At 63.6% G+C, this 837,851-nt stretch carries 763 protein-coding genes, 2 tRNA genes, 13 pseudogenes and 1 riboswitch; of the genes and pseudogenes, 337 read left to right on the forward strand and 441 right to left on the reverse strand.

The genetic code is table 11. The features are described 5' to 3' along the window. Both ABIA96_RS00005 and glmS read right to left on the reverse strand, forming a co-directional pair. A partial coding sequence (locus ABIA96_RS00005; protein ID WP_354134969.1) for an alkaline phosphatase family protein occupies positions 1–4,285 on the reverse strand: 4,285 nt, incomplete at its 3' end. A gap of 318 nt (positions 4,286–4,603) precedes the next feature. Beyond that, the gene (gene glmS / locus ABIA96_RS00010; RefSeq protein WP_354134970.1) at positions 4,604–6,430 is read right to left on the reverse strand and encodes a glutamine--fructose-6-phosphate transaminase (isomerizing); all 1,827 of its coding nucleotides are present in this window, start codon (positions 6,428–6,430) and stop codon (positions 4,604–4,606) included. Between the two features lie 698 nt (positions 6,431–7,128). Between glmS and ABIA96_RS00015 the strand changes: the two genes are divergently transcribed. Beyond that, entirely contained in the window at positions 7,129–7,365 is a 237-nt protein-coding gene (locus ABIA96_RS00015) for a DUF6894 family protein (protein ID WP_354134971.1), read from the forward strand. 134 nt (positions 7,366–7,499) lie between these two features. Here the strand turns inward: ABIA96_RS00015 and ABIA96_RS00020 are convergent, their stop codons facing one another. Next, positions 7,500–8,162, reverse strand: a complete 663-nt coding sequence (locus tag ABIA96_RS00020) for a LuxR C-terminal-related transcriptional regulator (protein ID WP_354134972.1) — start codon at positions 8,160–8,162, stop codon at positions 7,500–7,502. 623 nt (positions 8,163–8,785) lie between these two features. Between ABIA96_RS00020 and ABIA96_RS00025 the strand changes: the two genes are divergently transcribed. The 7 genes from ABIA96_RS00025 to ABIA96_RS00055 all read left to right on the forward strand — a co-directional run bounded on the left by ABIA96_RS00025 (position 8,786) and on the right by ABIA96_RS00055 (position 16,120). Further along, entirely contained in the window at positions 8,786–9,697 is a 912-nt protein-coding gene (locus ABIA96_RS00025) for a LuxR C-terminal-related transcriptional regulator (RefSeq protein ID WP_354134973.1), read from the forward strand. A gap of 492 nt (positions 9,698–10,189) precedes the next feature. Continuing rightward, complete coding sequence (locus tag ABIA96_RS00030) at positions 10,190–10,909, forward strand: nucleotidyltransferase family protein (RefSeq protein WP_354134974.1); 720 nt, start codon at positions 10,190–10,192, stop codon at positions 10,907–10,909. Positions 10,910–10,985: 76 nt separating this feature from the next. Then, a complete protein-coding gene (locus ABIA96_RS00035; RefSeq protein ID WP_354134975.1) occupies positions 10,986–12,122 on the forward strand; it encodes a DegT/DnrJ/EryC1/StrS family aminotransferase in 1,137 nt (378 codons plus the stop codon). A gap of 11 nt (positions 12,123–12,133) precedes the next feature. After that, complete coding sequence (locus tag ABIA96_RS00040; RefSeq protein ID WP_354135686.1) at positions 12,134–12,805, forward strand: sugar transferase; 672 nt, start codon at positions 12,134–12,136, stop codon at positions 12,803–12,805. Positions 12,806–12,823: 18 nt separating this feature from the next. Continuing rightward, the gene (locus tag ABIA96_RS00045) at positions 12,824–13,831 is read left to right on the forward strand and encodes a GDP-mannose 4,6-dehydratase (protein WP_354135687.1); all 1,008 of its coding nucleotides are present in this window, start codon (positions 12,824–12,826) and stop codon (positions 13,829–13,831) included. A gap of 90 nt (positions 13,832–13,921) precedes the next feature. After that, positions 13,922–15,229, forward strand: coding sequence for a polysaccharide biosynthesis/export family protein (locus ABIA96_RS00050; RefSeq protein WP_354134976.1), 1,308 nt, complete (start codon positions 13,922–13,924; stop codon positions 15,227–15,229). Positions 15,230–15,463: 234 nt separating this feature from the next. Next, a complete protein-coding gene (locus ABIA96_RS00055; protein WP_354134977.1) occupies positions 15,464–16,120 on the forward strand; it encodes a helix-turn-helix transcriptional regulator in 657 nt (218 codons plus the stop codon). Positions 16,121–16,252: 132 nt separating this feature from the next. Here ABIA96_RS00055 and ABIA96_RS00060 read toward each other — a convergent pair whose 3' ends face one another. Both ABIA96_RS00060 and ABIA96_RS00065 read right to left on the reverse strand, forming a co-directional pair. Further along, entirely contained in the window at positions 16,253–17,677 is a 1,425-nt protein-coding gene (locus ABIA96_RS00060; protein WP_354134978.1) for an HlyD family type I secretion periplasmic adaptor subunit, read from the reverse strand. Continuing rightward, positions 17,664–19,805: a type I secretion system permease/ATPase gene (locus ABIA96_RS00065; protein ID WP_354135688.1), complete on the reverse strand. Its 2,142-nt coding sequence runs from the start codon at positions 19,803–19,805 to the stop codon at positions 17,664–17,666. Before ABIA96_RS00065 ends, ABIA96_RS00060 begins: the two co-directional genes overlap by 14 nt. 870 nt (positions 19,806–20,675) lie before the next feature. Here ABIA96_RS00065 and ABIA96_RS00070 point away from each other — a divergent pair. From ABIA96_RS00070 to ABIA96_RS00100, 7 genes are all read left to right on the forward strand, one after another. After that, positions 20,676–21,902 carry a glycosyltransferase gene (locus tag ABIA96_RS00070; RefSeq protein WP_354134979.1) on the forward strand — a complete coding sequence of 409 codons (1,227 nt, stop codon included), beginning with the start codon at positions 20,676–20,678 and terminating at the stop codon, positions 21,900–21,902. A gap of 83 nt (positions 21,903–21,985) precedes the next feature. Then, complete coding sequence (locus ABIA96_RS00075; protein WP_354134980.1) at positions 21,986–22,798, forward strand: hypothetical protein; 813 nt, start codon at positions 21,986–21,988, stop codon at positions 22,796–22,798. A 101-nt stretch (positions 22,799–22,899) separates the two neighbouring features. Next, entirely contained in the window at positions 22,900–24,306 is a 1,407-nt protein-coding gene (locus tag ABIA96_RS00080) for an O-antigen ligase family protein (protein WP_354134981.1), read from the forward strand. A gap of 42 nt (positions 24,307–24,348) precedes the next feature. Beyond that, positions 24,349–26,316 (forward strand): tyrosine-protein kinase domain-containing protein, encoded by a 1,968-nt coding sequence (locus ABIA96_RS00085; protein ID WP_354135689.1) that lies wholly within the window; start codon positions 24,349–24,351, stop codon positions 26,314–26,316. Next, complete coding sequence (locus ABIA96_RS00090; RefSeq protein WP_354134982.1) at positions 26,313–27,842, forward strand: hypothetical protein; 1,530 nt, start codon at positions 26,313–26,315, stop codon at positions 27,840–27,842. The genes ABIA96_RS00085 and ABIA96_RS00090 overlap by 4 nt, the downstream gene beginning before the upstream one ends. Positions 27,843–27,894: 52 nt before the next feature. Then, positions 27,895–28,719 (forward strand): nucleoside/nucleotide kinase family protein, encoded by an 825-nt coding sequence (locus ABIA96_RS00095; RefSeq protein WP_354134983.1) that lies wholly within the window; start codon positions 27,895–27,897, stop codon positions 28,717–28,719. Beyond that, the gene (locus ABIA96_RS00100) at positions 28,716–30,158 is read left to right on the forward strand and encodes a lipopolysaccharide biosynthesis protein (protein WP_354134984.1); all 1,443 of its coding nucleotides are present in this window, start codon (positions 28,716–28,718) and stop codon (positions 30,156–30,158) included. The genes ABIA96_RS00095 and ABIA96_RS00100 overlap by 4 nt, the downstream gene beginning before the upstream one ends. A 50-nt stretch (positions 30,159–30,208) precedes the next feature. On the opposite strand, the gene ABIA96_RS00105 is transcribed toward ABIA96_RS00100, so the two are convergent. Further along, positions 30,209–30,724: a DsrE family protein gene (locus ABIA96_RS00105; protein WP_354134985.1), complete on the reverse strand. Its 516-nt coding sequence runs from the start codon at positions 30,722–30,724 to the stop codon at positions 30,209–30,211. Positions 30,725–30,969: 245 nt separating this feature from the next. On the opposite strand from ABIA96_RS00105, the gene ABIA96_RS00110 reads away from it, so the two are divergent. The 3 genes from ABIA96_RS00110 to ABIA96_RS00120 are packed head-to-tail and all read left to right on the forward strand — an operon-like array spanning position 30,970 to position 34,606. Then, positions 30,970–32,925: a coiled-coil domain-containing protein gene (locus ABIA96_RS00110; RefSeq protein ID WP_354134986.1), complete on the forward strand. Its 1,956-nt coding sequence runs from the start codon at positions 30,970–30,972 to the stop codon at positions 32,923–32,925. Positions 32,926–32,969: 44 nt separating this feature from the next. Next, the gene (locus ABIA96_RS00115; RefSeq protein ID WP_354134987.1) at positions 32,970–33,992 is read left to right on the forward strand and encodes a TAXI family TRAP transporter solute-binding subunit; all 1,023 of its coding nucleotides are present in this window, start codon (positions 32,970–32,972) and stop codon (positions 33,990–33,992) included. Further along, complete coding sequence (locus ABIA96_RS00120) at positions 33,989–34,606, forward strand: hypothetical protein (protein ID WP_354134988.1); 618 nt, start codon at positions 33,989–33,991, stop codon at positions 34,604–34,606. Before ABIA96_RS00115 ends, ABIA96_RS00120 begins: the two co-directional genes overlap by 4 nt. Positions 34,607–34,662: 56 nt before the next feature. On the opposite strand, the gene ABIA96_RS00125 is transcribed toward ABIA96_RS00120, so the two are convergent. The 7 genes from ABIA96_RS00125 to ABIA96_RS00150 all read right to left on the reverse strand — a co-directional run bounded on the left by ABIA96_RS00125 (position 34,663) and on the right by ABIA96_RS00150 (position 41,414). Beyond that, positions 34,663–36,162 (reverse strand): HlyD family type I secretion periplasmic adaptor subunit, encoded by a 1,500-nt coding sequence (locus tag ABIA96_RS00125; protein WP_354134989.1) that lies wholly within the window; start codon positions 36,160–36,162, stop codon positions 34,663–34,665. Next, a complete protein-coding gene (locus ABIA96_RS00130; RefSeq protein WP_354135690.1) occupies positions 36,162–37,982 on the reverse strand; it encodes a type I secretion system permease/ATPase in 1,821 nt (606 codons plus the stop codon). Before ABIA96_RS00130 ends, ABIA96_RS00125 begins: the two co-directional genes overlap by 1 nt. 202 nt (positions 37,983–38,184) lie before the next feature. After that, positions 38,185–39,375 carry a calcium-binding protein gene (locus tag ABIA96_RS00135; RefSeq protein ID WP_354134990.1) on the reverse strand — a complete coding sequence of 397 codons (1,191 nt, stop codon included), beginning with the start codon at positions 39,373–39,375 and terminating at the stop codon, positions 38,185–38,187. A gap of 600 nt (positions 39,376–39,975) precedes the next feature. Beyond that, positions 39,976–40,224, reverse strand: a complete 249-nt coding sequence (locus ABIA96_RS36595; RefSeq protein ID WP_502918794.1) for a DUF7662 domain-containing protein — start codon at positions 40,222–40,224, stop codon at positions 39,976–39,978. Positions 40,225–40,315: 91 nt separating this feature from the next. Next, entirely contained in the window at positions 40,316–40,621 is a 306-nt protein-coding gene (locus tag ABIA96_RS00140) for a hypothetical protein (RefSeq protein ID WP_354134991.1), read from the reverse strand. A 61-nt stretch (positions 40,622–40,682) separates the two neighbouring features. Beyond that, a complete protein-coding gene (locus tag ABIA96_RS00145; RefSeq protein WP_354134992.1) occupies positions 40,683–40,850 on the reverse strand; it encodes a hypothetical protein in 168 nt (55 codons plus the stop codon). Positions 40,851–41,117: 267 nt separating this feature from the next. Next, entirely contained in the window at positions 41,118–41,414 is a 297-nt protein-coding gene (locus ABIA96_RS00150; protein ID WP_354134993.1) for a hypothetical protein, read from the reverse strand. Between the two features lie 203 nt (positions 41,415–41,617). On the opposite strand from ABIA96_RS00150, the gene ABIA96_RS00155 reads away from it, so the two are divergent. After that, positions 41,618–42,442, forward strand: coding sequence for an outer membrane protein (locus tag ABIA96_RS00155; protein WP_354134994.1), 825 nt, complete (start codon positions 41,618–41,620; stop codon positions 42,440–42,442). 356 nt (positions 42,443–42,798) lie between these two features. Next, positions 42,799–43,168 (forward strand): annotated as a pseudogene (locus tag ABIA96_RS00160) (SOS response-associated peptidase family protein); the annotation flags it as partial. A gap of 97 nt (positions 43,169–43,265) precedes the next feature. Here ABIA96_RS00160 and ABIA96_RS00165 read toward each other — a convergent pair. The 11 genes from ABIA96_RS00165 to ABIA96_RS00215 all read right to left on the reverse strand — a co-directional run bounded on the left by ABIA96_RS00165 (position 43,266) and on the right by ABIA96_RS00215 (position 54,740). After that, on the reverse strand, positions 43,266–43,946 hold the full coding sequence (locus ABIA96_RS00165; protein ID WP_035970992.1) for a response regulator transcription factor: 681 nt from the start codon (positions 43,944–43,946) through the stop codon (positions 43,266–43,268). Positions 43,947–44,229: 283 nt separating this feature from the next. Next, positions 44,230–45,807, reverse strand: a complete 1,578-nt coding sequence (locus ABIA96_RS00170; RefSeq protein WP_354134995.1) for a Do family serine endopeptidase — start codon at positions 45,805–45,807, stop codon at positions 44,230–44,232. 222 nt (positions 45,808–46,029) lie between these two features. Continuing rightward, the gene (locus tag ABIA96_RS00175; RefSeq protein ID WP_354134996.1) at positions 46,030–46,509 is read right to left on the reverse strand and encodes a cytochrome c-type biogenesis protein; all 480 of its coding nucleotides are present in this window, start codon (positions 46,507–46,509) and stop codon (positions 46,030–46,032) included. 4 nt (positions 46,510–46,513) lie between these two features. Then, positions 46,514–48,496: a heme lyase CcmF/NrfE family subunit gene (locus tag ABIA96_RS00180; RefSeq protein WP_354134997.1), complete on the reverse strand. Its 1,983-nt coding sequence runs from the start codon at positions 48,494–48,496 to the stop codon at positions 46,514–46,516. Next, positions 48,493–49,002: a cytochrome c maturation protein CcmE gene (gene ccmE / locus ABIA96_RS00185; RefSeq protein WP_354134998.1), complete on the reverse strand. Its 510-nt coding sequence runs from the start codon at positions 49,000–49,002 to the stop codon at positions 48,493–48,495. The genes ABIA96_RS00180 and ccmE overlap by 4 nt, the downstream gene beginning before the upstream one ends. Positions 49,003–49,039: 37 nt before the next feature. Then, positions 49,040–50,155, reverse strand: coding sequence for a c-type cytochrome biogenesis protein CcmI (ccmI, locus tag ABIA96_RS00190; RefSeq protein ID WP_354134999.1), 1,116 nt, complete (start codon positions 50,153–50,155; stop codon positions 49,040–49,042). Between the two features lie 130 nt (positions 50,156–50,285). Beyond that, the gene (locus ABIA96_RS00195; RefSeq protein WP_354135000.1) at positions 50,286–50,555 is read right to left on the reverse strand and encodes a hypothetical protein; all 270 of its coding nucleotides are present in this window, start codon (positions 50,553–50,555) and stop codon (positions 50,286–50,288) included. A gap of 100 nt (positions 50,556–50,655) precedes the next feature. Further along, entirely contained in the window at positions 50,656–52,059 is a 1,404-nt protein-coding gene (locus tag ABIA96_RS00200; protein ID WP_354135001.1) for a hypothetical protein, read from the reverse strand. Between the two features lie 148 nt (positions 52,060–52,207). Further along, positions 52,208–53,581, reverse strand: coding sequence for an ATP-binding protein (locus tag ABIA96_RS00205; RefSeq protein WP_354135002.1), 1,374 nt, complete (start codon positions 53,579–53,581; stop codon positions 52,208–52,210). Positions 53,582–53,684: 103 nt separating this feature from the next. Beyond that, positions 53,685–54,356 (reverse strand): response regulator transcription factor, encoded by a 672-nt coding sequence (locus ABIA96_RS00210; RefSeq protein ID WP_354135003.1) that lies wholly within the window; start codon positions 54,354–54,356, stop codon positions 53,685–53,687. 228 nt (positions 54,357–54,584) lie between these two features. Further along, positions 54,585–54,740, reverse strand: coding sequence for a hypothetical protein (locus ABIA96_RS00215; protein ID WP_177248457.1), 156 nt, complete (start codon positions 54,738–54,740; stop codon positions 54,585–54,587). Between the two features lie 233 nt (positions 54,741–54,973). On the opposite strand from ABIA96_RS00215, the gene ku reads away from it, so the two are divergent. From ku to ABIA96_RS00235, 4 genes are all read left to right on the forward strand, one after another. Next, positions 54,974–55,960, forward strand: a complete 987-nt coding sequence (gene ku, locus ABIA96_RS00220) for a non-homologous end joining protein Ku (RefSeq protein ID WP_354135004.1) — start codon at positions 54,974–54,976, stop codon at positions 55,958–55,960. 58 nt (positions 55,961–56,018) lie between these two features. Beyond that, entirely contained in the window at positions 56,019–56,255 is a 237-nt protein-coding gene (locus tag ABIA96_RS00225) for a hypothetical protein (protein ID WP_354135005.1), read from the forward strand. Between the two features lie 188 nt (positions 56,256–56,443). After that, positions 56,444–56,626 (forward strand): hypothetical protein, encoded by a 183-nt coding sequence (locus ABIA96_RS00230; protein ID WP_354135006.1) that lies wholly within the window; start codon positions 56,444–56,446, stop codon positions 56,624–56,626. A 186-nt stretch (positions 56,627–56,812) separates the two neighbouring features. Then, entirely contained in the window at positions 56,813–56,977 is a 165-nt protein-coding gene (locus ABIA96_RS00235) for a Flp family type IVb pilin (protein ID WP_148774078.1), read from the forward strand. 746 nt (positions 56,978–57,723) lie between these two features. Here ABIA96_RS00235 and ABIA96_RS00240 read toward each other — a convergent pair. Next, positions 57,724–58,482 (reverse strand): hypothetical protein, encoded by a 759-nt coding sequence (locus ABIA96_RS00240; protein WP_354135007.1) that lies wholly within the window; start codon positions 58,480–58,482, stop codon positions 57,724–57,726. 208 nt (positions 58,483–58,690) lie between these two features. Here ABIA96_RS00240 and ABIA96_RS00245 point away from each other — a divergent pair. The 3 genes and pseudogenes from ABIA96_RS00245 to ABIA96_RS00255 form a co-directional block, all read left to right on the forward strand. Continuing rightward, a pseudogene (locus ABIA96_RS00245) lies at positions 58,691–60,328 on the forward strand (thiamine pyrophosphate-requiring protein); the annotation flags it as partial. Between the two features lie 95 nt (positions 60,329–60,423). After that, a complete protein-coding gene (locus ABIA96_RS00250; RefSeq protein WP_354135008.1) occupies positions 60,424–62,913 on the forward strand; it encodes a GAF domain-containing protein in 2,490 nt (829 codons plus the stop codon). A 77-nt stretch (positions 62,914–62,990) separates the two neighbouring features. Next, the gene (locus ABIA96_RS00255; RefSeq protein WP_354135691.1) at positions 62,991–64,640 is read left to right on the forward strand and encodes an alpha/beta hydrolase; all 1,650 of its coding nucleotides are present in this window, start codon (positions 62,991–62,993) and stop codon (positions 64,638–64,640) included. 3 nt (positions 64,641–64,643) lie between these two features. On the opposite strand, the gene ABIA96_RS00260 is transcribed toward ABIA96_RS00255, so the two are convergent. Further along, entirely contained in the window at positions 64,644–66,233 is a 1,590-nt protein-coding gene (locus ABIA96_RS00260) for an MDR family MFS transporter (protein WP_354135009.1), read from the reverse strand. Positions 66,234–66,395: 162 nt separating this feature from the next. Next, positions 66,396–66,911 (reverse strand): YcgN family cysteine cluster protein, encoded by a 516-nt coding sequence (locus ABIA96_RS00265; protein ID WP_354135010.1) that lies wholly within the window; start codon positions 66,909–66,911, stop codon positions 66,396–66,398. 294 nt (positions 66,912–67,205) lie between these two features. Here ABIA96_RS00265 and ABIA96_RS00270 point away from each other — a divergent pair, with 294 nt between their 5' ends. From ABIA96_RS00270 to ABIA96_RS00285, 4 genes are all read left to right on the forward strand, one after another. Beyond that, positions 67,206–69,497 carry a transglycosylase domain-containing protein gene (locus ABIA96_RS00270; RefSeq protein WP_354135011.1) on the forward strand — a complete coding sequence of 764 codons (2,292 nt, stop codon included), beginning with the start codon at positions 67,206–67,208 and terminating at the stop codon, positions 69,495–69,497. 9 nt (positions 69,498–69,506) lie between these two features. Then, positions 69,507–70,085, forward strand: a complete 579-nt coding sequence (locus tag ABIA96_RS00275; protein WP_354135012.1) for a DUF1214 domain-containing protein — start codon at positions 69,507–69,509, stop codon at positions 70,083–70,085. Beyond that, a complete protein-coding gene (locus ABIA96_RS00280; RefSeq protein ID WP_354135013.1) occupies positions 70,082–70,666 on the forward strand; it encodes a DUF1254 domain-containing protein in 585 nt (194 codons plus the stop codon). Before ABIA96_RS00275 ends, ABIA96_RS00280 begins: the two co-directional genes overlap by 4 nt. Before the next feature lie 351 nt (positions 70,667–71,017). Continuing rightward, positions 71,018–71,644 carry a LysE family translocator gene (locus ABIA96_RS00285; RefSeq protein WP_354135014.1) on the forward strand — a complete coding sequence of 209 codons (627 nt, stop codon included), beginning with the start codon at positions 71,018–71,020 and terminating at the stop codon, positions 71,642–71,644. A gap of 605 nt (positions 71,645–72,249) precedes the next feature. Here ABIA96_RS00285 and ABIA96_RS00290 read toward each other — a convergent pair. Continuing rightward, a complete protein-coding gene (locus tag ABIA96_RS00290; protein WP_354135015.1) occupies positions 72,250–72,675 on the reverse strand; it encodes a hypothetical protein in 426 nt (141 codons plus the stop codon). A 145-nt stretch (positions 72,676–72,820) separates the two neighbouring features. Between ABIA96_RS00290 and ABIA96_RS00295 the strand changes: the two genes are divergently transcribed. After that, a complete protein-coding gene (locus ABIA96_RS00295; protein WP_354135016.1) occupies positions 72,821–72,997 on the forward strand; it encodes a hypothetical protein in 177 nt (58 codons plus the stop codon). Between the two features lie 217 nt (positions 72,998–73,214). Beyond that, positions 73,215–73,415 (forward strand): hypothetical protein, encoded by a 201-nt coding sequence (locus ABIA96_RS00300; RefSeq protein ID WP_354135017.1) that lies wholly within the window; start codon positions 73,215–73,217, stop codon positions 73,413–73,415. A gap of 93 nt (positions 73,416–73,508) precedes the next feature. On the opposite strand, the gene arsC is transcribed toward ABIA96_RS00300, so the two are convergent. Genes arsC through ABIA96_RS00315 form a run of 3 tightly spaced genes read right to left on the reverse strand, consistent with a single transcriptional unit; the run spans position 73,509 to position 74,988 of the window. Next, complete coding sequence (gene arsC / locus ABIA96_RS00305) at positions 73,509–73,934, reverse strand: arsenate reductase (glutaredoxin) (protein ID WP_354135018.1); 426 nt, start codon at positions 73,932–73,934, stop codon at positions 73,509–73,511. After that, complete coding sequence (locus tag ABIA96_RS00310; protein ID WP_354135019.1) at positions 73,931–74,620, reverse strand: aquaporin; 690 nt, start codon at positions 74,618–74,620, stop codon at positions 73,931–73,933. Before ABIA96_RS00310 ends, arsC begins: the two co-directional genes overlap by 4 nt. Further along, a complete protein-coding gene (locus ABIA96_RS00315) occupies positions 74,617–74,988 on the reverse strand; it encodes an ArsR/SmtB family transcription factor (RefSeq protein WP_354135020.1) in 372 nt (123 codons plus the stop codon). Before ABIA96_RS00315 ends, ABIA96_RS00310 begins: the two co-directional genes overlap by 4 nt. Positions 74,989–75,037: 49 nt before the next feature. Between ABIA96_RS00315 and ABIA96_RS00320 the strand changes: the two genes are divergently transcribed. Further along, the gene (locus ABIA96_RS00320; protein ID WP_354135021.1) at positions 75,038–75,565 is read left to right on the forward strand and encodes a DUF6428 family protein; all 528 of its coding nucleotides are present in this window, start codon (positions 75,038–75,040) and stop codon (positions 75,563–75,565) included. 30 nt (positions 75,566–75,595) lie between these two features. Here the strand turns inward: ABIA96_RS00320 and ABIA96_RS00325 are convergent, their stop codons facing one another. Beyond that, positions 75,596–76,222 (reverse strand): LysR family transcriptional regulator, encoded by a 627-nt coding sequence (locus tag ABIA96_RS00325; RefSeq protein WP_354135022.1) that lies wholly within the window; start codon positions 76,220–76,222, stop codon positions 75,596–75,598. A 128-nt stretch (positions 76,223–76,350) separates the two neighbouring features. Here ABIA96_RS00325 and ABIA96_RS00330 point away from each other — a divergent pair, with 128 nt between their 5' ends. Together ABIA96_RS00330 and ABIA96_RS00335 are read left to right on the forward strand one after the other, a co-directional pair. Then, complete coding sequence (locus ABIA96_RS00330) at positions 76,351–76,743, forward strand: RidA family protein (RefSeq protein ID WP_354135023.1); 393 nt, start codon at positions 76,351–76,353, stop codon at positions 76,741–76,743. A gap of 45 nt (positions 76,744–76,788) precedes the next feature. Next, positions 76,789–77,481 (forward strand): L-2-amino-thiazoline-4-carboxylic acid hydrolase, encoded by a 693-nt coding sequence (locus tag ABIA96_RS00335; protein ID WP_354135024.1) that lies wholly within the window; start codon positions 76,789–76,791, stop codon positions 77,479–77,481. Between the two features lie 10 nt (positions 77,482–77,491). Here the strand turns inward: ABIA96_RS00335 and ABIA96_RS00340 are convergent, their stop codons facing one another. Beyond that, complete coding sequence (locus ABIA96_RS00340) at positions 77,492–78,343, reverse strand: MBL fold metallo-hydrolase (RefSeq protein WP_354135025.1); 852 nt, start codon at positions 78,341–78,343, stop codon at positions 77,492–77,494. 94 nt (positions 78,344–78,437) lie between these two features. Between ABIA96_RS00340 and ABIA96_RS00345 the strand changes: the two genes are divergently transcribed. After that, the gene (locus tag ABIA96_RS00345; protein ID WP_354135026.1) at positions 78,438–79,313 is read left to right on the forward strand and encodes a LysR family transcriptional regulator; all 876 of its coding nucleotides are present in this window, start codon (positions 78,438–78,440) and stop codon (positions 79,311–79,313) included. A 10-nt stretch (positions 79,314–79,323) separates the two neighbouring features. Here the strand turns inward: ABIA96_RS00345 and ABIA96_RS00350 are convergent, their stop codons facing one another. From ABIA96_RS00350 to ABIA96_RS00370, 5 genes are all read right to left on the reverse strand, one after another. Continuing rightward, positions 79,324–80,088 carry a hypothetical protein gene (locus ABIA96_RS00350; RefSeq protein WP_354135027.1) on the reverse strand — a complete coding sequence of 255 codons (765 nt, stop codon included), beginning with the start codon at positions 80,086–80,088 and terminating at the stop codon, positions 79,324–79,326. A gap of 196 nt (positions 80,089–80,284) precedes the next feature. Next, positions 80,285–80,743 carry a hypothetical protein gene (locus ABIA96_RS00355; protein ID WP_354135028.1) on the reverse strand — a complete coding sequence of 153 codons (459 nt, stop codon included), beginning with the start codon at positions 80,741–80,743 and terminating at the stop codon, positions 80,285–80,287. Positions 80,744–80,769: 26 nt separating this feature from the next. Then, positions 80,770–84,177, reverse strand: coding sequence for a CHAT domain-containing protein (locus ABIA96_RS00360; protein WP_354135029.1), 3,408 nt, complete (start codon positions 84,175–84,177; stop codon positions 80,770–80,772). A gap of 233 nt (positions 84,178–84,410) precedes the next feature. Next, entirely contained in the window at positions 84,411–85,172 is a 762-nt protein-coding gene (locus ABIA96_RS00365; RefSeq protein ID WP_354135030.1) for a hypothetical protein, read from the reverse strand. Positions 85,173–85,187: 15 nt separating this feature from the next. Further along, on the reverse strand, positions 85,188–85,376 hold the full coding sequence (locus ABIA96_RS00370; RefSeq protein WP_354135031.1) for a hypothetical protein: 189 nt from the start codon (positions 85,374–85,376) through the stop codon (positions 85,188–85,190). Between the two features lie 252 nt (positions 85,377–85,628). Here ABIA96_RS00370 and ABIA96_RS00375 point away from each other — a divergent pair, with 252 nt between their 5' ends. Continuing rightward, a complete protein-coding gene (locus ABIA96_RS00375) occupies positions 85,629–86,606 on the forward strand; it encodes a DUF2336 domain-containing protein (protein WP_354135032.1) in 978 nt (325 codons plus the stop codon). Positions 86,607–86,757: 151 nt separating this feature from the next. Here ABIA96_RS00375 and ABIA96_RS00380 read toward each other — a convergent pair whose 3' ends face one another. The 3 genes from ABIA96_RS00380 to ABIA96_RS00390 form a co-directional block, all read right to left on the reverse strand. Next, positions 86,758–87,102, reverse strand: coding sequence for a DUF1491 family protein (locus tag ABIA96_RS00380; protein ID WP_354135692.1), 345 nt, complete (start codon positions 87,100–87,102; stop codon positions 86,758–86,760). A 71-nt stretch (positions 87,103–87,173) separates the two neighbouring features. Continuing rightward, a complete protein-coding gene (locus tag ABIA96_RS00385; RefSeq protein ID WP_354135033.1) occupies positions 87,174–87,878 on the reverse strand; it encodes a peptidoglycan-binding domain-containing protein in 705 nt (234 codons plus the stop codon). After that, positions 87,871–89,721, reverse strand: coding sequence for a PAS domain-containing sensor histidine kinase (locus tag ABIA96_RS00390; protein WP_354135034.1), 1,851 nt, complete (start codon positions 89,719–89,721; stop codon positions 87,871–87,873). Before ABIA96_RS00390 ends, ABIA96_RS00385 begins: the two co-directional genes overlap by 8 nt. 387 nt (positions 89,722–90,108) lie before the next feature. On the opposite strand from ABIA96_RS00390, the gene ABIA96_RS00395 reads away from it, so the two are divergent. Then, a complete protein-coding gene (locus ABIA96_RS00395; protein WP_354135035.1) occupies positions 90,109–90,528 on the forward strand; it encodes a DUF5330 domain-containing protein in 420 nt (139 codons plus the stop codon). A 70-nt stretch (positions 90,529–90,598) separates the two neighbouring features. Next, positions 90,599–91,027 carry a SufE family protein gene (locus ABIA96_RS00400; RefSeq protein ID WP_354135036.1) on the forward strand — a complete coding sequence of 143 codons (429 nt, stop codon included), beginning with the start codon at positions 90,599–90,601 and terminating at the stop codon, positions 91,025–91,027. A gap of 152 nt (positions 91,028–91,179) precedes the next feature. Here the strand turns inward: ABIA96_RS00400 and ABIA96_RS00405 are convergent, their stop codons facing one another. Both ABIA96_RS00405 and ABIA96_RS00410 read right to left on the reverse strand, forming a co-directional pair. Continuing rightward, positions 91,180–91,596 carry a Ros/MucR family transcriptional regulator gene (locus ABIA96_RS00405; protein WP_354135037.1) on the reverse strand — a complete coding sequence of 139 codons (417 nt, stop codon included), beginning with the start codon at positions 91,594–91,596 and terminating at the stop codon, positions 91,180–91,182. Positions 91,597–91,756: 160 nt separating this feature from the next. Next, positions 91,757–92,602 (reverse strand): DUF308 domain-containing protein, encoded by an 846-nt coding sequence (locus tag ABIA96_RS00410; protein ID WP_354135038.1) that lies wholly within the window; start codon positions 92,600–92,602, stop codon positions 91,757–91,759. Positions 92,603–92,914: 312 nt separating this feature from the next. Between ABIA96_RS00410 and ABIA96_RS00415 the strand changes: the two genes are divergently transcribed. Next, positions 92,915–94,564, forward strand: a complete 1,650-nt coding sequence (locus ABIA96_RS00415) for a glycosyltransferase family 39 protein (RefSeq protein WP_354135039.1) — start codon at positions 92,915–92,917, stop codon at positions 94,562–94,564. 131 nt (positions 94,565–94,695) lie between these two features. Continuing rightward, on the forward strand, positions 94,696–95,475 hold the full coding sequence (locus tag ABIA96_RS00420) for a class II aldolase/adducin family protein (RefSeq protein WP_354135040.1): 780 nt from the start codon (positions 94,696–94,698) through the stop codon (positions 95,473–95,475). Between the two features lie 330 nt (positions 95,476–95,805). On the opposite strand, the gene ABIA96_RS00425 is transcribed toward ABIA96_RS00420, so the two are convergent. The 3 genes from ABIA96_RS00425 to ABIA96_RS00435 all read right to left on the reverse strand — a co-directional run bounded on the left by ABIA96_RS00425 (position 95,806) and on the right by ABIA96_RS00435 (position 100,361). Further along, a complete protein-coding gene (locus tag ABIA96_RS00425; protein WP_354135041.1) occupies positions 95,806–97,200 on the reverse strand; it encodes a M20/M25/M40 family metallo-hydrolase in 1,395 nt (464 codons plus the stop codon). 59 nt (positions 97,201–97,259) lie between these two features. Continuing rightward, on the reverse strand, positions 97,260–98,537 hold the full coding sequence (locus ABIA96_RS00430; RefSeq protein WP_502918784.1) for a glycosyltransferase family 87 protein: 1,278 nt from the start codon (positions 98,535–98,537) through the stop codon (positions 97,260–97,262). Positions 98,538–98,738: 201 nt separating this feature from the next. Next, on the reverse strand, positions 98,739–100,361 hold the full coding sequence (locus tag ABIA96_RS00435; protein ID WP_354135043.1) for a helicase HerA-like domain-containing protein: 1,623 nt from the start codon (positions 100,359–100,361) through the stop codon (positions 98,739–98,741). 345 nt (positions 100,362–100,706) lie between these two features. Between ABIA96_RS00435 and ABIA96_RS00440 the strand changes: the two genes are divergently transcribed. From ABIA96_RS00440 to meaB, 14 genes and pseudogenes are all read left to right on the forward strand, one after another. Further along, positions 100,707–101,069 (forward strand): DUF2267 domain-containing protein, encoded by a 363-nt coding sequence (locus ABIA96_RS00440; protein ID WP_354135044.1) that lies wholly within the window; start codon positions 100,707–100,709, stop codon positions 101,067–101,069. 27 nt (positions 101,070–101,096) lie between these two features. Beyond that, entirely contained in the window at positions 101,097–101,504 is a 408-nt protein-coding gene (locus ABIA96_RS00445) for a DUF4332 domain-containing protein (RefSeq protein WP_354135045.1), read from the forward strand. A 222-nt stretch (positions 101,505–101,726) separates the two neighbouring features. Then, complete coding sequence (gene folP / locus ABIA96_RS00450) at positions 101,727–102,587, forward strand: dihydropteroate synthase (RefSeq protein ID WP_354135046.1); 861 nt, start codon at positions 101,727–101,729, stop codon at positions 102,585–102,587. After that, positions 102,584–102,952 (forward strand): dihydroneopterin aldolase, encoded by a 369-nt coding sequence (gene folB, locus ABIA96_RS00455; protein WP_354135047.1) that lies wholly within the window; start codon positions 102,584–102,586, stop codon positions 102,950–102,952. Before folP ends, folB begins: the two co-directional genes overlap by 4 nt. 1 nt (position 102,953) lies before the next feature. Beyond that, entirely contained in the window at positions 102,954–103,445 is a 492-nt protein-coding gene (folK, locus tag ABIA96_RS00460) for a 2-amino-4-hydroxy-6-hydroxymethyldihydropteridine diphosphokinase (RefSeq protein ID WP_354135048.1), read from the forward strand. A gap of 81 nt (positions 103,446–103,526) precedes the next feature. Beyond that, positions 103,527–105,398, forward strand: a complete 1,872-nt coding sequence (locus tag ABIA96_RS00465; protein WP_354135049.1) for a methylmalonyl-CoA mutase family protein — start codon at positions 103,527–103,529, stop codon at positions 105,396–105,398. After that, positions 105,395–105,859 (forward strand): GFA family protein, encoded by a 465-nt coding sequence (locus tag ABIA96_RS00470; RefSeq protein WP_354135050.1) that lies wholly within the window; start codon positions 105,395–105,397, stop codon positions 105,857–105,859. Before ABIA96_RS00465 ends, ABIA96_RS00470 begins: the two co-directional genes overlap by 4 nt. Before the next feature lie 36 nt (positions 105,860–105,895). Then, the gene (scpA, locus tag ABIA96_RS00475; RefSeq protein WP_354135051.1) at positions 105,896–108,052 is read left to right on the forward strand and encodes a methylmalonyl-CoA mutase; all 2,157 of its coding nucleotides are present in this window, start codon (positions 105,896–105,898) and stop codon (positions 108,050–108,052) included. Between the two features lie 38 nt (positions 108,053–108,090). After that, on the forward strand, positions 108,091–108,387 hold the full coding sequence (locus tag ABIA96_RS00480; protein WP_354135052.1) for a nucleotidyltransferase family protein: 297 nt from the start codon (positions 108,091–108,093) through the stop codon (positions 108,385–108,387). Further along, a pseudogene (locus ABIA96_RS00485) lies at positions 108,293–108,538 on the forward strand (hypothetical protein); the annotation flags it as partial. The gene ABIA96_RS00480 and the pseudogene ABIA96_RS00485, both read left to right, overlap by 95 nt. Then, positions 108,534–108,734 (forward strand): HepT-like ribonuclease domain-containing protein, encoded by a 201-nt coding sequence (locus ABIA96_RS00490; RefSeq protein ID WP_354135053.1) that lies wholly within the window; start codon positions 108,534–108,536, stop codon positions 108,732–108,734. The pseudogene ABIA96_RS00485 and the gene ABIA96_RS00490, both read left to right, overlap by 5 nt. A gap of 8 nt (positions 108,735–108,742) precedes the next feature. Further along, on the forward strand, positions 108,743–109,513 hold the full coding sequence (locus tag ABIA96_RS00495) for an RsiV family protein (protein WP_502918795.1): 771 nt from the start codon (positions 108,743–108,745) through the stop codon (positions 109,511–109,513). Between the two features lie 120 nt (positions 109,514–109,633). Beyond that, positions 109,634–110,620, forward strand: a complete 987-nt coding sequence (locus ABIA96_RS00500) for a tripartite tricarboxylate transporter substrate binding protein (protein WP_354135055.1) — start codon at positions 109,634–109,636, stop codon at positions 110,618–110,620. A gap of 67 nt (positions 110,621–110,687) precedes the next feature. Continuing rightward, complete coding sequence (meaB, locus tag ABIA96_RS00505; RefSeq protein WP_354135056.1) at positions 110,688–111,677, forward strand: methylmalonyl Co-A mutase-associated GTPase MeaB; 990 nt, start codon at positions 110,688–110,690, stop codon at positions 111,675–111,677. Positions 111,678–111,723: 46 nt separating this feature from the next. Here the strand turns inward: meaB and ABIA96_RS00510 are convergent, their stop codons facing one another. After that, positions 111,724–112,626 (reverse strand): haloalkane dehalogenase, encoded by a 903-nt coding sequence (locus ABIA96_RS00510; protein WP_354135057.1) that lies wholly within the window; start codon positions 112,624–112,626, stop codon positions 111,724–111,726. A gap of 74 nt (positions 112,627–112,700) precedes the next feature. Here ABIA96_RS00510 and ABIA96_RS00515 point away from each other — a divergent pair, with 74 nt between their 5' ends. From ABIA96_RS00515 to ABIA96_RS00530, 4 genes are all read left to right on the forward strand, one after another. Further along, positions 112,701–113,342 (forward strand): CGNR zinc finger domain-containing protein, encoded by a 642-nt coding sequence (locus tag ABIA96_RS00515; RefSeq protein ID WP_354135058.1) that lies wholly within the window; start codon positions 112,701–112,703, stop codon positions 113,340–113,342. A 57-nt stretch (positions 113,343–113,399) separates the two neighbouring features. Next, a complete protein-coding gene (locus ABIA96_RS00520; protein WP_354135059.1) occupies positions 113,400–114,047 on the forward strand; it encodes a pyroglutamyl-peptidase I in 648 nt (215 codons plus the stop codon). Between the two features lie 142 nt (positions 114,048–114,189). Continuing rightward, positions 114,190–115,557: a TIGR03808 family TAT-translocated repetitive protein gene (locus ABIA96_RS00525; RefSeq protein WP_354135060.1), complete on the forward strand. Its 1,368-nt coding sequence runs from the start codon at positions 114,190–114,192 to the stop codon at positions 115,555–115,557. Between the two features lie 199 nt (positions 115,558–115,756). Next, entirely contained in the window at positions 115,757–116,065 is a 309-nt protein-coding gene (locus ABIA96_RS00530; RefSeq protein WP_354135061.1) for a GIY-YIG nuclease family protein, read from the forward strand. A gap of 124 nt (positions 116,066–116,189) precedes the next feature. On the opposite strand, the gene ABIA96_RS00535 is transcribed toward ABIA96_RS00530, so the two are convergent. From ABIA96_RS00535 to ABIA96_RS00550, 4 genes are all read right to left on the reverse strand, one after another. Beyond that, positions 116,190–116,888, reverse strand: coding sequence for a TIGR03809 family protein (locus tag ABIA96_RS00535; RefSeq protein ID WP_354135062.1), 699 nt, complete (start codon positions 116,886–116,888; stop codon positions 116,190–116,192). Between the two features lie 484 nt (positions 116,889–117,372). Next, the gene (locus tag ABIA96_RS00540) at positions 117,373–119,055 is read right to left on the reverse strand and encodes a S8 family serine peptidase (RefSeq protein ID WP_354135063.1); all 1,683 of its coding nucleotides are present in this window, start codon (positions 119,053–119,055) and stop codon (positions 117,373–117,375) included. A gap of 16 nt (positions 119,056–119,071) precedes the next feature. Next, positions 119,072–119,764, reverse strand: coding sequence for a hypothetical protein (locus ABIA96_RS00545; RefSeq protein ID WP_354135064.1), 693 nt, complete (start codon positions 119,762–119,764; stop codon positions 119,072–119,074). Beyond that, complete coding sequence (locus tag ABIA96_RS00550; RefSeq protein ID WP_027533902.1) at positions 119,761–120,330, reverse strand: sigma-70 family RNA polymerase sigma factor; 570 nt, start codon at positions 120,328–120,330, stop codon at positions 119,761–119,763. The genes ABIA96_RS00545 and ABIA96_RS00550 overlap by 4 nt, the downstream gene beginning before the upstream one ends. Positions 120,331–120,771: 441 nt before the next feature. Between ABIA96_RS00550 and ABIA96_RS00555 the strand changes: the two genes are divergently transcribed. Both ABIA96_RS00555 and ABIA96_RS00560 read left to right on the forward strand, forming a co-directional pair. Next, positions 120,772–121,929, forward strand: coding sequence for a GGDEF domain-containing protein (locus ABIA96_RS00555; protein ID WP_354135065.1), 1,158 nt, complete (start codon positions 120,772–120,774; stop codon positions 121,927–121,929). A 64-nt stretch (positions 121,930–121,993) separates the two neighbouring features. Beyond that, complete coding sequence (locus tag ABIA96_RS00560) at positions 121,994–123,094, forward strand: DUF2336 domain-containing protein (protein ID WP_354135066.1); 1,101 nt, start codon at positions 121,994–121,996, stop codon at positions 123,092–123,094. On the opposite strand, the gene ABIA96_RS00565 is transcribed toward ABIA96_RS00560, so the two are convergent. Continuing rightward, the gene (locus ABIA96_RS00565) at positions 123,091–123,729 is read right to left on the reverse strand and encodes an NrsF family protein (RefSeq protein ID WP_354135067.1); all 639 of its coding nucleotides are present in this window, start codon (positions 123,727–123,729) and stop codon (positions 123,091–123,093) included. The genes ABIA96_RS00560 and ABIA96_RS00565 overlap by 4 nt on opposite strands. A gap of 2 nt (positions 123,730–123,731) precedes the next feature. Continuing rightward, entirely contained in the window at positions 123,732–124,277 is a 546-nt protein-coding gene (locus ABIA96_RS00570) for a sigma-70 family RNA polymerase sigma factor (RefSeq protein ID WP_354135068.1), read from the reverse strand. 292 nt (positions 124,278–124,569) lie between these two features. On the opposite strand from ABIA96_RS00570, the gene ABIA96_RS00575 reads away from it, so the two are divergent. Both ABIA96_RS00575 and ABIA96_RS00580 read left to right on the forward strand, forming a co-directional pair. After that, positions 124,570–125,235 carry a hypothetical protein gene (locus ABIA96_RS00575; RefSeq protein ID WP_354135069.1) on the forward strand — a complete coding sequence of 222 codons (666 nt, stop codon included), beginning with the start codon at positions 124,570–124,572 and terminating at the stop codon, positions 125,233–125,235. A gap of 127 nt (positions 125,236–125,362) precedes the next feature. Beyond that, positions 125,363–126,142 (forward strand): enoyl-CoA hydratase, encoded by a 780-nt coding sequence (locus tag ABIA96_RS00580; protein WP_354135070.1) that lies wholly within the window; start codon positions 125,363–125,365, stop codon positions 126,140–126,142. A 4-nt stretch (positions 126,143–126,146) separates the two neighbouring features. On the opposite strand, the gene ABIA96_RS00585 is transcribed toward ABIA96_RS00580, so the two are convergent. Then, positions 126,147–128,009: an acetyl-CoA hydrolase/transferase C-terminal domain-containing protein gene (locus ABIA96_RS00585; protein WP_354135071.1), complete on the reverse strand. Its 1,863-nt coding sequence runs from the start codon at positions 128,007–128,009 to the stop codon at positions 126,147–126,149. Between the two features lie 219 nt (positions 128,010–128,228). On the opposite strand from ABIA96_RS00585, the gene ABIA96_RS00590 reads away from it, so the two are divergent. The 3 genes from ABIA96_RS00590 to ABIA96_RS00600 are packed head-to-tail and all read left to right on the forward strand — an operon-like array spanning position 128,229 to position 131,194. Continuing rightward, positions 128,229–129,659 carry a TolC family outer membrane protein gene (locus ABIA96_RS00590; protein ID WP_354135072.1) on the forward strand — a complete coding sequence of 477 codons (1,431 nt, stop codon included), beginning with the start codon at positions 128,229–128,231 and terminating at the stop codon, positions 129,657–129,659. Positions 129,660–129,683: 24 nt separating this feature from the next. Next, positions 129,684–130,241 (forward strand): P-loop NTPase family protein, encoded by a 558-nt coding sequence (locus tag ABIA96_RS00595; protein ID WP_354135073.1) that lies wholly within the window; start codon positions 129,684–129,686, stop codon positions 130,239–130,241. 41 nt (positions 130,242–130,282) lie between these two features. Next, on the forward strand, positions 130,283–131,194 hold the full coding sequence (locus ABIA96_RS00600; RefSeq protein WP_354135074.1) for an amidohydrolase family protein: 912 nt from the start codon (positions 130,283–130,285) through the stop codon (positions 131,192–131,194). 71 nt (positions 131,195–131,265) lie between these two features. On the opposite strand, the gene ABIA96_RS00605 is transcribed toward ABIA96_RS00600, so the two are convergent. From ABIA96_RS00605 to ABIA96_RS00615, 3 genes are all read right to left on the reverse strand, one after another. After that, the gene (locus ABIA96_RS00605; RefSeq protein WP_354135075.1) at positions 131,266–134,382 is read right to left on the reverse strand and encodes an efflux RND transporter permease subunit; all 3,117 of its coding nucleotides are present in this window, start codon (positions 134,380–134,382) and stop codon (positions 131,266–131,268) included. A gap of 31 nt (positions 134,383–134,413) precedes the next feature. Further along, entirely contained in the window at positions 134,414–135,658 is a 1,245-nt protein-coding gene (locus ABIA96_RS00610) for an efflux RND transporter periplasmic adaptor subunit (RefSeq protein ID WP_354135076.1), read from the reverse strand. A gap of 162 nt (positions 135,659–135,820) precedes the next feature. Continuing rightward, a complete protein-coding gene (locus tag ABIA96_RS00615; RefSeq protein WP_354135077.1) occupies positions 135,821–137,248 on the reverse strand; it encodes a CoA transferase in 1,428 nt (475 codons plus the stop codon). A 57-nt stretch (positions 137,249–137,305) separates the two neighbouring features. On the opposite strand from ABIA96_RS00615, the gene ABIA96_RS00620 reads away from it, so the two are divergent. Together ABIA96_RS00620 and ABIA96_RS00625 are read left to right on the forward strand one after the other, a co-directional pair. Beyond that, on the forward strand, positions 137,306–137,593 hold the full coding sequence (locus ABIA96_RS00620; protein ID WP_354135078.1) for a hypothetical protein: 288 nt from the start codon (positions 137,306–137,308) through the stop codon (positions 137,591–137,593). A gap of 181 nt (positions 137,594–137,774) precedes the next feature. Next, positions 137,775–138,545, forward strand: a complete 771-nt coding sequence (locus tag ABIA96_RS00625) for an SDR family NAD(P)-dependent oxidoreductase (RefSeq protein WP_354135079.1) — start codon at positions 137,775–137,777, stop codon at positions 138,543–138,545. Positions 138,546–138,723: 178 nt separating this feature from the next. On the opposite strand, the gene ABIA96_RS00630 is transcribed toward ABIA96_RS00625, so the two are convergent. From ABIA96_RS00630 to ABIA96_RS00640, 3 genes are read right to left on the reverse strand one after another with little or no spacing between them, the layout of a single operon-like run. Next, the gene (locus ABIA96_RS00630; protein ID WP_354135080.1) at positions 138,724–142,104 is read right to left on the reverse strand and encodes an error-prone DNA polymerase; all 3,381 of its coding nucleotides are present in this window, start codon (positions 142,102–142,104) and stop codon (positions 138,724–138,726) included. Further along, on the reverse strand, positions 142,101–143,693 hold the full coding sequence (locus tag ABIA96_RS00635) for a Y-family DNA polymerase (protein WP_354135081.1): 1,593 nt from the start codon (positions 143,691–143,693) through the stop codon (positions 142,101–142,103). The genes ABIA96_RS00630 and ABIA96_RS00635 overlap by 4 nt, the downstream gene beginning before the upstream one ends. Beyond that, on the reverse strand, positions 143,590–144,393 hold the full coding sequence (locus ABIA96_RS00640) for an ImuA family protein (RefSeq protein ID WP_354135082.1): 804 nt from the start codon (positions 144,391–144,393) through the stop codon (positions 143,590–143,592). The genes ABIA96_RS00635 and ABIA96_RS00640 overlap by 104 nt, the downstream gene beginning before the upstream one ends. Positions 144,394–144,556: 163 nt before the next feature. Between ABIA96_RS00640 and ABIA96_RS00645 the strand changes: the two genes are divergently transcribed. The 3 genes from ABIA96_RS00645 to ABIA96_RS00655 all read left to right on the forward strand — a co-directional run bounded on the left by ABIA96_RS00645 (position 144,557) and on the right by ABIA96_RS00655 (position 148,981). Then, positions 144,557–145,792 (forward strand): putative DNA modification/repair radical SAM protein, encoded by a 1,236-nt coding sequence (locus tag ABIA96_RS00645; RefSeq protein WP_354135083.1) that lies wholly within the window; start codon positions 144,557–144,559, stop codon positions 145,790–145,792. Next, positions 145,792–147,234 (forward strand): UdgX family uracil-DNA binding protein, encoded by a 1,443-nt coding sequence (locus ABIA96_RS00650; protein ID WP_354135084.1) that lies wholly within the window; start codon positions 145,792–145,794, stop codon positions 147,232–147,234. Before ABIA96_RS00645 ends, ABIA96_RS00650 begins: the two co-directional genes overlap by 1 nt. 124 nt (positions 147,235–147,358) lie before the next feature. Continuing rightward, positions 147,359–148,981 carry an inorganic phosphate transporter gene (locus ABIA96_RS00655; protein ID WP_354135085.1) on the forward strand — a complete coding sequence of 541 codons (1,623 nt, stop codon included), beginning with the start codon at positions 147,359–147,361 and terminating at the stop codon, positions 148,979–148,981. A gap of 73 nt (positions 148,982–149,054) precedes the next feature. Here ABIA96_RS00655 and ABIA96_RS00660 read toward each other — a convergent pair whose 3' ends face one another. Continuing rightward, complete coding sequence (locus ABIA96_RS00660) at positions 149,055–150,227, reverse strand: M20 aminoacylase family protein (protein WP_354135086.1); 1,173 nt, start codon at positions 150,225–150,227, stop codon at positions 149,055–149,057. Positions 150,228–150,400: 173 nt separating this feature from the next. Between ABIA96_RS00660 and ABIA96_RS00665 the strand changes: the two genes are divergently transcribed. From ABIA96_RS00665 to ABIA96_RS00690, 6 genes are all read left to right on the forward strand, one after another. Further along, positions 150,401–152,020: a GMC family oxidoreductase gene (locus ABIA96_RS00665; RefSeq protein ID WP_354135087.1), complete on the forward strand. Its 1,620-nt coding sequence runs from the start codon at positions 150,401–150,403 to the stop codon at positions 152,018–152,020. Between the two features lie 12 nt (positions 152,021–152,032). Then, positions 152,033–152,917, forward strand: coding sequence for an alpha/beta fold hydrolase (locus ABIA96_RS00670; protein ID WP_354135088.1), 885 nt, complete (start codon positions 152,033–152,035; stop codon positions 152,915–152,917). A 151-nt stretch (positions 152,918–153,068) separates the two neighbouring features. Beyond that, positions 153,069–154,013, forward strand: coding sequence for a metallophosphoesterase family protein (locus ABIA96_RS00675; protein ID WP_354135089.1), 945 nt, complete (start codon positions 153,069–153,071; stop codon positions 154,011–154,013). A 24-nt stretch (positions 154,014–154,037) separates the two neighbouring features. Further along, positions 154,038–154,367, forward strand: a complete 330-nt coding sequence (locus tag ABIA96_RS00680) for a cupredoxin domain-containing protein (RefSeq protein ID WP_354135090.1) — start codon at positions 154,038–154,040, stop codon at positions 154,365–154,367. A 136-nt stretch (positions 154,368–154,503) separates the two neighbouring features. Further along, the gene (locus tag ABIA96_RS00685) at positions 154,504–155,052 is read left to right on the forward strand and encodes a sigma-70 family RNA polymerase sigma factor (RefSeq protein WP_354135091.1); all 549 of its coding nucleotides are present in this window, start codon (positions 154,504–154,506) and stop codon (positions 155,050–155,052) included. Continuing rightward, on the forward strand, positions 155,049–155,807 hold the full coding sequence (locus tag ABIA96_RS00690; protein ID WP_354135092.1) for an anti-sigma factor family protein: 759 nt from the start codon (positions 155,049–155,051) through the stop codon (positions 155,805–155,807). The genes ABIA96_RS00685 and ABIA96_RS00690 overlap by 4 nt, the downstream gene beginning before the upstream one ends. A gap of 153 nt (positions 155,808–155,960) precedes the next feature. Here ABIA96_RS00690 and ABIA96_RS00695 read toward each other — a convergent pair whose 3' ends face one another. Next, positions 155,961–156,344, reverse strand: a complete 384-nt coding sequence (locus ABIA96_RS00695; RefSeq protein WP_354135093.1) for a nuclear transport factor 2 family protein — start codon at positions 156,342–156,344, stop codon at positions 155,961–155,963. Between the two features lie 129 nt (positions 156,345–156,473). Between ABIA96_RS00695 and ABIA96_RS00700 the strand changes: the two genes are divergently transcribed. Both ABIA96_RS00700 and ABIA96_RS00705 read left to right on the forward strand, forming a co-directional pair. Next, the gene (locus ABIA96_RS00700; protein WP_354135094.1) at positions 156,474–157,382 is read left to right on the forward strand and encodes an AraC family transcriptional regulator; all 909 of its coding nucleotides are present in this window, start codon (positions 156,474–156,476) and stop codon (positions 157,380–157,382) included. 31 nt (positions 157,383–157,413) lie between these two features. Continuing rightward, positions 157,414–157,719: a HigA family addiction module antitoxin gene (locus ABIA96_RS00705; protein WP_354135095.1), complete on the forward strand. Its 306-nt coding sequence runs from the start codon at positions 157,414–157,416 to the stop codon at positions 157,717–157,719. Positions 157,720–157,728: 9 nt separating this feature from the next. Here the strand turns inward: ABIA96_RS00705 and hpnO are convergent, their stop codons facing one another. Then, complete coding sequence (gene hpnO, locus ABIA96_RS00710; RefSeq protein ID WP_354135096.1) at positions 157,729–159,120, reverse strand: aminobacteriohopanetriol synthase HpnO; 1,392 nt, start codon at positions 159,118–159,120, stop codon at positions 157,729–157,731. A 142-nt stretch (positions 159,121–159,262) separates the two neighbouring features. Between hpnO and ABIA96_RS00715 the strand changes: the two genes are divergently transcribed. Further along, entirely contained in the window at positions 159,263–159,889 is a 627-nt protein-coding gene (locus ABIA96_RS00715; RefSeq protein ID WP_354135097.1) for a DUF2147 domain-containing protein, read from the forward strand. Here ABIA96_RS00715 and hpnN read toward each other — a convergent pair. Further along, positions 159,857–162,445, reverse strand: a complete 2,589-nt coding sequence (gene hpnN / locus ABIA96_RS00720; protein WP_354135098.1) for a hopanoid transporter HpnN — start codon at positions 162,443–162,445, stop codon at positions 159,857–159,859. The two genes, ABIA96_RS00715 and hpnN, sit on opposite strands and share 33 nt — an antisense overlap. Before the next feature lie 446 nt (positions 162,446–162,891). On the opposite strand from hpnN, the pseudogene ABIA96_RS00725 reads away from it, so the two are divergent. Then, positions 162,892–163,428: pseudogene (locus ABIA96_RS00725) on the forward strand (4-hydroxy-3-methylbut-2-enyl diphosphate reductase); the annotation flags it as partial. A 35-nt stretch (positions 163,429–163,463) separates the two neighbouring features. Then, complete coding sequence (hpnH, locus tag ABIA96_RS00730) at positions 163,464–164,624, forward strand: adenosyl-hopene transferase HpnH (RefSeq protein ID WP_354135099.1); 1,161 nt, start codon at positions 163,464–163,466, stop codon at positions 164,622–164,624. Positions 164,625–164,758: 134 nt separating this feature from the next. On the opposite strand, the gene ABIA96_RS00735 is transcribed toward hpnH, so the two are convergent. From ABIA96_RS00735 to ABIA96_RS00770, 8 genes are all read right to left on the reverse strand, one after another. Continuing rightward, complete coding sequence (locus ABIA96_RS00735; RefSeq protein ID WP_354135100.1) at positions 164,759–165,151, reverse strand: type II toxin-antitoxin system VapC family toxin; 393 nt, start codon at positions 165,149–165,151, stop codon at positions 164,759–164,761. Further along, a complete protein-coding gene (locus ABIA96_RS00740; protein WP_354135101.1) occupies positions 165,138–165,413 on the reverse strand; it encodes an AbrB/MazE/SpoVT family DNA-binding domain-containing protein in 276 nt (91 codons plus the stop codon). The genes ABIA96_RS00735 and ABIA96_RS00740 overlap by 14 nt, the downstream gene beginning before the upstream one ends. A 205-nt stretch (positions 165,414–165,618) precedes the next feature. Then, the gene (locus ABIA96_RS00745; RefSeq protein WP_354135102.1) at positions 165,619–166,431 is read right to left on the reverse strand and encodes a phosphorylase; all 813 of its coding nucleotides are present in this window, start codon (positions 166,429–166,431) and stop codon (positions 165,619–165,621) included. Next, entirely contained in the window at positions 166,365–168,317 is a 1,953-nt protein-coding gene (gene shc / locus ABIA96_RS00750; protein WP_354135103.1) for a squalene--hopene cyclase, read from the reverse strand. Before shc ends, ABIA96_RS00745 begins: the two co-directional genes overlap by 67 nt. A gap of 63 nt (positions 168,318–168,380) precedes the next feature. Continuing rightward, positions 168,381–169,637 (reverse strand): hydroxysqualene dehydroxylase HpnE, encoded by a 1,257-nt coding sequence (gene hpnE, locus ABIA96_RS00755; RefSeq protein WP_354135104.1) that lies wholly within the window; start codon positions 169,635–169,637, stop codon positions 168,381–168,383. Continuing rightward, positions 169,637–170,476: a presqualene diphosphate synthase HpnD gene (hpnD, locus tag ABIA96_RS00760; RefSeq protein WP_354135105.1), complete on the reverse strand. Its 840-nt coding sequence runs from the start codon at positions 170,474–170,476 to the stop codon at positions 169,637–169,639. Before hpnD ends, hpnE begins: the two co-directional genes overlap by 1 nt. Further along, complete coding sequence (gene hpnC / locus ABIA96_RS00765) at positions 170,466–171,350, reverse strand: squalene synthase HpnC (protein ID WP_354135106.1); 885 nt, start codon at positions 171,348–171,350, stop codon at positions 170,466–170,468. Before hpnC ends, hpnD begins: the two co-directional genes overlap by 11 nt. 192 nt (positions 171,351–171,542) lie before the next feature. After that, positions 171,543–171,776 (reverse strand): hypothetical protein, encoded by a 234-nt coding sequence (locus ABIA96_RS00770; protein WP_354135107.1) that lies wholly within the window; start codon positions 171,774–171,776, stop codon positions 171,543–171,545. Between the two features lie 479 nt (positions 171,777–172,255). On the opposite strand from ABIA96_RS00770, the gene ABIA96_RS00775 reads away from it, so the two are divergent. Next, complete coding sequence (locus tag ABIA96_RS00775) at positions 172,256–172,753, forward strand: hypothetical protein (protein ID WP_354135693.1); 498 nt, start codon at positions 172,256–172,258, stop codon at positions 172,751–172,753. Between the two features lie 106 nt (positions 172,754–172,859). Here ABIA96_RS00775 and ABIA96_RS00780 read toward each other — a convergent pair whose 3' ends face one another. From ABIA96_RS00780 to ABIA96_RS00795, 4 genes are all read right to left on the reverse strand, one after another. Next, positions 172,860–175,226, reverse strand: a complete 2,367-nt coding sequence (locus tag ABIA96_RS00780) for an efflux RND transporter permease subunit (protein WP_354135108.1) — start codon at positions 175,224–175,226, stop codon at positions 172,860–172,862. A 194-nt stretch (positions 175,227–175,420) separates the two neighbouring features. Beyond that, positions 175,421–176,206, reverse strand: coding sequence for an ethanolamine ammonia-lyase subunit EutC (gene eutC / locus ABIA96_RS00785; protein ID WP_354135109.1), 786 nt, complete (start codon positions 176,204–176,206; stop codon positions 175,421–175,423). After that, entirely contained in the window at positions 176,203–177,789 is a 1,587-nt protein-coding gene (locus ABIA96_RS00790; protein ID WP_354135110.1) for a B12-binding domain-containing radical SAM protein, read from the reverse strand. Before ABIA96_RS00790 ends, eutC begins: the two co-directional genes overlap by 4 nt. A 172-nt stretch (positions 177,790–177,961) precedes the next feature. Further along, positions 177,962–179,344: an ethanolamine ammonia-lyase subunit EutB gene (locus ABIA96_RS00795; RefSeq protein ID WP_354135111.1), complete on the reverse strand. Its 1,383-nt coding sequence runs from the start codon at positions 179,342–179,344 to the stop codon at positions 177,962–177,964. A gap of 219 nt (positions 179,345–179,563) precedes the next feature. On the opposite strand from ABIA96_RS00795, the gene ABIA96_RS00800 reads away from it, so the two are divergent. Further along, positions 179,564–181,303: a methyl-accepting chemotaxis protein gene (locus tag ABIA96_RS00800; protein WP_354135112.1), complete on the forward strand. Its 1,740-nt coding sequence runs from the start codon at positions 179,564–179,566 to the stop codon at positions 181,301–181,303. 264 nt (positions 181,304–181,567) lie between these two features. On the opposite strand, the gene ABIA96_RS00805 is transcribed toward ABIA96_RS00800, so the two are convergent. Continuing rightward, positions 181,568–181,885 carry an antibiotic biosynthesis monooxygenase family protein gene (locus tag ABIA96_RS00805; protein WP_354135113.1) on the reverse strand — a complete coding sequence of 106 codons (318 nt, stop codon included), beginning with the start codon at positions 181,883–181,885 and terminating at the stop codon, positions 181,568–181,570. A gap of 221 nt (positions 181,886–182,106) precedes the next feature. Between ABIA96_RS00805 and ABIA96_RS00810 the strand changes: the two genes are divergently transcribed. Beyond that, a complete protein-coding gene (locus ABIA96_RS00810) occupies positions 182,107–182,604 on the forward strand; it encodes a DUF417 family protein (protein ID WP_354135114.1) in 498 nt (165 codons plus the stop codon). Positions 182,605–182,731: 127 nt separating this feature from the next. Continuing rightward, positions 182,732–183,169 (forward strand): arsenate-mycothiol transferase ArsC, encoded by a 438-nt coding sequence (locus ABIA96_RS00815; RefSeq protein ID WP_354135694.1) that lies wholly within the window; start codon positions 182,732–182,734, stop codon positions 183,167–183,169. A gap of 280 nt (positions 183,170–183,449) precedes the next feature. Here the strand turns inward: ABIA96_RS00815 and ABIA96_RS00820 are convergent, their stop codons facing one another. The 20 genes from ABIA96_RS00820 to hpaR form a co-directional block, all read right to left on the reverse strand. Beyond that, positions 183,450–183,941, reverse strand: coding sequence for a septal ring lytic transglycosylase RlpA family protein (locus tag ABIA96_RS00820; RefSeq protein ID WP_354135115.1), 492 nt, complete (start codon positions 183,939–183,941; stop codon positions 183,450–183,452). A gap of 345 nt (positions 183,942–184,286) precedes the next feature. Further along, positions 184,287–185,519 carry an acyl-CoA dehydrogenase family protein gene (locus ABIA96_RS00825; RefSeq protein ID WP_354135116.1) on the reverse strand — a complete coding sequence of 411 codons (1,233 nt, stop codon included), beginning with the start codon at positions 185,517–185,519 and terminating at the stop codon, positions 184,287–184,289. A 182-nt stretch (positions 185,520–185,701) separates the two neighbouring features. Further along, positions 185,702–186,913 (reverse strand): ABC transporter substrate-binding protein, encoded by a 1,212-nt coding sequence (locus ABIA96_RS00830; protein WP_354135117.1) that lies wholly within the window; start codon positions 186,911–186,913, stop codon positions 185,702–185,704. Between the two features lie 173 nt (positions 186,914–187,086). Continuing rightward, positions 187,087–188,610: an FAD-dependent oxidoreductase gene (locus tag ABIA96_RS00835; RefSeq protein ID WP_354135118.1), complete on the reverse strand. Its 1,524-nt coding sequence runs from the start codon at positions 188,608–188,610 to the stop codon at positions 187,087–187,089. Between the two features lie 27 nt (positions 188,611–188,637). Beyond that, a complete protein-coding gene (folE, locus tag ABIA96_RS00840) occupies positions 188,638–189,264 on the reverse strand; it encodes a GTP cyclohydrolase I FolE (protein ID WP_354135119.1) in 627 nt (208 codons plus the stop codon). Between the two features lie 223 nt (positions 189,265–189,487). Then, positions 189,488–190,387, reverse strand: a complete 900-nt coding sequence (locus ABIA96_RS00845) for an alpha/beta fold hydrolase (RefSeq protein WP_354135120.1) — start codon at positions 190,385–190,387, stop codon at positions 189,488–189,490. Between the two features lie 110 nt (positions 190,388–190,497). Next, positions 190,498–191,325 (reverse strand): metal-dependent phosphohydrolase, encoded by an 828-nt coding sequence (locus ABIA96_RS00850; RefSeq protein ID WP_354135121.1) that lies wholly within the window; start codon positions 191,323–191,325, stop codon positions 190,498–190,500. A gap of 309 nt (positions 191,326–191,634) precedes the next feature. Then, positions 191,635–193,269, reverse strand: a complete 1,635-nt coding sequence (locus ABIA96_RS00855; protein ID WP_354135122.1) for a tetratricopeptide repeat protein — start codon at positions 193,267–193,269, stop codon at positions 191,635–191,637. Beyond that, positions 193,266–193,922 carry a formyltransferase family protein gene (locus ABIA96_RS00860; RefSeq protein WP_354135123.1) on the reverse strand — a complete coding sequence of 219 codons (657 nt, stop codon included), beginning with the start codon at positions 193,920–193,922 and terminating at the stop codon, positions 193,266–193,268. Before ABIA96_RS00860 ends, ABIA96_RS00855 begins: the two co-directional genes overlap by 4 nt. A gap of 178 nt (positions 193,923–194,100) precedes the next feature. Next, the gene (locus ABIA96_RS00865; protein WP_354135124.1) at positions 194,101–194,979 is read right to left on the reverse strand and encodes a transglutaminase family protein; all 879 of its coding nucleotides are present in this window, start codon (positions 194,977–194,979) and stop codon (positions 194,101–194,103) included. Further along, complete coding sequence (locus ABIA96_RS00870) at positions 194,976–197,513, reverse strand: circularly permuted type 2 ATP-grasp protein (RefSeq protein ID WP_354135125.1); 2,538 nt, start codon at positions 197,511–197,513, stop codon at positions 194,976–194,978. Before ABIA96_RS00870 ends, ABIA96_RS00865 begins: the two co-directional genes overlap by 4 nt. A gap of 27 nt (positions 197,514–197,540) precedes the next feature. Further along, entirely contained in the window at positions 197,541–200,810 is a 3,270-nt protein-coding gene (locus ABIA96_RS00875) for a transglutaminase family protein (protein WP_354135126.1), read from the reverse strand. Positions 200,811–201,002: 192 nt separating this feature from the next. Further along, positions 201,003–202,526, reverse strand: a complete 1,524-nt coding sequence (locus ABIA96_RS00880; RefSeq protein WP_354135127.1) for a UxaA family hydrolase — start codon at positions 202,524–202,526, stop codon at positions 201,003–201,005. Positions 202,527–202,618: 92 nt separating this feature from the next. Continuing rightward, positions 202,619–203,395, reverse strand: a complete 777-nt coding sequence (locus ABIA96_RS00885) for an HpcH/HpaI aldolase family protein (RefSeq protein ID WP_354135128.1) — start codon at positions 203,393–203,395, stop codon at positions 202,619–202,621. A gap of 142 nt (positions 203,396–203,537) precedes the next feature. Beyond that, the gene (locus tag ABIA96_RS00890) at positions 203,538–204,623 is read right to left on the reverse strand and encodes a malate/lactate/ureidoglycolate dehydrogenase (protein WP_354135129.1); all 1,086 of its coding nucleotides are present in this window, start codon (positions 204,621–204,623) and stop codon (positions 203,538–203,540) included. 16 nt (positions 204,624–204,639) lie between these two features. Beyond that, positions 204,640–205,368 carry an ABC transporter ATP-binding protein gene (locus tag ABIA96_RS00895; protein WP_354135130.1) on the reverse strand — a complete coding sequence of 243 codons (729 nt, stop codon included), beginning with the start codon at positions 205,366–205,368 and terminating at the stop codon, positions 204,640–204,642. Beyond that, positions 205,368–207,146 carry a branched-chain amino acid ABC transporter ATP-binding protein/permease gene (locus ABIA96_RS00900; RefSeq protein ID WP_354135131.1) on the reverse strand — a complete coding sequence of 593 codons (1,779 nt, stop codon included), beginning with the start codon at positions 207,144–207,146 and terminating at the stop codon, positions 205,368–205,370. The genes ABIA96_RS00895 and ABIA96_RS00900 overlap by 1 nt, the downstream gene beginning before the upstream one ends. Next, positions 207,143–208,015 carry a branched-chain amino acid ABC transporter permease gene (locus ABIA96_RS00905; RefSeq protein ID WP_354135132.1) on the reverse strand — a complete coding sequence of 291 codons (873 nt, stop codon included), beginning with the start codon at positions 208,013–208,015 and terminating at the stop codon, positions 207,143–207,145. Before ABIA96_RS00905 ends, ABIA96_RS00900 begins: the two co-directional genes overlap by 4 nt. Before the next feature lie 84 nt (positions 208,016–208,099). After that, positions 208,100–209,245, reverse strand: a complete 1,146-nt coding sequence (locus ABIA96_RS00910; RefSeq protein WP_354135133.1) for an ABC transporter substrate-binding protein — start codon at positions 209,243–209,245, stop codon at positions 208,100–208,102. Between the two features lie 298 nt (positions 209,246–209,543). After that, positions 209,544–210,062 carry a homoprotocatechuate degradation operon regulator HpaR gene (gene hpaR, locus ABIA96_RS00915; RefSeq protein ID WP_354135134.1) on the reverse strand — a complete coding sequence of 173 codons (519 nt, stop codon included), beginning with the start codon at positions 210,060–210,062 and terminating at the stop codon, positions 209,544–209,546. A gap of 127 nt (positions 210,063–210,189) precedes the next feature. Between hpaR and hpaH the strand changes: the two genes are divergently transcribed. The 6 genes from hpaH to ABIA96_RS00945 are packed head-to-tail and all read left to right on the forward strand — an operon-like array spanning position 210,190 to position 216,489. Further along, positions 210,190–210,996 (forward strand): 2-oxo-hept-4-ene-1,7-dioate hydratase, encoded by an 807-nt coding sequence (gene hpaH, locus ABIA96_RS00920; protein ID WP_354135135.1) that lies wholly within the window; start codon positions 210,190–210,192, stop codon positions 210,994–210,996. A 32-nt stretch (positions 210,997–211,028) separates the two neighbouring features. Beyond that, entirely contained in the window at positions 211,029–211,427 is a 399-nt protein-coding gene (locus ABIA96_RS00925; protein ID WP_354135136.1) for a 5-carboxymethyl-2-hydroxymuconate Delta-isomerase, read from the forward strand. Next, on the forward strand, positions 211,420–212,958 hold the full coding sequence (gene hpaE / locus ABIA96_RS00930) for a 5-carboxymethyl-2-hydroxymuconate semialdehyde dehydrogenase (protein WP_354135137.1): 1,539 nt from the start codon (positions 211,420–211,422) through the stop codon (positions 212,956–212,958). Before ABIA96_RS00925 ends, hpaE begins: the two co-directional genes overlap by 8 nt. 26 nt (positions 212,959–212,984) lie before the next feature. Next, on the forward strand, positions 212,985–213,968 hold the full coding sequence (gene hpaD, locus ABIA96_RS00935) for a 3,4-dihydroxyphenylacetate 2,3-dioxygenase (protein WP_354135138.1): 984 nt from the start codon (positions 212,985–212,987) through the stop codon (positions 213,966–213,968). A 3-nt stretch (positions 213,969–213,971) separates the two neighbouring features. Further along, a complete protein-coding gene (locus tag ABIA96_RS00940; RefSeq protein WP_354135139.1) occupies positions 213,972–214,841 on the forward strand; it encodes a fumarylacetoacetate hydrolase family protein in 870 nt (289 codons plus the stop codon). 22 nt (positions 214,842–214,863) lie between these two features. After that, positions 214,864–216,489, forward strand: a complete 1,626-nt coding sequence (locus tag ABIA96_RS00945; RefSeq protein WP_354135140.1) for a thiamine pyrophosphate-dependent enzyme — start codon at positions 214,864–214,866, stop codon at positions 216,487–216,489. A gap of 117 nt (positions 216,490–216,606) precedes the next feature. Here the strand turns inward: ABIA96_RS00945 and alkB are convergent, their stop codons facing one another. The 9 genes from alkB to ABIA96_RS00990 all read right to left on the reverse strand — a co-directional run bounded on the left by alkB (position 216,607) and on the right by ABIA96_RS00990 (position 224,820). Further along, positions 216,607–217,260, reverse strand: a complete 654-nt coding sequence (alkB, locus tag ABIA96_RS00950) for a DNA oxidative demethylase AlkB (protein ID WP_354135141.1) — start codon at positions 217,258–217,260, stop codon at positions 216,607–216,609. A gap of 9 nt (positions 217,261–217,269) precedes the next feature. Further along, positions 217,270–218,016 carry a 2OG-Fe(II) oxygenase gene (locus ABIA96_RS00955; protein ID WP_354135142.1) on the reverse strand — a complete coding sequence of 249 codons (747 nt, stop codon included), beginning with the start codon at positions 218,014–218,016 and terminating at the stop codon, positions 217,270–217,272. Between the two features lie 175 nt (positions 218,017–218,191). Further along, positions 218,192–218,878: a DUF2848 domain-containing protein gene (locus ABIA96_RS00960; protein WP_354135143.1), complete on the reverse strand. Its 687-nt coding sequence runs from the start codon at positions 218,876–218,878 to the stop codon at positions 218,192–218,194. Beyond that, a complete protein-coding gene (locus tag ABIA96_RS00965) occupies positions 218,871–220,220 on the reverse strand; it encodes an amidase (RefSeq protein WP_354135144.1) in 1,350 nt (449 codons plus the stop codon). Before ABIA96_RS00965 ends, ABIA96_RS00960 begins: the two co-directional genes overlap by 8 nt. Positions 220,221–220,262: 42 nt before the next feature. Then, on the reverse strand, positions 220,263–220,982 hold the full coding sequence (locus ABIA96_RS00970) for an ABC transporter ATP-binding protein (protein WP_354135145.1): 720 nt from the start codon (positions 220,980–220,982) through the stop codon (positions 220,263–220,265). After that, positions 220,972–221,703: an ABC transporter ATP-binding protein gene (locus ABIA96_RS00975; RefSeq protein WP_354135146.1), complete on the reverse strand. Its 732-nt coding sequence runs from the start codon at positions 221,701–221,703 to the stop codon at positions 220,972–220,974. Before ABIA96_RS00975 ends, ABIA96_RS00970 begins: the two co-directional genes overlap by 11 nt. After that, complete coding sequence (locus ABIA96_RS00980) at positions 221,693–222,613, reverse strand: branched-chain amino acid ABC transporter permease (RefSeq protein WP_354135147.1); 921 nt, start codon at positions 222,611–222,613, stop codon at positions 221,693–221,695. Before ABIA96_RS00980 ends, ABIA96_RS00975 begins: the two co-directional genes overlap by 11 nt. Next, a complete protein-coding gene (locus tag ABIA96_RS00985) occupies positions 222,606–223,532 on the reverse strand; it encodes a branched-chain amino acid ABC transporter permease (RefSeq protein ID WP_354135148.1) in 927 nt (308 codons plus the stop codon). Before ABIA96_RS00985 ends, ABIA96_RS00980 begins: the two co-directional genes overlap by 8 nt. Before the next feature lie 40 nt (positions 223,533–223,572). Next, positions 223,573–224,820 carry an amino acid ABC transporter substrate-binding protein gene (locus ABIA96_RS00990; protein WP_354135149.1) on the reverse strand — a complete coding sequence of 416 codons (1,248 nt, stop codon included), beginning with the start codon at positions 224,818–224,820 and terminating at the stop codon, positions 223,573–223,575. 205 nt (positions 224,821–225,025) lie between these two features. Here ABIA96_RS00990 and ABIA96_RS00995 point away from each other — a divergent pair, with 205 nt between their 5' ends. Genes ABIA96_RS00995 through ABIA96_RS01005 form a run of 3 tightly spaced genes read left to right on the forward strand, consistent with a single transcriptional unit; the run spans position 225,026 to position 227,502 of the window. Beyond that, complete coding sequence (locus ABIA96_RS00995) at positions 225,026–225,439, forward strand: Zn-ribbon domain-containing OB-fold protein (RefSeq protein ID WP_354135150.1); 414 nt, start codon at positions 225,026–225,028, stop codon at positions 225,437–225,439. A 3-nt stretch (positions 225,440–225,442) separates the two neighbouring features. Further along, positions 225,443–226,582, forward strand: coding sequence for a thiolase C-terminal domain-containing protein (locus ABIA96_RS01000; protein ID WP_354135151.1), 1,140 nt, complete (start codon positions 225,443–225,445; stop codon positions 226,580–226,582). A 5-nt stretch (positions 226,583–226,587) separates the two neighbouring features. Continuing rightward, entirely contained in the window at positions 226,588–227,502 is a 915-nt protein-coding gene (locus ABIA96_RS01005; RefSeq protein ID WP_354135152.1) for an SDR family oxidoreductase, read from the forward strand. Positions 227,503–227,551: 49 nt separating this feature from the next. Here ABIA96_RS01005 and ppc read toward each other — a convergent pair whose 3' ends face one another. The 5 genes and pseudogenes from ppc to ABIA96_RS01030 all read right to left on the reverse strand — a co-directional run bounded on the left by ppc (position 227,552) and on the right by ABIA96_RS01030 (position 234,360). Next, positions 227,552–230,341, reverse strand: coding sequence for a phosphoenolpyruvate carboxylase (gene ppc / locus ABIA96_RS01010; RefSeq protein WP_354135153.1), 2,790 nt, complete (start codon positions 230,339–230,341; stop codon positions 227,552–227,554). A gap of 126 nt (positions 230,342–230,467) precedes the next feature. Beyond that, entirely contained in the window at positions 230,468–230,872 is a 405-nt protein-coding gene (locus tag ABIA96_RS01015) for a YccF domain-containing protein (RefSeq protein WP_354135154.1), read from the reverse strand. A gap of 72 nt (positions 230,873–230,944) precedes the next feature. Beyond that, a pseudogene (locus tag ABIA96_RS01020) lies at positions 230,945–231,739 on the reverse strand (enoyl-CoA hydratase/isomerase family protein). A gap of 132 nt (positions 231,740–231,871) precedes the next feature. Then, positions 231,872–233,416 carry an acyl-CoA synthetase gene (locus tag ABIA96_RS01025; RefSeq protein WP_354135155.1) on the reverse strand — a complete coding sequence of 515 codons (1,545 nt, stop codon included), beginning with the start codon at positions 233,414–233,416 and terminating at the stop codon, positions 231,872–231,874. 134 nt (positions 233,417–233,550) lie between these two features. Then, entirely contained in the window at positions 233,551–234,360 is an 810-nt protein-coding gene (locus tag ABIA96_RS01030) for a crotonase/enoyl-CoA hydratase family protein (protein WP_354135156.1), read from the reverse strand. 105 nt (positions 234,361–234,465) lie between these two features. On the opposite strand from ABIA96_RS01030, the gene ABIA96_RS01035 reads away from it, so the two are divergent. Together ABIA96_RS01035 and ABIA96_RS01040 are read left to right on the forward strand one after the other, a co-directional pair. Next, a complete protein-coding gene (locus ABIA96_RS01035; protein ID WP_354135157.1) occupies positions 234,466–235,338 on the forward strand; it encodes an SDR family oxidoreductase in 873 nt (290 codons plus the stop codon). Positions 235,339–235,429: 91 nt separating this feature from the next. Further along, the gene (locus tag ABIA96_RS01040; protein WP_354135158.1) at positions 235,430–237,010 is read left to right on the forward strand and encodes a fatty acid--CoA ligase; all 1,581 of its coding nucleotides are present in this window, start codon (positions 235,430–235,432) and stop codon (positions 237,008–237,010) included. 114 nt (positions 237,011–237,124) lie between these two features. Here ABIA96_RS01040 and ABIA96_RS01045 read toward each other — a convergent pair whose 3' ends face one another. After that, on the reverse strand, positions 237,125–238,399 hold the full coding sequence (locus ABIA96_RS01045; protein ID WP_354135159.1) for an acyl-CoA dehydrogenase family protein: 1,275 nt from the start codon (positions 238,397–238,399) through the stop codon (positions 237,125–237,127). Positions 238,400–238,611: 212 nt separating this feature from the next. Between ABIA96_RS01045 and ABIA96_RS01050 the strand changes: the two genes are divergently transcribed. Beyond that, positions 238,612–239,391 carry an enoyl-CoA hydratase-related protein gene (locus ABIA96_RS01050; protein ID WP_354135160.1) on the forward strand — a complete coding sequence of 260 codons (780 nt, stop codon included), beginning with the start codon at positions 238,612–238,614 and terminating at the stop codon, positions 239,389–239,391. Between the two features lie 109 nt (positions 239,392–239,500). Here ABIA96_RS01050 and ABIA96_RS01055 read toward each other — a convergent pair whose 3' ends face one another. The 3 genes from ABIA96_RS01055 to ABIA96_RS01065 are packed head-to-tail and all read right to left on the reverse strand — an operon-like array spanning position 239,501 to position 241,652. Next, on the reverse strand, positions 239,501–239,878 hold the full coding sequence (locus ABIA96_RS01055; RefSeq protein ID WP_354135161.1) for a DUF6285 domain-containing protein: 378 nt from the start codon (positions 239,876–239,878) through the stop codon (positions 239,501–239,503). 2 nt (positions 239,879–239,880) lie between these two features. Next, the gene (locus tag ABIA96_RS01060; RefSeq protein WP_354135162.1) at positions 239,881–240,867 is read right to left on the reverse strand and encodes a phosphotransferase family protein; all 987 of its coding nucleotides are present in this window, start codon (positions 240,865–240,867) and stop codon (positions 239,881–239,883) included. Continuing rightward, positions 240,864–241,652: an enoyl-CoA hydratase/isomerase gene (locus ABIA96_RS01065; RefSeq protein WP_354135163.1), complete on the reverse strand. Its 789-nt coding sequence runs from the start codon at positions 241,650–241,652 to the stop codon at positions 240,864–240,866. The genes ABIA96_RS01060 and ABIA96_RS01065 overlap by 4 nt, the downstream gene beginning before the upstream one ends. 217 nt (positions 241,653–241,869) lie before the next feature. On the opposite strand from ABIA96_RS01065, the gene ABIA96_RS01070 reads away from it, so the two are divergent. The 3 genes from ABIA96_RS01070 (at position 241,870) to ABIA96_RS01080 (ending at position 244,683) form a co-directional block, all read left to right on the forward strand. Then, the gene (locus tag ABIA96_RS01070) at positions 241,870–242,649 is read left to right on the forward strand and encodes an SDR family NAD(P)-dependent oxidoreductase (RefSeq protein ID WP_354135164.1); all 780 of its coding nucleotides are present in this window, start codon (positions 241,870–241,872) and stop codon (positions 242,647–242,649) included. A 115-nt stretch (positions 242,650–242,764) separates the two neighbouring features. Next, the gene (locus tag ABIA96_RS01075; RefSeq protein ID WP_354135165.1) at positions 242,765–243,145 is read left to right on the forward strand and encodes a VOC family protein; all 381 of its coding nucleotides are present in this window, start codon (positions 242,765–242,767) and stop codon (positions 243,143–243,145) included. A gap of 260 nt (positions 243,146–243,405) precedes the next feature. Next, a complete protein-coding gene (locus ABIA96_RS01080; RefSeq protein WP_354135166.1) occupies positions 243,406–244,683 on the forward strand; it encodes an acyl-CoA dehydrogenase family protein in 1,278 nt (425 codons plus the stop codon). 151 nt (positions 244,684–244,834) lie between these two features. Here the strand turns inward: ABIA96_RS01080 and yghU are convergent, their stop codons facing one another. The 3 genes from yghU to ABIA96_RS36605 all read right to left on the reverse strand — a co-directional run bounded on the left by yghU (position 244,835) and on the right by ABIA96_RS36605 (position 247,358). Further along, positions 244,835–245,713 carry a glutathione-dependent disulfide-bond oxidoreductase gene (yghU, locus tag ABIA96_RS01085; RefSeq protein WP_354135167.1) on the reverse strand — a complete coding sequence of 293 codons (879 nt, stop codon included), beginning with the start codon at positions 245,711–245,713 and terminating at the stop codon, positions 244,835–244,837. Positions 245,714–245,814: 101 nt separating this feature from the next. Next, positions 245,815–246,621 carry a flavin-containing monooxygenase gene (locus tag ABIA96_RS36600; protein ID WP_502918785.1) on the reverse strand — a complete coding sequence of 269 codons (807 nt, stop codon included), beginning with the start codon at positions 246,619–246,621 and terminating at the stop codon, positions 245,815–245,817. After that, a complete protein-coding gene (locus ABIA96_RS36605) occupies positions 246,534–247,358 on the reverse strand; it encodes a flavin-containing monooxygenase (RefSeq protein WP_502918786.1) in 825 nt (274 codons plus the stop codon). Before ABIA96_RS36605 ends, ABIA96_RS36600 begins: the two co-directional genes overlap by 88 nt. Positions 247,359–247,579: 221 nt before the next feature. Between ABIA96_RS36605 and ABIA96_RS01095 the strand changes: the two genes are divergently transcribed. Both ABIA96_RS01095 and ABIA96_RS01100 read left to right on the forward strand, forming a co-directional pair. Continuing rightward, positions 247,580–248,713, forward strand: coding sequence for a nitronate monooxygenase (locus ABIA96_RS01095; RefSeq protein ID WP_354135168.1), 1,134 nt, complete (start codon positions 247,580–247,582; stop codon positions 248,711–248,713). Positions 248,714–248,881: 168 nt separating this feature from the next. Beyond that, complete coding sequence (locus ABIA96_RS01100) at positions 248,882–250,396, forward strand: acetyl-CoA acetyltransferase (RefSeq protein ID WP_354135169.1); 1,515 nt, start codon at positions 248,882–248,884, stop codon at positions 250,394–250,396. A gap of 124 nt (positions 250,397–250,520) precedes the next feature. Here the strand turns inward: ABIA96_RS01100 and ABIA96_RS01105 are convergent, their stop codons facing one another. From ABIA96_RS01105 to ltnD, 6 genes are all read right to left on the reverse strand, one after another. After that, positions 250,521–251,717, reverse strand: coding sequence for an efflux RND transporter periplasmic adaptor subunit (locus ABIA96_RS01105; RefSeq protein ID WP_354135170.1), 1,197 nt, complete (start codon positions 251,715–251,717; stop codon positions 250,521–250,523). After that, the gene (locus tag ABIA96_RS01110) at positions 251,704–254,883 is read right to left on the reverse strand and encodes an efflux RND transporter permease subunit (protein WP_354135171.1); all 3,180 of its coding nucleotides are present in this window, start codon (positions 254,881–254,883) and stop codon (positions 251,704–251,706) included. Before ABIA96_RS01110 ends, ABIA96_RS01105 begins: the two co-directional genes overlap by 14 nt. A 242-nt stretch (positions 254,884–255,125) precedes the next feature. Next, positions 255,126–256,817, reverse strand: a complete 1,692-nt coding sequence (locus ABIA96_RS01115) for a methyl-accepting chemotaxis protein (protein WP_354135172.1) — start codon at positions 256,815–256,817, stop codon at positions 255,126–255,128. A 165-nt stretch (positions 256,818–256,982) separates the two neighbouring features. Continuing rightward, on the reverse strand, positions 256,983–258,260 hold the full coding sequence (otnK, locus tag ABIA96_RS01120) for a 3-oxo-tetronate kinase (RefSeq protein WP_354135173.1): 1,278 nt from the start codon (positions 258,258–258,260) through the stop codon (positions 256,983–256,985). Then, positions 258,257–259,039, reverse strand: a complete 783-nt coding sequence (otnI, locus tag ABIA96_RS01125) for a 2-oxo-tetronate isomerase (RefSeq protein WP_354135174.1) — start codon at positions 259,037–259,039, stop codon at positions 258,257–258,259. The genes otnK and otnI overlap by 4 nt, the downstream gene beginning before the upstream one ends. Positions 259,040–259,053: 14 nt before the next feature. Beyond that, positions 259,054–260,070 (reverse strand): L-threonate dehydrogenase, encoded by a 1,017-nt coding sequence (ltnD, locus tag ABIA96_RS01130; RefSeq protein WP_354135175.1) that lies wholly within the window; start codon positions 260,068–260,070, stop codon positions 259,054–259,056. A gap of 6 nt (positions 260,071–260,076) precedes the next feature. Here ltnD and otnC point away from each other — a divergent pair, with 6 nt between their 5' ends. Further along, on the forward strand, positions 260,077–260,745 hold the full coding sequence (gene otnC, locus ABIA96_RS01135) for a 3-oxo-tetronate 4-phosphate decarboxylase (RefSeq protein ID WP_354135176.1): 669 nt from the start codon (positions 260,077–260,079) through the stop codon (positions 260,743–260,745). 108 nt (positions 260,746–260,853) lie between these two features. Here the strand turns inward: otnC and ABIA96_RS01140 are convergent, their stop codons facing one another. The 6 genes from ABIA96_RS01140 to ABIA96_RS01165 form a co-directional block, all read right to left on the reverse strand. Then, the gene (locus ABIA96_RS01140) at positions 260,854–261,558 is read right to left on the reverse strand and encodes an ABC transporter ATP-binding protein (protein ID WP_354135177.1); all 705 of its coding nucleotides are present in this window, start codon (positions 261,556–261,558) and stop codon (positions 260,854–260,856) included. Then, complete coding sequence (locus ABIA96_RS01145; protein WP_354135178.1) at positions 261,542–262,273, reverse strand: ABC transporter ATP-binding protein; 732 nt, start codon at positions 262,271–262,273, stop codon at positions 261,542–261,544. Before ABIA96_RS01145 ends, ABIA96_RS01140 begins: the two co-directional genes overlap by 17 nt. Continuing rightward, positions 262,270–263,253 carry a branched-chain amino acid ABC transporter permease gene (locus ABIA96_RS01150; RefSeq protein WP_354135179.1) on the reverse strand — a complete coding sequence of 328 codons (984 nt, stop codon included), beginning with the start codon at positions 263,251–263,253 and terminating at the stop codon, positions 262,270–262,272. The genes ABIA96_RS01145 and ABIA96_RS01150 overlap by 4 nt, the downstream gene beginning before the upstream one ends. Then, positions 263,253–264,131 (reverse strand): branched-chain amino acid ABC transporter permease, encoded by an 879-nt coding sequence (locus ABIA96_RS01155; protein ID WP_354135180.1) that lies wholly within the window; start codon positions 264,129–264,131, stop codon positions 263,253–263,255. Before ABIA96_RS01155 ends, ABIA96_RS01150 begins: the two co-directional genes overlap by 1 nt. Positions 264,132–264,318: 187 nt before the next feature. Then, a complete protein-coding gene (locus ABIA96_RS01160) occupies positions 264,319–265,563 on the reverse strand; it encodes an ABC transporter substrate-binding protein (RefSeq protein ID WP_354135181.1) in 1,245 nt (414 codons plus the stop codon). A gap of 89 nt (positions 265,564–265,652) precedes the next feature. Continuing rightward, entirely contained in the window at positions 265,653–266,468 is an 816-nt protein-coding gene (locus ABIA96_RS01165) for a putative hydro-lyase (protein ID WP_354135182.1), read from the reverse strand. 119 nt (positions 266,469–266,587) lie between these two features. Between ABIA96_RS01165 and ABIA96_RS01170 the strand changes: the two genes are divergently transcribed. Genes ABIA96_RS01170 through ABIA96_RS01185 form a run of 4 tightly spaced genes read left to right on the forward strand, consistent with a single transcriptional unit; the run spans position 266,588 to position 270,797 of the window. Continuing rightward, entirely contained in the window at positions 266,588–267,505 is a 918-nt protein-coding gene (locus ABIA96_RS01170) for a LysR family transcriptional regulator (protein WP_354135183.1), read from the forward strand. Positions 267,506–267,537: 32 nt separating this feature from the next. Next, complete coding sequence (locus ABIA96_RS01175) at positions 267,538–268,788, forward strand: Zn-dependent hydrolase (protein ID WP_354135184.1); 1,251 nt, start codon at positions 267,538–267,540, stop codon at positions 268,786–268,788. Positions 268,789–268,800: 12 nt separating this feature from the next. Further along, the gene (locus tag ABIA96_RS01180) at positions 268,801–269,712 is read left to right on the forward strand and encodes an NAD(P)-dependent oxidoreductase (protein ID WP_354135185.1); all 912 of its coding nucleotides are present in this window, start codon (positions 268,801–268,803) and stop codon (positions 269,710–269,712) included. 11 nt (positions 269,713–269,723) lie between these two features. Next, positions 269,724–270,797, forward strand: a complete 1,074-nt coding sequence (locus ABIA96_RS01185; protein ID WP_354135186.1) for a malate/lactate/ureidoglycolate dehydrogenase — start codon at positions 269,724–269,726, stop codon at positions 270,795–270,797. Positions 270,798–270,981: 184 nt separating this feature from the next. Here ABIA96_RS01185 and ABIA96_RS01190 read toward each other — a convergent pair whose 3' ends face one another. Further along, on the reverse strand, positions 270,982–272,055 hold the full coding sequence (locus ABIA96_RS01190; protein WP_354135187.1) for a tartrate dehydrogenase: 1,074 nt from the start codon (positions 272,053–272,055) through the stop codon (positions 270,982–270,984). A gap of 158 nt (positions 272,056–272,213) precedes the next feature. On the opposite strand from ABIA96_RS01190, the gene ABIA96_RS01195 reads away from it, so the two are divergent. Both ABIA96_RS01195 and ABIA96_RS01200 read left to right on the forward strand, forming a co-directional pair. Further along, positions 272,214–272,990 (forward strand): SDR family oxidoreductase, encoded by a 777-nt coding sequence (locus ABIA96_RS01195; RefSeq protein ID WP_354135188.1) that lies wholly within the window; start codon positions 272,214–272,216, stop codon positions 272,988–272,990. 116 nt (positions 272,991–273,106) lie between these two features. Continuing rightward, positions 273,107–274,525: an amidase gene (locus ABIA96_RS01200; protein WP_354135189.1), complete on the forward strand. Its 1,419-nt coding sequence runs from the start codon at positions 273,107–273,109 to the stop codon at positions 274,523–274,525. A gap of 71 nt (positions 274,526–274,596) precedes the next feature. Here the strand turns inward: ABIA96_RS01200 and ABIA96_RS01205 are convergent, their stop codons facing one another. Beyond that, complete coding sequence (locus ABIA96_RS01205) at positions 274,597–275,703, reverse strand: amino acid ABC transporter permease (protein WP_354135190.1); 1,107 nt, start codon at positions 275,701–275,703, stop codon at positions 274,597–274,599. 2 nt (positions 275,704–275,705) lie between these two features. Further along, positions 275,706–276,893, reverse strand: a complete 1,188-nt coding sequence (locus ABIA96_RS01210; protein WP_354135191.1) for an amino acid ABC transporter permease — start codon at positions 276,891–276,893, stop codon at positions 275,706–275,708. A gap of 87 nt (positions 276,894–276,980) precedes the next feature. Between ABIA96_RS01210 and ABIA96_RS01215 the strand changes: the two genes are divergently transcribed. Genes ABIA96_RS01215 through ABIA96_RS01230 form a run of 4 tightly spaced genes read left to right on the forward strand, consistent with a single transcriptional unit; the run spans position 276,981 to position 280,928 of the window. Further along, positions 276,981–277,853: a MurR/RpiR family transcriptional regulator gene (locus ABIA96_RS01215; protein WP_354135192.1), complete on the forward strand. Its 873-nt coding sequence runs from the start codon at positions 276,981–276,983 to the stop codon at positions 277,851–277,853. A 3-nt stretch (positions 277,854–277,856) separates the two neighbouring features. Continuing rightward, positions 277,857–279,206 carry an aspartate aminotransferase family protein gene (locus ABIA96_RS01220; protein WP_354135193.1) on the forward strand — a complete coding sequence of 450 codons (1,350 nt, stop codon included), beginning with the start codon at positions 277,857–277,859 and terminating at the stop codon, positions 279,204–279,206. A gap of 12 nt (positions 279,207–279,218) precedes the next feature. Further along, positions 279,219–280,232, forward strand: coding sequence for an amino acid ABC transporter substrate-binding protein (locus ABIA96_RS01225; protein ID WP_354135194.1), 1,014 nt, complete (start codon positions 279,219–279,221; stop codon positions 280,230–280,232). A gap of 57 nt (positions 280,233–280,289) precedes the next feature. Continuing rightward, positions 280,290–280,928: an aspartate/glutamate racemase family protein gene (locus ABIA96_RS01230; RefSeq protein WP_354135195.1), complete on the forward strand. Its 639-nt coding sequence runs from the start codon at positions 280,290–280,292 to the stop codon at positions 280,926–280,928. Here the strand turns inward: ABIA96_RS01230 and ABIA96_RS01235 are convergent. Continuing rightward, positions 280,925–281,572: a TetR/AcrR family transcriptional regulator gene (locus ABIA96_RS01235; RefSeq protein WP_354135196.1), complete on the reverse strand. Its 648-nt coding sequence runs from the start codon at positions 281,570–281,572 to the stop codon at positions 280,925–280,927. The two genes, ABIA96_RS01230 and ABIA96_RS01235, sit on opposite strands and share 4 nt — an antisense overlap. Positions 281,573–281,727: 155 nt before the next feature. Here ABIA96_RS01235 and ABIA96_RS01240 point away from each other — a divergent pair, with 155 nt between their 5' ends. From ABIA96_RS01240 to ABIA96_RS01260, 5 genes are all read left to right on the forward strand, one after another. After that, the gene (locus ABIA96_RS01240; RefSeq protein WP_018648108.1) at positions 281,728–281,937 is read left to right on the forward strand and encodes a ferredoxin; all 210 of its coding nucleotides are present in this window, start codon (positions 281,728–281,730) and stop codon (positions 281,935–281,937) included. Positions 281,938–282,000: 63 nt separating this feature from the next. Beyond that, entirely contained in the window at positions 282,001–283,221 is a 1,221-nt protein-coding gene (locus ABIA96_RS01245) for a cytochrome P450 (RefSeq protein WP_354135197.1), read from the forward strand. Positions 283,222–283,251: 30 nt separating this feature from the next. Further along, a complete protein-coding gene (locus tag ABIA96_RS01250) occupies positions 283,252–284,574 on the forward strand; it encodes an MFS transporter (protein ID WP_354135198.1) in 1,323 nt (440 codons plus the stop codon). A gap of 18 nt (positions 284,575–284,592) precedes the next feature. Next, on the forward strand, positions 284,593–285,252 hold the full coding sequence (locus tag ABIA96_RS01255) for a sulfite oxidase-like oxidoreductase (RefSeq protein WP_354135199.1): 660 nt from the start codon (positions 284,593–284,595) through the stop codon (positions 285,250–285,252). A 25-nt stretch (positions 285,253–285,277) separates the two neighbouring features. Beyond that, a complete protein-coding gene (locus ABIA96_RS01260; RefSeq protein WP_354135200.1) occupies positions 285,278–286,501 on the forward strand; it encodes a bifunctional alpha/beta hydrolase/OsmC family protein in 1,224 nt (407 codons plus the stop codon). A 2-nt stretch (positions 286,502–286,503) separates the two neighbouring features. Here the strand turns inward: ABIA96_RS01260 and pdxR are convergent, their stop codons facing one another. After that, complete coding sequence (gene pdxR, locus ABIA96_RS01265) at positions 286,504–287,934, reverse strand: MocR-like pyridoxine biosynthesis transcription factor PdxR (RefSeq protein WP_354135695.1); 1,431 nt, start codon at positions 287,932–287,934, stop codon at positions 286,504–286,506. A 100-nt stretch (positions 287,935–288,034) separates the two neighbouring features. Between pdxR and ABIA96_RS01270 the strand changes: the two genes are divergently transcribed. Beyond that, positions 288,035–288,952 carry a DMT family transporter gene (locus tag ABIA96_RS01270; protein ID WP_354135201.1) on the forward strand — a complete coding sequence of 306 codons (918 nt, stop codon included), beginning with the start codon at positions 288,035–288,037 and terminating at the stop codon, positions 288,950–288,952. On the opposite strand, the gene ABIA96_RS01275 is transcribed toward ABIA96_RS01270, so the two are convergent. The 16 genes from ABIA96_RS01275 to ABIA96_RS01350 form a co-directional block, all read right to left on the reverse strand. Then, complete coding sequence (locus ABIA96_RS01275; protein ID WP_354135696.1) at positions 288,931–289,986, reverse strand: YeeE/YedE family protein; 1,056 nt, start codon at positions 289,984–289,986, stop codon at positions 288,931–288,933. The genes ABIA96_RS01270 and ABIA96_RS01275 overlap by 22 nt on opposite strands. Positions 289,987–289,988: 2 nt before the next feature. Further along, positions 289,989–290,993, reverse strand: a complete 1,005-nt coding sequence (locus ABIA96_RS01280) for a quinone oxidoreductase family protein (RefSeq protein WP_354135202.1) — start codon at positions 290,991–290,993, stop codon at positions 289,989–289,991. 51 nt (positions 290,994–291,044) lie between these two features. Beyond that, positions 291,045–292,376 carry a phenylacetate--CoA ligase PaaK gene (gene paaK / locus ABIA96_RS01285; protein WP_354135203.1) on the reverse strand — a complete coding sequence of 444 codons (1,332 nt, stop codon included), beginning with the start codon at positions 292,374–292,376 and terminating at the stop codon, positions 291,045–291,047. A 31-nt stretch (positions 292,377–292,407) separates the two neighbouring features. Then, entirely contained in the window at positions 292,408–292,857 is a 450-nt protein-coding gene (gene paaI, locus ABIA96_RS01290; RefSeq protein ID WP_354135204.1) for a hydroxyphenylacetyl-CoA thioesterase PaaI, read from the reverse strand. Positions 292,858–292,912: 55 nt separating this feature from the next. After that, positions 292,913–293,995: a 1,2-phenylacetyl-CoA epoxidase subunit PaaE gene (gene paaE, locus ABIA96_RS01295; protein WP_354135205.1), complete on the reverse strand. Its 1,083-nt coding sequence runs from the start codon at positions 293,993–293,995 to the stop codon at positions 292,913–292,915. A gap of 2 nt (positions 293,996–293,997) precedes the next feature. Continuing rightward, complete coding sequence (gene paaD, locus ABIA96_RS01300; RefSeq protein ID WP_354135206.1) at positions 293,998–294,501, reverse strand: 1,2-phenylacetyl-CoA epoxidase subunit PaaD; 504 nt, start codon at positions 294,499–294,501, stop codon at positions 293,998–294,000. Next, on the reverse strand, positions 294,495–295,271 hold the full coding sequence (gene paaC, locus ABIA96_RS01305) for a 1,2-phenylacetyl-CoA epoxidase subunit PaaC (RefSeq protein WP_354135207.1): 777 nt from the start codon (positions 295,269–295,271) through the stop codon (positions 294,495–294,497). Before paaC ends, paaD begins: the two co-directional genes overlap by 7 nt. Then, the gene (gene paaB, locus ABIA96_RS01310; protein WP_211401400.1) at positions 295,271–295,558 is read right to left on the reverse strand and encodes a 1,2-phenylacetyl-CoA epoxidase subunit PaaB; all 288 of its coding nucleotides are present in this window, start codon (positions 295,556–295,558) and stop codon (positions 295,271–295,273) included. Before paaB ends, paaC begins: the two co-directional genes overlap by 1 nt. 10 nt (positions 295,559–295,568) lie before the next feature. Beyond that, entirely contained in the window at positions 295,569–296,561 is a 993-nt protein-coding gene (paaA, locus tag ABIA96_RS01315) for a 1,2-phenylacetyl-CoA epoxidase subunit PaaA (RefSeq protein WP_354135208.1), read from the reverse strand. A gap of 77 nt (positions 296,562–296,638) precedes the next feature. After that, positions 296,639–297,505 carry a phenylacetic acid degradation operon negative regulatory protein PaaX gene (paaX, locus tag ABIA96_RS01320; RefSeq protein WP_354135209.1) on the reverse strand — a complete coding sequence of 289 codons (867 nt, stop codon included), beginning with the start codon at positions 297,503–297,505 and terminating at the stop codon, positions 296,639–296,641. 435 nt (positions 297,506–297,940) lie between these two features. Further along, a complete protein-coding gene (locus ABIA96_RS01325) occupies positions 297,941–298,711 on the reverse strand; it encodes an esterase/lipase family protein (RefSeq protein ID WP_354135210.1) in 771 nt (256 codons plus the stop codon). Between the two features lie 201 nt (positions 298,712–298,912). Next, complete coding sequence (locus ABIA96_RS01330; RefSeq protein ID WP_354135211.1) at positions 298,913–300,199, reverse strand: DUF445 domain-containing protein; 1,287 nt, start codon at positions 300,197–300,199, stop codon at positions 298,913–298,915. 191 nt (positions 300,200–300,390) lie between these two features. Continuing rightward, complete coding sequence (locus ABIA96_RS01335) at positions 300,391–300,846, reverse strand: phasin (RefSeq protein ID WP_354135212.1); 456 nt, start codon at positions 300,844–300,846, stop codon at positions 300,391–300,393. Positions 300,847–301,070: 224 nt separating this feature from the next. Beyond that, on the reverse strand, positions 301,071–301,664 hold the full coding sequence (locus ABIA96_RS01340) for a GNAT family N-acetyltransferase (RefSeq protein WP_354135213.1): 594 nt from the start codon (positions 301,662–301,664) through the stop codon (positions 301,071–301,073). Beyond that, on the reverse strand, positions 301,661–302,743 hold the full coding sequence (locus ABIA96_RS01345) for an alpha/beta fold hydrolase (protein WP_354135214.1): 1,083 nt from the start codon (positions 302,741–302,743) through the stop codon (positions 301,661–301,663). The genes ABIA96_RS01340 and ABIA96_RS01345 overlap by 4 nt, the downstream gene beginning before the upstream one ends. Then, on the reverse strand, positions 302,740–303,120 hold the full coding sequence (locus tag ABIA96_RS01350) for a hypothetical protein (protein ID WP_354135215.1): 381 nt from the start codon (positions 303,118–303,120) through the stop codon (positions 302,740–302,742). Before ABIA96_RS01350 ends, ABIA96_RS01345 begins: the two co-directional genes overlap by 4 nt. Positions 303,121–303,284: 164 nt before the next feature. On the opposite strand from ABIA96_RS01350, the gene ABIA96_RS01355 reads away from it, so the two are divergent. Then, on the forward strand, positions 303,285–304,199 hold the full coding sequence (locus tag ABIA96_RS01355; RefSeq protein ID WP_354135216.1) for an alpha/beta fold hydrolase: 915 nt from the start codon (positions 303,285–303,287) through the stop codon (positions 304,197–304,199). A gap of 127 nt (positions 304,200–304,326) precedes the next feature. On the opposite strand, the gene ABIA96_RS01360 is transcribed toward ABIA96_RS01355, so the two are convergent. From ABIA96_RS01360 to ABIA96_RS01385, 6 genes are all read right to left on the reverse strand, one after another. Next, complete coding sequence (locus ABIA96_RS01360; RefSeq protein ID WP_354135217.1) at positions 304,327–305,001, reverse strand: spermine/spermidine synthase domain-containing protein; 675 nt, start codon at positions 304,999–305,001, stop codon at positions 304,327–304,329. A gap of 30 nt (positions 305,002–305,031) precedes the next feature. After that, complete coding sequence (locus ABIA96_RS01365; protein WP_354135218.1) at positions 305,032–308,268, reverse strand: bifunctional cytochrome P450/NADPH--P450 reductase; 3,237 nt, start codon at positions 308,266–308,268, stop codon at positions 305,032–305,034. Positions 308,269–308,406: 138 nt separating this feature from the next. Then, complete coding sequence (locus ABIA96_RS01370; RefSeq protein ID WP_354135219.1) at positions 308,407–309,402, reverse strand: alpha/beta fold hydrolase; 996 nt, start codon at positions 309,400–309,402, stop codon at positions 308,407–308,409. A gap of 22 nt (positions 309,403–309,424) precedes the next feature. Then, on the reverse strand, positions 309,425–310,975 hold the full coding sequence (locus tag ABIA96_RS01375) for a wax ester/triacylglycerol synthase family O-acyltransferase (RefSeq protein WP_354135220.1): 1,551 nt from the start codon (positions 310,973–310,975) through the stop codon (positions 309,425–309,427). A 47-nt stretch (positions 310,976–311,022) separates the two neighbouring features. After that, positions 311,023–311,823 (reverse strand): alpha/beta fold hydrolase, encoded by an 801-nt coding sequence (locus ABIA96_RS01380; protein ID WP_354135221.1) that lies wholly within the window; start codon positions 311,821–311,823, stop codon positions 311,023–311,025. Next, on the reverse strand, positions 311,824–312,081 hold the full coding sequence (locus tag ABIA96_RS01385) for a DUF6489 family protein (RefSeq protein ID WP_354135222.1): 258 nt from the start codon (positions 312,079–312,081) through the stop codon (positions 311,824–311,826). A gap of 362 nt (positions 312,082–312,443) precedes the next feature. On the opposite strand from ABIA96_RS01385, the gene ABIA96_RS01390 reads away from it, so the two are divergent. From ABIA96_RS01390 to ABIA96_RS01445, 12 genes are all read left to right on the forward strand, one after another. Then, the gene (locus tag ABIA96_RS01390; RefSeq protein ID WP_354135223.1) at positions 312,444–314,042 is read left to right on the forward strand and encodes an ABC transporter substrate-binding protein; all 1,599 of its coding nucleotides are present in this window, start codon (positions 312,444–312,446) and stop codon (positions 314,040–314,042) included. Between the two features lie 115 nt (positions 314,043–314,157). Then, on the forward strand, positions 314,158–315,138 hold the full coding sequence (locus ABIA96_RS01395) for an ABC transporter permease (protein ID WP_354135224.1): 981 nt from the start codon (positions 314,158–314,160) through the stop codon (positions 315,136–315,138). A 1-nt stretch (position 315,139) separates the two neighbouring features. Next, positions 315,140–316,102, forward strand: a complete 963-nt coding sequence (locus ABIA96_RS01400) for an ABC transporter permease (RefSeq protein ID WP_354135225.1) — start codon at positions 315,140–315,142, stop codon at positions 316,100–316,102. Positions 316,103–316,115: 13 nt separating this feature from the next. Further along, entirely contained in the window at positions 316,116–317,102 is a 987-nt protein-coding gene (locus ABIA96_RS01405) for an ABC transporter ATP-binding protein (protein ID WP_354135226.1), read from the forward strand. After that, entirely contained in the window at positions 317,099–318,088 is a 990-nt protein-coding gene (locus ABIA96_RS01410; RefSeq protein ID WP_354135227.1) for an ABC transporter ATP-binding protein, read from the forward strand. Before ABIA96_RS01405 ends, ABIA96_RS01410 begins: the two co-directional genes overlap by 4 nt. Before the next feature lie 81 nt (positions 318,089–318,169). Then, on the forward strand, positions 318,170–319,975 hold the full coding sequence (locus ABIA96_RS01415) for a gamma-glutamyltransferase family protein (protein ID WP_354135228.1): 1,806 nt from the start codon (positions 318,170–318,172) through the stop codon (positions 319,973–319,975). Positions 319,976–319,984: 9 nt separating this feature from the next. Next, complete coding sequence (locus ABIA96_RS01420; protein WP_354135229.1) at positions 319,985–320,695, forward strand: DUF1028 domain-containing protein; 711 nt, start codon at positions 319,985–319,987, stop codon at positions 320,693–320,695. Then, positions 320,692–321,681 (forward strand): ABC transporter ATP-binding protein, encoded by a 990-nt coding sequence (locus tag ABIA96_RS01425; RefSeq protein ID WP_354135230.1) that lies wholly within the window; start codon positions 320,692–320,694, stop codon positions 321,679–321,681. The genes ABIA96_RS01420 and ABIA96_RS01425 overlap by 4 nt, the downstream gene beginning before the upstream one ends. Then, entirely contained in the window at positions 321,681–322,787 is a 1,107-nt protein-coding gene (locus ABIA96_RS01430) for an ABC transporter ATP-binding protein (RefSeq protein ID WP_354135231.1), read from the forward strand. The genes ABIA96_RS01425 and ABIA96_RS01430 overlap by 1 nt, the downstream gene beginning before the upstream one ends. 22 nt (positions 322,788–322,809) lie before the next feature. Then, the gene (locus ABIA96_RS01435; RefSeq protein ID WP_354135232.1) at positions 322,810–324,318 is read left to right on the forward strand and encodes an ABC transporter substrate-binding protein; all 1,509 of its coding nucleotides are present in this window, start codon (positions 322,810–322,812) and stop codon (positions 324,316–324,318) included. Between the two features lie 10 nt (positions 324,319–324,328). Further along, positions 324,329–325,270 (forward strand): ABC transporter permease, encoded by a 942-nt coding sequence (locus ABIA96_RS01440; protein ID WP_354135233.1) that lies wholly within the window; start codon positions 324,329–324,331, stop codon positions 325,268–325,270. Positions 325,271–325,273: 3 nt separating this feature from the next. Further along, positions 325,274–326,161, forward strand: a complete 888-nt coding sequence (locus ABIA96_RS01445; RefSeq protein WP_354135234.1) for an ABC transporter permease — start codon at positions 325,274–325,276, stop codon at positions 326,159–326,161. Here the strand turns inward: ABIA96_RS01445 and cnbZ are convergent. The 10 genes from cnbZ to ABIA96_RS01495 all read right to left on the reverse strand — a co-directional run bounded on the left by cnbZ (position 326,158) and on the right by ABIA96_RS01495 (position 338,644). Continuing rightward, positions 326,158–326,904 (reverse strand): 2-amino-5-chloromuconate deaminase CnbZ, encoded by a 747-nt coding sequence (gene cnbZ, locus ABIA96_RS01450; protein ID WP_354135235.1) that lies wholly within the window; start codon positions 326,902–326,904, stop codon positions 326,158–326,160. The genes ABIA96_RS01445 and cnbZ overlap by 4 nt on opposite strands. A gap of 9 nt (positions 326,905–326,913) precedes the next feature. Continuing rightward, positions 326,914–328,164, reverse strand: a complete 1,251-nt coding sequence (locus ABIA96_RS01455) for an adenylate/guanylate cyclase domain-containing protein (RefSeq protein ID WP_354135236.1) — start codon at positions 328,162–328,164, stop codon at positions 326,914–326,916. Next, positions 328,161–328,550 carry a response regulator gene (locus tag ABIA96_RS01460; RefSeq protein ID WP_354135237.1) on the reverse strand — a complete coding sequence of 130 codons (390 nt, stop codon included), beginning with the start codon at positions 328,548–328,550 and terminating at the stop codon, positions 328,161–328,163. The genes ABIA96_RS01455 and ABIA96_RS01460 overlap by 4 nt, the downstream gene beginning before the upstream one ends. Further along, positions 328,547–331,138, reverse strand: a complete 2,592-nt coding sequence (locus ABIA96_RS01465) for a cache domain-containing protein (RefSeq protein WP_354135238.1) — start codon at positions 331,136–331,138, stop codon at positions 328,547–328,549. The genes ABIA96_RS01460 and ABIA96_RS01465 overlap by 4 nt, the downstream gene beginning before the upstream one ends. 56 nt (positions 331,139–331,194) lie before the next feature. Beyond that, on the reverse strand, positions 331,195–332,178 hold the full coding sequence (locus ABIA96_RS01470; protein ID WP_354135239.1) for an ABC transporter substrate-binding protein: 984 nt from the start codon (positions 332,176–332,178) through the stop codon (positions 331,195–331,197). Between the two features lie 121 nt (positions 332,179–332,299). Continuing rightward, positions 332,300–335,395, reverse strand: coding sequence for a MexW/MexI family multidrug efflux RND transporter permease subunit (locus ABIA96_RS01475; protein WP_354135240.1), 3,096 nt, complete (start codon positions 335,393–335,395; stop codon positions 332,300–332,302). Positions 335,396–335,472: 77 nt separating this feature from the next. Next, positions 335,473–336,666 carry an efflux RND transporter periplasmic adaptor subunit gene (locus ABIA96_RS01480; protein WP_354135697.1) on the reverse strand — a complete coding sequence of 398 codons (1,194 nt, stop codon included), beginning with the start codon at positions 336,664–336,666 and terminating at the stop codon, positions 335,473–335,475. Positions 336,667–336,668: 2 nt separating this feature from the next. Then, entirely contained in the window at positions 336,669–337,370 is a 702-nt protein-coding gene (locus tag ABIA96_RS01485) for a TetR/AcrR family transcriptional regulator (RefSeq protein ID WP_354135698.1), read from the reverse strand. Positions 337,371–337,514: 144 nt separating this feature from the next. Then, positions 337,515–338,105, reverse strand: coding sequence for a thiamine pyrophosphate-dependent enzyme (locus tag ABIA96_RS01490; RefSeq protein ID WP_354135241.1), 591 nt, complete (start codon positions 338,103–338,105; stop codon positions 337,515–337,517). Continuing rightward, on the reverse strand, positions 338,102–338,644 hold the full coding sequence (locus tag ABIA96_RS01495) for a phosphonopyruvate decarboxylase (protein WP_354135242.1): 543 nt from the start codon (positions 338,642–338,644) through the stop codon (positions 338,102–338,104). The genes ABIA96_RS01490 and ABIA96_RS01495 overlap by 4 nt, the downstream gene beginning before the upstream one ends. Positions 338,645–338,750: 106 nt before the next feature. Between ABIA96_RS01495 and ABIA96_RS01500 the strand changes: the two genes are divergently transcribed. Continuing rightward, positions 338,751–339,983: a cytochrome P450 gene (locus ABIA96_RS01500; RefSeq protein ID WP_354135243.1), complete on the forward strand. Its 1,233-nt coding sequence runs from the start codon at positions 338,751–338,753 to the stop codon at positions 339,981–339,983. Positions 339,984–339,989: 6 nt separating this feature from the next. Next, entirely contained in the window at positions 339,990–340,667 is a 678-nt protein-coding gene (locus ABIA96_RS01505) for an ion channel (RefSeq protein ID WP_354135244.1), read from the forward strand. Positions 340,668–340,810: 143 nt separating this feature from the next. Here the strand turns inward: ABIA96_RS01505 and ABIA96_RS01510 are convergent, their stop codons facing one another. The 9 genes from ABIA96_RS01510 to ABIA96_RS01550 form a co-directional block, all read right to left on the reverse strand. Beyond that, entirely contained in the window at positions 340,811–341,674 is an 864-nt protein-coding gene (locus ABIA96_RS01510) for a sugar phosphate isomerase/epimerase family protein (RefSeq protein WP_354135245.1), read from the reverse strand. Further along, positions 341,674–342,864, reverse strand: coding sequence for a dihydrodipicolinate synthase family protein (locus ABIA96_RS01515; protein WP_354135246.1), 1,191 nt, complete (start codon positions 342,862–342,864; stop codon positions 341,674–341,676). Before ABIA96_RS01515 ends, ABIA96_RS01510 begins: the two co-directional genes overlap by 1 nt. 137 nt (positions 342,865–343,001) lie before the next feature. Then, complete coding sequence (locus ABIA96_RS01520; RefSeq protein ID WP_354135247.1) at positions 343,002–344,153, reverse strand: Gfo/Idh/MocA family protein; 1,152 nt, start codon at positions 344,151–344,153, stop codon at positions 343,002–343,004. Next, entirely contained in the window at positions 344,150–345,547 is a 1,398-nt protein-coding gene (locus ABIA96_RS01525) for an enolase-like domain-containing protein (RefSeq protein WP_354135248.1), read from the reverse strand. The genes ABIA96_RS01520 and ABIA96_RS01525 overlap by 4 nt, the downstream gene beginning before the upstream one ends. Before the next feature lie 219 nt (positions 345,548–345,766). After that, complete coding sequence (locus tag ABIA96_RS01530) at positions 345,767–346,615, reverse strand: ABC transporter ATP-binding protein (RefSeq protein ID WP_354135249.1); 849 nt, start codon at positions 346,613–346,615, stop codon at positions 345,767–345,769. After that, positions 346,612–347,604 (reverse strand): ABC transporter substrate-binding protein, encoded by a 993-nt coding sequence (locus ABIA96_RS01535; protein WP_354135250.1) that lies wholly within the window; start codon positions 347,602–347,604, stop codon positions 346,612–346,614. Before ABIA96_RS01535 ends, ABIA96_RS01530 begins: the two co-directional genes overlap by 4 nt. Positions 347,605–347,655: 51 nt before the next feature. After that, a complete protein-coding gene (locus ABIA96_RS01540) occupies positions 347,656–348,465 on the reverse strand; it encodes an ABC transporter permease (RefSeq protein WP_045008918.1) in 810 nt (269 codons plus the stop codon). A 202-nt stretch (positions 348,466–348,667) separates the two neighbouring features. After that, positions 348,668–349,327, reverse strand: a complete 660-nt coding sequence (locus ABIA96_RS01545) for a TetR/AcrR family transcriptional regulator (RefSeq protein WP_354135699.1) — start codon at positions 349,325–349,327, stop codon at positions 348,668–348,670. Between the two features lie 320 nt (positions 349,328–349,647). Continuing rightward, positions 349,648–350,496, reverse strand: a complete 849-nt coding sequence (locus tag ABIA96_RS01550; protein WP_354135251.1) for a VOC family protein — start codon at positions 350,494–350,496, stop codon at positions 349,648–349,650. Between the two features lie 206 nt (positions 350,497–350,702). On the opposite strand from ABIA96_RS01550, the gene ABIA96_RS01555 reads away from it, so the two are divergent. Together ABIA96_RS01555 and rbsK are read left to right on the forward strand one after the other, a co-directional pair. Next, entirely contained in the window at positions 350,703–351,596 is an 894-nt protein-coding gene (locus ABIA96_RS01555; protein ID WP_354135252.1) for a sugar kinase, read from the forward strand. 23 nt (positions 351,597–351,619) lie between these two features. Next, positions 351,620–352,537 (forward strand): ribokinase, encoded by a 918-nt coding sequence (gene rbsK / locus ABIA96_RS01560; protein ID WP_354135253.1) that lies wholly within the window; start codon positions 351,620–351,622, stop codon positions 352,535–352,537. On the opposite strand, the gene ABIA96_RS01565 is transcribed toward rbsK, so the two are convergent. Beyond that, on the reverse strand, positions 352,538–353,758 hold the full coding sequence (locus ABIA96_RS01565) for an NAD(P)/FAD-dependent oxidoreductase (RefSeq protein WP_354135254.1): 1,221 nt from the start codon (positions 353,756–353,758) through the stop codon (positions 352,538–352,540). Between the two features lie 246 nt (positions 353,759–354,004). Here ABIA96_RS01565 and ABIA96_RS01570 point away from each other — a divergent pair, with 246 nt between their 5' ends. Continuing rightward, complete coding sequence (locus ABIA96_RS01570) at positions 354,005–354,799, forward strand: enoyl-CoA hydratase/isomerase family protein (RefSeq protein WP_354135255.1); 795 nt, start codon at positions 354,005–354,007, stop codon at positions 354,797–354,799. An 18-nt stretch (positions 354,800–354,817) separates the two neighbouring features. Here ABIA96_RS01570 and ABIA96_RS01575 read toward each other — a convergent pair whose 3' ends face one another. From ABIA96_RS01575 to ABIA96_RS01590, 4 genes are all read right to left on the reverse strand, one after another. Next, a complete protein-coding gene (locus ABIA96_RS01575) occupies positions 354,818–356,158 on the reverse strand; it encodes a TRAP transporter large permease (RefSeq protein WP_354135256.1) in 1,341 nt (446 codons plus the stop codon). Continuing rightward, on the reverse strand, positions 356,155–356,733 hold the full coding sequence (locus tag ABIA96_RS01580; protein WP_354135257.1) for a TRAP transporter small permease: 579 nt from the start codon (positions 356,731–356,733) through the stop codon (positions 356,155–356,157). Before ABIA96_RS01580 ends, ABIA96_RS01575 begins: the two co-directional genes overlap by 4 nt. Before the next feature lie 119 nt (positions 356,734–356,852). Beyond that, positions 356,853–357,848 carry a TRAP transporter substrate-binding protein gene (locus ABIA96_RS01585; RefSeq protein ID WP_354135258.1) on the reverse strand — a complete coding sequence of 332 codons (996 nt, stop codon included), beginning with the start codon at positions 357,846–357,848 and terminating at the stop codon, positions 356,853–356,855. Positions 357,849–357,908: 60 nt separating this feature from the next. After that, a complete protein-coding gene (locus ABIA96_RS01590) occupies positions 357,909–359,639 on the reverse strand; it encodes an IlvD/Edd family dehydratase (protein WP_354135259.1) in 1,731 nt (576 codons plus the stop codon). A gap of 175 nt (positions 359,640–359,814) precedes the next feature. On the opposite strand from ABIA96_RS01590, the gene ABIA96_RS01595 reads away from it, so the two are divergent. Continuing rightward, positions 359,815–360,489 (forward strand): GntR family transcriptional regulator, encoded by a 675-nt coding sequence (locus ABIA96_RS01595; RefSeq protein WP_354135260.1) that lies wholly within the window; start codon positions 359,815–359,817, stop codon positions 360,487–360,489. Between the two features lie 327 nt (positions 360,490–360,816). Here ABIA96_RS01595 and ABIA96_RS01600 read toward each other — a convergent pair whose 3' ends face one another. Next, complete coding sequence (locus ABIA96_RS01600) at positions 360,817–361,641, reverse strand: NAD-dependent epimerase/dehydratase family protein (RefSeq protein ID WP_354135261.1); 825 nt, start codon at positions 361,639–361,641, stop codon at positions 360,817–360,819. A gap of 91 nt (positions 361,642–361,732) precedes the next feature. Between ABIA96_RS01600 and ABIA96_RS01605 the strand changes: the two genes are divergently transcribed. After that, positions 361,733–362,701, forward strand: a complete 969-nt coding sequence (locus ABIA96_RS01605) for an SMP-30/gluconolactonase/LRE family protein (protein WP_354135262.1) — start codon at positions 361,733–361,735, stop codon at positions 362,699–362,701. Positions 362,702–362,958: 257 nt separating this feature from the next. Here ABIA96_RS01605 and ABIA96_RS01610 read toward each other — a convergent pair whose 3' ends face one another. Next, positions 362,959–364,389 (reverse strand): aldehyde dehydrogenase family protein, encoded by a 1,431-nt coding sequence (locus tag ABIA96_RS01610; RefSeq protein ID WP_354135263.1) that lies wholly within the window; start codon positions 364,387–364,389, stop codon positions 362,959–362,961. A gap of 205 nt (positions 364,390–364,594) precedes the next feature. Further along, the gene (locus ABIA96_RS01615) at positions 364,595–366,958 is read right to left on the reverse strand and encodes a thiamine pyrophosphate-binding protein (RefSeq protein WP_354135264.1); all 2,364 of its coding nucleotides are present in this window, start codon (positions 366,956–366,958) and stop codon (positions 364,595–364,597) included. 134 nt (positions 366,959–367,092) lie between these two features. On the opposite strand from ABIA96_RS01615, the gene ABIA96_RS01620 reads away from it, so the two are divergent. Together ABIA96_RS01620 and ppk2 are read left to right on the forward strand one after the other, a co-directional pair. After that, entirely contained in the window at positions 367,093–367,554 is a 462-nt protein-coding gene (locus ABIA96_RS01620; protein WP_220012291.1) for an Lrp/AsnC family transcriptional regulator, read from the forward strand. 90 nt (positions 367,555–367,644) lie between these two features. After that, on the forward strand, positions 367,645–368,565 hold the full coding sequence (ppk2, locus tag ABIA96_RS01625; RefSeq protein ID WP_354135265.1) for a polyphosphate kinase 2: 921 nt from the start codon (positions 367,645–367,647) through the stop codon (positions 368,563–368,565). Positions 368,566–368,576: 11 nt separating this feature from the next. Here ppk2 and ABIA96_RS01630 read toward each other — a convergent pair whose 3' ends face one another. From ABIA96_RS01630 to ABIA96_RS01665, 8 genes are all read right to left on the reverse strand, one after another. Continuing rightward, on the reverse strand, positions 368,577–369,656 hold the full coding sequence (locus ABIA96_RS01630) for a zinc-binding dehydrogenase (protein ID WP_354135266.1): 1,080 nt from the start codon (positions 369,654–369,656) through the stop codon (positions 368,577–368,579). Positions 369,657–369,715: 59 nt separating this feature from the next. After that, positions 369,716–370,660 carry a DMT family transporter gene (locus tag ABIA96_RS01635; RefSeq protein ID WP_354135700.1) on the reverse strand — a complete coding sequence of 315 codons (945 nt, stop codon included), beginning with the start codon at positions 370,658–370,660 and terminating at the stop codon, positions 369,716–369,718. A gap of 186 nt (positions 370,661–370,846) precedes the next feature. Continuing rightward, positions 370,847–371,686 carry an aldo/keto reductase gene (locus ABIA96_RS01640; RefSeq protein ID WP_354135267.1) on the reverse strand — a complete coding sequence of 280 codons (840 nt, stop codon included), beginning with the start codon at positions 371,684–371,686 and terminating at the stop codon, positions 370,847–370,849. Positions 371,687–371,705: 19 nt separating this feature from the next. Then, positions 371,706–372,602 carry an SMP-30/gluconolactonase/LRE family protein gene (locus tag ABIA96_RS01645; RefSeq protein ID WP_354135268.1) on the reverse strand — a complete coding sequence of 299 codons (897 nt, stop codon included), beginning with the start codon at positions 372,600–372,602 and terminating at the stop codon, positions 371,706–371,708. A gap of 285 nt (positions 372,603–372,887) precedes the next feature. After that, on the reverse strand, positions 372,888–375,590 hold the full coding sequence (locus tag ABIA96_RS01650; RefSeq protein ID WP_354135269.1) for a molybdopterin-dependent oxidoreductase: 2,703 nt from the start codon (positions 375,588–375,590) through the stop codon (positions 372,888–372,890). Between the two features lies 1 nt (position 375,591). Next, complete coding sequence (locus ABIA96_RS01655) at positions 375,592–376,809, reverse strand: NAD(P)/FAD-dependent oxidoreductase (protein ID WP_354135270.1); 1,218 nt, start codon at positions 376,807–376,809, stop codon at positions 375,592–375,594. A gap of 10 nt (positions 376,810–376,819) precedes the next feature. Then, complete coding sequence (locus ABIA96_RS01660) at positions 376,820–377,248, reverse strand: globin family protein (protein WP_354135271.1); 429 nt, start codon at positions 377,246–377,248, stop codon at positions 376,820–376,822. A 122-nt stretch (positions 377,249–377,370) separates the two neighbouring features. Continuing rightward, positions 377,371–378,753 (reverse strand): MFS transporter, encoded by a 1,383-nt coding sequence (locus tag ABIA96_RS01665; RefSeq protein WP_354135272.1) that lies wholly within the window; start codon positions 378,751–378,753, stop codon positions 377,371–377,373. A 689-nt stretch (positions 378,754–379,442) separates the two neighbouring features. Here ABIA96_RS01665 and ABIA96_RS01670 point away from each other — a divergent pair. Together ABIA96_RS01670 and ABIA96_RS01675 are read left to right on the forward strand one after the other, a co-directional pair. Next, positions 379,443–380,282 carry a formate/nitrite transporter family protein gene (locus ABIA96_RS01670; RefSeq protein WP_354135273.1) on the forward strand — a complete coding sequence of 280 codons (840 nt, stop codon included), beginning with the start codon at positions 379,443–379,445 and terminating at the stop codon, positions 380,280–380,282. 83 nt (positions 380,283–380,365) lie between these two features. Further along, positions 380,366–382,099: a bifunctional protein-serine/threonine kinase/phosphatase gene (locus tag ABIA96_RS01675; RefSeq protein WP_354135274.1), complete on the forward strand. Its 1,734-nt coding sequence runs from the start codon at positions 380,366–380,368 to the stop codon at positions 382,097–382,099. A gap of 17 nt (positions 382,100–382,116) precedes the next feature. On the opposite strand, the gene ABIA96_RS01680 is transcribed toward ABIA96_RS01675, so the two are convergent. Further along, complete coding sequence (locus tag ABIA96_RS01680) at positions 382,117–383,034, reverse strand: dioxygenase family protein (protein ID WP_354135275.1); 918 nt, start codon at positions 383,032–383,034, stop codon at positions 382,117–382,119. Between the two features lie 172 nt (positions 383,035–383,206). Between ABIA96_RS01680 and ABIA96_RS01685 the strand changes: the two genes are divergently transcribed. The 3 genes from ABIA96_RS01685 (at position 383,207) to ABIA96_RS01695 (ending at position 387,278) form a co-directional block, all read left to right on the forward strand. Beyond that, complete coding sequence (locus tag ABIA96_RS01685; protein ID WP_354135276.1) at positions 383,207–384,481, forward strand: serine hydrolase domain-containing protein; 1,275 nt, start codon at positions 383,207–383,209, stop codon at positions 384,479–384,481. 187 nt (positions 384,482–384,668) lie between these two features. Continuing rightward, the gene (locus tag ABIA96_RS01690; protein ID WP_354135701.1) at positions 384,669–386,126 is read left to right on the forward strand and encodes a sensor histidine kinase; all 1,458 of its coding nucleotides are present in this window, start codon (positions 384,669–384,671) and stop codon (positions 386,124–386,126) included. A gap of 15 nt (positions 386,127–386,141) precedes the next feature. Then, positions 386,142–387,278: a mandelate racemase/muconate lactonizing enzyme family protein gene (locus ABIA96_RS01695; RefSeq protein ID WP_354135277.1), complete on the forward strand. Its 1,137-nt coding sequence runs from the start codon at positions 386,142–386,144 to the stop codon at positions 387,276–387,278. On the opposite strand, the gene ABIA96_RS01700 is transcribed toward ABIA96_RS01695, so the two are convergent. Then, complete coding sequence (locus tag ABIA96_RS01700) at positions 387,275–388,006, reverse strand: cytochrome c biogenesis CcdA family protein (protein ID WP_354135278.1); 732 nt, start codon at positions 388,004–388,006, stop codon at positions 387,275–387,277. The two genes, ABIA96_RS01695 and ABIA96_RS01700, sit on opposite strands and share 4 nt — an antisense overlap. A 208-nt stretch (positions 388,007–388,214) precedes the next feature. Further along, positions 388,215–388,481 carry a hypothetical protein gene (locus tag ABIA96_RS01705; RefSeq protein WP_354135279.1) on the reverse strand — a complete coding sequence of 89 codons (267 nt, stop codon included), beginning with the start codon at positions 388,479–388,481 and terminating at the stop codon, positions 388,215–388,217. Between the two features lie 474 nt (positions 388,482–388,955). Between ABIA96_RS01705 and ABIA96_RS01710 the strand changes: the two genes are divergently transcribed. The 4 genes from ABIA96_RS01710 (at position 388,956) to ABIA96_RS01725 (ending at position 392,295) form a co-directional block, all read left to right on the forward strand. Then, positions 388,956–390,005 carry a LysR family transcriptional regulator gene (locus ABIA96_RS01710; RefSeq protein WP_354135280.1) on the forward strand — a complete coding sequence of 350 codons (1,050 nt, stop codon included), beginning with the start codon at positions 388,956–388,958 and terminating at the stop codon, positions 390,003–390,005. Positions 390,006–390,034: 29 nt separating this feature from the next. Beyond that, the gene (locus ABIA96_RS01715; protein WP_211382658.1) at positions 390,035–390,406 is read left to right on the forward strand and encodes a helix-turn-helix domain-containing protein; all 372 of its coding nucleotides are present in this window, start codon (positions 390,035–390,037) and stop codon (positions 390,404–390,406) included. Positions 390,407–390,792: 386 nt separating this feature from the next. Continuing rightward, positions 390,793–391,371: a L,D-transpeptidase family protein gene (locus tag ABIA96_RS01720; RefSeq protein WP_354135702.1), complete on the forward strand. Its 579-nt coding sequence runs from the start codon at positions 390,793–390,795 to the stop codon at positions 391,369–391,371. Positions 391,372–391,479: 108 nt separating this feature from the next. Then, a complete protein-coding gene (locus tag ABIA96_RS01725; RefSeq protein WP_354135281.1) occupies positions 391,480–392,295 on the forward strand; it encodes an enoyl-CoA hydratase in 816 nt (271 codons plus the stop codon). A 108-nt stretch (positions 392,296–392,403) separates the two neighbouring features. Here ABIA96_RS01725 and ABIA96_RS01730 read toward each other — a convergent pair whose 3' ends face one another. The 8 genes from ABIA96_RS01730 to ABIA96_RS01765 form a co-directional block, all read right to left on the reverse strand. Continuing rightward, positions 392,404–393,483, reverse strand: coding sequence for an isocitrate/isopropylmalate dehydrogenase family protein (locus tag ABIA96_RS01730; protein ID WP_354135282.1), 1,080 nt, complete (start codon positions 393,481–393,483; stop codon positions 392,404–392,406). Between the two features lie 135 nt (positions 393,484–393,618). Then, positions 393,619–394,686, reverse strand: coding sequence for an alcohol dehydrogenase (locus ABIA96_RS01735; protein WP_354135283.1), 1,068 nt, complete (start codon positions 394,684–394,686; stop codon positions 393,619–393,621). An 80-nt stretch (positions 394,687–394,766) separates the two neighbouring features. After that, on the reverse strand, positions 394,767–395,723 hold the full coding sequence (locus tag ABIA96_RS01740; RefSeq protein ID WP_502918796.1) for an ABC transporter ATP-binding protein: 957 nt from the start codon (positions 395,721–395,723) through the stop codon (positions 394,767–394,769). An 11-nt stretch (positions 395,724–395,734) separates the two neighbouring features. Then, positions 395,735–396,727, reverse strand: a complete 993-nt coding sequence (locus ABIA96_RS01745; protein ID WP_354135285.1) for an ABC transporter ATP-binding protein — start codon at positions 396,725–396,727, stop codon at positions 395,735–395,737. Then, positions 396,724–397,596 carry an ABC transporter permease gene (locus ABIA96_RS01750; RefSeq protein WP_354135286.1) on the reverse strand — a complete coding sequence of 291 codons (873 nt, stop codon included), beginning with the start codon at positions 397,594–397,596 and terminating at the stop codon, positions 396,724–396,726. The genes ABIA96_RS01745 and ABIA96_RS01750 overlap by 4 nt, the downstream gene beginning before the upstream one ends. Beyond that, a complete protein-coding gene (locus ABIA96_RS01755) occupies positions 397,583–398,533 on the reverse strand; it encodes an ABC transporter permease (protein WP_354135287.1) in 951 nt (316 codons plus the stop codon). The genes ABIA96_RS01750 and ABIA96_RS01755 overlap by 14 nt, the downstream gene beginning before the upstream one ends. 7 nt (positions 398,534–398,540) lie before the next feature. Continuing rightward, on the reverse strand, positions 398,541–400,085 hold the full coding sequence (locus ABIA96_RS01760; RefSeq protein ID WP_354135288.1) for an ABC transporter substrate-binding protein: 1,545 nt from the start codon (positions 400,083–400,085) through the stop codon (positions 398,541–398,543). A gap of 142 nt (positions 400,086–400,227) precedes the next feature. After that, positions 400,228–401,412 carry a CaiB/BaiF CoA transferase family protein gene (locus ABIA96_RS01765; protein ID WP_354135289.1) on the reverse strand — a complete coding sequence of 395 codons (1,185 nt, stop codon included), beginning with the start codon at positions 401,410–401,412 and terminating at the stop codon, positions 400,228–400,230. Between the two features lie 181 nt (positions 401,413–401,593). Between ABIA96_RS01765 and glgA the strand changes: the two genes are divergently transcribed. Then, positions 401,594–403,009 (forward strand): glycogen synthase GlgA, encoded by a 1,416-nt coding sequence (gene glgA / locus ABIA96_RS01770; protein ID WP_354135290.1) that lies wholly within the window; start codon positions 401,594–401,596, stop codon positions 403,007–403,009. Positions 403,010–403,147: 138 nt separating this feature from the next. On the opposite strand, the gene ABIA96_RS01775 is transcribed toward glgA, so the two are convergent. The 6 genes from ABIA96_RS01775 to ABIA96_RS01800 all read right to left on the reverse strand — a co-directional run bounded on the left by ABIA96_RS01775 (position 403,148) and on the right by ABIA96_RS01800 (position 411,792). After that, positions 403,148–404,098, reverse strand: a complete 951-nt coding sequence (locus tag ABIA96_RS01775) for an oxygenase MpaB family protein (protein ID WP_354135291.1) — start codon at positions 404,096–404,098, stop codon at positions 403,148–403,150. A 70-nt stretch (positions 404,099–404,168) separates the two neighbouring features. Continuing rightward, complete coding sequence (locus ABIA96_RS01780) at positions 404,169–405,311, reverse strand: DUF3734 domain-containing protein (RefSeq protein ID WP_354135703.1); 1,143 nt, start codon at positions 405,309–405,311, stop codon at positions 404,169–404,171. A gap of 576 nt (positions 405,312–405,887) precedes the next feature. Further along, on the reverse strand, positions 405,888–407,201 hold the full coding sequence (locus ABIA96_RS01785; protein WP_354135292.1) for an MFS transporter: 1,314 nt from the start codon (positions 407,199–407,201) through the stop codon (positions 405,888–405,890). A 23-nt stretch (positions 407,202–407,224) separates the two neighbouring features. Continuing rightward, positions 407,225–407,746: a PRC-barrel domain-containing protein gene (locus ABIA96_RS01790; protein WP_354135293.1), complete on the reverse strand. Its 522-nt coding sequence runs from the start codon at positions 407,744–407,746 to the stop codon at positions 407,225–407,227. A gap of 19 nt (positions 407,747–407,765) precedes the next feature. Next, on the reverse strand, positions 407,766–409,970 hold the full coding sequence (locus ABIA96_RS01795) for an amylo-alpha-1,6-glucosidase (protein ID WP_354135294.1): 2,205 nt from the start codon (positions 409,968–409,970) through the stop codon (positions 407,766–407,768). Between the two features lie 58 nt (positions 409,971–410,028). Beyond that, entirely contained in the window at positions 410,029–411,792 is a 1,764-nt protein-coding gene (locus ABIA96_RS01800; protein ID WP_354135295.1) for an ABC transporter ATP-binding protein, read from the reverse strand. Positions 411,793–412,067: 275 nt separating this feature from the next. Here ABIA96_RS01800 and ABIA96_RS01805 point away from each other — a divergent pair, with 275 nt between their 5' ends. Beyond that, positions 412,068–413,138, forward strand: a complete 1,071-nt coding sequence (locus tag ABIA96_RS01805; protein WP_354135296.1) for a glycosyltransferase family 4 protein — start codon at positions 412,068–412,070, stop codon at positions 413,136–413,138. Between the two features lie 169 nt (positions 413,139–413,307). Here the strand turns inward: ABIA96_RS01805 and ABIA96_RS01810 are convergent, their stop codons facing one another. The 5 genes and pseudogenes from ABIA96_RS01810 to ABIA96_RS01830 form a co-directional block, all read right to left on the reverse strand. Beyond that, entirely contained in the window at positions 413,308–415,239 is a 1,932-nt protein-coding gene (locus ABIA96_RS01810; RefSeq protein WP_354135297.1) for an alkyl/aryl-sulfatase, read from the reverse strand. A 169-nt stretch (positions 415,240–415,408) separates the two neighbouring features. Then, positions 415,409–416,692: a TRAP transporter large permease gene (locus ABIA96_RS01815; protein ID WP_354135704.1), complete on the reverse strand. Its 1,284-nt coding sequence runs from the start codon at positions 416,690–416,692 to the stop codon at positions 415,409–415,411. Positions 416,693–416,926: 234 nt separating this feature from the next. Continuing rightward, positions 416,927–417,301: pseudogene (locus ABIA96_RS01820) on the reverse strand (TRAP transporter small permease); the annotation flags it as partial. Between the two features lie 236 nt (positions 417,302–417,537). Then, complete coding sequence (locus ABIA96_RS01825) at positions 417,538–418,551, reverse strand: DctP family TRAP transporter solute-binding subunit (RefSeq protein WP_354135298.1); 1,014 nt, start codon at positions 418,549–418,551, stop codon at positions 417,538–417,540. A gap of 217 nt (positions 418,552–418,768) precedes the next feature. Next, positions 418,769–419,539 carry a methyltransferase domain-containing protein gene (locus tag ABIA96_RS01830; protein ID WP_354135299.1) on the reverse strand — a complete coding sequence of 257 codons (771 nt, stop codon included), beginning with the start codon at positions 419,537–419,539 and terminating at the stop codon, positions 418,769–418,771. Between the two features lie 155 nt (positions 419,540–419,694). Between ABIA96_RS01830 and ABIA96_RS01835 the strand changes: the two genes are divergently transcribed. Further along, positions 419,695–420,438 carry an SDR family NAD(P)-dependent oxidoreductase gene (locus tag ABIA96_RS01835; protein ID WP_354135300.1) on the forward strand — a complete coding sequence of 248 codons (744 nt, stop codon included), beginning with the start codon at positions 419,695–419,697 and terminating at the stop codon, positions 420,436–420,438. A gap of 146 nt (positions 420,439–420,584) precedes the next feature. Here ABIA96_RS01835 and ABIA96_RS01840 read toward each other — a convergent pair whose 3' ends face one another. The 8 genes from ABIA96_RS01840 to ABIA96_RS01875 form a co-directional block, all read right to left on the reverse strand. After that, a complete protein-coding gene (locus ABIA96_RS01840; RefSeq protein ID WP_354135301.1) occupies positions 420,585–421,790 on the reverse strand; it encodes an ABC transporter substrate-binding protein in 1,206 nt (401 codons plus the stop codon). Between the two features lie 26 nt (positions 421,791–421,816). Then, positions 421,817–423,514, reverse strand: coding sequence for an AMP-binding protein (locus ABIA96_RS01845; protein ID WP_354135302.1), 1,698 nt, complete (start codon positions 423,512–423,514; stop codon positions 421,817–421,819). Further along, complete coding sequence (locus ABIA96_RS01850; RefSeq protein WP_354135303.1) at positions 423,501–424,250, reverse strand: ABC transporter ATP-binding protein; 750 nt, start codon at positions 424,248–424,250, stop codon at positions 423,501–423,503. The genes ABIA96_RS01845 and ABIA96_RS01850 overlap by 14 nt, the downstream gene beginning before the upstream one ends. A 2-nt stretch (positions 424,251–424,252) precedes the next feature. Beyond that, the gene (locus ABIA96_RS01855) at positions 424,253–425,011 is read right to left on the reverse strand and encodes an ABC transporter ATP-binding protein (protein ID WP_354135304.1); all 759 of its coding nucleotides are present in this window, start codon (positions 425,009–425,011) and stop codon (positions 424,253–424,255) included. Further along, entirely contained in the window at positions 425,008–426,150 is a 1,143-nt protein-coding gene (locus ABIA96_RS01860) for a branched-chain amino acid ABC transporter permease (RefSeq protein ID WP_354135305.1), read from the reverse strand. Before ABIA96_RS01860 ends, ABIA96_RS01855 begins: the two co-directional genes overlap by 4 nt. A gap of 3 nt (positions 426,151–426,153) precedes the next feature. Beyond that, positions 426,154–427,026, reverse strand: a complete 873-nt coding sequence (locus ABIA96_RS01865; RefSeq protein ID WP_354135306.1) for a branched-chain amino acid ABC transporter permease — start codon at positions 427,024–427,026, stop codon at positions 426,154–426,156. A gap of 216 nt (positions 427,027–427,242) precedes the next feature. After that, positions 427,243–428,079 (reverse strand): enoyl-CoA hydratase-related protein, encoded by an 837-nt coding sequence (locus tag ABIA96_RS01870; RefSeq protein WP_354135307.1) that lies wholly within the window; start codon positions 428,077–428,079, stop codon positions 427,243–427,245. Between the two features lie 87 nt (positions 428,080–428,166). Further along, entirely contained in the window at positions 428,167–429,096 is a 930-nt protein-coding gene (locus ABIA96_RS01875) for a helix-turn-helix domain-containing protein (RefSeq protein ID WP_354135308.1), read from the reverse strand. 365 nt (positions 429,097–429,461) lie between these two features. Here ABIA96_RS01875 and ABIA96_RS01880 point away from each other — a divergent pair, with 365 nt between their 5' ends. The 4 genes from ABIA96_RS01880 to ABIA96_RS01895 all read left to right on the forward strand — a co-directional run bounded on the left by ABIA96_RS01880 (position 429,462) and on the right by ABIA96_RS01895 (position 433,704). After that, positions 429,462–430,412, forward strand: coding sequence for a helix-turn-helix domain-containing protein (locus tag ABIA96_RS01880; protein ID WP_354135309.1), 951 nt, complete (start codon positions 429,462–429,464; stop codon positions 430,410–430,412). Positions 430,413–430,630: 218 nt separating this feature from the next. Then, a complete protein-coding gene (locus ABIA96_RS01885) occupies positions 430,631–431,500 on the forward strand; it encodes an alpha/beta fold hydrolase (protein WP_354135705.1) in 870 nt (289 codons plus the stop codon). A 43-nt stretch (positions 431,501–431,543) separates the two neighbouring features. Next, a complete protein-coding gene (locus tag ABIA96_RS01890) occupies positions 431,544–432,749 on the forward strand; it encodes an NAD(P)/FAD-dependent oxidoreductase (RefSeq protein WP_354135310.1) in 1,206 nt (401 codons plus the stop codon). A gap of 37 nt (positions 432,750–432,786) precedes the next feature. Then, the gene (locus ABIA96_RS01895; RefSeq protein WP_354135311.1) at positions 432,787–433,704 is read left to right on the forward strand and encodes an MBL fold metallo-hydrolase; all 918 of its coding nucleotides are present in this window, start codon (positions 432,787–432,789) and stop codon (positions 433,702–433,704) included. A gap of 269 nt (positions 433,705–433,973) precedes the next feature. Here the strand turns inward: ABIA96_RS01895 and ABIA96_RS01900 are convergent, their stop codons facing one another. Together ABIA96_RS01900 and ABIA96_RS01905 are read right to left on the reverse strand one after the other, a co-directional pair. After that, positions 433,974–434,288, reverse strand: a complete 315-nt coding sequence (locus ABIA96_RS01900) for a hypothetical protein (protein ID WP_354135312.1) — start codon at positions 434,286–434,288, stop codon at positions 433,974–433,976. Next, positions 434,288–434,677: a hypothetical protein gene (locus ABIA96_RS01905; protein ID WP_354135313.1), complete on the reverse strand. Its 390-nt coding sequence runs from the start codon at positions 434,675–434,677 to the stop codon at positions 434,288–434,290. The genes ABIA96_RS01900 and ABIA96_RS01905 overlap by 1 nt, the downstream gene beginning before the upstream one ends. A gap of 436 nt (positions 434,678–435,113) precedes the next feature. Between ABIA96_RS01905 and ABIA96_RS01910 the strand changes: the two genes are divergently transcribed. Further along, complete coding sequence (locus ABIA96_RS01910; RefSeq protein WP_354135314.1) at positions 435,114–436,547, forward strand: DUF1254 domain-containing protein; 1,434 nt, start codon at positions 435,114–435,116, stop codon at positions 436,545–436,547. 287 nt (positions 436,548–436,834) lie between these two features. On the opposite strand, the gene ABIA96_RS01915 is transcribed toward ABIA96_RS01910, so the two are convergent. After that, complete coding sequence (locus ABIA96_RS01915) at positions 436,835–437,020, reverse strand: hypothetical protein (RefSeq protein ID WP_354135315.1); 186 nt, start codon at positions 437,018–437,020, stop codon at positions 436,835–436,837. A 357-nt stretch (positions 437,021–437,377) separates the two neighbouring features. Here ABIA96_RS01915 and ABIA96_RS01920 point away from each other — a divergent pair, with 357 nt between their 5' ends. Beyond that, a complete protein-coding gene (locus ABIA96_RS01920; protein ID WP_502918787.1) occupies positions 437,378–438,304 on the forward strand; it encodes an alpha/beta fold hydrolase in 927 nt (308 codons plus the stop codon). 9 nt (positions 438,305–438,313) lie between these two features. Next, positions 438,314–438,500: pseudogene (locus ABIA96_RS36610) on the forward strand (hypothetical protein); the annotation flags it as partial. Positions 438,501–438,521: 21 nt separating this feature from the next. Here the strand turns inward: ABIA96_RS36610 and ABIA96_RS01925 are convergent. From ABIA96_RS01925 to ABIA96_RS01935, 3 genes are all read right to left on the reverse strand, one after another. After that, positions 438,522–439,460 (reverse strand): glutathione S-transferase family protein, encoded by a 939-nt coding sequence (locus ABIA96_RS01925; RefSeq protein ID WP_354135317.1) that lies wholly within the window; start codon positions 439,458–439,460, stop codon positions 438,522–438,524. Positions 439,461–439,490: 30 nt separating this feature from the next. Continuing rightward, positions 439,491–439,997, reverse strand: coding sequence for a cupin domain-containing protein (locus tag ABIA96_RS01930; RefSeq protein WP_354135318.1), 507 nt, complete (start codon positions 439,995–439,997; stop codon positions 439,491–439,493). Positions 439,998–440,068: 71 nt separating this feature from the next. Beyond that, entirely contained in the window at positions 440,069–440,494 is a 426-nt protein-coding gene (locus tag ABIA96_RS01935; RefSeq protein WP_354135319.1) for a putative quinol monooxygenase, read from the reverse strand. 210 nt (positions 440,495–440,704) lie between these two features. On the opposite strand from ABIA96_RS01935, the gene ABIA96_RS01940 reads away from it, so the two are divergent. After that, positions 440,705–441,241 (forward strand): MarR family winged helix-turn-helix transcriptional regulator, encoded by a 537-nt coding sequence (locus ABIA96_RS01940; protein ID WP_354135320.1) that lies wholly within the window; start codon positions 440,705–440,707, stop codon positions 441,239–441,241. Between the two features lie 128 nt (positions 441,242–441,369). On the opposite strand, the pseudogene ABIA96_RS01945 reads toward ABIA96_RS01940, so the two are convergent. Then, a pseudogene (locus ABIA96_RS01945) lies at positions 441,370–442,430 on the reverse strand (isocitrate/isopropylmalate dehydrogenase family protein). A 169-nt stretch (positions 442,431–442,599) separates the two neighbouring features. Here ABIA96_RS01945 and ABIA96_RS01950 point away from each other — a divergent pair. After that, positions 442,600–443,988, forward strand: coding sequence for an MFS transporter (locus tag ABIA96_RS01950; RefSeq protein ID WP_354135321.1), 1,389 nt, complete (start codon positions 442,600–442,602; stop codon positions 443,986–443,988). A gap of 22 nt (positions 443,989–444,010) precedes the next feature. On the opposite strand, the gene ABIA96_RS01955 is transcribed toward ABIA96_RS01950, so the two are convergent. The 3 genes from ABIA96_RS01955 to ABIA96_RS01965 form a co-directional block, all read right to left on the reverse strand. Continuing rightward, positions 444,011–445,321, reverse strand: coding sequence for a hypothetical protein (locus tag ABIA96_RS01955; protein ID WP_354135322.1), 1,311 nt, complete (start codon positions 445,319–445,321; stop codon positions 444,011–444,013). Positions 445,322–445,336: 15 nt separating this feature from the next. Beyond that, a complete protein-coding gene (locus ABIA96_RS01960) occupies positions 445,337–446,221 on the reverse strand; it encodes a hypothetical protein (RefSeq protein WP_354135323.1) in 885 nt (294 codons plus the stop codon). Between the two features lie 159 nt (positions 446,222–446,380). Next, positions 446,381–447,970 (reverse strand): B12-binding domain-containing radical SAM protein, encoded by a 1,590-nt coding sequence (locus tag ABIA96_RS01965; RefSeq protein WP_354135706.1) that lies wholly within the window; start codon positions 447,968–447,970, stop codon positions 446,381–446,383. A 365-nt stretch (positions 447,971–448,335) separates the two neighbouring features. On the opposite strand from ABIA96_RS01965, the gene ABIA96_RS01970 reads away from it, so the two are divergent. The 10 genes from ABIA96_RS01970 to ABIA96_RS02015 all read left to right on the forward strand — a co-directional run bounded on the left by ABIA96_RS01970 (position 448,336) and on the right by ABIA96_RS02015 (position 457,478). After that, a complete protein-coding gene (locus tag ABIA96_RS01970; RefSeq protein ID WP_354135324.1) occupies positions 448,336–448,785 on the forward strand; it encodes a (2Fe-2S)-binding protein in 450 nt (149 codons plus the stop codon). A gap of 11 nt (positions 448,786–448,796) precedes the next feature. Further along, complete coding sequence (locus tag ABIA96_RS01975; protein WP_354135325.1) at positions 448,797–450,983, forward strand: xanthine dehydrogenase family protein molybdopterin-binding subunit; 2,187 nt, start codon at positions 448,797–448,799, stop codon at positions 450,981–450,983. Between the two features lie 46 nt (positions 450,984–451,029). Further along, complete coding sequence (locus ABIA96_RS01980) at positions 451,030–452,313, forward strand: FCSD flavin-binding domain-containing protein (protein ID WP_354135326.1); 1,284 nt, start codon at positions 451,030–451,032, stop codon at positions 452,311–452,313. Beyond that, on the forward strand, positions 452,306–452,755 hold the full coding sequence (soxX, locus tag ABIA96_RS01985) for a sulfur oxidation c-type cytochrome SoxX (RefSeq protein ID WP_354135327.1): 450 nt from the start codon (positions 452,306–452,308) through the stop codon (positions 452,753–452,755). The genes ABIA96_RS01980 and soxX overlap by 8 nt, the downstream gene beginning before the upstream one ends. An 8-nt stretch (positions 452,756–452,763) precedes the next feature. Next, the gene (locus ABIA96_RS01990) at positions 452,764–453,231 is read left to right on the forward strand and encodes a SoxY-related AACIE arm protein (protein WP_354135328.1); all 468 of its coding nucleotides are present in this window, start codon (positions 452,764–452,766) and stop codon (positions 453,229–453,231) included. Beyond that, the gene (gene soxZ, locus ABIA96_RS01995; protein WP_354135329.1) at positions 453,231–453,548 is read left to right on the forward strand and encodes a thiosulfate oxidation carrier complex protein SoxZ; all 318 of its coding nucleotides are present in this window, start codon (positions 453,231–453,233) and stop codon (positions 453,546–453,548) included. Before ABIA96_RS01990 ends, soxZ begins: the two co-directional genes overlap by 1 nt. Further along, positions 453,545–454,324 (forward strand): sulfur oxidation c-type cytochrome SoxA, encoded by a 780-nt coding sequence (gene soxA, locus ABIA96_RS02000; protein ID WP_354135330.1) that lies wholly within the window; start codon positions 453,545–453,547, stop codon positions 454,322–454,324. The genes soxZ and soxA overlap by 4 nt, the downstream gene beginning before the upstream one ends. Positions 454,325–454,399: 75 nt before the next feature. Beyond that, positions 454,400–455,722 carry an ABC transporter substrate-binding protein gene (locus ABIA96_RS02005; protein ID WP_354135331.1) on the forward strand — a complete coding sequence of 441 codons (1,323 nt, stop codon included), beginning with the start codon at positions 454,400–454,402 and terminating at the stop codon, positions 455,720–455,722. After that, on the forward strand, positions 455,719–456,657 hold the full coding sequence (locus tag ABIA96_RS02010) for a carbohydrate ABC transporter permease (RefSeq protein ID WP_354135332.1): 939 nt from the start codon (positions 455,719–455,721) through the stop codon (positions 456,655–456,657). The genes ABIA96_RS02005 and ABIA96_RS02010 overlap by 4 nt, the downstream gene beginning before the upstream one ends. After that, entirely contained in the window at positions 456,654–457,478 is an 825-nt protein-coding gene (locus ABIA96_RS02015; RefSeq protein WP_354135333.1) for a carbohydrate ABC transporter permease, read from the forward strand. Before ABIA96_RS02010 ends, ABIA96_RS02015 begins: the two co-directional genes overlap by 4 nt. A gap of 6 nt (positions 457,479–457,484) precedes the next feature. Here the strand turns inward: ABIA96_RS02015 and ABIA96_RS02020 are convergent, their stop codons facing one another. Then, positions 457,485–458,180, reverse strand: a complete 696-nt coding sequence (locus ABIA96_RS02020) for a cysteine hydrolase family protein (RefSeq protein ID WP_354135334.1) — start codon at positions 458,178–458,180, stop codon at positions 457,485–457,487. A 196-nt stretch (positions 458,181–458,376) separates the two neighbouring features. Further along, positions 458,377–459,330, reverse strand: coding sequence for a hypothetical protein (locus ABIA96_RS02025; RefSeq protein WP_354135335.1), 954 nt, complete (start codon positions 459,328–459,330; stop codon positions 458,377–458,379). Positions 459,331–459,492: 162 nt separating this feature from the next. On the opposite strand from ABIA96_RS02025, the gene ABIA96_RS02030 reads away from it, so the two are divergent. Beyond that, positions 459,493–462,969, forward strand: a complete 3,477-nt coding sequence (locus ABIA96_RS02030) for an indolepyruvate ferredoxin oxidoreductase family protein (protein WP_354135336.1) — start codon at positions 459,493–459,495, stop codon at positions 462,967–462,969. Between the two features lie 133 nt (positions 462,970–463,102). On the opposite strand, the gene ABIA96_RS02035 is transcribed toward ABIA96_RS02030, so the two are convergent. The 4 genes from ABIA96_RS02035 to ABIA96_RS02050 all read right to left on the reverse strand — a co-directional run bounded on the left by ABIA96_RS02035 (position 463,103) and on the right by ABIA96_RS02050 (position 468,233). Beyond that, the gene (locus ABIA96_RS02035; protein ID WP_354135337.1) at positions 463,103–464,827 is read right to left on the reverse strand and encodes an FAD-dependent oxidoreductase; all 1,725 of its coding nucleotides are present in this window, start codon (positions 464,825–464,827) and stop codon (positions 463,103–463,105) included. A 58-nt stretch (positions 464,828–464,885) separates the two neighbouring features. Next, positions 464,886–465,905, reverse strand: coding sequence for a S1C family serine protease (locus ABIA96_RS02040; RefSeq protein WP_354135338.1), 1,020 nt, complete (start codon positions 465,903–465,905; stop codon positions 464,886–464,888). 90 nt (positions 465,906–465,995) lie between these two features. After that, positions 465,996–466,445, reverse strand: a complete 450-nt coding sequence (locus ABIA96_RS02045; protein ID WP_354135339.1) for a hypothetical protein — start codon at positions 466,443–466,445, stop codon at positions 465,996–465,998. Positions 466,446–466,634: 189 nt separating this feature from the next. Further along, positions 466,635–468,233 carry a GMC family oxidoreductase gene (locus ABIA96_RS02050; RefSeq protein WP_354135340.1) on the reverse strand — a complete coding sequence of 533 codons (1,599 nt, stop codon included), beginning with the start codon at positions 468,231–468,233 and terminating at the stop codon, positions 466,635–466,637. A 203-nt stretch (positions 468,234–468,436) separates the two neighbouring features. On the opposite strand from ABIA96_RS02050, the gene ABIA96_RS02055 reads away from it, so the two are divergent. After that, entirely contained in the window at positions 468,437–469,225 is a 789-nt protein-coding gene (locus ABIA96_RS02055; protein WP_354135341.1) for a thermonuclease family protein, read from the forward strand. Between the two features lie 214 nt (positions 469,226–469,439). Here ABIA96_RS02055 and cyoD read toward each other — a convergent pair whose 3' ends face one another. Genes cyoD through ABIA96_RS02075 form a run of 4 tightly spaced genes read right to left on the reverse strand, consistent with a single transcriptional unit; the run spans position 469,440 to position 473,290 of the window. Then, entirely contained in the window at positions 469,440–469,829 is a 390-nt protein-coding gene (cyoD, locus tag ABIA96_RS02060; protein ID WP_354135342.1) for a cytochrome o ubiquinol oxidase subunit IV, read from the reverse strand. Beyond that, positions 469,826–470,467 carry a cytochrome (ubi)quinol oxidase subunit III gene (locus tag ABIA96_RS02065; RefSeq protein WP_354135343.1) on the reverse strand — a complete coding sequence of 214 codons (642 nt, stop codon included), beginning with the start codon at positions 470,465–470,467 and terminating at the stop codon, positions 469,826–469,828. The genes cyoD and ABIA96_RS02065 overlap by 4 nt, the downstream gene beginning before the upstream one ends. Continuing rightward, a complete protein-coding gene (gene cyoB, locus ABIA96_RS02070; RefSeq protein ID WP_354135344.1) occupies positions 470,467–472,467 on the reverse strand; it encodes a cytochrome o ubiquinol oxidase subunit I in 2,001 nt (666 codons plus the stop codon). The genes ABIA96_RS02065 and cyoB overlap by 1 nt, the downstream gene beginning before the upstream one ends. Continuing rightward, positions 472,457–473,290, reverse strand: coding sequence for a cytochrome ubiquinol oxidase subunit II family protein (locus ABIA96_RS02075; protein ID WP_354135345.1), 834 nt, complete (start codon positions 473,288–473,290; stop codon positions 472,457–472,459). Before ABIA96_RS02075 ends, cyoB begins: the two co-directional genes overlap by 11 nt. 231 nt (positions 473,291–473,521) lie before the next feature. On the opposite strand from ABIA96_RS02075, the gene ABIA96_RS02080 reads away from it, so the two are divergent. From ABIA96_RS02080 to ABIA96_RS02090, 3 genes are read left to right on the forward strand one after another with little or no spacing between them, the layout of a single operon-like run. Next, complete coding sequence (locus ABIA96_RS02080) at positions 473,522–474,334, forward strand: SDR family NAD(P)-dependent oxidoreductase (RefSeq protein WP_354135346.1); 813 nt, start codon at positions 473,522–473,524, stop codon at positions 474,332–474,334. 13 nt (positions 474,335–474,347) lie between these two features. After that, positions 474,348–474,902: a carboxymuconolactone decarboxylase family protein gene (locus ABIA96_RS02085; protein WP_354135347.1), complete on the forward strand. Its 555-nt coding sequence runs from the start codon at positions 474,348–474,350 to the stop codon at positions 474,900–474,902. 1 nt (position 474,903) lies between these two features. Beyond that, positions 474,904–475,704, forward strand: a complete 801-nt coding sequence (locus ABIA96_RS02090) for an SDR family NAD(P)-dependent oxidoreductase (protein ID WP_354135348.1) — start codon at positions 474,904–474,906, stop codon at positions 475,702–475,704. Positions 475,705–475,747: 43 nt separating this feature from the next. Here ABIA96_RS02090 and ABIA96_RS02095 read toward each other — a convergent pair whose 3' ends face one another. Beyond that, entirely contained in the window at positions 475,748–477,049 is a 1,302-nt protein-coding gene (locus ABIA96_RS02095; protein ID WP_502918797.1) for a PQQ-dependent sugar dehydrogenase, read from the reverse strand. Positions 477,050–477,255: 206 nt separating this feature from the next. On the opposite strand from ABIA96_RS02095, the gene ABIA96_RS02100 reads away from it, so the two are divergent. From ABIA96_RS02100 to ABIA96_RS02115, 4 genes are all read left to right on the forward strand, one after another. Next, entirely contained in the window at positions 477,256–478,449 is a 1,194-nt protein-coding gene (locus tag ABIA96_RS02100; RefSeq protein WP_354135349.1) for a urate hydroxylase PuuD, read from the forward strand. Positions 478,450–478,600: 151 nt separating this feature from the next. After that, complete coding sequence (locus ABIA96_RS02105; protein ID WP_354135350.1) at positions 478,601–479,458, forward strand: VOC family protein; 858 nt, start codon at positions 478,601–478,603, stop codon at positions 479,456–479,458. A 79-nt stretch (positions 479,459–479,537) separates the two neighbouring features. Continuing rightward, positions 479,538–479,813 (forward strand): hypothetical protein, encoded by a 276-nt coding sequence (locus tag ABIA96_RS02110; protein ID WP_354135351.1) that lies wholly within the window; start codon positions 479,538–479,540, stop codon positions 479,811–479,813. A gap of 212 nt (positions 479,814–480,025) precedes the next feature. Continuing rightward, the gene (locus ABIA96_RS02115) at positions 480,026–480,982 is read left to right on the forward strand and encodes a lytic transglycosylase domain-containing protein (RefSeq protein ID WP_354135352.1); all 957 of its coding nucleotides are present in this window, start codon (positions 480,026–480,028) and stop codon (positions 480,980–480,982) included. Position 480,983: 1 nt separating this feature from the next. Here the strand turns inward: ABIA96_RS02115 and ABIA96_RS02120 are convergent, their stop codons facing one another. Genes ABIA96_RS02120 through ABIA96_RS02130 form a run of 3 tightly spaced genes read right to left on the reverse strand, consistent with a single transcriptional unit; the run spans position 480,984 to position 483,527 of the window. After that, complete coding sequence (locus ABIA96_RS02120; RefSeq protein WP_354135353.1) at positions 480,984–481,367, reverse strand: cupin domain-containing protein; 384 nt, start codon at positions 481,365–481,367, stop codon at positions 480,984–480,986. Positions 481,368–481,378: 11 nt separating this feature from the next. Then, on the reverse strand, positions 481,379–482,083 hold the full coding sequence (locus ABIA96_RS02125) for an SDR family oxidoreductase (RefSeq protein WP_354135354.1): 705 nt from the start codon (positions 482,081–482,083) through the stop codon (positions 481,379–481,381). A 43-nt stretch (positions 482,084–482,126) separates the two neighbouring features. After that, positions 482,127–483,527 (reverse strand): thiamine pyrophosphate-binding protein, encoded by a 1,401-nt coding sequence (locus tag ABIA96_RS02130; RefSeq protein ID WP_354135355.1) that lies wholly within the window; start codon positions 483,525–483,527, stop codon positions 482,127–482,129. A gap of 44 nt (positions 483,528–483,571) precedes the next feature. Between ABIA96_RS02130 and ABIA96_RS02135 the strand changes: the two genes are divergently transcribed. The 5 genes from ABIA96_RS02135 (at position 483,572) to ABIA96_RS02155 (ending at position 487,857) form a co-directional block, all read left to right on the forward strand. Continuing rightward, positions 483,572–483,727, forward strand: coding sequence for a hypothetical protein (locus ABIA96_RS02135; RefSeq protein ID WP_354135356.1), 156 nt, complete (start codon positions 483,572–483,574; stop codon positions 483,725–483,727). Further along, positions 483,724–486,264, forward strand: coding sequence for a branched-chain amino acid ABC transporter ATP-binding protein/permease (locus ABIA96_RS02140; protein ID WP_354135357.1), 2,541 nt, complete (start codon positions 483,724–483,726; stop codon positions 486,262–486,264). Before ABIA96_RS02135 ends, ABIA96_RS02140 begins: the two co-directional genes overlap by 4 nt. A 337-nt stretch (positions 486,265–486,601) precedes the next feature. After that, entirely contained in the window at positions 486,602–487,174 is a 573-nt protein-coding gene (locus ABIA96_RS02145) for a hypothetical protein (protein WP_354135358.1), read from the forward strand. A gap of 23 nt (positions 487,175–487,197) precedes the next feature. Then, positions 487,198–487,533, forward strand: coding sequence for an HGGxSTG domain-containing protein (locus ABIA96_RS02150; protein WP_354135708.1), 336 nt, complete (start codon positions 487,198–487,200; stop codon positions 487,531–487,533). Positions 487,534–487,542: 9 nt separating this feature from the next. Continuing rightward, positions 487,543–487,857 (forward strand): response regulator, encoded by a 315-nt coding sequence (locus tag ABIA96_RS02155; protein WP_354135359.1) that lies wholly within the window; start codon positions 487,543–487,545, stop codon positions 487,855–487,857. 599 nt (positions 487,858–488,456) lie between these two features. Here ABIA96_RS02155 and ABIA96_RS02160 read toward each other — a convergent pair. Together ABIA96_RS02160 and ABIA96_RS02165 are read right to left on the reverse strand one after the other, a co-directional pair. Beyond that, complete coding sequence (locus tag ABIA96_RS02160; protein WP_354135709.1) at positions 488,457–488,741, reverse strand: phosphatase PAP2 family protein; 285 nt, start codon at positions 488,739–488,741, stop codon at positions 488,457–488,459. Beyond that, positions 488,630–489,418, reverse strand: coding sequence for a phosphatase PAP2 family protein (locus ABIA96_RS02165; protein WP_354135360.1), 789 nt, complete (start codon positions 489,416–489,418; stop codon positions 488,630–488,632). The genes ABIA96_RS02160 and ABIA96_RS02165 overlap by 112 nt, the downstream gene beginning before the upstream one ends. 471 nt (positions 489,419–489,889) lie before the next feature. Here ABIA96_RS02165 and ABIA96_RS02170 point away from each other — a divergent pair. Next, positions 489,890–490,912: pseudogene (locus ABIA96_RS02170) on the forward strand (phosphatase PAP2 family protein); the annotation flags it as partial. Between the two features lie 240 nt (positions 490,913–491,152). On the opposite strand, the pseudogene ABIA96_RS36615 reads toward ABIA96_RS02170, so the two are convergent. The 5 genes and pseudogenes from ABIA96_RS36615 to ABIA96_RS02190 all read right to left on the reverse strand — a co-directional run. Then, a pseudogene (locus ABIA96_RS36615) lies at positions 491,153–491,221 on the reverse strand (VOC family protein); the annotation flags it as partial. 216 nt (positions 491,222–491,437) lie between these two features. Beyond that, positions 491,438–492,706 carry an MFS transporter gene (locus ABIA96_RS02175; RefSeq protein WP_354135362.1) on the reverse strand — a complete coding sequence of 423 codons (1,269 nt, stop codon included), beginning with the start codon at positions 492,704–492,706 and terminating at the stop codon, positions 491,438–491,440. Positions 492,707–492,914: 208 nt separating this feature from the next. Next, the gene (locus ABIA96_RS02180) at positions 492,915–494,093 is read right to left on the reverse strand and encodes a Gfo/Idh/MocA family protein (RefSeq protein WP_354135363.1); all 1,179 of its coding nucleotides are present in this window, start codon (positions 494,091–494,093) and stop codon (positions 492,915–492,917) included. A 10-nt stretch (positions 494,094–494,103) separates the two neighbouring features. Then, positions 494,104–495,159 carry a sugar phosphate isomerase/epimerase family protein gene (locus ABIA96_RS02185; protein ID WP_354135364.1) on the reverse strand — a complete coding sequence of 352 codons (1,056 nt, stop codon included), beginning with the start codon at positions 495,157–495,159 and terminating at the stop codon, positions 494,104–494,106. A gap of 54 nt (positions 495,160–495,213) precedes the next feature. Beyond that, complete coding sequence (locus ABIA96_RS02190; RefSeq protein WP_354135365.1) at positions 495,214–495,711, reverse strand: GDSL-type esterase/lipase family protein; 498 nt, start codon at positions 495,709–495,711, stop codon at positions 495,214–495,216. A gap of 255 nt (positions 495,712–495,966) precedes the next feature. Between ABIA96_RS02190 and ABIA96_RS02195 the strand changes: the two genes are divergently transcribed. The 4 genes from ABIA96_RS02195 (at position 495,967) to ABIA96_RS02210 (ending at position 501,085) form a co-directional block, all read left to right on the forward strand. Then, positions 495,967–497,214 (forward strand): MFS transporter, encoded by a 1,248-nt coding sequence (locus ABIA96_RS02195; protein WP_354135366.1) that lies wholly within the window; start codon positions 495,967–495,969, stop codon positions 497,212–497,214. Positions 497,215–497,307: 93 nt separating this feature from the next. Then, complete coding sequence (locus tag ABIA96_RS02200; protein ID WP_354135367.1) at positions 497,308–498,501, forward strand: M20/M25/M40 family metallo-hydrolase; 1,194 nt, start codon at positions 497,308–497,310, stop codon at positions 498,499–498,501. A 74-nt stretch (positions 498,502–498,575) separates the two neighbouring features. Next, on the forward strand, positions 498,576–499,664 hold the full coding sequence (locus tag ABIA96_RS02205; RefSeq protein ID WP_354135368.1) for a mandelate racemase/muconate lactonizing enzyme family protein: 1,089 nt from the start codon (positions 498,576–498,578) through the stop codon (positions 499,662–499,664). A 272-nt stretch (positions 499,665–499,936) separates the two neighbouring features. Beyond that, the gene (locus ABIA96_RS02210; protein WP_354135369.1) at positions 499,937–501,085 is read left to right on the forward strand and encodes an amidohydrolase; all 1,149 of its coding nucleotides are present in this window, start codon (positions 499,937–499,939) and stop codon (positions 501,083–501,085) included. Between the two features lie 265 nt (positions 501,086–501,350). Here the strand turns inward: ABIA96_RS02210 and ABIA96_RS02215 are convergent, their stop codons facing one another. Both ABIA96_RS02215 and ABIA96_RS02220 read right to left on the reverse strand, forming a co-directional pair. Further along, positions 501,351–501,992 (reverse strand): glutathione S-transferase family protein, encoded by a 642-nt coding sequence (locus ABIA96_RS02215; RefSeq protein ID WP_354135370.1) that lies wholly within the window; start codon positions 501,990–501,992, stop codon positions 501,351–501,353. A 155-nt stretch (positions 501,993–502,147) separates the two neighbouring features. Next, complete coding sequence (locus tag ABIA96_RS02220) at positions 502,148–505,255, reverse strand: DEAD/DEAH box helicase (protein ID WP_354135371.1); 3,108 nt, start codon at positions 505,253–505,255, stop codon at positions 502,148–502,150. Here ABIA96_RS02220 and ABIA96_RS02225 point away from each other — a divergent pair. Next, positions 505,254–505,424, forward strand: coding sequence for a hypothetical protein (locus tag ABIA96_RS02225; protein WP_354135372.1), 171 nt, complete (start codon positions 505,254–505,256; stop codon positions 505,422–505,424). The two genes, ABIA96_RS02220 and ABIA96_RS02225, sit on opposite strands and share 2 nt — an antisense overlap. A 231-nt stretch (positions 505,425–505,655) precedes the next feature. Here ABIA96_RS02225 and ABIA96_RS02230 read toward each other — a convergent pair whose 3' ends face one another. After that, complete coding sequence (locus ABIA96_RS02230) at positions 505,656–506,843, reverse strand: CaiB/BaiF CoA transferase family protein (RefSeq protein WP_354135373.1); 1,188 nt, start codon at positions 506,841–506,843, stop codon at positions 505,656–505,658. 185 nt (positions 506,844–507,028) lie between these two features. Between ABIA96_RS02230 and ABIA96_RS02235 the strand changes: the two genes are divergently transcribed. Beyond that, entirely contained in the window at positions 507,029–507,916 is an 888-nt protein-coding gene (locus ABIA96_RS02235; RefSeq protein ID WP_354135374.1) for a VOC family protein, read from the forward strand. Between the two features lie 38 nt (positions 507,917–507,954). Here the strand turns inward: ABIA96_RS02235 and ABIA96_RS02240 are convergent, their stop codons facing one another. Next, positions 507,955–508,689 carry an IclR family transcriptional regulator gene (locus tag ABIA96_RS02240; RefSeq protein WP_354135375.1) on the reverse strand — a complete coding sequence of 245 codons (735 nt, stop codon included), beginning with the start codon at positions 508,687–508,689 and terminating at the stop codon, positions 507,955–507,957. A gap of 213 nt (positions 508,690–508,902) precedes the next feature. On the opposite strand from ABIA96_RS02240, the gene ABIA96_RS02245 reads away from it, so the two are divergent. The 9 genes from ABIA96_RS02245 to ABIA96_RS02285 all read left to right on the forward strand — a co-directional run bounded on the left by ABIA96_RS02245 (position 508,903) and on the right by ABIA96_RS02285 (position 518,456). After that, complete coding sequence (locus tag ABIA96_RS02245) at positions 508,903–510,165, forward strand: 3-isopropylmalate dehydratase large subunit (RefSeq protein WP_354135376.1); 1,263 nt, start codon at positions 508,903–508,905, stop codon at positions 510,163–510,165. After that, positions 510,162–510,659 carry a LeuD/DmdB family oxidoreductase small subunit gene (locus tag ABIA96_RS02250; RefSeq protein WP_354135377.1) on the forward strand — a complete coding sequence of 166 codons (498 nt, stop codon included), beginning with the start codon at positions 510,162–510,164 and terminating at the stop codon, positions 510,657–510,659. Before ABIA96_RS02245 ends, ABIA96_RS02250 begins: the two co-directional genes overlap by 4 nt. Before the next feature lie 101 nt (positions 510,660–510,760). Further along, on the forward strand, positions 510,761–511,834 hold the full coding sequence (locus ABIA96_RS02255) for a pyridoxal-phosphate-dependent aminotransferase family protein (protein ID WP_354135378.1): 1,074 nt from the start codon (positions 510,761–510,763) through the stop codon (positions 511,832–511,834). A 30-nt stretch (positions 511,835–511,864) separates the two neighbouring features. Beyond that, positions 511,865–512,872, forward strand: coding sequence for an extracellular solute-binding protein (locus tag ABIA96_RS02260; protein ID WP_354135379.1), 1,008 nt, complete (start codon positions 511,865–511,867; stop codon positions 512,870–512,872). Positions 512,873–512,877: 5 nt separating this feature from the next. Next, positions 512,878–513,939, forward strand: coding sequence for an ABC transporter ATP-binding protein (locus ABIA96_RS02265; RefSeq protein WP_354135380.1), 1,062 nt, complete (start codon positions 512,878–512,880; stop codon positions 513,937–513,939). Further along, the gene (locus ABIA96_RS02270) at positions 513,936–515,573 is read left to right on the forward strand and encodes an ABC transporter permease (protein ID WP_354135381.1); all 1,638 of its coding nucleotides are present in this window, start codon (positions 513,936–513,938) and stop codon (positions 515,571–515,573) included. Before ABIA96_RS02265 ends, ABIA96_RS02270 begins: the two co-directional genes overlap by 4 nt. Positions 515,574–515,590: 17 nt before the next feature. Next, entirely contained in the window at positions 515,591–516,646 is a 1,056-nt protein-coding gene (locus ABIA96_RS02275) for a threonine aldolase family protein (RefSeq protein ID WP_354135382.1), read from the forward strand. Positions 516,647–516,752: 106 nt separating this feature from the next. Continuing rightward, positions 516,753–517,853, forward strand: coding sequence for a DNA polymerase IV (gene dinB / locus ABIA96_RS02280; RefSeq protein ID WP_354135383.1), 1,101 nt, complete (start codon positions 516,753–516,755; stop codon positions 517,851–517,853). A 72-nt stretch (positions 517,854–517,925) separates the two neighbouring features. Beyond that, positions 517,926–518,456, forward strand: a complete 531-nt coding sequence (locus tag ABIA96_RS02285) for a redoxin family protein (RefSeq protein ID WP_354135384.1) — start codon at positions 517,926–517,928, stop codon at positions 518,454–518,456. 39 nt (positions 518,457–518,495) lie between these two features. Here ABIA96_RS02285 and ABIA96_RS02290 read toward each other — a convergent pair whose 3' ends face one another. From ABIA96_RS02290 to ABIA96_RS02300, 3 genes are all read right to left on the reverse strand, one after another. After that, positions 518,496–520,655: an exonuclease domain-containing protein gene (locus ABIA96_RS02290; RefSeq protein WP_354135385.1), complete on the reverse strand. Its 2,160-nt coding sequence runs from the start codon at positions 520,653–520,655 to the stop codon at positions 518,496–518,498. Between the two features lie 94 nt (positions 520,656–520,749). Continuing rightward, positions 520,750–522,030 carry an MFS transporter gene (locus tag ABIA96_RS02295; protein ID WP_354135386.1) on the reverse strand — a complete coding sequence of 427 codons (1,281 nt, stop codon included), beginning with the start codon at positions 522,028–522,030 and terminating at the stop codon, positions 520,750–520,752. A 23-nt stretch (positions 522,031–522,053) separates the two neighbouring features. Then, positions 522,054–523,445: an FAD-binding oxidoreductase gene (locus ABIA96_RS02300; RefSeq protein WP_354135387.1), complete on the reverse strand. Its 1,392-nt coding sequence runs from the start codon at positions 523,443–523,445 to the stop codon at positions 522,054–522,056. A 114-nt stretch (positions 523,446–523,559) separates the two neighbouring features. On the opposite strand from ABIA96_RS02300, the gene ABIA96_RS02305 reads away from it, so the two are divergent. Further along, positions 523,560–525,143 carry a winged helix-turn-helix domain-containing tetratricopeptide repeat protein gene (locus ABIA96_RS02305; protein ID WP_354135388.1) on the forward strand — a complete coding sequence of 528 codons (1,584 nt, stop codon included), beginning with the start codon at positions 523,560–523,562 and terminating at the stop codon, positions 525,141–525,143. Positions 525,144–525,259: 116 nt separating this feature from the next. Here the strand turns inward: ABIA96_RS02305 and ABIA96_RS02310 are convergent. Further along, a tRNA-Gln gene (locus tag ABIA96_RS02310) sits at positions 525,260–525,334 on the reverse strand. A gap of 237 nt (positions 525,335–525,571) precedes the next feature. Between ABIA96_RS02310 and ABIA96_RS02315 the strand changes: the two genes are divergently transcribed. Beyond that, positions 525,572–527,350, forward strand: coding sequence for an acyl-CoA dehydrogenase family protein (locus tag ABIA96_RS02315; protein WP_354135389.1), 1,779 nt, complete (start codon positions 525,572–525,574; stop codon positions 527,348–527,350). Between the two features lie 42 nt (positions 527,351–527,392). Here the strand turns inward: ABIA96_RS02315 and ABIA96_RS02320 are convergent, their stop codons facing one another. Continuing rightward, a complete protein-coding gene (locus ABIA96_RS02320) occupies positions 527,393–528,622 on the reverse strand; it encodes an MFS transporter (protein ID WP_354135390.1) in 1,230 nt (409 codons plus the stop codon). Between the two features lie 284 nt (positions 528,623–528,906). On the opposite strand from ABIA96_RS02320, the gene ABIA96_RS02325 reads away from it, so the two are divergent. The 8 genes from ABIA96_RS02325 to ABIA96_RS02360 all read left to right on the forward strand — a co-directional run bounded on the left by ABIA96_RS02325 (position 528,907) and on the right by ABIA96_RS02360 (position 537,878). Continuing rightward, positions 528,907–529,665 (forward strand): enoyl-CoA hydratase-related protein, encoded by a 759-nt coding sequence (locus ABIA96_RS02325; protein ID WP_354135391.1) that lies wholly within the window; start codon positions 528,907–528,909, stop codon positions 529,663–529,665. A 50-nt stretch (positions 529,666–529,715) separates the two neighbouring features. Then, complete coding sequence (locus tag ABIA96_RS02330) at positions 529,716–531,374, forward strand: bifunctional metallophosphatase/5'-nucleotidase (protein ID WP_354135392.1); 1,659 nt, start codon at positions 529,716–529,718, stop codon at positions 531,372–531,374. 133 nt (positions 531,375–531,507) lie between these two features. After that, on the forward strand, positions 531,508–532,437 hold the full coding sequence (locus ABIA96_RS02335) for a histone deacetylase family protein (RefSeq protein ID WP_354135393.1): 930 nt from the start codon (positions 531,508–531,510) through the stop codon (positions 532,435–532,437). Positions 532,438–532,511: 74 nt separating this feature from the next. Then, positions 532,512–532,763: an exodeoxyribonuclease VII small subunit gene (locus ABIA96_RS02340; RefSeq protein WP_354135394.1), complete on the forward strand. Its 252-nt coding sequence runs from the start codon at positions 532,512–532,514 to the stop codon at positions 532,761–532,763. A gap of 592 nt (positions 532,764–533,355) precedes the next feature. Then, positions 533,356–535,284, forward strand: a complete 1,929-nt coding sequence (gene dxs / locus ABIA96_RS02345; RefSeq protein WP_354135395.1) for a 1-deoxy-D-xylulose-5-phosphate synthase — start codon at positions 533,356–533,358, stop codon at positions 535,282–535,284. Positions 535,285–535,322: 38 nt separating this feature from the next. After that, positions 535,323–535,877: a nucleoside 2-deoxyribosyltransferase gene (locus ABIA96_RS02350; RefSeq protein WP_354135396.1), complete on the forward strand. Its 555-nt coding sequence runs from the start codon at positions 535,323–535,325 to the stop codon at positions 535,875–535,877. A gap of 26 nt (positions 535,878–535,903) precedes the next feature. Continuing rightward, a complete protein-coding gene (locus tag ABIA96_RS02355) occupies positions 535,904–536,638 on the forward strand; it encodes a TlyA family RNA methyltransferase (RefSeq protein ID WP_354135397.1) in 735 nt (244 codons plus the stop codon). Beyond that, entirely contained in the window at positions 536,631–537,878 is a 1,248-nt protein-coding gene (locus ABIA96_RS02360; protein WP_354135398.1) for a class I SAM-dependent RNA methyltransferase, read from the forward strand. The genes ABIA96_RS02355 and ABIA96_RS02360 overlap by 8 nt, the downstream gene beginning before the upstream one ends. 4 nt (positions 537,879–537,882) lie before the next feature. Here ABIA96_RS02360 and ABIA96_RS02365 read toward each other — a convergent pair whose 3' ends face one another. Next, positions 537,883–538,473 (reverse strand): hypothetical protein, encoded by a 591-nt coding sequence (locus ABIA96_RS02365; protein ID WP_354135399.1) that lies wholly within the window; start codon positions 538,471–538,473, stop codon positions 537,883–537,885. Between the two features lie 255 nt (positions 538,474–538,728). On the opposite strand from ABIA96_RS02365, the gene ABIA96_RS02370 reads away from it, so the two are divergent. After that, positions 538,729–539,787, forward strand: a complete 1,059-nt coding sequence (locus ABIA96_RS02370; protein WP_354135400.1) for a class I SAM-dependent methyltransferase — start codon at positions 538,729–538,731, stop codon at positions 539,785–539,787. 101 nt (positions 539,788–539,888) lie between these two features. Here the strand turns inward: ABIA96_RS02370 and ABIA96_RS02375 are convergent, their stop codons facing one another. Together ABIA96_RS02375 and ABIA96_RS02380 are read right to left on the reverse strand one after the other, a co-directional pair. Further along, on the reverse strand, positions 539,889–540,524 hold the full coding sequence (locus tag ABIA96_RS02375) for a hypothetical protein (protein WP_354135401.1): 636 nt from the start codon (positions 540,522–540,524) through the stop codon (positions 539,889–539,891). Positions 540,525–540,680: 156 nt separating this feature from the next. Continuing rightward, on the reverse strand, positions 540,681–541,544 hold the full coding sequence (locus ABIA96_RS02380) for a DUF1194 domain-containing protein (RefSeq protein ID WP_354135402.1): 864 nt from the start codon (positions 541,542–541,544) through the stop codon (positions 540,681–540,683). A gap of 265 nt (positions 541,545–541,809) precedes the next feature. Continuing rightward, a riboswitch (Fluoride riboswitch) is annotated at positions 541,810–541,888 on the forward strand. 87 nt (positions 541,889–541,975) lie between these two features. Here ABIA96_RS02380 and ABIA96_RS02385 point away from each other — a divergent pair. The 5 genes from ABIA96_RS02385 to clpS are packed head-to-tail and all read left to right on the forward strand — an operon-like array spanning position 541,976 to position 544,719. Beyond that, positions 541,976–543,184: an MFS transporter gene (locus ABIA96_RS02385; protein WP_354135403.1), complete on the forward strand. Its 1,209-nt coding sequence runs from the start codon at positions 541,976–541,978 to the stop codon at positions 543,182–543,184. A gap of 19 nt (positions 543,185–543,203) precedes the next feature. After that, positions 543,204–543,593, forward strand: a complete 390-nt coding sequence (gene crcB, locus ABIA96_RS02390; protein ID WP_354135404.1) for a fluoride efflux transporter CrcB — start codon at positions 543,204–543,206, stop codon at positions 543,591–543,593. 6 nt (positions 543,594–543,599) lie between these two features. Beyond that, the gene (gene crcB / locus ABIA96_RS02395; RefSeq protein WP_354135405.1) at positions 543,600–544,028 is read left to right on the forward strand and encodes a fluoride efflux transporter CrcB; all 429 of its coding nucleotides are present in this window, start codon (positions 543,600–543,602) and stop codon (positions 544,026–544,028) included. A gap of 2 nt (positions 544,029–544,030) precedes the next feature. Then, positions 544,031–544,372, forward strand: coding sequence for a DUF190 domain-containing protein (locus ABIA96_RS02400; RefSeq protein ID WP_354135406.1), 342 nt, complete (start codon positions 544,031–544,033; stop codon positions 544,370–544,372). Between the two features lie 41 nt (positions 544,373–544,413). Next, positions 544,414–544,719, forward strand: coding sequence for an ATP-dependent Clp protease adapter ClpS (gene clpS, locus ABIA96_RS02405; RefSeq protein ID WP_354135407.1), 306 nt, complete (start codon positions 544,414–544,416; stop codon positions 544,717–544,719). Between the two features lie 39 nt (positions 544,720–544,758). On the opposite strand, the gene ABIA96_RS02410 is transcribed toward clpS, so the two are convergent. The 4 genes from ABIA96_RS02410 to fabI form a co-directional block, all read right to left on the reverse strand. Further along, on the reverse strand, positions 544,759–545,949 hold the full coding sequence (locus ABIA96_RS02410; protein ID WP_354135408.1) for an adenylate/guanylate cyclase domain-containing protein: 1,191 nt from the start codon (positions 545,947–545,949) through the stop codon (positions 544,759–544,761). Between the two features lie 119 nt (positions 545,950–546,068). Continuing rightward, complete coding sequence (gene aroC, locus ABIA96_RS02415) at positions 546,069–547,157, reverse strand: chorismate synthase (protein WP_354135409.1); 1,089 nt, start codon at positions 547,155–547,157, stop codon at positions 546,069–546,071. A 91-nt stretch (positions 547,158–547,248) separates the two neighbouring features. Next, positions 547,249–547,848, reverse strand: coding sequence for a histidine phosphatase family protein (locus tag ABIA96_RS02420; RefSeq protein WP_354135410.1), 600 nt, complete (start codon positions 547,846–547,848; stop codon positions 547,249–547,251). Between the two features lie 13 nt (positions 547,849–547,861). After that, positions 547,862–548,680 (reverse strand): enoyl-ACP reductase FabI, encoded by an 819-nt coding sequence (gene fabI, locus ABIA96_RS02425; protein ID WP_354135411.1) that lies wholly within the window; start codon positions 548,678–548,680, stop codon positions 547,862–547,864. Positions 548,681–548,851: 171 nt separating this feature from the next. On the opposite strand from fabI, the gene ABIA96_RS02430 reads away from it, so the two are divergent. Then, the gene (locus ABIA96_RS02430; protein WP_354135412.1) at positions 548,852–549,340 is read left to right on the forward strand and encodes a sigma-70 family RNA polymerase sigma factor; all 489 of its coding nucleotides are present in this window, start codon (positions 548,852–548,854) and stop codon (positions 549,338–549,340) included. A gap of 106 nt (positions 549,341–549,446) precedes the next feature. Then, positions 549,447–550,220 carry an anti-sigma factor family protein gene (locus ABIA96_RS02435; RefSeq protein WP_354135413.1) on the forward strand — a complete coding sequence of 258 codons (774 nt, stop codon included), beginning with the start codon at positions 549,447–549,449 and terminating at the stop codon, positions 550,218–550,220. Between the two features lie 328 nt (positions 550,221–550,548). Here ABIA96_RS02435 and ABIA96_RS02440 read toward each other — a convergent pair whose 3' ends face one another. Next, entirely contained in the window at positions 550,549–551,514 is a 966-nt protein-coding gene (locus tag ABIA96_RS02440) for a DnaJ C-terminal domain-containing protein (RefSeq protein ID WP_354135414.1), read from the reverse strand. 187 nt (positions 551,515–551,701) lie between these two features. Beyond that, positions 551,702–552,130, reverse strand: a complete 429-nt coding sequence (locus ABIA96_RS02445) for an RT0821/Lpp0805 family surface protein (RefSeq protein ID WP_354135415.1) — start codon at positions 552,128–552,130, stop codon at positions 551,702–551,704. Between the two features lie 92 nt (positions 552,131–552,222). On the opposite strand from ABIA96_RS02445, the gene pdxH reads away from it, so the two are divergent. Together pdxH and ABIA96_RS02455 are read left to right on the forward strand one after the other, a co-directional pair. Further along, positions 552,223–552,864, forward strand: a complete 642-nt coding sequence (gene pdxH / locus ABIA96_RS02450; RefSeq protein ID WP_354135416.1) for a pyridoxamine 5'-phosphate oxidase — start codon at positions 552,223–552,225, stop codon at positions 552,862–552,864. A 38-nt stretch (positions 552,865–552,902) separates the two neighbouring features. Next, positions 552,903–553,655: an SDR family NAD(P)-dependent oxidoreductase gene (locus tag ABIA96_RS02455; protein ID WP_354135417.1), complete on the forward strand. Its 753-nt coding sequence runs from the start codon at positions 552,903–552,905 to the stop codon at positions 553,653–553,655. Between the two features lie 53 nt (positions 553,656–553,708). Here the strand turns inward: ABIA96_RS02455 and ABIA96_RS02460 are convergent, their stop codons facing one another. The 3 genes from ABIA96_RS02460 to ABIA96_RS02470 form a co-directional block, all read right to left on the reverse strand. Next, complete coding sequence (locus ABIA96_RS02460) at positions 553,709–554,338, reverse strand: Uma2 family endonuclease (RefSeq protein WP_354135418.1); 630 nt, start codon at positions 554,336–554,338, stop codon at positions 553,709–553,711. A 193-nt stretch (positions 554,339–554,531) separates the two neighbouring features. Next, positions 554,532–554,765: a hypothetical protein gene (locus tag ABIA96_RS02465; protein WP_354135419.1), complete on the reverse strand. Its 234-nt coding sequence runs from the start codon at positions 554,763–554,765 to the stop codon at positions 554,532–554,534. Positions 554,766–554,951: 186 nt separating this feature from the next. After that, positions 554,952–555,929: a magnesium transporter CorA family protein gene (locus ABIA96_RS02470; protein ID WP_354135420.1), complete on the reverse strand. Its 978-nt coding sequence runs from the start codon at positions 555,927–555,929 to the stop codon at positions 554,952–554,954. A 337-nt stretch (positions 555,930–556,266) separates the two neighbouring features. Here ABIA96_RS02470 and ABIA96_RS02475 point away from each other — a divergent pair, with 337 nt between their 5' ends. Beyond that, positions 556,267–556,950, forward strand: coding sequence for a L,D-transpeptidase (locus ABIA96_RS02475; protein WP_354135421.1), 684 nt, complete (start codon positions 556,267–556,269; stop codon positions 556,948–556,950). A 55-nt stretch (positions 556,951–557,005) separates the two neighbouring features. On the opposite strand, the gene ABIA96_RS02480 is transcribed toward ABIA96_RS02475, so the two are convergent. Continuing rightward, positions 557,006–558,109 carry an extensin family protein gene (locus tag ABIA96_RS02480; protein WP_354135422.1) on the reverse strand — a complete coding sequence of 368 codons (1,104 nt, stop codon included), beginning with the start codon at positions 558,107–558,109 and terminating at the stop codon, positions 557,006–557,008. Positions 558,110–558,174: 65 nt separating this feature from the next. Between ABIA96_RS02480 and ABIA96_RS02485 the strand changes: the two genes are divergently transcribed. Together ABIA96_RS02485 and ABIA96_RS02490 are read left to right on the forward strand one after the other, a co-directional pair. Beyond that, entirely contained in the window at positions 558,175–559,803 is a 1,629-nt protein-coding gene (locus ABIA96_RS02485; protein WP_354135423.1) for a fatty-acid--CoA ligase, read from the forward strand. A gap of 154 nt (positions 559,804–559,957) precedes the next feature. Further along, positions 559,958–561,157: an ABC transporter substrate-binding protein gene (locus ABIA96_RS02490; RefSeq protein ID WP_354135424.1), complete on the forward strand. Its 1,200-nt coding sequence runs from the start codon at positions 559,958–559,960 to the stop codon at positions 561,155–561,157. A 63-nt stretch (positions 561,158–561,220) separates the two neighbouring features. Here the strand turns inward: ABIA96_RS02490 and ABIA96_RS02495 are convergent, their stop codons facing one another. Continuing rightward, positions 561,221–562,399, reverse strand: a complete 1,179-nt coding sequence (locus tag ABIA96_RS02495; protein WP_354135425.1) for an HTTM domain-containing protein — start codon at positions 562,397–562,399, stop codon at positions 561,221–561,223. 195 nt (positions 562,400–562,594) lie between these two features. Here ABIA96_RS02495 and ABIA96_RS02500 point away from each other — a divergent pair, with 195 nt between their 5' ends. Further along, positions 562,595–563,449, forward strand: coding sequence for a DUF1499 domain-containing protein (locus tag ABIA96_RS02500; RefSeq protein ID WP_354135426.1), 855 nt, complete (start codon positions 562,595–562,597; stop codon positions 563,447–563,449). 77 nt (positions 563,450–563,526) lie between these two features. Here the strand turns inward: ABIA96_RS02500 and ABIA96_RS02505 are convergent, their stop codons facing one another. The 4 genes from ABIA96_RS02505 to ABIA96_RS02520 all read right to left on the reverse strand — a co-directional run bounded on the left by ABIA96_RS02505 (position 563,527) and on the right by ABIA96_RS02520 (position 568,975). Further along, a complete protein-coding gene (locus ABIA96_RS02505; RefSeq protein ID WP_354135427.1) occupies positions 563,527–564,444 on the reverse strand; it encodes an MBL fold metallo-hydrolase in 918 nt (305 codons plus the stop codon). A 187-nt stretch (positions 564,445–564,631) separates the two neighbouring features. Continuing rightward, the gene (locus ABIA96_RS02510; protein ID WP_354135428.1) at positions 564,632–565,846 is read right to left on the reverse strand and encodes an acyl-CoA dehydrogenase; all 1,215 of its coding nucleotides are present in this window, start codon (positions 565,844–565,846) and stop codon (positions 564,632–564,634) included. 137 nt (positions 565,847–565,983) lie between these two features. Next, on the reverse strand, positions 565,984–567,060 hold the full coding sequence (gene ribB, locus ABIA96_RS02515; protein WP_354135429.1) for a 3,4-dihydroxy-2-butanone-4-phosphate synthase: 1,077 nt from the start codon (positions 567,058–567,060) through the stop codon (positions 565,984–565,986). A 190-nt stretch (positions 567,061–567,250) separates the two neighbouring features. After that, a complete protein-coding gene (locus tag ABIA96_RS02520) occupies positions 567,251–568,975 on the reverse strand; it encodes a cation:proton antiporter domain-containing protein (RefSeq protein ID WP_354135430.1) in 1,725 nt (574 codons plus the stop codon). Between the two features lie 67 nt (positions 568,976–569,042). Here ABIA96_RS02520 and ABIA96_RS02525 point away from each other — a divergent pair, with 67 nt between their 5' ends. From ABIA96_RS02525 to ABIA96_RS02540, 4 genes are all read left to right on the forward strand, one after another. Then, a complete protein-coding gene (locus tag ABIA96_RS02525) occupies positions 569,043–569,570 on the forward strand; it encodes a DUF3124 domain-containing protein (protein ID WP_354135710.1) in 528 nt (175 codons plus the stop codon). A 198-nt stretch (positions 569,571–569,768) separates the two neighbouring features. Beyond that, the gene (locus tag ABIA96_RS02530) at positions 569,769–571,001 is read left to right on the forward strand and encodes an aminotransferase-like domain-containing protein (protein WP_354135431.1); all 1,233 of its coding nucleotides are present in this window, start codon (positions 569,769–569,771) and stop codon (positions 570,999–571,001) included. Positions 571,002–571,083: 82 nt separating this feature from the next. Further along, positions 571,084–571,536, forward strand: a complete 453-nt coding sequence (locus ABIA96_RS02535; protein WP_354135432.1) for a hypothetical protein — start codon at positions 571,084–571,086, stop codon at positions 571,534–571,536. A gap of 95 nt (positions 571,537–571,631) precedes the next feature. Further along, a complete protein-coding gene (locus tag ABIA96_RS02540; protein ID WP_354135433.1) occupies positions 571,632–571,847 on the forward strand; it encodes a hypothetical protein in 216 nt (71 codons plus the stop codon). Positions 571,848–572,072: 225 nt separating this feature from the next. Here ABIA96_RS02540 and ABIA96_RS02545 read toward each other — a convergent pair whose 3' ends face one another. The 5 genes and pseudogenes from ABIA96_RS02545 to ABIA96_RS02565 all read right to left on the reverse strand — a co-directional run. Next, positions 572,073–572,891 (reverse strand): aldo/keto reductase, encoded by an 819-nt coding sequence (locus ABIA96_RS02545; protein WP_354135434.1) that lies wholly within the window; start codon positions 572,889–572,891, stop codon positions 572,073–572,075. A 127-nt stretch (positions 572,892–573,018) separates the two neighbouring features. After that, positions 573,019–574,584 (reverse strand): alkaline phosphatase D family protein, encoded by a 1,566-nt coding sequence (locus ABIA96_RS02550; RefSeq protein ID WP_354135435.1) that lies wholly within the window; start codon positions 574,582–574,584, stop codon positions 573,019–573,021. Positions 574,585–574,702: 118 nt separating this feature from the next. After that, positions 574,703–575,122, reverse strand: coding sequence for a hypothetical protein (locus ABIA96_RS02555; RefSeq protein ID WP_354135436.1), 420 nt, complete (start codon positions 575,120–575,122; stop codon positions 574,703–574,705). A gap of 107 nt (positions 575,123–575,229) precedes the next feature. Continuing rightward, complete coding sequence (locus ABIA96_RS02560) at positions 575,230–576,231, reverse strand: NAD(P)H-dependent flavin oxidoreductase (RefSeq protein ID WP_354135437.1); 1,002 nt, start codon at positions 576,229–576,231, stop codon at positions 575,230–575,232. A 58-nt stretch (positions 576,232–576,289) separates the two neighbouring features. Further along, positions 576,290–576,418 (reverse strand): annotated as a pseudogene (locus ABIA96_RS02565) (short-chain dehydrogenase); the annotation flags it as partial. On the opposite strand from ABIA96_RS02565, the pseudogene ABIA96_RS02570 reads away from it, so the two are divergent. Further along, positions 576,413–576,562 (forward strand): annotated as a pseudogene (locus tag ABIA96_RS02570) (winged helix-turn-helix transcriptional regulator); the annotation flags it as partial. The pseudogenes ABIA96_RS02565 and ABIA96_RS02570 overlap by 6 nt on opposite strands. On the opposite strand, the gene ABIA96_RS02575 reads toward ABIA96_RS02570, so the two are convergent. The 6 genes from ABIA96_RS02575 to ABIA96_RS02600 all read right to left on the reverse strand — a co-directional run bounded on the left by ABIA96_RS02575 (position 576,559) and on the right by ABIA96_RS02600 (position 580,505). After that, the gene (locus ABIA96_RS02575; RefSeq protein WP_354135438.1) at positions 576,559–578,178 is read right to left on the reverse strand and encodes a DHA2 family efflux MFS transporter permease subunit; all 1,620 of its coding nucleotides are present in this window, start codon (positions 578,176–578,178) and stop codon (positions 576,559–576,561) included. The pseudogene ABIA96_RS02570 and the gene ABIA96_RS02575 overlap by 4 nt on opposite strands. After that, positions 578,175–579,329: an HlyD family secretion protein gene (locus ABIA96_RS02580; RefSeq protein WP_354135439.1), complete on the reverse strand. Its 1,155-nt coding sequence runs from the start codon at positions 579,327–579,329 to the stop codon at positions 578,175–578,177. The genes ABIA96_RS02575 and ABIA96_RS02580 overlap by 4 nt, the downstream gene beginning before the upstream one ends. A 191-nt stretch (positions 579,330–579,520) precedes the next feature. Beyond that, complete coding sequence (locus tag ABIA96_RS02585) at positions 579,521–579,679, reverse strand: hypothetical protein (protein WP_354135440.1); 159 nt, start codon at positions 579,677–579,679, stop codon at positions 579,521–579,523. Between the two features lie 22 nt (positions 579,680–579,701). After that, positions 579,702–580,076, reverse strand: a complete 375-nt coding sequence (locus tag ABIA96_RS02590; protein WP_354135441.1) for a PRC-barrel domain-containing protein — start codon at positions 580,074–580,076, stop codon at positions 579,702–579,704. Positions 580,077–580,108: 32 nt separating this feature from the next. Beyond that, entirely contained in the window at positions 580,109–580,363 is a 255-nt protein-coding gene (locus ABIA96_RS02595) for a hypothetical protein (RefSeq protein ID WP_354135442.1), read from the reverse strand. After that, positions 580,347–580,505, reverse strand: coding sequence for a hypothetical protein (locus tag ABIA96_RS02600; RefSeq protein WP_354135443.1), 159 nt, complete (start codon positions 580,503–580,505; stop codon positions 580,347–580,349). Before ABIA96_RS02600 ends, ABIA96_RS02595 begins: the two co-directional genes overlap by 17 nt. 173 nt (positions 580,506–580,678) lie before the next feature. Here ABIA96_RS02600 and ABIA96_RS02605 point away from each other — a divergent pair, with 173 nt between their 5' ends. Beyond that, complete coding sequence (locus tag ABIA96_RS02605) at positions 580,679–580,915, forward strand: hypothetical protein (protein ID WP_354135444.1); 237 nt, start codon at positions 580,679–580,681, stop codon at positions 580,913–580,915. Between the two features lie 142 nt (positions 580,916–581,057). Here the strand turns inward: ABIA96_RS02605 and ABIA96_RS02610 are convergent, their stop codons facing one another. The 3 genes from ABIA96_RS02610 to ABIA96_RS02620 form a co-directional block, all read right to left on the reverse strand. Beyond that, positions 581,058–581,264, reverse strand: a complete 207-nt coding sequence (locus tag ABIA96_RS02610; RefSeq protein ID WP_354135445.1) for a hypothetical protein — start codon at positions 581,262–581,264, stop codon at positions 581,058–581,060. Positions 581,265–581,346: 82 nt separating this feature from the next. Continuing rightward, complete coding sequence (locus tag ABIA96_RS02615) at positions 581,347–581,478, reverse strand: hypothetical protein (RefSeq protein ID WP_354135446.1); 132 nt, start codon at positions 581,476–581,478, stop codon at positions 581,347–581,349. A gap of 118 nt (positions 581,479–581,596) precedes the next feature. Next, positions 581,597–581,791, reverse strand: coding sequence for a hypothetical protein (locus tag ABIA96_RS02620; RefSeq protein WP_354135447.1), 195 nt, complete (start codon positions 581,789–581,791; stop codon positions 581,597–581,599). Positions 581,792–581,887: 96 nt separating this feature from the next. Between ABIA96_RS02620 and ABIA96_RS02625 the strand changes: the two genes are divergently transcribed. After that, a complete protein-coding gene (locus ABIA96_RS02625) occupies positions 581,888–582,403 on the forward strand; it encodes a DUF4142 domain-containing protein (protein WP_354135448.1) in 516 nt (171 codons plus the stop codon). A 4-nt stretch (positions 582,404–582,407) separates the two neighbouring features. Here the strand turns inward: ABIA96_RS02625 and ABIA96_RS02630 are convergent, their stop codons facing one another. Next, positions 582,408–582,704: a hypothetical protein gene (locus tag ABIA96_RS02630; RefSeq protein WP_354135449.1), complete on the reverse strand. Its 297-nt coding sequence runs from the start codon at positions 582,702–582,704 to the stop codon at positions 582,408–582,410. 292 nt (positions 582,705–582,996) lie between these two features. Here ABIA96_RS02630 and ABIA96_RS02635 point away from each other — a divergent pair, with 292 nt between their 5' ends. Both ABIA96_RS02635 and ABIA96_RS02640 read left to right on the forward strand, forming a co-directional pair. After that, positions 582,997–589,287 carry a HAMP domain-containing protein gene (locus tag ABIA96_RS02635; protein ID WP_354135450.1) on the forward strand — a complete coding sequence of 2,097 codons (6,291 nt, stop codon included), beginning with the start codon at positions 582,997–582,999 and terminating at the stop codon, positions 589,285–589,287. A gap of 13 nt (positions 589,288–589,300) precedes the next feature. Next, positions 589,301–590,794: a sensor histidine kinase gene (locus tag ABIA96_RS02640; protein ID WP_354135451.1), complete on the forward strand. Its 1,494-nt coding sequence runs from the start codon at positions 589,301–589,303 to the stop codon at positions 590,792–590,794. On the opposite strand, the gene ABIA96_RS02645 is transcribed toward ABIA96_RS02640, so the two are convergent. Further along, the gene (locus ABIA96_RS02645) at positions 590,791–591,042 is read right to left on the reverse strand and encodes a hypothetical protein (protein WP_354135452.1); all 252 of its coding nucleotides are present in this window, start codon (positions 591,040–591,042) and stop codon (positions 590,791–590,793) included. The genes ABIA96_RS02640 and ABIA96_RS02645 overlap by 4 nt on opposite strands. A gap of 112 nt (positions 591,043–591,154) precedes the next feature. Here ABIA96_RS02645 and ABIA96_RS02650 point away from each other — a divergent pair, with 112 nt between their 5' ends. Both ABIA96_RS02650 and ABIA96_RS02655 read left to right on the forward strand, forming a co-directional pair. Further along, on the forward strand, positions 591,155–591,412 hold the full coding sequence (locus ABIA96_RS02650) for a hypothetical protein (RefSeq protein ID WP_354135453.1): 258 nt from the start codon (positions 591,155–591,157) through the stop codon (positions 591,410–591,412). 95 nt (positions 591,413–591,507) lie between these two features. Further along, a complete protein-coding gene (locus tag ABIA96_RS02655; protein WP_354135454.1) occupies positions 591,508–591,741 on the forward strand; it encodes a hypothetical protein in 234 nt (77 codons plus the stop codon). A gap of 150 nt (positions 591,742–591,891) precedes the next feature. On the opposite strand, the pseudogene ABIA96_RS02660 reads toward ABIA96_RS02655, so the two are convergent. From ABIA96_RS02660 to ABIA96_RS02675, 4 genes and pseudogenes are all read right to left on the reverse strand, one after another. Then, a pseudogene (locus ABIA96_RS02660) lies at positions 591,892–591,960 on the reverse strand (protease); the annotation flags it as partial. 48 nt (positions 591,961–592,008) lie between these two features. Then, positions 592,009–592,209, reverse strand: a complete 201-nt coding sequence (locus tag ABIA96_RS02665; protein WP_354135455.1) for a hypothetical protein — start codon at positions 592,207–592,209, stop codon at positions 592,009–592,011. 35 nt (positions 592,210–592,244) lie between these two features. Further along, on the reverse strand, positions 592,245–592,454 hold the full coding sequence (locus tag ABIA96_RS02670) for a hypothetical protein (RefSeq protein WP_354135456.1): 210 nt from the start codon (positions 592,452–592,454) through the stop codon (positions 592,245–592,247). Between the two features lie 34 nt (positions 592,455–592,488). Then, entirely contained in the window at positions 592,489–592,698 is a 210-nt protein-coding gene (locus ABIA96_RS02675; protein ID WP_354135457.1) for a hypothetical protein, read from the reverse strand. A 114-nt stretch (positions 592,699–592,812) separates the two neighbouring features. On the opposite strand from ABIA96_RS02675, the gene ABIA96_RS02680 reads away from it, so the two are divergent. Then, entirely contained in the window at positions 592,813–593,007 is a 195-nt protein-coding gene (locus tag ABIA96_RS02680) for a DUF3072 domain-containing protein (protein WP_354135458.1), read from the forward strand. 72 nt (positions 593,008–593,079) lie between these two features. After that, positions 593,080–593,349, forward strand: a complete 270-nt coding sequence (locus tag ABIA96_RS02685) for a DUF6496 domain-containing protein (protein WP_354135459.1) — start codon at positions 593,080–593,082, stop codon at positions 593,347–593,349. A gap of 12 nt (positions 593,350–593,361) precedes the next feature. Here the strand turns inward: ABIA96_RS02685 and ABIA96_RS02690 are convergent, their stop codons facing one another. The 13 genes from ABIA96_RS02690 to ABIA96_RS02750 form a co-directional block, all read right to left on the reverse strand. Further along, positions 593,362–593,724, reverse strand: a complete 363-nt coding sequence (locus tag ABIA96_RS02690) for a hypothetical protein (protein ID WP_354135460.1) — start codon at positions 593,722–593,724, stop codon at positions 593,362–593,364. A 297-nt stretch (positions 593,725–594,021) separates the two neighbouring features. Continuing rightward, complete coding sequence (locus tag ABIA96_RS02695; RefSeq protein WP_354135461.1) at positions 594,022–595,557, reverse strand: Do family serine endopeptidase; 1,536 nt, start codon at positions 595,555–595,557, stop codon at positions 594,022–594,024. A 213-nt stretch (positions 595,558–595,770) separates the two neighbouring features. After that, complete coding sequence (locus ABIA96_RS02700; protein ID WP_148776202.1) at positions 595,771–595,983, reverse strand: hypothetical protein; 213 nt, start codon at positions 595,981–595,983, stop codon at positions 595,771–595,773. A 174-nt stretch (positions 595,984–596,157) separates the two neighbouring features. Further along, complete coding sequence (locus ABIA96_RS02705) at positions 596,158–598,029, reverse strand: putative bifunctional diguanylate cyclase/phosphodiesterase (RefSeq protein WP_354135462.1); 1,872 nt, start codon at positions 598,027–598,029, stop codon at positions 596,158–596,160. 2 nt (positions 598,030–598,031) lie between these two features. After that, positions 598,032–599,183: an FIST signal transduction protein gene (locus ABIA96_RS02710; protein ID WP_354135463.1), complete on the reverse strand. Its 1,152-nt coding sequence runs from the start codon at positions 599,181–599,183 to the stop codon at positions 598,032–598,034. Between the two features lie 179 nt (positions 599,184–599,362). Continuing rightward, positions 599,363–600,100, reverse strand: a complete 738-nt coding sequence (rpe, locus tag ABIA96_RS02715) for a ribulose-phosphate 3-epimerase (protein ID WP_354135464.1) — start codon at positions 600,098–600,100, stop codon at positions 599,363–599,365. Further along, on the reverse strand, positions 600,097–601,032 hold the full coding sequence (gene cbbX / locus ABIA96_RS02720; protein ID WP_354135465.1) for a CbbX protein: 936 nt from the start codon (positions 601,030–601,032) through the stop codon (positions 600,097–600,099). Before cbbX ends, rpe begins: the two co-directional genes overlap by 4 nt. Before the next feature lie 99 nt (positions 601,033–601,131). Beyond that, positions 601,132–601,539, reverse strand: a complete 408-nt coding sequence (locus ABIA96_RS02725; protein ID WP_354135466.1) for a ribulose bisphosphate carboxylase small subunit — start codon at positions 601,537–601,539, stop codon at positions 601,132–601,134. A gap of 11 nt (positions 601,540–601,550) precedes the next feature. After that, positions 601,551–603,011, reverse strand: coding sequence for a form I ribulose bisphosphate carboxylase large subunit (locus tag ABIA96_RS02730; protein WP_354135467.1), 1,461 nt, complete (start codon positions 603,009–603,011; stop codon positions 601,551–601,553). 35 nt (positions 603,012–603,046) lie between these two features. Next, positions 603,047–604,132 (reverse strand): class II fructose-bisphosphate aldolase, encoded by a 1,086-nt coding sequence (fba, locus tag ABIA96_RS02735; protein WP_354135468.1) that lies wholly within the window; start codon positions 604,130–604,132, stop codon positions 603,047–603,049. A gap of 14 nt (positions 604,133–604,146) precedes the next feature. Next, positions 604,147–606,168 carry a transketolase gene (gene tkt, locus ABIA96_RS02740; RefSeq protein WP_354135469.1) on the reverse strand — a complete coding sequence of 674 codons (2,022 nt, stop codon included), beginning with the start codon at positions 606,166–606,168 and terminating at the stop codon, positions 604,147–604,149. A 28-nt stretch (positions 606,169–606,196) separates the two neighbouring features. Beyond that, a complete protein-coding gene (locus ABIA96_RS02745; protein ID WP_354135470.1) occupies positions 606,197–607,072 on the reverse strand; it encodes a phosphoribulokinase in 876 nt (291 codons plus the stop codon). Between the two features lie 12 nt (positions 607,073–607,084). Beyond that, complete coding sequence (locus tag ABIA96_RS02750) at positions 607,085–608,122, reverse strand: class 1 fructose-bisphosphatase (protein WP_354135471.1); 1,038 nt, start codon at positions 608,120–608,122, stop codon at positions 607,085–607,087. 119 nt (positions 608,123–608,241) lie between these two features. Between ABIA96_RS02750 and ABIA96_RS02755 the strand changes: the two genes are divergently transcribed. Both ABIA96_RS02755 and ABIA96_RS02760 read left to right on the forward strand, forming a co-directional pair. Further along, on the forward strand, positions 608,242–609,216 hold the full coding sequence (locus ABIA96_RS02755; protein ID WP_354135472.1) for a LysR family transcriptional regulator: 975 nt from the start codon (positions 608,242–608,244) through the stop codon (positions 609,214–609,216). 376 nt (positions 609,217–609,592) lie between these two features. Beyond that, positions 609,593–611,971 (forward strand): TonB-dependent receptor, encoded by a 2,379-nt coding sequence (locus ABIA96_RS02760; protein ID WP_354135473.1) that lies wholly within the window; start codon positions 609,593–609,595, stop codon positions 611,969–611,971. A 61-nt stretch (positions 611,972–612,032) separates the two neighbouring features. Here the strand turns inward: ABIA96_RS02760 and ABIA96_RS02765 are convergent, their stop codons facing one another. The 4 genes from ABIA96_RS02765 to ABIA96_RS02780 form a co-directional block, all read right to left on the reverse strand. Then, the gene (locus ABIA96_RS02765) at positions 612,033–612,242 is read right to left on the reverse strand and encodes a hypothetical protein (protein ID WP_354135474.1); all 210 of its coding nucleotides are present in this window, start codon (positions 612,240–612,242) and stop codon (positions 612,033–612,035) included. A 137-nt stretch (positions 612,243–612,379) separates the two neighbouring features. Then, positions 612,380–612,799, reverse strand: a complete 420-nt coding sequence (locus ABIA96_RS02770; protein WP_354135475.1) for a DUF4118 domain-containing protein — start codon at positions 612,797–612,799, stop codon at positions 612,380–612,382. A gap of 138 nt (positions 612,800–612,937) precedes the next feature. Then, positions 612,938–614,137, reverse strand: a complete 1,200-nt coding sequence (locus ABIA96_RS02775) for an MFS transporter (RefSeq protein WP_354135476.1) — start codon at positions 614,135–614,137, stop codon at positions 612,938–612,940. A gap of 67 nt (positions 614,138–614,204) precedes the next feature. Then, complete coding sequence (locus ABIA96_RS02780; RefSeq protein ID WP_354135477.1) at positions 614,205–614,759, reverse strand: TetR/AcrR family transcriptional regulator; 555 nt, start codon at positions 614,757–614,759, stop codon at positions 614,205–614,207. Between the two features lie 594 nt (positions 614,760–615,353). Between ABIA96_RS02780 and ABIA96_RS02785 the strand changes: the two genes are divergently transcribed. The 3 genes from ABIA96_RS02785 (at position 615,354) to ABIA96_RS02795 (ending at position 616,586) form a co-directional block, all read left to right on the forward strand. Beyond that, a complete protein-coding gene (locus ABIA96_RS02785; protein WP_354135478.1) occupies positions 615,354–615,578 on the forward strand; it encodes a hypothetical protein in 225 nt (74 codons plus the stop codon). A gap of 205 nt (positions 615,579–615,783) precedes the next feature. Continuing rightward, positions 615,784–616,110 carry a hypothetical protein gene (locus ABIA96_RS02790; RefSeq protein ID WP_354135479.1) on the forward strand — a complete coding sequence of 109 codons (327 nt, stop codon included), beginning with the start codon at positions 615,784–615,786 and terminating at the stop codon, positions 616,108–616,110. Positions 616,111–616,289: 179 nt separating this feature from the next. Then, positions 616,290–616,586: a hypothetical protein gene (locus ABIA96_RS02795; protein ID WP_354135480.1), complete on the forward strand. Its 297-nt coding sequence runs from the start codon at positions 616,290–616,292 to the stop codon at positions 616,584–616,586. A gap of 256 nt (positions 616,587–616,842) precedes the next feature. Here the strand turns inward: ABIA96_RS02795 and ABIA96_RS02800 are convergent. Then, positions 616,843–616,919: transfer RNA gene (locus ABIA96_RS02800), tRNA-Pro, on the reverse strand. 68 nt (positions 616,920–616,987) lie between these two features. Between ABIA96_RS02800 and ABIA96_RS02805 the strand changes: the two genes are divergently transcribed. From ABIA96_RS02805 to ABIA96_RS02830, 6 genes are all read left to right on the forward strand, one after another. After that, a complete protein-coding gene (locus tag ABIA96_RS02805; RefSeq protein ID WP_354135481.1) occupies positions 616,988–617,977 on the forward strand; it encodes an L-threonylcarbamoyladenylate synthase in 990 nt (329 codons plus the stop codon). 23 nt (positions 617,978–618,000) lie between these two features. After that, positions 618,001–619,428 carry an FAD-binding oxidoreductase gene (locus ABIA96_RS02810; protein WP_354135711.1) on the forward strand — a complete coding sequence of 476 codons (1,428 nt, stop codon included), beginning with the start codon at positions 618,001–618,003 and terminating at the stop codon, positions 619,426–619,428. After that, a complete protein-coding gene (locus tag ABIA96_RS02815; RefSeq protein WP_354135482.1) occupies positions 619,425–619,856 on the forward strand; it encodes a GNAT family acetyltransferase in 432 nt (143 codons plus the stop codon). The genes ABIA96_RS02810 and ABIA96_RS02815 overlap by 4 nt, the downstream gene beginning before the upstream one ends. Before the next feature lie 19 nt (positions 619,857–619,875). Next, complete coding sequence (locus ABIA96_RS02820; protein WP_354135483.1) at positions 619,876–620,457, forward strand: NUDIX hydrolase; 582 nt, start codon at positions 619,876–619,878, stop codon at positions 620,455–620,457. Between the two features lie 103 nt (positions 620,458–620,560). Next, a complete protein-coding gene (locus tag ABIA96_RS02825; protein ID WP_354135484.1) occupies positions 620,561–621,490 on the forward strand; it encodes a glycine reductase in 930 nt (309 codons plus the stop codon). Between the two features lie 36 nt (positions 621,491–621,526). Beyond that, the gene (locus ABIA96_RS02830; RefSeq protein ID WP_354135485.1) at positions 621,527–622,720 is read left to right on the forward strand and encodes a CaiB/BaiF CoA transferase family protein; all 1,194 of its coding nucleotides are present in this window, start codon (positions 621,527–621,529) and stop codon (positions 622,718–622,720) included. Between the two features lie 111 nt (positions 622,721–622,831). Here ABIA96_RS02830 and ABIA96_RS02835 read toward each other — a convergent pair whose 3' ends face one another. After that, positions 622,832–623,590 (reverse strand): SOS response-associated peptidase, encoded by a 759-nt coding sequence (locus ABIA96_RS02835; RefSeq protein WP_354135486.1) that lies wholly within the window; start codon positions 623,588–623,590, stop codon positions 622,832–622,834. 61 nt (positions 623,591–623,651) lie between these two features. Between ABIA96_RS02835 and ABIA96_RS02840 the strand changes: the two genes are divergently transcribed. The 4 genes from ABIA96_RS02840 to ABIA96_RS02855 all read left to right on the forward strand — a co-directional run bounded on the left by ABIA96_RS02840 (position 623,652) and on the right by ABIA96_RS02855 (position 625,437). Continuing rightward, a complete protein-coding gene (locus ABIA96_RS02840; RefSeq protein ID WP_354135487.1) occupies positions 623,652–624,152 on the forward strand; it encodes a hypothetical protein in 501 nt (166 codons plus the stop codon). Between the two features lie 19 nt (positions 624,153–624,171). After that, positions 624,172–624,606, forward strand: coding sequence for an NUDIX hydrolase (locus ABIA96_RS02845; protein ID WP_354135488.1), 435 nt, complete (start codon positions 624,172–624,174; stop codon positions 624,604–624,606). A gap of 46 nt (positions 624,607–624,652) precedes the next feature. Next, positions 624,653–625,030, forward strand: coding sequence for a TIGR02301 family protein (locus ABIA96_RS02850; RefSeq protein ID WP_354135489.1), 378 nt, complete (start codon positions 624,653–624,655; stop codon positions 625,028–625,030). A gap of 140 nt (positions 625,031–625,170) precedes the next feature. Continuing rightward, positions 625,171–625,437: a hypothetical protein gene (locus tag ABIA96_RS02855; protein WP_354135490.1), complete on the forward strand. Its 267-nt coding sequence runs from the start codon at positions 625,171–625,173 to the stop codon at positions 625,435–625,437. A gap of 44 nt (positions 625,438–625,481) precedes the next feature. Here ABIA96_RS02855 and ABIA96_RS02860 read toward each other — a convergent pair whose 3' ends face one another. From ABIA96_RS02860 to ABIA96_RS02880, 5 genes are all read right to left on the reverse strand, one after another. Then, positions 625,482–625,802 carry a cupredoxin domain-containing protein gene (locus ABIA96_RS02860; RefSeq protein ID WP_354135712.1) on the reverse strand — a complete coding sequence of 107 codons (321 nt, stop codon included), beginning with the start codon at positions 625,800–625,802 and terminating at the stop codon, positions 625,482–625,484. A 10-nt stretch (positions 625,803–625,812) separates the two neighbouring features. Beyond that, the gene (locus ABIA96_RS02865) at positions 625,813–626,346 is read right to left on the reverse strand and encodes a DUF4142 domain-containing protein (protein ID WP_354135491.1); all 534 of its coding nucleotides are present in this window, start codon (positions 626,344–626,346) and stop codon (positions 625,813–625,815) included. An 88-nt stretch (positions 626,347–626,434) separates the two neighbouring features. Beyond that, positions 626,435–627,124, reverse strand: a complete 690-nt coding sequence (locus tag ABIA96_RS02870) for an RNA polymerase sigma factor (protein ID WP_354135492.1) — start codon at positions 627,122–627,124, stop codon at positions 626,435–626,437. A 79-nt stretch (positions 627,125–627,203) separates the two neighbouring features. After that, positions 627,204–628,073 (reverse strand): sulfurtransferase, encoded by an 870-nt coding sequence (locus tag ABIA96_RS02875; protein ID WP_354135493.1) that lies wholly within the window; start codon positions 628,071–628,073, stop codon positions 627,204–627,206. A 142-nt stretch (positions 628,074–628,215) separates the two neighbouring features. Then, positions 628,216–629,550, reverse strand: coding sequence for a dihydroorotase (locus ABIA96_RS02880; protein ID WP_354135494.1), 1,335 nt, complete (start codon positions 629,548–629,550; stop codon positions 628,216–628,218). Positions 629,551–629,651: 101 nt separating this feature from the next. Between ABIA96_RS02880 and ygfZ the strand changes: the two genes are divergently transcribed. From ygfZ to ABIA96_RS02910, 6 genes are all read left to right on the forward strand, one after another. After that, entirely contained in the window at positions 629,652–630,533 is an 882-nt protein-coding gene (gene ygfZ, locus ABIA96_RS02885; RefSeq protein WP_354135495.1) for a CAF17-like 4Fe-4S cluster assembly/insertion protein YgfZ, read from the forward strand. Beyond that, a complete protein-coding gene (locus ABIA96_RS02890) occupies positions 630,530–631,156 on the forward strand; it encodes a DNA-3-methyladenine glycosylase I (RefSeq protein WP_354135496.1) in 627 nt (208 codons plus the stop codon). Before ygfZ ends, ABIA96_RS02890 begins: the two co-directional genes overlap by 4 nt. Then, positions 631,153–631,767 (forward strand): YfbR-like 5'-deoxynucleotidase, encoded by a 615-nt coding sequence (locus ABIA96_RS02895; protein ID WP_354135497.1) that lies wholly within the window; start codon positions 631,153–631,155, stop codon positions 631,765–631,767. The genes ABIA96_RS02890 and ABIA96_RS02895 overlap by 4 nt, the downstream gene beginning before the upstream one ends. Positions 631,768–631,910: 143 nt before the next feature. Further along, positions 631,911–632,417 (forward strand): tyrosine phosphatase family protein, encoded by a 507-nt coding sequence (locus ABIA96_RS02900; RefSeq protein ID WP_354135498.1) that lies wholly within the window; start codon positions 631,911–631,913, stop codon positions 632,415–632,417. 19 nt (positions 632,418–632,436) lie between these two features. Further along, complete coding sequence (locus ABIA96_RS02905) at positions 632,437–633,399, forward strand: NUDIX hydrolase (protein WP_354135499.1); 963 nt, start codon at positions 632,437–632,439, stop codon at positions 633,397–633,399. Positions 633,400–633,445: 46 nt separating this feature from the next. Then, positions 633,446–636,142: a DUF2339 domain-containing protein gene (locus ABIA96_RS02910; protein WP_354135500.1), complete on the forward strand. Its 2,697-nt coding sequence runs from the start codon at positions 633,446–633,448 to the stop codon at positions 636,140–636,142. A 3-nt stretch (positions 636,143–636,145) separates the two neighbouring features. Here the strand turns inward: ABIA96_RS02910 and ABIA96_RS02915 are convergent, their stop codons facing one another. From ABIA96_RS02915 to ABIA96_RS02940, 6 genes are all read right to left on the reverse strand, one after another. Further along, positions 636,146–637,834 carry a methyl-accepting chemotaxis protein gene (locus tag ABIA96_RS02915; RefSeq protein WP_354135501.1) on the reverse strand — a complete coding sequence of 563 codons (1,689 nt, stop codon included), beginning with the start codon at positions 637,832–637,834 and terminating at the stop codon, positions 636,146–636,148. A 282-nt stretch (positions 637,835–638,116) separates the two neighbouring features. Further along, the gene (locus ABIA96_RS02920; protein ID WP_354135502.1) at positions 638,117–640,087 is read right to left on the reverse strand and encodes a methyl-accepting chemotaxis protein; all 1,971 of its coding nucleotides are present in this window, start codon (positions 640,085–640,087) and stop codon (positions 638,117–638,119) included. Positions 640,088–640,314: 227 nt separating this feature from the next. After that, complete coding sequence (locus tag ABIA96_RS02925) at positions 640,315–640,578, reverse strand: DUF6894 family protein (protein ID WP_354135503.1); 264 nt, start codon at positions 640,576–640,578, stop codon at positions 640,315–640,317. 166 nt (positions 640,579–640,744) lie between these two features. Then, on the reverse strand, positions 640,745–641,350 hold the full coding sequence (locus ABIA96_RS02930) for a hypothetical protein (protein ID WP_354135504.1): 606 nt from the start codon (positions 641,348–641,350) through the stop codon (positions 640,745–640,747). A 112-nt stretch (positions 641,351–641,462) separates the two neighbouring features. Further along, positions 641,463–642,449 carry an acrylyl-CoA reductase (NADPH) gene (acuI, locus tag ABIA96_RS02935; RefSeq protein WP_354135505.1) on the reverse strand — a complete coding sequence of 329 codons (987 nt, stop codon included), beginning with the start codon at positions 642,447–642,449 and terminating at the stop codon, positions 641,463–641,465. A 40-nt stretch (positions 642,450–642,489) separates the two neighbouring features. Next, a complete protein-coding gene (locus ABIA96_RS02940) occupies positions 642,490–643,743 on the reverse strand; it encodes an MFS transporter (protein WP_354135506.1) in 1,254 nt (417 codons plus the stop codon). Between the two features lie 338 nt (positions 643,744–644,081). On the opposite strand from ABIA96_RS02940, the gene nadA reads away from it, so the two are divergent. Genes nadA through nadC form a run of 3 tightly spaced genes read left to right on the forward strand, consistent with a single transcriptional unit; the run spans position 644,082 to position 647,692 of the window. Further along, positions 644,082–645,185 (forward strand): quinolinate synthase NadA, encoded by a 1,104-nt coding sequence (gene nadA, locus ABIA96_RS02945; RefSeq protein WP_354135507.1) that lies wholly within the window; start codon positions 644,082–644,084, stop codon positions 645,183–645,185. 9 nt (positions 645,186–645,194) lie between these two features. After that, complete coding sequence (locus ABIA96_RS02950; RefSeq protein ID WP_354135508.1) at positions 645,195–646,802, forward strand: L-aspartate oxidase; 1,608 nt, start codon at positions 645,195–645,197, stop codon at positions 646,800–646,802. Between the two features lie 11 nt (positions 646,803–646,813). Then, positions 646,814–647,692 (forward strand): carboxylating nicotinate-nucleotide diphosphorylase, encoded by an 879-nt coding sequence (gene nadC, locus ABIA96_RS02955; protein WP_354135509.1) that lies wholly within the window; start codon positions 646,814–646,816, stop codon positions 647,690–647,692. Positions 647,693–647,696: 4 nt separating this feature from the next. Here nadC and ABIA96_RS02960 read toward each other — a convergent pair whose 3' ends face one another. The 3 genes from ABIA96_RS02960 to ABIA96_RS02970 all read right to left on the reverse strand — a co-directional run bounded on the left by ABIA96_RS02960 (position 647,697) and on the right by ABIA96_RS02970 (position 652,776). Continuing rightward, entirely contained in the window at positions 647,697–649,172 is a 1,476-nt protein-coding gene (locus ABIA96_RS02960; protein WP_354135510.1) for a cell wall hydrolase, read from the reverse strand. A 436-nt stretch (positions 649,173–649,608) separates the two neighbouring features. After that, entirely contained in the window at positions 649,609–652,524 is a 2,916-nt protein-coding gene (gene ppdK / locus ABIA96_RS02965; RefSeq protein WP_354135511.1) for a pyruvate, phosphate dikinase, read from the reverse strand. Between the two features lie 96 nt (positions 652,525–652,620). Then, positions 652,621–652,776, reverse strand: coding sequence for a DUF3096 domain-containing protein (locus tag ABIA96_RS02970; RefSeq protein WP_354135512.1), 156 nt, complete (start codon positions 652,774–652,776; stop codon positions 652,621–652,623). Positions 652,777–653,012: 236 nt separating this feature from the next. On the opposite strand from ABIA96_RS02970, the gene ABIA96_RS02975 reads away from it, so the two are divergent. Next, entirely contained in the window at positions 653,013–653,366 is a 354-nt protein-coding gene (locus tag ABIA96_RS02975) for a DUF1236 domain-containing protein (protein ID WP_354135513.1), read from the forward strand. Positions 653,367–653,606: 240 nt separating this feature from the next. Here ABIA96_RS02975 and glyS read toward each other — a convergent pair whose 3' ends face one another. The 7 genes from glyS to ABIA96_RS03010 form a co-directional block, all read right to left on the reverse strand. After that, positions 653,607–655,706, reverse strand: a complete 2,100-nt coding sequence (glyS, locus tag ABIA96_RS02980; RefSeq protein WP_354135514.1) for a glycine--tRNA ligase subunit beta — start codon at positions 655,704–655,706, stop codon at positions 653,607–653,609. After that, entirely contained in the window at positions 655,706–656,641 is a 936-nt protein-coding gene (locus ABIA96_RS02985) for a glycine--tRNA ligase subunit alpha (RefSeq protein ID WP_354135515.1), read from the reverse strand. The genes glyS and ABIA96_RS02985 overlap by 1 nt, the downstream gene beginning before the upstream one ends. 216 nt (positions 656,642–656,857) lie before the next feature. Then, complete coding sequence (locus ABIA96_RS02990; RefSeq protein ID WP_354135516.1) at positions 656,858–657,049, reverse strand: hypothetical protein; 192 nt, start codon at positions 657,047–657,049, stop codon at positions 656,858–656,860. 106 nt (positions 657,050–657,155) lie between these two features. Then, positions 657,156–658,064, reverse strand: a complete 909-nt coding sequence (locus ABIA96_RS02995) for a S49 family peptidase (protein WP_354135517.1) — start codon at positions 658,062–658,064, stop codon at positions 657,156–657,158. A gap of 1,153 nt (positions 658,065–659,217) precedes the next feature. Next, complete coding sequence (locus ABIA96_RS03000) at positions 659,218–659,379, reverse strand: DUF2934 domain-containing protein (RefSeq protein ID WP_354135518.1); 162 nt, start codon at positions 659,377–659,379, stop codon at positions 659,218–659,220. 44 nt (positions 659,380–659,423) lie between these two features. Next, positions 659,424–660,329, reverse strand: coding sequence for a non-homologous end-joining DNA ligase (gene ligD, locus ABIA96_RS03005; RefSeq protein WP_354135519.1), 906 nt, complete (start codon positions 660,327–660,329; stop codon positions 659,424–659,426). Between the two features lie 84 nt (positions 660,330–660,413). Then, on the reverse strand, positions 660,414–660,647 hold the full coding sequence (locus ABIA96_RS03010; protein WP_354135520.1) for a hypothetical protein: 234 nt from the start codon (positions 660,645–660,647) through the stop codon (positions 660,414–660,416). 436 nt (positions 660,648–661,083) lie between these two features. Here ABIA96_RS03010 and ABIA96_RS03015 point away from each other — a divergent pair, with 436 nt between their 5' ends. The 5 genes from ABIA96_RS03015 to ABIA96_RS03035 all read left to right on the forward strand — a co-directional run bounded on the left by ABIA96_RS03015 (position 661,084) and on the right by ABIA96_RS03035 (position 665,613). Then, positions 661,084–662,148 (forward strand): PIN domain-containing protein, encoded by a 1,065-nt coding sequence (locus ABIA96_RS03015; protein ID WP_354135521.1) that lies wholly within the window; start codon positions 661,084–661,086, stop codon positions 662,146–662,148. Between the two features lie 152 nt (positions 662,149–662,300). After that, positions 662,301–663,041: a hypothetical protein gene (locus ABIA96_RS03020; protein WP_354135522.1), complete on the forward strand. Its 741-nt coding sequence runs from the start codon at positions 662,301–662,303 to the stop codon at positions 663,039–663,041. 42 nt (positions 663,042–663,083) lie between these two features. Next, the gene (locus ABIA96_RS03025; RefSeq protein WP_354135523.1) at positions 663,084–663,326 is read left to right on the forward strand and encodes a hypothetical protein; all 243 of its coding nucleotides are present in this window, start codon (positions 663,084–663,086) and stop codon (positions 663,324–663,326) included. Positions 663,327–663,863: 537 nt separating this feature from the next. Beyond that, positions 663,864–664,268 (forward strand): hypothetical protein, encoded by a 405-nt coding sequence (locus ABIA96_RS03030; RefSeq protein ID WP_354135524.1) that lies wholly within the window; start codon positions 663,864–663,866, stop codon positions 664,266–664,268. Positions 664,269–664,449: 181 nt separating this feature from the next. Next, the gene (locus ABIA96_RS03035; RefSeq protein ID WP_354135525.1) at positions 664,450–665,613 is read left to right on the forward strand and encodes a hypothetical protein; all 1,164 of its coding nucleotides are present in this window, start codon (positions 664,450–664,452) and stop codon (positions 665,611–665,613) included. 38 nt (positions 665,614–665,651) lie between these two features. Here ABIA96_RS03035 and ABIA96_RS03040 read toward each other — a convergent pair whose 3' ends face one another. The 9 genes from ABIA96_RS03040 to ABIA96_RS03080 all read right to left on the reverse strand — a co-directional run bounded on the left by ABIA96_RS03040 (position 665,652) and on the right by ABIA96_RS03080 (position 674,933). Further along, positions 665,652–666,209 (reverse strand): hypothetical protein, encoded by a 558-nt coding sequence (locus tag ABIA96_RS03040; RefSeq protein ID WP_354135526.1) that lies wholly within the window; start codon positions 666,207–666,209, stop codon positions 665,652–665,654. Between the two features lie 1,067 nt (positions 666,210–667,276). Beyond that, positions 667,277–669,358 carry a hypothetical protein gene (locus ABIA96_RS03045; protein ID WP_354135527.1) on the reverse strand — a complete coding sequence of 694 codons (2,082 nt, stop codon included), beginning with the start codon at positions 669,356–669,358 and terminating at the stop codon, positions 667,277–667,279. Positions 669,359–669,555: 197 nt separating this feature from the next. Continuing rightward, positions 669,556–670,161: a hypothetical protein gene (locus ABIA96_RS03050; RefSeq protein ID WP_354135528.1), complete on the reverse strand. Its 606-nt coding sequence runs from the start codon at positions 670,159–670,161 to the stop codon at positions 669,556–669,558. Next, entirely contained in the window at positions 670,158–670,925 is a 768-nt protein-coding gene (locus ABIA96_RS03055) for an HK97 family phage prohead protease (RefSeq protein ID WP_354135529.1), read from the reverse strand. Before ABIA96_RS03055 ends, ABIA96_RS03050 begins: the two co-directional genes overlap by 4 nt. Positions 670,926–670,933: 8 nt before the next feature. Continuing rightward, positions 670,934–671,917 (reverse strand): hypothetical protein, encoded by a 984-nt coding sequence (locus ABIA96_RS03060; RefSeq protein WP_354135530.1) that lies wholly within the window; start codon positions 671,915–671,917, stop codon positions 670,934–670,936. Between the two features lie 459 nt (positions 671,918–672,376). Continuing rightward, a complete protein-coding gene (locus ABIA96_RS03065; protein ID WP_354135531.1) occupies positions 672,377–672,931 on the reverse strand; it encodes a hypothetical protein in 555 nt (184 codons plus the stop codon). Positions 672,932–673,028: 97 nt separating this feature from the next. After that, entirely contained in the window at positions 673,029–673,346 is a 318-nt protein-coding gene (locus tag ABIA96_RS03070) for a helix-turn-helix domain-containing protein (RefSeq protein ID WP_354135532.1), read from the reverse strand. A gap of 283 nt (positions 673,347–673,629) precedes the next feature. Beyond that, the gene (locus tag ABIA96_RS03075) at positions 673,630–674,646 is read right to left on the reverse strand and encodes a hypothetical protein (protein WP_354135533.1); all 1,017 of its coding nucleotides are present in this window, start codon (positions 674,644–674,646) and stop codon (positions 673,630–673,632) included. 50 nt (positions 674,647–674,696) lie between these two features. Then, positions 674,697–674,933, reverse strand: coding sequence for a hypothetical protein (locus ABIA96_RS03080; RefSeq protein WP_354135534.1), 237 nt, complete (start codon positions 674,931–674,933; stop codon positions 674,697–674,699). Between the two features lie 841 nt (positions 674,934–675,774). Between ABIA96_RS03080 and ABIA96_RS03085 the strand changes: the two genes are divergently transcribed. Further along, positions 675,775–677,463 carry a recombinase family protein gene (locus ABIA96_RS03085; protein WP_354135535.1) on the forward strand — a complete coding sequence of 563 codons (1,689 nt, stop codon included), beginning with the start codon at positions 675,775–675,777 and terminating at the stop codon, positions 677,461–677,463. Between the two features lie 198 nt (positions 677,464–677,661). Here ABIA96_RS03085 and ABIA96_RS03090 read toward each other — a convergent pair whose 3' ends face one another. Both ABIA96_RS03090 and ABIA96_RS03095 read right to left on the reverse strand, forming a co-directional pair. Next, positions 677,662–678,429 (reverse strand): tRNA1(Val) (adenine(37)-N6)-methyltransferase, encoded by a 768-nt coding sequence (locus tag ABIA96_RS03090; RefSeq protein ID WP_354135536.1) that lies wholly within the window; start codon positions 678,427–678,429, stop codon positions 677,662–677,664. Beyond that, positions 678,422–678,649, reverse strand: coding sequence for a putative signal transducing protein (locus ABIA96_RS03095; RefSeq protein WP_027529147.1), 228 nt, complete (start codon positions 678,647–678,649; stop codon positions 678,422–678,424). The genes ABIA96_RS03090 and ABIA96_RS03095 overlap by 8 nt, the downstream gene beginning before the upstream one ends. 130 nt (positions 678,650–678,779) lie before the next feature. Here ABIA96_RS03095 and ABIA96_RS03100 point away from each other — a divergent pair, with 130 nt between their 5' ends. The 4 genes from ABIA96_RS03100 to ABIA96_RS03115 all read left to right on the forward strand — a co-directional run bounded on the left by ABIA96_RS03100 (position 678,780) and on the right by ABIA96_RS03115 (position 682,726). Further along, positions 678,780–679,787 (forward strand): polyprenyl synthetase family protein, encoded by a 1,008-nt coding sequence (locus tag ABIA96_RS03100; RefSeq protein ID WP_354135537.1) that lies wholly within the window; start codon positions 678,780–678,782, stop codon positions 679,785–679,787. Between the two features lie 482 nt (positions 679,788–680,269). Continuing rightward, positions 680,270–680,785, forward strand: a complete 516-nt coding sequence (locus ABIA96_RS03105; RefSeq protein WP_354135538.1) for a winged helix-turn-helix transcriptional regulator — start codon at positions 680,270–680,272, stop codon at positions 680,783–680,785. 1 nt (position 680,786) lies between these two features. Further along, a complete protein-coding gene (gene fabF / locus ABIA96_RS03110) occupies positions 680,787–682,049 on the forward strand; it encodes a beta-ketoacyl-ACP synthase II (RefSeq protein WP_354135539.1) in 1,263 nt (420 codons plus the stop codon). Positions 682,050–682,093: 44 nt separating this feature from the next. Further along, entirely contained in the window at positions 682,094–682,726 is a 633-nt protein-coding gene (locus ABIA96_RS03115) for a LysE family translocator (protein WP_354135540.1), read from the forward strand. Positions 682,727–682,787: 61 nt separating this feature from the next. Here ABIA96_RS03115 and ABIA96_RS03120 read toward each other — a convergent pair whose 3' ends face one another. Beyond that, complete coding sequence (locus ABIA96_RS03120; protein ID WP_354135541.1) at positions 682,788–683,057, reverse strand: hypothetical protein; 270 nt, start codon at positions 683,055–683,057, stop codon at positions 682,788–682,790. Between the two features lie 424 nt (positions 683,058–683,481). Between ABIA96_RS03120 and ABIA96_RS03125 the strand changes: the two genes are divergently transcribed. Next, positions 683,482–684,351: an alpha/beta fold hydrolase gene (locus tag ABIA96_RS03125; protein WP_354135542.1), complete on the forward strand. Its 870-nt coding sequence runs from the start codon at positions 683,482–683,484 to the stop codon at positions 684,349–684,351. A gap of 95 nt (positions 684,352–684,446) precedes the next feature. Here the strand turns inward: ABIA96_RS03125 and ABIA96_RS03130 are convergent, their stop codons facing one another. The 3 genes from ABIA96_RS03130 to ABIA96_RS03140 form a co-directional block, all read right to left on the reverse strand. Further along, complete coding sequence (locus ABIA96_RS03130; RefSeq protein WP_354135543.1) at positions 684,447–685,331, reverse strand: 4-(cytidine 5'-diphospho)-2-C-methyl-D-erythritol kinase; 885 nt, start codon at positions 685,329–685,331, stop codon at positions 684,447–684,449. A gap of 28 nt (positions 685,332–685,359) precedes the next feature. Next, positions 685,360–687,156, reverse strand: coding sequence for a tetratricopeptide repeat protein (locus ABIA96_RS03135; RefSeq protein WP_354135544.1), 1,797 nt, complete (start codon positions 687,154–687,156; stop codon positions 685,360–685,362). Positions 687,157–687,440: 284 nt separating this feature from the next. After that, positions 687,441–689,102, reverse strand: a complete 1,662-nt coding sequence (locus tag ABIA96_RS03140; protein WP_354135545.1) for an electron transfer flavoprotein-ubiquinone oxidoreductase — start codon at positions 689,100–689,102, stop codon at positions 687,441–687,443. Between the two features lie 136 nt (positions 689,103–689,238). On the opposite strand from ABIA96_RS03140, the gene ABIA96_RS03145 reads away from it, so the two are divergent. Beyond that, positions 689,239–690,048, forward strand: a complete 810-nt coding sequence (locus tag ABIA96_RS03145; protein WP_354135546.1) for a uracil-DNA glycosylase — start codon at positions 689,239–689,241, stop codon at positions 690,046–690,048. A 193-nt stretch (positions 690,049–690,241) separates the two neighbouring features. On the opposite strand, the gene ABIA96_RS03150 is transcribed toward ABIA96_RS03145, so the two are convergent. The 4 genes from ABIA96_RS03150 to ABIA96_RS03165 form a co-directional block, all read right to left on the reverse strand. Further along, the gene (locus ABIA96_RS03150; protein ID WP_354135547.1) at positions 690,242–691,750 is read right to left on the reverse strand and encodes a glycosyltransferase family 39 protein; all 1,509 of its coding nucleotides are present in this window, start codon (positions 691,748–691,750) and stop codon (positions 690,242–690,244) included. Positions 691,751–691,849: 99 nt separating this feature from the next. Further along, positions 691,850–692,629: a ribonuclease HII gene (gene rnhB, locus ABIA96_RS03155; RefSeq protein ID WP_354135548.1), complete on the reverse strand. Its 780-nt coding sequence runs from the start codon at positions 692,627–692,629 to the stop codon at positions 691,850–691,852. A 73-nt stretch (positions 692,630–692,702) separates the two neighbouring features. Then, a complete protein-coding gene (locus ABIA96_RS03160; RefSeq protein ID WP_354135549.1) occupies positions 692,703–693,158 on the reverse strand; it encodes a VOC family protein in 456 nt (151 codons plus the stop codon). Between the two features lie 25 nt (positions 693,159–693,183). Continuing rightward, positions 693,184–694,350, reverse strand: a complete 1,167-nt coding sequence (locus ABIA96_RS03165; RefSeq protein ID WP_354135550.1) for a PA0069 family radical SAM protein — start codon at positions 694,348–694,350, stop codon at positions 693,184–693,186. A gap of 483 nt (positions 694,351–694,833) precedes the next feature. Here ABIA96_RS03165 and ABIA96_RS03170 point away from each other — a divergent pair, with 483 nt between their 5' ends. Continuing rightward, on the forward strand, positions 694,834–695,037 hold the full coding sequence (locus ABIA96_RS03170; protein WP_354135551.1) for a hypothetical protein: 204 nt from the start codon (positions 694,834–694,836) through the stop codon (positions 695,035–695,037). A 23-nt stretch (positions 695,038–695,060) separates the two neighbouring features. Here the strand turns inward: ABIA96_RS03170 and ABIA96_RS03175 are convergent, their stop codons facing one another. Then, positions 695,061–695,900 (reverse strand): RMD1 family protein, encoded by an 840-nt coding sequence (locus ABIA96_RS03175; protein WP_502918788.1) that lies wholly within the window; start codon positions 695,898–695,900, stop codon positions 695,061–695,063. 335 nt (positions 695,901–696,235) lie between these two features. Here ABIA96_RS03175 and ABIA96_RS03180 point away from each other — a divergent pair, with 335 nt between their 5' ends. Both ABIA96_RS03180 and ABIA96_RS03185 read left to right on the forward strand, forming a co-directional pair. Further along, on the forward strand, positions 696,236–696,811 hold the full coding sequence (locus tag ABIA96_RS03180) for a glycosyltransferase (RefSeq protein WP_354135552.1): 576 nt from the start codon (positions 696,236–696,238) through the stop codon (positions 696,809–696,811). 63 nt (positions 696,812–696,874) lie between these two features. Beyond that, positions 696,875–697,804 carry a bifunctional helix-turn-helix transcriptional regulator/GNAT family N-acetyltransferase gene (locus tag ABIA96_RS03185; protein WP_354135553.1) on the forward strand — a complete coding sequence of 310 codons (930 nt, stop codon included), beginning with the start codon at positions 696,875–696,877 and terminating at the stop codon, positions 697,802–697,804. A 198-nt stretch (positions 697,805–698,002) separates the two neighbouring features. On the opposite strand, the gene moaB is transcribed toward ABIA96_RS03185, so the two are convergent. The 3 genes from moaB to ABIA96_RS03200 all read right to left on the reverse strand — a co-directional run bounded on the left by moaB (position 698,003) and on the right by ABIA96_RS03200 (position 699,920). Further along, the gene (moaB, locus tag ABIA96_RS03190) at positions 698,003–698,566 is read right to left on the reverse strand and encodes a molybdenum cofactor biosynthesis protein B (RefSeq protein WP_354135554.1); all 564 of its coding nucleotides are present in this window, start codon (positions 698,564–698,566) and stop codon (positions 698,003–698,005) included. A gap of 157 nt (positions 698,567–698,723) precedes the next feature. Then, complete coding sequence (ypfJ, locus tag ABIA96_RS03195) at positions 698,724–699,662, reverse strand: KPN_02809 family neutral zinc metallopeptidase (RefSeq protein ID WP_354135555.1); 939 nt, start codon at positions 699,660–699,662, stop codon at positions 698,724–698,726. 120 nt (positions 699,663–699,782) lie between these two features. Continuing rightward, positions 699,783–699,920 carry a hypothetical protein gene (locus ABIA96_RS03200; protein ID WP_354135556.1) on the reverse strand — a complete coding sequence of 46 codons (138 nt, stop codon included), beginning with the start codon at positions 699,918–699,920 and terminating at the stop codon, positions 699,783–699,785. Between the two features lie 146 nt (positions 699,921–700,066). Here ABIA96_RS03200 and ABIA96_RS03205 point away from each other — a divergent pair, with 146 nt between their 5' ends. Together ABIA96_RS03205 and ABIA96_RS03210 are read left to right on the forward strand one after the other, a co-directional pair. Further along, the gene (locus tag ABIA96_RS03205; RefSeq protein WP_354135557.1) at positions 700,067–701,197 is read left to right on the forward strand and encodes a site-specific DNA-methyltransferase; all 1,131 of its coding nucleotides are present in this window, start codon (positions 700,067–700,069) and stop codon (positions 701,195–701,197) included. Positions 701,198–701,527: 330 nt separating this feature from the next. Further along, on the forward strand, positions 701,528–702,208 hold the full coding sequence (locus ABIA96_RS03210) for a glutathione S-transferase family protein (protein WP_354135558.1): 681 nt from the start codon (positions 701,528–701,530) through the stop codon (positions 702,206–702,208). Positions 702,209–702,340: 132 nt separating this feature from the next. Here ABIA96_RS03210 and ABIA96_RS03215 read toward each other — a convergent pair whose 3' ends face one another. Next, positions 702,341–702,787 carry a nuclear transport factor 2 family protein gene (locus tag ABIA96_RS03215; protein ID WP_354135559.1) on the reverse strand — a complete coding sequence of 149 codons (447 nt, stop codon included), beginning with the start codon at positions 702,785–702,787 and terminating at the stop codon, positions 702,341–702,343. Between the two features lie 91 nt (positions 702,788–702,878). On the opposite strand from ABIA96_RS03215, the gene ABIA96_RS03220 reads away from it, so the two are divergent. Beyond that, complete coding sequence (locus ABIA96_RS03220; protein WP_354135560.1) at positions 702,879–703,802, forward strand: LysR family transcriptional regulator; 924 nt, start codon at positions 702,879–702,881, stop codon at positions 703,800–703,802. Between the two features lie 132 nt (positions 703,803–703,934). On the opposite strand, the gene ABIA96_RS03225 is transcribed toward ABIA96_RS03220, so the two are convergent. After that, on the reverse strand, positions 703,935–704,555 hold the full coding sequence (locus ABIA96_RS03225; protein ID WP_354135561.1) for a glutathione S-transferase family protein: 621 nt from the start codon (positions 704,553–704,555) through the stop codon (positions 703,935–703,937). A 141-nt stretch (positions 704,556–704,696) separates the two neighbouring features. On the opposite strand from ABIA96_RS03225, the gene ABIA96_RS03230 reads away from it, so the two are divergent. Continuing rightward, entirely contained in the window at positions 704,697–705,971 is a 1,275-nt protein-coding gene (locus tag ABIA96_RS03230; protein WP_354135562.1) for a flavin-dependent oxidoreductase, read from the forward strand. Between the two features lie 208 nt (positions 705,972–706,179). Here the strand turns inward: ABIA96_RS03230 and ABIA96_RS03235 are convergent, their stop codons facing one another. Both ABIA96_RS03235 and mutY read right to left on the reverse strand, forming a co-directional pair. Continuing rightward, complete coding sequence (locus ABIA96_RS03235) at positions 706,180–706,602, reverse strand: PaaI family thioesterase (protein WP_354135563.1); 423 nt, start codon at positions 706,600–706,602, stop codon at positions 706,180–706,182. A 52-nt stretch (positions 706,603–706,654) separates the two neighbouring features. Then, the gene (mutY, locus tag ABIA96_RS03240) at positions 706,655–707,773 is read right to left on the reverse strand and encodes an A/G-specific adenine glycosylase (RefSeq protein WP_354135564.1); all 1,119 of its coding nucleotides are present in this window, start codon (positions 707,771–707,773) and stop codon (positions 706,655–706,657) included. Between the two features lie 122 nt (positions 707,774–707,895). On the opposite strand from mutY, the gene ABIA96_RS03245 reads away from it, so the two are divergent. The 9 genes from ABIA96_RS03245 to ABIA96_RS03285 all read left to right on the forward strand — a co-directional run bounded on the left by ABIA96_RS03245 (position 707,896) and on the right by ABIA96_RS03285 (position 717,946). Beyond that, positions 707,896–708,387 carry a DUF721 domain-containing protein gene (locus tag ABIA96_RS03245; protein ID WP_354135565.1) on the forward strand — a complete coding sequence of 164 codons (492 nt, stop codon included), beginning with the start codon at positions 707,896–707,898 and terminating at the stop codon, positions 708,385–708,387. 131 nt (positions 708,388–708,518) lie between these two features. Then, the gene (locus ABIA96_RS03250; RefSeq protein WP_354135566.1) at positions 708,519–709,175 is read left to right on the forward strand and encodes a DsbA family protein; all 657 of its coding nucleotides are present in this window, start codon (positions 708,519–708,521) and stop codon (positions 709,173–709,175) included. Positions 709,176–709,392: 217 nt separating this feature from the next. Beyond that, on the forward strand, positions 709,393–712,857 hold the full coding sequence (gene smc, locus ABIA96_RS03255; protein WP_354135567.1) for a chromosome segregation protein SMC: 3,465 nt from the start codon (positions 709,393–709,395) through the stop codon (positions 712,855–712,857). A 58-nt stretch (positions 712,858–712,915) separates the two neighbouring features. After that, on the forward strand, positions 712,916–713,893 hold the full coding sequence (locus tag ABIA96_RS03260; protein ID WP_354135568.1) for a small ribosomal subunit Rsm22 family protein: 978 nt from the start codon (positions 712,916–712,918) through the stop codon (positions 713,891–713,893). A gap of 134 nt (positions 713,894–714,027) precedes the next feature. Next, a complete protein-coding gene (locus tag ABIA96_RS03265) occupies positions 714,028–714,588 on the forward strand; it encodes a LemA family protein (protein WP_354135569.1) in 561 nt (186 codons plus the stop codon). A 32-nt stretch (positions 714,589–714,620) separates the two neighbouring features. Next, entirely contained in the window at positions 714,621–715,838 is a 1,218-nt protein-coding gene (locus tag ABIA96_RS03270) for a M48 family metallopeptidase (protein ID WP_354135570.1), read from the forward strand. Positions 715,839–716,044: 206 nt separating this feature from the next. After that, on the forward strand, positions 716,045–716,797 hold the full coding sequence (locus tag ABIA96_RS03275) for a P-loop NTPase family protein (RefSeq protein ID WP_354135571.1): 753 nt from the start codon (positions 716,045–716,047) through the stop codon (positions 716,795–716,797). A gap of 62 nt (positions 716,798–716,859) precedes the next feature. Then, entirely contained in the window at positions 716,860–717,528 is a 669-nt protein-coding gene (locus ABIA96_RS03280) for a P-loop NTPase family protein (RefSeq protein WP_354135572.1), read from the forward strand. Between the two features lie 85 nt (positions 717,529–717,613). Then, positions 717,614–717,946 carry a GIY-YIG nuclease family protein gene (locus ABIA96_RS03285; protein ID WP_354135573.1) on the forward strand — a complete coding sequence of 111 codons (333 nt, stop codon included), beginning with the start codon at positions 717,614–717,616 and terminating at the stop codon, positions 717,944–717,946. Positions 717,947–717,961: 15 nt separating this feature from the next. Here ABIA96_RS03285 and ABIA96_RS03290 read toward each other — a convergent pair whose 3' ends face one another. The 5 genes from ABIA96_RS03290 to petA all read right to left on the reverse strand — a co-directional run bounded on the left by ABIA96_RS03290 (position 717,962) and on the right by petA (position 724,469). After that, a complete protein-coding gene (locus tag ABIA96_RS03290) occupies positions 717,962–718,501 on the reverse strand; it encodes an adenine phosphoribosyltransferase (protein WP_354135574.1) in 540 nt (179 codons plus the stop codon). A 9-nt stretch (positions 718,502–718,510) separates the two neighbouring features. Further along, the gene (locus ABIA96_RS03295) at positions 718,511–720,676 is read right to left on the reverse strand and encodes an anthranilate synthase component I (protein WP_354135575.1); all 2,166 of its coding nucleotides are present in this window, start codon (positions 720,674–720,676) and stop codon (positions 718,511–718,513) included. A gap of 313 nt (positions 720,677–720,989) precedes the next feature. After that, positions 720,990–721,664, reverse strand: a complete 675-nt coding sequence (locus ABIA96_RS03300; RefSeq protein WP_354135576.1) for a dienelactone hydrolase family protein — start codon at positions 721,662–721,664, stop codon at positions 720,990–720,992. 149 nt (positions 721,665–721,813) lie between these two features. Further along, a complete protein-coding gene (gene fbcH / locus ABIA96_RS03305) occupies positions 721,814–723,877 on the reverse strand; it encodes a cytochrome b/c1 (RefSeq protein WP_354135577.1) in 2,064 nt (687 codons plus the stop codon). 61 nt (positions 723,878–723,938) lie between these two features. Beyond that, positions 723,939–724,469 carry a ubiquinol-cytochrome c reductase iron-sulfur subunit gene (gene petA / locus ABIA96_RS03310; protein WP_354135578.1) on the reverse strand — a complete coding sequence of 177 codons (531 nt, stop codon included), beginning with the start codon at positions 724,467–724,469 and terminating at the stop codon, positions 723,939–723,941. 278 nt (positions 724,470–724,747) lie between these two features. Here petA and ABIA96_RS03315 point away from each other — a divergent pair, with 278 nt between their 5' ends. The 6 genes from ABIA96_RS03315 to ABIA96_RS03340 all read left to right on the forward strand — a co-directional run bounded on the left by ABIA96_RS03315 (position 724,748) and on the right by ABIA96_RS03340 (position 728,510). Then, the gene (locus tag ABIA96_RS03315; protein WP_354135579.1) at positions 724,748–725,206 is read left to right on the forward strand and encodes a tRNA (cytidine(34)-2'-O)-methyltransferase; all 459 of its coding nucleotides are present in this window, start codon (positions 724,748–724,750) and stop codon (positions 725,204–725,206) included. Positions 725,207–725,224: 18 nt separating this feature from the next. Beyond that, positions 725,225–725,857 (forward strand): 7-carboxy-7-deazaguanine synthase, encoded by a 633-nt coding sequence (gene queE / locus ABIA96_RS03320; protein WP_354135580.1) that lies wholly within the window; start codon positions 725,225–725,227, stop codon positions 725,855–725,857. A 17-nt stretch (positions 725,858–725,874) separates the two neighbouring features. Continuing rightward, the gene (locus tag ABIA96_RS03325) at positions 725,875–726,240 is read left to right on the forward strand and encodes a 6-pyruvoyl trahydropterin synthase family protein (RefSeq protein WP_354135581.1); all 366 of its coding nucleotides are present in this window, start codon (positions 725,875–725,877) and stop codon (positions 726,238–726,240) included. Between the two features lie 110 nt (positions 726,241–726,350). Beyond that, positions 726,351–727,238 (forward strand): oxygen-dependent coproporphyrinogen oxidase, encoded by an 888-nt coding sequence (hemF, locus tag ABIA96_RS03330; protein ID WP_354135582.1) that lies wholly within the window; start codon positions 726,351–726,353, stop codon positions 727,236–727,238. Then, the gene (locus ABIA96_RS03335) at positions 727,235–727,981 is read left to right on the forward strand and encodes an HAD family hydrolase (RefSeq protein ID WP_502918798.1); all 747 of its coding nucleotides are present in this window, start codon (positions 727,235–727,237) and stop codon (positions 727,979–727,981) included. Before hemF ends, ABIA96_RS03335 begins: the two co-directional genes overlap by 4 nt. Positions 727,982–728,291: 310 nt before the next feature. Beyond that, a complete protein-coding gene (locus tag ABIA96_RS03340) occupies positions 728,292–728,510 on the forward strand; it encodes a YodC family protein (RefSeq protein WP_354135584.1) in 219 nt (72 codons plus the stop codon). Between the two features lie 139 nt (positions 728,511–728,649). Here ABIA96_RS03340 and ABIA96_RS03345 read toward each other — a convergent pair whose 3' ends face one another. Further along, positions 728,650–730,068, reverse strand: a complete 1,419-nt coding sequence (locus ABIA96_RS03345; protein WP_354135585.1) for an adenylate/guanylate cyclase domain-containing protein — start codon at positions 730,066–730,068, stop codon at positions 728,650–728,652. A 192-nt stretch (positions 730,069–730,260) separates the two neighbouring features. Between ABIA96_RS03345 and ABIA96_RS03350 the strand changes: the two genes are divergently transcribed. After that, positions 730,261–732,051 (forward strand): adenylate/guanylate cyclase domain-containing protein, encoded by a 1,791-nt coding sequence (locus ABIA96_RS03350; protein WP_354135586.1) that lies wholly within the window; start codon positions 730,261–730,263, stop codon positions 732,049–732,051. A 134-nt stretch (positions 732,052–732,185) separates the two neighbouring features. Here ABIA96_RS03350 and ABIA96_RS03355 read toward each other — a convergent pair whose 3' ends face one another. Genes ABIA96_RS03355 through ABIA96_RS03365 form a run of 3 tightly spaced genes read right to left on the reverse strand, consistent with a single transcriptional unit; the run spans position 732,186 to position 733,860 of the window. Beyond that, positions 732,186–732,887 carry an aquaporin gene (locus ABIA96_RS03355; protein WP_354135714.1) on the reverse strand — a complete coding sequence of 234 codons (702 nt, stop codon included), beginning with the start codon at positions 732,885–732,887 and terminating at the stop codon, positions 732,186–732,188. Between the two features lies 1 nt (position 732,888). Beyond that, a complete protein-coding gene (locus tag ABIA96_RS03360) occupies positions 732,889–733,377 on the reverse strand; it encodes a DUF3237 domain-containing protein (protein WP_354135587.1) in 489 nt (162 codons plus the stop codon). Between the two features lie 48 nt (positions 733,378–733,425). After that, positions 733,426–733,860, reverse strand: coding sequence for an ester cyclase (locus ABIA96_RS03365; RefSeq protein WP_354135588.1), 435 nt, complete (start codon positions 733,858–733,860; stop codon positions 733,426–733,428). A gap of 114 nt (positions 733,861–733,974) precedes the next feature. Here ABIA96_RS03365 and ABIA96_RS03370 point away from each other — a divergent pair, with 114 nt between their 5' ends. From ABIA96_RS03370 to ABIA96_RS03380, 3 genes are all read left to right on the forward strand, one after another. After that, the gene (locus ABIA96_RS03370; RefSeq protein WP_354135589.1) at positions 733,975–734,592 is read left to right on the forward strand and encodes a TetR/AcrR family transcriptional regulator; all 618 of its coding nucleotides are present in this window, start codon (positions 733,975–733,977) and stop codon (positions 734,590–734,592) included. Positions 734,593–734,790: 198 nt separating this feature from the next. Beyond that, on the forward strand, positions 734,791–736,542 hold the full coding sequence (locus ABIA96_RS03375) for a hypothetical protein (RefSeq protein WP_354135590.1): 1,752 nt from the start codon (positions 734,791–734,793) through the stop codon (positions 736,540–736,542). Positions 736,543–736,751: 209 nt separating this feature from the next. Beyond that, a complete protein-coding gene (locus ABIA96_RS03380; protein ID WP_354135591.1) occupies positions 736,752–736,994 on the forward strand; it encodes a DUF3551 domain-containing protein in 243 nt (80 codons plus the stop codon). A 626-nt stretch (positions 736,995–737,620) separates the two neighbouring features. On the opposite strand, the gene ABIA96_RS03385 is transcribed toward ABIA96_RS03380, so the two are convergent. The 7 genes from ABIA96_RS03385 to ABIA96_RS03415 form a co-directional block, all read right to left on the reverse strand. Further along, on the reverse strand, positions 737,621–738,694 hold the full coding sequence (locus ABIA96_RS03385) for a TauD/TfdA family dioxygenase (RefSeq protein ID WP_354135592.1): 1,074 nt from the start codon (positions 738,692–738,694) through the stop codon (positions 737,621–737,623). Positions 738,695–738,786: 92 nt separating this feature from the next. Continuing rightward, on the reverse strand, positions 738,787–739,173 hold the full coding sequence (locus tag ABIA96_RS03390; protein ID WP_354135593.1) for a VOC family protein: 387 nt from the start codon (positions 739,171–739,173) through the stop codon (positions 738,787–738,789). A gap of 153 nt (positions 739,174–739,326) precedes the next feature. After that, the gene (locus ABIA96_RS03395) at positions 739,327–740,097 is read right to left on the reverse strand and encodes a sulfite exporter TauE/SafE family protein (RefSeq protein ID WP_354135594.1); all 771 of its coding nucleotides are present in this window, start codon (positions 740,095–740,097) and stop codon (positions 739,327–739,329) included. After that, the gene (locus ABIA96_RS03400; protein ID WP_354135595.1) at positions 740,094–741,350 is read right to left on the reverse strand and encodes a CCA tRNA nucleotidyltransferase; all 1,257 of its coding nucleotides are present in this window, start codon (positions 741,348–741,350) and stop codon (positions 740,094–740,096) included. The genes ABIA96_RS03395 and ABIA96_RS03400 overlap by 4 nt, the downstream gene beginning before the upstream one ends. 10 nt (positions 741,351–741,360) lie before the next feature. Continuing rightward, entirely contained in the window at positions 741,361–741,624 is a 264-nt protein-coding gene (locus ABIA96_RS03405; RefSeq protein ID WP_354135596.1) for a DUF6111 family protein, read from the reverse strand. Then, the gene (locus ABIA96_RS03410) at positions 741,621–742,292 is read right to left on the reverse strand and encodes a CoA pyrophosphatase (protein ID WP_354135597.1); all 672 of its coding nucleotides are present in this window, start codon (positions 742,290–742,292) and stop codon (positions 741,621–741,623) included. Before ABIA96_RS03410 ends, ABIA96_RS03405 begins: the two co-directional genes overlap by 4 nt. Further along, complete coding sequence (locus ABIA96_RS03415; protein WP_354135598.1) at positions 742,289–742,903, reverse strand: DUF1285 domain-containing protein; 615 nt, start codon at positions 742,901–742,903, stop codon at positions 742,289–742,291. The genes ABIA96_RS03410 and ABIA96_RS03415 overlap by 4 nt, the downstream gene beginning before the upstream one ends. A 272-nt stretch (positions 742,904–743,175) precedes the next feature. Between ABIA96_RS03415 and ABIA96_RS03420 the strand changes: the two genes are divergently transcribed. From ABIA96_RS03420 to ABIA96_RS03445, 6 genes are all read left to right on the forward strand, one after another. Further along, complete coding sequence (locus ABIA96_RS03420) at positions 743,176–744,174, forward strand: AAA family ATPase (RefSeq protein ID WP_354135599.1); 999 nt, start codon at positions 743,176–743,178, stop codon at positions 744,172–744,174. Then, positions 744,174–745,118 carry a DUF58 domain-containing protein gene (locus ABIA96_RS03425; protein ID WP_354135600.1) on the forward strand — a complete coding sequence of 315 codons (945 nt, stop codon included), beginning with the start codon at positions 744,174–744,176 and terminating at the stop codon, positions 745,116–745,118. Before ABIA96_RS03420 ends, ABIA96_RS03425 begins: the two co-directional genes overlap by 1 nt. Further along, positions 745,115–747,928: a DUF4159 domain-containing protein gene (locus ABIA96_RS03430; RefSeq protein WP_354135601.1), complete on the forward strand. Its 2,814-nt coding sequence runs from the start codon at positions 745,115–745,117 to the stop codon at positions 747,926–747,928. Before ABIA96_RS03425 ends, ABIA96_RS03430 begins: the two co-directional genes overlap by 4 nt. Before the next feature lie 67 nt (positions 747,929–747,995). Next, positions 747,996–750,059, forward strand: a complete 2,064-nt coding sequence (locus ABIA96_RS03435) for a hypothetical protein (protein ID WP_354135602.1) — start codon at positions 747,996–747,998, stop codon at positions 750,057–750,059. A 150-nt stretch (positions 750,060–750,209) separates the two neighbouring features. Further along, complete coding sequence (locus tag ABIA96_RS03440; protein WP_354135603.1) at positions 750,210–750,608, forward strand: DUF2946 domain-containing protein; 399 nt, start codon at positions 750,210–750,212, stop codon at positions 750,606–750,608. A 148-nt stretch (positions 750,609–750,756) separates the two neighbouring features. Beyond that, positions 750,757–753,024: a TonB-dependent receptor gene (locus tag ABIA96_RS03445; protein WP_354135604.1), complete on the forward strand. Its 2,268-nt coding sequence runs from the start codon at positions 750,757–750,759 to the stop codon at positions 753,022–753,024. A 38-nt stretch (positions 753,025–753,062) separates the two neighbouring features. Here ABIA96_RS03445 and ABIA96_RS03450 read toward each other — a convergent pair whose 3' ends face one another. The 5 genes from ABIA96_RS03450 to ABIA96_RS03470 form a co-directional block, all read right to left on the reverse strand. After that, positions 753,063–753,815: a haloacid dehalogenase type II gene (locus ABIA96_RS03450; protein ID WP_354135605.1), complete on the reverse strand. Its 753-nt coding sequence runs from the start codon at positions 753,813–753,815 to the stop codon at positions 753,063–753,065. 206 nt (positions 753,816–754,021) lie between these two features. Next, the gene (locus tag ABIA96_RS03455; RefSeq protein WP_354135606.1) at positions 754,022–754,537 is read right to left on the reverse strand and encodes a GNAT family N-acetyltransferase; all 516 of its coding nucleotides are present in this window, start codon (positions 754,535–754,537) and stop codon (positions 754,022–754,024) included. Positions 754,538–754,594: 57 nt separating this feature from the next. Beyond that, positions 754,595–755,530 (reverse strand): glycosyltransferase family 2 protein, encoded by a 936-nt coding sequence (locus tag ABIA96_RS03460; protein ID WP_354135607.1) that lies wholly within the window; start codon positions 755,528–755,530, stop codon positions 754,595–754,597. Then, complete coding sequence (locus ABIA96_RS03465) at positions 755,527–756,678, reverse strand: hypothetical protein (RefSeq protein ID WP_354135608.1); 1,152 nt, start codon at positions 756,676–756,678, stop codon at positions 755,527–755,529. The genes ABIA96_RS03460 and ABIA96_RS03465 overlap by 4 nt, the downstream gene beginning before the upstream one ends. 48 nt (positions 756,679–756,726) lie before the next feature. Beyond that, entirely contained in the window at positions 756,727–757,218 is a 492-nt protein-coding gene (locus tag ABIA96_RS03470) for an NUDIX domain-containing protein (protein ID WP_354135609.1), read from the reverse strand. A gap of 92 nt (positions 757,219–757,310) precedes the next feature. Between ABIA96_RS03470 and ABIA96_RS03475 the strand changes: the two genes are divergently transcribed. Next, the gene (locus ABIA96_RS03475) at positions 757,311–758,207 is read left to right on the forward strand and encodes a metallophosphoesterase family protein (protein WP_354135610.1); all 897 of its coding nucleotides are present in this window, start codon (positions 757,311–757,313) and stop codon (positions 758,205–758,207) included. A gap of 141 nt (positions 758,208–758,348) precedes the next feature. Here the strand turns inward: ABIA96_RS03475 and ABIA96_RS03480 are convergent, their stop codons facing one another. The 3 genes from ABIA96_RS03480 to ABIA96_RS03490 form a co-directional block, all read right to left on the reverse strand. After that, positions 758,349–758,903, reverse strand: a complete 555-nt coding sequence (locus ABIA96_RS03480; RefSeq protein ID WP_354135611.1) for a hypothetical protein — start codon at positions 758,901–758,903, stop codon at positions 758,349–758,351. A 191-nt stretch (positions 758,904–759,094) separates the two neighbouring features. After that, positions 759,095–759,304, reverse strand: a complete 210-nt coding sequence (locus tag ABIA96_RS03485; RefSeq protein WP_094975753.1) for a DUF4170 domain-containing protein — start codon at positions 759,302–759,304, stop codon at positions 759,095–759,097. Between the two features lie 30 nt (positions 759,305–759,334). After that, positions 759,335–760,972, reverse strand: a complete 1,638-nt coding sequence (locus tag ABIA96_RS03490; protein ID WP_354135612.1) for an isocitrate lyase — start codon at positions 760,970–760,972, stop codon at positions 759,335–759,337. A gap of 201 nt (positions 760,973–761,173) precedes the next feature. On the opposite strand from ABIA96_RS03490, the gene ABIA96_RS03495 reads away from it, so the two are divergent. Further along, positions 761,174–762,619: a helix-turn-helix domain-containing protein gene (locus ABIA96_RS03495; protein ID WP_354135613.1), complete on the forward strand. Its 1,446-nt coding sequence runs from the start codon at positions 761,174–761,176 to the stop codon at positions 762,617–762,619. A gap of 144 nt (positions 762,620–762,763) precedes the next feature. On the opposite strand, the gene ABIA96_RS03500 is transcribed toward ABIA96_RS03495, so the two are convergent. After that, positions 762,764–763,057, reverse strand: coding sequence for an antibiotic biosynthesis monooxygenase (locus ABIA96_RS03500; protein WP_148771790.1), 294 nt, complete (start codon positions 763,055–763,057; stop codon positions 762,764–762,766). 404 nt (positions 763,058–763,461) lie between these two features. Here ABIA96_RS03500 and ABIA96_RS03505 point away from each other — a divergent pair, with 404 nt between their 5' ends. Together ABIA96_RS03505 and ABIA96_RS03510 are read left to right on the forward strand one after the other, a co-directional pair. Next, on the forward strand, positions 763,462–764,274 hold the full coding sequence (locus ABIA96_RS03505; RefSeq protein WP_354135614.1) for a hypothetical protein: 813 nt from the start codon (positions 763,462–763,464) through the stop codon (positions 764,272–764,274). A gap of 174 nt (positions 764,275–764,448) precedes the next feature. Beyond that, positions 764,449–764,796, forward strand: a complete 348-nt coding sequence (locus ABIA96_RS03510; RefSeq protein WP_354135615.1) for a hypothetical protein — start codon at positions 764,449–764,451, stop codon at positions 764,794–764,796. Between the two features lie 180 nt (positions 764,797–764,976). On the opposite strand, the gene ABIA96_RS03515 is transcribed toward ABIA96_RS03510, so the two are convergent. Together ABIA96_RS03515 and htpX are read right to left on the reverse strand one after the other, a co-directional pair. Beyond that, positions 764,977–765,618 (reverse strand): tetratricopeptide repeat protein, encoded by a 642-nt coding sequence (locus ABIA96_RS03515; RefSeq protein ID WP_354135616.1) that lies wholly within the window; start codon positions 765,616–765,618, stop codon positions 764,977–764,979. Positions 765,619–765,753: 135 nt separating this feature from the next. Next, positions 765,754–766,686 carry a zinc metalloprotease HtpX gene (gene htpX, locus ABIA96_RS03520; protein ID WP_354135617.1) on the reverse strand — a complete coding sequence of 311 codons (933 nt, stop codon included), beginning with the start codon at positions 766,684–766,686 and terminating at the stop codon, positions 765,754–765,756. A gap of 185 nt (positions 766,687–766,871) precedes the next feature. On the opposite strand from htpX, the gene ABIA96_RS03525 reads away from it, so the two are divergent. The 4 genes from ABIA96_RS03525 (at position 766,872) to ABIA96_RS03540 (ending at position 771,099) form a co-directional block, all read left to right on the forward strand. Beyond that, on the forward strand, positions 766,872–768,173 hold the full coding sequence (locus ABIA96_RS03525) for a lytic murein transglycosylase (protein ID WP_354135618.1): 1,302 nt from the start codon (positions 766,872–766,874) through the stop codon (positions 768,171–768,173). A 110-nt stretch (positions 768,174–768,283) separates the two neighbouring features. Continuing rightward, complete coding sequence (locus ABIA96_RS03530) at positions 768,284–768,787, forward strand: DUF1993 domain-containing protein (RefSeq protein ID WP_354135619.1); 504 nt, start codon at positions 768,284–768,286, stop codon at positions 768,785–768,787. A gap of 173 nt (positions 768,788–768,960) precedes the next feature. Beyond that, complete coding sequence (locus ABIA96_RS03535; RefSeq protein ID WP_354135620.1) at positions 768,961–770,061, forward strand: alkene reductase; 1,101 nt, start codon at positions 768,961–768,963, stop codon at positions 770,059–770,061. Positions 770,062–770,214: 153 nt separating this feature from the next. After that, entirely contained in the window at positions 770,215–771,099 is an 885-nt protein-coding gene (locus ABIA96_RS03540; RefSeq protein ID WP_354135621.1) for a tetratricopeptide repeat protein, read from the forward strand. Here ABIA96_RS03540 and ABIA96_RS03545 read toward each other — a convergent pair. The 8 genes from ABIA96_RS03545 to glpD form a co-directional block, all read right to left on the reverse strand. After that, positions 771,088–771,798: a hypothetical protein gene (locus ABIA96_RS03545; RefSeq protein WP_354135622.1), complete on the reverse strand. Its 711-nt coding sequence runs from the start codon at positions 771,796–771,798 to the stop codon at positions 771,088–771,090. The two genes, ABIA96_RS03540 and ABIA96_RS03545, sit on opposite strands and share 12 nt — an antisense overlap. 150 nt (positions 771,799–771,948) lie before the next feature. Next, the gene (locus tag ABIA96_RS03550) at positions 771,949–773,685 is read right to left on the reverse strand and encodes an ABC transporter substrate-binding protein (protein ID WP_354135715.1); all 1,737 of its coding nucleotides are present in this window, start codon (positions 773,683–773,685) and stop codon (positions 771,949–771,951) included. Between the two features lie 127 nt (positions 773,686–773,812). Beyond that, entirely contained in the window at positions 773,813–774,139 is a 327-nt protein-coding gene (locus ABIA96_RS03555) for a DUF2160 domain-containing protein (RefSeq protein ID WP_354135623.1), read from the reverse strand. 188 nt (positions 774,140–774,327) lie between these two features. Continuing rightward, positions 774,328–775,134, reverse strand: coding sequence for a carbohydrate ABC transporter permease (locus ABIA96_RS03560; protein WP_354135624.1), 807 nt, complete (start codon positions 775,132–775,134; stop codon positions 774,328–774,330). After that, positions 775,134–776,036, reverse strand: coding sequence for a carbohydrate ABC transporter permease (locus ABIA96_RS03565; protein WP_354135625.1), 903 nt, complete (start codon positions 776,034–776,036; stop codon positions 775,134–775,136). The genes ABIA96_RS03560 and ABIA96_RS03565 overlap by 1 nt, the downstream gene beginning before the upstream one ends. Then, positions 776,036–777,121, reverse strand: coding sequence for an ABC transporter ATP-binding protein (locus tag ABIA96_RS03570; RefSeq protein WP_354135626.1), 1,086 nt, complete (start codon positions 777,119–777,121; stop codon positions 776,036–776,038). Before ABIA96_RS03570 ends, ABIA96_RS03565 begins: the two co-directional genes overlap by 1 nt. Positions 777,122–777,133: 12 nt before the next feature. Next, entirely contained in the window at positions 777,134–778,210 is a 1,077-nt protein-coding gene (locus tag ABIA96_RS03575) for an ABC transporter ATP-binding protein (protein ID WP_354135627.1), read from the reverse strand. Beyond that, on the reverse strand, positions 778,207–779,757 hold the full coding sequence (gene glpD, locus ABIA96_RS03580) for a glycerol-3-phosphate dehydrogenase (RefSeq protein ID WP_354135628.1): 1,551 nt from the start codon (positions 779,755–779,757) through the stop codon (positions 778,207–778,209). Before glpD ends, ABIA96_RS03575 begins: the two co-directional genes overlap by 4 nt. Before the next feature lie 228 nt (positions 779,758–779,985). Between glpD and ABIA96_RS03585 the strand changes: the two genes are divergently transcribed. After that, positions 779,986–780,279 carry a type II toxin-antitoxin system Phd/YefM family antitoxin gene (locus ABIA96_RS03585; RefSeq protein WP_354135629.1) on the forward strand — a complete coding sequence of 98 codons (294 nt, stop codon included), beginning with the start codon at positions 779,986–779,988 and terminating at the stop codon, positions 780,277–780,279. After that, positions 780,276–780,701: a type II toxin-antitoxin system VapC family toxin gene (locus ABIA96_RS03590; protein WP_354135630.1), complete on the forward strand. Its 426-nt coding sequence runs from the start codon at positions 780,276–780,278 to the stop codon at positions 780,699–780,701. Before ABIA96_RS03585 ends, ABIA96_RS03590 begins: the two co-directional genes overlap by 4 nt. Positions 780,702–780,704: 3 nt before the next feature. Here ABIA96_RS03590 and ABIA96_RS03595 read toward each other — a convergent pair whose 3' ends face one another. Both ABIA96_RS03595 and ABIA96_RS03600 read right to left on the reverse strand, forming a co-directional pair. Next, positions 780,705–781,553, reverse strand: coding sequence for a DeoR/GlpR family DNA-binding transcription regulator (locus ABIA96_RS03595; protein WP_354135631.1), 849 nt, complete (start codon positions 781,551–781,553; stop codon positions 780,705–780,707). A gap of 88 nt (positions 781,554–781,641) precedes the next feature. Beyond that, positions 781,642–782,316 (reverse strand): HAD family hydrolase, encoded by a 675-nt coding sequence (locus ABIA96_RS03600; RefSeq protein WP_354135632.1) that lies wholly within the window; start codon positions 782,314–782,316, stop codon positions 781,642–781,644. Between the two features lie 153 nt (positions 782,317–782,469). Here ABIA96_RS03600 and ABIA96_RS03605 point away from each other — a divergent pair, with 153 nt between their 5' ends. Next, positions 782,470–782,922, forward strand: a complete 453-nt coding sequence (locus tag ABIA96_RS03605; RefSeq protein WP_354135633.1) for a nuclear transport factor 2 family protein — start codon at positions 782,470–782,472, stop codon at positions 782,920–782,922. 121 nt (positions 782,923–783,043) lie between these two features. Here the strand turns inward: ABIA96_RS03605 and ABIA96_RS03610 are convergent, their stop codons facing one another. The 10 genes from ABIA96_RS03610 to ABIA96_RS03655 all read right to left on the reverse strand — a co-directional run bounded on the left by ABIA96_RS03610 (position 783,044) and on the right by ABIA96_RS03655 (position 797,182). Beyond that, positions 783,044–783,235 carry a hypothetical protein gene (locus ABIA96_RS03610; RefSeq protein ID WP_354135634.1) on the reverse strand — a complete coding sequence of 64 codons (192 nt, stop codon included), beginning with the start codon at positions 783,233–783,235 and terminating at the stop codon, positions 783,044–783,046. 222 nt (positions 783,236–783,457) lie between these two features. Further along, entirely contained in the window at positions 783,458–783,868 is a 411-nt protein-coding gene (locus ABIA96_RS03615; protein ID WP_354135635.1) for an acyl-CoA thioesterase, read from the reverse strand. 21 nt (positions 783,869–783,889) lie between these two features. Next, positions 783,890–785,986 carry a 3-hydroxyacyl-CoA dehydrogenase NAD-binding domain-containing protein gene (locus ABIA96_RS03620; RefSeq protein WP_354135636.1) on the reverse strand — a complete coding sequence of 699 codons (2,097 nt, stop codon included), beginning with the start codon at positions 785,984–785,986 and terminating at the stop codon, positions 783,890–783,892. Between the two features lie 2 nt (positions 785,987–785,988). Next, on the reverse strand, positions 785,989–787,272 hold the full coding sequence (locus ABIA96_RS03625) for an acetyl-CoA C-acetyltransferase (protein WP_354135637.1): 1,284 nt from the start codon (positions 787,270–787,272) through the stop codon (positions 785,989–785,991). Then, a complete protein-coding gene (locus ABIA96_RS03630) occupies positions 787,272–789,539 on the reverse strand; it encodes an acyl-CoA dehydrogenase (protein WP_354135638.1) in 2,268 nt (755 codons plus the stop codon). The genes ABIA96_RS03625 and ABIA96_RS03630 overlap by 1 nt, the downstream gene beginning before the upstream one ends. A gap of 177 nt (positions 789,540–789,716) precedes the next feature. Next, a complete protein-coding gene (locus ABIA96_RS03635) occupies positions 789,717–790,340 on the reverse strand; it encodes a flavin reductase family protein (RefSeq protein WP_354135639.1) in 624 nt (207 codons plus the stop codon). A 177-nt stretch (positions 790,341–790,517) separates the two neighbouring features. Then, entirely contained in the window at positions 790,518–791,117 is a 600-nt protein-coding gene (locus ABIA96_RS03640; protein WP_354135640.1) for a TetR/AcrR family transcriptional regulator, read from the reverse strand. 33 nt (positions 791,118–791,150) lie between these two features. Further along, on the reverse strand, positions 791,151–794,288 hold the full coding sequence (locus ABIA96_RS03645) for an efflux RND transporter permease subunit (RefSeq protein WP_354135641.1): 3,138 nt from the start codon (positions 794,286–794,288) through the stop codon (positions 791,151–791,153). 180 nt (positions 794,289–794,468) lie between these two features. Further along, a complete protein-coding gene (locus ABIA96_RS03650) occupies positions 794,469–795,575 on the reverse strand; it encodes an efflux RND transporter periplasmic adaptor subunit (protein ID WP_354135642.1) in 1,107 nt (368 codons plus the stop codon). A 278-nt stretch (positions 795,576–795,853) separates the two neighbouring features. After that, positions 795,854–797,182, reverse strand: coding sequence for an MFS transporter (locus ABIA96_RS03655; RefSeq protein ID WP_354135643.1), 1,329 nt, complete (start codon positions 797,180–797,182; stop codon positions 795,854–795,856). 77 nt (positions 797,183–797,259) lie between these two features. Here ABIA96_RS03655 and ABIA96_RS03660 point away from each other — a divergent pair, with 77 nt between their 5' ends. Further along, on the forward strand, positions 797,260–797,739 hold the full coding sequence (locus ABIA96_RS03660) for a ribosomal maturation YjgA family protein (RefSeq protein WP_354135644.1): 480 nt from the start codon (positions 797,260–797,262) through the stop codon (positions 797,737–797,739). 39 nt (positions 797,740–797,778) lie between these two features. Here ABIA96_RS03660 and ABIA96_RS03665 read toward each other — a convergent pair whose 3' ends face one another. The 3 genes from ABIA96_RS03665 to ABIA96_RS03675 all read right to left on the reverse strand — a co-directional run bounded on the left by ABIA96_RS03665 (position 797,779) and on the right by ABIA96_RS03675 (position 799,667). After that, complete coding sequence (locus ABIA96_RS03665) at positions 797,779–798,939, reverse strand: winged helix-turn-helix domain-containing protein (protein ID WP_354135645.1); 1,161 nt, start codon at positions 798,937–798,939, stop codon at positions 797,779–797,781. A 107-nt stretch (positions 798,940–799,046) separates the two neighbouring features. Beyond that, positions 799,047–799,301 (reverse strand): hypothetical protein, encoded by a 255-nt coding sequence (locus tag ABIA96_RS03670; protein WP_354135646.1) that lies wholly within the window; start codon positions 799,299–799,301, stop codon positions 799,047–799,049. Between the two features lie 120 nt (positions 799,302–799,421). Next, positions 799,422–799,667, reverse strand: a complete 246-nt coding sequence (locus tag ABIA96_RS03675; RefSeq protein ID WP_354135647.1) for a hypothetical protein — start codon at positions 799,665–799,667, stop codon at positions 799,422–799,424. A 361-nt stretch (positions 799,668–800,028) separates the two neighbouring features. Here ABIA96_RS03675 and ABIA96_RS03680 point away from each other — a divergent pair, with 361 nt between their 5' ends. Next, complete coding sequence (locus ABIA96_RS03680; protein ID WP_354135648.1) at positions 800,029–800,670, forward strand: OmpA family protein; 642 nt, start codon at positions 800,029–800,031, stop codon at positions 800,668–800,670. Between the two features lie 78 nt (positions 800,671–800,748). Here the strand turns inward: ABIA96_RS03680 and ABIA96_RS03685 are convergent, their stop codons facing one another. Further along, positions 800,749–802,107 carry a phospholipid carrier-dependent glycosyltransferase gene (locus tag ABIA96_RS03685; RefSeq protein ID WP_502918789.1) on the reverse strand — a complete coding sequence of 453 codons (1,359 nt, stop codon included), beginning with the start codon at positions 802,105–802,107 and terminating at the stop codon, positions 800,749–800,751. A 118-nt stretch (positions 802,108–802,225) separates the two neighbouring features. Between ABIA96_RS03685 and ABIA96_RS03690 the strand changes: the two genes are divergently transcribed. Both ABIA96_RS03690 and ABIA96_RS03695 read left to right on the forward strand, forming a co-directional pair. Next, on the forward strand, positions 802,226–802,927 hold the full coding sequence (locus ABIA96_RS03690) for a FecR family protein (protein WP_354135650.1): 702 nt from the start codon (positions 802,226–802,228) through the stop codon (positions 802,925–802,927). Next, entirely contained in the window at positions 802,915–804,048 is a 1,134-nt protein-coding gene (locus ABIA96_RS03695) for a hypothetical protein (RefSeq protein WP_502918790.1), read from the forward strand. Before ABIA96_RS03690 ends, ABIA96_RS03695 begins: the two co-directional genes overlap by 13 nt. A 140-nt stretch (positions 804,049–804,188) precedes the next feature. On the opposite strand, the gene ABIA96_RS03700 is transcribed toward ABIA96_RS03695, so the two are convergent. The 3 genes from ABIA96_RS03700 to ABIA96_RS03710 all read right to left on the reverse strand — a co-directional run bounded on the left by ABIA96_RS03700 (position 804,189) and on the right by ABIA96_RS03710 (position 805,776). Continuing rightward, entirely contained in the window at positions 804,189–804,677 is a 489-nt protein-coding gene (locus ABIA96_RS03700) for a VOC family protein (RefSeq protein WP_354135652.1), read from the reverse strand. A gap of 26 nt (positions 804,678–804,703) precedes the next feature. Then, the gene (locus ABIA96_RS03705) at positions 804,704–805,132 is read right to left on the reverse strand and encodes a VOC family protein (protein WP_354135653.1); all 429 of its coding nucleotides are present in this window, start codon (positions 805,130–805,132) and stop codon (positions 804,704–804,706) included. Between the two features lie 128 nt (positions 805,133–805,260). Continuing rightward, positions 805,261–805,776, reverse strand: coding sequence for a cupin domain-containing protein (locus ABIA96_RS03710; RefSeq protein ID WP_354135654.1), 516 nt, complete (start codon positions 805,774–805,776; stop codon positions 805,261–805,263). A gap of 127 nt (positions 805,777–805,903) precedes the next feature. On the opposite strand from ABIA96_RS03710, the gene ABIA96_RS03715 reads away from it, so the two are divergent. Next, the gene (locus ABIA96_RS03715) at positions 805,904–806,122 is read left to right on the forward strand and encodes a CsbD family protein (protein WP_354135655.1); all 219 of its coding nucleotides are present in this window, start codon (positions 805,904–805,906) and stop codon (positions 806,120–806,122) included. A gap of 66 nt (positions 806,123–806,188) precedes the next feature. On the opposite strand, the gene ABIA96_RS03720 is transcribed toward ABIA96_RS03715, so the two are convergent. Together ABIA96_RS03720 and ggt are read right to left on the reverse strand one after the other, a co-directional pair. After that, positions 806,189–806,653 (reverse strand): FKBP-type peptidyl-prolyl cis-trans isomerase, encoded by a 465-nt coding sequence (locus ABIA96_RS03720; RefSeq protein ID WP_354135656.1) that lies wholly within the window; start codon positions 806,651–806,653, stop codon positions 806,189–806,191. 72 nt (positions 806,654–806,725) lie between these two features. Further along, positions 806,726–808,312 carry a gamma-glutamyltransferase gene (gene ggt / locus ABIA96_RS03725; RefSeq protein WP_354135657.1) on the reverse strand — a complete coding sequence of 529 codons (1,587 nt, stop codon included), beginning with the start codon at positions 808,310–808,312 and terminating at the stop codon, positions 806,726–806,728. A 194-nt stretch (positions 808,313–808,506) separates the two neighbouring features. On the opposite strand from ggt, the gene trhO reads away from it, so the two are divergent. Both trhO and ABIA96_RS03735 read left to right on the forward strand, forming a co-directional pair. Further along, positions 808,507–809,259, forward strand: a complete 753-nt coding sequence (trhO, locus tag ABIA96_RS03730) for an oxygen-dependent tRNA uridine(34) hydroxylase TrhO (RefSeq protein WP_354135658.1) — start codon at positions 808,507–808,509, stop codon at positions 809,257–809,259. Then, entirely contained in the window at positions 809,249–809,467 is a 219-nt protein-coding gene (locus ABIA96_RS03735) for a SlyX family protein (protein WP_354135659.1), read from the forward strand. The genes trhO and ABIA96_RS03735 overlap by 11 nt, the downstream gene beginning before the upstream one ends. A 6-nt stretch (positions 809,468–809,473) precedes the next feature. Here the strand turns inward: ABIA96_RS03735 and ABIA96_RS03740 are convergent, their stop codons facing one another. Together ABIA96_RS03740 and ABIA96_RS03745 are read right to left on the reverse strand one after the other, a co-directional pair. Further along, positions 809,474–811,378 (reverse strand): diguanylate cyclase, encoded by a 1,905-nt coding sequence (locus tag ABIA96_RS03740; RefSeq protein WP_354135660.1) that lies wholly within the window; start codon positions 811,376–811,378, stop codon positions 809,474–809,476. A 166-nt stretch (positions 811,379–811,544) separates the two neighbouring features. Next, positions 811,545–811,760, reverse strand: a complete 216-nt coding sequence (locus tag ABIA96_RS03745; protein WP_354135661.1) for a hypothetical protein — start codon at positions 811,758–811,760, stop codon at positions 811,545–811,547. A gap of 111 nt (positions 811,761–811,871) precedes the next feature. Between ABIA96_RS03745 and hemE the strand changes: the two genes are divergently transcribed. After that, on the forward strand, positions 811,872–812,906 hold the full coding sequence (gene hemE, locus ABIA96_RS03750) for a uroporphyrinogen decarboxylase (RefSeq protein WP_354135662.1): 1,035 nt from the start codon (positions 811,872–811,874) through the stop codon (positions 812,904–812,906). Between the two features lie 149 nt (positions 812,907–813,055). Here hemE and ABIA96_RS03755 read toward each other — a convergent pair whose 3' ends face one another. Together ABIA96_RS03755 and ABIA96_RS03760 are read right to left on the reverse strand one after the other, a co-directional pair. Further along, complete coding sequence (locus ABIA96_RS03755) at positions 813,056–813,760, reverse strand: dienelactone hydrolase family protein (RefSeq protein WP_354135663.1); 705 nt, start codon at positions 813,758–813,760, stop codon at positions 813,056–813,058. Between the two features lie 97 nt (positions 813,761–813,857). Continuing rightward, entirely contained in the window at positions 813,858–814,838 is a 981-nt protein-coding gene (locus ABIA96_RS03760; protein ID WP_502918791.1) for a Bug family tripartite tricarboxylate transporter substrate binding protein, read from the reverse strand. 128 nt (positions 814,839–814,966) lie between these two features. Between ABIA96_RS03760 and ABIA96_RS03765 the strand changes: the two genes are divergently transcribed. Next, on the forward strand, positions 814,967–815,908 hold the full coding sequence (locus ABIA96_RS03765; RefSeq protein ID WP_354135665.1) for a LysR family transcriptional regulator: 942 nt from the start codon (positions 814,967–814,969) through the stop codon (positions 815,906–815,908). On the opposite strand, the gene hemC is transcribed toward ABIA96_RS03765, so the two are convergent. The 6 genes from hemC to ABIA96_RS03795 all read right to left on the reverse strand — a co-directional run bounded on the left by hemC (position 815,909) and on the right by ABIA96_RS03795 (position 821,583). Continuing rightward, the gene (hemC, locus tag ABIA96_RS03770; protein WP_354135666.1) at positions 815,909–816,889 is read right to left on the reverse strand and encodes a hydroxymethylbilane synthase; all 981 of its coding nucleotides are present in this window, start codon (positions 816,887–816,889) and stop codon (positions 815,909–815,911) included. A gap of 82 nt (positions 816,890–816,971) precedes the next feature. Beyond that, positions 816,972–818,600 carry a GMC family oxidoreductase gene (locus ABIA96_RS03775; protein ID WP_354135667.1) on the reverse strand — a complete coding sequence of 543 codons (1,629 nt, stop codon included), beginning with the start codon at positions 818,598–818,600 and terminating at the stop codon, positions 816,972–816,974. Positions 818,601–818,655: 55 nt separating this feature from the next. Continuing rightward, the gene (locus ABIA96_RS03780) at positions 818,656–819,246 is read right to left on the reverse strand and encodes a TetR/AcrR family transcriptional regulator (RefSeq protein ID WP_354135668.1); all 591 of its coding nucleotides are present in this window, start codon (positions 819,244–819,246) and stop codon (positions 818,656–818,658) included. Positions 819,247–819,761: 515 nt separating this feature from the next. Further along, positions 819,762–820,238 carry a hypothetical protein gene (locus tag ABIA96_RS03785; protein WP_354135669.1) on the reverse strand — a complete coding sequence of 159 codons (477 nt, stop codon included), beginning with the start codon at positions 820,236–820,238 and terminating at the stop codon, positions 819,762–819,764. Between the two features lie 12 nt (positions 820,239–820,250). Beyond that, complete coding sequence (locus tag ABIA96_RS03790; protein ID WP_354135670.1) at positions 820,251–820,817, reverse strand: type II toxin-antitoxin system VapC family toxin; 567 nt, start codon at positions 820,815–820,817, stop codon at positions 820,251–820,253. After that, complete coding sequence (locus ABIA96_RS03795; RefSeq protein WP_354135671.1) at positions 820,804–821,583, reverse strand: hypothetical protein; 780 nt, start codon at positions 821,581–821,583, stop codon at positions 820,804–820,806. Before ABIA96_RS03795 ends, ABIA96_RS03790 begins: the two co-directional genes overlap by 14 nt. 335 nt (positions 821,584–821,918) lie before the next feature. Here ABIA96_RS03795 and ABIA96_RS03800 point away from each other — a divergent pair, with 335 nt between their 5' ends. Beyond that, positions 821,919–822,284 (forward strand): nuclear transport factor 2 family protein, encoded by a 366-nt coding sequence (locus ABIA96_RS03800; RefSeq protein WP_354135672.1) that lies wholly within the window; start codon positions 821,919–821,921, stop codon positions 822,282–822,284. Positions 822,285–822,308: 24 nt separating this feature from the next. Here the strand turns inward: ABIA96_RS03800 and ABIA96_RS03805 are convergent, their stop codons facing one another. Then, complete coding sequence (locus ABIA96_RS03805) at positions 822,309–822,788, reverse strand: MarR family winged helix-turn-helix transcriptional regulator (RefSeq protein ID WP_502918792.1); 480 nt, start codon at positions 822,786–822,788, stop codon at positions 822,309–822,311. A gap of 50 nt (positions 822,789–822,838) precedes the next feature. Between ABIA96_RS03805 and ABIA96_RS03810 the strand changes: the two genes are divergently transcribed. Both ABIA96_RS03810 and ABIA96_RS03815 read left to right on the forward strand, forming a co-directional pair. Next, positions 822,839–824,332 (forward strand): FAD-dependent oxidoreductase, encoded by a 1,494-nt coding sequence (locus ABIA96_RS03810; RefSeq protein WP_354135673.1) that lies wholly within the window; start codon positions 822,839–822,841, stop codon positions 824,330–824,332. Between the two features lie 400 nt (positions 824,333–824,732). Then, positions 824,733–826,694: a putative bifunctional diguanylate cyclase/phosphodiesterase gene (locus ABIA96_RS03815; RefSeq protein WP_354135674.1), complete on the forward strand. Its 1,962-nt coding sequence runs from the start codon at positions 824,733–824,735 to the stop codon at positions 826,692–826,694. Between the two features lie 218 nt (positions 826,695–826,912). Here the strand turns inward: ABIA96_RS03815 and ABIA96_RS03820 are convergent, their stop codons facing one another. The 4 genes from ABIA96_RS03820 to pgm all read right to left on the reverse strand — a co-directional run bounded on the left by ABIA96_RS03820 (position 826,913) and on the right by pgm (position 831,497). Beyond that, complete coding sequence (locus ABIA96_RS03820) at positions 826,913–827,893, reverse strand: PDR/VanB family oxidoreductase (protein WP_354135675.1); 981 nt, start codon at positions 827,891–827,893, stop codon at positions 826,913–826,915. Positions 827,894–827,900: 7 nt separating this feature from the next. Further along, positions 827,901–828,662: a GntR family transcriptional regulator gene (locus ABIA96_RS03825; protein WP_354135676.1), complete on the reverse strand. Its 762-nt coding sequence runs from the start codon at positions 828,660–828,662 to the stop codon at positions 827,901–827,903. Positions 828,663–828,667: 5 nt separating this feature from the next. Next, positions 828,668–829,717, reverse strand: coding sequence for an aromatic ring-hydroxylating dioxygenase subunit alpha (locus ABIA96_RS03830; protein WP_354135677.1), 1,050 nt, complete (start codon positions 829,715–829,717; stop codon positions 828,668–828,670). A 115-nt stretch (positions 829,718–829,832) separates the two neighbouring features. Further along, complete coding sequence (gene pgm, locus ABIA96_RS03835) at positions 829,833–831,497, reverse strand: phosphoglucomutase (alpha-D-glucose-1,6-bisphosphate-dependent) (RefSeq protein WP_354135678.1); 1,665 nt, start codon at positions 831,495–831,497, stop codon at positions 829,833–829,835. Between the two features lie 128 nt (positions 831,498–831,625). Here pgm and ABIA96_RS03840 point away from each other — a divergent pair, with 128 nt between their 5' ends. The 3 genes from ABIA96_RS03840 (at position 831,626) to ABIA96_RS03850 (ending at position 833,960) form a co-directional block, all read left to right on the forward strand. Further along, positions 831,626–831,841, forward strand: a complete 216-nt coding sequence (locus ABIA96_RS03840; RefSeq protein WP_354135679.1) for a hypothetical protein — start codon at positions 831,626–831,628, stop codon at positions 831,839–831,841. A gap of 94 nt (positions 831,842–831,935) precedes the next feature. Next, positions 831,936–833,072, forward strand: coding sequence for an alpha/beta hydrolase family protein (locus tag ABIA96_RS03845; RefSeq protein ID WP_354135680.1), 1,137 nt, complete (start codon positions 831,936–831,938; stop codon positions 833,070–833,072). A 120-nt stretch (positions 833,073–833,192) separates the two neighbouring features. Further along, entirely contained in the window at positions 833,193–833,960 is a 768-nt protein-coding gene (locus ABIA96_RS03850) for a transglycosylase SLT domain-containing protein (RefSeq protein ID WP_354135681.1), read from the forward strand. An 84-nt stretch (positions 833,961–834,044) separates the two neighbouring features. Here the strand turns inward: ABIA96_RS03850 and ABIA96_RS03855 are convergent, their stop codons facing one another. Next, positions 834,045–834,860, reverse strand: coding sequence for a response regulator (locus tag ABIA96_RS03855; protein WP_502918793.1), 816 nt, complete (start codon positions 834,858–834,860; stop codon positions 834,045–834,047). Between the two features lie 295 nt (positions 834,861–835,155). On the opposite strand from ABIA96_RS03855, the gene ABIA96_RS03860 reads away from it, so the two are divergent. Then, positions 835,156–836,328 (forward strand): acyltransferase family protein, encoded by a 1,173-nt coding sequence (locus tag ABIA96_RS03860; RefSeq protein WP_354135683.1) that lies wholly within the window; start codon positions 835,156–835,158, stop codon positions 836,326–836,328. Positions 836,329–836,334: 6 nt separating this feature from the next. Here the strand turns inward: ABIA96_RS03860 and ABIA96_RS03865 are convergent, their stop codons facing one another. Further along, positions 836,335–837,219: an aldose 1-epimerase family protein gene (locus tag ABIA96_RS03865; RefSeq protein ID WP_354135684.1), complete on the reverse strand. Its 885-nt coding sequence runs from the start codon at positions 837,217–837,219 to the stop codon at positions 836,335–836,337. Positions 837,220–837,311: 92 nt separating this feature from the next. Next, positions 837,312–837,851 (reverse strand): cupin domain-containing protein (locus ABIA96_RS03870; RefSeq protein WP_354135685.1); only part of this gene is annotated, 540 nt, incomplete at its 5' end.

Here is an 837,851-nt window from a genome sequence, read left to right on the forward strand (position 1 = left end):
CGCCCGAGCCACCGGTGTAGCTTGCCGTGCCGCCATCGTTGAGGGTCAGCGTCGGTGCACCGCCGCTGGTATTGACCGTCACGGCCGCGCTGAAGTTCACGGTCAGCGTGACCACCTTGCCCGCGTTGAGATCGCCGGCACCGCTGGCGATGCCGGTGCCCGAGGCTGCGATCGAGGCAACCGTCGGTGCTGTTGCCGCGGATCCCTGGACGGCGATCTGAGCGACCACCGTCTGCCACCAGCCGTTGGCCACGTATTCGTTCGAGATCCAGAATCCGTTTGGGTTGTTCGGATCGGCGATTGCAGTCGAATAGGTCCCCCAACGCTGGTCGTTCAGACTTCCGGAATCGAGATACGTGGTGCTCGCCTGGTAAAGCGTCGGCCCGCTGAAAGCGGAGGCGCCGGCGCCGAGCACCATATAATAGTCGGAAGGATACATGTTCGGCCCGGAGGCCGAGAAATTGATGAGCACGTCGCCGTTCTGGTCGACCGCAATCGAAGGGTTGAACACGGCGACACCCGTGCCGATGGACGCGCCGGAAATGACGTTCCCGATGACATATTGCGGATTCGTGGGGTCGGTGACATCGACCTTGAACCACTCGATTTGCGCGAGCGACCCTGCGCTCGGCATGGCTTCGCTCACGCCGTAGACGTAATTGTGTCCTCCGGAGGAGGTGTAGGCAAGGCTCTGGATGCGCCCGTCGTTAATGTCGAGCCTCTTGGTCGTGCCCAACTGCGCGGCGGTGAAGTTGCTTCCGCCTCCTCCCACATCGGCGTCGCCGAGGAAGAGCGTTTGGGTCCCGCTGAAGCCGTGCGTCGGATCGTACGTCTGATATGTGAGCGCGGTTTCCCTCCCGGTCGAATGGGCGCTCAAATAGTAGGTCACCCCGTTGTCGCCGGCGACGTTGCGCATGATGCTGGCGGTCCCAGGCACGCTAGCGCTGGCGTCAGGCGTGATCGCGCCGTTTCCGGCGGCGATGACGCTGCTTTCGTTGACGACGAATTCGCCGTTGTTGTAGCCGCCTCCCGCGTCCAGAAACTCGGGCGTGGAGATGTAGATTTTGCCGTTGCTGACCGACAGATAGGGCATGTCCGATTGGGTCGTTCTGCCGTTGGACGTGTCGATCGAAGCCAGATACCAGCCGTCGCTCGGATTGCTGTCCACCGACACGGCGATATCGATATTGGTGGCGAAGTTCCCGCCGCCTGGTTGAAAATTATCCGCGGTGACCACATAGCGCCCGGTCGAACTGTCATAGACGGCGCGCGCGTCGAGAAGGGCGTTGTCAAGCGTGCCGCCAAGCGGCGCGAACAAGCCATACAATGATCCGTTGGATACGATTGGATTGCCGCTGAGGTCGGTTATCCGGTAGTGAGTGGTCTCCGCGGTGAAAATGTAATTCGGCCCTACCGCCAACGCATTTTGGGGCGGATTGTTGGTCGGGTCGGACACTCCGGAAAATGACCGAGTGACCGAGGCGGACGCCCTCGCCGGCGTCGACGAATAGAAGTTGAGTGCCGGCACGCCGGCGCTGGCGCCGATCGCCGCAGCACCATAAAGGCTTTCGATCGTGGCAAGCAGGGAATATTGATCAGCCGGCGAGTCGTTGACGGTCCCGGCCGGGACGCTTGCGCCGACGACGATCGCCGCAGTGTGATTGGGGTAGCTCACCGCTGGATTGGTGTTGTTTTCGTCGAAGGTGACGATCAGCAGCGAATTGTTGGCCTGCGCCCAGGCCGCGTAGGCGGAGAGATTGGCCTGGACCCAGGCATCGCCCGCCGGAATCCCGCCGCCGTTGTCGCTCGTCGGCGTCATGTTGTCGGCGTCGTTGGGCGAAACAAAGGAGACGGTCGGAAGGTTGGCAAAGCCGGCCGCGGTCTGAGGAAAAGCGCTGAAATCGTGAGCGGTGTTGGCCGAATTGGCGAAGTGGCTCCAAGGCTGGCGTTCGGGATCCGCATTGGTTTCGGCGTAACCGCCGAAGGTGTAACCGCTGGCGGCGAGCGTGCTCGCCAGCGTCGGAACGCTGGCCGGAAACTGGGGAAAGGTGCCGTTGTTGGTGATGCCCTGCGTCGAGCCAGAAAACAGGGCAATGTAATTGGGCTGGCTCGGATGAGTCACACCGTTGTAGTTGGTGAGCAGCATCCCCTGAGCGATCAGCGAGTTCAGGTAAGGCGCCTGGGAACTACCTACGATGTCCGAGTAGTTCTCGTTTTCCAGGGAAAGGACGACGATGTGGCTAGGTTTGGCGGCGGGGGTCGGGTTGACCTGCAGGGTGCCGGCGGGATTGTAGTTGGTGGCGCCGGCCAGGTTGGCCGCGTTGCCGGCTCCGTCGCTGACGACGGCGCCGTTGAGGTTGAACGATGAGACAGCGAGATCGGACGTGGTCTGGCCCGCCGCCACCGTGTAGCTGAAGGTGAGCGCAGCGCTGCCCGAGCCGCCGGTGTAGCTTGCGGTGCCGCCATCATTGAGCGCGAGCGTCGGCGTGCCGCCGCTGGTGTTGACCGTCACGGCTTCGCTCGTATTGACGGTCAATGTGATAACCTGGCCAGTGCTCACATTTCCGCTGCCGTTGGTAATGCCCGTGCCGGAAGCCACGATCGAGGCAATCGTCGGCGCAGTCGTGTCGACCTGAAGGATGCCAGCCGGATTGTAGTTAGCCGCGCCCGACAGGTTGGCGGCGTTGCCGGCTCCGTCGTTGATCACGGCGCCATTGAGGTTGAGCGCAGAGATGGCGAGATCGGACGTGGTTTGGCCCGCTGCCACGGTGTAGCTGAAGGTCAGTGCAGTGCCGCCCGAGCCACCGGCGTAGCTTGCCGTGCCGCCATCATTGAGGGTGAGCGCCGGGGTGCCGCCGCTCGTGTTGACCGTCACGGCCGCGCTGAAGTTCACGGTCAGCGTGACCACCTTGCCCGCGTTGAGATCGCCGGTGCCGCCGCTGATGCCGGTGCCGGAGGTCGCGATCGAGGCAATCGTTGGACCGGTGCCTGCGGAGTTCTGGATGGCGATCTGGGCGACCGACGTCTGCCACCAGCCGTTGGCAACATATTCACTCGAGATCCAGAACGAGTTCGGATTGTTCGGGTCGACCGTAGCGGACGAATTGGCGCCCCATGGCTGCACGCTGGACCCATTGCCCGAGTTGAAGAAACTGGTGCTCGCCTGATACAGGATCGGCGCGCTGAAAGAGCCCGCAGGATTGCTGCCGCCCTGGAAGACATAGTAGTCCGCTGGATACATATTCGGACCGCTGGCGGTGAAATTGATGATGACATCGCCCGCTGCATCCACCGCGATTGACGGATTGAAGGTTGCCACGCCAGTTCCGATTGCGGCGCCGGAGACGTCGCCTTGCGCCACAAGGGACGGAGCACTGGGATTGCTGACGTCGATCTTGAACCAATGGACCAGCGGCACGCTCGAGCCGGCCGGCTTCATCTCGGCCACTCCGTACAGGAAGCCGTTGGCATAGACCATGTTGGCAATGCGGTTATCGCCGGCATCGAGCAGGAGGCTCGTCCCCTGTTGCTGGGCGGTGTAGCTGCCGCCCTGGTCGATATTGCCGAGGGCGATCGTGCTGGTGGTGCTGAAACTGTTGGTGGTCTTGTCGTAGGTCTGGATGGCAACGACGACCTGACTTCCGCTGGCGAAGTCGCTCACGTAGTAGGTCTTGCCATTGTTGCCGGATGCAACGGCAAACATGTCCTGCGTCGAGGGCATGACTTCGCTTGCGGTCACGCTCAACGTGCCGCCACCATAGATGCCGCCGCCCGCACCGGCCGTATTGCCGATCACCCAATTTTCCGTGCCGGCGTAACCGGACACGTTGATGTTGTACTGTGCTGCCGAGATGTAGATGTTCGAACCGTCGACCGCCAACGTCGGCCGGTCAGAGTCGGTCAACTGACCGTTGATCGTGACGGTCGTATTGAGCTGCGAGAAGGTCCAGCCGTCGTTCGGATTGGCATCCTTGGAGACTGCAATATCGATGTCGGTGGTGGTGCCGTCGGGCGCCAGGTACTGCATGATCGCGACAAAGCGCTGATTGACGCTGTCGTAGACGACGCGCTGATCATAGAGGCCGCCGGTCGGAGATAGCGGCGAGAAGAAGCTGTAGACCGACTGCACGGTTGGCGATCCGCCGGTCAGGTTCGTCCATTCGACTTGCGACCCCTCGATCATCACGACGTAGTTCGACCCAACGGCAAGACCGTTGTGCGGGGGATAGCTGCTGGTCGTCGATGGCCCGGAGAACGATGTTATGATGCTTGAGGAATAGCTCACGATATGCTCCCTCTGTCGGAATCTGCGCTTCTTCGATTGTTCTCGTTGTCGCGGAAACTTCGGCCAGGCCGTGCCAATAATGCACGACATATGGCCGCGAATTTGAAGCACCACGACAGACCAATTTAACGTCCCAGAAGGGGTACTCCTTCACAGGATCGGAATCTGCTCCCCGCCAAGTCCGTTAAGCCGAATGGGTCGCCCCCTCTTCGCCAACCTGGTGGAGGGCAGCCGCATGATCGGTGATGCTTCCGAACGAATCCTTGATCACTGCACTCGTGGATCGCGAGCGGCCATATCTTGTCACGGCATTCGCCTCTATTCGACCGTCACCGATTTGGCGAGATTGCGCGGCTGGTCCACATCGGTGCCCATGATCACGGCCGCATGATAAGCGAGCAACTGGACCGGAACGGCGTAGACTATCGGCGCGAAGGTCGACGCCATGTCGGGCAGCAATACCGTAGATACGGGCTCGATGCCTGCTTCCGCCGCGCCCCTGGCATCCGTGATCAGAATGATCTTGCCGCCGCGCGCTACGACCTCCTGCATGTTCGATACGGTTTTTTCGAACACACCGTCGAAAGGCGCGATAACGACAACGGGCATGTTCTCATCGATCAGAGCGATCGGGCCATGTTTGAGTTCGCCTGCGGCATAACCCTCAGCATGAATATAGGAGATTTCCTTCAGCTTCAGCGCACCTTCCAGCGCGAGCGGATAGCTGGTGCCGCGCCCCAAATAGAGGACATCTCGCGACTTTGCGACATAGCGAGCCAGCTTCTCGATCTGCGGCTCGCTGGCAAGGGCGGCGGCCATCAAACGCGGAACTGCAATCAGCCCCCTGACGAGCTTTCTCTCCTCGCTCATGGAGATCTCGCCACGCGCGGTTCCCGCGGCGACCGCGAGGGCAGCGAGCGTCATCAACTGACAGGTGAAGGCTTTAGTGGAGGCAACGCCGATTTCCGGGCCAGCCAGGGTCGGCAGCACCGTTTCACTCTCACGCGCAATGGTGGAGGTCGGTACGTTCACGACGGAGACGGTGTGAGCCCCCTTCTCCTTGGCGTAGCGAAGTGCTGCCAGCGTGTCGGCCGTTTCGCCCGATTGCGAGATGAAGACCGCGAGGTCGCCCTTGCGAAGCGGTGCGTCGCGGTAACGGAATTCGGAGGCGATATCGACATCGACAGGGATATGTGCCAGCCGTTCGAACCAATATTTCGAGATAGCCCCGGCATAGCTTGCGGTGCCGCAGGCCGTGATCGTAACGCGCCTGATGGTGCTGAAATCGAACGGCAGCTTGATCGGCAGCGCCACCCGTTCGGCTGTCATGTCCAGATAGTGAGCGAGCGTACATCCCACCACGTCCGGTTGCTCGCAAATCTCCTTTGCCATGAAATGGCGATAGTTGGCTTTGTCGGCGACGAATGACGATCCGCCCGATTTCAGCACCTCACGAGTAACGACTGCGCCGCTCCCATCGCGGATCACCCCTCCGTCGCGCGACAACACAACCCAGTCACCGTCTTCCAGGTAGCTGATAGCCTCTGCAAATGGAGCGAGCGCAATCGCATCAGAACCAAGATACGTCTCGCCATTGCCATACCCCACCGCCAGTGGTGATCCCTTGCGCGCTCCGATCAGAAGATCGCCATATCCCCTGAAGAGGAACACCAGCGCAAAGGTGCCGCGCAGTTGCGGCAAGGAAGCTTTCACTGCTTCCTGAGGCGAATAGCCCTTAAGCAGGTAAGAATTGACGAGATGTACAACGACTTCAGTATCCGTGTCGCTCGCGAACGTCGCGCCCCTGGCCTCGAGCACCTGGCGCAGCTTCCGAAAATTCTCGATGATACCATTATGGACCACGGCAACGCGCTCGGTCGCGTGTGGATGCGCGTTGTACTCGGTCGGCTTGCCGTGCGTGGCCCAACGCGTGTGACCGATTCCTGCATCACCACTTAGCGGCTCGGCACGCAGCCGCGCCTCGAGGTTTACGAGTTTGCCTTCGGCGCGGCGACGTTCGAGACGACCATCGTCGAGCGTCGCCACGCCCGTCGAGTCATAACCCCGATATTCGAGCCGCTTGAGTGAATCGATCAATCGATCGGAGACCGCAGTTCGCCCCAGAATGCCGATAATTCCGCACATCCGTTAGACCTCCCCACCTCGCCGACAATCAACAAAATGCGCGTGCACGATGGTGATCACCCCAATACACGGCTGGTGTGAGTTGAGACCGGCGAATCGGGAGAGCCGCTGCAGCAAGCGCGGGGTACTCCGTTCGAGCGAGCCAAATGCGGTAAAGCCGTCTCCTCATTCGACGGAGCTGCTCCGCGTCGTGTCCAGGTTAATTGATCGATTCCCAATTGCTGATGCGATTTCGCGAATCGGCTCGACGGGTTGATTGTGCGAGACGGGTCGAAGGCTTATCTGAACGGCCGCGGGATCGAATGCATTGGCATTTGCGGTCGCGCCCAATCACCCCAAATCGGGCTCGCACCTCGACGTGCGTCACTTGACGCGATTCGATAAGTGACGCTCCGCAGACCAGGCGAGCGGATCAGTCAAGCCGGTCGTCGCCGTATAATTGCCGTCAGTGCGACGAGACCGCGGCCCCGGCTGGGGGGCTGGTTGGTTGCAGGGCCGGGGCCGCTGAACACGCCGAAGCGGGCACTCCAGCGCAACGTGACTTTAGTTCGCCGGAAACAATTGTCCATGTCAACCACGCGAGAGTCGGAGTCGACGTTGAGGTACCCAACAATGATCATGGACCTACAACAGCAGCTTGTCGTAGGTCCACCTTGGCGGCGCCACGCTTGGGGATGCATCGCCTTCCGGAAACGCCAATGCCTCGCTATTTTTTCCACGTTCACGACGGCGGTTCAGTGCCGGACGACCTCGGGCTGGCTCTCCCCGATATCGACGCCGCGCGCACGGCCGCCATTGAGCTGACCCGCGAGATCCTGAGAAGCGAGCTCATTGGACCATTCCATGATCACTCCTGCTGGCGGATCGAGGTGAGCGACAGCCCAGAACTGACCGGTCTGCCAATATTTGTCCTTCACTTTTCGGTCAGCGAATAACCTGCGGCAAGCGCCTTGCCAGCATTCACAAAACGTCGGTTAGCGGTCGAGTCTTCCGGTCAACGAGGCTTTGGGTCAAACAAGGCTTGGCCTCGGCCAGCCGCCATTGGCACGCGGAGCACAATGTTCTCCACTTATCCGGGTTCTGGCGATTTGACTGGAGCAACCCAATCATGCTGCGAGATGACCAAGGCCGCGAGCGCCGTGCGGTTGCTGATCTCCAGCTTCTGGAAGATGTGGTGAAGATGCACTTTGATTGTGCCGTCGGCAATGTTCAAGCGGCGTCCAATTTCCTTGTTTGATAGTCCTTCCGAAACCAGGCGCATGATCTGACGCTCTCGGTCCGTCAGCACCGCCAGCGCATTTTCCGAATTCACCCCGTTCACCGCGGGCGCGACCTGATCCATTGATGACTGCGGCACGATTGTTTGACCACTCGCGATCTCCAGCAAACAGCGCATCAGCGTTTCCGGCGACGCCTCCTTCGGCACGACGCTGCAGCCATCGAACGCGCTCGACAAAACGAGCTCGTAGCCCTCGCCGGGGGCGAAAAACACCACGCGAGTTGAGCGACTGTCTGGATTGGCGACGGACGAGTTCTTCAGCGGAATCAGCCCGGGCATTGTTGGATCAAGGATCGCAATATCGGGTACCATAGTACGGATCGCTTCAATGCAACTAGCGGCATCGCCACAAGATGCAACGATATCGAAACCGCCTTCCGCACTGAGCAATGAGCTCAAACCTCGCAAGACCACCGGATACCGGTCTGCGATCACGACTCTTGTGCGACTCATTGGGCGCTCCTCAGCCGTTTGCCTCCGACTTTCAAACTTCGCCCACCCGCCATTGTTTCGATTCTATGTCGATAAGGTCACCACATTTCTGCACCAAACAAGAAAACGTGATCCTGCAACGCAATACACTCAGTCAATGCATCCCTAAATTCAGCTGTGAACGCACGCTCGGCGCCGATCGACTCCTGCAATAACCTTACTATCAACATCCGGGAGCGTGTCCCCCGTAGAACTCCGGTGACAAGCCGCGACGCCGTGCTTTGGCGAATCCGCGCTTCTAGCAGCACGACAGGTCAGAACCTTCATGACCTATCCGCGCTTTTGGCGGACGCTAAGCACATATCTCACCGAAGATTCTACGACGGCCAGGGTTTCAGCCGGCTCGTCCGCCTGCAGCAAACGCCTCAATCTATCGAGGTATTTCTACCATTGGCCATGCAATGGTTGTGCTAACCGTACCCTAAAACGCGTGGCTCCGTCATCACGACTATAACCAACGATATATATAGTAGTCGGCGATTCAGCTCTAACGTTCATAAAAGCTTAACAAATACGGAGGGCTACAAACGCATCAACAAGCCGCTACGGCCGGAAACCCACGGCCGGGGTAGCACGAAAGTGTAATGCCGGGGAAAATCGGTCGAACAGACGACAGGTTGAAGCCGGCCCACATCGTTTTCAAGTTCCATTTATATGGTGTCATTTTTGCGTATGTCGCGGAGGGTACTATGAGGAGGCGGCAATCTTACGAAACCATTCTTATTGGAAAAAACATACTGATCAGAGAGGGCATTTCACGGATACTGCATGCTGCAAATTTTCGGATCCTATTATCCACTTCGAGCGCTGATGAACTGCCAAGCGCCCTCGAAGCACATCAACTGCTGTTTCTGATTATCCACAATGGCGACCCCTTCGATGTCGCATTGGAACAGATACGTTTTGTGAGGAGCCGCTGTCCCGACGCACGGATAGCAATCGTGTCGGATCACTATCGCCCAGATGAACTTGTCTCGGCATATCGGGCCGGTGCTAGCGGCTATTTCGTGAACGTCAATTCCTGCGATGCATTCGTTAAATCCATCGAGCTCGTGACGATGGGGGAGGCAGTCTTTCCCCCGGCATTTCTATCGTTCGCGCTTGACGGCAATCATCAGCTCGAAGATCCGCCGATCAGTGAGAGCGAGCACGCGATCGTTGTCAATGCGGAGGAGCCGATTGCGCCACACCTTTCTCCGCGGGAGAAGGCAATCTTGTCCTGTTTGATCGAGGGCAGCTCCAACAAATGCATCGCGCGAAAAATCGACATCGCCGAGGCCACCGTGAAAGTCCACGTCAAGGCAATCCTTCGCAAGATCCGGGTCCAGAACCGGACGCAGGCTGCGATTTGGGGAATGAACAATGGGTCATTGGTGCACTCCGCAAATGGACACACCCTGCCCTCGATTATCCCTCCACACGCGAGCCTCAGCGCCTTACCACCCGATCGCCGAAACCACTCCAATCAGAATCCCGGCGCCACTAAGCTCGAGTAACGGGCCCTGGCACACGTCTACCACCTCGTCGCAACGGCGTCTCTGGCGTGCGATAAAGGACTAATCCCGCGGTACGACAACTACCACACGACTTGCAATCTTCTCGACGCGCCACAGCAGCAACGCTGCTGTGGCGTTCGTCTGTCGTGCAGACCTCGACCGCCCCGGTCGACCCACAGCGCACTGATCGCGCTTTGATTTCTGCGTGCATGAAGGCGCCAACCAGCGCGGCTACGTAGCGATCGCCTTCGCGCTCACGCGCCTGCGCACAGCATTCTACATTCGAATTGCGATCGCACTGGATGCATTCGATCAGTCCGCATACCTAAATCGTCTCATGCAAACGTACGAAGACGTCTCAGTTGTTTGCGTCTACGTTCTTTCCACGCTCCTGCCCGACCAGCACGCTGAGATCGGACTAACGCAGGCGGAAGTGCATAGTTGAACGAGTGCATAGTTGAACGATTGCGAATTCTAATTACGGAGGGTTCAATGAAGGCGGTTATTCAATGCGGCGGCAAAGGAACACGCTTACGCCCCCACACCTCAATTTTGCCGAAACCACTCATGCCGATAGGTGCGCGTCCTGTGCTTGAGCTTGTCCTCAAGTGGCTCAGGCGGAACGGGATCAGGGAGGTCTACGTCACGACCGGATATCTGGGCCACCTCATCCGCAGCGTCTGCGGAGATGGCAACCAGTGGAACATGCGCATCAACTATACGCAGGAAATGGAGCCGCTCGGGACCATTGGCCCACTGTCGCTGCTGCGCGCCCAGCTCGACGAGCCGTTCCTCGTTCTCAATGGCGACGTGCTTACGGATCTGAATCTCAATCAGTTCGTGAACTGCCATCGGCGCGGCAACTCGCCACTCTCGATCGCCACGGCGATCCGCCCGACCAAGATGGACTTTGGCGTGATCGACGAGATGGAAGGGCGTGTGAGCGACTTCCGCGAGAAACCCGAGCTCACGCATCTCGTCAGCATGGGGATCTATTGCATGGACCCGTCTATCGTCGAGCGAATCCCGTCGGGCGTTCCCTTCGGGTTTGACGATCTGATGTTCCAGATGCTCAACGAGGACGTGCCAGTCAACGTCTTCAAGCACAGCGGCCTCTGGCTCGACATCGGACGCGTCGAGGACTTCCTGAAAGCACAGGATGTCGCATGGGATGAACAGTCCCTTGCACTCGCAAGTTTCGCGGCCGCCTGAGGCCGGTTCTCATCCTGCAGTGATCGCAACAGTCGCGCTTGCGGCGCGAGTTCACGCCCAGATTGGAGACGAACACATGCTATTGGTATCAGAGCCGGTCCTGGGAGAAGAGGAGAGGGTCGCCCTCGCCGCGGTCATTGAAAGCGGCTGGGTGACGATGGGAGATCGCGTTCGCGACTTCGAGCAGGCGTTCGCTCGCCTGCACGGGGCCGAGGATGCGGTCGCCGTCGGCTCCTGCACGGCGGCCCTCCACCTCATCCTGCACGCCCTTGGCATTGGCCCCGGAGATGAGGTCCTCGTCCCCTCGCTGACCTTCGTAGCGACCGCCAACAGCGTCCTCTATGTCGGCGCCAAGCCAGTCTTCGTCGACATCGGGTCCGCAGAAGTCCCACTGATGTCGCTGGACGAAGCGGAAGCAAAGTGCACCTCCAGGACCAAGGCTATCATCCTCGTTCATTTTGCGGGCTACCTTGCACATCGCGAGGCCTGGCAATCCTTTGCGCGGCGGAAGGGGCTGCTCCTGATCGAGGACGCCGCTCATGCGCCCGGACTGCCCGAGGTCGGCAGCTATGGCGAGGCGGCCGCCTTCAGCTTCTACGGAAACAAGAACATGACCACCGCCGAAGGAGGCGCGATCATTGCGCGCAGCCGCGCCCTGCGCGAGACCATCCGGCAGGCCCGCGCTCATGGGATGACAAGCGGTGCACGGCAACGCCTCTCCAGCCGCCGTCCCGACTACGACGTGACGGTTCTCGGCTTCAATTACCGGATGGACGAGCTGCGGGCTGCGCTTGGCCTCGTGCAGCTCAAGAAGTTGCCGGAATGGAACGACATCAGGCGGCGGTTGTCGGTCAGGTACCGTGAACTCGTGACGGAACATTGCCCATCGGTGATGATACCCTTTGAAGATCCCTGGCCGTCGACCCACCATCTGATGCCGGTCGTGCTGCCGCCGGCAACCAGCCGCCAGCGCGTCATCGATCGCCTGCGCAAGCATGGCATTCAGACCACGGTTCACTATCCGCCCGTCCACCGCCTGACTTTCTACAGGGATCTCTATCCGGAGATGCTCCTCCCGCGCACAGAGGATTTTTCTCGCCGCGAATTGACACTGCCTCTGCATCCGCGAATGACGACGGCGGATGTCGAGAGAGTTGTGATTGGGCTGACGACCGCACTCGCCACCAACTTCCCGGTTGGGGCGGTAGCATGACCCTGCCAGAGATGGCGAACCGGTGGGGCGCGCAATCTCGTTCGTCTCGATTGAGTGCACGACGCGCAATCGATGTTCTCTGTGCCGGCACCGCGATGGTGTTGCTTTCACCCGTGTTCGTCGTTGTCGCGTTCGTCATTTGGCTCGATAGCGGGCGGCCACTCCTGTTCTCGCAACTCCGCCTGGGACAAAGCGGCGAGCCGTTTCGCATGTACAAGTTTCGCAAGTTTGGGCCGAGCTGCGGCAGCGGAGGCTCGCCGCTGACGCTGCAGGAGGATGAACGTTTGACGGCCGTCGGCCGAATCCTCGCCGCGACCAAGCTGGACGAGCTGCCGCAGCTCTGGAACGTCCTGCGGGGCGACATGTCTCTCGTCGGCCCCCGACCGGAGTCTCTCAGCTTTTCCGATTGCTTTCGCGACGGCTTCGAAAAGCTGCTCGACTTCAAACCAGGTTTGTTCGGCCCGTGCCAGGTCCTGTTCAGAGACGAAAACAGAACGTACCCCGCCGACGTGCCGGCAGCCGAGTACTATCGAAAAGTCCTGTTTCCAGCCAAGGCGAAGATCGACCTTGCCTATTTTCCGCGCCGGACTCTCGTATCGGATTTCGGCTGGATCGCCCGTGCCGCGCAAGTCATCGCCGTGGAATGCTGGGCCGCGCTAACGCGGAAGCTTCGATCAAGATGAGAGAAAGAGAGGGCGATGATGACCTATCTTGGAGCAAAAATTCTTGTGACAGGAGCCGACGGCTTCATCGGATCGCACCTGACGGAGCACCTCGTTTCGGCAGGAGCTAATGTAACTGCGTTGGCGCAATACAACTCTTTCGACAGCCATGGCTGGCTCGACGATATCTCCCAATCGACGCGACAGAAGCTCAATCTCGTGCGCGGCGACATTCGCGACGCGGCCTTCGTCAGCCGTTTGGCTCAGGGCCACCACTATGTCTTTCACCTCGCGGCGCTGATCGCCATACCCTATTCCTATCTCGCGCCGCAATCCTATGTGGAGACCAACGTACTCGGTACATTGAACATCCTCGAGGCCGCGCGGCAACACAGCATCGAACGGGTGGTCGTGACGTCGACGAGCGAGGTCTATGGTACGGCAGTCAAGATGCCGATCGATGAATCTCACCCGCTGCAGGGGCAATCGCCCTACTCGGCCTCGAAGATCGGCGCAGACATGATGGCGGAGGCCTTCGCGCGCTCGTTCGGCGTGCCCGTCGTAATCCTCAGACCATTCAACACGTACGGACCTCGGCAAAGCGAGCGCGCGATCATCGGCACGATCATCCGGCAGGCCCTCGATCCGGAATGCAATGCAATCATGGTCGGCGATACGACCACCGTCCGCGATCTGACATTCGTCACGGATACAGCCGCGGCATTCATGGCGGCCGGGCTCGCGGACGATGTCGAATATGGCCATGCCTACAACGCCGGCAGTCAGCGCGCCATCACAATTGGTGATCTGATCGAGAACATTCTCGAACTGACATCGAGTCACAAGCCGGTCCTTCGCGACGAAAAGCGGCTGCGGCCGACAAATTCGGAAGTGCGCGCGCTCCTTGCCGACTCCACCCGGTTCGGAAGGGCAACCGGCTGGACGCCGAAGGTGGCGCTGCGCGAGGGCCTGGAGCAAACCGTCAATTGGTGGCGCGGTCGCCTCTCAACCAAGAGAATCCGACAGCAGACGGATTTTATTACATGACGAGGCCACTCAACCGTCAGCGCGTTCCCGGACATCCGCTGTACGGGATTGTGGGGCCGCTACGAGTTGTAACGACCTCCGCCGTCTGGAATGAACGGCATCGCGCTGCGCATGCTTGATGATTGCAAGGAGATCGCTATGGACGGCACCAGGCGCGTCAAGACGTTCAACCACCTCTCGATTGCCACGTGGATGGCGATTGTGCTGTTCGTCAGCAGCCCGTGCTTTGCAGCACAGTATAGGCTGGCGGCGGGTGATACCGTTGAAGTGGCGATCGGCGGTGCGCCGGAACAACGTCAGCGGGCGCAAATCCAGATCGACGGCACGATCGCTCTTCCCGGAATCGGCACGGTCGAGGTCGCGGGCCTGACCACGGCCGAGTTGCAGAGCCGGATGGAAACGTTGCTACAGTCGAAGATATTGCGTCAACGGCTGCCGGACGGGCGCGAACAGGCAATCGTCGTCGTACCTGGGGACGTGATCGCGAGCGTGGTGGAGTATCGTCCCATCTACGTTACCGGTGATGTTCTGACGCCCGGACAGTTGGCATACAGGTCCTCGATGACCGTCCGCCAGGCCGTCGCGGTTTCCGGCGGTTACAGCCTGTTGCGTTCCCGCAATCAGTCCGGCACCGCTGATCCAGCGGATCTTCTGCGCGACTATCAGTCCTTTTCCACAGAGTATGTGAAGGAGTACTTCCATATCCTTCGTGTCGATGCCGAACTCGCGGACAAGGACACCTTCGATCAGACCCCGCCCCAGGACATCTCTTTGCCGTTATCAGCAGTCATTCCGATCGTGCAGGCTGAGGCAGAGTCGCTAAAGACCACGCAACAAGACTATCGCAAGGAGCGCACGTTTCTGGAAGACGCCGTAAAGCAAGCGGACGGGCAGTTCGCGGCGCTCAGCAAGCAGCAAGAGGGCGAAGAAAAAGGCGTACAAGCGGATGAGGAAGAGCTCGATCGCGTCGTAAAGCTATTCGGTTCGGGCTCCCTACCGAGCCCCCGCGTCACTGAAAGTCGACGTGCCCTTCTGCTTTCTTCGACCCGACGTCTGCAAACCACGGTCGAGCTTATGCGTCTCCAACGCCAGCGCGAAGATTCCGCCCGCCAGATCGATCGCTCCGCAAGCCAGCGCACGGTCGCGCTGCTTCGTGAGCTGAGGGACTCCAACGTCCACATAACCGACCTGCGTATCAGAATGAGGTCGTTGGGGCAAAAGCTGCAGCCCGTGAGCGGAAGCGCGGCGGTACCAGCGGGGACAGGTGACCTAAAGCCCCAGGTCAACGTCATACGAAAGTCCGGCCAGAGTTGGGAAAAGATCGTCGCGTCCGAAGATTTCGACCTGGAACCAGGTGACGTTATCGAAATCACGTTGCGCGCCCAGGGCAGCTCCTGACGCGACCGGTTTCCAACGCATCACACTGACGCGCAGAGCGTCCATTGAGGCCATCAACAGGCGATCTCCGGCTACCCCGTGTGAGCCTCCGCCGCTTCGCGAGGACGTCGGCTGGATTACTCCCAAGTTGACCATCTAACTCCGATTCAACGTTTACAACGCGCCCGCCAATTGGAGAATGGTCGTCAGATATCGTTCATTTGAACGAGCCGGGAAACCAAAGGGGCGCATGGAATGCTGAACTTGACCCAGAGTAGCTCGGTTGCATCGCATTACCAATCCAAGGAATCGATTTTCAACATTTCCAATCGTGCTCGCCCAATTCTCTCCGACGACCGTCGGCTCGACGTGCGCGACGAAATGCACGCAGCACTCGGCCGTATCGGCTGCGCGCGCATCTTGCTCAAACGCGGCCGTGTAGTCGAGGTGTGCCCAACAGGCCGCGCCATATTGGAGCGCCATTGTGGATCCGCCCTGTGTACAAAATCGCTATCTGACGCTGTAAGGGAGATCGTAAAGCGCGCGGGCGTCGAACTTCCCGCGGGTTCGATGGCGTGGCTGGCAACGTCCTCCCGCGAAGGCATAACGAGCCTTGTTAATCAGACAGCCAATGTCTGGTCAGACGACACCTGCGCCATCGTCCTGCTCGACCTCGATGCTCGTCCGGAGCCCTCGCCCAGAACGCTGCAACGTTTGTTTGGCCTGACGACCGCGGAGATTCCTGTCGCCATCGAATTGGCACGCGGCGGCAATTTACTCGACATTGCCCGCGCTCACCGGTTGAGCCGAACGACAATCCGCTCCCATCTCGCGTCGCTGTTCGTCAAGACACAGACGCGACGCCAAGTGGAGCTCGTTTCCCTCCTGGGACGTATCGCCCTGATACCTTAACCACCTTAAATCCGTTCTCGACCTACTCTGCCGCCCAGGGACGCATCCAAGCGAGGCCGTCGTGAGGCCCGTCTCCGGCGTGGTTCACCGGTACGCCCAAGGCGCTCCTCCACCCTCAGAGCGTCCTGGCCACTATCTCTCTCGCAATATCTCCTGATTGTAGCGCGTCAACGGTGAGAGCAGGTAGCTGATGATGCGTCGCGAACCCGTCCTGATCTCGACGGTCACGGCCATTCCGGGCGACAGTTGGACGGTCCGGCCCTCCACCTCCATCGAGGTACGGTCGAGGCTGACGCGGGCCGCGTAGTTCAACTCCTGCCCTTTCGGCTCGCTGGACGCAATCTCCGCTCCGCCGGACTGATCCCTCCCCCCGTCATCACGCCGATCACGTATGATCGCATCGCGCGAAAGGCTGAGCACCCGACCATTCAGCAGGCCATAGCGGGTAAAATTGAAAGTATCGATCTTGATTGCGACGGTCTGCCCCGGAACGACAAAGCCAATATCTCGGTTGGATACCAGCGCCTCGATCTCGAAATCCGGGTTCAACGAAACCACGGCTGCCAGTGTTTGCGCCGGTGTAACCACGCCGCCGATCGTGTGCACCGCCAGCTGCTGCACCACCCCATCGATCGGGGCGGTGAGAATTTGCAGCTTCGCCTTTTCCTCCGCCTTGATCATGTCCTGAGTGAGACCGGCGGCTCGCCGTTCGGCCTTTGACAGATCGTCATAGAGAGATCGTTCGAACTCCGCCTCCGCTTTGGATCTGGCCTGCGCGAGACTCGCCGTCGCGCCCTCCGATTCGCGGAGCCGGCTCTGCTGGACCAGAATGTCATGCTGTTGGCCGACCAACTCTTGAGCCTCAGTGAGATAGGTGATCTTGGACCCGATCGCCTTGTCGTAGAGGTATTTGCGAACGTTCACACGCTCTTCGAGGAGCGGGATTGTTGCATCGAGTTTGGATATCGTCGCCGCGATTGTCTCGCTCTCCGCCTTTTTCTGTCTTAACTGCCCATCGAGCTCCGACAGCCTCGTGGTGTGCTCTGCCATCTGGCTGGCCAGGAACTGACGATGCAGGTCGATCTCCTGCTGGCTGGCTCCTACCGGAGGAGAGAACGCCGCAATCGGATCACCGGGTCCCAGCGCTGCGCGCAACCTGGCGATGTCAAGCTGCGTAGCAACCAGGTCGCTCTTCACGTGATCAACCTCGGCGGCAGTGATCGTTGGATCCAGTTCGATCAACACGTCACCCGCCTTGACCATCGCGCCGTCCCTGACGTGAATCGCGCGCACCACTCCCGTTTCCGCGGGCTGGATCACTTTGGTTCGGCCATTCACCACGATCTTGCCCGATGCGGTCGCGACAACATCGACTTTGGAGACCGTCGCCCAGACCGTTGCGACGCAAAACAGCAAGATAATGATCATGCCGGTGGCGCGGCCGACCGGCGACGGCGGTTTCTCGAGGACCTCCAGCGCGGCCGGGAGAAAGGCGGTCTCCTCTTCGCGGCGCCGGCGGCGATCCGGGAACGGAACGATGCTTCTAGCGATGGTCATTAATCCCTGCCTGGAGCAAGTGCAAAGTCGCGTAGCGCCCGTTGGAGCGGATCAACTCATCATGGGTGCCGTCCTCGACGATCCGCCCGCGATCGATGGTGATGATCCGATTTGCGCGTCGCACCGTGGAAAGCCGGTGGGCAATGATAAAGACGGTGCGCCTTTCGCAGATGCGTCGCATGTTGTCCTGAATGATGCGTTCGCTCTCATAGTCGAGAGCGCTGGTGGCCTCATCGAAGATCAGAATACGAGGATCATTGACGAGCGCGCGGGCAATTGCGATGCGCTGCCGCTGGCCACCGGAGAGGCTGCAGCCGCGCTCACCGACGACTGTATCGTAGCCCTCAGGCAGTTCGAGTATGAACTCATGTGCTCCGGCAAGGATGGCCGCATCAATGATCCGCTGCATCGGCATAGCGGAATCGGCAAGTGCGATATTCTCGGCCACGGTCCGGTTGAAAAGCACATCCTCCTGCAGAACGACGCCCACCTGCCGCCGCAGCCAGGCGGCATCGGTCAAGGCAAGATCGACACCATCGACGAGCACACGGCCACTTTCCGGCACGTACAGCCGCTCGAGGAGCTTGGTCAGCGTGCTCTTGCCCGAGCCGGACGGACCAACAATGCCTACGACCTGGCCTGCCGGAACATGGAATCCAATATCATGCAGCGTCTCGGGTCCGTCGGTACGATAGCGAAACGTAACGTGATCGAACGTAACGGCGCCCGTAATCGGCGGGAGCACCGCGCGCCCTACGCCGACAGTCGGCTCCGGCCGCGTATTGAGGATATCACCCAACCGCTCGATCGAGAGACGAACCTGGTGGAAGTCCTGCCAGAGCTGGGCGATGCGCAAGACCGGCATGTTCACGCGGTTTGCCAGCATATTGAAGGCCACCAATTCACCGACGGTCAGGCTACCTTCGATCACCAGCTTCGCACCGAAGAACAGGATCGCTACCGTAACCAGATGGCTCACCAATTGCACCGCCTGACTTGCCACATTTCCAAGGCTTACGACGCGAAAGCTCGCGGAAACATAGGCGGCCAGCTGCTCCTCCCAGCGTCTGTTCATTTGGGGCTCAACTGCGAGGGCCTTCAGCGTTTGCACGCCCGTTATGCTCTCGACCAGGAAGGCCTGATTTTCTGCGCCGCGACGAAATTTTTCATCCAACCGCTGACGAAACACCGGTGTCGCAATGGCGGAAATACCGATGTAGAACGGAAACGCTCCCAGAACGATCAGCGTGAGCATCGGTGAGTAAACAAACATCACCGCAATGAACACCGCGGTGAACATGAAATCGATAATGAAGGTCAGCGCGGAACTCGTCAGAAAATTGCGGACATTTTCCAGCTCCTGAACGCGGGCGACCGAGTCGCCGACACGTCGGGTCTGGAAATACATGAGCGGCAATGACGCCAGATGGCGGTAAAGGCGTGCGCCCAACTCGACGTCGATCCGGTTGGTGGTATGAGAAAAGAGGTAAGTGCGTAACGCGCTCAGCACTGCTTCGAACACGGCGATCAAGGCCAGGCCGATTACCAGGACTTCCAGCGTACTGATCCCGCGATGGACGAGTACCTTGTCGATGACCACCTGAAAGAATAGTGGGCTGACGAGGGCGAATACCTGGAGGAAGAAGGAAGCGAGCAGAACTTCTCCGAGCAGGTGCCGATATTTCTGAATCGCACCAAGAAACCAAGTGAAGTCGAATCGGCGAGACAGATCCGAAAGCGACGCCCTACGCGCCATCAAGACCAGGCGGCCATCCCAGACCGCCTCGAATTCGGCACGGCTGAGTTTGCGCGGACGGGGATCCGAGGGACACTGAACCAACACCTCGTCCCCGTCCGCCTTGCCGACCAGGAGGAAGCCGCCTTGATTAAGCACGGCGATCCCCGGCAACGGTATGCGCGCAAGACGCGCCCAACCGGTCTTGATCGTGCGCGCCTTGAGGCCGAAGGCCTTCGCACATCGCACCATCTCCGTCACCCCGACGTGACGGGTACCTAGTCGATGACAGAGTTGCTCCTGGTCGGCTGCAATGCCATGCAACCTGAGCAACAAGACGAGGGCAAAAGATCCCGACTTCTCTGGAGATGCTATTTCTTGGATATCCCGCATGTGGTTCGCCAACATCTCACGATCAACAACATCGGATACGGACTGCATTCCGAGCGGCCTTTTATTGTCCTCGTCTCGCCCTCGATCCGGCGAGCGCCGGGTGCACGTGAAACACGTATTGCAGAGAAGTCGCCTCCCGCCGTGCGATTCTAACCCTGCTCGCGGGATACCCGCGCGGCGAAAACGCGGTACACGTGCGTTTTCATTAGACCCTAATGGGTAGCTCAGAAGCTCAAAGCCCGCACGGAGACGGCCTCATCGATAGGCGGCCGCTCGGTGTCGCAGCGGGAAATGCGGCGGCGGACGACGGCCGGACAGAGGCGAACTGCGGGGTAGTCCAAAGGGGGTACCCGAAACGCGGGGCCGCATCATACAGGCTCACTCGCCGGCCCAGCGTCGATCGAGCTCGCCTCATCAAAGCCATTCTCGCCGTACGCGCGATCGTCCTGGCGCAGCATTGCAGCGCACTGCCGCCGATTGGACGAGTGGATCGTGTAGTTACCCCTTTATTCAGATACGATCTCGAATGTGCCGTGATAAAAGTGGATTCCCGACAACCCTCTCGGTTGAATGGTAAAATTCACGCTTCCTGAGCGTGTCGGCGCTTTTGAGCGGATACCACTTTGCGGTGTCCGATTGCTGGATGGGCAGCGACGCCGTTCAAGTCGGCTGCGATCCAACGGATGCGTTGACGAGATCCTGTCTTTGCAGACGGGCTGCAGACATTTGCCAAGACGTGTTTGCCAAGACGTGTTTGCCAAGACGTGCGCGATTTTGAATGACGGAGCTTTGCGAATGTTGAAGCCAGGGCTGGACGGCGATCATAGACGCGGTTCTCGCCTCCTTGATGACGATCCAAATGGAACGTCGATGGACCGACGCGATCCGCTGCAGCCTCATCTACTTTATATCGGAGGCGAAGATCATCATCTCCGCATTCCGGCGATGTGCGCCCTGCGCGACCATGGCTTCCGCATAACGGCCGTCGCGAGCGGAGACCCAGCTCCATTTGCACGAGCAGGCATCCGCTATCGAGACTTCCAGTTCAAGCGTTTCGTAAATCCGCGCGCCGACTGGGCGGCCATCAAAAGCCTTGCAAAAATCCTGGTCGAAGAGCGGCCCGATCTTGCGCAGAGCTTTGACACCAAACCCTCGATATTCCTGCCTTTGGCCGCGCGGAGCGCTCCCGGCGTGTTGGCCATTCGTACGATCAATGGACGCGCCTTTCTTTATTCATCTCGCTCCCCTCTTGCCCTGACGCTACGTCCGGTCTATCGCGCGCTCCACAAGCTCGCGGCCCGCACAGCAGCCGCCACGGTATTCGAGATCGGTGACGACCGGGCGTTCTTCGAGCGCAACGGGATCGCCGGAAAGATGCCGGTCCTGATTCGAGGTGCGGGCGTCGATGTCGAGGGTTTCGACCGAGCACTGGGCTCGGGACCCTCGCCAGATCAGCTTCGCCGCGAGCTTGGGCTTGGCGACGCCGAAGTCGTGATTACCGTGACGCGGATGACGAGGCAGAAGGGCATTCCGGCGCTGCTCGACGCGGCAGCCCGGGTGCACGCGGTGCGCCCCGATGTACGCTTCCTGCTTGTCGGGCCACGTGAATCCGAAGGCCCCCTCGCCATCACGCAAGCCGAGATTGACCGGCATGCCCCCTATGTGAAGGCGATCGGGCCAAGATCGGACATCCCAGCCCTGCTCAGGCTCGCAAATGTATTCGCGTTTCCGACTGAGTACCGTGAAGGCGTTCCTCGGGTTCTCCTTGAGGCCGCACTCGCCGGCCTGCCAATCGTGACCACGACCATGCCGGGTTGCGCTGAAGTCATCCGCGACGGATGGAACGGTTTGCTGGTGCCACCGGGAGCGCCCCCCGTATTGGCCGCAAAGATTCTCCACCTGCTCGCCGATCGAGCGAAGGGCCTGGCCATGGCCGGTCGCGCTGCCGAGTATGTCAGGAGGGAGTTCTCGCTCGCGACTGTTGTCGATCGACATGCTGCTCTCTACAAGCAGTTGATTGATGGTACGCCCCCGGCCTGGTTCAAGGACGGGAGGTTGGCGTCGACGGCCAAGGGGGACACATGCGGCGCCCTCTAGGGACTCAAGCACGCGCCGCGTACGCCAAGTGGTCCGCGGTAGCAGTTCTACTCGCGGCCGGTGCATTGCTCCTGCAGGGCCTCGTGTTCGAGGCGCCCACGCGCGCGGAGGCCACGACCACCTTGCATTTCGCCTCCAACGGGAACTTCGACTCGGCCGGAAGCTATGTTCCCGGCTCTGCCGGTTTCAATCTTGCGGACGTCAGCAGCCTGGCGCAATTGGACTCTCTGCCGGACGGTGTGAGAGGCTTGGTGTGGGTCGGTCAATGCAACGGCGCGGACGCGAAATTCGTAGATACCGTCCGCCCGTTCATCGGCCACCCGAAACTGTTCGGCTTCTATTTGATGGACGATCCGGATCCAACCGGACAACACTTCCCGCTTTGCACAGCTGACCATCTGAAGGCGGAGTCGGACTGGGTCCACGCCAACGTGCCCGGCGCAAAGACCTTCATCCTGCTCATGACGATGACGTCGTCACGAACGCCGTCCTTCAAGGACACCTATAACCCCGCCAATTCACATGTCGACCTGTACGGGATCGATCCCTATCCGTGCCGGACCGAGTTGAATGGCTGCGACTATCACCAGGTTGATCGCTATGTCGCTGCGGCCGAATCCGCCGGAGTGCCCCGCGACAACATGGTCCCAGTCTACCAGACCTTTGGCGGCGGCCGCTGGATGGATGACGGCGGCGGCCGATACGTGCTGCCGAGCGCAAGTCAGATGCAACACATATTGGCCCGCTGGGACGCGCTCATACCGGCCCCCGTCTTCGACTTCGCCTATAGCTGGGGATCGCAGAATGGAGATTCAGCCCTCGCGGGGGCGCCGGAGTTGCAGGCGGTGTTCTTGCGCCGCCATCAAAACCCAATCGCTCTGAACCGGATGAATTGAAGGCTCGCCATGGAGACGGACCGACCGCGAGGCAAACGGGAAGCACGTCAATGGCGCGACAGCTGCTCGCGCCGCCGGGTGCGAAAGACGGATGAGGGCCGATGATCCTGGACGCCTTGTTCGCATTCGGGCTGCTGCTGACTCCCGCTTCACAATTGCGGATCGCCGGCTTGCCGGTCGGACCGGGCGAGGTCTGTCTGATCATCTGGGTGATCCTCATACTCGGCCGCGAAGCGGCGCGCGGCCGCCTTTTGCTGACGCCAGCGCTGTCGCGGCTCCTGATGTTCTGGTCGCTGTTTGCCCTTGCGCAGAGCCTCGGAACGCTAACGGCAAAGCTCATCGGCGACGAGCACGATCCCGTATGGTTCATGCACGATGTCATGGCCTATCCTCTGTTGGCCGCCATCAGTTGCCTGAGCGTGATCGGGCCGCACCCCGAAGCCCGGTTGCGTCGCATCACCTGGCTTCTGTGTGGACTTGGCACGCCGGTTATTGTCGCACAACTGGCCGACGCCTGGGGCCTATACGATCTTCCGTCGGTCGACCCGATGTGGTGGGATCAATTCCGAGGCTGGTCGTCAAATCCGCATCAACTTGCAGTCCTCTGCATGGTGCTTGGATTTCTATCGGTCCATCTTGCAGAAACGTCCACCACGCGTGGCGCGAGGATGGGCGCTCTCGCCTGCACCATCATCCCCGTCTACACGGGCCGGATCACCGGGAGCGATTCGTTTACGCTCATTTTTGTGCTGGCCGGCCCGCTCCTCCTGGCGTTCAAGTGCCGAACCTGGCTGTTCTCGCGAGCGCGGCAGATCAGCTTCCGTTCAGCATTCGCCTGGGTGATTGTGCTGGCCTTGCCCGGGCTCGTGATCTCGATGGCGCCGTTGGCCTATTCGATTGCGGTAGAAGCCGGCGACCTCGCCAAGTCGATGGCGCGGGACAATCCCGAGCAAACCAAAGAGAAGACGGAACTGCGATTTGCGCTTTGGAGCCAGGCCGTCAAGCGCGGGGTCCAATCAGGCATGCTCGGCCTGGGTCCTGGTCCGCACCTCGAAATTCCGACATCAATCGTCTCGGCGAGGAAGCTGGATATGGTCCACCCCGAGTTTGTCGAACACCCCAAGCCCTCGTTCGTGCCGAACTTCGAGGCGCACAACACGATGCTCGACCTATTTACCCAGGGCGGGCTCCTGGTCGTCCTGAGCTTCGTCTGGCTCGTGGCAACGGCTTTCAGGTCCGCCTACGCGACCGGTGAAGCAGGCTTGCCGACATTGTTGTGTGGTCTCTGCATTTACGCCATCGCCACCTTCCTGCTTCGGCATCCTATCTTCTGGTTTGTGATCGCCGTCTGCCTGGTGGCGGAGCCAATGCCGGCGAACCAGCTGCGCTCGATCGCCAGAGGCAACGCATTGCGTGGCAATGCTCGCCTTGCGAACGCATGGGGCCGATCTCTTACACGCCCGCGACCCGCATACGGCGCGAGCCAACTGGGCTCGAGGCCGAGCTGATCGCGAGGATGGACCAATGGCAGGGAGGTACGGATGCAGTTGATGGATAAGACGGGTCTCATCGCCGACAGCATACCATTGAGGCCTGAATTCGAAGGCCTGCGGCAAGACGACCAGACCACGATCGCATCCGAACCGGGCTTCCAGCAGGTGATCGGGACCCTGCGCCGGAGGAGCAAGTTCATCCTCACCATCGCAGGCGCGGGAGCGCTCTTGGCCGGCATCGCCGGTGTGCTCATCACGCCCAAATATACCGCGACTGCGCAGGTCGTCCAGGTTCAGGGCGGCACTCTCCTAAGTCCCGAGGCGCTCCAGCAGGCCGTCGATACTCAGGTGACCATGCTGACATCTCCCTATCACCTGCGCCACGTTCTCGACAGCTTTCGGAATGATCCAAAGTTTCGCGGGCTGGCGTCCGACGTCGAAGTGGATCCCGCCATCACGCCGAAAGCTGCTCAGGCCGAGACCAGCGAGGCCGGCCCGCTGGGCCTGAAGGAGCTCAAGCGACGGCTGGGTGTCTGGATTGGACCACTATTCCATCACAGGCGAACCGACGCGGGCCTGAAATTCGACGATCTCCAGCGTCGTCTGCAGGTTCTCCAGGAACGACGCTCGCGCATCATCAATGTCACCTTCCAGTGGACGAGCCCCGAGAGGGCTGCCGACATCGTCAATAGGATCGTCGAGCTCTACGTTCAGAGCAATGCCGAGCAGCAACGAGCCTACACCACCGGCGAACTGGCCCGGCTTGACGAACGAATGGCGACGGTCAAGGCCGACATCGAGCGGACCAGCGCAGCGCTGCACCAGGCAATCCAGCGGCGCGCCGATGTCGGCCGCAATGTCGGCGGCGAAGAACAGGCGGCTGGCGCCGATCCACGCGAGCTCGAACGCCGAACTGCCGCCAGCGCACAGCTTTATGCAAGTCTACTCCAGCGCCAGAAGGAGATCCGAGAACAGGAAGAGCTCGTCAACCCGGACGTCAGCATCCTCTCGCTTGCCTCTCCGCCATCGCGACCGAGTTCTCCGAATCCGATCCTGTTCGTGCTCCCCGCCCTGATCGTCTCGCTCATCTGCGCGAGCTTCATCGCCCTCGTCCAGGACCGGCTCGACAAGGCGCTGCGCAGCGAGAAGGAAATCACCGACGTGTTCGACCTCTCCTGCGTCGGCCTGGTCCCGCAAGTACCTACGCACCACCTGCCTGACTCCGGAGACTATATTCGGGTCGAGCCGTTCTCGCCGTACGCGGAAGCGCTCCGGTCCGCGGCCGCGACGTTACGCCTGGCCGAGCCTGGCCATGCGAAAACGGTCCTGATCACCTCCAGCATCGCCGGCGAAGGCAAAACCACGCTCGCGCGGGGACTGTCGGCTTATGTCGGCCTCCTTGGGCGGCGTGCGCTCCTGATCGGCATCGACCTTCACAAAGGCATGCGCGTTACCGAGTTCGATAACGCCGGCGAGCGCCATATCGTCGGTCTACCGAACCGATCGTTGGCGGACTCGATCCGGCACATTCCTCAGGCCGGCTTCGACTACGTTCGGATACCCGGCTATCGACTTGACCCAATAAGTGCCATCGAACAGATCGCCGAGCTCATTCGCCAACTGCGCGAACGCTACGATTGCGTGATCATCGATGGTCCGCCAGTCCTTGCAGCCATTGAGGCTCGATTGCTGCCCTCGATCGCCGACAAGCTTCTCTTCGTCGTCAAATGGGGGAGCACGAGGCGGGAGGTCGCTCAGAACGCCTTGGGCCTCCTGCGCAACTGCGGGCGCTTCGACAACGATCGCGGCGATTTTGCAGTGGCCATCGCGACACAAGTAGATCTCAAAAGACATGCGCAATATGGCTATGGCGACGCGTGTGAATTTGCTGCCGACGCGCCTCGCCCCGGCATGCGTCAACGGTTCTTCTCCATCACCTCTTCTTTGTTTCAGTGGATGCAGGAGATCGGACTTCAAGCGAAGGACTTTGCAGGATCATCCGGGCGGAAAGGGCACGAAAGATGAGACAGGATGCCCTGCACAGGACAGATCCGAGCGGTGGCCCGGCCGCCGATAGCGCCATCTTGCAGCTCATTCTTACTGTCTTGAACGACTTTGATCGGCACGACATCACCTACTTCTACTGGAAGAGCAGCAATCGAATTTACCGCGGCCTGACCGGCGACGGAGATCTCGATCTGCTTGTCGTAAAACGGGATCAGCACCGCGCTCAGACGATCCTCCTCGAGCGCGGTCTCAAGTCCTTTCCCGCCGTCGCCTATCGTGACCATCCATCGATCTCGAGCTATCTCGGCTATGACGAGCCGAGTGGTCGGATCGTGCATCTCCATCTGCATGTCCGACTGGTCGCGGGCACCAGCCTGCTTAAGATCTTTCACCTGCCGTGGGAAGAAGCCCTGGCGAGGCGAGCGATTGCTCATCCGGAGCTGCCGATCCGTATCCTCGAGCCTGTGGACGAGGCATTGCTGTTGATTGTACGAGGCTGCCTCGAACTGAGGCGATCGGATCCTGTCGTGCTCCGCAACTGGCAGGCAATGACGCGCAAATTTGCACTAGATCGCGCAGAACTCGCCGGCCGAATTCCTCGCGCGGCACTCAGAAGGCGAGCGGCTGAACTTCTGGGCGCCGAGCTGGCCGACATGGTTGCCGATGCCCTTTATTGCCAGCCCGCGCTGGAACATCAGCGTCATCTGCGGCGACGCATCCGAAGACACTTCACGCCGCACCGTACCTACAACGATATCGAGGCAGGATTGCGGAGCCTGGCGCGCGCCACGCACCTCGTCGCCGGTTACCTGAACAAACGCTTTCTCTGGGCCCCGCGGCCATGGAGCCGACGAGCCCCGGGTGGTGGGCATGTCGTGGCCGTCATCGGCGTCGACGGCAGTGGGAAATCAACCATTGTCGCGACAATTCGGCAGTGGCTCGGCGAGGAGATGGACGTCATTCCGATCTATTTCGGTACCGGATCGGGACGCCCCTCCCTCATACTATGGCCGCTCAAGCTGATGGTGCCTTTGATCACACCGTTGTTCAAGACCAAGCCTAAAGGCTCATCGCATGGCAAGATCTCGGATCGCCCGCCGAGCCGGGTTTACAGTGCTCTCATGGCGATCTGGGCGACGGCCACGGCCATCGAGAAGCGGTCCAAGCTGTCGGCCGCGCATCGCGGGGCTCGTCGCGGCCTTGTCGTGGTTACGGATCGATACCCGCAGAACGAGATCGCCGGCTTCAACGAAGGTCCGCTGATGCCGCGCCTGGTCGGGATTCCGCTCTGGCTACGCCAATTTGAAGCTAAAGCCTATTCACTTGCCGAGCGCCTTCCACCGGATATCGTCATCAAGCTGGTGGTCCCGCCCGAGGTTTGCGCCAGACGCGAACCCGACATGGATCCTGCCGTGATCACACAGCGTATCGCGGCTATCCCGCGACTGGCGTTTTCCGGCGCGCGCGTCGTCTCGATCGACGCCCAACAGCCTCTAGCCGACGTCATTCGCGCGGTGAAGAAGGAGGTGTGGCGGGTCCTCTAGAGCAGACGACGGAACGGTCAAATTCAATCATTTCATTTGTCCGAGTATGGATATGATCATCGAGTTTTTCGGTCCTCCAGGCGCCGGCAAGACCACACTTGCACGTACTCTTGCGGCACGTCTGCGCGAGCGCGACTACACCGTGGACCTCGTACTCAGCCATCGGCCGGCAGAGCGCTCGCCAAGCGAGACGGTCACACCATCGACGGCCCTCCGGAAGATATCCTTTACGACGCGGCGCTTGACTCGTCCGATGGTGGAATTGGTGTGCATGATATTCCGACCGCAGGGGATTTCACGCGATCTCGGGACAGCGTTTAATCTGATCAAGATACTTCCACCATCCAACACATTCTCTTCGCTCAGGCTGCTACAGTATATGTCGAGGCTGTCCCACGCCTGGTTTCGCAGATCCGCGATTGCGCACATCGTCCTGTTTGATCAGGCGTTCGTCCAGGCGATTTGCTCTCTGGCACTGCTTTGCGGCATCGCAGACGAGGCATTGATCTCGTATGCGCTGGATCTTGTCCCCGAACCAGACATCCTGATACGCCTCGACGCACCGGCCAAGCTCCTCGAGGAGCGACTCCGCGACCGACATCAGCTCGGGGGACGGTTCGAACAGCTGCTCGAGCTGGACGTGGAAACCAGCCTCAGCTCACGCAGCATCATCGACGTCCTGCACGGGGTGTTGCGCAGGAAAGGCAGGAACGTCGTGAGCATCTCGTCGCTCGATCGGACGTCTCTCGCCGCGGCGGTCGAACAGTTGGAACGGCAGATCGTGGGCATCGCCGAGCAACAGAATCGCGCCACGATCAAACCAGAAAATGTTGAAGCGAGTATCTCAGACCACTCCCTGTTGAATCATTTTCCTTGAATCATTTTGACCTGGATTTCGGAACGTTCGGTAAGCCAGTACTGCAAGGACAGAAAATGGAAATGCATGAGCGGAGCGCTGGCCACGCGCGGATCAGACGAGTGGTGATCGGAGGAGCTGCCGCATTCTCAGTCTACGTTGCCAGCGCCGGCGTAACTGCCTGCGCGCAACTCTTGATCGCCAGAATTGTCGGCGCTCACACTTACGGCGTCTACGCCTATGTCATCGCCTGGATAACCATCCTCGCCTATTTTTGCGCGCTCGGCTTCGATATCGCACTGCTGCGCTTCGTGTCCGCGTATCAGACCATGGGAGCGAGCGGCCTCGCACGAGGCGTCATCCAATACGCGGAGCGACGTTCACTTGGCATAAGCCTCCTGGTCGCATTCATCGGCGCGGGCGTTATCGAGATCTGGCCCAGGCCGTTCTCGACGGAGTTGACGAACACCTTTCTGGTCGGCTTCGTTCTTATCCCCATTCTGGCCCTGTTATGGATACGCTGCTCGATCGTCCGCGCTTTTGGCGGCGTTGTTCCGGCACTGATACCCGACCGCGTGATGCGGGACGGACTACTTGTGATCATCGTCGTCGTGGCCGGTGTTTTCCTCGGATCGCGCATCGAGGCACAGGGCATCATGATGGCGACTGTCGCCGGCGCCGTCATTGGACTCGTGCTCGCCAGCCGATCTGTTCGGAGTTTGTGCCCAGACGCAATCAGGGCGGCAGAGCCTCAATATACACCCGTAACCTGGCGGCAGACTGCCGTCCCGTTCATGATCATCGCGGGGGCGGAAGCTCTCCTCAACCGCGCCGGTGTGGTCCTGCTCGGATGGTTCGGAGAAACCAGGGAGGCCGGAATATACAGCCTGGTCTTCAATATCGCATTCCTTGTGGCATTGCCCCGCACTGCGATCAACACCCTGTTCGCACCGACCATCTCGAGCCTCTTCACTCGGAACGATCGGGCGACCTTGCAGACACTCGTGACCAAGGCCACCTTATGGACCCTCTGTACCTCGGTGGGCATCGCGCTTGGGCTGGCGATCGTGGCCGAGCCACTTCTCGCCTGGTTCGGCAGGGATTTTGTGGCCGGCGCCCCCGCCCTGCGCATCCTCCTCCTGGGGCAGGTGATCGCGGCAGGCTTCGGATCTCTGCTGCTCATCATGACGATGACCGAGCACGAACGGGGGGCGGCCGTTCTGCTGACCCTGAGCGCCACCATCAACATCCTCGCCAGCATCGCGTTCATCCATTGGCTTGGATTGACCGGCGCTGCGATCGCCAGCTCTGCCGCGCTGATCATCTGGCATCTCGCCATGGCTTTCTTCGTATTCCGGCATCTGCGGCTGCTGCCCGGGCTCCTCGGGCTGTTCGTATCGAGCGGCAAGGAGAAAGCGACGGCGCGGCCGGATGTTCGCGTCAAAGCGTCGTCCGTTTGAGATTTCGTACCCCGCCGGCGCATCGCGCCGACGCGCCAGCCGGCTGCGTTTCAGGGGCGCAGATAGCTCCAACCCTGCTCCTGCAGTTCCATCAGCCGGACCACGCCGGATTTGGTGACCTTCGCCTGCGTGATGAGTGGAATCTCCTTGGCTTCCGTCTTCGCCATATTTTCCTTGGTGTTTCCGCATGCAGAGAACGCAACTTCGGGCATGGTCTCGCTCATGGACTTGATACGGGCCTTCACCGGCGATGTATCGTCTCGCAACATGTGCAACCCTGGTCCGAACGCCACTACTTCGACCTCGATCTTCTGGCCGATGTCGGAATAGTGCTGCACCGTGTTGCTGACGTTGTTCAACGCGAGGTTCATGATCGCCGGATCATTGACGTCGACCTGGACGACAAGCCGGTGCGTTTGCACGCGCTTGGGACCGGCGATCATCTTGGCATTGGCGTTGAGCTTTGGGCTCCCCGCCTGAGCAGAGGCATGGCCTGTCTGGATCGCGTTCACCAGAAACGCGCCAGTGAAGGTCAGACTGGCGAAAACGATGACTGTTCTGTTCATGCTGTCTTCCCCTGGTTTGTGCGGAACACGCGCAGCCTCAGCTGGTCTGTCCCAATTTGTTGCGCGCGGCCGCGCCGGTCAAGGAAAGCGCGGCGGCAGCGCAGACGATCTACTTTATTCCCGGAACGATGCCCCGCTACCTCCTTGTGGCTACCTACCCTGCGACCTCGACAGGGCGCCAAGCAAGGCGGTGTCATTGATGACGCCGAACGACAAGGCGCCTGGAGCCAGTCTGAGCTGTTAAAATGGGCCTACCGGCAATTGCGCACGAAACGATTGTCTCACTGAGCGGCGCTCTTCGTCCTGTGCGGCAGGACGGACCGCTTGCCGGGGATCTTGCGCGGACAGCCGCTGCGGCGACTTTTCTCCTGGCATCCCTTGTCGGATTTGCACACGGAGGCTCGCGCGACGATATCGAGTTCGGCGCCCCGGCTGTTGAAACCGAGCGGATCAGGCAGCACCAGGCGCTTGAACAGGAGCGTGATCGAGCCGACAGGCTCGCACGTGAGCTGGCAAGCGTCCGAGCAGAGCTTAACGCCGTCCAGCTCGATCGCGAGCACGCGATTGGGGCTATAGAGCTGGGGATCAGGCAAACCCACGCCCTCGAGCTGGAACGCGATAAGGTGAACAATCTCGCGCGAGACCTCTCATTCCTCAGGGCAGAGCTCGACGCAGCCCGGATCGCAACCTCGAAGGCGATGCAGATCTCCGCAGCGGACTCCAGGCAAGATCCGATAGTCGCACCTGGAAGCGGCACAGAGAACGCCGCGGCCGCGCTCGCGTCGCTCCGATCGGACCTCGACGTCGCGCGGAGCGCTGCGACAGAAGCTAAAACGGCTCTCGCCGCAGAGGTTGCGCAGAAGGAAGCGCTTGAGCCTGAGCTGAAGCAGCAACGCGAAAAATCCGCCGCGCTCGTCACCGAGCTGACTTCTCTTAAGGCTGAGCTCGAAACCGCACGGACGGCAGCTTCCGAAGCCTCCAAAGCTGCCGCCGCCGAGGCCGCGCAAAGAGAAGCGATGGAGCGGAAATTGAAGCTGCAGCGCGACAAGGCGGATGCCGCCGCCACCGAACTGGGTGCCCTGCGAACGGCGGCTAACGCGGCTCGAACCCAAGCCTCAGACGGCGCGAAAGCAGAAGAGAAGCTTGCCCTGGAGAAAGACCTCGCGCAACAACGAGATCGAGCAGATGCCGCCGCGAAGCGGCTCGCCTCCGTCCAAGCTGAGTTCGAAGCGGGGCAAGCCGCGGGCAAGAAAGCCAGCAGAGCCGAGAGCGAGCAGAAGCAGACGCTGGAACGCGAGCTCGGCCAACAGCGAGACAGAGCAGACGCGCTTGCACGCGAAACGGTATCGTTGACGAACCAACGTGACGACGCGCGTTCCGCCGCCGGAGAGGCCGCACGGGCCACAGATGCCGCCCAGGCCGCGAACAAGAATGAGTTGCTCAGGGAGAGGAACAAGAGCGAAGCTCTCCTTCGCGAACTGACATCCACGCGGAAGGAGGTCGAGGAACGTTCCACAAGCCTCGCCGCCGCCTATTCCGAGATCCTCAGGGTCACAGAACTCAACGGGACGGCCGCGAAGCAGAACGAGGCCCTCGCCGGTGAACGCGGGCGCGCCGACGGTCTCGCACGCGAGCTTGCGTCGGCGAGAGCCCAGCTCGAGGACGCGAATGGAAAACTGGCCGCAGCAAATTCCTCAGCAAGCAGGCTGCCGCAACAGACTAAACAAGAGCGTGCGCCCGGTCCCGCTTCTAATGGTGAGGGAGGAGGTCGCTCACGCGAGCTGGACACCGCCTGGACGGTCACCTCCAACCCACAACCTCCTGTGAAACCTGGCTCATCGACATTGCAGGCGCAAACGCCCGCGGATCCGGGTTCGAAGGTCGCCGCGGCATCGGAGCGCTCCGCTCCGGCGAGCGCGACGCCTCGCGCCCTCGCAGACGAGCAGAGGCTGCTTGCGCGGGCGAATGCGTTGCTCCGGCAGGTCGACATCAGCAGCGCCCGCCAATTGCTGGAGTTGGCTCTTGCACGTGGCAGCGCGCAGGCCGCCTTCATGCTTGCGGAGACCTATGATCCGCCCGTGCTGGAATCGTGGCATGCGCGCGGAGTCGCGGGCGATCGGACTAAGGCGCGCGACTTGTATCAAAGAGCAAAAGCCGGCGGCATTGACGGTGCAGAGGAGCGCATCAAGGCGCTGAAGTAGCGCCGCACCAGATCTCGAAGCAGGCAGACGACGGAGAACGACACATGCGCATGATCAAGTTGGCGTCCGCAATTCTATCGGCGCTGGTCGGGCTGCAATTGGCGGCGAACGCCCAATCTGTCAGGACACCCACAGCGCCACCCGCGGCACCGGCAAAGAACGCCGACACGGTCGCAAAAGAGCGCATAAATGCCTGGACCGTCGGGCTCGCAGGCGGTCTCATCGAGGGTGCTCCGCTTCGACTTGCGGCGGAGATCGCCCGCGTCGTCAACGAGGAAGACAAGCTCCATGTCATCCCGATCGTGACGACTGGCGCGACGGAGAATGTCAATTCGCTGCTCTATTTGCGAGGGGTGGATGCGGCGATCATCAATACGGACGCCCTCGACGAGTACAAGGCCCAGGTCCCGTCGATCGACCGGCGCATCGTGTACATTCTCAATCTCTTTCCAGCCGAACTGCACGTCTTTGTGCGTCCCGAGATCAAGTCGCTCGACGACCTCAAGGGGAAGAAGGTTAATTTCAACACGCAAGGCACTGCAGCCGCCTATTCCGGACCGCTGATCTTCAGCCGACTGGGGCTGAATGTCGAGAAGATGTTCATTCCCCATCAGGTCGCCTTGCAGCAGATGAAGAGCGGGGACATCGCAGCGGTCGTGTTCATCACGTCGAAGCCGGTCGATGCCTTTCTGAAGGGACGTTGGGAGCCCGGGTACAAATTTCTGCCAGTCGAGTACGATTCGCGGTTCGAGGATTACTATCTGCCGTCTGCGATCAACTCGGCCGACTATCCGAGCCTCGTGCCGCAGGGGGAACGCATCTCGACCATCGCGGTTCCTACCATTCTGGCCGGCTATAACTGGCCGAAACAATCCGACCGCTACGTGCGCATGGCCCGCTTCGTGGATCAGTTGTTCGGTCGGCTCGACCGGCTGCAATCGCCCGGCTTCGATCCGAAATGGAAGGATGTGAGCCTCCGCGCCAACGTGCCCGGCCTCGCCCGGTTCGGCGCAGCACAGGAATGGCTCGACCGCTCACAGGGCGCGACGGTTGGACTGTCTCGATGAAGGGCATAGGTGCGGTGGCGTTGATCACGTTAGCAATCCTGAGCCCGCCGACCTACGCACAGGCGGGCGATGCCACCGATCGGTTGAAGAAATGCGCCCGGCTTGAAGGAATGGAACGCCTGAAATGCGTCGATGAGTTGCTTGGAGAAGCAGCCGGACCGACCACCCCGGCACTGCCAGGGCAGAGCTGGATCATCAGCGAGACGACTTCACCGGTGGACTACAAGCCCCAGATCGAGGCGCAGACCACAGGACGCCCAGCGACAAAGGAAGCGCCCTCCTCGTTCTCTATCCGCTGTCGCGCCAGTCGGACCGAACTGATGATATCCACCTCGCCCTCCTGGAAGCCACCTCCGGACAGCGACGTGAAGGTCGTGTACCAGATCAACGACCAGCCATCCGTCGAAGAGCGCTGGCGCACTGCAGAAGGCGGCAAAAGGCTTGCCTTTCAGGGTGACGTCGTTCGACTGTTGCGCTCGATGCCGGAGGGCGGTCAGCTCCTGATCAGGGTTTACGCCGGCAAGGCTCTGCCATACGAAAGCACTTTTCAGTTGGCCGGCCTGGATTCGGTTCGACGCAAGCTCGCGAAAGCCTGTAACTGGCCGAACTCCTGAGCAACCTCCCATCTGACCAAAGACCGGTCCGCTTGTTCAGGCGCACCTTGGGCCAGCTAGTTCTCCCGCATGCCGCGCCGTACCGCATCCGTCATCGGTTGCGTCAGATAGGCCAGAACAGTGCGTTCGCCGGTAGCGATCAGAACGTCGGCCATCATCCCGGGCTTGAGCTTTTCGCGTATCTTCTCGGGAAATTGCGCTACCTGCACCGAGACCTTGACCTCATAGTAAGGTTGATGCGTCGCTTCATCGCGAACCGCATCGGCTGCGATCGAAAGGACTTCGCCGACGGCGATCGGGGTAGAGCGCGCCTTGAACGAAGGAAGCCGGATTTCCGTGGGCAACCCGACCTGTACATGATTGATATCAAGGGACGCCACCTTTGCCGCCACCACGAGCACGTCATTGTCGGGTACGACCTCCATCAGTACGTCGCCGGGCTTGATCACGGCACCAACGGTGTGGACTTTCAAATTCACGATACGTCCGGAGCGCGGCGCACGCACGTCCATCCGGGCCAGAACGTCAGCGGCGACCCGCAGCTTCTCGCGTGCATCGGCAAGTTGCGCCCTCGTCTCAGCCAGCTTGGCAGTCGCTTCCTCCAGGACCTTCTGTCCGACCTGGTCGATCTGCAGCCGCGACTCGTCGATGACGCGTCCATAGCGGGCGATGTCGGCCTCGTAGGCGCCGATCTTTCCGTCGAGCTCGGCCTTGGTGCGCTCGAGAGTAGCGACGCGTGCGAATGCAACGATTCCCTGATCGGCGAGCGGCTTGAGCTTGGTGTATTCCTGGCTCACACTATCGAACTGCGCGCGCGATGCCTTGCTTTGCGCATTGCCCCCCTCGATCTGACGTTGCGCCTGCGCGATACGCTCATCAAGGATTGATATCTCGATTTTTCGTGCAGCGCGCCGTTCGTCGAAGCGCCGCTTCTGATCGCCCATCGCGCGTTGCGCCGATGGATCCGAGGCCTTCTGCGCCAGCTCGGCGGGGAACGTGATCTTGTCGCTCCCGTCGGCTTCGGCCTGGAGGCGCGCCTCCTCGGCGACCGCCGAATAAACAGCTGAGCGCGCAATCTCCTCTTTCGCCCGCTCCTGAGTTGGGTCGAGCCGCAACAGGATTTGCCCCTCTGCGACATGAGCGTCACCGGTCACCATCAGACTTTGAACGATGCCGCCCTCAAGGTGCTGCACGGCTTTTTTGTCGCTCTCGACCACCACCAAGCCCGTGGCCACCACGGCGCCATCGATCGAGGCCAGGGCGGCCCAACCGCCAAACACGACGAATGTGAAGAACACGATGGCAAAGCCCCGCCTCGCTGGGGTGTGCCAATCGCCGGACGGGCCACCAGGGCCTCGCCCCGAGCCCAAGCGCGAAAGCATCGGTCCAATGGCCATCGCAAGACGAGGAAGCCGCCTTGCCAGTGACTGCAAGTTGGCGATGGCGCCGGGCAACATGTCGCGCGCGCGAGGCTTGCCGCTCGCGCTCAGGCGCGTCAGAAGCTCAGTGAATTCACTTTGAAGCGTGTTCTCTTTGACCGACATCATGTTGTCCATCATTGCCTCGTGGCGTGAGCTGGACGCGCCGGCTTCGAAAGAGGCACGTTGAGGGGAGCGCCGCCATAATGAGCTTCGACTTGGTGACGGCGCTCACCCGGCGTTCCCGTATCACGATGAAACGGCGTGACCGCTTGCCCCAGCAGCACGGGAAGAAGTTCGTCGCGTGTCCCGACCCGCCCAAGGCGTCCTTCGTGCATGAAGACGATCTTATCGACCAGGGCAAGCAGGTTGGGGCGGTGATTGATGATCACGACCGTCACGCGATGCTTCCGGAGCGTCTGGATCGCATCTGCGAGTGCGCGGTCGCCATCGCCGTCCAAATTGGCATTCGGCTCGTCGAGCACGACCAGCACGGGCCTGCCGAACAGCGCGCGCGCCAACCCGATGCGCTGCCGCTGACCACCCGAAAGGCCAGCCCCGTTATCGCCGATGACGGTATCATAGCCTTTCGGAAGCCGTTGGATCATGGCATGCGCGGACGCCAGTTGCGCAGCCTCGACGACCGCTTCATCCGTCGCGTCCTCGCGGAAGCGAGCGATATTGTCGCGCACCGTGCCGGCGAACAGTTCGACGTCCTGCGGAAGATACCCCAGGCGTTCCCCAAGGAAATTGGGATCGAAATGCCTTGTGTCGTTCCCATCGATGCGCACGCAACCGCGAACGACGGGCCAGGAGCCGACTAGAGCGCGGGCCAGCGATGATTTTCCGGAGCCAGACTGTCCGACCACTGCGACGATCTCGCCGGGGGCCAAGTGGAAAGAAACATCTGCGACCGCCGGCATTTGGGATCCGGGTACGAGCACTGTGACGGCTTCGACCGAAACCTCGCCAGCCAGTGGCGGCAACCTGGTCGGCGGGCGCTCTGAGGCCCGACTCTGAAGCGCGGCGTCGAGCCGTGCATACGACGTACGCGCGACGACGATGGCCTTCCACTGCGATACGGCTGCTTCCACCGGCGCGAGCGCCCGCCCCATGATGAGCGATGCCGCGAACAGAACGCCTCCCGATATCTCCTGCTGGATCGCGAGGTAGGCGCCGACTCCCATGATCGACACCTGAAGAGCCATCCGCAGAAATTTGGATATCGCAAGGAGCGTGCCTCCGCGCTCACCCGCCCGGGCGCCGTCGAGAAGCGCCTCGCCATGTGTTGAGCTCCAGGCGGTGCGCACTGCAGGTCCCATTCCGAGCGCTCGGATCGCCTCGGCATTGCGTAGCGAGGATGTCAATCGGTCCAGGGCATGAAGGTTTTTCGATGCGGCCGCAATGAGCGGTGCCTTGGTGGCGCGCTCATTGAGGAAGGCCAGCAAAAGGATGGCAACTGCACCAGTCAGAGCGACCAAGCCGATCAAAGGATGGAGAAGGAAGCATATTGCCAGGAATATCGGTGTCCACGGCACGTCCATCAACGACGTGATCACTCCGCCCGACAAGACCTCGCGCAGAGTGTCCACGTCACGAAGCAGTTGGACGTGATGCGAGCTGCTCGTGCTCAGGGAATGTCCCAGCGCGGTCTCGAAGACTTCCCCGGAAAGGAGCTGGTCGAACTGAAGACCGACTTGTACCAGGACCCGGCTGCGAAAATGCTCGAGTGCCGCGTAGCTGACGAATACCGCGAGCGCGATCAGCGAGAGCAGCAGGAGGGTCATTCCGTTCCGGCTCGTCAGCACACGGTCGTAGATCTGCATCGTGTAGAGCGGCGAAACGAACACCAGCAAGTTTATGAAGATCGATAATCCACCGGCCGCAAGCAGGCCAGGACGTATCTGACGGAACCCATCCGCGAGCGCGGAAGCCTTTGCCGAAGCGTACATGTGCATATCCGGGCGACCCTTGATCGGGTAGCGGCAAGCAGTTGAAATTTGCATGTGATCGAGCGCGAGCGCTCGCATTCCAACATTCCGCCGTGCGCAGAATGGCACCCGGCTCGCGGTCACTGCGACCGCAAGCGATCCCCTAGGCAATTCTCATACGCGGGGCGTGCCCCGCGTATGTCTCTGTAGACGAAAACGATCCCTTAACTCAGAAGTGCCACGCGTGATGGTCAGTATGATGACTGATCAGATCCGTCAGGTGGGTCGCGGCATCCGTGTGGTTGGAAGCGGCATCCGTTGCGCCGCTTCCACCCACAGTCGGAGTCGACGTTGTGGACGTCGGGACGATTGCCGGCGAGGCCGTCGTTGCGGTCGTCGCAAGCTGCGAAAAATCGAGCCCATGGTGATGGTGGTGGTGGTGCTGGCCACTATCGGTCGTCGATGTCGAACCACCGGACGAACTGCCGCTGCTTGAGCCCGTGGTCGTGCCGCCGGTGGTCGTACCACCGCCCGCGGCGGAACCTGTGCCGCCGCTCGATCCGGTAGTTGTGCCACCGCTCGAACCGGTCACGGGTGTTGTGCTACCGCCAGAACTGCTCGTCGAGCCTCCGCCGGTGCCTCCAGCCGGAAGCGTCGTGCTCGTGCCGGTGTTGTGCTGCAGAAACACGCTCTGCAGCGCTGACGAACTCTCGAGTGCCGTGTCGCCGTTCTGCGAACCCCACGCATAGGCGTAGTCGAAGGCCGGATGTGGAACGGCCGCCGCCCAATGAGCGAGCATCGTCTGTTCCTGCGCGGCGGTCGGCATCACGTAGTGGCCTCCGCTGTCGTCGGCCCAGTTGCCGCCGCCGAAGGTCTGGAACACCGGGACGATGTGGTCCGCCGAAATCCCCGCGGACTCGGCGGCCGCCACGGCCTTGTCGATCATGCTGTAATCGACCGTGCTCATGTCCGACCGCACCGGATACGGATCGATCCCGAACAGATCGATGTGGGTGCTGGTCGGGTTGTAGGTGTTCGCGTAAGTCGGATTTTCCGAAGACCCCATGTTCATCATGGTGATGAAGGTCTTTGCGCCGGGAACGTTGGCGTGGATATAGTCCGACTCAGCCTTGAGGTTGGCCGCCGTCACCAGCGTATTGTACTGGCCCGTGGGATCCGGCTCATCCTTGAGGTAGAATCCGTAGACTTTCGGATTTCCGATGTAGGCCTTCACTGCGTCAATGAAGCTCTGAGTGACGCCGCTGCCCTGATCAAGGTAGACCATGCCCTGCACGCCGGCCGGCAACGCATTGAGTTCGCTCACCGACGAGACGTCGGCCAAGTTGAAGCCCGCCGCTGCTGGCGCGTAGGTACCCTGCGCGTTGATGTTGTTCCCTGCAGTGTAGTGTAGTGTTGCCAAATCGATTCCCCTATTGTGCTGAATGCCCCCAGCGCCCACAAGTCTGAGCGCAACCGACGTCTCATTGCGGATCAACGTATGTTTACGTTTGAGGCAGGAATTTCGGTTCGATTAGGCGGAACCAAGGGATTATTGTGCCCAAACTTTGGGCGCGCAATTGCGCCACAACGGCCCCGCAAATTTTCCATCCACGGCATTCAACAGTAATTTCAACGGCCTCGCGCGAGATGCGGATGTTCAATCCACGGCCCGTTGCCACATCGCCGACGCACAACGGGATCGCGTCGATGAACGGCGAAACCCAAACCTTTACGAGACCGGGTGGGGTGCGAAACACAACTCGCGCTCTGGTCCATCATCGCGAAGGTATCATCGTCATGCCTGCCCAGCGCCACGCATCATCGTGCTTCTGGTATGAGATCGGGTGACGACCACGCGCCCCTTCAACACCACGAGGCGCGTCGAGCTGAACAATCGGGAGCGGCAAAAAGATCAGTCGGCCGCGGCCACGTCGAGCCGAAAAGCTGATACGACCGGCGGTCTGCGTTTAGCCAGCGTAGTCAATATTGGACCAGCAGGTTGGAGCGCAAGCGGCGACCGTTAGGCTCGATGAAATTCGACCGCTTTCCGCGCTAGAGAGACCCTTGCCTCAAAGCCGGCGAGAAGCCACGCCTTGGATTGCGTGTGACCGGCTTTGCGGGAGCTTTCATTTCCCCACCATGCACTGAATTTGTAGGCGGAGGCGGGCAACGGTCGTCCGAGAATTACTTCGATTTCCGCAAATGTGAGTCGAACGTCCGGGCCCCGCACGTTCCCCAACCTCATTCGCAATGGATCGTAGATAGACATGAACGCCACAATTGTTGCCGCTTCACCCACGCATTCACGTGCGGTGCCTCCCAAAAGGGCAAGCGTTTCCAAGAAGAACGGACGGAATCGTTCAGTGCGCGTTTCGACCTACGTCTCTGAGGAGAGCATGGAGAAAGTTGCTGGCATGGTCGTAATGTGCGCGGCCATCGGCGATCTGGCGCGCGGGCGGGCTGAGTATGGAGCCAACAGTTTCGGGGCCGAGCGGCTGCGTGGGGGCCGACCATAGCTCGAGTAGATAGTCAGGAATGTCTTTGGTTGACACGAATAGCTGCAATATCCGGTTTTCAGCATCATGCTGGTGATCGTGGTGAGCCCTCCCTGCATAAAGAGCAAACAAGCCACGAAAAGCCTCACGGGAAACGACTGACTTCACCATCGCAATGTCCCCCTTAACAACACCCGCGTGGTCATTTAGCCCCACCATAATCGGCGGCGGCTCAACCGCGCTCCATGTTCATGTTCATTTCCATTTCTGCTTGCTCTTCGGACAAGCGCCTTTCGAGGTATTGCCGCTCGATTTCACTTAGATTCGTTTTCAGCAGCCGCCGATATCGATCAATGTTGTTTCTATTGGTTCGCAAACGAACAATTCTTTCTTCGGTCATCGTCCATCTCCCGACGGGCGTCGTCGCAATCATTTCCTAAAAATAATGGTGGTCCCCCACAATGGTGGTCCCACTATGAATAACGGCAGCCGACGTAGGCTGGTCATGATCGCCTGAGCACTGGCGAACACTCAGTCACAATCATTTTTCGACTTCAAGGTTAGTAGGATTGTCTACCAAATCAAGCCCAAACGTGGCGCAAAGGGGGTAGACCGGTCGCGCGCCGGATGTTGCGCCGCGAAGCATCGGGTCGTTACGCGAGCGGGATCATACCCGCAACCGGCTTGATCCGCGTCTCAAGGTGCCGCCGTTCGCCGCAATCTTCACATCGACGAGCAGGCGATCGATGGTGGCAGCGCTGATTACCAGAACACGATCTCGATCCGCCTGGCCAAGCTGCAATCGGCAACGCTCCGTCACCGCCGACACCACTTCGCGCCACGCGCCCATACTGATCTTTTCCGCCAAGGTGGGCGGAGCGGAAGCGAAACCCATCTTGCGCGCTGCAATTCCAAATTTCGGTAAAGTGGAATATTTCTGAGGCGGAGCGTTGATGGGTTTCACCCTTCGACCAAGGGTCTCGGGCGATAGCCGCGTGGAACTTCACGGCTCCATTTTTCAACCGCACATTAGACCCGAGCAATAGGCACCATGAAGGCGGCGCACTGAGAGCGACTTGCACTATTTCACAAGGTGTTACCTGAAGTGCACAGGCATCGTTTCGCGCTTGTGGTTAAATAGGTCCGCCAGGCAACGGGAGAAAGTCTGTGCAGACGTGGATTTCTGCTGCTATCGCCACGATCGTGATCACCGGTTCGGTCAACGCGGCCGATCTCGCGCCAGTGTACAAGGCGGCGCCTGCGGGAGCGGCACCGGTCGCCTACAGCTGGTCCGGGTTCTACCTGGGCGGGAGCGTGGGCGTCATGTGGAGCGGTACAGGGGCGGACCCCGTGTCTTTTACGACCACCGGCGTTGACTTTTCCGGGCGCCAGGCCGTTGGCCAATTTCCGAGGTTCGGCGTCGGTGATACCGCTTTCGCCGGCGGGGCTCAGGTTGGATACAATTTCCAGTTCGGGTCAAATTGGGTCGCAGGTATTGAAGCCGACATCAACTCCAGCGGCCTGAACAAGACCGACACGCGCGTGTTCCCGGCGACCCCTTTCATCGGCGGCGGCATCATCGACGCCAATACCGAATCCGCTACCCAAAAGCTGGGCTGGCTTGGGACCGTACGCGGTCGCCTTGGGTTTACGACCCTGAACAACAGGTTGCTTGCGTTTATGACCGGTGGCCTAGCCTACGGCAGGGTCGATGACAGTATCTATACCATTGGCGTGCCAGACGGCGCTGGCCCATTTCTGATCAGTGCCAACTCGGCGGCGGTTCGCGTGGGGTGGACGGTGGGCGGCGGCCTGGAGTACGCATTTTCCAGCAACTGGAGGGCCAAGTTCGAATACCTCTACTACGATCTTGGCGCGCAAAACCTCACCCTGGATTACGCCCCGCTTCCGGGCGATGCGGGCAATACGATCACGTATAGATTTCGCAATAACGGCAATCTGGTGCGCGTTGGCCTGAACTACGGCTTCTAGAGATAAACGGGACGTCGTCGCCGCGGGTTACCTCTCTGGCCATCCGGCAGAGCCACGCCGTGAGGGTGACAGTTCCTGAGAGCGAGAACGCATCAGGCGCGGCCAATTCGGGCTGAGCATTGACCTGCGGCTCTGTGTTACGGAGATCAAGAATGAGCGATAAGGGTCGACTTGCGGTCGCAATCGGGAATGCTGCGCTACGCGTCTGGGCCGAGCTGCCGCGGGATATCCAGGAGCGCCTCTTCGAAGACGCTGTCAAAGGCGAGGAGTCCCTCCGGCAGGAGCTCGCCGTCTATCTTCACGACCACCATCCACGGACAGCGCATCCCGCCAAACCTACTGCTTTGGCCTGAACACGCTGCGTCGTGTGGTTCAACTTGTTCGAGCGAGGTCGACAAGGCCCAAGGCGGCGACATCTGGCTCGCTCTCGACGAGACCCGTCCGCTCGCCTGATTCTGCATATGGACGAACTGGACGTCGGTCCGGAAGGTCAAGGAGGGCGAGACCACCAACGACCTGTACGCGATCCTGACGATCGAGCGAATGCCGAGGTCGGTGCAACAATTCACCCTCAGGCGATGCCCTTGATCCTGACGGCGCCTGACGAGGTGGAGATCTTGGATGAGAGCCGCTTCGGACGACGCACTGAAACTGCAACGTCCTGAGACGGACGGAGCACTCCAGAGTGTCGCCCGCGGCTTAAGGAGGATCCGGCCGGGCTATTGACTTGGCGACGACGTAAACCGCCTGCCGCAAACTCGAAGCGGACGTATGGTAAGCGATCGGCGGGCCGAAATCACACAATCCCTATTTTTACAGAGCTTCAACGTATCCCATCACGGATCATGTACCCGGCGCCGCGGATCGTGTGCAGCAGCGGCCGCTCGAATCCCTTGTCGATTTTGGAGCGCAGCCGCGAAATGTGCACGTCGATCACGTTGGTCTGCGGATCGAAATGATAGTCCCAGACGTTCTCCAGCAGCATGGTGCGTGTCACCACCTGGCCGGCATGCTTCATCAGATATTCGAGCAGGCGGAATTCGCGCGGCTGCAGCGTCAGCTCGTCCTTGCCGCGGGCGACGCGGTGAGAGAGCCGGTCGAGCTCGAGGTCGCCGACACGGTAAAGCGTATCCTCGGCAGGTCCCCCGCGGCGGCGCGACAGCACCTCGACGCGGGCGAGCAGCTCGGCGAAAGAATAGGGCTTTGGCAGATAGTCATCGCCGCCGGCGCGCAAGCCCTTGATGCGGTCATCGACCTGTCCGAGCGCGGAGAGAATCAGCACCGGCGTCGAGTCGCCCTTGTCGCGCAGCGAGCCGATCAGCGACAGCCCGTCGCGCTTGGGCAGCATGCGGTCGACCACCAGCACGTCGTAATCGCCGTTCTCGGCCATGGCGAGGCCCTCCTCGCCGTCACCGGCGAGGTCGGCAATGTGTCCGACCTCGCGAAACGCCTTCACGAGATAGTCGGCGGATTCGCGGTCGTCTTCAATGATGAGGAGGCGCATCGTGCGTTCGGCGGCGGTCAAGGAGGTCAACCTTCTCTGAACATGGCGCGAGCGGCAATCGCATGCAAGCCAAGCGAACGAGACTTAGGTAGGCAAAAAGGCGGGCGGTGAAGCTGGGGGGACCTCACCGCCCTAGGCCTTCCGACGGAGGGGGGCGTAATTCCACCGGAAGGTAGGCAGGGGGAGCAGGCGTTGCGCTGCTCCCCGGAAGAGTGCCGGCGGCGGGGGCGACTGATGCCGACGACACCCTTCATCTCGCAAGCCTCCTGAGGCTTAGCCCTTGTCAGCCCTTGGCGATGGGCACTGCGACGAAGCGCGACTGGCCGCCGCTCTTCACGCGCATCAGGACGCTGTTCTTGTTGTCGGTCCGCGCCGTGTTGATGGCATCGCGGACTTCTCCGGCGCTGCTCACGCTCTTGCCGCCGACTTCGAGAATCACGTCGCCTTCCTTGAAGCCGCGTTCGGCCGCGGCGCTCTTCGGATCGACTTCGGTGACGACGACGCCGTCCTTGCCGGCGCCGGCCACGGAGTTGGCGGGCGCAACCGTCATGCCGAGCTTCGGCACATCGGTGCCCTTGCTCGCGCCCTTGCCGCTGCCGTTATCGGTGTCGGCCTTGGCCTCAACCGTGTTCGGCAGTTGGCCCAGGGTGAGGTTCACGACCTTGTCCTGGCCCTTGTGCAGCACGTTGAGTTTCACGGTCGCGCCGGGCGCCAACCCGCCGATGGTGCGGGCGAGTTCGCGGGCGTCCTTGACGGATTCGCCGTTGACCGACGTGATCACATCACCGGACTCGACACCTGCCTTGGCAGCCGGACCATTCGCCTGCGGCTCCGCCACCAGCGCACCTTCGGCCTTCTTCATGCCGAGGCTGTCGGCGATGTCGGATGTCACTGGCTGAATCTGCACGCCGATCCAGCCGCGGCTGACCGAACCCTTGTCCTTGAGCTGCGCCACTACGCTCTTCACCGTGCTGGCGGGGATCGAGAACGCGATGCCGACGCTGCCGCCGGAGGGCGAGTAGATCGCAGTGTTGACGCCCATCACCTCGCCGTTGGTGTCGAAGGCCGGACCGCCGGAATTGCCCTTGTTCACGGGCGCGTCGATCTGGATGAAATCGTCATACGGACCGTTGCCGATATCGCGACCGCTGGCCGAGACGATGCCGGCGGTCACGGTGCCACCGAGGCCGAACGGATTGCCGACCGCGAGCACCCAGTCGCCGATCCGCGGCTTGCCGTCGGCGAGCTTGGCGAACGAGAAGTTCGAGCCGCCCTCGACCTTGATCAGCGCGAGATCAGTGCGCTGGTCTGTGCCGATCACCTTGGCGCTGTAGGTCTTGCCGTCGTCGGTGGTGACCTCGACCTTGTCGGCGCCGTCGACCACGTGGTTGTTGGTCACGGCAAAACCGTCAGCGGAGATAAAGAAGCCGGAGCCCTGGCCCTGCACGACGCGGCTACGACCACCCTTCTGGCCCGGGAAACCATCGGGACCGCCAAAGCGGCGGAAGAAACGCTCCATCGGCGAGCCCGGCTGGAACGGCGAGGCGGAATCATCACCGTCGTCGTTGCTCGCAGCCTTCTCCTTGATGTTGACTTTCACCGAGATGACCGAGGGCTTCACCCGCTCAACGATGTCGGCAAAGCCGATCGGACGTTCGACCTTCTTGACCTCGTTGTTGACCTGCGCGTGCGCCGGGGTGGAGAACAGGTCGGTCGGCGACGTCGACGGGCTGAAGCCGTGAACGGCGATGCCGAGACCGGCGACGACCGAGGCCATCAGCGCGATTCTGCGGGCGGAGAACACCGAACGGCGGGGCAGCCGGTGGGACGGAAGGTTCGTGAAATCGGGACGGTCGGTCATGCAGAGCTCCAGGGCCTTGAAATCCATTCGGTGCCTGATAGTGGCACCTTACGGAGCTGAAGATGGGGGCTTCCGCCTTACCGCGCGCTGGCTGGGGGGTTAAACTTTTGTAATGAAGCATGGTCCGCGATGCGGCAGTTTATCACAGGCCAAAAGTCGCAGCGTTACAGGAACTTAATAGGGTTTCGGCGACGGATGCCGATGAGCCCACCGACCAACTAATTAGGGCGAACTCGCTTCGTCGGACATCAGCGCCGCAAGCCGCGCTTCTTCCTCAGGCGTCAGCGGCGGCGGCACATCTGCGCCAGCCTGCACGCGGCGTCGGTTTTGCCGCCACAGCGCGAAGCCGCCACCGGCCAGCAGCAGCGGCGCGAGCAGCCACAACAGCATGGTCTGCCGTTCGAAGCGTGGCTTCAGCAGCACGAACTCGCCGTAGCGCGCGACCAGGAAGTCGAGCACCTGCGAATTGCTGTCGCCGGCCGCGATCCGCTCCCGCACGAGGAGCCGCAGATCGCGCGCGAGCGGCGCATCGGAATCATCGATCGACTGGTTCTGACAGACCATGCAACGCAACTCGCGCGACAATTCGCGGGCGCGGCCTTCCTTCACGGGATCTGACATGACCTCGTCGGGCTGCACGGCGTGCACCGCGGGCATAGCCAGCAGCATGAGTGCGACGATCGCAGACATCATCCGGCGCATCGGATCACTCCGCCGGTTGCAGGCGTTGCTTGGCCCGCGCCGGCTTCGGCGCACCGACCCGCAAGCGCCGGTCGGACAGCGACAGCATGCCGCCGAATGCCATCAGCACGGGGCCCCACCAGATCAGCAGCACCAACGGCTTGTGATAGATACGCACGGCGATCGCGCCTTCGGCGGTGACGTCACCGAGCGAGATGTAGAGCTGGCTCGCGCCGCGGGTCAAAAGCGCAGCTTCCGTGGTGGAGGAGCCGCGTGTTGTGAAGCTGCGTTTCGACGGCGTCATGACGCTGAGAGCGTTGCCACCCCGACTGACGTTGAACTGGGCGATCATCTCGCGGTAGTTCGGCCCCTGGCGCTCGAGCAAACCGTCGAGCTTCAGATCATATCCGGCGACCTGCGCGACGTCGTTCGGCTTCATCGTCGCGATATATTCGCTATTCCAGGTGGTCTCGCAGACGATCCCGATCAGCGCGACACCCAGACCGGCATGCGCGAACACCGTACCCCATGCCGAGCGCGGCAGGCCGCGGGCGCGGTGCAGCGTCGTTGCGAACGGCAGGCGAAACAGGCCGGTTCTTTCGGCCAGATCCGTCACGGCCCCGGCGATGACGAACACGCCAAGCCCGATTGCCAACGGCGCCAACGCGCTGCCGCCGCGCGTCCAGGCCCAGACAAGAGCGATCACAACGAGGCCTGCGACGCCGGCCGCGAGCAGGCGCTGGGTGACGCCGAGCAGATCGCCCCGCTTCCATGCCAGCATCGGCCCGAACGGCACGGCCAGCAGCAGCAGAACGAACAGCGGAGCGAAGCTGAGATTATAGAACGGTGCGCCCACCGACATCTTGAAGTCGGCAAGCACTTCCATCGCCAGTGGATAAAGCGTTCCGAACAGCACCACCGCACAGGCCACCGTGAGCAGCAGATTGTTCAGCACCAGCGCGCCCTCTCGCGAGATCGGCGCGAACAGGCCACCCTGCTTCAACGAGGTCGCGCGTCCCGCGAACAACGACAGGCTGCCGCCGATGAACAGGCAGAGGATCAGGAGAATGAATACGCCGCGGGTCGGATCATTGGCGAAAGCGTGGACGGAGGTGATGACGCCCGAGCGCACCAGGAAGGTGCCGAGCAGCGACAGCGAGAAGGTCAGGATCGAAAGAAGGATCGTCCAGACCTTCAGCGCGTTGCGCTTCTCCATCACCAGCGCCGAATGCAGCAGCGCAGTGCCGGCGAGCCACGGCATCAGCGACGCATTCTCGACCGGGTCCCAGAACCACCAGCCGCCCCAGCCGAGCTCGTAATAGGCCCAGTAGGAGCCCATCGCGATGCCGAGCGTCAGGAAGATCCAGGCGACCAGCGTCCACGGCCGCACCCAGCGCGCCCAGGCCGCGTCGATCCGCCCCTCGATCAGCGCCGCGATCGCGAAGGAGAACGAGATCGAGAAGCCGACATAGCCGAGATAGAGCATCGGCGGATGCACGGCGAGACCAATGTCCTGAAGCACCGGATTGAGGTCGCGCCCCTCGATCGGCGGATTGACGATGCGCAGGAACGGATTCGAGGTGATCAGGATGAAGAGATAGAAGGCGCTCGCGATCCAGGCCTGGACTGCGAGCACATGCGCACGCAGTGACAGCGGCAAATTGTTGCCGAAGGCGGCAACGAGACCGCCGAAGAGCGCCAGGATCGACACCCACAACAGCATCGAGCCTTCATGGTTTCCCCACACCCCGGTAATCTTGTAGATCAACGGCTTCATGGAGTGGGAATTCTCGTAGACATTGGCGACGGAAAAATCCGAGGTCACGTGCAAGGTCACGAGGGCGATGAATGACGCGCCGACGAACAGGAGCTGCGCCAGCGCGGTGGAGCGCGCCACGTTCATCAGCGCGGGATCGCGCAAGCGTGCGCCGATCATCGGCACGAAGGACTGGATCAGCGCCAGCGCGAGCGCCAGCACCAGCGCGTAATGTCCAGCTTCCGCGATCACCGCACCGCTCCCTGTGAATTGCCCTGCGCCGTCGTCGCCGAAGGCTTGATGCCATCAGACGCCTTGGCGCCGTAGTCGTCCTTCCAGTGCCCCTGCTTCTTCAGGGCATCCGCAACATCCTTGGGCATATAGGTCTCGTCGTGCTTGGCGAGCACGGTGTCGGCCTTGAACACGCCGTTGGCGTCGAGCGCGCCTTCGGCGACGACGCCCTGCCCTTCGCGGAACAGATCGGGCAAAATGCCCTTATAGGCGACGGGCAGCTTGGCGCCGCCGTCGGCGACTTCAAACGTCACCGCGAGATTGTCGCCGCGCTGGAGCGAGCCCGGCTGAACCAGGCCACCGAGACGAAAACGCTTGCCCGGCTGGACATGCTTTTCGGCCACCATGGTCGGGGTCGAGAAGAACACGATGGAGTCGCGCAGAGCATTGAGCACCAGCGCGGCCGCGAGCGCGAGCACTGCGAGCGAGCCGCCGATGATGGTCATACGTCGCTGCTTGCGCGTCATGGCGTATCCGTTCTCCGCTCGTCTCGTGCTGCGACTCTCATCCGTCGAGCCCGAGAGTCTTGAGGCCTTCGTTGAGCTGGCGCAGTCGTTCGGAATCTTTGGCAACCGCCTGGCGGGCGTCGGTCGAGGCGCCCAGGGCCTTGTCGCGATCGCCCATCACCTGATAGGCGCGCACCAGACGCAGCCAACCCTCGACATCGTCGCCGTTCTGCTTGAGGCGCGTGGCGAGGCGTTCGACCATGCTGCGGATCATCGCGTTGCGATCGCCGTCGTTCATCTCCTTGGACGCTGCGATCGTCTCGTCGGACAGCGCCGGCATCGTTACGCCGCCACCGCCGACCCGGGCGAGCGAGGTCTGCACCAGGTGCCGCCACGGCGCATCCGCCGGCGCTTTCGCCAGCAGCGCCCGCCAGATATTGGCCGCATCATCCTTGCGGCCGTCCTGCTCGGCAGCGAGCCCAAGGAAGTAGTTCGCCTTGGGGTCGTCGGCGCTGAGCGCATGCGCACGCTCGAACTCGGTCTTGGCTTCCGCCGTCACCACGCCGCTGGCGGCGGCCGCGATCGCTTCGCCGAGATCGGAGCGGCGCTCCGCGCTCTCGCCGTTATAGGCGATCGAATTGCGGTAGGCGCGCACGGCGTCGTCGAAGCGGCCGAGCCGCTCCAGCACCGGAGCGAGCACATTCCAGCCGCGGCCATCGGTCGGATTCTTTTCCAGATGCTGCTGGACCTGTGCCACGAGATTCTCGAGCGACTGCGCCATGCCCTGGCCCGCTCCGCGCTCCCGCTGCGCCAGCGGGAAGTCGCGAAGCGCGGGCGAACCGAGCGGAACGTAAATCGCGGCCGCGACCAAAGGCAGGCCGACCAGCGCCAGCACGGCAGCCGCGCGGCGCCATTTCAGACTGGATGTCGGCGCCAGCGCAGCCTCGCTCCCGGCAGCGGCGAGCAGCCTGCGGCTGATCTCGACGCGCGCCGCCTCGGCTTCAGGTAGCGCGATCAGTCCTGAGGCGAGATCACGCTCGATCTCGGCCAGCTGATCCTTGTAGACCGCGACCTCGCTGCCTTGATTGTCAAGGCGTCCGCCACGGCCGAGCGGCCAGAGCACGGCGAATATCGCCGCGACGGTCATCAGCGCGAACACGAACCATAGCATCATCTGGCAAGCTTCCGGCAGCGCGCGAGCCGCGCCTGCAGGTGGCTTTACACCACGGCCGGACGATGCGGCAATTGACAATTGTCAATTTGGCGCGAGCGCACATAGTCCGAAATGGTGAAAATCCAATGGCTTAGCTGATCTCGAAGTCAGCGCTTTGAGCGGCGTCCTCGCCATGCCCGTTCAAGGCCCTCAGGAAGTATGTTCCCGGCCCGATTGCGTCAGGCAATCTAATGCGCAACGCCCCGACTGGAACGGGCGACGCAACCCTGGTGACGGTCTCAGGCAGCTGCCGACCGCTTGCCTTCTCGACCAGCACCACCTTCGCGCCGACCATCAGCCTTTGATATTTGGCAACAATGACGCGGTTTTCAATTTCGATGGAGCTGATAACGGGTTTCATGCGCCCACAGATAGAAATTCCAGAAGCTTGCACGGAGACCGTAGGGCCCACAACCGGCATCGTCAACTACAAATTGTGATCACGAAAAGATGCGCCTGGATCAGCTTGCGCGGGTCGATTTGCGCTCGCCCGTCGCCGCGTTCTCTGCGGCGCGGCTCATCAGCGAGGCATAATCATCGCCGAACAGCACCTGGCAGAAGCGGATCGCGGCCTGCACCTGCTGCTGCCGGTAGGTGCGAACCTTGTGATCGGCGGCGCGGAGCGACTGCACCAGCTGCTCGGTCGACCGCTCCACATATTGCTGCAGGTCGGAATAGGTGCGCAGCGTCACCTCGTTGATCGCGAGCTCGCTGGCATAATTGCGGCAAGTTGCGACGAAATCGATCAGCGCCACGGTTTCCTCGACCTCGGTGCTGTCGATCCGTGCGCCCGGCGGAATGTCCTTCTCGGCGCGCTGGCGCAGGATGCGGCGGACGCGGCCGGGAACGCTGTCGATCTCGGACTGAAGCGCGTTGGAGATGTCGGCCCGGATCGAGGTCAGCTGCTTGCCCCAGGGGGAATCGTTGCGCAGATCGAGCTCGGTGCGCAGGCCGCGCACGCCGTCATGCAGCGCCTTCAGATTGTCGGCGACGGTCTCGAAATGGCCGCGCTTGATATCCATGCGCAAATTGGCGGCAACACGCGTCAGATCGTGCAGGGCGATCGTGACGGCGACGCCGTAGGGCGTTGCCGCGACGCGGATCTCGTCGTCGGACGCGGCGATCTTGATAGCGAGGCGAATGATCTGCCACGGCGCGGTCATCCGCTGGACCACCACCGACATCGCAAATGGCAACATTTGCGGGGTCTGGAGCACGGGAATGTTGAGCGCAGCGGTCACCGAGGCGATCTGGGGATCGCCGAATGCGCGCAGGAAGCGCGGCAGTTTTTCATTGAGTGTGCCGATGGCCTCGCGAACGGCGAGCACCGCGCCGATCGAATAGAGGTCCTCGATCACGTTGGGTGGACCGACGCGGGCAAGCGCGCGCGACTTGTCGCCGCCACCGGGCCCCGTCAGCTCGAAGATGGCGCCCGCGGCCACGGCCTGGAGCTTGAGCGCCAGCGCCTCGACCTGTCCCGCACTGTCTGACGCTGGCATGCGTGCCAGCGCCGCCTCGAATTCTGCCAGCTTGTCCGGGGCGCCATCGCGGCCGAGCCATTGCCAGATCGGATGTAGCGAGGAGCGGCGAATCTGTCCGGCCCGGGTCGGCGCACCGGCCTCGACCAGGAAGGGTTCCAGCACCTGGAACAGCAATCGCGACAGATCGTCGGTGCGCGGCGGCGGAGCTTCGTCGACCTCGGTCTTGCGCACAATTTTGCGCAGCTGCTCGAGCACGAGGGTCGCTACAGCGGTGTCCTGGCCGCGCTCAAGCGCGCGCTCGAACTCCCGCATCAGCAGCGCCTGCGCCTGCGGCGGGAGCTGCGCGAGATATTCCCTCAGCCGCTCGATCGATGTCTGGCTCATGCGCCCGGGTAATGCACGGTAAAATGGCGGACGTAGGATGCGTCCTGCACGATCATAGGTGGGTGCGCCTTAAGAAGCCGTTGAGGAAGTCGCTCCGAATACCTCGGGTTTCACCCGGAAGCCCAAATAATCGTTTGGGATCAGAGGATTATATTCCCGGCAGCACCAGCTCTGCCCGCAGGCCCCCGATTGGCGCGCTGCCGAGCGAGAGGCTGCCGCCATAGAGGGCGGCAAGGTCGGTCACGATCGACAGCCCGAGCCCGGAGCCCGGCTTGGATTCGTCGAGCCTTTGGCCGCGCCGGGAGACCTGGGCTCGCTCGGCCTCGGAAAGACCGCGCCCGTCGTCATCGACGATGAGCCGCAGCCGGGGGCCTGCGCCGGCCTGCGGGGCCTCGACCAACACCTCAATGAAGACGCGCGAGGCTGCCCATTTGCAGGCATTGTCGACGAGGTTGCCGACCATCTCCTCCAGATCCTGCCGCTCACCGCGGAATTTCGCCGACGGATCGGCCTTGGCCTCGACGGCAATGCCGCGGCCGCGGTGGATCTTCTCCATGGTCCGTCGCAATCCTTCGATGGCGGGCGCAACCTCCGTCACGGTACCGACGATCGAGACGCGGGCCGCGATGCGGGCGCGCTCCAGGTGATGGGCGAGTTGGTTGCGCATCACGTCCGCCTGCTCCATCACCTTGGCCGAGAACGGATCGGCGGCATGCGTTCCGGCCTCATTGACGATCACCGACAGCGGCGTCTTGATCGCATGCGCGAGATTGCCGACATGGGTGCGGGCGCGCTCGACGATCTCGCGATTGGCATCGATCAGCGCGTTGGTCTCGCGCGCGAGCGGCGCGATCTCGACCGGGAATTCGCCCTCGAGCCGCTCCGCCCGCCCGGAGCGGATGTCGGCGATCGATTCCGAGATGCGCTTGAGTGGCGCGAGACCGAAGCGGACCTGGAACACGGTGGTCAGCAGCAGCACGATGCCGAGCGCGGTGAAGGTGCCGCCGAGATAATAGTCGAAGCTGCGCGTCTCGTCGAAGATCTCGGTGTCATCGCCGGCGACGCTGACAAGGTATTTGCCGTCGGCGCCGAGATCGACGGGACGCTCGACCATGCGCAAATTCTGCCCCTCCGGCCCGTCGACATAAGCGAGGCGAATGCCGGCCGCGGTGAGCTCGGTGCCCTGGTCTTCCAGTTTCGGCAGCTTCTTGTCCCAGAGCGAGCGCGAGGACCGTACTTCCGGCTTCTCGGTGTCGGTGCGCGTGATCTGCCAGTACCAGCCGGACAGCGGCAGCTCGAACAGGGGCTCGCCGAGCGACTGGAACTGACGGTCCGGCGGCTCGTCGGGGGTGGCGACCTCGGCGATCAGGGTGCGGAGATAGAGGTTGAGCCGGCGATCGAAGGCGCGCTCGGTCGCGTTCTTGTAGACCGACGACAGCACCACCCCGGTGATGGCCAGGATCACCACGAGCCAGGCTGTCGCCGACAGGAACAGGCGGTTGGCAAGCGAGCTGGCGGGCATCGGAATGATCCCGGAAGCCCGAGGGGGCATGGCGTCGGCGGTCATGGCACGACCAAGGCCCCTGTCCGATCGCTCGTCAAGCCCAGATCACTCAAGCCCCGTTTCAAGCCCCCTGGGGTGGCGGGGTCAGGAGATAGCCGAGGCCGCGGACGGTCTGGATGATGTCGACGTCGAGCTTCTTGCGGATACGGCCGACGAAGACTTCAATCGTGTTGGAGTCGCGGTCAAAATCCTGGTCGTAGAGATGCTCGACCAGCTCCGTGCGCGACACGACGCGCCCCGAATGGTGCATGAGGTAGGCCAGAAGCCGATATTCGTGCGAGGTCATCTTGACGGGATTGCCGGAGACGCTGACCCGGCCCGTTCGGGTGTCGAGCGTGACTGGTCCGCAGCTCAATTCGCTCTGGGCATGCCCGGTCGAGCGGCGCAGCAGCGCGCGGATCCGCGCCAGCACCTCCTCCAGATGGAACGGCTTTGCGACGTAGTCGTCGGCGCCGGCATCAAAACCCTGGACCTTGTCGCTCCAGCGGTCGCGCGCGGTGAGGATCAGCACCGGCATGGTGCGGCCGTTGCGGCGCCAGGCTTCCAGCACCGAGATGCCGTCCTTCTTCGGCAGGCCGATATCGAGCACCACGGCGTCATACGGCTCGTTGTCGCCGAGATAATGCCCCTCCTCGCCGTCGAAGGCGCGGTCGACGACATAGCCGGCGTCCGTCAGCGCCTTTGTGAGCTGACGATTGAGATCGGGGTCGTCCTCAACAACGAGCAGGCGCACGCTTCTCTCCGAGATGGCTGCATCAACTACGCCAGAGATGAGCAATTCCGGCGTGAACTGAATATGAACGCGGGGAACCGACCGCGTTACTTTTTGGTCATATACGACGTGTTCGGAACAGACGCGACTGCGCCCGCCAATCGACGGGGCGAGCCGGCGGCATGACGGGCGCAATGTGCGGCGTGTCGCAGCGAGTGGGAAGGTCCGCCCTTCCCGTAGAATTGGCCGTCAGGTCCGGAAGAACACGAACCAGATGACGGCGAGAATCAGGATCGCAAGCCCGGTCGAGATGGCAAGCAGCGCGGCCACCGACGGGCCAGGCTCGCCTTGGCGCGCCTCGGTTGCAGTTTCGACGATCTGACGGTCCTCGCGTGTGGTTGCCATGGTGGCCTCAATCTCTGAAAGTCGCCTCCGATGACCGCGACGTCATCACGGCCCTGTGTCCAGAGCCAACGCCCCATCCGAATTGATGTTCCGGTTTTTGCCATTGGATTGGGCCGAACCGCGAGGTCAGCGACTGGTTAACGCAGTTGCAAGAATCCGCACCGAGCCGTGTATGATTCGCAGTTCCTCGATGGTATCCTCGTCTTCTGTCCCTGTTGCGTTTGGAGTAACCCATGGCCCCCCGTGCCAATTGGAAGGGTTTTTTGCGCCTCTCGCTCGTGACCTGCCCGGTCGCGCTGTATCCGGCCACTTCGGATACCGAGAAGGTCTCGTTCAACCAGATCAACCGCAAGACCGGCCACCGGATCAAGTACCTCAAGGTCGACGCCGAGACCGGCGACGAGGTGACCTCCGAGGACATCGTCAAGGGCTACAAGGTCGACACCGATACTTACATCGAAGTCACCAAGGACGAGCTCGACGACATCGCGCTGGACTCGACCCACACGATCGAGATCGACGAGTTCGTGCCGAAGACCGACATCGACAGCCGCTATCTGATCCGCCCCTATTACCTCGTGCCTGACGGCAAAGTCGGCCACGACGCGTTTGCGGTGATCCGCGAGACCATCCGCAGCATGGACAAGGTCGCGATCGGCCGCGTGGTGCTGACCAACCGCGAGCACATCATTGCACTCGAGCCGCTCGAAAGCGGACTGATGGGCACGCTGCTGCGTTACCCCTACGAGGTCCGCAGCGAGGGCGAATATTTCGACGACATCCAGGACGTGAAGCTGACAAAGGACATGCTCGACCTCGCCAAGCACATCGTCGAGAAGAAGTCCGGCGCGTTCGAGCCCGAGTTGTTCGAAGACCATTACGAAACCGCGCTGATCGATCTCATCAACAAGAAGCGTTCGGGCGCACCGATCGCAGCCAAGGCCACACCGAAGAACGGCGGCAACGTCATCAACCTGATGGACGCCCTGAAGAAGAGCCTCGCCAGCGAGAAGGACACGGCTCCCGCGGCGAAGGTCTCCAAGGAGACCGCGAAGGAGACCGTCAAGGCCAAGAAGCCGAAGAAGCGCGTCGAGGGCCAGCGCGAGATGCTGCTGCCGATCTCGGGCAAAGGCGGCAAGGACGCCGCCGCCAAGGAAGCGGCTCCGAAAAGGGCCGAAAAGCCGGTGCGCACGACGACGCGGACCAAGAAGGCTGGCTGACGGCATCGCCTCACCGATCGCGCTGTGACGTCTCCCCTCAACGATCGGGCTGCCTGACATGCCCTGGTCGACGCCGTTCGACGATCCGATCGGCTTGCGCGGTGGACGCAGGCTGCGCACGCTGCAAGAGGCCGCCGACTTCATCGTGCAGCTGCCTGAAGCCGAGCAGCAGGAGCCGCGCTGGCAGACCGCGATCGAGATGCTGATCAACGCAGCCGAGACCGGTGGCGGCTGGCTGATGTTCGCGCGCGTCGGCATGCTGCGTGCGTTGAACGCGGGCGACCGGCGCGGATGAGCCGTGATCGGCATGCTTGCTGATCGGTTAACGAACAGCCTCAGCAATCCCTTAAGCGGCCGGGTCACTTTCGGCGCGACGATGCCATCGTGTCGCACCGAGTATTCCTACGGAAGCTAAAATTAACTTCCGATTCCCCTTGCGCGCACCATGGTCCGGCCATCGATTGAGCCAGGGTTCGCAGCTTCGTGCCGCAGCAGGACGCCAGAAAGAACTACATCGGCATCGTGAACGACACGACCGAGGACGAGCGCGTCGCCGACAATGCGGCGCGCATGCAGCCGCATGTGGTGGGCTATCTGGTCGACTGTCTCGCGGCCGTGCTGGGACGCGCGCGCAAGGATGCGCCGGGACGCACCACCACGGGTTGAGGCGGGCCGGCTTTCCTTCATTTCAATTGGATAATGAAACCTTCGTTTAACGGCTGTTACGTTAAGACACAGCGGACAAGGTTCGGCCGAGCCTTGCATATTTGACGCGCGAAAATGCCCGTCGATCAATTTACCAGTTTGATAACGCCGCGCGCCCACATTGGACCGGATCATGAGGAGTTGGCGATGATTTTGCTCAGGTCTTTTCTTGCCGATGAGAAAGCCGCCACCGCGATCGAGTACGGCCTGATCGCCGCCGGCGTCGCCCTTGCCATCGTGACCGTCGTGACCAACACGGGCAGCGCCCTGCTCAGCAACAAGTTCAACTCGATCAGCGCGGCGACCAAGTAACGCTATCTCGTCATTGCGAGCGCAGCGAAGCAATCCAGGATCTCTCCGCGGAGACGGTCTGGATTGCTTCGCTGCGCTCGCAATGACGGTGTCTGGGGCATTCGCTTCGCTCTACCCATCCTCCAAGCTCCCCATTTCCGTCACCTTTGACGATCATTTTAGTCCTGATATTCTTCAGGGCGTGGCACGACGCGCCATGCTGTCAATCATTGAACCTACTGTTTGAGGGATGCGGATGAGACGCACGACCGTCCTGGCTCTCAGCCTCATCTTGGTCGGCATCTGCACGCAAGACAGCGCGAGGGCTCAAACCGCACCGCCGGTTTCGCTGAGCCCGCCCAAGGCATCGCCTCCGCGCGCGGGCGTGAAGAATTCCCCGGCAACGTCCAACAGGGTGTCGCCGGCACCGGCGACCAGCGGACCTCCACAATTGCCGAATTCTGCTCCTGCCGCCGACTATGACGGCTTCAGCGCCGGCACTGACGACAATGACGCACCTAGCCAGCTGGCGCCGCCTGTGAGGTCACGCGCAGCGAAGGGCTCCAGTCGGGATACAAATGGCCCCGACGCGCAGTCATCGATTGATCAGGAAGACGAGGCATTGAAGCGAAAGCTGACCATCTGCAAGAATTGCAGCAAATAGGAAGGCTATCGACCGCTGGCGAAAACTCCTCACCGCTGTAGCCGCCGGCAAGCTCGTAATCCGGATCGAGCGCTGTATTCGGTCCACAAGCGCTAGTCGACATTCACAATCCTGGTTTATTGGCCCTGGCGCTTTCGTAGCTTGGAAAAGTCCAGTTGAAACTGTGCGCGGCGAGCTGCTTCGCAGCCAGCTCCGGCAATTTGAGCGGAGGACATTTATTGATCTGTCCTAGGATCTCCGTCGCAGCGCGGGCATATCTCTCGGTGCGTTCCGGATTCTCCAGCATCGGCGGACGCCCGTAGGTGCCGTCCTGCCGGTAGTCGAATCTGACAACGATAGCCGGGCCCCTTCGCAACGGCGTCCAACACTTCTGGAAGTTGGCTTTGAGTGCCGCGTTGATCGATGTGCTGATCGCTGCGTACGACGTCTGGTCTTTCTCGTGCGTAAACTGGAATTCCTGTTTGACGGAATGCCGGACGCGACCAAAGGGGTCCACGATAAACGGTTGACAGCTGCGCAGCTGTTTGAGGGCGACCTCGACGTCCGCGCGGAACTCGTCGCTATCCACGGGATCTACGACCTCGGGTTCTCCGTCAATCATTCCGTTCGCCGCGATGGTTGCCCGCAACTTCACCTTGTCTTGCACATTGCTCGCTTGCTGCGAAAAACATTTCTGAATGCTGCGGTGAAATTCGTCCACTTGCCACGCGGTGTACCCGCCGTATTCGGCAGACGAGGCTGTACCGACCAAGCACAGCGAGATCATTAGCCAGAGGTAACGCATTTTCAGATTGAGCCCTTCGCGCTTGAGATCATATTTTGCACGGTCACAATTGTAAATTGAGCCCCATCGCTTGAGCATCCCGCCCGCCCGTAGCCCGGATGGAGCGAAGCGTAATCCGGGGCGGTGTCCCGCGAGCGCGATTATCCCGGATTACGCTGCGCTCCATCCGGGCTACCGCAGCGCGCTGCATAGCTGACTGTCGTCTCCCCGCGCTTTACCCTCCCCGCATTTCCTGATCCTCTCTCCCTAATCGGCCGGACCAACCGGCCTCGCCAGGGAGAGAGACGCCATGAAGCTCGGCACCGCCATTGCGGAAATCATGCGGCGCGAGGGGATCGAGATCCTCTGCGGCTATCCCGTCAATCATCTGATCGAGCACGCGGCGAAGGCCGAGATCCGCCCCGTGATGGTGCGCCAGGAACGCGTCGGGGTGCACATGGCGGATGCGATCTCACGCGTCACGTCCGGACGCACGATCGGCGCGTTCTGCATGCAGCATGGGCCGGGCGCGGAGAACGCGATGGGCGGCATCGCGCAGTGCTATGGCGAATCCGTTCCAGTGCTGGTGCTGCCGATGGGCTATCAGCGCCGCCTTGCGCATATCGAGCCGAACTTCAATTCCAGCGAGGCGATGAAGCCGTTTTCGAAATCGTCCGAGCCGATCATCCTGGCAGCCGAGGTCACCAACATTTTTCGGCGCGCCTTCACCAAGCTGAAGAACGGCCGCGGCGGACCGGTGATCGTGGAAATTCCCGCCGACATGTGGAACGAGGAGGTGCCGGAACCGCTGAACTACACGCCGGTGCTGCGCACCCGCTACGGCGCCGACCCTGTTCATGTGAAGGAAGCCGCCACCCTGCTCGTCAACGCGAAGCGTCCGGTGATCTATGCCGGCCAGGGCGTGCATTACGCGCAGGCGTGGCCGCAATTGAAGCGGCTGGCGGAGCGGCTCGCCATTCCCGTCACCACCAGCCTCGGCGGCAAGTCCTCATTCCCGGAGACGCATCCGCTCTCGCTCGGCTCCGGCGGGCTTGCGGTGCCGCGCGCGGTGCCGAAATTCCTCACTGAAGCCGACGTCATCTTCGGCATCGGCTGCTCCTTCACCGAGACGAGTTTTGGCATCGCGATGCCGAAGGGCAAGACCATCATCCATTCGACGCTCGATCCGAACCACCTCAACAAGGATGTGGAAGCCAGGATCGGCCTCGTCGGCGACGCCGGGCTCGTGCTCGATGCGCTGCTGGAGGAGATCGGCAAAACCGTTACCGCCGATCGCGACGCCTCGGCGGTCACGGCCGAGATCGCGGCCTCACACAAGGAGTGGCTGGCCAAATGGATGCCGAAGCTCACCAGCAATGATGCGCCGCTCAACCCCTATCGCGTGCTGTGGGACTTGCAACACACCGTCGACATCGACAACACCATCATCACCCATGATGCCGGCAGCCCGCGCGACCAGCTCTCGCCATTCTGGAAGGCGGTGACGCCCCTCTCCTATCTCGGCTGGGGCAAGACGACGCAGCTCGGCTACGGCCTTGGCCTCGCCATGGGCGCAAAACTCGCAAAACCCGACAAGCTCTGCATCAATGTCTGGGGCGATGCGGCGATTGGTTTCACCGGCATGGATTTCGAGACCGCGGTGCGGGAGCGCATCCCGATCATGTCGATCCTGCTCAACAATTTCTCGATGGCGATCGAACTGAAGGTGATGCCGATTTCGACCGAGAAATATCGCTCGACCGACATTTCCGGCGACTATGCCGCGATGGCGCGCGCCTTTGGCGGCTATGGCGAACGGGTGACCAGGCCGGAGGACATCATCCCCGCGATCAAGCGCGGCATCCAGAAGACAAGGGAAGGCATCCCTGTGCTGCTGGAGTTCATCACCAGCAAGGAGACTGAGGTGTCGCGGCCGGGCACGTGAGATAGAAGCAGCGCCGCGGGTGCTGGCTCCGGCCGCAGGAGATGTGATAATCCGGCCTGGTGCCGCGCCTGTCGCGGCATTCAGCCGGAATGCGAATGACCATCCCTTCCAACGATGCTGCCGGGATTGATGAGCTCAAGCGGCAATTGCAGTCAGCCGCAGCCGAGAACGCGCGGCTGCGCGATCGCCAAAACGCCAGCGCCGAGATCCTGCGCGCTATCGCGGCTTCCCCGTCGGATGCCCGGCCGGTCTTCGCGGCGATCGCGTCCAGTTCCAAGCGATTGCTCGGCGGCTTCTCCGCCACCGTGCTCCAGTTCATCGGCGATGAGCTGCACCTCGTGGCGTTCACGCCGACCAGCCCGGAAGGCGACGAGGGGCTGAAGGCGTCGTTCCCGCGGCGGATCGAGGATTTTCCGACCTTTGCGCTGGTCCGCGGCGGCGAGACGATCCAGTTTCCCGACAGCGAGGCCGGCGAAGTCCCGGAGCTGAACCGCGACCTCGCGCGACTACGCGGCTTCCGCAGCGTGCTGTTCATGCCGCTGATGAACCGGGGCACGGCGGTCGGCATGATCAGCGTCACCCACGCCGAGCCCGGTGCGTTTGCACCCGACCTCGTGCAGTTGCTCCAGACCTTTGCCGACCAGGCCGTGATCGCGATCGAGAATGCGCGGCTGTTCAACGAGACGCGCGAGGCGCTGGAGCGCCAAACCGCCACCTCCGACATTTTGAAGGTGATGGCGGCTTCGCCCTCCAACGTGCAGCCGGTGTTCGACGCCATCGCGGCCAATGCCAATCGGCTGATCGGCGGCTTCTCCACCGCCGTACTGCGCTATATCGACGGCGCCGCGCATCTTGCGGCCTTCACGCCGGGCGATCCGGCCGGCGATCGCGTGCTGCAGGACTCGTTCCCGGTGCCGTTCGCGCAGTTTCCGGCCTACCGGCTCGTGGCCAACGGTCAATCGGCGCAGTTGCCCGATACCGAGCTTGAGCCAGCCGCACGCGACATCGCGCGCGCCCGCGGCTTTCGCAGCATGCTGTTCACGCCGCTGATGAGCGAGGGCGAAGCCAAGGGCGTCATCATCGCCACGCGGCGCACGACCGGCGCGTTCGCCGAGCATCATGTGCGGCTGTTGCAAACCTTCGCCGACCAGGCCGTGATCGCGGTCAAGAATGTCAGCCTGTTCAACGCCACCAGGGAGGCGCTCGAGCGGCAGACTGCGACAGCCGATATCCTCAAGGTGATTGCGGCCTCGCCGGCGGATGTCACGCCGGTGTTCCAGGCCATCTCCGACAGCGCCAAGGCACTGGTCGGCGGCCATTCCTCCACCGTCACCCGCGTCATCGACGGTATCCTGCATCTGGCCGCCTTCACCACCGACAACGAGGCTGGCAATGCGGAGCTGCTCAGCACATTCCCGGCGCCGCTGTCGTCGTCAGGCATTCACAGCCGGGTCGCGATCAGCGGCGAGTTCGCCTTCCGCAGCGACATGCAGAACGAGACAGACCTCACGGAAGCGATGCGGGAGCTGGCGCGGACGCGCGGCTATCGCAGCATCCTCGTGATCCCGATGATGCGCGATGGCGTTGCGATCGGCACCATCGGCGTGACGCGCCCCGAAGCCGGCCATTTCCCGGACAAGGCGATCAGCCTGCTCAAGACCTTTGCCGATCAGGCCGTGATCGCGATCGAGAACACGCGGCTGTTCAACGAGGTGCAGGACCGCACGCACGACCTTGCGAAATCGCTCGACGATTTGCGGGCGGCGCAGGACCGGCTGATCCAGACCGAGAAGCTCGCCTCGCTCGGCCAGCTCACCGCCGGCATCGCGCACGAGATCAAGAATCCTCTCAACTTCGTCAACAATTTCGCCGCGCTCTCCACTGAGCTGACGGACGAGCTCAACGAGGTGCTGGCGTCCGTCCCGCTCGGCGACGATGTCCGCAACGACGTCGACGAGTTGACCGGGATGCTGAAGACCAACCTGCAAAAGGTCGTTCAGCACGGCAAGCGCGCCGATTCCATCGTCAAGAACATGTTGCTGCATTCGCGCGAAGGCGGCGGCGAGTACGGCTTGAGCGACATCAACGCGTTGGTCGAGGAGAGCCTCAACCTCGCCTATCACGGCGCGCGTGCCGAGAAGCCGCAGTTCGACGTGACGCTCAAGCGCGAGTTCGATCCGGCGGCAGGCTCCGCCGAAGTGTTTCCGCAGGAGATCTCGCGGGTGCTGCTGAACCTGATCTCAAACGGGTTTTACGCGGTTACAAAACGCAAGGCGGAGAACGGCGCCGGCACTTTCGAGCCGGTCGTGACCGCCAAGACTCGCGACCGCGGCGACACTATCGAAATCCGCATCCGCGACAACGGCACCGGCATTCCCGATGACGTGAAGGCGAAGATGTTCAATCCGTTCTTCACGACCAAGCCGGCTGGCGAAGGCACCGGACTCGGGCTATCGATGAGCCACGACATCGTGGTGAAGCAGCATGGCGGCACGATCGACGTCGCGACGGAGCCCGGCCAATTCACGGAGTTCACGATTCTGCTGCCGCGAAAGACCGGCCTTTCAGACCGGAACAAGGAATAACCCGCCAGGAGGATGCCTTGAAGAGTTTGACGTGGCTCATTCGACGGCAATTGCTCTCGCTGTCCGGCGTCGGCCTCATGCTGGGCGCGCTGTTCTTCGCCGCCGCGCTGACGCCGACACTGATCCCCCGGAGCTATCTCACGCAGGGCACCCTTGCAGGCGGCTGCTTTGCGATCGGCTATTTCGCCGGCGTGCTGTGGCGTCGGCTGTGGCACTATCTCGAACTCCCCGAACCTTCGGCGCACGCAAGATCGATTGCGAATGCGCTTGTCGCCGCCTTCTGCGTACTTGTCGTCATCGTCTTCCTGTGGCGGACTGCCGAATGGCAGAACTCGATCCGCACTGTTATGAAGATGGCACCGGTCGAGACCGCCCATCCGTTCAAGGTCTGCGCCATCGCCCTGATTACGTTCGTGGTGCTGCTGGTGCTGGGACGGCTGTTTACGCTGATCGCACGCTTTTTGGCTGCGCGCATACGACACGTCATTCCCCGAAAAGTCGCGAACGTCATCGGCGTGCTGATTGCAGCCCTGCTGTTCTGGTCGATCGCGAGCAATGTCCTGATCCGCACGGCATTCAACGCGCTCGATTCATCCTTCCGCGAAATCGATGCCCGGCTCGAGCCCGAGCGGCCGCAGCCGACCGCCGCTGAGAGAACGGGAAGCGCGGCGTCGCTGGTGAAGTGGATGCAGCTCGGACGCATGGGGCGCAGATTCATTGCCTCGGGTCCGACCGCGGCCGAGATCACCGCCGTCACGGGGAGCCCCGCGCGCAACCCCGTGCGCGTCTATGTGGGCCTCGGCAGCGGCGACACGGCGCAAGTCCGCGCGAGGCTTGCGCTGGACGAACTCAAGCGCCAGCACGGTTTTGAGCGCAAAGTCCTGATCATCATCACGCCGACCGGCACCGGCTGGATCGATCCCGCCGCGATGGATACGGTTGAATATCTCCATCATGGCGACGTCGCCAGCGTCGCGATGCAGTATTCCTACCTCAACAGTCCATTGTCGCTGCTGTTTCAACCCGAATACGGCGCGGAAGCCGCGCGCGCCTTATTCGCGGAGATCTACGGTTTCTGGACGACGCTGCCGAAGGACGGGCGGCCCAAGCTGTACCTGCATGGGCTAAGCCTCGGCGCCCTGAACTCGGAAAAATCCGCGGATCTGTTCGAGACCATCGGCGATCCCATTGCCGGCGCGCTGTGGAGCGGGGCGCCGTTCGCGAGCCGCATCTGGAGCTCGGTCACCGCGAACCGCAATCCGGGCTCGCCGGCGTGGTTACCGGAATTCCGCGACGGCCGCTTCGTGCGCTTCATGAATCAGAATGGACCGACGGTGCCGCCGGATACGCCGTGGGGCCCGATGCGCGTGGTCTATCTGCAATATGCCAGCGACGCGATCACCTTCTTCGCCTACCGCGACGCCTATCGGCCCCCGGCCTGGATGAGCGCGCCGCGCGGGCCTGACGTGTCACCTGAGTTGCGCTGGTATCCGATCATCACGATGCTGCAGCTCGCCCTCGACATGGCGGTCGCGAACGGCACGCCGATGGGTTTCGGCCATGTCTACGCGCCCGAGCATTATGTCGATGCCTGGGTCGCGGTCACCGATGTCCATGACTGGTCTGACGACGCATTGACGCGGCTCAAGAGCCATCTGGCGGCAGCGGCGCGAAAAGCCGCCGCAAGCAATGCTGAAGAGGAGCCCTACACCGATCGAGGCGGCTAGGCCCTACTCCGCCATCTCGACCGGTTGCGTGATGGAAGGACCGGCCAGCGGCCGCTCCTCCATCATGATCAGGCAGAGCGCGGCGATGGTCATCAGCGCTGTCGCGGCCGCGAAGACGTACCGGAACGCGTGCCGCATGTCTTCAGTGGGGATCGCAGGGATGCTGCCTGCGGCGTGATGCTCGCCCGCCAGCGGAATATCGGCGCCGAGCGCGATGAGCAGGATGGCGGCGAACGCGGCGACCGTGAACGACGACATCAGCGAGCGGAAGAAGTTCATCGCGCCGGTGATGGTGCCGACCTGCGGCCGGGCCACCGAATTCTGCAGCGAGACCACGCAGACGGGGAAGGTCGTGCCGAGGCCGAGCGCAAACGCGGCCATCAGAGTCAACAGTCCCCACAGCGGCAGCGTGGTGACGGTGAGGCCGAGCGCGCAGATCGCAGCCCACGAGGTCCCGATGATGGCGACGCGCTTGTAGTGCTTGGCGCGTGCCATGGTGCGGCCCGCGATCGCGGCACCACAGGTCGAGACCGCCGCGAGCGGAATCAGCGCAAGGCCGGCTTCGCTGGCGCTGAGATGGTAGACAGACTCGTAGTAGAGCGGCAGTTGCACGGTGAGGCCGGTGATCGCACCGAGCCCGCAGCCGCCGGCGGTCAGCGCGAACGGCGCGACCGATCCCGTCAGCAGCTTCAACGGCAGGAACGGCTCGTCTGAGCGGCGCGCGTGCCAGACAAAGGTGACAGCGAGCGCGACGGCGGCACCCACCATCGACAGCACGGTCGGCGAGAGCCATGGATAACGTGTGCCGCCCCAGGTCAGCACCAGCATGAAGACGACGGCAGACGCCATCAGCAGTACGCCGCCGAGCCAGTCGACCTTGCGCTTGCGGTGGAACACCGGGATCTTCTTCATCTTCGGCAGCAGCAGCGCCAGTGCCGCGGCTGCAAGCGGCAGATTGATCCAGAAGATCATCGACCAGTGCAGATGCTCGGCGAATACGCCGCCGATGACGGGGCCGAGAATGCCGCCGACCATCCAGACGCTGGAGAAATAGGCCTGGTACTGGCCGCGCTCGCGCGGGGAGACGACGTCGGAGATCACGGTCTGCACGACAGGCATGATGCCGCCGCCCCCCAATCCCTGGAGACCGCGCGCAAGAATCAGCATCGGCATGCTCGGCGCGATCGCGCACAGGACAGAGCCGGCTATGAACAGGCTCAACGACACGATGATCATGACCTTGCGGCCGTAGATGTCGCTCAACGTCCCGAACACCGGCGCGACCGCGGTCGAGGCGAGCAGATAGGCAGTGATCACCCAGGAGAGATTCGAGACGTCGTGGAACTGGCGCCCGATGGTCGGCAGCGCAGTCGCGACGATGGTCTGGTCGAGGGCAGCCAGGAACATCGTCAGCATCAGGCTGAGCACGATGGTGCGGACCTCGTCCTGCGACAGTGGTACCGGCGGCGCGAGGGACGGCGCATCACTGAGGCTGATGACCTCGCCCGGAAGGCGGGTCAGCTCCTCGGCGATATCGTCGGGCAAGGTCTGGAGGTCGGCAGACTGGCTGCTCTGCCGTGCGAACTGATTCATTTCGTGCGTGTCAGATTGAGCATGTTGCGGCGCAAAGCCGCGAAGGATTCGTTCTATGAAGCCAATCTAGACAGCAAAGTTCTTCTCAGGCAGGCACCGCGGCGCATGGGTGCATCCCGCACCGGAGTCATCCCGAACAAGTGATGAGAAATGGCCGGTCGATCAGTCCTTGGGACGGCGCTTCAGGCGAGCCCGTTTCGGCAGCTGCCCCGGCCATTGCACGAGGTAGTTCTCGAGCTTGTCGTCCGGGACGTTGTCTTCTGTGCCCCCGACCCGGCCGCGCACAGAGACCCCGGCCTCGTGCACTGTGTTAGGATCGCCTGATATCAGCGGGTGCCACCAGTAGAGATCGCGGCCTTGCGCGACCAGCCTGTAGCCGCAGCTCGGCGGCAGCCAAGGCAGGGTGCGGACCTTCTCGGGGGTCATGACAACGCAGTCCGGCACAAAGTCGAAGCGATTCGCGTAGTCTTTGCAGCCGCTGGTGCAGGAATCGAGCATCTTGCAGCTGACATCGGTGAAATAGATCTCGCCGGTATCCTCGTCTTCGAGCTTGCTCAGGCAGCAGCGGCCGCAGCCGTCGCAAAGGCTCTCCCATTCGGCCGTCGACATGTCCTCCATCTTCTTGGTTTTCCAGAAGAATCCATCCTGGTCTGAAGGTCGTTTCGGAGCTGCGGTCATACGCCTCAATACGATTCGAAAGAGCTAGGGGCCAGCGCCATCTAGGGCGTATGGCGATCAAGCCGCAAGCAACGCCCCCGCAAGGCCCGTAATGAACCGGGGTTCAATTAGGCCTGTTGTTCAAAATTGCGAGCCTGACCATTGGTTTATAGGCCCCGCTCGGCTAGAAGAACAGCAAGTCCCCTCGGACGCGGCACGGGCGCCTTGGGTTTGCCGCAACAATCCCGCAAAACGTCTCGATGCCGCCCCGGCCGGGTGCTTGAACGCTTTCGAAGCGAGCCTCAAGGGTTCTAGGTGGTCCAGAACACACCATCCAACTGGAAGAGTCGTATCAGGAACTTCTTCCTGGACCTCGATGCGCGCATCGACTCCTCGTTGTTCTCCTCGGCTAAGGGCATCCGCGAACTCTACGAGCGCTACTCGACCTTCATGGACCGTTTCTATGTCGGGCGGTGGAAGCGCTGGGTGTTCATCGAGCCGCTGTCGGAGGCAGCGACGCTCGGCCTCGGCGGCATGGTGCTGATGCTCATTCTCGCCATCCCCGCCTTCCGCGAGACTGCGGACGAGGACTGGCTGAAGAAGTCCGACCTCGCCGTGACGTTCCTCGATCGCTACGGCAACCCGATCGGCAGCCGCGGCATCAAGCACAACGACTCGATCCCGCTGGAAGATTTTCCGGATGTCCTGATCAAGGCGACGCTCGCCACCGAAGACCGACGCTTCTACGAGCATTTCGGGATCGACATCGCCGGCACCGCGCGCGCTCTCGTCACCAACGCGCAAGCCGGCGGCGTCCGCCAGGGCGGCTCCTCGATCACGCAGCAGCTCGCCAAGAATTTGTTCCTGAGCAACGAGCGCACCATCGAGCGCAAGATCAACGAGGCCTTCCTCGCGGTCTGGCTGGAATGGCGCCTCACCAAGAACGAGATCCTCAAGCTCTATCTCGACCGCGCCTATATGGGCGGCGGCACGTTCGGCGTCGACGGTGCGGCGCATTTCTACTTCAACAAGTCGGCGCGCGACGTGACGCTGGCCGAAGCCGCGATGCTCGCCGGCCTGTTCAAGGCGCCGACAAAGTACGCGCCCCACATCAACCTGCCCGCCGCGCGCGCCCGCGCCAACGTCGTGCTCGACAATCTCGTCGATGCCGGCTTCATGACCGAGGGCCAGGTGTTCGGCGCCCGCCGCAACCCGGCCTTCGCTGTCGACCGCCGCGACGAGGCCTCGCCGAACTATTATCTCGACTACGCCTTCGACGAGATGCGCAAGCTGGTCGACACCTTCCCGAAATCCTACACCGAGCGCGTCTTCGTGGTCCGCACCGCGATCGACATGAACGTACAGAAGGGTGCCGAGGACGCGATCGAGAACCAGCTGCGCCAGTTCGGCCGCGACTATCATGCGACGCAGGCCGCGACCGTCGTCTCCGATCTCGACGGCGGCATCCGCGCCATGGTCGGCGGTCGCGACTACGGCGCAAGCCAGTTCAACCGCGCGGTTGACGCCTATCGCCAGCCCGGCTCGTCGTTCAAGCCCTACGTCTACACCGCCGCGCTCTTGAACGGTTATACGCCGAACTCGATCGTGATCGACGGCCCGGTCTGCATCGGCAATTGGTGCCCGCAGAATTATGGCCATTCCTATTCCGGCGCGGTGACGCTGACGCAGGCGATCACGCGCTCGATCAACGTCGTGCCGGTCAAGCTGTCGATCGCGATCGGACAGAAGGAACAGCCGAAGGCGCCGAACCCTGCCAAGATCGGCCGCGCCAAGATCGTCGAGGTCGCCCGCCGCTTCGGCCTCAAGGCGCCCCTGCCCGACACGCCGTCGATGCCGATCGGCTCGGACGAGGTCACCGTGCTCGAGCACGCCGTCGCCTATGTGACCTTCCCCAACAAGGGCAAGTCGGTGACGCCGCATGCGGTGCTGGAGGTGCGCACCGGCGCCGGCGATCTGGTCTGGCGCTGGGACCGCGACGGCCCGAAGCCGAAGCAGGCCATTCCGCCGAACATCGCCGCCGACATGGCCGGTATGATGAGCCACGTCGTCAGCGAAGGCACCGCGCGCCGCGCAGCGCTCGACGGCATTCCGACCGCCGGCAAGACCGGCACGACGAATGCGTATCGCGATGCCTGGTTCGTCGGCTACACCGGCAATTTCACCTGCGCGGTCTGGTACGGCAATGACGACTATTCGCCGACCAACCGCATGACCGGCGGCTCGCTGCCGGCGCAGACCTGGCACGACATCATGGTTGCCGCGCATCAGGGCGTCGAGGTCCGGGAAATTCCCGGCGTCGGCATGGGCCAGAAGCTGCCGCGCGAGCAGGTCGCCAACGCGCAGGCGAATGCGGCACCAAAAGTTCTTGAGACCAAGCCCGGTCCGCCGCCCGTGCTGACCAAGCGCGGCGCCGACGTCCTGGTCCGTGTCGAGAAGCTGCTCGACGACGCCGCCAAGACCGCGACCAAGGCCGCTGCCGACGACGGCAAGCAGGCCAAGCCGGCATCATCAACGAGCGCGCTCGCCTTCCCGCAGAACTATGCGGCGGAAGACAATGCGAACTCACCCACCCCGCGCAAGAACTGATCCGATCCCGTGCGGCTGATCCTGATCACATTGACGGCCCTGCTGCTCGCGACCGTGGTCGGCGTCGGGGCGACATGGATGACGACGACGCGCGGCACCGAGATCGGAGCGCTGACCATCGGCGCCTGGACCGCGCGCCCGCGCACCGGCACCGCCGACGTCGATCCCTATTCGCGCGCCACCATCGTGCGCAACGGCGAGCTGCCGATCGGCACCGGTGACGGCGTCGCTTTCACCGCGACCGCCGACGACAAGAAGAAGGCGCTCGACGGCCGCTGCGATGTCGTCGTCTCCGGCGTGACGCCGCCGGCGCGGTTCTGGACGCTGACACTGTATGACCGCAAGGGCCATCTCGTCGCCAACTCGCTGCAGCGCTACGGCTTCACCAGCCAGGAGATCATCCGCCAGTCCGACGGCTCGTTCGAGATCCACATCGCCGCGCGCTCGCGCGCCGGCAACTGGCTGCCGACCGGCGGCATCGAGCGCTATGCGCTGATGTTCCGCCTCTACGACACCCCTGTCGGCGTCGCCACCCGCACCAAGCGCGACGCGCCGATGCCCACGATCGCGACGGCGGGCTGCTCATGATCCGGCTGCTGTTCACCATCGTTGCCGGCGTGGTGCTGGGCCTCGTGGTCCATCTCGTCAGCGTGCTGGCGCTGCCGCGGATCGCGACCCAGGACGCCTATTCACGGCTGACGCCGATGACGAAGCTCAACAGCGTAACGCAGCTTCCGCTGGCCGATCCCAACACCTCGCCGATGCCGTTCATGGACCCGGCCTTTGCGCTCGCGATCTGTCGCTATGATCTCGCAAGCGGGCCGATCAAGCTCGCGGTGCCGGTGAGCCAAGCCTACACGTCGGTGTCGTTCTACACCCGCAACGAGATCGCCTATTACGCCATCAACGACCGCTCGGCCGGCAAGAAGGTGATCGAGCTCGACCTGATGACGCAGGCACAGCACGACGAGCTGCCCGAGGACGAAGAGGTCACAGCGGCCGACCGCCTGATCATCGATTCCCCGAGCACCACCGGCCTGATCGTGATGAAGGCGCTGGCCGCCGAGCCCGGCCTGATGCCGCAGGCGCAGGCAACGCTTGCGGCCGCGACCTGCGCACCACAGACCGAAGCGCCCGCAAAGGCCGAGGCGCCGCGCGGCCGGCGCTGAAGCGCGAGCGTTTAGGCGCCCTCAAAACCAAAACCTGAAAAACAACCCCATGCACAGTAGCGGGGGCAGTGAAATCATTGGGCTAGCTCTTTTCGGTCGGGTGAGCTGCACTTCGCCCCCCTACCGCGTGAAATTTTGCGCTTTGACACGTCGGGCAAAACACTGGCAGAATGGCATCATCGAAAGATCGTAACACCCGCACGGAGAAAATCCGTCGCGGGTTTTTTCATGCCAGGACGGAGGTTGCCATGATGAAAGGATCGCTCTTGTCCCCCGCGACAAGCAAGGGCTTGAATTGAGGGGCCAGGTCTGGCTGGCTCTCAGTCTCCAATAGCTGAATCGGAACTTGGCATGATCCATTTCGACACGTTGCTGACCTACATTGCAGTGGTACTCGGTCTCTTCCTCATTCCAGGTCCCGCCGTCCTCTTGGTGCTCGCGCGCTCGTCTGTTGGCGGGCATCGCGTTGGAATAGCCACCGGACTGGGCATCGCCACCGGAGATCTGCTGCACACCGCGATGGCCACGCTCGGATTGTCTGCAGTCCTGATGACTTCGGCTCTTGCCTTCAGCCTCGTGAAGTATGCCGGTGCGGCCTATCTCATCTATCTCGGCATCCGCGCGTTGATGGAGCGACGCGAGGATCTCCGGTTGACACGGACGCGTTTGGTCGATGCGCCTCTCGCCTTTCGGCAGGCCGTGCTCGCAGAAGTGCTCAACCCGAAGACGGCGCTGTTCTTCCTGGCGTTTCTGCCGCAGTTCGTACATCCCGAGCGAGGCTCCGTCGTTGCCCAGCTTGCGGTTCTCGGCCTCGTCTTCGTGATCATGAGCGCAATCTACACCGCGTTGATCGCTCTCGCCGCCGGGCAAGTCGCCGGCTGGCTTGCCCGTCATCGCGGCATCGGCCGCTGGCAAGGCCGCGTCATCGGTGCGATCTACCTGGGTCTCGGCGTTCGCATGGCCTTGCAGCAAAAATAATCCAACCGATTGATCGTGCAGGAGGGTGGCTTTGTCGGAGTGCTGCAAAGACGAAGCTTCATTGCAACTGGGAGACCACGCGTCACGGGCGCGACGGACGTCACCGCAACGTTTGTCCTCCATCAACGAGTAGCGATGTTCCGTTGACGTCGCTCGCCATGTGTCGGACGCCATGAATAGCACGGCTTTGGCGAGATCGTCTGGATACCCGGTGCGGCCGAGCGGCATGTTGCCCAGATGCTCGGCCAGGCCGCCTTTTTGCAGCATCTGACGCACCGGAGAGGCTTTCCCCGTTCGAGCCATTCAGTGCGCGGTCGCAACACCTAGGCTGGCTCGATCTGACACTCGTCGAAGGATGGGTCTGGGGAGCGTCGGTGGCCACGAGGTCGAAAGGCGCTTTCGCTGCGTTCGACTGTATCACCGCTATGCGTTCGGCCTTCATCGTCGCGCCCGGGACGACCGCGTTGACCTGAATACCGTGCTCGCCCAATTCGTTGCGCGACAGGTGGTCATCAGAGCGGGCGGCGTGAAATACGCCGAGTTTCTGAAGAACGTCAGAACGGCCCTCTTCAAGTCGGAATCCCAATCCTGACTCCGATCAGGCTCTAACGCTCCTCGGTCGGATGCACCCATTTGTAGGGCGTGATGCTCCGCGTTTCCGTCAGTTTGATCATGTGGACCGGCGGTGCGGACCGTCCCTTTCGGCATGATCGGCACTTCAGCGATGCCTCCAGCTTCCAGATCGGCGTATCGCGGGGACGACGGATCGCATCGAGCGGCAGGCTCGCGCGCGCCTTGCACCTGTTGCACTCGACCTCGAGCCAGCCCATGCCGCCATTGAGGCATTGCGCGATCGTCGGCGATGGCTGCGAGGGACCACCGTAGCCTTCCATGCGCACCGACCAGGCTTCGGCTTCGGCGCGATCGGCCTCGCGGACTGCTCTCTTCGCTTCTGCGCGCGCATGCTTGGCGGAAATCTCCGCGCCCATGATCCGGCCGCCCCAGATGACCTCGCGCGATTTCGTGCTCATGTCGCCATCAAAGCGACGCGGAGGCGCGTTGGCAAATTGTCGATGGCTAGTGGGTCGGATCAGCAATTCGATACTGCGTGTCGTGGGTGTGGACAACTGACGGTGCAGATCCCCTGCCCGCACGACGCCTTGAAACTGAAACGGCGTGACCGAGACGGAGAGTTTCCCGTCCGCCGATCTCTGCACGGTAAACCCGATCTCCTTGGAGGCCTTCACATCGCCCACACCGGCCGAGATCGCGCCGCTGCACTGCAAGGTTCGTTTGTCCGAGCTCGCCTTTGCCGTCGAATTCTTCGCTGCGAATTCGACCAGCGGATTGTGACGATCGCATTACCGGCCGCTGGTCCCGGCGTCCAAGCACAGGAGAGCAATGGGTTATTTCGATTTTCGCGGCGATTTGATCTCAGAACCTAACATTTGCTGTGGAACTTCTCCGGCGTGGTGGTAGTTTTCAATCATCACCGCACGGCAAGCGGCATCTGTCGGTGATGAGAACGCCTGTTTGCGCTCCCGCCTTCCTCGCAGGAAAGGAGCGCGCCATGTTCAAGCGGCGTCGTTTCAAGCAACAACTCACGCTGCAAGATCGTCTGGCGGCATGGTCGAAAGCGGTTCAGGAGCAGGCGGCAGCCCTGCCCGCGGGTCGCGAGCGGGATGCGCTCATCCAAAAGGCGCGGCAAGTCGAGATCGCGAGCCATCTGGACGATTGGGCCAAATCCCCAGGGCTTCAACCGCCGAAGTAATTTTCCTGGGACCATAAGCCCCGCAATTAATGAGGCCCATGCAAACGCTCTGCGCGCTGCCAAGCGCGGATCGAAAAAGTTGTCTGCGGCCGTTCATCCGGCGCCTGCACCCGGCGTCTTCCGCGAAATCACTTCCCCGTCCTCCTTGATGAATTGGCCGATGTCCGCCACGGCGAGCAGATCAAGAACGGCCTCGGACGGCCGGCACAATCTCACGCCCTTTGGCGAGACCACGATCGGCCGATTGATCAGGATGGGATGCGCCATCATGAAATCGATCAGTTCGTCGTCACTCCATTTCGGATTGGCAAGATCGAGCGCGGCATAGGGCGTGCCCTTCTCGCGGAGCAGCGCCCGGGGCGTCGTCCCCATGGCGGAGATCAGCGACATCAGCGTGTCACGCGAGGGAGGATTCTCGAGATATTCGACGATCTCGGGCTCCTCCCCGCTTTGGCGGATCATTGCCAAGGCGTTGCGCGACGTCCCGCAATCGGGATTGTGATAGATCGTAACCGTCATCGGATGGCTTCCTTCGTGGTTTCAGCGCCCCGCAGCAGCCACGTCATGAATGCCGCCGCGACCATGACGCCCAGAACTTCGGCGACGATGAATCCCGGCAGATCCTGCGCGCGGATGCCGGAGAACGTGTCGGTGAACGATCGCGCAATGGCGACGGCCGGATTGGCGAAAGACGTGGACGCAGTGAACCAGTAGGCGGCCGTGATGTAGAGCCCGACCAGCCATGGAATTGCGGTCTCACGAAACCGAAGACCACCGATGATCGTTGCGAGTAGTCCGAATGCGGCGACGAACTCCGCGAACCACTGCGGAAATCCTGTCCTTGCCTTTGCAGACAACTCCAGCAACGGCAGGCCGAACATCGCATGCGCGACCATCGCTCCCAGGATCCCTCCGAGGATCTGCGCCGTGACGTACTGCGCGGCATGCGGCGGACGGAGTTCGCCCTTGAGCGCGAACACCAGCGTGACCGCCGGATTGAAATGTGCGCCGGATATCGGTCCGAGGATCGTGATCAGCACCACCAGAATGGCGCCGGTCGGAAGGGTGTTGCCAAGCAGCGCCAGCGCCACGTCTTTGGTCAACGTCTCGGCCATGATGCCGGAGCCGACGACGGTTGCGACCAGCAGCAGGGTGCCGAAGCCCTCCGCCGCGAGGCGCCTTGGCAGGTCGAAGTCGCGCATCATGCACGCGCCTTCTTCCTGGCCTTCTCCCTGGCCTTGGGGAGCACGCAGGAGGCATCGGCAAGCGCCGGCGCGCAGATTTCCGGGTGGCCCGCGCAGCAATCCCTCGTCAGAAAGGCGACGAGATCGCGCAAGCCGGTGAAATCTGCGGAGTAGATGATCGAACGCGCCTCGCGACGCGGCGCGACCATGCCCGCATGCTCGAGGTCCTTCAGGTGGAAAGACACGTTGGAGGGCGACACCGCGACCGCCTCGGCGATCGCCCCTGCCGCCATTCCGTCAGGACCGGCCTGGACCAGCAGCCGAACGATGCGCAGCCGCGTCTCCTGCGACAGCGCGGCGAAAGCGGCTCGGGCTTGACGTTCCTCCATTTTTCGACAATCCTACAATTCAAGAACCATTGAAATGAGGATAGCAGCCATGGACACGCTTGCCAATACCCGCTCGGTCGTCGGCGCCCTGCTTCCGGTGGACGAACTCTCGGCTGAAGCGCTCCTTTCCGGCCTCGAAGCGCACAGGGTGAAGCCGCTGATCTTCAGTTACGACGGCAGGGATGTACGGCCCAGCTACCACGTCACCGAAGTCAAGACCGGTCTATTCCGTGGCCTCGATTGCGGGGCGAATCCTGAAAGCTGGAGCGAGACCTTCATTCAGCTCTGGGACATCGAGGAGGACAACCGGGGCCATATGCCTGCCGGGAAATTCCTCGCAATCATCCGCAAGGTCGACGAAGCCGTCGGCTTCGATCCGCAGGCCAAGCTGACCTTTGAAGTCAGCGACGGTGTCGGGCCAATGCAAATCTATCGCGCGGAACGCATGGACACCGATGGCGCAACCATACGGGTCTATCTCTCGGCGCGTCCGTCGAGTTGCAAGCCGCGCGACCGATGGCTCCAGGAGAAGCAATCCTGCTGCGCTCCAAAAGCCAGGCAGCCCTGCTGTGGTTGATGCTTTCAACGTGACATGGCGGCGGTCGCTTCAGCTTCCGATGCCGCCGACCAGCCGCGGACGGCGGTTTGCGCGCGGGTTCTCGACCGACTGGGCGCGTAGCCATTCGCGGAAGCTGACGATCTCGGGACAATCCGCAGTGCCTTCGGGCGCGATCAGCCAATCGCCCAGACCGGATCCCTCGTTGACCCGGTCGCAGCGATAGCCGGGATGATGGCCGAGATTGCGGGCGATCAACAAATCGACCTTGCCTTCGACCAGTTCGTGCAGGCCGGCGGGCTGCAACACGCGCAACCCGATCTCCACGTGCGCCTCGCGAAACGCTGCCAGATCGAGGCGGCGCAGATCGAAGCTGGCATGCACTCCCAATTGCAGCAGCACCGCACCCGCCGGCTTCAATTGCGAGGTCGCCTCCGCAATGCAGCGAAAGCCATCGGACACCCCGGGCAGATAGGCCTGCCCCGCCGCGGTCAGGATGAGCTGCTTGTGCAGCCGCTCGAACAGCTGCACGCCGAGGCGCGCCTCCAGCGCTTTCACCTGCTGTCCTACGGCGGCGGGCGTCACGTGCAGCTCATGCGCGGCCAGCTTGAAGCTGAGATGGCGCGCGGCGGCCTCGAAGGCGCGGAGCGCGTTGAGTGGTGGCAAGGTGTAGGTCATCGCACCGCAGTTTGACACCGATGGACCGAGGCCTTGCAATAGATTTTCTTGCGCTGAACCGCAGCAACAATGCTTTGCGCCGCGGCGACGCCGCCGGATACGGTCGGCCCGCAATTCGGAGTGCCCCCATGCCCCTCGCCCACATCGTCAGCCACAATCCCACAACGGTTCACCCTCCCGCCGGCGGCTACAGCCTGGGACTTGAGGTGAATCAACATCGCCGCCTGCTGTTCGTCAGCGGCCAGGTGCCGGAGAGATCCGACGGCATCGTGCCCGAAGGTTTCGAGGCGCAATGCGAGCAGGCCTGGCACAACGTGCTGGAGGTGCTCGCCGCCGCCGGCCTTGGCGTCGCGCATCTGGTCAAGGTCACCACGTTCCTGACCGACCGGACTCAAGTCGTGACCAACCGCACCATTCGGCGCAAGATGCTCGGGGAGCATCAGCCTGCGCTGACGGTCGTGATTGCCGAGACCGTCGACAGCAAATGGCTGCTGGAGATCGAGGCCATCGCCGCGGAATGAAAGGCCTTCACCGACTTTCCAATAAGCCCATGATGCGAGGGTCCAATGGCTGAGATCATCCACCCCTTCTACGAGCAGCATCGCGATGCCATGGAGGCTGCGATGCGCCATCGGCTCGAGCTTGCCGATACGATGTTGCGCGAGCGCGCAGAACTCACCGATATCGAGGGGATCAGGCACGAGGTCATGGGCGAGTTCGACATCGTGCTCACCCAATTGCCCTATGTCGGCGGCGCCGCGAGCCGCATGAGCGATTTCTTCATGCGCCTGATCGGCTTCACGGCGATCAGCCGCGTGCTGCGGCGGCACAGCGTGCCGCTGCCTGTCATCGGCGAGATCGAGCGGGAGACCTACAAGGCGCAATTGCTCACCGCACCCGAAGCGGAGCGTCTCGCCGCGGGAGATCAATTCATGTCGCCGGAAAACCAGACCTTGCTGCGTGAGCAGGCTGCAAAAAGCGTCACGGCAAGCCATCAGGCCGAATTTTCGGAGGACTTCGTCTACGATTTCGTCGCGCCGGGGCCGAATGACAATTTTGAGTTCGGCATCAACTACCGGGCATGCGGCTTCTGCAAATTCGCGGGCCGCCACGGCGACAAGGAGATCCTGCCGAACATATGCGGGCTCGATTTCGACGCCTATGCCACGCGTGGCATCCGTCTGGAACGCACGCAAACGCTGGCCGGCGGCGCGAGCCACTGCAATTTCCGCTTCTCGCGGCTGCGGCGTGACGATTGACTTCGCCCCTTCACGCGCTAGCAATCCCGGCGGGCCAGTGTGCCGCGCACCGGCAGTTCTCGTAATCCACGGGATCATGGCTGTTGATGATCGTCACGCGGTCGCCGTGGCCGAGCTTCAGCTCACGGAGCCGCGCCTGGTTGGCGACACGAGCCTGCCGGTCCATGTCGGCGCGGCGCTGGAAATAACGAAGCACCAGCGGCGCGCGCGGTGAGGCGTCGAGCTGGGCGTGATGGAAATAGCTGTCGCCGGCATGCAGCAGCCATTTATCGCCGGAACGGACGGCGATGCCGCAATGGCCGAGCGTGTGGCCGGCGAGCGGGATCATCAGGATGTCCCCTTCCCGGTCCCCGAGCGCGCGCACGCCCTTGAAGCCGAACCAGTCCTCGCCGGCCTCGCCATAGAATGTCCAGTTCGGCCCATGGCTCCATTGTTCCCCGACATAGCGCCCTTCGGGCGGCGCGGGTTTGCGCAGCACCGCCATGTCGTATTCGGTGCGATGGACGTGGATCGCGGCATGGGGAAAGTCGGGCACGCCGCCGGCGTGGTCGCGGTCGAGATGCGTCAGCAGCACGTGGCGCACGTCATTAGGCGAATAGCCGAGCGCCTTCACCTGCTGCACAGCCGTCTCCGCCGGATCGAGCTTTGGCGCGGTCTGCCGCAGCCAACGTTTCCCAAGCCGGTCGGGCGTCGCGATATCGCCGAGGCCGATGCCGGTGTCGACCAGAGCGAGGCCGTCACCGGTCTCCATCAGCAGGCAATGGCAGACCATGCGGGCGCGCTGGAACAGGCCGCCGGTGCCGTTCACCAGCCGCCGGCCCATAGGACACATCGTGCCGGTGTTGAGATGATGGATCTTCATGGATGACGCTCGCCTGTTGTGAACAGGGCGTTCTTGTCATTGTCCCATCCATAGGTAAAATATCGAATACCGATAGTATCTATAGGTTCATACTATGGACATCCGTGAGCTTCGCTACTTCGCCGCCGTCTACCGTGAACGCAACCTCACGGCGGCCGCACGCACCTGCTTCGTGTCGCAGCCGTCGATCTCGACCGCGATCACCAATCTCGAGGCAGAGCTCGGCACCACGCTCTTCATCCGGCACAAGAAGGGCGTCGCGCCGACCGCCTCGGCCGAGCAGTTTCATATACTGGCTCGCCGCATCATCGACGAGGCCGATGCCGCGCGCAGCCTGTTCCGCAAGCCCAGCACCAGGACCAATCTGACGCTCGGCCTGATGCGCACGCTCGACGTGCCCCGGACCATCGCACTGTTGAAGCCGTTGACGGCACGCAGCGACATCGCGCTCCGGCTCGTCGGCAGCGACGAGCGCGCGGATGCAAGGATCATCTCGAAGACCATGCTTGTGGATGACGAGCATTTCGTCCCACTCTGGAGCGAGCGCTATGTCGCGGCGCTGCCGCCGTCGCATCCGCTGACGCTAAAGGACAAGCTTCGCGCCGCCGACCTCGCCGATGTGCCCATGATAGACCGCTGCCATTGCGAGCAGAGCGCGTTCTTCGGCCGCGCCACCCAACGGCGCCCATCCGCGGCGATCGCGCAATCGGAGGATTGGGCGATGGCGCTGGTCGCGGCCGGAATCGGCATCGCCATCGTCCCCGAGGGCGTGGCGAAGGGCCATCCTGATATCGCCATCCGGGAGATCGATGTGAAGGTCAAACGCGAGGTGGGGATTGCCTATCGCGCATCAGTGCCGCTGGCGGACGCGCTGAAGGATTTTGTCGGGAAGCTGCAAAGGCGGCGCGCAAAGTCCGGGCGGACGCAACATCGGCTCCTCAAGGGCAACACATCCGAGCGCCGGCGCTAGCGCTCCGCCACTATCCGAGCAAGCCCCTTAGGCCTGCATAAATCGAACCAACGGCCGTTGCGGTGACACCTGCCAGCGGTCCGACGGTCTGCATCAGGTCCTGAATCAAGCGGGCGCGGCGGCGGAGCTGTTCCTCACCGACATGCTGCCCGAGCAGACGTGCCATCCTGAAGGCAAATGCGTTCGGCTTGCCTCCCTGGCTGAGCACGCGCGGCAAGACCTGGAAGATCACGACTCCCAGGATGTTTCCGGAAATGAAAGCGAGCAGGATGCTCGCACCGTATTCGAACACTTCGCGCCACTCGATCCACACGGTCGGCAGGATCGGAACGTCATCGTGGAGGCCTGTCACCGTCAGCATTGCCTGGATGCTGACGCTGGCGAGCAGCAACGCCAGCACGAACGCCCCCAATGCCGAGACCCGATGCAGAGGATAGGCTGCGAACCCGAACAGCAGGGGGACGACGATCGACGCGATCCGGAGCGGGATCGGAGAGAGGTTGAAGGTGATGGTGATCAGAACGTGCGCGATCGTCAGCAGAGCGGCCGGAATGACGACGTAGAGAAGGGCATGCGTCCCGAAATAGCGCAGCGGGTTCTTGTAGCGCTCGAGCCGGACATTGACCCGGTCGAGATCTCGCCTGAGCCTGTCCAGCTCGGCAACGATGCCCTCGATCTCCAGAAGGGTCGGCCGCACGACGCGCAAATCGCGCGAGCAGTGCTTGCACGCGATGGCTTCGTCCTTGATGGTCTCGGCGCAGAACGGACATTCCATTGCTAACGCGACTTCCTGCGCAGCATGAAGCCCTCGGCTTCCTCTCTCGCTCGTCTCAGCTCGTCGCGCAGCTCATCTCGCTTGCGCAGAAGTTCGTCGCGTTCAGCGATCAGCCCGGCCGGAACGGCTATGTCATGCCCACAGGATGCGCAAATCAGCGCACCGTCCGCAGCTCTGGACTGGCAGTATGGGCACGTCACTTGGGTGCGACCTTGAGGGTAAAAATGGCCGTACCCGGCCGCCCATCGCTGTCCTTGATGTCGACCCGCACGGTGTAATCGCCCGGCGGCAATTCGGCGTCCTGCATGTTGATGCCGTCGGCCTGGATAAACGGTTTGACTCGTGCCGTCAGATCGACGTTCGGCGTCCTCAGAAACATGACCTTGACCGAACCCGGATCAATCTTGGCTCCGCCATAGGAATCGAACTTCAAGACCAGGTGCAGCGGCGAGCCGACCGAGTCACTCGGCGACACGAACTCCACCTTGGGACCGCGCAGGATGCCGCGCCTGTCGGCCGCAATCGCGCCCTTCGGCGGAGGCAATTTCGCCTCGTCCTCCGTGATCAATTGTGTCGCCCGCGACGGCCCTGAAAACAGGAAACCGGCCGCCAAAAGATTTGCCGCCACGAGTCCAAGCAAGAAAGTCCGTTTCATCGTCATTCCAATCTTTCTCAACCGTCTCAACGCACGCCGCCATCGCCAATGATCGTGTAAGGCGCCCAGAACAGCGGATGCGCATAAGCGAACTGGGTCTTGCCCTCGCTGTCGAGGTAACCGGGGCCATCGACGAGGGCCATCATGGCCTGACGCAGCGCTTCACTCCGCGACAATTTGGGATCGTCGGCCTGCCGCTTGAACAGGTCGGTCACCAGCTGCCGCGCCGATTGCGAATGCACCGACCAGTTCGTCACCAGCAAGGCCCGCGTTCCCGCGTAGAAGAACGCGCGGCCGAGGCCCGATGCCGCCTCGGCTCCGGCACCGGCGCCGGCACCGGTGTTGCAAGCCGACAGGATGACCCAATCGGCGTCGAGCTTGAGGCCGAGAATCTCCTCCATGGTCAGGAGGCCGTCGCCGCCTTCGCCCGTCACCGTTGGCGATGACAGTGCGAGCGCCGGCTGTGTCAAACCGTTGAGCTCGCCCGGAACAAGGCCGTGCGTGGCAAATGCGAGGATCTTGAATCCGGAAAGGTTCATCGTCTTGACCGCGCTCTCGGTCGCGTTCTTGCCGAGGAACAGCACCTTTGAAGGATCGGCCTGCAGCGCCAGCGCGATCGATTTGAGCTCGTCGGCTGTATCGGGAAGGCGGGGCAAGAGACCGAGTTCGGCGCTGTCGACGCCATCGAGCTTCGGGCTGTTGCGACGCTTCAGCGGCATGCCGCGCGTCACGTTGCCACCGACATCGGCAACCTTCACCTTGTCGCCAGCGCCTTCCGCCTCGTTCTCCTGGTCCTTGTTGAAATAGGGGTCGCCAAACGCCACGAGCTCGCCGCGCCCCGGCTTGCCCGGCGGCAGCTGCCGCAGCGTGCGCAACGCGGCCGCCGACGGCACCGTCGACACGGCGTGGGTGCGCGCCAGCCATGGCACGTTGCGGTAGCCGATGAACAGCGGGTCCTCATCCGCCGCCACCTCGGCCGGCGCCGTCGGCAGCAGGGACAGCGGCAACAGGCCGAGCGCGCCATTCGTGACCACGATCAAATTCCTGGCCGGCTTCCATCCACTCTCGACCGGCTTCAGCAACAGCTCGTAGAGCTCGTAACCAAGCTTGAGATCAAACGGCGGAATGTCCGAGATCATCGCAGCCTGCGGCTCGAGCGCCTCGCGCAGTTTGCGGATCTTGGTCTCGACGTCGCCGATGCTGGCCTTGACGGCAGCAAACGCCACCGGCCCCGACTTCGGCACGGCCCAGACGAAGCTGCCGTACTGACCGAAATAGAACGACAGCATCGCCTCGTTGTCGGCCAGCGTCGCACGGATTTCGGCGACGCTCGGCGGCTTCGGCGAGACCAGATCGGCGTAGATCGGAAACTTCTGCTTGATCTCCTGGCGCGCTCTGTCGCGTTCACCGCGCAAGGCGACGATCGAGGTCTGGATCTGCTGCGCGCCCTTCTCGCCGCGCTCCGCCGAGGGGATGGCGAGAACGTTGGTGAGCGTGCCGAGCTGGGCGTTGACCTGCTTGGTGAGATCCTGCTCCTTACGCACAAGCTCGGCCAGCGCGGGATCCTTCGCCGCCGCACGCGCGCTGGAGGCGGCCAGCGCCTGCTGCACGGAGTGGCCGCGGATCGCGTCGGCCAGGCTGAACGTCTCCTCGCCGACGGCGTCACCGGTGCCTTCGGCCCGCGCGAGCAGCAGGAGGTAGCTCTCGACGATGGTCTGAAGCCGCTGGCTGCGCGCGGCCACGACGGTCGTGTTCTCGTCGTCGGCGTTCTCGTTTGCGTTCGCCATCATGATCGGAATGGCAGCCTTGAACTCCCGGATCGCGTCGGCATCGCGCCGCGCGCGCATCAATCCGATCGCGAGCGTGCCACGCGCCGATGCCGCATCGAAATGGCTCTCGCCGACCCGATCGATCTGCTTCCTGACCAGTCGCTCTGCGGCGGCGATGCCGGCGTCGAGCTGGCCCGAATTGTACAGCGCGAGAATACGCGCCGGATTGAGCTCGATGACCTGGCGGCGCTGCGGATCCCAATTGACGACCGCCTTGTCGATCCGCGCAAACATGTCGTTGGCCTCGGCATTCTTGCGCTGCAGATTCAGGATGCCGGCGACCTGCGTGAGCAGCTGCACGGTCGACTGCGAGTCCTCGGGCACGCCAACCGTCTTGTTGATCTCGAGCGCGACACGGCCGAGCTGCTCGGCTTCGTCGTAACGGCCCTGGTCGACCAGAATACCGGCCAATCCCATCACATAGCGCGGCGTCACCGGATTGTACTTGCCGGTGTCCTTCAGACGCGACAGCAGCGCCCGGCGCGCATCGACCTCGGCTTCGGCGAGCCTGCCCTGCCGTGCCTTCATGCGTGCCTGACTGAGGATCGTGCTGTCGACCGCCTGCAACAGAAGGGTCTCGGCAGGTGGATTGTCCCCTTCCAGAACCCCCTTGTTGCCAGCGCGCTTGCGCACCTCCGCGGTGCGATAAGCAGCCTCGGCCTCGGCGAACTGCCCCCGCGCCTCGAAGATCTGGCCGCGCGAAATCTCGATCTCGCCCTCCCAGTTCTGGCCGAGCCGGGCATAGGAGGCGCGCCAGCGCGGAAGTCCGCTGGTGCGCGCCTCCTGGATCCCCGTCAGGCTCCGGCGCAGATAGGCTTCGGCCTGCGGGATGTCGCCCATCTGGATCAGGATGGCGCCCATCGAGCGATTGGCGTTGAACTGATATCCCTTGGCGGTAGGCGTGCCGGCAAACTCGTGCAGCAGTCTCTGCATGATTTCGAACGCGCGCTTGGGATCGCCCGCAGTCGCATATTGGAACGACTGGAGCTGCATCATCCGCGCCATCATGTTCGGGCTGGCGACGCCGCGCCCCGTCTCCACGGCTTTGTCCGCATCGGCGGTGGCGTCGGCGAGGCGGCCGAGCTGGGCGCGCGCGTTGGCGCGGTCAAAGTAGAATTGCGCGAGATCCACGCGCGCTTCCTTCCCCGTCGGCACGGCGTCGGCGTCCGATTTCAGCTCAGCGATCAGCTTCTCGTCAGGCTTCTCGCCGTCGAGAATCGCCGTGATGTCGGAGATATTGCGCGGCGGCGCGACGAAGTCCTTTGGCAGGGCGGTGCCGGGATCGAGCTTGGGCGCCGCTTCCTTCGGCAACTCGGCGGCGACATTGGCGCGGCCGTTGGCGGCGTTGAGCGCCGCCATCACGCAGGCCCTGACCTTGGGAGTGGCCGTGGCGCGGCACGCTTCCAGATTGGCGCCGCCGCCCGCACGCATGCAGGCCTGCACGATCGGCCTGCCGACGCTCATCCGGCAGTGCTCGATCGCCGCCTCCTTGGTCAGCGCGGCGGCGGATCCGGTCGATCCGAGCAGGATGGCAAGGGCCAGCAATTTTCTCAGAGGTGTGGAATTGCGACGGGCGTCAAGCGGCATCGCGGAATTGATGCTCATCTCAAAAGACCTTCGTGCAAAATGACTTGGTATAAGGGCGCAATCCTAGCGCTATGGCTTGGGAGAACAAGCACCAATCGGGGGCGGTTCGACCAAATGCTGACCCGCGTGGGCCGCGGCCAACACAGGTTCCCGGAGCCCCTCCCGGTGGCACCTGGACGTGCTCCTCGCCAAGGTTGCAGGCTTGGCCGCAGCCGGGGCGTCCCGGATTGCCGTTCGTGCTGACGGGAACGCTAGCCCTTCGAGACGACCGCGCGCCCGTAGGCCGGCTGCGACTGAACCGGCGGATTGACGGTTTGCGCAGCGAGTTCGCCGATCAAGCGATCGGCATCCGCGGCCATGCCGTCGGGTGCCTGGATCACCAGCCGCTCCAGCGCCCAGCGATAGGATGAGACGCGCTGTTCGAGCGACAGCTGCACCCACTGGATGATCAGCGAGTTCTCCTGCATGCGTTCGACGGCGTCGGCCCTCTCCTGCGGCGACAGCGCCGAGACGCGAGCCATGCTGGCCTCACGCTTCTTGTCGAGATCGATGACACGGATAGCAGAGCCAAAGAACGGCTCAAAACGCGTGATGTCGTTGCGCACGTCCTCGATCAGCTGCGCATAACGGGAGGCATGCGAGCGATGCGGCTCGTCGATCAACGTGCGCCCGTACATGGTGCGGTCGAACACGATCTTCTGCCGCCACGGCGACGGCAACGCCTTGTAGTCGCCGAACACGCTCTTCCAGGCCGGCCGCGACAGCGGCGGCTCGATCATGGGATAGGCAAGGTCGCGGAGCTGACGTTCTTCGTCGGTGAGCTGGAATTGAGAGGCCTTCAGGCCGAGGCTCCCGGTGACTTCGGTGCCGAGCCAACGATGCATATCGTCGCTGCGCATGTCGGCGCGGGTGCGGCCGAAATCGCCGCCGCTGCAGGCAGCAAGCGACGCGCCTACGGCTGCGAGCAGGGTGGCCGATACGATTGTGCGAATCTGGCGGATGGAGCCCGGCATTGCAAAAGCCGGAACCTAGCGGCGACGACGACGGCGTCCCGGCGCTGTGCCCGCTTCCGGCCCGCGATCGCCGCTGGTTTCGTCCGCCTCGCGCTCGATACGGATAACGGGAAGGATCAAAACCGTCCCCCTGTCCGCGCGCGGTGTGACATCCCCCGACGAGCCCACCCGGCGACCGGCCGGAAATTCAATGATGGTCCCCATGTCAGCTCTCTCAATTGCCGCGCGACAAACTGCGCCCCTGCAACATGCGGGTCATTAGGATCAGTTTATGGTTAACGGGATGTAAACATGGCCTTTGGACCGTAACGTCACGGGCCTGCCCAGGTCGTCCCGCTGCGAGACGCGATCCGCTGAAATGGGTGGGTTTGTTTCACACCTCGTTTTCCTTAACGAGCCTTTAAAGGAACCCCTGATAGGCTGAGGCAACAGTTTTTTCCAAGTTGCGTACCCTCCATGACCAAGTCGCTGTTTCCCGGATTCGACGGGCTGATGACACTCTCCCGCCGCGAGGGCGTCGATGTTCGTCCGACGTTGCTGCGGGTGCTGACCGATCTGTATGTCCAGGCGCCCACCCACAGCGAGGACGAGCAGCGGCAGTTCATCGAGCTCGCGACGCGGCTGATCGACCAGGTCGACGATGCGACGCGCGCCTCTGTCAAAGCGAAGCTTGCGATCTATGCGCAGACTCCGATCCCGGTGCTGCAGAAGCTCGGGCTGGTCGCAGCGCAAGAAGGCCGCCGGGTGCCGCTCGCGCGCGAAATCCCGCGTGCTGCGTCCGCTGCATCGCCTGCCCGCACGCCGACCGACGCCGAGCGGCGCATGGCTGCCAACATGGCGATGCAGCCGAATGAAGCGGCCGAGATCCACGACATGTTCTTCGGCGCCGATGCGAGCCAGCGCGCGCTGATCCTGCACAATCTGGCGCAGACGCCGCTGAAGGCCGCGCCGCGGATTCCGACCGTGCGCGCCAGGCGCGCGATCCAGATCCTGGAGATGGCGGCGATTGCAGGCGACGTCGAGAACTTCACCTTCGAACTCGGCGACAGCCTGATCTTGTCCTCGCGCGTCGCAGCAGAGATCGTCGACGACGCCGGCGGCGAGGCGCTCGCAATTGCCGCCCGCGCCCTCGACATGCCGAGCCCGAACTTCCAGCGCATCCTCTTGTTCTTCAAGCCGGAGATCGGCAACTCGGTGGATGCGGTCTACCGGCTGTCGCGGCTCTATGATCGCCTCAGCGACCGCTCCGCGCTGGTGATGCTGGCCGCGTGGCGCGGCTCGACGCTCGCTGTCACGCGCGCAAAATATCAGCCGTCGTTGCATGACAGTGAGAGGCAGCGCGCGCGCGCCGGCGCAAGCCAGTCGCGGTCAAACGTGCAGCCCGGATCGAGCCCGGCGGTGCGCACGAGCAGCGGCGGGTCGATGGAGCGGTAAGGCGGGCCCTCACAGACAGCGCCATTGGATGTGGGACGCGCGCTGTCCCCACGCTCGTCATTGCGAGCGCAGCGAAGCAATCCAGAGTCCCTCGGCAGAAAGACTCTGGATTGCTTCGTCGCTTCGCTCCTCGCAATGACTGGGGCGGCAGTTACGTCTTCGCCAATTCCAGAAAGTGCCGCCCCGCGCGGTCTTCGATCTCGACGATCCAGGCGTCCGGGTCGAAGCGGATTTCCTTGGTCAGGCGCTCCTCCACCGCAGGCTCCGGCATCGGCTGCGGCGCATGTGGCACGAAGAATCGGTCGACCGGCCGGCCATCGTCATAGACGGTCTGCGGCGCCGGCACGTAGAGCATCGCATTGCCGTCGAGCAGCGACACTTTGACGAACACCGCCCCCGCCTCCTCGGCGCCGCGACGGCGCACAGCACCGAACACGCCCTCGGTCTGGCACCGGCGCAGATAAGCCGAGACCCAGATATTTGATTTCAAACGCATGAGCGCACGATAGGCCAGCGCTGCCATCAGCACCAGCCTTCAGGTTTACAGGCTTGGCGAAACGCTGCCGCTTATTCGACGGGATGCCCGATTGCGCCGCCGAGCTCGCGCAACAGACGGTCGGACACCTGGCCGGTGACCTGCATCCTGTGCTCGCGCTCGAACTTCTGGATCGCTGACTGGGTCTCGCCGCTCATCGTGCCCGTAATCTTCAGATTGCCATAGCCATATTCGGCCAGGGCGCGCTGCACGCCGGCGAGGCGGCGCGCCGCCGGGCTCTGCTGCACCGGGATCGGCGCAGGCGGACGCGCGATGGCGACCGAGGGCGGCGTCGGCGTCGTAGCCTTGATGACCAGATTGGTCATGGGATCGCCGGCGCGAGGCGTCGAGGCCGTCGTCTCGGCGGGCTTCTCCGGCGCCTTCTCGGCCGGTTTCGGCTCGACGCGAAACTCGGTTGCTTTCGGTTCGAGCGGCGACGTATCGGCGCCGACGGGACGCGGACGCGGCAAGGGATTGGACAGCGACATGGACGACGGTACGGGCAGATTGATCACGGTGCCAAACATCGGCGCCGGATGCCGGCCGGTCTGCAGAAACAGCGCGTTCGCGACGATGGCGCTGACGGCAGCGGCGGCGACGAGGCCGGCCAGCGTGTCCTTGGGACTGTGCAAGAGCACGCGCATCACGAGATTGCGCTCGGTCTCGACATCCACGACCGCGGCCTTGGCACCACGGCGGCGCGGAGCGGCTTCGTGCTTTGCAGACTTTCTAGGCACTTTTCTTCACCAGAGCAGGTTGGTCCTGAACTTCATGACGGAACACCGGCGTCAGCGTCGCGATCTTGCTCTCGGCCGGCTTCGCTTGCGGCGGCGTGTAGACGAGCGGCAGCTTGACGGTGACAGCGGTGCCCTCGCCGAGCCTGCTTTGTACCGTTAATTCGCCGAGATGCAACGCCACCAGGCTCTTCACGATCGAGAGCCCGAGGCCGGTGCCTTCGTGACGGCGTTCATAGGTCTTGCCGCATTGGAAGAACGGCGCACCGATGTGCTTGAGATCGTCGGGCGCGATGCCGACCCCGGTATCGCTGATGCGCAGCGTGAGCTGCGAACCAGACGCCGCTGCAGACACCGAGACCTGACCGCCGCGCTCGGTGAACTTGACGGCATTGGCGACAAGATTGAGCACGATCTGCTTGAACGCACGCGGATCGCCGGTCATCACCGGCAGATCCTGCGGCGCGTCCGTGACAAGATCGATGCCGTTCTCGCGCGCTTTCAGCGCCAGCAGATTGCAGCAATGCATCAGCGAGGCGCGCGGTGCAAACGGCTCCGACGCAATCTCGAAATTGCCCGATTCCATCTTCGACATGTCGAGGATGCCGTTGACGACCGACAGCAGATGCTGGCCGGACGCATTGATGAGCTCGGCATATTCCTTGCGCTGGGCCGCACCCAGCATCAACGTCTGTTCCTGCGCGATCATCTCGGAGAAGCCGATGATGGCGTTGAGCGGCGTGCGCAGCTCGTGGCTCATGGTGGCAAGGAAACGCGTCTTGGCGGCATCGGCCCCCTCTGCCGCGCTGCGCGCCTGATCCAGCGCCTGCTCTGAAACCTTGCGATCGGTGACGTCGCGCATCACGCCGACGACTTCGGCCTCTCGCGTGGTATCACGGCCCAGATCCTGATCGAGCGGCCGGCAGCGCATCTCGACCCAGATGAAGTCGACCTGGCCGCGCTCCGAACCGGTCGGCTCCCGCCGCAGCCGGAATTCGACGCTGCGCACGTCGCCGCGCGCGGCATCGGAGAGTGCGGTGAGATAGGCCGGACGATCGGCGACATGGACGCGATCGAACAGGCCATGGCCGTGCAGCTGCGCAACGGGCATGCCGAGCATGGCCTCCGCCGCCGGCGAGATGAACTGCACCGCGCCGTTGCGCTGATGCCGCGAGATCACGTCGCTCATGTTGCGCGCCAGCAGGCGATAGCGCTCCTCCTCGCGCGACAGCAGCGTGACGCTGGTACGCGCGAGCGACTCGGCGCCGAAGGCGAGGCCGGCGGCATAGAGCGTTGCGGAGGCGACGCCGAACGCCATGAGCACGCCCCGCTCCGTGGCCGTCGCTTCATCGAGCGGCAACCAGCCGAGCTGACTGACGAGAATCAGGATCCCGGCGCAGGAGAGCGCAAGAACCGAGGCAAAGGCCGCGACACGGCGCGAGGCCGACAACGCGGCTTCGAGGGGAACCACGACCAGCCAGATCGCGGCGAATGATTCGATGCCGCCGGTCGTGGCCGCGATCGCCATGATCAGGCCGGCGAGCGCCAGCGACGACAGCACATGGGCGCCTTCGTACCGTCCGGTGCGCGACAGGAACCAGGATAGCAGGATCGGCGCGATCAGCCAGGCGAAGGCAGCGACCTCGATCGCGCTCGGCGCGCCACGCAGGACGAGATAGACGGGAAATGCGGCAAAGGCGGCCAGGCTTCCCAGAAGCCGGGGCGCCATGAAGGCACGATGGCGCGCTCGCGTCAGCGCATCGTAGCGCGCGGAGGGATGCAGCAGCGCATCGAGACAATCGCGGATGATACTCAAAACTGTCACGGGTCTCGCGCTTCGGCTCATTCGTCCTGGAAGACGTGCCGGAACGCCTCCTTATCGTTGAGCCAACGTGTCAGAGCGATCTTAAACGAGTGCTAAGGCGGATCGGCCCGCCGCCGGACACCGCGTCATCGCGAAGATTTTTAGACGATTTGGCGATGTCATCATCGGGGATGGTGAACACAGGGTTTCGCCGTCCCTTTCATGGTTTCGAATTGGTGGACATGCAGGCCCGAGGCACCAGGGACGCGCGCGTCAATGGAAAATTTACGAGACCTGCATTCCGCGAGATTCTTGCGTCAATTTTCTGCGAATTAAGCGGAAGGCAATCACTTGCGATTTATCGAGAGTTGCTAGGTCGCATCGCCGCGCGGGAATCGCAGTGGCGGGATCTAACAGACAGGTCGCAAGATGCGCTTTCTGCTCCGCATCACATTCTGGCTCGGGCTGGTGCTGGTGCTCCTGCCTCGGGACAAAACGCCCGAATCGGAGAAGCTGCCGCAGATCGGTGCTGCCGACGCGGTGCAGGCTGCGACTGCGGCCGTCTCCGACGCGAGCCAATTCTGTAAACGCCAGCCGGCGGCCTGCGAGGTCGGCGGCCAGGCCGCGGCCATCATCGGCCAGCGGGCCCAGGACGGCGCGCGCAAGATCTACCAGATCATCAACGACAAGAAAGAGCAGCTCGAGAAGACCGACAAGAAGGCGCCCGACCACACCGGCTCGATCACGGTCGCCGGTGAAGGCGACGCCGCAGTCAGCGAAGCACCGCGCGACACGCTGACCCAGGACGACCTCGCGGTGGAATGGCACGGACCGGAGACGGCGAATTAAGGCCCGAATCCTATCGATTTCGAGGCCTCGCGTCCCTATATTGGCGGCAAGCGGGAACCACGGGCCATCAATGACTGCGATTGACGAGATCAGGGACAATTTCGAGCTTCTGGACGACTGGGACGACCGCTACCGGTACGTCATCGAGCTCGGCCGCACCCTGGAACCGATGCCCGAGGCGGAACACTCGGCCGAGAACAAGGTGAGTGGCTGCGTCAGCCAGGTCTGGCTCCAGAAGCTGGTCGATCGCGGCAATGGCGCGCCGATCCTGAAGTATCGTGGCGACAGCGACGCGCATATCGTGCGCGGGCTGGTCGCGATCGTGCTCGCGCTGTACTCCGGCCGCACACCGCAGGAGATTCTTGCGACCGATGCGATATCGGTGTTCGACGAGTTCGGCTTCCGCGACCATCTGACGCCGCAGCGCTCCAACGGCCTGCGCTCGATGGTCGAGCGCATCAAGACCGACGCGAAAGAGGCGCTCGCGGAGGCGTCTTAGCTCCTCGTGGTGAGGTGCCGTAGGGTGGGCAAAGCGGAGCGTGCCCACGTTCTGAGTGCGATCAATCAAAATTCGTGGGCACGACGCTTTGCGCCTTTGCCCACCCTACGAGACCGAGCCCGTAGCGCTACTACGAGATCGCGAGCGCGGGACTACTTCCCCTTCTTCCGCTGCTGCTGTCCCAGGCCCATCTTCTTCGCCAGTTGCGAACGCGCCACTGCGTAGTTCGGCGCGACCATGGGATAGTCGGCCGGCAGGCCCCATTTCTCGCGATATTGCTCCGGCGTCATGCTGTACTGGGTGCGCAGATGGCGCTTCAGCGACTTGAAGCGCTTGCCGTCTTCCAGACACACCAGATAGTCCGGGGCGATCGACTTCTTCAGCGAGACCGCAGGTTTTGCCGGTTCGAGCGGCGCTTCGACGCGGCCCGACGATACCCGCGTCAACGCGCCATGCACCTGGCTGATCAGGTTCGGAATCTCGGCGGTCGGCGTCGGGTTGTTGCTGAGATAGGCCGAGACGATGTTGGCCGTCAGCTCGATGAAATTTTTAGCCCCAACATCCGACATGGGCTCGACCCTCTCCAGTGACTCCGTCGCGCTGCATTGGCGGCGGGGAAGTATTCTCTGTCAACAATACGTTTGGCCGAAATACGACGACTGGAAAATATGAACCGATTACTGGTCCCGCGACAACAGGCGCGAGACTTTACTTGAACGCGGCGGGGCTTCAGCCGCGCTGGTCGAGATGGGCGCGCAGCTCGTCGATCGAGGCAAAGCGCATCATGCCCTCCGGCATCTGCGCCTCGATCGAGCCATCGGAATAGAGCGAATAGCCCATGCCGTCGACGATGCCGGATTTGAGCACCGTCACCTGCGACGGTTCGGCCGGCGGCGTCTCCGGTGCGGCAGGCTGCGGAACAGCGGGCTCGAAGGTCGATGCCGGGCGCGGCGGCGGCGGGCGTCGCGCCGCGGGCGGCTCCGGCGGCCGCGCGCGGTCCGGCTTCGGCCAAGCGTCATCGAAGCTCGCAGGCGGGGCCTCAGGGGCGGAAGGTGCCGCGGGCTCATCGTGTGGCGGGCTCTCGGCAGCCTTCGCCTCGGCGCGCTCGCGCTCCTTGCGTGAGCTCGAGGCGAACATCAGGTTGCGCTTTCGTGGAGCTTCCGCCGCCGTAAGCGGAGGCGGAGGCGGAGGCGCTTCCGGCCCGGCAGGTGCCTCGGCCCGCGCATGCTCGCGTGCGGGCGCTTCGGCCTGCCACGGCGGCGCGGCTGGCGGCTCGACCCGCATCGTTGGAGGCGGTGCGGGCTCCGGCGCGGGCGCGGCGAGGCCCGGCGGCAGCACCGGTCTCACGCGAACCTCCGACGGCGCGGCCGTCCCGGCCAGCCGGCGGGCGATGCCTTGCAGCTCGAGCAGCACGACGTAGAGACCGACCAGTAACATTCCGGAGCAGACGCCAATCGTTCCGCTCGTTATGAGCGTGCTGCCGAGGCTGAAATCCCTGATCGAGTAGCCAAAAGCGACCGCAAAGAGGCCCGCCAACACGGCGAAAATCCCTACAATCAACAAAGCCAAGCTCATCGAACACACCCCCGGCCGCGCATCCATGCGCGACACTCGTTACGCCACGATACCGTCATACTGCGTTCCTCGCCAACGACCAATTGCCCGGGCCGTTCCTAAAGGGAGGGATATCAGAGACTTATTCACATTCCCTTCAGCAACGGTCCGCTAGCTCTCATGTGCTCCGAGTTTCTGGAAATTGCTGCGTCGCATCAGGAATTTAGCCATAATGTCCAATTACTTGGTAATGGAACTGCGCTATAGGGATTCCGGGGAGCAGGCCCGCGCGCACCAGCAGGGCCAAGAGGGGATTCCGGGTCACCAATAGCCATGACATCCATCACGACTTCGGCGATCGACACGCCTCTCGGGCGCTCGGTTGAACGGACTTGCGACGACCTTGCCATGCTGGTGCTGGCTGCCGTCACTGTCATCGCAGGCCTGACCTTCCGCGACTACGGGCTCGGCTGGGACGACTACACCCACGCCGAATATGCCGACCTGCTGCTGCGCATGTACGGCTCAGGCTTCAGGGACACGTCCGCCCTCTCCTTCGCCAACCTCTACATGTATGGCGGCGGCTTCGACATGGCCGCAGCGATGCTGCACAAGATTATCCCCCTCGAGCTGTTCGAGACGCGACGCCTGGTCGGCGCGATCGTCGGCGTGATCGGGCTGGCGGTCACGTGGCGGCTCGGCCGTCGCATCGCCGGACCGCTTGCAGGTCTTGCCGCGCTTCTGCTGCTGGCACTCTGCCCGATCTTCTACGGCCACATGTTCATGAACCCGAAGGATGCGCCCTTCGCGGTGGCGATGATCGTCCTGATGCTGGGCCTGGTCCGTCTTGCCGAGGAATATCCGCAGCCCTCGCCGCGCACGATTGTGATCGTCGGCCTCGGTGCCGGCTTGTCGATTGGCTGCCGCATCCTTGGCGGGCTCGCACTGGTCTATGCGATGATCGGCTTCATGCCGCTGTTCCTGGAGGAACTGCGCCTTGAGGGCGCGCGCGAGGCTATCAGGCGTTTCGCCCATGTCGTCTACGTGCTGCTGCCTGGCCTCGCGTTCGGCTACCTCGTGATGGGCCTGATCTGGCCGTGGTCGATCATGGAGCCCGGCAATCCCTTCGAGGCCCTGACCTACTTCTCGCACTTCTTCGAGAAGCCCTGGAAAGAGATGTTCGACGGCGCGATCGTGTCCGTGCCCGACATGCCCTGGTCCTATCTGCCGACACTGTTCGCGCTGCAGCTTCCCGAAGTGATGCTGGTGCTGACGGCGGGCGCCGTGTTCGGCACCCTTGCCATGCTGCCGCGCCGCGAGGTTCCGGCGCGCCGCAAAACCATCCTGCTGACACTGACGCTGGCAGCCACCCTGCCGCTCGCGATCGCGATGGTGAAGCGTCCGGCGCTCTATAACGGCATCCGCCACTTCGTCTTCGTGATCCCGCCGATGGCGGTGCTCGGCGGCGTTGCCTTCGCCTGGACCGTGGAGCGCCTTCGCGTCAAACACCGCGCCTGGCAGCCGGCCGTGCTCGCCGTGTTCTGCTTCGGCCTGGCGCTGCCGCTCGCCGAGATGATCCGGCTGCATCCCTATCAATACACCCACTTCAACCATATCGCCGGCACGGTGCGCGCCGCCGACGACCGCTTCATGCTGGACTATTGGGGCCTCGCGCTGAAGCAGGCCTCCGACGGACTGCGCGAGCAACTGGTCGAACGCCAGGAAGTGCCGCCGCGCAATCGCAAATGGAAGGTCGCGGTGTGCGGTCCGCAACGCCCGGCCCAGGTCGCGCTCGGCCCCGACTTCACCATCGGCTGGGATTCCAATGCGGCCGATTTCGCCATGACGCTCGGCGAATTCTACTGCAAGGGCCTGACCGCGCCCGTGATGGTCGAGATCAAGCGCGACGACGTGGTGTTCGCCCGCGTCTACGACATCCGCGGCCGAAGCATTTCCAGCCTGCTGTCGATCCCGGCGCCGTAATAGTTTTCTCCGAAAGCCGCAGCCCGCTCCATGCGGGCTACGCTGAACTGCCGCGCTCCCGGCGCCTTGCTGCGGGCTTCACCCAAGACTAGGCTCCCTCCCCGCAACAACGAGGTTCGGGGAGATTTGCCATGTCACCAGCGGAAGCGCGCCTGAAGGAAGTGCCGTCGAACATGACGGAGGCCGAGTGGCAGCAACGGGTCAATCTCGCCGCCTGCTATCGTCTCGTCTCGCTGTACGGCTGGGACGATCTGGTCGACACCCACATCTCCGCGCGCGTGCCTGGCCCCGACCATCACTTCCTGATCAACCCCTACGGACTGATGTTCGACGAGATCACGGCCTCGAGCCTGGTCAAGGTCGATTTGCACGGCAACCAGCTCAGCGAGAGCGAATACAGCATCAACCCGGCTGGCTTCACCATCCATTCGGCGATCCACGAGGTGCGCGAGGACGCGATCTGCGTGCTGCATCTCCACACCCTCGACGGCACCGCAGTGTCGAGCAGCGCCGAAGGCCTGCTGCCGCTGAACCAGACCGCGCAGCTCGTCACCCACGACCTCGCCTATCACGACTATGAAGGCATCGCGCTCGATCACGACGAGCGGCCGCGGCTGCAGAAGGACCTCGGCGACCACAACCACATGCTCCTGCGCAACCACGGCACGATGACCGTCGGCCGCTCGGTCGCTTCCGCCTTCGAGCGCATGTACCACCTCGAGCGCGCCTGCTCGATGCAGGTGCGCACCCGCGCGCTGGGCACGCCGGTCTATCCGGTCGAGGAGATCGCGATCGAGAAGAACACCGAGCTGCTCGCCAACCGCGACCGCGCCGAGCTGCGCGCCACCAACCTCGTCTGGCCGCCGCTGCTGCGCAAGCTCGATCGCGAGCTCCCGGGCTACCGCTCTTGAGATTTACGGGATTTCGTGTAGGGTAGGCCTCAACACCCTCTACACATTTCGGAATGAAACGCCGCCCAATTCCGGGCGGCGTTTTTTTTGGCTTCACCGTCAGCGCGAGGAGCTCTTGCGATGAAGCAATCCAGAGTATTTCCGCGGAGAGATTCTGGATTGCTTCGCTTCGCTCGCAATGACGGATGAAGGTCTCGTAGGGTGGGCAAAGCGACTTGTCCGCCGTAGCTCGAAGAGCGAAGGCGGAAGCGTGCCCACGTCTTCTTCTTTGGTCATCATTGAGAGGTGGTGGGCACGGCGCTTCGCGCCTTTGCCCACCTACGGCATCATCTACTTCACCTCGGCCAGCGCGGCGAGAATCCGCGCCCAGGAGCGGATGCCCTTCTGGAAGCTGCGGAGGTCATACTTCTCGTTCGGCGAGTGGATGTTGTCGTCGTCGAGCCCGAAACCGACGAGCAGCGAGTCCAGACCAAGCGCGCGCTTGAAATCGGCGACGATCGGGATCGACGCACCGGAGCCCATCAGCACGGTGTCCTTTCCCCATTCCTCGGTCAGCGCCTTCCTGGCGGCCGCTAGCGGCTTCATATTCCAGTCGAGCGCCACGGCGGGTGCGGCGGAATGGTCGCCGAACTCGACCTTGCAATCGCCGGGAATCCGGGCGGTCACGTAGTCGCGGAAAGCCTTGCGTATCTTCAGGGGGTCCTGCCCCTGGACCAGCCGAAACGAGACTTTTGCCGAGGCATGCGACGGAATCACCGTCTTGGAGCCCTCGCCGATATAGCCGCCCCAGATGCCGTTGACGTCGCAGGTTGGACGCGTGGAGGCCTGCTCGACCATCAGCCGCCCCTTCTCGCCAGCCGGGATCGACAGACCGATCGGCTTGAGAAACGACTCCGGCGTGAAGTTGAGCTTCTTCCACTGCTCCAGGATCTCCGGCGGCGTATCCTTCACGCCGTCATAGAAGCCGGGAATGGTGATGCGGTTGTCGTCGTCGAACAGTCCGCCGAGAATCCTGGTCAGCACCCGGATCGGGTTCATCGCCGTGCCGCCGAAAACGCCGGAATGCAAATCGCGGCTGGCGGCGGTGATCTTCACCTCTTCATAGAGCAAGCCGCGCAGCGCCGTGGTGATCGCCGGCGTCTCCGGATCCCACATGCCGGTGTCGCAGACCAGCACGTAATCGGCTTTGAACTCGTCCTTGTTGGCCTCGACGAACGGCACGAAATTCCTGGAGCCGACCTCCTCCTCGCCTTCGATCAGGAAGGTGATGTCGATCGGCAGCGAGCCCGTGACCTTCTTCCACGCGCGGCATGCTTCGACGAAGGTCATGACCTGGCCCTTGTCGTCCTCGGCGCCGCGCGCGACGATGATCTTGCGGCCGTCGGCATGATCGGCGATCACGGGTTCGAATGGCGGACGGTGCCAGAGGTCGAGCGGATCGACCGGCTGCACATCATAATGGCCGTAGAAGATCACATGCGGCCGTCCGCCTGCCTTGACCTTGCCGACGACGGCGGGATGGCCGGCGGTCGGCCTCACCTCGGTCGCGACGCCGAGGCTCGCGATGTCCTTGGCCAGATGCTCGGCCGCCGCCTTGCAATCTCCGGCATAGGCTGGATCGGCAGAAATCGACTTGATCCGCAACAGTGAGAACAGGCGCTCGAGGCTGTTGTCAAAGTCTTTGTCGATGTGGTCGAGCACGGATTGAAGCTGCGCATTGGCCATGTCGTGTTCCCTGACTTTTCGAGTCTCAAGACGGCATAAGTTTTAGGACGTCTTGGGTTTTAGGAGGTCTTGGGTTTTAACCCTGCCGCGGCGTCGGAGCTAGCCGTGTCAGGCGGATGCCGGATGTGCCAGGCAAGCGCAACGGCGAGGATCGCGGTGGCGACGAGGTTGTTGCCCCAGGCCTGGACGGTGTTGGGGAACAGCGGCAGCGACAGCAGCATGAGGATTCCTGCAGCGCCGAGCGCAAGCCAGGTTCCCAGCCGCACCTTCGGCCGCACGTCGAAGGCGGCCCGATGCATCAGCACCGTGAACGGCAGGAACAGCCACACAAAGTAATATTGCCGCGCCAACGGCGAGGCGACCGTCATGAGGCAGAACAGGATGGCGAGCTCCTCGGCGTCCGATCGCGCCGTTCTCTGCGCTTGCCGCGGCATGATTGCGACAAAGCCGAGCCCGATCAGCACCGATACCGCGAGCACGATCCAGTTCGCCGTCTTGTAGTCGACGTCGATGACATTCATCGTGCGCACCGGCTTGCTGGGATCCTCCAGATTGTAGTTGATCGGCCGGACCAGCCGGTGCGTCACCGCGATGATGGACTGGTTGACCCACGACCAGTTCTGCTCGTCGCGCTGCCCAAAACCCTTTTCCGAGCTCGAGCCGACCATGCCCTGGTACCAGGTCTTGAGCTCGGCGGCGTTAGTCTCGAAGCCACGGATCGGCGCCGGTACGACGTAGAGCAGGATGCCGATGAAGGCGATCATGCTGACGACTGCCGCCCACTGCCTCCGCCAGACCAGATAAGGCAGCACCGCGATCGGAAACACCTTGATGGCGGTGGCGAGCGCGAACATGAAGCCTGCGAACAGGGATCGCCGATGCTGGAGGCTCCAGAAGCCGTAGAGCATCATCGCCAGCAGAACGAGGTTCGGCTGACCGAGATCGAACATGTCGAACACGAAGGTCACGGTGGCGACCGCCGGCAGCGCTTCGAGCCACGGGCCGGGCTTGCGGTCCGAGCCGGTCATGGCATTGGAGAGAACGCCCGTGGTCCACCACGCCACCACGTTCAGAACCGACAGCACGAGGTAGAGCGGGATCCTGCCGAACCAGCTCGGGATCGCCAGCAGGATTGCAGGCAGCGGCGGATAGATGAACTCGAACGGACGACCCAATTCGCTGGGATAGAGCGGCCCGCCATGCAGCACCTGCTGCCCGGCCCAGTACCACAGCGCGTAATCCTTGGTCTTGCCGCGGCCGAAAATCTCCGGCCCGAGGACATCGGCGGCGAGGACGACGCAGCAGAGCAGGAAGAGCAGATCGAGCGGCGCGCGCAACGACGGGAGCCGAAGTGCACGAGATTTGTCTGATGAATTCGATCGCGTCACTTGATGTCCAGTCGGAAACAAATAGCACGTAGCAGACCGACGGACGCTTGGAGAGTCCCCCCTCACCCGAATTTGTACCTGGCAAGAATGCCGCTTCCCGCGCCACGGGAGCGGCGCTGCGGACCAGTAGACCACAGCCGGGCGTTCTGCCTACCTTCGCAGCAACCCGCCAAGTGCGCCGCGGACTAGCGCGCGGCCGACCGAGCCGCCGAGCTGACCGCCAACCGATTTGCCGAGATCGGCCGCGACGCCGCCGACCACCCTGCCGGTGACCGTGCGCGTGACGTCGCGCGCGATGCGTTGTCCCGTCGTCAGCCGGTTGCGTCCAGTGTTGGTGCCGAAGATGGTGCCGACGATCGAGCCGATCTGGCCGAGGATGCCGCCACCGCCTCCACCCGCCTGGCCATCGGCCGGCGCGGCGGTGCCGGCGATGCGCTTCTGGAGGATCTCATAAGCGGACTCGGAATCGATCGCTGTGTCGTATTTGCCCTTCACCGGGCTTGCATCCATGATCGCCTTGCGCTCCTCCGGGCTGATCGGCCCGATGCGGGCCGATGGCGGGCGGATCAGCACCCGCTCGACCATCGCCGGCGTGCCATTGCCTTCGAGGAACGACACCAGCGCCTCGCCCTTACCGAGCTCCATGATCACCTTGGCGGTGTCGAGCTTCGGATTGGGCCGGAAGGTCTGGGCCGCAGCGGCGACCGCCTTCTGGTCGCGCGGGGTGAAGGCGCGCAGCGCATGCTGCACCCGGTTGCCCATTTGCCCGAGCACGCGGTCGGGCACGTCGATCGGATTCTGCGTGACGAAATAGACGCCGACGCCCTTGGAGCGGATCAGGCGGACCACCTGCTCGATCTTGTCCATCAGCGCCTTCGGCGCGTCGTTGAACAACAGATGCGCCTCGTCGAAAAAGAACACCAGCTTGGGCTTCGGCAGGTCGCCGACCTCGGGCAATTCCTCGAACAGCTCCGACAGCATCCACAGCAGGAATGTCGCGTAAAGCCGCGGGCTCTGCATCAGCTTGTCGGCGACGAGGATGTTGACCATGCCGCGACCGTCGCGGTCGGTCTTCATGAAGTCCTTCAAGGTCAGCGCCGGCTCGCCGAAGAATTTTGTGGCGCCCTGGTTCTCCAGCACCAAGAGTTGGCGCTGGATAGTGCCGACGGTAGCCTTGGTGACGTTGCCAAAACCCTGGGCCGCCTTCCGGACCGGCGCGAGTGGATCCTCGTCCGAATCCGGCCCCTTCTTGCCGCTGTCGGGCACGATGGCGTCGAGCAATGCCCGCAGATCCTTCATGTCGATCAAAGCAAGACCGTTCTCGTCGGCGACGCGGAAGGCGACGTTGAGCACACCCTCCTGAACGTCGTTGAGATCGAGCATGCGAGCGAGCAGCAGCGGCCCCATCTCGGTGATAGTCGCCCGCACCGGATGTCCCTGCTCGCCGAACACGTCCCAGAACACCGTCGAGAATTGATCGGGCTGGAATGTCAGCCCGATCTCGGTGGCGCGCTTGATGATGAAGTCCTTTGCCTCCCCGACCTCGGAGATGCCGGAGAGGTCGCCCTTGATGTCGGCGGCGAACACGGGAACACCGGCCCGCGCAAATCCTTCCGCCATCACCTGCAGCGTGACCGTCTTGCCCGTTCCGGTCGCGCCGGTGACGAGGCCATGACGATTGGCGAGCGCCAGCGTCAGCCAGGCTTGCTCGTCTCCCTTGCCGACGAAGATCCTGTCGTCGGTATCGCCGAGCTTGTTGTCCTGCGCCGTCATCACTCTCTCTATCGTTTGTTTCGCGTATCGAAACTCGAACTCACCAGTTCCGCAGTTTAACGCATGTCGCAAGCCGATTGAAACCGTTCAAGGCCGTATCGACATGCGACATTGTCGGAGACTGCGCGCCGCGGCATGCGCCGAAAGTCGGAGTGATGTATTCGCACCGCGGCATTTTTTCACGAATTTCTTCTTTGATCTTGCATCGCTGCAACACTTTTCGCGTCTTCGAGGATGAATCGGAACACTGCGTGCGTTCATCACTTGTATTTCACATCACACCGGCCCAAGATCATTTTTCGAAAATAATCTCCGGCATGTGAACCGGCTGAGGGGCAGGCCCATATGGACGAGCTGATCGGACGGCTGGCGACAAGCGCCAGCATAGATGGTGCTGTGGCTGAAAAGAGCGTCGGCATTATCCTGGGCTTCCTCCGCAGCGAAGGTCCGTCCGGCATCGTGCAGGCCCTGATCGATCAGATCCCTGGTGCAGAAGGGGCGATCGAGGCGTCCAAGAGCGGCGGGCTGTCGCGGCTGATGGGCGGCGGCCTGATGGCCATCGGCACGCGCCTGATGGGCCTGGGACTTGGGATGTCCGACATTCAGGCGATTGCCCGTGAACTTTTCCGCTACGGTCGAGACAAAATCGGAGCGGATCAGATGGGCAAGATCATCGCGGGCACGCCGGGCCTCAGCCAGTTCGCCTGAAGCTGTCGCATTTTCATATTGAGTATCATGACATATCCGATCTCCGAGATTGAGGGCCTGCCAGCCTTTGCCGCCAACAAGTTGAAGGCGCAGGGAATCCGCACCACCGATGCGCTGCTGGAAGCCGCGAGCACCGCGAAGGGCCGCAAGGCGCTCTCGGCCAAGACCGGCATCAGCGAGCAACTGTTGCTGGAGTGGGCCAACGTGTCCGACTACATGCGCATTCCCGGCATGGGCCGGGCCAAGGTCGGTCTCGTCCGCGCCGCCGGCGTCACCACGGTGCGTGAGCTCGCCTATCGAAATCCGGCAAGATTGGCGCAGAGCATGCGCGAGGCAAACGGTCAGAGGAAGCTCGTCCGCATCCTGCCCTCGGAGAAGTCGGTCGGCGACATCATCGCCAAGGCCAAGAAGCTGTCGCCGAAGATTACGTACTGATAGTAGCTCCGTCATCCTGAGGTGCGAAGCATGGGACGCAGCGCGTCCCATGGAGAGCCTCGAAGGATGCACGGCCACGCCGCCGCCACGGAAAGAGCCGGGCCGCTCATCCTTCGAGGCCTCCGCTGCGCTCCGGCACCTCAGGATGACGGTGACAGAGCAGCGTTCATTTGCCCCTCTCCCGCCTTGACTCCCCCTCCCCGACCGCGCAAAGCGGGCCGCATGAATGCCTTGCCCTCCCCATCCGTCCTGCCGGCCGGCTCGGCCGGGCCTGACGTGCTGCGGACGCTGCTGGAACGGCCTCTTCCGGCGGTGATGGGCGTGCTCAACGTGACGCCGGATTCCTTTTCCGACGGCGGCGATTTCATTGCGCCGGACCAGGCGCTGGCACGGGCGCGGGCGATGATCGAGGCAGGCGTCGACATCATCGATATCGGCGCGGAATCCACCCGGCCCTACAAGGGTGCCAAGCCGGTCACCGTGGCGGACGAATTGACCCGGTTGAAGCCAGTGCTGGCAGCCGTGGTCGCGCTTGGTGTGCCGGTCTCGATCGACAGCATGAAGGCCGAAGTCGTCGCCTTCGCGCTCGACCAAGGCGCGGCCATCGCCAACGACGTCTGGGGATTGCAGCGCGACGCCAATATGGCGCCGCTCGTCGCTGCGAAAGGCGTCCCCGTCATCGTCATGCACAACCGAGACAGCGCCGATTCCGCCATCGACATCGTGGCGGACATGAATGCGTTCTTCCTGCGCTCGCTCGACATCGCCGCCAAGGCTGGCATCGCGCGCGAAAAAATCGTGCTTGATCCTGGCATCGGCTTCGGCAAGACCGCCGGGCAAAGCATGATCGCGCTGGCGCGGCTGCACGAGCTCGATATGTTCGGCCTGCCGATCCTGGTCGGCGCTTCGCGCAAGCGCTTCATCGCCTCGGTGTCGCCGTCAGAGCCGAAAGAGCGTCTCGCCGGCTCGATCGCCGCACATCTGATCGCCGCGCAGAAGGGCGCGAAAATCATCCGGACCCATGACGTCGCCGAGACCTTGCAGGCCCTGCGGGTCGCCAACGCAATCGAGAGCAAGCAATGACCGATACGATCTTCGTGACCGGCCTGTCGATCCATGCGCGTCACGGCGTGATGGAGCACGAGACCGAAGTCGGCCAGCGCTTTGTCATCGACCTCGAACTCTACACCGATTTGTCGGAGCCTTCGCGCAGCGACCGCCTCTCCGATACCGTCTCCTATGCCGACGTGGTCGCGACCACGACGTCGGCGTTCAAGAATACCAACTACAAGCTTTTGGAGCGCGCGGCGGGTGCGGTCGCCGACGCCATCCTGTCGCACTTTCCGCGCATCCGCGCGGTGAAGATCACCGTGCACAAGCCGCACGCGCCGATCGCCGCGATCTTCGACGATGTCGGCATCATGCTGACCCGCTCGCGGAGTCCCTGACATGGCGAGCGTGCTGATCGCACTCGGCGGCAATGTCGGCGATGTCCGCGCGACGTTCCGCAAGGCGATCGCCCATATCTGCGGCATGGCGCAAGCCGCAATGATCGCGCGTTCGTCGGACTACACCACGCCGCCCTGGGGCGACGAGGACCAGGATCCCTTCATCAATGCCTGCGTCGAGATCGAGACCGACCTCGATCCGCATGCGCTCTTGTTCGTCATGCAGAAAGTCGAGCAGAAGTTCGGCCGTACGCGCGACAAGGACCGCCGCTGGGGTCCGCGCACGCTCGATCTCGACATGATCGCCTATGACAATGTGTCGTTCAGGAAGCCCGACCTGACCCTGCCGCATCCACGGCTGTTCGAGCGCGCCTTTGTGCTGGTGCCGCTGGCCGAAATCGCGCCGGACCGCGTGATCTCAGGTATCCGTGTGCGTGACGGCCTCGCCGGCGTCTCCAGCAGCGGCATTGAACGGCTTGCGGATACCGGTTAACCAAAAACAACCGTTTGCAGGGACGCCCGGCCGTGGCAATTTCGCCTGCGAATGACGAGACGTTTGGGAGCCCTTGGCCGTATGACCTCCGTGACTGACGATCTGCCCTTGGCGGCCGATTTTCCCAAGGCGACGGACGCGGACTGGCGCAAGCTGGTCGACGGCGTGCTGAAGGGCGCGCCGTTCGAGAAGCTGGTCGCCAAGACCTATGACGGATTGAAGATCCAGCCGCTCTATCCGCGCGCCAAGGGCGTTGCGCCTGTGGCGGGACGGTCCGAGGCCGCGCCATGGCAGATCATGCAGCGGATCGATCATCCCGATGCAGCGGCGGCGAATGCACAGGCGCTGATTGATCTCCAGAATGGCGCCACAGGACTCTCGCTGGTGTTCGCCGGCGGCAACGGCGCTCACGGTTTCGGCCTGGAACCGACGGCCGATGCGGTCGCGAAAGTGTTGAAGGACATTCATCTCGATGCCGGCATCGGCATCGAGCTTCAGGTCGGCCCGCAATCGCGGATGGCAGCGATCCATGTCGCGGAATATGTGAAGGGCAAAGGTCTCGATCCCGCCACTTGCGACATCCGCTTCGGGCTCGATCCGCTCGCGGCCTGCGCCGTGTGGGGCTCCAGCCCTTATAGCTGGGAGGAGATCGTTCCGGCGGTCACAGGTGGCATCAAGGGCCTTGCCGCGCTCGGCTTCAAGGGACCGTTTGCATCCGCCGACGGACGTGTGATCCACGATGCCGGCGGATCGGAAGTGCAGGAACTCGCCTTCGTGCTCGCTTGCGGCCTCGCCTATTTGCGCGCGATCGAAAGCGCCGGCGTTCCGCTCGAGCAGGCGCAAGGCATGGTCTATGCGCGGCTCGCCGCGGATGCCGACCAGTTTTTGACCATGGCAAAGTTCCGCGCGCTGCGGTTGCTGTGGGCGCGCATCGAGCAGGCCAGCGGCTTGACGCCGAAGCGGCTGTTCATTGCCGCCGACACCGCCTGGCGCATGCTGACGCAGCGTGATCCTTACGTGAACATGCTGCGTGCGACCATGGCGACGTTTGCGGCCGGGCTCGCCGGCGCCAATGCGATCACCGTGCTGCCGCATACGCTGGCGCTCGGGCTGCCAGACCCGTTCGCACGACGCGCGGCGCGCAACATGCAAGTCCTGCTGCTGGAAGAGAGTAACCTCGCCAAGGTCAGCGATCCCGCGGCGGGCGCAGGCGGCATCGAGACGCTGACGGCGCAGCTCTGCGAGGCGGCCTGGGCGTTGTTCCAGGAGAGCGAGAAAGCCGGCGGCACCTTCGCCGCGCTCCAACAGGGTCTGTTCCAGAGCAAGGTCGCAGCCGCCCGAAAAGCGCGTGACGCCAATATCGCAAAGCGCCGCGACGTGCTGACGGGTGCCAGTGAGTTTCCCAACCTGCATGAGAGCGAGACGGTGGTGCTGAAAGCGACGCCGGTCGAACTCGCACCGTATGGCGAGCAGAAGTTCAAGTTCGACGCGCTCGCCCCGATCCGGCTCGCACAACCATTCGAAGCGCTTCGCGACAAATCCGATGCGACGTTGAAGGCGCGCGGCGTGCGGCCAAAAGTGTTCCTGGCCAATCTCGGCACACCCGCCGATTTCACCGCGCGCGCGACCTTCGCGAAGAGCTTCTTCGAGACCGGCGGCATCCAGGCTGTCGACAGCGAGGGCTTTGCCGATCCTGCCAAGCTGGCTGCCGCATTCAAGGCTTCCGGCGCCGCGCTCGCCTGCCTTTGTTCCAGCGACAAGGTTTATGCGGAACACGCGGAAGCTGCGGCAAAGACCCTGCAAACCGCGGGCGCACGACATATCTATCTGGCGGGCCGTCCGGCTGAGGCCGAGGCGGCACTTCGTTCGGCCGGTGTCACGGGGTTTGTGTTTTCCGGCGGCGATGCGCTTGCCACGTTGCAGGACGCTTATTTGCGGATGGAGCAGGCATGACCGAGGCCAGCAAAACCGTTCTCGCCGGCGGCTGCCAATGCGGGGCGGTGCGCTTTGCGCTGACCGCCGCGCCGAACAAGATTTCGATCTGCCATTGCCGGATGTGCCAGAAGGCGAGCGGTGCGCCGTTCGCCTCCTTCGCCGACATCAACCGGACGGACTTTGCCTGGACCAAGGGGCAGCCGGCGTTCTTCCGCTCCTCCTCGATCGCCGACCGCGGCTATTGCGCCGCCTGCGGCACGCCGCTGAGCTTCGGCCGCATCGACGGCGAGCGGATCGAGATCATGACCGGCGCCTTCGACCGGCCAGACCGCCTGGTGCCGACGCGCCAATACGGAACTGAGTCACGCTTGGGCTGGGTGGTCGGCATCTCCAATCTGCCGAGCCAGACCACGCAGCAGAACTACGGGCCGGAGAAGATGGCGACCATCATCAGCCATCAGCATCCGGACCATGATTGAGCGCCCAAAGCGCTACCCTGTGATATGGTTGAAGCCATGAGCCGCATTCCGAACTTCGCTGACATCGCCTTCGAGCGGACCGCAACCATTGCGCCAACAGGCGGCGCCGAACCGTGGCTGACGCCCGAGGGCATTCTGGTGAAGCCTGCTTATGGCGAGGCCGATATCGCCGGGCTCGATTTCCTCGAGACCTATCCGGGCATCGCGCCGTTCCTGCGCGGCCCCTACCCGACCATGTATGTCAACCAGCCCTGGACCGTGCGGCAATATGCCGGCTTCTCCACTGCGGAGGATTCCAACGCGTTCTACCGCCGCAATCTCGCGGCCGGACAGAAGGGCCTCTCGGTCGCCTTCGATCTCGCCACCCATCGCGGCTATGACAGCGATCATCCGCGCGTTGGCGGCGACGTCGGCATGGCCGGTGTTGCCATCGACTCCATCTACGACATGCGCACCCTGTTTGCCGGCATTCCGCTCGACCAGATGAGCGTGTCCATGACCATGAACGGCGCCGTGCTGCCGATCCTCGCGCTCTATGTCGCCGCCGCGGGCGAACAGGGGGTGGCGCCGGAGAAGCTGTCGGGCACCATTCAGAACGACATTCTGAAAGAGTTCATGGTGCGCAACACCTATATTTATCCCCCTGCGCCCTCGATGCGGATCATCTCCGACATCTTCGCCTACACCTCGCAAAAGATGCCGAAATACAATTCGATCTCGATCTCCGGCTATCACATGCAGGAGGCCGGGGCGACGCAGGACCTCGAACTCGCCTATACGCTCGCCGACGGCGTCGAATATCTGCGCGCGGGCCTTGCCGCAGGCCTGGATGTCGACCGCTTCGCACCGCGGCTGTCGTTCTTCTGGGCGATCGGCATGAACTTCTTCATGGAAGTCGCCAAGCTGCGCGCTGCGCGCCTTCTCTGGGCGAAGCTGCTGAAGCCTTTCAACCCGAAGGACCCGCGCTCGCTCTCGCTGCGCACGCATAGCCAAACCTCGGGCTGGTCGCTGACCGCGCAGGACGTCTTCAACAACGTGATGCGCACGACCGTGGAGGCGATGGCAGCGACGCAGGGCCACACCCAGTCGCTGCACACCAACGCGCTCGACGAGGCCTTGGCGCTTCCGACCGATTTCTCGGCGCGCATCGCCCGGAACACGCAACTGTTCCTGCAGCAGGAGAGCGGCACCACCCGCATCATCGATCCCTGGGGCGGCTCTTACTATGTCGAACGGCTCACGCGCGACCTCGCCGCAAAAGCCTGGAGCCATATCCAGGAGGTCGAGGAGCTCGGCGGCATGGCCAAGGCGATCGAAGCCGGCGTGCCAAAGCTGCGCATCGAAGAAGCCTCGGCCAAGACCCAGGCGCGCATCGATGCCGGCAAGCAGGCGGTGATCGGCGTCAACAAGTACAAGCCGACCGACGAGACGCCGATCGACATCCTCAAGGTCGACAACACCAATGTTCGCCGCCTCCAGATCGACAAGCTGACGCGCCTGAGGTCCGAGCGCAGCCAGAAGGACGTCGACGCCGCGCTCGCCGCGATCACGCGATCGGCCGGCGAAGGCAACGGCAATCTGCTCGCGCTCGCGATCGACGCGGCGCGGGCGAAGGCGACCGTCGGCGAGATTTCGGACGCGATGGAAAAAGTATTCGGCCGGCACCGCGCCGAGATCAAATCCATCACCGGCGTCTACAAGCGGGAAGCATCCAGCATGGGCAATCAGGTCGAGAAGGTTCAGGCGCTGATCGACGCGTTCGAGGAGGCCGAAGGCCGCCGCCCGCGCATCCTGGTCGCCAAGATCGGCCAGGACGGCCACGACCGCGGCCAGAAGGTGATCGCGTCTGCGTTTGCCGATATCGGCTTCGACGTCGATATCGGACCGCTGTTCGCCACCGCGGACGAAGCCGCACGACAGGCCGTCGAGAACGACGTCCACATCCTCGGCGTCTCCTCGCTCGCCGCCGCCCACCTCACCGCCGTGCCGGAGCTGAAGGCCGCGCTGAAGAAGCAGGGCCGCGAGGACATCATGATCATCGTCGGCGGCGTTGTGCCGCCGCAGGATTACGATGCGCTGTATTCCGCCGGTGCCGAAGCTATCTTCCCGCCCGGCACCGTGATTGCGGACGCGGCCGAGGAGCTGATCCGCAAACTGAACGCCCGGCTGGGGCATAGCGAGGCCGCGGAGTAAATGGTACACTGGCCGGGGTAGCTGGTCAGGTTGTGTCCATGACACGTGACGAGATCATCGCTGCGATACGCAAGAACGCCGATGCCATAAAAGGCAAGGGCGTGTCGAAGCTTGCCATCTTCGGCTCACGAGCCCGCGACGATTATCGTCCGGACAGCGACATCGACGTCCTGGTCGAGATCGAACCAGACATCTCTTTTTCGCTGCTCAACCTGATCGACGTCGAGCACATCATCGAGGATGCAACCGGCTTGCAAGCCCAGGCAACCGTCCGCCGCTCCATTTCGCCCCGCTTTGCGCAGCGCATCGCAGACGACATCCTCGACGTATTTTGACGTGCGCCCGACGTTTCCTGACCGGATCGGCCATATCCTGGATGCAACCGACAAGATCAGGACGGCTGTAGCCGGCCGCACGCGAGATAGCTTCACCCAAGATATATTCATGCGCCTGGCGATCGAGCGACTGCTCCGGGTGGTGAGTGAAGCGTCGCGCTTCATTCCTGACGACGTCAAAGCGAAGAACCCTGCCATCAATTGGAGAGGGGCTGGCCGACTTCGGAAACTGGCTGCGCCATGCCTATCATCGGACCGACGCAGACTTGCTATGGGACAAGATCGAGCACGATCTTCCGCCCCTTGAAACCTTCATCCGAACCATCGCCGAGGAGCAGAATCCTTGAAGCTCGTCTTGAAACCAGCCGTGGCACTGTTGCTAAGCGCACTTGGTATTTGTTCCTCTCTCGCCGCCGATCCCACGCCTGACGCCATCGTCAAGAACAGAAACATCGACGCGCGAATCTTCCTCGACGACAAGGTCAAGGCCGATGCGCCGCTCGCGGCCGACTGCCTTGCCGAAGGCAAGAAGTGGCTCGACAAGAACGCCGCCGACGCTGCCGCCTCGCGCAAGCAGGATCCTCAATTCTTCAAGGACGGCGGCTGGGATTTTGAGCGCAAATATTCGATCCGCTCCGTCGTTGTCGACCGCTATGTCAGTGTCCTGCGTGACGACTACATGGACACCCATGGCGCCCATCCCAATTCGGATGTGAACACGGTCCTGTGGGACAAGTCCGAAAACAAGCGCATCTCGATCCGCCCTTTCTTCACCGAGACCGCCGACAATGGCACGACCATGAAGGCGATGGTGAAGGCCGTGATCGCCTCGCTCAAGATCGAGAAGAAGAAGCGCGACACCAGCGAGACCGCGACCGAGGAATGGTTCAAGGGCGTCGAGCCTAGCCTGCTCAAGATCGGCGCCGCGACGCTCGCGCCGTCGACCGAAACAGGCAAGAGCTCCGGCCTCACCTTTCACTACCCGCCCTATGCCGTCGGTCCCTACGCCGAGGGCCAATACGTCGCATTCGTTCCGTGGGAGAGTTTGAAGCCCTATCTCACTGCGGAAGGCGCACGCATCTTCGGCGGCGCGCGGCCAAGGGGCGACGCTGACGAGCAGCAATAGGTTCCAACGGAACCGTTGCTCACGGCGCCATTGGCCGGCCGCTTGCGACATCCGTGCAAAGCCGCCTAACATGTTGCATTGATACGAGCCCGATTCCCGAGGGCGCCGCCGGGACTGTTGATGCCAGGAATCACGCGCCGCATTTTCGCGGCCTCCGCAGTGGCTACCGCCACGTCCGCCCTCCTCACACCTGCGCGCGCGCAAGCTTATCCGGCGCGGCCGGTGACCTTGATCGTGCCCTGGGGCGCGGGTGGCGGCTCGGATGCGACCGCGCGCATCGTGGCCACGCTGCTGGAGAAGGAGCTCGGCCAGCCATTCAACGTCGTCAACCGCACTGGCGGGTCCGGCGTCGTCGGCCATGCCGAGATCGCCACCGCATCGCCGGATGGCTACACGGTCGGCATGCTGACCGTGGAAATCGCGATGCTGCATTGGCAAGCGCTAACGCATCTGACGCCGCGGAACTTCACGCCGCTGGGGCTGATGAACGAAGACCCGCCGGGCATCCAGGTGTCCACGTCCTCGCCATACAAGACGGTGAAGGAGCTCGCGGATACCATCAAGTTGGCTGCGCCGGGACGATTCAAGGCCTCGGGCACCGGACAAGGCGGCATCTGGCATCTCGCTCTCGTCGGCTGGATGCAGGCGATGGGATTGCCGGCAAACCAGGTCGCGTGGTCGGCGTCGAATGGCGCAGCACCGGCGATGCAGGATCTCGTCGCGGGCAGCCTCGACCTCACCACCTGCTCGGTGCCGGAGGCGCGCGCCACCATCGAGGCCGGCCAGGCGCGGAGCCTCGCGATCATGGCGCACGCGCGCAATCCGATCTTCCCCGACGTCCCAACGCTGAAGGAGACGCTCGGCGTCGAGTATTCCACCAGCTCATGGCGCGGCATCGGCGGGCCGAGGGGCTTGCCTCCGGAAATCGCCACGAGGCTGACCACGGCCTTGAAGAAGGTGTACGATTCCCCCGCATTCAAGGACTTCATGACCAGACGCGGTTTTGGCACGGTATGGCGCGATGCCGGTCAGTTCGAGACCTTCATGGGCCAGGCGGATAGCCAGATGGGTCAGGCCATGAAAGCTGCCGGGTTTGCCAAGGCCTGATGAGACCCCCATGCTTCCTGCCGGGGGGGGCCCTCGCCTGCCTGCGTCCGCCGTTGTAAAGCAGGGCATGGTTGAGAAGAAAACTTCGCTCGATATTACATCCCTCGCCCGCGACCTCCGTGCAGGCCGCCGCGCGGCGCTGGCGCGGGCCATCACGCTGGTGGAGAGCCGGCGTGGCGATCATCAGGCGCAGGCGCGCGAGCTCGTGCAGATGCTCCTGCCCGACACCGGCAAGGCGGTTCGCGTCGGCATCACCGGCTCGCCCGGCGTCGGCAAATCCACCACCATCGATGTACTCGGGACCTATCTGATTGAGCAGGGCAACAAGGTCGCGGTGCTCGCGGTCGATCCGTCCTCTGCACGCAGCGGCGGCTCGATCCTGGGTGACAAGACGCGGATGGCGCAGTTGTCGGTATCTGACGATGCCTTCATCCGTCCCTCGCCGTCATCAGGCACGCTCGGCGGCGTCGCTGCCAAGACGCGCGAGGCGATGTTACTTTGCGAGGCTGCCGGCTTCGACGTCGTGCTGGTCGAGACCGTCGGCATCGGCCAGTCCGAGACCGCGGTCTGCGACATGACCGATTTTTTCCTCGCGCTGATGCTGCCAGGCGGCGGTGACGAGCTGCAAGGCATCAAGAAGGGCCTGGTCGAGCTCGCCGACATGATCGCGATCAACAAGGCCGACGGCGACAATCTCAAGCGCGCCAACATCACCGCCGCCGACTATCGCGGCGCGCTGCACATCCTGGCGCCGAGGTCCGAGCACTGGCATCCGCCTGTCGTCACCTATTCTGCGCTGGCCGGCACCGGCATCGCCGAGCTCTGGCAGAAGGTCCTCGAACACCGCAAGGCGATGAACGCGTCCGGCGAGTTCGCCGCGCGACGGCGCGACCAGCAGGTGAAGTGGATGTGGTCGATGCTGGAGCAGCGCATGCTGGCGCGGCTGCGCAGCGAGGCGTCGGTGCGGGCCAAGGTGAAGAAGATCGAGGCGGAGGTCGCCGACGGTCACCTCACGCCGGCGTTTGCCGCCGAAGAGATCATGAGCCTTCTGCATTGAGACTCGCCGGCCGGAATTTTCCGGCCAGGGCGTTGCGGAATTCGGCTCAGCCGATCTGCCCGGCCAGCACCCTCGACACAAAGCGCGCGGTTGCCTCACCCACCTCCCGCGGCGCCTCCTCCTGGAGAAAATGCGATCCCTTGATCATGACCGTCTGCTGGTTGGGCCAGGCCCGACAGAACTCGCGCTGTGCGCCGATCAGGAAGCCGGCGGGCTCCGCGTCGATGAACAGCTTTGGAATCGGGCTCCTCGAGAGCCATTCTGCGTAGGCATCGACGATCGCGACAACGTCCGCGGGCTCGCCCGCAATCGGCAATTCGCGCGTCCAGGTCAGCATCGGCTGCCGACCCGGTCCGGGATTGCGGAAGTGCCGGCGATAGACCTCCATCGCCTCAGGGGCAATGTGGCGCAACGGCAGCAGATATTCGATGAACAGGTTCTTCTGCAGGATCATCTCCTCGCCCTGCGATGTCCGTTGCGCCTGGAAGAAGGCGCGCGTGGCATCAGGCCATTCGTCCCAGGAGTGGAACGGACGCACGATACCTTCCATGTAGACGATCGCCTTGACCCTGTCGGGGTGGCGATGGGCCCAGTGAAAGCCAAGCGCCGAACCCCAATCGTGTACGACCAGGACGACGTTCTTGTGCAGGCCCAATGCATCGAACCAGGCATCGAGATAGCGCTGGTGGTCGACGAAGCGATATGAGCCGTTCGGCGCAACGCCCGAATTTCCCATGCCGACATAGTCCGGCGCAAGACAGCGGCCATAGGGCAAGAGATGCGGAATGATGTCGCGCCAGAGGTATGACGGCGTCGGGTTGCCATGCAGGAACACGATCGGGTCGCCCGTCCCGACGTCGACATAGGCCATCTGGCTGTCGAGCACCGGAACGTATTTTCGATACGAAGCTTCCTCGGTCGAGATCGGGGGATGATTGACGTGCAACATGGATGAAACTCCGTTCTCTCTCGTTGATGTCCGGTCGCCTCGATAGACACCAGTAAAATACTTTTACAGGTTTCTTGAGTCAACCGTCAAAATCGATTAAGTGGTGTTCCATGTCGAAAGAATCCCGCAAGTTTCAGGTTCCGGATGCATTGGCGAATGCCTACGATTTCGCCAACTCACTGGATTTGCGTCATTTCACGCATCACGGCGTGCAGCATCAGCGGGCCGAGGACCTGCCCGACGCCGCCGCGCTCGGCGACTGGATGCAACAGCGCCGACTGATCGACCGCACAGCGCCGCCCTCGCAGAGAACGTTCGAAGCAGCCTTGCAGCTGCGTGACGCGATCCGCGACTATCTCAAGTGCGATCCTGCGGAGCGTCATCGCAGGGCGTCCGTCACCGCCCCCCTCAACAAGGCTATGGAGCCATTTGCGTTGCGGGTCGCCAGCATCGGCAAGGACGGATTCGCCCTGATGCCCGTGCAGGCCGACGCACAGGCCGGCCTCTCGGCGATCGTCGCCGAACTTTACAATGCTGCGGCGGCGGGCACGCTCGACCGTCTGAAGATGTGCGCCGCCGACGAATGCCAGCGTGTCTTTTTCGATCGCTCGAAGCCCGGCACGCGGCGGTGGTGTCAATCCACGCTGTGTGGCAACCGGGAGAAAACTCGAACCTATCGCGAGCGGCACAAGCACGATCCGGAAATGGAGACGTAGCGGGAGGCTCGCCGGATACGAGATCCCATGCTACACCTCGGCGAGGGGATCACATCATTGTCCGACAAGCTCCGCATTCTCCTCACCGGCTTCGGCCCGTTTCCCGGCGCGCCCTATAATCCGACCCAGCCGCTGGTGGCGCGGCTGGCGCAGCTGCGCCGTCCGGCGCTCGACGATGTCGCGCTATCGAGCCATATTTTTCCGGTGACCTATGCCGCCGTCGATCGGCAATTGCCCGATGTGCTGGCAAAGATGAAGCCGGATGCGCTGCTGATGTTCGGCCTCGCCGCGCGCACGCCTTTCCTGCGCATCGAGAGCCGCGCGCGCAACGCCGTTACCATGCTGTGGCCGGATGCCGCCAACACCCGCTCGAGCAAGCGCGGTATCGCCGGTCATGCGGATGCCATGACATTCGGCCCGCATACGGCAAGGCTGCTGCGCGCCGCACGCCTCACCGGAATCGACGCTCGGCCCTCGCGCGATGCCGGCGCCTATCTCTGCAACTATCTGAGCTGGCGCGCGATCGAGAATGTCAGGGCGGGCGGCCCGCAGCTGGCGGCGTTCATCCACATTCCCCTGCTTGCGCGCAGCGGCGCAGTGCGGCGCAAGGGCGTAGCCCGGATCACGCTGGAAGAGCTGGTGGATGCGGGAGAGGCGATGCTGATGGAGATCGCTCAGCTCGCAAGGAAGGCGCGCGTTTCGTAGGGTCGGCACCCTACGCTTTGCCCACCGTGCGCCACCGTCTTTGCGGTAAACATTTAACCCTACCGCGAACAATCCCCACGGCGCTCCGCGCCCTGCGCTACCTAACCTCCGCGGACCCCCCGCGTCCGCCGAAGGACGCGTCATGGACCTCAATCGCCGTCATCTCATCGGAGCGTCGACCGCCGGCATTGCCGGCGCGCTCGCCATGCCTGTTGACGCCGCGCGCGCGGCGCCGCTGACGTCGCTGCTCGGCCGCGACGCAACCCAATATGGCGTGCGACCCGGTGTAGCCGAGGATCAGACGCGCGCGCTGCAGCGCGCGATCGACGAAGCCTCGCGCGCGCAGATACCGCTGGCGCTGCCGCCAGGACTCTACCGAACGGGGTTACTGCGGCTGCCGAACGGCGCGCAACTGATCGGCGTGCGCGGCGCGACAAAACTCGTCTTCACCGGCGGAGCGTCGGCGATCCAGAGCGACGGCTCTGACTCAATCGGGCTCAGCGGCCTCACCTTCGACGGCGGCGGCATTCCGCTGCCGACAAGGCGCGGGCTGATCCACGTCCTTGGCGGCCGCGACGTCCGCATCGCCGATTGCGAGATTACCGGCTCCGGCGGCAGCGGCATCTGGCTCGAGCAGGTGTCCGGCGACATCTCCGGCAATATCTTCACCAACATCGCCGCGACGGCCGTGGTCTCGTTCGACGCCAGGGGCCTCAGCGTGTCCCGCAACACCATTACCGGTACCAACGACAACGGCATCGAGATCCTGCGTACGGCGATCGGCGATGACGGCACGCTGGTCGCGGACAACCGCATCGAAGACATCAAGGCCGGCCCCGGCGGCTCCGGCCAGTACGGCAACGCCATCAACGCCTTCCGCGCCGGCAACGTGATCGTGCGCGGCAATCGCATCAGGAATTGCGATTACTCCGCCGTGCGCGGCCACTCGGCCTCGAACATCCACATATCAGGCAACAGCGTCAGCGACGTGCGCGAGGTCGCACTCTATTCCGAGTTCGCGTTCGAGGCCGCGGTGATCGCCAACAACATTGTGGACGGCGCCGCCGTCGGCGTCTCCGTCTGCAATTTCAATGAAGGCGGCCGCATCGCGGTGGTTCAGGGCAACATCATCCGCAATCTGATCCCGAAGCGGCCGATCGGCACCGCACCGGACGACGATGCCGGCATCGGCATCTACATCGAGGCCGACACGTCGGTGACCGGCAATGTGATCGAGAATGCGCCGTCCTACGGTATCGTCGCGGGTTGGGGCAAATATCTGCGCGACGTCGTGATCTCCGGCAATGTCATCCGCAAGGCGCTGGCCGGCATCGGCGTCTCCGTCGTGCCGGGCGCCGGCACCGCGCTCGTCAACAACAACATGATCTCGGAAACCCCACGCGGCGCCGTGGTCGGCCTGGACCATGCGCGTGCCGTGACGGCGGATCTGTCGGCGGACGGCGCGCAACGTTTCGCGCAGGTGGTGGTCGGCGGCAACGCGGTGCGGTAGTAGACGTGCGGCGACAGATGGGCCGTGCATCCTTCGAGGCTCGCTCCGCGGTGCTCTGCACCGCGAAACTCGCACCTCAGGATGACGGAATATCCTGAGATCGCTGCATCAAAACTTGACAACCAAAACACCGCCGTCATCCTGAGGTGCGAGCCCTGCGGTGCGGAGCACCGCGCGGGGAGCCTCGAAGGATGGTGTTGTGGGCATCTATGTCTACATGCTCCGCTGCGCGGATGGCTCGTTCTACATTGGCAGCGCCACCGGCGAGGACACACCCAAGCGCGTCGATGGGCACAACGCCGGCGCTTATCCGGGATACACTTATTCGAGACGTCCGGTCGTCCTCGTTTGGTCCGAGTATTTCGATCGGATAACGGACGGAATCGCGGCCGAGCGGCAGCTCAAGGGCTGGAGCCGCGCGAAGAAGGAAGCGCTCATTCGGTCGGATTGGAAATCAGTGAGCCAGTTTGCGCAACGGCGGGCGGGAGGGCCTAGGCCCAAGACGTAGGCGTGCTGCGGCAGGCAGTCGGGCCGTACCTCCTTCGAGGCTCTCCACGCGGCGCGTCGCGCCACGTGTCTCGCACCTCAGGATGACGGGTTGGAGAGCGCGCGCCGGGCTCAGGGGCCTTATCCTAGAATGTATTCCGCAGCAGCGGGTACTTTGCCTCGATGCCATCGAGGTTGAAGGTGAATTCGACGACGCGCTCGGGGGCCGCGACGATTTCGGCGGCGGGCGGCGAGAAGGTCTGCAGGAACGATGCAATCGACGCCACCGGCGCAGTCCGGGCGGCTGGCGCCATCCGTGCGACCGGCGTGGTTAGAGCCGCCGGCGCCATCCGACCGACCGGTGCAGGCGGAGCGACCGGCGCAATTGGGGCGACCGGGGCAATCGGTACGATTTCGGCGAGCACGTCCAGTTCGGGCTCCAGCCTGACCGGAACGGCGGTTTCGGTCGCGATGTGCACGGCCTTTGGCTGCAAGACTTGAGGCTGCAAGGCTTGAGGCTGCAAGGTCCGGGACTGCATGGTCTGGGCCTGCTCGCGCGGAAACACACGCGGCATGGTCGCGGGCGACCAGCCGAATGCGGAAGTTACGCTCGCGGCAGCCGCGGCGACGTCTCCGCCGTTTGCAAGTGCACGCCAGGTCTGGACCGCACGTTTGGCTTCCTGGATGTTTTCGAGGAATGCGAGTTCGGAGTGATAGCGGCGCCAGCGTCCGGTCTCGAACATTTCGGAGAGATGCTCCAGCCGCTGCTCGGCGAGCGTGCACCAGCGTGCCGCAATGTCGCGGCCCAAAGCCTCGGCACGAAGAGACTCTTGGCGATGTGTCATAAACCAGCCCGTCAGGAGAAAAATACGGACGCGGGGACGCAACGCACACGAATCAATTTAGAAGCGACATGAATATTTTGTGGAAAAGTTTTGACTTGTCCAGCAATGACACGGCTCCTGTCATGAAAAACCGTAGTCGTGCGGAGTTTTAAGGGATTTGCGAGTCAAGCTTCGCACAAGCATAGCGGACTTGCCGTGTGCCGCCGCGGCCTGCGACGACAACCGTCCTCGCGGCCTCAACCGCAAGCTGATTTCGAACGACGCTTCAAGAAAATCGAATGCCCCAAATGAAAAGACCCGTCCGGGGGGACAACCGGACGGGTCGAGCCATATGGGCGCTTGGGGTGGATGGGCGCTCGCGCCTAATATGACTGATGGGGAGGGATAACCGCTCCCACATAATTTGGTCGTGGCAGCTGGCTGAACGTTCAAAGCGGCGTTCGATTTTCTAACCTTTGGCCCGCGCGCAATGTTGTCGCAGGCGTTATCGCGACGCCGGCCTATCCGCCTGAAAAATCGTGGATTTATCGCCTGCGCTCGACAGCGACGGCTGCTCGATTGCGCGGATGCCGGGGTCGTCGCGACGCTTCTCGGCATCTTCACGTTTAGTTGTACCGGACGCAGCCGCGACCGGCGTCGTGCTGTCGGCCGGAACGGCCATGACCGCGGCAAACGCATCGGGCTCACCGTCGCCGTAGAGATCATCACGCCCGGGTGAACCGAGATCACGCGCGGTCTTCGCCAGCGTCATGCGCAGCATTTCCGGCTTCAGGGAATAGTTGCGCTCGAGCAGCAAGGCCGCGACGCCGGAGACATAGGCCGCCGAGAACGAGGTCCCCGACGTGATCTGATATTTGCCATCCGGCGCCGGCAGGAAGATGTCGACGCCGGGCGCCGCCAGCGCGATGTAATTGCCGCGGTTGGACGCGGTGAACAGCTTGTCCTGCTGGTCGGTCGCACTGACTGCGATCACGTTGGGATTGGCGGCGGGATAAAGCGGCGGCGATTTGGCGCCGGCATTGCCGGCGGCCGCGATCAGCACCAGGCCGCGCGCGGCGGTGGCCGCGATCGCGCGCTCGATCACCGCGTCCTTTGGACCGGCAAAGCTCATATTGACGATCTGGGCACCGTGCTCGGCCGCGTAATTGAGTGAGCGCAGAATGATGTAGGACGAGCTCTCGGCGCTGCCGGTGGTGCCGCCGAAGGCGCGAATGGCGATGATGCGCGCTTCCGGCGCACTGCCCATCAGCTTCGCATGCGCGACGATGGCCCCCGCAATGCCGGTGCCGTGGATATGGGGCCCCTCGCTGCTGCCGAGCGCGTCGAAATTGTCGGCGATGGAGCTGGCGAGCTCGGGATGTTTTGCGTCGATGCCTGAATCGATCACCGCGACAGTGACATTGGCGCCGTGCGCCAGTCTATGCGCTTCTGGCAGGCGGAGCTTCGTCAGCACGTATTGCGCGGGATCGCCCTCGGCCGGCACCGCCGGCTTCTGGTCCTGGAGCACGTAGCGGAAGTTCGGCTGCAGCGAACGCACGCTGCCGTCGGCAGCAAATTCGCGCCGCACCGTCTCATAAGGCCGACCGTCGGCGATGCGGAACAGGCCGACCGTGGCACCGATCAGCGGAAAGCTCTCCGACGAGACGCGCGTCAAACCGTGGCGGCGCGCGAGCTCGTCGGCCTCGGTCAGCGATAGCGCGCTGTCGATCTCGGCCACGAATTCGTTGGCGAAGGTCCGCAGGTTCAAGGCGACCGGTGTATTGTTGCCCCGCCCCTTGCCCGCACTCTTCTTTGCCGATCTGCCGGCGGCGTCGCCGCCTCCATTCGGCTGCGCCAGGCATTCGCCGTCGGCGTCGCGATAGGCAGCCGTGCAGGCCGGATAGAGGTTCGGCGAGTAGCGCGCATGGGGCAGCACCGGCGTCGAACCGATCCGTGCCGGGATCCGGGCGGTGGTCACCACATGCGGACCGTGAGCGACACTCACCGCCCTGGCGGCAATGTTCGGACTGATGGTCGGCGTCCGCGACGGAACGCTGATCGTAGGCGTGCGCATGATCGCCTGGGCGTGCGCCACCTCGATACCGAGGCAGGCGGCGAGCAGGAACGCAGCTCCGACCGACGAGGCGTAGGCCCCGGCTCGCAACTGGCTCTCGGACTTGCGCGGCATTGGTGCAGCGGTGCGCTTAAGGTGCCGCCACGGCGAGGTTGACGAACTTCTCACGCTGCATCTTACCGAGCAGCGCGGTGAGTTCGTCCTGGCTCATCGCCTTGTCGAACTGCAGGCGGAACATGCCGCCCCTGGCATCGCCGATGATCGAGGCCTGGTAGCTGTCGAGCAGCGCGGTGACGTCGGCCACGCGCGCCTCGGGCGTGAAGCGCACCAGCGCCCGCGAAGGTGCAGCCGCCCCCAGCTCGCGCGTGATCGGCGCGCCGGTCGAGAGCGATGCGGTCTGGAAGGTCGCGGTCTGGGTCTTCATCAGCACGGCGCCGACGATGCCAGCCTGCAGCAGCAGCGCGATGGCACCCAGGCTCGCCGACCAGGCCAGCGTGCGCGGCGACAGGCTCGCGAAGAACGTGGCGATGCGCGCCGACAGCGGCAGCGAACCGGTCGCCCGAGCCGGCTCGGCGTCGATCGCAGCAAACAGTTTCTGCATCGCGCGCGCCGACGGAGCGCCAAGGCTCTCGTTCAGATGGATGGTCTCTTCGTACTCGCCGCGGATCGCCGCATATTGCCTCGCGAGCGCCGGATCGCTGGCGAGCGCTTCCTCGACGCGGCGGGCATCGCGCGCGTTCAGCGTGCCGGCGGCATGCCACGGCAGCAGCATCTCGATCTCACTGGGCTCTTGCTCCAGCATCTTCTTGCTCAACGCCATCATGGCCAGCCTCGCTCAATGCCGGCTGCCTTCAGCAGTTCGGCCAATTTCTTGCGCGCATAGAACAAGCGCGTCTTCACAGTGTTCTCCGGAATCCCGACGATCTCGGCCACCTCCTCCACGGACTTCTCGTGGTAGTAGACGAGATCGACGATTTCCCGATGGTCCGGCGAGAGGCCCGTCAGACACTCCCGCAACGCTTCACTGGTATTCTTCTTCTGCACCGCCGTTTCGGGATTGTCGGACGAATCCTCAATCGCGTTGGCGGCTTCGTCGTCCAGCTCAAAATCCTTTCTGCGCCGAAGCGCAGACAGGGCCTTGAATCGGGTGATCGCCAAGAGCCAGGTGGAAACGGCGGACCGACCCTCGAACTTGCCGGCTTGACGCCAGACGTCGAGAAACACCTCGCTGATGAGGTCTTCCGCCGTCTGCTCGTCCCGCACGAGCCTGAGCCCGAACCGATACACCCTGACATGGTGCCGCCCGTACAGCACCTGCATGGCGAGCCGGTCGCCCTGGGCGATCCTGGCGATAAGGACTTCGTCCGTAGCCGCCTGTGTCACGCTCAAAGGCCGTCTCGCAAGATTGGTCGGGTCGACGCGGGGGAGGGTTCGACGGAAGCTGTGAAATTCTTCAGCTTACCGCAGTCATACGGGGATCTGTGTGATTTACCCCACATACGCGCAACTTCCTTATCCCACCCGTGGCGGTCGGCCACCTCGCTCCGGAACGGTAACATAATACGGAAACACTTTCTTGCCGACTTGCCGTGGGCCGGTACAGACGGCTCTGTCGAGCCAGATCCACAACACGGGCCTGTGCACCTTATGTCGCACGGCGCCGGATTTGGTCCGCGATATCGCCTGCGATGCCTAACTGGCTGCAAAATTCAGCGCCGCTCGAGGCCCTCATCCGCGCGGCGTCCCGCTAAGGATTCGGTCCAGAAGGATACCAAACCTAAAGGCTTGCCACGTAGATTTCTTCGGCTGACATCCACCATTGGCGGGACCATGAGTACGGCCGCGACGTCCTTTCCGGAGAGGAGTGCCGCAGAGGTTGCGGATATCGTCCTCACACCCGAGGCGGCCGCGCCCGAGGTGCTGGCGCGGCGGGCCCGGCAGCGCCGGCAGATGTATATCGGCCAGGTCGCGAGCTATTCGCTCGGCGCTTTCGTGCTGTTGCTCTATGCCTATGACGGCGCCGTTCACATGAACGTACCGTCGCTGTTCTGGGTCGGCGGCCTCCTGATCATCGGCATCTTCGCCGTGATGTCGGAGGCCGGCGTCGGCGACAAGCACACCGACCATTATCTCACGGTCTTCCAGATCTCGGCGCATATGGCGCTGCAATTCGTGTTCCTGGTGTCGGTGCCGGCGATCGGGATCGCCTTCGTCAGCGTGCTGTTCCTGATCTTCGCATTCGGCACGCTGCGCATGACCTCAGCCCAGGCGATGCTGACCTGGGCGATCGCGACCATCGCGCTCGCGGCGGTGTTCCTCGGCTCGGACCTACCGATCGGCATGCCGGTTGCGACGCGGCTGCAGCGGATCGCCTCGATGCTGTGCTTCGTGCTGGTGATCGGCCAGTGCGCCTTCCTCGGCCTGTTCGGCGCCACGCTGCGCAAGATCCTGTACCGGCGCAGCATCGAGCTGAAGGCCGCCTACCAGCGCATCGAGGAGCTTGCCGAGCTCGACGAGCTGACCGGCTCCTACAACCGCCGCTGCATCATGCGGCTTCTCGATGCAGAGGTGGAAAAGTCGCGGCAAGCATCCGCGCCCTGCGCCATCGCGCTGATCGATCTCGACTGGTTCAAACGCATCAACGACGCCCACGGCCATCCCGTCGGCGACGAGGTGTTGCGGACCTTCGCCATTACGATCTTCGCCAACATCCGGCCCGACGATCATTTCGGCCGCTATGGCGGCGAGGAATTTCTGCTGCTGCTGCCCGGCATCGCAAACGAGGCCGCATCGCGCATGCTCGATCGGCTGCGCGGCATCGTCGCCGAACTCGACTGGAGCGCATTCTCGCCCGGTATGCGCGTGACGATTTCCGCCGGCGTCGTGACGCTGCGCGACAACGATACTGCCGACACGTTTCTCGCGCGCGCCGACAGCGCGCTCTATTCCGCCAAGGCGCAAGGGCGCAACCGCATTGCTATGAGTTGACCAATCCATTTGCAGGCCGGCCGCGCGGAAGCCGCGACCGGACCAAACGCTCCAGGACAGGGCTATGAGATCCAAATCCGTCAAGACATCCGAGAATTTGCTCGAGGAATTGCAGTCGGCGCTCGCGCACGGCACCGTCGCGCACCGTGTCGAGACGCTGCGCCGCGTCACCGACCTCTTTGTCAACAACGCGGTGGACTATTCCGACGACCATATCCGCGTGTTCGACGACGTCTTCCAGTGCCTGATCGAGCAGATCGAGACTTCGGCAAAAGCACTGCTTGCCGACCGGCTCGCGCCGATCGCCGCCGCGCCGCCCCAGATCATCCGGACGCTCGCACTCGACGACGTCATCGAGGTCGCCGGCCCCGTGCTGTCGAAGTCGGAGCGGCTCGACGAAACGACCCTGATCGAGATCGCACGCAGCAAGAGCCAGGCACACCTCAAGGCGATCTCGCTGCGGCGGGTTCTCTCGGAGGCACTGACCGACGTGCTGGTGACGCGCGGCACCGAGGAGGTGGTGCAGTCGACCGTCGGCAATCCGGGCGCGCAGCTCTCCGAGGGCAGCCTCACCGATCTCGTCACCCGCGCCGAGCGCGATGACGATCTTGCCGCCTGCATCGGCGTGCGGCCCGACCTGCCGCGCCATCATTATCTGAAGCTGATTGCGAAGGCCTCCCTGAGCGTGCGCAGGAAGCTGGAGGCCGCACATCCGGAGCTCGCCGACGAAGTGTCGAGCGCGGTCCAGGAAGCGGCGCAGCGGGTCCGTGCCGCCGCCATGACCAGGCAGACCGAAATGGCGCGCGCGCTGGTGAAATCACTCCACGATGACGGCCGTCTCAACGAATTCCAGGTCGCGACCTTCGCCGAACAGGGCAAGTTCGACGAGACCAATGCGGGCCTCGCGGCGCTCGCCGGCGTCTCAGTCGAGACCGCCGAGAACATGATGATCGAGAGCCGGACCGAGGGCGTGATGATCCTCGCCAAGGTCGCCGGCATGCAATGGTCGAGCGTGCGCGCTATCGTCGCCATGCGCGAGAAGCTGTCCGGCGGCTCGCAGACCGACATGCTGACGCAGCGCGATGCCTACGAGGCGCTGCGGGGCTCGACCGCGCAGCAGGTGCTGCGCTTCCAACGCATGCAGAGCACGACGTCGGCGGCTTAATACCGCAAGACCTTCGACCCGGCGAACGCGCCGATCGCGGTCACGACTGCGGTCCCGATCGTGTACCAGGTCGCGACGAACAGCGGCGAGTCGTCCGTGCAGTGCGAGGCGTAGAGCGTGGCGGCAAGGCCCGCCGACAACAGGCCGGCGAGCGCGCCCGCAAGCGCCGGCCGCGACGGCGCACCGTGGCGCAGACCGAACAGGGCGCCCGCGAGAAGCGGCAGCGACATCGCGGGGATCGCCAACATGCACCACCGCGAGTTCTTGCCGACGAGCCGCATCGTCATCGGCATGGCCGGCGCCATCATCGCTTCGCTGCCGATCGCAACCGCGAGCAGACCGACGGGCAGCAGCAGAAGCCAGCCCCAGCCGCGCATCAGGGCCTCAGGCCGCGACAGATGCAGGCTGATGATGATCGCGGGTATCGCGAGCGACAGTGTGACCGCGAACTTCATGTCGAAGAAGGGATTGTGCATGGCGCTCATCACGTCCGGCCGCACGCCGAGGAACGTCGCGAAGATCAGGATCGATAACGGCGCCGCAACCAGGAGTCCCACGGTCAGCAGCGCGCCGACGCGCGGAGCGCGATGGATGTTGTCGGCCGCGAGCGTACGAATCAGTTGATCGGTGTCCATGACTAGTGGTCCCGTAGTTTGGCAGTGAGGGCCGAAAGCCCCCGATGCAGCGCGACCCGCACCGCACCTTCGCTCATCGAGAATTTCGCTGCCGTATCCTTGATCGAGGCGCTGTCGACCGCGATCGATTGCAACACGTCACGCTGGCGCTGCGGCAGAGTGCTGAGCTGCGCAGTGACCTCGCCCGCCGAGGCCGTCTCCTGTGGCGTCTCGCCGGGCAGCGTTTCGGCGAAATCGTCGATGTTGACAAAGACGCGCCGGCCGCGACGCCGGAGAGCGTCGATCAGCTTGTTGCGCGCGATCGCGAACAGCCAGGGTGCGAAAGGTGCCTCGCTGTCCCAGGTGTGCCGCTTCAGATGCACCGCCAACAAAATCTCCTGCACAATATCCTCGGCCTGGTCTGGAGGCTGCCCGGCACGCGCCAGGCCGCGTCTCGCGGCAGCGCGCAGCACCGGCGTGACCGCTCTCAGCAGGCGATGATACGCCGCATCGTCGCCTGCCATGGCCGACCGCATCAGGCCGGTCCACTCGTCCTCACGTCCGCGCACGCGCGCCCCTCACCATTGCAATTCGGCCGCTCTTTCAATTTGTTACGCTGCGTCTTGCACGATCACGAAGTCGTGATAGACGCTGGGCTTCGCCCCCGAAGCAGCCGCAGAAACCCCGTCAGGGCTCATAACACCGATCGATCCCTGCCGCACGCGGCCGACCGGCGCGCCCGACCGGTTTGCCTCGGTTTTGCCCCGTGTGGGCCGAAGATTCCCATTTTTTGCCCCGCTGTCGTCATGGGCGGGGGTCTCTGTTCGCTTCCGGGACGGGCGAATTGGGGAGATCGTCAACATGATGAAAGCCAGCGGACGCGCGGCATTGGTCGTTCTGGCCGGACTATTGCTGCTGTTTGGAGCCTCTGCGCAGGCCGCGCCGAGTTCTGCGAGCACGAAGCCGGACGGCGCCAGCAAACAGGCCGAAGCGGTCAAACCGGGCAAGCAGCGGCGTCATTCATCGCGCCACACCGATAGCAAGACAGCGCAGAAATCCGACGACAAGGCCGACAAGACGGATGCCGCGCCCCAGGTCAATGAGGCCAAGGCCGACAACAAGGCCAGCACCGACGTCCCGGCCTCGAGCCAGATGCCGCCAGACGTCGCCAACGCCAATGCGCAGCTCGCCGCCGACACGCCGCCTGCGGCCGCAGCCTCGGCGATGACGGGCCGCGCCAACGACAATTTGCAGGCCGCAGCCGACAATAACGCTGCACCGAATGCCGAGAGCCAGGTGATCGCATCCGACCAGCCCAACGACCTCGATCGCACGTTACAACAGGATAATCCGCCGGTGCAGAAAGCGGTGGTCGCAGCGACCGACGCACAGCCGCGCCCGGCGCCGGTGATGGCGAGCAGCCTGCAGAACTCGGCCTGGGACCAGAGCTCCCTGATCGGCAAGATCTTTATCGGCGTCGGTACGCTGCTGACGCTCGCCTCCGCCGCGCGCATGTTCATGGCCTAATTCTTGGCCTGGTTCTTCTGATGGGTCTCGGGGCGCGCTCTGCGCGCGTCCCGGCGGCTCTTGGACCCCTTGAAGCCCATCCCGCCAGCGGGCACATTGGCCGCCCGATCAAAAGCGTGGGTGGAGCATGAGCACGTTCGAACACATCATCGTCGAAGGCAAAGGCGCGGTCGGCATCATCAAGCTGAACCGGCCGAAGATGCTCAACGCGCTCTCCTTCGGCGTCTTCCGCGAGATTGCCGCGGCCGTCGACGATCTCGAGGCCGATGACGCCATCGGCTGCATTGTCGTGACCGGCAGCGAGAAGGCCTTTGCCGCCGGCGCCGACATCAAGGAGATGCAGCCGAAGGGCTTCATCGACATGTTCTCCGAGGATTTCGCCGCGATCGGCGGCGACCGCATCGCGCGCTGCCGCAAGCCGACCATTGCGGCGGTCGCAGGCTACGCGCTTGGGGGCGGCTGCGAGCTCGCCATGATGTGCGATTTCATCATTGCCGCCGACACCGCCAAATTCGGCCAGCCCGAGATCACGCTCGGCACTATCCCGGGTATCGGCGGCACCCAGCGCCTCACCCGCGCGATCGGCAAGTCCAAGGCAATGGATCTCTGCCTCACCGGCCGCATGATGGATGCAGCGGAAGCCGAGCGCTCAGGCCTCGTCAGCCGCATCGTGCCCGCCGACAAGCTGATGGACGAGACGATGGCGGCGGCCGAGAAGATCGCCGCGATGTCGCGGCCTGCAGTCGCGATGGCCAAGGAAGCGGTCAACCGCGCCTTCGAGACCACGCTCGCCGAGGGCATGAGCGTCGAGCGCAACCTGTTCCACTCGACCTTCGCGCTCGAAGACCGCTCCGAGGGCATGGCCGCGTTCATCGAGAAGCGCAAGCCGATGAACAAGAACCGATGAAGGACTACGCAGCGCGGCTCTGCACCAGGGCCGCGCTGACGAGCGCGCGATAGAAACGCTCCGGCCAGGTTTTGGGGCGATCGAGGCCGAGGCGCGCCAGACACGCCTCGTCGGCCGTATCGGATTTTCGCAACAATCCCTGCCACAGCAGACCCGCCAGCGCGCGCGGCGAATGTTGCGCGCCCTGCAGGATCTCGAGCGCCGGGATGAGGCGCTGTTCCACTTCGGTGAAATCGCAACCGAACGGGAAAGACGGCAGAAGCCCGGCATCGCGTGCGGGCTTGAGCGCTGCCGCGATCCGCTCGGGGTGGTTTTCGCGGTGAGCTGCCGGGATCTGATAGTCCCGCGGCAGCTTTCCGGCGTCCTTCGCCACGCGCGCCAACTCGTCCTGAAAGCGCGAGTCGGCGATCTCGAGCATTGCGGCGATCACATCGGCATCCGACTTTCCCTTGAGATCAGCAATACCGTATTCGGTGACGAAGACGTCGCGCAGATGGCGCGGGATGGTTTCGTGTGCGTAGCGCCAGAGGATATTGGATTTCAGCGCACCGCCGGCCTGCCGCGTGGCTTCGAGCGTCAGGACCGATCGCGCGCCATGAAGCGCGAAGGCCTGCGCCACGAAATTGTACTGCCCGCCGACGCCACTGACGACCTGGCCGTCGTCGAGGCCGTCCGACACGGTCGCACCCAGCAGCGTCGCCATCATCGTGTTGTTGATGAAGCGTGCATCGACGCGGTCGCGACGCTTCTGATCCTCGTCGCCATAGAGTTCGTTGGTGAATGACACCGGCATCATGCGGATGCGCGCGATCTGGTCCGGCGGCATCTCGCGCAGCGCGCGATAGAAGGATTTGGGACCGAGAAAGAAGGCGCCGTGCAGCACCACGCCGTCCACGGCGCGCTTGAGGATGCCGGCGTCGATCAGGCCGATGAAGGCCTCGGTGACCATCTCGCTGACGCCATAGAGGCCGGCCTCGAAGGCGCCGGCTTCGTGCGCAACGGCCGGTCGCGCCGGGGTCAGCCGCGTGACGACATCATGAAACGCTGCACTGTCGCGGTGGCGCAGGATCAGCCCCTGTGCGAGGGCGTCCCCGATCTGCCCGATGCCGATCTGAAGCGTGCCGCCATCGCGCACCAGGGACGCCGCGTTCAGGCCGATGGCGTATTTGGTATCGGAGATGGGCTCCGACGGCGGCGCAAACAGGGGAAAGTCGGTCGCCCTGCTGTCCAGCACGGCGCTGAACTCGTCGGCTGGAAGATCGCCAGGACCCGGCATGAACGGCAGCTCGGAATTCACCTGCGCGACCAGCTTGAACGACGCGCGTCCGGCGCGGCGCTCGCGCAGCACGTCCAGCGTCGTGTCGGTGTTGCAGGACAGGCTGTAGCGCGGCACGCCGTCGACCACGCGCTTGGCCACGAGTTGCGTTACCACGTTCATCCCGCGCGCCAGCAGATAGCCTGCGGCATGGGTGTAATTGGCCGAGATGTAATTCTGCTGCGCGGCCGGCACGTGCAGCCAGCGCCCGGCAAGAAAGAAGAATTCGACGACGTTGACGTTGGGCGGCAGCCGCTTTTCGCGCAACGCATCGGCGTAGGCCAGGTCGGGGTACCCTCCGAACAGGCGGTCGATCACGGGCGTGATGAACCGGCGTTCGATCAAGGCCTTCGGCCGCGGCTTCTCCAATGTCAGCGCCGACAGCAATGTCAGCTTGATGTCAGGATCGGCGCAGGCCCGCGCATAGAGGGCGTTGACCAAATGATTGGCCTTGCCGAGGCCGAGCGGCAGACCGATCACCAGATCTGTTCCGACGTCGCGAATGATCTCCTCCGCGAGCGCATCGGGATCGGAGAAGAATTTCGGCTTCATCCGTAGAGTCCGGACCACATTACAGACACCTGACGGATTGAAACCGCCAAAGGCTCCTATAGCGCATTCGGGGCAAGATTCGTGTGTGACGCACCTGCAACAAGCACGGATTTCATGGGGGTTTCCTCCGCGGCAGTTTGCCTGCGGGACTGGCGCTGGGTAAACAGTTAAGAGAGCCGCCGTCGGCGGGGGCGGACAGCCGGGGTTTTGCGGGATTACATGATTGGGCGTGCCGCCAGAGCTGGTCGCGTGATGACGCGGCGTCGATCGGGCGTGGGTCCTGTCCTGGCGGCATGGACCACGCTGGCGCTCTGTTGCGCCCTGCCTACCGCGGCCTATGCGGAGGCCCTGCCGGAGGCGCTGGTCAAGGCCTACCAGACCAACCCGCAACTCAATGCCGAGCGCGCGCGGCAACGCGCCACCGACGAGAACGTGCCACAGGCCCTCGCCGGCTACCGGCCGCAGATCGTGGCGAGCCTCAGCGCCGGATTACAGGCGGTGCGCAACCTGCTTCCGGACAACACCATCCAGACCGCGACGCTGAAGCCGTGGACCATCGGGGTCACGGTGTCGCAGACCCTGTTCAACGGCTTCCGCACCGCCAACAGCGTGCGGGTCGCGGAACTCCAGGTTCAGTCCGGCCGCGAGGCGCTGCGCAATGTCGGCCAAGGCGTGCTGCTTGACGCCGTCACCGCCTACACCAACGTGCTGGCGAACCAGTCGCTGGTCGAGGCCCAACGCTCCAACGTCGCCTTCCTGCGCGAGACGCTCTCCATCACCCAGCGCCGCCTCAACGCCGGCGACGTCACCCCGACCGACAGCGCCCAGGCCGAGGCGCGCCTCAGTCGCGGCCTCGCCGATCTCAACGCCGCCGAAGTCGCGCTCGCCGTGAGCCAGGCGACTTATTCGCAAGTGATCGGCAACGCACCCTCCGCGCTTCGCCCCGCCGAGGTCGTCGATCGCTATCTGCCGAAGAGCCGCGAGGACTCGATCGCGATGTCGATCCGCGAGCATCCGGCGGTGATGGCTGCGGGCTTCGACGTCGACGTCGCCTCGACCAATATCCGCGTTGCCGAAGGCGCGCTGCTGCCGAGCGCCAGTCTCCAGGGCAGCGTCAGCCGCAGCCGCGACAACGACCAGACGCTCGGCACCTTCGCCACCGACCAGGCCTCGATCGTCGCCAATGTCACGGCGCCGATCTATGACGGCGGCCAGGCCGCCTCGCAGACCCGACAGGCCAAGGAAGTCACAGCGCAGAGCCGGCTGGTGCTCGACCAGGTGCGCAACCAGGCACGCACGGCAGCGACCAGCGCCTGGGTCACCAATGAAGGCGCCAAGATCGCGGTCTCGGCCTCGGAGTCCGAGGTGAAGGCCGCGACCGTGGCGCTCCAGGGCGTGCAGCGCGAGGCCGCCGGCGGACAGCGCACCACGGTGGACGTGCTGAATTCGCAGGCAGATCTGATCCAGGCCAAGGCTCGCCTGATCGGCGCGCTGCGCGACCGCGTCATCGCCTCCTACACCCTGCTCAGCGCCGTCGGTCATCTCGACGTCAAGACCCTGAGCCTGAACACGCCGGACTATCTGCCGGAAGTGCACTACCATCAGGTCCGCGACGCCTGGCACGGCCTGCGCACGCCGTCGGGGCAGTAACTTCAAACCTTCCGGCCGACATCGATGAAGAGCCGCCGTATCCATCTGATGGGAGCTTCGGGCTCCGGCGTGACGACGCTCGGCCGCGCGCTTGCGGACCGGCTGGCGCTGCCGCATCACGATAGCGACGACTATTTCTGGCTGCCGACGGCGCCGCCCTACCAGACGACGCGCCCCGCCGCAGATCGGCTGCGCCTCATGCGCGAGATGTTCCTGCCGCGGCTCGATTGGGTGTTGAGCGGAACCGCGACCGGCTGGGGCGACGAACTCGTCGCGTATTTCGACCTCGTCGTCTTCGTGGTCACGCCGCGCGAATTACGATTGAAGCGCCTGCGTGCCCGCGAGGCCGCGCATTTTGGTGCTGATGCCGTCGCACAGGGCGGCTGGCGTCATGAGGAGACCGAGACCTTCATCGCATGGGCCGCGCATTACGAGGCCGGCGATCGCGACGGCCGCAGCCTCGCAACGCATGAAGCGTGGGTTGCCGGCTTGCCCTGCCCGACCGTGCGCGTCGACGGCGCGCGGCCGCTTGCGGAGTTGGTCGACCAGCTATGCACCGACGTGGCAGGACTGCACAGCTGATGTGATATCGTGCGCGCCCCTTCCCCGCCGCCGGAGTAGCCATGACCGACAAAATTTACGCGCGCGCAGCGCAGCCCGCAACGCCGATCAATTTCGACGTTCCGGCGCATGCCTGCGACTGTCACACCCATATCCATGGTGACGTCGAAAAATTTCCGTTCTTCGCGGGGCGCGTCTATACGCCTGGACCCGCGAGCCCCGAGGAAATGGCGGCGCTGCACAAGGCGCTGCACATCGAGCGCGTGGTCATCGTCACCCCGAGCGTCTATGGCACCGACAACTCTTCCAGCAGTTTCGGGATGAAGGCGCGCGGCGCGACCGCGCGCGGAGTGGCGGTGATCGACGATAGAACCACGGAAGCCCAGCTCGACGCGATGCACGCGGACGGTTTTCGCGGCATCCGCATCAATCTTGCAACCGACGGCGTCAATAATCCCGATGTCGGCCGTGCCCGCTTCACGGCCGCCATCGAACGCATGAAGGCGCGGGGCTGGCATGTGCAGCTCTACACCACACTGTCGATGATCTCGGCCATTAGGGATCTCGTGCTGGCCTCACCTGTGCCTGCGGTATTCGACCACTTTGGTGGGCTCGAGGCCTCGCTCGGACTCGAGCAGCCCGGCTTTGCCGACCTCATCGCGCTCGTCAAATCCGGCAAGGCCTATGTGAAGATCTCCGGCGCCTATCGGTCGTCAAACCTGGCGCCCGATTATCAGGACATGGCGCCCTATGCGCGTGCGCTGATCGCGGCGAACGCGGACCGCATCGTCTGGGGCACCGACTGGCCACATCCGGATTCTGCGCAAGTCGAGGGCCGCAAGACCACCGACCTCGCACCGTTCCACCAGATCGACGACGGCCGCCTGCTCAACCAGCTTCCGGCGTGGGCGCCGGATGCGGATGTACGCAAGAAAATCCTGGTCGATAATCCCGCGCGACTCTACGGCTTCTGAGTTGCACCAGATCTGTGCATTCATCACGATACTGCTGCGGATCGCGCAACGAGCGTTGAGTTAGCCGAGCGTCAGCGCGCGCGGCGCGAGAAGAAGGAGATCAGCACCGGCAGGGTCACCAGGATCACGATCGGCGCCAGCATCATGCCGGTGACGACGACGACCGCGAGCGGCTTCTGCACCTGCGAGCCGATACCTCCGGACAGCGCGGCCGGCAGCAGGCCGACGCCGGCGACCACGCAGGTCATCAGCACCGGACGAAGCTGCAATTCGCCGGTGCGTATCACTGCGCTGACGCGGTCCATACCTTCATCGATGAGCTGGTTGAACTGCGAGAGGATGATGATGCCGTCCATCACGGCGATACCGAACAGCGCGATGAATCCGATCGCCGCCGAGACGCTGAACGCTGTGCCGGTGATGAGCAGACCGAGCACGCCGCCGAAGATCGCCATCGGGATCACGCTCATGGCCAGCAGGGTATCGGTCATTGAACCGAAATTGAACCAGAGCAGGACGGCGATCAGCGCCAGCGAGATCGGCACGACGATCGACAGCCGCCGGATCGCGTCCTGGAGATTGCCGAACTCGCCGACCCATTCCATGTGCGAACCGGGTGGCAACTGCACCTGGTCGGCGATCTTCTGCTGGGCCTCGCGGATGGCGCTGCCGAGATCGCGCTCACGCACCGAGAATTTGATCGGCAGATAACGTTCCTGCTGCTCGCGATAAATGTAGGCCGCGCCGGACACGAGGCTGATCGTGGCGACTTCGCTCAGAGGAATCTGGGTCACGGAGCCATTCGGCCCGGGCGCACCGATCCGTATGTTCTGGATCGCCTCGGCGCTGCGGCGGTACTCCGGCGCAAGGCGAACGATGATCGGGAAGTGGCGATCGGAGCCCGGCTCGTAGATATCGCCCGCGGTGTCGCCGCCAATCGCGACCTTGATGGTGGCGTTGATGTCGCCGGGGGCGAGCCCGTAGCGCGCGGCCTTGGCGCGGTCGATGTCGATCTGCACGGTCGGCTGCCCCAGCGAGGTGAAGACCGCGAGGTCAGTGACACCCTGCACGGTCGACAGCACCGACTTGATCTTGTTGGCGGTGTCGGTCAGCGCCTGCAGATCGCTGCCGAACAGCTTGATCGAGTTCTCGCCCTTCACGCCGGAGACGGCTTCGGAGACGTTGTCCTGGAGATACTGCGAGAAATTGAACTCGACGCCGGGGAAGCGATCGTCGAGCTGCTTGAGCAGCTCCGCAGTCAGCACCTCCTTGTCATGCGTGCCGGGCCACTCGCTCGCAGGCTTCAGCGGCGCGAAGAATTCGGCGTTGAAGAAGCCGGCGGCGTCGGTGCCGTCGTCGGGGCGGCCGTGCTGCGACACCACGGACTCGACTTCGGGCCGGGCACGGATCAACTTGCGCATCTCGTTGACGTAGGAGTTGCCTTCCTGCAGCGAGATGGTCGGCGGCAGCGTGGCGCGGATCCAGAGATTGCCCTCTTCGAGCTTGGGCAGGAATTCGAGGCCGAGCAGCCGGCTGAGCGCGACCGTCATCAGGACCAGGCCGATCGCGCCGCCCAGCATGATGGCGCGGTTGGCGACGGCCCAGTTCAGCAGCGGCATGTAGAGCCGGTGCAGAATCTGCATTACTCTGGTCTCGGTCTCCTCGACATGCGCGGGCAGGATGATCGCGGACAGCGCGGGCGTAACGGTGAAGGTCGCAAGCAGGCCGCCGGCGAGCGCGTAGGCATAGGTGCGCGCCATCGGCCCGAAGATGTTGCCCTCGACGCCGGATAGCGTGAACAGCGGCAGGAAGGCCGCGATGATGATCGCGGCGGCAAAGAAGATCGAGCGCGACACGTCGGCCGCGGCGCTGAGGATGGCATGGCTCTTCATGCCGAACAGCGTCTCGGCCGACATCTGTTCGGATTCCGTCGGCGGCGTGGTTTGCGTCAGGCGGCGGAAGATCGCCTCGACCATGATCACGGTGGCATCCACGATCAGGCCGAAATCGATGGCTCCGACCGACAACAGGTTCGCCGACTCCCCGCGCAGCACCAGGATGATCACGGCGAAGAACAGCGCGAACGGAATGGTGGCACCGACGATCAGCGCGCTGCGGAGATCGCCGAGGAAGATCCACTGCAACAGCACGATCAACAGGATGCCGACCACCATGTTGTGCAGCACGGTGTGGGTGGTGAGGTCGATCAGGTCCTTGCGGTCGTAAATGCGCTCGATGCGCACACCCGGTGGCAGGATCGTGGAGCCGTTGATCTGGGCGACGAGCTGCTCGACGCGGTTGATGGTCGGGGTGCTCTGCTCACCGCGGCGCATCAGCACGATGCCCTGCACGATGTCGTCGGCATCGTCGAGGCCGGCGATGCCGAGACGCGGCTTCTGTCCGACGGTGACGGTGGCGACGTCCTTCACCAGCACCGGATTGCCGTTGGTCTGCGCGACCATGGTGTTGGCGAGGTCGTCGATCGACCGGATCAGACCGACGCCGCGGACCACGGCCGATTGCTGGCCGATATTGACGGTGTTGCCGCCGACATTGACGTTGGAATTGCTGACCGCCTGGAGCAGCTGCGGCAGCGTCAGACCGTTGGCGACCAGCTTGTTGTTGTCGACCTGAAGCTCATAGGTCTTGCTCTTGCCGCCCCACCCGGTGACGTCGATCACGCCGGGCACTGAGCGGAAGCGGCGCTGGAGGATCCAATCCTGGATGGTCTTGAGGTCGAGCACGCTGTAGTTCGGCGGGCCGACCAGGCGATAGCGGAAGATTTCGCCGATCGGGCTCAGGGGCGAGATCTGCGGCTGCACATTGCCCGGCAGCGGCGCGAGCTGCGCCAGACGGTTCAGGACCTGCTGCAACGCCTCTTCATAGGTGTAGGCGAAGGAGAACTGGAGTTTGACGTCGGAGAGGCCGTAGAGCGAGATGGTGCGGATGGTCGTCAGGTTCTTCAGGCCCGCGACCTGGGTCTCGATCGGGATCGTGATGTAGCGCTCGATCTCTTCCGCCGACAGGCCCGGGCTCTGGGTGACGATGTCGACCATCGGCGGGGTCGGGTCGGGATAGGCCTCGATGTTGAGCTGGTTGAACGCAATCAGGCCGCCGATGAGTACGGCGACGAACATGCCGACCATCAGGAAACGCCGGTTGACGGCAAGGGCGACGAGACGATCCATTCAGGTTTTTCGCAGCTTCTTGGGTCGTCGATCAGCTACCGGACGCCGCGCGGTCGATAAACAGACTGCCTTTGACGACGATCTGTTCGCCGGGCTTCAGGTTGCTGGTCACCTCGACGAGGTTGCCATTGATGAGGCCGATCTTGATCTGGCGGAGCTCAACCGACTTGTCCTCGCGCGCGACCCAGATGCGGACCTGGTTGCCTTCGTAGATCAGCGCCTGCTTCGGCACCGCCGGTGCCGCACGGTCGCCGGCCGAATAGATCGTGACGTTGGCGAACATCTCCGGCTTGAGCAGGCCGTCCTTGTTGTCGATGGTGGCGCGGACCAGCAGGCGGCGGGTGCTGGGATCGATCGCGGCGGCGACGTAGTTGATCTTGGCGGTCAGCGGACGGCCCGGCAGCGCCATCACATTGACAGAGATGTCCTGCCCGACGCTGACTTGAGCGGCGTCGCTCTCCCGCACGAAGGCGGTGAGCCAGACCGTGGAGAGATCACCGATCACGAAGACCGGATCGCTGGCGCCGGAATTGACATACTGACCGGGGCCGATCTTGCGCTGCACGACCGTGCCCGAGATCGGCGCATAGATCGTGATCTCCGGATTGATGGTGCCTTTGTTCTGGAACGCCTTGATCGTCTCGTCGGTAAAACCGAGGATGCGCAGTTTGTTGTTTGCGGCCTCCAGCGCCGTCACCGAGGAACGCATGTCGTTCTGCGCCTGGACCTGGGTGGCTTCCGCCTGCTGATAGTCCTTGAGCGGAATGGCGCGGCCTTCGTAGAGATCCTTGGCGCGCCGGTACTGGATGTCCGCAAGCTCGAGCGCCGACTTTGCCTTGTTCTGCGACGTCATCGCCGCAATGAAATCATTCTGGGCCTGCACGGTGTCGGCGGCCTCGATCGTGAACAGCGGTTGACCTTGGGTCACGCTCTCGCCCGGCTTGGCGAGCAGCTTGGTCACGCGGCCAGCATAGGGCGAGAACACCGGCGTCGAGCGGTCCTCATCGACCGCGACCTTGCCTTCGGTGACGTACTCGGCGCGGAAGCTTTTGGCATTGACCGGCTGGATCGTCAGCGTCGCCCATTCGGACGGTGTCGGCGTGAAATTCTGGGCGTTCCTGCGCGACTGACTGGAGACTTCGGAGTGCTTCTTGTCCTTGGCGCCCGCAAACAGGAAGCCGTAGGCGCCAGCCCCAACAAGCGCCAGTAAAACTACGGATGTGATCACCCGTCGTTTTGTAAGCGCCTGCAATCGCTTGGTATTCTCAACTACCATGGGGCCCGGTCGTGTCTGCGACGATCTCGGCAGACCACTGCCTCATCGGTCGCGCTAATAGTGCCGAATTGCGATTTCAAACAACCTAAAAAACGCTGGTCGTCTTTCGGTTTGCGTTAAAATTTTGCGACATGTCAGCTTCACGTCAGCTTCGGCACCGCGTCAGCTTCGTGCAGGCCATTGCGGCGGATGGCTCCCGAGCGGCATCGCCGGACGGCTCCATCGCGCCGGCGTTCGCGACAGCACCGCCGAATGGCGCACCGCCGTCAACGTGCCGAAGCCAGATGACACGGTGTCCATGAACGCAGCATGTACGGCCTCGCCCGTAAGACCCGGGGTGTTGAGACCGCCTTCGAGCCGGCCGAGATTCCACAGCCAGCGCCCGGTCTGTGCCAGCGACACACGCACGTGCCAGCTGCCACCTTCACGGACCTGGCGCGCCTTGGCCATCATCGCGCCGAACGCCATCAGATAGCCGGTGGCGTGATCGAGCATCTGCGCCGGCAATTCCTTGGGACCGTCGATGCCAGCGGCCTTGCCTTCCGCATCGTTGAAGCCGGTCGTGGTCTGCACCAGCGAATCGAAACCGCGCCGCTCGGCCCATGGGCCGGCATGGCCATAGGCCGACAGGGTGACGTAGACGATGCCGGGATTGATCTCTGCGGCCTGCTCCGGCGAGAAGCCGAGGGCGGCGAGCGCGCGCGGACGATAGCCTTGCGAGAAGATGTCGGCGTCTTTCAGCAGTTCGCGCATCTGCGCTTGGCCCGCTTCGCTCTTCAGTTCGATGAAGGTGGTGAGCTTGCCGCGGCCGGTGTCGATGGTGAGCCAGGGAATGGCCGGCAGCTCCGGCCCCGAGACCAGCAGCACATCCGCGCCGTGCGCGGCGAGCGTGCGGCCGGCGACGGGACCGGCGATGACGCGGGAGAGATCGAGCACGCGAAGACCCGAGAGCGGACGATCGCCGTTCGACAATCCTTGGGGCCACGGCTTTCTAGTCCAAGGCTTGGGCGGAGCGTCGCCGATCTTCTCGATCGAGATCAGCGGCAGCTCCGCGAGCGCGCGCCCCTGCGGCAGCGCCGACCATTCGTCGTAAGAACGCATCAGCGCGACGACGCCGCCGGCGGCATAGGCCGCGGTCTCGAAATCCGCGCCCTTCCATTGCATCAGCGCGGCCTGCACCTGCTCGCGCTCGGGCACGCAGCCGAGTACCTTGCAGACGGCATCGCGGTGATGCCTAAAATTGGTGTGGCAACGGACGAAGCGATTGTCGCCGGTCTTGTAGACGCCGGCGATAGCGTCCCAGGCCGGTGGCGGCGGCTTGTCGTCAAGGCGCAGATAACGCTCCGAGCGGCATTCGGCGACGGCGTGGCGCATGTCGACCGTCACGTCCTGCGCCTCACCGCCGCGCAGCCTCCATATCTCGGCGGCCGCAAGGCCTGCTGCGGCGATTGTCGCCTGCCCGGCGACGGCAACGCGGAACGAGGATGGGATCTGCGGCTCCTCGCCGGTCAGCCGTATGCGTTCGAGCGCGGCCACATCGCCGCCGGCGGAGGTCCAGATAGCCTTGAGGATGTCAGCGGGGCTTTGCATGGCCTCTTCTCTCCCTTAGTTTTTTGATGACCATCCATTAGCACATAAAGGAATGTAATGGCCGCCATCGATCCCCTCACCGCCGGCGCCGTCTTCATCGCAACAGCGGCCACCGACGCGGTCTACGTCATGTTTACTTCGGCCGTGATCGCACGCAAACGCGTGCCGGCGGCGAACTGGAGTGCAATCTGGTACCTGCTCTCCTCCTACGCCGTGATCAGCTACACCGAGAACGCTTTCTATGTCGCTTTCGCGGCGATGGGCTCCTGGGTCGGCGCCTACGCATCGCTGACCTTCCTGCACCGCCCGCCCGGTGGCCCGCCGGTGGGGGCCGCGCCGGAGTGAGGGGGCTCGCCCCTCTCTCGACGCCGTCATTGCGAGCGTAGCGAAGCAATCCAGAATCTTTCCGCGGCGGCAGTCTGGATTGCTTCGTCGCAAGAGCTCCTCGCAATGACGATGTGGAGGCTTCTGCGCATCTTCTGAAACAGCTACACTACCCGCGACCAACAACAAGGAAAACAAAACAATGGATCTCGGTCTCAAAGGAAAAAACGCCATCGTGCTCGGTGGCACCCGCGGCATCGGGCGGGCGATTGCGGCGACGCTGGCCGGTGAAGGCGGCAATGTCGCGGTGTGCGCGCGCAATGCGGAGCAGGTCGCGGCCACCGTTGCTGAATTGAAGGCGAGCGGCATCCGCGCCACCGGCGGCACGGTTGACGTCACCGACGGCGCGGCACTGAAGGCGTGGGTCGAGGGCGCGGCAAAGGAGCTCGGCGGCATCGACCTGCTGTTCGCCAATGCAGGCGCCATGGCGCAAGGTCACGATCCCGCATCATGGGAACAGAATTTCCGGCTCGACCTGCTCGGCGCCGTGCATGCGTTCGACGCCGCGCGGCCATTCCTCGAAGCCAGCGGCGAGAAAAGCGGCGATGCCGCCTTTGTCATCATCTCCTCGATCTCTGCGGCGCAGGCCGATGTCGCGAGCTCTTACGGCCCGATCAAGGCGGCACTGATCCACATGGCCAAGGGACTGGCGCGGCAATACGCAAAGAAGAAGATCCGCGTAAATGTCGTGTCGCCCGGCACCGTCTATTTCAAGGGCGGCGTCTGGAACATGATCGAGCAAAACATGCCCGAGCGTTACAACGACGCGATGAAGCGCAATCCGACGGGGCGCATGGCGACGCCACAGGAGATCGCGAGCGCCGCGGTGTTTCTGGCGAGTCCAGCGTCGTCGTTTACGACCGGCGCCAATCTGATCGTGGATGGTGCGATCTCGAACCGGGTGAATTTTTGAGGCGCGCGCGAGCGCTCACCCCGTCATCCTGAGGTGCGAGTGGCGCGATGCTCAGCATCGCGCCGGGAGCCTCGAAGGATGCACGGCCCCGATGCAGCTGGGCCGTCGCCCTTCGAGGGCCGCTGAAGAAGCGGCCACCTCAGGGTGACGGTGAGAGAGCAGCATCCCGCGCCACATCTCAGTGAAAATCCCGCGACGGCGGCAGGATGCGGACGTTGCGGGGGTGGCGGATTTTTTGCGCGGGCATATCCGCGTGGTCGCGGCGGTCGTCGTTGAGCGGCTCGATCACGGTGGCGCCTGCCGGGACCGGATGCTTGCGGCTCAGCGCATCATTGGCGAGGCCGACCAGATCGTGCGAGCGGTCGATCATGCGCTGCGCGATCAGATGCGTCACCTTCTCTGGGCTGCTCTGGATATAGCCCTCGACCAGGATGAGGCGCGCGCCCATCACCTCTTTCCGGTACTGCTCCATGACCTTGGGCCACACCACGACATTGGCGATGCCGGTTTCGTCTTCCAGCGTCATGAACACCACGCCGCTGGCACTGCCAGGCCGCTGCCGCACCAGTACAACGCCGGCGCAGCGGACGCGGCGCCGCTCGTTCTCATGACTGATCTCCTTGCAGGCGACGATCCGCTCGCGCGAAAACGTCTCGCGCAAAAATTCCATCGGGTGGCCTTTGAGTGACAGCCGGATGGTCTGGTAGTCGGCGACGACCTGCTCGGGACGCGGCATCACGGGCAATGGCTTGGCCTGTTCGTCCGGCTGCTCGCGCGCGCTGGCCGCTTCGAACAGCGGCAGCACCACATCGTCGGGCAGCCGCCGCACCTGCCACAGCGCCTCGCGGCGATCGAGCCCGAGCGAACGGAACGCGTCGGCATCCGCCAGCAGGATCAGCGCGCGCTTGGGCAGGCCGGTGTCGCGGGCGAAGTCCTCGAGCGAGGTGAATCGCTGACGGTCGCGGGCCTTGATGATGCGGTCGGCCCAGTCTTCCTGCGCGACATATGTCTTACCCTGTCGCTCCGCTTGCTGCTTTTTGAGGAACTCCTCATCGGGATCGAGCCAATGGAAGCCGTCGATCTGGCGAAATCCGAGGCGTACGGCGCAATATTTCTTGTCGGTGTTCTCCAGCGTGTTCTGCGCAAAACTGTTGGACACATCAATCTCGCGCACATCGACGTCATTCTTGCGGGCATCGCCGACGATCTGCGCCGGCGCGTAAAAGCCCATCGGCTGCGAGTTTAGGAGGCCGCAGCAAAAGGCGTCGGGGTGATGATATTTCAGCCATGACGAGATATAGACGAGCTGCGCAAAGCTCGCGGCGTGGCTCTCAGGGAAACCATAGGAGCCAAAGCCCTTGATCTGATCGAAGCAGCTTCTGGCGAAGTTCGCATCATAGCCGCGTGCGACCATGTTGCCGATCAGCTTCTCCTCGTATTGGCCGATGGTGCCGACATTGCGGAAGGTCGCCATCGAGCGGCGCAGGCCGTTGGCTTCTTCGGAGGTGAATTTCGCCGCCTCGATGGCGATACGCATCGCCTGTTCCTGGAACAGAGGCACGCCCTTCGTCTTGTGCAGCACCTTGTAGAGCTCATCCGCAGGACCATGCTCCGGCGATGGCGAGGGGTAGGTCACCTTCTCCAAACCGTTCCGCCGGCGCAGATACGGATGCACCATGTCGCCCTGGATCGGACCCGGGCGCACGATCGCGACCTCGATGACAAGATCGTAGAAGGTCCGCGGCTTCAAGCGCGGTAGCATGTTCATCTGCGCACGGCTCTCGACCTGGAACACACCGAGCGACTCGCCATCACACAGCATGTCGTAAACCTTGGAATCGTCCTGCGGGACGCTTGCCAGAACCCAGCGCTCGCCCTTGTGCGCGTCGATCAAATCAAAGCACTTGCGGATGCAGGTCAGCATGCCCAGCGCCAGCACGTCGACCTTCATCATGTTGAGCGCGTCGACGTCGTCCTTGTCCCATTCGATGAAGGTGCGGTCGTCCATCGCGGCATTGCCGATCGGCACATAGGTGTCGAGCCGGTCCTGCGTCAGCACATAGCCTCCGACATGCTGGGAGAGATGGCGCGGGAATTCGATCAGCTCGGTCGCGAGTTCGACCGCGAGATTGATCATGGGATTTTGGGGATCGAGCCCGGCCTGCCTGACCTGCATGTCGTTGAGGCCCTTGCCCCAGCTGCCCCAGACGGTGTCGGCGAGCGCGGCAGTGACGTCCTCGGTCAGGCCCAGCGCCTTGCCGACATCGCGGATGGCGCTGCGCGGGCGGTAATGGATGACGGTGGCGATGATCGCGGCGCGATGGCGGCCATAGCGGCGATAGACATATTGCATCACCTCCTCGCGCCGCGAATGCTCAAAATCGACGTCGATATCCGGCGGCTCCAACCGCTCCTTGGAGATGAAGCGCTCGAACAGCAGATCAACGTTGGTCGGATCGACCGAGGTGATGCCGAGCACGTAGCAGACGGCTGAGTTGGCCGCCGATCCCCGCCCCTGACACAAAATGTTCTGGTCGCGCGCATAGTGCACGATGTCGTGCACAGTAAGAAAGTAATGCGCGTATTTCAGCTCGGCGATCAGAGCGAGCTCCTTATGCAGAGTAGCGCGCAGCTTCGCGTCGATTTTTTCAATACCGCCGAAATATTTGTCGACGCCCGCCCAGGTCAGATCCTCCAGATGCCCCTGCGCGGTCTTGCCCGGCGGCACCGGCTCGTCCGGATATTGGTATTTGAGCTGGTCGAGCGTGAAGTCGATCTTGTCGGCAAAGCGCATGGTCTCCGCGATCGCCTCGGGGAAATCGCGGAACAGCCGCGACATCTCGCGTGGCGTCTTCAGAAAGCGTTCGGCATTGGCTTCCAGCTTGCGCCCGACCGCCTCGATCGTGGTCTTTTCCCGGATGCAGGTCAGCACGTCCTGAAGCGGCCGGCGGCCGGGGTCGTGATAGAGCACCTCGTTGGTCGCAAGCAGCGGCACTTTTGCTTTGGCGGCGAGATCGTCGAGCCGCGCCAGGCGGCGGCGGTCGTCGCCGCGATAGATCAGGCTCGCGGCCAGCCATACGCCCTCGGCGCGGCTCTCTCCGAGTTTTGCAAGAATATCCATCGCCTCCGCCGGCTCAAAACGATGCGGCAACGTCAGGATCAGGAGCTGGCCTTCCGAAAATTCCAGAAGATCGGCGAAGGTGAGATGGCATTCGCCCTTCTCGATTCGCGTGATGTCGTCGCCGCGTTTGCCACGGGTCAGAAGCTGGCACAGCCGGCCATAGGCGGCCCGGTCGCGCGGATAGACGAAAATGTCGGGCGTGCCGTCGATGAAGACGATACGCGCACCAATCAGCAGTTTTGGCTTGTGCAGCACCTTGTCATTGTCGAGCTCGTTCCACGCCCGCACCACGCCGGCGAGCGTGTTGTGATCAGCAATGCCGATCACGGGAATGCCGAGCTTGCTGGCCTGATGCACATAGGAGCGCGGATCCGAGCCGCCGCGCAGGAAGGAGAAATTCGTGGTGATGCCGATCTCGGCATAAGCTGATGTGTTCATGCGAAGAGGCCGTGCACATACCAGTTGGGCGGAGCGGGCTTGCCGGCGGCGTCGAACACCTCCCCCTCGTAAAGACCGTCGCGAAAGATCCAGAAGCGCAAACCCTCGGCATCCTCGATCCGGAAATAATCCCGCGTCAGCTGCTTGCCGTCCTGCCGCCACCATTCCATGGCGATGCGCTCGGGTCCTTCCACCCGCACCACCGCATGTTTTGCGCGCCGCCAGGTGAACTGATGCGGCGGGCCGTCCGGCACGGTTGCGAAGGGCACAGTGACCGGCTCCGGCTTGTCGAACAGCCGCAGGGGACGCAGCGGCGGCTCGCTCTCGGCACGTGCCGGCCATTCGGCCTGCATGGCGGCAGCGAGATGATGTTGAGCAGATGCGGCCAGCACCGCATGCTCGGGAATATGCGTATCCTGCGGCAAGTGCACGACGACGCGTTTTCCGCCGATCCGCGCAGCAATGCGGTCGATCAGCGCGGTGAGCTCGTCATTGTCGTGGACATGCGCGTCGAGATCGCGCTGCTCCTGCACCACGATTTCGGTGCGGCTCGCCGACAGCCGCACCATGTCGAAGCCGAAACCGGGATCGAGGGGATCGGCGAGTGCATCGAGGCGCTCGCGAAACAACCGGTCGATAACTTTGCTTTGCGTGACCGGTCGCCCGGTCTCGACCATGATCGCGCGCACAACGCCGTCGGTGCGGAAGAACGCGGCTTCCAGCCGGCGCGCACCCTTGCCCTGCTTTTCCATGGACGCGATCAGCGTATCGGCCAGCCGGGACAGCGTCATCGCGATCATGGTGTCGGTGGCGATCGGTTCGGCAAAACGCTTTTCGACGATGTAGTCAGGCAGCGGCTTGCGCGGACTGATCGGCGCATCGCCCCGCCCCAGCGCATGCGCGAGCAGGGTCGAGAACTGCGCGCCGAACCGCGCCGTGATTTCACTCGGCGCGCGCGAGGCGACATCGCCGATGGTCTTCAGCCCGGCGCGGCGCAGGCCGGTGGTGATGGCCTCGCCTGCACCGAGCGCGGATACGGGAAACCGGTCGATCGCTGCCGCCTCCCCGCCATCGGCGACGATGGTGCCCGTGGTCTGCCGCGTCAGCGTGCGCGCGCAGACCGAGGTGCCGGCAATCGCCGCGCTGACGGCAAAGCCCTGACGCGCCAGCGACCGGACCAGCGTCCGCAACAATGCAGCTTCGCCACCGAACAGATGCGCGCAGCCGGAGATGTCGAGGAACAAGCCGTGCGGCGCATCGAGCGCCACCAGCGGCGTGAAGCGGTCGCACCAGTCGGCGATGTCGCTCAGCGTCTTCGCATCGGCCACGGCATCGGCATCGAACACTTTCAAGTTCGGACAGATCGCCCGCGCATTCGCCAGCGGCTGACCGATGTACAGGCCGAGCCGCTCGGCGGCCTCGTCCAGCGCATGGATCACCAGCGTATTGTTGTCCTTGACGACAACGATGCTCGGATCATTGGTGTTACCCAGCCCGGCGCTGTTGAAGAACCGCTGAATCCGGTCGATAGGCAGGCGCGGCAGCCACAGGCTGAGGATACGCCGACGGCTCACTGAACTGGCACTCATCACACTTCCATTCCATGATCCACCGGCCGCACGGGCCATGACGATTGCGCAACAGCTCGACATCGAAGCGCGGCGCGCCCCAGGCACTCCAAGGCGCCGCAGGCATTGAAGCTGATCCCGGCGGCGAATGCGCCGCACGCAGCATCCATCGTGTTTCCGCAGTCGAGGGCAGCGGCTGCGCCGCCATCCGTAGCAGTAAGCCAGTGACGCCGGACGATTGGGCAGCCAGCGTCAGCTTGCGGCTCGCGACGAGATCGAACTGTCTCGTCTCGCCCCAGAGTTCGAGCACGACGGCGCCGAGCGCATCGCAGGCGAGCGCATCGGCCGAGGTGCGTAGCGCGCTCTCGACATCGGCGGCACGCACCATCACCACCCGGCGCGGATCGAGGCCGATCTCGGCGAGCCCGCTCATCGACAGCGCGCCGGTTTCAAGTTCCGAGAAATCCTGCCGTACCCACAGCAGCGGCCGGCGCACCGTCACACGGCCCGCAAGCCCGGTGACAAAGCCCGTCGCAGCCGCGCCCTGAGACCCGGCGCAAAACACCTCGTGGATCGCCGCGCGCGCGAGCCCGCCCTTCAAGGCACGGTCGACCTCGCCGTGGCCGAGCGCAACGCGGTCGCGTTGATGCACGACCTCCGCCGTCTCGATCCGTTCGATCTGGCTGCGCAAGGTCGCAAGCGCGCTCATGCGTGCGCTCATGCTCGCCGCTCCTTCAGAGGTGATTGCCGGTGGCTCTCAAAAAAGAGAACCAGCGGCTGGCTCATTTGTTCATGATATGTTCTAATATAAAGCTAACGGCGCTCGAAGAGTCAATCGAATTGCGATTGATCGAATTCATGAGCTGAATCAAAGGGATTCCGGGATGGACGTACAACGCAAGCTGGAGCTTCTGGCGGACGCAGCCAAGTACGACGCCTCCTGTGCCTCCAGCGGCACTGAAAAGCGGGATTCCAGCGACGGCAAGGGCATGGGCTCGACCGCGCCCGGCATGGGCATCTGCCATTCCTACGCGCCGGATGGACGCTGCATCTCGCTGCTCAAGGTGCTGCTCACCAATGCCTGCAATTACGACTGCCTCTATTGCGTCAACCGCGCCTCCTCCAACGTGCCGCGCGCCCGCTTCACCATCGACGAATTGGTCAAGCTGACGCTGGACTTCTACCGGCGCAATTACATCGAGGGTCTGTTTCTCTCCTCCGGCATCATTCGCAGCCCCGACTACACGATGGAGCAAGTGGTCAGCGTCGCTCGAAAACTGCGCGAGGAGCATCATTTCCGCGGCTACATCCATCTCAAGACCATTCCGGAGGCCGACGACGCGCTGATCGCGGAAGCCGGCAAATATGCCGATCGTCTCTCCATCAACATCGAGATGCCTGAGGACACGAGTCTCCAACAATTCGCGCCCGAGAAGGACGTGCGCGCGATCCGCCGCACCATGGGCCGGCTGCGGCTGAGGCTGGACGAAGCCGAGGAAATCAGCAGCACAAAGACGAAGGCGAAGCCGCAGCATTTCGCGCCGGCAGGACAAAGCACGCAGATGATCGTCGGCGCTGATAGCGCCTCCGATCACACCATTCTCCACACCAGCGCCAATCTCTACGGCTCCTACAAGCTGAGACGCGTCTACTATTCCGCCTTCAGCCCGATCCCGGATGCCAGCCGTGCGTTGCCTCTGGTACAGCCCCCCTTGCTGCGCGAGCACCGGCTCTACCAGGCCGACTGGCTGATGCGCTTCTACGGCTTTGACGTCGGCGAGATCGTCGACGACAGCGCGATGCTGCCGCTCGACATCGACCCCAAACTCGCCTGGGCGCTGCGCCACCGCGACCGTTTTCCGCTCGACGTCAACCACGCCAGCCGCGAGGAATTGTTGCGCGTGCCGGGCTTCGGCACCAAAGCGGTCGAACGCATCATCGCAACGCGGCGCACCACAACGATCCGCCTCTCCGATCTTGCGCGGCTGCACGTACCCCGGAACAAGGCGCTGCCGTTCATCATCCTCAGCGACCACCGGCCCGCGCCGCATCGGCTCGACGACGCGCGGCTGATCGAACGGTTCAAGCCGAAGGCAACGCAACTGGGATTCGGCTTCTGATGCAGTACATCACCCTCGACACCGAAACCGATTTCGACGGCTGGCGCAAAGGCGCGCGCACGCTCGTGCTGCATCATGTGAAGCCCGCCGATGTCACCTGGGCCGTGCAGGGCGGCGAAGCCGAGTTGTTCGCGCCGCCCGCACCGTCGCCGATCCTCGAGGTGAACGAGGGCACCTTCAGCGTGTCGGCGAAATTCGTCGACCTTGCCCAGGCAGCAATCCTGCACCGCGATCCCGAGCGCTTTGCGATCCTCTATCGCCTGCTCTATCGGCTGAAGGATAATCACGATCTCATCGAAGTCGCGATCGACCCCGATGTCGCGCTGGTCACGGCGATGGCGCGAGCGGTCCATCGCGACGAGCACAAGATGCACGCCTTCGTGCGATTTCGCGAAATCGGCCGCGAACGCGCAGCGCATTACGTCGCCTGGTTCGAGCCGGAGCATCACATCGTCGAGCTCGCCGCGCCGTTCTTCGCCAAGCGTTTTGCCGACATGCCCTGGTCGATCCTGACGCCGGATCTCTGCGCACATTGGGATGGCCATGCGCTCTCGTTCACGCCTGGCGTGAGCAAGAGCGAAGCACCGGGCGAAGACCGGCTGGAAGAAACCTGGCGGCGCTATTACGCCAGCATCTTCAATCCGGCGCGGTTGAAGGTGAAGGCGATGCAAGCGGAGATGCCAAAGAAATACTGGAGGAACCTGCCCGAGGCTTCGATCATTAAACCCCTGATCGAGGACGCCGAGCGCATGACCGGCGCGATGATGGCCAATGCCGCAACCGATCCGCACAAGCCCCAGAAGCGGCCGGAGGCTCCGATGACACGCATGACTGCCGCCAACGATCTCGAGGCGCTTCGCGAGGAAGCCGCCCATTGTCGCGCCTGCCCGCTCTACAAGGACGCGACGCAGACCGTGTTTGGCGAAGGTCCGAAGAGCGCGACCATCATGCTGGTCGGCGAGCAGCCCGGTGACAAGGAAGACCTTGCCGGTCATCCTTTCGTCGGCCCGGCCGGCCAGATGCTCGACCGCGCGCTTGCGGAAGCCGGCGTCGATCGCAAGAAGGTCTACGTCACCAACGCCGTGAAGCACTTCAAATTTGTACCGCGCGGAAAGATCCGCCTGCACCAGAAGCCGGCGACGCCGGAGATCAAAGCGTGCCGGCAATGGTACGAGCGGGAAGTTTCGGCAGTCCAACCCGATCTCATCGTGGCGATGGGCGCAACCGCCGCGCAAAGCGTGTTCGGCAAGATTACGCCTGTAGGCAAGACCCGCGGCCGGCTCATAGACCTCCCCGACGGACGCAAGGCTCTGGTGACAGTGCATCCGTCCTATCTGCTGCGGCTACCCGATCCGGAGGCGAAGAAGCTGGAATATCAGCGCTTTGTCGAAGACCTGACGATTGCTGCCGGCTTGCAGAAGAGGTCCGCCCACGCTGCCTGACACGGCTGTCACGCACAGTGACAGAGCGTGGATAAGTTCCATCAGTCCATCTGTCTGCCTCCCATTTCAACTGCCTGTCACACGCCGCGCGCAAAATCGGGGCCTTGGGACAGGAGAATTTCCAATGAGTGACGTTGCTTTGCCAGGCTCCATCGAGCCGGCCTTGCGTAAAGGCCCGGACTTAAACGCCGGATTCCACCCGATGACCGGCATCATCTATTTGGGGGTCATCACCGCCGCGGTGCTCTTCGTTGCCTACAGCATCTACGCCGACGTTGATGCGACCGGTGCGAAGGTTTCGTCCTATCTGCCCTTCCTCTTGCTTTTCGTCGCGCTGATGATCGCGCTCGCCTTCGAATTCGTGAACGGTTTCCATGACACCGCGAACGCAGTCGCGACCGTCATCTACACGCGCTCGCTGCCCGCCCATGTCGCCGTGGTGTGGTCCGGCATGTTCAACCTGTTCGGCGTTCTGGCCTCGAGCGGAGCCGTCGCGTTCGGCATCGTGTCGCTGCTGCCCGTGGAGTTGATCCTCCAGGTCGGCTCCAGCGCCGGCTTCGCCATGGTGTTCGCGCTGTTGATCGCCGCGATCATCTGGAACCTGGGCACCTGGGCTTTCGGCCTGCCGGCCTCGAGTTCGCACACGCTGATCGGTTCTATCATGGGTGTCGGCATCATGAACGCCATCCTGCACGGCCGCAGCGGCACCTCGGGTGTCGACTGGTCCCAGGCCACCAATATCGGCAAGGCGCTGCTGCTGTCGCCGCTGTTCGGCTTCGCGCTCGCCGCCGTCCTGCTGCTGATCCTGCGCACCGTGCTGCTGCGCGCCACGCCTGCCTTGTTCGGCGAGCCGAAGGGCGACCAACCGCCGCCGTGGTGGATCCGCGGCATCCTGATCCTCACCTGCACGCTGGTGAGCTTCTTCCACGGTTCGAACGACGGTCAGAAGGGCATGGGCCTGATCATGCTGATCCTGATCGGCACGGTCCCGACGGCGTATGCGCTCAACCGCTCGATGCCGGAGAGCCAGATCGCTGCGTTCATCAAGAACTCCGAAGCCGCCAGCAAGGTCATCGAGTCCAGGGCCGCCGGTTATAACGTGATTGGCGATCCGCGCCCCGCCGTGACCAGCTACGTCGCGACGCGTGAAATCACCGGCGGCACCTTCCCGTCGCTCGCCGTGCTCGCACGCGATATCGCCAGGCAGGTCACGAACTACGGCTCGCTGGCCAAGGTGCCGGCGGAAGCCGTCGGCAACACCCGCAACGACATGTACCTCGTCTCGGAAGCGCTCCGCTTCCTGATGAAGGACAAGGAAGCCGAGCTCAACGCCGACGATATCGCCACGCTCAACGCCTACAAGGGCTCGCTCGACAGCGCCACGAAGTTCATCCCGGGCTGGGTGAAGATCGCGGTCGCCATCGCGCTCGGCCTCGGCACCATGGTCGGCTGGAAGCGCATCGTGGTCACGGTCGGCGAGAAGATCGGCAAGACGCACCTGACCTACGCGCAAGGTGCCTGCGCCGAGATCACCGCGGCTGCCACCATTGCCGCCGCCGACATCTACGGCCTGCCGGTCTCGACCACCCACGTGCTGTCGTCAGGCATCGCGGGCACGATGGCCGCCAACGGATCGGGCCTGCAATGGGCCACGATCCGCAACATCGCCATGGCCTGGGTGCTGACCCTGCCGGTCGCGATGATCCTCTCCGGCACATTGTACTATATCTTCTCAAAGGTCTTCTGAGAGCGCCGCTTGCTGACGACCAAGGGCCCGTGCGATGCACGGGCCCTTTTCTGTTGCGCTCGGCCGTTGCGAGTTACGACGCCGCGAGCTGTTCCTCGACCAGCTTGACCCAGTACGACGTGCCGAAGACGATCGCCTCGTCGTCGAAATTGTAGGCGGGGTGATGCAGGCCGGCGCTGTCGCCATTACCGCAGAAGATGAACGCGCCGGGGCGCGCTTCCAGCATGTAGGCAAAGTCCTCGCCGCCCATCAGCGGCGACATATCGAGCACATTGGCATCGCCCGCGACCTGCTTGGCGATGCGCGACGCCACTTCGGTCTCCGCGGCGTGATTGTTCACGACCGGATAATTGCGCTTGTAGTGCAAATCGATCTTCGCGCCGGTGATCTGCGCGACGCCTGCGACGACTTCGCGCACGCGCTTCTCGACCAGCTTGCGCACCTCCGGCGCCAGCGTGCGGATGGTCCCCCTCAGAATCGCGGTTTGCGGGATGACGTTGCGGGCGTTGCCGGCGTGGAATTCGCAGATCGAGATCACGGCCGATTCCAGTGGATCGATGCTGCGCGCGACGATCGACTGCAAGGCGGTGATCAGTTGCGCACCGACCAGAACGGAATCGATGCATTTGTGCGGACGCGCGGCGTGGCCGCCGAGGCCCTCGATCATGAGGTCAACCTCGTCGGTCGACGCCATGATCGGGCCGGGCCGGATCGCGAACGAACCGATCGGAATGCCGGGGCCATTGTGCATGCCGTAGACCTGCTCGATGCCGAAGCGCTCCATCATGCCGTCGTTGACCATGGCCGCGCCACCGGCGCCGCCCTCCTCGGCGGGCTGGAAGATCACGACGGCGTCGCCGGCGAAGTTGCGGGTTTCGGCGAGGTAGCGCGCGGCGCCGAGCAGCATCGCGGTGTGGCCGTCATGACCGCAGGCGTGCATCTTGCCCGGAATCTTCGAGGCGTAAGGCAGGTTGGTCTGCTCGTCGACAGGCAGCGCGTCCATGTCGGCACGCATGCCAATCACCTTGAGCCCCTCGCCGGCCGGCTTGTTGCCCTTGATCACGCCGACCACGCCGGTCTGACCGATGCCGGTCACGACCTCGTCGCAGCCGAACTCGCGCAGGCGATCCGCGACGAATGCTGCGGTGCGGTGGACGTCATATAGCAGCTCGGGGTGCTGATGGATGTCCCGTCGCCAGGCCTGAATATCGGGTTGAAGGTCGGCGACGCGATTCACGATGGGCATGGAGGGTCTCGAGCTTTGTTGAAAATGCAGGCCTGTCTACCATGCAGCACCAGTCCACCCAACTGCCGCGGATCGAGGTCTAGCCTGTCCTTGCGGCATGGCCGGACTTGTCCCGGTCGTCTCCGTCTGCCTATTAGGATGGAACGTTTAGAGACCATCCAGGTGGAAGCAGAATGCCAAAGCGGCTTGAAGGTGAGTTTGACTACATTGTCGTGGGCGCCGGCACGGCCGGCTGCATCGTTGCCAACCGGCTGTCGGCCGAGTCCAAAAACCGCGTCCTCATTCTCGAGGCCGGCGGCGACGACAACTGGATCTGGTTCCACATTCCCGTCGGCTATCTCTTTGCGATCGGCAATCCGCGCTCGGACTGGATGTTCAAGACCGAAGCCGAGCCGGGCCTGAACGGCCGCGCGCTGGCCTATCCCCGGGGCAAGGTGATCGGCGGCTCTTCGGCGATCAACGCCATGATCTCGATGCGTGGCCAGGCCGCTGACTATGATCACTGGCGCCAGCTTGGCATGACCGGCTGGGGCTATGATGACGTGCTGCCGCTGTTCAAACGGCTGGAGGATCACTTCCTGGGCGCCGGCGAGCATCACGGGGCCGGCGGCGGCTGGCGCATCGAGGCGCCGCGGCTGTCGTGGGACGTTCTCGATGCCGTTGGCGATGCCGCAGAAGAAATGGGCATCAAGCGCATCCCGGATTTCAACACCGGCGACAACGAAGGCACGAGCTATTTCCACGTCAACCAGAAACGCGGCCGGCGCTGGTCCTCGGCGCGCGGCTTCCTCAAACCGGCGTTGAACCGCCCCAATCTGCGGCTTGAGAAGAACGTGCTGGTCGACCGCTTGATCATCGAACAGGGCCGCGCCGTCGGCGTGCGCTTGATCCAGAACGGCGAGATCATCGAGGCACGCGCCAAGCGCGAGGTGATCCTCTCGGCCGGGTCGATCGGCTCGGTGCAGGTGCTGCATCGCTCCGGTATCGGGCCCGCCGACTGGCTGTCGCCGCTCGGCATCGACATCGTCATGGACAAGCCTGGCGTGGGGCGCAATCTGCAGGACCATCTCCAGCAGCGCGCGATCTACAAGGTCGAGGGCGTGCGGACGCTGAACGAGACCTACTACAATCTGTTCCGCCGCGGTCTGATGGGCCTCGACTACGCCTTCCGCCGCCGCGGTCCGCTGACCATGGCGCCGTCGCAGCTCGGCATCTTCACGCGTTCCGATGCCACACGCGCGCGCGCGAACATCCAGTTCCATGTGCAGCCGCTGTCGCTCGACAAGTTCGGCGATCCCCTGCATCGCTTCCCCGCGATCACGGTGAGCGCCTGCAATCTCCAGCCAACATCGCGCGGCACCGTGCGGCTACGCTCGGCGACGCTGGATGAGAAACCGATCATCGCGCCGAACTACCTATCCACCGACGACGACCGCCAGGTGGGCGCCGACGCCATTCGCACCACGCGCCGATTGATGCAGCAGAAGGCGCTGGCAAAATACCGCCCCAGCGAATATCTGCCCGGACCCACCGTTGGCGACGACGATGCCTCGCTCGCAAAGGCCGCCGGCGACATCGGCACCACTATCTTCCATCCCGTCGGCACGGCGAAAATGGGCGCGGTGAGCGATCCCATGGCCGTGGTCGACGACCGCCTGCGGTTCTATGGCCTCAGCGGTCTTCGCATCATCGACGCCTCGATCATGCCGACGATTACCTCGGGCAATACCAACACGCCGACGGCGATGATCGCCGAGAAGGGCGCGACCATGATTTTGGAGGATGCGAAGTAGCATCCAATCACCATGATCAGTCAGCGCTTCTTCATCGGTCCCGCCGGCGCAGAGATCGCCATGCTGCAATGGGGCGAGAGCGGCAGACCGCCCGCCCTGCTCGTGCATGGCACCGGCTTCGTAGCCGACGTCTGGGACGAGGTCGCGCGTGACCTCGCATCAACCCATACCGTCTATGCACTCGATCGCCGCGGACACGGCGCTAGCCACAAACCTGGCGCCTATCACTTTCTGGACCATGCCGACGACATCTGCCGGGTCATCGACGCGCTGGGCTTGCGTGACGTCTATGGCATCGGCCACAGCGCGGGCGCAACCGACCTGTTGCTCGCCGCGAAGCTGCTGGCGGGATGCTTCACGCGTCTGTTTGTGATGGAGCCGACCGTGATGAACCCGCAGACGGCGCACGATCCATCGACTGGACTGAGCGAACAAGCGCTGTCCCGCGTGCAGGGGGCGCTGCGCCGGCAGGCGGAGTTCGACAGTCCCGATGCCGTCTTCAAGCGCTACCGCTCCGTGCCTGCCTTTGCGGATTGGACCGAAGCATCACTCTGGGCCTATGTGCGGCACGGCTTCACGCTGCTCGACAATGGCCGGGTGCGTCTCTGCTGCACGCCTGAGATCGAGTCCGCGATGCTGCGCCCGATCTACGAAGCGATGGAGCAGGTTTACGTCGGCGACGCACGCGGCAATCCGTTCACCTGGTTCGGCGAGATCGCGTGCCCCGTGACGGTGACGACCGCCGAGACCTCGGGGCCGGTTTACAAGGAGATGGCCTCACGCGCCATGACGCTCATCCCGCGCGCCCGTGCCCTTGCCTTCGAAGGTGCCGGCCACTGCGTGGCGCAGGAAGCCCCCGCCCTCGTGCTGCGGGCCGTCCGGGAATTTTCGACCTAGATACCTGTTCACTTCCCTGTCACGGGCACGCTGCGTTGCATCCGGCCTCTGTGACCTCACCTCACGAAAACGTCATCGCTCCCCGCGAATAAACCTGCCCCTCCCCCAATCAACTCCCCGAAGCCCAATTCCGGGCCAAAGGAGACGTGCGATGAGCGGACACGATCACGGGGAAGACGGCGTCAGCCGCCGCAAGGTGCTGGAATGCATGACGTGGGCCGGCACCGGGGTGCTCTGGACCATCACGGGCGGCGTGCCGCGTTCGCTCGGCATCATCGATTCCGCGCAGGCTGCAACCGCCGCCGCGCCCGGCATGACCTTCCTCCAGATCAGCGACAGCCATGTCGGCTTCGACAAGCCGGCCAACCCCAATGCGCTGGGCACGTTGGAGGAAGCCGTCAACAAGATCAATGCGATGCCGGTCAAGCCGTCGTTCATGATCCACACCGGCGACATCACCCATCTGTCCAAGGCGTCCGAGTTCGACAACGCCGATCGCATCATCTCGCAGTCCAAGCTCGATGTGCACTACGTGCCCGGCGAGCATGACTTCCTCGACGAAGAGGTGAAGTTCTATCGCGAGCGATACGGCCGCGGCACCAAGGGCGCGGGCTGGTACTCCTTCGATGCAGGCGGCGTGCACTTCGTCGGCCTCGTCAACGTCGTCGACCTCAAGGGCGGCGGCCTCGGCAATCTCGGCGCCGAGCAGCTTGCCTGGCTCGAGGACGACCTTCGCGGCAAGTCGAAATCCACGCCTGTCGTTCTGTTCGCCCACATTCCGCTCTGGACTGTCTATCCGGAATGGGGCTGGGGCACCGAGGACGGCGGCCGCGCGCTCGAATACGTCAAGGGCTTTGGCTCGGTCACCGTGCTGAACGGGCACATCCATCAGGTGATGCAGAAGGTCGAGGGCAACGTCACCTTCCACACCGCACGCTCAACCGCCTTCCCGCAGCCGGCGCCGGGCACCGCCGCCTCACCCGGACCGATGAAGGTCGAGGACGCCAAGCTCCGTTCGATGCTCGGGGTCGCCAGCATCAACTTCAAGCAGAACGAGCAGCGGCTCGCGATCATCGACACGCCGCTGCAGGGTTGATCCAGCGCTGAACGGAAGCTGACAATGAAGACACTCAATCGCCGCGACTTCGGGGTCGCTGTGGCCGCGGCCATCCTGCTACCCGTCACAACCGCCCGTGCCGACGACACCAACCTGGAGGTGCATATCGACAATTTCGTCTTCCAGCCGCCGGAGCTCAAGATCAAGGTCGGCACGACCGTGACCTGGACCAACCGGGACGACATCCCCCACACCGTGGTGTCGGCTGGCAAGTTCAGGTCCAAGACCCTGGATACCGACGACAAATTCACGTTCACCTTCACCAATGCGGGCGACTACAAGTACTTTTGTTCGTTGCACCCGCACATGACCGGGATGATCAAGGTTGAGTAACGTCTCCAACCAAGGCATCTCTGTCTTGCCCGGCCGGTGGTCCCACGCCGGCCGGGCTCGCGTGCCTGCGGTCAAGGCCAAAGACGACGCGAAGACAACGCCGTACGAAACGCAGCAAGAGGCAAAGCGAGAGGCGATGCCGGTCAGCGACGATTTCCAGAAAGCGCAGCGCTTCCGCGAGGCGGCGCTACCCTATATCGACGACGTCTACACGCTCGCACGCTATTTGCTGCGCGATGCCTCCGACGCAGAGGACGCGGTGCAGGAATGTTATTTGCGCGCGTTGAAGCACTTTGACAGCTATCGCGGACCCGCGATGAAGCCGTGGCTGTTCGCGATTCTGCGCAACGTCTGCAATGCCGAATATGCACGGCGCGCGCACAGGCACGCCGCGATCGAGGACACGCCCGGCGCCGCCGACCAGACGCCGATGTGGCAGGAGAACGAGGCGGGCCCGGAGACGGAAGTGCTGCGCAGCCGCGACGCCGGCGCCATTCGCAAGATGATCGACGCGCTCGCCGAGCCGTTCAAGGAAACCTTCGTGCTGCGGGAGATCAACAACCTGTCCTATCGTGAAATTGCAGAAGCCATCGGTGCCCCAGTCGGCACCGTGATGTCCCGCCTGGCCCGTGCCCGCGCCATGCTGCGCGCAGCCTGGACGGCGGAAGAGGAGCACTCGAAATGACCTGCGACGAAGCAAACCTGCTGCTTCACGCGCTGCTCGACAACGAACTCGATGCCGGCCATGCGCGCGAGGTCGAAGCCCATATCGCCACCTGCCCAGCCTGCACGGCCGAGTTCGCGGCACAGCGCGACATGAAGCGCGTGCTGGCCGACACGAAGCTGCGCTATACCGCGCCAGATAGTTTGCGCGCCCGTATTGAGGCATCGCTGCCGCAAGCGCGGCCGCAGCCGCAGCCGAGCCGACGTTCCGTGCTGCGGGGTTTCGCGATGGGCTCGGCGGTCTCGGCGCTCGCCGCTTCTGGCGTCGTCGCTGTCGTGCTGCGCCAGGACGACCAGCAGCGCATTCTCTCGGAAGTGGTCTCCGCGCATCTGCGCTCGCTTCAGGCCGGCCACCTTATCGACGTCGTCTCGACCGATCAGCACACGGTGAAGCCCTGGTTCAACGGCAAGCTCGACGTCGCCCCGCCTGTGATCGATCTCACCGCGCAAGGCTTTACGCTAGTCGGCGGCCGGCTCGACTATGTCGACGCACGCGCCATCGGCGCAGTCGTCTACAAGCGCCGGCAGCACATCATCAACCTTTTCGTGGCGCAGACCGCGAGCACCGAGCATAGGCCGCCAAAGACGCAGACCATGCAGGGCTTCAACTGCCGCCGCTGGGGCGAGCGCGGCCTGAACTTCTGGGCCGTCAGCGATATCGGCGGCGACGAGCTCACCGAATTCGTCGACAAGTTCGAGGCGGCAATGAAGGGATGAAGGTGAGTGCGGAGGGATAGTCGCGTCCCCGTCCTTGCCGGCGCTAGTCCCGCGAAGCAATCCAGAGCGTCACCACGGAAGGATTCTGGATTGCTCGCCTTCCCTCGTGACGACGACGATAATGCTGCCCGAACTCTCCGACGACCAATCCAGTCAGAACATCCCGTTGCCATGCACCGCGGCGTCGGGCACGGGCTGCCGCACCTCCCAATGCTCGACCAGCTTGCCGTCCTCGAGGCGGAAGATGTCGACGATGGCAAGGCCGGGGTCGGCGGGCGAGCGTCTGGCGTGAACATGCGCCACGACGAGATCGCCGTCGGCGGCGATGCGCTTCACCTCGGCCTTCAGCTCCGGAAATTGCCGGCGAAGCTCGGACAGATGTTTGCGGATGCCGTCGACACCGTCGCCGATCATGGGATTGTGCTGGACGTAGCGCGGTCCGAAATAGATTGCGGCGCCATCGAAATTCCCCTGATTGATCGCTGTTTCCAGGAAATCGCGCACGATGGCCTTGTTGGCCGAAATGATGTCGTTCATCACGTTGTCTCCAATGAGATCGCCGTCATGCTTCTGGACTGACAAGACGTTCGCCGTCGATGTGCGGGGCTTGCAAAGTCATGTCCGATCGTCTCAAACAGCAGCCGTCGGGTCGCGGGAGCCAACGTGATGGATGCAATGGCGGGCGTGCTGGGGTCGTATCGCACCGGCAGCGCGTTTCTCGGAACGGCGGTGTTGCGCTGTCCCTGGGGGATCGGCGTCGATCCGCAGCGGGACTCCGCACTGCACGTCGTTCTCGCCGGCCATTGCTGGCTGAGGCTGGCGGGCCGTGACGAACCCGTTCGTCTTTCGCCCGGCGACGTGGTCCTGGTGGCGAGCGGCATCGGCCACGCACTGAGCGATCCGCCCGATGCCTCCATCGTTCCCATTCGCGCCGCGCTATCCGCCGCACCCTACCAACAAGCGGCTTCAGCGCCCGATACAACGAGGCTGCTGTGCGCAAAATACCAGCTCGATGAGGCCGCGCCTCATCCGATGGTGTCGCTGATGCCGCCGTTGATTCATCTCACCGCGCAGCAGGTCGAGGCTAACGAACCGTTGCGACTGGCATTGCAGCTGCTACGCGTCGAAGCGGAAAGCCGCCGCAGCGGAGCCGACCTCATCGCATCGCGCTTGCTCGACAGCGCATTGGTTCTGCTGTTGCGCGCGTGGATGGACACCCAGCCCGCAGGCGCCGCCGACTGGTTCGGCGCATTGAGCGATCCCTCCATCGCGCGCGTCTTGCGCCTGATCCATGAGCAACCGCAAGACGACTGGACGGTCGCGGCTCTGGCGGATCGCGCCCTGCTCTCCCGCGCCACCTTTGCGCGCCGGTTCACGCAACTGGTTGGAGAGCCGCCGCTCGCCTATGTCACGCGCTGGCGGATGAGCCTTGCGGCAAAAGCGCTACGTGAAGCCGGCCACTCCATCGACGAGATCGCACGCGCCGTCGGCTACGAGTCCGGGCCGGCGTTTTCGAAGGCGTTCAGCCGCGTGTTTGGACAATCACCGGGGCGGTACCGAAACGGCGGCTCATGAGACCGTGGACTATCACCAGGAGGACGTGACGATGGCCAAGAAACTCAAGCCCATGCATCCTGGTGAGGTCCTGCGGGAACAATTCCTGGTTCCGCTGAACATGTCCGCCGACACGCTTGCCAAGGCGTGCGGCCTGCCGCGCACACGTATCGAGCGGATTGCGAGCGAGCAGACCGGAATCACCGCCGACACCGCACTTCGGCTGGCCAAGGCGCTCGGCACGACGGCCGAGCTATGGCTCAATCTTCAAATTGATTACGACATCCAGATCGCCAAGCGCGATCTAGGCAAGGCACTCGATCGCATCGAGACCGTGAACAAGCCTGAAGCCGCCTGAGCGATTGGCTTACGCCGACCTTCTCACCGCGTTGTCCACCAGCGTCTTGCCGAGCGACCAGATCGCGCCAGGGACCTTGTGGCTACCGGCGATGACGTCGTCGAACGCCTTCTCGATCCAGCCGCAATCTTCTTCGGTGATGGTGAGCGGGGGCAGCAGCTTGATGGTGTGGCTGCCGTGACCGGCGACCTGCGTCAGGATCTTGTGATCCTTGAACAGCGGCACGGTGATGAGCTGGCAGAACAGGCCCTTGTTGGCGGCCTCCAGCACATTCCAGGACGCCCGCAGCCGCAGCGATTTCGGTGGACCGAACTCGATGCCGATCATCAGTCCCTTGCCGCGCACTTCCTTCATCAGCTCGTAGCCGGGCACCATGCGGGTGAGTGCGAGGCGAAGCTCGGCGCCGCGCTTGGCGGCGGACTCGATCAGCTTCTCCGATTCCATCACGTCGAGCGTGGCGATTCCGGCGGCCATCGCGAGATCGTTCTTGGAGAAGGTCGAACCGTGCACCACGGCGCGGTCCATCTGGTTGAAGATCTTGTCGAAGATGCTCTTGCGCGTCAGCACGGCACCGACGGGCACGTGACCGCCCGATAGCGACTTCGACAGCAGCACCATGTCGGGCTCGACGTTCCAGTGCTCGACGGCGAGGAAGTGGCCGGTGCGGCCCATGCCGGTCTGGATCTCGTCGGCGACGAACAGCGTGCCGTACTTCTTGCAGAGCGCAGCCGCGCCCGGCAGGAACTCGTCGGAGGGCAAGTTGACGCCCTTGCCCTGAATTGGCTCGACGACGAAGGCCGCGACCTCGCGCGAGGCCAGCGCCTTCTCGAGCGCGGCGAGATCGTTGAACGGAACCGAGGTACACCCCGGTAGCAGCGGCTCGAAGCCGGTGCGGAAGTTCGAATCACCGGTCAGCGACAGCGCGCCATAGGTCAGGCCATGATAGCCATGGGCGCAGTAGACGATGCCGGGGCGGCCGGTGGCGCCGCGCGCGAACTTGATCGCCGCCTCGACGCATTCGGCGCCGGAATTGGCGAAGAACACCTTGTCGAGATAGGGAACGTATTTCAACAGCCGCTCGGCCAGCACGCCGGCCAGCACCGAGACGTCAAACTGAACGAGATTGGGCAGATCTGCGTCAAGCACGCTTTTCAGCGCCTCGCGCATCACCGGATGATTGCGCCCGATTGCGAACACGCCGAACCCGGACAAGAGGTCGAGATAGCGGGCACCCTCGCGATCGTAGAGGTACTGTCCCTGCCCCTTCTGGAAGCCGACATCGTAGCCGATGGTCTTGAGAACCCGAACGAACTGCTCGTTCAGATACCGATTATGCAGGGTGCTGCGCTGGGCCTGACGGTCCGCGAACAACTGGGACATGTCTGGATTTGGACTGTTCATCCGCTACATACTTCGGTTGAGGGCCGCTTCGTCAACTGAAAACGGTCAGCAGACAGAAAAGGGTCTGTGCGGCCTTTTGCCCTTTTTCGGACCATCTTCGCAAGCACAGCTTTAGACCATGTTGCACTGCCGAGGAACACATATGCGTTTGGCCATTTACACCGGAATAATACTGGCAGGCGGTTTCGCCGGCCTGACGCCGGCGCTCGCCGCCGATCCCACGGGCGACTGGCGGGTCGCCGACGGCGTTGCCAATATCCGCGTCGCCCAATGCAATGGCAGCATGTGGGGCGCGGTTTCCTGGGAAAAGCAGCCCGGAGGCCGCGACGAGAACAACCCGGATGCCTCAAAAAAGAACAGGCCGACACTGGGCATGCCGACCCTGATCAATATGAAGAAGACCGCTGGCGCCGAGCAGTGGGAAGGTCAGGTCTACAACGCCAAAGATGGTCAGATGTATAGTGCGACCATCACGCCTGTCGGCACCGACCAGCTCGAGATCAAGGGCTGCGTGTTGGGCTTCCTGTGCGGCGGAGAGACCTGGACCCGTGTCGGTCCGCCGATCCCCTTGAGCACCGCCAACGCCATGGCCAAGGGTGCGCCCAAGACCACCGGAGCGGCGCCCAAGGCCGCGCCGGCCCCAGGTGCCGCAGCGCCGACGACGGCGGCTCCGAAGAGCGCCGCTGCAGCCAAGCCCGGTCAGAAAGGTGCCGCCGATCCCATCGGCGACATCTGTCTACTCCCTGAGATTGCGGGGTTTGCCCATTAGGGCGGGCTGAAACAACAGCACAGCGGCAAGCGTCGTCACCAGCGAAAGTGCGAGCAGCTTGCCCATGCTGGACGTGCCCGGATGGCTCGACAGCCACAGGCTGCCGAATGCGGTCGCCGTCGTCAGCGCGCTGAAAAAGATCGCGCGCGTCAGGCTGGTCTGAAGCAGGTTTGTCCTGCCGGACCGCCATGCCACGACATAATAGATCTTGAACGCGACGCCGACGCCGAGCAGCAGCGGGAACGCGACGATATTGGCGAAGTTGAGCGGCAGGCCGACCAACACGCAGATCTCCAGCGTCACCGCGCCCGCAACCAGAAGCGGCACCAGCGTCATCAACACGTCGACGATTCGGCGCAACGTGATCCACAGCAACAGGCCAATCACAAGCAACGCATAGATGCCGGCATGAATGAATGCGTTCACCACGGTGTCGCCGGATTTCAGGATCGAGACCGGCCCGCCGATGGCGGTCGGCTCGGCCGCGAGCACGGCTGCCGCGAACTTGCGCAGCGTATCGTTGTCGTTGGGATCGCCCTTCGGCTGAGCTTCGACGCGGATGATTCCATCCTTGCTCTTCCAGGCGTTCACGAGATCAGGCGGCAATGATTTCAGGGTGACCGGCTCGGCCTGCATCGCGTTCCTGAGCTGGTCGAACACGATCTTCATCGGCGCGACGAACACGTCCTGCGCCTTGTTGCGGGTCGCCTCATCCGAATTGGCGAGCTTCTCGAGCGCGTCCGCGAGCCGGCGTGAGGCAACCGCGCCCGAGCCCTTGGCGTCACCGGCGGTCCGGCGCAGATTGTCGACCGAGGATTTCAGCGACTCGACGTTCTCCTGGTCCGACGGCGCCGCGTCGACCTGGTCCGGGTTGAGCGCCGGGTTCAGGATCTTGGCGCCCTGTGCGATCAGCTTCAGCTTCGGCTGCTGGTCCTCCGGCACAAAGCTGTCGAGTGACATCACCCGCAGCACTTCCGGCACCTTCTCCAGCCTGGCCTCGACCTGTTTCGCCTGCTCTTCCGACCTGGTCATCACGTTGATGGCATTGGCGCCGGTGTTCGGGTCCTTGCGCAGGTCGAGGAAGGTCGCGATCGATTCGGCCTTCGGATTGCGCAGGTTCATGGGGTTGAAGTCGAACTTCAGGAAGTAGAGCAGCGGCAGGCCGGCGATCGCCAGCAGCAACGTGCCGCCCACAACCAGCACACGGTGCTTCTCCAGGAAGTAGTCGAGCGGCGCCAGAAAGGCATAGCCGACCGGCTCCATTTCGCCGGGCGGATTCAGCAGTTTCAGCATCGCGGGCAGTATGGTGATGCTGGAGACGAACGCCACCAGCATGCCAACGCCGGCGATCTGGCCGAGCTCGGAGATGCCCTTGTAGTCGGTCGGCAGAAAACAGAGGAAGCCGGCGGCGGTCGCCATCGCCGCCAGCGACAGCGGCACCGCAGAGCGCTTCGCCGCGAGCACGAGCGCGCCGGAGAGATTGTCGTGCTTGTAGCGCTCCGAGCGATAGCGGACGCTGTACTGAATGCCGAAATCGACGCCCAGTCCCACGAACAGCACGGCGAACGCGATCGACAGCAAATTGAACGAGCCGACCATCATCAGGCCGGCGGCGGTCGTCAGCGCAAGACCGACGAAGAGGTTGACGAACACCGCGAAGATGATCTTCGAGGAGTGCAGCGCAAGCCACAGGATCAGGAGCACGACGAGCACCGTGCCGATGCCGTTGACGACAGCGCCTTCCTGGACGGTGGCGTATTCCTCGTTGGCGATCGGGACCGGGCCTGTCAGCCGTACCCGCGCCTGATACTTTGTCGCAAAATCGAGATCGACCGCGGCCTTGCGGATCGCGTCGGTTGCGCCCTTGCCGGGCTCCAGCGCGTTGTAATCAAGGATCGGCTTGAACTCAATGAAGGCTCGCTTGTCCGAATCCTCCAGCGGCTTGTCGCTGACGAGCTCGCGCCAGGAGAAGATCGCATTGTGCTTGTTGAGCACGGCCTCGACGGTCTCTGCGATCTGGTTGAACGGCCGATCGGTGCTGTCGAGCTTGACCTGGCCGCGCTTGACGCCGGCGAGCCCCGTCTCCAGCGCGCCGGTCAGGCCGCGGATCGACGGATCGCCGGCCATGATCTCGATCAGGGGCGCTGCGGATTCGAACTGGCCGGTGATCTTGCCGACTTCCTCCGTCGGCAGGAACAACAGGCCATTCTTCTCGAAGAACTCGCCGGTGCCGAGCTGCTGCATCGACTGGAATTCGGTCTTGTTGTCCTTCAACTTGGCAAACAGCGCGTCCGCGGCTGCGGTCGCCATCTCCGGCGTCCTGGCCTCGACCACCGCGAGAATCGTCGCGTCGCGGTCGAACGCGCGGTCGAACTGCTGGTCGCGCTGGCGCCAGTCCAGATTCTGGGCAATCAGCGAATTGATGTCGGTGTTGATGGCGAAGTGCTTGGACGTGTAATAGCCCGCCCCCACTGCCAGCAGGAGCCCGAGAACGACGACGAGGGGAGCAAACCGGGTACAGGCCCTGACGATGGCAACGACTACGCTCTGCAGCACTTCTTTTCTTTCTAGTGTTAACAGCCTGCCGGAAACGCCGGCTGTTTATCGGAGTTCCCGGGCGAAACCTATTGCTGTTTGTGTGGCTCTCGCGGGAACCGGGTTCGAAGTAAACGGCGGGGGACCATGGCAAAAACATGCGGAGCGGCCGGTATAGCCGTGGAGTTGAGGCGGTAAAGTGACGAAGGGGTGAGCACAAATGTCGCCAATTTGCCCGCGGACAAAGAAGTATTATAGTACCCTGAAGCGATCCTGCTGAGGGCGCTGGGCTCGTTCCACCTTTTCCTATCGCCGGTTTTTTGACACAAAGTGCTGTGCCTGCATGCGCCGCAGCCCACATGGATAGGCAGTTTCCGCCGTCGCGAACCAATGGTGCGGATATTGCAACTTTGGCCGTAGGGGGCAATTGAGCGGATTGGAGCGATTTGCGTGATTGGCGTCCAATGGAAGTATATCTAGCGATCGGCCAGGTTCCCGTCCTGGTGGTCCGGAGCGTGGAAGAGGCCCATGCGCAGACGGTGGCGGCGGATGCGCCAATGGCCTACATCACCCGGATCACGTCGTCAGTCGACGACAGGGACATTATCGAGGCTCATCAAGCTAAATTTACAGATATTCAAGGCCCAAACATCCGGGATATCTGCTATGCGACACAAAGCCGCCAATCTGCGGTAAGGGACTTGAGCAAGCTGGTCGACGTGATCTTGGTGGTGGGCGCTCCCGATAGCTCGAACCGGCTCCGCGAAATCGGCACTGAGGCCGGTATTGTGGGTTATTTGATCGCCGACGGCCGCGAACTCAATCCGGAGTGGTTGAATGGTGCCAGAACCGTCGGCCTCACGGCGGGCGCCTTGGCGCCCGAGGTGTTGGTGGATGACGTGATCGAAGCGCTGCGGCCGATCGGACCGGTGACGGTCTCGGTGCTCACGGACCGCGAGGAAAACATCGAATTCAGGCTTCCGGCCCAACTGGCTGCGAGCTGACCTACCTGAATTTCAAGCCCAGAAAGAAACGTATAATGGCAATCCCCTTCTTCAAGGAAATGCGTATCGGCGGCTATTTGCTCAAGCAGAAGATGCTTGGCCGCAAACGCTATCCTCTGGTTCTGATGCTGGAGCCGCTGTTCCGCTGCAACCTGGCCTGCGTCGGCTGCGGCAAGATCGACTATCCGGATGCGATCCTCAACCGCCGCATGACCGCACAGGAGTGCTGGGACGCTGCTGACGAGTGCGGCGCGCCGATGGTGGCGATTCCCGGCGGCGAGCCGCTGATCCACAAGGAGATCGGCGAGATCGTGCGCGGCCTCGTCGCGCGCAAGAAGTTCGTCTCGCTCTGCACGAACGCGCTGCTGCTCGAGAAGAAGCTCGACCTGTTCGAGCCCTCGCCCTATTTGTTCTTCTCCGTGCATCTCGACGGCCTGAAGGACCATCACGACAAGGCCGTGTCGCAGAAGGGCGTGTTCGACCGTGCCGTGTCCGCGATCAAGGCGGCGAAGGCGCGCGGCTTCACCGTCAACGTCAACGCCACCATCTTCGACGGCCATCCGGCCGAAGAGATCGCGAAATTCCTCGACCTCACCGTCGAGCTCGGCGTCGGCGTCTCGATGTCGCCCGGCTACGCCTACGAACGCGCACCGGACCAGGCGCACTTCCTCAACCGCACCAAGACCAAGAAGCTGTTCCGCGACGTCTTTGCGATGGGCAAGGGCAAGAAGTGGAACTTCATGCATTCCGGCCTGTTCCTGGACTTCCTCGCCGGCAACCAGGAATACGAGTGCACGCCGTGGGGCATGCCCGCGCGCAACATCTTCGGTTGGCAGAAGCCCTGCTATCTGCTCGGTGAAGGCTACGCGAAAACCTTCAAGGAGCTGATGGACACCACCGACTGGGAGACCTACGGCACCGGCAAGTACGAGAAGTGCGCCGACTGTATGGCCCATTGCGGCTACGAGCCGACGGCGGCGACCGCCGCTCTCAACAACCCGATCAAGGCGATGTGGGTGTCGCTGCGCGGTATCAAGACCTCCGGTCCGATGGCGCCGGAGATCGACATGTCGAAGCAGCGCCCGGCGCAGTACATCTTCGCGGAGCAGGTCGAGAAGAAGCTCTCGGACATCCGCCGCGACGAAGCCGCCGCCGCGCAGGAGAAGGCCGCACGGAAGGCCTCGACCGCCGCGTAAACGCGCACATCACCACGAGCAAAAAGGCCCGGTCGCCAATGGCGACCCTGCTTTTTGTTTTCTTCAGCTCAGCGTTGGGAAGGGCGATCCGGAGGCCATTTCAGTCCTGTCGGGCCGTTTAGGTTTCGCCGCGATTACCGTGCTTCGCGCACCCCCGCATGGCCAGCCGCTTTCGCCGTTTTGACGAGCTTGCGATCGAAAGTGAAGAAGCCCTCGCAATGTCCGGATCTTGTCAGATGCAGAGCATCCGCGAAATCCATTCCCTTCTCGGCAAGGTCGAGCGCCGCCGCAACCATCGAGCCGTCTTCGACCGTGACAGTCGGAAGCCCCGCGAAGACGCGAAGCGCACGCACGACGTCCGAAGCCTGATACTCGTACGCGCTTCGCAGCACCCATTCGACTTCGAGGAGCACCGTGATAGCGGCGAAGACTTTCTCGCCGTCGATCAAGGCGCGGGCACGTACGGATTGTGTGGCGTGGCCCCCGGTCAGGTAGCGGACGATCAGGTTGGTATCAATCGCGATCATGCCGCCGCCTGGCTTCGGCGAGCACGCTTGCGTCCATCTCTTCCGGCGTTTTCGGCTTGCCCCGGTGGGCCAAGACGCCGAACACGTCCTCCGGCCGTGTCTCGGCAAAGGCCGGCGCCGGCTTCAACAGCACGCCCTCCGGGGTGTCCTCAACCGTGAGCCGCGTTCCCGCCCTCCATTCGCGCCGTTGGCGAATGGCGCTCGGCAGGATGACCTGCCCCTTGGTGGAAACGGTGGTGGTAAGCTTTTCCGCGCTGGCCATTGGCCTGACCTTCTTGATGTAAGACGAACGTAAGATAGACGCGGGCGGTCGGTCTCACATTCAAGCCATTCGTTGGCGGTGACGGTGCTGAGAGCACACATCGAGTGAATGCGACTCGCGTGTGAAGACAACTGCGCAATTCAAATGAAAAGGCCCGATCGCCAATGGCGACCGGGCCTTTTCTTTGTGAGCGCGAAGCTTCCGCTCAAGCCGCCTTGGACACCAGCGTCTCGCTCTCCAGCAGCTCCGTCCCGATCAGAAAATCGCGGCAGCCGCGCAAGCTGCGCAGCGCGCGGTTGAAGTCGATGCCGGTCGAGACCAGCGCATGCAGCGTCGCGGGATTGCGCACGATGCCGCGGAGGACGGCGCCGAGATCGATCTGGCCGTTCGGCTTGATCGCGGCGCGGGCGAGTGCCGGCAGCGCGCGGTGGGCGGGGTCGCTGATGACGCGGACCGCCGCGAACGGCAAGCCGGCCTCGGCGGCGTAGGCGGCCGCGATGTGGCTTTCCATGTCGACGGCGGAAGCGCCGGTCTCCGAATGCAGCGCCGCCTTCGAGGTGCTGCCGGTGACCACTTCCTCGGCGCCGGCAAGGCTGCCGCGGACGACCCGGCGGCGGCCCGAGGTCAGCTTGTCGATGAGGTCGTCACTGAGCGACAGGCCAGCGGCCCAGCGGGCGTCGCCCGCGAGCACCTCGGTCGCCACGACGACATCGCCGGAGCGCAGCGTCGGGTCGAGCCCGCCGGCGACGCCGAATGAGATCACACCGCGAATCGTCTCGGGATCGACCACCGTCAGGAGCGCGCGCAACTGGGTCGGGCTGCTGGACGAGCAAATGACCGCCATCCCGGGCCCAGCAGCAATGCGGGCCTCCTGGACCAATCCGGTCACGATCAAAACCGGCCGCGGATCAATTGTATTGCCCACGGTAAGATAGTCCCCCATCCCCAAAGTCACATTCCGACCCCTACCACCCTGCTGTTGGTGCTCCGCAAGTTCCGATACCGCGCCAGCGCCCATAGCGGGAAGAACTTCGGGTAACCATGATACCGCAGATAGAACACGCGGGGAAAGCCTGTGGCGGTGTAGCGGCTCTCGTCCCATAGTCCTTTTTCGTTCTGTGTTGCAATCAGGTACTCCATCCCGCGGGCGACGGCCGGGTGATCAACCTCGCCAGCAGCCATCAGAGCAAGCAAGGCCCATGCCGTTTGCGAGGCGGTCGAGGGGGCGGGTTCCCAGCCCTTGTAGTCCAGCCGGTAGCTAACGGCGTCCTCGCCCCAGCCACCGTCCTTGTTCTGTATCGAGGCCAGCCAGGCGGCTGCCTTGCGCATCATGGGGTCGCTGTGGCTGACCCTGGCCATATTCAGGGCACAGACAACCGACCAGGTTCCATAGATGAAGTTCATGCCCCAGCGGCCGTACCAGGACCCCTCCGGGTGCTGGGTCCTCCTGAGATAGGCGATCCCATCGGCGACGTGCTTGCTGGTCGTCTCGGTCTCGCCGAGCTGGGCCAGCATCGAGATGCATCGGGCGGTGACGTCCTCGGTCGGCGGATCGAGCAGCGCGCCGTGATCGGAGAACGGGATGTTGTTCAAGTAATATTCGAGGTTGTTGACGTCGAAGGCCGCCCAGCCGCCGTCGTCACTCTGCATGCCCTCGATCCACTCCCGGGCCCGGTCGATCGCGGAATCATAGCCGGTCGCACCGTGTTCCCGGCGCATGCGGTCCATCGACATCACCACGACAGCGGTGTCGTCGAGATCGGGATAATGGGCATTGTTGTACTGGAACGCCCAGCCGCCCGGACGCACGTCGGGCCGCTTCACCGCCCAGTCGCCCTTGACCTCGAGCTCCTGCTTCGGGATCAGCCAGTCGAGCCCCTGCTTGGCCGCAGGCACGGCTGTGTCACCGCCGGCCTCAAGCAAAGCATGCGCCGTCAGCGTCGTGTCCCACACCGGCGAGACGCAAGGCTGGCAGTAGGCCTCGTCGTCGTGGATCACCAGCAGCTTGTCGATGCCCCGGCGCGTGATCGCACGCGGCGGAAAATTCTCGTCCTTGCCGAGCGCGTCATACATCATGACGATGTTGGCCATGGGCGGATAGATCGCGCCCATGCCGTCCTCGCCGTTGAGCCGCTCCTCGGTAAAGGCGAGCGCGGCATCGATCGCGCGCTGACGCAGGCTCTTCGGAAACATGGGCTCGACCACGCGCAAGATACCGTCGAGCGCGCGGAACAGCAGGAACCAGGCCATGCTCTGGTGCGGCGCCTTCGCGGTCATACCGATCGAGCGCGGATCCTGGAGGAACAATTCGTCGATGCCGACGCCCTTCGGATTCCGCGCCAGCGGCTTCAGCGCGGCGATGACCATCAACGGCACCATGGTGGTGCGCGCCCAGTAGGAGATCTTGTTGAGATGGAACGGCGACCAGAACGGCAGCAGCACGATCTCGATCGGCAGCACCGGCACCGCGCGCCAGGTCACCACGCCGAACGTCGCAAGCAGGAAGCGGGTGAAGACGTTGCTGTTGACCGCACCACCGCGCGCGTGAATCGCCTCGCGCGCGCGCGCCATGTGCGGCGCGTCCACGGAATCGCCGATCATCTTCAGCGCGAAGTAGGCCTTCACGCTGGCGCTCATGTCGAACTCACCGTCATGCACCAGCGGCCAGCCGCCGTGGGCACCCTGGATACGACGCAGATAGTTGCCGATCTTGGCTTCGAGCGCCGTGTCGACGGGTTCTGCGAGATAGTGGCGCAGCAGGACGTATTCGGCCGGAATCGTACAGTCGGCCTCGAGCTCGAACACCCAATGGCCGTCGGATTGCTGCAAGCCGATGACGCCTTGCGTCGCCGACGCAATGCTCGATTCCAAAGCTTCGCGGCTGGTCGCGTTCACCGAATCCATGTCGCTCGATTGCTCCGATAGTCGACCGAAAGTGACGGGGACATTGCCCGTCAGGGCCGCTCGTCAGGTTTTCTTGGCGGCCAAAACCAGATCTGCGGCGCGATCACCGGACCGGACCGATCCCTCGATCGTTGCGGGCAATCCCGTAGCAGTCCAATCGCCGGCAAGGAACAGGTTTTTCAGCGCGGTGACCGGCCCCGGACGCAGGGCATTCTGCGCCGGCGTCGCCGCAAATGTGGCACGGCGTTCACGCACGATCTGCCAAGGTGGCAGCTCGCCGGAGACACCGCCCGCCTTGCAGACGTCGCTCCAGATCGCCTGCGCGAGTTCCTCGCGCGGCATGTCGACGAGGCGGTCGCCATTGCTGATGGTGACGGACAGCCGGTTCGGGAACGCGAACAGCCATTCCACGACGCCGCCGATCACGCCCAGGATCGGCGCCGAACCCGGTGGCGGCTCAAAGCGGAAATGCGCATTCACGATGGCGCGGAACTCGGTCGGCGCTGTCAGGCCCGGCAGCAGGCTCGTCGCCGCGCGCGGGGGCACCGCCATCACGATCACATCGCCCGCACCAAGCTGGATCACATCTTCGCCGCCGAAATTCAGCGCGCTGACCTTGCCGTCGCTGCTGACGAGGGAGCGCAGCTCATGGCCGAGCTGAACGGAGTGACCGCGCTCCTGCAGGAATTTGACGGCGGGTTCGATCAGCACGTCGCTCAAGCCATCGCGCGCGATCAGCGGACGGCAGGCCTGCCCGCCCGCAAGCAGCGTCTCGCGCACGATCGCGCCGGCAAGCCCGGCCGATCCTTCGGGCGGATCGACGTTGAGTGCTGCGAGCAGCAAAGGCTGCACCAGACGCTGATAGAGAATGCCTTCGCAGGGAATCGACTTGCCGACCAGCGTCTGTTCCGACGCCCAGATCAGCGGCGCCAGTTTGAGATAATCCGTAAGCCCGGTGTCGGGCACCCGGCGGCTCTCGTCGAGCACCCAGGTCGGCAGCCGGCCGGCGCCGAGATCGATCTGCCAGCGCTGCCCGGTCTTGATATCGACGAAGGGAAACTGCGCGCTCTCGGGGCCGACGAGGCCCGCTTCGGTGCCGATCGAGCGCGCATAGGCGCGCGCATGGCTATTGCCGGACAGCAGCAGATGATTGCCGTTGTCGATCATGAGATTGGTGGCGCCGTCGAAATAGGAACGGCAGCGGCCGCCAGCCTGGTGCGTCGCCTCGTGCACAGCGACCTTGAAGCCGGCATTGGCGAGCCGCACGGCGGCGGAGAGGCCGGAAATTCCGGCGCCGATGATGTGAGCTGTGTTTTGCATCAGATGAGAGCGTAGCGGAGCAGGATCGCGAAGCGTGTGACCTTCGACACACGCACCGGCTCGCGCGGCGCGTTGAAGCCGCGCGCGATCAGGAGGTCCAGAATGGCATGATAGTATTTCGACATCATCCGCGGCGCGCGCACGGCGCGGCGCTTGTTGCGGTTCATGATCTCGTCCGACTTCTCGAAATACACCTTTGCACGCTGCGCCAGCGGCAGGCAGACCTTTGGCAGCGCACGCTCGACGATGACGCGGTTCGGATCGCTGGAGGTGATGCCGGCGTGCAGCAGCGCCTCGCGCGGCAGATAGAGCCGGCCGAGGCCTGCGTCCTCGTCGAGGTCGCGCAGGATATTGGTAAGCTGGAGCGCGCGACCGAGGTGATGAGCAAGCTCGATGCCGTCCTCTTCCGGCAGGCCGAACACCCGCACCGACAGCCGCCCGACGGCGCTGGCGACCCGGTCGCAGTAGAGATCCAGCGTCGCCATGTCGGGCGCGCGGATGTCCTGCGGCACGTCCATCTCCATGCCATCGACGATGGCGAGGAAATCCTCGCGCTTCAGCCCGAAGGTCTTCACCGAGGTGACGTAGTCGGCAAGCCGCGGCGGCGGATTGCCCTGGTAGAGCGCATCGATATCGTTGCGCCACTCCTGAAGCGCGGCGAGCCGCTCATCGCGCGGGCCGTTGGAATCGGCGATGTCGTCGACCTGGCGGCAGAAGCTGTAGATCTGGAACATCGCCTCGCGCTGGTCGCGCGGCAGAATGCGCATCGCGGCATAGAACGAGCTGCCGGATGCGGACGAGCCATAATTGGCGCTGGGCGCGGTCGCCTCAAGCGTCATGTGCAGTCCCCGGATTCGAGATGGCCTTGCGGCCGATCGCACGGCGGCCGGCTTCGCCGATCATCCCGGCGAGGCTGAAGGTGAGCAGTTCAAGCTTGTTCAGATGCACGCGCTCGCGCAGTGGATCGCGCACCTTCAGGAGGCGCACGATGCGATCGGCATAAGCCTGGATCACCGAGACGTCGACGCCGAGACGGAAATCCCTGATCTCCGCGCTGAGCGACCTGCCCTCGTTGAGCAGTGCCTCGTTGCGCACCGCGAGCGCCTGCAGGCAGGACAGCATCGCCGGCGGCGACTGCGCAAGCCCGAGTTGCTCGACCGAAGCGCCGCTTGCAGCCAGCGCATCGCGCGGCAGATAGACCCGGTTGAGCTCGCGGAAATCCTTGCCGCAATCCTGAAGGTGGTTATTGATCTGGAGGCCCGCGCAGAGCGCATCGGACGCAGCCCAGGTCGAGGTGCTCTCGCCATGGACGTCGAGCATGAAGCGGCCGACCGGCATCGCCGAATAGCGGCAATAGTGGATGACCTCGTCCCAATTCTCGTAGCGCAGCTTGGTCACGTCCATGCGGAACGCGATGAGCACGTCGAGCGCGTGGCGCGGCGCCATACCGCGTTCGTCGAGCGCGCGCCGCAAGGCGACCGCTTCGGCCTGGGTATCGCCCTTGCCGAGCAGTTCCGCCTCGAGCAGATCGAGATAGGCAAGCTTCTGGTCGGGTGGCAGCGTCGCGTGGTCGGCGATGTCGTCGGCGGTGCGGACGAAATTGTAATACGCCAGGATCAGCGCGCGATGACGCGGATGAATGATCCAGGACGCGACGGGAAAGTTCTCGTCGCGCTCACCCTTGCCGGATCGTAATTCGCTCGCAGAGGTCATCGAGGGCTGATCAACAATCGTTTGGACAAGAAGGGCTTTTTCGGCCGCCCGGGCTCACGCCGGCGGTGCTGCCGCGGCCCCCATATAGGGGAATACGGCCGCAAAACCAATCCTGTCTCTCGATGGCAGCCCTTCCGTATCCGGCCTGAAAAAGGCGGCCCGATGGCCGCCTTTTTGGGCCAGTGGCCGAGCTTACTGGTTGTGGTTCTTGAGGACCTGGTCGCAGGCCTGCGAGATCTTGGCCCGGTTCTCCTTGAGGCAGGCCAGGACGGTGAAATCGCCCTGGTCGATAACCGGACGGCAGAACTTCTGCACATCGCGCGAGCAGGCCTTCTGCTCGGCGTCCGTGCCGCGCCCTTGCTGGGCGAACGCGGCCGTGGACAGGGTTGCCGACAGCAAGGTGAGAGCGACGAGAAGCTTACGCATTGTATTCCTTCATTCTGACGGCAGAATCGCACCAATCCCGGACAGCACAGGGCGGCGACAGGAACGGATTGTTCTGATGGCAAGTTACCGCGGAGAGAGCGGCACCGGAGAAAGGCACAAGCGCTGGTAAATGCGGCCAAATTGGCGCCGCTCCTACCAAATCAGGTCTTCCCTCGGTTTTCATTGGCAGATGTAAGGGTTTGATACTACGTCATAATTCTGGCATGCGGCGTTTTGCTGCGCACCTGTTGCAGAGCTGCATCTGCCAGATCCGTCTTTTCGGCGAGAAACACCCAGAAACAGAGGGAATCAGGGGTCAGACCTTGGCAAGACCGCTTTGCGAGCCTGACATTTTGGAAGGTTGGGCTTTGAACCTGGCGCAGCCTCTTGAACCTGACACCGGCCCGAAACACTAAACTTTCGATGTGGCGAGATGTCCTGCCATGAGCGGGCGTCGTTCCAGAAACGGGATATTGATGATGAAATTCTTTGGGCGATCTGAACTGGCGATCAAGGCGGCCGGCATTGGTGCGGCCCTGCTCTTCTCAGTTGCGGCAAGCCACGCTCAGTCGTCCGGGCCGTTCGCCGGTTTCGACGGGGCATGGGCCGGAACCGGCACGGTGTCGCTGTCCGACGGCTCCACCGAGCACATCCGCTGCAAGGCGGACTACAAGGTCGCCGGCACCGGCCTCAGCCTCAAGCAGGCACTGCACTGCGCCTCCGACAGCTACAAGTTCGACCTTACCAGCGACGTGACCAGCCAGGGCGAGCGGATCTCTGGCAATTGGAGCGAGTCCAACCGCAACATCTTCGGCAATTTGCAGGGCACCGCCGGCGGCGGCCAGATCGAGGTCTTCGTCGAGGCCAATGGCTTTGCCGCCAACCTGTCGCTGCGCACCAACGGCTCAAAGCAGACGGTGCAAATCTCGTCCAAGGGCGAGATCCGCGGCGTCAATATCACGATGACGAAGGGCTGATCGTTCTTCTCGCTTCCAAGACTTCAGATCAAAACAAACCCCTGGCTTTTGCAAGCCAGGGGTTTTTCTTGGATCAGAATTGGGTCGATCGCTCGTCGCAATCGATTCAGATCGCCGGCTTGTCGGGGCCCTGAAGCTTGGCGTGCAGGTTGATCAGCCACATCGCCGTCGGCCGCAGGATGAAGAGGTCGGCAACCAGCGCCGACACCATCGAGAAGGCGCCGAGCCAGCCGAACAGCCGCAGCGACGGCAGGTCGGAGAACACGGTGACGACGAGACCGCAGGCCAGCACCACCGTGGTCAGGATCAGCGCCGGGCCGACCAGCACGGTCGCACGCTCCACCGCGAGCGCCGAACCGACCCCGGGCCTGCTCTCCAGCCGCAGACGGTTGAGGAAGTGGATTGTCGCGCTGAGCCCTAGACCGAACGAGACCGTCAGCGCCACGACACTGGCGAATTGCAGCCCCTCGCCCATGGCCCACAGCACAGTTCCCGACATCACCACCGGGAAAATACCCGGCAGGATGCAGGCGAACATCACCACCCAGGAGCGGAAGGCGAGGCCAATGAAGAGCGCGACCAGCGCGAATTCGACGGTGAGCCCGCGGTTCAGCTTCTCGATCATGCCAGCCGAGTTGCGCGCGGCGATCGCAGCGAGACCGGTGACCGCCACCTCGTAGCCGGGATGCTTCTTGCGGACGGCGTCAAGCTCGGCATCGAGCTTGTCGACAATCGGCAGTAACTGGCTGGAATCCTTGTCCGGCACGCGGCCGGCCACGAGCACTGCATCCTGCTGGGCGTCGATGAACCGCCGCACCAGATGCTCGGGGATGACGTTGACATATTCCTTGAGCGTTGCGACGTCGTCGCTGCCGGCCTTTTCCGCGAGCCAGCGGCGCAGCGTCTCCAGCGACCAGACGTTGCCCACCCCGGCTGCCTTCTCCACGGTCGCGTGCACGTCCGCGATGGTTTGCAGCGTCTCCGGCGAGTAGAGCGTTTCACCCTTGGGGAACGTGATCAGGACGTTGACCGGATTGGCGCCGGTCAGCTTGGCGTCGAGCCGGTTGCTCGCGGCCACCGCCTGCCGCTTGTCCGGCACCTGATCGGCGAGCCGGTAGCGCGGCTCCAGATTGGCGTAGACCACGCCGAGGCTGGCGACGAAGACCAGCGCGATCAGGCTGAACAGGCCGGGCCTGCCGACCATGCGCACCGCGATCCAGTAGCAGAAATTGCGCAGCGCCTGCACGCCGGCATCCGCGCTCTGGAACTTGACCGCAAAGAGCTTCTCATTGCGTACGAAGAGGACGCCGAAAACCGGCACCAGCGACAGCACCGTGACCAGCGCGATGATGGTCGCAGCGAGCCCCGCCTCGCCGAATTTGCGGATCAGGTCGGAGTCGGAGAACTGCAGCGCGATAAAGGAAATGCCGGCGGTGCCGTGCGTCAGCACGCAGGCCGGGCCCACCACCAGCACCGCGTTCTTGAATGCGGTGAATTTGTCCTGGCCCGCGATCAGCCGGTCGCGTGCGGCAAAGGTGAGCTGCATCGAGTCCGAGAAAGAGATCACCATGATGAGCGGCGTCATCACGTTCAGGAACATGTTGAGATTGAAATTGGCCCAGCCGAGCGCACCGAGCGCGATCAGAATCGCGATCATCGGCGGGAATGCCGCCACCACCATGAACGAGATCTTGCGGAAGAAGATGATGGCGATGATGCAGCCGGCGAGAATACCGAGGATGTTGTAGGTGAGTCCGTCGCGCTCGACCGCGTTGCGGATCTCGAGCTGCATCACCGGCACGCCGGAGAGCTGGACACTCAGCCCGGTGTCGCCGAGATCCTCCTTCATCAGCGCGCGGATATCGCCGACGGTCTTGGTGAGCTTGTTGGAGGCGACCACCTCCGGATCGAGCGAGAGCACGATCAGCGCGAGCGTGCCGTCATCCGACAACAGCTTGCCGCGGATGATCTCGTTATTTTTGACGGTCTCGATGAACTGGTCATAGGCCGCGCCCTCGGGCAGCTCAGCCGGGAACAACGCCGCCGGCAGCTTGCCCGGCGCGGGGGCCTGGCGCGCCGAGAACAGCGAGACCAGACCGCGCGTGCCGTCGACAAGCTGCAAGTCGGTAACGAAGTCGCGCAGCTTCTCGAGGTTGTTCCGCGCCAGCAGGGTCTTGCCCTCGACCACGACGAGGACGTCGAATTCCTCGGCCGGGAACTTCTTCGTCACCTCTTCGTACTGGTGGAATTCGCGTGAGTTGGAGCGAAACAGCTGCGACAGCGAATCGTCGATCTTGATCCGGTGGATGCCGAACACCGCGCCAACGATCAGCACCAGCAGGATGATGCAGGAGACGATCGGCGCCCGGACCGCAATCAGCCCGATGCGCTCCAGCCCGAAGGCGATCGAGGACGTAGGTCCGTGCTCGACCTTGTCGACATGAACCTCATTCTCGCTGTGCTTCTCGAGCATGCCTTGTCCAGTTCCTAAATCGCTTCGGTCAGTGAGCTTATTGCGCCCCGCGAACGGCTTGAAAACGCCATACCAATGGGAGGCTTGCCCTTTGAAAATGCGCGGAAAATCGCCGGCAGCGGTTTAGCAGGTCAATAGCCCATCTCGCAAGCATGCGACGTGTGGCCAGTTCGATCAATTTGCCGGAATGCCCGTCATTCCGGCAAAGCCGTGCCGATTCGACGCGGCGCACGGTCGGCGCTCTCGTCCTTGAGCGCCACCCCTGTGACCTGCCGCGCCAGTCCCTCGCGGACCAGCCAAGCGATCTTGAGGGCCGCCTCGTCATAGCTCAACCCAGCCTTGCGGATGTTCGACACGCAGTTGCGCTCGGCATCGGTCAGACCTGGCTTCGGCCCGAAGGTCAGATAGGCACCGAGGCTGTCGGGCGCGGACAGACCCGGCCGCTCGCCGATCAGCATCAAAAGGATTCGGGCGCCGAGAATAGCCCCGATCTCGTCACCGAGCGCAACCCGCGCGCCTGACGCGACGACGACATGGCCGATCGCGACAGCTTCGCTCTCGCCGAGTAGCGGGAGCAGGCTCTGCAGCAGCGCGACCGCATGGGCATGAACCGCGGCGGCCGACAATCCATCGCCGATGACGATCGCAAGCTGGCACGGTGCGCTGGCGCCATCCGCCAGCGCCGCGGTGGAGCCGGCATCGAGCTGCCGTCCCAAATCCGGCCGGCGCAGATAATCCCCGCGATCGGCGGCCCGGCTGCTGACCTCCGTGGCGGCAAGGCCGAGCGCAGTGATCCCGGAGATCAGACCTGGCACATCGAATGCGGCATGCACGGCGTCGCGGGCGCGCGCATGGGCAAGCGTGAAATCGAGCAGCGGCTTTGTCGGCAGGCTCACCCCGCTGCGCCCGAGCGCGACGCGCGCAGGCGTGAACGATCTCAGGTCGACGGTCGGGCGAGCCGGAACGGGCTTGTCGCTCATTCGGCGGGAACGGAAGCTTCGCGCAGCCGGATCGAATAATTCGACGCGTTCTGCCTGCCACTCGATGCCGCGCGCGCAAAGGTGATGAGATGATGCGCGATCATGGTGCAGCTGATCAGGCCCTCCATGTCACCGCGCCGGATTCGCCCCAGCGCGAATTTCCAAAACACGCGCCTGTAGTCACCGAGCACGCCGACCTTCCAGAAGATGTTGCGCAGCATGACCAGGCCGCGCCTGATATTCGGCCAGGTCTTCATTTCGTCCGGCACTGGCATTTTGAGGCGATGGGGATAAACCTGGTCGCATTGATACTGGAAGCGCGCATAGACCTTCTCGGGCTCGTAAGCCACGCCCATCGCGTGCTTCCAGGATGCGACGACCTCGTCATAAGGCAGCAGGAAGTTGACGTTGGAATCGCGCCCCTCATCATCGACCAGGCGCCCCTCGCGTTCGAGACGGTCCCATAGCGGCGTCTTCGGCAGCGCCTGAAGCAGATTGATCGTAAGCAACGGGATCTGCGATTCCTCCACGAAAGACAGCAATGCGTCCGAGGTGTTCGGCTTGTCGGTGTCGAGCCCCATGATGATGCCGGACACCACCTCCATGCCGTAGGAGTTGATGGTGCGCACGCCCTCGAGGATCGGGACCATCATATTGTGATCCTTGTGCATGGCCTTCAGCGCGTCGGGGTCCGGCGTTTCAATGCCGCAGAAGATGGTGATGAAATAGGCCTCGCGCATCTTCTCGAGGATTTCGGGGCGCTTTGCGATGTTGAGCGTGGCCTCGCAGGCGAGCCGCACCACATAGCCGGTCTTCTTCTGCCATTCGATCAGATGCGGCAGCAGATCCATCGCCGCCTTGCGGTTGCCGATGAAATTGTCGTCGACGAAATAGACCGTGTCGGTCATGCCGCATTCGCGCAGGCGGTCGAGTTCGGCGATGATCTGTTCCGGCGACTTGATGCGCGGGTTACGGCCGTAGAGGCCGGGGATGTCGCAGAACTCGCACTGATAGGGACAGCCGCTGGAATACTGGATGCTGCCGAGGAAATACCGTTTCACATCGGCCAGCTCATAAGCCGGGATCGGAAACTCCGTCATCGGCACGCGGTCTTTGGTGGTCAGAACCACCTGGCTTTCAGGGCGAGAGATATCGCGCGAAAGAATCTCGAAGAGCTGATTGGTCGCGTCCCCGAGCTCGCCGACATGGAGATAGTCGAACGACGGATAATAATCCGGACAGGCGCTGACCGACGGACCTCCGAGCGCAACCGGCAGGTCGAACTCATGGGCGCGGCGGCAAATGTCGTTCATCTGCTGGCGCTGGATGTGCATGCCGCTGACGAAGACGGCCTCCGCCCATTCGAACTCTTCCTTCGTCGCGCGGCGAAGATTTTCGTCGACGAATTTGACCTGCCACTCCTTCGGCAGATAGGCCGCGAGCAGCAGCAGGCCCTGCGGCGGCATGAAGGCGCGGACGCCGTCGGTCAGCGGATAGGCGTGCTCGAAGGTACCGAAGGACGACGTGTAGGCCGGGAAGACGCAGAGAATGTGCCGGCTCGTTCCGTTACTTTCAGCGCGCATCGAACTTCCCCCAACCACGTTCTAAGAACGGTACTGACGAGGTCTCCAGAAACATAGCGTAACGCTGCGGCCGGAATTCCTCAATATTGTGGCACCGAACTAATTCGTGAGACGCGCCAATGGTTTCCCTGGTTCACGCCGGCCGATGGGGTTTTTTCGCGAGTTTTTCACGTCACGCGATCAGCCGCGAGGCGAAATCGGGCAACAGGGCTGCGTCGCCGGCAAGCCGGAAATCGGCATCAGCAATCCCGGTCCGGACCAGCCAGTCGTCGAACTCCGGCGCGCGGGCTGCGCCGAAGACGTCGCGGACATAGAGCGCGTCGTGGAAGGAGGTGGACTGGTAGTTCAGCATGACGTCGTCGGCGCCAGGCACCCCCATGATGAAGGTAACGCCGGCGGCAGCGAGCAGCGTCAGGAGATTGTCCATGTCGTCCTGGTCCGCCTCGGCATGGTTGGTGTAACAGATATCAATCCCAAGCGGCAGGCCAAGCAGCTTGCCGCAGAAATGGTCCTCCAGCCCCGCCCGGATGATCTCCTTGCCGTCGTAGAGATATTCCGGACCGATGAAGCCGACCACGCTGTTGACCAGCAATGGCGCAAAGGCACCGGCGACCGCATAGGCACGCGCCTCGCAGGTCTGCTGGTCGACGCCATGATGTGCGTTGGCCGACAGCGCCGAGCCCTGCCCGGTCTCGAAATACATCAGGTTCTCGCCGACCGTGCCGCGCTTCTGCGACAGCCCGGCCGCCTGCGCCTCCTTCAGCAAAGCGAGGTCGATGCCAAAACTGCGGTTGGCGGCCTCGGTGCCGGCGACCGACTGGAAGACGAGGTCGACCGGCACGCCCTTCCCGATCAGCGACAGCGTCGTCGTGACATGGGTCAGGATGCAGCCCTGGGTCGGGATCTTCAGCCGCGCGATGATCTCATCCAGCAGCCGCAGCAATTGCGCAATTCCGGCCGGATCGTCGCTTGCCGGATTGATGCCGATGCAGGCATCGCCCGCCCCTAGCAGCAGGCCGTCGAGGATCGAGGCGGTGATGCCCCTGGCATCGTCGAAAGGATGGTTGGGCTGCAGCCGCGTACTCATCCGACCCTTCAGGCCGATAGTGTTGCGGAAGGCGGTGACGACCTCGCATTTTCGCGCCGCCAGGATCAGGTCCTGGTTACGCATCAGCTTCGATACCGCGGCGGCCATCTCCGGCGTGATGCCGGGCGCGAGCTTGCGCAAGCTCTCCGGCGTGGCAGCGTCGGACAGCAGCCAGTCGCGGAAACTGCCTACCGTCAGCGAGGCCACCGGCGCAAACGCCTTGGTGTCATGGCTGTCGATGATCAGGCGGGTGACCTCGTCGGTCTCATAAGGGATGACGGCCTCGTTGAGGAATTGACCAAGGGGAACGTCCGCGAGCGCCATCCGCGCGGCGATCATCTGCTCGGCGCTCCCCGCGGCGATGCCGGCCAGCCGGTCGCCGGAGCGCGGCGGCGTCGCCTTGGCGAGGAGGTCGCGCAGGTCGGGGAAGGTGTAGGTCGTGGCGTCGATGGCGTGGCGGTAGACCAAAGGCCCCTCCAGGGTTCGTCGGCCAGTGACCGACTCCAAGGCGATCCCAAGACTATACCTTCGGATCAAGACGCTGAAATATCTTACCTTTCTTTCGACAAAGGGCGAAGGGGGTCAACAGCCGCGTTAACACTGCGTCCATCTTCATTCTGCATAGTTTTGCATCAATTTGAGAAGACCGCGCTGTCCGGCCAATCCTGGCCATTCGGGCCCCCGCACATGACATCAGAACGATCTGGGAATGCCGCCGGCCTGGCAGGCCGTTTCACGCTTGCCACCAAGCTCTATGCGATCTTCGCGCTATTCGCCGTGCTCACCGCGGCGATCGCGATGCTCTCCGACTACAACAGCCGCCGCAGCGCCGAGCTGACCAGCGCGATCGAGACCGCGAATGCTGCCGCGCTGAACGTCGAGCGCGTCAACTCGCTGGTCTATGCGGTCGTGATGGAATCGCGCGGCGTCTACATGTCGACCGAACCGGCCGTGGTGAAAAAATACGGCGCGGGCCTGCTCAAGTTCAACGAGCGGATCCTGGGCGTGGTGAAAGGCTGGGAGACCATCGTCAAGGCCGACGATTCCGAGCAGTTCGCCACCTTCAAAAAGCGCATCGAGCAATTCGTCGACTTCCGCAAGGAGCTGGTGCGCCGCGGCGTCGAGATCAATGCAGCCGCCGGCCGCGAATGGGGCGACAACGACGCCAACCGCGCGGTGCGCTCGGCGCTGAACAAGGATCTCGAGGCGCTCTCCAAAGTCTATGCCGAGCGCGCCAGGCAGATCGCCCACGAGACCGAGACCAATCGCATCCTGTCGCTGGTGCTGACCTGCCTCGGCGGCGTCGCGATGGCGCTGGTCGTGATCGGCATCATCATCATCGCGCGCTCGATCGCCCGGCCGCTTGCCGCGATCACCGCGACCATCAAGCAGGTCGCCGACGGTGCCGAGAATGTCGTGGTGCCGCACAGCGGCCGTGCCGACGAGATCGGTGCGCTCGCCCGCGCCATCGAAGTGTTCCAGGACGCGATGGGGCGCAACCGCAACCTCGCTTCGCAAGTCTCGCAGGATTCTGCCGCACGCGAAGAGCGCGCCCACCACATCGAGCAGTCCGTCGAAGCGTTTCGCGAAGCAATCGGCGCGATCATGCGCGGCCTCGGCGACAACGCCTCGGTCATGCGCGAGACCGCGCAGACCATCACCCGCGTCACCGCGGATGCCAACAGCCGCGCCGGCACAGCCGCGAACGCCACCGAGCAGGCCTCGCACAACGTCACCGCAGTGGCGGGCGCGGCCGAGGAGCTGTCGGCGTCGGTCGAAGAGATCGGCCGCCAGGTACGGCAATCCGCAAGCGCGGTCGAGCAGACCGGCCAGCGCACCGAAAAATCGATCGCCGAGATCGAGAGCCTCGCCGCCGCCACGCAGCGCATCGACGGCGTCCTGACCCTCATTCAGGCGATCGCCGAGCAGACCAATTTGCTCGCGCTCAACGCCACCATCGAAGCCGCCCGCGCCGGTGACGCCGGCCGCGGCTTTGCCGTCGTCGCGCACGAAGTGAAGGCGCTGGCGGGACAGACCGCGAAGGCGACCGCCGACATCAGCGCGAACGTCGCGATGATCCAGTCCTCCACCCGCAGCGCGGTCGATGCCGTGCGCGAGATCGGCGGCGCGGTGCGCGAGATCAACGAAGTCACCTCCGCGATTGCCGGTGCCGTCGGCCAGCAGGACGCCGCCACGCGCGAGATCTCCTCCAACGCGCAATCGGCAGCCCAGGGCAACGAGACCCTGGTTGCCAACATCACCTCGCTGCGCGACGCCATCGGCGAGACCGACACGGCGGCCGCTTCCGTACTGACGGCGGCGAGCAGCCTGACCGCGACGTCCGACACGCTGTCGCGCGAAGTGGAAAAGTTCTTCCAGAACCTGCGATCGGGCGCGGCGGAGAGCCGCATCGCCAAAGCTGGATGATCGCGCGGCGACCGCCGCCTGCAAGGCCTGCGGCGGGCCCGTTCAAACAGAAAACGCGAAAACAACCCCATGCACAGTAACCGGGGCGCGCCTTATCAAGGGTTCGACCGGTCGCGCGGCGCGCCTACGGATTTTACGAAATATATTTGACGCGTCGGGCAAAACACTGGCATGATGTCATCATGGCGGCGCTCCCGAACCGATCCCTATGGGCCCCCGGAGACCCACGTTCCACGGACGCCATCTGGTTCAGCCCGGGCTGCATCACCCATGTTCGAACGGGCCAACTTCGCGGATGACCTGGCAGATCTGCAAAAATCCGCTGGCGTAGAATTCAGCATGACCTCGCTTCATGGCCTCGACATGGTCGGGATGGGTCCGCCAGCCCTCGAGCGCTTCCTCTGAAGCGAATCGAAAGACGGTGATCTCCTCTCCGTCATCCGCCTTGAATGATTTAACGGACAGAAATCCCGGAAGGGCGCTGACGATTCCATACATGCGCTCGCCCAGGCGATCGTAGGCGTCGCCCGAAGCGCCGTCCCGCAGCTTGAGATCTCCAATGACGATCACCTCTCCGAGCATCTTCGTCCTCCAAAGTTCAATTCCAGCCCAGGAGAATGTTCGTGGGCGCCCGTGCCAATATTACGTTTCGGCATCAATTATTCCCGCCGTCGCCGATGTATTCTCGAGAATCCGACTCCGGCCGTATGCACACAATCGTGAACTGAAACGCCCCAAGCGCACGTAACGAGTCCAGGGGACTCGGCCGTACCTCCGGCAGTGTATCTTCAAGGGCCGGTGAAATGAGAGAGCTAGCAAGAACAACCTTCCATGTTGCAGAAGACGGGGCGGGATCCTATCGACCACTTGCCATCCTGCGCTGGGTCATGGTCGTGATTTTCGTGTCGTTCGGCATGCAGAAATTCACGCCGCAATCGGCCCAGGGCATCGCGCAATTCATCAGCAACAGTCCGTTTGTATCATGGTTGTCGATCTTCGGATTGAGGGGCGAAGCCTACGTCCTCGGTGTCACCGAATTCGTGATCGCAGCCCTGCTGATTGCGGGTGCATTCAGCCCGATCCTGTCAGCGCTGGGATCGTCCATGGGAGTGCTCACTTTCGCCGTCACCTGGTCGTTCTTTTTCACCACGCCCGGCGTCGTGACATGGAGCATCTCAACCGACCCGATGGCCTGGAATCTGGCGGGGGAGTTCCTGTTCAAGGATATTGTGCTGCTTTGCGTCTGCGTCGTTCTGCTCCTGGCGTCGCTGCCACAGGTCGTTACACGGCTGCGCTGTTGAGAGGGGCTCAAAGAGCCAAGTGTCTATCGGCGTGTCACTCGGCGCGAAACGGTGTTAGTTTCTCCGGATTGCGGGACCACATGGCTGCCCCGGGCATGTGGCAGATCGTTGGTGGAAGCGCTGCTTGATGAACAAGACCAATCGCGTGCTGTTTCTCTGCACCGGCAATTATTATCGAAGCCGCTATGCCGAGGAGATTTTCAACCATCAAGCCGGGCGCGAAGGGCTGAGTTGGCGCGCCTTCTCGCGCGCCGTCGCCGAAAAGCTCTTCCCTGAAAACGTAGGACCCATGTCGCCCTACGCGCTGGACGCCTTGCAGGCGAAAGGCATTTTTGCAGGAGGCGCTACGCGCAATCCCGTGCTCTGCACTGTCGACGACTTTGCAGAAGCCGAGATTGTGGTCGCGCTGAAGGACGCCGAGCATCGCCCCATGATCGAGCGTCGCTTTGCCGACGCCGCCAATCGTGTCGAATACTGGAACGTGGACGATATCGAATTCCTCGATCCGCCAATGGCGCTGGGCAAGATCGATGAGTTGGTTGGGCGGCTCATCAGGAGCCTGTAGCGCCGCACACGATAGCGCGAATATCCAAGCTGACGCGTGCTTCGGAAACGAAAAGCCCCGGCGCGAGGGCCGAGGCTTGCGACGCAGTCCGCGTACATCCGGCGAACCAATCGTCAGATTGGAAGCTAGCAATGAATTTTGAACGGATGATGACGGGGTTGGGTCGACAAGATGTCGCAACGGGTCGGAACCAGCGCATCCGATCCCGTCGCGAAAATAGATATCCACCCGTTCGAGCAGGCGGTCCAACCTTGCGGCAGAACTCGCCGAAGCGTTTCCGCTATCCAACCGGCCCGGGAGTCCAGTCGTCGCCGGACAGCGGCGTGACTGTGACGTCAGGAATGACGCCAAGCTCCATGCCCGGATCGAAATGGCGCATCGTCCGCTCATTGAGGTCGATGATGCGGCCGGGCCTGAGCGGCCCCACGTCATTGATCTTGACGATGACCTTTTTGCCGACGGCCTCGACGAGAGCATATTTTGGTCTGGCCCCGAATTCGACCCCGCCAAATTTCTGACGCAAGCTGGTCTTGATGGCAGCCGTCCAGACCTTGGGGTCATAACGCTCGCCGGAGGCCGTGCTCGGGCCGCCCTCCTCCTTGCCGGGCTTGAACGGATTATACGTCGATGCCGCGCCAACGACCGCATCCCCGGAGGCGGCAACGACGACGGCGCTTGAATGAACCCCAGTTGTTTCACTACGCGCAACGCTAACAGAAACGGCAAGCGTAACCAGGGCGCCGCAAACTGCGGCGCTCGAGCGGAACACCATTACAACTCCTTTGATTTTCGTCCGGTTCCCGACGCCGCGGAACATGGCCAAGCGAACGCGAAAGCGTTTTCGAACTTGCGCCAATCCTTTGCGGATTCGAGCCAACCCCTTGGCTATGGAACCGTTGTGGGAACCAGAGCGGTCCCGCACACTGCTTTCGTTGTCACCGTCTAAGACGGGGATTGCGTCAGCAACATGACTCCTGGAGCCACGGATTCCGACTCCCGGAATCTTACGTGCTCAGCGTCACCAGCGCATTGCGCGACGTCCGCGACCACCGCAACCGCGCGAGATAGCGCGACACGTTGCACATCGTTGTTCGCCAACAGGAGGTCTAGCCTCCACCTACCCCGCCATCACTCCGCCGCGCTTGATCAGCTCCTTGCCGACGGCGGCAAGGTGCACCTGGTCCGGGCCGTCGCCGATGCGGATGAAGCGGGCGTAGACATAGGCGCGCGCGAGGAACGTATCCTGCGAGACGCCGGCCGCACCATGGATCTGGATGGCGCGATCGATGACGCGGGCGGCCATGCTGGGCACCACGATCTTGGCCGCGGCGATCAGGTCGCGCGCTGCCTTGTTGCCTTCGCGGTCCATCTTGTCGGCGGCTTGCAGCGTGAGCAGCCGTGCCTGCGCGATCTCGCAGAAGGAGTGCGCGATGTCCTCGCGCACCGAGCCCTGCTCGGCGAGCGGCTTGCCGAAGGCCGTGCGTGACACCGCGCGCTGGCACATCAATTCCAGCGCGCGCTGGGCGCAGCCGATCAACCGCATGCAATGGTGGATGCGGCCGGGACCGAGCCGCCCCTGCGCGATCTCGAAGCCGCGGCCCTCGCCGAGCAACATGTTCTCGGCGGGCACGCGGACGTTTTCGTAGACGATCTCGGGATGGCCGACCGGCGCGTCGTCATAGCCGTAGGTCAGCATGTCGCGGACGATGCGGACGCCGGGCGTGTTTCGCGGGACCAGGATCATGGATTGCTGACGATGACGGTCGGGGTCGTCGGGCGCGGTCTTGCCCATCACGATCAGGATCTCGCAATCCTCGTTCATCGCGCCTGACGTGAACCATTTGCGTCCGTTGATGACGTAGTCGTCGCCGTCGCGCTTGATCGCACACTGGATGTTGGTGGCATCGCTGGAGGCCACCTGCGGCTCCGTCATCGAGAAGCCGGAGCGGATGCGGCCTTCCAGCAGCGGCTTCAGCCAGCGCTCCTGCTGCGCCGTCGTGCCGTAATTGGCCAACACCTCCATGTTGCCGACATCGGGCGCCGAGCAGTTGAACACTTCGGGCGCCCAGAGGATGCGGCCCATGATTTCCTTGACGGGCGCATATTCGAGGTTGGTCAGGCTTGGATGAATAAGATCTGGGCCATGTTCGCCCGAGAGGAATAGATTCCAGAGCCCCTGCTCCCGCGCCAGCCGCTTCAAATCCTGCAGCACAGGCGGCGTCTTGTAGCGCGCGGCTTCCGGCTTGACCTGCTCGTAATAGAGGTCCTCGACCGGCTCGACATGCGCCCGCATGAACTGACGGACGCGCTCCTGCAGCTCCAGCGAACGGGCGGAGTGGTGAAAGTCCATGGTGGTCTCCTTCTTCCCTTCTCCCTTGCGGGAGAAGGTGGCGCAAAGCGCCGGATGAGGGGTATCTCTCCGCGATCTCAAATGTAGAGACGACTCTCGGAGAGATACCCCTCACCCGGCTGCGCTTCGCGCATCCACCCTCTCCCGCAAGGGGAGAGGGTACGCCGTCTCTGCGGCCCCCCTCACGTCCCGCGCAACAGCTCGCTCGCCACCACCCAGTCGTTGCCGTCGAACTGCAGCATATAGCCGTCCTTGATGGGGCGGAAATCCTGCGGCGTGGTGTTGAGCGTGATGCCGGGCAGCAGCAGCGACAGCCGCACGCTCTTCAGGTTCGAGGCTTGCGCCATGATGTTCTCGCGCGTCAGATTGTCCTTGCACTGCTTCAGCACCACCACCAGCGCCTCCGCGACCGTGTAGCCGTAGAGCGCGGCAACGTTGTTGATGTCGGCGTTCGGCAGGCGCCGTTTCATGAAGTCGATATAGGCCGACATCGCCGGATCGTCCTTCGGCTCCGCCGTGAACGGCTTGAGCGAGCCGAGCGACAGCACGCCCTTGCCGGCATCGAGACCGGCGGGCGCCATCACGGTCGCCTTGTTGGCGCAACCGGAAGCGAGGAAGCGCGTCGGCTGCCAGCCGACCTCATGGGCTTTGCGGACCGCCTGCGCGCAGGCCCGCGGCGTCACGGAATAGATCATGAAGACGTCGGCTTTGGTGTTGGCAAGCGTCAACACCTGGGAATCGACGGTGGGATCGCTGACCTCGAAGCTCGAGGCCATCGCGATCGCCTTGTCGGCGTCGGCGCCGAGCGCTTCCTTGACACCGCGAAAATATTCCTTGCCGGCATCATCGTTCTGGTAGAGCACGGCGAAACGCGCATTCGGGTTCTTGGCACGGGCATAGGCGACGTCGATTGCAGCCTCGCTGGTGTAGTTCGGCGCCCACGGCAGCGCCATCGACCAAGGCATGTTGGCGGGATCGTTCCATTTCGAGGCCGAGCTGATCAGGAACAGCTGAGGCACCTTATTGCTGTTGAGATATTTTGCGATCGCCGAGCTCGGCGCGGTGCCCATGGTCGCGAAGATGAAGGCGACGCCGTCGCCCTCGACCAGCCGCCGCGCTGCTTCCATGGTTTTCGGCGGCGAGAACGCGTCGTCCAGCGACAGGAGATTGAGCTTGCGGCCGTTGACGCCGCCTTTCTCGTTGATCTCGTCGAAATAGGCCGTGAGCACACGGCCGGTGATGCCGAGCGGCGACGCGGGGCCGCTGTAAGGCATGGTGTTGCCGATCTTGATCTCGGTGTCGGTGACGCCGGGACCGTAGGATTTTTGGGCGGAGACGGGCGCGGACAGACAGGCAGCAGCCAGCACTGCGGCCAGGGCCAAAGCGGCTTTCATGGTTTCTCCCCAGTGATGATCATTTGCGCGACGCGACCGCGCGGCGTGCTGCCTTTTACCAGCGCGTCAGATCAGCGGAGTTCTCCAGGACGGTCTTGCGTCGAGTTGCTGGCGGACAGCACTGCCTAGACGACAGCCGGCAGATCAGGCCGGGCCATCAGCGTCGAGGCAGATCAGGCGCGCGAGCGCTCCATCTCGAGCTCGGCCTTGAGACTGTCGAGATCGCGATAGATTGAGGCGACCGCCAGCACACGGCCGTCCTTGCGATACTTCAGCAGGCAATCCTTGTCCCTGATGCTGCCGTCAATGGCGATGTCGTCAAAGCTCTCGGCGTGGCCGACATAGTTGATCGGCACGTCGTAATGCTGGCTCCAGAAGAACGGCACGGCGTCGAAGCGCTCGCGCTGGCCCATCATGTTGCGCGCGGCGGTCTGACCCTGGCGCTCGGCAACGACCCAGTGCTCGACGCGGATGGTTTGTCGCGAATGCGGATCGGGCCAGCGCGCGATGTCGCCGGCAGCGAAGATGCCGGCGACGCTGGTCTCCAGATATTCGTTCACGCTGACGCCGCGATCGGCGGCAAGCCCTGCCTGCTCGGCGAGCGCCAGGCGCGGCTTGACGCCGATGCCGACCACGACGAGATCGGCCTCGATGACGCTGCCGCTTTTCAGGGTCGCACGGGTGCCGTCGAGCTTCTCCACGGTGTCCTGCAGGTGGAAGTTGACGCCGTTCTCCTCGTGCAGCGCGCGAACGAAGTCGCCCATGTCAGGTCCGAGCACGCGCTGCATCGGCCGCTCCTCCGGCGCCACCACATGCACCTCGATCTTGCGCGCGCGAAGCGACGCCGCGACCTCGAGACCAATAAAACTTGCGCCGATCACCAGCACGCGCTTCGCGCTTGCTGCGGCCTTGATGATGGCGCGGCTGTCGGCGACCGAGCGCAAGGTGTGGACATGCGGCTGGTCGGCGCCGGGAATCTGGAGCTTCACCGGCTCGGCGCCGGTCGCGAGCAGCAGCCGGTCGAACCGGACGTTGTCGCCATTGCCCAGCGCGACACGACGCATCTTCGGATCTATCGCCGAGACGTTGGTGTTGAGCCGAAGATCGATGCCGGCGTCCTGATAATAGTCCTCGCCCCGCAGCGGCAGCCAGTCTTCCGGCGCGTTGCCGGCGAGATAATCCTTGGAGAGATTGGGTCGATCGACCGGCATCGCGCCGTCACTGCTGAGCATGGTGATGGCGCCGGCAAATCCTTCCCGGCGGAGTGTCTCGGCCGCCGCGAAGCCGGCCGCACCGCCGCCGACAATGACGAATTTGTCCGGCGTCGGCGCGCTGCGATGAGCGGTCGAGGGCTTCGACACCTCACGCTTGCGCTGAACGATGATCTTGTCCCGATCGCGCGTGACGTCCCACACCGCCAGCCCATTCAGCGCCGGCGGACGGGTCGCCTCGCCTGAGCGCAGGGAGAAGCAAGCGTGATGCCAGGGACAGCGGATGGTATCGCCGACCACGAGACCTTCGGCAAGCGGTCCGTGGTAATGGCTGCAAGAGGGCTCGATCGCAAAGATCTCGCCGCCGGCCTGGACGAGCAGGACGTCCTCCTCGCCGACATGGCCCAGCAGCTTGCCGTCCTTGAAATCGGCGAGCGCCACGCCTTTGGTCAGGTCGGGCCCGCTTGGCTTCTTGTCCTCGGTCATGGCGTCGTCTCCTTCAGCTAGCGCGGATCAATCGCCCGAGTTGGCCAGCCCGAGCAATTCCTGGCGTGTCAGCGCATTGTCGCGGAACACGCCGAGCATGCGACTGGTGACGAGGTCGGTCCCCGACTTGTGCGCGCCGCGCGTGGTCATGCAGTGATGCGTCGCCTTGATGATGACGCCGACACCTTCGGGCTTGAGCACGTCGTTGATCGTGTTGGCGATCTGCGCGGTCATCTTCTCCTGAATCTGAAGACGCTTGGCGTAGATGTCCACGAGACGCGCGAGCTTGGAGATACCGACGACACGCCCTTGCGGGATATAGGCGACCCAGGCGCGGCCGACGATCGGTGCCATGTGATGCTCGCAATGGCTTTCGAATCGAACGCCGCGGAGGACGATCATCTCGTCATAGCCTTCGGTCTCCTCAAAGGTCTTTTGAAGGATTTCCGTCGGATCCTGCGCGTAGCCAGAGAAATACTCCTCAAAAGCGCGCGCGACGCGATCCGGCGTGTCGCGCAGACCGTCGCGCGCGGGATCGTCACCGGCCCAGCGGATCATGGTCCGGATCGCCTGCTCGACCTCCGTTTTGTCAGGCCGCTCGCTCCGGGCCTGTGCGACCGGGACACGTTCCAGCCTGCGCGCTTGTGACGTCATCGAAAACCTCCCCTGCAGCGAGCCGCATCCAGAAACGGCCCCACAGCTTGGACGGCTGCAATCGAAAAAGGTTCCCGAGATCAGGAAAGATTGGAAGGTTGGCCAATTCGAGGGACCCAAAAACCCTCATGGTGAGGAGCGCCGAGGGCGCGTCTCGAACCATGCAGGCCAGCTGCAACAGCGGGGCCTCGATCCTTCGAGACGCCCGCTTTCAGCGGGCTCCTCAGGATGAGGATTTGCCTGCTTTCCGCACGTCGATCACGGCCTGCGCCCATTCGGCCGGCCGCTCCTGCGGCAGATTATGACCGGTGCCCGTGAACACGCGCCGCTCGAAAAAGTCCTCGAACTTGCGCGCGTGATGCGCGGTGCCGGGATTGACGCCATCGCTGTCGCCGTCGATCGTGATCGTCGGCACGCGAACCGGTGGCTGAGCTGCAAGCTTCGCGTCGATGGCGGCATAGGCGGGATCGCCTTCGACCAGCGCATAGCGGTAGCGATAGGAATGGATCACGACATCGACGAAGTCAGGATTGTCGAACGACGCTGCGCTCTTCTCGAAGGTCGCGTCGTCGAATTGCCATTTCGGCGACCACATCGACCAGAGCTGGCGGGCGAAGCCGCGGCGATTGCGCTCCAGCGCGCGGCGGCCGCGCTCGTTGTGGAACAGATATTGATACCACAGCGCGGCCTCCTCCGGCGGCGAGGCCGGCTCCATGGAACGCGCGATGTTCTGGATGTTGTAGGAATTGCCGGAGACGAGCCCGGCCACGCGCTCGGGATGCAGCACCGAGACGACGCAAGCCGCGCGCCCGCCCCAATCATAACCGCCGAGGACGGCGCGCTGGATGCCAAGCGCATCCATGAAGGCCAGCAGATCGGCGCCGAGCGCGGCCTGCTCGCCGGAGCGCAGCGTCGCCGGGAAGCGAAACCGCGTCGGACCGTAGCCGCGCAGCCAGGGCACCAGCACCCGCGCGCCGGCTTGCGCGATCAGCGGCGCGGCCTCGGCATAGGCGTTGACGTCATAGGGAAAGCCGTGGCCCATGATGCAGGGCCAGCCATCCGGCGCGCCGTAGTCGAGATCGGCGATGTCGAGGACATCGGTCGTGACGGATTTTTGTTGCATGCGACCTTTCCCGAAGGCGGACCGGCGCAGCTTAATCCTTCCGGGCGGGTCCGCTCAAGGCGGGCCCCAACGGTGCAGTGGCGCAGACCGGCAGAACCGCACTCTCATCGCTATCTCTGCGGTCCGGACAGCGAGATCTCGCGTTCCGCGCGGAAGACGTTGCTGTAGAGATTGGCGATCCACTGCCGGCCGATCTCGGTCTTGTTGAGATAGCCGATCTCGGTCTGGATGTGCGGGGCGACGCTGTTCCAATAGAATTGCGGATAGCGATTCACGATGTCGGCGGGCGAGTCGTAGCCGAGTTGGCGGTTCATGCCGACCTCCTCGAACTCGTAATAGAGCGCATTGGCCTTGCGCAGATAGTTGGGGTCGCCGAGTTGTCCGATGAAGTCGGCGGCGCGCAGGATCGAGGCGTCCTCGTCGTAGTCCTGGCCTTCCCGCGCCGGAAACCGTGTCCCCTCGATAGCGCGGGAGATCCGTTCCGGATCGAGCCCGGGAATGTGTTGCAGCCGCCGCGTCACGTACAGCTTCGAGCGGTCGACGTGATACATCATCAGGCTGGCATCCGATGCACCGCGCGGCAACGAGATCTTGGTGTCGGCCGCATCGATCACGAAGCCGTCGACGTCATCCTCCTCGAACAGGCCGCGCACATAGCCAATGTCGTGGGCGAGACAGGCGATCAGGACATGGACGTAATCCCCGGCCGACAGATGCGTATGAAGACTTCGGCCACTGAGGATGGAGTGGCCGGCCAGCGTCACGAGCATCGTATGCTCGATATTGTGATAGAGCGCATCGCTATTGCCGATGCATTCCATTGCGGTGCGGGTCGCGCTCTCGACGATACTTGCAGACGTCTCGTCGTACCGGCGACGCATGAACGTACCCAGCAGCTTCTCCAGGGATTCAGCCGCCAGTCGCGATAGCGTCATCATGGATGCAGCCCCGTCTTTCGGTGGTGTCCCACGCTAGCTCCTGACGCCTCATACTCGCCCTCGACACAGGATCAGCATAGCTCAATCTGGGGCGACTGGCCAAATCCGGGAACAAAAATACGTAAATATGATATTGCGCCGCCGCGCAACATCACGGTTGCGGCCACAGTTCGATGCACCCACGGCCGGGCCATGCGAGGACACGCCAGCCCGGTCAATGGCCGACCGTTCATCTTGTGAGGAAGGACGTGCGAGAGCCGGGCGTCCACCGCGGCCGGGCGCGCCTGCACCGCGTTGCGGGCTACGGCGTCAATTCCCGCGCGCGAAGCGTTCGAGCATTCCGTCGAATGCGACCTTGATCCTGCGGATGTACGGGTCCTTGTAAGGAAATTCCGGATTCTGGTCGTGCACCAGCATGGAGGCGTTGACCTCGAACACGACAAGATGGCCGGTCCGGTCGAGCCCGCAATCGATGCCGAAATAGTCGAGGCCGATGCGATCGCGAATGGCTCGCAACGCCTGATGATGGGCGGCGCCAAAAACCTGCTCCGGCGCGCGCAGAAAACGCTCCTCCTCGTCCTGCATCCAGGCATGAGACCCCATGTCCGTCGCGTCGCGATGCAGCTTCCACTCGTCTCCGATCGCCAGATGATAGGGCAGGATCTCCTCGCCGATGAACAAGAATCTGTACTTGCGGAAGAAGCCGTCGGCGGAGCGATAGTCGATAAAGTCAATCAAATAGCGGTCGTGGTCCGCATGTGCCGCGAGGAACGCGGTCAGCGCCGCGACATCGTCGAGCTTCTCGAAGACGTCTCCGCCATGCATGCCGGCCTGGCGCGCCAGCACGGGAAGGACGAGGTCGAGGCCGTCGGGAAGCCCCCAGCCGGCAGCGATACGGATCGTGCGCGGCACGCGGCAGCCCTCGACGTCGGCGAGTGCCAAAGCCGTCGCGTCGCGCGTGGTGTTCTGGATTTTCAAGGGATCGTTGACCACGGGCTTGCCGAGGCTGCGTGCGATCGCAATGGCGAGCGGAAGCACCTCCGCGCCCTGGTCGGCATCGGAGACGAGGTTGACGACGATGTCAGCCTCGCGCGCGAGCAGCGCGACATCCGGCCGGCTGCCGGGCCACAGCGACAGGATGCTGGTCTGGTAGGCGCAATCCCTAAAGAGAAATTCGACCGGTGTGTTGCCGACGAAGGGCGCAAACAACGCCAACGCCCGAAACGCCGGCGGCGATTGGGTGGCGGACCTGCGCAGGATCGGATGCGCTTGCGCGGCGTCGGCGTAGGCGGATGGTGCCGCCTCCAGTTCGCCGCGCGCCTGACGGATCGCTCCGACCCAGTAGAAATTCTCGGCCTGTCCGGGCGCCAGCGCCACGGCCCGCTCGAACTGCACCACCGCCTCCTCGGTCTCGCCAAGCTCGAAGCAGACCTTGCCGAGCTGGCTGCGGAGGTCGGCATCCTGCGGCGTCTCCTCGAGCAATTCGAGCAGCAGCGTCCGCGCGATTGCGAACTGCCTGGTTGCGGCCAGCGCCTGGATCAGATTCGTGCGCGACGGCCGGTGGCCAGGATTGCGCCGGAGCGCCTCCAGGTAAAGCGAGATCGCGTCCTGGGTCTGGCCGCTACGCTGATGGACGATGCCGAGATTGCACCAGCAGGCGACGAGATGCGGCGCGATGCGCAAGGCCGCCTTGTAGTTCTCGGCCGCGGAGCCGATGTCATCGCAGAGCATGAAGGCGTTGGCGAGCGCTGCGTGCAGATCGGCGACGCCGTCGACGGCGACGCCGATCGACACCGTGGCCGCGAGCGCGAGCCCGGCCTGAAACACCGCGATCGCGGGCCTGATCTCGCCGCGCCGGTAGTGCTCGCGCCCCGCGCGCAGCAGATCGGATATGGAGGGCGTACCGGTGGCGGGCAGCGCGAGGGCCATCGATGATGACGTCATGCGCTCTCCGGAGGTGACGCCGTGAAGGTGACACCATGCAGATTGATCGCCGGCGCGACGCCGTAATGATTGCCACCGAAGGCGCGCATGCGACGCCACAGCTCGTCCCTGGAAATATCCAGCGGGATGTCGCAGGCGTCCCGGTAGCTGCGGCGCGTATTGGTGCGGCCGCTCCAGGACAGCGCACAGCGCGGCATCAGCGACGGCTCGCACGCCAATGGCTCCGCCCACACTTCGAACAATTGCAGCAAATGCGCGTAGGCGAGTTCACCGAGCCTCATGAGAGTGCACCCTTGCGGAATCGGGAACGACACAACATCGAGGATCGCGCCGGAATCGACCCGCTCGGCCATGGCGTGAAAGGTCACGCCGAACGCGTCTGCGCGGTCATAGAGTGCAAAATGGGCCGGAGCCCAGCCCGGATAGCTCGGCGGCCCCGGATGAAAATTGTAGGCGCCATGGCCGAAGCGCGCGAGCAAGTCTGGCGGCACGATAGCGCCGGACGCGAAGGCGACGAGCCGGGCGTTGCGAAGGAGCACGGTATCGAGCTTGCGAAGCTCATCGATGTTCGAGACCGGCCAGACCACCAGATCCGGTCTGAAACTTCGCAAGATCCGCGACAGCGCCACCTGCTCGGCGGCGTCTGTCAGCAATGCAAGTTCCTCGACCATCGGCTCGGCTTCAGCAACGTTGAATGTGAGCCAATATGTCGCGGGGTAGCGTTAACAGCGTGTTAATGAACCGCCGTTCGCACCATCCAGGAAACACACCGAAACAAATTTCCCGCACCTGGACGCATTCGTTCACAGAGGGGAATCGGTGAAACTACGGTCACTCCACCAGCAGCACATCCACGGCGACGCCGAGCTTCTGCTTCGGCGAGCCGACGATGATGCCGTCGACCGGCGAGACGTCCGAGAAGTCGCGGGCGACCGCCAGCACGATGTGATCGTTGGCGACCAGGAGATCGTTGGTCGGATCGAAATCGACCCAGTCGAGCTCCGCTCCGCACCACAGCGACACCCAGGCGTGCGTCGCGTCCGCGCCCTGCATACGCGGCTGCCCAGCCGGCGGAATGGTGCGCAGGTAACCGCTGACATAGGCCGCAGGCAGGCCGAGGCCGCGCAGCCCTGCGATCATGACATGGGCAAAATCCTGGCAGACGCCGTGGCGCTTGTCGAAGACCTCGTTGAGCGGCGTCGAGATCACCGTGGCCTTGGGGTCGTAGCGAAACTCGGTGCGGATGCGATGCATGAGATCGACCGCACTCGCAAGGATACCTGCGCCTGACGCAAAACTCTCGGCAGCATAGGCACTGACAGGACGCAGCACCGGCACCAGCGGGCTCGCAAAGACGTAGCCGACCGGCGAGGACGGCCCGAGGCTTGTCGCTTCGAACGCGATGTCACGGATGCTCTCCCACGCCGGGGTCGCGGCATCGCGCGCCGGTGGCTTGCGCGAGACGGAGACGCGCGAGCGCGAGTCGATGCGCAAACTGCGATGCGCGGCTTCGATCACGATGCTCTCGGTCAGCGTGCCGAAGAAGTCGCGCCGAACGGTGCGCTCGGAGGGACGCGGACGGATCTCGACCTTGTGCGAGATCAATTCCTGGCCGTTGCCGTCCTTCGGCTCCAGCCGCAGCGTGCAGCGGGCGAAGCTGACCGGGCTTTCGTACTCATAGGTGGTGACATGCCGGATGTCGTAGATCACGCCAGCCCCGTCAGCTTTTCCGGCCGGCTCGCATTGGTGCCGTGCGGGAAGTAATGCAGCCCGATCGCCTCCGCCAGGCTAAGCAGATCCTGCTCCAGCGCGAACAGGGTTTTGACTTCTAACTTCTCGGCCTCAGCCGTCGCCAGCATGGACTGCAGCGCCACCGCAAGCCGCTGTGGCTGCTCGATCAGGCCATGCTCCTTCAGGCTGGGAAGTGCCGAGATATGCTCGTTCAGCGCGGTCACCTGGAACGCCACCGAACGCGGATTGTAGGGATCGAGCACCGCGAGGTCGCGCACCGGCGCCAGGAGCGGCGCCAGCAAATAGCGCGAGCGATAGGTGATCTGGGAATCCACCAGCGTCAGCAGGATATCGAGGTCTTCGTCGCCGGCCTCGTCATAAGCAAATTGTCGGGCAAAACGCGCGGTGTTGATGGCGCGCTCGGCGCGGCGGCCGATGTCGAGGAAGCGCCAGCCGGCGGCGCGGTTCATGTTCTCCTGCGCCAGCCCTGCGAAGCTCGCAAGCTCCTGCAAGGTCAGCTCCGCCGCGCTCAGCACGCTGTCGTCGCCCTCGACCTCGTAGGCCAGCCGGTCGGCCATCTCGATGATGACCTGCCAGGCATCGGGCGACAGCCGCTCGCGCAGGGAGGTCGCCGTACGCTGGGCGGCGCGGACCAGCGACAGGGCCGAGCCCAAACGCTCCGGGCTCTGCAACGCTTCGGCCACGATGCGTCCCGGTGCCGCGCGAGAGGTCTGCGAGATCGCGCCCCAGGTCACCAGCAGGCGCTGAATCCGTTCGGCCGATTGCAGCGAGGCCGCGGTGCCCTTGTTGGGCCCGCTCGGCGAGCTCAAGGCGCGCACCAGCCGCAGCGTCGCCTCGGCGCGTTCGAGATAGCGGCCAAGCCAGAACAGATTATCCGCGGCGCGGCTCGGCAGCACGCCGGCGATGCGGCGAATGCGGACCTTGTCGGTCGTCGGCAGCAGCGAGGCGGCCGAGACCTGCTTTCCCGAGACGACCCAGACGTCGGCGGCGCGCGCGCCGTCACCCATCGACACCGCGCGCGCATCCGCCTGCTCGGCGATCCGGCAGAAGCCGCCGGGCATGATGGCCCAGCCGTCGGGCGTCGCCGCTGCGAACACGCGCAGCACGAAGGGACGCGGCGTGAGCTGGCCCTGTTCCCACACCGGCATGGTGGAAAGCCGCACCACCTCCTGGCCGACATAATCCATGCCGCGCGCGCTGATGCCATCGATCAGGCGCTGACGCCCGGCCGCGTCGAGCTCGCTCGCAAGCACCGGGCCGTTTCGCTCGAAGCCGGGAACGCCGCGCCGGTAGGCGCCTTCGATCGCGACCTCGTCGAGCCGCGACAAGACTTCTTCGCGCGCCGAGCGCTGGCCGCACCACCAGGTCGCGATATGCGGCATCTTCAGCTCTTCGCCGAGCAGGCGGCGGCTCAGCGCTGGCAGGAAACCGAGCAGCGCCCTCGCCTCCAGCACGCCCGAGCCCGGCATATTGGCCAGGACGACGCCCTCCTTGCGCAGCACGTCGATCAGGCCGGGCACACCGAGATGCGACGAGGCATCGAGCTCGAGCGGATCGAGCGAGTTGGAATCGACACGGCGCAGCAGCACATCGAGCCGCTTCAGCCCCGCAACCGTGCGGATGTGGATGCGATTGTCGCTGACGGCGAGATCGTCGCCCTCGACCAGCAGGAAGCCGAGATAGCGCGCAAGCGTGGCGTGCTCGAAATAGGTCTCGCTGAAGCTGCCCGGCGTGAGCACACCGATGCGCGGCTCGTCGCGGTCGGCGCGTGCGCGAAGCGAGTCGCGGAATGCCTCGAAGAACGGCGCGACACGCGGCACGTTCATCGATGTGTAGAGATCGGAGAAGGCGCGCGACAGCACCAGGCGGTTCTCCAGCGCGTAGCCCGCGCCTGACGGCGCCTGCGTGCGGTCGCCGAGCACCCACCAGCGGCCGTCGGGTCCGCGGCCGACATCGGCGGCATAGAGCGAGAGGTAGCGACCGCCGGGCGGCGGCACGCCACAGACCGGGCGGAGATATTCGGGGCTGCCGGCAATCGCGCCCGCGGGCAGCGCGCCTTCCGCGACCAGCTTCCCCTCGCCATAGATGTCGCGCAGCACGAGCTCGAGCAGCTCGGCGCGCTGGGTGATGCCGGCCGAGAGCTGCTTCCAGTCGGCCTCGTCGATCAGAAGCGGCAAATGGCTGATCGACCACGGCCGGTCGGCGCTGTCGCCGGGTGCGCGGTAGGTGACGCCGGCCTCGCGCAGGTGGCGGTCGGCCATGCCGAAGCGCCGCTCGACCTCATCAGGCGCGAGCCCGCCAAAGGCATCGAAGAAGCGGCTCCAGACCGCGCGCGGGGCGCCATCGGGCCCCAGGAATTCGTCGGGGATGCCGGGCAGGCGGCGATAGTCGCGGACCCATTGCGCGAGGCGACGCTGGCCTTCACGCTGGCTTTCGCGCTGTCCTGACGCCTTACCCGCCTTGTCGTCCTGTTCGGCTGCGCCCTCGCCCATGCGCCTCTCCCTGCCCCACCATCATACTCATTGCAGGAGGGGAGTCCGCAAGTCGAGGGTCAGCGGAAATTCATTTGTGCGTTCCTCAGACGGCGGCTGCATCGGACCGGGCGTATGGCCGTGGTCCTGGAAGCGCGCCAGCCGCCGCGCCTCGGCCTCGTAGGTGTTGACGGGCTTGGTCTCGTAGCTGCGGCCGCCGGGATGGGCGACGTTGTAAACGCAGCCGCCGAGCGAGCGTCCGTTCCAGGTGTCGATCAGGTCGAAGGTCAAGGGCGCGTGGACCGGGATGGTCGGATGCAGGCCGGAGGCCGGCTGCCAGGCCTTGAAGCGGACACCAGCGACGGCTTCGCCCGATCGGTCTGTCGAGGTCATCGGCAGGCGGCGGCCGTTGCAGGTGATGATGTGGCGGCCCTCGACAAAGCCCTCGGCCTTGACCTGGAGACGTTCGACGGAGCTGTCGACATAGCGCACGGTGCCGCCGGCCGAGCCTTCCTCGCCGAGCACATGCCAGGGCTCCAGCGCCTGCCGCAGCTCCAGCGTCACGCCGCCATGATGGATGCGGCCGAAGGCGGGAAAACGGAACTCGAGCTGGGCCAGATACCATTCCGGCTCGAAGGCATAACCGGACTCCTTCAGCTCGGACAGCACGTCCTGAAAATCCTCCCAGATGAAATGCGGCAGCATGAAGCGATCATGCAGCGCGGTGCCCCAGCGCACGAACTTGCCCTGTTGCGGCTCGCGCCAGAACTTTGCGATCAGGGCGCGGATCAGCAGCTGCTGCGCCAGCGACATGCGCGGATCGGGCGGCATTTCAAGCGCGCGGAATTCGACGAGGCCGAGCCGGCCGGTCGGGCCATCAGGCGAATAGAGCTTGTCGATGCAGATCTCGGCGCGATGGGTGTTGCCGGTGATGTCGACGAGCAGATGCCGAAACAGCCGGTCCACCAGCCATAGCGGCGTCTGGTAGCCCGGCGGCGGTACGTGCGAGAGCGCGACTTCGAGCTCGTAGATGCTGTCGTGGCGCGCTTCGTCGATGCGCGGTGCCTGGCTGGTCGGGCCGATGAAGAGGCCGGAGAAGAAATAGGACAGCGACGGATGCCGCTGCCAGTACAGCACCAGGCTCTTCAAGAGATCGGGCCGGCGCAGGAACGGCGAGTCCTGTGGGCTCGAGCCGCCGATCACGACGTGATTGCCGCCGCCGGTGCCGGTGTGGCGGCCGTCAACAAGGAAGCGATTTGCGCCGAGGCGCACCTTCCCCGCGTCCTCATAGAGGCCGGAGGTGATCTCGACCGCTTCGCGCCAGCTCTTGGCCGGCTGAATGTTGACCTCGATGACACCGGGATCTGGCGTGACCTTGATGACCTCGATGCGCGGATCGAACGGCGGCGCATAGCCTTCGACATGAACCTGGAGCTGCATCTCCTCGGCCGTGGCTTCGACCGCTGCGATCAGCTCGAGATAATCCTCGATGCGCTCGACCGGCGGCATGAATGCGCAGATCACGCCGTCGCGAACTTCGATCGACAGCGCAGTTCGGACGGGAACGGCGGTGTTGAGTTGCTCGGGCGCGACCCGCGGCGGCGCTCTTGGCCTCGCCGGCGGCGTGAACACCGGCAGCTTGCCGCGCGCTTCCATCGGGTCCTGCTGGACGATGTAGGGATATTGATCGGGCGGGACGTGGCCGAGCGAGCCGATCGGCAGGCGCAGGCCCAGCGGTGAATCGCCCGGCATCAGGAACAGATGATTGCGCCGGAGCTGCCAGCGCTCGCTGCGCCAGCGCGGCGGCGCGTTCCAGCGCTGCACCGGCAGCACGAAGCCGCGGGGCGCGCGGAGGCCCTGACTGAAGACCCGCGCCATGCGCGCGCGCGCCTCCGGATCGGACAATTTGGAATCGGAGGGATCGACGTTGATCGGAAGCTCGGCCTCCTTCTGGAGCCAGTAGACGGTGTCCTCATAGGCCGGAATGATGTAGCCTGGATCGAGCCCGAGCCGCGCCACCGTGCCTTCCATGAAATCCTCGGCGTCCTCGGTCTGGGCACGCCTGGGATTCTCGATCTTGGCGATGAGGTCCGCGTTCTTCCAGATCGGCACGCCGTCCTTGCGCCAGTAGAGACCAAACGCCCAGCGCGGCAGGCTCTCGCCCGGATACCATTTGCCCTCGCCGTAATGCAGCAGCCCGCCCGGCGCGAAGCGCGTGCGCAGGCGGCGGATCAGATCGTCGCCGAGCGCGCGCTTGGTCGGGCCGACGGCCTCGGTATTCCACTCCGCCGCTTCGAGGTCATCAACGGAAACGAAGGTCGGCTCGCCGCCCATGGTGAGCCGCACGTCCTGCGCAGCAAGATCGCCGTCGACCTGCTCGCCGAGATCGTTGAGCCGCGCCCAGGATTCGTCGGAGAACGGCTTTGTGATGCGCGGCGCCTCGCGGATGCGCCGGACGCTCATGTCGAAGGCGAATTCGACCTCGGCAAAAGCGGCGCCACCGGAGATCGGCGCTGCCGAGCGATAATGCGGCGTGGCCGCAACGGGGATATGCCCCTCGCCCGCAAGCATGCCCGACGTTGCGTCGAAGCCGATCCAGCCCGCGCCCGGCAGATAGACCTCGGCCCAGGCGTGCAGATCGGTGAAATCGTTCTCGACTTCCGGCGGTCCCTCGATCGGATCGATGTCGGGACGGATCTGGATGAGATATCCGGAGACGAAGCGCGCAGCGAGACCGAGATGGCGGAAGGTCTGGATCAGGAGCCAGGCGGAGTCACGGCACGATCCAGCGCAGGACGTGAGCGTCTCCTCCGGCGTCTGCACGCCGGGCTCCATGCGGATCACGTAGCTGATCCGCTGTTGCAGCTCCCGGTTGAGATCGACCAGGAAGTTGACCGTGTTCGGCGCTTCGCGCGGGATCGAGGCGAGATATTTTGCGAATGCAGGATCAGGCTTGATGGCCTCGAGATATGGCGCGAGCTCGGTCTTGAGGTCCTTCGGATACGCGAACGGAAAGCTGTCGGCATAGGGCTCGACGAAGAAGTCGAACGGGTTGACCACGGTCATCTGCGTCGTGAAGTCGACCTCGAATTTCAGTTCGGTGGTCTTCTCCGGGAAGACGTAGCGCGCGAGCCAGTTGCCCTGCGGGTCCTGCTGCCAGTTCACAAAATGATTGGCTGGAGTGACCTTGAGCGAATAGCTCAGGATCGGCGTGCGCGTATGCGGCGCTGGCCGCAGGCGGATGGTCTGCGGTCCCAGGTCGATCGGCCGGTCGTATTTGTAGTGCGTGACGTGGTGTAGCGCGACATAGATCGACACGGGGTGCGGTGCTCCAGCAGCTTTTTTGAGCAGAACACCTGGTGTCAGTGCGATCAAGCACTAACAACGTGCAGACCGTGCCTAGGAAGTGTCCCCGTAGCCCGGATGGAGCGCAGCGCAATCCGGGATTCTTCATCCGCGGATCACGTCATCCCGGATTTCGCTCCGCTCCATCCGGGCTACCAGGTCACTCTACATCGTTGCGCCAAGCACCCAGGGCGCGAACTCGGCGCCGCCGAAATCGAAGCTTTCGCTCTTGGTCGGCTGGCCGGATGCGGTCTTCAGGATGAGATCGAAGATGCGCTGGCCGCACTCCTGCACGTTCTCCTCGCCTTCGAGGATGGTGCCGCAGTTGACGTCCATGTCCTCTTCCATGCGCTTGTACATAGGCGTGTTGGTGGCGAGCTTGATCGAGGGCGCGGGTTTGCAGCCGAACACGCTGCCGCGGCCGGTGGTGAAGCAGACGAGGTTGGCGCCGCCGGCGACCTGGCCGGTCGCCGCGACCGGATCGTAGCCGGGCGTGTCCATGAACACGAAGCCGCGCTTCGTCACGGGTTCGGCGTAACGCAGCACGTCGACGAGATTGGTGGTGCCGGCCTTGGCCATCGCGCCGAGCGACTTTTCCAGAATGGTGGTGAGGCCGCCGGCCTTGTTGCCGGGGCTCGGATTGGCGTTCATCTCGGCGCCCTCGCGCTCGGTGTACTCGTCCCACCAGCGCATGAGATCGACCAGCTTCTCGCCGACCTCGCGGCTCACCGCGCGGCGCGTCAGCAGGTGCTCGGCGCCGTAGGTCTCCGGCGTCTCCGACAGGATGACAGTGCCGCCGTGACGCACGATGAGATCGCTCGCCGCGCCAAGCGCCGGATTGGCCGATACGCCGGAATAGCCATCCGAGCCGCCGCATTGCAGCGCTACAGTCAGTTCGCTCACGGGCACGGACTCACGCTTGACCTTGTTGGAGTCAGCGAGCGCCTCGCGCACGAAGGAAATGCCGGCTTCCACGGTCTTGCGGGTGCCGCCGACTTCCTGGATGTCCATCGCGCGCAGGCGGCCGGCGAGCTTCTGCTCTTCCATCAGGCCGCCGATCTGGTTCACCTCGCAACCCAGCCCAAGCACGATGACGTGGGAGAAGTTCACGTGCCGCGCATAGCCGCCGAGCGTGCGGCGAAGCAGCGCGAGCGGCTCGTTCTGCGTCATGCCGCAGCCGGTCTTGTGGGTCAGCGCGACCACGCCGTCGACATTGGGAAATTCGGCCAGCGGATTGTCGCCGGTGAAGGGATTCTTCTTGAAGACGTCGGCGACGAGGCTCGCGACATGCGCGCTGCAATTCACCGAGGTGAGGATGCCGATATAGTTGCGCGTCGCGACGCGGCCGTCCGGGCGACGGATGCCTTCGAATGTCGCCGGCAGGTCGAAGTTCGGCGTCGGCTTGACGTCGGCGCAATAGGCGTAGTCCTTGGCGAAATCGCCCATGCCGATGTTCTGCACGTGCACATGCTGACCTGGCGCGATCGGCATGGTCGCAAAACCGATGATCTGGCCGTAGCGGATCACTGGCTCGCCCACCGCGATCGGCTTGATCGCGACCTTGTGGCCGGAGGGAATGCGTTCGACCGTGGTGACGCCGTCTGCCACCAATGTTCCCGGCGGCAGGCTTGCGCGCGCAATCAGCACGCCATCATCGGGATGCAGGCGGATGACGGGGCTGATGGTCATGGGAATCTCCTGTCGCGAATAGTGAATAGCGAGTGGCGAATGGAAAAGGGGAGCAGCACTATTCGCCACTCCCCATTCGCCATTCGCGAGTCTTACGCTTTGCCGCCGGCATCCTTGCGGGTCGCGTTGACCTGCATCTTGGCGTACGTGGTCATCATGCCGACCTCGTTCGAGAGCGTCACGAGCTTGAAGCCCATGTTGATGGCGCGCGCCGCACCTTCGGCGCCGCTGCAATGGATGCCCGGGAACAGCCCACGCTTGTCGCATTCCTTGATGATCTTGTCGTAGATCGCGAGGATCTCGGGCTCGGTGCGATCGAGCTTCGGCTCGAGGCCGTAGGAGAAGCCGAGATCGGACGGACCGATATAGACGCCGTTGAGGCCTTCGACGTCGAGGATCGCTTCCATGTTCTCGACCGCGGTCTTCGTCTCCATCATCGGCAGCAGCACGATGTCGTCATTGGCGGTCTTCTGGTAGGAGCCCGCGGTGCCGTACATGCCGGCGCGGATCGGACCATTGGAGCGCACACCCTTCGGCGGATACTTCGCATAGGAGACGAGGTTCCTGGCTTCCTGCGCCGTGTTGACCATCGGGCAGATCACGCCATAGGCGCCGCCGTCGAGCACCTTGCCGATGATGCCGGGCTCGTTCCAGGGCACGCGGACCATCGGGGTCACCGGATGCTTGTCCATCGCCTGGAAGCACTGCACCATCGACTGATAGTCCTGCACGCCGTGCTGCATGTCGACGGTGACGCTGTCGAAACCGCATTGCGCGATCATCTCAGCCGAGAAGCCGGAGGGAATCGCGAGCCACGCGTTGACCACGGCCTTGCCCGACTTCCAGATTTCCTTGACCTTGTTCGCCACGTTGCCTTCCTTCTTCGTTGTTTGGACCGTGTTTTTGGACCGTGTTGTTTGGATCGTCGTCACCGCGCCAAGCGCCGCGACAGCACGACCCCGGTGTTACCGCTAAAGGGATCGCCGCGCTACGCTCGCAATGACGCAAGACCTATGCGGTCGCCCTCTGAATGCTGACTTCGCTGACGCCGACCTCGCGGGCGGTGTTCACTATCGCCGCCCAGGTGTCATCCGGCAAGGGGATGCCGTTTTTGCCGCGCTCGATGCGGGTTTTCCGCTCGGGATCGCCGGGAATCAGCACCTGATCGACCCCTGCCATTGGCTTGGTGGCGCGGATGAAATCAGTATAGCGCGTGACCTCTGCATCGAAGACATGGGAGGTATCGACAACCTTCGGATCGATATAGAAGGCCAGCATGCCGTTGGCGAAGCGGCGATCGCCCGACGTGGCCCCGGTTCCGGTCAGTGCGCCGCCGAGCAGCTCGCACATGAAGGCGAGGCCCGAGCCCTTGTGGTCGCCGAAGGCACGGATCGCGCCGGTGCCCTTGGTGTGATCACGGGGCCCTTCCGGCGTGAACGGCCCGTAAAGAACGACCGGGTCCTCGCTCAGGGTGCCGTCGGCATCGACCAGCGCGCCCTTGGGGAGCTTTTTGCCGCCACGGCTGGCGACCAGCACCTTACCTTCGGCCACGACCGAGGTCGCAAAATCCAGCACGATCGGATCCTGGCCCTCGCGCGGGATGCCGACGCAATAGGGCGCGGTCGAGAGCCGCTTCTCGACGCCGCCGAACGGCGCCACCAGCAGCGATCCGGCTGCGTTGACGAAATGCACCGAGACCAGCCCTTCGGCGGCGGCCATCTCGGCCCAATCGCCGACGCGGCCGATATGGCCGGCATTGCGCAGTGCAACAGCAGCCAAGCCCGCCTTCTTGCATTTCTCGATACCTATCCGGACCGCCTGCGGCGTCACGGTCTGGCCGTAACCGAACTTGCCGTCGACCACCGCGAGTGACGGCGTGTCGACGACGATCTCCGCGGTCTGGTTCGGGACCACGAAGCCCGTCTTCAGCCAGCGAATGTAGACGGGCACACGGATCACGCCATGGCTGTCATGACCGGTGAGATTGGCTGTCGTCAGATAAGTCGCGATCCGTTTCGCCTCTTCAGGCGAGGACTGGGCGTGGCCGAAGACTTCCCCGACGAAATCGATGAGGTTCTGAACCTGGATCGTGACCATCGAAGGATTTCTCCAGTTACGCACTCACCTTGGCATGACCGCCGAGATAGGCGGCGCGGATCGCTTCGTTGCCCCAGAGCTCGTCGGGCTTGCCGCCGAGCACGATGCGGCCGGTCTCCAGCACATAGCCATAATCGGCGACCGACAGGCCCATACGCGCATTCTGCTCGACCAGCAACACGGTCGTGTTGCGCCGGATCTCGGAGATGATCTTGAACACGGCCTGCACGATCACGGGCGCAAGGCCGAGCGACGGCTCGTCCAGCAGCAGAAGCCGCGGCTTGGCCATCAACCCGCGCGCGACCGCCACCATCTGGAGCTGGCCGCCGGACAGCGTCCAGCCGAGCACGTTGCTGAACTTGCGGATATCAGGGAACAGGTCGAACATCGCATCCGCCTCGCGCGAAATCTCCGAAGTCGCGGCCCGGCGGTTGGATGCGCCGAGCATGATGTTCTCTTTCACCGTCAGCCCCGGAAACACGCGACGGCCTTCGGGCACGTGGCTGATGCCCATGCGGACGATGGCTTCCGGACCGAGACCCGCGATCGACTTGCCGTCGAACAGGATGTCACCGGAGGTCGGCTTGGCGAGGCCGGAGATGGCGCGCAGGGTCGTCGACTTGCCGGCGCCGTTGGCGCCAAGCAGCGTCACCACCTGTCCCTGCTCTACGGCGCAGGTCACGCCGCGCAGCGCTTCGATCTCGCCGTAACGCACCACGAGATTGCGGATTTCGAGCAACGGCATCATTCGCTCCCGAGATAGGCGGAGACGACGTCGGGGTGACGCAGCACGGCCATGGATTCGCCGTCCGCGATGCGGCGTCCGAAGTTGAGCACGGTGATGTGCTGGGCTGCTTCCGAGACCAGCGTCATATCATGATCGATAATCAGGATGGTGAGCCCCTGCGCCGCGATGCGCTTGAGCAGTTCGTGCAGCTCCAGCTTCTCCGTCGAGTTCAGACCGGCGGCGGGCTCGTCGAGCAGCAGCAGCGTCGGGTTCGACGCCAGCGCACGCGCGATCTCGATCAGGCGCTGATGGCCGTAGGAGAAGCTCGAGATCAGCTCGTTGGCGCGGTTGCCGAGGCCGACGAAGGTGAGCGCCTCCATCGCACGTTCGGTCAGGGCGTCGTCGCCTTTCCCGACCATGGTGTTGCCGGGCCGCTCCGCGCCGATCTCGACGTTCTCCAGCGCCGTCATCGAACGGAACAGGCGGATGTTCTGGAACGTGCGCCCGAGGCCCGACGCCGTGCGCTGATGCGGCGGCATGTGGGTGATGTCGGTGCCGTCGAGCACGATCTTGCCGGACGTCGCCACATACAGGCCCGAAAGTACGTTGAGCGTCGTGGTCTTGCCCGAACCGTTCGGCCCGATCAGCGCATGCACGCCGCCGCGCTTCACTGCGATATCGACGCCGTCGACGGCCTTGAGGCCACCGAAATGCTTCGACAGGCCTGTAACTTCCAGCACGGTGTCGCCACCGACGCTCGCGGGCTTCAACTGCAGCGTGGCTGCGGCCGGCGTCGCCTTGATCTTCTCGCGCCAGCGCGTGAACGCATCGGCGACAAAACCCCACATGCCATCCGGCATGAAGCGGATGATCAGGATCACGAACAGGCCGTAGATGGCGAGGTACAGGCCCGGCACGCTCTTGAGGAAGCGCAACCATTCCGGGATCAGGATCAACAGACCCGTGCCGATCGCCGAGCCGATCGGCGAGGCCACGCCGCCGAGCAGCGACATGGTCAGGAACACGATCGATTCTGCGAAAGAGAACTGATCGGGGCTGACATAGGCGAAGCCGCCGGCGAACAATCCGCCCGCGAGACCCCCGAGCAGCGCGCAGAGCGCAAACGCGTAGATCTTGGTGCGGAAGACGTCGATGCCGTTGACACCGGCCGCGAGCTCGTTGTCGCGCACCGCGCGCATGGCGCGGCCGAGTTTTGTATCGGAGAGATGCCAGACCAGATAGCCGACGATCGCCAGCATCGCGACGCAGAAGGCGAGATAGCTTTGCGACGACTGGAACAGGTCCGGGCGCTTGATGTTGGCGACACCATCCGGACCATGCGTCAGCCAGATCGCGTTGATCATCACCAGCGTGACGATCTGCTGGAACGAGATCGTGACCATCGCGAGATAATGGCCACCAAGTCGCAGGGTCGACATGCCCAAGAGGGCGCCGGCGAGCAGCGAGATCAGGCAGCCCCCAACGAGGCACAGCCAGAAGCTCACTTGCAGATCCGTCGTTCCGATGCCGACCGCATAGGCGCCGAGCCCGAAGAACGCGGCTTGCGCCAGATTGATCTGACCACAAAGGCCGAGCACCACCGACAGCCCGAACACGGCGATCGCAAATGTCGTAGCCTGGAGCAGGATGTTGTGAACGTATCCGTCGAAGTTCATGTTGGCCGCGAGCGCAACCAGGATCGCCGCGCCGATGAAGTACGGCAGGTGCCTGACGAGCAGCGGTTTGGAGTGAATGGCGGGGGCCGGAATCGGCATGTTGTCGCTGGGGGCGCTCATGCCTTCTCCGCTACGCGTTCGCCGAAGATGCCCTGCGGCCGGAAGATCAGGAAGGCGATCAGCACCAGGAAGGCAAAACCGTCCTTGTAGGGCACTGAGATATAGGCGGCGCCGAATGTCTCGATCACGCCGAGCGCGAGACCGCCGATGATGGCGCCGGCGACATCGCCGAAGCCGCCGATGATGGTCGCCGCAAAGGCCTTCAGCGCGATCGTCGAACCCATCTGGATCGAGACGAACAGTACCGGCGCAACGAGGATGCCCGCGAGTCCGCCAAGCACGGCGGAATAGATGAAGGTGATCATGATCATCGTGGAGACGGAAATGCCGAGCAGCGAGGCCATCTCCTTGTCCTGCGAAGTCGCCTGCAGCTTCTTGCCGAGCAGCGTCTTCTCAAAGAACCAGAAATTGAAGATCACGAGGCAGATCGTGACGCCGATAATCAGAAGATACTGGCTGTCGAGATAGACCGGGCCGAGCTGGATGCCAGGCGTTTCAAACCAGCCTTCCAGCACCTGCGGCTGCGGGCCGTAGATCGCGAGCACCGAATTGGCGAGCAGGATCGAGGCGCCGATGGTGGCGATGATCACCGGCAGGTAGGTGCGGTGACGCAGAGGATAGTAGACGCCGAGATTGAAGACGACACCGAGCAGCGCCATGCCGAGCAGCGCGACGATGAAGGCCGCCCAATAGGGCAGACCGGCCTCGACCGCGACAACCATCAGGTAAGCCGCGACCATGGAGAATTCGCCTTGGGCGAAGTTCACCACGTTGGTGGCTCGGAAAATCAGCACGAAGCCGAGCGCCACGAGCGCGTAGACGGCACCGATACCGATGCCGGTAAACAGGAGTTGGAGGGCGAGATCCATGACAAGCGTTCTGTTGGAGGTCAGATTCGTCCATTGATAGACGTAACGACCTCCCCGATCGGAATCGGGGAGGTCGTTTCAACGTCAGTCGTTGAACTCGATGTGCTTGTCGAAGGCGATGGCGCCCTTGTCGTTCTTCACGATGTTGTAGCCGTGGAGACCGTCGCCGTTCTGGTCGAAATTATACTCGCCCTCAGCGCCCGGGAACTTCTTGATCGCGAGGATGGCTTCACGGATCTTGGTCGGATCGGTCGTGCCGGCCTTGTTGATGGCCTGCGTCAGCACGTTGATGGCATCGAAGGTCCAGGAGCTCTGGTTATCGGGCGCGACCTTGACCGCGTCACGGTAGATTTTGCCGAACGCCTTCGAACCTTCGCTCGAATTCTCGGCATAATCAGCCACGCCGTAGGTGTTGTACAGCGCCGGCCCCGCAAGCTTCAGTGCAGTGATGTTGACGATCGAGGGCGAGCCGACCCACGGAATGTTCACACCGAGCTGACGGAGCTGCCGGGCGAAGATGCCGAGATCGTTCTCGAAGGTGAAGTAGGAACCGAGGATGTCGGCGCCCGACTGCTTGATCGCAAGCACGACCGGGGTGAAATCCTGGCTCTGGTTGGCGTAGCCCTGATCGAGCACCGGCGGGGCGCCGGCCTTGGTCAGTGCTTCCGTCAACGCCTTGCCGCCGGCGGTGCCGAACGCATCGGTCGAGTGCAGCACGGCCCACTTCTTCTTGCCCAGCGTGCTGACGCCGTATTCGGCGATGACGCGGCCGGAATAGCTGTCATTGGGACGGCAGCGGAACAGCCACTGATTGCCCATATGGGTGAGGTTCGGATCGGTGCCGCCGATCATCACGGGCTTGCCGAGCTTGATGACGTCGGGCGCCATCGCATGCACCTGAGTCGACCGGATCGAGCCGAGGAAGCCGACGATGTCGGGCTGCGAGGCAAGCTTGGAGAAGGCGAGCACGATGCCGGGATTGGTGGTCTGGTCGTCCTCGACGATCAACTCGCCCCGCTTTCCCAGGATACCGCCGGCCTTGTTGACGGCTTCGAGTGCGAGCTTGGCGCCCTTGACGGCGTAGCCGCCGGATTCAGCGGCGGGACCCGTGACGGGCGCGCACATGCCGATCTTGATGGTGGCGCCCTGCGCATTTGCGCTCTTGATGAGGTATGGCGCGGCAATACCGGCAGCAATACCGGCGGCGAAGTCGCGTCTCGTCAGTTTCATTCATTCCTCCCTGGGGCCGGGCATCCTTGTCGGCCCTTCTTGGTCTTGGCGCTATCTTGGCCTTGTCACTGAATACAGAGCCGGATGCTACTTACGGATTCTCCCGGCGTGAGTAAATTGATATTGAGATGTTCACCGACCGAGTGCGCAGAGCTCGCGCCCCAGAGGTGATCAACACCTGCGGCGGAGATCTATTCTCACCTGCTTTTCCAGGGCAATTCGCGTCGGGAGCACTGCCTACGCTTTATGCAATGACGACAGTCATGCGTGAGGGGAAAGTCATCATGCAAATTTGCCGTTACGCATCGTCCGTGATTTCGTCACGCGCATCCACAGAGGCAAGGCACAACTCCAACTCTCCGAGCATCTCCTGCAACTCGGCGAGCTTGCGTGCGCCGAAGCGCTGCGTGATCTCGGCATAGATCGCTTCCGAGGACGGCGCGACCGAGGCCATCAGCTTCACCCCCTCCCTGGAGATCGAAACCATGCTGCGTCGCTGATCGGTCTTCGCCGTCTTGCGCTCGATCAAATTGCGCGCCTCGAGATCACGCAGGATGCGCGACAGGCTTGGCCCAAGGAGAAATGCGGTGCGCGCAAGTTCCGTGACCTCGGCGGCATCGATGGACGCGAGCGCGCGCAGGATGCGCCATTGCTGCTCGGTCAGGCCATGTTCGCGCAGCGATGGGCGAAATTGCCGCATCACCGCTTCGCGTGCGCGCAGCAGCGACATCGGCAGCGAGCGCGAGAAGTCGCGCATCGGCACCTGGCGCGCGCCGGGCGCGCTTCCGTTGGTGGGATCAGTGGATTTCTTCGCCATGTCGCCCTTTCAAAGACGCCCTTTCAAACCGCAGAATGTTTGCAGTGCAGCAAGCCCGAATATGTGTTTGACGTATTCACTTAACATGTTAAGTATTTTCGGGCACCACGATTTTGGTAGACCACCGATGGCGCTTTCCAAAGACGATATCCAGACTTGCGCGAACCGTCTGCACCGGGCGGAGAAGACCCGCGTGCAGATCCGGCAGCTGTCGCAGGATTTTCCCGACATCACCATCGCCCATGCCTACGCGATTCAGAAGGCCTGGGTCGACATCAAGATCGCCGAGGGGCGCGTCGTCAAAGGCCACAAGATCGGCCTGACCTCGAAGGCGATGCAGAGTGCGCTTGACATCAACGAGCCGGATTCCGGCGTGCTGCTCGACGACATGTTCTTCGCCGATGGCGGCCTCATCCCGACCGAGCGCTTCATCGCGACGCGCGTCGAGGCCGAGCTCGCCTTCGTCATGAACAAGCGCCTTTCCGGCCCCGATTGCACCATGTTCGACGTGCTCAACGCCACCGACTTCGTCGTGCCGGCGCTGGAAATCCTGGACACGCGCATCGAGCGCGTCGATCCCAAGACCAAGGCAACGCGAAAAATCTACGACACCATCGCGGACAATGCCGCGAATGCAGGCATCGTACTCGGTGGCCGGCCGATCCGCCCGCTCGACGCGGACCTGCGCTGGATCGGTGCGCTCTGCTTCAGGAACGGCCAGCTCGAAGAGACTGGCCTTGCCGCCGGCGTGCTCAATCATCCTGCGACCGCGGTCGCCTGGCTCGCGAACAAGATCGCGCCGCTCGGGGTGGCGCTGGAGCCCGGCCAGGTCGTGCTCGCCGGCTCCTTCATCCGCCCCATCGAGACCCGCAAGGGCGACACGATTCAGGCCGACTATGGCGCCTACGGCTCGGTCAGCTGCTACTTCGCCTAAAGCTATAAGATCACGCAGGGAGTGAAACCGCCATGCCGCATTTCACGATCGAATATTCAGCCAATCTCGATAGCCGTCTCGACATCGGCATCGTGTGCGAAGTGGTGCGCAAGGCGGCGGTCGAGACCGGCATCTTCCCGCTCGGCGGCATCCGCGTCCGCGCCGTCAGGTGCGAGCACTACGCAATCGCGGATGCGCGGAACGATTACGGCTTTCTCGACATGGTGCTGCGCATCGGCGAAGGCCGCGATCTTCCGACCCGCCAGAAGGCCGGCGAGCATGTCTTCCAGGTACTGTCCAAACATCTCGATCCCGTCTTCGCCGCCAGCAAGTTCGCTTTATCGTTCGACATGCAGATCAACGACAAGGACACGAGCTGGAAGCGCAACAACATCCACGATGCATTGAAAGTGGAGACTTCCCATGGATAAGCCCACGCCGAAAGCCGATGTGTTCCAGGCCAACCGCGACCGCGCGGCACCGCTGCTGAAGAAGCTGCAGGCGGAAGGCATCGGCCACATGATCGACGGCAAGATCGTGCCCTCGATCTCCGGCCAGATTTTTGAGACGAAGTCGCCGGTCGATGGCGCGATGCTTGCGAGCGTGGCCCGTGGCAATGCCGAGGACATCGACGCTGCGGCCACCGCCGCCGCGCTCGCCTTCAAGTCCTGGCGCGACATGGGCCCGGCGATGCGGAAGAAGCTGCTGCATCGCGTCGCCGATGCCATCGAGGACAACGCCGACGATATCGCGGTGCTCGAGTGCGTCGACACCGGGCAGGCCTATCGCTTCATGGCCAAGGCCGCGATCCGCGCTGCCGAAAACTTCCGCTTCTTCGCCGACAGATGCGCCGAGGCGCGCGACGGCCAGAACACGCCGAGCGACGAGCACTGGAATGTCTCGACGCGCGTGCCGATCGGTCCCATCGGCGTGATCACGCCTTGGAACACACCGTTCATGCTGTCGACCTGGAAGATCGCCCCTGCGCTGGCGGCCGGCTGCACGGTCGTGCACAAGCCGGCCGAATGGTCGCCGGTGACGGCCAGCATTTTGTCCAAGCTCGTCAAGGAAGCCGGCGTGCCCGACGGCGTGCTCAACACCGTGCATGGTTTGGGTGAAGAGGCGGGCAAGGCGCTGACCGAACATCCCGCGATCAAGGCGATCGGTTTCGTCGGCGAGAGCGCGACGGGTTCGGCCATCATGATTCAGGGCGCCCCCACCCTCAAGCGCGTGCATTTCGAACTCGGCGGCAAGAACCCCGTGATCGTGTTCGACGATGCCGATCTCGACCGTGCGCTCGATGCGGTGGTGTTCATGATCTACTCGCTCAACGGCGAGCGCTGCACCTCCTCCAGCCGCTTGCTGATCCAGCAGAACATCGCGGACAAATTCATCGAGAAGCTGACCGCGCGCGTGAAGGCACTTAGGGTCGGTCACCCCCTCGATCCCGCGACCGAGATTGGCCCGCTGATCCACGAGCGGCACCTGGCCAAGGTCTGCTCCTATTTCGACGTCGCGCGCCAGGACGGTGCTGTGATCGCGGTCGGCGGCAAGGCCTATGACGGCCCGGGCGGCGGGCACTATGTCGAGCCGACCTTGGTGACCGGCGCGAGCGGAAAGATGCGCGTGGCGCAGGAGGAGGTGTTCGGCCCCTTCCTCACCGTGCTGCCCTTCAGGGACGAGGCACAGGCGATCGAGATCGCCAACGATATCCGCTATGGCCTGACCGGCTATGTCTGGACCAACGATATGGGCCGGGGCCTGCGCGTCGCGGACGCGCTGGAAGCCGGCATGATCTGGCTGAACTCGGAAAACGTCCGGCATCTGCCGACGCCGTTCGGCGGCATGAAGGCATCAGGCATCGGCCGCGATGGCGGCGATTACTCTTTCGACTTCTATATGGAAACCAAGCACGTCTCGCTGGCGCGGGGCACGCACAAGATTCAGAAACTGGGAATCTGACGCTCGTCGTTCCGAGGGGAAACGCAATGCCCGTACCGCAGCACATCTTCGAGCCGCCGTTCAACATCATCCGCTCCAGCCACGTCGTGCTCGACGTAACCGACCTGAAGCTGAGCCGCGCGTTCTACGAGACAATTGTCGGCCTGCATGTCGAGGATGCCGACGACAAATTCGTGTACCTGCGCGCCGCCGAGGAGCATCAGCATCACTCGCTGGTGCTGCGGAAAGCCGCGGTGTCCGCTTGCGCCCGGCTCGGTTTCAAGGTCGGCAACGATGGCGATCTCGACAAGGCCGCAAAGTTTCTCTCCGAAAACGGCCTCGCCTACGCCTTTGTCGACCAACCGTTTCAGGGCCGCACCCTTCAGTTCACCGATCCTTTCGGGTTCCAGATTGAGCTCTACGCGTCGATGGACCGGCGGCCGCATCTGCTCCGCCGCTTCGATCTCTACAAGGGCTGTCACCCGCAGCGGCTCGACCATTTTAACGTCTTCGCCGCCGAAGTGCAGGACACCGTCGAGTTCTATGCGCGGCTCGGCTTCCGCCTCACTGAATATGCGGAGGAAGATGGACCGAACGGCCGCATCGCGGCGGCCTGGATGCATCGCAAGGGCAACGTCCACGATTTTGCCATCACCAACGGCAAGGGCCCCCGCCTGCACCATTTCGCCTACTGGACGCCGACGGCGATGAACATCATTCATCTCTGCGACGTCATGGCGTCGGCGGGCTTTGTCAAAAACATCGAGCGCGGCCCGGGCCGCCACGGCATCTCGAATGCGTTCTTCCTCTATGTGCGCGATCCTGACGGACATCGGCTGGAGCTCTACACCAGCGACTATTTCACTGGGGATCACGACCACGAGCCGTTGCGCTGGTCGCTGCGCGATCCACGCCGCCAGACATTGTGGGGCGCACCTGCGCCACGCTCCTGGTTCGAGCAAGGCTCGCCGTTCTCTGGCCAGGCCGTGCGTGAGCCAAAATTCGTGGCCGACGTGCTGGTGGCGGATTAAACGATGAAGCTCCCTCGCCTCGCCACTTATTCCATCAAGGGTGCAACGCGCTACGGCGCCGTGCTGGAGGGCGGCATCGTCGACCTCTCCCCGCGCCACGCAAAAGACTATCCGACGCTGCGCGACGTGATCGCCGCCGGAAAGCTCGCAAGCCTCGCTGAAGAGGCCGCCAGCCTGACGCCTGATCACGCGCTCGGCGACATCACCTGGCTGCCACCGGTGCCCGCACCGGAAAAGATCATCTGCATCGGCGTCAACTATCCCGACCGCAACGCCGAGTACAAGGACGGCCAGGACGCGCCGAAATATCCGAGCATGTTCATGCGGAGCCAGCGCTCCTTCGTCGGCCACGACGCACCGCTAGTGCGCCCACGCGCATCCGCGCAGCTCGACTATGAGGGCGAGATCGTGCTGGTGATCGGCAAGCCCGGCCGGCACATTGCCGAGAGTGCCGCGCTCGAGCACGTCGCCGCGCTGACGCTCTGCAACGAAGGCTCGGTGCGCGATTGGCTGCGCCATGCAAAATTCAACGTGACGCAGGGCAAGAATTTTGATTCCAGCGGCAGCCTCGGGCCTTGGCTCGTGCCCTACACCAGGGAAGCGCAGATCGCCGACGTCAGGCTCACCACGCATGTCAACGGCGAGCTGCGGCAGGATGACCGCACCAGCCGGCTGATGTTTCCGTTCCGCTACCTCATCAGCTATATCTCAACCTTCGCGACGCTCGTGCCCGGCGACATCATCGTCACGGGCACGCCGACCGGCGCCGGTGCGCGGTTCGATCCGCCGCGCTATTTGAAACCCGGTGACGTCATCGAGGTCGCAGCCGAAGGCATCGGCACGTTGCGCAACGGCGTCGTCGACGAAGCCTGAACAATCGAAGTGGAATAGCAGAATGACCACCCTCACCGGCGGCGAAGCGATTGTCAGCGGGCTCGTCGCCCACGGCGTCGATACCGTGTTCGGCCTGCCCGGCGCGCAGGTCTACGGCCTGTTCGACGCTTTCCACCAGGCCCAGCTCAGTGTGATCGGCGCGCGGCATGAGCAGGCCTGCGGCTACATGGCGTTCGGCTATGCGCGCTCCAGCGGCAGGCCCGGTGTGTTCAGCGTGGTGCCCGGCCCCGGCGTGCTCAATGCCAGCGCGGCGCTGCTCACCGCCTTCGGCTGCAACGAGCCGGTGCTGTGCGTCACCGGACAGGTGCCGACGCAGTTTCTCGGCAAGGGCCGCGGTCATCTGCACGAGATGCCGGACCAGCTCGCGACGCTCCGCACCTATGTGAAATGGGCCGACCGCATCGAACATCCCGGCAATGCGCCGACCACCGTGGCACGCGCTTTCCAGGAGATGACATCGGGACGGCGCGGCCCCGCCTCGGTCGAAATGCCGTGGGACATTTTTACGCAGCGCGCGGACACCGCCGCCGCACAGGTGCTGGAGCCGCTGTCCGCGCCGCGGCCTGACCCCTATATGATCAAGCAGGCCGCAGCGCTCATCAAGGCTAGCAAGGCGCCGATGATCTTCGTCGGCAGCGGCGCGATCGAAGCGCGCGAGGAAATCCTCGAGCTCGCCGAGATGATCGACGCGCCCGTCGTCGCCTTCCGCAGTGGCCGCGGCATCGTCTCCAATGCGCACGAGCTCGGCCTCACCATGGCCGCCGCCTACAAGCTTTGGCCGAAGACCGATCTCATGATCGGCATCGGTTCGCGGCTGGAGCTGCCGACCATGTCGCGCTGGCCCTATCGCCCGGACGGATTGAAGAGCATCCGCATCGACATCGATCCGGTCGAGATGCGACGCTTCATCTCCGACACCGCCATCGTCGCCGACGCCAGGGCCGCGACCGCCGATCTCGCGGCCGCCGTCAGCAAGGCCGGCTACAGCAAGACCGCCGGCCGCCGCGCCGCGATCCGCGAGGCCAGTGCGACCGCGCTGGCAGAGATCCAGCGCATCCAGCCGCAGATGGCGTACCTGAACATCCTGCGCGACGTGCTGCCGGCGAACGCGATCGTGACCGATGAACTATCGCAGTTCGGCTTCGCCTCCTGGTACGGTTTTCCGATCTACGAGCCGCGCACCTTCATCACGTCAGGCTATCAGGGCACTCTCGGCTCGGGTTTCCCGACTGCGCTCGGCGCAAAGGTCGCGAACCCCGACAAGCCGGTGGTGGCGATCACAGGTGACGGCGGTTTCATGTTCGGTGTGCAGGAGCTTGCTACCGCCGTGCAATTCAACATCGGCGTGGTGACGCTGGTGTTCAACAACAACGCCTATGGCAATGTCCGCCGCGATCAGCGCGAACGCTTCGACGGCCGCGTGGTAGCATCCGATCTGGTCAATCCTGATTTCGTGAAGCTCGCGGAGTCCTTCGGTGTGGCATCAGCGCGCGTTACCGCACCGGACCAGTTCAAGGCGGCGATGGAGAAGGCGCTTAGCCACAGCGGGCCGTACCTGATCTCGGTCGAGGTCACGCGAGACTCCGAAGTCAGCCCGTGGGCGTTCATTCACCCGCCGAAGCCGTAGACCCTCATGGTGAGGAGCGCGAAGCGCGGTCTCGAACCATAGAGGCCCGCGTCTCGCAGCTCGGCTTTCATCTTTCGAGATGGTTGGTTCGCAGGCTCCACAGGATGAGGAGATAGATCAGCGCGTCCGGCGGAAGGTCAAATTGATCCGCTTCCGGCCGAGCAGTGCGTGCTCGCCGTCGGCAAGCGGCGCCACGCCGTGATAGGCGAGCCTGGACGGCCCGCCCCAGACCACGACGTCGCCATGGACGAGCCGGAAGCGCCGTGGCTTGTCGCTGCGCGCCAGGCCGCCGAACAGGAAGGTCGCAGGCAAGCCGAGTGAGACCGAGACGATCGGCGCCGAATAATCCAGCTCGTCCTTGTCCTGATGCAGCGACAGCCGCGTGCCGGGCTCGTAGCGGTTGACGAGACAGGCATCGGGCGCGAAGTCTTGAAAGCCGCCCTGCTCCGCCGCGCGGCGGGCCAGATCGCGGAGAACGGGCGGCATCGCGAGCCACGGCGCCCCGGTTCTTGGATCGATCGGATCATAGCGATAGCCGGTGTGATCGGTGATCCAGCCGCGCTCGCCGCAATTGGTCATCGCCACCGACATCTGATAGCCGCCGGGCGTGGTCATGCGGCGGAACGGCGACTGCGCCACGATCGCGCGCACCGCTTCGATCAGCTCGTTCTCGATCGGCCTGACGAAGCCGCGCAGCAGCACCGCGCCGTCGGCGATCTCCTCGCGCGACGGCTGCGCCTCGGCAACGCTGTCGAACAGATCAGCCGTCAATCGCAGTGCTCATTTGGCATCATGAAAGATCACACCAACCGTATGGCGCTGCCCGGACCTGATCCGGCTGACACCGTGACGGAGATTAACGCGATAAGTGCCGCGTGTCCCCTGCACCGGACGATGATGCACAGCGAAGGCAACCGCATCGCCCTGCGCCAGCGGCACCACTTCCGCGCGGGACTGCATGCGCGGGCGCTGCTCGGTCAGCACGAACTCGCCGCCGGTGAAGTCGCGGCCGGGCTCAGACAGGAGGATCGCGACCTGGAGCGGGAACACGTGCTCGCCATAGAGATCCTGATGCAGGCAATTGAAGTCGCCCGCCTCGTATTGCAGTAGCAGCGGCGTCGGCCGCGGCTGGCCCGCATCGTGACAGCGCTTCAGGAATGCCGCATGTGCTGCGGGATAGCGGATGTCGATCCCCATCGCCTCGTTCCATCTGTTAGCAACGCCTTGCAAATGCCAGTAGAGCGCCGGGCGCAGCTCCGCGATCAGATCGGGCAGCGGATAGGAGAAATATTTGTACTCGCCGCGACCAAAGCCGTGGCGGCCCATGACGATGCGGCTGCGGAAGTGCGCGTCGTCGGGATAGAGGCCGGCGACGGTGCGGCACTGGTCCGGCGTCAGCAAGCCCTTCAGGACGGCGCAGCCTTGGGTATCGAGCTCGGCGGTGATTTGAGGCCAATCGAGGGTGTCGACGTGGGCGGCCAGGTCGGCGGATGAAGTTTGGGACGATTTGCGTGCTGTTGCTGTCATGACTGCCACCTTCGCAAGCAGTTCCGCCCCTTGCCACCCGATTCCCGATTCTCTCCCGTCATTGCGAGCGCAGCGAAGCAATCCGGAGTGTCTCCGCAGAGCCAGTCTGGATTGCTTCGTCGCTTCGCTCCTCGCAATGACGTGGAGAGAGCTGCGCCCACACAACGGAGAGGGATCAGCCTCGCACCGGCAGCGTCACCACGTCATACCCGTGCTTGATCGTCCGCTTCAGCACGGGATCCTCCAGCTCGAAATCGAACCGATCGGCCGGGCGGATGCCGCCCTTGGCCGCAAATGTGCCGCCAAACATGGCGCAGCCGTCGGGGAATCTTCCGCCCCCGAAACCGCGCGCGATCAGGTCGTCGACCGGCAGCATCGCGTCCAGCGTGCCTTCCTGGTAGAGCACGCGCTCGCCCTTGATCGTTGCGTAGGAGCGCAGGATCATCCTGTCCCAATGGCCGATGACGTCCTCGAGCTCCCACAGCGCGGACGCAATCGGCTTGTCGCACATCTGCTTGGACACGGTGACGTTGTAGGCTTCAACCTTGCGGTCGGTATGGTCGGAGCCGCAGCCCACGAAGATGCGGCCCTGCCAGCCGATCAGCACGAACTCGACCTCGCCGGACGAGTCCCCACCGCAGCATTCGATGCTGTCCTCCTGGGTCAGCCGCCGTGCCGAGGCGCGGTAGTAGATCGGCGTCGAGGCCGGCCGGGCGATGCCCATGGCCTCCAGTTCGTCGATGTGCTTGTCGCGCGCGATCGCGTCGCGGCCAGTCCAGCCGGCGATGACCATCTGGTCGATCGCCAGCGTCAGAGGCGTGGTGGTGCCCTGAGCCTCGACGGTGAATGTCAGGTCAAACACGAATTACGGCCTCCATGCCGGCAGCAAGTTCAAAGATACGACGGTCCGAGCCACCTGCGCCTGCAAGCATCAGGCCGACGGGGACATCGCCCTCGCGATGGGCCGGCAGCGAAATTGCGCAGCCGTCGATCATGTTGACCAGGGTACAATTGCGCAGGGCGCGCAGGTTTTCTTTGGTGAACGCCTTGTCGTCGGCGAGATCGGAAATCTTCGGCGGCGTATTGGCGGTGGTCGGCAGCACTAGCGCGTCATACGGCGCGATGCGGGCGTTGACGCGGGCGACCAGGGAGCGGCGCTCGTTGAGGAGATCGATGTAGTCGGCCGCGCTCTGCACCTCGCCGCGCATGATGCGGACGGAGACGCGGGGATCGTAGACGTCGCCCTTGGACGTGATGAGATAGCGATGCCAGGCATAGCTTTCGGAGGCCGCAAAGCCACCCTTGGCGTTCATCGGGCCGATGTCGTGGAGTTCGGCCAGCTCGATGCGCTCGATGATGGCACCGTGATCAGCGAGCGATTTTAGCGCGCGCTCGAACGTTTCCGCCACCGCGGCGTCGAGGTCGTCGAGCGCGATCGTGATCGGCACGGCCAGCCGCATGCCCTTCACGGGGCGCGGTTTAAGCGCGACGATCGGCTCGTTCGCCAGCACCGCATCGAGTATGGCACAGCAGCTGACCGATCGTGCCAGCGGCCCGATGCTGTCGAGCGAGAAGGACAGCGGCACCGCGCCATCGAGCGGCACGCGCCGCTGCGTCGGCTTGTAGCCGACGATGCCGTTGTAAGCGGCGGGAATGCGGCAGGAGCCGCCGGTGTCGGTCCCGAGCGCGCCATGCGCCATGCCGTCGAGCACGGACACCGCGGCGCCCGAGGACGAGCCGCCCGGCACGTGGCCCTCGGCCCGGTTCCAGGCGCCCTTCGGCGTGCCGTAATGCGGATTGATGCCGATGCCGGAATAGGCGAACTCGGTCATGTTGGTGCGGCCAATCACGACGAAGCCGGCCTTGCGCAGCCGGGCCACGGTGGCGGCATCCTGCTCGGCCGGCGGGGAATCGTCGAGCGCGCGGGAGCCGGCGCGCGTCACCTGGCCCTTGATGTCGAACAGATCCTTGATCGAGACCGGGATACCGGCATAGCGCGACGGCGCCGCCTTGGCCTTGCGCAAGCCGTCCATCGCATCCGCAGCCGCGAGCGCGGCGTCCTTGTCGACATGGATGAAGGTGCGCTGGCCCTCGCCTGAGGGATCGGCGATTTTGGCGATGCAGGCCTCGACCAGCTTGCGGGAGGTGGTGCGGCCGTTTTCGAGGTCGTCGGCCAATTTGGCGAGGGTCGGGGCATTCGGCATGTCTGGTTCGCCTGCGTCACGCGCGGCCGGAACGCCGCCGCGCTATTTCAATCCAAAATAGGCGCGCCGCAACGCCTCGTTGTCGGTCATCTCGGCAACCGTGCCGGAACAGCGAATGCGCCCGCCTTCCAGAACAAATACGCGGGTTGCCACTTCAAGGAAACCGATATTCTGCTCGGCGATCAGAAGCGCGATACCGCGTCCCTGCAGGCCGTTCAGAATGCGGATGACCTCCTTGACGAAGAGCGGCGACAGCCCCGCCGAGGGCTCGTCCATGACGAGGAGCTTCGGCTCGGCGGCGAGCGCCTTGGCGATCCCGAGCATCTTGCGCTGCCCGCCCGACAGGCTGGAAGCGGGATTGCGGCGCTTGTCGCGCAGAACGGGAAAAAGACCGTAGAGCTCATCAAGGCGCCGGCGAGGGTCAGCATGTCCCAACGCCTGAGCCCCCACCAGGATGTTCTCCTCGATCGACAGGTCGGGAAACACCGCGAGCTCCGACATGTAGGTCATGCCGAGCTTCATGCGATCGCTGGAACGCATGTGCGCGATATCTCGCCCGGCGAGCGCGATGCTGCCGTGACGGGCCTCGACCAGGCCGACCAGAGATTTCAGGAACGTGGTCTTGCCCGCTCCATTGGCGCCGAGCAGCAGGACCGTCTCGCCTGGTTTGACATCGAGATCGACGCCCCAAAGCACCTGCATGGTGCCATAGCCCGCATCGACGCCAATTGCCTGAAGAAGAGGCGTTGTTTCAGGCGGCATGCTCGCCTCCCAAAAACACCTCGATCACCTGCGGTTCCTTCACGGCCGCAGCGAGCTTGCCCTCGAAGATTTCCCTGCCGGCGTTGAGAACGATGACGCGATCGGTGATGTGCTCGATGAAGCCCATCAGATGCTCGACGACGATGATCGACATGCCGCTTGCCGCGAGCTGCTTGATCCGCTCCGCAATCCAGTCGAGCTCGGCGGGATTGAGCCCCGCGGCGAGCTCGTCGAGCAGCAGCAGGCGCGGTTGCGTCGCCAGCGCGCGGACCAGATCCAGCATTTTCTGCTGTGCGCTGTTGAGATCGGCTGCCGGACGATCGGCAACGGCAGCGAGGCGATATTCGTCGAGCAGCGCGTCGAGGCCCAGCGGCGTTCCGCCGATGTGGCCATACGCCAAAGCGACCCGGACGTTCTCCCGCACGGTCAGCGACATGAACGGCTTCGGCACCTGGAAGGTTCGGTTGATGCCGCGATGGACAAGCTTGTGGGACGCAATGCCGCCAATGGACGCGCCGTCGAAGGCAACCTCACCGCCGTCAGGTGCGTACAGGCCGGAAATCACGTTGATGGCTGTGGTCTTGCCCGAACCGTTCGGACCGACCAGCCCCAACACCTCGCCGGGCGCAGCATGAAAACTCAAACCGTCGAGCGCGACGAAACCGCCGAAGCGCTTCACCAGCTTGCTGACGCTGAGAATGGGTTTCGTATCAGGGGACACGCCACCCCCTCCGCGTCGCCAGCGAGACAAGCCCCGCCGGGAGGAACAGCACCAGCCCCATGATGAGAAGACCGTAGATGAGCTGGAAATATTGCGGGGTCGTGAAACCGATCAGATTGTAGACGCCATACAGGATCAGGACGCCGATGATCGGACCGGAGATCGTCGCGACACCCCCGAACAGCGCGAAGACGATCGCGAAGATGCTGAAATCGCCGCTGAAGACGTTGTCGGGATAGAATACGGAGACGTACCAGGCGTAGATGCCGCCAGCGAGACCGGCCACGAGCGCGGACGCCAGCCAGGCTGCGATGCGCATCTTGACGACATTGACCCCGGACATCGACGCGCTCACGGCATCTTCGCGGACGGCCTGCAGCGCGAGCCCGAAACTCGAGTTCTTCAGGAAGACGACGCCGCCCACGGTCAACGCCAACACAGCCAGGGCGGCATAGTAGGCGTGCGACGGGTTGAACGTGCCTGTCAGCGACACGCCATATGGCCCCTTCGTGATGCCTTCCAATGCCGGATTGGCAACGAGATGCAACACGGCCAGTGACGCAGCGAGATTGGCAATGGCAAAATAGGCGCCGGACAGCCGCAACAACGGCGTCAGCAGCAGGCCGAGCAGGATGCCGACCAGCCCCGCTGCCAGCACCGCCACGATGGCCGGCGACTGGTAGTGCATCACCAACACCGCAAATCCATAAGCACCGGCCCCGAAGAAGCCAACGTAACCGAAGGGCAGATAGCCGGTGAATCCGTAGATGATGTTCACGCCCTGAGCGAGGATCAGGAACGTGACGAAATTGAACAGCAGCAGATGGTTCTGGTAAATTCCGGGCAGAACCGCAAACACGACGATCAGCGGCACCAGAATAAACAGCACGTGCTTGACGGCATTAGGCAACGCGCACCCGCCTTCCAAGCAGGCCGCTCGGACGTAGCAAGAGGATAAGGATCAGCAGCACATAGGGCAAAAGGTCGGCCCATGAGCTGAGATAGGTCTGCACCAGCATGTAGAAGACGCCATAGACGACACCACCGAGGGCCGTGCCGAGCGGATTGCCGAGCGACCCCAGCACGACGATCGCAAACGACGTTACCGTCGCGTCGGCACCGAAGGCCGGCGTGATCGAGCCGAACATGAAAGGCGCAAACACGCCCGCAACCGCAGCAAGACCGAGCCCAACTCCGAAGGCAGCTGCCGAGACACGATCGACGTCGATGCCCGAGGCCAGCGCCTCGTCGCGTCGCGACATCACGGCGCGCGTCAAGGTGCCGAGCCGCGTGCGATAGAGATAAACGTAGACGAGACCAATCGCGACCAGGCTGGTGCCGGCCGCGATCACCCAAGGCGCAGGAAATCCCTGACCGAAAATCCGGATGGGACCGCTGGCCTCCGGCTTGCCGCCAAACAGCTGTACCTTGATGGTCGAGAAGACTGTGCCGAGCAGCCGGCTCTGGATCGAACGCTCACTGGTGCCGGCGAAGATCGTGGTGATGGCTTCGACCACCTGCGACAGGCCGAAGAACAGGATGATGGACAGCATCTCGGGATTTGCGGATCCCTGCAGCCGCGGCACCAGCACCCAATAGAGCAACGTGCCGACCAGGAGAAATATTACGAACGCCAGAGGCACCGCGAACAGCGGGTCGATGCCGGCCAGGCTGACGACACCCAGCGCGACGAAAGCCCCCAGCATCAAGACGTCGCCATGCGCAAGATTGACGATGCGCATGACGCCGAAAACGAGATTGAGGCCGATCCCGACCAGGCTGAAATACAGCCCAAACAGGACGCCGGCGACCAACGCGTAGGTCAACATCGGGAGCCGGCTCCCTGTCTCCGCGCAGCAAGGTTCCGTGTCATGGACGCGGATAGACCGGCTTTCCAGTCGCCGTCTCGTGAGGATAGATCGAGATGAACTTGATATGCCCGTGATCGTTGAGCTCGAGCTGACCAAGCGGCGTCAGCTCTCCGATCTGGCCACCCATCTCGTCGAGCGCGAACGTCCCGTCCAGCGTTTTGAGCTGATTGGACAGGCTGAAGGCCGCTTTGCGCAGTTCCAGCTGATCGAGGCTGGTCGCGACCGACAGGGTCTTTTCGATCACGAGAGCCGTCGTGTATCCGGCGACTGAGTTGAAGCCGAACTCGACCTTGCCGTCGGAATACTTCTTGTCCCAGGCCGCTTTGTACTCGTCCATGTTCATCCCGAAGTTGACGGGATATTTCAGCTCCTGGGGCGGAACGTAGGTAAAGACGTGTTCGAGCCCCTTCTCGCCGACGTTCTTTTCGAGCAGCTCGGTTTCCAGACCCGCATAGATCGAGAACAGCATCTTGAAGTTGACGCCGACGTCCTGGACGTTGCGGAGGAATGCGATGTCGTTCGGCGCATACCCGAAGTGAATCACCGCGTCCGGATTCGTATTGGCAATGTTGTTGATGATCACGGTGTAGTTGGTCGTCTCGGTCGGAACGCCCTGATCGTAGACGATCTCGATCGGCGCCCCCGATTCCTTGACGAACTTGCGGAAGGCATTCGCTTGCGTGCCCGTGAACTCGTTGGTCGCGTAGAGAATCGCGATCTTCTTGATGCCGAGGCCGGGTCCGTCATGCGAGACGAAATCGGCGACCGGCTTCGGCCAAATGGTCGACACAGGGTCGGCCATCAGGGCGATGTACGGATTGTCCTTGGAGAAGAAACTGGCGCCGGTGCCGGTCTGGTCGAACAGGAACATCTTGTGGTCGCGGGCAATAGCAACGGCAGGCGCCGTCAGCACCGAACCGGAATCGGCGACCAGAAGGTCGACCTTATCCTGGGTGATCAGCTGATTATACAATGTGGCCGCGGTCGCTGTGTTGCTCTGGTCGTCATAGGCAACGAGCTTGATCGGGACCTTCTTGTCGAACGCCTTCACGTAGACGCCACCCTCGGCGTTCTTCTGTTCGACCCACAGCTTCAGTCCGTAGTGGACCGGCATCGAGATGGAAGCATAGCGCCCGCTCGACGCGTAGAGCGTTCCGATCTTGATCTCGGCAGGGGCGTCCGCAGCAAGGGCCGGCGCAGCGAAGGTCAGACCTGCAACCAGCGCAACGCCTACAGTTCTCAACATGGAATTCTCCCGATCTCTTCTTGTCTCACGCCAATGTACCGTGCGGCCCTACTGGCACACAAGCACGCCAACCGCAATTGTGCGCATGGTGGAATACATGGCTTGCAGTGCTCTGTGCTGGACCGTTGACGTTCGATAGTCAATTGGCGCATCAAGATTGAAACGGGCGAGCATGAAGTTCTCGCCTCTGGGAGGAGCTGCCGACATGGCCGAACCGCAGCGCGCGCGACCGAAACCGACGCCGGAAACCCAGCATTTCTGGGACGGCACGAAAGCGGGCGAATTGCGCCTGCAACGCTGCGATGCATGCGCGCATGTCTATTTCCCGCCGCGCCCGTTCTGTCCGTCCTGCGCCTCGCGCAAGGTCAGCATCTTCAAGGCGAGCGGCAAGGGTTTTCTCTACAGCTACGTGATCAACCACCGCCCCGCTGCGCCCGGGTTCACGCCGCCTTATGCGATCGCGGTGGTCGAGCTGACCGAGGGGCCGCGGATGATGAGCAACATCATCGACTGCCCGCAAACCCCCGAGGCGCTCGAGCTCGACATGAAGCTCGAGGTCGCCTTCGAGGCGCTCGACGACAAGATCACCCTCCCCGTGTTCCGCCCGGCGAAGGGGTAAGTCATGCGCAAGAACCAGGTTGCCGTCGTCGGCGCGGCCGAGACCACCGAGCTCGGCGTCATCCCCAACGTGTCGCAGCTCCAGCTTCACGCGGATGCGGCACTCAATGCCATCGCGGATGCCGGGCTGAAGCTGTCCGACATCGACGGCTTTGCCACTGCCGTCGAGACGCCGCAGCAGGTCTGCCACTATCTCGGCATCAAGCCGACCTGGGTGGACGGCACCTCGGTCGGCGGCTGCTCCTTCATGTTGCACGTTCGCCATGCTGCGGCGGCGATCGAGGCCGGCCTGTGCAAGACGGTGCTGATCACGCATGCCGAGAGCGGCAAGTCGATGATCGGCAAGGCGCCGCGCTCGATCCCCGCCGACAGTCTGCAAGGCCAGTTCGAGGCGCCCTACGGAGTTTATGGTCCGCCCAGCATGTTCCCGATCCCGGTGCTGCGCTTCATGAAGACCTACGGCATCACGCACGAGCAGCTCGCCTCGGTCGCGGTGGTACAGCGCGAATGGGCGGCAAAAAATCCGCGGGCGATGATGAAGGACCCGATCACGGTCGCCGACGTCCTCAACTCGCGCATGATCGCCTATCCGCTCCGCCTCTTGCAGTGCTGCCTCGTCACCGATGGCGGCGGCGCCCTGATCTTGACCTCGGCCGACCGGGCCAAGGATTTTCCGCGCAAGCCTGTCTACATCATGGGCACCGGCGAGAGCGTCGAGACGCCGATGGTCAGCCAGATGGAAACGTTCAACTCCTCGCGCGCGTTCAAGACCGCGGGGCCGCTCGCCTTCAAGGAAGCCGGCATCGCCCACAGGGATGTCGACCATCTCATGATCTACGACGCCTTTGCGCATCTGCCGCTGTTTGGCCTCGGCGACCTCGGCTTCATGCCGCATGAAGAGACCGGCAAATTCATCGCGGACGGCAACACGCGGCCGAGCGGCAAGCTGCCGCTCAACACCAATGGCGGCGGGCTGAGCTACATGCATTCCGGCATGTACGGCATGTACGCGCTCCAGGAGAGCGTGCGCCAGATGCGCGGCATCGCGCCGGCACAGGTACCGAACGCGAAGATTTCAGTGTGCCACGGCGTCGGCGGCATGTTCGCCGCGAGTGGCACGATCGTGTTTACGAACGAGAGGTAATCCACATGACAAAATCACTGCTAGACAAGGTCATCATCGTCACCGGCGCAGGCCGCGGCATCGGACGCGAGATCGCGCTGCTCTGCGCGGCGGAAGGCGCCAAGGTCGTCGTCAACGATCCCGGTGCGGCCGCTGACGGCGCCGGTTCAAGCGCGTCGCCCGCCGAGGAAGTGGTCGAGGAGATCAAGAAGCGCGGCGGCATCGCCGTCCCCAATTTCGAAAGCGTCGCGGAAGCCGTTCCTGCCAGCAAGATCGTGAAGACTGCGACCGATCATTTCGGCCGACTCGACGGCGTTGTCAACAATGCCGGCATCTTGCGCGACATGATCTTCCACAAGATGAGCGTGGAAGCGTTCGAAGCCGTCATCAAGGTTCATCTGATGGGCTCGTTCTACGTCTCGCACGCAGCGGCACGGCTGTTCCGCGAGCAGGAGTCTGGCTCCTTCGTTCATTTCACCTCGACCTCGGGCCTGATCGGCAATTTTGGCCAGGCCAACTACGCCGCGGCCAAGCTCGGCATCATCGGCCTGTCCAAATCCATTGCGCTCGACATGGGCCGCTTCAACGTCCGTTCGAACTGCGTCTCGCCGTTCGCCTGGACCCGCATGATCGGCACCATCCCGACCGAAACCGAGGCCGAGAAGGCGCGCGTCGAGAAGATCAAGCAGATGGGTCCGGAGAAGATCGCGCCGATCTGCGCCTATCTGCTCTCCGACGCCGCCAAGGACGTCTCGGGCCAGATCTTCGGCGCGCGCATGAACGAGCTGTTCCTGTTCAGCCAGAACCGCCCGCTGCGCTCGGTTCATCGCAGCGAAGGCTGGACGCCGCAGTCGATCGCGGAACACGGCATGCCGGCGCTGAAGGGCTCGTTCTACAAGCTCGACCGCTCCGCCGACATCTTCCCGTGGGATCCGGTTTGAGGTTGCGCGAACGGTGAGCGGCGAATAGGAGTTCTACTCGCCACTCGCCCTATCCCGTATTCCTCAACCCCGCCGAGATGCCGTTGATCGTCAGCTGAATTCCGCGGAGCACCTGCTCATCCGGGTTCTGCGCGCGATGCGCCTTCAGCAGCTCGACCTGCACGTGGTTGAGCGGGTCGAGATAGGGGAAGCGATGGCGTACGGAGCGTTCGAGCAGCGGGTTGCCTTGCAGCAGGCGGTCCTGCCCCATGATATCGAGCAGCGTCTCGATGCAGGAATGCCATTCGCGGCGGATGCGGCCGAAGATCTTTTCGCGCAGGCCCTCGTCCGGCACCAGTTCGGCATAGCGCGAGGCGATCGCGATCGAGCTCTTCGCGAGCACCATGTCCATGTTCGACAGCAGCATGCGGAAGAACGGCCATTCCTTGTAGAGCTCTTTCAGGAACGGCATGCCCTTGTCGGGGTGCTCGGCGATCCATTGCTCGACCGCGCTGCCGAAGCCGTACCAGCCCGGCAGCATCAAGCGGCATTGCGCCCAGGAGAACACCCAGGGGATCGCGCGCAGATCCTCGATCGCGCGGGTCTTCTTGCGCGAGGCCGGGCGGCTGCCGATGTTGAGCGTCGCGATCTCGTTGATGACGGTCGAGGCCCAGAAATAATCGACGAAGCCATCGGTCTCGTAAACCAGGCCGCGATAGGCTTTGAAGGCCAGATTTGAGAGCTCGTCCATTGCAGTGAGATATTCGCGGCGGGGCGCGCTCTGGCTCGGCTGCAACAGGCTCGCATCCAGCGTCGCCGCCGCCAGGATTTCGAGGTTGTTGCGGCCGACTTCCGCGTTGGAATATTTCGACGTGATGATCTCGCCCTGCTCGGTGATGCGGATCTGGCCGTTCACCGCGCCGCCCGGCTGCGCGACGATGGCGTCATAGCTCGGACCGCCGCCGCGGCCGACCGAGCCGCCGCGGCCGTGGAACAGGCGCAGGCGCACGCCGTGGCGCTCGAACACGTCGACGAGGCCGATCTCGGCTTTGTAGAGCTCCCAGCCCGACGTGACGAAGCCGCCGTCCTTGTTCGAGTCGGAATAGCCGAGCATCACTTCCTGCACGCTGCCGCGGCTGTCGACGAGCCGGCGGTAATCGTGCAGCGAGAGCATGCGATCCATGATCGCGGAAGACGCCTGCAAATCCTCGATGGTCTCGAACAACGGCACGACATTTATCGCGCTGCGCCCGGAAGGATGGACGAGGCCGACCTCCTTCAGCAGCACCGCGACCTCGAGCATGTCAGACATTCCCGTGCACATCGAGATGATGCACTGGGGAATGGCGTCGGAGCCGAACATCGCATGCGCTTCCGCCGCGGCATGGAAGACGTTGAGCTCGCCCATCGTCTCGTCACTGTACTTGACAAACGGCGAGACCAGCGCACGCGTTGAGCGCAATTCGTTGGTGAGCAGCGAGATGCGCGCCTCCTCGCCGAGCGCGAGATAGGACATGCCGGGGTTCGCGGCGTCCATCAGCTCGGCGATGGTGCGTTCGTGCACCGCCGAGTTCTGGCGGATGTCGAGCCGCGCCAGATGGAAGCCGAAGCAATCCACCGCACGCCGCAACAGCCGCAGCCGGCCGCGGGCGATGACGCGGGCGTTGTTGGAGATCAACGAGCGATGCAGCACGTCGAGATCGGCTTGCAACTCCCTGACGCTCCCATAGGGCGCGCCCTTGCCGACCGGCCGCCGCGTGATCTCGACCTGAAGCTTTTCCGCAGTCGCCGTCAGACGTGCATAGATGCCGGAGACCGCGAGCCGATAGGGCTCGCCGCTCCGATGCGGCGAGGTGTCGGGTGAGCGCTCCGCCAGTGTGCGCAGCTCTTCCGAGACGTCGGCGAGATGGGCGGCGATCGACAACTCCGAGCCGAGCACGTGCAGCTCTTCCAGATAGAACTGCATCACCCGGCTCGACTGCAGCCGCAGCGTTCCGCGCATCACGTCGGCAGTGACGAAGGGATTGCCGTCGCGGTCACCGCCGATCCAGCTTCCCATCCTTAAGAAAGAGGCGAGCTCGCTCGCAGCCGCCTCGCCGCCTTCTTCCAGCCGGTCTTCCAGCGTATTGACCAGCCGCGGCACCTCGCGCAGGAAGGTGTAATCATAGAACGACAGGCCGTTGGCGACCTCGTCGAGCACGGTGAGCTTGGTCCGGCGCAACAGATTGGTCTGCCACAGCGTCAGCACTTCGCGGCGGAGCTGCTCGTCACTGGCGTCGACCTCGTCTGCGGTCAAGGTGACGCGCTCGCGGCGGTCGAGCAGGGCCGCGACCTCCATCTCGCGGTCCATGGTGCTCTTGCGGCGAACTTCGGTCGGGTGCGCGGTCAGAACCGGGCTGACGAGCGCGCTCTTGAAGAAATTGCGCAGCATATCGGTACCGATCCCTGCGCCCTTGGCCTTGCCCAGTGTCTCTGCCAACACGCCGGAGCCGCCGCCCTTGCCGGCTCGCATCTGGCGGATGTTGTTCTGGTCCTCGGCAATGTTGGCGAGGTGGGAGAAATAGCTGAAGGCGCGGACGATCCGCACCGTCTCGGAGGTCGACATGCTGTCGAGGATCTGCTCGAGCTCGCGGCGGGCAATCCGGTCCTCGTCGCGGTGAAACCGGATCGAGGTCTGCCGGATGCGCTCGACCAGGTCGAACACGTCGGCGCCCTCCTGGTCGCGCACGGTGTCGCCCAGGATACGCCCGAGCAGGCGGATGTCGTCCCGCAGCCGCGCATCCGCCTCCAGGGCCTGGACGTCCTCAGGGCGGTTGGAGCGCTGCTCAGCTGCGTCGGATGGTACGGTCTGGAGGGACATGGCTGGCTCCTTTTGTAGAGCTCCCAATGGCTCCCCGGCCTGCCGAGTGTGCAAGTTTTTTGCCGCAGCGCAAGATGAAGTTGGGGGCGGCGCACACAGGTCGTCCAGGGAAGCGCGCCAGCAAGCCTAGGCCGGCACGATCACCTTGCCGATCGGCCAGAGTGCGATGCCCGCGAGCTTGAGATGGGCCCATGCGAAGGGAATGCCGATGATCGTGATGGCGAAGATCACGGCCGTCAGGACATGGCCGAGCGCCAGCCACCAGCCGGCCAGCACGAACCAGATGATGTTGCCAATCACTCCGAGCGGGCCGGTGCCGATATCGCCCGCGCCGGTGACCTGGTCGCGACTGACCGCTCGCGAGCCGAACGGCAGCAGCGTGTAAATGGCGATGTTGAACGCCGCCCGTGCCCAGGGAAGGCCGATGATGGTGATGGCCATGATGACGGACGCCACCAGCCAGCCGAACGCCATCCAGGCGCCGCCGACAAGGATCCAGAGTACGTTGAGCAGGAGAGAAACTGGGGCCATAGGATGATCCGCGAGACAATGACGCCGTCTATATAGGATCGAAATCTGTCTCTGCTAAGACGGCTTCGTAGCCTACCGCCCCTCGAACTTCGCCTCGCGCTTCTCCATAAACGCCTTCATGCCTTCGGCCATGTCCTGGGTTTTAAACAGCGGCAGGAGCTGGAGATAGACGTGGTGGACGTGGTCATGGAAGTTTTCGTTGAGGCCCATTCGCATCATGCGCTTGGAGGCCTGGACCGCCAAAGGCGCGTTCGCGGCGATTTCACGGGCGATCGCGGTGGCGCGGTTCATCAGGTCGGCATCGGGTACGACCTCATTGGCGAGGCCCCATTCCAGACACTCGCGCGCGCTCAGCGTGCGGCCGGTAAAGATCAGCTCAGAGGCCTTGGCCCAGCCGAGCATGCGCGGCAACAGCCAGGTGCCGCCGGATTCCGGCACCACGCCGCGCTTGACGAAGGCGGCGGCGAGCTTTGAGGATTCCGCCATGATACGGATATCGCAGCCGAGCGCGGTATCCATGCCGTAGCCGGCCGCGCCGCCGTTGACGGCGCAGATGGTCGGCTTGTCCATCGCCTACAAGACTGTCGGCGGGGTGTTGCGGAGGTTGATCGTGGTCGGCGAGGACGCCGCACTCAGACCATTGCCGTCGCGCTCCTTGCGGAGATCAAGGCCGGCGCAGAACGCCCGTCCCTTGCCTGTGAGGATCACGACGCGAACGTTCTTGTCCTCATTCGCCTCGGTCAGCAGCCGGGCGAGATCGTTCAGCATCGGGCCGGAGATCGTGTTCAAGCGCTCCGGCGCATTCAGCGTGATCGTCGCGATGTGGTCGGCGACCTCGTAGAGGACTTCGTTGGCAGCGTCGCTCATAAAAATGTCTCCTTGTCCCCTATCTCGTAGGGTGGGCAAAGGCGCGCTTGCGCCGTGCCCACGATCTGTGCCTTGTGACGGTTATCGTGGGCACGCTCCGCTTTGCCCACCCTACAGGTCCTCGTCGAATTGTTAGATCTTCCGCCCCGCCTGTTCCCAATAGGGATCGCGCAGGCGGCGCTTGAAAATCTTTCCGGAATCTTCGCGCGGCAGTCCGGTGCGTATCTCGATATGCTTGGGCACCTTGTAGTCGGCGAGCGAGGTCTTCAGGCGCGCGCGAACATCGGACGCATCGAGCGTGATGCCCGGTTGCGGCTCGACCACGGCCATCAGCGCCTCGCCGAACTCGGCATCGGGGATGCCGAACACGGCGCAATCATGCACGCCGGGCACGGCGTGCAGCACGGATTCGATCTCTGCCGGATAGATGTTGACGCCGCCTGATATCACCATGTCGCGCTTGCGGTCGCAGATGAAGACGTAGCCGTCTTCGTCGATATAGCCGACATCGCCGGAAGTGATAAAACCGTGGCGGTCGATCTCGGCGCGCTTCTCCGGCTTGTTGTGGTAGGTGAAGTCCGCCATGCCGGCCATGCGGGAATAGATCTCGCCGATTTCTCCCACTCCGAGCACGCGGCCGTCATCGCCGATGAAGCGCAATTGGGCGCCGGGGGAGATCTTGCCGACGGTGCCCGGCTTCTTCAGCGCGTCCTCGGAGGTCGCGAAGGTGACGGCGCTGGATTCGGTCGAGCCGTAAAACTCGTAGATCACCGGCCCCCACCATTCGATCATGGCGCGCTTGACGTCCGCCGGACAGGGGGCGGCTGCGTGGATGATATGGCGGAGCGAGGAGACGTCGTACTTCTTGCGGACGGCATCCGGCAGCTTCATCAGGCGGATGAACATGGTCGGCACCATGAAGATGGTGTCGATCTCAAAGCGCTCGATCAGTTGCAGAAACTCTTCCGCCTCGAAGCGCGGCATCAGCACCAGCGCGCCGCCGAGTTTCCCTGCGCGGACGCCGAACGAGTTCGGCGCGGAGTGATAGAGCGGACCCGGCAAAATCGCGCGGGCGCCCGGCTTCAGCCCATAGATCATCGCGCGCATGCGCTCGCCGGCGGCCTGCTGCTCCGGCGTCGGCGCATTGCGGCGTACGCCCTTGGGGTGGCCGGTGGTGCCGGACGTGTAGATCATGTTCATGGGCTGTGGAACGACCGGGCCTTCATAAGGCTGCTGTTGCGCGAGCCAGGACTCGAAATCGATCGCGAAGTCCGGGGCCACCAGATGATCCGGGTCGATCATATAGCTGGACAGGATCTCCGGCGGCGTCGGCACGCTGAGCACGATGACGCCTTCCGGAATGACGTCGCGCAAGGCGTGCAGCATGTCGGCGTGCCCGATCAAGACGGACGTACCGGTATCGCCGAGGATGTAGTTGATCTCCTCCGGCTTGAAATGCCAGTTAATCGGCACGCCATAGGCCCCGAGCCGCATTGCGGCGTAGGCAGCTTCCAGGAAGGCGATGTCGTTGCGCATCAGCATGCAGACGCAATCGCCCTGTTTGACGCCGATTTTGGCGAGGCCCGAAGCGATGCGGTCGGCGCGATTGGCGACCTCGGCATGGGCACGACGGCGATCGCCGGAGACGATGCCGAGAAACTCTGACGTTTCGCTCATTTGTTTTTCTTTGTTGTTAGTGGTTGTCATTCCGGGGCGATACGAAGCATCGAGCCCGGAATCCATTTCACAGCGGACAATGAGGCGCGATGGATTCCGGGCCTGCGCCTACGGCGCATCCCGGAATGACGGACTCAGTCCGCATACTTCGCTGCGCGCTTCTCCAGATTGGAACGCACCGCTTCGGTCTGGTTCGCGCTGCCGATCAGCTCCTGTTGCTCGACGGATTCGGCAAGCAGCGCGGGGCCCGGATCGACCGAGAGATTGTTGAGGAGGCGCTTGGCAGCGCGGACCGCATCAGGGCTCTTGCCGGCGATCTCGCGCGCGACTTCGAGCGCTGTGGCGCGCGGATCATCACAGATGCGCGTGGCGAGCCCGTAGGTCATCGCTTCCTGCGCGGAGAAGATGCGGCCGGTGTAGGTGAGATCGCGCAGGATATCATCGCGCACGAGCGAGGCCAGGATCGGCGTGCCCGCCATGTCAGGCACGAGGCCCCATTTGATTTCCATGATCGACATCCGCGCATCGGGCGTCAGAAAGCGCATGTCAGCGCCGAGCGCGAGCTGAAACCCGCCGCCAAACGCGACACCCTGGATCGCGGCAATTACCGGAACCGGAAGCTGGCGCCATCCCCACACCGCCTGCTGCGGAAAGTTCGCCTGGCCATGCGTACGCGCGGTGAGGTCGCGATTTTCGCCACCCGGAATTCCGTTGCCGCCCTTCTCCTTCATGGCGGCAAAACGCCCCATGTCGAGACCGGCGCAGAAAGCGCGCCCTTCGCCGGACAACACGACGACGCGCACGCTTTTTTCCCGTGAAAGCCGCTCGGTTGCCGCAACAAGGGCCTCGAACATGGCCTGATCGAGCGCATTCATCTTGTCTGCGCGCACCAGGCGCACGTCGGCGACGCCTTCCGAGATCGAGATCGAGACGCGCTCTTCCATGGATGAATTCTCCCCTGTTCTTGTTCGGTGCCGCTTTACAGAAAGACGGCGGCCGGATTTAGTCAATCGACCAATTAACTGACAATCCGTACGGGAGAAACAGCCATGTTCAAGGAAAATCTTCTGGCTGGACGGCGCATTCTCGTAACCGGCGGCGGGACCGGGCTTGGCAAGTCGATGGCGGCGCGCTTTCTCCAGCTCGGCGCCGAGGTGCACATCTGTGGCCGGCGCAAGATCGTCTGCGACGAGACTGCGACCGAGCTGATGGCTGAGTATGGCGGCCGCGTCACCAGCCACGGCGTCGACATCCGCAATGCGCTTGCGGTCGAAGAGATGATCGAGAACATCTTTCGCGATGCGCCGCTGACCGATCTCATCAACAACGCCGCGGGCAACTTCATCTCACGGTCAGAAGAACTCTCGCCGCGCGGCTTCGATGCCGTTGCCAACATCGTCATGCACGGCACGTTCTATATGACGCATGCGGTCGGCAAGCGCTGGATCGCCTTGAAGCAGCCCGGCAACGTCGTGTCGATCACCGTGACCTGGGTGCGCAATGGCTCGCCTTACGTGGTGCCGTCGGCGATGAGCAAGTCTGCGATCCATGCCATGACGATGTCGCTCGCCACCGAATGGGGCCGATACGGCATCCGCCTCAATACGATCGCGCCGGGTGAGATCCCGACCGAAGGCATGAGCAAGCGTATCAAGCCGGGCGATGAGGCCGGTGCGCGCACCAAGGCGATGAACCCGATGGGCCGCGTCGGCACCATGGAAGAATTGCAGAACCTCGCAGTGTTTCTGATTTCCGGCGGCTGCGACTGGATCACCGGCGAGACCATTGCCATGGACGGCGCGCAGGCACTCGCAATGGGCGGCAATTTCTACCAGCTCCGCGACTGGAGTGACGACGACTGGAAAACCGCACGCGAGAGCATCATGGCGCAGAACGAGAAGGACCGGGCGAAGCGGGGGTAGCGCTCTCTGCCGTATTGTCTTTGCCCGCGGATGACGCCACACTCCGCGGCATAAAAAACGCGGCATAAAAACCAGGCACCACGGGAGAAACATGTCCGGATCACCGAAACTGGCGAATCTCGCCGACATGGTGCGCGAGCGCGCCAAGAGCCGCGGCAACGCCACCGCCTATGAGTTCGAGGGCCGCGTCACCAGCTTTGCCGAGTTCAACGTCAAGACCAACAAGGTCGCGAACGCGCTGATCGCGCTGGGCGTGAAGAAGGGCGACCGGATCGCCTATCTCGGCAAGAACAGCGATCTTTATTTCGAGCTGCTGATGGGCGCGATGAAGGCCGGCGTGGTGATGGCGCCGGTGAACTGGCGGCTGGCAGGCCCCGAGGTTGCCTTCATCGTGGGCGACTGCAAGGCGCCGGTGCTATTCGCAGGGCCGGAGTTCATCACCCAGGTTCGCCAGATCAGGGATCAGATTCCGGGCGTGCGTACCGTCATCGCCACCGAAGGCGGCGCGCCGGAATGGCAGGATTTTATTGCATGGCGCGATGCGCAGAGCGGCGATGATCCAAAAGTTCAGATCAACACCGGGGACATCGCGATCCAGCTCTACACGTCGGGCACCACGGGCAAGCCGAAAGGCGCGATGCTGTCGCATGCAAACTTCCTCAATCTGGTGCAAACAGGCAATGCTGAGGACAAGCCGGAATGGAACCGGTGGTCGACCAACGACGTGTCGCTGGTCGCGATGCCGATCTTCCATATCGGCGGCTCCGGCTGGGGCGTCATGGGCCTCTATCACGGCGCCCGCGGCGTGATCGCGCGCGAGTTTGATCCGACCAAGGTGCTGGATTTCTTCGAGCAGTCCGGAATCACAAAGCTGTTCATGGTGCCGGCGGCGATGCAGTTCGTGGTGCGGCAGCCCCGCGCGAAGACGGTCGATTTTTCGCGGCTGAAGTACATGCTGTATGGTGCTTCCCCAATTCCGGCGGCGCTGCTGAAGGAGTGCATCGAAATCTTCAAATGCGGCTTCGTGCAGATGTACGGCATGACCGAGACCACCGGCACCATCGTCGCGCTCCCGCCGGAGGACCACGTCGAAGGACTCGAGCGGATGCGCTCGGCCGGCAAGGCGCTGCCGGGCGTCGAGATCGCCATCCTCGACGCCGACGGCAAGCCGTTGCCGCCGCGCGAGGTCGGCGAAATCGCGACGCGCTCAGGCTCCAACATGGCCGGCTACTGGAATTTGCCGGAAGCGACCGCCTCGACGCTGCGCGGCGACGGCTGGCTGCGCACCGGCGATGCCGGCTACATGGATGAGGACGGCTACCTCTACATCCACGACCGCATCAAGGACATGATCATCTCCGGCGGCGAGAACATCTATCCCGCCGAAGTCGAGAGCGCGCTGTGCGATCATCCTGACGTGGCGGAAGCCGCCGTGATCGGCATCCCCGACGACAAATGGGGCGAAGCGGTGAAGGCCGTCGTGGTGATGAAGCCGGGCAAAGAGGCGACCGCCACCGACATCATCAACTTCACCCGCGAGCGCATCGCAGGCTTCAAAACGCCGAAGAGCGTGGAGTTCTTGCCAGCGCTGCCGCGCAATCCGTCGGGCAAGATTTTACGGCGGCAGCTGCGCGAGCCGTATTGGGCGGGGAAGGATCGGCGGGTCAATTAACGGGCGGTCCCGTAGGGTGGGCAAAGGCGCGGAGCGCCGTGCCCACCATTCTTCTCCGTCTGCGAGAAGTCGTGGGCACGCTCCGCTTTGCCTACCCTACTGCACCGGTGGGCTTTAATGCTTCCCCGGCCCCATATAGCCGAACAGGAACCCTGCCACCTTGCGCATCTGGATCTCCTCGCTGCCTTCTGTGATCCGGTAGCGGCGGTGGTGGCGATAGATGTGCTCGAACGGCTTGTGGCGTGAATAGCCCATGCCGCCGTGGACCTGCATGGCGCGATCGGCGGATTCGCAGCAGAGGCGGTTTGCCCAGTAGTTGCACATCGAAACACGATCGGACAGCGTGCGCTCGATCTGCTCCTCGTTGAGCTGGTCCATTTCCCAGGCGGTCTTGCGGATCAGAAGACGCAGCATCTCGGCTTGTGTGGCCAGCTCCACCAGCGGGAACTGGATCGCCTGATTCTCGGCGAGCGCCCGGCCGAACGGCTTTCGTTCGCGCGCATATTTGACGCTTTCATTGATGCAGTAGACGGCCGCGCCGAGCGAGCTCGCAGCCTGCCGGATTCGGTTCTGGTGCACGAAGCATTGCGCCAAGGACAGGCCGCGGCCGACTTCGCCGAACTGTGCATCTTCCGGCACGAACACGTCCGTAAAACTGACGCGGGGATGATCGGTCGGCATGTTGAAAGTCCACATGTACTCCTCGACCTTCACGCCGTGGCTCTTGGCCGGCACCAGGAAGCAGGTGATGCCGCGGGCATCGCCGTCACTGCCCGACGTGCGCGCGAACAGCGCGCAATGCGTGGCGACGTGCATGCCGGTGGTCCACATCTTCTCGCCGTTGATGATCCAGCCCTTGACGTTGTCGCGGGTCGTCGGCACCGCGCGCGTCTCCATGTGGGTGGCGTCCGAGCCGTGATGCGGCTCGGTGAGGCCGAAGGTGATGCGGTACTTGCCCTTGATCGAGCCGTCGATCATCGCCTTCTGGTCGTCGCGGCCGTAGCGATCGAGCATGGTGACGACGGGGAAATTGCCGACGACGGAGTGCTCGTTCTGGAGGTCGTTGTGCAGGCCAAGCCCCTTCGCCGCAAAATGCTCGCGGATCACGGCCATCCAGAGGTTGGAACCGTCCTTGCCGCCATATTGCTTCGACACCGGAAAGCGCAAATGGCCGGCGGCATCCGCAAGATCCTTTGCCTTGCGCAACAGCGCTTCCCATTCGTGACGCGGCAGGCCGCCATTCTCGAAATCGGTACGCGCCCATTCGCGGCGATGATCGAAGAACCGAATGTTATCGTCAGCCGCTTCCAACGGCTTGATCTCGCGTTCGATGAAACGGTCGAGCTCTCCCAGATAGGCGACGAGATCGGCAGGCAATGAGAAATCCACGGTTCTCTCCCGGATTGATTTTATCGTTTTGCGTTAAGGCGCTAGGCGCATCTTTGCTTCGCGCGATTAAGGTGAGAAGAGCGCGCGCAAGTCAAGCAAAGCGAGGCGTGTGAGAGGCGCAAGGCGCGCCCGCGCAATTCGATGGTGCTCCGGCGCTGGCAAGCGGTAGTATGACGCCAATATTCCTTCGGAAGAAAATGCGGGAGCGTGCGATGGAGCTGAAATTCTCAAAGGTGGAACGCAAGGGACCGATCACGATCATTACGCTGTCGCGGCCCGAGGTCTACAACGCGCTGCATATCGACGCGCATTTCGAGCTCAACAAGGTGTTTGACGATTTCTCCTCCGATCCCGAGCAATGGGTGGCCGTCGTCACAGGCGCCGGCGACAAGGCATTCTGCGCCGGCAATGATCTGAAGTGGCAGGCGGCCGGAGGAAAACGCGGCTGGGACAAGGGCGGCTTCGCCGGCCTCACTGCGCGATTCGACTGCGACAAGCCGATCATCGCCGCGGTCAACGGCGTCGCCATGGGCGGCGGCTTCGAGATCGCGCTCGCCTGCGACCTCATCATCGCCTCCGAGAATGCCACCTTCGCCCTGCCCGAGCCGCACGTTGGCCTTGCCGCACTCGCCGGCGGCCTGCACCGCCTGCCGCGGCAGATCGGATTGAAGCGTGCCATGGGCATGATCCTCACCGCGCGTCATGTCAGCGCCAAGGAGGGTTTTGAGCTCGGCTTCGTCAACGAGGTGGTGCCGCAGGGCGATGCGCTCGCCGGCGCGCTGCGCTGGGCAGAGATGATCACCAAGAACTCGCCGATGTCGATCCGGGCGTCCAAGCAGACCATCCGGAAGGGGCTCGCCGTATCGCTGGAGCAGGCGATCGAGGAGCAGCGCGAATACCCGGCGGTGAAGGCGATGGTGGCCTCGCAGGACTACATCGAGGGCCCGAAGGCGTTCTCGGAGAAGCGGCCGCCGAAATGGGTGGGGAAGTAAGGCAGTCTCTCCGCCGTCATTGCGAGCGGAGCGAAGTAATCCAGATTCTTTCCGCGGCAGCAGTCTGGATTGCTTCGTCGCTGCGCTCCTCGCAATGACGGGGAGAGACCTACCCGCCTCGACCTAGCTCCCGCTTGTACGAAGCGTAATTCGGCTGATCCACGGCGAGCTTGTCCATCGTGGTCGCCCACAGATGCTCGGCAAGACCAGGCGTTGCAAGGTCCACCTCACCCTTCGCGATGCGCTCGGCGAGTGCGCGGTTGAGCGCCGTGACAGTGCCGTCCGTTCCGAGCAGCGCACGTAGCCTCTCCATTTCCTTCGCATCGCTCCCCTCCTCCTGCGTCAACTGCCGCGTAACGAGGTCGAGGATGTTGATCGCCACGCGCAGCTTAAAGGCCTGGTGACCAGAGATCAGCGGTGTGATGTCGTTGCGGAGAAAATCCGCGACCGCCTTGGTCAGCTCGATCGGTGTCGGTTCGTCCTGCATGCCTAACCTCCCCGCGGCGCGAGCAGCCGCAGCAGATCAATCTCCGTCTCGGACGCGCGGCGGCCAATCATGGCGCGCTCCATCGAATGATCGGGTCCCTCGCGGAACCGCTGCATCATACCGCCGCACATGATGCCCCAGCGCAGTGTCCCCATCACTTCCCAGAATTTGACGCGTGACGGATCGAACTTGCGGCCCGCGGCTTCATAGCCGGCAAACAGCTCGTCGCGCGAACCAAACCCACCGACAGGCTTGTCGATTTCGCCGAAGCGCCAGGAGTTGACGCAGACCCAGCCCAGATCCTCCATGGGATCGCCGAGATGGGCGAGCTCCCAGTCCAGCACGGCGCGGACGCCGTCGGCGCCGATGATGAGATTGCCATTTCGGAAGTCGCCATGCACCAGCGTGATCTCCGCCGAGGGGCCGGGATCGTGGTCGCGCAGCCAGCGCAGCGCCAGCTCGAACACGGGCTTTGGCCAATTCAGGCTGCGATAGTCGCGCTCGAACTCAGAGATCTCCTGGGTCCCAGTGCGACTGCGCAACTCGGGCAGTTTGTCCTGCGGCAGCCTGTGCAGGCCTGCAAGCACGCCGCCGATCTGCCGCGCAAGCAGTGGCCGCGCCGCCGCGAATTCGTCGTCGCGCAGGATCTTGCGCGCGATGGTTTCGCCCTCGACCCGCTGCATGATGAACCCGGTGCCGAGGCCCTCGTCCGGCTTCAGCACATGCATCACGCGCGGCGACGGCACACCGGCCTCGTAGGCGAGCTGCATCAGATGCGCTTCCGCGGCAAGACCCGCCGCGCGCGTCGGCGCCGCGCCATAGCCTTTCGGCGAGCGGCGCAGGATCGCACCGATCGGCCCGTCAGGATGCACGATGTCGAAGCGCCAGGTCTCCTGGCTGGCGCCACCCGAAAGCTTCGCCGCGCCGGCGACGCCGGTCGCACCGGGACACCAGCGCTGGACGCTACGGGAAAGCTCCGCCTCGATCATTTGCCTTTGAACTGCGCGGGCCGCTTCTCCAGGAATGCACCGACGCCCTCACGGAAGTCCTGCGTGTCGCCGGCGCGGATCTGGCATTGGAATTCAAGATTGAGCTGGTCCTCGAAGGAATTCTCGGGGCTGTCCCAATAGAGCTTGCGGATCAGCGACAGCGCGGTCGTCGGGCCGCTGGCGAGATCGCGCGCGAGCTTCATCGCCTCCTCCATCAGGACGCCGTCGTCATAAACGCGGTTGACGAGGCCCCATTCCAGCGCCTTCTCGGCCGGCAGGCGCTCGCCCATCAGCGACAATTCGACCGATCGCGCCTTGCCAATCAGGCGCGGCAGCAGCCAGGTCGAGCCGCAATCCGGCACGAGCCCGATGCGGCGGAAAGCCTGGAGGAAGTAGGAGGAACGCGCGCATAGAATCATGTCGCCGAGCAGCGCGAAGCTCATGCCGGCGCCGGCGGCCGGGCCGTTGACGGCGGTGACGATCGGGCAATGCAGATTGCGGATGCGGCGCAGGAACGGATGAAACCCGGTCTCGAGCGTCAGGCCGGCCTTGGTCTTCTTTGCCTGGTTGTTGCGGCCCTGAAGATTAGCTCCCGTGCAGAACGCCCGCCCGGCGCCGGTCAGCACGACGCAGCGCACCTCGTCTTTTTTCTCCTCGATCGCGTCGAGCGCGTCCGATAGGCCGCCCAGCATGTCCATGGAGACAGCGTTCATCACCTCCTGATGGTCGAGCCTGAGGATCGCGACCGAACCATCCAATTCGAGCGTGACGTGTTTGAACTGCATCGTTTCCTCGTCAGTTGCCGCCTGCATCAGTTTCGCAGACCGGAATTTGTTTGCCGGCGCGCATATTTGATTTTTGGCGCGGTCTTGTCCATGGTGGCGAAAGCATACCCCACCGCCATATCGCACGATCTTGCGCGCACCGGCTGACGCGCGGCATACCAAGAAACCTTGCCAAGAAACCTTGCCAAGAAACCTTGCCAAAAACAGGAAACGCGCCATGAACCTTTTTGACCTCACCGGCCGCGTCGCCGTGATCACCGGCGGCAATGGCGGTATCGGGCTCGGCATCGCGCAGGCGCTGGCCGGCCAGGGCTGCAACGTCTCGATCTGGGGCCGCAATGCTGACAAGAACAAGGCTGCTGCCGCGAGCATGGCGGGCCTCCCCGGCAAGGTCGACAGCCGCGTCTGCGACGTCACCGATCCGGCTTCGGTCAATGCCGCAATGAAAGCGACGCTCGACACCTTCGGCCGCGTCGACGGCTGCTTCGCCAATGCCGGCATCGGCGGCGGTGGCCGCAGGTCCTTCATCGAGCGCACCGAGGAAGAATGGCGCACGATGTTTGCGACCAACCTCGATGGCGTGTTCCACGCGTTCCAAACGGCCGCAAAGCACATGACGCAGCGCGCCGAAGCCGGCGACCCGTTCGGCCGGCTGGTGGCGACCTCGAGCCTCGCCTCGATCTTCGGCACCGCGCGCAACGAGCACTATGCGGCGACCAAGGCCGCGATCAACGCGCTGGTGCGCGCGCTCGGCGTCGAGCTGGCGCGCCACGGCGTCACCGCGAACGCGATCCTGCCCGGCTGGATCAAGAGCGACATGACAGCGGGCATCATGGCCAACGAGAAATTCGTCGCCAACGTGATGCCACGCATTCCAACGCGGCGCTTCGGCGAAGCCAGCGATTTCGGCGGCATCGCCGTGTATCTGATGAGCAAGGCGTCGTCGTATCACACCGCGGATACATTCGTGATCGACGGCGGCTATACCGCGTTTTGATCTTAGGTTCGTAGCCCGGATGGAGCGCAGCGCAATCCGGGACAACAAGAAGCAATAGACCCGGATTTCGCTGCGCTCCATCCGGGCTACAAATCATAATGAGGGGATAGACAAAATGTTTTCACACATCATGATCGGCACCAACGACCTCGACAAGGCCAAGTCGTTCTACGACAGTTTGCTGAACACGCTCGAGGTGCGGCCGGCGAAGGTCGATGGCCATCGCATTTTCTACTTCACCAAGACCGGCGTATTCTCGGTGTCGAAGCCGATCAACGGCGAGCCCGCGACATGCGCGAATGGCGGCACCATTGGCTTTGCCTGCAATTCGCCGGAGCAGGTCGATGCGTGGCACGCGGCTGGGATCGCCAGTGGCGGCAAGACTTGTGAGGATCCGCCCGGCGTGCGCCAGGGCCCGGCGGGCAAGCTCTATCTCGCCTATCTGCGCGATCTCGACGGCAACAAGATCTGCGCGATGCATCGGATGCCGAACTGAGCTAGCGGCATCCTCTGCAGCCTCTCGATTCAGTCATCGCTGTCTCTGGAATACTGGATCGCCCGGTCTCCGCCGGGCGATGACAGCGGAGAGTGTGGCGCGGGCGTGCCCAGCGCGCCCCTCCGTTCAAACAACATTTCAAACGCCCCCGCGAAATTCCATCGCATGGCATGGCTCGCGTGAGAAAATGCGCGCTCGCACTTTGCGCGCGCTGCGACTATTCTCCGGCCCAACACGGTCTCAGCGAAACGGGAGGAACAATGACAAAGCACGCCTATATTCCCCGCACCACCAACTACACGCTCAATCCGGGCGACGAGCTCAATGACCTCCGCATGTCGGATCAGGTCCGGCCGCTCTATGATCACGTCAGGAAGTTCATCCGCGACACCGTCGAGCCGATGTCGATCGAGTTCGCCAAGGCCGGCGAGAAAAAGGAAGATCGCTGGAGCTTCACTCCGAAGCAACTCGAGGTGCTCGAGGTCGCCAAGAACAAGGCCAAGAAGGAAGGCCTCTGGAACTTCTTCCTGCCTGATGACGAGACCGGCCAGGGCCTGAAGAATCTCGACTACGCCTATATTGCCTCCGAGCTCGGCAAGAGCCCGCTGGCGTCCGAAAGCATGAACTGCTCGGCGCCCGACACCGGTAACATGGAGGTGCTGGAGCGCGTCGGCACCAAGGAGCAGAAGGAGAAGTGGCTGAAGCCGCTGATGAACGGCGAGATCCGCTCGGCCTATGTCATGACCGAGCCGAACGTTGCCTCCTCCGATGCCAAGAACATCTCGACGAGCGCAAAGCTGGTCGGCGACGAATGGGTCATCAACGGCGAGAAGTATTACATCTCCGGCGTGGGCGATCCCCGCTGCAAGATTCTCATCGTGATGGTGAAGACCAATCCGGATGCGGCGCCGAGCAAGCAGCAGTCGCAGATCCTGGTGCCGCGCGACACGCCCGGCGTCGAGGTGCTCGGTCCGATGTACGTGTTCGGCCAGGACCACGCGCCGCGCGGTCACATGCACATGCGCTTCAACAATGTCCGCGTGCCCAAGGAGAACATGCTGCTCGGCGAGGGCCGCGGCTTCGAGATCTCGCAGCTCCGCCTTGGACCAGGCCGCATCCATCACTGCATGCGCACCATCGGCAAGGCCGAGAAGGCGCTCGATTTGATGGTGCAGCGTGGCCTCACCCGCGAAGCCTTTGGTAAGAAGATCGCCCATCTCGGCGGCAACATGCAGATCATCGCGCAGGCGCGCTGCGAGATCGAGGCGATGCGCCTGATGGTGCTGAAGGCCGCCAAGGCGATGGACGTGCTCGGCAACAAGGAAGCCCGCGTCTGGGTCTCCATGGTCAAGGCCATGGTGCCGGAGCGCGCCTGCAAGATCATCGACCAGTCGATCCAGATGCACGGCGCCACCGGCATCTCGCACTGGACGCCGCTTGCGGAGATGTACCAGGACGTCCGCCATCTGCGCTTTGCGGATGGTCCGGACGAGGTGCACTGGATGGTGGTCGGCCGCCACGAACTGAGCATGGCTTAAGTCGCCACGTGCCGTAGGGTGGGCAAACGTGCACTCTTCGCGCGCCATGCCCACCCTCGCGACTTCGAAGAGTGGTGGGCACGCTTCCGCCTTCGCTCCGCGAGCTACAGCGGACAAGCCGCTTTGCCCACCCTTGTACGAACTCTACAAGTTACGCAGTCTTCGCGGCCTCTAACTTGTCCTGCGTCTTGGTCTCGAAATCGCCGGCGTCGTGGCGTTCGTGGAGCTGGCTGGCGGGGTCGCCGGAGACGCGGTTGACCATGCGGCCGCGCTTCACCGCAGGGCGTTGCGCGATCTGGTCGGTCCAGCGCTGCACGTTCTTGTAGTCCTGCACCGACAGGAATTCGCCGGCGCCATAGACCAACCCCTTGGCGAGCGCGCCGTACCAGGGCCACACCGCCATATCGGCGATCGTGTACTCTTTGCCGGCAAGGTACTCGTTGTCGGCAAGCCGCCGGTCGAGCACGTCGAGTTGGCGCTTGACCTCCATCGCGAAGCGATCGATGGCGTATTCGATCTTGAACGGCGCGTAGGCGTAGAAATGGCCGAAGCCGCCACCAAGATAGGGCGCGCTGCCCATCTGCCAGAACAGCCAGGACATGGCGTCTGTCCGGGCCTTGATCTCCTTCGGCAGGAAGGCGCCGAACTTCTCGGCGAGGTAGAACAGGATCGAGCCGGATTCGAACACTCGTATCGGCTCAGGACCGGAACGGTCCATCAGCGCCGGGATTTTCGAGTTCGGATTGATGTCGACAAAGCCGCTGCCGAACTGGTCGCCATTGCCGATCTTGATCAGCCAGGCGTCGTATTCGGCGCCCTTGTGGCCGAGCGCCAGCAGCTCTTCCAGCATCACCGTAACCTTCACCCCGTTCGGCGTCGCCAGCGAATAGAGCTGGAAGGGATGCTTGCCGACCGGCAGCTCCTTGTCGTGGGTGGGCCCCGCAATCGGCCGGTTGATGTTGGCGAACTGGCCGCCGTTCTCCTTGTTCCAGGTCCAGACTTTCGGCGGCACGTAGGGGGTGTCGGTCATGCGGGGGCTCCGGCGGAAAGATGCGCCTGCATTAATTAGCCCGCGAACGGCCAATGGCAAGTCCTGCCGGCTCTGCGTCCGGCGCGGGCCTCACGCCGGTGTCATGCAACAGAGCCTGTCACCAGCCTGCGCGGCTGCGTCTCGGCCTCCGTCACGAAGCCATCGTAGCCCTTCGCAGCGACCTCATCGCAAATCCGGCGGTAGACGCCGACGCCGCCGATATAGGGCATGAAGATGCGCGGCTTGCCGGGGATGTTGGCGCCCATGTACCAGGAATTGGCCTGCGGATAGAGGGTGCCATGGGCGACCTCGTTGACATGCGCAACCCATTTTTCCTCGGCGTCCCTGCCCGCCTCCATCGCAGCGAAGTTTTGCTTGCGCATATGGACGAGGCAGTCAGCAATCCACTCGACATGCTGCTCGATCGACACGATCATGTTCGAGAGCACCGACGGGCTGCCTGGCCCGGTGATGATGAACAGGTTCGGAAAGCCGGCGCTCATCAGTCCGAGGTAGGTCTTTGGGCCTTCCGCCCATTTCTGGTTCAGCGTCTGCCCGCCGCGACCGCTGATATCGATTTTCGCGACCGATCCGGTCATGGCATCAAAACCCGTCGCCATCACCAGCGCGTCGACCTCGTGGTCCTTGCCGGCGACTCGCACCGCGTTCGCCGTAATCTCCTCGATCGGATGGGATTTGATGTCGACCAGCGAGACGTTCGGCCGGTTGAAAGTCGCAAAATAATCGGTGTCAATGCAGATGCGCTTGGTGCCGATCGGATGACTGTCCGGCTGGAGCAGCTTTGCGGTCTCGGGATCCCTCACGATCTCGGCGATCTTGCCGCGGACGAAATCGGCGGCCGTGTCGTTGGCGGTCCGGTCGAGGCCGAGATTGTTGTAAACGTACATGAAGGTGAGCCCTCCGGATATTTCTTGCGGAACGTTTCGCGCTCCTCGTCGGTCAGCGCGGCATTGCGGGCGGGAATTGAGAAATTCGCCGTGCGCTGAAACACCGTGAGATGCTTTGCCTGCCCGGCGATGACAGGCGCCGATTGGATGCCTGACGATCCTGTGCCGATCAGGCCGACGCGCAAGCCCGTGAAGTCGACGTCTTCATGCGGCCAGTTTCCGGTGTGGTAGACGGTGCCCTTGAAATTCTCGAGTCCTTTGATGTCCGGTTTGCGCGCATTCGAGAGGCAGCCGGTGGCGAGCACGACGAATTGCGCCTGAACCGTCCTGCCGTCGGAGATCGTGACCGACCATCTGTTCGCGCGTTCGTCGAACACGGCGCGCTCGACGCGGGTGTTGAACTGGATGTCGCGGCGCAGATCAAAACGATCGGCGACGTGATTGGCGTACTTCAAAATTTCAGGCTGCGGTGCGTAGCGCTCGCTCCAGTCCCATTCCTGCTGAATCTCTTCCGAGAACGAATACGAATATTGCATGCTCTCGACATCGCAGCGCGCGCCGGGATAGCGATTCCAGTACCAGGTGCCGCCGACGCCGCCGCCCTGCTCATACACTTGCGCCGAGAAGCCGAGCCCGCGCAGACGATGCAGCATGTACATGCCGGCAAAGCCCGCGCCGACGACGACCACATCGCAGGCCTCGGCGGCTTGGGCTTGACTCGCTTGCGCTGGCGACATCGGTTGGCGCTCCCTGATTGTTTTCTGTTGTTGTGAGCCAGCATTCTCTGACATCAGCGAAAGCGCAAGAGGCTTATCCGTAGCCCCTCTCCCGCTTATTTTGCGCGACGGAATGGCTCACCGCGCGACGTAACGCCTGCACGCAAGATGCGCGCGGGAATCCGGCATGGCATCGCAAATGACGATGGGCTAGCGTCGTCGAAGGCCGCCGGGAGAGGACCATGAAATCGCCGATCTGCGACATGCTGGGCATCGAGTTCCCGCTGCTCGCCTTCAGCCATTGCCGCGATGTGGTTGCTGCCGTCAGCCGCGCCGGCGGCTTTGGCGTGCTCGGTGCCACCGTGCATACGCCGGATACGCTCGAACGCGAGCTGAAATGGATCGACGACCACGTCGACGGCAAGCCCTATGGCATCGACGTGCTGATCCCCGAAAACATCTCGACATCAGGCGAGAAGGACGTCACCTGGAAGAGCCTGGAAGCGCGTGTGCCGCAGGAGCACCGCAGATACACAAGCGAGCTCCTGAAGAAGTACGACATCGAGTTGAGCACCACCGATGTGGCCGACAACCAGCCGCAGCCGTTCGACGCCGAGACCGCGCTGGAGCTACTAAAAGTCTCGTTCAATCATCCGATCCGGCTGATCGCGAACGCGCTGGGCGTGCCGCCGAAGGCCATGATCGAGATGGGCAGGAAACACAACGTGCCGGTGGCAGCCCTCGTCGGCGCCAAGGAGCACGCGTTGCGCCAGGTCGCAGCCGGTGTCGACATCCTCGTGGTGCAGGGCACCGAAGCCGGCGGCCATTGCGGCGAGGTCTCGACCATGGTGCTGGTGCCGGAGGTGATCAAGGCGATCAAACCGATCCGCGACGTGCCGGTGCTGGCAGCCGGCGGCATCATGACGGGCCGGCAGATGGCGGCCTGCATGGCGATGGGCGCGGCCGGCGCCTGGACCGGCTCGGTGTGGCTTGCCACCGTCGAGTCCGAGACCTCTGAGATCTTTCGCGAGAAGATGATCGCCGCGTCGTCCCGTGATGCAATCCGCTCGAAGGGCCGCACCGGAAAGCCGGCGCGACAGCTCCGTTCGGTCTGGACCGATGCCTGGGATCGCGCGCCGGAAAGCCCGGGTGCGCTGCCGATGCCGCTTCAGAGCATCATCAGCCGCGATGCCTTCAATTCGATCGACCGCGCGGCAGCCGCCGGCAACGCCAAAGCGCGCGATCTCGTCAGCTATTTCGTGGGCCAGGGCGTCGGCCTGATCGACAGCGTGAAGTCGGCCGGCGCCGTGGTGCAGGAGTTCAAGGAAGAGTTTGCCGAAGCCGTCGATCACATGAATGCGCTGGTGGCGGAGTAGAGGTATGTGCGGCCCATCCTTCGAGGCTCGCCGAGCGCCGCAAGCGTCGCTCGGCTCGCACCTCAGGATGACGCTGTAGCCGTAACCGTCATCCTGAGGTGGCCGCTTCTTCAGCGGCCCTCGAAGGACGACGGCGTGCCAAAAATCTGAAACGTGAAGCAAGAAGAAATGACCAAGACCAACATTCCCGAAGACCGCATCCCCGTCATCGTCGGCATCGGCGAGATCGTCGACCGCCCGAAGGAGATCATTGAGGGCCTCGAGCCGCTCGATCTGCTCGAACAGGCATTGCGACGCGCAGAAGCTGATTCCGGCGCGAAGCTGCTCGACGAAGTGCAGTCGCTCGACGTCGTCAACTTCCTGAGCTGGCGCTATCGCGATCCGGAGAAGCTGCTTACGCAGCGGCTCGGCGTCTCGCCGGCGCATTGCTATTACGGTCCGGTCGGCGGCGAGAGTCCGATCCGCTTCATTCATGAGGCAGCCAAACGCATCGCGCGCGGCGAATGTACCGTCGCCGCGGTCTGCGGCGCGGAAGCGCAGTCGACGACAACCAAGGCCGAGCGCGCCGGCGTCAAGCTGCCATGGACGCCGTTCGCCCACGATGTCCCGGAGCCGAAGCGCGGCGCGGCGTTCCAGAAGCCGCTCGCCGTGAAGCTCGGCGTATTCCGTCCGGTCACGGTCTATCCGTTCTATGAGGTGGCCTCCTCCGCGCATTGGGGCCAGACGCCGCGCGAGGCGATGGCGGAGTCCGGGACACTGTGGTCGCGCTATTCGGAGGCCGCGGCACAGAATCCCACCGCCTGGCTGAAGCGGCGCTATGCACCGGAGGAAATCACGACGCCGACGGCAGATAACCGTCTCATCGCCTGGCCGTACAACAAGCTGATGGTCGCCAACCCTAGCGTCAACATGGGTGGTGCGCTCTTGCTCACCAGCCTTGCCAAGGCGCGCGCGGCTGGCATCGCCGAGAACAAGCTGGTTTACCCGCTCGGGGGCGCGTCAGCCGAAGAGCCGCGGGATTATCTGCTGCGAGACCAGTTTTACGAGAGCCATCCGCAGAACGCAGTGCTGAAGGCCGTGATGGACATCGCCGGCGGCGACGGCAAAAATTTCGACGCGATCGAGCTCTATAGCTGCTTCCCTTGCGTGCCGAAGATGGCGCGGCGGACGCTGGGTCTGGGCGCCGACGTGCAGCCCACCGTGAACGGCGGCCTCACCTTCTTCGGCGCGCCGCTCAACACCTACATGACGCATGCAGCCTGCGCGATGGTGCGGCGGGTGCGCGGCGGCGACAAGCTCGGCCTGCTCTATGGCCAGGGCGGCTTCGTCACCAAGCATCACGCTCTGGTCGTTTCGAAGACACCGTCGCGAGATGTGCTGGCGCAGGAGACGAGCGCGCAAGGCGAGGCCGACCGCAACAAGCGTGCGGTGCCGGAGTTCGTCACGGAGGCATCAGGCAAGGGCAAGGTCGAGAGCTTTACGGTGCTCTACGGCCGCGGCGGCGATATCGAGCACGGCGTGGTGATGTTGCGCACCCAGGACGACCGGCGCGCGCTGGCGCGGATTCCGGCCAGCGATAGTGCGACGCTGGCGCATCTATTGAACATGGATAAAACGCCGGTCGCCTCAATTGGCGAGATCACCATGGCAGCCGATGGCGTGCCGGAGTGGCGGGTGGCGTAAATCTCGTAGGGTGGGCAAAGGCGCTCTTGCGCCGTGCCCACCATTCTTGCCGTATCGCACGAGGTGGTGGGCACGCTGCGCTTTGCCCACCCTACGAGACTGCGCTCGGGGGCACGAGACCGGCTTAGCCCTTCGGGGCCTGCTTCTCCGACGCAGTTGCCGGCTTGCCGCCGGCACCGACGACGCGAACCGCATCGCCATCGGACAAACCATCCGGCGGAGCAGTGATGACGCGGTCGTCAGGCGCGATGCCTGAGGCAAGCTCGATCTCGCGGCCGAGGTCGCGGGCGATGGTCACAGCCTTGAACTGCACCTTGTCGTCCGGACTGACCGTTGCAACACGCAGGCCGTTGCTGTTGAAAATCAGGGCGCTCGCGGGAATGCTAAGCGGCGCGGCGTCGCGCTGCAAATTGAGCTTTACGCTGGCATAGCCGCCAGGCATCAGCTCACCGCTCGCATTGTCCAGCCCAAGCTGCATCCGCGTCGTACCCGAGGCGACGTCGACGGCCTGTGACGAGGCTTCCACGGTCGCCTGGAAAGTCCGGTTCGGATACTCCGGCAGCGCGATGACAGCCTTGGCGCCCATCTTGATAGCCGGCACGTAGTTCTGGGGAACGTTGACGTAGACGCGTAGCTTGGTGTTGTCGGAAACAACGAACATCGCCGGGCCGGAGCCGCCGCCGGCGTTGATCAGCGCGCCGACGTCCGTGTCGCGCGCGGTGACCACACCGTCGAATGGCACCGTGATCTTCTTGTAGCCGGCGAGCGCCTCAAGCCGCTCGACATTGGCCTGGCCGGAATGGACGGCGGCGTTCTTGTTGGAGAGATCGGCGGTGCGCTCGTCGATCTCCTGCGCCGAGACGAAGTTGGAAGCGACCAGGGTCTTGCGCCGATTCAGGGTTGCCTCTGACAGCCTGGCGCTGGCCTGCTGGCTGGCGAGGTCGGCGCGAGCCTGCAGGAGTTGCTGGTCGAGGTCAGGGGCCTCGATCTCGGCGATCACCTGCCCTGCCTTGACGCGGGCGCCGATGTCGGCGCTCCAGCTTTTGAGATAGCCGGAAACACGGGCGAAGATGGGGGCGCGGTAATAGGCCTCGAGCCGACCCGGCAGGTCGATGGTGGAATTGAGCGCCTTGGTGTTGGGCAGGGTCACCGCGACGCTGGGAACGGCCTGGTCGTCGGTCCATTCCTTCAGCTGGGAGCCCTGGTCCTCGCGGGCCCGGATGCCGGTGCCGACCACGAGACCTGCCGCAATCAGCGCCACCACGCCGAAAATGCCCAGTTTCCGGTGCGACACCGGCGAGCGGGGTTCAGTGGGCGACATGCGGAGTCTCCAATCGGGCGGCGGCTTTGGCGCCTCGCTTCTTGTGTACCATACTGAACACCACGGGAACAAACATCAGCGTGGCGAAAGTTGCAAAGATCAGGCCGCCAATCACGGCGCGGCCAAGTGGCGCATTCTGCTCGCCACCTTCGCCCAGCCCGAGCGCCATCGGCGCCATGCCGATGATCATGGCGAGCGCGGTCATCAGAACGGGACGGAACCGGACGAAGCCGGCTTCCAGCGCGGCCGCGATGGGGTCACCGAGCTCCTCATAGCGCTCGCGGGCAAAGGAAATGACCAGCACGCTGTTGGCGGTGGCGACGCCCATGCACATGATGGCGCCGGTCAGCGCCGGCACCGACAGCGTGGTCTGCGTCGTGAACAGCATCCAGACGATGCCGGCGAGGGCTGCCGGCAGCGCGGTGATGATCACGAACGGATCGGACCAGGACTGGAAGTTCACCACGATCAAGAAGTAGATCAGCACGACGGCGCCGAGCAGACCGAACAGCAGCCCCGTGAAGGCGCTGTTCATGGTCTGCACCTGACCAAGCAACGCCACGGAAGATCCCTTCGGCACGTCCTTGGCGGTGTCGGCGATGGCCTGGCGGATGTCGGTTGCGACCGCGCCCAGATCGCGGCCCGACGTCGTGGCAAATATCTGTACGAGGTTTTGAATGTCGTATTGCGACACCACCGCGCTCGAGGTCGCACGCTTGATGTCGGCGATGCCGCCGAGGATCGGCGACTGCGAGGCGCCGGCCGCGGTGATCGGCAGCGTCTGCAGCGCGCTGAGCGAATCGATCTGGTATTGCGGCGTCTGCATTACGATCGAATAGGACACGCCGTTGTCCGGGTTGAGATAGTAGGTCGGCGCGACCTGTGATGAGCCGGCGAGATTGACCACCAGACTGTTGGTGACGTCGCGCTCGGTCAGGCCGACAAATTGCGCGCGGGTGCGATCGACATCGATGTTGAAGGTCGGCAGGTTCGGCGATTGCTGGATGCGTGCATCAGCAATGCCTGGAATCCGGCGGACCCTGGCGAGCAATTTGTTGCCGTAGGCAAAGTTGCCGGCGAGATTGGCGCCGCGGATTTGCAGGTCGATCGGCGCCGGCGCGCCGAAATTCAGGATCTGGCTGACGATGTCGGCCGGCAGGAAGGCGAAGCTGACACCCGGGAACAGCCGTGGCATCTGCTCACGCAGCACCTTCACATGCTCTTCGGTCGGCTTGTGACCTTCCTTCAGCTTGATTTGGACGTCGCCGTCCTGCGGACCGATCACGCCGGTGTTGTTGTAGGTCATGTTGATGCCAGAGATCGGCATGCCGATGTTGTCGGTCATGGTCTCGATCTCGGCGGGAATCAGCTTGCGCACCGCCTTCTGCACGTCCGCGAGCTGGTTGGCGGTCTCCTCGACGCGGGTGCCGACCTGGGTGCGCACATGCATCAGAATGTTGCCGGCATCGACGGCAGGGAAGAAATTGCGGCCGAGGAACGGCACCAGCGCGAAGGACGCACCGACCACGCAGAGGAATCCGATCACGAACACCCCGCGGTGTGCCAGTGCGAGCCCGAGGAAGTTGTGGTAGCCGCCTCGAATGCGCTCGAACCGCTTTTCAAAGCCGCGCTGGAACCAGACCAATGGATTGCGCGACTTCGGCGGCTCGCCCTCGTGATGGACGTGTGCCTGCAAGAGGTAGTTCGCCATGGTCGGCACCAGCGTGCGCGACAGGATGAACGACCAGATCATCGCGAACATCACCGCCTCGGCCATCGGCACGAACAGGAAGCGCGCGACGCCGGTGAGGAAGAACATCGGCACGAACACGATGCAGATACAGAGCAGCGAGACGAAGGCCGGCGTCACGATCTGGTTGGCGCCGTCGAGGATCGACTGCTCGACCGGCTTGCCCTGCTCGAGATGGTAGTTGATGTTCTCGATGGTCACCGTGGCGTCGTCGACAAGGATACCGACCGCGAGCGCAAGGCCGCCGAGCGTCATGATGTTCAGCGTCTCGCCGATCGCCGACAGCATGACGATGGCACCGAGCACGGACAGCGGGATCGAGACAGCGATGATGACGGTCGAGCGCCAGCTGCCGAGGAACAGAAGGATCATCACGCTGGTGAGCAGCGCCGCGATCACGCCTTCGACGGCGACGCCTTGAATCGCGCCGCGGACGAAGACCGACTGGTCGCCGATGAAGCCGATCTTCAGTGCATCCGGCAACTGATCCTTGACGTCGATGACCTTCTGCTTGATGCCGGCGATGATATCGAGCGTCGACGTCGCGCCCGCCTTCAGCACCATCATCAACACCGAGCGGTTGCCATCGACATGAACGATGTTGGTCTGCGGCGGATTGCCGTCGCGCACGGTCGCGACGTCGCGCACAAAGACCATCGCGCCGTTGACGGTCTTGATCGGCAGATTGCCGAGCTCGTCGATCTTGAGCGGCGAGTTGTTGAGCTGGATGCTGTACTCGAAGGTGCCGATCTTCTGAGTGCCGACCGGGGTGATCAGGTTTTGCGCGGCGAGCGCATTGGCGACGTCCTGGCCGGACAGACCGCGGGCCTGGAGCGCGGTCGGATCGAGGTCGATCTGGATCTGGCGCTGCTTGCCGCCGAACGGGTATGGGATCGCGGCGCCCGGCACGGTGACCAGCGGCGTGCGGAGCTGGTTGATGCCGATGTCGGCGAGGTTCTGCTCGGTGAGGCCCTCGCCCGACAGCGCCACCTGGATGATCGGCACGGTCGAGGCGGAGTAGTTCAGGATCAAGGGCGGCGTCGCGCCCGGCGGCATCTGCTTCAGCAGCGTCTGCGAGATCGCGGTGACCTGCGCATTGGCGGTGCGGATGTCCACATTGGGCTGGAAGAAGATCTTGATGATGCCAAAGCCGTTGTAGGAATTGGCGGTGATGTGCTCGATGTCATTGACGGTCGTCGTCAGCGCTCGCTGGAACGGCGTGGTGATACGGCCGGACATCTGGTCGGGCGGCAGGCCTGTATACTGCCAGACCACGCCGATCACAGGGATGCGGATGTCCGGAAAAATGTCCGTCGGCGTCCGCAGCGCCGCGAGCGGTCCGATAATCAGAAGCAGGAGCGCCAGCACGACAAACGTGTAGGGCCGGCTCAGGGCAATACGGACCAGAGCAATCATTCGTCAGATAATTCCAAGACGGGGGTCAGGGAATACGCCCCCACGGTTTCCAGCGCTGATTTACTCGAACACCGCCGAAATGGCTAATGGCAGCGCGTCACGCCCGGTCACTTCCGTGCTATTGCACTGCGAAATCGCATTCCAGATATGCAGCCTCTGCCCGCAAAATGACAGAGACGCCTTTCATCGCTGAAAAAACGGCGCCCGGAGACGCCGCTTTCAAAACTACCACTTATGCCCGACTACGCTGCGCGGACGTTGGTCAGGAACTTGCTGACCTCGGTCTTCAGCCGGGTCGAGTCGTTGGACAGCATCTGCGCCGCCGACAGCACCTGCGAGGAGGCGGTGCCGGTCTCGGTGGCGCCGCGCTGCACGTCGGTGATGTTGGACGACACCTGCTGGGTGCCCTGGGCCGCCTGCTGCACGTTGCGGGCGATTTCCTGGGTCGCAGCGCCCTGCTCCTCCACTGCGGCGGCAATCGCCGAGGAGATTTCCGAGAGACGCTCGATGGTCGAGGAGATCTCCTTGATGGCGCCGACCGAGTCGTTGGTCGCCGCCTGGATGCCGGAGATCTGCTGGCCGATCTCGCCGGTCGCCTTGGCGGTCTGCTCGGCGAGCGCCTTCACCTCAGACGCGACCACCGCAAAGCCGCGCCCGGCTTCACCGGCGCGCGCCGCTTCGATGGTGGCGTTCAGCGCCAGCAGGTTGGTCTGGCCGGCGATGGTGTTGATCAGCTCGACAACGTCGCCGATGCGCGAGGCAGCCTTCGAGAGCTCGCTGACACGCTCGGTCGTGGCGCGGGCCTGGCCGACCGCGTCGCCCGCCATCCGCGCCGATTCCTGCACCTGGCGGCTGATCTCGCCGACGGAAGAGGCCATCTCTTCGGTCGCCGAAGCCACCGACTGGACGTTGGTAGACGCCTCTTCCGAGGCCGCGGCAACCGTGGTCGCCATCCGCTGCGAGCGCTCGGCGGTCGAGGTCAACGTCGAGGCCGAGGCTTCGAGCTGGGTCGAGGCCGACGATACGGTCTGGACGATCTCGCCAATCATGGTCTCGAATTCGCGGGTCACGTTGTCGACGCGGCGGCCGCGCTCGATCTTGGCGTCGGCGTCGGCCGCGGCGGCCTCGTCGGCAGCCTTCTTGGCGATCAGAGCCTCCTTGAAGACCTGGAGCACATCGGCCATCGAACCAATTTCAGTCTTCTCGCCGCGGTGCGGGATTTCAGCGGAGAGGTCGCCGCGACCCAGCGCCTGCATCGGCTGGATGATCGAATTGATGCCAGCGGAGACGTCTTGAACGAGATAGAAGCCGACGCCGATGCCGGCAATGACGGCTGCACCGAGGATGATCGCGACCAGCATGAAGGCGTAATAGTAGGTGTCGGCTGCATCCGCGGCAGCCCGGTCGCCGCCCTTGTTGTTCAGTTCGATGTCCTTGGCCAGGATGGCGTCGGCCTCAAGCCCGATCTTGTTGACCGTCTTGCTGTTCAGCTCGTGCGCCTCGTGAGGAATCTTGCCGACTTCCTGACGCGACAGCGCCATGACCTGCTGGGTGCCCTTCTTGTAGTCCTCCCAAGCCTTGGACCACTGACCATAGAGAGCCTTCTCCTCGGGAGACGAGATCATCGCCTCATAGGTTTGGCGGAATTTTGTGTTGGCATCGACGACTGTCGCCAGTGTCTTTTCCGCTGCAAGCTTCTCCTCAAGCGTTTCCACCAGCATGTGCTCGCGGATGACGTTGCGGTAGGTAATGACGCCGGCGCGCAGATCGCCGATCACGCGGACGCTCGGCATCCAGTTCGTGGTAATGTCGACCGTGTTGGCGTTGATCGCCCGCATCTTCATGACGGCGAGGAGGCCCATGCCAGTCATCGCGACCAGCAGGAACGCCATGACACTGATGATCTTGGTGCGGATGGAGATGGTGGCGAACATAAGCGGTCTCTTTGCGTTGGCGCGGTGGCGCGTCCGGAATGGTGGATCAACCAAAAGGCGCGGCGCCGATATCCAACAACAAAGCGACTGAGCAGTTGTTAACTACGACTCCGTGAGAGCACGGAACGCTAAAGAAGTGAATGAGGGGCTAAAAATGCTCTGCGCTCAGCGCATGAGCCCAATCGCATCTGCGAAAAACTCCGGCCCACCGAAGTTGCCCGACTTCAAAGCGAGCAGCATGCCGCCTGCCTCAGCGCCAACCGCACGAAGCACCGGCACACCCGCGGCGATCTCCGCGCCGACCAGGAAGCCCGGAATCCTGAGGCGGTCGACGACGGAGCCGGAGGTTTCGCCGCCAGCTACGATCAGGCGCCGAACGCCTGATTTTACTAGGCTTTCCGCGATGTCCGCCATTGTCTGCTCGATGGCGTGCCCTGCCGCGTCACGGCCGTGACGCGCCTGGAGCGCGGCGACGTCAGCCGGGGTCGCGCTCGATGCAATCAGCAGGGGACCTTGGGCCAACCGCTCCCTCGCCCAGTCCAGCGCACGCTGCGTTTCATTTGCTCCCGTAAGAATACGGTCGGGGTCAAGATGTAACACCGGCATGACGCGTTCGGCGTTGGCGATCTGCTGCAACGTGGCCTGCGAGCAGCTTCCGGCGAGGCATGCCACCTGTCCGCCGACGGCGGTGTGCTGCTCGCTGCTGGCGGCGGCCGACTTGACCTTGCCGGTCGACACCAGAGCACGAGCCAGCCCAAGTCCGATACCGGAGGCACCGACTGACAGCCGGTGCCCTGCGGCGACAAGGCCGATGGTCTCGAGGTCGCGGTCGAACACGGCATCGATAATCGCAGCGCCGACGCCCTTGCCTGATAGTTCAGCAAGCCGGGCCCGCACGGCCTCCGCCCCGCGGGTGACGGTGGCGAGGTCGACGAGGCCGATTTGGGTCTTGCTCTGGCGCGCCAGCACGCGCACAAGGTTGGAATCGTGCATCGGGTTGAGCGGGTGGTCCTTCAGCGGGCTCTCGTTCAGGGGAACAGCGCCGACGAACAGATTGCCTTGGTAGACGGTGCGGCCGGTCTCCGGGAAAGCCGGCGTCACCAGAACAGGCCCCTCCCCGCAATCGGCGCGCAACGCATCCATCACCGGGCCGATATTGCCGGCATCGGTGGAATCGAAGGTCGAGCAGATCTTGAACAGCACGTGGCTCACGCCGCGACCACGCAACCATGTCTCGGCCGCGCGCGAGCGCGACACCGCAAGCCCAGCCTCGATCGAGCGACTCTTCAGCGACACCACGACGGCGTCCACTTCTGGCAGCTTCAGATCGTCAGCGGGCACGCCGATGGTCTGCACCGTGCGCAGGCCCGCGCGCGTCAGCGTGTTGGCGAGATCGGAGGCGCCGGTATAGTCGTCGGCGATGCAGCCCAGCGCTAGCGTCACGGCGTCACTCCCGCATAGCGTTTGAACCAGGCGAGGCCATCGGTGGTCTTGCCGCGCGGATTGTATTCGCAGCCGACAAAGCCGGCATAGCCGAGACGATCGAGCTCTTCGAACAGGAACGGATAATTCAGCTCCTCACCGTCAGGCTCATTGCGCGACGGAATGCTGGCGATCTGGACGTGGCCAATGATCGGCATCATCTCGCGCAACCGCATGGTGACGTCGCCATGGATGATTCCGCAGTGATAGATGTCGAACTGGAGTTTCAGGTTCGAAAGCCTCAGCTCCTGGATCAGGTCGCGCGCGAAGCCGAAATCGTTGAGGAAGTAGCCGGGCACGTTGCGTGCATTGATCGGCTCGAGCACGATGTCGATGCCGTGCGGCGCGAAGAACTCCGCGGCCCATGCCACCGATTTGTAGAAAGCCTCGATCGCAACGCGTTCGCCGCGATTGGCGATACCCGCCATCAAATGCAGGCGTTTGACGCCGGTAGCTTTTGCGTACGGCAGCGCCGTCTCCAGGCTCGCCTTGAGGTCGGCAAAGCGGGCCGGCAGTGCGGCAAAACCTTTCTCGCCGGCATTCCAGTCGCCCGGAGGCAGATTGAACAGCGCCTGAGTCAGGCCGTTGCGCTTGAGCCGCTCACCGATCACGTCAGCCGGATGCTCATAGGGAAAGAGAAACTCGACGGCGGTGAAGCCGGCTTGCGCGGCGGCATCGAACCGATCGAGGAACGGGACCTCGGTGAACATCATCGAGAGGTTGGCGGCGAAACGGGGCATAGGGATCCTCTTGCTTACTTGTCGCCGGGAAGCTTGACGCCGGTAACCTGCGCATACATCCGCGCCACCGACGCATCATCGTCACGCCCCATGCCGGCGGCTGATGTCATCAGGAACATCTGGAGGGCTGCGGCGGAGACCGGCACCGGGAATCTGGCGCTGCGCGCCATGTCCTGGATGATGCCGAGATCCTTGACGAAGATCTCCACCGCGCTGCGCGGCGTGTAGTCGCCATCGAGCACGTGCGGCATGCGGTTCTCGAACATCCAGGAATTGCCCGCGGACGCCGTGATCACCTCATAGACCTTGCGGATATCGAGCCCCTGCTTGGCGGCAAACGCGATCGCCTCGCTGGCAGCAGCGATGTGTACGCCGGCCAGCAGCTGGTTGATCATCTTGAACGCGGCGCCCTGGCCCGCGGCATCGCCGAGTTCGTAGAGCTTTGCGGCCATGGCATCGAGCGCGGGGCGGGCCTTCGCGAACGCCGTGGGACTGCCGGAGGCGAGAATAGTCAGCTCACCCTGGGCTGCGCGCTGCGCGCCGCCGGAGATTGGCGCATCCAGATAATGCCGGCCGGTCGCCTCCAGCTGTTTTGCCAGGCGTCGCGCCACGTCAGGATCCATGGTGGCGGAGGAGATGAAGACGCTGTCCCTCGGCAAGGTCTCGGCGACGCCGTCCTTGCCGAACAGGATCGTTTCGGTCTGCGCAGCATTGACGACGACGCTGACGACGATGTCGGCGCCCTTGGCCGCCTCGGCCGGCGTGTTGGCGCCGGCGCCACCATCCGTCACAAAGCGCGCCACGGCATCAGCCGAGACGTCGCAACCGGTAACGGCATGGCCGGCGCGCTTCAGCGAAGTTGCCATCCCGTACCCCATCGAGCCGAGCCCGATGATGGCGATGCGCTGGTTTTGTAACGTGGAGGCAGACATGCGACGAACCCTTGCGAACGTTTCCCGACAGGCCGGCCTTTGCGGCGGCTCGTGACCTCGAATAACACGGCTTGGCCGCGCTGCCAAAGCGTGAGACAAGCGAGCATGACGGCCATGAGCAATGAGACGCGGCTGCGCGAGGCTATCTGCCGTTTCGGACGGTCCCTGTTCGAGCGCGGGCTGACGCCGGGCTCCTCCGGCAATATCAGTGTCAGGTTGGATGGCGGCGGCTGGCTGGTGACGCCGACCAACGCCTCGCTTGGCTTCCTCGATCCTGCAAAGCTGTCGCGGCTGGACGACCAGGGCCGGCTGGTTTCCGGTGACGCTCCGACCAAGGAAGTTCCGCTGCACACCGCGCTCTACGACACGCGCGGACGTGCACGCGCGATCGTACATCTGCACTCCACCCATTCGGTCGCGCTCTCGATGCTGCCCGAAATCGACCCGCGTGCCGCGCTGCCGCCGATGACGGCCTATTATCTGATGAAATGCGGCGCCACCGCGCTCGTGCCCTATTACCGCCCTGGCGATCCCGCTGTGGCCGATGCGATCAAGGGACTTGCGGGGGAGTATTCATCCGTGCTGCTCGCCAATCACGGCCCGGTTGTCGCCGGCGACACGCTGGAAGCGGCGGTGTTCGCAACCGAGGAGCTTGAAGAGACGGCGAAGCTGTATCTGCTGCTGCGCGGGATGAACCCACGGTATCTTTCGCCGGAGCAGGTGACGGATCTGGTGAAGGTGTTCGGGGTGACACTGCCGGAACATGGGCATTGAGCCCGGCTCTAACCTCGTCATTGCGAGCGCAGCGAAGCAATCCAGAATCTCAAAGCGGAAAGATTCTGGATTGCTTCGTCGCCACGCTCCTCGCAATGACGGTAGCGGCTACAGCCCCAGATACGCCTTTCGCACGTCGGGATTACCCCTGATCTCGGCTGCCGGCCCCTGCATCAGCACGCGGCCGGTTTGCAGGATGTAGGCGCGGTCGGCGATCTCCAGGCACTCGGCCATGCGCTGCTCGACGATCAGCACGGTCATGCCGGCGTCGCGGATGCTTTTCACCGCCTGGAAGATTTCATCGACCAGCTTCGGCATGATGCCCTGCGAGGGCTCGTCCAGCATCAGGAGCCGCGGGCGTGTCATCAGGGCGCGGCCGATCGCGAGCATCTGCTGCTCGCCACCGGAGAGCGTCTCCGCGCGCTGCTCGAGGCGTTCGGACAGACGCGGGAACAGCTTGAAGACGAGATCAAGCGGCCCCTGGCGATCCGCGTCGCCGCGATAGAGATAACTGCCGAGGCGAAGGTTGTCGCGCACCGAAAGGCGCGGAAACAGGCGGCGGTTTTCGGGCACGTAGGCGATGCCGGTGGCGGTGATGTGATGCTGCGCCATGCCATCGAGGCGTTTGCCATCGAACGTCACCGTGCCCGAACGCGGACGCTCCGCGCCGGCAATGGATTTCAGCAGCGTCGACTTGCCCGCGCCGTTGGCGCCGGCGACGCAGACGATCTCGCCCTTCTGGACCTCGATCGAGACCGCGGAGATCGCGACCAGGCCCTGATAGGCGGTCGTGACTTCATGCACCGACAGCATGACGATCTCCCAGATATGCGCTGATCACCTTGGGATCGCGAACGACGTCGGAAGGCTTGCCCTCGACCAGCACCTTGCCGAGGTCGAGCACGATGGCACGGTCGACCAGCGGCATCACGATCTCCATGACGTGCTCGACCATCAAGACGGTGATGCCGGCATCGCGCACCTTGCGCACCAGTGCCACACCCGTCTGCGCCTCGGTCGGCGTGAGGCCGGTGAGAACCTCGTCGAGCAGCAGCAATTTCGGTTCGGTCGCGAGCGCGCGCGCGACTTCGAGGCGCCGCTTCTCGGCCGGCACGAGGTCGCTCGCGAGCACGCCGGCGCGTGCGGCAAGGCCGGTGAACTCCAGCACCTCATGCGCCTTGCGGCGGGCCTCGCGCATTACGGTGTTGCGCACGAGCGCGCCGACAATGACGTTGTCGATGACCGTCATGGTCTCGAAACTCTTGACAACCTGGAAGGTGCGACCGACGCCGCGCTGGCAGCGCTCCGCCGCCGGCATTTTTGTCACGTCCTCGCCATCGAACCAGATCGAGCCTTGCGTAGGCGGCAGGACGCCGGCGATGAGATTGAACAGCGTCGACTTGCCGGCGCCGTTGGGGCCGATCAGCCCGACGATCTCGCCGCGGCCGACCGTGATCGAGACGTCGCTGTTGGCGACGAGGCCGCCAAACCGTTGCCAGACGCCGCGGGTTTCAAGGAGCGCGGTCATCGGGTGGCTCCCTTTGCTTTCGAACGGGAGAACAGGCTGACCAGACCCTGCGGTAGAGCCAGCGAGATCGCCACGATCAGCCCGCCGTAGACGATGAGGTCGACGCCACGCCCGGAGCCGCCGATGTAGGAGCGCGTCAGCTCCGTCATCGGGATCAGGATGGCTGCGCCGAGCACCGGGCCCCAGAGGGTGCCGATGCCGCCGAGCACGGCCGGCAGCGCCATCAGCAGCGAGAACTGGAAGCCCATGACACTCTCAGGATCGATATAGGCGAGAAACTGCGCGTAGAAGGCGCCGCCAACGGCGACGAGGAAGGCGGAGACGGCGGCCGCGCCCATTTTGGAGTTGAACACGACGACGCCCAGGCTTTCAGCCGCTTCCGGATTGTCCTTCACCGCGCGCCACCAAAAACCCCATTTGGAGTCTTCGAGGCACCAGGTCACGAACCAGGCAACGCTGCACAGCGCCAGAGCGAAATAGAAGTATGGCAGCTTGCTGCGCATGAACTGGAACTTCAGCCAGCTGTCGCCGCGCACGGAAATAGTGATTCCCATCGCAGCACCCGCCCATTCCCAGTTCTGGAACAGGAGCAGCCCGATCTCGGCGATGACGATGGTCGCGATCACGAAGTAATGGCCGCGCAGGCGGAAGAAGGGATAGCCGAGCCCCATCGCGATGACAGCCGCGATCACGCCGCCGGCGAGCATGCCGAACCACGGCAGTACGCCGAACTTCGTGAACAGAAGCTCGGTGGTGTAGGCGCCGATGCCGAAATAGAGTGCGTGCCCGAGTGAAATTTGCCCGCAATAGCCGGAGAGGATGTTCCAGCTCTGCGAGAGAGCCCCGTACATCAGGGTCAGGATCAGGATGTTCTGGACGTAGACGTCCTTGACGAACAGCGGCGCGAGCGCGGCCAGTGCGACCAGCACTGCGGCGATGATGAGATCGCGGCGGCGCCGCGCGGCAAAACTCTTGTCCATCACATCTGTCCGAACAGGCCGCGCGGCCGGATGAAGACGACGAGCAGATAGACGGCGTAGATACCGACCGATTTCAGCGAGGGCGGCAGCACCAATGCGGTGGTCGCTTCGACGAGGCCGACGATGATGCCGCCGGCAAAGGCGCCGAACACGCTGCCGAAGCCGCCGAGAGCGACGGTGACATAGGCGATTAGCGCAAAGGACGCGCCGACGTCGGGATAGATATAGAAGAAGCTTGCCATGATCGCTCCGGCGAGGCCGACCAGCGCGGCACCAAGCCCCCAGCCGAGCGCGAACACACGATTCTTGTCGATGCCGACGAGGGCCACCGCGCCGGGATCTTCACGGGTGGCCTCCAACGCGCGGCCGAAATCGGTGCGATGGATGAAGAAGTAGAGCCCGGCAAAGGCCAGGATCGAGACCAGCGCACCCATAAGCTGCGGCTCGGGCAAGAAGATGCCGGCGATTGAGATCGTCTTGCCGCCCAGCCAGGAATGCGGAACGCTGCGATAGTCCGGCGTGAAGAAGAACTGCGCGAGCCCGCGCATCACGATGGCGAGGCCAAAGGTGGTGAATATCTGCACCATGCCGGCATTGGCCTTGGCTCGCATGGCGAAGCGGACGACCAATAGATAGACAACCGCTCCGAACACGAAGAGCGCGGCGGCAACCAGCGGCGCCGACAGCAGGGGATCGATCGCGAAGAACGTGAACAAGAAGAAGCTCACATACATCGCGATCATCAGGAATTCGCCGTGAGCAAAGTTCACAACGTCCATCAGGCCGAAGATCAGCGCGAGGCCGACCGCAATCAGTCCGTAGAGCAGACCCATGAGAAGGCCGCTCGCGAGACTCTGGATAATGGCTTGGGCTGTCACCGGTGGTCCCCTGCTCGATACATCATCACATGCTCCGTCATTGCGAGCGAAGCGAAGCAATCCAGAAATGTCTCCCAGGAAGCAGTCTGGATTGCTTCGTCGCTTCGCTCCTCGCAATGACGATGCGGGAGCAGGTGGATCCTTTCAGCCGTCACGGCGCTTGGTTCCCACCCCGCGTGCGCAGCGTTTACTTCATCGGCCAGGTCGCTTCCGCGATCGCAGCCTGCGGCGGGAAGATGGTGACGAACTTGCCGCCGACATATTGCAGCAGCACCGGGTCGGCGTCGTTATTCTGGCCCATCTCGTCGAACTTGACGCGCTTCCAGGGCATGATGGTCTGCTCGCCCGGGATGTCGGTCGCGGCCAGCGCATCGCGGATTTTCTCGCCATCGGCCGACTTGGCGCGGTTGATTGCGTCGGCCAGGATGATCAGGCCCATGAACTGGCGCGAGGTGAGGTCGTTCAGATCCTTGCCCGACTTCGCCTTGAACATGTCGTTGACCTTGCCGACCATCGGGCGCTTCTGCGCGAGGTCGAGCGAGAAGGTGCCGCGGGAGATGACGCCTTCAAGCTTGTCGCCGACGGCGTCATAGAGCGCCTTCTCGGAGAAACCGGCGTCCTGCGCCACGATCGCGTTCGGCTTGTAGCCGAGTTCGGCCATGGTCTTGACCAGCAAGATGCCGTCGGTGGTGTAGCTCGAGGGCATCAGTACGTCTGCATTCGCGCTCTTGAGCTGCTGCACTTCGGCCGACAACGATGGCGAATTGGCGCGGTACTTGATGTCGGCGAGGATCTTGTAGCCGCGCTCGCCGGCGATCTTGGCCTGGGCGTTGCCGGAATCGGTGCCGAAGATGGTGTCTTCGTGGAACAGCGACAGCGTGTCGATCTTGGTGCCCTTCTTCTTTAGCGCGTCGAAGAAGTCGAACATCGCGGCCGAGTACATTTCGTCGTGCGGCGCGGCACGGAAGTAGTATTTCAGGCCGCGGCGATGCAGGCTCGGCGAGGAGTTGTCGGCCGAGACGAACGGGATCTGGTAGCGCTCGCAGATTTGGCTCACGGTGACGGCCACCGCGCTCTGATAGGTGCCGATGACGGCGGAGACCTTCTCCTGCGTGATCAGGCGCTCGGCTTCGGCGCGGCCCTTCTGCGGATCGGCCTGGTGGTCGGCAAACACGAGGCGAACCTTGGCGCCGCCGAGGCCCGGCAGGCCCTCGCCCTTCGCCAGCGGCAAATCGAAATCCGTGTCCTTGTTGATGACCTCGAGTGCGGTCTCATAAGCCTTCTGCGCGTCGACGCCCTGCTGTGCACTGCCGCCGGAGAACGGATAGATGACGCCAATTACGACTTCGGAGGTCTGGGCGCGTGCAGCAAGCGGCACCAGCGCAGCAGTGGCGGTAGCACCGAGCAGAACGTCGCGGCGAGAGATCGTCATGGCAGAGTCCCCTGTTATTGAATTTCGACTGATCGAATGAAACGATTGATCGATACCGTAAGGCCCGAAGAAGCAGCAAACGCTGCCTACTAAATCACGGCCATATTCCTGTTCTTGAGATCCGTCACCAGCATCAGGCCGGGCGAATGCGTGATCGCAAACGGGACCTTGGCAGCATTGATCACTGATTGCGGCGTCACGCCGCAGGCCCAGAATACCGGGATCTCGTCACCGGCGACAGGTACGGGATCACCGTAGTCGGGCTTCGTGATGTCCTTGATGCCGATCAGGTGCGGATGGCCGAGATGCACGGGCGCGCCGTGCACGGCGGGATAGCGCGAGGTGATCTGCACCGCGCGGATCGCATCGGCCGGCTTGAACGGACGCATCGAGACGACCATCGGCCCCGCGAACGGACTGGCCTCGCCGCAGGCAATATTGGTGCGATACATCGGCACCCGCACGTTCTGCTCGATGTGGCGGATCGGCATCCCTTCGTCGAGCAACGCTTCCTCGAACGAGAACGAGCAGCCGAGCACGAAGGTCACGAGATCATCGCGCCAATGTCTGGTCACGTCGGTCGGCTCGTCCACGACCTCGCCATCGCGCCAGACACGGTAGCGCGGCACATCGGTGCGGATATCGAGATCGGCGCCGAGCGCGGGAATGTGCGGGCTGCCGACATCGGACATGCCGATGATCGGGCACGGTTTCGGATTGAGCTGGCAGAAGCGATGGAAGGCGCTGGCGTATTCCGCCGGCAGGATCGCCAGATTGCCCTGGACGAAGCCGGGCGCGACTCCCGCGGTGGAACCGACCTCGCCGCTGCGATAGGCGAGCCGCGCCTGGCGACTCGGGAGGGTGTCAGGAGTTCCAGTTTGCTGCGCTGCCACCAAAACAGTCATGCGATCGACCTGCCTATGAACTCGACAAGCCTAGCCAACATCAAGCATACTATAAAGTCTAATCGTCCTTTCTAATCGATATCGATAAATCTATTTTATCGATCGGGAAAATTCTTCCAATGCTGGACTTCAGGTCGATCGAAACCTTCCTCTGGGTTGTGAAGCTCGGCAGCTTCCGCGGCGCCGCCGCGCGGCTCAATACGACCCAGCCGGCGATCTCCCAGCGCATCGCCCAGCTCGAACGCGAGATGGGTGTAAAACTCCTGAACCGCGATCATCGCGTGGCCTCGCCGACCCCGAGCGGCCGGCAGATGATGGTCTATGCGGAAAAGCTGATCGGCCTGCGCGCCCAGATGATCGCCGAGATCGGCGATCGATCGGCGATGCGCGGCGTGATGCGTCTCGGCGTTGCCGAGACCATCGTGCATACTTGGCTGCCGCGGCTGATGAAGAGCATGAACGAGGTCTATCCGAACTTGTCGCTGGAGATCGAGGTCGACATCACGCCGAACCTCACCGCGCGCCTGCTTGCACAGGAGATTGAGCTTGCCTTCGTGGTCGGACCGCTGTCGGCCTCGGGCGTGCACAACCGCGTGCTCGCCGACTACCCGATCGGCTTTCTCGCAAGTCCGTCACTCGGACTCGGCCATGGCCCGGTGACGCCCGCCGATCTCGCGCGATTTCCGATCATCACCTTCCCGCGCAAGACCAGGCCCTACGAGGTCGTGCGCGAGGTGTTCGACCGGCCGGACTTGCCGCCGATCCGCCTTCACGCCTCCGCCTCGCTTGCCACAGTGATCCACATGGCGGTGGAAGGGCTCGGCATCGCCGTGATCCCCGACGCCATCGTCGAGAACGAGCTCGCCGACGGTCGGCTGCAGTTGCTCGACACCGATCTGGAGATCGCGCCGCTGACATTCACGGCAAGCTGGCTCGCCTCGCCCGACGTCGTCGCGGTGGAACGCGTCGCCGATCTTGCATGTCAGATTGCGCAGAGCAGCCTCGCGGTTGACGCGCCCGCGCTGGCGCGTCATTGAAACGGGCGCCGGACAATCGAGAGAACGAACGCATGAGCCGAGCCGCCACTAATCTGCAAATCGATTCCGCCCGCCTCTGGGGCTCCATCCACGAGACCGCGCAGTTCGGCGCGACGGCCAAAGGCGGTGTACGGAGACTGACGCTGAGCAGCGAAGACAAGCAGGTTCGCGACTGGTTCCGAAAGGCCTGCGAGGACGCCGGCCTCGAAGTGCATGTCGATGCGCTCGGCTCGCAGTTCGGCCTGCGCAAGGGTCGCGACATGTCGAAGCTGCCCGTCGGCATCGGCTCACATCTCGACACCCAGCCGACCGGCGGCAAGTATGACGGCATCCTGGGCACGCTCGGCGCACTGGAAGTGATCCGCACACTGAATGACGCCGGAATCGAAACCGAAGCGCCGATCTGCATCGTCAACTGGACCAACGAGGAAGGCTCGCGCTTCGCGCCGGCGATGATGGCCTCAGCGGCCTATGTCGGCGATTTCACGACAGACGACATCCTGTCACGCAAGGACATCGACGGCACCACTGTCGGCCAGGCGCTCGACAGCATTGGCTATCGCGGTGAGAAGCCGGTCGGCTTCCAGAAGCTCGGCTGCTTCGTCGAGTTGCACATCGAGCAGGGCCCGATCCTCGAAGCCGAGGGCAAGACCATTGGCGTGGTCGATTCCGGTCAGGGTGTGCTGTGGTACGACGGCAAGATTTCCGGCTTCGAGAGCCATGCGGGCTCGACGCCGATGCCGTTGCGGCGCGATGCGCTGGCGACGCTCTCCGAGATCGTGCTGGCGATGGAAAGCATTGCCGGGAAGCACGGCCCCAAAGCGGTCGGCACCATCGGTGAGGCCGTGATCGCAAATCCGTCGCGCAACGTCATTCCCGGTGAGATCGCCTTCACCATGGACTGCCGCAGCGCCGATGGCGCGATCATGGATGCGTTGGACCACGATCTGCGCGCAGCCATTGACGAGATCGCCACGCGCCGCAAGGTCGAGGTCAAGATTGATCTCGTCTGGCGCAAGCCGCCGACGCACTTCGACCCGAAGCTCATTGCTGCGGTCGAGAACGCCGCCAAGACGCTCGGCTATTCCTCTCGCCGCATCACCTCCGGCGCCGGCCACGACGCCTGCAACCTCAACACCGTCATGCCGGCGGCGATGGTGTTCGTGCCCTGCAAGGACGGTATCAGCCACAACGAGCTGGAAGATGCGACGCAGCCCGACTGCGCCGCGGGCACCAACGTGCTGATGCACACCGTGCTGGCGATCGCCGGCGTCGCATCCTGATCGGAGACAGACATGCGCGGAGTTTTCGCCGACGCCAATGAAGCGCTTGCCGTGATCATGGAGCGGCTGGAGAAGCCTGGCGATCCCAAGGTGCGGATCCACCGGAATCCCGACATCAAGCCCGAGCAATATCCTGACATCCTCGACGGCGCCGAGATTGCGATCGTCGACCACACCGCGCTGCCGACCGAGGTGGCGAAGAAATGCACGGGCCTCAAGCACGTCGTGTTCCTCGGCACCGGCGCGCGCAGCTACATGAATCCGGAGGAGCTCGCCGAGCTCGGCATCTCCGTGCATCTGATCAAGGGCTATGGCGACACGGCCGTGGCTGAATCCGCGATCGCTCTGATGTGGTCCTCGGCCCGCGTCATCGCGATGATGGATCGCGAGATGCGCGCCGGCAATTGGCTGCGTGAGGACGGCATGCAGCTCACCGGCAAGACACTCGGCCTGATCGGCTTCGGCGGTATCGCCGCCGAGGTCGCACGCATCGCATCCGGCAGCGGTATGAAGGTGATCGCCTGGAATCGCTCGCCGAAGACCCATCCCGGCGTCGAATTCACCGATCTCGACACACTACTGGCGCGAAGCGACGTCGTGTCGCTGCACCTGCTGCTCAATGATGAGACGCGCGGCATGATCACCCGCGAGACAATCGCGAAGATGAAGCCGGGCGTCGTCTTCATCAACACCGCCCGCGGCGCCATCGTCGACGAGCAGGCGATGATCGACGCGCTGAAGTTGGGCCACATCCGTCACGCTGGCCTCGATGTCTTCAATATCGAGCCGCTGCCTGCGGACCATCCTCTGACCAGGATTCCGAACGTGACACTGTCGGCGCATTCGGCGTTCCGCACGCCGGAAGCGAGTGAGAACCTGATTGAAGCGGCATGGGTCCATTGCCGCCGGATCGTGAAAGGATAAGAGCAACAACAATGGCCGACTATCGCACCATCAAGGCAGAACCGCTCACCAACGTCATCCGTGCCATCGTCAGGGCGGGCGGGTCTACGGACCGCGAGGCCGAGCTCGTGTCCACCAATCTCGTCGAGGCCAATCTCAGGGGACATGACTCACACGGCGTCGGCATGATCCCGCGTTATGTCCAGAGTGTCACCACCGGCGGCCTGGCCGTGAACCAGCACGTCAAGATCGTGCTCGACACCGGTCCGCTTCTCACCCTCGACGGCCTCACCGGCTACGGCCAGGTGATCGGCCATGAAGCGATGGAGCTGGCGGCAGAGCGCGCCAAGCGCAATGGCGTGTGCCTCGTCGGCCTCTCCAACGCGCACCATATCGGCCGCATCGGCCATTGGGCCGAGCAGTGCATCGACCACGGGCTGGTCTCGATCCACTTCGTCAACGTGATCTCGCGCCCGATCGTGGCGCCTTGGGGCGGCAGCGATGCGCGCCACGGCACCAACCCGTTCTGCGTCGGCATCCCGCGCAGGGGCAAAGACCCCATCGTGCTCGACTTCGCCACCAGCAGGATCGCGCAGGGCAAGACCCGCGTCGCCCACAACAAGGGCGTCGAACTCGAGCCCGGCACTATCATCGACAACGAGGGCAAGCCCACCGTCAATCCGCGCTATACCGTGATTCCGCCGCACGGCGCCATCCTGCCGTTCGGCGAGCACAAGGGTTCGGGGCTCGCGCTGGTGTGCGAAATCCTCGGCGGCGCGCTCTCTGGCGGGCAGGTGGTCAAGGGCCCGTCCGACGGAAAGCACAACGTCCTCAACGGCATGCTCTCGATCATCATCGATCCGGGCAAGCTTGGCACCGGAGAAAACCTGGCGCGCGAAGTCGAGAGCTTCGTCGCCTGGCATACCGGCTCGCCACCCGGCCCCGGCGTCGACAAGGTCAAGATCGCCGGCGAGCCCGAGCGCGAGACCAAGAGGAAGCGCCTGGCCGAAGGCATCCCGGTCGATCCGACGACCTGGCAGGAAATTTTGGCGGCCGGGAAGACGTTCGGGCTGGGTGAGGCTGCGATCGAGAAGATCGCGGGCTGATTGATCCGATGCGGCGCGCTGCCTTCCTTCTCCCCTTGTGGGAGAAGGTGGCGCGAAGCGCCGGATGAGGGGTATCTATCCGCGAACTCATTGTGAGCGGTGTCTGCTGAGAGATACCCCTCACCCGTCTCGCCGCTGCGCGGCGAGCCACCCTCTCCCACAAGGGGAGAGGGAAACAGGCGCCTTAGTCCACCATATCCGCAACGGCGGTGCCGCAGGCCGTGGTGTCGGCGTTGCCGCCTAGGTCCTTGGTGCGCAGCGTACGCTCGGCAAGCGTGCGCTCGATCGCATCGACGATCGACTTGCCGGCGACTTTCTCGCCGAGATGCTCGAGCATCATTGCGCCCGACCAGATCGCGCCGATCGGGTTCGCAATGCCCTGCCCCGCGATGTCTGGCGCCGAGCCGTGCACCGGCTCGAACACCGACGGGAAATGCCCCTCAGGATTGATATTGCCCGACGGCGCGATGCCGATGGTACCGGTGCAGGCCGGACCGAGATCGGAGAGGATGTCGCCGAACAGATTGGAGCCGACGACGACGTCGAACCAGTCCGGATGCAGCACGAAGTTCGCCGTCAGAATGTCGATGTGGTACTTGTCCCACTTCACGCCCGGAAACTTCTTCGCCATCGCCTCCACGCGCTCGTCCCAATAGGGCATGGTGATGGAGATGCCGTTCGACTTCGTCGCCGAGGTCAAATGCTTCTTCGGCCGCGACTGAGCAAGCTCGAAAGCGAACTTCAGGATGCGGTCGACGCCGGTGCGGGTCATCACCGTTTGCTGTGTCACGAACTCGCGGTCGGTGTCGGGGAACATGCGACCGCCGACGGAGGAATACTCACCTTCGGTGTTCTCGCGCACGACCCAGAAATCGATATCGCCGGGCTTGCGGCCCGCCAGCGGCGACGGGACGCCGGGCATCAGCCGCACCGGACGCAGATTCACATACTGGTCGAACTCGCGGCGAAACTTGATCAGCGAGCCCCACAGCGAGACGTGATCCGGGATTTTGGCCGGCCAGCCGACAGCGCCAAAATAGATCGCGTCGTGCTTGCCGATCTTCTCTTTCCAATCGTCCGGCATCATCTGGCCGTGCTTCTCGTAATAGTCCCAGGACGAGAAGTCGAAATGGTCAAAATGCAAGGCGACACCGTGCTTCTTCGCAGCTGCCTCCAGAACGCGCAGGCCTTCCGGCATCACTTCCTTGCCGATGCCGTCACCTGGGATGACCGCGATCCGGTATTGTTTCTTGCTCATCGAGAACGTCCTTGGTTGATCCGGCAGCCGCCGCCTTTTTTGACCGCACTGCAATGGACCAAAGTCAGCGACAGCGCAACGCTGCACTGCAATGTTGACCATGGCGCGGCCGTGCGCCTACTGATTTCATCCTTATTCCTCTCCTGCGAGTACCCCTCATGGATCTGCATCTGCGTGGCAAGCGCGTCCTGATCACAGGCGCGTCCAAGGGCATTGGCGCAGCCGCCGCCGAGGCGTTTGCCGAGGAAGGCGCAAACCTCCTGCTCGCTGCCCGCAGCGGCGATCAGCTCAAGGCGCTGGCCGACCGCCTGCGCTCCGCGCACCAGATCGATACCGCGACGAGCATCGTGGACCTGCGCAAAGCCGAAGACATTACGCGGCTCGCCAAGGAGGCCGCCGATATCGACGTGCTCGTCAACAATGCCGGCGACATTCCCGGCGGCTCCATAGACAAGATCGACGAGCCGACCTGGCGCCACGCCTGGGAATTGAAGGTGTTCGGCTATATCAACCTGACGCGGCAGATCTACGCGCAGATGAAGGCGAAGGGCGGCGGCGTTATCGTCAACGACATCGGCGCTGCCGGCGAAAAATTCGACGCCAATTATGTCTGCGGGAGCGCCGGCAATGCGGCGCTGATGGCTTTCACCCGTGCGCTCGGTGGAAAAAGCCTCGCCGACAACATCCGCGTGGTCGGCATCAATCCCGGCCCTGTCGGCACCGACCGTCACGTCACGCTGCTGAAGACGCGGGCAACGCACCAGTTCGGCGACGAGAACCGCTACAAGGAATTCCAGAAGGGCCTGCCGCTCGGCCGCCCTGCGCATGCGCGTGAAATCGGCGACCTCATGGCGTTCCTGGCCTCGGATCGCGCGGGCTATACGTCCGGCGTAATCTACACGGTCGACGGCGGCATCAGCGCCGGGTGGGGCTAGATTTCTCCGTCATTGCGAGCGCCGCGAAGCAATCCAGAATCTCACCGCGGAAAGACTCCGGATTGCTTCGCTGCGCTCGCAATGACGGAATGCTTGGTAACAGAGGAGTAAAATAATTGTCTCAGGACCTGATCCGCGAAACGGCCTGCGCCGTCGTCGACAAGCTGCGCTCCGGCGACGTGTCTCCACTCGAGCTGCTGGATGTGGTGGAGAAGCGCATCAGCGAGGTCGACGGCAAGGTCAACGCACTACCGACGCTATGCTTCGACCGCGCGCGGACCAACGCGAAGGCGCTGATGCAGAAGCCGGCCGGCGCGCGTGGGTTGCTGGCGGGCCTGCCGCTGCCGATCAAGGATCTGACCGATGTCGCGGGCGTGCTGAACACACAGGGCTCGCCGATCTTCAAGGACAACATCGCTGCGACGTCCGACCTCATGGTCGAGAATCTCGAGGCCAATGGCGCAGTCGTCTACGCCAAATCCAACACGCCGGAATTCGGCGCCGGCGCCAACACCTTCAACGAAGTGTTCGGCGCGACCCTCAATCCCTGGGATGTTTCGAAGTCGGCGGCCGGCTCCTCCGGCGGCGCCGCGGTGGCGCTTGCCACCGGCATGGCCTGGCTGGCGCAGGGCTCGGACATGGGCGGCTCCTTGCGTAGCCCCGCGGCTTTCTGCGGCGTGGTCGGCATGCGGCCGAGCATCGGCCGCGTCGCGGATACCCCCAAATCGGGCATCGATCGCAATCTCGGCGTCGTCGGCCCGATGGCCCGCAATGTCGAGGACCTCGCACTGCTGCTCGACGCCATGAGCGGCGACTATGCAGACGATCCGCTGTCGCTGCCAGCGCCTGCAACCTCTTTCCTGTCGGCCGCGCGCTCGGGCGGCAAGCCGAAGCGTATCGCCTACTCTGCCAATCTCGGCATCACACCGGTTGATCCCGAGGTGAAGGCGATCACACGCAAGGCGGCAGAGCGCTTTGCGGAAGCCGGCGCCATCGTCGAGGAGGCGCATCCGGACTGGCGCGAGGCGCATGAATGCTTCCATGTGCTGCGCGCCTTCGATTTCGCGATCACCAAGGCGAATCTGCTGCGCACCAAGCGCGACCTGCTCAAGCCCGAGGTGATCTGGAACATCGAGGAAGGCCTCAAGCTGACGGTCGAGCAGCTCGCACGCGCCGAAGCACAGCGCGTCGGCATGACCGCGCGCGCGATCGAGTTCTTCAAGACCTACGATCTGCTGCTGACGCCGACCACGATCGTGCCGCCCTTCCCGATCGGGGACCGCTATGTCGCGGAATGCGCCGGCAAGACATTCGAGAATTATGTCGAGTGGCTCGGCATCGTCTACGCGATCACGCTCGCCTGCTGCCCGTCGCTGTCGCTGCCCTGCGGGTTCACCGCCTCGGGCTTGCCGGTCGGCGTGCAGGTCGTCGGCGCACCGCGTGCGGATGCGCAGGTGATTGCGGGCGCGAAGGTGCTGGAGGATATTCTGGGCCTGCGCGGGCAGACGCCGATTGATCCGCGGATGAAGAGGTAGCTTCTCTCGTGCGCCGGACGTAGCGCAGCGCTCCTTCGCGGTGCGCTGCAGAGCCGCGACACGAGAAGCCTTCACCTCGCGCTGGTCGCCTCCAGGCTCCGGCTATAGCGCGACATTGCAAAGCAGAAGACGAAATAGATCGCGGCGACGAAGATGTAGACCTCCACCGAAAACTGCTGCCAGGCCGGATCGATGATCGCGGTCTTGGCCGTGGTCAGCAGATCGAAGATGCCGATGATCAGCACGAGGCTGGTGTCCTTGAAGAACGCGATGAAGGTGTTGACCAGCGGCGGAATGACGTGGCGGATCGCCTGCGGCAAGACCACCAGCCGGTGCTTGCGCCAATAGGACAGCCCCAGCGCGTCCGCAGCCTCATATTGCCCGCGCGGCACGGCCTGAAGGCCGCCGCGGATGACCTCGGCAAGATAGGCGCCCGCGAACAGGATGATCGCGATCTGCGCCCGCAGCAGCTTGTCGATGTTGAACCCGCTCGGCATAAACAGCGGAAACATCACGCTCGCCATGAACAGGAGGCTCACCAGCGGCACGCCGCGGATCAGTTCGACATAGAGCACCGAGAGCGAGCGGATCGCCGGCAGCCTTGAGCGCCGGCCGAGCGCAACCAGAATGCCGAGCGGGAAACCAAACGCCAATCCAGACGTCGCCAGGATCAGCGTTACCGGCAAGCCGCCCCAACGATCCTGCGAGACGAAGGAAAGTCCGAACACCCCGCCCCACATCAGCACGCTGATCAGCGCGAGCGCGCCGATCCACAGATAGGCCAACTCGCGCCGCCACAAGGCGCGGCGCGAGGAAAGAAAAAATAGTCCGATGAACAGCACGACCGACAGCGCGGGCCGCCACTGTTCGTCGAACGGATAAGTGCCGAACAAGATAAAGCGGTATTTCTCCGGGATAATGGCCCAACAGGCGCCAAGGCCACGCACGGCTTTGCAGGCGCTGGAATCGTTAGCCGGCGTGAGCCAGACCGCGTTGGCGATGCCCCACTGCGCGAAGCTGATCACGCCTTTTGCGAGCACCGCCAGCAGGACGACCGAGAGGATGCCGTTCGGGATCGAGGAGAACAAATTGGTGCGCAGCCAGCGCAGCGCCGGATTACCGATTTGCGGACGGCGGGCGGCACGCGGCACCTCTGGAATATCGGTGATCGCTGTCATGCTCAGCGCTCCGCCAGCGCGATGCGCGCATTGTACCAGTTCATGAAGAAGCTGATGCCGAGGCTTATTGTCAGGAACACCGCCATGATCAACGAGATCGCCTCGATCGCCTGCCCGGTCTGGTTCAGCGTGGTGTTCGCAATCGAGACCACGTCCTGATAGCCGATCGCGACGGCGAGCGAGGAGTTCTTGGTCAGATTGAGATACTGGCTCGTCATCGGCGGCACGATCACGCGCAGCGCCTGCGGCAGGATGATCTGCCGCAACATGAAGCTGCGGCGCAGACCAAGCGCGCTGCCGGCATCCCACTGACCGCGCGGCACCGACTGAATGCCGCTGCGCACGATCTCGGCGATGAAGGCCGACGTGTAAGTCACGAGTGCGATCAGCAGCGCGAAATATTCCGGCGCGAGCGTCAGTCCGCCGACGAAGTTGAAGCCGCGCAGCTCAGGCCATTCGACCTTCCAGGACACGCCAAGCAACAGCGATACCGCCGCCGGCAGCGCGACAATGAAGCCAAGCGCAAAGGGCCACGCCGGCCGCGGCTTGCCGTCGTGCATCTGCTGGGCGACCAGCCAGCGCTGAATAACATAGAACGCGGCGCATCCCAGCAGGGCCGTGCCGAACACCCAGAGCTGTGGCGAGCCAACCGGGATCGCCGGCAGGATCAGGCCGCGATTGGAGAGGAATACGCCTTCGACCGGCCGCCACGCGGCGCGCGCCGCCGGCAAGGCCTGCATCAGCACGTACCAGAACAGCAACTGAAGCAGCAGCGGAATGTCGCGCAGGACCTCGACGTAGACGGCAGCGAACCGCGACAGCAACCAGTTCGCCGACAGCCGCGAGATGCCGATCAGAGTGCCCAGAATGGTCGCAAGCACGATGCCGATCACGGCGACGCGCAGCGTGTTGGCGACGCCGACGACGAAGGCCCAGAGGTAGCTGTCTCTCGGATTGTAGGCGAGCAGGCTGTCGGCGATCGGCATCCCGGCCTCGCGACCGAGAAAAGCAAAGCCGGTGGTGATGCGGCGGGCCGAAAGGTTGGTGACGGTGTTGGACCAGAGGAAGACGATGACGGCGACCGCAATGCCGACCACCAGCACCTGCCAGAACAGGCCTTTCAATTCATTTGGCCCAAGCGCGCCGAACAAGCGACGGCGCGGTGGTGGCCTGGGTTCATCTGAGGTCACAGCGCAAAAATCCTTCTCAAGAGCAACGATTTCCGGCGGCGCACGTCAACTGTTGCACCAAACCGAAAATCGTGCAACAAATGTTTCATGGCCGAGCCTGCGAAATTCTCGCCCTTGAGCGAACTCCGCATTGCGTTGCCGTCGCTCCCGATGCGGCTGCAGGAGGTCGGGCGGTTTGTCGCGGCCAATGATTACGATGCCACCACGCGTTCGATGCGCGACCTCGCGGCGGAAGCCGGCGCCGATCCCGCCGCGTTTACGCGCCTTGCAAAAGCGATCGGCTATTCCGGCTGGGACGAATTGCGCGCCGCGCTCACCGAGGCTCGGCGGCCGTCGCAGACGTCACCCTTCTCCGGCCGCGCCAGAAGCCGCCGTCACGGACCGAACGCCGACGTCACACTCGTCGCGGACAAGCTTGAGGCCGAAGCCGCGGGCCTGCCGCGGATCTCCGCCCACGCGATCGCGGACGCGGCCCGCACCCTCCACGATGCAAAACGGATCTGGATCACCGGCTATCGCAGTTGCCGCAGTGTCGCAGAACTGTTGAATTACGAGCTCCGGCTCTTCCGACCCGAACAGGTACAACTCGTTGGCGTGTCCGGCCCCGACGATCTCGATCTCGGCGCGTTCCGGCCCGGCGAAGCCGTCATCGTCATCGGCTTCCTGCCTTACACACATGCCAGCGTCCGCGTGGCGCAAGCCGCTCATCGCAGCGGCGCAGCCCTGATTGCGATCGCTGATAGCCTCTCAGCGCCAATGGCCGAGGGCGCCGACCACGTGTTGCTGTTCGAGGCGGCTTCCTCGCCTGGCTTCTTCCCGAGCCTCACGGGGGCGCTCGCGATTGCACAGTCGCTGGCCGCGGTGACGTTCTCGCTCGGCGGCGCCGCCGCCAAAAAGCGCCTTCAGGATACCGAGGCACGGCTCGCCGCGGCCTCGACCTACGTCCCAGAGAAAGGTTGACCCATGAGCACCCGCACCAGCCGCGTGCTGCATCGCTCGTTGCGTGAGACGCCCCCCAAGGCGATCGGCGGCGAAGGCGTCTATCTCTTTGCCGAGGACGGACGCCGTGTGATCGACGCGTCCGGCGGCGCGGCGGTGTCCTGCCTTGGCCATCAGCATCCGCGTGTGATCGCTGCGATGGCGAAGCAGGCCTCAACGCTCGCCTATGCCCACACCGCCTTCTTCTCCTCCGAGCCGGCCGAGGCCCTCGCCGAGACTCTGGTCGGCCATGAACCCGGCGGTCTTGCCTATGCTTATTTCGTCAGCGGCGGATCGGAGGCGATCGAAGCCAGCATCAAGCTCGCGCGACAATATTTCATCGAGCGCGGCGAGCCGCAGCGGCAGCATTTCATCGCGCGGCGGCAGAGCTATCACGGCAACACACTCGGGGCGCTCGCCGCCGGTGGCAATGCCTGGCGCCGCGCGCCGTATGCGCCGTTGCTCTCCGCTGCGTTCAGCCACGTAACGCCGGCCTTTGCCTATCACGAGAAGCACGACGGCGAATCCGATACACAGTTCGTGGCGCGGCTCGCCGCGGAGCTTGAAGCCGAGTTTCAGCGGCTTGGCCCCAACACCGTTGCCGCATTCCTGGCGGAGCCGGTCGTCGGCGCCACCGCTGGCGCGGTGACGGCGCCGGACGGCTACTTCAAAGCCGTGCGTGAGATCTGCAACCGGCATGGCGCGCTGCTCATCCTTGACGAGGTGATGTCTGGCATGGGCCGCACCGGCACGACGCACGCATGGGAACAGGAAGGCATTGCGCCTGACATCCAGGCGATCGCGAAGGGCCTCGGCGGTGGTTACCAGCCGATCGGCGCAATGCTCGCGAGCGGCAAGATCATCGACACCATCCGCTCCGGCTCCGGAGCGTTCCAGCACGGCCATACTTATCTGGCACACCCCCTCGCCTGCGCGGCTGCGCTCGCGGTGCAGGATGTGATCCGCGAGGATAATATGCTTGAGCAAGTGAAGCAGCGCGGCCGACAGCTCGAGCAGCGACTTACCGAACGATTCGGCAATCACCGCCATGTCGGAGATATCAGGGGTCGCGGGCTGTTTTGGGCCATCGAGCTCGTGGCCGATCGCGCCGGCCGCACATCGTTCGATCCGGCGCTCAAGTTGAACCAGAAGATCAAGGCGGAAGCTTTCGCCAACGGGCTCGGCTGCTATCCCGGCGGTGGCACCGTGGACGGCGTCCGTGGCGATCATGTGCTGCTTGCGCCGCCCTATATCGTTTCGGCTGACGAAATCGATCGGATCGTCGACAAGCTCGGCACGGCCGTCGACAATGTGTTGCGTAGTGTCAATCACTGAGGGGAGAGTAGCATGACGAGGACAATGATTATCACGGCGGGCGTGCTCGCAGCATCGACGGTGGTCGCGCAGGCGGCGACGCTCGACACGGTCAAGAGCCGCGGCACGCTGGTGTGCGGCGTCAGCGCCGGCTTTGCCGGCTTCTCGGCGCCGGACTCGCAAGGCAATTACAAGGGCCTCGACGTCGATTATTGCCGCGCGCTCGCGGCCGGCGTGCTCGGCGATCCCAACAAGGTGCGTTATGTTTCGCTGACCGCGCAGAACCGCTTCACTGCGCTGCAATCGGGCGAGATCGACGTGCTCTACCGCAACTCGACGCAAACCTATTTGCGCGGCGTCACGCTCGGCCTGCGGCAGGGTCCGATCAACTTCTACGACGGCCAGGGTTTTGTCGTAAAGAAGGACCTCGGCGTGAAGGAGATCAAGGACCTCAAGGGCGCCACCGTTTGCGTCGCGCAGGGCACCACGCATGAAGTCACGCTCGGCGATTACGGCCGTGCCAATGGCATCGACTGGAAGCCGCTGGTGTTCGACCGCGTCGACACCATGTACCAGACGTTCTTCGGCGGCCGCTGCGATGCCATGACGCAGGACGCCTCCGCACTTGCGGGTGCCGTCACCACTGCGGCGCCGAACCCGGACGACTATGTTGTGTTGCCGCAGACCATCAGCAAGGAGCCGCTCGGCCCCTTCACGCGCAACGGCGACGAGGTCTGGAGCGACATCATCACCTGGCTGCATTACGGCCTGATCGAGGCTGAGGAGCTTGGCGTCACCCAGGCCAATGTTGACGAAATGACGAAGTCGCAGACACCCGCCATCCAGCGTCTGCTGGGCGCCTCCGGCGATCTCGGCTCGCGGCTCGGTCTCGACAACAAATGGCTCGTCACGACGATCAAGGCCACGGGCAATTACGGCGAGATTTATGAGCGCAATGTCGGCAAGGCGAGCCCGCTCAAGCTCGAGCGCGGCCTCAACGGGCTCTGGAGCAAGGGCGGCTTGATGTACGCCGTGCCGTTCAAGTAAAGAGCCCTCACTCCAACCCTCTCCCCGAAAGTACGGGGAGAGGGCGAAAAGAAAATCATGCGCATCGCCTTGATCCACGCCCTCAAGCACTCCATCGCCCCGATCGAGGCGGCGTTCGCGCAGGCGTGGCCGGAGGCGCGGCTGATGAACCTGCTCGACGACAGCCTGTCGGCGGATTTGGCGCGCGACGGCGCGCTCAACGATGCCATGACCGAGCGCTTTCTTGCGCTCGGCGATTATGCGGCGGCGACCGGGGCGAATGCGATCCTGTTCACCTGCTCGGCCTTCGGCCCGTGCATCGAGGCGGTTGCGCGGGCCCATGCGCCGATGCCGGTGCTGAAGCCAAACGAGGCCATGATCGAGCGGGCGGTGACGATGGGCAAGCGTATCGGCCTGCTCTCGACCTTCCCGCCGACGCTGGTCTCGATGCCGCCGGAGTTTCCGGCCTCCGTCCAGATCGTGCCAAAACTGGCCGAAGGCGCCCTGGCAGCGCTCGACCGCGGTGACCGCGCCACGCATGACCGACTGATGGTCGAGGCGTCAAAGGACCTGCGCGATTGCGACGTCATTGCGCTAGCCCAGTTCAGCATCGCGGCAACGGCACCGCTGGTTGCAGAAGCCACCGGCCGTCCCGTCGTAACGACGCCGGACAGTGCGATCGAGAAGCTGATGCGGCTGCTGAAAGAAAAGGCTTAAGCGCCCGCCTTCTTCCGGCGCTGCGCGTCCTTGATCGCAACGGCGAGCGCGGCCTTCGTTTCGTTCACAAAGTCCTCAACCAGCTCCTCGCGCGTGGCATGTGCGGCCTCGCCGGTGAAGAGGCCCTGCTCGGCCAGCATCACCACGCCATGCAGCGCCGCCCAGATCTTGAGGGCCTGCCGCTCGCGCAAATATCCGACCGCAGGCGTTTCCAGCGCCTCGATCACAAGCTCAAACGTCTCGCGCGTGGCCTCATGCAGCTCGCTGCCCTTGACAGCGCAAGAGACGGTGCGGGACGCGAACATCAGGCGGTAGACGCCGTTACGACGCAGACCGAAGTCGAGCGTCGCCTGCGCCAGTCGCGACAATTTCGATTGCTTCGACGGCTTCGCCATCGCCTCGCGCAGCAGCGCGCTGAACTGCCGGAACGCCTCTGCCGTCACGGCGGCGAGCAGCGCATCGCGGTCAGCAAAATGGCGGTACGGCGCTGGTTGCGAGACACCGAGCTGCTTTGCCAGCGCCTTGATGCTGATCGCTTCCGCCCCGCCCTGCTCCGCCTCGCGCAACGCAGCCTTGATCAAGGCGTCGCGGAGATCGCCATGGTGGTAGGTGTTTTCGGGCTTTCGAGCGAGTTGTGAACGCATGTTACGGCGAAGCCTATAAGTTTGCGCTTGACAGGGGAAGCCTGTCGCGAATGTAATAGCATATAACTTAGAATAAGCGGCAAGTGCCGTAGACAATATTGACAAGAGGAACGCGTCGCCCTTCGGGCCACGCGCATGCGACCGAGGGAGCCGCAATGGCAGAACGACTGAAGGTTCACGTCGATCCCGACAAATGCCAGGGCCACGCGCGCTGCAAGGCGCTGGCGCCGGAGCTGTTCGAGCTCGACGAGTACGGCAACGCCCATGAGGCCGGAGACGGCACAGTTCCACCAGGCCTCGAAGACAAGGCCTGGCTTGCCAAATCGAATTGCCCGGAAATCGCGATCGATGTGATCGAGGAGTAGCGCGGCCTCTGCCGCGCGCCTCGCGTGCCTTCAGCGAACACGAGCCCCAAGGGATTTCCGGATATGTCCGACGTCAGCCAGCCCGCCGCCCATCCGCCCGTAACCGACTGGGTCAACGATTTCGACCACACCGATCCGCAATGGACGGACGATCCATTCCCGATCTGGGAAGAGCTGCGGGCGGCAGGTCCGGTCGTGCATACCGAGCGCTTTCTCGGCTGCTACATGCCGACGACCTATGAGGCCGTTCGCGAAATCGCCAACGATACCGAGCATTTTTCGTCGCGCCGTATCATCGTCCGCAACGTCCGGTCCGAGGTCGCACGGAACGCGGCCCCGCCGATCACGTCCGATCCGCCCGTGCACAAGCCGGCCAAGCAATTGCTGCTGCCGCCCTTCACGCCGGATGCGATGAGGAAGCTGGAACCGCGAATGCGCGCGATCTGCAACGAACTGATCGACGGCTTCATCGCCGACGGCAAGGTCGACGCCGCAACACGCTACAGCAAGTACATTCCGGTTCAGGCCATTGCGCACATGCTCGGCATTCCCGAGAGCGACAGCGATCTCTTCATCAACTGGATCCACATGATCCTCGAGCTCGGCATCAAGGACGAGACCAAGCTGCTCCAGGCCGTACAGGAGATGAGCGCCTATTTCAGGACGCATATCGAGGAGCGGAGGTCGAAGCCGACCAACGACCTCATCTCCTATCTGATGAATGCCAAGGACAAGGAAGGCCAGCCGCTGGAGGAGTCGCACGTGCTGGGCTCGCTACGTCTGCTTCTGATCGCCGGCATCGACACCACCTGGAGCGCGATCGGTTCCTCGCTCTGGCACCTCGCTCGAACGCCGGCCGACCGCGAACGTCTGATCGCCGAGCCCGAGTTGATCCCGACCGCCGTGGAGGAGCTGCTGCGCGCCTACTCGCCGGTCACCATGGCGCGCGAGGTTGTCAAGGACACAACGATTTCGGGCTGCCCGGTCAAAGCGGGCAACATGGTGTTGCTGTCCTTCCCTGCAGCGAACCGCGACCCGAAGATGTTTCCGGACGCTGACAAGGTCGTGATCGACCGGCGAGAGAATCGCCACGCCGCCTTTGGCCTCGGCATCCACCGCTGCGTCGGTTCCAATTTGGCGCGGATGGAGATGCAGGTCGCGCTCGAGGAATGGCTGAAGCGGATTCCGGACTTCCGGCTCGACCCGGCAGGCACCGTGACCTGGTCGCAGGGCACGGTCAGAGGCCCCCGCCAGTTGCCATTTTTGCTCGGAAAGACGATGTAAGCTCCCAGACAGGATTCTGGGAGGCCGGACGTGACTGTGCAAGCAACCCAACCGGGCTCCGACCAATTCGACATCGCCGACGCCAAGCGCCGGATCAAGGCGATCTTTATTGGCTCGATCGGCAATCTCGTCGAATGGTACGATTTTTACGCCTATACGGCGTTTGCGCTCTATTTCGCGCCTGCCTTCTTCCCCGGCAGCGATCCCGTGGTGCAGCAACTGAACGTTGCCGTGGTGTTCGCGGCAACCTTCCTGATGCGCCCGCTGGGGGGCTGGTTGTTCGGGTATATCGCCGATCACTACGGGCGACGGATCTCGCTGACACTGTCGGTCGTCTTCATGTGCTTCGGCTCGCTGATCATCGCGCTGACGCCGACCTATGCCACCATCGGCTTTGCGGCACCGGTGATCCTGGCGCTCGCCCGCGTGATCGAGGGCCTCAGCCTCGGCGGCGAATACGGTGCCAGCGCCACGTATCTGAGCGAGGTCGCCGATCCCAAGCATCGCGGCTTCTATTCGAGCTTTCAATACGTCACGCTGATCGGCGGCCAGCTCACCGCCATCATCGTGCTGCTTCTCCTGCAAAAGGTCTTCCTGACGCCGGAGGAACTGAGGGCCTGGGGCTGGCGCATCCCGTTCGCGATCGGCGCCATGCTCGCCATCTTCGCCGCAGTGATGCGGCGCGGCCTGCACGAGACCGAGGCGTTCGAGGAAGCCAAGAAGGTGGTGAAGCCAACCGGCTCGATAGCGAATCTTCTGAAATATCCGCGGGAGCTTTTGCTGGTCGTCGGCCTGACAGCGGGCGGCACCGCGGCATTCTACACCTTTACCACCTACATGCAGACCTTCGTAAAACTCTCGGTCGGGCTGACCGAGGACCAGACCACTTTCGTGATCTTCGGCACTCTGATCTTCGCGACCATCCTGCAACCGATCTACGGCGCGATTTCCGACAAGATCGGCCGCAAGCCGCTGCTGATTTTCTTCGGTGTCGCCGGCACGCTCGCGACCGTGCCGCTACTGATGACGTTGAAGGAGACCAAATCGCCCTTCATGGCGTTCATACTGATCTGCTGCGCCTGGCTGTTCGTCGCCGGCTACACCTCGATCAACGCTGTGGTGAAGGCGGAGCTGTTCCCGACCAACGTCCGCGCCCTCGGCGTCGGCCTGCCCTATGCCATCACGGTCTCGATCTTCGGCGGCACGGCGCCTGCAATCGCGCTCTACTTCAAAACCATCGGGCACGAGGAATGGTTCTACTATTATCTCGCCGGCGTCATCTGCCTGTCGCTGATCATCTATTCCACCATGCGCGACACCAAGCACGCCTCCGCGATGCATCGCCACGAGTAGCCGATTCACGAGTAGAACATGGCCGACGAGACGCCATCCGACAGCAAGCTGACGCGCTCCAAGGAGAAATGGGCGCGCGAGGGCCGGTTCCTCACCGGCAAGATCACCCGCCCGGAGGACCAACGGCTGCCGCCCGGCCAGCATCTCACCAAGGACTGGCCCGTGCTCGATCTCGGGGTCATGCCGCCGATCTCGCGCGAGCGCTGGCGGCTCGACGTCTATGGCGCAATCGAAAATCCCGTGTTCTGGACCTTTGCCGAATTCACGGCGCAAAGGCAGGATCAATTCACCTCCGACATCCATTGCGTGACGACCTGGTCGCGCTACGACAATGAGTGGGAAGGACTAGCGACACGCGAGCTGCTGGCGGCCTGCCAGCCGCGTGACGATGCGCGCTTCGTCGTTCTGCATTCCCATGATGGCTACACCACCAACCTCGCGCTGGAAGACTTTGCCGCCGAGGACGCGCTGCTCGCCCATAGCTGGTCGGGCGAGCCGCTGTCGGACGAGCATGGCGGCCCGGTGCGGCTGGTCGTGCCGCATCTCTATTTCTGGAAGAGCGCGAAGTGGCTCCAGGCCATCGAATTCCTGACCGACGACGCGCCGGGCTTCTGGGAAGTCCGCGGTTACCATAACCGCGGCGATCCCTGGGCCGAGCAGCGTTATTCAGGCGACTAGGTTCAAGCAAGAACGGGGAAAGCCCATGCCGACGGAACGCTTTCAATTCACCGGCGAAGGCGGCCATCAGCTCGCGGCCGCGCTGGAACTGCCGGATGGCGAGCCCACAGCCTTCGCGCTGTTCGCGCATTGTTTCACCTGCGGCAAAGACACGCTCGCCGCAAACCGCATCTCAGTCGCGCTCGCCGCCAAACGCATCGCGGTGCTGCGCTTCGACTTCACCGGGCTTGGCTCCAGTGAAGGCGAATTTGCCAATTCGACGTTCTCCTCCAACGTCGCCGATCTTGTGCGCGCAGCCGATCATCTGCGCGCAACGCGCAAGGCGCCTTCGATCTTGATCGGCCACAGCCTTGGCGGTGCCGCTATCCTTGCGGCGGCCGGGAACATTCCTGAAGCCAAGGCGGTCGTGACCATCGCAGCGCCGTCCGATCCGGCGCATGTCACAGGCCTGTTCAAAGAGCATCTCGACAACATCCGCACGCAGGGGGAAGTCGAGGTCTCGCTCGTCGGCCGCCCGTTCCGGATCAAGCGCGAATTCCTCGACGACGTCGCCGAACACAAGCTGATGAATGACATTACTGGCCTGCACAAGGCGTTGCTGGTGATGCAGTCCCCCGTCGACGACACCGTCGGCATCGACAATGCGACCAGGATTTTCGTGGCGGCGAAACATCCCAAGAGCTTCGTCTCACTCGACCACGCCGATCATCTGCTGACCAAGCCGGCCGATTCGCTCTACGCAGCCGACGTGATCGCTGCCTGGGCGAGCCGATATATCGACACGGCAAAGCCCGCAAACGCGATGGACGTCGCCGAGGAACCGCGGAAGGTCGTGGTCCAGGAGACCCGCAAGAGCAAGTTCAACCAGATCATCACCGTCGGGCCGCATCATCTGGTGGCGGACGAGCCGATCGCCGCTGGCGGCGAGGATGCCGGCCCCGGGCCATATGACTTCCTGCTCGCCGGTCTCGGCGCCTGCACCTCCATGACCATGCGCCTCTATGCCGACCGCAAGTCGCTGCCGCTCGACCGCGTCACCGTCACGCTGAAGCATTCCAAGATTTACGCCAAGGATTGCGCGGAGTGCGAGACGCGGGACGGCATGCTCGACCAGATCGAGCGCGACATCGCAATCGACGGCGCGCTCGATGCCGACCAGCGCAAGAAACTGATGGAAATCGCCGACAAGTGCCCGGTGCACCGGACGCTGACCTCGGAGATCCGCATCGTCACGAAAGCGGTGGACTAGCGTTAGAAGCACGACGCCATCGTTCGCACTGCCGCACTGATCTCGCTCTCGCGCCAGGCCGCAAAGCCGAGCAGCAGGCCATGATCGCGCGGCTTGCCCAGTGCCAGGCTGGATAGAGGACGGGTTTCGACGCCCGCCTCGACGAGCCGCTTGACCGCAGCCTGATCGGCACGTCCCCGTTTGAGGCGGGCGACGAGCTGGATGCCGCCGGACGGCACCTCGACCGAGAGCACCTCGCCGAGATGGCGCTCCAGTCCCTCGGCGAGGTGATCACGGCGCGCGTGATAGAGCCGGCGCATCCGACGCAGATGCGCCAAAAAATGCCCGTCGGCGATAAACTCGGCGAGCGCTTCCTGGATGTGACTGGAAGCGATCAACCCAATGTGCCGCTGTGCGATCTCGAATGTGCTGACCAGCGCCGGTGGAACCACGAGATAGCCGAGCCGGATATCCGACGTCATCGCCTTCGAGAACGTGCCGACATAAAACACGCGACCATGGGTATCGAGCCCCTGCAAGGCCGGCACCGGCCGGCTGTCATAGTGGAATTCACCGTCATAATCGTCCTCGACGATCCAGGTCTTGCCGGGCCTGCTTGACCCGAGAAACTCGGTGCGGCGGGCCAGCGACATCAGCCGTCCGGTCGGATGCTGGTGCGACGGCGTCATGAAGACGAGCTTGGGCACGCCCATTCCCGGCATCCGCTGCATGCCCTGCTCGTCGAGTCTAATACCGGTCACGCGCGCGCCAGATGCACGGAAGGCGGCCGCGGCGCCGGGATAGCCGGGATCCTCGACCCAGACGCCGTCGCCCGGCGCAATGAGCGCAGCCGCAATCAAGGTCAGCGCGGCCTGTGCGCTTGGCAGGATCATAATTTGGTCGGCCGTGGCGCGAACGCCTCTGCTGGTCGCGAGATAATGCGCCAACGCCTCGCGCAGGCGTGTGCGGTTGACCGGACCAAGCTCGCGCCTGGCCGCGCGCACGGCGCTGCGGCGCAGGCAACGCGCCCACACCTCGTTCGGAAACTCCCTGAAATCGCCATGCCCCGGACGCAACGGCTTGAGCGGAGCCTGATAGGACATCGGCCAGTCCGTCTGCTTGAGCCTGGATGCCCAAGGCGAGAGCTGCGGCTTGACGGCGCGAACACGCGAAGCCACGGCGCCCGCTCTTTCGATGCGCTCAGCACCATCGACCGTAACCACAGGACGACGTCCGCGCGACGCCTCAAGATAGCCTTCGGCAGCGAGCTGCTCGAACGCGTAAGTCACCGTGTTGCGCGAAACGCCGAGATCGTTCGCTAGCCGGCGGCTCGACGGCAGCGCGCGGCCTTTGGCGAGGCGGCCGGTCGAGATCAGGTTTCGGAGCTGGCTGGTCAGCTGGGCCACCAGCCCCTCTTCATCGGTCCGGTTCAGGCCGATCAAACCGGAGATCATGCTTTCCGAGACTGGCACTTCATTCGTCTCCGATCTGGCACTTTTTCAGGTACCAGCCAGGATGCTATCTCGCAGACCACACCGCTTCAAGGATTCTGCGATGAACTCTACCCTCTCTCCCCGCACAGCCGTCGGCCTGTTCCTTATCGTCGTGCTGGCCTGGGGCGTGAACTGGTCGATGACGAAGCAGCTCGTCCAATTCCTTCCGCCGCTGTGGACGTCGGCGATCCGGAGCTGGATCGCGCTGGCTGGATTGTTCGTGATCCTCGGACTGAGCAACAATCTGGTGATCCCGGAGCGGCGAGACATTCCCGTGGTCCTCAGCGTGGCGCTGCTGCACATGACGCTGTTCTCGGTCCTGGTCGCGACGGGCCTCCGTTTTCTGCCCGCAAGCAAGGGCATTGTGCTCGGCTACACCACGCCGCTCTGGGTCGCGATCGCAGCACCGTTGCTGGGGAAGGACACGCTGACTGCGCCAAAACTCGTCGGCGCCCTGCTTGGGCTGATCGGCCTTGCCGTGATCCTGAACCCAACCTCGATCGACTGGACTAATACCAATGTCGTGCTCGGCGCCGGCATGGTCATCCTCGCCGCGATCTCCTGGGCCGCGAACATCATCTATATCCGCGCGCATCGCTGGATCGCGTCCCCGCTTCAGCTGTTGATCTGGCAGGTGCTCGTGGCAACCATCGTGCTCACAGGGGCGGCGCTGATCACGGATGGCCTGCCGCACGCGGAATGGTCGTGGAGGCTCGTGCTGCTGTTCCTGTATTCCGGCCTGATCGGGACCGCGCTGGCCTATTGGGCGATGTCGATGGTCAACAAGAGCATCTCGGCGCTGACGACGGCGCTTGGCACCACCGGGACGCCGCTCGTCGGCATCGCCAGCGCGGCGATCCTGCTGGGCGAGCCGATCGACATGAGCCTTGTCATCGCAGCCGCGCTGATCGTGACCGGAATTGGCCTGGCGACGCTGGGCGACCGGCTGCTGCGCCGTCAGGCTACGGCGAGCGGTTGAACGCGCAAGCTACCGCGCAGGCCGGCCGTCGCGCCGAGCAGGATGCCGGCGACCGCAATGAACGAGCCCAGCGCGAGCGTCGAGATGCCGGTGAGCCCCTGCCCGATCGAGCAGCCAAACGCCATCACGCCGCCGATCCCCATCAGCGCGGCGCCACCGGCCGAACGCAGCATGTGGCGCGGCGAAGAATAGCCTTCGAGATGGAAGCGGCCCGTGGCAAGCGCGGTTATCAGGCTACCCGCGAAGACGCCGGCCACCGTCGCAATGCCGAAGTTTAGCGTCAGCCCGGTCGAAAGCATCGCATATTGCAGCGCATCGGCGATCGGCGCGATGAAAGTAAGCGAGGTCACCGGCACCGGATTGAAATCGTCAGCACCGAGATAGCCGGTGACGTACCAGCCGCCAGCGATGAGCAGACCGATGACGACGCCTGCCGTGATCTGACCGGGTGAGCGGCGGAACGCCGGATGTGCGAAGGCAAACAGAACCAGCGCGACGACGATCACCGCTGCCGCAAGCGCGCGGGAAACGGCTTCACCAAAACCAAGGGTCGCCAACAGTGTGGGCAGCGAATTTGCGCCGATGGTCGTTTGCGAAGCCTGAACCAGCGCAATGCGCGCCGGCGCGATCAGGCCTTTGAGCGCCATCTGCGCCGCAATGGCGAGCACGATCACGACGACGAAAGAGCGGAGATTGCCGCGACCGAGCAGCACCAGTGCGCGCGAACCGCAGCCGTTCGACAGCACCATCCCATAGCCGAACAGCAGTCCGCCGAAGAACAGCACCGGTACGGAGAATGTCTGTTGCAGATAGATCGACTTGCCGAGATCGACCATGCCGTTGCCCGCGAGGAACTGGCTTGCGGCGATGGCAACCGCAATCGCCAGCGCATAGGACCGTACCAGCCGGCCATCTCCCTCCGCCAGAAAGCCGCGCATGCTGCTCATCAGGCAGAAGCCGCTGAGCAGGCCAACGGCGCCGTAGACAAGGCCAATGACGAGGCCGGCAAGGATGACGAGTTGGGTCGGCTCCATCATTACGGCTTCAGGATCACACGATCTCGCGACGAGCCGGCGACTGCGACGTAGGCCTCCTTGGCGTGCTCGAGCGGATAGATCGCATTCGCCTTGATCCGGAACGGCTTCAGCTGGCCACAGGCAAAGCCGGCGTCGAGATCGCGCAGCACCGCGCCCGTCGCAACCGAGGAGAGCCCGAGCGTGTCGATGCCGACATAGGTGTGCTGTCCCCGATAGAATTCGAGAATGTTGAACTGCACGATGCGGTCGATCGCGGCGATCAGGATTTGGCGGCCGCGCAGCGCAAGCGATTTGTGCGCAGCCTGAAAATAGGGATCGCCGACCGTGTTGAAGACGATGTCGGCGCCCTTGCCGCCGGTCAATTCGTGCACGCGTGTGGCGACATCCGTTGCGGAAGCGTCGATCACCTCGATGGGCGCGTTGCTGTGACCTTCATAAGCTTCCGCCTTGCGCACCACGCCGACGACCTTCGCGCCCTGCCAGGTCGCGATCTGCACCGCGGCCTGGCCGACCTTGCCGTTGACGCCAAACACCAGAACGGTGTCTCCGGACTTGGGGATGCCGGCTCGGCGAAAGCCTTCCATTGCCGTGACGAAGGGCACGCCGATGCCCGCGGCCTCTTCCCAGGATACGCTCTTCGGCTTCTCCACGACCGCATCAGCTTCGACCACGAGATGGCTTGCGTGTGTGCCATCGCGGCGGATACCGAGATCACCGGAGGAGCCGAACACCTCGCGGCCGACCGTGCCGGCCGGCCCGTCGACCACCACGCCCGCATAGTCGCGACCGGGCGTGCGCGGGAACACGGCATAGGCCATCAGCCCCGTCGCAGCCTTGACGTCGGACGGATTGACGGCGGCGGCTTTCACCAAGATCAGAAGATCGTTCGGGCCGCGCGTGAGTGTATGATGTTCGACGCTGGGTGCAACCGCAGCGGCGTTCTCGGCCTTGCCGTTGAGGCGGACGCAGCGAGCCTCGACGGCTTTTGGATCGGCTGATGACATCGAAAGACCCACCATTTCTTGCGGGCCTTGTCGCCTTTGGGGCCGGTCAAGTCAATCCTTCGGCCGCTTGTCGTAGAGCCGCCTGGCCTTGCCGAGCGAGCGTTCCAGCGTGGTCGGCGCGACCACCTGCACCCTGGAGCTGATGCCGATCGTGTTCTTGATATGCATCGAGATTCGGTCGGCATGCTCGACGAGACCCCTTCCGTCCCAGCTTTCGGGCCGCGCCTCGGCGATGATGGTCAGTTCGTCCATGCGGCCTTCGCGGGTGAGTTCGAGGATGAAGTGGCCGCCGCACCAGTCGGTCGCGAGCAGCGCTTCCTCGATCTGGGTCGGAAACAGATTGACGCCGCGCAGGATGATCATGTCGTCGGAGCGGCCCGTGACCTTTTCCATCCGCCGCATCCCCGGCCGTGCCGTGCCCGGCAGCAGCCGGGTCAGGTCGCGGGTGCGATAGCGGATCACCGGGAAGGCTTCCTTGGTGAGCGAGGTGAAGACCAACTCGCCCTTCTCGCCGTCGGGCAGCACCGCGCCCGTTTGGGGATCGATCACCTCGGGGTAGAAGTGGTCCTCCCAGATGTGCAGGCCGTCCTTGGTCTCGATGCATTCTTGCGCAACGCCGGGCCCGATCACTTCGGAGAGGCCATAAATGTCGGTCGCATCCATATCAAAGGCGTCCTCGATCTCGCCGCGCATCGCATTGGTCCAGGGCTCGGCACCGAAGATGCCGACCTTGAGCGAGCACTGCCGCGGATCGAGCTTCTGACGCTTGAACTCGTCCAGGATCGCCAGCATGTAGCTCGGAGTCACCGTGATGATGTCGGGCCTGAAGTCGTTGATGAGTTGCACCTGCCGCTCGGTCATGCCGCCGGAAATCGGCACTACCGTGCAGCCGAGTTTTTCGGCGCCGTAATGTACGCCAAGCCCGCCGGTGAAGAGGCCATAGCCATAGGCATTATGGATGATCATGCCGGTGCGGCCGCCGGCAGCTCGGATCGAGCGCGCCATCACCTCCGACCAGGTGTCGATATCGCGTTGCGTGTAACCCACCACAATCGGTTTGCCCGTCGTGCCGGAGGACGCATGCACACGCACCAGTTTTTCACGCGGCACGGCAAACATGTTGAAGGGGTAATTGTCGCGGAGATCCGTCTTCACGGTGAACGGAAATTTTGCGAGATCAGAAAGCTCGCGAAGATCGGACGGATGCACGCCAGCCTTGTCAAAAGCCTTGCGATAATGCGCGACGTTGTCATAGGCGTGCTTGAGCGACCAGGCCAGCCGCTGCTTCTGCAGCGCCATGATCTCGTCGCGCGAGGCGCGCTCCTGCGCGTCCAGCTCGGCACTATAGTTCCGGCCGCCTTCCTTCAGCTTCGTCGAAGCCATTCTCGTTTCCCCACATCGATTTGTTCTTCGTTTATTGACCTTGCGCCGGCAGCCACGCGCCGGGAATGACACGCGAATGCCCGCGAAATTCGGCGATAACGGTGTCGCCGGCGGTGACGCGCACGTCGTAGATGCCGGAGCGGCCACCACGGGTGACTTCTCGCGCCTTCGCGACGAGGCGGTCGCCGAGCCTGCCCGGCTTGATGAAAGTGATCTGACCCTGTGCGGCCACGACTCGATCGTTGTGCGAATTGCAGGCAAAGGCGAACGCGGAATCGGCGAGCGTGAAGATGAAGCCGCCATGGGCAATGCGCTGGCCGTTGACCATGTCCGGCCGCACCGTCATGGCAAGCGTCGCGAAACCCGGACCGACCTCGACGATCTCCATGCCGAGACCCTTGGAGGCGTCATCCTCCGCCAACATCGCATCGGCGCAGGCGCGGGCAATATCCTCAGGCGACAGGGCGGCTTTGACGTTCACGCGCTTCTCCCGGCAAGATGCTTGCTCATGATGTTCTGCTGGTTGGCCAACACTGTCAAACGTGGTCGTAGTCGACGACGACCCGCTCCGACGATGGCTTGGCCTGACAGGTGAGAACAAAACCGGCCTTCAGCTCCCAGGGCTCCAGCGAATAATTGAGGTCCATCGGGGCCTCGCCCTCGACCAGTTTTGCGCGGCAGGTCGAGCACATGCCGCCCTTGCAGGCGAAGGGAAGGTCGACGCCGGCGCGCAGCGCGGCATCGAGGATCGCCTCGTCCTCGGCGACCGGCACGTCGCGACGTTTGCCATCGATGATCAGGGAGGCAATCGCCTTTGGTGGCGCGTCGGGAGCGACGACTTTCTTCGGCCGCGGCTTGCCGCCGAATTCGGAGACGAACCGTTCAACGTGAATGCGCTCCTCCGTGATCCCGAGGCCGCGGCACGCCGCGTCGACGTCCTCGCTCATGCCGGACGGACCGCAGATGAAGACGTGGTCGACGCTTTCGGCCGGCACCAGCGAGCGCAACAGCACCCTTACCTTGTCGCCGTCGAGCCGGCCATGCAGGATCGGAATGTCCTGCTCCTCGCCGGAGATGACGTGGAAGATCGAGAGGCGGTCGATGAAACGGTCCTTCAACTCCTCGAGCGCCTCGAGGAACATGATGTTGTCGGTCGCGCGGTTGCCGTAGAACAGGAAGAAACGGCTATCGGGCTCGCGCGCCAGCACACCCTTCACGATCGACAGGATCGGCGTGATGCCGGAGCCGGCTGCGAAGCCGACATGGATACGTCCGGCATCGACCAGCGGGACCACGCCAAAACGCCCGGTCGGCGTCATCACATCGAGCTCGTCGCCGCGTTTCAACTCGTCCGCTGCCCAGCTCGAGAACGCACCGCCGTCGACCTTCTTCACGGCAATGCGGATCTCGCCGTCGTCAGGGCCCGAACAGATGGAATAGGAGCGGCGTACCTCCTCACCGTCGAGCATGGTCCGGAGCGTAAGGTACTGGCCGGGGCTGAAAGCATAGTCATCAGCAAGCTCGCGCGGAATGGTGAAGGTCATCGAAACGGCGTCCGACGCCTCGCGACGGAGATCGTTGATGGCGAGGCGATGGAAGCGCGGTGCGGCTGCTGACATGGTCAATGACACTTGAAGTAATCGAAGGGTTCGCGGCAGGCCTTGCAGCGCCACAGGGCTTTGCAGGAGGTCGAGCCGAATTCGGACAAGACTTCCGTATTCCCTGAGCCACATTGCGGGCACGTGACGGCCTGCTCGCCGAACAGCGCGCGGCGTGAGTTCGAGGCTTGCGGCGGCGCGATACCGTAGGCGCGCAGCTTGCGGCGACCCTCCTCGCTCATCCAGTCCGTGGTCCAGGCCGGCGACAGCATGGTGTGGACTTTCGGCTGACGAAAGCCCGCGCGCTCCAACGCGATCTCGATTTCCAACGCGATCATATTCATCGCAGGGCAGCCCGAATAGGTTGGCGTAATCGCGACCTCGACATGATCGCCATCAACAGAGACGTCCCGGAGCACGCCGAGATCGGCGATGGTCAGCACCGGAATTTCCGGATCGACCACGCTTGCCGCGGCGTCCCAGGCACGCCGGCGCAACTCGCTATCAGGCTCCAGCACCGTCACCATGTCTGCCCCGGGAAGGTACGCTGCATCGATTGCAGCTCGGACAGGAGATGGCCGAGATGCTCGCTGTGGCGGCCGGCGCGGCCGCCCTGCTGCATCCAGCCGTTCTGCGGCAAGGCCAACGTCGCTTCACTGATGACCTCAGAGAGCGTCGTCAGCCAGCGGCCACGCAAAGTCACTGGATCGACGGCGATGCCGGCATGGATCAGAGCGCGTTCGCCTTCATCTACGGCAAACATCTCGCCAGTAAAGGCCCAGAGGTGATCAATCGCGGCCTGCGCCCGTTGGTGGCTCTCGTCCGTGCCGTCGCCGAGCCGGATGATCCACTCCGAGGCATGGCGCAGATGATAGGCACTCTCCTTCTCCGACTTCGCAGCAATGGCCGCGAGCGTCGTATCCCGCGAACTCATCATCGCGCGCCAGTAAAGGTCGGCGAAGGCGGAATAGAAGAACTGCCGTACCAGGGTCTGGGCAAAGTCACCGTTCGGCTGCTCGACCAGCAGCAGATTGCGGTACTGCCGAACGTCGCGCAAATAAGCGAGCTTGTCCTCGTCGTTGTCCTTGCCTTCAGCCTTGGCGGCGTAGCTGTAGAGCTCGCGGGCCTGGCCAATCAGGTCGAGCGCGATGTTGGAGAGCGCCATGTCCTCTTCCATCATCGGCGCATGCCCGCACCATTCCGACAGCCGATGGCCGAGGATCAGCGCATCGTCGGCGCGACGCAGCGCGTAGAGCACCAGCGGCGTCTCGGAAACCTGGATGTTGGCGGCTGGCATCACATATGCCCCACTTCCTCGGGCACTTCATAGAATGTCGGATGCCGGTAGATCTTCGATTCCGCCGGCTCGAACATCATGCCCTTCTCGGCCGGATCGCTCGCGGTGATCGCGGTCGACGGCACGACCCAGATTGAGAGCCCCTCCCCGCGGCGAGTGTAGATGTCGCGGGCGGCCTGCAAGGCCATGGTCGTGTCGCTCGCATGCAGCGAGCCGACATGCTTGTGCGCGAGCCCGTTGCGGCTGCGAATGAAGACTTCCCACAGCGGCGTATTCGGCGTGGCCATCGTAATCTCCCTATTCCGCGGCTTGTGCGGTCCGACGCTGCGCGCGCTTGGCGGCATAGGCGGCGGCTGCCTCACGCACCCAGGCGCCCTCGTCATGCGACTTGCGGCGGGTGGTCATGCGGTCGCGATTGCAGGGGCCGTTGCCGGCGAGCACCTGCTTGAACTCGGCCCAGTCGATGTCGCTGTAGCGCCAGTGGCCTTCCGCATCCCTAGTCATTCCGGGATCGGGAATGGTGAGGCCGAGATATTGCGCCTGCGGCACGGTGGCATCGACGAACTTCTGACGCAGCTCGTCATTGGAGAAGCGCTTGATCTTCCACTTCGTCGAAATGTCGCTGTGCTGGCTCGTCGCGTCCGGCGGGCCGAACATCATCAGCACCGGCCACCACCAACGTTCCAGCGCATCCTGCGCCATCGCCTTCTGCTCGTCCGAGCCGCGGCACAGCGTCAGCATGATCTCGTAGCCCTGGCGCTGATGGAATGATTCCTCCTTGCAGACGCGGATCATCGCGCGCGCATAGGGACCATAGGAGCAGCGGCACAGCGGAATCTGGTTCATGATCGCGGCGCCGTCGACCAGCCAGCCGATGGTGCCGATGTCAGCCCAGGTCAGCGTGGGATAGTTGAAGATCGAGGAATATTTGGCTTTGCCTGCGAGCATCGCGTCGACCAACTCCTCGCGCGACGTGCCGAGCGTCTCGGCGGCGGCGTAGAGATAAAGTCCGTGGCCGCATTCATCCTGCACCTTCGCCAGCAGCGCTGCCTTGCGCCGCAGCGATGGCGCGCGCGTGATCCAGTTGCCTTCGGGCAGCATGCCGACGATCTCGGAATGGGCGTGCTGGGAAATCTGGCGGGTGAGCGTCTTGCGATAGGCCGCCGGCATCCAGTCGTTCGGCTCGATGCGCTCTTCGGCATCGATGCGGGCCTGGAACTGCGCAGCTTTGGCCGCGTCCTCAAGACCGCGATCGTCGGTCTCGGCCGTGTTGAGCGCCTGGGTATACATGCGCATTCCTCCCGTTTTATTGGAAGGAAATATATAACATAAATTACTTCATGCAAGTTATTTCTGTAACATATAGATCAAGCCTCGAACCTCCTCTCCAGCAGCTTCCGGGCCGGCGGCAGTAGGCCCTTCTCGTTGGTTCCATGGCCATCAAGCCATTGTTCCGACGGGGCAAGCAGTGCGCGATAGATCTCGCCACAGAGCTCGCGGGCCGCCTTGCCCGGCCAATCCCCTGGCAGCAGGCTCTCGGGCAACAACGGATCGCGCAGCACCACGCGGCGGTAGTCGTGGATCAGAAGGATGCGGGCGGTGAAGGCGTCGGCCTCGGACAGATCCGCGCCGCGCGCGATCGCGGCGCGAAGCGGCTCGAACGTCTTCATGAATTTCAGATAGGCGTTAGCGGTGCGCTCCAGCGGCCAGCTCGCGCTAAGCAGACGGCGGCCGCTATCATCCTCGGCCGAAACTTCAAGGCGGATGGCACAAGCAGCCTCCTCCGGCACCGGAACACCCGACGGCGCGACCCAGACGCCCGGCAGCGGGCTACCGAAGCCGGCATTGCGGAGCGCGTCGCGCGAGGCATCGCGGTCCTCGCCATTGCCGATCAGGAGCAGCTCGAAGCGCCCGGTCCAGTCGGATGTCGGCGGATCATAGATGTGGCGCGTCGCGGCCTCGAACGTTTCGCGGCCCTTCTCGGCGAGACGATAAAAACTGTTGCGGCCGACCTTTTCGCGCGTCAGCCAGCCATCGGCAGCGAGGCGCGACATGGCGGTGCGCACCACGCCGGCATCGATGTCCAGGCTCTCGAAGAACGCCAGCAGCGTACCGAGCCAGACCGATCCCCCGCGCGGCACGATGGCGTCGCCGAACATGGTGATGACGATGGACCCCGTACGTGACGGCTCACGCTTGAACTGGTCGATGATGCGGGAGAGCGGATGCGCCATGCGCGAGGCATAGCGCGTTTGGTACGGGCGCGACAATGGACGGACGCGACGGCTGCCGTGACGCCGCTTCCTGTACTCCCTCTCCCCGTTCTTACGGGGAGAGGGGCTCTCTCCGCGAATGGGATGGCCGTGGGACCTGTCCCCCCTCACCCGGATCGCATCTCCGATGCGATCCGACCTCTCCCCGCAAGCGGTAGGGCAATCGCATATGGCAGTTTGCGCGATCGCAGCGCGCGCCTCGTCCTTCGAGACGACCGCTTCGCGGTCTCCTCAGGATGAGGCTAAGTGGCATTGGTGCTGGTCGAAACGACGGCCGCACACTCGGTCCTCATCCTGAGGGCCCGCCAACGGCGGGCGTCTCGAAGGATGGCTACGGGGGGAATCGCTCCCATATGCGATTGGCCTGCCGCAAGCGGGGCGAGGTGAAGAAGCGCGCTACCTATGCGGATCGGGATACGCGAGACTGCGCCAGCCGCTGCGGTCGAACGGCCGCCACTGGCCTTCCTTCTGCGCGAGGCGGTCGGCGACGGCGTAGACGACTGCAGGATGGTGGCCCATGCCGCAATGACTGCTTTCGACCTCAATGCTTTCGGTCTGCGCACCGGTCTTCTCCATGCAGCCCTGCCAGGCGCAGACGCCGTCGGTACGGCTAAAGATGGCGGTGGTCGGCACCGGCGGAGGGACGGCGAGATCGCCACCGAACTCCGGGTCGACCTCGTCGGACTTCCGCCCGCTCGCCCATTCATAGACGCGCCAGGCATTGGTCGAACGGGGGTTACCCGCGAAGGGGCTGCCGAGCGTGATCACCTGACGCACGCGGTCGGGCATCATCTTGGCGAGCTGACGTGCATAGAGGCCGCCGAGGCTCCAGCCAACCAGACTGATCTTGCGGCCATGCTTGTCGCTGAGCTCCTCGACCAGATCGACCATCGCATGCTGCACGCCGTCACGCAGACCGTAATTGCGGCCCTGACGCCAACCGCTTACCGCATAGCCCTTGCTGGTCAGAAAGGTGCGCAGCGCGCGCGTGGACTCGTCGGAGGCAACAAGGCCCGGCAACACGAGCACCGGATGCCCATCGCCGCGGGGCGCGAGGCTCAGCAGCGGCAATGCGCCGAGGAATGCGCCGAACTCGTGGATCGCGCGCCCTTCCAGAAACATCAGAGTACGGGACGGCGGACGCAGCGTGTGGGCAGTAGCGGTCATCAATGGATCCCCTGGGCAAGAATTCCTGAAAGCCCGCCGGCTGCGACGCCGGCAGTGGGCATGAATTCCAATACGCCGGCTTCTTGAACGTTCCGCAGCGCAACATGAATCAGCTAGGCGGCCGGTTCCGCACATTCAAGCGGGAGAGACGTAAGGCCACAATAGGCCCGCGCGTTAATGCTAACGGGCGTGACGCAAAAGTCACAACAATCGGAGCAGGAATTCTACGGAGTACAGCGTAAGTCCGGCGAGGCCGCCAATCAACGAGCCGTTGAAGCGGATGTATTGCAGGTCACGCCCGATGTTGATTTCGATCAGCGAAATCAGCTGCGCCATATCCCACGCCTTGACCTGATCGGAGATGAAGGTCGAGACGCCGCTCTTCTGGTCGGCCACGATGCTGCGCAGCACTGTCACCAAGCCCTTGTTGATGTCGCCGCGAAGTTCGGCGTCGCCGGCCAGCGCTTCGCCCGCCGAAACGAACATTCCGGCGAGATGGTGCTGCAGCACCTGCGTTTCGCCCGATGCACTGCGCTCAATGAACGAGCGCGTGTTGGCCCAGACGGTGCGAGCGAGATCGGCAAGCTCAGGCCGCGCCAGCAGATCGCGCTTCAGACCGTCGATGCGATCGATATAGGCCTGATCGGTGCCAAGGCGATCGACGAAGCTCAGCACCATGCGGTCAAACTCGCCACGGAACGGATGCTTGGGATCGCTGCGCACCTCATTGAAGAAGGCAGTCGCCGATGACACGATCTTGTTCACCAGAAACTTGTCGGCGCGATAGAGCCTAAGCAGGGTCGGCAATTCCGCGCGCACCTTCTCGCGGATCATCGCCATCGTCTCTGTCTGGTTCAACGTCTCGTGCATCACGCGCAGGAGGTCGTCGAACAGGATCTGATGCCGCCCCTCCGCCACGAAGCCGCGCAGCGTGCCGGCGGCGAGCGGCGCAAGGTCAATCGCCTGAATCTGAGAGGACATGCGGCGGATGATGAAGGTCATCAAGCCGGAGCTCTCGGTCGCGGAGACCGCCTCCGGCAACAGACGTAGCGCGAAGCGCGCAAGATCGTCGCTGCGCTTGCGATCACGCAGCCAGTCGGCAACGAAGGAGCCGAAATCGATCTCCCTCAGCTTGGCCTCGACGGGGCCTGCCTCGAGGAAATGCACCTGGATGAACTCGCCGAGTTTCTCGGCGATGCGGGCCTGGTTGCTCTGGATGATCGCAGTGTGCGGGATCGGCAGGCCCAGCGGCCGCTTGAACAGCGCGACCACGGCATACCAGTCGGCGAGGCCGCCGATGGTTGCGGCTTCCGCGAAGGCGGCGATGAAGCCGAACACGGGATGCACGGGGAGAAGCCATTTCGCGACGACGAACAGCAGAAGCGTTGAGGCCAGCACCAGCGTCGCCAGCGCTTTCACGCGGCGCAACTCGGCCGCACGTTCGGCATCGCCGGGAGTGTCGAAAGAGAAGCTGGCGGGTGGAGTCATCACTGCATCACCCTACCCGTCATTGCGGGCGAAGCGAAGCAATCCAGAGTCTTTCCGCGGAGAGGCTCTGGATTGCTTCGTCGCAAGGGCTCCTCGCAATGACGGCGGAGAGGATGACGGCCGCGGCGGCGCAAAAACAAAAGGCCCGCCGAAGCGGGCCTCAAATTTCAGTTTGTGCTCAGGGCGCCAGATCAGGCGGTCTTGTTGTAGACCTTGGCAAAGTTGTCCTGAGCGGACTTCGCGCCGTTGGCGGCGAGCTTGCCGAAATAGTCGGCGGTCGCCTTGGCGCGCGAGACGAACACTTCGCCGCGGGCACGGAGCATGCTCGACTGGATCTCGACGGCTTCGCTGAACGACTTGGCGGACGCGAGCTTGTCGATGCCCGAGAAGAACGCCTCGGCGTCCTCGTAGATCGCCTGCTGGATGTTGCGGCTGATCTTGCCGGCTTCAGTGACGGACTCGGTCACCGCGTTCTCGACCGCGGCGGTCACGCGCTCGGAGCCAGCGAAAGCCTCCGCAGCACGGTCCTTGGCGGTGTTGGCGGTCTTCTTCACGAATTCGCGGGCGGCCTCGGGAACTTCCAGGTTCTGGATGTTCTTGAACGCGTCCTTGAAGCCTTCGAAAGCGGTGTTGGTTTCGGTGGTCATTGGGGTCTCTCCATCCTCATTGGGTTGAGCTATGGGCTCACCCCGTCGGTTTTGGCCCGGGGCACGGCTTGTATGGCATCATTAATTGTGCGATGCAATATCAATGCTGCATCGCGATATCACGAAACCGTGAACAGACTTGATTGAAGGCAAACTGCTGCCTTCCTGGTCCCGTCTACTGTGCATGGGGTTGATTTTCAGTTTTTGGCTGCCGGGCCGGGCCGCTAGTGCTGGACGGCGCCCGGCAGCCCATAGGCCTCCATCTGGGCCTGGACCTGCGCGATGTTGTGCCCGAGCACGACAATGTCATGGGTCTTGCCGTCGACGTCCCGGACATGGTCGCGCAGCAGAGCCTCGGCTTTGAAGCCGAGGCTCTCAAACAGCGCGATCGCCGCCGGCTGGTCGACCGTCATCTGGACCGAGAGCTTTTCCAGCCCCGCGCCGAGCGCGAGCGCAAAGGTCTCCTGCGACAGCGCCTTCCCCACCCCCTTCCCACGCACGTCCTGCGACACGACCATGCGGATCTCGCCGACATGGGGCGACCAGGAGTGTGGATCGCGCACCAGCGTGCCGCAACCGACGACCTTGCCGTCCTTCACCGCGAGCAGGCTCTGAATCGCGCCGCGCTCGATCTCCTTGACCCAGGCTGACAACACCTTCGGCTCGCTGATGTTGCGCGGCAGGAACAACAGGTCATGGGTCGGCAGCCTCTTCCCGAAGGCGAGCACCGCGGCTTCATCCGCGGGCGACATCAGGCGGATCTCGATATCCCCCGCCTCGGTCTTGACGTGACGCGGATAGGAACGCTGCTCACTCATGTCGATCGTGTCCCCAGCCAGGAATCCAATTTCGGCCACAGCCGCTTCACCGCGTTGGCGCCGGCGACCAGCGAGACGTGACCGCCTTTCAGCATCACCTCTTCCATATCTGCGGAGCCGATCTTGGTGATCAGATGTTTTGCAGCATCGTACGGCACGATGTGATCGTGCTCGGCGACAGCGTGCAGGATCGGTACCTTGATGCTATCGAGCTTCGCCGCACGGCCGCCGACCGACATGGTGTCGTTGAACAGCTTGTTGTCCCACATCAGGTCCTTGGTGATGGTGCGGAAGTATTCGCCCGCGAGCGGCAGCGTGTCGGTCGCCCAGCGATCGAACATCCGGTAAGACTTCACGAACTCGTCGTTCCAGATGTTTTCCCAGAGCTGGATCTGGCTGACCGTGCGCGAAGCCGGGCGCAGCATCTCGAACGACGACAGGATCATCTCCGGCGGCACGTTGCCGACACTGTCGACGAGGCGGTCGACGTCGAAATAGCGTCGGTCGGAGAAATTCGAGAACAGCTTCATCTCGCGGAAGTCAATCGGCGTGGTGAAGCAGATCAGATTCTTCATCGGCCCGTCCGGGAAGATCGAGCCATAGAGCAACGACAAGACGCCGCCGAAGCAATAGCCGATGACGGAGACGTCCTGCTCGCCGGAATCGGCCTGCACGCGGCGGATGCAATCCGGGATGAAGTCGAGGACGTAGTCCTCCATCCGCAGGCTTTTCTCCTCCGGCCGCGGCGCGCTCCAGTCGAGCATGTAGACGTCGTAGCCACGCTTGAGCAGGAACTCGATGAAGCTCTGGCCGGGCACGAGATCGAGGATGTAGCCGCGATTGGTGGTCGCCATGACGACCAGCACCGGTACGCGGTAGATCTCGTCCGACATCGGCCGATAGTGATAGAGGCTCATCGTGCCGCGCGAATGCAGCACGTCCTTGGGCGTCGATCCGAGCGTGGGACCCGAGGTCGAGAGATATTCGGCGCCCTTGATGCTGCGCTGGATCGCACGCTGCACTTCGGACTGGATGCGCTCCGGGATCGCTGCGAAATCAAGTCCCGTCGGCGCGTTCATTTTTGCTCTCCGCCTTCGGATGGCGGACGTTTGGTACGCGGCGGTCGCGCTGCGACGCCCATCTGGGTCGCGCCCGAATTAGCCGCCATCTGGCTCAGCATCGACTTGATCTCGCCAATCTGACCTTCCATGGCTTGCAGCCGCTCGGCGATGCCGGTCATCTGCTCGCGGCTCGGCAGGTTCATCGAGAGCAGGTACTTCTCCATGAGATCGCCAAACTGCTTCTGCGCGCCCGCAGCAGCGCCGCCGGCACGATTCATGGCTTGGGAGAACTCGGGCGTCTCCATCGCCTTGGTGGCGAAGGAGTTGAAGCCCTTCTCCATGTCGCCGACCATCTTCTGCCACAAGGCGACAGGATCGGTGATCTTGTCGGTCATCAGCGTCCTCCCGATGTGGAGGGCTTGTGCCCTTCTTTTCCCGCCATACCACACCGTTGCGCGGTGCCGGTCAACCGGCAAGCGGCGGGTATCGTGCACACAGCTTCTTTGCCGCGGGAAACCGTGCGATACAGCATTGATCAAAATGCTAAGGGAACACGCCTGTGAACGCCCATCAGCCACCTCAGACTCTCCGCGCCAACGGTATCGACATCTGCTACGAGATTTTCGGCAACGACAATGCCGAGCCGCTGCTGCTGATCATGGGGCTCGGCGCGCAGATGATCCACTGGGACGATGCATTCTGCGAGCAGCTCGCCGCGCGTGGTTTTCGGGTGATCCGTTTCGACAATCGCGACATCGGCAAGTCGAGCCATCTCACCGGCGGCAAACGGCTGACACCGCTCGAGCTGCTGAAGCTCCGCTTCCTCAAGATTCCCGTGGCCGCAACCTACGAGCTGATCGACATGGCCAAGGACACAGTCGGTCTGATGGACGCCCTTGGCATCAAGTCGGCGCATCTCGTCGGCGCCTCCATGGGCGGCATGATCGCGCAAGAGGTGACGCTGTCGTTCCCCGAGCGCGTGCGTTCGCTGACCTCGATCATGTCGACGACCGGCAATCCGCGCGTGCCGCCGCCGACACGCGAGGCCGCCGCCATGCTGATGGCGCCGCCGCCGCGCAGCAAGGAAGAGTTCATCGCCCGCTTCGGCCAGACATGGAAAGTCTTGCGCGCCGGTTCCTTCCCTGAGGAAGAGGCGCTCGATCCAAGCCGTGCCGAACGCGTCTTTGCCCGCGGGCTCAATCCGGCGGGCGTCGGCCGGCAACTCCGCGCTGTGCTCGCCTCTGGCAGCCGCAAGGAGCGGCTGCATAGCGTAAAGATGCCAACGCTAGTCATCCACGGCACGGTCGATCCACTTGTCCGTCCCGAAGGTGGCAAGGACACGGCAGAGTCAATTCCGGGCGCAAAGCTGTTGATGATCGAGAACATGGGCCACGCGCTGCCGATGCGCTTCTGGCCCGAAATCATCGACGCCATCGACAAGCACGCGCATGGTGCAGCCGCCAAGGCGGCGTAGACCGGCTCTTCAAGCTGGGGAACCTAGTCCAGCAACGCAGCCCTAGGGTGGGCAAAGGCGCGTCAGCGCTGTGCCCACGAGGGTCGCGATCGCCACCGGATGGTAAGCACGCTTCGCTTTGCCGACCCTACTGCTTCTTCGCAATCCAGATCACATGACGCGCGCCACCGCCCCTGCCGGTGGCGCGGACATTGACTTCATTGACGTCGAAACCTGCACTGCCAAGGCGTTTGGTGAAGGCGGGATTGGGTCCCGACGACCAGACGGCGAGCACGCCGCCGGGCCGTAGTGCCGTCTTCGCTGCCTTCAGCCCGCCAGCATTGTAGAGCGCATTATTGCCCTTCCGGGTCAGCCCCTCCGGCCCGTTGTCGACGTCGAGGAGGATGGCGTCGAAGACCGAGTTCTTCGCCCGGATGATGTCGCCAACATCGGTTTCCCGGATGCGCACCCGGGGATCATCGAGACTGTCACCGAAGACCTCCGCCATCGGGCCTCGCGCCCAGGCGACCACCGCCGGCACAAGCTCGGAGACCACGATCTTCGCCTTAGCTCTGAGCACGGTGAGCGCCGCGCGTAGCGTAAAGCCCATGCCGAGGCCGCCGATCAGGATGACGGGCTTGGCGACCGTCTCGATCTGCTTCGCAGCAAGCGTCGCGAGTGCCGCTTCCGAGCCCGACAGGCGGTTGTTCATCAGCTCGTTAGTGCCGAGCTTGATGGAAAACTCCTTGCCGCGCCGCATCAGGCGGAGCTCTTCTGCAGAACCAGGGATTTTGGCGGTGTCGATCTTTTCCCAGGGAATCATGAGAGAGCTTTAGCACGACCGGATGAACAATCACCCTCCCGCCCAGACGTCCAGCACATAGCGGTTCTTCGCGCCCATCTCCTCGATCCAGCGCGTGGCTGCAGCGACATCGCTGCCGCTCTTCTCGCGATGGATCGCGGCAAGGGCTGCCTTCACGTCGGGCTCCATCTTGCTGCCGTCGCCGCAGACATAGATGATCGCGCCCTGCTCGATCAGCGGCCAGACCTTGTCCTTCTGTGCGGCGAGCATGTGCTGCACATAGGTCTTCGGTCCAGGCGCCCGCGAGAAGGCGGTGAACAGCTCGGCGATGCCGTCGGCCGCCAGTCCCTTCAGCTCGTCCGCGTAGAGAAAATCCTGGTCGGGATGGCGGCAGCCGAAGAACAGCATGGCTGGCCCGAGGACCGCGCCCCCCGCCTTGCGCGCGGCGCGCTCCTGAACGAAGCCGCGGAACGGCGCCAATCCGGTACCCGGCCCGATCATGATGATCGGCACGGATGAATCATCGGGAAGCCGGAAGCCGGCCTTGGTCTCGCGCACAGTTGCGTAGATCGCATCGCCCGCGCGCCGGTTGGCGAGATAGCTCGAGCAGGTACCTTTGTAGTTACCGCGCCCCGAGGCGGCCGGCCCTTCGACCACGCCGACGGTGATGCTGCAACGTGCCGGGTCGGCCGACGGCGAGGACGAGATCGAGTAATAGCGCGGCGCGAGCAGCGAGAGCATTTCCAGGTAAACGTGGAACGGCAATTCGCAGGCCGGATATTCGAGCAGGAGGTCAAACACCGATTTGCGCCTGGTCAAAATCTCGCTGCGGTAACGCTCGAGCGGCTCGGCCTCCTCGCCGACGAAGGCCAGCAGCTTCGGCTTGGTGACGGGGCAACGGGTGTGTTCAGCCATGATCTGGATCTGCTTTCGCGTCGCCACCTGCTGCAATTCGACGAACTCGCTGAGCAGACGGCCGACCGACACAGCATCGCCGACCGGCAGTTGCGCGCGACGACCTTCGGCGACCTGAAGCCTGATCTGATCGGCCGGCAGGAAACCGAACCGCCGGGCCACCGAATCCACCAGCGTCGGATCGTTGCGCGGGACCACGCTCAAATGATCCCCGACACGGTAGGTGATGTCGGACGGTAGCTGCACGTCGATGTGGCGGGTCGAACGCTCGGAGGGATTGGCGCCGAACTTGTTCTGGAGCTCGTCATTGACCAGCACCTTCATCGCGACAGCGCCACCCTGGGCGACGATGGTATTGACGGCGGTCACCGCCACCGGCTCGATCGCGTAGAGCGGATCGTCCTCCGCGGTGCGCGTAAAATTCCAGTCGATGCCGAATTCCTTGGTCGCAACCTGGGCAGCGGCCGGGAACCACTTCTGGAACTGACCGTCGAGATCGCTGCGCGCATCGCCCTCGCCGCGCGGATAGACTGCGCGTGCGCCATGCTTCGACAATTGCTCGTCGATGAACCGCGGCACCGATTGATAGGTCGCGGCCCAGTCGCTGTTGCCGCAGCCGAACACGGCGTAGCGGACGTTGGCAAAGGCATCCTTCGGCAGATCATCGCCGAGCCATTTGACGAACTGCGACGCATTGTCCGGCGGCGCGCCGTTGTAGGAGGCGCAGATGATCAGCACGCCGCCCTCCTGCGGCAGCTTGCCGGCGTAGTCGTCGAGCGGGCCGAGATGCACGGCAAAGCCGTTGATCTCCGCGAGGTCGGCCATGCGTGTCGCAAGCTCCTCGGCGGTACCGAGATTGGAGCCGTACAGCACCAGCATCGGCGTGTTGTGGCCAAGACGCGCCGTCGGCTGGCGCGGCGCTTTCGGCGCCGAAGCCGCCGTCGCGACCGGTCCGCCATAGGCACCGCGCTCGCGATCGGCGCGTGGACGCACCTTGATCTTGAAGCCTTCCGGCTTCATCGTCAGCGTTTCCTTCAGGTGCATCTGATAGCGCTGGTGATCGATCAGCCTGAAGCGCTGGAGGACCATACCAAGTGCGAGCGCGGCCTCGTGCATGGCGAAGCCGCGGCCGATACACGCGCGCTGGCCGTTGCCGAACGGCTTCCAGGCATTGATCGGCCGCTTGGCTTCGGCTTCGCGGCTGAAATTCTCGGGATCGAAAGCATCGGGATTGGGTCCCCAGACGCTGGGGTCGCGGTGCAGCGCCGTTACCAGGATCGTCGTGAAAGTGCCTTTCCTGAGCTTGTACTTGCCGCCGCCGATGGCCTCGTCGTTCAGGGGCGAGATGCCATAGGCCGGCGCCGGCGGCCACAGCCGCAGCGCCTCTTTCAGGATCTGCGTGATGTAGGTGAGCTGCGTCACCTGCTGGTAGGTCGGTTTCGCGTCGACGTTGGGGCCGAAGACGCGGTCGACCTCGTCATAGGCCTTCTTGAGAATGTCCGGGTGTTTGAGCAACGCATAGAGCGTGTAGGACAGCAGGCCGCTGGTGGTTTCGTGACCCGCGATCAGGAAGGTGTTGATCTGGTAGCGGATGTTGACGTCGTCGAGTTGCTCGCCGGTCGAACGATCGACGCCGGTCATCATCGCGGCGAGCATGTCCTTCTTGTCGTCGATCCCTTCGGCGCTCTTGCGGCGCTCGGCGATGATCTCGTCGACCATCTTGTTCATGAAATTGACGTCTTCGCCCAGCGTCTTCCGGCGCTTCTGCATCCAGAGCTGCTCGAACGGCAGGCCGCGCGTCATCATGATGGTTTCGAGGGAGCGCACCAGCGACTCGACGAAGGGATGGTAATCGCGCCGATAGAACGAGTTGAACCGGTAATCGAAGCCGCACAGCCCGATCGTGTCGAGCGTCAGCGCCGTCATGTCGTGGACCACGTCGATCTCTTCTTCGGCGTTGAGCCGCTCCCATTTGTGGACGAGCTGTTCGGCGATATCCACCATGCTCGGGTGGTAGGATTGCATGGCACGGTTGCCGAACGGCTGCAGCAGGATGTTGTGCGCCTTGCTCCAGTTGGGCTCTCTGGTATCCGCGGTGAACAGGCCGTCGCCGCCGACCGCGCGCACACGCCGCAGCGCGCCGCGCACCGTTTTATCGAAGCGCTTCTCATCGGAGAGCTCGTCGACGAGATCATGGCCGGAAACGACGACGATCGGCGAGCCCATCATGTCGAGCCAGAAGATCGGGCCGAGTTCCTTGGCGAGCCGCGTCAGGTGCTGCACCGGCGCGGCAGAGTCCAGCGACAGCATGTTGCCGACCACCGGCTTGGTCGGCGGATGCGGAATCGGGTTCAGACGGTTCTTGGGTGACATTTAGAAGCGTATCCCCTGCCTCAGTACTCAACGTCGTCATTGCGAGCGACGCGAAGCAATCCAGAAATGTATCCACGGTGACATATCTGGATTGCTTCGTCGCTTCGCTCCTCGCAATGACCGGCTCGCAATGACGAGCTAGCCAAACCGCCTTCTACGCCATTCGATCAGCTTGGCGCTGACCTCTTCCGGCTTCTCCTGCTGCGTCCAATGGCCGCTGTCCTTCACCAGATACTTCTCGAGGTCAGCCACCAGCTTCTCCATGCCGTCGGCCGCCGACGGCGGCAGCACCGCGTCGTTCTCGGCCATGATCATCAGCGACGGCACGCTGATGTGGTGGTCCAGCCCGTTCGACCGCTCCCAATTGCGAGTGAAATTGCGATACCAGTTGATGCCGCCGGTAAAGCCGGTTTTCGTGAATGTGTCGACGAACACTTTCCTTTCGTCGGCCGAGAGGATCGGCGTGCGCGGATCGACCTTGGCATCATAGGCAGCGATCATCTGCGGAAAAGCCAGGTTGGTCTTTGACGAGGCGCCGACACCCGCGATCGGCGGCTCTTCCGGTTTCGCCGCCGGCCGGGCCAATGGCTTGCGCATGAAGGCGTCGAACGTCTGTTCGACGCGGCTACCGAAAATCCTGTCCGGCTCGCGCGCGGGATCCTGGAACTGGACGATGTACAGCTCGTCGCCGAAGCGCTTGCGAAACAGCGCGATCGGATCCATCGGCGCGCGGTCCCAATGCGGCGTGTTGACGCCGACGACGCCGGCGACGCGCGTGGGATGCCGCAGCGGCATCTGCCAGACGACGAATCCGCCCCAGTCGTGGCCGACGAAGATCGCCTTGTCGATCTTGAGATGGTCGAGCAGCCCGACGAGATCGCCGGTCAAATGCTCCATGTCATAGGCCTCGACCGGTTCGGGCCGATCGGTCGCGCCATAGCCACGCTGATCCGGCGCGATCACCCGGATGCCGGCCTCGCCCAGCGCCTTGATCTGGTGGCGCCAGGAGAAGGCGAGTTCCGGCCAGCCATGGCATAGCACCACCGGCGGCTTGTCCGTGACGGGGCCCGCCTCGTAATAGCCCATGCGGATTCCGTTCGTCTGCGCGAACTTGAGCGGCGGCATTTCGATCATTGCAAACTTCCTGACAAATGTCCTATTCGGCCGCGCCCTTGATGTCCGCCGTGGGCGGCGCAAACGCCGCCTCGAGTGCGGCAAATTCTTTCGGCAGCATGTCGCACATCACCTGCACATGCGGAATGATGTTGGCGCCGACGATGAAGCCGAAGTCGAGCTGGTCGCGATAGCTCTGCACGGTGATGTTGAGCGCCTGCCCATGTGTCGAGATCGACACGGGGAAGATGTGCAGCAGCTCGGCACCTGCGGCATAGAGCGTCTGCCGCGGCCCCGGCACGTTGGAGACGGTGATGTTCGCAGCCGGCGGCAGCACGTCCGACAGATCGGAGCGGCTGTAGAGCAGCGCCAGGATCTGGACGATGATCGGCGTGCCCAGCATCGAGATGTTGGAGACCTGCGGCATCAAGGCCCGCAGCGGATGCGACATCTCCTTGGACTTGGTCGACTGCGCGATGATGGCCTCTAACCGCGCTTTGGGATCATCGATGTTGGTCGCGATCGAGCAGATCATGCCGAACACCTGGTTGTTGGCCTCGGTGTTGCCCTCCTCGCGCAGCGAGATCGGCACGGCGGCGGTCAGCGATTTGGCCGGCAGCGTAGAATATTGTTGGAGATAGCGGCGGACCACGCCGGAGGCGAGCGCCAGCACCACGTCGTTGAGCTTGCCGCCGGCCTGCTTGGCCAGCGCTTTGGAGCGCGACAACGAGATCGACACGCCGGCAAAACTCCGCTCCGACGAGATCGACTTGTTGAGCATGGTCGGCGGCGACACCATGCTGGCGAGGCTCTCGCGCGACTTCGGATCGGAAATCTTGCCGAGCACGTCGGAGACGCTCTTGACCATGGTCGGGATATTGCCGGCAAAGCGCACCGCGCTCTCGATCTGGTACATCGCGTTATCGAACAGGATCGAGCCGATGTCGCTCTTGCCAGTGCGCGGCAGTTGCAGATTCTTCGCGGCCGCAGAGGCGTCGAGCGGCTGCGTGAAAAGTTGCTGATAAGAGTCGAGCAAATTGGCGGCGATGTCGCGCGGCTCCTGCCCGGGCTTGCTGCCTGCCGTCGGTGGATCGACCTTTCGCGGGGTCGGCGAGATGTCGTAGATCATGTTGGTCAGAGCCGCACCGGCGCCGCCATCGATGGCGGCATGGTGCATCTTGGAATAGAGCCCGACCTCGTTGTCCTTCATGCCCTCGAACACATAGAACTCCCAGAGCGGGCGGGCGCGGTTCAACAGCTTGGCATGCATCCAGCCGACGATGCGCTCGAGCGTGGCGCGGTCGCGCGGCGCCGGCAGGCTGGCACGAAAGATATGACGGTCGATGTCGAACTGATCGTCCTCGACCCAGGTGGGATGATCGATGTCGAGCGGTGCCTTCTCCAGGCGCGCCTTCAGGATCGGCGCGATGTGCAGCCGCGAGACGATCATCGCCTTGAAGTCTTCGAAGAAGTCACCCTTGTAGTCGTCCGGCAGGCGAAAGATCGCCATGCTGCCGACATGCATCGGCATTTCCGGTGTTTCCAGATAAAGAAACGACGCATCCAGCGACGACAGCTTCTTACCGTCAGCCATAATTCCCTCCGCTCATACTTGACGGGCGCTTTTGCCGGCACTTCTCGTCAGGCAGATACTGCCCGCTCCGGCGGGGCATATGCAATGGCAAACGGCCCTGCCCGGTCAAATGGCCAGAACTCTCCCTCCGGTTGCGCCAGGCGGTCTGCCACGGCCCACAATGCAGCAGGGTTTACCCCGAGCCCGATATGGCTTGCCAGATGCACCTCGATGTTCTCGGCGCGGTCGGACGGGTGCAACAGGCAGGTCCGCCAATTCACGACGCCGTCGGCGCGCGAATAGATCGACGTCGCGGGCACCGGAAGATCGCCGGCGATCGCCTCGCGCGCTTCCGCAAAATCCTCAACGCGCTCGCCGGACAACATTTCGTAGAGCGCCGTCGCATTCGTCGCCCGCACGTCGTTGGCAAAGGGACTGCCGAGCGTGACGACATTACGGACCAACTCTGGCGCCTGGAGCGCGAGATCACGGGCATAGACGCCGCCGAGGCTCCATCCGACCAGACTGACCTTGCGTCCGCCTGCAGCGTGAATTTCGGTGAGGCGGGCGCGCAGGGCTTCCCGCATCCGCGCCAGGCCGCCAAGATTGCGGCCCATCCGCCAGGCATGGGCCTCATAGCCGAGCGCGCTGAGATAGCGCCGCATCGGCGCCATCGACAGATCGCTGGCCAGAAATCCCGGCAGCGCCAGCACCGGATGGCCGTCGCCCCTGGGCGCGCGCATCAGCAGTGGCGACAGCAGGAGGCTTGCATTGAATTCGAACAGACTGCGCGCCTCCGCGAGCAGCAAGCCAAGGGCCGGCGGACGAAGCCGGCCTGAGCCTTGCGCTCCGTCCCGCGCGGCCGGCATCTATTTCTTCTTGTCGCCACTGCGCGGGCTGCCGAGACCGGCCATGGTGACGAACATGTCCTGAAACCGCTCGGCGAGCTTGGGATCGAAGGTGAACCAACTCTGGATCAGCGATTCCGGCGAGACCTTCTCGATATTGCTCAGAACCTGCTGCTGCAGCTTGTCCATCACAGCCGTCTGCATCGGTGTCAGGTCGGGCAATCCGATGAACTGACGGGCTTCGAGGGGGGTGCAGTCGATTTCGATATTTACTTTCATGTCCCCTCCGGATGAGATTCGAGCGGCGTGACGCAGTATCGCCGCGACATGGTGTGCGACGCAAGCGACCTGAGACGCGGATCCGGACGCCGGTTTCCGCATCGCCTGGCGCGGTCACGTTTCCCGGGCGCCCGGCGGGCCGTTCCCGCCCTCACTGGGGACCTCGCCGGTCGAAAGTTGAACGTCGCCCGCGCGCCTCTCGCCCCTAAATTGTTGGTCAGGATTGCTGCACAGCGGCGCAACTTGGCGCGTTCCTTGCTGGAATGGCGCTTGCACGGGTCGAGAACTCTGGGCAACATGGATCGATCTGCCCTGCCGAACAATCAAAAAATCACGGCGCGGGCGAGTGGAGAGGGTCAAGAATGTCAGTCGGACGAAGTCTGTTTGCGGCGACGCTCGCCGGTGCGCTTGCGTTGGCGGTCTCGCCGGCGTCGAGCCAGACGCTGCGCTACGCCAACCAGGGTGAGCTGAAGTCGCTCGACCCCTACACGCTGAACGAGTCGACCACCAGTGCGCATCTTGGCCACGTCTACGAGGGCCTTGTTGCGCGCGGCAAGGACCTGAAGATCATCCCGGCGCTCGCCGAAAGCTGGGAGACGCCGGAGCCGACCCGCTGGCGCTTCCACCTGCGCAAGGGTGTGAAATTCCACAACGGCGACCCCTTCACCGCTGACGACGTGGTGTTCTCGGCCGAGCGCGTGCGAGCGAAAGGCTCGAATTTCCAGAGCCGCGTTCCCGCCGATGCCAAGGCCGTCAAGATCGACGATTACACCGTCGATTTCATCCTGACCTCGCCCAATCCCATCCTGACGGCGTTGTGGGCGACCTGGTACATCATGGACAAGAAATGGGCAGAGGCGAACGATGCGGTGGCACCGACACCCGCAGCCGCCACGACCCCGAGCTACGCCTCTCTGCATGAAAACGGCACCGGCCCCTTCATGATCGAGAGCCATCAGCCGGGCGTGAAGACCGTCTTCAAGGTCAACCCGAACTGGTGGCGGAAGCCGGAACATAATCTGAAGGAGATCATCTTCACGCCGATCGCCAATCCCGCCACGCGTGTCGCGGCGCTGCTGTCGGGCGAAGTCGACGTGATCGAGCCGGTTCCGGTCCAGGACATCGAGCGCGTCAAGGCGAGCCCTAACGCCACCGTGCTGACGGGACCGGAGCTCCGCACCATCTTCGTCGGCATGGATCAGGCGCGCGACGAGCTCCTTTACTCGAACGTCAAGGGCAAGAACCCGTTCAAGGACGTTCGCGTTCGCGAAGCCGTCTACCGGGCGATCGACGTCGATCTGATCAAGAATCGCGTCATGCGCGGGCTCTCCACGCCGTCCGCTTTGATGGTCGCGCCAGAGATCTTTCCCTCGAAGGACTTCACCCGACCGAAGTTCGATCCCGACGCCGCCAAGAAGCTCCTCGCCGACGCCGGCTATGCCGACGGTTTCGAGGTGACGATGGACTGCCCGAACGATCGCTACGTCAACGACGCCGCGATCTGCCAGGCGATCGTCGGCATGCTCGCCCGCATCAACATCAAGGTAGACCTGCTGGCGCAGCCGAAGGCCCTGTATTTCGCCAAGGTGCTGAAGCCCGGCGGCTACAAGACCTCGCTGTTCATGCTGGGCTGGACCCCGGATACGCTCGACTCCCAGAACGTGCTGCACGATATCATGGGCTGCCGGGATGATCCCAAGGATCCCAACCGCGGCGAAGCCAATCTCGCCGGCTATTGCAACAAGCAGTTCGACGAACTCGCCGACAAGGTTCTCGTGGAATCCGATGCGGCCAAGCGCGATCTCCTGATCAAGCAGGCTTTCGAGGTCTCGATGAAGGACTGGGCCTATGTCCCGCTGCACCAGCAGGCGCTCGCCTGGGGCGTGTCGAAGAAGGTGAAGCTGACCCAGCGTGCGGACAACATGGTCATGCTCTACTGGGCGACCAAGCAGGACGAGTAAGTGTCCACAAGTTGTGAAGTCCCGGAAGCCAATACTTTCAAGACTTGGCTTCCGGGACTTGCTGCTTCGGGCTAACGCGATGATGCGTACTGTTGAAGAGATGTGAAAGGAACAGATGCTCGCTTTCACACTGCGCCGAGCCATCCAGGCCATCGGTGTCATGATCGCCGTCGGAATCATCTCGTTCTCGATGTTCCGCTTCGCCGGCGATCCCGTAAACCAGATGGTCGGGATGGACACGTCGGGCGCTGAACGCGCCGCGATCCGCAAATCGCTCGGCCTCGACGACCCCGTGATCGCGCAGTTCGGCCGCTATATCGGCAACGCCGCGCAATTCAAGTTCGGCGTATCCTACCAGTTCCGCCTGCCCGTCACGAACTTGCTGATGGAGCGGATGCCCGCGACGCTCGAGCTCGCGATCTGCGCCACCATCTTCGCGATGATCTGTGGCATCCTGATGGGCGTCTATTCGGCGCTTCGCCGTGACAGCTGGCTCACCCACATATTCCAGGCCGTCTCGCTGATCGGCATCTCGCTGCCGACCTTCCTGATCGGCATTCTCATGATCTACCTGTTCTCGGTGACGCTCGGCTGGCTGCCCTCGTTCGGGCGGGGCGATGTCGTGCATATCGGCTGGTGGACGACGGGGCTTCTGACGCTGTCGGGCTTGAAAGCGCTGATCATGCCCTCGATCACCCTCGGCCTGTTCCAGATGACGCTGATCATGCGGCTCGTCCGCGCGGAGATGCTCGAGGTCATGCGGACCGACTACATCCGTTTCGCGCGCGCCCGCGGTCTGACCACGCGGGCGATCCATTTCGGCCACGCGCTGCGCAACACGCTGGTTCCCGTCATCACCGTGGCGGGCCTGCAATTTGGCTCGGTCATTGCTTTCGCGATCATCACCGAGACCGTATTCCAATGGCCGGGCATGGGGCTCCTGTTCGTGCAGGCCGTTCAGAACGTCGATATCCCGATCATGGCGGCCTATCTGATGATGGTGTCCCTGATCTTCGTCACCATCAATCTCGTGGTTGATATCCTCTACACCATCGTCGATCCGCGGCTGCGCTCGACGGTCAGCCGGGCGCATTGACATGAGCGAGGCCGTCATTCCGCACAGCACCGAGAAGCGCGCCGCCGTCGCACCCAGCTGGTTCAGGCGCGCGCTCGACAGCGACCTGTTCTATTCGTTCCGCCGCTCCAAGATCACCATGATCGCGGCCGCAGTGACTCTGCTGTTCTTCCTGCTCGCGATCTTTGCCTCGGTACTTTCGGTACAAAATCCGTTCGACCCGGCGCAGCTCCAGCTGATGAATTCGCGCATCTCGCCGCTCTGGACCGCCGACGGCCAGAGCCCGTTCCTGCTCGGCACCGACGAGCAGGGCCGCGACGTGCTGTCAGCGATCCTCTACGGCTTGCGCATCTCGCTTCTCGTCGGCGTGCTCGGCGTCGTCCTCTCCGGCGCGCTCGGAATCATGCTCGGGCTGACGGCCGGCTATTTCGGCGGCGCCGTCGACGGGCTGATCATGCGCATCGCCGACGTTCAGCTTTCTTTTCCGGCCATCCTGATCGCGCTCTTGATCAACGGTATCGCCAAGTCGGTCTTTGGCAACAAGCTCGACGAGATGAGCATGCTGGCGGTCCTGGTCTTCGCGATCGGCCTGAGTTTTTGGGTGCAGTACGCGCGCACGGTGCGTGGCTCGGTGCTGGTCGAAAAGAACAAGGATTATGTCGCGGCCGCGCAATTGATCGGCCTGCCTGCCCCCGTAATCATGCTGCGCCACGTGCTGCCGAACACCACGGGGCCGATCCTCGTGATCGCTACCATCAACCTCGCGCTCGCCATCATCACCGAGGCAACGCTGTCGTTCCTCGGCTCGGGCATGCCCGAGACAATGCCGTCGCTCGGCACGCTGATCCGCATCGGCAACGGCTATCTGTTCGCAGGCGAATGGTGGATCGTCGCCTTCCCCGGAATCGCGCTCGCGGCCCTGATCCTGTCGATCAACCTGCTCGGCGACTGGCTGCGCGACGCGCTCAACCCGAAACTGCGATGAGTATACAGCGTTCATGACCGAACCCGTTCTCTCCGTTCGTAATCTCCAAGTCGAATTCGTCTCCCGACGCGGCACGCTGCGCGCCATCGACGGCGTCTCCTTCGACATCGGCAAAGGCGAAGTGCTCGGCGTGGTCGGCGAATCCGGCGCAGGCAAATCCGTCACCGGGCTCTCGGTGATCGGCCTGATCGATCCGCCCGGCCGCATCGCCGGTGGCGAGATCCATCTCGCGGGCCTGCGCATCGACAATCTGCCGCCGGAGGAAATGCGCCGTATCAGGGGAAAGCGCATCGGCATGATCTTCCAGGATCCGCTCACTTCCCTCAATCCGCTGTACAAGGTCGGCGACCAGATCGTGGAAACGATCCGGACTCACCTCGATCTCTCCGAACAGGCCGCGCGGCGCCGCGCGATCGACCTGCTCGCCGAGGTAGGTATTCCCGCGCCGGAAAAACGCATCGACGGCTACCCGCATGAATTCTCCGGCGGCATGCGCCAGCGCGTGGTGATCGCACTGGCAATCTGTGCCGAACCGGAGCTGATCATTGCGGACGAGCCGACCACGGCGCTCGACGTCTCCGTGCAGGCGCAGATCATCTCGCTGATCAAGCGTCTCGGCCGTGACCACGGCACTGCCGTGATGCTGGTAACCCACGACATGGGCGTGATCGCGGAGACCTCGGACCGCGTCGCGGTGATGTATGCCGGCCGCGTCGCCGAGATCGGCCCGGTGCAGGACGTCGTGAAGAACCCGCTGCATCCCTACGCCAAGGGTCTGATGGGCGCGATCCCGACGCTTGCCGGCGACGATAAACGTCTGGTGCAAATTCCAGGTTCCATGCCGCGCCTGTCGGCGATCCCGCGCGGCTGCTCGTTCAACCCGCGCTGCGCGTTCGCCTTCGATCGCTGCCGGGTGGAGAGGCCAGAGCCGTTGACGCGCGGCACACAATCAGTTGCCTGCCATCTCTATGACAGCGTGCCGGCGGAGACCGCGGCATGAGCGCCCCCTTCGTCCAGGCCACAAATCTCCGCCGCGTCTTCGACGTCTCAAAGCCCTGGCTCAACCGCTTGCTGGAAGGCGGACATCTCGAATATCTCAAGGCCGTCGATCACGTCACCTTCGATATCAAGAAGGGCGAGACCTTTGCGCTGGTTGGTGAGTCCGGCTCAGGCAAGACCACGGTGGCGCGGATGGTGGTCGGCCTGTTGCCGCCGAGCTCGGGCAACGTCCTGATTGACGGCGTCTCGATGACCGATCCGCGGCAAGGTCAGGCGCGCCGAAAGCTGCGCCGCCGCATCCAGATGATTTTTCAGGATCCGTATGCGAGCCTGAACCCGCATTTCCGCGTCGATGCCATCATCTCCGAGCCGATCCGCGCCTTCGACCTGATCCAGGGCGAACGCGACATCCAGGCGCGCGTCGGAGAGCTGCTCACCCTCGTCGGCCTGCATCCCGACGACCGCCTGAAGTTTCCGCACGAATTCTCCGGTGGCCAGCGCCAGCGTATCGCGATCGCGCGGGCGCTCGCATCCGACGCAGAATTCATCGTCTGCGACGAGCCGACCTCGGCGCTCGACGTCTCCGTGCAGGCGCAGATCCTGAATCTGATGCGCGACCTGCAGGACAAGTTCGGCCTGACCTATTTGTTCATCAGCCACAACCTCGCCGTGGTCCGCCACATGGCAAGCCGCGTCGGCGTAATGTATCTCGGCCGGATCGTCGAGATCGCGGAGGGGCGCGAGCTGTTTGCCCGTCCACGCATGCCCTACACCAAGATGCTGCTGGGCGCCGTGCCTGATCTCGCGATGTCGGGCCGCCAGCGCATTCCGGTCAAGGGCGAGATCCCGAACCCGATCAATCCGCCTCCCGGCTGTGCCTTCAATCCGCGCTGCCCGCTGGCGTTCGACCTCTGCCGCAAGGAAGCACCGAGCCTGATCGACGGCGTCGCATGCCACGCCGTTAACACCGCGCCGGTCACGGCGTGACGCGCGCGTGCCATGCGGCCTGCGCATTGGCGGCACGGCATTGCCTGTGATCAATTGCGCGCGCCGCAAATGAGGTAGCCCATGGCCAGCATCGTCAATCCCGATCCGTTCACGACAAGGCCCGAGATCGAGGGCACCTTCGGAGTCGTCGCCACCACGCACTGGATCGCGACCGCCGTCGGCATGGCCATCCTGGAAAAAGGCGGAAATGCCTTCGATGCCGGCGTCGCCACCGCCTTCACGCTCCAGGTGGTCGAGCCGCATCTAAACGGCCCCGGCGGCGACGTTCCCGTGATCGTCCATGACGTGAAGCGCGGTCGCACCGAAGTGATTTGCGGCCAGGGCCCGGCACCGGCACGCGCCACCATCGCGCATTACAAGAGCGAGGGCCTCGACATGGTGCCGGGCACCGGCCTGCTTGCGGCCTGCGTCCCCGGCACCTTCGAATCCTGGATGATGCTGCTGCGCGACTACGGCACGATGCGCGTGCGCGACGTGCTGGAACCTGCGATCTCTTATGCCCGCGACGGCTATCCGCTGGTCGAGCGCGCCTGTGCCACGATCCAGACCGTCGAGCAATTGTTCCGCAAGCACTGGCCGACCTCGGCCGCGGTTTATCTGCCGAACGGCGAGGTGCCGAGGCCCGGCACACTCTTCACCAACAAGACACTCGCGACGACCTACACCCGCATTCTCGACGAAGCTGAGAGCGGCGGCGGTGGCCGCGACGCCGAGATCGAGCGCGCACGAAAGGTTTGGTCGAAAGGCTTCGTCGCAGAGGCCATCGACAAGTTCTGTCGGACCCAGGAGGTGATGGACGTCAGCGGCTCGCCGCATCGCGGTGTGCTCTCCGCCGACGACATGGCGCGCTGGCAACCGACGATCGAGGCGCCGCTCACCTACGATTACGGCCGCTACACCGTCTGCAAGGCCGGCGTCTGGAGCCAGGGTCCGGTGACGCTGCAACAGCTCGCGCTCTTGAAGGGTTTTGCGCTCGACGGACTCGATCCGACCGGGCCGGAGTTCATCCATCTCCAGATCGAGTGCGCCAAACTCGCTTTCGCGGACCGCGAAAAGTTCTACGGCGATCCCAAATTCAGTGAAATCCCGATCGCAACGCTGCTGTCGGACGCCTATAACGACGAACGCCGCAAGCTCGTCACCGACAAGGCTTCGCTCGATCTCCGGCCCGGCGCGATCGAGGGCTTTGGCGGCGTGGTCAAGCTGCGCCGCGCTGAAGGCCAACGCGAGGCCGTCGGCGCGCTCGGCGCCGGTGAACCAACAGTGGGGCGCTTCGGCGAGGTGCGCGGCGATACCGTGCATTTCGACATCATCGACAAAGCTGGCAACATGGTGTCCTCGACGCCGTCAGGAGGCTGGCTGCAATCGTCCCCTGTCATTCCCGAGCTGGGTTTCTGCCTCGGCAGCCGCGCACAAATGTTCGATTTGGAGGAGAACCAACCGAGCTCGCTCGCGCCGGGCAAACGGCCGCGCACGACGTTGTCGCCGACCATGGCGCTGCGCGACGGCGAGCCGTATCTTGCCTGGGGGTCGCCCGGCGGCGATCAGCAGGATCAGTGGATCACACAATTCTTCCTGCGCCACGTCCATTGCAACCTCAATCTCCAGGAGGCGATCGACGCGCCGGCCTGGCACTCCGAGCATTTCCCGATCTCGTTCTGGCCGCGCACCGCGCGTCCCGGCGTGCTCGTGGTCGAAAACCGCGTGCCCAAGGCGACGATCGAGAACCTTCGCGAGCGAGGGCATATCGTGGAGGTCGGCCCCGATTGGTCGGAGGGCCGCCTCACCGCGGCCTCGCGTGTCGGCGTGCGCCGCCGCGCTGCCGCCAATCCGCGCGGCATGCAGGGCTACGCCGCGGGACGCTGAAGGCAGCACATGACCTGGTCGATCATTGCGCGAGATCCTGCCACCGGCCAGTTCGGCATCGCGGTAGCGACCCGCTTCTTCGCGGTCGGCGCGCGTGTGCCCTATATCGCCGCCGGCCTCGGCGCCATTGCAACGCAAGCTTTCGTCAATCCCTATTACGGAATTGACGGCATCAAGCTGCTTCGCGAAGGGCTGAATGCCCACGACGTGCTCGCCGCCCTGCTCGCGACTGACGACGGCCGCGAGAGCCGGCAGATCCACATCATGGATGCCAGTGGTGCGATCGCGGCGCATACCGGGCGCGATTGCGTCGACTCGTGTGGGCACATCGCAGGCAGCGGCATCTCGATCGCGGGCAATATGCTTGCGGGTGCCGACGTGCTCGCCGAGACGGCAAAGACCTATATTGCCAATGACAGTCTGCCCTTCCCGCGCCGGCTGCTTGCGGCCATGCGCGCAGGCGAAGCCGCCGGCGGCGACAAGCGCGGCAAGCAGTCCGCTGCGCTTTTGATCCACGGCGAAGAGGAATGGCCAGCCTTGGACATTCGCGCTGACGATCATCCCGATCCACTCGGCGAGCTCGAGCGGCTCGAACGGGTCAGCCACGAACTCTGGGTCCACTTCCGGAACTCCATGCCGACACGGCGGAACCCAGCCGGCAACACGGATCGCAGCGTTATCGATGCCAGCATCGCCGCAGCGCGCGCGAGATCATCATGAGCGCGAGCCCCCTCATCGAGATCAGGGATCTCCGTATCCGCTTTCACGGTGACGACGGCCGCATCACCCATGCTGTCGACAGCGTCGATCTCAGCGTCGCCAATGGCGCAACGCTCGGCCTCGTCGGCGAATCCGGCTGCGGCAAGAGCGTGACGTCGCTGGCGATCATGGGCCTCTTGCCGAAGCAAAGCGCGGAGATATCGGGCGCGATTCGCTTCGACGGCCTCGATCTGCTGAAGACTCCGGACCAGACGCTGCGCGACTTGCGCGGCAACCGGCTCGCGATGATCTTTCAGGAGCCGATGACCTCGCTCAACCCGAGCTTCACCATTGGCGATCAGATCATCGAGACGATTTTGCGTCACCGCGGCGGCTCGCGCCGCAGCGCCCGCGATCGCGCGACCGAGCTGCTGCGCCGCGTGCACATCCCGTCGCCCGAGCGTCGGATCGACGAATATCCGCACAAGCTCTCCGGCGGCATGCGCCAGCGCGTGATGATCGCGATGGCGCTCGCCTGCGATCCACAACTCTTGATCGCGGACGAGCCAACCACTGCACTCGACGTCACCTTGCAGGCGCAGATCCTGGAGCTGATGCGAGAATTGAAGGCCGCGAGCGGCGCCGCGATCATTTTGATCACCCACGATCTCGGCGTCGTCGCCGAAGTCTGCGACGAAGTCGCGGTGATGTATGCCGGCGAGATCGTCGAGCGCGCGCCGGTGGACGAATTGTTCGCCACACCGCAACATCCCTACACGGTCGGCCTGCTCGGCTCGATCCCGCGGCTCGACCATCGCGCCGAGCAGCTTGCGACGATCGAAGGCATGGTGCCGAACATGGCGCAACCGCCTGCCGGCTGCCGCTTTGCCGCGCGTTGCCCGTTCGTGCTGGACGCCTGCACCAAGGCGCCGCCGCCGCTCGTTCAGGTCAGCCCAGGTCACCTCTCGCGCTGCATCCGCACCCCGCTCGAACATCTGGTGCCGTGATGGCGCTCCTCGAGGTCGACGGCCTGGTCAAGCATTTCGTCGCCCAGCGATCGCTGTTCGGCCGGGCGCTGGCGCATGTCAAAGCCGTCGACGGCGTATCCTTCTCGCTCGAGGCCGGCAAGACGCTCGCCCTGGTCGGTGAATCCGGCTGCGGCAAGTCCACCGTCAGCCGCCTGGTGCTGCGGCTGATCGAGCCGGATGCGGGCAGTGTGCGCTTCGACGGCCGCGATCTCTTGTCGCTCGATGCCGTCGCGCTCCGCAAGTTTCGTCGAGAAGCTCAGATCATCTTCCAGGACCCCTACGCCTCGCTCAATCCGCGGATGACGGTCGGCCAGATCCTGACCGAGCCGCTGGCGCTGCATGATCTCGTTCCACCTGCACAGCGGCGCGAGCGCCTTGCCGAGTTGCTGCGGCTGGTGGGCCTCGAGCCGCGGCTGGCCCGGCGCTATCCGCACGAATTCTCCGGCGGGCAACGCCAGCGCATTGCCATTGCCCGCGCGCTCGCGGTCGAGCCGAAACTGATCATTTGCGACGAGCCGGTCTCGGCGCTCGACGTCTCGATCCGCTCGCAGATCCTCAACCTGCTGCGCGAGCTGCAGGACCGGCTTGGTCTCGCCTATATCTTCGTTTCGCATGATCTCGCGGTGGTCAAGCACATCGCCGACCGCGTCGCGGTGATGAATCTCGGCGGCATCGTCGAAGAAGCCGATGCCGTCGAGTTGTTCGCCCAACCGCGCCATCCCTATAGCCGCGCGCTGCTATCCGCGATCCCCCTGCCGCAGCCTCACGCCAAGCGAGCGAAGGTCGTGCTGCAGGGCGAGATCCCGAGCGCGCTCAATCCACCGGCCGGCTGCCGCTTCCACACCCGCTGCCCCTTCGTGATCGACCGCTGCCGTACCGAAGCGCCGGCACTGGTGGCTGACGGCACTCGCCACGCCACCGCCTGCCATCGCGTCGGTGAGCTGCCCCCGGCCGACGGCATCCTGCCCGCCACGGCCGGGTTTTCACCTACGCTGGGAAAATTAGTCGCAGCTTTCAGCCGAAAGACGGAAGGCGCGAGCCCGGCCGGGGTTGGTATACAGAGTGCAAGGTCTACGACGACGTAGCCGGAATAATGGGGACTGTCCGATGAAGATGTTTCGTCTGGCCGCAACGACCGTTGCGCTCTTGCTGTCACTTGGGGCCATCCAGGCGCAGACCACGCTGCGCATCGGTCTGGCCGAGGATCCCGATATCCTCGATCCCTCGATGGCGCGCACCTATGTCGGCCGCATCGTGTTCGCCGCATTCTGCGACAAGCTGTTCGACATCGACGAGAAGCTCAACATCGTGCCCCAGCTCGCACTGTCGAGCGAGACCGTCGATGATGGCAAGGGTCTCGTCATCAAGCTCCGTCCCGGCGTGAAATTCCACGACGGCGAACCGTTCGACGCGGAGGCTGCCAAATTTTCGCTGGAGCGCCACCTGACTCTCCCCGGCTCGTTCCGCAAGCCGGAGCTCGCCTCGGTCGACCACATCGACGTCGTTGATCCCCTCACCATCAAGCTAGTCCTGAAATCGCCATTCTCGCCGCTGCTCGCCCAGCTCACGGACCGCGCCGGCATGATGATGTCGCCGAAAGCCGCGAAGGCAGCCGGTGACAAGTTCGGCCTGCACCCGGTCTGCGCCGGTCCCTACAAATTCGTCGAGCGTGTACAGCAGGACCGCATCGTGTTCGAGAAGTTCGCTGACTACTGGAACAAGGACAACGTCTTCATCGACCGCATCGTGTTCCAGCCAATCGTCGACGCCACCGTACGGCTGGCGAACCTGAAATCCGGCGGCCTCGATCTGATCGAGCGCGTGCTCGCCACCGACCTCAAGGAGGTGCGCGCCGATTCACGGCTGAAGGTCGCAACCGCCATCGAGCTCGGCTATCAGGGCATCACGCTCAATATCGGCAAGGACAAAGCCAAGGGGCCGCTGAGCCAGTCCGCCAAGGTGCGGCAGGCACTCGACCTTGCGATCGACCGCGAGGCGATCAACCAGGTCGTGTTCAACGGCGAGTTCCAGGTCGGCAATCAATGGGTCAATCCTGATCATCCCTACTATCAGAAATCCCTCCCAGTCCGTGCCCGCGACGTGGAGAAGGCCAAGGCGCTGCTGAAGGAAGCCGGCGTGACGCCGCCAGTCAGTGTCGACTTCCTGGTGCCGAAGGGCGCGGAGACGGAGACACCCGCGCAGGTGATCCAGTCGATGGCGGCGGAGGCCGGATTCGACATGAAGATCCGCGTCACCGAATTCGCAACCGGGCTCAAGCAGGCCGAGGCCGGCGATTACCAGGCCTTCATGCTCGCCTGGAGCGGTCGCGTCGATCCCGACGGCAACACTTTCGTCTTCCTGCACAGCGGCGCTCCTCAGAATTACGGCGATTGGAACAATCCGCAGGCCGACAAAGCGCTGGACGACGCACGGCTCGTAACCGACCTCGCCAAGCGCAAGGCCAGCTATGAAGTTTTGGCCAAGCTGGTCCAGGATGAGGAGCCGCTGCTTTATCTCTATCACCGCCGCATCATCATCGCGCACACCACCAGGCTCGAGGGCTACAAGCAGATGCCCGACGGTCTCGTGCGCGTCATCGGCCTCAAGCTAAAGTGACGTCGCAGGGATGCTGAACTTCCTCGCCCGCCGCATTGCGCAGATCGTACCGACACTGTTCTTCGTCTCGCTGCTGATCTTCTCACTGCAGCAATTGCTGCCGGGCGATCCGGCGCTGGTGATGGCGGGCGAAGAGCGCGATCCGGCCGTGATCGAGCAGATCCGGCACCAATATCGGCTCGATCAGCCGGTCCCTGTGCAGTACGCCTACTGGATGAAGGGCGTGCTGTCGGGCGATTTCGGCGAGTCGCTGCGCAACAAGATGCCGGTGCGCGAGCTGATTGCGCAAAAGCTGCCGGTGACGCTGCAGCTCGGTTCGATGGCAATCATCATCGCCTTCCTGATCGGCATTCCCGCCGGGATCGTCGCCGCCGTGAAGAAGGGAACGGCCTGGGACTACGGCGCCAACTTCTTCGCGCTGTGGGGCATCTCGACACCGAACTTCTGGCTCGGCATCATGCTGATCTTCCTGTTCTCGATCAAGCTCGGCTGGCTGCCCGCCTCCGGCTATGTTCCGCTCACCGAGAACTGGCGCGCGAGCCTGGCCGCCACCATCATGCCCGCCTTCGTGCTCGGCAACGCGATTGCCGCGGTCCTGATGCGCCATACCCGCAGCGCCATGCTTCAAGTGCTGGAAAGCGACTACGTCCGCACAGCGCGCGCCAAGGGCCTCTCCGAGCGCTCGGTGATCCTCAAGCATGCCATGCGCAATGCGTTGACGCCGATCATCACGCTCGGCGCGCTCGAGCTCGGCACGCTACTGTCTGGCGCCGTGCTGACCGAGCAGATTTTCTCCATTCCCGGCTTCGGCAAGCTGATCGTGGACGCCGTGTTCAACCGCGACTACGCCGTCGTGCAGGGCGTGGTGCTGGTGACCGCCACGGTCTACATCACGCTGAACCTGATTGCCGACGTCGCCTATATCCTCGTCAATCCGCGGCTGAGGGGTTAGCCCATGACCGACGCGGTGCTCGCGGCCAATCCCGTGACAGACGCCGACGAACTCGACAGCCCGGCACGCCGCGCGCGGCGCCGCCTGTTCAAGCGCAAAGCCGCCGTCGCTGGCCTCGTGGTCCTCACTATCTTCATCCTGCTCGCGCTGCTCGCGCCTCTGATCGTGCCCTACGACCCCATCGCAACGAGCTGGAGCCTGGTGCGCAAGCCGCCCACAATGGCGCATTGGTTCGGCACCGACGAGCTTGGCCGCGATATCCTGAGCCGCGTCGTCTACGGCGCGCGGGCCTCGTTGCTGGCGGGCCTGATCTCGGTCGCGATCGCACTTGGGATCGGCGTGCCGCTCGGCCTCTTCGCCGGCTATCGCGGCGGATTCGTCGATGCACTGATCAGCCGGATCACCGATGCGATGCTGGCCTGCCCGTTCCTGATCCTGGCGATCGCGCTGGCGGCCTTCCTCGGCCCGAGCCTGGGCAACGCCATGATCGCGATCGGCATCTCGGCAACGCCCATCTTCATCCGCCTGACCCGCGGCCAGGTGCTGAGCGTCAAGGCCGAGGACTATGTCGAGGCGGCGCGCGCGCTCGGCAATCCGCCCTGGCGGATCGCGGTCTCGCACATCCTGCCGAACATCCTGCCCGCGCTGCTGGTCCAGGCAACGCTGTCGATCGCGGCCGCTATCATCGCCGAAGCAGCGCTGTCCTTCCTCGGCCTAGGCCAGCAGCCACCGGCACCGTCCTGGGGCAGCATGCTCAATGCGGCGCAGCGCTTCCTGACCCAGGCGCCATGGATGGCGATCTGGCCGGGGCTTGCAATCTTCCTCGTGGTGCTATCGTTGAACCTGCTCGGCGACGGCCTGCGTGACGCGCTCGACCCGCGGCAGCGTTAGATCACACTCTCCCGCATGACCCGGCGGCAATCCATCTCGTATTCAAGATCGACCACCGGCGGCCGCGCAAAGTGCCAGGTCAGCCCCGAGCGCACTGCGCCGCGCCGAACCAGCTCGTCGACCAGCGCATGGTGGAAGTCGTGCACGGAATAGGCCTGCACGCCGGTGGTGTCCTTCCAGCCGAACCCGAACGCCGTCATCCGGTTCTCCATCTGGGACGTCGTGGTAAAGCGGACCTTCTCGCGTAGGCCTTCCGGACTGAGGTCGCGGTACCGCACCGTGCGCTCGACATAGGTACCGCTACCCTCGCGCGCTTCGGCGCCGCCGGCAATGACGAACGACGGCGCCTTGGAGTTTGTCGGGCGCGTGAAGGAGAACGCATAGAACGACGGCTCCGACGGCGGATCGACCTCGGGACAGACATTGCTGCGTGCTACCGGATTGGTGGCGCCGTCAAAGATGCCCCATTCCGACAGCGTCTTGACGTAATGCAGGTTGAACGCACGAAAGCCTTCCTCGCTGAAGGCGGCCGGCGAGCGCAGCTCGCAGGCACAGAAGGCCGTCAACGGACGCCCTGCCTCCTGGATGAATTTTGCCGCAAGCGCAAATCCCTCGGCCAGAGGTACGAGGCGATCGAACCGGACGCGCTCGATCTCATAGCCGTCATCAGCCGCAGCACCGGCCGAATACTGGAACACGGAGGGAATGAAGCGGTAATTGCCCGCCGAGAATTCACGAATCATGTCGAACCCCTATTCCAATTGGATGCGAATGCCCTTGGCCCCGTTGAGCAGGCGCCTTAGATGGAAGCCGGCAAGTGGATCGTCGGCATGCATCCCAACTAGCGCGGCAAAGGCCGGCATCGCCGCCGCGTCGCCCGCCTCCATCTTGGCAAACGCCTCGGAATACAGTGACGTTTCCGACGCTTCGAATTTGGCCGACGGCAGCGGCTCGAATGCACGCAGCGGCTCGCTGCGTCCACGCAGCATCAGGTCACCGACTGGACGCCCCTGGAAATTCCCGGCAGCCTTGGCGACACTGGAGCTGACGCAGATGCGGGTGCCCAGCTGCTTGTTGGCAGCCTCCAGCCGCGCCGCGATGTTGATCGTATCCCCATACGCGGTGTAGTCGAAGAAGCGGTTGCCGCCGAAATTGCCGACCAGTGCGGACCCGGCGTGAATGCCGATGCGGGTGGCGCCGAAATCCACGCCCCGATCACCTTGGCGCGCGCAAAAATCCTGCGCCCAGGCGTCCAGATCGTGGGCGCATGCGACCGCGCGCGTCGCATAGTCCGGCTGATCGCCGGGCGCGTTGAACAGGACGTGGATGGCATCGCCGATGATCTTGGCAACCGTTCCCTCATGCGCGAAGACAACCTCGGTCATGCCGCCGACATATTCGTTGAGGAGCGCGCCCAGCGTCTCGGGCGGCGCGCTTTCGACCAGCGAGGTGAAGCTGGTGATATCCGTGAAGATCGCGGCGACATCGCGCCACTGCACCTCGATCCCCTCGCCGTCGCCGCTTGCCGCCAGACGCTTGGCAAGCTCCGGCGAAAAGTGGCGCGACAGCGCGGCGTGGGCCCGCTCGGCCTCCGCCTGACGGCGCCGCACCTCGCGCAGCATCTCGATATGGCGAAGGGTCTTCTCGATCGTGGCCTCCAGATCGGCAAAATCGATCGGCTTGGTCAGGAAGTCGAACGCGCCGCGGTTCATGGCGGTGCGGATGTTGCTCATGTCACCATAGGCGGAGACGATGATGGTCGACTTCTTGTCTTCGGCCTCCTGGAGCGTCTGCAACAGCGACAGTCCGTCCATGCGCGGCATGTTGATGTCCGAGACCACCATGTCGACATGCGGATTCTGCTCGAGCGATTCCAGCGCCTCGAGGCCATCACGCGCGAATATGATGGCGACGAGCCCGTCGCGGATCTGCCTGCGAAATTTTTGCAGGATCAATGCTTCCAGATCCGGCTCGTCGTCGACGAAGAGGATGGTCGGGGTCATGCCGCCTGCTCGAGCCGGGTATCGATCTCCTGGCGCAGTTGCGCAAAGTCGATCGGCTTGGTGAGAAGCCCCGTGGCACCACCCTCGATCGCCTTCCTGCGCGTCTCGACGTCGCCATAGGCAGTGATCATGATGACCGGAACATGCGGATGATCGGCACGTACCTTGGGCAGCAGGTCGAGCCCGCTCATGCCGGGCATATTAATGTCGGACAGGATCAGGATCAGCGAGGGATCACGCACCTCGGCCGCGCGCTTGAGCGCGTCGGGCGCCGAAAGCGCAAACTCCATATGGAAGCGGCCGGCGCGCAGATCTCGTCGGAACTGCTGTCGGAACAGCGTCTCGACGTCGGGCTCGTCGTCGACGACCAGGATGTAAACGTTCAAGTCCTGCCTCCGGAAGTACCGCCTGCCGCCATTACGCGCGGCAGGGTGATGATGAATTCGGTGAATACACCGGCCTCGGTGTTCACGTCGATCATGCCGCCGTGCTGTTTCACGACGATGTCATGGCTCATGGACAGGCCAAGCCCGGTGCCCTCTCCGGCCGGCTTGGTGGTGAAGAAGGGATTGAACATCTTCTCCTTCACTGCCTGCGGAATACCCGTGCCGTTGTCGCGGATCCGGATCTCGACTTTAGCGCCGAGATTTTTCGTCGTGGCGCTCAAGGTCGGTTCGAATCCGTCTGCGGCACTTTCCTTGCGCTTCGTCGCAGCATAGAAGCCGTTCGAGATCAGATTGAGGAAGACGCGGGTGATCTCCTGCGGATAGAGGTCGACCATCCCGGCGGTCGGGTCGAGGTCGCGCTGGAGCGTCACGTTGAACGACGGCCGTTCGGCGCGCGCACCGTGATAGGCCAGATTGAGGCTCTCCTCGACGATCGCGTTGATGTCGGCGGGGCGATGCTCGCCGGAGCCCTCGCGCGAGTGCAGCAGCATGTTTCTGACGATGGAGTCGGCGCGCTTGCCATGCTGCACCACCTTTTCGAGATTCCCCCGCAGCATGTTGGTCAGTTCGTCCACCTCGTCCTTCGTCTTGCCGTCGAGCGTTGCCGTTTGCAGGACCTCGTTGAGCTCGTCGATCAGCTCGGTCGAAATCGAGGAGAAATTATTGACGAAGTTGAGCGGGTTCTTGATCTCGTGAGCGATGCCCGCCGTGAGCTGACCGAGCGAGGCCAGCTTCTCGGTCTGGACCAGGCGGTCCTGGGCTGCGCGGAGTTCGTCGAGCGATTGCGAGAGTTCCGTGGTGCGCTTGCGCAACTCGTTCAGCAAGCGCGTGTTCTCGATGGCAATGACGGCCTGCTTCGTAAAATTCTCGACCAAGGCAATCTGCTTGTCGGTGAACGGACGGACTTCCTTGCGATAGACTGCGATCGTGCCGATCAGCTCGCTTTCCCTCAGCATCGGCACGACGACGATCGTGCGGGCGCCAGCGACATCCGAGATTCCGCGTATGGTCGAACCTCCGGCGAGATAGGCAGGAGTGTTCTGCACATCGTGAACGTGAACAATCTGACGCGTCCTGACGACGGCGGCGAGCGCACTCTCGGGATGAGGACGGATCGCTACATCTCTTCGCGAAGCGGCGAACGCGGACGGCACGTTGTAGTCGGCCGCGATGGTGAAGCTTTGCCCGTCCCACAAATTCATGATCCCGAAGCTCGCACCACAAACTCGCGTGGCATTCTCGAGCATCTTGTGGAACACCGGCGTGAGTTCGCCCGGAGACGAACTGATGACCTGCAATACCTCCGAAGTCGCCGTCTGTTGTTCGAGCGACTCGGTCAACTCAGCCGTCCGCGCTTCGACCTTTTTTTCCAGATCCGCATAGGACTCCTGCAAGCGCGCGCCCATGTCGTTGAACTGGTCGGCGAGCCCTTCGAGCTCGTCGCCGGTCCTGATCGAGATGCGCTGGGAAAAATCGCCGCCGCCGATGCGCTCGGCGCCGCTGCGCAGCACCTGGATCGGACCGACCATCCGGCGGGCCAGGAAGATTCCCGCGAGCACCGCGAAAATCGACGCGGCGAGCAGCACGATCGCCAGCCGCTCCAGTGACGCATAGAGCGAGGCGTAGGCTTCTTCGACCGGCAATTCCACGAACATGGTCCAGCCGAGCGGTGCGATCGGCGCGAACGCCGTGAGCACTTTCTGCCCCTGGATGTTGGGCTCACCTTGAAGCGGGTCGGGCATGCCGCCGCCCGCCTGCGCCGCGCGGACCTGCGCGAGTCCGGACATGTCGGTGTTGCGCAGCACCAGGCTGATGTCGGGATGCGCAATCAGCCGCCCCTCGGGACCGACCACATAGGCATGTCCGTGCTCGCCGACCTTGATCTGGGAGACGACATCCCAGATCAACTTGAGATTAACCTCCGCGATACTGACGCCGGCATCCTTGCGCGCGCCGGCCAGCGCCAGCGTCATGTAGGGCTCCGACTCGCGCCGGAAATAGACCGGCCCGTAATAGACCTTGTGCGCGACGGCCTCGGTGAACTTCGGGTCGCCCGACAAGTCGACGCCGCTATTGATCGCGTCCATCGCCAGCCGCGAGACGCGCAGGCGTTCCTTGCCGGTCGAGTCCACCTGGGCAAGCTCGGTGATCGCGGGCACCTGACGCAGCAGCCGCAGCGCATCGAACCGGCGCGGCTCGATCGAGCCGTCCGACCACGGCAGCTGCGTGGTCCAGCCGAGCTGGCTCTCGATTTCCTTGACGAACTGGCTGATCTTCGCGGCCGCCGCCTCGGCCTGCTCATGCTGCACGCGGATTAGCGCGGCCTTGTGCTCCCGATAATAGAAAAAGACCTCGAACAGGCCATTGGCAAGCAGGGCAACCACGACCACGGCCACGAACAGCGCGACATATTTGGTGAACAGCCGGGTTCTGATCCCCCGCGCCGCCTCAACCGACGCAACGCCGTCCCCGGCGGCGCGCGGCAGGGGCCTGGTCTGCGGGGTGTCGGGATGGACGGAAATGCTCATTCCCCAAAGCCTAGCAAGAAGGCTGGACCTTGTCTCTCTCGCCGCAGCGCACAAGGTTATTCGATGACTTCGTCCGCAAGTGCCAGCAAGGTCGGCGGAATTTCAAGTCCCGTCGCCTTGGCCGTCTTGAGATTGATCACCAGGGGATAGCGGGTCGGCAGTTCGAACGGCAGATCCCCGGGGTTGGCCCCGTTGAAAATGCGGGCAACCAACGCCGCGGCCCGCTCGAAGGATTCCGAGGAGTCCGCGCCATAGGACATCAGACCGCCGTCACGGGCGAATTGGTCGAACTCGTAGATCGCTGGTAGCTTTCGGACGGTGGCGAACGCGAAGACGCGCTCGCGGTTGAGGATGGTCAGCGCGTCTGCCACCATCAGGATGCCGTCGGGCAAATCGTCATTCATCGCCGAAAACGCCTCGTCGAAATCATCGGGCTCGCGCACGCCGAGCGCCTGCACGGTCAGTCCAAGCGCTTGGGCGGCCTTCGCGGACGCCTGATAGCGCATGGTCATGCCGAGGTCGTCCTTGTTCCAGAGCATAGCGACCTTGGTCAGCTTCGGCGACACCTCCTTGAGCAGCGAAAGCCGCTTGGCGCTGAGCGTCGCTGCGACGTCCGAAATGCCGGTGATCTTGCCGCCCGGATGCGCCAGGCTCTCGATCAGCCTGGTTTCGACGGGATCACCGACGCCGCTGGCCGCGACGGTCGCAATGCCTGCCGCTTTGGCGGCCATGGCCGTCGGGTAGCCAATGATCACGATGACATCGACGTTCTTGGCCTTCAGCTCCGCGATCAGCGCGGGCAGCATCGCGACATCGCCCAGCGCGCCCCGCGCTTCAAAGGTCAAGTTCTGGCCGAGCTTGAAACCACGCTCTTCCAGCGCCTTGATCAGGATCTTCCCGCTGCGGCTCTCCGCTGTCACCGGCGCGATCGGCGTCACCGTGCCGAGGCGATAGGTGCGACCTGGCGTATTGGCCGACGCCATGCTTGGCCGCGCCAGTGCCGCCCCACCAAGCACCGCCAGAAAGTCACGTCTTTTCATCCGACGACCTGCCTCAAGCGCACCTTCGGCGCTCCAGCCATCATACTACGAGATACTGCACCACAAAAAAAAGCGGCAACAGCGATGGCTGTTGCCGCTTCGCACGCAAATTGAGCCTTGGTCAGGTCGTCCGCAACGCCTTGGCGTCGAGGTCGATCTCGTTAACCTGCTTGTTACGCTCGGAATCGGCCGCCGCGCGATGATCGGTCGCCAAGACGACATAGACGGCCGGCAGCACGAACAGGGTGAACAGTGTCCCGATCGACATGCCGGCGACGACCACGAGGCCGATCGAGAAGCGGCTGGCCGCACCGGCGCCGGACGCGGTCAGCAGCGGGATCAGGCCGGTCACCATCGCAGCCGTGGTCATCAGGATCGGCCGCAAGCGGATGCGGGCGGACATTTCGATGGCCGAGCGACGATCGAGCCGCTCGTTGACCTGGAGCTCGTTGGCGAACTCCACCATCAGGATGCCGTGCTTGGTGATCAGGCCAACCAGGGTCAGCAGACCGACCTGGGTGTAGATGTTCATCGTGGCCGCGCCGAAGAACAGCGGGATCAACGCACCCACGATCGCCATCGGCACCGAGATCATGATCACCAGCGGGTCACGCAAGCTCTCGAACTGCGCGGCCAGCACGAGGAAGATGATGATCAGCGCGAAACCGAAGGTGATTGCGAGCTGATTGCCTTCCTGAACATACTGCCGGCTATCGGCGAGATAGTCATGGCTGAAGCCCTGCGGCAGCTTCTTGGCCTCGCTCTCAAGGAAGTCCACCGCAGCGCCGACGGTCACGCCGGGCATCGGCACGGCCGAGAACGTCGCCGAGTTCAGCTGATTGTAGTGGGTCAGCGAATTCGGATCGGTCTTGGTCTCGATCGACACCACCGTCGACAGCGGCAACTGCTGACCGGTGTTGGTCGTCACATAGTAGCCGCCGAGCGATTCCGGCGAGAGCCGCTGGCCGCGCGGCACTTGTGGGATCACCTGGTAGGAACGGCCCTCCAGGTTGAAGCGATTGATGTAGTTGCCGCCCAGCAGGATCGCCAGCGCGCTGCCGACGTTCTGCATGTTGACGCCGAGATCCTGGGCCTTGGTACGGTCGATCTTCACCGTCACGGTCGGTTGGTTGTAGGCGAGGTCACTGTCGGAGACGATGAACATGCCGCTCTTGCGCGCGGCGGCTTTCAGCTTCTCCATCTGCTCGTAGACAGCCTGGAAGCCAGCGGTCGAGTTGATCACCATCTGCACCGGCAGACCGCCGGGCCCGCCCGGCAGCGGCGGCAGGTTGAACGCGAAGGCCTGGACTCCCTCGATCTTGGAGAGTTCGGCCTGAACCAACGGCTTCAGCGCGATCGATGAACGCTTCCGTTCGTCCCACGGCTTCAGCAACATGCCGGCGATACCGCCCTGCGGCCCGTTGATACCGTTCAGCACGAAACGAAGGTCAGTCTCGGGGAACTTCTGGAATTCCTTGTCGAGCTTCTCGCCGTAAAAATCGACATAGTCGATGTTGGCGTATTTCGGCGCCTTGGTCACCGCGAACACGATGCCCTGGTCTTCCTCCGGCGCCAATTCCTTCGAGGTGTGCATGTACAGGAAGCCAACAAGCCCGAGGATCGTCACCGCAAACATCCCGGTGACAGCCTTGTAGTCGAGCGAGCGGTCGAGCCTGCGGCCGTACCAGCGCGTCAAGGCACCGAACACCCTGTTCACCAATTTTGCGAACCGGCCCTCTTCCGTGTTCTTCAGCAGCACCGAGCACATCATCGGCGAGAGCGTCAGCGCGATCACGCCGGACACGATCACAGAGCCCGCGAGCGTGAAAGCGAATTCGCGGAACAGCGAGCCCGTCAAGCCGCCAAGGAAGCCGATCGGGGCATACACGGCGGCGAGCGTGATGGTCATCGACACGACCGGACCGACGATTTCGCGCGCGCCTTGCAACGCCGCCTGCACCGGTGTCTTGCCCTCCTCCAAATGTCGGTGGATGTTCTCCACCACCACAATGGCGTCGTCGACCACGAGGCCGATCGCGAGGACCATCGCAAGCAGCGTCAGCAGGTTGAAACTGAAACCGAGCATCAGCATCAGCGTGCAGACACCAATCATCGACAGTGGAATCGTGACGACGGGAATAACGACCGACCGGAACGACGCCAGGAACAGGAAGATCACCACGATCACGATGATCACGGCTTCGCCCAGTGTCTTTTCAACCTCATCGATCGACGATTGAATGAACTTGGTCGAGTCGTAGGCGACCTTCATCTTCATCGACGGCGGCAAATTGCGTTCGAGCTCGGGGAACAGCGCGCGCACGCCCTTCACCAGGGTCAGCGGGTTGCCTTGCGGGGTCGCCTGCACGCCGATGAAGATCGCATGCTCGCCATTGAAGGCGACGCTCGCATCCGTACTCTGCGCGGCAAGTTCGACGTTCGCGATGTCCTCCATCCGTACGAAGCCGCCGTCCTTGGCCTTGACGATCATCTTCTTGAACTGGTTGACGTCGGTCAGGCCAGTGTTCGTCGAGACGTTCGAGACGATAAGGAAGCCCTTGGTCTGGCCCGCCGCAGACTGGAAGTTGTTGGAGGCGATCGCCGCCGAGACATCGGCCGGCGACACATTGCGGCCGGCCATCTTCACCGGATCGAGCCAAAGCCGCATCGCAAAATTCTGGGCGCCGAGGATGTCCGCGGATGCGACACCATCGACCGTCGACAGCACCGGCTGCACCACACGCGTTAGATAATCGGAGATCGCCGAGCCCGATAGCTCGTCGGACGAGAAGCCGAGATACATCACGGCCGTGGTCTGGCCCGTGGTCTTGGTGACGATCGGGTCGTTGGATTCCTTCGGGATCAGATATTTGACCGAGTTCGTCTTGGCCAGCACTTCAGTGAGCGCCTGGTTCGGATCGAAGTTCAGCTTGATATAGACCTGGATCGTCGAAGTACCGAGCACCGAGGACGAGGTCATGTAGTCGACGCCTTCGGCGGAGGCGACCGCCTGCTCGATCGGCGTAGTGATGAAGCCCTGGATCAGGTCGGCGGACGCGCCGGGATAGACGGTCGTGATGTTGATGACCGTGTTCGACAGTTTTGGATATTGCCGGATCGGCAGCGTCGTCGCCGCGCGCAAGCCGATCAGAAGGATCAGCAAGCTGACGACGATCGACAGGACCGGGCGTTTGATGAAAATGTCGGTAAAGCGCATCGCGGCGATCTCGATTTCGTTGGCTGCTCGAAACGCATGATCCGGTCATGCCGGATCATGCTGTAACGAGTGCGTTGTCAGTAGCGCGGCGGTTGCGCAGGGATAGTCGGCGCCGGGTCGGTCGAAATCGACACCGCCGAGCCCGATTGCAGCTTGAGCTGGCCGACGGCGACGACCTTGTCGCCCGGCTTCAGGCCCTTGACGATTTCAGCACGACCGTCGATGCGGTTGCCGGTCTGCACGAACGTGCGCACCGCGCTCAGGCTGGTCTTGCCGTCCTCTTCCTTCTTCTCGGTGATCACGAATACCGAGTCACCGTACAGCGTGTAATCGACCGCCGTCTCCGGAACGGTGATCACGGCCGGCTTGTCCGGCAGCACCACGGTGGTGGTCACGAACATGCCGGGCTTCAGGATCTTCTCCGGATTGGCAACAGTCGCTTGCACGCGGATATTGCGCGTGTCGGCGGCGATCTGCGGCTCGATCGTGGTGATCTTGCCCTCGAAGACGCGGCCCGGATAGGCGTCGACCTTCAGCCGGACGACCTGCCCGACCTTGAGACTGCCCGAGTCCTTTTCCGTCACCGTGAAGTTGGCCCACAGTTCCGACAGATCGGTCAGCGATACGATCGCCGTGCCGGCAGTGAGATATTGTCCGACCTCGACCTTGCGGACGCCGAGATCGCCGGAGAACGGCGCGCGGACGAGCTTCTGCGAGATCAGCGCTTCGGTCTTGGCGATGCCCGCCAACGCCTGGTCGTACGCGGCCTGCGCGGTGTCGACGGTTGCCTGCGGACCGAACTGGCGCGAGGCCAGTTGCTTGGCGCGGTCGAGCGACAGCTGCGCGACCGTTGCCTGCGCCTTGTAGTTGGCGAGGTCGCCCTGGTCCGGCGCGTCGAACAGTTGCACCAGCGGCGTGCCGGCCTCGACATGCGCGCCCGGCTCGAACTTGATCTCGGTGACCCGGCCGTTGACGTCGGCGCTCACGTCGACCTGGTGCACGGCAAAGAGCCCGCCGACCGCGGTGAGCAGGTTCGGCACCACCTCCGACTTCGCCTCGGCCGCGCTGACCGCGGTCGGCGGCGGCTTGTTGTTGGCGAAGAACTGCTTGATCATCTGGCCACGAAAATAGTTGAACCAGACCAGGCCACCGACAAGCGCGCCAAGCAGCACGCCGACGATGATGAACCAGAGCACCGGCCGGACCGGACGCTTGGGAGCCTTGCTGTCGATCGGTTCGCCCGAAATCTTGTGTTCGGTGACGATGTTCATTGTCATGCGCTTTCTGCAATCGCCGTCTTGCCGGCACCCGCGGCCAAATCGCGGCCCAGATGCGAAGCAATTGCGGCGTCGTTAAGTCCGATGCCTCTCAGGAGAAACTCACAGAGCTGCCGCTCCAGATCGTTCGCCTTGCCATACACAAGGCAGGGCGTGGCCGGCAACCTGGTCAGCGCAGCCGTCATCACCGTGTGATGCGCAAACCAGAACAGGTTGAGCGGCCCTATGCCGCACGGCCGCGCATCGCCGGCGGCGATCGCGCGCTCGAGCGAGGCGACGAAGATAGCTCCGATCAGCGTCTCGATCTTGGCATATAGCAAACGCGCGAATTCGCCATCATCCAAATGGCTCGTGACCGTCAGTCGCAGGCGCTGGGCCTCCTCCTGGTCCGGGCCATCGGCGATCTCGAGGAAATGCTGGACCATGCCGCGGATCAGTTCGACCAGGGTGGCCGTCGATGGCTCCCGCTCGAGAAGTTCGGTGAGCGCCGGGTCCGCCTCGCATTCGTCGCTGAGGATTTCGGCGTAGAGCGCTGCCTTGGACGGGAAATGCTTGAACAGCAGCGCCTCGGAAATGGCAGCAGCGGCCGCCACGCTCTTGGTCGTGGTGCCGGTATAGCCATGTCGGGCAAAACAGCGTTTCGCGGCTCCGAGGATCAATAGACGCCTCAGGTCGCTCGTCATACGCAATGAGCTCATGCTAGTGAGTAAGCACTCACCCACGCCAAAGTCAAGCCAAATGGTGCGGCGCAACCTAGATGGGTGGGAACCTGTTGGAAATCGGTCACAGCTTACTCCCGCGGGGACGACCGCCGCCCGCGGGGAACCAAACTGGAGACGGCGTCAAATCGGCTGGAAGCCGAGATCGCCGCGGATCCGGTTGACGATGTAGGTCCCGTCCCGGCTTGGCAAGATCCGCTCGACGATGGCGCTGTCGATCTTCACATTGGCAAAGCGCGGCCCGGCCGAGAGATCGTGGACGGCTTTGGCAAAGGCCTCCACCTCGGCCATGGTCGAGATCGCCCGGCTGTCCGCGATGCCGCAGGCCCTGGCAACGCCGACGAGGTCGGCAGCGGCGGAGGTGTGGCTGGTCTGGCCGCCGGTCTCGCCATAGGCCTCGTTGTCGAGCACGACGATCGAGAGATTGGACGGCTTCTGCAGACCGATGGTGGCAAGGCTGCCCATGCCCATCAGCATCTCGCCGTCACCGGTAATGACCAGCACCGGCAGTTGTGGCTGCGCCAGGGCAAGACCGAGGCCGATCATGGCAGCCCCGCCCATGCCACCCCAGAGATAGAAATTGCGGGCGTGATCGCCGGCGGCGGTGATGTCGTTGGTGGAGGCACCGAGGCCACCGATCGCGACCACGTCCTTCCGGTCCACAAGCAGCGCGGACACCACCTGGCGGCGGTCGAGGAGATTGGCCTTGCTCATTTGGTGAAAACCTTGGCGCCGATCAGGCGCTGCGACAGCAGGACGGCGGTGGGCGTGAGCGCGTTGTAGGCTTGCGCCGCGGCCGCATCCAACACTGCCGGCACTTCGGCTGCGTTCGAGGCGCGCAGGACCTTGATGCCGGACAGTTCAAATACGCCCTGCGTGGTCGAGCCCATCGGCACCTGCCACGGATTGAACTCGCCCCACTCACCGCGCATGGTCACGAGCGTCAGGAACGGAAAGCGCAGGATCGGGATCAGCGACAGCATGTTGATGCAATTGCCGACGCCGCTCGACTGCATCAGCAAAACGCCGCGCTGGCCGCCGGTCCAGGCACCGGCGAGCAGGGCCACCCCTTCCTCCTCCGTCGTCAGCGGAATGCCGCGCATCGTGGACGAGCCCAGCACGCACTGGATCAGCTTCGAATGGCCGGCGTCGGGCACGTAAGGCACCTGCCTGACGTCGAAGCGTTGCAAGGTCGTGAAAATATCGTCCGGCCACGAACGGCCTGTGTCGACTGCATCAGCGCGGGCGTGCATTTTCCTGTCCGGTCGGCTAGCAAATCACGGCGAGACTGTAGACGGTGATCGGCACGGCTCGAAAGAGCGAAAACGGCATATCGGTCTCAACCGGTGAGTATGGCGCATGAACGCAGATGCGAAAGAATTGGCGGCCAGCTTTGATCTGGCGAAGCTGACGAGCGAGTTCTACGACGACCCCTACCCGACCTATCGTGCACTGCGGGAGAACGAACCGGTCAAGCGCCTGCCGAGCGGCACCGTGTTCCTGACCCGCTATGACGACCTCGTTACCACCTACAAGAACACCAAATCGTTCAGTTCGGACAAGAAGCGCGAGTTCGCGCCGAAATATGGCGACACGCCGCTCTACGAGCATCACACAACGAGCCTCGTCTTCAACGATCCGCCGGCGCACACCAGGGTGCGGCGCCTGATCATGGGCGCGCTGTCGCCGCGCGCGATCGCGGGGATGGAGCCTGACATCGTCAAGCTGGTCGACGGCCTGCTCGACGCCATCGCCACCAAGGGCCATTGCGAACTGATCGAGGATTTTGCCGCCTCCATCCCCATCGAGGTGATCGGCAATTTGCTCGACGTTCCCCATGACGAGCGCGCGCCACTGCGCGACTGGTCGCTGGCGATCCTTGGCGCACTCGAGCCGGTCGTATCGACCGAGGTCGCCGCACGCGGCAACAAGGCGGTGAAGGACTTTCTGACCTATCTCGAGACGCTGGTCGCGCGCCGCCGCCAAAAGCCGGGCAATCCCGAGCGCGACGTGCTGACACGCCTGATCCAAGGAGAAGGTAACGGCGAGCAGAGCGGCGAGCGGCTGACCGAGAAGGAGCTGCTGCACAACTGCATTTTCCTGCTCAATGCCGGCCACGAGACCACCACCAATCTGATCGGCAACGGCCTCGTCGCGCTGCATCGGAATCCTGACCAGAAGCAGCGCTTGATCGGCAACCCCGATCTGATCAAACCCGCTGTGGAAGAGATGCTGCGCTACGAAAGCTCGAACCAGCTCGGCAACCGCATGACGACCGAACGGGTCGAGCTTGGTGGCGTGACGCTCGAAGCCGGCACGTCGGTCACACTCTGCATCGGTGCGGCCAACCGCGATCCCGCGCAGTTTCCCGATCCCGAAAGCTTCGACGTCGCACGCACGCCGAACCGGCATCTCGCCTTCGCCACCGGCGCGCATCAATGCGCGGGCATGGCACTGGCGCGGCTTGAAGGCGCGATTGCGATCTCGCGTTTCCTGGCGCGCTTTCCGAACTTTGCCGTAAGCGGTCAGCCGGTGCGCGGCGGCCGCGTACGGTTCCGCGGCTTCCTGAGCGTACCCTGCTCGATCGGCTGAGGCGTCATGAACATCGACCAATTGCGCGAACGTTGGGCCGATCCGGCTCTGACGGTGCTGACCGTGCTGCTGATGATCATGATGTTTGTGATCTCGCCATTGCAAGCGCTCGGCCTCTTCGCCTTTCAGGCTTCCGAACTGTTCCTTGCACTCCTGCTGGTCTGCGGCATCTTCGTCATATCCGGCAGCCCGGTCGCGGTCGGCGCCATGCTGGTCGCGCTCGGCATGATCACGGTCGGCGCAATTCTGCGGATCAAATCGCCATCCATCCTCGATCTCAATCTGTTTGCGGGATCATGGTTCATCGTCGGAGTGACGATGGCCTGGGCAGTGGCGCGCCAGACCTTTGCGCCGGGACGCGTGACCTACCATCGCGTGATCGGCGCAGTCCTGCTGTATCTGACGGTCGCGATCATCTTCGCGGCGCTCTACACCTTCATCGGCTCGCTGGATCAGGACGCCTTCGTCAGCATGAAGGTGGAAGACAGTCCCAGGCTCGCAAGCGAGGTGATCTATTTCAGCTTCGCGACGCTGACCACGACCGGCTATGGCGACGTTGCGCCCTTACACCCAATCGCGCGCAGCCTGTGCAATATGGAAGCCATCTTCGGCCAGCTCTATCCCGCGACATTGCTGGCCCGCCTGGTCACGCTCGAGATCGCGCATCGCGATCAGGACTCCTGAACCACCCCGACCGACCAAAAAAGTCGAAAACAACCCCATGCACAGTAGCCGATGGGTCGGCGGAAGATGGCTTGTGGATCCGCCGAACCATTTGACACGCCGGGCAAATCAGCGCCGAACGCGCACAATCTCCGCCGGCATGGCTAAACCACCGTCCGGTGACGCTCGATGCAGCTGCGCAGCACCTCGTCCATCGGCTTGCCCCACCAGTCATTCGAGAAGATTTCGATCTCCGAGAAGCCGGCAAAGCCCTGCGCCTCGACGGCTGCGCGCACGGACTTGATGTCGATGACACCGTCGCCCATCATGCCGCGGTCGTTGAGGATGTCCCTGGTCGGTACCAGCCAGTCGCAGACGTGGAAGGCGAGCAGGCGATCCTTGCCCGCGCGCGCGATCTGGCCCATCAGCTCCGGATCCCACCAGATGTGATAGACGTCGAGCGCGACGCCGAGCATGCCGGTGCGGTCGGGGTCAAGCCGGTCGCAGATATCGAGCGCCTGTTTCGTCGTGTTCACGCAGGCGCGGTCGGCCGCATAGGCCGGATGCAGCGGCTCGATCGCCAGCGGCAGGTTTGCCTGCTTGGCATAGTCCAGCATATCTGCGAGCGCGTCTTCGACTTGCGAACGCGCCGCCACGATGTCCTTCGACGCCTCGCTGCCCGGCCGTGAATATTGCGGCAGGCCGCCGACGACGAGCACGATGCAGGGCGCGCCCAGCGCCTTGGCTTCGTCGACGCAGCGGCGGTTGTCATCACGCACCTCGGTGCGGCGCGACGCGTCGGAGGTAAACATGCCGCCGCGGCAATAGCCTGACAATTCGAGACCGGCATCGCGCACCGCTCGCACCGCGCGGTCGAGACCGACGGCGGCGACCTGGTCGCGCCAGGGGTCGATGGCACGAATGCCGTGCTTCGCACAGGCATCGACAATCTGGACCAGATCACCCTGCTTGCGGACCGTCGCCGTGTTCAGCGACAGCCAGCGGTGGTCGGACGAAAAATCCCGCATCAGGCGTCCAGTCCGTGCGAGGCCAGCACCGTCGTCATCCGCCGCGTCGCCAGTTCCGGATTGGCAAGCAGGCCGGCCCGATCGGCGAGCCGGAACAGCTCGGCCAGATGCAGCATCGAGCGCGCGCTCTCCTGGCCGCCGACCATGGTGAAATGGTCCTGATGGCCGTTGAGGTACGCCATGAACACCACGCCGGTCTTGTAGAACCGCGTCGGCGCCTTGAAGATGTGACGCGACAGCGGCACCGTCGGCCCCAGCACGTCGTGAAAGCCCGCTTCATCGCCGGCTGCGAGACGCGACAGTGCATACGACGCCGCCGGCGCAATCGCATCGAAAATGCCGAGCAGCGCGTGCGAAAAGCCCTGCTCGTCGCCGGCAATCAACTCCGCATAATTAAAATCGTCACCGGTGTACATCTTGATGCGCTTGTCGAGGCGACGGCGCATGTCGATCTCGCGCTGCTTGTCGAGCAGAGAGACCTTGACGCCGTCGACCTTGGCGGCGTTGTTGTTGATGATGGCCACCGCAGTGTTCATCGCCTTGTCGATATCCTTGGTGCCCCAGTATCCCGTCAGCGCCGGATCGAACATATCGCCGAGCCAGTGGATGATGACGGGTTCGCGGACCTGCGACAGCACACGGTTATAGACCTTGGCGTAGTCATCGGCGCCGCGGCCAAGCTTCGCCAGCGCGCGCGAGGCCATCAGAATGATGCGGCCGCCGACCTTCTCGACCGCCGAGATCTGCTCCTCATAGGCGCGGATCACGTCGTCGAGGCTCTTGGCGTCCTCGACCGCGAGGTGATCGGTGCCGGCGCCGGAGAACACCAGTGCATTGCGTCGTCTGGCGGCACCGACCGAGCGCGTGATCAGCTCCAACGACGTGGGCCAGTCCAGCCCCATGCCGCGCTGCGCGGTGTCCATGGCCTCCGCAACGCCGAGACCGAGATCCCAGACATGTTCGCGGAACGCGATGGTCTTGTCCCAGTCGACAGCGGCCGAAAGCCAGGGATCGTTGTCCGCGAAGGGATCGACGACCGTGTGCACGGCCGAAAACGCGATGCGGTTCAGCGGTCCTTCGAGCTTTGCGGGAAACGTGCGCGAGGCCGCGAGCCGGTAGGTCTCGATCGAGCGATCGGCCTTCGGCAGCTTCAGCGACAGGGATGACATGGGCAACACAGGCTTGTTCATGACTTCGAACCTCTCCCCGTCATTGCGAGGAGCGAAGCGACGAAGCAATCCAGACTCTTGCCGCGGACGCATTCTGGATTGCTTCGCTTCGCTCGCAATGACGGCTTGGTGGACATCGGTGCTTATCCAAATCAACCTCAGGCCTTGATCGGGGCGACGTCGATCCAGCGTCGCTCCTTCCAGCTCTTCAGCGCGCATTCGGCGAGTTGCACGCCCTTGACGCCTTCGAGCAGCGAGAATTTGTACGGCGCATCCTCGTAGACGTGGCGGATGAACATCTCCCACTGCTCCTTGAAGCCGTTGTCGTAGGTGACGTTGTCGGGCAGCTTCTGCCAATCGCCATAGAAATCGTGCAGCCGCTTCTCGTCCGGATTCCAGACCGGCCGGGGCGTCGCCTGCCGCGCCTGGATCATGCAGTCGGTCAGCCCTGCGACCGCCGAGCCATGGGTACCGTCGACCTGGAAGGTGACGAGATCGTCGCGATAGACGCGCGTCACCCATGACATGTTGATATGCGCGATGACGCCGCCCTCGAGCTGGAAGGTCGCGTAGGCGGAATCATCCGCGGTCGCCTTGTACTTCTTGCCCTGCTCGTCAAAACGCTCGGGGATGTCGGTGTTGCCGATACAGATCACGCTCTGGACGTTGCCGAAGAGGTTGTCGAGCACATAGCGCCAGTGGCAGACCATGTCCAAGATGATACCGCCGCCGTCCTCGTCGCGGTAGTTCCAGGACGGCCGCTGCGCCTCCTGCCAGCCGCCCTCGAACACCCAATAGCCGAACTCGCCGCGCACCGAGAGGATGCGGCCGAAGAAGCCGGAATCGCGCAGGAAGGCGATCTTCTTCAGGCCTGGCAGAAACAGCTTGTCCTGCACCGTGCCATGCTTGACGCCCTTGGCGTTGGCGAGCTTGACGACTGCGAGAGCCTCCTCGAAATTGGTCGCGATCGGCTTCTCGCAATAGACGTGCTTGCCGGCATTGATGGCCTGGGTCAAAAGGCCCGGCCGCGCCTGTGTGGTCGCGGCATCAAAGAACATGGTGTCGTTCTTGTCGGCGAGCGCGGCATCGAGGTCGGTGGTCCAGCGCGTGACGTTGAAGCGCTTGGCGAGGCCCTCGACCTTTTCGGCGCTGCGGCCGACGAGGATCGGATCGGGCATGATGCGGTCGCCGTTCTTCAAGCGCACGCCGCCCTGGTCGCGGATCGCGACGATCGAGCGGATCAGATGCTGGTTGAGCCCCATGCGGCCGGTGACGCCGTTCATGATGAGGCCGAGGCGTTGGGTGGTCATGCCAATTGCTCCCTAAGTGATTTTGGCGGTTCGAGCGGGCGAAGCGCCGACCAGTCCGGATGGACCGACGTCGCAAAGCCCGCGGCATGAAGCGATCCCGTCAGGAGATCGCCGTCGTGAATGGAAAGCCGGATGCCCTGCCCGGCATCGGCATAGAGATCGGGATGCGCTGCGGCGAAGGCCTGCGCTTCGGCGGCCGGCGTCTCGCCAAAGCCGTCGACATAGTGATGGCCGTTGCGCTCGGCATGCGTGACGCCGATGAAAGCGCCGAGCGCGAGATCCTGCTGCACGGCAAGGCCTGCCTGGCAGGTAAGGTCCTCGCCGGTGACGAAGAACTTGTCGCCGCTCGCGCTCCATTTCGCGGCGCGCGTCGCGTTGACGATGGACTTGTAGAGCCCCTTGCAGGATTTCGAGGAAATGCCGTGATAGCCGAGCGCCCGCGCCGCCGGGAAGGCATCGTAGGAATCGTCGGCCTCGTCGATGATCAAGCCGCGCGCGGCGAGCGAGCCCAACGGCGATTGCCGCGTGATGTCGCGCGGCATCGGCTGCTCGATATAGAGCAATCTTGATGCGATCGACCGCAGCCCGGGCTCGCGATCGAGCCGGTCGATCAGCGCCTGCAGCGCCGCAAGGTCGGAATATTGCTCGTTGGCGTCGAGCGTCACCTTGCAGGCGCGCCCAAGCGTGTCGAGCTCCTTGCCGATGCGCGCCAGGCGGGCCGCATCAGCGGCGGGATCGCCCGACAGCTTCAGCTTGAAGTAATTCGCGCCGGCGTTCTCATGTGCGTCGGCAACACCGCCCTCACCTTCGACTGTGTCGTCGAGGCCGACGGTATGCCTGATCGCAACGCGCGGCAGCGGCTTCCGGCCGGAGAGAAACGCCGCGATATCCGCGTCCTTCAGGTCAGGCGAAAGCCGCGCATCGATGCCGGCGATGTTGCCGGCCATCCCGTCGAAGAAATTGGTCTCGGCAGCGCGGAGCAGCGCATCGAGGATTGCCTTGTCGATCTCCGCTGGACCGTACGCCGCGGCAAGCGCCGGAATGTCCTTCTTCGCACACGTCGCGACCTGCGCGCCGATGCATGAAGCATGCAGATCGAACGCGGTCAGATATCCGGTCCGCGCCAGATAAAGCCCGCGCGCGATCCCCAGTGACCGTTGCAAACCATCGACCGTTTGCGCCGGAGACAGCTCCGGCCGCTTGTCGAACCATTTTGGCACCAGCAGTTCGGCACTGGCGCCGACCGCAACGCCCCTGCCCTCGACTTCGATTTCTACCCGTATGAACAGCTGCGGCGTCGTGTTGATGGTAACAGCGCCAAAGCGGAACGGCCGCGCGAAATGCGTGGGGCGTTCGAAGAAGGCAATGTCTCGTAGCTTCAGGCGCGGGGGCATGATGTTACAACGAAACGAGGTGAACTTGGTGCGAGCGGTATCGCCCCGGGCGGTTCGCCTCTCCCGCATGCGGGAGAGGTCGGCGCGTAGCGCCGGGTGAGGGTTCTTTCCTCTTGGGGGTTTCCCATCGTGGAGACACCCTCTCCCCAACCCTCCCCCGCAGGCGGGGGAGGGAGCGCACCGTTCGTGCGGTCGCGGCTCCCGGAAATATCATCAGGCCTAATCCAGCGAACCTTGCGAGAAGAAATGCTTGCGGATGCGTTGCACGAGTTCCGTAAACACAGGATCAGCCATCACGTCGAGCGAGCGAAGGCGCGGCAGCGGCACGTCGTAGATCGCGGCGATTGCGCCGGGCCGCTCGGTCATGACCAGCACGCGGTCGGCGAGGAACACGGCCTCCGGAATCGAATGCGTGATCAGGAGGACCGTCTTCCTGGTCTCGCGCTGGATCCGCATCAGCTCGACATTCATGCGCTCGCGCGTGAGCGCGTCGAGCGCGCCGAACGGCTCGTCCATCAGCATGATCTTGGGATCGTGCACCAGCGCGCGGCAGATCGAGGCGCGCTGCTGCATGCCCCCGGAAAGTTGCCAGGGCAGTTTCTTCTCGAATCCTTCGAGCCCGACCAGTTTGAGAAGCGCCTTTGCGCGGACGAGATATTCGTCCCGCGGCAGCCGCTTCATGTCGATCGGCAGCATCACATTGGAGAGGATGTTGCGCCATGGCAGGAGCAGCGCGTTCTGGAAGACGATGCCGACATTGCCATGCGGCTTCGTCACCTTCTCACCCTCGACCAGGACCTCGCCGGCCGTCGGCGGTAGCAGTCCCGAGATCAGCTTGAGCAGCGTGGACTTGCCGCAGCCGGACGGGCCGACCACGACGAAGAACTCGCCGTCGTTGATGTGGAAGTCCAGCGGACGCAGCGACGGCACGTCGCCATCGCGCGTCCGGTAGGTCTTCGACACGCCGGACAATGTTATGCCTGACGCATCGCCGGCGGCCCGGTCGCTCACCAATCTCAGATGCGCGGCCGGCTGCATGGCGTCACTCGATACAGTCGCCGGTTTCACGAGCCGCTCTTCGGCAGGTAATCGTTGGTGTAGAAGGCCTTCGGGTTCTCCTTGGCCTTGGCATCGAGCCCGCCATATTCGACCATCAGATTGACCGAGTCCGTCATGTTCTGGTCGGTGACCTGGAACGGCCGCTTGCCCTTGGTCTCGGCGGTCCGGTACAGCGGAATGGTCAGCTCAAAGCCCTGGGTCAGCGTGTCGATCTTGCCGCCCTTGGGGTTGGCATCGAGGATCGACTGCGCGGCCGCCTTCGGCTCCTTCTCGGCGGCTTCGACCGCCTTGGTCGTCGCCGACATGAAGCGGCGGACGAGATCGGCATTGGCCTTCACATAGTCCGAGTTGGCGATGATGCCGGAGGAGACCATGTTGATGCCGTAGTCCGCGAACTTGATCGGATAGACGTCCTTGCCGGTGGCGTCCTTGATCTTCATCGACTGGTCCATGACGTAGCCGAGCAGGAGATCAGCCTGGCCGTTGATGACGGCGTTGAGCTTGGTCTGGCCATCACCGGCAACGGTGGTGAAGTCGCTTTCCTTCAGACCGGTCTTCTTCAGGAACAGCGGCCATATCTGGGTCATGGAATCGGCCGGCGTGATCGCCACCGTCTTGCCCTTGATGTCTTCGGGTTTCCTGATGTTCTTGTCGACGAGCCCCATCGCGGACATCGGGCTGGTCTGGAGCAGCACGCCAGTCGCAATCACGGGCGCGCCCTTGATTGCGGCGCGCATCATGGTGGGAACGTCGACATAGCCGAAGTCGGCGGTCTTGGCGGCGACGGCCTGCGTGGTCGCGGCCGAGCCGCGACCTTCCTGGATTTCGAGATCGATGCCCTCGGCGGCATAAATGCCCTTGGCCTTGCCGTAATAGAACGGCGCGTGCTCGCCATAGACGTACCAGTTGAGCATCAGCACGACCTTGTCGGCCGCCTGCGCCGGTGCAACCGCAAACGCCATCAGCGCCACAGATACAGCCCCAATCCACCGCTTCATCGTCACTCTCCCTTGTCGTTATGTTTCGGCCGTTGGTGGCCGTTGCTTAAGTTAAGAGGCGAAAATCACGTCCTCGCGCTGGCTGACATGCCAGGGAATGACCAGCTTCTCGATCCGGTCGACGATCCAGAACAGGATGACGCCGAGCAGCGCGAGGATCACAAGGGCCGCGAACATCGTCGGCAGGTCGAATGTGCCAATCGAGCGCTGCATCACGTAGCCGATGCCGGAATTCGAACCGACGAACTCGCCGACGACAGCGCCGACCACGGCGAGCGTCACCGAAACCTTGAGGCCGGAGAAGATCGCCGGCAATGCGTGCGGCAGGTTCACCGCGCAGAACACCTGAAAACGGCTGCCCTGCATGGCGCGGGCGAGATCGACCATGTCGGGGTCGACCGATTTGAAGCCCTGCACGGCCGAGACCACCACTGGGAAAAATCCGAGCAGGAAGGCCGAGATCACTTTTGGAATGATGCCGAAGCCGAACCACACCACGAACAAAGGCGCGATTGCGATCTTCGGCACGGATTGGGAGAACACCAGCAGCGGATAGACGTAGCTCTCCACCGTCTTCGAACCAGCGATCAGCATCGCCACGGGAATGCCGAACAGCGCCGAGAGCGCGAATCCGCAGACGGTCGCATAGGTGGTCGGCCAGGATTGGCGCAGCAGTTCAGGCCAGTCGGTCCACAGGACCGCGACGACGTCGGCCGGTGACGGGATCTGGTAGGCGGGAATCCTGAACAGCCGGATCGCGAGATCCCAGGCGACGACGATGAACACCAGGAACAGAAACGGCCTGATCCAGGCCGCATTCAGCATCTTGGACACCGCGCTCTGCGGCTTCAACTCAGCCACGTCTCACTCCCGGTACTTCTCTTTGTTCGGGCAGAAATTAACCCGTTGGATAAATACTGTCCAGTGGTTTCCCTGTGACGTTTTGTGGCGGGATTGCGGGATTTTGTAGCCCGGATGGAGCGAAGCGCAATCCGGGGTTGTTGCCATGAGCGGCAGAGGTCCCGGATTGCGCTGCGCTCCATCCGGGCTACGGACCGCGCGGCTACACCGTCTGCACCACACCAGCACGCGACTTCGGCGGCTTCGCAATCTCGAACAGCGCCACTGACTGCCCCGTCAGTGCCGCCAGCACAAGGCCTGACATATGCGCCAGCCGCTCGTCCTTGGCGTCCTTGGCGAGCAGGTCGCGACCGAAGATCACGCTGAGCGTCGCCGAGTTCGAGAGATAGAAGAAGCTGAGTGCCGCGATCGAGATGTAGAGCTGCACCGGATCGACCGCGACCTGGAAATCACCGCTCTCGACACCACGCCGTACCACGGTTCGGATCATCTCGACGAAGGGCGAGTGCATCGACTTGACCTTGGTCGAGCGCTTCAGATGTTTTGCGCACGCGAGGTTCTCGGTCTGGAGCAGCGACAGGAATTCGGGATTGCGCAGGAAGTAACCCCAGGTGAACTCGATCAGGCGCCTGATGGCCTCGGGCGGAGCAAGATGCTCGAGATCGAGCCCCCGCTCCTCGCTTCGGATCTTGTCATAGGCGCCTTCCAGCACCGCGAGATAGAGCTCGTCCTTGTTGCCGACGTGGTAATAGAGCATGCGCTTGTTGGCGCCGGCCTTGGCCGCGATGCGGTCGACGCGAGCGCCAGCAAGCCCATGAGCAGAAAACTCCTGCTTGGCAGCCTCGAGAATGCGCAGCCGCATCCCCGCGGGATCGCGCTGCCATTTCAGAGTTCGCTTTGCTTGTGCCTTCGCCAAACCGGGTGCTCGCTGGGTGCTCTCGGTATGCCATGTACCACGCTCCCGCCGTCATTGCGAGGAGCGAAGCGACGAAGCAATCCAGACTGTCACCGCGATGGGATTCTGGATTGCTTCGCTGCGCTCGCAATGACGGAGGAGAGAGTCTCGTAGGGCGGGCGAAGGCGCGAAAGCGCCGTGCCCACGTCTTCTCAGTAAGGATCGAAGACGTGGGCACGCTACGCTTTGCCCACCCTACGAGAGTCTTCGAGAGGAGAGAGCGCCCTTCACTCCACCGGTTTCGGCGAGCGCTCCAGCAGCACCGTCTGGATCCCGCAGGTGCCGTTCCGCACCGTGACGATCCGCGTGCCCGGTTTGCGGCCGTTGCGGACTTCGGTGACATCGAGGCCGGCGGCCAGCAGGCGGGCGCGGGTGGCGTCAATGTCGGCGACGCGCCAGCTCAGGCCCCAGAGACGGTCATGCTGGGAATCCCCGCCAGCCACGGGGCGGCGCACCACTTCGACGATGAGGTCGCCGCAGCGGAAGAACATCAGCTGACCCCAGTCGTGATGGGAGCGGTCGAGCGCGAGATCAAGCCCGAGCCGCGCGCCGTAAAGCGCGGCCGCGCGATCAGAATCCTCGGTCGTGATCACGACATGATCGAGCGCGTCGATCGGCGCGGTTTCGGTCGCAACCGACTTCGGGCGCTCCTCGGCAAGTTCGAGGAAGAACATGCGCACGCCGCGCGTCAGCTCGGTCGCGGCCCGCGTGCGCTTCCAGTGCAGGGCCGTGCCGGTTGCGGCGTCGCTGCTCTCGACCTCGGCGACGGGATCCGGCTTCAGCGCCACCCGATTTAACCGCCGATGCATCTTGCCCATGTCCGCGACACGAAAGCACAGGCTGGCGAGCACGCCTTCCTGGTCATCGAGCAGAGCACGCATGCGGTCAGCGGTCGCAGTAAAGCCGCTCGGCGCCATCAATTCGATGGTCATGTTGTCGAGGGTGAACAGCACCCGGTCGGCGCCCTCGCCGGAATTCTGCCAGGCCGGCGCGCGCCCCAGGAGCGTCTGATAGGCCGCCTTGGCGGCGTCGATATCCTTGACCAGAGCGACGATGTGATCGAGGCCGGTGATCATGTTTGTCCCTTTTGATCGCTCTGGAACAAGAGCCGAAAAACGGCATTTGTCCGGGCTTGGCATAAGCCTGACATGGTCGTATTCCGGCGCTATGGCGACCTCAAGCGCTTCGGGGCGGTTTTGCGAATAATTTCAGCGTCCCAGCCGCGGAACCGGTGTTAGAGTAAGCCGCCGGCCGGGACCACCAAGCGCATCACGGACAAGCAATGCAGGCTCTCTTTATCGGACAGACCTATATCGACGTCGTCTTCATCACCGACCACATGCCGACCGGCGACGAAAAGCACGTTGCGACCGACTACGCGGTCTCTTTCGGCGGCAACGCGGTCACGGCGGCGTTCTGCTGCGCCAAGCTCGGCATCGTGCCCGATCTGATCGCCACCGCGGCCAATGACTGGCTGGGACGCATGTTCCAGGACATGTGCGCGAAATATGCGATCTCGCTGCACGGGCGGAAGGTGAACCAGTCGTCGCTGTCCTTCATCATGCCGAAGGACGGCAAGCGCGCCATCGTGCGCTGCCGCGACGACGAGCACATTCATCCGTTCCCGATTCTCAATCTCGGCGGCTGTCGCGCGCTGCATATCGACGGCCACCAGCCCGATGCCGCGATCCACTATGCCAAGGTGTGCCGTGAGGCCGGCATCTTGACGTCGCTCGACGGCGGCGGCCTGCGCACCAACACGCATGAGCTACTGGAGTTCATCGACGTCGCGATCGTTGCCGAGCGGCTGTGCGAGCAGATGGATCTCACCCCGGAGAAGATGCTCGACTACCTCAAAGGCCGCGGCTGCAAGATCGGCGGCATCACCATGGGTGAGAAGGGCCTGCTCTGGTACAGCGAAACCGGCGCGGTCGAGATCATGCCGGCGATGCCGATCCCGCGCGAGCGCGTGATCGACACCAACGGCGCCGGCGACGTCTTCCACGGCGCCTATATCTATTCTTATCTGGCCCATCCCGGCAAAAGCTGGCGCGAGCACTTTGACTTTGCGCGTGCCGCCTCGACCTTCAAGATCCAGCGCCTCGGCAACGAGGCCGGCCTGCCGACCCTTGTCGACATCGCCAAAGTCAGGCACGAGTTCGAAGTCAGGGTCTAGGATTTTGTAAAGGCATATATATCATGGGGCGCGTTTTCGTTGCCGGCAGCGTCAACATGGATGTGGTGGCGACCGCCGATCGCCATCCCAAGGTCGGCGAGACCGTCGCGGGTCGCGAGGTGCTTTATTTTCCGGGCGGCAAGGGTGCGAACCAGGCCGTCGCGGCGTCACGGCTCGGCGCGAAGACGACGCTGATCGGGCGGCTGGGCGCGGATGCGTTCGGGGCGGAGCTGAGGACGTTCCTCACCGCGCAGGGCATCGATCCCGGCTCGATCAAGGAGACGCCCGAGACGCACACCGGCACCGCGATCATCACGGTCGCAGCCTCCGACAACACCATCGTCGTCATCCCCGGCAGCAATGCGCTGGTCAGCACTGATGACGTGGCGGCCGTGCCGCTGGCGAAGGGCGACGTCGCCGTCAGCCAGTTCGAAATCCCACTGCCGACCATTGCCGCATTCTTCCAGCGCGCGCATGCGGCGGGCGCGACCACATTGCTGAATCCTGCCCCGGCACAAAAGATGTCCGGCGAGTTGCTCGCGCTGGTCGATATCCTGGTGCTGAACGAGACCGAGCTTGGTTTTCTCGCCGGCACCGAGCTCTCCGACGACGATGAGGCTGCAAAGATCATCGCCGTTGCGCGAAAACTTCAGGCCCGCGAGGACCAGACCATCTGCGTCACGCTCGGCAAGCGCGGCGTGCTCGCGCTCGCCGGCCGCGAAGAGTTTGCGGTGCAGGGATGCGTGGTGGAGGCGGTCGATACCACTGGTGCGGGCGATTGTTTTGTGGGCGCGCTCGCGGCGCAACTGGCTGATGGCGTGCCCTTGCGCGCGGCCTTCGCCTTCGCCAACGCCGCCGCCTCGATCAGCGTGCAGCGCATGGGCGCAGGGCCGTCGATGCCGACGGCCGCGGAGGTGGCGGCCGTGCTCAGCGCCGGCTGATCAGGCCAGCGCGCTCTTCAGGTCAAAGCTCTCGTCCGCGGCCTGCTCCGGCGTGATCGAGCGATTCATGCCCTGCAATCGGCGCCCGAACATGTGGTCGCCGGCGCGGTTGATCGATTCGATGCCGAGCAGCTTGTCGCCGTGATAGCAAAACACGGAAAACGCCTTTTTGGCCCGATCGCCGCGCAGCACGACGCGGTCGTAACCGGTGGTGAGGCCCGCGATCTGGAGCTTGTCGTCGCCCTGGTCGCTCCAGAACCAGGGATGGCCGTCATAGACCTTCTTGTCGCCGGTCAGGCGCGCCGCCAGGCAACGGGCGTGGTCGGTGGCATTCTGTACCGATTCCAGCCGCAGCGAGCCGCCGAAGCGCGGGCTTTCGAACAGCGCGCAATCGCCGATGGCAGAGATACTGGGATCAGCCGTCGAGAGATATTGGTCGACGATGATGCCAGCGGCGACCGGCAGCCCCGCCTCGGCCGCGAGCTCGATGTTGGGCAGCACGCCGACACCGACCACGACGAGGTCGGCAGGCAGATGCCGTCCGTCGCTCAAGGAGACGCCGGTGACCTTGCCGCCCTCAGCCTCGATCGAGGTCGCCTGCACGCCGAGGTGAATCCGGATGCCGGCTTCGCGATGCCGCGCCTGAAAATACGCCGAGACCTCCGCCGTCACCGCGCGCGCCATCACGCGCGGCGCGAGTTCGAGCACGTCGACCTCCAACCCCCTGATCCGCGCGGTGGCCGCGAATTCCAGGCCGATGAAGCCGGCGCCGATCACCACGACCCGCGTCTTCAACGGAATGATGTTCCGCAGCGCCTCGCTCTCGTCGAGGATGCGCAGATATTTCACATCGGGCAGATTGGCGTTGGGCAGATCGAGCAACCGGTTACGCGCGCCGGTTGCCAGGATCAGGTGGCCGTAGGTCAGCGTCGCGCCAGATGCGAGCAACACCTTGCGCCCGGCACGGTCGATCGACACGGCCCGGCCCGCGATCAGCTCGATGGTCTGGTCCTGGTAGAATTTCTCCGGTCGGAACATCAGGCTGTCCGGCCCGGCCGAGCCCTTGATGTAGGCCTTGGACAGCGGCGGCCGCTGATAGGGCAGATGCGCCTCGTCGTTAATCAGACAGATGCGGTCAGAAAAGCCCGCCTGCCGCAGCGATGCCGCGACCTGGTAGCCACCATGGCCGGCGCCGACAATGATCACCGGAGCATCCGTCATTGGACAGCCCATTTCTGCAAGACACGAGCGTCACCCATGTCGTCTCCTCTCTCGCTGGTTCTGGCTTGGCTTACCCCAGGAGGAGCCGGCGCTCGTGTCCGTCCCTCAACAAAGGCAACCCCATTTGAGCCGAACATTCCGCGCCGCGCAAGGGGCCGCACGCGGGGCACGGGCGGCCGGGGATTGTCACCCCTCGCCTTCTGCGATCTAGTTGCAGCAACGAACCTCCAGCCGGGGATTTTTAGAATGCCAGCTCCCGTCTCCCAACCCGACGATCCCGCGCTGCTGCGGATCGACGGCCCGATCGCGACCATCACGCTCAACCGCCCCGCCGGCTTCAACTCGATCAACCTTGCGATCGCGCAGAAGCTGGAACAGCTCGCGGCTTATATCGAAGGCGACGATTCAATCAGGGTCGTGGTGATCGAGGGTGAAGGCCGCGCGTTTTCCGCCGGCGGCGATCTGCAGACGATCGGTGCTGCGGCTGAGGCCAACAATGTGACGCCGGTGGTCGGCGAGCTGCTCAAGCATTACCACGCCTTCATCGAGACTATCCGGCGCATGCCAAAAATCTCGCTGTCGAGCGTGCACGGCTCGGCTGCCGGCGCCGGCATGGGCCTCGCCTTCGTCACCGATCTCTGCATCGCCGCCGACGACGCCAAGTTCACGCCGGCTTACGCCAAGATCGGTGTGTCGCCGGATGGCGGCTCGACGGTCGGGATTGTCGGCACGGTCGGCTCGCGCCGCGCGCTGCAGATCTTCCTGGCCGAGGACAACTTTACGGCGCAGCAGGCGCATGAATGGGGTCTCGTTGCCAAGACCGTTCCCGCGACCGAGTTGAAAGCGGCGACACGGCAACTAGCCGAACGGCTGGCGCAGAACCCGCCCGCGGCCATCGCCGGCACCAAGTCACTGGTCTATGCGGCCGCCACCACGCCGGTGAAGCAGCAGCTCGATGCCGAGGAGCACAAGATCATCATGGCGATGAACACGGAGGCGTTTCGCGACGCCGTGAAGAGGTTCACGAGCAAGAGCAAGTGAACCGTCACCTGAATAGCCTCACTTGGGACAGATGTAGCCCGTCCCCGCCGGCGACTTGAAGCAGCCGACCGATTCCGGCAGCACTTTCTGCGGGAGCCACAGCACCACGCTCGGGAAATAGATCACGAACGCGATGGTGGCGAAGAACACCACGTAGATTGGCAGTGCCGCGCGTAACGCCTTGGCAAAACTGACGCCGACGAATTTCGACGCCATCAGCAGCACCAGGCCATAAGGCGGCGTGATCAGGCCGAAGGCGAGCGTCGCGATCAGCACGACGCCCATGTGCACGCCGTTGATGTCGCCGGCTTCCGTCAGCGTGTTGACCAGCGGCATGAAGATGATGATGGTCGGCACCGGCTCGATGAAGTCGCCGACCACGGTGAACAGCAGCACCATCAGCAGCATGATCAGATGCGGATCATTGCCGGCGATCGAGGTGATCACGTCCGCGATGTAGCTGGCGCCGCGCAAGTAAGCGAGCATCCAGCCAAAAGCGTTGGCGGCGCCGATCGTGATGAGCGGCAGCGAGAAGATCAGCCCGGCGAGGCAGAAATCGTACGGGATCTTCCGGAAGTGGCCGCGGTTGAGCGCGGGGATCACCACCAGGATGATCCAGACCACCGCAACGACGCCCGCCTCGGTCGGCGTGAACCAGCCGGTCAAAATGCCACCTAGCAGGATCACCGGGATCATCAGCGGCAACGCCGCATCGCCGGCCGCAAACACGATTTGCCGCAGCGGCGCGCGCGGCTTGCGCAGGCCCGACGGGCCGAAGAAATAACAATAGATCATCAGCCCGAAGCCGATCATCAGACCCGGCACCACGCCCGCCATGAACAGGCCGGCGATCGAGACGTTGCCGACCGCACCGTAAACCACGGCGGTGATGCTCGGCGGCACCAGCGCCGCAATGGTCGAGGCCGAGGCAATGATGGCTGCGATGAAGGCGGGCTCATAGCCTTCGCGTCTCATCGGGCCACCCAGCGCGCGGCTCATCACGGCGACGTCGGCGGTGGTCGAGCCCGACATCTCCGAGAAGAACATGCTGAAGACGACGACGACCTGCGACAGCCCGCCCCTGATATGCCCGACCAGCGATACCGAGAGATTGGCTATTCGCACCACCACATTGGCCGAGCTCATGAGCTCGCCAACCAGCAGGAAGAACGGAATCGCCAGCAACGCCTCGGAATCGACGCCGTCGAAAATCTTCTGGATGATCGCGGCGAGCGAAACATCGGACAGGATCGCACCGATGAACACGCCGGCCATCAGCGAGAACGGCACGGGCACGCCGAGATAGCCGAACGACAGAAAGCAGATCGACATCAACGCGAGGACAATGGGTGCGCTCACGGCTGCGCTCTCATTTGCGCTTCGGTGACCACGGCCGCGGCATCCTCATCCGGCGGCTCCGGATGGTCGAAGCCGTTGCGCAGACCGTTGACGAGCTGCTCGATGGTGAACAGGCCGACCAGGATGCCCGACAGCGGAATAATCGCGTAAAGCGATGCGATCGGCGTGCCCGACGGCAGACGGAAGCTGCCGAAACCGCGCAGATAATTCTGGTAACCGTACCAGATCAGGCAGAAGGCGACGCCGAGCACGATGAGGCGGATGATCACCTCGACGATGATCCTGGGCGTGCCATGCATCGCTTCGGAGATCGCCGTGAGATAGAGATGATCGTTGCGCCGGGTCGCAGCCGCCGTGCCGACGAAGATTGCATAGATGAACAGGGTCGAGGTCACCTCCTGGAGCCACAGCCAGGGATGGCCGATGGTGCGGGTGACGATGTCGGCCGTGACCGACAGTGAGAAGCCGAAGCACAGCAGGCCGCAGATGATCATCAAGACGAGCTCGAGCCAGTCGAGCCAGCGCCATTTCAAATGGCGCTGGCGTTGCAATACGAGCTTGTCGGCGATGGCCATTTACTTCCTCGTCGTCCGGACAAGTGCGGAATGACATCAGTTTGAAATCGGCGAATGCGGGTTGGTTTAACCTCTCCCGCTTGCGGGAGAGGGGGGCGCACCGTCTTTCGGCAGCAGGCCTAGTTGATCGACCGGATCAGATCCTTGATCTTCACGGCGTGTGGGCCTAGCTCCTTGGCGAGCTTGTCGAGATAGGGATCCGCGATCGCCGCGAAGCTCTTTTTGTCGACGTTGTCGACAATCTTGACGCCCAGCTTCTTCAGCTTCTCGGCTGCGGCCCGCTCGAGGTCGAATGCCTTCGCCGGCTCCTTCGTGCTGACCTCGTTGGCCGCAGTCTGCACCCAGCCCTTCTGCTCGGCCGAAAGGCTCTGCCAGAGCTTGTCGGAAACAAACACCAGCGCGTTGTTGGCCTCATGCTCGGTGATGTTCAGCACCGGCGCCACCTCGTAGTGCTTGTTGACGAGATAGACATTGATGCTGTTCTCGGCGACGTCGACCACGCCGGTCTGCAAGCTCGTGTAGACGCTGCCGAACGGCATGTGCACGGTCTGGGCGCCGTAAGCCGGGAACATGATGTCCTCGGTCGCGGTCGCCTGCACGCGGACCTTCAGGCCCTTGAGATCACCAACATTGTGGATCTCCTTCTTGGAGTACATGTGGCGGACGCCTTGGGACCCCGTCGCGATGAGGTGCAGCCCTTGGGTGGTTTCCTCGATCATGGCCTTGAGTGCCTCGAACACCTTCGGATCGGCGAGACCCTTGACCACATGGTTCTCGTCGCGGAACAGATAGTGCAAGGACATCACACCGGCCTGCGGCGAGATCGTCGCGGTATTGGCCGAGGAGACGATCGAGAATTCGACGTCGCCGGACTTCACGAGCTGGAGCACCTGCGGCTCCTGCCCGAGCTGCGCACCCGGATACTGGTCGATGATCATGGTGCCTTTGCTCAATTCCTTGAGCTTGTCGGCAAACAGGTCGCCGGCGATGGAATAGCCGGTATTGCGGGGCTGGTCATAGGCGAAGCGATAATGCTTTACCTCCTGTGCCCCGGCTCCCGTGATGAACAGCATGGCGGCCGTAACCACCAACCCACGCATGGATCGTGCAATCATCGTCTCCCCCTGTTTTATCGCCCGCCGCTTGTGCGGTCTGGGCGCTCGTTCGAGTGGTTGTCAGCCCTTTTCAGTCTTTAGCTCAGTCTTCTTCCCAGTCCTCTGCATAAAGTCGAAGTCGCAGCCCTCGTCGGCCTGCATGATGGTCTCATTGAACAGCCAGGCATAGCCGCGGCGGAGTTCATCCGGTGCCGCGGCCGGCTTCAACGCCGCGCGCCGGCGCTCCAGCTCGGCCGCATCGACCAGCAGCTCGATGCTGCGCTTGGCAACATCCAGCTGGATCTGGTCACCATTCTTCACCAAAGCAAGCGGCCCACCGACAGCGGATTCCGGTGTGATATGCAGCACGATAGTGCCGAACGCGGTGCCGCTCATGCGCGCATCGGAAATGCGCACCATATCCTTGGTGCCGCCGCGCGCGAGCTTTTTCGGGATCGGCAGATAACCGGCCTCGGGCATGCCCGGCGCGCCCTTGGGGCCGGCGTTGCGCAGCACCAGCACGTCGTCGGCAGTGACATCGAGATCGGGATCATCGACCCGCAAGGTCATGTCCTCGACGGATTCGAACACCACCGCACGTCCCGTATGCTGCAACAGTTTAGGGCTCGCAGCCGACTGCTTGATGACGGCGCCACGCGGCGCGAGGTTGCCGTGCAGGACGGCGAGGCCGCCTTCTTTCTTGATCGGATTGTTGCGCGGACGAATGGCGTCCTGGCCAGGCACGTCCTCAGCATTCGCCACGACGTCACGCAGCGTCTGGCCCGAGATTGTCTTCGCATCGAGATCGACAAGATCGCCGAGCTGCGCCAGCAGTTTCGGCACACCGCCGGCGTGATGGAAATGCTCCATATAGTGCTCGCCGGACGGCTTGAGGTCGACCAGCACCGGCACCTCGCGGCCGATCTGGTCGAACATTGCGAGATCGAGCCGATGCGGCGAGCGATGCGCCATCGCCGTCAGATGGATCAGGCCGTTGGTCGAGCCGCCGATCGCCTGGAGCACGACCTGCGCATTCTTGAAGGAGGCCGGGGTCAAGACCTCGCTCGGCTTCGGCCCCTTGGTCTTGGCCATCTCGGCGGCCACCCGGCCGCTCGCCTCGGCGAGACGGAAACGCTCGGCATGCGGCGCCGGGATCGTCGCACTCATCGGCAGCGACAGGCCCATCGCTTCAATCATGCAGGCCATCGTCGAGGCGGTGCCCATCACCATGCAGGTGCCGACCGATGGCGCCAGCCGCCCGTTGACTGCCTCGATCTCGACGTCGTCGATCTCGCCCGCCCGATACTTGCCCCACAGACGGCGGCAATCGGTGCAGGCGCCGAGCACCTCGCCCTTGTGATGGCCGACCACCATGGGGCCGACGGGAATGACGACGGTCGGCAGATCGGCACTGATCGCGGCCATCACCTGCGCCGGCAGCGTCTTGTCGCAGCCGCCGATCACAATCACCGAATCCATCGGTTGTGCGCGGATCATCTCCTCGGTGTCCATCGCCATCAGATTGCGCAGATACATCGAGGTCGGATGCGCAAAGCTCTCGGCGATCGAGATGGTCGGGAACACGAACGGCATCGCACCCGACAGCATCACGCCGCGCTTGGCGGCCTCGATGATCTGCGGGACGTTGCCGTGGCAGGGATTGTAGTCGCTGTAGGTGTTGGTGATGCCGACGATCGGGCGCTCGAGCGCGTCATCTGAATAGCCCATGGCCTTGATGAACGCCTTGCGCAGGAACAGCGAGAAGCCGGCGTCGCCGTAGCTCGTCAGACCCTTGCGCAAACCACTCGTCATCATGCCACTCCACTTGCCTTGCCATTGTGGCACAGCCTGCCCCCCGATTGTCAATAAGATAGGTCCACACCGGCTCTCTTTCTGCTCTTCATGCCAGTTGCGGACACAAATTATTGACAATCCTGTTTCTCCCTGCTCCACAAGACGGACCGGCGAGGCGCCAGAGGCCGAGGGCATGTCCGACATTCGCACCGCAGACACCATGCCGCTCCGGCGCGACGATCCGGACGACGTCGTCGCGCGGCTCGAGGAGGACATCATCTTCGGCCGCCTCGCACCGGGCGCGCGGCTGACCGAGGACGCGCTGATGTCGGCTTACGGCACCTCCAGGCACTTCGTGCGCCAGGCGCTGGTGGATGCGGAGCGGCGTGGCATCGTCCGCCGCGAGAAAAATGTCGGCGCCACGGTGCGGTTCTATTCGGCCGAGGAAGTCCGGCAGATCTACGAGGTGCGGGAGATGTTGACGCGGCAAGCCGCGCTGATGATCCCCCTGCCCGCGCCGCAAGGCCTGATCGACGAATTGACCGCCTTGCAGCGCGACTATTGCGCCAAGGCCGACATCCGCGATTTGCGCGGCATCCACGAAGCCAACGACGCGTTCCACGTCGCGCTGTTCTCGGCCTGCGGCAATCCCTATCTGGTGCGCTCGCTCCAGGACTACATGAGCCTGACCCTGCCGATGCGCGCCAAGAACCTCGCCGACCGCGACGGGCTCGCGCAATCGCGCCGACAGCACGAATTGATGATCGAACTGCTTAGGGGACGCGACGGCTGGGCGCTGGCGCAGCTGTGCGTGGATCACATGCAGTTCAGCAAGTCGGATTATCTGGCGAGGATTGGGGGGGAGTAGAGCTGCCGCTGCTGCTCCCTTGTCTTCGCGAGTCATCTGCTCGCTGGTAGCAATGCTCTCTCAACGCGTCATTGCGAGGAGCCCTTGCGACGAAGCAATCCAGACTGCTTCCGCGGAAAGACGCTGGATTGCTTCGCTACGCTCGCAATGACGCGTGGCGAGTGGTTGCGAGTCCAACTACCACCGTCTATGCGGTGATTGCCTCTCACTCCACCCTTCGCAGGGCGTAGCCCGAATGGAGCGCAGCGCAATCCGGGGCCTTCGCATGACAACTGGCACTGTCCCGGATTACGCTGCGCTCCATCCGGGCTACGGGCAAAAGCTTGCCTACCGCTTATTCCAATCGATGATCCGGCTCGCGTCGCCATCGAACTCGTTGCTGCAGAACGCGCCGCCCTGAAAATGGTCGCCGACCGGATCGGGCTTCAGCTTGGCCTGCTCGGCCATCGCGTGCGCCACGTGATCCTCGGAGCGGCCGGTCGGGCGATAGCCGAATTCGTAGGCGCGGTGGTTGTCCCACCAGGCGCGCTCGTTCAGCGATACACCATAGAAGACCTCGAAATGAATGTCGGGATGATCGAGCCCGATCTGGCAGAGCTGCACGAGGTCTTCCGGCTTCAGCCACATGGCAATCCGGCGATGATCGAGCGGCCGCTCGTCGCAATTGCCGATCCGGATGCAGGTGACCTTCAGCCCGTGCTTGTCGGCATAGAGGGAGCCGACGGCTTCGCCGAACACTTTGCTGACGCCATAGCGGCCATCCGGTCGCACGGTGACGTCGGTGTCGATCCTGCGGTGGCGCGGATAGAAGCCGACCGTATGGTTCGACGAGGCGAACACCACGCGCTTGACGCCCTTGCGGTACGCGGCCTCGAACAGATTGTAGCCGCCGATGATGTTGGCCTGGAGGATGTCGTTCCAGGGGCCTTCGACCGAATAGCCGCCGAAATGGATGATGCCGTCGACGCCCTCGCAGATCGCCTCGCACTGCGCGAGATCGGACAAGTCCGCCGCTTTGAACTGCTCGTTCGCCCCGAGATCGGCCGGCGGACGGATGTCAGAGAGCAGGAGGTCCGGATAGATCGGTGGCAGCAATTTCCGCAGGCGCGTTCCGATCCCGCCCGAAGCCCCCGTCATCAAGATGCGCGGCATGTCTTTCCTCGTCTATGGCAACCGATTTGCGGCCGTAGATATCTGATGGTAGCAGACTTGGACAGAGGGAACGCAACAAAGAGACCTGCACATGAACGATGCATCGTCCCACACTCGAGGCTGGCAGCCGGCGACCTGTTACCCCGATCCGGCGATAAAAGCACTGGATCCCCGCTTTGAAAAATACTGGTTGAAACTCTCCGCGGTGGAGCGGCTGGCGACGGGCCTGCGCTGGGCCGAGGGGCCGGTCTGGTTCGGCGACGGGCGGTATCTGCTCTGCAGCGACATCCCGAACCAGCGCATCATCAAATGGGAGGAAGAGACCGGCGCGGCCTCGAACTTCCGCAAACCCTCCAATTTCGCCAATGGCAATACCCGCGACCGCCAGGGCCGGCTGATCACCTGCGAGCATGGCGGGCGTCGCGTGACCCGCACCGAATACGACGGCGAGATCACCGTGCTGATGGATCAATTCAACGGCAAGCGGTTGAACTCGCCGAACGATGTCGTTGTTAAATCGGACGGCGCGATCTGGTTCACCGATCCCACCTTCGGCCTGCTCGGCAATTACGAGGGCTACAAGGCGGAGCCCGAGATCGAACCGAATGTGTACCGCCTCGATCCCGCGAGCCGCAAGGCAACCGTCGTCGCCGAGGGCGTGCTGGGGCCGAACGGGCTGTGCTTCTCGCCGGACGAGAAGATCCTCTATGTCGTGGAATCGCGCGGCGTGCCGAACCGGAAAATTCTTGCCTATGACGTCTCGGCCGACGGCACCACGATCTCCAACAAGCGCGTCCACATCGATGCAGGTCCGGGCACGCCGGACGGCATGCGCTGCGACATCGACGGCAATCTCTGGTGCGGCTGGGGCATGGGCGATCCCGAGCTCGACGGCGTCGTGGTGTTCGCGCCCGACGGCGTCATGATCGGCCGCATCGCGCTGCCCGAGCGCTGCGCCAATCTCTGCTTCGGCGGCGTCAAGCGCAACCGCCTGTTCATGGCGGCGAGCCAGTCGATCTACGCGCTGTATGTGAACACGCAGGGCGCAGTGGGGGGATAATCGCTCCGCGCGCGACGATGCCGTAGGGTGGGCAAAGCGCAAGCGTGCCCACCATCTGGCAATGGTGGGCACGTCGCTTGCGCTCCTTTGCCCCCCTACGAGGTCTCTCCTCCGTCATTGCGAGCGAAGCGAAGCAATCCAGGAATCTCTCCGCGGAGACAGTCTGGATTGCTTCGTCGCAAGAGCTCCTCGCAATGACGACGAAAAACGCCGGAGCGGGTTGCCCGCTCCGGCGTCATTTGTTCAGGCGCGGACGCTTACGCCGCGTTGAAGCCGGCGACGGCCTTCACTTCGAGGAAGTCCTCGAGGCCGTACTTGCCCCACTCGCGGCCGTTGCCCGACTGCTTGTAGCCGCCGAACGGCGCGGTGCGGTCGTTGGGCACGCCCTGAAGGTTGACGTTGCCGGCGCGGATCTGGCGACCGACGCGCTTGGCGTCCTCGACCGAAGCACCGGTGACGTAACCCGCGAGACCATAGGGCGTGTCGTTGGCGATCTGCACCGCCTCGGACTCATCCTTGGCGCCGATGATGGTCAGGACCGGTCCGAAGATTTCTTCGCGGGCGATCGTCATGTCGGGGGTGACGTCGGCGAAGATGGTCGGACGAACGTAGAAGCCCTTGTTGACGCCCTCGGGCAGGCCCGGGCCACCGGCGACGAGCGTTGCGCCCTCGTCGATGCCCTTCTTGATCAGGCCCTGGATCTTGTCCCACTGGCCGCGGTTGACGACCGGACCGATGGTGGTGCCTTCAGCGCGCGGATCGCCCGCCTTGGTCTTGTCGGCGACAGCCTTCGCGATCGCGGCGACTTCCTTCATCTTCGACAGCGGCACGATCATGCGCGAGGGCGCGTTGCAGGACTGGCCAGAGTTGTTGAACATGTGCATCACGCCGCCGGTCACCGCCTTGGCGAGGTCGGCACCTTCGAGGATGACGTTCGGCGACTTGCCGCCGAGCTCCTGGCTGACGCGCTTCACGGTCGGCGCCGCGCGCTTGGCGACATCGATGCCGGCGCGGGTCGAGCCGGTGAAGGAGATCATGTCGATGTCGGGGTGCTCGCTCATGGCTGCACCGACCTCGGGGCCAAGGCCGTTGACGAGGTTGAACACGCCCTTCGGCACGCCGGCTTCATGGAGGATTTGTGCGAAGAGCAGCGCGGAGGTGGGCGTGAACTCCGACGGCTTCAGGATCATGGTGCAGCCGGCGGCGAGCGCGGGTGCAACCTTGCAGGCGATCTGGTTGAGCGGCCAGTTCCAGGGCGTGATCATGCCGACCACGCCGATCGGCTCACGCAGCACCATGGCGGTGCCGACGGGCTCCTCGAAATGATAGTTCTTGAGCACGTCCAGCGTGGTCATGAGATGACCGAGGCCGGCGCCGGCCTGGAGCTTCTCCGCCATCGGCAGCGGCGCGCCCATTTCGTCGGAGACGGACGCACCGATTTCCTTGAGACGGCCCTTGTAAATCTCGATGACCTTTGTGAGCAGCGCGACGCGCTCGTCGCGGCTGGTCCGGGAGAACGTCACGAACGCGCGCTTGGCGGCGGCGACTGCCTTGTCGACGTCGGCCTTGGAGCCCAGCGCAACCTCGTACATCGCCTCTTCCGTCGCCGGATTGACCACGGCGGTGGACTTCTTGACGGCGGGATCGACCCAGGCGCCGTCGATGTAGAATTGCATGCGATTGACCATCGTTAACCTCTTCTTGGGGGCTTGGAGGGGGCGTTTCGGCAGGCATCCTTGCACGAAAGCGCCAGCAATTGAACCCGCCATATGCGGGGCCAGCGTTGCGGCGGACGGAGGTTATATGAGCCGATGGCGGGAACGTGGCAAGGTAGCTCCGCCGTCATTCCGGGGAGCGCATATTCGCCCGGGAATCACACCCCGGTTACCTCCACTACACCGCCATCTTGCGATGGACGATCGGCGCGCCGGTGGTGAGACTTTCGGCCGCATCGATGATCGCGTTGGCGTCGATGCCGTAGTGGCGATAGAGGTCGGCGATGGTGCCGGTCTGGCCGAACTGCTCGACGCCGAGCGCTTCGACGCGATGGCCGCGGACGCTGCCGAGCCAGCCGAGCGCGGACGGGTGGCCGTCGATCACGGTCACGATGCCGCAGTCGCGGGTGAGCTGTGCCAGCAGCTTTTCGATATGACTGAGATGCTGCACGCCGCGCCTGTCGCGCCGCAATTGTCGCGCGGCAGTCCACCCTGAATGGAGACGGTCGGCCGACGTGATCGCGAGCAGGCCGATGTCGCGGCGACTTTCACCGATGAAACCGGTCGCCTCGATCGCCTCCGGCGCAACCGCGCCGGTATAGGCGATCACGAGTTCGGCATTGGGGCCGGGCTTGCGCAGCCAATAGGCGCCGTCGGTGATCCCCTGCTGCAACTCCGGCGTCATGATGCGCTGCGCCTGCTCGATGCTGCGCGTCGACAGCCGCAAATAGACCGAGCCGCCCTCGCCCGGATCGCGCTGCATGTGCTCAAAACCCCAGCCCATGATCACGGCGAGCTCGTCGACGAAAGCCGGTTCGAACGAGGCGAGGCCGTCCTGCGCCATGCCGATCAGCGGCGTCGCGATCGATTGATGCGCGCCGCCCTCCGGCGCGAGCGTGATGCCGGATGGCGTCGCCGCCACCATGAAGCGCGCATCCTGGTAGCAGGCGTAGTTGAGCGCATCGAGACCGCGCTCGATGAAGGGATCGTAGAGCGTGCCGACCGGCAGCAGCCGCGCGCCGTTGATCTGGTGCGACAGACCCAGCGCCGAGAGCATGATGAACAGGTTCATCTCGGCAATGCCAAGCTCGAGATGCTGGCCCTTCGGTGAGAAGTCCCAGTTGAATGTGGAGGGAATTTTCTCGCTGCGGAATAAATCTGCTTTCTCGCCGCGCGCGAACAGGCCACGCCGGTTCACCCACGGGCCGAGATTGGTCGAGACGGTGACGTCGGGCGAGGTTGTGACGATGCGCTTTGCGAGTTCGCTGTCGCCCCGCGCGATCTCGTTCAGCACCAGGCCGAAGCCCTGTTGCGTGGACATCTGTGCTGACGGCTTGAAAGCGAGCTGCTGCGGCACCTCGACGACCGGCGCGGTCAACCGGCGGCCATCCTTGTTGAACGGCACGCGCGCGAGGAAAGCGTCGAGGTCGGCGGCGTGCTGCGTGAGGCCTTCGTACTTGTCCCATTCGTGGCCGGGACGGATGTTCTGGCTCTCGCGATACTTCTCCATCTGCGTGACCGTCATCAGGCCGGCATGGTTGTCCTTGTGGCCCTGGAACGGCAAGCCGACGCCCTTGATCGTGTAGGCGATGAAACAGACCGGGCGATCGTGGTCGATGGACTCGAAGGCCTCGAGCATGCTCGCCATGTCGTGGCCGCCGAGATTCGACATCAGCGCCAGCAGATCGTCGTCGCTGCGCTTGTCGATCAGCTTCGTGATCGGCCCCTGATCGCCGATCTCGTCGTGCAAATGCTTGCGGAAGGCGGCGCCGCCCTGGAAGCACAATGCCGCATAGAGCGCGTTCGGGCAATTGTCGATCCAGCCTTTCAGCGCGTCGCCGCCGGGTTCGGCAAAGGCCTCGCGCATCAGGCGGCCGTATTTCACGATGACCACGTCCCAGCCGAAATTGCGGAACATGGTCTCGAATTTTTCCCAGAGACCCTCGCGCACGACGGCGTCAAGCGACTGGCGGTTATAGTCGACCACCCACCAGGTGTTGCGCAGGCCGTGCTTCCAGCCTTCGGCAAGGGCCTCCCAAATATTGCCTTCGTCCATCTCGGCGTCGCCGACCAGCGCGATCATCCGCCCTTCGCGGCGATCCTTCATCCAGCCATGCGCCTTGACGTAATCCTGCACCAGCGAGGCAAACAATGTCTGCGCGACACCGAGACCGACCGAGCCGGTCGAGAAGTCGACGTCGTCGACGTCCTTGGTGCGCGAGGGATAGGACTGCGCGCCCTTGAAGCCGCGAAAATTCTCCAGCTTCTCGCGGCTCTGCCGGCCGAACAGATACTGGATGGCGTGGAACACCGGGCTCGCATGCGGCTTCACCGCGACGCGGTCCTCGGGCCGCAACACGCTGAAATACAGCGCCGACATGATGGTGGCGAGCGAGGCCGAGGAGGCCTGATGGCCGCCGACCTTCAGTCCATCCGTGTTCGACCGGACATGGTTGGCATGGTGGATGGTCCATGACGACAGCCACAGCGCCTTGCGGGCCAATGCGGTCAATGTGTCGAGACGGGCGGAATCAGCGGGCATGGCAATGCTCCCGGGAACAGGTCGGGCGATGATACGCCTGCGGGCGCTCCCAAAATTCTCAATCTTTCGCGCCATACCTCCGAATATTGGGATAATTTACCAATGCAACGCCCTACAACATAGGTTCCATCCCAATGCCCGAGCTCGACGCCATCGACCGCAAGATCCTCGCCTTACTGCAGACCGACAGCCGGCTGACCATGCAGGAGCTCGCGGACAAGGTCGGGCTCTCAGTCTCGCCCTGCCATCGCCGCGTCAAGCTGCTGGAGCAGCGCGGCGTCATCTCGCGCTACATCGCGACCGTTGACCAGAAGGCACTTGGGCTGCATGTCAGCGTGTTCATCTCGATCAAGCTTGCGCGGCAGAAGGAGGAGGACCTCAACCGCTTTGCCCGCGCGATCTCGAAATGGGACGAGGTGCTGGAGTGCTATCTGATGACCGGCAACCGTGACTATCTCCTGCGCGTCGTCGCGGCCGACCTCGCCTCCTACGAGACCTTCCTCAAGACCAAGCTGACCCGCCTCGACGGCATCGCCTCGATCGAGTCGAGTTTTGCGCTCAGCCAGGTCAAATATTCGATCGCCCTGCCAGTGTGACGGCTCCCTCCGGCCGCCAGTGTCACATGGACGCAATAAACCCCGTCAATGGTCTTGGGCGACAGGCATTCCGGCTCAAGAGAGAGACCTATGACCGCATCCGACCGCACCTCCCAGACCGCCAAGCGCGAGCGCATCATCCAGGAGATGGCCGACGATCTCGACGAGGAGCTGGAGATGGAGCTGGACGACAGCAGGCTCGACGAACTTCTCGACGAGACCGACGTTCTCCACCCGACGGTCGATCGCCGGCTCTATTTCCGCGAGCTGCTCCGCCTCCAGGGCGAGCTGGTCAAGCTTCAGGACTGGGTACACAGCGAGAAGAAGAAGGTCGTGGTGCTGTTCGAGGGCCGTGACTCCGCCGGCAAGGGCGGTGTCATCAAGCGCATCACCCAGCGCCTCAATCCCCGCATCTGCCGCGTCGCGGCGCTCCCCGCGCCGAGCGAGCGCGAGCGCGAGCAATGGTATTTCCAGCGCTATGTGTCGCACCTGCCCGCCGGCGGCGAATTGGTGCTGTTCGACCGCAGCTGGTACAACCGCGCCGGCGTCGAGCGCGTGATGGGCTTCTGCACCGACGAGCAGTACCAGGAGTTCTTCAAGACCGTGCCGGAGTTCGAGCGGATGCTGATCCGCTCCGGCATCATCCTGGTGAAATACTGGTTCTCCATCACTGACGACGAGCAGCAGTTCCGTTTCACCATGCGCATCAAGGATCCCTTGAAGCAGTGGAAGCTGAGCCCGATGGACGTCGAGGCGCGCAGCCGCTGGGAGGCGTACACCAAGGCCAAGGAGACCATGCTGGAGCACACGCACCTGCCGGATTCGCCGTGGTGGATCGTCGATGCCGTGGACAAGAAGCGCGCCCGCCTCAATTGCATCTCGCATCTGTTGACCCAGATCCCGTACCAGGATGTGGCCCACGTTCCCGTGGTGCTGCCGGCCCGCGTCCGCAATCCCGACTATCACCGCGGCCCGGTCCCGCCGGAGATGTACGTGCCTTCGAAATACTGACGGAGGTCCCGTCATCGCCACGGCTGTACGATGATCTTGGTGTGCGCCTCGGGATTGGCGAGATCGGCGAAGGCATTGGCGACGCCGTCGATGCCCACTTCCGCCGTCACCATCGCCGCGGCATCCACCTGCCCTTCCGCGATCAGGCGTAGCGACGCCGCAAACTCGTCCGGCGTGTAGCCGAGCACGTACTGGACGTTGAGCTCCTTCATGATGCCGAGCATGGGTTCGCATCTGTCGCTTTCCATGCAGACGCCAACCACGACGATTTTGGCATCGCGCGGGGCGCCCTCGAACACCTGCTGCAATACACCGGGCACGCCGACGCATTCGAAGATGACCGCGGGCTTCAGCGCCGGCAGCATGGCCTGCAACGGCGGCCGCGCCGCCTTCTCGGCGTCCGACATCTGCGCGTGCTCGGCCCAGGTTGCATAGGGCTGCGACAGCCTGGGATCGACAACGATATCGGCGCCGAGCTTTGCCGCAAGCGCGCGTCGGGCCGGCGAATAGTCGGCGGCAACGATCGGGTGCAGACCCTTGATCCTCAGCGCGGCGATCACCGCAAGCCCGACCGGGCCACAGCCGATCACAAGCGGCACCTCGCCGCCGCTGATGTTGGCCTTCGCCACAGCGTGCACGCCAACGGCGAGCGGCTCGGTCAACGCAGCATGTTCGGGCGCAAGGCCGTTCGGCACTTCCAGCAGCAGCGGCTCACTGAGCAGCATCTGTTCTGCGTAGCCGCCGACAAAGTCGTTGGAATAGCCGATGCCCTTGATGCCCTCCGGCGTGAGCAACGCCGGCAGCGAACACACATGCGTGCCCGGCTTGAGCTTGCGCGCGGTGCCGGGGCCATAATCGACGATCTCGCAGCAGAACTCGTGGCCGAACACGACGTCGCGCGACAGATCCATCGGCGTTCGCCCGGTCTTCTTCGCCATCTCCACCATCCGCGGTGCATGCTGGCGCGCGTGCAGGTCGGAACCGCAGATGCCGCAGGCGAGCGTCTTGACCAGCACCAGGCCGGGGCCGGGCTCCGGCTCGGCCATCCGGTCGACGACAATCTCACCGTTCCTGAAAATCGCAGCGCGCATCCGGCTCCTCCACATTGTTGGAGCCGTTGATAGCATGAAGTCAGGTTCCAAATATTGCGTCAGGGGTTCGGGGAACGCGCTGCCTGCACAAGAAGCTGGGCGCGGCGGATGCGCTCGCGATGGGCGATGTAAAGACCGCTGGCGACGATGAAGGCCGCGCCCGTGACGGTCCAGACATCAGGCACTTCGCCGAACAGGAAGAAACCCAGAATACTGACCCACAGCAATTGCGTGTAGGAGAAGGGCGCCAGCACCGAGGCGTCGCCGTAGCGATAGGCGAGCACGATGATCCACTGGCCGACGGTCGAGGCGACACCGATCACGATGCCGAGGCCGATCGCGGTCCAGCTCGGCGTGACCCAGACGAAGGGCACCATCACGCTGAGGATCGCAACGCCGGTGAGCGCCGAGTATGCCATCGTGGTGAGGACGGCTTCGCGGCCGCTTATCAGGCGCGTCAGGATCAGCGCGGCAGCCCAGCAGAACGCCGAGACGATCGGGAAGAAGGCGGCCACGTGGAACGCGCTCGAACCCGGCCGCAGGATGATCATCACGCCCACAAGGCCGATCGCGGTCGCGACCCAACGGCGCATGCCGACCTTCTCACTCAAAAAGATGATCGAAAGCGCAGTGACGAACAGCGGCGAGACGAAGCCGGTGGCGGAGGCTTCCGCGATGGGGAGGAAGCGCAGGCCGGTGATGAAGAACAGCGAGGAGCCGAGCAGCGCGACGCCGCGCATCAGCTGCAGTCCGAGACGTTCGGTGCGCATCGCATGCAGCGGCGAGCCCGGCAGCATCACCGGCGTGAACATCAGCGCGAAGGTGACGAAACGGATCCAGGTGATCTCGATCGATGGAAGGCTGGTCGAGAGATATTTCGCAGTGACGTCGGAGCAGCCGAGAAACACCGTCGACAGCAGCACCAGCGCGATGCCCTTGAAGGGATGATCGACGCGCGCAGGTGCACGGCGAGCCTCCTGCTTCTTTTCCGGCGCGGCAGGCATGGGAATACTGTCGAGCCTTGCGGCTGCGGCGGGCGGCGGTGTCACGGCTGAAACCTGGGAAATTCGAATCGGGAACGATCGTAAAAAACGACAATTGCGCCGCTTTCACAACTTCCGAAAACAGGATGCCGATATGCGCTCGGGTCCGCGCGCGTCAATGCTCCATTAATAATAGCCTTTTGTGCGCTACAGCATGGGCAGACTGCGCGGCTTCGGGCCGCGCGGAAACGCCGCATCCAGCGCCGAAATCTCCTCTTTCGTCAGCACGAGATCGCCAGCAGCCGCATTTTCGCCGGCGTGTTCCGCGGACGACGCCTTCGGGATTGCGAACACCGTAGTCGTACGGGTGAGGAAGCTCAGCGCGACCTGACGCGGCGTCGCACGACGCGCCTCCGCAATGCGCGCGAGCACGGCGCCGCCTTGGCTTCGCTCATCCGGAAAATCATCGTGCCCGAACGGCGAGTAGGCGACGACCGCGACGCCTTGCCGCTCGCACCACGGGATCACCGCATGCTCGATCGCGCGCTCCTTGAGATGATAGAGCACCTGATTGCAGGCGATCTTGCCCTCGCCGGCTACGTCGAGAATTTCGTCGAGATCGTCGGCATCGAAATTGGAGACGCCCCAGGATTTGATCTTGCCCGCTTTCACCAGTTCCTCGAACGCGGCGACGGTATCCCCAAGATCATATGAACCGCGCCAGTGCAGCAGATAGCAATCGAGCCGATCCGTCTTCAGCCGCTTCAGCGAACGTTCGCAGGCCGTGATGGTGCCGCGGCGCGAAGCGTTGCTCGGCAGCACCTTCGACACGAGGAATACTTCATCCCGACGGCCCGCGATCGCATCGGCAATGACGAGCTCGGCATCACCATACATCTCGGCGGTGTCGATATGGCTCATGCCGAGATCGAGCCCGCGCTGCAGCGCCGCGACCGCGCGCGTGCGATCGCCATGGTCGAGATACCAGGTACCCTGCCCGATCAGGGAGACGTTGGCGCCGGTCCGGCCGAAGGGTTTTGTGTTCATGTTTGTTCCTTCAGATGCTCTACAGACCACTGATGTCCGCAACCAGCACGCTGCCGGTTGCAGACTCCGTGATATAGAGCCGATCCTTCTTCGCGCCACCGATGGCGACATTGGTGCAGTTCGGCCCGGCGCATGATTTGATCCGCGCGATCAGTTCACCATTCGGTGCGAACACGAAGACGTGGCCGAGTGAGGCGTGGCCGACGAACAGGCGGCCGGCCACATCCATGGTCATGCCATCAGGACCACTGGTGCCGAACAGCGAGCAGAAGCGGCCAACCTTCGACACGCTGCGATCCTTCATGAACGGCAGCCGCCACACCGCATTGTCGCGCGTCATGGCGACGAACAGCACAGACTCAGTCGGATCGAGCACCAGGCCGTTCGGGCTGATGCCGGTGTCGATGAGACACTCAAGCCGGCCGTTTGGCGCCAGCCGATAGACCCGGCCGCTCGGGTCGTGCAGCCCGGTCTGGCCCTGGTCGGTGAAATAGATATCGCCGTTGGAGGCGAGATGCAGATCGTTGCAGCCGCGGAACGACTCCGAATTGCGCGACGTCAGGATGGGTTTAATACGACCGGCCTTGGCGTCGAGCTCCATGATGCCGTGCATGTAGTCGGCGACCAGGATGCGGCCGTCGGCGGCGATCTTCAGCCCGTTCGGCCAGCCCTCATACTCGATCACGAGCGACCACGTACCATCCGGCGCGATGCGGAAGATGCGACCGAACGGAATGTCGACGATGTAGAGATTGCCGCCCCTGTCGAACGACGGCCCCTCGACGAAACTATCGGTCGGCACACCCGGCCGGTTGGCATCAGCCCAATCGCTCCGCACTCCCTTGCGGCGGAATGTGTCGGGCATGATGGAGAAGATTTTGGTTTCGATCAGGCGTGGCGGCGTTTCCAGGTACATTTTTGATTTTTTCTTATTGCTGAGGGGGAGCGCGGCAACATAGGGCACAATCGCGGGCGCGTCGATTGGGGCAGTGGCATGGCTGCGCTGGAGATGGGCGCGCCGGGTGCTCCGTCATCCTGAGGTGCGAGGTGTGCGATGCGGACGCATCGAACGCCGAGCCTCGAAGGATGAGGGGCCGGGATGCAGCCGGGCCGTCGCCCTTCGAGGCCTCCGCTACGCTCCGGCACCTCAGGATGACGGGGATGGATTGGTGCTAACGGTCGAGAGAGAAAAAGAGCGTGCCTACCCGGCCGCGCCCGCGAGCTTGGCGTGCTTTGCCGGCGCCTCGGTGGTCGCGATCAGGCGCTTCAGCTCGGGGATGCAGGAGCCGCAATTGGTGCCGGCCTTGAGCTTGACGCCGATCTCGGCGGCGGTGCGGGCACCGCTCGCGATGGTCTCGCAGATGGTGCCGCGGCCGACGCCGAAGCAGGCACAGACGATCGGGCCGGTTGCCGCGGCGCCCTCGCTGGATCTGCCTGATAGCAGCATGCGGCGCTGGTCGTCGGTGACGAGATCGGCCGCGAACAGGCTCTTCACCACCTCCCAGTCGCCGGCATCGTGCGCGGGGCCGACGAACAGGCAAGTCTCAATGCGGTCGCCCGCGAACGAGGCCGCGCGATAAACGCCGCCGCCGAAATCGCGATAGTCGGCGACGTCTTCGCCGACCGCGCCTTCGAGCCAGGCCGGCCAGCGCGAGAGATCGGCATTGTCAGCGAAGAGATAGCCAAAACCGCCCGCAACAGTAACGCGCGTCCACATCAGGCTCGGCGGCAGATCGAGCTGCTTCCGCGACAGCGCAAATCCGCGAAAGACGTATTCATACGGCGCGATCGCCGCCGGCGTCGCCTTCGACTCCGGCTGGCCGGAGAACGGATCCGTGAACGGTGCGACCAGCGCACCGACACGCCCGTGCGAGGCATTCATCGCGCTCCAGTGGATCGGTGCGAACAGCGTACCGCGCTGCTGCCGGTCGCTGACGACGGCCTTCAAAATGCACTGGCCGTAATCGGTGGTGATGCGGGCATAGCCGTCGTGGACAATGCCGTATTTGCCGGCATCGTCAGGATGGATCTCGACGAAAGGTTCCGGCAGATGCGCGCCGAGCCGCTTGCTCAGGCCCGTGCGCGTCATGGTGTGCCACTGGTCGCGGATGCGGCCGGTGTTGAGCCGCAGGGGACGCGACGGCCCGGTTTCGCTGCGCAGCGCCGGCACCTCCGGCGCGACGAAGCGCCCCTTGCCGTCATTGGTGAAGAAGCCGCCGTTCGCGAAGAAGCGCTCGACCGGCGCCTCGCCCTCACGCACGGGCCATTGCACCGGCTTCAGGTCATCGAAGGCCTCGTCGGACAGCGAGGTCAGCGCGCCGATGTCGAAATCGCGGCTGCCGCCGTTCTCGAAGGCGGAGAGCGCGGCATGCTCGCGGAAAATCTCCGCGGCGGATTTGTAGTTAAAGCTGTCGCCAAAACCGAGGCGCTTTGCGGCCTCGCTCAATATCCACCAATCGGGGCGCGCCTCCCCGGGTGCAGGCAGGAATGAACGCTGGCGCGAGATACGCCGCTCGGAATTCGTCACCGTGCCCGACTTCTCGCCCCATGCCAGCGCCGGCAGCAGCACATGCGGGCCGGCCTCGACGGTGTCGTTGGACAGCACGTTCTCGGACACCACGAAAAGTTCGAGCTTCTTCAGCGCCTCGCGCACGAAATCCGCATCGGGCAGCGACACCGCGGGGTTGGTGCCCATCACCCAGAGCGCCTTGACCTCGCCGCGGCTGATGGCCTCGAACAGCTGCACCGCCTTCAGTCCTTCATGGGTGGCAATGCGCGGTGCCTTCCAGAACCGCCTGACACGGTCGATGTCGGGCGGCGTGAAGTTCATGTGTGCCGCGAGCTGGTTGGCGAGGCCGCCGACCTCACGGCCGCCCATCGCGTTGGGCTGGCCGGTGAGCGAAAACGGCGAAGCGCCCGGCTTGCCGATTCGCCCTGTCGCGAGATGGCAATTCAGGATCGCGTTGACCTTGTCGGTGCCCTGTGCCGACTGGTTCACGCCCTGCGAATAGAGCGTGACGACCCGCTCGGTGTCGCGGAACATCTTGAAGAAGGCGGCGACGTCCGGTTCCGAGAGGCCGGTCGCCAGCGCGGTCGCGGTGACGCTGCCGGCAATGTTGCGGGCGCGTGCCAGCGCGTCATCAAAGCCGCTAGTGTTCCGCGCGATGTAATCCGCGTTCAGCGCATCATTGTCAGCGAGATGAACGAAGAGTCCGGAGAACAGTGCCGTGTCGGTGCCGGGCTTGAGGCCGAGGAACAGATCAACGTCGCTCGCGGTGTCGGTGCGGCGAGGATCGATCACGATCATGCGCGCGCCGCGCTCCTGCCGGTTTCTCAGCATGCGCTGGAACAGAACGGGATGGCACCACGCGGCATTGGAGCCGACGAAGACGAGCAGATCGGCCTGGTCGAGATCCTCGTAGTTCCCCGGCACGGTGTCGGCGCCGAAGGCGCGGCGGTGGCCTGCGACCGAGGAGGACATGCAGAGTCGCGAATTAGTGTCGACATTGGCGGTCCCAACGAAGCCCTTCATCAGCTTGTTGGCGACGTAATAATCCTCGGTGAGGAGCTGGCCGGACAGATAGAATGCGACCGCATCGGCGCCGTCGCGCGCGACGATGTGCTTCATGCGGTGGGCGACGTGGTCGAGTGCATCGCTCCAGGCGACGCGCTCCAATGCGCCCTTGCAGCGGATCATCGGATACAGCAGCCGGCTTTCGAGGCCGACGGTCTCGCCCAGCGCGGAACCCTTGGAGCAGAGCCGGCCGAAATTGGCGGGATGATCGGGATCGCCCGCGATCGCAGCCCCACCCGCGCCGTCGGGCGTCGCGAGCACGCCGCAACCGACGCCGCAATAGGGACAGGTGGTCTTGGTGGCGCGGAGCGTCGGATCGATCGCCGTCATATCAAGCCGCCTTTGACGGACGTGCGAGCGCGCGGCCGAACATCATGTCGGCGCGGATCCCGGCGATCTTCTCGCGCGTGCGGATCAGCTCGAGATACCAGAGCGCATCGGCGGTATCGCCGATCAGCACGGCGCCGGTGAGGCACCCGTCGGCGATGACGAGCTTCTTGTAGGTGCCGCGCCGGCGGTCGGTCAGCACGAGGCTCTCGCTGCCCTCGGCCGCCATGAAGTCGCCTGCGGAGAATACGCTGACGCCGGACACTTTCAGATTGGTCGAGACCACGCTGCCCTGATAGGCGGCGGGGCGGCCACCGAGATGCCGCGCCAGCACGCGTGCCTGGTCATAAGCCGGCTCGACCAGGCCGTAGCAAGTGCCGCGATGCTCAGCGCATTCACCGAGCGCGTAGATATCGGGCGATGCCGTCTGCATCTCATCGTTGACGACGATGCCGCGATTGACCGCGATGCCAGCCTCCCTCGCCAGCGCGATGTTGGGCCGGATGCCAGCGGCGAAGATCACGGCGTCCGCAGCGATGCGGCTGCCGTCGGCAAGCTCCACGGATTCGACACGGCGCTCGCCATGGATGCACTTGGTCGAAGCGTTAAGCAGGATGCGAATGCCCTTGCGCTCGACCAGCGTCTTGAGCAGATCGGCGGCAGGGGCATCGAGCTGGCGCTCCATCAGCCGATCCATCAGATGCAGTAGCGTCACGGGCGCGCCGGCCTTGGCGAGCCCGTAGGCCGCTTCAAGGCCGAGCAGGCCGCCGCCGACCACGACGACGCGCTTCTTCGCGGCCGCCAGCGTCAGCAGCAGATCGACATCGCGGGTGTCGCGAAAAGTGTGCACGCCGGCGAGATCCACGCCGGGCACGTTCAACCGCAGCGGCGTCGATCCCGTGGCGAGCACGAGCTTTGAATATTCCATGCTCTCCTCGCCGGCGATCTTGAGCTCGCGGCGGCCGGTGTCGATCTCGGTGACGCGATAGCCGTAGCGCACGGTGACGCCGCGATGGCGCCACCAGTCGGCCGGCCTGAGCTCGATCTCGTGCGAGCCGGTTTCGCCGGCCAGCACGGATGAGAGCAACACGCGATTGTAAGCGAGCCGCGGCTCTTCGCCGATCACAGCGACCGCGTAGCGGCCGAGCGCGGTCTTGGCGAGTTCATCGACCAGACGCGCTGCCGCCATACCGTTACCGACGATGACGAGCGGTTCACTCACAAGGCATCTCCTATTCGGCGGCCTGCGCCTGCGCGCCGTAGGCCTCGGAAATCATGTAGCCGGACAGCAGGCCGTAAGCGTCGGTCCAGGCGGTTGAGAGTTCGGGCGTCCAGGCCTCGCCGAGCCCCTTCTCCAGGGTCCACAGCAAGGTCGCGCCGACCACGGGGTAGTGCTCGGCCTTGGCGCCATAGGCGACATGACGCTTGGCGAGCGCCGACGCCGCAGGAAGAATCGTCTCGAGGTTCGACAGGCCACTGACGACGGCAGCGAGCATGCCCATCAGCTTCTTGCGCTGCTCGGTCATGTCCTCGGGAAACATCGCGCGCACGGACGGCGCCACCTCGAACAAGCGGTCGTAGAACAGCACGGCGGCTGCTTCTGAAATCGGTGCGACCTTGGAAAAGCTCTGCTGCACGAGGGCAATCTGTTGAGGCGTCATGATGTTGTCCTGTCTGTTTCGGTCTGCCTTTGTCCGCACCGTTGCGGAAAAAGTTCATGGATCAAACGTCATCAGAGCGACCTCCCCCCGCGTACGGGGAGAAGCGATTTTCATAACAGTTGTCACACGCGCGCTTCGGCAAGGCTTGGCGCGCCTTCAGTCTGCGGGCCGCGCCGCAGGTAGAACCACCAGGTGAGTCCAAGGCAGGCGGCGTAGAACACGAGGAAGATCGCGAGCGCGAGTTGCGGACCACCAGTCGCTGCGATCGACTTGCCGAAGCTGCTCGGGATCAGGTAGCCGCCGATCGCGCCGACCGCACCGATGAAGCCGACTGCTGCGCCACTTTCGACGCTCGCCGTCTTCAAGGCGACCGCACGCGCCGCGTCGCCCTTGCCGCGCACCTTGAACAGATTTTGCTCGCGGAAGATTGAAGGAATCATGCGGTAGGTCGAGCCGTTGCCGATGCCCGTCGTCAGGAACAGGATCAGGAACATCGCCAGGAAGCCGGTGAAATCCTTCTGCCCGACGAAGTAGAGCACGCCGATCGTCGCCGCCGCCATCGCGAGGAAATTCCAGAACGTGATGATGGAGCCGCCGATCTTGTCGGCGAGCCAGCCGCCGAACGGGCGCGACAGCGAACCGACCAGAGGGCCGAGGAACGCGATCGCGATCGTCACCGTCGGAAACTGCGTCTTGATCAGCAGCGGGAACGCCGCAGAGTAGCCGATGAAGGAGCCGAACGTTCCGATATAGATGAACGCCATGATCCAGGTATGCTTGCGCTTGACGATCGCGAGCTGGTTCTTCACCGAGGACTTGGCCGAGGTCAGATTGTTCATGAAGAACACCGCACCGAACACCGCGATCGCGATCGGCAGCACCCACATCAAGCCGGCGTTTTGCAGATAGACGCCGCCGACCGACGTTGCCTGGAACAGGTTGATGACGCCGAGCGTCATCAGGATCGGCGTCAGCAACTGCACGCTGGAGACGCCGATGTTGCCGCCCGCAGCGTTGAGACCCAGCGCCGAACCCTTCATCCGGTCCGGAAAGAAGAAGGAGATGTTGGTCATGCTGGAGGCGAAGTTGCCGCCGCCGAGACCCGCGGTCGACGCGATCAGCAGCATCAGCCAGAATGGCGTGTCGGGCTGGCTCACGAAGTAGGCGAGCGACAACGTCGGAATGAACAGGATTGCCGCGCTGAAGATGGTCCAGTTGCGACCGCCGAAGGTCGTCACCGCAAACGTATAGGGGAAGCGCATCAATGCGCCGATCAGGCCGGGGACGGCCACAAGCTGAAACAGCTCGTCAGTCGAATAGTGGAAGCCCGCCTGCGGCAGCTTGGTCGCGACGATGCTCCAGATCAGCCAGACCGAGAAGCCGATATGCTCGGCCACGATCGACCAGATCAAATTGCGCCGGGCAACGAGCTTGCCCGTCGAATTCCAGAATGCCTCATCCTCCGGTCTCCACTCTGAGATCCAGGTCGGATTGTCTTCCCTCATTGGAAAATCCCTTTCACTAGGAGGCGCGACACCGACGAATCGCGGACGCAAAGAGGCACGCTCGGGGAAAGCCCCCGTTTGGGCGGTGTCACAGATTGGTTGATTGCTTGTGACGGCGTCGATGGCGTCAGAACCGGTAATTCAAGCTCTGTGCCAACTTGGGCTGTCAAAAATACATTAGTAGATCTAATAGCTTATGAAATTCGCCTAGATTTTAAGCGAGCCTACAATTGCATCAATCTTTGGCTCGGCGCTCAATTCTTGAATATCGATTCGCCTGTTGATTGTGCGTCGCACAAGAGTTGTGCAGCAGCCCGATTTTTCGCCACGGGCACAATTCATCGCAACGCGAGAGCGGGTCCCCGCAAAGCATTTCCCGCAAACGTGGCGCAGAACCCGGCGCAGGCGGCCATCGCGGACGACCGCGCCTTTGGCACATCGATTGCTTCGTGATGTCAGGTCAACGATGACCGCAATGCCCCGGGGGCATCGAACTTCCGACGGCCACGAGGATAGCGAAACCTGTACGCCGAACCGCCAAAGCGCGGTCATCGTAACGCTATCCCAGTACACGCCGACTGGGCTCGGTCGCGCTCGTTCCCAGCCCGCGGGGCGCAGTTCATTTGGTTGACCAGGGCGTGGGCCGGCAACGGTTGCGCCTAAGGTTCACACGCACAAAGGAACTGTTGATGTCGTATCTCGCGCCTTCGGAATTCGTCACCAAGATGGTCGACGCCGGCGAATCCAAGATATTCATGTCCACCCGGGATACGATCATCCGCGCCTACATGGCCGGCGCCATCCTGGCGCTCGCCGCCTGGTTCGCCGTCACCATCAACGTGAACACGGGCCAATCGATCATCGGCGCGCTGCTCTTCCCGGTCGGATTCTCCATGCTCTATCTGCTCGGCTTCGATCTCCTGACGGGCGTGTTCGTGCTCGCGCCGCTCGCCTTGATCGACAAGCGCCCGGGCGTCACGCTCAGCGGCGTTCTGCGGAACTGGGGGCTGGTGTTCCTTGGCAATTTCGCCGGTGCGCTCACGGTGGCCTTCATGATGGCCTTCGTGACGACGTTCGGCTTCACGCAGGACCCCGACAAGGTCGGCGCGGCGATCGGAAACATCGGCGAGAGCCGGACTCTCGGCTACGCGGCGCATGGTGCGGCCGGTATGGCGACGTTGTTCATCCGCGGCATGCTCTGCAACTGGATGGTCTCGACCGGCGTCGTCGGCGCGATGATCTCGACCAGCGTCCCCGGCAAGGTGATCGCGATGTGGATGCCGATCCTGGTGTTCTTCTACATGGTGTTCGAGCATTCGGTCGTGAACATGTTCCTGTTCCCGTCGGGGCTGATGCTCCACGCCAAGTTCTCGATCATGGATTACTTCATCTGGAACGAGATCCCGACCGTGCTGGGCAACCTCGTCGGCGGCCTCGCCTTCACCGGCCTGACCCTCTACACCACGCATGTGCTGACGAAGCCGAAACGTGAGGTGGCGACGAAGGCTCAACCGCGCGCTGCGGCCTGAGCGATCGCTGTTCAATCAAGGGGCCTTGTCTGACAAGGGAGCTTTGCCGGCTAAGGTGCGGCTCCTTTCTCTTGGTGGCGAGCATGAGCGGCAGCCTGCGAATTTCGGTCGGGCAGCACTCCGACAAGGGGCGCAAGCCCGTCAACCAGGACTTTCACGGCGCCCTCATCCCGGCCGAGCCGCTGCTGAGCCTGAAGGGGATCGCCGTCGTTTTGGCCGACGGCATTTCAAGCAGCGCAGTCAGCCAGGTGGCGAGCGAATCTGCGGTCAAGAGCTTCCTGACCGACTATTACTGCACGCCTGAGTCCTGGACGGTGAAGACGTCCGCGCGACGCGTGCTCGAAGCGACGAACTCATGGCTCCACGCCGAGACACGCCGCAGCCAGTACGGCTACGACCGCGACAAGGGCTACGTCTGCACCTTCACCGCGATGGTCATCAAGTCGACCATGGCCCACATCTTTCACGTCGGCGACTGCCGGATCTATCGCGTCGCCGGCAAGACGCTCGAGCAGCTCACCGAAGATCATCGGATCATCGTCTCGGCGGAGCAGACCTATCTCGGCCGCGCGCTCGGGATCAACCCGCAGATCGAGACCGATTATCGGGCACTTCAAGTCGAGCCGGGAGACATCTTCCTGCTGGCGACCGACGGCGCCTATGAGTTCGTCGATCATCGCTTCGTCACGAGCACGCTCGCCGCGCATGCGAACGATCTAGACCGGGCGGCGAAGACGATCGTCTCGGAGGCCTATCGGCGTGACAGCGACGACAACATCACGGTTCAGATCCTGCGCATCGACGAACTGCCGCAGAGCGGATCGACCGACATCCCCAGCGGCACGGCCGAGCTGCCCCTGCCGCCACTGCCCGAGCCGCGGGCGCTGTTTGACGGCTACCGGATCGTGCGGGAAGTGCATGCCAGCAGCCGCAGCCACATCTATCTCGCCGTCGACACTGAGACCGAGGAGACGGTCGCGCTGAAAGTCCCGTCGATCGATCTGCGCGACGATCCCGCCTATCTGAAGCGCTTCCTGATGGAGGAATGGATCGCGCGTCGGATCGACAGCCCCCACGTCCTGAAGCCCCGCTCGCGCTCCAAACGGCGCAACTATCTCTACGTCGTCACCGAGTTCATCGAGGGACAGACGCTGCGGCAATGGATGCTGGACAATCCGCGCCCCGACATCGAGACTGTCCGCGGCATCGTGGAGCAGATCGCAACGGGCCTGCGCGCTTTCCATCGCATGGAAATGCTGCATCAGGACCTCAGGCCGGACAACGTCCTGATCGACAAGACCGGCACCGCGAAGATCATCGACTTCGGATCGGTTAAAGTGGCCGGCGTCATCGAAGCGACACCAAATCCGGCCGACGCCGAAATCCTCGGCACGGTGCAGTACACCGCGCCGGAATACTTCCTCGGCGAAGGCGGCTCGCCGCGCTCGGACATGTTCTCGCTGGCGACCATTTGCTACCAGATGCTGAGCGGAAGCCTGCCCTATGGCGCCCAGGTCGCCCGCATCAGGGGGCGATCGGACGCATGGAAACTCCGATATCGTTCGGCCGGCCACGATGACCGGGCCGTCCCCGTCTGGATCGATGGCGCGCTCCGCAAGGCGCTGCATCCCGACCCCAACAAGCGCCACGAGGACCTGTCCGAGTTCACCTACGAGCTCAGGACGCCGAATCCGGCCTATCTCAGCACGCGGACCACGCCCCTGATCGAGCGCAATCCGTTGCTGTTCTGGAAACTGACCACTGTGATGCTGGCCTGCGCCGTCGTGGCCCTGCTCGCCCTTCTCCGCGCGCGGTAGGCAGGGCCGGTCCCGGGTCAGGCCGGCTCGGCCGCCTTCGTCCCCAGCGGCTTCGGCGCGATACCGCCGCCCGGCTTGAGGTGGAATTCGTAGGTCATCAAGTGCCACTGCCCGCTCGCCTTCGCGCCGTCGGGCATCGCAGGATCGTTGCGCGGCTCCACCTTGGCGACGAGATCATCCTTGACCCCGAACACCACGTCGGAATCGAGATATTTGTCGCCGTCCATGAAGACGTGGGTGATCAGCGGCTCGTAGCCCTTTGCGTTGACCAGGAAGTGGACATGCGCCGGGCGCATCGGATGGCGCTTGGTCTGCACGATCATCTCGCCGACCGGGCCGTCGGTCGGGATCGGATAGCTGCACGGCAAAATCGTGCGGAAGAAGAAGCGGCCGTCGCTGTCGGTGACGAACCGCGCCCGCGCCGAGGCTCCGACCTCGTCATAGTTCGCTTTCTGTGAATCGTAGAAGCCGTCATCATCGGCATGCCAGACGTCGACGGGGACATTGGCGAGCGGCTTGCCATGGAGATCGGTGACGCGGCTCTGTACAAACATCCGCTCGCCCGTGAGATTGTTAGGCGAGATATCGGTGCCGTGGGCCGTGACCTTGTGCTCGCCGACATAGAACGGGCCGAGCACCGTGGTCTGGGTGGCGCCGTCGCGGTCCCGGTGGTTAACCGCGTCGACCAGCATGGAGACGCCGAGCACGTCGGAGAGCAGGATGAACTCCTGGCGGGTATCGGTGCATTTCTGGCCGGTGCGGGTCAGGAAATCGATGGCGTAGTCCCACTCCTCGAAGGTGAGACCGGTCTTGCTCACGTAATCGTGCAGCGACCTCACCAATTCCTTGAGCAGGAATTTCGCACGCGGGTTCGGCGTGCTGTCGAAGCTTTTGACGACGGCTTCGGTGAGTTCGGTCTCGTTGAACTGGGTCATGATGCGTTTGCCCTGAGTTTTCTCGTTGGCCCCATGGGGTCCTTGGGGCTTCCTGGAGGCGTTCCAGACTGGAGCCTACACCAACCGGCGGCCTCCCGTTAAGCGCGACCCGCTTGGAATGAGGTCGTCATTTCGGCTATCAACTTGTCGAGAAAACTGCCCGGAGGAACTGATGCTCGCCCCTACCCCCGCTTCGCCCGAATCCGTGGGCATGTCCAAGGCCGCGCTCGACCGCGTCGATGCCCATCTGAAGAACCGCTACATCGATCCCGGTCGCTTCCCGGGCACGCATCTGCTGGTCTACCGCCGCGGCAAGATCGCCCATAGCTCGGTGCAGGGCCTTGCAGATGTCGAGCGCAAGGTGCCGGTCAAGGACGACACCATCTATCGCATCTATTCCATGACCAAGGCGATCACCAGCGTCGCCTTCATGATGCTGGTCGAGGAAGGCCTGGTCGCGATCGACGAGCCCGTCGCCAAATACATCCCGGAATGGACGAATCTCGGCGTGTTCGTCGCCGGCACCTCGCCAAACTTCCTGACCCGGCCACCGTCTCGGCCGATGCTGATCGTCGACCTCCTGCGCCACACCGCCGGCCTCACCTACGGCTTCCAGCAGCGCTCCAATGTCGATGCCGCCTATCGCGCCGACAAGATCGGCGAGGTGGAGAAAGCCGGCACGCTCCAGACCATGATCGAGAGCCTTGCAAAAATCCCGCTGGAGTTCTCGCCGGGCGAGGCCTGGAACTACTCGGTCGCGACCGACGTGCTGGGCTATCTCGTCGGCAAGATCTCCGGGATGCCGTTCGAGCAGTTCCTTAGAGCACGCATTCTCGATCCGCTCGGCATGACCGACACCGACTTTCACGTACCGGCCTCGAAGGTGAACCGCTTCGCCGCCTGCTACAACGCCGATCCCAGTGGCGGATTCACCTTCCACGCCGGCCAGCGCCGCGAAGGGCTGACGCTTCAGGACGACCCGACCAAGAGCTCGTTCCTGTCACCGCCCTCCTTCATCTCCGGCGGCGGCGGGCTGTGCTCGACGATGGCGGACTATCTCACCTTCTGCCGCGCACTCCTCAACGGCGGCGAGCTCGGCGGCGTCAGGCTGATCGGGCCGAAGACACTGGCACTGATGACGAGCAACCACCTTCCCGGCGGCCACGCGCTGCCCGAACTGTCGCGCTCGCTGTTCTCGGAGGCCGCCTATAACGGCATCGGCTTTGGTCTCGGCTTCGCCGTGACCATGCGTCCATCCGAGACGCTGATCGCCGGCAGTCCCGGCGAATACGCCTGGGGCGGCGCAGCCACGACCTCGTTCTTCATCGACCCGGCCGAAGAGCTGATCACCATCTTCATGACGCAGGTCCTGCCGTCGAGCGCCTACCCGATCCGGCGCGAGCTGCGCAGCATGGTCTACGCCGCGATCACCGAGAGCAATCTGTAAGCAGCTTTTGCAGTGCAACTTGCGCGCCGCGCAGACGCCGACGCGCAAGCCCTCTTAAAAGCGCAGTGGCGCAACAGAAGCGCTGCATTATGCTCCGCCTGTCCGGCGCCGTCGCACCGGAACCAGGAAGTCCCGTTTGTCAAAGCTCTCCTTGCCGGTCCGGCTCGCTCTCCTGGTCGCGGGAACGATGTTGCCGCTGATCGTCTTCGCCGTTGGCCTCGCTTATTCCAACTATCGCCAGGACCGCAGCGACGCGACGCGCCGGGTGCTTGAGACGGTGCGAAGCATGCGCCTCGTGCTCGATTCCGAGGTGCAGCGGATGACGGGCGGTTTGCAGGTGCTCGCGCTCAGCGACTCCTTGCGCAACGGAGATTTCGACGGTTTTCGCCGGCTCGCGGCCGGCTTCATCGGGCAGTATGGCGAAGACAGTGTCCTCCTGCTGGCCGACAGGTCCGGGCACCAGCTGTTCTCGACGGTCACGACCGAAACGGCGAGTCTGCCGCCGCGCAACAATCACGAGATCGTCGAACGGGTGTTCACGACGAAGACGCCGCAGTTCTCCGATCTGTTCACCGGATCGACCAAGAAGCGCCCGATCGTCACGGTCGAAGTCCCCGTGCTGCGCGACGGCGAGGTGGTCTACACGCTCTCCTTCAGCCCCCCGATCGGCGTCTTCCAGCACCTGGTCGAACGACAGCGCCCCGACGAGCAATGGACCGTGTCGCTACTGGACAGCAAAGGCGTCGTGTTCGCGCGCGCTCCCAATCCGAATGAGACCTTTGGCAAGCAGGCTTCGCCGTCGCTGTATGAGGCGATGTTCCGCTCACCCGAGGCGGTCCTGTCGAGCGTCTCGCTCGACGGCGTTGCGCTTGCCTCGGCCTATGCGCGATCGCGGCTGACCGGCTGGACCGTCGCCGCCGGAGTTACCGAGAGCTCGTTGATCGCGCCGCTCTGGCGCAACATCGCGATCACCAGCCTGATCGGCGGCGTGCTGCTGCTGATCGGCCTCACCTTTGCAGTCAGGATGGCGACGACGATCGCGCGCGGCGACATGCTGCACAATCTGCTGATCGAGGAGCTCAACCACCGCGTCAAGAATACGCTGGCGCTGATGCAGGCTATCGCGGTGCAGACTTTTCGCAGCGCCAGCCGCGACGAGCGGACCAAGTTCGAGGGACGTCTCGGCGCGCTGGCCGAGGCACATAATCTCCTCAGTCAGGAGAAATGGGCCGGTTCGGAGCTGAGGGACGTGATCACGCGCGCGCTGCAGCCGTTCCTGCTCGCCAATCCCGATCGCATCCGGATGGCCGGCCCGGCCGTGCCGCTGTCGCCGCGGCTTGCCGTGGTGCTGTCGATGATCGTGCACGAGATCGCGACCAACGCTGCGAAATACGGTGCATTGTCCAACGAGACCGGCCGGGTGACGCTGGACTGGGAGGTCGCCGCGGACGCGACGAAGCCGCGGCTGCGGCTGATCTGGACCGAGATCGGCGGCCCATTGGTGACAGCGCCGGTGCAGCGCGGCTTCGGCTCGCGCCTGATCGAGCGCAGCGCACGCGACCAGCTCGGCGGCGAGGCGACCGTGGACTTCTTGCCGCGCGGCGTGGTCTGCACGGTGATCTGCGCGCTGGACGAAACGCGCTGAGGAAGGATATCGGCTATGAAGATCACGCGGATTCGCACCCACATCCTCGAAGCAAAGCTCTCGCAACCCTTTGCTTACTCGCGCGCGTGGTACGACACCCGCACGGCGATGCTGGTCGAGATCGAAACCGACGCGGGCCTGACCGGCTGGGGTGAATGCTACGGGCCGGCACGGATGACGGCGGCCGTGGTCAATAGCGTCGTGCCCTGGCTGATCGGCGAGGATCCGCTGCGCACCGACGTGCTGTGGCAGACGATCTACGCGAAGCTCCGCGATCACGGCCAGAAGGGCGTTGTGATCCAGGGCCTGAGCGGCATCGACATCGCGCTGTGGGACATCAAGGGCAAGCATTTTGGCGTGCCGGCGCACCAGCTGCTCGGCGGCTCGGCGCGCAAAGACGTGCAAGCCTATGCGACCGGGCTCTATCGGCGCAGATCAGGCGATCCGCTCAAATATCTGCCGGAGGAAGCGGCGGGCTACGCCGCCGAAGGGTTTCGCGCCGTGAAGCTGAAGGTCGGCTTCGGCATCGCGGAGGATGCGGCGGTCACGCGCGCCGTGCGCGAGGCGATCGGTCCTAATGTTGCGCTGATGGTCGATGCCAACCATGCCTATGACGCGATCGCCGCTATCCGGCTCGGCCGGCTGATCGAACCCCACGACATCGGATGGTTCGAGGAGCCGGTGCCGCCGGAGGATGTTGCGGGCTATCGCGCGGTGAAATCGGCGCTGACGATACCGATCGCCGGCGGCGAGTGCGAGTTCACCCGCTTTGGCTTCCGCGACCTGTTCGCTTCGCACGCGCTCGACATCGCCCAGCCCGACACTTGTGCAGCCGGCGGCCTCACCGAATGCAAAAAGATCGCCGACATGAGCGAGGCGTTCGGCATCCGCTACAATCCACATGTCTGGGGCACCGGGATTGCAATCGCGGCTTCGCTTCAGCTCCTGGCCGTGCTGCCCTCGCACACACCGACTTCGCTGGCGCCGCTCGAACCCATGCTCGAATTTGACCGCACCGAACATCCGATCCGGCAGGCGATCTTGAAAGAGCCGATCGAGCACACCGACGGCGTCGTTCGCGTGCCCGATGGTCCCGGGCTCGGCATCGAGATCGACCGCGAAGCGCTGGCGCGCTTCGCGATGAACGCCTAACCGATCGTCTGCAGCGCCGGAAACGTCTCCAGCAGCCAGATGCTGACATTGGAGACCGCGCCGGTGAGGAAGCCGATGCCGGTGATCACCATCAGCACGCCCATGGCGCGTTCGACATTGACGAGCTGGCCCTTCATGCGCGCGAACAGTTTTGAGAACTGCTCGATCATCAGGGCCGCAATCAGGAAGGGAATGCCGAGGCCCGCGGAATAGACCGCAAGCAGGCCTGCACCCCGCGTCACCGTTGCCTCGGCCGCGGCGATCGAGAGGATCGCGGCGAGGATCGGCCCGATGCAGGGCGTCCAGCCGAAGGCGAAAGCGAGCCCCATCACATAGGCACCCCAGAGGCCGACGGGTTTTGGCGCGGTCAGGCGCCCCTCGCGCATCAACAGCCCGATCCGCGTCAGCCCGAGGAAGTGCAGGCCCATGATGATGATGACGATGCCGGCGAGGATCGACAGTTCCGCCGACCAGGCGCGGATCAGCCCGCCGATCAGCGAGGCGCTGGCGCCGAGCGCCACGAACACCGTGGAGAAGCCGAGCACGAACAGCACCGCCGCCATCATAATCGCGCGCTTGGAGGCCGAGGCCCCTTCCTCGCTCTCGACATGCTCGATCGAGGCGCCGGTGAGATAGATCAGATAGGGCGGAACCAGAGGCAGCACGCAAGGCGAGAGGAAGCTGACGAGGCCGGCGACGAGCGCCGCCGTGATCGAGACATTTTGCATGATGCAGTCGGAGCCATCCCAGGCCCTCGGGCTAGGCGCGGGGAATGCGCACAGGACCGGGGCCGAACCGGCTCTGGTGTAGCCGATGCCGGGCAATGCGCAACAGAGGCGCGATCAAACCAGGGCTCCTCCCGATGCCGTCTGTGATCACAGATGCGGCATCGGGACGCGCACAAATCTCGCCAAAAAGCGAGATTCGGCGGCGCGGCTACTTCACCACGCGGAGCAGCGGACGCCGGGGCTGGTCCTGCGTCTGCTTGGAGGGGGGCAGCGGTTCGCTGGCAGCGCTCCGCAGCATTTCGTCGCACAGCGCCTTGAGGTCGACACTGTCAATTCCTTTGAGCTTCATCCTGACATCGAGGATGACGATCGAGAGCAGATCAGCCGACTCACGGCTATTGCTCTCGTTGAGAACCTTGCGGCACCCCTCGAGCGTCTCGAGCACCGACTGCAACTGTTCGTCTGAATGCGACACCGGAGTTCTTTCCGTTAATTCGGGCTGCGAGACGTGCTTGAATCAATCCCCTCGGCCCCCAAAGAGAGCCAAGGATAGCATGAGCAGTCCGCGCCCTCGAAGGCGATTTCGAAGTGTTTCTGCGTCGAAACCGCGGTTCCAGGCAGCATCGCCACGCCGCGGCGAACGTCGGAGCGGTCAAAGATGAAACGTTTGGTGGGGCGCGATCGATCCATTCCGCGAGCGCGTGCGAAACTCCACACGCCACCCTCGGGTCCATTTAGACCCGGCAATCCCGCAGCCATGTTAAGGCTCACAACGGAACGCACGTGTACCCCTCTTCCGGGCAATCACTCGCCCGATTCCCACTCCCAAGCACACTCAAATACCACTTCGGGCGCGGTAAGTATGGCGTTCAAAACTCACCGTTCCCCAACCCGTCGTGGTTGTAGTTTGCGCTGGATTCTGCCAGTTTAGCGACCGGAAGGGACTTGTATGCACTCGTTGGCGGAAAGGGGCGTTCCATTGGAGGAACGCCTAAAGACAAATATCAGCGGGCTCTCGGATTGGGATGCGGCCCGCATATTCTTGGAAGTCGTTCGATGCGGCAGTTTCCGCTCGGCGGCCGAGCGCCTCTCCCTGTCAATCAACGTGGTCCGCCGCCGAATTGATGATTTCGAGCGTCAGACCGGCACCACCCTGTTCACCCGCGACGTCCACGGCACCCATCTCACTGACGAAGGCGCGATGGTGGTCTCCGCCGTCGAGCGCATGGAGGCGGCTGCCTTCGACGTGCTGCGCACGAGCGATTCGACAGCCAACGCTTTGTCCGGCGAAGTCCGCGTCGCCGTGACCGAGGGACTTGGGACATTCTGGCTCGCCCCGCGGCTGGTCGAATTCCAGCAGGCCTATCCGAAGATCATCGTCGACCTGCATTGCGCGATGCGCTCGGCCGATGTCTCCCGCCACGAGGCCGACGTCGCCATCCATCTGTCGCGGCCGTCGGCGCTCGACGTCAAGCTGGTGCGGCTCGGCCGCATGCATTTGATGTTCTGGGCCTCCAGGAGTTACGTCGAGAAATATGGCGCGCCGGGTTCGGCTGCGGAATTGATCAAGCACCGCCTGGTGCTGCAATTCGCCGACCAGATCGCCGCCAAGGAAACATTTGAGAGCTTCTTCCCGGGCGTTCCGGAACGTGACCTGCTGGTCATGAAGACCAACGTCTCAAGCGCCAACTACTGGGCTGTCGCGAATGGAGCCGGAATCGGCGTATTCCCGAGCTACGCCATTGCGCTTGGCGGGAAGTTGATTCCACTGGAGGTCGAGTTGAACCGGCCGCTGGATATCTGGTTGTCCTACCATCCCGGTAGCGGCCGGATTCCCCGCGTGCGGCACATGATTGACTGGCTGATCGAAGCTTTCAATCCGGCTCGCTTCCCGTGGTTTAAGGAAGAGTTCGTGCACCCGCATGAATTCAAGGACTCATATATGGGCGAACCCCTGACCCAGCTCTTCGGGGGATTTTCAACCGAAGAACAAAGGTGAAAAGTAAAATGAAAGCAGCGGCGAAAAGAATGAAGCAGCGCAGTGCCGGCAAGCCGGACATTGAGCTGGGCAAGCGGATCCGTCTGCGGCGCGTCGAGATGAAGATCTCGCAGGCCGAGCTCGGCGAAAAGCTCGGCGTGAGCTTCCAGCAGGTCCAGAAATACGAGAAGGGCGTCAATCGCGTCGGCGCGGCTCGGCTTCAGCAGATCGCCACCTCCCTCGATGTGCCCGTGACCTTCTTCTATGACGGCGACAACAAGGCCCGCGAAGTCGAGAGCCTCCTGTTCCTGGACTCGGCCTTCAGCCTCCGCCTGCTGCGCGCCTACAGCAAGATCAAGGATCAGACGGTGCAGCGTCAGCTCGTCTCGCTGATGGAATCGATCGCAGCGAACGAAGCCTGAGTCATCGACGGTCTGGCCTGTAGACCGATGTTCAATCCGCCGCGTCGCGGGGGCGCGGCTGGATTGGGCGAGGTCTGACGGCTCGAATCTGACGAGATCAGATTTGGCCTGCGCGCCGTCCGCGCGCGACCTTTGCTTTTTGGGGCGGCCTGGCCGCCCCTTTTTCTTTGGCGATTGCCCCGCCATTCGTCGCGGATTTCGCGAACCCGTCCCCGCCCTACCGCGACCAATCGAGAGCCACCGCATCGGAGACGCGGGGCGTTTGATTCGCCGCGCTGAATGGGACCGCAACCCTGATGCCCTAGCGTCTCGCCGATTTCAGCGAATCGGCGCACGCCGCATCGACGGCCGGGAAGTGCCAATGCGGGCGCCCGCTGCAGGCCTCGATCGCCAAGACCGAGATCTCCGCGCGTATGCGCAAGGACCCGACCTATCTGTCGCGCATGCACATGGAAGTGCTCGACGGCCACGACAATCCGATTGATCCGCATTCGGTCGACTGGTCGGGCACGCATACGCCGAACTTCACCGTGCGCCAGCAGAACGGCACCTTCAACGCGCTCGGCGCGGTGAAGATCGACATGCCGAATTCCTATTCGGTCTACATGCACGACACCAACCAGCGCAATCTCTTCAGCGACGATTACCGCTTCGATTCCCACGGCTGTTCCCGTGTCGACCATGTGCGCGATCTCGTCGCCTGGCTGCTCAAGGACCAGCCGAAATGGACCCGCGCCGCGATCGACGCGGAAATCGCCACCGGGCAGCATCAGGAGGTCGCCATGGCCAGGAAGGTGCCGGTGGCCTGGATCCATCTCACGGCGTGGATGACCAGGGACCAGACCATCCAGTTCCGCAACGACATCTATGACCAGGACGAGCAGTTGCTGGAGGCGACCGCCGAAGAAGCCGCGTTCTTCAGCAATGCCGGCAACCATCCGCTGACCGCGCATATGGCGCAATAGGCATGCAATCGCGGAACGGGCGGATGCAGATCCCCTTGCCCGGCGGCGGTTGACCCGGGCCTCGGCCCGGTCGCACATTGCGCCTCGTCAACGACAAGCGAGTGCGCGATGCCTGATCTCTCCAATGAAACTCCCTACGCCGACGGCAAGATCATCACACACGTCGCCGGCGGCGTCGGCGTCATCACCTTCAACAATCCTGACAAACGCAATGCGATGTCGCTGGAGATGTGGGAGGGATTTGGCGAGGCGCTGACAAGCCTGCGCGACGACGACGCAGTCCGCGTCGTGATCATGCGCGGCGCCGGCGGCAAGGCGTTCGTATCCGGTGCCGACATCAGCCAGTTCGAGAAGGTCAGGCACAATGCGGCCGCTTCGGAAGAGTACGGCAAGCGTAGCGCCGCCCAGCGCGCGCTGCTCGCCGACTATCCCAAGCCGACGATTGCCTGCGTCCAGGGCTTTTGTCTTGGCGGCGGCATGCAGGTCGCGATGCTCGCCGACATCCGGATCGTTGCGCATGACAGTCAGTTCGGCATTCCCGCGGCAAGGCTCGGCATCGCCTATGGCTATGACGGGTTGAAGCACCTGGTGTCGCTGGTCGGCCCGTCCTGGGCGCGGCTGCTGATGTACACGGGCATGCGCATCGATTCGACCGAAGCGCTGCGCATCGGCTTGGTCGAACGCGTGATCCCGGACGACCAGCTCTGGGGCGAGACCATGGCGATCGCCGCGACGATCTCGCACAATGCGCCGCTCGCGATTAAGGCCGCCAAGATCACCATCGCTGAGGTGCTGAAGGACGAAAGCGCCCGCGACATGGATGCGATCAAGGCGATCGGCACAGCCTGCATGGACTCGGCCGATTTCCGCGAAGGTCGGCAGGCCTTCATGGAAAAGCGCAAGCCGCAGTTTGAGGGGCGATAACCCGCCTCGTCATTGCGAGGAGCCCTTGCGACGAAGCAATCCAGACTATCTCCGCGGAAAACAGTCTGGATTGCTTCGCTGCGCTCGCAATGACGATGGGGATGAATTCTACAGCGCCGCGAGCACAGCCTTCGTAATATCGGCCGTTCCGTTGCTGCCGCCAAACTCCATCGGCTTGAGACCGCCGGCATAGGCCTGATCCACCGCGCGCTCGATCTGCTCGCCGGCTTCCGCCGCACTCTCGACGCCGTGCTTGTCGGCGAACCAGTCCAGCATCATCGCTGCCGACAGGATCATGCCGGTGGGGTTGGCCTTGCCCTGCCCCATGATGTCGGGCGCGGTGCCGTGGCACGGCTGGAACACGGCGTATTTGTCGCCGATGTCAGCCGACGGCGCCATGCCGAGGCCGCCGATCAAGCTCGCGGTGATGTCGGAGACGATGTCGCCGAACATGTTCTCCATCACCATCACGTCGAAATCCCAGGGGCGCTTGACCAGCATCGCCGAGCACGCATCGACATAGAGGCGATCGGTCTTCACCTCGGGATGCTTCTTCGCGATCTCGTCAAAAATGCCGCGGAAGAATGCGAATGCCTTGAACACGTTCGCCTTGTCGACGCAGGAAAGCTGCCCCGGCTTGCCGCGCGCCTTGCGCCGCTCGGCGAGGCGAAACGAGAAGTCGAACAGCCGCTCGGAGGTCTTGCGCGTGATCACCATGGTTTCGCGCGCGTCCTCATGCGTCACGACGCCCTTGCCCATCGAGGCGAACAGGCCTTCGGTAGACTCACGGATCACGACGAGATCGATGCCGCGCTTGTCGGCGCCGACGATCGGGCTCGGCACGCCCGGAATGAGCCGCGCGGGCCTCACGCCGGCATAGAGATCGAAGATGAAGCGCAGCTCGATCTGCGGCGCGATCTCGGTATTGTCGGGGTAACGGACCGACGGCAGACCGCAGGCGCCAAGCAGGATTGCATCCGCCTCCTCGCAGAGCTTGATGGTCGTATCCGGCATCGACTTGCCGGTCGCGCGATAATTGTTCGCGCCGGCCGGCGCCTCGGTGAAGCGGAAGCGCAAGTCCGACTTCGCCTCGATTTTGCGCAGCACCTCGATCGCGGGCGCCATGACTTCGGGACCGATGCCGTCACCGGCGAGCACGGCAATGTGGAGGGCGTTGTTTGCGGACATTCAAGAGTTCCTGCGCAAAGAAAGATGTGGTTCGTCATTGCGAGGAGCGAAGCGACGAAGCAATCCAGACGGTCTCCACGGATGGATTTCTGGATTGCTTCGCTTCGCTCGCAATGACGGAGGAGAGAGCGTTCGTTACGGCGTCAGCACCGTGCGTCCGACTACCGCGCCCTGCTGCAATTGCACCAGCGCGTCGTTGGCCTTGTTAAGCGGCTGCCTTGTCACCGGGATCGGCGCTACGTTCTTGGCTCGCACGAGGTCGAGCAATTCCTGCGTCTCGCGCAGATTGCCGACATAGCTGCCCTGGATCGTCACCGCCTTGATCGGGATCAGCGGCAGCGCCCAGGTCGCGCCACCGCCGAACAGGCCGACGATGACGAGCTTGCCGCCTTTGGCCAGGCAGTCGAAACCGAGCTGCGTCGTCGCGGCATTGCCGACCAGATCGATCACGGCGCGGATCGGCCCGCCGGCTTTCTTGGCAAGCTGCTCCAGCGCATCCGGTGCCTTGGGATCGACCGTCGCCAGCGCCCCGGCCTTCTCCGCGGCCTTGCGCTTCTTCGCATCGATGTCGAGCATGATCGCGCCCTTGCCGCCCATTGCTTTCAGCAGCGACAGCGCCATCAGGCCGAGACCGCCGGCGCCGAACATCACGATCGGCGTGTCAAAGTGCTGCTCGACCTTCTTCAGCGCGCTGTAGGTGGTGACACCCGAGCAAGCATAAGGCGCGGTCGTCGCGGGATCGAGCCCTCTGAGGTTGAGCAGATAACGCGGATGCGGAACCAGCATGTGATCGGAATAGCCCCCATCGCAATAGACGCCGAGCGAGCGCGGCGTCGCGCACATGTTCTCGTCGCCGGCGACGCAAACAGCGCACTTGCCGCAGCCGATCCAGGGATAGACGAGGCCGACATCGCCGAGTTTCAGATCGCCCTGATCAGTGGGCTTTACGTCGGGGCCGAAAGCGGCGATTTCGCCGACGGTCTCGTGACCCATGGTCAGCGGCAGCTTGATGCCACGGTCCTTCAGCGACAGCGGCTTGCGGCCGTGGCCGAGATCGTAGCCGCCTTCCCAGATGTGGAGATCGCTGTGGCAGACGCCGGCGGCTTTGACCTTGATCAGCACTTGCGTGCCGGACGGCTGCGGCGTCGCCTCGTCGAACTCCTGCAGCGGCGCCTTGAAATCGGCGACCTTGAAACTCTTCATCGGCGTCCTCCTGCATACGTCTTCTCGCCCATCACCATGCCACGAGCGGCGGGACGAGACAAACCTGGACCTGTCTTAGTTCAGGCCAGCGGATGGTGGCAAGCCGCGAACTGACCGGGCACGACCTCGCGCAACTCCGGCACCTCCGCGCTGCATCGCTGATCCGCCCGCGGACAGCGGGTGCGGAAGCGGCAACCGGACGGCGGCGCAATCGGCGATGGCGGCTCTCCGATCGCCACGCTCTCGACCGGACGCACATCCGGATCGGGTACCGGGATCGCCTCCAGCAGCAGCCCGGTATAGGGATGCGCAGGTCTTGCGAACAATTGCTCCGATGGGCCGACCTCGCAGAGCCGGCCGAGATACATCACCGCGACGCGATCGCTGACCGCTTTGACCACGGCGAGGTCATGCGCGATGAACAGCAGCGTCAGGCCGAACCGCGCTTTCATCTCCTCCAGCAGATTGAGGATCTGCGCGCGGATGGAGACGTCGAGCGCCGACACCGGCTCGTCGCAGACGATGAATTCCGGATTGAGCACCAGCGACCGCGCAATGCAGATGCGCTGGCACTGGCCACCGGAGAATTCGTGCGGCAAACGGCCTGCGACGAGATCGGGGTCGAGCCCGACCGCAGACAGCACCTCGTGAACGCGCCGCTTGCGCTCGGCAGCATCCTTGACACCGTCGATGATCAACGGCTCGGCGACGATGTCACCAATGCGCCGGCGCGGGTTGAGCGAGGCGATCGGGTCCTGGAAAATCAGCTGCACACGCCGGCGCATTTTTCGCAGCGCTTCGCCCTCCATCGCGGTAAGGTCTTCGCCGTCGAACAGCACGCGGCCACTCTTGGCGCGGCGCAATTGCAGCACCGCGCGGCCCAGCGTCGACTTGCCGCAGCCGGATTCGCCGACCAGCCCGAGCGTCTCGCCGCGCGCGACATGGAGACTGACACCGGAAACGGCGTGCACCGTCTTGTTGCCGAGGCCATATTCGACGACGAGATTGTCGACGCTCAGAAGCGGCTCATTGCGCACGGCGAGCTGCATCATGCGCCAACCCCCTCCGCCATCTGGATCGGGTGGAAGCAAGCATAGAGATGTCCCGGCATCTCGGCGGTTTTCAGCTCGGGCTTGGCCTCGTGACAACGCCCCGCGGCATGGCGGCAGCGCGGCGCGAAGGAGCAGCCCTTGAGCGGCCGCGTCGGATCGGGCGGACGGCCGGAGATGGCGGGCAGTGGCGTATGCGGCGCTGTCTCCAGCTTCGGGATCGCCGCCAGCAGCGCCTCGGTGTAGGGCATGTGCATCCGCTTGAACAACGCCTGCGTCGGCGCGCGCTCGACCACCCTGCCCGCATACATCACCGCGACCTCGTCGGCTCGACCGGCGACGACGCCGAGATCGTGGGTGATGATGATCATCGCCATGTGGCGGCGGCGCTGCTCGCGCGCCAGCAGATCGAGGATCTGCGCCTGGATGGTGACGTCGAGCGCTGTGGTGGGCTCATCCGCGATCAGCAGTTTCGGCTCGCAGGACAGCGCGATCGCAATGGCGATGCGCTGGCGCATGCCGCCGGAGCATTGATGCGGATATTGCGCGAGCCGCTGCTCCGGCGCCGGAATGCCGACGGCGGCGAGCAACTCGATGCTGCGTTTTCGCGCGGCGGGCGCGTCAAGCTCGAGGTGCTCCTGGATCGTCTCCATCAACTGGGTGCCGATGGTGAGCACCGGATTGAGCGAGGTCATGGGATCCTGGAACACGACCGCGAGGTCGCGTGCCCGCAGGCGCCGCAGGCTTTCAGGCGCGAGCCTGACCAGATCCTGCCCGTCGAACATGACGCGTCCGGAGAGCTTCGCCTTCTTCGGAAGGAGTTGGAGGATGGCGCGCGACAGCATGGTCTTGCCGCAGCCGGATTCGCCGACGATGCCGAGCGTGCGGCCCGCCTCCAACGACAAATCGACATGATCGACCGCGCGCAAATTGCCGCGCGGGGTCGGCAGCTCGACCGCGACGTCCTCGATGGTCAGCAGCGGTGGACTCACAGCGCCCCCTGACGCGGGTCGGTCAGTGCCCGCATGGTGTCGCCGACGAGGTTGAACGCCAGCACGGTCAGGAACAGCCCGGCCGCCGGCAGAAAGGCGAGCCGCGGCGCGGCGTCGAGACTGTCGCGCCCCTCGCCGATCATGCTGCCCCAGCTCGCCATCGGGGGCGGCACGCCGAGCCCGAGGAAGGACAGCGCGCCCTCGACCACGATGGTGACGGCGACGCCGAGCAGGAAGAACGCCAGCAGCGGCAGGATCACGTTCGGCAGCAGCTCGCGCAGCACGATGCGCGCGTGGCTGGCGCCCAGCGCTTCAGCCGCGATCACGAATTCGCGCCGCGCCAGGGTCAGCGTCGCCGCGCGCGCCACCCGCATGAAGGCGGGAATGCCGAGCACGCCGAGGATGATGGTGAGGTTGGGAATGGACTGGCCAAGATAGGCGGTCACCGCGAGCGCAAAGATCAGCGGCGGAAAGGCCAGCAGCACGTCCATGCTACCGACCACCAGCGTCTCGAACCGGCCGCGGAAATAGCCGGCGAGCAGACCCAGCGCGCCGCCGAGCGTCAGGCCGATCATCGGCGCGATCAACCCGACGGTCAGCGACACGCGCGCGCCAAAGATCAACCGGGCGAACTCGTCGCGGCCGAGCCCGTCGGTGCCGAGCCAGTGCTCGCTCGAAAAGGCCGCGCGGCGCTCCAGCATGTCCATATCGGTCGGGTTCTGCAGCGGCAGCACCGGCGCGAGGATCGCAAGCAAAAGGATGACGGCCAGCCAGAGGCTCGCGATCCAGAACAGCAGCCCGACCCGGCGCCTGCGCCGCACGGGCTCGGACATGGCTTCGTCCGGACGTGACAGCTCAAGCGTGGCCATGGCGGATCCTCGGATCGAGCACGGCGTAGAGCATGTCGACGATGAAGTTCACGATGACGAAGCCGCAGGCGACCAGCAACACCACGCCCTGGAGGATGACGAGGTCGCGGGTGTAGATCGCGCCAACCAGCAGCCGGCCGATGCCCGGCAGCGCAAAGATCGATTCCACGATCAGCGTGCCGCCGAGCAGGCGGCCGATATTGATACCGGTGATCGTCACGATCGTCAGTGACGATGGCTTCAGCGCATGCACGAACAGGATGCGCGAAGGCTTGAGGCCCTTCGCCTTGGCCAGCGCGATGTAGTCTTCCTGCAAGGTCGCGATCATGTCGGAGCGCAGCACCCGCATGATGCCCGGCCATTCCGCGAGCGCCAGCGTCAGCGCCGGCAGCACGAAGAAGCGCAGATTGGCCAGCGGCTCCTCGGTGAACGGCACATAGCCGGTCGCCGGCAGCCAGTGCAGTTCGACCGCGAAAAGATAGATCAGCAGGATCGCCATCAGGAAGGAGGGCATCGACAGCATTGCAAAGGCGCTGCCGGTCATGAAGCGGTCGAACGCGCCGCCGGCGCGTGCGGCGCAGGCGATCGCGAGGGGAACGCCGATCAGGAGCCCGATGAACTCAGCCATCAGCATCAGCTCGAGCGAGACCGGGATACGCTCGGAGACTGCCTGCAGCACCGTCTGCCCGGTGCGGAAAGAGCGGCCGAGATCGCCCTGGAGCACGTGGCCGAGCCAGCTCAGATAACGCCACCACAGCGGCTGGTCGAGCCCCATGTCGTGACGAAGCGCGGCAACCTTCTCCGGCGTCGCCTGATCGCCGAGAATGACATAGGCAAGATCGCCCGGCAGCAGCGAAGCGATCAGGAAGGTCAGCAGCGAGACGGCGAGCAGAACCGGCACAACGTACAGGAAGCGGCGCGCAACGAAGGCGACCATGCGCAGGCTATTCCTTCCAGACGCGGGACACGTCGATCATCCCGCTATACATCTTCGGCAGGCCTTTGATGTTCGCGCCAGACATTGCGTAATACGTATTCTGGAAGGTCCAGAACCATATCGCTTCCTGGTTGATCAGGCGCGTGGCCGCACAATAATCCTCAATGCGCTTGTCGACCGCTGCGGTCACGCGCGCGTGCTCCAGGAGCTTGTCCAGCTCCGGATTCGAGTAATTGGCCAGCGCCACCGGGCTGCCGGTGTGGAAGTTGGCGAACATCTGCGGATCGGGATCGGCAAGGTCGACGATGCGCCATGGAATGACCTGAAATTGCCGCATGAAGGCGCGCGGCGGAATGGTCGCCTGATCGACCTGATCGAGCTCCATGCTGGCGCCGACATTCTTCCAGAATTGCTGCAACACCTGGCCAACGATGCGGCCGCGCGGCGTCGCCGTCACCACCGTTTTGAACTCGACCGGCTTGCCATACTCCTTGATCAGCGCCTTGGCCTTCGCCGCATCGTACGGCAGCGCGCCGTCGTCCTTGCACTTGACCCATGAGCCGTCGCCGTACGGGTTGCTCGCGGGCTTGGCGAGCCCGTTGGTGATGGCTTGCGACATCTTCTTGCGGTCGATCGCCATCACCATCGCCTGTCGCACACGGACGTCGTCGAACGGCGGCGTCTTGGTATTGAAGGCGTAGACCTGAGCACCCGAGCCCGTGTAGCTGTGCACGGTCAGCTTCGAATCCTTTTGCGCCTTCTGAATGTTGTCGGGATCATACTCGTCGTCCCAGATGAGGTCGGCTTCGCCCGACTGCAGGCTGGCGAAGCGCGACTGCGCGTCGGGCAGCGGCTTCAGGATGATGCGATCGAGATAGATCTTGTCCTTGTCCCAATAATCAGGGTTCTTTTCCAGAACCATGCGGTCGCCGGCGGTCCAGGACTTCAGAATATAGGGTCCGGTGCCGACGGGATTGCGGTTGTAGTCGTCGCCCTTCGTCTTCCAGGCCGTCGGCGAATGCACTGCGGCGTTCTGGTTGGGATAGGACACCAGCGTCGGATAATTCACCGAGGGATCGTTGAGATTGACGACGACAGTCAGTTCGTCCGGCGCCTGAACGCTGTTGACGGCAGCGATGTAGAATGCGCACCGGCACTTGTTGGCGGGATCCTTCTGCCTGTCGAAATTGGCCTTGTAGGCCTCGGCGTTGAACGGCGTCCCATCGTGGAATTTGACACCGGGGCGGAGCTTGAACGTCCAGGACTTGAAGTCGTCCGAATGCGTCCAGGACAGCGCAAGCTTGGGCTGCGCCTCGCCCTTGTCGTCGAGATAGGTCAGCGTGTCGAAGATGGCGGCTGCCGGGGTGAGCGCGGCAGCATCGTAGACGCCGACCTTGAGCGGATCGAAACCGGGAACATCAAGCTCCAAGCCGACGGTGATGCTGCCGCCCGCCTTCTGCGCGTACGCCGGCTCAACCAGCGGAAGAAGCGCAAATGCCGCAACAAGGAAAATCGGCGCGCGCTTGCACGCCGCGGCAGCAATGTTCGTCATGGTTCCTCCCGGGATCCTCGTCCGATGTTTCGGATCGTTGAATGACTTGGAGGCGAGATTGGCGACAAATGCGCGCCACGGCAAGAGGAACACACGGGGTTCGATGACGCATGCGCGCGGCGTGACGGGCTCAGTTCGTCGCTTATGTTTTGCCTGACGGAATTGGCGCGGCGTCGCCAAGGCCGATCTCGTCCCGCAGTTCGCGCGTGTGTTCACCGAGCTCGGCCATGGTCTCGCCCGGCGTGGTGTCGGCGCCCGTCATTCGGAACGGCAGATTGAGCACCCTAAACGAGCCGCCTCCGTCCGCCACCGACGAGAGCGCCTGTCGGTGCACGAGCTGCGGATCAGCCAGGGCCTCACGGATGGTGCGATAGGCCGAAGCGGGCACGCCGGCAACGCTCAAGGCCACAAGACACGTGTCGGTCGACAGCTGCCGCGACCAGGCCTCGACGCCATCCATCATGTCGGCCCAGTTCTCGCGCCGTGGAGCATAGGAGGCAAAGCGCGGATCAGGGATCCATTCCGGCCGGCCGATCACGCCCATCAAGGCCTGGAACGTCTTCTCGCTGGCGACCGTGATCATGACATAGCCGTTGGCGGTCTCGGTCGGCCCGAACATCGGGCGCGGCGGCGGCTTCACGGCGAATTGCGAGCTCTGCAATTCGATGACCGTCAGCGTCAGCATCGACTCCAGCATGGAGACGTCGATGTGCTGGCCGAGCCCGGTCACGGTGCGCTGATAGAGCGCAGAGGCGATCGCGCCGAAGCCGTAGGTGCCGGTGACGACATCTGCATGGTAGATGCCGCAATAGTCCGGGCGGTTGCGCCCCGGCTGGTAGGCGAGATGCGCCATGTCGTAGCCGGAGGCGGCATGGATCACCGGCGCATAGGCCGGCAGCTCGGCCGAGGGACCGGTCTGGCCGTAGCCCGAGATCGAGCAGTAGATCATCTTGGGATTGACCGCGCGCAGATTGTCATAGTCGAGCCGGAGCCGGCGCATCACGCCGGGACGAAAGTTCTCGACCAGGATGTCTGATGTCGCGACCAGCCGGCGAACCGCCTCCTTGCCGTCCTCGGACTTGAGGTCGAGCACCACGCTCTTCTTGCCGACATTGAGCTGGCCGAACACGGTGCTACAGCCGTTGCGCAGCGGCGGCCGCGTCCGCATCGTCTCGCCATCGTCGGTCTCGATCTTGATGACCTCGGCGCCCATGTCCGCCAGCATCCGTGCGCAATGGGGGCCCGCAATGGTGGTCGAAAAATCCAGGACACGCAGGCCCGCGAAAGCCTTTGTCGTCATGTCTTTGTGCTTATTTGATAGCTGCATCCCCGGCCGCCCCTTAGGAACTATCGATGTTCTTTCTTGTTGATGCGCCGACCCTAGAGGGCGGCGACTGAGTAGGAAAGTCTTTACCGAACGAACGCGCCTTGCGGGGGCATTGGAATATCAGGGTAACTGGACCCGTTCTTGCATAGCAGCAAGCGGGCTCGGGCAGAGGGCACTGTTCTTGAGGGTCTTATTCGTTACGACAGAGATGGACGACTTCGTCCGCGTCGGCGGACTGGGTGCCGTTTCTGCTGCCCTCCCCAGAGCGCTCCGACCCTTCGCCGATATCCGGATCATGCTGCCCGGCTATCGCGACATCATCGAACAACTCACGCATATTCAGATTGTTGGCCGCTGCCCGGCATTCGCAGAGATGCCGGCCTGCTCGCTCGGCCGGGCCGCCACCAAGGACGGCTTGCCGGTCTATGTGCTGTTGTGCTCGCAACTCTACGACCGGCCCGGCAATCCCTATGGCGACGAGTCCGGGCGCGACTGGCCGGACAACGACATCCGCTTCGCGCGCTTTGCCTCGGCCGCCGCTGAGCTTGCCATGGGCACGCTGGACAAGAATTGGGCAGCAGACCTGATCCATGCCAATGACTGGCAGGCCTCGTTCGTGCCGGCCTACCTCGCGTGGCGCGGCGCCAGGCTGCCGTCGATCCTGACCATTCACAACCTCGCCTATCAGGGCCTCTTCCCGAAGGAATCGTTGCGCCGGATCGGCGTCCCCGAAAGCTCCTTCCACATCGACGGCGTCGAGTTCTACGACCAGCTCTCCTTCCTCAAAGCCGGGCTCGTCTACGCCTCGCACCTCACGACGGTCAGCGGCACCTATGCCCGCGAGATCACGACGGAGGAATTCGGCTGCGGCATGGAGGGCCTGCTTCGCGTCCGCTCCGACGCGTCCGAGCTGACCGGCATCCTCAATGGCATCGACGAGAGCTGGGACCCGCGCTCCTGCGCTCATCTCGCGCAACAATTCGGCGCCGGCGACTGGATCGGCAAGCAGGCCAATGCGGATTATGTCCGCAAGCAATTCGGGCTCGCGGTCTCGCGGGGACCGATGTTCGCGATCGTCGCGCGCCTCGTCCACCAGAAGGGCATCGACCTCGTGCTGGCGGCGGCCGATGAAATCGTCGATGCCGGCGGGCAGATCGTGGTCACCGGCTCCGGCGAGCCGGCGCTCGAGCAAGCCTTGGTCGACGCCCATCGCCGCCGCCCCGACGCCATCGGCGTCACCATCGGCTTCAACGACGCCCAGGCGCGCCGCATTTTTGCGGGGAGCGATTTTACATTGATGCCGTCGCGCTTCGAGCCGTGCGGGTTGAGCCAGATGTACGCCCAGCGCTTCGGCTCGCTGCCGATCGGCCACCAGACCGGGGGCCTTGCCGAAACCATCACCGACGGCGAGACCGGATTCCTGTTCTCAAGACCCTCGCACGAATCTTTCTTGGGCGGCGTCCGCCGCGCCTTCAAGGCGTTCATGGCCCAGGACCAACTCGACACCATGCGCCGCAGCGCCATGGGGCGGTCGTTTTCGTGGAGCATTTCGGCCGGGAGCTACAGCGCGCTGTATAGGAAGCTGGCGGCGGTGTGAGGCGGGCCGAGGCGCTTCGACACTCTCCGTCATTGCGAGGAGCGAAGCGACGAAGCAATCCAGACTGTCTCCGTGGCGGGATTCTGGATTGCTTCGCTGCGCTCGCAATGACGGCGTTTGTGGCGACCACCGAGGCCCTCACCCCTTCCCGCCCGCATCCATCTGCGGCCGGCCGATCCAGGCGCGGTTGAGGCAGCGGGTCATCCAGTCGGGCTGCGGCTCGCCGCGCAGCCGCGCCTGCGCTTCCTGATAGGGGCCGACGTAGCGCAGCCGGTCCGGCAATTTCGGATAGACGCGCCGGATCCATTTCAGCGCGCTGTCAACTGCTCTCTTATCGCGCTCGTCGAGGCCAAACCCAAAGCCCGCGCGCAGGCGTTCCGGCAGCAGGCTTGCCGTGAGTGCGCGATACCATCGCGGCGGCCGCAACCACGGACGCGCGCCACCAAAGATCTGCTTCGCAATCTCGCGGGCGGCCGGGCTGACGGTCAGCATGTCCGACTGCGCCATCGCCGCGTTATAGGCCGCAAAGCCGGACCAATCAGCCGGCAGATCATTCGCCGTCAATCCGAACAGCGCACCAAACGTTCGGCTCTCGATCCAGTAGCGCTCGCGCTCTTCCGCCGAGAACGGCGGCAGCACCAGATCGTGCGCCATCAGCGCGGTCTCGACCAGCGTCGCGTGAACCCAGCGCAGCGACGGGACGTCGTTGGCGCAATAGCGCGAGCCGGCCTCAAAGGGACCGACCGTCTCGGGCATTTCCCCGACGATCATGCTGTGGCGCCGGTGCAGCTGCCGCGACGACAGCATGGCCCGGTCGAGCGAGCCGAACACCATGGCAAAGACGATGTCGAAGGTACGATGGAAGCGGCCGATCGGATCGGCAAACGTTTTGGAATGCTCGGCGATGGCGGCCGCGACCCAGGGATGCGCGAGTTGCAGCAACAGCGCACGCCCGGCACCGAGAAAGATGACGGCTTCGCGGTCGATCCGCCAAGTCACGCTGTCAGGGCCGAACACGCCGGGCACCGGTCCCGCCGCGCCAATGCGGACCTGATCGAGGGCCAATTCCAGATCGTTTGCGGACACCACCTGCAGCGCCTTTCGACTGCGGACCGCTTACGATCCGCGAAGCCTGTGGCAATTCGATGAAGCGATGGCGCTATTCCGCGGCCAGCGGCATCTCGTCGATATGCTCATGCAGCACCACGCCCGACAGCGGATCGAACTCACCGATCCACGGCGCGCGCCTCAGCACCGAGCTTGTGTGTGCGTAGCCGGCGTCCCAGCGCTGCATGATGCCGGACGGGCTGAAGTCGATGTCCTTGGTATGGGTCTCGCGATCGAGCTGCGGTGCCAGCAACCGCACCACGTGCATGCGCGTCGAGCAGCCATAGCCGATCAGATCCCTTACCACGGGATCATCGCGCTCGCTCTCGGGCAACCGTGCCGCAAGTTGGTTGATGACGTGGCGCAGCCGATGGGCCTGCTGGTGACGCTCGATCTGGCTTGCGATCCGGCTGGAATATTGCACGTCCTTGTGCCGGGTCAGGACCTCCCCCATCGTCGTCGGCTCGGCGCCGGCGGGATTCCACAGATGCACGGAGAATATCAGCGAATTCCGGCGCGGGTTATCGTCGAACACGGCCTCCGTCGGCGAGTTCGAGAGAATGCCGCCGTCCCAATAGAGCTCGCCGTCGATACGCACCGCCGGGAAGGCCGGCGGCAGCGCGCCCGAGGCCATGATGTGTTTCACCGTCAGCTCGCCGTCGCGACTGTCGAAATAGCGCATCTGGCTACTGCCGACATGCGCCGCACCGACCGTGAGCCGCGGAGAGCCGCGATTGGCGAAGCCGAAATCGACAAGCTCGCAGAGCGTGGTCTCCAGCGGCGCGGTCGAATAGTACCCGGCACGATCGGCGCCGAGCGGATAGGATTCGCCGGCATGCGCCACCGGATTGGGCCGGAAGAAGCCTGGAATGCCGCCCGTAACGGTCGACCAATAAGCAAGCTTGTCGTCGAACCCGGGAATGCCGGTCCGCAGAGGCCAGACCGGAGTCTGCTCCATCCGCTTCCAGAACTCCTTCAGGCGCGCGAGCCGGTTCTCTGGCGCATTGCCGGCGATCAGGCTCGCATTGATGGCGCCAATCGAGGTGCCGATGACCCAGTCCGGCTCGATGCCCGCCTCGTGCAGGGCCTGGTAGACGCCCGCCTGATAGGACCCGAGCGCACCGCCGCCTTGCAGCACCAACACGATTTGTCCCGGCAGGTCCCTGGACCTGCCCGCCTCGGCGTTGCCCTGCATGCTCGTCACGCTCCTGCTCCAGAGAGCTTCTTCGCAAAATCCTCCGGCATTGTTACGCCCAGCGACCGCCGGCCGTCCAGCGACCATCGTCCGGATGGGGGTGCAGATGTCAGCGGAACCGACGGAGCGTTAACCCATCAGAACGCGCTTCTATACTGCGCGATCTCGCTGCGGGGACCGTAAATCCACATCGGCTCGCCGCACTCGCTTGGGCCGTGATCCGTCATGCATGCCGCGCTCCATGGCGGAGCTGCGATCTGGCGACCCTCGATCGGATTTGAATGCGAACGGCCGGTGACGGTGTTGATTCGAGGCCGCGCTGTCGTTGGCGTGGCCAGTGACTGAAGGAGCAACAAGGCGGCTAGAAGAGATGGAATCAATCTCGCTATCATCGGGCGTCTCCGTTGGCATGAACGCTTCCGATGACAGGACTTGCCTTGGAGACCTGATATTTCCCGGACACCAAATCGTGAGAACGGCAGTATCCTGGCCCTGCGCGGTCCGCAGCATCGAATCCGGTGCCACCCACCGCCTCGCCGCCAAAGCCGCCTTACCCGCCATGGCCGACTGACTCGTTCAGCCGGCCATTTCTTTTGTCGCGGTCATCCCCGTGCGCCGGGTTTCCGGCATCACGAAGAGGATCAGCAGCAAGCCCATCGCGGCGATGCTCGCCAGCCCGAAGAAGGCGGTGGCATTGCCGAACTTGTCGCTGACATAGCCGCCAAGCGCGGTGCTCAGCGACGCACCGATGCCGGTCGCGGTGCCGACGATACCCTGCGCGAGATTGAAGTGCCCGCTGCCGAAGGCGACATCGGCCACGATCAGCGGGATCATCACCGCGAACACCGCGGCTGTGAAGCCGTCGAACACCTGCACCGCTACCAGCAGGTAGGGATCGCGCACGGTGGCAAACAACAGGCCGCGGATCATCAGCGCGCCGAACCCGATCAGCAGCAACGGACGCCGGCCCCAGAGCTGCGCCTTGCGTCCGACTGTCGGCGACAACAGCGCCACGATCGCCTGCGGCACGACAATGCAGAAGGCAACGAGCACCGTCGCCCACTGGCTCGAACGCGCCGTCACGGCGCTCGCCATCAGCGGCATCATCGAGGCGTTCGCCAGTTGCAACAGCAGCACGCTCAGCGCAAAGACGATGAGCGGCTTCTGCCGGATCAGATGCCAGATATTGGTGTCGCCCCGATCTTCCGCCTCGCGCGGCATCGCGCCGTGACAGCGCGCAATATCGACCTCCTCCTCGCGGATGCGCGAGAGCGCGATCAGGGTCGGGATCGCGAGCAGGAAGGTGACCAGGAACACCGAGCGGCTCGAGAGCAGATAGCCGGCCGTGCCCATCACGGCAGCCGCAACGCCATTGCCGAGTGAAGCAAAGCGGGCGTTGCGGCCGAGCCGTTCGCCGATCTTGAGCGGACCGACCAGGCCAAGGCTGATCGCCGCGATGGCCGGCCCCAGCACGCAGCTCGCCGCCGCATGCAGCGTCGCCGCGGCAATCACGACGGGGAAGATCGGCATGGCCGCATAGGCAAGCGCGCAGCAGCCGATGGTCACGATCGCAAGTCCCGCGACCAGCCGCTCGGATTTCGCAGCGTCGATGATCGCGCCGCCCGGCATCTGCCCGACCAGCGCGACGATGCCGCCGATCGACAGCACGAGGCCGATCTCGACTTGCGTCCATTTCTGCGTTGTCAGATAGACCGCGATGAACGGGCCGAAGCCGGTCTGCACGTCGGCGAGAAAGAAGATGAACCAGTCGAGGCCGCGCAGGCTCCGGCGCGACGGCGCCGGAATGCCCGCAAGCAGGGGCGCGCCGACGTTGTCCGGTTCAACGCGTCCCTCGCGATCCGCATGGTTCGGCTTCCTCGACAAGAGCACAGGCGGTCAGCCCTCCCCCCTCCTCACTGGATGGCTTGCAGTGGTTGAAGACTGCCGGACGCGCCGAGCACGACCATCGGCGTGTCTTCCTTGTATTCCGGCGCGGCCGCGACCTGCGCCTTGGTCAATTCCAGTGTGATGCTGTCCTTCTTGTTCGTGATCTTGCCGAAACGCAGCGCGTTCCAGTCAACGACGATCTTGCGGCTGCCGACGCCGAGGAAGCCGCCGAAATCGATCACGGCGGCGCGAACATGGCCGGTGAGATCGACGATAACGTCGACGATATGACCCATGTCCTCGTCTGCCGCACTGCGTACGTCGCGTCCGAGCACGCCATGAGCGTCGCTGGCGCCGATGATGGTCACCGACGGCGGCGGCGCGGCGTCCTTCGGCGTCACCGGCACCACAGAGGCCGGCGGCTGCACCGTCGGGGGCGCATTCGCCTCGGTTGCAGCCGCGTGCGGTTCCTCCGCGGCATCCGATACGGCAACCGTCAATCCCGCGACGATCGCGACGCTAAAGGCAAACCATCCGGCGGTACGCATGAACCCTCCTTGCGCGCCGCTAGCGCGCCAGCACGATCGAGACCTGAATCTGGCCGCGCGTCCGCAGCACCTCCAGCGCCACGTCGTGGCCATGGCGGCTGATGCGCAGATCGACGCTGGACTCGCCCAGGCGCAGATCGTGCAGCACAACCTCGTTCAGGAACGCTGGCAGATGTGGATTGCGCAGGCGGATCTCGCTGCGCGCGACGTCGAACTCGATCCCCAGCGCCGCCTCCAGCAGCGTGAACGGCGTCGCGCTGGCCCAGGCCTGCGGCGCGCAGGCGACAGGATAAAGCGTCGGGCCGCGGCGTTTCTCGCGACGGAAGCCGCAGAACAATTCCGGCAGCCGGCGCAGATCCATGTAGGTCGCGGCATCGAACAGGCCCTTGAACACCTGCGCGACCGAGTGCTTGAGCCCGTAATGCGCGAGCCCCAGCGCGATCAGCGCGTTGTCGTGCGGCCAGATCGATCCGTCGTGATACGACATCGGATTGTAGCGCACTTCGCCGCGCGCGACGGTGCGGATGCCCCATCCGGAGAAGAAATGCGGCCCCATCAGGTCGGCCGCAACCAAGCGCGCGCGATCCTCGCGGATCATGCCGCTGAACAGGACCTGCCCGGCATTCGAGGTGCGCACCTCGCATCGCCGCTTCTTGCCGTCGAGCGCGACCGCGTAGGTTCCGAGTTCCTCGCACCAGAACGCCTCTTCGAAGCGCTCAGCGAGCGTCTTGGCCTCCGCTTCGAGCCTCTTGGCGACATCGGGTTTGCCCAGCTTCAGCGCGCATCGCGCGGCGAGCAGCTTTGCGACGTAGACATAACCCTGGACCTCGGCGAGCGCGATATTGCCTTCCGCGAGCTTGCCGTCGGCATGGAAGATGGCGTCGTAGGAGTCCTTCCAGCCCTGGTTGGCCAGCCCCTTTTCGGTGGCGCGCTGGTATTCGACGAAGCCGTCCTTGTCGGGATCGCCGGGACCGTCGATCCAGGCGAGCCCCGCCTCGATCGCCGGCCACAGCTCGACCAACGTCTTCTCGTCGCCGGTGCGCTCGAAATAGCGGCCGGCGAGCATGACGAACAAGGCGGTCGAGTCCACGCTGCCGTAATATTGCGAGAACGGCACTTCGCGCAGCGCCGCCATTTCGCCGCCGCGCATCTCGTGCAGGATCTTTCCCGGCGCGGCGTCAGCGAGCGGGTCAACCGCCTTGGCCTGGAAGTGCGCGAGCCGCCGCAATACGCCTTTCGCCACCCGCGGATCCACCCACAGCATCTGCAGCGCGGTGATCAGGCCGTCGCGGCCGAATGTCGTCGAGTACCAGGGAATGCCGGCATAGGGATAACGGCCCTGCGGCGTCTCGGTCATCAGCATGTTGAGGTCGGCCATGGCCTGGCACAGCACCTCGTTGAAGATATTGTTCGAGGTCTCGATGCTGGCCGCGCCGATCGTGGACTGCCGCATCTCGCGGCGATGCGCGAGCAGGCCCCGGAAGAACCGTGCCGGTTTCTCCGCGATGGGCCGGTTGCAGGACACGGCCACGAACAGCGATTTCGCCTCATGCGGATCCAGCTCGAGCTCCCAGGTCGCGGCATTGACAGAGAGCCGCGTCGGACGCGGATCGAAATGCAGCCCGGTGGTCCGCTCGACATCGTCGAGGCCGCGATATCCGAACAGCACGTCGGTCGGCCCGAGCAGCTTGCCGGTGCCTGTCCCACGGCGCGGCCGCCGCTCGCCGCGGACTTCGAACAGATCGGCAAAATCGTTGTCGAAAAGCAAAGTCAGCTCGAAGCTGGCGCGCTGCTCGCCATGGTTCTGCAACCCGATACGCTGATAGGCCGTGCCGCGCCACAGGAAGATCGTGCGCACGATGTGCAACAGGTCCTTTTGCAGGACAATGCGACCCTGACGATAGATGTCGGGATTTGTCAGGTCGACCGTCAATCCCGAATTGTCGTCACGCAGGTTCGAGCCGAGCAGCAACGGCTGGAGATCGTCGAGCACGAGCTCCAATCGCGCCAGATAGCGCGTGTCAGAATTGAAGAGGCCATCCGGCCCACCGGCCGAGGCGCCGATGTCGCCATGGCTGTCCAGCACGATAAACGTGTCGTCGTGCTTCAGTGACCGCCGCGGTCGCGCGGCGGGGCCCGTCATCGGAATGTAGAATGCCTGCTCCGCGACGGCCTCCACCGTCGGCGATGCCGGAATGATCTTGGTTGCGGCTTCGGCTGCCATGAGCTGCTCCCCTGCGGCTTGTTTCGTAACGCGACCAACGCAAACGCGACTGTTGGGTTTACGCGGCGAACTTCGAGAGCCGGCTCATTTCCTGCGTCACCAGCTCACGGTACGGACCGTGGCTCTGCATCAGGCGGTCCGGTGCGCCGTCCTCGATGATCTTGCCGTGCTTCAGCACGATCACGCGGTCGAAATTGCGCAGCGTTGCGAGGCGATGCGCAATCGCGATCACGGTGCGGCCGCGCATCAGCCGCGTCAACGCCTCGCGGATCGCTTCCTCGGATTCGCTGTCGAGCGCCGCGGTGGCCTCGTCGAGCAGCAGGATCGGTGCGTCCTTGACGAAGGCGCGCGCGATCGCGATGCGCTGACGCTGGCCGCCGGACATCTTCACACCGCGGTCGCCGACCATGGTGTCGAGCCCCTCCGGAAGACTGTCGATGAAGTCGCAGCGCGCCGCGATCGCCGCGCGCAGCACCTCGTCGTCGGTCGCGTTGGGCCGGCCGTAGCGGATGTTCTCGCGGATCGACCGATGGAACAAGGAAATATCCTGCGGCACGACCGAGATCGCCTCGCGCAGGCTCTGCTGCGTCACCATGGAAATATCCTGGCCGTCGACCGTCACACTGCCTTCGTCGGCATCGTAGAACCGCTGCAGCAGCGTGAACAGGGTCGACTTGCCGCCGCCGGACTGGCCCACCAGGCCGACACGCTGGCCGGGCTGGAGCCGCAGGCTGAACCGCTCAAAGATCTTCTCACCCCCGGGATAGCCGAAGGTGACGTTGTTATATGCGATCGCGGCGCCACTCTTGACCAGCGGCTCGGCCTCGGGGTGATCGCGCAAGTCATGCGGCACCAACAGCGTGGCGATCGCCTCGGTCAGGCGCGCAACATGCTGGGTAACGTCCACAAGCGCCACCGCAAGATCGCGGGTCGCATTGAGAATGGAGAGGCCGAGCGTACAGACCAGCACGACGTCGCCGGTGGTCGCCTCGCCCTGCTGCCACAGCGTGATCGCCCAGGCCATCAGCGCCACCGTCAGGACGACGGTCACGCCAGCGTGAATGAGCCGCAGCTTCTCCAGATACCGCAGGCTGCGACCCCGTGCAGTGACCTCACGGTTGACGGTGGCATCGAACCTTTCATGCTCGTGGCCGATACCGCAGAAAGCGCGCACCAGCGGCATGTTGCTGATGACGTCGATCATCTCGCCATCGACGGCGGCCGCCTTGTCGGCGAAGTCGTCATGCAGCGGCTTGCCGGCGGCAGCCAGACGGAACATCGCGATCACCATACCGCCCGCGATCACGATCAGGCCGAGCGCCATATAAGGACTGACTGTTCCAATCAGCGCGATGGCCGCAATTGTGGCAGCGCAGGGCGGCAACACATTCCAGACGAACATGTTTTCGACAGTGAACACCGCATTGGATGTGGCCGTAATGCGGCTCGTCAGCATGCCCGGCATCCGGTCCGAGAAGTAACTCGGTGCATGTCCCGTCAGATGACGAAATATGTCACGGCGTAAATCGCCCGTGACCCGCACAAACGTGAAGCTCGCTGTCCAGCTCGCGATCCGCCACAGGAAATTGTCGGCGGCGATCAGCGACATGAGCAGAATGAATGCCAGCCATACGCTACCGCCGTGCGAGGTTCCCGCCGACAAACTGTCGACCAGGGATTTGACGCCATACTGCGTGCCTACGGAGCAGGCAACGGCAGCAACGACCGCGGTCAGGATCACGAGATGCGATGCCAAACGCATCCGAAGATAGCGCAAGACAAAGGCAAATGGTCTGCGCGCGTATCCAGAAAGGTGATCCATATGACACTCGACCCCGTCGTGATGATTTCAATTGTTCTTGCTGGTCGATTGAACAGCGACCAGTTCGCCTCGGTTCCGGGCAAAGCCATCACGACATGCGGATGCGGACGATCTGCGAAGAGGTGATGGCAGCATCGAGACAAACGCCAGATGTGTCCAATAAGTAACGTCTGTTAAACGGAACTTCGCAACTGCGGGAACGTTCCCTTGGCTGGCATTGCCGGTGCTGACACGCTGGGGGTTTCAATATTCATGATCGCAGAGGAGATGGTGAGATGCGCATCGCGCAGGTAGCTCCGTTGACGGAAGCTGTTCCACCCAAGCTGTATGGCGGCACCGAGCGGGTGGTGCATTGGTTGACGGAAGAGTTGGTTGCCCTCGGTCACGATGTCACCCTGTTTGCCAGCGGAGATTCGCAGACGTCGGCGAAGCTGGACGCATTATGGCCGCGGGCGCTACGCCTCGACGGTTCCGTGCGCGATCCCAATGCGCTGCACATGGTGCTCCTGGAGCGCGTGCGGCAGAAATGTGACGACGAGGAGTTCGACTTCCTCCACTTCCATCTCGATTATTATCCGTGGTCGCTGTTCCACCGGCAGCCGACACCGTTTGTGACCACCCTGCATGGCCGGCTCGATCTTCCCGAACATCAGCCGGTGTTCAACACCTTCTCCAAGGTCCCGGTGATCTCGATCTCGAACGCGCAGCGGCGGCCGGTGCCACAGGCAAACTGGGTGAAGACGATTCACCACGGCCTGCCGGAGAATCTGTTGACGCCGAAGCCCAAGAAGCAGGAATACCTCGCCGTGCTCGGTCGCATTGCGCCGGAGAAAGGCGTCGACCGCGCCATCAAGATCGCGATGCATTGTGGCATTCCACTGAAGATCGCGGCCAAGGTCGACCGCGCCGATCAGGACTATTACGACGAGCTGATCAAGCCCATGATCGTGAACAATCCGCTGGTCGACTTCATCGGCGAGATCGGCGATCACGAGAAGTCGGACTTCTTGAGCGGTGCGCTCGGCTTGCTGTTGCCGATCGACTGGCCGGAGCCGTTCGGCCTCGTCATGATCGAAGCCATGGCCTGCGGAACGCCGGTCGTCGCCTTCAACCGCGGCTCGGTGCCCGAGATCATCGACGAGGGCCTCACCGGCTTCGTGGTCGAGGACGTCCTCAGCGCCGCCGGCGTCGTCAGCCGCCTCGCGCAGCTCGACCGCAGCGCCATCCGCAAGCAGTTCGAGACGCGCTTTACGGCGCGGCGAATGGCGCTGGATTATCTGGCGGCGTATCGCAACCTGCAGGAAGCGCAGGCACCGCGGATCAAGCTGGTGAGCAGCGCGGAGTAGCAGACCAACAAACGGTGTCTGCGCCCTACTCTATCCACGCGTCATTGCGAGCGGAGCGAAGCAATCCAGACTGCCTCCGCGGCGAGTTTCTGGATTGCTTCGTCGCAAGGGCTCCTCGCAATGACGATGGGGAGAGCTACGCTCGCAATGACGGAAGCCCAGCGATGCCCTACGCGACCACCGTCCGCTTCGGCTCGACGATCTCGAACATCCGCGGGAATTCGTCCATCAGCCCCATCAGCTCGGCGAGCCGCATCGGGTTGCCTGACAGCTTGACCTTGCCGGCGGCGACCGCTTCCGGAAAGCTTGTGAGCTTCGCGATCACCTCGTCCAGCGTCGCCCGCGCCAGCGTAAAGCTGGCGTCGGCTTTCTCGGCCTGCACGCCTTCCGTATAAGTCAGCGCGCAGTTCTCCAGATTGAGCACAAACGTCTCGCCGGTATCCGAAAAACTCCAGTTCAGCACGATGTGCTTTCCTTCCGCCTTCGGGCCGTTGAGGCGGATGCCGAGCACGTCCCATAGCTGCTCGGTGCGCAGCGCCGCCAGCGTCTCGCGCGGCATCGGCGCACGCGGCGGCGTCTTCGGCATGCCCCGGCGCAGTTCCTGGGCACCGAACAAATAGGCGTTGCGCCAGGTCGAGCTCTCGGCGGCGTAGCCGAGTTGCTCCAGCGTGTCGGCCAGCAACGCGCGCGCCGCTGCATGATCAGGCTCGGCAAAGACGAGATGGCCGAGCGCCTGCGCCACGAAACGGAATTCGCCCTTGTCAAAATCCGCGCGCGCCCGCGTCAGGATCGCGTCGGCGCCGCCCATGTATTCGACATACTTCTTCCCCGATTCCACCGGCGGCAGCGGATCGAGATTGACCGGATTGGCGTCGTACCAGCCAAGATATTTCTGGTAGATCGCTTTCACATTGTGCCTGATGTGACCGTAATAGCCGCGGCCGTGCCAGGCACCCTCAAGACTCTTCGGCAGCTGGATCGTCTCAGCGATCTCCGCGGCATTCAGGCCGTGGTTCATCAAACGGATAGTCTGGTCATGCGCGAATTTGTAGAGGTCGCGCTGCTCGCGGATCATGGTGTCGATGCGCTCGCGGCCCCACACCGGCCAGTGGTGCTGGCCGCACATCGCCTCGGCCTTGCCGCCCCACAGATGCAGCGCCTCGTTGAGGTACTTCGACCATGCCAGCGCATCGCGCACGTCCGCGCCACGGAACGGCAGCAGATTGTGGAAGTTATGCGTGCAGTTCTCGGCAAGGTTCAGCAGCTTGTAGCGCGGAAGAAAGAAATGCATCTCCGCCGGCGCTTCGCTGTTCGGCGCCATCTGGAATTCGAATTCGACGCCGTCGATAACGCGCGTGTCGCCGGTCGCCATGATCAGATCGGTCGGCCGCAGCAGCGCAACCGCGCCCGCCGCCATGGTCTTGCCGAGGCCGCAATCGACCTGCCCCCGCACGCCCTTGGCCAGGAACGGCCCGAACTGATACTGCGCCCGACGCAACATCGCCGGCCCCGCGATGATGTTCTCGGAGACGGCGTGTTCCATGAACAGGTTCGGCGCGATGATCGGCACGCGCCCTGTCGCCAGCGCATCCTGCTCGAGCACGCCGCGCGCGCCGCCCCAGTGATCGGTGTGGGTGTGCGTGAAGATCACGGCCGCGACCGGGCGCCGGCCGCGATGCTTGTAGTACAGATCGAGCGCGGCGCGCGCGCCCTCGATCGAGGTCAGGGTATCGACCACGATGACGCCACTGTCGCCCTCGATCAGCGTCATGTTGGCGATGTCGAGCCCGCGCACCTGGAAGATTCCGGGCACGACCTCGAACAGGCCGTGCTGCATATTGAGCCGCGACTGCCGCCACAGGCTGGGATTGACCGTCGGCGGCGCCTGTTCGCTGGACAGAAAGCCATAGGGCTCCAAGCTCCAGACCGTCCGCCCCTGCGGGTTCGCGATCTTCGCGTGCTCGATCGTGCCGAGGAAGCCTCGCGCAGCGTCGTCGAAATCCCGCGTGTCGGAAAACGGCAGTGCGTTCAGCATCGCCTCTTGCTGCGCAATGACGGACGGCGTTGCGTCCTTCGGCTCGTTGCTGGATGTGTCGGTCATTTGCGTCCTCCCGGCCTGATCCGCGGCATCTAACCGCATCTCGTGGTCGATTGCCATCGCGCGGAGGAGTACGTAGCCCGGATGGAGCGCAGCGCAATCCGGGGCCTTCTGTCGAACTGCCAAAGAGCCCGGATTTCGCTTTCGCTCCATCCGGGCTACGACGTGCCGCTTAATGCATCCCCAGCACCCGCGGCAGCCACAGCGTCAAATCGGGCCAGTAGGTCACGATGACGAGGAAGCCGAGCATGGTGAGGAGCCACGGCATCACCGCGCCCGCGAGATCCGTGATCCGCATTCGGGCTATCATCGATGCGACATAGAGGTTCAAGCCGACAGGCGGATGGCAGAGGCCGACCTCCATGTTGACGTCCATGACGATGCCGAAATGGACGAGGTCGATGCCGAGCTTCTTCGCGGCCGGCGCCAGGATCGGCGCCATGATCAGGATGATCGAGTTCGGCTCCATGAAATTGCCGGCGAGCAGCAACAGCACGTTGACGACCAGCAGGAAGCCCACCCAGCCAAGGTTTTGCGCCGCGATCCAGTCGGCCAGGACCGTCGGCAGGTTCTCGTTGGCCAGCACGAATGAGAACAGCACCGCGTTGGTGACGATGTAGAGCAGCATCGCGCTGGTGTTGGCGGCGCGCAGCAGCACCCTCGGCACGTCCTTCATGCCGATGGCCCTGTAGACGAAGACCGAGATGAAGAACGAGTACACCGCCGCCATCGCCGCCGCTTCGGTGGCGGTGAACAGGCCGCTATAGATGCCGCCGATGATGATGACGACCAGCATCAGGCCCCAGATGCTCTCGCGGAAGGCGTGAAAAGTCTCGCCCCAACTCGCCTTCGGCAGCCGCGGATAGTCGCGACTGCGCGCGAGCCACCAGGTGACGATGCAGAGCATCGTCGTCAGCAGGATGCCCGGCAACAGGCCGGCGACGAACAGCGCGCCGATCGAGGTGTTGGTCGAGACCGCGTAGACGATCTTCGGAATCGACGGCAGCATCAGGATGCCGAGCGAGCCGGCAACGGTGATGATGCCGGCGCCGAAGCGCATGGGATAGCCGTGGCGGACCATCTCCGGCAGCACGATGGCGCCGATCGCGGCAACAGTCGCCACGCTCGAGCCGCACACCAGCGCGAACATCGCGCAGGCGACGATGCCGGCAAGGCCGAGACCGCCGTGCCAGTGCCCGATCAGTGAGGTCGCGAAATTGATCATGCGGCGCGCGACGCCGCCATGGGTGAGGAAATTGCCAGCGAGGATGAAGAACGGGATCGCCATGATCTCGAAGCCTTCGATACCCGTGAAGAGCTTCATCGAGACCGCTTCGATCGGCACCGTGGTCAGCGTGAACAGGAACGTCATCACGGTGAGGCCGAGCGCAATCGAGACCGGGATGCCGGTCAGCATCAGCGCGATCAGCAGCGCGAACACGGTGACGGCGCGCAGCCAATGCGGCAACAAGACGACGCCAAACTTCTCGGCAAGGCACATCGCGAAGATCAGGATCGGCGCCATGATCAGGATCACGCCGAGCGGCGAAACCTTTCGCGAGGCAGCCCTGGTTGCGGCGCCGGCGGGCTGCGGATGCAGCGCCGGCGAGGCGTCGGCTTCGACGCCCTCGACATGGCTTTCGTCATGATGCGGCAGCTCGCCGGTCCAGAAGTAGGACCACGAGACCTGGAGGAAGCGGAAGCACATCAGGCCGGAGCCGAGCGGGATCGCCAGATAGACGAACCACATCGGCGCTTCCAGATCGTTGGACTGCTGGCCGGTCTTGAACATCTCGGCGACAAAGGAGGCGCCAAAGGCGGCGATCATGCCTGTGAACAGCGCGCCGCAGAGCAGCGAAAACAAGATGACATGCTTGCGCGAATGCTCGGGCAAGCGATTGACGAGGAGATCAACGCCGACATGGATGCCGGTGCGCACGCCATAGGCCGCGCCGAACTTCGCCATCCAGATGAACATGTAGATGCAGAGTTCCTGCGCCCAGGACAGATCCAGCTCGGACAGGAAGGTGAACACCGCCATCGACAGCGACGCCAGCCAGGTCATCCCGTGCGCCGCGGCCCATCGCGAGAACACGATCGATTCGCCCGCACCGTAACGGTGCACGACAGCGATGAAGATCAGCCCCGTTGCAGCCGCAATGAGCGCCGCGATCAACCATTCTTCGAGATGATTGAGCCCCTGGTTGAGCACGCGAAGCAAATCAAAGTCCCCCTATCGATACGAAACGGTCGGGAGTGAACACACTCCCGACCGTTGGTATTATTCTCCCGGAAAACGCGTCAGTTCATCTTGACGTCGAGTTCCTTGGCGATGAGATCGAGCACTTCCTGCCCGACCCGGCCCTTGGCCCACGCATAAGTCGGCCGCATTGCTTCCTGCCATGCCTTGCGGTCGGCGTCAGTCAGATAATGCAGCTGGGTCTTGCCCGTCTTCTTGATCTCGGCCAGCGCGTCCTCGTTCTCCTGGTGCGCGATCTGGTTGGTGTATTCGGTCGCGTCCGCCATCGCCTTCTCGAGCTGGGTGCGGATATCAGGCGGCAGGCCGGACCAGAACTTCGAGTTGACGATGACGGCGTATTGCAGATGCGCGTGATAGGACACGGTGATGTCCTTCTGCACCTCGTAGAATTTCTGCGTCAGGTAGTTGGACGCCGTGTTCTCGCAACCGTCGACCACGCCGGTCTGCAGCGCCTGGTAGACTTCCGAGAACGCCATGATCTGCGGGATAGCACCAAGGATACGGAAATACTGGTCGGCGATCTTCGATCCGGAGATACGGAATTTCAGACCTTTGAAGTCCTCCGGCTTGATCAGCGGACGGTTCGACGACACCATGTGGAAGCCGTTGTCCCAATAGGCGAGCCCGGTGATGCCTTTCGTCTCGAGTTTCTTGAACAGCCATTTGCCGACCGTGCCCTTCATCGCGGCGGAATAGGTCGCTTCGTCCTTGAACAGCCAGGGCAGGTCGAGCGCCTCGAATTCCTTGATGCCGAGCGGCGCGAATTTCGCCGTCGATGGCGCGAGCATTTGCACCGAGCCGAGCTGGAGCGCCTCGATCTCCTCCTTGTCCTTGTAGAGCGAGGAGTTCGGATAGACTTCGATCTTGACCTTGCCGTCGGTGTACTTCTCGGCAAGCTCCTTGAACTTCAGCGCGCCCTTGCCCTTCGGGGTATCGTTGGCGACGACGTGGCTGAACTTGATGATGATCGGGCTCTGAGCCTGGGCCAAGTCTGAAGACAAGACAGGAGCCAAAGCGAACGCGGCCGCAGCGACCACAAACAGCAGTTTGTGCATGAAAGACCTCCCCAACAACCTCGGAAACCGGGTTCATTTTTTGTTTTACGGTTTCAGTAGTGGCAGCAATCCGTACCCTGAACAACTAGACCTAAGCCCAATTTGCCGCAGCGAACCTATGCCGCAGCGACGCTATCTTGACGGCGGTCGCATGCGCAACCCGGCGGCCGCTCCCGTCTCGGGGAGCGAGCGCTTATGTCGCATCGCCGAAACGCAATTAACCTTTGCGCTGGGCAACCATGAACAGCCGCCGGAACGGGAACAGCGTCTGCCCCGCAGCATTCTTCGGATAGGCCTTCGCGACCCGTTCGCCATAGGCCGCTTCGAACGCGGCCTTCTCGTCGCCCTGCAGCACGTCGAGATAGCGCGTCAGCCAGGTCCCCTTGGTCCATTCCTTGACGGGATTCTCGCCTTCGAGGACCTGAAGATATTCGGTCTCCCAGATGTCGATATTTTGCGACAACGGCGCGAGCAGATCGTGATAGAAGGCCGGCCCCTCGACCGGCGGCGGCGTCACGAGGTGCTGGACCTTGGACCGCCAGGGCCCGTTCAGAGCGGTCTCGCCGATCAGCACATGGGATGGCGCCAGGAAGTTGCGTGGCATCTGCACTGCAAGCATGCCACCGGGTGCGACCTTTTCCATCACCGAAGGGAAGAGCGCCGCATGATTGGGCAGCCAGTGCAACGCAGCATTGGAGTAGACGACGTCATATTGCTTGCCGGGACGCCAATGACCGAGGTCTTCATGTGACCATTCCACGTCCGGCGCGGCTTTGCGCCCCGCGGCAACCATCTCGGCCGAACCCTCGACGCCGGTCACCGCGGCGGACGGCCAGCGCTCCTTGATCAGCTTCGTGACATTGCCGGCGCCGGCGCCAAGGTCCGCGACCGTGCGCGGGCCAACATCGGGAATCCGCATCAACAGGTCGACCGCGGGCCGGAGCCGGTGGCCCGAAAATTTCAGATATTGCTGCGGATCCCATACCATAATCTGCGCCTTTTCTTTTTCGTATTTCCTTCGCCGTCGCGCTTGGTTACCACTGCTCGTCCCGGTCGGGCAAATCGCCGCACCCGGGACAGGGCGGGAAACGAACACCAAACCAACTGCAAAGCGCAAAAAAGCGAACAAGAGAGCGTGTGATCATGGACCTCGGGTTGAAATCGAAAACCGCTGTCGTCACCGGAGCCAGCATCGGCATCGGCCGCGCCATTGCTAAAGGCTTGGCTGCCGAAGGCGTGCGCGTGGTGGGTGTGGCGCGGCGCACCGACCTGCTGGCCGAGCTGGTGAAGGACGTCGGCGGCGGGCTGATCACGCCGTTCGAGCAGGACGTGATGGCCAAGGATGCAGCGGAGAGGATCTCAGCATTCGCGCTGGGGGAGCTCGGTCATGTCGACATCCTCATCAACAATGCCGGCGGCAGCCGCCCGCTGCCCGTCGATGCGCCCGACAGCAATTGGGACGAGGCGATCGCGTTGAATTTCACCAGCTACCGCCGCATCGCGCATGCTCTGCTGCCGCAGATGATCGAACGCAAATGGGGCCGCATCGTCAACATCACCGGCAAGTCCGAGCCGGAAGGGCTGAATGCGGCATTCGCCGCGAAAGCCGCTGTGCACGCCTGGGCCAAGGGCCTGTCGCGCGAGATCGGCGAGCACGGCATCACCATCAACTGCATCCCGCCCGGCCGCATCATGAGCGAACAGATCCGCCGCAACTATGCGCCGGATTATCGCGAGCGCTTTGCCGAGGAAGAAATTCCGGTCGGCTACTGGGGCGAGCCGGAGGACCTCGCGGCGCTCGCGGTCTTTTTGGCGTCACCGGTAGCGCGCTACATCACGGGAACGGTGATCCCGGTGGATGGCGGGTTGCGAAGGTACCAGTTTTAGCGCCGCATGGGATTGCGCTGCCTAGCCCGTAGGATGGATAGAGCGCAGCGAAACCCATCACCAGCGCGCCGAGAAAAATGATGGGTTTCGCAAGTGCTCTACCCGACGCCCGATGTTGTCCATCGGGCATCGCCGTCGTCCTCCGCTTACTTCTCCGTCTTGTACGACTGGTTCTTCGCAATCGTCACCCAGCGGCCGTTCTTGATCTGGCCGATGGTTGCGGCGGAGACGCCGAGGTGGTTGTCCTTGGAGAAGGACACCGGGGCGCCGCCAAAGATGTCTTCGAATACCTTGCCGGATTCCATCGCGGCGATCAGCGAATCCGTAGTCAGGTTCTTGCCGGCGAGGCCTGCATAGAACGCGAACGCCATCGCGCCGTCATAGCCCGAGGTCGACTGCAGGTTCGGATCGATGCCGAACATCTTGTGATAGGCCTCGATGAATTCCTTCACCTTGCCCGTCGCCGTATCCGGATAGAAGATCTCGGTCTGGCCGACACCATAGATGCCTTCAGCGGCGTCCTTGCCGAGCTCATGCAGGTCCGGCACGTAGCTCGGTGACGAAACCACATAGGTCGGCGTCCAGCCCAGCTTCTTGGCGGCGGTGACGATGCCGACGGATTCGCGCACCACCGAGCCGAGCGCGACGAGATCGCAACCGTCCGCCTTCATGCGCGCGACCTGCGAGTTGAAGTCGGTCGCTCCGCGCTTGAAGGACACGCGCGTGGCCTCCGGCAACTTCATATCCTTGAGCTGATCGGAATAGGCGTCGGTGAAATTCTTTCCCATCTCGTCGTCCTGATAGACGATGCAGGGCTTGCTCAGCTTGTTGTGCTCCATCACGTATTTGATGCCGAGGCGCATCGTGTCGTAATAGGGGCTGAACATGTTGAACTTCAGCCGATCCTCGGGCTTGGCCGGATCCATCTTGAAGGTGAATTCGGCAGCCGTGATCGGGAACAGATGCGTCAGGCCGGCGCCCTGCACCAGCGGCATCGGCGCCAACGTGGTCGCCGAGCCCATCGCCGAGACGATCGAGAATGCCTTGTCGAGCTCGATCAGCTTCTGCGTCTGCAGCACCGCTTTCTTCGGATCGTAACTGTCATCCTCCAGGATGAGCTTGATCTTGCGGCCGTTGATGCCGCCCGCGGCGTTGATCTGCTCGACCGCGAGCTTCATGCCGGATGAGGCCGGAACGCCCCACGATTTGATCGGCCCGGAAAGATCCATATGCGTGCCGATCACGATCTCCGTGTCGGTGACGCCCTGGGTTTTGAACTGCGCGAGCGCGGGCTGCGCCGCCACTCCCGTGAGTGCGACGATCGCGGCTGACAAAAGGAAACGTGAGGTCATGACTGCTATTTCTCCCTGTGCTCTGGTTATGCGCTCTGTGAAATGGCGCTTTCGCTTAACGAACGGTTTTGCGGGCGCAGCAAGCGGCGGCGCAGCACGAGCATAGCGCTGATCTCGGGATCGCCGGGACCGAGCGCGCGCTCGATCAAGGTAAAGTCGTCGATCTTCACCGGCGCCCGCGCATTGGTCTGCGCAATCACACCGGCGATCAGCGCGCGAATGTCCTGCGAGCGGCACAGGCTGAGGAAGTGCGTGAACGGGATGCTGTTGTCCTGCGCGAACTTGATCACGGGATCGGGGTCCATCAGGACCGCGGCGATCACCCTCCCCTGATCGTCGCGATGCAGGAAGGCATCGGCGACGTAGGGCGACGTGACGAGATCGGCTTCGTTTGTCAGACATGCGGCCCCGCCGTCACGGTCGAGCAGATCCGCGACGCGGCCGACCGGATGCGATTGGCCGGCATGGACGACATCACCACTGTGCCACCAGCCGTCGCGGATCGCATTCGCGGACTCGCCGGCATAACCGACGAACAGCGTATCGGACCGCAGCCGGAGCTCGCCTGAAGCAAGCGTCTCCAGCGTCACGCCATCGAGCGCTTTGCGCGCGCCGCGATGCGTGACCAGAGTTACGGCTCCGCCGGACTCGGCGTGACCATAGGCATCGGTGAGCGGCCGACGGATCGCGGCGAACCAGGCTCCGACATCGGAGCGCGCCGATGCGCCGGTCGTGAGGCAAAGCCGTGCCCGCGACAGGCCGATGCGATCACGAACGGGAGCCAGCACCAGCGCATCGAGCAGCGGGTTTGGCCCGTCGCTTCCCGGCTTCACAGCCATGGCGATCACGCGACGCTGAAACTTCGTTGCCTCGGCTGCGGCGAGCTCGACACCGGACTTCAGCTTCGCCCACAGGCGCGGCGGCGCCTGGACGACAGTCGGCTGCAATTCCCTGAGATCGCTGAGCGCGGTCTCGCGGCTTTCGGGGAAGTTGATGATGCAGCCCGCGAGCAGCGAGGCGTAGACGCCGACCACGCGCTCCATCACATGATGCAGCGGCGTCAGCGACAGGCGCTCGTCGCTCGAGCCCAATTGCAGCGCACTGGCGGCACGCGCGGCCTGCCGGCCGAGCGCGGCCTGCGTGAGCAAGGCGCCGCGCGCGGGCGCGGTGACGCCTGATGTCAGCACGATCGCGGCGACGGACGTCGCGGCGGGTGCAGGAAGCGGTTCGGTGCCTCCCCCTCGTGCCTGCAGCTCCGCCAGCGTCATCACGTGATCGACGCGCGCGCCATCGTCCCATTGCTCGTGCATGACGACGATCAGCCGTAGCTTCGGGCAGCGATCCCTGATTCCCAGCGCCCGATGCAGATGCGCATCGCCGGCGACGAAGAGAATAGTGACGCCAAAGAGATTGACGAGACGCGCCAACTCATTGGCATCAGCATCGGCGTCAAGCCCTGCCGAGATGCCGCCGGCGACCATGATGCCGAGATCGGCGAGCACCCAGTCCGCGCAGGTATCGCCGCAGATGGCCGCGACGTCCTTGTCTTGCAGGCCTGTGACGCGCAGGCCGCGCGCGATTGCGGCGATACGCGTCACGGTCTCCGTGCCGGTGAGCGGCTGCCAGAGCCCGTAGCGCTTCGAGCGCATCACCGTCGCGCCGCCGTGCGCCTCGAGCGCGGCAGTGAGACGTGCCGAGAGAGCCTCGGTTTCAGCGCCCGCCATGACCACCTTCACTATGCATGCCCAGATAGAATTCGCGGACCTGGTCGGACTGGAGCAAATTGGCGCAGGTGTCGTGCATCACCACGCGGCCGACCTCGAGCACATAGCCGTAATGCGCCGTCTCCAGCGCCATCTTCGCGTTCTGCTCGACCAGCAGGATCGAGACGCCCTCCTCCGCATTGAGACGGCGGATGATCGCAAAAATCTCCTTCACCAGCAGCGGCGAGAGGCCGAGCGACGGCTCGTCCAGCAGCAGCACCTTTGGGCGGCTCATCAGGGCGCGGCTGATCGCCAGCATCTGTTGTTGGCCGCCGGAGAGCTGACCCGCGATCTGGTTCTGCCGTTCGCGCAGCACCGGGAAATAATCGAACACTTTCTCGAGGTCGCTGGCGACACTCTTGCTGTCGTTGCGGATATAGGCGCCCATCCGTAAGTTATCGCGCACGCTGAGGAACGGAAACACTTCGCGCCCCTCCGGCACGTGGCTGATACCGAGCCGGACGACCTTGTCCGGCTCCATCGCGCGGATCTTCCGCCCCTCGAACTCGACCGTTCCCTTCACGGGATCGAGCACGCCTGAGATGGTCTTGAGGATGCTGGTCTTGCCCGCGCCGTTGGCGCCGAGCACGGTGACGATCTGTCCCCGCATCAAATCGAGACTGATACCGCGGATCGCGGTGATCGGCCCGTAGGTGCTCTCGACATTGGCGAGACGGAGGATCGGTTGCGTGTCCATCGTCATGCCCCGAGATAGGCCGCGACGACGTCGGGATGGCTCTGAACCTCCGCAGCCGTGCCGAGCGCCATCATCTTCCCGTAGTTCAGCGCGAGCACGCGGTTGGAGACGCGGCTGACGAGCGACATGTCATGCTCGACCATCAGCACGGTGATTCGGAGACGGCGGTTGATCTCCAGGATCCATTCCGCCATCGCATTGGTCTCCTCGACATTGAGACCGGACGACGGCTCGTCGAGCAGCAGCAGTGTCGGCCCGACGCACAACGCGCGCGCAACCTCGATCACCTTGCGGACGCCATAGGGAAGTGCGCCGATCGTGGTGTCGCGGTATCTTTGCAGCCGCAACACGTCCATGACCTCCTCGGCGGCGCGCCGGTGGGCGACCTCCTCGTCACGCACCTTTCGGGTACGCAAGATATCCTGCCAGGCGCGCGTGGTCGAATGCCGGTGGCGGCCGACCAGGAGGTTCTGCAAGGTGGACGCGCTCTCGAACAGCTCGATGTTCTGGAACGTGCGGGCGATGCCGCGTCCGGCGATCTGTTGCGCCGATAGCCGCGTGACGTCCTCGTCGCGAAAGATGATCTGGCCCGCGCTCGGCGTGTAGAGCCGGCTGATGAGGTTGAACAGCGTGGTCTTGCCCGCGCCGTTCGGCCCGATGATGGTGAAGACCTCGCCCTCGTTGAGTCCGAACGAGATATTGTCCACGGCCGTGAGGCCGCCGAACTTCACCGTCAGGTTCTTGACGTCGAAGAAGGTCATCGGCGCTCGGACTTCAGGAACATGCGGGGTGGACGTGCGCTGCGTTGGCGTGCCAGCGGAAATTGCTTGAAATAGGCCTTCACGCGTTGCCAGCGGCCGTCGAGGCCCATCGGCTCATGGATGATGAAGACGATGATGATGAGGCCGAAGATCAGCGACTTCAGGCCGGGCGCGTTGACCACGCGCAGGACACCGGCCTGGATCGCCTGGGTCACGGTATCGGGCAGGAACAAGGCGTGCGTCAGCGCGTCGCTCCACAACGGCACCTTGTCCTTGAGGATGATAAGCAGCGGATCGGCCATGATCATGAAGATCGCGCCGAACACCGCACCGCGCAGGCTCACCAGCCCGCCGATGATGATGATCATGACGAAATCGATCGAGACCGACAGGCTGAACATCTCCGGCGAGATAAACGACATCTTGTGCGCATAGAGCGCGCCGGCAATCCCGGTGATGCCGGCGGACAGTGCGAAGGCCGTCGTCTTGTAGCGGGCGGTGTCGATGCCCATGCTGCGCGCCGCGGTCTCGGAGTCACGGATCGCCATGAAGGAGCGCCCGGTCGAGGAGCGGATGATGTTGATGGCGGCGAGAATCACCAGCACGGTGACGAGCAGGCAGAGGTAATAGAAGCCCTCGTTGCCGAGCTTCAGCCCGAACAGTGACGGCGGCGGCAGCATCAGGCCTTCATTGCCGTTGGTGACGCTCTCCCAGCGCGCGATGATCTCCTCGACGATGAAGGCGAACGCGAGCGTGGCGATCGCGAGATAGATCCCGTGCAGGCGCAGCGCCGGCAGACCGACGAGATAGCCGGCAATCCCGGTGAAGACACCGGCGAGCGGCAGATACAGCACCAGGGGAATACCGTGCTTCTGCGCCACCGCCGTGAAGTAGGCGCCGATCGCGAGGAAGGCGGCGTGGCCGATCGAGACCTGCCCCGCCTGCCCCGACAGGATATTCAGCGCCACGCCGACGATGGCGTAGATCATGATGAAGACGAGTTGGCTGAGATAATAGGATTCGATCACATAGGGCGCAGCGATCAGGCCCGCGATCAGCACGGCATACCAGAACATCGCGGCCTTCGACGGAAAAAGCGGATCGCTGTCGCCGTAACCGGTGCGGACATGATGGGCCATGCCTTACACCTTCTTGACGGCGTTGAGGCCGAACAGGCCCTGCGGCTTCCACAGCAGCACGGCGAGCAGGACGACATAGGCGGCGACGTCCTTGAAGCCCTCAGGTAGATAGAAGCCGGACAGCGACTCGACGATGCCGATCGTGATGCCGCCGGCGACCGCGCCAGGAATCGAGCCGAAGCCGCCGAGCACCGCGGCCGGAAACGCCTTGATGCCGAGGAAGCCGAGATTGGCGTGGATCAGCGTGATCGGCGCCAGCAATATCCCGGCGGCGCACGCGACCATCGCGGAGAGGCTCCAGACCAGCGAGAACATCCGCTTGACCGGAATGCCCATGTAATAGGCCGCGAGCATGTTCTGCGACGTCGCCTGCATCGCGATGCCGACCCGCGTGAAGCGGAAGAAGGCATAAAGCGCCGCGCACAGCAGGATCGTCGCGACGATGATGGAGAGCGCGTCCCAAGCGATGACAAGCTGGCCGATCTTGAACACGCCGTCGGTGAATGGCGTCTCGATCCGGAGATCGTCCGTGCCCCAGATGATGCCGACCAGCGCGCGGATCACGAGCCCGAGGCCGATCGTCGCCATCACGATCGAGAATTGCGGATAGCCGAGGATGGGGCGGAGCACGAGCCGCTCCATGATCGCGCCGAGAATGGCCATCGCGATCACGCACAGCAGGAATGAGAGCCAGTAATTCAGCCCGAGCGTCGTGATGAAGGTGACCGACATGAAGGCGCCAAGCATCATGATCTCGCCCTGCGCGAAATTCACCACCTCTGTCGCCTTGTAGATCAGCACGAACCCAAGGGCGATCAGCCCATAGACGCACCCCAGCGCGACGCCGCTAATGACTTGCTGCGTGAAATCGAGCATTTCCGTCCCATGCGCGCTGCGCCCATTTTTTTCGATATGAGAACGGTCGATGATGTTAGTCAAGCAGCTAATTAACTCGATGCTGCGACCATCGAATGAGACGTGATGCCGCGCGCAATCGCTTCGAATAGCGCCTTGCCACAAGACTTCGAAATGCGGCTGTATGCCTGAAGGCGAACGGCGCTGACATCATCGACCAGGTCAAGCGCGCAACACCTATTCTTTCTTCGTCCGGTAATCCCCGAACGCGGTGTCGCGCTGGTCGAGCTGGGCCTTCACGCTGCTGCCATCGCGGCGAAAGCTGCCCATGTAGGCCTTGCTCGCCTCGGTGGTGAAGGCCAAAGCCTGGATCTCGGTGCCCGCGCGGATGGCGGCGCGGGCGCCCATGATTTCCATCGCGCGGTGCACACTCCGCTTGTTGAGCTGTTGCAGCTCGACCGGCACTTTCGCGGCGCGCTCGGCGAAATCGAGCGTCTTCTCGTCCAGCTCGGCGAGCGGGAAGGACCGCGTCGCATAACCCCAGTCGGCGGCTTCGCGGCCGGACATCGCATCGCCCGTCAGCATCAATTCCATGGCGCGGCGCATGCCGACCAGCCAGGGGTGATATTGCATGTCGGGCGGACTCATCAGCCGCACCGGCGGATAGCCGATCTGCGCATCGTCGGCGACATAGACGACATCGCAGGCGGTCGCGAGCTCGGTACCGCCCGCAAGACAATAACCGTGCACCTGCGCGATCACGGGCTTGGCAAGATCCCAGATCCGGAACCAGCCCTCGACCACGTGGCGCGACCATTGCCCCGGTCCGGACGCCGAGTGATAAGGCTGGTCGACGCGGTTGTCGGCGGAGAGATCGTAGCCGGCTGAAAAGCACGGCCCCGCGCCGCGCAGGATCGTGATCGAGACGCCGCCATCGCGATCGGCCTCTTCGAGCACCTCGAAAATTTCGCTGCGCAGAAGATTGTTCAGCGCGTTGCGCTTCTCCGGCCGGTTCAGCGTGATGCGCCGGACGCGCGGACGCGGGTCATCGACGATGATGTGCTGGTAGCCCATAAAGATCCTCCCGATCGTCAGGCATTTTTGCCTTTGAGCAAAGTCATGCCCGAGATCAGGAGGGTTGTCATCGGCCGCGAATGCAGATCACCCCTCGTGGCCCGCTGTTCCCAGCGCATCGCGCCGCCATGCACCCGGGCTGACACCCGCGATCGCGGAGAAGACCCGCGTGAAGTGGCTCTGGTTGGCAAAGCCCGCCGAGATCGCAACCTCGGAGAGCGACAGACCACGCACGCTCATCAAGAGCTTGGCCGTTCTCACGCGATGATGAAGAAGCCAGCGATAAGGCGGCAGGCCGGTCGAGGCGCGAAACGCGCGCGAGAAATGGCTAACCGACAGTCCGAGCTCGGCCGCGATGGCCTGCAACGGCAGCTTGCCGCCGAGATCCGCTTCGAGCTTGTCGCAGGCACGCGCCAGCTGCCATGGCGCAAGCGCACCCCGGCTGGTCTCGGCCTTTTGCCGAAAGCCTCCATAGGCCTGAGCGACGTGGGCGGTGAGCCCCAGCATCATGTGGTCGATGAAGAGCTGGTTGGCCTCATTCGGCCGGCGCAGTCCTTCGCGCAAGCAAGCGCCGATATGGCGGACGATGGCATCATCGTGCCCGACAAGCCGGCAATCCAGCGTATCGATGCGTCGCGCCCCCGATTGATCGGCGAGACCGTCGAACGCCGAACGCGGCACGTAGAAATGCAGCGAGTGAAGCGGCTTGTCGATCACGTAGCGCGGGTCGGTCTTGAGATCGTACAGATAGGTCGTGCCGGAGTAGACGTCCGTCTTCTTGATGTGACGGCCCTCCCCCCAGATCTCGCACTCCGGATAGTCGCGCAGCTTCAGACCGATGAGATAGGCATCTTCCGCGGCAAACGAGCCGGAAAGACCCGGCACGGGATTGTCGTTGCGCGTTTCCGTGACCGCGATCTCGGTGCTGCGCAGCGAACGGGTCACCAGCGTGGGCGGCGCTTGCTCGAGGCGGAGAAACTCTCCGAGCCGTTCACCGTAAGCGCCTGTCCTGGTCATCGTCGGTCTCTTCTGTGAAGGTTCGAGAGCAGGTCACAGCAACCCGCCATTTCGAGACCGGTATATCGGGTATTCGCCCATTGCTGGCCACGACCGACGACGTCGCACCCGACAGGGCCTGCCGCTTCGCCCCGGACCAGACTCACATCAAAATTCGGCAATCATTTCAAAACGATCTGGCTCATGCCGCGACGACCGGAGGGTGTCGTCGAACCGAGCGTGGACATCACGACTTTTCACAAACGCACGCGAGGCGCGCGTGTGAGGCGTCCGCGGAGCAGGATCAGGCAACGCAGGGCAGCATCAGGCAAGACGCGGATTTTCGCGCAGCCTACTACCCGATGCCCTCACACGAGCAGAAGTCCATGAGCAACGTCGTCCTGCGCGAGTCCTCGAATGAAATCCCCGCCGCGTCTCAAGCGCAGCGCGACGTCGCCCCGACCGGCGACCGGCCCGTTGCCGATGTGGAGATGGCCCGCGTGCTCGGAACGGTGCCTTTTCGCATGGCACTGGACCCCTCCGGCGCCGGGATTGCCCACTGGAAGCACGAGCCGTTGCACGACGTCGTCGAGCCCATGAGCCACCACGTCATCATGGCCTACAACGGCTCGGTCCAGCGCATGGAGCGGCGGTCCGGACGATCTGTCGCGATCGGGACGTTTCGCCCGGGCGCCGTGATCATCATTCCGGAAGGATCGAGCTCCCGGTGGGACATTCCGAAACCCGTCGACGTCGTTCAGCTCTATCTTCCACAGGCCACGCTGAAGCGCGTTGCGGACGAGGCCGAAGCCAGCTCGCCGGCCGATCTCCTGGAGCGAACCGCGCATCCCGATCCCGTGACGTCGCGATTGCTCCTGAGTGCGGCGGATGTTCTGGAAGGTAACGAGGCGCTGGACACGCTGTTCAGGCAGCAGCTCATGGATTTGCTGGCGACGCGCCTTCTCGCTGCACACAGCGGCTCGCCGAACATGATCGCACCGACAAGAGGTGGCCTGGCGCCGAAGACGCTGCTTCGCGCCATCGAGCGGCTGCGCTCGGACAGCGATGCCGACGTCTCGCTCGCGGCGCTCGCCGCCGAGGCCGGTCTGTCGCGCTTTCACTTTTGCCGCGCATTCAAGGACAGCACCGGGCTTTCCCCGCATGCCTGGCTGCGCCAGCACCGGCTCGAGCAGGCCATGAACATGCTGCGCGATAGCGACGCGTCCGTCGTCTCGGTCGCGGCCACGCTCGGCTACTCCTCGCAGACCGCCTTTGCCGCCGCGTTTCGAAAGCTGACCGGGGAATCGCCGAGCGATTGGCGCCGCCGCGCGCGTTAGCAGCAATCGCGCTTCAATCGCGTCAATCCCGCTGGGGCATCAGCCGATGCAGTTCAGTAGAACTCATGGTGCCCCTACCACTGAAATGGAAATTGCAAATGGCTTTGATCAGTTCTGTCAGCCGGCTCGCCACCACCTCACGACGAAAAATTCTCGCAACGACGCTCATGTACGCGGCGTCGGTGACCGTCCGCTCCACCTCGGCCGCGGGCAGCGACATGAAAGCCGCAGCCCTCTCGACCGGGAAGAACGACGTTGCGACGTCAGTCACGACCAGCGACGGCGTAAAAATCTTCTACAAGGATTGGGGACCGCAGTCCGCGCAGCCGATCGTCTTCCATCACGGCTGGCCGCTCAGCGCCGACGACTGGGATGCCCAGATGCTCTTCTTCCTCGGCAAGGGCTTTCGCGTGATCGCGCATGATCGCCGCGGCCATGGCCGCTCGAGCCAGGTCAGCGACGGGCACGACATGGATCATTATGCGGCCGACGTCGCCGCCCTCGTCCAACATCTCGATCTTCGCAACGCCATCCACATCGGCCACTCGACAGGTGGCGGCGAGGCAACGCGCTACGTCGCGCGTCATGGCGGGGATCGTGTGGCCAAACTGGTGCTCATCGGTGCCGTGCCACCCTTGATGCTCAAGACCGAGTCCAATCCCGGCGGATTACCGCTCGAGGTGTTCGATGGCTTGCGCCGGCAACTTGCCGCCAACAGGTCGCAGTTCTACCTCGAATTCGCGAGCGGTCCTTTCTATGGCTACAATCGTCCCGGCGCCGAGCCGTCGCAGGCCGCGATCTGGAACTGGTGGCGTCAAGGCATGATGGGCAGCGCCAAGGCCCATTACGAGGGCATCAAGGCCTTCTCCGAGACCGACTTCACTCAGGATCTGAAAGCCATCACCGTGCCGACGCTGGTCCTGCACGGCAGCGACGACCAGATCGTCCCCGTTGCCGACTCGGCGCCGCTGTCGGCCCGCCTTCTGAAGCACAGCACGCTGAAGATCTACGACCTGCTGCCGCACGGCGTCTGCACGACACATCCCGATATCGTCAACGCCGACTTGCTCAAATTCGTGACGGCGTAACCCGCGCTTTCATCGCAATCATCTCAACCAAGGAACAATCGACATGCGCATCGTCATCATTGGCGCCGGCTTCGCCGGCATGTATGCCGCGCTTTCCGCCGCCCGCCTTCGCGACATCCAGGGTGTATCGCCAGAAAAACTCGAGATCGCACTCGTTGCGCCCGAGCCGACGCTGGTGGTTCGCCCGCGGCTCTACGAACCGAAACCCGAAACGCTCACAGCACCGTTGCAGGACGTGCTGAAAGCGATCGACGTCGTCTATATCAAGGGCAGTGCCGAGGCGATCGATACCAAATCGGGGATCGTCGAGATCGCTGCCGCACAAGGCACCAGGAAGAAGCTGTCCTATGACCGGCTGGTCGTCGCCACCGGCAGTCGGTTGTTCCGCCCAAACGTTCCCGGCCTTGCCGAGCACGGCTTCAGCGTCGACCAGCTCGACGACGCCATCGCGCTCGATCGTCACCTGCGTGGCCTGTCGAGCCGCCCAGCCACGAAGGCACGCAATACCGTTGTGGTGGCAGGCGGCGGCTTCACCGGCATCGAGGCCGCAACCGAGGTGCCATCGCGCCTGCGCCAGATTCTCGGCAAGGACGCGGAGTTGCGCGTGATCATTGTCGACCGCAACCAGGCGATCGCCCCCGACATGGGCGCAGGCCCCCGCCCCATCATCGAAGATGCGTTGCGCAAGCTCGGCGTCGAGACCCGGCTCGGTGTCGGCGTCGCATCGCTCGACAAATCCGGCGTCACGCTCTCCAGCGGCGAGCATATCGAATGCGAAACAGCGATCTGGGCCGCTGGCATGCGCGCGGCTCCGTTGACGGCTCAGATCCCTGCCGAGCGCGACCAATTCGGCCGGCTGCTGGTCGACCGTGAACTCCGCGTGCCGTCGGTAAATGGCGTCTTTGCGACCGGCGATGCCGCACGGGCCGCATGTGACGATGTCGGCAACTACGCGCTGATGTCGTGTCAGCATGCGACCCGGATGGGCGCGTTTGCCGGCAACAACGCCGCCGCCGAGCTGCTCGGCGTTGCGACCAGGCCTTATCACCAGAAAGCCTACGTGACCTGCCTCGACCTCGGCGAAGCCGGCGCGGTGTTCACCCGCGGCTGGGAGCGCACAGTCGAAATGGTCGGCGACGTCGCCAAGAAGACCAAGCAGGAAATCAACACGGTCTGGATCTATCCGCCCCAAGCCGAGCGCGCCGCAGCCCTCGCCTCGGCCGATCCGGAGCGCGTCACCGCTCTCTAAACTGCCCACCACTCGTAAACTTCAACAGGAGACCAACATGAATCTGCACAACAAGTCCTACCCCGCGACATCGAAACCCGAAGAGCTCGTCCCGTCACGCTACGCCGTGCGTATCGGCGAGATCGACGTTCTGGTGGTCAGCGACGGCGTACTGCCGCTCCCGACCACCATGCTGGCGCACAACGCCGCCCCGGCCGATCGGGCAAATTGGCTGAACGACATGTTCCTGCCGCCCGACGCATTCGACTGGGCGCTGAATGCGGTGATGGTGCGCAGCGGCGACAAGACCATCCTCATCGACGCCGGACTGGGCTCCGACCCGGACCTGCACCTGCCGCGGGCCGGTCAGTTGATCAAGCGACTGGAGGCCGCCGGGATCGATCTGGAGTCGGTGACCGATCTGGTGCTGACCCATATGCACATGGACCATGTCGGCGGGCTACTCGTCGACGGTGTCAAGGAGCGGCTGCGCAAGGATCTGCGCATCCACGTGGCGGCCGCCGAGGTCAAGTTCTGGGAGGCGCCCGATTTCTCGCGTGTCGCCATGCCGCCCGGATTCCCGGACGCGCTTCGGGCGACCGCCAAGCGGTTCGTGAAGGAATACGGCAGTCAGATCCGGCCGTTCGACGAGCAGCACGAGGTTGCACCTGGCGTCGTCGTCCGTCGCACCGGCGGTCACACGCCGGGACACAGCGTGGTTCGCGTGGCGTCCGGCGGCGACGCACTGACATTCGCCGGCGACGCCGTGTTTGCTGTCGGGTTTGAGCAGCCCGAGTGGCACAACGGCTTCGAGCACGATCCCGAGGAAGCAGCGCGCGTTCGTATCCGTCTTTTGCGAGAGCTCGCGAAGACGGGCGAACTGCTGGTGGCCACGCACATGCCATTCCCGTCCGTCGGCCATGTCGCGGTCGCCGGCGACGCCTTCCGCTGGGTGCCGGTGTTCTGGGATTACTGATCGCAATTGAGCGAAAGCAATCGGAGCGCGGGCTCACCGAACACGTGAGTTCGCGCTCTGCTGCTCTGGAGTGACGTTGTTCCTGCATCGAGACGTTGGACCGCCCCCTTCGCAACTGGTCTGCGGCTCGGGCTAGACGCAGTGCGTCGGGCGCTATGCATTGACTCGGGAGCGGAATTACTCCCGCCTCGACGTGTGCCAGTATGGGTTCACTCATTTCGCGTTGTTCGATCGACGATCGCGTTCGCTGCACGACATCGCTGATATGGCTACTCCAATGGCAGCACCTTCGCCGCCATATCTGGAGCGCGGCTGACCCTGTAGGTCGCGTTGCCGCATTTCAGGACCCAGACCGCATAGTCCGGCCTGGAGCGCTTGGCATCTCTTGTCGCACGGAGCGGTCGATCACAGGCAAAGCCTTGCGTGCGGATCTGCGCAGCGAGCGTGCCCTTCGGCGTTTCGTCCGCGGCTTGCGCGGCGGATATCATCAGGTCGGTATGATATCTGCTTTCGGTCGGCAACAACGCGGCGAAGAGAACAATGCCTGCAAACAGATGAACAGGCGTGACAACATTGCGATGCATCATAAGGCCTCCCAACTACGCGGACGATCGATAAAGCTTGAATGACCGAGAAGCGTGTACACGCGGCTTTTATAAAGCGTGCTGCAAACTTTCGCTACAACCGAGGGTTTTGACACCGCCAATCTCCGAATCCAGCGCAAACTTTGAGCTTTGCTGGGCCGCCCGCGCAGCCGATTGCTGCGGCGCACGTTCTGCTCGACCGGGATCGCGACAATTTGTCCCGTCACGTTCCGCGTCATTTCCGCGACGCAGCCGGTCACCGTCACGCGACCCGACGGCGCGAGATAATTAAAAAGCGCAGGAAGCGTCGCGAGGATAAATCCGCCGAACAACAGTGAAATCGTCCCCGACAACCAGCTCCACCGCGCGATTCTGAATTTTGAAAACACGACCCATAGCGCAACGAGATAGAGGCACAGAATAAAATCATGGCTGGCCCTCGTTCTCTTGTGCTATTGTAATACCCGTGGAGGTAGCATCACCCTTTTTTGAAGTGCTGTAAGCCCATAAGCCCATCACGTTTAATTCCAGCCGCGTTTTTGCTTTTGTGGACGCCATGCGGCGTTAACTGCAGCCGATGTTGCACGCTTCGATGGACGACCTCTCGCTCTGAACGAGAGTGCTTTAGCTGTATGCCGGTGCGGTCGGAGCGGCAGCATATGCAGCGCCTTACTACGCGCGTCCGGCCTGCGGCTACTATCCGTATCCGCCCTGTTATTGAGAGGGAACGTTGAGGCAGGCGCTGCGTCGCAGTGCCCGCGCGATACCGGGACTATCGTTCCCGGCAGAATTGTTTCCACAAGCAAATGTAAGGGAGATCGTTCCATGATTTTCACCCGTCGCAACGTGACGATTGGCGGCATGAGCCTGCTTGCCAGTGCCTCGATGAGCACCATGAGCCGTGCCGAGCTTGGTGAACTCCTCGGCATTGGCGAAGGATTTGAGGATTTCGCGCTCGCTACCGACGCCTACATCTTCGGCTATCCGCTGGTGACGATGGAAATGACGCGACGTGTCGTTACCAATGTCGCCGCGCCAGTCGGAACCCGCGGGCCGATGGGTCAGATCATCAAGCTGCGCAAGTATCCGGATGCGAGTTTCCGCGACGTCACAGCCCCCAATGCCGACACGCTCTATACGACGTCGTTTTTCGACGTCGGCAAGGAGCCGTGGGTATTGAGCATCCCCGACATGAAGGGACGTTACGCCCTTTTTCCGATGCTGGACGGCTGGACCACCGTGTTCCAGGTGCCAGGCAAGCGAACGACCGGCACCGGCGCGCAGACCTATGCGATCACGGGTCCGGGATGGAAGGGCACGCTGCCGACGGGAGTCAAGGAGCTCAAATCGCCGACCAACATCGTATGGCTGCTCGGCCGCATCTATTGCACCGGCACACCCGATGATTACGCCGAGGTTCACAAGCTTCAGGACCAATGCGCACTGGTGCCGCTGAGTGCGCACGGCAAGCCCTATACACCGCCTCCGGGCACTGTTGATCCATCGGTCGACATGAAGACGGCTGTGCGCGAACAGGTGAACAAGATGGATGCCGCGGCGTATTTCACGCTGCTGTGCAAGCTCATGAAAGACAATCCGCCCGCCGCGGCGGATGCGCCGCAGCTCGCCAAGTTCGCCAGGATTGGAATCGTGCCGGGACAGGATTTCGATGCGAGCAAGCTCAAGGCGGACTTCGTCAAGCGCGTTCCGGAAATCGCCAATGACCGGATCATGCTCCAGTTCAAGGTCAACAAGGACATGAAGGACGAGAACGGCTGGGGCTTCACGACCAAGACCGGCATCTACGGCACGGACTATCTGATGCGGGCGCTAGTCACCGCCATTGGCCTTGGCGCCAATCGTCCGCAGGACGCCGTGTATCCGACATCGCAAAAGGACGCCGAGGGCCGGAAATACAGCGGCGCCAACAAATACGTGGTGCGATTCCCCAAGGGGCAGCTGCCGCCGGCACAAGGCTTCTGGTCGCTGACGATGTACGACGCCAGCTACTTCTTCGTGAGCAATCCGATCAACCGCTACTCGATCAGCGCGCGCGAGCATCTGAAATCGAATCCGGACGGGTCCACCGATCTCTACATCCAGAAGGATTCCCCGGGGAAGGACAAGGAATCCAACTGGCTTCCGGCACCATCCGGCGATTTCGTCCTGATGATGCGGCTGTATTGGCCGAGCGAGAAGAACCCCTCGATCATCAATGGATCGTGGAAGATTCCGGCGGTGAGGAAAGCTGAAGCCTGAAGAGAGGAGAGCGGATTGGCGCAGCGCAATTCGCCGCCTTGAAAGACGACGCATTGATGGCTCATTACACCGAAGCCCGCACTTCTGTACGGGCTTCGGTGGACAAAATTCGCCTTGGCGCTCTGGCATTGTTGCGATCCTGTGTCTGAGCTAAAGCGATCGGCAATGTCGCCGGAGCACATCCGAGCAGGCAATCCGCGAAAGCATCATCCAGCCCTCCCGTTTGCGCGGACATTCTATCTGCCATTGAGTCGGAATAGCAGCCCTTAAACGGCACGTATGTGTCGTTACGGCGCCTTGGCCCTCTGGTTGAACGCATTCAGCACAGCGACCGTCATCGCGATGATGCCGGTCTGAATGGTCGGCTTCGGCACCGATGCAAACAGCGCGGAATGGTTGCCGGCAAGCGGCGTTCCGCTCTTGATGGCTGCCGTCCGCGCATCCAAATCATACACGCCGATATTGAACATCATCAATGGCACGCCGGATCCGCCGAACTCGGAATGCGACTTCCGACGCACGCAATGCTAATGAATCATCAGTCCGAGCGCGATCGAATGCTCTGCACCGTTTTCTAGGCAATTGACTTTAGCCACTGACGGCATGGCCCCTCGATATCGAACACATGACGGTGAACGCAAACGACGCGTCGTTTCACGTTGTCCGCGTCACGTTCAAGAACCATCGGAACTCAACCGGAGCATTCGACCATGACAGACCCACTTCAACCGACCAGCTCTGGAGCCGGACTAACGCTCAACCAACGCACTTTCAGCTCGCCTCGTCAGACGACGCACTACATCGCCTGCGGGCCGGCCGACGGACCGTTGATGATCTTCGTCCATGGCTGGCCGTGCATCAGTCTGATGTGGCGCGCTCAGATGGACGCGTTCGCCGCCGACGGTTGGCAATGCGTCGCTCCCGATCTGCGCGGTTACGGCGGCTCTTCCACGCCTGCAGCCAACGACGCCTACGCCATCGAGGAAGTCGTGACAGACATGGCGGAACTCCATGACCGCCTTGGCGGCAAGCCTGCGATCTGGGTTGGCCACGACTGGGGTTGTGTTGTGGTCGGTGAGTTGGTCGCGCATGAGCCGAAGCGCAGCCGTGGCGTCGTGCTGACCTCGCTGGCGTATCAACCCGACGGGCACGCCCTGCGCACAATCGTCCCGCTGGTCGACCGAACGATTTATCCCGCTGACAAGTATCCGGATGGCCAATGGGACTACTACCGCTACTACACAACGCATTTCAAGGCGGCGGTCGCCGACCTCGATGCGGACCTGGCAGCATCGCTGGCGTCGATCTTTCGGCCAGGCAACCCCGCCGGCATCGACAAGGTTTCGCCGAATGCGATGGTTACGCGCAACGGAGGGCGGTTTGGCGCCGCGCACCGCGCACCGCCGACTGAACCTGATCCGGCTCTCTGGCCGCCGGCGGACTTCGACATGCTGGTGCAGTCGTTCAGGGCTCACGGCTTCCGTCCATCCTGCGCGTGGTACCTGAACGATGACGCCAACATCGCCTACGCTCGCAAGGCCCCCAGTGGCGGCCGCCTGTCGCAGCCAGTGCTGTTCGTCAACGGCGACTTTGATCAGATCTGCAGCATCACCGGAAATCGCCAAGGTGACCCCATGCGCGCGGCCTACCCAGACCTTACCGTGACGAGCCTGCCCGCCGGGCATTGGCTGCCGCTGGAACGCAAGGCAGAACACATCGACGCTATCCGCACCTGGCTCCAGAGCAAAAAGCTTTGATAGCCGCGGTGGGAAAGTGAAGTCCCTCATGCGGAGCGGTTGCGCCTACGCCGGCTCAGCCACTTCGCCGCGTGTAACCGACGTATTGCATCGCGTGGTGACAAAAGCAGGACGAGCATAATGGTGGCCACGCATATGCCGTTCCCATCGGTCGGCCATGTCGCGGTCGCCAGCGATGCCTTTCCGCTGGGTGCCGGAGGCACACATTCCGATTTGTCTAGGCCGCTTCCTTTTCAGCGTGAGCCAAATCGAAGCCGACCGTTGGAAAGTGAAGATTCACTTTGCCGACCGAAGGATCGTCGTGCCGGATCACAATCTCATCGGCTGTCCATGCGAGAAGGGTTCCATGGACGGGATTGCCATAATCGTCGGGTGTCACGCTGACCCAGTCGCCACGCCGAATTCCAACGCTGTGTGCTTCCGATGACCCGCCACCGGGTTCGCCCGGCTGATTGACCCGAGCAACCTCGATCGCCTCATCAGGCGTCATTTCAGTGTGTTTGCCGTGCCCAAGGGCCGCGACTCGCGCGTACCAGGCATCAACCACTTCCGCGAAAGCGATGAGGTCCACAATCTCCGGCCCGCCATTTTGCCGTGCAAACCAGATCGGGTGATAGGCCGACAGGTCGGCCGCGGAGGGGTTCTGTCCCAGGACGAAGTTGCGGCCGTCAGAGAGAACTTCGCTGAGCCAGGTGAGATGCGCTTTGAGCCGCTGCAGGTAGAGTGCGCGCCTCGGAAGCAAGACCTGTGGGTCCAGATTGACGCGGAAAAGAGGCCGGCGCTCCTCGACGAGTTCCTGGGGGATTTTTCCGTCCATGTTGCCAATCGTCAGACAGACGGCGTTCATGAAGGAGCCTTTCTCGATCCACCACCCGAAGGCCTTGGCGAGTCCCTCCTTTCCTTTGGGATAAAGCGCGCCCGAGCCGCCCAGCGTCTCGATGACACGGAGAATGAGAAGCGTATCGCAATAGAACTCTGCCCCGATCTGGAGGATCGGCGTGCGCCGGTAACCGCCCGTCATCGGCGTGAGTTTGGGACGCGGTGTCCAGACCGGGATCTCGACCGAGCGCCAGCTCTGGCCCTTCAGGCCGAGAGCCAGCCGAATCTTCTCCGAGTAAGGCGAAAGCTGGTAGTGATGCAGAATGATCTCCGACATGCGTTCTCTCCTGGATTTCACCTGATGGGCCTACTTCTGGGGTGCGGGTAGCTCCACGCCGAGAAACTCGAATGCAGAGTCGCCATTGGTCCAGCCGTGTGGGGTATTGGGCTGGAAAACGATCACATCGTCCGGCTTGTAGGTGATCTCGCCGATCTGCGCTCCGCCGGTGTCGTTCAAGGACAGCTTTCCGCTACCGCCAATGACGTAGAGAATGTAAGGCAGAGGCCCTTCGTGAACGGCGATCGAGCCTTTGGCGTCTACGTGTCCGCGCATCACATGGGTATTTGCGCCCGGCAGCTCGTAAAGCTTTGCATAGTTGAAGCCCTGGTTCGGCTTGCCGTCGGGCATGGCCGGCACAGCCGCGAGTGCCGCGGCTTCCTTCTTCACCGCGACTGCCTTTTTTCCTTGTCCGTTCTCGATGACATAGATTTCACCGGCGCACGCTGGAACGGTGGTGGCGACCGCAATCAGTAACGCCGCAGCACAAACTGAACCACGCATCTCTTCCTCCCGATTGATCTGTTCTGGATTCAAGTCGCAAATCGAACGCTGCCCTGGGTCGCTGCCAGGCAGCGACCCGCCGGTCGTGTGTAATGGGCTTCGGTTCAGCCGCCGGTTCGTGCATCCAGGAAGAGTTGCGTGAACGGCTTTGCCAGAACTGGGTCGAGCTTTGGTACGATCGCCTTGATATCGGGCGTGACCATATGAGCGTCGAGCGCCGCTTTGTCCTTCCAGCGTTCGAAAGTCAGGAAGCGGCCTGGCTCGCCGATGACCTCCATCAACGTATAGGTCAGACAACCAGGCTCTTTCGCCGCCACTTCGGCGAAAGGAACCATGAGCGCGCGGAGCTCGTCCGCCTTGTCCTTCTTCGATACGATTTCCGCGATCACAAAGTAGCCGCTCTGTCCGGCGGCCTCCGCCGATGAAGCGGAGAGAACGGCAGCCGCCATGCCGCCGATGGCGGCGGCTCCCACGAACGCACGGCGATCCATGTCCAACATGGCTATTCCTCCCCTCTGTTTTGTTTTCATTTGCAAATCCGGCAGCCGAATGCTCGGCGGCCAGATCTTCCTCATTTCATGAGGTACCAATAGTTTGAACACAAAATATTAAGAGTCAAATAAACGGCATCATATACATTGTTACAGCAGAAAATTGCGGTCGAGCAGCTTGGCTCGAGCGACGGCTAACGCTAGGATTTGGCTCAAGGAATGATTTGTTCTGCAGACGGTCGAGCGAGAATGAAGACACAGACATTGAACACGCGACGCGCTCCTGGGAATCGAGCCAGCCAGCAATCCATCGCACCGGTCGAGATGCCCGGGCTCGATAATCATCTTTGCTTTGCGCTCTATTCCGCAAGCAACCACATGACGCGCCTGTTCGTACCGTTCCTCAAGAAGCTCGGCGTCACCTATCCGCAATATCTGGTTCTGGTCGTGCTCTGGGAACGCGGGGCGGGGGGCGTCGGAGACTTGGCCTCGGCGCTGCAAATGGATCTCGGCTCGCTCTCGCCGATGCTCAAACGTCTCGAGGCCAAGGGACTGGTGACACGACGACGGCAGCCAGACGATGAGCGGCGGGTACTTGTCGACTTGACTCCAAAGGGAGTGTCGCTACGCCAGAGAACCGAACAAATGCTCGGCGAGTTCTACTGCTTCCTGAATATGCCTTTGGATGAGCTTTTCGACCTGAAGGATCGCTTACGTCACTTCGTCAGCTCGTCGGGACCAAAGGAGGAGAAGGCGACGTCTGTTAAGATATCGGAGTCAGCGTAGCCTGGCAGCGCTTCGGGTCTCTTGCGGAACCGAACGAAAAACCCCTTGCCCATCAAGGGGCCTTCTACTGTGCATGGGGTTGTTTTCGGCCTTTGGCTTCGAGCCATGAAGAAAAAGAAGGCGAAAGCTCACTCCGCTTGCAAAATCTCCGCGATCGCAGCGCCCGCCGCGATGGTGCCGAGCTTGCCGCCGACATCGCGCGTCGCCCTGCCCGCGCCGATCGCCGTCGCCACCGCCGCCTCGATCGCACGCGCGGCCTCCTCGTAACGGACCGCGCCGCTCCTTTCGCCGTGCCAGCCGAGCAGCAGCGCGGTCGACAGGATCAGCGAGACCGGGTTGGCGACGTCCTGCCCTGCGATGTCGGGCGCCGAGCCGTGCGCGGCCTGCGCCATCGCGTAGCTGTCGCCGACATTCAGCGAGCCGCCGAGGCCGAGGCTGCCCGAGAGCTCCGCGGTGAGATCGGACAGGATGTCGCCGAACATGTTGGTGGCGACGATGACGTCGAAGCGGTCGGGGTTGCGCACCACGTGCGCCATCATGGCGTCGACCAGGATGTCGTCGACCGCGAGGCCGGGATAGGCCTTCGCCGCCGCCCGGCAGATGTCGAGAAACATGCCGTCGCCGATCTTGAGCACATTGGCCTTGTGCACGATGGTCAGATGCTTTCGCCGCTTCATCGCCAGACGACAGGCGGCATGCGCGATGCGCTCACAGCAGAGCCGCGTGATCCGCCGCAGCGAGATCACGACGTCGGGCGTGACCAGCATCTCCCACTGCCCTGCTCCATGTTGCGGTCGGCATAAAGCCCTTCGGTGTTCTCGCGGACCACGACGAGATCGAAATCGCCGAGGCGACCGGGCCGCCCGGCATAGGTGCGCGCGGGCCTGATGTTGGCGTAGAGGTCGAGGCTCTTGCGGAAGTGGCGCGACGGATTGATCTCGCCACGCGCCTCGTCCTTGAAGTCGAAGGTCGCGGTCGGCCCCAGGATCAGTCCATCGGCCGCGCGGACGGTGTCGAGCAGCTCGGGGCGCACCGTGGTGCCGAACTGTTTCAGGCTCGCATGCCCGACCGCATGCTCCTCCAGCCGCAAATTGAGCTGGAAGCGCTCGGACGCCGCGCGCAGCACGCCCGTTGTGGCGGCCGTGATCTCCGGTCCGATGCCGTCTCCCGGCAGAGCGACGATTTGCATAGTGATCCCCTGTCAGAGCGGCAGTTGGCGCGATCATACGCCAGCGCGCGCGCTCATCGCCTGACCTTCGCGCATACAATGCATGCAAGCATATGCCTGTGGAAGCAGGCCCGGCCGTAGTACATGCGGAACACCATTTGAGCCAGGCTGTCGGAGAACGCGCAAGGCAATGACAATCACATTACCTGCCGCCGCGCGTGAGCCCGATCGTCCCATTGCCGATGGCCTGCCGGCCGAGCAGCGCCGCTGGGCGATTGCCGCGATCTTCACGGCGCTGGCGATGGCCTCGCTCGACACCGCGATCGCCAACATCGCGCTGCCCGCCATTGCCGCCGATCTGCATGTCAGCCCGGAACAGTCGGTCTGGGTGGTCAATGTCTACCAGATCGCGCTGGTGGCGACGCTGCTGCCGCTCGGCGCGCTCGGCGAGATCGTCGGACACCAGCGCATCTATCTCGGCGGCCTCGTGCTGTTCACCATCGCCTCGCTGTTCTGCGCGGTCGCCTGGTCGCTGGACAGTTTGCTGGTCGCGCGCACGCTGCAAGGCCTCGGCGCCAGCGGCATCATGAGCGTCAACACCGCACTGGTGCGCTTCGTCTATCCCGGCCGGATGCAGGGCCGCGGCTTCGGCCACAATGCGCTCGTGGTCGCAACTGCCTTCACCTTCGGGCCGTCGATCGCCTCCGCCATTCTCGCGGTCGGCCCGTGGCCATGGCTGTTCGCGGTGAATATTCCGTTCGGCCTCGTCGCAACCGGCATCGGCTTTGCAATGCTGCCGAAGACGCCGCGCGCCGACCACGGTTTTGATTTTATCGGTGCGGCTCTCGCCTCCGCCTGCCTCGGGCTGTTCATCACGGGCATCGGCAGCGCCGCGCATAATCTGTCGCCGGTCATCGTGGCGGTCGAGCTGGTCACGGCGCTCGCACTCGGCTTCATCCTGACGCGCCGTCACGCCGACCATCCCGCGCCGATGCTGCCGATCGATCTGTTCAGCCGGCCGATGTTCGCGCTGTCGGCGGCGACCGCGGTCTGCTCCTTCGCGGTGCAGGGCCTCGCCTTCGTCTCGCTGCCGTTCTATTTCGAGGACGTGCTCGGCCGCTCGCAGGTCGAGACCGGTTTCTTCATGACGCCGTGGCCGCTGGTGGTCGGCATCATGGCGCCGATTGCCGGCCGCCTCTCCGATCGCCATCCGGTCGGCCTCCTGGGCGGCATCGGCCTTATCCTGCTCGGCCTCGGCATGGCGCTGCTCGCACTGCTTCCAGCGAGCCCGAGCATTCCTGATATCGTCTGGCGGATCATGATCTGCGGCATGGGGTTCGGCTTCTTCCAGGCGCCGAACATGAAGGCGATCATGGGAAGCGCGCCACCACACCGCGGCGGCAGCGCCTCGGGCATCGTCGCCACCGCGCGCCTGACCGGACAGACCACCGGTGCAGCACTTGCCGCGGCGTGCTTTGCGCTCGCCGGTCACAACGGCGCCACCGTCGCGCTGGCGCTAGGTGCCGGCTTTGCCGCGCTCGGCAGTGTGATGAGCTTCTTGCGACTGGCGGTGAAGTAGACACCAGCCTGCTCGTCACCGTTCAGCCGGCCGGCTTGTCCGGGACTTTCGATGCGATGGGCCGGCTCACAATTGTCGCCGCATCGAGCGGGGCGCATTTGATCTTCCGTTGCAGCCTTTCCCCATCCGGCCAACCCGCGGGCTTGAGCGGAGGCGCAAACGTGTCTCCTTCCGGCTCCAGGATGATCGGCTCCGACTTCAGGCAGAAATCGGGAAATGCGATAGCGTGTCTGCCGCTCGGCGAGAATCGTCCGACCAGCATCTGGGATGCCCGCATCCTGGCGGCCGGCGATGAGCGCATTGAGCGGGTGGGATCGAACGGACGATAGCACTCCCACTCCGTGCGGTTCGGTGCGAAGTCGTAGACAATCTCGCAAGTCGCTCCAGCCGATTTCACGAATGGCGCATCCGAAGCCGCCGCGACATCGCGCTCGAAAACCAGCGCCTGCAATGTCAGCGCGTCGGTCGTCGCGCTGGATATCTCGCCCTTTTCGTTTGCCAGTTTCGCGCGCGAGAACATCAGCTTGGTCTTGGGTTGAGCATCCCTGGTTTCCAACACCAGCATGGGCCTCTCGGCCCACGAGCGATCGAGGTCCAAGTCAGCGCCACCCATGGTCAGCCGCACATTGCCGACGGCGGGATTGTCCTTGGCGAAGTCGATCATACGAAGGTATACGCTCGACTGCGATGCCTCGAGGCTCAGGAAGCGAAGGTCGTCCACTTTGCGCGTGATCGGCATCATCGGATCGAAGCGATCGTCGATGTCAAAGCGGACAAACTTCTTCAGCTCGGCCCGGACTGCGTCTGTGGCGGCGAGCGGCGGCTTGACATCGATCACGAGCAAGGCGCCGCGGGGCGAATAGGCGTCACCGAACACACGTTGCCGGATCGCCGTCAGCGCCGAGTCCGTCCGCTGCTCGACATCGCGTGCGAAAATGAGCTGCTGCCCGGGACGAACCACCGCAAAGTCCTGGAATGCACCTAATGCCGCTCCCTTCTTGACGCGTTCGTCGGAGAATGTGGTGCACTTGGACTGATCGTCGTCCTTCTCCAACCTGTCGACGTCCCTGGATGCAGAACGTGCACAGAAGCTAAGATCGCTATCGCCCGTCACCTGGGGGCTGATGGCCGTCGCGTAGATCGGATCCAAAGCTCCGGGGATCTCCATCGGAAGCGGAGAGGTCGCAAACATGTCGATCTCCACCATGGTCAGAGACGACTTCGCATCGACCGTCGAGCAGAGGTCCAGCTTCGGCAGGGTATTGGTGAGCAATCGCGCCGCGTCCGCCAGCACGATACAGGTTATGGTGTTCTGCGGATTGTTCCGGCTCATCCAGATCAGATGGTTCTAGCCTTGCGCATCGACGAGCAGATGCGGTGCCGCGTGACGGCGGCGCGGCGGCAGCCAGACCGGCGCCGTCTCCGACAGTTTCGGATCGCGCTCGAGCAGCACCTCCGGCAGCCAGAGGACACCAAGCGAACGCAGTTCGGCGCTGACCTCACCCGGATTACGTGTGAACCCGATCGCACCCTTGTCTGTGCATGTGATGCACGTGACAGCGATGTTGGATCGGACGTTCTCGAACGCCAGGATGACCTGATCCGGCTCGCTGCCGTACTTGGCGGGGACAACCGTCTTGAACGGATGGTCCACCACCCGGCTGACGAGAAATCCGTTCGAACGTGACGGGTCTGGATCGAACTCGAAATAACTCGACCGGCCCCAGTCGCGAAAGGCGTTGTATCCTCCGAAGCTCACCCCCGCGAGGACCATCTTCGAGTCGGTCTGACAGCGATCGGCCCTGCTGCCCTTGTCGTCGTTCCGAATGTAGAGGCACAGTCGAAAGGCTGCGTTTTGCAGGATCCGATCACAATCATTCTGGTTATAGCCGTATGTTGCGAGACCATGGCGATAGCAGACATCGTGAAACACGCATGCCTGCCTGAAGCGTTGCAAGACGAGATGGCGCCTGCCTTTCGAATCGCTGCTGCCGTCGAACAGGATGTTGGCCCATGCCGGAAGGCTGCAGTTCAATCCCTCGCCGCTGCCACCGAGGGTGCTGACGATATCCGGTCCCGATTGAAAGGCGGTGACGGTGGCGGGCATTTCCCCATCGGTCAGATCGTCGACGTTCTTGTAGACGGAGTCGGCGACAAACGAAGGCAGATACGTGAGTGTCAACGCGATCGCGGCAATCGCCGCGACAGACCAGCCGATCAGCTTCCTGGACATGCCGCACCTCGCCCGGTGTCATCCGGATCACGGTCAGCTCCAGGTTGTTTCGCTGTCAAGCGACAGGCTCACACTTGCCGCCCAAATTCGACCGCGGCGCCCGTGACCTATCAACTCAACCCAATCCGCCTCCCGGCGAGGGCATCCCCCTTTTCGCTGTCAGGCCAGATTTTGCGCCACTGTCGCGCCGTCAGCGACGACCGGGACCGGCATTTGCTCATCCAGCGCGGCCAGGCGCGCGTCGATGGCATCGATGACCTTGCGCGAGAACGGCCCGAGATGCGCATAGGCCGCGATCATCTGCACGGCGATCCGCGCCGACGAGGTGTCGCGCTTGGCGCAATTCATGAAGGTCTGCCACAGCGGCCCGCGCGCCTCGGGGATCGCGGTGACCACGCGATGCACGGTTTCCATCGCCCCGACCCGCGCACGGATGTCGCCGTCTGCGAGCTCGTGGCGCTGCCGAGAACGGTCGAGCAGCGTCATCAATTTGTCGATACGGCCCGCATAGGCGGCCGGGCTGTAGACGCGCTCCAGCACCGTCTTGTAGTCCATCAGGATGTCGCGCAGCGGGCGCACCGGATCGAAATTGATGCCGCCGGTACACTGGTCGCCCCCCGTCGTCGATGCCAGATCGTGGTCCGCGTGCAACCGGCCCTCTTTCGCGAGCCGCCGCGTCAGCTGCGTGTTCGGCAATGCATAGAGCAGACCGATCATCGCGACCGGAATGGCAGCCTCCTCGATGAAATCGACCATGGCCTCCGCCATCGAGACCTTCTCGTTGTCGAAGCCCACGATGAAGCCGGCGGTGACGAGCATACCGGCGCCGTAGATCTTGTGGATGCTCTCGGCGATGTTGCGTCGCGTGTTCTGCTTCTTCCGCATCGCGACCAGGGTCGCGGGATCCGGGCTCTCGATGCCGACGAAGATGGCGAAGAAATTCGCTGCGCCCATCAGCTCCAGCAGCTCAGGATCGTCGGCGAGATTGACCGAAGCCTCGGTCGACAATTCAAAAGGATAGCCGTGCGCGCGCTGCCATTCGGCGAGCTGCGGCAGGAACTGGCGCAGCGACTTCTTGTTGCCGATGAAATTGTCGTCGACGAAGTCGAGATGGCCGCGGTAGCCCATCTGATAGAGCCGCTCGAGCTCGACAAACATCTGCTCGATCGTCTTGGTCCGCGGCACGCGACCGTAGAGCTCGATGATGTCGCAGAACTCGCAAGTGAACGGGCAGCCGCGCGAATATTGCACACCGAGATAGAGATAGTCCTCGAACTTCAGCAGATCGAACCGCGGCACCGGCGTCGTGGTGACGTCGGCCTGGAATTTCGGCGCCGTGAAAACGCCGGCGCGCGCGCCGCCATCCCAGGCCGCGATGAACTCCTCGATCACGCCCTCGGCCTCGCCGAGGACCTGGAAGTCCGCATTATCGTAGACGTGCGGGCTCGACGTCGGATCGGGCCCACCGACCACCACCGGCTTGCCCGCAGCGCGACACTTGTCGATCAGGCGCAGCGTATCGGCCTGCTGCGGCAACATGCCGCCGGTGAAGACGACATCGGCCCAGGCGAGATCGTCGTCGCCCAAAGCTTGCGTGTTGCAATCGATAAGCCGGACCGTCCAGCTCTCCGGCAACATTGCCGCAACGGTGATCAGGCCGAGGGGAGCGGCCGGCCGCCGGACACCCATCAGCTTGCAGGACTCGCCAAAACTCCAGAAGGACTCGGCGGTGAACAGCGGATAGAGCATCAGCACGTTGCAGGGGTGCGGCACGTTCGCGGAACTCCCAAGACCTCTCACGGAACTCTCAAATGCTTTGGCGCAGTGTAGCAAAGCAGCGTGGTCTTGCACCCCGGCAAAAGGGACAAGCTGTCGCGGAGCCATTGGGCGCCGACGTCGCTTCAGGCCATGCACTGGCGTTCAGGGAGATGGCGCGATCCGGCCCCGGCCGGGCCTTCTCAAAACGCCCACAACACCGCCTGGTCGATAATCTTCCCGCAGCCATCAGAATCTTCGGTAGCTGCCCCTCGGACTATTGATTTGAACAGTTCCAGTTCGCCGGACACATTGCGCCCCTGAGCCCATCGGTGGATGGGCCAATCAGGGGACTTGCGATGGCAAACCTAACAATCAATGGAAAAACCTTCACGCTCGACGTCGAACCGGACACGCCGCTGCTGTGGGCGATCCGCGAGAATGCCGGGCTGACCGGCACCAAATATGGCTGCGGCATTGCACAATGCGGCGCCTGCACCGTTCACATGGACGGTGTCGCCACCCGCTCCTGCGGAATCTCGGTCGCTGAGGCCGAGGGCAAGACAATCACCACGATCGAGGGGCTCGCGTCCGGCAACAGCCTGCACAAAGTGCAGCAGGCCTGGATTGCAAAGGACGTTCCGCAGTGCGGCTATTGCCAGAGCGGGATGATCATGGCCGTGGCCGCGCTCCTGACCGAGAAGCCGAAGCCGACCGATGCCGACATCGACGAGGCCATCACGAATATCTGCCGCTGCGGCACCTTCCAGCAGGTGCGCGAAGCGATCCACACGATCGCAAGCGCCTAAGGAGCCGGCACATGAACAAGCACGTTTCTCCCAAGATGAACCGCCGCGCCTTCGTCATCGGCACGGCCGCTGTCGGCACGGGCCTCGCCATCGGCCTCGACCTGCCCTTCGGCGGCCCCGCCGTGGTCCGCGCAGCCGACGGCTCGCCCGAGGTCAACGCCTGGGTCGTGGTCAGGCCCGACGACACCGTGGTGATCCGCATCGCTCGCTCCGAGATGGGCCAGGGTTCGCTCACCGGCCTCGCCCAGCTCGTCGCCGAAGAACTCGAGTGCGACTGGTCGAAGGTCACGACCGAATATCCAACCCCCGGCCAGAGCGTCGCCCGCAAGCGCGTCTGGGGCGATTTCTCGACCGGCGGCAGCCGCGGCATCCGCAGCTCGCAGGACTATGTCCGCAAGGGCGGCGCCACCGCGCGCGTGATGCTGATCCAGGCCGCCGCCGACGAGTGGAAGGTGCCGGCCTCCGAATGCACCGTCGCCAAGGGCGTCATCACCCATAAGGCATCGGGCAAGACAACGACCTACGGCAAGGTCGCCGAGGCCGCGGCGAAGCTGACGCCGCCAGCCGAGGTCAAACTCAAGGATCCCAAGGACTGGACCATTGCTGGCAAGGGCTTGCTACGGCTCGACACCGCCGACAAGACCACCGGCACGATGGTCTACGGCATCGACATCAAACTGCCGGGCATGCTGAACGCCGCGATCAAGGATTGTCCAGTGTTCGGCGGCAAGGTGAAGAGCTTTGACGAAGCCAAGGTCACGGGCATGAAGGGCGTAAAAAAGGTCGTCAAGGTCGGCGATTCCGCGGTCGCGGTCGTTGCCGATACCTGGTGGCACGCCAAGACGGCGCTGGAAGCTCTGCCGATCGTCTGGGACGAAGGGGACAACGCAAAAGTCTCGAGCGAGACGATTGCGAAGTGGCTGGCCGAGGGCCTAGACGATGCGCAGCCGGCCTATGTCGGCAACAAGAACGGTGACGTGAAGGCGGCAATTGCCGGCGCCGCGAAGAAGGTCGAGGCCGTCTACAACTACCCCTACCAGAACCACGCCACGATGGAGCCGATGAACGCCACCGCGCTCTACACCGCGGACAAATGCGAGGTCTGGTGCGGCACGCAGAATGGCGAGGCGGCTTTCGCGGCAGTGCTGGAGGCTTCGGGCCTGCCGGCGGAGAAGTGCGATGTCCACAAGGTGATGCTTGGCGGCGGCTTCGGCCGGCGGGGCATGACGGACTATGTCCGCCAGGCCGTCGCGATCGCCAAGGAGATGCCGGGCACGCCGATCAAGCTGTTGTGGTCGCGCGAAGAGGACATGACGCACGGCCGGTATCACCCGATCACCCAGTGCAAGATGACCGGCGCGTTCGATGCCAGCAACAATCTGGTCGCGCTGCACTACCGCCTGTCCGGTCAGTCCATCCTGTTCTCGGTGCGTCCTGAAGCCCTGCAGAACGGCATGGATCCGGCGGCATTCCAGGGGGTCGCCCAATCCGGCGAAGCCGCGATCGGCTACTCGGTGCCGAACCTCCTGGTCGAGCATTCGATGCGCAACCCGCACGTTCCGCCCGGCTTCTGGCGCGGCGTGAACGTCAATCACAACGCGATCTACATGGAATGCTTCATGGACGAGCTCGCCCATGCCGCAGGCCAGGACCCGCTCGAATTCCGCCGCAAGCTGATGGGCAATCACCCCAAGCATCTGGCGGTGCTCAATGCCGTGGCCGAGAAGGTCGGCTGGGACAAGCCGGCGCCGCAGGGCGTCTATCGCGGCATCGCGCAGGTCATGGGCTATGGCAGTTATGTTGCCGGCGCTGCCGAAATCTCGGTGACCGACGGCAGCAAGATCAAGGTGCTTCGTATCGTCGCCTCCACCGACCCCGGCTACATCGTCAATCCAGCGCAGGTGGAGCGGCAGATCGCCGGCTCCTTCGTCTATGGCCTCTCGGCGTTGTTCTACGGCGGCTGCACCGTCAAGGACGGCCGTATCGAGCAAACCAACTTCGACACCTTCAACTCGATGCGCATCAACGAGATGCCGAAGGTGGAATCGGTGATGGTGCCGAGCGGCGGGTTCTGGGGCGGTGTCGGCGAGCCGACCATCGGCGTTGCGGCGCCAGCGGTGCTCAACGCCTATTTCGCGGCGACGGGCAAACGCATCCGCTCGGTGCCGCTGCGCGACCAGAACATCACCTTCGCTTAAAGAAATGCCGCGGCGGCCATAACGGCCGCCGCGGCATTCTGCCTGGATGATCCTGATGAACACGCGCCGGGTGACACGGCGAGATGCCGTGTTCGGCATCACCGCGACGGCCGCGACGTTGGCGTGGCCCTCGATCTCGCGCGCGCAATCGACAAGCCGTGTCGTCGTGGTCGGTGGCGGTTTTGGCGGCGCTGCCTGCGCCCGCGCGCTCAAGCGCGCGCAAGGAGACTCGCAAGTCATCCTGATCGAACCCAATGCGGTCTTCACCTGCTGCCCCCTGAGCAACGAGGTGATCGCGGGCCTGCGCGACATCGAAGTGCAGCAGTTTGACTATGACAAACTCGCCGCCGACGGCGTCACCGTGATCGGTCAGACCGTGACTACAATTGAACCGCAACAGCGCAGCGTCCTGACAGCCGATGGCGTCGCGCTACCCTATGATCGCCTCGTGCTCTCACCCGGCATCGATTTTCACTTCGATGCACTACCCGGCTATGACGAGGCCGCATCGGAAAAGATGCCACACGCCTGGAAGGCCGGCGCGCAGACGCTGCTGCTGCGCAGGCAACTGGAGGCGATGGACGATGGTGGCACGGTCGCCATTGCGATCCCCGCCAATCCCTCGCGCTGTCCGCCCGCGCCCTACGAACGCGCCAGCCTGATCGCGCATTACCTGAAGACGAAGAAGCCGCGCTCGAAAGTGTTGGTCCTCGATGCCAAGGATAATTTCTCGCAGCAGCGGCTGTTCGAGAAGGCATGGAAGGAGCTCTACGGCGACATGATCGAGCGCATCGGGCTGTCCCAAGGCGGCCGCGTCACCTCGGTCGATCCCGCGACCCGAACCATCATTACTGAGTTCGGCAACTACACCCCTGATGTCGCCAACGTCATCCCGCCGCAGCGCGCCGGGCACATTGCCGAGATCGCTGGCGCAACCGACGCCACCGGCTGGTGCCCGATCGATCCTGTCACCTTCGAGTCAAAGCTCGTCAAAAACATCCACGTCATCGGCGACGCCTGCCTCGGCGGCGGCATCCCCAAATCGGCATCGGCCGCAAGCGCACAAGGCAAAGCTTGCGCTGCCGCCATCGTCAACCTGCTCGCCGGCCGCGCGCCGGAGGCGCCGCGGCTGACCGGCGTCTGCTACAACACCGTGGCACCCGGTTACGGCTTTTCGCTCGCGGGAAATTACCAACCCAAGGGCGACATCTTTGCCGAGGTCGAAGGCGGCGCGACGAGCCCGGTCGATGCACCGCGCGAACTGCGCGCCCGCGAGGCGGCCGAGGCGGAACGCTGGTTTCAAACCATCACGGCGGACACCTTTGGCTAGATCGAGCATCTACATCGCTGCGCTGTTTGCCGGTCTCGCGCTCGTCTCCAATGCACGCGCAGAAGGGCTTGCGCCCTATAAATTCACCGGCGACGGCATCGCGGATTCGCTGACAGGCGCCCCCGGCGACGCCGCGCGCGGACGCGCTCTGGTGCTGGCACGCACGACGACCTGTATCCTGTGCCATTCCGGTCCGTTCCCGGAAACGCGGTTCCAGGGCGACCTCGCGCCTGATCTCACCGGCGCGGGGAACCGCTGGACAGTGAGCCAGTTGCGGCTTCGGATGGTTGACGCTTCGCGCTTCAACCCGGACACCATCATGCCGTCCTATTACCGCAACGAAGGTCTCGTCCGCGTTGGGCGCAATTTTGCCGGCAAACCGATATTATCGGCTGCGGAGATCGAGGACATCGTGGCCTTTCTTGCAACGCTTCGGGACTAGGACCATTCATGCCAACGACGCGTCGACAGTTCTTGAGCTTCGCCGGAAGCGTGACGGTTGTTGGAACGATTCCGATTGTCACGCTACGACCGGTCGAAGCGACGCCCGCGATGCTCAACACCGCCATCCGCAGCGTCGTCGGCGAAGCCCCAATTCACACCGGCAAGGTCAAGCTCGACATTCCGCCGCTGGTCGAGAACGGCAACACGGTGCCGATGACGGTGAACGTGGCGAGCCCGATGACGGCGGACGACTACGTCAAGAGCATCCACGTCTTCAACGAGAAGAACCCGCAACCGAACATCGGCAACTTCTATCTGAATCCTTCTTCCGGCCGCGCCCAGGTCTCGACGAGAATCCGGCTCGCCGACACCCAGAAGGTGGTCGCGATCGCCCGCCTCTCCGACGACAGCTTCTGGCAAGTCGCCGCCGACGTGGTCGTCACTCTGGCCGCCTGCACCGAGGAGATGAACTGATGGCCGCCCTCATCAACGTCCCGGCGAAGGCCAAACGCGGCGACATCATCGAGATCCGCACGCTGACGTCGCACATCATGGAAACCGGCTTCCGCCACACCATGGACGGTGCGCTGGTGCCGCGCGATATCATCACGAGCTTCACCTGCCGCTACAACGGCGCCGAGATCTTCCGCGCCGATCTGTTTCCGGCCATCGCCGCCAATCCGTATTTGTCGTTCTTCACGGTCGCCAATGAGAGTGGCAAGCTCGAGTTCGAATGGATCGGCGACAACGGCTATTCGTCCGCCGCATCGGCATCGATCACGGTCGAATGAATTTTTGTCGCGCGATAGTGCTGGCGGCGCTTGTCGCCACGGCCCCTGCCCTGCTCGCCGGTGAAATCCCGCCCGATGGGCGCCGTTCCGGCTATTCCTTCATGGGCCCCGATACGCGCGCCATGCAGGATGACGATACATCGAATCCGGGCATGCTGTTCGTGCTCGACGGCGAGGCGCTGTGGACGAAGAAGACGGGCAGCGCCGACAAGGCGTGCGCGGACTGCCATGGCGATGCACGACGCAGCATGAAGGGCGTCGCGGCGCGCTATCCCGCGTTCGACAAGGCGCTGGCGCGTCCCGTCACACTCGACCAGCGCATCAACCTCTGCCGCGCCAATCATCAGCGGGCGAGTCCACTGCCTTACGAGAGCCGTGACATCCTCGCGCTGTCCGCCTTCGTTGCCCACCAATCACGCGGCGTCGCAATCACGGTGGGCGACGATCCACAGCTTAAGCCTTTCGTCGAACAGGGCCGCCATCTCTTCATGCAGCGCGAAGGGCAACTCAACCTCGCCTGCACCAATTGCCATGACGACAACTTTGAGAAGCGCCTCGCGGGCTCGCCGATCACGCAGGCGCAGCCGACCGGCTATCCGCTCTATCGGCTGGAGTGGCAGACGCTGGGATCGCTGGAGCGGCGCTTGCGCAGCTGCATGACCGGCATCCGCGCCCAAGCCTATGACTACGGCGCGCCCGAGTTGGTCGCCCTCGAGCTTTATCTGATGTCGCGGGCGCGCGGAATGCCGATGGAAACGCCGGCGGTGCGACCGTAACGCCCAAATTAGGGCTAGGCAGGCGTGGAACGGTCGCTAGTATCCCCCCAAATTGAGTCATAGGGAGGAACTAAAGTGGCTGACTACAAAATCTCGCGCCGTACGCTTTTGACTGGCACTGCCGCAGCGGGCGCGCTCAGCCTGACGGGATTGCCGGCGCGCGCCGAGGTCAACTGGAAGAAATATGCCGGGACCAAGCTGGAGGTGATCCTCGCCAAGGGACCGCGCGGCGACAATCTGCAGAAATACGTCAAGGAATTCACCGAGCTCACCGGCATCCAGGTCGAATCCGAGCAGATTCCCGAGCAGCAGCAGCGCCAGAAGGTCGTGATCGAGCTGACGTCGGGACGGCCGAGCTTCGACGTCGTCCATCTCAGCTATCACGTGCAGAAGCGACAGTTTGAGAAGGCCGGCTGGCTCGCCGACATGACGCCCTACATGAAGGATCCGGCGCTGACCGCGCCCGACCTCGTCGAGAGCGACTTCTCGGCCGCAGGCCTGCAATACGCCAAGAACGACAAGGGCCAGATGCTGTCACTGCCCTGGTCGGTCGACTATTTCATTCTCTATTACAACAAGGAGCTGTTCGCGAAGAAGGGCATCGCCGTCCCCAAGACCCTCGACGAGATGGCTGCGGCCGCCGAGAAGCTCACCGATCCCAAGGAAGGGATCTACGGTTTTGTCGGGCGCGGCCTGCGCAATGCCAACATGGCGATGTGGAGCAACTTCTTCCTCGATTACGGCGGCGAATTCCTCGATGCCAAGGGCAACATCCTGACCGACGGTCCGGAAGCCATTGCCGCAACCAAGCTTTATCAGACGCTGCTGACCAAGTCGGCACCTCCAGGCGTCGCCGGCTTCAACTGGATGGAATCGATGGCCTCCTTCACCCAAGGACGGGCCGCGATGTGGATCGACGGCGTCGGCTGGGCGCCCCCGCTGGAGGACCCGGCCGCCTCGCGCGTGGTCGGCAAGGTCGGTTACACCGTGGTGCCCGCCGGTCCCAAGGGACAATATTCCTCGACCTATGGCGACGGCATCGGCATTGCCGCGGCGAGCAAGAACAAGGAAGCCGCGTATCTGCTCTGCCAGTGGGTGGTTTCGAAGACGCAAGGCGCGCGGCTGCTGCAGGCCGGCGGCGGTGTCCCGTTCCGCAACTCGATCCTTGGCGATGCCGAGGTCCAGAAGGGCGTGAAGACCAAGGAGTGGCTGCAGTCGGTGATCGATTCCGGCAAGATCAGCAAGCTTGGCCTTCCCGTCGTGATCCCGGTCGCCGAATTCCGCGATATCGTCGGCGCGGCGGTCACCGCGACCCTGTCCGGCGCCGACCCCGCAGCGGAACTGAAGAAGGCCAACGATCAGTTCCGACCGATCCTGGAGCGTAGCGAAAAGGCGTGAGTGCGTTGACACAATCGACTCCGGGCGCGGCACAGTCTGATGCCGCGCCGGAGAAGGAATTGCGGCCGCCCTCCTATTGGCCGTTTGTGGTGCCGGCGCTGGTCGTCGTGATCGCCATCATCATCTTCCCGTGGGTCTTCACAATTTGGATGAGCCTGAACGAATGGAAGGTCGGCTCGTCGACCACCTTCGTCGGGTTCTCCAACTATCTGCGTCTGACCAGCGATCCTCGCTTTATCGAGGCGATCGGACATACGCTGGTTTACACCGTGCTCTCCGTGGTGCTGCCGCTCGTGTTCGGCACATTCGCAGCCGTGGTGTTCCACCAGAAATTCGCCGGCCGCGGCTTCCTGCGCGGCATCTTCATCATGCCGATGATGGCGACACCGGTGGCGATCGCGCTGGTCTGGACCATGATGTTCCACCCGCAGCTCGGCGTGCTCAATTACCTGCTGTCGCTGGTCGGCATTCCTCCGCAACTCTGGGTCTTTCATCCGGCAACGGTGATTCCTTCGCTGGTGCTGGTCGAAACCTGGCAATGGACGCCGCTCGTCATGCTGATCGTGCTCGGCGGCCTCGCCGCGATCCCGAGCGAGCCCTACGAGAGCGCGCAGATCGACGGCGCCAATCTCTGGCAGGTGTTCCGCTTCATCACCCTGCCGCTGATCATGCCGTTCCTGTTCATTGCCGGCATGATCCGCATGATCGATGCGGTGAAGAGCTTTGACATCATCTTCGCGATCACGCAGGGCGGACCGGGCTCGGCGTCGGAGACGATCAACATCTATCTCTACAGCGTCGCCTTCTCCTATTACGACCTCGGCTACGGCTCGGCGATCGCGGTCGTGTTCTTCCTGCTGATTGTCCTGCTTGCGGCGGTGATGCTCTACGCCCGCCAACGCATGCTGTGGACTGAGATCGCGAGCGACGCATGACCCCGAAGCAAATCATCGGCAAGATCAGCCTGTGGTTCGCGGTGCTCGTCATCGTGTCGCCGGCAATCCTGTTCTTCCTCTGGATGGTGTCACTCTCGCTGAAATTCGAAGTCGACAACGCCGCCTACCCGCCGGTCTTCATCCCCGAGCATTTCGCCTGGAAGAACTATGCCGACGTGGTCGCCTCCAATCGATTCGTGACCTATTTCTTCAACAGCCTGATCGTGACCGGGGGCGCGACGGCGCTCGCGCTGATCGTCGGCGTCCCCGCCGGCTACGGCATTGCGCGCATGGCCGCCCATAAATCTGCGATTGTGATCCTGATCGCCCGCATCACGCCCGGCCTGTCGTATTTGATTCCCCTGTTCCTGCTGTTCCAGTGGCTGGGACTGCTCGGCACGCTGGTGCCGCAGGTCATCATTCACCTCGTGGTGACGGTACCGATCGTGATCTGGATCATGATCGGCTATTTCGAGACGACGCCGCTGGAGCTGGAGGAAGCTGCCCTGATCGACGGCGCTACGCGCTGGCAGGTGTTTCGCCACGTCGCGCTGCCGATCGCCAAGCCTGGCATCGCGGTCGCCTTCATCCTCGCAGTGATCTTCTCCTGGAACAATTTTGTGTTCGGCATCGTGCTGGCGGGACGCGAGACGCGCACCCTGCCCGTCGCTGTCTACAACATGATCTCGTTCGACCAGCTCAGTTGGGGCCCGCTGGCCGCTGCGGCGCTGATCGTCACGCTTCCGGTGCTGCTGCTCACGGTGTTTGCTCAGCGGCAGATCGTGGCCGGGCTCACCGCGGGTGCGGTCAAGGGCGGGTAGTCACGTCTAGTCTGTGGCCCTCATCGCCTCCAGAACCGCGGCCGAGTCTGCGACCCAGCCGAAGATGCCGCCCTGGGCCTTGATCATCTTCAGGCCCATCTCGTGGAACTCGGGGAAGTAGGATGCGCAGCCGTCCGAGATGACGACGCAGCGATAGCCGCGGTCATTGGCCTCGCGCACGGTGGTGTTGACGCACACCTCGGTGGTGACGCCGCACACCAGAAGGTTCTCGATGCCGTATTTCTCCAGCACATCGGTCAGCTCGGTGGCGTAGAAAGCGCCTTTGCCGGGCTTGTCGATCACGACCTCGCTGTCGAGCGGATAGAGCTCGGGGATGATGTCGTGGCCGGCTTCACCGCGGATGAGAATGCGGCCCATCGGACCGGGATCGCCGATGCGCAAGGACGGCGCGCCGCGCTCGACTTTCGCCGGCGGTGCGTCGGAGAGATCGGGCAAATGTCCTTCGCGGGTGTGGATCACCAACATGCCGGTGTCGCGCGCGGCCTTCAGCACGGCACTGATGGGCTTCACCGCGCGTGCGAGCTGGCTGACATCATTGCCGAGCGTCTCGCCGAAGCCGCCGGGCTCCATGAAATCGCGCTGCATGTCGATGATGACGAGCGCTGTGCTCGCCCGGTCGAGCTTGATCGGCTCGGGCTCGGCGCTGATGACGCCCAGTGTCGGCTTGGTTGAGTTCAACATGACGCCCCCGCGAGAACTCTCTTTGTCACGAGTTCTGCAAGCGCCGTGCCATTGTGTACAATTGTAGCGGGGCGCGAACGGCACGGGAATTTGCTGCGCAGTCAAAAGGTTAAGTCAGCCACTGACGGCTGCTTATTCCCTGTGCGACGGCTTTGCGACGTGCATTTGCTTAAAGGATGAGCGGCCAGATTGGCCTCTAGTGTGCAGTCCCGTACAGCCTCTGATGCTCATTCTCATACGGCGCATAGGAATCCTTTAGCGTCGCCATGTTGAGCAACATCGCCGCCACCAGCGTGCCCGTCCCGTCGAACACGCGCGTCTTCACCCAGGCACTCTCGGTGCGGCGGCTGCCGGACAGCGCGACCACTTCGCGTTCGACCTCGTACGCCTCGTCAACGAAGAGCGGCCCCTTCACCAACCGGATTTCCTGATCGGCGAACAGGCCGACGGCCGGCCCCTTCGCCGGCAACGGATCGTCCTTGGAACGGTGTTGAAACAGCACGCTCAACATCTCCATCGGGATGATGGCTCTGCCCCACGGATTGTCCGCGCCGGAATAGTAAGGAGAGTTCTCGGTGATGACTGCGAGCTTCTGCCGCAGCGAGAACGGATAAAGGTCGCCCATGTTCTGGTCAAATGCCATCCGCACCGCCTGCCGCTTGCTCGTCTGCGCCACCTTCACATCGCGCAGGATCACGGGATCGGCGAGCGGCCTGAGCTCGGTCAGGCGCGTCTCGAGCGCGGTCGCAGCGCGGGGATCGCCGACCGAAGCCGAGCCGCGCAGCACCTCGGTGCCGTCGCGCTTCACCATCTGAATCTGGCACTGGCTCGTACCCGGCAACGGCTTCGACAGAATTGCCTGCACCTCCTCACCCTCGAAGCAGGCATTGCGATAATGGGCGGAGAGACAGCCGCTCTCGAACCACGCCTGTCCCCACAGCCGTGCGCCGAGCGGGGCAAACTGGCTGAAATGGGTCGGTCCCTCGATGGTCCCACCCTTGAAGCCGAGTTTCTGCGCAGTGGCATCGTCGTGGATGGAGGCATGCGCGTCATAAAGCTGCGCGTGCAGCATCTGGCGCGGCTGGCGCCACGGCCCGATCAGGGCTTCTGCTGTCTCAGTGATCTCGGTGGCGAATGCGTTTGCAGCCATGGTGTTCTCCACAAGCAGCCATGACTAGCAGGAGCGCCACGGATGCGGCTAGCCGTATTGACTTCACAGGGCCATGCCCTTGACTGTCATAATTCGCGTCGCGCAGCCGCAAACCCCTCCCGCAGCGCAAACCCCGCCGAGTAAGAGACGAGGACTTCCGAAATGACGCTGATGCAGGTCGAGCTGGACGACAAATACCGGCTCGAATCGAAGCGGATCTTCCTGTCCGGCACCCAGGCCCTGGTCCGTCTGCCCATGTTGCAGCGCGAACGCGACCGGCTCCAAGGGCTCAACACCGGCGGCTTCATCTCGGGCTATCGCGGCTCCCCTCTCGGCATGTACGACCATGCACTCTGGCGCGCGAAGTCGCACCTCCAGCAGCACGACATCGCCTTTGTCCCCGGCCTGAACGAGGATCTCGCGGCGACCGCTGTCTGGGGCAGCCAGCAGGTCGGCCTGTTTCCCGGCGCCAAGGTCGATGGCGTGTTCGGCATCTGGTACGGCAAGGGCCCCGGCGTCGACCGCTCCGTCGATGCGCTCAAGCACGCCAATGCGGCCGGCACCTCGCTCAATGGCGGCGTCCTCGCGCTTGCCGGTGACGACCATGGCTGCCAGTCCTCGACGCTGGCGCACCAGAGCGAGCAAGTGTTCGCGGCGGCGCTGATCCCCGTAATCAATCCGGCGACGCTGCAGGATTATCTCGACCTCGGCCTCTATGGTTTCGCGCTGTCGCGCTTCTCCGGCTGCTGGGTCGGCTTCAAGGCGATCAGCGAAACCGTCGAGAGCTCGGCCTCGATTGACAGCGATCCCGAGCGCATCAAGATCATACTCCCCGACGATTTCGAGATGCCGCCCGGCGGCCTCAACATTCGCTGGCCCGATCCGCCGCTGGAAGCCGAGCGGCGGCTGTTTGGGCCGAAGATGGCCGCGGTGCAGGCCTTTGCCCGCGCCAACCGGCTCGACCGCATCGTGCTCGATTCCAAACCCGCACGGCTCGGCATCGTCGCGACCGGCAAGGCCTATCTCGATCTGCGCCAGGCGCTCGCCGACTTGGGCATCACCGACAAGGACGCGCAGGATCTGGGCCTGCGCATCTACAAGGTTGCACTGACTTGGCCGCTGGAGGAAAGCGGCGCCAAGCGCTTCGCCGAAGGCCTGCAGGACGTGCTGGTCGTCGAAGAAAAGCGCGGCTTCATCGAAGACCAGCTGATGCGCATCCTCTACAATATCGACGCGTCCAGACGCCCGACGGTCACGGGCAAACGCGACGAGAGCGACGCGCCGCTGCTGCCAAGCGAGGGCGAGCTGACACCGACCATCGTCGCGGGCGCTCTGGTGGCGCGCTTGCGCAAGCTCGGTCACCACAGCCCGGTGCTGGAGCAGCGCCTCGCCCGGCTCGAGGCCTTCGACAATCCCGTCGCCGCCACCACGCAGATCAAGCTCGCGCGCACGCCGTTCTTCTGCTCGGGCTGCCCGCACAACACCTCGACGCGCGTGCCTGAGGGAAGCCGCGCCATGGCCGGCATCGGCTGTCACGGCATGGCCCTGAGCATGCCGACCCGCCGCACCGATCTGATCTCGCACATGGGCGCCGAGGGTGTAAACTGGATCGGGCAGTCGCCGTTCACCACCGAGAAACACATCTTCCAGAACCTCGGCGACGGCACCTACACGCACTCCGGGCTTCTTGCTCTTCGTGCGGCGTCCGCCGCCGGCATCAGCATCACCTACAAGATCCTCTACAACGATGCCGTCGCGATGACCGGCGGCCAGCCGGCCGAGGGCGCCTTTAACGTCGCGCAGATCGCGCACCAGGTCTGGGCCGAGGGCGTGAAGCGGCTTGCGATCGTCTCGGACGATCCGGGCAAATATCCCGACGGCAACTATTTCCCGCAGGGCGCGACCATCCACCATCGCCGCGAGCTCGATGCCGTGCAGCGCGAGCTGCGTGACATCAAGGGTCTCACGGTCGTGATCTACGACCAGACCTGCGCCGCGGAAAAGCGCCGCCGCCGCAAGCGCGGTCTGTATCCGGATCCGGCAAAACGCGCCTTCATCAACGAACTCGTCTGCGAAGGCTGCGGCGATTGTTCGCAGGCCTCCAACTGCGTCTCGGTGCAGCCCCTGGAAACGGAATTTGGCCGCAAGCGCCAGATCGACCAGTCCAACTGCAACAAGGACTTTTCCTGCGTCGAAGGCTTTTGCCCGAGTTTTGTCACCGTGCATGGCGGTTCGCTCAAGCGCATGAAGACCTCGGCGGTCGACTCAGGCCAGCTGTTCGTCGATTTGCCGCTGCCTCCCACGCGCGAGCTCGACGCTCCCTACAACATCCTCGTCACCGGTATCGGCGGCACCGGCGTCATCACCATCGGCGCCCTGCTCGGCATGGCCGCCCATGTCGACGGCCGCGGCTGCTCGGCGCTCGACTTCACCGGCCTCTCGCAGAAGAACGGTGCCGTGATGAGCCATGTGCGCATCGCGCAGAGGCCGGAGGACATCTCGGCGGTCCGCATCACCACCGGCGGCGCCGACGTCATCCTCGGTTGCGACATGATCGTCTCGGCCGGCCCCAGCGCACTCAGCCGCGCCGAGCGCGGGGTAACCAAGGCCTATATCAACGCCGACCTGCAGCCGACCGCGAGCTTTGTACAAAACCCCGATCTCGATTTTGAGATGGGCACGATGCAGACCGTGCTGCGAGACGCCGTCGGCGACAAGAACCTCGATATCATCGACGCGACGGGCATGGCAGCCGCACTGATGGGCGACAGCATCGCGACCAATCCCTTCATGCTTGGCTTCGCCTTCCAGAAGGGCGCGATCCCGCTGTCGCTGGAGGCGCTGCTCCGCGCCATCGAGATCAACGGCGCGGCGATCGAGATGAACAAGCTCGCCTTCACCTGGGGACGTCTGGCGGCCCATGACATGTCGCGGGTGCGCAGCGTGCTCCAGTTCAAGAGCCGGGCCTCCGCGCCGACGAAGTCGCTCGACGACATCATCGCGACCCGTGCGGAGTTCCTGATCGGCTATCAGGACAAGGCCTACGCCGACCGCTATCTCGGGGCTGTCGCCAAGGTGCGGAAAGCAGAGAGCGGTGTCTCGCCCGCCTCCACGGAGTTAAGTGAGGCAGTCGCAAAAAACCTGTTCAAGCTGATGTCCTACAAGGACGAGTACGAAGTCGCGCGTCTCTACACCGACGGCAGCTTTGCGCAGAAGGTGTCGGAGAAGTTCGACGGCGACTTCACGCTGAAGTACCACCTGGCACCGCCGGTTCTCGCGAAGCGGGACAAGACGAGCGGACATCTCCAGAAGCAGGAGTTCGGCGGTTGGATGCTCCACGCCTTCCGCGTGCTGGCCAAGCTGAAATTCCTGCGCGGCGGCGTGTTCGATCCGTTCGGCCGTACAGAGGAGCGCCGGACCGAGCGGAAGCTGGTCGAGGATTATCTGGCGATGATCGATCAGCGGATGGCCGGGCTGAAGGCGGAGCAGATCCCGTTGCTGGCGCGGCTCGCGCGCGTGCCGGAGACGATCCGCGGATTCGGACACGTCAAGGAATCCAACGTCAAGCTGGCGAGGGCCGAGAAGGCACGGTTGGAGGCGGAGCTCGAGAACAGCCGGTTTGTAGCGGCGGCGGAGTAACTGTTAGGTCGCGCGCTCTCTCTACACGTCATTGCGAGGAGCGAAGCGACGAAGCAATCCAGAGTCTTCCCGCGGAGGCATTCTGGATTTCTTCGCTACGCTCGCAATGACGCGGATATAGTGGACGCGACAATCAGACAGATGCCTTTGCGGCGATCGGCGCCATCGTCGCCCCTTCCCCCAAATGCCGCCCCGCAATATACCCGAACGTGAGCGCCGGTCCCAGCGTGATGCCCGGCCCGGGATAATTCCCGTTCATGATCGAGCCCATATCGTTACCGCAGGCGTAGAGGCCCGCGATCGCTGTGCCGTCCTCGCGCAGCACACGCGCCTGCGCATCGACCTTCATGCCGATGGCGGTGCCGAGATCGGCCGGATAGATCCGCATCGCGAAGAACGGCGCGCGGAGGATCGGCGCGACACAAGGGTTGGGCTTGTGGCTGATATCGCCGAGGTGCCGCTGGTAGATGGTGCTGCCCCGGCCGAATTCGCGATCGCGGCCCTCCTTCGCATCGGAATTGTACCTCGCAATGGTCGCACCAAGCACAGTCGGCTTGATGCCGATTGTCGTCGCGAGCTGCGCGAGATCAGGCGCCTTGATCAATTCACCGCTCGCCACATAACGCCGGACATTGCGTGTGAACGGCTTGATGCGGCCGAGGCCATAGCTCCACAGGAACGGACGGTCGCAGATCAAATAGAACGGCCGGTCCGGCTCGCCATTGCCGTCGCGCAGCATGGCGAGCACGAACTCGTGGTAGGATAGCGCCTCGTTGACGAAGCGGCGACCCGCGGCGTTGACGACGATCACGCCGGGTTTGGCGCGATCGGTCACGGTATGGGGGAACACGCCGCGGCTGCCGTCGGCGCGGCGGAACAGCGAGGCCGGCACCCAATAGGCCGGACTGGTCGCGTCCGTGTTGAGCGCGGCACTGGCCGCCATCGCGAGCCGAAGCCCATCACCCGTGCCTGCTGTGTTGGTGGCCGAGACGAAGCCGGCCGCCGCGGGGAAGAAGCGTTTGCGCAAAATCGGATCGTGCGAGAAGCCGCCGGTCGCGAGCACCACACCGCGGCGCGCAGCTATCGAACGATCGCGCGAGCCATGGCGAATGACAACGCCGCTGACGCGATCGCCCTGCATCGACAAGTCCTCGACATCCGCGCTGAAAAGGATCTCGACCTGCCGCGCCAGCAGCGATACATAGAGCCGCGCAGCAAGCGCATTGCCGAGATGCAATGTCGTGCCGCGCGGGCTGCGCAGCCGCTGCAGCGCGTACTCCAAGACCAACCGCGCCGCGCGCAGGGTCGAGCGCAGTGATTTTCCGATCCGGCGCAGATGCGGGATGTCGAGCCGATTGACCATCATCCCGCCAAACAGCGTGAACTCCGGCAGTGGCGCACGCAGCCGCGCGAAATGCGCGCCCAGCCGCGTGCCGTCGAATGCGGCCGGCTCCAGCACACGTCCGCCCGGTGTCGCCCCCAATCGCTCCGGATAATAGTCCGGATAGGCTTTCACCGGTTGCAGGCGCACTTCCGTGTTGGCTTCGAGATAGGCGATCGCCTCCGGCCCGCGCGCGAGGAAGGCGGCGCGCAGGCCCGCATTGGCGGGCTCGGGCACCGTGCTCGACAGATACTGGACGGCATCGGTGATGCTGTCGGACAGCGCCGCCTCTTTCATCTTGGCATTGGCGGGAATCCAGACCATACCGCCGGACCACGCGGTGGTGCCGCCGACAAGGGCGGTCTTCTCGATCACGAGCACGCGCAAGCCTTCGGCTGCGGCCACCGCGGCCGCGGTCATGCCACCGGCGCCAGCGCCGATAACAATGACGTCGTAGGTCTCATGCGCCGGCATCATGCGGCAAGGGTCCGAAGGCGAGGCATGACACCGTCATACCCCGCCCGCGGCCTCACAGCTAGCGCTGGGGCTTCCGCTCGATCGGATCGATGTCGATCGCCCGCAGGCGCCCGTGCCGCAGCACGTCCATGGCGAGCCGCCGGCCGATCCGGTCGCGGTCGAGCACCCGGATCAGATCGTCGACGCCGTTGATGTCGACGCCGTCGAGCCTGATCACGACGTCGCCGGGCAACAGACCCGCCTTCGCCGCCGGGCCGTCCTGCTCGATCTGCATCAGCAGCGCGCCCATCTTGTTCTCGACGCCCGCCAGCACCGCGTGCCGCCGCGGCACCGGCGCGGTCTGTCCGGCGACACCGATAAAGGCGCGGCGGACGTAGCCATGGCGAATGATCTCCGACAGCACGAACTGCGCGGTGTTGCTCGCGACCGCGAAGCAGATGCCCTGCGCGCCATTGATGATGGCGGTGTTGATGCCGATCACCTCCGCATTCGACGATACCAGTGGTCCGCCGGAATTGCCGGGATTGAGCGCAGCATCGGTCTGGATCACGTCTTCGATCGTGCGACCGCTGACGGAGCGGATCGAGCGCCCGAGTGCCGAGACCACACCGGCGGTGACAGTCGATTCAAAACCGAGCGGATTGCCGATCGCGATCACGACCTGACCGCGCCGCAACGTCTTGGAATTGCCAAGCGCCGCATAGGGCAGATCGCGCACGCCGTCGGCGCGCAGCAGCGCCAGATCGGTGTCGGGGTCGACGCCGAGCACCCTTGCATCACCCACGTTGCCTTCGACATCGCGCAGCCGGATCTCCTTGGAGGAACCGACCACGTGACTGTTGGTGAGCACAAGCCCGTCCGGCGAGATCACGATGCCGGAGCCGAGCCCGCCGCGCTCGCGGCCGTTCGGCACTTTTGGCCCGGTCTCGACACGCACGACGGCGGGGCCGACGCGGTCGGTCACGTCGATCACAGCATTGGAATAGGCGTCCAGCAAGGCCCGGTCATCGACCGCGGCAGAGCCTCTCGTTCGCGATGACGCGGCGTCATCGACGATATCTGAAGTGAAATCCAGCATGGCAAAAGTCCTTGAGGCTCACACAGATGGTGGCCAGTTCCGTCAGGCGCAAGTGCCTGCCCGGGGTGCAAAGCTGGACTGCCCGGGTGGCTAGGGCGCTCGCCGCAGCGTACCGGACCTGGCCTTGACCGGATCGAGCAGCGACCAGTCGCCATCCGGGAGCACGTAGCCCTTGGGGAACGGCGCGCGCAGCTCGAGCCCGAGCGAGCGCAGCACGCGATCATCGCGGTAGTAGCATTGCAGCACGACGCGAACGAGCGTTGCCGCGGCCGCACCGCCGTGCTTGCGAAACTCCTGCGCTACCGCATCGCGCTTCGTGGCATCCAGCTCTGCAAGCGGCCCTCCTGCGAGCCGCGCCAGATGTTCCAGCGCTGCCGTCACCAATTTGGTGTCGCGGCCGAGCGTCGCAAGGATATCGGCCTGGATCGCGGCATCGTCAGCGCCGGGCATATTGTACTCGTCGCTGGCAGGAACGATCATCGCGGCGATGGTGCGGAGGTCGTCGCGCTGCCGAGGCGAGAGGGAGAGTTGATCAGGCATTGTGTCCTCTTCTGGCGCTCGCGCCGCGACGAAGGTCTGCTCCCTCCCCCGCTTGCGGGAGAGGGTTGGGGAGAGGGTGCATCCACATAGAGACTCCCCAAGAGGAGAGAACCCGGCACTTCGTGCCGACCTCTCCCGCAAGCGGGAGCGGTGCACCGAGCGCGCCGCTACGTTTGAATATCATCATTCTCAGTCGAACAAGTTGGCAAGGCGCTGCTTCATCTGGTCGGCGATGTAGAGCGCGAGGGCCTGGATGGTGGAGGTCGGGTTCACGCCGCCCGAGGTGACGAAGATGCTGCCGTCGACGATGAAGAGGTTTTTCACGTCGTGCGTGCGGCCCCAGTCGTTGACGACGGATTTTTTGGGATCGGTGCCCATCCGCGCAGTACCGAGCAAGTGCCAGCCGCCCCACGGGATCGGCGAGTTGACGCAGATGTCGGTCGCCCCCGCTGTCTCGAGGATCTCCCGGCCGCGGGCGAGCGCGTGGTCCATCATCTTCTGGCTGTTCTCAGAGATCGTGTAGTTGATTTTCGGTGCGGGAATGCCGTGGCTGTCCTTCAGCACGGGATCGAGCGTAACCTGGTTGTGCTCTTCCGGCAGGTCCTCGCAGATTGCGGAGAAACCCAGCCGATGTCCATTGAGCTTGCGGAACACACGGTGATGATCCGCGCCCCACGGCAGAATGCCCTTCTGCTCGCTGACGACGGCCTCGAACACCGGCCCCGCCCCGCGCACGAACTGGACGCCATAGCCGCGCACGAAGCCGCGCGAGAGGTCTGTGTCGTACCACTCCTTGCTCCACAAGCAAGTCGGCGGCGCACGGTTGCTGTCGGTCGGTTGTTTCACATAGCCGTAGATCTGCGCATAGGGATGGAACATCAAATTCTTGCCGACAAGCCCCGACGAATTGGCAAGGCCGTTCGGAAAGCGGTCAGATTTTGAGTTCAGCAGCAGCCGCGGCGTACCGACACCGTTGCAGGCGATGATGACGACATGCGCCGGCTGGAACTGTTCCACGCCGTCCTTGTCGTAGTAGATCACGCCGGTGGCCATGCCATTCTCGTCGGTCGTGATCTCACGCACCCGACAATGGGTGCGCAGCTCGACGCCGGCGCGGATCGCATGCGGCCAATAGGTGATGTCGGTGGAAGATTTCGCACCTTGCGCGCACGCCGGCGTACAATGGCCGAGATTGATGCAGCGCGCGCGGCCCTCATAGTCTGTGGTCGCGACCGTCGTATCCGACGGCCACCAGTGCCAGCCGAGCTTGTTCATGGCCTTGCCGATGATCGCGCCTGACAATCCCATCGGCTGCTGCGGCATCGGCGGATGCGTCAGGGGCGAGAGCGGATCACCCGACAGGCCCGACGTCCCCATCATCTTGTCGTTCTCTTCGAAAAAGGGCGTCAGCGCGTCGTAGTCGATTGGCCAGTCGTCGGCGACGCCGTCGAGCGTTTTGACCTTGAAGTCCGAGGGATGCAGCCGCGGCCAATGCGCGGTGTACATCACCGTTGAGCCACCGACGGCGTTGTAGTTGACGACTTTGATCGGCGAATTGTCGTCGTTGATCGGATAGTCCTCGGACCGGCCGCGAATGTTGGGGCTCGACGACCACTCCCCGTAGAACTTGGCCTCCCAATCCCGGCCCGTGCTCGGATATTCCGCCGGGTTCATCCAGCCGCCCTGTTCCAGGCAGAGAATGTGCATCTTGGTCTCGGCCAGCGACCACGCCATCGCCGCGCCCGAAGCGCCGGCGCCGATGATCAGGACGTCCACGGGGTCTTTCATCAAAACGTCTTCCTCCCGCCCTCGCCGCTTCAAGGGCGATTCGGCCGTTGCTGCCTTAATGTACAGCGTCGAACGATAAGGGCAGACCGGCCGGCGAGTAAAGGCTGGCGCGCGAATGTCGCACTTCGCACAGCGCAGACCATTGGTATCATCCCGTCCGGATGCTAGGAACGAGGAGCAAGAGCAATCGATAGCGAGAAGTTATGTCCTCGAGGAATTCATTTGCCGCTACCCGCGCCTTCGCGCTGGTTTTGTTTCTCGCTCTGTCCGGATTTCTGGGGACGTCCAACCCCGCCGCCGCGGTGACTGCGGCTGCAACGGTCCGGGATGCCAATTCGATCCAGCTCGGCGACGTCACCTACCGGCTGGACGGCGTCGACGCGCCCGAGCTGGACCAGGTCTGCATCGACGATCACGCCGATCCCTGGACCTGTGGCATCGAGGCCCGCGACCAGCTCACCAAGCTCATCGGCGGAAAGCCCGTTCGTTGCGACGATGTCGGTCCCGAGAAGAACTTTGGCAAGCGCCATCGCGCGATCTGCACGGTCGAGGCCGACAAGGTCTCGCTGAACGAGCAGCTGCTCAAACTGGGCTTTGCCATCGCGCGCGAGCCCCTCAAGGCCAACGTCAAGCCCGCGGCGGCCGAGGCCAGGACGGCGTCGGCCGGCATCTGGAAGGGCTGCTTTGTTGCACCGCAAGAATTCCGCACGGGCAAGAAGGACGGCTCCTTGCTCGGCGCCGCCTGCCGCTCCGACCGCGACAAGGAGATTCGCGCGGCGCTGTTTCCGGAGAACCTGACGGCGCCGCCGAGCTGCGCCATCAAGGGCAAGCTCGCGGTGCGCGCGCGCGTCACCGGCAATGTCGGCATCTATCATTTGCGGGGTTGCCCGAGCTACGCCGCGACCACCAAGCCGGATCGCTGGTTCTGCTCGGAGGACGACGCTCAGGCCTCGGGCTTCCGCAAGGCCTACAATTGCCGCCGGCCAAAGTGAAAAGTGGTTCACGCAGCCGTGAGTGGTAAACCGAGACAGTATTGATCCGGAATTGAACTCCCGTCGCGAGTTGTTACACTTATATATGTACGCAAGCGCTTTGCGCGAGCGTTTCCTTGGCAGGCGATCCTCACCGGATTGTCTTTGCTCGGGCGTTTCCTCCCTAGACTTGGGCCGCTTGTCACAACAAGCGGCTCTTCTTTTTTGCGCAGCACTAGCTGTGCATCTGAATGAACTGATCCATCGGCGGCATGTTCTGGTTGAGATGGGACATGATCCAGACGGTTCCCCCAACCACCAGGAAGACAACCAGAAGACCGAAGGCCAGTGCCAGCACGTTGTTGGTGTTGTCCGGGCCCGTGGTGATGTGCAGGAAGAACACCAGATGCACACCCATCTGGGCAATCGCCAGCACGATCAGCGCAACGGGGATCGACGGCTGCCAGACCAGATCGGTACCAGCGACAAAGAACGAGGTCGCGGTGAGCAACAGCGCGAGACCCAGACCGACGACATAGCCGACGATACGCTCGCCGACGCTGTGTTGCTCTTCATCGCCAGGCGCGATGTCGTGCTCGACATGCATGTGCGTCTGATCGCTCATACGCCACTCCCAAGCAAGTATACGACGGAAAACACCCCGACCCAGATGATGTCGAGCGCATGCCAGAACAGCGCAAAACACATCATTCGGCGCAGGACGTCGGCGCGAAAGCCCTTTGCGAAAACCTGGGCCATCATGGTGAGCAGCCACAAGACGCCGGCCGAGACATGTAGGCCGTGGCACCCGACCAGCGAGAAGAACGCACTCAGGAAGGCGCTGCGCGACGGGCCATAGCCGCGGGAGACGAGATCGGCGAACTCTCGGAACTCGATGGCCAGGAAGATGAGGCCGAGCACACAGGTCACGGCCATGCCGAGATAGAACCAGAACCGGTTGCGAACGTCGGCCGCGATGCTGGCCATACCGCAGGTAAAACTCGACAGCAGCAGGCAGACCGTCTCGATCGCGACGTTGCGCTGCTCGAAGATCTCCGACCCCTTGGGGCCGCCGGCAGTCTGGTCGGCCAGCACCGCATAGGCCGCGAAGAAGCAGGAGAACATCACGATGTCGGAGAGCAGGAACACCCAGAAGCCGTAGGCGGTGACTGTGCGCTTCGGCGCAGGCCCAGGATGCTCGACGACGAGCCCGATGTGATGGGGATCGGCATGCGCGTGGCCGGCGGCCGCGGTCATCGACATCAGACTGTCCCCGCCATGCTGACGAGACTGCGCCGTTCTTCGAGGTTGACGCGATCTATCGCTGCGACCTCATCGGCCGGAATGACGTATTCGTCATGGTCGCGCCAGGCGAAGACGACGAAGGTCGCGAACGCGCCGATGCCGCCCAGGATCACCATCCACCAGATGTGCCAGATCAGCGCGAAGCCCATGATGGTGGCGAAGAACGCGCAGACAAAGCCTGTCGGCGAGTTCCTGGGCATCTCGATGTCGTGATACTCAGGCTCTTCGTGCTCGAGTGATTGCTGCTGGGCGCGGCTCTTCATATCCCAATAGGCGTCCTCGCCGCGCACATCGGGATGGAAGGCGAAATTGAACACCGGCGGCGGCGATGAGGTCGCCCATTCCAGCGAGCGGCCGTCCCAGGGATCGCCGGTGCGGTCGCGCAACGCCTCGCGGTTGCGGATGCTGACGATGATCTGCATGATCTGGCAGATGACGCCGATCGACAGGACCGCCATCCCGACCGCTGCCACGATCATCCAGGGCCGCCACTCCGCGACATTATAGTGCTGCATGCGCCGCGTCATGCCGAGCATGCCGGCCACGTAGAGCGGCACGAAGGTGACGTAGAAGCCGAGAAACGTAAACCAAAACGCAAGCTTGCCCCAGCGCGCGTCGAGCCGGAAGCCGAACGCTTTTGGAAACCAGTATTCGAAACCGGCGAAGGCGCCGAACAGCACGCCGCCGATGATGACGTTGTGGAAGTGCGCGACCAGAAACATGCTGTTGTGGAGCATGAAGTCGGCCGGCGGCACCGCGACCAGCACACCCGTCAAGCCGCCGATGATGAAGGTGACCATGAAGCCTATCGACCACAGCATCGGCGTCTCGAAGCGGATGCGTCCGCCATACATCGTGAACAGCCAGTTGTAGATCTTCACCCCGGTCGGTATCGCGATGATCATGCTGGCGATGCCGAAGATGGCGTTGACGTCGGGGCCGGCGCCCATCGTGAAGAAATGGTGCAGCCAGACCATGAAGGAGATGATGCAGATCGCCATGGTCGCGAGCACCATCGAGCGATAGCCGAACAGCGCCTTGCCGGAGAAGGTCGAGACCACCTCGGAGAAGATACCGAAGGCCGGCAGCACCAGGATGTAGACCTCCGGATGTCCCCAGGCCCAGATCAAATTCATGAACATCATGACGTTGCCGCCGGCTTCATTGGTGAAGAAGTGGAAGCCGAGGTAACGATCGAGCAGCAGCATCGCGAGAGTCGCGGTGAGGATCGGAAACGCCGCGACGATCAGGAGGTTCGAGGCCAGCGTGGTCCAGCAGAACATCGGCATGCGCAGATAGTTCATGCCCTTGGTTCGCAGCTTCAGCACCGTCGTGACGAGGTTGATACCGGCGACCAGCGTGCCGACGCCGGAGATCTGGAGCGACCAGGCGTAGTAGTCGACGCCGACGCCGGGCGAGTAGGACAGCTCCGATAGCGGCGGAAAGGCGAGCCAACCGGTCCGCGCGAACTCTCCGATCACGAGCGATAAATTGACCAGCAGCGCGCCCGTCGCGGTCAGCCAGAAGCCGACCGAGTTGAGCGTCGGAAACGCCACATCGCGCACGCCGAGCTGCAACGGCACGACCAGGTTCATCAAGCCGATCACGAACGGCATCGCGACGAAGAAGATCATGATGGTGCCGTGCGCCGAAAATATCTGGTTGTAGTGCTCCGGCGGCAGATAGCCCTGCGACTGAAAGGCAACGGCCTGCTGGATCCGCATCATGACGGCGTCGCTGCCACCGCGGAGCAGCATCACGGACGCCAGCAGGATGTACATCACGCCGATGCGCTTGTGATCGACGCTGGTAATCCATTCGTGCCAGAGATAGGGCAGATGTCCCTTGACCACGACCCAGGCGAGCACGGCGAGGATTCCGACCAGCACGATCGCGCCTGCGACGAGCGGAATGGGCTGATCGAACGGAATGGCCGACCAGTCGAGCTTACCGAGCATCGTGGCCTCCACTGTGCGGGCGGCCGGCATCGGAGACGAGCTCCGGCCCGGGTCCCGGCGGAATGTGCTGGGTTGCGATCAGGTCGAACAGGCGCGGGTCTTCCAGACGATAGGTCGGCCTGCCTCTCTCGATGCCCTGCTGCTTCAGCTTCGTGTAACTGTCTTCGTTCAGCACGGCGTCGGTCTTCGCGGTGGTCGCGACCCAGTCCGGAAAGGCGAGCGGCGAGATCACGTTGACGTCGAACATCATGTCGGGAAAACCGTCGCCGGAGAAATGTGCCGATATCCCCTTGAGCTTGCCTTCATTGTCGGCACGCAGGTTCAGCCTCGTCACCATGCCGTTCATGGTGTAGATCATGCTGCCGAGCTGCGGGATAAAGAACGTGTTCATCACGCTCGACGATGTTAGTTGGAAATTCAGCTCGGCGCCGGCCGGTACAGTCAGCGAGTTGACCGTGGCGATGCGCTGGTCCGGATAGATGAAGAGCCATTTCCAGTCGAGTGAGACGGCCTGGATGCGCAACGGGCTGCCCGTACCCGGCACGGGCGCCGCGGGATCGAGCTGGTGCGAACCGATCCACGCGACGCCGCCAAGCAGGATCACGGTGAGTGCGGGGATCGCCCACACCACCATTTCGACGCGACCGGAATAGACGAAGTCCGGCTGGTAGTGTGCTTTCGTGTTGGACGCGCGAAACCAGAACGCAAATGCCAGGATCGCGATGATGGTCGGAACCACGATCGCGAGCATGATGAAGACGGAATCGACCAAAATGGTACTGTTGGCCGCAGCCACGGGCCCTTGTGGATCAAGCAAATTCATCGGCAAGCCACTGGCGGTTGGGAGTCCCCGGGAGAGAGCCTAACGCGGGAAAGGCTCCGCGACAAACGCGATCGCGTGAGGTCGGTTCCTCCAGACGCTCGCTCAAGCGTGTGCAATCTCGCGTGGCGGCATGCAATTCCGTGCGATGTCAATGACATCCGCGCGGGACGGCCGACCTTCTCACCCCCGCACGCCGTTGCTATCGTCAGCGAAAACGCGGGATGGAACGAGATGCAGGGTCCAGAGGACGATGCCGGCTTCGCCGGCAAGGTGGCATTGATCAGTGGTGGCGGCGCTGCGGGCGACGGCATCGGCAACGGCCGCGCTGCAGCAATTCTGCTGGCACGCGCCGGCGCGAAGGTGCTGGTGGCCGATCGTGACCTCAAGCTCGCCGAACGTACGGCGGAGATGATCACGGGCGAAGGCGGTACTGCCGCGGCTCATGGCGGCGATGTGACCAGCGAGGGCGATTGCAAGAAACTCGTCGAAGCCGCCCTCGACCGCTGGGGCCGGCTCGACTTCCTCGACAACAACGTCGGCATCGGCAGCCGCGGCAGCGTGGTCGACGAGACGCCCGAGCAATACCGCCGCGTCATGCAGGTCAATGTCGAGACGATGTTCCTGCTGTCCAAGTACGCGATCCCCGCCATGATCAAAACCGCCAAGGGCGGCGCGATCGTCAACATCTCCTCGATCTCGGCGCTGCGGCCACGCGGGCTCACGACCTACACGACCTCGAAGGCCGCCATCATCGGGCTCACGCGCGCGATGGCGGTCGATCACGGCCGCGACAACATCCGCGTCAACTGCATCTGCCCCGGACCGATGTACACGCCGATGGTCTATGCCCGCGGCATGAGCGAGCAGGCGCGCGCCCAGCGTGCCAGGGCCTCCGTGCTCAAGACCGAAGGTACCGGCTGGGACGTCGGCCACGCCGTCAAATTCCTGCTCAGCAATTTTGCACGCTACATCACCGGCCAGGTATTGGTGGTCGACGGCGGCGTGACGCTGCAAGCCCCCGAACGCGAGTCGCAAGAACACTAAAGGAAACACAGCAATGGCCCGCCTGCCCTATCTCGAGCCCGATCAGGTCGCACCCGAATATCGCGACATGCTCAAGCGCAACACCAATCTGCACAAGCTGCTGGTCAATTCGCCGGACATGGCACGCGCCTTCAACGGCATTGGCGGCTACATCCGTTTCAAGAGCAAGCTCGATCCGCGGCTGCGCGAGCTTGCGATTCTCCAGGTCGGCTGGATGGAGAAGTCGGAATACGAATTCACCCATCATGTGAAGATCGGCAAGGAATTCGGCGTCACCGACGGGGACATCGCCGGCCTGATGGCGGAGACCGAGGGCAAGCCGTCGAATCTGGAGCCGCTCGCCAGGACGATCCTGAAAGGCGCCCGCGAGATGGTGCGCGAGCTTGCGATGTCGGACGCGACGTTCGCCGAGATCAAGACACATCTCTCTGACGAGCACATGGTCGACCTCGTGCTCACCATCGCCTTCTATTGCGGAGTGGTGCGCGTGCTCGCCACCATGAAGATCGACAACGAACCGTATTACAAAGAGGTGCTCCAGCAGTACCCGATCCCGGGAGTGAAGTGAGATGCGATTGAAGGACAAGATTGCGATCGTCGTCGGCGCCGGCCAGAGCCCCGGTGAAGGCATGGGCAACGGCCGGGCCACCGCACTCACCTTCGCGCGCGAGGGCGCAAAGGTGCTGTGTGTGGACCATCATCTGGAGTCGGCGCAGGAGACCGTCGATCTGATCGCCGCGAAGCAAGGCACCGCCGCGGCCTTCAAGGCCAACGTGACCAGTTCGGCCGACATCAAGGCGATGGTCGCCGACGCCCAATCGCGCTGGGGCCGGATCGACGTGCTGCACAACAATGTCGGCGTCAGCCTGTCCGGCGGCGATGCCGAGCTGCTTCAAATCACCGAAGAGGCGTTCGACCGCGTCGTCGCCATCAATCTGAAGAGCTGCATTCTGGCGGCCAAGGAAGTGATCCCGATCATGCGCGCGCAGAACAGCGGCGCCATCATCAATATCTCCTCGATGGCCGCGATCACCACCTATCCTTACGTCGCCTACAAGGCGACGAAATCGGCGATGATCGCCTTCACCGAACAGCTCGCCTACCAAAACGCCGAATACGGCATTCGCGCCAACGTCATCCTCCCCGGCCTGATGAACACGCCGATGGCCGTCGACACCCGCGCCCGCGAATGGCACAAGACCCGCGCCGAAGTTGAAGCCGAACGCGACAGCAAGGTGCCACTACGCAAGAAGATGGGCACCGGATGGGATGTTGCCAATGCCGCGCTGTTCCTGGCGTCGGACGAGGCGAATTTCATCACGGGTGTGACGCTGCCCGTGGATGGCGGGGCCAGCGTGAGACGGGGGTAGATCCTCTCTCTCTCCTCGCAAGCTGGGAGAGAGAAAAGCCAAATCAGTGCGTCACCCGCCAGATCGTGCCGCCCGTGTCCTCCGACACCAGCAGCGCGCCATCCTTCGCCACCGCGATGCCGACCGGCCGTCCCCACACCTGGCTGTCGTTCACGACGAAGCCCGTGACAAAGTCCTCGTATTCCCCGGTCGGCTTGCTGTCCTTCATCTTGATGCGGATCACCTTGTAGCCGGTGCGCTTCGACCGATTCCAGGAGCCGTGCTCGGCGGCGAAGGCGTCACCCCGATATTCGGATGGAAACTGCGTGCCCTGGTAGAAGGTCATGCCGAGCGAGGCCGAATGCGGCTGCACCAGCACGTCCGGCACCGTCACCTTGTCCTTGAGGTCCGGCCGCGCGCCGGCATGTCGCGGATCTTCATTATTGCCGATGTAGAACCACGGCCAACCGTAAAAGGCGCCCTCCTTCACGCTGGTGACGTAGTCGGGCACGAGATCGTCGCCGAGGCCGTCGCGCTCGTTGGTCGAGCACCACGGCAAGCCGGTCTGCGGCTGGATCGCAAGGCCGACACAATTGCGGATGCCGGTGGCATAGAGCTTGCGATCCTTACCTTCGGGATCGAAGGCGAGCACGGCTGCACGCTCGGTCTCATAGCCCCAGGACGCGCCGACGGCTTGGGTGCGCGACCAGGCCTCGAGCCCGCCGGGCGGGCGCCCCATGCCTTCGGCGACATTGCTGGCGGAGCCGACGGACACCAGCATGCGCTTGCCGTCCGGCGTGAAAACGATATCGCGAGTGGTGTGAGCGGATCCGGCGGGCAGGCTCGCTACCACCGTCTCCACCTTGGCGGATGCCTTGAGATCGCCGACCCGATAAGGAAACCGAACGACGCTGCCTGCGTTGGCGATATAAACCCATTGCGGATTGTCGCCGTTGGGGAAGAACGCAATGCCAAAAGGGCGATTGAGCCCGCTGGCAAAGACCTCATTCGTCGCAACCTTGCCACCCTCGCCCAGACGCAGCACGCGAATACGCCCCGGCCCGGTCTCGGCAACGAAGATGTCGCCATTCGGCGCGACCCGCAGCACGCGCGCGTCGGACAGGCCGTCGGCCAAAAGCTCGATCTTGAATCCCTCCGGCACGAGCGGCGTGACGCTTCCGCGCGCCGTCACGCGCGTGGCGTTCGAGACCGACGGCGAGGCGCCGGGCTTTGCCAAATCCTGCGGGCGGATCAGCCTGCCGGTGCCGGGCTTGTCGGCCTGCCAGCTGCCATAGGCGTCCTTGCCTTGCAGCACGGGCTCGGCTTGCGCACCGGCGCAGGTCACCAGCAGCCATACAGACACCATCATGTGCGAAACATGAATCTTCACGTCATCTTCCTTCCGGGATTCATCTGCCAAATTCCACGTCAGCTCATGCCCGCACGATGTGCATTGGGTGCGACCCATCGTACTGGAAAATGGCGCGGATCGGTGCAACACATTGTAAGGGCACGGCCGCCGGTTGCGGTCATCAAAGCTGCGGCATCAACGTCGCGATTGATGGGGTGATCATGTGGGGATCGATAATATCAGAATGGGCGAGCTTGCTGCTGCGTGGGCTGCACGTGGTGGCCGCGATCGCCTGGATCGGCAGCTCCTTCTATTTCATCGCCCTCGACCTCGGCCTCAAACCCAAGAGCAACCTGCCTGATGGCGTGCAGGGCGAGGCCTGGCAAGTCCATGGCGGCGGCTTCTACCGGATCATGAAATATCTGGTGGCGCCGACCCAGATGCCGGACGAGCTCACCTGGTTCAAATGGGAGGCCTACACCACATGGCTGTCCGGATTCGCGCTGATGGTCGTGGTGTACTATCTCGACGCTGACCTGTTCCTCGTCGACAAGTCGATCCTCGACCTCACACCATTCCAGGCCGGATTGTTCAGCTTCTGTAGTCTTGCGCTGGCCTGGCTGCTCTATGAGGCCGCCTGCCGCACCGGGCTCGCGCAGCGCGAGCTGCCCTTTGCCATCGGCGGCTATCTGTTCCTGGTCGCGCTGACCTACGCCTTCACCCACGTGCTGAGCGGGCGCGGCGCCTTTAATCAGATCGGCGCGATCATCGGCACCATCATGGTGGCCAACGTCTTTGCGGTGATCATCCCGAACCAGAAGAAGATCGTCGTCAGCCTGATCGCGGGCCAGGCGCCCGACCCGAAACTCGGCAAGACCAGCAAGGAGCGCTCGGTCCACAACAACTATCTGACGCTGCCGGTCGTCGTGCTGATGATCAGCAACCACTATCCCCTGCTCTACGCCACGCGCTTCAACTGGATCATCGTCGCGATCGTGCTGGCGCTGGGGCCGGTGATCCGCCACTTCTTCAACGAGGGCCATGCCGGGCGCAAATCGCCGTGGTGGGTATGGGGCGTGGCTGCGGCCGGTGCGATCGCGATCCTCTTCCTCTCCGCGGCCGGACCGCGCGAAGCCAGGACGGGCGCATTGTCGGCGCAGCCGACACTCGCCAATGTCGAAGACATCGTGATGTCCCGCTGCAGCATGTGCCATGCGGCCGAGCCGGTCTGGGCCGGCATTGTCACCGCGCCGAAGGGCATCCTGCTCGATGCTCCCGAGCACATCCATCGCAACATCCGCCTGATCGGCCGAGTGGCTGCATGGTCCAACGCGATGCCGCCGGGCAACCTCACCGAAATGACCAGCGAGGAGCGCGCCATCCTCGCCGCCTATATCGGCGAGCAGGATCGCTGAAGCCATTGACCGCTATGCGTCGATAGAGCACTTTCCCAGAATGATATTCCGCATCTCCCGCCGATTTGAAAATGACTTGATCGCCTATTCATCGTAGACAGGAACGCGGTCGCTCAAGCCGTCCAGTCAATTTGCATTCGGGGAAATCACAGTGGCCCTCAAGAACGTCATCGGGATCGACCACGCCGTCGTCATGGTGCAGGACCTCGACAAGGCCGCCGAAAACTACAGGCAGCTCGGCTTCACCCTCTCGCCGCGCGGCACCCACAGTGCGCACATGGGCACCGGCAATTATACCATCATGTTTGACCCGGACTATATGGAGCTGCTCGGCGTGCTCGCTGCGACCGAGCACAATGCGCCGGCCCGCGCCTTCCTCGACAAACGCGGCGAAGGCATCGAGCGCATCGCTTTCACCGCGGTCGATTCCGCGGCCGGTGCCGAGGAGATCCGCGCGCGCGGCCTCACGCCGATCGGTCCAACCGACTTCGAGCGGCCGGTGACGCTGCCGAACGGCACAGTCTCGGCCGCCAAATTCCGCACTTTCATGTGGCCGACCGCGGAAGCGCCAGGCGGCGTGCGCATCTTCGCCTGTCAGCACAAGACCCGTGAGACGGTGTGGCTTCCCGAACTGATGACACACGCCAATGCGGCGAAGCGGATCAGTGAGGTGCTGATCGCAACGCCTGAGCCCGCGAAGGAAGCAGGACATCTGGCACGGCTGATCGATCGCGAGCCGAAGGAAGAGGCCGACGGCGCGGTGGCGGTGACATCGGGCGGCGACCGCGCCGACTTCGTCTATCTGACGCTGGAGCAGCTCGGCAACCGCTATCCCGGCGTGCCGCTCGCAGGCCTCTCCGAGCGCGGCGGCGCAGCGCTGGTGCTCGTCAGCGGCGATCTCGCGGCGACGGAGCAGGCCCTCGGCGCGGCCGCTGTCCGCAGCGGAGCCGCGATCGTCGTGCCTCCAGCCAAAGGCAACGGCACCCTGCTCGCCTTCATTGCCGGCTGATTTGAACCAATTCTTTAACGCGCGTTTACCGGGCGGCTCTAGGATTCCCGGCAATCAAAACCGCCTTGGGGCCACGCGCATGTTCAAAGAGGGATCGCCGATCGCTTACGAAGCGCCGGCCGAACTGAAGAAGTGGCCGTCGCTGAAGGGCGAGAGGCGGAGGGACCGAGGTCCTCCCTATCTCGTCTACAACGGCACGTTGGCGGATTGCGTCCGTGAGCTCATGGGCAAGCCCGTCAAAGGCATCTCGCTCTATGACATCATGACGAAGCCGCAAGCAGCCTTCGAACAGACCGTGTTGTCGCCCGGTGATGCCGCCGAGATCGCGATGCGCAGGGATTTTCCCAAGACGTAAGCGCCGCCTACCCGCCGCAATACCATTTGCAGTCCTGCGCTTTCCCTGCTGTTCCAGTAGGACCGCGGGACCAACGCCGCGTTCCTGCGAGGGAACACCGTACTAACACCGGCCGTCTCGCGGAATCGCAGCTTCGCCGCAATTACGGTTAAGAAGTCCTTGTCACCGGCGCGCCGCTGGTCGTTCCCCACAGTTCGAGGACTTTTACCGAGATGCGATTTCTCGTCGCGGCTTGCGCCGCATTCCTGATTCTGATGTGCGACGTCAGCACGCCGCCGACCTGGCAAGCTTCTAGCTCCGACAACGCAACGCCCAGGGCCGATCGCGCGCCCTCACTGGTTCCCCTCGTTGAACTCTTTCTTGCCAGCGTGCAGACCATCGAGCTCGCCAATGCGCGCGCATCGTACGAAGAGACGATCGAGCCGGCGTCCGCGGTCGAAACTGCCGTGCAGACTCCGGCCTCACCGACTGAACAATTCTGCCGCGCGCTCAAGGAAGCGGCCGAGGAGAGCGGCATTCCGGTGCCGTTCTTCGCCCGCCTGCTCTGGCAGGAGAGCCGTTTTCGTTCCAACGAGGTCAGCCAGGCCGGCGCCCAAGGCGTTGCGCAATTCATGCCGGAGACGGCCGCCGAGGTCGGGCTCGATGATCCCTTCGATGCCATGAAGGCGCTGCCTGCGTCGGCAAGATTCCTGCGCAAGCTCCGCGACGATTTCGGCAATCTCGGCCTGGCCGCGGCCGCCTACAACGCAGGCCCCGGCCGCATCCAGAAATGGCTCGCCAAGGAGAGCGAGCTGCCGCGCGAGACGCGCGACTATGTCCGCATCATCACCGGCACCAAAGCGGAAGACTGGACCGAGCGATCGGAAGCGCTGGCGATCCGGGTCGATCTGCCGCGCGAAGCGCCTTGCGAGGGTGTCGGCAGCCTATCCAAGATCAAGGACGTCGCCTGGGTGCCGGTCAATCTCACGCCATCGACCGCCACCATCATCCGCAAGGCCGAGCAATTGGCAGCGCAGCTCTCGGCAAACCGTGCCCGCAAGCACCTCGTGTCCCTGCTCCGCAAGGGCGCTGTGGCCCGCAGCAAGGCCCGCAGCATGATCGCGGCTCGCGCGAAAGGGCCGAAAGCTCGCGTCATCCGTGTCGCGACGCGCGAGCGTTCCTCGGGCTAGCTTAGACTGGCTTCTCGTCGTCGGTGACCGGCGATGTCACCACCAGGAAGACAAGATCGGTCAGGCCCGAATTCGAGATTGCGTGCTCGACACCGGGCGGCAGGAAGATCACGTCGTGCTTCCGCACGACATGGTTCTTGCCGGCGATCTCCATCAATCCTTCGCCATCGAGCACGTGATAGACCTGCTCCTGCACCTTGTGATGATGCCGCGCTACATGGGCCATCGGCTGGTACATCGAGATGCGGTAGTCGATGCGGCGCGACCCCGCGGTCTCCGGCATCACCAGCGGCTTCGACAGCGCGCCACCAAAATGGTTGGGGAACTCGCGCCAGGGCACTTCCGCAATGTTGCGGATGAAGGCGCCGTTGCTTTCCTCGGTCATGCCAATGCTCCCTAGTTCACCAGCGCGCCGCCATCGACATAGACGATCGAGCCCGTAGCAAAACCGTTGTTCATGAAGCTCGCGATCTGCTGGGCGATGTCCTCCGCCATGCCGACGCGCCCGAGCGGCAGCGCGGCCGCCGTCTTGGCCAGCATCTCCTTCCGCGCAGCCTCCGGCATCGCAGCCCGGATCGGCGTATCGATCACACCCGGCGACACTGCATTCACCCGCACCGGCGCAAGCTCGAGCGCCAGCGCGCGGGCGAGCGATTCCAGCGCACCATTGGCCGCACTGATGATCGCCGAGTTCGGCCTTGGCCGGACGCTGAGGAAGCCGGTCACCGGCGTCAGCGAGCCACCGGGCCGGATCTCGGCCTCACGCGCGACACGCCAGGCGCCCCAGAATTTTCCCTCCATCGTGGCCCGTACATCCTCCATCGCGACGGTCTTGAACGGACCGGTGCGAAGCTGCGCGGCCGTCAGCACGACGTAATCGACTGGGCCGGTCCGCTTGAACAGCTCGGCCACGCTCTGATCGCTGGTGACGTCGGTCGGGATTGCCGTCATCCTTAACCGATCGGCGACCGGATCGAGCTTCGCGGCACTGCGCGAGGCGATGACGACATTCGCGCCCTGTGATTTTGCAAGCTCCGCCGTGGCGAGGCCGATGCCTGAGGAGCCGCCGATCACGACGACCTTCTTGCCTGCGAGCGTCATTCCCATCTCCCGATATTGTGTTGATTGCTTTTGCGAACCACGATCAGCCCGGCTGGAAGCGCGTTCCGATGCCGGCCTTGCTCTGGCCAAGGCCCGGCAGCTCCCAGACGCCGGCGCCGGTGGGATTGACGTCCGCGGCGATATCGACATCGATCAGATAGGGCTTGTTGGCGGCGATGCCCTTACGGATCGCCTCGCCAAGATCGCCAGCGCGGTCGACCCGCACGCCCTCGACGCCGCAGGACCGCGCCATCGCCGCGAAGTCGGGGTTGTAGCGCTGGCCCGTCTCCGGATGCTTGAAGTCGGTCGCAAGCTCGCGCCCGCCGAGATAGCCGCGCTGAAGCCCGCGGATCGAGGCATAGGCGTAATTATTCCAGACCACCCAGACCACGGGCAGATTATACTCGACCGCCGTCCCCAGCACGTTGGCATGCATGAAGAAGGCGCCGTCACCGCAGACCGACACGCAAGGGCGATCAGGCGCGGCGAACTTCGCGCCCATCACGCCGGCGACGCCAAAGCCCATCGGACCAAAACCCATCGAGCCTATCAGCGAATCCGGCCGCTTCGGCTTGCAGAAGCCGAGCAGCCAGTTGTGGTGCACGCCGATGTCGGAGACGAGGATCGCATCCTCCGGCAGCGCCTTATCGATTTCGGCGGCTGCGCGCTGCGGGTTGATCGGCGTGGTGTCGTCGGAGAAGCCGGGCGCCACGAACTTGTCCCACTCCTTGCGATAGCCATCGATCTGCGCCAACCATTTTTTGCGGGCATCCGATTTCTTGAAGAGGTTGTCGCGGCGATCGAGCTCGGCATGCACCTGGCGCAGGAAAGTGCGAACATCGGCCATCAATCCGAGTGCGACCGGATAGTTGCGACCGATCTCCTCGGGGTCGATGTCGACGTGGATCAATCTCGTCGGCGGGATCGTGAAGGAATAGCCGGGGATCCAAGAACTCGAGGTGCGGTCGTCGAAACGGACGCCGAGCGCAAGCAGGACATCGGCCTGACGCGTTGCGTGATTGGCTTGATAGTGCCCGGCGCGCGCGACGAGGCCGAGCGCCAGCGGATGATTGACGTCGAGCGCGCCGAGGCCGCTCGCGGACGCGGCCACGGGAATCTGAAGCCGTTCAGCAAGCTTGCGCAGCTCCTCCGCTGCGCCGCCATAGCGCACGCCCTGCCCGACCAGCATCACCGGCCGCTCGGCCGCGAGCAGCATGTCGACCGCCTTCTCGACGCCCTCGGGATCGGCACCACAGCGGCTGGAAATATTGGCGCTCCACTCGATCGCCTTTGGTGCTTCTTCGGCCGCCGATTCCATGAAGACGTCGAACGGCACATCGATCACAACAGGCCCCGGCCTTCCGGTGACCATGGTCTTCCAGGCCTGCCGCACCGCGAGCGGCACCATCTCGCCGCGCGTCGGCTGGAACACCTTCTTGCACATCGTTCGCACGGTGGAGGGGAAGTCGGCTCGGCAGTTTCTGGGGCGTGGTCATCGCCGCCCTCCTCGTCGGTGTCGTGCGTGGCATCGCCATTCACTTCGAGCCCGCCGCCGGCGAGGCCTCGATCTACATCCTGATGTTCGTGGTGCTGCTGGTACGCCCGCGTGGCCTGCTCGGCGAACGCATCGAGAAATTCGAATGAGGAACGCCTCGACCATCGACCGGCTGAGGCCCCTGCTGATCGCAGGCGTGGCGGTCATCGCATTGCCCTGCCTGCTGCGCGCGCTGGGCCTGTCGCTCAATACCGGCACCTGGATGCTTGGACTAGCCATCGCGGCGATGGGGCTCAACCTCTGCATCGGTTACACCGGCCTCGTCTCGTTCGGCCACAGCGCCTGGTTTGGCATCGGCGCCTACGCGGCGGGGCTGATCCAGCTGCGCTTCTTTCCCGGCGAGATCTGGGTGCCGCTGCTGGGATCGATGGCCGTCGTCGCGATCGCATCGGCCGTCATCGGCATTCTGATCCTGCGCCGGCGCGGCGTGTACTTCTCGCTGCTGACGCTGGCGCTGGCAGCCCTCGTCTACACCACCGCCTTCCGCTGGACGAACCTGACCGGCGGCGAGGACGGACTTGGCGGACTGAAGCGCGGTGGCATCGGCCCCGTGAACTTCGACGGTGCTCTCAATTACTACATCGCGGTCGCGGCGATCGGGCTTGCCGTCCTCTATGTGCTGATGCGTCTGGTGCGCTCGCCGTTCGGGCATGTGCTGGTGGCGATCCGCGAAAACCAGCTGCGCGCAAGCTTCCAGGGCTATCCGGTCGAGCGCTACAAGCTCGCTGTGTTCGTGATCTCCGCCGTCGTCACCGGCCTTGCCGGCGCGCTGATCGCGTTCCTGAATTATCTCGTCTCGGCCGAAGCCGTCTCGGTGCCGTTCGCCGGCGAGCTGCGGGCGATGGTCGTGATCGGCGGCATGCGCAGCCTGCTCGGCCCCGCGCTCGGTGCCGTCTTCTTCATCCTGTTCCGCGAGCTGTTCTCGATCTGGACGTCGGACTGGCTGTTCTGGTTCGGCCTCACCTTCGTGGCCTTCGTGATGTATTCGCCCGGCGGCCTCGTCGGCATCGGTTCGCTGGTCATGCGGCGCCTGCGTCCGCCCGCGGAAGAGACGGCGGCGATGAGCCGGCGCAAGATCTATGACCGCTTGCCACTGCCGGACTTTTTGCGGCCGGAGGCGTTGAGCGGCACGGTGCTGGAAGTCAGTGCCGTCTCTCGAAAGTTCGGCGGTATCCGCGCGGTGGAGAATGCGAGCCTCAAAGTCGCCGCCGGCGAGATCCACGCGCTGATCGGGCCGAACGGCGCCGGCAAGACCACCATGTTCAATCTGGTCTCCGGCCTCTACGCGCCAGACCAGGGCACGATCCGTCTTCGAGGGCGCGACATCGCAGGTGTGCCCGCCAACCTGATCTGCCATCAGGGGCTGGCGCGTTCGTTCCAGATCACCAATCTGTTCCGCGGGCTCACGATCTACGAGAATTTGCGCCTGTCGCTGCAAGCGCGGCGGGCCATGCGCTTCAACATCTGGAACGACATCGACGCGTACAATGAGATCCACACCGAGACGGCCGCGCTGGTCAAATTTCTCGGGCTCGAAGGCATCGAGGAAATCCAGGGCGGCGAGCTCTCCTATGGCGGGCAGCGGCTGGTCGATCTCGGCATCGCGCTGGGATCGAAACCGCAGGTGCTGCTGCTCGACGAGCCGCTCGCCGGCCTTGCCGCGGCCGAACGCGAGCGGGTGTCGAACCTGGTCAAGAACATCGCGAGCAACATTCCCGTGCTGATCGTCGAGCACGACATCGACCGCGTGCTCGGATTCTCACAGGTGGTCACCGTGATGAACCAGGGCGAGGTGCTGATGTCCGACTGCCCCGGCGCCGTGCGGGCCGATTTGCGGGTGCAGGAGATCTATACTGGCAAGGGCATTCCCGCCGTCGAGCACCGGCGCAGTGACGAGGCATCCGGTGCGCACGAAACTGTGCTGCGGCTCGACGGCGTCAACACGTTCTACGGCAAGAGCCACATCCTCAACGACGCGGCGCTCGATGTGCGTGAGGGCGAGATCGTTGCGCTGCTTGGGCGCAACGGCGCGGGCAAGTCGACGCTGCTGAAGACCATCGCGGGTCTCGTGCCGGCAGCCTCAGGCAGCATCGCCTATCGCGGCGATGATATCGCAGGCCTGCCCGCGCCCGACATCGCGCGCCGCGGCATCGGCTATGTGCCGCAGGGCCGCGGGCTGTTCGCCGGCATGACGGTGCGCGAAAACCTCGCGCTCGGGCGGCTTGCCCGCAAGACCGACGGCAGCGACGGCGTGGTCTGGCACGAGGAGCAGATCCTGCAATACTTCCCGCGCCTGAAGGAGCGGATGACCGTCGCGGCCGACTATCTCTCCGGCGGCGAGCAGCAGATGGTCGCGGTGGCCCGCGCCATGTCCGGCAATGTACGCCTGCTGCTGCTCGACGAGCCGTTCGAAGGGCTCGCGCCGGCGGTGACGCTGGAGCTGTTCAGGGTATTCGACCAGCTCCGCCGCGACATGTCGATCGTGATCGTCGAGCACAATCTCGATCTCGTGCTGGCGCTTGCCGACCGCGCCTTCGCGCTGGAGCGCGGCGCCGTGTTCCACCAGGGACCGGCGGCGCCGCTCCTGAACGATCTCGGCTATCGCAAGCAGATCCTCTGGCTGTAGATCCTACTCCGTCTCAGGTGAACGCCACCATCCACATAAAAATTGCGAAAACAACCCCATGCACAGTAGCCGGCCCCGGTCGGAACAACGCCTTGCGGAGAGACGACTTCCGTAATCCCGAAATTACGTTTGACACGTCGGGCAAAACAGGAGCACGATGGCATCATCGCGATTTCGGCCCGTGTTCAAGCCTCGCCCGATCATGGGTGCGCTCGATCCCTGGCCACGCGAAAACGCCTCATCAACATCTGAAAAATCTCAACCGCCGCGCAGCAGGCACGCGATCGGATTCGCGCGCCGCGAACTCTCGCGCCTGCGCCGGCAAAGGACACATCGCATGACGACACTTCCGACACTAACCGAGACGATGCCCATCGCGCCGACCGATTGTGCCCCCATCATCGCAAGCCCGAAAGTCAAACTCCGCCGCCGGCGCATCGTGATCGACCATCCCGACCCCAAAACCGGCGAGCTGCTGCTGGCCGAGGCGCTTGGCGCCGTCGACCGCGACGCGCTGCATGGCATCTTGAGCCAGCTGGTGAAAGCCAGCGTAGTTGCTCTGAGGCCGGACCAGGGCAATCTCTCCTTCATGGTCTCGATGCTGAAGAGCATTGCGCCAAAGGATTCGCTCGAATCCATGCTGGCGACGCAGATGGTGAGCATCCACGTCGCATCGATGCGCTGCGCCTGCCGTCTCGCCTGCACGGACGACGTGCCGCAGCAGGAGAGCCTCACACGCGCCCTGACCCGGCTGGCCCGCACCTACGCAGCCCAGATGGAGGCACTGAACCGTCATCGCAGCAACGGCGCGTGCGCGATCACGGTGCAGAATCTGTCGGTGCAGGATGGCGGCAAGGCCGTCGTCGGCCATTTCACGCAGCATGCGAATCTGGTCGCTGCGCAGCCTTGAGCCACGCCCGCAACACCGGCCCGATGAAAGCGAGCGCGCGCTGCGGCGCGCAAACGCGCAACGATGGAACATGTCGTGCGCCGGCGCTGCGTGGAAAGACGCGCTGCCGCATGCACGGGGGCGCATGGGGATCCGGCGCGCCATTCGGGAACGGTAATGCCATCAAGAACGGATTCTTCACCAGGGAGGCGGTCGACGAGCGACAGTTTGTTCGCGCCGTGCTGATTGAAGCTGAGAATCTGCTGCGCCAGTTGCCTGCAGATTCCATAAGCAATCGGCAACCCATGCGAGAGCGGAACCCAACGCACCACGCCGGGAACGGACTCGCCCCTTCGCACTTAACAAATGATACGAAATGAGGTGCAACCATGGGCCAGTCGAAGCCGCATCGCCCGACCGCAATCGTCGTCGAGGATGACGACATTCAACACGAGATGCTCGCGCTGCTGCTCGAAGAGCGCAATTTCGAGGTTCTGCAGTGCGAGGATGCGGAGACCGCGGCTCTGGCACTGAAAGCACGGCATCCGTCCCTGATGGTCACCGATATCAATCTGGTTGGGAAAATGGATGGCGTCGATCTCGCTCACTTCGCCCGTCAGCAAAACGCCAATGTGCGGATCATCGTGATCTCGGGTCGCCCGCTTCCCCGTCCGCTGCCGGCTGGCGCAACGTTCTTCATCTAGCCGGTCTACCCGACGGAGCTGCTCAGGGAAGCGGCGCATTAGTCGAGGTTTGTTGGGCGATCGCATTTGGGAGCGGCTTCCCCGCGGCCATCCTTCGAGACGCCCGCTTTGGCGGGCTCCTCAGGATGAGGACAAAGTGCGCGGCAGCAATTTCTGTTGGCAGAAATCCCGCTAAGCCTCATCCTGAGGAGACCGCAGAGCGGGCGTCTCGAAGGACGAGGCGCTTGCTCAGGCGCCGCCGGATCGAGGCCGACGGCGCGCATGTGCTGGTCGGCCGCAAACATTCCGGGGCGGGAACGTGATGCGGCCGCGACTTCGCTTCATCTCAAACTGCGAGCGAAGAAACCGATCACCGGAGCCGAGAGCCGACGCCGCTCCAGGGCGGGGGGCGTCTGCTCAGCACCAATAGCGTGGGTCCATTGCTCCGCTGCAAACCTCCGGTCTACCCCTCTGGACCGACATGTAGCGGCATCGCGTCAACGGTCGCTCAGGGCCAGGAGCGTCGGTCTTGCGCTCGACTGCAAACTGGCGGTCTATCCCTCTGCACCGACATGTGGCTGCACCGCTTGAACGGAAGCGATGGGCCAACGGCTAATGATTCATGCGCTCGTGATTGGCGAAAGGGCTCCCGCCTTCGATGGGACGGAGAACGGTTGCGCCGCGATCGATGACACCAAGATAATTGCCACACTCGCGATAGCTATTCCAGCAAATGTGTCCACGAAATAGTGCCCTCCGACCAAAGGCGTAGCGATCAACATCGTTGCGCTCATCATGAACGCCCAGGGGCGCATCCACCAAACGCCCCACCATGCCCATAAGGCGAGGACAGCTGCTGCGGCGTGGAAACTGGGGAATGTAACGACTCCGCCAATCTGCGAGATGTTGAGGACATGCAGGTTGAGCCACTCCTGATGAGGGGCAAGCGCTCAAGCTGGATCAAATAGCCACTCGCTTTGAAACCCGCGAACTCCGTTGGTAAATTGTACAGCTGATACGTGCCGATAGCGGGCATGAGTGCGGATAAGAAAGAGACAACGAAAATCGTGATAAGGGTCGCCAGCGTGAAGCTTTGAAGCCGCACATAGTTCTTGGTGAGACCAAGAACTATCGGAACACCGAAGGGAGGGAGTGCGAGCGCCAGATAAGCCAGATAAAAGTATGGCAGGAGCTCTGGCCGGGATACCATGAATCTGTAGTAGGCGGCCCAGTCCATTCCGAGCATTTTATCCCAATGGTCGAGCGCTTGGTCTTGCAGCGGCAAATTCACCGACGCTGCAATGTAGGTCAGCATAGCTCCAAGCAACGCCAGGAAGCCTAGCTGAGCTACGGACAGGGCGATGAATGCAAGCCGAAAACAATTTCGCCAGAGCAAGAAGTGACCGGCTGCGACCAGAGCCGCAGAAAACGACAACCCGCCCCATGCCGCCTGATCGAGTTCTAAGGAGAAGCCGGCTATGGGATGGATTACGCCATCGAAGAGTGCAAGTACTGCGAGGGCGATCCAATTAAGTCGATAAAGGCGAAAAGCATCTTCGCGAATTGCAGGCTCGACGGACATTTGCTTCCACTGTTTTTGTTGTGGAGCGTTGTTAGAGTGGAACAACTTAAAAGAAGCTTTGCGTCCATTCGCACCGGTAGGGCGAATCTATCTTTAATTGAAGTCGGGGTTCCGCTCTCGCTGCGAATGGAACCCTCTATTGCGGGTTGATGCAGTCGGAATCTGTTCGCGGAGGGGGGTTTTCGTAGAAGAAACGCGCCTCAAGCGATGCGCTGCCGCTGCAATGCGGATCGCAAACGAAAATGCTGCTGCCGCATCTCGCTGAACAGGGCGCGTCGTTCTGCCGCAGCCCTGATGCGAAAGTCCCTCACAAGTTGAGAGGGATCTTTGGCTTTTGACAGACGAGCGTTCGCGTATTCGTGGCGTATGCGGTACGGCTTATACGTGCATAGTAATATTGTTCCCGCACTAGTTTATGCAACCTTAACTAGTGTGGGGGTAGTTCTGCGGGTGTAAATTGGAAATTCGACTATGCGTCCCGCAAGAGTGCCTGTTGCGCTAACACCTGTTTTTGAGGGCGGCCGCGGCCATCAGCTCGATCAACAAGCAGGCATCACCAATTCTCTACGTCGTGCGCAGGCAGCAGACATTTCCTCTGCGCGGTTGGAACCGCTACTGCACTCTGGCGATGATGAAGTTGCGACGGCATGGGCGTTGCTTGAATTTAACTGGCGGCTTTTGGCGAGCATCGCCGGCGTCGTGGTGGCTTGGCTCCTCGCTACGCGATTCTATATCGAGCCATCGGGATACATCGCCGCTTTCGCACTGGCTGCGCTTTACTGGTGGGTTGGAGTGCGAAACGCCCGGTCCCGGACGCAAGCAAACCCAAGAGTGTTTCTCTCTCTTATCGCGCTGGCGCAGACGACGTTTGCCGTTCCAGTCCTGCTGACGTTGACCTATGTGGCGACCTCCATCTGCTTTCCGCTGCAAGATGCACGATTGCTGGGCTGGGACCGTGCACTTGGGTTCGATTTCAGAAGCTTTCTCGATTTCATAAACGGTCACTCGGAACTGATACCCGTCCTCGCTCGGTCATACACCTCAATCACCCTGCAGATGATCCTGGTGGTGCTTTTGCTCCCCTTGACCGGGTGCTATCGGCGAGGTGCGGAGGCAGTATGCGCGTACATTCTTGCTCTCTTCGCAACGACGTGTATCTCGGCCTTTGTCCCGGCTATCGGCGTCTACCATGCGCTTGGTCTGCAGGCCTCAGATTTTCCCCACTTCGAACCTACCAGCTACTACGACACCTTGCGCGACGCACCGCTGATCCGCTCCGGCATTCTCCAGGAATTGCATTTGCAGCGGCTCGTGGGCGTGCTTACTTTTCCGAGCTTCCATGCGGCTTCTGCAATCCTCTACATGTGGTCCTTCTGGCCGTTGCGATGGGTTAGACTGGTCGCCGTTCCTTGGAACGCCGTGATGATCATCGCAACCCCGTTGGGCGGAGGTCACTGTCTGGTCGATGTCCTTGCTGGCATCGTAGTGGCGGCGGCGGTAATTGCCGTAACGACAGTCATCAGCCACGCGTGCATTTCTCTCGATCTCGGCAATGCGCCGGTCGACATCGTCGACTTCGAGATAGCTCAACCAGTGCGGCGGATCGCCGTCGGGAACGATTCCGCGCATGTCGAGGATGCCCGCGACCGGCTTGCCCTCCGCCTTGGCGATCCAGTAGGTGCGGTCCCGGTCCGGCATCGGCATGCCCTCGAACGTCCAGCCGACTGTCGCGGCATAGAATGCCTTGGCCGCCTCGACATCCCGCGTGTAGAGCTCATTCCAAACGAAAATTCCGTGAGTCATGGCGTCCTCCGTCTCATTGGGCTTGACCGGCGCCGCCAGCGAAACCGGCCTGGACCCAACTCGGCAGCGCCCACCCAGAGGACGAACGAGGCCTTGTAAGCCCGACAACGGGTGTCAACCTTGCCCTTCGCCCAGGCATGACAAAGGTAACGGCGCTCTTCGGCTGGGGGCCAGAAGGGGACATGCCCGGGTCGCAACGCGTACGTCAGCGTTGCTTTATAGAAGCGGGCTTTGCTCGCGTTCTTTGCGAAGTGGGGCAGGTACGGCAGGGCCAAGCGGATCGTGCGCGAGCGGCGATGCCTGCGGCGTCAGGATCTCGAATGTTCGTTCCTGGTGTATTGGCGGCGTCGCCAGCAAGCGACGGGCGATGGCCATGAAAAACAGCAATAGACTGACGGCAGCCATAAAATAGAACAGGCCATTGATGCCAAAGTACGCCATCACAATTGTGCCGATCAACGGACCAAGGACCGAGCCCAACCCGCTGACCAATATGAGCTGCCCGCTCACTGCAACAACCTGATCGGCTGGCATTTGGTCATGTGCGTTGGCGACGCAGACCGGGTAAAGGGTCGACATGAAACCGCCGAGCAGGGCGGCGGCGGTCAAGATCACCGGACGAGAGTGCGGCAAATTGACCACCGCGATTGCGGTGGCCGCAAAGCCGAGGCTCAGCATCGATAACACGACGCGCCGATCGAACCGATCCGAGAACCTGCCGATCGGGACCTGGAACGCAAGCCCGCCGAGCACGGCGATGAGCATGAAGATCGCAATCGTCTCGCGTGCGATGTCCTCATCCTGCATCCACGCAGGAACAAGCGAATAGAAACTGGCGCTGACGAGCCCGCTCACGATGCAGCCGACTACAGCGACGGGCGCCGCACGCGGCAATCGGCCGAACGGCAGGGATGTGGCGGCGGCCGCGCGGGGCGGTTCGGCCCGTGTCGTGCTCACGATGACGAGCGCCACGGCGAACAGGACGGCGATCCCATTGAAGGGTTCCGCCGTTTCAACCTTGGCCTTGCCGATGAGGAGCTGCCCCAGCGCAAGAGCGAGGAACGTGCCCAGCATGTAGACCGAGAATATCCGCCCGCGCTCTCTTGGATCCGCCTTCGCGTTGAGCCAACTCTCTGTGGTGATGAAAAGGCCAGAGCAGCCAAAACCGATGATCGCCCGCAGGACCAACCAAGCCAGCGGCTCAGGCAGCAGCGGCATTGTCGCGGTCGCAGCGACGACCATTCCTGCGAAAGCGGCATAGGCGCGAATGTGTCCGACCCGTCCGATAATCCGTTCGCAGCGCAATGCGCCCAATGTGAAGCCGGCAAAATAGCTGCTGAGCACCAGACCAGATGTGGTCGCCCCGAAGTCCGCCATGGCGACACGCAAAGATATGAATGTGCCGAAGAACCCGTTGGCGAGCTGTATGATGCTCGTCGCAAGGATCAGCACTCCGATCTGCGCTCGCAGCGACTTCGATTGCATGGGCCATCTCCCTTGCAACGACCCGATGATTTACCAGGCGGGCGTGAAACCCGACGAGCCACCCAGGCCAATTGCCCCCGTTGTGAAATGAACCTCGATTGCAGATCACAGCGGCAACGACTTGAGCGTCACAGCAAAATTTGGTCCTTGAATGTCCGCCTCGGGTCAATCGCGGGCTCGGATTGTCTGCAAACCTGGAGCCTGGAGTTCATCGATCGAGGGGAACCCAAGCGCCATTCGCCGCGGATGATCTCACCGCAGCGTCAATGAACTTCATGCCGGCGAGCCCATCATGCACAGTTGGGTAGATCACCGCCGGATCGGGTTTGACGCCGGCTGTGGCGGCGCGAATCGCGCGTGCTGCTTCGGCATAGATGGTCGCAAATCCTTCGAGGTAGCCTTCGGGATGACCTGATGGTACGCGGCTGACGCGGCCGGCGTCCGGTAACGCACCGGCGCCTCCGCGGGTCAGCAGCTGTTTCGGCTGGCCGTAGGGCGTGAACCAGAGATAGTTTGGATCGCACTGTGCCCATTCGAGGCCGCCCCTGGTGCCGTGGACGCGCAGCTTCAATCCATTCTCATTGCCAACCGCGACCTGGCTCGCCCACAGCATGCCCTTGGCGCCACCCTTCCACCTCAGAAGGATCTGGACATCGTCGTCAAGCAGCCGACCCGGCACGAACGTCGACAGCTGGGCGAGCAGCTCGTCGAGCTCGAGCCCGCTGACGAAGCAGGCGAGATGATATGCATGGGTTCCAATGTCGCCGATGCAGCCGCCGGCGCCGGAGCGGGCCGGATCGGTCCGCCACGCTGCCTGTTTCTGGCCTGTGGCCTCCAGCCGCTCCGTCAACCAGTCCTGTAGATATTCGGCCTGGACAAGCCTGATCTCGCCGAGATCGCCGTTTGCCACCATGGCACGGGCCTGGCGGATCATCGGATAGCCCGCATAGTTATGCGTGACGACGAAGACCTTGCCGGTCTTCTTCACCAGCGCCGCCAGTTCCTCAGCTTCCGTGACAGTCGTCGTCAGCGGCTTGTCACAGATCACATGGATGCCGGCTTCGAGGAAGGCCTTTGCCACCGGACCATGCATGTGATTGGGGGTGACGATCGAGACCGCCTCGATGCCGTCGGCACGGGCGGCTTCCGCTCTTGCCATCTCTTCGTAGCCGCCATACGCGCGGTCCGCCGCGATTCCGAGCTCCTTCGCTGAAGCCATGGCGCGAGCAGGCTCCGAAGCGAGCGCACCAGCCACGAGTTCGAACTGGTCATCGATCCGGGCCGCGATGCGATGGACCCCGCCGATGAAAGCCCCCTGGCCGCCGCCGACCATGCCGAGCCGGATACGGCGGTGCCCCCCGGTCTCATTGCCTGCTTCGATTGCCATGTTGCCTCGCTCAGGAGATGCCCAGCATCTTGCGGTTCATCTTGGCGTCGGTGCCGACGCCGGCGAAATCGTCGAAGGCCTTTTCGGTGACCCGGATGATATGGCTTCTGATGAACTCGGCACCCTCGCGCGCACCGTCCTCCGGATGCTTCAGCGCGCATTCCCATTCGAGCACCGCCCAACTGTCGTAATCATACTGCGTCAGCTTCGAGAACACCGCACCGAAATCGATTTGCCCGTCCCCCGGTGAGCGAAAGCGACCGGCCCGATTCACCCAGCTCTGGAACCCGCCATAGACGCCCTGTCGGCCGGTCGGGTTGAACTCGGCGTCCTTGACGTGGAAGGCCTTGATACGATCGTGGTAGATGTCGATGTAGTCGAGATAGTCGAGCTGCTGCAACACGAAGTGCGAGGGGTCGTAGAGCAGGTTCGCGCGCCGATGATTGTTCACCCTTTCGAGGAACATCTCGTAGGAGACGCCGTCGTGGAGATCTTCGCCGGGGTGAATCTCGTAGGCGAGATCGACGCCGTGCTCGTCCGCATCGTCGAGGATCGGCCGCCATCGCCTGGCAAGTTCGTCGAAGGCCTCCTCGACGAGGCCGGGTGGACGTTGCGGCCACGGATAGATATAGGGCCAGGCGAGTGCGCCCGAGAAGGTCGCGTGCGCCGTGAGCCCAAGGCGCTTTGAGGCGCGGATCGCGCACTTGACCTGGTCAACGGCCCATTCGGTGCGCGCTTTCGGATTGCCTCGCACTTCAGGCGCGGCGAAGCCGTCGAACACGGCGTCGTAGGCCGGATGAACGGCGACGAGCTGGCCCTGGAGATGGGTCGAAAGCTCTGTGATCGCGAGACCATGACCGGCGGCGACGCCCTTCACCTCATCGACGTAATCCTGCGAGTCTGCCGCCTTCTTGAGATCGAACAACCGCCCATCCCAGCTGGGTATCTGGACGCCCTTGTAGCCGAGCGAGGCGGCCCATTTGCAGATCGAATCGAAGGAATTGAACGGCGCAGCGTCGGCTGCGAACTGAGCGAGGAAAATCGCCGGTCCCTTGATCATCTTCATCGAATGATTCCTTCTGACCTGGTTTCGCGCGGCGGCCCAAGAGACGGTACGACGCTATTTGCCGAGTGCCGCGGCGACCTGGCCGACCAGCTCCTCCGCCAGCATGTGATAGCCCTCTGGCGTGAGATGCTGCCCATCGGGTTGATGCGGGAGTCCGTGCAGCATCCCATTCGAAAGCATGACAACCTTGATTCCCATCGCGCCCAGCCTGCTCTGGATGGCAGGCGTGTTGTCAGCGGCCAGCTTTCTCCGGTCGTTTCCGCCGGGTTGAAGGATCACAACGCTCGTTCCCTTCGGAACCACTCGATCCAATCGGCCCAGCATGCCCCCCGTCGTGTCACCATTGACGCCGGCATTGATGACACGGACGTCAAGACCCTTCGCACGGAGAAGCGTTTCAAGCTGTGCGGGATAGGACTGGCTACGCGATACGCCCTTGCCAAAAGTGTTGCTGGCTCCAAGGGCCACCACGGTTGCCGCGTGGGCGGAGCCAAGCGCGGAGAACAGCCCGAATGCACCAAGAAGAATGATCTGTCCGAGCTTTGCGATCATTTTGCGCTCCCCGATCGGCTTGATAGGCCCGCCCCATGCTTATCACCGATTATTCCATCGCGGGTATGCCAAACCAGAGGCGCTGCCCGCTACCGGCCCAAAACCAGATCTCGTAGGGAACGGAAGAGGCGGCGCTGTGCCACCACGTCCGACAGGCCATGCACGATCGCTGGCCCTCCCGCCATTGGCACCCTCCCCTCAATCGTGTAACCCGGCCAAAACCCTTGCTAAAATCCTTGCCGGGACGGGACGCTGATGAGTGCGGTTGCCAATGATGAGGCGGGACATGGCACCCGCGCGCTGATCTTTGCGCTGGTCGCGCTGGCCTGCGGGCACATGCTGTCGACCTTGCTGCGTACGATCCCTGCGCTCAGCCTCGATCTGATGGCAGCGGATTTCCACGTGCAGCCGCAGGCGCTGGCGAGCCTGACCTCGGTCTATCATTTTGCTTTCGCGGCCTCGCAGATCCCGGTCGGCGCGGCGATGGATCGCTTTGGCGTGCGGCCGGTGTCGCTGAGCCTGCTTGCAGGCACCATCGTCGGCGCGATCGCGTCGGGCTTTGCGACGGGGCCTGAGAGTTTTGTCTTCGGCCAGTTGCTGCTGGGCATCGCCACTTCGGGCATGCTGATGTGCCCGATGACGCTCGCAGCCAAGCAATTATCGGCGGCGCGCTTCGGGCTGTGGTCGGGCGCGATCCTCTCGATCGGCAACATCGGCATGCTGCTGTCGTCGAGCCCGCTCGCCTTCGTGGTCGATCAATACGGCTGGCGCGCCGGCTTCTGGATCGCAGCAGCCGGCGGCGTCGTGGTGGCGCTCGCGGTGCTCGCGCTGGTGCCGAACCAGCAGGCGGAGCACAAGGACGAGTCTTCGCCGCTGTCGCAGATGATCGAGGTGGTCAGGCTCGGCCTGTCACGGCCGCTGCGCGGGCTGATCGCACTGGCGATGGTGTCGCTGGCGACCTCGCTCGTGCTGCGCGGATTGTGGGGCGGGCCGTGGCTGATGGACGTCAAGGGATTGACGCGGGTCGAGGCCGGCAACCAGCTCGGCGCCTATACGCTGGCAATGATCGCGGGCCCGCTGCTGATGGGCATGATCGACCGCAAGGTCGGCCGCCGCCGCGAATTGGTCGCCGGCGCGCATGCGGTCTCGGCACTGCTGGTGGTGCTGATGGCGCTCGGCGCGCCTCATTATGCAGTCGCATGGCTGTTCGGCGTGCCGGTGATGCCGCCGCAATATGACCTCGTGCTGTTCGTGCTGATCGGGCTTGCGACGTCGGCCCAGCCGCTGCTGTTCGGCATGTGCCGGCAGCTGGTCGACGCGCAGACCGCGGGCAAGGCGCTGGCGGCGGTGAACCTCGCCTTCTTCCTCGGCACCGCCCTGATGCAGTCGATCACGGGTGCGGTGGCGGCGTTCGCAGGGCTGCCGGCGGTGCTGCTGTTCATGGCGGCTGCACTGCTCGTGGGGGTGATGATCTTTTTGACTTACACCTCGACGAATTCGTAGGATGGGTAGAGCGAAGCGAAACCCATCGTTCTTGCCGGGAAGTGATGGGTTTCGCTGCGCTCTACCCATCCTACGCGTGAAGGAAAGAACTCCATGCCTGTCGACACCAAAGCCGCCACCGACCGCCTCATGCGCTTCCTCGCCGTCGAAGGCGTCACCGGACAGGAGGCGGCGATCGGGCGTGAGCTCACCGCGGCGCTGAAGGAGAGCAGCGTGCCGGCCAAGGCAATCCGGCTCGACGACGCCAACACCCGCATTCCCGTGCCGACCGAGACCGGCAACCTCATCGTCGACCTGCCCGGCCGCGGCGCGCTGCACAACCAGCCGCGCATCATGTTCATGACCCACATGGACACCGTGCCGCTCTGCGCCGGCGCCAAGCCGAAGAAATCCGGCCGCAAAATCGTCAACTCCGCCAAGACCGCGCTCGGCGGCGACAATCGCTGCGGCTGCGGCGTGCTGGTGACGCTGGCCGCTGAACTCGCCAAGCAGAAGCTCGACCATCCGCCGATTACGCTGCTGTTCTGCGTGCGCGAGGAGAGCGGGCTCTACGGCGCGCGCCACGTCAAGCTCGACGAGCTCGGCTCGCCCACGATGGCCTTCAACTATGATGGCGGCTCGGCCTCCAACGTCGTGATCGGCGCCGTCGGTGCGGATCGCTGGAACGTCGAGATTTTTGGCCGCGCCTCGCATGCCGGCGTGGCGCCCGAGCGCGGCATCTCCTCGACCATGATCATGGCGCTCGCGCTTGCCGAGGTGAAGGCCGGCGGCTGGTTCGGCAAGGTGGTGAAGGGCAAGAGCCAAGGCACCAGCAATGTCGGCCCCGTCACCGGCGGCGAAGGCCGCCCCGCGGGCGACGCCACCAATGTCGTCACCGACTACGTCCATGTGCGCGGCGAAAGCCGCAGCCATGACGGAAAGTTCTTCAAGGAGATCACCAAGGCCTACAAGGCCGCATTCGAGAAGGCCGCCAAGAAGGTGACGAATGCGCAGGGCAAGTCCGGCAAGATCAAGTTCAAGGCCGAGACCGACTATTATCCGTTCCGCATGAAGGACAGCCAGCCCGTCATCAAGCGCGCGGTGGAAGCGGTGTCCGCGGTCGGCGGCACCCCGAACGTCCGCACCGCCAATGGCGGCCTCGACGCGAACTGGATGGTGCGGCACGGCGTTCCGACCGTGACGTTTGGTGCCGGCCAGAACGAGGCGCACACGATCGACGAGTGGATCAATCTCGACGAATACGATCGTGCCTGCGCGCTGGCGCTGCAGCTCGCGACGATGCGGTGAGCTGCCTTGCGCGGCCGACGGTTGCCTGACGGCGTCCGTCGACCTAGCCTGCAAAGAAAACACAGGGAGGCTACATGCCGCGCATTTCAACCGTCGAATCCGCACTCTACCGGATCCCCCTCCCCGTCACGCTGTCCGACTCGACCCACGGCGAGATCGCGGCGTTCGAGCTGATCACCTGCCGCATCCGCGATGCAGATGGCGCCGAGGGCGTCGGCTACACCTATACTGTCGGGCGCAATGGCGGCGCGACCGCCGATATCCTCAAGCGCGAGATTCCGCCGCTGGTTGAGGGACGCGAGGCTGACGACACTGAGGCGGTCTGGCATCACGTCTGGTGGGGCCTGCATTATGGCGGGCGCGGCGGGCCTGCGGTGCTGGCGCTGTCCGCGCTCGATATTGCGCTGTGGGACCTGAAGGCGCGGCGCGCGAAATTGCCGCTGTACCGGCTGCTCGGCGGCTTCGATGCGCGCGTGCCGTGCTATGCCGGCGGCATCGACCTCGATCTCTCGGTCGAGGCGTTGCTCAAGCAGACCGACGGCAATCTCGCCAAGGGCTTTCGCGCCATCAAGATGAAGGTCGGCCGGCCCGATCTCAAATCCGACGTCGCACGCGTCGCGGCGATGCGGCAGCATCTCGGCGACGGCTTTCCGCTGATGGCGGATGCCAACATGAAATGGACGGTGGAAGAAGCGATCCGCGCCGCCCGCGCGTTCGTGCCCTCCGACCTGACCTGGCTGGAAGAACCGATCATTCCCGACGACGTCGCGGGCCATGCGCGCATCCTGCAGGCCGGTGGTGTGCCGATCGCGGCGGGCGAGAATCTGCGCTCGCTGTGGGAGTTCAAGAACTACATCGTATCAGGCGCGGTGTCCTATCCCGAGCCCGACGTCACCAATTGCGGCGGCGTGTCGAGCTTCATGAAGATCGCGCGGCTGGCGGAGGCCTTCAATCTGCCCGTCACCAGCCACGGCGCGCACGACATCACCGTGCATCTGCTCGCGGCCTGCCCCAACCGCTCCTATCTGGAAGCCCACGGCTTCGGGCTCGATACATATATCGAGCATCCGCTGGTGCTCGAGGACGGCAAGGCGCTGGCGCCGGACCGCCCGGGCCACGGCATCAGTTTTGACTGGAACGGGCTGGCGAAGCTCGCGGGGTAGAAGGGCGCGGCCGCAGGTGCGCCCCCCCTCTCCCGCTTGCGGGAGAGGGTTGGGGAGAGGGTGTCTCCACAGTGAGACCCCCAATGACGATCGAGCCCTCTCCCGGCCTCTCCCGCAAGCGGGAGAGGTGAAGCGGAGCGCGCGGCTCGGTTGGTCTGCCCCAGCAATCATCGAACGCGTTGATGCACGCGAGGCATTCCAAGGCATTGGATGCAGGCAGCAAATATTCAGTTATGCTGCCCGCAGCCATCATCATTCGAGAGAGCCGCGCCTTGACCCCCGAGCTGCACCAGAAACTGACCGCGTGGCGCCAGCATCTGCATACCCACCCCGAGCTCTCCTTGCAGGAAAACGCGACTGCCGCCTTCGTGCAGGAAAAACTCACCGAGCTCGGCATTCCCTTCGTGTCAGGCATCGGCGGCCACGGCGTGGTCGCGACGCTGACGCGCGGGTCTGCGCAAAGCCGCGTCGGCCTGCGCGCCGACATGGACGCGCTGCCGATCACCGAGGATACCGGGCTTAGCTACGCCTCGAAAAATCCCGGCGTGATGCATGCCTGCGGACATGACGGGCACACCGCCTCGCTGCTCGGCGCGGCGGCGCTGCTGGCGGCGGATACCGACTGGTGCGGCACCGTCGATTTCATCTTCCAGCCGGCCGAGGAGGGCTTTGGCGGCTCGCGCGCGATGGTCGCGGCCGGGCTGTTCGAGCGCTTCCCGATGGACCGGGTGTTCGGCTTTCACAACTGGCCGGGCCTCGAGGCCGGCACCATCGCGGTCCATGACGGCGTGGTGATGGCCTCCGGCGGACGCGTCACCATCACCATCGAGGGCCATGCGGGGCACGCCGGCATGCCGCATCTGACGCGCGATCCGGTGATGGCGGCCGGCCATCTGATCGTCGCGCTGCAATCGATCGTGTCGCGCGGCGTCGATCCGCTCGACACCGCCGTGCTCTCGCTGTGCATGATCGAAGGCGGCACCGCGCCCAACCAAATCGCGGGCAAGGTCGTGATCCGCGGCACGCTGCGGCATCACCGCAATGACGTGAAGGACATCATCCTGGCGCGGATCGGGGAGATCTGCGCCGGCATCGCCACCAGCTTCGACGTCAAGGTCACGCCCGACATCGTCATGGGCGTCGGTGTAACCACCAACACGCCGGAAGAAGCCGGCTTCGCGCGCATGGCCGCGGACAAGGTGCGGGCGCCGGTGCGGCGCAATCTTGCGCCGAGCATGGCCGGCGAAGATTTTGCGTTCTACCTCCACCACCGCCCCGGCGCCTTTGTCTGGATCGGCAACGGCGAATTGCGTGACGGCGCCGAGCTGCACGGCCCGCGCTACAATTTCAACGACGCGATCCTCCCCGTCGCATCCAGCTGGATGGCCGAAGTCGCCAAGACGGCGCTGTCGGCGAACTGACCGGGACAGCGCGGCGCTGCGGCCGGACGCGATCGCGCAATTTCAGCGCGACAGGTTCCGTCCGGCAACCATCTGAACAGGTAGCGGCAATGCGGATCGCGGGACGCACTGGCCCGCGAGCTCGCGCGCGTGCGCTTGACGCACGGCGCGGGGGCAGGTCTAAACTCTCTCAACAACAAATGTTTGCATTCCGAACATCGGCGCGGGACGCGGTGTTGTAAGCCCGCTTTTGCCCGACGGCTTAGCCGCTCCGATGAAGCGAGCACTACAATCCCGGTGATCTCGCCGCCCAAGCCTTGGTGGCCTGGCAGCTTTCCATCGCCCGAACGTAGGCAGGGCGTGCCGTCGTGCGGGCAAGATAGTCCCGCTCGGTAGAACCCGGGACGTAGTTGCCAGTTCGCACGCCGAGCAGGAGGGCGTAGCTCACCGAGATATCGGCAGCAGTGAATCGGTCGCCGGCGAGATAGGGGCAATCCGCGAGGCGGCGGATAACCAACGCCAGCCGGCTCTCGAAGGTCTCGAGCGCCCAGCGCGTAACCCGGGCATTTCGCTCGGCTTCGGGCGCCAGTTCGCGACCGACAAAGACGGCGTTCATCGGCCCGGCCAGCCCGGCCTCACCCAAGTGGAGAAATTGCAGATAGGAAGCGAAGGCGGGATCGTCCGGGGCAACGGCTAGTGAACCTGAGCCGTGGCGCGCGAGCAGGTACTCAAGAATCGCGATCGATTCGACCATGACCGTCTCGCCGTCCTGCAGCGCGGGAATGAAGCCGGCGGGGTTGATCGCGAGGAAATCGCGATCATTCTCGACTGCGAGCAGGTCGACCGGGCGCAGCCGATAAGCCAATCCCAATTCCTCGAGCAGCCAAACAACACGGAAGCCACGACCTTCGCCATAGACGGTGAGCATAGTTAAGCGTTCCTGGATTGGGCTAGATGTACCAACTCGCGGAGGTAAGCCAGTCGCGCAACGGACTATCGATGGCGCATAATGCACTCAAGGCTTGGCGCATATTGTCATCCTACAGTGCGGGCCCTTCCCACTTTATGGGTTCACGACCTAGCTTACGCGTCGTCGAGCAGCTCGAACAATTCCTCGACCATGTCGATCGGGGCATCGCGCGTTGGGCTGTGGTAGACGACGCGATCGCCGTCGCGTTGCAACGACTTCCCTTTGGATTTCCGCAGCCGTCCCGGCAGGAACGTCGCGGCCACCGCACTTTGCCCGACGTCGAGGCGGACGATGCCTCGGCGCTTGCAGTCCAGCCTCAGCCGCGTAACCGCAAAGAAATCGCGGGCGGCCTGCGGCAATGGTCCGAAGCGGCGCGAGGTTTCCTCCTCGAGATCGTCGAGCTCATCTTCGCTGGCGCAGCGTGCGGCGCGGGCATAGAGCTCCAGCCGCACCGGAGCGGATTGCACGTAGCTCCCGGGAAGCATGTCGGCGACCGGCAGATTGAGATCGGGTACCCACACCACGGACCTGCCGTCATCGACCTTCTCCGAGGCCATCTTCAGAAGGTGACTGTAAAGCACGGGTCCGAAGACCTGGACGTGGCCGGATTGCTGCTCCGAGAACAGATCGCCCGCACCCCGGAGATCCAGGTCGCGCTCGCTGATGGCAAAGCCCGCGCCTGGCCGGCTGAACTCCTCCAGCACGGCGAGCCGCTTCTCGGACTGGGCCGAGGCCGACTCCGTCAGCAGAAACGCGAAAGCGCGGATGCCGCCGCGACCGACGCGTCCGCGCAGCTGATGTAACTGGGCCAGACCGAAATTCTCGGGCCAGCACACCACGATGGTATTGGCGCGCGGGATGTCGAGGCCGCTCTCCACGATATTCGTCGCGAGCAAAACGTCGGCCTTGCCCTCGACGAAGGTCATCATGCGGTCGTCGATCTCATCGGCCGGCAATTTTCCGTGCAGGCAGACGATCTTGAGATCGGGCGCCACCGCCTGCACGCGCGCCAGCATCGGCTCCAGATCCTGGATGCGCGGGCAGATCAGGAAACTCTGCCCGTGCCGCCGCTGCTCGCGCAGCAGGGCCGAGGCAATCGCGGCATCCGACAGCGGCGCGATCTTGGTCGCGACCGGAAGCCGGTGCACCGGCGGCGATGCAATCAGGCTCAGATCCCTGAAGCCGGCAAGACCGGCGGCAAGCGTGCGCGGGATCGGCGTGGCGCTCATCCAGAGCGTATGGACATTCCTGGCGAGCCCGGAGAGTTTTGCTTTCTCGGCTGCGCCGAAATGCTGCTCCTCGTCGATGATGACGAGACCGAGATCATCGAACTTCACGTCTTTGCCGGCGAGTGCCTGCGTGCCAACCACGACTTTCACGCGGCCGCTGCGCAGGCCTTCCTTGGTCTCCCGCAACTCTGCGCCGGACGTGGCGCGCGACAGGCTTCCGACCTCGATATCGAACGGAGCAAAACGCTTGCGGAAGGTCGCAACGTGCTGCCGGGCCAGTACGGTCGTCGGTACCGCGACCGCCACCTGCTTGCCGGACAACACCACGGCGGCGGCCGCCCGCAGCGCCACCTCGGTCTTGCCGAACCCGACGTCACCGCAGATCACCCGGTCCATCGGATGGCCGGACGCCAGATCATCCAGCACGTCATTGATCGCCTTGGCCTGGTCGATCGTGGTGAAATAGGGGAAGCGCGCCACGAACTTTTCGTAGGCCGATCCCGGAGGGACCAGCTTTGCTGCCTTTCGGCGGCGGCGCTGGCTGATGTGCTTGGCAAGCACCTTGCCGGCGGTTTGAATCTCCCGCTCGGCCTCGCTACGGCGGGCCCACCATGTGCTGCCATCCGCCTTGTCGAGCGTGAGCTTGCCGCGCTCGGTTGAGTAGGGCCACATCAGAGCCAGGTCGGGCGGCGGCACCAGAACCGCGTTGTCGCCCGCAAACGACAGCCTGACCATCTCGCGCAACGCGCCGCCGCCGGTGTTCACGGTCTGCAGGCCGTCGAGCACGCCGATGCCACGTTGCAGATGCACGACCACCGTGCCCTGCTCCGGCACATCGGCATGATCGAAGGCCGCGCTCCAGCTTCGCGCCATCGGCTGCGGATGATGCGCGCGGCTGCCGAGCACGTCGGTCGCCGTCAGAACGACGGCAGGTTTTTTACCTGGAATGACAAAGCCGGCGTCGAGATCGGCCAGCAGCGCCACGTCGCGATGGCGCGCGCCCTCGGCCTCGTCCCAATCCGCGACGCGTTCCGCCCGCACGCCACTCATCCGCTCCATCGCGCGCAGGTCTTCCTCCTGCGCCGCGACGAGGATCAGGCGCGAACCGGCATCGCGCGTCTCTTCGACGAAGGCGCGAAGGGCTTTTCGGGCGGATGTCAGCTTGGAGAATTCCGGCGTCGGCTGGAACGGCGCGCTGCGCGGCAGCACTTTCATGCCACGGGTCGCCTGCTTCCAGTCGGGGCGTCCCAGATATTCGCGCTCCCTGTCAGCGCGGCCCGCGGCCTCCTCGATCGTGCTCAACCAGGCATCGGCATGCACCGACACGCCGGCATCCGCGATCCACTTGGCCTTGCCGCAATAGTCGAACAGCGTCGCGCGCTTGGCCCGCGCGCCGGCAAGGGCAAGCCGCTCCGACATGGGATCGACGAGCAGCTCCTTGGTCTCGAAGATGATGTCGTGCTCTTTCGGGTCGAACGCCACGATCCGACGGATGGCGCGCCCGGAATGTTCCACACGGAACGGTCCCAGCGCGCCTGCGGGAAATATCTCAAAGGTCTGGCCGTGAAACAGGGCGCCGCCCGGATAATCCGGCTCGTCGTCGAGATCATAGCCCAGGTCTTCGAGCCGGACGCGGAGCTCGCTCTCGGAGAAATTGCCGCCGACCTTCAAAGCGGTGTTCAGACGCAACAGGCTCGCCGGCGCCGGCAAGCGCTCCATCACGGCTTCCGCCGTCGAGACGAGAAAGATCGGCTGCCTGGATTTTGCGAGGCGCCGCAGCACCGAGGCGCGACGGCCTGCGATCTCGCGCGATGGTTCCAACTGATCGAACGGCAGGGTATTCAGCCGCGGAAACACCAGCACTTCGCAGGACTGATCGAGTGCGTGAATAACGCTGCCGAGCCGCTCCGCCCTGTTCTCGCTCTCGGCGAGGAACACCAGACCGCCGCGCCCGGACTCCTTCCACTGCGCCAGCAGATGCAGCGCCATCATGCCCAGCGGTGACGACGACGCGATCGTGGCGCGCTGCGAGCCTTTGCTCGCCTTCGGCGAAGCCTTGCCTGGCGAGCGTCTGCTTGTCGAACTCTTTGCCGGCGAGCGCTTCTTTGGCGAACTCTTGACTGACGAGTTCCTGGCTGCTGGCCGCACTTTCTTGGAATGACGCACGTGAATCCGTTTCTCGTCGTAAGCAGTCGTCAATGGCCACGCGCTACCGAGGTCAGGTCGATTCGGTTGCGAATGGTCATGCATATGAGACGGGGCGTGCCAGCGCCCGCCTCCCCTAAATCCTCATACGACGCGAGGTCGCCGGCAAACGCAAACACGCGAGGACAAGCCGCCCGTCGTCTAGCAGACGCGCGGGCCGATTTCCACTCTCGTCTCGACGCAACGACTAAATGATGCCGCTCTCTCGAAGCGCTGCAATCGCAGCCTTGTCGTAGCCGAGTTCCGCCAACACAGAATCGGTATGTTCACCAAGCGTCGGCGGACGCGCCGCGATCTCGCCCGGCGTTTCCGACAGCCGGACGGCGGCGCGGGCAACCGGTGCCTGCTTCGGCAAGCCGGGATAATCGACATCCTGCAGGAAACCTGCGGCGCGAATGTGCGGATGATCGAGCGCTTGCTGGGGGCTCAACACGGGCCCGGTCGGAATCATCGCCTTGCCGAGAGTGTCGACAGCCTCTTGCGTGGTGCGCTCGGCGCACCAGCGCGCCATCCGCTCGCTGATGACGGGACCGTTGTTGCCACGGCTGATGTCGTCGGCAAAGCGCGGATCGTTGAGCCATTGCTCCTCCTCGCCCATCAGCCTGGCCCAGCGCTTGAACAGCGGATGGCCGGTGACCTGGCACAGCACCCAGCCATCTTTGGTGCGGTAGATGTCTGCCGGCGCCGCGGTCTGGCCGAGATTTCCTGATGGGACGCGATTGACGTTGATGACGGCCTGCTCGATCAGCGTCGCATTGGTGAAGGACAAAGCGGTCGCCAGCAATGCGCCCTCGACGATCTGCCCGCGCCCGGATTTGCCGCGCTCGATCAGCGCGGCGAGCGTCCCGAAGGCGCAGTGAAGCGCGGTGCCGAAATCGACCCAGTTCACCGCGGCACGATACGGCGGATTGCCGGCGCCGGTCATGTAGACCGAGCCGGACATGACCTGGCCAACGCCATCGAAGCCGACGCGGTCGGACCAGGGGCCCGGCCCGCCAAACGCGGTTGCGGTCGTCAGGATGATGTCCGGCTTGATCGCCCTAAGCGTGTCGTAATCGAGCTTCATTGCGCGCAAGGTCTGCGGCGGCAGATTGGCGACGACGACATCGGCGGTCGCCACCAGCCGGCGCATCACCTCCTGGCCCTCCGCCGTCATCGGATCGAGCGTGATGCACTTCTTGTTGCGGTTGACCTGGAGGAACAGGGCGCCCTCGCCGCCTTCGCCGACCGGTGCCACGAAGCGATCCTCGCTGCCCTCGCGCTTTTCGACGCGAATGACCTCGGCGCCGAATTCGGCCAGCAATGTCGCGCAATACGGCCCCGCGATATAGCGCCCGAAATCGAGGACGCGCACGCCTTCCAGAACTCCCCCCATCGATCTCTTTCCTTGCGTATTTCCAGTCAGATTACAGGGAATGGGTACCACGGCAAGGTGGCGGCGCACAGGATGCCACGTCCTCAAGAACCTTGCCTCAAGTTGTGATCATCCAACCGTTTCGGCTGGCGGAAATTCTGCTCTAGTATGCACCGGTCCGTCCCTCCAGCGAGAAGCCCACATCCATGCCGCAACAATTCGATCGATCCGCAGAAGATCTCGGCAACGCCGTCCATTTCGAGCACGTCAACATCCAGGTCCCGGACCAGCGCCTCGCCACGCTGTTCTACGTCACGGGCCTTGGGTTGACCCGCGATCCCTATCTGATGGTGTCCGACACCAACATGTGGATCAATGCCGGCCGCAGCCAGTTTCATCTGCCGAGCGGCAACGCGCAGGTGCTGCGCGGCCATACCGGGCTCGTCATCGAGGGACGCGAGGCGCTGCTGGTGCGATTGGCGTCGGTTGCCAAGAAGCTCGAAGGCACGGCCTTCGCCTATGCCGAGCACAATGATTATGTCGAAGCGACCTGTCCCTGGGGCAACCGCATCCGCGTCCATGAACCGGATGCAGCACGCTTCGGGCGCATCACGCTCGGCATCCCCTATGTCGAGTTTGATGTGCCGGTCGGATCCGCGCAGGCAATCTGCGCCTTCTATCCGGAGATCATGGGCATGCCGGCGGCCTTGCGCAACGGTGACGGCAAGGTTGCCGCGGTGAAGACCGGCCGCGACCAGCATCTGCTGTTCCGCGAGACCGATCGGCCGCAGCCCGACTATGACGGCCACCATGTGCAGATGTACATCACCGATTTCTCCGGCCCCTACCGCAAGCTGCTGGCGCGCGACCTGGTCTCCCGCGAGGACAATCAGTACCAGTACCGTTTCTGCGACATCGTCGATCTCGACAGCGGCAAGCATCTCTTCACGGTCGAGCACGAGGTGCGCAGCGCGACGCATCCGATGTTCATGCGGCCAATGGTCAATCGCAATCCCGTCGTCAACAACCGCAACTACGCGTATAGCCATGATCAGGCGTCGTGGGCGATGGGGCCGGATCAATATGAGGGGTAGGAGTCCCGCGACCAAATCGGGAGCTGCTGTGACGGCGGTCACCCGGTCGCGGTTTCTGCCGACGGCAGGCTGATGATCCGCAGCGCACCGGTTTCGCGAGGCAGCGGCGCGCCCAGCACAAGCGAGAGCCGATGCGAGGCATCGGTCAGTCGGGACGCCAACGCCTCGAGGTCGGCCTGACGGATGCGTTCGATCGGGCCGCTGACGGTCATCGCGCCGACCAGTGCTCCCTCGTGGCCGAAGACAGCGGTCGAAAGCGAGGCCGTGACGGTGTCGTAGACTCCCGAACTGACGAAGATTTGTGCGCCGTCATCCATTCGGTCGGTCCAGCGTGCTGTGCTCAGCACCTGGCCTGTCGACGTCAAATCGAGCGGCGCGAGATTGGTGGGACGCGCGACATCGCGCACGAGCTGAGGTGAGTCCACCCGAAACAGGCATAGCCGGCTGTCGCGTTCGCGCACGTGAAACGCACTGCTTTCGAGCGTTTGCTGGCTGAGCTGCTGAAGGACCGGCAGCACATGATGTTCGAGATTGAAGTTCGCCCGATAGGTGGTGCCGAGCTGAAACGTCTTGGCACCGAGCGCGTAACGACCGTCGCTGAGGCGGACGACGTAGCCCGCTTCGTCGAGCGACACCAGCGATCGCATCACGGTCGGCTTGGCCAGGCCCGTCACCCTGGCAATGTCGGCCAGGCTTCTGGTGCCGGACCCGATGAAGCTATCGAGGATCGCCAGCGCGCGCTGCACGGTGGCGACGCCTTGCGTCTTGAGCATCGACTTTCCTGTCTTGTCGATTTCCTCTGCCGATTTCGATTGACCTCGGCCTCCTCCCCATTACACTAGACGGAACGGCGTTCCATTTTCAATGAGGTTCTGCATGGCCGAGGGCTTCAGGATCCTTTCCCGCAGACATGTCCGCGCGGACGAATGGGCGCGTGCCTTTGCGGATGCGGGTCGCGCCGGCTGCGTGCTGTCGGAGGGTTAGCGATGGCCGGGCGTACGATCTCCGAAAAGATCCTCGCTCGAAAGTCAGGGCAGCCTGTGCGCGCAGGCGATCTCGTCGTCTGCGAGGTCGATTGCGCGCTTGGCACCGACGGCTCGGTCCCGATGGCGCTCGATTATTTCAAGGCGATGGGCGGCGAGCGCTTGTGCGATCCCGGCCGACTGGTCTTTGCACTCGACCATTACGTTCCACCGACGAGCACGCAGACCATCGGTCTGCATCGCGTCATGCGCGACTTTGCCGACCGGCACGGCATCATGCTGCATGAGGCCGGTGCGGGCATCGGTCATCAGCTCATCGTCGAAACCGGTCGCGCCCTGCCGGGCGGATTGGTTGTCGGAGCCGACAGCCATGCAGTCACCTACGGCGCGCTGAATTGCTTTGCAACCGGGATCGGCTCGTCTGATCTTGCCGCCATCATGCTGTGCGGCCGGATCTGGCTGCGCGTGCCTGAAACGATCCGCGTCGTGCTGACGGGAGAACTGCCGAGCGACGTCTACGCCAAGGATATCGCATTGGCGCTTGCGGGTCGGCTCGGCGCGGACGGGGCCGCCTACCAGGCGCTCGAATTTGCAGGACCGGGCGTCGCCACGCTGGCGCTGGAGGACCGCCTGGTCCTGAGCAATCTCGCGGTCGAGATGGGCGCGAAGAACGGAATCTTTCCGGCCGATGCGGAAACAACCGCTTATTTGCAGGGGCGCACCGACCAAGCCTTCGAACCGGTCGCGCCGGATCCGGATGCAAGCTACAGCCGAACCGTGGAGATCGCGCTCGACGAACTCACACCGCAAATCGCGTTGCCGCATCTGGTGGACCGGGTCGTTCCCCTCGCGGACGCAAGCGGCACGCCGATCCAGATGGTCTATCTCGGCACCTGTACGGGCGGCAGGCTGCGCGATTTTCACCAGGCCCTCGACGTCCTGCGAGCAGGCGGAGGCGTTGCACCCGGCGTGCAGCTCGTGGTCACGCCCGCATCGCGCGAGGTTCGCGACGCCATGGCGGCCGACGGGACGCTGGATGCGCTGGTCGGCTTCGGCGCGACCGTCGTCGAACCGGGTTGCGGCTCCTGCTGTGGCACCTGCGGCGTGATCCCCGGCGACGGGGTCTCGGTGATCTCAACCGCCAACCGCAATTTCAGGGGGCGCATGGGTAACGCCAAGGCGTCGATCTACCTCGCCTCCCCCGCCGCATGCGCAGCCGCCGCGACACGCGGTGTCGTCACCGATCCCGGCAAGGTGTCGCGATGACGGTTTTGCGGGGACGCGCGCGACTCGTCGGTGACGACGTCAACACCGACGCGATCATCAGCTCGACCCGCAAGCGCGAGAGCCTCGACCCCGCTGTGCTCAAGCAGTTCCTGTTCGAGCACGTCGATCCCGATTTCGCAGCCTCGGTGCTATCAGGCGACATTCTGGTGGCGGGAAAGAATTTCGGTTGCGGCTCGGCCATGGAAGTCGCCGTCACGACGGTTCTCGGGGCCGGCATTCCCGCCGTGATCGCGCGAAGCTTCTCGCGTACCTACTACCGCAACGCGATCAACAACGGCCTGCTGCCTCTGATCTGCGATACCAGCCTCATTCAGGACGGCGACATCCTGACCTCCGATGTGACAGGCGCAATCCGCAACGAGCGCAGCGGCGATACGCTGAGGCCGGAGCCTCTCCCGGCGATCATGAAGGCGATCCTCAGTGCCGGCGGCCTCGTTCCCTACATGCGTCAGAACGGTGACTTCAGGCTATGACGACCACAGACACGCCATCCGCTTTTCCCTCGACCGGATATCGTCTTCGGCTTCCCGGCCCTACTGAAGTGCCCGAACGGGTACGACAGGCGACGGCACGAATGATCGTCAACCATCGCGGTCCCGAGTGCAAAACCGCGATCGGCGAGACCGAGGAGATGATTCGTCCGGTCCTCGGCACGACAAACCGCGTCATGTTCTTTGCGAGCTCCGGAACAGGCGTCATGGAAGCTGCCCTCGTCAACGTGGTCGGCCCAGGGAGCCAGATCCTCGTGATCGAGCATGGCCAGTTCGGCGAGCGCTTCACGTCAATCGCCAAGGCCATGAACATTACGGTCGACACTGTTGCGACGGAGTGGGGCCAAGCCATTGACGTTGCCGCGGTGGAGGCTCGATTACGCGAGCGCAGCTATCGCGCCATTGTTGTCGTCCACAACGAGAGCTCGACCGGAATGGTGGCCGATCTTGCGGCCCTCGGCGCGCTGGTGCGCGACCGGCCCACGCTGCTCATCGGAGACTCGGTGAGCGGTCTCGGCGGCATCGCGATGCGACAGGACGAATGGGGCGTCGATATCGTCGTCTCGGCCTCACAGAAGGCGCTGATGTGCCCGCCGGGCCTCGCCCTTGCCAGCGTGAGTGCCAAGGCGTGGCGCGTGATCGAGCAGGACGAGGGACGATCCGTCTTCTTCTGGGATTTCCGCCGGGCGCTGAAGTCCATCGAGCAGAGCGAAACCCCGTTCACCGCGCCGGTCAGCCTTCTCTACGGCCTGCGTGAGTCCCTGACGATGATGCACGAGGAAGGCCTCCCGAACGTGCTCGCCCGCCATGCGCAGCTGTCCGGCGCGCTGCGCGCCGGCGGCGCCGCACTCGGTCTTGCGGATTTTTGCGAGCGCGGACCGCGCTCGAACACGGTCGTCGTTTTCAAAGTCCCTGACGGGCTCGAGGGCGGAACGATCGTGCGGCGGCTCTACGGGGATCATCGCACGGTGATCGCGGGTGCGCGCAACCGTCTCTCCGGCCGCGTCATCCGGTTCGGCACGATGGGCGCCTTCAGCGCCGCAACCATCCTGACCGACCTGCTTCATCTCGAAGACGTCTTGACCAAGCTTGGCCTCCCCGTCGAACCCGGTGCCGGGCTCAAGGCGGCCACCAAGCATCTCGCCACAACCACATAAGCAACAGCAGAACGGAAGAAGGCGAACACGATGAGATATCCAGCCTCAATCCTCGCCCGCGGCATCGCGCTCGCGGTCTCGCTCCTTGCGGCCGGATCGGCCTCCGCCGAGCAGCATGTCGTGCTCTATTCGGCCAACGACGACACCGTGAACAAGCTTGTCGCCGATGGCTTCGCCAAGGCGACCGGAATCAAGGTCGACGTGGTGTCGACCGGATCGGGCGTGCTTGTCCGCCGGGTCACATCCGAGGCCGCCAATCCGCAAGGCGACGTGATCTGGGGCGTCAGCGCGACGATCCTGCGGCTGGCGAGCCCCTACCTTCAGGCCTACCCGGCCAAGGACCGCGAAGCCGTGCCGGCGCAGTTTCGCGATCCGAAAAACCTTTGGCTTGGCACGAACATCCAGGTCGTCGTGATCGGACAGAACACCAAGGCGATCGACAAGGCGAGCGGGCCGAAATCCTGGGCTGATCTCCTTGACCCCAAATGGAAGGGCAAGCTCGCCTTCACCGACCCAAGCAACTCCGGATTCTCATATGCGGCCGCCACCTTGCTTCTCTCGCAATGGGGAGAAGGAGATGCGGCCTGGGCCAAGATGAGCCAGCTGCTTGCGAACGCGAAGGTCCTCAATCGCTCGACGCAGGTTTTTGAAGGCGTTGGCAGCGGGGAATATCCGCTCGGCATCACCCTCGAATATGCCGGCTTCCTGTGGGCCCACAACGGTGCCCCGGTGAACGTCGTTTATCCGGCCGAGGGCACGCACGCGGTCGTCGAAGGCGCGGCCATCCTGAAAGGCGGACCGAACACCGAAGCGGCCAAGCAGCTCATCGACTATCTCGCCAGCAAGGATGTTCAGGAGATGTTGCTGAAGGCGACGTTCCGGCGGCCTGCGCGTCAGGATATCGAGCTCGGCGCCGTTGCGCCCGGCATGCTGCCCTTCTCGGCGATCAAGGTACTGCCCTACGACGATGCCAAATGGGAAGCGGCGCGGCGCGATACCCTCGCGCGGCTGAAGACGACGATCCAGGATACGCGCTAAAGTCCATGACGACGATCCGGATCGAAAGCCTGACCCGCACCTTCGGCCCGGTGCGCGCGGTGGACAACATCTCGCTCGTCATCGCGCATGGCGAGCTGTTCACGCTGCTCGGGCCATCAGGCTGTGGCAAGACCACGTTGCTGCGCATGATCGCCGGCTTCGTCGAGGTCGAATCCGGATCGATTTCCTTCGGCGACCGGCGCATCGACAGCCTGCCCGCGCATCACCGCGACACCGGCATGGTGTTTCAGAACTACGCGATCTTTCCGAACCATAGCGTGGCCGAAAACGTCGCCTACGGACTGAAGGCGAGAAAAGTTCCGGCGGCCGACATCCAGTCGCGCGTCGACAAGGCGCTCGAGCGGGTACGCCTCGCCGGTTATGGTCCGCGCTCACCACACCAGCTCTCGGGCGGCCAGCTCCAACGCGTGGCCATTGCGCGTGCGCTCGTCATCGAACCCGCGGTTCTCCTGTTCGACGAGCCGCTGTCCAATCTCGACGCGCAGCTGCGAACCGAGATGCGCATCGAGATCCGTCAATTGCAGCAGGCGCTCGGTCTGACGGCGATCTATGTGACGCATGATCAGGAGGAGGCGCTCGCCATCTCCGATCGCATCGCTGTCTTGCGGCACGGCAAGGTCGAGCAGGTCGACACGCCCGAACGCATCTATCGGATGCCACAGACCGCCTTCGTGGCCGAGTTCCTCGGCTCGACCAATATGGTGCCGGGCATCGCAAAAGCCTTTGACGGCCGCAACACCCAGGTCGCCGCAGCCGGCACGGAGTTCACGGTTCGGGGCGAGATCGCCGCGCCGGGCGCACCAGTCCTGCTGTCGCTGAGGCCGGAGGCCTTGCGTCTCGCCGATGGCTCCGACGGTCCCCGCGTTCAAGCTCGGCTGGCGTTGCGCGAATTTCTCGGCCCGGTGCAGCGTCTCCACGCGACGCTGCCGGATGGCACTCGGCTTCGGGTCTCGGCGCTCGGTGGCGCGGCGTTCGATGCCTTGCCCGGCGCGCCGCTTGTTCTTGCCTATGATCCCGCCCAGATCATTGCGTTCCCTGCGCCATGAAGCGCTTCGCCACCATCGTAGCCCTCATGGCCCTGGTGCTGCTCGCGGTTTTTCTGCTTTACCCGTTGGCGCTGGTGCTCGATGCGAGCATCCGGATCGACGGCACGGGGGCCTTCACCTTCGCCAACTACGCGGCGATCGTGAAGAGCCGCTATTACCTCGGCTCCATCGGCAACAGTCTGCTCGCAGCAGGACTCGCAACCGGCCTCGCATGCGCGATCGGCATTCCGCTCGCCTTCTGCCTCGCCCGGGTTGAAGTGCCGGGCCGCGCGCTGCTGCTGACGCTGGCGTCGCTGCCGCTGGTGCTCCCCTCGTTCGTCAGCGCCTACGCTTTGGTCCTCTTGTTCGGCCATGCCGGCGTCGTCACCACGGCGCTGCGGGGGATCGGTATCCCGATCGGCTCGATCTACGGCATGCCCGGCATCGTGATCGTCTTCACGTTGACGCTCTATCCGTATGTGGTGATGCCTGTGCTGGCGGGCTTTCAGGCCGTCGACGCCTCGATGGAGGAGGCAGGGCGCAATCTCGGTGGCTCGCAGTCCTTTGTCGTCCGCACGGTCCTGCTGCCGATCGTGATGCCGGCGATCCTGGCCGGCGGACTGCTGGTCTTCATCGAGGCGCTGGAGAATTTCGGCGTGCCGGCGGTGCTGGCTGAAGACCGGCCATTTTTGGCCGTCGACATCTTCAAGCTGTTCGCCGGCGAGTCCGACGCAAACCCGGCCGCAGCCGGCGCTCTCAGCGTGCTCCTGATCGCCTGCACCGCACTCGCGCTTCTCGTTCAACGGCACTATCTCGGCAAACGCCGTTTCTCGACCAGTGCGCGCAGCGCGCCCGCAAAACTATCGCTGACGCCGGGATTGCAGCTCGCCGCGACGATCATGAGCTGGGGCATCGTGATCGTCTCGCTGCTGCCGTTCGCGGCCGTGCTGATGGTCTCGGTCCTGCGCTTCCGCGGCCCCGTCCTGACCTGGGAGCTGGGACTGGACAATTACGCCACGCTGCTCTCCGGCTCCTATCGGCCGCTGCTGAACACGCTGACGCTTGCCAGCGCCGCCGCCGTCGCAACGATGCTGATCGGTGCGCCGATCGGTTATGTCGTCGCCAGGCATCGCTCCCGTCTGTCGGGGCTGCTCGACTTCGTCGGCATGGTGCCATTTGCGGTCTCGGGCACGATCCTGGCGATCGGTCTGATTGTTGCCTTCAACAGCGGACCTCTCGTCCTGACCGGCGGCTGGCTGATCCTGGTGATCGCCTATGTCGTCCGCAAGCTGCCTTTCGCGATCCGGTCATCCTCGGCGATCGTGCATCAGCTTGATCCTTCCCTCGAGGAAGCCTCGATCAATCTCGGGGTCTCGCCAAGCAGGACATTTGCGACCCTGACAGTGCCGCTGATGGCAAGCGGTCTCGTCGGCGGCCTGGTCCTCGTCTGGATCACGGCCGCATCGGAGCTGAGCGCGACAGTCGTGCTCTATTCGAGCCGTTGGGTGACGACGACCGTCGTCATGTACCACGCGATCGAAGGCACCGGCGCAGGCTTGGCCGCCGCCGCGGCCGCGGTCCTCATTCTCGTCACCGCGATCCCGTTGCTTCTCATCAACCGGCGCGTCAACAAGCAGGAAACGACCGTCATATGACGGCAGGACAGGACGCTGTGCCCGAAGCAACCCGGACGCTCCCGAACTTTCGCAGCGACAATGTCGCGCCGGTCGCGCCTGAGATCCTCCAGGCGATCGCCGACGTCAATCGCGGAGCGGCCGCCTCCTATGGCGACGACGACTATTCGGCGTTGCTGAACCGGCGCTTCTCGGCGCTGTTCGAGACTGACGTCTCCGTGTTTCCGGTCCCGACCGGCACCGCGGCCAATGCCTTGTCGCTTGCGAGCTGCGTGCGGCCCTATGGCGCCGTCTACTGCCACGAAGAGGCGCACATCCACACGGCCGAAGGCGCTGCCACGGAAGCCTTCACCGGCGGCGCAAAGCTCCTCGCCATGCCGGGTCAGCATTTTCGGCTCGAGCCGCCAATGCTGCGCGAGGCGCTGGCCGCGGCCGGCTGGGGCATCCGCAATCGCGCTCAGCCCGACGCCGTGTCGATCACCCAGGCCAGTGAATATGGCACCGTCTACCCACTCGCCGCGATCGCCGAGATCGGAGCCATTGCGCATGAGCGGAACCTGTCGGTGCACATGGACGGCGCCCGCTTCGCCAATGCACTGGCGCGGCTCGGCTGCAGTCCGGCCGACATGACCTGGCGGGCCGGCGTCGACATCCTGTCCTTTGGCGCAACCAAGAACGGCGCCATGTCGGCCGATGCCATCGTCGTCTTCGACCAGGGCCTCGTCGAATCCCTGTCCTATCGACTTCGTCGCGCCGGCCTGACCTGGTTGAAGATGCGCTATCTGTCCGCGCAACTGCTCGCTTACGTCGAGGATGGCCTTTATCTGCGTCTCGCGACCAAGGCCAATACGGTGGCCGCCCGTCTTGGCGCAGGACTGGCCGCGCTGCCCGGCGTCCGCCTCGTTGCACCCGTGGAAGCAAATCTGGTGTTTGCCAGCCTCCCTGTGCCGGCCATCAACCGGCTCGCTGCAACCGGCTTGCCATTCGCGCGACGGGGCCAGGACGTCATCCGGTTCGTGACCCGCTTCGACAGCTCCGAACAGGAAGCCGACGAGGTCATCGCACTCGTCCGTGATGCGACGACGGGAGGCTGAGCGCGGTGAGCCGCCGCCTCAGTTCAAACGCCAGACGACAACCAAGAACGACGGTTGAAGCATACGCCACCTCGCGATTCTCACAGCCTGGTTGTATCATCCGCGCATGAGAGAATCCGACACTGTGGAAGGCGACGCAACACGCGTTCGCAAGATCATCCATATCGACATGGATGCCTTCTACGCATCGGTGGAACAGCGCGACAATCCGGAGCTGCGCGGCAAACCCGTCGCTGTCGGTGGTTCAGCCGAGCGCGGCGTGGTCGCCGCAGCGAGCTATGAAGCGCGCAAGTTCGGCGTTCGGTCCGCGATGGCGTCGGTCACCGCGAAGCGGCAATGTCCCGACCTGATCTTCGTGAAGCCGCGCTTCGAAATCTACAAGGCGATCAGCCGGCAGATTCGCGACATTTTTGCCGAGCACACCGATATCATCGAGCCCTTGTCCCTCGACGAGGCCTATCTCGACGTGACGGAGAACCTGCAAGGCATCCCGCTCGCCCGCGATATTGCGCTGCGGATCCGCGAGAAGATCAAGGCCGAGACCGGCCTCAACGCTTCGGCCGGCATTTCCTACAACAAGTTCCTGGCCAAGCTCGCCTCCGATCACCGTAAGCCCAACGGCCAGTTCGTGATTCCCCCCGAGATGGGACCCGCCTTCGTAGAGACGCTGCCTGTCGGCAAGTTCCACGGAATCGGACCGGCAACGGGCGCGAAGATGAATGCGCTCGGCCTGTTTACCGGTCTCGATATCCGCAACCAGACGCTCGACTTCATGAACGCGAACTTCGGCAAGTCCGGCGCCTATTACTACTGGATCTCGCGCGGCGTCGACGAACGGCCGGTGCGGGCCAACCGGATCCGCAAGTCGATCGGCGCGGAGACCACGTTCTCGACCGATCTCGCCGATTTCGACACGCTGGTCGCCGAGCTTCGCCCCCTCGTCGACAAGGTCTGGCGCCATTGCGAGACGACCGGCAACCGGGGCCGCACCGTCACCTTGAAGATCAAGTTTGCCGACTTCGAGATCATCACGCGCAGCCGATCCCTGCTCGTGCAGGTCGCAGGCCGGAACGAATTGGAGCGCCTCGCCTGCGGCCTGCTCGAAGTCGAGATTCCGCTGCCCAAACGCGTGAGGCTCCTGGGTGTATCGCTGTCGTCCCTCCAGCTCGGAGACGATGCGGAGCCGCAACTGACCTTCGGCATCTGATCCGAACCGCCCAAATCATGCTACATCGGCGGGAGCGTGCCTTTCATGGGACTGATGACGAGGACGGATCATATGGCGACCGCCGAACCGGCCCAGGAATGGCAAACCACGGAGTGGTTCAATACGCCCGAACCACTGTCGCTCGCCGCATTGCGTGGCCGGATCGTGTTGCTGACCGCCTTTCAGATGCTTTGTCCAGGATGCGTCACCAACAGCCTTCCACAGGCTCAGCGTGTCGCAGCGACATTCAAATCATCTGACGTCGCCGTGATCGGCCTGCACAGCGTGTTCGAGCACCACGATGCCATGGGACCGAACGCGCTTCGCGTCTTCCTGCACGAATACAAGATTGCTTTTCCCGTCGCCATCGACGCGCCTGATGGCACCGATTTCCCGCGGACCATGCGCACTTACGGATTTCAGGGAACACCAACGATGCTGCTGTTCGATCGTGACGGTCAGCTTCGCCGGCACGTGTTTGGCCATATCCAGGACTTGCAGCTCGGCGCCGAGATCATGGCGCTTGTCTGCGAGGGGCTGCCACCGGATGCGACACTTGTGTCGGGGCAAGACGGAGTCTGCGCGACGGGTGGCTGCACGTAGCGCCCAGCCAATCAACGGGTCTCAATCGAGACAGCCGGATCAGGCCGCAATCTCTTCCCTCCCGCTCCCGTCCCCATCGCGCTTTGCATTGATCAGGTTGAGGAGATGCGCGGCCGCGCGGGCGTCGCTGAGAGCGCGGTGGTGGTCTTTCAGTTCGATATTGTAGGCACGCGTGAGCTTACCTAATCCGTAAGATTTGTGACCCGGGTAGTGCCGGCGCATGCCGGCACAGGTGCAGAGTTTTGGAAAGCGGAAACGGCGTTCGAGGCGCTCGTATTCCGCGGCGATGAAGCCGTAGTCGAAGTTGACGTTGTGGGCGACGAAAACGCCGTCGCCCATGAACTGCATGAAGCTGTCCGCGATTTCTGCGAACAACGGCGCATTCCGCACCATCTCGTTGGTGATGCCGGTCAACGCGACGATCCTGGCCGGGATCGACCGCTGCGGGTTGAGCAGCGAATGCCACTCCGCCACGACCTCATGATTGCGGATCCCGACGGCGCCGATCTCGGTGATGCGATCCCCGCCGGTCCAGCCGCCGGTGGTCTCGATGTCCACGACGACATAATCCTGGTCCGGATCGAAACGAAAATCGGCGCGGCCGATTTCTGCGGGAATGCCGGCGTTGCCGAGCTGGCGAAGCCGCGTGAGCTGGTTGCGCCTGATGACGTCGCCCTCGGCCTTCACCTCCACGAACGAAACGGTGCCGTTGGCCACGAGCATGAGATCGGGAAAGCCATCGCGCATCGCGCGATAGTCTTCGCACATCAGGCGAAGGATCGTGGCGAGGCCGGTCGCACACGTGCCAGCAAGCAGCGCGCGGAGTGCATCGATATCGACATGGTCCCAGGCGAACACGCCGTTCGGTTTTCCCCATTTCGCAGCGACGATCCGCAATATCTGGGGGAGCGCGGAGCTCGACGCGACGGCTTCCAGCTTCGTCTCGATCTGGGAGGCGAACAATCGCGCAAAGGTCCGGTCCTTCAGGCAATGCGGCATCCAGTCGAAGCCGCTGTGCAGCTGCCCGGAGTCGAACAGCTCATCCCAGAACAGCAATCCGAACAGGCAATGCCAGAGCGTGTTTTCGGCGTAGAAGACCTCGAGGCCCTGCCGGCGCAAGACCCCGGCAACTCCTGCTTCCGGATTGCCGCGCCAGGAATCGTCGACCCGGAGCGTTCGCCCCGCCCGCAGCATTTCGGTGCAGTGTCCCGTCCGGCGTCCATCGAACTTCCGGGCATAGAAATCGCTCGCAAAGACGAATTCGTCGTCGCTGGCGGGATCGTCGATCATGCGGCGCAGCAGTTGCTCAGCGGCGTCCTTGTTGCCTTCCGCATAGAGCAGACGAGCGAGGCGCTCGTGGCATTCGGCCGACGAGCCGGCACGGTAGAGCTGAACCGCGAGCGCGGCCTCTCCCTTCTTCTCAAAATGCAGACCCGCCTTGTGTGCCGCGCGGCTCCGCAGATCGATCGCGTAGTCCGTGGGGCAGACAGGCCCGCCGAGAATGGCGGCGACGGACCTGCGATAGACCTCGTCCGATTTGGTGTCGAGGTGGCGCAGCAGGTGCGCGTAGTGGAAGCAGGCCCTCGCCTCATCCGCGTCGGCAAACCGGGCGCTGAAATCCGCCTGATCGTTGGTGCGCAAGATGCCGAGGTCGCGCAACGCAAAGTTTTTGAGGTTGTTCTCAGTCTTGCCGAAATAGAGATAAAGCAGAAACTCCAGCGGCTCGGTATCACCGAGCGCGATGAAGGTCTCGCCACCGCAGTGCTGGAACGCAGCACCGAACGACAAATTGGCGAGACAATGCTCTCTCAGCTTGCCCTTGGGCCATGAGGCCCGGACATCGCTCATGCCGGCCGCCTTTGCGCCATCGAACAGCACAGGCTTCGCAAGACACGCCACGAACGCAGCGTAGTCCTTCTCGATCAGGCCTCGGACGTAACCGGCACCGGCAAGCTCCCCCAGCGCGCCGAAAAGGTCGGCGATCTCGGTGTATTTGAACGTGGAGGGATTGAAGACCGTGCCGTTCCGGTTGACCATCCGGATGAACAGGCACTGGGCGTCTTTGGACAGCGACGAGAAGTGAGCGACAAAGGCGTGATGCCCTTCGGTCAGCACGGGACCGTAGGTCTCGCAAACGAAGCTCAGCATCTCCGTGAAATGGTCGTGGTAGTAATAGACCGGCAGGACAGGCAGCGTCATCCGCGCTTCGCCCTCGACGCGGCGCAGCCGAATCCCGCTCTGGTCAAATTTGCGCGGGCGGCGGAGATACCGGCCACCCCTGATTCACTGGCGCTCATGTTCGACTTCTGTTCTTTTCGTTCGACAGTGTCAAGCTCGGAACTTCCCGGCCGAGCGCAACCCCGGAATCGCCGCGTTCGTGAAATGCCGGCGTGGCTACGAGGTGACTGAAACGGCCGGCCGATGCCGGCTGGCAACGATATGGCGAAAGAGCCACAGGACGATCGGGGCAAGCCAGGAGCGCGACGGCGCCGAAGTCGAGCGCGGTGCTCGCGGAGCGGAACGACGTGGAGAGCTTTCCGCCGATTGCTGGTCCGGCCAGCATGCCGGCGTAGAAGACCGTGTAGAATAGTCCCATTCCGATCGGCCGCATCTTCTGATCGAGCACTCGCGCAGGCAGGCTCATGATCGCCCCGGCGGGCAGGCCGCAAAGGATTCCAAGAGCAACGACGATGGGAAGCACCGTGCCGCTCCGCGACAGGAGAAGCGTCAGGAGGGCGAAGGCGACGCAGCCTGTCACGAGGATGGCCTCGCCGCGCCTGGTCCGATCTGCGAGGAAGCCGCCGAACGGAACCGAAAGGGCGGCGATCCAGAGCACGATACTGATGGTTGATCCCGCCGCGGCACTGGACCAGCCGTGCTCAACAAGCATCGACGGGCCGAAACTGAAGATCATCGCAAAGCCGATGTTGTAGAGGCACCAGATCAAGCCGGCGGCAATCACGGCACAGATCGTGTCGGCGGTCAGGCTGCCGCGCTCGCCTTCAACCGCGACGGTCGCATCTGGCGCGCGATAAACCAAAGCGATGAGACCAAGGCCGATCAGGATCATTCCTGCGACGGCAAGATTGACGGCATGGAGGCCAAGCGTGGCTCCGACTGCCGGCAACAGCATGAGAGCGACTGCGATGCCGACCGGCCATGAGTTGATGAAAATGGCCATCGCGGTCGCGATTTCCCGGCCAGCAAACCAGTCCGCGACCATCTTGGTCATCAGAACGTTCAGGAGAACACCGCCGATGCCGGCAGTCGGTCGGCCCACGATCTGCACGCTCCAGGACGTTGACGTGGTCATCAGAAGTTCGCCTGCCAGCATCATCAGGAGTCCGGCAAGGACCGTCACCTTGTCGCCATAGCGGCGACCGATCGCACCGCCAGGCAAGGCAAGCACGGCGCCCGGCGCAAAATAGAGTCCGATCAGAATACCGATATCGGCCAGGCTCGCGCCGAGACTCTGGCTGAGCTGTGGCGCGATGGCCGCGACGCTCTGAAACTGAAAGGCGATGGCGGCACGAGCGACGAACAGGGCAGCAAGAATGGTCCAGCGGCTTCGCATGTGGTTTTTCCCGATGCCATGAACTATGCCGTCGGCTTGATATTCTGGTTCATGCGGAAGAGATTGGTCGGATCGTATTTGGTTTTGAGCGCGGCCAGCCGCGCATAGTTCTCGCCATAGGCGTCGCGGACACGATCCTCGCCCTCATCGCCGAGATTGTTCGCGTAGACGCCGCCGGTCGAATAGGGCCTGACCGCGCTCCACAGATCGCGCGCCCAACGCATGTTCGCGTCGTCGTCGGCCGAATCGTCCCATATCGCGACAGGAAAGCAGTCAAACACTGCACCGCGGTTTGCGTACGGCGAGTCGGGTGCTGGAACCCTGGCGATTGCGCCGCCGACGTGCTGGAAAACCAGTAACGACGAGGTGTTGGGCGCTCTCGCATAGGCGTCGAGCAGCGCGTCGATCGCACCAGTGCTGATCTCGCGCAGGAACTGAGCCTTCCAGTAGTAGCGGCGGCCACGTGGGAACAGGGCATCGCCGCCCGACTGAATCTCGAGATAAGGAACAGTTGCAAGGCGCGTCTCAACGGGCGAGCCGAATTTGATGATCGGTGAAAGGGCGCGCTCACCGTCATGATGCGAGCCGACATAGCAGCCGGAGATACTGAAGAATCGTTCGCCCGACGGCAGCGTTACCAGAGCTGCATCGACGTCCGCTTCGTCAGGGGCGCGGCGGGCGAATTCATCATAGAAACGCATGGCCTCGCGCGCCTGATCATATCGATGCAGTGCTGACGCGACGAGCAGTGAAGTGCCGATGGAATGAAGCGCGTATTCGAACGCGGTCACGATGCCAAAATTGCCGCCGCCACCCCGCAGGCCCCAGAATAGGTCGGGGTGTTCTGTCGCACTGGCCCTCAATATGCTTCCTTCGGCTGTCACAACCTCGGCGGAAATCAGATTATCGCAAGTCAGTCCGTATTTGCGTCCAAGCTTGCCAAAGCCGCCGCCAAGCGTGAGCCCGGCGATACCGGTATCGCTGTTGACGCCCATGGTGGTCGCCAGACCGTGCTCCTGCGTCGCCCTGTCGAACTCGCCCAGATTGAGGCCGGCCTCCGCGCGCGCGATCCGGCGGACCGGATCGACCTCGATCTGTTTCATGTGCGACAGGTCGATGACCATGCCGGCGTCGCAGACCGACAGGCCGGCGATATTGTGGCCGCCGCTGCGGACCGCGATACAGATGTGATGAGATCTTGCGAATGCGACGGCCCGAGCGACGTCCTCGGCACCGGCACAATAGACGATCATGGCCGGCCGCTTGTCGATGGCGCCATTCCAGACCTTGCGCGCCTCGTCGTAATCGGCGTTCCCGTCGAGGACCACGTGGCCCTTGAGCCGTAGCTGTGGGCTGGGCCGAGCTTCGGAATGCGATTTGCCCATCAGGTCGTCATATGACTGCCGCTGCTCCATCAGATTTGCTCCTCGCCACGAATGCACTTGCCACCGTCTCACGGAGCGCCAATCCGTTTCCTGAATCCGATCGGAAAAAGTTGCAAATTTCGCCAAAAATGGTGTCTCTAGGCGATGGCGACGATCTACGAGTTCGGTCCATTTCGTCTCGAGGCAGACGCCGACATACTGTTTCGCGGCGCCGAGCCGGTTGCTCTCGGAGGGCGAGCGGTTGCGCTACTTCGGCTGCTTCTGGAAAAGGCGGGTAAGCCGGTTGCCAAGGACGCTTTGATGCAGGCGGCCTGGCCGGGGCTGGCCATCGAGGAGAGCAATCTGACCGTGCAGGTGGCGGCTCTGCGCCGTGTGTTTGCAGCTGTCGAAGGGGGCAGTACCTGGATCGAGACGCTACCGCGTCGCGGTTACCGTTATGTCGGCCCGCCGGCCGCTACCTTGTCCGATGGCAGCCGACAGACATGGTTCCCGTCCGCGACCTTCGACAAACCATCGATCGCCGTACTGCCATTCTTGAATTTGAGCGGCGATTCCGCGCAGGACTACTTTTCCGACGGGATCACGGAAGACATCATTACGGAATTATCGCGTTTCCGGTCGCTCTTCGTCGTCGCCAGCCATTCCAGCTTCGCTTGCCGGACCAGGTCGTCCGACATCAGAGAGGTCGGCCGCCACCTCGGCGTACGATATGTGGTGGAAGGGAGCGCGCGCAGGATTGGGAAACGGGTGCGGGTGACAGTCCAGCTTCTGGATGCCGCGAGCAGCTTCAACCTCTGGACGGAGCGCTACGACCGCGAACTCGAAGATATATTCGCCATCCAGGACGAGATCGTCGGCAAGATCGTTTCAGCTCTGCCCGGCCGGCTTGAGGACGCAGGCCGTGAGATCGCAAGAGGCAAGCAGACCTCGAACATCACGGCCTATGATCTCGTCCTGCTGGGGAACGAGAAATGGCGTCAGTTGACCGTCAGGAGCATGGAGGAGGCGCAAGGCTGCTTCAAGAAGGCCGTGGGTCTCGATCCAGCTTATGCTCGCGCTCACGCCAATGTGGCTTGGACGATCGTCTGCGCCGCGTTTCTGGAATCACCCGCAGCCCCTCCACTGGATGATGCTCGTCGCGAGATCGAGATCGCCCTCGATCTTGATGAGAATGATGCCTGGTCGCACGGCGTCTTCGCCCAGCTTCTTTTCCTGCAGGATCGCGACCAAGAGGCCGAAACTCACTTCGAGCATGCTCTAGCTCTCAACCCGAACGATGCTGACGTCGCCGCGGCTTTTGCCAACATCCTGGTCTACTGGGGACATTGGCAGGAAGCGCTCACATGGATCAGATCGGCCAAACAGCTCAACCCGTTTCCACCCAACATTTACCATTGGTATCACGCGTTGGCGCTTTATTCGGCGCGCGAGTACGAACAGGCGATCAATGTGCTCAGGGAAGCACGATCGAGTGACCGCTGGTCCCACGCGCTCCTTGCGGCGTGCTACGCGCAAACCAATCGGCTGAGCGAAGCGAACGTCGAAGTGCGCGCATTCATTCGAGAGAGATGTCTGGAATTGAGCGAGCTTGGTAAAGCGGTGCCGGTCAACATGCTCGAACTCGCCCGGCTGCGCGCCGCCAGATATAGAAATCCTATCGACCGCGAACACTTCCTCGACTGGTTACGCGAGGCCGGCCTGAATGGCGAGGTCTCCGATCTCGCATAACGGCGAAGCGGCGAAAATTGGCCGGCCACCGATCCCCTCATATCTTCAAACCGGCAGCGGATTGCGCCATTTCCAGATGAAGCAATCAAAAGGCGATTTAGACGAGCAACATCAATTGGCTGGGGCGGGAGGGATCGAACCTCCGAATGGCGGAATCAAAATCCGCTGCCTTACCGCTTGGCTACGCCCCATCAGGCGACAAAGGGAACGGCGCAAGAATTGGCACCGGCAGATTCCCTCTGGTCGCAGCCGGTCTATAGGGAGCGGCGCGGCATTTCAACCGCCTGGAGGGGTGAAATGCCACAGGTCCGGGGCCGGCCGGGCGACACTCTATATTATACGCCTGTTTCCGCCCCGTCCCTCCCGGCCATTGAGACGATAGGCGTTTCATGGGAATACGGCGCCAAACCTGTCCTCGGGAGTGAGCCATGACCTACCGCGCGCCGATCTCTGACATGCTGCTGTCGCTCAACCATGGCGCCGGCCTCAAGGCCGCCGTGGAAGCCGGCCACTACGGCGATTTCGACGGCGATATCGTCACCGCGGTGCTGGAGGAAGCCGGCAAGTTCGCAACCGACGTGCTGGCGCCGCTCAACAAGGTCGGCGACGAGCACGGCATCAAGCTCGACGACGGCAAGGTCACGACCGCGCCCGGATGGCCGGACGCCTACAAGCGCTGGACGGAAGGCGGCTGGAACGCGGTGTCGGGGCCTGAGGATTTCGGCGGCCAGGGCCTGCCGCTCGCGATCAACGCCGCCTGCACCGAGATCTGGAGTGCCTCCAACGTCGCCTTCGGCCTCTGCCCGCTGCTGACGGCATCCGCGATGGAGGCGCTCGATGCTCATGGCAGCGACGAGCTCAAGACGATCTACCTCGAAAAGCTCGTCTCCGGTGAATGGACCGGCACGATGCAGCTCACCGAGCCGCAGGCCGGCTCCGACGTCGGCGCGCTGCGCACCCGCGCCGAAAAGCAGGCCGACGGCACCTATCGCATCAAGGGGACGAAGATCTTCATCACCTATGGCGAGCACGACATGACCGACAACATCGTGCATTTCGTGCTGGCGCGACTGCCCGATGCGCCGGCCGGCACCAAAGGAATCTCGCTGTTCCTCGTGCCGAAGTTCATGGTCAACGCTGACGGCTCGCTCGGCGCACGCAACGATATTTTTGCCTCGGGGGTCGAGCACAAGCTCGGCATGCATGCCTCGCCCACCTGCACCATGACCATGGGCGACCACGGCGGTGCGATCGGCTTCCTGATCGGCGAAGAGAACCAGGGCATGCGCTGCATGTTCACGATGATGAACCAGGCCCGCCTCGGCGTCGGCTTAGAGGGCGTCGGCGTCGCCGATCGCGCCTATCAGCTGGCCCTTGCCTACGCTCAGGAGCGCAAGCAGGGCCGCGCCATCGGCAAGAAGGGCGACGGGTCTGATGCGATCTTCGTGCATCCCGACGTCAAGCGCATGCTGATGCGGATGCGGGCGCAGACCGCCGCCGCACGCACCATCTGCTATGCGACCGCGGTCGCCCTCGACGTTTCCCTGCGCGCAAAGGACCCGAAGGTGCGCGCCGATGCCGCCGCGCGCGCTGCGCTGCTGACGCCAATGGCAAAGGGCTATTCCACCGATATCGGCAACGAGGTCGCCTATCTCGGCGTGCAGGTGCATGGCGGCATGGGCTTCATCGAGGAGACCGGCGCCGCACAGCATTATCGCGATGCCCGCATCACCACGATCTATGAGGGCACCAACGGCATCCAGGCCATCGACCTCGTCACGCGCAAGCTCGCGGCCAATGGCGGCGCGTCGGTGTGGAGGTTGCTCGACGAGCTGTCCGCCACCGTCAAGCAGGTCGAGGCCTCCAACGATCCCGCCTTCGGCACCACAGGCGTGAAATTGCGTGAGGGTCTGGAGGCGCTGACGCGAACGAGCAAATGGCTGCTGGAGCGTGTCACCTCTGCGCCGAACGAGGCGCTCGCCGGCGCAACGCCCTATCTCCAGCAATTCGGCGCCACGCTCGGCGGCTGCATGCTGGCCTCCGAGGCGCTCGCCGCCAAGGCCGAGGCCAACACCGAGGCGGCGCGCTACGTTTCGCTCGCGCGCTTCTTTGCCGAGAACATCACCGTGCAAGCCGGCGCGCTCGAGCGCACCGTGACGGAGAGCGCGGAGTCGGTCGCGGCGGCAGATGCGGTGTTGCTGGCGTAGTCGAGGCGCGAGTTGCCCGGATTACGCTGCGCTCCATTCGGGCTACGAAGCTGCGACCTCGGCTCTTTTCCCTGGCCGCCACAGCACGATGCCGGCTGCAACGACATCGAGCACGACGCAGATCGCAAAGGCCATCGTGTAATCGCCGGTCATGCTGCGCACGAGGCCGACGATGCCGGGCCCGAACGCGCTGACGATGCCGCTGATCGATGTCCCCAGCCCCATCGCCGCCGCGAAGGCCGTGCTGCCGATCTCGCGCTGGATGATCAGGGGCGGAAACGTGATCATGTTGCCGATCGAAAAGCCGTAGACCGCGCAGCAGATCAGCAGCACCGTCGGGCTCTGGCTTTGCAGGAGAACGAGCAGCGCGGCCGCCTGGCTGGTCATCGACGCCGCGCAGGCAAGCCGCGGATCGAGCCGGTCGACGAACAGGCCGAGCGACAGCCGGCCAACCACCGCCATCGCCGCCATGATGGTCACCGCGAGGCCCGCACTGGCGCGGCCGACCAACGGTTCGAGGAACGTCACCTGGTGGATGATGAATCCCATCTGCGCCAACAGCGCGATCGCGATCGGCAGCACCATGGTCCAGAATGACGCGTTGGCGAGCAGCTCCTTCCTCGAATGACGCGCGGCCCTGCCCCCGGAGACACCTGCTGCATTCGACGACGCGTCGACCGGCCAGCTGGTGAAGACGACGACCACCGGCAGCACCAGCACCACCATCACCATCGTTGCCCCCAGCATGGCTGAGCGGAAGCCGATGCTGTCGCTCAATGCCAGCAGAACCGGAACGAGGACGATGCCGCCGAAGGTGGCGCCGTTGAAGGCGAGGCTGAGCGCGAGTCCGCGGCGCCGCGCGAACCACGCGTTCAGCACGGTCGCGATCACCACCGAGCCCATGCCGGTCCAGCCGACCGACATCAGCGCATAGGCAAGATAGAGCTGCCAGGGCGCCTGCATCAGTCCCAGCAGCGCGGTCGATGCGCCAAGCGCCGTCAGCCCGCACAGGATCAGCGCCCGCAGCCCGATGCGGGCGAGCAGATCGTCGGTGAAGATGACGAGGACGGAGGTCAGCAGGAACGAGAATGTGCTGGCCGCCGATACCAGCGTGCCAGGCCAGCCGTGGGCGCGCTGGACCTCGGCGAGATAGACGCCCTGGCCATAGAGACCGAAGCCGAACATGAAGAACGCCATCAGGAAGCAGGCCAGCACCACGCGCCAGCCGCGGTAATGAATCGAGGATTCGTCAACGCCCGTTGCGGCATTCATCGATCAAGCATCGGCCTAATGGAACGAGACGGCTGATCGTGTCGTACAACCCTCGGTTTTTCAATTGAAACATTGTAGCCGATTGTTGCAATGCGCAAAACACCGCAGGACACGCGATGCCGCGGTTTCCCGTCACGGTTCCCCGGACGACGCAACCATCGGGCGGTGTGGTATCGCCGCCGAAATGGTCGCGCCGCAGGATTGGCACGCCTGCCGGATCATGTAGGCTGAGCTGAGCCACGACTCGCCGACGGCAGGCGCCGCGGCGGCCGCAGGGAGCCTTCATGCCGAACGGCAACATCATCGTCACGGAGGATCGCGCCACCCGCGTGATCACCCTGCGCCGCCCGGGCAAGAAGAACGCGATCACGCAGGACATGTACCGCGAGATGAGCCGCGCGATCGACACCGCGCAGAACAATCCCGACATCCGGTGCATGATCATCACCGGCGGCTCCGGCGTGTTCACGGCCGGCGACGACATCGACGATTTCATGAAAGCCGACGCGTCGCGTCCCGAGACGCTGTCGGACGGCACCAAATTCCTCTATTCGCTGGCCCTCAACATCAAGCCGATCATCGCAGCTGTGGATGGCGCCTCGATCGGCATGGGCACCGTGATGCTGTTTCACTGCGACTACGTGCTCGCCTCCAACGCCGCGACCTTCTCGGCGCCTTACATCAATCTCGGGCTCGTTCCGGTCGGCGCCGCCAGCCTGCTGATGCCGAGCACGATGGGTTATCAGCGCGCCTTCGCGATGCTGGTGATGGGCCGGACCTTCACCGCCGCCGAGGCTCACGCGGCCGGCTTCGTCAACACCGTGGTGTCGCCGGGCCATACCGAGGTCGAGGCCCGCAAGGTGGCGCGCGAGATCTGCCGGCTGCCGGCCGAGGCCGTCGCAACCTCGCGCAAGCTGCTGCGTGCCCCGCCAGAAGAGCTCACCCGCCGCATCGACCAGGAAGGCCATCTGTTCGGCGAGAAGTTGAAATCGGACGAGGCGATTGCCGCGTTCAATGCGTTCACGAACAGGAAGAAGCGTTAGGCAGCGAGAAGCTTCGTGAAATCTTCGCCTGGAACGTCTAGGCTGGTTCCATGCGATACCAATCCATCCTTGCCACGCTTTCGCTCACCCTCTGCGCCCTGCCCGCCACGGCCCAGACCGCAGCGCCCGTCGAGCTGCGCATTCTCGCGATCAACGATTTCCACGGCAATCTCCGTCCGCCGCCGGGCGGCATCCGCATCAATGATCCCGAGGACAAGAGCAAGAAGGTGATGGTCGCAGCGGGCGGCGCCGAGTACATGGCGACGCTGGTGAAGCAATTGCGCGACGGGCACAAGAACACGATCTTCGTCGCCGCCGGCGATTTGATCGGCGCGAGTCCCTTTCTGTCGGCGATGTTTCACGACGAGCCCTCCGTCGAGTCGCTTTCGATGATGGGGCTTGCGATCGCCTCCGTCGGCAATCACGAATTCGACGAGGGCAAGACCGAGCTGCTCAGGATGCAGAACGGCGGCTGTCATCCGGAGGACGGCTGCCAGGGACCACATCCCTTCACCGGTGCGAAATTCCACTATCTTGCAGCGTCCACCATCGAGATCGCGACCGGCAAGAGCATTTTACCGCCCTACGAGATCAGGGAATTCGACGGCATCCCCGTCGCTTTCATCGGACTGACCTTGAAGGAGACCGCCGGCATCGTCTCGCCAAAGGGCGTCGCAGGACTCGAATTCCGCGACGAAGCGGAGACCGTGAACGCGCTGGTGCCGCAGTTGAAGGCGCGCGGCGTCGAGGCGATCGTGGTGCTGATCCACCAGGGCGGCGAGCCAACCGGCGACTACAATGAATGCCCCGCCATCACGGGACCCATCGTCGATATCGTGAAAAAACTCGACCGTGCGGTCGACGTCGTGGTCAGCGGCCACACCCACCGCGCCTATGTTTGCCAAATCGACGGGCGGCTCGTCACCAGCGGCGACAAATACGGCACGCTGGTCACCGCGATCGACCTCAAGCTCGATCCGGCAACACGCGACATCGTCAGTGCCAAGGCCGAGAACGCCATCGTCGCCAACGCCTCGCTCGCCAGGGATCCCGAGCAAACCGCGCTGATCGACGCCTATGACAAGCTCTCGGCGCCGATTGCCAACCGGCCGGCCGGATCGGTGACGCAGACGCTGTCGCGCGTTCCGAACGACGCCGGCGAGAGCGCACTCGGCGACGTCATCGCCGACGCACAGCTCGCAGCCACCAGCGACGCAAAGGATGGCGGCGCAGTCATCGCGCTCACCAATCCCGGCGGCATCCGCACCGACATCATCCCGAAGGAAAACGGCGCTGTGTCGTATGGCGAGCTGTTCGCGAGCCAGCCATTCCGCAATCGCCTTGTCACCATGACGCTCACCGGCAGCCAGCTCAAGGACATGCTGGAGCAGCAATGGCTCGATCCGAAGCGACCGCGGATCCTCCAGGTGTCGATCGGGTTCAGCTACATTTGGGACGCATCGAAGCCGCTCGGCGAGCGCATCCTGGCCGACAAGATGACGCTCAATGGCAAGCCGATCGAGCCGGGCCCCGGCTACCGCGTCACCGTCAACGACTATCTCGCCGTCGGCGGCGACGGTTTTACGGTCGCGAAACAGGGCACTTCGCCGCAATATGGCGGCTACGACGCCGACGCGCTGTTTGCCTTCTTTAGGGCGCATGGTCCGATCGGGCCGCTGCCGCCGACCCGCATCCTCCGCGTGAATTGATCCGGATTAAACGGGCCGGAACGGGACAGCCTTTGCCATTCGCGATGGAACGCATAGATTGGATTTTGCATTGCGTTTTGGCTGCGGATGCGCCAAGCGACGTCGAGAGTTCGTTCCCAGTGAGGCCGACCTGATGAGCACGCTTCTCCTTTCCCACAAGGCCTGCCTCGACCACGTCACGCCACCGGGACACCCTGAAAGACCCGACCGCCTGCGCGCGGTGGAGGAAGCGCTGTCCGTTGAGCGCTTCCAGTTCCTGGCGCGCGACCTGGCGCCGGAGGGCGATCTCGATCTCGTCACGCTGTGCCACAACGAGGATTACGTCACCGAGCTCCGCCACATCGCGCCGACCAGCGGCCAGGTCTATCTCGACGGCGATACCTCGATGTCGCCAGGCACGTGGGAAGCGGTGATGCGCGGCGTCGGCGGCGCGGTCGCGGCGACCGAAGCGGTGATGAACGGCGAACACCGCAACGCCTTCGTCGCGGTGCGCCCGCCCGGCCATCACGCCGAGATCGGCAAGCCGATGGGCTTCTGCTTCTTCGACAATGTCGCGATCGCCGCGCGTCACGCGCAGCGCAAATACGGCATCGAGCGCGTCGCCATCGTCGATTTCGACGTGCATCACGGCAACGGCACCCAGGACATCTTCTGGTCGGACCCGACCGTGATGTACTGCTCGACGCATCAAATGCCGCTGTTTCCGGGCACCGGCGCCAAGGGCGAGCGCGGCGACCACGATACGATCGTCAATGCGCCGCTCGCTTCCGAAGACGGCGGGCCGGAATTTCGCTCGGCATTCGAGAACCTGATCCTGCCGCAACTCGAAAAATTCAGTCCCGAGTTGCTCGTCATCTCCGCGGGCTTCGATGCGCATTACCGCGATCCGCTGGCCTCGCTGAATTTGCGTGCGGAGGACTACACCTGGGTCACGCGCAAGCTGATGGACCTTGCCGACAAGTCCGCCGGGGGCCGCGTTGTTTCTGTGCTCGAAGGCGGCTACGATCTGCAAGGGCTGAAAGAATCTGTTACGGCGCATGTCGGCGCCCTGATGGGCGCTTAGACAGCCCCGCCACATTAAGCCCGCAAAACTCTGGTGTTTTCCACGAGAAGCGAATCGGGCAATCGGAAACGGATATGGCCGAAAATACCCAAGTCGACGTCGCCCGGCTCACCTTCGAGCGCGCGATCGAGGAACTCGAAACGATCGTGAAGCGGCTCGAGGACGGCAAGGTGCCGCTCGAGGAGTCCGTTACGATCTACGAGCGCGGCGAAGCCCTGAAGCGGCGCTGCGAGGAGCTTTTGCGCCAGGCGGAAGCACGCGTCGACAAGATCACCATCGATGCCAGCGGCCAGGCCACCGGCACCGCGCCCCTCGACGTGCAGTAAGAGCGCTGGCCAAAACCGCTGGTGCCCTACGCATTGGCCGTCTGCATTTTTTCATGATCGCACGTTGCTCATCCGGCACCTGAAGCCGGATGGTGGGGCACGAGAGTCCTGGAACTCTGTCTTGAGGACCTCTTGTCCTCCTGAATCCGTCCAGAAAGGCCTTGGTCTCGCCCAAAATCCTGCCGCGGAACCGGGCAAGACTGGAACTCTTCCGCTGGCGCCACGGTTAACCACTCTGGCCCGCCGGTTGCAGGTGCATGCCCGTAATCGGCCCAGCGGGTTGGCTTTGGCCCAAGCTTTGGTGTAAAGCTGCCCGGAGCGTGGCTTTTTGTTAGCCTTGTCGTGGGGACTGAATACCGACAACAAGCGCTTCAAATCGCTAATGAAATTAGCTGGGACGGACGAAGCCGATCTACGTGACATGGATCACAGAGACTGAACCGGAGCGAACCTAAGCTCACCTAAGCTTGAAGACGGGGCTTTGCCCCATGCAGGTGGCTCCGATGGTTTAAGGACTCGCGCTGCGCCGACATTGTGCAAACCCATCGCGCACCGGAACGACTTTTCCGGCGCTGACAAATTGGAAATCGCCGTGAACGCATACAGTAAAACGCCGCTTCTCGACACTATCCGGACACCGGACGACCTGCGCAAGCTCAAGGTCGAGCAGGTTCGTCAGGTCGCCGACGAGTTGCGTCAGGAGACCATCGATGCCGTCTCGGTGACCGGTGGTCACTTCGGCGCGGGTCTCGGCGTGGTCGAGCTCACCACCGCGATCCACTACGTCTTCGATACGCCGCGTGACCGGCTGATCTGGGACGTCGGCCATCAGGCCTATCCGCACAAGATCCTTACCGGCCGGCGTGACCGCATCCGCACGCTGCGCACCGGCGGCGGCCTGTCCGGCTTCACCAAGCGCAGCGAGAGCGATTACGATCCGTTCGGCGCCGCGCATTCCTCGACCTCGATCTCCGCCGGCCTCGGCATGGCGGTCGCGCGCGACCTCGCCGGCGGCAAGAACAACGTTATCGCCGTGATCGGTGACGGTGCGATGTCGGCGGGCATGGCCTATGAGGCCATGAACAACGCGGGCGCCATGAACTCGCGCCTGATCGTGATCCTCAACGACAACGACATGTCGATTGCGCCGCCGGTCGGCGCCATGAGCGCTTATCTGTCGCGCCTCTACTCGGGCAAGACCTATCGCACGTTGCGCGATGCGGCCAAGCAGATCAACAAGCGTCTGCCAAAGATCCTCGCCAACCGCGCCAACCGCGTCGAGGAATATTCCCGCGGCTTCATGATGGACGGCGGCACGCTGTTCGAGGAGCTCGGCTTCTATTACGTCGGCCCGATCGACGGCCATAACCTCGACCATCTCCTGCCCGTTCTGAAGAACGTGCGCGACATGGAGACCGGCCCGATCCTGGTCCACGTCGTGACGCAGAAGGGCAAGGGCTACGGCCCGGCGGAAGCTTCCGCCGACAAGTACCATGCCGTCGTCAAGTTCGACGTCGCGACCGGCACGCAAGCCAAGGCCAAGCCGAATGCGCCGGCCTATCAGAACGTGTTCGGCCAGAGCCTCGTCAAGGAAGCGCAGAAGGACGACAAGATCGTCGCCATCACCGCGGCGATGCCGTCAGGCACCGGCGTCGACATCTTCAACAAGGCGTTCCCGGACCGCACCTTCGACGTCGGTATCGCCGAGCAGCACGCGGTGACCTTCGCCGCCGGTCTTGCGACCGAAGGCTACAAGCCGTTCTGCGCGATCTACTCGACCTTCCTGCAGCGCGGCTACGACCAGATCGTGCATGACGTCGCGATCCAGAACCTGCCCGTGCGCTTCGCCATCGACCGCGCCGGCCTCGTCGGCGCCGACGGCGCGACGCATGCCGGCTCGTTCGACAACGCCTATCTCGGCTGTCTGCCGAACATGGTGATCATGGCGGCGGCGGACGAAGCCGACATGGTGCACATGGTGGCAACCCAGGTCGCGATCAACGACCGCCCGAGCGCGCTGCGCTATCCGCGCGGCGAAGGCCGCGGCATCGAAATGCCCGATGTCGGCGTTCCCCTCGAGATCGGCAAAGGCCGCATGATCCGCCAGGGCAGCAAGATCGCCCTGCTCTCCTTCGGCACGCGTCTCGCCGAATGCGAGAAGGCGGCCGACGAACTCGCCGCCCACGGCCTCTCAACCTCGATTGCGGATGCGCGCTTCATGAAGCCGCTCGACACCGAGCTGGTGCTCAAGCTCGCCCGTGACCACGACGTCCTGATCACGGTCGAGGAAGGCTCGGTCGGCGGCTTCGGCTCCCATGTCGCGCAATTCCTGACCGATCAGGGCGTGCTCGACACCGGCATGGTCAGGTTCCGCACGATGGTCCTGCCCGACGTATTCCAGGACCACGATACGCCGAACGCGATGTACGGCCGCGCCGGTCTCGACGCCAAGGGCATCGTGGCCAAGGTGTTCGAAGCGCTCGGCAAGGACGTCAAGACCGAGACGGTCAAGCTCGCCTGAGGGCGAGCTTCGTCCTCAGTCGAAGCAGCGCGACTTTCATGAAAATCTATCTGGCAGGTCCCGACGTGTTCCTGCCGGATGCCGTTGGGATCGGCCGGCAGAAGGCCGCGATCTGCGCGGCTCACGGGCTCACCGGCCTCTATCCCCTCGACAACGCCATCGACATCGCCGCGCCCGACGCGTCGCGGCAGATATTCTGCGGCAACGAGGCGATGATGGATGCGGCCGATGCCATCATCGCCAATCTCACCCCGTTTCGCGGCGCTGGTGCCGATCCCGGCACCGTCTACGAGCTCGGCTACATGGCCGGCCGCCGCAGGTTTTGTCTGGCCTATTCCAACGATCCCGCCACCTATGCCGACCGTCTTGGCCGCTTCATGCGCGTCACCTCCGAGGACGGGCGGCTGGTCGATGCGCAGGGGCTGACGGTCGAGGATTTTGGCCTCGTCGACAATCTCATGATGATCCACGCGCTGGAGCTGCACGGCTGTCCGCTGGTGGCGCCGGCGGAACCGCCGGTCGACGTCTGGCACGACCTCACCGCGTTCGAGGCTTGCGTCCGGATGGCGGCTGCGCGATTGATCGCACCATAAGCGCTTCAGTCGCCTTCGGAGAAATCATGTCCCCTGCCCGCAAGCGCGCGGATGTTCTGCTGGTCGAGCGCGGCCTGTTCGAGAGCCGGGCGCGGGCGCGCGCGGCGATCGAGGCCGGGCTTGTTACCGCTGACGACAAGCAGGTCGCCAAACCGTCGGAGAGCATCGCCGAGGACGCGGTGATCCAGGCCGAGCCTGCGCATCCCTATGTCTCGCGCGGCGGGGTCAAGCTCGCCGGCGCACTCGAGCGCTATCCAATCGAGATCGAGGACCATGTCTGCCTCGATGTCGGCGCTTCCACCGGCGGCTTCACCGAAGTGCTGCTGGCCAACGGTGCAAGCCTGGTGTTCGCCATCGATGTCGGCACCAGCCAGCTGCATGCCTCGCTGCGTCGTCATCCCAAGATCGTGTCGATGGAGGAGACCGACATTCGCAGCTATGAGGGCAAGCGCCTGCCGGCACGACCCGATGTGGTCGTCATCGACGTCAGTTTCATTTCGCTCAAGACGGTGCTGCCGGTAGCCCTGTCGCTGGCCGCAGCGCCCATGAGTCTGCTGGCCCTGATCAAGCCTCAATTCGAGGCTGACAGGAAGCACAACAAGAAGGGCATCATCCGCGACGCCGCCGTGCATCAGGAGATCTGCGACGACATCGCGGCCTTTGCTGCTTCGCTCGGCTGCACCGACATCGAGGTGTTTCCCTCCTCGATCACGGGCGGCGACGGCAACATCGAATTCTTTCTGGGCGCGCGCCGTGGTTGAACGCGTCACAATCGATCATGTCGGCCATCGCGGCGATGGCGTCTCGCTCACGACGGGCGATGCAGTCTACGTGCCTTACACGCTTGGCGGCGAAAGCGTCGAGGTCGATCATGTCGCCGGCCACCATCCCGACCGCCGTAAACTATTGGCTGTCGACATCGCAAGCCCCGATCGCATCGCACCGTTCTGTCCGCACTTCGGCATCTGCGGCGGCTGCGCGATCCAGCACTGGGCGGCAACTCCCTATCATGCCTGGAAGCGCAACATCGTGGTCGAGACGCTGGCGCAGGCTGGCATCGCGTGCGAGGTGACGCCACTGGTCGATGCTCATGGCGCCGGCCGCCGGCGCGTCACGCTGCACGGAAGGTTCGGGACACATGACGTGCTCAAGGTCGGCTTCTCGGCTGCAAGCTCGCACGATGTCATTCCAATTCATCGCTGCCCGATCCTCGATCCCGCGCTCGAGGGTGCACTCGATGCCGCCTGGGCGCTCGCCGAACCGCTGACGTCAAAAATGCCGGTGACGAAGCCGCTCGATATCCAGGTCACCGCGACAGCCAACGGTCTCGATGTCGACGTGCGCGGCTCCGGCCCGCTGCCGACGCCGCTGGTCACGGCGCTGTCGCGCGTCGCCGAGCAGCATCGTCTGGCGCGGCTGACGCGGCATGGCGAACTGGTGCTGCAGCGCCTGCCGCCGACGGTACAGGTGGGCCGCGCTGAAGTGTCGCTGCCACCTGGCTCGTTTCTGCAGGCAACGGTGGTGGGAGAAGAGACGCTCGCCGCACTCGTTGCCGAGCGTGTTGGCAAGGCGAAGGAGGTTCTCGACCTCTTCTGCGGCGTCGGCCCGTTCGCATTGCGACTCGCCGAGAGGGCCCGCGTTACCGCCTATGACAACGACGCCGGCGCCATCGCCGCGCTCGCGAAAGCCGCGCGCACGCCGGGGCTCAAGCCGATCAAGGCCGAGCCACGCGACCTGTTCCGCCGTCCGCTGGTGCCGCCAGAGCTGCGCGACTTCGATGCCGTGGTGTTCGATCCGCCGCGCCAGGGCGCGCAGGCGCAGGCGCTAAAGCTCGCCGCGAGCAAGGTACCCGTCGTGATTGCGGTGTCCTGCAACGTCGCCACCTTCGCTCGCGACGCACGGCTGCTGATTGACTGTGGTTACAAGATCGACGCGGTAGTGCCGGTCGACCAGTTCCGTCACACGCCGCATGTAGAGTTGGTCGCGCGGTTTACGCGATGAAGTTCTAGCGTCGTAGTTGGCCGAGCGCCGGCGACTCGCCGGGCAGCATGTCCGACTTAATATCGCTGTCCATGCGGCCCGAGTCTCGCTGGGTGAAACCGGCCCCGAACGACAGGCTGAGGTTCGACGTCGGTTTGAACTCGATACCACCAAATGCGCCGTAACCGGGTGCGGCGGCGGAGGTCAGCGGCGCAACCGAGCTGCCGATGCCGTTGCCATATTTCAGCGTGTCGAAGCCGGCAAAGAACGTCACGGGCATGCCGCCCGTGGTCTTCATGTTGTAGCCGAACTGCGAGCTGTCATAGGACAGCGCGCTGACATTGCCGGCCAGACCTGCCTGGCTGAAACCGTTCAGACCAAGATTGCCGCTTTGGCTTCCGACAAAGAAACCGGGGCGAAAGCCATAGCCACCGTTGGCATCGCCGGCATTGAAGCTTGGATAATTGCCGTAGCTGTCGGCGCTGTCCCCAAAGCCAAAAGCCCCGCCCGGAATCCAATACTGCAGGGGTGCGACCTGCGCATGAGCCGGTACCCCACTGAAGCAGAGCACCGCGAAGAGAGTTGCGAGACCGCAGGAACGTGCAAACTTGGGCATTCAGGTGACCGTCAGAAGGGTACATAAATTATACGCCGGAGCTCGCCTCAATACCAGCGATGCGATGCCGCTGGCCGCGCCATCCGGTTCCAAAATGACGTGATCGCGAGCCGTTGAACTTTGCTTGTGCCGGATGGACCCACATTAAGGATGCGCGTTCGAGCCGTCACCCTGATCGTGAATGCCCAGGCGTCGTCCCGCAATGTGCATATTTCGCACGCTTTTGAAAATGCCCGACAAGTCATGGAGGCTGTCATGGAAGTGAATCCCGACAGGTTGAATGTCTTTATGGGCAAGATGGTCACTGAGTTCGGTGCGGCGATGAACGCATCGCTGGTCCTGCTCGGGGACAAGCTTGGTCTCTACCGTACCCTCGCCGCCAAGGGGCCGATGAACTCGTCCGAACTCGCGAGCGCCACCGGAACGGCGGAACGCTATGTCCGCGAATGGTTGTCGAGCCAGGCGGCATCCGGCTACATCGAATACGATGCCATTTCGGGAAAATTCTCGATGCTGCCGGAGCAAGCGATGGCACTCGCCGACGAGGACAGTCCGGTCTTCCTCGGCGCGTTCGGCAACGTCATCGCATCGGCGTTTCTCGATGAGCCAAAGATTTCGGACGCATTCAAGTCAGGTAAGGGCGTCGGTTGGAACCGGCGCAGCGAATGCCTGTTCTGCGGCACGGCCCGCTTCTTCCGCACTGGCTACATGCATCACCTCGTGCAGGAGTGGCTGCCCTCGCTCGACGGTGTCGTGGACAAACTCAAGCGCGGCGCCAAGGTCGCCGATGTCGGTTGCGGACACGGCGTCTCGACACGGTTGATGGCGGAGGCCTTTCCCAATTCGCGCTTCTATGGCTTCGACTATCACGAGGGCTCGATCGACGCTGCGCGAAAGGCGACAGCAGAGGCCAAGCTCGCCGATCGCGTGAGCTTTGCGGTTCACTCGGCCAAGACGTATCCAGCCGAAGATTACGATCTCGTCTGCTTCTTCGATTGTCTGCACGACATGGGCGATCCCGTCGGCGCCATCAGCCACGTGCGCCAAACCATGGCGAAGGACGGCACCTGCATGCTGGTCGAACCGTTCGCAGGCGACCGCCTCGAAGACAATCTCAACCCGGTCGGGAGAGTGTACTATGCGGCGTCGACCATGATCTGCACGCCAGCCTCGCTCGATCAGGAGGTAGGCCTCGCGCTCGGCGCGCAAGCCGGCGAGGCAAGGCTGCGCAAGGTCGCAAGCGAAGGCGGCCTGTCGCGCTTCCGACGCGCGGCAGAGACCCCCTTCAACCTGATCCTGGAGGCACGGATCTGACCTTCACCGGACGCAATCCAGACTGCGGCTGCGGAGAGACTCTGGATTGCTTCGCTGCGCTCGCAATGACGAGGGAGAGACCGACGCGAAGCGTTGAGCGGCTACGCGGTCACATCGACCGAGGACGATGAATCGGCCGGCGGATATTTCGTCACCGGCACCATGAAGGACTTGTTGCCGACCTGGTAGATGATCTTGCCATTCTGACCGTCGTCGGTCGCGATCTGCGCCTGCCCGAACATGATGACGTTCTTGTAGACGATGCCGGTGCCCTGGCGGGTGATGCCGTCGGTGGTGACGCTGACCTGCGCTTCGTTGCCGTTGACGCCGAGCACCCGAAAGCTCGCGCTCTTGCCGTTGTCGCTGGAATAGCCGCCCCAGCTTCCCATCAAACGGCTGTCGGAGGCCGGTGGCGCCTGCTTCGCAAGCGAAGCGGTCTGCTTGCCGGCACCGCCTGCGGAGAACAGGAGCACGAGGTTCTTGCCGTCCTTGGTGCCGACCGTCACCGAACCGAAAGTAATGAGCGAGCCGCTGATCTGGCCAAAACCGCGCTCAGTGTGCCCGTTGTGAGTGTATTCGACCTGCGCCCGAGCGCCGCGGATGTTCACGACCTTGAAGCCGACGGGCTGGTTGTTGCCCGCCCAGTTGCCCTTCCATTCACCGAGCAGAGCGCTCTGGTGATACATCCGCTCATTCGCGGGCGAGATCTGGCTGGTGCTTTGCGTGACGATGGCCATGGGCGTGCTCGTTGAATGGCACCGGCAAACTCGCCTGCTTTCGAGCTGGCGGCGCCAGAAACATTCAGAAACGCTTCGACTAGGCCATGCGGTGATTAATGAACAATTAATCTCGACCCTGGGCGCAGCGAGACAAATGGTCTCATCGGGAGGGACCTAGCGGCCCCAGCGATCCGACCAGATCTTCTCACCGATCATGCAGCTCACGCGCGGCTCCTTGTCTTTGCCCGCGACGTGCACCACCGGACGTTCGGGCGTGCGGCCGGCGACCTCCATCAAAAGCTTGGTGCGGATCGCCTCCTTGAACTTCTCGCGATCCTTGATCGCGATCACGAAGGAGCCGGGACCGCCGACGACGCAGTCCTCGTAGTAGTAGTCGAGATTGTCGATATCCATGGTCGAATAGGACGGCTCCTTCACCATGATCGGCAGACCGTTGATGACGATGCCCTTCTCGAGCGCAGCATCGCGCGCCACGGTGACGGGGCCGCCATTGTTGTTGGGACCGTCGCCGGAGATGTCGATGACGCGACGAAGCCCGCGATAGGGATCCTCGTCGAACAGCGGCATCGCAAATCCGATCGCACCGGAGATCGAGGTGCGCGAGGCGCGCCGGATCGGCGTCTTCATGATCTCGGTGGCAACCGCATCCGCCGTCTCCGGTCCGTCGATGAGCCGCCAGGGGATGATGATCTTCTGGTCAGAGGACGCGGCCCATTCGAAATAGGTCACCGCGATCCTGCCGTTGGGGCCGGCCTTCAGCGCCTGCAAAAACTCCCTGGACTGGATCGCCTGCGCGTAGCCTTCGCGCTGGATCGCGAGCTCGTCCATGTCCATGGAGTAGGAGACGTCGACCGCGAGGATCAGTTCGACATCGACCGACTGCGCATCACCGTCGGCCGCCTGCCGCTGATGTCTTGACGGTTCAAACTTGGGTCCTGGTGCCGCGATGCCAGCGACGTCCCCTCCGGCAAGCAAGCCGGCCACCAGCACAGCCCCGATCGAGAACAGCAACCGCATCGCAGTCTCCCGTCGTATGACGTGATGGTGACATGCAAACGGCTTGCCGGAAAGCGCGAAGATCGCTTGTGCTTCACATTCAAGTTAGAGATCTGCAGGTTAGAGATCTGCAGGTTAGAGGTTTGCAGGTTGGGGATTTGCGCGTCGGAGTTTTCGTGTTGCGCGAAACCGCCGCCATGTCGCCACGCTTGCGCCGCCACGCGTTCGCGCCACGGGACAGAGCGCCCAGCCCATTTGTCCGACGCAATTTCCATGCTAGGTTGGTGACACAGATGGGGATGGAGTCCCCCGACAACCGCCCGGCGGTCGAACGATCGTAATGGGCTGATGACTCCTGCTCGAGGTGAGGCAATCAGCCTCTGCCTTTGGCGGGAGCATGGACAAGCCCGCCGCTGGCGGGTTTTTTGTTGCCTGAAAACGAAGGTCAGGACGTGACGACGACTACACCGAATGCTGCGCGCACCAAGCTGCCCAGGGAGATCTGGCTGCTCGGCTTCGTCTCGATGCTGATGGACATCTCCTCGGAGATGATCCACGCGCTGCTGCCGGTCTATCTTGTCACCGTGCTCGGCGCTTCCACGCTCACCGTCGGTTTCATCGAGGGCGTCGCGGAGGCAACCGCCTCCATCACGAAGATCTTTTCCGGCGCACTGTCGGACTGGCTCGGCCGACGCAAGCTGCTCGCCGCCCTTGGCTATGGTCTCGCCGCCCTGACCAAACCGTTGTTCCCGCTCGCCCCGAGCGTCGGCTGGCTGGTCGCGGCGCGCTTCATCGATCGCGTCGGCAAGGGTATTCGCGGCGCGCCCCGCGATGCGCTGATCGCCGATATCGCGCCGGCCGGCCTGCGCGGCGCGAGCTTCGGCCTGCGGCAGTCGCTCGACACGATCGGCGCTTTCGTCGGGCCGCTCGTTGCGATCGGCCTGATGTGGTGGACGGCGGATCATTTTGCCGCCGTGTTCTGGGTGGCCGTGCTGCCGGCGTTTTTGTCCTTCGGCCTGATCGCGTTTGCGGTCGACGAGCCGGAGCCGGACCCAAGCCGAGAGCCTGCGAAGAACCCGCTCAACACCGCTGCCATGCGGCAGCTTGGGCCCGTGTACTGGCGCGTCGTCGCGGTCGGCGTCGTGTTCACGCTGGCGCGTTTCAGCGAGGCCTTTCTGATCCTGCGCGCCCAGAACATAGGGCTCAATGCGATGTGGGTGCCGGCGGTGCTGGTGCTGATGAACATCGCCTACGCGCTCTCGGCCTATCCGGCCGGGGTGCTGTCGGACCGGATCAACCGGACCGCCCTGCTCGCGCTCGGCCTCGTCTTTCTCGCCGGCGCCGACCTCGCACTGGCGCTGCTGCCGAGTCTGCCCGGGCTCGCGCTCGGCGTCGTGCTGTGGGGTCTGCATATGGGGTTGACGCAAGGCTTGCTCTCGGCCCTCGTCGCCGATACTGCACCCCAAAACTTGCGCGGCACCGCATTCGGCTATTTCAACCTGTTCACCGGCCTTGCGCTGCTGGCCGCGAGCGTGATCGCCGGCGCGCTGTGGGACGTTTACGGCCCGGCCGGCACGTTCCTCGCCGGGCTCGGCTTCGCGCTGGCTGCGCTGGTGGGGTTACTCATGATCGGCAACGGGCTGGCAGCGGAGCGCAAGTGATGACGGGAGGCAATTTATCGTGGTGAGTGGAGTGATCGCGATCGTGATTGGCAGCATCCTCGGCGGCTGCGCGCGCTATTTCGTCTCCGGCGCGATCGCGCGGCGGCTGGGCGAAACGTTTCCCTGGGGCACCATGACCATCAATGTCAGCGGCGCCTTCCTGATCGGCATCTTTGGCGCGTTGGCGACGCATCCCGGCTCGGCCTTCGCCTCGCCCAACCCGTGGCTGTTCGCGGTCACGGGCTTCCTCGGCTGCTACACCACGGTCTCCTCGTTCAGTCTGCAAACGCTGACCTTGGCCCGCAACGGGGAGCCGCTCTCTGCGCTCGGCAACGTCGCGTTCTCGGTCGGGCTGTGCCTCTTCGCCGTCAGCTGCGGCTTCTTCCTCGTCGATGGCTTTGGAGGCTAGAGGCGGATGAAATTGCCTTCTTTCAGCGACCGCTGGCCCGGCGTGATGCTATATGCCTGGGTTTCCGCCGGCAGCATTATCGGTGGCCTGACACGCTATCTGGTCGGGATTGCGCTTGACACCGGTCCGGGTTTTCCCTTTGCGACGCTGTTCATCAACGCCACGGGATCTCTGATCATCGGCTTTTATGCAACGCTGAGCGGTCCGGACGGCCGCGTACTGGCGCGGCCCGAACACCGGCAGTTCGTCATGACCGGATTCTGCGGCGGCTACACTACGTTCTCGACCTTCAGCCTGGAAACCTTCCGCCTGCTCCATGGCGGCATGAAATTGACTGCGTTCGCCTATGTCGCGGCGTCCGTCGTCTGCTGGCTGGTGTCGGTGTGGCTCGGCCATATGATGGCGAGCCGCTACAATCGATTGAAAGGGAGCTGATCATGCAAATTCCCAGTCAGGCCGTTTCGCTCCGCATCTTCATCGGCGAGAGCGACCGTTGCGACGGCAAGCCGCTCTATGAAGCAATCGTGCTGAAGGCGCGCGAGCTGCATCTTGCAGGCGCCACCGTATTGCGGGGCCCCATGGGCTTCGGCAAGTCGAGCCGTCTGCATACCTCGAAGATCCTGCGGCTGTCGGAGGATCTGCCGCTGCTGATCGAGATCGTCGACAGCGAGGACAACATCAACGCATTCCTGCCCATCCTGGATGGCATGATGTCGAGCGGGCTGATCACCTTGGAGAAGGTGCAGGTTCTGCAATATGGTGAGAAGGCCGCGCGCTGATCGCCGGCAGGAACCCAGGCCCGCCGTTTCCGGGAGGCGGAATGAACGACACCGTTACCAAGCCAAAGACCAGGGCCAAGACCAAGGTCGAGCGACCGAAGCTGCACAAGGTCATCCTGATCAACGACGACTTCACGCCGCGTGAATTCGTCACCATGATCCTCAAGGCGGAATTCCGCATGACCGAGGATCAGGCCTACAAGGTCATGATCACCGCGCACAAGCTCGGCGCCTGCGTGGTCGCCGTGTTCACCAGGGACGTCGCCGAGACCAAGGCGACGCGTGCGACCGATGCCGCCCGCACGAAAGGTTATCCGCTGCTGTTCACGACCGAGCCGGAGGAATAGGCCGCTCGTGCCTGATCCTTGAGGCGCGGTCCGGCTGCCTCACGCCATCACCACCGGCGTCTCCTCCGCGAGCCCGTACACGCGCTGCGCCTTGGAAAATCCCGCGATCGGAAACTCGCCGAGCTGGCGCCAGTCGTGCCGGCAGGCATTCGCGAACACTTCCGAGACGACCACGGTTCGCCCCAGCCGGCCCGCGATCTTCTCCAGCCGTGCGGCGAGATTGACGGCGGGCCCGATGCAGGTGAAGTCGAGCCGGTTGCCGCCGCCGATATTGCCGTAGAGGATGTTGCCGACATGCAGCGCGACGCCGAAGCGGAAGCGCTCGACGACATCGCCGACCGGGAAGGCAAGCGCCTCGACGCTGGCGCGGGATTCGCGTGCGGCTTCGAGCACGCGCGTGCAGACGTGTGCGGCGTCGCCGACATATTCGTCGATCGGAAACACCGCGAGCAATCCGTCGCCCATGAATTTCAGCACTTCGCCGCCGTGACCGCGGATCGCGGCGACCTGGCAGTCGAAGTAATGGTTGAGGATCTCGACCACGATTTCGGCCGGCAGCCGATCCGACAGCGCGGTGAAACCGCGCAGATCAGACAGCCAGATCGCGGCCTGCATGGTGTCGTTGTGGCCGCGGCGGATCTGGCCGCCGAGGATGCGCGCGCCGGCACGGTTGCCGACATAGGTATCGAGCAGCGTCTCGGCAGTGCGACGGAGTGTGACGATCTCGCTGACGCGCGCGAGCGGCGCCATGATCATCCGGATCACCGCGATGTCGTCATCGCTGAAGCCGCCGGATTGCCGCGTGACCCAGCTCGTGGCGTGGACGGAGCCGTCGAGAAACGGCATCGGCACCGCGATATAATCGGTCACACCTTCGGCGCGCATGTCGCTGATGATCGGAAACCGTGCGCTGTCGGGATCGTCGACCCGGCCCCTGACCTCCACCCCCTGCTCGAACACGATGCGGAGCGGGCTCTGGGCGAATTCGGGTGAATCCAGGATATCGAAATCGACGGTGCCCATTTCGACCTTCTGGCCCTGCCGCCAGATGAAGTTACGGCCGAAGATTTCCGGATGGAGGGTGCGGATGAAGATGCCGAACCGCCACAGCGGCAGGCCGGCATCGACCAGATGCTCGCAGACGGCAGCGATCATGTCGGCCGAAGTCCCCGAGGACCTCGCGCCGTCGATCAGCCAGTTCAGGACACGCTGGAGCCCGGAGCTTTCCATGGGCGCATTTGCGGACGAAGTTGTGGAATCGTCAAGCCGCGCGGTGGGCTAGTACCGCGACATTATAATTGGCGCATGATCTTGTCGGAAAACGGCTTCACGCTTTTCCGGATCATGCGCTACCGCCCCACCTGCCCGCGGTCACGCAGGAAATGGTCGGCGAGCACGCAAGCCATCATGGCCTCGCCGACGGGGACGGCGCGGATGCCGACGCAGGGGTCGTGACGGCCTTTCGTAAAAATCTCGGTGTCGGCGCCCTTGCGATCGACGGTCAGGCGCGGTTGCAGGATCGACGAGGTCGGCTTCACCGCGAAACGCACCACGATCGGCTGTCCCGTGGAGATGCCGCCCAGAACGCCGCCGGCGTGATTGGACAGGAAGCGCGTGCCGTCATTGCCGGTGCGCATCTCGTCGGCGTTCTCTTCGCCGGTGAGCTCGGCGGCGCCAAAGCCGGCACCGATCTCGACGCCCTTCACCGCATTGATGGTCATCATCGCGCCCGCCAGATCGGAATCGAGCTTGGCATAGATCGGTGCGCCAAGTCCTGCCGGCACGCCCTCGGCAACGATTTCGAGCACCGCGCCGATCGAGGAGCCGCTCTTGCGGATGCCGTCGAGATAGGTCTCGAAGACCGCGGCCTTGTCCTTGTCCGGACAGAAGAACGGATTTTTGGCGATCTCGTCCCAATCCCACTTCTCGCGATCGATCTTGTGCGGCCCGATCTGCACCAGCGCACCACGCACCTTCACGTCCGGCAGCACCTTTCGCGCGATCGCACCGGCGGCGACGCGCATCGCGGTCTCGCGCGCGGAGGAGCGGCCACCGCCGCGATAGTCGCGCAGGCCGTACTTCGCTTCATAGGTGAAGTCGGCATGGCCCGGACGAAACTTGTCCTTGATCTCCGAATAGTCCTTCGAGCGCTGGTCGGTGTTCTCGATCAGGAGCCCAATCGGCGTACCCGTCGTCACCTGCACGCCGGTCTCCGGGTGCGCCATCACGCCGGACAGGATCTTCACCTGGTCCGGCTCCTGGCGCTGGGTCGTGAAGCGCGACTGGCCCGGCTTGCGGCGATCGAGGTCCTGCTGGATGTCGGCCTCGGTGAGCGGGATCATCGGCGGGCAGCCGTCGACCACGCAGCCGATCGCCACCCCGTGGCTCTCGCCAAAGGTGGTGACGCGGAACATGTGGCCGAAGGTGTTGAAGGACATCGCTGCTCGCTGGCTGGGTCCGGCGTGTGGTAACGCGCGAGCGGCCGGGGGTCAAACGCGCAAGGGGGCCTGGAATGACCTGCGCGTTGGCTTAACTATACTTTTCCAACCGGCCGTCGCGGAACACGTAGACGGCGCCCTGCTCGATATAGAGCTCGGCGGCGCTCGCCGGCGTCTCCAGGCCGAGCGAAACCATCAGGGCCCGGCAGGTGCCGCCATGGGCGACCGCGACCGTGTCGGTCCGAAGCGCGTCGTACCAGGCGCGCACGCGAATTTGCACATCGGCGTAGGTCTCCGCGCCCGCAGGCCCCACCATCCATTTGTCGGCGAGGCGCCTGGCATAGATGTCGGGATCTTTCGCTTCACTCTCGGCCAGCGTCAGCCCTTCCCAGACGCCATAACCGATCTCGCGCAGGCGATCGTCCAACGCATAATCCGCGGCCGGCAATTCGAGCTTGCCGCGCGCCAGTTCCATGGTCTGGCGCGCACGACCGAGCGGGCTCGACACATAGGGGAGTGCCGCCTTGTCGCGGCCATCGCGCTTGAGGAGATCGGCCAGGATCAGGCCTGCCTGCGCCGCCTGGCCGCGGCCGCGCGCATTCAACGGAATGTCCCTGGTGCCCTGGAGCCTGCCAAGCGCATTCCACTCGGTTTCGCCGTGGCGAAGATAATAGATTGTAGGCACGGGCATTGTCGGGCGGCGATCAGTCCTTCGACGTGTCCGATGCTTCAGGCCGCATCATACCCAGCACGTTATAGCCGGAATCGACATGGTGGACCTCGCCGGTGACGCCGCGCGACATGTCGGACAGGAAATAGACCGCGCTATCGCCGACCTCCTCGATCGTCACATTGCGCCGCAGCGGCGCGTTGACCTCGTTATATTTCAAAAGGAGGCGTGAATCGGCAATGCCGGCAAACGCCAGCGTCTTGATCGGACCGGCCGAGATCGCGTTGACGCGGATCGCCTTCACACCGAGATCGGCAGCGAGATAGCGCACGCTGGCTTCCAGCGCGGCCTTCGCCACGCCCATCACGTTGTACCGCGGCATCCACTTCTCGGCGCCGTAATAAGACAGCGTGACGATCGAGCCGCCATCGGTCATCAGCTTCTCGGCGCGCTGCGCGAGTGCGGTGAGCGAGTAGCAGGAGATCAGCATCGACTTGGAGAAATTTTCCGGCGTGGTATCGACGTAGCGGCCATCCAGCTGCTCGCCATAGGCGATCGCGTGCACGACGAAGTCGATCTTTCCCCATTTGTCCTTGAGGACATCGAAGGCTGCATCGATGGTCGCGGCATCCGTGACGTCGCAATGGCCGAGCACGAGCGCGCCGAGCTCGGCGGCGAGCGGCTCGACCCGCTTCTTCAGCGCATCGCCCTGATAGGTGAAGGCGAGCTCGGCACCGGCGGCGCGGCATGCCTTGGCGATGCCCCAGGCGATCGAGCGGTTATTGGCAACGCCGAGGATCACCCCGCGCTTGCCTTGCATCAGTCCTTGCATCAGAGCTGAATTCTGCGCCATTTTCTCAACGTCCCGTCGAACTGGGTTAAGGTCTGGAGGTACACCAGCCCTCCCCTGCGGTACAGTCCTAATCCGCGGCGTTAACGCTGTTTCCAGTGCCGGAATAGCCGTTCCGTTCGGGTGTTATGATGATTGTGGCGCTTGCGCCGAACGGCAGGACATCAAGACGGCATGAGTGCGTTTCGCCAGAGCGTAGAAGCCATGATCCCGGCGTTGCGCCGCTACGCCCGCGCGCTCACGCGCGACGCGGATGCGGCCGACGATCTGGTACAGGACACGCTGGTGCGTGCGTTGCGCTCGGAGCGATTGTTTCTCGGAGGCGACGTCAGGAGCTGGCTCTACACGATCCTGACCAACCTCAACAAGAACCGTCGGCGCTCGCTGGCAAGGCGCCCGCAATTCATGCAGCTGACGGACAACAACCCGGATGCCAGCGGGACGGAGGCCGAAGGACGCGACATCGAACGGGCACTCTCGACACTCGTCGAGGAGCAACGATCGGTGCTGCTGCTGGTGATGCTGGAAGGCATGAGCTATCGCGAGGTCGCCGACATCCAGGGCGTGCCGATCGGCACCGTCATGTCCCGCCTGGCGCGCGCCCGCGCACACGTTAAGGCGTCGCTGGAGGGTGAGCGCCCGGCGCTCAGACGGGTGAAATGATGGCGGGGTTGATGCATCGCGTAGGCCGCGTCCGCTGCACGGAGAGAGAAGCAGCACAGTTGAACCGCGTAAGATATTTTGGGCCGCAGAGCCAGAGACGACCGATATGAACGACCGCAATATTCCCGTGACCGAAGATGAGCTGCACGCCTTTGTCGATGGCGAGCTGCCGACCGAGCGCCGCGCCGACGTCGAAGCCTGGCTTGCCGCACATCCCGAGGATGCCGAGCGGGTGCAGTCCTGGCGTGCCATGGCCGAGATGCTGCACGCCCGCTACGACAGCGTCGCCCAGGAGCCGGTGCCGGCCCGGCTGGAGCTCGAGCGGCTGGAGCGCCGTCCGCGGCAATGGCTCTACGGTGCGGTTGCGGCCACACTGGTTGCCTTCATTGCCGGCGGCACGGCCGGCTGGGTGGCGCGTGGCGCCGCCAACGCACCCTCGACCTTCCAGAGCTTTACGGCGGACGCGCTCGACGCCTACCGCCTCTATGTCGTCGAGGTCCGCCATCCCGTCGAGGTCGGCGGCAACGAGCGCGACCACCTCCAGGCCTGGCTGACCCGACGCTGCGGCTGGACCGTGTTCGCACCCAATCTGGAGGCGAGCGGGCTCAAGCTCGTCGGCGGCCGGCTGCTGCCGGGGCCGAACGGGCCGGCATCCTTCCTGATGTATGAGGGCGCTTCGGGCGAACGCTATACGATCTACACCGCCAAGACCGAAACCGGCGAGACGCAGATGCGCTACGCCAAGGCGGACAAGGATGGGGCGCTGTTCTGGGCCGAGCGCGGCGTGGGCTACGTCGTCAGTGGCGGCGGCGCCGACCGCGATCGCCTGACCAAGGTGGCGCAGGCGGTGTACGACCAGGCCGGGAAAAACGGCGGCTAAGCAACTGCACAAGTGTGGTGCCTCGATTCCGACATTGAAAATTTGGAATCAAGACATGTGTGCGTCTCATTATCGCACCGGGTGCTCACGCGAATATGAGCGGCGTTCGATCCGCCGATCGACGCGGGCGGCCTCGATTGGGGTTTTTGGTACCGCGCTGGTCCCCCTCTCGAGGCCGCACCTTTTTATCGGCTGCCCCGCCGGACATCCGACACGTCGAGCATACGAACCGAGAAGCGTTACCACGCCTCCGGCGTTTGATGAGCATCATCTGCTGGAAGATGCCCTTGACCTTTAGGAGACCCCCTTCAGTTCCGATCTCGCCGCCCTAACCAAGCCCGCTACGTGGATTGTAGGGATGTTGGTCCCGCCACTTTTCCATCAATGCTTCAAGCTCGGCGTCGTTCCCGTCCGGTAGCATAATCCTGATGGTAACGAAGAGATCTCCGATTCCACCAGATTTCGGCAAGCCCTTACCTTTGAGGCGGAAGGTCCGGCCGCTGGAGGTGTTTTTCGGGACTGACAACTCCACGGCATTGCCGAGCGTGGGCACGCGGACCTTGCCGCCCAGCACAGCTTCGTAGAGCGTGACCGGCAGGTCGATCCGCAGGTCGGCGCCTTCAATCTTGAAGAAGGAGTGAGGCGCAATGCTGATGGTGATCAGGAGATCGCCGGGCGGATGGCCTTGGGCGGTCTCGCCCTGGCCGCGCAGCCGGATCTGCTGACCCTCGACGACGCCCGCCGGAATCTTGACGTTGAGTTCCTTGCCGTTCGGCAGCCGGACGCGCTTCTCGCCACCCTGGACCGATTCTTCCAGCGAGACGGACATCGCGACGTTGACGTCGAGATCGAGCCCGACCCCGCCGGTGTCGAATTCGAACTGGGCACCGCGGCCGGCCCCGGGCCGCGCACCGCGCACGCCGCCGCCGAACATGCTGTTGAGAATGTCTTCGAACGCGCCGGCGCCCTGGCCGGGGCCTGCCCCACCGCCACGGAAGTTGTAGCTCTCGAACCCGCCGGGACCCGCGCGACCGCGCGACCCGCCGCCCCCCGGAAAGCCCTGGAAGCGCGGCTTGCCCTCGGCATCGATCTCGCCGCGGTCGAACTGCTTGCGCTTGTCCTCGTCGCCGATGATCTCGTTGGCCGAATTGATCTCGGAGAAGCGCTCGGCGGCCTTGGGATCATCCTTGTTGCTGTCGGGATGATGCTTCTTGGCCAGCTTGCGATAGGCGCTCTTGATCGCGGCAGCGTTAGCGCTCCGCGGCACCCCCAAGACCTCATAGGGGTCGCGCATCCGTCACGTCTCCTTCAGGAATCGAATTATTCAAAGGGCTCCCCCGCCCCACCTGTGATCCATGTGGGGTGGGAGTGGTATTTTTGCAACTAGTCGATCGAGCCGATTCTCTGCGTTTGGAGCATGATCCTATCGGAAAACCGGCCTCCACTTTGCGCGAACGCGGCCCTTCGGGTCCGGATCATGCTCAGCTCCGCCACGGCTTTAGCGTATGAATCTCCCAACGGCCACGGCTGCTTTGGCAGCCGGCGCCCTGGAGCCAACTTTCGGTCGTCCCGTTGACGTAGCTCGCCAGGAAATCGCGGCACTTGCGGCCATCCTCGGCGGCGTAGGATTGCGCGATCGGCGTCACCGAGCCGCGCGCGCCGGTTTCAGGATTCTCCCAGTGCTGGCTGGCGTCCTTGTCGCCCTTGCTCAACACGTCGGAGGCGGCATTGCGGGCGAAGGCGAGATCGGTCTCGGTCGGATGAGCGTCATTCTCCGGCCCTGCGATCGAGCCGGTGAGGTCGTTGTCGTCGGCCTTGGCGTAGGCATTGACGTCAGGACGGGACAGACTGCAGCCGCCGGCGCCGAGCCCGATCAAAATCAACGTCACCACAAGGCCAGGCGGCCGCATCGCCGATAGGCCAACGCGTCCCCATGCCCTATATAGGGCAGTAGCAGACAACAGCGCGCTTTGGGCCGCGGGACGCAATTCGGACTCCAGACATGACCGACACGACCTCGATGAAACACCAGACACCCTTAACATCCGGTGATTTCACCGCCGCCGACGAGCCTTTCGCGCTGTTCGAGGCCTGGCTGAACGAGGCGATCAAGAGCGAGCCGAACGATCCCAACGCCATGGCGCTCGCAACCGTCGATCCCGACGGCCTGCCCGACGTGCGCATGGTGCTGATGAAGGGCTTCGATACCGAGGGCTTTGTCTTCTACAGCCACATCGCAAGCCAAAAGGGCCGCGAACTGGCCGCAAATCCTAAGGCGGCTTTACTTTTTCACTGGAAGTCGCTGCGTCGTCAGGTCCGCATCCGCGGCAACGTGACGCCGGTGACCGATGCCGAGGCCGACGCCTATTTCGCGACGCGACCGAAGCAGGCGCAGATCGGCGCCTGGGCGAGCAAGCAATCGCAGGAGCTCGAGAGCCGCTTCGCCTTCGAGCAGGCCATCGCAAAGGTCGCGGCCAAACATGTCATGGGCGACGTGCCGCGGCCGCCGGGCTGGAGCGGCTGGCGCATCACGCCGGTGCGCATCGAGTTCTGGCACGACCGCCCATTCCGTCTGCACGACCGCATCGAATTTCGTCGTGACGCGGCCGGCCAGCCATGGTCCAAGACGCGGATGTACCCTTGAGCCTTGTCTCGATCTTTGGGCCGACCTGAAAGATGTCCATGCCGCATTCGTCCAATGCGCCGCGCCGCACGCTGCTCCTGACCGGAGCAAGCCGCGGTATCGGCCACGCCACCGTGATCCGCTTCTCGTCGGCGGGATGGCGTGTCATCACCTGTTCGCGGCACCCCTTCCCCGAGGACTGCCCGTGGGACGCAGGCCCTGAGGATCACATCCAGGTCGATCTCGGCAATCCCCAGGACACTGCGCGCGCGATCTCCGACATCCGCAACCGGCTCGAAGGCGGCATGCTGCACGCGCTGGTCAACAACGCCGCGATCTCGCCGAAAGGTCCCGGCGGCTCCCGGCTCGGCTCGGTCGACACCGAACTCGAGACCTGGACGCACGTCTTCCACGTCAACTTCTTCGCACCGATCATGATCGCGCGCGGCTTGATCCAGGAATTGAAGGCGGCCAAGGGCTCGGTCGTGAACGTCACCTCGATCGCGGGCTCGCGCGTGCATCCCTTCGCAGGCGCCGCCTACGCCACCTCGAAGGCGGCGCTCGCATCCCTGACGCGCGAGATGGCCTCCGACTTCGGCCGCGTCGGCGTACGCGTCAACGCCATCGCGCCGGGCGAGATCGATACCTCGATCCTGTCGCCGGGCACCGAGAAGATCGTCGACCAGCAGATTCCGATGCACCGTCTCGGCACGCCGGACGAGGTCGCCAAGATCATTTACGTGCTGTGCACGGACACCTCATCCTACGTCAACGGCGCCGAGATCCACATCAACGGTGGCCAGCACGTGTAACGATCGTCGTCATTCCAGCATGGTCAAGATCCGCCCCGGAATCACAACCGAAGCTAAGCAGAGCGCCTTCGTTCGCGCCGCGGCTGCAACGGTGTCCCCTCATAAAGCTCAGCCACCGCGCATTGCAGCCCGAATGCAGGCAGGTTCAGATCATGAGCCGGACCGAGCGTCTGCCAGGTCCAACCGTTCTGTGTCCTGGTGTCTAGACGCACTTCCATCCGATCCTGTTCGATGATGAGCACCGCCTCGCAAGGAGCATGAGCAAGGTAGATGGTTCGCTTGACGTCGATCCACTTTGTCTCGGTGTCGGGTACGCGTGTGCCGTCGGTAGCGGAGACGATCTCAGCCAGCAGATAGGCCCGGTCCACGAACCTCTGGTCCGGCTCGTACTCGGCATCGATGATGGCGACGTCCGGCTCCGGCCGGAATTCACCCGAGCCGAGTTCGATGCCGGGACGCTGCATCGCGATACGGCTCCGGTCGTGACCGGCGAGTGCATCGTTCAACAGACGCTCGAGATTTCCGGCGATGCGATTGTGTGCGATGGTAGGCGGGGTCATCATCATCGGGACACCTGCGATGAGCTCCCACCGTTCATGGTCCGGACGACCTTCCTGGAACGTACGGAAGCGCTGGCCGGACATCTGCCCGGCCTTAGTAGGCTCTTTGATTCCAACACCCATCGGCGTCTCCGATGTTACAAGGCGCAAGCCTACTCGGCTCCGCCACGAACGCCAATAGAGATAAGAAGTGTTTGGAGGGGCCGCTACGCCCCAAATCACACGCTGCACGTCTGGGAAGGGCTACAGGACGGAAGCAAGGCGATCCAGACAACGCCGCCGCAAGACCTGGATCGCCCGCCCTTCCTTCCGATCCTCAATCGACTCGAATTCGACGCGACCGTTCGCGCAGCCTCAAAGTTGCAGCATTTGGAGCGGCAGCGTTGAATGCAGTCGAGCAGTCGTCATCGTTCTCGCCATCGAGCAGCGGAGCACCACAGTGCCGGCACATGCGTGCCGACAACGACGGCGCCTTGCCGCTTGCCAGGACCTGACGATAGCTCGTCAGGTCGATGACGTTGCGGGGCGTCGTTATGTGTTTTTCAACCATGGTTGTTCCTCGCGGCTAACATGCTGCTTATCGCAGACAAGTTTCGCGCAAACGTTCAGCCCACCGCTCAAATTTTACCGGAGGAATTGGGGCGGCGCGCACACATCACCGCGCAGCCGCAATGACGCTCTATTCTGCGACACCATCAGCCCTGTCTCTGCGGCCGACGTAAGGTCTCGGTAGCTATTACAGCCACTTCTTGAACTTGAAGATCCAGTACGGAACGATGGCTGCGATCAGCATCAGCACCAGCGCATACGGATAACCGTGCGCCCATTCGAGTTCCGGCATCGCCTTGAAGTTCATGCCGTAGATCGATGCGATCAGTGTCGGCGGCATCAGGACAACGGCCATGACCGAAAACAGCTTGATGATGTTGTTCTGCTCGAGATTGACGACGCCGAGCATGGCGTCGAGAACGAAGGTGATCTTGCTGGAGAGATAGGAAGCGTGGTCGGTCAATGAGACGACGTCACGCTGCATGGTCTTGAGCTGCTCGCGCATGTCCTTCGACCATTTCACGCCCTCGACCACGGCCGAGAGGAAAGCGACGACGCGCCCGATCGACACCAGGCTCTCGCGAACCTTGGAGGTCAAATCGCCTTTGCGGCCGATCGAGATCAGGATCTGCGAGTATTGCTTGGCGTGGCCGTGGCGCTCGCTCTCGGGCTCGAAAATGTCGTGCGAGACCTGGTCGATCTCCATGCCGCAGCGTTCCAGAATGTCGGCACAGCGATCGATCACGGCATCCAGGAGTTCCATCAGCACCATCTCGCCGGTGATCGCGGGGGCGCAGGAACGGGCCAGCTTGGCCTCGACCAGCGCGAACGGCTTGGGCTGATCGTAGCGCACCGTCACCAGTCGGTGGTCGCCAAGGATGAAGGTCACCGCCGTGGTCCGGGGCATGTCAGTATCGGACTGGCACATCAGGGTCGCGGTCATGTAGCGCGCGCTGTTCTCGATATAGAGACGGCTGGAGATCTCGATCTCCTGCATGTCCTCCCGGGTCGGGATCGCGATGCCTGAAAGCCGTTCCACGGCCTTGTCCTCGGCCGCGGTCGGGTTGACCAGGTCGATCCACACCGCGTGCTCCGGCACTGCCGCGAGATCGTCGACAACAGCCTTCTTCAGGGAGGAGTCGGTCGGAACAAACACAGAAAACATGAACAACTCCAGCGGACAGCCTGCGACAGAATGACAGCCCTTAGCGCGATTCTGACAAGTTCATGATGACAAGCACATTAGCGGCGCGTTTGCATTTGTGGCCGCTCCGTGGCGCAACCGTGGCACGGAATCGACACTTTGGCATCTCTTGCCCAAAAATCAGCACAAGGCTGCAAAACTTGCGGCAAAAAAGCCACAGGTTGGGTCTCGCAGCGCGGGAAAAGCCTCTAAACGCTGGAATTGTGGCAGATTTCAACGATAATGAAATCAACGGAGTCGAAGGGCTTGGGTGCTACGCTCAGGACCTGCGCGGTGTTGTTTTGATTGGAACCAAACCATGTCGTCGCTGAAAATTATGTTGGGAATTTTGGCTGCCGGCTTCATGCTGTCGGGCTGCATGCAGGCCACGCACTTCGAGGCCACCAACACCCAGAATTTCAAGCCGAAGGACAAGGAGCTCCTTGCCAAGATCCGGTACGAGAATACTCCGGTAGCAGAGCCATTCCGCCGTGCCATCGTCGACTATCATCGCAAGGAATCGCCCGGCTCGATCGTGGTCGATTCCGACAATCATTACCTCTACTACGTGATGGATGGTGGCAAGGCGATCCGCTACGGCATCACCGTCGGCGAAGAGGCCATGGCCTGGTCCGGTATCGCCAAGGTCGGCAGCATGACGGAATGGCCGGCGTGGCATCCGACCCCCGGCGAGATCTCGCGCCTGGGCGTGCCGACCTTTGTCGCCCCCGGTCCGGACAATCCGATGGGCTCGCGCGCGATGTATCTGTACTCGGGCGGCAAGGACACGCTGTTCCGCATTCACGGCACCAACCAGCCTGAATATATCGGCGCTTCGATCTCGTCGGGTTGTATCCGCCTGACCAACGAGGACGCGATCGATCTCTATAGCCGCGTCAAGGTCGGCACCATTGTGGTGGTGCTCGAGCCGAAGCACGGCGACTCGCCCTACAACTCGCGCCTCGCCCTCCAGGGCGGCGGTTCTAGTACCAGTTCTTACTGAACGGGCCGAATCTTACAGATCAAGCCTTGCCCGAGGCTCCTGAAAAGCGCCGGTCTCACCGGCGCTTTTTTGTTGCCGGCTTGCTCTTGCCGGAGTCGGCTGCCGGCTTGACCGGCGCCGCGGCGGGTTTCGCGCTCTCCTGATCGTTAGCCCCATCGTTAGCCCGATCCTTGACGCCCACCGACTTGGCCGCGACCTCGCGTGGCGGTGCCTCCTCGGGGCGGTCGGCTGGCAACAGGGGAGCGACATGGGGCAAGGGGTCCCAGACGTTCCACTGGCAGATCCGGTAGCCGTTGCGCCGCTGCGCGAGATCGAGGTGGATGTGGTCCTCGTGGTACCAGTCCGAGCCCGGGCCGAGCACCGTGGAAAAGCGCGAGCAGACCGAATGCAGCACGCGCTCGCGCACGTCGCGCGACAGGGTGCGGTCGGTCAGGCCGATCGACTGGCCGTTGGCAAGCTTGAGCGAGCGCACGTCGAGCGCGTTGGCCTTGCCATGCTCGGACAGCATCGCGCCGACAACGCGGTTGCGGCCGCGGCACTCGAAGCTGTCGAAATTGTCGAGGTCGGTGATGGTCGAGCCGAGGCTGGTGGCCAACGGCACCATGTCGGTGCGGACCCAATCGGCGACCGCTGATGCCATGGTGCAGCGGAGGATCGCCGCCGGCTTAAGTGCGACCTTGCGCTTGTCTGGCAGCACGATCGCTTCCAGCCGCACCAGATCTTCGCCGCCGCACGCGCCGGGGCCATCGATATCGGGAATGGACGGCGCGACCGCGATCTCCTCGCTCAGCGCAAGACGGCAGGCCGAGAGCTGTTTCTCGGGAGGCGGCGCCGCCTCGGCCGGCTTGCTGGCGCCGGGTTTATCAGGAGAAGGCTTGCCGTCGGCTTCCGGCACTGCCTCGTCCGTTGCTTTGGGAGCCTCCTCAGGGCGCGGTTTTGGTAGCGGTATCTTGGTCGATACCCTGGCGGAATGAGCGCTCCCGCGCGGCCGTGGTGTACCAAGACCAAAGATATCGAGCGGCGCAGCATAGTTTCGCGTATGCGCGGGCTCAGACAGCACAAGAGACAGCCCCAGCGTCACGGTAACCATTGCCGCGCGGGCGGACATATTGCCGCGACAAGACCATTTGCGGCGAAAGTCCGGCAGGCTAAAACTCATGACAATTCTTTGGCCCTGCGCTGAGAGCGACAACGCGCCCAGCGACTTCTCGGAGGAACGTCTGAATGCTCGGTTTGATGCAAGATTGGCCCCTGCTCTGCCACCGGATCATCGAACACGCCGCCAAGATTCATGGCAAGCAGGAGGTTGTCACGCGATCGGTCGAAGGACCGATCCATCGCACCACCTACGCCGATATCCACAAACGCGCGCTCAAGGTCTCGCAGATGCTGGAGCGCGACGGCATCAAGCTCGGCGACCGCATCGCCACGATCGCCTGGAACACCTGGCGCCATCTCGAGGTCTGGTACGGCATCATGGGTATCGGTGCCATCTGCCATACCGTCAATCCCCGCCTTTTCCCCGAGCAGATCGCCTGGATCATCAACCATGCGCAGGATCGCATCGTGATGGTCGACCTCACCTTCGTCCCCGTGCTGGAAAAGCTCGCCGACAAGCTGCCAAGCGTCGAACGGTACGTCATCCTCACCGACAAGGCGCATATGCCGCAGACCACGTTGAAGAACGTCGTGGCCTACGAGGACTGGATCGCGGAGGCCGACGGCAAATTCAAATGGAAGGACTTTGACGAGAACACGGCGGCGGCGATGTGCTACACGTCCGGCACCACGGGCGACCCGAAGGGTGTGCTGTATTCGCATCGCTCCAACGTGCTGCACGCGCTGATGGCCAACAATGTCGACGCGCTCGGCACCAGTGCCGCCGAGACGATGCTGCCGGTGGTTCCGCTGTTCCATGCCAACAGCTGGGGCATCGCCTTCTCCGCGCCGTCACAGGGCACCAAGCTGGTGATGCCCGGGCCCAAGCTCGACGGCGCCTCGGTCTACGAGCTGCTCTCCACCGAAAAAGTGACGCACACCGCCGGCGTCCCGACGGTGTGGCTGATGCTGCTCCAGCACATGGCAGCCAATAATCTGAAACTGCCGGAGCTGAAGATGGTGATCTGTGGCGGCTCTGCGATGCCGCGTTCCATGATCAAGGCCTTCCTCGACATGGGCTCGAACGTCCGCCACGCCTGGGGCATGACCGAGATGAGCCCGATCGGCAGCGTCTCGGCGCTGAAGCCGCCGTTCCAGAACGCGACCGGCGAGAAGCGGCTCGACGTGCTGCAGATGCAAGGCTATGCGCCGTTCGCCGTGGAGATGAAGATCACCGACGATTCCGGCAAGGAGCTGCCCTGGGACGGCAAGACGTTCGGCCGCCTCAAAGTCTCCGGCCCCGCGGTGGCCAAGGCCTATTTCCGTCTCGACGCCAACATCCTCGACGAGGACGGCTTCTTCGACACTGGAGACGTCGCGACCATCGACGAGGACGGCTATATGCACATCACCGATCGCTCCAAGGACGTGATCAAGTCCGGCGGTGAGTGGATCTCCTCGATCGACCTCGAAAACCTCGCGGTCGGCCATCCGGCCGTGGCGGAGGCCGCCGTGATCGGCGTCTTCCACCCCAAATGGGACGAGCGGCCGCTGCTGATCGTGCAGCTCAAGCAGGGCCAGCAGGCCACGCGCGACGACATCCTGAAATACATGGACGGCAAGATCGCCAAATGGTGGATGCCCGACGACGTCGCCTTCGTCGACGGCATTCCGCATACCGCGACCGGCAAGATCCTGAAGACCGCGCTGCGCGACCAGTTCAAGGAATATCGCTTCCCGAACGCGGCGCCTTAAGTAGCCCCAACCAAGACCTCGTGTTCCGGCCCCCACGATTCCTGCTTTGGGGCCGGATTTTTGTCTGGGCGACGCGACCAAAGACGAATTGGAGCCGGGAGCCCGGCTCCCTAAGTTTGCGCCGCACTTAAGGACAATAAGAGGAACGCTCAGGATGAAAGCAGTACGGACGATCCCTTGGCTGGTTGCTGCCGCCATGACGGCTACGGCAGCTCACGCGGCTGACAACAAGGTTGTGATCGGCGATATCGACGATATGTCCGGCCTCTACGCGGACGTGATCGGGCCAGGCGGCGTCGAGGCGGCGAAGATGGCGATCGACGATTTTGGCGGCAGCGTGCTGGGCAACAAGATCGAGTTCGTGGTGTCCGACCACCAGAACAAGCCCGACCTCGGTGCCCAGAAGTTCCGCGAATGGGCCGACCGTGACGGCGTGACGATGATACTGGGCGGATCGAACACCGGCGTCAGCCTGGCGATGAACAATGTCGCCAAGGAGAAGAAGATTCCGTTCATCGCGATCGGCGCCGCCGGCGCGTCGCTGACCGGCAAGGACTGCACGCCCTACACCATCCACTACGTCTACGACACCACCGCGCTCGGCAATGGCACCGCCAAGACCATGGTGAAGCAGGGCGGCAAGTCGTGGTTCTTCCTTACTGCCGACTACGCCTTCGGCACGCAGTTGCAGGAATCCGCGTCGAAAGTCGTCGAGGCCAATGGCGGCAAGGTCGTTGGCGCCGTGCGCGTCCCACTCTCGACCTCTGACTTCTCCAGCTATCTGCTCCAGGCCCAGAACTCGGGTGCGCAGGTGCTCGGCCTCGCCAATGCCGGCAATGACTTCACCAACTCGATCAAGGCTGCCGACGAATTCGGCATCGCCAAGACGATGAAGCCGGCGGCGCTGCTTGCCTTCATCAGCGACATCCATAGCCTTGGGCTCAAGACCTCGCAGGGCCTTTTTCTCACCACCGGCTGGTACTGGGATCTCAACGACAAGACCCGCGCCTTCGCCAAGCGTTACTATGAGAAGACCAAGCGCGAGCCCACCATGAATCAGGCGGGGTACTATTCGGCGACCATGACCTATCTCAACGCGGTCAAGTCCGCCGGTACCGCCAACTCCGACAAGGTGATGGCCGAGCTCAAGAAGATGAAGATCGACGACATGTTCACCAGCAACGGCAAGATCCGCGCCGACGGACTGATGGAACATGAGATGTACATCATGCAGGTCAAAAAGCCCGAGGAGTCCAAATATCCCTGGGACTACTACAAGCTGGTTCAGACCATGTCGGGCGAGGAGGCGTTCGGAAAGCTGTCCGACTCGGCCTGCCCGCTGGTCACGCACTGAAGACTGGTCCAAACTCGGCGGTGAAAGAGAGGCGCGCCAGCTGGCGCGCCTCTTCGTCTTTTTTCAAAGCTGCGAACAGCGGAAGCCCGCCTCCGGCCGACTGAAGAACATCCGCTGCTCCTTCACGACAAGCACGAGCTGATCGCGATTGCGCAACGTGCCGCACACGTCTTTCGCGATGGTCTTGAACACGCGCGTCTCCGCATAGGGCGTCACGTTGAGGTCTTCGATCGCCCAGCGCTGGAGATTGAGCACGTTGGTATTCTCCGAGATGCGGACCAGATACGGGCGGACGTTGCCCGTCGTCGCGGCCGCGCCGAGATCGCTGAGATAGATCTGCGCCTCGGTGAGATTGCCGGAGTAGAGCGCCGAGGACAGGTAGGAATCCCAGAGATTGAAGAAACTCAGCGCTGGCAGCGCCACTGCGGCGCCATGGCGAAGGTCGCGCACGTTCCACACGATGTCGCGCCAGGCGAACTCAGCGGGGCCTGAAAACAGCAGTACGTCGAACACCGCCATGGCCGCGGTCCATGGCCAGACGATGTCGTTCCAGTTCAACCCCAGAGGACCGAACATCGCCAGAACGAAGATGTGCATGCCAACCGCGGCGGCGAGCGAGGCGCGACGGAAGCGCCGGGTCAACAGACCGACGCCGAACGCCACCTGAACGAAGGGGACCAAAAAGCCGAAGGCATCGAGAGCAATGGCCATCGACGGAAGCAGGCTGGTGATCGGCGTGATAATCCAGGAAAACTCATTCTCCATGAAGTTGAGGTTGATCTTCTGGAGCCCGGAGAAGACGTAGGTGAAGACGATCACCAGGCGGGCGAGGTTCAGCGTCTGGAGATCGTCGACCGGCGCGGTGTCGCCGCCGCCCGCGAGCCCTACGACCGCGAGCAGGAAGCCGTATTGAAACACCCAGGGCTGCCACCGCGTCTGGTCCGCAAGGCAGAACGTGACAATAATGGCAAGGAGGCCCGCGATCGGCCAGCGAGCGCGAGGAACGATCATGGCAAGCCCCGCCAGCACGAAAAGCGCCCCATAGAGTACAGCCGCAACGGCGTCCCCGATCGGTGGCAAAAGCGACCAGACCGGCACCTTTGGATAAGACCGCGGCCCCGTCCATAGCCCCGGGGACATCACCAACCCGGTGCAAAATGGGACAAGGATCGTCAGCCGCAGCAAAAACAGACGCCGCGGCAGAGCCACACCGCCATCCTCCGCATTGCCCTGCTTCCCCATGGCCCCTCCCGCGAACCACCATACACTCGTATGTGGCGCGTCGCGGGCCCTTGGTTCGATCGCTACGGCCCCGGTTTTTCACCGGTTCAGAACCGGGGATAAACCGCTTCACAGCGCCGCGGAAAATGCGCTAGGTCAGTTTGCCTCCCGTCGTCCCTGTCCTCAAGCGGCGACTCACATCGGTGATGGAACAGCATGGCCCGCAGGTTTTCCGCTCCCTATCAGTCGGAGCCCGTGTCCAGCCTCGCGAGCTGGGCGCGCAATCTGGCCGTGTTTGCGGTAGTGGCCGTCGTGGTGTCGACCATCATCGTCCGTTTCGACTTCCTGGAGATGAAGCCGGCGTTGGCCACCTTCTTCGGCGGGCTCGCGATTGCCGGACTGTCCATCCTGTTCGGCCTCGCCGGCTTTGCTGCGATCTGGCAGAACGGCTCGCGCGGCATGGCGCTCATCCTGCTCGCCTTCCTGATCGACGGGGCGATCCTCGCCTATCCCGCTTATCAAGCTCTGCTCTATCGCAAGCTACCGCCGATCCACGACATCACCACTGACCCGATCGACCCGCCGCGCTTCGACGCGCTCTCGCGCCTGCGCACCGGCGACGGCACCAACACCGCCGTTTATGCCGGTCTCTATTCGGCCGAGCAGCAACGCCATTTCTATCCCGACATCGAGCCGATCGAGCTCGAGATCCCCGTCGACCGCGCCTATGCCATCGCACGCCAGCTCGTCATCAAGCGCAAATGGACCGTCATCGACGAACGCGAGCCACAGCCGCCGCGCCGCATGGGCCGCATCGAGGCGGTGGCGCGCACGCCGATCATGGGCTTTCGCGAGGACATCTCGATCAGGGTCCTGCCTGACGGCGATGATTCCCGCGTCGATATCCGCTCCGCCTCGCGCTATTTCGAGAGCGATCTCGGCAGCAACGCCGCGCGCGTGACCAAATTCATCGACGATCTCAACACCGCAGCCGACGCGGATGCGCTCAAGCCGGTGAAGAAGACACCGGTCGCGCCGCCGAAGGCGCCGGCGAAGACGGTGAAGAAATAAAGGGGTCGAGTGGGGAGTAGCGAGTGGCGAATAGAAGGCCCCTCCCCCGTTCGCTACTGACCATTCGCTATTCGCCCTCAAGCCATCCGGTACGTCCCGCCGATCACAGGATCGCCATCCGTCGCGACAACGCCGCGTGCGACGAGGTCTTCCAGATGCGCCAGCACGGAATAGCCGGCGGCCGTGGTCAGCCTGGGATCGATGCCGATATAAATTGCGCGCACCATGGTCGGAATGTCGGTCTCGCCCTTGGCGAGGCGGTGCAGGATCGAGGCCTCGCGCGCCTTGCGGTGACGGATCAGGAAGCGCACGAAGCGCGGACCGTCCGGGATTTCGGGACCGTGGCCGGAGAAATACAGATCCTCCTCGCGCGCCGCGAGCCGGTCGAGCGACTCCATGTAGTCGGTCATCGAGCCGTCGGGCGGTGCCACGATGGAGGTCGACCAGCCCATGACGTGATCGCCGACGAAGTTGAACTTTCGCTCGGGCCAGGCGAGCGCGAGATGGTTGGCGGTGTGGCCGGGCGTCGCCACGGCCTCGAGCCGCCAGCCGGCACCTTCGACGACGTCACCATGGGCGATCCGGACGTCAGGCGTGAAGTCGCGGTCGGCGCCGGATTCCGGATTGTGCTTCTCGCTCTCGAAGCGCGGTCGCGACGCGCGGTGCGGGCCCTCGGCATAGACGGGCGCCCCGGTCGCCTGCTTGATGCGCGGTGTATTGGGCGAGTGGTCGCGATGGGTATGCGTGACGAAGATATGGCTCACTGTCTCGCCACGCACGGCGTCGAGCAGCGCGGCCGCATGAGCCGCATCGTCCGGGCCGGGATCGATGATCGCGACGTTACCGGTGCCTACGATGTAGCTGACGGTGCCCGTGAAGGTGAACGGGCTCGGATTGTTACAGAGCACACGCCGCACGCCGGGGCGGACCTCCTCGACGACACGTGCTTTGAGCGGAAAATTGCGGTTGAACGGGACGTCGTCGTTTTCGGACATTGGACTTCCTGTACGTACCGCCACACTCTCTGCCGTCATACCCCGCGAAGGCGGGGTATCCAGTACGCCGCGGCGTCCGAGATAAAGGCGAGGTCTCTGGAATACTGGATCGTCCGCCCCAGTGCGCACTGCGCACAAGGCGGGCGATGACAGTTCAGCAGAACAACGACCACGGAATCCGTGGCTCTCAGAAAAACGCCTGAATGCCCGTGATCGCGCGGCCCAGGATCAGGGCGTGGACGTCGTGGGTGCCCTCGTAGGTGTTGACCGTCTCGAGGTTGTGGACGTGGCGCATCACATGATACTCGGCCGAGATGCCGTTGCCGCCGTGCATGTCGCGCGCGACACGGGCGATGTCGAGCGCCTTGCCGCAATTGTTGCGCTTCATGATCGAGATCATCTCGGGGGCGAACTTGCCCTCGTCCATCAGGCGGCCGACACGCAACGAGCCCTGAAGGCCGAGCGCGATCTCAGTCTCCATGTCGGCGAGCTTCTTCTGCACGAGCTGGGTCGCGGCGAGCGGCTTGCCGAACTGCTTGCGGTCGAGCGTGTATTGCCGGGCGCGGTGCATGCAATCCTCGGCGGCACCGAGCGCACCCCAGGAGATGCCGTAGCGGGCGCGGTTGAGACAGCCGAACGGGCCCTTGAGGCCGGAGACGTTGGGCAGCAGCGCGTCTTCCGGAACCACGACGCCGTCCATCACGACCTCGCCGGTGATCGAGGCACGAAGCGACAGCTTGCCGCCGATCTTCGGCGCGGAGAGGCCCTTCATGCCCTTTTCGAGCACGAAGCCGCGGATCTGGTTGTCGTGCTCGGCCGACTTGGCCCAGACCACGAATACGTCGGCGATCGGCGCGTTCGATATCCACATCTTGCTGCCGGTCAGGCGATAGCCGTCCGAGACCTTCTCTGCGCGGGTCTTCATCCCTGCCGGGTCAGAGCCGGCGTCGGGCTCGGTCAGGCCAAAGCAGCCCACCCACTCGCCGCTCGCGAGCTTCGGCAGGTACTTCTTGCGCTGGTTCTCGTCGCCATAGGCGTAGATCGGGTACATCACGAGCGAGGACTGCACCGAATTCATCGAACGATAGCCGGAATCGACCCGCTCGATCTCGCGCGCGACGAGGCCGTAAGCCACGTAGCTCGCGTTGGCGCAGCCATATTCCTCCGGCAGCGTGATACCGATCAGGCCGAGCTCGCCCATCTCGTTGAAGATCTCGCGATCAGTATTCTCTTCAAGATAGGCCTTGGTGACACGTGGCTGCAGCTTGTCCTGGGCGTAGGCGCGCGCCGTGTCGCGCACCATGCGCTCGTCTTCGGTCAGCTGCTCGTCGAGCAGGAACGGATCGTCCCACTGGAAAGAAGCCGAAGTCGGCTTGTCCTTGGCCTGAGGGCGCACGCTCATGAAACGTCCTTTCGTCTGGTTCCGTCAAAATTTGCCCGACAAAGTAAAGCGCCGGCGCAACAAGTGCAATTGCGTTGCAGATGTCCTGATCTGCGTGAATCCCGGGGATGCTCGTCGCGCGTCCCGGAATGACAGCGCTAGCTTTCAAGCTGCTCGTTGGCGACGATCTCGATGCCGAAGCCCGAGAGGCCCTTGTAGTCGTGCACCGACGAGGTGAGATGGCGGATCGAGGTGACGCCGAGATCGCGCAAAATCTGCGCGCCGACGCCGACTTCACGCCACTGGCGATTGCGGTCGGCTTCCGTCGCGCTCTCATCAGGAAGTGGGGCCACGGGGACGCCAGCCGCGCCGTCGCGCAGATAAACCAGCACGCCGCGACCTGACTTCTTGAAGTGATCGAGCACGGCCGCCATGCGCTTGTGGCCGGTAAAGGTGTCCTTGACGATGTTCGGCTTGTGGAAGCGCGTCAGCACGTCCTTGCCGTCGCCGACGCCGTTATAGACGAAGGCGACATGAGCGATGGAATCGAACGGCGAGCGGTAAGCATAGCCCTGGAGCGGCCCTATCGGGCTTTCGGTCGTGAAGGTCGAGACCCGCTCGATCAGCTTCTCGCGGGCCTGGCGATAGGCGATCATGTCGGCGATGGTGACATGCTTCAACTTGTGCTGCGCGGCGAAACGGGCGACCTGCTCGCCCTTCATCACGCTGCCGTCGTCGTTCATCAATTCGCTGATGACGCCGACCGGCGGCAGGCCCGAGAGCTTGCAGAGATCGACCGCGGCCTCGGTATGGCCCGAGCGCAGGAGCACGCCGCCATCCTTGGCGATCAGCGGGAAGATGTGGCCCGGACGAGCGAAGTCGTTGGCGCCGGCATTGGGATTGGACAGCGCACGGCAGCAGGAGGCGCGCTCCTCGGCCGAGATACCGGTGCCGCCGTCGGGCTTGTAGTCGATCGAGACCGTGAAGGCTGTGGTGTGGGCGGAATCGTTGTGGGCGACCATCGGATCGAGCCGCAGCCGGCGCGCGTCCTCGGTGGTGATCGGCGCGCAGACGATGCCGGAGGTGTGACGGATGATGAAGGCCATCTTTTCCGCTGTGCAGAACGAGGCGGCGACGATCAAATCACCCTCACCCTCGCGATCGTCGTCGTCGGTCACGACGACGAGTTCGCCCCGGGCAAAGGCCTGCAAAACTTCCTGAACGGTATCGGGCATGTCCCAATCTCTATCGGTTGTGGGCCGAAGGCTTAGCCGGACGCCTTAGCCGGACTTGGGCTCCAGCGCTAGTGTCCTGGATGCAACCGGATATTCCGGGCTGCGGGCCCGTTGAGGGGCTTCAGGCTTGCACCGAAGATACCAGCGATATAGGCGCGCTTGGCCCGGACGGAAGCCGGCCGCACCGGTCTCAGGGCAGCACTTCGCGCCGCTCGCCGAGCCGCGCATCGAACTCGGCGCGCTTGTCGGCCAACAGCCCAGCCTGGGCGGCCTCAATCACCGTAAACAATTCATGGGCGTCGCTAAGCCGGGTCACGGTGACATAGCTGGCGCCGGCCGCGTAGAGCTCGCCGACGTCGGACAGGAGATCGGCCGTGGCCACGATCAGGGCGTTGGGGTTGAGCGTGCGGACGTGGCGAACCAGCTTCTCGTTGCTGGCGCCCTTCAGGAGCGCGTCCGGCACGCTGAGGATGATCATCTCGGACTTGCCGATCCCGGCATGGAGCAGCGTGTCGGCGCTGCTGATGTCGCCATAGATCACGTGCAGGCCGCGCGAAAGCAGGGTCTGGTACACATTGGGATTGAAGTCGATCACCGTGATCTGCTCGAGCAGCACCGGGGTCTGCCGTTCGATCTCCGCCAGCAGCGCGCTCGCCGCACGGAAAAAGCCGAGGATCACGATGCGGCGGGCCTCGCCGTGGCCACCTTCGTGGCCCTCCTCGGCATGGCCGTGATCGAGATCGCGCAGGCCGATCCGCTTGAGGGGGCCGATCGCCCAGCGGGTAATCTCGTCGCTGCGCGTCATGACGAAGGTCGAGAGCACGGCCAGCACCACGAAGGCGAAGGAGGCCGCATTCGCGGTGTCCGGCGCGATATGATTGTCGGCGACGCCGGTCTGGATCACCACCAGCGAGAACTCGGAGATCTGCGCCAGATTGATTGCGGGCAGCAGGCTCGCACGCAAACCCTGCTTCATCAGATAAAGCGGCGTGAAGGTGGTGACGAGGCGGCTCACCACGGTAAAGGCGGCAATCATCAGCGCCAGCCCGATCACCGAAAGGCCGGGCACGGGAATGGTCATGCCCAGCGCCACGAAGAACAGCGTAATGAAGAAGTCGCGGAGCGTCGTGACCTTGGCCGTGACATCGAGCGCATAAGGGAAGGTCGAGAGCGAGACGCCGGCGATCAGCGCGCCCATCTCGCGCGAGAGCGAGAGCCGCTCGGCGGTCTCGGCGACGAAAAAGCACCAGGCGAGAGCCCCGAGCAGGATCAGCTCGGGCCGGCGGGCGATCTGGTGGAACAGGCGCGGCAGCACATAGCGGCTGACCAGCAGCGCGGCCGCGACCAGCACCGCGACCCGGCCGATCGAGAGCAGGATGACACCAATTTGCAGGTTGGCGAGGCTGGGCTGCACCGCCAGGAACAGAATGGCGAAGATATCCTGGAGCACGAGCACGCCGAGCGTGACGCGGCCGGGCAAGGTGTCGAGCTCCCGCTTCTCGTAGAGCACCTTGACGATGATGACGGTAGAGGAGAGCGCGCAGGCAATGCAGAGATACAGCGCGTCGAAATGGCCGCCGCCGAGCGACAAGCCTAGGCTTCCGAAGAACAGGATGCCGAGCAGGCAACCGCCGAGCAGCTGGCCGCCGGCCGCGAACAGGATCACCTTGCCCGCCCGCACGATCTTCTTCAGGTCGATCTCGAGACCGATCATGAACAGCATGAAGATCAGGCCGAGTTCGGAGATGACGCTGATCGATTCCTGCGACTTGACCCAGCCGGCGCCGAATGGACCTATGCAGAAGCCAGCGATAAGGTACGCCAGGATCAGCGGTTGCCGGGAGAAATGGGCGAGCAGGCCCAGCATCCAGGCAAACAGGATACAGAGAGTGATGTCGCGAATGAGCTCGTGCATGCCAGATGGGTCCGTTTTGCCGCACCCTAGAGACCAAGTGCAGCGCGGCAAGCGAGCAATTCGTCACATGCGGGCCGGTCTTGTCACTGCAATGCTGCTATGCCCACTCGCCTTCGCCCAGCCAGCGCTCGCGCAGCCAAAAGTCAATAGCGAGCAAAACTTTGCCGATTCGCTGACCGCCCTGCCGAAGGAGGAACTGGGGGTCTCCGGCGGCTTCTACGTACCGGCCTATTCCAGCGTCGCGATGAGCCAGGGCAAGCTGCGGGTTGATTTTTCGGTGACGCTGAGCGTTCACAATGCCTCCGAAACGCAGCCGCTGGTGGTCAAGCGCATTGCCTATTTCGACACGACTGGCAAACAGGTCGAGAGCTATCTGAAGGCGCCGGTCGCCGTGAAGCCGCTCGCCACCATCTCGATCTTCATTCCGACCGACGACGTGCGCGGCGGGACCGGGGCCAATTTCATCGTCGACTGGGCCGCAACGGGCGAGATCGCCGAGCCGGTGGTCGAGGCCTTGATGGTCGGCGGCGTCGCCAATGCGCATTACGCTTTCATCAGCCAGGGCCGTCCGACCAGGACGGCAGGAAAAAAATAGAAAACCCGAAAACAACCCCATGCACAGTAGCCCAACCCGCAAAATCAACGGCTTGCTCGCCCCACGCGACACGAATGCTGATTTTACGAATTCTGTTTGACGCGTCGGGCAAAACACTGGCATGATGACATCATCGAAATCTCAGCGCCCGGTCGGCACACGGCCGGCCGCTCAATAAAAACAACGAGGAACGCTCCCATGACGTCCAGCTTCGATTTCGCGCCCCTGTTTCCCGCAGGGCTGCCGGCCCCTTCTGCACGCTGGACGGGCCTCGCCAAATACAGCTTCGTCGGCGGCAACAACGATTCCGAGCAGGTACCGCTCGACGAGCTGATCGACGCAGCCAACCAGGTCCTGCAACGCGAGGGCCGATCGCTCGCCACTTACGGGCTGGCGCATGGTCCTCAAGGCTACCTTCCCTTACGCGAATTCCTGGTGACAAAGCTGAAGCGCGATGGCGGCATCAGCTGCACGGTCGACGATCTCATGATCGTCTCCGGCTCGCTCCAGGCACTCGACCTCGTCAACACCACGCTGCTGGCGCGCGGCGACACCGTGATCGTCGAGCAGGAAACGTACCAGGGATCACTGCAGAGGCTGACGCGGCTGGGTGTCAACACCGTCGGCATTCCGCTCGACGACGACGGCATGCGCATGGACGCGCTGGCCGCGACGCTGGCCGACCTGAAGAGCCGCGGCATCCGGCCGAAATACATCTACACCATTCCGACCGTGCAAAATCCGACCGGCAGCATCATGCCGGAGACACGCCGTCTCGAGTTGCTGCGGCTGTCGGCCGAATATGGCGTGCCTGTCTTCGAGGACGATTGCTATGCCGACCTTGTCTGGTCCGGCCAGCGGCCACCCGCGATCCACGCCTTGAGCAAACATGGCGGCGTGATCCATATCGGCTCGTTCTCGAAGTCGATCGCGCCGGCGCTGCGCGTCGGCTTCATCGTCGCACCCTGGGATGTGATGTCGCGGATGTTGGCATTGAAGACGGATGCCGGCTCCGGCGCGCTGGAGCAGATGGTGCTCGCGACCTATTGCCGGTCGCATTTCGCAAGCCATGTGCCGGCCTTGACCAAGGCGTTGCGCACCAAGCTCGACACGCTGATGGAGGCCCTGAACGAGCAATTCGGGACCGCGGCCGAATTCGAGGAGCCCAAGGGCGGCATCTTCCTGTGGGTGAAGCTGCCCGACCAGGTCGATACGCTCAAGCTCTATCAGGCCGCGCTTGCCGCCGGGGTCTCGATCAATCCGGGGCCGGAATGGTCGACCAACAAGGGCTATTCAGGCTCACGCCTGCGCTTGTGCTTTGCGAGCCCTTCGCATCAGCAGATCCGCGAGGGCGTCGCGGTGCTGGCGGAGGTCTGCCGCAAGGAGTTCGGCGTGCCCGCCCGCAGCGCCAACGTCGAGAAGCGGGCGTGATGTTCGCTTAGGCCGGCTGCCGCGGACGATCGGGACGAAAGTGCTACACTTTGGACCTCTTCGAGGCGGGGCCTTTCAGGACATGATGCGTTGTTTGAGCCGCTGGATCGCGGCGGCGGTGCTTTGGATGACGTTCGCACCGCTCGCTCAAGCCGAGACGCTTGCGGCGACGGTCGAGCAATGGGGCTTGCTCGGCTCATGGGCCGTCGATTGCGCGGCTCGGCCCGACCGCGACAAGGGCGCGCTGCTGACTTACGAAATCCGGAAGGACGGTCGGGTGATGTACCGGCGCAATTTCGGCGACGCCAAGGACGAGAACGAGGTGGTGTCCGCCACGGTGAACGCCGAAGGCCTGCTCAACGTGATGGTGTACTTCCCCTCGCTTCAACAGACGCGGGAGTTCGGGCTGCTGCTCTCGAAGCAGGGTAGCTTGCGCGCGATCTACAATCGCAGCGAGCGCGGCGAGTACACGATCAGGGACGGCAAATATGTCAAGACGGGCGCACAGACGCCTGCGCAGCAACACTGCGATTAGTTGCCTGAACATCCGTTCAGAATTCTCCTTCCATTCCTCCGGAACGTTCGCACGCATGCGCCGTTCTTATTTGCATTGAATTGGAGGAGGACATCATGAAGAAACTTGGTTATGTGGTTGCAGCTATCGGCGCGCTCGCGATTGTTGCACCGACGCTGGCAAGTGCCGAAACCGTTGTGATCAAGCATGGTCATCACGGTTACGGCGCCCGCGCCGAAATGCGCGAGCATCGCGACAATGGCTGGCATCGCGGCTGGCACCATCACGACCGTGTCGTCGTGGTCAAGCGCAGTCACCGCCACTGGGATTAATGCGCAACGCAGATATGGAAATGGCCCCTTGCGGGGCCATTTCTGTGCGTTGCTCTTTGCATCGGCTATGGCGCTTGATGAAGGGTATCTCTCGGCGAATACACTATCGTAGGGGGCAAAGCGAAGCGTGCCCACGAATTCTTTCCATCGCGAGAGATCGTGGGCACGGCGCAAGTGCGCCTTTGCCCACCCTACGATTCCGAGCTAGCGGAGAGAAAGAGTTGCCTAATCCCAGGCCGGCGCGAAGCCCGGATTGACGCAGCGCTTGTCCTTTGGCAGTGCCGCGATCTTCTTGCGGTCGGCATCGTCGAGCTTGATCTTCAACGCATCCAGATTGGCCCGCTGGCTTTCGCGACGTGATGCCTTTGGAATCGCGGCGACACCATCCTGGTCAAGCAACCATTTCAGCGCGACTTGCGCGGCGCTCGCGTTGTGCTTCGCACCGATCTCGGCCAGCACCGGATCGGACGCGGCGCGCCCCTGCGCGAGCGGACAATAGGCGACGAGTGGGATCGACTTGGCGTTGAGATAGGCCAGCACCTTCGATTGATCCAGCATCGCGTGATATTCGATCTGGTTGCAGGCGATCGGCGCCTTGACGTCCTCGACCGCGATCTTGAGCAGCGCCGTAGTGAAATTGGCAACGCCGATCGCGCGCGTGCGTCCCTCTTCCTTCAGCTTCATCAAGGTCTCGAACACCGCGCCCCAGTTCGCCGACTTCGATGGCCAGTGCACGAGATAGAGATCGACGTGGTCGAGCCTGAGTTTGTTCAGGCTGGCATCGAAGGCGCGGCGGATCGCGTCCGGCGCCAAATTCTCATGCCAGACCTTTGTCGTGACGTGCAGCTCGCCACGCGGCACGGAGGCCGCCGCCAGCGCGGCGCCGATGGCCTCCTCGTTGGCATACATTTCGGCGGTGTCGATGTGACGATAGCCGATCGACAGCGCGCTCTCGACCGCGGCACGGCAGGCATCGCCCTGCATGCGGAAAGTGCCAAGGCCGAGCTTGGGCATGCTGATGCCCTGTGTTTTCAAATTGTCCATTGAACAGGCTCCTGAGGTATTTCAGCCCGCCGGATGCGCGCGGCGATGCCGCGTGAGCAGACTCTTCGGTGATGGAAACGAAGTGGCGGGAGTGGCGACTATACCGCGGCAGGCGCGCAGCGGCCAATCACGAATGCTGTGCCACTACGGCGGGGCGCGCCTGCGGCTGGGGCACGATGTCGACCGACCAAAGGTCGCGATTATCGACGTCCTTCAAGGTCACGGTCATCACGCCGCTCGTGCCGTCGATATCGACGCGGCCGAAGAACTGCAAGCCGAAGCACGGCGCGAGGTTCTCGCCCTGGGCCTCGCTACACCCGTTCCGGTAGATCGCCATGGGGCCAAACGTGTTGTCGAGCTCGCCGGGACCCCAGGTGCCGGCGTGGAGGGGACCGGAAACGAATTCCCAGAACGGTTCGAAATCCTGGAATTGCGCTTTGTTCGGATCGTAGTAGTGCGCTGCGGTGTAGTGCATGTCGGCGGTGAGCCACACGACGTTGCGGACACAAGCGCGCTTGATCGAAGCCAGTAGATCGGCGATTTCGTGCTCGCGCCGGTCGGGCGCCCCATTGCCGAGCGCGACCGCATCGAGGCTGACGAGGCCGATCGGCAGATCGGCCGCGATCACCTTCCAGGTCGCGCGCGAAGCGGCGAGCTGCCGCTTCAGCCAGGCGAGCTGCTCGGCGCCCAGAATCCAGCCGCGATGGTCGTCGCCCTTGCTCCAGGTGTCGTCGCGGTAGCTACGCATGTCGATCATGAAGACGTCGAGCAACGGGCCATAGGCGATCTTGCGATAGACCCGGCCCTGCCGCGCGCCGAGGTCGCGGATCGGCATGAAGTCGAAGAAGGCGCGGCGGGCGCGCGCGACCAGGCGCGGCGTGCCGTCGTCTTCGTAGCCGGCCTCGTCATAGCTGCCGGTCGGCGACCAGTCGTTGGTGACCTCGTGATCGTCCCATTGCGCTAACATCGGCACTTCAGTGTGGAACGCGCGAAAATGCTCATCGAGATGATTGTATTTGTAGTTGCCGCGAAACTGCGCCAGCGTGTGCGCGACTTGCGCTTTCTCCTCGGTCACGACGTTGCGCCAGATCTCGCCGTTCGGCAGCTTCTGCTCGGACGGAATCGTGCAGTCGGCATAGATATGATCGCCGGAATGGATGAAGAAATCAGGGCGGTTGTCGAGCATGGTGCGATAGCCACGATAGCCGCCGCGGGAGATGTCGATGCCCCAGCCCTGCCCCGCGACATCACCTGACCATAGGAACGAGATCGACTGCCCCTCCGCCGGCGCGGTGCGGAAATGGCCGACACGGCTTTCGCCGGCGATTCCGGTCGCGATGTCGTCGAAGCGCACGCGGTAGAAGATGTCCTGCCCGGGCGGAAGATCGTCGAGCTGCAGCTTGGCGGTGAAGTCTGCGTCCGGCAAAGCGTCACGCGATGCCGACGCGATAATGGTCTTGAAGCTCTCGACCGTCGAGCATTCCATCTGCATCCGTGCGGGCCGGTCGGCGCGCGCCCAGATCATTGCGGAGCCATCCGCGACGTCACCGGACTGAATCCCGCCCGCGATCTGCGGGCGGTCGGCTGCGCGACTGATGGAGGGTTTGGCGAGCGATGCGATGGCGAAAGAGGACGCGGAGCGAACCAAAAACTGCCGCCGGGTCCAGGCGCGTGAAGCGCGGATCGTTGCCATTCAGGAGACCTTCGTCGAATCGCGACGGAAGGTGCCTGCGCCGTTTGACTCCCGGCTTACGGTTTCTTGACTCCACGCCTACGGTTTTGCGACGCGGAAGTGACAGTCCCGCGCGGGGCTAGTGCTTCCAGTTGCAGATGCCGCCGGAACGGCACGGCCAGGTCTGGATGCGCGTGTCCATCGCCTGCGCATCCAGCGGATTGCCGTGACGATGCGCGAGCTTGGTGCGGGCTGCGCCACGCGGTTGCGTGCTTCTGGCGCGCGCGATCTTTGGCTCCGGCGCGCGCACGCGTTCAGCCGCAATCTTCTTCGGCACATCCATCGGCTGGGTGCGGGCCTGCGCCTCGCTGCCGCCCTTCGCCTCAAGCGCGACCGGCGCGAATTGCGTCTCAGGCCCGAGCCGCTTCGGCGACAGGACTGCCTTGGAAAGATCAAGACCGAGATATTCGTCAGGCTTGTAGTCGTCAGCGCGCGCAACGCCGCCCCATGTGAGCACGAGGGCAATTGCAACAGCGAAAGGAACGCTCTTCAGGACCACGGACGCCTCCTGAAATTGATTGTTAAGAGGTAATTTACCTCTATTTAGGAGGCGTCGCGTGCAATTCCAGCGGTCAATTACGGCCGTGGTTAAGAAGTTTGGCAGTGTCAGGCGACCTTTCGCGTCGCACCCGTCCCATCCAGGAACCCCATCAGGCGGTTGCGGATAATTTGTTCCGCCTCGGTCATGATGCGATCGACGAGTTCCTTGCAGGTGGGGATGTCGTGGATGAGGCCTGCGACCATACCGCAGCTCCAGGCGCCGGCATCCATCTGCCCGTGCAGCATGATCCTGGGATAGACGCCCGCCACCTGATCGTGGATGTCGTCGATCGTGAGCTTGTCGCCCTTGGCATGCTCGATCTCGAGCAGGCGATCGACATTGGCGTTCTTCAGCACGCGCTCGGTGTTGCGCAAGCTCCGCATGATCAGGCGGGTGTCGAGTTCGGTTGCGGCGACCAGCGCGTTCTTCACGTTCTGATGGACAGGTGCTTCCTTGGTCGCGATGAAACGCGTGCCCATGTTCATGCCAGCCGCGCCCAGCGACAGGGCTGCAACGAGGCTCCGTCCGTCGGCCATGCCGCCTGAAGCCACGAACGGGATCTTCAATTCCTCCGCCGCGCGTGGCAGCAGGATCATGTTGGGAATGTCATCTTCGCCTGGATGGCCGCCACACTCAAAGCCATCGACGCTGACGGCGTCGCAGCCGATGCGCTCGGCTTTCAACGAGTGGCGGACCGACGTGCATTTGTGGATCACCTTGATGCCGGCCGCCTTCAGCGCCGGCATGTAGGCTTCCGGGCTGCGGCCCGCGGTCTCCACCACCTTGATGCCGCGCTCGACGATGGCTGCGATGTATTCAGGATAAGGCGGCGCCGCGAAGGTCGGCAGGATGGTGAGGTTCACACCGAACGGCTTGTCGGTCATGTCGCGGCAGCGCGCGATCTCCTTGGCGAGCAGTTCCGGTGTCTTCTGCGTGAGGCCGGTGATAATGCCGAGCCCGCCGGCGCTGGAGACGGCAGCAGCCAGCTCGGCAAAGCCGACGAAATGCATGCCGCCCTGAATGATAGGGTGCTCGATGCCGAACAGCTCGGTGATCGCGGTCTTCACTTAGATATCCTCCCGGAATTTTGCATGAGATCAGTCTAGCCGGACTTTTGCGCCGCGGTCACCATTTCTCGCCGAACGGGCGGATCTCCATCTCGGAGGTCCAGTCGCTCTCCGGCTGCTGGTACAGCTGCCAATGGGACTCCGCAACCGCCGACGGCGGTATCAGAAGATCGGGATTGTCAAGCGCGGTCGTCCGCTGCTGCACGAGCACAAGACTTGCCGGAAGCTGTTCGACCCGGTGATGGTGTGCTCCGAATGGGGCGAGCCGCTGCATGCGAAACAGGTGCACGTGCATTCGGGACCGGGACGACGAGGAGCTGACGCTACCTAATGCCCCCGCGCCGGCGCGCCGAGATCGATCGGACGCAGCACGGCTGCTGTGGGGATCATCAGCACCGCGATGATCGCTAGCGTCCAGAACACGTCGATATAAGCGAGGAAATCGACCTGCTGCTGCAAGGTCCTCCCCACCCAGGCAACTGCCTGCGAAGCCGCATCGCTCGCATTCGAGCCCTGGGCCTGGAAGTAGCGCGTCATCGCGTCGATGGTCTGCTGGTAGCCGAGGTCGGACGGCGCGGCATGTTCGATCAGCCGGCTCTGATGAAATTGCTGGCGCTGCGCCAGCACCGTCTGCGCCAGCGCCACGCCCATGGAGCCGCCGATGTTGCGGGCCACATTAATCAGTGCGGAGGCCTGGTTGGTCTTATCCGGCGGCACGCCGTCATAGGAGGCTGTCGTCACCGGCAAGAAGAGGAAAGGCAGGCCGATCGCGAGGAAAATGCGCGACAGCGCCGCATAGCCGTAGGTGATGTCGCCGTTGATTCCGGTCAGATGCCACATCGAGAGCGCGACGATGGCTGCGCCCATCATGATCAGATATTTCGGCTGCACCGTGCTGACGAGGCGCCCGACCACCGGCATCAGCACCAGGGTCGCGATGCCTCCGGGCGACAGCGCGAGACCGGCCAGCAGCGCCGTGTAATTCAGTTCGGTCTGGAGAAGTTGCGGCAGGATTTGCGTCGTGGAGATCAGCACCGCTCCGGTGCCGAGCATCACGAGAAAGCACGCAGCAAACTGGCGGCGCCCTAGCAAGCGAAGGTCGACGATGGGGTCTTCGTGCATCAACTCCCACGGGATCAGCGCCAGCAGTGACACAGCCGAAAGCACCGCAAAGATGATGATCATGTTGGAACTGAACCAGTCGTTGCGCTGACCTTCGTCGAGCACGAATTCCAGCGACGCGAGCCCGACCGCGACGAGCAGGAAGCCGATATAGTCGACACGAAGGCCTTTACTCAGCAGCTTCTCCCTCTCCTCCTCCGCGCCTGACGGCTCTTTGACCAGAGTCCCGACCAGGAACAGCGAGAGCATTCCCATCGGCACGTTGATCAGGAATACCCAGTGCCAGCTATAGGTGTCGGTGATCCAGCCACCCAGCGTCGGACCGATCACCGGCGCGACCACGACAGCGACGCCATAGATGGCAAAGGCCTGGCCACGCTTTTGCGGCGGAAAGGAGTCGGCGAGGATCGCCTGCTCGCTGGTCGCCATGCCGCCGCCGCCGAGGCCCTGCAGAATACGGAACAGCACCAGCGATTCCAGATTCCAGGCGAACCCACACAAAAGCGAGGAGACCGTGAAGGTCGCAACGCACATCATGTAAAAGCGCTTGCGGCCGATCACGGTCGACAGCCAGCCCGAGATCGACAGCACGATGGCGTTTGCGACGAGGTAGCTGGTGATGACGTAAGTGCTCTCGTCGATGCCGACCGCGAGGCCACCCGCGATGTGGCGCAACGCGACATTGGCGATGGTGGTGTCGAGCACCTCCATGAAAGTCGCGATCGAGACCACGAAGGCGATAAGGTAAGGACTGTGCCCGCCGGCCGCCGAACGCTCTGGCGACCAGCCTCCAGTGGACGCGCCGTCCTGCGTGGCGTCCGTCATCGCACCCTGGTCCAGGGCACGACTGACATGCCGGGACCGACCGGCAGATCGGGCGGCCAGTTGTCGACCACGATCTTCACCGGCACGCGCTGCACCACCTTGACGTAGTTGCCGGTGGCATTCTCCGCCGGCAGCAGGCTGAAGGCGGTGCCGGAGCCAGGCTGCACGGAATCGACATGGCCGGTCAGCTTGCGCCCGGGATAGGCATCAATGCGGATCTCGACCGGCTGGCCCGGCCGCATGTCGGCGAGCTGGGTTTCCTTGTAATTCGCGACGATCCAGACATCGTCGGGCACAAACATCATCAGGCTCTGCCCCGCGGTCACGAACGTGCCCTTGGCGCCGGAGAGCTTGACGACGCGGCCGGACTGCGCGGCAACGACGCCAGTGTATTGCAGATTCAGTTTAGCTTGATCGAGCTGCGCCTGCGACTGCTCGAGTTGCGCCCTGGCGCCCTCGAGCTGGGCCTGCAGCGTCTTGATGCCGACTTGCGCGGCAACGACCGCCGTCTTCGCACGATCGTTGTTGGCCTGCTGCCCCTGAAGATCGGAGCGGGTCTGCTGCTGGCGCTGCACGGTGCCGGCGCCCTTCTCGACCAGATCCTGGGCCCGCGCAAATTCCTCCTGCGAGAACTGAAGCTGCGCCTGCGCCTGCTCGAGCTGCGCCTGGGCCTGCTTGATCTGCTCCTGCTGGGAATCGATCTGCGCCTCGACATTGGCGATATTGGCCTTGGAGACCTCGACCTGCGCCGCAGCCTGATCGACGGCGATGCGATAATCGCGCTCGTCGATCTTGGCGATGAGATCGCCGGCGGTGACATGCTGGTTGTCCGTGACCGGGACATCGGTCACGTAGCCGCCGACCTTCGAGGCCACGGAAAAGCTGCGCGCGGCGACAAAGGCGTCGTCGGTGGATTCATAGTGGCGGACGTCCAGCCAATAGAGCAGACCGCCGACCAGCGCTGCGATCAGCACGACGGCGCCAACGCTCGCAAGCAGCCAGTGCTCGCGGAGCCGCTCGCGCAGCGACGGCGTCGGCTTCTTGGCTTGGTCCGTGGACTCGCCGGTCTGATCAGGAGACGTCTTTGGAGCTTCCTTCGCCCTCTGCGGCTGCTCCGCGGACGGCTCGCGCTCCCGGGCTTGCGCATCCACAGCGAACACCTCTCGGGACTAAAGCGGCAACAGGCGGACTGGGCCCGGCTTGCGCGCCGGAGGCCTAACCGCAGCGCCCACGCATGGTTCCGGCTCGGGCTAATACCACTGCCATCGTGAATGCACGGCCCAAAAAGCGAGCGCGGCACTTTGGTGCTGCGCTTGCTTGTCTCGTTGCTTGTGCACTTTGGTCAGTGCGTCTTCGTCTCGTTCCATTTTTCGAGATCTGGTTTCGCTTCGCCGGATCGCTGTTCCTTTTCCGGATTGCCCTTCCAGGGCTTATCCGTCTGGGCGTGCGATCCCCAGTCATTCTGCTGCCGGGGATCGTCGGTCGGCTTTTCCTTGCTCATCGCATCTCCCTTTCTGTAGCGTTCAGGCGAAGGGAACGCCGTAATAGGAGTTGATGCCTCGGATTGCGGCGTCATCACCCCAGTTCCAGTCGCTGCGCTCGCCGTATTTCGGCGCCCCTTCGAGCGACTTCGCGGTGATCCCGGTGACATAGCCGCCGAGTTCGGTGTCGTATTTCAGCGACTGCCAGGGCAAGGGATAGTGGTCGTTCCCGAGACCTAAAAACCCGCCAAAGCCGAGCACGGCGTAGGACACCTTGCCGCTGACCTTGTCGATCATCACGCGTTCGATCGAACCGATCTTGTTCCGATCCGCGCCGTAGACCGACGTTCCCTCGACCTTGTCGCTGCCGATCAAACGGCCCATTTCGCCGCGATCCAGCTCGCCTCGATTCAACATTTGGATTCTCCGCTCAGCCAGTGTGTGGAGGATCAACCGGAGGCAGAGGCGATCGTTCCTGGCAACACCCGCTGCGCGAATTGGCCTGAGGCCTGACTCGCAGCCGCGCCGGTCTCGCGTGGCGAGAGGAAGTCGTACATCGCCGCAGCGGTCTGTAGTTGCTCGATGCGCGCAGCGACGGCATCACGCTCGCTACCATCCGGCAGACCCGCCAGCTCGCGCTCGAGCCGCAGCCTTTGTGCGTCGAGACGTTGTTCAAAAGTATGTGGCTCAGATCGTCTTCGCATTGTCCGTCCTCGGTGGCTGCAGACCCGGGCTATTGGCCCAGCGCTCGACTTGATCGATAATTTTCTGGTGGCTCGGACGCATCGGCTTCTGCGCTTCGGACCCTTCGGAAAGCTTGCGGGGTAACCTGTCTTCATCCGTCATGGCCTATCTCCGTTTCCAAGAGAATGCGCCGCCGGACGAGTTGTTTCAATAATAACTTATTGATTTTATTATGTGTTTTTACTCATTTGGCATTTCCATCGACTCTTGTGGAACCGCCGCCAAACTCGTCCGTTGAGTAAATTACTCAACCTGCACATTTTGTGTGATGTCCCATGAACGACCTTCGCGCTGAGCGCCTCCAAGTCATGCTCTCGCCGAACGAATTGTCCGCTGTTGATGATTTCCGGTTCAAGCATCGCATGCCGACCCGAGCGGCCGCGGTCCGCGAGTTGCTGAAGCTCGGACTGGCCGCCGTGGGCATCAATGCCGGAGCCGGCGTGAAGTCGAGCAGTTTCGGCGTGTTCGGCCGCGGCCCTGAGGGACATACCCAAGGCGACCCCGAAGACTGATCCAACCGATCTCTCATAAAGCAAAACGGCCCCGGCACAGGGGGTGCCGGGGCCGTCCTTGGAGATTGCTTCCGGAGCACCGGGGGCATGTCACCGGAAGCAATCTGTCGACTCCTCGTGGGAGGATTCGTTCCTCGTCTGATTAACCGCTCGGCGCAGCGCCGGAATCGTCCGGCGTCATGCCAGAGCCCGGCGTCTTGCTGTCGTCGTTGAGCTTGGGATCACGCGTCGCCTCACGCGACGGCGAACCCTTCTCGTCCGTCTTGTGCACGGTCTGCGCACGCTGCTTGTCGCGTGGCTGATCCTCCGCCCGCTTGTCCTTGACGATGCCGTGGTCGGAATGTGCCATGATATCCTCTCGCCTCTTCGAATGCCTCGAAGCGCTTACGCTCCGCTGCGTCGAATGTTCCTGAGCGCGAGAGGCCGCGGCGCTAGCTGTGCGCCGCATGCACCACCACGGATGCGTTTTCCTGATGCACCTGCCGGACCGTCGTCACCGTCGCGAACGCGACCGAGACGCCAAAGGCGAGAACGAGTGAGAGAAGTGCCAGACGTGGAGCCATCGCAAAACCTCCTTCTGGAATTGGAAAATCAACGCGATCGACTATCCTCGATGATTGTTGATTGGTCTCGCTCATCCCGTGAGCGGTCTCACACGCGGAGTCACGAAAACGAGAGTGGTCAGATGCGTTGGCTGTGCAGGACGCTGACCGTCACAGGCGGAATTTCGCCATCGAGCCAGTCCTGCTCTTTCGCCAAGGCCGTCCAGGCGTCCGCCATGCGCGAGAAGCGATTATAGGCGGGTTGCTCCTCCGAGCGCTCGGCCAATTGCAGGCAGTTCTCGGCGTTATCCCTGAAGATATCAGACTGTTTCATCGACCAGACGTGGGTACGGAACCCATGGCCTGCAACCGCCCTTACAGGATCGTAACCTGCGCCGGAACTTCGCACGCCACAAGTCATTGGATATCCATGCGGATACTTGTCGCGATGGTCGTCCTGGCCTTCATCAGCACCACGGCGTTTGCCGAAAGCACGAGCGAGCGGATGCGCGGCGATCGCGCACCTGACGCGACGGACGTCATCAGCGGCCTCTACGCCTTCAGTCGCTTCCAGCAGGGCCTGCTGGAGAGCACCGATTTGAAAGGCAATGCGGAGGTCAAGAACCTCGCCGCCTTGCGCGCCGAAGAGGCGGTCAAGCGCGACAAGGCGCTGAAAGCGATTCAGAACACCATCGGGACCGAGCCGCGCGCGACCAAGACGACGTCAGCCGGCATCGGCCTTGCCAAACCCGATGACATGGACGGGCCGGCCTATGTCAGAAGTTTCTATGCGGCGCAGATTCCCGAATACGAATCCACGATCGCCCTGCTCGAGCGCTATCTGAGGACGCCCGACAATCCCGCACTCGGCGCTTTCGCGCGAGAGCACCTGCCCGTGCTGCACGAACAGCTGAAGGATGCCGAGCGGACGATGGCCGACAAGTAGCCGCCTATTTGTCCTCCGGATGATGTTGTTGGTCGAGCGGACGCACGGTGCGATCGCTGTCGGGCATCTTGTCCCGTCCGGCATCGCCATTGGAATCCTTGCCACCCGAGGTCGAAGTGCCGCTGCCGCTGGGGGTCGACTTCGTGGCGGTCCCCGTGGTCTGCGAACCCGCATGCGGGGTGGCAGAGCTTGCGGCGGGATCGCCGGTCACGGCTCCGCGCCCGCTTGGCGCACCGGTCTGCGCCAGCGCCGATGCGGTGGCGAATAATGCGGCGATAAAGACGGCCAAGCCGACTTTCATGTGCGTTCTCCCTGAGTTTGCAGGTTAACCTCGGGCCCTATCCCGCGTTCCTTAGCCGATGGCCGGGAGTTTCAGAATGGAACGCCCGCCGCCCCTCCTAAGGGTCGGGAATTTTTAGATAATCGGATGGAACTCTCGACAGTCTTGGCGGTTGGTTTGGCCGGGCTGAGCATGTCAGGTTCCAATTCCTCGCGTCGCACGCTTGGCGCTTGATTTCGAATTTGGCTGACGCTCTATTTTGACCAGACGCGTCCTGCCATCGGATTCGGCCGACGCCTGCGGGGGAATTAGTATGAGCGACCTCGATCCCGGAACAGCATCACGCTCCGGTCGACGCGTCCCAAAGCCAAAACCAAATGGAATGTCGGAGCCGGATTCCCGGCCGGAATTGCTGCTCGCGCTCCAGGCGATGCGCAGCGGCGACTTTTCGGTGCGCATGAGCGGCGACTATCTTGGCATCGACGGCAAGATTGCCGACACACTTAATGAAATCATCGCCGCCAACCAGCGCATGGCGCAGCAGCTCGAACTGGTCGGCCAGGTGGTGGGACGCGAAGGCAAGACCCGCCAGCGCGTGAAATTCGGCCTCGCCTCCGGCTCCTGGGCCGACATGGAAGGCTCCGTCAACACGCTGATCGACGATCTGCTGTGGCCGACGCGCGAGGTGACGCGCGCGGTCGCGGCTGTGGCGCAGGGCGACTTGATCCAGACCGTCAAGCTCGACGTCGAGGGCCGCCCGCTCCGGGGCGAATTCCTGCAATCGGCGACCATCGTCAACACGATGATCAAGCAGCTCGGCGTGTTCACCTCCGAGGTGACGCGCGTGGCGCGCGAGGTCGGCACCGAGGGCAAGCTCGGCGGCCAGGCCCAGGTGCCTGAGGTGACCGGCGTTTGGAAGGATCTGACCGAGAGCGTCAACTCGATGGCGAACAACCTGACCAACCAGGTTCGTAACATCGCCGAGGTGACCATCGCGGTGGCCAACGGCGACTTGTCCAAGAAGATCACCGTCGACGTCCGCGGCGAGATCCTTCAGCTCAAGGAAGCCATCAACACGATGGTGGACCAGCTGCGCTCGTTCGCGTCCGAAGTGACGCGCGTGGCGCGCGAGGTCGGCACCGACGGCAAGCTCGGCGGCCAGGCCATTGTGCCCGGCGTCGCCGGCACCTGGAAGGATTTGACGGACTCCGTGAATGCGATGTGCGGCAACCTCACCGCGCAGGTCCGCAACATCGCCAACGTGACGACCGCCGTGGCGCGCGGCGACTTGTCCCGCAAGATCACCGTCGACGTGCGCGGCGAAATTCTCGAGCTGAAGGACACCATCAACACGATGGTGGACCAGCTCAACTCCTTCGCCTCCGAAGTGACGCGCGTCGCGCGCGAAGTCGGCACCGAGGGCAAGCTCGGCGGCCAGGCGCAGGTGCCCGGCGTGGCCGGCACCTGGAAGGACCTCACCGACAACGTCAACTTCATGGCGTCGAACCTGACCGCGCAGGTCCGCAACATCGCCGACGTCGCCACTGCCATCGCCGGCGGCGACCTGTCGAAGAAGATCACCGTGAACGTCTCGGGCGAAATCCTTCAGCTGAAGGAAACGCTCAATACCTGCGTGGACCAGCTCAACGCCTTCGCCGGCGAAGTCACGCGCGTCGCGCGCGAGGTCGGCACCGAAGGCCGGCTCGGCGGCCAGGCCAACGTGCTCGGCGTCGCCGGCACCTGGAAGGACCTGACCGAGAGCGTCAACTCGATGGCGTCGAACCTGACCGCGCAGGTCCGCAACATCGCCGAAGTGACGACGGCGGTCGCCGGCGGCGACCTCTCCAAGAAGATCACGGTGGACACGCGCGGCGAAATTCTAGAGCTGAAGGACACCATCAACACCATGGTGGACCAGCTCAACGCCTTCGCCGGCGAAGTCACGCGCGTGGCGCGCGAGGTCGGCACCGAAGGCAAGCTCGGCGGCCAGGCCGTCGTGCGCGGCGTCGGCGGCACCTGGAAAGACTTGACGGACTCCGTCAACTCGATGGCGTCGAACCTCACCGGCCAGGTCCGCAACATCGCCGAAGTCGCGACCGCGGTCGCCAAGGGCGATTTGTCGAAGAAGATCACGGTGAACGTCTCGGGCGAAATCCTTCAGCTGAAGGAAACGCTCAACACCATGGTCGACCAGCTCAACGCCTTCGCCGGCGAAGTCACGCGCGTGGCGCGCGAGGTCGGCACCGACGGCAAGCTCGGCGGCCAGGCCGGCGTGCCCGGCGTCGCCGGCACCTGGAAGGATTTGACTGACTCCGTGAACTCGATGGCGGGCAATCTCACCGCCCAGGTCCGCAACATCGCCGAGGTCGCGACCGCGATCGCCGGCGGCGACCTCTCGCGCAAGATCACGGTGGACGTCCGCGGCGAGATCCTTCAGCTCAAGGACACACTCAACACGATGGTCGACCAGCTCAACCGCTTCGCGGGCGAGGTGACGCGCGTGGCGCGCGAGGTCGGCACCGAGGGCCGGCTCGGCGGCCAGGCCAATGTGCCCGGCGTCGCCGGCACCTGGAAGGATTTGACCGACTCCGTGAACTCGATGGCGGGCAATCTCACCGCCCAGGTCCGCAACATCGCCGAGGTGACGACCGCCGTGGCGCGCGGCGACTTGTCCCGCAAGATCACGGTGGACGTGAAGGGCGAAATTCTCGAGCTCAAAAACACCATCAACACCATGGTCGACCAGCTCAACGCTTTCGCCGGCGAAGTCACGCGCGTCGCGCGCGAGGTTGGCACCGAAGGCAAGCTCGGCGGTCAGGCCGAAGTGCCCGGCGTCGCCGGCACCTGGAAGGACCTCACCGACAACGTCAACTTCATGGCCTCGAACCTGACGGCGCAGGTCCGCAACATCGCCGAGGTCGCGACCGCGATCGCCGGCGGCGATCTATCGAAGAAGATCACGGTGGACGTGCGCGGCGAGATCCTGCTGCTCAAGGATACCTTGAACACCATGGTCGAGCAGCTCCGCTCCTTCGCCGCCGAAGTCACACGCGTGGCACGCGAGGTCGGCACCGAAGGCCGGCTCGGCGGTCAGGCCGTCGTGCCCGGCGTCGGCGGCACCTGGAAGGACCTCACCGACAACGTCAACCTGCTGGCGGCGAACCTCACCACCCAGGTCCGCAACATCGCCGAAGTCACCACCGCCGTGGCGCGCGGCGACTTGTCGCGAAAAATCACGGTGGACGTGAAGGGCGAAATCCTCGAGCTCAAGAACACCATCAACACCATGGTGGACCAACTCAATGCGTTCGCCGGCGAAGTCACCCGCGTTGCGCGCGAGGTCGGCACCGAAGGCGAGCTCGGCGGTCAGGCTCAGGTGCCGGGTGTGGCCGGCACCTGGAAGGACCTCACCGACACCGTCAACTTCATGGCGGCGAACCTCACCGAGCAGGTCCGCGGCATCGTCAAGGTGGTGACTGCCGTCGCCAATGGTGATTTGAAGCAGAATCTCACCGTGAAGTCGAAGGGCGAGGTGGCCGCGCTCGCCGACACCATCAACAACATGACCGAGACACTCGCGACCTTCGCCGACCAGGTGACATCGGTGGCGCGCGAGGTCGGCGTCGAAGGCCGCCTCGGCGGCCAGGCCGACGTGCCGGGCGCGGCCGGCACCTGGAAGGACCTCACCGGTAACGTCAACCTGCTGGCGGCCAACCTTACCTCGCAGGTGCGCGCGATCGCGGAAGTGGCGACCGCCGTGACCAAGGGCGATTTGACGCGGTCGATTCAGGTCGATGCCCGCGGCGAAGTGTCCGAGCTGAAAGACAACATCAACACGATGATCACGAACCTTCGTCTGACGACGGACGTGAACACCGAGCAGGACTGGCTGAAGACCAACCTGGCCAAATTCACCAACATGCTCCAGGGCCAGCGCGATCTCACCACCGTCGGACGGCTGCTGCTGACCGAGCTGTCGCCGCTGGTGAACGCGCATACCGGCGTGATCTACCAGGTCGAGAACGAGGACAATCCGCAGCTCCTGCTGCTCGCTTCCTATGCCGGCGACGGGGTTTACCCCTATCAGCGCGTGCTGCCGTTCGGCGACGGCCTGATCGGCCAATGCGCGCTCGACCGGCGTCCGCGCGTGGTCGCCGACATTCCCGCCGATGTGGTGCCGATCAACTCGGCGCTGCTCCGCGTCGCACCGAAGAACCTCGTGGTGCTGCCGGTGCTGTTCGAGGGCCAGGTCAAGGCGGTGATCGAGCTCGCCTCGCTCACCTCCTTCACGACCTCACAGATGACCTTCCTGGAACAGCTCACCGACTCCATCGGCATCGTGCTCAATTCGATCGAAGCGACGATGCAGACGGAAGGCCTGCTCAAGCAGTCGCAGCAGCTCGCCGGCGAGCTCCAGACGCAGCAGCGCGAGTTGCAGCAGACTAACGACCAGCTCGAGCAGAAGGCGCAGCAGCTTGCCGAACGCAACGTCGAGGTCGAGCGCAAAAACCAGGAGATCGAGCAGGCCCGCCGCGCGCTTGAGGAAAAGGCGACCGAGCTCGCGCTGACCTCGAAGTACAAGTCGGAATTCCTCGCCAATATGAGCCACGAGCTGCGCACGCCGCTGAACTCGATCCTGATTCTCGGTCAGCAGCTCACCGACAATCCGGACGGCAACCTCACAGGCAAGCAGGTCGAATTCGCCCGCACCATCCACGGCGCCGGCACCGACCTTCTGAACCTGATCAGCGATATTCTCGATCTCTCCAAGATCGAGTCCGGCACGGTGACGGTCGACGCCGAGGAAATTCTCACCGCCAACCTGCTCGAGACGGTCGGACGGCCGTTCCGGCATGAGGCCGAGAACCGCAATCTGTCGTTCAAGATCGACGTCGATCCGAACCTGGGGCGCAGCATCGTCACCGACTCCAAACGCCTGCAACAGGTATTGAAGAACTTGCTCTCCAACGCCTTCAAGTTCACCGCCGAAGGCGAAGTACGGTTGAAGGTGTCGGGCGCGCTCGGTGGCTGGGGCACGGATCACCCCGTGCTGAACAGCGCACCAGCCGTGATCGCCTTCGAGGTAACGGACAGCGGCATCGGAATTCCGATCGAGAAGCAGAAGCTGATCTTTGAGGCATTCCAGCAGGCAGATGCCGGCACCAGCCGCAAATATGGCGGCACCGGCCTCGGCCTGGCTATCAGCCGCGAACTCGCAAGCCTGCTCGGCGGCGAAATCCACCTGCGCAGCGCCCCGGGCAAGGGCTCTATCTTCACGCTCTATCTCCCGCTGAAATACTCCGGCCCGACGCTGGCGCCCCGCGCGCCCGCGCAGCAGCAGTACAATCAGCCACCGGCGCTGCAACCGGCCGCACCCGAGCAGCGCGTCATCGAGCAGCTCCCCGACGACCGGCTCAATCTCGAGCCCGGTGACAGTATCCTGCTGATCGTCGAGGACGATCCGCATTATGCCCGCATCCTGGTCGACCTTGCGCGCGACAAAGGCTTCAAGGTCCTGGTCGCCGCGCGCGGCGCGGAGGCCCTCGAGCTTGCCAAGCAGTATCAGCCGCGCGCCGTTTCGCTCGACGTATTTTTGCCCGACATGCTCGGCTGGACGGTGCTGAGCCAACTCAAGCACAATCCGCTGACGCGCCACATCCCGGTACAGATCATCACCCTCGACGAGGACCGCCAGCATGCGCTGGCCCGCGGCGCCTTCTCCTTCGTCAACAAGCCGACGACGACCGAGGGCGTTGCCGCAGCGCTGACACAGATCAAGGAATATGCGCGGCCGCGGCGCAAGCGGCTCCTGATCGTCGAGGACAACGAGGCCGAACGGCTGTCGATCCGGGAACTGCTGCATCACGACGACATCGAGATCGTGACCACCGGCACCGGCGCCGGCGCGCTCTCGACGCTACGTGAGGCGCCCTGTGATTGCGTGGTGCTCGACCTCAGGCTTCCCGACATGAGCGGCTTCGAGGTGCTGGACCAGATCCGCCGCGACGACACGCTGTCGAACGTGCCCGTGGTGGTGTTCACGGGCCGCGAGCTCTCGGCCGAAGAGGATGCGGAACTCCACACCATGGCCCGCAGCATCGTGGTCAAGGGCGTGGAATCGCCCGAACGCCTGCTCGACGAGACCGCGCTGTTCCTGCATCGCGTGATCACGGAGCTGCCGGTCGAGAAGCAACGCATGCTGGAGAAGCTGAACAGTTCCGACGAGGATTTGATCGGCAAGACCGCGCTGCTGGTCGACGACGACGCCCGCAACATCTTCGCGCTGTCGAGCGTGCTGGAACGGCGCGGCATGAAGGTGCTGACGGCGACCACCGGCCGCGAGGCGGTGACGCTGGTCGAATCCAACCCGGAAATCGCCATCGTGCTGATGGACATCATGATGCCGCAGATGGATGGCTATCAGACCATCGGCGTGATCCGGGAGAACCCGGCCTTCCTGCGCCTGCCGATCATCGCGCTGACGGCGAAGGCGATGAAGGGCGACCGCGAGAAATGCCTGGAGGCAGGTGCCTCCGACTATCTCGCAAAGCCTGTCAACACCGATCAATTGCTGCTTGCTATCCGCATGTGGCTGCATCGCTGAGTGGGATCCACGAATGGACCATAAGAAGGTCAACATCCTCCTCGTCGACGACCAGCCGGCCAAGCTGCTCGCCTACGAAGTGATCCTGAAGGAACTCGGCGAGAACCTCGTGATCGCCTCGTCCGGCCGCGAGGCGCTGGAGGTGCTGCTCAAGACCGAGATCGCGGTGATCCTGGTCGACGTCTGCATGCCCGAGCTCGATGGCTTCGAGCTCGCGGCGATGATCCGCGAGCATCCGCGTTTCCAGAAGACCGCGATGATCTTTATCTCGGCCATTCAGGTCAGCGACATCGATCGCCTGCGCGGCTACGAGATGGGCGCGGTCGATTACGTGCCGGTACCCGTCGTGCCGGAAGTGCTGCGCGCCAAGGTCAAGGTGTTTGCCGAGCTCTATCGCAAGACGCGCGAGCTCGAACGACTGAACCAGGATCTCGAGGATCGCGTCCGCGCCCGCACTGCCGAGCTGGAGAACTCCACCGCAAAGCTGCGCGAGAGCGAAGAACGGCGCAGCATGGCAATCGCCGCCGGCAAGATGGGATCCTGGGACTGGGACTGGGCCAATGGCGACTGGATGTGGGACGAGGGCCAGTATCGCATTTTTGGCGTAACGCCGGAGACCTTCAATGTCACCTCGGCCAACATCCAGGCGCTGCTGCACCCGGATGACGTCGACCATTTCGGCGAGGCGATTGCCGCATTCAATACCGGCGTGCACGCCTATGAAGGAGAGTTTCGCGTCTGCCGGCCCGGTGGCGATGTCCGCTGGTGCGTCGGCACGGCGGCCGCAACGGTGGATCCGGGCGGTCGGGTCGTGCGGGTGAGCGGCGTCACCGTCGATATTACCGAACGCAAGCGCGCCGAGGAGCGGCAGAACCTGCTGGCGCGCGAGGTCGATCATCGCGCCAAGAATGCGCTGGCGCTGGCGCAGTCGATCGTGCGCCTCACCCGCGCCGACGAGGTCAAGGCTTACGTCAATGCCGTCGAGGGCCGCATCAACGCGCTGGCGCGCGTGCACACTATCCTGTCGCTGTCGAGCTGGCAGGGTGCCGAGCTCTCCAAGCTGATCGAGGAAGAGCTTGCGCCCTACTCGCTCGGAGGACAGATCGAGCTAGCAGGATCCGAGGTGCAATTGCTGCCGGCGACTGCTCAGACGCTGGCGCTGGCGTTGCACGAGCTCTTCACCAATTCGGCGAAGTACGGCGCGCTCTCGACCCGGTCGGGGCGGCTCGCGATCGGCTGGCAGGCCGAGAACGATCTCCTGACGCTGACCTGGGAGGAGACCGGAGGGCCGCAGGTGAGGACGCCGAAATCGCGCGGCTTCGGGACAAGAAGCCTGCTGGCCAGCGTCGAATCCCAGCTCGGCGGACAGGCGCAATTCGATTGGCGTTCGGAGGGCTTGTTATGCCGTCTCGAAATCCCCTTGATGCGCAAGAGCACGGCAACGTCGGCTGCGCAGGACAAGTTGGAGGCCGGCACCTCTCCCGAACTCCAGCGCGCGTCGGGTTAGCGCGACGCAGCCAGCTTAAGTCGTGGCATCTGCCGCGGCTCATCGGCAACGCGCCCTTCGAGCCAGGCTTCCGTTTGCGCGAGATCGCGCAAGGCTGTTGCGTAACGGCGGGCGGCTCTGCGCTCCACACCGTGCGGAAGCTCGCGCGCCTTGCGCAACATGTCGGCCGCCGCGTTGCGGTAGGCCAGCGAGCGATAGAGAAAGACCACCTTACCCATATCGAATGTTCCCGTGTTGATGGCATGCATCCTCGCAAGGTCGGCATGAACGTCGGATGAAGCGGGCGATGACAAATCCTTCATGCGTAATGGAACCCGCGATTACCGCGCGCGTTTCCATGCCAGATCGATAGGCAGTTCCATGCGCGCAAAGAAGTCGCCAAGCCTGATCTCTCCCACCGGCGTCATCAAATTGATGACGCATGCGATGATGGGCGCGGCCCTCGGTCTGGCCTTCACGCTTGCACTCATTCTGGCCAATCCTGCCGTTGCAGAATTGCTGAATCACAGCGGCCGTGCGGCCGCCCTCGTCTTTGTCGGCACGATGGTCGGGACGTTTGCCATCGGTGCCGCGCTCACGGGCGTCGTGTTCATCCTCAACGAGGACAAGGAATCTTGAAGCGCGCGTGAAATGCTTGCAACGCTTTGTTCGGAACTCCTGCCGCGAATGGCGGTTGGCTGCCTGCGTCAATTCAACTCAGGGAGTTCCCTCACATGAAGACGACCAAGCTCGCTCTCGCCGTGATGTTGGCAACCGGCCTCGCCGCCGCGCCCCTCGCAGCTGAGGCGAAATCGCACAAGAAGCACCACTCGTCTATGTCGCAGACCACGACGGGTGCGAACATGAAGAAGACCGTTGCTCCCGACGCGTCCGGCCAAGGCGGCTCCGGCCCTGGCAGCGATCAGGGCGGCAGCATGACCAAGCCCCAGAACGGAATGAGCAAGTAAGCACGGACTCGCGGCAAAAAAGCCCAGCGACGACGCGGGGCTTTTTGTTGCACGTTCGAAGACCTCTTCTGCGCTTGGTTCACGCCGCACTGGGTTCGGTGCGGCACCTTCCTTCGCGCCCGGTGATTACACCCTAATCGAGCACCACATGTAGGAAGTCATCTTGCGGCCCTTGGCGATGCCGGTCTCAATCAGCAACCAGTGCGCCTGGCAGACGGCAGGTCGATCGTTCTTGAAACAGCATTCTTGTCCGGGAGCCATATTCTCTCAGCGCCACATCGTCGGCGCGCTATTCAGCGCGTTCAGACCGACTCGCTTCAACTCGTCGACCGAGCAGCGCCCCGATCGAACAAGATCACTCAGTCGTGCGGCAACGCGCTCGCGCGTCGCGGTATCAGACGGAGCAATGTCGGCGCAGACTTCATCGAGAACCGCCCGCAGCAGGGCGGCCATTTCGGCATCCGGCATTGACGAGCTCCGGCATGTCGCGTTGCGCGACCGCTTTATCTGCGTCGGATGTCAGTGATGTTAAAGGCGGCCGCCGGCTGAGCTTTCTTCACGAGGTTGTCGAGCTGCGCCCGCTTGCGCGCGATCAGGAGTTGGGCCGCGGCATCGTCGAGGCCCTCACGCTGCAATTGCCGGATCGCAGAGCCCAATTCGAGGATCTCGGCGCGGAGTTTCAGAATCCGGTAGGCGTCCGGGTCTTCGTCCACCGCCTGCCTCCATCCACCACGTCTCTCGAACGCCTCAGCAGCGCGCCGGCCTGCTCTCGCTTTTCAGCGGACGAAGGCGCATCCGGTCGCGGATGTCGGGCAACACGTCGCCGCCGCCAGCCGCCTTCCATTCGCCGATCAGCAGGTTGATTTTCCGGCGCAGATCCATCTGCGCCCGGGCCCGTTCGGTGCAATCACGGTCGCGATTGACGAGATCGCGCACGGACGCCTCGACCTCGGCCATTTCCAGCCTCAAGGCGCTGATTTTACGTCGAATTTCATTAATTCTGTTATCCATGGCTTGTTAGAACAAAATAAGAACATATAGTCAAGCCATGAATTCCGAATGGGGAGCGACATGCAGGTTCAGAGGAAGTACGACGCCAAGGCTTTTCTCATGGAGCAGATGACCCGGTCGCAAGGGCTGAGGCTAAAGCGGCTAAGCGAAGAGGCCTACCAGCCGGCGCAATACGACCGAGGTCTGTCCTCTGCCGAAGCCGCGCACCGCATCCAGGTGCTCGAGGCAGAGATCGAGCTCGCCAACTCCTTCTAGAGAACGCGGCCGGCGCGCTTGGAACGTTGCGTCAGCAATACGGTTCTTTCCCTGGGCTAAGGGAGATTATCGATGGCACGCAAGGCAAAGAAGCGCCGCTACTCGCGTAGCTCCGGCAGTGATGTCGAGCGCGAGATGCGCCGTTACAAGAAGGGTACCGCTAAAAGCGGACCGGGCGGTCGCGGGGGACGCGTGAAGAGCCGCAAGCAGGCGATCGCCATCGGCCTGTCGGAGGCGCGCAAGAAGGGCAAGAAGGTGCCGAAGAAGGCGTCGAAGAAGAAGGCGTCCAAAAAGAAGACAACCAAGAAGAAGAACTCGAAACGCAAATCCGCCAAACGGTGACGCCGACCGGCGTCAGATCATGCTGCCGGGCATGAAGCAGCGAATCGAAACGCCGAACGCCGTCTTGACCGGCCAGACCATAGTGCGGCCGGCGCGGTTCGGCTCGGTGATTACGGCTTCGTCGGGGACCTCGACCCACTCTCCATCGAGACGGACCCGGTAGTGCCCGTTAAGTGAGTCCCAATCAGGATCGGCCACCGCAACGCCGTCGGCGTCCGAACAGCAAGGACCGAGATGGCTGCGCAGGCTGTCGAACCAGGGTTTCAGCGGCGAATCGGCGAAGCGGCCGTCATCGCGCCCCATTGCACTTCCGCCCGACAGCACGAGCGGCGCCGCGAGCAGCGCAAGCTTCAGCGAGAGCTTCAATCGATCCATGTCGGCACCGATCAAATGCGAACCACCGGCCGGTTCCACAAAGCGGCCGGACGTCCGAAGTTCCACTCCTGCATTTGCCTCGGCGTCGTCATGGCCGCCAAGGCACAACACGCGATTCCAAAGTCTGACGAGCGAACGCGGCTTTTTCGGACGAACCCGTCATCATTACTGCCGTTGACGAGAATGTTATCGGCGGCCTGTGGGTATCTCGAAAGGCGCGCGCGAAAAAGGCGGCCCGCAGGCCGCCTCTTGAATTTGCCGTCGAGGCCAAGTGAGAGGCCAAGAGATCACAAGAGATCAGGCGAGCGGCACCGCGACGAACCGGGTCGCCTCCGCGTTCTTCACCTGCAGCAGCACGCTGTTCTTGCCGGACGATTTGGCCTGCGCCAGCTCGGAGCGAACGTCGGCGATATTGGTGACAGGCTTGCCTCCCACATTGAGGATGACGTCGCCGGTCTGGATGCCGCGCTGCGCCGCCGGTCCCTGCGGATCGACCTCGGTGACCACGACTCCCTTCTGACCTGCGCCCTGGACGTCACCGGCCGGCGCCAGGCTGAGGCCGAGGCGCGGCGTGCCGGGGGCCTGCTGCGTCTTGCCGTCGTCGGCTTTTGCCTGCCGCTCGTTCGACAACTCGCCGAGCGCGAGCGTCACCGTTTTGGTGTCGCCCTTGTGGACGACATCGAGCTTCACGGACGTGCCCGGCGCCAGCGTGGCGATGGTGCGGGCGAGATCGCGGGAGTCCTTGATCTCGGTGCCGTTGACGGCGGTGATGACGTCGCCCGCCTCAATGCCGGCCTTCGCCGCTGGGCTGCCATCCTGCGGGTTGTCGACGATTGCACCGCGCGCCGCCTTCAGGCCGAGGCTGTCGGCGATCTCCGCAGTCACCGGCTGGACCTGCACACCGAGCCAGCCACGGGTGACCGCGCCCTTGTCCTTCAGCTGCGCGACCACGAGCTTGGCCGTCGAGGACGGAATATCGAAGCCGATGCCGACCGAGCCGCCCGAGGGCGAGTAGATCGCGGTGTTCACGCCGATCACATTGCCGTTCATGTCGAAGGCCGGACCGCCGGAATTGCCCTTGTTGATGGGCGCATCGATCTGGATGAAGTCGTCATAGGGACCATTGCCGATGTCGCGGCCGCTGGCCGAAACGATGCCGGCTGTCACAGTGCCGCCGAGCCCGAAGGGATTGCCGACCGCAACCACCCAGTCACCGATCCGCGGCTTCTGGTCGGAGAATTTCACGAACGGGAAATCCTTCTTGCCGTCGACCTTGATCAGGGCGAGGTCAGTCTTCGGATCGGTGCCCACCACCTTCGCGGTGTAGATCGAGCCGTCGTCCATCGTCACCTGCACGGACTCGGCGTGGTCGACGACATGGTTGTTGGTCACGGCATAACCGTCAGCTGAGATGAAGAAGCCGGAGCCCTCGCCCATGATCACCTGGTGACGCTGGCGCGGCATGCCGTTCATGCCGCCCTGGCCGCGGAAACCGAACTGTTGCGAGAACTGGTCGAACGGGGAATTCTCATCCTGATCCATCCGGTTCTGTTGCAGCATCGCACTCTTGTCGTTGTCCTGGTCGATCTTCACCCGGACCGAGATGACGGCGGGTTTGACCTTGCTGACGAGATCACCGAAGCCCGGCGGCGTCGCGGCGCTTTCTGCCGCCTGCGCAGGCGAAATCAGTGAGTTCACGCCGAACGGCGTCGAAGCAGGAGACGCAGCCAGCAGAACCGCGCCAAGCGCGGCCACGGTGCCGAGCAGTGCAAGCCGGCGTGGCTGTAGAATTTTGCGGGACGTGGTGGTGTCGGAATTGACGCGATCTTTCATGTCGAAATGTCCATGTTTGTGAAGGTGTCGCCCTGCACACAACATGGACATCGGCACCTTACGGCGTCCCGTCCACGCGATTAAATCTTGGCAAAGGTGGTGTGGCGGGCGGCCGCAGGCAAAAAACCGTCGCGCGTCGGTGCGAGGCCGCCGAACTCCGGCGATAACGATCCAACTCTGACGTCGCCCAGTGAAAGTAATGCACGAGCCTTATTACGCCGCGGCGGGTCGCTCCCATGCCGCGGCTGCGATGGCATCCTCTTCGCGTTGCGCATTGCACGCGTCGAAATGGGCCTTCAGCGCGATTTCGGCGAGATACTCGAAATGTTCGGCCTGGCCGAGAAGCTGCCAGTTCTGCAGGGGCCGATAGGCCGCCTGCTGGCGACAGAGGGACGCAAGCGCGCGGTAGCGACGTACGTTCTCCATGAGACCCTCCCTCACATTCACATGGACTTATTACCCTGATTTACGTCAGGCCGATGGCGGTTATGCAAAACATTTTATGCGCGCACGGCCGGCTTAACCTGCGTTAACTTTTAGAAAACGCGCAAGCGCGATTGGTTCCTAACGGGCGAACCGAGCGTGGAACTCGCAATGCGTTCAGGCGTAACGACGGCGTTCGACGTTGATGCCGATCAACTCGAAATACTGTTCGATCGGTTCGGGCCGCCCGATGAGATAGCCCTGCATCTCCTCGCAAGCCTCGCCCTCCAGGAACGCACGCTGCGCCTCCGTCTCCACGCCTTCCGCAACGACCGGAATGTGCAGGGCGTGCGCCAGACTCAGGACCGCGCGGACGATCTCGGCCGATTGCGGCGTCGCCTCGAGGTTGGAGATGAAGCTGCGGTCGATCTTGATCTTGTCGAACGGGAACGACTGGAGGTAGGACAGCGAAGAATAGCCGGTGCCGAAATCGTCCATCGCGATGCGGACGCCGAGCGCCTTCAGCCGCCGCAACAGATTGAGCGCGCGGGTGAAATCGCCGATCAGCACCCCCTCGGTGATCTCGACCTCGAGCCGCGTCGGCGCGAGTCCCGTCTCCAGCAGGATCTGGTGGATGGACCGTTCGAGGTCGCCGGCCTGGAACTGGACCGGCGACAGGTTGACCGCGACCTGCAACGGCCGCGGCCATGATGCGGCCTCACGGCACGCCTCCCGCAAGACCCATTCACCGATCTGGATGATCAGCCCGTTCTCTTCGGCGAGCGGAATGAATTGGTCCGGCGGCACGATGCCGCGGGTCGGATGGTTCCAGCGCACCAGCGCCTCGAAGCCGATGACCGCACCATCCATCCGCGCCTGCGGCTGGAAATAGACGAGGAGCTGGTTCTGCTCCACCACCTGCCGCAGATCGTGCAATAGCAGCCTGCGATCGCGCAGCTCCCGGTCCATCTCGGATTCGAAGAAGCACACCCTGCCCCGGCCCTCGCGCTTGGCGCGATACAGCGCGGAATCGGCATTGGCAAGCAGCGTTGCCGCATCCACGCCGTCATTGGGATAGAGCGCGATGCCGACGCTGAGGCCGACATGGGAGAGATAATCGTCAACTTCCAGCTCATTGCCGATCGCCTCGACCAGCCGTTCGCCGATCGCAAGCACCTCTTCACGGCAGACATCATCCGGCATCAGGATCATGAACTCGTCACCGCCGATGCGGGCGACGAAGGCACCATCGGCTTCCGCGGCGAGCCGCTCGGCCGCAGCGCGCATCATCATGTCGCCGACAGGATGGCCGAACACGTCGTTGACGTCCTTGAACCGATCGAGATCGAGGCTGAGCACCGCAAAACCAGCCGACGCTTCCTGCGCCCGCTCCAGCCGTTCGCCCAGCGCCGCATTGAATGCGCTGCGGTTCGGCAGGTCGGTCAGTGCGTCATGATGCGCAAGGTGGCTGATCCGCGCCTCGTTCGTGATCCGCTCGGTCACGTCCTCGATGACGCCGACAAGATATTGAGGCGCCCCGCTACCGTCACGAACCAGCAGCTTGCGCGAGTTGACCAGACGATCATGGCCTTTGACGCCGACATCGAGCAGATGCCCCTCCAGGAACATCGACGTGCCGGTGTCCACGACGCGGCGGTCCTGCTCATTGACGACGCGGGCAATGTCGCGCGAGAAGATCTGATCTGGCGTCTTGCCCAACATCTCCTCGCGGGGCATTCCGTAATAGTCTTCGCCAGCGCGATTGAGCAGGACGTAGCGAGAATCCCTGGCGTCCTTGGCGAACACCGCGATCGGAATATTCTCGATGATGCTGTCGAGGAACTCGCGCGCGCGCAACAGATCCTGCTCGGCGCGCTTGTGCGTCTGCCCGAGCTCCTCGATCATCAGTTTGATTGCGCGGTCGGTGCGACGGCGATCGCGGTCGCTCTCCTCATACGCCGCGCTGACGAGCTCGCCGAGCCTGGTCAGGTCGACCTGCCCGGATTCGTCGGTCGACTGCCTGATCTGTCTTGCCAACAGGCGATGCATGGTCAGTCCATCGCCTCTGCAATCATCGTGACGGTCATGGTCTGGTTGTGCAGCTCGCAGCGGCCGGACGCGACCGGCGGCGCGATCTCGCCATAGGAATAGAAGCCGATACGAACGACGTCGTCGCCGAGTTCGGCGGCCACGGCATCCAGCTCATCCTGCGTACGCTGCCCCATCACCTTGCGCCGGCCGGTGCAGCTCACCAGGATCGCGAGCTTGTCGCCCGAAATCCCATCGGCAAGCGCGTTACGCGCCTGCCGGCCCGCCTCGCCTGCGCCTGCAGCGAGACTATCGAAATTGGCGCGCATCAATTGCGCGGTGCATCCCTCCGGAATATCGGCCGCGAATGTCAGGGTGCGGGCATCGCGATCCACCGCGAAGACCGAGCGCACAATCTGTCGCTCCGGCGCGGCCTCATCGTGAATGCGCAAGGGAAACGCGAGGCCCGAGCCCGGCATCGCCGCGGCTTCCTCCTCACCGAGATAGCGGGTGTAGAGGTCGAGCGGCGGCTCGCCGTCGAGTTCTACGACAACTGGGCCGTCCGATTTCGTCACCTTGCGCCGCGGGCCGAAGACGTCCCAACCGCCGGCGCAGCCATGTGCGATCCGGAAGGACGTCCCGTAAAATCCGATGGCGGCCACGCGGTTCGGCAACGGTTCGCCGTCGGCGCCCACCAATGTCTGCTCGAGCTTGGTGCCGTCGCCGGCCAACCCTCCGGTCACCAGCAAGTCGGGCCCCAGTACCTCGGTGATCCCGGCAATCAATTCGTTGCCGTTCACGTTCAATCCATCGGAGAGGACGAACACGCCTGCGAGATCAGCCGCCGCGACCTGGCGGGCGAGACGCATGCCGCAGAGCCGCGAGGCATCGCGGGATTCGATCGTCTCGTGGACCAGCCGCACCTTGGTATGTGCGAATCGAAGGGCGACCGCGACGATTTCTTCGTCCGCAATGTCGTCGCCGTGGATCTGACCGCCGGTGCTGCAGCCAACGATATGACTATCGGAATAGAGACCGCGCAGCTCGCGGTAACGCTCGCCGCCTGCGAGCCCCTCGCGGCTGCCGAAATAGAGCACGACCTGAGCGGGCTCGCGCAGAGCATTCGCTCCGCGCCAACCATGGACAGCATTCCAGTGCAGGTATTGAATGTGCATCCCACGCGCTCTCTGCGGTCCTTGAACCACAGATTGTGGCGCTGCGCATTGCGTCGTCGTTAATCGGGAGGCTACTTCAATACCGTTGGTTACCCCGGCGTGAAGGGCGTCGCGAATTCGCGATCGATTTCCCGTAGGCTTCCGGAGAAGCATCGCGCAGCCGCGACGATCTCCGTAGTCTACCGGATGCGAACGGGTTCGCCGGCCCGTATCGACGGCGCAGCATTAGCGTGCAGCTTCGGAACCCGGCCCCCCTCCGCGGCGCCCCGGACGGCCGCGATGTTGGCGGCATAGTTCACACTGTTCCCGCCGCGGAACACGGCCGAACCCGCAACGAGCGTATCAGCGCCGGCGGCGGCAACCGCAGCGGCATTGTCACGCGTGACGCCGCCATCGACTTCGAGGCGGATCGGCCGCTCGCCGATCATGCTGCGAATGCGCCTGATCTTCTCGAGCTGGGAGTCGAGGAAGGACTGGCCACCGAAGCCGGGGTTGACCGTCATCACCAGCACCAGGTCGAGACGATCGAGCACATATTCGATCGCGCTCTCGGGCGTCGCCGGACACAGGCTGACGCCGGCCTTCTTGCCGAGTGCGCGGATCGCCTGGAGCGAACGGTCCAGATGCGGACCCGCCTCGGCATGGACGGTGATGACATCGGCTCCCGCCTTCGCAAACGCCTCGAGATAGGGATCGACAGGCGCGATCATCAGATGCACGTCAAAGACCTTCGTCGTCATCGGCCGGATCGCCTTGATGACATCTGCGCCAAAACTGATGTTCGGCACGAAGTGGCCGTCCATGACGTCGCAATGGATCCAGTCGGCGCCGGCCGCGTCGATCGCTGCGATCTCCTCACCGAGGCGCGCAAAGTCCGCCGCCAGGATCGAGGGGGCAATGAGGATGTCTTTCGTCATGGCTGTCCACCTCCCTGCACGTCGGCGCCGCCGCTGAAGACGCGGCTCGCCAGGATATCTGCCGGATCGATGGTTTCGAGGTCGGCGACATCGAGCATACGGTCGAGATCGGACACCAGGCGATCGGCCTGCCGTAGTCGGATGCGATCGACGGCATTGCGGATCGAGCGCGCATTGGAGAAGAACGGCTGGGTCCGGCGCAGTGCGATGTATCTTTCGAAGGCCTCGCGCGCCGCCGCCGAGAAGCGATAGCCGCGCTCCTTCAACATCAATTCGGCGATGACAAGCAGCTCGGCTTCCGCATAATCCGGAAACTCGATGTGATGGGCGATACGGGAGCGGAAGCCGGGGTTGGAGGCGAAGAAGCTCGTCATCCGCTCGCCGTAGCCGGCCAGGATCACGACGAGGTCTTCGCGCTGGTTCTCCATCACCTGGAGCAGGATCTCGATCGCCTCCTGGCCGTAGTCGCGCTCGTTGTCGGGCCGGTGCAGATAATAGGCTTCGTCGATGAAGAGGACGCCACCCATCGCCTTCTTCAGGATCTCCTTCGTCTTCGGCGCAGTGTGGCCGATATATTGCCCGACGAGGTCGTCGCGCGTCACCGAGATCACTTGCCCGCGCCGCACGAAGCCGAGACCGTGCAGGATCTTTGCCATGCGCAGCGCCACGGTGGTCTTGCCGGTGCCGGGATTGCCGGTGAACGACATGTGAAGCGTCGGCGGCGCGGAGGCCAGCCCCGCGCGCTGCCGGATGCGCTCGATCAGCAGGAGCGAGGCGATCTGGCGCACGCGGCTCTTGACCGGCTTCAGGCCGATCAGCTCCTGTTCGAGCTGTTGCAGCGTATCGGTGATCCCGGCCGCTTCGGCCTCCTTGCGGAGATCAAAACTGGTATCGGTGCTTTCGGCAGTCGTGGCGTGGGGGACATCCAGCATGGGCACCTCGAAGAAAAGAGCTTCGCCGCGGGGGAAGCGGCGAAGCAGTGGTCCGCCAAGGATACGGAGCAGGGAGCGCTCCGCGCGGAAGAGGAATGTCTAATGCGAAGCGTGGGTGGCGGGCTTGCGAATGGTGCTGTACCGGATCGCACGTCCGCCGACCTCCTGCCGCACCAGTTCGAATTCAGCCTCCTGCGGCGGCCGGTTGACCAGGAACGAGATCCGCACCGATTCCCAGCCGTGGCTGGAGTCGAAACCGCTGATGCGGATGTAGCGGTCGCCATAAACCCTGCGGCATTCGGCGAGCTCCATCATCACGCCGGCAGCGTCCTGGAGATCGAATATCGGCAGGCCCCACATCTCCCAATAGGTGTTGCGGGGATGCGGGTCGTCGGTGAACTCGATGTTCACCGCCCAGCCGTTGGCGAGACAATACTGCACCTGCTTGGTGATTTGGTCGTCAGTAAGGTCAGGCAGGAATGAGAAGCAGCCCTGGGTGAGTTTCATATTGCGTCTCCTCAAACGGTTTCAAGCGCGGTCGGCACGAAGTCCGGCGTATCGGTCGATTGATAGTTGAAGCTGACGTCCTTCCAGACCTCGAGCGCAGCCTTCAGGGGCGTGCAGGTCTCGGCCGCCCTCGCCAGGATCTCCGGGCCCTCGTGGACGTAATCGCGCCCCTCGTTGCGGGCGAGAATCATCGCTTCCAGCGCCACGCGGTTGGCGATCGCGCCCGCCGCAATGCCCATGGGATGGCCGATGGTGCCGCCGCCGAATTGCAACACGACGTCCTCGCCGAGCAGATCGAGCAGCTGATGCATCTGGCCGGCATGGATGCCGCCGGAGGCCACCGGCATCATCTTGTTCAGGCTCGCCCAAGACTGGTCGAAGAACAGGCCATGCTCGAGCTTGGCCGGGTTGAAATCCTCGCGGCAGACATCGTAATAGCCGCGCGTGGTGTTGGGATCCCCTTCGAGCTTGCCGACCACCGTGCCGGCGTGGATATGGTCCACGCCCGCGAGCCGCATCCACTTCGCGATGACGCGGAACGAAACACCGTGGCTCTTCTGCCGCGTATAGGTCGAGTGACCGGCGCGGTGCAGATGCAGGATCATGTCGTTGCGGCGCGCCCATTTCGCCATGGACTGGATCGCGGTGTAGCCGATCACGAGGTCGATCATGACGATGCACGATCCGAGCTCCTTCGCAAACTCCGCGCGCTCGTACATGTCCTCCATTGTTCCCGCCGTGATGTTCAGGTAGGTGCCCTTCACCTCGCCCGAAGCAGCCTGCGCCCGGTTCACCGCCTCCATGCAGTAGAGGAAGCGGTCGCGCCAGTGCATGAAGGGCTGCGAGTTGATGTTCTCGTCGTCCTTGGTGAAGTCGAGCCCGCCCTTCAGCGCTTCGTAGACGACGCGGCCGTAGTTGCGGCCCGAAAGTCCGAGCTTCGGTTTGACCGTTGCGCCCAGCAGCGGCCGGCCGAACTTGTCGAGCCGCTCGCGCTCGACCACGATGCCGGTCGCGGGTCCCTGGAACGTCTTCACATAGGCGACCGGGAAGCGCATGTCTTCCAGACGCAGCGCCTTGAGCGGCTTGAAGCCGAACACGTTGCCGATGATCGAGGCCGAAAGGTTGGCGATCGAGCCCGGTTCGAACAGGTCAAGATCATAAGCGATATAGGCGAAATACGAGCCAGGTGTGCCGGGCACCGGATCGACGCGATAGCATTTTGCGCGATACTTCTCGGCAGCGGTCAGGCGGTCGGTCCACACCACCGTCCAGGTCGCGGTCGAGGATTCACCGGCAACGGCGGCCGATGCCTCGATCGGGTCGACGCCTTCCTGCGGCGTGACGCGGAACAGCGCGATGACATCGGTGTCTTTCGGCACATAGTCGGGCTCCCAATAGCCCATGCGCGCGTATTCCATGACGCCCGAACGATAGCGCTCTTTGCCGCGAACGGTTCCTGCGTGTGCATTCATGGCTCTCTCTCCTGCTCTTCTCTCTCTCTGAATGATTAGGCGGCGACCGGCTCGCGTGCAGCGACGCGCGGGTCGAGTTCGCCGGCACGATAACGTCGCGCCATCTCGCTCAACGGAATGACCTTGATTTTGCTGGCATGGCCGGCGGTGCCGAATTGCTCGAAACGGTCGCGGCAGAGGTCGCGCATCGCGTCCATCGCCGGTTTGAGGAATTTGCGCGGGTCGAACTCGGAGCGCGCTTGCGCTGCGACCTTGCGGAACACCGCAGTCATCGCCAGGCGGCAATCCGTGTCGATGTTGACCTTGCGCACGCCGCTTTTTATGCCACGAACGATCTCTTCGACCGGCACGCCCCAGGTCTGCGGCATCTCGCCGCCGAACTGGTTGAACATGTCCTGGAGCGGTTGCGGCACCGAGGACGAGCCGTGCATCACCAGATGCGTGTTTGGTAGCCGGCGGTGGATCTCCTCGACCACCCGCATCGCCAGGATGTCCCCATCGGGCTTGCGGCTGAACTTGTAGGCGCCGTGCGAGGTGCCCATCGCGATCGCCAGCGCATCGACCTTGGTGGCGCCGACGAAATCGACGGCCTGGTCGGGATCGGTCAAAAGCTGGTCGTGGCTGACCTTGCCCTCGACACCATGACCGTCTTCCTGCTCGCCGCCGCCATGCTCGAGCGAGCCGAGCACACCGAGTTCGCCTTCGACGGAGGCGCCGACCCAATGCGCGAGGTCGACGACGCGGCGGGTGATCGCGACGTTGTAGTCGTAGTCGGCCGCTGTCTTGGCATCAGCCTTGAGAGAGCCGTCCATCATCACGGAAGTGAAGCCGTGGGCAATGGCCGACGCGCAGGTCGCCTCGTCGTTGCCGTGGTCCTGGTGCATGCAGAGCGGGATATCGGGATAGGTCCGTTCCAGCGCGTCGATCATGTGCGAAAGCATGAGATCACCGGCATAGCTGCGGGCGCCGCGCGAAGCCTGGATGATGACGGGCGCGTCGACCTCGGCCGCCGCTTGCATGATCGCGATACCCTGCTCCATGTTGTTGATGTTGAATGCCGGCACCGCGTAGCCGTGGCTGGCGGCATGATCGAGCAATTGGCGAAGGGTGATACGGGCCACGAAGAGTCCTCCTGTTATTGCTTGCGAGCACGGGCGATCGCCCGTCGGGCTGCCTCGGCAATGCCTTGCGGCGTGATGCCGAATTCGCGGTAGAGCACGGGTGCCGGCGCCGAGGCTCCGAAGCCGCGCATTCCGACGAACTCACCATCAGCGCCGAGCCAGCGATGCCAATCGCCGGCGATGGCCGCCTCGATGCCGACGCGCGGCGCCGTGCCGAGAACCGCGGCGCGATAATCGTCCGGTTGCTCTTCGAACAGGGCGAAGCACGGCGCCGACACGACGGCGGCGCGGACATGCTCGGTTGCAAGCAGGCGCGCCGCTTCCAGCGCGATCGAGACTTCCGAGCCGGTCGCCATCAGCGTCACGTCGCGTCCGCCATCGGGCGAGACAATCACATAGGCTCCCCGTGCGACCCGGTTCCTGCCGCGGACATCGCTGCGGAAGGTCGGCAGCGCCTGGCGCGACAGGCACAGAACGGAAGGACGATCCTCCGTTTCGAGCGCGCAATCCCAGGCTTCCAGCGTCTCGACCGCGTCGGCGGGGCGGAACACGAGCAGGTTCGGAATGACGCGGAGCGCGGCGAGATGCTCGACCGGCTGATGCGTCGGACCGTCCTCACCGAGCCCGATGGAGTCGTGGGTCATCACATGGATCACGCGCAGCCGCATCAAGGCGGCAAGGCGGATCGCCGGCCGGCTGTAGTCGGAGAAGGCGAGGAAGGTGCCGCCATAGGGGATGAAGCCGCCATGCAGCGCGAGTCCGTTCATCGCAGCGGCCATGCCGTGCTCGCGGATGCCATAGTGGATGTAATCGCCGGCGAACGAGCCGCGCGTCACAGCCCCCTGTCCCCTGGCATGCGTCAGGTTCGAGTGTGTCAGATCCGCGGAGCCACCGACAAATCCAGGAATCGTTCCGGCAATGGCATCGAGCACCTGTTGCGAAGCCTGCCGCGTCGCGAGCTTCGGGCGCTCGGTGGCAAAGCGCCCGCGCAATTTCGCCGAGGCCTGGGCATAGGCGTTCGGCAGGGCAACGGCTTTGCCCTCGATGAAGAGATCACGCTGCTCGGGCGTCGCGCATTCGTAACGATCGAGCCAGGCGAGACGATCGACCTGCCCACGCCGGCCAATCATCCGCCACGCCTTCAGGATCGTGACAGGCACGACGAAGGGCTGATAGTCCCAGCCGAGCGTCCGCCGCGCCGCCGCGGTCTGCTCGGTGCCGAGCGGCGCGCCATGCGCCTTCTCGGTACCTTGTCGGTCCGGCGCGCCGTAACCGATGATGGTGCGACAAGCGATCAGGGAAGGCTTTGCGCTCTCACGCTCCTCGGCGATCGCCTGAGCAACGGCCTCGGGATCGTGCCCATCGACACGGCGCACCGACCAGCCAGACGCAGCAAAACGCGCCAGCTGATCATCCGAGGTCGCGAGCGATGTCGGTCCATCGATGGAGATACCGTTGTCGTCGAACAGCACGATCAGGCGGCCCAGCCCGAGATGGCCGGCGAGCGAGATCGCTTCCTGGCTGATGCCTTCCATCAGACAGCCGTCGCCGGCAATCACGTAGGTGAAGTGATCGACGAGGCCGTCGCCATGCCGCGCGTTGGCCATGCGTTCGGCGAGCGCCATGCCCACCGCGGTCGCGATCCCCTGCCCCAGCGGTCCGGTCGTGGTCTCGACGCCCGGCGTGTGGCGATATTCAGGATGCCCCGGCGTCTTCGAACCCCATTGCCGAAACGCCTTGATGTCATCGAGGCTGAGATCGCCGCCAGTGAGATGCAGCAGCGCATATAGCAGCATCGAGCCATGACCGGCTGACAGCACGAAGCGGTCGCGGTCCGGCCAGTTCGGATGCGCCGAGTCGAATTTGAGGAAGCGCGAGAACAGCACGGTCGCGACGTCGGCCATCCCCATGGGCAGGCCAGGATGGCCGGACTGCGAGATCTCGATGGCGTCGACCGCAAGGAAGCGGACGGCATTGGCGAGATCGCTATGCGCGACGGGGTGCATGTCGGCGCCGGCGTGAACCGAGATGTTCATCAGATCCTCCCGTTGTTGGTAGCGCGGATCACTTCAAGCTCCGCTTCCGCTCGATCAGCTGCATGATCAGCGGCGTCAGGATGAGCTGCATCGCGAGGTCAAGCTTCGCACCGGGGCAAACGATGGAATTCGCGCGCGACATAAAACTGTGCGGCAGCATCGAGAGCAGATAGGGGAAGTCGATGCCGCGTGGATTCTTGAAGCGGATCACGACCATCGATTCGTCCGGCGTCGGGATCCAGCGCGCAATGAACGGATTGGAGGTGTCCACCGTCGGCACGCGCTGGAAATTGATGTCGGTCTCGGTGAATTGCGGGCAGATGTAGTGGATGTAGTCCGGCATCCGCCGCAGGATCGTGTCGGTGACGGCCTCGGTCGAATAGCCGCGCGCGCTGCGGTCGCGGTGCAGCTTTTGGATCCATTCGAGATTGATGACGGGCACCACGCCGATCTTGAGGTCGGCATAGCGGGCGACATTCACCTTGTCGGTGACAACGGCGCCGTGCAGGCCTTCGTAGAACAGAAGATCCGAGTTCTCCGGCAGCCGCTCCCAGTCGGTGAAGGTGCCGGGCGCGGCTCCGTGCAGCGCGGATTCCTCGGGATCGTGCACATAGTGCCGCGTCGCCGCCGTGCCGGTCTCACCATAGTCGCGGAACGCGCGCTCCAGCTCCTCGAACAGATTGGTCTCGGGGCTGAAATGGCTGAAATGCCTGTTGCCGCGTTCCGCCTCCGTGGCCATCTGCGCGCGCATTTCGACGCGGTCGTAGCGATGGAAGGCATCGCCCTCGATGTAGGCGGCGTTGACTTTCTCGCGGAAGAAGATCTGCTCAAACGTCTTCTTGACCGAGGTGGTGCCGGCGCCGGAGGAACCGGTGATGGAGATGATCGGATGTTTCCTGGACATAAGTCACCTCGCTCACAGCCGGAAGAAGCCGCGCCGCGCAAACAGCGGTGCGGAGACGCTCGCGACCACCAGCGGATCGCAGTGCAGTTCAGCGACACGCCGCACTTCGTTGCTCGAGCCCATGACCAGCGGCACGCGCTGGTGCAGGTTTTGCGCTGAGAGATCGAGAATGCGCTCGCGTCCGGTCGAGGCCGAGCCGCCCGCCTGCTCGATGATGTAAGCCATCGGGTGTGCCTCGTAGACGAGGCGCAGACGGCCGTCGCCATAGCCGGGGCGTGCATCCGAGGGATAGAGGAATACGCCGCCGCGGGTGAGGATGCGGTAGGCCTCCGCGACCAGCGAGCCGATCCAGCGCATGTTGAAATTGTGATTGGCGGGCCCATCGACGCCGGCGAGGCATTCGTCGATGAAGGCGCGCACCGGCGAATCCCAATGGCGGCGGTTGGAGATGTTGATCGCGAACTCCTCACAGGCCTCGGAGATCTGCACGGCGCTGCGCGCGAGACGGAAGCAGCCGGCCCTGCGGTCGAGGGTGAAGATTTCGACGCCGTCACCGAGCGTCAGCACTAGCGAAGTCTGGGGCCCATAGGTGATGAAGCCGGCCGCCAGTTGCGCGGACCCGCGCTGATGAAAGGCGAGACCGAGATCGTCCGGCGCAGGCAGGATCGAGAAGATCGTGCCGACGGTCATGTTGAGATCGATGTTGGAGGAACCGTCGAGCGGATCGATCGCGACGCAGATCTTGGCCTCGCGGTCTCCGATCTGCGGTTCGCGCATCTCCTCCGACGCCAGTGCTGCGATCGCTAGCTTGCCGAGGCAGCGACGCAGGATCGCATCCGCCTGCACGTCGAGATCGCGCTGGATGTCGCCGTCGCAATTGCGACCGGTGGTGAGGCCCGAGGCGTCCGCGAGATCGCCGGTGGCGATGAGGTCGGAGATTTCGATTGCCGCCGCGGCGATGGCATCGACCGCGGCCGCGACGGCCAGCGCATGCGGCGCCGTCTCGGAATAGCGTTGAAGGTGGTCGTCCAACCTGAGTTGCCCGGTCATCTGCGTCCATCCCCTTGCTGGCGCCGCATCCAGTTCCTTCCTCGGCGGGAGGCTGTGCGGTCGGTCCCAGCACGAAGAGATTGACAGGGCCGGCTTAATAAGGAAAATTTCTATTCATAATGAGTGCCAAAGAATTTTCTTATAATGGCCCCGGCCATGCGACCCAGCTCCGGCATCTGACGATCCGGCAGTTGCGCTCGCTTGCGGCGCTTTCGGCCAGGGGCAGCGTCACCGCGGCCTCGACCCAGCTCGGGCTGACCCAACCGGCCGTGACGCAGCAGTTGCGGCAGCTCCAGGACCTCGCCGGCCTGCCTCTGGTGCAGCGGACCGGCGACGGCATGCTACTGACGGAGGCTGGCCGGGAGGTGCTGACGCTCGCCGAGCGCGTCGAAGCCGCGATCACGGATTGCCAGGGCGCACTCGACCTGCTTGCGGGCAGGACCGGTGGCACGGTGCATCTCGGCGCGGTCTCAACCGCGAAATATTTCGTGCCCCACGCGATCGCGGCATTTTCCAAGCGCTCACCGAAGGTCGAGATCAAGCTGACGATCGGCAACCGCGAGGAGATCCGCGAGGCCATGCACGGTTACGAACTCGATTTCGCCGTGATGGGTCGGCCGCCGGCCGACGTCAGCGTCGATGTGCGCCAGCTCGGGCGCAATCCGCACATCATCGTCGCGCGCAAGGGACACTGGCTGGAGAAGGATTCAGGCCTCAACCTGACCGACCTCGTGCACGAGACCTTCCTCACCCGCGAGCCCGGATCTGGCACGCGCACGCTGATGGAGGGGATGTTCCAGAAGTCCGATCTCGAGCCGATCATCGGCATGGAGATGAGCAGCAACGAGACCATCAAGCAGGCGGTGATCGCAGGCCTCGGCATCGCCTTCATCTCGGCCCACACGGTGGCGCATGAACTCACCGAAGGCCGCCTCATCGTACTCGACGTCGCGGGCCTGCCGATCATCCGGCAATGGTATGTGATCCGCCGCAGCGACAAAGTGCTGCTGCCGCCGGCGCAGGCGATGTTTGACTTCCTCGGCTCGGAGGGAGCGAACTATCTGCCGGACGTGCCCGACTTCGGCACGCGCTAGCGCCGCCGGTGCTTAGCCCATCAGCTTCATCGCGACCGTCGCCGCCAGAATGACGATGATCTGGAGGAGGCGCTCTGTCGTGAAGATGCGGTTCAAAATAGTCATCGCGCGCCCCCGGCCGTCGTGAAGGAGATCCAAGCGTGTTGCTAGCACGCGCGGGCCGCGGGGCAACTCCGTAGTCGTCACGGGTCCTGCTCGCGACCGGATCGCCGGAACCCAAAACGTTTCGAACGATTCAAATCTGATGTCCCGGAATTGCTGAACGCCCAACGTGTTCATGCACGCAGTGACTTCGCGTGCACGGATGCGTCTTGCCCAGCATCCGGCCGCATCCTTGGGGAATTCGGGCGAGCTTTGAAGTGCAAGGGAGGGCGCGATGAACCGCATCGCAGCCAACGGAGAACTATTGTCTCGTGCTGGCCAAGTTTCCAGTCGCAAGGTCGCCGGCAGAGTGCTGGCCGCATTGATGGCTTCAGGCGCATTCTTCGCCAGTCCACAGGCCCTCGCGCAGTCGGCGCCGGGCGCAACGCTTCCACCCGTCAATGTCACGGCCCCCGAGGCGCAGCGCCGCTCCAATTCGTCCACGGCGTCGCGCCGGTCGGGCAGCACAAGGTCGCGCCGGACACAGACGGCGCGGCGACCGGAGGCGCTTCCCGAGCCAAAACCGTTCGCGCAATCGCAGGATGCGCGCACCGGCACGGTCGGCTATTTCACCAACAGCACCTCCGTTGCCACCAAGAGCAACACGCCAATCGTCAACATCCCGCAATCGCTGGCCATCATCACCCACGAGCAGATCCGCGACCAGAACTACCAGGGCCTGACCGACGTCACCCGCTACGTGCCGAGCGTCGCCGTCCACCAGGGCGAGGGCAATCGCGACGAACTCGTCATCCGCGGCGTCGATTCCAGCGCGAATTTCTTCGTCAATGGCTTTCGCGACGACGTCCAGTATTTCCGTGACATGTACAACGCCCAGAGCATCGAGGTGCTGAAGGGCCCGAGCGCGATCACATTCGGCCGCGGCGCCGGCGGCGGCCTGCTCAACCGCACGCTCAAGGAGGCCGACGGCACCCGCGTCTACGAGGCGACCGCGCAGACGGGATCGTGGGGCGACCGCCGCGTCACGCTCGATGCAGGCCAGGCTATCAACGAGAACGTCGCGGCGCGGCTGAACGTGTTTTACGAGGGCAGCGATGCTTTCCGCGACTTCAACCATCTCGAACGCTACGGCATCAACCCGACCGTTACGCTGAAGCCCGACGATTTCACCAAGGTCAAGCTGTCCTACGAATATTACCACGACGGCCGCACCGCCGATCGCGGCAATCCCTCGCAGAGCCTTTCCGGCGGCGTCACGCGGTTCAATCCGACGACGCCGTTTGCGCCGAACGGCAATTTCCAGACCTTCTTCGGCAGCCCGAGCCTCAACACCGCGCAGGCAACTGTGCAGACCGGCATGGCGATCATCGAGCACGATTTCCAGAACGGCTTGACGGTGCGCAACGGCACCATCGCGGCCGACTACCAGAAGTTCTATCAGAACGTCTATCCGGTGGGCGGCGCCCTCGCCGGCGCGGTCAATGCGGCCGACACCGCGGTCAATCTCGGCGCCTATCAGCATACGACCAACCGCGACAATGTCTTCAACCAGACCGATTTCACCTACAAGGGCTGGACCGGTCCGATCGCGCACACCGTCGGCTTCGGCACCGAGTTCGGCCGCCAGACCGGCGCCGACATCCGTAACACCGGCGTCTTCCCGAACGGCACCAATACCATCGTGCAGAACCCGTTCGCGCCGACCTATTTCGGGCCGGTCAACTTCGTCCATCACTTCACAGCCGTGAATGCCGACGGCGTCACCACACCGGACTCCAACAGCAAATACGGGTTGAACATCGAGTCCGGCTATCTGCGCGACACCATCGAATTCTCGCGCGCGCTGCAACTCATCGTGGGCACCCGGTTCGACCGGTTCGAGATGTCGGCGGTGGACATGAACACCAACATCAGCCGCAACCGCACTGACAATCTGGTGTCGCCGCAGGCGGCTCTGATCGTCAAACCGATCGAGAGCATGTCGATCTATACCGCCTACAGCGTCTCCTACTTACCCGCTTCCGGCGATCAGTTCTCGTCATTGACAGACGGCACGCTGATCCTGCAGCCGCAGAAGTTCGCGAACACCGAGGTCGGGATGAAGTGGAACATCAACCCGAAGCTCCTGTTCTCGACGGCCATCTACAATCTCAACCGCACCAATCAGCCAATTGCCGACGGCAACAACCCCGGCTTCTTCTTCGCGTCCGGAGCCACGCTGACACGCGGCTTCGAGGCGAGCCTCGTCGGCTACGTCACCGACCAATGGCAGTCCTCGCTCGGCTATGCCTATACGGATGCGAAGATCACCAGTGCGACATCGGCGACCGTCGTGCCGGGCAACCGGGTGCAGCTGGTGCCGTACAATCAGTTCGCATGGTGGAACAAGTACCAGTTCACGCCGATGTGGGCGGCGGCGCTCGGTATCATCTATTTCGGTGATTCCTTTGCCTCGTCCGACGATACGGTGCGGCTGCCAAGCTTTGTGCGCTTCGATGCCGGCGTCTACGTCACGATCGATGCCAATTGGCGCGCGCAACTGACGATCGAGAACATCTTCAACCGCGGCTATTGGGCCTCCGCCGACGGCAACAATAACATCTCACCGGGCCAGGGGCGCACGGTGAGGGTGCAGGCGAGTTACAGGTTCTGACCTTCTATCGCGGAGAACGTCAGCGGTCTCGTCGCTGACGTTCGCGTCGGATGGTTAACGCTTAGGCAGCAAGCGGCGTGGCGTAATCCGCACGGACAGCAAAATAGGCTTCCAGCTCCGACAGCGCGCGGGCTTCCCACTCGCTGGCCTGCTCAAGCAGCGACCAGCGCTGGCGCGGCCGAAACGCCGCGGTCTGGCGATAGAGCGATGCGATGCCGCGGTAGCGGCGCACGTTCTCAAAGATGGCGTGCCCGTTGATCTGGCCGTTCATGTCGAAAACTCCCTCATAGTCCCGCGGGAGAAATTGCGGCCAAATCTTTTTTGAAAAGTTAGCGGCGCGATCCAACCGCGCGGATGGTTGCCGGACTGTTGCGCGCGTGCAACGCGCACGCTCGGCGCAAGCCCCGTTTATTGCGAATTCGTTGCTGCGCTCTCGCCGGACGACTTCAATCCGCCGCGACTGACGATGGTCGTGGCCTTGCGGCAGAGGTCGGCGAGGCCGATCAGAAGCACCGCGAGCAGGAAGAACAGGTTGATGGAATCGGCGTCGGCAGTGGTCAACGGGCCTACTTCGAAGAATGGCGGCATGAACGCCCACCACACCAGCGGAATGGTGAGCAGTGCGGCGAACACCGCCGCCGGTGCGCCTGCGACAATGCCGAGCACGAACAGGCTGGGCAGGAACGCCGCAAAATAAAGCTTCGCGCCGAAGGCGACGCAGGCGCCTTGGAGCGCAGCTGATGCCGCGACGACGACAAATCCGAGCAGAAACGCCTGCCACGACCATGGCCGTACTCGCGGTACGCCATACAGTTCCGCACGCCTCATAAGGCCTCCCCCCGCCGCCATTAACCAGGCCGCTTGCGACCAAAGTACTACAGCTGCAGGGAATCCGCGAGGTGGAAATTGCACCCTTCGGGCCCCTCACCGAGGCTTGGTAAACTGCCACGGCACACAATCGTACCTTTATTCGGTTGCCGCATAGACCAGGCTCGCGATGGGCAGCGCAAGGCCAATGGCCGAGGCCAGCGTCCAGCCGCCTTGCGCGAACGCCCAGGTCCCGAGCGCGGATCCGGCCGCACCGGCCGCGAAGAACGTCGCCATATAGAGCCCGTTGAGGCGGCTGCGGTGCTCGTGCCCGAGCACAAAGATGGCGCGAAAGCCGAGGACGACATTGCCCTGCACGCCGAAATCGATCGCGATCGCCGCCACAACCAGGCAGGCGAGGTTGAGCATCGATCCAGCCCCGCCGACATGCGTCACCAGGAAGCCCAGCGTGACGAACAGCATCGAAGCGATCGTGGCGATGCGGCTATGGCCGCGATCGGCGAGCCGGCCTGCGATCGGCGCCGCGAACACGCCGGACACGCCGGCGAGCGCGAACAGCGCGATGCCGCTCTGGGCGAAGCCGAATTGGCTGGCAAGCTGAAGCGGCACCACCGTCCAGAACAGCGTGAAGGCGCCGAACAGGCCGGCCTGGTAGAGCGCGCGGCGCCGCAGCAGCGGCGTGGTGCGCACCAGATGCGGCATCGAGAGCAGCAGTTCGCCGTAATGCATCCGTGCAACCGGCTTGCGCTTCGGCAGCGTGAGACGCAGCACGATCGCGAGTACGATCATCAACGCCGCCGAGCAGAAGAAAACCGCATGCCACGACAGCGCCGCGGTGACGAGGCTCGACACCGGCCGCGCCAGCATGATGCCGAGCATCAATCCGGTCGAGACGTTGCCGACGACACGGCCGCGAATGGCCTCCGGCGCAAGATGCGCGGCATAGGGAATGATGATCTGCACCGCGACCGAGCCGAGGCCGATGAACAGTGCCGCGATCAGGAATGGCAGCGCATGGGTCGCAAACGCGGCCGCCAGCAGCGCCGCCGCACCAAGCGTGATGACGGTGCAGATCAGCGTGCGGTTCTCGACGAGATCGCCGAGCGGCACGATGAACAGCAAGCCGGTGCCATAGCCGACCTGCGTCATGGTCACGATCAGGCCGGCGGCTGCGTGCGAGAGACCGAGCGCGGCGCTGATCGGGGCGATCAGCGGCTGGGCGTAGTAGATGTTGGCGGCGACCATGCCACAGGCCGCGGCAAGCACGAAGGTCAGTCGTTGCGACACGGCATCCGGCCCGGGTGCGGGTGCGGCGTCGATCGTGGCATTCATCGTCATTCCAAACTCTCCGACACGTCATCGTCTCCAGATATAGGAAACGATCATTTCCTAATTTGACAAGAATTCAGGCAAGCAGTTTCATCGCGACGCCGACCAGGCGCTCGCCGTCGAGCGGCAGGCGCGCCTTGCCGACGACGCGCAGGCCTTGCGTCAGGCAGATCATCAGCCGCGCGGTATCATCGGCTTCGACATGGTCCGGGATCGAGCCATCGGCCCGCCCCTCACGAATGAGGCCGGCGATGAAGCTCTCGTTGGTCTTGAGCTGCGCCGTAACGCGCGCACGCATCACCGGATCGACTGCCGACAGCTCGACCGCACTGCCGACCACCATGCAGCCGCGGCGCCCCTCGGGGCCCTGGGAGTGCTCGACATAGGACAGCAGCACGTTGCACAGCTTTTCGCGGCCGTTCGCGCCGCGCGCGGCCGCACTGCGGGTCTGCTTGCCCCGTACCGCGGCGTAGCGCTCAAAGGCGGCGAGGAACACGGCATGCTTGTCGCGAAACGCCTTGTAGACGCTGCCGGTGGCAAGCCGCATGGCCGCCGTGAGGTCCCCGATCGAGGTGGCATGATAACCGCGCTCGCAAAACACCCGGATCGCGCCGTCCAGTGCGGTATCCATGTCAAACTCCCGGGGACGGCCGGGAGGCTGGGCGGCAGGCTGGGATTGGCGAGCGGCTTTTTGCATTGCGGGATAATAGGGAACGATTGTTTCCGAATCAAGACACGGGTTGTGATTGATGGGAAAGCTGACTGGCATGGCGGCACTGTCAGACCCGTCATCCTGAGGTGCGAGTGGCGCGATGCATGGCATCGCGCCGGGAGCCTCGAAGGATGAACGGCCCCGATGCAGCCGGGCCGTCGCCCTTCGAGGCTCGCCGAAGAGGCGAGCACCTCAGGATGACGGGGATAGATGAGTGCTTGCCGGAAGACTCTGGATTGCTTCGCTGCGCTCGCAATGACGGAGTATGAGGCAGTAGGTTCGCTCTTCCGGTTCGCGTTTGAATCGCAGACACACCTTCGCGCCCTCGCGGCTCCCGTCATGCGGAAAAGGCTGACGACAAATTGTAATGTTGCGGTCTTCCACGCCGTGCAGGCACGGAACTTTCGTTGCCAATCTGCAACGGTTCCCAACGATCTAAGACCGGACAAAAGAAACGCCCATTGCGGCCACGAACCCTGCTCACAACACCGTGAGACTATCAGGGGATCGACGATGCGTGCACAACGTGTGTGGAACGTGAATGGAGCCGCCAGCATCGGGCAGCTTCAGTCCAAATTGGACGATTTGAATAAACGACTGAACCAGCTCGAGAGCCAGCATCCCGAGAGCTGGAGGGTCGACGAGCTGAAATCGAGCGCGCTCGGCCTGTCGCGGGAGATCGACGACATCCGCTGCGCCGAGGCGACGGCGGCGCTGCGGGAATTGCTGCGGAAATAGTCGGACTTCAACGGTTCGTAGGTGGCCAGGGAACCAACGCGGGTGCCCCGCCATTTCCATGGGAGAGCATGGAGCAAAATCATGACCAGGCACCTGACGCGAACCCATCTCGCGCGCGGTGTGGCCGGCGCGGTTTCCACGCTGGTCCTGTGTGCAACGATGGCTTTCACCATCGCGCACCACTTCGCGTTGTGAGGAAATTCGCATGACGTCCGATCCCGAGGAGTCGGTGAGGCTGCAAGGTTTTGGCGAGATGACGCTGCGCACGGCGATCACGACGGTGATGCTGCTTGCAGCACGCGAACGCGCGGACACCGCGATCTTCCGCATCCGTGACGGCGTGCGTCTGGCGAAAAGCGAGATCGCCGACCTCGCGTCAGAGTGGGGCATCGCGCCGGCGGCTGAAATCAGGTCGCCAAAACTTGTGCCCGACCCGCATTGGCCGGACATCGTTCGTGGCATGGTGCGCGAAGCGCCACTGCCGTCGCTGATGGTGGCGTTTCTGCTGGGCGTGCTGGTAACGCGCAGATGATGGTGCGCGTTCGCCAGGACGCGTTCACGTGAATGGACCACGGTGTGCCGAGACGCACCGAGGAAACCCTTGTTGCTCGCGAAATCGCGACCGTTCCGCAAGGAACGCGTGGAGGCAGCTGGGATTGGTCCGAGGCAGCAGGGATTGGTCCCCTGTCGAACCGAAACATGGAGACAACCATGACACGTATGAAACTTGTGAGCACGGCCGCACTAATGGCCACGATCTTGCCGCTCGCGATTGCAAGCCCCAGCCTCGCCGCGGGACGCGGTCCAGGCGCGTGCACCCCTCCGAGCGGACAGGCTGTCGGCGCCGCCGGACCAGCCATGAACGGCGGACAGTTGATGGCCGGCGTGGGCCAATGCGGTCGCATCGGCGCTTGGCATCGCACCAACACCTACGGCTATCAGCGGCCCGGTTATGGATATGACGAGCCCCGCTGGGGCGCACCGGCCTACGCACCCTACGAGTACTGATACCCTATACCGCAAGGTCACAGCGGCGCGGTCAATCTCGGCCGCGCCGTTCGCGTTAAATGAACACTGTAGGATGGGTAGAGCGGAGGTAATCCTCTGACTCACCGAGCAGCGCCAGAGCCATGCCGCTGCAACAAGCCGCCCTGCCCGGCCAAATCGGCCGTGGACCCGCCCTCAAAATCGTTGCAAAAAGGCGCTCCCGAGGCCTCGGCGGCCGGTCCGCCAAGCCTCTGGAAAACGTCAACTTTTGGAAGAATGGTCGGAGTGGCAGGATTCGAACCTGCGACCCCTGCGTCCCGAACGCAGTGCTCTACCGGGCTGAGCCACACTCCGACAAGAGGCCGGCTTATAGCGTCGGGTTTGACGCACCGCAAGCGGCCGAGCTGAGGAATTTTGTCCCTGTGAAAACGGGTCTTGAAACGTCGATTTTGCCGGCTGGCGCGGCCGGCGCGGAAGCCGCCGCCCGGATTTTGGCCGCGGGTGGGCTGGTGGCGTTCCCGACCGAGACGGTCTACGGGCTCGGCGCGGACGCGGCGAACGCGACCGCGATCGCCCATCTCTACGCCGCCAAGGGCCGCCCGGCCTTCAATCCGCTGATTGCCCATGTTGCCGACCTCGCCGCCGCGCGGCGGATCGGGCGGTTCGATGCGCGTGCCTTGAGGCTTGCCGAGGCGTTCTGGCCGGGGCCGCTGACGCTGGTGGTATCGAAAACGGACGATTGCCCGGTGGCGGAGCTTGCCACCGCCGGCCTCGACACCGTCGCGATCCGCATTCCCGCCCATCCCGTGGCGGAAGCGATCCTGCGTGCCTTTGGCGGCGCCGTGGTGGCGCCATCCGCCAACATTTCGGGCCACGTCTCGCCGACGCTGGCGGCACATGTGGAGAGCGACCTTGCGGGGCGGATCGACCTGATCGTCGACGGCGGGCCGGTCGCGGTTGGCGTCGAATCGACCATTGTCGGCTGCTTCGAGGCGCCGATGCTGCTGCGGCCGGGCGGACTGTCGCGCGAACGGATCGAGGCCGTGCTCGGCGTGCCCCTGGCGCGGCCTCTGGTGGAGACCGGGAGCGACGATAACCAACCGCTGGCGCCGGGCATGCTGGCCTCGCATTACGCGCCGCGCGCGGCCGTGCGGCTCAACGTGCGGGATGTCGCGCCGGGCGAAGCGCTGCTGGCGTTCGGGCCTGTGCCCCTGCCCGGCCAGGAAGCCGCCGCTGCTGTCATGAATTTGTCGCCCACGGCCGATCTCGATGAAGCCGCTGCCAATCTGTTCGGCTATCTTCGCGCTCTTGATGCGAAGAGCCCGCGGGCGATCGCCGTGATGGCGATCCCCGAACAAGATCTGGGCGAAGCGATCAACGACCGGCTGCGGCGCGCGGCAGTTGCGCGCTAGAAAGCGGAATGAAAGAAGACGACATGAACATCAATCAATCCGCCACCCCGCCGCTTGCGCCCGAGCTGATCGAACAATTTCGCAAGATCGTCGGCGACAAGCACGCCATCACCGATGCGGCCGACATCCAGGCTTACGTCACCGAGGAGCGCAATCTGTTTCACGGCCGCTCGCCGCTGGTGCTGCGCCCGGGCTCGACGGCGGAAGTGTCCGATATCTGCAAGCTCGCTTCCGCGCAAAAGATCGCGCTGGTGCCGCAGGGCGGCAACACCGGGCTCGTCGGCGGACAGACGCCGCACAATGGCGAGGTGGTGGTGTCGCTGCGGCGCCTGGACAAGATCCGCGAGGTCGACACCGCCTCCAACACAATGACCTGCGAGGCCGGCGTGGTGCTGCAAATCGCGCAGCAGACGGCAGCCGACGTGGACCGGCTGTTTCCGCTGTCGCTCGGTGCGGAAGGAAGCTGCACCATCGGTGGCAATCTCTCGACCAATGCCGGCGGAACTGCCGCGCTCGCCTATGGCGTCGCGCGCGAGATGGCGCTTGGCCTGGAAGTAGTGCTCGCCGACGGGCGCGTGCTCAACGTGCTATCGAAGCTGAAGAAGGACAATACGGGCTACAATCTGCACAATCTCTTCATCGGCGCGGAAGGCACACTCGGCATCATCACCGCGGCGACGTTGAAACTGTTTCCGAAGCCGCGGGCGATCGAGACCGCTTATGTCGGGCTGAAGTCGCCAACGGCGGCGCTGAAGCTGCTCACGATCGCGCAGAGCGAGGCCGCGAACGCACTGACGAGCTTCGAGCTGCTCTCTGAGATGGCCGTCGATTTTTCGGTCCGCCACGGCATCGACGTGCGCGATCCGCTCGCAGAGAAGCATCCCTGGTACGTGCTGATGGAATTGTCCTCTCCCGGCGACGACGCCCGCACGCCGCTGGAGACGATCCTGGCCCGCGCCATGGAAGAGGAGATCGTCGACGACGCCGTCATCGCGGCCAACCTCACCCAGCGCAACGGCTTCTGGAAGCTGCGAGAGGAGATGTCGTCGGCGCAGAAGCCCGAAGGCGGCTCGATCAAGCACGACATCTCCGTTCCCGTGGCCGCCGTGCCCGCCTTCATCGAGGAGGCCAACGCCGCCGTGGTGAAGCTGATCCCCGGCGCGCGGCCGGTGCCGTTCGGCCACCTCGGCGACGGCAATCTGCACTACAATGTCAGCCAGCCGATCGGCGCCAACACCGCGGATTATCTGGCGCGCTGGCACGAGATGAACGCTGTTGTATTCGAGATCGTGCTGCGCATGGGGGGCTCGATCTCGGCCGAGCACGGCATCGGCGTGCTGAAACGCGATGAGCTGCCTGACGTCAAGGACAAGACCGCGATCGAGCTGATGCGCGCGATCAAGGCGATGCTCGATCCGCACGGCATCATGAATCCGGGGAAGGTGCTGTGAGCGCGCTTACGATCGACGCCATCAATGACGCCGACGTCGAAAATGTCGTGGCGCTGTGGCAGCGCTGCGGCCTGACGCGGCCGTGGAACGATCCGCATGCCGACATTGCACTTGCGCGTCGGCGCGACAATTCGACGGTGCTGGTCGGCCGCGATGGTGGCGCGATCGTCGCGACCGTCATGGTCGGCCATGACGGTCATCGCGGCTGGGTCTATTACGTTGCGGTCGATCCGGATGGACGCAAGCGCGGCTATGGCCGGGCGATCATGGCGGCGGGCGAAGACTGGCTGCGCGCCGCCGGCATCGCAAAACTTCAGCTGCTGGTTCGCCGCGAGAATGCGCCGGCCAATGCGTTCTACCAGTCGCTCGGCTTCGAAGAATCGACCTCGGTGATGTTCCAGAAATGGCTCGACGGCCGCCAGTCGTAATCATATCCGGAAGACAGTCATGACCATTTCCGACCGCGTCCGCATCAAGGACGTCCACGTGCTCTCGGACGGCTGGACCACGCTGAAGACCACCACGTTCGAGTATCGCCGCGCGAGTGGCGAATGGCAGACGCAACACCGCGAAACCTATGAGCGCGACAACGCCGCCGCCATCCTGCCCTACAATCGCGCACGGCGCAGCGTGATCCTGGTGCGCCAGTTCCGCCTGCCGGCCTTCATCCGCGGCTACGACGATCTCCTGATCGAAGCCGCCGCCGGCGTGCTGGACGATGCCTCTCCCGAGGTGCGCATCCGCGCCGAGGCCGAAGAGGAAACCGGCTATCGCCTGCACGACGTCCACAAGGTGTTCGAGGCCTTCATGAGCCCCGGTGCCATCACGGAAAAACTGCATTTCTTCGTCGCTGAATACGAGCCCGAAATGCGGGTCAGCGCCGGCGGCGGCCTCGAGCATGAGGGCGAGGACATCGAGGTGCTGGAGCTCGGCATCGACGATGCCCTGGCGATGATCGCCGACGGAGGGATCATCGACGCCAAGGCGATCATGCTGCTGCAATACGCGGCGCTGCATATTTTCAGGTAGCCCCGCCAGGGCGGCAATTCTGACCTGCGCAGCCGTGGCGCCTGTTGAGCAAACCGCCGACTATCTCTAGTCTGGCCCTAATTGAGAACCAGGAGACGCGCCCATGTCCGCTTCGCGCGACGACGAATTCGGCTTTGCGCCCGACTACGATTCCCCCGTCCCCTATATGCAGCGCACGCGGGATTATTACACCGCGATCGGCTACACCACGGCCTATCGCTGGGCGCATTACACCGAGGCGCCGCTTCAGAAGCTAAGGAAGCCGCTTTCGCAATCGCGCGTCACGATCATCACGACCGCTGCGCCGTACGATCCGAGCAAGGGCGACCAGGGGCCGGGTGCGGCCTATAACGGCGGCGCGAAATTCTATCAGGTCTATGACGGCGATACGTCGCAGCCAAACGATCTGCGCATCTCGCATATCGGCTACGACCGCAAGCACACTTCGGCGACCGACAACGGCACCTGGTTTCCGCTGCCCCAGCTGTTGAAGGCGCAAGCAGCAGGCCGCATCGGCGAGGTCGCGCCACGCTTCTTCGGCGCGCCGACCAACCGCAGCCATCGCGTCACGCTCGACACCGATGCGCCGGAGATTCTGGCGCGCTGCATTGCCGACAAGGTCGACGTCGCCGTGCTGGTGCCGAACTGCCCGGTATGTCATCAGACCACGGCACTGGTGGCGCGCCATCTCGAGGCCAACGGCATTCCGACCGTGGTGATGGGCTGCGCCAAGGACATCATCGAGCACGCCGCCGTGCCGCGCTTCCTGTTCTCGGACTTTCCGCTCGGCAATTCCGCCGGCAAGCCGCATGACGTCGCCTCGCAGGCGCAGACGCTCGAGCTGGCGCTGCGGTTGCTGGAGACCGCGAGCGGCGCGCAGACCACGATGCAGTCGCCGCTGCGCTGGAGCGAGGACGCGTCGTGGAAGCTCGACTACAACAATGTCGCACAGCTTTCGCCGGAAGAGCTGGCACGCCGCCGCGCCGAATTCGACAAGCAGAAGGAGATCGCGCGCGGCAATCGCGCCGCCTGACGTCCTCCGCCAAACAAAACAACAAGGGAGAGCGACGTGACGCGACCGTTCGAGGGCGTGAAGATTCTGGACTTCACGCAAGTGCTGGCCGGCCCCTATGCGAGCTACCAGCTCGCGCTGCTGGGCGCTGATGTCATCAAGGTCGAGCGGCGCGAGGGCGAGGACATGCGCCGCACGCCGCTCAGCCGTGAATGGGCCGAGCGCGGGCTGGCGCCGGCGTTCCAGGCCATCAACGGCAACAAGCGCAGCCTGACGCTCGATCTGCAAAAGCCCGATGCGATCGCGATCGTGAAGAAGCTCGCCGCGACCGTCGACGTCGTCATGGAGAATTTCCGCCCGGGCGTGATGGACAAGCTCGGCATCGGCTATGAGGCCTTGTCGGCGATCAATCCCAAGCTGATCTATTGCGCGGTGTCGGGTTTTGGCCAGACCGGCCCCGACCGCCTGCGGCCCGGCTATGACGGCAAGATGCAGGCGCTCTCGGGCATCATGGCGATCACCGGGCATCCGGAAACAGGGCCGACGCGCGCGGGCTTTGCGGTGTGCGACGTGCTCTCGGGCGCGACAGCTGCGTTCGGCGTGTCGAGCGCGCTCTACCAGCGCGACCGCACCGGCAAAGGCCAGCTCATTGACGTCTCCATGCTGGAGGCGACGATGGCGTTTCTGTCCGGCCAGATCGCGGACTGGTCGGTCGCCGGCCATCGCCAGCAGCTTTCAGGTAACCAGGCGGTGAGCCGTCGGACCACCGCGAATTTGTTTCGATGCGGCGACGGCCACATCCTGCTCGCCGTCAACAACGAAAAACAATACCGCGCGCTGATGTCCGCGCTCGACCGCGAGGATGCGCTGTCCGATCCGCGCTTCGCCGACTGGTTTTCCCGCAATGAGAATGAGCCCGCCCTGCGCGCCATCATCGAGGAGGCGCTCGCGGCGAAACCGGCACGCGAATGGGAGACGATTCTGGAGGACGCAGGCGCGCCCTGCGCCAGCATCTGGAAGGTCGAGGAGGTCATCGATCATCCGCAGATCAAGGCGCGCGGCGCAATCCAGGAGCTGGATACGCCCTACGGCCGCCTGCGCTTTGCCGGGAGTGGATTCAAGCTCGCCCATGGCGGCGGCAAGCTCGATCGCATGGCGCCGGAGCTTGGCGCGGATACGGATGCGGTGCTGAGCGAGCTGGGGTTCGATAAGGCGGAGATCGCGGCGTTAAGGGCAAAGGAGATCGTCTAAAACTCCGCTGCCGTAGGGTGGGCAATGGCGCAGCGCGCCGTGCCCACGACCTCTCTCCATCGCAAAAAATGCGTGGGCACGCGTCGCTTTGCCCACCCTACGGCACCGTGATCAGAACAACGACCCCTGCCCGTCATCCATCGAACCGGACGCAACCTTCCGCACGGCCTTCCTGGGCTTCTCTACCTCGGCCTCCATCTCCTCCGCGCTGATCGGCAACAGCAGCTGATCGTCGTCATTGGCGACGCGGTTGACGCGGGTGGAGACCGGGTGCCAGGCGAATTCGCCGAGGCGCGGGGCGGTCATCAGCGGCATGATCGCATCGACTTCGTCGCTGCTGCAATCGAGCCAGCGCTCGAAGTCGCGAGGACTGATAGTGACGGGCACGCGGTCATGCAGCGCGGCGAGATCATCGCCCGCGGCCGCGGTGACGATCGCCACCGTGTCGAGCTCCTCGCCGTTCGGTCCGATCCAGGTCTCGAACACCGCTGCGAAGCCGAGCGGCGCACCGTCGGCGCGACGGATGAAGAACGGCTGCTTGCGGCCGTCGACGGACTTCCATTCGTAATAGCCGTCGGCCGGGATCAGGCCGCGCCGCCGGCGAATCGCGCGTTTGAACGCGGGCTTCTCCAACACGGTCTCGGAGCGGGCGTTGATCAACAGCGTAAATCCCTTGGGATCCTTGACCCAGCCCGGCAGCAGGCCCCAGCGCATCAGGCGAAAATGACGCGCGCCGTTCTCGACCAACACGACCGGAATCGGTTGTGTCGGAGCGACATTGTACCGGGGCGGGAAATTCGGCTGATCGATGTAGCCGAACAGTTGCCGCAAAGCCGCGGGGGCCGAAGTTATGACGAAGCGTCCACACATCCTGGCGCCTATATAGGGTCTGTTCAGGTCCTTTTAACCCCGAACGTTAACACTGCGGCGGATGAGCTCAATGGCCACGCAATCCGCGCGGACGCATGTACAGACGGCCCCCGAGGCGCAAGCTTGGGCCGAACGACTGCGCGCGGCCAACATCAACCCGCGGACCGGGCTTGCCACCGACTATCTCAACCATTTCAATGAAGCCGTGATGCTCCTGGAGATGGTCCCGGACATGCCGGAATGCGCCGAGGATTTTCTGACCTGGTCGCCGCTGTCCTACGCCGAGCATTTTACGGCCTCGAACTTCAAGGCACGGGATCTGGCAATCGAGGCCTATGAGAAGGCCGAGCCATCCGTGCGCGCCCAGTTCGACCACATCACCGACGCCATGACCTCGATTCTATCAGCGGTCGGGTCCGCCATGCGCGAGGTCGAGAAAGACACGACCCGCGTCCAGCTCGCCGAGCAGGCCACCCTCTGGGTCAAGCCGCTGATCGCGGCCTGCGGTGGCATTATCAATGGCGGCGCGGAAGCCGACGTCGACACCATCATGGCGAACTGACCCAGGTAGCTGAAGAGATATGGCTGCTGTTGTCCAACCGACCCACCCCCAGATCGCGGTAAGCGCGGCCATCTTCCGCGACGGCAAGGTGCTGCTGACCCGCCGCGCCCGCTCGCCCGCCAAGGGGTTCTACTCGCTGCCCGGTGGCCGGGTCGAGTTCGGCGAATCGCTGCACCAGGCACTGAGCCGCGAGGTCGACGAAGAGACCGCGCTCGCCATCGAGATCATCGGCCTTGCCGGCTGGCGCGAGGTGCTGCCAGCCGCCCCCGGTGCCGGCCATTACATGATCATGTCCTTTGCGGCCCGCTGGGTGGCCAGGGAGCCGGCTTTGAACGACGAGCTCGACGATTACCGCTGGATCGCCCCGGACGCTCTGGGCAGCCTCGGTGACCTCAAGCTGACCGGTGGGCTGGAGGAGATCATCCAGTCGGCGCATAGGCTGATCGGCTCCTGACCGCCCGCCTTGCGTCATCGGCCCTGAGGGGGCATACAGCCCGCCGATGTCGACGCGATTTCTGGCCATTTTTGCCCTGATTCTCGCCTGCGCTTCCGTGCCCGCCCGGGCCCAGGACGTGGCGGCGCCGTTCGACCCCGATTTGCAGCGGCTGGCCGAGATCCTCGGCGGCCTGCACTATCTGCGCGGCATCTGCGGCACCAACGAAGGCAACAAATGGCGCAGCGAGATGCAGGCGCTGGTCGATGCCGAAACCCCCTCCGGCGAACGCCGCACCCGCATGATCGCAGCCTTCAACCGCGGCTATAACGGTTTCCAGCAGACCTATCGGAGCTGCACGCCGGCCGCGACGGTGGCGATCCGCCGCTATGTCGAGGAGGGCTCGAAGATCTCGCGCGATCTCACGGCGCGTTACGCGAACTGAGAGCGCGGGAACCTTGTCATCGACTTTGTACACAGCCGTTAACCGTTCCTAAAGATGTAGCCTAGCGGTCGTTAATGCGCGTGCTACACCTCTTGCACAGCGCATCGCCGTGGATCGCGCCCCAGCCCTGATCGAGTTTCATGAGCCATTCTGTGTCCTACGCCCCCGCACGCGCGCCGCTGCCCGATCACGAGCAGAAGCAGGCCGCACTGAGCTATCTCAACGAGGCCTGGGCCGAAGCGCGCCATGACGGCGTCGACGGCGACTGTCTGGCGCAGGCGAGCCTGTTTGCGGCGCTCGCCGAACTCGTCGGCACCTATGGCGAGGACGCGGTGGCGAAATTCGTCGAAGGTTTTCCCGCTCGCATTCGCAACGGCGAATTCTCGGTCTGCCTCGCAAGGCAGTAAGCCCTTCTTCGAAAATGACCCCGCCACACGGGCGGGGCCATTGATCAAGGCTCGACCTTGAGCGTCGCTTTCATGTTGGGATGATAGCGGCAGTAATAATCGACCGTCCCCGCCTTCTTCAGAACTGACGTCGCCGACTTCTTCGGCGGCAGCGTCACGTCGAAATCACCGTTCTTCGCGGTGGCTGTATGGGCGAAGACGTCCTTGTTGATCCACACGATGGTGTCGCCGACTTTCGCCGACACCTCGGCCGGTGAGATCACGAGATTCTCCATCGTGATCTCGATGGTCGCGGCGTGTGCCGGGACGACCGTCGGCAGGAAAGCGGCCGCAAGCGCGATCGAAGCGAGCCGTCCCGGCTTCATCTTGCGCATCCTATTTCAGCTCAGCCGCGACGTGCTCGGCGTGCTGCAGATGGCCCTGAAAGATCTTCAGGCCGGTCTGCAGCAGGCTCTTCAGCTCGGCGTTGCTGGCGGACGGAATGAGCTGGGTTTCGAGCGCGCTGTTGACCGTCTTGTGATAGGCGACCTCGTTCGCGACATAGGCCTTGTCGAAGGCCGCGCCGTCGAGCTTGTCGAGCTCAGCCAACTTGTCGCTCGCCTGCTTCGACAGCGCCTTGCTGGTGTCGTTGTCTTCAGGCGTGACGTTCAGCTTCTTGACCAGCGCGAGCGCCTGCTTGTTGACCGCCTCGTGGTCGCGCAGCATGTCCTCGGCAAACGCCTTGACGTCCTTGCTCCTGGCTTTCTTCTGCGCCTGCTTGGCCGCATTGATGTCGATCACACCGGCGGTGTAGGCGATGTGGGCGATCTGCGGATCGGTGAGCTTGTCGGCAGCGCGCGCGCCTTGCAGCAGCACGGGGCTGGACAACAGAATGGCTGCGGCGATCGCCGCGCTCCAACGAACGAACATGATTTGACACTCCTGTGCTGCCGGACGGTCTGCCGGCGATGTTTCACAGGAATTGGATGGGAGTTTCGCGCAAACGTTCCCGAAAAAATTAGCCGCCGACACCGAGCCGCTTCAGCACGGCTTCGGTCAGACGCTCGCAGCGCCAGCCGGCGAACGGGAACGCATCCATCATCACCGGGCCGATCTCCTTCTCGACATTCTCGCGCAGCATGGTGCGGGCGCGGTGCAGCCGCGTCTTCACGGTCTCTGGCTTCACGCCGAGCAGATCGGCGGTCTCCTCGATGTTCATGCCCTCCATGACGCGCGCGACGAAGACCATGCGAAAAACATCCGGCAACTCGTCGATGGCGCGTTCGACGACGCGCTGGATTTCACGTTGGGCCATGGTCCTTTCCGGATCGCCTGGAAGAGAAACGGGAAATTTGATGATCTGCGCCTCCAGCGTGGCTTCGGGCACCGAGCCGAGCTCGACATGCTGCTTGGCGCTGCGCGCCCGGCCAAGCGCCTCGTTGATGGCGATGCGGGACAGCCAGGTCGACAGGCCTGATTCGCCCCGGAAGCCGTCGAGATGGGTGAAGGCGCGGATATAGGTTTCCTGCACCACATCTTCGGCTTCGCTGTCGCTGCGCAAAATTCCGCGCGCGAGGCGGTAAAGCCTGCGGTTGTTGGCCTGCATGATCTCGCGAAGCGCGGCCTCGTCACGGCCTCGCGCGCGGTCGACCAGTTCGGCTTCCGATGATCTGGTGCCGGCGGACGGGCCGGCTGCGGTCCGTTGCATGGTGGTCACCTGCTCGTTGTGCTTGGCTCCGGACATTGGATGCGGGCCTGCGACAAAGGTTCCCGACTTTCTTGCCCGCCTAATCCGTCTCGATCGGCAGCGCCGGATCCCTCGCCCACTCGCCCATGGAGGCATCGTAGAGCGTCAGCTTGTCGTAGCCGAGCTGCGTCAGAAGAAACAGGTCGATCGTCGCCGAGATGCCACCACCGCAATACAGGATCACGTTCTTGTCGCGCGTAACCCGTTGAGCGGCGAACTTGGCTTCGGCGTCCCCAAGCGAGGTCAGGGTCTTGTCGGCATTCACGAGCGTTGCAGCCGACACGTTGACGCTGCCGGGAACCCGGCCTGGCCGGCCGTAGCGGCTTGGCTCCAGGCCGCGGTGAAACTGCGGCCCGAGTGCGTTGACGGTCACGGTCGAAGGATCGCCGATACGCGCCTTGACGGTATTCTTGTCGACGAAGAAGCCCGCACGCGGTGTCGCCTTGAAGGTCGTGGCCGGATAGCCCTTTGGGGCGCCGGTCTCGACAGGCCGCCCTTCTTGCTTCCATTTGTCGAAGCCGCCATCGAGCACCTGTGCGTCGACGCCGAGCGAGCGCAGCATCCACCAGAACCGCGTCGCCCACATCATCGTGCCGATGCTGTAGAGCACGATGGTCTTGGATGCGTCGGCGCCGTGGCGGCCGAAGCCGGCCTCGAGCTGGGCCACGCCAGGCATCATGAAGAATTGCTGCGCCGAGATGTCGGAGAACTCACCCTGCAGGTCGAGGAAATCGGCACCCGGGATGTGGCCGGCCGCAAATGTCTTGTCACCGGGGACGGCGCGATACGGCACGTCACTCCCCGGCGGGACCGGCTCGTTGTAGGTCGTGCAGTCGTAGATGCGGAGGTTGGGGTCGCTGAGGATTGAGGCAAGTTGCTCGGTGGTGATAACGGCTCTTGGCTGGGACATCGGACTGAACTCCCGTTCGAGAGGAAGTGTAGCCCCCTCCCCCCGTCATTGCGAGCGCAGCGGAGCAATCCAGACTGTCTCTGCGGAGAGATTCTGGATTGCTTCGTCGCTTCGCTCCTCGCAATGACGAGGCTACGGCGCCCTACTGCTTCAACGTCTCCAGAAACCGCACCGGCTCGCCCTGCGACGGCGTCACGAGTTCGCCCTGCCACATCACGCGGCGGCCGCGGATGAAGGTGCCGACGGGCCAGCCCGTGACGCGGACGCCGTCATAAGGGGTCCAGCCGGCCTTGGATGCCACCCATTTGTTGGTGATGGTTTCGCTGCGCTTGAGATCGACGACCGTGAAGTCGGCATCGTAGCCGGCCGCGATGCGGCCCTTGCAGGCCATGTTGTAGAGGCGCGCGGGGCCGGCGCTGGTGAGATCGACGAACCTTGCCAGCGACAGCCGACCCGCATTGACGTGGTCGAGCATCAGCGGCACCAGCGTCTGCACGCCGGTCATGCCGGAGGGCGAGGCCGGATAGGTCTTCTGCTTCTCTTCCAGCGTATGCGGGGCGTGGTCGGAGCCGAGCACGTCGATGATGCCCTGCTCGATGCCGCGCCAGATGCCGGCGCGATGATCCGCGCCGCGCACCGGCGGGTTCATCTGCGCCAGCGTGCCAAGACGCTCGTAGCATTCGGGCGCGACCAGCGTGAGATGATGCGGGGTCGCCTCGCAGGACGCGACATCCTTGTGGTCACGCAAATATTCGATCTCTTCCTTGGTCGAGATGTGCAGCACGTGGATGCGTTTTCCCGTCTCGTGCGCGAGCTTGACCAGACGCTGCGTCGCCATCAGCGCCGCGGTCTCGTCGCGCCAGACCGGATGCGAGCGCGGATCGCCCTCGATGCGGAGCGACTTGCGGTCGTTGAGACGATACTCGTCCTCGGCATGGAACGCCGCCCGGCGGCGGATCACCTGAAAAATGCGGCGCAGGCTCTCGTCATCCTCCACCAGCAGCGCGCCGGTCGAGGAGCCGATGAACACTTTCACGCCGGCACAGCCCGGTGCGCGTTCGAGCACGGGCAGGTCCTGCACGTTCTCGCGGGTGCCGCCGATGAAGAAGGCGAAATCGCAATGCATGCGGTGATGGGCGCGCTTGACCTTGTCGGTGAAAGTCGCCTCCGTCACCGTGAGCGGCGAGGTGTTCGGCATCTCGAACACGGCGGTGACGCCGCCCATCACGGCGCTGCGCGAGCCGGTTTCGAGGTCTTCCTTCTGCTCCAGCCCGGGCTCGCGGAAATGCACCTGCGTGTCCATCACGCCGGGCAGGATGTGCAGGCCCTTGCAGTCGATCACCTCTGCGGCGGAGCCTTGCGACAGCGGGCCCAGCTCGGCGATACGCCCGTTGGTGATGCCGATATCGCGAACAGCTTCGCCATCCTGGTTGACGACGGTGCCGCCTTTGAGGATCACATCGAAGCGCTGGGTCATGGCTGGAGGCCTCTCTCATCCCCAAGCGCAGGGCTCGAGGTCTTGTCGTTTATGCCTTGCGGGCTTACGTTCCGGGGCAACATGTCGCAAGAGATTTTCGCATGAAATCAGCGTTTCTTCCCGACCGGGGCGTGATCAAGGTCGCGGGCGAGGATGCGCGCAACTTCCTCAACGGCCTCATCACCACCGATGTCGACAGGCTCAAGCCGGGCCTGGGGCGATTCGGTGCGCTGCTGACGCCGCAAGGCAAGATCATCGTGGATTTCCTGATCACGGAGGTGCCCGCCGGCCATGGCAGCGAGTTCCTGATCGACTGCCCCAAGGCTCTGGCCGATGGCCTCGCCACCAAGCTGAAATTCTACAAGCTGCGCGCCAAGGTGACGGTGGACAACCTCTCCGACGATCTCGGCGTGCTCGCGGCCTGGGACGGCCAGCTGGCGACGCAGCCGGATCTCTCCTTTGCCGATCCACGCCATGAGCATCTTGGCACTCGCATCCTGATCCCCGAGGATTTCAAGCAAAAGCTCTCCGACCTGATCGGCGCCGAGTTGGTCGATGCCGCCGACTACGAGGCGCATCGCATCGCGCTCGGCGTGCCGCGCGGCGGGCTCGATTTCATGTACAGCGATGCGTTCCCGCATGAGACCAATATGGATCGTCTGGCGGGCGTCGATTTCGACAAGGGCTGCTATGTCGGCCAGGAGGTCGTCTCGCGCATGCAGCATCGGGGCACCGCGCGCACCCGCAGCGTGAAGGTGCTGCTCGATGACCTCTCTCCGGAGACTGGTGTAACTGTTATGGCCGGGGACAAGTCCGTCGGCACCATGGGCTCTTCGGCTCAAGGCAAAGGCATCGCGCTGGTGCGCATCGACCGCGTTGCGGACGCGCTCGATGCCGGTCAGTCCCTCACCGCTGGCGGCCTCGCCGTGAGGCTGGCAGAACCCGAAATCGTCCGCATCCCCACAAAGCAACCTATCGCATGAGCCGTGCTCCCCGCCTGCATCCCGACGGAAAGACCCGCTGCCCTTGGCCGGGCGAAGACCCGGTCTATGTCGCCTATCACGACACCGAATGGGGCGTGCCTGAGTATGACGACCGCGCGCTCTATGAGAAGCTGATCCTCGATGGCTTTCAGGCCGGCCTCTCCTGGATCACGATTTTGCGCAAGCGCGACAATTTCCGCAAAGCCTTCGACGATTTCCAGCCTGAGAAGATCGCGCGCTACAACGACAAGAAAGTTCACGCGCTGATGAACGATGCCGGCATCGTGCGCAACCGCGCCAAGATCGACGGCGCCATCCTGAGCGCGAAGTCGTATCTCGACATCATGGAGAAGGGACCGGGCTTCTCGAAGCTGCTCTGGGACTTCATGGACGGACGGCCCAAGGTCAACAATTTCAAGACCACTGCGAGCGTGCCGGCCTCCACGCCTTTGTCGGCGCAGATCTCGAAGGACCTGTCGTCACGCGGTTTCAAGTTCGTCGGCCCGACCATCGTCTACGCCTTCATGGAGGCGACCGGCATGGTCAACGACCATCTCGTCGACTGCCATTGTCACGCAAGCTGCGGCAAGACGCAGCGCAAGCCGCGCCTCAAGGCCAAATGACGGCCAGGAAGACTTCACGCGACGTAGAGTCCCGCGCCTGGCAGCGCATGCTGTCGGGCCGGCGGCTCGATCTGCTCGACCCCTCGCCGCTTGACGTAGAGATCGGCGATATCGCGCATGGGCTCGCGCGCGTCGCCCGCTGGAACGGGCAGACCATCGGCGCGCATATTTTCTCGGTGGCGCAGCATACGCTGCTGGTGGAGACCGTGCTGCGGCACGAAATGCCGCGCGTCGATGAGCGCATGCGGCTCGCAGCACTGCTGCACGATGCGCCGGAATATGTGATCGGCGACATGATCTCGCCGTTCAAGGCCGTGCTCGATGGCCATTACAAGGCCGTGGAGAAGCGCCTGCTCAGCGCCATCCACATCCGATTCGGCCTACCGCCGGTTCTCGCCGACGAGATCACGCTGGCGATCAAGGCCGCCGATCGCGGCGCGGCCTTTCTGGAGGCGACCGAGCTCGCCGGCTTCAGCGAGAGCGAGGCCAAGCGCCTGTTCGGCAGGGACCCCGGCCTCTCCGACAGTGTCCGGCGCGACTATTTGACGCCCTGGACCGCGGCGCGGGCCGAGAAGCAGTTTCTGGAACGGTTTGGCGCCGTGTTTGCTTAGCACCTACGCAGGAGGTCTCGTAGGGTGGGCAAAGGCGCGTTTGCGCCGTGCCCACCATCTTCTCGCGATTGCGGCAGACGTGGTGGGCACGCTTCGCTTTGCCCACCCTACGGCACCGGCTATAATTACCAAAAAGGTCCGCCATGATCCACGTCTGTTCGCTCGCCGCCCTTCCCGAAACCGTCCGCCGCACCAGGGCCAGCCATGTGCTGACCGTGATGGCCAAGGTCGAGCAGGTGGCGCGGCCGGTGTCGGTGCTCCCTGCCAATCATCTCAAAGTGTCGATGGACGACATCATCGAGGAGATGGACGGCTTTGTCGCGCCCTCCGAGATGCATATCGACCAGGTGCTGAATTTCGTGCGCGGCTGGGACCGCGGCGCGCCGCTGGTGGTGCATTGCTATGCCGGCATCAGCCGATCCACGGCAAGCGCGTTCGCCGCCGTCTGCGCGCTCAATCCCGATCGCGACGAGATCGAGATCGCGAAGAAGATTCGCGCGGCTTCTCCGATCGCATCGCCGAACCGGCGCATCGTCAGCCTTGCCGACTGTGCGCTCGGTCGCAACGGCCGCATGCTGCGCGCACTCGACGAGATGGGCCCGGGCGAGATGCTGGTCGAAGGCCGCCCCTTCGTGATCGAGCTCGAATGACAGCAGCGATCGTCACCGCATGAGCGACAAGCTGCTGACGCCGATCGAGATCGGCCTGACTGCCGCGATCGTCGCGATCGAAGATCACGAACCGTTGGTCCTTACCGCACGCCGCGGCGACGGCTTGACCGGACTGCCGTTCGGTCCGTTCGATGCGCCGAGCCATCGCACTTTCGAGATCGGCCTGCGCGCCTGGGTCGAGGAACAGGCGGGATTACGGCTCGGCTATGTCGAGCAGCTCTACACTTTTGGCGATCGCGGCCGTCATGCGGAAGCCCGCGACACCGGCGCGCATATGGTGTCGATCGGCTATCTCGCGCTGACGCGCGCCGCCGAGGGTGCAGCGACTACGGCGAGCTTCGAGCCCTGGTATCGCTTCTTCCCCTGGGAAGACTGGCGCGAGGCGCCGCCCGCGATCATCGCCCGTGACATCATCCCCGAGCTCAACAAATGGGCCGAGGAGGAAACGCCGGAGACCACGCGCGCATTGCCACGCAGGGATCGCGTGCGGTTCTATTTCGGCCTCGAGGGCGCCACCTGGGACGAGGAGCGCGTGCTCGACCGCTACGAGCTCCTGTACGAGGCTGGCCTCGTCGAGGAGGCGCGACGCGACGGCCGCCCGGCGGCATTGGCGCGCAAGGCGCTGCCCGCGCTCGGCACCTCGATGCGGTTCGATCACCGCCGGATCCTTGCCACCGCAATTGCCAGGTTGCGTGCAAAACTGAAGTATCGCCCTGTGATATTTGAACTTTTGCCCGCCGAGTTCACACTCACTGAGTTGCAGTACACGGTGGAGGCGATCTCCGGCCGCCACCTGCACAAGCAGAATTTCCGCCGCCTGGTCGAGACCGAAGCGCTGGTCGAACCGACCGGCGTGATGTCGACACAGACGGGTGGACGGCCGGCGGCGCTCTACCGCTTCCGCCGTGACGTGCTGCAGGAGCGGCCCTCGCCGGGCTTGCGCGTACGCTCCCGGCGCTAGATCAAGTTTGCGGTCGGCCCCTGCCCGCCGATTGCCTGGAGGCCCTATGTTCGACGCGCCGTTTGACGACCTTGCGATCATCATTGCGATCATCGCCTTCCTGATCGCGATCAAGGCCACCAGCCAGGCGACCGAGCTGAGACGCCGGATCAACTCGCTCGAGGCGACGCTGTATGCGCAGCGACAGGTGCAACCGCCGCCGCTGCTGCCCACGCCGGCGCCTGAAGCACCCGCGACAATTGCCGCGCAGCCACCGCCGCTTGCGCCAGAAGCCGAACTGGCGCCGACCCCGGTCGCCGAGCAAGTTTTATCGCCTTCGATCGAGCCGAGCACCGACAATGTCGCGCCGCCTCCCGTGCCTGCCGCAGAACCCGGTTTTGAAGAACGGCTCGGCACGCGCTGGGTGGTGTGGATCGGCGGGCTTGCGCTCGCGCTTGGCGGCTTCTTCATGGTGCGCTATTCGATCGAGGCTGGCCTCGTCGGCCCCGGCGTGCGCGTGTTCCTCGGCGGCCTGTTCGCGCTGGCACTGCTCGGCGCCGGCGAATGGACGCGGCGCAAGGAGAGCATCTCCACCATCGCGGCGCTGCCGATCGCCAATATCCCCGCGATCCTCACCGCGGCGGGAACGGCCGTAGCGTTCGCGACTATCTACGCGGCCTACGCGCTCTACGGCTTCCTCGTGCCCGCCACCGCTTTCGTGCTGCTCGGCCTCGTCGCGCTCGGCACACTTGCGGCGGCGCTGCTGCACGGGCCCGCGCTCGCCGGCCTCGGCGTGGTCGGCGCCTTCGCGACGCCCGTTCTCGTCTCGAGCGGCAAGCCGGACTATTGGGCGCTCTATATCTATCTCGCCATCGTCACCGCCGCGAGTTTTGGCCTTGCCCGCATCCGGCTGTGGCGCTGGCTGGCCGTGACCACCATCGTCTTCGCCGTGCTCTGGATCTTCCCGGGACTCGATCCCGGCGAGATGCAGGTCGCGCCGCATGACTTCCACGTGATCGCCGGTTTCGTGCTGGCCTCCCTGCTCGTGGTCTGCGGCTTCATGTTCGGCCCAACCATCGAGGACGGACAGATCGAGCCGGTGTCGTCGAGCGCGCTCGGCGCCTATCTGTTCGGCGCGATGCTGATCGTGCTGTCGAGCGCACATGCCGATCTCACGCTGATCGCCTTCACGCTGCTCGTTGCATCGACGTTGTTCGTCGCCTGGCGCGCGGAGGCAGCAGTCGGCGCTCTCGGGGCGGCTGCTGCGACCGTGTTCATCGTGTTCGCCGAATGGGCCGTGCGTGCCAATCCGGACATGCTGGTGCTGCCGGGCGGCCCGATGCCCGGCATCACGCCGACCGCAACCGACAGCGCGGTGGCCCAGCACCTGGTCATAGCCGCGATTTTCGCCATTGGCTTCGGCATCGCGGGCTTTTTCGCGCAAGGGCGTTCGAATTCGGCGATCATTCCGGTGGTGTGGTCGGCGGCGGGCGTCGCGACGCCGATCGCAATCCTGGTCGCCCTCTACGCCCGCATCGCCCATCTCGACCGCTCGATCCCGTTCGCGATCCTGGCGGTGCTGCTCGCCGCCGCCTTTGGCGCGGCGACCGAAACGCTGACCCGCCGGGAGATGCGGCCGGGCGTTGCGATCTCGACGGCGCTGTTTGCGACCGGCACGCTCGGCGCGCTGGCGCTGGCGCTCACTTTCGCGCTGGAGAAGGGCTGGCTCACCATCGCGCTGGCGCTGATGTCGCTCGGCACCGCCTGGATCGCGCTGCAGCGGCCGATCCCGTTCCTGCGCTGGCTCGCCGCGATCTTCGCGAGCATCGTCACCGCGCGCATCCTCTATGATCCGCGCATCGTCGGCGATGCCGTCGGCACCACGCCGATCTTCAACTGGCTGTTGTGGGGCTATGGCCTGCCGGCGGCCTCGTTCTGGGCGGCGAGCATGTTCCTGCGCCGACGCGGTGACGATGCGCCGCTGCGCATGGTGGAGGCGGCCGCGATCCTGTTCACCGCGCTGCTCGCCTTCATGCAGGTTCGGCATCTCGCAACCGGCGGCGACATGATCGCAGCGCCGTCACTGCTCGAAGCAGGCCTCCAGGTCTGCGTGTCATTGGCCATGGCGATTGGGCTGGAGCGATTGCGGCTGCGCAGCCACAGCATCGTGCACAATGTCGGCGCGGTCGTGCTCACGGCAATCGCCGGCTTCATCAGCGTGTTCGGCTTGCTGTTCCTCGAGAACCCGCTGCTGTGGCACATCGATGTCGGCGGCGCCGTGTTCAACCTGCTGTTGCTCTGCTACGCGCTGCCGGCGGTGCTGATGCTGCTGCTCGCCTATGCGGTGGTCGGTGCACGCGGCAAGATCTACGCGAATACGATTGCGGGTGCCGCACTCGTGTTTGCGCTGGCGTACCTGACGCTGGAGATCCGCCGGTTCTATCACGGCCCGTTCCTCACCAGCGGCGGGACCTCGGGCGCCGAGCAATATACCTATTCGATCGGCTGGCTCGCCTTCGGCGTGGTGCTGCTCGGCATCGGCATAACGGTCAACTCCGAGCGCGCACGGTTGGCGTCCGCCGCCGTCATCGCGCTGACGATCCTGAAGGCCTTCGTGATCGACATGTCGACGCTGACCGGCGTTTACCGCGCGCTGTCGTTCATGTGCCTCGGCATCGTGCTGGTCGCGATCGGCTGGCTGTACCAGCGCATCCTGTTCCGGCGGCAGATTGCACCGCCGCCGGCTCCGCAGACAGGCAGTTGAGGATCAGGCCGCGCGGACCGATTCCAGGAACTGCGCAACCTCGACCTTGAGACGGGTGCTGTCGGTCGCCAGCGACTTCGCCGCCGACAGCACCTGCGTCGAGGCCGAGCCGGTCTCGATCGCGCCGCGCTGCACGTCGGTGATGTTCATCGAGACCTCCTGCGTGCCGAGCGAAGCCTGCTGCACGTTGCGTGAGATCTCCTGTGTGGCCGCGCCCTGCTCCTCGACCGCGGCGGCGATCGCGGAGGACACTTCCGACAGCCGCTCGATGGTGCCGCCGATCTCCTGAATCGCGCTGACCGATTCCTGCGTCGCCGACTGGATGCCTGCGACCTGCGCCCCAATCTCGCCGGTCGCCTTCGCAGTCTGCTCGGCCAGTGCCTTCACCTCGGAGGCGACGACGGCAAAGCCACGGCCGGCTTCGCCGGCACGCGCCGCTTCGATGGTGGCGTTCAGTGCGAGCAGATTGGTCTGGCCCGCGATGGTGTTGATGAGCTCGACGACGTCGCCGATGCGGGAAGCGGCCTGCGACAGCTCGTTGACGCGCGCGTTGGTCCGCGCTGCCTGGTCGACCGCTTCCGCGGCCATACGCGCGGAATCCTGCACGCGGCGGCTGATCTCGGCGACGGAGGAGGACAGCTCTTCGGAAGCCGAGGCCACCGACTGGACGTTGGTCGACGCTTCCTCGGAAGCCGCGGCGACCGCGGTTGCAAGCTCCTGGCCGCGCAGCGCGGTGCTGGTCAATGTCGTTGCCGACGCCTCGAGCTCGGTCGAGGCCGCGGAGACGGTACCGACGACTTCCCCGATCATCGCCTCAAACTTGCGGGTGATGGCGTCGACGCGGCGGCCGCGTTCGATCTTGGCTTCGGCGTCGCGCGCGGCCGCTTCGTCGGCGACCTTCTTGGCGATCAGCGCTTGCTTGAATATCTGGAGCGCATCCGCCATCGAGCCGATCTCGGTTTTTTCGCCGCGATGCGGCACCTCGGCCGAGAGGTCGCCCTCGCCGAGGGACTGCATCGGGCGGATAATCGAGGCAATGCCGCGCGACACGTCGCGCACGAGATAATAGGCGGAGCCGATCGCGATCAAGACCGAGGCCACGATGATGCCGACCAGCACGCGAAAGATCATGGCGTAGCTGTCAGCCGCCTGCCTGGTCTCGATCTCGGCGCCGCGGTTGTTCATCTCGATGCCCTTTTGGAGCAGCGGATCGGCCGCCTGGGCCATCTTCGCGACCTTGGTCTGCAGCATCTCGTTGGCATCGGCCGGGAACTTGCCGGGGCTCTTGCGCGACAGTGCCATCACATCCTGCACGCCATTCAGATATTCGGACCACGCCCTGGTCCATTGCTCATAGAGCGAGCGCTCGTCGGCGGTGGTGATCAGTGGCTCGTAGACCTTGCGGGTCCGGTCGATACGCGCCAGCAGCGAGGCGAGGCGTTTCTCGGCGGCTTCCTTGCCCTCGGGCGTGTCCTGCATCAGGTGCAGGCGCAGCGCGACGCGCAGCTCGTTGATGTCGGCGCGAAGCGAGCCGAGCGCGCGCACGCTGGGCAGCCAGCTCTCCGCGATTTCGACCGTGTGAGAATTGATGTTCTGCATGGTGCCGATCGCCACGACGCCGACGCCGGCAAGCGAGAGCACGAGGACCGACAACACGGTCAGAAGCTTGAAGACGATCGACAATTTCGACATCACGACAAATCCCGATGATACCTGAACGCACAAATCCCCCGCGCCGCGCCCGTCGCGACGGACGGACGGTGGAGCGGAAGTCATTCCAATAATGCTGGCTGGTTCTTATCCGGTAGGATTGCGCCCATAGTTGCAAACAGGCGTTAACAAGGGCCTAGGAGAACTACTGATTTGCCGATTCCCGATACTTAACCTGGCCGCAACCATGTGTTGCAGCCACGCGGATATCTCGCCACGTCACACCGGTACAACGCATCCTTGAGTGTGTAGCGACCTAAGCCGTCACGCCGCTCGTACCGAATCCAGGAAGCGCACGACCTCGCTCTTCAGGCGGTTGCTCTCCTGCGACAACGACTGCGCAGCCGAATGCACCTGCGCCGACGCAGCCCCGGTCTCGCCCGCGCCACGCTGGACCTCGCCGATATTCGCCGACACGTCCGAGGTGCCCTGCGCGGCATGCTGGATATTGCGGGAGATCTCCTGCGTCGCGGCGCCCTGCTCCTCGACTGCAGCGGCAATGGCCGACGAGATCTCCGACATCCGCGCGATGGTGTCGCCGATCTCCTTGATCGCGCCGACCGAATCCTGCGTCGCGGACTGGATCGCACCGATGTGCTGGCCGATCTCGCCGGTTGCTTTCGCGGTCTGCTCGGCCAGCGCCTTCACCTCGCTCGCCACCACGGCAAAACCACGGCCCGCCTCGCCGGCCCGCGCCGCCTCGATCGTGGCGTTCAGCGCCAGCAGATTGGTCTGGCCGGCGATGGTGTTGATGAGATCGACGACATCGCCAATGCGCCCCGCAGCCTTGGTCAGTTCGCCGACCTGCGCATTGGTGCGTTGCGCCTGCTCGACCGCGACGTCGGCGACGCGCGCCGATTCCTGCACCTGGCGGCTGATCTCGGAGATCGACGACGTCATCTCCTCGCTCGCTGAAGACACCGACTGCACATTGGCGGACGCTTCCTCCGAGGCCGACGCCACCGAGGTGGCGAGCCCGTTGGAACGCTCGGCCGCGCGCGTCAGCGTATTGGAGGAGGCTTCGAGCTCGGTCGCAGCCGATGAGACGGTCTCGATAATTTCGCCAACCGCGCCTTCGAAGTCATCGGCGAGCCGCTTCATGTCCGCCTTGCGCTGCGAGCGCCTTCGCGTATCGGCATCTGCCTGCTCGGCACGCAACCGTTCGGCCTCCGTCATGTTGGCCCTGAACACCTCGACCGCACCGGCCATCTCGCCGATCTCGTCCTTGCGCCCGATGCCGGGAACGGCAATCGAGAGCTCGCCGCGCGCAAGCCGCGTCATCGCATCGACCATGCCGGACAGCGCCTTCGAGATCGAGCGTCCGAGCAGGAAGCCGACCGCGGCGAGCACCGCAACGGTGACGAGGAAGGCAATCATCATCCACAGACGAACGGTATCGCGCGTTGCGGCTTCCGCAGCGTCGGCCTTCCTGTACATAGTGTCGACGGCATTCCGCACCTCGACCATCACAGGCTCGACCTCGCGAAAAGTCTTCATCATGGCGGCGTCGAGAGCCGCACTCTGTTGTGCGGTCTCGGCCCAGGCCGCGAACTCGGACTGGTATTTCTGCAGCTTGGCCGTGATGTCGTTCATCACCGTCGTCGGGACCGCGACAACCTCTATCGCGTTGGAGAATTCAACCGCAGCCTTCTTCAGCTCGGCAATGTATTTTGGGTCGCGCCGCAGCATGAAGTCCTTCTCGTGCCGGCGCATCATCAGCATCCAGCTCGTCGTCCGCGGATCGTCGATCTCCTTCAGCTTGGCCTCGATGTCGTGCACCGCGGCGCGGAGCGAGCCGGACAGGCCGAGCGTCTCGTTGAGGCCAAGTTTGATCTCGGTGGCGACCAGCGTATTGAAGTCAGCCGCGTAGCGTTTGAAGCCTTCCTGGGCTTGCCTCGTCCTGTCGGACTGCGCGCTCATGCCGGCCGCCGACATCAACCGTTCGATCTCGTCGAAATCGCGATTGATCGGGCCGATCAGCTCGGCATGCGCCTTGGCATAGCTTTCGTTGCGGCGTTGCTGAAAATTCTTCTCGTTGCGTCGGGCCTCCAGCATCTCGATCGATATCTGCTTGTTGAGGTCGACGATCGCGCGGGCGCGGCTGGCGATTTCGCGGGAGGCATCCTGGGAGAGGCTGCCGATCTCATAGATCGCACCGAAGGCGACGAGACCGACGAGGCCGAAGAGCCCGATCGCCATCACCTTGTGGGTCAGGCGTATGGAAAGGCCGCTCATGAAGGTGCTCCAAAACGCTATGACGCAATACAGATGGGCGACTCAACGCCCGGAATATTGCGGGGATCATGCCTGCGTTGCTTTTCCGGAAGGTTAACCCTGCATCTCATTCGTCGCGGCGCCGCACAATGCTCGCGCGCAAACGCCACGCTGCTCAAATCATCGCAGTTGCACACTTCTTGCGTGCAGCGAATCGATGCCTCGCGAAATTGCAGACGCCGCGTTCGTTAACGCGCGCTCTCTGCGTCGCAGCCCTGACGACACAAGGTCTCGCCGACCAGGCTGATGCGAAAGACCGGCTTCTTGTCGTCGTCGAGCAACTCCATGCTCCACTTCGCATTCGGCTTCAGATTGCGCGAAATGCTGCCGAGCAGATTGGCGCAGACCTCGGTCATCTCGGCCCAGGCAGCATCGCGATCCGCGAACTCATACGGCTGATCGGCGGCGCCGGAATAGCGGCCGGTGCTGATGCGGAAGTAGTACAGCGACATCGATGAACCCTTGTTTTAGGGCCGCGCCCCCCGGCCGTTGCGCAGGCTGGGGCGCCAGTCGCTACCAAGGCATAAAAACCGCGGGCCGTATCACTACGGCGTCACGGCTTCGCATGCGGTGCATTCGTAAGGCGGGTAAATCGCGCGCGCAGGTTTGCGCGGATCGTCACTCGGTCGAGCGGCGCAGCTCGAGCGGACCTTCGTTCTTCGCCGGCTCGGATTTCACTTCCGACTTCACCGGCTCGATCCGGCTGCTCTCGACCCGCGGCGTCTCGACGCGCGCGGCGACCTCGGTGCTTGAGGCATTGACCGAACCGGTGTGCTCCGGCGCACGCAGCGAGCGCGGCCGCGCAACGGCCCGCGCCATCAGCATCTGGTTGCCGCCCTGGTGGTGGAAGTCGCAATAGGCAAAGCCCATGCCCGAGACCGAGCCGCGGAAGCTGCGGTCATCGGTCTTTTCGAGGTTGAAACAAGGCTCGAACGGAATGCCCTTGATCGAGGCGCAGACGTTCTGGCCGCGGATCTGGAGTGTGTTGCCGGGCAGGCGGAGATGTTTCACCGGGCCCGATCCGGAGAACTGCACCGCGCCGGCGGCGCCGAGATCGTCGAGGATACGGCCTGCACCGCGGGTGCCGTCGAAACAGGTGAAGGCAAACACCTTGCCGGCGACGAAGCGGCGTGCCTCATCCGCGTTCATACTCCCAGCCAAGGCGATGGCCGGCGCAAACGTCACGACTGCCGTGACAGCCCCCAACACAATACGCGCAAGCATGCTCTACTCCGAACCAACCCCGCAGCGGGCGATGCCATATCTCTTTACCCGCTGCTTACCATACTAACCAAGGCGACATTGAAGCAGCTTGGTTGGTAAAGTCTGAACGCCGTTAGACAATTTTTACCACGATACGGCCGCGGACCTGGCCGGCCAGGATTTTCGCGCCCCATTGCGGAACTTCATCGAGCTGAATTTCCGTAGTGATTTCAGATAGTTTTGTCCGATCAAGGTCGGAGGCCAGACGCTGCCAAGCGGCTTTTCGCGGCTCAATCGGGCACATCACTGAATCGATGCCGAGAAGGCACACCCCACGCAAAATGAAGGGTGCGACAGAAGACGGCAGGTCCATACCGGCGGCAAGACCGCAGGCGGTGATGGCGCCACCATATTTCGTCATCGACAGCAAATTGGCGAGCGTGGTCGAGCCGACGCTGTCGACGCCACCCGCCCAGCGCTCCTTGGCCAGCGGCTTGCCGGCCGCCGACAATTCGTTGCGGTCGATCACCTCGGCAGCGCCAAGGCTCTTGAGGTATTCGGCCTCGGACGCGCGACCAGTCGAGGCGATAACATGGTAGCCGAGCCAGGACAGCACGGCGGTCGCGACCGAGCCGACGCCGCCGGCCGCGCCGGTTACCACCACCGGACCGCTCTTCGGCGAGACACCGTGCTTCTCGAGCGCGAGCACCGAGAGCATCGCGGTGAAGCCCGCGGTGCCGATCGCCATGGCGTCGCGTGCCGACAGGCCTTGCGGCAGAGCAACCAACCAGTCGCCATTCACCCGCGCCTTCTCGGCATAGGCGCCGAGATGGGTCTCACCCATGCCCCAGCCGGTGCAGACGACCTTGTCGCCCGCTTTCCATTGCGGATGCGAGGAGGCTTCCACCGTGCCGGCAAAATCGATACCGGCAATCATCGGGAAGCGGCGCACCACCGGCGCCTTGCCTGTCAGCGCGAGGCCGTCCTTGTAGTTCAGCGTCGACCATTCCACGCGGACGGTGACGTCGCCGTCCATCAGCTCGGCTTCATCGAACTGGGTTAGCGCGGCGGTGGTGCCCTTGTCGGCCTTATCGATCCGGATCGCGTTGAACTTGGCCACAGCAAACTCCCTGACTTGTTTGACCAGGATGTTTAGCCGATCAGGCAGGCTGCGCAACCGCCCGTGCGACCGGCTTCTCCACGATCGGAAGATTGATCAGCGCGGAGAGCACGCCGAACAGTATCGAGAGCCACCAGATCGGCGTATAGGAACCGAACTTCTCGAAGACAATGCCGCCGAGCCAGACGCCCAGGAAGCCGCCGACCTGATGGCTGACGAAGGCAAAGCCATAGAGCGTGGCAAGCCAGCGCGTGCCGAACATCAGCGCCACCAGCGCCGAGGTCGGCGGCACTGTCGACAGCCAGGTCAGGCCGGAGACCGCCCCGAACGCGATCGCCGAGAACGGCGTGATCGGGAACGAGATGAAGGCGAAAGTTGCGAGCGCACGGGTTAAATAGATCGTCGAGAGGATGTAACGCTTCGGCAGCGAGTTCTGGAGGTAGCCGACGCTGAGCGAGCCCATGATGTTGAACAGGCCGATCGCTGCGATCACCCAGCCGCCGGTTTGCGTCGAGATGCCGCGGTCGACCAGGAACGCCGGCAGATGCACGGTGATGAAGGCAAGCTGGAAGCCGCAGGTGAAGAAGCCCAGCACCAGCAGCACGTAGGAACGATGGCCGAAGGCCTCCGCGAGGGCCTTGGTGATGGTCTGCTCATCCGCAGGCGCCGCGCTGGCCGTGCTTGCGACCGGCGGCGTCGAGATCGCCAGCGAGAGCGGGATGATCAAGAGCATCAGGAAGCCGAATACGGTGAGCGTTTGCTGCCAGCCGACATTGTCGATCAAGGCCACGCCAATCGGCGCGAACAGGAACTGGCCGAGCGAGCCCGCCGCGGTGCCGGCGCCGAGCGCGAGGCCGCGCTTCTCGGCCGGCAGCAATTTTGTGAACGCCGAAAGCACGAGGTTGAACGAGCAGCCGGCGAGACCGAAGCCGACCATCACGCCCGCGCCGATGTTGAGCGACATCGGCGTCGAGGAGTAACGCATCAGCAGAAGGCCGCCAGCATAGAGCAGCGCGCCGACGCACATCACGCGGAACAGGCCGAAGCGATCGGCGATCGCGCCGGCAAGGGGCTGGCCCAATCCCCACAACAAATTCTGAAAGGCGATGGCGAGGCCAAACACGTCGCGGCCCCAGGCGAATTCGTGGCTCATCGGCTGCACGAAAAAGCCCAGCGTCGAGCGCGGACCGAAGCCCAGCATCCCGATCGCACAGCCGCAGAGGATGATGACGGCCGGAGTACGCCAGTTGGAGGAGCGTGAGGTCGAACCGAGCTCGCCCGCATGTGTCGGCATGGTCTACCTCTTCGGCCATTGGCGGATCTGCAAATCGGCAGCTGCAAACCAGCGTTTAATGCAAATGCATGAAAACCCCAAGTCAAAAGTGATTGCGTTCCACCAGGGACTGCTGCCGGAGCATTACGCTTGATTGCGGCCCTGCCCGGCGCGCCAGGCGTGACTTGACGGGAATGTGTGCGAGGAGGCCTAGCGGCCCGCCAGTCAGCATGTTATCTTCGATCTACTCAGTTTGAGTATATGTAAGCTCTGGCGAACCCCACCGGCCCTCTCGGCCGGATTTCTCAGGCTCCGTATATACTCACATGGAGCATATATGACTGACATGGGAGGCTTCGATGCCGATCACTGGAATTTACGGCCCCGACGATCTTGCAGACCGGCCGCAGGGCCAAGCCACCTCCGCCCCGCTCGCGCCAGCGCGAACCGGACCCGCGCTGCCGCGGCCCTCGCTGGAATGGACGGGCGAGATCGAACGCGCCACCGCGCCGATCTACGAGCGCGTCAAGCATGTGATCCCGCCGATCGAATGGCCGCTGATGGCGCCGACGATTCACGCGATCAATGAACTGAAGCACGCGCGCAACGCGGTGATCCTCGCCCACAACTACCAGGCGCCGGAGATTTTTCATGGCGTCGCCGACATCGGCGGCGATTCGCTTCAGCTCGCCGTCGAAGCCACCAAGGTGAAGGCCGATGTCATCGTCCAATGCGGCGTGCACTTCATGGCGGAGACGTCGAAGCTGCTCAATCCGGACAAGACCGTGCTGATCCCGGACTCGCGCGCCGGCTGCTCGCTCGCCGCCAGCATCACCGGCGCCGACGTGCGGCTGCTCCGCGAAAAATTTCCCGGCGTGCCTGTGGTCGCCTACGTCAACACCTCCGCGGAGGTGAAGGCCGAGGTCGACATCTGTTGCACCTCGTCGAACGCGGTGCAGGTGGTCGAGAGCCTCGGCGCGCCAAGCGTGATCTTCCTGCCCGACCGTTATCTCGCGACCTATGTGGCATCAAAGACCGACGTAAAAATCATCGCCTGGAAGGGCGCCTGCGAGGTGCATGAACGCTTCACCGGCGACGAACTGCGCGCCTTCCGCGACGCCGATCCCTCCGTGCAGATCATCGCACATCCCGAATGTCCGCCGGACGTGCTGGCCGAGGCCGACTTCACCGGTTCGACCGCGCACATGATCAATTGGGTACGCAAGCGACGGCCGAAGCGGCTGGTGATGATCACGGAATGCTCGATGGCCGACAATGTCCGCGCCGAGCTGCCCGATGTCGAGATGCTGCGCCCCTGCAATCTGTGCCCGCACATGAAGCGCATCACGCTGTACAACATCCTGGAGAGCCTGCTGACGCTCGGCGAGGAAGTCACGATCGATCCGGCGCTCGCGCAGCGCGCGCGGCGCTCGGTCGAGCGGATGATCAATCTGAAGAACTGAGAGCGTGACATGACAGACAATATCCACAACCTCACCCGCTCCACCGACGACGTCGTCATCGTCGGCGGCGGTCTCGCCGGCTTGTTCTGCGCACTCAAACTCGCGCCGCGGCCCGTGACACTGATCTCGGCGGCACCGCTCGGACAGGGGGCGTCATCCGCATGGGCGCAGGGCGGTATCGCGGCCGCTGTCGCAGAAGGCGATACACCGGAAGCGCATGCAGCCGATACGATTGCGGTCGGCGGCGGCATCGTCGACAAAGCGGTCGCGCTCGGGATCGCGCGCGAGGCGGCGCCGCGGATTCACGATCTGCTCGCCCACGGCGTGCCGTTCGATCGCGACCTCGAAGGCCGGCTTGCCGTGGGGCGGGAAGCCGCGCATTCGGCGCGGCGGATCGTGCATGTCCGCGGCGACGGTGCGGGCGCGGCGATCATCGCGGCGCTAATTGAAGCCGTGCGCCGCACGCCGTCGATCCGCCTGATCGAAGGCTTTGTCGCCGAAGCGCTGCTGACCGAGGACGGCGCCGTCACCGGCCTTCAATTGCGCGAGGCCGGCAACTTTGCGTCAAGGCCCATGATGATCGCCTCGCGCGCGATCGTGCTGGCGACCGGCGGCATCGGCCATCTCTACGCCGTCACCACCAATCCGGCCGAGGCCAACGGATCAGGACTTGCGATGGCGGCGCGCGCCGGCGCTGTGATTGCCGATCCGGAATTCGTACAGTTCCACCCGACCGCCATCATGGTCGGCCGCGATCCGGCGCCACTTGCGACGGAAGCCCTGCGCGGCGAAGGCGCGACGCTGATCAACGGCCAGGGCGAACGCTTCATGCTTGCACTCCATCCGCTCGCCGAACTCGCGCCGCGCGATATTGTGGCCCGCGGCGTGTTCGCCGAGATCGCAGGCGGACGCGGCGCCTTCCTCGATGCGCGGCAGGCACTGGGCGCGCGTTTCGCCGACAAATTCCCGACCGTGCATGCGAGCTGCATCGCCGCCGGCATCGATCCGGCGGCGCAAGCCATCCCGATCGCGCCGGCTGTGCACTATCACATGGGCGGCATCGCGGTCGATGCGCGCGGCCGCAGCTCGATCGATGGGCTCTGGGCCGGCGGTGAAGTGTCGTCAACAGGCGCGCACGGCGCAAATCGACTCGCATCGAATTCACTGCTCGAAGCCGTGGTCTATGCCGCACGCATTGCCGACGACATCGCCGGCCACGCGATCCCCTCACCCGCCCGCCTCCCCGAGGCGCTGGTGACACCGCGCGGTGGTGCGCCGGATGCAGCCAGCGTGCAGCAGTTGCGCACGATGATGAGCGCGAATGTCGGCGTGATCCGCGAGCGCGACGGGCTTGCGGAAGCCGTGCGCAGCTTTGCGGCGCTCGAGCACGCGGCCACGAGCATCGCCGTCCGCCACATGGCGACAACGGCCCTGCTCGTCACCGCCGCAGCCTGGAGCCGGCGCGAGAGCCGCGGCGCACATTTCCGCTCCGACCATCCTGCGGACGTGCCCGCGCTGGCGCAGAGAACGATGACCACGCTCACTGCGGTGCGCGAGATCGCGGACGGCCTCACCGAGCATTCATCCCCGCGCGTCGCGCAATCCATGATCGCCTGACGGAGTATTTCATGATGACCCCGACCTCCCTGCTTTATCCCGACGCCTTTCTCTCTCCGCTGGCCATCGACGAGGCCGTGCATCGCGCGCTCGACGAGGATCTCGGCCGCGCCGGCGACGTCACCTCGCTCGCGACGATCCCGGAAGCGACCAAAGCGCAGGCTGTCCTCGTCGCACGGCAATCCGGCGTCATCGCCGGTCTGCCGCTCGCGCTGGCGACGCTGCAGAAGCTCTCGCGCGAACTCGAGGTGCGCGCGCATGTCCGTGACGCCGCGCGCGTTGCCCGCGGGCAGCAGGTCCTGACAATCTCCGGCCCGGCCCGCGCCATTCTCACGGCGGAACGGACCGCGCTGAACTTCGTCGGCCGGTTGTCGGGCGTCGCGACGCTCACGGCCGACTACGTCGCGCGCACCGAAGGCACCAAGATGCGCATCTGCTGCACGCGAAAAACAACACCGGGATTGCGGGCGCTGGAGAAATACGCGGTGCGCTGCGGCGGCGGCTTCAACCACCGCTTCGGCCTCGACGATGCGATCCTGATCAAGGACAATCACATCGCGGTCGCCGGCGGCATCCGCCCCGTGCTGGAACGCGCCCGCGCGCATGCCGGCCATCTCGTCAAGATCGAGATCGAAGTGGATACGCTCGCGCAGCTCCGCGACGTGCTCAACACTGGTCTGGCCGAGGCGGTGCTGCTCGACAACATGGATATCGCGACGCTGCGCGAGGCGGTGCGGATGACGGAAGGTCGCCTCACACTGGAAGCTTCCGGCGGCGTCACGCTGGACTCGATCGCGGCGATCGCGACGACCGGCGTCGACTACGCTTCATCCGGCGCACTGACGCATTCGGCGCCAAATTTCGACTGCGCGCTGGATATCGAGATGTGAGCGGCTACCGCCGCTCGGTCACGCCCATCTCGGCTGAGCTCCTGGCTTCCTGGGCGAGCTCGGCCGAGAGTGCGGCGGTCTGCGCCGGCGTGCCCCAGCTCGGCTCCTCGCTGCCGTCGCCCCAGTTGCGCGGCCGGTAGAAGGTGTGCACGCCGAATTTGTACGTCTTCTTCATCTCGGCGACCCATGACGGACGCACCCAATAGGCGTGGTAGTGCGTCGACTTACCGACCTCGGGCAGCCATATCTGACCGTCGAGCATCGCCTTCGAGATCTTCCTGGCGCGCTCCCACATCTCGGGCTCGCGGATCACGTCGGGGTTGTTGTCGCAGGCAAAGGTAAACTGGCAGGCGAGATGATGGTACTTGTTCTGGTAGACCACGCCGCAGACAGTTTCCGGATATTTTCCGGAGAAGACGCGGTTCATCACGACTTGCGCGACCGCGATCTGGCCACGCACGGCCTCGCCGCGGGATTCGAAATAGACCGCTTCGGCGAGGCACTTCTCGGACTTCGCGCGTGACTTTTCGTCGAGGGCCAGCCGCTCGGCCGGCGATTTGGCGCGCTGGTTGTCGGCGTTGACCTCGCCCTTCGGCGCGACGCTCTCGCCGCTCTCGCTGTCCTTCGCGATGTCCTCGTTCGACGGCGACAGCGATGCCAGTTTCATGTCGGGGTCGGGCATCACGATCAGCGGCTCGGCTCCGGGCTGCCAGCTCTCGATGCTCTCGACGTTGCCGCCGAGCGAGGAACTGCCGAAGAACAGGTTCGAGGTCTTGACGCTGAAGGGATCACGCGGCGGGGCTGCGACCGTCGCCTGCTTCAGCGCGTTGAGCGGCTGGGCTGCGAAGGACAGCGCATTGCCGTCGGCCTTCGGCGGACTTGTGTATTGAGCCAATGGCGGCGCGCGCATTGCCTCCTGAAGCTCGGGATCGAGTGCGGCCGCGGACTCCGGCGACATCGCATGCGGCTGCGCGACAGGCAACTGAGCCGGCAACTGAGCGGTCTTGGCGCCAAACACGGAACTATTCGAGGTCGCGGGATCCTGCTGCGCAGGCGCGGCGGTCGGTGTGGCCATCTCGGGCGCCGGTGCAGGCGTCACGATGGCGAGGCGATCGCCCTTCAACGCGCGATCGACCTTGGGGAAATCGGCAGCCTGATAACGCGTCGATGCCTGGAGTGCCGGATTGCCGCGAGAGATGGTGCCGGTGACGTCGCGACCATCGAGGCTTGCGAGGCGAACCATCGCGCTCTGCGGAACCGAGGTGCCAATGGGGCGGGAAAAGCTGTAGGTCGCGAGCTGAATTGAAGACGCAGCGGAGAACACCTGCCTCTGCCAGCGCTCAACGACGCCGGGCTGGCGCGCTAGCAGCGAGCCGATATCCTGATAGCCGGTCTCTCTCGGCATCAATGCGAAGATGCAGAGACCGATTCCGAAGGACGCGAACCGCGCGCCCTTCGGATGGTTACGCAACACAGACATCGATACGCTCACACTACGCTTACGCTGGAAAAATCGAGCCGCAGTACATCCGTGCAATTCGATCTTTATCGTGAGTATCTAATTTAGGTTGCCGGGGCGTTAATCGGCGTTGCGCAGCCGACACACTCAAGCGATGTCAGGTGTTTTCACGGGGCGATGCTGCACCTTGGTAAATGCGGGCCTGCCTGAAGCGGTAAACATCTGGTCAACGCAAATGGTGAAGGAACTCTTGCTGATCATTCTTGCGCGCACGTATCATTACGGGACGCTCCGCCGTCATTGCGAGGAGCTCTTGCGACGAAGCAATCCGGACTGTCGCCGCGGAGGGATTCTGGATTGCTTCGCTGCGCTCGCAATGACGGGGGGAGAGAGCGTCACCAAATAAAAAGAGGCGGAGCTTGGCTCCGCCTCTTCACAACCACTATTTCAATCCGCCTTACGCCTGGCTCGCAACCGCTTTGCCGAGCGCAGCTTGAGCCGCAGCAAGCCGCGCGATCGGCACGCGATAGGGTGAGCACGACACGTAGTCGAGGCCGATCGTATGGCAGAAGGCGACAGACGCCGGATCACCGCCGTGCTCGCCGCAGATGCCCATCTTGAGCGATGGGCGCGTCTTGCGGCCGCGCGCGACGCCGATCTTGACGAGCTCGCCGACGCCTTCCTGATCGAGCGAGACGAAGGGATCGATCGAAAGGATGCCCTTCGACACGTAGGGACCGAGGAAGCTCGCGGCGTCGTCGCGGCTGATGCCGTAGGTCGTCTGCGTCAGATCGTTGGTGCCGAAGGAGAAGAAGTCCGCGCTCTCGGCGATTTCGGCCGCGAGCAGACAGGCGCGCGGCAGTTCGATCATGGTACCGACCTGATAGGTGAGCTTGGTGTTGGTATCGCGCATCACCGCCTTCGCCGTAGAGTCGATGCGCGCCTTGACCAGGTCGAGCTCCATCTTCGTGGCAATCAACGGCACCATCACCTCGAGGCCGACGGCCTTTCCGGTGCGTTTCTCGGCTTCGACCGCGGCCTCGAAGATCGCGCGCGCCTGCATCTCGGCGATCTCGGGATAGGCGATCGCGATGCGGCAGCCGCGGAAGCCGAGCATCGGGTTGAACTCCGACAGCTCGCGCGCACGGTCGGCGAGACGTCGGGGATCGGTGTTCATGGCGCGCGCCACTTCCTCGACCTCGGCGTGGGTGTGCGGCAGGAACTCGTGCAGCGGCGGATCAAGCAGACGGATCGTGACGGGCAGGCCCTTCATAATCTCGAACAGCTCGACGAAGTCGGCGCGCTGCATCGGCAGAAGTTTGGCAAGCGCGGCACGGCGCGACTGCTCGTCCTCGGAGAGGATCATCTCGCGCACCGTCCGGATGCGCGTCTCCTCGAAGAACATGTGCTCGGTGCGACAGAGGCCGATGCCTTCCGCGCCGAACTTGATCGCGGTGCGCGCGTCTTCCGGCGTGTCGCCATTGACGCGAACGCCGATCTTGCGGACCTGGTCGGCCCATTTCATCAGCGTGCCGAACTCGCCGGAGAGCTCCGGCTCGATCATCGGCATGCGGCCCGCCAGGACCTGACCGAGCGAGCCGTCGATGGTGATGACGTCGCCGGCCTTGTAGGTGCGCGAACCGATGCTCATGGTACCGCGGCCGTAATCGACGCGGATGGTGCCGCAGCCGGAGACGCAGGGCTTGCCCATGCCGCGCGCGACCACGGCGGCGTGCGAGGTCATGCCGCCGCGGGTGGTCAAGATGCCTTCGGCGGCGTGCATGCCGTGGATGTCTTCGGGGCTGGTCTCGATGCGGACCAGAATGACCTTGCGGCCGTCGCCCTGGAGCTTGGCGGCTTCATCCGAGGAGAACACGATCTCGCCGGAGGCAGCACCGGGCGACGCCGGCAGGCCGGTCGCGATCACGTCACGCTTGGCGTCGGGATCGATGGTCGGATGCAAGAGCTGATCGAGCGATGCGGGATCGATCCGCATCACCGCTTCCTTCTTGTTGATCAGGCCTTCATTGGCGAGCTCGACCGCGATGCGCAGAGCCGCCTTCGCTGTGCGCTTGCCGCCGCGGGTCTGCAGCATCCAGAGCTTGCCCTGCTCGACCGTGAACTCCATGTCCTGCATGTCACGGTAGTGCTTCTCGAGCTGCGTGTAGATCCGCGTCAACTCCTTGAAGGCCTCCGGCATCGCCGCTTCCATCGACGCCTTGTCGGAGCCGGATTCTTTGCGCGCCTCTTCGGTGATGTCCTGCGGCGTGCGGATGCCCGCCACCACGTCCTCGCCCTGCGCGTTGATCAAAAATTCGCCGTAGAGCTTGCTCTCGCCGGTCGAGGGGTTGCGGGTGAACGCAACGCCGGTCGCCGAAGTCTCGCCCATGTTGCCGAACACCATGGCCTGCACGTTGACCGCGGTGCCCCAGTCAGCCGGAATATCGTGCAGCTTGCGGTAGGTCACCGCGCGCGCGTTCATCCAGGATGAAAACACCGCGCCGACCGCGCCCCAGAGCTGGTCATGCGGATCCTGCGGAAAATCCTTGCCGGTTTCGCGCGCGACCGCGTCCTTGTACTTGCCGACCAGATCGACCCAGTCCTCGGCGGTGAGGTCGGTGTCGAGCGTGTAACCCTGGCCGTCCTTGAAGGTGTCGAGAATTTCCTCGAAATGATGATGCTCGAAACCGAGCACCACGTCGGAATACATGGTGATGAAGCGGCGATAGCTGTCATAGGCGAAACGGCGGTCGCCCGAGAGCTCCGACAGCGCTTCCACGGTCTCGTCGTTGAGGCCGAGATTGAGCACGGTGTCCATCATGCCCGGCATCGAGGCACGCGCGCCGGAGCGCACGGAGACGAGCAGCGGGTTCTTGGTGTCGCCGAACACCTTGCCGGTCAACTTGCCGACATAGTCCAGCGCCTTCTCAACCTGCGACTGCAGTTCTTTCGGGTAGGATTTGTCGTGGGCGTAGAAATAGGTACAGACCGCGGTCGGGATGGTGAAGCCCGGAGGCACCGGCAGGCCGAGATTGGCCATCTCGGCGAGGTTGGCGCCCTTGCCGCCGAGCAGGTCGCGCATCTCCGAGCGGCCCTCGGCCTTGCCGTCGCCGAACGTGTAGACCCACTTGCCGGCCTTGGCAGGCGCAGCCTTCGCTGCGACCTTGGCAGCAACCTTCGGCGCCACCGGCTTGGCCGCAGCCTTCGCCGCCGGCTTGCCCGCAGGCTTAGCTGCCGCCTTGGCAACCGGCTTTGGGGCGCTCTTCACGGCGCTCTTGGGAAGCGCCTTGCGAGCCGCCGGCGCGGCTTTCGCCTTGGCGGAGGGCTTTGATTTCGCTGCAGTTTTCTTAGGCTTCGAGGCGGCTTTGGCCATAGCTTGCACACAACCTGCGAGAGGAACGGGAAATTGCGGGCCTTACACCACTTTGGGCAGGCCCGCGCAAGTCGAAGAGTTCCGGAAAATGAAGGCCTAGAGATGGAGCCACTTCAACAATCCGAGCCCGATCGCACCATTGACGATGAGAAAGATCGCCACGATCAGGTTGAGAAGCCGCGGCATGATCAAGATGAGCACGCCCGCAAGCAGCGACAGGATCGGCGAGATGTGGGCGACGGTGAGATGCATGAAAATTCTTCCTGTGCGTTGAGGCGAATCGCGAGCGGATCATAGCGGACCGGGTTCCGCGGGTAGAGACGCGCTGAGCGGCAATGAGTTCCCTGCTTCGCGAAAACTGCCCGAAATTGCCGCGTATGCGGCAACGCTTTTCCGGAACATCGCGCGCGGCGCAGCATTGGCCAACGGTTGCGCCGCTGGCGCCTCCCGTAAAACCACGTCGCAGAATCACGTTGAAGGAGTTTTTCATGCGGAACAGGATTCTTGCCCTCGCAGCGCTTGGCGTCGCGCTCGGCACCCCGATCGCAGCCTCCGCGCAAACCGGGATCACAGTGGGCCGCGCGCCCGTCGTGGTCGACAGCGGCCCGACCATCGCGGTCGAGCAGCGGCCGGCTTTCCGCGACTATGTCGTCGAACAGCGCGTGCCGGCCTTCAGCATTCCCGATCGCGTGGTGGTCGGCAGCACGTTACCTGAAACCGGCATCACCTATTATGACGTGCCGCAACGTTTCGGCGCGACGACCTATCGCTACACCGTCGTGAACGGCGAGACCGTGCTGGTCGAGCCGCGCTCGCGGCGCATCGTCGAGGTGATGAACTAGGAAACGCTTTCGTTCAACTAGATGTCCGGCGCGCCACTTCAATCAGGCTGGCGCGTGCAGTGTAAACGGACATCCGGCCCCGCCCGGTCTTCCCCCCGCCGGGCGGGGCTTTTTCGTTGTCATTCCGGGGCGCGCCACTTGGCGCGAACCCGGAATCCATTTCTCGACGTCACGCGCGGCACGATGGATTCCGGGCTCGTGCTTCGCACGCCCCGGAATGACACCGTTGTTGTAGCGCGATCAATCCTGAATCTTCGAGAAATCCGCGACCGCGCGCGTGGCGCTGCGGATTTCGCCCAGGAGCTTCAGCCGGTTCTCACGCACCTTCGCATCGTCGTCATTGACGCGCACCTTGTCGAAGAACGCATCGACCGGCGGACGCAGCTTTGCCATCGCGCTCATCGCGGCGGCAAAGTCTTCCTTCGCGACAGCGGTGCTCGCTTCCGCCTTCACCTGGCCGATCGCCTTCGCCAGCGCCTTCTCCTCATCGAGGCTATAGAGCGCGGCATCTGGCGTACCGTCGAACGTCCGCTTATCCTTCTTCTCTTCGATCGAGAGGATGTTGCTGGCGCGCTTGGTGCCGGCGAGCAGGTTCTTTCCGTCGTCGGACTCGAGGAACGTCCCGAGTGCTTCGACACGGCGAGCGATCATCAAGAGGTCGTCCTGGCCCCCGAGCGCGAACACGGCGTCGACGAGATCGTGACGCGCGCCCTGCTCGCGGAGCTGAACCTTGAGGCGGTCGGCGAAGAAAGCGAGCAGATCGCTCGGGAGCTTCTGCACATCCGCCGGATTCACCGACAAACCGGCGAGCGCGGACGCAGCCACCTTCATCAGCGACAGCCGAAGCGTGTTCTCGGCAATCAGCCTGATCACACCCAACGCCGCACGCCGCAGCGCATACGGATCCTTGCTGCCCGTGGGCTTCTCATCGATGGCCCAGAAGCCGACGAGCGTATCGATCTTGTCCGCAAGTGCAACGGCAACACTAACCGGATCGGTCGGCACGCGATCGGTTGGGCCCTGCGGCTTGTAGTGCTCCTCGCACGCAGCCGCGACGGAGGCATCCTCGCCCTGCGCCAGCGCGTAGTACTTGCCCATCAGGCCCTGCACCTCAGGGAATTCGCCGACGACTTCGGTCAGCAAATCCGCCTTCGCCAGATGCGCAGCACGCGTCGCCTTGGCGACATCGGCACCGACCAGCGGCGCGATGTCGGCGGCAAGGCGCTCGATGCGCTTGATGCGTGCGGCCTGCGTGCCGAGCTTCTCGTGGAACACGATCTGCTCGAACTTCGGCAGCCGATCCTCGAGCTTCGTCTTCAGGTCCGTCTCGTAGAAGAACTTCGCATCCGACAGGCGCGGACGGATCACGCGCTCATTGCCGGCGACGATGGTCTTGCCGCCGTCGGTCGCCTCGATATTGGCGGTGAGGACGAACTTGTTGGTCAGCTTCCCGGTCTTCGGATCCTTGACGACAAAGCACTTCTGGTTGTTGCGGATGGTGGCGCGGATCACCTCGTCCGGGATCGCGAGATATTCCGGCTCGAATGACCCCATCATGACGACCGGCCATTCGACGAGGCCAGAAACTTCGTCCAGCAACGCCTGGTCCTCGACCAGATCGAACCCTTGCGCGAAGGTCAGCTCCTTGGCGTCGGCGAAGATGATGTCCTTGCGCGCCTGCGGATCGAGGATGACCTTTGCAGCCTTCAGCTTCGCTTCGTAGTCCTCGAAGCGGCGCACAGAGATTGGGGCCGGCGCCATGAAGCGATGACCGTAGGTGGTTTGGCCGGTCTCGATGCCGTCGACCGAGAACTTCACGACATCGGGCTCTTCCGTCTCGGGCCCGAAGGTCGCGGTAATCGCGTGCAGCGGACGCACCCAGCTCAGCGAGCCCGGTTTGCCGGAACGCGCGCCCCAGCGCATCGATTTCGGCCAGGGGAAAGTACGAATGATGACCGGCAAAATTTCCGCAAGCACGTCGATCGCGTCACGCCCGGCCTTCTCGATCAGCGCGATGTAGAAGTCGCCCTTGGGGTCGCGCTGGATCTTGGCCTCATCCAGCGACTTCAAACCTGTCGCTTTCAAAAAACCCTGCACGGCCGCATCGGGGCCGCCGACCTTCGGGCCGCGACGTTCGGTCTTGAGGTCAGGCTGGCGCGCGGGGATGCCGTGCACGGTCAGCGCAAGGCGACGCGGCGTCGCGAAGGCTTTCGCGCCCTCATAGACGAGGCCTTCGGCGACGAGCTTCTCGGTGACCAGGCGGCGCAGATCGTCGGCCGCCTTGGCCTGCATGCGCGCGGGGATTTCTTCCGAGAACAGTTCAAGCAAAAGATCGGGCATCAGGCCGCTCCGCCCGCTTCAGTATGGATCCAGGCCTCGCCGCAGGCCTTGGCCAGCTCGCGCACGCGAAGAATGTAGCTCTGCCGCTCGGTCACGGAGATCACACCGCGGGCGTCGAGCAGATTGAAGACATGGCTTGCCTTGATGCACTGGTCATAGGCGGGCAGCGCCATCAGATGCGTCTCGCGCTTATCATCCTGCCAGCCTGCATCGAGATATTTCCGGCAGGCAGCCTCCGCCATCTTGAACTGCTCGAACAGCATCGCGGTGTCGGCAACTTCGAAATTGTGCTTCGAATATTCCCGCTCGGCCTGCAGGAAGACGTCGCCATAGGTGACCTTGGCATCACCGTCGCGGCCGTTGAAATTGAGGTCGTAGACGCGGTCGACGCCCTGCACATACATCGCGAGGCGCTCGAGCCCGTAGGTGAGTTCGCCCGCGACCGGCGCACATTCGACGCCGGCGACCTGCTGGAAATAGGTGAACTGGCTGACTTCCATGCCGTCGCACCAGCATTCCCAGCCAAGACCCCAGGCGCCCAGCGTCGGGCTCTCCCAATCGTCCTCGACGAAGCGGATGTCGTGCACGGCGGAATCGATGCCGATCGCGGCAAGCGACTTCAGGTAAAGCTCCTGAAGGTTCGGCGGCGACGGCTTCATGATCACCTGGAACTGGTAGTAATGCTGCATCCGGTTCGGATTCTCGCCGTAGCGGCCGTCCTTGGGCCGGCGCGAGGGCTGCACATAGGCCGCGTTCCAGGGCTTTGGCCCGAGCGCGCGCAGCGTGGTCGCCGGATGGAAGGTCCCCGCGCCCATCTCCATGTCGTAGGGCTGCAAAATCACGCAGCCCTGCTCGGCCCAGAACCGCTGGAGCGCGAGGATAAAACCCTGGAACGAGCGTTCCGGGCGCATATGGGCGGGCAATGAGGCGTCCATCGTCAAATCAGGCTCTCGCGGGGGGGGTTGAATCGCGCGGGACCGTATCGACGGCGGGGGTGGGAATCAAGGCAAACGGGGCGGATTCGGGCCGGGAACGGTCCCGTAGGGTGAGCAACGCGGAGCGTGCCCACCAACAGCGTACAATCCCGGAAGAATGGTGGGCACGGCGCAAACGCGCCCTTGCCCACCCTGCGGCAGCGGTTTGTGGCGCAACTATCCCGGCCGGTAAGCCCCGGTCACGGGGTCACGCTTCAGCGTCCGGACAGTCCCCATATGGGCAGCCTCAGCGACGCGCGAGAGGCGCATCTCCTCCAGCTCCTGGTTGATCCGGACAGCGGTCTTGTACGCCCAGCGGACCACGGCAAGTCCGCCCAGGACGCCCGCGAATGCAACGAACGGCGGCATCGGTCGATCCTTGTTCAATGCTCAGCCCCCGCAGACATTGTCGCGCACTCCGGGCTGCACCGCAATTGGCTCAGTGAAGGGCCAAATGGCGCGGGAGTGCCTCTGCCTAGAACCCGAATTTCGCCCAGATCGCGCGGGTTTCGACCGCCGAGATCAGCTCGTCCGGCAGCCCGGCCATTGATTCCATGGCCGAAACCTGGCTCGCGCCTGGCGATTTCCGACCCAACAGGCCGGACAGCAGCCCGGTCGGCTGCGCAATCACGGGGGTGCGAACCTTCTCGCCATAGCGGGCACGAAGAGTTGAGCGGAGATCGCCGATGCCGTCGGCCAAGCCCAGCGCGATCGAACTCTCGCCGGCCCAGTACTCACCGGTGAACAGCGTGTCGTCCGCGCCCTTCAGCCGCGCGCCGCGGCTCTCCTTCACCAACGCGATGAAGATCTGGTGGATCTCGCGCTGAAGCGCCTTCAGCTTGGCGACGTCGTCGGGATTTTCGGGCAGGAACGGATCGAGCATCGCCTTGTGGGCGCCGGCCGTATAGAGGCGCCGCTCGATGCCGAGCCGCTTGATCGCCTCCTGGAAACCAAAACTGCCGCCGACCACGCCGATCGAGCCGAGGATCGAGGACGGATCGCAGAAAATCTCGTCACCCGCGCAGGCGATCATGTAGCCGCCGGAGGCGGCGACGTCCTCGACGAACACCAGCACGGGCAGCTTCTTCTCCGCCGCGAGCTGCTTGATGCGCAGATAGATCTGGCGCGACTGCACCGGCGAGCCGCCGGGCGAATTGATCACCAGTGCCACCGCCTTGGCGTTGCGGACCGAAAAGGCCCGCTCCAGCACGCGGGCGACGCCCGCCAGCGACATCCCCGGGCGCAGCGGCGTCACCGCGCCGATGACGCCGGACAGCCGCACCACCGGCACGACAGCCATACCCGGGCGGAAGCGCGCCGGCAGATATTGCATGAGCTTGTCGGCCCAGCCGGAGTTTTCGCGATCGTTCAATTGTTCGGCCATGCCGTTACCTCGTACTTGCCGCTAGCGATACAGGATCAGGGGGACGTTTTCTTGCTTAGTCGATGGAACGCAGCGGCGTAAAGCTTGGTGCTCGGCCAATTTTGCGTTGCTTTCTCGTTCGGTTTGGAGGCGTTAGCTACGGATATGAGGCTGCATTGGTTCTGGGGGCTCTCACTCCGAGAACGTTCAGCATTCGTTCTTACGTCCCGGTCCGGTACTGGCCTGTTTCCGACCTCAGTGGCCTAGTTTGAAAACAGGGGTGGCCTGATTTGATTCTGCGCAACCGCTTCCCTCCTAAAACGTTAAGGGTCTAGCGTTGGAGGAACGCCATGTCAGAGCGACGCAGGATCAAACAAACGAAGTCCCTCGAAGATCGCCTTGCCGAGGAAGTAAGACGCCTTCGCGAAGAAGCCGAGTCACTGCCCCATGGACCTGTACGGGTTGCTGCGATCCGCAGGGCCCGACAGGCTGAGACCGGCTCCCGCATGAGCGAATGGCTTCGCTCACCCGGCTTGCAACCGCCGAAGTAAGGCCATGATCGAACAACGCAACGCCAATCCATATTCGGTTCAGGCACGTATCTGCCTTGGCATAGCGGCCTTCGGCGCTGCACTGTTTGTTGCAGCGCTCTTCATGGGCATGAGGTAAGGCCGTCTCAGTGGGAGGCCTCATCAGATAGATATCAACCGGCCTGAGAAGCGCCCTCGCGCCTTTCCATGGCATCCCTGAGAAACTTGGGTATACGCTGCGCCTTGCCGGCCGAGACGAATGCCGACCGACTCTGCGGATTACGACCGACAAGAAGTTGAGGCCGCCTTAGTGACCGGCCCGTTTCAAATACGGCGTCGAGCTAAGGACGCGCGTCGCGCGCCGAGCCGGGCATCGTCGGGGAAAGCGCAAGAATTCGACTCAGCGCACCTCAAAGGGGTCTTCACAGAGGCACCCAACCGTCCAAAAGTGCTCCGTCCCACGAGATGACCCCCTCATCATGCTTGGAGGAGTAACTCCCGGTAACAATGTGCGTCCCACTCCGGACTCCACTCAGAAAATTCGTTGTTGAACCCGTCGTGCATGCACGCGACACGGCTCATCGGGATGTCCATTGGGTTCATAAAGAATACTCGCGGTGTATTCCACGTTCTCATCCTATAGCTCAGAGTGTATCGGGAGTGCGCAGAGGAGAGCCTCTATCCTCGTTGATCAACTCTTGTTCCGCGAGACGCCAAAACTCTTCATCTCGCCCCTCCGGCTTCCCCGCCTTCTCCCAAAGCTCATAGGCGCGGGCAGCTACGGTTTCGTCAGTTCGATTGTTCATGGGAAATACTCCAGACCGTCAACGAAGAGGAACTGCAGACGTTCCTACTTCCCGGTCAGTCCCTTGAAGGAGCTCGCCCTCAGCAATCCCTCCGACGTGATGTCCCTATACTCCACCTCGGCATAGAACTTCGGCTCGACCCACGTCGCCTTGGGCTTCCGGATTGGTTTGGTTAGCTTGCTCTTCGGGCTTACGACTGTCTCAAGCTGCTTCCTGATTTGACCTGACACGGTGCGAGACCAGCCCGTACCGACCTTGCCCATGTAGAGCAGCTCCTTCCCCTCTCGCTTGCCGAGATACAACGCGGCGACACCGGTGGGGTCTTTGACAAAGCCGACAACGGGGAATTTTTCTCGTTGAACGGCTTTAATCTTCACCCAAGCCTCAGTCCTCTCTGAGCGGTACGGCGCGTCGGCACGTTTCGAGACAATGCCTTCATAATTGAGCTGACTTGCGTGTTCGAACAATTGCTGCCCGTCACCTTCAAGGTGCTCGCTGTACATCAGCGGAGGTCTTAGGTCGTGGTCGTCGAACAACTCCTTGAGCAGCCGCTTCCGTTCCGCCTGCGGCTGGGAGCGAAGGTCGCCGTCTAGCCAAAGCAGATCGAACGCATAGAAAAGCAGACGATCTTGATCGCCGCGGGCGAGATCAGCCTGCAGCTCGGAAAAGTTAGTCCGGCCGTCATGCACGACGACGACTTCCCCATCGATGATGGCCTGAGCTGGAACGTCGAGGGCACCGGCAATGACAGAGAACCGTTTGACCCAATTCAGCCCGTTGCGAGTAAATGCCTTGCGCTCGTCGCCGTCGATAAGAAACTGCGTGCGATACCCATCGTACTTGATTTCGTGAAGCCAACCCGCACCTGAGGGTGCTCTGCTCTTCAATGTCGCGAGCTGGGGCTTGATGAAGCCCGGCATCGCCGAAGGTGCTTTGATACGCTTCGCCACTCTACGCAACTCACAAAAAAACCGCCGCTCGGTCGTCAACTGCGGGCAGTGTACTCAACTGTTTCCGATGAGTCTCTTTAACGCTCAGGGTATGTCGCTGTTCCTGCGGCTGCCACCGATGCTGTGGGGCTTGTTTAGAAAGAACTCGCGATTGCCCATGGCAGCCTCGGCGTACTGGTCAATGGCGACCTGAATGGCTTCAATATGCGCCCGGCACCATCCCTCGCGGGTGGACAGCCGCCGCGTCTGTTCCAGCGACTTCAAGAACTCGGGCGGGTCCTCCATATCGGTGAAATACTTTGATCGCTCGCCTACCAATTCCGGCCTCCTAGGACGCAAGTCTTTTTCTCCCGTGGTTCGCGGCTCTTCATCTCGTCGCGCTGGGCCACGAGTTGGTCCACTTTGGCTTGCATGCGGACAAGAAGGGCTTCGGCCGAAGCCGTCCCTATCGTTGCTCGTTGAAGCTGGAGAATTTCCTTGCGCTGCCGCCCTATCTGCGCGCGCATGCGCTCGATCTCCGACCGGATAAATTCAAGTGTAGGCATTTCGCGCCTTGGGATTTTTCCCAATAGAACGAAACAAGAACATGGAGTCAAGACATTAGTTTGGTCGGAGTTGCTCGTGTCGCGAATGCGCCGCCATCGCGCGGTGATTTAGTGGGGAAATCATCGCAGACACGTTACCTCCGAGAGCATCGCTGAAGCCGTCTGCTAGAGTTGCGGCGACTCACTTCGGGACGATGGAGGGCGATAGGGTGGTGGCCAATTCCGGCGATGGTCTAGCGCCAGCATTTGTCTTTCTCGATACCAGTGTGTGGCTTGATCTAGCGGCAAATGAGGCTGGAGAGCCGCTGCTAGGTGCTCTGGAACATCTCAACCGTCTGAAAGCCATTGAGCTTGCGGTACCGCAGATCGTCCGCGACGAGTTTGCGCGAAATAAAGACCGTGTGGTGCAAGACAGTGGGCGCAGCCTATCGGCTGCGCTAGATCGAGCTACGGGCGCGATATGGAAATACGGCAACCCGAGACGTCGCCGGAACACTGCTGCAGCCCTTAGCGACATCAAACATCAGCTCAATGGCGCATTGGATATCACCGCGGAGGCAGTAACGAGGATCGAAACGCTTTTTGCAGCCTCGACGTGGTTGGGCGATAAGAGCGCTGCAATCGAGGCAGCATCGACGCGCGCTCTGGAGAAAAGGGCGCCATTCCACACCGGCAAAAACAGTTTCGCAGATGCAGTCATTATCGAGTTGTACGGACAATTGAGAGCGGCAACCAAAGGGCGTTGCGTGTTCGTCACGCATAACAAGAAGGATTTTGGCCTACCGAATGGAGATCAGCGGTTGCCGCATCCCGATATTGCCGAGCACTTCTCTCGGATTAAATCGCGATACTTCATCAAACTGGTAGACGCGCTAAGGGCTCTGCGACCGCAAGAATTTGCGGAGGCGATGTATGAGCACGAGTTCACAATGGAGCCCCGCCGGGCCAGTGAAATTTCTGACGCAATCAGGGAGTTGACCGACCGAGTTTGGTACGACCGGCACATGGTCATGCGGTACAAGGTCGAGACAGGCAAATGCAAGATAATCGCGAAGAAGGATTTCGGCCCTAAGTACTACCGCGCCAGCGCCTTGGGGAAGCTGATCGTCGACGATATCTTGGCTGGGGCGATCCGATCCGCAGAGAGGGTCGAAAAGAGGTACGGAAAGGAAAACCTAGGACCGTACTCGAAATTTGATTGGGGCATGATCAATGGCAAGCTATCTGCGTTGCGCTGGGTGTTCGGCGAGGATTGGGACGAGCTTTACACTTGAGACTCGCCCGCCCCGCAAAACTACGGAAAGATCGTGCACCTACTAGCAAGTCATTTGCCTGCGCCAACTAAGGTCTAGCGTTGATTTGGAGAGGCTTCTATTGATCTCGCCTGCTGGTTGCGCTTTTATCCCGGGCGGGCTGGGAGGAAGTCATGCGTAAATGGGGCATCGTGGCGCTATGCGCCGCTTTGGGTGGCTGCGTTACGAACGCAGAAACGGTTCAGTTTCGGCCATCTAATCCACAACAGCAGGCGCTAATGCGAGACGGGCAAGCGGCTCTTGTCTCCCGGCAAAAGACCTCGCTTGTTTTAATTCGGCCAGCGTCGCGACAGGTGCGCGCGAACGGAAGACCTGTCTTCGTCGTTGCGATAAACAATCTGAGCAAAAATCCCGCCGAGTTCCGCGTTGCGCAAATTGAAGCGACGCAACATGCGAATGGCTCCGACTTCGCGATGCAGGTCGTTACTTATGAGATGCTTGTACAGGAAGAGAAGAGCCGACAAGTCGCCGCCGCGATCTTCACGGGTTTAGCCGCAGCTGGAAATGCCTACGGCGCGTCTCAAGCTGGTAACGGTTACTACACGACTCCAAGCGGGCGGACAGGCACTTTCTACAGCCCGACCGCGGCCGCTATCGCCCAAGGCAACGCGAACGCCCAGAACGAAGCTATGATCGCTTCCACCGTAGAGGCGGGACAACGCAACATGGCGGTCCTAGAGCAAGCCGTGATCAAGGACAACACACTCATGCCGGGTGAGTGGTACGGTGGGCAATTGCATCTAGCGCCGCCCGTTGCCTCCGATGGCGGAGGACCAAAGACCTATACGATTGTTATAACAGTCGGTTCGGACCGGCACGTTATCGACATCGCTCAAGGACCGGCCGGAGCTTAGTCGGTCCAAGGAAGCTCCGTTTCCACAAAAGGGGGAATAAGAATGAAAAAGCTGATTTTGTCGGGCGTTCTCACGATGATTGCCAGCGTCGCACATGCACAATCCTACGGCACCGGATCAAACCCTCAAAGCCACGGCGTATCTGGCTACACACGCAGCAGCGGGACTTATGTGCAGCCGTACACCGCTACAAATCCGAATAGCACTCAGCGGGACAACTACGGCACGTCGGGCAATTACAATCCGAACAATGGGACGTTCGGGACGCGGACGCCGCGGCATTGATCGACCCGTGTAGGGAGCCATGCGGGGCGGGGTTGTTATCGTTCTTGTGGGGCTTACAGCCCTGATTGCCTATGCGGCGGGTCGGCATGATGCGCCCCCAGCCGCACCCTCGCCGCCTACGATTGCGCCGCGCACAGCTGATTTAACCGCCTTCGTCGAAGCCCCGCAGCAAGCTCCGGCTATCAAACCTACTCCATCGCCGATCCCTTCACCGCAACTGGCCGCGAAGCCAAGCCAGTCGGAACCCCTACCCTCGAAGTCGGACGCCAAACGCAAGGCGGAGGTTGCGCTGACCGCTGCAGTCATCGCTACAATCATCGTCAAGGCGAGCCGAGAACGTTACTACGCCACCGGGCATCCTTGCGCTTGTCCGGATGATCTCACGCGGAGCGGCCGATCATGTGGCGGCAGAAGCGCCTACTCGCGGCCGGGCGGCGCTGCGCCGCTCTGTTACCCGGCTGATGTCACAACCGCCATGATTGATGATTATCGCAAAGCCATTTCGCGTTGAGCGTAGCCATGATGCGGGAGAATAACATGATGAGAATGTTCGTCGCTTTGGTTGCAATGATCGCCAGTGTTGGCACTGTCGGGGCCGAGGAGAAGCCCGCGGGCGCAATCGATACAATCACAAAATCAGCGATAGATATGTTGCCGTCGATGCCGTCACTACCATCGGTGTCGCTGCCCGCCATTCCCGATCTCAGCATTCCAGACTTCTCAGATACCTCAAGCAAGGTGATGGCTGAATTTAATTCCTTTACTCAGCAAGTCGGAGCTGCGCTGCCGCTCTTAGAGCAAATGGGATACGAGGTCAGCAGCTTTAAGGTTACGTGGGGCCTGCCGCCGAAGGCGCGCCTGCGATTGAGGTCTGGAGGTGCGACCCCGACTCAGAAAATTGAGGAAATTGCCGCGAAAGGATCAGCAGAGCCGGTGTGCTAGTGGCTGGGCTAATCAGCAGCGCCGTTGCGGCCAAACGCATCCAAAATACTATGAAGTTTGGCACTGCTTATCTAGACGTAGACTTCGCTCTTCCGCCGAGGGTCAACATGAGGTTTGTGAACACGAAAGTGGCGGAGAAGGAAGAGAGCCACGACTTGGATGATCTGGAGATTGCGTGCAAATGACAGTACCGGACGAACTGCAACGGGTGCGTGATGCCGCGCGACGTGCCCTCGGCCCGGTGCTTCCAGCGAGTAAGTCCACCCATGCCGATCCGAATTTTCTGTTCAATGCAGAAAAGTCCGAGGCCAGTCGCGACCTGCCCGCGTACTACCTTGTTTTTTTTGTATTGGTGGAGCTGCTTGGCTTCAAGAATTTGGGGCAGTTTGAGAAAATATCGTGGTCAGTGCCAGTCGATTACAAAGGGCGAGCGTTTCTAGTCGAGCACCGCAAGTTCGGAGTCGGTGTATTCGTTCAAAATCCTAGCGTGGACGAGAGTGACGCAAAAGAGATCGTTAGGCGGATACGGAAAGCCGTCAAGGCGGCCGAGCCGTACTTTGATTGGCTTGCAGATGAAGCGCTTCAAAAATCCAAGCTAAATCTAATCAACAATAGCGCGTCGCTTTTTGAGCGCTTCCTCTTTTTCAAGAGCGAGCACGGGAAGAAGGCGGAGGAGGCTGAAGTCCGCAAAGACGAAAAAATCGTAACGCAGGGAAATGGATGGACCTCGATTTCACGTCCCACCTATCGGCTGCGCGTAGAAGTGAGTTGGTTGGCGCTTGCTGCAATCGAGTCGTTCTTTAGTTGGACAGAGCACGTTTTCATCCACATCGCAGCTTTGCGCGGTAACGTGGCGAGTGGCGAGAAGGTTGCTCGACTCGCGAAGGAAGATTGGTCTCAAAAGTTCAAATCTGCACTTGATCTTTCTGATCCGGAGTCGAAGCGGCTCTATGATCAGCTCATCGAGCTTCGACAGGCGCTCAGGAATTTCGTGGCGCACGGCGCGTTCGGGAGGAATGGCGAGGCCTTTGAGTTTCACTCTCGCGCGGGCGCGGTACCATTGATGCTTCCGCATCGGTCCAGTAAGCGACGTGTCAAAATGTCGGAGCGTCTAGTCTTTGATGATGTAGCCGCACTCAAAACAATTGAGGAATTTATAACTCATCTGTGGAGCGGACCACGCGCTCCAGCGAAACTATACATTCAGGAAAGCCAATTGCCGGTTATGCTTCCTCATGTCAGCGACGGTGTATATGAGAGCGCGATGCGCTCTATCGAGGACATGGCGGCCCTGACAAATCGATTGGGAAGCGAATTTGACAGAGCGGCAAACATGGATTGGTAACTTCCGCGGGGCTTCAAAGTCATTTTTTGCGAGAGCGCTCAGAAGTCCTTTTCCAGCCTGACACTGCTTCCGCCACTCGATTTGAAGCGGAGGAGCGTGTTGAGGTTCAATTGACAAGACTCTCGGTTCACCAGAACTCCACTAATGTTTTTCGTCGCTCTTTTCCACATACCCTCAGTGTCCAAAGGACTATCACTGCTGATTGCCTGCTGGTCGGATTGAATTTCTTTGGTCTTGAGGCGCGCTCGATCCAGCTCAACATCATTCACGTAAACGGCCATATAGCCTTCGCGACTTCTGTAGCAGTATTGAACATAAGCGTAATATCGAAAGGCTTCATACACCTTCTGAGCTGACTTCTCCCGCGAAGTCACCGGCAGGAAGTCACCATAGTAAATCGCATTACCATGGTTGTCATAAAGCGACTTTGGGTCTCTCGGGGCACCATAGGCGACCTGCGCACTTGCGGGACAGCTTGCGCCCAATAGCAGTGCAATTGCGACTGCGATCAATTTTACGAGCATCTCTTTCCCCCGGAAACGGCTTGAAAATGAAGACAACAGCGAAGGACGCCGTTCTTCTTTAGACCAAATCATCAAAGCAACCCCAATCGCGTCAACTCGTCCGGCGCGATCACTGTTATGGTTGCAATCTCGGTAGCTCGGAGTTCCCCTCGCCAGACGCGCGCCCACACCTCGGAGGGCGCTACGCCAAGCGCCTGCGCCACCTCGGCAACGGGCCAACCGTGCTGGCGAGCCTGCGCACGCCACCGGTTGGTCAGGAGCTCGAAGGTTGTCGGGGTCATCTTGGCTCCGTCAATGCAGGACAAGACCCCTACTGCCACGAAAGAACAGGGTCGCTGCGCGGGCGCATGCGATGATCTGCTCTCTGAGGTCACTTTGCACTGTGGCGAGTGCCTCTTGGGCGGTCCACGCCGCAGGCCTCGCCTCTCCGGTTGCCGCTTCGAGCATGCGAACACAGAGTTCGGCTTCATCTAACGTCAACACGTCCTCGCGGATTTCATTCTTCCTCAGCATCGAACTGCCCTAAATTGGTGATCCTGACCGTAGAATGGTCTGCGTCGCTGTGCCGATCAAGTCGCCGAGAAAACGGACGAGAGCTTTGGTTCAAGCATAGGTTGACACGCGACGAAAGCAGCGGCGGAAAAAACCCAAGACTTCCAACGAAGCGCGCGGCGGGAGATGTGTCGCGGCTGGGGCACAAATATTTCCAGTGTCAAGCCGCTTAGTAGCGGAGCGGCAGGCCGAGCGCTGCAATAGGCCGCCCGTGACTCTGGGAAGGCCGCTGATGCGCGTTTCCTCTACCGCACTAAACCCCTGCACATCGGAGCCCAACGCTTGGGTGCCGCTTTCTGAGTCAAGACGAGCTAATGCACGCGGTCCGCGGGCGGACACTCGTGCGGCCCCTCGTGATCGAGCACAGCTCCAAGGTCGAAGATATCCAAGAAGCCGGAACAATCGGGGCAACGGCGATATCGAGTCGCTTCCGTGAGAGGCGTTCCTTCGACCTGCTTCCCCATGATTGTGCCCCGGGGAACGATCCGGGATGGTTCGTCGTCGTGCATTGCTTAGCCACCTTTGTAAGACGGCCCCGGCGCTGAGCCGGGGCCTATTCGTGACGACAGAGTACATCCGTCCGCCGCTCACGCATCTCCATCAGCCATGGGCATCGCCCGGCCGCGGTTGAGTTTGATGCTCTTGAACATGCCGTTCGCAGTCGCGCTCGTGCGAGTGCCGCGCGGAGCGCCGTTCATGTCAATGCGAACATGCGCGTCGCCCGTCAGCTTGCCGTCGAGGCTGCTACGCTGGCCCAAGAGGTTCTTGTGGCGAATGTGATCACGGAGAGCCGCACGAACACCATGCTGAGCAGATGCCTCAGCCACGCCATTCATGAGGCTTTCGCGGAAGCGACGAGCGCCACCATGACCACCGGGACCACCACCCCAATCGTTGAAGATGTTTCCGCCGCCGAAGTCCTTGTAACCGCCGCGCCACCTTCCGTTGGGGTCTGTTTTCATTCCCTGATCGGTAGCCCCCTCAAGATCGTTCGATCCGTAGGCATTGGTGATTGCCTTATCCAGCTTCGCCTTGAGAGCGGGGTCTCGGTTTACCTGTGCAATCCTTGAAGCGAGTTGTCCGCGGTTGATAGGACCATAAAAGCCGGAGTGCAGCATCCCGAGAACGGATTTGGTGTTACCACCCATCGTTCGCTCATAGTCCAAGCGATTGAATAGGCTCTCCATCGTGTGCTTCGGAGTGCCTTCGGAAAGCAGCATGCCTCGCACCTCATTCATGGCGCGAGGATTGTTTTTCAGCTCATCCATGATCGGCTTACGCCGAGCTTGCAGGTATTGAGAGCCACCAGAGGTGCCAGCATCAAGGCCACCGACGCCCTTGAAGGCATTGCTGCCTTCCGGAGGTGCGCCGGGTATATCAGCGCCGCTGTTCTGTAGGACACGGAAGCCACCGCCGTTATGGAAGCCACCGTTAATGCCTGCGCCGCGAGCACCGCCCCCGCCGCTCCCACCGAAGCCGTCGCCGAATGAAGCGTTCTGGAAACCTCCAGTGCTGCCTCCGCTCTTGCCTGAAATATACTCGCGGAAAGCGTCGAGGACGCCATCCTTGACCGCATCAGAGAGAGCGCTTTTGCCGCGCCTATCGTCGTCGAGGCCGAAGGCGGTTGGCTTGTATCCAGATCGTGGATTGTGGTTCGGCGTGCCATGGAGCATGTCATGCAGCGCCTCGCCGGGCGTTTTCTTCAAGAGCGGGATGTTGGGGCCATCCCAGATCGTCTTGAGGATTTTGAAGAGCGCTTCCGCGTCCTTGAGTTCCTGCCGGAGATCGTCGCTCATGACCTTGCTGAGGTCTTTGACGAACCCGGTGATCTGCTTAATGCCGTCAGCGGACTCAGTGCCGAAAGCGTTCACCAGATCGACTTGGATACCCGTGATGGTCACGTCCAGATCGGTGAAGGCGTCATCGAGTTCTTTCAGCACCTTCATGTTGGTCGGATGTTGACGCTCAAAGTCGAAGCCCTTTTCGAAGGCTTCCTTGATTTCCGCTGCGCTCTTGGAGGCGAGTTCAACGGGGATACCGAGCGTCGCCATCCACTTCCGCTTCTGATCCATGGAGAAATTCTGCTTGCTCATGAACGAGAACAACCGCTCCATCTGATCTTCACGTCCGTGAGCCCCGCGAAGCGCCTCATTGAGCGACGTGCCCATATTCGAGAACGCGCCGTTCATGCGGTTGATTTCGTCGGGAGCGCCGCGCGTGAGCTTGTCGAGATGCTCACCGAGTTCGCCGACGCTCTGCCGCGCCCGGTCGGGCGAGAGGCCGAGGTTCTCGAAGGCGATGCCCAACGCAGTGACATAGCCTGCCGACGTGCCGGCACGCTTCGCTGCGTCATTGATCTTGTTGAACGACTCTCCGGCCTCGCGCATCGTGTCGATGAACTTGGCAAGACCTTCTCCGACGCCGAAGGTGGCGATGCCGAGCGCACCCAGCGCCGGGATCACGGCGTCGGTAATGCCCTCTTTGACCTTCATCAGGCGCTCGTGGAGTTCCTTCTGATGCTTGGTGTGCTCGCGCGCTTCCTTGGCGGCTTCGCGCTGGTTCTTCCGGAGCTCTTGGAAGGTTTCCTTGTAGTTTTTCTGCATCTGCTTGAGCTTCGATGCCGTTTGGTCATCGAGCTCTGCTCGCAGGCGCATTGTGTCGTCAGACATGGCTTCTATCCGTTACTTTTGTATGATCGTGACCACCGCAGTTAGACCATGGGCCGCGCTGCAGCTCGGCAGCGACCGAGCTGCGACTCGACGAGGCAGACGCGCTGGCGGCGCGTGTCCAAACACCGCCAGCGCACCACCCACCAATCACGCGCTCTGCGAAAACAGGAAATCAGAGCGCGGCTCGGACAACGACACTATGTTGCTTCCACAGATGCTTCGGTCTTATGAGATGGATTAAACAGCGCTGCATCAGCTCGCTCGCCTGTTAACGCCTCGTCCACGGGGGACTTGCTATTCATCTCGACAATGCATTTTTCGATGAGCTCAAGTGCTGCCATGCCTTCCACGGTACGACACCGAATGAGCTTCGAAGCCATCGCAACAAGGACAGGATAGTATTGCCGAAGTACGTGCTCGGCCTCTATTTCAGCTGCCGCGACCAATAAATCCAACGCTTGATCATTCGTGGCAAAGAAACCGGCGGTCCGGTATGATTTCTCCCTGTCGCTGCCTCTAAGCGTCTTCGGACAATAGGAATGGAGCCGTTCGGCTACTGCCCCGGCTACATCCTCCACCATCCGCGCAAATGGGTCATCGTTCCAATCCTCGTCGAGTGGATCGCCGTACAGAACGTGCCCTTTAGTTGCTTCACCGTCATCGAAGACTTTGTCCTCAATGCTAATGGCTATGATCGACCTGCCGTTGTACCAGCCAACGATTGCATGTCCGGCCTCGTGGGCGGCAATTCTGAAATCCTCCTCCGCAGTCCGCCCTTTCGCGAGTTCGATGCCCCCGATCATTTCACCCCCCGACGCGCACGATCATCCTTGATCAGAATTCGCCGCAGCCAGAGATCGTCGAGTCGATTTGCGCGCTGAGCTTTTTTCTCACGGCACAATCCGTCCAGCATCAACCTGCGAACGCGGGCTTTAATCTCCGCCGCGTCAACCGTTTCCTCATCTTGGCCGCGCCGCTCGTATGGCGTCATGCGCAGCGCTGCGTTATCGAGTTCTGACGCAAGAGACCTGATCGAAGCGCTTGCGTCTGCCGGCACAGAGACCAACGAGGCCTCTAGCAGCTCCCAACGTGAGGCGATGAAAGTCAGATTGTCGTCGAGTGAGATGCGGGTGGTTTCAGGGTCGATGATCTTGCCATCCGCGTCCTTGATCCGCCACTCGCTGACGACATATCCTGCGCTAATTCCGGCGATCTCGCCGCGCTCGACCATGCCCATCGCCATCCGGCCGCGCTCGGTCTCGTTGAACACGATCTTGCCCATCAGCGCGCCGCGTGAAAACCACGTCTGAGTGAAGCGGCCAAGATGGTTATCTATGCCGTTCTGATTGTGCGAGTCCAACAGCGGAATACCACCGGACTTCATGCGGGAGAGATCGACGGCCTTCGCGCTGATCTCAAGTTCCTCTGTGCCATAGAAGCGTTTCACCGGACTTCCCATCGAGATCACGCAATGCACGCTCCGCTCCTCCCGGTTGAACGTGGAGGGCTGAGGTGCGGTATCGACCTTGCGGGTCTGTTGATCGTAAATGCGTTTGTCGATTTTCATTTCTGTACTCAATTGACTTCCGCCGTGCCGACGAGAGTCGGACCCCGGTCGATGTGTTCAATAGGAGCGGCCAATTCGCGCCGCTCGGAGGGCGCGAGTTCGGGCGCTGCGAGCGTCGCGGCGCTTTCCTCGATAGCTGCCTCCTTCATCGCCGCTTGCTTCGCTTCTTCGGCCATTTTGTCCAGTGCAACGCAATCCGCGATCCTCGGCAGATCGCGAGATCGACGCGGGTTGTTAGAAAGCGCGGCGGCCTCAAAATGCCCGGGGGGCAGTGCGGCGCGGATCGCCACCGCATGTTCAGCAAGCGCCGCGGGCAGCACTACCGGCCAACCCTTCGCGGCAACGCGAGTATTGTCACCTTCGGACCAACAGATGGGTTTCATCGCAACCAAGCCTGCGACTTCTGGTGCTCGCTTCATATTAGATGCAGGTGCCGGTTCTTGCGCGGCAAGCTTTCTGGGCGCGCGGCCGGACAGCACCTCACTTGCGTGATGCCGTATCATGTTCGTAATGAGCGCGGTTGCCTGCGGAAATTCGGCGGCAAGCCTGCGTGTGAGAACGTTTGTCTGAGCGGCGTCGATCACCGTTGGTACAATGGGGTCAGTAGCATCAGCAAATGCGCTGAGCGCTTTGATCAGGCTTACCGCTGCGTCGTTGACGTTCGCTTCGTGCTTCGCAAGCTGCGCAACAGTCGTCTCACGGGCCTTGCGATCCTCGGCCACAGCATGCTCGGCATCCATGCGGCCAATCTCCGCGTCAAGCCGCGCAATAGCGTCGGCAGTAGCGGTGGCGTCACGTTCGGCATTGACAAGCTCGGCCTGTGCCTTCGTTACGGTCGCGCGTTCCGCGTTGTCAATCAACAGCGCGGCGATCTTATCCTGAGCCGATAAGATATTGTTCTGAGCGTCAGTGTGCCGCTCGGACAGCGCGGCTCTACGGCCACGCAGAGTTGCAACGCCGGTCGTCGCCTTCTTGAAAAATGAAAGAGCCATTTCAGCCTCCATAGCTTTCAGAGAAGCCTTGGATGATTAGGGCTTCTCGGTCGGTTGTTCGGTGATTATGTGACTATTCCGGTTTGGTTTGCTCGCGGGTCGCCGAAGTTGCGCTTTCCGCAAAATCCGCAAGCCCCTATTGTCACTTGCGTTTGCGGGTGATCTCGTCGCCCTATGTGAGGTCAGCTCCCGCTGATAATGCCCCAGCTCCTTGCCGGGATTTAGCCAAGCTCGCGACCTTGATCGCGAGAGCCCCCTGAGTGCCACAACGCGGGATTTCACCGTGACGTTGACATTGCGCACAGGCCGTTCACCAACCGGATAAGGTAGAGCCTGATTTGCTGCGTGGTCACTGCGCCGCAAGCGGGAGTTGGGCTTCTCTGTATTTCCCAACATGCGGACTCTACCCGGCCAACCCCGCGTCTTTCAATGATCGGACCGCGCATTTGCGCGCATCCGTCAGCTCCGCTTCAATTGCGCCATCGTGATCTTGAACAAATTAACGGGAGCCACGCCTTGCCCGACGAGAAACTGATCGACGCTACTCTTCGAGCAGTACCAAATTCCTTTCGCCCCTACCGGCCAGCACACGAAGTCGTGGGGCTCGCCGCGCTGCCTCGCGGCGTAGGCGTCGCGGCACTTCCTGCGGACATTATCGTTTCTGAAACGCGCCGGAAAGGCTGCTCGGGCCTTCCACGTATCAACACTATCGACAAGAACGTTGAACCTCTGCCTTTCGATCTCAGCGCTGAGCGCATTGACGGTAGAGTGCAGGGGAGACGACGGCGCTCGCGGTGGATAGCCTTCGAGATTAGCGATCCTTGCGTGCGACTTGACGATTTCCCGGATCATGAACCCGAAGGCGCGTTCGTCGTTCGGCTCAAACACCTGATCGAGGCTGTAGATTTTGATACCGTCAACGATGGCGATGGGCTCGCGCACTTCCTCCGGTCCGGTGACGGTCGTCTTGGGTTCGTCGTTGACGAACCCTGCGGCTTTCGATGATGTCTTCATTGCTTTCCCCTGCGAATGCCGCTCAGTCGGCCAGCGCGTGGCCGTGGTGCGTTCGCTGATCTCTGCGGTCCATCTCGCGCCGCATGCTATGGTCCTCTCAGCGGGCGGCCCGCTGTAGGCACGCAAGGAGGTCGGCCGGGTTGATGCTTATGGCGGGCTCTTCCGACAGCGTGTTTGGCACATGCTCATCACCGTCGTCGAACCCGAGCGAGAGAGTTGGGGGTACGACCGGGTTGCTGCGATAGAGCTCGTCCACCGAATTGAGATCGCATCGCACGAGGCGGCCGATCCGGGCAGCGAAGATTTTGCCGCTCTGGATGAGCTCCCAAGTTTTCGTCTTGCCCAGCCGCGCGTACCGAGCGGCCTCGGCGACGCTCGCCCAGCGAGGCGACAGTGAACGTTGCTGATTTGTCATTTGAGCCTGCCGTCCTATCGTTACTGTTCGGCGTGGAACGCCGCGTGCCGTGAATTTCGCAAAGTGGTGGACCCCCCTCAAAAAATGTCAGGGCTAGATATATTGCGAGCTTGCGCGTGACCCGACCCGGCAGGCCAAAGGGACCCACTATTTGCGTAATAGAGGGGCTCTCTTAGCTGCCGATCTTCACCCGCTACCGCGCTCCCTGTCGTCACTCGGCGGTGATGCGAGGCATTGCGGGTCGATTGGCGAGTAGTCGGTCACGTCAAGCTAGGCTTGCACTTCAATGTACCGGCGCAGGGCGCTTGTATCCATCGACTAGACGCCAAAGCCGCTCTTCGAGTGGGTGATTATCACTCATCGTGAACTCAGCGAGGTACTCGAAGATTTCTTCCGGGTCGTTCACGGCATTGAGAGCGACGGTGAACGCATCGAAAGTTTCGGTCCAATTGCTTTTTACGGGATGCATGGCGATGGCCTGCTCGATGCGTCCAATCATGATCGCGTCGATCTTGACGGCGGTCTCGTCAGAGACCGCCGCATCGAAATCGCCATCGAATGGAGATGCGATGAAGGGTGTATATGTGAGACCTTCCCTCGTCTCTTCCGTAAAGGGGGGCGCTGTTACTGTGACAGCGCCCCCATAGGAAGGGGTATATGGTTTATTACAATAGAACTGTGCCGCGGGCGGCGCTTTGGAACCTACTTCCCGCGCCTCATAGTCAGGTGGCCCTTGACCATTTTCGCCTGAGAGGGCCGCGGGCGGCACTTTATTTGGTTCATCGTCATTCGAGAGTGCCGCGGGCGCTACTTTGCTGCTTTGTGAGAGAGCCGCGGGCGACACTTTGCGATCCCGCTTTGGCACCCATCCCCGCCGCTCAATGGTCACCTGCCAATCCTCGTCGGTGACGCCTGTCGGCAAGTAGACGGCGGTGCAGTCGTATCCGCGACCCTTCCTACCGGGCTTCACGATCACGACGAGCCCCAACTCCGCGAGTTCTGTGATGCCGTTCCTGACACGGCTCTTCGAGCATCCTGAGCGGTCTGCAATCCCATCCAAGCTGATAGTTGCGGTGCCATCGAGCTTGTCCACTACCTGACTGATGGCGAAGGCGACGGCTTTAGCGTTCGAGCTGCATTCCCTGAGGCGGTGTACACGGTCGAGCCATACGGTAATTGCGCGCTCCGACTCGTCGCGCAGCGTCGAGAGTTTTATCTTGGATAGTCTTTCAGCATTGGAGCCGATGAGACTCGGTGCATCTTCGTGCACTCCGAGTGCGGCGCTTGTATTAGCGTGCATTGAGAGTTTTCTTTCTCCTTCGCATGCGCCAACATGCGATTTGTCATTGATTAGGCGTTGAGCCAAGCGCGGGCCGCGGTCTCATTGTTCAGTGCCCAGCTTTCAATTGCCTCGGCGAGACCGTGCGGAAGGCCTTCGGCCCGCGCGATCTTCACGGAGCCGACTTGGAGCCTGACCGCGTCGGGATTGAGTTGCGGGTCCTCCCGGAGCCGAGCGGCGACGAGTGCGTTCTCTTGATCGAGCGCCGCGATAGCGAGCGCGACCTGATGAATTAGCGGGTTGGTCATGGACGATCCTAGGCGGCTAGAGAAGGAATGTTGTTTCGGGCGTGCTCGCCCATCATCAGCGCCATGAGCCTAAATGGCGGACAACATCCATGCGTCCCCCGGTACGGCGATCAAGCCGTCCTGTGAGCGGGTGCCCGACCGCGCAGCCAGATGACTGAGCCGGGTACAGTTCTGAGATGTTGGATTGGTTCGACGTCGCCACCCGTTGCTATGACGGGCTGGGGAATTTCTAAGGCGACCCCCACGAAGCAATGATGCTTAAATAGTAAATCTCGATGTCAAGTAGAACCGACAATTTGGAATATCGAGAGTCGCGTTCATGCAGAAACGAATAGCTGCTTGACATGAGATCGCTCGAAGGACGCAGTTCTTAACGGGGACGCTGAGCGTCGCGGGCGCGGCAGCGTTCGCGCGATTGTTCAGCGGTGGCCTAGATGCAGGCCAAGTCGGCGCTACAGATCAACGACAGCGTGTCCCGCCCTAACGGAGACTCGCAGAGATAGGAGGTCGAGTTGGGGATAAACGGGATGAGGCGGCCGAATTGCGTCTTGAGACTTGAGGTCGAGAGGCGACACACCTAATTTCATTTATGTCCACGGGTGCCGAAGCAAAAATCCCTACCCCGAGTCGAGATGACGAAGGCCACGGCAATGGATCACCGCTTCAAAACCCGGGATATCCATGCCTTTCAAACAGCGGGCCGTCATTCGGCCTTTCGATCAGTCAGACCCTCGCAGCATGCGGCATCCGAGTCACAAGAGTATGTGGATTGCTTTTGCTGAGGAGCTTGGCCGGCTCGAAGCCCGCGAGATGATTAGGCTGCAGCGCGAAGGTGGCAGGAATGACAACGCGGCACACACCTCCTCAGATTAAGAAGGTCGCGCTCTACGCGAGGTTTAGCAGCGACCTCCAGAAGGATCGCTCCATTGAAGATCAATTCTCTGAGCTTGAACGTGCTGCTAAGCGGCTCGGCCTGCAGACCGATAAGCGCTTCTACTTCGCTGATCGCGGAGTTTCCGCATCGTCCCTTTTTGACCGCCCCGGATTGACGCGCGATCTCATCGGTGCAGCACAGCGCCGCGAGTTCGATGCGGTTCTCGTCGAGGCCACAGATCGTCTCTCGCGCGACCGAGCTGATCTGTTCTGGCTCGCCAAGCGCTTCACTTTCCACAACATCACACTATTCACACCCACGGGCGAAGTCTCGGATATGCAGTTGACCTTCGACGGTCACAGCAATGAGGACTTCATCCGGAAGCTCGCCGTGCGCGTGAAGCGCGGCCACGACTCGATCACTCGCGAGGGGAAGATCGCCGGCTCGAAATGCTACGGCTACGACTTGGTGCCGGGCAAGCCGGGCGAGCGCAAGATCAATGAAGCCGAAGCGGCTATCGTGCGTCGCATCTTCACCGAGTATGCGGGTGGGCTGACCCCGAGGAAGATCGTCCAAGGCCTTCGCCGCGATGGCGTCGTCTCACCGACCGGCAAGGCTGTATGGAATTGGCAGGGCATCCTTGGTTCGGCTAAGGCGGCAACCGGCTCCGGCATCCTGCACCGTGACCTGTACCGGGGGAAGATCGTCCGCAACCGCACCAACCACGTCAAGAACCCGGATAACGGCCGGCGCGTCATTCGCCTCGCCAATCCGGAGGACGTGATCGTGGTGGATGCGCCAGCCCTCAGGATCGTTAGCGATGAACTTTGGAACGCTGTCCATGCAGTGCGCCAGAAGCGCAGCGCCCAAATGAACCCAAGCGGTGTCGTCACTATGACGCTTGGAGTGCCCCGCAAACATCACCTCCTCGCCGGCATCGTCAAGTGCGCTACGTGCGCGGGGCTGATGACCATTGCGTCGTCGTCGCGGGGCGGTCAGATCGGCTGCTCGAACGCCCGCTACCGCGGAACCTGCGATCATTCCAAATTGTACGATCTCACCACCATCACCACTGAGGTGGTGGACAAGATGGATAAGGAGCTCACCAATCCGGAATTTCTCAAGGCGCGTGTAAGGGCGCGGGCTCTCGAACTCGCTAAGGCTGAGCGCGACGAGGGCTCTGAACGGCAGGCCGTGCAGCGCCAGCTTGACCGCCTCAACGTCCAGATCGCCCGACTCGTGGATGTGCTCGCCGATGGCGATCTCCCGGTGGCCGAGGTCAAGGAGAAGATCAAGGCCAAGGAGATCGAGCGCGTGAGCCTCAACGAGCGGATGCGGCTGCTCGGCAACAGCAACGTCACCACGCTCCCCAGCGCCGTCATGAATACCTTCACCAAGAGCGTCGAGTCTCTCGCCTCGCTCCTGCGGGAGACCCCAAATGATCCGGCTTGCCGGCTGGCGTTTGGGAACGTGATCGATACGGTGCTCGTGCATCCAACCCCGAAAAAAGCCCCCTATGACCTGAGCATGTACGCCCGGGTCTCGGCCGTGAGCAATTTGAACCTCTTCCCGGAAGCCCGTTCTCACGAGAAAATCGTGCAACAAGAAGGAGTTAGGGGATTAATCGCTACCGTCAACACCGTTACCTCTGATTAACCAATTCTTATCACGCGACTGTCATTGCAGGTGCCTGGAACGTGTTTTGCAGAATCCCCGTTGGGAAGCTGCAATAAGGCAGCGGAGGAAGCGACATGAAAGTCTATCTGCTGTTGATACTGATTGGCGCGCTGTTCACGGCAATCCGCTTTACGTCCCAGCCGGAACAGCAGTCGGAAACGCTTCCCCAGTAAGCCGTCACGGCTCGGCCAGCGGCAAGACCGCTCTCCCCTCCAGAATATTCCGCACCTCTTTTTTAGGCACGTGTGACTCGTCATTGAGCATGAGGCCCGGCAGCAATCGGAGCGGCGCCCGACCGCCCTTGACTGCGCGCACCAGCACACGGATCGCAGGCCGCTCAGCTTCGCCATGAACCGGCAGGACCGACACGCTGCCGAAGCCACGTGTCAGCGCGGCCAAAACCTCCGCGACGCCATCCGCGCGCCAGACCAGGGTCAGCACACCGTTCGATCGGAGGATGCGCCGCGCTGCATGCACCCACGCATTTAGCGTCTCCTCGGTCGCGACATGCGCGGTGTGGCGCGCCTGATCCGGTGAGCCGCGGTGCCGCGTGGAATCGTTGAAGGGCGGGTTCATCAACACGCAGTCCGCACTGTCGGGCATGAGCCCATCTGCCGCAAAAGTCTGCGCATCCGCCGTGACGTCGAGCTCAATCACCTCCGCTGCAATCGCGTTCGCGGTTGCATTGACGCGCGCGAGCCCGGCCAGTTCCGGATCAATCTCGACGAGGCAAAGATCGATTCCGGCCACGCGCCGCGCCAGCGCCAGCCCGGCCGTGCCGACACCGGCGCCGAGATCGACCACACGGTCGCCGGCGCGGGCCTCCGTCGCGGCCGCAAGCAATATGGCGTCGTGCCCGGCGCGGTGGCCGGATCGCTTCTGCCTCAGGAGCAGCTGCCCGCCGAGAAAGGCGTCCTCGGTGAGATCTGTGACGACGTCAATCATCGCCGCGCAGTTCGTGGCTGAGCCCGGCCTCGGTCAGGAGCTGCCGGGCCTCGATGGCGTCGTCCTCATGGACCAGGATTCGACGCGGCAGGACGCCGAGCGAGCCCTCGATGATGCTCATGTTCTGGTCCAACACCAGATGATGGATGTTGGCGCCGTCGAGCAGCGCGCCGATCGCCGACACCAGCACGATATCGTTGGTCCGAACCAGTTCACGCAAAACGAGCCTCCTGCCTGAAAGGGGTCAAAGCGGCAAATGTCAATGGTTCCACAGGCCTTGCCGCATCCCCGTCCAGTTTCTATTGTCTTTCATCAGAATAGCCCCTCCGGGGCAAATATTGGAGACCGGCGTGGCCGTCATCGTACCTTTCGAAACTCCCGGCGCGTCGATCGAAGAGCTGGTTGCCCTTGTCGCCGGTGACATGGAGCGCGTCAACGCCACGATCCTGTCGCGGACCGGGTCGGACGTGACCATGATCCCGGAGGTCGCCAACCACCTGATCTCCTCCGGAGGAAAAAGGCTGCGGCCGATGCTGACGCTCGCCATGGCGAACCTCGCCGGCTACACCGGCGACGGCCACATCAAGCTCGCCGCCTCCGTCGAGTTCATGCACACCGCCACCCTCCTCCACGACGACGTCGTCGACGAGAGCGAGATGCGCCGCGGAAAACTCTCGGCGCGCATGCTCTGGGGCAACGAGGCGAGCGTGCTGGTCGGCGACTTCCTGCTCGGCCAAGCCTTCCGCATGATGGTCGAGGTCGGCTCGCTGCGCGCGCTCGACATCCTCTCTGCTGCCGCCGCCACCATCGCCGAAGGCGAGGTGATGCAGTTGGCCGCCGCCAAGAACACCGCGACGACAGAAGACGAATATCTCGCCGTGATCCGCGGCAAGACCGCCGAGTTGTTCGCAGCCGCCTGCGAAGTCGGGCCCGTGATCGCCAACCGCCCGAAAGCGGAGCAGACCGCCTGCCGCTCGGTCGGCATGAATCTCGGCATCGCCTTCCAGCTTGTCGACGACGTGCTCGACTATGGTGGCAAGAGCGCGAAGCTCGGCAAGAACACCGGCGACGACTTCCGCGAGGGCAAGATCACGCTGCCAGTGGTGCTCGCCTTCCGCCGCGGTAACGATACCGAGCGCGCCTTCTGGATCAAGGCGCTGGAGCGCGGCGAGATCGGCGACACCGACCTCGATCATGCCCTCGGCCTGATGAACAAGCACCGCGCGCTCGAGGACACAATCAGCCGCGCCCACCACTACGGCGCCATGGCGGTCGACGCGCTGGCGCTGTTCCCATCCTCGCCAATGAAGAGCGCGCTGGAGCAGGTGGTGGCATTCTGTCTGGCACGGTCGCATTAGGCGGAAGGGCTCGCGCACTTTCAGCTCCTGCGCTGCAGTTAGCCCCGTCATCCTGAGGCGCGAGTGGCGCGATGCGTTGCATCGCGCCGGGAGCCTCGAAGGATGGACGGCCGAGCCGGGCCGTCGCCCTTCGAGGCTCGCTGCGCTCGCGCCTCAGGGTGACGGGGATAGATATACGCACGCTGCTCCCTCCCCGTCATTGCGAGCGCAGCGAAGCAATCCAGAATCCCTCCATGGAAACAGCCTGGATTGCTTCGCTGCGCTCGCAATGACGGAGTGTGGCGCGACGACCCCGCTCCCTCGGGTGCCCCGGACGCGCTGCAGCGTGAAACGCTGCTGCGCAGAGCCGGGACCCACGCAACGCACACAGCTCGCAGCAACATGGGCCCCGCAGCGCACCGCCAACAGGCGCTGCGCAGCGTCCGGGGCACGAGTCCATCCAGTAACTTGCATTTTGCAAGTTACTCACCTACCTTTCGACCATGCGGCCCAAATCCCCCTCGATCCTGGAATGCCCGGTTGGCCGCGCCGTCGAGACGGTCGGCGAGTGGTGGAGCATCCTGATCCTGCGGGATGCGTTTCAGGGGTCAACGCGGTTTGACGAATTCGAGCGCAGTCTCGGCATCGCGCCGAACATCCTGTCGCGGCGCCTTTCCCATCTCACCAAGACCGGCATGTTCGTCCGCCGCCGCTACAATGAACGGCCGCCGCGTTACGAATATGTGTTGACGGACAAGGCGCGGGATTTCTTCCCCGTGATCGCCACGCTGCTCGCCTGGGGCAACAAGCATCTCGCGCCGAAGGGCGAAGCCATCCTGCTGGCGAACCGGGACGATCGTCGTCCGCTCGATCCGGTCGTGGTCGACGCCGCCGACATGCAACCGATCACGCTCGGCAACGCGGTGGTGATCGCAGGCCCCGGCGCGAGCCGCCTGATGCGGCGGCGGCTCACTTCGCTCAAAGCCATGAACCCGGCCGTCGCGCCGGCTGGAGACTGACATGCGTCGTATTGTCGTGACGGGAATGGGCGCGGTGTCGCCGCTCGGCTGTGGTGTCGAATTGTCCTGGCGCCGGCTGCTCGCCGGTCAGAGTGGCCTGCGTCCCCTGCCCGAATGGGCGCAGGCGCTGCCGGCACGGATTGCCGGTCTCGTGCCCGACAAGGCCGGTGATGCGGACGGCGGCTTTGATCCGGCCGCGGCGGCTGCGCCAAAAGATCAGCGCAAGATGGACCGCTTCATCCTGTTCGCGCTGCTCGCCACCGCAGAGGCAGTCGCGCAGGCCAAATGGACGCCGCAGGATGCGGCGGCACTGGAGCGCACCGCGACGATCATCGCCTCCGGCGTCGGCGGCTTCCCGGCCATGGCGGAGGCCGTGCGCATCACCGAGCATCGCGGCGCGCGCCGGCTGTCGCCTTTCACGATTCCCTCGTTCCTCGCCAATCTCGCCGCCGGAAACGTCTCGATCAAATACGGCTACAAGGGCGCGCTGGGCACGCCGGTCACGGCGTGCGCGGCCGGCGTGCAGGCGATCGGCGATGCCGCGCGCATGATCCGCGCCGGCGAAGTCGATGTCGCGATCTGCGGCGGTGCGGAGGCCTGCATCGATATCGTCAGCCTCGGCGGTTTCGCGGCGGCACGCGCACTGTCGAGCTCCTTCAACGACGAGCCGGCCCGCGCCTCGCGCCCGTTCGATCGCGACCGCGACGGTTTTGTCATGGGCGAAGGCGCCGGCATTCTGGTGATCGAGGAGCTGGAACATGCGCTCGCGCGCGGCGCGGCGCCGATCGCCGAGATCGTCGGATATGGAACCACCGCGGACGCCTATCACATGACGTCGGGGCCGCCCGATGGCGACGGCGCCCGCCGCGCCATGGAGATCGCACTTCGGCAGGCAAACCTTGCGCCGGCGGATCTGCAACATCTCAACGCGCATGCGACCTCGACGCCGGCCGGCGACGAGAGCGAGCTCGGCGCGATCGCAGCACTGTTCGGCCGCACCAATTCCATCGCAGTGAGTGCGACCAAATCGGCCACCGGTCATCTGCTCGGCGCGGCCGGCGGGCTGGAAGCGATCTTCACCGTCCTCGCTTTGCGCGACCAGATGGCACCGCCGACGCTTAATTTTGAAAACCCCGATCCCGGCGCTGAAGGCATCGACATCGTCTCAGGCAACGCGCGGCCGATGCCGATGCAGCATGCGATATCCAATGGCTTCGGCTTCGGCGGGGTGAATGCCAGCGCGATCTTCCGCCGCATGGGCTAGACGACGGGCCTTGCAATCGCAGCACGCCGCGCTACGACAACAGGATGATTGGTACGAATTTCTGGCTGTTCCTGGTCGCAGCTTGTCTCATCGCAGCCATTCCCGGCCCCGGCATCTTCTATGTCGCAGCACGAACCCTGTCGGAAGGGCGCGCCAGCGGCTTTGCCTCGACCGCGGGCACGGCACTGGGCGGCCTGGTTCATGTGATCGCGGGCAGCCTCGGCATCTCCGCGATCATCCTGGCCAGCGCCGAGCTGTTTGCGGCGGTGAAATTCGTCGGAGCGCTCTATCTGGTCTGGCTCGGCATCAAGACTTTTCGTAGCGCCGGCCGGACGCTGTCGCTCGCGTGCGAGCCCGTCGGCGACAAGCGCGCGTTCCGTGACGGCGTGCTGGTCGAGGCGCTGAATCCGAAGACCGCCGCGTTCTTCCTCGCCTTCATTCCGCAATTCCTCGATCCCGCGGGAGCGAGCCCCACGCTGCAATTCATCGTGCTCGGCGCCATCTCGGTGACATTGAACACGTTCGCCGATGTCGTCGTGGTGCTGTTGGCGTCCGCGACACGTACGCAGCTGATCGGACGTCCGCGCCTGATGCGTCGCCTCACGCAAGGCTCCGGCGTCTTCATCGCCGGCCTCGGCCTCTCGCTCGCGCTGGCGCGCCGACCGATGCAGGGCTAGCTCGCGTCATTCCAGACAAGCATCAGCAAAAAGAAAGGGGCCGAAGCCCCCTTCTCGGATTTCACCACTGATGCCAATGATGCCAATGGTGCCAGCCATAGCCGCCGCCCCAATGACGGTGCCAGCCATAACCACGCCAATAATGCGGGTGATAGTAGCCGCCCCCGCCATAATGGCGGTGCCAGCAATGGCCCCATTCGTTGCAGATGTAACCGGCGGGAACGACGCCCGACGCACTGGGGACATCGATCGGCTGGGCCGATGCCGCTCCGGTGGACAAAGCAACACCACCGAGAGCGGCGAGACCGACAAACGCAGAAACGAGTTTCATGATTTTCACCTCCTAACGTTCGTTGGAGGCGGTGAACGACGAACGCGTTCGGTGTCTTACGAAGGTTTAACGCCGATGAACAAGCTGTCCAATCTGTCATGACTTGCCGATATGTAACGCGCGCGATTCGAACGAAGCATCGCCGGAAGCTCACCCATTGATGTTGCGATGGAGGGTCCGATGAAGATGATGTCCTGGTCGCGTTACCATCTCCTGCCAAATTCGCTGTCGCGTGCCGCACGTCGCTGTCGCGCTGCGAAGCTGCTCAAGATCCGGCAACGCGATCGCTCGGCGCATCAACGAACGCCCAACGTTGGTCCGCCACCGAAGCCAGCATGACCGCCCGATTGCTTGTCGAATGGCCGGCAGCAGGCTACTCCAGTCCTGCTGCCGTCTCGTCCGGCATTCCAGGGATCACTGCCCGATGCTCGCCCCGCAAAGTCGCTATTACGAGTCCCACGGCCTGCGGCTGCATTATGCCGATTGGGGCAATGAGAGCGCGCCACCACTCATCCTGGTCCATGGCGGCCGCGATCACTGCCGGAGCTGGGATGCCATCGCCCGCTCGTTGCAGCCGCACTTCCATGTGATCGCGCCCGACCTGCGCGGCCACGGCGATTCCGACTGGACCAAGGGCGGCAGCTACGCGCTGACCGAGTATGTCTACGATCTCGCCCAGCTTGTCCGTGCCATGGCGGCGTCTCACGTGATTCTCATCGGCCATTCGATGGGTGGCATGGTGAGCCTGATCTTTTCAGGGTCATTCCCCGAGCAGGTCTCGAAGCTCGTCGTCCTCGACGGCGTGACCATGCTGCCCAATTCATCCAAGCCGCCGACGCATGAGCGCATCGGCAAATGGGTCGGACAACTCGACAGGCTGCACGACCGAACGCCGCGCCGCTATTCGACCCTCGAAGACGCGGCCGCACAAATGGTGCTTCACAACAAGCGCCTCTCCCGCGACCTCGCGCTGCACCTTGCCACGCACGGCGCGCGCCGGAACGAGGATGGCACCTATAGCTGGAAGTTCGATCCCTACCAGCGCGCCTCCGCGCCGCACCGGCTCTGGCCTGACGACCACGTCGCGCTGTGGTCGCGCATCGCTTGCCCCACGCTGCTGCTCAATGCCGGCGAAAGCTTTCTCGCCGGCGCCAGGGCCGCAGGCCTGGAGCGCTATTTCCCGCAGGCGCGCATCGAGACCATCGCCGGCGCCGGACACTGGCTGCAGCATGACAAGCCGGAAGAGGTGCTGGGTGAGATTCGACGGTTTCTCGGGCTGGGCGAGCTCTCGTAGGGTGGGCAAAGGCGCGAAGCGCCGTGCCCACCATGCATCCAGATCGTGCGAGAGAAGTGGTGGGCGCGCTGCGCTTTGCCCACCCTTGTAGTGCCTTAGCTCAACGTCCCCGCATGCACCCACCAGCCGGGACGATCCCTGCGGATCTTCTCAGCAGCGGCATGCGCCTCCGCGGACGCGCCGTAGATCGCGAAGCACGTCGCGCCTGAGCCTGACATCCGCGCCAGCTTGACGCCAACAGAATCACGCAAGGCTTCCAGCACCTCGCCGATGACAGGTTCGATGCGCAGCGCAGGGGCTTCGAGATCATTGGCGACAGTTTCGAGAACATCGACCCAATCGGCAATCGACCCGCCCTCTTCCGGCCAGGCCGGAGCTTCAAGCACATCAGTCGCGCCGACCAGCAATTCGCCGTTGCGCAAGCCCAGTGCCTTGAACACGTCCTTGGTCGCGACCGGCACGCGCGGATTGACCATCACGCAGGGCATGCTGGGCAACGCCAGCGGCAGCAACTGCTCACCGATCCCGGTCATGTCGCATGCGCGCGAGAACAGGCACACCGGCACGTCGGCGCCGGTCGCAAGCGCAACCTCCCGCAGGCGCGGATCATCGAGCGACAGATTGTTGAGACGCGCGAGCAGGCGCAGCGCCGCCGCAGCATCGGCCGAACCGCCGCCAATACCGGCTGCAACCGGCAAGACCTTGTCGAGCGCGAAGGCGCCGAGCTTCAAATTCGGCACCGCTTCGGCCAACAGTTTTGCGGCCTTGAACACGAGATTGTCCGAGGTCTCACCACAGGCCGACGCGAGCGGCCCCGTGGTCGCAAGCCTGAGCTCACCACCCGGCTCCAGCGTCAGCCGGTCGGCACAATCGGCAAACGCAACCACGCTTTCGAGATCATGATAGCCGTCAGCACGACGGCCGACCACGCGAAGGCTCAGATTGACCTTCGCGCGCCCCTCTTCAACCAGCGCCGACATCGGCGATACGCCCCCGGAACTCACCCAATCAGCCGCCCTTGTCGTCGTCCTTCTTCTTGTCCGCCTGCGCGGCCGAAGAGTTCGAATTGTCATCCGTCATGCCGTTGGCGATCTTGGCCTCGATCTTCGGCAGATCGTCCGGCTCGGGCTTGAGATCGCGGGCATGTGCCCACTGGAATTTTGCTTCCAGCGCGCGGCCGACTCGCCAATAGGCGTCGCCGAGATGGTCGTTGATGGTGGGATCCTCGGGCTTGAGGTCGATCGCGCGTTCGAGGTTCTTCACCGCCTCTTCGTAATTGCCGATGCGGTAGTAGGCCCAGCCGAGGGAGTCGACGATGTAGCCGTCGTCGGGACGCTGCTCGACGGCACGCTTGATCATCTTCATGCCTTCGTCGAGGTTCACGCCCTGGTCGATCCAGGAATAGCCGAGATAGTTCAGGACATGCGGCTGATCGGGCTGGAGCTCGAGCGCCTTCTTCATGTCGGCCTCGGCCTTGGCCCATTCTTTGGTGCGCTCCTCGCAGATGCCGCGATAATAGTACCAGACGCTGTTGGCCTTGTCGTTGCCGGCCGGCAATACGTCGATGCCGCGCGAATAGGTCGCACCGCAGTCGCCGAACTTCTTGCGGCCGCGCTCGAGATTGCCGAGCGCCATGATGGCTTCGAGATCCTTGGAGTCCTCGGAGGTCACGCTCTTGAGAATCTTGATCGCCTCGTCGGTGCGATCGGCGGAATCCAGATCGATGGCGAGCTGAATCTGCGCGTTGCGCTTCAAGGGCGAACTCGACGGCACGCGCTCATAGATCTTGATCGCCATCTGCGGCCGCTTCACCGATTCGTAGAGGTCGGCGAGCGAGAGCAAGGCCAGCGGATGACTGGGCTGGAGATAGAGCGCGAGCTGGAGATAAACCAGCGCGAGATCTTCGCCGCCGCGGCGGGTCAGCGTGGCGCCGATGCCGTAGAGTGCCTCGGCCGCGCCGGCCTGTGCGGAATCGACCAGCGACGGCAGCTTCTTGCCGGCCTTGGTCTCTCGCAGGCCCTCCATGATCAGCGGATGACGGGCGAGCTTCTTGTCGAAGGCTTCATAGATCGCGGTCGCCGACGCCGCGTCCTTGTTGCGCGACAGCCAGCGCGCATAGGCCTCGCTGACGCGCAGCATGGAATCGTCGAGCTTGTAGGCGCGCTCGAAGCGGGCGCCTGCGTCCTTCTCCTTGCCGGCATTCTCGAGGATCATGCCGGCGTGCAGGTCCTTGAACAGCGGATACCATTCCGGGCCCGCCAGCTTGTCGATGGTGGCGACCGCGCCCTTGGCATCGCCGGCACCATAAGCGGCCCAGCCGGACAGCAGCGTGGCGACGAGATCGGTGATGGGTCCGCGAATCGACTGGTTGATGTTGCTTTGCGCGCTCGAATATTTCTTCAGCTTCAAATCATGCACGCCGACCACGAGGCGCGCGACGCGATTGGTCTTGTCGATGGTGAGGATGCGTTCGGCGAGCTTGACCGCTTCCTCGATGTCGCCATCGTCGACCGAGGAGATGAAGGCGCGGTCGAGCAGCTCATTGTTCTTGGGATCAGTCCGCAGCGCGGAGCGGTAGAAGGTGGAGGCTGAGGTCGCGTCGCGCTCGACGCTGGCGTGACGGGCGGCGAGATAGCTGCCGGCGGTGGTGAGCGACTTCAGATCGGTTCGGGTGGGAAACTGCGCCGCCGTGTCGGCCGGATGATCCGGCGTCTGCGCCAGCACCGCGCCGGGAACCGCCACGAGCGCAGAGCCGGCAAGGGCGATGGCAGCAACAGTCCAGCGGTTGAAACGATTTGAAAACATCAGGGCTCGCCTTGAGTTGGTGGTGCCTGGGTTTGGAGCAAAAGGCCGTCTCGCACGCGAACGCGGCCGGCGACAAGGGACCCGGAACCGTCGGGTCCGGACAATGCCGCTTTTGGCGCTTCACCGCAAGGATTCGGACCGGACGATCCCCTCCGCTCGCCCCAAATCAGCCAGCAGCGCCCCAAGACGCTGCTACTATGGCCTTATCGTGGCCGGGGCGGGTGGTCGCAGCCGGGTCCTCACGCGAACGTGCGCCAGATCACGTTTTGTGACCCGGCGCGCCCTTACATCGCCTCGTAGTTCGGGCCACCACCGCCCTCCGGAGGAACCCATGTGATGTTGCCGTTGGGGTCCTTCACGTCGCAGGTTTTGCAGTGGACGCAGTTCTGGGCGTTGATCTGGTAGCGCGGGCTCGCACCTTCCTCGACCCATTCATAGACACCGGCCGGGCAATACCGATTCGAGGGACCGGCGAACACGTCATGCTCGGACATCTTCTGCAGATTCATGTCGGCCACCCGGAGATGGATCGGCTGATCTTCCTCGTGATTGGTGTTGGACAGGAACACCGAGGACAGCTTGTCGAACGAGATCTTGCCGTCCGGCTTCGGATAGTTCTTCGGCACGTGTTGCTTGGCCGGATCGAGCGTCGCGCGATCGGGCTTGGCGTGCGACTGCGTGCCGAACAGCGAAGTTCCGAACAGCGTGTTGAACCACATGTCGAAGCCGCCCAGCGCGACGCCAAGCACGGTGCCGAACTTCGACCACAACGGCTTGACGTTGCGGACCAGGAACAGATCCTTGCCGACCGAGGAGGACCGCCACGCGTTCTCGTAATCCACGATCTCGTCATTGGCGCGATCGGCCGCGAGCGCGGCTGCGATATGCTCGGCAGCTAACATGCCGGTGCCCATCGCATTGTGCACGCCCTTGATGCGCGGCACGTTGACGAAGCCGGCCGCGCAGCCGACCAGCGCACCGCCGGGGAAAGTCAGCTTCGGTACCGACTGGTAGCCGCCCTCGGTGATGGCACGCGCGCCATAAGCAAGCCGCTTGGCACCTTCGAAGGTGCCGCGGATCGACGGGTGGGTCTTGAAGCGCTGGAATTCGTCGAACGGCGACAGATACGGATCGTCGTAGTTCAGATGCACGACGAAACCGACCGCGACGAGATTGTCGTCGTAATGATAGAGGAACGAGCCGCCGCCGGCCTTCAGGTCGAGCGGCCAGCCGAACGAATGCTGGATCATGCCCTTCTGGTGTTTGGCGGGGTCGATCTGCCAGACTTCCTTGAGACCGATACCGAACTTCGCAGGCTCGCTCTTGGAGTCGAGCGCAAACTTCGCGATCAACTGCTTGGTCAGGCTGCCGCGCGCGCCTTCGGCGAACAGCGTGTACTTGCCGAGCAATTCCATACCGCGGGTAAAGGAGTCCTTTGGCTTGCCGTCACGGCCGATACCCATGTCGCCGGTAGCGATGCCCTTCACCGCGCCCTTTTCGTCATAGAGGACTTCGGCGGCGGCAAAGCCCGGATAGATCTCGACGCCAAGCGCCTCGGCCTTCCGCCCCAGCCAGCGGCAGACATTGCCGAGCGAGCCGATATAGCAGTGATGGTTGTCCATCAGCGGCGGCATGATGAAGTTCGGCAGCTTGATCGCGCCGCCGGCCGTCATCCAGTAGAAGCGGTCATCCTTGACCTGCGTCTTCAGCGGGCAATCCGTATCCTCGCGCCAGTCCGGGATCAGCTTGTCGAGCCCCGCCGGGTCGATCACGGCGCCGGAGAGAATATGCGCACCGACCTCGGAGCCCTTCTCCACCACGACGACGTTGAGATCGGCATTGATCTGTTTCAACCGGATCGCCGCGGCCAGGCCCGACGGGCCGGCGCCGACGATGACGACGTCGAATTCCATGGATTCGCGCGGTGGGAGTTCTTCGGTGCTCATCTGATCTCAGCCCTTGAGACGGTTCCTTGTCATTTGCGCCCCCTTGTTTCCGATTTTTCCGGGTAGGACAACCACGGAAATGCGTTCCGCTGGGATGCAAGGCGGCCTAGGATGAACTAATAGGCTGACTTTCCAAATGATCCCCGAGCCCGCACCCACCGTCCGAGAGCTTCTTGCCTTCTATTTGGAGGCCGGTGTCGATTGCGCGCTCGCGGAGGAACCGGTCGACCGCCTGGCGGAATTAGACGCCCCGCCGCCAGTCCCTCGCGCAACGCCGACGGTCGAAGCTCCGCGGCCTGTCGCCGTGCCTGCGGTGATGCGCGGCGAGGCCGCACCAGCCCCTGACATCGCCATTGCCTCAGCCCGCGAGGCGGCGCGCACTGCGCCGACGCTCGAGGCACTTCGCGATCTCATGCAAAGCTTCGAGGGCTGCGCGCTAAAACACACCGCGACGCGGCTGGTGTTCGCCGACGGCAATCCGCAGGCGCGCATCATGTTCGTAGGCGAGGCGCCGGGCCGCGATGAGGACATCGAAGGACTGCCCTTCGTCGGGCGCAGCGGAAAGCTGCTCGATTTGATGATAGGAGCAATAGGCCTGAACCGCACCACGGCCTACATCACCAACGTCATTCCCTGGCGGCCGCCCGGCAACCGCACGCCGACGCCGCAGGAGACCCAAATCTGCCTGCCCTTCATCCAGCGCCATATCGAATTGGTGAACCCCGATGTGCTGGTGACGCTCGGCAATCCCTCGACGCAGACTCTGCTCTCGACCCGCGAGGGCATCATGCGCACGCGCGGACGGTGGTTCGACTACGAGACGGGTAGCCGCACCATCCGCGCGCTCCCGACCTTCCACCCGGCCTATCTGTTGCGCTCGCCGTCCTACAAGCGTCTGGCCTGGCAGGATCTGCGCGCAATTGCGAAGGTGCTGGCGGGCACGTAAGGGGCGGAACGCTCCCTCCCCGTCATTGCGAGCGGCTTGTCCGCCATAGCTCGAAGAGCGACGGCGGAAGCGACGCAATCCAGAATCTTTCCGCGGAGGCAGTCTGGATTGCTTCGTCGCATCAGCGCAAAATTGCTACGCAATTTTGTCGCGAGCTCGTCGCAATGACGACGGAGAGAGCTACGCGAGCCACTCACGTCCCCTTCGGCCGCACGATGGCCCAGCCGATACGCAACAATCCCTGACGGCCATTGACCAGCCATTCGAAAGCACGCGGCACTTCCGGCACGATGCCGGGGAAGCGCGCGAGGATCTCGGGCGGCGGCGTGCCGGCGGTATCGGACGCGCGCCAGACCACGACGCCGCCGGTCCCGCTGAATTTTGCCTGGGACATCCACGGCGTGCGTGCCGGCGCGGCATCGATGAAGAGATGCGGCCGGCCGGAATGCAGCGAGATCAGGCTCGCAAGCTGGGTTTCACCTGCGACCGCGCGCAGGCGATGGTTGGTGCGGCGGGCAAAGCTGTCGTCGAAGAAATCGGAGATCGCACGCGCCGGCATCGAGGTCGCGATCTCGCCGGTGCCGCTCCAGGGCAGGAACAGCACAGCCAGCACGACGCCGGCGGCGGGCGCCACGATGGCCGCTACCCACACCGTGCGCAGCATCCGGGCGCGGCGCATCGCGATCAGATCCCCGGCCACGACGACCATGGCGAGGCCCGACATGACCAGCACGATTCCGGCGCCGCCGACGACGGCATCGAGCCCGAACAGGCCGGAGATCAGGACCGCACCGAGCGCCGGCGCGAGCGCGAAGAAATAAACGAAGTTGCGCGCGAGCGGCTCGACCGGCGGCCGGTAGATGATCGGCGCCTCTTCGCTCTTGCCGGCGAACAGGGGTGTGTTGAGGAAGGTCAGCACCGGAACCGCCACGGCGCCAAGCACGAGCCCGCCGAGCAGCCAGGCCGCGTGGAGCGCGCGGGCGCCGAGGTCGGCAATTTGCGGCAGAGCCGGCAGTACAAGGGTTTCGGCGCGCATCAGCCAGACGGCATAGGGCAGCGCCAGCACGGCGACGACGACGACCGCGAACAGCGGATCGAGCGCGCGCAACGTCCGGCGCCCGCCGGCAGTCGAGAGCGCGAAGATCACGAGCAGCACGAGCAGCAAGATCGCGGCTGGCGTGGTCAGGAGCAGCAGGCCAGCCTCGATCGACCAGGCGAACCAGGCATTGCCGCGACGCTGGCCGATGATCTGCCAGGAATGCAGCAGCAGCAGCACCCAGAGCGGCCTTGCGAGAACCAGCGGGCCGAAATCGAGCGCAGACGAGGAGAAGGCCAGCACCGTCATGGTCAAGAGCACGGCGAGCACCGCCTGCTGGGTGCCGACCACGGCACGCGCCAGGTGATAGAGCGTGATGAAGGTCGCGATCTCGCAGAGCTCGGCCAGGACGTAGACGCCGAACATGTGGCCCCCGGCGGCGCGATAGGCGATATCGGCGAGCCAGACCGACAGTGGCGGGCCGAGATCAGAGCCAACCTGATATTCGCGACCGAAGGCCAGCAGGGTCGCGAGGCTGCCCGGCGGGCTGCGATAGAACAAGAGCGCCACCAGCAGCCACATCGCGGCCTGGAGCAGCACGGCAATCCAGACGATCAAACGCGGCCGGGCGCGAATGAGCTCGATGACCAGGGAGGTAAACCGCATGCAACGCCCGCAAGATGCAGCCAACCCGTCCAGCCGGCCCTATTCGCTCACGAGTACTTTGATAAGGGGCGCGGCGCGTCGTGGCAACGACAGTCTAGTCTAGAGGCCTGCTGGAACATCGATTTCAACGGCGGTCTCCGCCTGCACCTCGACCTCGGAGACCTCGAACAAATCCCGCACCGGCTCGACGGTCCAGGGCATGTGCTTGGCGCGGGCAGCCGCAACCGGGGCGAAGAAGCTGCGGTGGTGGACGGTGGGACCGAGGCGATTGAGCGCGTCGAGATGCTCGGGCACGCCATAGCCCTTGTGCTGCTCGAAACCGTAGCCCGGACAGTCCTGCGCCAGCGCGCACATCAGCCGGTCGCGCGTCACCTTGGCGACGATGGAGGCGGCCGCAATCGAGAGCACGATGCCGTCGCCGCCGATCACGGCCTCGCAGTCGCAGGCCGTATCGAGGCGGTCGCGGCCGTCGACGAAGACGTGGCGCGGTGCCTCGGGCAATGCGACCACCGCGCGCTTCAGCGCCCAGAGCGAGGCACGCAGAATGTTGTCGCGGTCAATCCGCGCGCGCGAGGCAACAACGACCGAGACTTGCGCAGTCGCGCAGATCTTGTCGAACAGTCTTTCACGCTCTTCCGCGGTCAGCCGCTTCGAATCATCGATGCCACGCGGGATGCGGTCGGGATCAAGAATCACTGCGGCTGCCACCACCGGACCGGCGAGCGGCCCGCGGCCGGCCTCGTCGCAGCCTGCGATCGGCCAGACGCCGCGCTTGATCAGCGCGCGCTCGCGGCGGAAGCTCGCCTTCGAGGGCATTACCTTCTTGGCAATGTCCTTCGCGTCTTTGGCTGGCTTCTTGGCGGACTTGTCCCGAATCATGGCCGGGATCGTGCGCAAGCGACCGGGCTTGCGCAACCAGGAACCCCTCGCAATTCCCGCTATTCAGGCTGCCCTATTCCGCCAGATGCACCCGCCGGTCGTCGCCGACCACAATGCCGGGCGCGACGACGACCTCCCAAGGATGGCCGTCGGGATCGGCAAAATAACCGGAATAGCCGCCATAATCGGTCTCGTGTGCGGCCTTCAGCAAGGCGGCGCCCTTGCTGAGCGCGAACGCCAGCACGGTGTCGACTTCCTCGCGCGCAGCGCAGTTCCACGCCAGCGTCATGCCGCGGAAGGTCGCCGGCCTCGGACTGTCCGGCAGCTTGGCATCATCAGCGAGTTGGTCCCACGGAAACAGCCCGAGCACCGGACCGCCGGTGTCGAAGAACGCAACGGCATCGCCAGTCGCCTTCAGCCGACGCGAAAACCCGAGCGCGTCGTAGAAGGCAATGCTGGTGCGGATGTCGCTCACGCCGAGCGTGATGACGGTGAGCCGTGGCACCGGCGGCGGAAGTTCCTTACTCATCACACACCTCGTTTTGCTCCGCGCCCTAGAACAGGCTGAGCTGCTCGCCGTTCTGCTTCGGCCTCGCGAAATGATCCGTCGTCAGCTTCGAGCGGCGCTTGTTGAGCCCGAGCCGGTCGCAGGCGATCTCGAAGCGGCGGCCGATGGTCCAGGCCATCGGTCCTGTGCCCTTCATCCGCTCGCCCCATTTGGCATCATAGTCGCGGCCGCCGCGCATGTCCCGGATCAGCGTGAAGACGTGGCGATAGCGGTCCGGGTAGTTTGCCATCAGCCATTCGCGGAAGAGATCGCGCACCTCGAGCGGCAGCCGCAGCAGCACGTAGGAGGCTTCCTTGACGCCGGCATGGGCCGCGGCATCGAGAATGCGCTCGATCTCGGAATCGTTCAGCGCGGGGATCACGGGCGCGACCATCACGGTCGTGGGAATGCCGGCGTCCGAGAGCTGCTTCAGCGCCTCCAACCGCTTCGGCGGCGTCGAGGCGCGCGGTTCCATGGTGCGCGCGAGCTTTGGGTCGAGCGACGTCACCGATAGCGCGACCTTGGCGAGGTTGCGCTTGGCCATGCGCGCGAGAATGTCGATGTCACGCACCACCAGCGCGGACTTGGTGACGATGCCGACGGGATGGCCGGCGCGCTCCAGCACCTCCAGAATGCCGCGCATGATTTTGCGCTCGCGCTCGATCGGCTGATAGGGATCGGTATTGGTACCGATCGCGATCATCCGCGGCTCGTAGCCTGAAGCCGCGAGCTCCTTCTCCAGCAGCGCCGGCGCCTCGGGCTTCACGAACAGCTTTGACTCGAAGTCGAGCCCCGGCGACAGGCCGAGATAGGCATGCGTCGGCCGCGCGAAGCAGTAGACGCAGCCGTGCTCACAGCCGCGATAGGGATTGATCGAGCGATCGAAGCCGATGTCGGGAGAATCGTTGCGGGTGATCACCTTGCGCGAGGTGTCCAATCCGACCGTCGTCTTGAACGGCGGCAGCTCCTCCAGGCTCTGCCAGCCATCGTCGAAGGCGATGCGCGCTTCGGCCTCAAAGCGGCCGCTGGCATTGGACTGCGCGCCCCGCCCTCGCCTGCGCTGGCGGTCGATGGCGACCGCCAGCTCAGGAAAGTCGGCAGAAGGCGCACCCGCCGGCTCGGAGGGCGCCGTGACCGGCGGGTGCTTGAGAGCAGAAGAAGACGCTGGACTCATGAAGCCAAGATAGCACGCGCTAGGAACAAATCAAGAACAAGAATGAAGAACGTGAAAACAACCCCATGCACAGTAGAGCTGCCCAAACTTTGCGCGGCCGTCCTTGACCTCACGCAACATCACCAACTTCGCGATTTCGTTTGGTCGCGCCGAAGGATCGATCGCGCCAGAGCTGACGGCAGCGCCGTCAGCGTCTTATTGATTCCAACCAATGAGGAACTGACGACCCCACGGCATTGCGCAGCGGTGCTGCGATGGGACTACCGTCCCTGAGCAAGCATGGGAGGTTGTGGCCATCCTTCGAGACGCCCGCTTGGCGGGCTCCTCAGGATGAGGTCGGATATGCGGCGCCAAAACATTTCGGCCGACGGACCGTTGTCCGACAGCGAGACTTTTCGGCGCTTGCACCAAGTCACGCATGCCGGTTAGCCTCATCCTGAGGAGCGCGCCCTTGCGCGCGTCTCGAAGGATGGGGCGGGCACGATGACAGAAGGCGTGACCCTTGTCTTCTCGCAATGGTTCGACAGGGTCACCGACGCAATCGAATGCGAGCGCAAACTCAAGAAATGGAGTCGCGCCAAGAAGGAAGCTTTCATGCGCGGCGACTTTGCTGAGCTCCATGAATTGGCGAAGCGCGGATCTCATCATCCTTCGAGACGCCCGCCTATTGCGGGCTCCTCAGGATGAGGGCTGAACTCGCGGCCTTGAGCTCAGTGAATCCCGGCAAAAATCTGAATACACCCGATCACCACCTCGATCACGATCAGCACCACTACCGCGATTTCGAGCCGCAGCGAGCGCTGGGTGTCGATGATGTCGGTCAGCGCATCGGCCGTCTCCGCGACGACCGTGAGCTTGCGCTCGAGCGTGTCGAGACGCTCCTTCAGCTCGTACTCGTCTTCGAGACGCGCATAGAGCCGGTCGAGTTGCGGCTTTTCCCAGAGCGCATCGGGCTTTTCGGCAACCGCGACACGGCCGGCGACGCGCTGCTGGACGAGCAGCGCATTGCCGATGAGCTGCAGGATGCCCTTGCGTCTTCGCGACGTCCGGCCCTTCTCGGCGAGCTCCCGTGCGAAAGGCTCGATGACGTCGAAGACCGCGGTGACGCGGCGCTCGTCGCGCGCCAGCGACGTGCTCTTGGCGAGTGCGTCAGCGATCAGCAGCAGCCGCTCGTCGGAAAATTTCGAGAGGTTGATCGGCCCGCCCGGCTGGATCGCCTCGGCATTTTCGTCGTGACAAAGCTGAGCCTGCGCGGTCTCCTCTTCATGGGGGCTGAACTCGCCAGTCACACGGGACTTCAGGCTGTCGAGCAGCACCTTCTCCTCCGAAGGCAGAAGGCCGATCAGCACCACGACGCCGTAGCGAAAGATCACGGCAAGGCCGCCATGGACCCGGAAGGCAGCCGGCGTCGAGGACACCAGCGCGCCGATCTCGAGCCCCGACGGATTGATGCGCTCGCCCAGCATCACGGCGCGGATCCGCAAGGTCGGCGCGGCGTCCGGCTTTGGCGATGGTGGCATCGCGCCAATGGGAAGCTGATCGGGGCTCATTGGACTTAATCTCGCTCTGCGCAACGGCGGTTGCACGCTTCCCATCTGCACGGTCCATGTGACACTGCTGCTGCAGTCCTGCGGAACAGCGCCGTCACCTCGACGATATCGGCCGAGAAACACCCGGTTTGAAGCTTACGAAACCCGAAATTCGCCGAAACTTTCGGCAAGGCAGATACCCCGCGCACGACATATTCGGCTGCGATGGGCGCGCGCCGGTTTACCATCGCACGCCGAGCGGCCTGCGAAAAGTTGCACTCGGCAGCGCCGCGTGTTTATGACAACATCATAACGAGTTACGCTTCTCCCGAATTGCGGACATCGAAGCCTCAATCATGCTGAGCGTCATCATTCCGACCGAAGGCGTCGAGCAGACGGCGGTCGCAACTCTGGCCGCGCTGGTGCCCGGTGCCGCAGCGGGCATCATCAAGGAAGTTCTGCTGGTCGACGGCACAAGCAATGGCGTCATCGAGCGCGTTGCCGACGTCGCCGGCTGCCGCTTCGTCAGCTACGAGGGATCTTCGCAAGGCGCAGCGCTGGCCGCCGGCGCTCTCCAGGCGCGTTCGCCCTGGCTGATGTTCCTGCCTGCCGGCGCCGTGCTGGACACCGGGTGGATCGAGGAGACGACCCAGTTCATCCAGGCCGTCGCGGCCAGCGGCCGCGATCGTGCGGCCGTGTTCCGCTACGCCCGCTCGCCTTACGCTGATACCGGCTTCCGTGACGTCCTATGGTCGGTGGCGCGCAAGCTGGTCGGCCCCCTCGGCGATCAGGGGCTTTTGATCGCGCGTGATCATTACGACCGGATCGGCGGCTATCCGCCCCAGGCCCGCCGGTCCGAGGCGCGGCTGCTGAGGCGGCTCGGCCGCTCCTCCCGAACCATGTTACGCAGCCGGATCGTCATGGTGGGGTGAGCGCATCTTATACTTGCCAAAGTCAAATAATTATTTGATAATGGCAATTATCGAGGTGTTCCCATGCGACTTGACGGTACCGACGACCAGATCGCAGCGGTTCGCGCCTTCAACCGCTTCTATACCCGTAAGCTCGGCGTGCTGGACCAGCACCTGGGAAATAGCCCGTTTTCACTCAGCGAGGCCCGCGTGCTCTACGAGCTCGCGCATCGCGATGACCTTGCGGCAAAGGAGATCGGAAACGAGCTTGGTCTCGACCCCGGCTATCTCAGCCGCATCGTACAAAGCTTCGACGAGAAGGGACTGATCACACGAAGGCCCCTGCCCGCAGATCGCAGGCAATATCAGCTCAGCCTGACCGCCAAAGGCCGCCAGACCTTCGCCAAGCTGAGCCTGAGTTCGCAAAATGAGGTCGCCGCCATGCTGGCTCAGCTTTCGGCCGGCGATGCAACGCGGCTCACGCAGGCCATGGCGACCATTGAGGGCGTGCTGGAGCAACGCCAGAGCCAGCCCGCTTCTGTTGTGCTGCGCAGCCATCGCGTCGGTGACATGGGCTGGGTCATCTCCAAGCAAGCCGCCGCCTATGCCGCCGACTACAACTGGGATATCAGCTACGAGGCGCTGGTCGCCGAGATCTGCGCGCAGTTCATCAAGAATTACGACCCCGCGCGCGAGCACTGCTGGATCGCGGAAGTGGGCGGCGAGCCGGTCGGCTCGATCTTTCTGGTCAAGGCCACGGACGGGATCGCCAAGCTGCGCCTGCTGCAGGTGGAGAAGAAAGCGCGGGGGCTCGGTGTCGGCCGCGCGCTGGTCGAGCAATGCATCCAGGGCGCGCGCGAGCGGGGCTACAGCCGGATGACGCTGTGGACGCAGAGCATTCTGGTCGCCGCACGCGGCATCTATCAGAGCGCCGGATTCAAGCTCGTGAAGGAAGAGAACCACCACAGCTTCGGTGCCGATCTGGTTGGCGAGACCTGGGAGCGGGATCTCTGACGTTCTCGCAAGCGAGCGCGATGCGCATGACTGTGCCCTCGCCCCTTGCGGGAGAGGGCAGCGACGCTGGAAGACACGAACTCATTCGGGTGAGGGGTATATCTCCGCGCACTCCGTGCCGATAGATACCCCTCATCCGGCGCTTCGCGCCACCTTCTCCCGCAAGGGGAGAAGGGAAGAAAGCAGTTGCGTGCGCGCTCACACCGTCGCGCCCTGCGCTTTCGGTCTGCGCAGATGCTCGTCCAGCCGCGGCATGATCTCGACGAAATTGCAGGGGCGCGTGCGGTAGTCGAGTTGGGCGGCGAGGATGCCGTCCCAGCCGTCGCGGCAGGCGCCGGGCGAACCTGGCAGGCAGAAGATGTAGGTCGCGCCCGCAACGCCCGCGGTGGCGCGGCTCTGGATCGTCGAGGTCCCGATCTTGGCGTGGCTGAGCATGTGGAAGGCGATCGAGAAGCCATCCATGCGCTTCTCGAACAGCGGCTCGATCGCCTCAGGCGTGACGTCGCGACCGGTGAAGCCGGTGCCGCCGGTGGTGATGACGACGTCGACGCCGGCATCTGCGACCCAGCGGCGGATGACGGAGCGAATGGCTTCGACGTCATCGGTGACGATCTCGCGCGCGGCGAGATGATGGCCGGCCGCAGTGAGACGGTCGGCCAGCGTCTGGCCGGACTTGTCATCCGCAAGCGCGCGTGTGTCGGAGACGGTGAGCACCGCGATGTTGAGCGGGATGAATTGTCTGGTTTCGTCGATGGAGGCCATTTCGCTACACCTTCTCTCCCACCCTCCGCCGTCATCCTGAGGTGCGCGTGCTAACGCGCCTCGAAGGATGGGCTACGGGCTCGCCATCCTTCGAGGCGCGCTTACGCGCGCACCTCCCGAGCGAACGCGAGTGCGTTCGTCCGGGGATGACGGATTACTACGGCCCGCCGCCGCCGAACGTGTTGCAGGCCTGGACCGAGCCCTGCTGATAGCCGGTCATGAACCATTGCTTGCGCTGCGCCGCCGAGCCGTGGGTGAACGAGTCAGGCACGACCCGTCCCGTCGCCTGGCGCTGCAGCGTGTCGTCGCCGATCGCGCTCGCCGTGGTCAGAGCGGCGTCGATGTCGCCGGCTTCGAGGAAGTTCGGACGCTTCTTCGATTCGCGATTGACCCAGACGCCGGACAGACAGTCGGCCTGCAATTCGACCTTGACCTGGAGCGCGTTCGACTCGGCCTTGCTGCCGGCCTGCTGCTGCAACCGCGTCACCTTCGGAATGATGCCGAGCAGGTTCTGGATGTGATGGCCGGCCTCATGGGCGATGATGTAGGCGGTGGTGAAATTGCACGCCGACTGGCCGGAGCAGCCGTGGAAGCGCGTTTCGACCTCGCGGAAGAATCCGGTGTCGAGGAAGATGGTGCGGTCCGGCGGGCAGTAGAACGGCCCCATCGCCGACTCAGCGCGGCCGCAGCGGCCGCCATTGGTGGCGTTGCGGAACAGCACCACCTTCGGACCGGTGTAGGACTGGCCGCTGGCCTGGAAGATCTCGCTCCAGCGGTCGTCGATCTCGCCGAGGATGCCGGAGATCATGCTGCCCATCTGGTCGGTCGGCGCGCCGCGCTTGGCCTGGGACGACGGACGGTCGCTCTGGTAGCTCGGCGCCTGGCCGCCGCCGGTGAGAATCTCGGCGCCGCCGATCAGGACGCGCGGATCGATGCCGAAGGCATAGCCGACCAGGCCGAGCACGATGATGGTGCCGATGCCGAGCCCGCCGCCCCCCATCGGCAGGCCGAACCCGCCGCCGCCGCCTCCACCACCGCCACTGTCGTCGCGGCGATCCTCGACGTCGTCGCTGCGGCGGAAATCATCGTAGCGCATGGCGGGTTTCCCTCGGTCCTTTATGGCGTCAATTGGGCGGCGCAGAAACGCGAAAGCTCAACGCGCCACATAGGTAAAATTTCCGTTGCCTTTATCAATATCGTGGCCGGCAAAAATTGCCTAGTGCGACAGCGCCGTCGCACCAGCAATTTTTTCCGAGGGCTGTGCAATTTTTTCCGAGAGAAATTTGACCGCCGCAAGGCTGCCGCAACGCAGTGAAATGCGAAATACACTGCAAAACGCGGCAAACACGCGCAATCGCCGACCTCCACATCGCGATGGCCGGCCTGCTCACGAAAGCAGCGGGTTAAGTCGATTTTTACTTTGCCGCTTCATTGTAACGGTCAGTCGGTTGTTTGGTCCCGCGTCGCCGACAGCGTCGCCTGAGTCAGAGTTCGTGAGTCATGGTAGTGTCGCGTCGCGGGGCGTCTGCAAGGGCGCCCCGCACAAATTTTGAGTCCGCTTCGCACAGCATCATCCTCGGTGATTGCGTCGCCGAGATGTCGAAGCTTCAGGCTGGTTCGGTCGATCTGGTGTTCGCAGATCCGCCCTACAATCTCCAGCTCAAGGGCGATCTCAAGCGCCCCGACGAATCCCATGTCGATGCCGTCAACGACGACTGGGACAAATTCGATTCATTTTCCGCCTATGACGATTTCACCCGCGCCTGGCTGCTGGCCGCCCGTCGCGCGATGAAGCCGTCGGCGACGATCTGGGTGATCGGCTCCTATCACAACATATTCCGCGTCGGCGCGATCATGCAGGACCTCGGCTTCTGGCTCCTGAACGACATCGTCTGGCGCAAGACCAACCCGATGCCGAATTTCCGCGGCCGCCGCTTCACCAACGCGCACGAGACCATGATCTGGGCCGCGCGCGACGAGAAGGCCAAGGGCTACACCTTCAACTACGAAGCGCTGAAGGCGGCCAATGAGGACGTGCAGGCACGCTCCGACTGGCTGATCCCGCTCTGCACCGGCGAGGAACGCCTCAAGGGCGCCGACGGCAAGAAAGTGCATCCGACGCAGAAGCCGGAAGGCCTGCTCGCGCGCGTGCTGTTGTCGTCGTCGAAGCCCGGCGATCTCGTGATCGATCCCTTCAACGGCACCGGCACCACCGGCGCCGTCGCCAAGCGTCTCGGCCGCTCTTATATCGGCTTCGAGCGCGACAAGACCTACGCGAAGGCCGCGCAAGCGCGCATCGCCGCAGTCGAGCCGCTGCCGGAAGCAAGTCTCGCCCCGTTCATGACCGCGCGCGAAGCGCCTCGCGTGGCGTTCTCCGAGCTGATCGAGCGCGGCATGATCATGCCCGGCGCAAAGTTGTTCGATGCCAAGAAGAAGCTTGGCGCGCTGGTCCGTGCCGACGGCGCCATCGTGTTCGGCGACAAGGTCGGCTCGATCCACCGCATGGGCGCGGTGGCGCAGGGCGCGCAGGCCTGCAACGGCTGGACCTTCTGGCACGTCGAGACCAAGAAGGGCCTCAAGCTGATCGACGAGCTCCGCGCGGAAATCCGCGCCGGCATGGCGGCGGATTAGCCGCGCTCTGCGCTCTCGTAGGGTGGGCAAAGGCGCAACGCGCCGTGCCCACCATCTCTCCTATAAATCGACGGAATTGGTGGGCACGCTGTCGCTTTGCCCACCCTACGGCACCTGCGACCGTGACCTCTACGGCCGCGATCGGCCTTTGTTACGCCGGCCGGTCTGCGCGGCGCGCAGATACCGCACGGCAATCTCGCCGGTTGCATCCCCTAACAAGGTTCAGGCAAGAGAAAGCCGCCGCGCGGCAACGATGCTGCGTTCGCTCTTGACAACAAACGCGTTCGCTGTTGGCCACCAAAACTTGCACCAAAACTTGGGAGACGCCCAATGCTCAAATTCTATTTCAACGGATCGCCGAACCCGACCAAGGTCGCGCTCTTCCTCGAAGAGGCCGGCCTGCCGTTCGAGCCGGTGAAGATCGACACCCGCAAGGGTGATCAGTTCGCGCCGGACTATCTGAAGGTCAATCCGAACGCCAAGGTGCCGGCGATCGACGACAACGGCACCATTGTGTTCGATTCCAACGCGATCCTGCTCTACCTCGCCGAGAAGACCGGAAAGTTCCTGCCGGCGAACCGCGCCGAATTGCTGTCCTGGCTGATGTTCGTGGCCACCGGCGTCGGACCGTATTCGGGTCAGGCCGTGCACTTCAAGCATTTTGCGCCGAAGGACCAGAACCACGACTACGCTCATAATCGCTACCAGTACGAGACCGATCGCCACTACAAGATCCTCGACGGTCACCTCCAAGGTCGCGGCTACATGGTCGGCGACAGCTATTCGATCGTCGACATGGCGCTGTGGGGCTGGGCGCGGATGGTGCCGTTCAAGCTCGGCGATGACGCCTTTGCGCGCTATCCGAATGTGAAGCGGCTGGTGGACGAGGTCTCCGCACGTCCCGCGGCGGCGCGCGCGATCGCCCTGAAGGACAAGTTCACCTTCAAGGCCGAGATGGACGACGAAGCCCGCCGCAACATGTTCGGCCACATGACGACGAAAGTGGCCTGATCACACCGCGCCAGGATTGAAGGCCACGCGCATGCGCGTGGCCTTTTGCTTTTGCTGATTTTGTCGGCAGTTGCGCAAGGCATTGGCGTAAGGCCTGCATGCAGATCGTTGCATGGAGCTCGACGATAGACCCTATCCGCGAGCTACGCGGCGGACCGAGTCCGGAAACGGACCCAACGCCTTCTCGGTCAGGACCGAGTCGCAATACTCGCGGATCTCCTTGATCTTGCCGTCCTCGATCCGAAACACCAGGCAATAGTCGTTGTCGTAGCGGACACCCTCAGGCGTGACATTGTCGCCCTTGGCTTCCACAACGACGATGTCGCCATCGGCGATGAAGCGCTCGGCGACCGTGCGCGTCCGGTCGCGCAGGCGTGTGCGCACATAGCCATGCAGATCGTTGAGGATCGCGTCCTTGCCAGAGAAGGTGCGCGACCAGGAATACTGGCCGGTGACGATCCATTTGGCGTCATCGGCAAGGCTTGCGGCGAACAGCGCGCGGTCGCGCACCGCCGGATCGGGGTTGGCGGCGGCGGCGAAAATATCCTGCATCAGTTTCTTGTTGGCGCTCGCGCTCATGGCGGCATCTCCGTTTGGTGGCAACACGGAGAACATCGCCGCTCGGCGGTAATTCTTCAAATCGATTGCGGATATGATATCTATTCGTCTCATGAATTTGAATTCGCTCGACCTCAATCTATTGACCGCGCTCGACGCGCTGCTGCGCGAGGCCAATGTCAGCCGCGCCGCCCTGCGCATCGGCCTGTCGCAGCCGGCCACGAGCCACGCGCTGCAACGGCTGCGCGACATCTTCGGCGACCCGCTGCTGGTACGCACCGGCGCGCGGATGGAGCCGACGCCGCGAGCGCAAGCGCTGCGCGCGCCGCTGGCGCAGGCGCTCGACCAGGTGCGCGGGCTGTTCGTGCCCGATGAATTCGACGCCGCGCGCAGCGAGCGGCCGTTCCGGCTGATGATGCCGGATCTCGCGGTCGAGCTGCTGATGCCGCCCTTGATGGAGAAGGTGACGCGTCTTGCGCCCAACGTCCGCATCGACGTGGTGCCGTGGCGGGGCCCGGCAATCTTCCACGCCGAGTTCGCCCGCACCATCGATCTCGTGATCTCGATCGGCAACGCCTTCAAGGGCTTTCACCGCCAGCTGCTCTACACCGACAGCGACGCGCTGGCGGTGCGGCGCGGCCATCCCATGGGCGCCAAGCTGAAGCGGCGCGAGGCCTTCCTGGCCGCGCGCCATGTCGGCGTGATCATCCGCGGCAACAGCGAGGATCTGATCGACACCTGGCTCCGACCCAAGGGCATCGAGCGGCACATCTCGCTGGTGGTGTCAGGCTATCTCGAAGCGCTGCACGTCGCCGCCCGCACCGACCTCGTCGCCTTCGTGCCGCGCCGGCTGATCGCGGCGCTGTCGAAGCAGCTCGCTCTCGTCACGGTGACACCGCCGCTCGACCCGGGGATCGACGAGCAATTCTTGTTCTATCCGACGCGGGCGCAGATGGATCCCGGATCGATCTGGCTGCGACGGCTGATGCTGGAGACGGGGCGGGAGCTGGAGCAAGCCAAGCAGAAGATGCCGTAGGGTGGGCAAAGCGACTTGTCCGCCATAGCTCGAAGAGCGATGGCGGAAGCGTGCCCACCATTCGGTCGTCCTAATAGAAAGTTGGTGGGCACGGCGCTTTGCGCCTTTGCCCACCCTACAGGAGCAGTGCCCTCACGCCTTCTGCGCGTCCATCACCTTGCGCACGGCAGGTCGATCCGACATCCGCTTGAAATGATCCGCGATCTTCGGCGTGGCGTTGATGTCGACACTGTCGCCTTCGAGCCAGTGCGAGAGCGTGTGGAGGTAGGGATCGCAGATCGTGAATTGATCGCCCATCACCCAGGGCCCCTTGAACATCTTCTGCTCGATCAGCTTGAAGCAGGCGCCCATGGTCTTCGGGACCATCGCCTTCATGTCGGCGAACGAGCTCTCCTGCATCGCCCAGCGCGCGCCGCGCATCTTGTGGGCATGGTTGATGTGAGCGGTCGAGCAGAGATAGGAGTTGAACGACTGCACCTGGGCGAAGTCGAAGGGATCGTCGAGTGGGGCGAGCCTCGCCTTAGGGAAGGTCTGCGCGATGTAGGCCAGCATCGCAGGCGTCTCGGTGAGGACGCCACGATCGGTCACCAGGGCCGGCACGCGGCCCTTCGGATTGATCGCGAGATAGTCCGGGCTGTTCTGCTGATTATCCTTGAAGCTCAGCCGTTCAGCCGTGTAGTCGGCGCCAGCCTCCTCCAGGGTCATGTAGGTGGCGAGCGCGCAGGTGCCGGTGGCGTAGTAGAGCTTGAGCATGTCGGACCTCGTGGGAAAATTGGAAATTAGCGGTTGCGGGCCGCCAGGTCCATAGCACGGCGTTCTCAGCGCTTTTGCTCTTCGCAGTTGCCCACCGCGGTCCGCCTATGCCAAGACGCCTGCAATCGGAGGGGTTTGGTCATGACGGTACTCATCGCCGGCGGCGGCATCGGCGGGCTGACGCTTGCGCTCAGCCTGCACGGAATCGGCGTTCCCGTAAAAGTCTTCGAGAGCGTCGCGGAACTGAAGCCGCTCGGGGTCGGCATCAATGTGCTGCCGCATGCGGTGCGCGAGCTGATCGAGCTCGGGCTGATGGACAAGCTCGACGCCAGCGGCGTGCGCACCCGCGAGCTCGCTTATTTCTCCAAGCACGGCAAGCCGATCTGGAGCGAGCCGCGCGGGCTGGAAGCCGGCTACAAATGGCCGCAGTTCTCGATCCATCGCGGTACGCTCCAGCAACTCCTGCTCGACACCGCGATCGAGCGGCTCGGCCGCGACAACATTTTGACCAGCCATCATCTGACCGGCTGGACCGAAACGGTCGGCGGCGTGCGCGCCGACTTCATCGACCGGGCGACCGGCAAACCCGCCGGGACATACGACGGCGCGATCATGATCGCCGCCGACGGCATTCATTCCGCCGCGCGAGAAAAGCTTTATCCGCAAGAGGGCCCGCCAATCTGGAACGGCCGCATCCTCTGGCGTGGCGTGACGCCGTCAAAGGCCTTCCTCACCGGCCGCACCATGATCATGGCCGGCCACGAAATCCTGAAATTCGTCTGCTATCCGATCTCGAAAGAACCGGACGCCGCCGGCAACCATCTGATCAACTGGGTCGCCGAGCGCCACATGCCGCCGACCTATCAGTGGCGCCGCGAGGACTATAACCGCACCGCGCGGCTGGAGGAGTTCTTGCCCTGGTTCGAGAGCTGGCAGTTCGACTGGCTCGACGTGCCCGGCCTGATCAAGAACTGCCCGCACGCCTACGAATATCCGCTGGTCGACCGCGATCCGGTGTCGCAATGGACCTTTGGCAAGGTCACGCTGATGGGCGATGCCGCGCATCCGATGTATCCGATCGGCTCGAACGGCGCCTCGCAGGCGATCCTCGATGCCCGCACCATCACCCGCGAGATCCTGGCGCATGGCCCGACGCGGGCCGCGCTGCTCGCCTATGAAGCCGAGCGGCGGCCCGCGACCACCGACCTCGTCCTGCTCAACCGCAAGAACGGTCCCGAGCAGGTGATGCAGCTCGTCGAGGAGCGCGCGCCGGCTGGCTTTGAGGTCGTCACCGACGTGCTGTCGCAGAAGGAGCTGGAAGACATCGCGGCGAACTACAAGCGCGTCGCGGGTTTTCAGGTCGAGGCGCTGAACGCGAAGCCGCCCATTGTGAGCGGGGATGCGAAGCGGGCGTGAGCGCTCACAAGAAACGAGATGCGCGTTGATGTGCCCTCGCCCCTTGTGGGAGAGGGCAGCTCCGCTCGTAGACGCAGACTCACCTGGGTGAGGGGTTCTCTCCGCCCGTTCAACTCTCACGACTGAATTCGCGGAGAGATACCCCTCATCCGGCGCTTCGCGCCACCTTCTCCCACAAGGGGGAAGGGATACCGCATGCGTGGCGAGATTATTTGCCCACCACCCTCGCCGCCTCCAGCAGCCGCTCGCTCGCGCTCGCCGTCGCCAGCACCGTGCCGTCCTCCGCCATCAGCTTGGCCTCGACGAACGCGATCGTCTTTCCGAGCTGGGTCACTTGCGCTTCGCCGATGATGGGACCTGGCCTTGCGGGGCTGAGGAAATTCACGGTCATGCTGATGGTCGTGGTGTAGAGCCGGCCCTCGCTCATCACCAGCACGGCCGGGCCCATCGTGTCGTCCAGCATCGCGGAGAGCAGGCCGCCCTGGATGAAGCCCGCCGGGTTGCAGAACTCAGGCTTGCCCTCGAAGCCGAGCTTGAGCCAGCCGTCCTCGGGGCGGGCATCGAGCAGGCGCCAGCCCAGCAGCTCGGCGCAGGGCGGCCTCTTGAAGTTGTCGAGCGCGGTCTTGACCATTGGCAGCCTCCGTGTCGCGCGCTCATAGCGTAGCGCTGCTGCCAGCGTATTGTCAGGAGGATCGGCCCAATGAAAGGTCGAGCGCGTGCGCAATCACCTTGCGCATGAGGTTGGGCAGCGCCTCATCGGCCAGAGTCGCGATCGGCACCCAACGCATGCCCTCGGGCGCACGCATGCGGACCTCGGCCTTCGCGGTGTAGACCACGAGCTCCAGCGGGAAATGCGTGAAGACGTGGGTGACCACGCCGACCTTGCGCTGCCAGCGCGACAGCCCTTTCAATTCGGGCGCCTGCTGTTTTGCCGTCGTATCCTCCTGGCCTGCGAGCCAGTCCGAGCCCGGCACCTCCGTCATGCCGCCGAGCAGGCCCTTCTCGGGCCTCGAGCGGACCAGCAGCTCATCGCCGCGGGTGACGACGAAGGCGGCGCCACGCCGCAGCGCTCCGCTCTTCTTCGGCGTCTTGCGCGGAAACGTCTCCTGCGTCCCCTGCGCGCGCGCCGTGCAATCCTCGTTCAGCGGACACAGCGAGCAGGCCGGCTTTTTTGGCGTGCAGATCGAGGAGCCGAGATCCATCAGCGCTTGCGCACTATCGCCGGCGCGGGAGTTGGCAAGCAGCGTCGCCGCTAGTTTCTGGATCTGCGGCTTCGCCTGCGGCAGCTCGTCTTCGACGGCAAAGAGCCGCGACACCACGCGCTCGATATTGCCGTCGACCGGCATGGTGTGGCGATCGAACGCGATCGCCGCAATCGCCGCTGCGGTGTAGGGCCCGATGCCCGGCAGAGTTCGCAGCCTCTCCTCGGTGTCTGGAAAGACGCCGCCATGCTCGCGCGTCACCGCCACCGCACAGGCATAGAGATTGCGCGCACGCGAATAGTAGCCGAGCCCGGCCCACATCCGCAGCACGTCATCCTGCGAGGCGCTCCCCAATGCCGTGACATCCGGCCAGCGCGCGACGAATTTTTCGAAGTAGGGCCCGACCGCCTTCACCGTGGTCTGCTGGAGCATGATCTCCGACAGCCAGACGCGATAGGGATCCGACGTCTCGCCGGGCACCGCGCGCCAGGACAGCCTGCGGCGGTGGCGGTCGTACCAGGCGAGCAGCAATGTAGGGCGAGCGGCGGTTGCCGGCTGACTGGGTTCCGATTTGGCTTTCAAGGCGGATTTAGGGCTCATGTCCTGACTGTAACCACAACGCACCGACCTCTCCACGTCATGCCCGCGCTGGTCGCGGGCATCCACGTCTTTCTTCGAGATGAGGAGCCTGTGGCTCACGTACCTCGGTGCTATAAGGCCTCATGTCCAAGTTTCCTCCCAAACCCGGCCCCATCAGCGCCAAGCCGCTCGGGATCCTGCTCAACGACGTCTTCGCCGAGGCCTATGCCAAGCAGGGCTTTGCGGCACGCGAGTTGGTGACGCGGTGGGCGCAGATAGCGGGGCCTGAGATCGCCGCCCATGCCGAGCCGCTGAAGATGCAATGGCCGCGGCCGGTCGAGGGCCAGCCGCAGGAGCCCGCGACGCTGGTGCTGCGGGTCGAGGGCCCCATGGCGCTGGAGATCCAGCACTCCGCCGACGTGATCCTGGAGCGGGTCAACCGCTTCTTCGGCTGGAGCGCGGTCGGCAAGCTCGCCTTCCGCCAGGCCCCGCTGTCGCGCGCCCGGCGCCCCGTGAGGCCCAGCCCGCCGGACCCCAAGGCCGTCGCCAAGGTGGCGGAGAGCCTGGGCGACATCGAGGATGAAGAATTGAAGACGGCGCTGGCGCGGCTCGGGGCCGCCATCAAGCGAAATTGAGCCTCAATCCGGAGCTAATCTGGACCCGTCCATGCCGCTCGCCATTGCCTCAAACGACGTTTCAAGCTAGCGACAGGCCGCCCGGGAACCTCGGTCCTCGGGGCGAGACCACGCCAATTCGGGAGCCGACCTTGATCATCACCCGCCGCGCCTTCAATACGATGCTGTCGCTGACCGGTCTTGCCGCGATCGCCGGGCTCTCGCCGCTGCGGTTCATCTCCGAAGCAATGGCGCAGGCCCCTGGCGATGTGGCCAAGCCGGTGTCACTGCCCGACATGGCGCTCGGGTCCAAGGACGCCGCCGTCACCATCACCGAATTTGCCTCGATGACCTGCCCGCATTGCGCGGCCTTCAACGAGCAGGTGTTCCCCAAGATCAAGTCGGAATACATCGACACCGGCAAGGTGCGTTACATCTTCCGCGAGTTCCCGCTCGACATCAAAGCCGCCGCCGGTTCGATGCTGTCGCGCTGCATCGCCAATGGCGACGCGCCGAAATATTTCGCGGTCACCGACATGCTGTTCCGGCAGCAGAACGACTGGGTGGTGAAGAACACCACCGAGACCCTGACCCGGATCGGCAAGCAGGCCGGCCTCACCCAGCAACAGGTGGAAGCATGCCTGAAGGACCAGGCGCTGCTCGACAAGATTGCGGCCGACCAGAAATATGCCAGCGACGTTCTGAAGGTGGATTCGACGCCGACGTTCTTCATCAACGGCGAGAAGATCAAGGGCGAGACCTCGTTCGAGGAATTCGCCAAGAAGATCAATCCGCTGCTCAAGAGCTGATCTTTACGCGCAAAGCCTGATTCGCATCTCAAAAGCCGTATCTTTCCCGGCATAAATCCCTTGGGAAAAGCGGTTTTCGCAGGTTGCCCTCGTGGCGCACGGCGGCCATTGTCCGCCGCATGAGGCGCCCCGCGCGACTCACCCCGACAGCGACATTTGCCTTCCATGGTATTGTCCGGGCAGGGGGATTCGCGCCTGCCAACAGAGATGCGTGCTTATGAAAATCACCCGCCTGCGCCTTCACGGCTTCAAGTCCTTCGTTGAGCCGACCGACTTCGTCATCGAGCCCGGTCTGACCGGCGTGGTCGGCCCTAACGGTTGCGGCAAGTCGAATCTCGTCGAGGCGCTGCGCTGGGCGATGGGTGAAACCTCGTACAAATCGCTGCGCGCCGCCGACATGGACGCGGTGATCTTCGCTGGTTCCGGCAACCGTCCCGCGCGCAACCACGCCGAAGTGACGATGACGATCGACAATGCCGATCGCACCGCACCTGCGGCGATGAACGACAGCCAGCTGCTCGAAATATCCCGCCGCATCGAGCGCGAGGCCGGCTCGGTCTATCGCATCAACGGCCGCGACGTGCGCGCCCGCGACGTGCAGATCCTGTTTGCGGATGCCGCCACCGGCGCGCGTTCGCCGGCCCTCGTTCACCAGGGCAAGATCGGCGAGATCATTCAGGCGAAGCCCGAGCAGCGCCGCCGCGTGCTGGAAGACGCCGCCGGCGTCGCCGGCCTACACGCCCGCCGCCACGAGGCCGAGCTGCGGCTGAAGGCGGCCGAAACCAACCTCACCCGCGTCGAGGACGTGATCGGCCAGCTCGCGGGCCAGATGGAAGGCCTCAAAAAGCAAGCTCGCCAGGCTGTGCGCTACCGCGAGGTCGCGGCCAAGGTCCGCAAGGCCGAAGCCACGCTGTTCCACCTGCGCTGGATCGGCGCCCATGCCGATGTCAGCGAATCCGGCCAGACCCACGATCTCGCCGTCCGCGAGATGGCCGAGCGCACCCAGCATCAGGCCGAAGCTGCCCGCATCCAGGCGATCCGTGCCACCGAAATGCCGGCGCTGCGCGACGCCGAAGCGCGCGCCGCAGCTGGCCTTCAGCGCCTGACCAATGCCCGCGAGCTGCTCGACCGTGAGGAAGAACGCGCCAAGGAGCGCGTCGCCGAGCTCGAGCGCCGTCTCGCCCAGTTCGAAGGCGACATCGCGCGCGCCCAGCAGCAGACCATGGACGCCGACGTCGCGCTGCAGCGGCTCGACACCGAAGATTCCGAGCTGAAGGAAGAGATCAAGTCGCGCGTCGAGAAGCGCTCCGGCGTCGACGAGCGCGTCGGCGAAGCCGAGGCGGTGCTGACCGAAACCGAGCAGCAGTTCGCCGAACTGACCACTGCGCTCGCCGACCTCACTGCCAAGCGCAACCAACTCGAAGCCAACGTCCGCACCCACCGCGACAAGCTTGCCCGGCTCGACCAGGAAATCACGAATGTCGCCGCGGAAGAGCAGAAGCTTGCCGCCGAGACCGGCGGCTTCGGCGATCTCGACGAACTGACCGCCACGGTCGAGACCGCCGAGCAGACGCTGGCCGCTTCCGAAGCCGCAGCGCAGGCGAGCGAAGCCGCCCATGTCGCCGCTCGCCAGACGCTGGAATCCTCACGCTCGCCGCTCGTCGAAGCCGACAAGCGTGTGCAGCGGCTCGACACCGAGGCGCGCACGATCTCAAAAATCGTCAACGGCGAGACCAAGAATCTGTGGCCGCCGATCATCGACGGCATCACCGTCGACAAGGGTTTTGAAAAGGCGATCGGCGCCGCGCTCGGCGACGATCTCGACGCGCCGGTCGACCCCTCGGCGCCGATGCGCTGGACCAATGCCGGCGTCACCGAGGGCGATCCGGAGTTGCCCGAAGGCGCCGTCCCGCTCGCCAACCACGTTCAGGCCCCGGCTGAGCTGACTCGCCGCCTGGCGCAGATCGGCGTGGTGCCGCGCGAGCGCGGTGCGGAGCTCGTCTCGCAACTCAAGACCGGCCAGCGGCTGGTCTCGCCCGAAGGCGACGTCTGGCGCTGGGACGGCTTTGTCGCGGCGGCCCATGCCCCGACCGGTGCTGCACGGCGCCTGGCCGAGCGCGCCCGCCTCGTCGATATCGAGAACGAGCTGGAGCAGGCCCGCATCGACGCCCAGATCAAGCGTCAGGCGCTGGAGAATGCCGAGGCCGAATTGCAGATGGCGGCCAGCACGGAAGGCGCCAGCCGCGACGCCTGGCGCGCCGCGCAGCGCGAGGTGAATACGACGCGCGAGCGCCACGCAGCCGCCGAGCGCGAGATCAGCCGCCACGCCGCGCGCAAGGCGACGCTGTCGGAAGCGCACAGCCGTCTCGCCGCCGACCGCGCCGAGGCCGAGGCCGCGTACGAATACGCCGAGGCGGGCATCAGCGAATTGCCGTCGAGCGAGGACACCGAGACCCGGCTCGCCGCCGTCCGCAGCGACATCGAAGGCCATCGCCGCATGGCCGCCCAGGTCCGCGCCGAAGCGCAGGCATTGGCGCGCGAAGCCGAGCTCGCCGACCGCCGCGTCCAGGCCATCCTCGCCGAGCGCACCGAGTGGCAGAACCGCAAGGAGAGCGCGGCCTCCCACATCGATACTATCCAGGCCCGTATCTCCGAAGTCACGATCGAGCGCAGCGATCTCGAAAACGCGCCCGCTGTATTCGCCGAGAAGCGCAGCGCGCTGATCACCGAGATCGAATACGCCGAGAATGACCGCCGCATGGCCGCCGACGCGCTCGCCTCCGCGGAGACCGCGATGGCCGAGACCGATCGCGTTGCCAAGCTGACGCTCGAGGCCCTCTCCAGCTCCCGCGAGGCCACCGCCCGCGCCGAGGAGCGCATGGAAGGTTCGCGGCGCCGGCTCGAGGACATCGAGCGCGAGATCCGCGACATGCTCGAAGTCGAGCCACAGGCCGTTGCTGGTTTGGCCGAACTTGAGCCCGGCGCGGAGCTGCCGCCGCTGCACGACATCGAGGAAGACCTCGAAAAGATGCGCCGCGACCGCGAGCGCCTGGGCGCGGTGAACCTGCGCGCCGAGGAAGAGCTGCGCGAGGTCGAGACCCAGCACACCGGTCTCGTCACCGAGCGCGACGACCTCGTCGAAGCCATCAAGCGGCTGCGACAGGGCATCCAGAGCCTCAACAAGGAAGCGCGCGAGCGGCTGCTAACCTCATTCGAGGTCGTCAACAGCCACTTCAAGCGCCTGTTCGTCGAGCTGTTCGGCGGCGGCGAGGCCGCGCTGCACCTGATCGAGAGCGACGATCCGCTCGAAGCCGGTCTCGAGATCATCGCCAAGCCGCCGGGCAAGAAGCCGCAGACGCTGTCGCTGCTCTCGGGCGGTGAGCAGGCGCTGACCGCGATGGCACTGATCTTCGCGGTGTTCTTGACGAACCCCTCGCCGATCTGCGTGCTGGACGAAGTCGACGCGCCGCTCGACGACCACAACGTCGAACGGTACTGCAACCTGCTGCACGAAATGACCAGCTCGACCGACACGCGCTTCGTCATCATCACGCACAACCCGATCACGATGGCCCGGATGAACCGCCTGTTCGGCGTCACCATGGCCGAGCGCGGCGTCTCCCAGCTCGTCTCGGTGAACCTGCAAGAGGCGGTGGACATTCTCGACCAGAACGTGGCGTGATATCTCTGCCGTCATTCCGGGCTCGCGACGCGAGAACCCGGAACGACGGTAGGCAAACATGATCTCACCCACCCTCCCCGCCGAACTCAAGGCCGCCCTCGACTCCAGGCTGCAGGGCTTCTCCCGCACCGACGCTGCGCAGCGGTCGCAGAAGATCTCGACCACCTATCGCGCCGGCGGCGGCTCCGGCACGATCAAATCCGAGGCCGACGCGCTCGCCTATGCGCTCGCGCGCATGCCGGCGACCTACGCTGCCGTCGCCGCAAGCCTGGATGCGCTGAGGGAGATCGCGCCGGACCTCGCTCCCCAAACATTGCTCGACGTGGGCGCAGGCCCGGGCACCGCGAGCTGGGCTGCCGCGGAGGCCTTCTCGTCGCTGCGGGACTTCACTCTGCTCGATGCGAACGCCACGCTGAGCCGGCTGGCGCTCGAACTGGCGCGCGACAGCTCGCGCCTCTCGGGTTGCCGTTATCTGCCGGGCGATGCCGCCGCCAACCTGGCCGAGGCCTCGCAAGCCGATTTGGTCGTCGCGAGCTACATCATCGGCGAACTCGGCGAGAGCGATCAGCGCAAGCTCACAGCGACGATGTGGGCCAAAGCGCGCCACGCTTTGGTGGTGATCGAGCCCGGCACACCCGCCGGCTACGCCCGCATCCTCGCGCTGCGCCAGCAACTGATTACGGCCGGCGCCTTTGTCGCTGCGCCCTGCCCGCACGAAAAGCCCTGCCCGCTGATCGCGCCCGACTGGTGCCATTTCAACCGGCGCCTGCCGCGCTCCCAGGCGCACCGCCAGATCAAGGGCGCCGACGCGCCGTTCGAAGACGAACGCTTCATCTACGTCGCCCTGACCCGCACGCCACCCGCGACCCGCGCCTCGCGCGTGCTAGCGCCGCCGGATGTCGGCAAGGCCGAGATCACGGCGAAGCTCTGCACCAGGGATGGTGTCGGACTAGCGAAGGTGCCGCGCCGCGACAAGGCCGCCTATGCAGGCGCTCGTCGTTGGCGCTGGGGTGATGCCGTTCTGTCCGAAAGTTAACCCCGTTCGGCGCTTTTCCCTTGAACTCGATTGGCGCCCCATTCGACCAAGTCTTACCTTCCCTCCGCGCGGGGCTCTCCCCCGGCCCCGTTTTGGGTTACGCTGTCCGCCCCATTCCCCTTCAGGAGTTCTCCATGTCGACCGGCTGGATCGTTCTCGGCGTCATCGTCGTCCTCGTGCTGTTCGCCTTCAGCGCCTACAACCGGCTGGTCGCGCTGGGTCAGCGCGTCGGCCAGGCCTTTGCCGATGTCGACGTGCAACTCAAGCAGCGCCACGATCTCGTCCCGAACCTGGTCGAGACGGTGAAGGGCTATGCCTCGCACGAGCGCGGCACGCTCGACGACGTGATCAAGGCGCGCAATTCAGCGATGTCGGCGCAGGGACCAACGCAGGTGTCCGCCGCCGAGAACCAGCTTTCCGGCGCGCTCGGCCGGCTGATCGCGCTGTCGGAAGCCTATCCGGATCTCAAGGCCAACACCAATTTCCAGCAGCTTGCGAGCGAGCTCTCCGACCTCGAGAACAAGATCGCGGCGAGCCGCCGCTTCTTCAACAGCGCGGTCCAGGAATATAACACCGGCATCCAGCAGATGCCCGCCGCGCTGTTCGCCGGCATGTTCGGCTTCACCAAGAAGGACTTCTTCGATCTGGGCGCGAGCCGCGCCGAGGTCGAGGCCGCGCCCCAGGTGAAATTCTGATCTGAGCCGACAGGCCGGCAGGGCAACGCGTCATGGCCGCGTATGGTCTCTACACGCACATCGCCTCGAACAAGTTTCGTTCGATGCTGCTGCTCGCCGGCCTGTTCGCGCTGGTCTATGTGCTGGTCTATGCCGGTGCGCTGGTCGCCGAAGTTGTCATCAACGGCAACGAGACCGTCGCCTATTACCTGAGCCGCGCCTTCAACGACCTGCTGAAAGCAGCGCCCTTCGCGACGGTCGCGGCGATCGCCTGGATCGTCATCGCCTATTTCTTCCACCAGTCGATGATCGACGCGGTGACAGGCGGCCATGACGTCACCCGGCAGGAGCAGCCGCGGCTCTACAATCTGCTCGAAAATCTCTGCATCTCGCGCGGCATCACCATGCCGAAGCTGAAGATCATGGAGAGCCCCGCGCTGAACGCGTTCGCGACCGGCCTCAATCCGCGGCAATATGCTGTGACCGTCACCACGGGTCTCCTGAAGGCGCTGAACGACCAGGAGATCGAGGCAGTACTCGGCCACGAGCTCACGCACATCAAGAACGGTGACGTGCAGATGATGATCGTCGCCGTGATCATCGCCGGCGTCGTCGGCTTCTTCGGCGAATTGTTCTTCCGCCTGTTCACCAATTTGAGCTGGAGCTCCGGCGGCTCGTGGTCGTCGGGCTCCTCCTCGTCGTCGCGATCGTCCTCGTCGTCGAGCGACAGCAAGAGCTCCGGCGGCGGCGCAATCGTGGTCATCATCATCGCGGTGGTGCTGATCGTGGTGGCCTGGCTGGTGTCGCAAGTGGTCAAGCTCGCGCTGTCGCGCTCGCGCGAATATCTCGCCGATGCCGGCTCGGTCGAGCTGACGAAAAACCCCGATGCCATGATCTCGGCGCTGCGCAAGATCGAAGGCCGCGGCGAGTTGCCCGGTGCGACCTCTGCGGTGATGGAGCTTTGTCTCGACAATCCGCGCGAAGGCTTTTCTGATTTGTTCGCAACCCACCCTTCCGTGCAGTCCCGCATCGACGCGCTGGTCAAATTTGCCGGCGGCCGCGATCCCGGTCCGCTGCCACCGCCGGCAGACGAGCGGGAACAATCCGATGCCGAACAGCCCGAGGCACAGGCCGATCAGGACGCCCCACCGCCGTTGCCGCAGGGTCCGTGGAACGACGCAGGCGGCCGGACCACGCCACCACCTGTCCCTGCGCCAAGCCCCTCCGGAACCGCGGCCGGCAATCCAATGGGTCCGTGGGGCCGCCACTGAGCGTGCGATCTACCGCGTCTCAAGCCGGTTTCACAGCGTTTGGGAAAAACTCCGGGAATTGCCGCAACCGGGTGCCAGAGATTTGAATTCTCCCTTGTTTCTGCCATGTTCGCGCCCAACAGCAGACTTGGGACATCCTTCGGACATCGATTTGGGGCCCGGCCGATTGCGACCTCGCGATCGGGGGCGCGCGTTAGGGGACAGCAATGGCAAAGCCGGCAGTGGTTGTGGTGGGCGCGGACAAGGGCGGGGTCGGCAAGACCACGGTATCGCGCACCCTGCTCGATTATTTTTCCGCCAACAACGTGCCGACCCGCGCCTTTGACACCGAATCCCCCCGGGGAACGCTGAAGCGCTTTCACCCTGACATCACCGAGATCGTCGACATGACCACGACGGCCGATCAGATGAAGATTTTCGATACGCTCAATGCGACGAGCCCGTCGGTGACCGTGATCGACGTCCGCGCCGGCCTGCTCTCGCCGGCCCTGGCCTCACTGCGCGACATCGGTTTCCTCGATGCCGCCAAGGCCGGCCAGATCACCTTTGCCGTGTTCCACATCCTGGGGCCGTCGATCGCATCGCTCGACGAGATCGCCGAGACCGCGGGTTTCATGACCGGCGCCAAATATTTCCTGGTGAAGAACTTCATCAACGACACCCAGTTCTTCCAGTGGGACCAGTCGACCTACAATTCCTACTTCCACCGCATCAAGGATGCGACCGAGCTGACCATCCCCAAGCTCAACGAAATGGCCTATGAGCAGGTCGAGGTTTCTTCTGTTCCGTTCCTGAAATTCGTTGCCAACAAGGGCATCAACGACGAGGCCGCGAACTATTCGTTCGTGCTGCGCGGTTATGTCCGGCACTGGCTGGCGAACGTCTGGAGCGAGTTCGACCGCATCCACCTGACCGATATCGTCGGCTCGAAGCCTGGCGGCCGCAGCAGCGAAAAATAGTTGCAGAGTATGGGCGGATACGGCTGGATTGGGCGGTAAGTTCGCTCAGATAATAGCTCGTGATGCCCGCGACGCCCCTCTACATCATTTGCTCGCCCCGCCCGCAGGTCGGCAAGACACTGCTGGCGCGGCTGCTTGCCGAATTCTTGCTGCTCAAGAACGGCAACGTCACGGCCTTCGACGTCAATCTGAAGGAGCCGTCGCTGCTCGACTACCTGCCGAAGGTCACCGAGACCGCGGATGTCATCGACACCTACGGCAAGATGCAGCTGATGGACCGCGTCATCGTCGATGACGGGCTCGCCAAGGTCATCGACCTCGGCTTCCACGCCTTCGACGAGTTCTTCAAGATGGCCGACGAGATCGGCCTGCTCAAAGAGGCGGCGCGCCGGCACGTCGCGCCGATGATCCTGTTCGTGGCCGACACCGACCGCGTCTCGTCCCGCGCCCATGAGATGCTGCGCCAGCAGATTCCGCGGATCAACCTGATCACCGTCGACAACGAGTTCATTATCCGCGGCGAGCTGCCGCCCGCGATGGCCGGCGGCCGGCTATTCCGCCTGCCGGCGCTGCCCGGCTTCCTGAAGACCTATATCGACCGGCTGAACTTCTCCTTCACGGGCTATCTGCGCCAGGAGAAGGACTCCTCGACCGAGCTGCATCAGTGGATCCGGCGAAATTATCTTGCCTTCCGCGAGCTCGAGCTCAGCCTGATCCTGCAACGGTCCTGAGTATTTTACCCGGGTAATATTGACATGCGGCGGATCGGCCGCTACTGACTTTACGCGACAGCATCACCCAGCAAGGTCCGTCCCCGTGAGCATCGACCGGAAAGCAGCCATCGCCGCCTACAAGGAGCGGAAGACCATCGCGGGCATCTACGCCGTCCGTTGCGAGGCGACGGCCGAGGCCTGGGTCGGCCAGGCCCCGAACCTCAAGACCATCCAGAACCGCATCTGGTTCTCGCTTCGCCAGGGCAGCCATCCCTGCCGCAGCCTCCAGGCCGCGTGGAACGCGCATGGCGAGGCAGGCGTGACGTTCGGCGAATGCGAGCGGCTGGAGGATGAGGAAATCGCCTACGTCAGAAACGCCCTGCTGAAGGAGCGAATGCTGCATTGGCAGGCAGAGCTGAAGGCCGAGGCGATCTAAAGATTGCCGCGAAGGCTAGTGCCCTTCGAACGTCATCAGCGTGCGCACTGGCACGTCCATGGCACGCAGCTTGGCGGCACCACCGAGTTCGGGCAGGTCGATGATGAAGCAGGCGGCGACCACGTTGGCGCCGATCTGGCGCAACAGTTTTACGGCGCCTTCCGCGGTGCCGCCGGTGGCGATGAGATCGTCGACCAGGATCACGCGCTCGCCGGGCTGGATCGCATCGACATGCATCTCCATCTCGTCGATGCCGTATTCGAGAGAATAGGCAATCCGCACGGTGGTGTGCGGCAGCTTGCCTTTCTTGCGGATCGGAACGAAGCCGGCCGAAAGCTGATGCGCCACCGCGCCGCCGATGATGAAACCACGCGCTTCCATGCCGGCGACCTTGTCGATCTTGTTGCCGGCCCAGGGATTGACGAGCTCGTCGACCGCTCGGCGGAACGCGCGCGCATCCGCGAGCAACGTCGTGATGTCGCGGAACATGATCCCCGGCTTGGGATAGTCGGGGATGGCGCGGACGCTCGCCTTCAGATCGTGATCAAAGGTCATTGGTGCCTCTCAATTGACCGGCGCATCCAGCCGGAACGCATTCTCGACGATACGCAAGCCCACCTCGTTGCCGAGCGACATCAGTGATTCCGGATGGAATTGCACCCCGCCGACCGGCAGGGTCTTGTGCTCGAGCGCCATCGCCACGCCGTCCTCGGTGCTGGCGGTGACGCTGAGTACCTCCGGCATGCTGTCGCGTTCGACATAGAGCGAATGATAGCGCCCGATCACAATCTCGTTCGGCAAATTACGCATCAACCGCCCGCCGCGCACCTGCACCCGCGACGGCCGGCCATGCGCGGGATGGGTGAGCTGGCCGAGCTCGCCGCCGAAATATTCGCCGATCGCCTGGACACCGAGGCAGACGCCGAACACCGGCAGCTTGTTCTGCAGCGCCGCATCGATGGTTGTCTTGATCCCGAAATCCTCCGGGCGGCCGGGACCGGGCGACAGCACCAGCAAATCCCACCTCTTCTGCTTGAGCATGTCGAGCGCATGCACATAGCGGACCACGGTGACGCTGGCGCCGACCTGACGGAAGTAGTCGGCGAGCATGTGCACAAAACTGTCGTCGTGGTCGATCAGCAGCACGCGCTTGCCCGAGCCGGTGGCATCGGGGGCAAACGCCGACAGCGGCTTCGGCGGATCGCCGCGCAGTGCCTGGAACAGGGCCGCGGCCTTGACCTGGCATTCGCGATCTTCCGCGGCCGGATCGGAATCGAACAGACACGTAGCGCCGACGCGGACCTCGGCGAGACCGTCCTTCATGCGGATGGTACGAATGGTGAGACCGGTGTTGATGCTGCCATCAAAGTTCACCGCACCGATCGCGCCGGCATACCAACGCCGCGGCGAGCGCTCGTGATCCTCGACGAACTGCATCGCCCAGAGCTTTGGTGCACCGGTCACGGTGACGGCCCAGGCGTGGGTGAGGAACGCATCGAGCGCGTCGAATCCGGGACGCAGCATGCCCTCGACGTGGTCGACGGTGTGGAACAGCTTTGAGTAGGTCTCGATCTGGCGACGCGCCAGCACCTTGATCGTGCCGGGCACGCAGACACGCGCCTTGTCGTTGCGATCGACATCGGTGCACATGTTGAGCTCGAACTCGTCCTTCTCCGAGTTCAGGAGCTGGCGGATCTGCTCGGCATCGCCGATCGCGTCGGTGCCACGCGCGATCGTGCCTGAAATCGGGCAGGTCTCGACGCGGCGTCCGTCGGAGCGCACGAACATTTCCGGCGAGGCGGAGACCAGGAATTCACCCTCGCCGAGATTCATCAGCGCCCCATAGGGCGACGGGTTGATGACGCAGAGCCGCTGGAACACTTCCGCCGGCGAGCGATCGCAGGGCTCGGCGAAGAGCTGGCCCGGCACGGCTTCGAAGAGATCGCCGCGGGCAAAGGCGGCACGCGCGGTTTCGACGGTGGCCTGATATTCGCCAGGCGCGTGATCGGCAAAACCCTGGCGCGGCGTCTTCTGGTAGCCGCTCTCGGCCGTCTCGCGCGGCAGGCCGTCAGTGGATTTGCCCTTCCACGCGAAATCGTAACTGATCACCACGCCGCGCCCCGTAGCGCGGTCGTAGGCGAGCAGGCGGTCGGGAACGTAGAGCACGATGTCACGCTGATCAGTTTCGCGCGGACGCTTCTGGACGAGGTCCTCGATCTGGAACACGAGGTCGTAGGCGAAGGCGCCGAACAGGCCGAGCAACCCGTCGTCATTGGCGGAGAAGGCGGCGACGAGATCGCGTACCAGCGACATCACGCTCGCGCGACGCGTGCGCTGGTCTTCCTCGATCGGCGCATCGCCGCGGATGATGTAGCCGGCAAGGCGCGTTGCGGTCTTCTCGGAGATCACCACGCAGGGTTCACGGAGGACATCAGCGAGGAAGGCGATCAGCACCTCGCCGCGCGCGTTGAGCGCTTCCAGCTTGAAATTGACGCCGGTGGTCTCGAGCTTGAGCGGCGGATCGGAGAAGCCGAGGTCAAAGCTCTCGTAGCGGCCCGGCACGGTCGTACCCGAGGACAGCACCACGCCGCGGCGGCGGTCGAGCAGACTGACGAGATCGTCGAGCCGGTTGGCGGCGCCGGTGAATTGTTCGGCCACGCGCGTGATCGCCAGACCGCCGCGGGTGACGTAATCGCTTCTGGCCGGAAGGGCAAAGACTGTCCTGTTCATGTCGTCCTCTTACGAAACTTGCCGAGGGAACGCCACACAGGACAAACGATCAGGCCGCCGCACCGCGTGGGCGACCTTCGACGATTTTGGGAAAAGAAATCGCACCGGCCACCTCTTAGGAGGTGCGCCACCAACAACGGGATGGGCAGGCTGCGGTGCTCATGGGCGGATACTCACCATGGCGCGGGGACGGCGTCAAGGGTGGCCCCAGTGCCGTAGCCCGGATGGAGCGAAGCGCAATCCGGGGTTCGTGCAACGGCGAGGCAGCCCTAGATTACGCTGCGCGCCATCCGGGCTACAAGACTTCACGCCCCTACCCCAGATGCTTCCTGAAAAACTCCGTGGCCCTGCCCCAAGCAAGCTCGGCAGCTTCGCGGTCATGCACGGCCTGGCGCTGCTCGTTGACGAAGGCGTGCTCGGCGTCATAGCGGAACAGCTCAAGCGACTTGCCGGCGGCCTTCATGGCCTTTTCGAAGCCGTTGACCAGTTCCGGCGTGCACCAATCGTCCTTGTTGGCAAAGTGGGCCTGGAGCGGAATCTTGACGTCGGCGGGCTTGGCCGCCTGTTCCGGCGGAATGCCGTAGAACACGACGCCGGCGGCGAGCTCCGGCACATGCACCGAGCCGATGATGGTGACGGCGCCGCCGAGGCAGAAGCCGGTCAGGCCGACCTTTGCGCCGTTGCGCGACAGATATTGCGTGGCGCCGCGCACGGTCTGCGTGGTGGCGTCCATGAAGTCGAGCGAGTTCATCTCTTTGCCGGCCGCATCCGTGTCGTGATACGGCACGACCTTGCCCTTGTAGAGATCGGGCGCGAGCGCATCGAAGCCGGCGAGCGCAAAGCGGTCGCACAGACCCTTGATCTGGTCCGACAGGCCCCACCATTCCTGAATCACGACCACGCCCGGGGCATTGCTGCGCGCGGCATTGGCTAGATAGCCCGAGGCGTCCTTGCCGTCCGGGCGCTTGAACGTGATGGCGGTTCCCATGTGGTCCTCCGACGAGTTTCTGGGGAGAGGTTGAAGGCATTTTGGCGGCTGCGCGCGCGATAGGCAATCGCGCCAGACAACACACGCGCGTGTTCAACAAAAAAGCCCCCTTGCGGGGGCTTCTTCATTTCTCGTCTCGCGTGCGCCGCTCAGTGCGAGTCGGCCCAGACCTTCTTCTTGGTGAAGTACATCAGGAGCGCGAAGATGATCAGGAACACGAACACCTGGAGACCCATGCGCTTGCGCGCTTCCATGTGGGGCTCGGCGGTCCACATCAGGAACGTGGTGACGTCCTTGGCGTACTGCGCAACCGTTGCCGGTGAGCCGTCGTCAAAGGTCACCTGGCCGTCGCTGAGCGGCTTCGGCATCTTGATGGCATGGCCCGGGAAGTACTTGTTGTAGTAGGAGCCTTCCGGGATGGTCACGCCTTCCGGCACCTTGTCCTCGAACCCCTGGAGCACCGCCGCGACATAGTCCGGGCCCTGCTCCTGGTACTGGCTGAAGAAGTCGACGAGGAACATCGGGAAGCCGCGGCCATAGGAACGCGCCTTGGTGATCAGCGACAGGTCGGGCGGCGCCGCGCCACCGTTCGCCGCACGAGCCGCCTGCTCGTTCGGGAATGGCGAGGGGAAATAGTCAGCCGGCCGGCCCGGACGCTCGAACATGTCGCCCGCATCATTCGGACCGTCCTTGATCTTGTAGTCGGACGCGAACGCTGCCGCCTGCGCCTCCGAATAGCCGGGACCGCCGGCATCAGCCAGGTTACGGAACGCGATGTAGGACAGGCTGTGGCAGTTGGAGCAGACTTCCTTGTAGACCTTCAGGCCGCGCTGGAGCGCACCGCGGTCATACTTGCCGAAAGGGCCCGCGAACGACCAGTTGTTGCCCGGCGGCTTGATGCCACCTTCTTCGGCGCGTGCATCCTGCAAGGTGCCGACGAACAGCGCCCCTGCGGCGACAAGCGCGACCACGATCGAAGCCACGGCCTTGCCGCTCTTGGCGAGGATCGCCTCCGAGATCGAGTTCGGCACCGGCCGCGGCGTCTCGATGCGCGACAGCAGCGGCAGCACGATCAGGAAGTAGGCGAAGTAGCAAACCGTCAGGACCCGGCCCGCGATGACATAGATGCCTTCCGGCGGCTGCGCCCCGAGATAGCCGAGCAGGATGCAGACCGCGACGAAGATCCAGAAGAACTGCTTGGCCAGCGGACGGTACTTCGACGACCTGGTCTTGGCGGCATCGAGCCAGGGCAGGAAGCACAGGATGATGATCGCCGAGAACATCCCGATCACGCCCGCGAGCTTGTTCGGGATCGAGCGCAGGATCGCGTAGAACGGCAGGTAATACCATTCCGGCACGATGTGCGGCGGTGTGACGCCCGGGTTCGCCGGAATGTAGTTGTCGGCGTCGCCGAGATAGTTCGGCATGTAGAAGATGAACCATGCGTACAGCAACAGGAAGCAGGCGACACCGAAACCGTCCTTGATGGTCGCATGCGGCGTGAACGGCACCGTGTCCTTTTCCGTCTTCGGCTCGACGCCGTCCGGATTGTTCTGGCCGGCGACATGCAGCGCCCAGACGTGGAGCACGACGACGCCCGCGATCAGGAACGGCAGCAGATAATGCAGCGAGAAGAAACGGTTCAGTGTCGGGTTGCCGACCGAATAGCCGCCCCACAGCAGCGTTACGATGCTCTCGCCGACATAGGGAATGGCGGAGAACAGATTGGTGATGACGGTGGCGCCCCAGAAGCTCATCTGGCCCCACGGCAGCACGTAGCCCATGAAGCCCGTCGCCATCATCAAGAGATAGATGATGACGCCGAGGATCCAGAGCACCTCGCGCGGCTCCTTGTAGGAGCCGTAGTAGAGGCCGCGCAGCATGTGGACGTAGACCGCGAAGAAGAACATCGATGCGCCGGAGGCGTGCATGTTGCGCAGCAGCCAGCCGTAATTGACGTCACGGACGAGCAGCTCGACCGACTTGAAGGCGAGGTCGGCGTGCGGCGTGTAGTGCATCGCCAGGATCACGCCGGTCAGGATCTGCATCCCCAGCATGAAGGAGAGAATGGCGCCGAAGGTCCACCAGTAGTTCAGGTTACGCGGGGTGGGATAAACGACGAAAGAGGAATGGACGAGACCCAGGATCGGGAGACGTCGCTCGATCCATTGCAGGGCCGGATTGCTCGGCTGGTAGTCGGATGGTCCGCTCATGATGCGATCCTGGGAAATAAAACGACGAGACGGCGCGAAGCTTCGGACTCGGGTCCGAAGCTCAACCGATCTGGATTTTGGTGTCGGAAACGAACTGGTACGGCGGCACCGCCAGGTTCGCGGGCGCGGGCCCCTGGCGGATGCGGCCGGACGAATCGTACTGCGAACCATGGCAGGGGCAGAAGAACCCGTCGTAATTGCCTTCATGGGCGATCGGGATGCAGCCGAGATGGGTGCAGATGCCGATCACGACCAGCCACTGGTCATGGCCGGCCTTGACCCGGGCCTCGTCGGACTGCGGATCGGGCAGGCTCGCCACCGGAACAGCGCGCGCCTCGTCGATCTGCTTCTTGGTGCGGTGGCTGATGTAGATCGGCTTGCCGCGCCAGAACACCTTGATGTCCTGCCCCTCGGCAACCGGGCTTAGATCGACCTCGATCGGCGCACCGGCGGCGATGGTCGAGGCGTCCGGATTCATCTGCGAGATAAAGGGCCAGAGCGCGGCTGCGCCCCCTACTGCTGCAGCTGCCCCCGTTGCAACGAATAAGAAATCACGGCGTGTCGGATGGTCCGCCGAAGACGCTGTCGTCACGATTCCAACCCTTTCTTCTTATGCTACCGGCGGAACCGCTCCAGGAGCCCCCAAGGTCCCCAGAACAGTCTGCCGGCGCCCGCGGCCCCCCGCGGCGGCAGAACTTCGCTGGTCCCCACCAAAACAAGGCGAAAACAGCAGTCCAGAATCGTTCTATTGGCACCCTTGCCGTGCGAGCGCAAGCCCGCTAACGGCGCGGGAGCGTGCAATGCACGAATTACGCGGCCGGCGATGTTTTATTGAGACATTTCCAGCCCACAACTGGCCCGTCACCGCCCATGCAGATCGCACTTTTTCAACCCGACATCCCCCAGAACACCGGCACGATTCTCCGCCTGTGCGCCTGTCTGGGCATCGCCGCCCACATCATCGAACCGGCCGGCTTCCCGGTCTCCGACCGGCATTTCCGCCGGGCGGGAATGGATTACCTCGACCATGTCAGCATCGTCAGGCACGATTCCTGGTCAAGGTTCGAGGCGTGGCGGGCGGCACACAGCTACCGGCTGCTGCTGTTCACCACCAAAGCCGCCACCGACTACCGCGATTTCCGTTACCAGACGTCGGACATCCTGCTATTCGGGCGCGAGAGCGCCGGTGTCACCGACGCGGTGGTAGAGGCCGCGGATGCGCGGCTAGTGATCCCGATCACGGCGGGGCTGCGGTCGCTCAATGTCGCCATGACCGCGGCCATGGCCGCAGGCGAAGCGCTGCGGCAGATCCGGAACCCGCAAGTCTGATATGTTGAGGAGAGACCATTGAGTTACGCGGTCAAGGAAATCTTCCTGACCCTGCAAGGCGAAGGCGCCCATGCCGGACGCGCATCGGTGTTCTGCCGTTTTGCCGGCTGCAACCTCTGGAGCGGCCGGGAGGCCGACCGCACTGAGGCGACATGTCAGTTCTGCGACACGGATTTCGTCGGCACCGACGGCACACTCGGCGGCCGCTACGCCTTGGCCGCGGAACTCGCCGACACCATCGCCGCGCAATGGACGGCCTCCACCGCCAACCGCTACGTGGTGCTGACCGGCGGCGAGCCGCTGCTCCAGGTCGATGACGCCCTAGTCGATGCGCTCCATGCCCGCGGCTTCGAGATCGGCGTCGAGACCAACGGGACCGTTACACCACCAGAGGGCCTCGACTGGATCTGCGTCAGCCCCAAGGGCGGCAGCGAGTTGGTCCTGCGCCGTGGTCACGAATTGAAGCTGGTCTATCCGCAGGCCCTCGCCGCGCCCGAGAGTTTCGAGGGTCTCGCCTTCGAGCGCTTCTCGCTGCAGCCGATGGACGGACCCGCAGTCGCAGAGAATACCGCCCGTGCGATCGACTATTGCCTGCAGCATCCGCAATGGCGGCTGAGCGTGCAGACGCATAAATCGCTCGGCATCAGATAGGATGGGTTGACGGACAGATGTGGGAACTAACGAAATCGTTCCGCTTCGAGGCGGCGCATACGCTGAAGGGGACGACCTTTGGCGCTGATAGCGAAGAGATCCACGGCCACTCCTTCCGCGCCGAAGTGACGGTGCGCGGCATGCCTGACCCCGAGACCGGCATGGTGGTCGATCTCGGCCTGCTCCAGCGCGAGATCGAAGGGGTGCGCGTGATGCTCGACCACAAGTTCCTCAACAAGATCGAGGCGCTGGGCACACCGACGATGGAGAACCTGTCGCGCTTCGTCTGGGAGCGGCTCGCGCATATCGGCAAGCTCACCCGCGTCAGCATCCACCGCGACAGTTGCAACGAGAGCTGCACCTATTACGGTCCGCAAGCGTGAGATTTCGTAGGGTGGGCACGGAGCGTGCCCACCATTCGCGATGACGATGAAAGATGGTGGGCACGGCGCAAGGGCGCCTTTGCCCACCCTACGAGAGCGATGGAATGCAGATGGACCCGTCAACAATCGAAGACCGCAAGGCCCGCGCCCGCAGCTGGTTCGAGCGGTTGCGCGACGACATCTGCGAAAACTTCGAGCGGATCGAGGACGACGCGCCGCAAAGCCTCTATCCCGGCGTGGCCGGCCGCTTCTCGCGCACGCCCTGGCAGCGCACCGACCACAGCGGGGCTGCCGGCGGCGGCGGCGTGATGTCGATGATGTCGGGCCGGCTGTTCGAGAAGGTCGGCGTGCACTGCTCGACCGTGCATGGCGAATTCGCGCCGGAGTTTCGCGCGCAGATTCCGGGCGCCGCCGAAGACCCGCGCTTCTGGGCGTCGGGTATCTCGCTGATCGCGCATCTGCGCAATCCGCACGTGCCGGCGGTGCACATGAACACGCGCTTCGTCGTCACCACCAAGGCCTGGTTCGGCGGCGGCGCCGATCTCACGCCCGTGCTTGACCGAAGGCGCACGCAGGAGGACGCCGACACCCTCGCCTTCCACGCCGCGATGAAGGAGGCCTGCACAGGGCCGAACGGCGTTGCCGATTACGACAAGTACAAGAAATGGTGCGACGAGTATTTTCATCTGCCGCATCGGAAAGAGGCGCGCGGCGTCGGCGGCATCTTCTACGACTGGCACGACAGCGGCGACTGGGACGCCGACCTCGCCTTCACCAAGGACGTCGGCCGCGCCTTCCTGAAAATCTATCCCGAACTGGTGCGACGGAATTTCGCAACAAGCTGGACTGCCGACGATCGCGAGGAGCAACTGATCCGTCGCGGCCGCTATGTCGAGTTCAACCTGCTCTACGACCGCGGCACCATCTTCGGTCTCAAGACCGGCGGCAATGTGGACTCGATCCTGTCGTCGCTGCCGCCGGAGGTGAAATGGCCATGACGACGATCAAGCCTGCAATCAAGCCGCTCCCCCGCGCCATGCTGATCGACATGGACGACACCATCCTGTCGGCCTATGGCCGGCCCGAGATCGCCTGGAACACGATCGCGGAAGAATTCGCCGAGGAGCTCGCACCGTTGCCGCCGCGAGAGGTCGCCACCGCCGTGCTCGCCTATGCGCGGCAGTTCTGGTCGACCGCGGAAGCCGCGTGGCGGATGAAGCTCGGCGAGGCGCGGCGGCTCACGGTGCGGGGCGGCTTCGCCGCACTCGCCGCCAACGGCCATCGTGCCCTCTCCGACGATCTCGCCGCGCGCCTCGCCGACCGCTTCACCAGCTATCGCGAGGAAGCGATCTTCGTTTTCCCCGGCGCGCATGATGCGATCGACGCGTTCAAGGCGCACGGCGTCAAGCTCGCGCTGGTCACCAACGGCGCCGCCGACATGCAGCGCGCCAAGGTCGAGCGCTTCGAGCTGGCCCATCGCTTCGATCACATCCAGATCGAGGGCGAGCACGGTTTCGGCAAGCCCGAGGAGCGCGCCTATCTGCACGCGATGGAGGCGCTCGGCGTCACCGCCGAGGACACCTGGATGATCGGCGACAATCTGGAATGGGAAGTCGTGACGCCGCAGCGCCTCGGCATCTATGCGATCTGGATCGACGTGCATGGCGACGGCCTGCCCGAAGGCTCGACCGTCAAGCCCGACCGCATCATCCGCTCGCTGACCGAACTGGTGCCGGGCTGAATCCCGAAAACAACCCCATGCACAGTAGGCGGTGAAACCGATAGCTTGCCGCAGAACGCGACGCGGATACTGATTTTACGAAATCGTTTGACGCGTCGGGCAAAACAGGCGCATGATGCCATCATCGCCGCGCCTGGGACGGAATAATCCCTGGGCGACTATTGAGCGAACTCCCACTCGAACTTTTGCCATCGACGTTCGCGCAGTCCACGCAAGCCGGCGCAATTCACGGGTCACGCAGCCCGTGATCGGCGTGTCATGACGGCTTGCTAAGCCTCCGCTCTCGTCGATCAACCCGAAAGGACCATCCATGGAACTGAAAACCGGCGACGTCGTGATGCTGAAATCCGGCGGCCAGCCGCTGACCGTCGCAGAGGTCAAAGGCGACGACATCGTCTGCCTCTGGATGGGCTCGGAGGGCGATCTGTTCCGCGAGACGCTGCCGCTGGCTACGCTCGAACAGCTGGAAATCGAAGACCACGATGAGGACGACGAAGACGAGGAAGAAGACGACGAGGACGACGAGTAGGCGCGCCCAAGATCGTATCCTGGTCAGACCGGCGCGCTCCGCTCCGGCACATCCGATGTCCGCTCCGCCAACAACGGCGCAAGAGCGGACATCGCCGGATATCGCAGAAGGGCCGCAGGCGGTCTTTCCGCTTTCGATGCTAACCGCTCGCTGCAAAAAGATCCCAGCGGCCGGGTAGACCCTTCAGTTCGAAGGAGCCACGCTCGGCAAACTTCAGACCCGCGCCGGCGACGAGATCGGTGACGACACGAGACACCAGCACCTCGTCGGACCCGGAATGCGACATCACGCGCGCAGCAGCGTGTACCGCAATGCCGCCAATGTCATTGCCCCTGATCTCGATCTCGCCCGTATGCAGCCCGGCGCGAACGGGAAGACCGATCTGTTTCGTCTCCGAACCGATTGCGAGCGCGCAACGCACGGCGCGGCCGGGCCCATCGAACGTCGCGACAACCCCGTCGCCAGTGGTTTTCACCAGGTTGCCGCGGTGCTTACCGACCATCTGTTGCACGAGCTGATCGTGGTCCCCGAGCAGCCGGAGCCAACGCTGGTCGCCCATCGCGGCGGCGCTACGGGTGGAATCGACGATATCGGTGAACAGTACGGTCGCGAGCACACGCTCCAGCTCAACCGCTCCGTGATCACGATGGCCTGTGATGAACTCCTCGATATCCCCGAGCATGGTCTCGATATCGCCAAGCCAGAACGCGTGGTCATCACCGGTCGGGTATTCGATATACTTGACGCCCGGGATTGCTCCCGCGAGCTTGCGTCCGAACTCGACCGGCACCTGAAGATCAGCCTTGCGGTGGAGCACCAACGTGGGCATCTGCAGCGTCGGCAGAATTGCGGTGACATCAATCTGGCGGTTAAGCCGCAGGATCGTCCGCAACGCGCCAGGGCTGCTCGCCAGCCGCTCGAACCGTCCGAATTGCGCGACGGCCGAGGGTTTGCTGGCTTCGCTGGGGGCAATCGTCTTGATCAATTGGCCGGCACCCCAGTGCTTCACGATCTGCTCGAGGCGGACTTCCCATGCTTCGTCCGAGGACCGATCTGCGGAGCGGCTAAAGCAGCCAATCAGAATGAGATGTGAGACGCGCTCGGGATATGTCGCGGCAAACATGATGCTCATGCAACCGCCTTCGGAGAACCCGACCAGGGCCGCACGCCTGGAGCCGATTGCGTCCAGGATCGCGCGGAGATCATCCATGCGCACCTCCAGCGACGGTGCACCCGCCATCCGATCCGACAGCCCTTGTCCTCTTTTGTCGAACATCACGACGCGCGCAAAACTCGCCAGACGCCGGACAAAGGAGGTGAAACCAGTTAGTTCATGCAGGAATTCAAGATGCGAGACAAAGCCCGGTACCAGAACGAGGTCGACTGGTCCCTCGCCCATGACCTGATAGGCGATACTGACATCGCCGCTCTGGGCGTAGCGCGTCTCGGGCAGTTGGAAATCAGTCATCGGGCGAACTCCGGGCCAGCGCCATGTTTGCCGCTCGAATCCAGTCCGATCAACCCCGCACGCGCTTCGCCGACGTCCTTTTTGGAACACCGGCCATTGACCGACGTCTGATACGGGGCACGAGCGTCCTTCAGGACGGACCCGACTACGTCCCGTCTACCCCCGGCTTCCGACATTTCGCTGCGCCGCATTAACGGGCGCGATGGGCCAATAACCGGCGTCGGTCCAGGTGGGCAGTCCTTCCGATCCGTCGTATGATGCATTCAAATTGGATCGCGGGCCATGGCGCAGGAGCGGTTAGGACGGATCGAACGGAGGTTGGCGGCAATATTGGCCGCCGATGTGGCCGGCTATTCGAGGCTTATGCACCATGACGAAGAGACCACGCATACCAAACTGACAGTCCTCTTAGCGGAGGCTGTTGATCCAACAATCGCCGAACACGGCGGCCGGATCGTCAAGAACACGGGAGACGGGTTCCTCGCAGAGTTTCCGAGTGCCGTCGAAGCTCTTCGGGCTGCGATGGTATTTCAAGCGCGCGTTCGCGAACTTACTGCCGGCGCCCCGGAAGACAGGCGGATCGCTTTTCGAGTAGGCATTAATATTGGCGATGTCATCGTCGAGCCCCACGACATCTTTGGCGATGGGGTAAATATCGCCGCACGGCTTGAGAGCGTCGCAGCACCCGGCGGTATCTGCATCTCTTCGGCTGTCTACGATCAGGTTCAGGGCAAGTTTAGCGACAGGTTCACCGATCTTGGTGAGCAGGACCTCAAAAACATCGGCCGTCCGGTTCGAGCCTATTCTGTGGTTCTGGATGGGTTCGACACAGCGACGCCGTCTCCGCGCGCGCGATCAAACGCATTTTCAACGCCCCACCTTTCCATCGTTGTGTTGCCCTTCGCTAATCTCAGCGACGATCCTGGGCAGGACTACTTTGTCGATGGCGTGACCGAGAGTTTGACCACGGATTTGTCGCGCATCTCCGGCTCGTTTGTCATTGGCCGACACACCGCGTTCACGTACAAGGGCAAAGCGATCGATCTCAAGCAGATTGGCCGCGAACTGAATGTTCGGTACGTGCTAGAGGGTTCTATGCAGAGGGCCGGCGATCGACTTCGCGTAAACGTTCAGCTCGTGGACGCGGAAACCAGCGCACATCTATGGGCCGACCGTTTTGACAAACCAGTCGCCGATCTGATGGATATACAGGACGAGGTCGTATCACGCCTCGCCAATACACTCGATGCCCAGCTCACCGAGCAAGAGGCTAGGAGATCAGAGCGATCTCCGGATCCCAATTCGATGGACTTGTATTTCCAAGGTAAAGCTTTGTTGCACAAAGGATGGACGTCTGAAGGTGTGCCACAAGCGCGCGGGATATTTGAACGGGCGTTGGCCCGCGATCCCAAGAATGTCGATGCGATGGTCTGGATGGCGGGCGTCGATTTAATACTTGGCGTGAGCTTTATGGATGATGACTCGAGCGCGCATTTCGCTGCGGCCGAGGCGATGTCAATAAAGGCGCTATCGCTTGCGCCGAACCATGCCTATGCCCACTTGGTCTTGGGCGGCGCGCAAACTTGCACGAACCGTGCGGTTCAGGGCATCGCTGAGTTCGAGAGAGCATTGGCATTGGATCGCAATTTGGCTGAAGCGCACGCGCAGACTGGCGGCGCTAAGTTGTATATGGGCCGCGGAGCAGAGACTGAGGCCCATATCAACGAAGCACTTCGCCTCTCTCCTCGCGATATCTTCGCCCATCGCTGGTTCATGATAAACGGCTTTGCCAAGATGCAGGTTGACGCGGATGCTGAAGCAGTCTGGTGGTTCCGCCGCAGCATCGAAGCCAACCGAAATGACGTCAACGCGCATTTTGGGCTGGCCGCCGCGCTCGCCCTGCTTGGCTCACTGAATGAGGCGAAAGCCGCTGCAAAGGCGCTATTTGCGGTCGTTCCAGACTTCACCATCCGCCGCTTCCGGGGCGGCGCTTGCAGTGATAACCCAGTTTACCTCGCCAAACGCGAGCGCGTCTATCAAGGCCTGCGGCTGGCGGAAGTGCCGGAGGGCTGATGCTAGCTTCGGGTCAATCACGTCGGTCTGCCACTGCTCAACGCAGTGATGTCGGCCATGGATCATTCGCGCGAACACTTCGACGACTTTCAACGCCCAGAGCCCTCCAAGCACAGATTAGGTGCTTCGAAGTCTCAAACAGCAGCTCGTGCAGGTAACAACCAGCGAAAAACAACGATCGCGACACCCGCGCCGAGGACCTCAGCTGCGATGAAGCCGAGGACATCCTGTGGCCTTATGCCTGCGAATGAGTCCGTAAATGCGCGTGCGATGGTCACGGCTGGATTGGCAAAGTCTGTGGCCGTGAACCAGAAAGCACTGCCGATATAAGCGGCGACAACGCCAGCGACTGACGCCGGCCGCAGCCGTGAGCAAACCCATACCGCCCCCAGCAGTCCGAATGTCGAGACGAACTCGCTCAACAAACTGGAAAATCCGCTTCGGTCGTTGACCGAGAAGGAAAAGACCGGCGCTGCAAACATTGCATTTGCCACACCCACCCCCAATAAGGCACCGACGAGTTGAACAGGAACGTATGCAGCCCCGGTTCGAAGGGGCAAGTCGCCTCTGATGACGAGCGCGGCCGTAACCAGGGGATTAAAATGAGCACCAGACACAGGGCCCAACCATTCAATCAGCGCATATAGCGCAGCGGCTGTCGCGAGTGCATTGGCAATGAGCGCGACAGCCGTATTGCCGTGTGCCAGCCGGACGCCGAGAATGCCGGAGCCGACCACGGCCATAAGCAGAAAACAGGTCCCGATCCCCTCCGCCACGAGCCTGTGCGACAAATTGAAATCGGGAGAATGGGATGTCGAGCCCTCGCTTGCCAACACGTCAGACAACCTGAACGATCTTGTAGGCCACCGCACCCTCGACGAGATATCCGGTTCCAACGCACACGATGTCATTCATCCAGGAGTAGGATGTTGAACCAGTTTCGAACAAGGGCTGCGTGCGAAAATAGTAACGTGAGGGATCGACTTTGTACCGTTTGACGGGATCGGCCATCTCCGCCCTCGCCTCGGGTGGCGTTATCCAGCGTCCGCCATACGTCATGTAGATCAGTTCATCATCGTGCGTCCGCAAGGTCAGCCGGACGTCAAGCGCCATGTCCCCATTCTGCCGAAACAAGGCCCAATCGCCGCCGCCGGCAAGGACTTCACCGCGTAGCCGCTCTCCGATGAAGGTCCCCCCCGCGGCGCCGAACAGCACTCGCCGGCCAACCGGCGTCTCACCAAAGGAAAGGCGTGGGGTGAGATCGACGACGATGTCGAACAGCGGCACCGTCTCGATATCGGCAACAGGTTTTATGCGGGGATCCATCGTGTCGTCCTCCAGTTGCGTAAACGTATGAAGCCGGCCCAAAGCGACCTAGAGACCTTCGCCAAAGAGCTTCCGGCGGACCTGATCGGTCGAGACCCCCGACTGTGCGCACAGTGCCGAGAGATCGAAGAAGAAGTATTCGCTCGCAATCAGGTCATTACTGAAAGTGAAGCGGATGAAGACCGGAAGTTCCGCGCGCTCTCCGTTGGGAGTGACCCCGAAACGGTCCCCCGTCATGGTCATTCGCACTCGGCCCCAGCAGACCAGCGTCTCGCCGTCATTGGCATGGCCGGACAGCACAACGTTGTAATCCGGGAAAGACTTGAAAAACCGCGCCAGCGCCGCCTCGTTTTCAGCTAGTCCCATTGCATGGGTGCCGAACGCGGGTCCTTCAAGCACCATGTCCTTGTCGAGAAAGGTGAGTGCAGCAGCGACGTCTTGCCGGCTCTTGGCGACGGCCAAACCTTGCGCCAATTCGAACATCCTGCCTCGATCCATAGGGAACCCTCTCACATTGACGTCCCAAAGACATTTCACATACCGTGTGTATGTCGTATCCACTTCGCATCCGTCATGTCAAGCGGTATGTAAGTGAGCATGAATAAGACCCTTAATGACCAACGAACCCGCCGAGAGGAATATGCGGAAGCGACCCGGCAAGCATTGCTTGCCGCGGGGCAGGAAATATTCACGCGGGAGGGTTATCAGGCCGCGGGCATCGAGGCGATTTCGAGAGCTGCGAGAGTGACGCGCGGCGCCTTCTATCACCACTTCGAAGATAAGAAGGCTCTGTTCGACGCCGTCGTTGTTTCGCTTCAATCCGACGCTGCTGCACGTGTGCAGGAGATCTCCAAGGGGAAGTCGAAAATATGGGAGCGGCTCTACACCGGCATCGATGCATACCTTGATGTTTCGATTGAGCCTGCTTATGCGCGAATTGTGGTTCAGGAAGCGCCGGTCGTTCTAGGCAGGGCCCGCTTCGCCGAGATCGAAGAACAGTACCCCATGGCGCTTCTGAAGGCGACGTTGAGGGTGCTCAAGCGCGAAGGCGAGCTAGTCTTCGATGATATAGAGCTGCTTGGACACATGCTTGACGCGATCATTTGCGAGCTGTCGATCATGCTTCCGACTTCGTCCGACCCTAAAAAAACCCGCGCTCACGGTCGCAAGATCATGGAGGGGTTGCTGGACTCGTTTCGCCGAAATAAGCGTTGATCGCAAGTATGTCGAGGTGACGCTCCCATTTCTGCAATCGGTCACTTGCAGGCTTCGCGGTAGCGAGCGCCAAGGTCCGCCAGCGACGGACACATGCGCCTGAGCAATTCGACCTTGGCTGTACTTCCGGTCTATTTCGGTCATCAGTCCGGTCCCGGCTTCCCATAACCCGGAAGTGCTTTACCGGGGTTTTTGCCGATGTCCGCACCTTCTGAAGTTCGATTGAATCGCGGTGTTCATGCACGCCTCGTGCCGGAGCGCCAATCTGTAAAGAACCATCCTGTCCGCGCGAGGAGTTGCCACCAGGGAGCTAACGCCATGCACCGGAATCAACCGCCCGACGACAGCACCTCCGCAGACTCAAGGTCCCCGGAAGCCCAGCTCATTGAAAGACGAACGCTGCTCCTGGGCGCCACTGCCGCTCTTGCAGCAAGTGGGCTCTCCACTCAAGCGTCTGCCGCGCCTCTTCCCCCCGACCTCTCCGCGGCGCTGGCGAAATTCCGCGCTACGATCCCAAGCCACTTCGACCGCGACTACGTCGACAACGCCGTGATCCCGTTCTTTCTCGGCAGTATTTTCGCCGGCGAGCGGCCGATCATCCCCATGATCGACCTGGCTCTCACCAAACAGGACGCAATCCCCTGGGACTTTTGGGGGATGCTGTACGAAGAATGGAAGCCGACCCCTTCGGATGGCGTGACGGTTTTCCTCGAGGGGCTCGAGAATCGCGGCGCCAATAATCTGCGCAAGCGCATCTATTTCACCGGCGTCACTCCCGACCTTTATGTCCCGAAGTATCAGGCCAAGGTCGTCGCGTTTTTCGACGCGCTTCTCGACCCCAAGCACGCCGACAAACCTTTCATGCGTCACTACCTCGACTATTTCTGGGATATCTATTGGGATCTGCACCTCGGCGTGAAGGCCGATGCGATACCGCCTCAAGTCCGCGCGATCGGGGAGGCCTTCAACACGGTGCTCGCCTTTCGCAATCCATTGCAGGAGATCGTGTACGAAAACTACATGACCGTGAGGGCGCTTCGGCCGTTCCTTGCGAAATGGATTGATGGGAGACTTGAGGACATCGCGAACGGAAGGGTTTCCGATCCCGACAAGACGATCGCCTATTACTGGCTCAGGAATGCCGGCGACGGCAAGTATTTCGCCAAGAAGGACGTTGTCTTTGAATGCTTCCACAATTTCGTGGCGCTGAGCCAATGGGGCAATTCCATCTTCGGCATCATGACGCGCCTGAACCGGAATGGAGGGGACCAAGCGGTGCGGGCGGCCTTCCAAAAGACGATGAGCGGGGACTTCGACAATGCGAGCGGAGCGCCCTACACGCCCCTTGAACTTCTGGTGATGGAGCTCTTCCGCACCATCTCGCCGAACGGCGGCAGCATTTCGGCGATCACGGACACGCGCGCCTCGTCCTTCTACGGCGGCTCTCCGTTCGCCCAGTTCGGCGTGCCCTACGAGCGGCACTCCTACATGAATTCGCCCCATACCGAGACGAGCTTCGACTCGCGGCTGTGGAAGGAGCCTGAGCGGTTCGATCCCCAGCGGTACCTGAGCGTTCCGACCAGCGCGCAGATCGATGAGGCAAAATGCAAGCAGATCGGCCTGCCGCGCTGCCCGTTCGACATAACGACGCTTTCGGTCAGCGATGGCCGGAAAACTGACATCACCAACAGCGGTTTCGGCACAGTATTCGCCGTGTCGGAGGGGAAGCCGGCGCCCGTCTGCGATTATGCCGGGTTCGCTCCGTTCGGCTTCGGCTATCGACGCTGTCCAGGCGAGCAATTGACAATCGACGTGTTCGCGGATTTTCTCCGCAAGGTGTGGCGCGACAAGATCGTATTCCACAATCTCAATCAGCCAAGACCCGGAAGGGTCCCCGTCGGGCCGGGCGCGGTGATCGACGACGACATCGGCTTCTCAAGGCCTGCGTAGCGGATCTCATCGAAGCCCGCGCCGCCATGCGTCGCGAGATCGATAGCGTGAAGCATGCGGATGTTCCTGAGAGCGGATGCCGAGCTTTTGCACTTTGTCAGGAACGATGTCGTGTGACGGCGGGTTGATGCTTGCCGTTGAGGCAACAATTCGTTAGCCGTATTCAGCCGACCGGCTCCCGCCGTTCGGCTGATATGATGGAGAATTTCATGCGAACCGCCGCTCTGGTTGTTGTGATGGTGGCGGGGCTTGCTCCCGCAGCGCACGCTGAGCGTGACTATCCCTGGTGCGTCGTTGGCGGAGACCTCGGCGCTCCCGGCGAGTGCATGTATGAGACGCGAGAACAGTGCCTGGCCTCGTCATCCGGGCGGTGGAACACCTCTTGCGATGTGAACCCGCGCGTGAGGTTCAAACAGTTGGCACCGGCTCCGGCTCCGCACCGGACGCGCTGATCACGTCAACGCGGGCACGCGCTCGGCATAACCGAACTCAAGCGACCAAGGCATCTGCAGAGACCAAGGCATCTGCGCTGGAGCGTTTTCGAGCGAGGCTCGCGCGGGTCCTGCGCGCGGCAACCAGCCTGCGATATCGACAAGCGACATTTGCCAAATCGCACGATCGCTCGCCCCATGCGGGTCCCTGGTGCCGGGGATGTGACCAGTCGTGAAACCCACACCCGTTGGGGCTCTGCAGCCCAGCCTTAATTAAGGAGGCTGAGGACAGCTGGAGAGAAAGCGATGCGTACTATTTTGGCCTTGAGCCTTTTGATCCCCCTGTGCGGCGTTGCGAACGCGGCGCCGGTCCACCACACCCACCGGCACTCTGTTGTTCGCCCCCATCAGGGCGCGTTCGCACCAAATGCCGCTTCGAGCTTTGCCTACGCGCCGACCCAGTACGGTTCGGTCCCCTCCTCTGGCAGCAACGAAGCGTATTACGGCGCTTCTCAGGGTTATGCGCCCGGCGAAAAGGAGCGATTTCTCCGCAGTCTGTTCAGCCCGTAGGCCAGTACGTCACGTCCATCTCGCCGGCGATGCCTTTGAAGCGAACCCTATCGCGCGACCTCGTCTGACCTCGACCATCAATCCAGCGGGACGTTCAGACCGGTACCTTTAGTGATGATGCCGCCGCGGTTGCCAATCTCGATCGAGCCGTAGCGCTGCCTGAAGCAATCGGGCAGCGGCCGGTCACCTTCCATGCTGAGCCAGAGACGCAGCAAATGACGTTTTTGGCTTGTATTGGGCCAATCGCGGAATCCGGTCCGGTCATGCAGCAAAGCATGATTGTAGACAAACTGCATGTCACCCGGTTGAAGCCGCATGCCAAAATGCAGCGTGGGGTCATTTGCGAGCGCGTCGAAGAGATCGAGCGCCTCGACGTGCGCCGGCGTCAATCTTGGCGCATCGGGAAAGCGCTGCGCACTGTCGATATACTGGCGCTGATAGAACCCGGTCAGGAATCCCGCATGCCAATTCAGCACCGGGATTTCAAGATATGGCTTTTCGTTCTCCGGCACCTCGCCGCGCCGGTCTGTCGCGATCGGATCAAACAGGAGGGCGGCAAGGTCGGGACGTCTGGCAAACATCTCGTTGTAGATGGTCGACGTACTGACCAGGAGTGAATCCCCTCCCTCCATCGCCTCGCGGATGCATAGCAGTCCAACCACGTCGGACGAATCGGTGTGGAATGTCTGCCGTTCCGACGTCTGATAAATCCGGGTGTTCGGATCCCTCGCATCGGCGCCGACGTCACGGACATGACCGAGAATGTGCCCCGCTGCATTCTGCGATCGCGCCGATCCGAGATGCGCGCCGACCCCGCAAAATATCGTGGCGGCAAACTCCTGGCTGTATTTTGCCACCGGGAGACCGCGTATGACCTCGAAGCCCAGGCCAGCCAGCAGCTTTGTCGCGAGACCTTCCAGGTGCGCGCCGAGTTGAGGAAGCGGAAAGCTTTCCTTCGTGATCTCGGCGATTTTTTTGCTCCGACCAAGATAGGATTCAGCCGCGTTCTCGAGCTCCGCGATCTCGCTGGCCGCAAGCGATACCAACCATCGATCAGGGTTGGCCTTCATCTCCGCGCCTTGCCAGGCAGATGGGATGTCGATCTTCCCTGGTGGGCGATCGATCCCGCCGGGCACTGAGACCGCGTTCATCGTGTTGGCTCCTGAAAAGACTGACGACAGAAAAGGGCGGACGATCAACGATATTGTGCCAACCGTTTTCCTGCAACCTAGCCAGCCGCCCGTCAGGATCGAACCGGCTGCCCGATTCCAAGAAGGTTACCTTCGCTGTCGCGGAACCATGCGCCTCGCTCACCGATACCCTTGCTGGCGTAATTGCCGGTTATCTCGGCAATTCCGTCAATGGTCTTGAGGCCGGGAAGGTCATATTCCTCGAACCGAACGCCTCGCGCGCGAAGCTCGCGCACCGCGGCCTCGATGTCCTCAACTTCCCAGCCCATCTGCGTGTGCGTGCCAGATTGCGTTCCAGCCGAGATGAATATCGCAAACTCGCCACTTGCACAGACGTAGCGCAGTCCACCTTCGCGCTGTTCGACGGGGTCGAGCCCGAGCTTCTCGGAATAGAACGCCCGCGCCCGATCGAGGTCCTTGGCTGGAAGACGGGTAGCCACCTTCGCTTTCCCTAGCATCTTCTCTCCTTTCGAGTTCAACAAGAGTTAAGCGCGGCATGCCTGCATTCAAGCTCAATTCCGTCTTGACGCGCACCAGGGATTTCGGGCCATCCGTGGGTTTCGCGAAGGCTCAACCCACCTGCGGACCACCATCTACGCGATGAACTGCTTCGCCGCCGCCGAGATCATCACCAGCCCGCCGGTGATGACCGCGACGTCGAGGATCGCGGTGTGGATATGCACCGGCATCCGCTCGACGAAGGCCTTGGCCAGGAACGCGCCGGGGATCGCGATGCCGCCGATCAACAGTGCGAAGGCGAGCACCTGCGCGGTCACGGCGCCGGCCAAACCGAACACCGAGATCTTGATGAGGCCGGTGCCGAGCGAGATCATCGCATCGGTTGCGATCACGGCGGCGCCTTCGAGGCCCGCGGCCATCAGCAGCGAGAGCAGGATCACGCCGGAGCCTGACGTGCCGCCGACCAGGACACCGTAACCGACGGAGCCTGCGGCAAGGCCGGTGTCGCCGATCTTGACCTGACGGCGGCGAAGCACGCGGCGCAGCGGCACGCTGAGCATCAGCATGGTGCCGATCACCAGCGCCGCGCCAGAATTGGTGAGGCGCGTGTAGCCGTAGGCGCCGAGCGCGGTGGTCAGCGCCGCACAGGCCGTCACGACAGCTGCGCGGCGGCGGTCGGCGTAACGGAGATAGGCGATGGCGCGGCTCGAATTGGTGAAGAGCGCGGAGATCGCGATGATCGGCACCACCGGCTCGGCGCCGACCAGCGGCACCAGCACGAGTGGCATCAACGCGCCGGTGCCGTAGCCGGCGAGACCGCCGATGATCGAAGCAAACAACGCCATCAGCGCCACCAGTCCGAGCTGGAAGACCGAGATGTCGGCGAAGCCTGAGACGATGCTCAATTTTTCCTGTCGCGGCTGGTGCGTGCCGCAGCTTGATCGGCGATGGACGCGAGTGCGGCTTCGTCTAGTGGAAAATCCGCGGCAAGCCAAGCGTCCTCGGCGAGTGTCAACACATGTCCGAGTGCAGGGCCTTCCGCCAGCCCGCGCGCAATGAAGTCGGCGGCGCGAAGCGGGAATTTCGGCGCGGTCCAGCGCTGCGGCAATTCGGCGAGTTCGCGCCAGCGCGACAACGTCACGTCGCCACCGCTCCGTGCCCAGGCCAGCAACACACGATCGTGATAGCGCTCCACCCCGAGACGGTACAACAGCCGCCGCGCATTGGCCTCGTCCTTGGTGGGGAAGCGCCACCAGCGATGGCCCATCGAATCCAGCGCCTTGGCCTCCGCGTTGGACAACCTCATGCGCGCGGCGACACGCCTGGCGTCTTCGGTCACGGCCACTGTCAGCGCGGCAAGACGGCGCGTGCTGCCGGCCGGCAGGCCGAGCGCGCGCTCGATCGCGATCATGGTCGTCAGCGGACCGGTGTAAACCACGCCGCCGATCAGCGCTTGCAGCAATCCGGCATCGGCCATGGCGTGTGCGGCTTCGGATGCGCCGCCCGCCACCAGCAGCTTCAGCATCTCCATGCGCACCCGCTCGGCCGAGAGGCTCGCAAGGCCCGCGCGCCCGCGGATGCAGGCGAGATAGCCGTCGCGGTCGGGTTCGCCGGCGCCGAAGGCCGCATGGATGCGGAAGAAGCGCAGAATGCGTAAGTAATCCTCGGCAATGCGCTGGTCGGGCTCGCCGATGAAGCGTACGCGCCGCGCCTTCGCATCCGCGATGCCGCCGACATAGTCGTAGACCACGCCGTTCGCATCGACCGACAGGCCGTTCATGGTAAAATCGCGCCGCTCGGCGTCCTTCACCCAGTCGCGGCCGAAAACGACCTTGGCCTTGCGGCCGAAGGTCTCGGTGTCCTGGCGCAGCGTCGTGACTTCGTAAGGCGCGCCGTCGATGACGAGCGTGACGGTGCCGTGCTCGATGCCGGTCGGCACGCTCTTGATGCCGGCGCTTTTGGCGCGCCGCACCACCTCCTCGGGCCGCGCCGTGGTCGCGATATCAGTGTCGCCCGGCGGCAGGCCCAGCAGCGCGTTGCGGACGGTGCCGCCGACCACGCGCGCCTCCTCGCCATCCACGTTGAGCAGTTGCAGGACGCGCGCCGCCCCGCCTGAGGTGAGCCAGGGCGCATCGGCAAGGATCGGCTCTGCGCTCATCATCCGGCCCCTATTTTTCCGAGCCCGGCACGAGCTTGCCGTTCACGACATGGGCGGGAACGTAGGTCGAGTTCGGCGCGGCGCCGGAGAAATGCGCGAACCCGATCAACCCCGCGATCACGAGCACCAGCGCCGCCAGCATCAGGCGCGCGACGACGGTGGTCGGCCAGGACGATTGCACGAACACGCCGGACCGGGTCGCGGCCAGAAACAGCGCATAGACAGCAAAAGGGATGAGGAAGATTCCGATCTCGGTCAGCAACGGCCGGATCATGACGAATAGATCCGCTCATACAGCACACGCAGCATTCCGGCCGTCGCGCCCCAGATGTAGCGCTCCGCGAACGGCATCGCATAGTAAAACCGCTCCATGCCGCGGAATTCCTTGCTGTGCACCTGGTGGTTCGCCGGATTCATCAGGAAGGATAGCGGCACTTCGAACGCGTCATCAACCTCGGAATGGTTGATCGTGAGCTGAAAGCCCGGCCGCACCCTGGCCACCGTCGGCAGGATGCGGAAGCCGAACGCGGTGCCGTAGAGATCGAGATAGCCGATCGGATCGACGAAATCTCTGGACAGCCCGACCTCCTCCTCGGCCTCGCGCAACGCGGCGTCGAGCGGCGAGGAATCGGTCGCGTCGATCTTGCCGCCGGGAAAGGCGATCTGGCCGGCGTGATCGTTGAGATGCGCCGAGCGCTGCGTCAGCAGGATGGTCGGCTCGGGACGATCGACCACCGCGATCAGCACCGCTGCGGGACGCACCGGCTGCTCGCGCGCGACGATCTCGAGCATCTTGTCGGTGCCGGGATCGCCGGAGGCGGGGACGATATTCGGATCAAACAGCCCGGACGGCACCTCGAAGTCGAGCTTCGCTTTGGAGCGGGCGAAGAAATCCGCCGCGCGGAAAGCGACGGATTCGTTTTTGGGGATAGGCTTGTTCAAAGCGCGGCCCTCACCTGCTCCGCATCGGCCATGGCGAAAAATTCGCCGGCCGACTCGACGCCGAACATCGGCTGGCCATCGACCATCCGCTCCTCGCCCATGTCAACCAGATCGTAGTAGAGCGCGCGCGTGACCTTGGCCCAGAGATCGGCGCGCACGTGCAGATAGGGCGTCAGCCCGCCATCCTTGGCCTGTTCGAAACGGAGCCGATGCGCGGCGTCGCAGGTGACCCAATCGTCGACATTGGTGCGGAAGCTCAGCACGCGATGGTTGTCCTCGCCGTCCTTCTGCATCTCGACCGCCATGAAGGGCGCATCGTCGACGCGAATGCCGACTTTCTCCACAGGCGTCACGAGGAAATGCTTGTCGCCTTCGCGCTTCAGGATTGTCGAGAACAGGCGGACCAGCGGCGCGCGCCCGATTGGCGTGCCCATGTAGAACCAAGTACCATCGGAAGCGATTCGAATGTCGAGATCGCCGCAAAACGGCGGATTCCACAGATGCACCGGCGGCAGTCCTTTTTTGGCGCCTTCGGTATTGGCAGCACTTTTGGCGGCGGCAGTAGTCAGCCCCTCGAGACCGCGATCGGCGCTCTGCCCTTGGTTCGCCATGGTTTGCCCTGACTCTGTCATTTGGCACGATTGGTGCAGGTCTGACTTGTAAGTCTACGTTGTAAATCGGTACGAGGTTCCACCCCGGGTTAATCCGGTGTGGAGGTCGCCACTTCGTGATGCCCTACATAACCCTAAGCCGATAAGGTGGGGATAGGTTAATTCAACGAATACATGGCCTTCCTGCAAGCCTAGCATAGGGCCCATGATCCAGATTGAGCGATGATTTGACGACGCAAGAAAGCCGCGTGGCAGGCTTAAGGAGCTAACGGATGGCGGAAAGTGTCGAGAAGCTCGAAGACGGCATCGTCCGTTCGGCCGAGCAGGTGTCGAGCCAGGTTCGCGCAGCGAAAGAGGCGATCGCGTCGGTGATCTTCGGCCAGGATCGCGTGATCGAGAACACGCTGGTCACCATCCTCTCCGGCGGCCATGCGCTGCTGATCGGCGTGCCCGGCCTTGCCAAGACCAAGCTGGTCGAGACGCTCGGCGTCACGCTCGGTCTCGATGCGAAGCGCATCCAGTTCACGCCCGATCTGATGCCGTCGGACATTCTCGGCGCCGAAGTGCTCGACGAGAGCACCGCCGGCAAGCGCTCTTTCCGCTTCATCTCCGGCCCGGTGTTCGCGCAGCTGCTGATGGCCGACGAGATCAACCGCGCCAGCCCGCGCACGCAATCGGCGCTGCTGCAGGCGATGCAGGAGCAGCACATCACCGTCGCCGGTGCGCGCCACGATCTGCCGAAGCCGTTCCACGTGCTCGCGACGCAAAATCCGCTGGAGCAGGAAGGCACCTATCCGCTCCCCGAGGCGCAGCTCGATCGCTTTCTGATGGAGATCGACGTCGACTATCCCGATCGCGACGCCGAGCGCCGCATCCTGTTCGAGACCACCGGCGCCGAGGAGACGCTGGCGAAGGGATCGATGACTGTGGATGCGCTGATCACGGCGCAGCGGCTGGTGCGCCGCCTGCCGGTCGGCGATTCCGTGGTTGAAGCCATCCTCTCGCTGGTGCGCTCGGCGCGTCCGGGTCCGGACAGCGGCGAGACCGGCAAGTTCATCGCCTGGGGTCCGGGCCCGCGCGCCAGCCAATCGCTGATGCTGGCGGTGCGCGCCCGCGCACTGATCGACGGACGTCTGGCGCCCTCGATCGACGACGTGCTCGACCTCGCCGAGCCCATTTTGAAGCACCGCATGGCATTGACGTTCCAGGCACGTGCCGAAGGCCGCACGATTCCGGACGTGATCAAGCAGTTGAAGACGCGGATCGGTTGATGGCAGCAGAGACCGGGCACACAGCAAAGGAGATCATCGCGATCCGACGTGCCGATGGCGAAAGCCGTACGCTCGCCGCTTCGCTGCCGCGCCTGGTGCTCGAAGCCCGCCGCATCGCTGCCAACGTCATCCACGGCCTGCATGGCCGCCGCCGCGCCGGCTCCGGCGAAAATTTCTGGCAATACCGTCGCTTCGTGTCGGGCGAGCCGTCGCAGAATGTCGACTGGCGCCGTTCGGCGCGCGACGACCATCTCTATGTCCGCGAACTGGAATGGGAGGCGTCGCACACGGTCTGGATCTGGCCCGATCGCTCGCCATCGATGGCGTTTGCCTCGAAGACCGCGCGCGAGTCCAAGCTGGAGCGCACGTTGATCGTCGCCTTCGCGCTGGCCGAGTTGCTGGTTGCGGGCGGCGAGCGCGTCGGCATTCCCGGATTGATGGCGCCGACCGCCAGCCGCAGCGTCATCGACAAGATGGCGCAGGCGATGCTGCATGACGATGCCGACCGGCTGAGCCTGCCGCCGTCCTTCGTCCCATCGGCGCAGGCCGAGACGATCGTGCTGTCGGACTTCTGGTCACCGATCGCGGAGATCAGGACCACGCTCGCGGGCCTGTCCGGTTCCGGCGCGCATGGCACGCTGGTGCAGATCGTCGATCCCGCCGAGGAATCGTTTCCCTATTCGGGCCGGGTCGAGTTCGTCGAGCCCGAAGGCTTCGGCGTGATCACCGCCGGCCGCGCCGAGAGCTGGGCGCAGGATTACACCACACGGCTCGCGCTGCACCGCGACCAGATCCGCGCCGAGACCAACAGGCTCGACTGGCTGTTCACGACGCACGCGACCGACCGCTCGGCCGCCGAGCTGCTGCTGTTCCTCCATGCCGGCATGCAAGTGAGCAAGTCGGGCGCCCGCACCAATTCGATCAAGGCGGGGCCGGCCGCATGATGGGATTGCCGCTCGCTTTCACGGAACCGCTGCTCCTGGTCGGCCTCGTTAGCCTGCCCGTGCTGTGGTGGCTGTTGCGCGTGATGCCGCCACGGCCGCGCCGCATCGAATTTCCGCCGACCCGCCTGTTGTTCGACATCGCGCCAAAGGAAGAGACGCCGTCGCGGACGCCATGGTGGCTGACCGCGTTGCGGCTGCTCGCCGCAGCGCTGGTGATCTTCGCCGCCGCCGGCCCGATCTGGAATCCGCAAACGGGCCTTGCCGACAGCAAAGCCCCGCTGATGATCATGCTCGACGACGGCTGGAGTGCCGCATCGAACTGGGACGTCAGGATCAGGGCCGCCGACGAGCTGATCGCCAACGCCGACAACGACCGCCGCGCGATTGCCCTGGTGCCGTTGTCCGAGCCGAACCGCGACATCACGCTGATGCCGGCGGGCGCGGCGCGCGTTGCGCTGCGACAGATCGTGCCAAAGCCCTATTCGATCGAGCGCGTTGAAACCCTCACCGCCATCGATCGTTTCCTGAAGGCGACCGGCGATTGCGAGATCGCCTGGCTGTCTGACGGTGTCGACACCGGCCGCGGCGAAGAGTTCGTAGCTGGGCTCGGCAAGACCTTAGGGGATCGCAGCTTGACGGTGTTCGAAGGCGGCACCGCCTCCCCGCTGGCGCTGGTCGCGGCGGAAAACGCGGCGGCAAAGATGACGGTGAAGGTGCTGCGCACCGATAGCGGCATTGCCGCCGGCACGGTGCGGGCCCTGGACCAGAAGGCCTCGCCGATCGGCGAGGCGCGCTTCACGTTCGGGCTGCAGGACAAGGAAACCGAGGCGGCGTTCGACCTGCCGGTCGAACTGCGTAACGACATTGCGCGGCTCGAGATCTCCGGTGAGCGTTCGGCCGGCGCGGTGCAACTGCTCGACAAACGCTGGCGGCGACGCGCCATCGGCATCGTCTCGGGCGCAAGCAGCGAGACCGCGCAGCCGTTGCTGGCGCCGACGTTCTACCTGACGCGCGCGCTGGCGCCGTTCGCCGACGTGCGGCTGGCCGACAAGGGTTCGCCGCAGCAGGGCATCACGCAATTCCTCGACCAGAAGCTGCCGATGATCATCCTGGCCGACGTCGGCACCGTCGCGCCCGAATTGCGCGAGCGTCTCAACGCCTGGATCGACCAGGGCGGCGTGCTGGTGCGGTTTGCCGGCCCCCGGCTCGCGCAGGCCGACGACGATCTCGTTCCGGTCAAGTTGCGCAAGGGCGGACGCACGCTCGGCGGCAGCCTGACCTGGGAGAAGCCGCAGCACCTCGCGTCCTTCGCCGCCGACGGGCCATTTGCCGGCGTCGTCGTTCCCAAGGATGTCACCGTGAACCGGCAGGTTCTGGCCGAGCCCGATGCGGTGCTCGCCACCAAGAGCTGGGCCTCGCTCGAAGACGGCACGCCGCTCGTCACCGGCGAGCATCGCGGCAAGGGCGTTGTCAGCCTGTTCCATGTCAGCGCCGACATGCGCTGGTCGGATTTGCCGATGTCGGGCACCTTTGTCGAAATGCTGCGACGGGTGGTCGACATGTCCGGCTACACCTCCAAGCCCGGCGCCGGCGTTGCCGGCGAAGCCAGTACCGAGACGCTGGCGCCGCTGCGCATGCTCGACGGCTTCGGTGCCTTCGGGCCGCCGCCGGCCACCGCCAAGCCGCTGACGGCTGATTATCGCGACCGCGCCACGCCGGACCATCCGCCCGGCTTCTACGGTCCGGCAGAAGGACCGCTCGCCGTGAACACGCTCGCCCCCGCCGACCGCATCGCAGCCCTCAACACCGCCGGCCTGCGCGCCCGGCACGCCACCTACACCAATGCCGAGCCGCGCGATCTGCGTGGCTGGCTGCTGTCGATGTCGCTCGCGCTGTTTTTGGTGGACGCCATCATCGTCGCGCTGCTCGGCGGCGGTCTCGCCGCGCTGCTGCGCCGCCGCGCCGCGCCTGCCATGATCCTGCTCGGGTTCGTGCTCGCAGGCGTCGCCGTGCTTTCGCCGACGCCGTCACGCGCCGACAGCGCATCGGACGAGTTCGCGATGAAGTCGACGTCGCAGACCCGCCTCGCCTATGTCGTCACCGGCAATGCCGACGTCGATTCCATCGTCAAAGCCGGCCTGTCCGGCCTGACGCTGTTCCTGGCGCAGCGCACCGCGCTCGAAGCCGGCGATCCCGTCGGCGTCGATCCCGCGCATGACGAACTCGCCTTCTTCCCACTGATCTACTGGCCGATCGTGCCGGGCGCACCGAAGCCGCCGCAGGACGCCATCAACAAGATCGACGCCTATATGAAGCAGGGCGGGACCGTGATCTTCGACACCCGCGACGCGGTCGAGGCGCCGCCCGGCGATAACGGCGCATCGCAGACGCCAGGCATGCAGACACTGCGCGAGATCCTGTCCTCGCTCGACGTCCCCGAGTTGGAGCCGGTGCCGCGCGAGCACGTGCTGACCAAGACGTTCTATCTCCTGCGCGACTTCCCCGGCCGCTTCAACTCGGGCCAGACCTGGGTCGAAGCGCTGCCGCGCGAGGATGACGACGAGAGCGCGCAGAAGCCTGCGCGCGGCGGCGACGGCGTCTCGCCGATCATCATCACCTCCAACGACCTCGCGGGCGCCTGGGCGCTCCGTCCCGACGGCCAGCCGATGCTGCCGCTCACCCCCGGCGAGCCGCGTCAGCGCGAATTCGCCTACCGCGCCGGCGTCAACATCGTGATGTACACGCTGACCGGCAACTACAAGGCCGACCAGGTGCACGCGCCGGCTTTGATCGAACGGCTCGGGCAATGAGCATGGTCCGGAAAAGTGGACGCCGGTTTTCCGGCGAGATCATGCTCAAAACAAATAGAAGATCGACATGAACTACGGCATCGCTTTTACGCCGCTGGTCCCCGCGATCGTCCTCTGGATCGCGCTCGCTGCGATCGTGGTCATCGCGATCGTGCTGCTGCTGGCACGCGCCCGCGGCGCTGCCGTGCGCGTGGCTGCGCTGGCGCTGTTTTTGCTGGCGCTCGCCAATCCTTCCTTCACGCGCGAGGACCGCGATCCGCTCACGTCGGTCGCCGCTGTCGTCGTCGACAAGAGCCCGAGCCAGAATTTCGGCAAGCGCAACCAGGAAGCCGCCAAAGCGCAGGAAGCGCTGGTCGACAGCCTGAAGAAGATCAAGGGGCTGGAGGTGCGCGTCGTCGATGCCGGACAGGCCGACGGCGAGACCGACGGCACGCGATTGTTCGGTGCGCTGGCCTCGGCACTGTCGGACGTGCCGGTCGACCGCGTCGCCGGCGCGTTCCTGATCACCGACGGCCGCGTTCACGACATCCCGGCCAACGCCGCCGCGCTCGGCTTCCAGGCGCCGGTGCAGGCCCTGATCACCGGGCAGAAGGACGAGCGCGATCGCCGCATTGCGATCACGGCAGCACCGCGCTTCGGCATCGTCGGCCAGAACCAGACCATCACCTATAAGCTCGACGATCAGGGCGTCAGCAATGAGCGCGCCAAGGTCACGGTTCGCCGCGACGGCGAGGTCATCAACGAGCGCACGCTGTCGAGCGGCCAGACCGCCAGCGTCGACGTCGAGATCAAGCATGCCGGCTCGAACATCGTCGAAATCGAGGCCTCGCCGCTCGAGAAGGAATTGACCCCGGTGAACAACCGCGCCGTCGTTGCCATCGACGGCGTGCGCGACAAGCTGCGCGTGCTGCTGGTGTCCGGCGAGCCGCATTCCGGCGAACGCACCTGGCGCAACCTGTTGAAGTCCGACGCCAGCGTCGACCTCGTGCACTTCACCATTCTCCGCCCGCCGGAGAAGCAGGACGGCACGCCGATCAACGAATTGTCGCTGATCGCGTTTCCGACCCGCGAGCTGTTCCAGCAGAAGATCAACGAATTCCAGCTGATCATCTTCGACCGCTACGCCCGCCAGGGCGTGCTGCCGATCGCCTATTTCGACAACATCGCGCGCTATGTGCGCTCGGGCGGCGCCGTGCTGGTGTCGGCCGGGCCCGACTACGCCTCCAACACCAGCATCTGGCGCACGCCGCTGGATTCGGTGCTGCCGGCAGAGCCGGTGGGCGTAACGGAAAAGCCGTTCTACGCGCATTTGTCGGATATCGGCAAACGCCATCCGGTGACGCGCGGGCTGGAAGGCGCGGCGTTCGAGCCGCCGCACTGGAGCCGCTTCTTCCGCACCGTCGAGACCCGCAATTCGGTCAACCCGCCGGTAATGACGGGCGCGGACGGCAAGCCGCTGTTGTTCCTGACGCGCTTCGGCGAAGGCCGCGTCGCGCTGCTGCTGTCCGATCACATCTGGCTGTGGGCGCGCGGCTATGAGGGCGGCGGCCCGCATCTCGATCTGCTCAGGCGGATGTCGCACTGGCTGATGAAGCAGCCGGACCTTGATGAAGAAGCGCTGCGCCTCCAGGTGCAGGGCAAGGATCTCGTGGTGGTGCGCCAGACCATGGCGGACAGCGTCCAGCCGGTGAGCGTGACCTCGCCCTCCGGCATCTCGCATGATTTGACGCTCAGCCAAGGCGATCCCGGCGAGTGGCGCGCGACCCTGCCGGCCAGTGAGCTTGGCCTATGGCAAGCCACTGACGGCACGCTGAAGGCGCTGATCAATGTCGGCCCGACCAATCCGAAGGAGTTTTCGGAAGTCACCTCTACCACCGAAACCCTGAAGCCGCTGACACAGGCCACCGGCGGCAGCGCCGTGCGAATCGCGGATGGCGGCAGCGTCGAGCTGCCGCGCATCGTCCCGGTGCGCTCGGCGAGCGTCTTTTCAGGCGACGGCTGGATGGGCGTTCGGATGCGCGATGCCAGTGTCGTGAAGGGTGTCGGCGTGCTGCCGATCTTCGCCGGCCTGATCGGGCTGCTCTTGCTGCTCGGCGCGTTCGCTGCGACCTGGCTGCGCGAAGGGCGCTGACCTTCCTAGTTGCCCGGACGACACATTTAGCAACGGCGGGCGGGGGCCGTCGCGGCGACGGTTGACATCCCTTCCTCCTTCGGGCGATGTTACATTATAACATCGCGAGATCAGGAGATGATCCCTCGCGATGTGGGGTGGCGTTTTGAGATGAAGTGGTTCCGCTCGAATATCAGGCACGGTGCCCGGCTCGCGTTGTTCGCGGTGCTGGTGCAGTTCGCGCTGACATTCGGTCACAGCCATTGGTTCGCCGAGGCTGCGCCTCTTGCGCAGTCTCAACTGGCCGACAGCGCCAAGACCGTCGCATCGCCCGACCGCGCGGCAGTCCAGAAGCAGTCTCCGGCAAAGCCCGACCGCGAACAGCCGGGCGACGACAATTGCGCGATCTGCGCATTGGTCGCGATGGCCGGCACGGTCACGTTCGCGACGCCGCCTCTGCTCTTGCTGCCGCAGGCGGTCGAACTGCTCTACCGCACCACCGACGCCGAATTCATCCATCTGGAATCGGCCCGCACCGCGTTCCAGCCGCGCGCCCCTCCCGCCTCCTGATCCCCGTCGATTGAGCTGCCTTCGATATCGGCCGTCTGTTTAAGCCGATGCGCAAGGCTATCGAAATTGATCCGTCGCGTGTCGACGGCGCGTGCCGCCTGCAAGTGCTCTGAATGAGCGCGGCGGTGCGCGATCGGAAATCAGGACAATGCTGTCTTCAAAAGCAATATTGGCGGGCTCGAGCCTCGCCGCACTTACGCTGTTCTATCCCGGCGGCAGCGCCATGGCGCAGACCGCCGGCACGGTCACGACGCTGCCCAGTGTCGAAGTCGATGCACCCAAGCAGACGCAGGCGCCCCGCCGCCCCAAGGTTCGCGTCGCCGTCGCCAAGCGACGTGCGACGCCGCAAGCGCGGCCACAGACCGAGGCCCCGGCTGCCGTCGAGGGCCCGAGCGACCGGCTCGACGCGGCGCGCCAAAGCGTTCTTCCGCCCGGCGGGGCCACGGCCCACACGCTCAATCGCCAGGCGATCGAGGCGCTGCCCCAGGGCACCAATGCCTCGCTGGACAAGGTGCTGCTGCAATTCCCCGGCGTCACCCAGGATTCGGCGGCGAGCGGCGACCTGCATATCCGCAACGAGCACGCCAATCTGCAATATCGCATCAACGGCGTCATGCTTCCCGACGGCGTCGGCGCGTTCGGGCAGATCCTCGACACCGGCATCGTCGGCAGCCTCAGCCTGCTCACCGGCGCGCTGCCGGCGCAGTACGGCCAGCGAACCGCCGGCGTGCTGGACATCCAGACCAAGGCCGACGCCTTCAACAATTCCGGCGTGGTCGGCGTCTATGGCGGCAGCAACGGCACCATCTCGACCAATGTGGAATATGGCGGGACGGCCGGCCAGACCCAGTACTTCCTGTCGGGCCGCTTCCTCCAGAACAATCTCGGCATCGAAAACCCGACCCCGTCGGTGAACGCGATTCACGACCGCACCAACCAGGAGAAGGGATTTCTCTATCTCTCCACGATGATCGATCCGACCAGCCGCCTCACCTTCATGAGCGGCGTGTCAAATTCGACGTTCCAGATTCCGAATAATCCCGGGCAGACGCCTGCTAACACGGCGTTCGGGGTCTCGAATTTCGACTCGTCCAGGCTGAACGAGCACCAGAACGAGTTCAACCAGTTCAACGTCGCCTCCTACCAGACATCGAACGGCGAGTTCGACACGCAGACCTCCTACTTCAATCGCACCAGCCAGCTGCACTTCTATCCCGACCCGGTCGGCGATCTCGTCTTCAACGGCGCGTCCTCGGACGTCTACCGCCAGAGCGTGGTCAACGGCATCCAGCAGGACACCGCCTGGCGCATCGGCTATGCGCACACGCTGCGCTTCGGCCTATCGGTGAGTGCGGAGCGCACTCTCGTCAACAGCGGGACAACCGTGCTGCCCCTGGCCGATCCCGCCGACCCGAGTGCGGGCACGATCGACGCGCCGTTCTCGGTGTTCGATTCCAGCGCCAAGACCGGCTGGCTGATCGGGACCTACGTCCAGGATGAATGGAAGATCACCAACAATCTGACGCTGAACGCCGGCCTGCGCTTCGACCAGATGTATCAATATGTCGACGCGAACCAGCTCAGCCCGCGCGTCAGCCTGACCTGGAAACCATTCGACGGCACCACGTTCCACGCCGGCTATGCGCGCAACTTCACCCCGCCATCGCAAGTGATCGCCGCCCCCGTCAATCTCGCGCTGGTGACTCCGCCCGGCGCGCCGGCCAACACGCAGACGCCGGAGGTCGGACAAAATAGTCCGGTGCTGCCGGAGCGGTCGCACGTGTTCGACGTCGGCGTGACGCAGAAGGTCTATCCAATTCCCGGCCTCGAAGTCGGCGCCGACGCCTATTACAAGAAGGCGCGCGACCTGCTCGACGACGGCCAGTTCGGCGCGGCCTATGTGCTGAGCGGCTTCAACTACGATCGCGGCGAGAATGTCGGTGTCGAGCTGAAGTCGACCTATCGCAACGGCAATTTCAGCGCCTACGCCAACCTCGCCTGGGCGAAGCAGATCGCGTCCAACGTGGTCTCGAATCAGTATCTGTTCGCTGCGGATGAGCTCGCCTATATCTCGGGCCATTATGTCTACACCGACCACGCGCAGATGCTGTCGGCATCGGCCGGCGCCTCCTATCTCTGGGAGGGAACGCGCTACAGCGTGTCGATGATCTACGGCAGCGGCCTGCGCTCGGGCTTCGCCAATACGGATCATCTGCCAGGCTACACGCAGGTGAATTTCGGCCTGTCGCACGACTTCAACATCGTCGCGCCGAACAAGCCGACGACGGTGCGCTTCGACGTGGTCAACGCGTTCGACACGATCTACCAGATCCGCGACGGCTCCGGCATCGGCGTGTTCGCCCCGCAATACGGCCCGCGACGCGGCTTCTATTTCGGCGTCTCGCAGCGGTTCTAGCAGAGGCCTGGTCGGGGCTTGCGCGCCCCGACGCACGGCTAGCTCGAAAGAAAGTGCACCAAATCAATCATGCCCTGCCCCTCACCATCCGGACTGGCGTCCAGCTGTTCGCGTGGTTGCTTCTGCCGATTGACCCAAAAAGTGGGATAGCCGAACAGCTTCGCGCCGGAGGCATCCCAGCCGGCGAAGGCGGCAAAGAGGACTTCTTCGCGTTTCAGGGCGAAGGCATCGACGCCCATCTGATAGGCGCGCGGGTCGGGCTTGTAGGCCCGAACCGCATCCGTGCTCAGCTGAAATTCGAAGAGGCCTTCGAGCCCTGCCGCGCGAATATTGGCGTCGAGCATCGCGGGCGAGAAATTGCTCAGAAATGCTAATCGTATGCCGTTGTCCTTCAGCATGGACAAGGCGGGCAATACGTCGGGCCAGACCGTCATTCCAAGATAGGCCTCGACCAGCGTACTTCTCTTGACGCCGGTCAATTCAATATCGAGCGACTTGCAGGCGAACACCAGGGCGTCATCGGTGACGCCGAGAAAGTCGCAATAATGTCCGGTCATGGTGCGGAGCCATGTGTACTCGAACTGCTTTGTTCGCCAGACCTTTGACAGCTCAGCGCCCTGCCCGGGAAACAGGTTCTCGGCCAGAGCGAAGATCGGACGCGGATCGAAGATCGGAAAGCCGTCGAACGCGATCGCCTTGATCGGCGCGCGAACGCCCTGGGAAGCCTTCGCAATCCCGGATGCGGCCGTCAGCGACGTGATGGCGAGAAGTTGGCGGCGGCTAAGGGACATCGGAGCGTTCTCATACGGTGGACAAAATGCCACCGATCATGATGCTCCGACCGCTCCGAATATTCCCGTCTGCACCGATTTGAAGCGCGCACGCACAGCTGCGTAGCCCGGATGGAGCGCAGCGAAATCCGGGGCGATCTCACCGAACGGACAGAACCCGGATTGCGCTTCGCTCCATCCGGGCCACGAGGTGCTTGCACCGCAGACTACCCGCGCGCCTTGCTCCAGTCGGGAGCGACCGCTCCCGAGACGCCTTCGAAGGCGCCGTCGACGAGCTCGAACACCAGGACGCGGGCGGCTTCGACCGGGCCCGGCATGGTGATGCGTCCCTTGGGGACGAGCTTGAAACCAACGCGGCTGTAATAGGGCTCGTCGCCGACCAGCAGCACGAGGCGATGGCCGTTGTCCCTGGCGTCCTTCAGCGCCCGCTCCATCAGCATGCGGCCGATACCGCGGCTGCGAAACGGCGGCTCGACGGTGAGCGGCCCGAGCAGCAGCGCCTGAGTCTCGCCGATCACAACAGGCAATTGCCTGACCGAGCCTACCAGCAGCGTGCCGATGCGGGCGGTGAAGGAGACGTCGAGCAGATGATCGACGTGCTCGCGGATTCGGTAGGCGCTGAGCACGAAGCGGCCGGGGCCGAAGGTGCGCTCGTGCAGCCGCTCGATCGCCTGGGCGTCGCCCGGGGCTTCGGGACTGATGGTGATTGAGAGATCGTTCATGTTGCTTCGCGGAGTAGCATCTGCGTATCTGAAGGTCTATGGGTGCCGCGCCCGACTTCAGGTCCTTTTCGGCGCCGGCTGGGACAGATAGGCCAGCATCTTCATCTCCCGCCGTCCCCGCGTCACGGTATCGAGCACGAGGCCGGACGAGACCGACAGCATCGCCACGATCGTCAATCCCATCGACAGCACGGCGGTCGGCAGGCGCGGCACGAGCCCGGTTTCGATGAATGTGACGACGATCGGGATCGCAAGGATGATCGCGGCCAGCGCCAGCAGGATCCCGATGACGGTGAAGAAGCGCAGCGGCCGCTCCGAGCGGTACAGTTTCAGCATGGTGCCGAAGATACGAAAGCCGTCGCGCCAGGTGTTGAGCTTCGAGAACGAGCCTTCCGGACGCGCGTAATAGGGCGTCTCGACCTCGGCAACCGGCAGCGACAGCTCCAGCGCGTAGACCGCGAGCTCGGTCTCGATCTCGAAGCCATCGGACAGCACGGGGAACGATTTGACGAAGCGCCGCGAGAACACGCGGTAGCCGGACAGGATGTCCTTGAAGGCATGGCCGAAGGTCGAGGACAGGAAGCCGGTCAGCATGCGGTTGCCGGTGCGATGACCGAGACGGTAGGCGGCCTGCGACTGGTCGATGCGGAGCCCGACCACCATGTCGAGATGTTCGTCGAGCAGCTTGTCGATCATGCGCGGGGCGCTCGGCGCATCGTAGGTGGCGTCGCCGTCGACCAGCACGTAGATGTCGGCCTCGACGTCGGCGAACATGCGGCGAACGACGTGGCCCTTGCCCTGCCGCCGCTCGCTACGCACGACCGCGCCGGCCTCGCGCGCCACGGCAGCGGTGCTGTCGCGCGAATTGTTGTCGTAGACATAGATCTCGGCCGCGGGCAGCGCCTTGCGGAAGTTGGCGACGACGGTCGCGACCGCCGCCTCCTCGTTGTAGCAGGGCACCAGCACGGCGATGCGGGGTTGAGCGGACGTCATCGCGGCAGCGCTCCCAGACTGGCCGGCTCGCGCCGGACCGATGCAACCTCACGCGCCTCAGCCGGCTGCAAGAGCCGGGCAAACGACAGCGTCCACAGCGACAGCATCGTGATCGGCACGACGTAGTACGGCGTGAAGATCGGATGGCTCAGGAAGAACCCGAGATTGACGACGAGGTTACCGGCAACGATGCAGGCAGCCTGCCGCACATGCCTCTCGCCGGACCACAACAGCGAAAGCGTCGCGCCGATCGCAAGCACGATCAGCACGATCTGCGTGTCGCGCAGATACTGGCCGAAGACCGCGAGATCGAACGTCGGCGCGACCAAATCGGCGCTGCCATAGGTCGTCGCCACCGCGCTGCCGGCGTTGATGGCCTGGGCAGCCAGCGTCGGCGCCATGCCGACAAGCACACCAGCACCGAAGGCGAGGCCTCGCACGAATGGCGCGAGCGAGCGCGTCCACAGGAAGGGAATACCGAGGAAGAGGAAATAGCCGGCCGCGAGCAAGGCATTCGGCAATCTGAAATTGACGGACGCGCCGAGCAGCAGACCGATCAGCGCGATCAGCAAGACGCTGCGCTTGTCCCTGGCCAGCCACAGCGTCGTCAGTAAGCCCGCGACCGCACACAGCGCCATGGTCGGCGCAACCGAATAGCTCGCTTTCGCCGGATTGATCATGAGAGCGAGCGCTAGCGCGCCGAACACGCCTGCGCCTGAGATCGACGGCAGCGTCCGCGCCATGGCAATGCCCGCGAGCGCGAGGCCGCACACGATCAGGTTCGCGGCAATGTAGAGCGGCACGACCTGATGGCCTTGCGGAAACAATGCCAGCAGAAAGCCGGTGCCCGGTGGATATTGCAACACGATCTTGCCGCCTGGCATAGGATTGTGGCAGGGCCAGCGGATCGGATCATTCCACTCGGCGAAGGCGATCTCCTTCAACTTGCCCTCGAAAAAATGATCGTCGTCCCTGACCGCGTTGGTGTCGAGCCCGCCGATGCCGAAGCGCTGGAATAGATGCGCCTGCCGGAGATAGCAGATGTCGTCATAGACCCCGCGCGCCTCGCTCCAGCGCGACATTGTCGCGATGTTGCTGGCGAGGATCGCGACACAAATCAGGCCGAAGGCGAGTTTTGCGGCTTTCATTAGGTTTCCGTGGCGCCCATTCGGACTGCTTACTAGCATAGCCCGCCCTCAGCGCCACGTCGCAATCAGGGGCTTGCCGTGAAGCACTTCCGCGATCCGCAGCCTCGTGCCGCGCGTCGTCTCCTCCGGCAGCGCAGCGGTGTCGAAGAAGCCGCATTCGATGATCTCGTGGTTGGGCGCCGGCAGCCGGTCCTGCCGGAAATGCCTGACGACATAGACCGCGACATGGTCGCGGCGGGAGATGTGGCTGTTGAGAAAGATGCCATGCAGCACCGCCTCACCGGTCAGGTCGATATCGCCCTCCTCCTTGAGCTCGCGGCGCATCGCCTGTTCCATGGTCTCGCCATAGTCGACGCCGCCGCCGGGCAGATACCAGCCCGAGACGTAGCTGTGCTTGACCAGAAACACCTTGTTGTCGGCATCGAGCACCACGGCGCGGACGCCGAGCGTCATGGCGCGGACCAGCAGGAAATAAGCGTGGAAGACACGCCGCCGCAGCGGCTCTAGTCTCCGTCGGATCTCGTCCAGGCGCTTCGCCATCAGTCTCTCGTTGTGCGCCCTTTCAGGCTTCCCTTGCGCAGGTGTCGCGACCTTGCCATTACAGCAAGGGAATAGCGAGGCTATCGCGCGCCATGACTTACCAGACGTCGGCACCTTTCACGCTCGCCCATCTGTCCGACCCGCATTTGCCGCCGCTGCCGAGGCCGCGATTGATCGAGCTCGCCGGCAAGCGCGCGCTCGGCTATGTGAACTGGACGCGCAACCGTCACAAATACCAGCGCCGGGAGGTGCTCGACGCGCTGGTCGCCGACGTCCAAGCGCAGGCGCCCGACCACATCGCAGTGACGGGCGATCTCGTCAATCTCGCAATGGAGGCGGAGTTCGCACCGGCGCGCGCCTGGCTCGACGGGGTCGGGCCGCCCGACCGGGTCACCACGATTCCCGGCAATCACGACGCCTATGTCCGCGCCACCACGCATCGCTTCGGCGAGACCTTTGCGCCCTATCTTGCGAGCGACGACGGCCGCATCGGCTTTCCCGGCGTGCGCCGGCGCGGGCCGGCTGCGCTGATCAGCCTCTCCAGCGCCGTGCCGACGCTGCCCTTGATGGCGACGGGCACGCTCGGACGCGACCAGCTCGCCGCGCTCGAGCAGATCCTCGACGAGCTCGCGGCCGAGGACGCCTTCCGCGTGCTGCTGGTGCATCATCCGCTGAGATCCGACGCACGCCAGAAGCGGCTGACCGATGCTGCCGCGCTGCTGGCGCTGCTGAAGCGCTACGGCGTCGAGCTGATCCTGCATGGGCACGACCACATCCATTCGACGATGTGGTTCGAAGGTCCCAACGGCAACATTCCCGCGATCGGCGTGCCGTCGGCGTCGGCGCTCGCGCACGGGCGCTATCCGGCGGCGGCCTACAATCTGCTCGCGATCGAGAAGGACAATGCCGGCTGGCGCTGCGATCAGATCGTGCGAAGCCTGGATCATGGCATGCAGATGCGAGAGATCAAGCGAGTACGGGTGGTATGAGAGTTTCGTCATTCCGGGGCGCGCGTCGGCGCGAGCCCGGAATCCATCGGGCCGCAGCGCATGGCGATGAATGGATTCCGGGTTCATGCTTCGCATGCCGCGGAATGACGGAGAGAAACGTCCCGAGACGACGGAGAGCAATCACCAGCTCCGCAACGCCGCGAGCACGGCGACGCCGAACAGCGCGGCGGCGCCGAGGATGAATCCGAACACAAACGGCCACACGCGCGAACGACGGGGCGGCTCTATGATTTGCGGCTTCGGCTCCGGCGGTACCACCATCGCGCGCTCACGCTCGATCATGCGGCGGGCGACGTAGTCGGTGACGGCTTCGACGATGACTGCCGTGTCGTGCGATTCGGCGAGCACGATGCGACCGAAACGGGTGTCCTGGACAAAGCGGTACATCCGCTTGTCGCGCCCCATCATGATGTGGGCGACGGCGTCGATCCAGAGCCTGGGCGTATCGCCCTGGCTGATGCCGCGGTCGAACAAATCGATCTGCTCGGGCACCTGGGCAAACAGCGGGTCAAGCGCGTCGTTGAGGATCTCGAGCCGCGCCACCTCGGCGTCCCTGAGATCGACGACGACGCCGGTGCGGTCGGCAGCCTCGATCCGCGCGCGCAACAGCGCATCGCGCAGCCGCACCGGGCGCGGCTGGCTGGGATGGGTCCCGCTGGTTTCGGGCTCTGACATTGTCGGCGTCGTCCTCGACTTTCCGCCATTAACCTATCAGCAACCAGAGCGCCCGCAAAGGGCCCATCATTCCAGATACTTACGGCGCCCACAGGCCGCTGATGTGTGCCAAAAGCAGACGATCCCACCCGGCTTGCGCCGGATGGGACCCTCCGTCCTTGGACGTCTTCTTAGATTTTATCAGACAGCCGTCAGGCCGAGACCCGCGACGGCTCTTCCACGATCGAGAAACGGACGCCGGCCTTGTGGCGGTTCTCTTCCGAGACCGTGCGCCAGGCATCCTCGGCTTCCGTGCGGGTCTTGAACGGACCCTGCACCTGGGCCGAGCCTTCCACGAGCTTGTGGAAGTTCATCGAGCCGAACTCGCCGCCGATCACCCAGAAATTGCTGCCTTTGGTCATTGTCAGTCTCCTGTCGAATAGCGTGATGCGTTAGCCGAACTGGTTCATGGTGTTGTGCGTGCCGCCCGCCTTCAGGGCAGCTTCGCCGGCGAAGTACTCCTTGTGGTCGTCGCCGATATCGGAGCCGGCCATGTTCTGATGCTTGGCGCAGGCGATGCCCTGACGAATCTCCTGGCGCTGGACGTTCTTCACGTAGCCGAGCATGCCCTGCTCGCCGAAATATTCCCTGGCGAGGTTGTCGGTGGAGAGCGCTGCCGTGTGATACGTCGGCAGCGTGATCAGGTGATGGAAGATGCCGGCACGCTTGGCCGAATCCGCCTGGAAGGTGCGGATGCGTTCGTCGGCTTCGAGGGCCAGCGGCGTCTCGTCATATTCCGGCTTCATCAGATCGGCGCGGTTGTACTTGCTGACATCCTTGCCGGCTTCCTTCATCGCGTCGTAGACCTGCCAACGGAAGTTGAGCGTCCAGTTGAACGAGGGCGAGTTGTTGTAGGCGAGCTTGGCGTTCGGAATGACCTCGCGGATGCGGTCGACCATCTTGGCGATCTGCTCGATATGCGGCTTCTCGGTCTCGATCCAGAGCAGGTCGGCACCGTTCTGCAGCGAGGTGATGCTGTCGAGCACGCAGCGGTCTTCGCCCGTGCCGGGACGGAACTGGTAGAGGTTCGAGGGCAGCCGCTTCGGACGCATCATCTTGCCGTTGCGGTTGATGATGACGTCGCCATTGCGCGCGTTCTCAGCAGTGATTTCCTCGCAATCCAGGAAGCTGTTGTACTTGTCGCCGAGGTCGCCCGGCTTGTGGCTGACGGCGATCTGCTGCGTCAGACCAGCGCCGAGCGAGTCGGTGCGGGTGACGATGACGCCGTCTTCGACGCCGAGCTCGAGGAAGGCGTGGCGGCAGGCGCGAATCTTCGCGATGAACACCTCGTGGGGCACGGTGACCTTGCCGTCCTGGTGACCGCACTGCTTCTCGTCGGAGACCTGGTTCTCGATCTGGAGCGCGCAGGCACCCGCCTCGATCATCTTCTTGGCGAGCAGATAGGTCGCCTCGGCGTTGCCGAAGCCGGCGTCGATGTCGGCGATGACGGGCACGACATGGGTCTGGAAGTTATCGATCTTCGCGATCAGCTCCTTCTCGCGCGTCTTGTCGCCTTCCTTGCGCGCCTTGTCGAGCGTGCGGAAGATGTCGTTGAGCTCACGGGAATCCGCCTGGCGGAGGAAGGTGTAGAGCTCCTCGATCAGCGCCGGCACCGAGGTCTTCTCGTGCATCGACTGGTCGGGCAGCGGCCCGAACTCGGAGCGCAACGCCGCGATCATCCAGCCCGAGAGGTAGAGATAGGTGCGATCGGTCTTGCCACCGAAATGCTTCTTCACCGAAATCAGCTTCTGCTGGGCGATGAAACCGTGCCAGCAGCCGAGCGACTGGGTGTACTTGGTCGGATCGGCATCATAGGCCGCCATGTCGGCCCGCATCAGCGCCGCGGTGTAGCGGGCGACGTCGAGGCCGGTCTTGAAGCGGTTCTGCAAGCGCATGCGCGCCACCGCCTCAGCCGACACCCCGTTCCAGGTCGGCTGGGTCTCGAGGAGCGCTTGGGCCGCCTCGATCTGGCTCTGATAGGACGCCGGGCCCTGGAGGCTCTCGCTCATACCGCGTGGCTGGAAGTTCATGTGCTCTCTCTCGACATTTTTGACAGTGCGTTGCGAAATGCGTGACACGAGCTAAACGCCAAAGAGAGAAGTTCGTACAGAGGCCTTGAATTTGAATGGTGATGTCATGTAACATAAGAACATGTCATAGATGTCATTTTGTCAATTTTGTAAAGAATACAGTTCAGACAGACTGTCCTTGATGCCTGTGGAGACCTGAAGATGCCCACCGAGTCCGGGAAAAAGCTGTTCGTCGGCCCGCGCTTCCGGCGGATCCGGCAGCAATTGGGGCTGTCGCAGACCCAGATCGCCGAGGGGCTCGGGATCTCGCCGAGCTACGTCAATCTGATCGAGCGGAACCAGCGCCCGGTGACCGCGCAGATCCTGCTGCGGCTGGCCGAAACCTACGATCTCGATCTGCGCGATCTCGCGACCGCCGACGAGGACCGCTTTTTCGCCGAGCTCAACGAGATCTTCTCCGATCCGCTGTTCCGCCAGATCGACGTGCCCAAGCAGGAGCTGCGCGACCTCGCCGAACTCTGTCCCGGCGTCACCCATGCGCTGCAGCGGCTCTATGCGGCCTATACCGAGGCGCGCCAGGGCGAGACGCTGGCGGCAGCCCAAATGGCGGACCGCGACGTCGGGACGCGCTATGAGGCCAATCCGGTCGAGCGCGTGCGCGAGCTGATCGAAGCCAACCGAAATTATTTTCCGGAGCTCGAGCAGGCAGCGGAAAATCTCCGCGACGAACTGAACGTCCCGGCTGAAGAACTCTATGCGGCGCTCGCCGCGCGCCTGCGCGAAAAGCATTCAATCCAGACCCGGATCATGCCGGTCGACGTGATGCGCGAGACATTGCGACGTTTCGACCGCCATCGCCGCCAGCTCCTGATCTCGGAGCTGATCGATCCGGCCGGCCGCGCGTTCCAGCTCGCCTTCCAGCTTGGCCTGGGCGAATGCGCGCAAGCCCTGGAGACCATCATCGGCCGCGCCGGCCCGCTCGACGACGCGCCGCGCCGGCTGTTCCGCATCACGCTCGGCAATTATTTCGCGGCAGCCGTGATGATGCCCTACCCGGCGTTCCTCGCTGCGGCCGAAGCGCTCAACTACGACATCCATTTGCTGGCGCAGCGGTTCAATTCCGGCTTCGAGCAGGTCTGCCATCGCCTCACCACGCTGCAACGGCCGAACGCGCGCGGCATTCCGTTCTTCCTGCTGCGGGTCGACAATGCCGGCAACGTGTCGAAGCGGTTTTCGTCGGGCACGTTTCCGTTCTCGAAATTCGGCGGCACCTGTCCACTGTGGAACGTACACTCGACCTTCGACACGCCTGATCGCTTGCTCAAGCAGGTGATCGAGCTGTCCGACGGCACGCGCTATTTCTCGATCGCGCAGATGGTGCGCCGGCCCGTGGCACCGCACCCGCTGCCGCAACCGCGCTTTGCGATCGGCCTCGGCTGCGAGATCCGCCACGCCGCGCGCCTGACTTACGCCGCCGGCATGGATCTGGAGAAGACGGAAGGTACGCCGATCGGCGTCAACTGCCGGCTCTGCGAGCGCGAAAACTGCGCCCAGCGCGCCGAGCCGCCGATCACGCGCACGCTGATCCTGGACGAGACGACGCGGCGGGTGTCGAGCTTCGCGTTCTCGAATGCACGGGAGCTGTGAGGGCGGCGGTCATCTGCGGCGGCCTCGTCATTGCGAGCGCAGCGAAGCAATCCAACTGTTTCCGCAGTGACAGCCTGGATTGCTTCGTCGCCAGCGCAAAATTGCTTCGCAATTTCGTCGCGGGCTCCTCGCAATGACGAAGAGTCACGCCAGCGTGTGCACGATCACCGGCCCCGCGGCGGCACTCGCATGCCCCGCCAGCAATGACCCCAAGTTCTTTTCGATCCAGGCGATGGCGCGCTTGTTCGCTTCCTCGGCCTGCTCGAACTTGTCGAAGATGGAGATCGCGGTCACCGTGTCGTCGCCGGCATAGACCACGTAATAGGCCCTGAAGCCGTCGACGTCGCTGATGATCGGAACGGCGCCGTCCTTGATGCGGCGCGCCAGCTCTTCGGCGCTTCCGCTTTTCGCCTTGGCCTGACGGATGGCGGCATACATGACATCCTCCCTTCCGGCTACTGATGTAGGGCATGGCGCCCGCTCGTGAGTCTATACCTCGGTATTAGCCCCGTCATCCCGGCGCAACCGCGAAGCGATTGTCGCTGGAGGTGCAAGGCGTGCGATGCGAAGCAGCGCACGAGGAGCCTCGAAGGATGAACGGCCCCGCTGCGGCAACCGGGCTGTCGCCCTTCGAGGGCCGCTGAAGGAGCGGCTACCTCAGGGTGACGGGATAGATAAGTGCCACCGCATCGGGCTTGGTTAACCCTGCCCTAATCCGCCTTCGCGATCTGCAACCAATCATTAAGCACGCCTCAACATCGCTGCCTTAGTCTCGCCCCACTCACTTTTCGCAAACAACGGCAGCCTATCCTGCCGCGTGAAGTGACATCAGGGGGTTCATCATGCGCATTGCGTTGCTGCTGACCGCGACCATTGTCGGCGCGCTCTTCGCCAATCCGTCCAACGCCGGCTCGCTCGATACCGCGTCCGCCGATGCAGCGAAGGCGCTGCCGCCCGGCTTCCAGAGCTATCGCGGCTACATGTTCGACGTGTCGGAGAATTCCGATCGCAAGGACGTCGACAAACTCACCGATAATCTGAAACAGCAGATCGACGTCGTCGAAGGCGCCGGCTTCTCCCCCCGCGTGCTGCGCTTCTTCCGTACCATCCCGATCATCGCGAGCGAGCTCGCCTGTCTCGACGAAGGCGCCGCGACCGCGTGCTACGGCCGGGTCACGCCGGACATCCAGCGCACCACCCCGCGCACCCTGACGGTGTGGGACCACGACAAGCAGCGCTGGACCAACCCGAACGCCGTCGACCTCGCGGTCGATTCCGGGCTCGGCGTGATCATGGTCCGGCCGGACATGATGCGTTACGAGAAGGAGGCCGTACTGCTCCACGAGATGCTGCACGCCTATCACGCGCGGCTGCTGCCGGACGGCTTCGCCAACAAGGGCGTGATCGGTTATTACGCCTACGCCAAGTCCAAGGATTTCCTGCCCAAGGAATCCTATGCGCTGAAGAACCACATGGAGTTCTTTGCGGTGACCGCCAGCATCTTCCTGTCCGGCAAGAGCGAACTCCACGATCCCAAGACCCGCGAAGCGCTCAAAGAGAAAATGCCGGACTACTACAAATATCTGGTCGGCCTGTTCGGCTTCGACCCTGATCCGGCGGCAAGCTCGAGCGGACCGGTCGCCTCGCTGAAATAAGGCACGCGTAGCGCTCCAGCGCCAGGCCATGCCAAAAGCCGCGCACAAAGCGCGGCTTTTCTATTTTGGTAACCGGAAGCTGCGGATGACGCCCGGGCGGCAATTGCCAAGGCGAGGCCCGATCTGCATAGTCCCGCCGCATCGATTGGGACTGTTTCGAAGAGGATAGAAGACATGGCGGACGCCGACCTGGATGTCGTGATCCGGCAACTGGCCAGACAGCTGCATACGGGCCTGATGTCCCGCGCCAAGGAGCGCCGGGATCGCTTCAACGGCCTTGCGGCCAAGGCCAAGGGCAAGGAGACCGGCGCCCGCTTCAAGATGATGGCCAAGACCACCATGGAGCAGGCCACTGCCGCCGCCAGGCGTCTCCAGATGTCCGCAGACAACGTCGCCGACAGCTACGCCCGCGCGATGCGAGTAGCCGCCAGCACGCCCGCTCCGGCGAAGCCGGAGAAGCCGGCCAGGGAAAAGCCGGCGAAGAAGGCTGCAAAGAAGGCCAAAGCCAAGAAGGCGAAGTAGCCCGCTTTCTTCCTTCTCCCCTTGTGGGAGAAGGTGGCGCGAAGCGCCGGATGAGGGGTTCTATCCGCGAACTCGTTGTGAGCGTGTCTGCGGAGACATACCCCTCACCCGTCTCGCCGCTATCGCGGCGAGCCACCCTCTCCCACAAGGGGAGAGGGAAAGACGGCAGCGCTGGAAATCTCACCGTCGCGGTGTGGAGACCTGGGTCGGCTCGGCCTGCGTGAGCTCGGCGAGTTTTGCGCGCGCAGCGTCGCGTATCCGGCTGTCCTTGCCGGGGGGCAGCGTAAGGGCTGCTTCGAAATCGGCGCGGGCATCGTCGGCCTGGCCGCGGGCGAGGAACGCAAGGCCACGGTCGAAACGGGCCTGCGCGTCCGACGGGTCGAGGCGGACGGCCGTGCTGTAGCTCAGGATCGCGCGGTCGAGATCGCTCTTGGCGGCGAGCGCGAGGCCGCGCTCGTGATAGGGCGCGGCGAGCTTGGGATCGAGCGCGATCGCCTCGTCGTAATCGGCAATCGCAAGCTCCTGCTCGCCGTTCTTCCGACGGGCTTCCGCGCGGTCGCGAAAGAGCGAGGCGCGGTTGGGATTGAGGTGAATCGCCTCGTTGAAATCGGCGATCGCCCGGCCATTGTCGCCGTGGCGCAGCGCGATCCGCCCGCGCCCTTCATAGGCGAAGGCAATCAGGGAGCCGCGAAACGGCGAAAAGCCGATCACGGCCGAGCAGATATCCGGCTCGTCCTCATCGCCGCAATTCACGACCGTATGCGTGGACAGGCCAATGGCCACGCCCAGGACGATCAGCAATGGCACGGTAATTCTGGTCATCTTCGACAGCGACCAGCGAGAGGCTGGCCACGTACCCCCTTTCGAAGGAATACTCTCGAAGAGGTGTTAGCACCGCCCGGGCAGGCACTGTGTGCGCCAGGTCACAAAGCCGGGCAAGATCCGGCCGGTTCCGTATCAGCCCCATGGTCCACGTGAAGACGAGCGACCCCACGGACCCTGCGGCGGATAATTCTCGTTGGCGCCGACCGACGGTGTGGCTCGCGTTCCGAGCTCCGCCGCGAGTTGCTGGAGCGCCGCGATGCGGTTCTGCGTCGAGGGATGGGTGGCGAAGAGATTGTCGACGCCATGGCCCGACAGCGGATTGATGATGAACATGTGCGCGGTCGCGGGATTTCGCTCGGCGTCATAGTTCGGCACCTGATGCGCGGCGCTCTCGATCTTCACCAGTGCCGAGGCGAGCCACATCGGCTGGCCCGCGATGCGCGCGCCGAGATTGTCGGCGGCATATTCGCGCGTGCGGCTGATGGCCATCTGCACCAGCATCGCCCCGAGCGGCGCCAGGATCATCATCAGGATCGAGCCGACAATGCCGGGACCGTTATTGTCGCGGTTGCCGCCGAAGAACATGCCGAACTGCGCCAGCATGGAGATGGCGCCGGCGATGGTCGCGGTCACAGTCATCAACAGCGTGTCGTGATTTTTGATATGCGCAAGTTCATGCGCGATCACGCCGGCGAGCTCCTCGCGGCTGAGCTGGTTCATCAGGCCGGTGGTGACGGCCACGGCCGCATTTTCGGGATTGCGTCCCGTCGCGAACGCGTTCGGCTGCGGCTCGTCCATCAGGAACACGCGCGGCATCGGCAGGCCCGCGCGGCCCGCAAGCTCGGCGACGAGCCCTACCAGTTCCGGCGCACTTTGACGGTCGACCTCATGGGCGCCATACATCGACAGCACCGCGCGGTCGGAGTTCCAGTAGGTGAAGAGATTGGTCGCGGCCGCAATCACCAGTGCGATCATGGCGCCCGTGGCACCGCCGATCAGATAGCCCACGCCCATGAACAGGGCGGTGAGGCCTGCGAGAAGCATTGCGGTGCGTAAATAGTTCATGGCCGTCTCCAACGCCGGCCATGGCCGCTGGGGGCACTGCGGGCCGGCAGGGATGAAGTAGGGATGACCCCGGCCGGAGCGCAAGGTTTCAGGGTGCGTCGCGGGGCCGCGGCACTGGTTTGAGACAGATCATTCCATTAAACTTCGTCAAGAATCCAAACGTCTCCTCCCCCTCCGGAAACCTCATGCTCCAGACCCGATTTGTGATCGCGGCCGCCGCCCTTCTCGCGCTCTCTTCAACCGCCTCCGCCCAGCTCAATCCGCGGCCCGCAAGGCCTGCCGCGCCAAAAGCCACGGCGCCATCGCCGCGCGCGGCGTCGTGCCACAATGGGCAGAGCTTCGATCGTTTTCTCGCCGACCTGAAACAGCAGGCGGTTGCTGCCGGCGTGTCGCAGCGAACGATATCGGAGGCTTCGCCCTACCTCGTCTACGACCAGGGCATCGTCAACCGCGACCGCGGCCAGCGCGTGTTCGGCCAGCTCTTCACGGAATTTGCCGGCCGCATGGCGGCGGCCTATCGCATGCAGAACGGCCAGCGGCACATCAAGCAACACGCGGCGGCGTTCGCGCGCGCCGAGAAGGAATACGGCGTGCCGCCAGCGGTGATCGCCGCGTTCTGGGGGCTGGAGAGCGATTTCGGTGTCAACATGGGCAATCTGCCGACGTTGAAATCGCTGGTGTCGCTCGCCTATGACTGCCGTCGTTCGGAGATGTTCGTGAACGAGACCATCGCCGCGCTGAAGATCATCGACCGCGGCGATCTCACGCCCGACGAGATGATCGGCTCCTGGGCGGGCGAGCTCGGCCAGACGCAGTTCCTGCCCGTGCATTACGTCAACTACGCCGTCGACTATGACGGCGACGGGCGACGCGACCTGCTGCGCAGCGAGGACGACGTGATCGGCTCGACCGCGAACTACATCGCCAACGGCTTGAAGTGGCGGCGCGGCGAATCTTGGCTGGAAGAGATCAAGGTGCCGCAGAACCTGCCCTGGGATCAGACCGACCTCAGCGTGCAGCTGCCGCGCTCGAAATGGGCGCAGTTCGGCGTCACCTATCCCGACGGTCGGCCGCTGCCGAATGACAATCTCGCGGCCTCGGTGCTGCTGCCGATGGGACGCAATGGGCCTGCCTTCATGGCGTACGCGAATTTCGCCGCTTATACCGAGTGGAATAACTCGCTGATCTATTCGACCACCGCAGGCTATCTCGCCTCGCGCATCGCGGGCGCAGCGCCGATGCGAAGGCCGTCGACGCCGGTCGCGCAATTGCCGTTCACTGAGCTCAAGCAATTGCAGCAGCTTCTGGTCCAAGCCGGCTTCAATGTCGGCAAGGTCGACGGCGTGCTCGGGCAGCAGAGCCGCGCCGCCGTGAAGGCGATGCAGATCAAATACGGCCTGCCCGCCGATTCCTGGCCGACGGCGGAGCTTCTGGCCCGCATGCGCGGCGGCACGGCACAGGCGCAGCCCCAGGCGACGGCACGGTAGAATTTTCGCACCGCACAAGCCACTTCCGCGATTGTATTATTCCATGAGGCTCCCATGTGAGTGGCTCAGGTTTCCTCCTGAGATTTCCCACCATTTGAAACGAGCATCACATGTCCTTCCACGACGCCGTCGTCCCCGCGTATCTGCAAATGCTGAACAGCCTGACCGGCCTGCTCACCAAGGCCGAGGCGCATTGTGCGGCCAAAAAGATCGACCCAAGCGTCCTGCTTGGCTCGCGCCTCTTCCCGGACATGCTGCCGCTGTCGAAGCAGATCCAGCTCGCCAGCGATTTCGCCGCCAAGGGCTGCGCCAGGCTGACCCATAGCGAGGTGCCTTCGATGCCCGACACGGAGAAGACGTTTGAGGAGCTGAAGCAGCGGCTCGCCAAGACGATCGACTACGTGAAATCATACAAGCCGGAGCAGTTCGAAGGCGCCGACACCAAGGACGTGACCTTCCCGGCGGGCCCGGACCGGACCATGACGCTCAAGGGCCAGCAGTTCTTCAGCGCCGTCTCGCTGCCGAACTTCTATTTCCACGCCACGACGGCCCACGGCATTATGCGTCACAACGGCGTCGAGATCGGCAAGCGCGATTTCCTCGGCGCGAACTGAGTTCGCGGGGGCTGCGGCGACGGAAATCCGCTGCCTCGGTCCGAATTGCACATGAAGTATGCTACGCGGGTCCCGCCGCGTAGCTCGCCTGCACTTTCCGTATGGCTCGTCCCTTGCGCTGATTGCCGCAATGCACAAGTGTTCCGGACCTCTCACCGCCTGGAAGCACCCCAATGAGCCGTCCGACCAAATTGTTTGAGACCACCAAGCTCGGCCCGATCACCCTGGCCAACCGCCTGGTGATGGCACCGCTGACGCGCAACCGCGCAGCGCCCGGCACCTTCGTACCTGGTCCGCTCGCCGCCGACTATTACGGCCAGCGCGCCTCTGCGGGCCTCCTGATCACCGAAGCGAGCCAGGTCTCTCAACAAGGCCAGGGCTACCAGGACACCCCCGGCATCTACTCGAAGGACCAGGTCACCGGCTGGCGCAAGGTCAACGACAAGGTGCATGAGCGCGGCGGCAAGATCTTCATCCAGCTCTGGCATGTCGGCCGCATCTCGCATGTCGACCTCCAGGCGGGTGGCGCAGCCCCGGTGGCGCCGAGCGCGATCCGTGCCAAGGGCAAGACCTTTGTGAACGGCACCTTCGCCGACGTCTCCGAGCCCCGTGCGCTCGAAACGTCCGAAATTCCAGGCATCATCGACGACTTCAAGCGCGCGACCAAGAACGCATTGGAGGCCGGCTTCGACGGCGTCGAGATCCACGGCGCCAACGGCTATCTGCTCGACCAGTTCGCCAGGGACGGCACCAACAAGCGCACCGACTCCTATGGCGGCTCCATCGAGAACCGCGCCAAGTTGATGCTGGAGGTCTCCAAGGCCGTCGTGGCGGAAGCCGGCGCCGATCGTACCGGCATCCGCATCTCGCCGGTGACGCCGGCGAATGACATCTCGGACTCCAATCCACAACCGCTGTTCGATCATATCGTCGATGGGCTGAATGCGCTGAAGCTCGTCTACATCCACGTCATCGAGGGCGCCACCGGCGGGCCGCGTGACATCGCGCCGTTCGACTACGCGTCCCTGCGCAAGCGCTTCTCGGGCGCGTACATGGCCAACAACGGCTACGATTTCGATCTCGCGACCAAGGTGCTCGACGCGAACGCGGCCGACCTGATCGCGTTCGGCAAACCGTTCATTTCCAATCCCGACCTGGTCGAGCGGCTGGAGAAGGGCGCGTCGTTGAACGATTGGGACAAGAACACGTTCTATGGCGGCGGCGCCAAGGGCTACACGGATTACCCGACGCTCGCGGCCGAGCCGGCGGAGTAGGACGTCACCGTCGCTCCATCCTCCGTCGTTGCGAGGAGCGCTTGCGACGAAGCATTCCAGACTGCCTCCATGGAAAGACTCTGGATTGCTTCGCTACGCTCGCAATGACGGTGTGGAAGCAGCACCAACTCACCAAAGAAAAAGAGGCCGGGATTGCTCCCGGCCTTTTTCCATTTGACGTGTACAGCGCGTTGTATTGCTGTGCCGTCGCATCCTTGCTCTAATACCGCGATGGATGACACTCAGACACTCGTTCGCCGCGCCACAGCAGCGGTCAATTCGGGCAAGCCGGACGAGGCGCAGCGTTTGTGCGAACAGGGCCTGGCGCGCGATCCCGGAGATCCGGTCCTGCATCACCTGCTGGCTGCAATCTTGTTCTCCAGAGGTGTCGTCGCCCCAGCTCATGCACATATCGACGTGAGTCTTGCCAAGCGACCAAACAACGCGCCGGCCCGGCTGCTGGCCGCCCGCATCGCGCGAAGCGAAGGCCAATTCGACGCCGCGCTCGTCCATCTCGATGCCGCGATCGCCGCCAGCCCGCAGCGCGAGATGTTCATCGAGAAGGCACGAACGCTCGATATGGCCGGGCTGCGAGATCAGGCACGCGGCTCCTGGCAGGCCATCCTCAGGGTCATTCCCGGCCATCAGGAAGCTGCGGCGCGCCTCGGCCGACTGGCCTGGGAGGATGGCGATCCCGCCACCGCCGCAAGCCTGCTCACACAAGCGATCGCGACGGACGCGCCGGCTTCCGTGTGGTTCAATCTTGGCCTCGCGCGACAAGACCTGCGTGATCACGACGGAGCAGCAATTGCCTATCGCAAGGCGTTCGAGCTCAAGTCCGACCATGCCGAGGCTGCGCTCAATCTCGGCATCTCCCTCCAGGAGGTTGGAGACCTCGATGCCGCCATGAACGCGTTCGGCAACGCCTATCGCCTGCGTCCGCAGTTGTTCGGCTCTATCGCGATGGCGTTGACTTCAGCCTCTCACGGCCGGCTATGGCTCGACGAGGATGGCTTGCGGCGTGCTCTAACGCGTTAGGCGCCCGCGTTTCGCACGAAACCGCTTGCGGTAGACGTTGGGGGCAGCGAGCACGTCGGTGACGACCTTCGCATAGGATTGCTGGTGTGCGTCATCGAAAGGCTCGAACACCAGCTCCGGCGCTTGTCTCGGAACGGCAAAGCACTGCGCAACCGGCGTCCCCTTTTCGAGGACGCCAGAGAAATCAGGCTTGATCCAGACGGCGGGAAAATTGATGCCGCCGTCGTGAAATCGGTCGGCGTCGACCAGGCCGGAGACGAGACGAAACGGCAGGTCGTCGCGGTTGACGGGATGGGTCGCGAACAGCGACCAGCCGGGCTCGAGCTCGATGGTCCAGAAACTGTTGAACTTGAGCGCGGACCGTCCGCTGGCGAACGGGGCAGCGGCCAATTGCGCGGCCGGATGGAAGCTGAGCGGCGCGCGTGGATGTCCCGCTGTCTCCGGCTCGGGGATGTCCCAATCCCAGCTGAACGTTCCGGACTCGACCCTGACGTCGCATGGCAACGGGATCATGACCCCGTGGGCCATCGCATCGACAAAGGGCGGACATTGCTTGACCGTCCGTATCTCGCGACCGTGAATTTCCGAGTGCGCCGTTGCCGGCATGGCGCGCAGCCAATCGGGCAAGGCCGTGCGCGCCGGATAGGGCCGGAGCAGATGATCGGCCAGCTTTGGATCGCAACGGAATGTCATGCGCATGGCGAAGCCTCGCTTCTGGACCGATACGGCCAATTCAGATCACGACCGCCGATAAGGCAAGAGGGCAACAAGACAAAAGGCCGGGATTGCTCCCGGCCTCCTGCTTTCATGGATGGCCGGGACAAACCCGACCACGATGATGTCAGCGAATTACTTCGCCTCGGCGCGCTTCGGCGGGCTCGCAGGCCACGACTTGATCAGCGTGTCGTAGTCGATGGTCTCACCCTTCGGCTTCTCGTTCGCGAGCTTGCGCTGCGGAGCGATGTTACCGTCCTTGGCCGACTTGTCGTACCAGAACTCAGCCGTCTTCTTCGGGTTGAGCTTCGGTCCGCAAGCGCCCTGCACGCCCGACTTCTCGAGACGCTCCATGACGGAGTCCTGAGCAGCCGCGAGAGCATCCATCGCCGCCTGCGGCGTCTTCGCACCGGACGACGCATCGCCGATGTTCTGCCACCAGAGCTGAGCGAGCTTCGGATAGTCAGGCACGTTGTTGCCGGTCGGGGTCCACTGCACGCGCGCGGGCGAGCGGTAGAACTCGATCAGACCGCCGAGCTTCGGCGCACGTTCGGTGAACGACTTGTCCCAGATGTCGGACTCTCGCGTAAACGTGAGACCGACATGGCTCTTCTTCAGACTCACCGACTTGGAGTTGATGAACTGGAGGTAGAGCCAGGCCGCCTTGCGGCGGTCAACCGGGGTCGACTTCAACAGCGTCGCCGAACCCACGTCCTGGTAGCCGAGCTTCATACCGTCCTTCCAGTAGGAGCCGTGCGGCGACGGAGCCATGCGCCACTTCGGCGTACCGTCAGCATTCATGACCGGCAGACCGGGCTTCACCATGTCGGCGGTGAAGGCGGTGTACCAGAAGATCTGCTGGGCGATATTGCCTTGCGACGGCACCGGACCGGATTCCGAGAAGGTCATGCCTTGCGCCTGCGGCGGGGCATATTTCTTCATCCAGTCGAGGTACTTGACGATCGAATAAACCGCCGCCGGGCCGTTGACGTCGCCGCCACGCTCGACGGACGAGCCGACTGGACGGCAGCCTTCCATGCGGATGCCCCATTCGTCGACCGGAAGACCGTTCGGAAGGCCCTTGTCACCATTGCCGGCCATCGAGAGCCAGGCGTCGGTGAACCGCCATCCGAGCGACGGGTCCTTCTTGCCGTAGTCCATGTGACCATAGACCCGGACGCCGTTGATCTCCTTGATGTCGTTGGTGAAGAACTCCGCGATGTCTTCATAGGCCGACCAGTTCACGGGAACGCCGAGATCGTAGCCATACTTGGCCTTGAACTTGGCCTTGTAGTCGGGATTGGAGAACCAGTCGTAGCGGAACCAATAAAGGTTCGCGAACTGCTGGTCCGGCAACTGATAGAGATGGCCGTTCGGTGCCGTGGTGAAAGACTTGCCGATGAAATCGTTCAAGTCGAGCATCGGGTCGGTGACATCCTTGCCTTCGCCAGCCATCCATTCCGTCAAATCGACGGCCTGACCGTAGCGAAAGTGGGTTCCGATGAAGTCGCTATCGTTGATCCAGCCGTCATAGACGTTCTTGCCGGACTGCATCTGGGTCTGGATCTTCTCGACGACGTCACCTTCCTGGATGATGTCGTGCTTGACCTTGATGCCCGTGATTTCCTCGAAGGCTTTGGCAAGCGTCTTCGATTCATATTCGTGCACGGTCAGGGTTTCGGAGACCGCGTTGATCTCCATGCCCTTGAAGGGAGCAGCGGCCTTGATGAACCACTGCATTTCCTTCATCTGATCTTCTTTGGACAGCGTCGAAGGTTGGAACTCCGAGTCGATCCACTTCTTCGCGGCTGCTTCATCCGCGAAGGCCGGCACGGTGAACGAAGCTGCCGTCAATGCAACGGCGCTCGTCATCATCCAAAACCGGGTCCTGGTCACAGGACCCTTCTTTCGTCGCTCTAAATATCGCATGTTGTTTCCTCCGTTACAGCGATAAACTCTCAGGCCCGGGTTACCCCCGGATCTGCTCTTTTTCGGTTGCCTAGACCGTGCGGAATATTGCGACGGCAGAGGCAAGCGAAATCACGGTAGCGAGCCAAAGGCTCGACAACTCAATTCCTTCTCCGACCGGCAGCGTCGCGAGCGTGTCGGTGCCGACGAAACCGATCCACAACAGATGGATCACGGCGGCCGTGATCAGCGAAATGAACAGCCGGTCGCCGCGCGTCGTCGGAATTCGAAGGATCCCGACGCGCTCCGCCTCTGGATAGGCAACAGCGAGCCACGTCATCACCGCCAGCGTCATCGCCAGCAGCACGAAGAAGATCGCGGTCGGCGGTGTCCAGGCCATCCATGCAATGTTTTCCATGGAGTTAGGCCTCCAATCCAAGCGATGCACGGCACACGCGCGCGGGGAGCGGGGGTGTCTCAACAGACTCGGCCGCGCGGTCAAGCCCACTCACCCGGATTGCGCCAAAGCGCAATCCGACCTCTCGCCGCAAGCGGGGTGAGGTGAATAAAAGTGAGTTTGCCTGATTTGAATGAGGCGCCATCGGACTACACCCTACCCAGCGCAAAACCGCGCGCGATGTAGTTGCGGACAAACCAGATCACCAGCGCGCCTGGAATAATGGTGAGAACGCCGGCCGCGGCCAGCAGCCCCCAATCCATTCCGGCCGCCGAGACCGTACGCGTCATGACGGCGGCGATCGGCTTGGCGTTGACCGAGGTCAGCGTGCGCGCCAACAGCAGTTCGACCCAGGAGAACATGAAGCAGAAGAACGCGGCGACGCCGATGCCGCTCGCGATCAGCGGCACCAGGATCTTGATGAAGAAACGCGGGAACGAATAGCCGTCGAGGAAGGCGGTCTCGTCGATTTCGCGCGGCACGCCGGAGACGAAACCTTCGAGGATCCAGACTGCCAGCGGCACGTTGAAGATACAGTGCGCCAGCGCAACCGCCCAGGGCGTATCGAACAGGCCGATCGCCGAATAGAGGTTGAAGAACGGCAGCGCATAGACCGCCGCCGGCGCCATGCGGTTCGACAGCAGCCAGAAGAACAGATGCTTGTCGCCGAGGAAGCGGTAGCGCGAGAACGCATAGGCCGCCGGTAACGCCACGGAAATCGAAATGATGGTATTGATAACGACGTATTCCAGCGAGTTAATATAGCCGGAATACCAGCTCTCGTCGGTGAAGATGCGCCTGTAGTGCTGGAGCGTCGGAGCATGCGGCCACAGCGTCATCGTCGAGATGATCTCGCCGTTGGTCTTGAAGCTCATGTTGACGAGCCAGTAGATCGGCAACAGCAGAAATATCAAGAACAGCGCCATGATGAGACGGCGGCCGGGGATAGAGTGCATCACACGGCTCCTTCCTGCGGCTTCCGCTCGTTGCCGGCATTGGTCATGACGGTGTAGAAGATCCAGCAGACGATCAGGATGATCAGATTGTAGACCAGCGAGAGCGCTGCTGCCTTGCCGAGGTCGAACTGGCCGAGGGCGATCTTCACGAGCTCGATCGACACGAAGGTGGTCGAGTTGCCGGGCCCGCCGCCAGTGAGGACGAACGGCTCGGTGTAGATCATGAAACTGTCCATGAAGCGCAGCAGCACCGCGATCAGCAACACGCGGTTCATCTTCGGCAGCTGGATCGCCTTGAACACCGCCCAGCGCGAGGCACCGTCGATTTGGGCGGCCTGGTAATAGGCCTCGGGGATCGACTTCAGACCGGCATAGCAGAGCAGCGCGACGAGGCTGGTCCAATGCCAGACGTCCATGACGATGACGGTGACCCAGGCGTCGAACTCGTTGGAGACGTAGTTATAGTCGATGCCGATGGCATTCAGCACGTAGCCGAGCAGGCCGATGTCGGGACGACCAAAGATCTGCCAGATCGTGCCGACCACATTCCACGGAATCAACAGCGGCAGTGCGAGGATCACGAGGCACGCGGCCACCGTCCAGCCCTGTCGCGGCATCGACAGCGCAACGACGATGCCGAGCGGCACTTGGATCGCGAGGATGACGAGCGAGAAGAACAGATTGCGCCCGAGCGAGGCAAGGAAGCGGCCACCGAGATCGGTGGAGGGGTCGAGCAACTCCTTGAACCAGCCGACGCCGTTCCAGAAGAACTGGTTGTTGCCGAAGGTGTCCTGCATCGAATAGTTCACCACCGTCATCAGCGGCAGCACCGCCGAGAAGGCGACGACCAGGAACACCGGCAGCACCAGGAACCAGGCTTTTTGGTTGACGGTCTTGTCCATCAGGCGGCTCCTTCCACCAGAAGGCTGTCGGCATAGACGTGGATGTACGCCGGATCGAATTTCAGCCCGGCCGTATTGTCCGGGCTGGTAAAGCCTGCGGGCGCGCGCGCCGCGAGCTTGATGTCACCGAGACGCGCACGTGCGAAGCGGATGCGGCCGAGATCGTCGATGCGCTCGATCCTGGCCGTGAGCAGGCCGGGTGCGGGCGCAACCGCGTCGACGAATTCCGGACGCACGCCGATCTCGATCTTGGCGCCACCAGGCAGATTGTCGTAGCTGCGATTCAGCGCGATGACGTGGCCGTCGATACGTGCCTCACGTCCCTTCACTTCGGCCGGCAGGATGTTCATGCCGGGCGAGCCGATGAAATAGCCGACAAAGGTATGCGCCGGCTTGTTGAACAGCTCGGCCGGCGTGCCGCTCTGCACCACGCGACCGTCATGCATGACGACGACGGTGTCGGCGAACGTCAGCGCCTCGGTCTGGTCGTGGGTGACGTAGATCATCGTCAGGTCGAGTTCGCGATGCAGCGCCTTCAGCTTGGAGCGGAGCTGCCATTTCAGCTCGGGATCGATCACCGTCAACGGCTCGTCGAACAGGACGGCGGCGACGTCGGAGCGGACGAGGCCACGGCCGAGCGAAATCTTCTGCTTGGCGTCGGCCGTCAGCCGCGTGGCCTTGCGGTTCAGATAGAGGTCGAGGTCGAGCAGGCGGCCGATCTCGGCGACGCGCTTGTCGATCTCGGCCTTCGGCACGCCACGGTTCTTCAACGGAAACGCCAGGTTCTGCCCCACCGTCATGGTGTCGTAGATCACCGGAAACTGGAACACCTGGGCGATATTGCGCTTCTGGGTCGACAGCGGTGTGATGTCCTGACCGTCGAACAGGATTTGCCCCTGCGACGGCGTGATGATGCCGGAGATGACGTTGAGCAGCGTGGTCTTGCCGCAGCCGGACGGGCCGAGCAGCGCATAGGCACCACCCTGCCGCCAGGTCATGGTCACCGGCTTCAGCGCAAAGGTTTCCTGAGGCGCGTCATTGCCGCCGTAGGAATGAGCGAGATCGACAAGGTCAATGCGAGCCATGGCGCATCTCCCTCAAGAACCGGGGGCCGCGACGAGGCGATCAGCCGCGTCGAAGACGAAGACATCGTTGGGATCGAGCACGGCGTCGATGGTCTGGCCGGGCTCGAACTCGTGCACGCCGTGCAGCACCGCAACCCAGTTCGATCCGTCGCGGGTCAAATGCACGTAACTCTCCGAACCGGTGATCTCGGTCACCGTCACCGTGGCATGGAAGGCGTGGCGATCGGTCTCGCCATTGGCAAGGGCGAGCTGATGCGCGCGAAAACCGACGCGATAGGCGCCGTCGGCGAGCGACGAATAAAGGCCGGAGGCCGACGATGCGGCGCCGCCGGCATATTGCACAGAGCCGTTCTTCTTCTCGATGCCGACGAGGTTGAGCGGCGGATCCGAGAACACCTGCGCGACGCGGAGCGTCTGCGGCCGGCGATAGACGTTGGCGGTCTCGCCGATCTGGAGCGCCTGTCCCTGCCACATGCAGACCGTGTTGCCGCCGAGCAGCAGCGCCTCGGTCGGCTCGGTGGTGGCATAAACGAAGATCGCGCCCGAGGCCTCGAAGATGCGCGGCAACTCGGCGCGCAGCTCTTCGCGCAGCTTGTAATCGAGATTGGCGAGCGGCTCGTCGAGCAGCACGAGATCGGCGCCCTTGACCAGCGCGCGCGCGATCGCGGTGCGCTGCTGCTGGCCGCCTGAGAGCTGGAGCGGCGTGCGCTTCAGAAACGGTTCGAGTCGCAACAGTTTTGCGGCTTCCGCAACGCGCGTTTCGATCTCCGCGCGCGGCTTGCCCTGCACGCGCAACGGCGAGGCGATGTTCTCATAGACCGTGAGCGAGGGGTAATTGATGAACTGCTGATAGACCATCGCGACCGAACGCTGGCGCACATCGACGCCGGTGACGTCCTTGCCATTGACCAGCACCTTGCCCGTTGTCGGCTTGTCGAGGCCGGCGAGCAACCGCATGATCGAGGTCTTGCCAGACAGCGTCGGCCCGAGCAGCACGTTCAGCGTGCCGCTCTCCAGCGTCAGCGAGACGTCGTGGATGTGTGGGACCCCGTCGACGGTCCGGGTCACGTGATCGAGTGTCACGCTCATGAGCGTCCTCCTGCTTCCAGCAGGGGACTTTGCGACACAAAATGGGTCCTGATCCAGTCATCCAGGGCAGCGATTTCGTCGGCGGATAGCCGCAGACCGAGCTTGGAGCGCCGCCAGACGATATCCTCGGCGGTCACCGCCCATTCATTGGTCATCAGGTAGCGAACCTCGCGTTCGGTCAGTGTTGCGCCAAAGGCCTGGCCGAGATCGGCTGCCGATTTTGCGTCGCCGAGCAATTTGATGGCGCGGGTGCCATAGGCGCGAGCGAGGCGTCGCGCATGCTCATGGCTGAGGAAGGGATAGCCGCCCTGAAGCTCGCCGATCAGGCCATCGACGGCCGACACGTCCATGTCGCCGCCCGGCAGCGGCCATTTGCCGGTCCAGCCCTCGCGCGCTTTCGCACTGCGAAGATAGGGCGCCAGCCGTTCCAATGCCTCTTCGGCAAGGCGGCGATAGGTCGTGATCTTGCCGCCATAGATCGACAGCAGCGGCGAACCGCCGGGCGTGTCGAGTTCGAACACGTAGTCGCGGGTCGCGGCCTTGGCTTCGCTGGCGCCGTCGTCATAGAGTGGTCGCACGCCGGAATAGGTCCAGACCACGTCCTCGGGTGTCACGGGCTTCGCGAGATATTCGCTTGCGGCGGCGCAGAGATATTGAATCTCCTCGGCCGTCGCCTTCACCTTGGACGGATTGCCATCATAGTCGCGATCGGTGGTTCCGATCAGCGTAAAGTCGTCCTGATAGGGGATGACGAAGATGATGCGGCCGTCGGCGTTCTGGAACATGTAGGCGCGGTCGTGGTCGTAGAGCTTCTTGACCACGATGTGCGAACCCTGCACCAGGCGCACCTTCGCTTTCGCGTTGACGCCGGCACCGCGCCCAAGCACGTCCTCGACCCAGGGACCGCCGGCATTGACCAGCGCGCGGGCCTGGATCGACGAACGTGCGCCGGTCAGCGTGTCGACCATGCTGACGGTCCAAACGCCATCGGACTGCTTGATATCCGTCGCGCGGGTGCGGGTGCGGATCTCGGCGCCCTTGTCGGCGGCATCGCGCGCATTGAGCACGACCAGGCGGGCGTCATCGACGAAGCAGTCGGAATATTCGAAGGCGCGGCTGTAGCGATTCGGGATCAGCGGACGGCCGACCTCATCGCGTCGAAGATCGACCGACCGCGTTGACGGCAGCAGATGGCGGCCGCCAATGTGATCGTAAAGGAAGAGACCAAGGCGCAGCAGCCAGGCCGGACGCAGGCCGGCGTGATGCGGCAAAACAAAGCGCAGGGGATGGATGATGTGGGGCGCGATGCCCCAGAGAATCTCGCGCTCGATCAGCGCTTCGCGGACCAGCCGGAACTCGTAGTATTCGAGATAGCGCAGACCGCCATGCACCAGCTTGGTCGACCAGGACGACGTCCCGCTCGCCAGATCGTTCATTTCGCACAGGAAAACGGTGTTGCCGCGGCCCACCGCGTCACGCGCGATGCCGCAACCGTTAACACCGCCTCCAATGATGGCGAGGTCGAAAATACGCTCCAACAGACGCATCCCCCGGCGACCGCTCGTTCCTTCGAGCGTTTACTTTCGTTTTTGATTAGATCACACCGAAAAACGAAAGCAAGATGAAAGAGGGGCAGAAGGAAGTGAAAGCGGAACTTTTTCGGGACGGTCGGCCAACGAATTGGGCAGCTCGAACCACGATTCCGGACGCAGTGTCGCGCTTGAATAGTAATCGTAACCCAATATAGTCACAATAGTCACATTGGTTTATTTGGTATGACAGACCAGAGAACTGCTCCCGACCCGCCGCCGACTGACCAACCGAACGACACTTGGACGCTTGCCAATGCCAAGGCACGCCTGTCCGAGGTGATCGATCGCGCCCAAACCGGCCCCCAGATCATCACCCGTCACGGAACGCCTAATGCCGTGATCGTTTCCGCCGAAGAATGGGCGCGAAAGACCGCCCGCAAAGGCACGCTTGCCGAATTCCTGCTGGCTTCGCCGCTGCGCGGCGCCGAACTCGAGCTTGAACGCGTGCGGGATGAACCACGCGACGAAACGCCGTGAACCTGCTCCTCGACACCAACGTGCTGTCGGAGGTTCAGCGGCCGGCGCCATCCCCGAAAGTTCTGGCATGGCTTGATACTGTCGACGAGGATCGTGCCTTCATCAGTGTCGCCTCGATCGCCGAGCTTCGCCGCGGCATCGCATTGCTGGATGACGGACGTCGGCGCGCGGCGCTGGCCGCTTGGCTCGCCAATGATCTGCCCGCTCGTTTTGCGGAGCGTATCCTGCCGATCGACCATGCGGTGGCCGAGCGCTGGGGCGATCTGATGGCACAGAGCCGCCGCAGCGGCGTTGCGTTGTCGGTGATGGACGGGTTCTTTGCGGCAACTGCGCTGGCCAACGCTCTCACGCTCGTCACACGCAATGTGAGGGACTTTGCGGCATGCGGCGTACCGCTGCTCAACCCGTGGGACGGTGCCTGAGCGCTAGCGCAGCCTGACCACTGGCGCCGCTTCGGGCGCGGCATCCTGTGCATCGGCCTGGGTATCGTCGATATCCTCCGCCCCCTTCGGCATCGCGGCCACTACCTCGATGCCCTTGCTGTGGCAGATGGTGGCGAGGCGTTCGGGCAGATCCTGATCGGTGACGAAGGTCTGGATCTGGCTGATATGAGCAATGCGGACCGGCGCACTGCGGCGAAGTTTTGTGGAATCAGCGACCAGCATGACGCTGCGGGCATTGGCGATGATGGCCTGCGCTACCTGCACCTCGCGATAGTCGAAGTCGAGCAGCGCACCCTCCTCGTCGATCGCCGACGTACCGATGATGGCATAGTCGACCTTGAACTGGCCGATGATCTGTGTCGCGGTCGAGCCGACCACGGCGCCGTCCGCCCGCCGCACCGTGCCACCGGCGACCACCACCTCGATGCGGGGATGGCGATAGAGCAGCATCGCGACGTTGAGGTTGTTGGTGATGACGAGGAGATCCTCGTGCGAGGTCAGCGCGCTCGCGACCTCCTCCGTCGTGGTGCCGATGTTGATGAACAGCGAGCAACCGTTCGGGATCAGGGAGGCTGCGGCAGCGCCGATCGCCTTCTTCTCGTCGGCGGCGACAAAGCGGCGCGCCTCGTAAGCGAGATTTTCGACGCCGGAGGCGATGATGGCGCCACCATGCACGCGGGTCAGCGAGCGGCGCTCACAGAGATCGTTCAGATCCTTGCGGATGGTCTGCGCCGAGACTTCAAAGCGGCGCGCCAGCTCCTCGACCATGACGCGGCCCGAGGCGCGCGCGATGTTGAGGATTTCGGCTTGGCGGTGGGTCAATCCGGTCACGGCAATGGCCTCAAATCAGAACGCCGCATGGTGCGGCGGTTCGCGCGCGCGGTCAATGCGCGCAGATCACGGTTAACGGATGAAACCCTCACGATGCCATCACGGCGGCGAGCCGCGCGAGCAGCGCCGGATCGTCGAAGGCGCTCGCCGAGGCAACCGCGCCCGCGGCAACAAGGTCAGCATCGCTGAGGCTGGTCCGGATACCGATGGTCGGAATGCCGGCGGCGGCAGCCGACTGCACGCCCGAGCGGGAATCTTCGAAAGCGATCGAGGCGGCCGCGCTGGCGCCGACGAAGCGCAGCCCCTCCTGATAGGGCAGCGGATGCGGCTTGCCGTGCGGCAGCTCGTCGCCGATCACGAGCGCCTTGAAGCGGTGCGTGATGCCGAGGCCGGACAACAGCAGCTCGGCATTGAGACGCGGCGCGTTGGTGACGGCGACCATCGGAATGCCGGCGGCATCCGCGCGGTCGAGCAGCGCCATCAGGCCCGGCAGCGGCTCGATCTGCCCCGCGACCAGCGTGCGGAACACTTCTTCCTTCTCACCGAGAATCGCAGCGCGCCGCTCCACCGTTTCGTCGGGCAGAAAGCGCTCGCCGATCGACAAATTGGCGAAGCCTTGCAGCTCCTTCGAAAAGCGAGCGTGATCGAAGATATGGCCGCGAGGACCGAGCACCTGGTTGAATGCCTTAAGGTGCAGCGGGTCGGTGTTGGCAAGCGTGCCATCGATGTCGAACAGCAGCGCCTTGCCGAGTGTCTCGATCATGTCCGTACTTCCCCGAATACGCGGCGTATCAATGCGAAAGACGTATCAATAGAGCCTCGCGCGCGCAATGACGCATCCAAATGATCCTGCACGACGGTCGACAAAGCCGCGCGCGGCTGCGACACTCCATACAAGATCAAAAAGGAGGAAACGATGACGATCAACCGACGCGATCTGGCTCTCTCGACACTTGCCGTCTCCGCACTTGCGCTCTCGACCCCGGCGCTCGCTGCGTCCGCGGAAGAAGAAGCCGTGGCGAAGAAGGTCGACGCCTTCCGTCTCGCCCAGATCGCAGCCGACCCGAAGGCGCTCGGCGCGCTGTGCTGGGACGATCTCAGCTACAGCCATTCCAGCGGCAAGGTCGAGGACAAGGCGACCTTCATCACCAACGCCACCGACAGCAAGTCGAAATTTCTCTCGATCGAATACAAGGATCCGACCATCAAGGTCGTCGGCCCCGCCGCGATCGTGCGCTTTCACTGGGTCGCGGAACAGGAGATGGCGGCCGATGGGAAAAAAGTGCCGACCAACCTTCACATCCTGATGAACTGGCAGAAGCAGGGCGACGAGTGGAAACTCTTGTCGCGGGCAGCGACGAAGTTGTGATTGACGATGTCATTCCGGGACGCGCCGAAAGGCGCGTCCCGGAATCCATTGATCGGCAATTTCTGCAGCAAGATAGATTCCGGGCTCGCGCTTAGCGCGCCCCGGAATGATTGGCGGGCTACTACGCAGCCTCCTTCACATCGCCGTTAACCAGCTTGCGCGCAGCGCGCTCGGCTTCGCGGGCGTTGCGGAAGACCTGGCCTTCGAGACGATTGAATTGGTGGGATGAGGCGAAGAAGCAGTAGCCTCCGTGACCGCGGACAACGATGCCCGCGGTCTCTGAATTCACTTCGATGATGTAGCTGTCCGGCATGGCCCGTAGATTCCTCAGTGCGGGCAAATAACGACGACTTTGCCCAAAGGTTCCCAAGGGCAAATCGGCCGTTTCCACCCCGAATCGACGAGCACGTGAGTACGCCGGGACCTCATCCGTTTTATGACTGGTTTTTGGCGAAGGCGCGACGCGATGACTTAGTCACGCCGCGTTTCTTAACACCGCACGCCTTCGTGAGATGAGGCGTAAAGCCGCGCGCGGTTACGTCGCGATCGCAGGATCGCTTTTCTGGATCGCTTGCGGATGGCCGTTATCGTCGATCGAGACATAGGTGAAATTGCCATCGGTCACGAGGATCGGCTGCAGCTCACGCCGCCGTAGCGCCCAGGCTTCGAGATGGACCGTGAGCGAGGTGCGGCCGACGCGCACGAGGTTGGCGTAGACCGAGACGAGATCGCCGACATAAACGGCCTTGCGAAAATTCATCGCCTCGATCGCAACCGTGACGGTGCGCGACTTCGCGACCTTCGAGGCGAACACGCCGCCGCCGACGTCCATCTGGCTGAGCAGCCAGCCGCCGAAAATGTCGCCATTGGCATTGGTGTCGGCAGGCATCGCCAGCGTGCGGATGCAGAGATCGCCGCTCTGCTCGGCGTCGGACTTTTCAGTCATGCGGGTCTCACTTGAAATGTTTCACTTGAAATTGTCCCAGCCCGGATCGGGCGCGAAGCGTCCGCCGAATCGCTCGGCCAGTGCGCGCAAGGTCGATACGACATTCTCCACGCCGCGCGCACGCGCATAGTTGAGGGGACCGCCGCGGAACGGCGCGTAGCCGGTGCCGAAGATCATGGCGCCATCGACCGCATCGGGGTCGTCGACGATGCCTTCACGCAGGCACGCGACGCAGACATTGGACATCGGAAGCACCAGGCGGTCGATCATCTGGTCGGTGACGCGCGGGCCGGTCTCGGGCAATGGCGCCTTCTCCGCCTTGCCGTCCTTCCAGGTGTAAAACCCCTTGCCGGTCTTGCGGCCGAGCTCGCCCCTGGCGACCTTCTCGCGCAGCCAGGCCGGTGTTGGTGGCAGCAGGTCGCCAAACCTGGTGCGCAGCATGTCGCCGACGTCGAGACAGATGTCGAGGCCGACCTGGTCGGCGAGCTCGATCGGCCCCATCGGCATGCCGAACTGTTCGGCTGCGGCGTCGATCAGGCGCTGGTCGATCTTCTCGTCCAGCATCACCATGGCTTCCAGCATGTAGGGCGTCAGCGCACGGTTGACGAGGAAGCCGGGCGAGCTCTTCACCGACAGCGGCAGGCGGTCGATCGCACCGACGAAGGCGAGCGCTTCCTTCAGGACCTGCGCATCGTTGCCGTCATGGCTGACGACCTCGACGAGCTGCAGCCGCGACACCGGATTGAAAAAATGCAGGCCAACGAGGCGCTCGGGCCGCGCCAGCGTGGTGCGGAGGTCTTGAAGCGGAATGCTCGACGTGTTGGTCGCAAGGATCGCGCCCGGCTTCATCTTCGGCTCGAGGCCGGCATAGACCTTCTGCTTGAGTTCGAGCTTTTCCGGCACAGCCTCGATGATGAGATCGGCGTTGCGGACGCCCTCGCCGTACATGTCCGGCATCAGCCGATCGAGCGCGTCGCGAACCTCGGTCGGCTTGCGGATGATCTTGCCGTAGAGCTCGGCGGCACGCTTCACCGCGCCTGCGACCGGCTCCGCCTTCATGTCGGCGAGCGAGACGCGCAGCCCCTGCCCCGCGCACCAGGCCGCGATGTCGCCACCCATGGCGCCGGCGCCGATGACGTGGACGTGTTTGACCGTGTTGCCGCTGCCGGCCGCCTTCTTCATCTGCTCACGCAGGAAGAACACGCGGATCAGGTTTTGCGCAGTCGGCGTCACCATCAGCTTGGCGAATGAGGCCTGCTCCGCTTTCAGCATTGCGGCCTTGCTGCCGCCATGGGTCTCCCAGAGATCGATCAGCGCGTAAGGCGCCGGATAGTGCTCGCGCGGCGCGGCCTTCGCAGCCTCCGAGCGCATGCGCCTGGCAAGCACCCCACGCACGGGGCCAAAATTGGCCGCGCGGGTGAGCAGGCCGGACTTGGCCCGCTTCAGCCGGCCGAACAGCACGTCCTTTACGGCGTTGCGGACATGGCGCTCCTGCGTCACGGTGTCGACGAGGCCGAGCGCTTTGGCACGGCGCGCATCGATGGTGCGGCCGGTCAACATCAGCGCCATCGACTGGGTCGGATTGACCAGCGCGGTGAAGCGCGCGGTGCCGCCGAGACCGGGATGCAGGCCCAGCATCACCTCCGGGAAGCCGAAGCGCGCGCCGTCGATGGCGATGCGCGACTGGCAGGCCAGCGCCACCTCGAGCCCGCCGCCGAGGCAGAAGCCGTGGATGACCGCGACCGTCGGCAACTTCAGCGCCTCCAGATGATCGACGACCGCATGCGCGGCACGGATGCGCGTTTCCACCATCGCGGGATCGGTTGCGCCACGGAATTCGTTGACGTCGGCGCCGGCAATGAAGCCGGACGGTTTTGCCGAGCGAATCACGAGGCCTGCTGGCCGCTCGCCCTCGATCGCCGCGAGCGCGGCGTCGAACTCCTCCATCACGTCGGAGGACAGCGTATTGGCGCTGGCATCCGCGCGATCGAACAGCAGCCAGGCAACGCCGTCGGCATCGCGCGTCAGCTTGAAATGCTTGTAGGGACCATCCGCCGCGGGTTGGGGCCCCAGCGTCATCACGCGGTCGCCGAGCGCGGTCATGATTTTTGAATCCATGGTCACACCGCCTCGATCAGCATGGCGCCGCCGAGCCCGCCCCCGATGCATTCGGTGGCGACACCACGCCGCGTGCCGAGCCGCTTCATCGCGTTGACGAGATGCAGCACGATGCGGTTACCGGAGGTGCCGACGGGATGGCCGAGCGAGATGGCGCCGCCATCGACGTTGAGTTTTTCGCGGTCGATCTCACCAGCCGCGCCCTCAAGCCCGAGAATCTCGCGGCAGAATTTGTCGTCGTTCCAGGCGGCAAGACAGCCGAGCACTTGCGTCGCAAAGGCCTCGTTCAGCTCCCAGGTCTCGACATCCTGGATGGTGAGATTGTTGCGGGTCAGGAGCGGCGTGGCCGACATCACGGGGCCGAGCCCCATGATGCTTGGATCCAGCGCAGCCCAGTTGCTGTCGACGATCGCAGCCTTCGGCGTCAGTCTGTGCTTTGCGACCGCCGCGTCGGAGGCGAGGATCACCCAGGAGGCACCGTCGGTGATCTGCGAGGAATTGCCGGCGGTGACCTGGCCCCAGGGACGCTCGAACACCGGGCGGAGTTTTGCGAGTGTCTCAGCGGTGGAGTCCGGACGCACGCCGTCATCATGGTCGAAGAATTTTCCGTCGCGGGAGAACGCGGTCTCGACCTCGCCCTTGAGAAAGCCTTGCGTCTGCGCATGGGCGAGCCGGCGATGGCTCTCGGCAGCATAAGCATCGGACTGTGCGCGCGTGATGCCGAAGAGATGACCGACGACCTCGGCGGTCTGCCCCATGTTCAATTCTGTGATGGGATCGGTCAGCCCGCGCTCCAGCCCGATGATCGGCTTCAGATAGCGCGGCCGTAGCTTGAACGCGGCGGCGAGTTTGGCGGCCACGCCCTTTGCAGTGGCCAGACCGGCGAACCAGCGCACCCCGGAATTCGGCCACACCAGCGGCGCGTGGCTGAGCGCCTCGGTGCCGCCCGCCAAAATCATGTCGGCATGGCCTTCGCGGATGTAGCGGTAGGCCGTGTCGATCGACTGCATGCCGGAGCCGCAATTGATCTGCACGGTGAAGGCGACCATGTCCTCGCCCATGCCGAGCCGGAGCGCAGCAACGCGCGCCGGGTTCATCTCGTCGGCGATCACGTTGACGCAGCCGAGGATCACCTGGTCGAAGTCGGTTGGTGAAAACGGCTGGCGCGCCAGCAGCGGCCGGCCGCATTGCACGGCAAGATCGACCGGCGTGAATGGCCCCGGCCCCGAGCGCGCCTTCAGAAACGGCGTCCGGCTGCCGTCGACGATGAATACCGGTCGTGCCATCAGCTCGCCGCCCTCTGTTCACCGAGTTCCTGGAAGAACTGATGCACGTCGCCGGTTTTCTTGTAAATCGGCGACAACGCCTCCGGCGCAAAATCGTCGACCTCGATCACCTTTGTGACGGCTTCGTGAGCGGCGGCCAACTGCTCACCTTCAGCCTGCGTGATCACGCCCCTGGTGACGCCGTCCTTCCAGTCCCGGATATGCGCGGCGCGCATGCGCTTGGCGATGGCGTCGGTGCTCGTCACCAGGCTGAAGGCGCGCTCCAGCCGGGCAAAGCCGCTGTCGTCGTCGACATGGGCGAGGTCCGGCGTGAGACGTTCGCGGGCTGCCGAGGGCTCCAGCACAATAGCAGCGCATTGGTGCACGACGCGATCAGACGGGCCGAGCACGCGGGCTCCGAACGGCTGGACCACCAGCTTGAGGATGACAGCAACGAAACGGTTCGGCAGATTGGCGAGGATTTCGGCGAGCCGGTTCTCGATGGTCCGGAAGCCCGAGGCCATGCACCATTCCAGCGCGGCAAAATCCTCCTTCTGCCGGCCCTCATCCTGCCAGCGCTTCAGCGCGGCCGACAACAGATACAGCTCGGAGAGGATGTCGCCGAAGCGCGCCGACAGCATTTCCTTGCGCTTCAGCGCGCCGCCGAGCGTGAGCAGCGCCATGTCGGCGCAGAGCGCGAATGCCGCGGAGTAGCGCGAAAGCTGGCGATAGAATGGCGTCGCGTCGCCCGCGTCCGGCGCAAGCGCGAAGGCGCCAAAGGTCCAGCTCCGGCCGAAGGCGCGGAACAGGGTCTGAAAACTGTGACCGAGATGTTTCCAGAACGCCTTGTCGAACGCGGTGAGCCCGCGCTCGCGATCGGTGTCCGCGAGCGCGTTCATCTCGTCGAGCAGATACGGATGCGCGCGGATCGCCCCCTGCCCGAAAACGATGAGATTGCGGGTAAGGATGTTGGCGCCCTCGACCGTGATGCCGACGGGAACAGCGCGGTGCAGATTGCCGATATAGTTTTGCGGACCGTCGATCACGGCCTTGCCGCCATGAATGTCCATGGCGTCGTCGACCGCGATACGCATCCGTTCGGTCGCGTGCAGCTTCATGATTCCGGAGATGACGGCGGGATGGACGCCGGCATTGAGCGCCGCGCAGGTCAGCCGACGCGCGGCGTCGAGCTGATAGGCGGTGGCGACGATGCGCGCCAGCGGCTCCTCGACGCCCTCGAACTTGGAGATCGAGATGCCGAACTGCTCGCGGATGCGCGCATAGGCGCCGGTGGTGCGCGCCGCATAGGCAGCGCCGGCAGCAGAGAGCGACGGCAGCGAAATACCGCGGCCGGCGGCGAGCGCGGTCATCAGCATCTTCCAGCCCTGCCCCAGGCGCTCTTGGCCGCCGATGACATAGTCGAGCGGGATGAAGACATCGCGCCCCCAGTTCGGACCGTTCTGGAAGACCTGCATCGACGGCAGATGGCGATGGCCGATCTCGACGCCGGGCAGATTGGTCGGAATCAGCGCGACCGTGATGCCGAGCTCTTCCTGGCTGCCTACGAGATGATCGGGATCATAGGCCTTGAAGGCAAGGCCCAGCAGCGTCGCGACCGGACCGAGCGCGATGTAGCGCTTGTGCCAGTTGAGCTTGAGGCCGACGACCTCGCGGCCTTCGAAAACGCCCTTGCAGATGATGCCGGTATCGACCATCGAGGCAGCATCGGAGCCGGCCTCCGGGCTGGTGAGCCCGAAGCAGGGAATGTCGCGGCCGTCAGCAAGCTGCGGCAGCCAGCGCTCCTGCTGCTCCTTGGTGCCGAAGCGCATCAGGAGCTCGCCAGGCCCGAGCGAGTTCGGCACCATCACGGTGACGGCGGCAGCAATCGAGCGGGTCGAGATTTTTCGCACCACTTCCGAATGCGCGTATGGCGAGAAGCCGAGGCCGCCAAACTCCTTCGGAATGATCATGCCGAAAAATTTTTCGCGCTTGATGAAGGCCCAGACCTCCTCAGGAAGGTCCCGCCATTCCCAAAAGATCTTCCACTCGTCGAGCATGGCACAGAGTTCGTCGACGGGACCGTTGAGGAAAGCCCGCTCCTCGTCGGTCAGCCTCGCCTGCGGGATCTTGAGCAGCTTCGACCAGTCGGGATTGCCGGTGAAGAGATCGGCGTCCCACCAGACGTCGCCAGCCTCCAGCGCTTCGCGCTCGGTGTCGGACATCGCCGGCAGCACGCCGCGGGCCCAGGAGAAGATCGGCTTTGTCAGGGTGTCGCGGCGGAAGCTCATGGCGGACCTCATGCAACGGCGCGGTTACAGGGCATTTTAGCGGAAATTGACCGGCGGAAGTGAACACTTCGCCAGCAAAATCGTGCGAATTGACGCGGCCGGGCGGCCGCCCCGGGGACCATAACGGCCGGGGCGTGGGAGCAGTTCCGGGAGGGAAGGTGCCGTAATGCGGTCGGCCTAATCCGGCCGGACCATCTCGAACATGTTCTCCGGCTTGATTTCGAAATAGTCGCCGCGGCGCCCCGCACGCACGATCGGGCGGGCGGCGGCGGTCTGGTAGACGCCGTCCTTGATCATGGCCTTGTCGATGTGGACGGCGACGACCTCGCCCAAGGTCAGCCAGGCGTCGGCCTCCTTGCCGTCGGCGCCCTTGAGGCGGACGATGTCGGACACCTTGCACTCGAAGGCGACGGGGCTCTCAGCCACGCGCGGCACATTGACGAGCTTGCCGGGGACGGCGGTGAGGCCCGCGATCTCGAATTCGTCGACCTCAGGGGCGACATGCGCAGCGGTCGCGTTCATGTGCTTGGCGAGATCCATCGTGGCAAGATTCCAGACGAATTCGCCGGTCTGCTTGATGTTCTCGACCGAATCCTTCCAGTTGGTGGAGGAGAAGCCGATGATCGGCGGCACATAGCAGAACGCGTTGAAGAAGCTGTAGGGCGCCAGATTGACGTGGCCCCTGGTGTCGCGTGAGGAAATCCAGCCGATCGGCCGCGGCGCGATGATGGCGTTGAAGGGATCGTGCTTGAGGCCGTGGCCCTTGGCGGGCTCGTAGAAGTACAGGTCTTTGTCGGTCACGCGCTGCTTCCTTTTCGTCATTGCGAGTGCAGCGAAGCAATCCAGAATCCGTCCGCGGTGACAGTCTGGATTGCTTCGCTGCGCTCGCAATGACGGAGGTTGTTGATCCGTTCTGGTCCGCCATCCGCCCTTCGAGGGCGCTGCGAACTTAACTTATAGGAGAAATTCTCCCGCCCGTCAGTCGCGCGGGGACAGACCCGCGATGACGAAATCGATCATCTGGTCGATGCTCGGGCCCGGCTTGGTGGCGCACTGGGCGATCATCTGGGGGTGGAAGAAGCGCATCATCGCGGTACAGGCGCAGAGCGAGGCCAGTTGCAGGTCCGGTGCCTCGAACTCACCGGAGGCAACACCTTGCGCGATCATCTGGCCCATGACCCCGGCAATGCACTCCATATGGGCGACGCAGACGTCCCAGTCCTCCTGCATCGCGATCTCGACCATCTCATGCAGCTTGGAATCACCGACATAGCGCTCGGTGTTCATGCGATGGATGGTGGTGAGCAGCTCGCGGAAGCGCACCGGCACCGGCCCGGATCCGGCCACGATCCGCTGCGCCTCGAGCTCCACCTCGCCCATCAAGCCGCGCGCCACCGCCTGGTGAATCGCCTTCTTCGATTCGAAAAAGCGATAGACGTTGGCGGGGCTCATCCTGAGCTCCTTGGCGATGTCACCAACCGTGGTCTTCTGGTAGCCGATCACGCGAAACAGCCGCTCGGCCACCTCGAGGATACGGTCTCGGGTGTCGCCTTCGATATGTTCCGCAACCAGTGTCATGTGTCAGGACTCGTCAGTCAGTAGTCTTCTCATTTATTCAGCCGCCTCAGCAAGTGGAATTGCGTGCTCGTCATTGCTCCCATGCTGCGGCGCGGCAGGCTGTTCGGGGGTACCCGCCTCGTCCAGGCTCTTGCGGAACCACAGGGCGTAGAGGCCCGGCAGATACAGCAGCGTCAGGAAGGTTGCGACGAACAAGCCTCCCATGATCGTGATCGCCATCGGGCCCCAGAAGGCCGAGCGCGACAACGGGATCATGGCGAGGATCGCGGCGAGCGCCGTCAGCACCACCGGACGGGCGCGGCGGACGGTGGCTTCCACGATCGCCTCGCGCCGGGTCAGGCCGTGCGAGACGTCGGTCTCGATCTGATCGACCAGGATGACCGTGTTGCGCATGATCATGCCGGCGAGCGCGATCAGCCCGAGCAGCGCCACGAAGCCGAACGGCGCGTTGGCGACGTTGAGGCCAAGGGAGGCGCCGACGATGCCGAGCGGTGCGGTCAGGAACACCAGCAGCAGCCGCGAGAAGCTCTGAAGCTGGAACATCAGGAGCGTCAGCATCACCATGACCATCAGCGGGAAGAGGATGAAGATCGAGGCGTTGCCCTTGGCAGACTCTTCGAACGCTCCGCCCGCCTCAATCCGGTAGGCCGGCTCGAGCTGATCCTGAATCTGCTTCAACTTCGGCGCAATTTGGCCGGTCACGTCGGGCGCCTGCACGCCATCGACGACGTCGGAACGCACGGTGATGGCCATGTCGCGGTTGCGCCGCCACAGGATCGGCTCCTCATGGGAATACTCGATCTTGGCGATCTGCTGGAGCGGTACGGCGACGCCGTTGCGCGAGGTGATGGTGAGATCGCCGACGCTGCCGAGGTCGAGCCGTTCGGACGGGATCGCACGGGCAATCACGCCGACCTTCTCGATACCGTCGCGAACAGTCGTGACCTGCGCGCCCGAGATCAGCATCGATAACGCCTGCGACACGTCCTGCGGGGTCAGGCCCATGGCGCGAGCGCGATCCTGGTCGACGACGAGCTTGAGGTAAGGCGACTGCTCGTTCCAATCCAGCTGGACGTCCTTGACGCTCTTGTTCTCGCGCATGACGTCGCGGACCTGGTAGGCGATCTGGCGCACCTTGTTGGCGTCGGGACCGATCACGCGGAACTGCACGGGGAAGCCGACCGGCGGACCGAAATTGAATCGGTCGACGCGGACGCGCGCCTCGGTCAGCATGCCGTCGGCAACCGCGCTCTCGATCTTGGCCTTGACGCGCTCGCGCGCCTCGACTCCCTTGGCGACGATGACGATCTCGGCAAAGGCCTCGTTCGGAAGCTGCGGATTGAGGCCGAGCCAGAAGCGCGGCGAACCCTGGCCGACATAGGCAGTATAGGTGTCGATATCCTGGTCGCCCTTCAACAGCGTCTCGGCGGTCTTCACCGCCTTCTCAGTCACGTTGAAGGCGGTACCCTCGGGCAGGCGGAGCTGGAGGAACAGTTCGGGCCGCTCCGACAGCGGAAAGAACTGCTGCTGGACATGACCGAAGCCGACGATCGCGGCGACGAAGACGCCGACGGTCGCGGCCACCACCGTGATACGGTGGCTGACACACCACTGCACGATGGCGCGCAGGCCACGGTACATCCGGGTCTCGTAGACCGCGTGCGGATCGTGGTTGTGGTGCACCTTGATGTTGGGCAGCAGCATGACGCCGATATAGGGCGTGAAGATCACAGCCACGAACCATGAGGCGACCAGCGCGATCGCCACGATCCAGAAGATGCTGCCGGCATATTCGCCGACCGCGGAATTGGCAAAGCCGATGGGGAGGAAGCCAGCGGCCGTGACCAGCGTTCCCGTGAGCATCGGAAACGCAGTGGATTCCCAGGCAAACGACGCCGCACGCATGCGGTCCCAGCCCTGTTCCATCTTCACCACCATCATCTCGACCGCGATGATGGCATCATCCACCAGCAAGCCGAGCGCGATGATCAGCGCACCGAGCGTGATGCGGTGCAGATCGAGCGACATCACGTTCATGACGATGAAGACAATGCCGAGCACGAGCGGGACCGACATCGCGACCACGATACCGGTGCGCCAGCCGAGCGCGAGGAACGACACGAACAGCACGATGACGAGCGCTTCCATGAAGGAGTGCACGAATTCGCTCACGGCGTGCTCGACCACCTTGGGCTGGTCGGCGATGAGCCGGACGTCGACGCCCTGAGGCACCGCCTTCATGAATTCGGCGGTCGCCTTCTCGACGTCCTTGCCGAGCTCGAGGATGTTGGCGCCCTTGGCGGTGACGACACCGATGCCGATGGCGGCCTTGCCTTCCTGGCGTACGATGAAGCTCGGCGGATCGACATAGCCGTGAGTGACGGTGGCGATGTCGCCCAGACGGAACACGCGGCCGTTGCTCTCGACCGGAGTCTCGGCCACGGCCTTGACGCCGTCGAGCGCGCCGGTCACGCGCAGCGGCACGCGCTGCGACGACGTCTCGACCGTGCCGGCCGGCGTCACGTTGTTCTGCTTGGCGAGCGAATCGAACAGCGCCTGCGGCGTGATGCCGAGGGTGGCGAGCTTCGCATGCGAAAATTCGACGAAGATGCGCTCGTCCTGATTGCCGTAGACGTCAACCTTGGTCACGCCGGGCACCTTCAGCAGGCGCTGGCGGAAGCCCTCCGAGACCTTCTTGAGCTGAGCGTAATCGGCGCCGTCGCCGGTCATCATGTAGAGGATGGAATCGACGTCGGAAAACTCGTCATTGACAACGGGACCGAGGATGCCTGCAGGCAACTGGCCTTGCACGTCGGCGAGCTTCTTGCGCAGGAGATAGAAGAGATAGGGCACATCCTTCGGCGGCGTGGAGTCGCGGAAGGTCACCTGGAGCGCCGTGAAGCCAGGCTTGGAATAGGTCTGCACCTTCTCGAAGTAAGGCAGCTCCTGGATTTTCTTCTCGATGGGGTCGGCGACCTGCGCCTGCATCTCCTGCGCGGTCGCGCCCGGCCACAACACGGAAACGTTGACCACTTTCACCGTGAAGAACGGATCCTCGGCGCGGCCGAGCTTCTCATAGGAGAAGAAGCCGGCGACGCCGAGCACAAGCATCAGAAACAGGACCAGCGTCGGATGGCTGACGGCCCAGGCCGAAAGGTTGAAGCGCTTCATCGCTCTCTCCGGAAAGTCGATCCAATTGCCAAAACGACAGCCGCTCTGTTCAACCCGTCGTCGCGAGGCAGCGAAGCAATCCAGGGGGCTGGGCAGGTTCTGGATCGCTTCGCCGCTTCAGCCTCCGCATTCGCGCTCGGGCCGAAACTCACCTCACACGACGGAACTCGTAGAAGATGCTTAGAAAGAAAGTGACGACACCACCCGCACCTTCTGGCCGGGATCGAGCTTCTGGACACCGAGGGCGACGATCTTGGCGCCCTCTTCGACGCCGCTGCTGATGACGACATCGTTGCTGTCGTAGGACTTCACCGCGACCGGCTTCAGCGTGACGGCGCCATTGTCGTCGACGACGTAGAAGGACGGCTTGCCGCCTTCGTTGAACAGCGCCGACAGCGGCAGCCGCGCGACGCGCTCGGTTGCGGCGTCCGACAGCGTCAGCGTCGCGGTCATGCCGAGCGCGACCTTGTCGTCGGCCTCGGGCAGCGAGAATTTTGCCAGATAGGTACGCGTGGCGGGATCCGCGGCCGGCGCGATCTCGCGCAGCTTGGCGGTATATTTCTTGCCCGGCTCCGACCAAAGAGTGACGCTGGCGGCGCCCGACTTGGCACGTCCGACCAGCGTCTCAGGGATCGCGACGACCGCTTCCTTTTCGGCAAAGCGGGCGACACGGATCGAAGCCTGGCCCGCGGCGACCACCTGGCCGGGCTCGATCAGCGTTGCGGTGACGACGCCACGGGCGTCGGCGTTGAGCGTCGCGTAGGAAAGAGAATTCTTGGTCAGTTCGACCGAGCGGACGGCGCGGTCGAGGCGTGCGCGGGCCTCGTCGGCAGCGGCGCGGCTCGTATCCATCTGCGCATCCGTGGTCCAGCCCTTGGCCTTCAAATCCTTGGCGCGCTGCTCGGCGGCGGCGGCCTGGGCCAACACGCCGGTGGCGGCGGTCTGCTCGGCGACGGCCTGCTCGGCCTGGAGCTTCAGATCGATCTCATCCAGAGTGGCCAGCGCCTGCCCCACTTCGACGGTCTGGCCGACCTCGACCAGCCGCTTATCGACCTTGCCCGCGACGCGAAAACCGAGATCGCTCTCGATCCGGGGCCTGACGGTGCCGACGAAGCTGCGTTCCGGCGTCTCGGCGTCATAATGGGCGGTCGCGACCAGAACCGGCCGCGGCGGCTCGGCCTTCTGCGCAACGGTATCGTTGCACCCGGCCAGCGCAGCGGCCAGCAGAGCCAGCGACACACCCGCCAAGAGCCTGGAATAGCTGGACAAAACTGACCGAACGAACATCGGAGGACACTCCTGCGTCTACAATGAGAGGAATGTCGACTAATCACTGATGAAAGTCAATAATCGTCAGTCATCAGAAAAGCGTGATCGTTAAGGGCTGGTAATGCTTGGGGAGGGCGCAGTCAGGAAGGTGCGATCGCAGGGCAGGCGAGCCGATGGAGCTCAGCGGGCTTCAGGCAAGATATCGTACGGTGGCAAAGGTGCGTCAGGCCGTGCCCACGAGACTATCGGTGGGCACGGTGCGCCTTTGCGCACCCTACGGGACCGTTCGCACGGCCCTACCGCCCCTGTTCGGCGAACTCGTGCTTACTCTCGTGGCCGCCGACGAAGACCAAAATGCCGGCGAGCAGCGGCAGCATAGCGAGCACCAGCAAGCCGGTCGAGGTCTGGCCGGTGGCTTCCTTGACCCAGCCGATCAGATACGGGCCACCGAAGCCGGCGAGATTGCCGATCGAGTTGATCAGCGCGATGCCGCCGGCCGCCGCCGTGCCGGAGAGCCAGGCGGTCGGCAAGGTCCAGAACACGCCGAAGACGCAGAACACGCCGATCGCGGCGAAGGTCAGCGCCACCATGGTCATGGTGGGATCGGTAATGTAGCTGGAGATGGCCAACGCGACCGCGATCAACAGCATCGGCGCGCCGACGTGGAACACGCGCTCGCGCGTAGCGTCCGAATGCCGGGCCCACAGGATCATGGCGATCGTACCGAACACATAGGGGATCGCGGTGACGAAGCCGGTCTGCGCGTTGGTGAGGCCGAATGCCTTGACGATCTGCGGCAGCCAGAACTGCATGCCATAGAGCGCGGCGACGAAGCCGAAATAGACCAGGCTCAGCGTGATGACTTTCGGCGACGACAGGGCTTCACCAAGCGACAGATGCTTCACCGCCTGCTTGGCCGCAACTTCGGAATCAAGCCGCCCCTTCAGCCAGGCCTTTTGCTCGGCCGAGAGCCAGTCCGCCTTCTCCGGCCTGTCGGTGAGGTAGAACCAGGTAACGATGCCGAGCAGCACCGAGGGGATGCCCTCGAGAACGAACAGCCACTGCCAGCCCTTCAGACCCATCGCGCCATCGAGCCCGAGCAGGAGGCCTGAGATTGGCGCGCCGATCACGGTCGAGATCGGCACGGCGATCGCGAAGGCCGCGAGGAATCGGCCGCGATATTCGGCCGGATACCAATAGGTGAGATAAAGGATGATGCCGGGGAAGAAGCCAGCCTCGGCGACGCCGAGCAGGAAGCGGAGGACGTAGAAGCTTGTCACGCCATTTACGAGCGCCATCAGCGCCGAGATGATGCCCCAGGTCACCATGATGCGGGCGATCCAGCGCCTGGCGCCGAACTTTTCCAGTGCCAGATTGCTAGGCACCTCGAAGATGAAATAGCCGATGAAGAAGATGCCGGCGCCCCAGGAGAAGATCAGCGGCGTGAACTTGAATTCCGCGTTCATGGTGAGCGCGGCGAAGCCGAGATTGACGCGGTCGAGATAGGAGAAGAAGTAGGCCAGCACCAGAAACGGGATCAGGCGCCAGGAGATGGCGCGGATGGTCGAGGTCTCGATTTCTGATTTGGCTCCCGTGGAACCGGTATAGGTTGTGGTCTGGCTCATGGCTTTCCCCCAGGGTTGTTGCTTTTGTGGGCTAATCGGCGGTTTTGAGCATCGCGGGCAAAGAGTCAATGGAAGCCATGCACGGACCGCAGCCGGTCAACACCCTTGCGCTGCGACGGAGGATGCTGATCCGAACCGGGCTGGCGCTGGTCGTGATCGCCTGCGGGCTGTCCCTACGCTGGTACGGCTTTCCGCTCGGGCTTCCCGCCTTCGTGGTGAAGTATGGCGGCTCGCTGCTGTGGGCGACGATGGTGTTTCTGTTGGTCGGGGTTTTGCTGCCGTGGCTGACACGGAGCCAACTTGCGGCCATCGCGATGGTGATCGCGATCGTGGTCGAGTTTTCGCGGCTGGTGCATACGCCGTGGCTCGATGCGTTCCGGCTCACCACGGCCGGCGCGTTGCTGTTGGGGCGAATCTTCTCGCTGTGGAATCTGTTGGCATATGCGGTCGGGATTTTGCTTGGCGTTTGGATCGACCAATTCGCTACAATGCACGGTCTCGCAGGGTGGGCAAAGCGAAGCGTGCCCACCACAAGCAGATGGTGGGCACGGCGCTAACGCGCCTTTGCCCACCCTACGGAACGGTCGGCTAGCATCTCACTCCGCCAGCTGAAACCGCTCAAACCGATCGAGCTCCTCCTCGATTTTCGGCTTGAGCTCCTTGCGCCCCGCCGTCTTCTTGCCCTGCCCGAGCCAGGTCCATTTCTGCATCAACAGCTTCTTGGCCTGCCGGTCGGTCTTGAGGTCGAGCGCGGCGACGATCTCGTCGCCGACCAGCACGGGCAGCGCGAAATAGCCGAGTTTGCGCTTGGCCTTCGGCACATAGGCCTCGAATAGATGGTTGTAGCCGAAGATGAGATTGGTGCGCTTGCGCTGGATGATCAGCGGATCAAAAGGCGACAGGATGTGGACGAGATCCGGCGACACCTCGCCAGGCTCGAGCGCCGCAGGCGTGGCCCAATGCTCCTGCTTGCCGGCGCCCTCGATCGCGGCAGGGACAAGCTCGCCACGGCGGACGCGCGATGCGATGAGGGCGGCGACCGCCTTCTTGCTCGGCGCATCGAGATGGCAGATCGAATCGAGGCTGACGATGCCTTGGGAACGCAGCGCGCGATCGAGCAGGTAGGCCGTGATCGCCTTGGGCGAGGCCGGCTTCGGCAGGCTGTCCCAGCCGAAATGCCGCGTCATCAGATCATAGGTCTTGAGCATGCCCTGGCGCGCGCTGATGGTCGCGACGCCGGTGTAGAACGCAAGCTGAAGTGCCCGCTTCGAGGGTTTTCGGCTCTGCCACAGATGCTCCTTCTCGGTGAGCACGTCGTCCTCGATGTCGCGGATCGTCAGCGGGCCCGCCCGCAATAGCCGCATCACCTTGCGCGTATCGGCCGCCGTGACCGAGGCATACCATCTGTGCCCCTCGCGCTTGTGCTCGCGCATCGCCGGCAGGAAGAAGCGGAAATCGTCCGACGGAACGTAGGACAGCGCATGGGTCCAGTATTCGAACACGCTTCTGTCGACGCTCTGGGCATGCCGCAGGTCGGCGCGGCGATACGACGGGATGCGACTAAAAAGAATATGGTGATGGCAGCGCTCGATCACGTTGATGGTGTCGATCTGCACATAGCCGAGATGGGCGATAGCGTCCGCCACGGCTGCCGCGCCCTCCCCGAACGGCGCGGCCGTGTCGAGCCGCTGGGCCCGCAGCCAGATCTGCCGGGCCTGTGTCGTCGGGAGCGGAAGGGGTTTTGGTGCGCGGGACATTGCGAGAGGTAATGTAGCGGGATTCGCGCCAGGAGAAAAACAGGACCGCGAAAGAAAAAGCCGCGCTGCCATCTGCTGACAGCGCGGCCCGATGGTGCGGCCGAAGCCTACTTCATCATCATGGCCTTCTGGGACTTCATGTAGTGCATGCAGGCACTCTTCATCTTGCCCATGCTCATGTCGGTGTTGGCCATGGCCATTTCCTTGTTCGCGGCCATCTTGGCGGGCGTGTCGGCGGTGCCGGTCATCATGGCCGTCGACTTCATCAGGTTATCGCCGGTGCACGCCATCATCGCGGCGGATGCAGGCGAAACTGAAAGAGCGAACGCGACAAAGGCTGCGGCGGTGAGCAAGGTCTTCATCGAAAATCTCCTGAAGTAAAACGAAACAGGCGTCGTGCCGGCATTCGCAATACGTATTCGCTGGCGCGAACGTTTCGCGGAGAAGACATTTTTCTTGCTGGACCGCAAGGCGGCACGGCCTCAGCGGCCGTCCTTCGGTACCCTGGGCCGGTCGCTGAGGCTGCCAGTTGCGACGTCGGGCTCGCAGGAGGCCCTGCCGCGCCCCTCCGCCTGGCAGCGATAGACGCTGCCGGTGAGGCGGTCGACCAGCCACACGCTCTCGTCGGTTGGAGCTTCGAGGCCGACATAGCGGGAGGTCACACCCGTGATCAGCGTCGAAAGCAGGATCGCCACCGCAATCATCGCCGCCCCGATATAGATGGGCATGGAGTTCAGAGACACAGTCCGATCCGGCGGGCCGCTGCGATAGAACTGATAGTCACCTGGCCTTGGCACTGGATGGAACTCTGCTCCCTTCGCTGGTGATTGTCGGATGAAAGGCTCTGCTATGCGCGCATCTGGCCGAAAGCTTGTTCGCGGGCGGGCCATGCGGCGACGGCTTTGCGACGATCGATGTGCGCAGGTTTCCAATCAAAAGCGGCCCGGTGTCCGGCCGCTTCGCCTATCCAGCTTGCGGTGGAACAGGCCCCCTGGCCACCAACGTGACGAGGATCACATCCGAGCCTTTGAACCTTCCCTATGCTCGCAGCATCAAATCGGCATCGGGCGTCACAGCGAGGATACGACAATGACCCATTTCAACAAGTTTTTTGGACTAAGCGCGATCACGCTCACGGCCGCGCTGTCGTTGACGGCAGGCCTGGCTTTCGCCGGCGACACCAACGTCTCCACCAACCAGATCCTGGATGCGTTGAAGCCCAAACCGATCACCCGCGGCCTGTCCGCCGGTCCGCAGGCCGATCCGACGGCGCAAGCCAAGGAAGCGACCTTCCTCAACACCGTGCGCAACCGCCAGACCCGTTCGCTCTCGATGGGCGAGCGCGACCAGATCGCCGAGCTCGCTTCGACCAAGCCGAACATCGATCTGGAGATCCAGTTCGACTACAACTCGGCCGACATCGCCAAGACCTCGGTGCCGTCGGTGCAGGCGCTCGGCAAGGCGCTGTCCGATCCGTCGCTGAAGGGCTCGACCTTCGTGGTCGCCGGCCACACCGACGCAGTCGGTACTGAGCAGTACAATCAGGGGCTCTCGGAGCGGCGCGCCGACACGATCAAGAAGTACCTGGTGCAGAACTATGGCCTCAGCAGTGGCGATCTCGTCACCGTCGGCTACGGCAAGACCAAGCTGAAGGACACCGCCAACGGCGCCGACCCGATCAACCGCCGCGTCCAGGTCGTGAACATGGACACCAAGACCGCCTCCAAATGATCTGAGCAAGTGATCTGAGAACTAATTGCAGCAATCGAGAAACCGCCTGCCGCAAAAGCGACAGGCGGTTTTCTGTTGTCAGATCCAGCTCTGAAACAGCATCAGCCGGTTGAACATCTGCATCGACGTGCCGATGAAGGCTGCCGAAATCGGCAGCATCACCGCAAAGCCGATCGCGGCGACCCCGACATAGGCCCACAACAGCCAGCGCGGCAGGCCCTCCCTGCGCAGCAAATAGACGAGCGCGAGCGAGGCCGTGGTTGCGGCCGGCAGATAATAATAGATGAAGCCCAGCGTGCGCGGCAGCAGCGCCCAGGCGAGCCAGGGACCGAAATAGAACGCCGCGATCAGGAACGCATCCCAGCGACGCGCGACGATGAAATCGCGCAATACGACGACGAGCGCGAGCAGCGCCGGCCACAGCACCAAGGGATTGCCGAGGAAGACGACCGCCGCGACGTTGTCCTCCGCGGTCTTGTCGAACAGGAACCACACAGGCCGTGCAAGCAACGGCCAGGACGGCCACGAGCTCATATAGGTATGGCCCGCGATCGCAGCCGTGGTGTTGTCGGCAAAGATGCGGCGCTGTGCTTCGATCAGATCCGGCAACGACACCCCGTAGAGCGGAACGAAGGCGGCGAGATAGGTCACGACCGGCAACAGCGCGAAGCAGAGCGCAGCATGATGTGCCCTGAAGCCGGGCCAGAGATCGGGCCGGTACCAGTCGCTCGGCTTGGCGTCGGCAAACAGTGTGTGCCAGCCCTGCATCAGACGGATCAATGCGACGATGACGATGCAAACACCGAGCGGAAACAGCCCACTCCATTTGCAGGCAGCAGCAAGACCGAACAACGCACCCGCGAGTGCGAACAGCGCCTGCGGGCGCTCCTTTCGAAAGCCGTGCAAGAAAGCGGCGATGGCGAACAGACCGAAGCCGAGTGCAAAGATGTCGAGCATCGCGATGCGCGCCTGGACATAGAGCATCTGGTTGAACGCCGCGATCAGCGCCGCCGCAATCGCTGACCCTTGCGATCCGAACAGCGCAAGACCGCAGAGATAGATCGCGACGATCGCGAGCGCGCCGAATAGCGTCGCCGGATATCGCCAACCCAGCGCATTGTCGCCGAATGCCGCGATCGAACCCGCGATCAGCTCTTTCGCCAGCGGCGGATGCATCGGATTGAGCATCGGCTGCGAGGTCCCCGAGCCCAGCATCTGCCGCGCCGCCGGCACATAATGCACCTCGTCGAAGACGAATTTTTCCGGCGTCACCAGCCCGATCAGCAGTGCGAGATGCGCAGCTAGGAAGATCGCGACAGCGATCACTGCGCTCCGCGACAAGTTCGGAACCGCGTGTGCTTCAAGCGACTGCTGTGGGGCTATTTTGCGTGGCAAATCTGCGTCACCGCGAATAAAAAAATAACTCAGCCGATCCATTGAACGCATTCTGCCGCAACTGTCACTAAGCTAACGCTCGTCTCGCGCCGCTTGTGTTAATTCTGCCACCACAAGCGCGCGCGATCCAGTGCGATCACGGTCTTCGATCGGGTACGATATGAATTCGCGTTTCCTGCTTTTCCCTACACTGCTGTCGGCCACACTTTGCGTTGCGACTTGCGCGCAGGCCCAGACCCGCGTCGGCGAAGCCGTCCTGGTTCAGAACGAAGTGGTGCGCGTCGCCGCGACCTCGTCGCCGATCAGCGTCGGCGACAGCATGATGCGCGACGAAACCGTGCGCACCGGCGCCGGCAGCGCAGCGCGCTTTGTCATGGCCGACAGCACCAATCTGTCGCTTGGACCGAGCGCCACGCTGAAGCTCGACCGCACCGTCTTCAACGACGAGCACAGCTATCGCGACGTCGCGATCCGCATGGCCACTGGCGCCTTCCGCTTCGTGACCGGACATTCGGAGAAAACCGCCTACAAGATCACGACTCCGCTCGCGACCATCGGCGTTCGCGGCACCACGCTCGACATCCTGTCGCAGCGCGGCCGCTCGGTTGTCGTACTTCAGGAGGGCGCGGCCAGCGTCTGCACGCTGAACTTCCAGTGCATTCAGCTCACCCAACCGGGCGACACCGCCGTCATCACCTCGACCGGCGGCAAGGTCTCCATCACCAAGACCAACACGCCGCCCTGGACTTTCGCCGCCAACTGCGCCGCGAATGCGGGGCTGTGCTCCGTCAACCAATATGCCGACGCCTCGCCGACCATTGCTCCCTCCGTCCATGACGACGGCATGCTATGCGGGCGCTGACGATGGCGAAACTCGGCTTCAAGAGGCTTGTCGTGGCCGGCGCATTGGCCGCGACCGCGGCGCTTGCGCTGTTCGCGCTCAACGCCCGGCCGGCTGCAGCCGCAAGCACCTGCGAGTTTGAATGCGGCGAGCCGAACCCTTATCCGTCGCCAAGCCCCTATCCGTCACCGAGCCCATATCCCTCGCCGAGCCCGTCCCCATCCCCCTCGCCGAGCCCGACGCCGACCGGCTCCGATTCCAGTGGCAGCTCGATCGGCGGCCTCGCCAACCAGCGCTTCAACCAGATGATCACCAACCGCGTGCTCGGCACGGTGCTGCTCGGCGTCAACGAGCAGGTCAATTGCAGCGACTGCGTCAGCGCGTTCGGCTCCGCAGGCTCGTTCTCGGCCGGCATCCACGGCCGCAAGGAGTTGACGTCCAATCTGTCGCTGCTCGCCGGCCTCGCCTATACGCAATACAGTGAGGGCGGCTACAACGTCACCAGCGCACCGATCGGCGCCTTCGCGCTGCGTTATGATTTCACTGAATGGGGCACGTCGCGTCCGTTCTTCGACGTCGGCACGATCCTGACGCCGTGGGAGAAGGCGCGCTACACCCGCAGCTACAACACCAGCCTCGGCCCGGTGAGCGTGACCAGTTCGACCAATGCCGCGAACTATGCAGTCTACGGTCGCGCCGGCTGGATGAGCCGCCTGTCACCGCGCGACGAGGTCGCAGCCTCCATCGAGATCTGGCAGCTTTGGCAGCGCGTATCGGGCTATGCGGACAACACGGTCGCGTTCAATCCGTTCGACGCCAGCATTGCGACCGGCACCGACCGCACCAGCCTGGTCAAGATCGGCGGCCAGTGGACCCATCTCTTTGCCGGCAACATCGAGACCAACATCAACGGCGGCTGGGTGCAGTCGTTCGCCAGCCATAGCGGCATCGTCGCCACCGTGACCGGCGACGGCATGGTGGTTCCGACGATGGGCAACCAGGGCTGGTTCGAATATGGTGGTCGCCTCGGCTTCCGCGTGCAGAAGGGCTGGATCGTGGACCTCTTCGCCAACGGCACGCTCGGTCCGCAGCCGGTTGGTAACACCATCCATGGCGGCGTGGCGCTCAGGATTAATTATTAGCCGGCGGATCCAGGCTCGATCTCGTGGGGTGGGCAAAGCGGAAGCGTGCCCGCCACTTCTGTCTCGGTCGGGGACAGATGGTGGGCACGGCGCTCTCGCGCCTTTGCCCACCCTACGGCACTACCGCACCTGTGCTGACCTCACGCCGCCGACTTGCCTTCGAACGCGCGCCGCAAGACCTCGACATCCAGCTTCACCATTTTCATCATGGCCTGCATGGCGCGCGCGGCGGCGGCCTTGTCGGAGCTCGAGAGGAAGTCGAACATCACCTTCGGCACGACCTGCCAGGACACGCCGTAGCGGTCATAGATCCAGCCGCATTGCTGCTCCTTGCCGCCATGGGCCAGGAATGCATTCCAGACGCTGTCGACCTGGGCCTGGTCATCGCAATGGATCATCAGCGACAGCGCGTGGGTGTAATCCACCTTCATCCCGCCGTTGAGCGCGACCAGGGGCTGGCCGGCCACCGTGAACTCGACGACGAGCACCGAGCCTTCCTTGCCTGACGGACCGTCCGAAACGTTCTGCTGAATGTGCGTGATCGCCGAATTCGGCACGAGCGAGACGTAAAACTTCGCAGCTTCCTCGGCATCGCCGTTGAACCACATGCAGGGCACGAGCTTGGACATCGTGAATGCTCCTCTTCAGCGTTCAATCAGGCGTTGGCCATAGCGGGCTTTGGGGGGACCGCTGCCATGTCCAGCCAGTTCACACCCCACATATGACCATCCGGATCCTCAAAGCTGCGGCCGTACATGAAGTCGTATTCGTCAATCGGGCTGGGATCGGCTACCCCGCCCGCAGCCGCGGCCTTGCCGACGATCTCGTCGACCTCGGTCCGGCTGTCAGCGGAGATACAGAACAGCGCCTGGTTCGAGGTCTTTGCATCGGAGATTGGCTTCGGCGTGAAATGACGGAATTTGTCGTGGGTCGTCAGCATCACGTAGATGGTCTCGGAAAAGACCATGCAGCTCGCCGTGTCGTCACTGAATTGCGGGTTCCTGGTCGCGCCGATTGCCTCATAGAAGGCGGTCGCACGCTTGAGGTCGGTCACCGGTAGATTGAGGAAAATCATCCTGGGCATCGGAATCTCCTTGGGCGGGTTCGGCCTAAGGACGGACGGCCGCGCCGCCATCCGACACGGCTTCTGAAATATTATTGAGCCCTAACCTGCGAGGTTCTGTCGCACCGAACCCCGCGCGGTCTTCGATCTTACTTCTTCTCGTTCGGATCCCGATGGATGGGATCGATCCAGAGCACGGTCTCGGGCTTCTCGACCGGCTCGATGTCGAGATTGATCGCAACCGCCTCGCCGTCGCTGCGCACCAGGACGCATTCCAGCACCTCGTCGCGGCTGGCGTTGATCTCCTGGTGCGGCACATAGGGCGGCACGAAAATGAAATCGCCGGGGCCCGCTTCGGCGGTGAATTGCAGGCTCTCGCCCCAGCGCATCCGCGCCTTGCCCTTCACCACGTAGATCACGCTTTCGAGATGGCCGTGATGATGCGCGCCCGTCTTCGCATCCGGTTTGATGCTGACCGTGCCCGCCCACAATTTCTGTGCGCCGACACGTGCGAAATTGATCGCGGCCGCGCGATCCATGCCTGCCGTCGACGGCACGTTGGTATCGAGCTGATTGCCGGGAATGACGCGCACGCCGTCATGTTTCCAACGATCATCGTGATGATCGTGGTCATGGTGGGAATGCGAATGGTCATGGCCGGTCATGGGACTTGCTTTCTGTTGGTTCCGTGCGAGCGAAACTAACCAAAGCCGGCCTATCAAGCCATACCAAAATCGGAACCCTCCTAGCTGCCCCGCGTTGTTATTCCGAGCAATCTGGAAGGAGAGTTTCATGAGTAGCACGAGCGACAAGATCAAAGGCAACGCTAACGAAGCCATCGGCAAGGCTAAGCAGGGCATCGGTGAAGCCACCGGTTCCGAACGCCTGCAGGGTGAAGGCGTGGTCCAGGAAGTGAAGGGCAAGGGCCAGCAGGCCATGGGCGACGCCAAGGACGCTGCAAAGGAAGCGGCTGATCGCGCCGCGGCGGCAGCACGTCGCGCGGCGGAGTAACGCGCGCTTGATTGAAAGCGAAAGACCGGCCGCGAGGCCGGTCTTTTTGTTTGTCCGTTTACGCGCTCATTTCACCGCGAGCAGTTCCACGTCGAACATCAGCGTCGCGTTCGGCGGGATCACGCCGCCGGCGCCGCGCGCGCCGTAGCCGAGCTGCGGCGGAATGATCAGCGTGCGCTTGCCGCCGACCTTCATCGTGGCAACACCCTCGTCCCAGCCGCCGATGACGCGCCCCTTGCCGATCGGGAATTCGAACGGCTCGTTGCGATCGACGGACGAGTCGAATTTCTTGCCCTTCTGGCCATTCTCATAGAGCCAGCCGGTATAGTGCATCACGCAAATCTGTCCGGGCTTCGGCGAAGCGCCGGTGCCGACGACGCTATCGGTGATCTGCAATCCTGAAGCTGTGGTCATGGTCTTTCCTGCGGTCTGGGCCGAGGCCGTGGTGGAAACGAACGTCGACACACTGGCGATCAATGTGATCGCAAGTGCCGACACGATGGCGAGGAGCATGCGCCGAAAACGCTGCATAGAACACCTTCCGTTTGAGGCGGGAGGTGTCTAGCGCAACGAGGGTGCGGTTTCCAGCCCTCGCGGCTTCGATCAATAGCCGAGTGCGCAGCCGTCCTTGCGGGGATCGGAACCGCCGGTCAGTGTACCCTTGTCCCAGTCGATCCAGATCGCCTGGGCGCCGCCGAGCGGGCCGACCACGCCGGTGGTCTTGTGGCCGAGCTTCTTGAGGCCCTCGACGATATCGGCCGGCACGCTGTCCTCGAGCTGGTACTGGCCCTCGTAGTGCAGACCACGCGGCATGTCGATGGCCTCCTGCACGTCGCATCCGTAGTCGAGGATGTTGGTCACGACGTGAGTCTGACCGACCGGCTGGTACTGCCCCCCCATCACCGCGAACGGCATCACGGAGCGGCCACCCTTGGTCATGAGGCTCGGCATGATCGTGTGCAGCGGGCGCTTGCCGCCGGCGATGCAGTTGGGGTGGCCGGGCTGGATGCGGAAGCCGCCGGCGCGGTTCTGGAAGAGCACGCCGGTCTTGTTCGAGACGATGGCCGAGCCGAACGAATGCGCGATCGAGTTGATGAACGAGCAGACGTTGCGGTCCTTATCCACGACCGTGATGTAGATGGTCGAGGGATTCATCGGTGGCGCGACGTTCGGCAGGTCGAGCATGCCGTCCATGCGGATTTTCGCGATGTGCTCGTCGCAGAACTCCTTGGCGAGGATCCTCGACACTTCGACCTGCATATGATCCGGGTCGGCGACATGCAGCTCGCGGTGCATATAGGCGATGCGCGCGGCTTCCGCCTCAAGGTGGAAGCGTTCGATGCTGAGCGGCGCGTATTTCGTCAGGTCGAACCGCGACAGGATGTTGAGCATCAGCAGCGCGGTGAGGCCGGGGCCGTTCGGCGGGCACTGCCAGACGTCATAGCCCTTGTACATGGTGCCGATCGGCGTCGTCGTCTCGGTGCTGTGCGCAGCGAAATCGTCGAGCGTGTGCAGGCCGCCGATGCCGCGCAGGGTCTCGACCATGTCTTCCGCGATAGGGCCCTTGTAGAAGGCATCGCGGCCATCCTTGGCGATCGCGCGCAGCGTCTTGCCGAGTTCGGACTGGCGGATGACGTCGCCGGCCACCGGCGGCTTGCCGCCCGGCAACAGGTAACGCACGGTGTTGGTGCCACCCTTCAGCTTTTCGAACTGGTTCTTCCAGTCGAAGGCGATGCGGGGGGCAACGACGTAGCCTTCCTCCGCCGCCTTGATCGCGGGCTGGAGCAGCCGGTCGAATCCGAACTTGCCGTGATCGCGCAGCACGGTGGCAAACGCATCGATCACGCCGGGGATCGAGACCGCATGCGCCGAGGTCAGCGGCACTGAATTGATCTTGCGCTCAAGATACCAGTCGGCGTTGGCCGCCTTCGGCGCCCGGCCGGAGCCGTTATAGGCGATGATCTTGCCCTCGCCACGCGGCTGGATCAGCGCAAAGCAGTCGCCGCCGATGCCGGTCGATTGCGGCTCGATCACGCCGAGCAGGGCAGAACCCGCCACCGCCGCGTCCACTGCCGTGCCGCCCTCGCGCAGCACCTCGATCGCGGCAAGCGATGCCTGCGGATGCGAGGTCGCCACCATCGCGTTGGTGGCGTGGACCGTAGACCTGCCGGGGAAATGGAAGTTTCTCATCGAATTCTTGCTCTCGTTAGGCTTCTCTTGGGCCGTGAGGCGCGTGCGGCGCCCTCTCGGAAAAACCGGGCCTACATGACACATTCCGACCCGTCCGGGCAATGCTGGCATACCAGGGAAATGGCTGCCATTCGCTGGGAATAGAGCTGTCAGTTGCGGGTTTTCTGGGCGCCGGCCGCCTGCTAAACGGGCGCATGATTTACAAGGTCTGCGCCTTCTACCAATTCGCCGCCCTGCCCGACTACCGCGAGCTGCGCGAGCCGCTGTGCGCATTCTGTGACGACCTCTCCCTGAAGGGCAGCGTGCTGCTGGCGCAAGAAGGCATCAACGGCACGATCGCGGGCGCACCTGCGGCGATCGACGCCTTCGCTCAAGAGCTCGTATATGGGGCGATGTTCGGCGGCCGGCTGAACAATCTCGAGCTGAAATGCTCGACTGCGGAAGCGATGCCATTCGGCCGGCTCAAGGTGCGGCTGAAGAAGGAGATCGTCACGCTTGGCGATGCGGCCGCCGATCCCACCCGGCAGGTCGGCACCTATGTCGAGGCCACCGAATGGAACGCGCTGATCGCCTCGCCCGAAACGCTGGTGCTCGACACCCGCAACGCCTTCGAGGTCGCGATGGGTACGTTCGAGGGCGCGATCGATCCCCGAATCAAGAGCTTTGGCCAGTTCAAGGATTTTGCCGCCGAACAGCTCGATCCGACCAAGCATCGCAGAATCGCGATGTTCTGCACCGGCGGCATCCGCTGCGAGAAGGCGAGCGCGCATCTGCTGGCGCGCGGCTTTGCCGAAGTCTATCACCTCAAGGGCGGCATTCTGAAATATCTGGAACAGGTGCCGGAAGCGCAGAGCCGCTGGCGCGGCGAGTGCTTCGTGTTCGACGAGCGCATCGCGCTCGGTCACGGATTGCGCGAACGGAATAAGGACACGGCACGTGACGAATGAGATCAAGATGCTCGCCGAGCGCATCGACACGCTGGAGACGCGCCTCGCCTATCAGGACGACACCATCGAGACGCTGAACCAGACCATCACCGCGCAATGGAAGCAGATCGATGTGCTGACGCGGCAACTGGCGCAGCTCAGCGAGCGGCTGCAAGAGGCCGAGGCGAACGCGCCGGGCCACACCAACGAGCGCCCACCGCATTATTGAACGTGACTACTGCCCCGAAGCCCTGGCCAGCAGGTTCATGACCTCGCCGGACATCATCAGGCGATCGCGGCCGGTATCCTTGGCCGCGTAGAGCGCCCGGTCGGCGGCCTCCACCAGCGATCCCGTGCCCGCGGTACGCTCCATCGCCGGCCGGCAGGTCGCACCACCAACCGAGACGGTGACGCATGGCGCGGTCGGATTGGAGGCATGAACGAGGCCCGCATCGTGGACGGCGCTGCGGATCCGCTCGCCGATCCGGGCGCAACCGGCGGCATCGGTGTTCGGCAGCAGCATGGCGAATTCCTCGCCGCCATAACGGGTCGCGAGATCGCCGACCCGCTGCATCTCGGCCGCGATGATCTTTGCGACCACGCGCAAGCAGGCATCGCCGGCGGGATGGCCATATTCGTCGTTGTAGGACTTGAAGTGATCGACGTCGATCATCAGCAAGCCAAGGCTGGAACGGTCGCGATAGGCCCGCGCCCATTCCTCCTTGAGCCGCTCGTCGAAACGGCGGCGGTTGGCAAGCCCGGTGAGGCTGTCCTCGATCGCGAGCGTCTCGAGCCGGGTCTCGAGCTTCTTCTGCTCGGTGATGTCGCGCGAGATCGCGACCACGCCGTCGACATTGCCATTATCCTTGCGCGTGACGCGCATGGTCGATTCCAGCCAGACCTCGGACCGCTGCCGGTGCACGTTGCGATAGGTGACGCGCGCTTCGTCCGTATCACCGCGCTTCATGGCGTCGACGATGGCCTGCACCTGCGGCCGGTCCTCCGGATGGATTCCGGCGAGCGCGTCCGTACCGATCAGCTGATTGGGGCGCCAGCCGACGACACGGTTGGACGACGGCGAGACGTAGCGGAGCCGCTCGTCGAGCCCGATGCGGGTGACCATGTCGCTGGAGCCTTCCGCGAGCAGGCGGAAATGCGCCTCCTTCTCGACCAGTGCCGCCGCCATGCGCTGGCCGCGTTGCAGATGCCGCACCAGCATGGCGCCGATGACCGCGATCAGCATCACCAGCGCGACCACGTACAGCATGCGGGAGATCGCAGCAGCCCGCCACGGCGCGAGTAGTTCATCCTTGTCGACGGTTGCGAGCAGCACGAGCGGGTAGCGGGCGCTGCGCTTGAAGAAGCTGACGCGCTCGGTGCCGTCCAGCGGCGACTTGAAATGGTAGGCGCCATTCGGCCGCTGCAGGCTGGCCTCGCGGAACAGGGGGGCGTCGCCGACGCTGCGGCCGACGAATTTTTCGTTGTTCGGGTTGCGCGCGATAATCATGCCGTCGCCGTACATCAGCGTCACCGAGCTGTTGCGGCCGATCTCGAACTGCTCGTAGAAGTGCGACAGATAACTGGAGCCGATGGCCGCGAGCACCACGCCGCCAAAACTGCCGTCCGGCTTGTTGAAGCGGCGCGACAGGGTGACGACCCATTCGCCATCGACCAGGCTCTTCACGGGGTGACCGACATAGGCTTCGCGCTTGGGCGAGACCTGGTGATAGCGGAAGAACGCATCATCGCTGAGCGTCGAAGAGATCGTGCCCGGGGCGGTCAGCCAGTTGCCCTGGTCGTCGATGATAGCGAGGCTGTGGACGCGCTCCATCGCCTTCTTGCGCGCCTCCAGAAGGTTCCGCAGCTTCGCGATAGTGGTGGGGTCGGCGCCATCCATCTCCAGCCGGCTGACGACACCGACGACGCCGGAGTCGAGCAGATCAAGGCTGTCCTCGGCATGCTGCGTCAACGAGCGGGCGACGTTTGCCATCTCGGTCTCGGCGTCCTTGAGCACCGCGTCGCGGGCGGCCCATTCACGCCAGCCACTGACGCCGAGGATCGCCACGCAAGTGAGCACGACGAAAGCCGCCGTGCGCAACGGCAGGCGGCTCCATCCGGCTCTCTGTGAGGCGACGTTCATGCGGCAGAAATCTCCGATAGCCGGAACTTCTGCCGCTTCTCTTATTGAACCTTGAAGAGCTTGCCGGGATTCGCATTCATCTACGGGTTTTCCCGTACTCCTACGGACCGGGCCTTCCGCAGATCACTAACAGGGTCTTAGCAAGCCTATCGGAAACCGGCCGCCCTTAACTGAAGATCGCCTTAACCTTGGCCCAGAGCGAGGGATTGTCGGCATCGGCATCAGCCTTCGACGGCGTCGGCTGCGTGGCGCTCACGGGATCGGACGCGGGGAAGGTATCTTCCAACCCGGTGTCGAGCTTGGCGTGACGGTCGGACGCAAGTGCCTCGTGCAGATTGTCGGCGTGCTTGTCGTGCGGCGCGGGATTGAATGTCTGGGCCATGGAATTCCTCCTCCGTTGGCGGGTCAACGCCGCGCATTTGCGCTGGTTCCCCTGTTCCGCTCGGGCTGCGCACGGTGTATCAGGAACCCCAACTCTGCATCAGGACGTCTCGTGCCCCAGTCTCCGACAAAGCCCTTCATCGACGTGCTCTCCGGCCAGCGGCAGGCAATCCCGCCAGTCTGGATGATGCGGCAGGCCGGCCGCTACCTGCCGGAATATCGCGAGCTCCGCGCCAAGGCCGGTGGCTTCCTCGATCTCTGCTTCAATCCGGAGCTTGCTGCCGAGGTCACGCTGCAACCGATCCGCCGGTTCGGCTTTGACGCCGCGATCATCTTCTCCGACATTCTGGTGATCCCCTACGCGCTCGGCCGCTCGGTGCGCTTCGAGGTCGGCGAGGGCCCGCGGCTCGAGCCGCTGGACGATCCCGCCAAGGTCGGAACGCTCGCGGCGCAAGCCGACTTCGACAAGCTGACGCCGGTGTTCGAGGCGCTCAAGATCGTGCGCGGCGCGCTCGATGAAAGAATCGCGCTGATCGGCTTCTGCGGCGCGCCCTGGACGGTTGCGACCTACATGGTCGCGGGCCACGGCACGCCCGACCAGGCCCCGGCGCGGATGATGGCCTACCGGCATCCGGAAGCGTTTGCGAAAATCATCGATGTCCTGGTCGAGAACTCGATTCAATACCTGCTGGCGCAGTTGGATGCCGGCGCCAATGCCTTGCAGATTTTCGACACCTGGGCCGGCGTGCTGCCGCCGGCCGAATTCGCGCGCTGGTCGGTCGAGCCGACGCGGCGCATCGTCGAAGGCGTCCGGGCGAAAGTGCCGGACGCCAGGATCGTCGGCTTTCCCCGCGGCGCCGGCGCGCAATTGCCGGGTTACGTCGAGGCGACCGGCGTCAACGCCGTCAGCATCGACTGGACTGCCGAGCCCGCCTTCATCCGCGAGCGGGTGCAGAGCAAGGTCGCCGTGCAGGGCAATCTCGATCCGCTGGTGCTGATATCAGGTGGTGCAGCCCTCGACCGCGCGGTCGACAACGTGCTGGCGAATTTCGCGCAAGGGCGGTTCATCTTCAATCTCGGCCACGGCATCCAGCCGGAGACGCCGATCGCCCATGTCGAGCAGATGCTGAAGCGCGTTCGGGGTTAAAAAAATCCCACCCCTCAGGAAGCGGAAAGCCAAAACCGCGAAAACAACCCCATGCACAGTAGAAATCGTTGAAGGATTTCGCTCTGCGCAGCTTTACGCCCTGCCGCACCGACGTTTGACACGTCGGGCAAAACAGGCGCACGATGGCATCATCCCGCTGCCGACTCGAGAGCTCTCAGAATCTCACGGGCGCGATTCATTGAAAAATCGTATGCCGCACGATCGAAGGACGGGCTTCCCCGCATCATGTAGCCGTGGTGCACCCCGGGAAAGATGTGCACTTCGACGTTTTCAATGCGCGCCGCCACATCACGATACGCCCCAAGCACCTCGACCGGCGCGCGATTGTCCTCGTCGCCCCACATGAAGCAGACTTGCTGGCGAACCCCGACAAGCTCGTGAAGATAGTCCAGCATCTGGGATCCGTGGCAGCAGATACCGGCGGCATAGCCAAGTCGCTTCGGCCCGAGAATCGCATACGGACCACCGTAGCAAAACCCCATGACCGCCGCCTGGCCATTGAATTGCGGGATCGCGCCAAGGTGCCTCAGGGTGTCGATCATATCGTCTTCGCCATGCTTGATTTGCTCAAGGCGCGGTTGCGCGCGCTGGGCCGCGCGCGGGTCGCTCCGCGAAAGCGGGCCGGCAATCGAACGCCAGAACAGATCCGGCACCGCGACAATGAAGCCGTATGCCGCAATCTCGTCAGCGATTGCGAGCATGTCGCCATCCACGCCATGAATGGCAGAAGCAAGCACAACGGCAGCAGCCGGCTTTTCAGGCTCGGGCGCGACCAGATAGCAATCGAACACGCCGCCGCCTTTCGCGCAAATCTTTCTGAACTTCCCTTGCATTTCGAATCCAACCGTTCGTTCGAGGTGCGGCGGCCAACGTCTGGTCCGGCCGGCGATGCGCGGTATGGAGATTGCGGCTATCCAGGACTTCGCCGCACTATTCCGGTCGGATCTTCGCGAGGCTGATCACTTTGGCCCACTTCTCGGTTTCACCGGCCATGAGCCTGCCGAAATCGGCGGGCGTGCCGCCGAGCGCCGTTGCGTCGAGGCTGCGCAGGCGCATCCTGAACCCGGGATCGGCCAGAGCGGCGTTGGTCTCCTTGTTGAGCCTGTCGATAATCGCGGCTGGCGTATCTTTCGGCGCGCCGACGCCGAACACCGAACTCGCCTCATAACCCGGCACGAATTCGCCGATGGCCGGCACATCCGGCAGCGTTTCGGATCGCACGGCCGTCGTTATCCCGAGCGGGCGCAGCTTGCCGCTCCGGATGTGTCCGATCGATGGAGCCAGGTTCACAAAGACGACCTGCACCTGCCCGCCGAGCAGATCCGTGATCGCGGGCGCCACGCCTCGATAGGGCACATGCTGAAGATCGAGCCCGCCGACTTCCTGCTTGAACAGTTCCGCCGCGATATGGGTGATCCCGCCCACGCCGCCTGAACCATAGGAGAGTTTCCCGGGATTGGCTTTGGCATAGGTGATGAACTCTGGAATTGTATGGGCAGGAATCGATGGGTGTATCACCATCACCAGGGCGCCGCGGGTCAGACTCGCGACCGGCGCAATATCCCGCAGGAAGTTGAAACCGAGATTTTCGTAAAGCGTCGCATTGATCGCGTTGGGGGAGCCAACCAGCAGGAGAGTGTAGCCGTCCGGAGACGCACGCACGACCGCATCGGTGGCGATATTGCTTCCTGCTCCGGGCCGGTTTTCGACGATGAATTGCTGGCCGAGGCGCTCCGACCACCAATCCCCGACCAGACGTGCAAGGATGTCATTTGGGCCTCCGGCGGCGAAGCCAACCACGATCCGGACCGGCCGCGAAGGGTAAGTATCCGCGTGAGCGAGGCCCGACAGCAGAGGCGGTGCTGTCACCCCCACCGCAAGGTGCAGAAATTGACGTCGGGAGGGAGTCATAAGCTTTGTTCCGTCGAACCCGCACCCGCGCGAGCTCTCTTACAACGGCTTGAGGATAGTTGATGCTGTCATAAGTGCATAAGGCTATTGTCTGATGAGATCATCTCAAAACAGAAATGGGTGCTCCCATGCAGATCAGCGACCGCATCGGGAAACGCATGAAGCTGCACGATCTGCATGTGCTGATGGCGGTGGTGCAGGCCGGCAGCATGGGCAAGGCGGCGCTCGTGCTCAATACCACCCAGCCGAATATTTCGCGATCGATCGCCGAGCTTGAGCATGCGTTCGGCGTCCGCCTGCTGGATCGCCACCGGCGCGGTATTGAGCCGACCGAGTGTGGCCGCGCCCTGCTCGATTGCGGCACCGCCGTTTTCGACGAACTACGCCGAGGCGTGAAGAGCCTCGAATTTCTAGCCGACCCCACCGCTGGAGAGGTGCGGATTGGAAGCACGGCTTTTCTGGCAGCGAGCTTTGTTTCCGCTCTCGTAGATCGGCTCTCCCGCCGTCACCCTCGGATCAGGTTTCAACTGGTGACCGGCTACATAGAAGCCCTGCACCGCGACCTGAGCGAGCGCAAAGTCGATCTGCTGTTCGCGCGGAGTGGCGGCCCGATTGCCGACGTGCGGCTGCATTTCGAGTTTCTTTTTGAAGATTGCTATGTCGTCGCGGCGGGTGCGAAAAATCCATTGACGCGACGCCGCAATATCCAGCTCTCCGATCTGGCGGAGGAGCGTTGGGTCCTTCCACCGCGGGAGAGCGTGATCGGCTCAATCATCACCCAAGCCTTTCTCGTCCGCGGACTTGAATATCCACGCGCTACGGTGGTCACTGATTCCCCCCATATGCGGGTCAGCCTGCTGGAGACGGGACGGTTCATCACGGTTTTCCCCACTTCCGCACTGAAATTTCTCGCCAGGGGCGCGGCGCTTAAGGTCCTGTCCGTTGAACTGCCGGCGGCACGTCGGCCGAACGGGATGGTCACCGTCAGGGATCGCGCCGTCAGCCCGGTTGTGCAGCTCGTCATTGACAGCGCCCGTGAGCTCGCAAGGCCAATGGCGAAACGAAAGTGACTAGCGCGGCCGGCTGCGCTCGATGATCTCGGCGGCGCCCTTGCCCAGCAAATCCAGTCCCACGGCACGGCCGAGTTCACGCGGGCGATCGGCGGGCCCTGCGCGCGAGGCTTCGATGATGGTGTTGCCGGAGAGATCGAGCACGGACGCGGTCAGCGACATCTGATCGCCCGATATCACCGAGAAACCCGCGATCGGCGAGTTGCAATGACCATTCAGCACCCACAGCACTTCGCGCTCGGCATCGGCGCAGGCATGCGCGGCAGCGTCGTCGATCGATGACAGGATCTTTCGCGTTTGCCAGTCCTGCGCCGCGCATTCGACGGCGACGATGCCCTGCCCAGCCGCCGGCAGCATCTCCGCCGCGGTAAACTCATAGGCGATACGGCTGGAAAGACCGACGCGGTCGAGGCCGGAGCGCGCCATGATCAACGCGTCCGCGGGCCCCACAGCGCCGCCATCCGGCAGACGCTGCATCTCACCATTGTCGAGCTTCCGTACGCGCGTGTCGGCGGCGCCGCGGAAATGAATGACCTCGATCTCGGGAAACAACCGCCGCGCATAGGCGGCACGTCGCACCGCGTTGGTGCCAATCTTAAAACCCTTGCCGCGCGACTGGCGCAGCGCCTGCAGCGTCACGCCGTCGCGCAGCACCAGCGCGTCGCTTGCGGGATCGCGCGACAGCGTGGCGCCGATGACGAGGCCCGGCGTGTCCTCGTTACCCGGCATGTCCTTCAACGAATGCATTGCCGCCTGCAATTCACCCGAGAGCACGGCGGCGCGGATCTGCGCGACGAAAGCACCGCCCTTGCCGCCATGCGGCAGCAGCTTACCGGTCTGGTCGAGATCGCCCGTGGTGTCGAACTTGACGATCTCGACGTCGAGATTGGGCATCGCGGCGGTCAGGCGGCGCGCAATCTCTTCCGTCTGTGCCAGCGCCATCACGCTTTTGCGGGTGCCGATCTTGAATCGCGTAGCCAAGCCCTAATGCTCCTTCAGTTAGGCGTGATCTCATCGGAAAAACGCTGCACACTTTGCGCTAACGCGGCCCTCCGGGTCCGGATCATGCCTGTGCGTCCTGCAATATCATGTCGGAGGCCTTCTCGGCGATCATGATGATCGGCGCATTGGTGTTCCCCGAGACGAGGTCCGGCATGATCGAACCGTCGACGACACGAAGGCCCTCGAGCCCCCTCACCTTCAGCCGCTGGTCCACCACCGCAAGCGCGTCATTGCCCATACGACAGGTCGAGGTCGGATGGTAGATGGTGCTGCCGCGCTCGCGGCAATAATCCAGCAGTTCGGCGTCCGTGGATACCTTCGCCCCGGGATCGTACTCGCTGACCACAAACGGCTTCATCGCCGGCGCATTCAATATCTTGCGCAGAATCTTGAGGCCCTCGACATTGGTGGTGCGGTCGGTCTCGGTCGACATGTAGTTGATGCGGATCTCCGGCGGCACCGTCGGGTCCGCGCTCCGGATGCGTAAACTGCCGCGGCTCTCGGGCCGGAGCTGGCACACCGACGCAGTGAAACCGGAGAAATCATGCAGCTTCTCGCCCATCTTGTCGGTCGAGAACGGCAGGAAGTGCACCTGGATGTCGGGCGAGGCCAGCCGCGGATTGGTCTTGAAGAACGCGCCTGCCGTGCCGGCAGCGATGGTCAGCCAACCCTTCCGGAACAGCGCGTAGCGCGCGCCGGCGAGCGTGCGGAGGAACGGATTGTTGACGGTGTCGTTCAGCGTAATCTTCTGCGAGCAGCGCATCACGATGCGGACCTGCATATGATCCTGGAGATCGTGGCCGACCCCCGGCGCATCCAGCACCAGGTCGATGCCGTGCTTGCGCAGGAGATCGGCAGGCCCGACGCCGGAGAGTTGCAGAAGCTGCGGCGAGTTGTAGGCGCCGCTCGACAGCACGATCTCCCTTCGCGCCCGCGCGCGGCGTACGGTTGCGCCTTGCCGGTATTCGACGCCGACGGCGCGGCGTCCCTCGAACAGCACGCGCTGTCCGAGCGCCGAGGTTTCGACCTTGAGATTGCTGCGTATCTTCGCGGGGCCGAGATAGGCCACCGCCGTCGAGGCGCGACGACCGTTGCGCGTCGTGGTCTGGAACAGGCCGACGCCTTCCTGCGTGGCGCCGTTGAAATCGGGATTGTAGGGAAGACCGGTCTCGACCGCGGCGTCGATGAAGCCTTTCGACAGCGGATCGGTCACGACCATGTTGGACACCGGCAGCGGGCCGTCGCTGCCGTGATATTGATCGGCGCCGCGCGTCTGGTTCTCGGCCTTCTTGAAATAGGGCAGCACGTCGTCATAACCCCAGCCGGCATTGCCGTGCTGGCGCCAGCGGTCGTAATCCTCATGCTGACCGCGGACATAAAGCAGGCCGTTGATCGAGCTCGATCCGCCCAGCGTTTTTCCACGCGGCTGGAACACCTGGCGCCCCTTCAGCTCAGGCTCCGGCTCGGTCTGGTACATCCAGTTGACGGTCTTCTCCTTGAACAGTTTTCCGTAGCCGAGCGGCACGTGGATCCAGATGTTGGAATCCTTAGGTCCCGCCTCGAGCAGCAGCACGCTGTGGCGGCCGCTGGCCGACAGCCGGTTGGCGAGCACGCAGCCGGCAGAGCCGGCGCCGACGATGATGTAGTCGAACTCGGGATCTGAGGGCGCGAGGGCGGAATTTGCGTTCATGCGCTACTGTTTTTCTTGTTGGTGTGGGCGTTTCCAATGTCGAGGATTAGCACAATCATGCAACGACGCGCAGCGCCTCGACCAGCGACTTGAACGCACGGGCGTATTCCGCGCCCGCCCTTGCGATATCCGTGCGTCCGGCGCAGGCGACCGCGGCCTCCGTCACCGCGCCGAGCAGCAGCCGCGCCAGCGGCTCGACCGGCTGCTTTTCGATGAGGCCGGCTTCCATCGCCACCGCGAGCGCACGCGGCATCTTGCCGCCAAAATGTTTTGCGTCGATCTCGCGCCAACGCTCCCAGCCGAGCACGGCGGGGCCATCGCGCAGAATGATTTGGCCAGCCGGACCTTTGGCGGTCGCGGCAAAGTAATGCTGGGTGCCGGCGACCATCGCAGCCAGCACATCCTTCTCGGCACGCGCGGCGCTGTCGATCTCGACCACGAGATCGCGCGAGACCATGTCGAACACCGCTTCGAATACCGCCTCCTTGGTCTTGAAGTGATGATAGACCGCGCCCTTGGCGATGCGCGCCGCTTCCGCGATCTCGTCCATGGTTGTCGCGGCAAAGCCCTGCGTCCCGAACAGCCGCCGCGCTGCCGTCAGGATCGCCTCTGTCGTCGCCGCCCGCCGCTCCGCCTGCTTCGCCATGGGTCTCGTCTAATCGAATTCAGCACAGGCGGCCAGTCGGTGCTGCGATGACCTAAACATTGCGCGCCACGCTGACGCTGCACCCTCTCCCCTTGTGGGAGAGGGTGGCTCGCCGCGCGAACGACGAGACGGGTGAGGGGGTCTCTCCACGAATTCAAACACCAGTTGGATTCGCGGAGAGAACCCCTCATCCGGCGCTTCGCGCCACCTTCTCCCGCAAGGGGAGAAGACGCCTTCTATAAGCCTCTTTCCGCGTCCATGCTACTCCCCGTAAGTCCTTGATGTGTCAGGCATAGTATCCATATGGTGCTATAGGCCTCTACAGGCATCCATACACATAACCGAGACAGAACCGGGGACAGATCATGGCGCGCAACGCCCGTCACAGCACGCTGGAAAATCGCAGCAACCGATTGAAGCAGCGCCAGCCCGCGCAACGGGCTGTGCGGGCCGTTGACCGACGAGGTCCCCATACGACGTCACGACGTACAGGAGTGCTGCCGCAACTCCGCATCTTATCCGGAGGTCAACCAATCGTCTCGGAGCATCCCAGCTACCTCCTTAAGGAAGTCGCGATAGACAATTTCTGGCAATCGGTTTTCTCGCACCGAGTGCCCCAAATACCAAAGGGCGAATCCTAGCGCGAACGTGAGTGGCAGGACCTCGGTTGTTGCTTTGGTCGGCGTCCCGCTCTCGTTGGCCACGTGATCGCGAAACCAACGAAAGCGGTCGTTCTCAAGGTGAGTTAGCTGCGTGAGCGTCAGGTTGCGACTATCTGCAGGCACATGCGCCAGCACCGAGTCGAGCACGTCCACGCTCAGATAGGCTGCAGCTTCCAGCTCGGATTTTCCCGCCTTCCGAAAATCATCCGCTGCTCTCTTCAGTCCCGAAAAAGTTTTGAGCAGCTTTTTGAGTTCGGGCACGAAGAGCAGAATCGAATGAATGTTGACGATCACTTCGGTCCGATACTTGAAGCCAGCCCACCCGAACATCCCTTATGACCTTCAACCCTCGTCGCCGGATGTGGCTTCAACTTCCGCATCAGCCGCTTCAAGCTGAAGGTCGAGCTGGTCCTTTTCAGGCGGCAGCGGCAGGTCTGCCAATCCAATGACCTTGATCTTTGCATGCACGCCGAGAGCTGCGATGTCGCCGTCGTCGGAGTAGATTTCAGTCGCTCCGTGGACCTTCGCTATGGCGACGATCTGACGATCGAACTTCACCTTTTGCCACGGAGCTGTTGAGTTTGCTTTTTTGTTTCCCTTCGCAAGAGCGGCGCGGGACATCGCCGCGACCTCCAGCGCCGCCCGTGTATCGAACGGCTCGATGCTGAACACCGCATACTTCTGCAGCTCGTCAACGATCTGCTGCGAGGCCGCAGCTCCCGCCCTTACGAGAGCCTCCCCCAAAGCGGGAGTCGGAATGATGATTTTCGATCTCGCCTTGCTCAGCCGCGAGATCAAATAGTCGATCCGCTCCTTGGCGCGATCAATCGGCTTCCCGTTAGCGCCGCCGGGGACTCGCGTGTCGGGCCGGAGCATCAGCAGCAGGTTGGTCGAATCAATGACCACCATTTTTGCGGCTCCCCCGTCCCTTCCGCTCGTCGGTCAGCTCGTTATATGCGTCTTCACCCCATTGCGTTGGGATGTCGCGAAGAGCCGCGAGCGCGTCGGAAAGCGAGGCATCCTGCAGAGGCTCAAAGCTTTCGATCCGAAAATGCTCAAGCGTCCACTCGCCATCGCCCTCACGAACCCACCGGCCTCGTCCGAACAGGCGCACGGGCTCGAACAACTTGGCTCCGAGCTGCTTCGCGATAGCACGCGTGGTTTCGCAGCCGCTGATCTGCCGACCTTCGGACTGAAGCGTCACGTGGATGGTCGCATCCTTGCCGCGCACCCCCGTAACGAAGCCGTCGATCGAACCCTGCTGGCGAACAGTGAATTTTTCTTCGGTCAGTTCGCGGCCGGGGAAACGGATCACCACCGCGCCACGAGGCGCGGCGTCCCGCAGCACGCCGACAGCATTGTCTGCCCTGAGAAGTGTGTTCAAGGCATTGAAGGCACGCTGAGCGTCAGCGTTGGCGTCTCCGGCTCGCACCGCGACCATGCGATGGTGAACCTTCGGCGCGGCTTCGCGGTCAACGCGCGCGTTCAGGACCGTGCTGCCCTTGGTGAGGCCACGAAAGTGGACGGAGTCGCGCTCGCCGAGCAGGATTGCCAGCTCGTTCATATACTGAGCGAGCCGGCCCATCGGGATCGTCGCCGGAGTGTAGGCGTCGATCTTGAACCGGTAATGCTCGGTGCCGTCGATGCGGCTTTTCCGCTTGCGAGGCGTGGCCATCGGAGAACTCTAAACGAAGGGGACCTGTATAGAACCCAGTAAAGCAGAGGGGTCCTAACAATACTACCAACGCGCGCACCGACTTTCGGCGGTGCCCCGGTCCCCGGCGACGTGCTAAACGGGCGGCTCGACTACGTCATCAACAGCCTTTTTCCGGCGCTCGAACCGGCGAGACAGAACGGCGGACAGTGAACGGTCAGCGCGTTGTTTTCGTTGACATATTTCGCCCTCCACTTCTCCCACAAGGGAAGAAGGAGCAACCGGCCACCAGTTGACTTTTCGACCGCCGGTCGGTATTTACCGACTATAAGTCGGTTTTAGTTGTGAGGTGTGCCATGCCGAGCCGTGACATCGTCGAAGCCTTCGCGAAGCGCCTGGAAGCCGGGGATTTCATCGGCGCGATCGAGCAGTTCTGTACGCCCGATGCCGCCACTTACGAGAACCACGCCACCCCGACGGTCGGCCGCGACAAGCTCATTGCCAAGGAGCGCGGCGTGCTGGCGGCCTCCAAAGAGGTCACGGCCGTTCGCGTCGGTCCGAGCCTGATCGAGGGCGACCATGTCGCGACGCGCTGGACGTTCAGCTTCACCAATGCCGAGGGCGTCGTCCGAACACTCGATGAGATCGCGTGGCAGACCTGGCGGGGCGATCAGATCGTCGAAGAGCGGTTCTATTACGATCCGAAGCAGATGGGGCGCTGACGAGCCGCTCCTTCGCAATCGATTTCAGCTTGCTTCGCCGGGCGCGGTCATCGCGTCGGCGAGCTTGCGCATCAAGCGCACGAGATCCTCGATCTCCTGATCGTCCCAGCTTGCAAACATTCCCCCGACAATTCGTTCGCGTGCCCTGTCGACCGCGTCCGTCATCGCTTTTCCGCTCGGGGTGACGGTGGCTTCGCTGACGCGGCGATCGGCTTCGCTGGCATGGCGCCTGACCAGGCCCAGGCTTTCCAGTTTCGCCACTTGCCGGCTGACCGTGGTGTAGTCCCGCCCCATGCGATCGGCGAGGTCGACGACGCCGATCGGACCACGCCGCTCGATGCCGACGAGCAGCGGAAACAGCGCGCGATCGAGCGATATGCCCGCCTCGCGGATCATCATCTCGTCGCCTTGCCGGCGATTGATGACGCTGAAGATGTCGATCAACGCTTCGTGAAGCGAGCGCACCTGTTTTTTAATATGTGTATTTTGCACCCTTCTTGACACTTCGCCAGCCCTCCGCTTAATGTGTGCATATTACACATATTGAGGGTCCCATGACAAAGCAATTCACGGCGGATGTCCTGATCTGCGGCGCGGGTGCGGCCGGCCTCACGCTCGCCATCGATCTCGCCCGGCGGGGCGTCTCCTTCCGGCTGATCGAGAAGTTGGATCGTCCGTTCCACGGATCGCGCGGCAAGGGAATCCAGCCGCGAACCCAGGAGATTTTCGAGGATCTCGGCATCCTCGACCGCATCTTCGCGGCCGGCGGTCCCTACCCGCCGCAGCGCGAATACCGCGGCGACGGCAGCTTCGGCGAGTCGGAGGTCGTCGAGCACAGCGACCCGATCCCCGCCGAGCCTTACCGCATGGCGCTGATGATCCCGCAATTCCTGACCGAGGGCGTGATGCGCGAGCGTCTGCTCGAACTCGGCCAAAGGGTGGAGTTCGACTGCGAACTGATCGGCCTGGAGCAGGACCAGGACGGCGTGACGGCGCGCCTGTCAGGCGAGGCCGGCGAGGAGACGATATTGGTGCGTTACCTCGTAGGTAGCGATGGCGGGCGCAGCTTCGTGCGTCACAAACTCGATATCGGCTTTCCGGGCAAGACCCTCGGCGTGCGCGCCGTGGTGGCCGATATCGTCCTGACGGGGCTCGACCGCATGGCGTGGCACCGCTTCAACGACGGCGCGATGGATCGCCAGATGGCGTTGTGTCCACTGGCCGGCACGGAGCTCTTTCAGTTGCAGGCGCCTGTCCCACTCGAAGGCGAGGTCGATCTGTCGGCCGAAGGCCTTTCGGCGATGGTCACCTCGCGCACCGGGCGTAGCGATATCAGCGTTCACGACGTGCATTGGGCCTCGGCCTATCAAATGAACGCGCGCCTCGCCGATCATTACCGCAACGGCCGCGCATTTCTGATCGGCGATGCGGCTCACATACATCCGCCGACCGGGGGACAAGGACTCAATACCAGCGTGCAGGATGCCTACAATCTCGGCTGGAAGCTCGCAGCCGTGATCGGCGGCGCTTCCGCAAGTCTGCTCGACAGCTATGAGGCAGAACGCCGCCCGGTCGCCGCCGGCATGCTCGGACTGTCCACAAAACTTCTGGAAGCCGCCAAGCGCGGCGACATCAGACGCGGCCGCGAGGTGCAGCAACTCGACATCGGCTATCCCGGGTCGCCGCTGGCGCTGGAACAGCCAGCGCGCGCGGCAGGTCTGTTCGCAGGAGACCGTGCGCCGGATACGCCGCTCCGCGGGGCCGCCGGACAGCCCCTGCGTCTGTTCGACTTGCTCAAGGGGCCGCATTGGACGCTGCTCGGCTATCAGGTGAAGCGGGACGCCGTGCCGGCGCGCAGTGGACTGCACATCCACTGCATCGGCCCGGGCGACGAGCTCATCGACGACAGCGGGCACTTCCGCAGCGCTTACACCGTGTCATCAGGAGATTGGGTGTTGCTGCGTCCTGACGGCTACATCGGTGCCTTCGTCGGCTCTGAGCAGACCGGCACGCTGACGCGCTTTCTGGCCGAACAGGGGCTGGTCTGATTGAGACTCGTGTCCCGAACACCAGTGTCATCGCCCGGCTTGCCGCCTTCGCTAAAGCTTCGGCGGGCCGAGCACCCCTGTGGGCCGCGGCGTAGCCTTGGCGGAGCCGGGACCGAGCGATCCAGTACTCCGAGAAGGTCGTGATTGACCCGATAGTCCGCGGCGTACTGGATGCCCCGGTCAAGCCGGGGCATGACAGTAGAGAACATTCGCCCCACCGTTACAGCCGTAACGCGAGGCGCCGCATTTGTATCGATTTGTTATCGATACTCGCGATCGAACACGCAGAAGTGGCCACGGCCACGATGGCAATCGGGGATAATTCATAGTTCGTCAAATGTTTGCGGAGAATTCTCCCGATCGAGCCGGACAAACGGCCCATGCTGCTGCAGGCGCTGGAATGCGGACTCAACTGACCAATTATGCCGCGCGGCTGTTTGCCGGCGATCTGTCCGTCTTTGGCGGTCCCGCAACCGACGAAGCCGTCGCGGGCCATATCCGCGCTGAACAGATGTCCCTGGTGCTCGGCTATTCGGTCGGCATCATGCTGGCGAACGCCTGCAACGCCGCCGTGCTCGCGGTCGCACTCTGGCACTCGCCGGACTGGAAGTTTGCGCTCGGGTGGGCGGTGATCGTGGCCGCCGCCGCCATTGCGTTCGGCCTGCAATCCCATGCCTCGCGCCGCATCACCAGGCCGCAATTCGTCTCGCGTCGGGCGATCCATCGGCTGGTGCGCAACGCCTTCATCCTCGGTGTGGCCTGGGGCATCGTGCCGGTCGCCTTCTTCGCCAACGCCTCCACCGGCGGCCAGCTCGTCATCACCTGCCTGTGCTCGGGCATGCTGGCCGGCGGCGCGCTGGCCTTCGCCACCATCCCGATCGCGGCGATTGCGTTCACGACGCCGATTTTCATCGGCATCGCGATCTGCCTCGGCCAGGACGGCGATCCCGCCTATGTGCTGATGGCGGTGCTGGTGATGGTCTACGGGACCGTGCTGTTGCGCGCCGTGTTTGTCAATTCCTTCGCCTTCGCGCGCCGCGTGATCCGGCAGATCGAGGCCGAGCGCACCGTCCGGCAGGACCCGCTGACGCAGCTGCCAAACCGCGTCGCCTTCAACGAGACGCTCGATGGCGCGCTCAAGCGCCTCGCTTTGTCCGGCGAAGAATTCGCCGTGCTGCTGCTCGACCTCGATCGCTTCAAGGAGGTCAACGACCGCTTTGGCCATCCCGCCGGCGACGAATTCCTGGTCCAGGTCGCAAACCGCCTGCAGCGCTGCACCCGCGCGGCCGAGCACGTCGCGCGCATCGGCGGCGACGAGTTCGCGCTGGTGATGGCCAATCTGATCCGCCCCGAAGATGCGCTGGAGATCGCCGAGCGCTTCGTCGCGACCTTCACTGAACCGTTCCTGATCGAAGACTGCGAGATCTTTGGCGCCACCAGCGTCGGCATCGTGCTGGCGCCGCGCGACGGCAACACGCCGCTCGACATCATGAAGAATGCGGATGCCGCGCTCTATCGGGCCAAGAAGGCCGGACCAGGCACGGTCTGCTTCTTCGAGGAGGCCGACGACAAGGCCTCGCGCGACCGAAAAGCGCTGCAAGCGGACCTCGCGGGCGCCGTCGCGCGCGACGAGCTTTTTCTGGTGTTCCAGCCGTTCCTCGATCTCGGCGAAAACCGCATCACCGGTTTCGAGGCGCTGCTGCGCTGGCAGCATCCCTCGCGCGGACTGGTGCCGCCGAGCGAATTCATTCCGATCGCCGAGGAGACCGGGCTGATCCACGAGATCGGCGAATGGGTCATCCGCCGCGCCTGCGCGACGCTTGCGGATTGGCCGGAGGACATCCGGGTCGCCGTCAATTTCTCGGCGGCGCAGTTTCACAACGCGAGCATTCTCCAGACCATCGTGCAGGCGCTGGCCGACGCCAAGGTCGCCCCGCACCGGCTCGAGATCGAGATCACGGAATCGATGCTGCTGTCGAAATACGGCTCGGCCGCCTCGATCCTGAATGCGCTGCTGGAGCTCGGCGCCACGGTGGCGCTGGACGATTTCGGCACCGGCTTCTCGTCGCTCACTTATTTGCGCAAGCTGCCGTTCAGCCGCATCAAGATCGACCAGTCCTTCATCCGCGACATGCTGGTGCAGCCGGACTGCGCGGCCATCGTGAAATCGGTGATCTCGCTGGCGCGCGACCTCGACATCGACGTGGTCGCCGAAGGCGTCGAGACCGCAGACCAGCTCGAATATCTGCGCCAGATCAGTTGCGACGAAGTACAGGGCTATCTGATCGGCCGGCCGGTGTCGGCGGATGGCGTGCAGGCGCTGCTCAACTCGAAGAAGCTTCGGGCGATTTTCGCGGCGTAGGCAGATACTAAGATTGAACCTGAGTGACGACCACGACGGCGGTGAGCCCCCTCGCCCGCTTGCGGGAGAGGGCTGGGGAGAGGGTGTCTCCGCAACGGGACAATCCCCCAGAGGAAAGAACCCTCACCCGCGCCTTCGGCGCGACCTCTCCCGCAAGCGGGAGAGGCTAGGAGCCCGCGGCTCCGTCCATGCCGCCAAATAGATCCCGAGCAGCTGCCTCAAACCGCATCCGCCCGCAGCAGCGTATCCACCGTGATGGTGCCTCGCGCGCGGGAGACGCAGGCGCAAATCTTTTCGTTGCTCTGCTTCTGATGATCGCTGAAGAAGACGTCGCGGTGGTCGATCTCGCCGTCGACAGCGACGACGTCGATCGCGCAGAGGCCGCATTCGCCGCGCTTGCAGTCGGATATCACCTCAAAGCCGCTGGCGTTGAGGACATCCAGCATCGAGCGCTCGCGCGGGATCTCGAGCTCGACGTCTGAGCCCTTCAGCCGCACGCGAAACGTCTCGGTCGGCAGCGTACCGCTGGAGCCGAAGGTCTCGTAGCGGAGGTCGGGAAGCGGATGGCCGGCGCCGATCCAGGCGTGACGCGCGGCATCGAGCATGCGCATCGGGCCGCAGAACAGCGTGAGTGAGCCCTTCGGCAACGCGGCGAACAGCGCGTCGAGATCGAGCCGCTTGCCTTCATCGCTGGCATGGACGACCAGCCGGTCGCCCAGCAGGCTTGCGAGATCGTCGAGATAGGCGGCATCAGCGCGCCCGCGCACCGCGTAATGCAGGGCGACGTCAGCGCCGCGCCTCGCCAGCGCCTGCGCGGCGCCAAGGATCGGCGTGATGCCGATGCCGCCGGCGATCAGGCAATAGTTTTCGCGCGCCCAATCGACCGCGACGAGCGAGGCGGGCCGCGTGATGTCGAGCCGCGCGCCGGGCGCGAGCTGCCACATGTAGCGTGAGCCGCCGCGGGAATCCTCGGCTCGGCGCACCGCAATGCGAAGACCACGCGAGGAGGCTTCGCCGACCAGCGAATAGGATCGCGTCTCGGGCTGGCCGTCGATGGTGACGCTGACATTGATGTGGCTGCCGACGGGATAGGCGGCGCCGTCGAACTGGTCGGGCAGGATCAGGAATTCGCGAATGCCGGGCGAAAGATCGCGCGTCGAGACGAGCGTGGCCGGAACCCAGGTTTCGATGAAGCGCATGCTGCCCTCAATCGGTTGCGGTCTTGATCAGCGCGAGCGCCGGCAAGAGGTCGAGATGGGTGCGGTTGCGCAGCGCGAGCCGCAAATTGCGCACGGCGAGCCGCGCGTGCTCGCGCATCACGGCTTCGGCGCGCGCCCCCTCGCGGTTCTCGATCGCATCGATCACGACGCGATGGTGCTCCTGCCCGATGATCAGGATCTGTTGCGCCTCAGGCAATGCCGACTGAGCCATCACGAAACCGCTTGGGGATGCAAACGGCAGCGCCGAGGCGCGGTCGATCTGCCTGATCAAGGGCGGGCTGCGCGACAGTTCCGTGAGCAGCGCGTGAAAGCGCGCGTTCAACGTGACATAGGACGAAAAGGCTTCGACCGAGATCGGCACCTGGCGCAGCAGCTCATCGATCGCTGCAAGGCATTCCTTCAGCGGCTCGAGCTCGCGCGCGGAGACACCGCGCTCGGCGGCGAAGCGTGCTGCGAGGCCCTCCAGCGTGCCGCGCAGCTCGATGGAATCGGAGATGTCGCGCTCCGAAAACGCCTTCACCATGAAGCCGCCCGAAGGGATCGCCTCCAGCAGGCCCTCCTCCTCGAGCCGAACCAGCGCCATGCGCACCGGCGTGCGCGAGGCGCCCGTCGTTTCCACCGCCTGCAGCTCGGAGATGCGCTCGCCCTGCCGCAGAGAGCCCGACAGGATCTGGTCGCGCAGCGCAAGCTGCGCCTTCACGGTCTGCGAGACGGAGCGGTCGACCTCACGCTCGGGCGCTGCTTTCACTTGCCCTACTCCGCGGCCTGCAGGTGTGTTGGCGGGTTTTCCTTCGCCACCATTTTGTCGATCAGCTTGCGCGTCCACATCGCGCCGGCGTCGATGTTGAGGTTGTAGAAGATGCGGTCCGGGTTCTCGTCCATCGCGCGCTGCTGCGCTTCGAGAATCAGCTCGTCCTCGTGGAAGATGCCGGAGACACCGTCGCGGATTTCAGAGGTGATGCGCTGCTCGCCGATCTGGTAGTTGCGGACGAAGGCCCAGAAATAGTGACAGGTCTTCTCGGTCTCCGGCGTGATGGTGTTGAGCACGAGTCCGTTGACGCCCTGCGATCGGTCGCCTTCGGGCGCGCCGGTGCCGGTCGGCGCCACGCCGACGTCGATGGCGATGGTGCACGGCGCCTCGAAGCGGATGATCTGCCAGCGGTCGACGAGACCGGTTTGGCCCAATTGCTTGGCCCAGAACGGCGGCGCCTCGATGCCGCGCATCCAGCGCGTCACGGTCACCGTCTTCTCGCCATGCGTGACGTCGAACGGCGCTTCGGCGACCGCCTCATTGCCGATGGAGGAGCCGTGCACGAAGGTCTCGTGGGTGAGGTCCATGAGATTGTCGAGCACGAGGCGGTAGTCGCAGGCGACGCGGATGGTCTTGCCGTCGCCGGCCCAGGCCGGATCGTGATTCCAGTGCATGTCGGGCACGAGCGCGGGATCGGCGAGCGCGGGATCGCCCATCCAGAGCCAGATGTAGCGGTGACGCTCAATCACGGGATAGGCGCGGACGCAGGCCGACGGATTGATGGTCTCCTGCGAGGGCATGAAGGTGCAGCGGCCCTGCGCATTGTATTTGAGGCCGTGATAGCCGCAGACGACGGTGTCGCCTTCGAGCCGGCCTTTCGACAGCGGCACCAGCCGATGCCAGCAGGCATCCTCGAGAGCTGCCACCGAGCCGTCGGCCTTGCGGTACATCACGATGTGCTTGCCGCAGATCGTCCGCGGCAACAGCGCCGGCTTCACCTCCGCGTCCCAGGCGGCGGCGTACCAGGCGTTCATGGGGAAGGGTTTTGTCACCGGCGATCTCCCGAGGCTTATGTATGCGTTATGTATACATAAAAGGAGGAACGGAATCGTTCAAGGCCTAATTTACCCGACCTAATTACCTTTATGTATCTGGATGTATACAACTTCAACCTGATTTTGCGCCCTGAGCCCCGGACACCTTCGCCAACCCGGCCTGAGCTTCCTGCTGGATTCTCTTCAGGTGCTCGGTGCTGCGAAAGCTCTCGGCGTAGATCTTGTAGACATCCTCGGTGCCCGAGGGCCTTGCCGCGAACCAGCCGAAATCGGTCTCGACCTTGATGCCGCCAAAGGACTGGCCGTTGCCCGGCGCCTTGCTCAGCGTGGCGCGGACGGGATCGCCGGCGAGATCCTTCAGGCCGAGTTGCTCGGGCGTGACGGATTTCAGGATGTTCTTCTGCGGCGTCGTGGCGGCAACGTCGATGCGCGCGTAGTGGGGCACACCGAGCTCCGCCGTGAGATCATTGAACAGCTGGCTGGGATCGCGGCCGGTCTTGGCCATGATCTCGGCTGCGAGCAGGCCGAGGATGATGCCGTCCTTGTCAGTGGTCCACACCGTACCGTCGCGGCGCAGGAACGAGGCCCCTGCACTCTCCTCGCCGCCGAAGCCGAAGCCGCCCGTGAGGAGCCCGTCGACAAACCATTTGAAGCCGACCGGGGTCTCCACCAGCTTGCGGCCGAGTTTCTTGGCGACGCGATCGATGATCGAGCTCGACACCACGGTCTTGCCGATCGCAGCACTGCCGTCCCAGTTCGGGCGGTGCGCGAACAGATAGGAGATCGCGGTCGCCAGATAATGGTTCGGATTCATCAGGCCGCCCGTGCGCGTCACGATGCCGTGGCGATCCGCGTCGGTGTCGTTCGCAAACGCGACGTCGAAGCGGTCGCGCATCGCGATCAGGCTGGCCATCGCGTAAGGCGAGGAGCAGTCCATGCGGATCTTGCCGTCCCAGTCCACCGTCATGAAGCGGAAGGTCGGGTCGATCGCCTCGTTCACCACGGTGGCCTTGAGCCCATAGCGCTCGATGATCGGATGCCAGTAATGCACGGCCGCACCACCGAGCGGGTCGATGCCGATATTGATGCCGGCGGATTTGATCAGCTCGAGATCGACGACATTGCCGAGATCGGCGACGTAAGGCGTGATGTAGTCGTAAGGGTGGACGGTCGACGATTTCAGCGCCCTAGCATAGTCGATGCGCTTCACGCCCTTCAACCCGTCGACGAGATAGGCGTTGGCGCGCTTCTCGATGACGGAGGTTGCATCGGTGTCGGCCGGGCCGCCATGCGGCGGATTGTATTTGTAGCCGCCGTCCTCCGGTGGATTGTGCGAGGGCGTGACGACGACACCGTCAGCGAGCCCCGATGTGCGGCCCTTGTTGCAGGTCAGGATCGCGTGCGAGATCACCGGCGTCGGCGTGTAGCCGCCGTCCTTGTCGATCATGATGTCGACACCGTTCGCCGCGAACACCTCCACAGCGCTCGCGAGCGCAGGCTCGGCCAGCGCATGGGTGTCGATGCCGATGAAGAGAGGACCGGTCAGCCCCTTTTCCTGTCTGTAGTCGCAGATCGCCTGCGTGGTCGCGAGGATGTGGCCCTCGTTGAAACTGTTCTTGAGCGAGGTGCCGCGATGGCCGGATGTTCCGAACGCCACCCGCTGCGCCGGGTCCGCCGCATCCGGCCTGTTGGCGAAATAGGCCGTCACGAGCCGCGGAATGTTGGCGAGCGCGTCCGGCGAAACCAGTTTGCCCGCCGCGGGATGAACATCAGCCACTGAAATATCCTCGTCCTTGAAAAATTGGGGTTCTTTCGCACCATAGCATTGGGCTTGCACCCGCCAAGCCAAAAGCTCCCGGTTAACGCCGGCAACAAATGGCCGCATTTGAGTCTATGAATGCGGATATGACTGTTCTCGCAACGGCGGTGCTGCTCGCCAGTTCCTTGGCATTTCCCTCCCCGGGCCATGTCGGGGCGGCAGACGTCGAGCCCAACCTGATGTTGCGCTATGCGGCCGTGGATCATGACCTCGTCAAGGTGAAGCGGCGGATCATGCGGGCGCTCCACAGCGACGCAACGGACGGGACCCAACTGTTCGCCGCTCCGAGTGCGGTGCGCTGACGACACGCGTCCGACCCGCTGCCCCGGCCGGCCGCCCCCGACCTTCATAAGATCATGCTACAGTTCGAGGTGTCCCGGCCCCTCGACTCGCCCCATGATCCTCTCGCGCAAGCTGCTTCTGCTGATCGCCGGCCTCGCTCTGGCCGGTGCGCCCGCGCGCGCGGCGCAGTTCTACACCGAGGATCTGCGCATCCCGATGGCAGAGGCAGGGCCGCAGGGACTGGAGGCTTTTCTGGTCCGCCCGGCCGGGACCAAGCGCTATCCGCTGGCGCTGCTGAGCCACGGCTCGCCGCGCAGCTTCGACGACCGCGCGACAATGTCGGCCCACAAATATTACGGCATCGCGCTGGAATATGCCCGGCGCGGCTTTGCCGCGCTGATCGTGATGCGGCGCGGCTATGGCAGCTCGCCCGGCGGGCGCGTCGACAGCGTCGGCGGCTGTGCCAACGCCGCCTATTTGCCGGCGGCAGCCGTTGCGGTTGCTGACTTACGCGCCGCAATCGATGCGATGGCGCGCCGGGCCGATGTCACCACAACGGGCATGATCGCGGCCGGCCATTCCGCCGGAGGGCTCGCCACCGTGGCGCTGACCGCGCAGGCGCCTCCCGGTCTCGTCGCCGCGATCAGCTTCGCCGGCGGCCGCGGCTCGCGCGACGATGACGACGTCTGCAACGAGGATGGCCTGGCGCAGGCCTTCGCCAGCTTCGGCAAGACCTCGCGCGTGCCGATGCTGTGGGTCTACGCGACCAACGATTCCTATTTTGACCCCGATCTCGCGCGCCGCTTCTACGATGGGTTTCGCGCCAATGGCGCTAACGCAAAATTCATCGCCGCCCCGCCTTACGGCGATGATGGCCACTATCTCTATTCGGTCGTGGCCCGCCCGCAATGGACCCCCTATGTCGATGCCTTCCTGCGCGAGCGCGGGCTCGCCCACGACGTGCTGAGCCCGCCCGACCCGCTGCCGCCGCCGGGCCATTTCAGTGACGCTGCGAAGGCCGAATTCACCCACTATCTCGCCAGCACGATGCCGCACAAGGCTTTTGCGGTGTCGCCGAATGGCGGCTACGGCTGGCGCTCGGGACGCAACACCGTGGACGACGCGCAACGCGATTCGCTCGCGGCCTGCATGAAATGGTCGCCCACCTGCACGCTCTACGCGGTCGACGACCAGCTCTCGCCCGGCAACATTCAGGGGACGTCCACGGACCAGGTCTCGCGCGCACGTTAACCACCGAGACGCGTATCGGCGTGCCCGCGGCACATCGGTTGTTAACTCGAAAGATGTACGACGTGCTGCATGCGACGGAACCCGGCACGTTCTGCTCCTCACGCGATGTGGAAGCACGTCGTGGTCGCCGTGCTGTTTTCTGTATCGACCTGCGCGCAGGCCCAAGACAGCGTCAAGGATGACCTCGGCACGACATCGGCGATTGCCAGTTATGACGCCGACCTCGGCGCAGGCGAAACGACGACATCCAGAGCCGAGATCCGGAAAATCATCGAAAGGGAAGCCGCGAGGACCAATCTGCCCGCCGACATCGCGGAGGCCGTCGTTTTCGTCGAGAGCGGCTACAACTCAGCCGTGATCGGCAGCGCCGGCGAACTCGGCCTGATGCAGGTACGGCTCGAGACCGCAGCAACGCTCGGGTTCAAGGGGAACGCGACCGAACTCGCGGAGCCGGACCTCAACATCCATTACGGCGTGCTTCATCTCAGCCGCGCATGGCGTCTTGCCGGCGGGGACCTCTGCCGCACGCTGATGAAATATCGGGCGGGCCGCGACGAGGAGGAGATGACTTCTCGTTCACAGATCTATTGCAATCGTGCCCGCAACCGACTTCTCGCCATGAACTCGGCGGCGGCAGTCACCCACATTGCGGCCATCCCACCGGCCGTACCGGCCCCGGAAACGGCGGCGGTGGCGCCGGCAACGAAATCAGTGCGACCTCAAAAGACGCAAACACGGTCCAAGATGACACAGCCCAGGGACGTCTATGCGCGCTACCGCCGAGGGACGGCGGCCGCAAGCCGAGCCTATTGGACTGCGCACGAGGCCCGGATCAGCCTTATTAAGGCCCGCATCGAGGCAAGGTGGAAACGGACGGCCTCACGTTGAAACAACGTTCGCCCCGAGGCGGCTGAACCAAACGAGGCCGGTCAGCGACTTGACCCGGCGCCAAGTTGCCTCAGCGCTACGCGCCTAGAGCCGCTCGGCGAGCGCGAGCTTGTAGCCGATGCCGGTGACGGTAACGATGACCGGCGTGCCGCTGCCGACGAGCTTGCGACGCAACCGCGCCACCAGCGCATCGACCGTGCGGATGTCGACCTCGGCCTGGCGGTTGCTGACGACCTCGATCAGATAGTCGCGGCTGAGCGGCCGGCCGTCCGCGCCGACGAGCGCCGCGAGCAGGTCGAACTCGGCGCGCGTCAGCGCCACCGGCTTGCCGTCGCTGCCGAGCAGCTCGCGCCGCGTCAGGTCGATGATCCAGTCGCCGAAGGCGATCGAATTGTGGTTGCGTGCCGCCTTGCGGTCGATCGAGCGCCGCCGCAGCACGCTGCGCGCACGCGCCAGCAGCTCGCGCAGATTGATCGGCTTGGTGACGTAGTGATCGCCGGCGATCTCGAGACCAAGGATGCGATCGACGTCGGTGTCGCGGCGGGTCACGAAGATGATGCCCGCATTGCTGGTCGCCTGGATCTCCTTGGCGAGCTCGAAGCCGTCGCCGTCGGGCAACTGCACGTCGAGGAAGACGAGGTCGGTGCGCGCACGCAATGCCTGGCGACATTCCGCGCAGGTACCGGCGCAGATCACGTCGAAATTGTTCTCGCTGAAGTAATCGACCAGCATCGTCCGGGTCACCGGGTCGTCTTCGACCACGATCAATCGCTCGCGCCCAATGGGACGCAATTCCTGAAGTGCGGAAGCAGCCACGATGTTGGATGTCCTGTGTGCGTTTGACGCGCCCTGAAGATTCAGGTGGTCGCGCGATGCGCTGTCCTGTGAACGAAAATTCACGGCTTATTCGAGCCCCCGAATTGCCTGCCGAATACTAGGCTTGTTATGCTGCCCAAACAATATTGGTCACGGTATTGAAGTATTAACTATGAGTTGGCCCACACTTCTCACTGAGCGCATCGTTGAACCGGGCCGTGCTCACCGTCATCCTCGGCACCAACAATCCCGCTCATCCGAATCCGGGTTCAACCCCTGGTTAACGTAAAGAAAGGCTTCCGCTTCGGTTTGGCCGGCCGCGCCTCTATGCTTTCGCATCGCAAGAGCCAGAGCAACGCGAGACCACGGAGCAGGCGTGATGCAGGGGCAGGCCCGGTTGGCTGCCGGTCGGACCGACGGAGGCGCAACGCCCTTCGGTCGTTCGCACAGCCTCGACGTCCTGCGCGGTCTCGCCATCGTCGGCGTGATGGCGATCCACGTTTCACAATCATTTCCATCAAATATCCACGCCGTCGATTACGCCTTCGTGTGGGGTTGGACCGGCGTCAACGTGTTCTACTTCGTCAGCGCCATGACGATGTGCCTGATGTGGACACGGCGTACCGAGACGAACCCGACGCGCAAATTCTACATCCGCCGTACCTTGCGTATCGCGCCGCTGTTCTGGCTCGCGATCCCGGTCTACCTGTTCATCAACGGCACCGGACCGAGCGCCAACGCACCGAACGGAATCGGACCGCTGCAGGTGATCCTGACCGCGACGTTCCTGCACGGCTTCTGGCCGGACAGCATCAACAGCGTCGTGCCGGGGGACTGGTCGATCGCGGCCGAGATGATGTTCTATCTCGTCTTCCCGTTCGTGATCACCGCGTTCGGATCGCGCCGCCATTTGTATCTCGCGCTCGCGATCGTGCTGCATCTCGTCAATGTCTGCCTGTTCAAGCCGTGGGCCTTCGCGCTATTCTCGGCCTATTACGGGCCCGGCCACGAGGCCTTCGTCTGGAACGCGCTGCACATCAGCTTCCTGAACCAGCTGCCGGTCTTCCTCGTCGGCTGCGCGCTGTTCTTCGCACTGCGCGACGGATTTGCGAAATCGGACGCAGCGATCCTCGCAGGCTTCATCGCGCTGTCCTACGTCGCCGACCGCGCGACCGGTTCGCACGAGTTCAATTATCTGATGATCAATTTGGTGCTCGGCGCGGGCGTGGCCGGCTGCATCCGCCTCGCGCTCCACTGGGGACCGATCGAGGCGCTCGGTCGCAACTCCTATTCGATGTATCTGTCACATTTCGCGGTGATCTACGGCCTGCATGAGGTCTGGCCGTTCATGGACGGGCTGGCGTCGCTGCTGCTCGCCTATGTCGTCACGGCAGCACTGAGCTATCTCGTCGCACGCGCGACCTGGCATCTGGTCGAGCGGCACGCGCAGGCTCTGGCGCATCGCCTGACCACTTCGGCAGCCAAGGTGACGCGCGCAGAGCCCGTCGCTGCGGCACGCGTTGCGTTGAACGGCCGCAGCGCCGGCGCGTGAATCGCTTCAGGACGATCCGACCTCGATCCGATACGACAGCTCTTCGGCCGCGCCCGGTGCGATGTGCATGAGGCCCGGCTTGTCGCTGAATTCGCCGTCGAACTCTTTGGGGCTGGCATAGCCGCGCCAGGGCTCGATGCAGAGGAACGGCGCGCCCGTCGGCTTCGACCAGACGCCGAGTTCGCGAAAGCCGCGCCATGACATTTTGAGCCAGGGCCCGGCGCCCTGCCCGGCTGCATAGCGAACCGCATCGCTGTTGATGGGGTCGATGATGACGGCGTCGTTGGTGAACAGGGATTCCGATAGAGGAAGCAATTCGCCTCTGACAGGGCTCGGGTCCGTTGCCGCGAGCAGGAGTCCGCCCTCGACCCGGCGAACCGGGGATGGCTCTTCGTTTGCAAAGGTGAGTACGTAGCTCTCCTTCGGCACTCCCGGTTGAAGCGGCCAGTTGAAGGCGGGATGGCCACCGAGCGACACCGGCAGTGTCTCCTCGCCGGTGTTGACGACCGTGAGTGAGAGATCGAGACCAGCATCGTCGATCGTATAGGCTGCCGTCAGCCGAAACGCGAACGGATAGAGCGCGCGCGTCGCCTCGCTGTCTTCGAGCACGAGGCTGCACCGTTTCTCGCCACGTTCCGCCCAGACAAATTGGCTATCGCGCGCAAAGCCATGCTGGGTCATCCGGTAGGTCTTGCCCCGATACCGCATTTCGTCATTGGCGAGGCGCCCGACGATCGGAAACAGCAACGGTGCATGGCGCGCCCAGGCCGGGCCGGCCTGCCAGACGAATTCGGTGCCGTCCTTATGCCTCAGCGAGCACATCTCGGCGCCGTGCGCCTTGATGGTCGCGGTGAGGCCGGCGCTCCGGATCGTGTGGGTGTCGTCGGTCATGACAAACTCCATAGCGACATCGTGGCCGGCAGGTGCAGCGCAGCCGCCTCATGCGAACCGACCATAGCGTAACAGAGACGCTTTCGCTCGCATCAGGAGCGTTGATAGTCGTCTTCAATCCGGATGATGTCGTCTTCCCCGAGATAGGAGCCGGTCTGGACCTCGATCAGTTCCAGCATGATCTTGCCGGGATTCTCCATCCGGTGGACCGCGCCCATCGGGATGTAGATCGACTCGTTCTCGTGCACCGTCTTCACGGTCTCGTTGACGGTGACGCGGGCTGCACCGCGGACCACGATCCAGTGCTCGGCGCGGTGATGATGCTTCTGCAGCGACAGCCGCCCGCCCGGTTTCACCACGATGCGCTTGACCTGGTGGCGCTCGCCATTGTCGACCGACTGGTAGCTGCCCCAGGGCCGATGCACCTTGAGATGCTCCTCGGTCACCTTCGGCGCGACCGTCTTGAGCCTGGTCACGAGGCGCTTGAGGCCGTTGGCATCCTTCTGGCGCGAGACGAGAACGGCGTCCGCGGTCGCCACGACCACGAGATCGTCGACGCCTTCGAGCGCGACCAGCGCATGATCGCTCGTGACGTTGCAGTTGCGTGAATCCTCGAACACGGCGGTGCCGTG

The organism is Bradyrhizobium sp. LB11.1 (assembly GCF_040549385.1).
Lineage (GTDB): Bacteria > Pseudomonadota > Alphaproteobacteria > Rhizobiales > Xanthobacteraceae > Bradyrhizobium.

Coding starts and splice junctions, on each gene's coding strand:
- glmS (WP_354134970.1), bottom strand. CDS start 6,430: ATGTGCGGAATTATCGGCATTCTGGGGCGAACTGCGGTCTCCGATCGA.
- ABIA96_RS00015 (WP_354134971.1), top strand. CDS start 7,129: ATGCCTCGCTATTTTTTCCACGTTCACGACGGCGGTTCAGTGCCGGAC.
- ABIA96_RS00020 (WP_354134972.1), bottom strand. CDS start 8,162: ATGAGTCGCACAAGAGTCGTGATCGCAGACCGGTATCCGGTGGTCTTG.
- ABIA96_RS00025 (WP_354134973.1), top strand. CDS start 8,786: ATGCCGGGGAAAATCGGTCGAACAGACGACAGGTTGAAGCCGGCCCAC.
- ABIA96_RS00030 (WP_354134974.1), top strand. CDS start 10,190: ATGAAGGCGGTTATTCAATGCGGCGGCAAAGGAACACGCTTACGCCCC.
- ABIA96_RS00035 (WP_354134975.1), top strand. CDS start 10,986: ATGCTATTGGTATCAGAGCCGGTCCTGGGAGAAGAGGAGAGGGTCGCC.
- ABIA96_RS00040 (WP_354135686.1), top strand. CDS start 12,134: ATGGCGAACCGGTGGGGCGCGCAATCTCGTTCGTCTCGATTGAGTGCA.
- ABIA96_RS00045 (WP_354135687.1), top strand. CDS start 12,824: ATGACCTATCTTGGAGCAAAAATTCTTGTGACAGGAGCCGACGGCTTC.
- ABIA96_RS00050 (WP_354134976.1), top strand. CDS start 13,922: ATGAACGGCATCGCGCTGCGCATGCTTGATGATTGCAAGGAGATCGCT.
- ABIA96_RS00055 (WP_354134977.1), top strand. CDS start 15,464: ATGCTGAACTTGACCCAGAGTAGCTCGGTTGCATCGCATTACCAATCC.
- ABIA96_RS00060 (WP_354134978.1), bottom strand. CDS start 17,677: ATGACCATCGCTAGAAGCATCGTTCCGTTCCCGGATCGCCGCCGGCGC.
- ABIA96_RS00065 (WP_354135688.1), bottom strand. CDS start 19,805: ATGCGGGATATCCAAGAAATAGCATCTCCAGAGAAGTCGGGATCTTTT.
- ABIA96_RS00070 (WP_354134979.1), top strand. CDS start 20,676: ATGGACCGACGCGATCCGCTGCAGCCTCATCTACTTTATATCGGAGGC.
- ABIA96_RS00080 (WP_354134981.1), top strand. CDS start 22,900: ATGATCCTGGACGCCTTGTTCGCATTCGGGCTGCTGCTGACTCCCGCT.
- ABIA96_RS00085 (WP_354135689.1), top strand. CDS start 24,349: ATGGATAAGACGGGTCTCATCGCCGACAGCATACCATTGAGGCCTGAA.
- ABIA96_RS00090 (WP_354134982.1), top strand. CDS start 26,313: ATGAGACAGGATGCCCTGCACAGGACAGATCCGAGCGGTGGCCCGGCC.
- ABIA96_RS00095 (WP_354134983.1), top strand. CDS start 27,895: ATGATCATCGAGTTTTTCGGTCCTCCAGGCGCCGGCAAGACCACACTT.
- ABIA96_RS00105 (WP_354134985.1), bottom strand. CDS start 30,724: ATGAACAGAACAGTCATCGTTTTCGCCAGTCTGACCTTCACTGGCGCG.
- ABIA96_RS00110 (WP_354134986.1), top strand. CDS start 30,970: ATGGGCCTACCGGCAATTGCGCACGAAACGATTGTCTCACTGAGCGGC.
- ABIA96_RS00115 (WP_354134987.1), top strand. CDS start 32,970: ATGCGCATGATCAAGTTGGCGTCCGCAATTCTATCGGCGCTGGTCGGG.
- ABIA96_RS00120 (WP_354134988.1), top strand. CDS start 33,989: ATGAAGGGCATAGGTGCGGTGGCGTTGATCACGTTAGCAATCCTGAGC.
- ABIA96_RS00125 (WP_354134989.1), bottom strand. CDS start 36,162: ATGGACAACATGATGTCGGTCAAAGAGAACACGCTTCAAAGTGAATTC.
- ABIA96_RS00130 (WP_354135690.1), bottom strand. CDS start 37,982: ATGCACATGTACGCTTCGGCAAAGGCTTCCGCGCTCGCGGATGGGTTC.
- ABIA96_RS36595 (WP_502918794.1), bottom strand. CDS start 40,224: ATGTCTATCTACGATCCATTGCGAATGAGGTTGGGGAACGTGCGGGGC.
- ABIA96_RS00140 (WP_354134991.1), bottom strand. CDS start 40,621: ATGGTGAAGTCAGTCGTTTCCCGTGAGGCTTTTCGTGGCTTGTTTGCT.
- ABIA96_RS00145 (WP_354134992.1), bottom strand. CDS start 40,850: ATGACCGAAGAAAGAATTGTTCGTTTGCGAACCAATAGAAACAACATT.
- ABIA96_RS00165 (WP_035970992.1), bottom strand. CDS start 43,946: ATGCGCCTCCTCATCATTGAAGACGACCGCGAATCCGCCGACTATCTC.
- ABIA96_RS00170 (WP_354134995.1), bottom strand. CDS start 45,807: ATGACCGACCGTCCCGATTTCACGAACCTTCCGTCCCACCGGCTGCCC.
- ABIA96_RS00175 (WP_354134996.1), bottom strand. CDS start 46,509: ATGCGCCGGATGATGTCTGCGATCGTCGCACTCATGCTGCTGGCTATG.
- ccmE (WP_354134998.1), bottom strand. CDS start 49,002: ATGACGCGCAAGCAGCGACGTATGACCATCATCGGCGGCTCGCTCGCA.
- ccmI (WP_354134999.1), bottom strand. CDS start 50,155: ATGATGCTATGGTTCGTGTTCGCGCTGATGACCGTCGCGGCGATATTC.
- ABIA96_RS00195 (WP_354135000.1), bottom strand. CDS start 50,555: ATGAAACCCGTTATCAGCTCCATCGAAATTGAAAACCGCGTCATTGTT.
- ABIA96_RS00200 (WP_354135001.1), bottom strand. CDS start 52,059: ATGAGCCAGACATCGATCGAGCGGCTGAGGGAATATCTCGCGCAGCTC.
- ABIA96_RS00205 (WP_354135002.1), bottom strand. CDS start 53,581: ATGCCCGCCAGCTCGCTTGCCAACCGCCTGTTCCTGTCGGCGACAGCC.
- ABIA96_RS00215 (WP_177248457.1), bottom strand. CDS start 54,740: ATGGCAACCACACGCGAGGACCGTCAGATCGTCGAAACTGCAACCGAG.
- ku (WP_354135004.1), top strand. CDS start 54,974: ATGGCCCCCCGTGCCAATTGGAAGGGTTTTTTGCGCCTCTCGCTCGTG.
- ABIA96_RS00225 (WP_354135005.1), top strand. CDS start 56,019: ATGCCCTGGTCGACGCCGTTCGACGATCCGATCGGCTTGCGCGGTGGA.
- ABIA96_RS00235 (WP_148774078.1), top strand. CDS start 56,813: ATGATTTTGCTCAGGTCTTTTCTTGCCGATGAGAAAGCCGCCACCGCG.
- ABIA96_RS00240 (WP_354135007.1), bottom strand. CDS start 58,482: ATGCTCAAGCGATGGGGCTCAATTTACAATTGTGACCGTGCAAAATAT.
- ABIA96_RS00250 (WP_354135008.1), top strand. CDS start 60,424: ATGACCATCCCTTCCAACGATGCTGCCGGGATTGATGAGCTCAAGCGG.
- ABIA96_RS00255 (WP_354135691.1), top strand. CDS start 62,991: ATGCTGGGCGCGCTGTTCTTCGCCGCCGCGCTGACGCCGACACTGATC.
- ABIA96_RS00260 (WP_354135009.1), bottom strand. CDS start 66,233: ATGAATCAGTTCGCACGGCAGAGCAGCCAGTCTGCCGACCTCCAGACC.
- ABIA96_RS00265 (WP_354135010.1), bottom strand. CDS start 66,911: ATGACCGCAGCTCCGAAACGACCTTCAGACCAGGATGGATTCTTCTGG.
- ABIA96_RS00280 (WP_354135013.1), top strand. CDS start 70,082: ATGATCCGGCTGCTGTTCACCATCGTTGCCGGCGTGGTGCTGGGCCTC.
- ABIA96_RS00285 (WP_354135014.1), top strand. CDS start 71,018: ATGATCCATTTCGACACGTTGCTGACCTACATTGCAGTGGTACTCGGT.
- ABIA96_RS00290 (WP_354135015.1), bottom strand. CDS start 72,675: ATGAGCACGAAATCGCGCGAGGTCATCTGGGGCGGCCGGATCATGGGC.
- ABIA96_RS00300 (WP_354135017.1), top strand. CDS start 73,215: ATGTTCAAGCGGCGTCGTTTCAAGCAACAACTCACGCTGCAAGATCGT.
- arsC (WP_354135018.1), bottom strand. CDS start 73,934: ATGACGGTTACGATCTATCACAATCCCGATTGCGGGACGTCGCGCAAC.
- ABIA96_RS00310 (WP_354135019.1), bottom strand. CDS start 74,620: ATGATGCGCGACTTCGACCTGCCAAGGCGCCTCGCGGCGGAGGGCTTC.
- ABIA96_RS00315 (WP_354135020.1), bottom strand. CDS start 74,988: ATGGAGGAACGTCAAGCCCGAGCCGCTTTCGCCGCGCTGTCGCAGGAG.
- ABIA96_RS00320 (WP_354135021.1), top strand. CDS start 75,038: ATGGACACGCTTGCCAATACCCGCTCGGTCGTCGGCGCCCTGCTTCCG.
- ABIA96_RS00325 (WP_354135022.1), bottom strand. CDS start 76,222: ATGACCTACACCTTGCCACCACTCAACGCGCTCCGCGCCTTCGAGGCC.
- ABIA96_RS00330 (WP_354135023.1), top strand. CDS start 76,351: ATGCCCCTCGCCCACATCGTCAGCCACAATCCCACAACGGTTCACCCT.
- ABIA96_RS00335 (WP_354135024.1), top strand. CDS start 76,789: ATGGCTGAGATCATCCACCCCTTCTACGAGCAGCATCGCGATGCCATG.
- ABIA96_RS00340 (WP_354135025.1), bottom strand. CDS start 78,343: ATGAAGATCCATCATCTCAACACCGGCACGATGTGTCCTATGGGCCGG.
- ABIA96_RS00345 (WP_354135026.1), top strand. CDS start 78,438: ATGGACATCCGTGAGCTTCGCTACTTCGCCGCCGTCTACCGTGAACGC.
- ABIA96_RS00350 (WP_354135027.1), bottom strand. CDS start 80,088: ATGGAATGTCCGTTCTGCGCCGAGACCATCAAGGACGAAGCCATCGCG.
- ABIA96_RS00355 (WP_354135028.1), bottom strand. CDS start 80,743: ATGAAACGGACTTTCTTGCTTGGACTCGTGGCGGCAAATCTTTTGGCG.
- ABIA96_RS00360 (WP_354135029.1), bottom strand. CDS start 84,177: ATGAGCATCAATTCCGCGATGCCGCTTGACGCCCGTCGCAATTCCACA.
- ABIA96_RS00365 (WP_354135030.1), bottom strand. CDS start 85,172: ATGCCGGGCTCCATCCGCCAGATTCGCACAATCGTATCGGCCACCCTG.
- ABIA96_RS00370 (WP_354135031.1), bottom strand. CDS start 85,376: ATGGGGACCATCATTGAATTTCCGGCCGGTCGCCGGGTGGGCTCGTCG.
- ABIA96_RS00375 (WP_354135032.1), top strand. CDS start 85,629: ATGACCAAGTCGCTGTTTCCCGGATTCGACGGGCTGATGACACTCTCC.
- ABIA96_RS00380 (WP_354135692.1), bottom strand. CDS start 87,102: ATGCGTTTGAAATCAAATATCTGGGTCTCGGCTTATCTGCGCCGGTGC.
- ABIA96_RS00390 (WP_354135034.1), bottom strand. CDS start 89,721: ATGAGCCGAAGCGCGAGACCCGTGACAGTTTTGAGTATCATCCGCGAT.
- ABIA96_RS00395 (WP_354135035.1), top strand. CDS start 90,109: ATGCGCTTTCTGCTCCGCATCACATTCTGGCTCGGGCTGGTGCTGGTG.
- ABIA96_RS00400 (WP_354135036.1), top strand. CDS start 90,599: ATGACTGCGATTGACGAGATCAGGGACAATTTCGAGCTTCTGGACGAC.
- ABIA96_RS00405 (WP_354135037.1), bottom strand. CDS start 91,596: ATGTCGGATGTTGGGGCTAAAAATTTCATCGAGCTGACGGCCAACATC.
- ABIA96_RS00410 (WP_354135038.1), bottom strand. CDS start 92,602: ATGAGCTTGGCTTTGTTGATTGTAGGGATTTTCGCCGTGTTGGCGGGC.
- ABIA96_RS00415 (WP_354135039.1), top strand. CDS start 92,915: ATGACATCCATCACGACTTCGGCGATCGACACGCCTCTCGGGCGCTCG.
- ABIA96_RS00420 (WP_354135040.1), top strand. CDS start 94,696: ATGTCACCAGCGGAAGCGCGCCTGAAGGAAGTGCCGTCGAACATGACG.
- ABIA96_RS00425 (WP_354135041.1), bottom strand. CDS start 97,200: ATGGCCAATGCGCAGCTTCAATCCGTGCTCGACCACATCGACAAAGAC.
- ABIA96_RS00435 (WP_354135043.1), bottom strand. CDS start 100,361: ATGACGGCGCAGGACAACAAGCTCGGCGATACCGACGACAGGATCTTC.
- ABIA96_RS00440 (WP_354135044.1), top strand. CDS start 100,707: ATGGACGAGCTGATCGGACGGCTGGCGACAAGCGCCAGCATAGATGGT.
- ABIA96_RS00445 (WP_354135045.1), top strand. CDS start 101,097: ATGACATATCCGATCTCCGAGATTGAGGGCCTGCCAGCCTTTGCCGCC.
- folP (WP_354135046.1), top strand. CDS start 101,727: ATGAATGCCTTGCCCTCCCCATCCGTCCTGCCGGCCGGCTCGGCCGGG.
- folB (WP_354135047.1), top strand. CDS start 102,584: ATGACCGATACGATCTTCGTGACCGGCCTGTCGATCCATGCGCGTCAC.
- folK (WP_354135048.1), top strand. CDS start 102,954: ATGGCGAGCGTGCTGATCGCACTCGGCGGCAATGTCGGCGATGTCCGC.
- ABIA96_RS00465 (WP_354135049.1), top strand. CDS start 103,527: ATGACCTCCGTGACTGACGATCTGCCCTTGGCGGCCGATTTTCCCAAG.
- ABIA96_RS00470 (WP_354135050.1), top strand. CDS start 105,395: ATGACCGAGGCCAGCAAAACCGTTCTCGCCGGCGGCTGCCAATGCGGG.
- scpA (WP_354135051.1), top strand. CDS start 105,896: ATGAGCCGCATTCCGAACTTCGCTGACATCGCCTTCGAGCGGACCGCA.
- ABIA96_RS00480 (WP_354135052.1), top strand. CDS start 108,091: ATGACACGTGACGAGATCATCGCTGCGATACGCAAGAACGCCGATGCC.
- ABIA96_RS00500 (WP_354135055.1), top strand. CDS start 109,634: ATGCCAGGAATCACGCGCCGCATTTTCGCGGCCTCCGCAGTGGCTACC.
- meaB (WP_354135056.1), top strand. CDS start 110,688: ATGGTTGAGAAGAAAACTTCGCTCGATATTACATCCCTCGCCCGCGAC.
- ABIA96_RS00510 (WP_354135057.1), bottom strand. CDS start 112,626: ATGTTGCACGTCAATCATCCCCCGATCTCGACCGAGGAAGCTTCGTAT.
- ABIA96_RS00525 (WP_354135060.1), top strand. CDS start 114,190: ATGGACCTCAATCGCCGTCATCTCATCGGAGCGTCGACCGCCGGCATT.
- ABIA96_RS00535 (WP_354135062.1), bottom strand. CDS start 116,888: ATGACACATCGCCAAGAGTCTCTTCGTGCCGAGGCTTTGGGCCGCGAC.
- ABIA96_RS00540 (WP_354135063.1), bottom strand. CDS start 119,055: ATGCCGCGCAAGTCCGAGAGCCAGTTGCGAGCCGGGGCCTACGCCTCG.
- ABIA96_RS00545 (WP_354135064.1), bottom strand. CDS start 119,764: ATGATGGCGTTGAGCAAGAAGATGCTGGAGCAAGAGCCCAGTGAGATC.
- ABIA96_RS00555 (WP_354135065.1), top strand. CDS start 120,772: ATGAGTACGGCCGCGACGTCCTTTCCGGAGAGGAGTGCCGCAGAGGTT.
- ABIA96_RS00560 (WP_354135066.1), top strand. CDS start 121,994: ATGAGATCCAAATCCGTCAAGACATCCGAGAATTTGCTCGAGGAATTG.
- ABIA96_RS00565 (WP_354135067.1), bottom strand. CDS start 123,729: ATGGACACCGATCAACTGATTCGTACGCTCGCGGCCGACAACATCCAT.
- ABIA96_RS00575 (WP_354135069.1), top strand. CDS start 124,570: ATGATGAAAGCCAGCGGACGCGCGGCATTGGTCGTTCTGGCCGGACTA.
- ABIA96_RS00580 (WP_354135070.1), top strand. CDS start 125,363: ATGAGCACGTTCGAACACATCATCGTCGAAGGCAAAGGCGCGGTCGGC.
- ABIA96_RS00585 (WP_354135071.1), bottom strand. CDS start 128,009: ATGAAGCCGAAATTCTTCTCCGATCCCGATGCGCTCGCGGAGGAGATC.
- ABIA96_RS00590 (WP_354135072.1), top strand. CDS start 128,229: ATGATTGGGCGTGCCGCCAGAGCTGGTCGCGTGATGACGCGGCGTCGA.
- ABIA96_RS00595 (WP_354135073.1), top strand. CDS start 129,684: ATGAAGAGCCGCCGTATCCATCTGATGGGAGCTTCGGGCTCCGGCGTG.
- ABIA96_RS00600 (WP_354135074.1), top strand. CDS start 130,283: ATGACCGACAAAATTTACGCGCGCGCAGCGCAGCCCGCAACGCCGATC.
- ABIA96_RS00605 (WP_354135075.1), bottom strand. CDS start 134,382: ATGGATCGTCTCGTCGCCCTTGCCGTCAACCGGCGTTTCCTGATGGTC.
- ABIA96_RS00610 (WP_354135076.1), bottom strand. CDS start 135,658: ATGGTAGTTGAGAATACCAAGCGATTGCAGGCGCTTACAAAACGACGG.
- ABIA96_RS00615 (WP_354135077.1), bottom strand. CDS start 137,248: ATGCAAAGCCCCGCTGACATCCTCAAGGCTATCTGGACCTCCGCCGGC.
- ABIA96_RS00620 (WP_354135078.1), top strand. CDS start 137,306: ATGGCCGCCATCGATCCCCTCACCGCCGGCGCCGTCTTCATCGCAACA.
- ABIA96_RS00625 (WP_354135079.1), top strand. CDS start 137,775: ATGGATCTCGGTCTCAAAGGAAAAAACGCCATCGTGCTCGGTGGCACC.
- ABIA96_RS00630 (WP_354135080.1), bottom strand. CDS start 142,104: ATGAACACATCAGCTTATGCCGAGATCGGCATCACCACGAATTTCTCC.
- ABIA96_RS00635 (WP_354135081.1), bottom strand. CDS start 143,693: ATGAGTGCCAGTTCAGTGAGCCGTCGGCGTATCCTCAGCCTGTGGCTG.
- ABIA96_RS00640 (WP_354135082.1), bottom strand. CDS start 144,393: ATGAGCGCACGCATGAGCGCGCTTGCGACCTTGCGCAGCCAGATCGAA.
- ABIA96_RS00645 (WP_354135083.1), top strand. CDS start 144,557: ATGGACGTACAACGCAAGCTGGAGCTTCTGGCGGACGCAGCCAAGTAC.
- ABIA96_RS00650 (WP_354135084.1), top strand. CDS start 145,792: ATGCAGTACATCACCCTCGACACCGAAACCGATTTCGACGGCTGGCGC.
- ABIA96_RS00655 (WP_354135085.1), top strand. CDS start 147,359: ATGAGTGACGTTGCTTTGCCAGGCTCCATCGAGCCGGCCTTGCGTAAA.
- ABIA96_RS00660 (WP_354135086.1), bottom strand. CDS start 150,227: ATGCCCATCGTGAATCGCGTCGCCGACCTTCAACCCGATATTCAGGCC.
- ABIA96_RS00665 (WP_354135087.1), top strand. CDS start 150,401: ATGCCAAAGCGGCTTGAAGGTGAGTTTGACTACATTGTCGTGGGCGCC.
- ABIA96_RS00670 (WP_354135088.1), top strand. CDS start 152,033: ATGATCAGTCAGCGCTTCTTCATCGGTCCCGCCGGCGCAGAGATCGCC.
- ABIA96_RS00675 (WP_354135089.1), top strand. CDS start 153,069: ATGAGCGGACACGATCACGGGGAAGACGGCGTCAGCCGCCGCAAGGTG.
- ABIA96_RS00680 (WP_354135090.1), top strand. CDS start 154,038: ATGAAGACACTCAATCGCCGCGACTTCGGGGTCGCTGTGGCCGCGGCC.
- ABIA96_RS00685 (WP_354135091.1), top strand. CDS start 154,504: ATGCCGGTCAGCGACGATTTCCAGAAAGCGCAGCGCTTCCGCGAGGCG.
- ABIA96_RS00690 (WP_354135092.1), top strand. CDS start 155,049: ATGACCTGCGACGAAGCAAACCTGCTGCTTCACGCGCTGCTCGACAAC.
- ABIA96_RS00695 (WP_354135093.1), bottom strand. CDS start 156,344: ATGAACGACATCATTTCGGCCAACAAGGCCATCGTGCGCGATTTCCTG.
- ABIA96_RS00700 (WP_354135094.1), top strand. CDS start 156,474: ATGGATGCAATGGCGGGCGTGCTGGGGTCGTATCGCACCGGCAGCGCG.
- ABIA96_RS00705 (WP_354135095.1), top strand. CDS start 157,414: ATGGCCAAGAAACTCAAGCCCATGCATCCTGGTGAGGTCCTGCGGGAA.
- hpnO (WP_354135096.1), bottom strand. CDS start 159,120: ATGAACAGTCCAAATCCAGACATGTCCCAGTTGTTCGCGGACCGTCAG.
- ABIA96_RS00715 (WP_354135097.1), top strand. CDS start 159,263: ATGCGTTTGGCCATTTACACCGGAATAATACTGGCAGGCGGTTTCGCC.
- hpnH (WP_354135099.1), top strand. CDS start 163,464: ATGGCAATCCCCTTCTTCAAGGAAATGCGTATCGGCGGCTATTTGCTC.
- ABIA96_RS00735 (WP_354135100.1), bottom strand. CDS start 165,151: ATGATCGCGATTGATACCAACCTGATCGTCCGCTACCTGACCGGGGGC.
- ABIA96_RS00740 (WP_354135101.1), bottom strand. CDS start 165,413: ATGGCCAGCGCGGAAAAGCTTACCACCACCGTTTCCACCAAGGGGCAG.
- ABIA96_RS00745 (WP_354135102.1), bottom strand. CDS start 166,431: ATGGGCGCTGGCGCGGTATCGGAACTTGCGGAGCACCAACAGCAGGGT.
- shc (WP_354135103.1), bottom strand. CDS start 168,317: ATGGATTCGGTGAACGCGACCAGCCGCGAAGCTTTGGAATCGAGCATT.
- hpnE (WP_354135104.1), bottom strand. CDS start 169,637: ATGCAAAACACAGCTCACATCATCGGCGCCGGAATTTCCGGCCTCTCC.
- hpnD (WP_354135105.1), bottom strand. CDS start 170,476: ATGACGCTTGAGGCGACCGCGCCCAGCGCCAATTATGGCTCGTCCGCA.
- hpnC (WP_354135106.1), bottom strand. CDS start 171,350: ATGACCTCTGCGAGCGAATTACGATCCGGCAAGGGTGAGCGCGACGAG.
- ABIA96_RS00770 (WP_354135107.1), bottom strand. CDS start 171,776: ATGCGTAAGCTTCTCGTCGCTCTCACCTTGCTGTCGGCAACCCTGTCC.
- ABIA96_RS00775 (WP_354135693.1), top strand. CDS start 172,256: ATGAAATTCTTTGGGCGATCTGAACTGGCGATCAAGGCGGCCGGCATT.
- ABIA96_RS00780 (WP_354135108.1), bottom strand. CDS start 175,226: ATGCTCGAGAAGCACAGCGAGAATGAGGTTCATGTCGACAAGGTCGAG.
- eutC (WP_354135109.1), bottom strand. CDS start 176,206: ATGAGCGACAAGCCCGTTCCGGCTCGCCCGACCGTCGACCTGAGATCG.
- ABIA96_RS00790 (WP_354135110.1), bottom strand. CDS start 177,789: ATGCGCGCTGAAAGTAACGGAACGAGCCGGCACATTCTCTGCGTCTTC.
- ABIA96_RS00800 (WP_354135112.1), top strand. CDS start 179,564: ATGACATCAGAACGATCTGGGAATGCCGCCGGCCTGGCAGGCCGTTTC.
- ABIA96_RS00805 (WP_354135113.1), bottom strand. CDS start 181,885: ATGCTCGGAGAGGTGATCGTCATTGGAGATCTCAAGCTGCGGGACGGC.
- ABIA96_RS00810 (WP_354135114.1), top strand. CDS start 182,107: ATGAGAGAGCTAGCAAGAACAACCTTCCATGTTGCAGAAGACGGGGCG.
- ABIA96_RS00815 (WP_354135694.1), top strand. CDS start 182,732: ATGAACAAGACCAATCGCGTGCTGTTTCTCTGCACCGGCAATTATTAT.
- ABIA96_RS00820 (WP_354135115.1), bottom strand. CDS start 183,941: ATGGTGTTCCGCTCGAGCGCCGCAGTTTGCGGCGCCCTGGTTACGCTT.
- ABIA96_RS00825 (WP_354135116.1), bottom strand. CDS start 185,519: ATGGACTTTCACCACTCCGCCCGTTCGCTGGAGCTGCAGGAGCGCGTC.
- ABIA96_RS00830 (WP_354135117.1), bottom strand. CDS start 186,913: ATGAAAGCCGCTTTGGCCCTGGCCGCAGTGCTGGCTGCTGCCTGTCTG.
- ABIA96_RS00835 (WP_354135118.1), bottom strand. CDS start 188,610: ATGACCGAGGACAAGAAGCCAAGCGGGCCCGACCTGACCAAAGGCGTG.
- folE (WP_354135119.1), bottom strand. CDS start 189,264: ATGACGTCACAAGCGCGCAGGCTGGAACGTGTCCCGGTCGCACAGGCC.
- ABIA96_RS00845 (WP_354135120.1), bottom strand. CDS start 190,387: ATGCAACAAAAATCCGTCACGACCGATGTCCTCGACATCGCCGATCTC.
- ABIA96_RS00850 (WP_354135121.1), bottom strand. CDS start 191,325: ATGATGACGCTATCGCGACTGGCGGCTGAATCCCTGGAGAAGCTGCTG.
- ABIA96_RS00855 (WP_354135122.1), bottom strand. CDS start 193,269: ATGACGTCATCATCGATGGCCCTCGCGCTGCCCGCCACCGGTACGCCC.
- ABIA96_RS00870 (WP_354135125.1), bottom strand. CDS start 197,513: ATGGGCGAGGGCGCAGCCGAACAGGACGACAAGGCGGGTAAGGCGTCA.
- ABIA96_RS00880 (WP_354135127.1), bottom strand. CDS start 202,526: ATGACCATCAGCCCCGTCATCCGCCTGCATCCCGATGATGGCGTGCTG.
- ABIA96_RS00890 (WP_354135129.1), bottom strand. CDS start 204,623: ATGGTCACGATCCAGGTTCAGAACCTCATCGATTTCGTCGGGGAAGTC.
- ABIA96_RS00895 (WP_354135130.1), bottom strand. CDS start 205,368: ATGCCGTTGCTCGAAATCCGCAATCTCGTGGTGCGTTACGGCGAGATC.
- ABIA96_RS00900 (WP_354135131.1), bottom strand. CDS start 207,146: ATGAGCGCCCCCAGCGACAACATGCCGATTCCGGCCCCCGCCATTCAC.
- ABIA96_RS00905 (WP_354135132.1), bottom strand. CDS start 208,015: ATGGATCTCGCCCTCCAACTCCTGTTTACCGGCATCGGTATCGGTGCC.
- ABIA96_RS00910 (WP_354135133.1), bottom strand. CDS start 209,245: ATGAAACTGACGAGACGCGACTTCGCCGCCGGTATTGCTGCCGGTATT.
- hpaR (WP_354135134.1), bottom strand. CDS start 210,062: ATGGCGAAGAAATCCACTGATCCCACCAACGGAAGCGCGCCCGGCGCG.
- hpaH (WP_354135135.1), top strand. CDS start 210,190: ATGGCGCTTTCCAAAGACGATATCCAGACTTGCGCGAACCGTCTGCAC.
- ABIA96_RS00925 (WP_354135136.1), top strand. CDS start 211,029: ATGCCGCATTTCACGATCGAATATTCAGCCAATCTCGATAGCCGTCTC.
- hpaE (WP_354135137.1), top strand. CDS start 211,420: ATGGATAAGCCCACGCCGAAAGCCGATGTGTTCCAGGCCAACCGCGAC.
- hpaD (WP_354135138.1), top strand. CDS start 212,985: ATGCCCGTACCGCAGCACATCTTCGAGCCGCCGTTCAACATCATCCGC.
- ABIA96_RS00940 (WP_354135139.1), top strand. CDS start 213,972: ATGAAGCTCCCTCGCCTCGCCACTTATTCCATCAAGGGTGCAACGCGC.
- ABIA96_RS00945 (WP_354135140.1), top strand. CDS start 214,864: ATGACCACCCTCACCGGCGGCGAAGCGATTGTCAGCGGGCTCGTCGCC.
- ABIA96_RS00955 (WP_354135142.1), bottom strand. CDS start 218,016: ATGACAGCAACAGCACGCAAATCGTCCCAAACTTCATCCGCCGACCTG.
- ABIA96_RS00965 (WP_354135144.1), bottom strand. CDS start 220,220: ATGCCGAATGCCCCGACCCTCGCCAAATTGGCCGACGACCTCGAAAAC.
- ABIA96_RS00970 (WP_354135145.1), bottom strand. CDS start 220,982: ATGCCGCCTGAAACAACGCCTCTTCTTCAGGCAATTGGCGTCGATGCG.
- ABIA96_RS00985 (WP_354135148.1), bottom strand. CDS start 223,532: ATGTTGACCTACGCGTTGGTCGCCGGCGTCCTGTTTGGGCTGTATTTC.
- ABIA96_RS00990 (WP_354135149.1), bottom strand. CDS start 224,820: ATGTTGAGAACTGTAGGCGTTGCGCTGGTTGCAGGTCTGACCTTCGCT.
- ABIA96_RS00995 (WP_354135150.1), top strand. CDS start 225,026: ATGGCCGAACCGCAGCGCGCGCGACCGAAACCGACGCCGGAAACCCAG.
- ABIA96_RS01000 (WP_354135151.1), top strand. CDS start 225,443: ATGCGCAAGAACCAGGTTGCCGTCGTCGGCGCGGCCGAGACCACCGAG.
- ABIA96_RS01005 (WP_354135152.1), top strand. CDS start 226,588: ATGACAAAATCACTGCTAGACAAGGTCATCATCGTCACCGGCGCAGGC.
- ppc (WP_354135153.1), bottom strand. CDS start 230,341: ATGTCCCTCCAGACCGTACCATCCGACGCAGCTGAGCAGCGCTCCAAC.
- ABIA96_RS01015 (WP_354135154.1), bottom strand. CDS start 230,872: ATGGCCCCAGTTTCTCTCCTGCTCAACGTACTCTGGATCCTTGTCGGC.
- ABIA96_RS01025 (WP_354135155.1), bottom strand. CDS start 233,416: ATGAGCGAAACGTCAGAGTTTCTCGGCATCGTCTCCGGCGATCGCCGT.
- ABIA96_RS01030 (WP_354135156.1), bottom strand. CDS start 234,360: ATGGAAGAGCGCGTCTCGATCTCGATCTCGGAAGGCGTCGCCGACGTG.
- ABIA96_RS01035 (WP_354135157.1), top strand. CDS start 234,466: ATGTTCAAGGAAAATCTTCTGGCTGGACGGCGCATTCTCGTAACCGGC.
- ABIA96_RS01040 (WP_354135158.1), top strand. CDS start 235,430: ATGTCCGGATCACCGAAACTGGCGAATCTCGCCGACATGGTGCGCGAG.
- ABIA96_RS01050 (WP_354135160.1), top strand. CDS start 238,612: ATGGAGCTGAAATTCTCAAAGGTGGAACGCAAGGGACCGATCACGATC.
- ABIA96_RS01055 (WP_354135161.1), bottom strand. CDS start 239,878: ATGCAGGACGAACCGACACCGATCGAGCTGACCAAGGCGGTCGCGGAT.
- ABIA96_RS01060 (WP_354135162.1), bottom strand. CDS start 240,867: ATGATCGAGGCGGAGCTTTCCCGTAGCGTCCAGCGCTGGTGTCCCGGT.
- ABIA96_RS01065 (WP_354135163.1), bottom strand. CDS start 241,652: ATGCAGTTCAAACACGTCACGCTCGAATTGGATGGTTCGGTCGCGATC.
- ABIA96_RS01070 (WP_354135164.1), top strand. CDS start 241,870: ATGAACCTTTTTGACCTCACCGGCCGCGTCGCCGTGATCACCGGCGGC.
- ABIA96_RS01075 (WP_354135165.1), top strand. CDS start 242,765: ATGTTTTCACACATCATGATCGGCACCAACGACCTCGACAAGGCCAAG.
- ABIA96_RS01080 (WP_354135166.1), top strand. CDS start 243,406: ATGACAAAGCACGCCTATATTCCCCGCACCACCAACTACACGCTCAAT.
- yghU (WP_354135167.1), bottom strand. CDS start 245,713: ATGACCGACACCCCCTACGTGCCGCCGAAAGTCTGGACCTGGAACAAG.
- ABIA96_RS36600 (WP_502918785.1), bottom strand. CDS start 246,621: ATGTACGTTTACAACAATCTCGGCCTCGACCGGACCGCCAACGACACG.
- ABIA96_RS36605 (WP_502918786.1), bottom strand. CDS start 247,358: ATGTCGCCAGCGCAAGCGAGTCAAGCCCAAGCCGCCGAGGCCTGCGAT.
- ABIA96_RS01095 (WP_354135168.1), top strand. CDS start 247,580: ATGAAATCGCCGATCTGCGACATGCTGGGCATCGAGTTCCCGCTGCTC.
- ABIA96_RS01100 (WP_354135169.1), top strand. CDS start 248,882: ATGACCAAGACCAACATTCCCGAAGACCGCATCCCCGTCATCGTCGGC.
- ABIA96_RS01105 (WP_354135170.1), bottom strand. CDS start 251,717: ATGTCGCCCACTGAACCCCGCTCGCCGGTGTCGCACCGGAAACTGGGC.
- ABIA96_RS01110 (WP_354135171.1), bottom strand. CDS start 254,883: ATGATTGCTCTGGTCCGTATTGCCCTGAGCCGGCCCTACACGTTTGTC.
- ABIA96_RS01115 (WP_354135172.1), bottom strand. CDS start 256,817: ATGTTCGCCACCATCTCCATCCGCACCAAGATCATCAGTGTCATGGCG.
- otnI (WP_354135174.1), bottom strand. CDS start 259,039: ATGCCCCGTTTCGCCGCCAACCTCTCGATGATGTTCACCGAGGTCCCG.
- otnC (WP_354135176.1), top strand. CDS start 260,077: ATGACGGCCATGAGCAATGAGACGCGGCTGCGCGAGGCTATCTGCCGT.
- ABIA96_RS01140 (WP_354135177.1), bottom strand. CDS start 261,558: ATGCTGTCGGTGCATGAAGTCACGACCGCCTATCAGGGCCTGGTCGCG.
- ABIA96_RS01145 (WP_354135178.1), bottom strand. CDS start 262,273: ATGACCGCGCTCCTTGAAACCCGCGGCGTCTGGCAACGGTTTGGCGGC.
- ABIA96_RS01150 (WP_354135179.1), bottom strand. CDS start 263,253: ATGGACAAGAGTTTTGCCGCGCGGCGCCGCCGCGATCTCATCATCGCC.
- ABIA96_RS01160 (WP_354135181.1), bottom strand. CDS start 265,563: ATGACGATCTCTCGCCGCGACGTTCTGCTCGGTGCTACCGCCACTGCT.
- ABIA96_RS01165 (WP_354135182.1), bottom strand. CDS start 266,468: ATGACTGTTTTGGTGGCAGCGCAGCAAACTGGAACTCCTGACACCCTC.
- ABIA96_RS01170 (WP_354135183.1), top strand. CDS start 266,588: ATGCTGGACTTCAGGTCGATCGAAACCTTCCTCTGGGTTGTGAAGCTC.
- ABIA96_RS01175 (WP_354135184.1), top strand. CDS start 267,538: ATGAGCCGAGCCGCCACTAATCTGCAAATCGATTCCGCCCGCCTCTGG.
- ABIA96_RS01180 (WP_354135185.1), top strand. CDS start 268,801: ATGCGCGGAGTTTTCGCCGACGCCAATGAAGCGCTTGCCGTGATCATG.
- ABIA96_RS01185 (WP_354135186.1), top strand. CDS start 269,724: ATGGCCGACTATCGCACCATCAAGGCAGAACCGCTCACCAACGTCATC.
- ABIA96_RS01190 (WP_354135187.1), bottom strand. CDS start 272,055: ATGAGCAAGAAACAATACCGGATCGCGGTCATCCCAGGTGACGGCATC.
- ABIA96_RS01195 (WP_354135188.1), top strand. CDS start 272,214: ATGGATCTGCATCTGCGTGGCAAGCGCGTCCTGATCACAGGCGCGTCC.
- ABIA96_RS01205 (WP_354135190.1), bottom strand. CDS start 275,703: ATGACAGCGATCACCGATATTCCAGAGGTGCCGCGTGCCGCCCGCCGT.
- ABIA96_RS01215 (WP_354135192.1), top strand. CDS start 276,981: ATGGCCGAGCCTGCGAAATTCTCGCCCTTGAGCGAACTCCGCATTGCG.
- ABIA96_RS01220 (WP_354135193.1), top strand. CDS start 277,857: ATGAGCACCCGCACCAGCCGCGTGCTGCATCGCTCGTTGCGTGAGACG.
- ABIA96_RS01225 (WP_354135194.1), top strand. CDS start 279,219: ATGACGAGGACAATGATTATCACGGCGGGCGTGCTCGCAGCATCGACG.
- ABIA96_RS01230 (WP_354135195.1), top strand. CDS start 280,290: ATGCGCATCGCCTTGATCCACGCCCTCAAGCACTCCATCGCCCCGATC.
- ABIA96_RS01235 (WP_354135196.1), bottom strand. CDS start 281,572: ATGCGTTCACAACTCGCTCGAAAGCCCGAAAACACCTACCACCATGGC.
- ABIA96_RS01240 (WP_018648108.1), top strand. CDS start 281,728: ATGGCAGAACGACTGAAGGTTCACGTCGATCCCGACAAATGCCAGGGC.
- ABIA96_RS01245 (WP_354135197.1), top strand. CDS start 282,001: ATGTCCGACGTCAGCCAGCCCGCCGCCCATCCGCCCGTAACCGACTGG.
- ABIA96_RS01255 (WP_354135199.1), top strand. CDS start 284,593: ATGGCCGACGAGACGCCATCCGACAGCAAGCTGACGCGCTCCAAGGAG.
- ABIA96_RS01260 (WP_354135200.1), top strand. CDS start 285,278: ATGCCGACGGAACGCTTTCAATTCACCGGCGAAGGCGGCCATCAGCTC.
- pdxR (WP_354135695.1), bottom strand. CDS start 287,934: ATGATCTCCGGTTTGATCGGCCTGAACCGGACCGATGAAGAGGGGCTG.
- ABIA96_RS01270 (WP_354135201.1), top strand. CDS start 288,035: ATGAACTCTACCCTCTCTCCCCGCACAGCCGTCGGCCTGTTCCTTATC.
- ABIA96_RS01275 (WP_354135696.1), bottom strand. CDS start 289,986: ATGGAGCCGACCCAACTCGTCATCCTTGCCGGCCTCGTCATTGGCCTT.
- ABIA96_RS01280 (WP_354135202.1), bottom strand. CDS start 290,993: ATGTCATCAGCCGATCCAAAAGCCGTCGAGGCTCGCTGCGTCCGCCTC.
- paaK (WP_354135203.1), bottom strand. CDS start 292,376: ATGGCTTCGACGAAGCTGAAGGAAGGCGGCCGGAACTATAGTGCCGAG.
- paaE (WP_354135205.1), bottom strand. CDS start 293,995: ATGTCAGCAGCCGCACCGCGCTTCCATCGCCTCGCCATCAACGATCTC.
- paaD (WP_354135206.1), bottom strand. CDS start 294,501: ATGGTGACGGTGCTGGAGCCTGATAGCGAGTTGCGCCGGCGTGCCTGG.
- paaC (WP_354135207.1), bottom strand. CDS start 295,271: ATGCCAGCCGCCAACATCCAGGTTTCCGAGACGCCGCTGGTGCTCTAC.
- paaB (WP_211401400.1), bottom strand. CDS start 295,558: ATGGCCACGCCGAATACGCCGCTGTGGGAAGTCTTCATTCGCAGCCGC.
- paaA (WP_354135208.1), bottom strand. CDS start 296,561: ATGTATACCCAGGCGCTCAACACGGCCGAGACCGACGATCGCGGTCTT.
- paaX (WP_354135209.1), bottom strand. CDS start 297,505: ATGGCGCATCCGCTCTCCCGCATCATCGACCAGTTCAAGCGTGAGCCG.
- ABIA96_RS01325 (WP_354135210.1), bottom strand. CDS start 298,711: ATGACCGCTACTGCCCACACGCTGCGTCCGCCGTCCCGTACTCTGATG.
- ABIA96_RS01330 (WP_354135211.1), bottom strand. CDS start 300,199: ATGACTCCACCCGCCAGCTTCTCTTTCGACACTCCCGGCGATGCCGAA.
- ABIA96_RS01335 (WP_354135212.1), bottom strand. CDS start 300,846: ATGACCACCGAAACCAACACCGCTTTCGAAGGCTTCAAGGACGCGTTC.
- ABIA96_RS01340 (WP_354135213.1), bottom strand. CDS start 301,664: ATGAGTGAGCAGCGTTCCTATCCGCGTCACGTCAAGACCGAGGCGGGG.
- ABIA96_RS01345 (WP_354135214.1), bottom strand. CDS start 302,743: ATGAACGCGCCGACGGGACTTGATTTCGCAGCGATCCCGGAGCGCATC.
- ABIA96_RS01350 (WP_354135215.1), bottom strand. CDS start 303,120: ATGACCGACAAGATCACCGATCCTGTCGCCTTGTGGCAGAAGATGGTC.
- ABIA96_RS01360 (WP_354135217.1), bottom strand. CDS start 305,001: ATGATTCCCTGGGAAAAGATCGACACCGCCAAAATCCCTGGTTCTGCA.
- ABIA96_RS01365 (WP_354135218.1), bottom strand. CDS start 308,268: ATGTCACCCAAGAACCGTCTGAACCCGATTCCGCATCCGCCGACCAAG.
- ABIA96_RS01370 (WP_354135219.1), bottom strand. CDS start 309,402: ATGATCGAAATGCCGCCGCTCAAGTTCGCGCAGACGAACGGAATCCGC.
- ABIA96_RS01375 (WP_354135220.1), bottom strand. CDS start 310,975: ATGGCTGACGGTAAGAAGCTGTCGTCGCTGGATGCGTCGTTTCTTTAT.
- ABIA96_RS01380 (WP_354135221.1), bottom strand. CDS start 311,823: ATGCCGGCCGCGCGGGACGGAGCGCAAGGCTCAGGCCGGCTTCGTCCG.
- ABIA96_RS01385 (WP_354135222.1), bottom strand. CDS start 312,081: ATGAAAGTAAATATCGAAATCGACTGCACCCCCCTCGAAGCCCGTCAG.
- ABIA96_RS01390 (WP_354135223.1), top strand. CDS start 312,444: ATGTCAGTCGGACGAAGTCTGTTTGCGGCGACGCTCGCCGGTGCGCTT.
- ABIA96_RS01395 (WP_354135224.1), top strand. CDS start 314,158: ATGCTCGCTTTCACACTGCGCCGAGCCATCCAGGCCATCGGTGTCATG.
- ABIA96_RS01400 (WP_354135225.1), top strand. CDS start 315,140: ATGAGCGAGGCCGTCATTCCGCACAGCACCGAGAAGCGCGCCGCCGTC.
- ABIA96_RS01405 (WP_354135226.1), top strand. CDS start 316,116: ATGACCGAACCCGTTCTCTCCGTTCGTAATCTCCAAGTCGAATTCGTC.
- ABIA96_RS01410 (WP_354135227.1), top strand. CDS start 317,099: ATGAGCGCCCCCTTCGTCCAGGCCACAAATCTCCGCCGCGTCTTCGAC.
- ABIA96_RS01415 (WP_354135228.1), top strand. CDS start 318,170: ATGGCCAGCATCGTCAATCCCGATCCGTTCACGACAAGGCCCGAGATC.
- ABIA96_RS01420 (WP_354135229.1), top strand. CDS start 319,985: ATGACCTGGTCGATCATTGCGCGAGATCCTGCCACCGGCCAGTTCGGC.
- ABIA96_RS01425 (WP_354135230.1), top strand. CDS start 320,692: ATGAGCGCGAGCCCCCTCATCGAGATCAGGGATCTCCGTATCCGCTTT.
- ABIA96_RS01430 (WP_354135231.1), top strand. CDS start 321,681: ATGGCGCTCCTCGAGGTCGACGGCCTGGTCAAGCATTTCGTCGCCCAG.
- ABIA96_RS01435 (WP_354135232.1), top strand. CDS start 322,810: ATGAAGATGTTTCGTCTGGCCGCAACGACCGTTGCGCTCTTGCTGTCA.
- ABIA96_RS01440 (WP_354135233.1), top strand. CDS start 324,329: ATGCTGAACTTCCTCGCCCGCCGCATTGCGCAGATCGTACCGACACTG.
- ABIA96_RS01445 (WP_354135234.1), top strand. CDS start 325,274: ATGACCGACGCGGTGCTCGCGGCCAATCCCGTGACAGACGCCGACGAA.
- cnbZ (WP_354135235.1), bottom strand. CDS start 326,904: ATGATTCGTGAATTCTCGGCGGGCAATTACCGCTTCATTCCCTCCGTG.
- ABIA96_RS01455 (WP_354135236.1), bottom strand. CDS start 328,164: ATGACCCCGACCATCCTCTTCGTCGACGACGAGCCGGATCTGGAAGCA.
- ABIA96_RS01465 (WP_354135238.1), bottom strand. CDS start 331,138: ATGAGCATTTCCGTCCATCCCGACACCCCGCAGACCAGGCCCCTGCCG.
- ABIA96_RS01470 (WP_354135239.1), bottom strand. CDS start 332,178: ATGAAAAGACGTGACTTTCTGGCGGTGCTTGGTGGGGCGGCACTGGCG.
- ABIA96_RS01475 (WP_354135240.1), bottom strand. CDS start 335,395: ATGCGCTTTACCGACATTTTCATCAAACGCCCGGTCCTGTCGATCGTC.
- ABIA96_RS01480 (WP_354135697.1), bottom strand. CDS start 336,666: ATGAACATCGTCACCGAACACAAGATTTCGGGCGAACCGATCGACAGC.
- ABIA96_RS01485 (WP_354135698.1), bottom strand. CDS start 337,370: ATGAGCTCATTGCGTATGACGAGCGACCTGAGGCGTCTATTGATCCTC.
- ABIA96_RS01490 (WP_354135241.1), bottom strand. CDS start 338,105: ATGAGCAAGGCCAATCTCCTCGACCGCCGCCAGGTGGTGTCCGCGCTG.
- ABIA96_RS01495 (WP_354135242.1), bottom strand. CDS start 338,644: ATGCACGCCCGCGCTGATGCAGTCGACACAGGCCGTTCGTGGCCGGAC.
- ABIA96_RS01500 (WP_354135243.1), top strand. CDS start 338,751: ATGAACGCAGATGCGAAAGAATTGGCGGCCAGCTTTGATCTGGCGAAG.
- ABIA96_RS01505 (WP_354135244.1), top strand. CDS start 339,990: ATGAACATCGACCAATTGCGCGAACGTTGGGCCGATCCGGCTCTGACG.
- ABIA96_RS01510 (WP_354135245.1), bottom strand. CDS start 341,674: ATGCGGGATTTTTCGTCCGACCACCGCTGGCTGTCGCTGAACACGGCG.
- ABIA96_RS01515 (WP_354135246.1), bottom strand. CDS start 342,864: ATGAACAAGCCTGTGTTGCCCATGTCATCCCTGTCGCTGAAGCTGCCG.
- ABIA96_RS01520 (WP_354135247.1), bottom strand. CDS start 344,153: ATGACCACCCAACGCCTCGGCCTCATCATGAACGGCGTCACCGGCCGC.
- ABIA96_RS01525 (WP_354135248.1), bottom strand. CDS start 345,547: ATGCCCCCGCGCCTGAAGCTACGAGACATTGCCTTCTTCGAACGCCCC.
- ABIA96_RS01535 (WP_354135250.1), bottom strand. CDS start 347,604: ATGAAGCGGTGGATTGGGGCTGTATCTGTGGCGCTGATGGCGTTTGCG.
- ABIA96_RS01545 (WP_354135699.1), bottom strand. CDS start 349,327: ATGCGGCTGCGCATTCTCGAGGCTGCCAAGCAGGAGTTTTCTGCTCAT.
- ABIA96_RS01550 (WP_354135251.1), bottom strand. CDS start 350,496: ATGATCACCGGCCTCGATCACATCGTCGCTCTGGTCAAGGATATCGAC.
- ABIA96_RS01555 (WP_354135252.1), top strand. CDS start 350,703: ATGCAGGCTCTCTTTATCGGACAGACCTATATCGACGTCGTCTTCATC.
- rbsK (WP_354135253.1), top strand. CDS start 351,620: ATGGGGCGCGTTTTCGTTGCCGGCAGCGTCAACATGGATGTGGTGGCG.
- ABIA96_RS01565 (WP_354135254.1), bottom strand. CDS start 353,758: ATGACGGATGCTCCGGTGATCATTGTCGGCGCCGGCCATGGTGGCTAC.
- ABIA96_RS01570 (WP_354135255.1), top strand. CDS start 354,005: ATGCCAGCTCCCGTCTCCCAACCCGACGATCCCGCGCTGCTGCGGATC.
- ABIA96_RS01580 (WP_354135257.1), bottom strand. CDS start 356,733: ATGGCCATCGCCGACAAGCTCGTATTGCAACGCCAGCGCCATTTGAAA.
- ABIA96_RS01585 (WP_354135258.1), bottom strand. CDS start 357,848: ATGATTGCACGATCCATGCGTGGGTTGGTGGTTACGGCCGCCATGCTG.
- ABIA96_RS01590 (WP_354135259.1), bottom strand. CDS start 359,639: ATGACGAGTGGTTTGCGCAAGGGTCTGACGAGCTACGGCGACGCCGGC.
- ABIA96_RS01595 (WP_354135260.1), top strand. CDS start 359,815: ATGTCCGACATTCGCACCGCAGACACCATGCCGCTCCGGCGCGACGAT.
- ABIA96_RS01600 (WP_354135261.1), bottom strand. CDS start 361,641: ATGCCGCGCATCTTGATGACGGGGGCTTCGGGCGGGATCGGAACGCGC.
- ABIA96_RS01605 (WP_354135262.1), top strand. CDS start 361,733: ATGAACGATGCATCGTCCCACACTCGAGGCTGGCAGCCGGCGACCTGT.
- ABIA96_RS01610 (WP_354135263.1), bottom strand. CDS start 364,389: ATGGTCAATCGCATGCAATTCTACATCGACGGCGCCTGGGTCGATCCC.
- ABIA96_RS01615 (WP_354135264.1), bottom strand. CDS start 366,958: ATGCCCGCTGATTCCGCCCGTCTCGACACATTGACCGCATTGGCCCGC.
- ABIA96_RS01620 (WP_220012291.1), top strand. CDS start 367,093: ATGCCCGAGCTCGACGCCATCGACCGCAAGATCCTCGCCTTACTGCAG.
- ppk2 (WP_354135265.1), top strand. CDS start 367,645: ATGACCGCATCCGACCGCACCTCCCAGACCGCCAAGCGCGAGCGCATC.
- ABIA96_RS01630 (WP_354135266.1), bottom strand. CDS start 369,656: ATGCGCGCTGCGATTTTCAGGAACGGTGAGATTGTCGTCGACCGGATG.
- ABIA96_RS01635 (WP_354135700.1), bottom strand. CDS start 370,660: ATGCCTGCCGCGCCGGAAAAGAAGCAGGAGGCTCGCCGTGCACCTGCG.
- ABIA96_RS01640 (WP_354135267.1), bottom strand. CDS start 371,686: ATGAACACAAAACCCTTCGGCCGGACCGGCGCCAACGTCTCCCTGATC.
- ABIA96_RS01645 (WP_354135268.1), bottom strand. CDS start 372,602: ATGTACCTGGAAACGCCGCCACGCCTGATCGAAACCAAAATCTTCTCC.
- ABIA96_RS01650 (WP_354135269.1), bottom strand. CDS start 375,590: ATGACGGCGATCGATCCGACGCTCCGCGCCACCAAGACCACCTGTCCC.
- ABIA96_RS01660 (WP_354135271.1), bottom strand. CDS start 377,248: ATGACGCCTCAACAGATTGCCCTCGTGCAGCAGAGCTTTTCCAAGGTC.
- ABIA96_RS01665 (WP_354135272.1), bottom strand. CDS start 378,753: ATGAGGGAAGACAATCCGACCTGGATCTCAGAGTGGAGACCGGAGGAT.
- ABIA96_RS01670 (WP_354135273.1), top strand. CDS start 379,443: ATGTCGTATCTCGCGCCTTCGGAATTCGTCACCAAGATGGTCGACGCC.
- ABIA96_RS01675 (WP_354135274.1), top strand. CDS start 380,366: ATGAGCGGCAGCCTGCGAATTTCGGTCGGGCAGCACTCCGACAAGGGG.
- ABIA96_RS01680 (WP_354135275.1), bottom strand. CDS start 383,034: ATGACCCAGTTCAACGAGACCGAACTCACCGAAGCCGTCGTCAAAAGC.
- ABIA96_RS01685 (WP_354135276.1), top strand. CDS start 383,207: ATGCTCGCCCCTACCCCCGCTTCGCCCGAATCCGTGGGCATGTCCAAG.
- ABIA96_RS01690 (WP_354135701.1), top strand. CDS start 384,669: ATGTTGCCGCTGATCGTCTTCGCCGTTGGCCTCGCTTATTCCAACTAT.
- ABIA96_RS01695 (WP_354135277.1), top strand. CDS start 386,142: ATGAAGATCACGCGGATTCGCACCCACATCCTCGAAGCAAAGCTCTCG.
- ABIA96_RS01700 (WP_354135278.1), bottom strand. CDS start 388,006: ATGCAAAATGTCTCGATCACGGCGGCGCTCGTCGCCGGCCTCGTCAGC.
- ABIA96_RS01710 (WP_354135280.1), top strand. CDS start 388,956: ATGCACTCGTTGGCGGAAAGGGGCGTTCCATTGGAGGAACGCCTAAAG.
- ABIA96_RS01715 (WP_211382658.1), top strand. CDS start 390,035: ATGAAGCAGCGCAGTGCCGGCAAGCCGGACATTGAGCTGGGCAAGCGG.
- ABIA96_RS01725 (WP_354135281.1), top strand. CDS start 391,480: ATGCCTGATCTCTCCAATGAAACTCCCTACGCCGACGGCAAGATCATC.
- ABIA96_RS01730 (WP_354135282.1), bottom strand. CDS start 393,483: ATGTCCGCAAACAACGCCCTCCACATTGCCGTGCTCGCCGGTGACGGC.
- ABIA96_RS01735 (WP_354135283.1), bottom strand. CDS start 394,686: ATGAAGAGTTTCAAGGTCGCCGATTTCAAGGCGCCGCTGCAGGAGTTC.
- ABIA96_RS01750 (WP_354135286.1), bottom strand. CDS start 397,596: ATGGCCACGCTTGAGCTGTCACGTCCGGACGAAGCCATGTCCGAGCCC.
- ABIA96_RS01755 (WP_354135287.1), bottom strand. CDS start 398,533: ATGGTCGCCTTCGTTGCGCGCCGCTTCCTGTACGTTGTGCCGGTTCTG.
- ABIA96_RS01760 (WP_354135288.1), bottom strand. CDS start 400,085: ATGACGAACATTGCTGCCGCGGCGTGCAAGCGCGCGCCGATTTTCCTT.
- ABIA96_RS01765 (WP_354135289.1), bottom strand. CDS start 401,412: ATGCAGCTATCAAATAAGCACAAAGACATGACGACAAAGGCTTTCGCG.
- ABIA96_RS01780 (WP_354135703.1), bottom strand. CDS start 405,311: ATGCAGGGCAACGCCGAGGCGGGCAGGTCCAGGGACCTGCCGGGACAA.
- ABIA96_RS01790 (WP_354135293.1), bottom strand. CDS start 407,746: ATGCGTACCGCCGGATGGTTTGCCTTTAGCGTCGCGATCGTCGCGGGA.
- ABIA96_RS01795 (WP_354135294.1), bottom strand. CDS start 409,970: ATGGCAGCCGAAGCCGCAACCAAGATCATTCCGGCATCGCCGACGGTG.
- ABIA96_RS01800 (WP_354135295.1), bottom strand. CDS start 411,792: ATGGATCACCTTTCTGGATACGCGCGCAGACCATTTGCCTTTGTCTTG.
- ABIA96_RS01805 (WP_354135296.1), top strand. CDS start 412,068: ATGCGCATCGCGCAGGTAGCTCCGTTGACGGAAGCTGTTCCACCCAAG.
- ABIA96_RS01810 (WP_354135297.1), bottom strand. CDS start 415,239: ATGACCGACACATCCAGCAACGAGCCGAAGGACGCAACGCCGTCCGTC.
- ABIA96_RS01825 (WP_354135298.1), bottom strand. CDS start 418,551: ATGCACAAACTGCTGTTTGTGGTCGCTGCGGCCGCGTTCGCTTTGGCT.
- ABIA96_RS01830 (WP_354135299.1), bottom strand. CDS start 419,539: ATGGTATGGGATCCGCAGCAATATCTGAAATTTTCGGGCCACCGGCTC.
- ABIA96_RS01835 (WP_354135300.1), top strand. CDS start 419,695: ATGGACCTCGGGTTGAAATCGAAAACCGCTGTCGTCACCGGAGCCAGC.
- ABIA96_RS01840 (WP_354135301.1), bottom strand. CDS start 421,790: ATGACCTCACGTTTCCTTTTGTCAGCCGCGATCGTCGCACTCACGGGA.
- ABIA96_RS01845 (WP_354135302.1), bottom strand. CDS start 423,514: ATGGCGGGCGCTGAAACCGAGGCTCTCTCGGCACGTCTCACTGCCGCG.
- ABIA96_RS01850 (WP_354135303.1), bottom strand. CDS start 424,250: ATGGACACGCAACCGATCCTCCGTCTCGCCAATGTCGAGAGCACCTAC.
- ABIA96_RS01855 (WP_354135304.1), bottom strand. CDS start 425,011: ATGACCTTCTTCGACGTCAAGAACCTGACGGTGAAGTTCGGCGGCCTC.
- ABIA96_RS01860 (WP_354135305.1), bottom strand. CDS start 426,150: ATGGCCCATCATGTCCGCACCGGTTACGGCGACAGCGATCCGCTTTTT.
- ABIA96_RS01865 (WP_354135306.1), bottom strand. CDS start 427,026: ATGCTCGATTTCACGCAGCAAGTCATTAGCGGCGTCGCGCTGGGGTGC.
- ABIA96_RS01870 (WP_354135307.1), bottom strand. CDS start 428,079: ATGGGCTACCAGCACATCATCGTCGATGACCCGCGTCCGCGCGTCCGG.
- ABIA96_RS01875 (WP_354135308.1), bottom strand. CDS start 429,096: ATGACCAGGACAGGCGCTTACGGTGAACGGCTCGGAGAGTTTCTCCGC.
- ABIA96_RS01880 (WP_354135309.1), top strand. CDS start 429,462: ATGAGCAACGTCGTCCTGCGCGAGTCCTCGAATGAAATCCCCGCCGCG.
- ABIA96_RS01885 (WP_354135705.1), top strand. CDS start 430,631: ATGAAAGCCGCAGCCCTCTCGACCGGGAAGAACGACGTTGCGACGTCA.
- ABIA96_RS01890 (WP_354135310.1), top strand. CDS start 431,544: ATGCGCATCGTCATCATTGGCGCCGGCTTCGCCGGCATGTATGCCGCG.
- ABIA96_RS01895 (WP_354135311.1), top strand. CDS start 432,787: ATGAATCTGCACAACAAGTCCTACCCCGCGACATCGAAACCCGAAGAG.
- ABIA96_RS01900 (WP_354135312.1), bottom strand. CDS start 434,288: ATGCATCGCAATGTTGTCACGCCTGTTCATCTGTTTGCAGGCATTGTT.
- ABIA96_RS01910 (WP_354135314.1), top strand. CDS start 435,114: ATGATTTTCACCCGTCGCAACGTGACGATTGGCGGCATGAGCCTGCTT.
- ABIA96_RS01915 (WP_354135315.1), bottom strand. CDS start 437,020: ATGATGTTCAATATCGGCGTGTATGATTTGGATGCGCGGACGGCAGCC.
- ABIA96_RS01920 (WP_502918787.1), top strand. CDS start 437,378: ATGATCTTCGTCCATGGCTGGCCGTGCATCAGTCTGATGTGGCGCGCT.
- ABIA96_RS01925 (WP_354135317.1), bottom strand. CDS start 439,460: ATGTCGGAGATCATTCTGCATCACTACCAGCTTTCGCCTTACTCGGAG.
- ABIA96_RS01935 (WP_354135319.1), bottom strand. CDS start 440,494: ATGAAAACAAAACAGAGGGGAGGAATAGCCATGTTGGACATGGATCGC.
- ABIA96_RS01940 (WP_354135320.1), top strand. CDS start 440,705: ATGAAGACACAGACATTGAACACGCGACGCGCTCCTGGGAATCGAGCC.
- ABIA96_RS01950 (WP_354135321.1), top strand. CDS start 442,600: ATGACAATCACATTACCTGCCGCCGCGCGTGAGCCCGATCGTCCCATT.
- ABIA96_RS01955 (WP_354135322.1), bottom strand. CDS start 445,321: ATGAGCCGGAACAATCCGCAGAACACCATAACCTGTATCGTGCTGGCG.
- ABIA96_RS01960 (WP_354135323.1), bottom strand. CDS start 446,221: ATGTCCAGGAAGCTGATCGGCTGGTCTGTCGCGGCGATTGCCGCGATC.
- ABIA96_RS01965 (WP_354135706.1), bottom strand. CDS start 447,970: ATGCTCTATCCGCTGTTCACCGCCGAGTCCTTCTGGAGTTTTGGCGAG.
- ABIA96_RS01970 (WP_354135324.1), top strand. CDS start 448,336: ATGGCAAACCTAACAATCAATGGAAAAACCTTCACGCTCGACGTCGAA.
- ABIA96_RS01975 (WP_354135325.1), top strand. CDS start 448,797: ATGAACAAGCACGTTTCTCCCAAGATGAACCGCCGCGCCTTCGTCATC.
- ABIA96_RS01980 (WP_354135326.1), top strand. CDS start 451,030: ATGATCCTGATGAACACGCGCCGGGTGACACGGCGAGATGCCGTGTTC.
- ABIA96_RS01990 (WP_354135328.1), top strand. CDS start 452,764: ATGCCAACGACGCGTCGACAGTTCTTGAGCTTCGCCGGAAGCGTGACG.
- soxZ (WP_354135329.1), top strand. CDS start 453,231: ATGGCCGCCCTCATCAACGTCCCGGCGAAGGCCAAACGCGGCGACATC.
- soxA (WP_354135330.1), top strand. CDS start 453,545: ATGAATTTTTGTCGCGCGATAGTGCTGGCGGCGCTTGTCGCCACGGCC.
- ABIA96_RS02015 (WP_354135333.1), top strand. CDS start 456,654: ATGACCCCGAAGCAAATCATCGGCAAGATCAGCCTGTGGTTCGCGGTG.
- ABIA96_RS02020 (WP_354135334.1), bottom strand. CDS start 458,180: ATGTTGAACTCAACCAAGCCGACACTGGGCGTCATCAGCGCCGAGCCC.
- ABIA96_RS02025 (WP_354135335.1), bottom strand. CDS start 459,330: ATGGCTGCAAACGCATTCGCCACCGAGATCACTGAGACAGCAGAAGCC.
- ABIA96_RS02030 (WP_354135336.1), top strand. CDS start 459,493: ATGACGCTGATGCAGGTCGAGCTGGACGACAAATACCGGCTCGAATCG.
- ABIA96_RS02035 (WP_354135337.1), bottom strand. CDS start 464,827: ATGATGCCGGCGCATGAGACCTACGACGTCATTGTTATCGGCGCTGGC.
- ABIA96_RS02040 (WP_354135338.1), bottom strand. CDS start 465,905: ATGCTGGATTTCACTTCAGATATCGTCGATGACGCCGCGTCATCGCGA.
- ABIA96_RS02045 (WP_354135339.1), bottom strand. CDS start 466,445: ATGCCTGATCAACTCTCCCTCTCGCCTCGGCAGCGCGACGACCTCCGC.
- ABIA96_RS02050 (WP_354135340.1), bottom strand. CDS start 468,233: ATGAAAGACCCCGTGGACGTCCTGATCATCGGCGCCGGCGCTTCGGGC.
- ABIA96_RS02055 (WP_354135341.1), top strand. CDS start 468,437: ATGTCCTCGAGGAATTCATTTGCCGCTACCCGCGCCTTCGCGCTGGTT.
- cyoD (WP_354135342.1), bottom strand. CDS start 469,829: ATGAGCGATCAGACGCACATGCATGTCGAGCACGACATCGCGCCTGGC.
- ABIA96_RS02065 (WP_354135343.1), bottom strand. CDS start 470,467: ATGTCGATGACCGCGGCCGCCGGCCACGCGCATGCCGATCCCCATCAC.
- cyoB (WP_354135344.1), bottom strand. CDS start 472,467: ATGCTCGGTAAGCTCGACTGGTCGGCCATTCCGTTCGATCAGCCCATT.
- ABIA96_RS02075 (WP_354135345.1), bottom strand. CDS start 473,290: ATGAATTTGCTTGATCCACAAGGGCCCGTGGCTGCGGCCAACAGTACC.
- ABIA96_RS02080 (WP_354135346.1), top strand. CDS start 473,522: ATGCAGGGTCCAGAGGACGATGCCGGCTTCGCCGGCAAGGTGGCATTG.
- ABIA96_RS02085 (WP_354135347.1), top strand. CDS start 474,348: ATGGCCCGCCTGCCCTATCTCGAGCCCGATCAGGTCGCACCCGAATAT.
- ABIA96_RS02090 (WP_354135348.1), top strand. CDS start 474,904: ATGCGATTGAAGGACAAGATTGCGATCGTCGTCGGCGCCGGCCAGAGC.
- ABIA96_RS02095 (WP_502918797.1), bottom strand. CDS start 477,049: ATGGTGTCTGTATGGCTGCTGGTGACCTGCGCCGGTGCGCAAGCCGAG.
- ABIA96_RS02100 (WP_354135349.1), top strand. CDS start 477,256: ATGTGGGGATCGATAATATCAGAATGGGCGAGCTTGCTGCTGCGTGGG.
- ABIA96_RS02110 (WP_354135351.1), top strand. CDS start 479,538: ATGTTCAAAGAGGGATCGCCGATCGCTTACGAAGCGCCGGCCGAACTG.
- ABIA96_RS02115 (WP_354135352.1), top strand. CDS start 480,026: ATGCGATTTCTCGTCGCGGCTTGCGCCGCATTCCTGATTCTGATGTGC.
- ABIA96_RS02120 (WP_354135353.1), bottom strand. CDS start 481,367: ATGACCGAGGAAAGCAACGGCGCCTTCATCCGCAACATTGCGGAAGTG.
- ABIA96_RS02125 (WP_354135354.1), bottom strand. CDS start 482,083: ATGACGCTCGCAGGCAAGAAGGTCGTCGTGATCGGCGGCTCCTCAGGC.
- ABIA96_RS02130 (WP_354135355.1), bottom strand. CDS start 483,527: ATGTGCAAGAAGGTGTTCCAGCCGACGCGCGGCGAGATGGTGCCGCTC.
- ABIA96_RS02140 (WP_354135357.1), top strand. CDS start 483,724: ATGAGGAACGCCTCGACCATCGACCGGCTGAGGCCCCTGCTGATCGCA.
- ABIA96_RS02145 (WP_354135358.1), top strand. CDS start 486,602: ATGACGACACTTCCGACACTAACCGAGACGATGCCCATCGCGCCGACC.
- ABIA96_RS02150 (WP_354135708.1), top strand. CDS start 487,198: ATGAAAGCGAGCGCGCGCTGCGGCGCGCAAACGCGCAACGATGGAACA.
- ABIA96_RS02155 (WP_354135359.1), top strand. CDS start 487,543: ATGGGCCAGTCGAAGCCGCATCGCCCGACCGCAATCGTCGTCGAGGAT.
- ABIA96_RS02165 (WP_354135360.1), bottom strand. CDS start 489,418: ATGTCCGTCGAGCCTGCAATTCGCGAAGATGCTTTTCGCCTTTATCGA.
- ABIA96_RS02175 (WP_354135362.1), bottom strand. CDS start 492,706: ATGCAATCGAAGTCGCTGCGAGCGCAGATCGGAGTGCTGATCCTTGCG.
- ABIA96_RS02180 (WP_354135363.1), bottom strand. CDS start 494,093: ATGGCAATCGAAGCAGGCAATGAGACCGGGGGGCACCGCCGTATCCGG.
- ABIA96_RS02185 (WP_354135364.1), bottom strand. CDS start 495,159: ATGAAGATGATCAAGGGACCGGCGATTTTCCTCGCTCAGTTCGCAGCC.
- ABIA96_RS02190 (WP_354135365.1), bottom strand. CDS start 495,711: ATGATCGCAAAGCTCGGACAGATCATTCTTCTTGGTGCATTCGGGCTG.
- ABIA96_RS02195 (WP_354135366.1), top strand. CDS start 495,967: ATGAGTGCGGTTGCCAATGATGAGGCGGGACATGGCACCCGCGCGCTG.
- ABIA96_RS02200 (WP_354135367.1), top strand. CDS start 497,308: ATGCCTGTCGACACCAAAGCCGCCACCGACCGCCTCATGCGCTTCCTC.
- ABIA96_RS02205 (WP_354135368.1), top strand. CDS start 498,576: ATGCCGCGCATTTCAACCGTCGAATCCGCACTCTACCGGATCCCCCTC.
- ABIA96_RS02215 (WP_354135370.1), bottom strand. CDS start 501,992: ATGCTCACCGTCTATGGCGAAGGTCGTGGCTTCCGTGTTGTTTGGCTG.
- ABIA96_RS02225 (WP_354135372.1), top strand. CDS start 505,254: ATGCCCAGCGGTGACGACGACGCGATCGTGGCGCGCTGCGAGCCTTTG.
- ABIA96_RS02220 (WP_354135371.1), bottom strand. CDS start 505,255: ATGATGGCGCTGCATCTGCTGGCGCAGTGGAAGGAGTCCGGGCGCGGC.
- ABIA96_RS02230 (WP_354135373.1), bottom strand. CDS start 506,843: ATGGGGGGAGTTCTGGAAGGCGTGCGCGTCCTCGATTTCGGGCGCTAT.
- ABIA96_RS02235 (WP_354135374.1), top strand. CDS start 507,029: ATGCCGCAACAATTCGATCGATCCGCAGAAGATCTCGGCAACGCCGTC.
- ABIA96_RS02240 (WP_354135375.1), bottom strand. CDS start 508,689: ATGCTCAAGACGCAAGGCGTCGCCACCGTGCAGCGCGCGCTGGCGATC.
- ABIA96_RS02245 (WP_354135376.1), top strand. CDS start 508,903: ATGGCCGGGCGTACGATCTCCGAAAAGATCCTCGCTCGAAAGTCAGGG.
- ABIA96_RS02250 (WP_354135377.1), top strand. CDS start 510,162: ATGACGGTTTTGCGGGGACGCGCGCGACTCGTCGGTGACGACGTCAAC.
- ABIA96_RS02255 (WP_354135378.1), top strand. CDS start 510,761: ATGATCGTCAACCATCGCGGTCCCGAGTGCAAAACCGCGATCGGCGAG.
- ABIA96_RS02260 (WP_354135379.1), top strand. CDS start 511,865: ATGAGATATCCAGCCTCAATCCTCGCCCGCGGCATCGCGCTCGCGGTC.
- ABIA96_RS02265 (WP_354135380.1), top strand. CDS start 512,878: ATGACGACGATCCGGATCGAAAGCCTGACCCGCACCTTCGGCCCGGTG.
- ABIA96_RS02270 (WP_354135381.1), top strand. CDS start 513,936: ATGAAGCGCTTCGCCACCATCGTAGCCCTCATGGCCCTGGTGCTGCTC.
- dinB (WP_354135383.1), top strand. CDS start 516,753: ATGAGAGAATCCGACACTGTGGAAGGCGACGCAACACGCGTTCGCAAG.
- ABIA96_RS02285 (WP_354135384.1), top strand. CDS start 517,926: ATGGCGACCGCCGAACCGGCCCAGGAATGGCAAACCACGGAGTGGTTC.
- ABIA96_RS02290 (WP_354135385.1), bottom strand. CDS start 520,655: ATGACGCTGCCTGTCCTGCCGGTCTATTACTACCACGACCATTTCACG.
- ABIA96_RS02295 (WP_354135386.1), bottom strand. CDS start 522,030: ATGCGAAGCCGCTGGACCATTCTTGCTGCCCTGTTCGTCGCTCGTGCC.
- ABIA96_RS02300 (WP_354135387.1), bottom strand. CDS start 523,445: ATGGAGCAGCGGCAGTCATATGACGACCTGATGGGCAAATCGCATTCC.
- ABIA96_RS02305 (WP_354135388.1), top strand. CDS start 523,560: ATGGCGACGATCTACGAGTTCGGTCCATTTCGTCTCGAGGCAGACGCC.
- ABIA96_RS02315 (WP_354135389.1), top strand. CDS start 525,572: ATGACCTACCGCGCGCCGATCTCTGACATGCTGCTGTCGCTCAACCAT.
- ABIA96_RS02320 (WP_354135390.1), bottom strand. CDS start 528,622: ATGAATGCCGCAACGGGCGTTGACGAATCCTCGATTCATTACCGCGGC.
- ABIA96_RS02325 (WP_354135391.1), top strand. CDS start 528,907: ATGCCGAACGGCAACATCATCGTCACGGAGGATCGCGCCACCCGCGTG.
- ABIA96_RS02330 (WP_354135392.1), top strand. CDS start 529,716: ATGCGATACCAATCCATCCTTGCCACGCTTTCGCTCACCCTCTGCGCC.
- ABIA96_RS02335 (WP_354135393.1), top strand. CDS start 531,508: ATGAGCACGCTTCTCCTTTCCCACAAGGCCTGCCTCGACCACGTCACG.
- ABIA96_RS02340 (WP_354135394.1), top strand. CDS start 532,512: ATGGCCGAAAATACCCAAGTCGACGTCGCCCGGCTCACCTTCGAGCGC.
- ABIA96_RS02350 (WP_354135396.1), top strand. CDS start 535,323: ATGAAAATCTATCTGGCAGGTCCCGACGTGTTCCTGCCGGATGCCGTT.
- ABIA96_RS02355 (WP_354135397.1), top strand. CDS start 535,904: ATGTCCCCTGCCCGCAAGCGCGCGGATGTTCTGCTGGTCGAGCGCGGC.
- ABIA96_RS02365 (WP_354135399.1), bottom strand. CDS start 538,473: ATGCCCAAGTTTGCACGTTCCTGCGGTCTCGCAACTCTCTTCGCGGTG.
- ABIA96_RS02370 (WP_354135400.1), top strand. CDS start 538,729: ATGGAAGTGAATCCCGACAGGTTGAATGTCTTTATGGGCAAGATGGTC.
- ABIA96_RS02375 (WP_354135401.1), bottom strand. CDS start 540,524: ATGGCCATCGTCACGCAAAGCACCAGCCAGATCTCGCCCGCGAATGAG.
- ABIA96_RS02380 (WP_354135402.1), bottom strand. CDS start 541,544: ATGCGGTTGCTGTTCTCGATCGGGGCTGTGCTGGTGGCCGGCTTGCTT.
- crcB (WP_354135405.1), top strand. CDS start 543,600: ATGAAATTGCCTTCTTTCAGCGACCGCTGGCCCGGCGTGATGCTATAT.
- ABIA96_RS02400 (WP_354135406.1), top strand. CDS start 544,031: ATGCAAATTCCCAGTCAGGCCGTTTCGCTCCGCATCTTCATCGGCGAG.
- clpS (WP_354135407.1), top strand. CDS start 544,414: ATGAACGACACCGTTACCAAGCCAAAGACCAGGGCCAAGACCAAGGTC.
- ABIA96_RS02410 (WP_354135408.1), bottom strand. CDS start 545,949: ATGGAAAGCTCCGGGCTCCAGCGTGTCCTGAACTGGCTGATCGACGGC.
- aroC (WP_354135409.1), bottom strand. CDS start 547,157: ATGTCCTTCAACACCTTCGGCCACATGTTCCGCGTCACCACCTTTGGC.
- ABIA96_RS02420 (WP_354135410.1), bottom strand. CDS start 547,848: ATGCCCGTGCCTACAATCTATTATCTTCGCCACGGCGAAACCGAGTGG.
- fabI (WP_354135411.1), bottom strand. CDS start 548,680: ATGGCGCAGAATTCAGCTCTGATGCAAGGACTGATGCAAGGCAAGCGC.
- ABIA96_RS02430 (WP_354135412.1), top strand. CDS start 548,852: ATGAGTGCGTTTCGCCAGAGCGTAGAAGCCATGATCCCGGCGTTGCGC.
- ABIA96_RS02435 (WP_354135413.1), top strand. CDS start 549,447: ATGAACGACCGCAATATTCCCGTGACCGAAGATGAGCTGCACGCCTTT.
- ABIA96_RS02440 (WP_354135414.1), bottom strand. CDS start 551,514: ATGCGCGACCCCTATGAGGTCTTGGGGGTGCCGCGGAGCGCTAACGCT.
- ABIA96_RS02445 (WP_354135415.1), bottom strand. CDS start 552,130: ATGCGGCCGCCTGGCCTTGTGGTGACGTTGATTTTGATCGGGCTCGGC.
- pdxH (WP_354135416.1), top strand. CDS start 552,223: ATGACCGACACGACCTCGATGAAACACCAGACACCCTTAACATCCGGT.
- ABIA96_RS02455 (WP_354135417.1), top strand. CDS start 552,903: ATGCCGCATTCGTCCAATGCGCCGCGCCGCACGCTGCTCCTGACCGGA.
- ABIA96_RS02460 (WP_354135418.1), bottom strand. CDS start 554,338: ATGGGTGTTGGAATCAAAGAGCCTACTAAGGCCGGGCAGATGTCCGGC.
- ABIA96_RS02465 (WP_354135419.1), bottom strand. CDS start 554,765: ATGGTTGAAAAACACATAACGACGCCCCGCAACGTCATCGACCTGACG.
- ABIA96_RS02470 (WP_354135420.1), bottom strand. CDS start 555,929: ATGTTTTCTGTGTTTGTTCCGACCGACTCCTCCCTGAAGAAGGCTGTT.
- ABIA96_RS02475 (WP_354135421.1), top strand. CDS start 556,267: ATGTCGTCGCTGAAAATTATGTTGGGAATTTTGGCTGCCGGCTTCATG.
- ABIA96_RS02480 (WP_354135422.1), bottom strand. CDS start 558,109: ATGAGTTTTAGCCTGCCGGACTTTCGCCGCAAATGGTCTTGTCGCGGC.
- ABIA96_RS02485 (WP_354135423.1), top strand. CDS start 558,175: ATGCTCGGTTTGATGCAAGATTGGCCCCTGCTCTGCCACCGGATCATC.
- ABIA96_RS02490 (WP_354135424.1), top strand. CDS start 559,958: ATGAAAGCAGTACGGACGATCCCTTGGCTGGTTGCTGCCGCCATGACG.
- ABIA96_RS02495 (WP_354135425.1), bottom strand. CDS start 562,399: ATGGGGAAGCAGGGCAATGCGGAGGATGGCGGTGTGGCTCTGCCGCGG.
- ABIA96_RS02500 (WP_354135426.1), top strand. CDS start 562,595: ATGGCCCGCAGGTTTTCCGCTCCCTATCAGTCGGAGCCCGTGTCCAGC.
- ABIA96_RS02505 (WP_354135427.1), bottom strand. CDS start 564,444: ATGTCCGAAAACGACGACGTCCCGTTCAACCGCAATTTTCCGCTCAAA.
- ABIA96_RS02510 (WP_354135428.1), bottom strand. CDS start 565,846: ATGAGCGTGCGCCCTCAGGCCAAGGACAAGCCGACTTCGGCTTCTTTC.
- ribB (WP_354135429.1), bottom strand. CDS start 567,060: ATGCCCGATACCGTTCAGGAAGTTTTGCAGGCCTTTGCCCGGGGCGAA.
- ABIA96_RS02520 (WP_354135430.1), bottom strand. CDS start 568,975: ATGCACGAGCTCATTCGCGACATCACTCTCTGTATCCTGTTTGCCTGG.
- ABIA96_RS02525 (WP_354135710.1), top strand. CDS start 569,043: ATGCGGGCCGGTCTTGTCACTGCAATGCTGCTATGCCCACTCGCCTTC.
- ABIA96_RS02530 (WP_354135431.1), top strand. CDS start 569,769: ATGACGTCCAGCTTCGATTTCGCGCCCCTGTTTCCCGCAGGGCTGCCG.
- ABIA96_RS02535 (WP_354135432.1), top strand. CDS start 571,084: ATGATGCGTTGTTTGAGCCGCTGGATCGCGGCGGCGGTGCTTTGGATG.
- ABIA96_RS02540 (WP_354135433.1), top strand. CDS start 571,632: ATGAAGAAACTTGGTTATGTGGTTGCAGCTATCGGCGCGCTCGCGATT.
- ABIA96_RS02545 (WP_354135434.1), bottom strand. CDS start 572,891: ATGGACAATTTGAAAACACAGGGCATCAGCATGCCCAAGCTCGGCCTT.
- ABIA96_RS02550 (WP_354135435.1), bottom strand. CDS start 574,584: ATGGCAACGATCCGCGCTTCACGCGCCTGGACCCGGCGGCAGTTTTTG.
- ABIA96_RS02575 (WP_354135438.1), bottom strand. CDS start 578,178: ATGACGGACGCCACGCAGGACGGCGCGTCCACTGGAGGCTGGTCGCCA.
- ABIA96_RS02585 (WP_354135440.1), bottom strand. CDS start 579,679: ATGAGCAAGGAAAAGCCGACCGACGATCCCCGGCAGCAGAATGACTGG.
- ABIA96_RS02590 (WP_354135441.1), bottom strand. CDS start 580,076: ATGTTGAATCGAGGCGAGCTGGATCGCGGCGAAATGGGCCGTTTGATC.
- ABIA96_RS02595 (WP_354135442.1), bottom strand. CDS start 580,363: ATGCGAAGACGATCTGAGCCACATACTTTTGAACAACGTCTCGACGCA.
- ABIA96_RS02600 (WP_354135443.1), bottom strand. CDS start 580,505: ATGACGGATGAAGACAGGTTACCCCGCAAGCTTTCCGAAGGGTCCGAA.
- ABIA96_RS02605 (WP_354135444.1), top strand. CDS start 580,679: ATGAACGACCTTCGCGCTGAGCGCCTCCAAGTCATGCTCTCGCCGAAC.
- ABIA96_RS02610 (WP_354135445.1), bottom strand. CDS start 581,264: ATGGCACATTCCGACCACGGCATCGTCAAGGACAAGCGGGCGGAGGAT.
- ABIA96_RS02615 (WP_354135446.1), bottom strand. CDS start 581,478: ATGGCTCCACGTCTGGCACTTCTCTCACTCGTTCTCGCCTTTGGCGTC.
- ABIA96_RS02620 (WP_354135447.1), bottom strand. CDS start 581,791: ATGAAACAGTCTGATATCTTCAGGGATAACGCCGAGAACTGCCTGCAA.
- ABIA96_RS02625 (WP_354135448.1), top strand. CDS start 581,888: ATGCGGATACTTGTCGCGATGGTCGTCCTGGCCTTCATCAGCACCACG.
- ABIA96_RS02630 (WP_354135449.1), bottom strand. CDS start 582,704: ATGAAAGTCGGCTTGGCCGTCTTTATCGCCGCATTATTCGCCACCGCA.
- ABIA96_RS02635 (WP_354135450.1), top strand. CDS start 582,997: ATGAGCGACCTCGATCCCGGAACAGCATCACGCTCCGGTCGACGCGTC.
- ABIA96_RS02640 (WP_354135451.1), top strand. CDS start 589,301: ATGGACCATAAGAAGGTCAACATCCTCCTCGTCGACGACCAGCCGGCC.
- ABIA96_RS02645 (WP_354135452.1), bottom strand. CDS start 591,042: ATGCATGCCATCAACACGGGAACATTCGATATGGGTAAGGTGGTCTTT.
- ABIA96_RS02650 (WP_354135453.1), top strand. CDS start 591,155: ATGCGCGCAAAGAAGTCGCCAAGCCTGATCTCTCCCACCGGCGTCATC.
- ABIA96_RS02655 (WP_354135454.1), top strand. CDS start 591,508: ATGAAGACGACCAAGCTCGCTCTCGCCGTGATGTTGGCAACCGGCCTC.
- ABIA96_RS02665 (WP_354135455.1), bottom strand. CDS start 592,209: ATGCCGGATGCCGAAATGGCCGCCCTGCTGCGGGCGGTTCTCGATGAA.
- ABIA96_RS02675 (WP_354135457.1), bottom strand. CDS start 592,698: ATGGCCGAGGTCGAGGCGTCCGTGCGCGATCTCGTCAATCGCGACCGT.
- ABIA96_RS02680 (WP_354135458.1), top strand. CDS start 592,813: ATGCAGGTTCAGAGGAAGTACGACGCCAAGGCTTTTCTCATGGAGCAG.
- ABIA96_RS02685 (WP_354135459.1), top strand. CDS start 593,080: ATGGCACGCAAGGCAAAGAAGCGCCGCTACTCGCGTAGCTCCGGCAGT.
- ABIA96_RS02690 (WP_354135460.1), bottom strand. CDS start 593,724: ATGGATCGATTGAAGCTCTCGCTGAAGCTTGCGCTGCTCGCGGCGCCG.
- ABIA96_RS02695 (WP_354135461.1), bottom strand. CDS start 595,557: ATGAAAGATCGCGTCAATTCCGACACCACCACGTCCCGCAAAATTCTA.
- ABIA96_RS02700 (WP_148776202.1), bottom strand. CDS start 595,983: ATGGAGAACGTACGTCGCTACCGCGCGCTTGCGTCCCTCTGTCGCCAG.
- ABIA96_RS02705 (WP_354135462.1), bottom strand. CDS start 598,029: ATGCATCGCCTGTTGGCAAGACAGATCAGGCAGTCGACCGACGAATCC.
- ABIA96_RS02710 (WP_354135463.1), bottom strand. CDS start 599,183: ATGCACATTCAATACCTGCACTGGAATGCTGTCCATGGTTGGCGCGGA.
- rpe (WP_354135464.1), bottom strand. CDS start 600,100: ATGACGAAAGACATCCTCATTGCCCCCTCGATCCTGGCGGCGGACTTT.
- cbbX (WP_354135465.1), bottom strand. CDS start 601,032: ATGCTGGATGTCCCCCACGCCACGACTGCCGAAAGCACCGATACCAGT.
- ABIA96_RS02725 (WP_354135466.1), bottom strand. CDS start 601,539: ATGAAACTCACCCAGGGCTGCTTCTCATTCCTGCCTGACCTTACTGAC.
- ABIA96_RS02730 (WP_354135467.1), bottom strand. CDS start 603,011: ATGAATGCACACGCAGGAACCGTTCGCGGCAAAGAGCGCTATCGTTCG.
- tkt (WP_354135469.1), bottom strand. CDS start 606,168: ATGAACATCTCGGTTCACGCCGGCGCCGACATGCACCCCGTCGCGCAT.
- ABIA96_RS02745 (WP_354135470.1), bottom strand. CDS start 607,072: ATGTCCAGGAAACATCCGATCATCTCCATCACCGGTTCCTCCGGCGCC.
- ABIA96_RS02750 (WP_354135471.1), bottom strand. CDS start 608,122: ATGACCGGGCAACTCAGGTTGGACGACCACCTTCAACGCTATTCCGAG.
- ABIA96_RS02755 (WP_354135472.1), top strand. CDS start 608,242: ATGAGTGCCAAAGAATTTTCTTATAATGGCCCCGGCCATGCGACCCAG.
- ABIA96_RS02760 (WP_354135473.1), top strand. CDS start 609,593: ATGAACCGCATCGCAGCCAACGGAGAACTATTGTCTCGTGCTGGCCAA.
- ABIA96_RS02765 (WP_354135474.1), bottom strand. CDS start 612,242: ATGAACGGCCAGATCAACGGGCACGCCATCTTTGAGAACGTGCGCCGC.
- ABIA96_RS02770 (WP_354135475.1), bottom strand. CDS start 612,799: ATGAGGCGTGCGGAACTGTATGGCGTACCGCGAGTACGGCCATGGTCG.
- ABIA96_RS02775 (WP_354135476.1), bottom strand. CDS start 614,137: ATGACGATGAATGCCACGATCGACGCCGCACCCGCACCCGGGCCGGAT.
- ABIA96_RS02780 (WP_354135477.1), bottom strand. CDS start 614,759: ATGGATACCGCACTGGACGGCGCGATCCGGGTGTTTTGCGAGCGCGGT.
- ABIA96_RS02785 (WP_354135478.1), top strand. CDS start 615,354: ATGCGTGCACAACGTGTGTGGAACGTGAATGGAGCCGCCAGCATCGGG.
- ABIA96_RS02790 (WP_354135479.1), top strand. CDS start 615,784: ATGACGTCCGATCCCGAGGAGTCGGTGAGGCTGCAAGGTTTTGGCGAG.
- ABIA96_RS02795 (WP_354135480.1), top strand. CDS start 616,290: ATGACACGTATGAAACTTGTGAGCACGGCCGCACTAATGGCCACGATC.
- ABIA96_RS02810 (WP_354135711.1), top strand. CDS start 618,001: ATGAACATCAATCAATCCGCCACCCCGCCGCTTGCGCCCGAGCTGATC.
- ABIA96_RS02820 (WP_354135483.1), top strand. CDS start 619,876: ATGACCATTTCCGACCGCGTCCGCATCAAGGACGTCCACGTGCTCTCG.
- ABIA96_RS02825 (WP_354135484.1), top strand. CDS start 620,561: ATGTCCGCTTCGCGCGACGACGAATTCGGCTTTGCGCCCGACTACGAT.
- ABIA96_RS02835 (WP_354135486.1), bottom strand. CDS start 623,590: ATGTGTGGACGCTTCGTCATAACTTCGGCCCCCGCGGCTTTGCGGCAA.
- ABIA96_RS02840 (WP_354135487.1), top strand. CDS start 623,652: ATGAGCTCAATGGCCACGCAATCCGCGCGGACGCATGTACAGACGGCC.
- ABIA96_RS02845 (WP_354135488.1), top strand. CDS start 624,172: ATGGCTGCTGTTGTCCAACCGACCCACCCCCAGATCGCGGTAAGCGCG.
- ABIA96_RS02850 (WP_354135489.1), top strand. CDS start 624,653: ATGTCGACGCGATTTCTGGCCATTTTTGCCCTGATTCTCGCCTGCGCT.
- ABIA96_RS02855 (WP_354135490.1), top strand. CDS start 625,171: ATGAGCCATTCTGTGTCCTACGCCCCCGCACGCGCGCCGCTGCCCGAT.
- ABIA96_RS02860 (WP_354135712.1), bottom strand. CDS start 625,802: ATGAAGCCGGGACGGCTCGCTTCGATCGCGCTTGCGGCCGCTTTCCTG.
- ABIA96_RS02865 (WP_354135491.1), bottom strand. CDS start 626,346: ATGTTCGTTCGTTGGAGCGCGGCGATCGCCGCAGCCATTCTGTTGTCC.
- ABIA96_RS02870 (WP_354135492.1), bottom strand. CDS start 627,124: ATGCAACGGACCGCAGCCGGCCCGTCCGCCGGCACCAGATCATCGGAA.
- ABIA96_RS02875 (WP_354135493.1), bottom strand. CDS start 628,073: ATGTCCCAGCCAAGAGCCGTTATCACCACCGAGCAACTTGCCTCAATC.
- ABIA96_RS02880 (WP_354135494.1), bottom strand. CDS start 629,550: ATGACCCAGCGCTTCGATGTGATCCTCAAAGGCGGCACCGTCGTCAAC.
- ygfZ (WP_354135495.1), top strand. CDS start 629,652: ATGAAATCAGCGTTTCTTCCCGACCGGGGCGTGATCAAGGTCGCGGGC.
- ABIA96_RS02890 (WP_354135496.1), top strand. CDS start 630,530: ATGAGCCGTGCTCCCCGCCTGCATCCCGACGGAAAGACCCGCTGCCCT.
- ABIA96_RS02895 (WP_354135497.1), top strand. CDS start 631,153: ATGACGGCCAGGAAGACTTCACGCGACGTAGAGTCCCGCGCCTGGCAG.
- ABIA96_RS02900 (WP_354135498.1), top strand. CDS start 631,911: ATGATCCACGTCTGTTCGCTCGCCGCCCTTCCCGAAACCGTCCGCCGC.
- ABIA96_RS02905 (WP_354135499.1), top strand. CDS start 632,437: ATGAGCGACAAGCTGCTGACGCCGATCGAGATCGGCCTGACTGCCGCG.
- ABIA96_RS02910 (WP_354135500.1), top strand. CDS start 633,446: ATGTTCGACGCGCCGTTTGACGACCTTGCGATCATCATTGCGATCATC.
- ABIA96_RS02915 (WP_354135501.1), bottom strand. CDS start 637,834: ATGTCGAAATTGTCGATCGTCTTCAAGCTTCTGACCGTGTTGTCGGTC.
- ABIA96_RS02920 (WP_354135502.1), bottom strand. CDS start 640,087: ATGAGCGGCCTTTCCATACGCCTGACCCACAAGGTGATGGCGATCGGG.
- ABIA96_RS02925 (WP_354135503.1), bottom strand. CDS start 640,578: ATGTCGCTGTACTACTTCCGCATCAGCACCGGCCGCTATTCCGGCGCC.
- ABIA96_RS02930 (WP_354135504.1), bottom strand. CDS start 641,350: ATGCTTGCGCGTATTGTGTTGGGGGCTGTCACGGCAGTCGTGACGTTT.
- ABIA96_RS02940 (WP_354135506.1), bottom strand. CDS start 643,743: ATGCCGACACATGCGGGCGAGCTCGGTTCGACCTCACGCTCCTCCAAC.
- nadA (WP_354135507.1), top strand. CDS start 644,082: ATGCCGATCACTGGAATTTACGGCCCCGACGATCTTGCAGACCGGCCG.
- ABIA96_RS02950 (WP_354135508.1), top strand. CDS start 645,195: ATGACAGACAATATCCACAACCTCACCCGCTCCACCGACGACGTCGTC.
- nadC (WP_354135509.1), top strand. CDS start 646,814: ATGATGACCCCGACCTCCCTGCTTTATCCCGACGCCTTTCTCTCTCCG.
- ABIA96_RS02960 (WP_354135510.1), bottom strand. CDS start 649,172: ATGTCTGTGTTGCGTAACCATCCGAAGGGCGCGCGGTTCGCGTCCTTC.
- ppdK (WP_354135511.1), bottom strand. CDS start 652,524: ATGGCCAAAGCCGCCTCGAAGCCTAAGAAAACTGCAGCGAAATCAAAG.
- ABIA96_RS02970 (WP_354135512.1), bottom strand. CDS start 652,776: ATGCATCTCACCGTCGCCCACATCTCGCCGATCCTGTCGCTGCTTGCG.
- ABIA96_RS02975 (WP_354135513.1), top strand. CDS start 653,013: ATGCGGAACAGGATTCTTGCCCTCGCAGCGCTTGGCGTCGCGCTCGGC.
- glyS (WP_354135514.1), bottom strand. CDS start 655,706: ATGCCCGATCTTTTGCTTGAACTGTTCTCGGAAGAAATCCCCGCGCGC.
- ABIA96_RS02985 (WP_354135515.1), bottom strand. CDS start 656,641: ATGGACGCCTCATTGCCCGCCCATATGCGCCCGGAACGCTCGTTCCAG.
- ABIA96_RS02990 (WP_354135516.1), bottom strand. CDS start 657,049: ATGCCGCCGTTCGTTGCATTCGCGGGCGTCCTGGGCGGACTTGCCGTG.
- ABIA96_RS02995 (WP_354135517.1), bottom strand. CDS start 658,064: ATGGCCGAACAATTGAACGATCGCGAAAACTCCGGCTGGGCCGACAAG.
- ABIA96_RS03000 (WP_354135518.1), bottom strand. CDS start 659,379: ATGAACAATCGAACTGACGAAACCGTAGCTGCCCGCGCCTATGAGCTT.
- ABIA96_RS03020 (WP_354135522.1), top strand. CDS start 662,301: ATGCGTAAATGGGGCATCGTGGCGCTATGCGCCGCTTTGGGTGGCTGC.
- ABIA96_RS03025 (WP_354135523.1), top strand. CDS start 663,084: ATGAAAAAGCTGATTTTGTCGGGCGTTCTCACGATGATTGCCAGCGTC.
- ABIA96_RS03030 (WP_354135524.1), top strand. CDS start 663,864: ATGATGAGAATGTTCGTCGCTTTGGTTGCAATGATCGCCAGTGTTGGC.
- ABIA96_RS03035 (WP_354135525.1), top strand. CDS start 664,450: ATGACAGTACCGGACGAACTGCAACGGGTGCGTGATGCCGCGCGACGT.
- ABIA96_RS03040 (WP_354135526.1), bottom strand. CDS start 666,209: ATGATTTGGTCTAAAGAAGAACGGCGTCCTTCGCTGTTGTCTTCATTT.
- ABIA96_RS03045 (WP_354135527.1), bottom strand. CDS start 669,358: ATGTCTGACGACACAATGCGCCTGCGAGCAGAGCTCGATGACCAAACG.
- ABIA96_RS03050 (WP_354135528.1), bottom strand. CDS start 670,161: ATGATCGGGGGCATCGAACTCGCGAAAGGGCGGACTGCGGAGGAGGAT.
- ABIA96_RS03055 (WP_354135529.1), bottom strand. CDS start 670,925: ATGAAAATCGACAAACGCATTTACGATCAACAGACCCGCAAGGTCGAT.
- ABIA96_RS03060 (WP_354135530.1), bottom strand. CDS start 671,917: ATGGCTCTTTCATTTTTCAAGAAGGCGACGACCGGCGTTGCAACTCTG.
- ABIA96_RS03065 (WP_354135531.1), bottom strand. CDS start 672,931: ATGAAGACATCATCGAAAGCCGCAGGGTTCGTCAACGACGAACCCAAG.
- ABIA96_RS03070 (WP_354135532.1), bottom strand. CDS start 673,346: ATGACAAATCAGCAACGTTCACTGTCGCCTCGCTGGGCGAGCGTCGCC.
- ABIA96_RS03075 (WP_354135533.1), bottom strand. CDS start 674,646: ATGCACGCTAATACAAGCGCCGCACTCGGAGTGCACGAAGATGCACCG.
- ABIA96_RS03080 (WP_354135534.1), bottom strand. CDS start 674,933: ATGACCAACCCGCTAATTCATCAGGTCGCGCTCGCTATCGCGGCGCTC.
- ABIA96_RS03085 (WP_354135535.1), top strand. CDS start 675,775: ATGACAACGCGGCACACACCTCCTCAGATTAAGAAGGTCGCGCTCTAC.
- ABIA96_RS03090 (WP_354135536.1), bottom strand. CDS start 678,429: ATGATTGACGTCGTCACAGATCTCACCGAGGACGCCTTTCTCGGCGGG.
- ABIA96_RS03105 (WP_354135538.1), top strand. CDS start 680,270: ATGCGGCCCAAATCCCCCTCGATCCTGGAATGCCCGGTTGGCCGCGCC.
- fabF (WP_354135539.1), top strand. CDS start 680,787: ATGCGTCGTATTGTCGTGACGGGAATGGGCGCGGTGTCGCCGCTCGGC.
- ABIA96_RS03115 (WP_354135540.1), top strand. CDS start 682,094: ATGATTGGTACGAATTTCTGGCTGTTCCTGGTCGCAGCTTGTCTCATC.
- ABIA96_RS03120 (WP_354135541.1), bottom strand. CDS start 683,057: ATGAAACTCGTTTCTGCGTTTGTCGGTCTCGCCGCTCTCGGTGGTGTT.
- ABIA96_RS03125 (WP_354135542.1), top strand. CDS start 683,482: ATGCTCGCCCCGCAAAGTCGCTATTACGAGTCCCACGGCCTGCGGCTG.
- ABIA96_RS03130 (WP_354135543.1), bottom strand. CDS start 685,331: ATGTCGGCGCTGGTTGAAGAGGGGCGCGCGAAGGTCAATCTGAGCCTT.
- ABIA96_RS03135 (WP_354135544.1), bottom strand. CDS start 687,156: ATGTTTTCAAATCGTTTCAACCGCTGGACTGTTGCTGCCATCGCCCTT.
- ABIA96_RS03140 (WP_354135545.1), bottom strand. CDS start 689,102: ATGAGCACCGAAGAACTCCCACCGCGCGAATCCATGGAATTCGACGTC.
- ABIA96_RS03145 (WP_354135546.1), top strand. CDS start 689,239: ATGATCCCCGAGCCCGCACCCACCGTCCGAGAGCTTCTTGCCTTCTAT.
- ABIA96_RS03150 (WP_354135547.1), bottom strand. CDS start 691,750: ATGCGGTTTACCTCCCTGGTCATCGAGCTCATTCGCGCCCGGCCGCGT.
- rnhB (WP_354135548.1), bottom strand. CDS start 692,629: ATGATTCGGGACAAGTCCGCCAAGAAGCCAGCCAAAGACGCGAAGGAC.
- ABIA96_RS03160 (WP_354135549.1), bottom strand. CDS start 693,158: ATGAGTAAGGAACTTCCGCCGCCGGTGCCACGGCTCACCGTCATCACG.
- ABIA96_RS03165 (WP_354135550.1), bottom strand. CDS start 694,350: ATGAGTCCAGCGTCTTCTTCTGCTCTCAAGCACCCGCCGGTCACGGCG.
- ABIA96_RS03170 (WP_354135551.1), top strand. CDS start 694,834: ATGACAGAAGGCGTGACCCTTGTCTTCTCGCAATGGTTCGACAGGGTC.
- ABIA96_RS03175 (WP_502918788.1), bottom strand. CDS start 695,900: ATGAGCCCCGATCAGCTTCCCATTGGCGCGATGCCACCATCGCCAAAG.
- ABIA96_RS03180 (WP_354135552.1), top strand. CDS start 696,236: ATGCTGAGCGTCATCATTCCGACCGAAGGCGTCGAGCAGACGGCGGTC.
- ABIA96_RS03185 (WP_354135553.1), top strand. CDS start 696,875: ATGCGACTTGACGGTACCGACGACCAGATCGCAGCGGTTCGCGCCTTC.
- moaB (WP_354135554.1), bottom strand. CDS start 698,566: ATGGCCTCCATCGACGAAACCAGACAATTCATCCCGCTCAACATCGCG.
- ypfJ (WP_354135555.1), bottom strand. CDS start 699,662: ATGCGCTACGATGATTTCCGCCGCAGCGACGACGTCGAGGATCGCCGC.
- ABIA96_RS03205 (WP_354135557.1), top strand. CDS start 700,067: ATGGTAGTGTCGCGTCGCGGGGCGTCTGCAAGGGCGCCCCGCACAAAT.
- ABIA96_RS03210 (WP_354135558.1), top strand. CDS start 701,528: ATGCTCAAATTCTATTTCAACGGATCGCCGAACCCGACCAAGGTCGCG.
- ABIA96_RS03215 (WP_354135559.1), bottom strand. CDS start 702,787: ATGAGCGCGAGCGCCAACAAGAAACTGATGCAGGATATTTTCGCCGCC.
- ABIA96_RS03220 (WP_354135560.1), top strand. CDS start 702,879: ATGAATTTGAATTCGCTCGACCTCAATCTATTGACCGCGCTCGACGCG.
- ABIA96_RS03225 (WP_354135561.1), bottom strand. CDS start 704,555: ATGCTCAAGCTCTACTACGCCACCGGCACCTGCGCGCTCGCCACCTAC.
- ABIA96_RS03230 (WP_354135562.1), top strand. CDS start 704,697: ATGACGGTACTCATCGCCGGCGGCGGCATCGGCGGGCTGACGCTTGCG.
- ABIA96_RS03235 (WP_354135563.1), bottom strand. CDS start 706,602: ATGGTCAAGACCGCGCTCGACAACTTCAAGAGGCCGCCCTGCGCCGAG.
- mutY (WP_354135564.1), bottom strand. CDS start 707,773: ATGAGCCCTAAATCCGCCTTGAAAGCCAAATCGGAACCCAGTCAGCCG.
- ABIA96_RS03245 (WP_354135565.1), top strand. CDS start 707,896: ATGTCCAAGTTTCCTCCCAAACCCGGCCCCATCAGCGCCAAGCCGCTC.
- smc (WP_354135567.1), top strand. CDS start 709,393: ATGAAAATCACCCGCCTGCGCCTTCACGGCTTCAAGTCCTTCGTTGAG.
- ABIA96_RS03260 (WP_354135568.1), top strand. CDS start 712,916: ATGATCTCACCCACCCTCCCCGCCGAACTCAAGGCCGCCCTCGACTCC.
- ABIA96_RS03265 (WP_354135569.1), top strand. CDS start 714,028: ATGTCGACCGGCTGGATCGTTCTCGGCGTCATCGTCGTCCTCGTGCTG.
- ABIA96_RS03270 (WP_354135570.1), top strand. CDS start 714,621: ATGGCCGCGTATGGTCTCTACACGCACATCGCCTCGAACAAGTTTCGT.
- ABIA96_RS03275 (WP_354135571.1), top strand. CDS start 716,045: ATGGCAAAGCCGGCAGTGGTTGTGGTGGGCGCGGACAAGGGCGGGGTC.
- ABIA96_RS03280 (WP_354135572.1), top strand. CDS start 716,860: ATGCCCGCGACGCCCCTCTACATCATTTGCTCGCCCCGCCCGCAGGTC.
- ABIA96_RS03290 (WP_354135574.1), bottom strand. CDS start 718,501: ATGACCTTTGATCACGATCTGAAGGCGAGCGTCCGCGCCATCCCCGAC.
- ABIA96_RS03295 (WP_354135575.1), bottom strand. CDS start 720,676: ATGAACAGGACAGTCTTTGCCCTTCCGGCCAGAAGCGATTACGTCACC.
- ABIA96_RS03300 (WP_354135576.1), bottom strand. CDS start 721,664: ATGGGAACCGCCATCACGTTCAAGCGCCCGGACGGCAAGGACGCCTCG.
- fbcH (WP_354135577.1), bottom strand. CDS start 723,877: ATGAGCGGACCATCCGACTACCAGCCGAGCAATCCGGCCCTGCAATGG.
- ABIA96_RS03315 (WP_354135579.1), top strand. CDS start 724,748: ATGCAGATCGCACTTTTTCAACCCGACATCCCCCAGAACACCGGCACG.
- ABIA96_RS03325 (WP_354135581.1), top strand. CDS start 725,875: ATGTGGGAACTAACGAAATCGTTCCGCTTCGAGGCGGCGCATACGCTG.
- hemF (WP_354135582.1), top strand. CDS start 726,351: ATGGACCCGTCAACAATCGAAGACCGCAAGGCCCGCGCCCGCAGCTGG.
- ABIA96_RS03335 (WP_502918798.1), top strand. CDS start 727,235: ATGACGACGATCAAGCCTGCAATCAAGCCGCTCCCCCGCGCCATGCTG.
- ABIA96_RS03340 (WP_354135584.1), top strand. CDS start 728,292: ATGGAACTGAAAACCGGCGACGTCGTGATGCTGAAATCCGGCGGCCAG.
- ABIA96_RS03350 (WP_354135586.1), top strand. CDS start 730,261: ATGGCGCAGGAGCGGTTAGGACGGATCGAACGGAGGTTGGCGGCAATA.
- ABIA96_RS03360 (WP_354135587.1), bottom strand. CDS start 733,377: ATGGATCCCCGCATAAAACCTGTTGCCGATATCGAGACGGTGCCGCTG.
- ABIA96_RS03365 (WP_354135588.1), bottom strand. CDS start 733,860: ATGTTCGAATTGGCGCAAGGTTTGGCCGTCGCCAAGAGCCGGCAAGAC.
- ABIA96_RS03370 (WP_354135589.1), top strand. CDS start 733,975: ATGAATAAGACCCTTAATGACCAACGAACCCGCCGAGAGGAATATGCG.
- ABIA96_RS03375 (WP_354135590.1), top strand. CDS start 734,791: ATGTCCGCACCTTCTGAAGTTCGATTGAATCGCGGTGTTCATGCACGC.
- ABIA96_RS03380 (WP_354135591.1), top strand. CDS start 736,752: ATGCGAACCGCCGCTCTGGTTGTTGTGATGGTGGCGGGGCTTGCTCCC.
- ABIA96_RS03385 (WP_354135592.1), bottom strand. CDS start 738,694: ATGAACGCGGTCTCAGTGCCCGGCGGGATCGATCGCCCACCAGGGAAG.
- ABIA96_RS03400 (WP_354135595.1), bottom strand. CDS start 741,350: ATGAGCGCAGAGCCGATCCTTGCCGATGCGCCCTGGCTCACCTCAGGC.
- ABIA96_RS03405 (WP_354135596.1), bottom strand. CDS start 741,624: ATGATCCGGCCGTTGCTGACCGAGATCGGAATCTTCCTCATCCCTTTT.
- ABIA96_RS03415 (WP_354135598.1), bottom strand. CDS start 742,903: ATGGCGAACCAAGGGCAGAGCGCCGATCGCGGTCTCGAGGGGCTGACT.
- ABIA96_RS03420 (WP_354135599.1), top strand. CDS start 743,176: ATGGCGGAAAGTGTCGAGAAGCTCGAAGACGGCATCGTCCGTTCGGCC.
- ABIA96_RS03425 (WP_354135600.1), top strand. CDS start 744,174: ATGGCAGCAGAGACCGGGCACACAGCAAAGGAGATCATCGCGATCCGA.
- ABIA96_RS03430 (WP_354135601.1), top strand. CDS start 745,115: ATGATGGGATTGCCGCTCGCTTTCACGGAACCGCTGCTCCTGGTCGGC.
- ABIA96_RS03435 (WP_354135602.1), top strand. CDS start 747,996: ATGAACTACGGCATCGCTTTTACGCCGCTGGTCCCCGCGATCGTCCTC.
- ABIA96_RS03440 (WP_354135603.1), top strand. CDS start 750,210: ATGAAGTGGTTCCGCTCGAATATCAGGCACGGTGCCCGGCTCGCGTTG.
- ABIA96_RS03445 (WP_354135604.1), top strand. CDS start 750,757: ATGCTGTCTTCAAAAGCAATATTGGCGGGCTCGAGCCTCGCCGCACTT.
- ABIA96_RS03450 (WP_354135605.1), bottom strand. CDS start 753,815: ATGTCCCTTAGCCGCCGCCAACTTCTCGCCATCACGTCGCTGACGGCC.
- ABIA96_RS03455 (WP_354135606.1), bottom strand. CDS start 754,537: ATGAACGATCTCTCAATCACCATCAGTCCCGAAGCCCCGGGCGACGCC.
- ABIA96_RS03460 (WP_354135607.1), bottom strand. CDS start 755,530: ATGACGTCCGCTCAACCCCGCATCGCCGTGCTGGTGCCCTGCTACAAC.
- ABIA96_RS03465 (WP_354135608.1), bottom strand. CDS start 756,678: ATGAAAGCCGCAAAACTCGCCTTCGGCCTGATTTGTGTCGCGATCCTC.
- ABIA96_RS03470 (WP_354135609.1), bottom strand. CDS start 757,218: ATGGCGAAGCGCCTGGACGAGATCCGACGGAGACTAGAGCCGCTGCGG.
- ABIA96_RS03475 (WP_354135610.1), top strand. CDS start 757,311: ATGACTTACCAGACGTCGGCACCTTTCACGCTCGCCCATCTGTCCGAC.
- ABIA96_RS03480 (WP_354135611.1), bottom strand. CDS start 758,903: ATGTCAGAGCCCGAAACCAGCGGGACCCATCCCAGCCAGCCGCGCCCG.
- ABIA96_RS03485 (WP_094975753.1), bottom strand. CDS start 759,304: ATGACCAAAGGCAGCAATTTCTGGGTGATCGGCGGCGAGTTCGGCTCG.
- ABIA96_RS03490 (WP_354135612.1), bottom strand. CDS start 760,972: ATGAACTTCCAGCCACGCGGTATGAGCGAGAGCCTCCAGGGCCCGGCG.
- ABIA96_RS03495 (WP_354135613.1), top strand. CDS start 761,174: ATGCCCACCGAGTCCGGGAAAAAGCTGTTCGTCGGCCCGCGCTTCCGG.
- ABIA96_RS03500 (WP_148771790.1), bottom strand. CDS start 763,057: ATGTATGCCGCCATCCGTCAGGCCAAGGCGAAAAGCGGAAGCGCCGAA.
- ABIA96_RS03505 (WP_354135614.1), top strand. CDS start 763,462: ATGCGCATTGCGTTGCTGCTGACCGCGACCATTGTCGGCGCGCTCTTC.
- ABIA96_RS03510 (WP_354135615.1), top strand. CDS start 764,449: ATGGCGGACGCCGACCTGGATGTCGTGATCCGGCAACTGGCCAGACAG.
- ABIA96_RS03515 (WP_354135616.1), bottom strand. CDS start 765,618: ATGACCAGAATTACCGTGCCATTGCTGATCGTCCTGGGCGTGGCCATT.
- htpX (WP_354135617.1), bottom strand. CDS start 766,686: ATGAACTATTTACGCACCGCAATGCTTCTCGCAGGCCTCACCGCCCTG.
- ABIA96_RS03525 (WP_354135618.1), top strand. CDS start 766,872: ATGCTCCAGACCCGATTTGTGATCGCGGCCGCCGCCCTTCTCGCGCTC.
- ABIA96_RS03530 (WP_354135619.1), top strand. CDS start 768,284: ATGTCCTTCCACGACGCCGTCGTCCCCGCGTATCTGCAAATGCTGAAC.
- ABIA96_RS03535 (WP_354135620.1), top strand. CDS start 768,961: ATGAGCCGTCCGACCAAATTGTTTGAGACCACCAAGCTCGGCCCGATC.
- ABIA96_RS03545 (WP_354135622.1), bottom strand. CDS start 771,798: ATGCGCATGACATTCCGTTGCGATCCAAAGCTGGCCGATCATCTGCTC.
- ABIA96_RS03550 (WP_354135715.1), bottom strand. CDS start 773,685: ATGACGAGCGCCGTTGCATTGACGGCAGCTTCGTTCACCGTGCCGGCC.
- ABIA96_RS03555 (WP_354135623.1), bottom strand. CDS start 774,139: ATGGAAAACATTGCATGGATGGCCTGGACACCGCCGACCGCGATCTTC.
- ABIA96_RS03560 (WP_354135624.1), bottom strand. CDS start 775,134: ATGCACTCTATCCCCGGCCGCCGTCTCATCATGGCGCTGTTCTTGATA.
- ABIA96_RS03565 (WP_354135625.1), bottom strand. CDS start 776,036: ATGGACAAGACCGTCAACCAAAAAGCCTGGTTCCTGGTGCTGCCGGTG.
- ABIA96_RS03570 (WP_354135626.1), bottom strand. CDS start 777,121: ATGGCTCGCATTGACCTTGTCGATCTCGCTCATTCCTACGGCGGCAAT.
- ABIA96_RS03575 (WP_354135627.1), bottom strand. CDS start 778,210: ATGAGCGTGACACTCGATCACGTGACCCGGACCGTCGACGGGGTCCCA.
- glpD (WP_354135628.1), bottom strand. CDS start 779,757: ATGCGTCTGTTGGAGCGTATTTTCGACCTCGCCATCATTGGAGGCGGT.
- ABIA96_RS03585 (WP_354135629.1), top strand. CDS start 779,986: ATGACAGACCAGAGAACTGCTCCCGACCCGCCGCCGACTGACCAACCG.
- ABIA96_RS03600 (WP_354135632.1), bottom strand. CDS start 782,316: ATGATCGAGACACTCGGCAAGGCGCTGCTGTTCGACATCGATGGCACG.
- ABIA96_RS03605 (WP_354135633.1), top strand. CDS start 782,470: ATGACGATCAACCGACGCGATCTGGCTCTCTCGACACTTGCCGTCTCC.
- ABIA96_RS03610 (WP_354135634.1), bottom strand. CDS start 783,235: ATGCCGGACAGCTACATCATCGAAGTGAATTCAGAGACCGCGGGCATC.
- ABIA96_RS03615 (WP_354135635.1), bottom strand. CDS start 783,868: ATGACTGAAAAGTCCGACGCCGAGCAGAGCGGCGATCTCTGCATCCGC.
- ABIA96_RS03620 (WP_354135636.1), bottom strand. CDS start 785,986: ATGGATTCAAAAATCATGACCGCGCTCGGCGACCGCGTGATGACGCTG.
- ABIA96_RS03625 (WP_354135637.1), bottom strand. CDS start 787,272: ATGGCACGACCGGTATTCATCGTCGACGGCAGCCGGACGCCGTTTCTG.
- ABIA96_RS03630 (WP_354135638.1), bottom strand. CDS start 789,539: ATGAGCTTCCGCCGCGACACCCTGACAAAGCCGATCTTCTCCTGGGCC.
- ABIA96_RS03640 (WP_354135640.1), bottom strand. CDS start 791,117: ATGACACTGGTTGCGGAACATATCGAAGGCGACACCCGAGACCGTATC.
- ABIA96_RS03645 (WP_354135641.1), bottom strand. CDS start 794,288: ATGAAGCGCTTCAACCTTTCGGCCTGGGCCGTCAGCCATCCGACGCTG.
- ABIA96_RS03650 (WP_354135642.1), bottom strand. CDS start 795,575: ATGTTCGTTCGGTCAGTTTTGTCCAGCTATTCCAGGCTCTTGGCGGGT.
- ABIA96_RS03655 (WP_354135643.1), bottom strand. CDS start 797,182: ATGAGCCAGACCACAACCTATACCGGTTCCACGGGAGCCAAATCAGAA.
- ABIA96_RS03660 (WP_354135644.1), top strand. CDS start 797,260: ATGCACGGACCGCAGCCGGTCAACACCCTTGCGCTGCGACGGAGGATG.
- ABIA96_RS03665 (WP_354135645.1), bottom strand. CDS start 798,939: ATGTCCCGCGCACCAAAACCCCTTCCGCTCCCGACGACACAGGCCCGG.
- ABIA96_RS03670 (WP_354135646.1), bottom strand. CDS start 799,301: ATGAAGACCTTGCTCACCGCCGCAGCCTTTGTCGCGTTCGCTCTTTCA.
- ABIA96_RS03675 (WP_354135647.1), bottom strand. CDS start 799,667: ATGCCCATCTATATCGGGGCGGCGATGATTGCGGTGGCGATCCTGCTT.
- ABIA96_RS03680 (WP_354135648.1), top strand. CDS start 800,029: ATGACCCATTTCAACAAGTTTTTTGGACTAAGCGCGATCACGCTCACG.
- ABIA96_RS03685 (WP_502918789.1), bottom strand. CDS start 802,107: ATGGATCGGCTGAGTTATTTTTTTATTCGCGGTGACGCAGATTTGCCA.
- ABIA96_RS03690 (WP_354135650.1), top strand. CDS start 802,226: ATGAATTCGCGTTTCCTGCTTTTCCCTACACTGCTGTCGGCCACACTT.
- ABIA96_RS03695 (WP_502918790.1), top strand. CDS start 802,915: ATGCGGGCGCTGACGATGGCGAAACTCGGCTTCAAGAGGCTTGTCGTG.
- ABIA96_RS03700 (WP_354135652.1), bottom strand. CDS start 804,677: ATGTCCAAGCTCGTGCCCTGCATGTGGTTCAACGGCGATGCCGAGGAA.
- ABIA96_RS03705 (WP_354135653.1), bottom strand. CDS start 805,132: ATGCCCAGGATGATTTTCCTCAATCTACCGGTGACCGACCTCAAGCGT.
- ABIA96_RS03710 (WP_354135654.1), bottom strand. CDS start 805,776: ATGACCGGCCATGACCATTCGCATTCCCACCATGACCACGATCATCAC.
- ABIA96_RS03715 (WP_354135655.1), top strand. CDS start 805,904: ATGAGTAGCACGAGCGACAAGATCAAAGGCAACGCTAACGAAGCCATC.
- ABIA96_RS03720 (WP_354135656.1), bottom strand. CDS start 806,653: ATGCAGCGTTTTCGGCGCATGCTCCTCGCCATCGTGTCGGCACTTGCG.
- ggt (WP_354135657.1), bottom strand. CDS start 808,312: ATGAGAAACTTCCATTTCCCCGGCAGGTCTACGGTCCACGCCACCAAC.
- trhO (WP_354135658.1), top strand. CDS start 808,507: ATGATTTACAAGGTCTGCGCCTTCTACCAATTCGCCGCCCTGCCCGAC.
- ABIA96_RS03740 (WP_354135660.1), bottom strand. CDS start 811,378: ATGAACGTCGCCTCACAGAGAGCCGGATGGAGCCGCCTGCCGTTGCGC.
- ABIA96_RS03745 (WP_354135661.1), bottom strand. CDS start 811,760: ATGGCCCAGACATTCAATCCCGCGCCGCACGACAAGCACGCCGACAAT.
- ABIA96_RS03755 (WP_354135663.1), bottom strand. CDS start 813,760: ATGCAAGGGAAGTTCAGAAAGATTTGCGCGAAAGGCGGCGGCGTGTTC.
- ABIA96_RS03760 (WP_502918791.1), bottom strand. CDS start 814,838: ATGACTCCCTCCCGACGTCAATTTCTGCACCTTGCGGTGGGGGTGACA.
- ABIA96_RS03765 (WP_354135665.1), top strand. CDS start 814,967: ATGCAGATCAGCGACCGCATCGGGAAACGCATGAAGCTGCACGATCTG.
- ABIA96_RS03775 (WP_354135667.1), bottom strand. CDS start 818,600: ATGAACGCAAATTCCGCCCTCGCGCCCTCAGATCCCGAGTTCGACTAC.
- ABIA96_RS03780 (WP_354135668.1), bottom strand. CDS start 819,246: ATGGCGAAGCAGGCGGAGCGGCGGGCGGCGACGACAGAGGCGATCCTG.
- ABIA96_RS03785 (WP_354135669.1), bottom strand. CDS start 820,238: ATGTTCGGGTGGGCTGGCTTCAAGTATCGGACCGAAGTGATCGTCAAC.
- ABIA96_RS03790 (WP_354135670.1), bottom strand. CDS start 820,817: ATGGTGGTCATTGATTCGACCAACCTGCTGCTGATGCTCCGGCCCGAC.
- ABIA96_RS03795 (WP_354135671.1), bottom strand. CDS start 821,583: ATGGCCACGCCTCGCAAGCGGAAAAGCCGCATCGACGGCACCGAGCAT.
- ABIA96_RS03800 (WP_354135672.1), top strand. CDS start 821,919: ATGCCGAGCCGTGACATCGTCGAAGCCTTCGCGAAGCGCCTGGAAGCC.
- ABIA96_RS03810 (WP_354135673.1), top strand. CDS start 822,839: ATGACAAAGCAATTCACGGCGGATGTCCTGATCTGCGGCGCGGGTGCG.
- ABIA96_RS03815 (WP_354135674.1), top strand. CDS start 824,733: ATGCGGACTCAACTGACCAATTATGCCGCGCGGCTGTTTGCCGGCGAT.
- ABIA96_RS03820 (WP_354135675.1), bottom strand. CDS start 827,893: ATGCGCTTCATCGAAACCTGGGTTCCGGCCACGCTCGTCTCGACGCGC.
- ABIA96_RS03840 (WP_354135679.1), top strand. CDS start 831,626: ATGACTGTTCTCGCAACGGCGGTGCTGCTCGCCAGTTCCTTGGCATTT.
- ABIA96_RS03845 (WP_354135680.1), top strand. CDS start 831,936: ATGATCCTCTCGCGCAAGCTGCTTCTGCTGATCGCCGGCCTCGCTCTG.
- ABIA96_RS03860 (WP_354135683.1), top strand. CDS start 835,156: ATGCAGGGGCAGGCCCGGTTGGCTGCCGGTCGGACCGACGGAGGCGCA.
- ABIA96_RS03865 (WP_354135684.1), bottom strand. CDS start 837,219: ATGACCGACGACACCCACACGATCCGGAGCGCCGGCCTCACCGCGACC.